This is a genomic window from Sinorhizobium terangae (genome assembly GCF_029714365.1).
GTDB classification, from domain to species: domain Bacteria; phylum Pseudomonadota; class Alphaproteobacteria; order Rhizobiales; family Rhizobiaceae; genus Sinorhizobium; species Sinorhizobium terangae.
In genome coordinates this window covers 968,078-1,883,500 of record NZ_CP121659.1, presented here as the reverse complement: position 1 = coordinate 1,883,500, position 915,423 = coordinate 968,078, and the positions used below count along the sequence as shown (strand labels likewise).

Here is a 915,423-nt window from a genome sequence, read left to right as displayed (position 1 = left end):
GATGCAGACCGGGCGCTGGAAGGTGTTTACCACGCTGACCGACTGGTTTGAGGAATTCCGCCTCTACCACCGCAAGGACGGCCGTGTCGTCAAGGAACGCGACGACCTTCTCTCCGCCTCGCGTTACGCGCTGATGATGAAGCGGTTCGCGAGGGTGAGGGCGGATGCCGCGGCGTGGAAGTTCACGGATCGGAAGGTTGTTTGAGGATGTCGTTTAGACGCCTGGCTCCGTTCGTCTTGCGCGCATTTGTCTCACCGAACGTCGGGTGGCCGTTTCTGTCGGCGCAAGGGCGCCGCGCAGCGCGAGCCCGTGCGGCTTTTCTTGTTTGAAGGCAGCGACGAGTTCGCGCCGAAGGCCATCGCCGCGTTGCGAGCGCGATGCTGTGGAGTGCGAGGAGGGATCTCATGGCTGCCTCCATTGATTGATGGAGCATGTTGATCCGGCGATGTCATCGAAGCCACCCGTTTCCCGCGCTGGCCGAGGCAGGTGCGCCACTTGCGTGGTTCTGGCAGTGCGCTGGCGATCGTCGCCTCTGCCGCTTGCGTCCTGCTGCTGCTTCTCCTCATTGCCGAATAGGCACTGCCCGGAGGAGGTAAACCTGCCTTCTGCCCAGCGGATGAGGCTTAGCCCACAGGGGGTAGATGTCCATGCTTCGTTCCCGAAGCGTTCTCCGGTGTTCGTAATTACTTGAGCCGTTGTTTGCATAAGTGGCGTGGGGGCGCAGGCAGCCGGATCGAGTTTGCCGCAGGGAAACGAGCCGGCACTTGAAGCAAAGTTCCGAACGGAAACCGCTCCACACTTTCTCTGGAATTGCTTTTGACGCTACGCAATTCCGAACGGAAACCGCTCCACACTTTCTCTGGAATTGCTTTAGAAACCACGCAGTCCCGTACGGAAAACCACTCCGCACTTTTCCTGGGATTGCTCTAGTTGCTCGGAGCGATTGGCGGTGTACTCGGCGGCGCCACTGCTTCGGGATTGAACGCCAGGATACTCAGCACGAGAGCGATGAGGATGAGAATAAGCGCCAGGAAGGCGATGCCGCTCTTGTCCATTCCCCATCATGGGGAGCCGAATGTGAGAATTTCGAGGCATTCGGGAGCAGGCCCGACAAGTGCCTCGGTCTCTACGGCGCCACGCGTCCAACCAGACGCGCAATGGTCGCTGTAAAGCTTTGAGTTTCTGCATGATTTTGTCCTTAGATCGGTTCCGATCTTAAGGAATCATGCAGTAGCAGTCCCACTGCCCGCTATCGCATCTGGGTCTGGGCAGCCGGCAGGTAAACCCTGGCCGAGGCGTGCTCTTCGCTGGTCAGCGATCCTGCGAGTAAAAGATAAGCGGTTATGCCGAGCACAGACAGCACCAGAATGGCGACAGGCAGGCCGGACGAAGCGTGATATTCCGGCCCTCGGTAATCTTTTCCAACCATCGTAACGAACTCCACTCTATGCACATACGAGAACGTGCCATCGGTGCGACTGGTTCCTGCACGATGGTTGGTCAGCGATAACAAGGGTTGAGGCGTTGTAACGTGACAGCATTATACCATGCTCCTCAGCTTATGGCCGGTGATTACGGGTGATGGCAGTTTTCTGCCGCCGCTGGTTCACTGTCCGTTCGTAGCTATTTTTGGTGGCGGGCAAGCACGACCAACCAGCGTTTCGGTCGAGACCAGCCCGCTGGTTGGTCAGAAACGTTCAGGACGATGCTCGTCATTTCGAGCGCATTTTTCACAGCTCAACAAGCTATACAAATGCAGGCCCGAGGCGTGCCGATCGTGTCGAGGCGCACGATCAGAAGACCGCCAGATACCGCAGCAACGACAGGATGCCGATGATGATCACGATCGCTTGGACAATCTGTTTGGCACGCGCGTCCAACGGAAGCCGATTAACGAGATAAAGCACCAGGATGACGACCAGGAACGTGATCAAGATGCTGATGAGGATCGACATTGACGCGCACTCCCGACGAAAGCTTCCGATAAAAGCTTAACTATGGGAGGTTTTGCAGAAGGGAAGGCCTGCTACCGAAGATGGCATTCCGCTGCAAGATGACGGACTGCTAGCCGACGTTCAAATCGTCCGACACTTTCCTACCGCCATGCCACGAGCGGAAACGCATCTCTCTCCGATTCGCGCGAACTGGCCGACTGTCACCCAACAATTCAAAATCGAACTCCACGGCCCGAAAGGTTCTCCGATGGCTGCAATGACCGATGAACGGCTGGCCGCACTGGTCAGCCAACTGGTGAAGGACTGCGAAGACTATCGCGACACGCTCGCGGTCGATCGCATCAAGGCGATGGAATATTACGACGGCACGATGAAGGACGTGCCGGCCGACGCCAACCGCTCGAAAGTGGTTTCGCGCGATTGCCGCGCGGCGATCAAGAAGGTGCTGCCGTCGCTGATCCGGACCATCCTCGGCAACGACAAGGTGGTGGAATACGCGCCCGTCAACGAGGGCGACGAGGCGGCGGCGAGCCAAGCGACCGACTACATCAACTACGTCGTCTTTCCCGAAAGCGATGGCTATGACGCCGTGCAGGACGCGGCGCACGACGCCTTGAAGCTCCGCAACGGCGTGATCCGCTGGTGGTACGAGAACAAGGTGTCGATCGCGGTCTCGACCCATACTGGGCTCGACGAGGCGGCATTGGTGCAGCTCGTCGGCGACGACGCGGTGGAGGTGCTGGAGCAGTCGCAGACGATCGAGAAGATCCAGACACTCGAGGGTGTGATCGAGCAGCCGAGCTACAGCGTGAAGATCCGCCGCAAGGTGGAGCGAGGCACGCCGCGGCTGGCGGCGGTGCCGCTCGAAGAATTTCTGATCCATCCGGACGCGCTCTCGATCGAGGAGAGCCCGATCGCCGGCATTGCCACGCGCATGCGCCGTTCGGATCTCATTGCGATGGGGCATGACCGCGACCTGATCGAAGGCGTGCCGGCTTCGACCGGCGACAGTGGCGACGACGACGAGGAGTTCACCCGCCGGCGCGATGCCTTCGCGGCGCGCGATGCGGTGCCGAAAGCGCTGGAAGAGGTGGATTACTACGAGCTCTACGTGAAGGTGGACGCGGACGACGACGGCATTGCGGAACTGCGGCGGCTCGTCTTTGCCGGCGGCACGGGCGCGGAAAACCTGCTTTCGAACGACGAATGGGACGAGGTGCCCTTCGCGGATCTCATCGTCGAACGGCGGCCGCACCAGCGCGAGGGCGGCTCGGTGACCGACGACGTGGCGGAAATCCAGCGGGTGAAGACCGTGTTGATGCGTCAGACGCTCGACAATCTCTACTGGCAGAACAACCAGCAGCCGATCGTCCAAGAAGGCGCGATCGCCAATCCGGAAGCCGTGCTCAACCCAAAGTTCGGGCAGCCGATCCGCGTCAGCCAGGGCATCGATGCGCGCGCGGCGCTCGGCTACACCATGGTGCCGTTCGTCGCGAAAGAGTCCTTCGCGATGCTCTCCTATCTCGACCAGGAGGCGACGGACCGCACCGGCATTTCCGACGCCTCGAGCGGGCTTGCGCCGGACGCGCTTCAGAACATGACGGCGCGGGCGACGGCGCTGATCGAGCAGGCGGGGATCGGCCAGACGGAGCTGATGGTGCGCACCTTTGCGCAAGGGTTGCGGCGCGTGTTCAAGGGGCTGCTTCGCCTCGTCATCAAGCACCAGGACCGGCCGCGCGTAGTCAGGCTGCGCGGGCAATGGGTGGCGTCTTTAGAACCCGCGAGTGAAAGAGGCGTCGTCCGACGAGTTGCGAGTGTGCGACAAGTCTTTATGCGCTCAAGGCGTCACGATCCCCTTCACGGCCCAAGCAACGGCTAGGTAGGACCGTGGACCGTCGACATCGCCGTCGAGGTAGGCAGAACGGACAGCATCGCGAAGCCTCACGCGTGCCCGCTCGTCGAGCGTCGCGACATATTCGGCACCCGGTCCATCCTTGCCAAGGTATGGCGCCCAGTAATCGTCGAAGGACGCGTACTCCATGCGGATGGCAAGCTCCGCCGTCTCAATGTTGGTGAGGCCGGCTTGACGCCAGGCCGACTCCAACTCGCCCGGCCGTGTCATGGGGCGGGTGCAGGCGCGCGCCCGAAGCAATCCAGCGGCGGGATCAAGCGCGGCTGCGGTATCCAAGAACACCCGACCGGCAACGAAGCCGCCGCGAGCGTCCCATACGGTGGCTGCAACCGTCGCTCCAGGTCGCGCGACACGGCGCATTTCTGCCACGGCTCGGTGCGGCTCGGAGACGAAGTGGAGCATCAGGAGCGACAGAACCCGGTCGAATGCCGCGTCAGGGAAAGGCAAAGCACATGCGTCGCCGACACGAAAGGAGATACGCGGATCTGAGTTTCTGTGCGTCGCATGTTCGATGTAGGGTGGCGCGTAGTCGATCCCGCATATAGCCGCCAGGTCGGAGCGCTCGGACAGCAGAAACGTCAAGCTGCCAGTGCCGCAGCCCACGTCCAGCACCCGTTCACCGCTCGAGATCCCCGCGAATGCCAGGAACGGAACAGCAAGCCGGCGGCTCCAACGCCCCATCTGCAGCTCGTAACCATTGCCCGTGCTGGCGTTGAAGGTCGATGCAGCCGTCATAGCACACTCCAGTAAGCCTTCCGGACCTTTACCAAACAGCCAGGCGTCCACCCCATCGGTGGGACGCTTGTGGAACGCCATTCTAAGCACAGCGACGAACCCCGTATCCGCCCGCTTCCGACACGCGGTGGGCGGCGCCGGGCGTCGCGCACCAAGGAGAGTTACATGTATCCATTCTTGATCAAGTTTGGACTGAAGCAGATCGGCGATAAATTGGGTAAGTCGATGTTCAACGACACCCTCAACCCGGATGAAGCCTATGCGGATCGCATAGCGAGAGACTTCGGCATCAATTGGCATGATGCCCGTGACGCGTACCAGCAGAATCCGGGGTTTTGGGAAAAGTCCTACAAGGGTGACCCAAACGACCCCCGCAACGCCCCGAAAATGGCGCCGGTCACGCGTACCTCCCGGCTGCTTGCCGCCCCTCCCGGTGCTCCGGAGGGAAGGGGGCTATGGGAGAAACTGTTTCCGGGACGCGTTTCCCTGAGACGAGCACAGGAAGACTGGCGCGAATAACCCTAGCGCGGTCAAAACCCGCGTGCATAGACGGCATAGGCCGTAAGGCAAAGCACCCAGAAGACCACAGCGGACCACTTGCCGGCGTCGCGGCTCATCTGATAGCGGCCGTCCTCCCGGCGCTTCAGTCCGAACCAGTTGAAGCCGGGTTCTTCAAGATAGAAATCGCCGACGACAATCCTGCCGAAGCTCAACAAAGGCACGACGATCCGCGCGGTTCCATAGAGAAAGAACTCGACGACGAGGAGTTCGAACAAATTGGTGATTGCGGAGAAAGCGGCATCGAGCGCGAAGAGTTTTTTCCTGCTCATGTTTCGTTTGCTTCCCGGTTGAGTGGAAAAGTGGGCGGGCTAGGAGGATGCACGAGGCTCGTCTTGCGTCAAAGGCCGCGCGTGAAGGAGACGTAGGCGAGAGCGCAAAGCACCCAGAAAACCACGGCGGCCAACTTGCTGACGTCGGAATTCATGAGGTAGCGGCCGTCCTCCCGGCGCTTCAGCCCAACCCAGTTGAAGCCGGAATCTTCAATGTAGAAATTGTCGACCACTACTTTGCCAAAGCTCAGCAGCGGCACGACGATCCGCGCGGTTTCGTAAAGGAAAAACTCGAAGATGAGGGCGCCGATACTGTTCAGGGCAAGCCAGAAGGACGTCGCACCGCTTCTCGATCGGATGGAAAAAACCGCGCGGAAAATGGGCTTTCTTCATATCGACTTAGCAGCCGTGAACGGCGCAAGCACATCAGAGCCAAGATTCGCAGGATCCTCGGATTTCCGCCTCGGAAAAGGAAACCGAAGGTCGACGGCCCGGCGTTTCCAACGATTATCGATGCGCTTCGGATCGAGGCTCAGGAGAGGCGACATCGTCTCGTCCAGCTGAATGAAGAACTGGTTTCGTTCGGCAGTTGATGACTGGCGGATTGCAGCCGAACGAACCTCAGCTAGGCCGCGACCTCGAGTTCCGGAATTTCGGCCAGTTCGTCCTCCAAAGCCGCGGCAGCAATTTTTCAAGTCATAGCTCGCCTGAAGGTTCAACCAGTATTCGGGAGTTGTGCGGAAGAATTTCCCGAGTCGCAGTGCCCTGTCTGCAGTGACAGCGGTTTATTCGGTTGCGAGGCGCTCGATCCGGGTGCGCGGAACCCTGAGCATTTTTGCCAGAGAGCCTGCACTCATAGTGGCACAAGAAACTCCTCCCGCAGGATTTCGCCCGGGTGGACCGGCGGCAAATTGGAACTCATGGCTTATCTCTCCGTGCTCGGAACACACCCTGCTCCTGAAGGAATGTATCACGCCACGATACATTCCTAAGGCATTGGGTGCCGTAGAATGTCTATGTCCCGTGTAGGGCGTTCCTAAAGGAAAAATCAAAATGAATAAAACCGTGCCTGCCGGCGCGGCGATTCTGCTCGACTTCATTCGGGAGACCGAGGTCGGACGGAAAGACCGCGCATCTTATGACGTGATCTATGCCAACAGGCAGAACAGGCTCAAGCAGCCGCTGACGACGATGAGCTTCGGCGATGTCGTCCACGCGCAGGAGGCGTGGTCGAAGAGCCATGGGTCGAGCGCCGCCGGCGCCTATCAGTTTATGCGGGCGACGCTTCTCGGGTTGGCGAAAGAAATCCCCTCGCTCGAGGGAACCGATGTCTTCACGCCGGATCTGCAGGACCGCCTTGGTTTTCACCTCCTGAAGCGCCGTGGTTATCAGGCCTTCGTAACCGGCGAATTGTCGCTCGTCGAATTCGGGAAGCGGCTGGCGCAGGAGTGGGCGTCGCTGCCGGTGCTGGCCGACACCAGGGGGAATCAGCAGCAGGTGAAGCGCGGGCAATCCTATTACGCCGGCGACGGGCTCAACAAGGTCCTGGTCAAGCCGGAGAAGGTCGAAGCTGTGCTGCGTGAGGTGCTGGCCGTCGCGCGTCGTCGCGTAGAGCCCGAAGGGCAAGCGGCCGTGCGGGCGGCACGGGAGAAAGCCGCGCCGGCATCGCACGCTGCGTCGAAGCGCAGGGCTGTCGCGAGATCCGGGCGCTTCTGGACCTGGCTGCTGACGGCCGGCGGCAGCCTCGTCACCGCGTTGAAGGAACTCAATCTCGTGACGCTCGACTGGCGGGTGCAACTCGCGATCCTCACCGTGATCGTCGGCTTTGCCGTCTACGCCATCTCCTCCATGCCGGTGGTGCGCGAGGCGCTGGGTCTCAAGTGACGATGTTCTGGGGAAGGATCCTTGCCGGCGGGCTCGTCCTCGCCGCCGCATTTTGGGCCGTGCTCGCCATCCGAGAGGAGGGGGCACAAGCAGTGAGACACGCAATCGAAAGGCAAAATGATGAAGCTGCAGACCGCGCTGACGCGAAGCGTCGCGCTTATGATGCCTGCCTTGCTTTTGGCGGGTTGTGGGATTTCGGGGCCGGCCGATGTGACGGGCCTGAGACGCGTCGTCGGCACTGATCTTGCCGGCGCCCGCGGTGCAACGCAGGCGGACCAACGGCGGATCGACCGCACCGTCGTCGGCCTGTGCGCCGCGGCAGTATGGGCGAAGGCCGAATGCGAAGGACATAGAGTGGTGGTGATGGGAGCGGGCGGCGATGATTGATGGGAGCGTTCACCAGCAGCTCGGGACGCTGATCGCCGAAGTGAAGAACCTGCGCGAGGATTTTCGGCGGACCGAAGACCGGGCGGACGCAAGCTTGGCCTCGACGGTCCGCCGCATGGACGAGCTTTTCGAGCGGGTGGGGACGCTTGAAGGGGCGATGTCGCTGACCAAGGAGGACATTGCCGATATGAAGCCGGTGACCGAGGACGTGCGCAAATGGAAGCTGATCGGAATGGGCGCGCTCGGCGTCATCGGCATCGGCGGCGCGGCACTCGGTGTGACCTTTGCGGACGCGGCGAAGCGCATGCTGATGTTGTTGCGCGGCTAGTCGGGGGAATGCCGGTGATTCGCTTCGCCCCCGAATTGGGTGCAAGTGCGCTGCGTTTGGCGGCCGGCAGCGCCCGCCGTGGTCGCGGCGAGCCGGCCGGAATAGGAGAAATTTGGTAGTCCAGGTTGTGTTTCTGTCGAAACAATCGTTAACCGAGCCTGGCAGCTTAGCTCGGCTCGCGATGGCTGTGGATATCGAGCTCTCTATGTGTCGCTTTCATAAAATTCCATGGATGCGGTCAAAGCGATTGTGGTTACCTTTTCACCGGGGGAGGGCCACGGGGATGGTGACTGTCGCCGACATCAATCTGACATGGGTGCAGAAGCGGGCGGATGCCTATTGCGCCAAACTTGGTGACCACGAAATGGGCTTTGTCTTGAAGCGCCAGGCGCGCGGAGACTGGGCCTGGACGATCTGGCATTGCAACGGGACCGGCAGCGACGATTTCCGTCATGCCACCACGCTCGACGCGGCCCAGGCGCAAGTGCTGGCGGGCGTGAAGGACTGGTTCCGGCGGGCCGGATTCTCCTAAGACGACGGAACGTTCGCAGGTCAGGCGCGACCCGCTGCCTTCACCTGGAAGCGGCGGCCCGGTCCCGGCTGTTGTAGGCGTGCGCAATCAGTCGAAGTCGAAGAAATCATACCTGTAACGCCGGCTGACGAGGCGGAGCGAGCCGTCCGGCTCTACCACGTAGGTCTCATAGACCGTGCGCCCCGCGCGATCGTTGAACTGGTGCGGCACGATGCTGCCGACCGGCGCCCGCCTAAGCCCTGTCCGCGGCTTGCCGCCGTAGGTGATGCTGCCCGGTATCGGCTCCAGGTAGGGTGAATAGCCGAAGGTGACCGCGGTGGCCGTGCAGCCGCTCACGCTCGACGCGAGCAGCATGACGGACAGGACCGCGGGCGACATCGCTGGCAGGAGGGGCCTCATGGTGTTTTCTCATCGCTCGAAGTGAGGCTGAAGCGCCTTTAAGCGTCGGCCGGTCGCAAACAACGCGTTTTAAATGTGCAGGGTTCCGTGCCGCGTCCTTGGACTACCCATGCCCCAGCCGCCGGCCGCCGAACAGCACGTGATGTCCGGCGACATTGCTTTTGCCATCCTAGCGGCGAGAGTGCCTCGTGATAAAGTCATAATCTATGTGGCGGCGGATCAGCTTCAGCGAGCGGTCCGGTTGGATCACATAGGTTTCCCGGGCCAGTCCGCCTTGAGTGAAGAACTGGTGCGGCACGATGCTGCCGACCGGCGCCTTGGTGAGTTTCGTGCGTGGCTGGCCGCCATAGGTGATGCTGCCGGGGATCGGCTCCAGCTCCGGCGCGGTGGTGGTGCAGGCCGCAAGAAGGAGCGCGGCTGCGCAGGCGATCGAGCCAAGTTTCATCGTGGCGCCCCTCGGTAATGCCTTGGCGTACCGGACATCAACGGTCCATGTCGCCGAAGATATCGTAGTCGATGCGACGGCCGACAAGCCGCAGCGAGCGGTCGGGTTCGATCACATAGGTCTCGTAGACCTTGTGGCCGAAACTATCGAAGAACTGATGCGGCACGATGCTGCCGACCGGCGCCTTGGTCAGCCTCGTGCGCGGTTGGCCGCCATAGGTGATGCTGCCGGGGATGGGCTCGAGATAGCGTCCGTAGCCGACCGACGGCGGCCGAGCGGTAGTCGAGCAGGCGCACAGCAGAAGGGCGGCAAAAAGGGTGGGCAAGGCATCTTTCATGGCGATACTCTCATTCCATTTGTGAGAAACGGCGCGGAGAAACCGTGCGCGGTTTCCTTATCCCACTTACCGGTCGGTCATAAGATCATAGTCGATACGGCGGCTTATAAGCCGCAGAGAGCGGTCGGGCTCGATAACGTAAGTTTCGGAGACCTGGCGGCCGAAACTGTCGCGGAACCGGTGCGGCACGATGCTGCCGACGGGCGCCTTGGTCAGCCTCGTGCGGGGCTGGCCGCCATAGGTGATGCTGCCCGGAATGGGTTCGAGATTGCGCGAGTAGCCAACTGAGGGCGGGGCGGTGGAAGCACAGGCGGCGAGCAGGAGACCCGCGCAAATGGCGGGCAGGGCGGTCTTCATGGCTGCGTTTTCCTTGGCTCCGGCGATTGCGCCCCCTCCGTTGCGCGAAGGCCCGTTGGTACACGCTAAACTGGCTGCGACATCATATTCCTTCTTCAACAACGGTCAAAGGAACCAACGAGTTTCGGTTGAGTTTCTGGTAATCCACAGCGCTGCGACATGAATCTGTCGGTATTTCAGTTGCATTCGATAGACGCTTTGGACGATGTAGTGGATCAGACTCGCCGCTGCGTGTTTTTATTCCTTCAGTCGATTTCGGTTTGGGGGGAAATGCAGTAGAGGCTTTCGTACGATCCGCGTTGCTTCAGGTACAGCTCATGACCGCCGAACAGTCGCTTTCGTTTCTCGTAATCGGCGCCATGATGGCCTTTTTCATCTGGGACCGTTTCCGCTACGACCTCATTGCCTGTTCGGCGCTGATGCTCTCGGTCGCGGTCGGCATCGTTCCCTTCGACCGCGCCTTTACAGGCTTCAGCGATGATATCGTCATCATCGTCGGCAGCGCGCTGATCGTCAGCGCCGGTGTTGCCCGCTCCGGCGTGGTCGATGCGGCGATACAGCGCTTCCTGCCGGACCTGACCTCGGTAAGGGCGCAGCTTGCGCTTCTTGTCGTGACCGTCACGATGCTTTCCGCCTTCATCAAGAATATCGGCGCGCTGGCGATCATGATCCCGGTCGCTTTCCAGTTCGCCCGGCGGTCGGGCGTCCAGCCCTCGGTCTTCCTGATGCCGATGGCCTTCGGTTCGCTGATCGGCGGGCTGATGACCCAGGTCGGCACCTCGCCCAATGTGGTCGTGTCGAGGATGCGGCAGGACCTGACCGGCGAGAGCTTCAGCATGTTCGACTTTACCCCGGTCGGCGCCTCGCTGGCCGTGGTCGGCGCGGTGTTCCTGCTTTTCGCCTATCGCCTGGTGCCGGAGCGCAAAAGCCAGCAGGTTTCCGTCAACCAGGCGATCGAGATCACCGACTATACCTCTGAAGCGGTCGTAGCGAACGGTTCGCCGATGATCGGCAAGCCGCTCGGCAACCTCGTCAAACTCGGCGACGGCGGTGCGGTCGTCCTCGCCATCTTCCGCCGCGGCACGCATCTGGCGCCGCTGCCGGACGCCATCATCGAGGCCGACGATATCCTGCTGCTCGAAGGCGGGCCGGCGGCGCTCGACCGTATCGTCTCCCAGGCGAAGCTCAAGATTTCCGGCGACAGGTCGCCCACGGCCAACAACGGCAAGACGCCGGCCGACATCGAGGCGATCGAGGCGGTGATCGCCAGCGGCTCTCCGCTCATCGGCATGTCTGCGCAGCGGCTTGCGCTCTTCAACAATCACAACATCAACCTGCTTGCCGTCAGCCGCCAGGGCGAGCGGCTGAAGCAGCGACTCGGCAGCATCCGGCTGCGGGCCGGCGACATTGTCGTGCTGCAGGGGACACGGCGCGACCTGCCGCCGTTCCTGCAGGAATTCGGCTGCCTGCCGCTCGCCCAGCGGGAAATCCTGCTCGGTACCATCCGACGCGCGACGGTGCCGCTGCTCGTTCTCGCAGCCGCCATGGGGGCAACGGCGATCGGAGTCGTGCCTGTGCCGGTCGCCTTCTTCGCGGCGGCGCTCGCCATGGTGATCTTCCGCGTCATCCCGCTGCGCGACGTCTACCGTGCGGTCGACGGGCCGATCCTCGTCATGCTGGCGGCGCTGATCCCGGTCAGCGACACGTTGCGCACCACCGGTGGGTCGGACCTTATCGCCGGCTGGCTGAGCGGCATCGCTGCCGGCCTGCCGCCCGCGGGCGCACTTGCGCTCATCCTCATCGCCGCAATGGCGGTCACGCCCTTCCTCAACAATGCCGCCACGGTGCTCGTCATGGCACCGATCGCCGCGAGTTTTGCCGCGGCGCTCGGCTACAAGCCGGATGCCTTTCTGATGGCGGTGGCGATCGGCGCAGGCTCAGATTTCCTCACCCCGATCGGCCACCAGTGCAACACGCTGGTCATGGGGCCGGGCGGCTACCGCTTCAGCGACTACCCGCGCCTCGGTCTGCCGCTTTCGATCGTCATTGTGCTCGTCGCCGTGCCGATGCTGATGTGGGTCTGGCCGCTGCGCTGAGCGCATTGACGATACCGGGACCGCGCCGGGTCCTTCAGACAGTTCCTTATGTACCAGTTGGCGATCTCGCCACCTGCGCCTCGTTTCCCACCTGACTGCAAAATGCTCTAGCGCTGGGAATGCTCTGGTGCGTCGGCTGTCCTCTGCGAAGGCGTGCGTTGCTCGGTTCACAGTCAATGACAACGGCAAATTAACGCCCATGGCGAATTTTCTGTCTTGTGCGATGTTATGTTATTAAGTAACAGAACGGCTAGCCTCAACGGGATACCACCCATGATATGTCCTTTCGCCATCCATCCCCGGTTGCCTCGCGCCGCGATTCGTGCCACCAAGGCGGCGATGGTGCTGCTTTCCTGACCCGGAAGCGGCTGAAAAGGGAACACGGTGAGGACGACCCAGGAGGGGCCGAAACCGTGGCTGCCCCCGCAACTGTGAGCGGAAAGCGCATTCACACCATGTCACTGGCGAAAAGCCGGGAAGACGTGGATGCGCGGCGACCCGCGAGCCAGGAGACCTGCCATCGAACCGATCAACCACAACGGACGGGGTGTTCCGATGGAAAAGAACTGGCTTCTGCTTGGCGGGCAACCGTCTCCTTGCATCTTCGCCATTTTCTCTCCGGCCCAGCCCGGCGGAGACAAGCCATGGCGAATTCAGACTTCCGACAGCACAAGATAACTCTCTGCACCGATTGCCGCTTCCCCGGGGGCCCATGCCGTCCCGGCACCGAGCTGCTCGCTCAGTTGAACCACAGCGTTTCCGCGCTTGGCCGGCCGCTCGACCGGGATTTTTCGATCGCCGGCACAGTTGCGATGGCGGCCTGCACGCGGCCTTGCACCATCGCCTTCCAGGCGACCGCCAGGGCGACCTATCTCTTCGGCGACATCTCGCCGGAGGAAGACATCGACGATCTTGTCAGCTTCGCCGCCGCCTATGCCGAAGGCCAGGCGTTTGACCCCTTTCCGCGTCCCGCCTTGAGCCTGACGGGCAAGGGCCTTGCGCGCATTCCGGCGGCAGTCCTCGTTTCCGAGGAGACGGCGGGGTGGCTGCAGTGAGTGCGGGGAGGGCATTTTCATGAGCGATGAATTCAGTAGTTTGCAGCGAAAAGCGGGCGAAGAATCGCTTCATGCTTTTCTTCAGACCGGCGCGGGCGCCAGCCTCAGCGTCGAAAAACTGGAGTGGGGGCCGCGCCCCGGCCTTCGGCTTGTCCGCGATATCGGCTTTTCGATCGCGCCTGGCAGCCGACTCGCGATTATCGGCCCGAACGGCGCCGGCAAGACCTCGCTCTTGCGCTGCCTCTACCGCGCGGTTGAACCGACTGCCGGCCGTATCGGGATCGACGGCGTGAACCTCTGGGCGATGAGTGCGCGCGAGGCGGCAAGAACGATTGCCGTTGTCTTGCAGGAAATGCCGGGCGATTTCCCTTTCAGCGTCCGTGACGTCGTGATGATGGGGCGGATCCCGCGCCGGGAGGGGATCAGCGGCTGGAGCGATCGCGACCGTGAGCGGGTGGCGCAAGCGCTCGAGCATCTCGACCTTACCCATCTCGCGCCCCGCCAATTCGCCACGCTTTCGGGCGGCGAGAAGCAGCGGGTGCTCATTGCCCGGGCGCTTGCCCAGGAACCGAAGATCATCATCCTCGACGAGCCGACCAACCACCTCGACATCCGCCATCAGCTCGAAATTCTCGACCTGTTGCAGACGCTGAAGCTGACAATCGTTACGACGCTGCACGACATCAATCTCGCGGCCGAATTCGCGACCGATGTCGCGATCCTGACAGAGGGGCGGCTTGCCGCCTTCGGCCCGCCGGAGACCGTATTGAAGCCCGCGGCGCTTTCGGCCGCCTTCGGCGTCCATGCCACCGCGCATGGCGATGCCGCGGGCCATGTTTCCCGCTTTTCCTTCGCGCTCTCGCAGCCCGACGCAATGCCCGTCGCGCGATCTTCCCGTTCCACAGGAGCCATCCGATGAACAAACTTCTTTTCGCCGCCGGCGTGCTTGTCCTCGCCGCCGTGCCTGCGCTCGCTCATCCCGTCACCGTCAAGAGCTGCAACCGCGAGGTCGCTTTCGACGCGGCGCCGCAGCGTGCGGTCTCCAACGACGTCAATCTCACGGAGATGATGCTGGCCTTGAAGCTGCAGGATCGCATGGTCGGTTACACCGGCGTTTCCGGCTGGAAGACGCTGGACGAGCGTCTGCGCGAGGGTATCAGGGAGCTGCCGGAGCTTGCGGAAAAATATCCGACGAAGGAGGTGCTGCTGAACGCCGACGCCGATTTTTACTTCGCCGGCTGGAACTACGGCATGAAGGTTGGCGGCGACGTGACACCGGAGACGCTCGCGCCCTTTGGCATCAAGGTCTACGAACTCACAGAAAGCTGCGTCCACATCATGGCGAAGGGCAAGCCGACGATGGAGGACATGTTTGTCGACCTCCTGAACCTCGGCCGCATCTTCGGCGTCGAGGACAGGGCGGAAGCGCTGGTTGCCGGCTATCGCGGCGAGCTCGCCGAGATCACGGCCAGGATCAAGGGCGCCGAGCGGCGGCCGGCGCGTGTCTTCGTCTACGATTCCGGCGAGGAAAAGCCCTTCACCTCCGGGCGTTACGGCATCCCGACCGCGATGATCGAGGCAGCCGGCGGCGTCAACATCATGGACGACGTCGAGAAGAGCTGGACGGAGATCTCCTGGGAGCCGGTGATCGACCGCAATCCGGAAGTGGTTGTCATCGTCAACTACGGCGAGGTGACCGCGGAGCAGAAGATCGCCTTCATGAAAAACAATCGGGCCTTCAAGAACGTGGACGCGGTGAAAAACGACCGCTTCGTCGTGCTCGACTATGTCGAGGCGACGCCGGGCCCTCGCAATATCGAGGCGATCCGTCGGCTGGCGGAGAGTTTTCATGCCGAGGCGATGTGAGGGGCCGTGGCGTGTGCAAAAACCAGCCTCAATCGCTGGACGGTTCTCGGCGGCGCGATCTCACTCAGCCAGGGCCCCAGCTTGGCTCATTTCTGCGCTCGTCACAGGAACCTAGCAGCGCCGCGTCGGTGGCGCGGGGAAGATCCTGGCAGCTCATTGAGCGCGCACCGTTATTTACGGAGAGCGACAGACGATGCAATCGCATGAAGAAGGGCTGGCAACCCTATGATTCTCAACGATGATGCCGCATCTGGCTGCATCATCCTCTCCACTCCGAGATACCCGTAAAAGCTCCAACCGACGTGAAAACCGCACTCTTCATCCTCGCGGCGCTGCTTCTGCTCTGCCTGACCGTCACCGCCGGCGTTTCGCTTGGTTCGGCGCCGATCCCGGTCGAGACCGTCTGGTCGATTATTGCTTCCAAGATCGTGCCGGGCAGCGTCGAGGTGCTATGGTCGACCGGCCGCGAAAGCATCGTCTGGGATGTGCGTCTGCCGCGGGTGGCGCTCGCCGGGCTCGTTGGCGCCGGGCTTGCCGTCACCGGCGCAGTACTGCAATCGGTGACGCGTAATCCGCTTGCCGACCCGCATCTGCTCGGAGTTTCGGCCGGCGGGGCGCTCGGCGCGATCGTCGCGCTGCTCCACACCGGCCTTATCCTCGGCCTCGCGACGGTCCCATTGTTCGCCTTCGGCGGCGCGCTCGGCGCCACGGCACTGGTGGCGCTCGTCACCCGCGTACTCGGCACCGGTGCCGATCGCCTCGTGCTTTCCGGGGTCGCGGTCGCCTTCACGCTCACGGCGGCCGGCAATCTCCTGATTTTTCTCGGCGATCCGCGTGCCGTTCACACCGTCATCTTTTGGATGCTCGGCGGTCTCGGCCTCGCGCAGTGGCCGCATCTCGTCTATCCGGCGCTGGCGCTCGCCGTCTGCCTTGGCTGGCTCACCATCCGGGCGCGCGAGATCAACGCGCTTGCCATGGGCGACGAGACGGCGATGACGCTCGGCATTCCGGTGCGCCGCTTCCGCCTGATGCTTTTCGTCGTCACCGCGCTGCTTACCGGCGTCATGGTGGCATTCTCCGGCGCGATCGGCTTCGTCGGGCTGATGATCCCCCATTTCGTCCGCCTCTTCGCCGGCAGCGACAATGTCCGCGTCGTCCCGCTGTCGGCCTTTGCCAGCGCACTTACCCTGATCATTGCCGACCTCGTTTCCCGCGTCGTCATGGCGCCCGAGGACATGCCGATCGGCGTCGTCACCGGCCTTGCCGGCGGCCTCGCTTTCATCGCCATCCTCAAGCGGCAGGGGTAAGGTGCGTTGTCAGCGTAGGAGGTTGGTTTCTCACATCTTCGGCGGCGCCATCTTCGCGGATTCCGTGGCAAACGACGTCAGCAGGCCAAAGCCCTCCGTCCAGTTACCCAGCCCGCTTTCACCATTGATGTGGCCGCATGCGCCGATTTCGGCGAGGCGACTTTGCCATTGGCGGGCGCGGAGGCGGGCGTAGTCGAGGCTGCCGTAGGGGTCGTCGGCGCTGGCGACGATGAGGGAGGGGAAACGAAGCGCTTCCGTCGGCGGGTTCGCGAAGCTCTTCGCCTCGTTGGGGAAGGCGGCTCCTTGCGGATCGGGGACCGCCACGAGGAATGCGCCGGTGACCGGCAGCGCGGAAACCTGCTGCCAGTGCGCGACGAGGAGGCAGGCGAGGCTGTGCGCCACGAGGATCGGCGGCTTAGGCGCCGCGGCGACCGAGCGCTCCAGCGCGGAAATCCAGTCTGTTAGATCAGGCTTTTCCCAGTTCGTTGGCTGGAAGCGCTCCATTCGCGGATCTTCTTTCTCCCAGAGCGTCTGCCAGTGGGCCTCGCCGGAGCCGCCGATCCCCGGCAGGATGATGATGCTCGTCATGATTTCTCCTATGGTTGTGCAGAGCGAGGATGACGGCTTTCCTTTTCGGCGGGAATGCAGAACTATCGGAAAACAGCTCCGATTTCCGATGAATTGAAGGCCGGTTATCACTTTGGAAAATCATCGCATCCTCGATCCAACCGACATCGCCATCCTCGAAACGCTGCAGGAGGACGGGCGCATCGCGATCTCGGAACTCGGGCGCCGGGTGGGTCTCTCCCAGCCGGCAACGTCCGAGCGCGTCAGGCGGCTGGAAGAGCGCGGCTTCATTCTCGGCTACGGCGCCCGCGTCGATGCCGTTGCGCTCGGACTGGGCATGATGGCGGTCATCCGGCTGCGCACGACGCATGAAAACATCCGGCCCTGTCTCAAGCAGTTTGCCGAGATGCCGCACATCGTGGAAGTGCTGCGGCTCACCGGGGAGGATTGTTTTCTGCTGAAGGTGCTCGTTCCGTCGCCTGGAGAACTGGAAACGATTGTCGACTCGATCGCGAGATTCGGGGCGGTGACGACCTCGCTGGTGCTGCGCGCGGAGCCGCCGAAACCCATCGGGCGACCGCTGCTCCAGCGGCGCTGAGCCGAGAGTGCGCAGGTCGGGCCATAGGAACGCTCCAGCCGTGCGTCACGGCTAGAATGACATGATGGAGGAGTCGTTGGGCAATGAAGCCACTGTGCCTCCGGCAATTCTTCGCCTTCGATCGGAACGACCGTTGCCGACCGACTGTGGAAACAGCATGATCAACTCCTATCTGATGCCGGAGTTCACGAGAGGCGCTGAATGACTGACGAGATCGCGATCTGCACGCCGGAAGAGGTCCTGAAATTTTGGTTCACGGAGCTTTCCTACGACGAATGGTTCACGCCGAGTGTTGAGCTCGACCGGCAATGCGCGCAGCGCTTCCAGGCCTCGCATCTGGCGCTTTCGCGAAAGCTCGACGACGTCTGGCGGGCAACGCCAGAGCACTGGCTTGCGGTCATCCTTCTCTTCGACCAGTTGCCGCGCAACATGTATCGCGGCTCGCCGCTCGCCTTTGCCACCGATTGTCTGGCGTTGCGCGAGGCGAACCTCGCCATCGGCGCGAGCGCCGATCTGGCGGTGCCGAAGGAGTGGCGCGCCTTCTTCTACATGCCCTTCGAGCATTCGGAAAACCTGACCGACCAGACGATGGCGGTAAAACTCTTCACCGAGCTCGGCGACGCCGACTATCTGGATTATGCCATCCGGCACCGCCAGGTGATCGAGCAATTCGGCCGCTTTCCGCATCGCAACGCCATTCTCGGCCGGGTTTCGACACCGGCCGAGGAAGCCTACCTGGCGCAGCCGGGCGCGGGGTTTTAAGCGCCTGCTGCCGAACGACATCAACGGAGGAAACCGTGAACGAGAACAGCTTGTCTTGGGAAGGGGGATGCCGCTGCGGCGGGGTGCGGTTCAAGGTCAGCGCTCCGCCGCTACTCACCATGGCCTGCCACTGCACCGGTTGCCAGCGGATGACCGCCAGCGCCTTCTCGCTGAGCGTCGCCATCCCAAGCGAAGGGTTTGCCGTGACGAAGGGCGAGCCGGTGATCGGGGGTGTGCACGGCGCGACCCGGCACTACTTCTGCCCGCACTGCATGAGCTGGATGTTCACGCGGCCGGAGGGCATGGACTGGTTCGTCAACGTCCGCGCGACGATGCTCGACGATCCGAGCTGGTTTTCGCCGTTCATCGAGACCTGGACGAGCGAGAAGCTGCCCTGGGCAACGACACCCGCCGTCCATAGCTACGAGACGCTGCCGCCGTTGGAGGCCTATGAGGGGCTGTTGGAGGAATACCGAAAGCAGGCTGGCGTTCCGCCCGCGTGAACGATACAGGAACCCCGGGGAGCAGGGCGCTTCCTGGCAGAGGCAAGATGCGCTTGAATTCCTAGGGGTATGGTGCAAAATTCCTTCTGCGCGTCCGCTCGTGATTTTGCGGCGACGGCACTCCGTTTTTTCTTATCCGCAGTAGCCCCGTTTAGCGGTTTTGTCAGTGAGGCGTGGCTTAGTGCGCTTGAGTCCAGCATTTCTAGACTGTGTTCTCCATTTATACGAGGAGGGTCACCAACATGCCGGAAAACAAAGACGCCGTTTCAAGCGAAGCACCCATTAGCGCCGCACAGCTTCGCATGCAGATGCTGGAGCGGGAGATGGCGGAGATGGAAAAGGAGCGAAAGCTCCGGTCGCTGCAGGAACAGAAGCTTGCCGATTTCGCCGCAGATTTCCTCGAAAAACACGTCACGGAGCAGGAAATCGCGGTTGTTCGCCGGCTTGTCGCCAACGCGGTCAAGGACGGCAAATTCGAAGCCATGGTCTACAGCTTCCCGTCCTCGCTCTGCACCGACAGCGGGCGGGCGATCAACAGTGCCGACCGCGACTGGCCGCAAACCCTGCAGGGCAAGGCCAGGGAGTTCTACGAGCGCTATCAGACCTTCGGCAAGCCGCAGGGCTACAAGCTGAAGGCGATGATCATCAATTTTCCCGGCGGCATGCCGGGTGATGTCGGCTTCTTTCTGGACTGGTCGTCCGACAAGGCCTGAGGCGGCCGGTTCCCGCGCAGCGCCTGCAGCGGCGCGCGTCTGATCAGACGCCTCCGTTCAGAAAACATCCGGCACGGTCCGGCGGACATGCGTGTCGTCGACGTAGTCGTTCGGGCGCTTCTGCCGCTTGCCGAACTCGGGTTCCGGGAACTTCACCCGCTCGTAGGGGATCGAGGCCAGGATGTGCGAGATGCAGTTGATCCGCGCGCGCTTCTTGTCGTTGGAGGGCACGATCCACCACGGGGCAAAGTCGGTATCGGTCATGCGGATCATTTCGTCATAGGCGCGGGTATAGTCCCACCAGCGGCGATAGGATTCAACGTCCATCGGGCTTAATTTCCACTGGCGGGTCGGGTCGTCAACGCGCTGGCGGAAACGCCGTTCCTGTTCCTCTTCGCTGACATCGAGGAAATATTTGAGCAGCACGATGCCGCTCTCGATCATTGCCGCCTCGAACCGCGGTGCAAGTTCGAGGAAGCGCCGCGCCTTCTCCTCGGTGCAGAAGCCCATGACGCGCTCGACGCCCGGGCGGTTGTACCAGGAGCGGTCGAAGATCACGACCTCGCCAGCCGCCGGCAGGTGTTGGATATAGCGCTGCATGTAGATCTGGGTCTTCTCCCGGTCGGTCGGAGCGGGCAGGGCGACGACGCGGAAGACGCGCGGGCTGACGCACTCGGTGAGCCGCTTGATCACGCCGCCCTTGCCAGCCGCGTCACGGCCCTCGAACACGATGACGACGCGGGCTCCAGTCTTCTTCACCCAGGCCTGGAGATGGGCGAGTTCGACGTGAAGCCGGGCGAGCTCCTTGGCATAGTCGCCGCTCGATTTCGTCTCAGTCTCGTGCAACTCGGCGATTTTCCCGATCTTCTCCTTGTTTTTGTTCTTGTTCTTTTCCTTATCTTTTTTGCCGTTCTTGCCATTCTTGGCCATGCTGTCCTCCCATCTCCAATCGCTTGTTTCGTCCAGCAACTGCAATGTCGGCGCAGCGGAGTATGGCGCTACTGCGCGGCCGTTTCCGCAGCACTTTTCTCGAAGGCGTCCAGCGCGTCATCGAGATCCTCGAAGATCATGTTGGGGCCGATCTTCGCGATCACGCCGGCCCGTTCGAGGATCTCGCGCGCCTCGAAATGCAGCTCGGCGATCGCAAGCGCGATGCCGCGCCTCCGAAGGTCGTCGTGAACTTCATCGAGCATGGCTGCTGCCGAGCTGTCGATCTGGGCGATGGCGCTCGCGTCCATCACGAACCATTTGGTATCGGCAGGTAGCGCGTCGGTGACGGCGCGCAGGCGTTCTCGGACATAGTCGGTGTTGAAGAAAAGAAGGCTGCCCTGAACCATGAAAACGGTAAGGCCCGGCACCGGCCGCGCCGCCGGGTTGCGGTGGAGCTTGTAGAAACCGTCGTGGCCGACAAGCCGGCCAAGCAGGGCGTCGCGCGGAAACATGGTCTTGTGCAAGACATAGACGAGCGTCGCGGCGATGGCCGTAACCACGCCTTCCAGAACGCCGAAGCTGATAGGGCCGGACATCGCGATCAGCGCGAAGACGAACTCGATGCGGCTGATGCGCCAGATCTCCTTGAGCGCGGAAACATCGATCAGGCTGAGCGCGGTTGCCACCAGCACCGCGCCGAGTGTGGGGATCGGGAGGATGCGCAGCACATCGCCTAAAAACAGGAGAACCGTCATAAGCGCCGCGGCCGCCACGATGCTCGCGATCTGCGACCGGCCGCCGACGCTGAAGTTCACGGCCGTGCGCGAGTCCGAAGCCGTGACGGGGAAGGTCCCAAAGAGCCCAGCGGCGATGTTCGCCGCACCGAAGCCTTCGAGTTCGCGGTTGGGATCGACGAGATAGCCGCCCTTGGCCCCGAAGCTGCGAGCGCCGATGATGCCGGAGCCGAAGCTCACCAGAAAGATGGCCCCGGCGCCGAGCAGGAGCGCCTGCACGGGGAGGCCCGAAACCGGCGGCAGCGTCAGCGATGGCAGGCCGCGCGGGATATCACCGACCACCTTGATACCGTGCCCTTCGAAATCGAACAGGGCCGACAGCAAGACGGCGAGCGCGACAACCAGTACCGGCCCGGGGATGCGCGTTTGCATGATGCGCGCCGCCTGCAGGAGCGCGAAAGACACCGCGGCAAGCAGCAGCGATGGCCAATGGATCGATCCGACCTTGCCGACGAGTTCGAAGACGGGGGCGATCAGGCCGTCAGCCTCGATGTCGATCCCGGTGACCCGGTCGATCTGGCCGATCAGGATCGAGAGTGAAATGCCGGCGAAGAAGCCGATCAGGATCGGCCGCGACAGGAACGTCGCGAGCACGCCGAGTCGCACGGCGCGTGCGATCAGGCACAATGCGCCGACGGCGAGCGCCAGCAACGCGGCCACCGCGACTCGATCCGCAGTGACGCCGGGCACGGCATAGACCGTGGTGAGCACCGCGGCCAGCACCGTCATCGTTGCGGCGTCGGGCCCGACGATCAGGCGTCTCGAGGGGCCGAAGAGCGCATAGGCGACGAGGGGCGTGATGCTGGCGTAGAGACCGGTTTCCGGAGGCAGGCCGGCGATGGCCGGATAGGCGATGGCGCTCGGGAGGCCGACCGCGGCAATGGCGAGCCCGGCGGAAACGTCGTTGCGCAGCCAGCTCGCCTGGTAGCCGGCAAGGTTGGCAAGCAGTGGCAGACGAGGGAGGGTGAGTTGCATCCCCGTCACCTCCGGATCAATGGCCAGTCAGCACCAGCGTCTGGACGGGCAAGAGCAGCGCCTGTAGCCGGAGGATCGCCGCATGCACCAGTGCGACCGCGTCGATGACATGCAGGTAGAGCCAGCGCCCCGTGCTGATGCCGGGTTCATGAAGCGCGTCATGATTGCTGGTGTAAGCGTTGGCGATGCAGCTGCTGCCCGGCGGGATGCCGGTTAGCTGACCCTCGAAGAGCGGTTCCAGATAGGTCGTCAGCGTGCCGGGACGCGCCAGTTGCTGGACGTCGACGAGCTGGTCCGTCGGCCGGAACTGGCCGGCGGCGATGACGTCCTGGACCTCGGTGACCACCATCGGAATGATGGTGAAGGGTTTGCCGATGCAGGTCGCCTCGGCAATCATCCCCGTCTTCATCACCTGCGACTCGATCTGGCCGAAGCCGGCGATCAGGCCGATGCGCCGTTCCTCGGGCACGAGGATGCCGGCCGAGCGGATCATCGGATTGACGATGTCGCCGGCGCGAAGGCCGAATTGCTGCACGGTCCCGGCCACGCCGGCGCGCACGGTCGTCTTGTCCAATTCCACCTGTGCCTGGGCAAGTGCGGCCTCGGCACTTGCCTTCTGCGCCGGCAGCAGCGAGGCGATCTTCGTCTGGAGCGTCTGCTTGTTGGAGACGGCGGCGGCAAGAGCGCCCTTGCGGCCGTCGGCGGCGACCTGCAGCCGCTCGATTTCCCGCCTTGCGACGATGTTGGGGTTGCGCTGGTTCAATTCGACCTGCGTTTCAAGTTCGTTCAGCGCCTGGAGATAGGCGCCCTCGGCCTGGGCGATCAGCCCGTCGGCGGAGGCGAGCTCGCTCTGTGCCACGGTCGTCTCGGCTTCGATTTCCGCGACGCGCCGACGTGCGGTCTCAAGCGCCGCCCGCTGTTCTTTATCGTCGAGGCGGAAAAGCGGCGCGCCGGCCGCGACCTTCTCGTTGGTGCCGACGAAGACCTCGGCGACCCGCCCATTCGACTCTGGCAGGATGGTGACCGTGCGGAAGACGGCCGTGACGTTCGTGGTCGAGGGGTGGAAGTAGAAGATCATCGTGATCAGCGACACGGTGAGGATCACGCAGGCGGTGATGCCGTAACGCAGCTCGAACCACATAGAATAGAGATTGATCTCTCGGCCGATGCGCTTGCCCTGGACGTAGCGGCGGAAGAGAAAGTCGGGAAAGATCGTGAGCATCGAGCAGATCAGGAATTCCAGCATGGCTCACCTCCTGCGCTCGATCTTGTCATCGTCCTCAGCCTGCGCGACTTCGAGCGGTACCCATTGCTGGGGGGCCGCCCTTGGCGAGTCAGGTGGGGGCGCCTCCGGTGAGGGCACGTTCGGCGGAGGCTCCAATGTCGTTTCTCCGCTCGGCTGCGGGGCGAATTCGCCCGGCCCCTGGTCCCGGCGGGCTATCCTGGCGAGCGAGCGGGCCATCGACCTGATCGGGGAGGTAAAGTCCGGAAACTCGACCATCGCAAGCAGCAGCGCGGCGATCCAGAACAGATGGTTGTGGGTGAAAAGCGCAATCAAGCACAGCACGCCGATGATCTGCAACTGGCCCTTGCTAGCGCCGTGTGCCATGTGCTCGGGAAGCGCGTGCAGGCGCAGATACAGGATGCCGACCAGGAAGACCATGAGCAGCACGAAGACGACCATCACATTGAACAGGACGTCCGTCTGTCCTGGCGCGGTGATGAAGACAGGCAGATGATCCACTGCCGCCGGATGCAACGTTTCTGTCATTTCATTTCCCCCGAAACACAGAAGACGCCAACGCCTCATCATACGCATTAGAGTTGGATTTCATAGCATTATTGCGAATGGATTCCGCGGCCCCCAAAAAGGAGCGGAAGTGCATCCCTGATGCTTTACGCTACGGGAGGACGAGGATGGCGACGCCTGCATTGATGCCGTGGCGACCTTACAGGGTGTGCAGTAGCGGACGGTTCGCGCGCGCCCTTTGCAGGCGCGCGGCTTGATTCAAAAAAACACTTAGATCCTCCCGGGAACGCATCTTTTTGCCGTGTTGCGCATGCACAGCGGATCTTCCCCGGGCTTTCCGCGATCTGATCGAGAGCGGGAACAGCCACGGGCCGGGCGCGTTATCGGTTTTTCGATTGATTCAATCCGAAATCATCGTGATCTAGTGCTCGACGTGATTCCGTGTCGTCATTCCGGGCTTCGAAGGGTATCGAATTGCATTTCGTTGGAAAGTTGACCGCTGTTACGCTTGTTGTCCTGACCGGAGCTATGCCGCTTGCCGGCAGCGGACCCGCGAGCGCCCAGCAGGCGCCCCCGGCGGCGCAGCCGGCCCAGCAAGCCCCTCAAGCCGCGCAGCCGGCCCCGCCGGCACAGCAACCACGGCCGGCCCAGCCTAGCCAGGCACCGCAGCCGGCCCCGCCGCCGCAGGCCGCCGTCGAGTCGCCGGTGCTGGATCAGGCGACCCAGCAGCTTGCCAAGGCGGAAGGCGATCTCAGGCGGCTCTCCGGGCGTGTCGAGAGCGCCAAGGACGACGATGCGCTGCTCGCCGAACTCAAGGTGCAGGTAGATGAGCTTTCGCAGCAGATCATCGCTGCGTCGGTTGCGACCCGCCCGCGGCTCGATGAAATCAAGGCGAGGCTTACCGAACTTGGCGATCCGCCTGGCGCGGGGGCACCGCCGGAGCAGCCGCTCGTCACCGAGGAGAGGCAGCGCCTGCTCGCCGAGCGTGGGGCGATAAATGCGTTCACCGGAACGGCGGAGAACCTGTCGGTCGAGGCGAAGAAGCTCGCCAACGGCATCACGGCGACAAGACGGGCGCTCTTCTCCAAGACGCTGCTGAAGCACACGGAAATCTCGGCAGCGACACTTGCCGAGGCGGTGACGACGACGATCGGCGAGACCCAGGCTTTGTCGCGCAGCGTCGGCAGTTGGCTGACATTTGCCTGGAATTATAAGCGCGTGCCGCTTCTCATCGCGATTTTCCTCTCGCTTTGTGCGGCGCTGATCTTTCTCGCCGGTAGCCGCCGCCTCTTCGCCCCCTTCCTCCGGCACGATGGGGACGAGGAGGAGCCGAACTATTTCAGGAAGCTTTCGGTCGCCTTCTGGTCCACGGTGATCCCGACAGTGTCGGCAACCGCCTTCGCAATGTCGAGCTACTTTTTCCTCAATAGCTTCAATGTATTGCGGCCGGATATTGCGCCGATACTGGCGATCACGCTGGCGGTCGTCGTCGTGCTGCTCTTCATCACCAGCCTGGCGCAGGCGGTGCTGTCTCCGCGGCAATCGAATTGGCGTCTCGTGCGCGTTTCGGATCGCGGCGCCCGGATGCTGTTCATTTCGATCTGCGCCATGGCGGTGGTCAACGTCCTCGATTACCTTGCGGGAAGCATCAGCGAGTCCCTCGGTTCGCCAGTAATCCTGACCGTCGCCAAGAGTTTCGTGGCCTCGATCATCATCGGCCTCATCCTGATGTCGATGGCCTGGATCCGGCCGATGTTGCGGCCCGATGAGCCCTTCGATGCGCCGGGGCGGTCCTGGCCGCGCTTCGTCTGGATTTCGCTTCTCCTTATGGGGGCGCTGCTTGTCGCCATCGCGCTTGGCGGCTACGTCGGCCTTGCCCGCTTCATCGCCACGCAGATCATCGTCACCGGCGCAATCCTGGTGACCATGTATATCGGCATTCTTACCGGCAGGTCGGTCTCCAAGCAGGGCGCCTTCGCGGAAACCAGGGCAGGGCGCTATCTCGAACGGCGCTTCCAGCTGGAGCAGGTAGGGCTCGACCAGATCGGGCTTGTGGCCGGCCTCGGCATCTATGCGCTGGTGCTGTTGTTCTTCGTCCCGCTGATCCTCATGCAGTGGGGCTTCAAGATCGCCGATATAGAGTCCTGGACCTATCGCGTGCTGACCGAGATCAGGATCGGCACGATTACCATCTCGCTCGTCGGCCTGTTTGCCGGCCTCCTGTTCTTCGCGCTCGGCTTTGTCGTCACGCGCTGGGTGCAGCGCTGGATCGATGGTAATGTCATGGCACGCAGCCGCGTCGACGCGGGCGTGCGCAATTCGATCCGCACCGGCATAGGCTATGTCGGCGTCGGCCTTGCCGGACTCATCGGCCTCTCGGCTGCTGGTATCGATCTATCGAGCCTCGCGCTCGTTGCCGGTGCTCTCTCCCTCGGCGTCGGCTTCGGTTTGCAGAACATCGTGTCGAACTTCGTCTCGGGGCTGATCCTGCTCGTCGAGCGGCCGTTCAAGGTGGGTGACTGGATCGTCAGCGGCACGACTGAAGGCTTCGTCCGCCGCATCTCCGTTCGCGCGACCGAGATCGAGACCTTCCAGCACCAGTCGATCATGATGCCGAATTCGCTGCTTATCAACGCCTCGGTCGGCAACTGGACGCACCGCAACAAGCTCGGCCGTTCCGAGATCACCGTCACCGTGACCTATGGCAGCGATCCGCGCCGGGTGATCGAGCTCCTGCAGGAGATCGCCGCAGCCCATTCGATGGTCCTGAAGAACCCGGCGCCGTCAGTCGGCTTCACCGCCTTCGGGGACGAGCGCATGACATTCGAGCTGCGCATCTATGTTGCCGACGTACTGACGGCGGGCAACGTGCGCAACGATATCCGCGTCACGATCTACGAACGCTTCCGCGACGAGGGCATCGGCGCACCATTCCCGCTGAAGATCGAGGATACCACGCCGGAGGAGGAGGCACCGGCCGAGGCCGAACCTTCGGTCGCGACAGAGCCCGGGCCTGCCGCTCAACCGGAAGAGGTGCCGGAAGCCGCGCCGCGCAGCATCGCGAAGCGCGGAGGCCGCAGAGGCTGAGGCCGGCAGTTTTTCCGAGGCAGCTACCGCGCGCCTGCACCGAGAACAACGTAGTTTTCGGCGTTCGAAAGATGGCTGAGGAGGCGGTCTGACCGGCGGCCCGCGATGCGGGCTTTCGGTCTCGCGCCATCTCCTCCTCGCTCCGATGACCACAAAGCTGCCGCTCAATTGTCAGCAAATCGCCCCGGTACTGCCCCATCGAGCACTTTTAGGCGGTCCATCGTGACCAGCTCGTCATCGCGTGGACGCGAGGAACGAGCGAGCTGCATGGGTCCTCAATCATATCCAGCTTGAGGGCCAAGAGCCATGCAGCGATTCAAAGTGCTGCAGCGACCTTTCTGCGTCGAACGACGCGCGGCGCTGTCAGGTGGTTTTGCCGCCGATCAAGTCATGCACGTTACAGAGGAATGAACATGATCACTCGTTATAAAGCCGTTGCAATGTTGACCGCCGCGGTCTTCGGCATGATGACTTATAGCCCGGCGTTCGCGTTGGAAATGGCTCAAGCGCAACAGACGCAGCCGACGCCAGGGCAGCCCGACAGCGGCGGCGCGGCCGTAAGCGATCAGAAGATCGAGGCATTTGCCGTGGCCTATCTGCAAGTCGATAAGGTCCGGCAGGAATATTCGGCCAAGATCGAGGCGACACCGGATCAGGCCGCCAAGGAGAAGCTCAAGAACGAAGCCAGCCAGCAGATGGTCCAGGCTGTTGAAGCTTCTCAGGGTATCTCGGTCGAGGAATACACATCCATTCTGACGGCCGCGCAGAACGACCCGGCTTTGGCCAAGAAGGTTCAGGAGAAGATCCAGAGCTCGGCACCGGCACAGGCTCCCGCGCAGCAGGCTCCCGCCCAGCAATAGCTGATGAGCCTCCTACCGCATGTTTCCTTCAGTCGCAGTCGATTTAAGGACAAAAACATGCAGCAATTCACAGTGCCGCAGCGTCCTTTGCGCTTCTGAGGACGCGCGGCTCGGGTGCGACAACGCGCTTCAAAAAGAGTGCCCGCCAAAGCGCGGGCACACTTGCATTCCTTAGATCGCAGTTTGCGAGCCTGATGAGACCAAGCGTCCTCAGTATTTTGACGGAACGTAGAGCTCCGGCGGAAGGACCTTGCGCTCGTAATCTGGATTGAATACCCGCTCGGGCAGGGTGATGTCCTCGTGCGGCACGTCCCCGTAGGGGATCTGGTGAAGCAGGTGGTCGATGCAGTTGAGCCGGGCGCGCTTCTTGTCGTTGCCCTCGACGATGTACCACGGCGCTTCCGGGATGTTGGTGCGGGCGAACGTTTCTTCTTTGGCCTTGGTGTAGGCCTCCCAACGCACCCGCGACTGCAGGTCCATGGGTGACAGCTTCCACTGCTTCAGCGGGTCGTGGATACGTACCAGGAACCGCATCTGTTGTTCCTCGTCGGTGATCGAGAACCAGTATTTGACCAGCCGGATGCCGGAGCGCACGAGCATGCGCTCGAACTCCGGCACGTCATTGAAGAACTGCTCCACCTGATCTTCGGTGGCGAAACCCATGACGCGTTCGACCCCGGAGCGATTGTACCAGGACCGGTCGAAGAGCACGATCTCGCCGCCGGCCGGCAGATGCGGCACGTAACGCTGGAAATACCATTGCGTCTTTTCGCGGTCGGATGGGGCCGGCAGCGCCACGACCCTGACCACGCGCGGATTGAGGCGCTGAGTGATGCGCTTGATCACGCCGCCCTTGCCGGCGGAGTCGCGCCCCTCGAAGATCACGACGACCTTCTCCTTGTGATAGGCGACCCAGTCCTGCAGCTTGATCAATTCCGCCTGCAGCTTGAGCAGCGTGCGGAAGTATTCGAGGCGCGGTATCGAGGCTGGATGTGCCTTGCGGTAGATCTTGCGGATCTCTTCGGAAAGGGCCGGCTCGGAAAGTTCGAGCTCATAATCCTCATCGATCGTATCGGCCAGTTCGGCTTCCAGCCAGTCCGGGCCTTCGGGGTCCTTCGACTTATCCATGTCATCTCTCCGGTGTTCTCACCCTCAACCGCTGTATCCTCGCGACTGTTCCACAACCGCATGAAAGTTATTTGAACCGCCGGCCGCCGCTCGCGCCGGGGCGGTTCGCCCGCCACGTCATGTGCAGTGATCCTTTCGCGAATCCTATCACAAGGTTTTGATTTTACTCCAATCTTTGCCGCCATAGGCTTCTTGTCGCGGGGTTGAAGCCTGCATTAGGGAGGAGACTATGAAACGCGCAGTTGTACTTGTCGCGGTCAGTTTGGCCTGTTCGGTCGTGGCCGCCCATGCCCAGGACACCAGCATGAGCTTCTTCGTCACCAGCGCCAATCCCGGCAAGGGCGGCGATCTTGGTGGTCTTGCGGGGGCCGACGCCTATTGCGCGCAACTTGCGACCGCCGGCGGCTCAACCGGCAAGACCTGGAAAGCCTACCTTTCCACCGACACGGAAAACGCCAAGGATCGGATCGGCAGCGGCCCATGGTACAACGCCAAAGGCGAGAAGATCGCCGACGACGTCGCGTCGCTCCACAGCGACAAGAACAACCTGACGAAGCAGACGGCACTCAACGAGAAGGGTGAGGTCATCAACGGCCGCGGCGATACGCCGAACCGTCACGACATTCTGACTGGCTCAAACCCGGACGGCACGGCTGCGGCAGAGACCTGCGGCAACTGGACGATGGGCGGAGCGGAGGGTGCGGCAGTGGTCGGCCACAGCGACCGCACCGGCCTCGATGAGTCCGCCGCGGCCAAGTCCTGGAATTCGTCGCACAAGACGCGCGGCGGCTGCACTGTCGATGCTTTCAAGACCACCGGCGGCGACGGCCTGTTCTACTGCTTCGCCGCAAACTGAGCGGGTGCATCTCATGCTTACCGCCGGTGTCGGGAGCGGCAGGCCGGCGGCGGCAGTCCCGTTCGATAGCTACCATCGCCGGCTTCGCCGCCACTCCCCTGGGCCTGTCTCAACCATTTTGGTGAAGACCCGGGTGAAGTGGCTCTGGTCGGCAAAGCCGCAGCTGTTGGCGATCTCGCTGATCGAGAGGTTGGAGTTCAAGAGCAGATCCTGGGCGCGTTCGATGCGGCGAGCAAGCAGCCACCGATGCGGCGGGACACCGGTCGTTTCCTTGAAGGCGCGGGCAAAATGGCTGCGCGAGAGTCCGCATTCATGGGCGAGTTCCTCCAGCGCGATGTCGCCGTCGAGACGCTCCATTAAGATCTCCTTGGAGCGCCGCTCCTGCCAGGGGGCGAGGCCGCCGCGCTTTGGCCTGTGCACGGCCGGCATATCACCATAGCGGGTCCCGAGATGGGCGAGCAGGGCCATGCCGATGTGATCAAGGAACAGCGGATTGGCTCGTTCGGGGTTTTCCAACGCAGGCAGGAGGCTGCCGGCGAGACTTCGGACGATGACGTCGTCGTTGGGCACGCCCGGCGCTATCCCGATTGCGGCCATACGCGAAGCACCCCGTTCCCCCGCTATCCTGTCGAGAGCCTGGCGCGATATGTAGATCGCCAGGCAGTCGATAGGGTCGCCAAGTACGGAGGAATGCTCGCAGCTTAGGTCCAGAAGCGTGAACTGCCCACGTCTGATCGGGGCAATCGCGACCGGTCGACCCTCCACCCAGTAGGGGTGGGGCTCGAGATCGAGCAGTTGCAGGCAGACGAGATAGCCATCGTCCCGTTCGATCCGGCCCAGACGCCCGCTTTCCCTCTTGTCCCAGCTGACGCGGGTAGCAGCGAAGTCGGTCCTTTGAAGCCGCTGAACAAGAATGGTCGGCGGCGCCTCGACCCCGACAGCGTCGCCCAACCGCTCGCCATATGCACCGCCGGCCATTCGCGAACTCCCATCAAGAGGAATTTCCGGTCGAGGTTCGATGTTGTTTTGTTCTTGAGATGCCCCGCAAGAACATAGCACTTTCGTACAAAACGCAGCAATACAGGCGCTGGCGCGCTCGGCGCGCCTGCATAAGCTTGGCGCCGGCACTCCCGTAAATCGATTAATCGCCTGAAAGAGCGAACACGCCGTTCCCCAGCAAGGAGTCTGCGTTACCATGTCCGAACTTGAGAAACCCGAAAGCGGAGAAGCGCTATTATCGGGCGGAGCAGAGACCGTCGATTACGCATTTTCCCGACGCGACGTTCTACAAATGGCAGCAGGAGCCGCGACACTGGCGGCCATTCCACCCGGCACGGCGCAGGCCGCGTCATCGACCACCGCCACCGCAAATCAGGAGGGCACCAGCGTGACGCCAGCGCGCATCAGACTGACCGTCAACGGGAACTCGCGCGAACTGGAGCTCGATCCGCGCCAGTCGCTTCTCGACGTTCTTCGCGAAACGCTTGACCTCACCGGCACGAAGAAAGGCTGCAACCAGGGCGCCTGCGGTGCCTGCACCATCCTCGTGGACGGCAAGCGGATCAATTCCTGTCTGACGCTCGCCATCATGCATGACGGTGCCGAGATCACGACGATCGAAGGGCTGGCGAAAGGCGGTGAGCTCCATCCGCTGCAGGCTGCCTTCATCGAGCACGACGGACTCCAGTGCGGTTTCTGCACCTCCGGGCAGATCATGTCCGGCGTCGGCTGCATCGCCGAGGGGCATGCCCATTCGCCGGAGGAGATCCGGTTCTGGATGAGCGGCAATATCTGTCGGTGCGGGGCCTATCCGGGCATCGTCGCCGCCGTCGCCGATGCCGCCGGGAGGATCTGACAATGCTGCCATTCAGCTATGAAAAGGCCCGCAGCGAAGAGGAGGCGATCGCCGCCGCGGCCGCTGGCGCACGCTATCTCGCCGGCGGGACTACGCTCATCGATCTCATGCGCGAGGAGGTGGAGCGTCCCGAACGGCTGGTCGACATCAATGCGCTTCCGCTCGGAGGTATTCGCGTCGAAGGCTCCGATCTCGTCATCGGCGCGCTTGCCCGGATGACGGAGGTTGCCGCCCATCCCGATACACTGCGTCTGCAGCCGCTTGTCGCCGAGTCCCTGATCGAAGGCGCATCCCCGCAGTTGCGCAACGTCGCCTCGATCGGCGGAAACCTGCTGCAGCGCGTGCGCTGTCCCTATTTCCGCATGCTCGACGCCCCATGCAACAAACGCGAGCCGGGCTCGGGCTGCTCGGCGATCGATGGGCTCAACGGCGGCCACGCGATACTCGGCGTCAGCGATCATTGCATCGCCACCCATCCGTCGGACGTTGCCGTCGCGCTGATTGCGCTCGACGCGACGATGCGCGTGCGCGGACCGGAAGGCGAGCGCACCTTTCCCGTCGAGGAGCTCTTCCGCCTGCCGGGCGATACGCCGCATCTCGAACACACGCTCAATCCCGGCGAACTGATCCTCGACGTGCGGGTGCCCGGTGGCCCCCACAGCCGCCGCGCACGCTACCTCAAGGTGCGTGACCGCGAGTCCTACGAGTTCGCCCTAGTCTCGGCAGCCGTCGCCATGGAAACGGAGCGCGGCGTGATCCGCTCGGTCCGGATCGCCTGCGGCGGAGTCGGAACCCGCCCATGGCGGATGCGCGCGTCGGAGGCGGCATTGATCGGCAAGGAGCCAGGCCGCTCGGCCTTCGAGGCGGCTGCGCGGCTGGCGGCGGACGGCGCACGGCCGGCTGCCGGCAATCACTACAAGGTGGAACTCCTGCAGCGGACGATCGTCCGCACGCTCGAAATGGTAGGAGAAATGGCATGACAACGAACGTCATCGGACAACCGCTCCCGCGCATAGACGGCCGCGCCAAGGTAACCGGCGGCGCCCGTTATGCGGCCGATTTCAACCAGAAGGGCCAGGCCTATGCGGTGATCGTCAGCGCGACGGCCGGTCTTGGCCGCATCACCGAGATCGGCGCGGACGCTGTCTCCGCCATGCCGGGCGTGATCGCGGTGATCAGCCACCTCAACGCGCCGCGGCTTGCCTACGGCGAGCACAAGGGGGTGATCGATCCTGCCATCGGTGAACGCCTGCATGTGCTGCAGGACGATCAGGTGCGCTTCTGGGGTCAGCCGGTGGCGATCGTCGTCGCCGATACCCTCGACCATGCCGAACGCGCCGCTGCCGCGCTCCATGTCGCTTACATCGCCGAGCGGCCGGTCGTCGATCCGACGGGTCTGCTCGCCAGCGCCGTTGTTCCGGAGGCGACGAAACGGGGTGGCCGGGCGGATGCCGACGCCGGGCGCGGCGACGCGGACGCTGCTCTCGCGAGCGCGGAGGTGAAGATCGATGAGAACTACGACATCGCCCGAGAAAACCACAATCCGATGGAGCCGCATGCCACCATCGCCGCTTGGGACGGCGATCGGCTGACGCTCTGGAGCAAGAGCCAGTATGTCGTCAACGAGCAGGCAGAGATCGCGGCCATTTTCGGCCTGCCGGTCGAGAACGTGCAGGTGATCTGTCCCTTCGTCGGCGGCGCCTTTGGCACGAGCCTTCGGACATGGTCGCATGTCACGCTCGCGGCGATCGCGGCGCGGCAGGCGGGCCGGCCGGTCAAGCTGGTGCTGACCCGCAAGCAGATGTTTTACACAACCGGCCACCGACCGCGCACGCTCCAGCGCATCGCGCTCGGGGCGACGAAAGACGGGAAGCTGACGAGCCTGATCCACGAGGGGTATGGAGAGACTAGCCGCTACGAGGAGTTCATCGAGGCGCTGACGTCGGTCTCGGGCTTCCTCTATTCCTGCCCCAATGTGCGGACCCGCTACCGCCTCGTAAAGCTCGACACGGGCACGCCGACCTATATGCGCGGCCCGGGCGAGGCAAGCGGCGTCTTTGCGCTCGAATGCGCCGTGGACGAGCTTTCCTACAAGCTCGGCCTAGACCCGATCGAACTGCGCAGGCTGAACGAACCTGAAATCGACGAGGCAGCCGATAAGCCGTTCTCGAGCCGGTCGCTGTTGAAGTGCTACGATGCCGGTGCCGAGCGCTTCGGCTGGTCGAAACGCGATCCGAAACCCCGCTCCATGCGCGATGGGCGGCTGCTGATCGGCATGGGTGTCGCGTCTGCGAGCTACCCGGCGTTTCATGCTCCCTCGAGTGCGCTCGCGCGCCTGCTTCCCGACGGTACCGCCGAAATCGAGGTGGCCGCGAGCGACATGGGTCCGGGAACATACACATCGATGACGCAGGTCGCCGCCGAGACGCTCGGCCTGCCGATCGAGAGCGTCCGTTTCAGCCTTGGCCGCTCGGACTTTCCACCGGCACCCTCCCATGGCGGCTCCTGGACTATGGCGTCCGTCGGCTCGGCCATCCGCGCCGCCTGCATCGCCGTGCAGGAGGAGGCCGCAAGGCGCGCCATTGCCGACCAGCGCTCGCCGGTCTTCGGCGCGTCAGCCGATGGGGTCATCTGGGAGGAGGGGCGCCTGCGCCGCCGCGGCGACACAGCGCCAGGCCAGGGATATGGCGACATCGCGGCGAGCGCCGGCGGATCGATCGAGGCGAACGCGTCCGCCAGCCGGGATCCGGACATCGCGGACCGCTATTCCATGCATGCCTTCGGTGCTGTCTTTGCCGAGGTGGCGGTCGATCCAGATGTCGGCACCATCCGAGTGCGCCGCGCGCTCGGTACCTATGGGGCTGGTCGCATCGTCAATCCACGTCTTGCAGCGAGCCAGTGCACCGGCGGCATGGTCGGCGGCATCGGCATGGCGCTGATGGAGCGGACAGCGCTCGATCAGCGCGACGGCCGCCCGGTCAATGCGCACATGGCGGATTATCTCGTGCCCGTGAACCTCGATATCGCGAATATCGAAGCGCATTTCGTCGACGAGGTGGATCCGCATGTCAACGCGCTCGGCGTCAAAGGGCTCGGCGAAATCGCGCTCGTCGGCATGGCGCCCGCCATCGCCAATGCGGTCTTCCATGCGACCGGCAAACGGGTGCGCACGCTGCCGATCCGGATTGAGGATATGCTCGCCTGATGACAGAGGACGCGTTCGGCAGGTGCCGACTTCCGAACGCCGCGTCGTCTTCTATGAGCGGGCAAACAATTCGCGCGGTTCGCGGACACCCTTCAGGTGGAACGAGCCGATCGTCTCGAAGGCCGATCTTTCTGCCGGCGATAGAAGCTCGACGAAGGCGGAGGAAACGAGCAGCGACCGGTTGGCGAGACGGCATGTCGACGCGATCCGGCAGACTTCGTTGACGGCCGGACCTATGACGGTGAAATCCAGCCGTTCGTCGCTTCCGACGTTGCCGTAAAACACTTCGCCGACATGCAGGGCGAGGTAGACGGAGGTGATTGCCGTCTCCTGCGCCAATCGGGCCGCGTTGAGCGTTGCGATCCTCTCCTCGAGTTCGGCCTCGGCCTTGAGGGCGGCAAGCGCGGCTTCGCTCCGATCCGCACCGGTGAAGATCGCAAGCGTCCCGTCGCCGACGAGCTTCAGTACGTCGCCTCCCGCGGCGTGGACCGACGAGATCACCGCCTCCGCATAATCGTTCAGCAAGGGAATGAGATCGCTGCTGTGAACCTGTTCGGAAAGGGCCGTGTAGTTCGCCATGTCCGAGTACCACAGCACCGTGTGGATGCTTTCGACCTTGCCCCTGGCGATCCGGCCTTCAAGCACGCGGTGGCCCGCGTCGCGCCCGAGATAGACCTCGACGAGCGACTGCGCGACCCACTTCAGCGAAGCGGCCTTGATGGCGAGCGCCAGCGCCGGCACCAGGCTGCGGAGCGCCCGGAGGTCGTCGCTCGAAAAGCCGCCCGGAGCCTTGGTCGACCAGCGCGAATATAGGCTGTCCATCTCGCCGATCGCATCCTTGCCGCTCAGTCGATGGATCTGTGCGAAATAGTCGGTGTGCCCCTCAAGACGAAGATCATCGAGAATCGTGAAGCGAGGCTCTCCGGTGTAGTCGAGCGGAATATGCATTTCCGAGAGCGCGTTTTCCAGCATGTATTTGAAGGGGCTGACCTGCCACAGGCGGGAATTGTCCTCCGACTGGTGGCGGGAAAACTCGCGGTGCCTGATCGCATCCGTTTCTTCGGCGTTCCAGAGGAAGCCCCGCGATTCGAGAACAGGGTGGAGCGTGTCGAGGAAAATCGCCGCCTGGACGAGATCGAGACCTTGCCCGCAGCAGCGCTCGCAAAATCCCCTCACCAGTCCGGCTTCGTCCAAGCCGAGGAGCCCCTGTTCGAGCAGCCAGTCACTGATCCTGCGGACTTGGAGATCGTCCATAGCCTCCTCCCGTATCGGCACACGATCTTAGGCGGGAAGGCCTGCTGCGCCAAGCGACTGTATCGGCTGTAACCACTACACGTTGCACTTCTTCGCCGGCTGCGTGATGATGGCGGCGCCCGGATTTTGGCGAAGGTGACGCGCAACATGGCAATGGCAAAAAGGCAGGTCGGTAGATGGCGCCTGTGAAGGTAGATCCGGAAAAAATTCGCGAGTTCGAGGACGCCGAGAGCTTCTACCGCTGGCTCGGCAGCCACCATGACACGGCCGACGAGGTGTGGATCAAGATCCACAAGCTTGGCTCGGGGCTCAAGTCGATCACGCCCAAGGAAGCGATCGACGTCGTGCTGTGCTGGGGCTGGATCGACGGACTGCGCAAGGGGCTCGACGACAAGAGCTTTCTGCAGCGCTACACGCCGCGCGGCAGGAAGAGCATCTGGAGCCAGATCAATGTCGACAATGTCGCCCGGCTGATCGAGGAAGGCCGGATGACCGAGCATGGGCTGAAGCAGGTCGAGGCGGCCAAGGCGGACGGGCGTTGGGAGCGCGCCTATGCGAGCGGCAAGGACATGAAAATCCCGGACGATCTTCAGGCCGCCATCGACGCCGAGCCTAAGGCCAGCGAAATGCTGGCCAAGCTTAGCGCGCAGAACCGCTTCGCGCTCGCGTTCCGCACCCGCAACATGAAGACCGAGGCCGGGCGGAAGAAGAAGATCGAGACTTTTGTCGAAATGCTGAAGCGCGGCGAGACGATTTACCCGCAGGGGCGGAAGTGACCGCTGCCAATAAGGTTCTGCCGGCATCCGATAAGGGCAGGTGAGGATCGGGCTTCCCTCGTCGGTTACGACGCGCATTCCGTCGGATGGGAAGGAGTTGAGGGTCGCGATGCACACCTTCAGAGAGCGGCAACTCGTGGACAGACATGTTCCTCGTCTTCTGCCGGTGCTTGTTCTCGGTATGGTGACCCTCGTTGCGGTGGCGGGTGCAGCACAGAGCACCCGCCCGGCGCCGGACGGGACGCCGCTCGTCGCACAGAGCGCACAAGGGCAGGCACCGGCCAACGCCCTCGCGATGGACTTTCCGGATCGGGAGCTTATCGTCGGTACAAAGGAGGCCCCGCCGTTCTCGATGAAGCAACCGGACGGTACCTGGACAGGCATTTCCATCGAGCTCTGGAGGCAGATCGCTCAGGAACTCGGTCTCAAGTTCCGCCTTGTCGAAGAGCCGTCGGTCCAGAGTCTGCTCGAGGCGACGGCACGCGGCGATTACGATCTCTCGGTCGCGGCGATGACCATCACGCCCGAACGCGAACGCAGCGTGGACTTCTCGCAACCATTCTACAACACCGGGCTCGGCATCGCGGTTTCGCTCAATCGCATGTCGATATGGCGCGAAATCATCCGCACGATGACCTCCCTGGGTTTCCTTCAGGCAGCCGGCGCGCTCATCGGCATTTCGTTTCTGGTCGGCGCGCTGATCTGGCTGTTCGAACGACGGCATAACGAGGAATTCGGAGGCAGCGCCGCCAGGGGGCTCGGTGCCAGCATCTGGTGGTCCGCCGAGGTGATGACGCAGGCAAGTACCGGGCACCGCGGCCCGAGAACTCTCGCGGGACGCGCGCTTGCCATTATCTGGATGGTCGTCTCGATCATCACCATCGCTGTCTTTACGGCCAGTGTGACCTCGGCGCTCACGACGCGACAGATTCGCGGCGTCGTAAGCAGCGTCGACGACTTGCCCGGGGTGCGCGTCGGCGCATTGGCCGGATCGGCAACGCTCGATTTTCTCGTCCGCGAGCGTATCGGATACCGCAATTTCGACCGCGTCGAGGATGGGCTGAACATGCTCTCGTCGGGCTCGATCGACGCTTTTGTGTACGACAAGCCGTTGCTGGCGTGGCTCGTTGCGCAGAAGTTTTCGAATTCGGTCGAAGTCCTCGATGTGACTTTCGAACCGCAGAGCTACGGCATTGCCATGCCGACAGGAAGCCGCTACCGCAATGCGACCGACGTGGCCCTCCTTGAGGCGATCCGCAGCGAAAAATGGAAGCAGACTCTGTTCAGCTATCTTGGCGAGAAGCGCTGAAGGCGCAGACGAGGCCACTCGGGGTGCGTAACACCTTGAATCGGCGCAATCTTTCCGATTCCGATTTGCCGGATTATGCAGTAAGCTGCCCGCGCTACTGCATGTTTCCTTAATTCCTAGCCGATTTAAGGAAAAAACATGCCGCAGTTCAAAGTGCTGCAGCGCTCTTTGTGCGCCTGACGAGACGCGCGGCGCTGCAGGGGGGCGGATGCTGCATGACACGCGCGCAGCAGGTGGGCGTCATTATCGGTTTGGCGATTGTAGCGGCGCTGACAATGCTGCGGGCAAGCGATCCGCCGTTGCTGCGGCTCGCTCGCAATCTGACGTTCGACGAGTATCAACGCATCAAGCCGCGTGCCTACGAGAACATGCCGGTGCGGATCGTCGACATAGACGAGGCGTCGCTGAAAGAGCTCGGCCAGTGGCCGTGGCCGAGAGATCGCATCGCCGCCCTGGTCAACCGGCTGTCGGAGATGGGCGCGTCGGCGATCGCATTCGACATTCTCTTTGCCGAGCCCGATCGCCTGTCGCCACGCAACGTTGTCCGCGACGTTGCCGGGATCGACCCGTCGCTGCTTCGTCAATTGCCCGACAACGATGAGATCTTCGCAGAGGCGATCGCCAACCGACCCGTCGTGTTGGGGTTCGGCATTTCCAATGAAGGAAGCTATCGCCCGCCGGTGAAGGCCGGCTTTGCCTTTACTGGTGAGAGCCCCTTCGGGGCGCCGCCGCGTCTCGATGCGGCGACGCCGCTGCGGCCGCAGCTCGAAGCCAACGCCACCGGCCTCGGCCATATCAGCCTCAATCCCGGCGCGACGTCGTCGGTGGTGCGCGCCGTCCCGCTTTTCTTAAGCGACGGCGAACAGCTTTACCCAAACCTCGCGCTCGAAGCGCTGCGGGTAGCGCAGGGTGCCTCCACCTATGTGCTCGCCGCCGCCCCGGATGTGGCGGATACGCTGACGGACGCCAAGATCGGGGACTTCGTGGTGCCGGTGACCGCGGCAGGAGAACTCTGGCTCTATGTCAGTCCCGATCGGGCCGAACGTTACGTCTCCGCGAGGCGCGTACTCGACCCGGCCGGTCCCGCGCCGGAGGTGATGGCGGCAATCGAGGGGAGCATCGTGTTCATCGGCACGTCGGCGGCGGGCCTGCAGGACATTCGCACGACCGCCCTCGGGCAGAACGTTCCCGGCGTCTCGCTGCACGCGCAAACCGTGGAGCAGATCCTCTCTGGCCATTTTCTCTCGCGCCCGGATTGGGCCGACGGCCTGGAAATCCTGTCAATCGCTGTCGCGGGCAGCCTGCTCGTGGTACTCACCACCTTCGTCAGTCCCGCGGTTGCGCTGGTATGCGGCCTCCTCATCACCGTCCTGGCGCTCGTCGCTTCCTGGCTCGCCTTCCTCTATGGTGGGCTTCTTTTCGATCCGCTGGCCCCGATCGTCAGCGCATCGATCACGCATTTCGCCGCCACTGCGTTCCGCTTCCTCGTCACCGACCGGGAGCGCCGCGCAGTCCGGCGGGCTTTCGGCCAGTATCTTTCGCCGTCGCTGCTCTATCGCATCGAGCATACGCGCGACGCGCTGCGCCTCGGCGGCGACGACCGCGAGTTGACGGTGATGTTCGTCGATGTCCGGAATTTTACAGAGATCAGCGAGCGCCTGGCGCCCACCGCCGTCGTCGGCTTCCTGAACACGCTGCTCGATGCGCTGAGCCGCCATGTCATCGCCAACGAGGGCACGCTCGACAAGTTCATCGGGGATTCGATCATGGCCTTCTGGAACGCTCCGGTCGATGTCGCCGACCATCCGGGCAAGGCCGTTCGCGCCGCGCTTGGCATGCGCGAGACGATGGCGCGCCTCAATGCCGACGACGCCTTCGGCTTCGGGAAGGAGCACAACGTCGCGATCGGGGTCGGCATTCACACCGGCATCGCCTGCGTCGGCAACATGGGCGCGGAGGCCCACTTCAATTACTCGGCCGTCGGCGATACGGTCAACATTGCGGCTCGGATAGAATCCTCGTGCAAGGACGTCCACTTCGACATTCTGGTGTCCGAGGAGACCGCAAAGGTGCTGCCGGGCCACGCCCTGCTCGAAGCGGGGATGCTGGCGCTCAAAGGAAAGAGCTCGCGGACAAGACTCTTCGCCGTCGTCGGCGACGAAAAGCTCGGAGCTTCCGCCGAATTCGCCGAACTGCGGTGCCTCCACTTAAAGCTTGTCGAGGCCTTGCGGTCCCGCGTGCCGAACCGGAAGCTCCTGAATGCGGCGAAGCTAAAGGCGGCGCCGCTCCCGGGGCTGACGGAATTCTACCGCCGGATATCGCGCCGGGCCGACCACTTCGCCGATCACGGCAGATCAGGATCGGCGGAATGAGGTGCTACTGCATATCTCCTTAATTCGTGCCGATTTGAAAACTGCAGCAATTCAAAGCGCTTCAGCGTCCTTTGCGCGTCTGATGAGACGCGCGGCGCTGTTGATCGTTTCATTTGCTGAAAGAGCGAACTCATCTAACTCTTTGAAACTATGCAATTCCGGTGGAGAACCGTCGCATACTGTCCTTGAATTGCTCTAGCCGTTATTGCGGCTGCCCTCACGCGGCCGATCCTGCTCTTGACGCGGCTTATCCGGGCGCGGTGGTTTGTCCGGCTTGTCGGGTTTGGGTGGCGGCTTGTCCGGCTTGTCCGGTTTTGGCGGTGGCTTGTCCGGCTTGTCCGGTTTGGGCGGCGGCTTATCCGGCTTGTCCGGTTTAGGCGGCGGCTTATCGGGTTTGTCGGGCTTGGGCGGCGGCTTCTGCGGCGGTGCCTGCTTTTTCTCGGGTTCCGGTCTGAAGCGCTCGGGCTGCGTTGGCGGAATCGGGAGCGCTGCACGAATGCTGCAACCACCGCCGACCCAGCCGAGGCCGCCGGAAAGCTGCTGGTTGCCGGAAAGGAATGGTAATGCTCCCTTGTTTCCGAGCGTCTCCAGGATGCGGCTACTGACGCGGCGTGTGTCGGTGACGTTGCCGTTGCGGTTGGCGATCACGCAGTCGCAACGCCTTGTCAGTTGTTTGCAACCGCCGGGGCCGCAGAAACTGGCCTCTCCGTTGAGCAGAACGAGAGCCGTGGTTCCGTCGCCGCCGACATAGAAGTCGAAAGCGGTGCCGCGGACACCGATCGTTCCGGCGGGCGTCAGGATCTCGTAGGCGGTGCTTTTCGATTTGCCGCTGACCCAGCGGAACGTGCCCTTGGTCGCTCTCAGGCTGAGCTTCTGCAAGTTGTTGGAGTCGTCGAAGACGAATTTGTCGATGACGACGGACGAGCCCCAGCCAACCGCCAGTTTGGTTCCGTCGCGGAACACGAATTGTCCCAGCCCGGATTTTGAGGTGAGAATCCGTTCGTCCCGGTAGACCGGGTCTTTGGCCGCCAGCGGACCGCTCGCACCCCTGACTTCAGTCCTGATCCGAACCGCCTCACCGATCGCTTCAGCGGCCATTGACACTGGACTGTAAAAAATGAAGCCGAGTGCAACGATTGCAGCGCCACGCAAATAGGACATGGCACCCCTCCTGGATCACGGCGACTTTGGATTGAAACAGTCCTTAGTCGTTCTTCGTGATCACTTGCCAGAGCGGGGGTGGTTGCTGAAATTATTCGCAGGCACTTGCTTTATGCCCCGCTCGCAATTGCTGAATATTTACCATGCGATAGGGCGGGATGTCTCCTAATCCGTTCGGGCTATGTGAATAAATAGCGTTAAAATCAATGTGTTACGGAGGAGGAGAGTATCCGACTGAGGCGCCGTGGAGCCATAAGAGCGGCTCCGCCGACATGAATTTGCTCCTCGCGCCGCCATTCAGCAGGCATTCAGCCGTCCGGAGATAAAAGGCATGCAATTCTTCCCGCTCCGGTTTAGGTTGGCGCGGGCTGAAGAGGGGGCCGGAGCTTGCGGCATGACGCGGCGACCGGCAGTAAAGGGGCGGCGCTCAGGCAGCGCCGGTGGGCGATGAAGACAATTCTGCTTGCTGTGCTTTCCGGCATTCTCATGACGGGAGCGGCTTTTGCTGCGTCCGTGACGAACAAGGACGGCGACACCGCCGTGCTCGTCGTCGTCGAGGGCGAGAGCCGGATGGAAGTTGCGATCGGCTCTGGCGCCACGGAAATGATCTGCCCGAGCGGTTGCTTCGTCACCGCGCCGAGCGGCGACCGCATCGGCCTACAGGGTGACGAAACGATCGAGATCCTCAACGGCTCGGTCGTCGTCAAATAGCGATTTGGCGCCCCGACGCGCATGGCGCCGGCTGCCGTTGCCTTGCCGCCGACACCTCAATGGTGTGCCTATCAGGCGTGATGGCCGCTGACGGCCTTGAGCAGTTCGCCCGTCAATTCCCGGCTGCTGCTGTGGGAAATATCACCGAGCGACAGCATGCCGACCATCCGCTTGTCCTCGTTGATCACCGGGAGCCGCCGAATTTTCTTTTCCTCCATCAGGCGAATGGCGTCCTCGAGGGATTCGCTCGTGCGGCAAAAGACGATCTGGCTCGTCATCACATCACGCACCGTGAGCGAAGAAACGTCGTGGCCGTTGGCGAAAGCGCGCAAGGCAATGTCGCGATCTGTGACCATTCCGATCAGTCGGTCATTTTCGCCGACGGGCAGGGCGCCGATATCCTCATCCTTCATGATGTGCGCCACCGTGCGCAGGTCTGTGTCCGGCGAGATCCAACGTACTCCAGAATGCATGGCTTCCGAAATTTGCATCGTAACCTCCCTTGTTCGGCAAAGGAAAAGCATAGTCGGAAATCATGGCTAATCGTTGGTATCCCGCGGAATCTCGAAGGGAAGGACCGCTCGGGCCATCGGTCAAGCGGTCCCGAATGGGACAGCGGCGAGCTGCCCTCAGGTCAGATTCCTGCGCCGCTCCAGTTCGGCCTCGGTCGGCTGCTCGAATTCGAACGAGCCGGTGGCGACCTCGCCGGCGCGAACGTATTTGTTCACGGTCACCCCAGAGCCCGAAACTTTCGAACTGACGAGCTTCAGCGCCATCGGCGAGGCGCCGTCGCTGAACAGTTTCTTGCCCTTTCCAAGCACGACCGGAAAGATCGACACATACATCTCGTCGACCAGATCGTTGCGGAAAAGCGTCTGCAGCAGGTCTGTCGAACCTTGCGTCAGGAGATCCGGCCCTTCCTCGCTTTTCAGCTTCCGGAGCGTGGCCACCACGTCGTTGCCGAGGCTCTGGCTGTTCTGCCAGTCGAGCTTGAAGTCCGGATTGCGTGTCGCGACGTATTTGGTGATGCGGTCGAACAAGGTGCCGATCGGATCGTCGGCGCCTGCGTAGGGCCAATGCGCCGCGAAAATGTCGTAGGTTTTCCGCCCCAGCAGAAGGTCGAACGGCGTGGCAAACATCTCGTCCACCGCCGCACCCATCGTCTCGTCGAAATAGGGGGCCACCCATCCACCAAACTTGAAGCCGCCGACCGGATCCTCATGCGGCCCGCCCGGCGCCTGCATGATTCCGTCAAGACTCACAAATGCACCAACGACGATCTTTCTCATTGCCGCTCTCCTTCGTCATCCTTGTTTCTGTATTTAGGACGCCCGGCAGCGGACGAGACCGACATGGTCCAAAAAAAATTCTTGCGAGCGCAACGTCATCGGCTGAATTCCGCGAGCGCCTATTCCTTGCGCGGCGGCTGGGCGTAATCGGGAATCATGAAGCGCCGGCGATAGCGTCCCGGCGTCAGTCCGGTGACGCGCTTGAACAGGCGGCGGAAGAAGGCGGGGTCTTCGTAGCCGACCTGCCAGCTGATTTCGTCGACCGGGGCTTCCGTTCGTTCGAGCCGGCGCTTGGCATCCTCGATCCGCAGACGCTGAACGTAGGCGATCGGGCTCAGCCCGGTCGCGCCGGTGAAGCGGCGTTTGAACGTGCGTTCGGCAAGCCCGGCTCGGCGAACCATTTCCTCCAGCGGATTGGCGACGGAGAAATGCGTGGCGATCCAGTCTTGCGCAGCCTGGATTGCAACGTCCCCATGGTCGTTGCGCCCCTCGAAGACTATGTAGGGCGCGAGCCCATCCTGATGCCATTGCAGCGCGAAGTAGCGGGCGACGGCCTGCGCCGCCGTCGCTCCAGCGTGGCGGGCGATCAGATAGAGCACCAGATCGTGCCAGGTCATGGAAGCGCCCGACGTGATCAGTTCCTCGCGCTCGCCGGCAACGACAAGAACACGCTCCGGATGGATCGCCACCTTCGGGAAGGTGCTGTGAAACGCCTCGGCATAGCCGAAATGCACCGTCGCATCGACGCCGTCGAAAAGCCCCGTCTCGGCAAGCAGGAAAACGCCCGAACAGGCCGAGCACAAAAGCGCGCCGCGGCGATGCATGGCACGGAGCCAATCGACCAGTTCCGGATGCCGGCCCTTCTGCCATCCGTCCGGTCCGAGCAGCACCGAGGGGACGATGACGATGTCCGTCGTCTCGATGGCGGCGATACCACGCTGCACCATCACGGGCACTCGGCTTGCGAGTTCCAGCGGGCCCGGCCACAGTCCCACGATCTCGACCCCGAAAGGCGGCGCAGACGCTGGTGCATTGCCCGGCGGAGGAAGCAGGGCAAAGGCGTTCATGACGTCGAAAATGCCGCTCAGCGTCGACACCACCGCCTCGGGAATGGCGACGAGGCTCACGTGAAGTGGATGTATTCCGGTCTCGGCGGTGTTGCGCGGCATCTCGAATCCATCGGACAGGTAGCGCCACGTCGGCGAATGAGTTTTACCGCGGGACGGGGCGTGGCGCAAACGGCCCTATTTCGGACAATCCCGCTCTGCCGCTTGGTCGCTGCCGATGCGATCCTCTGCAAATCCTTGGATCTTCGGTTGGATGACAGGAGCGGGAAAGATGGAAAACGTGAAGAACAACAAGATCGACCAGGCGAAGCTCGATGCGCTCGTCTCGCGGGCGATCGGCGATCTCGCTGCGGGTTACGGCGGCGTGATGGTGAGCCTCGGCAACCGCCTTGGCCTCTACAAGGCGATGGCCGGCGCGGGTCCGCTCACGTCGAGCGAACTGGCGGGTCGTGCCGGCTGCGCCGAACGTTATGTGCGCGAATGGCTCGGCTCGCAGGTGGCGGGCGGTTACGTGACCTATCATGCAGGTAGCGGCACCTATGAACTGTCGCCAGAGCAGGCGCTTGTGCTCGCCGAGGAGGACAGCCCTGTCTTCATCCCCCATGCCTGGGCCGTTCCTGCGTCCATGTGGGCGGACGAGAACAAGGCGGTCGAGGCTTTCCGCAACGGCAACGGTGTTGCCTGGGGTGATCACGACGGTCGGCTCTATTGTGGTGTCGCCGCTTTCTACAGGAACGCCTACAAGGCAAGCTTGGTCGCCGAGTGGCTGCCGGCACTCGGCGGCGGCATCGAGAAGAAGCTGAGGACGGGCGCCCGTGTGGCCGATATCGGCTGCGGACACGGGCATTCGACGGTGCTGATGGCGAAAGCCTTTCCCGCCTCGCGCTTTCATGGTTTCGACATCCATCCGGAGTCGGTCATCGAGGCGCGCAAGGTGGCGGAAGAAGCAGGCGTTTCGGATCGGGTCACCTTTGCAACCGCGCGGGCGGACAGTTACCCTGGCTCGGATTATGACCTCATCTGCTTCTTCGACTGCCTGCACGACATGGGCAACCCGGTCGGCGCCGCGGCGCATGCGGCAAAGGCGATCGCAGGCGAGGGAGCGGTGATGTTGGTGGAACCCTTCGCCAACGATCGGGTCGAAGACAATGTCTCGCCGGTCGCGCGGATCTACTACGCGGCGTCCACCACGATCTGCTGCGCGCATGCGATCTCGGACGGTGGCCATCTGGTGCTCGGGGCTCAGGCCGGCGAGTCACGCCTCGCGGACGTCTTCCGCAAGGCCGGCTTCAGCCGCTTCCGCCGGGCGCTGGAGACGCCGTTCAACCTCATACTCGAGGCGCGGCTCTAAGCCGAGTAAGCGTTCGGAAACTGCGTTGTCATGAGCACTGGAGCGTTTCACCGTTTAGACAGGGTGAAACGCTCCAGTCACGCCGCCCATTTCGGATGCCGCTGTGTAGCCGCAATTCGCGGCTGGACGCGCCGTCGCAAACATCTCACTATGCCGGGCCATGACCGTTCCGCAGGATTTGATATGCCGGCCCTATCGCCAGCTTGCGCGCAACGCCCGGCTCGCCAATGCGCGGCTCGATCGCGCCTGCATGGCGCTTCGTCCCGGTGAGTGGGAGGCGCCGCGAACGTCCTTCTTCCCATCGCTCAAGGAGACGATGGTCCATCTTCTGAATGCCGATCGGTATTATATCGACGCGCTGCGTGGCGAACGCCTCGGGCTGGCGAGACCACCAGGCAGCCGCGCGACGGCGGCCGAATTTTCGATCGAACGGGCGGAGGTCGACGAATGTCTGGTCGAGTTCAGCGAGAGCCTGACGGCGGAGGCGCTTTCACGCAAGATCAGCATTCCCTGGCCGGAGAGGACACTCGCTGAAACTGTCGCCGATACATTGCTTCACGTTTTCATGCACGGCCAGCACCACCGCGGCCAGATCCACTCGATGCTTTCGGGAACAAGCGTCCCGCCGCCACAGATCGACGAATTCATCCTCGCCGATAATGGCGAGGCGCGCGCCGAAGACCTCAAGGCATTGGGCTGGACCGAAGCGCGGCTAACGCGATAGAGGCGGCTGACGGGACAGGCGTGCCCACCCTTTGCGCTCGACCCCAAGGCGTCCTATTGTAGGACGTCGTTCGCCGTTCGGGGGCATGCATGTCGGCACGGCCTTTCTCGAAGATTTCCGCGCCGTTCAATGGGCTGCTCGCAGCGATTGGGCTGGTGGCGGTCGCCGTCCTCACCACACCGGACATCACCGGACGGGCGAGGCTCGGGTTGCAGCTCCTGCTCGTGGCGATCTGGGGTATCTATCTCCTGCAACTGGTCGAGACACTCGTCCTGCGGCGCGCGAAAGGTCCGCAGGACAGCACGCCGGCAGTTGCCATCGATTTTCTGGCCGTTCTGGTGCCTCTTGCTGGCTTCCTGTTCGCCTCCACGCGCGATCAGGAGCTTTTCTGCGCCATCTGGCTGTTGAAGCCGCTGCGAAACTCCGCTTTCTTCCGGCTGATCGGCAGGGTGATTAGCAGCGAGGCACGCAACCTGATCGGCGTCACATCGGTATTCGGCCTCGTCCTGTTCGCTGCGGCGCTTGCGGGTTATCTCATCGAGCGCGACGTCCAGCCGGATAAATTCGGCAGCATCCCGCAGGCAATGTGGTGGGCGGTCGTCACACTGTCGACTACCGGCTATGGCGACGAGATTCCGCAGAGCTTCGCCGGCCGGGTGCTGGCCGGGTTGGTGATGATGTGCGGCATCGGCATCTTCGCGCTCTGGGCAGGCCTCCTCGCCACCGGTTTCTATGCAGAAATCCGTCGCCAGGATTTCGTACGCAATTGGCAGCTTGTCGCCGCTGTGCCGCTATTCGAGAATCTCGGTTCGTCCGCTCTTGTCGAGATCGTCAGAGCGCTGAGGCCACGCCTCGTGCCGGCCGGCGCCGTGATCTGCCGCAAGGGTGAGGCCGGCGATCAGATGTACTTCATCGTCGAGGGGCGTGTCTGCGTTGCGACGCCCAATCCGATCGAGCTTGGCCCCGGCAGCTTCTTCGGGGAGATGGCGCTGATCAGCGGCGAGCCCCGCTCGGCAACCGTCAGCGCCGCGACCGAGGTCTCGCTGCTGTCGCTGCACGCGGAGGACTTCCAGATGCTGTCCATCAGCAACCCGGACATCGCTGACATCATCCGGAGGACTGCGCTGGAACGGCGCGGCGCCACGCCGAAGGCTTGAGCAGTGGGGCTCGCCGTCAAGGGGGCTGCCCCAATCAGGTCGGGTCCTTTTCATAAGTCCTTATCCCCGGCGGCAGTTGTACCCAGGAATGGCGGCGGCAGTCATAGACCGAGTCTTCGGGCGGCGGAAAGCTGGGGTCTGCGAGGGCGCCGACCGCGACTGCCACCGACGATTCCTCGTAACCCTCCTCGGTATGGAAGAGATTCGTCCCGCAGACGGGGCAGAAGCGGAACCTGAATCGCGCACCTTGATCACCGGTACGGACGTATTCGGTTGCGGTGCCGGAGACAGTGTAGGGGGCGGCGAAGGCGGCAAGCGCTGCAAAAACGCTACCCGTCCGGCGCTGGCAGGCGAAGCAGTGGCATACGCCGACGCCGAGCGGTTCGCCCTGAACGTCGATCCGAAGCTGGCCGCAGGAGCATGAGGCTGTTCGGGAACGTATGGTGCACCTCATTGAAGCTTTGGTGGTGGTCGGTCCGATCTAGTCAAGCTGATGCCCGCGGTAGACCGTGAGCTCAGCCATCGCCATCATAGTAGCGCTCGGGATAATGTCGCTTGCCTTCGTCGTCACGATATAGCCGGCGCAGAAGGTAGCGCTGACAGCGGCCATCGTCGCAGTGGGTTTCGACGACCCGCTCGCTGACGACCCCGTTGCTGGACGAACTGTTCGAACTCGAATTTGACGATTGGCTCCCGGCCAACGCCGTGCCGGCAGTTATCGCCACGGCAGCAAGCAGGACAAGCTCTATGCGCATATCGCTCTCCTTCCGTCGCCGCCATATTCAGGGGCGGCGCCTGAATTGGCGATGAACGCTGCTACGCACGCCCGTTCATGGGATCGCGAAAATGCTGATCTCGTTGGTGATGCCGCGAAGCGTGACATTGTGCGACATGGGATTGACGCCGCGATCGCTGAGGAGGCTGGATGCACGCGGGTCCTCCACCACCGAACCGGTGGCGAAGATTTCGCGCGAGGTGGCGAGGTGCTGGACGCGCGAGGCGATGTTGACGGTCTGGCCGAAATAGTCCTGGCGTTCGTTGAGGTTGACGGCAATGCACGGTCCCTCGTGGATGCCGATCTTCAGGAGCAGGTCCTCGCTGCCGCGTTCTTCGTTGAGTTCGCGCATCGCATCGCGCATCCGCATCGCCGCCGCGACTGCCCGGTCCGGAGTCGGGAAGGTCGCCATCACCGCATCGCCGATCGTTTTGACGACCGCTCCGGCCTCGGCCGCGACGATCTCGTTCAAGACACTGAAGTGGGTCCTAACCAGATCGAAGGCCGCGAGGTCGCCGACGCGCTCGTATAGCTCGGTCGAGCCGCGCAGGTCCGTGAAGAGAAAGGTGAGGCTGGTGATCTTCAGCCGCTGGTCGACGTCGATCGTATCGGTGCGGTAAAGATCGCGGAAGGTCTGGTTGGAAAGCAGGCGCTTGGCCGTCAGGAACGGCCGGCGGCGACCGAGCATGCCGTGGAGCACGTCGTTCGCGATGCAGACCGAGGGGAGGGTGCGCACTTCGGCGTGGTTTTCCACCTGGATCCTCAGCGGCCCGGGCTGGAGGCGCAAGGTTTCGTTGTGGCGGTGACCGCGGTCGAAGACGAGGGCGAGATTCCTTCGCTCCTTGGTCGGCTCCCCGGCGACCTCCAGGAACTGCGCCGCATGGGTCACCGGCTCGAAGATGATGACGAACTCCGCCGGAAGCTGCAGCGCGATGACCGCCTTCTCGCCGGGGGGCAATTCCAGCGCCTCGATCATGAACTCGTCGACCTTCTCCTCAAAACCTTCCTCTGGCAGGTCAACGCCCGAGCCCCAGTAGATCTGGCGGAAATATTCGGCCGGCGGCAATGCGTGCGGATTGTGCGCCTCTATATGGCGTACCCGCGGGCTCACCGTAAAGGTCACCTCGACCATTTCGTCGAGCGTCGGCTCGTAGCCGGCAGCACAGAGCGCGCAGATATATTCCTCCTGCTGCAGGGATTTGAGCGAGGTATTGGCGTCGAGCACGCCGCCGCAGCCCGGGCAAAGCACGTTCCATGACAATTCGAAGATGCCGTGGTGCGACGCATGCAGGAAGCCCGCGATCGTCTGCTCCTCGTCGAGCCCTTCGGCTTTTGCAAAGGCGAGCGCGTTGACGCGGCAAAGCTTGCGGTCGGGAGCATCCCGCACCAACCGCTCAAAGGCCTCGACAATCTCCGGCTTCACCGACTGGCGCAGCGCATCGAATAGAGTCTGGGCTTCATTCATTGCGCTATTCTATACGGAATTCGCCGCGTGGTCAGGCGATTTGATCGGCGCACCACGCACACTTCGCCAAAAACGCTGCTCCGGAAATCTTGCTGTCCACGGTGCTCTTGCGTGCGCGACGATACCGGGGCGGCTCGATAAGTATATATTGCATGATACTAATTACAAATTTGAAGTAAAGTAATTATGTTGTTGTTTTTCAATGGTATTTCTCGATTCCGTATAGCGTTTCAACTGAGAATACGGTAATGAGCTCTCGCGGTTATATTTGGGCTGGGAGAGCGCAACATGACCACCATCGTGGGCAATGCCGAAAATGACGCGTTACTGGGAACTGAAGAGAAGGATCGAATCTGGGGCCTGACCGGCGCCGATGAGATCGATGCGGGTGATGGTGACGATCTGGTCGACGGTGGCGCGGGAGATGATCGCCTGACCAGCAGGGATGGCTACGATCGCCTCGATGGTGGCGAGGGTGACGACCAGATCGCCCTGGTTGGCACCGGCGGCGCAGTGACCGGCGGTGTCGGCTTCGATACGCTCGCGATCGATCTTTCCAACGTCAATACCGCCGTCAGGTTTAGCGGCGAACACGGTCATGGGATCATCGGCTACGACGACAGGTCGAATTGGGAACACATCTTCTTCAACCGCATCGAGCGGCTCGTGCTGACCACCGGAAGCGGCGACGACCGGATCTTCGGGGCCGCCTCCGACGACGTTCTCTCGACCGGCGCCGGAAACGACATTATCGGTCCTTATGGCACCGACCTCGACGACGGCACCAGCATGTTCGGCGACGACACGATCGACACGGGTAGCGGCGGCGACATCATTGTCGACACGAGTGGCGCAAACCGCATCTTCGCCGGGGACGACAGCGACAACATCGTCACCACGCTTTCCTCGGCGGTGATCGACGGCGGCAACGGGCGGGATACGCTTACGCTGTCCGACGAAGGAAGGACGGAGGACGTGACCGTCGATTTCGCGCAGGGGTTTGCCTCGACCGGTACGCTGATCAGCGGCATCGAGGTCGCCAGCGTGGATCTCGGCAGTGGCAACGATACGCTGATCGCCGGAAATTTGTCCTCACTGAGCGCCCACATGGGCGAGGGCGACAACTACGTGCTCGGCAGCAGCGGCAGGGACTACATGTCGTCGGGAGGCGGTGATGACGCCCTTTATGGCGGCGCCGGGGACGATATCCTGATCAGCGTCGGCGGCAATGATGTGCTGATGGGCGGTGCCGGCAACGATGAGATCTACGATGCGGGAACGAGTTTCAACGACGGCGAGACGATCATCGACGGCGGTGCCGGCGATGATCTGATCCTGGTGAGCGCTCCCTCCGGTATCATCAATGGCGGCGCCGGAAACGACATGCTCCACGTCACCGCCCCGCTCCCAGGCGTGACCAATTTTGATGCCGCGACGGGCATGCTCGGCACGACGCTGATTTTCAGCGGCATCGAGACATTCAAGGTTGCAGGCGGCGCGGCCGACGATGCGATACGCACGCTCGCAGGCAACGACGACCTCACGGGCAACGACGGCAACGACCGCCTCGACGGCGGGGCGGGCAACGACCTCCTGTGGGGCGGTGAAGGCAACGACGTGATGACGGGCGGTGCTGGTGCCGATGCATTTCTGTGGTCGTCCGATACGCTCTCCCGCGACGGAATCGACCACATCACCGACTTCGACGCCGACGGCGGCGACGTGCTGCGGTTCATCGGCCACGCATCCACGGCCACGGGGATCGACAGCTTCGCCGACCTCGTTGCGGCGGCGACCGAGACCGGAGACGGGCTCTACATCGCCTTCAACGGGTCGAGCAGCTTCGGGCTCTTCCTCGACAACGTTTCGCTGTCGGACCTCTCGGCGGACGACATAGTGTTCGCTTAGATGGCGATGACCTTGCCGCGCGTCCGATCAGCCGACGAGCTGCTCGCCGCGCGCGGCAATTCTCTCATAGGCCTCTTCAATGGGCACACGCACCCGAGCGAAGCGGCGGACTGCAAGGCGCAGCAGCGCCTTCAGATGCGCCCGGCCGCCATAGCCGACAGTCGGCGCAAAGGGCTTCTGGGGCTGCGGGTCGGGATAGAGCCGCGCGAACTCGGCGAAATTGGTGAAACTCTCGTGGATGCCGGCCTCGATAAGGAGAGTTTCCACCGGGGCGCCCTCTGCCAGGATCACTTCATGCGTATCGAGCGCGATATGGAAATACTCGATCTCGCGCTGCGCCACAGGAAGGGCGGGTGCAATCGACGTTCCATTGATGAGATCCTGCACCCTGATGAGGACGCCATCGATGAGCAGGGCGTGGCCAGCGGAGAGATAGAGGTCCCGATGCGGCGTGTGCTCATCGAGGGCGTGCCGACAGATACGGATCGGCACGACGCTATCGTTCCAGCTGGGCCCGCTGCGCCTGTAGACATGGCGGCCGATCCATTTGATCGTGCGTGTTTCGCCTCGCACCGTTTCCACGAGATCGCCGATCCGAAGGTCTTCGATCGTGACTTCGCCTGTCGGGGTCAGGATGGAAGTGCCGCGGAGAAGACATTTGGGGCCTTGACCGGGATTGTTCCCCGGTTTCGGTCCCTTTCCCGGTTTTGCCGTCTGGGCCCGGGCCGTCGAAAACGGAAAGAAAGTCGTCACGGCGAGAGTGCCCATTGCCGCAATTCTGGCGACTGTTGCGGCGGCCAGACCGAGGAAGTGACGTCTCGCCCGATTGAGTTGCGGGTGCTGCTCTCCGGTTGACGACATTGTTCTCTCCGACTTTCCACATACGGCTTCGAGAACGACCGCAGCCTATCCTGATCCAGAGTGGCAGATGAGAAAATTCATATATTCGTTCTGATGCATATGGCTACGGTGGTACTCACTGTCACGAAGGTGGAGGCGAGTTATGCTTTCGGAGAGGGGAACGGCGAACGATCGGCATTAACACGCAATAAAGTCTTTTCCCCCTAGCATGCGTCCCGGGGACACTCTTTCTCATAGGCGATCAATGTCATTTTTCGGCGTTTCCGGAATGTACTATTCCGGCGAATCCCTTGGCGAACACCGCATCGTGCTTGCCGAGGACTCAAACCTCTTTGCATCGATGGTTTCTAAGCGGCTGAAGGAGCTGTTCGACATCGACGTGATCGTCTGCCGCGACTACGAGGATCTGCAGTTCGCCGTTGAGAACGCCTCCTTTCCTGCTTCGCTGGCGATCTCGAACATCAACCTGCCCGGTGCCGAAAACGGCGAGGCTTTGAATTATCTGATCGAAATGAGCGTGCCGACGATCGTCTTCACCGGCTCATTCCAGGAGAGCACGCGCGAGGCCATCCTGGCCAAGGACATCGTCGATTACGTCATCAAGGACAGCGTCTTCGCCGTCGACATGCTGGCGGAGTCTGTCTGCCGCTTCTTGACCAACCAAAAACATCACGTGCTGATCGTCGACGACAGCCCGACGGCGCGAGCGCTTTTGACGACGCAGCTCAAACGCTACAATTTCCGCACCAGCTCGGCCGAGAGCGGTGCCGCTGCGCTCGAAATCCTGAAGAACCATCCTGACATCGCGCTTGTCATCACCGACTACAACATGCCGGACATCGACGGTTTCGAGCTGACGCGCCGGATCCGGGCTGCTCACGGCCCGCATCAGTTGCGCATCATCGGCGTCTCGTCCTCTACGAACCGGCTGCTCTCCGCGCGATTCCTCAAGGCCGGCGGCAATGATTTTGTCGTGCGTCCCTTCGTCAACGAGGAATTCTATTGCCGCGTCAACCAGAACCTCGACACGCTGACGAAGATCCGCACGCTGAGCGGAGCGATGAAAATCCCGGCTTGATGCCGATCTTGGAGTTTCGCAGCAGCGAGCCGCGTGCTGTGGATTTCGGGACTGCAGGTTGCTCTGTTAACGGAATCGCAACCGGCAGGCCTTTCAATCCATTAAAATAAGAAAAGGGGAAGCCCGGTGATGGACACTGTCGAATACCAACTCGGCAGGTGAGCGGATACCGGGGCAATTGATTTTGGCCAGCGCCGTCTTCGGGAAGCACGCCTGCGGCCACTGCATGAATCACTGAATGATTGCTTGAGCCGGAGACGTCTTAAGTGCGGAAAATCAGGAAACATGCGTGAATTCAATTGGTTGCAGTGATCCGGCGTCTTGGGGGCGAGATAACGGTGCTGTAGGGATGGGGTTGCTGGGACCGTGAGGCTACGTCGCACGTCGGGGCAGGCGAACAGCGTGCTGAAGCATCGCGACAAGCGGTTGCTGCTCGTCGAAGATACGCGCATGTTCGCGACGGCGTTGAAGTACGGCCTGGAAAGCACGCTTGGCGCGCGGGTAACGCATTGCGGCACACTCGAAGCGGTAAAGGCCGAGCTAGCCGCCGGGTCCGACGAATTCTCGCTGGCAGTGGTCGATCTCAACCTGCCCGACGCGCCGAACTGCGAGGGGCTCGATTTCGTGCTCGCCAGCAACGTACCGGCGATCGTGTTTACCGGTGCTTTCAATGACGGGACGCGCGAGCAGATCCTGGGCAAGGACGTGCTGGGCTGCATCGTCAAGCACGAACCGCAATCGATCGAGCGCCTGATCGCCGCCGTCGACCGGGCGCTGACAGACGGCCGAACGACGGTGCTGCTCATCGATCCCAACAAGGCGTCGCGCTGCGATCTCGCCGAGCTTTTGCGCCGACAGCGCTTCTCGGTCGTAGAGGCGTCCGTGGCTGGGGAGGCGTTGCGACTGCTCGATGCGGGCGAGGCAATCGATCTCATCGTCACGGATACCGACCTCAACGACATGACCGGCGCAGGGCTGATCGCCGAAATCCGCAGCCGACAGGGCGAGGAGGCCGCTCCGGTGATCGGCCTCTCCGATCACGGCGACGCCCGTCTGGCAGCACGTTTCCTGGAGGCGGGCGGGGTGGATTTCATCCACAAGCCATTCGTCGAGGCGGAATTCAGCGCCCGGGTAGGGCAGGCGGCCGCCATGCAGAAGCGCTTGCAGGCGCTGCGGCGCCTGGCGGCGAGCGACTATCTGACGAACATCTACAACCGCCGTCACTTCTTCCTCACGGGTCCCCGGCTCGTCGAGCAATGCCTGAGGCGCGGCGAGCGCACCTCGATTGCCGTTCTCGACATCGACCATTTCAAGCGCCTCAACGACACCTATGGTCACGAGATCGGCGACATCGTGCTGAAACACGTGGCGCGGCGACTGAAAGCAATTGTCGGAGAGGAGCATCTACTGGCGCGCCTCGGGGGTGAGGAATTCGGCATTCTCTTCAATGGGCTGGACGCGCGCCGCGCCTATGACTTCTGCGAGCGGCTGCGGCTTGAACTGGAGAGGTCGAAAATAGTCGCAGACGACGAGGAACTGACGATCACAATCTCGATCGGCCTGGCGACCATCGAGGCCCAGGAAGCCTTCGACAACTACCTGCACGCGGCCGACCAGTTCCTCTACATGGCCAAACATGCCGGGCGGAACCGGGTGATGTCGGAACTGACGCTTTTGGATGTACTGGCGTCTTAAGCTCGTCGCGTGAGGGCGATGTTGCGTACGTGTTTCACTTCACTATGCAGACTGTCACCGTGATTGGGGCGGGCAAGCCCGCCCCAAGGATGTCAAAGAAGGAAGTCGCCCGCAACGAGCACCTTGATCCCGGAAAGCTCGATCTGAAAGTCGGCGCGGCCGTCGCCGGTGACGTCACCGTAGACGATTGTCTTGTCGTTGGCGGTGCCGGTGACATCGAAGGTCTTGTATATGAGCTCTCCGGCCTTGCGCGTGAACTCGCCGGTACCGCGCCAGGTGAAGGCCTGGTTGCCGGCAAGCCCGGTATTGGCATCGATTGCAGTGAGGCTGATCACATCGTCGCCATTGCCGAAGTCGGTGATGATATCGCGATAGCCGGCGCCCGAGGCCGGACCATAGGCGACGTTGTTGACGTAGCCGGAGTAGCCCTTCGCAGAGTCGTCGATCAGGTTGAAGATGAAGGTGTCGTTACCAGCGCCGCCGGTCAGCCGGTCGGCGCCGAGTCCACCGACGATCGTGTCCTTGCCCGCTCCGCCGTTGATCGTGTCATTGCCGGCGCCGCCGTCGAAATATTCGCTGGCGGCCGACGTGCCCGTCAACGTGTTGGCGCCGGAACTGCCGATGTAGCGCTCGACTGCATCGGTGAGGGAGACCCGCACCGTTTTCGTCGCCTCGGCGCCGGTCGCGATTGTCTTGTCATCGACCAACACGCTCACATCGAGGAAGGGGTTGGTCTCGAAATCGAGCCGTGCTCCGGCCTTCAGCCATAGTGCGTTGTCATGAACGGCAAAGAGCGAGGAATCGGCGCCGGCGAGCGTGACGACATTGCTGCCGAGCCCATCATCCGAGACGAGAAGATCGGCCACTTTCCGCTCTGTCGTGGTTGAGGCGTTTTCCGCAAGCGTGAAGAGACGCTGTGTCAGCGTCAGCGTCGGCGCGTCGTTGACGGCGCTGACGGTGAAGTTGAATGTGCCGGGAACAGGCGCGGACAGATCCTCGTTGCCATCCTCCACGAAGACCTTGAAGGAAGCCGAGGTCGTGTCCGAGCCGTTGTGGCGGAAGCTGACGACGCCCGCTGCAAGCTGTGTGCCGGTGAAGCGCGTTGCCGCGACGCCGTTGACGAGCACGGTGCCATTGGCGACGCTAGAGACGCTGAAGGTGACATCCGCAGCAGAGTCGTCGGGGTCGGTAAAGCCGAGGTCCGCCGCAACAAGCGTGTAGCTGCCGCCTTCGGTGACGGTTGCCCTCAGGTCGCCGGTGAGGAGCGGGGCGTCGTTGACGATGCCGTCGACAAGCACCGATGCGGTCGATGCGACGTTGTTCAGCGTCAGCACCGCGTTGTTTCCGGCGATGTCGCGGATCGTGCCGCCGTTGAGAAGAACCGTTGACCCGAGAGTGATGCCGTTTGTGTCCCGCTGGTCGTCGACCACCGTCACCTGGAAGACCAGCGCATTAGTGCCGCTGCCGCCGGCATAATTGGCATAGACCGTGCCGCCGGTGTCGAGCGTGACGGCGATGCGCGGGGTGCCGCCGGCCGTGCCGACCAGGACCGCATCCTGGAAATTGACCGTGAAGGCGAGATTGTCGCCGTTCAAATAAGTGCCGCTCGGCGGGACGGCGACGCTTGTCACCGAGGGGGCCACACCGTCAATGACGATGTCTTTCTGTCCGGCGATCGAGTCTGCACCGCCGACCGTCGGCAATGTCAGCACCACATCGTTGCCGTTTGCATCCTTGATGGTCGCACTGTTGAGCACCAGCGCAGCGATCGAGGCATAGTCGAGATCAGCGCTTTGATCGCCGGCTTGCACCGTGTAACTGAAGGTGAGCGTGTTCGAGCCAGAGCCGGACACATAGGCGGCGTTGCGATCAATGGCGCCGGTTTCGAGCAGAAGCGTCGGAGTCCCGTTGGTCGTGTCGACCGTAACGGTGCTGTCGAAGGTGACCGTAACGGAGATCGTGTCGCCCGTGCGGTAAGCGCCGTTGGCATTGGCAACACCGACGCTGATCACTTCCGTCAGCCCGACATTGATGGCAATCGTGTCTGTATCGGTTTGTGCACCGCCGGATCCGGCGAGGCCCAGATCGTTCGTAATGATCTGCAGCGAGGCTGGGCCGGAGTAGCCTGCCGTCGGCTGGAACACCATGCCGGTCAGCGCTGCGTTGACGTCAGCAACAGTTCCCGTGAAGGTCATCACGGCATCGCCAAGGCCATCGCCAACGACAAAACTCAGCCCCGTGGTGGCGGAAAGCGAGATCAAGCCGTGGCTTGCCGTCAGCGTTACCTGCACGGTGCCGCTGCCGGTGTCGACGTCGGACACCGTGACCCCATTGCCATTACCGGTGCTGAAGACAAGCGTCGAATCCGCGTCGATCACCTGTTGTCCCGGTACGTGGTTGACCGGCGCGTCGTTGACCGCCGTCACAGTGACGGTCTTGGTGCCGGCCGTGCCGCTCGAGCTGCCGTCGTTGGTCACGAAGCTGATTGTGCGGGTCGCAGCATCGGGTGCTTCGGACGTGTTCGCATAGGTGACAGAGCGCAGCGCGGCCTGCCACTCGGCCAGCGTCGCGATTCCGCCGGCGGAGGTCAGCGTCAGGACGCCGGTTACGGAATTGTAGGACGCCGTGATGTTGCCCATCGTGCTGCCGTCATTCGCGAAGGCGAGAACATCCTGGCTGGACTGGAAATTGCCTGTAATGGCCACCGTGGCGGAGGCGAGGGTGGTGTTGTCGGCGTCGGAGAGCGTGACGCCGCCGTCGATCGCGACTGTCGAACCGCCTTCGGTGAACGCGCTGCTCCCGCCGGATGTCGTCACGACCGGAGCGTCGTTGGTCGAGGCAACCGTCACAGTCTTGGTGACCGTGGAACTGTTCAGGCTTCCGTCGTTCGTCGTAAAGGCAACCGTCCGGTTTGACATGTCAGGTGTGTCGGAACTGTTGGCGTAGGTGACGGCGCGCAGTGCCGCCTGCCATTGCGCCAAGGTGGCCGAGCCGCCGCCGGACGTCAGCATAAGCACGCCGGTGTTGCTGTTATAGGACGCCGTTATGTTGCCGAAGATCGCCGAACTCGAATTGGTGAAGGTGAGAATATCCTCGCCGCCGTGGAAATTGCCGGTGATGGTGACCGTGGCCGATGTCAGGGTTGCGTTGTCGGCGTCGGTGATCGTCAATCCGGCATCGATCGCGACCGGTGTCGACGTGGTGTTATTGCCCTCGGTAAACGCCGTGCTGCCGCCTGACGTGCTCACAACGGGCGCGTCATCGACGGCGTTGACGTTCACGGTCTTGGTTACGACGGTGCTGCTGTCGCTGCCGTCGTTGACAATGAAGGAGACGGTTCGCGTCGCTGTGTTTGGGCTTTCCGATGTGTTGGTGTAGGTCACCGCCCGTAACGCGGACTGCCACTGCGCCAGCGTGGCCAAGCCGCCGGCGGAGGTCAGCGTCATGACGCCGGTCACGGCGTTGAAGGACCCCGCGATGTTGCCGAAGGTCGCCGCGCTTGAATTGATGAAGGAGAGGACATCCTGGCCGGATTGGAAGTTGCCCGTGATGGAGACGGTGGCCGAGGCAAGGGTGCTATTGTCGCCGTCGCTGACAGTTATGCCGCTATCCACGGCAATCGGCGTCGACACCGTATTGTTGCCTTCCGTGAAGGAAGATGTGCCGATTGAGGTCGTTGCGACCGGGCGCTGGTTGGCGAACTCGACTGTAATGTTATCGAGCCAGAACGTCATCGTGCCTGTCGGAGGGGTGTCCGGAATGATGACATCTTCGATGGTGAGGGACGGTGCGGGGCTGACCGCAGGAACGTTGCCGGCGAAAATCGCCCGGTAGTAGTAAGGTCCGATACCGTCGCCATGTAAACTATCGTCGGACCACGTTGTCCCGTCGACGTCCAATGAGGGCGGCCAGATGCCGCCGTTGCCGACGAGCGGATCAGAATTCACGCTGATCTGGTAGTCGTAAAAGTCGAGCTTTGCGCCTGTTGTGCTGGTCACAGTGATTGTGAACTGCTCATCGCCAAAGGCCGGGTCCTCGGTGAAGTTGAACCGGCCGTTGTCGAAATTGGCGCTCCAGTTGCCCTGAGCCGTAATCGTGAAAACCAGCCCGCCGGCGCTAAGGGTATTATCGGCCCCGCCTGCCGATCCGTCGGTGATCTGCCCGGCGGAAAAGTCGACCAATGTCTGCACCATGTTTGCACTCCTGCGATGGTCCACCGATCTGCCCAGTGACAGCGGTGCCAAATGAATGTCGGCTGTGGATGACGGTTGAGCCCGGACCTTCGATGCTCCGGGTGGACCCACAGGCTGATTGTCGATCTACAGTGCCGATCTACGAAGCGCGCGAAAAAATCACTGTAATAACTTGTTTCAATAAGATTTTTTGTTTCTGTATATATTTTGCGAATGCCTTCGCCTTCGCGTCTCCCGCCCCAGGAATCGCTGACGGCCCCTTCCGTCACCGAAAAAAAATTAAAGCCGCCACCGGATACCGACGCGCACGACGTCGAAATCGAGGTCGTTTTCGAAGCGCGGGAACGCGCCGACCGGGTCGGCCGCTGCGCCGGTCGCGGTGACATCGTCGAAATCGTAGTGAAGATACTCGAGAGAAGCGGACCAGTTCGGAGCGAGCTGCCATTCCGCGCCGGCGCCCGCTACCCAGCCCGCCTTGACCCCGCTGCTGGAGACATCCATGAGCCCGATCGTCGGGAACGTCTGGTTGTCGAAGGCGCGCACGTCGATATCGGCCACCGCCAGACCGCCGGTCACGTAGAAGAGTAGATCCTCTGCGGCGATGCCGGCGCGCAGGCGCGCGGTGGCGGCCCAATCGGTATCGAAGCTCGTCCGCGTGTCCTCGACGATCTTTGATGTGCCGCCGGCGCTGAGATCCATCATGCTGAAATCGATCGCGCCACCGAACACCAGCGACAGGCCGTCGACGTCCACCTGCCGGTCGCATCCGGCCTCGACGCCGCCGATCGCGCCTTGGTCGTCGCTTTCGATCACTTCGTATGGGCCGCTGAGGCTGTTCCAGGAGGTGCCCGTTCCGGCGAAGGGGCCTTGCGCAAAGGGCGAATCCGTCGCCTCTGCCTCCGCGCGGGCGTAACCCGCATGGGCGCCGACATAGCAGCCGGACCAGTTGCTGGTGTTTTCACCTGCGAGGTCGCCGGCCCGCGCTCCGCTGGCGCACAAAAACAGCACTCCTGCGGCGAACCCCGCAGACAAAATATGGCCGGACATGCATTCCTCGTGGGATCTGGAATCAGAAGCGATCGGCGAACGCCTTTCGCGTCATACGAGCATAGACGGGGTCAGCCGGCAGGAGAAGTGGCGGATTAAAATAATCTTAATGGATCTCTGCTTTTGCAGCCGTTCGCCGCAACGAGCGAAATAACGCGGTCGTTCAATAGATTACGGCGACCTCCTTATCTAAAAGAGATCGCCGCCTGCGAGATTTAGGGGATAGTGTCGCAGATTTACCGCGCCATCTGCAGCGTCAGCTTGCGCTCGGCGCGCTCCTGCTGGGGCGAGCGGTTGTAGAGTTCGCGATAACACTTGGAGAAGTGCGAGGCCGAGACGAAGCCACAGGCGACGGCCACTTCCACCACCGGCATCGACGATTGGATCAGGAGGTGACGGGCGCGGTCGAGCCGGATCTCCAGATAGTAGCGCGCCGGCGAGCGACCCATTTCCTGGCGGAAAAGCCGTTCGATCTGGCGACGCGAAAGATCGGCGTTCTCGGCGATCTCCAAGAGCGACAGTGGCTCGGCGAGGTTGCTTTCCATGAGTTCGATGATCGACAGGACCTTCGAATTCTGCACGCCGAGGCGGGCCCGGAGCGGTAGGCGCTGGCGGTCGTGCGGCCCGCGCACCCGGTCGGTCAGCGCCTGCTCGCAGACCCGGTTGACGAGGTTTTCGCCGAAATCCTGGTCGATCAGGTTCAGCATCATGTCCAGCGAGGCGGTGCCGCCGGCGCATGTATAGATGTTGCTGTCGATCTCGTAGAGGTCGGCATAGACCTCGGCCTGCGGAAAGCTTTCGGAAAAGCCCGGCAGGTTCTCCCAATGGATGGCGCAGCGCTTGCCAGTCAAGAGCCCGGCTGATGCCAGTACATGGGCGCCGGTACAGAGGCTGCCAACGGCGATGCCACGGTTATAGACCTCACGCAGCCAGGCATTGACCGACTTGTTCTGGAAGTCCTCTACATATACGCCCGAACAGACGAGTACCATGGAGGGACGGTTTTCTCCGGCGAGGAACTTGCGCTCGTCGGCAAGCGAGGTGTTGACCTCGAGCGCGATGCCGGCGGAGGAAAAGACCTTCTGACCATCGGTCGAGGCGAGGCGCCAGGTATAGGCCTCGTAACCGAGCATCCGGTTGGCGATGCGGAGCGTTTCGATCGCCGCCGAGAAGGGCAGCATGGAAAAGTTCGGCACCAGAAAGAAAACGAGCGAACGCTTTTTGGTCAACGGTTTGTTCATGAGTCCTCCCAGGCTCTACGCTGTCCGTATTCGTCGCGTGGAATGGGGCTATCGGCTTGTCAATTTGCGACACTGACATGGAAAGCCGCGACTGGAAAGGTATTTCTTATTGCGACATGGCAGCAATCCGGCGATTTCGGGCGGCTTTCCGGCAAGTTTGTGAAAAAGCGACAGAATGGCCGGAGCGTGTGGCGCAATCTGGCAAAAGCCGTTCTGGATGAGTAGCGTTTGCGTCTACGTCTCTTGGTTGTGGTGTTGCCGATTGCGACCTCAACAAAGGAGGTGTCGGCGGTGTCGGTATCTGACAAGGCTCATGGGGCTACAAAGTTGCGCCGCGGACCTTCGGGCTTCCGGAGGTAAGTGGAGCCGCTTGATTGTCGGGCAGATATAGGGTACTCCCCTATGCTATGCATACGATACGCAACCAAGCCAAGCTGCTCGCCCGCGTCCGTCGCCTCAAGGGACAGATGGAGGCGATCGAACGTGCGCTCGAGGGCGAACGGCCCTGTGGAGAAGTTCTCAATCTGGTGGCCTCCGTGCGCGGCGCCGTCCAGGGCCTCACTGTCGAATTGATCGAGGATCATATTCGCGAGCATGTTGCCGCCCCGGGGACGGGCGGCGACCTGGTGCAGGAACAGCGCGCCCGCATGCAGGGCGCCGACGAACTGATAGAAGTCGTCAGGAGATACCTGAAATGAGCAAGACCTACGCTTCCGGCTCGACCGGGCATGATCATGTCTTTCTCGGCGACAATCACCAGCGCAACGAGCGCCGCACCTGGTTCGTCATTGCGCTGACGGCAGCGATGATGGTGGCGGAAATCGCGGCGGGCACCTATTACGGCTCCATGGCGCTCGTCGCCGACGGTTGGCATATGTCCACCCATGCCGCCGCCATGCTGATTGCGGCGCTCGCCTATCTCTATGCCCGACGTAACGCCCGCAACCGCCGTTTCACCTTCGGCACCGGCAAACTCGGCGATCTCGCCGGCTTTGCGAGCGCGATCGTGCTGGCGCTGATCGCGCTGTTGATCGGCTGGGAAAGCCTTCTCCGCCTGCTGAACCCGGTTGCAATCAGTTTTCCGCAGGCGATTTCCGTCGCCGTGCTCGGCCTTGCCGTCAATCTCGCCAGCGCCTGGCTGCTCGCCGACGATCACGGGCATCACCATCACGGTCACGACCACCACCACCACCACCACCACCACCACCACGATCATCATCATGGGCACGACGCGGCCGTCCACGCTCGTGACAACAATCTGCGCGCCGCCTATCTGCATGTGCTCGCGGATGCGCTGACCTCGGTCCTGGCGATCGTCGCGCTGACGGCGGGAAGTGTCTATGGCTGGATCTGGCTCGACCCGTTGATGGGTGTTGTCGGCGCCCTGGTGATTGCCCGCTGGTCCGCCGGCCTGATCCGAGATGCCGGCAGCGTTCTTCTCGACTACATTCCGGCCGGCGAGGACCTGCCGGAGGAGATCCGCGCCGCGATCGAGAAGGACGGCGACCGCATCATCGACCTTCACGTCTGGCAACTTGGGCCCGGCCATCACGGCGCCATCGTCTCGCTGGTGACGAAGAACCCGCAAAGCCCGTCGCTCTACCGCGACAAGCTCGCGCACCTGCACGAACTTTCCCATGTGACGGTCGAAGTCGAACGCCAGGCAGCGTGACATCGGCCCGCCGTCGGGCCTGGTTGGCGGCAGGCCGCGGCGGCCACCTGTCCTGCGCGACCGCGGGTTGTGCCAAGCTGTGGCGGGAAGTCGCAGGAAGTTGCATCTGGAACGCAAGCATCCGTTAGTTTATCGAACGTACCAAGTCGCTCTAGATCACGATGATTTTAGGTCCGATCGACCTAATCATAAACGTGATCGATTCTAATAAGTAGCGCGTGATACGGGCGGAAAACCGGACACACTTTTCCTCATCCCGTGCTAGGGAAGACGCTTGTGAACGGTACGATGCATTTTCTCAACAGTCTGGGTGTGATGGCGTTGCTGGCCATTTTCTACGGCTCGTTGCTGCGCCGGCGCATGACCGATGCACTCCGCAAGGCCGTCATGGGCGTGCTGTTCGGCGGTGCTGCGGCGATCGCGGTTCTCCAGCCGATCCATATCGGCTCCGGCGTGTTGGTCGACGCACGCAACCTCATCATCGGCTGCGCTTGCGCCTTCTTTGGACCGCTCGGCGCTTCGGCAACCCTGGTCACAGCGGCGATCGTTCGCGTCCAAGCCGGCGGCGTCGGGATTCCGGCGGGGCTGGCATCGATGATGATTGCGTATCTGATGGGAGCTGCGTGGGAGCAATCGGTGCGGTCGCGCTTAAACAGCACCCTCGTAAGCTTCCTTGCGCTCGGCGCGATGATCTCCTTGAGTCTGCTCGGGATAGTGCTGCTGCCCGCGGATGTGCGCATGAAACTTCTGTCGGAGATCGGCCTCTTCAGCATTGGCTTCAATCTTCTGGGCGCGGTCGTTCTCGGCAGCTTCATCGAAAGGGAACGGCGGCATGCGGCGCGCGAGTCGAGGCTCAGCAACGAAGCGAAGACCGATCCGCTGACCGGCCTTCTGAACCGGCGCAGCTTCCAGGAGCGGTACGAACGCCAGGTGCAGGAGCGTAACCGCACTGGTTCGGCCCTGCTGGTGGTCGATCTCGACCATTTCAAAGATGTCAACGACGCCAATGGCCACGATGTCGGCGACATCGTGCTGCAATCCGTCGGCCGCCTGCTGAACGAGACGGTGCGGCAAGGCGATGTCGTTGCCAGAATAGGCGGCGAGGAGTTCGTCGTATTCCTGCCCAACACGGAACTCGGCAACGCGAGGCTTCTGGCTGAGCGCATACGCCAGAAAGTCCAGGGAGCCGGCGTCGAGGTCGACGGCAGGCAAATCACGATCACCACCAGCGTCGGCGGGCACTGGCATCACGGCATCGTCGACCTCGCCGTGGCTCTGAAGCAGGCTGACATCGCCCTCTACCGGGCCAAGGAAGGTGGCCGCAACCGGGTGGAGTTCGGCCCGGCCGTCTGAGCGACGCGATCACGCGGCATCATCCGGATGCCGATTTTGCGGCGGCCATCCGGAGAAAACTGATCAGAGAACTGTCGCCGGAGATCGTTGCCCGTCTGCATGACTGAAGATCGTTTGCGACCCGCGCAAAGAAAAAGGGCATTCCGTTTAGGGAATGCCCTTTAGAGGTCAAGTCTTGCCCGACATCGGGCGGGGGGAGATTTGGTGTCGTCGGTCATTGTTCCGCCTTATGGGACTCGTGCACCTCGTCGTCCGCGGACGGGAAGCCGATATCCTTCAGCGTGTCGTAGGACAGGCTTTCCAGAACGACTTCATTGCGGTGCCGCTTCCAGGCGGCCCAGGCGCGGGCGCGCAGGTTGAAGAGGCCGGGCAGGGCGGACAGCCCGTGGCTCGATGACGATGAAAACTGGTTCGTAGACATTTCTGGTTCCTTCTGAGCTTCTCAAAAGGTCGCGACCATGATGGTAGATATGGCGCAACCCAATTCATCATTCAAACGAATATGTTTGATGTTTTCCATCAAACATGGTGATCGGTTGCCGCCTCACGCAACAACACTATCCGAAAGCGGCGCCGGCTGTTGTTCCGCGAGTAACAGGTCATTTCTGACCCTCGCTGGAAGTCTCGCCAATTCACGGCGGGTTTCCACCCGATTCCTGGCGATGTTGTTGGCGCGCCGCCTTGTGGCGATCCGGTCGATGAAGGACCGGGCGCGCGACAGGATGGCGAGGACCATGTCCTCATCGCCCGAGGCAAGCGCCGTGGTTTCCGGTTGAAGCCGAACGACCGTTTCTGGTTTGACGGTGGCGGCGGCCATCTGCCCGTCGGCCTTCATGTATGTGGCGTTGTCGTAAGGCGTAGTCACCAGTGTCAACGCGGACATGAGCTTCCTCCTGTTCGAGATCGCGCTGCCAATCCGGGAGCGTGAACGGGATCCGTTCCTCTGAAGTTTCGGCGGATGCGGGGAACACCGCTCCGCTTCGTTCTTCCTGCTCTGGATCTTCCTTGCAGCTTGACTATCGCTCACGCTTGATGTTCAATCAAACGAAATGAAATCATGTTATCTTTCAGATTTTCTGAATGAGGATGCCGCCATGAACATGATGTTGCGCCATGCGCTTCCGCTGCTTGAAATGGATGTGCTGAAGACCTTTGTCGCGATCGCCGAAACCGGCAACTTCACCACCGCGGCGGAGACGGTCTACCGCACGCCGTCGGCCGTCTCGATGCAGATCAAGAAGCTGGAGGAACTACTCGGCTGTACGCTTTTTCTGCGTGATGCGCGCTCGGTGTCGCTGACGCCGAAGGGGGAACTGCTGCTCGGCTTTGCCCGCCGGCTCCTGTCGCTCAACAATGAAACGGTGTCGCGCTTCCTTCTGCCCGACATGAACGGTGTGGTCAGGGTCGGTGCGCCGGAGGACGTCGGCGAGCGGATCCTGCCTGACGTGTTGAAGCGCTTTGCCGAATCCTACCCGAACGTTACCGTCGACGTCTCGATCGGCATGAGCAACGCCATGCGCAAGCGCGTGGACGAGCACCGGCTGGACATCGCCATCTTCAACAGCCTGACGGACGATGTGCCGAAGGACACGGAAATCCTGATGCAGGAAAAGCTCGTCTGGGCGGGCGCGAAATGCGGCAATGCGCATCTGCGCGATCCGCTACCGGTTTCGATGTGGGAAGATGGCTGCGTCTGGCGTGCCGATGCGGTCGAGAAGCTTTCCCGGGCTGGGCGCAAGTTCCGCGTTGCGTTCCTGAGCGCCTACACCACCGGTCAGCGGGCGGCTGTGCTTGCCGGCCTCGCCATTGCGCCGCTGCCGCGCTATCTCGTGCGAGGCGAGATGGTCCAACTTGGCGAACACGACGGTCTGCCGGATCTCGGCCACTACGACATCGGGCTCAAGGTCATCGAGGATGCGCCGGCTCCGGTGCTGGCGGTCGCTGATCATGTGCGTGCCGCCTTTGCCGAACTGCAGATGCAATAGACCCATTCAACTCATGGAAGCGTCGTTCGGGGCGCCGCGTGTTCGATCGGATGCGCGGCGCTTCGTTTTTCCGGGACTGTCGCTTCGATTCTCCAGATTGACAGACATAAGTCGCAGCTTATAATAAGCCATGACTTATGAAAATAGATTGTTCGCGGCCCTTGCCGACCCGACCCGGCGTGCGATTTTCGAGCGTGTTGCGGGACAGCGGCAGTCGGTCGCGGAGCTGGCGCGGGTGATGCCGGTGTCGCAGCCGGCGATTTCGCAGCACCTGAAAGTTCTGAAGGAAGCACAGCTTGTACGTGACGAGCGTTCGGGTGCGCGCCGGATCTATTCGATCGATCCGGAGGGGCTAGGACCGCTCCGGGCGTGGCTCGACCGCTTCTGGACCGAACAGCTTGCCGCCTTCAAGGCCGCGGTCGAGACAGCGGACGATTCCTGAAGACATCTGTCAAATCAAAGATGCAATGGGAGGAAAGCATCATGCACACGATCGAGCCGGCTCCGATCCGCAAGTCCGTCACCGTCCGCGCATCAGCGGAAAAGGCCTTTGAAATCTTCGTCAATGGCATGGGAAGCTGGTGGATCAAGGACCATAGCCTGACCGAATCCGGCCAGAAGACGGTGGTGGTCGAGGCGGTTGCCGGTGGCCGGTGGTATGAGATCGGCAATGCCGGCGAGGAGCGGGACTGGGGCCGCGTGATTGCCTGCGACCGGCCGAACCGCATCCTCTTCGCCTGGCAGCTCAACGCCGATTTCGACTTTGATCCCGCCCTCCACACCGAAGTGGAAGTTCTGTTCGAAGCGAAAAGCGAGAATGAAACGACAGTCGTCCTCGAACATCGCGAACTCGCCAATTACGGCGCCAAGGCGCAGGATGTGCGCGGCATGCTCGATTCTGGCTGGGGCGGATTGCTGGCCTCCTATGTCGCTCAAGCGGCGTAGGGCCTGAAGCGCGTCGCGTTCAACCGGACGCGTGCGACGCGCTTAGGTCATTGCTTTTATGCATGTCATTGTCCCGAAAACGTTTCACACCTTTGGGCGACATGCATTAACCCGCGCCAAACTCACCGCATGGACAACAGGGTGGTCATCACGCCCGCCTTGATCTCGATCACGGGCTTCGCTTCTAGCGCGTCTACCGGATAGCCGATGTCTTTGAGCTCGTCGCGGCTGAGGCTTTCGAGCGCTCTCAGTGTTTGCGCATGCCGATGCCGCTTGGCAAAGGCGGCCCCAACGCTTGCGAACCGTTCTGCGAGAGCGTGGACGAAATCTCCGGTGTGGCCTGCGTATCCGGAGTGGTATTCTGCGGTAGCCATTTCGGCCTCCATCTTCGAACTGATGAAGGGACTTGCCATGGCCGCGTTTTACCGCTGTTCAGGCGGCTGTGAAATGCGGGTGAGGCCGAAGGGGACAAGCGCTAAATCTGCGTTAAATCGAGCGTAATCAATGCTAACGTGGCTCGTATTTTTCTCAAGTGGAGCCAGCGCATGCGCATTCGGTTGCTCGGGGAGCTCTCCGTCTTTTCGTCGTCGGATCAACCGGTTCGGTTCACGACGCGCAAGACCGCGCTCGTCTTTGCCGCCCTGGTCCTGGCGGGCCGTCGCGGCGTGCGACGCGCCCTGCTGGCCGATGGCTTCTGGCCGGGACGTGGCGAGGCTCAGGCGCGCAATAGCCTGCGCCAAGCGCTCGTCGACATCCGGCGCGCTTTCCCGGCCGGCAACAGTACTGCGATCGAGATCGAGTCCGACCTCGAGACGGTCAGGCTCGCCGCCGCCTCCGGCGAGGCCGACCTTTGGGTCTTCGATCACCTGATCGAGCAGGGCGGGGTCCGTAGCCTTGCGGCCGCGGCCGAGCTTTACCGCGGCGATCTCCTCTCCGAGACCTCGATTCCCGACGAGCTCGAACAATGGTTCCAACCGGACCGTGGCAACTACCGGCAGAAGGCGTTGCAGCTCGTTGATCGGTTGAGCCGTGAGCTGAACGCTGGCGGCGACGTGGCGGGCGAGCAGGTCTGCGAGCGCCTGGCGGAACGGCTGCTGGCCTCCGAACCCGCCGCCGAGGAAGCGCACCGCGCCATGATCCGGATCTATCAGCATCGCGGACAAGCCAATGCCGCCATGCGGCAATATCTCCTCTGCCGCGAAGCGCTAGGGCGCGAACTCGGCGTCGAGCCGGAAGCGACGACACGGGCGCTGATCGAGACGCCCCCGGAAGCGCCGCCGCCGGAGTCATCCGCCGCTGTGAAAAGTGACACGCCGGTTGCGGTGCCCCGCGAAAGGGAGCAGCCCTCCGTCGTCGTCATGCCGTTCGATAATCTGAGCAGCGAAGAGGACGACTATTTCGTCGATGGCGTCGTCGAGGAGATCACGGCGGCGCTGTCGCGCGTTCGGGATTTCTTCGTGATCGCCCGCCAATCGGCCTTCACCTACAAGGGCCGCTTCATCGATGTGCGCGAGGTCGGGGCCGAGCTCGGTGTGACCTACGTGGTGGAGGGCACGGTTCGGCGCGGTGGCGACCGTCTGCGCATCTCCGTGCAACTGGTCGACGCGGAGTCGCGCAAGCAATTGTGGTCGGATCGTTACGAGGGGGTGAGCGCGGATCTGTTCGAGTTCCAGGACCGCATCGCCGCCCAGGTCGCCGGAGCCATCCATCCGGCCGTGCGCCACGCGGAGATTGAATCCGCGACGCGCAAGCCGCCCGCGAATCTCAGGGCGTACGACCTGGTGATGCGTGCCTTCCCAAAGCTCTGGGGCCAGAATGCCGTAGCAATCGCGGAGGCGATGAAGACGCTCGAGGAAGCGCTCAAACTCGACCCGAAATATGGCCGCGCACATGCGCTGCTTGCCTGGTGCCACGCGCTGAACATCACCTATCTCTGGTCGCCGAACCAGGCTGCCGAGTTGCAGGCGACGCTTGATGCCGTCGATCGGGCATCAGGCCTTATCGAGGACGACCCGACGGCGCTGACCGCCTGCGGGGCAGCGGTCAGCCTTTCTGGCGATCAGCAAAGGGCGGCAGCGCTGATCGAGAGCGCGCTCGCACTCGATCCGAACAATGCCTGGGCCTGGACCCGGTTCGGCTGGGTCGGCGTCTACCGGGACGAGGCTGCCGAGGCGCAGGAGCGGTTCGAGCGGGCGATACGGCTGAGCCCGCTCGATCCCTTCCTGTTCAACATGCGCATGGGGCTCGGGGCTGCCCACGCGCTCGCCGGCCGGTTTTCCGAGGCGGTCGCGATCGCCCGGGACGTGGTCACGCGCCATACGAACGTGACCTGGGCCTATCGTCAGTTGGCGGCCTGGGCCGCCATGAACGACGACATGAAGACCGCCCATTGGGCGGCCGAGCGGTTTCTCGCCATTCAGCCCGACTACACGATCGCCAAATACATCGCGCTTCCTTCGCTGCGCGACGTCAGCCGGTTCCGCGAGACGATGGCGGAAGGCATGAAGAAGGCGGGGCTGCCGGAGAATTAGGGCTAGCAGTCGCGGTCGCAGCAGCCACGGCGCTTGTCGAAATAGCCGGTTCTATTTCGCCGGCAGACGCCGCTTGACGATCGCGGCATGGAAACGGCACCCATGGATCAGCCCGGCATCGTTGAAATCGTAGGTCGGATTGTGCAGCGGCGCGGAGTCCTTGCCGTTTCCGAGGAAGACGAAGCAGCCGGGAACGTGTTCGAGGAAGCGGGCGAAATCCTCCGAGCCGGTCATCGGCTCGCGGGCCGTGGCGATATGATGCGGTTCGAACACGGTTCTTGCGGCGGCGAAGGCTTCGTCGACCAGGGCGGCATCGTTGAGAAGGGGCACGAATTCGCGCGTATAAGTCACCTCGGCGGAGACGTTGTAGGTCAGCGCCGTGCCTTCCGCGATCACGCGCATCTGCTTCTCGATCTCGGAACTGACTTCCGGCCGGAAACTCCGGGCATCGCCAAGAACGCGGGCAAGGCCTGGCAGGGCGTTGCGTGTCCCGTCGGTGATGAACTCCGTGACCGAGACGACGCCGATATCTGCGGGACTTAAGCGGCGCGAGACGATCGTCTGCAGGTTCGTGACGAGGGCGCAGGCGGCAACCAGCACCTCGTTGCCGGCATGCGGACGCGCGGCATGGCCGCCGACGCCCTTGAGAACGATTTCAAAGTTGTCTTCAGCCGACATCATGGCGCCGGCACGCGTCTCGAAATGGCCAACCGGAAGCCCCGGCATGTTGTGCAGCCCGTAGATTTCCTCGAACGGAAATCGCTCCATCAGACCATCGTCAAGCATGGCGAGCGCGCCCTTGCCCCATTCCTCTGCTGGCTGAAAAATGAAGCGCACGGTACCGTCGAAGCCACCGTGTTCGGCGAGCAGCTTTGCAGCGCCCAGCAGCATTGTCGTGTGGCCGTCGTGCCCGCAGGCATGCATAACGCCCGGGTTTTGCGAACGATACTCAGCCGTTCCCTGTTCCGGAATGCGCAGCGCGTCCATGTCGGCGCGAAGCGCAATGGCGCGGTTGCCGCTGCCGCGACGGAGCGTGCCGACGACGCCGGTGCCGCCGATGCCCTCGGCGACATCAAGCCCGAACTCCCTGAGCTTCGCTGCGACGAAGGCGGAGGTCCGCTTCTCCTCGAAACCGAACTCCGGATGGGCGTGAAGATCGCGCCGCCATCCCGTCATTTCCCGTTCGAGCATCGCGAGATCGGTCATCGGATCTTTCCTTCAGCGGCTAGGCGTTGGATGACATCGAGCAGGACATTGGCTCCGGCGACGAGATCGGTGTCGGCCGTATATTCGCGCGGGTTGTGGCTAATGCCGCCAACGCTCGGCACGAAAATCATTGCCGCTGGTGCAATCCGCGCGATCATCTGCGCGTCATGGCCGGCGCCGGAGGTCATCCGTTTCGAGGCGAGGCCGCGCCCGCGGGCTGCCTCCTCGATGATCCCGACAATCCTTGCGTCGAAGGTCACCGGCTCAAACCGCGCCAGGCGCTCGGTCGAAATCGTCATGTTCTCGGCCGTCGCCAAGTCTTGCAGATAGGCGGCGAGCGCGGCTTCCTCCGCTTTCAGCCGCTCCGCGTCGGGATCGCGCAGATCGACCGTGAAGGTGGCGCGCGCTGGGATCACATTGATGGCGTTCGGCTCGAAGGCGATACAGCCGACGGTGGCGACGGTCGGCGTATTGGACGCCGTTGCGCGGTCGTGCAGGAAGCCGATCACGCGGGCGGCCGCGTAGCCGGCATCGCGCCGCATCGACATCGGTGTCGTGCCGGCGTGGTTGGCGACGCCCTCGATCGTAATCCTCTGCCAGGAAATGCCCTGCAGGTTCTCGACGGCTCCGATCGGCACGCCTTCGCGCTCCAGGACCGGGCCTTGTTCGACATGGAGCTCGACATAGGCATGCGGCTTCGAAAAGCCCGGCCCATCCGCGCCGGCATAGCCGATGCGGCGCAATTCCTCGCCAAGTATGCTGCCGTCGGTGCCAACCGTCGCAAGCGCCTCGTCGAGGGAAAGCCCGCCGGCATAGACCAGCGACCCCATCATGTCGGGGGCATAGCGCACGCCTTCCTCATTGGTAAAGGCAGCGATGGCAATCGGGCGGCCGAGGGCGGCGCCGGCCTCCCTCAGCGTCTGGATCGCCTCCAGGCCGGATAGCACCCCGTAGCAGCCGTCGTAAATGCCGGCGTCGATGACGGTATCGATATGCGAGCCGATGAGAACGGGCGCCTTCTCGGCGTTGCCGGCCTCGCGCCACACGCCGAAGATATTGCCGATGCGATCGACGGCGATCTCCAGGTCCGCCTCGCGGAGCCACCGGACAAGCTGATCCCGACCGGCCTTGTCTGCGTCCGAGCCTGCGAGCCGCGTCAGCCTGCCGTCGCCGTCGCGGCCGACTTCGCCGAGGGCGTGGATACGGCTGAGCAGCCGGTCCGCATTGATTGAAACGGCGCTCATGCTGTCGCTCCCTGTGCCTGCCGGCGACCGATGACCTCCGCCGGGGCCATGCCGACAAGCTCGGCATAACGCTCCGGGTCGGTGGCGCCCTCTGTGTTGAAAAGCAGGACGCGCGACGTTTCATCGAGACCGACCGCTGCCCGGATGGCGGGGGTGGTCGCCGCCCGCACAAGCCCCGCCAGTCCCGCGCCGCCGCTTTCTCCCGCGACAATCGCTGGATCGTTGCCGGAGGGGCGCGCCAGCCGGTTCATCGCGGCAATCGCGTCCTGCTCGTCGACGGTCATGAAGACGTCCGCGACGTGCTTGAGCACCCGCCAGGCGACAAGCGAGGGATCATAGCATTCGAGCATGGCCATCACCGTCGGCTCGCCATAGGCGATCTTCACGGGATGCCCGGCACGCGCCGTCTCGAAGATGCAGGCGGCGCGCACGGGGTCGACGACGGTGAAGATCGGCCGCCGGTCGCCGAATGTCAGCGCGAGATGACCGCTGACGGCTGCGGCGACGCCACCAACGCCAGCCTGCACGAAGACATGCGTCGGCGGTTCCGGCAGGCGACGCAGCGCCTCGCGGACCATTGCCGTATAGCCCTGCATCACCAAGCCGGGAATGCGCTCGTATCCCACCCAGGACGTGTCTGAGACGATCGTCCAGTGGTTTTCGGTCGCGATCCGCGCCGCTTCGGCAACGGTATCGTCGTAGGTGCCGTCGACGCGTACCATCTCGGCGCCGAAGCGGGAGATCGCCTCCACGCGGGCCTCGCTGACGCCGCCATGTACGAAAATCACCGCCTTCGCGCCAACGAGTTCGGCTCCCTGCGCCACCGAGCGGCCGTGATTGCCGTCGGTCGCGCAGGCGAAGGTCATCGTCGCAGCCACCGCCTTCACATCCGGCGAATGCAGTTCGGCAATCTCGACCACCCGCCCGAGGCGCCGTTCCGCCTCTTCCAGCACCAGCCTGATCACCGCATAGGCGCCACCGAGCGCCTTGAAGCTGCCGAGACCGAGACGATGGCCCTCATCCTTGATGTGGACGGCGCCGACGCCAAGCGCGGCGGCCTGCGCCGGCAGGGAATGCAGCGGCGTTTCGGCGTGATTGGCGCGGTGCGCGAGGAAGCGTTCGACCGTTTCCGCCGCGCTTTCGCCGAGGGTTTCGGCGTCGACCGGGGCGAGCGGCGCGTTGTGGCTGGGAAGGGTGTTGAGGAGAAACATGGCCGACCTCGTTCAAAAGCTGGCGAAGATATATTGCATATCCGACGAAAATTGCGCTGTATTTGAAGATGCAGGTTGCAAGTTTGTTTCGTGAGGAGCCCCTTGGCAAAACCGAGCCGCGAAATTGCCCTCGATTCCTTCGACCTGGCGATCCTGAAGATCCTGCAGCGAAACAATGCGACGCCGCAGCGCACAATCGGCGAGGCGGTCAATCTCTCAGCGCCGGCGGTGCAGCGGCGGATCAAGCGCATGGAGGAGGCGGGTGTCATCGCGGCCAATTGCGCCATCGTCGATCCGGCCAAGGTCGGCCGGCCGATCACGATCTTTGTCGAGGTAGAGGTGATCAGCGAGACGGCCGAATTGATCGACGCGGCAAAGGCGGAGTTTTCGGCCGCGCCGGAGGTGCAGCAATGCTACTACGTCACCGGCGAGGCGGATTTCATCCTGGTCATCGTCGTCGCCACCATGGCCGATTACGAGGCGCTGACGCGGCGGCTCTTCTTCGGCAACACCAACGTGAAAAAATTCCGCACCTTCGTCGCCATGGACCGGGTGAAGGTGGCGCTGACGGTGCCGCTTTGAGATCCTACGGCGCCGCGCGGGGAAGAGTGATGGCGGCTATTCCCGGCTGCGGCGCCTTCTGCGGCCGCCACCTTCGCCATCGTCCGTCAGCACCTTTCGCTCCGGCAGCGCAACCACTTCGGCGAGCTTCGGGAAGGCGTCGACCTTGTTGGGCATCGCCATGGCGTTGACGAAGTGCTCCTGAAATTTCGATTCAAGAGCCGTCTCTATCTTCTCGATTTTCCTCACCGTTTCCTCGATCTCGCGGCGATGGCCGCGATTGAGGAGCGCCATAAGCGCGCCGGTGCCGGCGGCGTTGCCGACCGCCTTCACCTCGGTAAGGTCGCAGTCCGGGATGAGGCCCAGCACCATGGCGTATTTCGGATCGATGAAGGAGCCGAAGGCGCCGGCGAAGCGGATCGTGTCGACATGGGTAACACCCTGCTTTTCCATCAAGAGCTTGATGCCGGCATAGAGCGCGGCCTTGGCAAGCTGGATCGCGCGGATGTCGTTCTGCGTGACGGTGATGCGTTGGTCGCCTTCGTGCAGAAGGTAGGAGAAGGTGCGGCCGTTCGGCACGATGCGCGGGCTTTTCGCGGCCATGGCGCCGTCGACGACGCCATCCTGCGAAATGATGCCGGTCAGATACATCTCTGCGACGACCTCGATGATCGCCGAGCCGCAGATACCAGTGACGCCGACCGCCGCGGCGGCCTCCGCAAAGCCTTCCTCGTCCGACCACTTGTCGACGCCGATCACGCGGAAGCGAGGCTCCAGCGTCTCGGGATCGATGCGCACACGCTCGATCGCACCGGGGGCAGCGCGCTGGCCGGAGGAGATTTCCGCGCCCTCGAAGGCCGGGCCGGTCGGCGAGGAGGCAGCGACGACACGTTGCCGGTTGCCGAGCACGATCTCGGCGTTGGTGCCGACATCGACAAGCAGCATCATCTTGTCCTGCCGGTGCGGACCTTCCGAAAGCGTCGCACCGGCGGCGTCCGCCCCGACATGGCCTGCAATGCAGGGCAGCATGTAGAGCCTAGCGCCGCGATTGACCTCGATGTCGATCTCGTGCGCCCAATATTGCAGCGCGCCGGAAACGGCGAGCGCGAAGGGCGCCTGGCCGAGTTCCGTCGGGTCGATGCCGAGGAAGAGGTGATGCATGATCGGGTTGCCGACGACCACCATGTCGAGGATGTCGTGGCGGTCGACCTGGCCCTCGGTGCAAACCTTGCCGATCAGGCCGTTCACCGCCTCGCGCACCGCCTTGGTCATTGCCTCGCGGCCGTCCGGGTTCATCATCACATAGGAGACGCGGCTCATCAGATCCTCGCCGAAGCGGATCTGCGGGTTCGACGCGCCCGAGGAGGCGACGATGCGACCGGAGAGGAGCGACACCAGATGCATGGCGATCGTCGTCGAGCCGATGTCACACGCGACGCCATAGGCCTCGTTCTTGAGGCCCGGCCAGAGGCCAACGATGAAAGGCCGCGAGGAATCCATGTCCCGGTGGATCGCGGCGGTGACCGCCCAGTTGCCCTTGCGCAGGATGCCTTGCACCTGCGGGATCAGATGCGGCGCGATCAGCAGATCCTTCCAGCCCCAGTCCTTCTCCAGCATGGCTTTCAGCCGGTCGAGGTCGCCGAGCGGCTTGTGCATGTCCGGTTCATCCACTTCGACATAGCAAAGCTGAACGGCGGCATTGCGCTCGATGACCCGGTCGGTTGCGGCCTTTCGCACCACCTGCGCATTGATGACGGTGTCCTGCGGCACGTCGATGACGAGATCGCCGAGAATCTGGGAGGAGCAGGAAAGGCGGCGGCCGTCCGGCAGTTCGCGGACGCTGGCGTAGCGCTGCTCCTTCGGGCCGATCGGCGAGATGTGGTCGTTCGACGAGACGATCTTGTGCTTGGCGAAATTGCCTTCCTGCACGGAAACCTGGCAGCGCCCGCAGGTCGCACGTCCGCCGCACACGCTTTCGACATAGACCCCAAGGGAGCGCGCGGCGTCGAGTATCGGCGTGCCAACCGGGAAGCGGCCACGCTTGCCCGACGGCATAAACAGCACCAGAGGATCCTTTTGCGCGGCTTCGGTCATATTGGTCTCGATCTCGGAAGTGCCTTCGATGCGCATGCTCAAGTCTCTCGTCAGGTCCGCTTCATCTTGGAAGCGAGGCGCGGGTAAACGGTTTCAGACTGCACCGGAATGGTGCCCGATAGTTGTCCAATCCCGACATGGAACGATCTGTGAGCATCATTTCCCGGGGGCGCTTTTTTGCGGGGCGCAGCAAAGGTCAGGATTTCTTGCGCGACAGGCGACGGGCGTTACTGCGCACGCGCTTGCCATAGGGCCTGAGTGCGGCCGACGCAATCGCTGTTGCGTGACCGGATACCTTGCCGCCCATCATCATCCGCATCGTGTTGTCGAAGGAGGCCTTCCAGAGCGCGACATTGACGGCGACGAAGCTATCGGCCGTGGCCGCAACCTTCTCGGAGATCATGCGGTAGAGTTCGGCCAAATCCTGCGTCTTGCCCGTGAGCGCGGCTATTTGCATTTCCTGCACCCGAAGCGCGATCACGAAAGGGGCGCCGAACCAGAGTGTGGCGGTGTCCAGGCGAAGACGGCGTGGTGTCATAGGTGCTCTCCACTCTTGCGCTGCCGGATGGCGGCGCTGAAATCCATTGCTATGGCGTCCCGGCAAGCTTCACGACTGCGAATGCATAAGCAAGCGCTGCTGCCAACAGGACCGAGCTACCCCAGAAGCAAACGTTGATGACCCGTTCCTGTGGTCCGAGATCGACTTTCCTCGTGGCGGTGGCGACCAGTATGACCATAAGCACGGCAGCGGTTATGAACCAGACCGGCAGAACATAGGTCCGGAGAGCTGCATAGAACCGTTGAAACTCGGCCGCATCGTCAACAGCGCATACCTGGCGATGACGACCAAAGGGAGAAGGACGGCAAAGAGGCGCAGACGGCTTCTGATCGTCTTTCTCCCTTTCAGATGCGGTTTGGCAACTCGCCTTATTCGGCCCTTGCGCCAGCACCGGCGCGAGCCGCGCGGCCGCCACGACGTCCACCGCCGCCGGCAGCCGGTTGAGCAGCAGCCACGGCATGTCCGCCTTCGGCCGGCTTGTGGTCGCGGTAGGTCATGATCCAGTTGGTGCAGTTCGCGTCGGTGCCGTTCAAGACGTTGGCGGCGCGCACGGCTTCCATTTCCTGCGGACGGCAGGGGTTCATGATCGCCGAGGTCATGCCGGCGCCGATCACCATCGGGATGAAGCCGGCGTTGATGCCGTGGCGGTGCGGCAGGCCGAAGGAGATGTTGGAGAGGCCGCAGGTGGTGTTGACCTTCAGTTCCTCGCGCAAGCGGCGCAGAAGCGCGAAGACCTGCCGGCCGGCATCTCCCAGGGCTCCGATCGGCATTACGAGCGGATCAACGACGATGTCGTGCGGCTTGATGCCGTGATCCATCGCGCGCTCGACGATCTTCTTGGCGACGGCGAAGCGCACGTCCGGGTCCATGGAAATGCCGGTCTCGTCGTTGGAGATCGCCACGACCGGGACGTCGTATTTCTTGACGAGCGGCAGGATCGCTTCGAGCTTCTCTTCTTCGCCGGTGACGGAGTTCACCAGCGGCCGGCCCTTGGCAACGCGCAAGCCCGCCTCGATCGCGGCGGTGACGGAGCTGTCGATCGAAAGCGGCACGTCGACGAGGCCCTGGACGATCTCCAGTGTCTTGACGAGCAGCGGCGGCTCGGTCTCGTTCGGGTTGACAGCTGTCACGCCCGCGTTGACGTCGAGCATGGTGGCGCCGGCGGCGACCTGCTCCAGCGCGTCCTTGATGACGGTCTCGAAGTTGCCTTCGATCATCTCGGCGGCGAGCTTCTTGCGGCCGGTCGGGTTGATGCGTTCGCCGATGACGCAGAAAGGCTGGTCGAAGCCGATGACGATTTCGCGGGTGGCGGAAGCGACGATGGTGCGGGTCATGTAAGATCCTTGATCCTGAGCGTGGGGCTATTTAATAGGCCCCGTCTTCGTTTGTAAGGCGCTCGACGGGCCGAAGCGCCGGTTTTCCTCTGATATCGAACGGAAGTGGGCGTCCTAGTGCGGGTGATGCGCCGCAGCCTCCGCCATTTTCTGCTGGTCTTCCTCGACGCCCTCGCGGAGATGTTCGAGCCGCTCGGCAACCATCGCATCGCTCGGCAGGCTTTCGCGCCTCCAGGGCTTGCGGCCCTTGAGGACGCCGGACTCATGCACGATCTCGGCGACATATTCTTCCTGGCGATAGGCCATGACGTGGACGCCCGAGACGCCCTCGATCTCCTTCACCTCGTTGATGATGTCGATGCAGAGCTGCTTGCCTTCCTTCTTCTGGTCCTGCGCGCCTTCCAGCCGTGTAATGACGCTGTCGGGAATGTGGATGCCCGGCACGTTGGAGCGGATCCAGCGGGCGGTCTTGGCGGAGGCCATCGGCCCAACGCCGACAAGGATGAAGCACTTCTCGTGCAGGCCGAGATCGCGGACCTTCTTCATGTATTCGCGGAACATCGGCACGTCGAAGCAGTACTGGCTCTGCACGAACTGCGCGCCGGCCTCGATTTTCTTGGCGAGCCGGTACGGGCGGAAATCGTAAGGCGGCGCGAAGGGGTTGATCGCGGCACCCAGGAAGACGTGCGGCGGCGTCGTCAGCTTGCGTCCGGACAGGAACTTCGCATTGTCGCGCATGACGCGGACCGTTTCGAGCAGCGACATGCAGTCGAGGTCGAAGACGGGCTTGGCGCCGGGCTGGTCGCCGGCCTGCACGCCGTCGCCGGTCAGGCACATGATGTTCTGCACGCCCATGGCGGAGGCGCCCAGCACGTCGCCCTGGATGGCGATGCGGTTCTTGTCGCGGCAGGCGATCTGCATGATCGGCGCATAGCCCATGCGCGTCAGCAGCGCACAGATGCCGACTGACGACATATGGCAATTGGCGCCGGAGGCGTCGACGGCGTTGATGCCGTCCACCCAGCCATCGAAGATCGCCGCGCGTTCATAGACGTCCTCGGGATTGGCGCTGTCCGGTGGGTTGAGTTCGGCGGTCACGGCGAATTCGCCGCGGCGCAGCACGCGCTCCAGCCGTCCGCGCGAGGAGTGGCCGGGTAGGGGATCGAGCGGCGCGCCAGGATCGTGAGGATTGATATCCGGGCTCATTGCTGCTGGCCTTCCTTCTTTGCCGCTTCGCGGGCGGCCGCGGCTTCCGCCGTCACCCGCAACCAGGACGAGGTTTCGCGCAGCGACTGGTTGACCGGCTTCTGCACATTCATGATTGCGTTACCCTTCACCATGTTCTGCGAGCCCTTCCACGCCTGCACCCAGACGCATGGCATGTCCGGCTCCACCTCGCAATTGCCGTTGGCGCGCACGCCGCCACAGGGGCCGTTCCTGAGCTGCTTTGGACAGTTCATCGGGCAGGACATGCCTGTCGACGAAAGCGCGCACTGGCCGCACATGCGACAGTCGAAGAGGAAGCCCTTGACGTGGCGCTCGACGAAGGTCACGGGCCTTTCGACTCGATTGTAGCCAAGCGTTTTCCACAGCGGATGGAGCAGCAGGAACATGTCGGCGAAACGGTTGTAGAACCATTCGAGGAAGCGCGAATTGCGCACGGCCCAGAGCCGAACGGTATATTTGTGGCGCGAGCGGCGGCTCGGCGACACGCCCTGTGGGGTATAGGCGCCAGTCGCCGCCTTCTTGGCGGGCTGGGCGTTGCCGGTGACGACTTTCGGGTCAGGCATTGTCCCGGCCTCCCGCCTTGACGAGTGCGACCAGGCGCTCCCGGTCGTAGGCGGCTTCGAGTTCCGCCGCCGCCTTGTCGGCCTCCGCTTCCAGATCGTCGGACACCGGGACCGGATCTGCCTTGCGCCATTCGGCAAGGTAGTCATCGGTCTCGGCGGCGCCGGTGCGCATCGCGCACATGTCGATTGCTTCCGTGAAGCGCAGCGACAGTTCGCGTTTGGCGCTTTTGCGACCCTGTTTGATGATGACCTGGGCGGGAATGTCGCGCCAGTAGACGATAATGCGATCTGCCATAGGATTCCTGTTCTCCTCTAGACCCGACAATGCGCATGTCGATCCGCCGTCGCTCACCTTGCCACGACGTTGGATATGTCCAAAAACGACGCTCCCCAATCGTGTATCCGAGTGGGTTCGCATTCGTCGCGATTGGCCCCCCGCGCGTGCTTTTAGTGGATATGAAAATATTGGCGACCGCGGGCGTCGCGCGGAAGACCACCGTCGCGCACGGGACAGAGCGCCACGGAACAGCGGGCTGCCTAGCTCGTTTAGAGCTTGAGGGCTCTGAGCATGCGTGACGGGAATCTGCTATCAATCGTGGTGCTGGCGATCATCGTCGCAATCCTAGTGTTCGCCGTCTTGGCGCTCATGGAGTGATGACGGCTTTCCGCTGCGCCGGGCGGCTCATCAGACGCGCAAGGGACGCTGTAGCACATTAAATTGATGCATGTTTTTGTCCGTGCAACGGTTACTGCTCAGGGAAAGCACGTATGAGTGTGCACCGGCGACCTCAATAGCCTGAGCTTCCGCCACCCATGCCACCACCTCCCATGCCGCCACTTCCCGAGGAACCGGCGCTGCCGGCCTGACTGGGCGGAGGAGGGGCTGTGTTCTGGCTGGTTTGATTGGTCTGGCTGGTCGTGCATCCCGCGACCGCCAGGAGCGCTGTCGCAATCGCGACGACGAGAGATTTGCGGTCCATGGTCTTCTCCAATCATGGAGGCTGTGACGAAGCCCGCAATACTCCGCCACTTGCTGGTCAAAAACATGGCACCGCGCAGGCGCTGAGCAATGGCGCGCCCAAAGGATCGCGCACCGCATGATTCCTCAGATTGGCTAGGCCGCGTCCACGACGGCTGTCGCCGCGCGATTTCGGTCAAGTTCGACCAGTACCCGCAGGGCCGCCTCTGCCTCTTCTTCAGTGAGACCTCCGAGGATCTGATCGGCAAACACCACCGGCACGCCGGTCACATTGTCCCACACAGTCCAATGGTCGGTCGGATCGAGAATGAGTTCATAGCGCTCTTGTGACATTGCGTTCCCCCAGTTTCTCACCCTGTTTATCCGATTCGGCGTCGCAGGCCATTCCAAACACAGGTCGAGAGCGGCGGATGGTAGCATTGGCGCGAGGAAGCTGCGACATCGATCGGCCGCTTCCGCCGTCGGAGGGCTCTCCCGGCGCACTCTCCGTGAGTGCCGAACCGTCAGCACACGAGGCTTAAGCATCGTACATCCACGGCTAAGAGGCTCGACAGAGGGTCCGCGGCCCCCCTATCGGCACTATTCAGAGGTCGCGAAGATCGAGCTCCGTCGCCAGCATGTCGAGAAAGGCGCGGACTTTGGCGGGCATCGTTCGCCCCTCCTTCCAGAGAGCATGGATCGGCACGGGTACCGACTCGAATGACTCGAGCACGATTTCGACCTGCCCTTGATCGACCAGCCGCCTGATCTGCCACAGGGGAGAGTAGCCAAGCCCAAGACCCTGAGATACGGCCGCATAGATCGAAATCATCGAATCGACACGCAAGGGACCGGTTACCTTCACCGCGCGCGGTTTTCCGTCGATTTCGAACATCCACTCACCGAAGCGTTGGCCGACAGTACGCAGGATGCAATGGTGATTGGCGAGGTCGGAAGGGTGACGCGGGCGGCCATGCCGATCGAGGTAGGAGGGGGCGCCGAAGACCACGCGCCGCAGTTTCCCAAGTCGTCTCGCCCGCAGGTTCGAGTCCGGCAATTCGCCGATGCGGACCACCAGATCGATGTTTTCTGCCGCCAGGTCCACAAAGGCATCCGATAGCAGCAGGTCCACCTCTACGTCGGGATAGCGGTGCATGTAGCGAGCGACAATCGGCATCAGGAATTCCGGCCCGAACAGCACCGGCGCGCCGAGCCGGAGAATGCCGGACGGTTGTATCCGACGGTTCGCGGCTTCGAGCTTTGCCTGCTCAAGTTCTTCGATTGCCGGTTTGATGCGTTGATAGAAGGTCATGCCCGCTTCACTCGGCTTCGAGCGGCGGGTCGTTCGATGTACGAGTTCGACGCCGACCGACGCCTCGAGGGTAGCCAGCGACCGGCTCACCGACTGAAGCGACCGGTTAAGGTGTCGCGCGGCAGTCGTGAGGCTTCCGTGTTCGACGATCGCCAGAAAGGCCTCGTAGTCTTCCAACCTGTCCATGATTTTACCGAGTTTCGAGATAGTGTGTCTCGCATTGTCAATATTGTCTCGCGTAATGGCAAGATCATATCTTCTCGGTCACAGAAGCACTCGTATAAGGAGCACACAAAGTGACCGCTACATACCCGACCGTGCTCGTAATCGGTGCGACCGGCAGGTTCGCAGGTCTAGTCATACCGGAACTCGTCCGTCGCGGAGCAAGAGTCCGGGCTCTCATCCGCGATCCGGCCAAGCTCGGCGCCGCGAAAGGCTCAGGGCTTTCGGAGGTGGTGATCGGTGATCTGCGAAATCGGGACAGCCTCGATGAAGCCGTCCGTGGCGTCGTTGGCGTCTTTCACATCGGACCCGCCTTCGCGCCGGACGAGGCTGCGCTGGGCGTCACGCTGATCGAGGCGGCGAAGAGGGCAGGTGTCCAAAAGTTCGTCTTCTCCTCGGTCGCCCAGCCGGCGAACATTCGTCTTAAGAACCATGCAAGCAAGATACCGGTCGAGGATGCGCTCTATTCTTCCACTTTGGATTACACGATCCTGCAGCCGGTCAACTTCATGCAGAACATTGCATCGGCCTGGCCGTCGATCGTCGAAACCGGCGTCTTTTCCGAACCCTTTCCAAAGACGGCGAAGGTCGCGCGCGTCGACTATCGCGATGTGGCGGAGGTTGCCGCCATTGCGCTCACGAGTGATCGCTTGTCCTTTGCGTCGCTGGAACTCGCTGCCGAGGGGCGACCGACTCGGGAAGAGATTGCGGCTCTCATGTCCGAGGCGCTGGGGCGTCCGATCGCCGCTGGTGAGCCAAGCTTTGAGACATGGGCGAAAGCCATCCGCCACGGCTACACCGATCGCGAACTGGCCCTCCTGTCCAAGGTGCATGAGCATTATGCGCTCTATGGCCTCGGCGGAAACAGTCTGACGCTCCGAGCAGCGCTCGGCCGCGAGCCGCGGTCGCTGCGAGGATATGTAGAGGAACTGGCGTGCCAGGCCGCATGACCGGATTTATCACCGACATATTTGAAGCAACTGAAGGATTTTCGAATGCTTACGCTCGTGCGCAATTCAGTGACGATCAAGAAACTTCCCTCGCGCTATGCGGTCGTCCTCATGCCTCTGATACTTTCGGTGCTCATGTCCGGAATCGTGTCGGCGGTATCGACGCTGATGAATGCCGGGTGGGATCGCTTCACCGCGACCTGGCCGCACGCCTGGGGTGCGTCGTGGCTCATTGCCTTTCCCAGTTTGATGCTGCTGCTTCCGGTCGTTCGCCGGATCGTTGGAGTGTTCGTCGAGCAGCGGGCCTGAATTCGATCCAAAACTCAAGCGTCGATCAGTGACCGCGTCAGGTCGCCGTAGCCGGTGAAGCGATATTCGTATTCGAGGCCGAGCCTTTCAGCGGCGCGGCGGGCCTTTTCCTGTAGCGCCTTGTCCTCCACCTGCGAGAGGTAGACGAGCTTGCGGTAGTGCCCGAAATACATGTCGCGCAGTTCCGGATGGCGGTCGAGGCCGAGCGGTTCGATCACGAAGGCCTCGAACTGGCGGGCGAGGAAGTCGGTGAGGAAGAAGGCGCTGAGGTCGTCGTCCCAGCGCTTTGCGAAATCGGCGTTGCCGGCGAAGAAGGAATAACAGTGCGGCCCGGGAATGCGTGTCACGCCTTCCTCCTCGCAGAGCCGATCAAGTTCACCGCCGGTGCCGCAATCTGCATAGGCGATGAAGATGCGCTCGAAGCCCTCATCACGCGCCCGGGCGATCGCCTCGCGAAGGCCCGGTGTGATCTTTTCCGGAGTATTGTGCCAGATGGCGGGGAGGCAATGGAGATCGATGTGATCGAGCCCGTTGGCCTCGCAGATGGCAAGGATTTCGCGCGCGATCGCTCCACAACCAATGACGTGAACTTTCTTCGGTTGTGCACGTTCTCTTGCCGACGGTCTGTTTTCCATCTTTATTCCGCCTTGCAGCAACATGAAGGAATCATTGTCATGACGACAAAAACTCTCGCGACGATCGCCGCCCTCCTGGTGGCCCTGACAACCCTGAGTTCCTGCGCCAACACGATACGCGGCATGGGACAGGATACGGCAAACGCCGTGAACGCGACACAGGGGGCCGGCCACAGGGTCGCCAAGGCCGCCAACTGACCTCCGACCAGCAGGACGGGCGCCCCTGAGAGTGGCGTCGTTCCTAGCTGCCCCTGAATATAGGAAAGCCGGCTGCGGTGTTCATCCACGCAGCCGGCTTCTTTTTTAAAGAGACTTCTAATCTCAGCCGGCTGCCAGTCGGTTGTGCTTGCGCTTCATGAAGTCCTTGGCAGTCTCGACGGCGACGGCGGCATCGCGGCAATAGGCGTCTGCACCGACGGCCTTGCCAAATTCCTCGTTGAGCGGCGCGCCGCCGACGAGAACGACGTAGTCGTCGCGGAGGCCCTTTTCCTTCATCGTGTCGATAACGACCTTCATGTAGGGCATCGTGGTCGTCAGCAGGGCCGACATGCCGAGGATATCCGGCTGTTCGCGTTCGATCGCTTCCAGATAGTTCTCGACGGGGTTGTTGATGCCGAGGTCGACAACGTCGAAGCCGGCGCCTTCCATCATCATGCCGACGAGATTTTTGCCGATGTCGTGGATATCGCCCTTGACGGTGCCGATGACCATCTTGCCAAGCTTCGGCGCGCCGGTTTCGGCAAGCAGAGGACGCAGGATCGCCATGCCGGCCTTCATCGCATTGGCCGAAAGCAGAACTTCCGGCACGAAAAGAATGCCGTCGCGGAAGTCGATGCCGACGATGCGCATGCCCTCGACGAGCGCTTGGGTCAGGATGTCGTAGGGCGTCCAGCCCCGTTCGAGGAGGATTCGCGTCCCTTCCTCGATTTCCTCCTTGAGACCGTCGTAAAGGTCGTCATGCATCTGCTGCACGAGTTCCTCGTCGGAAAGGTCCGCGAGAATGATTTCATCGTCTGCCATATTAGGGTTCCTCGGTTCCTGGCACGGTAGTCTTCGCGGTGATCTGGCTCGGTCGGGCACGATCCGGACGCGTTGCCCATCCTTAGCGGTCCAAACCTAAAAATCTCTTTTCGAAAGCGACGTCGCATATGATGAAAAGCGACGGCGCTGATGGTTCGTCCGCGGATCTGTGTCCTACCGCATCTCAGCCGCGTACGGAATCGGGCGCTCGGTAAAATTCTGCAACAGTTCAAGATGTTACATTTTGTTGTATCGATTTCGCATAATAGATTTGGTCTGCGAGGCACCCATTCTCGGCCGCCGTGGGTCCTTGACGGATCTCAAGGTTGAGTGTCTGAGATGCGCCACGCGTTGGCGCATTGAGACCCGTACCGGTTCGGCGGCTTGATAGCATTAGCCCAAAATCGATCCCGGTGCATGGTTTCGACCATTGGTATCGACCTTCGGAAGGAATATGCGCCACTTAATCAAAGCGTTGCCGCGACCCTTGGAGAGCCAGACGGCGCGGCGGGAGAGGAATGAGCGAATGAGCGACGTGACAGATCAAGGCGCGGTTGAAGGCGGCGGACGCCGTGCGCGTGGCGAGGGACGGGGAGCGGCGGCGCGCCGTGCATCGCGCACCGGCGGCGGTCCGGGACCGTCTCTGCCCTATATCCAACGCAAGATTCGCGAATATGAGGTGCTTGACGAGGAAGGCCTGCAGCTCATCGAGCGCAACGCCGACACTGTGCTCGAGGAGATCGGCATCGAGTTCCGCGACGACGCCGAAGCGCTCGATCTCTGGAAGGCCGCCGGCGCCGACGTGCGGGGCCAGCGCGTTCATTTCCCGAAGGGGCTCTGCCGTGAGCTGCTGAAGACCGCGCCGTCGGACTTCACCTGGCACGCGCGCAATCCCGAGCGCAGCGCCCATGTCGGCGGCAAGGCCACGATCTTTGCGCCGGTCTACGGACCACCCTTCGTGCGCGATCTCGACGGCAACCGCCGCTATGCGACGATCGAGGATTTCCGCAATTTCGTGAAGCTCGCCTACATGGCCCCGTCGATGCATTCGTCCGGCGGAACCGTCTGCGAGCCGGTCGACATCCCGGTCAACAAGCGTCACCTCGATATGGTCTACAGCCATATCAAATATTCCGACAAGCCGTTCATGGGCTCGGTCACGGCGCCGGAACGCGCCGAAGACACGATCGCTATGGCGAAGATCGTCTTCGGTGACGACTTCGTCGAGAAGAACACGGTGACGTTGAATCTCATCAACGCCAACTCGCCGATGGTCTTCGATGAAACCATGGTGGGCGCGCTCAAGGTCTATGCACGGCACAACCAGGCGTGCGTGCTTTCGCCGTTCATTCTCTCCGGCGCGATGAGCCCAGTCACGGTCGCCGGCACGCTGACGCAGATTCTGGCCGAAGTGCTCGCGGGTGCCTCCTTCACTCAGCTCATCCGTAAGGGCGCGCCGGTGCTCTTCGGCACCTTCGCGGCCTCGATTTCGATGCAGTCGGGTGCGCCGACCTTCGGTACGCCGGAACCGTCGCTCGTTTCCTACGGCGCGGCGCAGCTTGCGCGCCGCCTTGGCCTGCCGTTCCGTACCGGCGGCTCGCTCTGCGGCTCCAAGGTTCCGGATGCGCAGGCGGCGCACGAGTCTGCCAACACGCTCAACATGACGTTGCTCGCCGGCACAAACTTCGTGCTGCATGCGGCCGGTTGGCTCGAAGGTGGCCTCGTCTCGTCCTACGAGAAGTTCATGATCGACCAGGACCAACTCGGCATGATGCAGAAGATGGCCGAGGGCGTGGACCTTTCCGAAAACGCCCAGGCGCTCGACGCGATCCGCGAGGTCGGACCGGGCAGCCACTATCTCGGCTGCGCCCACACGCAGGCGAACTTCCAGACCGCCTTCTACCGCTCGCCGCTCGCCGACAACAATTCATTCGAGCAGTGGGAAATCGAAGGTGAGAAGCGGATCGAACAGCGCGCCAATGCGCTGGCGCGCAGCTGGCTCGAGCACTACGAGGCGCCTTACCTCGACCCGGCAATCGACGAGGCATTGAAGGACTACATCGCCAAGCGCAAGGACTCGATGCCCGACGCCTTCACCTGAAAGGCTCCCGAGCGAGCCAGGGAGCAAGGCGGCAGGGCGCAGGTGGCCGACATGATCCAGAAGGACGTCTGGCGCCCGCATTACGAACTACACGGGCCGAAACCGAAATGACGGTTCCCTCGGCGGACGAATTGCTTGAAACGATCCGTGCGGCGCTCGCGCCGCACGGTCTTTTTTTGCGTGGCACGGTGAGTTTTGCCGATGGCGAGGAAGCTCCGATGCTGGCGGACGGCAGACCCGCCGCGAGCATCGTGCTCATCGGCAATATCGGCGGCTCGCTCTGGGAGCCTTTCAGCCGCTGGCGCGATGGTGAGCCCGCTCGCGGAGGAGCCGACCCGCTCGACAATTGGTCGAAGCAGGTAATCCGGCCTGTTGCGGAAGCCGCCGGAGCGATCGCCTATTTCCCTTCCGATCCGCCCTGGCAGCCCTTCCAGCAGTGGGCAATGCGGGCCGAGAGGCTGAAGACTTCGCCGCTCGGGATCCTTATCCACCCGCAGTACGGCCTCTGGCACGGGTATCGGGGAGCGCTCGGCTTCGATCAGGTACTGCCGCGGACGGGCAGCATTTCGGTTGGCCATCCTTGCGACGCCTGTGTGGAAAAACCGTGCAGCTCCGCCTGTCCGGCTGATGCCTTGGCCGCCGGCACATTCGATGTCGGCCGCTGCCGCACACATCTGAGGACGCAGGCGGGGGCAGGCGGCTGTCTCGCCCATGGCTGTCTTTCGCGCGATGCCTGTCCGGTGGGGCGGGATTATCGTTATCCGGCTCAGCAACTCCGGTTCCACATGGCAGCGCTCAGTTTGTAGCCGACGCGGATTGCCCCTCACCCTAACCCTCTCCCCGCACGCGGGGAGAGGGGACTTAAGAGGCCGCCGCTTGCCCTTTCGTCTCCAATTCGGCTAGCTGGGCGAGGGGGCTTCGGCTAGCCGGGCGAGCGGGCGCGGCGGATCCCTTCGCCCCGCTTGCGGGGAGAAGGTGCCGGCAGGCGGATGAGGGGCCTTCCGCGATGGCGAACGCACGCTGCAATTTTCGCCGCAATCCGTGCGATGCTACGCCTCACGATCCGCTTCGAGTCGCGAACCATGCCGCTGTTTCCGAAAGCCTTCCTCGTCGGCGCCGCCATCCTCACCGCCGGCTTTGCCAAGCCCTCGCCAGCCGACGCGGCAGACACCGCCTGCCGGAGCGTTAGCCACCTGGGCGAGGACTATGTCGTCTGTTCCTTCGATCCGGCGGCGAGCGACATTCGCCTCTACAACAAGGGCCAGGGGGGCGTACCGTTCAAATCCTTCAAGGCGCTGTCGCTCGAACTGCGCCACCGCGACGAATATCTCGTCTTCGCCATGAATGGCGGCATGTACCATGAGGATCTCTCGCCCGTTGGCCTGTATGTGGAAGAGGGCGTGGAGCAGGCGTCGCTCAACACCAATTCCGGCTGGGGCAATTTCCACCTGCTGCCGAACGGCGTCTTCTACATCGGCGACGGCAAAGCCGGCGTTATGGCGGCGGAGGCCTATCGCGCCGCAGGTATCAAGCCGCGCTTTGCGACGCAATCCGGTCCGATGCTGGTGATCGACGGGGCGCTGCATCCGCGCTTCCTGGCAAACAGCGACAGTTTGAAAACCCGAAACGGCGTCGGCGTGACAAGCGGGGGCGAGGTGGTCTTCGCGGTGTCGAAACGGCCGGTGCGCTTTCATGATTTCGCGACGCTGTTTCGTGACGCGCTTGATTGCCCGAACGCGCTCTTTCTCGATGGCACGATTTCGAGCCTCTATGCGCCCGAGATCAATCGCCACGATCGTCTGTTTCCGCTCGGTCCGATTATCGCCGTTGTCGCTTCGTTCCCGCGATAATTTTTTCCCGAGGGCCCAAGGAACGGTCGGCGGCGGACGTCTAACGGGAAAACAGGTGGAAGGCGGGCACGGACTTGGACGCGGAACTCGTTGAAAGGGCGGTGAGGGGCGACAGGGAGGCGTTCAGCCTTCTGGTCGAGCGCCACTATGATTTCGTCCACGCGGTTGCCTGGCGCTGGACCGGCAACGTGACCGATGCGGAGGATATCGCGCAGGATGTCTGCATTCGCCTCGGTTCCGCGATCCGCGGCTTTCGTGGCACCAGTCGTTTCCGCACCTGGCTCTATACGCTGACGCTTAATGCCGCGCGCGACCATCGCCGCCGTCGAGTGTGTGACGAGCGCAAGATCGCAGCCTATGCGTCGGATCTAGCGGCGCAGGGCACACCGGACGGAGAGGACGAGAACCGGCAGGAAGCGCTCTGGACGGCAGTCCGGGCGCTGCCGGAGAAACAATGCGATGCCGTCCTGCTCGTCTACGCCGAAGGCTTGAGCCATGCCGCAGCGGCAGACGTGCTCGGCTGCTCCGAGGCGACCATCTCCTGGCATGTTCATGAGGCGCGCAGGCGTCTGCGGACAATGCTCGGTAAGGAGGCTGTGTGATCATGACCGACGATTTCGAAAAGCTTGCCGGAAAGCTGCCGCCGATGCCTTCGGGCGAGGCGCGGGCGCGCGCGCTCGCTGCGGCTATGGAAGCCTATGATACGGCGGAAAATTCGGGTGCCCCCCAAGGATCCGCGCCATCCCTTCGTCCAAGCTCCATCCTCAACCGGATTCGGAGCCCCATTATGAACCGGAAATTGCTTGCCGGATCGGCGCTGGCAACGCTGATCGTCGTCCCCGCCGCCATGTACCTGACACTGGAAACAGCCCGCAATGATCGGCTGCCCGAGCAGCAAACCGAGATTGCTGCAAACACCGAATCGAAGCCGGCCGCGCCTGAAGCGCAGGGCGCCGCGTCGCTTGCTCGCTCGCAGCCGGCACAGGCCGCTGCAAAAATTGCGGAAGAAGTGGAAAGCGAAGCACCGGCGGCCGCGGAAGCCGACGCGATGGCGAGCGGAACGGCCGCCGATGCCGCCGCTCCGATGAGCACGCTCGGTGGAGCCGCCGGCTTTGCTGCGCGCGGGCGCATGGAGATCATGCCGGCGCCGACGACACCGGGCGACATTCTTCCGCCGCCGATCGAAAACCGCGAGCGTTTTGGCAACGCCGATGCCAATCCGGTGAAGGCCGTGGCGGCCGAGCCGGTCTCGACCTTCTCCGCCGATGTCGATACGGCCTCCTATTCCTTCGTCCGCCGCTCGCTGATGGCGGGTGAGATGCCCAACCCCGATGCCGTGCGGATCGAGGAGATGGTCAATTATTTCCCCTACGACTGGCCGCGCCCGGCGTCGGCCAGGGAACCCTTCAGGGCGACGGTTACCGTCACGCCCACCCCATGGAACGCGGGCACGCGCCTGATGCATGTGGCAATCAAGGGCTACGAGGTCGTGCCGGCGGAGGCGCCGAAGGCCAACCTCGTCTTCCTGATCGACGTTTCCGGTTCCATGGACGAGCCGGACAAACTGCCGCTGTTGAAGAACGCCTTCCGGCTGCTCGTCGACAAGCTGAAGCCGGAAGACACGGTGTCGATCGTCACCTATGCCGGCAACGCCGGCACGGTGCTCGAGCCGACGGCGGTCAAGGATAAGGCGAAGATCCTGGCGGCGATCGATACGCTGACGCCCGGCGGTTCGACGGCCGGCGCTGCCGGCATCGACGCGGCCTACCAGCTGGCTGAAAAGGCCCGCGTCAAGGACGGCGTCAACCGCATCCTGCTGGCGACCGACGGCGACTTCAATGTCGGCCCGTCAAGCGACGAGGAGCTCAAGCGGCTGGTCGAGGAAAAGCGCAAGAGCGGAGTCTTTCTCTCGGTGCTTGGCTTCGGCCGCGGCAACTACAACGACGCACTGATGCAGGCGATCGCCCAGAACGGCAACGGCGTTGCAACCTATATAGACACCCTCGCCGAAGCCCAGAAAACCCTGGTCGAGGAGGCGGGCTCGTCGCTCTTCCCGATCGCCAAGGACGTCAAGCTGCAAGTGGAGTTCAATCCGGCAGCAATCGCGGAGTATCGTTTGATCGGCTACGAGACCCGGGCACTGAAACGCGAGGATTTCAACAATGACCGGGTGGATGCCGGCGATATCGGCTCGGGCCACAGCGTCACCGCGATCTACGAAGTGACGCCGAAGGGAAGCCCGGCTGTCCTCAACGACGACCTGCGCTATGCGACGGCGGAGAAGCCGGACGCGGACGCAACGGCGCATTCGGGCGAGCTAGCCTATCTCAAGATCCGCTACAAAAAGCCGGACAGCGACAAGAGCGAGTTGATCACCACGCCGGTCACTGAGGCGAATGCGGAGCCTTCGCTCGGCGAAGCCTCGGCAGACGTCCGATTCTCCACAGCCGTCGCCGCCTTCGGCCAGAAGCTTGCGAGAAACCCGGCGCTTGCCGGCTATTCCTATGCGGCGATCTCCGAGCTGGCGGCGGGCGCCAAGGGGGCCGATCCCTTCGGCTATCGCGGCGAGTTCGTCAATCTGGTGCGCCTGGCGAAGGGGCTTTCTGGCGAGTGACTCCGCGGAACCGCCCCTCATCCGCCTGCCGGCACCTTCTCCCCGCGGGCGGGGAGAAGGGGCGACGCCGCGCGGGCTTCGGCAAATTCCAAGCCATTCTGTCAGGGCTGTTGAAGGGGCGAGTCACGAGCCGCGGGCGCGACTCACCCTCGCCCCGCTTGCGGGGAGAGGGCAGGGTGAGGGGCAAGGAGCGCTGCCAGTGAAGCCGGTGCCTGCTGCTGCATCGAAGTTGCTAGGCCTTCGGGTAAGCCCGCTGCAGGCCGCCGGAATTCGCCAGCCCAGCCCGGAACGCTTGGCAGGCCGGGTGCTGGCTGGAGCGCGCTGCTTCCATGAGGCGCATCTGAAGCCGGGCCGGGGCCTCGTTGCCAAGCCACTGTCCGAGCTTCTCCAACTTCAATGAATTCAGGAGGGGTGCCTCGGCGGCGAGTTGGAGATGTCGGTACAGGCCTTCCATGAGGTTTTCGTCCTGCTCGGGGTTTTCCATCAGCAGCTTGACGAAAGCCTGATCTGCTTCGCCGAAGCTCGAAAGCTTGGCGGCGGTCGTGTCTCTGTCCGGAAACGCGGCTGGCCCGACACTCATGAATCGTCTCCCGTCGAATCGAAACGTCTCCGGGGATAGGACAGCAACCCGGCGCCTGCAAGCGTTGCCGGCAACGAGCGCCGCGGCGGTGACTGACGTGGCCTTGGGGCCGAAAAGCTATTTGCCGCTTGATATTGCCGATGTGCGCCGCCGACTGCGTCGGCCTCGGTCGCAAAATATCGCGACCGGCGCACGACGCCCGGCGCGACAGACCGCAACGTCTGATTCTTGCCGGAGAGCAAAAATACGCTCCGAGCACATCGCTCCGGAGCGTTTGTCGTTTCGTTCTGCGCAGTCTGTCTCAGGCGCGGCGGCGGCCAGCGCGTTCGCGGGTCGGTGCGGAGGCGCCTGCGTCGGCGGTCTTGTTGCGCAGCGGACCGATTTTTTCGACGATGAGGTCGAGCGTCGGGCGTTCGCCCTTCGCGTGATTGTCGAGCGCAAGCCGCATGGCGGCAAGATGGTTGCAGGAGGTGCCGCAGCAGCCGCCTATGATCTTCGCCCCGGCATCAACCGCGAGCCGCACATATTCCGCCATCAGCGGCGGGGTGCCGGAATAATGGATCTCGGAGCCACGGAATTCCGGAATGCCGCAATTGCCCTTGACGACGACGGTCGCCTCAGGCTTCGCCGCGGTCATGTCGAGCAGCGAAGAGAGGATGTCGGAGGCGCCGACGCCGCAATTTGCGCCAACCGCGACCGGGCCTTCGCCAATATCGCCGGCGACGGTGTGAATGTCCTTCGGGTGCAGGCCCATCATCGTCTTGCCGGCGGTATCGAACGAGCCGGTATAAACGTAAGGGAGGCCCACCTTGGTTGCTGCTTCAGCCGCCGCGCGGATCTCGTCCGGCGAGGACATGGTCTCGATCCAGGCCACTTCCGCGCCCCCCGCCTTCAGGCCTTCGATCTGCTCGGCAAAGGCCGCAACGGCATCCTCATAGGAAAGCGCGCCGAGCGGGACCAGGAGTTCGCCGGTCGGGCCGACGGAGCCAGCGGTGATGACCTTGCGCGGCGCCTTATCGGCAACGGCGCGGGCGATCTCGGCAGCGCGCTTGTTCAGCGCATGCACGCGATCTTCGGCCTGGTGCAGTTTCAGGCGATGGCGCGTGCCGCCGAAGGAATTGGTGAGGATGATGTCGGCGCCAGCATCGACGAAATCCTGATGCAGCTTGGTGATGTTCTGCGGCTTTGCCTCGTTCCAGAGCTCCGGCGCTTCGCCGGCTTCGAGCCCCATGGCAAAGAGCGACGTCCCGGTCGCGCCATCGGCAAGCAGAACGCCCTTCTGGGCAAGGAGATAGGAAAGGGCATTGGCGGAAGCAGACATCGGTTTTTCCCGGCTGAAAGAGATTGCAACAAGATATAAAGATATCTTTATGTGAATGCAACCGCCTTTGCTGTTGCGCGCCGGAAAAGTCGGAAAGCCGATATGCCTACGCCTGCGTCCGGATGGCGCTGGAAGGCAAGTCGTCCGCGAGCAGAGCGGCAAGATCCGTCACGGCCTTGTCCGCATGGGCACGCAAACGCAGGCTGAATTCGGCTGCGGGCAGGGGCGGCAGGTCGAGATGCGTCGGAGCGCGCTCGATCCCTGGCCCCCGGAACCGTGCCGTGCGAGTCGTGACGGCGATGCCGCTCATGACGGCGGCGCGCAGACCCGACAGGCTCGGACTCGTCGCCGCGATCCGGAAGGGGCGGCCTGCCGCTTCGAGCGCCAAGATCGCCGCGGCCCGGAACCCGCAGGGCGGATCGAGCACGGCCAGCGGCACTTCGGCGTCGATCGTTGCCAGACCTTTGTCGGCGCAAAGCCAGATCATCTCTTCTTTCAGCATAAGCACCTCATCTGCCGCAGGCGCCTGTCGCATCGTCAGGAGAATGTCGACCTGGCCCTGATCGAATGCCGTCGTCAGTTCCTTTGATCTGCCAATCCTGAGATCGAGGCGAACCCGCGGATGGGTGCGAGCGAAGCGGCGCAGGAGGTCGGGCAGCGTCGTATCTGCAAAATCCTGCGTGCTGCCGAGCGAGATTCGTCCGTCGGCGCGTGCGCCCCGGAGGCTGAGCCAGGCATCGCGATGTGCGTCGAGGATGCGGCGGGCGTGGTCCACAAGTTCCTCGCCGATCGGAGTCAGTGTGCGCCCGCGCCCGGCCGGCGCCAGCAGCGGTTCTCCGATCAGAGCTTCGAGGCGCTGCATTTGCGCCGTCACGGCGGAGGGCGACCGATTGACTGCCGCTGCGGCGTGCGCAAGCGAGCCCCCTTCAGCGAAGGCAAGAAATGTACGCAGAAGATCGGGATCGATGAAATTCATGCTTCGATGATATCGAACTATTGATGCAAGACAATTTGATTTTATTGATGTGTCTGTGGTGGCAAGCTGAACCTGAAGAACAACTGCAGTCGAAAGGAGCTGGCTATGCCCATCATCAATGTCACCGTCACCGGGCGCCCGGACCCGGACCTGTCCGCGAGGATCGCTGCAGAAGTCAGCGACCTGACGCAAGCGTACCTGCGCAAGGATCCGACCGTCACCGCCGTTGCGGTGGGTTATGTCGATCCACAGCACTGGTTTGCTGGCGGAAAGTCGATCGCGTCGCAGGAGACCAACAGCTTCTGGCTCGATATCAAGGTCGTGGACGGCACCAACACCAAACAGGAAATGGCCGCTTACATCGAAGCGATCTACGGCGCCTTCGGGAAGCTACTCGGAAAGGTCCATCCGGAGAGTTATGTGCTCGTTCACGAAGTCTCCGCAGCAGCCTATGGTTATGGCGGCAAGACGCAGGAGTTCCGCTTCATCAGCGGCAAGCTCCAGTCGGCTGTGTCGCGGGTCTAGCGCATCGGCCCGAAAATCGGACCCGATTTTCGGAAAGCACAATGCGCGGAATCAAAGAGTTACAGCGTCCTTTGTGCGTCCTAAAGGCCGCACGGCGCTGTAACGAGCCGCGTAGGAAAAGGGCGCCGTCTGGGCGCCCTTCGTCTGTGCGGTGAGAATGCCGTGGCTGCCTATGCCGCCTGGCGGTCGGCGTGGCTCGTCGGCGTCACCATGGCGGCGATGATCGTCTGCAGGTCGATCGCGCCGATCGGCCGGCCGTTCTCATCGACGACGTGGGCCGTGGCGACATGCGCGCCGGTCATCGTGCGGGCGGCCGCTTCGAGAACCGTGCCGGCCAAAAGCGGCACGCCCTCTGGATTGCCGGAGAGCGGCCGCATGATCGTCTCGACGTGCACGACGCGGCCACGGTTCACTTCCTTGACGAAGGCGGTGATGTAGTCGTCGGCCGGCGACAGCACGATCTGCTGGCCGGTGCCCTGCTGTACGACGCGGCCGTCACGCAGGATCGCGATCTTGTCGCCCAACCTCAGCGCTTCGTCGAGGTCGTGGGTGATGAAGACCACAGTCTTTTTCAGTTCCTTCTGCAGGTCGAGCAGCACCGTCTGCATGTCCATGCGGATCAGCGGATCGAGCGCCGAATAGGCCTCGTCCATCAGCAGGATGTCGGCGTCGTTGGTGAGCGCCCGGGCAAGGCCGACGCGCTGCTGCATGCCGCCCGAAAGTTGGTTCGGATAGTGGTTCTCGAACCCCTTGAGGCCGACGCGCTCGATCCAGCCGCGCGCCCGCTTTTCGCTTTCGCGCCGCTCGATGCCCTGGATCTCGAGGCCGTATATCGTGTTCTCGAGAACGGTGCGGTGCGGCAGCAGCGCGAACTTCTGGAACACCATTGCCGTCTTGTTGCGACGGAATTGGCGAAGGTCGTTTTCGTTCATCTTGCAGACGTCGGTGCCGTCATAGAGCACCTCGCCGGCGGTCGGGTCGATCAGCCGGTTGATGTGACGGATCAGCGTCGACTTGCCGGAACCGGACAGACCCATGACCACCGTGATGCAGCCGCCGGGCATCAGGATATTGATGTCCTGCAAGCCGAGCACGTGACCATGCTTCTCGTTGAGCTCGGCCTTGCCCATGCCCTTCTTGACGACGTCGACGTAGTCTTCGCCGCGGGGGCCGAAGATCTTGTAGAGGTTCTTTACCTCGATTGCGTGACTAGCCATGAATAACCTCCGAGTGCTTTTGCAGCCGCCTTCCGAAGGCCTGGCTGGTACGATCGAAAATGATAGCGATGCCGACGAGGGCAAAGCCGTTGAGGAAACCGACGGTGAAGAACTGGTTGGCGATCGCCTGGAGCACGTTCTTGCCGAGCCCGCCGACGCCGATCATCGAGGCGACGACGACCATTGCCAGCGACATCATGATCGTCTGGTTGATGCCGGCCATGATGGTCGGCAGGGCCAGTGGCATCTGCACGTTCTTCAGTTTCTGCCAGGCGGAGGAGCCGAAGGCGTCGGCAGCCTCCAACACTTCCTTGTCGACGAGCCGGATACCGAGATTGGTGAGTCGGATCATCGGCGGCACGGCGTAGATGACGACGGCGATCAGGCCCGGCACCTTGCCGATGCCGAAGATCATGACCACCGGAATGAGATAGACGAAGCTCGGCATCGTCTGCATGACGTCGAGGATCGGATTGACGAAGGCCTGCACGCGGTCGGAGCGGGCCATCAGAATGCCGATCGGGATGCCGATCACGATCGAGATCAACGTGCAGACGGTGACCATGGCGAGCGTGACCATGGTGTCGTTCCAAAGCCCGACGAGCCCGATCGCCAGCATCGACAGCGCCGTGCCGATGGTGATCTTTACGTGACGGCTGCCAACATAAACGATGGCGATCATGATGATCAGCACTAAGATCCAGGGCGAACTGACGAACGCCCGTTCCAGGTAGTTCAGGAACCATTGCAATGGCTGGACCACTGCATCGATCGCATCACCGTAGCTGCGCACGAATCCCTTGAATCCGTCGTCGACGCTCTTGCGCGCCATGCGAATGGTGCCATCGTCAATGGCCGGGAACTTGCAAAGCAGTTCCGGCAAGAAAGTGCAGATAGCCATATTTTTCCCCTTCCGGCCGGAAGTCCTGTGCCGCCGGCTGCGTCTTTGGTACGGCCGCGTGCGGCCGTCCTGCGCAGACTTGCTCGTGACCTCTTACGTGTCCCGGCGCGAGAATGTGACAGCGGAACAACGTTCCCGCTTTACTGTTTGCGACGTCAGCGAAGCACTTCACCGCTATGGGCCCAGTCAGGCGGCAATTGTTTGCCCAGGCGCGGCGGCCCGGTCCGGCTGCGTCCACCGCGACGCCTGTTGTCAGAGGGCTGCCTTGACCTTCTCGGCCACCTCGGGACTGACCCATTGGGTCCACATCTCGGGAAACTCTTGGAGAAAGTGTTTGGCCGCGTCCTCGTTGGTGCCCTGGTTCTGGTCCATCCAGGCCAGGACCTTGTTGACGGTGCCGTTATCCCACTTGCGCACCTTGATGTAATCCATGGCGACGCCGGCCTTTTCCGCGAAGGACTTCGTCACGACGGTGTAGACATCCGAGACCGGATAGGAATTGACCTTGGGGTTCGGGCAATCGGGAACGGCGGAGCAGGCGTCCCACTCCTTCTTGTCATGGTCGACGCCGAAGGAGAGGCGGGTCATTTCATACTTGCCGAGGATCGCGGTCGGGGCCCAGTAATAGCCGAGCCAGCCGGTTTTCTTCTCGAAAGCGTTGGCAATGGAGCCGTCGAGGCCGGCGGCCGAGCCTGTATCGACCAGTTCGAAGCCGGCTTTTTCGGCGTCAAGCGCCTTGAACAGATTGGCGGTCGAGACCTGGCAGTTCCATCCGGAGGGGCAGTTGTGGATCGCGCCTTTTGACGCATCTTCCGGCGCAGGGAATAGGTCCGGATGTTTCAGAGCGTCCTGCACGGTCTTGATTTCCGGGTGTGCATCGGCGAGGAACTTCGGTATCCACCAGCCCTCGACGCCGCCCTCGCTTAAGAGTGGCGCGGCCTGGATAAGACGTCCTTCCTTGATGGCTGCGTCGAGCGGCGTGCGCACCGCGTTGACCCAGAGTTCGGGTGCCATGTCGGGCTGCGCTTTCTCGTTCATCGAGGCGAAGGTCGGCATCGTGTCCCCGGTGACGAGCTCGACGGTGCAACCATATCCGTTTTCAAGAATGAATTTGTCGACATGGGCGGCGACGCCCGCCGAGGCCCAGTTCATTTCGGCAATGCTGACTTCGCCGCATTCCGCGGCTTGCGCCGCGCCCGCCACGGCGTAAAGGCCCACGGCGAGAAAGGTGGACGCGAGGAGCTTCTTCATGTTTGCAAGACCTCCCAGTCTTTGTGCAGCCAACGATCGCGAGTGCCGTGCGGGTTACCGCTGTCCCGACGCCCGATTATTCAGTGCAGCCTGAGGTTCGACATCGGAAGGCCAAAATCATGCCCCCGCTGCTGCAGTGTGGGAGTTCTATCCTATCCTGGCCGCGGAACCCTGTCGCCGGCCGGATCTCCTCTTCACCGCTGTGGCAAGCCTAAGTATTCCCAAAGAGAAATCAACCTCTTCAATTGGATTGCCGCGTCGAACGGCACCGTCGTCATGCGTGCGATTTCTGGCTTTCCGGCCGCAAATTTGAGCATTTACGACAAAATTGCCGCAAAATGGGGCTCTGGGAAACTGCGGCACCTCAGGGCCTGTTTCAATCGGGACGTTTCCTGTCGCGATTGCGCCCGCGCATCCATCCGAAGATGTCACGAAAAAAATCAAAAAAAATCGCAATTCACCATTGCTTAAGCGATCAATAACCATCCGGTAACGATGTCAGGCTAATTGTTTGCATGCGGCGGGCGACTGTCGCAGGTCCGGATCAGGTGTTGCGTACCGGACCTGGAACATCCCGCGCCCTATTGCATCTTTCCTCAAATCCTATCCGATTTGAGGAAAGATGCAGCAATTCGAGGTGCTGCAGCGTCCCTTTGCGCGTCTGATAAGACGCGCGGCGCTGTAGGACGGCGGGGCGCTCTGACCTCGAAGAGCGCCGCGATCTCCGGTGTATTCTGCCGGAGAGACCATGCGTTACTAGCGGCCGCATCCCCTCGCAGGAGGTCGGGTGCGGTTTTCGCATTGTGGTCTACTCAACCAGCAAACGGCAACAAAAAAGCCGCCCCGAAAGGAGCGGCTTGAAGCGGGAACGCGCCTGATCATCCAATGTTGGAAGTGCGGATGAAACCGAGCGGGCCACGAGGCGCATCCATCTCGATATTGCGCACGCGGGACTGGCTCGACGGCGCCTTGGAGTTCCAGGCGATCTGAACGAAATTGGGTTTGCTGAAGACGAACAGCATGGCTTTTCTACCTTGGGAGTCCGGGGCTTCGCCCGGGGTTGTTTCGATGCCGTCGATATAAGCGCGAACGGGTGGAACTCAAATGCCAATGTCGCCATCGCATGTCGCAATTCCGCCAGTCCTGTCGCTATTTAGAACAAGCTTCATGAGCGTCCGAAACGGGCCGTGATCACGCACGGCAAAATCACGCTGAACCGCGTCGAAAACAGGCCTTTGCCGGTGCTGGTTTCGATGTTACGGGAGGTCGCATGACAAAGAAGATCATGCTGCAGGGAACCGGCTCGGATGTCGGAAAATCGGTATTGGTGGCCGGGCTCTGCCGGCTCGCCTCCAATCGTGGATTGAAGATCAGGCCGTTCAAGCCGCAGAACATGTCCAACAACGCCGCCGTTTCCGATGACGGCGGCGAGATTGGCCGGGCGCAATGGCTGCAGTCGGTGGCCGCGCGTGTGCCGTCCTCTGTCCACATGAATCCGGTGCTTCTGAAGCCGCAATCGGACGTTGGGAGCCAGATCATCCTGCAGGGCAAGGTGGCAGGCCAGGCGAAGGGCAGGGATTATCAGGCGCTGAAGCCGAAGCTGCTGGGCGCCGTGATGGAAAGTTTCGAACGTGTCTGCGCCGGTGCCGATCTCGTCATTGTCGAAGGTGCGGGGTCGCCGGCGGAAATCAATTTGAGGGCCGGCGATATCGCCAACATGGGCTTTGCCACGCGCGCCGGCGCGCCCGTGGTGCTTGTCGGCGATATCGACCGCGGCGGCGTCATCGCCTCGCTTGTTGGCACGCACGCGATCTTGCCCGAAGAGGATCGGCGCATGGTGAGCGGCTATCTCATCAACAAATTCCGTGGTGACGTGACGCTCTTCGACGAGGGGATTGCGGCGATTCACCGGTTCACCGGCTGGCCTTGCTTCGGCGTGGTGCCGTGGCTGAAGAGTGCCGCACGGCTGCCTGCGGAGGATTCGGTCGTGCTGGAAAAGCTCGCCCGCGGCGACGGCAAGGCGCTCAAGGTCGCGGTGCCGGTCCTGTCGCGGATCGCGAATTTCGACGATCTCGATCCGCTGATGGCCGAGCCGGAGGTCGATCTCGTCTTCGTGCGGCCGGGCACGCCGGTTCCCGACGATGCCGGCCTCGTCGTCATTCCCGGCTCGAAATCGACGATTGCCGACCTCAAGGATTTTCGCGCCGAGGGCTGGGACCGGGACCTCGAGCGCCACCTGCGCCGTGGCGGGCGAGTGATCGGAATTTGCGGCGGCTACCAGATGCTCGGCGCGCGGGTCACCGATCCGCTCGGCATCGAAGGCAGCGAACGCGAAATCGCGGGCCTCGGCCTGCTTGCCGTCGAAACGGAAATGGCGCCGGAGAAGACAGTGCGTAACAGCCGCGCCTGGTCGCTGGAACATGACGTGCCGCTCGACGGCTATGAGATCCACCTCGGTAAGACCACCGGCACCGATTGCGACCGCGCGCCGGTCTCGATCGACGGTCGCCGTGACGGGGCGATGTCGGCCGACGGCAAGGTGATGGGCACCTATCTGCACGGGCTTTTCGGCAGCGACCCCTATCGGGCCGCGCTGCTCAAGAGCTTTGGCATTGAGGCTGGCGGCGGCAACTATCGTCAATCGGTCGATGCGGCACTCGATGATATCGCCGGCGAGCTCGAGGCCGTGCTCGACCCTGCCTGGCTCGACCGGCTGTTCTGCGGCGAGTGCAAGATGGCGTGAAGCCGCGGCGAGCGCCGAAGGGTCGGGCCGCCTGGCACCATTTTGTTGCTTCTCCGGCTTCTGTATTTAAGCTACGGTTGAAATGTCCTGACTGTACGCCGCAGGAGCGGCTGTCCTCGTGGAACGGAAGCTCGCAGTGATCCTTGCCGCTGACGTTGCTGGTTACAGCCGGCTTGTCGCTGCCGACGAGGAAGGCGCGCTTCAGACGCTTGGCACCTACAGCGCGGCGATCGGCGACCTCGTTGCCGAACATGGCGGGCGCATATTTGGTTCGGCCGGCGACAGCGTCGTCGCGGAGTTCCACAGCGCCGTGCAGGCTGTGCGGGCCGCGGTCGCCATCCAGCGTGTGCTTTATCGCCGCAACGCCGACCTTCCCCCCGACCACCGAATGGAGTTTCGCATCGGCCTCAACCTTGGTGATGTCGTCGTCGAAGGCGACAATCTTCTCGGTGACGGCGTCAACGTGGCTGCCCGGCTGCAAGAAGTCGCGCAGCCGGGAGGAATCTGTATTTCGGGTGCGCTCCACGACCAGATCGAGGGCAAGCTCGATTTTCCGCTGGTTCACCTTGGCGACCGCAACCTCAAGAACATTCCGCGTCCCGTGCCGGTGCACAGGGTCGACTGGCGTCGCGAGGACCCGGTCGAGGCCGGGGTGCTCGGCGGCCCACTCGTCCTTCCGGACAAGCCCTCGATCGTCGTCCTTCCCTTCGTCAACATGTCGGGCGACCCGGAACAGGAGTATTTTGCCGACGGGCTAACCGAGGACATCATCACCGCGCTTTCGCTCTACCGCTGGTTCTTCGTCATCGCCCGCAACTCTTCCTTCGCCTATAAGGGGCGTGCCGTCGACGTGAAGCAGGTCGGCCGCGATCTTGGCGTGCGCTATATCGTCGAGGGGAGTGTGCGCCGGGCCGGGACGCGTCTGCGCGTGACCGGACAGCTCATCGAAGCCGAGACCGGCGTCCATCTCTGGGCCCAGCGCTACGACCGCGAACTTGCGGATATCTTCGCCATCCAGGACGAACTCACGCAGAACGTCGTCGGCGCGATCGAACCGGAAATCCTCATCGGGGAGAGCCGGCGTGCCCAGTTCAGCCTTACCAACAACCTCGATGCCTATGAATGTCACATGCGCGGCACCTGGCTGCACAATGCGCAGGACACCGCCGAGCACTTTAAGGAAGCAATCATGTGGCATCGGAGGGCGATCGCTCTTGATCCCGATTTCGGCCGCGCGCACATGATGCTTGCTCGCACGCTCTACGCACGTTGCTTCCACGGCTTCAGCGACGATGTCGACCGCGACAGTGCCGAACTCTATGCGGCGGCCGAGCGCGCTGTCGCGCTGGAAGAGCGCGACCCCTATTCGCACTACGCGATGTGCCTTGCCCATTTCGTGGCGCACCGTGCGCCCGCGGCCGTGGAAGAGGCGCAGCGGGCGATTGACCTCAACCCCAACCTGGCGCTTGCGCACATGGGCCTCGGCTGGGCCCGGATCTTCGCGGGACATTTCGCCGAGGCGCTTGACCCGCTCCACATGGCCCTGAGGCTCAGTCCGCATGACCCGATGACCTACCTGTTCCTCAACCACATCGCGCTTGCCCACTATCATCTCGGCAATTACGAGGAGGCGCTGCACTATTCGGAGCGCGGCATTTCACTCCGCCGGGCCTACTTTAATCGGGTGGTGCTTCTCGCGAGCCTGGGACAGCTTGGCCACGACCAGGAGGCGCGCGAGCTCATACCGGAAATCATGGCTCACGTGCCGGCAGACATTAGCCATTACTGGAAGATCCTCACGCCCTACGTCGATCCCAACCACTATGCGCATCTCATTGACGGGCTGCGCAAGGCGGGGTTCCCGCTCATCGAATAAAGTGACGCCAGGAAAAGCGCGTAGCGGTTTTCCGCTTTCAGCGCTGCCCATGTCGCAGGCCGTCGATTGACTTTGCCAGTGCCGCTTCATAATTAACGTCAATGGATGGTTCCCCCGCGCCGGAGCGGAGCGGGGGAGTAAATGGGAATGTGACGGGGCGGACCCACACCGGGCGCCCTTATCACAGCCGACCCCGCGACTGTAGAACGGTCAGGGTTCGCCATCGGGCTTGTCGCCGCTTTCAGACGGACCGCATGGGGCGGTTCCGCAGGAGGAGGGGGCGGCAGGCCGGAAAAGCCACTGGCATGGCATTGTGATCAGCCGGGCTGGACGCCTCTTCTTCTACGAATCGTCCGCCTTTCACGATGTCGAATGTGCCGGGAAGGCGAGGCGGGCCCGTTCAGCTTTGGTGGCTTGTGTTCGCTTGAACGCTGGCTGTCTGTAGCCGTGACGCCGTGAGCCAGGAGACCTGCCATCCGTCAGGGCATTCCGCCCGAAGGGGAGTCAATCCCCAACGCCAGCACGGAGGTTGTCGTGGCTCACGAATTGTCTTTTGAACGCGCGACAGGCGTGTTGTCCGCCTATTTCCGGTCGAAGCCGTCAGTGAACTGAGGCCGGCCGCATGTCCAATTCCAGTGCCGGGCCGATTCTCGTGCTTGGCGGCGCCCGCTCCGGCAAATCCTCTTTCGCTGAAAAACTCGTCGAGGCCTCCGGGCTGCCGATGCATTACGTCGCCACAGGGCGAGCCTGGGACGACGAGATGCGCGATCGCATCCGCCACCACCAGGACACGCGGCGCGGCAAGGGCTGGATCACCCATGAGGAGCCTCTCGATCTCGTTGCCTTGCTTCGCCGGATCGACGATCCGGCACGCGCGATCCTCGTCGATTGCCTGACGCTCTGGGTCACCAACCTGATGATGGAAGAGCGCGACATGGCGGCCGAATTCGCGGCGCTCGCGGCCTTCCTGCCCGAGGCGAGGGCGCGCCTCATCTTCGTTTCCAATGAGGTTGGCCTTGGCATCGTGCCGGAAAACCGCATGGCGCGCGACTTTCGCGACCATGCCGGCCGCCTCCACCAGATGGTCGCGGAGAAATCCGCCGAAGTTTACTTTGTCGCGGCCGGATTGCCGCTGAAAATGAAGGGTTGATCCATGACACTCGCAAAGGCTCAGCAGGGCAAGATCCCGGCCACAGTCATCACCGGCTTCCTCGGCGCCGGCAAGACGACGATGATCCGCAATCTTTTGCAGAACGCCGACGGCAAGCGCATCGCGCTAATCATCAACGAGTTCGGCGATCTCGGAGTCGACGGCGATGTCCTGAAGGGCTGCGGCGCGGACGCCTGCTCCGAGGACGATATCATCGAACTCACCAATGGCTGCATCTGCTGCACGGTCGCCGATGACTTCATCCCGACCATGACGAAGCTGCTCGAACGCGAGAACCGTCCGGACCACATTGTCATCGAGACCTCGGGTCTCGCCCTGCCGCAGCCGCTGGTCGCCGCCTTCAACTGGCCGGACATCCGCAGCGAAGTGACCGTCGACGGCGTCGTGACCGTCGTCGACAGCGCCGCGGTTGCCGCCGGCCGCTTTGCCGACGACCACGACAAGGTCGATGCGTTGCGCGTCAATGACGACAATCTCGACCATGAAAGCCCGCTCGAAGAGCTCTTCGAGGATCAGTTGACCGCCGCCGACCTCATCGTTCTCAACAAGACCGACCTGATCGATGCATCCGGCCTGAAGTCGGTGCGCGATGAGGTGGCTTCCCGCATCAGCCGCAAGCCGACGATGATCGAGGCGAAGAACGGCGAGGTGGCTGCCGCCATCCTGCTCGGCCTTGGCGTTGGCACCGAGGGCGAGATCGCCAACCGCAAGTCCCATCACGAGATGGAGCATGAGGCCGGCGAAGAGCACGATCACGACGAATTCGACAGTTTTGTCGTCGAACTCGGCGCGATCAGCGATCCCGCCGCCTTCATCGATCGGCTGAAGGGCGTGATCGCGGAGCACGACGTTCTGCGCCTCAAAGGCTTCGCCGACGTCCCCGGCAAGCCGATGCGCCTCCTGATCCAGGCGGTCGGCAGCCGCATCGACCAGTATTACGACCGGGCCTGGGCGGCCGGCGAGGCACGCGGCACGCGCCTCGTCGTCATCGGCCTGCACGACATGGACGAAGCGGCAGTGCGCGCGGCGATTGCGGCGCTGGTGTGAGGTGGTCTTGAACGGGCGCGAGAATTTCCCCTCCCCAAACCCTCCCCACAAGGGGGAGGGGCTTGGCCGGTCCCACCGTCTTTGCGTCCGTCCTAGACGGTTCAGCCAGACGCAAACGCTGAATACGGGCAGGTGGGCGCCGCAGGCGCTTAGCCCCTCCCCCTTGTGGGGAGGGGTTGGGGAGGGGCGCTTCCTTGCGACGTTGGAGGAGATCCCATGCATCTCCTCCTAGCCCAGAAAGGCACGATCGCCGATGGCAACGAGGCGATCGATCTCGGGCAAAGCCCGGCCGACATCCTGTTCCTCTCCGCCGCCGACACGGAACTCGCCTCGATCGCCGCGGCCTACGGGCGGCGGACGGGGGCAAGGACACTGCGCATCGCCAGTCTGATGAACCTGATGCACCCGATGTCGGTCGACACTTATGTCGAGCGCACGGCACGGCATGCGAGGCTGATCGTCGTTCGCCCGCTCGGGGGCGCCAGCTATTTCCGTTATGTGCTCGAGGCGCTCTATGCGGCGGCGATTGCGAATAAATTCCAGATCGCGGTGCTCCCCGGCGACGACAAGCCGGATCCGGGTCTCGATCCGTTCTCTACGGTGTCCGCCAATGACCGCGAGCGCCTCTGGGCCTATTTCACCGAGGGCGGCGCCGACAATGCGGGGCTCTTCCTCGACTATGCCGACGCGCTGATTGATGGAGGCGAGAAGCCGCAGCCGGCGCGGCCGCTCTTGAAGGCGGGTATTTGGTGGCCGAGCGAGGGTGTGATCGGCGTTGAGCGATGGCGCGCGATTGCGGGTCTGCCGGGAACAGCCCCCTCTGTCCTGCCGGACATCTCCCCCACAAGGGGGGAGAACGGGGGTGCAACGCTTCGCCCATCTGGTTCTGCCGAGTTCGAGGCCAAGCCTGCCTCGGCGAGCAAGCCTGTGCGTGACGATCATGCAAATCGACGGTCTGAAACTTGGGAATCGAGCGGTAGCGGCGCGCTGATCTCCCCCCTTGTGGGGGAAATGTCCGACAGGACAGAGGGGGGTAATGCCGCGCAGAGTTCGGAGGAGAAGAAGGAAGCCGAACCCACGGTCGCCATCTGCTTCTACCGCGCGCTCGTCCAAAGCGGCGAAACGAGACCCGTCGAAGCCTTGATCGGGGCGCTTGCGACTGAAGGCATGCGGGCGCTCCCGGTCTTCGTTTCGAGCCTGAAGGATCGGGTCTCGATCGGTACGCTGCAGGCGATCTTCGCTGAAGCCGCACCGGACGTGGTGATGAACGCCACCGGCTTTGCGGTTTCCGCGCCCGGTGCCGACCGTCAGCCGACCGTGCTCGAATCGACCGGCGCGCCGGTGTTGCAGGTGATCTTTTCCGGCTCCTCGCGCGCCGCCTGGGCGGCGTCGCCGCAAGGGCTGATGGCGCGTGATCTCGGCATGAACGTTGCGCTGCCGGAGGTAGACGGCCGCATTCTCTCCCGCGCCGTCTCGTTCAAGGCGGCGTCCGTCTACGATCCGGCGGTAGAAGCCAACATCGTCGGGCACGAACCGCTCTTGGACCGCGTCCGCTTTGCCGCACGGCTTGCTGCCAACTGGGCGCGACTGCGCCGGGCGAGGCCGGAGGCACGCCGCGTTGCCATCGTCATGGCCAATTATCCCAACCGCGATGGGCGCCTCGGCAACGGCGTTGGCCTCGACACGCCGGCCGGCACCATCGAGGTGCTGAAGGCGATGGCCGCGGAAGGCTATCCCATCGGTGACCTTCCCGAGGACGGCGACGCGCTTATGCGCTTCCTGATGGCCGGTCCGACCAATGCGGCGAGCCATGACCGCGAAATCCGCGAGTTCATTTCGCTCGATCGTTATAAGGATTTCCTCGCCTCTCTTCCGCGGCAGATCCAGGACGAGGTGACGGCGCGCTGGGGCGATCCCGAAGCCGATCCCTTCTTCTTGGACGGAGCCTTCGCGCTACCGCTCGCGCGCTTCGGCGAGGTCCTCGTCGGCATCCAGCCTGCGCGCGGCTACAACATCGATCCAAAGGAAACCTATCACGCGCCGGACCTCGTTCCGCCGCACGGCTATCTCGCCTTCTATGCTTTCCTGCGGCAGGTCTTCAAAGCTGACGCGATCATCCACATGGGCAAGCATGGCAATCTCGAATGGCTGCCTGGCAAGGCGCTGGCACTTTCGGAGAATTGTTATCCCGAGGCGGTCTTCGGCCCGACACCGCATCTTTACCCCTTCATCGTCAACGATCCGGGCGAAGGCACGCAGGCCAAGCGCCGCACCAGCGCCGTCATTATCGACCATCTGACGCCGCCCTTGACGCGGGCGGAATCCTACGGGCCGCTCAAGGATCTGGAGGCGCTGGTCGACGAGTATTACGAGGCGGCGGGCGGCGACCCGCGCCGGCTCAGGCTCCTGAGCCGGCAGATCCTCGACCTCGTCCGCGACATCGGCCTCGATCATGATGCCGGGATCGAAAAGGCCGACAGTGACGACAAGGCGCTGGAAAAGCTCGACGCCTATCTCTGCGACCTGAAGGAGATGCAGATCCGCGACGGGCTGCATATCTTCGGCGTCGCGCCGGAAGGGCGTTTGCTGACCGACCTCACCGTGGCACTGGCGCGGGTGCCGCGTGGCTTGGGCGAGGGCGGCGACCAGAGCTTGCAGCGGGCCATTGCGTCGGACTTGGGGCTAGGCGGGTCGGCGCAAGTACCCCCCTCTGTCCTGCCGGACATCTCCCCCACAAGGGGGGAGATCAGGGAGGAGAGCTCTCATGCTTCCACGGCGCCCCAACATGAGGCGGGCCCACCGGCTCGAGGACGTGATGCAAGTCTCATGGCCCGGCCACGCCAGGCGGGTCTGACGGCAGAAGGTGCAATTGTTAGCGGTAGCGTCGACCCGAGTATCGGCGGCGGCGCCGGGGAACCGAGCAGTCGCCACCTGCCAATCTCCCCCCTTGTGGGGGAGATGCCCGGCAGGGCAGAGGGGGGTACGCCTCAGCAGCCGCAACCTTTCGACCCGCTCGACTGCGTCATGTCCGCACCCTGGACCGGCCCGGTACCCGCGCCTCTCGCTTCTCTCTCGGATGCACCCTGGCGCACCGCCGGCGATACCGTCGAGCGTATCGAACTCCTCGCGGCGAAGCTGGTCTCCGGCGAGATCGCCTGCCCCGAGAACTGGGCCGCGACACGCGCTGTCCTTGACGAGATCGACGATCGACTGAAGCCCTCGATCGAAGGCTCGGGCGACGCGGAAATCAAAGGCCTGCTCACCGGGCTCGACGGCCGCTTCGTGGCACCCGGGCCGTCCGGTGCGCCGACGCGTGGGCGGCCGGACGTGCTGCCGACCGGCCGCAATTTCTATTCCGTCGACAGCCGCGCCGTGCCGACGCCGGCGGCCTATGAGCTCGGCAAGAAATCGGCCGAATTGCTCATCCGCCGCTATCTGCAGGACCATGGCGAATGGCCGTCCTCCTTCGGGCTCACCGCATGGGGGACCTCCAACATGCGCACCGGCGGCGACGATATCGCCCAGGCGCTGGCGTTGATCGGCGCCAAGCCGGTCTGGGACATGGCCTCGCGCCGCGTGACCGGCTACGAGATCGTGCCGCTGGCGATGCTCGGGCGGCCGCGCGTCGATGTCACGCTCCGCATTTCCGGTTTCTTCCGTGACGCATTTCCGGAGCAAATCGCTTTGTTCGACAAGGCGATCCGCGCCGTCGGGGCGTTGGAAGAGGACGACGCCGACAACATGATCGCCGCGCGCATGCGTGCCGAGACGAAGCGGCTTGAGGAGAAGGGTGTCGAAGCGAAGGAAGCGGCGCGGCGTGCCTCCTACCGCGTCTTCGGTGCCAAGCCGGGTGCCTACGGGGCCGGCCTGCAGGCGCTGATCGACGAGAAGGGCTGGGACAAGCGCAGCGATCTCGCTGATGCCTATCTCACCTGGGGCGGCTATGCCTATGGCGCCGGCGAGGACGGCAAGGCCGAGCGCGGTATTTTCGAAGAACGGCTGCGGTCGATCGAGGCTGTCGTCCAGAATCAGGACAATCGCGAACACGACCTGCTCGACAGTGACGACTATTACCAATTCGAGGGCGGCATGAGTGCTGCGGTGGAGCACCTCGGCGGCCAGCGCCCGGCGATCTATCACAACGACCATTCGCGCCCGGAAAAGCCGGTGATCCGCTCGCTGGAAGAGGAAATCGGCCGCGTCGTGCGCGCCCGCGTCGTCAACCCGAAATGGATCGATGGCGTCATGCGCCATGGTTACAAGGGCGCCTTCGAGATTGCCGCGACGGTCGACTACATGTTCGCCTTTGCCGCGACCAGCGGGGCCGTGCGCGACCATCATTTCGAGGCCGCCTACCGCGCCTTCATCAGCGACGAAAAGGTCCTCGACTTCCTGCGCGACAGGAACCCGGCGGCGCTCGCCGAAATGTCGGAACGCTTCCTGGAGGCAATCGATCGCGGCCTCTGGAATCCGCGCTCCAACTCGGCGCGTTTTGAACTGACCAGTCTGTCCGGCAATGCGGCCGCTCCTCGGCTGCGTACCGGAAACCAATAGGGAGATCACCATGAGCGACGAAACGGTAAAGAGCGGCGAAGCCGCTCCGGAAAAGGACGAAGCCCGCCACGCCATGAAGATGGCGAAGAAGAAGACCGCGCGCGAAAAGATCATGGCGACGAAGACGGACGAAAAAGGCCTGATCATCGTCCACACCGGCAAGGGCAAGGGCAAGTCGACTGCCGGCTTCGGCATGATCTTCCGCCACATCGCACACGGCATGCCCTGTGCCGTCGTGCAGTTCATCAAGGGCGCCATGCAGACCGGCGAGCGCGACCTGATCGAGAAGCATTTCGGCGACCTCTGCCAGTTTTACACACTTGGTGAAGGTTTCACCTGGGAAACGCAGGACCGCGCCCGCGACGTGGCGACGGCCGAAAAAGCCTGGGAAAAGGCCAAGGAACTGATCCGCGACGAGCGCAACTCCATGGTGCTGCTTGACGAGATCAACATCGCGTTGCGTTACGACTACATCGATATCGGCGAGGTCGTGCGCTTCCTGAAAGAGGAAAAGCCGCACATGACCCATGTGGTTCTGACCGGCCGCAACGCCAAGGAAGATCTGATCGAGATCGCCGATCTGGTGACCGAGATGGAACTCGTCAAGCATCCGTTCCGGTCCGGTATCAAGGGGCAGAAGGGCGTCGAATTCTGATGGTTCAAAGCTGGCAGCTATGCGGCGCCGCGCTGCTCGGCGCCGCAGAACCGTCACATACCAAGCCAGATCCGCAGCGGATGCGTCGGGTCGGCCAGCAGTCGGACCGCCAACGCGATTGAGACAACGACGAGCAGCGGCTTGATGATCTTCGCGCCCTTCGCCATCGCGAAGCGCGAGCCGACCTGCGCGCCGAGGAACTGACCCGCGCCCATTGTCAGACCGACCTTCCAGAGCACCACGCCATAGGCAAGAAAGATGAGGAAGGCGCCGAGATTGGAGCCGAAATTCAGGAACTTAGTGTGCGCCGTCGCCTTGATGATGCCGAAGCCGCCGAGGGTGACGAAGCCCAGCATGAAGAAGGACCCGGTACCGGGTCCGAAGACGCCGTCATAGAAGCCGATGAGCGGCACGAAGGTGAGCGTGAAGACGAGCTTCGAGATGCGGTGATGTCTTTCAACGTCGCCGATGTTGGGCTTGCAACCGAAATAGACGGCGATTGCGATCAGCAGGAAGGGCAGAACGGCCTTGAGCGCATCGGCTGGAACGACCGTTGCGAGCAGGGCGCCGAAGATGGAGCCAAGCGCCGCCATGGCCGCCATCGGCAGTTGCTCCTTTAGGCTCACATGGCCGTACCGCGCGTAGGCGAGGCTCGCGGAGCCGGAGCCAAAGAGCGATTGCAGCTTGTTGGTGCCGAGCGTTTCGAGCGGCGGAATGCCCGCGATCAGCATGGCAGGAATGGTGATCATTCCCCCGCCGCCGGCGATCGAATCAATGAACCCGGCAATGAAGGCGGCGGCGAAGAGGAAGAGCAGGATGTGGAGGGCGAGGTCGTGCACAGGAGGCTCAGCAGGCGGAGTGGCAGCGCAATTGTTTCCGCCTTGTGTCAGAGCCCGCGTGAAAATGCAAAGGGGCAATTCGCGAACTAGGCTCTCGTTCGCCAGGAAACGCCCTTCATCCGGCCTGTCGGCCATCCTCTCTCCGCGAGCGGGAAGAGGATGGTGCGGGGGCAAACATGGCCTGCGCAGATTGCGACACGTCGATGGCGCAATCCGGTTTGACCGGCCAGAGGGCCTCCGGTAGAAATGACAAACATGCGACGGCGTCTGCTTCGAGCGGACTGTAAGAGCGTCCGGTGCGGCCGACCCATGCAGGGGGCCTGATCCGGTGCTGTCCAGACCGGTACGGCAATCTGCCAGGCCGGCGCTTCGTATGGAACGCCGACCGCTGCGCGTATCCGGAGGCTTCCGGAAGCTGTGCAGCAAATCACAGAGCAGCTTTGCGTATCGAGGCGGATGCGCGGAGCTGCAGGGGGAGCCGCGCAGCAGATGCCTTCGGTCAATGGACCAACTGTCACCATGCTTGTACTCGGCCTCGGTTGCGAGCGAAACACCGCGCCCGAGGAAGTGATCGAACTTGCAGAGCAGGCGCTTGTCGAGGCTGGCTTAGACCGGGGTGATGTCGACTTCGTTGCCTCGCTTGATGCCCGTGCGGAAGAGCCGGCGATTCATGCCGCCGCGCGCCATTTTTCCGTGCCGGTGCGCTTCTTTGACGCCCCGACGCTGGAGGCGGAAACCGCCCGCCTGCAGAACCCTTCAGAGATGGTCTTTGCCCATACCGGCTGCCACGGCGTGGCGGAAGGTGCGGCGCTCGCTGGCGCAGGCCCGGATGCAGTGCTGATCGTGCCCAGAATCCGTTCGGCTCGGGTGACAGCGGCAATCGCCGGTCCCTTGGCTGTGACCGAAGGGGCCGGCATCAAGGCAAAGCGCGCGGGGACCGGATAATGGCTGCGCCCTTTCGTATTCCTGCGCCGGTTAAAGAGCAGATTCAATGCTCTGTCGCCAATTTCTATGAAAGCAAATCACCTGCCTCACAGGTTGAATCAGGTCTGCGGTCCAGCGAGACCTCAAGGATTATGCCATGACGGATGCAATTTTCGCCGGCCTACCCGAACTCGAACCCGGTTCCGTCTGGCTGGTCGGCGCCGGGCCGGGCGACCCCGGGCTTTTGACTCTGCACGCCGCCAATGCGCTGCGGCAAGCCGATGTCATCGTTCATGATGCGCTGGTGAACAGCGATTGCCTGAAGCTCGCAAAGCCGGGCGCCGCCCTCGAATATGCCGGCAAGCGCGGCGGAAAACCTTCGCCGAAACAGCGCGACATCTCGCTGCGCCTCGTCGAACTGGCGCGCGCCGGGAACCGCGTGCTCCGCCTCAAGGGCGGCGATCCCTTCGTCTTCGGCCGGGGCGGCGAGGAAGCCCTGACGCTCGTCGAGCATCACATTCCGTTCCGCATCGTGCCCGGCATCACCGCCGGCATCGGCGGGCTTGCCTATGCCGGAATTCCGGTGACGCACCGCGAGGTCAACCATGCCGTCACATTCCTGACCGGTCACGATTCCTCGGGCGTCGTGCCGGACCGGATCAACTGGGAAGGCATTGCCAAGGGCTCGCCGGTGATCGTCATGTACATGGCGATGAAGCATATCGGCCAGATTACCGCCAATCTCATTGCCGGCGGCCGCTCGCCGGAGGAGCCGGTCGCCTTCGTCTGCAATGCCGCGACGCCAGAGCAGGCGGTGCTGGAGACGACCCTTTTGCGCGCCGAAGCCGATGTCGCGGCCTCCGGCCTCGAGCCGCCGGCAATCGTGGTCGTCGGCGAGGTCGTGCGCTTGCGCGCCGCTCTCGACTGGCTCGGGGCTCGCGATGGCCGCGTGCTGGCGGCGGATCCCTTTGCAAACCGTGTTCTCCGGGATCGCGCATGAGCGGTCTTCTGATTGCTGCCCCGAGTTCCGGCTCGGGCAAGACCACGGTGACGCTCGGACTGATGCGGGCGCTGAGGAGGCGTGACGTTGCCATTGCACCCGGCAAGGCCGGGCCTGACTATATCGATCCCGCCTTCCACACCGCTGCAAGCGGCGAACCTTGCTTTAACTTCGACCCCTGGGCGATGCGCTCCGAATTGCTTATCGACAACGCCGGGCGGGCGGTGGCCGGCGGTCGGACGCTGGTCGTCGAGGCGATGATGGGACTCTACGACGGTGCCGCCGACGGCACGGGCGCGCCGGCGGATCTCGCAGCGACGCTAGGGCTCGCCGTGGTTCTCGTCGTCGATTGTGCCCGCCTGTCCCATTCGGTGGCGGCGCTGGTGCGCGGTTACGCCGATTACCGCGACGAGATCCGCGTCGCCGGCGTCATCCTCAACAAAGTGGGCAGCGACCGACATGAGATGATGCTGCGCGATGCGCTCGACAGGGCAGGTGTGACGATTTTCGGCGTCCTCCGGCAAGATAGCTCGTTGAAGCTGCCGGAGCGGCACCTGGGCCTTGTGCAGGCCGGCGAGCACGGAGGACTGGAACCGTTTATCGAGCACGCGGCGGATCTTGTCGAGGCAAATTGCGATCTCGATGCGATGCTGGCTGCCGCAACACCCCCACCACCGCAGACGGCCAAGTCCGAAATCGCCACTCTGAAGCCGCTCGGCCAGCGAATCGCCATCGCCCGCGACGTCGCCTTCGCCTTCTGCTATGCGCACCTTATTGCCGGTTGGCGCGGGCAGGGTGCGGAAATTTCCTTCTTCTCGCCGCTAGACGACGAAGCGCCCGAAAGGGGCGTTGACGCGATTTATCTCCCCGGCGGCTATCCCGAGCTGCACGCCGAAAAACTGGCCGGGGCGACGCAGTTCCGCAAGGGCTTGCAAAGCGCCGTGGAGGCGGGCGTGCGTATCTTCGGCGAGTGCGGCGGCTACATGACGCTCGGCGAAGGGCTTGTCGGGGCGGATGGCAGGCGTTACGAAATGCTTGGCCTTTTGCCGCTGGTGACCAGTTTTGCCGAGCGCAAGCGGCATCTCGGCTACCGGCGCGTCGCGCCGCTCGACAACGCATTTTTCGATGGACCGATGACGGCGCACGAGTTCCACTACGCAACCATTGTATCCGAAGGGGCGGCCGAACCGCTCTTTACGGTTCATGACGCGGCGGGCAACGATCTCGGCCAGGCCGGCCTCAGGCGCGGGAATGTCGCCGGCTCCTTCATGCACCTTATCGATCTCTCGGGCAGACAATGACCGCTCCCATCCTTCATGGCGGCGGCGTCACCGAGGCCGCCGCGCGTTTCGGCGGTACCCCGGCCGAGTGGCTCGACCTTTCGACAGGGATCAACCCGTGCCCGGTTTCATTGCCGGAGATCGATCTGAGCGTCTGGCACCGCCTTCCGGACCGGCATGTCGAGGAGGCGGCACGTCTTGCCGCGAGCCGCTACTATGGAACCGGTGACGCCATGCCCCTGCCGGTGCCCGGCACCCAGGCCGCGATCCAGTTGCTGCCGCGGCTCGTCGACGCCGGGCGACGCGCCGCCGTCTTCGCGCCGACCTATGGCGAATACGCCCGCGTGCTTTCCGCTGCGGGCTTCACGATTGATCCCGTCCGGCACGTCGACGATCTTGCCGCCGCGCACGGTCTCGCCGTGGTCGTCAATCCCAACAACCCGACCGGTCGGCTTTTTCCGCCCGAGGAAATCCTTGCCATGGCGGTGGCCATGAAAGCCCATGGCGGCTTCTTGGTGGTCGACGAGGCCTTCGGCGATCTCGAGCCGGATGCGAGCGTCGCCCGCTATGCAGCAACCTCTGACAATCTCATCGTCTTCCGCTCCTTCGGCAAGTTCTTCGGCCTCGCGGGCCTGAGGCTCGGCTTCGTTATCGCTCGCGCCTCTGTGCTCGCGGCGTTCCGCGAGTGGCTCGGTCCCTGGGCCGTTTCCGGCCCGGCGCTCGCCATTTCGACGAAACTCATGGAAGGCGACACTGAGGTGATCGCGAGGGGCATTCTCGCGCGCAAGGCCGGTCTCGATACGGTACTCAGTGCGGCCGGCCTGAAGATCGCGGGCGGCACGGGCCTTTTCACACTGGTCGATAACGATCGGGCATGCGAAGTTCATGCCGCGCTTTGCGAAGCGCACATCCTGACGCGCAAGTTCGACTACAATCCGCACTGGCTCAGGATCGGACTCACCCCGGACGAAAACGGCGATCGGCGCCTTGCCGAAGCTTTGCAGCGGACAGGTGTGTAATTGACTTTTGAAATTTTCCTCATCCTCGTTGTCGCACTGGTCATCGACCGCCTGGTCGGCGATCCCGACTGGCTCTGGGAGCGCGTGACCCATCCGGTCGTCTTTTTTGGCAAGGGGATCGGACTTTTGGATGAGGCGCTCAATCGCGCCAGCGCGGGAGCGGCAGCCCTGAAGATGAGGGGGCTGGCGGCGATCCTCCTCCTGCTCGCAGCAAGCATATTGGTCGGCGTCGTCTTTCATCGCTTGTTCGACGTGCTCGGTGCCATTGGCTTCCTGCTGGAAGCCATCGTGGTTGCCGTCTTTCTTGCGCAGAAGAGCCTCGCGGTTCACGTGATACGCGTGGCGGAGGCCCTGCGTCAAAACGGGCTTGAAGGCGGCAGGGCGGCCGTGTCGATGATCGTCGGCCGCGATCCGAAGACGCTCGACGAGCCCGGCGTCTGCCGGGCCGCGATCGAAAGCCTTGCGGAAAATTTCTCCGATGGCGTCGTCGCACCTGCCCTCTGGTACGCCATCGCCGGGCTTCCGGGCCTGTTCGCCTACAAGATGCTGAATACGGCGGATTCGATGATCGGCCACAAGAGCCCGAAATACCTGCATTTCGGCTGGGCCTCGGCGCGGCTGGATGACCTCGCCAACTGGCCCGCTGCGCGCCTTTCGATCCTGCTGGTAGCCGCCGGCGCCCATTTCAAGCGGGGTGCAGAGGAAGCGAGAACTGCACTCGAAGTGGCACGCCGCGACCACGGCCTCCATCGATCGCCGAATTCCGGCTGGCCGGAGGCGGCGATGGCTGGGGCCCTGAACATCCAGCTTGCCGGGCCGCGGACCTATGGCGGCGTGAAGGTCGACGAGCCGATGATCAACGAGCCCGGCCGATCGATCGTGACGCCGGAGGATATCGACGCCGCCGTTTCCGTCTTTTATGGCGCCTGCTCGGCGATGACGCTGGCCTTTGCCGTCGCCGCTCTGATCGCGTCGCTGTTTTAATTTTCTTCTATTTCTCCATTCCGTTTGTCGCGGGTAGTGACTGCATTGTGGAATGAGACATCGAAACGCAGGCCGCTCATCATCGCCCATCGCGCTGGCGCGGCTCTTGCTGCGGAGAATACTATCGGCGCCCTCAATGCGGCAGCGGCGGCCGGCGCCGATGCCATCGAGACCGATGTTCGCAGGGCAAGGGATGGAGCCCTTGTCTGCATGCACGACGCGGATCTTCGGCGACTATGCGGCGACACGCGTACGGTTGCAGAGTTTCATCTGGCGACACTGCGGAGCTTGTTGCCGGCGGTAATGACATTAAGAGACGCCCTTGCTGCTTCACATCCGCTGGGCATTCTGCTCGACGTCAAGCTCATGGAAGAACGGCATCTTCCTCAGATTATCGGCGAAATCGTGCTCATGGATGCGGCCGAGCGGACGCTGCTTGGTTTGCGTGACATCGGGCTCATCGGCGCCGCGCAAGATATCACGGCGGGTATCGCTGTTCTCGCTTTCCTGGAGGAGCCAGACTCTGCTCCAGAGGCGCGGCGAGCAGGAGCCAACTGGTTCAGGCTGTGGCAGGGTGATGCGACGTCTGAACGCGCTGCTGCCGTGCGTGACGCGGGCATGTGTCTCGCTGTGATGGTTGGTCAACCGCGGACGATCCCTCGTGCGGAGTACCCGCCGTTTCCTGTCGGTCAGGTCGATCGGGAAGGGCTTGATAGGCTGCGAACGATAGCGCCGGACGCAATTCTTCTCGATGATCCGCGTTTGGCTACGGCAGGCGTCTACAGATAGAGGGCTGACTACGACGCAACGCGGTGCTTTTGCGTCAATCAATGCCGGCGAAGCGCATCAGACGGCCGATGTCGGGGACAATGACGCGACGGCTGTTTTCGACACGGATTACGCCGTCCTTGCGCAGCTTGGTGACCTGGCGGCTCACGGTTTCGATGGTGAGGCCGAGATAGTCGGCGATGTCGGCGCGAGACAGCGGCAGGTCGAATTCTGTGGCGGTGCCGTGCTCCGGGTCGATGTGGGTGGCGATGAGGTAGAGGAAGCTCGCGACCTTTTCCTGGGCGGTCTTGCGGCCGAGCGTCAGCATCCAGTCGCGTGCCTCGTCAAGTTCTTTCAGAGCTTGTTCGTGCAGCCGGTGCTCAAGGCCAGGCGCTTCCGTGACAAGCCGCTCGACGACCGCACGCGGGAAAGCGCAGATGTCGATGCCGGTTGCGGCCTCGGCGCTCAGCGCGCTTTCGCGGGTAAAGGGTCGACCCATGAAGTCGGGCGCGAACTGCAGGCCGACGATCTGCTGGCGGCCGTCGGAGAGCATCTTGCTGAGCTTCACGACACCGCGAATGATGTTGGCGTAATTGCTGGTCGTTTCGCCCTGGCCGACCATCTCGCTGCCGGGATCGACCCGCCGGCGCGTCGAATGACGGCTGAGCTCAGTCAACTGGCTTGGCGTGAGGGTGCCGCAGACTCCGCCGTGGCGTGCCTCGCAGGCGAGGCAGACGACTGGAATGTCTGAATTATGGATGTCCTTGCGGCTTTGTTCGCTCACGATTTGCATCTTTCTGCCTCGCCGTTTGTCCAGACCAAAGAGGAACGTCGCTGCCAAATCAAGAGTTGGCCCGGGTAAATCCGCAAAGCGCGAAACAATGTCTCAGCCGGACTTAACGAATGTCAATTTAGCTCGCTCCGTAAGCGGGCATTTGATCAAGATCAAAAAAAGCTTGTCCGCGGCAATTTATTCTCGCGTCCACAATGGTCCCCGGCGCCGGCGCCATGGCGGGCCAAGAACCGTCGGCGATCGGCTCCGGCGATAGCAATAAACGACGTGTCAGAGTGGAGATTAGGATGGAAGATGCACTCGTCTTGAAGCATGCGGCGCCGGTGCCGCGCTACACCAGCTATCCGACCGCGCCGCATTTTTCGGACGCAATCGGCAACGCGGAATACGAGAGCTGGCTTGGCGCGATCGGCGACGGCGAGAGCCTGTCGCTTTACGCACATATTCCCTATTGCGATCGTCTTTGCTGGTTCTGCGCCTGCCATACGAAGCAGACGCTTCGCTATGATCCAGTGGCCGACTATTTGGCGGGCTTGCAGCGCGAGATCGAGGCGATCGGCAAACGGGTGAATGGCGGCGCGCGCGTCACTGCCTTGCACCTCGGCGGCGGCTCGCCGACTCTCGTCCGGCCCGACGATCTCGTCGCGCTCAAGAGCCAATTCTCGCGGCATTTCACCTTTGGCCAGGATTGCGAGATCAGCGTCGAGATGGATCCGAACGACCTCGACGAGGCGCGCCATGATGCGCTGGCGGCGATCGGCATGACCAGGGCGAGTTTCGGCATCCAGGATTTCGATCCGGTCGTGCAGCAAGCGATCAACCGTATCCAGACCTATGAGCAGACGCGCGACGCGATCGAGGCGTCGCGAGCGCGCGGCGTGCGTTCCGTCAATTGCGATGTGCTCTACGGACTGCCGCACCAAACGATGACGACACTTGAGCGGACCATCGATGCGGTACTGTCGCTTAGGCCCGATCGGGTCGCGCTGTTCGGCTACGCCCATGTGCCTTGGATGAAGAAGCATCAGCAGATGATCCCGGAGGAGAGCTTGCCAGACGTCCTCGCGCGCTACGCGCAGATGTCGCGGGCGGCGGAAATGCTCGTCGCCGCCGGTTACGAGGCGATTGGCATCGACCATTTCGCTCGGCCTGCGGACACGCTCGCCGTTGCCAGCCGGGAAGGGCGGTTGCGGCGGAATTTCCAGGGTTACACCGACGACACGGCCGAAACGCTGATTGGTCTCGGCGCGTCGTCGATCGGTCAGTTCCGCGAGGGCTATGTGCAGAACATGCCGGCGACCGGAGAGTATCTGCGCCGGGCGGAGCAGGGCGGTCTTGCCGCCGTTCGCGGTTATGCGCTCACCCCGGAGGACCGGCTGCGGGCACGGGTGATCTCGCTCGTCATGTGCGAGTTCGGCTTTTCCTTCGCGCGCATCGAAGCGGAGTTCCCGGCGCTCGCCGCATCGATCATCGAGGAGGCCCGGCTTTTCCGCGCGCGCGATGCCGACGGCCTTTCGACGATCGAGGCTGGCGTCTTCAAGCTGACGGCGCGCGGACGGCCCTTCGCCCGCTCGGTTGCAGCCGCATTCGACGCTCATCTTTCCGGCGGGCCCGGCCGCCATTCGGTCGCTGTTTAGCAACACCGCATTTTTAATCGCTAAAGCAATCGGCACGGCAAAAGCCAAGAGGCATTGGCTTTTGCCGTGCATTTTTCTATAGGGATCGCCAAGACTCGATTTTCATGAGGTATGCGCGTGACAGCAACATTCGACAAGGTCGCCGATATTATTGCGGAAACCAGCGAGATCGATCGCGAGACGATCAAGCCGGAAAGCCACACGATCGATGATCTCGGCATTGACAGCCTGGACTTCCTCGACATCGTTTTTGCGATCGACAAGGAATTCGGGATCAAGATCCCGCTCGAGCAGTGGACTCAGGAAGTCAACGAAGGCAAGGTGTCGACCGAGGAATACTTCGTGCTGAAGAATCTTTGTGCGAAGATCGACGAACTTCGGGCCGCTAAAGCCTGACCCTTCCGCTGACGCGGTTCGACCCGTTTCACGATGCCGCCTGTCGCGTACCGCGCTTGACAGGCGGCATGGGCGTTTTTACTTGAGCCCGAAACCAAACGGGGATCAGCCTTCATGCTCCTTGAATACTTCCAGATGATCGACCGCGTCGAAACGGTGGATCTTGCGGTGGGCCGCCTGACGGCGCGGTCCGTCGTTCCGGAAAAGAGCCCCGTCTTCGAGGGGCATTTTCCGGGTTATCCCTTGGTTCCGGGCGTACTCCTGATCGAGACCATGGCGCAGGCCTCGGGTTTCCTCGTGCTCGCCGCGACGAAATTTGCAACGATGCCCTTCCTGATGTCGGTCGACGGCGCCAAGATGCGCACCTTCGTGGAGCCTTCCACCGAGCTTGAGATCGAGGCGCTGCTGGAGCATGAAGGATCCGGCTTTGCCGTAACCAAGGCCAAGATCACCTCGGGCGGCAAGAAGATATGCGATGCCCAGCTGAAGCTGAGAACGATGCCGTTCGACCAGGTGCCGCTCGGCGATATAGTTCGCAAGCGCGCCGAGGAGCTCGGATTGATGGCCGCGACGGCCGGTTCGGAGAAGTGAATATGAGGAAATCCGCAAACGACGTGGTGATCACTGGCGTCGGCATCGTGACGAGCCAGGGCGTCGGCGTCGAGCCGCATGTGGCGTTGTTGAGCGCTGCTGAACCGCCGAAAGTGCGCATCGAAACCGAACGTTTCGCTCCCTATCCGGTCCATCCGCTGCCGGAAATCGACTGGTCCCACCAGATCGCCAAGCGTGGCGACCAGCGGCAGATGGAAAACTGGCAGCGCCTCGGCGTCTTTGCCGCCGGCTTGGCCCTGGATGACGCCGGGCTCAAGGACAATCTCGAAGCCTGCGGCAGCATGGACATGATTGTGGCCGCCGGCGGCGGCGAGCGTGACATCAACGTCGACTCGCTGATCGTGGACGAGGGTCTGAAGCGCAACGATCGCGAGCAACTCCTGAACGAGAAGCTGACCACGGAATTGCGCCCGACGCTCTTTCTTGCACAGCTCTCCAACCTGCTCGCCGGCAATATTTCCATCGTCCACAAGGTTACGGGCTCTTCGCGCACCTTCATGGGCGAGGAGGCCGCGGGCATTTCGGCCTTCGAAACCGCCTTCGCCCGCATCAAGGCCGGCCAGTCGACCCATACGCTAGTCGGCGGTGCGTTTTCGGCCGAGCGCATCGACATCATCCTGCTGATCGAAGCCATCCAGGGCTGCGCGGTTGGCGACTGGCATCCGATCTGGTCGCGTAAGCCGGAGGACGGCGGCGGTCTCATCCTCGGTTCGGTCGGCGCCTTCCTCGTGCTCGAATCGCGCCAATATGCCGAGGCGCGCGGCGCCCGCATCTATGCCTCGATCGAGGCGGTCGGCGGCGATCGCGGCAGCCGCCAGGATGGGCGGCTTGAGGCACGTCTTGCCGATCTCGCGGCACCGGCGGCCGCGTTCGAGCCGCAGTCGACCGTCGTCTTTTCGGGAACCACCGGCTTCCACGATCTCGCTCGCCGCGAGAAGGCTTTTCTTGAAACTGAACTCGCTGGTCGGCCTGTCCGCGCCTATGGCGGTCTCGTCGGGCATGGCATCGAGGCACAGTTTCCCGTGGGCCTGGCGCTCGCGGCACTTTCGCTCGGCCACGCCGCCAAGGTACCGCCCTTCGATGCCGATGCTGAAGCCGTGATGACGGCACCGGCCAAGACGGCGGTCGTCACGACGATCGGCCACGCCCGCGGCGAAGGTGTCGCCGTGCTTTCTGCGGAATAAGGGGGCTCGAACCATGAGCAAGGCATATACGGATCATCTCGGCCGCCCGATCGTCGCCGTTACCGGCATGGGCGTCATCACCTCGCTCGGCCAGGGTCTCGAAGACAACTGGGCGGCGCTTTCCGGCGGCGTCTCCGGTATTCACAAGATCACCCGCTTTCCGACCGAGGGGCTTTCGACCCGCATCAGCGGCACGGTCGATTTCATCGAACTGCCGGCCGAAAACGCGGTCGAGCGCTCCTACGCGATGGCGCGCGAAACGACGCTGGAAGCCTTGGCGCAGGCCGGCCTTTCCGGGGATTTCAATGGTCCGCTGTTTCTCGCTGCCCCGCCGATAGAGCCGGAATGGAGCGCACGCTTCGAGCTTGCCGACCGTTCGCCGCCGTCCGAGCGGCCGGGTGACGCCTATAACCGTTTCCTTGCCGCCATGCGGCAGAAGCCGGATCCGGTATTCCACGAGGCCGTGCTCTTCGGCTCGATCTCGGAGCGGCTTGCCGATCGTTTCGGCACGCGCGGCCTGCCGGTGACGCTTTCGACGGCTTGCGCTTCCGGTGCGACCGCGATCCAGCTCGGTGTCGAGGCGATCCGCCAGGGACGCACCGATCGCGCCTTGACGGTCGCAACCGACGGCTCGGTCAGCGCCGAGGCATTGATCCGCTTCTCGCTGCTTTCCGCGCTCTCGACCCAGAACGATCCGCCGGAGAAGGCATCGAAGCCCTTCACCAAGGACCGCGACGGTTTCGTCATTGCGGAAGGTGCCGCGACGCTGGTGCTTGAGTCGCTGGAAGCGGCGATTGCCCGCGGCGCTCGCATCTACGGCATCCTCAAGGGGTGTGGCGAGAAGGCTGACCTCTTCCATCGCACGCGTTCGTCTCCGGATGGCGGCCCGGCGATCGCGACGATCCGCGCCGCACTCGAGGACGCCGGCATCGACGAGAGCGGCATCGGCTATATCAATGCCCACGGCACTTCGACGCCGGAAAACGACAAGATGGAGTATCTGTCGATGTCGTCCGTCTTCGGCGAGCGCCTGCCGACGATCCCGGTTTCGTCGAACAAGTCGATGATCGGCCATACGCTGACGGCCGCCGGCGCGGTCGAGGCGGTTTTCTCGCTCCAGACGATGCTGACCGGCACACTGCCGCCGACCATCAACTACCAGAATCCCGACCCGGCGATCGTTCTCGATGTCGTGCCGAACGTGAAACGCAGCCAGCAGGTCACTGCCGTGCTGTCGAACTCCTTTGGCTTCGGCGGCCAGAACGCCAGTTTGGTCATGACCGCCGAGCCGGCTTGAGGATGGTGCAAGCGGTACAGCGCCGCTTTCCGCAGCATAGCGACACGTTCACGACACGTGTATATGCCGTGGGAGTCGGCACGACCGGCCCTTCGACGACGTAATACTCAAAGGAAACACCATGCGCGCCCTGCAACTGCTCGATGACCGCAAGCTTGAAATCACCGACCTTCCGGAACCGGAAACGCCGGGTCCCGGTGAAGTCACCCTGCGCGTCAAGGCGGTCGCGCTCAACCATATCGACGTCTGGGGCTGGCGCGGCATGGCCTTCGCCAAGCGCAAGATGCCGTTGGTGATCGGCGCGGAAGCGTCCGGCGTGGTCGAGAGCATCGGTCCGGGCGTCGCCAATGTGCTGCCCGGCCAGCTCGTCTCGATCTACGGCGCGCGCACCTGCGGCCTCTGCCGCCCCTGCCGCGAGGGTCGCGACAATCTCTGCGAACATGTAGGCGGCGTGCACGGCTTCCACCTCGACGGTTTCGCGCAGGAACTGGTAAACCTCCCGGCGCGCCTGCTCGTTCCGGCGCCTCCGGGCGTCGATGCCGTCGGTGCTGCGCTGGCGCCCGTCACCTTCGGCACGGTCGAGCACATGCTCTTCGACAACGCCAAACTCGAACCCGGCGAAACGATCCTCGTCCATGCAGGCGGTTCCGGCATCGGCACGGCGGCGATCCAGCTTGCCAAGAAGATCGGCTGCACCGTGATCACGACGGTCGGTTCGGACGACAAGATCGAGAGGGCAAAGGCGCTCGGCGCGGATCATGTCATCAACTACCGCACCGACCGCTTCGAGGGCGTGGTGCGTAAGCTTACCAAAAAGAAGGGCGTGGACGTCGTCTTCGAACATGTCGGCAAGGACACCTGGGCGGGCTCCATGTTGTCGATGAAGCGGGGCGGGCGTCTCGTCACCTGCGGCTCTACCTCCGGCGTTTCGACCGATATGAACCTGATGATGCTCTTTCAGCAGCAGTTGAAGCTGCTCGGCTCCTTCGGCTGCCGAAAGGAAAATATGGCGAACGCCATGCAGAAGATGGGCCGCGGCCTTGTGCACCCGGTGATCGATACGGAAGTTGGCTTCAACGATATCGATCGCGCGCTTGAGCGCATGGAATCGCGTCAGGTCTTCGGCAAGATCATCCTTCGGATGGACTGAACATCGTGCGCATGCTGATCACGCGGCTGGTGCTGGCCGCCAACCATTTTCGGCAATGGCTGATTGCGCAATTCGTGTTCCTGCTGCTGACCGTTCTGAAGCTCTTCCCGGCTGACACGGCGATTAACTTCATGGACCGCGTCGCCCGCTGGATCGGCCCGAAGACCGGGCGTTACAAGCTGACGCTCACCAATCTGCGCAACGCCTTTCCGGAAAAGAGCGAGGCGGAGCTTCAGGAGATTGCGCTCGAAAGTTGGGGCAACATGGGGCGAATGGCGGCGGAATACGTCTTCCTCGACCAGCTTTTCGATTTCGATCCATACAAGTCGGAGCCGGGCAGGGTGGAGGTCTCCGGCATCCCGCTGTTCCTTGACCTGCGCGACAATCCGCGGCCGTTCATTGTCTTTACCGCCCATAGCGGCAATTTCGAGATGCTGCCCGTTGCGGGCTCGGCCTTCGGACTGGAGGTTACCGTCCTCTTCCGCCCGCCGAACAACCCGTACATGGCCGACAAGGTCTTCGAGTTCCGCAAGGCGCGGATGGGCAATCTTGTGCCCTCGCATGCCGGTTCCTCCTTCGCGCTCGCCCGTCAGCTCGAGCGCGGTGGTGGTGTCGGCGTTCTGGTCGACCAGAAATTCCGCAAGGGGTTGAAGACGAAGTTCTTCGGCCGGGACGTGCAGACCAATCCGCTGCTTGCCAAGCTCGTGCGTCAGTTCAATTGCGAGGTCTATCCCGCCCGTTGCATCCGTCTGCCCGGTGGGCGGTTCCGGCTGGAGCTCGAACCGGCGATTGCGATCCCGCGCCGGGCGGATGGCAGCGTCGACGTCAATGCGACCGCGCAGATGCTGAACGACAAGGTCGAGAGCTGGGTTCGTGAATATCCGGGTCAATGGCTCTGGTATCACGACCGCTGGAACATCAAGCGCAGTCTGTAAAGGCGTTCCGCTGTCTATCCAAAGCGTCGCCTTGCTTCGCACCCCGGCGGCATTGCTCACGACTGTGTGCGTCAGGCCGAAGAGGCCGCATTTCTTGATGAGGCGCATATAGGTGTCGCGGGGGGCGCGGGCTTAGGCTTCGACTTTCTCCTGTTGAACGATGCCGCAATGGGTGTAAACTCATCGTTGTGGTTTGGGGCAACTGCAAGCGCTTTGGATGACAAGCGCAAACGCAGTTATGCGTGGCATTGAGGGGCAATCATCAAAATCCGAATTTGTCTGCAACACCGTCTGTCTTGAAGTGCATCGACACGGCTTTGCCGTGGGGGAATGGGGATTCGAATTGAAGGCGCTGATTGAGCTGTTCTGGTTCAAGTATTCGCAGTTGCAGCATGCCGTGAAAATGGCGGACGAACATTTGATTGGGATTCTGGATCGTGAGCTCGATCCTATTCTGAAGGCAGTTTACGACCAGAAGGCCGTGAGCGTCGAGGACGCGCGTCTGCAGTTCCACTTCCTGATCGATATACTGCGTGCCGAGGCGGCAGACATGGCCTGCGTGCTGCGCCATTCGAAGTTGCTTCAATCGCTGATCGATCGTTATTTCGCGGCGACCGGATTGGCGGATCTCACCGGTCTCGACCTCGAGCGCCCGGCGAGATTGCCCAGCAAGGGGCTTGCCGACGAAGGGCTGCTCAACGAGGCGATTCTCGACTGTCTTACCGACCGGATCGCCGTGATCACTCCGGATTACCGCTACCTCTACACCAACCCGGCGAATGCGAGTCATCTGGAAAGCAGGCCGATGGATCTCATCGGCCGGCACATCGTGGAGTTCATCGGCCTCCAACGCTTCGAGCAGCGTGTGAAGGCCTATCTCGACCGTTGCTTCGGCGGCGAAGTCGTCGAGTACACTTTTGCCAAGACCGTCGATGCACGCACGGTGGTCGTTCGCTGCCGCATGACGCCGTGCCTCTCGTGCAACGGCAAGCTGATCGGCGCGATCCTGGTCATTCAGGAACATGCGGATCGGCGCAGGGCGATTGCGGCCTGACGGCTGGAGTAGGTGAGGCGCACTCGTTGCCTCCGCGTTTCCCGCTTTACTGCACGACGCGCAAAGGACGCTGTAGCACTCTGAAGTGCTGCATGTTTTATCCTTGAATCGGATAGGATTTAAGGAGACATGCAGTAGCGTCTCTTCAGTGGGATTAGGCCGGCTTGCCACCGAGGTGTTGGACGAGGATCCCCCGCAAGCACTCCTTCTCGAAGCTGATGTGCCGTCGCACGCTGGTGAAGAAGCCGCGCAACATGTAGCCGGCGGTCTCGGCATTGACGGTCCTGTCGGCTGCGCCCAGGCGATCGAGCATTTCGGTCAGTTCCTCGGCGAAACACTCGTCTTCGCAGTGCTCGTATTTCAGGCGCTCCAGCAGGGCATGCACGGAAGCGTCGTCTGCAAAGCGGTGCTCGATCCAGGCAAAAACCCGCTGTTCCTCGCCGGCATGGAGATCGCGCATCATCGGTCCGATCACCTTTGCCGCGTAGGCACAGGTCTCGCGGTTGATCTCTCCCGGGAGGCTGTCTGCAATCGCTTCCAGACTGTCGCAGAGCGCCAACTGGTCATGATGAGCGCCGGCCAGCCAGGCCAGCGGTTCGACCGGCGGCTCACGTGATGCAGTAGGCCGCGCTCCGTTCGATAGCGTTCGGCCGTTGATCTTTACTCTCATGCGCTCCGACCCTTCCCACCATCGCCTCACGTGCAGCCCTCCATGGCTACAGAATGCGTCAGAGCGCCAGGGCCAGCCTTGATCTGGATCAAGGTTGACGATGAGCGATTCTGACAGATCAGGGCAGGTTGCGGCGGCATGCGTCGTTCAGTGCGCCGTCGTCAACGAGTTGAGAAAGTTGGGGACCCAACCATGAAATATACATTCGAGATGATCGTGCTCGGGGTCGGCGCCTTCCTGGCGCTGGTTGGGGCCGGCTTCGCTCAGGACCGCCTGTTTGGCGCACATATGTGGGTGCTGTTCTTCGCGTTGCTCGGCGGCACGATCGTGCTCCTACGGCGGATCGACTTCCGCCCGGCTATCGCAGGAGCGGCGCCCCCGCAGTCGGAATATTTCGACGAGGTCGTGAAATACGGTGTTGTCGCCACGGTTTTCTGGGGCGTCGTCGGCTTCCTGGTCGGCGTCATCGTGGCGCTGCAGCTCGCCTTCCCGGACCTCAATATCGAGCCGTGGTTCAATTTCGGACGCATGCGGCCGCTCCACACCTCGGCCGTCATCTTCGCCTTCGGCGGCAACGCGTTGATCGCGACGTCCTTCTATGTCGTCCAGCGCACCAGCCGTGCGCGCCTCTTCGGCGGCAATCTCGGCTGGTTCGTATTCTGGGGCTATCAGCTTTTCATCGTGATGGCGGCGACCGGCTACCTGCTCGGCATCACCCAGAGCCGCGAATACGCCGAGCCTGAATGGTATGTCGATCTCTTGCTCACGATCGTCTGGGTTGCCTATCTCATCGCCTTCCTCGGCACGATCCTCGTGCGCAAGGAGCCGCATATCTATGTGGCAAACTGGTTCTATCTCGCCTTCATCGTCACCATCGCCATGCTGCACATCGTCAACAATCTGGCGGTGCCGGTTTCCTTCCTCGGTTCGAAGAGCTATTCGGCCTTCTCAGGCGTTCAGGATGCGCTGACGCAATGGTGGTACGGGCACAACGCCGTCGGCTTCTTCCTGACGGCCGGCTTCCTGGCGATGATGTACTACTTCATCCCCAAGCAGGTGAACCGGCCCATCTATTCCTACCGGCTGTCGATCATCCACTTCTGGGCGCTGATCTTCATGTACATCTGGGCGGGGCCGCACCACCTCCACTATACCGCGCTGCCCGACTGGGCGCAGACGCTCGGCATGGTCTTCTCAGTTATGCTCTGGATGCCCTCCTGGGGCGGCATGATCAACGGCCTGATGACGCTTTCCGGCGCATGGGACAAGGTCCGCACCGACCCCATCGTGCGCATGCTGATCATGGCCGTCGCTTTCTACGGCATGGCGACCTTCGAGGGGCCGATGATGTCGATCAAGACGGTCAACTCGCTCAGCCACTACACCGACTGGACCATCGGCCACGTCCATTCCGGCGCGCTCGGCTGGAACGGGCTCATCACCTTCGGCGCGATCTATTATCTCGTTCCGAAGCTCTGGAACCGCGAGCGGCTCTATAGCGTGCGCATGGTCAACTGGCACTTCTGGCTCGCCACCCTCGGCATCGTCGTCTACGCCGCCGTCATGTGGGTCGCCGGCATCCAGCAGGGCTTGATGTGGCGCGAATACGACGACCAGGGCTTCCTCGTCTATTCCTTCGCGGAATCGGTCGCGGCCATGTTCCCGTACTACGTGCTGCGTGCCGTCGGCGGCGGCCTGTTCCTCACGGGAGCGCTGCTCATGGCCTTCAACGTAACAATGACGATCCTCGGACGCGTGCGGGACGAAGCCCCGATCCTCGGTGCGACGCCGGTACCGCAGCCTGCGGAATAGGAGGACAGATCCATGTCCATTCTCGACAAACACACCATACTCGAACGCAACGCCACACTCCTCCTGGTCAGTTCGCTGCTCGTCGTCTCGATCGGCGGAATCGTGGAAATCGCGCCGCTCTTCTATCTCGAGAACACCATCGAGAAGGTCGAAGGCATGCGGCCCTATTCGCCGCTGGAGCTTGCCGGACGCGACATCTATGTGCGCGAAGGCTGCTATGTCTGCCACAGCCAGATGATCCGGCCGTTCCGCGACGAGGTCGAACGCTACGGGCATTACTCGCTCGCCGCGGAGTCGATGTACGACCACCCGTTCCAGTGGGGTTCGAAGCGCACCGGGCCGGACCTCGCCCGCGTCGGCGACCGCTACTCCAACGAATGGCACGTCCAGCACATGACCGAGCCGCGCTCGGTGGTGCCGGAATCGGTCATGCCGAGCTACGCCTTCCTGAAGGAAACGCCGCTCGAGGTGACGAACGTCGCCATGAACCTCAAGGCCAACAGGGCGGTCGGCGTCCCCTACACGGACGAGATGATCGACAACGCGGCCGCAGACCTCAAGGCGCAGGCCGATCCCAATGCCGACACGTCCGGCATCGAGGCGCGCTACCCGAAGGCCAAGCTCGGCGATTTCGACGGTGACGCGCAGAGGCTGACGGAGATGGATGCGCTCATCGCCTATCTCCAGATGCTCGGCACGCTCGTCGACTTCTCCACCTACGACGACACCACTGGCTATCGTTGAGGAGGGAACCGACATGGAAACCTACACGCTCATGCGTCACTTCGCCGACAGCTGGGGCCTCCTTGCCATGATGCTCTTCTTCCTCGGCGTCGTCGCTTTTATCTTCCTGCCCGGCGCCAAGAAGGCCGCCGAGCGGGCCGCTTCCATCCCCTTCGATCACGATGTGATCGGCTCTGAGAAGTCAGAGCGGCACCCGGGCGGAAAACCGCTGCACACTTTTCCTCATGCCGCTCGAAAGGAGGATTGATCCATGGCGGACAAGCACATTGACGAGATCAGCGGCGTCGAAACCACCGGTCACGAGTGGGACGGCATTCGCGAGCTCAACAACCCAATGCCGCGCTGGTGGGTCTATAGCTTCTATGCGACGATCATCTGGGCAATCGGCTACGCAATCGCGTACCCTTCATGGCCGATGCTGACCGAAGCCACGCGGGGCGTGCTCGGCTATTCGAGCCGCTCCGAGTTCAGCGTCGAGCTCGCCAATGCCAAGGCGGCACAGGCCGGCAACCTGGAGCGGATCGCGTCGAGGTCGCTCGACGAAATCATTGCCGATCCGCAATTGCAGCAGTTCGCCGTTTCGGCCGGCGCTTCCGCCTTCAAGGTGAACTGTGCGCAGTGCCATGGCTCGGGTGCCGCCGGTGGGCAGGGCTTCCCCAACCTCAACGACGACGACTGGCTTTGGGGCGGAAAGCCGGCTGAGATCTACCAGACGATCGCGCACGGTATTCGTCATTCCGCCGACGGCGAGACGCGGGTCTCGGAGATGCCGTCCTTTGCGGAAATGCTCGACCCCGAGCAGATGAAGCAGACGGCGGCCTATGTCGCGAGCCTCACCGGCACGCCGTCGAACCGGGAACTGGTCGAGCCGGGCAAGCAGCTCTTCGCCGATAATTGCGCTTCGTGCCACGGCGCCGACGCGAAAGGCAGCCGCGAGATGGGCGCACCCAATCTTGCCGACGCCATCTGGCTGAAAGGCGAGGGCGAGCAGGCGATCATCAATCAGATGAAGGCACCGAAGCACGGTGTCATGCCCGCCTGGCTGCCTCGCATCGGCGATACGACAGTCAAGCAACTCGCGGTCTTTGTTCACTCGCTTGGCGGCGGGGAATAGCGGGGGGCCCTCTTTTGGGAGAAGAGGGGCAAGAGGCCTCGCGTCTTAAACGGGCGCGGGGCCGCTTGCCGTCAAGGTCACCCGGAGGTTGGACTCGCTATTGTTGCGGCTTCGGTTCATCATCATTGGGAACCTCGCTGGGGCTGGGCGTTCTGACCATGCGCCGGAAGGCGGTACCTTAGTGATGCTCGAGAGGAGAAATCGAGATGTCACCGGAGTGGCCAATGTTCATTCTACAGTGCATCGTCGTCTTCGGCCTCGTCGGCGCGCTGTTCATCCGGTTCGGCGAGTAGCCGCCACTCTTACTGGGCCGACCAGACCGCGAGCTCGTATCCGTCCGGGTCGGCGAAATGGAAGCGGCGGCCGCCGGGGAAGGAGTAGATCGGCTTGACGATCTTGCCGCCGGCCGCCTCGACCCTTCGCACCGTGTCCTCAAGATCGTTGGCGTAGAGGATGACGAGCGGCCCGCCGCTTCGGACGGGACCAAGTATCGTGAACCCGCCCGTCAGGCGACCGTCGGCGAATTCGCAATATTCCGGGCCGAAGTCTGTGAAGGTCCAGCCGAAGGCGCCGCCGTAAAAGGCCTTGCTCGCTTCGATGCTTGCCACGTTGAACTCGATATAGTCGATACGGCGATCGTTGTCCTTGTTGCTCATTTGTGTGCCGTTCTTTCTGTGGGTTGCCTGGGTTCCTGGTGGGATTCCATGATGGACTTGAGCGCTGCGAGGTCCTTTTCGACCCATGCCGCATCGTCGGCGAATTGCTCGTCGCTCATGCCCGGCTGCCGGAGCAGGGTGAACATGACCTCCGCGCCGTCGCCGTTCGGCACGACGCGTAGAGCGTTGTGCACCGTGAGCCCGCTTTCGAGCGTCACCAGATGATCGACGACGCCGAAATCATTGTCCGGCGCAAAGCGCACGCGTGCGTTGCCAAGCGGACCGGGCGCGATCCAGTCGTCGCCGTCGCGGGAGAGCCCGGATGAAAGCCCTGAGGCCCAAAGCGGCATCTTCTCGTGATCGGCCATGAAGGCATAGACCTCGCGCCAGTCGCGCGCGATCGACGTGTGTATGATCCTGGTGGCCATGGTTGCCATGCGTTGCTCCCTTTGACGCTATCGCTACCACGCCCCGGCGCTGCCGTCTTGAACGAAACGGCCAACGCCGGTCGGATGCGCGGCTGCTCTGAGCGCGGCTAGAGGATCTACCATTCCTGATAAATGGGTTGCGTGCTCTTTCTAAAGTCCTGCATCACGTCCGCGAGCTGCTGCTGGATATCGCCGGGGGTCAACGACGTCAGTTGCTTCGCCTCACGGTTGAGGTGCGCCTGATCGGCATAACCTGCATCGAGTGCGAGCGTCGCCAATGTGGATTGCGGCGAGGCGCGACAGGCGACGAGAAAGCGCTGCAGCCGGAGGATGCGGTCAAGCGTCTTGGCGCCGTAGCCGAAATGCTCGCGGCAGCGACGACGCAGCGTCCGCTCGCTGGTTCCGGTTTCTTCCACGAGCGCGCGGATCGGCTCGACTGAGTTCATCCTTTCGTTTTCGAGAAGCGAGACACAGGCGGCGATCTCGGGCGATGGCGGTTTCACCGTAGGGAGCCGATTTTGCAGGGCCGCCCGGAGAACGGCAATCCGGGTCTCGGCATCTGCCGCTTCTGCAATCTGCGCCTCCAGCACGCGCGCCACGCGCCCCCAGAAAGCATCGAGCGCAACGGTCTTCCCGGTGATCGCGTCGAGCGGCGTGCGCAGCCAGGAGGCGGCCGCACCGATGCGGAAGCGAGCGCCGACGACGGTTTCACCGGCGACGAGTTGGGGAAAGGCCGCCACCTTGTCCGGCCCGACAACCGCAAGACCGCCGGAAATCCAGATTATGTCGACGCAGCCATCCGGCACCACCGCGACGCGCGCTGGCTCGGGCAGGTGGTGCGTCCAGAAGCACTTGACGTCGCCCGCCAGCGCGCCGGATGACGCTTGCTCGCGATAGATGCCCCGGCTTTGGGCAAGGCTGGGACAGTCGGACTGGTCTTGCGTGATTCCCTTCATGCGAAGCGATCCGTCGTGCAAGGCTCCTCCAATCTTACACCGGAAATCGGGCACAAAGCGTGCAGGCAAGCTGCGATGGGTGCGCGGATTTGGACGTTTCGACGCACCGTGTGGCAATAGGGCGCAAACTTGACGCAGATCAAGGCTCGGCCCCTACAGATCCGGCAAAAGCGGCTGGAATAGCAATTTCGGATCCCCATCAATGCGTCCCCAGCCCGTCACCACAGCTGCGTCCGTCGAACGGCTCCAGGCCGAACCGGTCAACGCCGCGCATATGCGCAAGCCGCTTTACGAGAAGCGCCGCAAGATCTTTCCGAAGAGAGCCGAAGGCCGCTTCCGCCGCTTCAAGTGGCTGGTGATGCTGGTCACGCTAAGTATCTACTATCTGACGCCGTGGATCCGTTGGGATCGGGGTGCGCATGCGCCGGACCAAGCCGTGCTCGTCGATCTTGCCGCCCGTCGCTTCTACTTCTTCTTCATCGAGATCTGGCCGCAGGAGTTCTTCTTCGTCGCCGGTTTGCTCGTCATGGCTGGCTTCGGCCTCTTCCTCGTCACCACCGCCGTCGGGCGTGCCTGGTGCGGCTACACCTGCCCGCAGACGGTCTGGGTCGATCTTTTCCTTGTGATCGAGCGCTTCATCGAGGGCGACCGCAATGCGCGCATGCGCCTCGACGCGGGACCGTGGACACTCGACAAGATCTGGAAACGCGTCGTCAAGCACGCGGCATGGCTGCTGATCGGCATCGCCACCGGTGGCGCGTGGATCTTCTATTTCGCCGACGCGCCCTCGCTGCTGAAGAGCTTCGTCATGCTGGAAGCGCCACCGGTCGCCTACATCACGGTCGCGATCCTGACGGCGACGACCTACGTGTTCGGAGGTCTGATGCGCGAGCAGGTCTGCACCTACATGTGCCCATGGCCGCGCATCCAGGCGGCGATGCTGGATGAGAGTTCACTCGTCGTCACCTATAACGACTGGCGCGGCGAACCGCGCTCGCGCCATGCCAAGAAGGCGGCAGCAGCGGGTGAGGTGGTTGGCGATTGCGTCGATTGCAACGCCTGCGTCGCGGTCTGCCCGATGGGCATCGACATTCGCGATGGCCAGCAGCTTGAATGCATCACCTGCGCGCTCTGCATCGACGCCTGCGACGGCGTGATGGACAAGCTCGGGCGCGAACGCGGCCTGATCGCCTACGCAACGCTCAGCGACTACGCGTCGAACATGGCGCTCGCCACAAACAACGGTACGACGGCGATCGACCCGACCCGCGTGCGTGACGCGACCGGCGCCTTCGTCGACAAGGTGCGCCACTTCAACTGGCGCATCATCTTCCGGCCGCGCGTTCTTCTCTATTTCGGCGTCTGGGCGCTGGTCGGCATCGGCCTCGTCTACGCGCTGGTGTCGCGTGACCGACTGGAGCTTAACGTGCTGCACGACCGCAATCCGCAATTCGTAGTCGAGTCGGACGGCTCCGTGCGAAACGGCTACATGGTCAAGCTTCTCAACATGATACCGGAACAGCGCACGATCACTCTGACGCTCGATGGCATGCCGTCGGCAACGATGCGGATCGCCGGACAGGCGCCGGGCGATGGTCGCCGTTTCGCTGTTGGCGTCGATCCGGACAAGGTCACGGCCCTCAAGGTTTTCGTCACGCTGCCGCTGGAAAAACTCCCCGAGGCCGAAGAGGGCTTCATGCTGACAGCCGAAGACCCGTCCAGTCATGAACGCGATGTCTATGAGGCCAATTTCAACCGTCCTGGAGTAGCAAGATGACTAGGGAACAGCGGGTTCCGCGGGGATTTACCGGTTGGCACATGCTGGGTGTGATGGGGCTTTTCTTCGGCACCATCATTTCCATCAACCTGATCATGGCCTGGAACGCCAGCCGCAGCTGGAGCGGCCTTGTCGTCGAGAACACCTATATCGCCAGCCAGCAGTTCAACGGCAAGGTGGCGAAGACGCGGGCTTTCGCGGCAAGCGGTATAGAAGGTACGCTCGCCGCCGAACCGAGGTCGATCCGCTATGCCTTGGCCCGCAACGGCGAAGCGGAACGGACGGCCGACAGGGTCGTCGCGGTATTCAAACGTCCGGTCGAAGAACATGAGGACGTGCGTGTCGAACTCGGTCGTGAGGCTCCCGGCGCCTTTGTCGCCGTACGGACGCTCAAGCCCGGCCAGTGGATCGCCGACGTGACGGCAATGGCGGGCGAGGAAATCGTCTATCGCCAGGCCATTCGCTTCATGGTGCCGGGAGAGCGCAAATGAGCTGCTGTGCCGCGGGCGTCGAAGGCGCACTGGACATCGATCGGCCCGGGCAGGGGCTACCTCCATCCGAAGAGCTGTGGCTTGCGAGCCACGCGCTCGGAGACGGCCTGCGCCAGACCGAACTCAGCGCCCCGGGCGTTCACTGCGGTGCCTGTATCACGACTATCGAAGGGGCCCTTCGCAAGAGGCCAGACGTCGAGAGGGCGCGCGTCAATCTTTCGTCGCGGCGTGTCTCTGTCGTCTGGAAAGAAGAGGTCGCCGGCCGGCGCAGCGACCCGCGCGAGATCGCGCGCGCCATCCGGGATTGCGGCTACGAAGCGCATCTCTTCGCCGCCGGCGTAGAGGAGGGCGACGTCTTGCTCAAGCAGCTAATCCGTGCCGTCGCCGTTGCCGGCTTCGCGGCGACCAACATCATGCTGCTGTCGGTTTCCGTCTGGTCGGGTGCTGATGCGGCGACCCGCGACCTGTTTCACTGGATCTCGGCGATGATAGCGGCGCCGGCAATGATCTATTCGGGACGTTTCTTCTACCAGTCGGCCTGGAATGCGCTTCGCCATGGCCACACCAATATGGATGTGCCGATCGCGCTCGCTGTGACGCTTTCCTACGGCATGTCGCTCCACGAGACGATCGGCCATGGCGAGCACGCCTGGTTCGACGCCTCGGTGACGCTGCTCTTCTTCCTGCTGATTGGCCGCACGCTCGATCACATGATGCGCGGGCGCGCTAGATCGGCGATCAGCGGCCTTGCGCGCCTCTCGCCGCGCGGCGCGACGGTCGTCAACCCTGACGGCTCGCGCGACTATCGTCCGGTCGATGAGATCAAGCCCGGCGAGCGCCTGCTCGTTGCCGCCGGCGAGCGCATCCCGGTCGACGGGCGCGTGCTTTCCGGCGCGAGCGATCTCGATCGCTCGGTCGTCAACGGCGAAAGCGCGCCGGTCGCGGTGAGCACTGGCGACACCGTGCAGGCCGGCACGCTCAATCTCACCGGCCCGCTGACGCTCGAGGCGACGGCGGCGGCGCGCGATTCTTTCCTCGCCGAGATCATGGGATTGATGGAGGCGGCCGAAGGGGGCAGGGCGCGTTATCGACGAATTGCGGATCGTGCGGCGCGCTATTATTCGCCGGCCGTCCACCTGTTGGCGCTGCTTTCCTTCATCGGCTGGATGCTGATCGAGGGCGATGTTCGCCATGCGATGCTGATCGCGGTTGCGGTTCTCATCATCACTTGCCCCTGCGCACTCGGCCTTGCGGTGCCGGTGGTTCAGGTCGTTGCCGCGGGCCGGCTCTTCCAGGGCGGCGTCATGGTCAAGGACGGATCGGCAATGGAGCGCCTTTCCGAAATCGACACCGTGCTGCTCGACAAGACCGGCACGCTCACCATGGGCGAGCCGCGACTCGTCAATGCGGGCGAGGTCGATCCGGGCGCGCTCGCGACTGCCGCCGCAATCGCTCTCCATTCGCGCCATCCGATTGCGACAGCGCTGCACGAGGCGACGGCAGCGGTGCAGCCGCTCGTGGGCGAGATCCGCGAAATACCGGGTGCGGGCATCGAGGCGGGGACAAGCGACGGCGTCTATCGGCTCGGCAGTCGCGCCTTTGCCTGCGGCGACGCGGGTGCGGCGAACGGCCAATCGGAAGCGATCCTGTCGCTCGATGGCCGCGAGCTAGCCTGCTTCCGCTTCGAGGATCGGCTGCGTCCTGCCGCTCGCGAAAGCGCCGACGCCCTCTTTCGCCTGGGGCTTACGAACGGCATCCTTTCCGGCGACCGCGAGCCGGTCGTCGCCGCACTTGCCCGCAGGCTTGGCATCGCGAAATGGCGCGCCGAGCTTTCGCCGCGCGGCAAGGTCGAGGCCTGCGCCGCTGCCGCCGAAGGGGGGCATAGGGTCCTGATGGTCGGCGACGGTATCAACGATGCGCCGGCCCTGCGGGCGGCCCACGTCTCGATGGCGCCCGCGACCGCGGCCGATGTCGGCCGGCAGGCGGCGGATTTCGTCTTCATGCATCAGGGCCTCGACGCCGTTCCCTTCGCCATCGAGACCTCGCGTCGCGCCGGTCGGCTTATCCGCCAAAATTTCGCGCTGGCGATCGGTTACAACGTCATCGCCGTGCCGGTTGCGATCTTCGGCTATGCGACGCCGCTTGTTGCCGCCGTCGCCATGTCGACCTCATCGCTGATCGTGGTTTTCAATGCGTTGCGGCTGAAGGGGCTTGGAACGGCCACGGCTCCGGCAGCGCCGCATGGGGCAGGGCTGCGGCCGGTCAGGAGCGTGCCATGAACACACTCATCTATCTCATTCCGATCGCACTCTTCCTCGGAGGGCTGGGCCTTGCAGCGTTTCTCTGGGCGCTGAAGAGCGGGCAATACGAGGACCTGGACGGAGCCTCCTGGCGTGTCCTCGACGATGGCGACGGCAGGCCTGAAAAGGATTGATTTTCGCAGGAGTGGCTTGTCGTAAATCGATTTGAGTGCCAAAAGAACCTCCGCCGCCGCATGTCCCCAGCCGCCCATCCACTTCCGGAGCGGACCGAACATGCGCAGATCAATATCGAGGGGCTATCCCGCGTGTCTGTTCGGATCGCGGTGGCTCTTCTTCCAACGGAGGCAATCACGTGTCACAGGCGGAAATCGGGCTTATCGGCCTCGGCGTCATGGGGTCGAACCTCGCGCTCAACATCGCTGAAAAGGGCAACAAGGTCGCGGTCTTCAACCGCACGGTCGAGGCGACGCGCAAGTTCTATGCCGAGGCCGGTGCGCTCAAGGAGCAGATCGTTCCCTGCGAGACGATCGAAGAGTTTGTTGCCGCGATCCGCCCACCACGGCCGATCATCATCATGATCAAGGCCGGCGACCCGGTCGATCAGCAGATGGAGATCCTGAAGCCCTATCTTGCCAAGGGCGACATCATGATCGACGCCGGCAACGCCAATTTCCGCGACACGATGCGCCGCTTCGAGGCGCTGAAGGATTCCGGCCTCACCTTCATCGGCATGGGCGTCTCCGGCGGCGAGGAGGGCGCGCGTCATGGTCCGTCGATCATGGTCGGCGGCACGGAGGACTCCTACCGCCGCGTCGAGAAGGTGCTGACCTCGATCGCCGCTAAATACGAGAACGACCCTTGCGTCGCCTGGCTCGGTGAAAACGGCGCCGGCCACTTCGTCAAGACGATCCACAACGGCATCGAATATGCCGACATGCAGATGATCGCCGAAATCTACGGCATCCTGCGCGACGGGCTGAAGATGAGCGCCGCCGAGATCGGCGAGGTCTTCGGCGCCTGGAACAAGGGCCGGCTGAACTCCTATCTGATCGAAATCACCGAAAAGGTGCTGAAAGCCGCCGACCCGCTGACCGGCAAGCCGATCGTCGACATGATCCTCGACAAGGCCGGCCAGAAGGGCACCGGCAAATGGTCGGTGATCGAGGCGCAGAACATGGGCATTCCGGCGACCGGCATCGAGGCAGCCGTCGCCGCCCGCAGCATTTCCTCGATGAAGGAAGAGCGTGAAGCAGCCGAGAAGATTCTCGGCCTGCCGCGGGTCGGCGACTTCACGGTGGCCGATAAGGCGGCCTTCCTCAAGGATCTTGAAAACGCACTGCTTGCCGCCAAGATCGGGGCCTATGCGCAGGGCTTCGCGGTGATGTCGGCCGCCTCGAAGGAGTTCGGCTGGAACCTGCCGATGCCGACGATCGCAAAAATCTGGCGCGCCGGCTGCATCATTCGCTCGCAGTTCCTCGACGAGATCACCACGGCCTTTACCAAGGCGCCGGATGCCGCGAACCTGATCGTGACCCCGGCCTTTGCGGCGATGGTCAAGGAGACGGACGGAGCGCTGCGCCGCGTGGTTTCCGCCGCCGTGCTCGGCGGTCTGCCGGTACCGGCGCTCGCCTCCGCGCTCGGCTATTTCGACAGCTACCGCCGCGGCCGCGGCACGGCCAACGTCATCCAGGCGCAGCGCGACTTCTTCGGCGCCCACGGCTTCGACCGCGTCGATGGCGCCGATAGCCACCACGGTCCGTGGGGCAGTGGGCTGAACGCATAGGGCCGGATCGGAATTCGCTCAAATAGAGGGGCGGCGCTCGCCGCCACCTCCAATCTTTGCAACTACGCAATTCCGGATTGAATTTCTCCAGAGTTCCAACCAGAAAATCATCGAATACCAGCATGAAGTTCAGAGTGATCGACGGCGGCAAAGTCAATGAAGCCATGTCCGCCGATAGCCCAACCATCCGCGCGGAAGCGGATCGACGGATAAAGGCAACCGGCTACGAGCAATGGCGGGTTCGCAGTCTCGCAACCGGCTCGCCGATCCCGAAGTCTATCCAATTTTCGAAGATGCAGATCGAATTCGTCGCCGAGAAACTCGAGCAGCTTAATCCCATTCCCGGCGATTTCACGGACGACAAGTACTGGCCAACTATCGGAGCGTGAAGTCGGCGCCTCCCGCGACCTCCCGGCGCGACAGGCGAAGACTGCAAATGAAACCGGTCCGGCGACAGCACGGGCAAATAGATCTGCTCAGTGCGCCTTCGTCGCTATTTGGTCGGCGCGCTCTCGTAGATTGCCTCACCGGAAACCGCGTCCGTGACATCTGAGCCCTCTCCCTGCGCCTCGAGGGAGTGGCGGAACTTGTCGAGATTGCTGATCATTTTGGGCCGCGCTGCAACGATATGATCGAAACTCTCCCATTCGCCGATCGAGCAGTAGGAACGTTCGCCGGTCTTGATGAGCGCCATTTTCCGTAATCCCTCAAAATCGCGACGGAGTTTACGGAACCATTCCTCGAATTCATCCTCCGAGCCCGGCTTCGTACGGAAACGAACGACGTTGTATGCCGTCATGATGCACCCCCGTATACAGCTTTTAGGCTCAATAATACCATTAATGGTAGAGGTTGTCCCAGTGCTCAATTTAACCGACGGCGGCGGCATGCCGCTTCCGAGGCAGTGAGGCGCCGCGCGGAAGCATTAGCTCGGACGTCTCCGCTATACCTTCCGCGCCTTTGACATGGGCCGCTGGAATTCCGGCTGACTGAGACTTTGCAGCGTCTCGGGTGGCTTTCCTTCGATGTGGCCGATTACGGCCTTGGCGAGCTCGCGCCCGGCAAGGCGGATGTCCTCGTACATGGTCATGACTTCGGGGCGCAGCCAGCGCAGGAAGTCGCTGGGTACCTTGGTGACCATGTCGACATCCGGGCCGACCTTCTTTCCGGCTGATTCGATTGCCGCGACCAGGGCGACAGCGCCGGAGCCGCTGCCGGAAACGATACCGTCCGGGGCATCGACCGAGCGCATCAGTTGTTCGAAGGCGTCGCGGATGGCGACAAGGCTGTGGTCGATGTTGACATGGTGGAAGCTCACCGCCTCCGCACCAAAATCCTTAAGCCCGCGCTCGAAGCCGGTGCGCATGTGGGAATGGAAGGTGAGGTTCGGCGGCGGCTCCAACAGCACCAGCCGGCGTCTGCCGCGCTCGGTGAGCCGGCGCACCGCCTCATAGGCGAAACGTTCGTTGTCGAAGTCATGGAACGGGTGGACGATCCCCATTTCCGTGCGGCCGTGGGTGACAAAGGGCAGGCGGCGCTCGGTCATCAGCGTCACGCGCGCATCGTGCGGCTCCGTCCGCGATATGATGACGCCGTCTGCGGCGCCCGTGTCGAGGATATAGCGGATTGGCCCCAGCGGATCCTTTGTGGAGCTGTAAGGCGTTACCACCAGATGATATTGCGTGCCCGCGAGGATTTCGGTGATGCCAACGACCATGGGGCTGGTGATGCCCATGATCTCTTCCTCCAACGTCAGCACGAGGCTGATGACATTGGTCTTGCCGGTCCTGAGGCGCACGCCGGCACGGTTCGGCTGGTAGCCGATCTGCTTGGCGACGAGGCGCACCCTTTCCTTGGTCTCGGCGCCGATGTCGGGCGCATCCTTCAACGCTCGGGAAACCGTGGTGATCCCAAGACCGGTCATGAAGGCGATCGTCTTCAGCGTCGGCCTACCGCCGTCCGGTGGCGGCGCTGCCGCCGCCCTGTTTTTCGTCTTGCCGTCCATTCCCGTCACCAGCCCCGTCCCCTTATGAGACCTTCGTGCGAACCGCCACGATCAAGCACCCCGCTTTGCCCCGCAGCTTCGTTGCGAACACGCCCGATCCGTCTCGGTTCCCGCCTTATATACGAATTGTGACCGGTGGCCAGATTTCCCAGAGCTGTGTCGCGGAACAAAATCTGTAACGATACAGTAGCGATGTCGAGCATTTTTGTTGCTGCACTGCGAAGAACATAACCATCTGGTTGAATCCTGCACTTGCGAAGCGAGATATTGCATGTGCGAAGCTCCACCCAGGTGCCTAGCGATTGGTTTCGACCAAAAAAGTCCTTTGAAACAATGCGGTACAGCAGGAATTTGGAGCCTCGCATCGCTGCGCCGAAGCCGATGTTGTCTCCTTTGAGGTTGGGCCATGTACAATCATAAGCTGTATTAGAAATTATATCCCGAATTATTCGTTGTGGGTGTTGCGTCGGAAAATCGTTTGAACTAAGTTTTTACGGCAACGTTACAGTGAGGGAGGAGAACTCATGAAATTGCGTTCCATGGCCGCCGCTTTGGCCGCAACCGTCGCCCTGCCATTCGGCCTGGCCAATGCCACCGATCTGGAGGTTACGCATTGGTGGACTTCCGGCGGTGAAGCCGCGGCGGTCGCCGAACTGGCCAAGGCTTTCGATGCGACCGGCAACAAGTGGGTCGACGGTGCAATCGCCGGCTCGGGCGGGACCGCGCGTCCGATCATGATCAGCCGCATCACCGGCGGCGATCCGATGGGTGCAACCCAGTTCAACCACGGCCGACAGGCGGAAGAACTCGTACAAGCGGGCCTGATGCGCGACCTGACGGATCTCGCCACCCGCGAAAACTGGAAGGAGATCATCAAGCCGGCAAGCCTGCTGGAGTCCTGCACCATCGAGGGCAAGATCTATTGCGCGCCCGTCAACATCCATTCGTGGCAGTGGCTCTGGCTTTCGAATGCCGCTTTCAAGCAGGCCGGCGTCCCGGTCCCGAAGAACTGGGATGAATTCGTCGCGGCAGCACCGGCACTGGAAAAAGCCGGCATCGTGCCGCTCGCCGTCGGCGGTCAGCCGTGGCAGGCAGCAGGTGCCTTCGACGTGCTGATGGTGGCGATCGCCGGAAAAGACACGTTCGAGAAGGTCTTCGCCCAGAAGGACGAGGAAGTGGCTGCAGGTCCGGAGATCGCCAAGGTCTTCAAGGCTGCCGACGATGCGCGCCGCATGTCGAAGGGCAGCAATGTTCAAGACTGGAACCAGGCAACCAACCTCGTCATCACCGGCAAGGCCGGCGGCCAGATCATGGGTGACTGGGCCCAGGGTGAGTTCCAGCTTGCAGGCCAGAAGGCCGGTGTCGACTACACCTGCCTTCCGGGGCTCGGCGTCAACGAAGTGATCTCGACCGGCGGTGACGCATTCTACTTCCCGCTGCTGGACGATGAGGAAAAGTCGAAGGCGCAGGAAGCGTTGGCATCGACCCTGCTGAAGCCGGAGACGCAGGTTGCGTTCAACCTGAAGAAGGGCTCGCTGCCGGTGCGCGGCGACGTGGACCTCGCAGCCGCCAATGATTGCATGAAGAAGGGGCTCGATATCCTTGCCAAGGGCAATGTGATCAAGGGCACCGACCAGCTTCTGTCCGCCGACAGCCAGAAGCAGAAGGAGGACCTCTTCTCCGAGTTCTTCGCAAACGCGTCGATGACGCCGGAGGATGCGCAAAAGCGCTTCGCCGAAATCATCGCGGCGGCGGACTGATTACAGCCGCTTGAAGGGCCCCGCGCATGCGCGGGGCCGCCCTCATGCCCCATTCGGCACGACGTGTTCGCGCCAGGCCTCCGTGCCGACGTCTGCTGGTGTCGGTACAAGAGATGTGCCGGGCAGGGGCCATTACGATGGTGAGGCGGCCGGGGAGCGGTGGCGTTTTTCGCCGCGAGTACCGCCCATCGAAACATTGCAGTTCCGGAGGAGCAAACATGACAGGCCAAACACGCGGCTCGGCTCGCCCGAATCAGTGGTTGCGGAACCTGAATGCGAAGATCGCCTCTATTCCGATGATCCTGACAGCCGTGGTCATCTTCGTCGGCGGCACCGCCTGGACGGTTCTCTATTCCTTCACCAACTCGAAGCTGCTGCCACGGCTTTCGTTCGTCGGCCTCGACCAATATGAGCGGCTATGGGCGGCACCGCGTTGGCTCATCTCGATCGAGAATCTTGCCATCTACGGATTTTTCTCGCTGATTTTCAGCCTCGTGATCGGTTTTGTGCTGGCGGCACTGATGGATCAGAAGATCCGGTTCGAAAATACGTTTCGAACGATCATGCTCTATCCATTCGCCCTGTCGTTCATCGTCACGGGCCTGGTCTGGCAATGGCTGCTCAATCCGCAATACGGAATACAGTCGATCGTGCGGTCGCTTGGCTGGACGAACTTCAACTTCGACCCGCTCTATAATTCCGACATCGTCATCTACGGCATTCTGATCGCAGCGCTCTGGCAGGGCACCGGCCTCGTCATGTGCCTGATGCTCGCCGGGTTGCGCGGCATCGACGAAGATATCTGGAAGGCTGCGCGGGTAGACGGCATCCCGATGTGGAAGACGTATGTGCTGGTCATCATCCCGATGATGCGCGGCGTCTTCATCACGACGCTCGTCATCATCGCGAGCGGCATCGTCAAGGTTTACGATCTCGTCGTGGCGCAGACGAGCGGCGGTCCCGGCATCGCCTCCGAAGTGCCCGCCAAATACGTCTACGATTACATGTTCCAGGCCCAGAACCTGGGCCAGGGCTTTGCCGCCTCCACCATGATGCTCGTGACGGTCGCAATCATCATCGTGCCGTGGGCGTATCTGGAATTCGGAGGAGGTCGCAAGCGTGCTTAATCTCGTCGCCAACAACAGCACCGTTATCGAGTATGAAGCGGTTCCCGGCAGGATCACGTCCGGCCCGCGCGGCGCCAAGCCGCGCAGAACGCTCTCGCGCCGCAACATCGTCGTCTACGGCACGTTGTTCGTAGTCGCTCTCTACTATCTGCTGCCGCTCTACGTGATGATCATGACGTCGCTCAAGGGCATGCCGGAGATTCGCATCGGCAACATCTTTGCGCCTCCGATCGAAATCACCTTCGAGCCCTGGGTGAAGGCCTGGGCCCAGGCTTGCACCGGCCTAAATTGCGACGGGCTTTCGCGCGGCTTCTGGAATTCGGTGCGCATCACCGTTCCTTCGGTGATCATCTCGATCGCGGTCGCCTCGGTGAACGGCTACGCGCTGGCGAACTGGCGCTTCAAAGGGGCCGATCTGTTTTTCACCATCCTCATTATCGGCGCCTTCATTCCCTATCAGGTGATGATCTATCCGATTGTGATCGTGCTGAGGGAAATGGGTGTCTACGGGACGCTGACAGGCCTCATCATCGTCCATACGATCTTCGGCATGCCGATCCTGACCCTCCTGTTCCGCAACTATTTCGCCGGCTTGCCCGAGGAGTTGTTCAAGGCGGCGCGTGTCGATGGCGCCGGGTTCTGGACGATCTACTTCAAGATCATGCTGCCGATGTCGCTGCCGATCTTCGTCGTTGCAATGATCCTCCAGGTGACCGGCATCTGGAACGACTTCCTGTTCGGCGTGGTTTTCACGCGGCCGGAGTACTACCCGATGACCGTGCAGCTCAACAACATCGTCAACTCGGTGCAGGGCGTGAAGGAATACAACGTCAACATGGCGGCAACGCTGCTGACCGGCCTCGTGCCGCTGACGATCTACTTCATCTCCGGCCGGCTGTTCGTGCGCGGCATCGCCGCCGGCGCAGTGAAAGGATAAGCAAGCATGACCAGTGTTTCAGTCAGGGACCTGTCGCTGAACTTCGGCGCCGTCACCGTTCTCGACAGGCTCAATCTCGACATCAATCATGGCGAGTTCCTTGTCCTGCTCGGCTCGTCCGGATGCGGCAAGTCCACGCTCTTGAACTGCATCGCCGGCCTGCTTGACGTTTCGGAAGGGCAGATCTTCATCAAGGACCGCAATGTCACATGGGAGGAGCCGAAGGACCGGGGCATCGGCATGGTGTTCCAGTCTTACGCGCTCTACCCGCAGATGTCGGTCGAGAAGAACCTTTCCTTCGGGCTCCAGGTTGCCAGGGTGCCGCAGGCGGAAATCGACAAGCGTGTCGCACGCGCTGCGGAAATCCTGCAGATCCAGCCGCTTCTGAAGCGCAAGCCCGCCGAGCTTTCCGGCGGCCAGCGCCAGCGCGTGGCGATCGGGCGCGCACTTGTGCGTGACGTCGACGTTTTCCTCTTCGACGAGCCCCTGTCGAACCTTGACGCCAAGCTGCGTTCGGAACTGCGCGTCGAAATCAAGCGACTGCACCAGTCTCTCAAGAACACGATGATCTATGTCACCCACGACCAGATTGAGGCGCTAACCTTGGCCGACCGCATCGCCGTCATGAAGGGTGGCGTCATCCAGCAGCTTGCCGATCCGATGACGATCTATAACGCGCCGGAGAACCTCTTCGTCGCCGGCTTTATCGGTTCGCCATCGATGAACTTCTTCCGTGGCGAGGTCGCCGCCAGGGACGGCGGCACCTTCGTGCAGGTCGATGGCGTGGCCTTCGATGTCACCGCCTATCCGGCGCGCGCAGGATTGCAGCCGGGGCAGAAGGTCGTGCTCGGGCTCCGGCCGGAGCACGTCAAGGTCGATGAGGCTGCGGCAGGAGATGCAGCGCATCAGGCTGTCGTCGACATCGAAGAGCCGATGGGCGCCGACAACCTTTTGTGGCTGACCTTGGCCGGCCAATCGATGTCCGTGCGCATCGCCGGCCAGCGGCGCTACAAGCCTGGCACCAACGTGCGCCTTTCCTTCGACATGGGGGTCGCCTCGATTTTCGACGCTGCCAGCGAAAACCGTATTTGAGAGAAGCAATATTTAGCCCGGGCGACGCTGTCCGGGCTCGCAATGAACAAGAATGACGTCGGCCTCGATCGCCGGCCAGTGAATGGATTTGAGGAAATGCCCTCCGAAACCTTGAACCGCGACGCCATCCGCATCGACTTGTCCGGTGACTGGCTGCTTGCATCGACCGACAACAGCCACGCGCTCACCATTGCGCTTCCGGGCGATGTGCACAGCGCGTTGCAGCAGGCGGGCATCATTGCAGATCCCTATGCCGGCCGGAACGAGGCCGAAGTGCAATGGGTCGCGCACAAGGACTGGGTTCTGGAGCGCACGGTCGTCGTCGATGCGGACGATCTCGACGGGTGCTGGTATCTCGATTTCGAAAGCATCGACACGATCGCTTCGGTCTTCGTCAACGATCGATTGGTTCTGCAAGCGGAAAACTGCTTTCGCCGCTATCGCCCCGACGTGTCGAGTGCGCTCGTCGTCGGCGAGAACCGCATCCGCGTCGTGCTGCATTCCTCGATTGCCGAGGGCGCGCGCCGGCAGGCGGCGCAGCCGTTTTACGTGCCGTATCATGATGGGAATTCGCCGATCGCCAACGGCAACATGCTGCGCAAGCCCCAGTGCCACTTCGGCTGGGACTGGAATATCGCCGTCGCGCCGCTCGGCATCTATGGCTCGCTGGCGCTTCGCCGGCTCGAGACGGCGCGCATCGAGCACGTCACCACACGTCAGCTCTGGCTTGCCGACGGATCGGTCGACCTGCAGGTGACCGTCACCCTTTTTGCCCGCGATCCCGGCATCGTACCCATCTATTTCGAGCTCGATGGCGTGCGGGAGCGCCTGGACTGCGCGGTCGCCGCCGGCGAGACGCGGATCACCCACGTCTTCACGGTCGCAAATCCGAGATTGTGGTGGCCGGCAGGCAGCGGCGAGCAGGCGCTTTCCGTGCTTAACGTCGAGCTGCCGGACGAGAGCGTGACGCGCCAGATCGGTTTCCGCACGATCGATCTCGTCACTGACAAGGACGAGGCGGGGAGCCGTTTTGCCTTCCGCATCAACGGCCGCGAAATCTTCTGCCGCGGAGCGAACTGGATCCCGGCGGATGCGCTGGTGTCGCGCGTGACACCGAAAGGAGTCGAGGACCTCCTGCAATCCGCCGTCGACGCCAATATGAACATGATCCGCGTCTGGGGCGGTGGCTTCTACGAGCCCGACTGGTTCTACGATCTCTGCGACCGGCTGGGACTGCTCGTCTGGCAGGACTTCATGTTCGCCTGCAACCTTTATCCGTCGACGCCGGATTTCCTCGACAATGTCGCGGCCGAGGTGGACTTTCAGGTCAAGCGCCTGTCGTCCCACCCGTCGATCGCGCTTTGGTGCGGCGACAACGAACTTGTCGGCGCGCTCACCTGGTTCGAAGAAAGCCGCAAGGACCGCGACCGTTATCTCGTCTCCTATGACCGCCTGAACCGCACGGTCGAGAAAGCGATGAAGGAGGCTTGCCCGGAGGCGATCTGGTGGCCTTCGAGCCCGTCCGTCGGCTACCTCAATTTTGGTGATGCCTGGCACGCGGACGGTGCGGGCGACATGCACTACTGGTCCGTCTGGCACGAGAACAAGTCCTTCGACAATTATCGCACCGTGCGCCCGCGCTTCTGCTCGGAATTCGGTTTTCAGTCCTACACCTCGATGCCGATCGTCCGGCAATTTGCCGAGGCGCGTGACCTCAACATCGCCTCGCCGGTGATGGAGGCGCACCAGAAGAATGCCGGCGGCAATGAGCGGATTGCGGGGACCATGTTCCGCTATTTTCGCTTTCCGAAGGATTTCCCGAGCTTCGTCTATCTGAGCCAGATCCAGCAGGGGCTCGCGATCCGCACTGCCGTCGACTACTGGCGGTCGCTGAAGCCGCACTGCATGGGGACGCTTTATTGGCAGCTCAACGACACCTGGCCCGTCGCTTCCTGGTCGAGTCTGGACTACGGCGGCCACTGGAAGGCCATGCACTACATGGCCCGCCGCTTCTTCCAGCCGGTTGCGGTTGCCGCCATTCCTTCCGCGGACGGCAATGAAATCACCTTCTCGATGGTGAACGACACCGCCGAGATGGTGACGGTCGAACTCGAAACCTTCCTCGTTTCACTCGACGGCGAGCGTCGCCCGCTGGCAGCGGCCGCGGGTTCCTGCGCACCGGACCGCGCCGCCACGCTCGTCACCATCGCAAGCGCCGACGTACCGGAGGGAACGTTGCTCTTCTGGTCGTTCGAAGCCTCCAACGGCATGAGCGGCGAGGGGCATCATGTCCAGGGTACCTACAAGGCGCTCGATCTCTCACCGTCCGGCCTGACGCTGGAGACCGTGCCGCGATTGGACGGCGCCTTCGACGTTATTGTCGAGGCGAGCGGTCTCGCGCTGCACGTGATGGTCGAAGGCGATGTCGAAGGGCGGTATTCCGACAACGCCTTCGATCTGACGGCCGGCGAGACGAAGGTGATCCGCTTCACGCCGAAGGCGCCGCTCGCCGAAGGCATCGTCCCAAGCTTCAGCGCCTACGACCTCGAATCCTGCCAGGGAAAAGGGTGAGCCGGATGAAACGTAGCCACGTCAACGAGATCATCCGCAAAAGTGACGACTTCATGCGCGGCCACGGCTTCGTGCTACCCCCCTTTGCCTACTGGTCGCCGGAGGAATTGAAGGCGCGCGTCGCGTCCGACAGTCCGACGATCCTGGAGGCGCGGCTCGGTTGGGACATCACCGATTACGGCAAGGGCCGTTTCGATGAATTCGGTCTCGTCCTTTTCACCTTGAGGAACGGTGCCGCAGCCAATCTCGGCACCGGTAAAGGTATGGTCTATGCCGAGAAGCTGATGATTACACGCGCCGGCCAGATCAATCCGCTGCACCGTCATGCGGTGAAGACGGAGGACATCATCAATCGTGGCGGCGGCGCGCTGGTGCTTGAGATGTACAACTCGCTGCCGGACGGCTCGGTCGACGAGGAAAGCGACGTCGAAGTGGCGTGCGATGCACGCCTGCGCCGGCAGAAGGCAGGCGGACTCCTGAAGCTCCAACCGGGCGAGAGCGTCACATTGCTGCCCGGAAACTGGCATGCCTTCTGGGCTGAGGGAGGCGACGTGTTGATGGGCGAGGTCTCGACCGTCAATGACGACCTCACCGACAATTATTTCCGCGAGTCGGTAGGCCGCTTCTCCGCGATCGAGGAGGACGAGCATCCACTCCATCTGCTCGTGTCGGACTACGACAGCTGGCTGAAGCCAACAGGCTGAAACGCCCGAACCTGCTTCCACCAATCCATACCTGCGCACTTAACGAGGAGAATTTTTGATGAAAGACGTCAGCTTCCAACTCTACAGCGCCCGCAATTTTCCGCCGCTCGCCGACGTGCTCGCCGCCGTCGGCAAGGCTGGCTATACTCAGGTCGAGGGCTACGGCGCGCTTTACGCGTCGCTGACCGACGAAGAGGTCGCTGACTTCAAGCGCGGTCTCGAACGCAGCGGCGTCACCATGCCGACGGCGCATTTCGGCATCGACATGCTGGAGCAGGAGCCGGCGAGGGTGCAGCGGATCGCCGATGCGCTTGGCATCCGGGCGATCTACTGCCCTTACCTGATGCCGGACCAGCGCCCGAGCGATGCGGCCGGCTGGCGCGCCTTCGGTGCACGCCTGCAAGCGGCGGGCAAACCTTTCCGGGATGCGGGTCTCGACTTCGGCTGGCATAACCACGACTTCGAATTCCATGCCCTCGCGGATGGCTCCACACCACTGGACCACATCTTCTCCGGCGGCCCGGATCTTTCCTGGGAGGCCGATATCGCCTGGATCGTGCGTGGCGGCGCCGATCCCTTCGCCTGGATCGCGAAATACGGCAGCCGTATCACTGCGGTCCACGTCAAGGATATCGCGCCGAGGGGCGAGAAGGTTGATGAGGACGGCTGGGCCGATGTCGGCCATGGCACGATCGACTGGAAGGGGCTCGTAAAGGCGCTCTCCGCAACCTCGGTGAAATATTTCATCGCCGAACACGACAACCCCAGCGACTTCCGGCGCTTTGCTGAACGTTCGCTGGCTTCCATCCAATCCTATTGAGTGACGGAAAAAAACATGAAGACGAAGGAACTTGGCGTCGGCATCATTGGATGCGGCAACATCTCCACCACCTATTTCAAGCTCGCGCCGCTCTTCAAGGGCATCAGGATGGTCGCGTGCGCCGACATCAACCCGGCAGCGGCCGAGGCACGGGGCGCGGAATATGACGTGACGGCGCAGAGCATCGAAGCGCTGCTGGCCAATCCGGAAGTGGACATCATCGTCAATCTCACGATCCCGGACGCGCATTTTCCCGTTTCGAAGGCGATCCTCGAAGCCGGAAAACATGTCTACTCCGAAAAGCCCCTGGTCCTGACACTGGAGCAGGGCGAGGAACTCAGGGCTGTCGCCAAGGCGAAGGGCCTTACGGTCGGCTGCGCACCGGATACCTTCCTCGGCGGTGCGCACCAACTCGCCCGCGACTACATCGACGCCGGCAAGATCGGCCGCATTACATCGGGAACCTGCCACGTCATGGGCCCCGGCATGGAGATGTGGCATCCGAATCCGGATTTCTTCTTCCTGCCAGGCGGTGGTCCGGTGCTCGATCTCGGACCTTACTACATCGCCAACCTCATCAACCTGATCGGCCCCGTGAAGCGCGTCGCTGCGCTCTCGTCTATGGCCAACGAGACGCGGACGATCACCAGCGCACCGCGCAATGGTGAGGTCATTCCGGTCAAGACGCCGACCAACATCCATGCGCTGCTCGAATTCCAGAACGGCGCGACGATCACGCTTTCGGCAAGCTGGGATGTCTGGTCGCACCGCCATGCCAACATGGAGCTCTATGGCACCGAAGGATCGCTGTTCGTGCCGGACCCCAATTTCTTCGGTGGCGCCGTCGAGGCGAGCGGGCGTGACAAGAACATTCAGCCTCTGGAAATGTGGGAGCATCCCTTTGCGGTCAACAACTGGGATCACCCGGCGGGGCCGATCGCCAACTATCGCACGGCCGGTCTCGCGGACATGGCGAACGCCATTCTCAACGGCCGCGACGCGCGCTGCTCGCTCGACCGCGCGCTTCACGGCGTCGACGTAATGGTGTCGATCCTGAAATCCGGCGAGGAGGGGCGGTTCGTGACGCTTTCGACCACCTGCACGCAGCCGGCCGCACTGGGCATCGAAGAGGCGCAGGCGCTGCTGCGGTAAAGGGGCGAACCCCTCCCCAAACCCTCCCTACAAGGGGGAGGGGCTTGGCGCCTCCGGCACTCGCCTGCCTACTTCCGGCCTTTTGCGTGCGGTCGATGTCGCTGAGACGGAGGAGGGAAGGTGCGGCAGGGTGAGCCGCTCCCCCTTGTGGGGAGGGGTTGGGGAGGGGTATCAAGCGCCATCCGAAACGAAGGAACATCGACATGGCCTGGCAACCGGCGGAAAACCGATACGAGAAGATGAAATACAATCGCTGCGGCAAGAGCGGGCTGAAGCTGCCAGCGATCTCGCTCGGCCTGTGGCACAATTTCGGCGGCGACACGCCGCACGAGCGTAAGATCGACATGTGCCGTACGGCCTTCGATCTCGGCATCACCCATTTCGACCTCGCCAACAACTACGGTCCGCCGCCTGGATCGGCTGAAACTGCCTTTGGCGAGATCATGCGCACCGACTTCGCCAATTTGCGCGACGAACTGATCATCTCCTCCAAGGCCGGTTACGACATGTGGCCGGGACCCTATGGCGAATGGGGCAGCCGCAAATATCTGATCGCTTCCTGCGACCAGAGCCTGAAGCGGATGGGCCTCGACTACGTCGACATCTTCTATTCCCACCGCTTCGATCCGGACACACCGCTCGAAGAGACCTGCGGCGCGCTCGACCACATCGTCCGTTCGGGCAGGGCGCTCTGTGTCGGCATCTCGTCCTATAATTCGCAGCGCACCCGCGAAGCGGCGGCGATCCTTAAGGATCTCGGAACGCCGTGCCTGATCCACCAGCCGAGCTATTCCATGCTCAACCGCTGGGTCGAGGACGACGGGCTCATCGATACGCTCGAAGATCTAGGCATCGGCTCGATCGTCTTCTCGCCGCTTGCCCAGGGCATGCTGACGACGAAGTACCTAAACGGGATCCCCGAGGATAGTCGCGCGGCCCAGAACCACTTCCTCAAGAAGGATTTCATCCGTCCGGCGATCATCGACAACATCCGCAAGCTGAACGGCATTGCGGACCGCCGTGGCCAGACTCTGGCGCAGATGGCGCTTGCCTGGGTGCTGCGCGGCGGCCGTATTACGTCGGCTCTGATCGGCGCCAGCCGGTCCGGGCAGATTATCGATTGCGTCAAGGCGCTCGAGAACGACAGCTTCACGACGGAAGAACTCGCCGAGATCGATCTCTATGCGCGCGAGGCCGATATCAACCTCTGGGCCAAGTCGGCGGAGCTCTAAACAGAGCGAATTCATTGATTTGCCTCGATTTTAGGCAATATTGACTTATCTCCGGCGCCTTAGACAAAAGTCGAAGAAGGCGCCGGAAAACCGCTGCTGGACATGCAATTGTGAATATGTATGGTGCAGTGGTGCCGGTCCCGCCTGCCAGATGTTTCCTGTGCGCGGCCGGCAAAACGAGGAGGTATGAGCTCTCCCGACGCTCTGGAGCGGACCGAGGAAAGGGCTCAACGAACGGTGTCGCAGGCGCGCGATTGCGCCTGTAGCCGTCATGGCGGGAAATAGGGAGGTATTATGGATCGCCGTTCATTCATCAAACACGCGAGCATCGGCGGCCTGGGTGCGGCTGCCGCCACGGCGCTCGCATCGCCGGCCATCGCGCAGGCAAATCCGAAGATCAACTGGCGCATGGCCTCGTCGTTCCCGAAGTCGCTCGACACGATCTACGGCGGCGGTGAAGTGCTGTCGAAATACGTCTCCGAAGCGACGGACGGCAATTTCCAGATCCAGGTTTTCGCGGCCGGCGAAATCGTTCCCGGTCTGCAGGCCGCTGACGCCGCCGCTGCCGGAACCGTCGAAGCCTGCCACACGGTTGCCTATTACTACTGGGGCAAGGACCCGACCTGGGCACTCGGCGCTGCCGTGCCCTTCGCGCTCAACGCGCGCGGCATGAACGCCTGGCATCATCACGGCGGCGGCATCGACCTCTTCAACGAGTTCCTCGCCACCCAGGGCCTCATCGGCTTCCCGGGCGGAAACACCGGCGTCCAGATGGGCGGCTGGTTCCGCAAGGAGATCAAGACTGTTGCGGACATGCAGGGTCTGAAGATGCGTATCGGCGGTTTCGCCGGTAAGGTCGTCGAAAAGCTCGGCGTCGTGCCGCAGCAGATCGCCGGCGGCGATATCTATCCGGCTCTCGAAAAGGGCACGATTGACGCCGCAGAGTGGGTCGGTCCGTACGATGACGAAAAGCTCGGGTTCTACAAGGTTGCGCCGTACTACTACTATCCCGGCTGGTGGGAAGGCGGCCCGACGGTGCACGCCATGTTCAACAAGGCGGCTTTCGAAGGCCTGCCGAAGAACTACCAGTCGCTGCTTCGCACCGCCTGCCAGGCTACCGACGCGAACATGCTGCAGAAGTACGATTATCTGAATCCGTCTGCGATCAAGCGTCTGGTGGCTGCCGGCGCAAAGCTCAGCCCGTTCAGCCCGGAAATCCTGTCCGCCTGCTTCGACAAGTCGAACGAAGTCTATGCGGAGATGGAAGCATCGAACCCGACCTTCAAGAAGATCTGGGATTCGATCAAGGCCTTCCGCGCCGAGTACTATCTCAACGCGCAGATTGCCGAATACAACTACGACACCTTCATGATGATCCAGCAGCGGAACGGTAAGGTCTGAGCTGCTCTCGCAATCGTAGAAGCGAAAAACCCCGGGGCTTGGCTCCGGGGTATTTCTTTGGCGTCTCGAAATATCGGCGCCATGCTACTGCATGTTTCCTTAAACCAGCCGATTTTCAAAAACATGCAGCAGTTCAAAGTACTACAGGCCCTTTGCGCGTCTGATAACGCGCGGCTGTAGGACAGGCTCCGCCGGACTCATTCGCGACCGCGGGGCGCGATGGCAGACGAAAAAAGCCCCCGAATGCCACTTCGACATTCGGGGCCTCGTTGTTGCGGTCGGCCTGCCGGGAGATGGTCAGGCCGGATTGCTTCATCAGTTGAACTTAGGCGGTGCGCTGAGATCGGTCGCCGGCTTGTTTTGCTGAGCGGGCGCGTTGTTCGGCTGCGCCGGCTGCTGACCGTTGTCGAGCGGACTGCCGCCCGGAAGTTGCAGGCCGCCCGGAAGGCCGAGGCCGCCGCCATTGTCCGGGAGCGTCAGTCCGCCGCCACCCGTTCCGAAGCCCGGCACCTCGATCTTGATGGTGGACGGATCCACGGCCGCGCCGCTTCCCTTGTAGTGCATGACCATCTGCGGGAACATGATCGTCAGCGCTACCATGAGGATCTGGATACCGACGAAAGGCACGGCACCCCAATAGATCTGGCCGGTGGTGACCGGTTGGGTGATCTTGCCGGTCACCTTGTCGAGGTATGGCACCCTGGCTGCGACCGAGCGCAGGTAGAAGAGCGCGAAGCCGAAGGGCGGATGCATGAAGCTCGTCTGCATGTTGATGCCGAGCAGCACGCCGAACCAGATGAGGTCGATCCCGAGCTTGTCGGCCGCCGGTGCGAGCAGCGGCACGATGATGAAGGCGAGCTCGAAGAAATCGAGGAAGAATGCCAGGAAGAAGACCAGCAGGTTGACCGCGATCAGGAAGCCGACTTCGCCTCCCGGCATCGCCGTCAGCAGATGTTCCACCCAGATGTGCCCGTTGACGCCATAGAAGGTCAGCGAGAAGACGCGCGCGCCGATCAGGATGAACAGCACGAAGGCGGAAAGGCGCGTCGTGGCGGTCAACGCCCCGCGTACGACATCGAGAGTAAGACGACCCTTGGCGGCCGCCATGATCAGGGCGCCGACCGCGCCCATCGCTCCGCCTTCCGTCGGCGTCGCGATGCCGAGGAAGATCGTGCCGAGCACCAGGAAGATCAGCGCAAGCGGTGGGATCAGGACGATGATGACCTGCTGGGCTAACCGGGACAGCGCATTGATCTTGAACGCGCGGTCGATGAGCGCGACGACATAGATGAACGCGACGCCGACCGTCGCCCCGAGGATGTCCGCGTTTTCGCCCTGCGTCGGCGAAAGGTAGACGTGGGCGGCGTAGGCGATGCCAGCCGCCACGACGAGGGCGACGATAAGCGACGCGACGCCCGAGCCTAGCGTTCGGGCTTCAAGCGGCAGTGCCGGCATCGAGTCGCGTTTCAGGAATGACATGAGCAGGACGTAACCCATGTACAGGCCCGTCAGCACGAGGCCCGGGATGAGGGCGCCGGCATACATGTCGCCGACAGAGCGGCCGAGCTGGTCGGCAAGGACGATCAACACGAGCGAGGGCGGGATGATCTGGGCGAGCGTGCCGGAGGCCGCGATCACCCCGGACGCCACGCGCCGGTCGTAGCCGTAGCGCAGCATGATCGGCAGCGAGATCAGCCCCATTGCGATGACCGAGGCGGCAACCACGCCGGTGGTTGCCGCAAGCATAGCGCCGACGAAGATGACCGCATAGGCAAGACCGCCGCGGACGGGACCGAAGAGCTGGCCGATCGTGTCGAGCAGATCCTCGGCCATGCCGGATTTCTCGAGCACGATGCCCATGAAGGTAAAGAAGGGGATGGCGAGCAACGTGTCGTTGGACATCACCCCCCAGAACCGTTCCGGCAGCGCGTTGAGCAGCGGCCAGGAGAGGTTGATCGAATCCGAAAGCGGCGCGAGTTCCACGCCGATAATGAAGAACAGGAGACCGTTGGCGGCAAGCGAAAAGGCGACAGGGTAACCCAGCATCAGGAACACGATCAGCGACACGAACATGATCGGCGCCAGGTTTTCAGCAATGAACTCAATCATGGGCGCACCTCCGGCCCCACGGCTTCGTCAAGCGGCGCATGCGTCGGCACATAGGGGGTGGGATCGTCCATATTTCCCGTCATGACGGCGATTTTCTTGATGATTTCCGAAACACCCTGCAGGGCCAGCAGCACGAAGCCGATGAGCAGGATGGCTTTTGCCGGCCAGATGATGAGGCCGCCTGCGCTCGAGGAGACTTCGCCCGACACATAGGACATCCGGACGTAAGGGACGAGATAATAGAGCATGAGCAGCACGAACGGCATCAGGAAGAAGACGTGACCGAAGAGGTCGATCCAGTGCTGCACACGGCGCGAGAAACTGCCGTAGACGACGTCGATGCGGATGTGTTCGTTCTGGCTGAGCGTATAGGCGGCGGCGAACATGAAGGCGGCGCCGAAGAGATACCACTGTGCCTCGAGCCAGGCATTCGACGACATGTTGAAGATTTTTCGGATGACGGCATTGCCCGCGCTGACGAGCACGGCGACCAGAATGAGCCAGCCGACCGCCTTGCCGATATTCTCGGTGACAGTGTCGATCAACCGACTGAAGCCGAGTAACGGTTTCATCAAGTTCCTCCCCGCAATGGCTGTTTTTATCTTTCGCCAAGCACAGTCACAGTGCCGATTTCAAGCCTCCTTTCAAGTCCGAAGCCCAATTTTCCGGGATAGCGAGATCGTCTCAGACGAAAGTCGAATACGGGGCGGGAGGAAATGCCCAAGACTTAGGCAGGGCGCGCCGCGATCGCTGTTTTCTCCACAAGTTGCGCTCCACGGAATGGTCATCGGTCTGCTTCATGCTTAAGCCGATTCGGGAGTAAGACCATTTTGACCTGCTCCTCCCGCACCGGTAACGGCGTGACGGGGTCTTGAAACGCTTCGGAGTTTCAGGCTGGATGCGCTCGCCAAGAATCTAGAGAGGGATGAGGAAAAGTGTGCGCGGTTTTCCGCCCGCATCCCGCTCTAACTTATTAGAATCGATCACGTTTATGATTTTTGGTCGATTCGACCCAAAATCATCGTGATCCAAGGGAAGAGGCAAGCCATGGTCGCGACTATCCGCAACCCGATCCTTCCGGGCTTCAACCCGGATCCGTCGATCTGCCGGGTCGGCGACGATTATTACATCGCCACGTCGACTTTCGAATGGTATCCGGGCGTGCAGATCCACCATTCACGCGATCTCGTGAACTGGCGACTCGTGCGCCGGCCGCTGGAGCGAGCCAGCCAGCTCGACATGCGCGGCAACCCGGATAGCTGCGGCATCTGGGCGCCGTGCCTGTCCTATTCGGACGGACTGTTCTGGCTGGTCTATACCGACGTCAAGCGCTTCGACGGCAATTTCAAGGACGCGCACAACTACATCGTCACGGCGGAAGCGGTGGAGGCGACCTGGTCCGATCCAGTGTACGTCAATTCGTCCGGCTTTGACCCCTCGCTCTTCCATGACGACGACGGCCGCAAGTGGTTCCTCAACATGCAGTGGAACCACCGCACCGAGAGCTTCGGCGGGGCGCCGAAGAGTCCGGCTTTCGACGGGATTCTCCTGCAGGAGTGGGACGAGCGTACTCGCCGGCTCGTCGGACCGGTCAAGAACATTTTCGCCGGCAGCTCACTCGGTCTGGTCGAGGGCCCGCATCTCTTCAAGCGCAACGGCTGGTACTATCTGACGGTCGCGGAAGGTGGCACCGGCTATGATCATGCGGTGACGATGGCGCGTTCGCGCACCATCGACGGCCCCTACGAGATGCACCCGAACACCCACCTCATTACCTCGAAGAATCATCCCGAAGCCGCGCTGCAGCGGGCGGGGCACGGGCAATATGTCGAGACGCCGGACGGGCAGGCCTACCATACCCATCTCTGCGGACGCCCGCTGCCGCCGAAGCGGCGCTGCACCCTCGGCCGCGAGACGGCGCTGCAGAAATGCGTCTGGCGCGAGGATGGCTGGCTGTACCTCGAAAACGGCGGCGCGGTCCCTGACGTCACCGTCCCGGCGCCGGCAGACACTAGCGTCGTCGCGCAGCCAGACGTGGTCGAGACCGATTTCGACGAGGGCGCGCTTCCTTTCGAGTTCCAGTGGCTGCGCACGCCTGTGGCCGATCGCATCTTTTCACTGACGTGGCGGGAAGGGCACCTCCGGCTCTTCGGCCGGGAAAGCATCGGCAGCTGGTTCGAACAAGCACTGGTGGCGCGGCGGCAGGAGCACCATTCCTTCCGGGCTGAGACCGTTGTCGAATTTGCGCCAGAGACTTACCAGCAGGTGGCCGGCCTGACGCATTACTACAATCGGCACAAGTTCCACGCTTTGGGCGTGACCTGGCACGAAAAGCTCGGACGGGTCGTCACCATTCTCTCGTGCCCCGGCGATTTTCCGCATGGCCGTCTGGAGTTTCCGGCAGGCAGCGGCGTCGCGGTGCCGGAGGGACCGATCCATCTGGCGATGGAGGTGCGTGACAACGACCTCCAGTTCTATTGGCGGGCGACGGAGCGGGACACATGGCAGGCAATCGGCCCTGTGCTTGACGCGGGCGTCGTTTCCGACGAGGGCGGACGTGGCGAGCATGGCTCGTTCACCGGCGCCTTCGCCGGCATGTTCGCCTTCGACACCTCGGGCAACGCATTGCCGGCCGATTTCGATCATTTTCGTTATCAGGCGCTTATGTAAGTGAATTCACTTTATAAGGAAACGATCATAAAGGACGGTTATCATTGCATATTTGTAATCCAATGTTTCATCTTCGGTTCAGCAAGTGAACCGTAGTTTCGAGGGGCAGACAACGAAAGGAAGCCCCTCATGAAACGTCTCATCATTGCCCTGGTCGCCAGTTCCCTCCTGGCAAGCCCCATGGCTTTCGCCCAGCCTTCCGGATCTTTCGAGGTTGCGCAGGCGCATGACCGGTACCGGTCCAAGTCTGTCGACCGCCACGTATATAAGCATGTCGACAAGACCGTAGAAAAGCGCGTGATCGTCAAGAAGCATCGCTGGGCGCGTGGCCATCGCTTGAGCCCGGCAGAGCGTCGCCATATTGCCTATGTCCGTGACTACCGGCGCTACAAGCTGCGCACGCCGCCACGCGGCCAGCAATGGGTGCGCGTCGACAACGATTTCCTCCTGATCAGCCTTGCGACCGGCGTGATCGTCGGGCTTGCCGCCGCGCACTGATCCCCAGCAGTTTGAAGAGGCGGCGGCCTGTCGGCCGCCACCTTCTCGGGCGACGAGAGGAGATGAAAGGCGAGCATCGAGAACCTACCTCGCCGCCATGGGAGGGAGACGTCAGCTCGCAGAAGCGAGGCAGGATTTCAGCGAAGTGCCGATGTTCTCCATCAGCTGGAAATAGAGGTCCGGCCCTGCGTCGAGCGTTGCCGCCTCTGGGTCGAGCGTTCCGGATTTCGCGGGGGTGCCCTCGATGACGACATTGATCAGCTTCGGCTCGAACTGCGATTCGGCGAAAACGCAGGTCGCGCCCAGTTCCTTGATCTTGGCGCGGATCTCGGAAAGCCGCTCGGCGCCGGGAAGGACTTCAGGGCTGACGGTAATGGAGCCGGCGACGCGCACCTTGTAGCGATGCTCGAAATACTGGTAGGCGTCGTGGAAGACGACGAAAGGCTTGTCCCGGACCGGCGCCACCGTCTCGGCGAGGTTTTTGTCCAGTGCATCCAGCCGCTGGTTGAGCTTTTCGAGGTTGGCCTCGTAGGCGGCGGCGTTTTTCGGATCGGTTTCGGCGAGCGCCTTTTCGATCTCGGCAGCCATCGCCTTGGCGTTGATCGGGTCGAGCCACACATGCATGTCGAACTCGCCCTCGTCATGGTGATGCTCATGATCGTTAGCCGGCTCCTGTTCGTCGGCGTGCTCCTCATGTTCGTGGCCGTCATGGGCGGCTTCTTCTGCACCGTGACCGTGGCCTTCATGACCTTCTTCGTCGTGCGCGTGTGCCTCGAATGCACCGCCCTCCCGGAACTTCAGCTTTTCAAGGCCTGGCGCTTCGCTGAGTTCCACCACCTTGGCGCCGCTGCCGAGCGCTTCGAGCGGCTTGTCCAGGAAAGCTTCGAGCCCGTGGCCAACCCAGAACACCACCTTGGCCTCCTGCAATGCCGCGGCATTCGAGGGTTTCATGTTGTAGGTGTGCGGCGATGCGCCGCCCTCGACGATCAGCGACGGTTCGCCGACTCCCTCCATGATTGATGCTACCAGCGAGTGGACGGGCTTGATGGAAGCCACCACATTGGGTCCATCCGCAAAGGCTGGAGAGGAGAGAAGGACTGTGGATGCAAAGAGCAGGGCAGGCGTCGATTTCATCGGGGTCTCCGAGCTTTACAGGTTCAAAATCTTAGGCAGCCTTTGCGCATCGGCGTTGCGTATGGCCGCCATGTAATGTTATTACATCAATTGCGTTATGCTATAACGTGTGCGATAGCCAATGGCAACCCCATCAGTCCGGAACTTTTTGATGCTGAATTACCGATCGCCAGAAACGGGGCCGCTCGTCAGCCTCAATAACGCCGGGGTCCGCCGGAACGGGCGATGGCTCGTGCGCGGCGTCGAGTTTTCGATCAGCCGTGGCGAAATCGTCACCCTGATCGGGCCGAACGGCTCGGGCAAATCGACGACGGCGAAGACCGCGATCGGCGTGCTGAAGCCGGACGAGGGGTATGTGGAGCGCGTCGCTGGGCTCAAGGTCGGCTATGTGCCCCAGAAGCTCGCCGTCGACTGGACGTTGCCCTTGACGGTCGATCGGCTGATGACGTTGACGGGTCCCTTGAAGGGCCGTGAGATCGAGGAGGCGCTCGCCGCGACCGGAATGCTCCACATGGCGAAAGCCGAAGTGCAGCATCTTTCGGGTGGCGAGTTCCAGCGGGCGCTGCTCGCCCGCGCGATCGCGCGCAAGCCCGATCTGCTCGTTCTCGACGAGCCGGTCCAGGGCGTCGACTTCTCCGGTGAAATCGCTCTTTACGAACTCATCAAACAGATTCGCAATCGCACCGACTGCGGCATTCTGCTGATCTCGCATGATCTCCATATCGTCATGGCGGAAACTGATACGGTCGTCTGCCTCAACGGCCATGTTTGCTGCCGCGGCACGCCGCAGGCGGTGAGCCGCAGCCCGGAATATCTGAAGCTGTTCGGTCGGCGGGCAGCGGGCACACTTGCGGTCTACAGCCACCATCACGACCATACGCACTTGCCGGACGGCCGCGTGTTGCATGCCGACGGCAGCATCACGGAAAGCTGTTTCCCGGGCGATGGGCATCATCACCACGAGGAAACCGAGGACGTGCACGACCACGATCCGGACTGCGGCTGCGGTCATCACACGCGGCTCCAGGGTTTCGAAAAGGCGGAGAAGCGTGATGCTTGACGATTTTTTCATCCGCGCGCTCGTTGCCGGAATCGGCATCGCCATGGTCGCCGGGCCGCTCGGCTGCTTCGTCATCTGGCGGCGCATGGCCTATTTCGGCGACACCATGGCGCATTCGGCACTGCTCGGCGTCGCGCTGTCGCTGCTCCTCGAACTCAACCTGATGGTCAGCGTCTTCATCGTCGCCTCTGTCGTCTCACTGCTGCTGCTCTTCCTGCAGAAACGCGGTGCGCTGTCGACGGACGCGCTGCTCGGCATCCTCTCGCATTCGGCACTCTCGATCGGCCTCGTCATCGTCGCCTTCATGACCTGGGTCCGGATCGATCTCGTCGGCTTTCTCTTCGGTGATATCCTCGCTGTGTCCGAGGCCGACATCGACATCATCTGGGGCGGCGGCATTCTGGTGATCTTCGCGCTCGTCTATCTCTGGCGGCCTCTGCTTGCCTCGACCGTCAATCCGGAACTGGCGGAAGCCGAAGGCCTGCAGCCGGAGAGGGCACGGCTCTTCTTCATGCTGCTGATGGCACTGGTGATCGCCATCGCCATGAAGATCGTCGGTATCCTGTTGATCACGTCGCTTCTGATCATCCCGGCGGCGACCGCCCGCCGCTTTGCCGGCTCGCCGGAAATCATGGCCGTTCTCGCCTCGCTGATCGGCGCGCTCGCCGTCGCCGGCGGCCTTTTTGGCTCGCTTCGCTTCGACACGCCGTCGGGACCGTCTATTGTGGTTGCGGCGCTGGCGCTGTTCGTGCTGAGTCTGGTGCCGGTCGGCAAGAGACTCGAAAGCGCATCACATTCTTCGCATGGAGGGCATCATTGATGGGCACGCCGCAACTGACGAAAAACCAGTCGCTGGTGATGGGAGCGCTGGCCCATTCGGAAGGCCCGATGAGCGCCTATACCATTCTCGACAAGCTGCGCGACCAGGGTTTTCGCGCGCCGCTGCAGGTCTATCGGGCGCTCGACAAGCTGCTCGAATACGGTCTGGTCCACCGGCTTGAAAGCCTGAACGCCTTCGTGGCCTGCACCTGCCCACATGAGCACGAGCATGATCGCGGCGTCACCGCCTTCACCATCTGCGAGGGCTGCGGTCAGGTGACGGAGTTCCACGACGAGGCGATCGAGGACAGGCTTTCGGCGCTCGTGCGCGCGCAGAGCTTCAAGACCGAAAAGACGACGATCGAGATCCGCGGCCACTGCAAGAGCTGCGCCGCGTGATTTTCAACGGCGTGAGCGTCAGTCCAGCCGCTTGAGTTGGGCGGCATAGCGCTGCCAGTTCTTCACATAGTGTTCGGCGGAACGCTTCAGCCTCTCGACTGCGGCGTCATCGAGGGTGCGGATCGCCTTGGCTGGCGCACCGACAATCAGCGAATTGTCGGGAAACTGCTTGCCTTCGGTGATGAGTGCATTGGCGCCCACAAGGCAGTTCCTGCCGATTTGCGCACCATTCAGGACCGTCGCGCCCATGCCGATCAGAGTATTGTCGCCGATCGAGCAGCCGTGGATGATCGCCCGGTGGCCGATGGTGCAACCTTCTCCGATCGTCGTCGGAAAACCCGGATCGACATGGATGATGACAGCTTCCTGTATGTTCGTCCGCGCGCCGATGCGGATCAGCTCGTTGTCGCCACGCAGTGTCGCGCCGAACCAGATGCCGACATCCTCGCCGATTTCCACCTGGCCGATGATATTGGCGTCCGGCGCTATCCAGTAGCTGCCTTCCGCAGGCGTTTGCGGCTGCAGCGATCCGAGTGCGAAGAGCGGCATGCGGTGTTCCTTAGATCACGGTGACGGAGAGTGCGGCGACACCATCGGCGCCGCAGGTGACGACGTCGCCACGCTGGATCGGGCCGACGCCTGCGGGCGTTCCGGTCATGATGACATCGCCCGGCGCGAGCGTGAAGGTCGTTGAAAGCTCGGCGATGATCTCGGGCACCTTCCAGATCATCTGGGCGAGATCGCCCTGCTGGCGCGTTTCGCCGTTGACCTTCAGCCAGATATTGCCGTTGCTCGGATGGCCGATCGCTTCGGCCGGCACGATCTCCGAGACCGGTGCGGAGTGCTCGAAGGCTTTGGCCGCCGTCCAGGGCTTGCCGGCCTTCTTGGCTTCCGCCTGCAGGTCACGGCGCGTGAAATCGATGCCGACGGCGTATCCATAGACGTGGTTCAACGCCTCGTCGGCGGGAATGTCGGCGCCGCCGCTGCGCAGGGCGACGATCAGTTCCACCTCGTGGTGGACATCGGAAGAGCGCGGCGGGTAGGGGAAGTTCTCGCCCGGCGGCAACAGGTTGTCCGGGTTCTTCTGGAAGAAGAAGGGCGGTTCGCGGTCGGGATCATGTCCCATCTCGATCGCGTGGGCGGCGTAGTTGCGGCCGACGCAATAGACGCGCCGGACCGGAAATCCCACGAGGCTGCCGGAAATCGGCAGCAGCACGGGCGGCGAGGGCGGTATGACTGTTTCCAAGATCGTCCCTTCTCCTGCATGATTCCTCAAATCGGAATCGATTTGAGGATAAAATCATGCAGCGGCTCAAAGTGCTACAGCGACCTTCGCGCGTCTCAAAAGACGCGCGGCGCTGTAGCTACCGTGATCAACCCGGCGGCGAATAACGATGCCGAGCCGCCGAGACGCCACGGGCTTTGCGTATCGAAGACACGCAGAGCTGTGGCGAATCTGAAGCTGGACGTTAGCAGCCCGAAGGGCGGCCGCAAAAGGCAAAGTTATGCCGATGGTTCGACACGGCGGCTGCAATCAGGCGCAGCGCACATAGGCTTTAAGCTGGTCACGTGTCAGAAACCGGCCGTCCGAGCGCGAGTTGAGCTCCGGATGGCTGTATTCGAGGCTGGGTACTTCGGGAAGTTCAAGGGCCTGTCGGACTGTCATGATGCCGATGTCCTTGCGGCCGCTTTCGCGCTTCATGCTGACTTCGACTATGCGATAGAGATGGCTCTCGCTCATGCTGGCTCTCCCGTCTTATTTTTCCCCTTGGTGTGGACTAAAGCTCTCCGAAATTGGTTTTTGTGAGGCACCTCAGAATATAGCGGCAAGAAATGAAGGCTTCGCGACAGAAATCGGGCAGTTTCGCGAAGATTTCTGTGTCATTTCGAGATGCGCGGGAACGAAAAAGTAGTACATTTACGCCTGCGGTCGCTTCGGTCGGAAACTAATCTATGGGCTGACAGGCCAGGCTCCGGTTACCGCGGAAACAAAGAACAACGTCTTCGCCAATTCGCGCGATATCGTGCGTAACGCCGCGCGCCGGTGCCTCAATGTGTCTCTAGATGCGCCTCTTTGGCGGCGGAGATAAAGAGCTTGCGAGCTTCCTCAACGGTACGGCGACCGTCGATTGCGGCGCGGCAGGCGCTGCGGGCGGCGACGTAGTTGGGTCCACGGTGGGGCCACTGGCCCGCCAGGCACCTCAGCGCGTCGGACGGTCCCTTGACCGTACGCACGTCGTTACCGGTCAATCCAAGCTCGATGGGATGGCTCCACAACACTTGATGCATGCTTCTCCTCCTTGAGATCATGAACAACAACGTCGTCAGGTGGGCCCGGGTTCCGTACTCCTCGGACACGCACGTCCATCGCATGCTTCCTTAAATCCGAGCCGGTTCAAGGATAAAACATGCAGCAATTCAAAGTGCTACAGCGCCGCGTCTGCCGGACGCGCGGGCGCTGAAGGCCAAGCGCTTCAATGTAGCGCAGGAATTACGATTTGTCCGCTCTTTTGCGGAGCTTCTCCCGCCGGGGAACCAATCGGGCTGCACGTGGGTTTCGCTCCCGTAAGAGCTCTGAGGGGAGCGGACGGACGATTGCCCCGGACGTTGGCGAACCGGAGGTGAAATCCCTGACGAGTTCATCGTGATCGATCGCGCGCCGTGTTGGGAGGGCGCGACGGTCTTCTGTCGTGTTAGGAAGGAACAATGTGGACAAAATCGCTGGTGGCCGAAATTCTTGGTGAGCCTTCGCTGTCGCAATACGCCGGCAGCAGCCTCGCCCAGTTCGAATGGAAGAATCGCGTCATCGTCATCTTCTCAGATCTGACAAACGAGAAAGCCGCGCGTCAGGAGAAGCTGCTGCTTGAAAAACACCGCGATCTTGCGCGTCACGATGTCGTCGTCCTGCGTGTCAGGGACGGCTGCGCCGTACCCCTGTATGGAGCCGGCGGTGACCTCGATGCACGCCAGATCCGCGAGGACCTCGACGTCAACGAGGTTCGCGAATTCACCGTTGTGGTGGTGGGGAAGGACGGATCGGTGAGACTTCACGCGAACGAGCCTAAAAGGCCGGCAGAACTCTTCGCGCTGTTCAGGGGCGGCGCCGCGCCGTCGAGTCAGGACGCAGGAGCTCGCCCGCGGCAGGTCAATGCAACGTCTTTGAAATAGGCAGTCCGACCGAGGCTCCTTCCCGCATTTGGGCATCGACGCGCCTTGCCGTCGCATAGTCCTCGGTGAGTTCCAGTAAAGCCAGCGCGATCTCCTGCCACGTCCAGCCTTCGCTCTCGGCCACGGCGATCAGTAGCTGGAAATCGTCACCCATGGCGCGTTGGCATTCGAGATCGCGGTCGCGATGATCGGGGCAAATGTTTTGTGCAAGTGCTTTAGTCATCGTACTTCCTCGTTCCGAAAAACAACTCCGGGAGTATTCGGGTGGTTCCATCACGGTGAATGCTTTTGCTGGAGAATACGTGATCGATGCCGAGATGGTTTCAGCCGTTGTGTGGTTGGAGGCGTTCGCCGCACCGAGAGCATTGATGTGCTGGAGGGGTGACTGTTTGCCGATCACGGAGCGGGCTGCTGGAGCGACTAGGGGCGGCGCGCTCTCGCATTATGCGCACGCGCGCGCTATAAGGGCTCGGCCTGCTGCAGGATCCCTCAAATCGGAATCGATTTGAGGATAAATCATGCAGGAATTCAAAATGCTATAGCGATCTTTGCTTGTCTTGAAAGGCGCGCGGCGCTGTAGTTCTGCACTGCCGCTCCGATATGGCGCCGGCCGCGAGGCGTGGCGCCGGAGGGCGTTATGCGAACCCGAGAGACGTGAGAAAGTTTGCCGCCAATGGGTGAAAATCCGGGAAATTCCCGATACTTCAAGGCGCCGGTATTCGCCGTGGCGCCGATGATCGACTGGACCGACCGGCACTACCGCTTTTTCGCGCGGCAGCTCTCGCGCCACGCGCTGCTTTACACGGAGATGATCGTCGCCGACGCGATCCTGCGGGGCGATCGTGAGAGACTGCTTGGCTACCACACCTCGGAGAACCCGGTCGCCTTGCAGCTTGGCGGCAATGATCCGGCGAAGTTGGCGGAGGCCGCCCGGATCGGCGAAGGCTTCGGCTACGACGAGATCAACATGAATGTCGGCTGCCCGTCAGATCGGGTGCAGTCGGGCACTTTTGGCGCCTGCCTGATGCAGGAGCCTGCGCTCGTTGCCGAATGCGTCGCGGCGATGAAGGCGGCCGTCAAAATCCCCGTCACCGTCAAGTGCCGCATCGGCGTCGATGACCAGGATCCAGAGCAGGCGCTGCGCGACCTTGTCGCGCGCGTCAAGGATGCCGGCGCGGATGCCGTCTGGGTGCATGCGCGCAAGGCCTGGCTGCAAGGGCTGAGCCCCCGCGAAAACCGCGAGATCCCGCCGCTCGACTATGGCCTCGTGCATCGGCTGAAGGCGGAGAATCCGAATCTTTTCATCGGCCTCAACGGCGGTCTTCAGACTCTGGATCAGGCGCTTTCGCATCTGGATTGTCGCCTTTTGCCGCCGGGCATACCCGTCAAGCCTGCGGTCGAAGCCGGAAACGGGCCGGCCCTCGACGGCGTCATGCTCGGCCGTGCCGCCTATCATGACAGCGGCCTGCTGACCGCCGCCGACCGCTACTTCGCCCATCCGCTGACGGGCGCCGCGCCCGAGCCGATAGAGCCGCAAGCCTTCAATGATCGTGATCATCGCCTGTCGCACGATTTCTGGGCCGGCGTCCGCGACGCCATGGCGGATTACGCCGCGGCCCATATCGCGAATGGCGGCAGGCTGGTCCACGTCACCCGGCACATGGTCGGCCTGTTCCAGGGCTGGCCCGGCGCCCGGCGCTACCGCCAACTCCTCTCCGCCGACGCCACCCGAAAGGGCGCCGGCCCTGAGGTGATCCACGCCGCCTTCGACGCCGTGTTCGAGGCCGCAACGGCTCGGCAGGCGGCGGAGTAGGGTACGGCGGCGGTCTCGCAGTCGCTCGTTCTTCTGTCAGTCACAGGGGTCCTCGACGCGCCCAGGTGCCGCTTGGGCGCGAGAAGTGCTTAGGCTGACCCATCAGGCTAGAGCGGGTATCAATACCCCCTCTGCCCTGCCGGGCACCTCGCCCACAAGGGGGGAGATCGACAAGCGGCGATGTCGCAGTCCACCAATTCCGCTGCAGGGCACCGTTGAAGCGGCGTTCATGGGCATGCTATCGGGCAGGGCTGTGCCTCTACTGCATGATTCCTTAAATCGGAATCGATTTAAGGAATCATGCAGCAAATCAAGGTGCTACAGCGACCTTTGCGCGTGCGATTGGACGCGCGGCGCTGTAGCCGATCTTCCCCCTTGCGGGGGAGATGCCCGGCAGGGCAGAAGGGGGGTGGCCCCCGGACCAGATCGGAGATGTGCCCCGCCATGGTCGCAATAATCTAACCACACGAACCCAGTGTCACTCACAGCGAGGCCCGCGCCGAAACACCGTCGGTTCAAGGCCTGTGCGGTTTGCGCGTCTTGCCCCTCACCCTACAATGCCGCGCGCCTTATCAGACGCGCAAAGGACGCTGTAGCACTTTGACTTACTGCATGTTTTTATCCTTAAACCGGCTACGATCTAAGGAAACATGCAGTAGCCCTCTCTCTCTCCGCAAGTGGGACTTAAGAAGGCGCCGCGAGTCTCCTTCGCCCCGCTTGCGGGGAGAAGGTGGCCGGCAGGCCGGATGAGGGGCTTTGCCGAAGAGCGCGCCTCAACAAAAAAACGGCGCCTCTTGCGAAGCGCCGCTCTTTAAATTCCAACCGAAACGTCCGGCTTAGATTGCCTGGAGGTTGACGGCCTTCGGGCCCTTGCCCATGCGGTCCGGCTCGGTGTCGAAGGAGACCTGCTGGCCGTCCTTCAGGGTTGCGAGGCCAGCGGCCTGAACGGCGGAGATGTGGACGAAAACGTCCTTCGCGCCGCCTTCCGGCGTGATGAAACCAAAACCCTTGTCCTGGTTGAAGAATTTTACGGTGCCCTTGGTGGCCATGGAAGAAGTCCTTTTCCTTCAGTCTGTCTTTTTGCCGCAACCCAGCGCTTCAGTAACACGCATCGGCTGCCGCAGGTAGTGTTCACGCCCCCAAAAAAGGGATGCGAACGGGTCGTCTTCAGCGCTTTAGGCACTGAAAGGCGTCGAGTGGTCACGATATCGGGGAAAAGACGTCAACGATGCCGCTTGCGGCAGTCCCGGCGGAATGGCCGGGCTCAAACGAAAGTCCAGTCTCCGGGATTGAAAACGCCCGAACAATGTTAGAAGTGGCAGTATTCGCGGAAAAAGGCAAGCAAAGTTTCTGGAGGCGGCCGCGTGAGGCGCGATGCCTTGCCTTCGGCCCTTTGCGGCACTTCGCTCGGCCGCGCAGCATCGCCGAAATCTCGTGGATTGCCTCTTTCTGACCACATTTTCGTCCCGACGCTCGGCTGAGCGTGGCGAGCGCGGATCGACCGCCATGGGCTTGCTGCCGGCGCGGCGAACCGGTAGGTCTGGACCGAGAGGAATATTGCATTGATGAAGAACAGGTGCCCGGCGTGATCGATCCTTATGTCCTCCTTGGAATTGAGCGCGACGCCGACGAGCGGGCGATCCGGACCGCCTACCGCCGCGCGGTGAAGACCGCGCATCCGGACCGCGGCGGCGACGCCGAGCAGTTCGGCAAGCTACAGGCGGCCTATGACCTGCTCAAGGATCCGGTGCGCCGCAAGGTCTATGACGACACCGGCTACGATCCGCAGCTCGCCGATCCCAAGGACCTCAAGGGCCTGATGATGCTCGAAGCGCTCGTCAACGACTTCATCCTCGACGAACGCGAGCCCGGCAGCTTCGATCCGGTCGCGGCGATGCGGCGAAAACTCTCCGACGATATCGTCAAGAACCGTTTCCACATCCTCGAACTCGAGCGCCACCGCTCCCGCGTCCGCAAACACCTCGACCGCCTCGGCCGGCGGCCGGAGACCGACGTCCTCGGCTCGATGCTGCGCGCCCGCAGCCAGTCGATCGCCGAGGCGATCAAGAATGCCGAAGCGCAGATCGATGCGATCGAGCAGGCGTATACGATGCTGGAAGGGTATTCGTATGAACTGGAGGCATTGGAGGTGAAGCCACGCGCGGCGGAGTAGGGCGGTATCATGCGACGCTGCGAAATCAGCGCTCTGCACGGCCGAAGTGAATTCAGGCAGCCTCACTGTTCCTGTCGCGCGACACCATTTCCACTGCGAAGCTCGCCAGGACGAGTTTGCGGCGACCATTGCGGCCAACGCCGCCCGCAGCAACCGCGTCCGTCAGGCGCCGGCTGCGGCAGCACATCGAGCGCTATTTGACCTCTTCCTCAATATCGAGGCTTGGTCCAATGGGCTGCGCCATCGTCAGGACGAATTGAAAGTCTCGCCGGCCGCAATGAGCCGGCGAGACTGCGCTTGGTGATCAGTCGCCGTCCGTTGCGGATGCGCTGTCCGACGCGGATGCACCAACTGAAGCGGATACATCGGCTGAAGCGGACGCGCTACCGACATCACTGCCGGCGCCGTGGTCGCCTTCATCGCTGACGCCGCCGACGTCGCGGCCGGCACCGTGGTCGCCGTCCGCGCTGGCGCCACCTACGTCGCCGCCGGCACCGTGGTCGCCGTCCTCGCTGACGCCACCGCCAACATCGCCGCCGGCACTACCGCCGCCATCGCCGCCGACGCTGACACCACCGCCGCCGCCGGCGCTGCCACCACCACCGATGCCACCACCGATGCCACCACCGACGCTACCGCCGGCGCCACCACCGACGCTACCACCGCCACTCAAGCCACCGCCATTGGGGAAGGTATTACCAGTCGTTCCGAAGGGGTTGGCAGTCGTGATCGCAGCTGTAGACAACGGTGGACATTGCGCGATTTGTTCTGCGGTGAGGATCATGTTGCGGTTCCGCGCCATGCAGCAAAGCTGATAATTGTCCTCTGTAAGTGGACTGCACTGATCAGCCGTGAGTATCGGCCGTTCGGCGCCTTGGGCGCGCGCGGGAACCGTTGTCGATGCAAAAAAGCCGACCGACATAAGAGCCAGGCTGGTGCCCGTAAGAAGTACATGTAGGGTTTTCATGTCTTTTTTCTCCCTAAATTAGCAAGACCTTAAATTTGGCAATGACCAAATCGGTAATAGGGAGGAAAGTTCCATAAAAATTAAGGGGTTTCACACGCGGCGGCCAGCGAGGCAACTTTGCCAACCGACCGTTGAAAGATGAATCATCGGCGGGCGCTTGATAGGTGGAAACCGTTCTAGAGTAATGAAGATTCTGGGGAGGTTCGAAATGCCGTTCTCGGTCGCCACTACTGCCACCAACACTTCGCGGAAATTGACTATTACAGCCGCAGGATGAAATGCGGCTGCTTGGGTCCGCTTGCCATCAACCTGTGGTGGCGCTTACCGTGTCGGTCTCTGATACCCGTGGTGCAGGAACGGCTATCGCCCCGGCCGCCCCGGTTTCCCCTTCGTTCGCCCCTTGCGTCGCTTCTCCTCCGCCGGGTCCTCATAAGACCCAACGCCCGGCTTCGCCCGGACCAGCGGCTTCTCCGGCACCTTCCCCGTCACCGGCTTTTCCGTCCGTCCGACGGTCATTTCGTCGAGGGTGTTCTTGCGGAACAGCGATTGCCCCTTGCCGGCGGGGAGGGCCACGTCGCGGCCCATTTCGTCGAGGTCGGGCTTGCGGAAGAGGGGGCGTTCTGTGTCGGTGCCCGGGCCCATGTCGTCGAGCGAGGGTTTGGCGAAGAGGGATTTTCCCTCCCTCTTGTGGAGAGGGTGGCCCGAAGGGTCGGGAGGGGTTTCGTGGTTTTTCCCCTCCCCAACCCTCCCCACAGGGGGGAGGGAGTCGGTTGCGTATGCCGTGCCCTTGCTGCCCCGCTTGCTGCTTTCCTGCGACCTTGCCTCTTCCCGTGCCAGCGGATCATCCAGTGCGGCGAGTTCGGCGGCCTTGAGGCGTTTGATTTCGTCGCGGAGTCGGGCGGCGGTTTCGAAGTCGAGGTCGGCGGCGGCGTCGCGCATCTGTTTTTCGAGCGCGTTGAGATGCGCCTGTAGATTGTTGCCGACGAGGTGGCCGCCGTCGGCAAAACCCTTGCCGGAAACGCCGGAAATGTCGGCGCGGACGTGGTCGCGTTCGTAGACCGAATCGAGGATGTCGGAGATCTTGGCCTTCACCGATTCCGGCGTGATGCCGTTTTCGAGGTTGTAGGCCATCTGCTTCTCGCGGCGGCGGGCGGTTTCCTCCATCGCGCGCTGCATGGAGCCGGTGATCGTATCGGCATAGAGGATGACCTTGCCGTCGACGTTGCGGGCGGCGCGGCCGATCGTCTGGATCAGCGAGGTTTCCGAGCGCAGGAAACCTTCCTTGTCGGCGTCGAGGATGGCGACGAAGCCGCATTCGGGAATGTCGAGGCCCTCGCGCAGAAGGTTGATGCCGACCAGCACGTCGAAGGCGCCGAGGCGCAGATCGCGGATGATCTCGATGCGCTCCAGCGTGTCGATGTCGGAGTGCATGTAGCGCACCCGCACGCCCTGCTCGTGCAGGTATTCGGTGAGGTCTTCGGCCATGCGCTTGGTGAGCACGGTGACGAGCGTGCGGTAGCCGGCGGCGGCCGTCTCGCGGATTTCTCCGAGCACGTCGTCGACCTGCGTCTTGGCCGAGCGCACTTCGACCGGCGGGTCGATGAGGCCGGTCGGGCGGATCACCTGTTCGGCGAAGACGCCGCCGGACTGTTCCAGTTCCCAGCCACCTGGCGTCGCCGAAACGGCGATCGTGTCCGGGCGCATGGCGTCCCATTCCTCGAAACGCAAAGGTCGGTTGTCCATGCAGGAGGGCAGGCGGAAGCCGTATTCGGCGAGCGTCGCCTTGCGGCGGAAGTCGCCGCGATACATGCCGCCGATCTGCGGAATGGTGACGTGGCTCTCGTCGATGAAGATCAGTGCGTTATCGGGAATATATTCGAACAGCGTCGGCGGCGGCTCGCCAGGCTTGCGGCCGGTCAGGTAGCGCGAATAGTTCTCGATGCCTTGGCAGGAGCCGGTGGCTTCGAGCATTTCCAGGTCGTAGCGGGTGCGCTGCTCCAGCCGCTGCGCTTCGAGCAGGCGGCCCGCTTTTTCCAGTTCTTCAAGCCGAAAGACCAATTCGTCCTTGATCGCCTTGATGGCGGCGTTCAGCGTCGGTCGCGGCGTCACATAGTGCGAGTTGGCGTAGATCTTCACCGACTTCAGGTCGCCAGTTTTCTGACCGGTCAGCGGATCGAACTCGGTGATCGCATCGATCTCGTCGCCGAACATGGAGATGCGCCAGGCGGCATCTTCCAGGTGGGCGGGGAAGATCTCGATCGTGTCGCCACGCACGCGGAAGGAGCCGCGCTGGAAATCCATGTCGCGGCGCTTGTATTGCTGCGCCACGAGGTCGGCCAGCAATTGCCGCTGGTCGAGCCGGTCGCCGACATTCATCTGGAATGTCATCGCCGTATAGGTCTCGACCGAGCCGATACCGTAGATGCAGGAGACCGAGGCGACGATGACGACGTCGTCGCGCTCCAAGAGCGAGCGCGTCGCCGAGTGGCGCATGCGGTCGATCTGCTCGTTGATCGAGGATTCCTTCTCGATATAGGTGTCCGAGCGCGGCACATAGGCTTCCGGCTGGTAGTAGTCGTAGTAGGAGACGAAATACTCGACCGCGTTGTCCGGGAAGAAGTTCTTGAACTCGGAATAGAGCTGGGCGGCGAGCGTCTTGTTCGGCGCGAGGATGACGGCCGGGCGCTGCGTCGCCTCGATCACCTTGGCCATGGTGAAGGTCTTGCCCGAACCGGTGACGCCGAGCAGCACCTGGTTGCGCTCGCCCGTCGCAAGCCCGTCCACGAGATCGGCGATCGCCGTCGGCTGGTCGCCGGAGGGCTGGTAGTCCGTCACCATCTTGAGCGAAATGCCGCCTTCCGATTTCTCCGGCCGGGAAGGGCGGTGCGGCGTCCAGAGCTTGCCATCCTTGAACAGCGGATTGCCGCTCTCGATCAGCTTGGCGAGCGCCTCGACCGTGGCGGTGACGCCCGAACCGGCCGTCAGCTTGTCGGCATCCTCAAGCGCGACATCGAGGCCGGCCACCGGATTGAGCCCCGCGGCGGCGCGCGTCTTCGGGTCATGGCTGCCGCCCATCGAAGTGCCGCGGGCGGTCTTTCCGCCGACGATCTCCGGCTTCCCCCTGCCACCGCGTGCTGTGTCGGACGACTTTTCCTTGGCGGCAGATTTCGAAGCAGCAATCTCCACCTTCTTGCGATGCTTGCCCGCCTTGGAGGCGATCTCGCGCTGGCTCTCGAAAGCGCTTGCCTCCGCCTCCGCCTCGAGCTGCTTCACCCAGTCGGAGACATTGCCGGACAGCGGCGTGCCGGAAAGCGGCGCCTGCGGGGCTTCTTCGAAACCGCTCGGTGTTGACGATTTCTTCGGGGAGTTCTTCGGATTTTGGGCCATGGCCGGAATATGGACAGAGTCAGGCCGAATGTGAAGGGGGAATGAGTACAAAAGGGAAACGGATGCGGGATTTTCTGTCGGCGCACGCCATCCCGACGCGGGCCTCCGCGAGCGCCGATTGCAGCCTCGTGGCGCGATCGGCACACCCGTCGAAACGGATGATTTCGCTTGCAACGGCCGTCGTCATCGGCCAAATCTCGGCCACGATTTGCGCTCTCCCGAGGTCTTTATGCCGTTCGCCATCAATCCCGCCTATGTCTGGCCGGTCCTGCTTCTGCTTGTCTCCAATGTCTTCATGACCTTTGCTTGGTATGGCCACCTGAAGTTTACATCCTCACCGCTCTATATCGTCATCGTCGCAAGCTGGGGCATTGCCTTCTTCGAATACTGGCTTGCCGTTCCCGCCAACCGCATCGGCCACTCGGTCTATTCGGCAGCGCAGCTGAAGACGATGCAGGAGGTGATCACGCTCACCATCTTCGTCATCTTCTCGGTCTTCTGGCTGAAGGAGTCGATCGGCTGGCACCATGTCGTCGGCTTCGCGCTGATCGCCGCCGGCGCGTCGTTCATCTTCAAGGGGTGAGACGGCTCCATCCGCTCGCCCGAACGGTCGATGCAGGCTAGCTAGTTCCGGCGTTTTTCGCAGAGTGCGACGCGGATTTTCGGCTGCATCAACTAAGCAGGTCGAAGGCGCGATAGATCCAGATCAGTTGGTAGAGCAGGCCGCTGACGAGGAAGGTGGCATGAAAACTCCTGTTCGGCGTCCAGGCCGCGACGACGCACAGGATGATGTAGGTCGCATTGCGCAGCGGATATTCGAGGCCGTAGCTTTCGAAATGGGCTTTGCCCTTGAGCGCTGTATCGAGGAGGTCGACCGCAAACGCGACCGCGAGGAATCCGAAGAACCACGCCCGGCGCGACAGGAAATATTCCTCGTAGCCGGCATATTCATCCAGCGAGGTCGGAAAGAGCAGCACGCAGAGAAAGAAGTAGATGCAGGCGTAAAGAATGACGAACAGGTAGACGCTGAAATCGATCACTGCGAGCGAGTGCAGGTAGTATTCCCACCACCAGAAATGCAGCAGGAACACGAACATGAACAGCACCCAGCCAAGATGGATCCAATAGACCTTGGTCTTGCCGGGATGCTGGACGAAAAGCGCTACGCCGCTCAAGAGCCGCGCCAGGCTGAGGCTGATAATCATGCCCATGACGATGCGAATATGGGAGAAGATCGCCGGATCGGGCGCGGGCGCGTCCATCTGCCTGCCTATTCTTCCGGTACCGGCGTCGGCTTGCCGGTTGAATCGAGCGCCACCATCACGAAGATGGCGTCGGTGACCTTTTCCATGACGTGGGAGAGGTAGCGCTGTGCCCAAGCCTCCACCTTCAATGTCATCGAGGTACGCCCGACCTTGACGATATCGGTATAGATGCAAAGCGTGTCGCCGATCTTCACCGGCAGGGCGAAGGCCATTTCCTTGACCGCGGCTGTCACCACACGGCCCCTGGCACGTTCAGCGGCGCGAATGCCGCAGGAAAGGTCCATCTGCGCCATGACCCAGCCGCCGAAGATATCGCCGGCGGCATTCGCGTCGCCAGGCATGGCGAGTGTGCGCAAGGTAAGCTCGCCGTTCGGCTTCATCGCTTGGGTCATCAGCCTGTCTCCCTGTTGTCGAACAAGATCTACCGCATGGTCGGTCGGCAAGGAAACAGTACCTGCCGACGATTCCGTCTCCGGCGGGAGTGCTCGGAACGCATTCAGTGATATTCAAATCGTTAATTGAGTGCCGCAAAATATAGTCATCCGTTGTTAGGAGCTTTGCAAAGACCTGCTCCTATTCTGCAGCCTCAAAGTGGAGGCTGGGGATGAGAAAATTTCGGATTTCGACGCGTCTCTACGCGCTGGTGGGGTTTGCGCTGCTGACTATGGCGGCGGCATTGACGTTTAGCCTGGTTCAGGCGCAGGACAAGCTGGTCGCGGAACGCAAGGCCATGCTTGCGGCGATGAACGAGAACGCCGTTACGGTATTCGAGGCCTACTACAAGCAGGAGACGGCTGGAACGCTTTCGCGCGAGGAGGCGCAGAAGCGTGCGCTCGAAGCCGTTAAAGCGATGCGCTATCAGGACAGCGGCTATTTCTGGGTCAACGACATGCACCCGACCATGGTCATGCACCCGATCAAGCCCGAGCTCGACGGCACGGACCTGACCGCCAACAAGGACCCGAACGGCAAGCATCTCTTCGTCGAATTCGTCAAGACGGTGCAGGCGCAAGGCAAGGGTTTCGTCGACTACTACTGGCCAAAGCCCGGCGCCGAAGAGCCGGCGCTGAAATATTCTCATGTCGCCGGCTTCGAGCCCTGGGGTTGGGTGGTCGGCACCGGCGTCTATGCCGACGATCTCGCGACGATGTTCCGTGAGCGCGCCTGGCAGATGGCAGGCATCCTCGCTGCAGCCGCGCTGGCGATCCTGACGGCGGCGCTGGCGATCGTGCGCAGTGTCGTGCGCCCGGTCGAGAAGCTGAAAGTCTCGATGCGTGCGATCGCCGACGAGGATCTTTCCTCCGAAGTGCCGGAAACCGATCGCGGCGACGAGATCGGCGAGATGGCTAAGGTCTTGGTTGTACTTCGCGATTCGGTCAGGGAGCGGCTCGAACTGCGCTCGCGCGAGGAGGAACAGCAGGGTAGGCTGAATGCCGAACGGCACAGCAACGAGGAGCGGCAGCGTGCGACCGCCGAGGCGCAGGCGGACGCCATGGATACGATCGGCGCGGCGCTGGAGCGTCTGGCGAGCGGCGACCTGACCGCCGAGGTCGAGCAGATCGCTCCCGAATATGCCAAGCTGCGGCAGGACTTCAACACGGCCGTCGCGGCACTTCGCGACGTCATCGGCGCCATCTCGCAGTCGACCGACGTCGTCCACGGCAGCGCCGGGGATATTTCCGAGGCCGCCCATAATCTGTCCCGCCGGACGGAGCAGCAGGCGGCCGCCCTCGAAGAGACCGCGGCAGCGCTCGATCAGATCACCTCGACCGTTCGCCATGCCTCCGACCGTGCCCACGAGGCGCGCGACATGGTCAATGAGACGAAGGCGAGCGCGGCGAAATCCGGCGGCATCGTTCGCAATGCGATCGACGCCATGGGGCGGATCGAAGCGTCCTCCAGCCGGATCAGCCAGATCATCGGCGTCATCGACGAAATCGCCTTCCAGACCAACCTGCTTGCGCTCAATGCCGGCGTCGAGGCGGCGCGGGCAGGCGAGGCGGGCCGCGGCTTTGCCGTCGTCGCCCAGGAAGTGCGCGAGCTTGCCCAGCGCTCGGCCGGTGCGGCAAAGGAGATCAAGGATCTGATCGGCGCCTCGGTCAAGGAGGTCGGCGCCGGGGTCGAACTGGTGCGCTCCACCGGTGACGCTCTGATGGAGATCGAAACCCTGGTCAATCGCGTGAACGAGCAGGTGGCCTCGATCGCGACGGCCGCCCGCGAGCAGGCGACGGGTCTTCAGGAGGTCAACACAGCCGTCAACAGCATGGATCAGATGACCCAGCAGAATGCCGCGATGGTGGAGGAAACCACCGCCGCAAGCCAGACGCTCGCACAGGAGAGCCGCGAATTGAAAGCGCTGCTCGAGAAGTTCCGCCTGCAGGAAAGCAACCGCCAGGCGATCTATGACAGGGCGGCCTGACGGAGAAAAAGGCTCCTTGCAATGACTGGCCCGCGTTCAAATAACGCGGGCCTTTTTTTTATATATGTATCGCCAGTTGCATGCGAAGGCGCGCGACACGCAGCACTTGACGTAATGCCGCGGGCAAGGTGAGATGGCGCGGCTGGAGGGATTGGCCAGGCAGGCCGATCGCTGGGCCACTGCATGATTCCTTAAATCGGAAAATCATGCAGCCATTCCGGAGGACTCTGCCCGTGCCGCTTCCCAAGCTTTTCATCTCGCGACCGCCAGCTGTCATCCTCATGGCGATCGGCGTCCTCTCGGCCTGCACGGTTGTCGTCGATGAGCCGCGCCCCGGGCCCATCCGCCCCGGCCCGCCAATGTGCACGATGGAGTTCGCGCCGGTTTGCGGCGAGCGCGGCAACCGCCTGCGGACTTTCTCGAATGCCTGCCTGGCGCGGGCTGATGGCTTCCGGGTTGTGCACCGCGGTGAGTGCCGCCCCACCAGTCGCCCGCCGCTGCAGCAGGCCTGCACGCGTGAATTCGCGCCCGTCTGCGGCCAGCGCGGTGCACGGAGGCAGACCTTCCCGAATGCCTGCACGGCGCGTGCGGAAGGATTTCAGGTAATCGCGCCGGGTGAATGCCGGGCCGGCAGCGTCCGTCCGCCGCAGCAATTCTGCACGCGGGAATTCGCCCCGGTCTGCGGCGTGCGTGCCGGGCGGATGCGCACCTTTCCGAATGCCTGTGAGGCACGTGCCGACGGGTCCAGAATTGTTCACGGCGGCGAATGCCGCTGACATCGCGGCAAGGACGTTGACCCAGAATTTCGGGCCCGCGCTCGAATGGATGCGGGCCTTTTTATATCGGTTAACGGCGGTTGCCGCCGGATATGGGGTTCCGCCGGAAAGCCTTCATTTACCATGCCTGCATAAAGTCCACCCGAGATCCGATTTTTCCGCCCGCGCGCCCGCGTGACGACACAGGCGGCAGCGACGGTCTTAGGGACGGCGGCGCATCGGCAAGCTTCGGCTTTGTCGTGGATGAAGGCGGCAGTGAGTATGGCGTGTGTTTCTCTTCTCCATCGGCCCTTGACCGCGATGGTGCTGTCCGCTTCCCTGGTTGCCTGCACGACCGACGTGCTCGCGCCCTCGGCCAGAGTCGACGGCGGCGCTCGTGTCAGCGTCATAGAGCCGGTGCGGGCCGACACCCGCTCGCGGCAGGAGATGGCGGCGGCTTATCCTTCAGGCGAACCGGTTGCGGCCTCCACCGGAAGTGTCGTGACCGCCAATCCCGGCCCACGGGGGGACCGCGATCTACCGATGATCGACAGCGAGCCGCTGCCGGCTACGCAGACGGCAAGCGCCGCTCCGATGGCAATACCCCCCGAAGGGGTCAATATGGACGCCATGCTTGGGGTCCAGCCGGTCGTCGGGCTGGCCGAAGAACAGAGCAACGAGATTGCCGAGGGCAACGCCAGTCAGCCGGTGGTCGCCGGCATCGGCGATGACAACGTGCATCAACTCGGCGGATCTCCGGGGCCAGCGCCCGCATCCGACGCGAACCTCGGCTACGACCCTGACCTGCCGCCGCTGACGCCGGAGCAGATCTCTGCGGAGGAGGAGAAAAAGCCGCGTTACATCGAGCGGCAAAGGACCGTTCAGCGCACGCAGGAATCACAGCAGGTCGCCTTCCTGCCACGCGTGCGCAATCCGATGTCCGCGCCGGAGTTTACCGGCGAGATGCCTCGTCCGGAAATCGCCTGCCGCCAGCGCCTGAAAAAGCTCGGTGTTGTCTTCCGCGATATCCCGCGCATCAGCAACGGACCGTCCTGCGGCATCGACTATCCGATCGAGCTTAGCGGCCTTTCCGGCGGCATCGCTGTCAAGCCCGCCGTAAAGCTGAATTGCCAGGTGACCGAAGCCTTCGCAAAGTGGGTCAAATACGAGCTCGCTCCGTCATCGCGCTATCGCTACTGGTCCGGCGTCAAGACGATCAAGCCGCTCGGCGGCTATTCCTGCCGCACGATGAATTCGCGCCGCGGCAACCCGATGTCCGAACATGCGCACGGCAATGCCATCGATGTCGGTAAATTCGTCCTGAAGAACGGCAAGGAGATCGATGTGCGCAGGAAGGGCTTCTTCGCCTTCCGCGAACGTGGCCTGCTGAAGGCCGTCCGCACCGACAGCTGCAAGTATTTCAACACCGTGCTCGGCCCCGGGAGCGATCCGTTCCACAAGGACCACTTCCACTTCGACCTCAGAACACGCAAGTCCGGCTATCGCCACTGCGACTGAACTTACGCAATTCTGGACAGAAGTCCGCTACACGATTTTCCTGGAATTGCGAGGACGGCAGGCAAAAAAGAGGCCGGCGGGGAAAGCCGGCCAAACACCGGAGAATAGGGGGAGGCTCCGGAGTGCAAATCACGAGAAGCGAGGGCGCTCCACGCCGGGTGAAAGTGATTGAAAAGCATCACCGTTTCATGACAGTGATGGGCAAGCAGCCCTGATCCGGATTCTTCTTTGCCGGATTCCAGCAAAATCGAGTTTCTTCATGCCGCCTGTCTCGGAACTGATGATGTTTGCTCTGGCGTTGGCGGCGGCCGGCGTCGTTGCCGGCGTGCTCGCCGGCCTCTTCGGCATCGGTGGCGGGGCGATCCTCGTGCCGGTCTTTTATCAGGTGTTCGGCCTGCTCGGAATCGATGACGCGGTCAGGATGCATCTTTCCGTCGGCACGTCGCTCGCGATCATTGTTCCGACCTCGGTTCGGTCGTTCCTATCGCACTACCGGCGCGGGGTGGTCGATATCGACCTGCTGCGTAACTGGATCGTGGCGGTACCGCTCGGCGCGATCCTCGCCTCTGTGATCGCGGCCCATGTCGGCAGCGAGACGTTGCGTCTGATCTTCGCGGTAATCGCACTCGCCTTGGCCTTCCGGATGATCTTCAATCGCGCGAGCTGGCTCATCGGTACAGACCTGCCGAAGAACCCGATCAAATGGCTGGTCGGCGTCGGGATCGGCATTCTTTCCGGTCTCATGGGGATCGGTGGCGGCGTGCTTAACAACACCTTCATGACGCTGCACAACCGGCCAATTCATCAGGCCGTCGCCACCTCCGCCGGCGTTGGCGTGCTGATCTCGATTCCCGGCCTCTTCGGCTATGTCTGGGCGGGGTGGGGCGCGCCGGGCCTTCCGCCACTGTCTACCGGCTTCATCAACTGGATTGCGGTCGCGCTGATCATCCCGATAACCTTGCTTGTCGCGCCGCTCGGCGTGCGGCTTGCCCACGCCATGGGCAGGCGACAGCTCGAGGCGGGATTCGGCATCTTCATGGTGCTCATCGCCATCCGCTTCTTCTACAGCCTTCTTGGCTAGGCGGGACGCGGCTAGACACTTCTTGCTTGCTGCAGCGGCGCGCGCCGTTCAGATGTGACGACGTCTCCGTAATACAACTTCGCGCGGCATTGCAGCGTAAGAGGCATCGCACGTGTGACAAAAGCTGTGCGATAATTCCACCATGAAACGCGGGGGTCAAATCGCCTGCTTCGAACCTGCTTGTTGAAGTTAATAGTATATAATATACGTAAATATATAATGATGAGCTCGGATGGAGGCAACGATGCCTGCAGCAGCAACTGCAAGACCAGATGTCAAAGGCTTCTACGAGGCGCGCACGGGAAGCGTCCAATATGTCGTCTCGGACCCGCAGACGAAGCGCTGCGCGATCATTGATCCGGTCCTCGATTTCGACGAAAAGTCGGGTGCGACAGCGACCCTGCAGGCCGATCGCATCCTTGACTACATTGCGGAGAACGGCCTGACGGTCGAATGGATCCTCGATACTCATCCCCATGCCGATCATTTTTCGGCCGCCGCCTATCTGAAGGAAAGGACGAGCGCGTCTACCGGCATCGGATCCGAGGTGGTACGCGTCCAGAAGCTCTGGAAAGGGATCTACAACTGGCCTGAGTTTGCGACGGATGGATCGCAATGGGACCATCTCTTCGTTGACGGCGAGCACTTTTCGGTTGGCTCGATCGAGGGGAGTGTTATTTATTCGCCCGGCCATACGCTCGCTTCGGTCACCTATGTCGTCGGCGATGCCGCCTTCGTGCATGATACGATCTTCATGCCGGACAGCGGCACGGCGCGGGCGGATTTCCCCGGCGGCGACGCGCGTCAGCTCTGGCATTCGATCAGCGCGATTCTCGCCCTGCCGGATGAAACGCGGGTCTTTACCGGCCATGACTACCAGCCGAACGGCCGCGCACCGTGTTGGGAAAGCACAGTCGGCGAGCAGAAGCGTTGCAACGCGCATCTGGCAGGCGTGACCGAGGAACAGTTCGTTGAGCTGCGTCAGGCGCGCGACAAGACACTGCCGATGCCGAAGCTGATCCTTCATGCGCTGCAGGTCAACATTCGCGGCGGGCGCCTGCCGGAGCCCGAAGAAAATGGCGCGCGCTATCTGAAGTTTCCGCTTAACGCGCTCAAGGGAGCGGCGTGGAACTGAAAGGAGGCGAACATGGGAACGGTAACGAAATTTCGAAACGTCCGTCCCGACATGAGCGAGCGGGCGGGCGACGCCGCGGCGCTGCTCAAGACGCTCGCGAACCAGAATAGGCTGATGATCATCTGCACGCTTGTCGAGGGCGAGCATTCCGTCGGCAAACTGGAAGAGATGCTGGGCATACATCAGCCAACCCTGTCGCAACAACTGACAGTGTTGCGAGAGTCCGGCATCGTCGCGACGCGGCGCGATGCAAAGCAGATTTTCTACCGGCTGGCGGAGGATAAAGCCGCGCGGTTGGTGATCGCGCTCTACGAGATCTTTTGCCGCGAAGGGACGAAGCAATGACGGCCTACATCAGCGGCCTTTGCGGTGGCATGCTGATCGGGCTGCCGGCCGCGGTCCCCTTTTCCGGCATACTCGTCGGCATAAGCGTGCCCCAATTCCCCGTTTGACGGAGCGTCACCGCTAAATTTGCGCTCGGTAGCTGCAATTCCGCGCGAATTGGCCCATATAGAGCGGCATCCCGCCACTCCTGTACGTTCCCGGATCCTTTTGCATGGCGCCCATCGTTTCCGTTTCCAATCTGTCGAAGACCTATGCATCGGGCTTCAAGGCACTGAAAGGCGTCAGCCTCGATATAGAGCAAGGCGAAATCCTCGCTTTGCTCGGGCCGAACGGAGCCGGCAAGACGACGATGATTTCGATCATCTGTGGCATCGTCAACGCAAGCGGCGGCGAGGTCACTGTCGGTGGGCATGACGTCGTGCGCGATTTCCGCCAGACCCGGGCGATGATCGGCCTGGTGCCGCAAGAACTGACCACCGACGCCTTCGAGACCGTGTGGAACACAGTCTCGTTCTCACGCGGGCTGCACGGCAAGAAACCGGATCCCGAGCATATCGAGAAAGTGCTGAAAGACCTGTCACTCTGGGACAAGAAGGACAACATGCTGCGGGAGCTTTCTGGCGGCATGAAGCGGCGCGTGCTGATTGCCAAGGCGCTGTCGCACGAACCGCGTGTGCTCTTCCTGGACGAGCCGACAGCCGGCGTGGACGTCAGTTTGCGCAAAAGCATGTGGGACGTCGTGAGGGAGCTTCGCGCTTCCGGCGTGACGATCATCTTGACCACGCATTACATTGAAGAGGCAGAGGAAATCGCCGACCGGATTGCGGTAATCAACGGCGGGGAGATCCTGCTGGTGGAAGACAAGGCGGCGTTGATGACGAAACTCGGCCGCAAGCAACTGCGCGTCGAACTCGCCCAGCCGCTCGACCGCGTGCCAGATACCTTGTCGTCCTACAATCTGACGCTCGAAGGCGACGGCCACTGTCTGATCTATGACTATGATACCAGCGCGGGGCGGACCGGTATCACCGCACTGCTTGCCGAGCTTGCGGAAGCAGGAATCAGGCTCAAGGACCTATCCACGCGACAGAGTTCGCTGGAGGACATTTTCGTCGAGATCGTGGAGGCGGGGCGATGAACATCGAGGCGGTCAAGTCGATCTATTTCTTCGAGATGGCGCGGACGCGCCGCACGCTTCTGCAGAGCGTCGTGTCGCCTGTCATTTCCACGTCGCTCTACTTCATCGTCTTCGGCGCGGCGATCGGGGCACGCATTCAGGAGATCGACGGCGTTTCCTACGGTGCCTTCATCACGCCCGGGCTGATGATGCTGACGCTTCTGACCCAGTGCATCGGCAACGGTTCCTTCGGAATCTATTTTCCAAAATTCACTGGCACGATCTACGAGGTATTGTCTTCGCCGATCTCGATGCTGGAGATCGTGCTCGGCTATGTCGGCGCGGCGGCGACCAAAGGGTTGATGATCGGCACGATCATCCTCGCGACAGCCTCGCTCTTCGTCGATCTTTCGATCGCCCATCCTTTCGTGATGGTGTTCTTCTTCGTGCTGACAGCGATAACCTTCAGCCTGTTCGGTTTCATCATCGGCATCTGGGCCAAGGACTTCGAGCAGTTGAACCTGATACCGATGCTGGTCGTCCCGCCGCTCGTCTTTCTTGGCGGCAGCTTCTACTCGATCGACATGCTACCGCCCTTCTGGCGGGCGGTCAGCCATTTCAACCCGGTGCTCTATCTGATCAGCGGCTTCCGCTGGAGCTTCTTCGAGATTTCCGACGTCAACCCGGTCGCCAGCGCCGTCATCATCCTCGTCTTCCTGACTGTCTGCATGTCGGTGCTGACCTGGATTTTCCACACCGGCTATAGACTTCGGAATTAGTCCCGCAGCCGCAGTTGGTCCGTGCGCATCTGGAGGAAATCGAGGGTCGAGAGAAAGCTCATGCCAAGAAGGCTCCGGTCGAGTTTTCCTTCTGCCGCGACCATTGCCCGGATGTTCTGGCGCTCGATCGGACCGATGGCAATGTCCGACAAGGTGACCGGTGCGGCGAGCGTCCGACCATTCGCCGTCAGGACCGTTACGGTGTAGCTGAGGTTCGCCGGATCGAGGCCGATCCTTTCAGCGTCTTCATAGGTGAGTGCGATGCTGCTTGCGCCGGTATCGACCAGCATGCTGACCTCGTGGCCGTTGATCATCGCGTCCGCGGCGAAATGGCCGTCGAGCCGGCGATGCAGCACCACCTCCTGCTGGCCCTCGCTGTCGGTGATCACCATCGCGCGTCCCGGCATTAGCCCCGCCAGCAGCCGGTCGGCCACGGATTGCAGTTCGAAGCGGTAGACATAGACAGCGATCAGCGCGAGGGCGATCAGGAACCAGATGAAGATCTGGCGCAGCCCTTCGCCGAGCCGCCCGCGACCGCGGAGAATCGCGGCGCTCAGGAGGGCGGCCATGGCGCCGAGCGCGACAAGCCTCCCGAAATCCTCGTTGTTGATGCCGAAGGTTTCGCCGCTATCGTGGTTGAAGATCAGGAGCGCGAGGCCGACCGCGAGAATGGCCAGCAAAAATATCAGACGATTCATGCGCCGTTTCGTTCCCGCGCCATGCGCGACCTGCGCGTCTCCCGCCGTGGCTTGCGTTCCACCGTGTCGAGCCGCGCGGGCAGGGCCACCATGATGCTGTGCCGCTCCGCATCGGTGTAAAGCGTCCAGGCACCGATCTCTTCACGCGTGCGGCCGCAGCCGAAACAGTAGCCGGTTCTTTCGTCGATCGAACAAACGAGAATACAGGGGGATTCCACGGTCGAGGCTTACTCCGTTTTCCGCCGGAAGTGGTTCGCGGCCAGTATCCCGTGTTCACTTCGGATCTACTGCATGTTTCCTTAAATCATAGCCGATTCAAGGATAAAAACATGCAGCAATTCAAAGTACTACAGCGTCCTTTGCGCGTCTGATAAGACGCGCGGCGCTGTAGAGCAATATTGGCCTTTCAGATCGTTAGCGCAAGGGCGCCGAGAATGGCGATTTCCGTCAGTTGCTGCGTCGCACCGATCGTGTCGCCGGTATGGCCGCCGATCTTGCGCGACGCGATCTTTCCGAACGCCTTTACAGTGAGCGCGAAGGCGACAAGCGCGAGCAGCACCGCGATAACGGGAATGCCGGCCGCATAGAACAGGAGCAGCGCGATAACACCGGCGGAGCCGAGCGCGGTGGAGGTCGCTTTCGGATCGGGTGTACCTGCCGATGCGGCTACCCCGTCGGAGCGGGCAAGCGGGAGGCGAGACCAATGCCAGACCATCGCCGCGCGGGTGAGCGCCGCCACGCCGAGGAGCATGAGCCCTGCACCGAGCGGCGTGACGAGTGGCAGGAAGGACGCTAGCGCGGAGACACGCAAGCCGACGGACAGGATGAGAGCCAAGGCACCGTAGGTTCCGACACGGCTGTCCTTCATGATCGCGAGCGCGCTTTCCCGGTCGCGTCCGCCGCCGAATCCGTCGGCGGTATCGCCGAGGCCGTCCTCGTGCAGGGCTCCGGTGGCGAGGACCTGCACGGCGATGACGAGGAAGGCGGTGAAGAGCGAGCCCATGTGAAGCGCAATCAGGAGTGCCGCGACGGCTGCTGCGGGTAGGGCGATTAGCACACCGGCAAGCGGAAAGGCGCGCACGGCACGATTGAGGCGGCCGTCATGGCTCGCGAAATGGCGTTGCGGCACGGGAATGCGACTGAGGAAGGCGACCGCGCGCGCTACGTCGTCCCAGAGATCTCTCAAATATGCCATTCCCCCTCCCGCAGCCCGTCTACAGCGCCGCGCGTCTTACGCGCAAAGGACGCCGTAGTGCTTTCAATCGCGGCATGTTCTTATCCTCAAACCGACTACGATTTAAGGAAACATGCAGCGGGCCGAATCGTCGTGCTCCGTCCGATCATGCTCCGGCGACAGCATTTGGCGCAAATGCCGTTGCCGGAAGCTGCCCCACCCTCTATGACGTGCGCCAATCGATGCTTTTAGATCCAAGGATTCTCCATGAGTGCCAGCGGCCTTCCGTTCGATGATTTCCGCGAATTGTTGCGCAACCTTCCGGGACCGGATTCGGCGGCGCTCGTGGCGGCGCGTGAACGGGATGCGCAATTGACGAAGCCGCCGGGCGCGCTTGGACGCCTTGAGGAAATCGCCTTCTGGCTTGCCGCCTGGACCGGTCGCCCGCCTGCCGTCACCCGGCCTCTGGTCGCGGTCTTTGCCGGCAACCACGGCGTGACACGCCAGGGCGTAACGCCCTATCCGCCTTCGGTAACACAGCAGATGGTGGAGAATTTCGCTGCCGGCGGCGCGGCGATCAACCAGATCTGCGTCAGCCATGATCTCGGCCTCAAAGTGTTCGACCTTGCACTCGACTATCCGACCGGGGACATTACCGAAGAGGCTGCGCTTTCCGAGCGCGATTGCGCGGCGACGATGGCCTTCGGCATGGAAGCTGTCGCAGGCGGAACGGATCTCCTCTGCATCGGCGAGATGGGGATCGGCAACACGACGATTGCGGCCGCGATCAACCTCGGTCTCTACGGCGGCACGGCGGAAGAATGGGTCGGGCCGGGAACGGGCTCGGAAGGTGAGGTGCTGAAGCGCAAGATCGCCGCGGTCGAGAAGGCCGTGGCGCTCCATCGCGACCACCTCTCCGATCCGCTCGAGCTGATGCGCCGGCTCGGCGGCCGCGAGATCGCGGCGATGGCTGGCGCGATCCTGGCCGCGCGCATGCAGAAGGTTCCGGTGATTATCGACGGTTACGTCGCGACCGCCGCGGCGGCGATCCTCAAGGCCGCGAACCCGTCGGCGCTCGACCACTGCCTGATTGGCCATGTTTCCGGAGAGCCGGGACATATGCGCGCGATCGAGAAGCTCGGCAAGACGCCGCTTCTGGCGCTTGGCATGCGGCTCGGCGAAGGCACAGGTGCCGCGCTCGCCGCGGGCATAGTCAAGGCCGCCGCCGCCTGCCATAGCGGTATGGCGACCTTCGCCCAGGCCGGTGTCAGCAACAAAGAGTAATCTCACGCGTTAGTGGCATCGAGTCTGCCGCAATTCGCGCCTGACTTACGGATGCGTGCGGTAGCCTTGCGTGCACGCCGAGCACGTGCCACCGTTGCTGTCGATAGGCTGTCGGACCTCGAAAGCTCGATAGCAGAGGGCTTGATAGGAACAACCGGCTCTCCTATCCAGAGGCGCGCGACGAGCGATGATTGCAGGTCTTTAAAAGCCGGCCGCCTTGTATTCGCCTCAATCGCGATATCGTAGCTTCCGCAGTTTTGAGCCCGTCGAGATAAAATGGACGCCAACAACACCACCCCGCGCAACGGCCGCTCCGGAGCTGTCGACAAGCACACCGGCATCCGGCACCTCTTTGCCGCGGCGAGCTATTCGCTCGGCGGGGCGAAGCGGTTAATCGGGGAGGCGGCGTTCAGGCACGAGCTCATCGCCTTTGCCATCGCCATGGTGGCCTTCTTCATCGCCGGCGCGACGCTGTTTCAATATGTCGCGATGACGATCCTGTTCCTGCTGATGATGGCTTTCGAGGCGATCAACACGGCGATCGAGGAGATCGTCGATCGCGTCTCCCCGGAAATCTCGGAAATGGGCAGGAACGCGAAGGATCTCGGGTCCTTTGCCTGCCTCTGCCTCATCCTTGCCAATGCGGCCTATGCCTTTTACGTGGTGTTCCTAGCGCGTTTCCTGAGCTGAATGCGCGCTGATTACGCGAAGCTCTTGCGGCGCGGTTCCAGCGCACGGACATCCTCGACCGGCGGGAGGCTCTCGAGCACGCGGCGGGGCGGCAGGATGGCAATGGCTTCGGTGCCTTCGCGAAGCTTGGAGCGCAGGATAAACTGGCCATTATGTTTGGCGAGGATCGCCTGGACGATCGGCAGGCCGAGCCCGGTACCCTGTTCGGCGCTCTTGATCGCGATCGAGCCCTGACCAAAGGCGGAAAGCACGATCGGGATTTCCTCCTCGGGAATGCCCGGTCCATTGTCCTTGATCGACAGATATTGTCCGCCACCCGCGGTCCAGCCCACCTTGACGGTGATCTCGCCGCCCGAGGGCGTGAACTTGACTGCATTCGAAAGCAGATTGAGCGTTACCTGGCGTATTGCCTTCTCGTCGATCCAGACGGCAGGCATGTCCTGTTCGAACTGCTCACCAATCGTGATGTTTTTCGAGCGGGCGCGAAGCTGCACCATGCCGATGCAATCCTCGGCGATCTCGACGAGATTGACTGCTTCCTCGTTGAGATCGTACTTGCCCGCCTCGATACGCGAGAGGTCGAGGATCTCGTTGATGAGGTTGAGCAGGTGCTCGCCGGAGCGGTGGATGTCGGACGTATATTCCTTATAGGTCGGGTTGCTGAGCGGCCCGAGCACTTCGGTCGACATGACCTCGGAAAAGCCGAGAATGGCATTGAGCGGCGTGCGCAACTCATGCGACATCGAGGCGAGAAAGCGGGATTTCGCGAGATTGGCTTCCTCGGCGCGGCGACGGGCCTCGTCGGACATGGATTTCGCCACTTCGAGCTCTGCTATGAGGTCGTCTTTTTCGGATTGGACGGAAAGGATATGAACGTTGGCGCGATTCATCCGTCCGGTCATGAAGACGAGGAAGACGAGTGACAGCGAGAGGATTCCGGTGAGGCCGATGTGGACAGGATCGCCTCTGGTCGCCGACGAGAAGGCGAGCGCGGCAACGACCGGCAGAAACGTGTAGAGCAGGGCGTTGCGCAACAGGAAGGTGCCCATGGCGGTTGCGGCGAGTGCAACCAGCAGCACAGTGCCTTCGAAAAAGCCAAAGCGGATATCGCCGCAGGCGGCGCAGTCCTGCGTGGCGAAGATGGCCCAGCAGAGCCCCATCAACGCCTGGCCGACGAGAAAGCGACGGCGCCAGACGGCGACTTTGTCAGCGCCGATGTCTTCGCGCTTCGCCTTGCGGGCGAGGAATATGATCACGGCATGGGCGGAGAGCGTTGCCAACGCCCAGGCAAGAATGTCCGGTTCGCCGGAAAGGTAGACGCCCGTGGCCGCAATGAGTGCGATGAGGAAGGGCAGGGCAATCGCCCCATGTAGGACAGAATCGATATGCAGGAGAAGCATTTCCCGCTCGAAACCGGTCGGGGCGGACGAGCCGGTCTGCAGCCGCTCGCGTGTCGCCCGCACGGTCTTCGAAACGGCCTTGTTTCGATGACTGCGCGACTTGTCGACGATGATCTTATCTGTCGATGTGCTGGCGACGATGCTCATGCTCTTGATCAAGGGCTTGTGTCCAGCTTGCAGTCTAGGACGCAATCCTTAAGAAGTTGCTGCCCGGCAAGGATTCGAAAACCATTGTGGCGCGATAGCGTTTTTTTGAGAGGTAGGATGAGGCTGGCAGTGTCGAATCGTGAGGTGCGTGATTGAGGCCGGGAAAGCGGAACTTCCGGATCGTCAATGGCGCAGGACCGAGGTCTCCTGCGCCGAGGCGGCGGTTCGGATTTGGCCGTTCGCCGGCCGTTGCGCCGCGGAGAGGCCCCGAGGGGCGCGGCGGAATGATCGGCGGCTGGGTTTTCCTTATCCTGCTCAGCATCGGCGCCTATATCGCCGCGAAGCTGCCGCCGCCGGAAAGGACGGTGACCGGCGAACTGCAGGGCGCAGCCACTGCAAGCGATGGCGACAGCCTGAGGCTCAACGGGCGGCGCATCCGGCTCGAAGGCATCGACGCGCCCGAAATCGGCCAAACCTGCCGGCGCGGCGAAACGACTTGGGATTGCGGTGGCGAAGCGCGCGAGCGCCTGACGACACTAATCAGAGGGCACGCTACCGCATGCCGCCTGCATGGCCACGACCGCTATGGCCGCGACCTCGGCGTCTGCGAGGCTGGTCAGCGCGATCTCGGCCGCGAGATGGTCATCTCCGGCTATGCGGTCAGTTATGGCCGCTACCAGAGCGAGGAAGATGCGGCGCGCGAGGAACGCGTCGGCATCTGGAGCGGTGATTTCGTTCGGCCGCAAGCATGGCGCCGGTCGAATGGTGGCGCGGAGGAAATGCCGCATGAAATGGACAATTGGTCAGGGCTCATTCTTCAATGGCTGGAGGACCAGATCCGGGTGATGTTCAGGAGGTTCCTAGATGGCGGATAGCAGCGCGCATCATCTGGACGTATTGCGGGCAGCCATTGCCGCATGCCGCATCTGTCGCGACAGTCCAGTGCGCGGTGAGGAACATCGGCTGCCGCACGAGCCGCGGCCCGTGGCGGTCATTTCGGATTCGGCGCGCATATTGATCGCGGGCCAGGCGCCAGGACTGCGCGTGCATGAGAGCGGACTGCCCTTCAACGACGCATCGGGCGATCGGCTGCGCCAATGGCTTGCCGTCGACCGTCCAACATTCTACGACCCGAGTAAATTTGCGATCGTCCCCATGGGGTTCTGCTTCCCAGGCTACGACCGCCACGGCAGCGACCTCCCGCCGCGGCGGGAGTGCGCGCCGCATTGGCGGCAACGGGTGATGGATGCCATGCCCCAGATCGAGCTCGTGCTCGCCATCGGCCACTACGCGCAGCGTTGGCATCTCGGGCCGGATTGTCCAGCGTCGATGACCGAGACCGTCAAAAACTGGCAACGATACGTCATGCGCAACGCCGGCCCGGCCGTCTTGCCGCTACCCCACCCAAGCTGGCGCAACACCGCCTGGCTACGGAAAAATCCCTGGTTCGAAACGGACCTGCTGCCGTTTCTGCGTGGCCGGGTCGCTCGGTTGATTTCGTGAAACAATTTTCTTTATCTTCATGAAATTCCCGCTATGAAGGGAAAAATATTCGAGAGGACTTTTGATGGATCGCCTAGACCGCAAGATCCTGCGGCTTCTGCAGGAAGACTCGACTTTGGCCGTCGCCGACCTCGCCAAGAAGGTCGGTCTTTCGACCACGCCTTGCTGGCGGCGTATCCAGAAAATGGAAGAGGATGGTGTGATCCGCCGCCGGGTCGCTCTGCTCGATCCGGTGAAGATCAATACCAAGGTGACGGTGTTCGTTTCGATCCGCACCAACTCGCACTCGATGGAGTGGCTGCGCCGCTTCTCCGAAGTGGTCGCCGACTTTCCGGAAGTGGTCGAATTCTACCGCATGAGCGGTGACGTGGATTACCTGCTTCGGGTCGTCGTGCCCGACATCGGTGCCTATGACGCCTTCTACAAGCGGTTGATCGCCAAGATCGAGATCCGCGACGTGTCCTCTGCCTTTGCCATGGAGCAGATCAAGTACACGACCGAATTGCCGCTCGATTACATGGTGATCGACCAGGCGAAGTCGAGCGAGGAATAGCCCTGCGTCAGGCTTGGATGCCAAGCCGGATACGCACGGGATCGCTTTGAAGCTCGCGCAACGCATCCTTTCCGATCCACCTTGCCGAACGACGGTCGCTGTCGGCGAGCTTTTGCGCCAGTGCGAGCGCAGGTCCGTAGCAAGCGGCGCTGCGTTTGCCGATCTGGCGCAGCGCCCAATTGACCGCCTTCTTCACGAAATTGCGTTCATCGGCGGCATGCGCTTCGATAAGCGGCAGCCAGGCAACGAGGAGCGAATCCGGCTCCTTCTTCAGGTGGACAGCCGCGGTCGCGATCATCGCGAAGGCGATGCGGCGGACGAACTCCCGTTCATCGGCGGCAAATTCCGGAATGAGCGTCCGCTCGAAACGAGCGGCGACAAAGAGGTCGGCGACCGTATCGGCGAGCTCCCAGGAATTGCAGTCGCCGGCCCATTCCCGCGCCTCGTCCAATGTGAGCTCGCTCGGGGAGGCGCTGAAGGCCGCGAGCAAGCGGGCTTCGCGGATGTTTGATTGCCAAAGCGCCATCGCCCGGGCGTGGTCGACTTTCACTTGCCGGGCAATGCGACGCAGCTCGACGTTGGAGAGGCCAAGCGCGGTTTGCGTGACAATGCCGAACCGCGCCATGCCAGCCACGTTTTCCTTCCAGCCGAGCGCCCGCATGTGTTCGATGACTTCGCCGACTGTGGACGCGGGCGAAAGCGTCATTTTTCGAGACGGGCAAGCAGCGACGAAGTATCCCAGCGATTGCCGCCGAGCGCCTGGATATCGGCATAGAACTGATCGACCAGAGCGGTGACCGGGAGCTTGGCGCCGTTGCGGCGGGCCTCGGCCAGCACGATATCGAGATCCTTGCGCATCCAGTCGACGGCAAAGCCGAAATCGTATTTGCCGGCATTCATCGTCTTGTGGCGGTTCTCCATCTGCCAGGATCCGGCGGCACCCTTTGATATGACATCGATCACCTTCTCGATGTCCAGCCCCGCCTTCTTGCCGAAATGAATGCCTTCGGCGAGCCCCTGCACGAGGCCGGCGATGCAGATCTGGTTGATCATCTTGGTAAGCTGGCCGGCGCCTGCGGGGCCCATCAGACCAACCATGCGGGCATAGGCGTCGATCACCGGCCTGGCTCTGTCGAAGACATCCTGGTCGCCGCCGCACATCACAGTCAGCACACCATTCTCTGCGCCAGCCTGCCCGCCGGAAACCGGCGCGTCGATGAAATGCGCGTTCTTCGCGCGGGCGGCGCCGTAGAGTTCGCGGGCGACCTCGGCCGAGGCCGTGGTGTTGTCGATGAACACAGCGCCCGGCTTGAGAGCTTCAAAGGCGCCATCCTTGCCGGTGGTCACGGAGCGAAGGTCATCGTCATTGCCGACACAGGCGAAGACGAGATCCTGGCCGTCCGCTGCCTCTGCTGGGGTCGCAGCCGCGCGGCCACCGAACTCGGCCGCCCACTTCTGCGCCTTCTCTGCGGTGCGGTTATAGACGGTCAGTTCGTGTCCGCCGCGAACCTTGAGGTGACCGGCCATGGGGTAACCCATGACGCCGAGACCGATGAATGCGACTTTAGCCATTCCTGCAGACTCCCATGCTCCCATTTGCATTGGGGCAGGTGTATCCGATGTCCGGCGTGCGGAAAAGGGGCCGGGGCGCATTCCTGGCACATCAGGAGCTTCGCGATCGTTTCCCTCAGAGCTTGAAGCGGGCGACCACCAACTGCCCGGCGATCGGCTCGCCTTCCTCCATGCGTACGGTGATATCGCCGATCTCGATGATTTCGAAACCGGTCGCCGTCAGGCGATCGCGCAGGTAGGCTTCCGAATGGGCAAAACGCTGATGCGGGCCGACCATGTAATCGCGGCCGGCAAAGGTTTCCGCCGGAAGAGTTTCGCTGGAGAAGATCAGCAGGCCTCCCGGAACGAGATTGTCGACCGCACCAAAGAACAGCGCTTCGAGAGCGCCCATATAGGGCAGCACGTCGGTCGCGACGATCAGGTCGAAGGGGGCCTCGTCGTTGTCGTCCAGGAAATCGACCGCTTCGGCGACATAGAGCGTCTCGTAGACATCCTTTTCGTGCGCGATCTCGACCATGTTTTCGGAGAGGTCGATGCCGGTTATATCGTCCGCCATGTCGCGCAGCGCGCCGCCTGTCAGACCCGTGCCGCAGCCGAGATCAAGAACACGCTGGAAGGGGCCGAGTCCCAACGCCTGCAGGCGCTGGCGAACCAGCAGCGGGACGCAATAGTCGAGCTGGTCGACGAGGACGTTCTCGAAAACATCGGCATGCTGGTCGAAGAGCGTCGCGACATAGGCGTCGGGCGCCTTCAACGGCGTTTCGCCGCGTCCCATCGAGGCGAGGCGAACGGCGGCGCCGCCGTGATCCTCCGGGTCGAGCGTCAGGACTTCCGCGTAAGCCGTCGCGGCTGCGTCGAGATTGCCGGATTTTTCAAACGAAAGCGCGCGGTTGTACGCCTCCGCCAAGGCTTCTTCGTCGATCTTCTTGTTCTGCTGCGTCATGGGCGCTTCTTACGACCGTCCGCAGACTTTGGCAATCCGCCGTTCGGGAGGGGCGATTCATTCGTAGCTTTTGCGAAACAAAAAACGAACATTTAGCGTTCGGTAAAAATATGACGATGCGCGGGCCTCGCGGGATTTATCCGGGGCCGGAATGGAGTCATCATCCATTCAATAAGGAAGACCGGGAGGGAACGCCGATGCCTGCTGAACTCAGCCCGCTGACATTGGAAACGGAGTTGCGGGAAACGGAATCGCCGGAGCGGCAGGGGCCGCCGCTGCCGCAGACGACGCAAGAGACGATCAACACGATCGTCCATTATTATCGCGGCGAGCTGGGCCGAATGGCGGGATGGCGGGACCGCATCGACCGCACGTCGAACTGGGCGATCACCGTTGTTGCGGCGATGCTCTCCGTATCGCTCTCGACGCCGTCCTCGCATCATGGCGTTTTGCTGTTCGCGATGCTTCTGATCACCTTGCTGCTGCTGATCGAGGCAAGACGTTATCGCTTCTTCGATGTCTACCGCGCTCGCGTGCGCCAACTCGAGCGCGGATATTTCGCTCAGATTCTTTCGCCGGAGGGACAGCCAAGCCTCAAGTGGTCCGCATCGATCGCAATGAGCCTGCGGAAGCCGGCCTTCCTGATGAGCTACCGCGAGGCGGTCTGTCGGAGACTTCAGCGCAACTACTGCTGGATGTATCTGATCCTGCTTTTGGCCTGGGCACTGAAAATCTCGTCACCGAAGATTTCCGCCAATGGCGAACCTTTCGGCCACGTCCGTTCCTGGACCGACTTCACTGAAAGGGCCGAGCTTGGGCCCGTACCGGGGTGGGCGGTGATGATCGGCGTCGCGCTCTTCTACGTTCTTGTCCTCTACGCGTCGCTGCACAAGGAAGAGCATGAGGGCGAGCTCGCCCACGGCGAGGTGCACGTCTAACGGCGGTGCATTGGCGGCTTCAATGAAGAATGAACTCTCCCTTGAGCGACCGCCATTCGCTGGCCGATATCAGCTTGCGATGCACATAACGAACCGAATGCAGCGGGCCGTCCAATTCCTCCTGCCAGAACTTGAGGAAGTGGCGCATCTCCGGAAAATCCGGCGCGATGTCGTAGTGTTGCCAGATATAGGTCTGGAGGAAAGTCGGATGGTCGGGCATCCGGTAGAGAATTTGGGCCGTCGTCAGGCCGTAACCCTTGAGCTGCAGTTCCATCTCACTCGTCATCAGGACCTCACTTCTCGCAAAGGTTGGTCTCTATGATGAAACGCTCGATCTATTAATCAAGTCCTAATATTTGTGCGGAAATGAGATTTCCTCACAATAACAAAGGCTTGTCAGCACTCGTTGATCAGTGCTGCCAAAGCCTTCGATTGCTGGACGATCTGTGCCGGTTGTCCGGAGTACGAAAGGCGAGCGGGGACGGCTTCCCGCGGTCGCTCCGCTATCGCTTCAGATGCCGCGTCAGCCGCGCCTCCAGCAAGGCCCAGACGTTGCGCAGCAATTCGACCATCATCAGGTAGAGAATCGCGGCCCAGACATACATCTGGTAGTCGAAGGTGCGGGAGAAGGCGCGGCGCGTCTCGCCCATCAGGTCGAAGACGGTCACGATCGCCACAATCGCCGAGCCCTTGATCATCAGGATGATCTCGTTGCCATAGGGGCGGAGCGCGACGATCATCGCCTGAGGCAGGATGATCTTGAAGAAAGCGACGCGCTGTGACAGCCCGAGTGCCGCGGCGCCTTCGTGTTGGCCGCGCGGCACGCTCTGGATGGCGCCGCGCAGGATTTCGGCCTGGTAGGCGGCGGTATTCAGCGTGAAGGTGAAAAGCGCGCAGTTCCAGGCGTCCCGGAAAAACCACCAGAGCCCCATCGCTTCGAGCTGCGGGCGGAAGCTGCCGAGGCCGTAATAGACGAGAAAGAGCTGGGTGATCAGCGGCGTGCCGCGGAAGAAATAGACATAGGCATAGGAAAGCCAAGACCAGATCCTGTTCTTCGACATGCGCCCAATCGCTACAGGCAGCGAGAGAATGGCGCCCATGACGATCGACGAGATCACAAGCAGGAGCGTAACGCCGAGACCGGACACGAAACTCGGCCCGTATCTCGAGAATTTTTCGGGGTCCCAGCCGTTGACGACGGTGAGGAAGATGCCGACAGCGAGTGCGAGCCAGACGCCGAGCGTGACGCTGCCGATGAAGCGCGACAGCGTGTAGGGCCGCGGCGGGGCCGGTGGCGGTGCCTGGGGCGGAATCATAGTCTCTGCGATGCTCATCGGGTCATCTCCGCGCGTTTGGTCCAGCGCTCGAGCGCCGAGAAGACAACGGATGAAATCATCGCCAGGATCAGGAAGAGAATGCAGGCCACGCTGAAGAACTCGAACGCATGCTTGGTGACACGAGCGGCGACGCCCGTCTGGCGGAGGATGTCGGGCAGGCCGACGACCGAGACGAGGGCGGTATCCTTGAGGAGTGCCATCCAGAGATTGCCGAGGCCTGGAAGCGCGATGCGCACGAGCTGCGGGAGGATGATCAGCCGCATCGTTTTGCCGCGATGGAAGCCGAGCGCGTCGCCGGCCTCATACTGTCCGTGCGGGATCGCCTTGAAGGCCGAGAGCAGCACTTCCGAGCAATAGGCGGAGAATACGAACCCGAGCGCAATCATGCCTGCAACGAAAGCGTTGATCTCCACCGGCCCCTCGTAGCCGATGGTGGCGAGGAACTGCTGCACCAGGATCTGCAGGCCGTAGTAAACGATGAAGAGCGTCAAGAGCTCGGGCAGGCCGCGAAAGATCGTCGTATAGATATTGGCCGCAAGGCGCAGCTGCCTTTCGTTCGATTGCTTGGCGAGCGCGATGAAGAATCCGGTCACCAGCCCCACGGGCAGGGTGGCAACCGCGAGGCTAGCCGTCACCAGGAATCCATAGGCGATCTCATCGCCCCACCCGGCGTCGCCACACGCCAGAAGCGTGCCTGAACCGAACCAACGAAACACTCCGACCGGACCGCAGAGCGGATCGATGATCGACCCGATCCAGGCGAAAACGGAGAAAAGGGCGGCGAACAGTCCGCTCATGCCAATAAATTCCCCTTGCAGCGTTCTTTTTCGCGCAATTGCGCTTATTTTCGAGGGTTCTTGTCAAACAAAAACGGCGGAAGGGCAAGCCATCCGCCGTTGCATTTTTTTCATCAACCGAGATTTCCCCGGCATGATCGGCGCGAAAACCGCGCCTATTGCATGTTTCCTTAAGTCGGAACCGTCTTAAGGGTAAAACATGCAGCCATTCAAAGGGCTACCGCGACCTTTTGTGCGTCTGAAAAGACGCACGGCGCTGTAGTGGCGTCGCTTAGCTGCCGTAGACGTCGAACGGGAAGTACTTTTCGTTGATTTCCTTGTACTTGCCGTTTGCGCGGATGGCGTCGATTGCCTTGTTGAGCTTTTCGCGCAGCGCGTCGTCGCCCTTGCGAACGGCGATGCCGGCGCCTTCACCGTTGATGACCGGGTCGATCGGCAGGGTGCCGAGCAGCTTGCAGCAAGCGCCGTCCTCGGTCTTCAGCCATTCCGAAAGCACTACGACGTCATCGATGGCTGCGTCAATGCGGCCGTTGGCGAGGTCGAGCTTGTATTCATCCGCGGTCGGATAGAGCTTCAGTTCAGCGCCCTTCATATGCGCTTCGGCATAGTTGGAATGCGTTGTGGAGCTCTGCGCGCCAAGCATCTTGCCGTCGAGCGCCGCTTCGGTCGCCTCGGTAATCGGCGAGTCCTTTGGAACGACGATCGCCGGCGGCGTGTTGTAGTACTTGTTGGTGAAGTCGACCTTCTGCTTACGCTCCTCGGTGATCGACATGGAAGCGATGAACGCGTCGAACTTCTTGGCGATCAGTGCCGGAATGGCGCCGTCCCACTCCTGCGTCACAAAGGTGCACTCTGCCTTCATCTGTTCGCAAAGCGCCTTCGCGATGTCGACATCGAAGCCCGTCAGCGTGCCATCGGCCTCGAGATTGTTGAAGGGCGGGTAGGCGCCTTCGGTGCCGAAGACGATCTTTTCGCCGTCTGCCATGGCCGTGCTTGCCATGAGCGCGAAAAGGGCAGCCGATGCGGCGGCTGCCAGCCGTCTGGAAATACGCATGATCATCCTCTCTGTTGGCTGACATCCGGTTTTTTCTTGTTCGCGGATGCCAAATAGGGCCGGGGCGTACGCCACGGTTGGCGGGATATTCGTACTTCTCTTGTAAAAATCAACTGGAAAGCGCGATCGCCCAACGTGAAAGCGGGCTCACGCGCCTCTCGTCCTCTTCATGGCGCGACGGAAAGATGAACGGCCTGTTCACGTAAGGTTAATGTCGCCTCCGATAGCCCTTGAAGCGGAACCGATCCGCGACTGCAGCGTTGCGATTACGGATGTGACCGAACCCAAAAAGTCGCAATCGCGGATCATGGCCCTGTAGGAGCAGGCTTGCAGGCGTGACCGTTCGATCGGACAGGATGCGCAGCGAGCCAGGCCTCCCGACAAGAGGAAGGAAGACAATGTCGATTCGATCCAGACTTTTCGCAACGGTGGCCTTGCCGGTATTCGCGGCAACTTTTGCCGTCCAGCCCGCGCTTGCCGAGAGCCTGACGGCGCCGTTCGAAGTTGCTCAGGAAGGCGCGGAGCAGCCGTCGCCCGAGGAATTGCTGCTGCTGAAGAAGCGCAGAAAGCAAGCCGCCGAACAGGGGCAGGCCGAAGAACAGCAACCGCAAGCCGAAGAGGAGCAAGCTCCGAGACGCAAGAAGCGCCAGCAGCAGGCTGAAGAGCAGCAGCCCGCCGCCGAGGAGAGCGCGCCACGACAGGCCGAGGAACAGCCGGCTCCAAGGCGCAAGAAGCGTCAGCAGCAAGCTGAAGAACAGCAGCCCGCCGCCGAGGAGGCCGCTCCGCGGCAGGCCGAGGAGCAACCGACGCCGAAGCGTAAGAAGCGCCAGCAGCAGGTTGAAGAACAGCAGCCCGCCGCTGAGGAGGCCGCTCCGAAGCAGGCTGAAGAACAGCCGGCTCCGAAGCGCAAGAAGCGCCAGCAGCAGGCTGAAGAGCAGCAACCCGCCGCTGAGGAGGCCGCTCCGAAGCAGGCCGAGGAGCAGCAGACTCCGCGCAAGAAGCGCCAGCAACAGGCTGAGGAACAACAGCCCGCCGCCGAGGAGGGCGCTCCGAAGCAGGCCGAGGAGCAGCAGGCTCCGCGCAAGAAGCGCCAGCAGCAGGCTGAGGAACAGCAACCCGCCGCCGAGGAGGGCGCTCCGAAGCAGGCCGAGGAGCAGCAGGCTCCGCGCAAGGAGCGCCAGCAGCAGGCTGAGGAACAGCAACCCGCCACTGAGGAGGGCGCTCCGAAGCAGGCCGAAGAGCAGCAGGTTCCGCGCAAGAAGCGTCAGCAGCAGGCTGAGGAACAGCGCCAGACCGAACAGCCAGCCGACCAGGCCGGTGAGGGCAGGCAGCCTGTTCCAGGCGCCGAGGCACCGGCAACGGCAAGGCAGGGCACAGGCGAACAGCAGCAGGCCCGGCCCGCACCTGAAGTGGTCGATAAGCGCACTGAGGAAGAGAAGGTCAAGATCGCCAAGGACCCGGCGGCAACGGACGACACCGTCGTGCTTCCGGTCGAAAACGGTGCGGCCATTCTCGACAGCGACAAGGATGCCGACAATGTCGGCGGCAACCGTGCGCGCGAAGCGCGGCGCAAGCAGCGTGAGGAATTGCGCGCCAAGGAAGAAAGCGTAGCGCCTCCGACGGACGATGCCACCGCACAGGCGGCAATGTCGAGCGAGGTCCGGAAGCAATTTCCGCAAAGGGTCGAGGCCAATCTGAAGGAAGAGGGGCAGCGCATCGACGAAGCACCGGCCTTCGCGGTGCCTCAGACGACCAACATCGTCAACAACACGGTGATCAACAACACGACGGTCAACAACACGACGATCAACAACAACACGAACGAAGTCACCGAGGTGCAGGTGGTCGACGAAGTTGAGGACCGCGTGATCCTCGGCGTCGGCGATCGCATATTCGTCCGAGGCGACGACCGGCCGCGGCTGCGGCGCGACTCGGAGGAAACGTTCTACGACCAACTGCCGCGCGATCGCGTTCGCGAGACGATCGTTCGCCCCGGTGGTTATCGGATCGTCACGATCTACAACCGCTACGGCGATATCGTGCAGCGCTCGCGTATTGACAGCGACGGCAACGAATATCTGATGGTCTACGCGCCCGAGTACGAAGAAGATGATAACCGTCCGGCTATCGTCGACGTCGGTTACGACCTGCCGCCGATGCGTCTGACGATACCGGTAGAGGATTATATAGTCGACGTGGCCGATGATCCGGACCGGGATTACTACGAGTTCCTGTCCGAGCCACCGGTCGAGCAAGTCGAGCGCGTCTACACGATCGATGAGGTGCGCAACTCCGCCCGACTGCGTGACAAGGTTCGCCGCATCGATCTCGATACGATCCACTTCGAGACGGGCAGTGCCGAAGTGTCGATGACGCAGGCCAAGACGCTCCGTGGCGTCGCGGACGCGATGTCGAAGATCCTTGAGAAGGATCCCGGCGAAACCTTCTTCATCGAGGGCCACACGGACGCCGTCGGTTCCGACCGCGACAACCTGGTCCTTTCCGACCAGCGTGCCGAGTCGGTAGCCGTGCTCCTCACCGAAGCCTATGGGATCCCGGCCGAAAACCTCGTGACGCAAGGGTATGGCGAGCGCTTCCTCAAGGTGCGCACACCGGAGGCAGAGCAGGAGAACCGGCGCGTGACCATTCGCCGCGTGACGCCGCTCGTGCGGCCGGTCGCGCAGCGGTAATCGCGGTAGCGTTGCTTGATGAATACGGGGCCGGGAGACCGGCCCCGTTCTTATGTGCTGCGTCGGAAGCGTCTGCAGCGTCAACGGAAAGCGCGCCAGAGAATCAGCCGCGGAGCCCCGTAACCTTTTCCACGAAATCGGCGATTGCGGCCGTATCGTCGAGGTCGAAGACTGAAAGATCAGTATCGGTCACGGGATGATCCGCGGCGATGGCAACAATGTGCGGGTCGGTCGGCGCCAGCGGCTCACGGTTGGCCGAGTCCGTCCGCCGCGCTTCGATCTTCGGGATCGGCTCGCGCTTGTAGCCTTCGATGAGGACGAGATCGCAGGGAGCGAGCCGCGCCAGGATTTCCTCGAAGGACGGTTCCGGCGCGCCGCGCAGTTCGTGCATGATTGCGAAGCGCGTCGAGGAGACGATCGTCACCTCTTGCGCGCCGGCCTCCCGGTGGCGGTAGCTGTCGGCGCCGACCTTGTCGATGTCGAAGTCGTGGTGGGCGTGCTTGATCGTCGACACGACATAGCCGCGCCGTGTCATTTCGCTGACAAGGCGGACCATAAGGCCGGTCTTGCCCGAGTTCTTCCAGCCGGCAATGCCGAATATCCTGGCTTGGTTCATGGTTTGGGATCCTTGAGGCGTTGCAGCCAAGATTCGGCCTGCTGAAGCTCATCCGGCGTGTTGATATTGAAGAAGGGGTCGAGTGGACCCGCCTTCGTCGCGATCATCGGGAAGTCTACCGCTGCCGAAGGGTGGCGCGCAATGAAAGCGCGCACGCGCAACTTGGCGTCGGTGCGGATCCAGGCTTCCAGATCATCGGCTATCGCGACCGGCCAGAGCGCGAATAGCGGATGCATCTCCCCGTCGGACCAGGCGACGGCGATCGTCCCTTCCAGATCGGGTATCGAGGACAGCCGGCCAACGAGGTCGTCTGGAAAAAATGGCGTGTCGGTCGCCACCGTCAGGACATGAGGCGCATGCGGTGCGACCTCTGCAGCGTGGCGCATGGCGGTGAGGATGCCGGCGAGGGGGCCGAAGTAGCCGGGCACCGTATCGGCCAGCACAGCAAGGCCCGGGGGCAGGGTGATGCCGGGATCGGCATTGAGGTTGAGCGCGATGCTTCCCACCTGCGGGGCGAGCCGCTCGACGATATGGTCGAGGATCGGCCTGCCATCGAGTACGAGGCCGGCCTTCGGGCGCCCCATGCGCATCGATCGTCCGCCGGCAAGGATGACGGCGGGTGGGCGTGTCGGTGTTTCCGGCGCATTCGTGGCCATCGGCGCGTTCCTCTATTCGAGGGGGCCTGCAAGGGAGCGCTGGGCGACCGCCTTCCTGCCGCGCAGGCTCTCGCGATAGAAGGTATAGAGGCCCGAGCCGACGATGACCGCAACCCCCGTGAGCATCCAGAGATCCGGCGTTTCCAGGAAGAAGAATATGCCGATTGCGATCGACCAGAGCAGGCTCGTGTAGCGGAACGGCGCGATGACCGAGATGTCGCCATCGCGCATTGCCAGCACGATCGTCTGGTAGCCGAGCATCAGGAGTACGCTCGCGCCGGCAATATGGCTGAGCGAGGTGGTCGACATCGGCTGCCAGCCTCCGAAAGGCACGATCAGCAAAGCGCCGACCAGCGTCGTCACCATGGCGGTGGTGACCGTAATGAAGAGCGAGGGCACGTCGCTGCCGATGCGGCGGGTGCAAAGGTCGCGTGTTGCCGTGCAGAAAACACAGGCGACGACGGTCAAGGCGGCCGGTGTGAAGCCTTCCGGTCCGGGTCGGAGCACGATCAGCACGCCGAGAAAGCCGATGGAGATCGCTGCCCAGCGCCGCCAGCCGACAGGTTCGCGCAGGAAAAGCGCGGCGCCGAGCGTGACGGCCAGCGGCAGCGCCTGCATGATCGCCGAAGCATTCGCGAGCGGTATCTGCCCGAGCGCGGAAATATAGGTGATCGAAGCCAGCGCCTCCATGATGATGCGCAGGAGGATCGCTGGACGCAGGATCGTTCGGATGGGGCGGAATGCGCGAAAATGGAGAGCGAACACCAGCACCATCAACGTGGTGAGTAAGCCGCGGACGAACATGATCTGCCCGGTGTTCATGACGCCCGTCACGGATTTTACGAGCGCGTCGTTGCAGGCAAAGCTGATCATCGCAAGGCACATGAAAACGATGCCGCGGAAATTGGCAGAAGAATGCATTCGTCTTTCCTGATGGCCCCGGCCGAGGCCAATGTTTGGCGGGAGGTGGCGAATCCATTTCCTTGGATGGTGCGCCCCTTGTCCAAGCATTGACTGCCATTGCGCGCAAACTCAAGCATCGTTTGTGCAAGATTGTTTTCCCTTTAGATTCGATGGGCGCAACCGCGGCCTCGCAGCGTTATTCGCTGAATCTTAAGTTTCGCTGCCTATCGTTGCCACGATTCCGCAGTGCAATCGCATGAAGCGATCGGTGGATGACGGTCATCGAATTTGCAGCGCCGTCGATCCGCGAAATGTCCGCCGGAGCCTGGGAGGTGCTTCCGAGGGCATTTCATTGCCACTTCCGTAAAGAGAAGCCACCGTGCGGGCATGTTCCTCATAATAAGAACCTGGGGTCCGCAATGTCTTTGATCGATCGCCTTCTGCAGCGCCTGCGTATCGTCACAAAAGTCCTCCTTTTCGTGGTTCCGCTCGTGGCCCTGATCGCCGGGATCGGACTCGTCGGCTTTTTCACCGCTCGTACGCTCAATGGGCACATGACCGTCACCCGCGAGACAATCAACAATCTCTCGGATTTCCAGGCTTTGCGCAGTGCCTTGCAGGCCTTCGCGGACAAACCGAGCGAGGAAACGCGCGATATCCTTGCGAAAGAGGTCGGCGAGCAGGAAGAGGGCGTCAGAACTCTTGAAGCGTTGCTCGCGCGTGACGCGGACAAGGCTCAGATCGCGTCGGTGGTTGCCCTCGGTGGCCAGATGCGCAGCCAGACCGACAAACTTTGGGCGGTCAAGGTCGAGCAGGACGCGGTAACGACGTCGCTGGAAGCGGCGCTTGCCGACATGACCGAGAAAGGCAACAGCGCCTACAAGCAGATCGATATCATCCGGAGTGAATCGGGTGAAAAGGAAGCCTTCGCCAAGGCGCTGCTGTTCGATGCTGCCGCCTACCAGGGTGTCGCCGAACGCATCAAGAAATTCCGCTTGCCGGTAACCATGGCGGTCAATCCTGACGCCAAGATCGATCAGGCGAACAAGCTGCTGCCGCATCTGCTGAAGCAGATCGGGGAAGCCGAGAAGATCGCTTCGGAAAAGGTCCAGAAGCCCATCGGCGAACTCAAGGAACAGGCGCTGAAGATCCAGGCGATCCTCGCAGGCGCCGAGGACAACGAGGCGAAAAAGAACGCACTCGTGCCGATCCTCAGCAAGCTCTCGAAATATGAGGCTGATTTTGCCAAGGAGGCGGTCAAGAATTCGGACACCGCCGCCAAGCGCTTCGTCGGCATGGACGGCGAAATCTCGACGCTGAAGACGCTGATCTCTTTGATGAGCGATACTTTCAAAGGCCTCGACAACACCCGCTTCCATATCAGCGAACTGCACCGCTCGCTCGATGCGGAGAGCCGCGACCTCGTGATTGCAGATATTAGCGCCGTACGCGAAGCAGCCGGGAAGCTCTCCGAGCTTGGCGGCAAGAACGCGGCACTCCGCGACCTGCCGGTGAAGCTCGGCCCCTCGCTCGACAACATAGACAAGGGCACCGCCGCGCTGATTGACGTCGGCGGCCGCTGGCAGGCCGCCAAGAGCGAAGCCGCAACGCTGGTCGCCGATGCGAGCCGTACGCTCGAAGGCTTCGTCAGCAGCGCGCAGGAAGCCGGAAAGCAGGACAGCCAGCGCTCGGCGACGGTATCAATCATCGCGATGGTCGCCGGAACGCTGCTGGCGATCATCGGCGGCCTGATGCTTGTCGAGACGCTGCGCGGCCCGCTGAAACGCGTCACCGAAACCATGACACGGCTTGCCAACGGCGACCTCGAAGTAGCGATCGAAGGCCGCAACCGCGGTGACGAAATCGGCGACATGGTGCGCTCCGTCGCCGTCTTCCGCGACAACGCACTCGAAAACGTGCGGCTGGAACGCGAGGCCGAGGCGGCGCGGACATTGTCTGCCGAGGAAGAGGCCCGGCGCTCGCAGGAACGCGCGCGCATCGAAGCCGAGCAGATGCAGGCGCTCAACGCTCTATCCGATGTTCTTGCCGAGCTTGCTGCCGGCAATCTCGAGGAAGGCATGGCGGAAGACCTGCCGGCCGACTATGTCATCATGGCCCGCACCTACAACAACGCCGTCGAGGCGCTGCGTGCGACGCTCACGGATGTCCGTCTCGTCGCGGAAGAGATCTCCGGCGGGACGAGCAATCTCTCGGCCTCGGCCGACGATCTTGCACGCCGGACCGAGCAACAGGCGGCAGCGCTTGAAGAGAGCTCGCGCGCGCTCCGTCAACTCACCGAACTCGTGCGTTCGACCGCAGAGAGCGCACGGCGCACCACGGTATCTGTCGATGAGACGAACAACTATGCGCAGCATTCCGGCCAGGTTGTCGCCAAGGCGATCGATGCCATGGCCGAAATCAATCGCTCGTCCGAGAAGATCGGCACCATCATCGGCGTGATCGACGAGATCGCCTTCCAGACCAACCTTCTGGCGCTGAACGCGGGTGTCGAGGCGGCGCGCGCCGGCGAGGCGGGCCGTGGCTTCGCGGTCGTCGCCCAGGAGGTGCGCGAGCTGGCGCAGCGTTGCGCGGGGGCAGCCCGCGAGATCAAGGGCCTGATCTCGGCAAGCTCAGCCCAGGTGCGCAGCGGCGTGGCGCTGGTGCAGGAGACCGGGGAAGCGCTGACCGTCATCAACGGCCATATCGCCACCATTCACCAGCTCGTCAGCAATATCGAGGCTTCCGCAGCGGAACAGTATACCGGTCTCAGCGAGGTCAATTCAGCCGTTCACGAGGTCGAGCTGATCACGCAACAGAACGCTGCGATGGTCGAGGAGAACACGGCGGAGATCCACGGCCTGCGCCGGCAGGTGGAAGTCCTCAACGAGAAGATCGAGCGCTTCAAGACTGGCACTGGTGGGCTGAGCGATCACGGTCAGCTTCGTTACGGCTCGACTTACGCCGCCTGACCTATTTGAAAGCAGAAGGCCCCGCGGTCGTCGACGACTGCGGAGCCTTCCGGTTTTTCTGGGTCCGGGGAAACGTCAGCCGCCGGTTACGCTCATGTGGCGTGCGACGGCCGGGCGGTTGTGTTCGCGATCGATGATGAAGTCGTGGCCCTTCGGCTTGTGGGAGATCGCCTCGTCGATAACGCGGGAGAGATAGGCATCGTCGTCCGTCGAGCGCAGCGCCGTGCGCAGATCAGCCGCATCGTTCTGGCCGAGGCACATATAGAGCGTGCCGGTGCACGTGAGACGCACGCGATTGCAGCTTTCGCAGAAATTGTGGGTCATCGGCGTGATCAGTCCGAGGCGTCCGCCGGTCTCCGCCACCTCGACATAGCGTGCAGGGCCGCCGGTGCGGTAGGGAATATCCTTGAGCGTGAACTGGGTTTCCAGACGCTCACGCATCTCGGAAAGCGGCAGGTAGTGGTCGGTCCGGTCTTCGTCCACTTCACCCATCGGCATCGTCTCGATCAGCGTCAGTTCCATACCGCGCCCGTGCGCCCAACGCATTAATTCGGGGATCTCGGCGTCATTGAAGCCCTTGAGCGCGACCGTATTGATCTTCACCTTGAGGCCGGCGGCCTGAGCCGCGTCGATGCCCTCGAGGACCTTCGAGAGCTCGCCCCATCGGGTGATGTGGCGGAATTTATCGTGATCGCGGGTATCGAGAGAAACGTTGATCCGACGCACGCCACAGTCGGCAAGTTCGGCCGCGAATTTCGAAAGCTGCGAGCCGTTGGTCGTCAGCGTCAGCTCGTCCAGGCGACCAGCCTCGATCTCCCTGCCGAGTTCGCGAACGAGGAACATGATGTTCTTGCGCACCAACGGCTCGCCGCCGGTGAGCCTGAGTTTGCGCACGCCCTTGGCGATGAAGGCGGAACAGAGCCGGTGCAACTCCTCGAGCGTCAACAGGTCCTTCTTCGGCAGGAAGGTCATGTGCTCCGCCATGCAGTAGGTGCAGCGGAAATCACAGCGGTCGGTGACTGACACGCGCAGATAGGTGATCGTCCGACCGAAAGGGTCGATCATGGGCGTTGCGGAACTGTCGAGCGGCTGTGCGCCGGTTCTGTCTATCGCTGCATTATTCAAGGCTTTTCTCCCGGTGCTTTCAATGTCGTGGGCAAAAACCCCCGCGTCAAGGCGCATACTGTCGCAAATTTCGGTGAAGGCCGCGGTCGATCGGAGTTCAAGCGGGCTGAATCCGATCGATAACGTGCATTTACCTCCGAACAGGGCTTTAAAATTTGAAAATGTTTCGGCTTTTTCAGCCTGTCTTCCTAATCATTCAGAGGCGAACATCTGCTCTGGCCGACGAATTTAATAGGCCTTCGGCATGAACTGGGGTAGTGCTCGGGGGATGAATGCGGAGTGAGTATCATGAGTGAATTCTGGCCGACTGAGTTGCGTGTTTCGAAAGACCGTCACCGCCTCACCGTCACTTTCGACGATGGCGCCTCCTACGACCTGTCCGCCGAACTGCTGCGCGTGCTTTCACCTTCGGCCGAGGTGCAGGGGCACGGGCCGGGCCAGCGGGTGACCGTGCCCGGCAAGCGCAATGTCCAGATCATTTCGATGCAGCCGACCGGCAACTACGCCGTGCGCATCGGCTTCGATGATTTTCATGACACTGGCATCTTCACCTGGACCTACCTGCGCGAACTGGGAGAAAAGGGCGCGGAACTCTTCGCTGGCTATGAGCAGGAACTAGCCGAAAAGGGCATGTCGCGCGACAAGTCGGAAAAGCCGCGCTGACCGTAGGGTGTTTCCCTAAGTCGGCCCGGCTTCAGGACCAAACAGGCACAAATTCAAAGGGCTACAGCGTCCGTTGAACGTCTGATTGGAAGCGTGGCGCTGCATGGCCGCGTTCTCAATCGCTGTCTTCCTTCAGCAGGATGGCGATGATCCGCTCCATCGACTGCGCAACCGTCATGCAGTCCTCTATCGGCGAGCCCGTCAACGACCTCTCGATTAGCGCCGTCTGGATCTCCATTGCCTCCTCGCTGAGCGTGCGGCCGGCCGGCGTCAACGAGAGCCGCAGGACGCGCTTGTCGCGCTCGTCTCCGCGTCGCTCTATCAGGCCGCGCTTCTCGAGTTGCGGCAACAGCATGCTCATGTTGGAGCGTCCGACGAGCAATTTGCGGGCGAGTTCCTGCTGTGTGATGCCGTCGAAGCGATAGAGATTGATCAGGATATCGAGATGCGGCGGCTTGATGTCGAGATCGGCGAGCTCCCGTGTCAAAGTCTGCTGCATCAATTGGCAGGCGCGAGCCACCGCGATCCAGCTTCGAAAACGCGGATGATCCCAGGGAAAGTGATGATGTTTTGTTGTCACTTGCTTTTTGTTCATCGTTGTACAATGATGTTCATAGTTGAACATTTCAAGAGAGTTTCACTATGGCATCCCTTGCGGTCAAGGTCGTCCGTCTCGCGCTGAAGGCCGTAGCCGCCGTCTCCGCCGAGGCCGCCGGCAGGCTCGCCTTCAGGATCTTCTGTCTCACACCGAGCCGCAAGCCGAACAGCGCCAAGGAAGCAGCCTTGCTGAAGGCGGCCGCGCCGACCATGGAACGCTCGCGAAAAGTCACGCTGTCGTTCGCCGGTGGCTGGTTTGTCGCGCATCATTTCGCGCGGCGCCAGAGTGCCGAGGGCCCCCGTATCCTGCTCGCCCACGGCTGGGGATCGCGCAGCGCCTATCTCGCGACCTTGATCGATGGCCTGCTTGCCGCCGGTGCGGAAGTCGTTGCGCTCGATTGGCCGGGGCACGGCGCTTCGCCGGGACGGTCGCTGACGATGCCGCAGGCGGTGAGGGCAATCGATGCGGCCTGGCGCCATTTCGATGGATTCGACGTCGGGATCGGCCATTCCTTCGGTGGCGCGGCCCTTGCGTGTGCGGCAGGCGCCGTCGTCTGCGACGTGCCGGCGCGGGTGACGGGAAAACTGGTCCTGATCGGCGCGCCGAGCGAAATGACCTGGCTCTTCAAGGGTTTCGGCAAGATGATGGCGCTCGCGCCGGCAACCCAGACCGCCTTCGAAGGCATGGTAAAACGCCTTTCCGGCCGTCGGGTCGAAGACTTTGACGCGGCCCGTATACTGGGGATGCTCAGGAAGCCGGTGCTCGTTATCCATGCAGAGGACGACAAGGAGGTTTCCGCCGGCCACGCCCGTCGTTACGGCGCGGCCGGACCGAACGTCGAGTTGTCCTGGGCGAACGGTTTCGGCCATCGCCGCATCGTTTCCGCCGAACCGGTCATCGACCGGATCAAGGCCTTCCTCGGCGAAGCCGAGAAAACTACTCACTTGAGAAGAATCGCCTGATACTGTCATCAAGACGTCATGCTATCCGTTGAAAGCGCATGCAAGGGCAGGCGTCACAGAGGATCGAATGACAGTCATCCGTACGGTCGAGGAACTGAAGGCACTTTACGGCGAGACGAGCGAGGCCTCGGTCGTCAAAGTGACGAAGGCGCTGACGACGGAGTATCGGCATATGATCGAGGCCTCGCCCTTTGCCGCGCTTGCGACGGTCGGGCCCGAGGGGCTCGATTGCTCTCCGCGTGGCGACGATCAGAGCGTCGTCCGCGTCGCAGACGACAAGACCGTGCTGATGCCCGACTGGCGCGGGAACAATCGCGTCGATTCGCTTCTCAACATTGTCCGCGATCCGCGGGTGGCGCTGATGTTCCTCGTTCCCGCGTCGAATACGGCAATGCGCATCAACGGAACGGCGGTCGTCAGCGTCGATCCGGAACTCACCGGCTCCTTCGAGGTCGACGGCAAGCATCCGCGCAGCGTTATCGTGATCACGATCGGAGAGGTTTATTTCCAATGCGCGCGGGCGCTCATCCGTTCTCAGCTTTGGAATTCGGATCGCTTTGTCGATCCGGCGTCGTTGCCGACACCTGGCACGCTGCTGAAAGCCGCAAAGGCGGATTTCGACAATGAGACATACGACCGGGAATGGCCGGGGCGCGCCGCCAAAACGATGTGGTAGGCGCGGCCGATCCTTCTGGCGGCGGATACCGGGGTGGGCTACCGGCGATAGATCAACCAGTTGCGGCCGGAATCCTTGCGCATTCCCTCCTCGAAGAGGACTGTCCGGTTTCGCCCGGCATTCTTGGCGGAATAGAGGGCAACATCGGCCTTGTTATAGAGATCGACCGGATCTTCCGCCTCGGTCGCCATGCAGACGCCGACGGAGAGGGTGATCGGGCCGTAATTGACGCCCGTCTTGGAGTTCTTGAAGGGCGTGCCGGCAAGGACGGTGCGGATCCGGTCAGCCGTCTGCAGGCATTCTTCCTGGGTGATGCCGTGGAGAATGACGGCGAATTCCTCGCCGCCCGTGCGCGCCACAAAAGCATCCCGGCGCAAGTTGGCGCGGATGACACTGGCGACGGTCGCAAGGATCTTGTCGCCGACCGGATGACCGAACGTGTCGTTGACCTTCTTGAAATGATCGATATCGGCGACGAGCAGGCCTGTGAAGTTGCGCAGATGTTCGCTGTTGTACACGCTGGCCAGGGCGTCGTCGAAAGCTCGCCGGTTGGCGAGGCGCGTCAATGAATCGGTGTTGGCGATGCGCTTGTATTCGTCGAGTTCCTGTCGAATGATCTCCATTTCAGCGGATTTCTGGACGACGGTCTGAACGCGCTCCTTGCCTTGGTTCATGGTGTCCACCGTCGCTTCCGTCAGGATCCCGATGGCGTGGCGCAGAATGTCCGCGCTCGCAGCGCTCTTGCTGGTCATGTTGAGATAGGCTTCGTCGAGAACCTTGTTGTAGTTCTCGAGGGCGTATTGCTCGTCTTTCAAGAGGTTGACGAGCTCGCTCAGTTTGGCAGCAAGCGTGTTGTGTGCCCGCTCGATGCCATGCGGATGGTGAATGTGGCTGAAATATTGTGCGCCGATCGCGTCGAGCTCTTCCTGTGTCGCCCGGCTGCCAAGCGCCGCAAGCTCCTTGGACAATTGCTGGTTCGAGCCGAGGTAGGCTTCGTAATAAAGTTCGTAGTTGCGCGGTATTGGCGCCACTCCCATCATCCGCATGGCGTGGGTGATCTGCGCGGCGATATCCGGCGCGGGCGCCTTATTCGAGGTTGCCGTTTGCATATGCAAACCTCCTTTATTTATTCATTGCTAAAGTCTGGTGATTTTTAGGGAGAAATGATTTGTGAAGTCTTAATGATTGCTTGAGCGGATCGGTACAATTCGACCAATTTGGGGTTGATGCGCCTACGGCACGATGCGTCTTGTCGGGCGCGCAAAGGGCGCTGTAATACTTTGATTTTAAGCAAACATGCGGTAGCGCCGCGTATGATGACGGCGGCGGGTGTCGCCGCGGCGCCGGTGAGCGCGCCGCGGCAATCGAGATCGGTCAGGCGGGGCTGATCATCGTTTCCGGGCGGACGATTGCGTCGAACTCTTCGTTGGTCACATAGCCGCCGCCGACGGCTTCTTCGCGCAGCGTCGTGCCGTTCTTGTGTGCGGTCTTGGCGATCTTGGCGGCATTGTCGTAGCCGATCTTCGGCGCCAGCGCTGTGACGAGCATCAGCGAGCGGTCGAGTGCCGCCTTGATATTGTCCTCGCGCGCCTCAATGCCGACGACGCAATTGTCGGTGAACGAAACGGCCGCATCGGCGAGAAGCTGTACCGACTGAAGGAAGTTATAGGCCATCAGCGGATTGTAGACGTTGAGTTCGAAATGGCCCTGGCTGCCGGCGAAGGTGAGGGCCGCGTGGTTGCCGAACACCTGGACGCAGACCTGAGTGAGTGCCTCGCACTGGGTCGGATTGACCTTGCCGGGCATGATCGACGAGCCCGGCTCGTTTTCCGGCAGCGCCAGTTCGCCGAGGCCGGAGCGCGGTCCGGAGCCGAGGAAGCGGATGTCGTTTGCGATCTTGAAGAGCGCGGCTGCGGTGGCGTTGATCGCACCATGGCTGAAGACCATGGAATCGTGAGCTGCGAGTGCCTCGAACTTGTTCGGCGCCGAGGTGAAGGCGATGCCGGTGATCGCGGCGATCTCTTCGGCAACCTTCTCGGCGAAACCGATCGGCGCGTTGAGACCCGTGCCGACGGCCGTGCCGCCCTGGGCGAGTTCGCAAAGGCCGGGCAGGGTCATCTCGATGCGCTTGATCGAGGACGCGACCTGCGCGGCATAGCCGGAAAATTCCTGGCCGAGCGTCAGCGGCGTCGCGTCCTGCGTGTGGGTGCGGCCGATCTTGATGATGTGGTCGAAGGCCTTCACCTTATCTTCGAGCGCCTTGTGCAGATGCTTCAGCGCCGGCAGCAGGTCGTGGATGACGCGCTCGGCGCAGGCGATGTGCATGGCCGTCGGATAAGTGTCGTTGGACGACTGGCTCATGTTCACGTGATCGTTCGGATGAACGGGCTTCTTCGAGCCCATGACGCCGCCGAGCAGTTCGATCGCCCGGTTGGAAATGACCTCGTTGGCGTTCATGTTTGACTGCGTGCCGGAACCGGTTTGCCAGACGACGAGCGGGAAGTGATCATTGAGCTTGCCGTCGATGACCTCTTGCGCCGCCTTGACGATTGAATCGCCAATCGCGGGGTCGAGGCGACCAAGTGCCATGTTGGCGCGCGCCGCTGCCTGCTTGACGATGCCTAGGGCCCTGACGATCGCGACCGGCTGCTTTTCCCAGCCGATTTTGAAGTTCCCAAGCGAACGCTGCGCCTGGGCGCCCCAATAGCGGTCGCTAGCCACTTCGATGGGGCCGAACGTGTCTGTTTCGGTGCGGGTCGATGTCATCGTGATACCTGCTTTCGTCTGCGGTTCATGAAGCCGAGGCGAGAAACCCTGTCTCAGCCGGTCGCTACGCCCCGGTGCCGGCATCTCTCTGCCCCGGTCATACAAGCTTGTAAAGGGGCGGCAAAGGCATGGCTCCGCCTACAATCGTTTGAATTATTGCAGCGCGGCAATCGAACTGCTTTAGCGCCCGCCGCGGCTGATCCGGGCTATTCGCGGTCGCGAGTTGTGGCCTTTCCGTCACATTGCGCGTTTTCCTCATGCACGGCGAATTGTAACCGGGGAAGCACCGATGCAGGCGCAACCGGCGCAAAGTGAATACGAATCAAATTTTTATGGCGCTTCACGCGGCCTTCAACTGGGTGTTCTGAGACAGGTTTCGGCCGAGGGAAGGCGGGCCGTTTCCTTTTCATTCACCATCCTTTTCTATAAGTCGTGGAGCACGAGGGCGTGGCGAGAATCTGGCACCGGCCGAATTCGGCGACAACGCAATACGGGGATCTTTGTTCTAATGAGAATTATCAAGTCGGCAGCGATTGTGGCGCTCATGTGTGGGTGTGCGATTGCAACCATGGATGTAAGGCCGGCATCGGCGCTCACCCTTATGGACTTCATTCGGGGCGGCAAGAAGCGAACGTCGCCGGAGCACGCCCAGCCTGCCCGGCCGCTGCCAGGTGTCGGCATGATCGTGCCGCAGCAGATCGATCCGAGAATGGCTGCAAAGCCGCCGCGCGTCACCGGACCACGGTACTATACCTATAAGGCCGAGCCGCTGCGCCGGATCGCCACGGACCGGTTGCTCGATCCCGTCGTGACCGGTTCGGTGCAAAATGGTGCCCTGCCGCCGATGCTGCGCCCGCCGCTTTCGGACGCGCGGCAGTTTCTCCCCGAGATCAACGTCCGCGCTACGGACGCCGTCGCAAAGGCGGTCGAGAACTACTATGGCGGCCGGACAGACTTCGTGTGGATCGATGGCACCGGCGTCAACACGCGCGCCAAGTCGGCCCTTGCGGTGCTCGCACAGGCTGCGAAGGTCGGCCTCGACCCGCAGGACTACGCGGTTGACGTGCCATCCGACACCTTCGATCGAGGCGACATGATCGCCCGCGAAAAGGAACTCGTGCAGTTCGAACTGGCGATGTCGGTTGCAACGCTGACCTATGTTCAGGATACGGTGCGCGGCCGCATCGATCCGAACAAGATCTCCGGTTATCACGACTTCAAGCGCAAGAGCGTCGATCTCTTCGCATTCCTCGACAAGTTGGCAGGAAGCGACGACGCCGCGGCGCTGATTGAAAGCCAGAATCCCAAAAGCCCGCAATTTCTGGCCCTGAAGGCGGAATTGGAACGCCTGCGCGCGCTGACGGATGCGACCCCGCGGGTGGAAATCGCTCCGGGTACGCTGCTGAAGCCCGGCCAGAGCAACCCGGAACTCGCCAATGTCATCGCCGGCATCAAGCTCAAGGCGTCCGAATCGCTGAAGGCCGAACACGCCGTCGTGCTCGCGAGCTATCAGGGAACGCCCGACTACACGCCCGAGTTGGTTTCCGTCGTCGAGGCCTTCCAGAAGGAACGTGGCCTGAAAGCGGATGGCGTCGTCGGCCAGGCCTCGATCCGTGTGCTGACGGGTGGCGAGACGACCGACAGCAAAATCAACAAGATTGAAATCGCGATGGAGCAGGCGCGCTGGCTCCCCGACGGATTGGGCAGCCGCTACGTCTTCATCAACCAGCCCGCATTCACGGCCTCCTACACCGACCAGGGCACGGAGCAGTTCTCCATGCGCGTCGTTGTCGGCTCGAAGACGAACCAGACCTATTTCTTCCAGGATGAGATCCAGACGGTCGAGGTCAACCCCTACTGGGGGGTGCCGCAGTCGATCATCGTCAACGAAATGCTGCCGAAGCTCAGGAGCGATCCCGGCTATCTCGATCGAATGGGTTATCAGGTCGAAGTCGGTGGCCGCGTCGTGCCGTCGTCCGCGGTGAACTGGTACGGATCCACCACCTCGGTAGCAGTGCGCCAGCCGCCGAGCAGCGACAACGCCCTTGGCGAACTGAAGATCCTCTTCCCGAACGCCCACGCGATCTACATGCATGACACGCCGTCGAAGAGCTTCTTCAAGCGTGACCAGCGGGCGCTCAGTCACGGCTGCGTGCGCCTCGCCGATCCGCGCCGCATGGCCGCGGCGGTTCTCGGTAAGAGCATCGACGACGTCGGCAAGGAAATTGCGAGTGGCCACAACAAGGCCTTGCAGGTGCCGCAGAAGGTGCCCGTCTACGTGTCCTATTTTACCGCTTGGCCGAACAAGACCGGTACCGTTGAATATTTCAACGATGTCTATGACCGCGACATGTATGTGAACCGGGCATTGGATGCGACGCGAAGCGCACGCCGCGCCGAGGGATAAGTAGGAAGGGCCGCAAACGCGGCCCTTCTCATTTGTGCTTTCGCGTGAGAAGTGTTTCAACCAGATGGGGCGTCAACTCGTCGAAATGCTGAATGATGCGATCGGGAGCGAGGCTCTCGATCGGCACGTCGGAATAGCCGAACGGCACGGCAATAGAAGGCACCAAAGCGTTCCGCGCGACAAGAATGTCGTTGAGGCTGTCGCCGACCATCACGGAGCGCTCGGCGATGCCGCCGGCATTGGCAACCGTCGAAAGCAGGTGTTCCGCATGCGGCTTGCGCACCGTGAAGGTGTCACCCCCGGCGACCGCTGCGAACCGTCCGAGCAGACCGAGCCCTTCCAGAAGGCGCGTTGCCAGCATTTCCGGTTTGTTGGTGCAGACAGCGAGCTTCAGGCCGGCATCCTGCAGGCGATCGAGTGCCGCGACGAGGCCCGGATAGGGCAACGAGTCCCCCGGCATCGAGCCGTGGTAGAAATCCACGAACTCCTTCATCTGCCAGGCAAGGTCCTCTTCGCTGAGTGCTTTGCCGCGCAGCGCGAACGTACGCTCGATCATCGCCCGCGCGCCATGACCGACGAGATGGGTCAAATCCGCATAGGTGACCGGTTCGACGCCCGCCTGTGTGACTGCGTGGTTTAGACTGGCGACGAGATCCGGAGCGGTGTCGACAAGCGTACCGTCGAGATCGAAGACGACAATGGGTGGAGACACCGGGAACCTCGCGTTGCGGAAACCATAGCTGTTCGGGTAGGCGAAGTGGGCGAAGAATGCAATGGCGCGGATCAGCGCAGCCTGCTGCGGGAATCCGGCAAGGCGCTCTTATTTTGGCTTTTGTTTGCGGCGACGGGCGTGTAAGTGTCTCAGCGGAAATTGGACAGTGGCTGGCCTGCCTGGCCTCGCCATCTGAGCGATCATGAGGGAGCGAGTGGCGCATGGACGCCCGCCAGATGAAGATCAAGGCCGCAGCCGCGGCGCTTGAATATGTCGAGAACGGCATGCGGCTTGGAATCGGTACCGGTTCGACCGCGGAAGAATTCGTTCGGTTGCTCGCCGAAAAGGTTGCGTCAGGCTTTCAGATCGTCGGCGTGCCGACGTCCGAGCGCACGGCGAGGCTTTGCCTCGAGCTCGGCGTGCCGTTGAAGTCGCTCGACGAACTGCCGGAGCTGGATCTGACGATCGACGGCGCCGATGAAGTCGATGGAAAGTTGAGGTTGATCAAAGGCGGTGGCGGCGCGCTGCTGCGTGAAAAGATCGTTGCCAGCGCCTCCAAGCGGATGGTCGTCATTGCCGACGAATCGAAGGTCGTCGACGTGCTCGGCGCTTTCAAGCTGCCGATCGAAGTCAATCCGTTCGGGCAAGTCGCAACGCGGCTCGCAATAGAGAAGGTCGCGGCCCGCATGGGTATGACGGGCGATATCGTCGTTCGTGCGTCGGGCGACGGCCCCTTCATGACCGACGGCGGCCACCTCATTCTTGATGCATCTTTTGGCCGTATTCCTGATGCAGATGCGCTCGCGGCAGAGCTGAATGGCATTCCCGGGGTGGTTGAGCACGGCCTGTTCATCGGGATTGCGTCATTGGCGATCATCGCCGGTCCGGAGGGAGCTCGTACCCTGACGGCGTCCTGAGCCGATCCCGCCGCTTCGATGAAGCGTCACGGAAGGCGCAGAAAATAGGTTTCCGCACATTTCAGCCTGGCAGCGGCAAATGGGCCGGGCGACAGGTGCCAACACAGGAGCATGGATAACAATGAACAAACTCACAGGTCTTGCCCGCACTTTCGCGGCCGCTGCCGTTCTCGTTTCGGTATCGGTTCCGGCGGTTCGCGCCCAGGACGTGTCGGAAGATCAGATCAAGGCGGCACGCGCGACCATCGCGGCGCTCGGCGTGACCAACACTTTCGACAACATTCTGCCGCGTCTCGCCGAACGACTGAAGAATACTCTGATCCAGTCCTCGCCGAACCACCAGGAACTGATCACCGCAACGGTTGATGAGAAGGCGCTCGCCCTTGCGGCGCGGCGCGCGGACCTTGAGCGTGAGGCCGCAGCCATTTATGCCAAGACGTTCTCGGTCGAGGAACTGAACGCGATCACGGAGTTCTACAGCTCGGCGGCCGGCAAGAAGCTGCTGAACGACGGCCCGATTGCTTCCCGCGAGTTGCTGAAGGCAGCCGATATCTGGGCCGCCGGCGTTTCGCGCGACCTGACCCAGGAGGCGACCAAGTCGCTCGACGCGACCATCGGCGCCGCGCCTGCAGCAGACGCTGGTGCCGCAGCTCCGGCGCAGCAGTAATTGCCGCAAGGCCGGCGACCGATCGACGAAGCCCGGAGCGATCCGGGCTTTTCTTTTTTTGCGTCGCAATACTATATCAATGGCGAGGGGTGAGGCGGGGTTTGTGCCTTCCATCCATCGACATTTTCGACTGATACGATTTTTTACACCAGGAGCTCGCCATGACCGCTTTCGACTATGACCTCTTCGTGATCGGCGGCGGTTCGGGTGGCGTCAGAAGCGGGCGTCTGGCAGCGGCGCTCGGCAAGAAGGTCGCGATTGCGGAGGAGTTTCGTTATGGCGGCACCTGCGTGATTCGCGGCTGCGTTCCGAAGAAGCTCTATGTCTATGCCTCGCAATATTCCGAGCATTTCGAGGACGCGGCGGGATTCGGCTGGGCGGTTGGCGAAAGCCGTTTCGACTGGGCGAAGCTGGTCGCGGCCAAGGAACAGGAGATTTCCCGTCTCGAGGGCCTGTACCGCAAGGGGCTCGCCAATGCCGGCGCGGAAATCCTCGATACCCGCGCCGAACTCGCGGGGCCCAACACGGTGCGACTGCTGGCGAGCGGCAAGACCGTGACGGCCGAGCGCATCGCGATTGCCGTCGGCGGACATCCGAGCCCGCACGACGCGCTTCCGGGGCACGAGCTCTGCATTAGCTCCAACGAGGCCTTCGATCTCGCCGAACTGCCGAAATCGATCCTCATCGCCGGCGGCGGCTATATAGCTATCGAATTCGCCAATATTTTCCATGGGCTGGGCGTTGAGACGACGCTGATTTATCGCGGCAAGGAAATTCTGTCGCGCTTCGATCAGGACCTCAGGCGTGGCCTGCATGCGGCGATGGAAGAGAAGGGCATCCGCATCCTGTGCGAGGACATCATCCAGCAGGTATCGACCGCTGCACAGGGCCGACGCGTCGCTCAGACGATGAAGCACGGCGAACTGGTCGTCGACCAGGTGATGCTCGCTCTGGGGCGCGTGCCGAACACCAGGGGTCTCGGCCTCGAGAACGCCGGCGTAAAGGTCAACGAGCGCGGCGCAATCATTGTCGATGCCTTCTCGCGCACGAGCGCACCCGGCATCTACGCGCTCGGCGACGTGACCGACCGTGTACAGCTTACGCCGGTGGCGATCCATGAGGCCATGTGCTTCATCGAGACCGAGTACAAGAACAACCCGACGTCGCCGGATCACGACCAGATCGCGACGGCCGTGTTCTCGCAGCCGGAGATCGGCACGGTCGGAATGACGGAAGAGGATGCGGCACGCAAATTCGATGAGCTCGAAGTCTATCGCGCCGAGTTCCGTCCGATGAAAGCGACCCTTTCGGGACGGAAGGAAAAGATGATCATGAAGCTTGTGGTCAACGCCGCCGATCGCAAGGTGGTGGGCGCACATATCCTCGGCCACGATGCCGGCGAAATGGCGCAGCTGCTCGGGATTTCGCTGAAGGCGGGGTGCACCAAGGACGACTTCGATCGCACCATGGCCGTGCATCCGACGGCGGCGGAGGAACTGGTGACCATGTATCAACCTTCGTACCGGATCAGGAAGGGCGAACGGGTCGCTTGAAACTGCGGCAGGCGGCACGCGACCGCCGATGTTTTCTGGTAGAATGCCTTTCCAAGCCCCACGTTAACGTTTATAAGCCCGCATCCGCGAAGTCATCGGCTCGGGGGGGGGGCGGGCGCGACGGCTTGGATCACGGAAATCCGAACACCCGGCGGTTACAGGACCGCAGGCGCGACGTGCGCGGGGCTCCCGCGTCAGACAACAGGTGATGGAAATGGCACAGACTTGGACTCCGAACAGCTGGCGGCAGAAACCCATTCAGCAGGTGCCGGATTATCCGGACCTCGCAGCGCTTGAGGCAGTGGAAACACGCCTCGCGAAGTATCCGCCGCTCGTTTTTGCCGGCGAGGCGCGGCGTCTGAAGACTGCGCTTGCCAATGTCGCCGAAGGCCGTGGCTTCCTGCTGCAGGGCGGCGACTGCGCGGAGAGTTTCGCCGAGCACGGCGCAGACACCATCCGCGATTTCTTCCGCGCCTTCCTGCAGATGGCAGTCGTGCTCACCTTCGGTGCGCAGCAGCCGGTGGTCAAGGTCGGCCGCATCGCCGGCCAGTTCGCCAAGCCGCGCTCCTCGGGCGTGGAAAAGCAGGGTGACGTGACGTTGCCAAGCTACCGCGGCGACATCATCAACGGCATCGAGTTCACGGAGGAGGCCCGCGTGCCAAATCCGGAGCGGCAGGTCATGGCCTACCGCCAGTCGGCCGCGACGCTGAACCTTCTGCGCGCCTTCGCGATGGGCGGCTACGCCAACCTCGAGAACGTGCACCAGTGGATGCTGGGTTTCGTCAAAGACAGCCCGCAGGCCGAGCGCTACCGCAAACTCGCCGACCGGATCTCCGAGACCATGGATTTCATGAAGGCGATCGGCATCACCTCGGAAAACCACCCGAGCCTGCGTGAGACCGATTTCTTCACCAGCCACGAGGCGCTGCTGCTTGGCTATGAGCAGGCGCTCACCCGCGTCGATTCGACCTCCGGCGACTGGTATGCGACCTCGGGCCATATGATCTGGATCGGCGACCGCACGCGTCAGCCGGATCATGCGCACGTCGAATATTGCCGTGGCATCAAGAACCCGCTCGGCCTCAAGTGCGGCCCATCGCTGACGGCGGACGGCCTCTTGGAACTGATCGACCTGCTCAACCCGGCAAACGAGCCGGGCCGCCTGACGCTGATCTGCCGCTTCGGTCACGACAAGGTGGCCGAGCATCTGCCGCGCCTCATCCGCGCGGTCGAGCGCGAGGGCAAGAAGGTCGTTTGGTCGTGCGATCCGATGCACGGCAACACCATCACGCTCAACAACTACAAGACCCGGCCGTTCGAACGGATCCTCTCGGAAGTCGAAAGCTTCTTCCAGATTCACCGTGCGGAAGGCACGCACCCGGGCGGCATCCACATCGAGATGACCGGCAACGATGTCACCGAATGCACCGGCGGCGCCCGCGCGCTTTCCGGAGACGACCTTGCGGATCGCTACCACACCCATTGCGATCCGCGCCTGAATGCGGATCAGGCTCTTGAACTTGCCTTCCTGCTCGCCGAGCGCATGAAGGGCGGCCGCGACGAGAAGAAAATGGTCGTCAACGGCTGATTGGGGACGCGGTCCGCATGGTTCAATATTTCTGATCGATCAGCGCGTCATCTGAATTTGACAGGGCCGGGCCAGCCGATAAAGCTGGCCCGGCTTTTTGTTCGAGTGCGAAATTGGACGGCGGGAGGACGAGTATGGAAATTCATGAAGGCGGATGCCTCTGCGGCGCTGTGCGGTTCAAGACGCGCGGGAAGCTCAGGGAGATCATCTTCTGCCATTGCTCGCAATGCCGGAAACAAACCGGCCTCTATTACGCCGCCACGAACGTGCCGAACAACGATATCGATGTCGAAGGCGCGGACAATATCACCTGGTATCGATCGAGCGCCGAGGCGCAACGCGGCTTTTGTCGGTTCTGTGGATCGGCACTTTTCTGGAAGGCCGACGCACTCGACTACACATCAATTCTTGCGGGTACCTTCAAGACGCCGACGCGGCTTGAACCCGGTTACCATATCTATTGCGCCGACAAGGGCGACTACTACGCTATCGAAGACGAACTGCCGAAATTTGACCAGGGCCGCGCCTGAAGTCACCTATAGTCCCGGCGTCGCCGCTGCCCGATCGAAAGCGATAGCCAGAGCTTCGAACTTCACGGCCTGCCAGAAGGCGTACTCCTCGACCAACCGTTCGCTTAGCCAGAACTGGCCCCGCGTGCCGTCATCGGGCCTGCCGATGAAGCCGGACTTCTCCGCGTTTGAAAACAGGCGACGGACATGCGTATTCGATATCGCGTAGTGCTCCGCGAGTGCCGCCAGATTGACGCTGATCCATACTCTTCCGTCTTCCGGAACAAGGGCTGACGGGCGCGTCATAAGGTCGTCGAGCAGTATTCCGCCAGACTCCGACCAGACGAATACGGCAACGCCCTGCGGCGGCTGCGTCCACTTGCTGTCGTTGATCAGGCGCCGCGCGGCCATCGGTTGAGCGCGTTCGAAAATGGCGATGTCGGCCTCGATGCGCTCGACCCTGGTTCCTCCGTCCAGGAGGTCGAGCGTTCTCATCTGGCTTTTGAACCAGAGTTGCATCGCATGTTGGCTGATCTCCGTCGGCTCAAGCGGCCGCGTCCTCCGGGTTCGGCCGCCGCTGGCGGGCCGGAGCAGCTTATAGGCGAGCAATTCGGCAAGAAATGCAGTCGCGGTGTTTCGGCTCGCGCCGCCGGTTTCGCGCATCAGCTTCAGCAGGCGCGCCGCAGTGACGCCGGAGTCGGGATCGTCGCGGTCGCGCTCGAGGTGGAGGGCATAGGCCGCTTGCGTAAGTATCCACTTCTGATGGGCCGCCACCATGCGAGAGACGCGCGGGAAGAGATCGTTCAGCGAGATGAGGTTGCGCGCACCCACCTGCAAGGCTGGCCGGAATGCCGGATTTTGCAGCAACGCTTCCACCGTGAAACCAGGTGGACCCTTTTGCTCAACGTTTTCCTTCCCCGCAGCCCGCTGCATCTACGCGCATGCCCCCAATGGCGCTGCAACGAAACACGGCCATCGATGCGTGTTCCGGGCAACACACAGCCTTGCTCTGGCAATTCACTAACATTTCAACCTTGCGCTTAGCGCGCAAGGTCATTGTTCGTTTCAGGCGAAGTTCCACGCGCCGCTAAAACTGCAGCGGCGGATGTTCGTAATAAGATAATGGAGAGCTCGTCATGTTCTCGTAATCCCGCTTGATCGCGGGCCGATTGCAGGGTGCCTGATCCACCAGGCATTCCAGAAGGACGCAGCTGTCGTGAATCGTCGCTGCATTCCAATACCCCGCATTTTCAGGGTGCGCCTCAAACGTTAATTTTCTCATACGCTAATAAGTTGCGATGTAGCCCCGTTCGTTCGCGGCTTTATTTCGTGTTGCATTATGAGCGCGTCGGTTTGCGTTATTCTTCCGTCCCTTCCTGACCGCGATCCGTCGCGGGTAGGGACTGCCCTACCTGGCGAATGAGGCTGGCAAGTTCGGAACGCAGTTCGACGATTTCGCGGAGCAGCACGTCATCCACCTTGTGGTGGAGCGCGATCAGCTCGACTTCTGCCTTGAGATTGACCTCGTAGTCCTTCGAGGCGGCAAAGCGATCTCGTTCGGCCTGTCGGTTTTGCGACATCATGATGACCGGCGCCTGAAGTGCTGCAAGCATCGAAAGCACCAGGTTGAGGAAGATGTACGGGTAGGGATCGAACGCGCCCTGCACGAGAAGGATCGAGTTGATGACGACCCAGGCGACGAGGAAGGCGCAGAAGCCGAGGATGAAAGTCCAGGAGCCCCCGACGCGCGCGATGGCGTCGGCAAGCCTGGCGCCGAAGGAAAGGCTGGTGTCGAATGCCGCATGTGTATCCGTCGAAAGAGGCCGTCGCTCCTTCGCGTATTTCAGGATGCGGTGTTCGATTTCACTCAACTGGCTGCTGGGCTTGCCGAACAGGATTTGGGAAATTTCGTTGAAATGCGCCATGTTGGCCTCCGGAAATGGCTCGGAGGCTATTTAGGACAGTGCCGGGAAATCTGTGAAGCGGTTTTCCGTCAACAGCCTTGGCGATGCTCGAAGGAGCGTATGCCGGGTTGTCACGCAGAGGCTGGCTACGACGGCCGGGGCAGTTCGTGCCCCGCCGTCGGGATTCAGGAACCGACGGGGAAGAGTTCGGCGTGGGACTTGAAGAAGCGATCCGTGCTGAACCGCTTGCCGAACATCATGTCGTGCTGGAGGAAGCGGTAATCGCGCAGCGACGCGGGTATCTTCGGCCGTCGCGACCACTCTGCGATGTCCTTGCCGTTCTTGCGGATCACCATATAGCGGTCGACGACGCGGTATTGATCGTAAACCTTGCCCAGGAAGCCGGTGTAATAGGGGTGCTCGTAACCGGCCTGCTTCAGGATCTGATAGGAAAGGAAGGCCGGGCTGATCGTCCCGATGTTCTTTTTCGGGCCCGTTTTGTTCGACCAGACGACGAGCGGCGTTTCGTGCTGCGCCTTCATCTGCTCCTTCGTACCCTTGCGCGAGGCGGTCACGTCGTTCATGTAACCGGTGTTGGTGTAGACGGTGTTGAGCGGCGGGAGATGATCGCCGAAGAGCACGATTATCGTCTCGCGGTCGCGCTTCTTCGCCCAGTCCATCAGCATCTTCAGGCTGTCGTCCGCTTCCTTGATGCCCTGGGCATAGGTGGCGAGCACCTGGCGGTCACCTTCGGGGAGGTTACCTTCGACCTTGATCGTGTTCCTCGCATAGCGGTTCGGCTCGTAGGGACCATGGCCCTGCAAGGTCACCGTGAAGAAGAAGAAGGGGTCTCTCATGGCATCCGCTTGGCGGATGATCTCCTTCATCAGCGATTCGTCCGAGGCGAAGATCCCGCGCTTCTGCATCGCCGGCAGGTTCTCTTCCGAGCGGAACGTGTCGAAGCCGAAGGCCTTGTAGACGGCTGTGCGGTTCCAGAACCAGCCCTGGAAGGGATGGATGGCGCGCGAGACATAGCCTTCGCTGCGGAAGAAGGTTGCGAGGGAGGGGATCGGTTTGCGGATATATTGCTGGTAGGGAATGCTGCCATAGGGCAGGAAGGCATTCGAAAAGCCGGTCAGCGTCTCGAATTCGATATTGGCGGTCATGCCGCCGAATTCCGGCGAGAAGACGTTACCCACCTGCATTTCGCGGACCGTCGGCATCGGATCGGGGGAAAGCTTCACGTTCGGCAGGCGTGTCGGATCCCAGAAGGATTCGCTCATGACCACGATCACATCCGGCTTGCCGCGATGCGTCGTTCCGGCAGGCAGAGGCTTGACCGGAATGCGGTCGATCGCATCCGCCATGTAGCCCGCCGGCGCGCTGACATTGGCCATCGGCAGGTTGATCGCAAAGGCGAGCGCAAAGCCGTTGTGGCGATAGTTCTCGGTCTGGTCCCACATGATCGGGATCACCCGCAAGCGATCGCGGATCCACGAGAACTGGTTGTAGTCCATGATGTGCCAGAAGGCGACGAGAAGCGGCAGCGCAAAGCCGACGCGAACGAGACGCTCCCTGCGCGTCAGCTTGGGAAAGTTCCGCCAGGCATAGCGCATGAGCAGGCCGATGGTGGCGATCATGGCGATCAACCCCACCACGACCGCGACGGCGGTCCACGGGCGGTCCTTAACAAGGACGGGCATCAATTCCATGATCTGCCGTCCGAAAAGGAAATCGGTCGGATAAAGCGGATCGGAGAGGAAGACCTGCTTCTGCTCGCTGATGAATGCTGGCAAAATCGCGAGCGGCACGACAAGGAGGGCCGCCTTGTGCTCGCGGCCGAAGAGTGCGTCGACAGCAAGCAGAACCAGGAAGAAAACAGCGATGGTCGTCCACGCCGGACGCATGGGATCGATGAAATAGGCGACGGTCTCGGCGAGGGACTGGCGCACGATCAGTTCGATCGCGAATACGAGCGCCGCAGCTATAAAAAGGGAGAAAAACGCGCTGCGCGTGCCGGCCAGCGCCTTGGCGTTCCTGACGGAGGCCCCAGACCTATCGACAAAGGTCTGGGAGCGTCTCGCGGCGGCGGAATCGATACTGGCCAACGGCGTCTCCAATTTCATAAATCTTTCGTCTTACTGTCATACGACTGTCATGTTGAACGGGGGATGAATGGCTAAACCGGCTAAGATGGTTGCGAGTTCCATGCCCGCAAAAAGACCGTGATCTCGCCACGTAAAGGGCGGGAAATGCAGAATTTTTCGGAATTTTTGAATTGAATGCGATTGGCTGTGGGTTTTTTGTCGCCGTATGCGCTAAGAACAGGGCGTATGTCAGATGTATTCGCTGAGAACAGACCACAGGCCCGCTCATGACTGCACAGAAAGCCGCTCCCTCAACGCTACGGATCGCCGTGGCCCAGCTCAATCCGACCGTTGGCGACATCGCCGGCAATCTGGCGAAGGCACGCGAGGCGCGCGCGGACGCGGCGCGCCAGGGCGCCGATTTGCTCCTGTTCACCGAACTCTTCATTTCCGGTTACCCACCGGAAGATCTCGTTCTGAAACCGGCATTTCTGAAGGCCTGCCTGCAGGCGGTGGAGAGGCTCGCCGCCGATACGGCAGATGGAGGCCCGGGCGTCGTCATCGGCTTTCCCCGTCAGGCCGGAGCGCTCCGTCACAATTCGATCGCGGTCCTGGACGAGGGCAGGATCATTGCGATCCGCGACAAGGTGGATCTCCCCAACTACGGCGAGTTCGACGAGAAGCGGGTGTTCGACGCCGGTGGAATGCCCGGACCCGTCAACTTCCGCGGCGTGCGCATCGGCATACCGATCTGCGAGGACATCTGGGGCGAGCTCGGCGTCTGCGAGACACTCAAGGAAAGCGGCGCCGAAATCCTGCTTTCTCCGAACGGTTCGCCCTATTACCGCGGCAAGGTCGATATCCGCCATCAGGTCGTCCTCAAGCAGGTGATCGAGACGGGTTTGCCGATGATCTATGCAAATCAGCTCGGCGGTCAGGACGAACTGGTCTTCGACGGTGCGAGCTTCGCCTTCAACGCGGACAAGTCGCTCGCCTTCCAGATGAGCCAGTTCGAGGAGGCGGTCGCGATCTCCGAATGGAGGCGGGGCGAGGAGGGTTGGACCTCGTCAAACGGGTTAAATTCCCGCATACCGGAAAGCGACGAGGCGGACTACCGCGCCTGCATGCTGGGTCTCCGGGACTACGTCAACAAGAACGGCTTCAAGAATGTCGTGCTCGGCCTTTCGGGCGGCATCGACTCGGCAATTTGCACGGCGCTCGCCGTCGATGCGCTCGGCGAGGAACGGGTGCGCACCGTCATGTTGCCGTACCGATATACCTCGCAAGAGTCGCTGAAGGACGCCGAGGCCTGTGCCAAGGCGCTCGGATGCCGCTACGACATCGTCGCGATCGAAGAGCCGGTGGAAGGCTTCCTCAACGCGCTCTCCGATGCCTTCGAGGGCACCGAACTCGGCATTACCGAGGAGAACCTCCAGAGCCGAACGCGCGGGACGATCCTTATGGCGATCTCCAACAAATTCGGCTCGATGGTGGTCACGACCGGTAACAAGTCGGAGATGTCGGTCGGCTACGCCACACTTTACGGCGACATGAACGGCGGCTTCAACCCGATCAAGGACCTCTACAAGATGCAGGTCTATGCGCTTTCGCGCTGGCGCAACAGCGCGGTGCCGCCTGGCGCGCTCGGGCCTTCCGGTGAAGTCATTCCGCAGAACATCATCGACAAGGCGCCTTCTGCCGAACTCCGGCCGAACCAGACCGACCAGGATTCGCTGCCGCCCTATCCGGTGCTCGACGACATTCTCGAGTGCCTGGTGGAAAAGGAGATGAGCACGGAGGAAATCGTCGCCCGCGGGCATGACGAACCGACAGTCCATCGCGTCGAACACCTGCTTTACATCGCCGAATACAAGCGCCGCCAGTCAGCCCCGGGCGTGAAAATCACCAAGAAGAACTTCGGTCGCGACCGGCGCTATCCGATTACTAATCGTTTCCGTGACAGGGGATAGCAATGCGCAGTTCGGTGGAGATCTTCGACATCGGCAGTGGCGAGGCTCGCATCGTCTGGCAGACAGAGCGACTGGTCGAGGCGCCGAACTGGTCGCCGGATGGACGCTATCTGGTGATCAACGGTGATGGCCGGCTTTATCGTCTCGCGCTTGACGGCTCCGAACCCGTTGAGATCGACACCGGCTTTGCCCGCCAATGCAACAACGACCACGGCATTTCACCGGATGGTCAGACGCTCGTCATCAGCGACAAGAGCGAATTCGGCAAGTCGGCGATCTACGTCCTGCCGATCGAGGGCGGGGTGCCCCGTTTGGTGACGCCGAATCTGCCGTCCTACTGGCACGGCTGGTCGCCGGACGGGCGGACACTTGCCTACTGCGGTATCCGCGATCAGGTCTTCGACATCTACACGATCCCGACCGAAGGCGGCGAGGAGCGTCGCCTGACCCACGGCGAAGGGCGCAATGACGGGCCGGACTGGTCGCCGGATGGGCACTGGATCTATTTCAATTCCAGCCGCACCGGCCGCATGCAGATCTGGCGGGTTCGCCCCGACGGCAGCGATGTGCAACGCATCACCGACAGCCCTTATGGCGACTGGTTTCCGCATCCCTCACCGGATGGCCGGCACCTGCTGGTGCTCTCCTATGACGGCGACGTCTTCGACCACCCGCGTGATCTTGACGTCAGGCTTCGCCTCATGGATCCGGAAGGCGGCAATGCGCGCGTGCTGTTCGAGCTCTTCGGCGGGCAGGGGACGATGAATGTTCCAAGCTGGTCGCCGACCCGCGAGGCATTTGCGTTCGTGCGGTATCAGCCTGAGTGATTCCCTCGCAGCATGTACGTCGCCTCAGGCGACCGGCAGATTGTAGGGCGTGATCACCTCGACCGCCGAAAGGCACTGGCCTCCGGAACCGGCGACAGCCGTTCTTCTTCCCATGATGGCGCGAAACGCCGTACGCGCGTCCGTCTTCAAGTCATGATGCAGCACGAAATGCACGCGTCCGTCCCTCAGGAGTTCCAGATTTTCCTGGTCGAGATCATGAGCGACGAAGAGTGAACAAGTCCGGTCGAGCTGATGGAAAGCGGCAAGCACGGCGCGGTTTCCTCCGCCGATCGAATAGGCGGCGTTGATCTCGGGGTGACGCGTCAGCGCATCAAGGGCGAGGACGCCGGTTTCCTCGCTCTTGCCAAAACCCTCGCTGATCTCGACGATACCAATCGAAGGGTAGCGCTCGCGCAATATCCGGCGGAAACCGATCTCCCGCTCCTCTTCTCCGCGGAAGCGGTTGCTTGAGAGCGTGACCAATACGGTCGCCGCCTGACCGGCGAAGCGCTCGCCGATCAGATAGGCGGCGGTCTCGCCGGCCGCGCGGTTGTCGGCCCCTGCATAGGCCGTTCTAGCGGAGTGTGGAAGATCGGTGACGAGCGTCACCACCGCTATGTCCGCGCTTTCGAGCCGCGCCACGGCAGCGGTCACTTCGGGCACATCCGGTGCCTTGAGGACGACGCCATCGGTGCCACGCAGGCGGATCCGGTCGAGCAATTGCGCGATCTCCTGTGCTCGCATCGTTTCTGCCAAATGAAAGCGGCAGCGGAAGATCGTCGGCATGAAGGTCGTCGCTTCATTTTCGAAAGCGCGTCGCACGGCGTCGGTAAAGCGCTCCGGCGCTTCCATCACCACGTCGATCGCATATTTCCGACCCTGGATCTCCATGCCCGCCTGTTGCTTCTCAAGCTCGCGGATCGCCGCCTTGACGCGCGCTACCGTCTGCGGGCGCACCCCCGTCCGATCATTGAGCACCCGGTCGACCGTGGCCGTGCTCACACCTGCCTGAAATGCGATATCCTTGACCAGAAACGGATGTGCCACGAACAAGCCTTGTGATGGTTTTTTGATGGATTCCTGCTCTATCCCAGAAGCGGGCGAGACGTATAGTCGGTACTGTATTTTCTCGAGGAGGAGATCGGATGAAGATCGACAACACGGCGAGGAGGCGCGTCGAACGCGTATGGCTGACGGAGGAATCCTGCAGCATCGAGGCGTTCCGCGCCGAGGTCGAGCGCCGCACCAACCCGATCGACTATCCGCATGCAGCCGATTGCCAAAAGAACATCCTGATCTATGACAGTGCCAGCCTCGTTGCCGATTGCAGGACGGATGACGGTCGGCGCGCAGCTCTGGGGGAGATTTGCGCGGTGCTGGCCGAAGGGCCGGGCGTTGCGGTGTTCAAGCGCGCCTTCACCGACACAAGCATTATCGACGAAGCAAGCCGTGTTTTCGACGAGATCATCGAGGAGCAACACCGCACGAACAGTGGCGGCGGCGACCACTTCGCCAAGCCCGGTGCCAACGACCGCATCTGGAATTCGCTGGAGAAGCATTGCCTGCGCTCTCCCGAAAATTTCGCGGCCTACTACGGCAACGCGGTCATCGCGCTCGTCAGCGAGGCCTGGCTCGGGCCGAACTACCAGATGACGGCGCAGGTCAACCGCGTCAATCCGGGCGGCGCGGCACAGTCGGCGCATCGGGACTATCATCTCGGTTTCCAGACGTCGGCGGTCATCGAGCAATATCCGGCACATGTGCACAAGCTTTCGCCAGTTCTGACGCTGCAGGGCGCCGTTGCCCATTGCGACATGCCGGTCGAAAGCGGGCCGACCTTGTTCCTGCCTTACAGCCAGAGCTATTTGCCCGGCTATCTCGCGCTGAAAAGGCCGGAGTTCAAAGCATATTTCGACGAGAACCACGTCCAGCTTCCGCTTGAGAAGGGCGATGCGGTGTTCTTCAACCCGGCGCTCTTCCATGCGGCGGGCACCAACCGGTCGGCAGACATCAAGCGCGTGGCAAATCTCCTCCAGGTCTCCTCCGCCTTCGGACGGGCGATGGAAACGGTCGATCGCGAGCGGATGTGCGCCATGCTCTATCCGGCCCTGAAGGCTCTTGCAGCGGACGGAAGGCTCTCGGCCGGCGAGATTGCCAATGCGATCGCTTCTTGCGCCGAAGGCTACTCGTTCCCGACCAATCTCGATCGCGACCCGCCGCTGGGCGGCCTGGCACCGAAAACGCAGGCACAGCTGATGCATGAAGCGCTGGCGGCCGATTGGGAAACCAAATCCTTCGTGGAGGCACTGGCCGCGCAGGCGGAGAAAAAGAGAAGCTGAGAAATGCGACGGGGCGATACTCCCGACGCTAAGGAGTGCGGGAGCTTGGAAGCGAAATAGAGGAGGAGTTACATGAGCACGGACTATGGCCGCCTTGATGGCAAGGTCGCTATCGTGACAGGCGGCACACAGGGGCTCGGTGCAACGATCGCGGCGCTCTTTGCCGAACGGGGCGCAACCGGCATCATCATCTGCGGGCGCAACGCTGCCAAAGGCGAGGCAAGAGCAGCCGAGATTGGCAAGGCGACCGGCACCAAGGTGATTTACGTGGCCGCCGATCTCGAGCGGGTCGACGACGCCCGCAAGGTTGTTGCGGCTTGCGACAGGGAATTCGGCCGGGTGGACGCATTGGTCAATGCCGCTGCCATCACCGACCGTGGCACGATCCTCGACACCACGCCGGAACTCTTCGACCGCATGTTCGCGGTCAACGTGCGCGCGCCCTTCTTCCTCATGCAGGAGACGGTGAAGGTAATGCGGCGCGAGAAGATCGAGGGCACGATCGTCAACATTGGCTCGATGTCGGCCAAGGCGGGCCAGCCCTTCATTGCCGCCTATTGCGCCTCGAAAGGCGCCCTGGAGACGCTGACGAAGAACACGGCCTACGCGCTTTTGCGCAACCGTATCCGCGTCAACGGCCTCAATATCGGCTGGATGGCATCGGAGGGGGAGGATCGCATCCAACGCGAATATCACGATGCACCTGCGGACTGGCTGGAGAAGGCCGCAGCCAACCAACCTTTCGGCCGCCTTGTCGATCCGGCCGAGGTGGCGCGCGCCTGCGCCTATCTTTCCTCGGCGGAATCCGGTTTGATGACGGGTTCGGTGATCTGCTTCGACCAATCAATCTGGGGCGCCTACGATGGCTCCCCGCATCCGGCGGCGCCGCTTTGACGCGGCGCCGGTTCTCCATGCCGCGCGGAGGCTTTGGGTGAGGCGAGCCGCTTGGCTCGTCTTGCCTTTCGCCGTCGGCTGTGCCCATATGCGGCCGTCAGGTGCCCGCCACGGCGGGAGAATCGGGAAGCCGGTGCAAATCCGGTACGTGCCCAACGCTGTGATGGGGACGGTCGCGCGAATACAAGTTCTGAATTTTGTTCAGGACATTGCCACTGAATCCTCAAGTGATTTGGGAAGGCGGCGCGGCTGGATGAACCAGAGTCAGAAGACCGGCCTGGCGAGATAGACCGGCCCCGCGCGGACGGCGGGAGGTTGTGCATTGTTGGGGATCGAACGATGCGGCCTGACCCGAGCGGCTGCCTGACGGCGGCTGGAGCCTTTTCGCCGGACGAGCGAGACGCCGTCTACCGCGCCATTGAAACACGCCGCGATGTGCGTGATGAATTCCTTCCCGATCCGCTGCCGGACGAACTCATTACCCGTCTGCTTGGTGCCGCCCATAGCGCGCCATCGGTCGGCTTCATGCAGCCTTGGAACTTCGTGCTCGTTCGTCAAAAGGTGACGCGAGCGAAGGTCTGGGAGGCGTTCGAGCGCGCCAACGAGGAAGCGGCGCTGATGTTTTCCGGCGAGAGACAGGCACAATACCGATCGCTGAAACTTGAAGGCATTCGCAAGGCACCGCTCAGCATTTGCGTCACCTGCGATCGCACGCGCGGTGGCGCGGTCGTGCTGGGACGGACGCACAATCCGCAGATGGATGTCTATTCGACCGTCTGCGCGGTCCAGAACCTCTGGCTCGCCGCACGCGCGGAAGGTGTCGGCGTCGGCTGGGTCAGCATTTTCCACGAGCAGGAGATCAAGTCGATCCTCGGTATTCCCGAGCACATCGAAATCGTCGCCTGGCTCTGCCTTGGGTTTGTCGATCAGCTCTATCAGCAGCCGGAACTCGCCGTGAAGGGATGGCGTCAGCGCCTGCCGCTCGAGGACCTTGTCTTCGAGGAAGCGTGGGGCGTCCCACAGGCAAACAGCATCTGAATTCAATACGATAAGCTCAGTATCTCCACTGCTTTGACAGCATGCGGCAGATGGGCTCAGTTGCCCTGGACCGGCTGGTAACCCGGACCGAGCGGGTGCTTGAGGTCGATCGCGCTTTTTTCTTGCGGCAGGAATGCCGGGCCCACGACACGGACCTTGCTGTTCGCCGGGTCGTAGGGCCTTTCCCGCACCGGCTTTGCTTGTACCGATCCCGCGGCCGGCTTCAGGTCGCCATTGATCGTGATGACCGACGGCTCGCTGCCGGTCGTCGCCTTCCTGCCATTTTCTGTCGCCGCACTAGCCGGGATTCGGCAGCCGCAAACTCCTGGCGCACCGACGCCGCGCGTCCGGTAGGCAAAGGCCGTCGGCAGCTCGGTATAAGGCCTTCCGGTCAAGGCCGAGACCATCTGGTCGCTCTCTTCCGTAGCGAGAACGTGGTAGTAGAGTTCCGTCTGCGCACCGGGGCAGCGTGCCTGACACAGCTCGGCGTCACGGGCAAAGTCCGCGGGCGTTGCATTTGACGAGATCGGGAAAAAGGCCCCGTCGCAGGTGCGGACGCACATTGTCCTGAGGCTGCCCATGGGCTCCTCGTGCAGCAGGGGAAAATCCTGTGTCTCGCTGTCGTCACCCAGCAGCGGATAATCTTCGCTGTCCGGCGAAAGATCCCTGAGGATATTGCGGGGGAGCTCGGCATCATCGACCGCAGCACTCGCGAACTCGTCCTGCTCCTCGACTGGATCGTGGGCATTGGCCTCGTCATGGCAGCCGTTCAGTTCCAGCGCCGCGAGAATGCGCCGGCGCGTGTCGCCCGTGTCGCCAGATATCAACGAGTGGCGGTGCGCCTTGAGCCGTTGAAGGTTGTCCTCCATGCGGGCGATGGTCTCATCCAGCGCCGCGCATGCCTCATCATTGTCACCACCGATGACGACGACACTGCCGGTGCCGCACTCCATCCGGCGTCGCTCGTTCTTCGCCCGGCGGAGCTCGATGTTCTGGCGGGAAACGGCACCCGTGAAATCGCGCAGGTTAGCGGTTGGGTTGACGGCCGTGGAGAGATCAGTGAGCCGTGCATTCAGGCGTTCGCAAACAGTCGAGGCCGACGCACCGTCAGCGCCCGCCAACAGCAGCTGGAGCAGGGCCACCGCCACGGATTTGAAGTTCCGGGATATGACGATCCGGGGCACTGGCTCTCGTCTCTTCTGCCTTGGTGCGCGATCCGTTCTTCAAGGACTTTCGCGACCGCCAACTCCTGTTTATCCATATCATAAGGCGTTGACGTAACAGCGCAACGTCCAGGGAGAGTTTGCGTTAACAGGGCACCGCAGCAAGAGAGAATAGACCGGGCCGCGACGGCGGCCCGGCGAGAAGGATCAGGCGGCCCGTGCTGTTTCGAGCGACATCGGGCGTTCGAGCACGGTGCCCTCGATTGCGGCGACATGCTTCATCGTTTCAAGTAGTTCTCGCGTCACTTCCCACGCGACTGCCACGGCGAAGACGGAGCCGATCCGGTGAGGATCGGCAATGCGCTCGCCGGGGCAACCCATCCGACGGAACATTCTTTCGAGGAAGACGTCGGTGACCGTGACGATATGGCTGACGCCGGAGGCAAGGCCCAGTTCGCCCACGCCACACATGAGTTCCGCAGCGGCGACCGTTACCTGGTTCGACGAGCGATCCTGCGAGATATCCGGATCGATGCAGAAGCGGCTCGATTCCCACACGGAAGCGCTACGGATCTCGGGATTGTCGCCGAGCAGAATCGGAAACGTATCGTCCAGCATGTTCGGCCCAAGCGTCGGCAGCAGCCGCAGCGATCCGCGTAGCTTTCCGGTATCCGGTGCGTACGACATTACATAAAGGGGGTTCGCCTTGTCGTAATGGTCGATTTCCCACTCGCCGTCCGTCTTCACGTCCCATTTCAGGAAGTCATGGAACACGCGCTTGCGCAGCCGGAACATTTCGTCGATGGCCCGCGGGTGCTGTCCGCGAGCGTTACCGTTCACAATCCTGATCATCTTTCGCTCCATCGTTTTTGCGCGATGGGCAGATGCTGTCAGGCTGAACCGACACATGTAACTGTCGGTAGTGACAGTTCAAAAGGAGATTTTTTCCCACTAAATTTGCGGGGCTTTTGTCCAGAGGCTACCGCAATGGTTAATTTGAACCCGTCAGATAGTGGGGATCAGGGCGTGGCGAACTGCCTGCGCCACGGCTTGCGTATTGGAGACGACATTCAATTTGCGGCGCGCATTGGTCATGAAAAAGCGGACGGTACGCTCGGATATGCCGAGGATCGTGGCGATTTCCCAATAGCTCTTGCCGGCCGCCGACCAGGTCAGCACCTCGGTTTCGCGGCCCGTCAGTCGCATGTCGCGCTCATCGATCGCCCCTGCCGTGGCCGCATGTTCCAACATCGATGCGTGGAAGAGGTTGGCGGCCAGCTGGAAGTCACGCAAATGGCAGCGCCGATAGATCGACCATTCCGCAGGCGACATGTTGGCGTTGATGGCGAGAAGCGCCATGCGCCCGGCAGGTGACGGCAGCGGCAGCGCAACGCCCTCTGTCGAAAGCCCGATTTCCTCCGCTGCATGGAAGAGCGGTTCGCACTCGGGGAATCGTCTGCGGGCGGTCGTCCATTCGACAGGTCTCACGCCACCAAGCGCAAGCCGCAGGATAGGATCAATGCGGTAGAGGGCTCTCGTTCGATAGATTTCCGCGGCATAGGCGCCGAACGTGTGGTGCAGACGGCATACCTTTAGTCCGTCGGCAAGGGGCTCCGCTTCCAAGTATAGCAGATGCGCGATCTTGAAAGTGCGGCGCATCAACGCGAAGAATTGCTCGGGTTCGGCGCAGCCCCCGTACTCCACAATGTCCAATAGATCGAGGACAGCCTGTTGATCCGTCATGCCCAACACCGAATCTTGCCCCTAGATAAGCATGGTAATGGGGGCATGCTTTGTCTAGTGCAATATTTCGTAAACGCTGCAAACTATTGCCCTTTCTAAATTCATGGTTGAATTTCGATCGGGGTAAACGTCAGGGCCGCCCGGGTCAGCGGCCCGACGTGTGCCTTTCCGTTACACCGGATGGCTTGCCTCGACGACCGCAAGAGCAGCCATGTTGACGACGCCGCGTGATGTGACCGACGGCGAAAGAATATGCGCGGGCAGGGCGGAACCCAGGAGGATAGGCCCGACATGCAGGCTGTCCGTCATGGTCTTGACCACACCGAGCGTGATGTTGGCGGCATCCAGATTGGGGAACACGAGCAGGTTGGCCTCGCCGTTGAGCGCGCTGTCCGGCATCACACGCTGGCGCAGGATCTCGGAGATCGCCGAGTCGCCGTGCATCTCGCCGTCGACTTCGAGGTCGGGCGCCAGTTCACGCACGAGCTGCAGGGCCGCACGCATTTTCGATGCGCTTTCGGAGTCGCGCGAACCGAAATTCGAATGCGACACGAGTGCCGCACGCGGGGTGATACCAAAGCGGCGGATTTCTCCGGCCGCCATCACGGTCGTCTGCGCAATCTCCTCGGCGCTCGGATTGTAACTCACGTAGGTATCGGTGAAGAAGGTTGCGCCGCGCTGCGAGATGAGCAGGCTCAGCGCCGAGAAATCGCGAACGCCCGTCCGCTTGCCGATGATCTGCGAAACATCGCGTAGGTGTCTGCTGTAGCGACCTTCCACGCCGCAGATCAGCGAATCCGCTTCGCCGCGCTTGACCGCAAGGGCGCCGATCACCGTCGTGTTCGTGCGCACGATCGTGCGGGCCGCTTCAGGGATGACACCGCGTCGGCCGACGAGTGCGAAATAGTCGTCGACGTAGTCGCGGTAGCGCGGGTCGCCTTCAGGATTGACGACCTCGAAATCGACATCCGGGCGGATCCGCAGGCCGTAGCGCCGCAGACGCGTCTCGATAATCTGCGGGCGGCCGATGAGGATGGGATTGGCGGTGCCTTCCTCGAGCAGCACCTGCGCGGCGCGCAGCACCCGTTCGTCTTCGCCTTCGGCAAAGATGACCCGGTTCTTCGCGGCGTTTTTGGCGGCCGCGAAGACCGGCTTCATGATGAAGCCGGAGCGGAAGACGAAGCGGTTCAATTTGTCGAGATAGGCGTCGAAATCCTGAATGGGGCGGCTCGCGACGCCGCTTTCGGCCGCTGCCTTCGCGACGGCCGGGGCGATGCGCAGGATCAGCCGCTGGTCGAACGGCGAGGGGATGAGGTAGTCCGGTCCAAAGACCGGCGTCTCGCCCGAGTAGGCGCGTGCGGCGACATCGGATGGCTCCTCGCGCGCAAGTCCGGCAATTGCCCGCACCGCCGCCATCTTCATTTCTTCATTGATCGTACGCGCCCCACAATCCAGCGCGCCGCGGAAGATGTGCGGGAAGCAGAGAACGTTGTTGACCTGGTTCGGGAAATCGGATCGTCCGGTGCAGATCATGGCGTCCGGGCGCGCCGCGCGGGCCAGCTCCGGCATGATCTCGGGAGTCGGGTTGGCGAGCGCCATGATCAGGGGCTTCTCGGCCATTTGCACAAGCAGTTCGGGTTTGAGGACGCCGGCGGCCGAGAGGCCGAGGAAAACGTCGGCGCCGCCGATGCTGTCGGCCAGCACGCGGTTGTCGCTGTCCTGCGCATAGACGGCCTTCCACTCGTCCATCAGCGCTTCACGCCCCGTGTAGACGAGACCCTCGATATCGTGGACCCAGATGTTCTCCCGTTTGGCACCGAGCGTAACGAGGAGGTTCAGGCAGGCAAGCGCCGCCGCGCCCGCGCCGGAGGTGACTATCTTCGCCTTGGCAATATCCTTGCCGGCGAGTTCGAGGCCGTTCAGGACGGCGGCAGCAACAATGATCGCGGTTCCGTGCTGGTCGTCGTGGAAGACCGGTATCTCCATCTTTTCGCGCAGGCGCCGCTCCACCTCAAAGCATTCCGGCGCCTTGATGTCCTCGAGATTGACACCGCCGAAGGTCGGCTCCAATGCCGAGACGACATCGACCATGCGATCGACGGTCGGTGCGTCGATCTCGATGTCGAAAACGTCGATGCCGGCGAATTTCTTGAAGAGCACGGCCTTGCCTTCCATGACCGGCTTGGAGGCAAGCGGGCCGATGTTGCCGAGGCCGAGAACAGCCGTGCCGTTGGAGATTACCGCGACCAGATTGGCGCGCGCGGTGAAATCGGCGGCTGTTTCGGGATTGTCCTTGATGGCGATACAGGGCGCGGCGACGCCGGGCGAATACGCAAGCGCCAGATCACGCTGGTTTCCGAGCGGCTTGGTCGGCTGGATCTCAAGCTTGCCCGGGCGCGGGTAGCGATGGAAGAAAAGTGCCTGCTGGTCGATGTCCCCGCTTGCCGGGACCGGTTTCGCTTTGTCGCCCGTATTCATGCCTTGCATTCCTTGTTCTTGATCGGGGCCTTTTGGCATGAATTGCGGGCGGCGTACAGTTATGCTCTGGCTCATTTCCGACGCCCGATTTGTCGCACGCGCACCGCGTGTCATCTTCCTGAAACACGAGTCTGGTTTTGACGGGCGTCAAAAGGATCAACCAAGACGAGGCTCGCATGACCGCAGCATCGGTATCCCAACAGAACTCGGTTCGGAAACTGCGGACTCTCTTCATCTCCGACGTCCACTTGGGCTCGAAGGCGGCCAAGACCGATTACCTGCTCGACTTCCTGCGCCATCACGAGGCGGAAACCATCATCCTCGTCGGCGATATCGTCGATGGCTGGCGCCTGAAGCGCAGCTGGTATTGGCCGCAACCCTGCAACGACGTGGTCCAGAAACTGTTGCGCAAGGCCCGCAAAGGCTCCCGTATCATCTACATTCCCGGCAATCATGATGAGTTCATGCGGGATTTCCCGGGCGTGCACTTCGGCGGCATAGAGGTGGCCCAGCGCCACATGCACAAAGCCGCGGACGGGCGCAACTATCTCGTCCTGCATGGCGACGAATTCGACGTCGTGGTGCGCAATGCGCGCGTGCTCGCCTATTTGGGCGACTGGGCCTACGACATGGCGATCGCGATCAATATCGGGCTCGCGGCAATCCGCCGTCGTCTCGGCATGCCGTACTGGTCCTTTTCCTCCTGGGCAAAGCTGCAGGTCAAGCACGCGGTGAATTTCATCGGCGAGTTCCAGAAGGTCGTTGCCGAGGAGGCGCGCCGGCATGATGCGCAGGGCGTCATCTGCGGGCATATTCATCACGCGGTGATCGAGGACATCGGCGATGTCCGCTATATCAACACCGGCGACTGGGTCGAAAGCTGCACGGCGATCGCCGAGCATTACGACGGCCGGATGGAGCTTATCACCTGGCACCGCATGCGCGGCGGCATGGTCGAGGTGGAAAGCTCCGACGAGGCCGAGAAGATGCTGGCGCGTGTCCTCGCGCCGCAGGCCGCCTGATTTGGCGCGGGACGGTTTCGTAGCATTCCCACACTGTTTTCAGACAAACACCTGTGGCGAAAACTGGCTTATGGTGAGCGGCGGCGCGGTTGTGCTAGAGGATGGCTTGCATCCATCAGGTCACTCCATGATTCCCTCATCCGCGCCCTCGAATGTGGGGCCTCCGCCGCGTCGGTTCGCGCTCCGCATAGCGCTGCTCTTTTGTGCGCCGTTGATCGTCAACGGCTTTGCCATGCCGTATTTCCCGGTCTGGCTGAGCACCCTGTCAATGACCGACTTCGAGATCGGCGTCGTCCTTGCCATCCCCATGTTCATTCGCGTGATTACCGCGCCGCTCGCCGGTGTGCTTGCGGATCGGATCGGAGAGCGGGTGATCGTGCTGATCTGGTCCGCCGTGCTCTCCCTCGCAACGGCCTTCATTCTTTTCTACGCGCACAGCTTCTGGCCGGTCCTCGTCATCTACGCGCTGCAGTCGGCGGTTTATTCGCCCTATGTGCCGATCGTCGAGGCGATCGCGCTCTCGGGCGTGAGGCGCTGGGGCTTCGACTATGCTCATATGCGCGTATGGGGATCGGTCGCCTTTATCGGCGCGACCATGCTGGGCGGCTGGATGATCGGCAGGTTTGGCGGTCCGATGGTCTTGCCAGCGATGGCCATGGGTTTTGGGCTGATGATCCTCATGGCCTTGGCGGCCCCGCGCGTCGGCCGGCCGCGCCGTCCATCGCCGATCACCGCCCTGACCGAGCCGCCGCCGAAATCGCTCCGCCAGCCCGACCTGCAATTGCTGCTGGTCGGCGTCACGCTGGTCAACAGCAGCCATGCCATGCTCTTCGCCTTCTCGGCCATCTACTGGCAGCATATCGGCTACAGCGGCACGCAGATCGGAGTACTCTGGAGCGCCGGCGTGGCAGCCGAGGTGCTGATGTTCTTTTTCGCAAAGGCCATCATCCGGCGCTTCAGTGTGTGGACAATGATCTTCTCCGGCTGCGGACTTGCCGTCGTGCGCTGGCTGATCTTCCCGATGGATCTCGGCTTTTCCGGCTATTTCGTCCTGCAGTGTTTCCACGCCTTCACTTATGCGATCATGCACACGGGCATGCAGCACAAGCTGGTCGAAAGGGTTGCAGAAGAGCAGGAGGCTTCGGCGCAGGGCCTCTACTTCTTCTACACCGGCTTCTTCACGGCGATATTCACGTTCCTCTCGGGCTATTTCTACGCGTGGTTCGGCGTCAACGGTTTCTATTCAATGTCGGCCGTCGCCTTTGCGGGCTGTTGTTTCGCTTTTGCCGGCTGGTATCTTCAGCCCCAGAGGCTGGTCTCGGGCGGAAAGACGAGAGAGGCTTCGTAGCGCAGGCCGGGCTTGCGGTCTTCAGCAAGCAGGAGCGGACCGTCGAGATCGACGAAATCGACGCCCTGGGCGACGAGTATCGCCGGCGCCATGGCGAGCGAGCTGCCGACCATGCAGCCGACCATGATCTTGAGCCCCAGCGCTTCGGCTGCGGCGCGCATGCGAAGCGCCTCGGTCAACCCACCGGTCTTGTCGAGTTTGATGTTGACCGCATCATAGCGTCCGGCCAATCCCTTGAGATCGTCCGTTCCGTGCACGCTTTCGTCGGCACAGACCGGCACCGGGTGCGCGATTGACGCGAGCGCTTGATCCCGGCCTGCGGGCAACGGCTGCTCGATGAGAGAGATGCCGTTTTCCGCGCAGGCCGCGAAATGGACGGCCAGATTGTCCTCCGTCCAGCCCTCGTTCGCGTCGAGGATGATTTTGCTTTCCGGCGCCCCCTGGCGCACGGCGCGAATGCGCGATGCGTCGTCGGCAGTTCCGACCTTCACCTTCAACAGCGCCCGATGGGAATATTTTTGTGCCTGCACCATCATCTGCTCGGGGTCGCCGAGGGAGATGGTGTAGGCGGTCGTCAAAGCGCCGGGAGCGGTGGTGCCGACCAGCTCATGGACACGCTTGCCGCTTTTTTTTGCCTCCAGGTCCCAGAGGGCGCAATCTACGGCATTGCGGGCCGCGCCAGGCGACATCGCCTTCTGCAGATCAGCGCGCGTCAAGCCGGCTTCGATCGACGAGCGCACGGCTTCTATTGCAGCCAGAACCGATTCGAGCGACTCGCCGTACCGGGCATAGGGTACGCATTCTCCCCAGCCGGTCACCTTGCCGTCGCTGATCTGGCAGGTAACGACGCTCGCCGTCGTCTTCGAGCCACGGGAAATCGTGAAGGCGCCGGCGATCGGAAAGTGTTGGACGGTGGCGGTAAGCGAAAGTGGCATTGGATCTTCTCCGTCGGGTCGACGCACGATATCTCGACCATCACCCGCCATGATGTTCTGCGTTTTTGGAACTTATTTGAGCAGTGTAGCTTTTCAGCCGCACAAAGCGCGCATTATGACTTTGAATTTCTGCACGATTTGGTCCTTAAATCGAATCTGGTTTAAGGAATTATGCAAGGGCCAACCCGGAAGACCAAGATCACGTGACGCATTCCCAATCCCAGATCGTTGCAGATGTCACGCTCGACGAGAGTGCCGGCGTAGAGGGCCGCCGCTATGTTTTCAGCGGCAACTGGCGGCATGAGACAGCCGAGGCGATGGCCGCGAAGCTGAAGAAGCTTGGTCGCCCCTCGGGCGGACGGCATGAGTTCGATTTTTCCGGCGTCACGGCGATGGATACGGCGGGCGCCTGGATCATCCGCCGCTTCATGAACGGCATTGGCGGCGAGGCGGGCGCGGATGTGCATTTCGCGAGCGGCGGCCAGCGTTATGTCGAACTCGTGCAGGCACTTCCGGAAAAGTTGCGCTTGCCGGAACGCGACACCACGAGACTTCCGCTTTTCCAGCGGCTGTTTGCGCCGATCGGCGAGTTAACCGTGTCCATATGGACCGACACGGTCGCCGCGATGTTCATTCTCGGCTCGGCCGTGCGCGGCGCCCAGTTGAAGCTCGGGCGTCATGCGGGGGTTTCTCCAGCCGCGATCGTGCACCAGATCGACCGCATGGGCGTCATGGCGGTGCCGATCATCACCCTCATGTCGTTTTTGATCGGCGCCATCATTGCGCAGCAGGGAGCATTCCAACTCCGATCGTTCGGCGCCGAGATCTTCGTCGTCGACCTTGTCGGCATTCTGCAGTTGCGCGAAATCGGCGTGCTCTTGACCGCGATCATGATTGCCGGCCGATCCGGCAGTGCGATCACCGCCGAGATCGGTTCGATGAAGATGCGCGAAGAGGTAGACGCGCTGAAGGTCATGGGCTTGAGCCCCGTCGGCGTTCTTGTCTTTCCGCGCCTGGTGGCGTTGACGATCGCGCTGCCACTTCTGACGATCATCGCGAACTTCGCGGCGCTCGCCGGTGCGGCCCTCGTCGCGTGGAGTTATTCGGGCATCACGTTCGCGACGTTCCTGTCGCGGCTGCAGGAAGCCGTCGACTTCTCGTCGGTGGCCGCGGGCATGATCAAGGCGCCGTTCATGGCGCTGATCATCGGCGTCGTTGCCGCCGTCGAAGGACTCAAGGTCGGCGGGAGCGCCGAGTCACTCGGACGTCGCGTGACCTCATCGGTCGTCAAATCGATCTTCGTCGTCATCCTTATCGACGGATTATTTGCCATGTTCTATGCGGCAATCGACTTCTGAGGCGGACGGAACATGGTTCAGGCAGTCATGGAAACACAACCGGACAACGCGGTCGAACAGCGCGAAGCCGTGCTTTCCGTTCGCGACCTTACGGTCGGTTTCGGCGACAACATCGTTCTCGACAAGCTCAACCTCGAGGTGCTGCGCGGCGAGATCCTGGGCTTCGTCGGCGCTTCCGGTACGGGCAAGTCGGTACTGATGCGCACGGTGCTGAGACTCCTGCCGAAGCGTTCGGGTACGATCGAGATCCTTGGAGCCGAATACGACAAAGTGAGCGAGGCCGACCGCATCGCACTCGACATGCGGCTCGGCGTCCTTTTTCAACATGGCGCGCTCTTCTCCGCCTTGACGGTACGGGAGAATATTCAGGTGCCGATGCGCGAATATCTCGATCTGCCGCAGGACCTGATGGACGAGCTTGCGCGGCTCAAGGTCGAATTGGTGGGCCTCGCGCCTGAGGCCGCGGATAAGTATCCGTCCGAGCTGTCGGGCGGCATGATCAAGCGCGCAGCACTCGCGCGGGCGCTGGCGCTCGATCCGGATCTTGTCTTCCTCGACGAGCCGACCTCGGGCCTCGATCCGATCGGTGCTGCGGAGTTCGATGAGTTGATCGCCAAGTTGCGCGACACGCTTGGATTGACCGTATATATGGTGACTCACGATCTGGACAGCCTGTTCTCGGTCTGCGACCGGATTGCGGTTCTCGGAAAGAAGCGCGTTCTGGTTTCCGGCACGATCGAAGATATGCTTGCCTGTGAAGAGCCATGGGTGAAGTCCTATTTCCGGGGCAAACGAGCAAGGTCGATCGTTCGCGAGCATGGCTGATGCTCACAGGGTGAATGGTGACAAGCTTCAGGCAAGCCCGGTTGTCGAAGCAGTGTGGATGAGCGGCTGGAAGTCGCGAAGGTAGTCAGAGCCAATGGAAACCAAAGCAAATTATGCCATTGTTGGCTTCTTCACGGTGCTTGTCATCGCGGCCGCATTCGGATTCGTCTACTGGATGTCGCAGTATGGACGAGGCGGGCAGATGGTCGACCTGATCGTCAACATCCCGGGCTCGGCCAACGGACTTTCGGTCGGCTCGCCGGTGCGGTTCAACGGCATCAACGTCGGCACCGTCCGCAATCTCGCCATCGATGCCAACGATCCGCGCTTTTCGCTCGCGATCACCGAGGTTTCGGCTGACGCGCCCGTACTCAAATCCACCAGGGCTACCCTTGAGGTGCAGGGTTTGACCGGTGCGGCCTATATCGAGCTCAGTGGCGGCAACAAGGGCGACGAGAACATCCTGAAAACCGCCCTTGAAAACGGAACACAGGCGCGGATCCTCGCTGATCAGTCGAGCGTCACCAGCCTGCTGGCAACTGCAGACGCAATCCTCGACCGGGCAAACAGCGCCATTGGCGACATACAAGGCTTCGTCACGGACGTACGCGGCCCGCTCACCACGACGATCGGCAATGCCGAGCGCTTTTCCAAGGCGCTTGCCGACAATTCCGGCGCGATCGACGATTTCCTGAAGAGTGTCGGGGAACTCTCGACAACGGTCAGCGCCGCGTCCCAGAAACTCGACTCGACGCTTGCGGCCGCCGACACGTTGATCAAATCGGTTGACCCGAAGAAAATCGACCGCATCGTCAGCAATGTCGAACAGGTAAGCAATGACCTCAAGAACGCCTCCGGCGGAGTTTCCGAGATGATCGCCTCCTTCCGGCGGACCGTGGAGACCTATCAGGAGGTAGGCAGGAACGCCCAGCAGACACTGAAGCGCGTCGATACGCTGATCGAATCGGTCGATACCCAGAAGGTCAAACTGGTCGTCAACGACATCTCGGCCGCAAGTGCCGATGCCCGCCAGACCGTCGCGCGGATATCGGACTTCGCATCGAAGATCTCCGCACGGCAGGAGGATATCGACCAGACGATTACCGATTTCACGCAGATGTCGAACAAGCTGAACGCGGCATCGAGCCGGGTCGACGGCATTTTGGTGAAGATCGACGGCTTCCTGGGCGATGCCAACGCGCCGTCGCTTTCCGCCGAGGCGCGTTCGACGCTCGAGGCGTTCCGTAAGGTGGCCGATAGCCTCAATGCGCAGATCGGTCCGATCACCGAGAACCTGAGGCGTTTCTCGAATTCGGGACTGCGCGACGTGGAGGCTCTGGTCACCGAGACGCGCCGTACGGTACAGGGCCTGGAGAGTACGATTTCAAACTTCGATAGAAATCCGCAGAGGCTGCTTTTCGGGGGCGAAACGGTAAAGCAGTATGATGGCCGCACGCGGCGGTGATTCGCGTCGATCGAGTGTTTGCAGGCAGCATGCACCCGACGGGTAGACTGTATTGCGCCGAAGTGGATGGGGATATTGGCAGTATGGATTTTCGGGGGCTGGTAGTTGTGCGTAAGGGGAGGGCGACCCGGTCTGCCGTTATCTTCTCATTGGCCATGGCGCTCGCGGGTTGCGGCACGCGCGCCGCCGTCAACGATACGTTCAGTCTCGCAACGGCGCCCATTGTCAAAGGGCAGGCGTCGACCAACAGGCAAATCCTCGTGCCCGAGCCGACCGCGCTCCAGACCATCAACAACGATCGGATCGTAATCCGGCTGTCCAGGTCGGAACTGCAATTTCTCGCCAAGGCACAGTGGGGCGACCGTCTCCCGAGGATGGTGCAGGACAAGCTCGTCCAGACCTTCGATAATACGGGAAACGTGAAGGGTGTCGGCAAGCCGGGGCAGGGCCTGGCGATCGATTACCAGCTCATTACCGAAATCCGTTCCTTCGAAGTCTCCACAGAAGGGGCGGACACGGCGGTTGTCGAGATCTACGCCAAACTGCTCAACGATCGGGACGGCACTGTCCTGACGCAGAAGGACTTCCGTGCCGCTGTGCCTGCGCGAGCCCCGAACAGCCCCGCCTTTGTCGCTGCCCTCGATGCGGCTTTTGCTCAGGTCGCCGCGGACATCGTCAGCTGGACCCTCAGCTCCATCTGAACTTCGATTTCGGTTCTTCGCCGTTTTAGGCGCACGACGGCTCAGCTGGCGCCGCTCACCCTGTGCCGACTTTCGAAATCTCGATGTGGTTGATCACCTCGGCGACGCCCTCGACGGCCGCCGCCGCTTCCTCCGCGCGGGCGGCTTCCTCGCTGGTTGCCACAGTTCCGCCGAGCACGACCGTGTTGCCGCTGCAGGTGACCGTGACGTCGATAGCGTCGAGCCCCGGCGAGACCGCGAGATAGTGCGCGATGCGGCGTTCGAGTTCGGCAGGGTGCTCGGCTGGTTGTCGCTCCGGCGCGTCGCCGAAGAATGTCCGTTGCTTGAAAATCATGCGCCGGTCCTTCTCTCCCTCTCGCGGAAAGAACGCCGGTCGCAGGAATTTGTTCGGTCTCGCTCAAGGCTACAGCAAGTCAAAGTGCCACAGCGATCTTTGCACGTCCGATTGGCGGGGCGCTGTGCGACGCCCGGCTGCAGTCAAGGCCAGCGCACAACCGGGGGCAGGGAGGAGAGGATAGATTCGACGTTCCCGCCCGTCTTGAGGCCGAAAATCGTGCCACGATCGTAGAGCAGGTTGAATTCGACGTAACGTCCGCGACGGACCAACTGCTCGTCACGATCCTCTTCCGTCCACGAGGTGTTGAAATTCGCGCGGACAATCTTCGGATAGACGAGAGAGAAGGCTTTGCCAACGTCTCGGGTAAAGGCGAAATCCGCATGCCAGCCGCCGAGTTCATCGGGTGAGTGCAGCCAGTCGTAGAAGATGCCGCCGGTACCGCGCGGTTCGTTCCTGTGTTTCAGGAAGAAATACTCGTCGCACCATGCCTTGAACTTCGCGTGATCGGCGACCGCGTGTCGGTTGCAGGTGATCTCCATGGCCCGGTGGAAGAGCATCGTGTCCGGATCGGTCATCATCCGCCGACGATCGAGAACCGGCGTGAGATCGGCACCACCGCCGAACCAGTGACTGGTCGTCACGACCATGCGCGTATTCATATGCACGGCGGGGACGTTGGGGTTGACCGGATGGGCAATCAGCGAAATGCCAGACGCCCAAAAACGCGGATCTTCGCTCGCACCGGGAATCTGGCCGCGAAACTCAGGCGAAAACTCGCCATGGACGGTGGATGTATGGACGCCCACCTTTTCGAAGACGCGACCTTCCATCATCGACATACGGCCGCCACCGCCGGCTCCCCCGTCGCGCAGCCAGTCCTTGCCGACGAAGCGGCCTGGAGGTTGATCGGAGAGCGGTCCGGTCAAGTCGTCCTCAAGCGCCTCGAAAGCCGTGCAGATCGTGTTGCGCAGGCTTTCGAACCACGCCTTTGCCTCGGCCTTCTTGTCTTCGATGTCAGCAGGCAGCCCCTGCGGCAATTGCGGTCTTTCCATGGGAATTCAGCTTCCATTCGCGGCGTCTCGCGCGGGAGAAGCCGCCGATTCGAGTGGTTTCGCCACAGTTCATATTTTTCCCCGAATGGCAACGGCGGCGCGACCCCGTCAATAGTCTACCGCAGGAATAAGCCCCAGATGAGGATGATCTCTTGAGCCGATCCCCATCATGCAGTGGGGCGGACCATGGTCCGGGCTCGCGGCCGGGCGAGGGGCTGGCAATCGCGAGGCTGTCATCCTATCTTCCTTGCAGAGGTATGGCCCATGGCAAGAATACCCGCAGGACCGCCGCTTGAAGGCTTGCGGCGTCAGATTGCCCGGCACCGCCGGGAGAAACCCACACGGAGCGACAAGCTCTTCGTGCGAGAGACTTTTCGACTTGAGCGAAGCGCGGCTCGCGCCAAGGCGCGCGAGTGGTTCGAGACCTGGCCCAAGGCGGCCTATTGGACCGAGGTGGAAAGCTGGCGCCAGCTCGATGGCGATGAAATCGAATTCACCATGCGCCGGCTGCCAAGCGCAGACTGATCACCCGAAGAAACCGCTGCTTTTCTCGCATATTCCGCTCGTGGCGGGGTCGGAGCGCGTCCGGGAAAACTGGTCGCCATGACGCAACCAGTACGCTACAAGGCCAGGCGGCACCTACTCAGGGCCGTTCCGTCCTCGCTCATTCCGGCGTCGTTATTTCATGCTCGTCTTCCGCTCAGTCGTAGTTCTGTCCGCAACGCAGATCATTGCCTGGGGCGCCATGTTCATGGCCGTTTCCGTGACGGCAGCAGAAATGGCCGGCGATCTCGGCCTCAACCCGTCGAGCGTCTATCTCGGGCCAACGGTCATGCTGGTGGCGATGGCGCTGTGTTCGCCGTCACTCGCCGGGTTCTATGCCCGCCACGGTGCTCGGCAGGTGTTGGCGCTCGGTTCGCTCTTCGCAGCACCCGGTCTCTGGCTGCTTGCCGGAGCGGAAGGAACGCTCTCCTATTTTGCCGCCTGGGCCATCCTTGGCATGGCGGGCGCAGCAACCTTGACGACCTCCGCCCATGTCTTCCTGAACGAGGTCGCGGGCGAGGGTGCCCGGCGAGCGATCGGGGCACAGATGCTCGCCATGGCACTCGCGCCGAGCCTTTCCTGGCCTGCCACCGTCTATCTTGAGGGGCTGTTCGGTTGGCGCAACACGTTCGTGCTATATGGCGCGGTGATGCTGCTTGTCTGCGCACCGCTGCATTTCTTTGCTCTGCCAAGAACCGTGGTACATGCCAACACACCCAGAAGCCGAACGCCGCAGGTTTCGACCAGGCAGCAAATCGCGCGCGACCGGCTTGTCGCAACGCTGATTACGGCCGCTGTTGCACTCAATGGATTCGTCACCTGGGGTTTCCAATTGGTGGTTATCGACCTTTTCCGCAGCTTCGCAGTGCCGGAATATCTCGCCGTTGGCTTTGGTTCGGCGATCGGCTTCGTCCAATTGTCCGCGCGGCTTTTTGATTTTTTGGGCGGTAACCGCTGGGATGGCCTGACAACCGGCCTCGTCGCGGCGGCAATCATGCCTCTCGCCCTGCTAGCATTGATTTTCGGCAACGGAGCCGAATGGTCGATCATCCTGTTTCTCGTGCTCTATGGCCTTTCGAGCGGCGCCATGTCGGTCAGCCGGGCGACGATGCCGCTCGTATTCTTCACCTCAGGACAGTACGCGTCGGTCATGGCGCGCCTGGGTCTGCCCCTCAATCTCGCCTTCGCCGCCGCTCCACCCTTCTTTTCCTTCATTCTCGGCACGGCGGGAAACTGGTGGGCTTTGTCTTTCGCGCTTCTCTGCTCCCTTGGCACGCTGGCAAGCATGGTTACTCTCGAACGCCTGAGACCGGCGCAGCGCTAACCCGTTCCCTCCATCGGATCGATCAGGCGCGGGCCGGCTCCTTCGCCGCCGAGTACGTCGTAAGGATTGCGCAAGGGACATTCGCGCATCGAGAGACAGCCGCAGCCGATGCATCCAGTCAGATGGTCGCGCAACGCCGTCAGCTTGGCGATCCGCTCGTCCAGATGATGCCGCCAGGTCATGGAGAGTTTCGTCCAGTCCTCGACGGTCAAAGGTCGATCATGCGGCAAAACCGAGAGCGCCGACTGGATCTCTGCCAGCGGGATGCCGGTGCGCTGAGCGACCTTGATGACGGCAACGCGCCTCAGCACCGCACGCGGATAGCGCCGTTGATTACCGCGGCTGCGGTTGCTTCGGATCAGCCCTTTCGTTTCGTAAAAATGGAGCGTCGATACCGCTAGACCGCTTCGTTCCGCGACCTCGCCGACCGTCAACTCGCGCGAAATATCACCGACCTTGCCTTTTTCCATGGATGCTATTGACCTCAACTATGGTTGAGGTTCTATAGCATGAGCTCCCTGATAGCGACAACAAGGAGCTGATTCCCCATGACAGAGAAAATGACCCTCGCCGTGATCTATGGCAGCGCGCGGCAGGGCCGGTTTTGCGATACCGTCGCGAGTTGGCTTATCCGTGAGCTTTCGGAATCCAGCGTTTTCAGTCTGACGATCATAGATCCAGTGAGATTCAAGACCTCTCGTGGCGCCGAAAAGGCGGTCGATCCGGCGGAATGGATGGAGCGAAAGGTCGCCGAGGCGGACGCCTTCATCGTCGTCACGCCCGAATATAACCACGGCTATCCCGCCGCGCTGAAGGAACTGATCGATTCGGTCTATGAGCCGTGGCACGCCAAGCCGGTTGCCTTCGTCTCCTATGGCGGCGCATCGGGTGGCATCAGAGCCGTAGAGCAGCTACGCCAAGTTTTTGGGGAACTGCATACGGTCACCTTGCGCGACGGTATCACTTTCCCGAAAGCCTGGTCGAAATTCGATGCGGCTGGAAATCTCTACAAGCCCGATGAAATGCGCGCCCCGTTGTTCCTGATGATGGATCGTCTGACCTGGTGGGCACGGACATTGAAGACCGCCCGCAAGACGACACCTTACAGCGAGATCGCAGCATGAGCGGTCCAACCTTCAACGTGACGGCTGGCGCCCAGGGGGTTCTTTCCCCCGGCACCCGCGGGCGCAATCTCACGCTTCTGTGCGTGAGCGCCTTGACGATCATGTCGGGCGCCACGATCTCCGCATCCTTGCCCGGCATCGAGGCTCGCTTCGCCGACACTGAAGGCGCGGCGCTGCTTAGCCGCATGATGCTGACGCTCCCGGCGATCTTCATCGCCGGACTCGCGCCCGTTGCCGGCGTCATTGCCGACCGGTTTGGCCGAAAGCGGCTGCTGCTTCTTTCACTCGTCGTCTTCGCGCTGGCTGGATCATCCGGCCTCATGCTTGACAGCCTGCCGGCCTTGCTTGTCGGCCGTGCGGTCCTCGGCATCTCCGTCGCAGGCATCATGACGACGGCAACCGCGCTTGTCGGCGATTTCTTCGAAGGAGCCGCGCGCGACCGCTACATGGGGTTTCAGGCTGCCTTCGTCGGTATCGGTGGTGCCATCTTCCTCTCGGGCGGTGGTCTGCTCGCCGACATCCATTGGCGCGGGCCGTTTGCGATCTATTGCCTGGCTTTTGTGCTGTTACCGGCCGTGTTGGCGCTGATCCCGGAGCCGCGCAGAACTGGTGCTACGCCGGTTGCAGGGGTCAAACAGGAGCCACCTTCCGGTTTCGTTTTGCCGCTTGTCCTCGTGCTGCTGGCGGCATGCCTGCACTTTGCGATCTTCTACATGCTGCCAACACAGCTGCCCTTCTATCTGAAAAGCCTCGGTATCACCCAGCCAAGCCGCGCCGGTATCGCAATCGGAGCAGGGCAGGTCGTCGGCGTCCTGGCTGCGCTTTCCTTTTCGCGGGTGAGGGGCCGCATCGGTCGGATGGGCGTCTTTGCCCTCGGTTTCGCAGCACTTGGCACCGGCTACATCGGATTGGGAAGCGCTCAATCCTATGCCGGAATCCTTGCCGCCACGGCGATTACCGGGATCAGTATGGGATTGATGACGCCGAACCTCTCCGCTTCGCTGCTGGCGATCGCGCCGTCGGCCTTGCGCGGGCGACTTTCGGGTGCCTTGATAGCCAGCATCTTTGCCGGACAATTCGTCTCACCGCTCGCGAGCCAGCCGCTCGTCCGCGACTGGGGCTATGCGGCCACATTCGCGGGCGCGGGTGCGTTACTCGGTGCGCTCGCCCTGATCTGCCTCGTAAGCCGAATGTTGCCCGCGGTGCGGCCGCAGCGACAAGAGGACAGGGCATGACGTTCTTCGCGGCCCGGTCAATCAGGCTCGTTTTGGCGGATCGCTTCGCCGACGATCATGGCGGCGGAGATGGCGATATTGAGCGAACGCTGACCGGGCGCCATCGGGATGACGACGCGGCCGTCAGCTCGCTGGTGCACGTCGTCCGGCACGCCGGCGCTTTCACGACCGAACAACAGGATGTCGTCCGGGCGAAAGCTGAAGCGCGTATAGGGCTGCGCCGCCTTGGTCGAGGCCAGCACAAGCCGCCTGCCGGTGGTCGCACGCCACGCTTCGAAGCGCTCCCAGTTGACGTGGCGGGTGAGGGTGACGGCCGCAATGTAGTCCATGCCGGCGCGCTTGAGGTTGCGGTCCGACAGATCGAAGCCGGCTGGTTCGATGATGTCGACCGCGAGGCCGAGACAGGCGGCGAGCCGCAGGATCGTGCCGGTATTGCCCGGAATGTCCGGCTGGTAGAGCGCGATACGGAGATTGTTCATGGGCCTTCACCGGAACCTAAGCGAACGTGGAAAAGCGACGGCTTCTATGACAGTGAATCGTGCCGCGATCCACCCGTGGCCACGCCATCGGAGGGTACATTTCATGTCGCTGGTTTTGCGCTCGCTAATCTGTGCCGTATCGGCAACAGCTGGCACGATGATTACAAAATGGGCAAGAAAATGCCCGCGACAATCTGGCGCGGGCGCGCGAATGGGTTTAAAGCTCACTCATCTTCAACGCGAACCGATGGAGGCATGCATGCATATTCCCGTGATGACACGCCTCTGGGCCGGGTCTTTCCTGGTCTGACCGGTTCCGCGCCTTTTCTTTCTATCGATCGATTGACGCGCGCTCCGGTTCTCCGGAGGTCGTAGCCCCATTTGCGGGCCCATTTCCGGTTTCGATTTTTCAAGATAAGAATGCGGGGCGACCCGCCTTCCTTCAAAATACCCTGAAGGAGCTCGACAATGTTTGGCTGGTTTGAATCCCGCCTCAATCCTTATCCGACGGAAGAGCCGACGCTCCCGCCGAAGGGTCTTTTTGCCTTCTGCTGGCACTACACGAAGCCTGCGGTTCCATGGCTCCTGATTATGTCGGTCTGCACGATGCTGATCGCGATCGGCGAAGTGGCGCTGTTCCAGTTCCTCGGCAACATGGTCGATTGGCTCTCCAGCGCCAACCGCGAAACCTTCCTGGCGGCCGAGGGCGGCAAGCTCTTCTGGATGGCGGCGCTCGTCCTCATCGGCCTGCCGGGTCTGGTCGCTCTCGATTCCTTCGTCATGCATCAGGTGCTGCTCGGCAACTACCCGATGATCGCGCGCTGGCAGATGCACCGTTACCTCTTGCGCCAGAGCATGACCTTCTTTGCCAACGAGTTCGCGGGACGCGTGGCGACGAAAGTCATGCAGACGTCGCTTGCCGTGCGCGAGACCGTGATGAAGATCCTCGACGTCTTTGTCTATGTCGTCAGCTATTTCGTGACGATGCTGATCGTCGTGGCGACAGCCGACTGGCGGCTGGTAATGCCGCTCGCAATCTGGCTCGTGGTCTATATCTCCATCGTCACCTACTTCGTGCCACGGCTGCAGAGGATTTCGAAGGAACAGGCCGACGCGCGGTCGATGATGACGGGCCGTATCGTCGACAGCTATACCAACATTGGCACCGTCAAGCTGTTCTCGCACGCAGGCCGCGAGGAGACCTATGCCCGCGCGGCGATGGACGAATTCCTCGACACCGTTCACCGGCAGATGCGTAAGGTCACGCTGTTTCATGTGTTCGTCTATACGAATAACAGCCTGGCGCTTTTCGCGATCAGCGCCCTTGGGATCCACCTGTGGCTGACGAGCGCGATTTCCGTCGGCGCGATCGCCATTGCGATCGGCCTTGCGATGCGCATCAACGGCATGTCGCAGTGGATCATGTGGGAGGTCTCGGCACTGTTCGAGAATATCGGCACGGTCTATGACGGCATGGGCATGATGACCAAGGCGCACGACATCGTGGACCAGCCGAATGCGACCATGCTGAAGGCGGACAAGGGCGCGATCAGTTTCGACAACGTCCGCTTCCACTACGGCAAGGCGCAGGGCGTGATCGACCGGCTGTCGCTCGACATTCGCCCGGGCGAGAAGATCGGCCTCGTCGGGCGGTCTGGCGCCGGCAAGACGACGCTGATGAACTTGCTCCTGCGCTTCTACGACCTGGAGGCCGGTTCCATCCGGATCGACGGCGAGGATATCTCCACCGTTACCCAGGACAGCCTGCGGGCGCAGATCGGTGTCGTCACGCAGGACACGTCGCTGTTGCATCGCTCGATCCGCGACAACATCGCCTACGGGCATCCGGGAGCGAGCGACGCGGACATCATCGCGGCGGCGAAGAAGGCAAATGCCTGGGACTTCATCCAGACACTGGAGGACAACCTCGGCAGGCGCGGCCTCGACGCGCAGGTCGGCGAGCGGGGCGTCAAGCTTTCCGGTGGCCAGCGCCAGCGCATCGCCATCGCGCGCGTCTTCCTCAAGGACGCACCGATCCTGATCCTGGACGAGGCGACCTCGGCGCTCGATTCCGAGGTCGAGGCCGCGATCCAGGAAAACCTGTTCGCGCTGATGGCCGGCAAGACGGTGATCGCGATCGCGCACAGGCTCTCGACGTTGACCGAGATGGATCGCCTGGTGATCCTGGAGGCCGGACGAATCGTCGAAACCGGCTCGCATGAAGAGCTCGTGGGCAAGGGCGGACTCTATGCCGACCTCTGGTCGCGCCAGTCCGGCGGCTTCATTGCCGACGACCTGGAGAAGGAAGAAGCGGCGGAATAATCCGCCGCTTCCATTGCCGTTTGATAGCAATTGGTTAAAGCGTTTTTCTCAAGCTCGTTGCGCGTGTGGCGCTGCGGAACTTACGCATTTGTAATGTAGCGGGCACCGGAAATCGTTTGCCGCTGTTTCATAACCACCTATATCGGAAAACATGCTGCGCGCGATCGTCACCATTTTCGAGAACTGGATCAAGCCGTTCGCGCCGCGTGAGAGGCTGCAGCCACCAAAATCCCTATGGGCGTTCGCCTGGTTTTATGCGAGCCAGGCAAAGGGGCCGTTCCTGGCCATGGCAGCGCTTGGCGGCCTGGTGGCGATGTTGGAGGCGGGGCTTTTCTACTTCGTCGGCCGCCTCGTTGATGTCCTCGACACCGTGAAGCCCGAGGCCGGGTGGAGCGGGCTGATTGCCGCCAATGGACCGGAACTGCTCTTCATGCTGTTGACGGTGCTGGTGTTCCGCTTTCTTGCGGTTGCGCTCGCCGCGCTCGTCGAGGAACAGGCGATCATCACCGGTTTCCTCAACCTGGTGCGCTGGCAATCCTACGTCCACGTGGCGCGCCAGTCGCTGACCTTCTTCCAGAACGACTTTTCCGGCCGCATCGTCACCAAGGTCTGGTCCGGCGCGCAGGCTACGAGCGACCTCATCGTTTCGCTCCTGCAAGTCGTCTGGTTCATCGTCATCTACACGGCCTCGACCATGGCGCTGATAGCCCAGCTCGACTGGCGGCTCGCGGCAATGGTGGCGTTCTGGATTGTGGTCTTCCTGGCGCTTGCCCGATATTTCGTCCCCCGGGTGCGCAAGCATGCCCGTGACACGGCCGAGATGGCGTCGATGCTCAATGGCCGGATGGTCGATGCCTACTCGAACATCCAGACATTGAAGCTCTTCGGCAGTGACGAGGAGAACGACCGCTATATTCGCGCCGGCTTCGACCGATTCCAGGGAGCGGTGATCCCCTTCACACGGTTGCTGACGGCTGTGCGGTCGTCGTTGGCGCTGCTTTCCGGCCTGATGATCACGGCGATCGCCGTTTATTCGATCCATCTGTGGCTCGCCGGCTCCGTCAGTTCCGGCGCGGTAGCGTTCACGCTGGCGCTGGTGCTGCGCCTCAATATGCTGCTCGGCCGCATGATGTCGCAGTTCAACGCAATCATGCGCAATATCGGCACGATCCAGAATTCGGCCGAACTCGTCTCGCAGCCGATCGGCCTCGTCGATCAACCGGGTGCGCCGAAGCTGGAGATCAGCCGGCCGGAGATCCGCTTCGAGCACGTGAAGTTCCACTACGGAAAAGGCGGCGGTGTCATCGACGATTTCTCGCTCACCATTCGGCCAGGCGAGAAGGTCGGCATCGTTGGTCGGTCCGGCGCCGGCAAGTCGACGCTCGTCAACCTGCTGCTGCGCTTCTACGACCTCGAGGGTGGCCGCATTCTGATCGACGGCCAGGATATCGCCGCGGTCCGTCAGGAATCGTTGCGCGCCCATGTCGGCATGGTCAGCCAGGACACCTCGCTTCTGCACCGGTCGATCCGCGACAACATCCTCTTCGGCCGGCCCGGCGCGAATGAACAGCAGTTGATTGAAGCGGCCCGCAAGGCAGAGGCATACGAGTTCATCGTGAACCTGCAGGATCAGCGTGGTCGAAGGGGTTTCGACGCGCATGTCGGCGAACGCGGTGTCAAGCTTTCCGGCGGCCAACGGCAGAGAATAGCGATTGCCCGCGTCATGCTGAAGGATGCGCCGATTCTCGTTCTCGACGAGGCGACCTCTGCGCTCGATTCCGAAGTGGAAGCAGCCATTCAGTCAAATCTGGAGCGCCTGATGGAGGGCAAGACGGTGCTTGCGATCGCCCATAGGCTTTCCACGATTGCCGCGCTCGACCGGCTTGTCGTGATGGACAGGGGACACATCGTCGAGGATGGCACCCATGCGGAGCTGATCGCCCGCGGCGGGCTCTATGCCGACCTGTGGGCGCGACAGTCGGGCGGGTTTCTGGCGCGCGAAGAAGCGGCGGAATAGGGCGCTTGAATGCCGCTCGCGGGCCATCCGCGACACCATCCCGGAGACGGCCCGCAAACCCGTCAAATCCTTGTGCCAATTGGTCGCGCTTTTACCCGCGACAATCTGCCCACATCCCCTTGTCAAGGCTGGACATAATTTGCGATCAGGCATAGAACGCGCCCGATTGACGGGGAATCTGCGTGCAGTGCGCACGTAGAGTTTTCCGGATACTGGTGTCCGGTCCATGCTTGTCTCGGCAGGCCGGCTAGGCGCCAGCGAGTTCAGAGGGCGTGGTTCCTTGGCTTGGGCGGAGGCCTGAACAGGAATCGCGCTGGGCCGGATGCGGTTTCCGCAATATTGCGTGAGAGGATGGTTTAGCCGTGAGCGAACACGACACTTCAAGCGAGACCTTGGGCGAGCCCACTCGCCGCGATTTTCTATACCTGGCCACTGGCATGGCCGGCGTCGTCGGCGCCGCTGCCGCCGCCTGGCCGTTCATCGACCAGATGCGTCCCGACGCATCGACGCTCGCGCTCGCTTCGATCGAGGTCGATGTTTCCAGCCTCCAGCCCGGCATGTCGCTGACGGCGAAGTGGCGCGGTAAGCCGATCTTCATCCGCAACCGCACGGACAAGGAAGTGGAAGACGCCAAAGCCGTTCCGCTCGAAGACCTCAAGGATCCGGTCGCGCGCAACGCCAATCTCGCCACCGACGCCCAGGCCAATGATCTCGACCGCTCGGCCGGCGAGGGCAAGGAAAACTGGATCGTCATGATCGGTTCCTGCACCCATCTCGGCTGCGTTCCACTCGGCCAGGCCGGTGATTTCGGTGGCTGGTTCTGTCCCTGCCACGGCTCGCACTACGATACGGCCGGCCGTATCCGCAAAGGCCCGGCACCGGAAAACCTCCCCGTGCCGACCTTCTCGTTCGTTTCCGACACAGTTATCAAGATCGGTTGAGGGGACTACTGATAATGAGTGCTGATCATTCAACCTACACGCCAACGACAGGCATCGAGAAGTGGGTTGATTCCCGTCTCCCGCTGCCGCGCCTCGTCCACGACTCGTTCGTCTCCTATCCGGTTCCGCGCAACCTGAACTATGCCTACACCTTCGGCGCGATGCTGTCGGTGATGCTGATCGTCCAGATCCTGACCGGCGTCGTGCTGGCCATGCACTATGCAGCCGACACGGCCGTCGCCTTTAACTCGGTCGAAAAGATCATGCGCGACGTCAACCATGGCTGGCTGCTGCGCTACCTGCACGCCAACGGCGCGTCATTCTTCTTCATCGCGGTCTACCTCCACATCGCCCGCGGTCTCTACTACGGTTCCTACAAGGCGCCACGCGAGATCCTCTGGATCCTCGGCGTCGTCATCTATCTTCTGATGATGGCAACCGGTTTCATGGGCTACGTTCTGCCCTGGGGTCAGATGTCCTTCTGGGGCGCGACCGTTATCACCGGCTTCTTCTCGGCCTTCCCGCTGGTGGGTGAGTGGATCCAGCAGTTCCTGCTTGGCGGCTTCGCCGTCGACCAGCCGACGCTGAACCGCTTCTTCTCGCTGCACTACCTGCTGCCCTTCATGATCGCCGGCGTTGTCGTCCTGCACATCTGGGCCCTGCATGTCACCGGCCAGACCAACCCGACCGGCGTCGAAGTGAAGTCGAAGACCGACACCGTCGCCTTCACGCCCTATGCGACCCTGAAGGATGCGCTTGGCGTATCAGTCTTCCTGATCGTCTACGCCTGGTTCGTCTTCTACATGCCGAACTTCCTCGGCCATCCGGACAACTATATCCCGGCTGACGCGCTGAAGACCCCGGCACACATCGTTCCGGAATGGTACTACCTGCCGTTCTACGCGATGCTGCGCGCCATCACCTTCAGCATCGGACCGATCGACTCCAAGCTTGGCGGCGTTCTGGTGATGTTCGGCTCGATCCTGGTTCTGTTCTTCCTCCCTTGGCTCGACACGTCCAAGGTCCGCTCGGCCGTCTACCGCCCGTGGTACAAGCTGTTCTTCTGGATCTTCGTGGCTAACGCGATCATGCTCGGCTGGCTGGGTTCGCGCCCCGCAGAGGGCCTCTATGTCGTGATGTCGCAGCTTGGCACGCTGTACTACTTCGCGTTCTTCCTCGTCATCATGCCGGTTCTCGGCCTGATCGAAACGCCCAAGCGCATTCCGAACTCCATCACTGAAGCGGTGCTGGAAAAGCAGAAGGCAAAGGCGCAGCCGGCAACCGTACGCGCCTGATCAGAACAGTGATTGATAAGGAACCCACAACAATGAAAAAGCTTGTTACAGGCATTCTGTCACTCGCTGTCGTCGCCGGTCTCGGCCTGGGCGCCGCCGTTGCCCAGGAACCGGCAGGCGGGGAGGAGCACGCCACCAGCGGCACGCCGCACTTCCCGATCCACAAGCCGGAACAGCAGGATTGGACCTTTTCCGGTCCCTTCGGCCACTACGACAGGGGCCAGTTGCAGCGCGGCCTGAAGGTCTACACCGAAGTTTGTTCTGCCTGCCATTCGATGAACCTCGTTGCTTTCCGTACCCTGGAAGACCTGGGCTATTCCGAGGCCCAGGTGAAGGCGTTCGCGGCAAACTATGAAGTTCAGGACGGACCGAACGCGGACGGCGAGATGTTCACACGCAAGGCCGTTCCGTCGGATCATTTCCCGTCGCCGTTCCCGAACAAGGAAGCAGCGGCTGCCGCCAACAACGGCGCCGCTCCGCCGGACTTTTCGCTGATCGCGAAGGCGCGCGGCATCGAACGCGGCTTCCCGCAGTTCGTCTTCGACATGTTCTGGCCCTATCAGGAAGGCGGACCGGACTACATCCATTCGCTGCTGACCGGTTATCAGGAGCCGCCGGAAGGCATCCAGGTCGCGGAAGGTACGCACTACAACCCGTACTTCGCAAACGCTTCGGCGCTCGCCATGGCCCCGCCGATCTCCGACGACCAGGTCACCTATGATGACGGCACGCCGCAGACGGTCGACCAGTACGCAAAGGACGTTGCGGCATTCCTGATGTGGGCAGCTGAGCCGCATCTCGAGGATCGCAAGCGCACCGGCTTCATGGTCATGGTGTTCCTGCTCATCTTCACGGGCCTCATCTACCTGACGAAGAAGTCGGTTTACGCAAACAAGGAGCATTGATCGAAAATCCGGCAACGGCTGGATCGATCATCAGCAGAACTTCGCGGGCCCCGGTTCATCCGGGGCCTTTCGTTTGCCGGGATATCGTTCATGCTTCGACACGGATCCCGAAAGCGACCACCGAGCTCTCGACGCGCTGCGACAGCCGTCGTGGTTTCAATCGGCTACCGTCCAGTGCGGGTTCCAGACGATCTCCCAGAGATGGCCGTCCGGGTCGTGGAAATAACCCGAATACCCGCCCCAGACGCGGTCATGCGCCGGATCGGTAATGACTGCGCCGGCGCTCTCGGCCTGCTTCATGACGGCATCGACCTCTTCTTTCGATTTGACGATATGCCCGATCGATACCGCACCAAGCCGCACTGGCGGCGCGGTTATCTTCGCGTCCTTGGCAAGTGACGTCATCGGGAACAGCGCCAGGATGAGATCCTCGCCCATATGGAAGAAGACCACGGCACCATCTTCGAATTGCTGCCCGACAATTCCCTCCGTCGGCAATCCCATTCCATCGCGATAAAAGGCAAGAGACTTTTCGAGATCGCTCACGCCAAGGGTGAGGACTTTGATCCGCGGCTTCATTTGCGCCTCCTTGAGCGCAGCGCGCCTTATCCGACGCGCGTAGCTCATTGCAGCCTTTGATTTGCTGAATGATTTTGTCCCTAAATCGCAGCCGATTTAAGGGCCAGGAGCCTTTAGCGCCGCGCGACTTTTGAAAGGTCGGTGTAGCACTTTGAACCGCTGCAAGATCTTGTTCTCAGATCGATTCCAATCGAAAGATCATGCGGTAGCCGGCCTCTGATCCAGTAACCATCGGTTTCGCTGCCGCAAGGCATCTCCTTGCCAACGACAAGCACGAGATGACGGCGAAAAGAGCACCGCCAAACCCATAACGCTTCTGTCGTGCACCGACACGCAAGGGGGCGCTGTCGCGCGTGATGGCTGTATCCCACAACGCCAAAGTACAGAAAGCGCGCTGAGCGCGATCGACTGGACGAACCATGCTCGGCGTGCCGACGCCGCGTTGCTCGCGCCGGCGAGCACCACGTGGTTGCTTTTGCGATACGGCGGATACGAAAACGGCCCCATCTTATTGACGGGGCCGTTGCCTGGGAGGAGGTCTCCGCCGGATCAGTTGAAGCGGCCGGCCGCGTGGGCGAGCATCGTGTAGACCTTGCCCGTGTCGGACGTCAGATAGGTCTGCGTGATGCGCTTGTCGGGATCGTTCCGCGCGACATCGGCGAGCAGCTTTTCGAAGTCAGCGATATAGCGGTCCACCGCCGTCCGGAACTCCGGCTCGCGATCATACTTGCGCTTGATCTCATCGAATGTCTGCTGGCCCTTGAGCGTGTAGAGCCGGCGCGTGAACACGTCACGCTCGCCGCGCTGATAGCGCCGCCAGAGATCCACGGACGCGTCGTGGTCGATCGCCCGGGCGATGTCGACCGACAGCGAGTTCAACGACTCGACCACATGGCGCGGATTGCGGCTATCGCCGGGGCGCACCGAGGGCTGGCTTTCCGCCGGCCGCTGGCGTGCGGCGGCGGGAGCTTCTTCACGCGAGGCGGCGCGAAGCAGGTCACGCATCCAGCCGCCACCTTCTTCCGAGCGGTCCTCGGTCAGGTCCTTACGGGCAGGTTGCTGCGGGCGCGTGGCCTGATCCAGCCCAAGACTTCCACGCAAAGCAGGAGCCGGCGTTGGAGCTGGGGCCGGCGCTGGTCCAGGGGCCGGCTGCTCGCGCTGCTCCTGTGCGACCGGTTGCTGGACAGCGGGGCGAGGGGCAACAGGCGCGGGAGCATTCGAAACGGCCTGCTGGCGAACGGGTTGCGCGACCTCGAGCTGCGTGGAGGACTTGCCAATGATTTCGGAAAGCTCCTGCAGCGCCTTGATCTGTTCGGAGACGGCTCGCCGCATCATCGAGGCGTTCTCCTTTGCCTCTTCGGGCAGGTCGAAGGCACCGCGCTTCAGTTCCTCGCGGGTCATGTCGAGTTCCTTGCGGATCTCGTTGGCGGAGCGGCGGATATCGTCGGTCGCACCGCTGAAGCGGTTGATCGCCTCGTCGATTGCCTGGCGGACGGCCTCGCGCAGTTGGGCGGCGACGCCGTCAGACTTCTTGCCGCTTTCTGCCAGCATGCGCTCGATGTCGGACACCGAGGCACCGACACTGCCGCGCAGGCGAGACGCCACTTCCTTGGAGCGTTCCTCGGCGTTTGCGAAGGCGCCCTCGATCGAATGACCGGCATCCTCGCCAGCCTTGGCGATCGCTTGGCGAAGCGCCTCGGAGGCGCTGAGCGCGCGGCCCTCCACCTGCGACAGGGTCTTGTTGACATCGGCGAACGAGTTTTCGACGCCCGAGCGCAACGTGTTGGCGATCTGGCGGGTCCGCTCCTCGGCACGGGCGAAGACGCCTTCGACCGACGCCCCGGCTTCCTCACCAGCCTGTGCCAGCGTGTTGCGCATGGCCTCGGCGGCTTCGTTCGCACGCTGTTCGGTGCTCGACAGCAGGCGGCCAACGTCTGCGAAGGAGGACTGAATGCCATTGCGAAGATTGCCGGCGACCTGGCCGGAGCGCTCTTCGGCGCGCTGGAAGGCGCCATCGACGAAGCCTTCCAGGGCCCGCATCGTGCGTTCAATTTCCTCCGAGCGCTGCACCAGGCCGACGGAAAGGGTCCGCAATGCGCCCTGGCGCTCTTCGAGCGTGCTGACCAGGTTCGACTGGGCGGCGGCCAGCAGGTCGGACGCCTGGCCGAGAACCTTCGAATGATCCTCGAAGCGACCGACGATCCCGCCGATTTGAGAAAGCGTCGAGCCAGCGATGTCGGACAACTTGTCGACCCGGCCTTCGATGAGGCGCGCGGAACTCGACAGCATGTCGGACGCCTGCCGTGTCGTTTCCGAGAACTTCGATGCCGTCGCCTCGAGCCGCTGATCCATGTCGCCGAGATTGTCGCTCGCCTGGTCGATGACGGTGGCGATCGCCGAGTTGTTGGCCGCGAGCTGGTCGATCAGCCCCATTGCGGTCGACTGGAGGCGGTTCTCGACCATCTTCATGGCTTTGGCCGTCTCTTCAGCGCGCAGCGTGATGGCGTTCAACGTTTCGTCGGTCCGCTCGGTAATCGCGTTGATGAGCGCGGCGTTTTCGGCGCGGAGGCGATCCGCGCTTTCCTGGGTGAGGGCAGCGATCCGCTCGGCGGCTTCCTTACCGGTTGCCGCATACTGCTCGATGACGGGCCGTGCCTGCTCGTCGAGAAGGCGGGACAGTTCGAGCGAGCGGCCGGCGAGCATCGAATTGAGTTCGCGGGTGCGTTCGTCGAGCGTGCTGCGGATGGCCTGGCCGCGGGCCTCAAGGGCCTTTTCCGCATCCAAGAGGCTCTGCTGGATACCCTGAGCGTGGCTCGCCACCTGGTTATGGGTGGAGGCCAGCCGGGCGGTTGCCGTATCCGCGGCGTCCGTAACCGAGCGGACGAGGTCGGCATGGCGGGCGGCCGTGGCCGATGCGGTCTGCTCGATCGAAGTCGCGAATTCGGCGTTGCGTGCGGCAAGCGCGTCGGCGAAATCCGTGCCGGCCCTGGACAAGAGATCGGCCGAACGTGCAGCTTCCGCGTCAAGTTCCTGCGCCGCGCTGCTTACCGCACCGCGCAGGCTCGTTACGAGGGCCGCTGCCTTGCCCTCTATCGTCCGGTTGACGTTTTCGAGACCGATGTTGAGTGCACGATCCATCGTACCGAGCCGCTCTTCGATGCGGCCCGTGCCGGCTTCGATCGCCGTGGAGATGCGGGCTGCAGCCGTCTCGCTGATCCGATCGATCTCCCCGGCGCGCTCGCCAAGGCTATCGGCGATCCGCTGTCCGGCATTGTCGACGATGGTGTTGACGCTGCCGACACTATCGCGAATTCGCTCATCGAGCGAACCGAGGCTCGTTTCGATGCGCGAGCCAGCATCGTCGACGATCGCGTTGACGTTGCTGACGCTGCCGCGAATCCGCTCTTCGAGCGAACCAAGGCTCGTTTCGATACGCGCGCCGGTGTCCTCGACGATCGCATTGACGTTGCCGACGCTGCCGCGGATGCGCTCTTCTACGGCGCCAAGGCGGTTCTCTATGCGGATACCCGTGTCGTCCACAATCCCGCTGACAGTGCCGACGGTGCCGCGAATACGCTCCTCAAGTGAACCGAGGCTCGTTTCGATGCGCGAACCGGCTTCATCGACGAATGCGTTGACGTTACCAACGCTGCCCTGAACGCGATTTTCGAGCGAGCCGAGGCTCGCCTCGATGCGGGCTCCGGTATCGTCGAGACGGCTGTTGATGCCGTTGATCGAAATGTCGACGCGGTTGGTGAGCGTGTCGGCAGCGAGGCTGATCTGGTCGGCCGTCTCGGCAAGCCGCTCCGCGATATTGCCGGTGGTGGAGCGCATGCGCGCATCGAGCGCTTCCGCGCTGCGGTCGATAACGCCGGCCATCGACGTCTGTCGCTCCTCGAGCGACATTTCCAGCATGCAGGCGCTGGTGGCGAGCGTGGTCGCGATCGCCATGGACTGATCGGAGAGCAGATCCTCGAGCTGTTCGCGGCCCTGGCCGACGGCCAGATTGATCGCATGGATCCGATCGTCGAGCGTCGCCCGTATCTGGTCATGCGTCGTCGTGAGCGTGTCACGCAGATGCTCGGTCTTGCCGGAAAGCGCCTGTTCGATTTCTGCCGCCTTGCCGGCGAGGGAGGCGGTCGCTTCGGACGTGCGGGCAGTGAGCGCTTCGGCGATCTCGGCGCTGGTGCCGGTCAAGGCGTCCGAAATCTTGCCGACGCGGCCGCTCAGATCTTCGGCGATGCGCGCGCTTGTTTCGGTAAGGGTGCCGGCGATCTGGCTGACGCGGCTGCCGAGGTTCTCGGCCACCTCCGAGACGCTTTGCGAAAGCTTGTTCTCGATCTCACCGACGCGGTCCGTCATTGTCTCGGCAACGGCCATTGCGCGGAACGTCAGGTTGTCGGCAACGTCTTCGGCGTGGCGGCTGAGCGTGTCCGCCATTTCATTGGCGCGGGCCGAGATCGTCGAGTTGATCTGCGTTGCGCGCTCCGAAAGGATGCCATCGAGCGCCGTCGTCTGGTTTGCAAGCGCATCGGTGATCGCGTCGCCACGCTGCGACAGCACGCCTTCGAGCGCCTGGGTCTGGCTGCTGAGCGCTTCGGAGATCGCCTGTCCGCGCTCGGAGAGAACGCGCTCCAGCCGATCGGCGGTTCCGGCGACGGCACCTTCGACGAGGCTGGCGCCGGAGGTGAGGGCGGTCGAGATGGCGGCAGTGCGCTCCGAAAGCGTGTTGTCCAGGCGATGCTGGCTTGCCGCGATCGCGCTGGTGATTTCGTCGGTCGTGCCTGTGAGCGTCTGTTCGATCCGCGCATGAGCCGACTGCAGGCCGTCGATGAAGGCGGATGTGCGCGAATCAAGCCCCTCAGTCAGGCGCTGCTCGCTGGTCGTGAGCGCATCGGCAAGCGCATCGGCGCGCCGCCCGAAGCCATTTTCGATCCGTTCCTGCGCCTCGGTAAGCGCGCCCATCAGCGAGCCAGTCTTCTCGGAAAGCACGCTCTCGATACGCTCCTGCGCACCACCAATGAGGTTGCCGAGCTCGGACGTGCGGCTGCCGATGCTTTCCTCGATGAAATCCTGGGTCGCGCCAAGCGCGGTGGCAAGCGTCAGCGACTGGTCGGAAAGCGCCGAACCGATCTTCTCGACGCCGCTATCGAGCGCGGTGCCGATCGCCTCAGAGCCGCCGGAAACGGTCTCGTTGATCCGGTGCAGGCTTTCCATCAGCTTGGTGTCGAGCAGGTTCGCGCGCTTGTCGAAGGCACTTGCGAATTCATGGAAGCGCTCGTCGAAGGCGGTCGCCAACTGGCCGACGGTGGTCTGCAGCTTCTCTTCAAAGAAGCCGCCGCGGAGATCGAGATCCATGATCGCGTCGTCGGCGCTTGTCTTGAGACTCTGCCTGAAGCTTGCGCCCTTTTCGTCGAGGGCGGAATTGAGCGAGGCAAGCATGTCGTCGAGCCCGCCGGCGATTGCCTGCTGACCAACGCTCAGGCTCTCGTTGAGGTCGCGGGTCCGTGCGATAAGCGTTTCGTTGAGCTGGCGCGCACGCTCGTTGAGCGCAGCATTCAGTTTTTCGGTATTGGCGTCGAGGGTCGAAGCGCGGGTCTCGAACTGGCCGAGCAACTGCTCGCCGCGTTTCTCCAGGGTCTCGCTCAATGCGTCGAGCCGCGCATCGAACTCGTTGCTGAGCGCAACCCCTGCCGTCGTCAGTCCGGAAAGGAGCGCATCGGTGCGGGTCGACAGCATCGTGCTGATGGTCTGCAGCGCGTTTTCCGACCTTTCGCTGAGGGCGGCGGACCGCGTATCGATCAAGGAAGCAAAGGCTTCGCCGGACAAGGCGATGCGCGAGGCAATATCCTCGCTCGCCAGTTCCAGGTCGTCTTTCAGCTTGGTGTGGGCACCGGCGATCGAGGTGCGGATACGGTCGGCGTGGCCGATGATCGCTTCCCGCTCAAGTCCGAGCTCCTGCACGAGGGTGCGGACGCGAAGTTCGTTTTCGCTGTAGCTGCGTTCAAGCGCATTGACCTCGGAGTGAACCAGCGTTTCGAGCTCCGTCGCGCGTGCGATGGTCCGCTCGATTCCTTCGTTCATCGCCGACACTTCGCGACGGACGGCCTGGCCGACGGTCATCACGCGGTCGGCGGCGGTCGTTTCCGGCTCGGCAAGACGCAGGGCGACCTCCGCCATCGAGCGCGCCGCATTGCGCATGTCCTGCGCTCTCGCAAGCATGATGGCAAAGGAGAAGAACAGCATCACGGGCAGGGCGATGCCGATGAGAACACCAATTGCACCCGGCGTCGCGGCGAGATCGGGAAGCGAACGGATCTGCCAGATCTGCGGTGCGTAAAGGAGATGGGCGATGGCGAGACCAGCGAAGGCCCAGAGCAGCGATACCAGCGCAGCAGTGCGGATTGCCGCGCGGCTGGTGCGGACTTCGAGCGACCGCAGCATCGCGGCTGGCGATCGGCGCGTATCGTCATTGGCCGGCGAAAGCGGCGGTTGCTTCGGAGCCGGCTCCGGTGCGAGGCTGCGTACTGCCTTCGGCGCTTCCTGCTGCGCCTTTGGAGCCTGCGCCTGATCAGATGCTGCGGCCGCCTGCTTGCTGGGCTCAGACACGGTTTCCTCCGGTTCATCCAAGGAAGTCTTGTCATTCAGAGCCGACTTGAGGTCGTCAAAGTCGATTTTCAGGGCCGCTTCCAATGCCTGGAACGCCTTTTCGTCGATCGACTCACTGCTCTTTTTCGTCGCCATAGGGATACGCCTCACTACTATTGCCCGCCGATGGCCATCTCCAAGGCGCCGCGGAGGCACCCGAAGACATCCGAAACAGGGCGGTGACACCAGGGGACACGCGCCACATTCGCGAAATACCCTGCCTGATCACCCATTCCATTGCATCGATGGATAGCCGGAACTAAGGCCTCTCGGCACCGTGCACAGAGCTTATCCACCGGAACAGTTGCCACTTTCGTACGCAATCACGTTCCAAACCGTATCGTAGTGACACATTAGCCAGGTTCTTACAATTAAGCGCAATCGGCATTCATTAAAATCCTAATGATTTCTTAACAGAATGACGGCTTTCCGGTGCGAAAAGCCAAGGAAATCAGCCCGTTTAACGTCCATTAACCATTTCCCCAGATTCCTGCGCCGCTTACATCGCGCTTTAAGCCGATGGCAGCGGCGCCGGTCGATGATCCACGCATGCTCTATGCGGCATGACAGCGCCGGCGAACGTGACACCTATTGACAGGAAACTGACCCATGGCGGCACTCAAGATAGCCTTCGAGGCACCGGACAACCCCGGAAGTTCATCCCTCGGCAAAAAGCCCATCGATTTCGCCCAGCTCGGCAAGCAGACGATGGGGGACAAGGAACTGGAGATCGAAGTTCTCCAACTTTTCGCGCGGCAGGCGCGCCAAGCGGTGGCCGAGATCGCTGCAGGTGACGCCGACCGGCGCGTGCAGGCTGCGCATCGCTTGAAGGGCGCGGCACTCGCCGTCGGAGCCGTCGACGTCGCAGAGGCGGCTGCTGCGATCGAGCGCGAACCCGGTAACGCGATCCTTGCCGGAGCGCTCGGCGCGGCGGTGCTCGTGACCGAGCTTTTCATTCTGAAGCTTTGCCGCTGACTTTGCGGGGGCCAGCGTAACTTAGACGCCCTTCGTGGCCGTGCCGACGCGCATGTGCCACGGGGCGCTGCCGGCTGTTGTTGACTGGCTGGCCAATTTGTTGGAAGAACGTGCGCAGAATTCGCGCCGTCGCCGTCTGCTGCAGCAGGATCTCGCGCTGGCGGCCAGACCTACCAATCCATTCCGGAAAGTGAAATGACAAAACTTACGATCGTAGCCTTTGACGGCACGCGCCACGAACTCGATGTCGAGAACGGCTCCACGGTCATGGAGAATGCGGTTCGCAATTCTGTGCCGGGCATCGAAGCCGAATGCGGCGGCGCCTGCGCCTGCGCGACCTGTCACGTCTATGTCGACGACGAGTGGGCGGCTGCCGTCGGCGCGCCGGAGGCAATGGAAGAAGACATGCTCGACTTCGCCTATGACGTGCGCCCCACGTCGCGGCTTTCCTGTCAGATCAAGATGAGTGAGGCTCTGGACGGACTGGTCGTCCATGTGCCGGAACGCCAGGCCTGATTCCGGCGGCCACTCCGGGATAGCACGCAAAAAAATGCCTCGCTGGTCGCGTCGACGAGCGAGGCAAGGAGGGCGTATCGCAGACAGATGAGGGAGGGAACATCTGCTGCACCAGGACACGCCAGGAGAACCTGTTTTTGCTTCATTGCTTCGGCGCTCAATTAAAAGCCTGAAGCAACAAGGCGAAACCGAAATAAAGTCTCATAAGAGTACGACGTCTTACTACCGACCGACAGCTAAACGCGCATCTCGTCGAGAAGTTGAACTTCAAATCAACCTCTCATCTCATAGTAACAATATAGCTGAGTCGGCGTCCCACTGCCATCGTTAGAATTCGCCAATAAAATACCGTGGGTTTTGCGCAGCCGCCTTGCGCACGCCCAGATTATAGTCACCCTGTTCTTGGGGTGCGATTTTTTGCTTTTTCAACAGAGCGGGTGGTCGCTTTGCGAACCACAGTGCAAGGCGCGGAAAGCAGGACGGACTCAGCGCCCGCCTTTGAGGCTTTCCAGTCGGTATTGCAGCAACCGGATCATACGGCGATCGAAGTTTGCGGCCTCAGTGCGGTCAAAGCGTGCCTGATCCTTGTCGTGCTTTTCGACTTCGTCCGCGCTCGTTCGAGCCACTTTCGCTTGCATACGCTCGCAGTCTGCTTCCGGTTTCAGGGCAAGAAACGCCTTTTCCATCTGGCGTGCATGATTGCGGGCGATCTCCGCATGCCGTTCCTCATGACGCTTTATGTCGCTTGCGAGCGTATCCCAGACCAAGGCGAGATCACGCCCGGCCTGCTTGCGATATTTCCAGCGCGGCAGGATGATACGCGTGTTGAGCGTCACGCGTGCCGTACCGATGGCGCAGCGCCCGCCACGGCTGACATAGGTGATCGAGCCACCGAACTTGATCCGCGTCGCTCCCGGGTGGCGCGCGCCGGTGCTTGCCATCTGAGGGCCGGCCGCAGCAAGTGCCTTGTCCAGTTCAGCAGCCGTGCGACCGCCGATCGAGAAGTAGGTGAAGCTCTTGCTGAACACGGTCTCTGCCGCGGCGCTCCCCAACGGCAGGCCGACGAGGAGCGCGACGAGAGCGGCTTTCAGTGGAACGCTTACTCGGTACATCAATGCGTGGTTCTCTTTGGTTGAACTTCGTTGAAGCTTGGGGCATAGCCAGCGCGAGCGCAACACAAATCGACTGGGGATGCCGCGCGGAACTCTCGGAGTAGCTTGAAGAAAGCGTCACAACTCTTTGATATTGAACAGGCTGATCTATGCTTGGTGAGGCCAGCAATATGACAGACTAATCGGCATTGCGGGATAACGGGAACATGACGATCACTCCATTTCAGGTGTCTCGCTGGAAATTGGCGCACGGGCGCAATCTCGAACTAGGACCGCGTGGCGTTTTGATGGCGATCATCAATGTCACGCCGGATTCATTCTCCGACGGCGGGCGTCTCATCGACGCCGCTGCCGCCGTTAACGCGGGGCTGCGTGCGGTGGAGCAGGGTGCTGAAATCCTCGATATCGGTGGCGAATCCACCCGCCCGGATGCCGCGCCCGTGACTGCGGCGGAGGAGCAGGCGCGCATCCTTCCGGTGATCGCGGGGCTCGCTCGAGAAACCGACGCGATTATTTCCGTCGACACTTACCGCGCCGAAACGGCGCGGCTTGCCGTGGAAGCGGGCGCACACATCGTCAATGATGTGCACGGCTTGCAGCGCGAACCGGCGATCGCGGATGTCGCGGCGGCAACCGGCGCAGGGCTCTGCATCATGCACACAGGCCGCGACCGGAAGAAGCTCGACGATGTTGTCGACGACCAGTTTCATTTTCTCGATCGATCGCTTGAGATCGCGGCCCGGGCCGGCATCACGCGCGATAGGATCGTACTCGATCCGGGTTTCGGTTTCGCCAAGGATACCGATGAAAATCTCGAACTGATGGCACGCTTCGGCGAGCTCCATCGTTTCGGCTTGCCGATCTTGGTCGGAACGTCGCGCAAGCGCTTCATCGGCGCGGTCACCGGACGAGACGCACCGGCGCGTGACATCGGAACGGCGGCGACGACTGCGCTGCTCAGGGCTGCCGGCGCTGCGATTTTTCGCGTGCATGATGTCGCATTCAACAGGGATGCGCTGGTGATGGCAGATGCTATGCTGGCCGCAAAGAACAGCCGACGGGATACGAAGCCATGACTGCGACCTACATCATCACCTTGAAGAATTGCGCTTTCTTCGCCCGGCACGGCGTGCTCGACGAGGAGGAGTTTCTCGGGCAGCGCTTCTTCGTTGATGCCGAGCTCGAGGTAGAGCAGGGCACGGCGCTCGCGGAGGATTGCATCGACGACACCGTGCACTACGGCATCGCCTTTGCGGAAATCGAGAGAATCATCACCGGTCGCCGGCGCTACCTGATCGAAGCGCTGGCGCTCGAGGTTGCGAAGACCCTTTGTGCACGCTTCCGGCAAATCCGACGCGCGAAGGTGTCTATCCGAAAGCCGAACGCGCCTGTCCCCGGCGTGCTGGACTATGTGGAAGTCACGGTCGAGCATGTCGCAGAGTAAGACCTGGCGGCGCGCGACCCTCGGTCTCGGCGGCAACCTCGGTGATCCGCCGCGGACGATGGCTGAGGCTTTGCGCGCGCTCGACAAAAGATCGGATTGCAGAATTACCGCCGTGTCGCGCCTCTACCGAACACCGCCCTGGGGCAAAACCGATCAGGCCTGGTTCTTCAACGCCTGCGCCGAGGTGGAGACGGCGCTCGATCCCGAAGCGCTGCTCCACACCTGCCTTGATATCGAGCGGGCGATGAAGCGGATTCGCAAGGAACGCTGGGGGCCCCGCACGATCGATATCGACGTGCTGACCTTCGCCGGAGTGAACTCAGCGAGCGAAAAACTGGAACTGCCGCACCCGCGCATGACGGCGCGCGGTTTCGTGCTGATGCCGCTTGCCGACTTCGCGGCCGACCTTTCAATAGAAGGGCGTACCGTCCGCGAGTGGCTGAACGATGCCGATGTCACCGGAATTGAAGTCGCGGATAGCGATGCCGAATGGTGGCGCAGACTTAGCTGAACGCTCTTGCAGAAGCGCCCGGTGCCAAGACCGGGCTGCCTGCACAGCCTTCCGTCGCTACTTGATCGAGCCGACGGCGATATTGTCCATTTGCCGGTTGAGGTTGACGCCGATGACCGGAATCATTGTCTCCTCGACCTTGACGGAGATCGTGATGTTCATGGTCTCCGCGTCCTGCAGCCGGGCGATCATCGCGCCATTGAGCTGCTTGCGGTTGATTCCGACGACGACCTTGTCCTTGGCAACATTGCCCGAGACCACGTCGAGCCCCTTGCCGTCGGCACCGTCGAGGAACTTGCCCGTATAGCTGCTACCCTTCTGCGTTATCATGGCGGACATCGGCTGCTTGAAGACGCCGACCCGGCAGAAGCCTTCCAGCTTGATTCCGGCATCTGCACCTGCCGTCGGTTCGCCGGTAAGGTCGCAGGTAAATTTCGTGCCTTTGTATTTGCCGGCGACGATCTCGCCGGGACCTTTCCACTGGCCGGCCACTTTCTCGAAAAAAGCCTTGTCGCGGGCGCCGGACGACGCCGGCGTCGCAAGACCGACAGTGGCAGCAAGCGCAAAAGCGGCAACGCCGCGAACGATCAAAGAAGGGCGCGAGAACATAATCGATCCTTGATGGGTCAACGTCCGAAATTGGCAACCACATTTGCGCTGAAATGGTTAACGGACAGTTTCTTTGTCGCTCATATACGTGCCGGTCCGCCCGGATATCGCCGCACGAAAAGCGCCGTTCGCGCCGCTCACGCCGGCCTCACCGGGAATTGCGTCGATGAGGGCAGACGTGTTTTTGAAACTCTGTCGCCGCCTGTTACGTCACTGTAATATCGCGGGAGGTCTCTGACATGGCGACGGCGATAGATAAGCAGAAGCATGACATCAACCTGCAGCGGACGACGATTCGTCGGCATGGCCTCATGACGCGGATCACGCACTGGACCTGGGCGGTCGCGCTGTTCTTCCTGCTCCTCAGCGGATTGCAGATCTTCAACGCCCACCCGTCGCTTTATATCGGCGAGCAATCCGGGTTCGCATTCGACAACAGCGTGCTGTCGATCCGCGCTGTCAGGGGAGCCGACGGTAATGCCGAGGGTCTCACGACGTTGCTCGGTCGACCTATCGATACCACAGGCCTGCTCGGTGTCAGCGGGCCGGAGGACGGCCGCACGTATCAGGCGTTTCCGGCCTGGCTGACTGTGCCCTCCTATCATGATCTTGCGACGGGCAGGATCGTGCATTTCTTCTTCGCTTGGCTGTTCGCGGCCGCGTTTGCCTCATGGTTTGTTGCGAGCCTGATCAACGGCCATCTGCGGTGCGATATCCTGCCGACTTTCTCGGATATTCGCGGCTTGCCGGGCAGCTTCGTCGAGCATCTGCGGTTTCGTTTTCATCATGGCCGTTCTTACAACGGTCTTCAGAAAATTTCCTATGCGATTGTTCTTCTGGTGCTTTTCCCGCTGATGATCCTGACGGGCCTGACGATGTCACCGGGAATGAACGCCGCTGTGCCCTTGCTCACGGAGATATTCGGCGGCCGCCAGACGGCGCGCACCATCCATTTCGCTGTCATGCTGCTGCTCGTCGGCTTCTTTGCGATCCACATCTTCATGGTCTTTGCCGCCGGACCGATCAACGAGATGCGCTCCATGGTCACCGGGCGGTACCGGATCGATCGGGAGGCAGGCGAAGGGGGAACCGAACGATGAGCCGGATCATCATCAACCGTAGGCGGCTTTTGACCGTAGCGGGTGTCGCAGCCTCGACGTTGCCCCTTGTTGGATGCGATGCGTTGGACGAGATGCTGTCCAGCGAAGCTACGGCACGTGGTTTAATGGCCAAGGCGAATAGCCTGACCTACCGCGTCCAGCGCTTCCTTATCGGCGCTGACAGTCTGGCAAAGGAATATTCGGCAAGTGAAATCCGGCAGGGCCAAAGGCCGAACGGCTCGACTGATCCGACGGATGCCACTTACATCGCTCTCCGGGATGGCGCTTTCGCCGGCTACCGTTTGAGCGTCGGCGGACTTGTCGACCGGCCTCTCAGCCTGTCGCTCGATGAATTGCGCAACATGCCCTCACGCACGCAAGTCACCAGGCATGATTGTGTAGAAGGTTGGAGCTGCATCGCGAAGTGGACGGGCGTTCCGCTCGCCGCCGTTCTGGATGAAGCGAGAGCAAAGCCGGAAGCTCGCTACGTCGTGTTTCGATGCTTCGACACCATGGATCTCGGCCTCTCCGGGGAGGTCGCCTACTACGAGTCGATCGACATGCTCGACGCCCGTCACCCACAGACGATCCTGGCATATGGCTTGAACGGAGAGCCGCTCCCGATTGCGAACGGCGCCCCCTTGCGGGTGCGGATAGAGCGTCAGCTCGGATACAAGATGGCGAAATACATCCGCTCGATCGAGCTCGCCTCCGACCTCGCACCGTACGGCCAGGGGAAGGGCGGTTTCTGGGAGGACCTCGGCTATGACTGGTATGCGGGCATCTAGCGGCGACAGGATCAGCTCTCGGGTCGATCTTGCGAACGAGATGCACCGGGCGCCAGATCGGAGAGGAAGTCCCCGATCCCAGGTCGCTTGAGCGCGCGGAACGGCATGGGCCGGCACAGGTCCATCGCCGCTATCCCGATACGCGCGGTCATCAGTCCGTTGATAACGCCTTCGCCAAGACGCGCGGAGAGTTTGGATGCGAGGCCGTGGCCGAGAACCTGTTGGATGAGGCTGTCGCCGGCGGCGATCGAGCCCGTGACGGCAAGATGGGCGATGACGTCGCGCATGAGCCGCAGCATGCCGAGCGTGCCCGGGCGACCACCGTAGAGTTCCGCCATCGCACGGATCATCCGCGCCGATTCGTAGAGAACATAGCCGAGATCGACGAGCGCGCGCGGACTTACGGCTGTCACGATCGACACGCGTTTCGAGGCAGCCAGAATGATCCGGCGCGCTTCGCGGTCAAGCGGCGTCAGCAATTCCCGCTCGGTCAATTCGATAAGATGAGGGCCGTCGATGATCTCGCCCTCGGTTTCCGCAAGACGCGCCCGGCCTTTTGCCGTGCGCGGATTGGCGGCCAGCAAATGTACGAGCCGCGCGGTTGCTGCGCGCGCGGTCTTGCTGCTGGCCACAGCTTCACCGACATCCTTTTTCAATTGCTGTATCGCCGTCAGCTGCATCATGCCGAAAAGTTCGCGCACAATGACGACCAGGAAGGCGAGGGCGCCGATCGCGACGACGGCGATCGCCCCGTAGCCAAGCCAATCGGCCCGGGAAAAGAGGTCGCGAACCAGGCGATCGACCCACAATCCCAAGGCAAGCGAAAGCAGTATCCCCAGCGCGCCCACCGCCACCTTGCCGAAGGACAGCCGACGGCGACGCGGGCTTGCTTCCGGCAGGTTGAGCGCCTCGATCGCCGCAGTCGTCTCGATGAATGGATCTTCTGCATCAGGCGTCATGACGACCTGGTCGCTGAAGCTTGCCGGCGCACGTCGTTGTTGCCGCTCCGTGCGTCCGGTCTGCTCGTCCGGCTCGACGTTGAAGGCGGCCGGCTTGCGCCCACGGTTCTTGAAATCGTCACTCATGCCAGGCGGTCTCCGAGCAGAAACTGCATCGCACCATCGAGCCGGATATGCGGTACAGAGAGTTTCAATCCGCCGCGCGTCTCGTCGAGAGGCGGCGGGCGGAAGCGCACGAAGTTCAGCTCAGGCATCGCACGCTCCGCCTCCGTGGATTTCGAAACCTTATGCCCATTCATTGGCTCAAAAAGGACTTCAGGATCTTCCGGTAAGTCACCGGGAAATATCGCTGTCTTTCTTTCACCGTCGAATACGTCGCCATTTATCCTCTCGCCGGCGATCGGGGTGCCGACGATCACCGGGAGCGTATGGCCGTCGTGGCTCACCGTCGCCTCGCGCGTCGCGCGGACGGATGCAAGCGCCATCACTTCAAGACCTGCGCCGCTCATACCTATGCGTTCAGCCGCGCGGCTGACGAGCCGGGCAGTGATGCGCTCGAGCCGGTCGTGGCTCTCGTGGTGCAAGTGGTCGGCCTTGGTCGCGGCGATCAGGACCCGATCGATGCGGCGAGTGAACAGGGACGAAAGCCAGGAATTGGTGCCGGGCCGGAAGCAGGCGAGCACGTCGGCGAGCGCCTGTTCCAGATCACTCAGCGCTTCCTGCCCGCGATTGATCGCCTGCAGGGCGTCGACTAGCACGATCTGGCGGTCGAGACGGGCGAAGTGTTCGCGGAAGAAAGGGCTTACGACGTGGGTCTTGTACGCCTCGTACCGGCGTTCCATCATCGCCCAGAGAGACCCTTTCGGCGCCCGGCCCTGAGGTAGATCCGGAAGGGGCGAGAAGGTCAGCGCCGGCGACCCCTCGAGGTCTCCGGGCATCAGGAAGCGCCCCGGCGGCAGAGTCGAGAGGGATCGGTCGTCGGCCTTGCAGGCTTGAAGATAGGCGGTGAAGCTTTCGGCAATCCGCCGAGCGCTGCCCTCGTCGGCTGCCACAGTCGCACCGCTCACCGAAGCAAGCGCCAGCCATTCGCGCGAAAGAGTTGCGCGCGTACCGGCGCGCGCCCGGCGCACCGTGCTCTCGCTGAACTCACGGAAATCCTGCCCAAGCAGGGGCAGATCAAGCAGCCATTCCCCCGGATAGTCGACGATGTCTATCGAGAGCCGCCCGGGCGAAAACATCCGGTTCCAGCCGCTGGCGCTTTCATAGTCGAGCGTGATGCGCAGCTGCGAAATCGCCCTCGTCGAATCCGGCCAGACCCGATCTCTGACGAGGGCGGCGATGTGGTCCTCGTATTGGAAGCGCGGCACCGCATCGTCAGGCTGCGGCTCCAGCCGGACCTTCGAGACGCGTCCGGATCGGATGGGTTCGAACACCGGCAGGCGGCCACCGTTCAGCAAATTGTGCACCAGCGAGGAAATGAAAACGGTCTTGCCGGCGCGCGACAGGCCCGTGACTCCGAGCCGGACTGCGGGATTGACGAGCCCGGATGCGCGATCGGCAAGATTGTCCAACACAATCAGGGCATCATCTTTGAAGCTGCTCAAAATAGGCGCCAAGTCTGTCCGTTCCTCGGGACTGAAACCGTCGACATGAGAATCTTCCGCTCACCTGCAGCCACTAAAGACGCCGCGCACATGCTTGGCCGAGCTGCGATATAGGAAATCTTTCCGCCACTGCAACGACATAGCCGGATTTTCAGGTCACGGCACGATTTCGTCACGGTTTTCCCGGCTCCTCCGCCATGGGCAGCAACAGCGCCGAAAGTCGCGCCAACCATCTGGCACCGGCGCTCGGGGGTGCCGAAAAGTCGATGACTGCCAACGCGGCCGGGGGATAGCCGTCCACGAGAACCCTGTCCGCAGCCTCATTGCCAAGCAGTCGGCGAAACAATTCCTCGATCATGGGATTGTGACCAATGAGCATCAGCGAGGCTAGCCCGGAGTTTGCTTCGAGAATCTCGGCGTAGACGTTCATGGATCCCGTATAAAGCGCATCGATGTAGCGAAGATCGATGTCCTCACCGAGCGCTCGGTAAAGCGGTTCGGCGGTCTGGCGACACCGCACCGCGGTCGAGCACAGGATCAGGTCGGGCCGCATGCCATTGTCGGCAGCGCGCTGGGCAACTAGTTCCGCCTCGGCATAGCCGGTATCGTCAAGCGCGCGGTCGAAATCCCGCTGACCTGGCAGCGCCCAGCCCGAACGGGCGTGGCGGAGAAGAAAAAGCCGAAATGCCGGGGCGACGCTGTCTTGCATGTATTGTCCGGGCGATCAAGTCGCCAAGGGTTGGAGGCATCTGTCTACTGCCTGTTCCCTTAACCGTAGCCGATTTAAGGGTAAGGGACATACAGCAATTCAAGGTCCTACAGCGCCCATTTGCACGTCTCAGACGCGCGGCGCTGGAGGCCGGATCCAGTCGCGGGTCCGGCGGGATCGGTACCTTGTCCCGCTGCCGCAGCAAAGATCAAGCCGTCGGCTTACGTTTTCCGCGGAACCCACGGCTATTGAATTGACGCCCAAGGCACACCAGATGTCGCAATCCGATATCTTGCAGGCATCGGAACGCAGTTTGCAGGTAGGACGGCCGAGCTTATTCGGCGATCAAGACTCTGTGTGTAATTTTGATGAAATATTCGCCAGTTAGCCTGAAATGCAAGCATTAGTAAAATGCGGTTGAGTGTCTGGCACAAGGCTTGAATCAGAGCTTCCATGGGTCTATACACCGCCGCAATGAGATGTTCTTCAGGAGAATCGCGTTGAGTGAGAAGATCGATCTTAGTACCTTTGTCCTCTCCGAGGACGAGGAATTCATGAATGCCAACCACCGGGCATATTTTCGTGCAAAGTTGAATGCCTGGAAAAATGATATCCTTCGCGAAGCCCGCGAGACACTGGACCACTTGGCAGAGGAGAGCGCCAACCATCCGGACCTCGCGGACCGAGCTTCTTCCGAAACAGACCGGGCCATCGAATTGCGCGCCCGGGACCGGCAACGGAAACTGATCGCCAAGATAGATGCTGCACTGCAGCGGCTTGACGAAGGCACCTACGGTTACTGCGAGGAAACGGGCGAGCCGATCGGTTTAAAGCGGCTCGACGCCCGGCCGATTGCAACCCTCTCGATCGAGGCGCAGGAGCGTCACGAGCGTCGCGAGAAAGTCTATCGGGACGAATAACGGAGACAGGTTCTTCCTGGTCTGAAAAAACGGCGCGGCCAACCGCGCCGTTTTTCTTTACGGGATTACTCTTTACGGGATGACCTGGGCCAACAAACTTTCCGCCAATCTACAGGGCTGTGCGTCCAATCGGACGTGTAGATGTAGGTGATCGTTCGCCGCGAATGGAATCGCCTCACGCGGTTCCGGCCGTGCTCAGGGTTTACGCCCGGCGGAAATGTCGGCAAGCATGCGGGTCATTTCCTCTTCGATCGTCGGTTCCTTGCGGATATTGTCCGGAGTACCGCCGAGCAAGGGTTCATGACGCCCGCCCGCAACTGGCCGGCTCTCTGCCTGAGGCCCAACGGAGGGCGCCAGCCGCTGGAGATCGCCGCTGATCTCCGCATCCAGAATCCGCTCGAAATCCGAAACCCTGTCCGACGCAGCCGGTTGAACCGGCATCGGCTGATTCTGTCCCGCCGGCACGGAGGCCGCTTGTGAGGCCGCTTGCGTTAAGGCCTGTTGCATTGGCGCCTGCTCGCGCCGCGGCGCCACTGGCAGCACTCGCTCCCGAGCGACGTCGAAAATATCTTCCGCACGTTCTATGGCGGAAACCGTGGGGACCGGGGACACCGGGGGCGACACCCTGGCTGGCGGTTGCTGGAGTGGTTGCGCCACTGTCGTGGGTCTTTGCTCCGCGGCAAGGCGGATCGGCGGTGCTGGGTCCACGCGGGGAGCGGCTGCCTGCTCCCGCTCTTCGGCGCGCACCGCAGGCCGCTCCTCGACGGCTGCTGTCGATTCCGCCGCAGCCGGAACCTGCGCCGGCGCGGGTTTCGACTCGGGTCGCGGCGCAGCCTTCGGCGCCTCGGCGACTTTTTGCTCCACGGCGACGGCGGCGCCGGTCTGTGCCGGCAGGGCACCGTCCGGCGCAATTCGACTTTCGACGACGATGTCAGTCGGGCCGCCGATCATGATGAGATGTTCGACATCATCGCGGCGAACAAGCACCAGCCGACGGCGCGCGTCGACCGCAGCGGCGTCGAGGACGGCGAGTCTCGGCTGTCTGTTCTTGCCGCCGCGCACAAAGGGGGAGGAGGGTCTGTGGCGCATGATCCAAAGGACGGCTACAAGGCACAAAAGTCCGACGGCAACGGCCGCGGCGGCGATGATGAATCGGCTGCCGTTGTCCCCGACAAGGTTTTCGATCATAGGCTGAACTCCTTCTGCCTCCCCCGCATGTCAATATTTGACGGCTTTTTTCGGGCCGGCACAAGCTTGCGCCCGACATTCCCTGTGAATTGACCGGGATGCTTCCGCAGAGACGCTTTTTGCTGTTATCTCTGATTGTTAAAGATGATTCCAGTTCGATGATCCGAACGCGGGAAAGGCACTTGCGGATTTCGCGAAACGTTGGTCGGACGCCGGCTACTGCATGATTCCTTAAGCCGGGATCGATTTAAGGATAAATTGTGCAGCAACGCAGAGGACTGCAGCGAGCCTTGCACGCCTGAACACGGAGCACGGCGCTGTCTATGATGTGCAGAGGTGGTCGCGCGCGGCCGCGGCGGCAGGTGAGGACCCGATGACGAAATTGCGGCAGTCAGGTGACTACCAGATGCCGGTTGTTGACCGCGGCGTCCGGCCGGGCACGGTCTTGCGGATTATCCTGCTGGCGATCGTGCTCACTGCGTCGGCGGCCGCCTTCGTCGTCTTCAAGAGCCAGCTCGAGAACGAGATCGTTCTCGGAATCCTCGGCGTGCTGGCGATGGTCGGCATATTCTTCCTGGTCTCGTCGGTGATCGGTTTCATCGAAGTCATGCCGCAGACGCGTCCCGACGAGCTCGCGCGTGCCTTTCTCGATGCCCACGAAGACGGCACGGTCGTCACCGATCGCAGGGGGCGGATCATCTATGCCAATGCCGCCTATGGCGCGCTGACCGGGGCCAAGAGCGCTGCCGGCATCCAGTCGCTCGAGGCCATTCTCTCCAGGAACCGCGAAGCGACCGAAGCGATCTATCGGCTCACCAACGGTCTCCACGAAGGCAAGAAGGGCCACGAGGAATTCCGGCTGCTGAAGCCGCTCGCAAACGGCGCCTCGATCGCGTCCGGTGCCCACTGGTTCCGCCTGAAGGCCCGCGTGCTGCCGCTGGAGGACAGCGACAAAAACCCGCTCTATCTCTGGCAGATCGCCGATATCACCGCCGAACGCGACGACCAGGAGCGTTTCTTCAAAGAACTGCAGAACGCGATCGACTATCTCGATCACGCCCCGGCGGGCTTCTTCTCGGCCGGACGCAAAGGCGAGATCTTCTACATCAACGCCACCCTTGCCGATTGGCTCGGCATCGATCTCACGAAGTTTCAACCGGGATCGGTCAGCATTGCCGATGTGGTTGCCGGCGAAGGGCTTGCGCTCGTTCAGTCGGTTCAGGCCGAGCCGGGCCTCAAGAAGACGAAGGTGCTCGACCTCGATCTGCGCAAGGCCAATGGCCAGAGCCTGCCGGTACGCCTGATCCACCGCGTCTCGTCGACCCGTGACGGCGCGCCTGGCGAAAGCCGGACGATTGTCATGTCGCGTGAAGGCGATGATGGCGATCAGTCGGCCTCGAACGCCGCCATGCGCTTCACGCGTTTCTTCAACAACACGCCGATGGCGATCGCCTCCGTCGACGGCGACGGGCGGATACTGAGGACCAACGCGCCGTTCCTGAAGCTGTTTGCAGGTCTCGTTTCACAGGACGACGTCGAGCGCGGCGCGCTGATCGAAACGGTCGTGCATGAATCGGAAAAGGGCCGCCTACAGGAAGCGCTTGCGGCGGCGAAGGACCGGCAGAGCGACATCGCGCCGATCGACGCCTTGCATCCAAGCGACGAGGCGCGGCATTTCCGCTTCTACGTCAACGCCGTGATCGACCAGAGCGATCAGGCGCCCGAGGAGGCGGCAATCATCTACGCGCTGGAGATCACCGAGCAGAAGGCGCTCGAGACCCAGATGGCGCAGACGCAGAAGATGAACGCCGTCGGGACGCTCGCAGGCGGCATCGCCCACGATTTCAACAACGTGCTGACCGCGATCCTGCTTTCCTCCGACCACCTCCTGCTATCGGCGCGGCCCGCCGATGCGACCTTCGCCGACCTGATGGAAATCAAGCGCAACGCCAATCGTGCCGCCGTGCTCGTGCGGCAACTGCTTGCCTTCTCGCGCAAGCAGACGATGCGCCCGACCGTGCTCAACCTCACGGACGTCATCGGCGATCTGCGCATGCTGGTCGACCGGATGACCGGCACCAATGTCAAGGTCGAGGTTGACTACGGCCGGGACCTTTGGCCCGTGAGGACCGATCTCGGCCAATTCGAGCAGGTGCTGCTCAATCTCGCTGTCAACGCACGCGACGCCATGCCAGAAGGCGGAACGATCACGCTCAGGACGAGAAATCTGCCGGCAAGCGAGGTGGCGGCACTCGGACGCCGGGAACTGCCGGAGGACGACTTCGTGATGGTCGAGGTTGCCGACCAGGGCACCGGCATTCCGCAGGAGATCATGGACAAGATCTTCGAGCCCTTCTTCACGACCAAGGAAGTCGGCAAGGGCACCGGCCTCGGCCTTTCGATGGTCTACGGCATCGTCAAACAGTCGGGCGGCTATATCTATCCGGAGTCGGAAGTCGGGAAAGGCACCACGTTCCGCATTCTGCTGCCGCGCCATGTCGAGGAAGTCCGCGAGGAAGCCGTACCTGGAGTGTCGTCAGGAACCGAGGTGCCGATGCCGGCAGCCAGCAACCTGGTGGTGGCGCCCGCGCCCAAGGCGGAATCGGAGCCAGCGGACCTCACCGGCGATTCCGCCGTCGTGCTGCTGGTCGAGGACGAGGAAGCGGTGCGCCGCGGCGGCAAGCGCATGCTCGAAACGCGCGGTTATACCGTTCACGAGGCCGGATCGGGCGTTGAAGCGCTCGACATCATGGATGAACTCAACGGAGCGGTCGACATCGTCGTATCGGACGTGGTGATGCCGGAGATGGACGGACCGACGCTGTTGCGCGAACTGCGCAAGAAATACCCGGATTTGAAGTTCATCTTCGTGTCGGGCTACGCGGAAGACGCTTTTGCGCGCAACCTCCCGGCCGACGCGAAATTCGGTTTCCTACCGAAGCCATTCTCGCTGAAACAACTGGCCGTGGCCGTTCGCGAGATGCTGGATTCCTGATCGGGCGCTGGTGTCCGGCGCATGAAAAAGGCCCGGTGCAGTGCCGGGCCTTCTTCAAGCAGTTCCGGGATTAGATCATTTCAATGTTCCAACGAATTAATCCAGCAAAGTTGCATCGCTACTTCGCCGTCAGTGCAACGGCGATCTCGGCGGCGAGACGGGCATTGTTTTCCACGAGCGCGATATTGGTTTCGAGGCTGCGGCCGTCGGTCATGTGGAAAAGGTTGTCGAGCAAATAGGGCGTGACAGCCTTGCCGACGATCTCGTCGCTCGCGGCATTGTCGAGCGCACGGGTGATGTAGATTTCCATCTCCTCGCGTGGAATTTCGCTCTCTTCGGGAACCGGATTGGCAACGAGCATGCCGCCGTCGATGCCGAGCAGATCGCGCATCTTCTGGAAATTGGCGATCGCGGCGGGGCTGTTCAGCATCAGCGGACTCTTGATGCCGGAATCGCGCGACCAGAAGGCCGGGAACGTCTCGCTGTCATAGGTAACGACCGGAACGCCGCGAGTCTCCAGCACCTCCAGCGTCTTCGGAATGTCGAGAATGGCCTTGGCGCCCGCGCAGACAACGATGACGCCGGTGCGGGCGAGCTCGTCAAGATCGGCGGAAATGTCGAAACTCTCTTCCGCGCCGCGGTGAACGCCACCGATCCCGCCGGTGGCAAAGACGCTGATGCCGGCGCGCGCCGCAGCGATCATCGTCGCCGCCACGGTCGTAGCGCCCGTGCGGCGTTCGGCAATCGCGAAGGCAAGATCGGCGCGCGAGAGCTTCATCGCGCCTTCCGTCTTCGAAAGTGCCTCCAGCTTCGCGTCGTCGAGTCCAATGTGAAGGACGCCGTGAATGACCGCAATCGTTGCAGGCACGGCGCCCTGTTCACGAATGATCGCCTCGACGCTCCGGGCCATATTGAGATTGCCGGGGTAGGGCATGCCATGGGTGATGATCGTCGATTCCAGCGCGACGATCGGCGCGCCACGTGCCCTGGCAGCCGCGACTTCATCGGAATATGCCATCGGCAGGGACGGCGAGGAGGGTTTGGTCATCAATCTATCCTTAAATCGCGATCATGCTGGGCTGAGATCAACAAAAGATCATCGAGATCGTTTCTAAAAGAGTCCGGAGCGAGTGCGGGCGGAGAGTTGCGCGCACTTTCTTTCCGCCCGGCGTTCGACATCAGTTCTCATGACAGCATTTGCGGCGGCGGCACAAGGGCCAACGCCTGTTCGAGGTTGATCGGAGACAGTTCTTGTGAAACAGCAAAAGGCGAGCGAAGCGTTATCCCCGCTGCAGCAATCCCGTGGCGCAGGCATCCGGCAAGATCTAGGCCTGAAAGCCGCGCCGTGAGAAACCCCGAGGCCAATGCATCACCGGCGCCTGTAACATCCGCAAGCGCGGGCAGGGTGGGAGGGACGACGAGGCAAGCCTCGCTGCGATCGAAGGCGACAGCGGCGCTGCCGCCGCGCGTTACGACGCCACCCCCAAGACCGGCCTCCCGCAACAGTGACGGCCAGTTTGCGGCCCCTTCGGCATCCCTCCCGGTCAGGGCACGCGCTTCCGCCTCGTTCATGAACAGGAAGCTGAGCCCGCTGACGCATTTCCTGAAGCGCGTCACCTTTGCCGGTGACACGGCGATGCCGGCTACAATTCGATCGTCCCTCGACGCAACGTTGATCAGAGCCGTGAGTGTCTCCTCGGGCAGGTTCGCATCCATCAGCACCAGATCGCTGGCCGCCACTATTTCGCGTATCGCACGCTGCTGCAGCCGGCGCGGCGAAAACAACTGATAGAGCTCCATATCGGCAAGCGCGATGACAAGGTTGCCGTCGCCTTCGAGAATCGCCGTGTAGCTCGGCGTTTTCCGGTCGAGAAAGGTGAAGGGGCAATCGATCACGCCGGCTGTGGCCGCTGCCGCCGCCACCATCTCGCCTGCAGCGTCACCGCCACGCGGGCTGATCATTCGTACGCTGTGACCGAGGCGGGCAAGGTTTCTCGCCGCATTGAAACCGCCGCCTCCCGCCTCCTCGAACCACGAACCGGGATTGCTCGCGCCGGGAGCGGTCACGCCGCTGATGCGGCCGCGACGGTCGATGTGGGCGCCGCCGAACACGGCGATTTCCCGTTTCTTCATAAAAGCTCCTCTTTGGGCTGCTTCAATTCAAGTTCACAGACGCGACACGGGCGAATCGCGCCGGTGCCGCCAAGCCCGGCCGAGCTGCGGCATGGCTTCGCGGAAATGTGGTACAATGCCCGTGAACAAGAATCGAACGCAACGAAAATAACCGTTGTCATTCAATTGGTTGCCACTCTATTGCCAAAACAGAACAAAACATGTACAAAAACTCCTGCGGCGGCTTCATTGCCTCGGTAGCTTCAATAACCTAAAGGTGGGACCAAATGGCACAAAACTCTTTGCGGCTCGTAGAGGACAAATCGGTGGATAAAAGCAAGGCACTTGAAGCGGCTCTCTCCCAGATCGAACGGTCGTTCGGCAAGGGATCGATCATGAAGCTCGGTTCGAAGGACAGCGTAATCGAGATCGAAACTGTTTCGACCGGCTCGCTTGGCCTCGATATCGCGCTCGGCATCGGCGGTCTGCCGAAGGGGCGCATCATTGAAATCTACGGCCCGGAAAGCTCGGGCAAGACGACGCTGGCGCTGCAGACCATCGCCGAGGCGCAGAAGAAGGGTGGCATTTGCGGCTTCGTTGACGCCGAACATGCGCTCGATCCGGTCTATGCGCGTAAGCTGGGCGTCGATCTCGAAAACCTCCTGATCTCGCAGCCGGACACCGGCGAACAGGCGCTGGAAATCACCGATACGCTGGTCCGTTCCGGCGCGATCGACGTCCTCGTCGTCGATTCGGTTGCAGCTCTCGTGCCGCGCGCAGAAATCGAAGGCGAAATGGGCGACAGTTTGCCGGGCATGCAAGCCCGCCTGATGAGCCAGGCGCTGCGCAAGCTCACCGCGTCGATCTCCAAGTCCAACTGCATGGTGATCTTCATCAACCAGATCCGCATGAAGATCGGCGTCATGTTCGGTTCGCCGGAAACGACGACGGGCGGCAACGCGTTGAAGTTCTATGCGTCGGTTCGCCTCGATATTCGTCGCATCGGCTCGGTCAAGGAGCGCGAAGAGGTCGTCGGCAACCAGACCCGTGTCAAGGTCGTCAAGAACAAGATGGCGCCGCCCTTCAAGCAGGTGGAATTCGACATCATGTATGGCGAGGGCGTTTCCAAGACCGGTGAACTCATCGATCTCGGCGTCAAGGCGGGCATCGTCGAAAAATCCGGCGCCTGGTTTTCCTACAATAGCCAGCGCCTCGGCCAGGGTCGGGAGAACGCGAAACTTTTCTTGCGTGACAATCCCGATCTCCTGCGCGAGATCGAGATGGCTCTGCGGCAGAATGCCGGCCTGATCGCCGACAAGTTCCTGGAGAACGGCGGACCGGAGAGCGATGACGACGGCGATGCAGCCGCCGAAATGTAAGATCTGCGGCGGGTAAGTTTTGGATAAAGCCGGTCGTTTTTCGAGACGGCCGGTTTTTTGCTGCCGTCTGGACAGCGTGGGACACGGAAGATAAAAGCCTGAGGTTCCGGCGGACCGACGTTGCTGGAGGGTGTGTCTATTGCCGATAGACGCGGGGTTGAAGACAGTGGTGCGCAGCCGGCGAAAAGTGCGGTCGCGACCGCGAATGGTGCACAGATAGGACGCAAGATGAGCGGCGTGAATGAAATCCGGTCGATGTTTCTCGACTATTTCCGCAAGAACGGTCACGAGATCGTGCCGTCGAGCCCCCTGGTGCCGCGCAACGACCCGACATTGATGTTCACCAATGCCGGCATGGTGCAGTTCAAGAACGTCTTTACCGGACTCGAGCAGCGCCCCTATTCGACGGCTGCGACGGCGCAGAAATGCGTGCGCGCCGGCGGCAAGCACAACGATCTCGACAATGTCGGCTACACCGCCCGGCACCACACCTTCTTCGAAATGCTCGGCAACTTCTCGTTCGGCGACTATTTCAAGGAACGGGCGATCGAGCTTGCCTGGAACCTCATCACCAAGGAATACGGGCTCGACGCCAAGCGCCTGCTCGTTACCGTCTATCATACCGACGATGAAGCCTTCGGCCTCTGGAAGAAGATCGCCGGATTAAGCGACGACCGGATCATCCGCATTCCGACCAGCGATAACTTCTGGGCGATGGGTGATACCGGCCCTTGCGGTCCGTGCTCAGAGATTTTCTATGATCATGGCGAGCAGATCTGGGGCGGACCGCCCGGTTCGGCCGAAGAAGATGGCGACCGCTTCATCGAGATCTGGAATCTCGTGTTCATGCAGTACGAGCAGGTTACCAAGGAGGAGCGCATCGATCTTCCGCGCCCGTCGATCGATACCGGCATGGGACTGGAGCGTGTTGCGGCCGTGCTGCAGGGCCAGCACGATAACTATGACATTGATCTCTTCCGCGCGCTGATTGCTGCTTCCGAAGAAGCAACCGGCGTCAAGGCAGAAGGCGACCGCCGCGCAAGCCACCGCGTCATTGCCGACCATCTGCGTTCCTCCGCCTTCCTCATCGCCGACGGTGTCCTGCCCTCGAATGAAGGCCGCGGCTATGTGCTGCGCCGCATCATGCGCCGCGCCATGCGCCATGCCCAGTTGCTCGGCGCGCAGGAGCCGTTGATGTGGAAGCTCCTGCCGGCGCTCGTTGAGCAGATGGGCCGCGCCTATCCGGAGCTTGCCCGCGCCGAAGCTCTGATCTCGGAAACGCTGAAGCTGGAAGAGACCCGCTTCCGCAAGACGCTTGAGCGCGGTCTGAACCTTCTATCCGAAGCCTCGGCAGATCTTTCCGAGGGCGACCAGTTCAACGGCGAAACAGCCTTCAAGCTTTATGACACCTACGGCTTCCCGCTCGACCTGACGCAGGACGCGTTGCGCGCCAAGGGCATCACGGTCGATACCGATGCGTTTTCCGCGGCAATGGAGCGTCAGAAGGCGGAGGCTCGCGCCAATTGGGCCGGATCCGGTGAGGCCGCAACCGAGACGATCTGGTTCGAGCTCAAAGAAAAGCACGGCGCGACGGAATTCCTTGGTTACGACACCGAGACCGCCGAGGGCGTGATCCAGGCGATCGTCCGCGATGGAGCTGTGGTCGAATCCGCTGCCAAGGGTGAGAACATTCAGGTGATCCTGAACCAGACACCGTTTTATGGCGAATCCGGTGGCCAGATGGGCGATACCGGCGTCATCACGACGGACACCGGCAAGCTGACGGTCACCGACACCCAGAAGCGCGGCGAGGGGCTCTTCGTCCACTACTGTGTTGTCGCCGAAGGCAGCGTGAAGACCGGCGAGGCGGCCGCGCTCACCGTCGACCATGCGCGTCGCCGGCGGCTGCGCTCCAACCACTCCGCGACCCACCTCCTGCACGAAGCGCTGCGCGAGGTGCTTGGCACGCATGTGGCACAGAAGGGCTCGCTTGTCGCGCCGGAACGGCTGCGCTTCGACGTATCGCATCCGAAGCCGATGACGGCCGACGAGTTGAAGGTCGTCGAGGAGATGGCGAACGAGATCATCGTTCAGAATTCGCCGGTGACGACGCGACTGATGACTGTCGATGATGCGATCGCGGAAGGCGCCATGGCGCTCTTCGGCGAAAAATATGGCGACGAGGTCCGTGTCGTCTCGATGGGCCGGGGCGTTCGCGGCGCGAAAGCCGGGAAACCCTATTCCGTCGAACTCTGCGGCGGCACGCATGTATCGGCGACCGGCGACATTGGTCTCGTGCGGATCGTTTCTGAAAGTGCGGTCGGTGCCGGCGTGCGCCGAATCGAGGCGCTGACGGGCGAGGCGGCCCGTGCCTATCTCAACGAGCAGGATGAACGGGTGAAGACGCTGGCATCGGCCCTCAAGGTTCAGCCGGCGGATGTTCTCGGACGGGTCGAGGCCCTGCTCGACGAGCGCCGCAAGCTGGAGCGGGAACTGACCGAGGCGAAGAAGAAGCTTGCTCTCGCCGGAGATGGCCAGAACGGTTCGGCCGATGCCGCCCGTGATATCGCGGGCGTCCGCTTCCTTGGCAGGGTCGTGTCCGGTGTCGAGCCGAAGGACCTGAAGAGCCTCGCCGATGATGGCAAGAAGACGCTTGGTTCGGGCGTTGTTGCGTTCGTCGGCGTTTCCGGCGACGGCAAGGCGAGCGCGGTTGTGGCCGTCACCGACGACCTCACCTCGAAGGTCAGCGCCGTCGATCTGGTGCGCGTCGCATCTGCTGCACTCGGCGGCAAGGGGGGCGGCGGACGCCCGGATATGGCTCAGGCCGGCGGACCGGATGGCAACCGTGCAGCCGAAGCGATCGAAGCAGTCGCCGTGGCGCTCGCCGGCTGAACCGCACTTGATTGAACAGGGGAAGGGCGCTGCGGCGCCCTTTTTCATGGGGTTTTCTCGCTGCGGATACTTTCGAGCGCCGCCTGAACCGAGGCGCGCATCACGACACGTGGTGGGCGAACGTCATGCTGGCGAAGCGCACGGCGCACCTGCGATCTGGCGCCGGTGATGAGGAAACGCACGCCCGTCCGCTCGGCCTTCCGCAGCGTCCCCTCGATGATATTGGCCGCGGTTGAATCCATGAAGGGCACTTCCGAGCAGTCGAGGATGAAATTCCGGCGCTGGTCGGCGATGCGGTCGAGGACTGTGCCGACAGTTGCGGCCGAGCCAAAGAAGAAGATACCGGAGATCCGATAGATCACCGTGTCCGGATCGTCCGCGACGACCGGGTGTTCTTCCTCACCATTTTCCTTCTTCAGGGCCTCCAGTGGTTTTGTTTCTCCGACCGAGATGCTCTTTGCCATGCGGTCGATGAAAAGCACCGCGCCAAGCGCGAAGCCGATCACGATGCCTTCCGTCAACTCGCGGAAGACGACGATGACGAAGGTCGCCAGAAGCACGACCGCATCGCCATATGAGGATCGTAGGAGCGCCATAAACGCGGGCTTCTCGATCATGTTCCAGGCAACGACTGCGAGCACGCCGGCGAGCGCCGCGAGCGGGATGTAGCTTGCGAGCGGAGCGGCGAGAAGCATGAATAGAAGGAGAAAGACGGAATGCAGCATGCCGGAAGCCGGGCTGGTCCCGCCTGCACGCACATTCGTGGCCGTGCGGGCGATCGTCCCGGTGACGCAGATGCCGCCGAAAAGCGCCGAGCAGAAGTTCGCAATCCCCTGCGCAATCAATTCCATGCTCGAACGGTGCCGGCGACCGGTCATGCCGTCGGCGACAACGGCCGACAGCAAAGACTCGATTGCACCGAGGAGCGCAAAGGAGACGGCATCAGGAAAGACGGCGCCCGCCTTCTCGAGCGAGAACGGCGGGAATGCCGGTGAGGGCAGACCACGAGGAATGCCGCCAAAGCGCGTTCCGATCGTTTCCGTCGGCAACTGCAGGAGAGCGACGAAGGCAGAAGCGGCAGCAACGGCAATCAGCATGCCGGGCCAGTGCGGCCGCAGCTTGCGCAGCGCGAGAATGATGCCGATCGTCAGCGCCGCGGTCAGAACTGCTGCCCAGTTGACCGTACCGGCGGCAAGACCAAGCGCAAGCTTCTCGATGATGGGCCCGGGCTCGCGGCCGCTCAGGGTGAGGCCGAAGAGATCGCGCAATTGGCTGGCGAAGATGATTACCGCGATCCCGGCGGTAAACCCCACGGTCACCGGGTAAGGGATGAACTTGATGTAGTTGCCAAGCCGCAGGTAGCCTGCAGCGACCAGCATCACGCCCGACATCGCCGTAGCCAGCAGCAGGCCGTCGAGACCGTGCCTGGCGCCTGTTGCAGCCACCAGCACGATAAAAGCGCCGGCAGGGCCACCGATCTGCACCCGGCTGCCGCCGAGAAGCGAAACCAGAAACCCACCGACTATCGCGGTGTACAGTCCGCGGTCGGGCGTAACACCCGAGGCGATCGCGATGGCCATGGATAGCGGCAAGGCAACGATGGCGACGGTCAACCCCGAAAAGGCGTCCGCCTTCAGGCGCGCGCCGTCGTATCCTTCCTTGAAGAGGCTTACCGTTTTGGGGACGAGAGAATCGGGCATCGACGAGACTTTCGGGATTCCGCTGTGGCGGGCAAGCGGACTGGACGACGTCAGAGTATATGAGTCGCTACCCCGAACAAATTCGAGCCCTTGATGTCCGCAGGAGGTAGCTGATTTAAGGAAAGATGCAGCAAATCAAAGTTCTACAGAGTCTGGTAAGAAGCGCGGCGCCGCAGGGCGCGCCGAAGGACCGGACCTATCCGATGACGCCCCAGTGGCGCAGTCCCTCCAGCACGCCGTCGGCGTGGGAGTTGCGCGCGAGGAAATGCCGGCTCCCGTGCTCTACGGCCCGGCGCAGTTCGGCAAGCGCATTGGCAACCACCACGCCGCGCACGCGCGGCATGTCGAACATTTCGCGGTCGTTGCCGGTATCGCCAGCGACGACCACCTCGTCGAGATCGACCGCAAGCTCCCGGCAGATCCAGGCGAGTGCGCTGCCTTTGCCGCCGGCGCGCGGCAATATGTCGAGATCCCGGCTGCTGGAATAGACCAGCTTCACGTCCAATCCCGCGGTTGCCAGCCGTTGCCCGATGGCAGAGATTTCCTCCTCTCGTGCGTCCGGCAAACGCCAGCTCGCCTTGTGAGCATGTTGGTCGACGGCCGCCTGCGGAACCGCGCCTTCTACCGTCTCCATGACCGCTGTGACGGCCTTGACGTCGAGGGGAGGTCCAAGCGCTTCGGTGAACGCCTGCAACCGTTCCCTTCTGCGCGCGTCCGCTATCATCGTCCCGACGCCGCCAATCACGTATTCAGGCGGCGGCAACTGATCGACATCGACCAGCGAAAATATGTCGTTGATCGGCCGGCCGCTATTGTAGACGAGCAGCGGCCTTTCGCTCTCGTCGAGCGCCTGCCAGGCCGAACGAAAGCGATTCGCCGCCCCGTCATCGCCGAGAAGCGTGCCGTCGATATCAAAAGCGACGAGCCGCACCGGTTTTGATCCCGCTTGCTCCATTCCGCACATGTCCATGGTTGGAAACGTCCATCGGGAAATGAGCGAGTGGCGTATGCGTTCCATGCGCGCTGTAGCGCTCGGGGGACCGATAAAACAAGAAACCCGGCGCATGGCCGGGTTCCAGGACTTCCTGCGGATTTGGCCGGTTTAGGCGGCCATTGCCTTCTTGAGGTTCTCATCGATCTTGTCGAGGAAGCCGGTGGTCGAGAGCCACGGCTGGTCCGGACCGATCAGCAGCGCCAGATCCTTGGTCATGAAGCCGGCTTCGACCGTTTCGACGCAGACGCGTTCGAGCGTGTCGGCAAACTTGGCGAGTTCGGCGTTGCCGTCGAGCTTGGCGCGGTGGGCAAGGCCACGGGTCCAGGCGAAGATCGAGGCGATGGAGTTGGTCGAGGTTTCCTCTCCCTTCTGGTGCTGGCGGTAGTGGCGGGTCACCGTGCCGTGCGCGGCTTCCGCTTCGACCGTCTTGCCGTCCGGCGTCATCAGCACCGAAGTCATCAGGCCGAGCGAACCGAAGCCCTGGGCGACGATATCGGACTGGACGTCGCCGTCGTAGTTCTTGCAGGCCCAGACATAACCGCCGGACCACTTCAGCGCCGAGGCGACCATGTCGTCGATCAGGCGGTGTTCGTACCACAGCTTTTCAGTCTTGAACTGTTCGGCGAACTCCTCGTCGAACACCTTCTGGAAGATGTCCTTGAAGCGGCCGTCATAGGCCTTGAGGATGGTGTTCTTGGTCGAGAGGTAGACCGGAACCTTACGCTGTAGGCCGTAATTGAACGAAGCGCGGGCAAATTCGGTGATCGATTCGTCAAGGTTGTACATGGCCATCGCAACGCCGGCGCCGGGCGCATCATAAACGTCGTGTTCGATCGTCTGGCCATCTTCGCCGACGAACTTGATCGAAAGCTTGCCCTTGCCCGGGAACTTGAAGTCGGTGGCGCGATACTGGTCGCCGAAGGCGTGACGGCCGACGATGATCGGCTTGGTCCAGCCGGGAACGAGGCGCGGCACGTTCTTGCAGATGATCGGCTCACGGAAGATGACGCCGCCCAGGATATTGCGGATCGTGCCGTTCGGCGACTTCCACATCTTCTTCAGCTTGAATTCCTCGACACGGGCTTCGTCCGGCGTGATCGTCGCGCACTTGACGCCGACGCCATGCTTCTTGATGGCGTTGGCGGCATCGACTGTCACCTGGTCTTCGGTCGCGTCGCGGTTCTCGACGCTGAGGTCATAATATTCGAGATCGAGGTCGAGATAGGGGTGGATCAGCTTGTCCTTGATGAACTGCCAGATGATGCGGGTCATCTCGTCGCCGTCGAGTTCGACGACCGGATTGGCGACCTTGATCTTTGCCATGGGTATGCCTCGTAGCTTGCGGAGCATCGGACGCGATGCCCCCCGGTGGGAGAAATCCAGAGCCCTATAGCATTGTGAACCGGCAAGGCAAAGCATGCTTGGGTGAAACTTTGGATGGAGGAGAGACTGTCGCCTGCGGCTTTCCGCGTGCAAGGCGGGGATCGTTTTGCGACCCGGCTTCAGTGCTTGAAAAGATCGCGGAAGACGATATGCAAAGGGATAACGGCGGCGTCCGGCATCGCCCCTCCGCGGAAAGGCAGAAGGCGCCTCATGACGTTTCGGCTTCGTTTGCGTGATTGGTTGCTGGCCAACGATCCGGCCTTTTCCCGCCTGCGGCAGGCGTCGCGCGTCACCTCCATGATCGTCATTTCTGTTTGCCTGCTGATCGCGTTTCACTTCATCGTCGCGCCATTGCCGCCGGCGGCTTATGGTCTTGCCGTCTCCCTGTCCATCGAAGGCGGCCTCGCCGTCAGGGACCGCACGTCGCGCGAACAGCTGGTCACCCGCATCATTGCCGTCCTCGTCGGCGTCGCGATGGTGAGCCTCGCCTCGGCTCTGGAAAGCCACCGCTACATATCCGACGTGATCTTCCTGATCATCATCTTCCTGGCGGTCTATGGCCGGGGCTACGGGCAGCGCTGGTTCGCCGTCGGCATGTTCGCCTTCATGTCCTATTTCCTCGGTGCCTATCTTCGCCCTACGCCGGACCAGTTGCCGTCGCTGTTCATGGGCGCGGCAATCTCCGCAACCGTCGCGCACCTCGTGCGCACTCGTCTTCTTCCCGACAATCGCTACATTGATCTCTCGCGCGCCGCCGCGAGCGTTCAACGGCGCGTGGATCAGATCCTCTTCGAACTGGCCGAAACCGCCCGCAGGCCTGTTTTCACGGAAATAGACCGTCGCCGCTTGCTGGCTCAGGAAGAGCGGCTGAAGGAAGCGGTGCTGATGGCCGAGAGCCTCATCCCGACGGAGAACCGGCGGCCGGAGCCGGAACCTGGCCTTGCATCCTCGGACCTGGTCATCGACCTCTTCGACATTCATCTCGCCGCCGAGAGCGCCATTGTCCTCAGTTTTCAGGCGATGCCGCCAGCACCCCTCGTCGAAGCGATGCTGGCGCGCGACGCCGAGAAGATCGAAGACGAAATGAAGCGGCTTGACGCTTCGAACTTGAAGCAGATCGAGACGGCCAAGGCCTTGCTGTGGCTTCGCGACGTCCGCCGGCGGCTGGAGCCTCGCAGCGCTCTCCGAAAGCGACCTGCAGGATCCGGCAACCACTCCAAGCAGTGTGCCTTCGACGGGTCGCTTACAACTTTCCTTATCCGATCCCGCGCTGCGGACGGCGATCCAGATCACGCTCGCCACGGGCATTGCGATGGTCTTCGGGCTGATGCTTTCGCGGGACCGCTGGTTCTGGGCGGTGCTGGCGGCGTTCCTCGTTTTCACCAACACGCGCTCGCGCGGCGATACGGCAATCAAGGCGCTGCAGCGCTCGGCGGGAACGCTGTTCGGCATTGTCGTCGGCATCGCGCTTGGTACAGCGGTCGCGGGCAATTTCTATGTCATCCTGCCGCTCAGCGCCGCCTGCATCTTCCTCGCGTTCTATTTCCTGGCTGTGTCCTACGCGGCGATGACCTTCTTCATCTCAATCGTCCTCTCGCTGGTCTACAGCCTGATGGGCGTTTTGACACCACACCTTCTGCAACTGCGTCTCGAGGAAACGCTCATCGGCTCCGTCGCCGGCGCGGCGGTTGCCTTTCTCGTCTTTCCGACGCGGACGCGCACCACGCTTGATGCGGCGATTAAGGCCTGGTGCAACGCTTTGATGGCGCTGCTTGAAGATGCAAAGAAAGGTACATCGGGTTTGTCATTGATTGTCCAATCGCAGGCGCTCGATCGCGCATACAGGGATCTGGCGGCGGCTGCCAAACCGCTCGGCGCCTCTTGGCAGCTCGTTACGCGCCCAGGCCATGTGCGCCAGACGCTGGCGGTCTTCATGGGCTGCACCTATTGGGCCCGCATCTTCGCCCGGCGAATGCCGAACGCGGCCGATGGCGACACGGCCCAATTCGTCGCCGAGATCGAAAAGAACCTGGAGACCGCCGGCAAGGTCCGCGAGACTGGCGCAGCCTATTTCTATGAAACCCGCCAGGTGGCTGCACCTGTCGAACGCCACTTGCCGATCTCCAAGGACGACGCTCAACTCGGGCAGGAGATGATCTCCATATCGCTGGAGCGACTTCACGTTGCTGAGGGTAGTCGTCTTCAAGGCTGATGGACGCCGGACTTTAATTTCGTGAACAATTGTGCGAGGGAAGCGCCGAACAGAAGGCGAAGGCTTGAGAAATGGCAGGTACCAACAGCGAGCGCGAACTACTGACGGAAGGTCCGGCGATCATTCTCGCTTATCCGCAACTCGGCGAAAATATCGGCATGGTGGCGCGCGCCATGGCCAATTTCGGGCTGTCGGAACTGCGCCTCGTCAATCCGCGGGATGGCTGGCCGAGCGAGAAGGCGCGCTCCGCTGCAAGCCGCGCCGACCACGTCATCGATGGCGCCAAACTCTATGGCTCGCTCGAGCAGGCGATCGCGGACTTGAACTTCGTCTACGCCACCACGGCCCGCGACCGCGACGGCTACAAGCCCGTGCGCTCGCCGATCATCGCCGCACGCACGCTGCGCCAGCGATTCAAAAGCGGGGAAGCGGTCGGCATCATCTTCGGCCGCGAACGCACGGGCCTCACCAACGAGGAAGTGGCGCTGGCCGACGAGATCGTGACCTTCCCGGTCAATCCGGCCTTCGCTTCGCTGAACCTCGCACAGGCCGTGCTGCTCATGTCCTACGAGTGGATGAAGACCGGCATGGAATCGGAAGAAGAAACGTCGTTCCAGGCGATCCCACAGCGCCCGGCGACCAAGGAACATCTGCAGGGTCTGTTCGAGCATCTGGAAGACGCCCTGGAAGCGCGCAATTACTTCCGCTCCGCCGACAAAAAGCCGAAATTGGTCGAAAATCTCCGCGCTGTTCTAACGAGACCATCCTTTACCGAATCTGAAATCCAGGTGCTGCGCGGCGTCATCTCTTCGCTCGACCGGTTCACGCGCGAAAATCCGCGCGGCTCCGGTGCACCGGCAGGGCGCAACAGGAAAGTGCAAGGCGGCGGTGACAACGAGTGAACTGAAACCCATACTCGTCTTCGACAGCGGAATCGGTGGGCTGACGGTGCTGCGCGAGGCGCGCGTGCTAATGCCAGAGCGGCATTTCATCTATGTTGCAGACGACGCCGGTTTTCCTTACGGCGGCTGGGAGGAGGGGGCCTTGAAGGAGCGCGTGATAGCGCTCTTCGGCGAATTGCTCGCCGCGCACGACCCGGAAATCTGCATCATCGCCTGCAACACCGCCTTCACGCTCGTCGGCGCCGATCTTCGCGCCGCCTATCCGCAGATGACCTTCGTCGGCACGGTGCCGGCGATCAAGCCGGCGGCGGAGCGGACCCGCTCCGGGCTGGTTTCGGTTCTTGCAACACCCGGCACGGTAAAACGCGCCTATACACGCGATCTCATCCAGTCCTTCGCTTCGCAATGCCATGTGCGGCTTGTCGGCTCGGAAAATCTGGCACGCATGGCGGAAGCTTATATCCGCGGCGAGAAGCTCGATGACGAAGCAGTTCTGGGCGAGATCGCCCCATGTTTCGTCGAGAGGGATGGGGAAAAGACCGATATCGTGGTGCTCGCCTGCACGCATTACCCCTTCATGGCGAACGTCTTCCGGCGGCTGGCGCCTTGGCCGGTGGACTGGCTCGATCCAGCCGAGGCGATTGCGCGGCGTGCCCGCTCGCTCGTGCCGCTTCCGAACGGTTTCGAGCCGTTGAACGGCTTCGATCCGGCGGTCTTTACCTCGGGAAAGCCGGACTTCGCCACACGACGGCTGATGCAAGGCTTTGGGTTAACCGTGATTGCAAACACCGTGCCCGATAAGCGGGCGAAACCCAGCCAAGCTATCGTTTAGAAAACGTCCAGCAAGAACAAAAGTCCGCCAACAAGGACAACCAAGGCGCCAGCGACAATCGCGTTGGCAACCTTCATTTGCGCCGCTTCCTTCCTGGATATGACCCGCTGGGCATCTTTGTGCGCTTCGCGCATGCGTTCATCGAGCTCGTACATCTCGAATTGTTGTTTGGTTTCGTTCTGGTGCATCGCTGTCCCTAGCAGGCTGTGACGACAAAACTCATATGGAGACGGTCGGGAACCTAAGAAAGATGCTGCGACCCTAATATTCAACTTTCCCTTGCATTGAAGGGGAGGCGGTGAGTTTCCCCTCAGGCCGGCGCGGAACGAAGTATTCCCTGTGGGTTGTCGGAATCTGCGGGATAGTCGTGGGATAAACCGTGCTACGTGTCGCTCGTTTGACGATCCCGACGGATCGCGAATCAATCTGTGATGAACGAGGTATGGATGAAAGTCGGCATCGACATGGGAACGACGTCCGAAGGGACTTCGGCCTCGCTCGATATCGAGGAGCTTCTGGCGACGCGCCTGCTGGTGCAGGGTAATTCAGGCTCGGGAAAGTCGCACCTCTTGCGCCGACTGCTCGAACAGTCCGCGCCTTGGGTGCAGCAGTGCATCATCGATCCCGAAGGCGATTTCGTCACGCTCGCCGACAAGTTCGGCCATGTGGTCATCGAAGGCGAGCGCACGGATGCGGAACTGATCGGCATTGCGACGCGCATCCGCCAGCACCGCGTCTCCTGTGTGCTTTCGCTGGAGGGTCTCGACATCGAGCAGCAGATGCGCAGCGCCGGCGTCTTCCTGAATGCCATGTTCGACGCGGACCGCGAGTACTGGTACCCCGTCCTGGTTGTCGTCGACGAGGCGCAGATGTTCGCGCCATCGGTCGGTGGCGATGTCGCGGAAGAGGTCCGCAAAGTATCGCTCGGCGCGATGACGAACCTCATGTGCCGCGGCCGCAAGAGGGGGCTCGCCGGCGTCATCGCCACGCAACGACTGGCGAAGCTCGCAAAGAACGTCGCGGCAGAAGCGTCGAATTTCCTCATGGGGCGCACCTTTCTCGATATCGATATGCTGCGCGCCGCCGATCTGCTCGGCATGGACCGCCGCACCGCCGAGATGTTCCGCGATCTGAAACGCGGCTCATTCGTCGCGCTCGGGCCCGCGCTGTCGCGTAGGCCGCTGAAGGTTACGATCGGATCGGTCGAGACCTCCGCTCGCTCCACCAGCCCGAAGCTGATGCCGCTGCCGGAAGCGCCGCAGGATGTCGAGGACCTGATTTTCACGCCGGATCCGGAAGAGTTGTCACGGCCCAACATGCGCCGACCCACCCCGCAGCCGCGCCCGGCGACAGACATTCTCGCCGAACTGTCGCGGCCGCGCCCAGAGCCTATGGCGCCGGTGGAGGCCAAGCCCGCCCCTCCGGAAATGTCGGCAGAGGAACGCGACGCGCTGCTCGACAGCCTGTTCGCGGAGATTTTGGCTAATCCGGACGCGGCGTTCCGGCCGGACGCCGAACTCTTTCAGGATTTTCTCGTTCGTTGCCGCATCCGCCGCGTGCCCGGGCCGGCACTCACCTTGAGCGCGTTCCGCCGCAAGATGGCGGTTGCCCGGTCTGGGGTCGATGCCGACACGGCTCAGACCGACACATGGGCATCGGCGCTCCGGCTTGCCGATCGCGTGAGCGAGGACTTGCAAGCAGTGTTCCTGATGATGGCGCAGGCAGCCGTGCGTGGCCTGCCGTGTCCTTCGGACGCGATGATCGCGCGCGCCTATGGAACCCATTCCGCCCGGCGCGCGCGGCGGCTGCTCGGCTATTTCGAAGAGCATGGGCTGATCGTGGTGCACGCGGATTTCTCCGGCAAGCGTATCGTGGCTTTCCCCGACCTCGGCAACGAAACCGCGCCGGGGGATGCAAGCGGCCCGGATATCGGCAACGGGGAACGGGCGGCCGCCGAGTGACGGCTATCTGGCGAAAATCGCTATGTTTCTGTCACATTCCGTTGACAAATCAGCGATCGGTGCGTAAAGACCCGCCCAACGCCGGGCAGCGATGCCCGGTGTTTCATTAACATGTCCCGTGGTTTCTTGCGTCCGCGTGATCGTGAGAGGCCTGTCAGAACTCCCAAAATGGGTTCAGAGGAGGGCGTGTTTCCTTGATCCGGCTTGGCAACAAGCCGGTGTAACCGATTGAAAGGAAATGCGATGAGCAAGCGCGAATCGTCCAAGTACAAAATTGACCGCCGCATGGGCGAAAACATCTGGGGCCGTCCGAAGTCCCCGGTGAACCGTCGTGAATACGGCCCGGGCCAGCACGGCCAGCGCCGCAAGTCCAAGCTTTCCGACTTCGGCGTGCAGCTGCGCGCCAAGCAGAAGCTGAAGGGCTACTACGGCGACATCCGTGAAAAGCAGTTCCGTGCGATCTTCGCCGAAGCTTCGCGCCGCAAGGGTGACACCCCGGAAAACCTGATCGGTCTGCTCGAGTCGCGCCTCGACGCGATCGTCTACCGCGCAAAGTTCGTTCCGACCGTCTTCGCTGCACGCCAGTTCGTCAACCATGGCCACGTCAAGGTCAACGGCGTCCGCGTCAACATCGGTTCCTACCGTTGCAAGCCGGGTGACGTCATCGAAGTCAAGGAAAAGTCCAAGCAGCTCGTTTCGGTTCTCGAATCCGTACAGCTCGCTGAACGTGACGTTCCGGACTACATCGAAGCCGACCACAACAAGATGGTCGCAACCTACGTCCGCGTCCCGGTTCTCTCCGACGTTCCGTACCCGGTCGTCATGGAACCGCACCTGGTCGTCGAATTCTATTCGCGTTAATCCGAGGCTTTGGCCTTGTGAGCTTTGGAAAAACCGCCCGGAGACGGGCGGTTTTTTTGTACGATGTATCGATCAATCCGTGTCGAGGAATGCCGCATGCCGGAGCAAAACGCGCCGCAAGATCTGCAGGCGATCATCGATGACATTTACCGCGAGCTGACGCCGCGGCTCGGCGAGGGCAAGGTCGCCGACTACATCCCGCAGCTCGCGCGCGTCGACTCTCGCCGTTTCGGCATGGCAATCGTCACGACGGGCGGCCAGATCTACCGGGTCGGCGACGCCGAAGTGCCGTTTTCGATCCAGAGCATTTCCAAGGTGTTCACGCTGACGCTGGCGCTCGGCAAGCACGGCGAAAATATTTGGCACCGGGTCGGGCGCGAGCCGTCCGGCTCAGCCTTCAATTCGATCGTCCAGCTCGAGCACGAAGGCGGCAAGCCGCGCAATCCCTTCATCAATGCCGGCGCGATCACCATCAGCGACCTCATCCTCGCAGGCCACACGCCGAAGGAGCTAATCGGTGAAATCGTGCAGTTCGTCCGCTATCTTGCAGACGACGACACGATCGTGATTGACCACGAAGTGGCGCGCTCGGAGACGGCTACCGGTTTCCGCAATGTCGCCCTTGCCAATTTCATGCGGTCCTATGGCCGGCTCGATCATCCGGCCGAACACGTGCTCGGCGTCTATTTCCATCATTGCGCCCTGGCTATGACCTGCGTCCAGCTCGCCAAGGCCGGCCTGTTCCTGGCGGCCGGCGGGGCCAATCCCCTGACGGGGCATTCGGTCGTCTCGCGTCAACGTGCGCGCCGCATCAACGCCCTGATGCTGACCTGCGGACACTACGACGGCTCCGGCGATTTCGCCTATCGCGTCGGTCTGCCGGGCAAGAGCGGCGTCGGCGGCGGCATTATGGCGGTCGCGCCGGGCAAGGCTTCCGTCGCCGTCTGGTCACCGGGCCTCAACGAGAACGGCAATTCGCTGCTCGGTTCATTGGCGCTCGAAATGCTGGCCGCGCGCACCGGCTGGTCGGTGTTTGGTCCTTGATAATGCCGTTCCGGACCGTTTCCCCTTGATCTCCAGCGCCGGAAAGGGCAAGTGCTGGTTAATGCACCTGGGGCAGCTGTTGCTGCCCCGCCTAATCCGAGACTGTCGCCATGGAACTCGCACGATCGTCAGAGCACGATGGGATGAACAGCATCGTCGGTGAGGAAGGCGCCGGCTTCGACGCCGGCGCCCATCCGCTGTTTGCCCGGATGCCGTCGTCCGTTTCCTTCAACAAGCTTCGCAAGCGACTTCTGCGGCAGACGCGTCAGGCGCTCGACGATTTTGGCATGCTGAAGGGCGCGAAGCGCTGGCTGGTCGGTCTTTCCGGCGGCAAGGACAGCTACAGCCTGCTCGCACTGCTGATGGACCTGCAATGGCGCGGGCTCCTGCCGGTCGAACTTATCGCCTGCAACCTCGATCAGGGCCAGCCGAACTTCCCGAAGCACATTTTGCCGGAATATCTGACTTCGATCGGCATCAAGCACCGCATCGAGTACCGCGACACCTATTCTGTCGTAAAGGAAAAGGTGCCGACCGGCGCGACCTACTGCTCGCTCTGTTCGCGGCTGAGGCGCGGCAATCTCTATCGCATCGCACGGGAGGAGGGGTGTGATGCCTTGGTCCTCGGTCATCATCGCGAAGATATTCTCGAAACCTTCTTCATGAACCTCTTCCATGGCGGGCGTCTCGCATCGATGCCGGCCAAACTTCTCAACGACGAGGGCGATCTCATGGTGTTGCGACCACTCGCCTATGCGGCGGAAGACGACCTCGCGAAGTTCGCCGCGGCGATGGAATTTCCGATCATCCCCTGCGATCTCTGCGGTTCGCAGGACGGTCTCGAACGCAATGCGATGAAGGCGATGCTTGCCGACATCGAGCGGCGCATGCCCGGTCGCAAGGACACGATGCTGCGCGCGCTTGGCCATGTGAACCCGTCGCACCTGCTCGATCCAAAGCTTTTCGATTTCCAATCCCTTTCCCCGGAGCCCAAAGAATGAGCCAATCCGTCGACATCGCCGCGCTTGCCAACCTTTTGCAGGAGGCGGCGGTCAAGGAAATCCTGCCGCGATTCCGCAATCTCGGCTCGGGCGACGTGCGCATGAAGTCGGAAGCCATCGATCTCGTCACCGAGGGGGATGAAGCGGCGGAAAGGTTGATCAAGGCCGGGATCGGCGCTATCGCGCCCGGCGCCGTCTTCATCGGCGAGGAATCCGTCGCCGCCGATCCGGCACTCCTCGACAAGCTGGCTGGTGCCGATCTCGCGATCGTCGTCGACCCAATCGACGGAACGTTCAATTTCGCCGCCGGCCTGCCGCTCTTCGGCGTGATGGCAAGCGTGGTCGCCAAGGGCGAGACCGTCGCCGGCATCATCTACGATCCGCTCGGCAACGACTGGGTCATTGCGGAGAAGGGGGCAGGCGCCTGGCTGTGCCGACCCGATGGATCGCAGGAGAAGTTGGCGGTGACTGCGGGCGTGCCGCTCGAGGCCATGGTCGGCGGTGCTTCGACGGCCTTCTACAAGGAAGACGACCGACGGATCGTCATGGGCAATTTGGCCAAGGTCAGGATCGCCACCAGTTACCGTTGCGCCGCCCATGAATACCGCGCTTTTGCCGGCGGCCATCTGCACTTCCTCATGTACCAGAAGCTGATGCCGTGGGATCACCTCGCCGGCACGTTGATCGCCGAAGAGGCGGGCGCCTATGCGGCCCGCTTCGATGGCTCGCGCTATCTGCCCGCCCATACCAACGGAGGGCTGCTTCTGGCGACCGACAAGGAGAGCTGGGACGCGTTGCGCCGAGAGGTTTTCACCGTCTGACAAAACATCTAATGCATGTCGCCCAAAAGTGTGCAGCCATTTTGGGACAACGACATGCATGAAAATAAGGACCTAAAACGCGCCGCATGAGTCCGATTGAATGCGACGCGCTTTAGGCGATGGCAGTCCGCTCGCCTTCGTTGAGGGGGTGCATCAATCCGACGATCCTCTCCCTCATCCATCTGTGGAGCGGACTGGACGTCGAACGGCGGTGCCAGACTGCGATGATCAAGGGTGGATCAATCGGTATCGGCGGATGGTAGATCTCCAGGCCGATCTGCGGAGCGACCCGCTCGGCAAGCTGACGCGGCACCAAAGCGATCAAGTCGCTTTCCGCCACTGCGCGGCAAACGCCCGAGAACACCGGCAAGGTCATCATGACCTTTCGGCGGCGGCCCACCCTAGCCAGGGCGGCGTCGCCCATGGCCGAGAAATTTCCTTCGGGCGAGAAAAGGACGTGTCCAATCTCGCAGAACAGCTCCATCGGAACGATTTCGCCTGGTCTTAACCCCGCCGCTGTCAGTTGGGGATGGCTGCTTCGCGTGATCACGACGAAGGTCGAATAAAAGAGCGGCTGGCTGCTAGCCCAGTCTGGAAAGGGCTGGTTCGGGATCAAGGCCAAATCGGCATGATACTTCTCGAGACTGTCGATATAGCTGTTCGGAACGAGATCGACGAGTTGAGCCCTGATATTGGGCGCCTGCTTACGCAGCAGATCCGCGAGCGCCGGCATCAGCATCTCGGCGAAGAAATCGCTTGCCGTGATCCGAAAGGTCCCCTCCGCCGTTGTGGGATCGAACGTGCTCGGTGGCGCAAAAAGGACTGCAAGCCGGTCCAGTTCCTCCCTAAGCGGCAATTCGATGGACCTTGCATAGTCGGTCGGAACCAGGCGGTTGCCATGGCGGACGAAGAGTTCGTCTTTCAGTGCGTGCCGCAGCCTGGCCAGCGCACCCGACACTGCCGATTGGGACATGTTCAGCCGCTTGCCCGCCTGGACAGTCGAACCCTCGCGCAGAATGGCGTCGAGAACGCGCATCAGGTTGAGTTCGAACGTTGCGAAATTGATTTTCACGATAGTTTGTATCTGTACAATCGGTTGGACCGATAGTGCTCCACCGCATAAGCTCAAGTCAATCGGAACGCTTTGACGGAGCTAAGCATGCACAACGAGATCTTTTACGCCGATGCCTTCGATTGGAATGGCGTCAAATATAAAACAATTCTGCCCACCAAGGCGACCGACGGCAAAATGTCGATCGTCGACAGCCTCTCTCCAATCGGAAGCGGACCTCCGCGACACATCCACGAGGCCGAAGACGAGATCTTCGTGATCCTCACGGGCCGATGCAAATTCTGGCTGGAAGGCGAATTGTTCACACGAGGACCGGGAGAGACGGTGTTTATCCCCCGTGGATCGGAGCACACCTTCCAGGTCGTCGGGGATATGCCCTGCCGCCATCTCGTGGTCCTGACGCCCGGCGGCTTCGAGGAGTTCTTCGAGGAGATGGCGGCGGGCCAGTTCTCCGTTCCCGACGATATGCCGGTGATCGTGGAGGTCGCAGGCCGGCACAATCTACGGTTCACCGGGCCGCCACTGGATGTGAACTGAGAGCGTCGCAATGTACAAACCGGCCGCGCCCCTCGGTGCGCGGCCGCCGACACGCACTAGATGTGGCCGCCGTGATCGTGTGCCATATCCTTGTCGCCGGGATGCGTGAAGAGCTTGCCGTTCTCTGCCCAGAGCGTGGCGAGAATGGTGAGCAGCCCGAACAGCGCGAAGCCACCGAACAGGGGCTGCAGAGTGCCATTGAAGAGCTGGCCGACGGCGGCGCCGAGCAGTGTCCCGCCCGTCGTCGATACGAAACCGGTAATCGCGGTTGCCGTCCCCGCAAGGTGTCCCATTGGCTCAAGGCTGATGGCGGTGAAGTTCGTGGCAATGACGGCGAAGAACATCAGCAGTATCGAGAAAAGCAGGTAGCTGATGACGAAGGCTGGCGTGCCAACGAGCGAGAGCACAAAACCGATCGACGCCAGCGACGTGAAGAGGATCATCGCCGCATGTGAGATGCGGCGCATACCGAAGCTGCGGACAAAGAAGCCATTGGCGAAGTTGGCGACTGCAATGCCGCCCGCCGTCCCTGCAAAGGCGATCGGCAGCCACTCGCCAAGACCGTAGACCTCTCCGAAGACCTGCTGAACGCTGACGATGTAAGCACAGATTACGGCGGAGAAGAGCGTAAGCCCGATCATGTAGCCGCAGGTTATGCGGTTCGTCAGTACCGTGCGGAATCCAGAGAGGACGGCGCCGACCGAAAGCGGCAGACGCTCCTCCGACGGGAGGGACTCCTTCATCCGGGTAAGCGCCCAGGTGAACAAGACGGCACCGATGCCGCCAATCAGGATGAAGATCCAGTGCCAGCTTGCAGAGATAATCACGAACTGGCCGAGAGAAGGGGCGACAATCGGAATGATCATGAAGACGATCATCACGTAAGACATGACTCGGGCCATCTCGCGGCCGCCGAAACAATCGCGCACGATTGCCATGGTCGTGATGCGGATGGCAGCGGCACCGATCCCCTGCACGAAGCGCATCACAAGCAGCGCTTCGAAGCTCGTGGCCTGCGAGGCGGTGAATGAGGTTAGCGTGAAGAAGGCGAGGCCGCCGAGCAGCACGATACGCCGGCCGAAGGCGTCGGAAAGGCTGCCGAAGAAAATCTGCGAGAGGCCGAATCCGAGCAGGAAGATGCCGATGACGAGCTGCGCGTCGTTCGCATTTGCGACGTCGAACGACTGACCGATGCTCTGAAGCGCGGGCAGCATGCTGTCGATGGCAAGCGCGACGCTCGCGGTCATGAGCGCGATTGTCACGATGAACTCGGCGATGCCCATGCGGATGCGTGCCGCGCCGGAAGCCCCGTCGCCATGTTCGGCTTGTTGAGGAATGGAAGATCGTTCTGAGACGGAAGACATTGTCGAATATCCGAAAAAGGCAGTTTTGGGAGGAGGAGCGGCACGAAGCGGTGCGCGCCTCCGTGCCGTGTCGGGGTTAAACGGTCGGGTTGTGCGGTCTGAAAAGCCGACCACCCTCAGCGATCAGCACGAAGGCGACAGCGAAAATGGCGACAATGAAAAATCCTGCGGCGAGGGGCGTCACCGTGCCGTCGAAGGCTTGGCCGATAAAGGCACCGATGACGCCGCCGCCGATCGTCTGCGTGAAGCCCAGCACGGAGGATGCCGTTCCGGCCACGTGGCCAAGAGGCTCCATCGCCATGGCGTTGAAGTTCGCCGCGATCAGACCGAACTGGAACATCGTCGCGGCGTGCAGGATGATGAAGAGCGGCAACGGCAGCGGCCCCATCAGCGACAGCGACACCCACACGCAGCTTGCCAGAGTGAAACCGAGAAGAGCTGCGTGCGACAGCGCCCGCATGCCAAATCGCCGGACGAGACGTGAATTGGTAAAGGACGCGACCGCCATCATGCCGGCGAAGGCTGCGAAAACCGCTGGGAACCAGACGCCGAGCCCGTATATGCCCACCAGGACCTGTTGGGCCGAATTTACGAAGCCGAACAGGCCGCCGAGGAGGGCGGATGTCGCCAGCGTGTAAAAAAGCGCCAAGCGGTTCGTCAGCACGATGCGGAAGCCGTCCAGTATCACTGAAACTGTGAAGGCGCGCCGATTGGCCGGTGCCAACGTCTCCTGAAGCCGAAGGGCTACCGGCACGGCGATGGTCACTGCAAACAGGGCGATCACGACGAAGATCATGTGCCATTCCGAAAAGAGCATGATCAACTGGCCTATGCTCGGCGCAACGACCGGAACGATCATGAACACCATCATGACCAGCGACATGATCTCCGCCATCTGGCGGCCGCCATACACGTCACGCACGACGGAAACAGTGATAACGCGAGTTGCGGCCGCACCCACACCCTGCACAAACCGAAAGAACAGGAGCGCCGCGAAGGTCGGTACGAACACGATCGCAAGCGCGCAGAGGCCGTACAAGGCCAGCCCGCCCAACAGCGGCCCCTTTCGCCCGAAGCGGTCGGAAAGCGGGCCGAAGAACAGTTGCGCGAAGCCCATGCCTATGAGGTAGGCGGTAATGACAAACTGCCGGTCGTTTTCGTCGGCAACACCGAGGCTCGCGCCAATCTCCTGCAGGCCCGGCAACATGATGTCGATCGAGACCGCGTTGATCGACATCAGCATTGCCATCAGCGTGATGAACTGGAACTTCGTCAGTCCCGAGAGGGTGGCGGTCTGATCAATGGGCCTCGTCATGTCATTTGTCCTGCTGATGGCCGGGGTATGGCAATCGGGTCTTGAAACAATTGCTCTCCGAGCGGGAGAGGGCTGCAACGCGTTGAATTTCCGCATCTGGTGCAGGCCGCGTCTGGCCCGAACGATGCGGTCGGTGGTTCCGAACGAACTGGCGAGCAGCGAATGCCGGTCGTCACGTCGGGTGTGGAGGTAGGACGCGCTCGCTCGTCAGGACGAGAAGCCAGCGGAGGTCCGGGCGAAGCGGTAGCCGCTTTTTTATGCCCTGAATGAAAGGTGCCCCTCGCGGGCAGCTTTGTCATGCTATCGAGAAGGCTCCCGCGACCGGAAATTGCCAGTCGCTCGAGAAGCACATTAGAAATTAGACAGTCGAAATATAGCTTCAGAATCAAAAAAGGCGGTCGCCCGCCTTTCCCGATATTGGAAAGGAGCCTTCCGGGTCAGGCGGCACCCTTCACGGAAATACCCTGTCCCTGAAGATGCGACTGCAATTCGCCGGCCTGGAACATCTCGCGGACGATGTCACAGCCGCCGACAAATTCGCCCTTCACGTAAAGCTGCGGAATGGTCGGCCAATTGGAATAGTCTTTGATGCCCTGGCGAAGATCCGCATCGGCAAGCACATTGATGCCCTTGTAGTCGACGCCGATATAATCGAGGATCTGGACAACCTGGCCGGAGAAGCCACACTGCGGAAACTGCGGCGTGCCCTTCATGAAGAGAACGACGTCGTTCGTCTTGACTTCGTTATCGATGAAATCGTGAATTCCGCTCATTTTGTCTTCCTTCCTGCGCCGGCTTCAAGGACCGGATGTCGATTGGGGCTTAGATAGCATGCGTGCGCGTGATTTTCACCACCCAATCGCAACAAATATTGATGGTCCTCAAAATGTGGCTTTGATACCACTGGTTACGAGGAGCGGCGGCGCAGCTTGCTCCTCGCGGCCGCCGTGCGGCGACGGCTTACCTGTTTCTTCGCCGGTTTGCGCACCGCGGCTTCGATGATCTCCGCGAGCAGACCGCCGCCCGAACCGGCTTTCCTGGTCCGGCGCTTCGTCCGCTTCGTCGCGGAACGCCTCGCGCCGGTCTTCTTCAGGATCTCCTTCAGCGCGCTGTCAACGACACCGCTGACGAGCTCCTTGATCAGGTCCGCCATTCCGGCTTACTCCGGGGCACTGGTCTGGAGAGCGAGTGCGTGAAGCACGCCACCCATATTGCCCTTCAATGCGTTGTAGACCATCTGGTGCTGTTGCACGCGGGTCTTGCCGCGAAACGCCTCGGCCACGACTTCGGCGGCATAGTGGTCGCCGTCACCGGCCAAATCGCGGATCGTGACCTTTGCACCGGGAATTCCGGCCTTGATCATGTCTTCGATATCGCCTGGTGTCATGGGCATGATACGCCAACTCCCTTTTATTCTGCGCCGGCAGTGTCGCCGACGCCTTTCATGGCTTCAGGGAACCATGATTCACGTGCGGAAAGCAAATGCTGAATCGGCCGCTTTCGGTGTCTCGGCTTTAGATCATTGTCTTCATGCATGCCGTTGTCGCAAAACCGCTGCGCACTTTTGCGCGACATGGATTAATTGTCCGGCGCGAGGTCGCCGCCCATATAGTCCGGGAACCAGGATTCGTGTGCCGAGCGCAGGTCCTTGATTGCAACTGCTCGCGCATCACCGAGCTTGACGGCGTCGCCGCCGGTCTTGCCGATGACCGGGAGGGAAACGCCCGCGGCCTTCGCCTGTTCCAGCACCGCATCGAGATTGCCGGCAGCAATGGTCACGACGTAGCGTCCCTGATCTTCGCCGTAGAAAACCGGGATGGGATCATGCCCTGCCTGAGCATCGATCGTCGCCCCAATGGCGGACGCCATCGCCATTTCCGCCACTGCGAGGGCGAGGCCGCCGGATGAGCAATCATGCACTGCCGTCGCAAGGCCCGCTTCGATCAGGCCGCGAACGAAATCGCCGACCTTGCGCTCATGCGCGAGGTCGACATGCGGTGCGGGACCGTCGGTGCGGCCGTGGATGTCGCGCATGTAGACCGACTGGGCGATATGGCTGCCCCAGCTTTCCGGTGCGCCAGCAAGCAGGATTGTCTCGCCCGCTGCGGCAAAGCCGATACGTGCCATCTTCGACCAGTCCTTGATGAGACCGACGCCGCCGATCGTCGGGGTCGGTAGGATCGCCTGGCCGTTGGTCTCGTTATAGAGCGACACGTTGCCCGAAACGATCGGGAAGTCGAGGGCGCGGCAGGCTTCGCCGATGCCTTTGATCGCGTGAACGAACTGGCTCATGATTTCCGGACGCTCCGGATTGCCGAAATTCAGGTTGTCCGTCGCGGCGAGTGGCAGCGCGCCGGTTGCCGTAATATTGCGCCAGCACTCGGCTACCGCCTGCTTACCGCCCTCGAAGGGATCCGCTTCGACGTAGCGCGGCGTGACATCGGAGGAGAAGGCCAGCGCCTTCGTTTCATGACCTTCGACACGGACAACCCCGGCGTCGCCGCCCGGCAGCTGCAGCGAATTGCCCTGGATCAGCGTGTCATATTGCTCGTACACCCAGCGGCGCGACGAATTGTTAGCGGAACCGACAAGCTTGAGGAGCGCTTCGGCAACGTCCGCCTGCGGGATGTCATTGGTGGCGAGCGGCGAGGGGGTCTTTGCCGGCGTCCACGGGCGGTCGTATTCCGGCGCCTGGTCGCCGAGCTCCTTGATGGGAAGGTTTGCAACTTCCTCACCCTGGTGCAGGATGCGGAAGCGCAGGTCGTCGGTGGTCTTGCCGACAATCGCAAAATCGAGACCCCATTTGACGAAGATCGCCTTGGCTTCTTCTTCCTTTTCCGGGCGCAGCACCATCAGCATGCGCTCCTGGCTCTCCGAAAGCATCATCTCGTAGGCCGTCATGCGCTCTTCGCGCACAGGCACCTTGTCGAGATCGAGCTCGATACCAAGATCGCCCTTGGCGCCCATCTCAACCGCAGAACAGGTAAGGCCAGCCGCGCCCATGTCCTGGATCGCGATCACGGCGCCTGTCTGCATCAGCTCAAGGCAGGCCTCGAGCAGGCATTTTTCGGTGAAGGGATCGCCGACCTGCACGGTCGGGCGCTTCTCCTCGATCGACTCGTCGAATTCGGCCGAAGCCATCGTCGCACCGCCGACGCCGTCGCGGCCCGTCTTGGCACCGAGATAGACGACCGGCAGCCCGACACCTTCCGCCTTGGAATAGAAGATCGCATCGCTCTTCGCGAGGCCGGCGGCGAATGCGTTGACAAGAATATTGCCATTGTAACGCGCGTCGAACTCAACCTCGCCGCCCACGGTCGGAACGCCGAAGGAGTTGCCGTAGCCGCCGACACCGGCCACGACGCCCGACACCAGGTGGCGGGTCTTGGGGTGGTCCGGCGAGCCGAAGCGCAGCGCGTTCATCGCGGCGATCGGACGCGCGCCCATGGTGAAGACGTCGCGCAGGATACCCCCGACGCCGGTCGCGGCCCCCTGGTAGGGTTCGATATAGGACGGATGGTTGTGGCTCTCCATCTTGAAGACGACGCAGTCGCCGTCATCGATATCGACAACTCCGGCGTTTTCGCCGGGCCCCTGAATGACGCGCGGCCCCTTCGTCGGCAGTGTCCGCAGCCACTTCTTCGAGGATTTGTAGGAGCAGTGCTCATTCCACATCGCCGAGAAAATACCGAGTTCGGTAAATGTCGGCTCGCGCCCGATCAGGCTCAGGATGCGCTCGTACTCATCGGGCTTGAGCCCGTGCGACGCGATAAGGTCCGTGGTGATGGGGCGGGTGTTGGAAATCGTCATCGTCGACCGTCAATCCTTCGGGCGGCGCGCAACCCTTTCAAAGGGACACGGCGCGTGCGAACCGCAACAAACTCTAAAGTGCTACAGCTACTTTGCGCGTCTACTGAGACCGCGGCGCTGCAGGGGCGCTTTGCGGCTTCTTTAGCCTATGCTGCGGCGCGGCGCGACAGAAAAATAAGGACGATCAACAGGGCGCGGAAGCGTGCATGCCTGCTGCAGGTTTGCTTAAATCGTAACCGGTTCAAGGACAAAACATGGAGCAATTCAAAGTGCTACAGCGTCCTTTGGGCGTCTGCAAAGGCGTACGGCGCTGTAGGCGGACACGGGAGATTCCTGCCATCAAAACTTGTAGCCCAGCATCAAGCCGGCGCGCGTCAGGCCGTCATTGGGGCCGTTGCAAAGATTGGCGTTCGAGGCATGCTCGACGGTGGCCGAGAGATTCCAATGGTCGTCGAAGCGGTAGCCGGCCGCCGCGTATTCGCGAAAGAGCAGGCGGCAGCCAAGCTTCGGCCCGCTGGTGCCGTCATCGTTCAGGTCCCCGTCGTGAACGGTGGCACCGGCGCCAAGTTCGAGGAATAGCCGATCGGTAAGTTCGGCATCCCAGCTGAAGCCGCCATAAATCTCGTTCACGCCGCTGGAGGACGTGGCGATCGACGCGCCGGCGTGGATGCGCGGCCGCAGGATCTTTTCCGCAATACCCGTGGCGGTGTCGGCCCCGAGGGGATCGAAGAAGATCGTGAAGGAGGGGAAGACGCCGCTTTCGTGATTGTCTCCGTCCCCGATCGACGTGGTAGCGCCGAAGCGCATTTCATCGAAAATGCCTTCTGCCGCCTTCGCTTGGGATGCGCCGGCTGCCAGTCCGGTCGTAAAGAGCAGGGCGACAGCGAAATGGGATAACTTGCCCTGACCGGCGGACGAGCGTGGATGCGTCATTCAAGAATCCTTCAACCGAATCAACGTTACGCAGCACAGCAATAGATTGCCGTGGCTTGCGCGAAAGTCATCTCAAAAGATGATTTCAGTCGAAGCTGTCGTAGCCGGTGCGGCCGCTGTCTAGCAGCCGGCGCAGGATTTGAAACCCTCTTTGCACGTCGGAGCGCTCGGGCGGCGAAGAAAAGCCGATGCGGATGCGATGGAAGGCGCGCTCCGCGCGCCCCGCCTTGAATTCATCCTCGTCGTCGACGAGCACACCTTCCTGCAGCGCCGCTTGTTTGAAGGTTCCCGAAAGCCAGGGATCCGGCAGTTTCAGCCAGAGGAAGGGCACCTTCGGGTGGGAATTGAACTCGAGCCCGGAAAAGATTTCGCGCGCCATCGTTTCACGGGCGGTGATTTCCTCGACGGCGCGGTTGCGCAGGGCGGATGCGGCGCCTGAAAGTACCAAGCGCGCGCAAAGCTCGGCGAGAATGAAGGGAAGACCGCCGCTCACCATCTTGTGCGCGATGCGGATCCGCTGGCTGAAATTCGGAGGGCAGGCGACCCAGCCGCCGCGGACGCCGGCGGCGACGGATTTAGACAGGCCGCCAACAAGGAAGGTCCGTTCCGGCGCCAACTCCGTGAGCAACGGCACTAGATCGCCCGTCATCGAACCATAGACTTCATCCTCGACCAGCCAGACGCCGTATTTTCGCGCGATCTCGGCGACGGCCCGGCGCCTGTCCAGCGGCATGACGGCGACCGTCGGGTTCTGGGCGCTCGGCATGAGGAAAGCGAGTTTCGGATGCTGCTGGGCGCAAACGCGTTCGAAATCGTCCGGAACGAAGCCGAATTCGTCGCTTTCCACCAATGCGGTCCGGCGGCCGATCAGACCTGCGCTGCGGCTGACCTGCGAGTAGGTCAATGTTTCGAACGCGATCCGATCACCGGGGGAGGTGACAGCGGAGATTACGGCAATGACAGCGGCATGGGCGCCAAGCGTCGGCACGATGGTTTCGCGAGCCGGCCGAAAGTTGCCGCGCGCGAGCCATTGGCAGCCCGCTTCGAACCAGTCATCCGGAAAATTGCGGGCATAGCTCGCAATATCCGCATGGTGTTCGCGACTGATGTCACCCAACAATTTGGCCAGAATGTCACCCTGGCCGACGTCGGGCGCCGCCGTGCTGTCGAAGCGCAACTTGCCCGCCGGCGCGTTGATTGGCCGCGTTCCAGCCAAAGAGGTCGTCAAAGGATCGGCCTGTTCGGGCGGGCGGCTCTCCGGGTGATCGAGGACATAGGTGCCACGGCCGACCTCGCCGCTCACGAGCCCTCGTTCGCGGACAATATTGTAGGCCCGGCCGATCGTCCCGATCGTCACGCCTATGTCAAAGGCAAGATTGCGCTGCGGTGGCAGCTTCGTGCCCACGGGCAACGTCCCGCTGCCAATCGCCTGCTCGATCTGATCGGCGATACGCGCGTAGAGGGGGCCTTGGCCCTGCTGAATATCGGGCAGCCAACTTGTCATAGTGACAATTGTCTATATTGCATCGCCAGCCATGTCAATTATCTCTGAGTCAATGGGTCAAATAGATACAATGGCGATTAACGATGGATACAATGAATACAATCGTTGCAACGCAATCTCTGCGGATGGGGGCGCCTTGCAAGGCGCAATTCGCCTGCGAACAGGGCCCGGTCCGCAATGTATTCTCACGGCTCTGGCACCACTATTGCGCACTGGCCGCGAAGAGACGCAGTCGCCTGGCGCTTGACGAATTGGACAAGCACCTGCTCGACGATATTGGCCTGACGGAGGAGGAGGCACGGCGAGAAGCGTCCGTTCCTTTCTGGCGCTCGCGGCTTTGAGTGTCCATGCGCGGTTCTCGCTCTCCGGCCGGTATATGTCGCTACAGCGCCGCGCGTCTTATCAGACGCGCAAAGGTCGCTGTGCCATTTTGAATTGCTGCATGTTTTTGTCCTTCAATCGGCTCCGATCAAAGGCAACATGCAGTAAGGCCGCCACGATGGTATCGTTCCACCTGCGGAATGGGAGAAGAGCCATGGCAAAAGGATACTGGGTGGCCTCCGTCGATGTTACCGATCCGGAGGGGTACAAGGCTTACATCGCCGAGAATGCGAATGCTTTTCGAAAGTACGGTGCACGCTTTCTCACTCGCGGCGGTCCATGCGAGATGCCCGAGGGAAAGTTACGCTCACGGGTGGTCGTGATCGAATTCCCCACCTACAGCGCCGCGCTGGAGTGCTACCGATCGCCCGAATATGCGAAAGCCATGGCGCTCAGGGAGGGCAAGTCGGTGATGGATTTGGCAATCGTCGAGGGTTACGACAGCCCGCAGCCGTCAGCTTCGTGAGGCGGGTCCCGAGATCAACTACAGCCCTTATCGCCGGCCGCCCAACGACGGACATCCGTCGTCATGCGCGCGCCGACCGGCTCGCTGAGCAGCGGACCGAAGGCCTGCAGGCGGGCGGGGTGCCCTTCGGCCTGGATGACGGCAAGCGGACGTGCCTCGGGTGACTTGCGTGGCACGATCAGGATGCGCGGACGGCCCGAAAAAGAGTTGAGTTCCGGCGCGAGACGATAGGCCTTGAAGGCCGGGTCGCCCGACTTGAACCAGCAGCCATTGGCGCCGAGCGCGACACGCTCCATCGTCGGCAATGCGGCGGAACTCGCCGCGGGCGTGGCTGGACGATTCGACTGGCAACCGGCGACAAGCGTGAAACTCGCGACGGCGCTGGCAAGCACGGCGAGGCGTGCGGAGGGGAATGAAGGCATCGGCGGTCTCGATCGTCGGTGGGTGGCGGGAGGCCGTCTTCTATCAGCGCGATGGTTAAGCAGCGATTACGTCGAGGGCGGAGGCAAAAATTCCGCGTCCGTCCGAACCGCCATGTGCCGCTTCAATCAGGTTTTCCGGATGCGGCATCATCCCAAGCACGTTACCTTTCGCATTCATGACGCCGGCGATGTCGTTGATCGAACCGTTCGGGTTGGTGCCTTCGGCGTAGCGGAACACGACCCGACCGCTGCCCTCGATCGCCTTCAGCGTCTCCGCATCGGCGAAATAGTTGCCATCATGGTGGGCAACGGGGCTCCGGATGATCTGACCCTTCGAATAGGCGCGCGTGAAATCCGTGTCGGCGTTGACGATTTCCAGTTTCACCTCGCGGCAGACGAACTTCAGCGAAGCATTGCGCATCAGGGCGCCGGGCAGGAGGCCTGCTTCAAGCAGGATCTGGAATCCGTTGCAGACGCCGAGAACCTTGACGCCCCGATCGGCCTTGGCCTTGATCGCCTGCATCACCGGCATCCGCGCGGCGATCGCACCGCAGCGCAGGTAGTCGCCATAGGAAAAGCCGCCCGGTATGACGATCAGGTCGACATCCGGAATTTCGGTCTCGGTCTGCCAAACGGTCACAGGCTTGCGGCCGGAGATCTTGGTGAGCGCCGCGATCATGTCGCGATCGCGGTTGAGACCGGGGAGTTGGACGACGGCAGACTTCATGGGACGTTCATACCTTGCCTTGGCCTCGGCGCCTGAGCAGTTCGAGGCAGTTTCAATGCGCAGTGTAGCGCTGGTCAGTCAATCGGCTGGGCCGCTAAGCTGATTTAGGCAGGCGAGCAACGGATGACCAGCGGAAAGCATTCCCCCGCCGTCAGGCGAGGGAGATGGTGTAGTTTTCGATGACAGTGTTGGCCAGCAGCTTCTCGCACATGGCCTTGAGATCGGATTCGGCCTTGGCCTTGTCTGCCGTTTCGATCTGCAGATCGAAGACCTTGCCCTGACGAACCTGGCCAATGCCGTCAAACCCGAGCGCCCCGAGCGCACCCTCGATTGCCTTGCCCTGAGGGTCGAGAACGCCGTTCTTGAGCGTCACGGTTACACGTGCTTTGATCACTTTGCTTATCCCTGAAATTACTTGACCAACACCGGGCCAGAGCCGCGCGGCGGCTCGTTCTCGTTGATGATGCCGAGGCGGCGTGCCACCTCCTGATAGGCCTCGACGAGACCGCCCATGTCGCGGCGGAACCGGTCCTTGTCCATCTTTTCCTTGGTTTCGATGTCCCAGAGGCGGCAGCTATCCGGAGAAATCTCGTCAGCAAGGACAATGCGCATCATGTCGCCTTCAAACAGGCGTCCGCATTCGATCTTGAAATCGACGAGCTGGATGCCGACGCCGAGGAAAAGACCGGAAAGGAAATCGTTGATGCGGATGGCAAGCGCCATGATGTCGTCGAGTTCCTGCGGGCTTGCCCAGCCGAAGGCAGTAATGTGCTCTTCGGACACCATCGGATCGTCGAGCGCGTCGGCCTTGTAGTAGAACTCGATGATCGAGCGCGGCAGGACGGTGCCTTCCTCGATGCCGAGGCGCTTTGCGAGCGAACCTGCGGCGACGTTGCGCACGACGATCTCGAGCGGAATGATTTCCACTTCCTTGATCAACTGCTCGCGCATGTTCAGGCGGCGGATGAAATGCGTCGGAATGCCGATCTTGTTGAGATGGGTGAAGATGTACTCGGAGATCCGGTTGTTCAGCACGCCCTTACCGTCGATGACATCATGCTTCTTCTTGTTGAAAGCGGTCGCGTCATCCTTGAAAAACTGGATCAGCGTGCCCGGTTCCGGACCCTCGTAAAGGATCTTGGCCTTGCCCTCGTAGATACGGCGGCGACGATTCATGGATTTTATCTCTGTGGTTGGTGGCGCTCTTGGGTCGCGCAATTGGAATTTTCTCAGCGGGTCCATATCTGAAAAGAACGGATTTCACAATCGGCGTATCTTCCCATCCCCCGATTTAGATTAGGGTATCATGAAAGTCAGCAAAGACGAAAACTTCGCATTGCACTTTCGGCGGTGTTTTGGTTTATGGCGATAACAGTTTCCGGCAAGGAATTCTGAGGGAGATTAGTTTATGACCACGATGCAGGATCGCGAGAAGGGCTTCGAGGCAAAGTTTGCGCTGGACGCAGAACTGAAGTTCAAGGCGGAAGCACGCCGAAACAAGCTGCTCGGTCTTTGGGCCGCAGGTCTCTTGAACAAGGCCGATCCGGAAGCCTACGCACGGGAAATCGTCACCGCTGATCTCGAGGCACGCGGCCATGAGGACGTGCTGCGTAAGATCAAGGCCGATTTCGATGCTGCCGGCATCGCACAGACGGAAGACGAAATCCGCTTGCGGATGCTGGAATTGATGGCGCAAGCGATAGAGCAGCTTCAGAACAACTGATCTCGCGGCCAGCGAAGAAACATGGCGCCGCCAGGCAACAAAATCGGGCGGCCCTTTTTGTATCGGGCGAAGCTTCGCCCGGACTGCGGCGGCTTGATGCTCACCGCACTCTGCGCGCCTCTGAAAAGCTGCGCGGCACGTCAAAGCCCTTCCGGGCCAATCTCTCGAAATCCTCTCGGCTCATCGGCTTCGCTAGCGCATAGCCTTGCAGGACGTCGCAGCCGAGATCGGCGAGAAGCGCGGCGTGGGTCCAGGTTTCGACGCCTTCTGCGACCACTTTGATGTTCAGCGAATGGCCGATATCGATGATCGCGCGCACCAGCTTTTGCTGCTTTCTGTTTTCCGTGACCGGCCCTACCAGTGCGCGATCGATCTTGAGGCGCGCCGGATTGAGTTTGAGGAGACCGATGATCGACGCGTGACCGGTACCAAAATCGTCGATCTCGATATCGATGCCGAGCTCGTTCAAGGCGGCGATCGTTTCCGCAACTTCGTCCTCGAACTCGTCGAGAAAGATCGATTCGAGCAGCTCGAACGACATGACGCCACGCGGGATCTTCATTTCCCGCACGTCGGACACGAGTTGAGGGTCGCGCAAACGGCGCGACGAAATATTGACGGAGATCTTGGGAATGGCGAGCCCCTGCCGCTGCCATGCGCGGAAGTCGGCATAGGCCATTTCGACCACCATCCGATCTATTGCCGCGAGAAGATTGATGTCTTCGGCGACTTTCAGGAACTGCATGGGCGCCAGCACGCCGCGTGCCGGGTGGCTCCAGCGCACCAGGGTTTCAACGCCTGTGATCTCCAGAGAGCGGGCGTCGAACTGGGGCTGGTAATAGGGAATGAACTGCCTTTTTTCGAGAGCCTCACGGAGTTCGTCGCCGATCCGCTTTGCCGTCAGGATCCGGTTCTGCATCTCGTCGGAAAAGACTTCAAACCGGTCTCGGCCAAGGCTCTTGGCGCGATAAAGCGCGATGTCGGCGTCCATCAGGAGCTGCCTGGGATCGGTGAGCCTGCCTTCATTCACGGCAACGCCGATACTTGCGCCAAGCCGACATAATTGACCGGCGTAGGGGACGGGACGGCGGAAGGCCTGAATAATCCCCTGGGCAAGCTCTTCGAGATGAATTGAGCCCCGGCCGCTGCGGCACACGATGACGAATTCGTCGCCGCCGATGCGAGCTATGAAATCGTCCCTCTCGGCGTGTGATCTCAGCACGTCCGCGGCATGAACGAGCATTGCGTCGCCGGCCTGGTGACCCAGTGTATCGTTGATCTGCTTGAAGCGATCCAGGTCGATATGAAGAATAGCGTTGACCACACGCGCTTCAGTCAGGATCCGATCAAGATAGCGGCGGTTCGGCAAATCCGTCAGATGATCGTGCAGTGCGTTATATTCGATACTGACACGCGCCGCCTCAAGTTCACTGTTGCGCGCTTCGGCAAAGGATTTTGCCCGCCTCAATTCCTCCTGCAGAGCGATATCATCGGTAATGTCCCAATTGGCGCCAACGAGCCTTGTTGCGCCATCCAGATCGGTATGGAACGCGGCGTTAGAGCGGATGTGACGGACGACGCCATCGGGCCTGATGATGCGGAACGCGTTGGTGAAAGGCGTGCCGCTGGCAATCGCATCGTTGACGCGTTTGATCGCGACGACCTTGTCCTCCGGATGCAAAAAGCTCTCCCAGCCGGCGGAGGAGGGCGCTTCGCCGGCAGGGTCCAGGCCGTACATCCTGAACATGGCTTCGTCCCAATGCGAAACGCCGGTATCGAGATTGTGCTCGAAGACGCCGATCCTGGAAACATCGAGCGCCAGTTGCAGGCGACGCGAAACTTCCGCTAATCGAGCTTCCGCCTCCTTGCGGGCGGTTATGTCGGTGTCCGTGCCGATGATGCGGCATGGCTTGCCGTCAGGGCCGTAAGCGACCGACGCGCCCCGGCTTTCGATCCAGATCCAGCGCCCGTCCGCATGTCGCTCGCGATATTGGAACGTGTTGAACTTGGCTTCACCCGAGTCCTGGCGCGCGATGCAGGCAAGCACGTGCGCACGGTCATCCGGATGCACGTTCTCGATCCATTTTTCGAGCGTGCCGTCGACTTCAGCGTCATCCGCCAAGCCGCGCAGACGCCGCCACGTCGAAGAATAAAACAGATTGCCCGTTTCGAAGTCGTGATCCCAGACGCCTTCCAAGGCGCTTTCAAGGGCGTATTTCCAACGGGTCTCGTCCTTGCGCAGGCTTGCGATTTCGGAAACGAGACGGTCGGCCGGAAGCATTGTCAGTATCGTCGTCGCGCCGGCTCTTGGCGCTGCAGGCAGAGCGGCCCGTGAAACGAGCATGGCATGCGTGCCTAATGCTCCGATGAAGCGGGCGACCGCGGCCTCCTCGGCTCCCTCTGCCCCCTCAAACGCAACGACTGCTGGAAGGTCTTCGCCATGAACGAATGCGGCGATCGATGCGCCGATGACTTCTTCGGCTGTGCGCCCGAGCATCCGGAGTGCGGGTGCATTGGCAGCGCGTATGACATTGCCTGCATCGACAAGGAGGACACCCGCCGGGATATGATCCATCGCGTGCGGCGCCAAGCTGTCTTGTCTCATCGGCCCACTGCCGGTGTCGATTGGTTCTCGCGGCTCGGTCACTTATCCCGGATCCTGAGAGTTGCCAGCTGATGATGACCTGCAGCAATGAAATTCGGATTAATGGCGCGTGCTTTTCTGCCGATGCGCTTTATTGCTGCAACCGGCTGAGGAATTGGGCAAAGACCATGGTACCTTCGGGCCACGGGCCGTGACCGGACTCGGCGTTGATGTGTCCAGCTTCGCCGGCATCGACCAAGAACGAGCCCCACGCGTTGGCAATGTCTCCGGCGTGCTCAAAGGATCCGAAGGGATCGTTGCGGCTTGCCACCATCAGCGACGGGAAGGGCAGAGGATCGCGCGGGTAGGGGCCGAAGGTCATCAGATGCTTCGGGCGGATCTTTGGATTGGCGACGTCCGGCGGGGCGACAAGGAAGGCGCCTGCGATCTTCTTCGCGCAATGAGGCAGGGCCTGGATTGCCGTGGCGACACCCAGGGAATGTGCGACGATGACAACCGGCTTTTGCGCGGCATTGACTGCCTCAACCATCCGCGCAACCCAATCCTCGCGCACAGGCTTCGACCATTCCGCCTGCTCGACGCGGCGCGCCGTCGAGAGCTTTCGCTCCCAACGGCTTTGCCAATGGGCCGGGCCGGAATTGGTGTAGCCCGGCACGATCAGGATGTCAGTTTCTGAAACCTTCATAATCGCGGCGATTTGGAGGTGAAAAGCGCCGAAGTCAAGGCACAGGCGACAGAGGCTGCATTTTCTGTATAATCGAAAATGCCGGTCGCGGTTGGCAGCGGCAAGTTTCACCGTTGTCGCGGGTCCGTGGCCGCTCTGGTTCGTTGAGGAGTGTGAGCCATGACAACCTTCCATGTCCTGTCGGGGGCGAATGCGAGAGTCTCGCATCCCGGAATACGAAAGATTGGCATTGCTGATGTGTTCGATGCGTTGCGTCTCGGGCTGAACGATTTTCGCGAGAAGCCGTCGCATTATGTTTTCTTGTGCTTGATATACCCGATCGCCGGTGCAGTACTGATAACCTGGAGCGCGGGCGCAAACATGCTGCCGTTGCTCTATCCGCTTGCCTCCGGCTTCGCCCTCATCGGTCCCGTCGCGGCAGTCGGCCTCTACGAGATCAGCCGGCGCCGTGAACTGGGCATGGATGCGTCATGGCCGCACGCCTTGCGGCTGCACCGTTCACCGGCGCTGCCATCGATTTTGGCGGTCGCCGCCATGCTGTTCGTTATTTTCGTTGCGTGGCTTCTGGTTGCCCAGGCGCTTTACGTCAGAATTTTCGGAACGGTTCCGCCAAATTCGATTTCGGCCTTCTGGGACGGCATTGTCGGCACGGAGGAGGGTTGGAACCTCATTGTTGTCGGAAACGCGGTCGGCTTTGTCTTCGCCGTGATCGTGCTCTCAATCAGCGTGGTCACATTCCCGTTGCTGCTTGATCGCGATGTCGGCGCCGTCGCGGCCGTCGAGACCTCGATCCGCGCGACGCTTACCAATCCGGTGCCGGTCGCCTGTTGGGGCCTCATCATCGCAGCGGGACTGGTGATCGGCTCGATTCCGGTCTTCGTTGGCCTGGCCGTTATCATGCCGATCTTTGGCCACGCCACATGGCACCTCTATCGCAAGATGGTGGAACCTGAGCCGGCCGGCCGCTGAACGGCAGGTCCTCCAACGGCATCGCGGCGATGTTGAATGACCCAAGATCGCCGCGATTGTCTTCGAAAGTTCGCCGGTTCGCCGCCGGCGATGCGGTCATGGGCGGAAGAACTTGTAGTAGGATGAGATCTGCGCCGCCGTATTCGACGAGAGCTTGAGTTTGATGCCGATCTTGTCGCCGCGATACCAGCGCACAATGCCGGTCAGATAGCCGAGCTCTTCACTTTGAATCGTGACCTCCTGTCCGGTCTGGGCACCGATGTCGAACAGCAGCTGGAAACAGATACCCTCGTCGGAAAGGTCTCTGACGATCCCGTTGCTCGACCCGAATTTGCAGGTAACCTTGCCGGTTATTTTCGTCTGCGTGCGCGGCGATGCGCGCTGAATACTGTCCCTATAAGTCATGGCTTCCTCGAAACCTGATTAGACAGATAGGGAAGCTCTCACATCACTTATGAACAAGTTGCTAATAAGCTCGCCCGCACTCGAACAAAATGCACCGAATGCGAGCGTTTGTATTCATGCACAACGTCACCATGTCGCGCGCCGAGACTACGGCGCGGCGCGTCTAATCAGACGCGCAAAGGTCACTGTAGAACCTTGAGCTTCTGCATGATTTTGTCCTTAAATCGATTCCGATTTAAGAATCATGCAGCAGGTCTGTCTTCTTCCTGTCAGCCGAAGACACGCTTGAAGATCGTGTCGACGTGCTTGGTGTGGTAACCGAGATCGAATTTCTCGCGGATTTGCTCTTCCGAAAGTGCGGCCCGAACTTCAGTGTCGGCCAGCAGCTCCCCAAGGAAATCCTTGCCCTCTTCCCATACCTTCATGGCATTGCGCTGAACGAGCCGATACGCATCCTCGCGCGAAACGCCCGCCTGGGTGAGCGCGAGCAGCACGCGCTGGGAGTGAACGAGCCCGCGGAACTTGTTGAGGTTCTTCATCATGTTGTCGGGATAGACGAGCAACTTGTCGATCACGCCGGTCAGTCGCGCCAGGGCGAAATCGAGCGTCACCGTTGCATCCGGGCCGATCATGCGTTCGACCGAGGAGTGCGAAATATCGCGCTCATGCCAGAGCGCCACGTTTTCCATGGCCGGCACGACGAAGGCGCGGACCATGCGGGCAAGGCCGGTCAGGTTTTCCGTCAGCACCGGATTGCGCTTATGCGGCATGGCCGAGGAACCCTTCTGGCCAGGCGAGAAGTATTCCTCGGCTTCCAGCACTTCGGTGCGCTGCAGGTGGCGGATTTCCGTTGCAAGACGTTCGATCGAGGAGGCAATGACACCGAGCGTCGCGAAATACATGGCGTGGCGGTCGCGAGGGATGACCTGCGTCGAGACCGGCTCCGGCTTCAGGCCGAGAGCCTTTGCGACATGCTCCTCGACCCGCGGATCGATATTGGCAAAGGTGCCGACAGCACCGGAAATGGCACCGGTCGCAACTTCTTCGCGTGCGGCCAGGAGGCGCTGCTTGCACCGATCGAACTCCGCGTAGGCAAGCGCCAGCTTGATCCCGAAGGTAGTGGGCTCGGCGTGGATGCCGTGCGAACGGCCGATGGTGACCGTGTCCTTGTGCTCGAAGGCACGGCGCTTCAGCGCTTCGAGCAGCTTGTCGAGGTCGGCGAGCAACAGGTCTGTGGCGCGAACGAGCTGCACGTTGAAGCAGGTATCGAGCACGTCCGACGAGGTCATGCCCTGATGCACGAAACGGCTGTCCGGCCCGACGAATTCCGCAAGATGGGTGAGAAACGCGATGACGTCGTGCTTGGTGACGGCCTCGATTTCGTCGATCCGGGCCACGTCGAACTTTGCTGCGCCGCCCTTTTCCCAGATCGTCTTCGCCGCTTCCTTCGGGATGACACCGATTTCGGCGAGGGCATCGCAGGCGTGCGCCTCGATCTCGAACCAGATGCGGAATTTCGTTTCCGGCGACCATATGGCCACCATTTCCGGCCGGGAGTAACGGGGGATCATGGGCTTAAGCTTTCGTCGTCAGTGGAGGATGGCTGTGCCTCTATCAAAGATGGCGATCAAGCTCAACGCCGTTGGCGCATGTCCGATCGCGCAAGCCAAAGGCTGGCGGCGACAAGGGCGGCAAGGCCGAGCGGCAGGTAGAGCCGAACCCCGAGAACCAGGAACTGGTAGAGTGCGGCGAGAAACGTGAACAGGAACTGGAACAGCCACTTCCGCGTGCCGGTGGTCGCATGCCACTGCGCATAGAATATCCGGTAGTCAAAGGCGAAGAGGCATGCCGTCGTACCGACCGTGCCTGCGACGAGACACAGGAGAAATGCCGAGAAGCGGGTCTCGACTGTTCGTCCTTGTGCTGCAAACCGCGCCGCAAACAGCGAAAGCGGCCACGCCAGCAGCCCGCCAAGCGCGTAAAGCGATAGGACGTCCCTGAGGTGGAAGTCCGCCTCGTTTCCGCGCAGCCACAGCGCCAGCCAGGCAGATATCGCCATCGCCAAGGCCCACGCAGGAGTCCCAATCAGCACTTCCCGCCCTTTGGGAAGGGAAAGCACCAACCGCGATCGCTTCGACGATGCGACATCCAAAGGGAGCAATGGCGATTTGGAAGCCTGCTCGTCGCTGCTCATTTGGGAAGCCGGATCGGTAACGCAATCCAGCGACCATCGGTCGAGCCCTCGAAACCAAGGGACTTGACCAGGATCATCACCACGTGGACTTCGGATCCGTCATCATTGACGCGGGTCACGACGCCACCGATGCGATAACCGGTTGGGCAGCGACGGCTTTCCGGGATGCGCGTATCCTCCTGCAACAGGTCCGCTGCAGGCTTCCCCGCCTTCTCCGTCATCACCAGGCGAAAGCCTTTGACCTCCTTCAACAAGCTGGCGCAGACGCCCTGCGGCCCGAAGCTCTTCTCTTCGAGCTTCAGCGCATAGCGCTTGCGGAACGGGTCATCGGCCGGAAAAGCATCATAGCTCAACGTGTGGTCGGCACTGCTTCTTTCAGTTACAGGATTGTATGCGGCCAGTATCCCGGGTGTGTCCGTCAGGCCGTACGCATCGATCAACGGCGCGGCACGTTGGTGCGCCTCGCGGCGCGCTTCGTGCAGTGCGCTACCATCTTTCTCGATGACGGCGCGGACGGGTGCGCCGGGGAGGAAAGTGTCTTTGCGCGTATCGAGGACGTAAATCGTCGAATAGGGAAAACCGGAACCGTCCTGGACGCCATATTCCTCGAAGGCGAAGACGTTGCCATCAGATGAAAATCCGATCGGCTGCAAGGCGGCAAAGTCTCCTGCACGCGCCTCGGCGGTCGCAATCGTCGCTGCTGCCAGAAGTGTTGTGGTGATTGCCGCCCGCACACTCATCCGCGCGCCTTCTCCGCGGATTTGCGGATCGCCTCGATTGCCGCGCGATAGGTCTCGACGGAATCGCCCTTGAAAACGGCCGAGCCCGCAACCAGCACATTGGCACCGGCCTTCACTGGCAATGCAGCCGTCTCCGGCGTGATGCCGCCATCGACCTCGATCTCGATCGGCCGGTCGCCGACCATCGCCTTGATCCGTTGGATCTTCTCCTCGGTGGCGTGGATGAACTTCTGTCCGCCGAAGCCCGGATTGACCGTCATCACCAGGATCAGATCGACCGAGTCCAGCACATATTCGATAGCGCTTTCCGGGGTGGCTGGATTGAGCGAGACGCCAGCCTTCTTGCCAAGCGACTTCACGGTCTGCAGCGACCGGTGCAAATGCGGCCCAGCCTCGGCGTGCACCGTCAGGATGTCGCAGCCGGCCTTGGCAAAAGCTTCGATATATGGATCGGCGGGCGAAATCATCAGATGACAGTCGAAGGTCGCATCCGTATGGGGACGCAGCGATTTGATGACGTCCGGGCCGAAGGTGATGTTCGGTACGAAATGGCCATCCATGACGTCGAGATGGATCCAGTCGGCGCCGGCTTCGACGACATCGCGAACCTCCTGGCCGAGCTTGGAGAAGTTGGACGCCAGGATCGATGGGGCAATGCGGATGGGATGGGTCATGACAGGCTCCGATGTTTTCCGGGCCATAGCATCCCGGTAACGCGCAAACAACATCCGCAGCAAGCCGTGGCTCAGCGCCTGATCGATTCTAGTAAGTGGAGAGGCGGCATGCAGGCGGAAAGCCGCACACACTCTTCCTCATCCGCTCTATTGCGACCAGGACGGCTTCGTATCGTTGTCGGCCGCAACAGCATCGTGAACGCCGCGTGCGATCGCACGCGCCATCGTCGATGCAGCGGCCGCGCCAAGATCGATGAAATCTTCAAGCAGAGGCGCCTTGCCGCTCGCTCCTGTCGCAAGCGCGAAGATAAGATCACCGTCAAGCGGCGTATGCGACGGCCAGAGCGCGCGAGAAAAGCCGTCATGGGCGGCGATGGCCAGCCGCTTCGCCTCAGCCTTGCTGAGCACTGCATCGGTGGCGATGACGGCGATCGTCGTATTCGCAGCGGCCGCTTGCTCCTCGCGGAACTTGAGGCGGGGCAGCGCCGCATCCTGCGGCATGGGGACCGGATAGCCGAGCCCGCCGAACTCGCCGTCAAGCTCGAAGGGCGCGGCCCAGAAATGGCGCGTGCCGCCGATCGTCGCCGAGCCGAGCGCATTTACCGCGACGAGTGCGCCGATCGTGATGCCATTGGCGAGCACTGTCGATGCCGAGCCGAGGCCGCCTTTGAAGGTAGCGGTCAGTGCGCCCGTACCGGCACCGGCGGTTCCGGTCAGGAATGTAGTACCGGCTGCGCGCACGGCATCGTAACCAAGGTCGCGATAGGGCGAAAAGCGTCCCCAATTCTTGTCGCCGCCATTGACGAGATCAAAAAGAATTGCCGCCGGGACGATCGGAATGCGGTGGGGGCCGACCGCAAAACCGCGTCCCATTTCCCGGAGCGCGGCCTGTACCCCGGAGGCTGCGTCCAGACCGAAGGCCGAACCGCCGGAAAGCACGAGGGCATCAACCGTCTGGACGGTATTTTCCGGTGCGAGCAGATCGGTCTCCCGCGTGCCCGGCGCACCGCCGAGGACTTGAACCGCTGCCGTTGCCGGCTGTTCGCAAAGCACGACAGAGACGCCGGACTTCAGTCGGTGGTCTTCGGCGTTGCCGACCAAGAGACCTGCGACATCGGTAATCAGATTGTTCGGACCCTTGCGCATCAGTCCGCACCGCCTTCGCCCGTGGCGGCGACGAAACGGCCATCCTGCCATTCCATCAGCCGATAGGGTGTGGCGGTCCTCTCATGGCTCCCGTTGAACTTTATCGGCCCCAGGATCGTTGCAAAAGGCCCTTTCAGCAGGGCTTCGGGAAGCGCGCTGCCGTCCTTGGCTGCCTGGTCCTTCGCCTGTTCGAGCAGCGACATGGCGGCGAAGGCCGGCAGGACATAACCCTCGGGCTCGATTCCGATTGCGCGCATCGCCTTGGCGACGGCTTCGGCGTCGCTCGACCGAGACGCCTCTGGAACCGTCACGGCAAGCACTCCGTTCTCGAGGGGAACATCAAGGTCGGCGGCATTTAATACGTCGCCGCCGAGCAGGGTTATCGCGACCTTTTCAGCCTTCGCGTCACGCGCGATCACGGCGGTGTCGTAGCGGTCGCCTCCGGTAAAGATGTGAGTGGCGCCGCTCTTCGCCAATCGACGTACGAGGCCAACCTGCTGTTCCTGCGCCGGACGATAGGTGTCGGTGAAGACGGGTGTCACGCCGATCTCGGCAAGCGCGTTCCGAACGCTTTCGACAAGCTCCCGGCTATGGATCGTACCGTCATCGATGAGCGCGAGCGGTTTGCCCTTCCAACTCGCGACGATCACGTCGGTGATCGCCGCGGCTTCGGCCTTTCCACTCGGCGCCAACCGGAAAAACGGCCAATTCTTCTTGAGCGCGTCCTCCATCAGGATATCGGAGCGGACGCTAAGCGTGATGGCGGGAATGCGAGCCTCGGCCAGGGCGGGCAGGGCCGCCTCGAGGCTCTCCGTGCAGAGAAAGCCGATCGCAGCCTCCGCGCCGCTCGCCAGCAACGCCTTCGTCAGCGCCTCGCCGCCAGCGGGATCGCAGCTTTCGGCGATCGGGACAATCTGACTTCCACGGTCGTCCGCCTGAAAAGCCGCGCCGTCTACCATCTGCTTTCCAAGCGTGGCGAAAGGCCCTTCGATCGGAGCCACGACGGCAACTTTCAGGCCCGCGGCAAGGGCAGGGGAAGCCGAGATCAATCCGGCGACGACGATGCTCTTAACAATCAATCTAAACATGTATTTTTCCCGCAACGACGCAATCTTTTAAGGATGTGTTTCTCTCCGTCAAAGGAAAAGATTGCACCGCAGGAGCTCGTCATTCCGTTCACGCCATGACTATGCCGCTGCTTCGCAAGAATCTCGCACGGCCGGGTTTCATATTTTCCGTGAGAGTCTATGTATGTGCAAGACATCGATCCGGAGCGAGATGTGTTGGAGAAGACCCGACTGGACCCGATAAGTTACCGCGACGCGATGAGCCGCATGTCCGCTCATGTGCAACTCATCACCACGGCCGATGGGCGTGCGCGGCGCGGCGTCACGATCACGGCGTCCTGCTCCGTGTCTGACGATCCTCCAACGATCCTTGCCTGCCTCAATGCCGCAAATCCGCGCAACGATATCTTTGCTCGCTCCGGTGCTTTTGCGCTCAACGTGCTCGGCGAGCCGCACAAGGCGCTGGCACATGCTTTCTCCGGCCGCGATCAGCTCGACATGGACCGCCGTTTCGCGCTCGGCCAATGGACGCAGCTTGCCACCGGCGCGCCCATCCTCACCGACGCCGTCGTCGCCTTCGATTGCCGCCTCATCGAGGTCAAGATCATGGCAACCCATCTCATTCTCTTCGGCGAAGTCGTCGACCTCCGCCTGGGGGAAAAGCAGCGGCCGCTCATTTATGTGGACCGGGGATACCACACGCTATAAGTTTTCTTCGGCCACGGAGGAAACATGGCGAAACACGAAACGGGAAAGCTGCCGCAATCCATCGATGAAACGCTGGCAATGCTGGAGGCGCAGAATTACCTCGCCGGTACCCAGCTTGCGACCGTGCTTTTCCTGGCCCTGAAAATGAAGCGCCCGCTGTTTCTGGAAGGCGAGGCGGGCGTCGGCAAGACGGAGATCGCCAAAGTCCTTGCCCGTTCGCTCGATCGCCCGCTGATCCGGCTGCAATGCTACGAAGGGCTCGACGTCTCCTCCGCCGTCTATGAATGGAACTATCCGGCGCAGATGTTGGAGATTCGCCTTTCGGAGGCGGCCGGCATGGTTGATCGTCCAAGGATCGAGGGCGACATCTTCTCCGAACGCTTTCTCATCCGCCGCCCGGTGCTTCAGGCGATATCCGCAGGCACGGGTCGGTCTCCAGTATTCTTGATCGATGAGCTTGACCGCACCGACGAAGCTTTCGAGGCTTTTCTTCTGGAAGTGCTTTCCGATTTTCAGGTCACCATCCCGGAACTCGGAACGATCAGGGCGGACGAGCCGCCGATCGTCATCATCACGACCAACCGCACCCGCGAAATTCATGATGCGTTGAAGCGACGCTGCCTTTACCATTGGGTCGACTATCCGAAGGCGGCACAGGAACTGGAGATCATCCGGCGCAAGGTACCCGGCTGCAACGCCACTCTATCGCGGGAAATCGTCGCCTATGTCCAAAAACTGCGGGCGATCGATCTATTCAAGAACCCCGGCGTTGCAGAGACGATCGACTGGGCGACAGCGCTCACCGAACTCGACCGGTTGGCGCTTGATCCGGAAACGATCGCCGACACGCTCGGCACTTTGCTCAAATACCAGGACGATATCGCCCGGATCGAGGGCGCGGAGGGGCGCAAGCTGCTTGCCGAGGTCAAGGCCGAACTCCTGGCGCAGGGCTGACCGTCATGGTGGGCAAGAGCGTTGATCGAACGGCAGTTTCTCCGATCGCACCTAGCGACGGCAAGCTTGCTGACAACATCGTCTTCTTTGCCCGCGCCCTTCGACGGGCGGGAATGAGAATTGGTCCCGCTGCCATTGCCGACGCCATCGACGCCGTCACTTTGATCGGGATCGGCTCGCGCAGCGAATTTTATGCCGCCCTTCAATGCACCTTCGTCAAGCGCCATGAGGACCAGGTTCTGTTCGACGAAGCGTTCAACCTGTTCTGGCGCTCGCGCGACCTCGTCCAGAAGATGATCGCGCTCCTCTCGCCGGTCGCACCGGAGCGGCAGGGTGGGGATCGGACCAGGCGCGCCGGCGAGGAGCGCCTCCGCGAGGCGCTTCTCGCCGGCAGGGACGACTCCCGTTCGCCCCGCGACGAACCGGAAATCGAAGTCGATGCCCGCCACACGGTCTCGGGTCGCGAGCTTTTCCGCAACACGGATTTCGCACAGATGACCACAGCGGAGATCGCCGAGGCGAGGAAAGCCCTGTCATCGCTGATATTACCGATGGATCGGGTGCGGACCCGCCGCTTTCGCGCCGCCCATCGGCTGGTGCGGATCGATCCGCGCGCCACCATGCGCGATGCGATGCGGTTTGGCGGCGAATTGATTCTGCCGCGCTTTCGCGAGCCGCGCCTTGTCCATCCGCCGCTCGTCGTGCTTGCCGATATTTCCGGATCGATGAGCCAGTACACGCGGATTTTCCTGCATTTCCTGCACGCATTGACGGAACAGCGGCAACGCGTTCATACGTTTCTCTTCGGGACGCGGCTGACGAATGTTACGCGCCAGATGCGCCACCGCGATCCCGATGAAGCGCTCGACGAATGCGTGGCGGCGGTCAAGGATTGGTCTGGCGGCACCCGCATCGGCGAAACGCTTCACGAATTCAACCGGCGTTGGTCGCGCCGGGTGCTCGGGCAGGGCGCCATCGTCCTCCTGATCACCGACGGCCTCGAGCGCGACGATACGGCAGAGCTCGAAGTCGAGATCGATCGCCTGCATCGCTCTTGCCGGCGCCTGATCTGGCTCAACCCGCTGCTGCGCTTCGACGGTTTTGAAGCACGCGCCCGGGGCGTCAGGGCCATGCTGCCGCATGTTGACGAATTCCGGGCGGTGCACAATCTTGAGTCTGTGGCCGAACTGGTGAAATCGCTGTCCGGTCAGGGTGCGCAAGGCGCCGATCCGCGGCGCTTCCTGCATATGCGCGCGGCATGAGACACAAACAACCGGTAGCCAATATGTCTAAAGAGCCGAACATCCTCGACCCGCTGGAGATCGCGGAAACCTGGTGCGGTGGCGGACGCAACGTGGCGCTTGCGACGGTCATAGAAACCTGGGGTTCAGCACCGCGACGGGTCGGCAGTCATCTGGTGATCGACGACGAAGGAAACTTCCAGGGATCCGTCTCCGGCGGATGCGTCGAAGGCGCTGTCATCGCCGAGGCAATGGAGATCATCGAGTCAGGAATACCCAAAATCCTCGAATTTGGCGTCGCCGACGAGACCGCATGGCGCGTCGGCCTTTCCTGCGGCGGCCGCATTCGGGTCTATGTCGAAAGAATCGACGGCTGACGATGGAACGCACAACCCTCAAAGCAATCAATGCGGCGCGTGCCGCGCGACGCGCGGCTGTCGTCGTCACCGATCTTTCGGACGGCGCCAGTCAGGTCTTTCTGGAAGGCACAAGCTTTCCGCAGGAATGGGACAGCCTGATCGTCGACGCGTTGCGTTCAGGACGCGCCGGCATTGCGGCGGTGGAAGGACGATCGCTTTTCATCAATGTTCATCTGCCGCCTCCGCGCATCGTTGCGATCGGTGCCGTTCACATCTCCCAAGCGCTTGCCGAACTGGCGGCGGTCGCCGGATTCGACATGACGATCATAGATCCGCGCACAGCGTTCGCGACAGCGGAGCGGTTCAGTGCTGTCGAACTCCTGGCGGAATGGCCGGAAGACGTTCTGCCATCGAGGCCGCTTGACCGCTACACGGCACTCGCCGCGCTCACGCATGATCCGAAGATCGACGACTACCCGATCCGGACGGCACTGGAAGCGGGATGCTTTTACGTGGGCGCGCTCGGCAGCCGCAAGACCCATGCGGCACGCGTCGAAAGATTGGGACAAGCAGGCGTGCCTCAGGACGCCATTGGCCGGATCAAAGCCCCGATCGGCCTCGACATCGGCGCGGCGAGCCCCTCCGAAATCGCTGTCGCCGTCCTTGCCGAGATCATCGAAGCCATGCGCCGCCGTGATCCTACCGGCCAGGTGGGAGGTGCAAGATGAAGTTCGGTCCCGTAAAGCTCGCCGATGCCGAAGGCGCTGTTCTTGGGCACGCAGTGAAAACCGAGGCGCAGCGGTTGCCGAAAGGTCACCGGCTAAGCCGAACGGACATCGCAACGCTTGCTGAAGCCAACGTCGAAGAGGTCGTCGTTGCCCGGCTCGATGCGGATGACCTGCTCGAAAACGAGGCGGCCGCACGCATCGCCGCGGCGATTGCGCCCGACCACCTGCGTTTCTCACCGGCAGCGACCGGTCGTGTGAATGTCTACTCCACCGTCTCGGGTCTTTTCGTCGCAAATCGCGCCATCGTCGACCGCCTGAATCGGATCGATCCGGCGATCACGCTCGCCTGCCTCGCCGATCACACGGCGGTCGCAACGGGCGATATGGTGGCGACGATCAAGATCATTCCGCTGGCAGTACCGGAGCGGTTCGTCGAGCAGGCGGAGAATATGCTGCGGGCGGAGGCAGCCTTTGAGGTGAAACCCTTCGTGCCGCATCGCACGGCGCTGATCGCAACCGAGTTGCCATCGCTAAAGCCGCAGGTCATGGACAAGACCCATACGGTTCTCGCTGCCCGACTTTTGCGCTCTGGAAGCCACCTCGTCACGGAACGCCGCGTGGCGCATACGGAAGGCGCCGTTGCCGCTGCCATCGCCGATCTCGAGCCGGACCATGACCTGATCGTCATCTTCGGCGCTTCCGCCGTCGCCGATCCGGACGACGTGATTCCGGCGGCAATCCGGCGCGCCGGCGGAGTTGTCGAACATGTCGGAATGCCAGTCGATCCTGGCAATCTTCTGGTCCTGGGTAGAATTACCAAACTTCCTGTCGTTGGCGCACCGGGTTGCGCACGCAGCCCCAAAGAGAACGGGTTCGACTGGATTCTCGACCGCCTGCTTGCCGGCGAATGGCCGAATTCCGAAGACATAACCGGCCTCGGTGTCGGCGGCCTGCTAACCGAAATCCCAACGCGGCCGCAACCGCGGGAGCAAACCACCAGTCCACCGCGAGGTCCGGCGCGGATCGTCGTTCTGGCTGCGGGGCGTGCAAGCAGGATGGGTGCGAGCGGCGGTCACAAGCTCTTGGCCGAGTTTGACGGCGTTCCTTTGGTGCGGCGTACGGTCGAAACGGCACTTGCCGCCGATGCCGGGAATGTGGTGGTGGTAACCGGACACCGCGAAAGTGATATTCGCGCCTCGCTCGCCGGCCTGCCTGTAACGCTTGTCTCCAATCCGGACCATGCGGCCGGCATGGCATCGTCGCTCGTGGCAGGTGTATCCGCGCTCGGGCCAGAGGCAGGCGGCGTGCTCGTGATGCTGGCGGACATGCCGAGCGTTACTGGCGACCACCTGCGCAAGATGATCGAGGTCTTCGACAACGAGGGCCGCCAAGCGGTCGTGCGCGCAGTCTCGGAAGGTCAGCGCGGCAATCCCGTCATTCTGCCGCGAGAGACTTTCTCAGCGGTCAGGCAGCTCGTCGGCGATGTCGGAGCACGGCATATCGTCGAACGGTGCGGGCTCCCGGTCATCGACGTCGAGCTCGGCGAGGCGGCGCGTCTCGACCTCGATACCCCGGAAGCGATCATCGCCGCAGGCGGCGTACTGAAGGAATGAAGAATGGACAATGCCGCGATCGAGGAAATGTTCGAAACGCTGGGACCGGTGACGATCCGCCGCATGTTCGGCGGCAAAGGCATCTATTTCGAAGGCGTGATCTTCGCGCTCGAGGTCGACGGCGAAATCCTACTCAAAGGCGACACCGAATCGGCTCCGGAATACGAGCAGGCAGGTTGCCGCCAATGGGCCTATGAGGGGAAAGGCAAGCCGGTGAAGATGCCCTACTGGAGCATTCCTGATCCGGCGCTCGACGATCCGGACGAGATGGCCCGCTGGGTGAGGATTGCCTATACGGCAGCGCTCAGAACGAGAAAATAGGGTGGTGCAGCCGAACCGATGAGGCCAGCAGCTTAGCCAAGAGCCCGAACGGCATCGGCGGCGAATCGCGACAGCGGCTGGGGCAGGGCGGAAAGATCGAACCAGCCGATGGCGGAGAGCTTGTCAGGTTCGGTGAGACGCGGCTCGCCTGAAAAATCGTCCGTCACGTAGATGAGCGAGATCCAGTGCTGCTGGTCGGCCTCGATCACCTGCTCGCTGATGCAGAGAAAGCGGGTCGAATGGATGGAAAGTCCGCTTTCCTCTTCCGCCTCCCGCCGCGCCGCATCCTCAGCGCGCTCCATATGGTCGACCTTGCCCCCGACGATGTTCCAGTGACCCGCCTCTGGTGCCTTGAGGCGCCGGCAAAGCAGGATCTTGCCTTGGCGCACGATGGCGAGGCCGCAGCCAACACCGGGGAAATCGATGCCGGGAAGAGCCATCGGGCCGGAGGTCAAGCCTTGCCGGCGATCAGCATGAAGGCGGGGATCTCGTCGCCGAAACCGACAGGCGTCGGACCGTCGTCATGATCGCGACGATGCCGGTTGCGGCGGTCGCGATTGTCATCATTGGCGGCATTCTGCGCACGGCCCGGCCGATCGTTGCGGCTGGCATGGCCACGCCCGTTGTCTGCATTGCGTTCCGGTTTCACCGCGCCCGCCCTTTCCGCGACTGGTTCGAGTTCAGCCGCACTATCCGCATAAGCAGCATCAGATCTATGATCGGAACGCCCCTTGCCGGAACGTTCCACATCTTTTTTGCGATCCTTGTGGCGATCGCGGCCACGATCCTTGCGGCCGGCATCGTGGCTTTCCATCGGCTCCGGGAGCTCGGAAAGGTCACCGTTCAGCCACTCGACCTTCTGGCCGATCAGCTTCTCGATGGCGTCGGCGAACTTCGTGTCGCGCCTCGTGACAAGCGTGAAGGAGGCGCCGGAACGTCCCGCTCGTCCGGTGCGGCCGATGCGGTGAACATAATCTTCCGCGTGAATCGGGACGTCGAAATTGAAAACATGGCTGACGTCCGGAATATCCAGGCCGCGCGCCGCGACATCCGAAGCAACGAGCAGCTTGATATTGCCGTCCTTGAAATTGGCGAGCATCGTCATGCGCGAGCGCTGGTCCATGTCGCCATGCAGTGCGCCGACGGAGAAGCCGTGGCGATCGAGCGAACGGAAGAGATCGGCGACATCCTTCTTGCGGTTGCAGAAGATGATTGCGTTCTTCAATTCGTCCTGGGCACGGATCAGGTCGCGCAGGACGGCGCGTTTCTCATAGTCCTTGGCATGTGAGGCAACGAACCGCTGCGTCACGGTGTTCGCGGTGGAGGCGGGACGGGCGACCTCCACACGCTCCGGATTCTGCAGGAATCGGTCGGCAAGCTTCTGGATTTCCGGCGGCATCGTCGCCGAGAAGAACAGCGTCTGGCGCGTGAAGGGAATGAGCTTCGCGATGCGTTCGATGTCCGGGATGAAACCCATGTCGAGCATGCGGTCTGCTTCATCAATGACGAGGATCTCAACGCCTGACATCAAAAGCTTGCCACGCTCGAAATGGTCGAGCAGACGGCCGGGGGTGCAGATCAGCACATCGGCTCCACGTTCGAGCTTGCGGTCCTGTTCGTCGAAGGAAACGCCACCGATCAAAAGCGCGATGTTGAGCTTGTGGTTCTTGCCGTACTTGTCGAAGTTTTCCGCGACCTGTGCGGCAAGTTCACGCGTCGGCTCGAGGATCAGCGTGCGCGGCATCCGGGCGCGGGCGCGACCCTTTTCCAGCAGCGTCAGCATCGGCAGAACGAAGGACGCCGTCTTGCCGGTTCCGGTCTGTGCAATGCCCAAGATGTCGCGGCGCTGCAGCGCCGGAGGGATGGCCCCAGCCTGGATCGGTGTAGGAGTAGCATAGCCCGCGTCGGTAACGGCGGAGAGAACTTTTTGGCTCAGGCCAAGGTCAGCAAAATTTGTCAAAGGGAAAACTGTTTCCGTTCCGGTTCAATAGAACACTGATCGATCGATGGAAAATGCGCCACCACGTGGCGGCGCTCTTAAGCCGAAAGGCGCCGAAAGTCAAGAAATCCAGCACGTTGAAGCTGTGAAAGGTAAACGAGTGCGAATCTTCCCATTTCTTGTCAAGCGGAAGGAGACGGTGCTGGCGCCTGCAAACGTCAATCCATCAGGCCCGCGAGCTTCGTTCCGGCGCGAAGAAACCGCACCGGATCGACGGCGCGGCCATTCAGGCGAACTTCGTAGTGCAGGTGCGGCCCGGTCGACCGCCCCGTACTTCCGGACTTGGCGATGACGTCGCCTGCTTGCACATGGTCGCCGACATTGACGAGAATGACCGACAGGTGGGCATAACGAGTTACGACCCCGTTGCCATGATCTATCTCGACCATGTTGCCGTATCCGCCCGTCGGCCCGGCCGCGGTGACTGTCCCGCCAGCAGCAGAGCGAATGCGCGTGCCGATCGATGTCCGAAAATCGATGCCCGCGTGGAGCGCCAGCCGCCCGAGAAACGGATCCAGCCGGTTGCCGAAATTGCTGGTGACGTCAATGGTAGGCGCAGGACTTTGGAGCGGCAGCTTGCGGGCGGCGTCGCGGGTTTTCTCCAATTCCAGAAGCGCGCTATCGAGCGCAACAAGCGACTTTCCGAACGAATCTTCATCCTGCGGTTCCACGAACGGCCCACCGATCGCGCTTCCATCGGCGTCGCTAGCAGAAGCCTCCGTGGAACCGGCTGGCAGCGTGACGCCGGTGCGTTCCACGATCGTCCTGATCGCTTCGGATGTTCGGGTCGCGCTGCTCGTCAGATGTTCCATGCGTGCCATCTGATCGCGTTCGACATCCTTGAGCGAAAGCGTGATCTTGGAAAAATTCCGGTCCGCTCGATCCGAAAGGGTTTCCTTTTCGCCACTTTCGGGCGAGGCAGGTGCATAGGCGAGGGCGCCGAGACGCGTCGGCGTTGCGCCGGCTTCCCCGTTAAGGCCCATGATTTCTTCGATTGCTTCCACCCCACCGTTCGCATCCGCAGGCTTTTCGAGGGCGAGGGGGTCAATTACAGGAGATGTGCCCTCACCGAGATCTTCGGAAGTATCAGCACTTGCCGCCAAAGCACCAAGCTTGTCGCTGCGCGACCATAGCGCCGACTGCTGCTCCAGGAGTTTCTCGACCTTCTCCTCGACCACCTGCTGGTCCAGCAACTGCCGACTCGTAACCCGGTCCACTTGCGCCCTGAGCGCGGTGATCCGGTCTTCGTATTCATGTTGCATGCGAGCCTGGCGAGCGATCGTGCCGCCGATCAGGTCGTCTCTCAGGACGAGATAGGTGGTAGCCGCCAGATAGCCGACGCTGAAGATCCCGACGACGGATGTAACAAGCGCCGCCATCCATGGGCGAACGGTCATGTGCCGCACCTTATCGCCGCTCGCCAGGATAAGCACATGACTTTGCCTGCGCTTTCGAAAGGCGCCGTCTGCCGAACGAACAGTCACCACATCACCCCCAGCCGGATGCGAAATAACTCGCGTTGCCCGGGTGCGATTACACTTTATTAGGGTTAACAAACCATTGAGCGTTGATCGGTGTCAGATGTTGGTGGACGCCGTCATCGAGCGGTAGAAGGATGGCGTCAGACCGGCTTCCGCACGCGCAACGTCATTGAACGGAGCCTTCAGCGGTCCGCGAAAATTTGCTCGCACGAGTGCCTGAAACGTTGCGGCCGGATCCTTCTTTTGCGGGGCGCAAAGGAAGCGGAACCATTTTGCACCGACGGCGACGTGGCCCTTTTCGTCCTCGTAGATCACATCGAGGACGGAGGCACTCTCGTGGTCGCCCGTTTCGCGCATTTTCGCCCGCAGGGGCGGCGTGACGTCGAGCCCGCGGGCTTCGAGTATGAGCGGCACGACGGCAAGGCGCGCGGTCAGGTCGTTCCGCGTGTCGTGCGCCGCCTGCCACAGGCCGTCATGCGCGGGCAGGTCGCCATAGTCCGCGCCGAGGTCGTTCAGCCTTTGCCGCACCATGCGGAAGTGTTTCGCCTCCTCGAAGGCGACCTGCATCCATCCGTCGAAGAAAGAATTGGGCACCGGTTCCGAGGCAAAGCGCGCGACGATATCGAGCGCCAGGTCGACGGCGTTCAATTCGATGTGGGCGATCGCATGGAGGAGGGCGATGCGCCCTTTCAACGAGCCGAGCGAGCGCCGCTTCACCTGGGTCGGCGGCGTGAGCATGGGTCTTGCCGGACGGCCTGGCCGCTCCGGAACCGCACGATCCAGCGGGGAGCGCAACGACAGCTTTCTTCCCTGCCAACGCCGAGCCGCCTCCTGCGCGAGCTCTGTCTTTTGGTGGAGATCCGCTGAGCGAATCGCCTCGATGGCAGCGCCTCGCAGGCTGTGGAACTGCGGAAGCTTGGTCATCCATCGCTCCTTCGGTTCAAAGCGCCTTTGCGGCGGTCAGAACCTCGCTTGCATGACCTGCAACCCTGACCTTTTCCCAGACCCGGTTGATCGTCCCGTCCGGGTTTATCAGGAACGTCGTGCGTTCGACGCCCATGTATTTGCGCCCATAGAGGCTCTTTTCCACCCAGACGCCATACGCATTGACGACGTTCTTCTCTTCATCCGCCGCCAGCGTGACCGTCAAATTGTGCTTCTTGGCGAAGCGATTGTGCTGTTTGACCGAATCGGGCGAGAGCCCGATCAGAGCAACGCCGGCGGCTTCGAATTCGGCGGCAAGGCCAGAGAAGGAGATCGCTTCCTCGGTGCAGGCCTTGGTATCGTCCTTGGGATAGAAAAAGACCACCACCGGCTTGCCGCGATGAGCGGAGAGCGAGATCGCCCCGCCGCCGTCGCGAGGAAGCTCGAAGTCGGGCGCGACATCACCTGGTCCCAATCGTGCCATGATTTAACCTTTCTTACGCCAAGTTTTGCAGACATTCGGCAGCTACTGCATGGTTCCTCAAATCGGAGCCGATTTAAAACATGCAGCGATTCAAAGTGCTACAGCGTCCTTTTGCGCGTCTGACGAGACGCGCGGCGCTGTAGGGCATATCGAAAATCGACGGCGGCCGTCCAGCGGATTTGTGATAGATTTGACAGGTGACGGACGGCTCCTTCGGCTAGGAGGTTGGTCGGCGCGTCGTCGTGCAAAAACTGGGGCGATAGCGAGCCTTTCCACAGCATCGGCAGGGACGCGTGGTGACTTGGCTCGACGAATTGTGATCTACATGGGTGAACAAAGGGTCCGGCCCTCGCGCGCGGCGACTGGCCTTACAAGGAAATTTGCAATGCCGCACTTAGGCGGAGGGCGCCGGCGCCGATGAGCGATATCCGCGGCGAAAGGGTCTGCTTTCGCAAGGAAGACATCGTCGCGCTGCACGAGCTGCCTTCGGCGCAAGCCCACGATCCGGTCATCGTGCATGCGCCTCGGCCGGGCGGCGCGCTGCGTTTTCTCGGCAAGATCATACTGTGCTGCTCGCTGCTCGCTTTCGTTGCCGTGGCGTCCCTTGTCGCGGTTATCGAAACCGGCCTGGTCGACGGGCCGCTCAACACACGGGCACGCACGGCGCTGAACGCTGCTCTTGGCGAAAACTATAATGCCGATGTCGAGAGCACCGTGATCCGCATGACGAGCGGCGGCGCGCTTGCGCTGAAGGCGCGCGGGGTGACGCTCAAGGAAAGCGGGTCGGGTCGCCACCTCGCTAAGCTCGGCGCAATTTCGATAGCGCTCGACCCGTTCGCTCTGATGACCGGACGCATAGCCGTGTCGCGGCTCGAGGCGGAAGAAGGCGAACTCGACACGGGCCTGCTGCCACGCGGCGAACCTATCGACCTCACGACGATCCGAATCGCGGATGTCGGCGAAGCGCTCGAGAAGTTGTTCGCCCAGGCGGACCGCCTGTCGCGACTGACTGCGGGCAGGGCGACACAAACCGTGCTGCTCTCGGATTTCAGCCTGTCGGTCACAGGGTCGCGTGGTCGCGCCGTTCCCGTCGAAGTGAAAACGCTCGAGTTCACCCACGACCCCAATAGCTCCATGCGCGTCGATGGAATCGTTGCGATCGACGGCATCGAAGCGCAATTGACCGCCAAGGCCCTCGGTGAGAACGGCCGCATCGGTGGCTTCGAGGGGACCGTCAGCGCTTTGCCGCTCGCTCCCTTTCTCTATCACGGCAAATCGGGAAACGAGGAAGCCTTCGGCGTCGAGGCGGCGGCGGACGTCAGCCTGAAAGCCAGCCGTGCGGCTGACGGCCAGAAGCCGGCGCTGGAAGTCAGCGTCAGGACAACGCAAGGTTCGTTTCATGCGGGGGGCCTTGTTTCCGCTCTCAACCCGTCCGACCTGAACGTCTCCTATGATTTTGACCGCGCCTCGGTCGAGATATTGCCGTCTGTCGTCAAGATCGGACGCTCGAGCTTTCCTTTCACGGGCGCCCTCATCGATCTCGACAGGGTTGCAGAGGCCAGCCCTAAGGGCTTCGCCGTCGACCTTCTCTTGAGGAATGCGAACTCGGACCCCGAAGACATCCAGGAAAAACCGCTTGCCTTCGACGCCAAGGCAAGCGGACGCTTCGAGGCAGACAGTCACCGGCTTATTTTCGATCAGCTGGCGATATCGAGCCCACTTGGTTCCATGGCCGGTTCGCTTTCGGTCGCCTTCGGCAAGACGTCGCCGCAGATCAGCTTCGTCGCGCTCAGCGATCAGATGCATTCCACCGCCGTCAAACAATTGTGGCCTTGGTGGCTCGCCAAAGGAGCGAGACGGTGGGCGATAGGCAATCTCTTCGGCGGGACTGTGAGCGACGCGCGGATCGAGGTTTCGATACCCGAGGGACGGATCGCCAATAACCAGGGCGAGCTTAGGCTCGACGAGCGCGAGCTCAACATCAACTTCGCCATTGAAGACACCCGCATCAACATCGCCGGGGAGATTCCGCCGCTTCGCGACACATCGGGGCGTTTTAAGCTCAGCGGCGAACGCATGGTCGTCGACGTCGGAAAGGGGACCGCCTATTTCCCGTCCGGCCGCTCGGTCGCCTTGAACGGGGGCGACTTCGTCATACCCGACGTCTATTCGAAGCCGCTGATGGCGGAAATGAAGATCGAGGTCGGCGGGCAAGCCGACGCGATTGCCGAGCTTGTCGCCTACAAACCGATCCGTGCCCTCCAGAAGACGCCATTCGTGCCGGAGGATTTCACCGGGCCGATGACAGCCCTGGTGGGCGCGCGGTTCGGCCTGATTTCGGATCAGAAGCCCCCTTCGCCTCTCTGGCAGGCGGAGATGCAGCTACAGGACGTGACGATTAACAAGCCCATTTCCGGTCGTTCCATCGCCAACCTGGCGGGCACCATGCGGATCGACAACACCCGGGCGGTGCTTGAGGCCGATGCACTGATCGACGGTTCCAAGATGCGGATCGCACTGACCGAGCCGGTTGACAGCAAGGCAAATGTGAAGCGAACACGCGAGATCTCGGGGACGCTCGACGACGCCGCCAGGCGGAAGATCGCTCCGGCCTTGTCCGGTATCGTCAGCGGGCCGGTCGGCGTCGACGTTTCGCTTGCCGAAGACGGCAGCCAATCCGTCAAGGCGGACCTCGGCAAGGCGTCGCTGTCGCTGCCCTGGATTGGGTGGAGCAAGGGGGCCGGAATCCCTGCAAGAGCCCAATTCGCCGTCAAGGCAACAGACGGCGTGACCGAGATCGGCGATTTCAATATCGCCGGCGACGGGTTCGGCGCCGCCGGTCGCCTGCGTGTCGATGACTCGGGCCTCGCATCGGCTGAACTGAACGATGTGCGCCTTGCAAGCGGAGACAATTTCTCCGTCACGATCGATCGCAACAAGGGCGGTTATGCCGTTGGCTTGACCGGCCGAGCTGTGGACATAAGGCCGGCGCTGGTGCGAGTGAAATCCGGATCCGGTTCATCTGACAGCGGCAATATCACGCTCAATGCCAGGCTTGACGATGTCACGGGATTCAACGGCGAAGTCCTGTCCAATGTGCGCTTCTTGTATGCGGCCCGCGGGCAGCAGATCGACGACATCGACCTTTCGGCTGTGACCGGAAGCGGGCAAGCGGCTGTGGCCAAGATGGCGAAATCCGGCGCCGACAACATACTGGAACTGACCACCGGCGATGCAGGCTCGCTGGCGCGCTTTGCCGATATCTACCGCAACATGAGCGGCGGCCTGATGAATCTGAGGTTGCGCGACCGTGGCGCGCGTTCGTGGCGCGGTGCCGTTGATGTACGGAAATTCTCGCTTGTCGGCGAACAGCGGCTCCAATCCATGGTCTCGACTCCGGCAGGAGAGGATGGCCGCAGCCTTAACCAGGCGGTTCGGCGCGATATCGATGTGAGCACCGCGCAGTTCGACCGCGGCTTCGCTCAACTCTTCCTGGATCAGGGTACGATCCGCGTCGAAAGCGGCGTCCTGCGCGGCGTCGATGTAGGGGCGACATTCCAGGGCACCGTCCGCGACGCGCGGGACCGGATGGACATGACGGGTACGTTCATGCCGGCCTACGGGCTGAACCGTTTGTTCGGCGAACTGCCGCTGATCGGAGTCCTGCTCGGCAACGGCCGTGATCGCGGCCTGCTCGGCATCACCTTCAAGCTGACCGGCCAATTCACGCAACCGCAGCTGACGATCAACCCGTTGTCGATCATCGCGCCGGGTGTGTTCCGCAACATCTTCGAGTTTCAGTAAGGCGAGCGGCCTCGATCCCGGCGCTGGTGAGGCGGATCCACCGAGTTGCTGTGGTCCGCGGCAGATGCAAACGCGAACGGGATGGGAAGCTGCACGCTTCCCATCCCGTTCAAGAATGCTTCGGCTTCCACTCCGAGGGGCTCAGGCCGGCCGCACGAGGATATGCTTTTTCTTGCCGAGCGACAGCTTGATGACGCCGTCGGCGATGTCGTCATAAGCAACGACGCGACGTTCGTCGCTGATCGCTTCGTCGTTGATTCTCACGGCACCGCCCTGGACGTGGCGCCGCGCTTCGCCGTTCGAAGCGGCAAGGCCGGCGCGCACGATGAGCGTCAGCAGGCCGACGCCGGCTTCGAGTTCGGAGGCGGGGACCTCGATCGACGGCAGGTTCTCGGCAAGCGCGCCTTCCTCGAAGGTCTTGCGCGCCGTTTCGGCTGCCTGCTCGGCCGCCGTGCGCCCGTGCAGCATGGCGGTGATTTCCGTCGCGAGAACCTTCTTGACCTCGTTGATCTCGGAGCCGCCGAGCTGCGCCAGACGATCGATCTCCGTCATCGGCAAGGTCGTGTAGAGCTTCAGGAAGCGCACGACGTCCGCATCCTCGGTATTGCGCCAGTACTGCCAGAAGTCGTAGGCGCCGAGCATATCGGGATTGAGCCAGACGGCACCGGTGACAGACTTGCCCATCTTGGCGCCGGATGCGGTTGTCAGAAGCGGCGAGGTGAGGGCGTAGAGCTGCGGCGTGCCCATGCGGTGGCCGAGATCGATACCATTGACGATGTTGCCCCATTGGTCCGAGCCGCCCATCTGCAGCCGGCACCCCGTCCGCTTGTGAAGCTCCACGAAGTCATAGGCCTGAAGGATCATGTAGTTGAATTCGAGAAACGAAAGCGACTGTTCGCGATCAAGTCGCATCTTGACGCTGTCGAACGACAGCATGCGGTTAACCGAGAAGTGGCGGCCGACATCACGCAGGAATTCGAGGTAGTTTATGCCAAGCAGCCAGTCCGCATTGTTGATCATCAATGCGTCCGTCGGCCCTTGGCCGTATTTCAGGTAATTGGTGAATACAGTCTTGATGCTGGCAATGTTGGCCGCGATCGTCTCCGGCGTCATCAGTTGCCGCGCTTCGTCCTTGAAGGACGGATCGCCGACCATGCCGGTGCCGCCGCCCATCAGCGAGATCGGCCGGTGGCCGGTCGCCTGCAGCCAATGCAGCATCATGATCTGAATGAGACCACCGGCGTGGAGGCTTGGCGCGGTGGGATCGAAGCCGATATAGGCAGTCACGGTTTCCGTACGGAACAGTTGGTCGAGCCCGGCATCATCGGAGGTCTGATGGATGAAACCGCGCTCGCTGAGCGTATGGAGGAAATCGGACTTGAACTCGGACATGACCTGTTTCTTTCGGCTGGGTAGGACGTCTGCGGGCGGCGTTTATCATTGTTTTATCGAAAGTGCACGTTTTTGGTTGGCGGGCATTTTGTTATGAACGCACTGGCGGAACGAGGACTGGTGCGCTCGGTTTCTGCCGGCATCGATCGAGGCACGCGCGCGGAGAAATCAATGGGCAAGCTCTTGACGGCAATCGGCTTGATGAGCGGCACGAGCATGGACGGCATCGACGTTGCGCTGCTCCGGACCGACGGCGAGAACGTCGTGCAGCGTGGCCCCTCGGCCGGATACGCCTACGACGCGCGTTTCCGGGCGCGCCTGAAGCAGGGACTTGATGACGCGAGATCGATTGCCGTACGGACGGAAAGGCCGGGGGAACTCGCTCAACTGGAGCGAGACCTGACGCTACGCCACGCGGAAGCAGTCGAAGCATTCCTGCATGAAAACAATCTGTTGCCTGAGAATATTGATGTAATAGGTTTCCACGGACAAACAGTCCTGCACCGCCCGGACGAGGCGTTGACCGTGCAGATCGGCGATGGAGACTTGCTGGCGCGCGAAACACAAATCGACGTCGTCTACGACATGCGGGCCAATGACATGGTCCATGGCGGCCAGGGAGCGCCGCTCATTCCGGCCTACCACGCTGCTCTGGCGAACGGCTTGTCGGAAAAACAAGAGATCGATGCGCCGGTCGTCTTCGTCAATATCGGCGGTATCTCCAACCTCACATTCGTTGGCGCCGGCCGGCGAATCGTCGCCTATGACAGCGGTCCCGGCAATACGCTGATTGACCAGTGGGTGGAGGCCCACGCCGGTATCCCCTATGACCAGGGCGGCATGATCGCAAGCGAAGGCACGATCGTGCCAGAACTCGCCGATCGGTACCTTTCTCATCGATTCTTTACCGCTGAGAAACGCCGCTCCCTCGACCGAAACGACTTCACGCCGCCCTCGGGCGCCGACGCAAGCCTGGCAGACGGCGCTCGCACACTCGCCTACGTCACCGCGGCAGCAATCGTGAAATCGGCAGGGCATCTTCCGGAGGCCCCGGCCACCTACGTCATCTGCGGCGGTGGCCGCCTCAACCAGACCATCATGAAGGATTTGACAAGACTCGCCGGCGCGGTGCACGGCCGAGTGCTTGCCGCTGAAGCACTGGAACTGAACGGCGACTCGATGGAGGCCGAAGCGTGGGCCTATCTGGCGGTGAGATCACTGCGCGGCTTGCCGTTGACCTATCCCGAAACGACCGGCGTCGATCGCCCTGTAAGTGGGGGTCGATTTGCATCGAAGTCGGTAGATATCGAGGCTCGCCAAGCGACAAGGCAGGTCGAACTGCCCTGACAGCACACTTTTCCTTGATTTGCTCTAATTGTTTCTTTGCACTCCGCCGGTAGGATAGCTCGGTGTGTGAGATTTATGCGGATCCGTGATTCGCAGTCGGAACTCTTCGGAAGCTGTCGAATGGGTGGTGCGATTTCCCTTCTGGCCGTGAATTTCATCGTCGCCCAGATCTTTGCGGTCGCATTTCTTATCATCGCGGCAAAGAGTCGTTCGAGCCGACCGGCGATCTGGATCGCTGCCTGCTTCTTTGTCGCCTCCCTCTCTGCGGTGTTTGAGGCCGTTCTGCCCTTCAGCGCTTTTCCGCGCCTCTTCGCGATAGCGGCGTTCGCCAGCGTCCTCGGGGGCTTCAGCCTGCTCCGCGTGGGACTTGGACTGCATTACGACGTGCCGGTTCGGCCGGCGCTGCTTGCCGCTTTCTTCATCGCTTCGGTCATCGTCGATCTCGTGATCTACGACCTTCCGCGCGGCACCTTCCAGCATGCCTTCTTTTACCAGATGCCGTTCTTCCTCATTCAGGCGTGGTCCGCCTCAGCGATCGTCCGGTCGCGGCGGCAAAATTACGCGGACCGGACGCTGCTCTGTCTTCTGGTGCTGAGCGCGATCTACTATCTTGCGAAGATCTACGCCGCGGTGGCGGCGGGCTCCGGAACAACGGCGGCCGATTATGTCTCCAGCCCGTTTGCGCTGATTTCGCAGGCTCTTGGCGCCATGCTGATCGTCGGAACCGGCCTGGCGATGCTCGGCGTCATGGTGAAGGATATCATCGACGACGCGCGGGCGAGTTCTGAAATCGACGCCCTCTCTGATCTCTACAATCGCCGGGGCTTCGTGGAGCGTCTTGCTCCGATGCTGGAAAGACGCGGCACGGTCAATCCCGGCGCGCTCATCCTTACTGACCTCGACCATTTCAAGCAGGTGAACGACAGTTATGGCCATCATGCCGGGGACGAGGTGATCCGGCGGTTTTCGCGCCTTCTTCGCGATCTGATGCCGAGCCGCGCCGTTGCCGGGCGCCTCGGAGGGGAAGAATTTGCCGTCTTTCTTCCCCTGACGGATTTATCGGAGGCGCGTGTCCTCGCCCATGGCATCCGCGCGGCGATGGCCTCAATGCAGATTGACGGCCTGCCTGAAAGGGCGACGGTTACCGCCAGCTTCGGCGTCGCGGCGGTTGCCGTAAACGAGCCGCTCGAACTGGCCATGCAAAGAGCCGACAAGGCGCTCTATGCCGCCAAGGCCGCCGGACGGAACAGGGTGGAGTGTGCCGAAGCGCCGGCAGACGTCGTCAAGCCTGCAGTGCCGCATTGGGTTGGACGAAGCTAGAGCGTTTCAGGTTTTGACAGAAGCATATCCGGCGTTGGCGAAGTAGTTGCTGCATTCGTCGGGCTGGAGTGAGGGGACAAGGCTGCCGAGGTATTTCCATGTCTCCTCGACGGTTCGCTTCTGAGCCGCCCGCATCCAGTGTTTGATTTTGGCGAAGGCCTGCTCGATCGGATTGAGATCGGGCGAGTATGGCGGGAGATACCAGAGCCGCGCGCCGGCGGCTCGGATCATCTGCCGGATGGCCGCCGACTTGTGCGAGCCGAGATTGTCCATGATGACGATGTCGCCGGGTTCGAGCACGGGCACGAGCTGTTGTTCGACATAGGCGCGGAAACACCGACCGTTGATCGGTCCGTCGAAGACGCAAGGCGCTGCCAGCCGGTCGTGGCGCAAAGCGCCGACAAAGGTCAGCGTGCGCCAGTGGCCGTGCGGGGCAAAGCCGCGCAGGCGCTTGCCTCGTGGCCCCCAGCCATAGAGCGGCGCCATGTTGGTCTTGATCCAGGTTTCGTCAATGAACACCAGCCGTCTCGGATCGAGACCGGACTGCCAGGAGCGCCAGCGTTGCCGCCGGCGGGCAATATCGGCACGGGCCTGCTCAAGGGCGAACAGCGTTTTTTTTAAACCGCAACCCCTCGCGGCGCAGGAACCGCCAGACCGTATCGTGCGACACCTTCACCCCACGCGCCGCCAGCTCTTCCTTCAGCCTGTGCAGCGACAAATGCGGCGTCTGGTTGATCCGCTCCGCGATGAACGCACGGTGCGGCTCCAGCACATGCTTGCGGTGGCCGCCCATCTTGCCGGGCGCCACGGACCCGTTCGAACGATAGCGCTGAGACCACTTCACCGCCGACGATACGGCAATGCCGAAACGAGCCGCCACCGATCGGCAGCTTTCCCCCGCCGAAATGGCGCCAACAACACGTTCACGAAGATCGTTCGAAAGAGGTCGCGTCATCGGATGCTGGCCTCCGCTCCAGCCAGCATCTTGAATCACAAAACGGACTAAAACGGAATCCCCTCCGATTCAGTCAAAACCGGAACCGCTCTAAAGCACGTCGCATTCGATTGGAGCCATGCGACGTACTTTATTTTATTGCTTTCAGTGATGTCGTTGTCCCGAAACCGCACCACACTTTCGGGCGACATGCGCTAGACGCCACGTCTCAGTGCGTCCTCGCACGCTGAACTGCACGCGAGGACGATTCGGCCCGCCGCTATGTCATCGAATGCGCTTGGCGGCCGGTTCCGGCGTCAGCTCGCCGTTGAGGCGGCGATCGAGATAGTCCTCGCACTCGGCCATCAGAGTCTCGATCTGGCCGTTGAAGAAGTGGTTGGCGCCCGGCACGGTCCTGTGGGTGATCAGGATGCCCTTCTGCGCCTTCAGCTTGTCGACGAGACCGTTGACGTCCTTCTCGGGGGCCACCTTGTCGGAATCGCCGTTGATGATCAGGCCGGACGAGGGGCAAGGGGCGAGGAACGAGAAGTCATAGATGTTCGGCTGCGGCGCGACCGCCATGAAGCCTTCGATTTCCGGGCGGCGCATCAAGAGTTGCATGCCGATCCAGGCGCCGAAGGAGTAACCGGCAACCCAGCAGCTCTTCGAATCTGGATGCAGGCTCTGCACCCAGTCGAGCGCAGAGGCGGCATCGGAAAGCTCGCCGGCACCATGGTCGAACTCGCCCTGGCTGCGCCCGATGCCGCGGAAATTGAACCGGAGCGTCGTGAACCCGCGCTTCTGAAACATGTAGAAAAGCTGGTAGACGATCTGGTTGTTCATCGTGCCGCCGAACTGGGGATGCGGGTGCAGGATGATGGCGATCGGGGCGCTCTTCTGCTTCGAAGGCTGGTAGCGACCTTCCAGCCGACCAGCTGGACCGTTGAAGATAATCTCGGGCATTGGCTCTCCGGGAATGTTTCTGGTTCTAATTGCGGTTTCAGTGCCGATCTTGTCTTGACGAAAGCAGTCAGCTTTTCTAAAACCTAGTTTAGAACCGTTCAAAACTTCGGTGCGGGCATTCCGCCTTGTGCTTCGTCTCATAAGGCAAGCGACGCGGAAAATTCAAGGAAAATGCAACGGCACCGATTGTAACGGCCGAGCCGCTTGTCCTAACGAAAGAAACGATGTCGGGATCGCGCATTTATATGGACTGGAACGCCACGGCGCCGCTTCTCACTGAAGCGCGCGAGGCCCTCCTGTCGGCGCTCGATCAGGTCGGCAATCCGTCGTCGGTTCACGGCGAGGGAAGGGCGATACGCACGCTTGTCGAAAGCGCCCGGCGTGATGTCGCCGCGCTTTGCGGCGCGCAAGCCGCCTCGGTCACCTTCACCAGCGGTGCGACCGAGGCCGCCAATATGGTGCTGACCCCGGATTTCCGCATGGGACGCACGCCGCTCAGGATCGCAAAGCTCTACGCGTCGGCGATTGAGCATCCAGCGATCCGCGAGGGCGGACGTTTCGCGCGCGAGGACGTTTGCGAGGTGCCGGTGACGAGCGCCGGCGTCGTCGATGGTGCCGCGCTGGATGCACTGCTTGCCTCCCATGATCGCGAGGCCGGGCTGCCGATGGTCGCCGTGATGCTTGCCAACAACGAGACAGGAATCGTCCAGCCTATCGCCGAGGTCGCCACCATCGTGCGCGCCCATGGCGGCCTCCTTGTCGTCGATGCCGTGCAGGCGGCGGGACGTCTGCCTTTGTCGATCGAAGCGCTTGGTGCGGACTTCCTCATCGTCTCTTCGCACAAGATCGGCGGGCCGAAAGGCGCGGGCGCACTTGTCGCGCGTGGTGAAGTCATGATGCCTTCGGCGCTGATCCGTGGCGGCGGGCAGGAGAAAGGTCACCGTTCGGGTACTGAAAATGCGCCCGCACTTGCCGGCTTTGGAGCGGCGGCCCGGGTGGTTGCCGGTAACATAGACGGACGGATTACGGCCGTTGCCGCTTTGCGCGATCGGCTCGAAGCCGAAATGCAGTCGTCGGCGCCGGATGTAGTGATCCACGGACGCGATATTGCTCGCATCGGCAACACGACCTTTTTCACGCTTCCGGGCCTGAAAGCTGAGACCGGCCAGATCGCCTTCGATCTCGAAGGCGTGGCGCTTTCGGCGGGATCGGCCTGCTCCTCCGGCAAGGTCGGGCAGAGCCACGTGCTGACAGCTATGGGTTACGATCCTCGCCAGGGCGCATTGCGTATATCAATCGGCGAGACAACGACGGAGGCCGAAATCGAGCGTTGCGCGGCTGTCTTCGCGAAGGTGGCGGCCCGCCGGCGCTCAACCGGAAAGGCCGCATGAGGCAAAACGTTGAAGGAATTTGCGGAAAAGCAAATTTCCGCTTGGCAAATGGGGTGAAAAGCGCCTTTTAGCCATTACATAAGCGGTGCGCAAAGTTTGCATCGTGTTGACAAGCTGCCGGACCTTGGATCCGGCAAGATTGGAGAACGACATGCCTGCCGTGCAGGAGACCATTGATCAGGTCCGCAAGATCGACGTGGACCAGTATAAATACGGCTTCGAAACGCATATCGAGATGGAAAAGGCGCCGAAAGGCCTTTCCGAGGATATCATTCGTTTCATTTCGGCCAAGAAGAACGAACCGGAGTGGATGCTGGAGTGGCGTCTTAACGCCTATCGCCGCTGGCTGACCATGGACGAGCCGAGCTGGGCGCGTGTCCGCTACCCGAAGATCGACTTCAACGAGATTCACTACTACGCCGCGCCGAAGAGCATGTCGGGGCCGAGGTCGCTCGATGAGGTCGATCCGGAACTGCTCGCGGTCTACGAGAAGCTCGGTATCCCGCTCAAGGAACAGGAAATCCTTGCTGGCGTTCAGAAGTCGAAGATCGCCGTCGACGCGGTGTTCGATTCCGTCTCGGTCGTCACGACCTTCAAGGAGGAGCTGAAGAAGGCCGGCGTGATCTTCATGTCGATCTCGGAAGCGATGCGGGAGCATCCGGACCTGGTGCGGAAATATCTCGGTACGGTTGTGCCGCAGTCGGATAATTTCTATGCAACGCTGAACTCTGCCGTCTTCACCGATGGTTCCTTCGTCTACGTACCCAAGGGCGTGCGGTGCCCGATGGAGCTTTCGACCTATTTCCGCATCAACGAACGGAACACCGGCCAGTTCGAGCGCACGCTGATCATCGCCGACGAGGGCGCCTATGTGTCCTATCTCGAGGGCTGCACCGCACCGCAGCGCGACGAGAACCAGCTTCATGCGGCGGTCGTCGAGCTGATCGCGCTCGATGACGCCGAGATCAAGTATTCGACGGTGCAGAACTGGTATCCGGGCGACAAGCACGGCAAGGGCGGCGTCTACAACTTCGTCACCAAGCGCGGCGATTGCCGCGGCAAAAATTCGAAGATTTCCTGGACGCAGGTGGAAACCGGTTCGGCGATCACCTGGAAATATCCGTCCTGCATCCTGCGCGGCGATGGCTCGCGCGGCGAGTTCTACTCGATCGCCGTTTCCAACGGTCACCAGCAGGTCGACTCCGGTACCAAGATGATCCATCTCGGCAAGAACACGTCGAGCCGCATCATCTCCAAGGGCATCGCCGCCGGCGTTTCGGACAACACCTATCGCGGTCAGGTTTCGGCCCACCGCAAGGCGGAAAACGCCCGCAACTTCACCCAGTGCGACTCGCTCTTGATCGGTGACAAGTGCGGTGCCCATACGGTGCCCTATATCGAGGCGAAGAACTCGACGGCGCAGTTCGAGCACGAGGCGACGACGTCCAAGATTTCCGAGGACCAGCTGTTCTACTGCCTGCAGCGCGGCATTCCGGAAGAGGCAGCGATCGCGTTGATCGTCAACGGCTTCGTCAAGGAAGTCATTCAGGAACTGCCGATGGAATTCGCCGTTGAAGCGCAGAAGCTGATTGGCATCTCGCTGGAAGGCTCGGTGGGCTAACGCCTCGACCTGATTATCGAAAAGCGCGCGGGACTTGCGCGCAAAGACTATTCGCTTCCCAAGAGGACGATTGAAAATGCTTGAAATCAAGAATCTGCACGCCCGCATTGCCGAAGACGGCACGGAGATCATCCGCGGCCTGAACCTGACCGTGAAGGCGGGCGAAGTCGCCGCCATCATGGGACCGAACGGCTCCGGCAAGTCGACGCTGTCCTATGTACTTTCCGGCCGCGAAGACTATGAAGTGACCGAAGGCGACATTCTCTATAACGGCGAGAGCATTCTGGAGCTCGACGCTTCCGAGCGTGCGGCGAAGGGCATCTTCCTCGCCTTCCAGTATCCGGTCGAGATTCCCGGCGTTGCTACCATGCAGTTCCTGAAGGTGGCGATGAATGAACAGCGCAAATATCGGGGCGAAGAGGAACTGACGACACCGGAATTCATGCGCCTCGTCAAGGAAGCGGCCGGTGACCTCAAGATCGCGCCGGAAATGCTGCGCCGTCCGCTGAACGTCGGTTTTTCCGGCGGCGAGAAGAAGCGCGCGGAAATCCTGCAGATGGCGCTGCTTCAGCCGAAGCTTTGCGTTCTCGACGAGACCGACTCGGGCCTCGATATCGATGCGCTGAAAGTCGTCGCCGACGGCGTCAATGCGTTGCGTTCGCCGGATCGCGCCGTTGTCGTGATCACGCACTACCAGCGCCTGCTCGACTACATCGTGCCGGATACCGTCCACGTCCTCTACAAGGGCCAGGTCATCAAGTCGGGCGACAAGACGCTGGCGCATGAACTCGAAGCCAAAGGCTATGCGGATCTCATCGAGGCGGCAGCCTGACGCCTGTTGAAGGAGTGTTCGAATGAATATGCAACAGGCCATCAAGATGACGGCTGCCGAAACCGCGCTGGTCGATGCCTATACCGCCCAGATCGGTGATCTGCCCGGCGACGGAGCGGTGCTGTCGCTCCGCGACACGCTCGTCCACGAACTGAGGACGGCGGGGCTGCCGACACGTCGCATCGAGTCATGGCACTATACGGACCTGCGCACCTTGCTACGCACGGTACCTGCCGCCGATCCGTCGGCCTTTGCCGACAGGATCGATGCCGTCGTTCCGGGTTCGTCCGTTCTTCCGGTTCGCAGCGGCCAGGCAGACCTCAAGGGCCTTCCCGAGGGTGTGACGGCGCGCTCCTATACCGACAGCCTGATTGACGGTTCGGCCGTTGCCGGCCTTGCCGTGCTCGGCTCGGATGATGCAATCGGCCGAATCAATGGTGGGCTGGTTCGCGGCGGTCTCGAAATCGAGATTGCGGAAGGGGCTGAGCTGAAAGCACCGCTCGAGATTCAGGTCGTCCAGAGCCACGGCCAGACGCACACGCGCTTTCCCGTATCCTTCGGCGCCGGCTCCAAGGCGACCGTGATCGAACGGCATCTGTCGACAAACGCGGAGCCAAGCTTCGTTTCGTCGGTGAGCGACGTCACGCTCGCCGAGGGTGCCGACGTGATCTGGATCATCGTCCAGCAGCAGGGCGCGGACGATACGCATCTCGGCCAGATCCGCTTCGACCTCGGCAAGAACGCGAAGCTGCACCTCTTCGTCATCAATGCCGGCGGCAAGCTGGTGCGCCAGGAAATCCACGGCAAGGCGAGCGGCGAGGGCGCCGATCTGACGCTGCGCGGCATCAACCTGCTTGGCGGCGACAGCCACACGGACGTGACCTTCACGCTCACCCATGACGTGCCGCACACCACGTCGAGCGAGATCATCCGCAACGTCGTTTTCGACCGGGCGAAGGGCGTATTCCAGGGCAAGATCCTGGTCGCCAAGGACGCGCAGAAGACCGACGCGAAGATGGCCTGCAATACGCTGCTCTTGTCCGACGATGCCGACATGTCTTCAAAGCCGGAGCTCGAAATCTTTGCAGACGACGTGCAGTGCGGTCACGGTGCGACGGTCGCCGACATCGACCACACACAGCTCTTCTACATGCTCGCTCGCGGCATCCCGGAGAAGAAAGCGCGCGCGATGCTCGTCAACGCCTTCGTCGCCGAGATCGTCGAAGAGCTTGAAGACGATGAGGAACTGGTCGAGGCGCTGGAAGGCATAATCTCGGCCTGGCTGGAAAAACACGCCTGATTGGACGAAGGATATGGAACATATCGTGCCGGTGCCGGCCTATGACGTCGAAGCCATCAGAAAGGATTTCCCGATCCTTTCGCGGACGGTCTATGGCAAGCCGCTTGTCTATCTCGACAACGGCGCATCGGCACAGAAGCCGCAGCTCGTTATCGATGCCGTGGCCCATGCCTATGCCAACGAATACGCCAACGTCCATCGCGGCCTGCATTTCCTGTCGAACGCCGCAACGGAAGCCTATGAGGCGGCGCGCGAGAAGGTTCGCCGCTTCCTGAACGCGCCATCGGCCGACAATATCATCTTCACCAAGTCCTCGACCGAAGCGATCAATGCGGTCGCCCACGGCTACGGCATGCCGAAACTCGGGGAGGGCGACGAGATCGTGCTCTCGATCATGGAGCACCACTCCAACATCGTTCCCTGGCATTTCATCCGTGAACGCCAGGGCGCGAAGCTCGTCTGGGCGCCCGTCGACGACAACGGCGCGTTTCACATCGAAGATTTCGTCAAATGCCTGACGGAACGGACAAGGCTCATTGCCATCACGCACATGTCGAACGCGCTCGGCACGGTCGTACCGGTGAAGGAAATCTGCCGCATCGCACGCGAGCGCGGCATTCCGGTGCTGGTCGACGGCAGCCAAGGTGCGGTGCATATGCCGGTCGATGTTCAGGACATCGATTGCGACTGGTACGTGATGACCGGCCATAAGCTTTACGGCCCGTCTGGTATCGGCGTGCTCTACGGCAAGATGGATCGCCTGAAGGAGATGCGTCCTTTCATGGGGGGCGGCGAGATGATCGAGGAGGTGACCGAGGACCGCGTCACGTACAACGACCCGCCGCACCGCTTCGAGGCCGGCACGCCGCCGATCGTGCAGGCAATCGGCCTCGGCTATGCGCTCGATTATATGGAAAAGGTCGGCCGGGAAGCGATACGCGCCCATGAGGCAGATCTCACGGCTTACGCGCGAGAGCGGCTGTCATCGATCAATTCGCTGCGGGTCTTCGGCGACGCGCCTGGCAAGGGCAGCATCTTTTCCTTCGAGATTGCCGGGGTCCATGCCCACGACGTTTCGATGGTGATCGACCGCGCCGGCGTTGCCGTCAGGGCCGGAACACATTGCGCGCAGCCGCTCTTGAAACGGTTCGGCGTCACCTCCACATGCCGTGCGTCCTTCGGCCTCTACAATACCCGGGCCGAAGTCGATGCGCTCGCGGATGCGCTGGACCACGCTCGGAAGTTTTTCGCGTGAACGCACGCTGCAAAGCGTCTGTTCAAAATATGGATTGCCGCAGGTTCTTGCCGTAAAGGTGTGGCACACTTTCGCGGAGCCTGCTCAGGGAGACGGACATGAGTCTGGACGCAACGCAAGAAAAGATCGATGTCCGCGAAGGCATCGTTCACTCGGCCATCCCGGCCGAGGAATTGGCGCGCCTCAGCGACGACATCATCGGGGCGCTCAAGACAGTCTATGATCCGGAAATCCCGGCCGATATCTTCGAACTCGGTCTTATTTACAAGATCGACATCGAAGACGACCGGATGGTGAAGATCGAGATGACGCTGACCGCTCCGGGCTGCCCCGTTGCGGGTGAAATGCCGGGCTGGGTCGAGAACGCCGTCGGCGCCGTCGAGGGTGTTTCCGGCGTCGAGGTGACGATGACCTTCGATCCACCGTGGACGCCGGACCGCATGTCGGAAGAGGCGCAGGTCGCGCTCGGCTGGTACTGAACTTCGGCCTGATATTGATCCGTTAAGACGCGGGCATTACATTAGATTCTGGAAAGCGCCGGGCCTTTACCCCGGTGATATGAAGGAGAAGAAGCCGATGGGCTTTGCCGTGATGAGCTTGACCGATGCGGCCGCAGGCCGCGTGCGGGCGATCGTCGAGAACGCTGGAGGCGATGCCAAGGGTATTCGCTTGAGCATCAAGAAGGGCGGCTGCGCCGGCATGGAATATGCCGTCGATCTGGTAACCGAGCCCAACAGCAAGGACGACCTGGTCGAACATCTCGATGCAAGGGTCTGGGTCGCGCCCGAGGCCGTCCTTTACCTGCTTGGCACTCAGATGGATTTCGAAGTGACGCCGCTCCGCTCCGGCTTCACCTTTAACAATCCCAACCAGACGTCGGCCTGCGGCTGCGGCGAGTCCGTCGAACTCAAGCCGGCCGACCTTGCTGCACTGGCCGCCAGCGGCGAGGCGGTCGTTCGCGCGAACTGACGTTTTGCAAATGCAATGAATTTAAAAAGCCCGGTTTCAGCCGGGCTTTTTCGTTTCATCGCATTGTCGTTTGATGTGTCGGCGGGCGTGCACGAGGCACGCCCCGCCGCCTCACATCATTCCGCCGCTTCCGCGTAGCTTTCGATTGGCGGGCAGGTGCAGACAAGATTACGGTCGCCGTACACATTGTCGACACGGTTGACCGGCGACCAATATTTGTCGACCCGGAAGGCGCCCGGCGGGAAGCAGGCCTGCTCGCGCGAATAGGGCCGGTCCCAATCGCCGACGAGGTCTTCGACCGTGTGCGGCGCGTTCTTCAGCGGATTGTTGACCTTGTCCATCCGGCCCTCCTCGATGGCGCGGGCCTCCTCGCGGATCGCCAGCATCGCATCGCAGAAGCGGTCGAGTTCGGCCTTGGTTTCCGACTCGGTCGGCTCGATCATCAGCGTGCCGGCAACCGGCCAACTCATGGTCGGCGCATGGAAGCCGCAGTCGATCAGACGCTTGGCGACATCGTCGACGGTTACGCCTGCGCTGTCGGCGAGCGGACGCGTGTCGATGATGCATTCATGCGCGACACGGCCCTTAGCCGACTTATAGAGCACATCGTAGGCCCCCTTCAGCCGCGCGGCGATATAATTGGCATTGAGGATCGCCACCTTGGTCGCCTGGGTCAGGCCCTCGCCACCCATCATCAGGCAGTAGCTCCAGGAGATCGGCAGGATCGAAGCCGAACCGAAGGGAGCCGCGGATACTGCGCCGTCATGATCATCCGTTTCCGGATGCCCCGGGAGGAAGGGAGCAAGATGCGCCTTCACGCCGATCGGTCCCATGCCCGGGCCGCCGCCGCCGTGCGGAATGCAGAAGGTCTTGTGCAGGTTCAGGTGGCTGACGTCTGAGCCGATGTCGCCAGGCCGGGCAAGGCCGACCATGGCATTCATGTTGGCGCCATCCAGATAGACCTGGCCGCCGTGCTTGTGGACGATTTCGCAGACTTCCCGCACGTTTTCCTCGAACACGCCATGCGTGGACGGGTACGTGATCATGCAGCAGGAGAGATTGTCGGCATATTGCTCGGCTTTAGCACGGAAATCGTCCATGTCGATTTCGCCGATGTCGCTGACCTTGACGACCACCACCTTCATACCAGCCATCTGTGCGGAGGCCGGGTTGGTGCCGTGCGCCGAGGTCGGAATGAGGCAGACGTCGCGATGGCCGTTGCCGTTGGCGATGTGATAGGCGCGAATCGTCAATAGTCCGGCGTATTCACCTTGCGCACCCGAGTTAGGCTGCATCGAAATCGCGTCATATCCGGTGACCGCGCAAAGTTTTTGCGACAGGTCCTCGATCATGTGGCGATAGCCGAGCGCCTGGTCCGCCGGAGCGAAAGGATGAATTTCGGAAAACTCCGGCCAGCTGATCGGCAACATTTCCGCCGTTGCGTTGAGCTTCATCGTGCAGGAGCCGAGCGGGATCATCGCCCGGTCGAGCGCGAGGTCGCGGTCCGCGAGACGGCGGATGTAGCGCGTCATCTCGCTTTCGGCGCGGTTCATGTGGAAGATCGGGTGGGTCAGGTATTCGCTGGTGCGCAGCAGCGGCTGCGGCAGGCGATAGCCCGGCTCGAAATCTTCCACCTTGAAATCGCCGCCGAAGGCGCGCCAGACAGCTTCGAGCGTCACCGGCCGCGAACGCTCGTCGAGGCTGATGCCGATTTTCGTGTTGCCGATCTTGCGAAGGTTCACTTCCTCGGCCACCGCCGTCTTCAGGATAATGCCCTGCAGCTTGCCGACCTCGACCGTGATCGTATCGAAGAAGACATCCGGCTCAACCGTGTAGCCAAGCTTTTCCAGCCCCATGGCGAGACGCACCGTCTTCTGGTGAACGCTTTGCGCAATCGCCTTGATGCCCTGCGGGCCGTGGAAAACGGCATACATCGACGCCATCACAGCAAGCAGCACCTGCGCCGTGCAGATGTTGGACGTCGCCTTTTCGCGGCGAATGTGCTGTTCGCGCGTCTGCAGCGATAGACGGTAGGCGCGATTGCCGCGCGAATCGACCGAAACGCCTACCAGGCGCCCTGGCATCGAGCGCTTGTAGGCATCCTTGACGGCCATGTAGGCGGCATGCGGACCGCCATAGCCGACTGGGACGCCGAAGCGCTGCGTCGAGCCGATGGCGATATCGGCGCCCATCTCACCAGGCGACTTGAGCAGCGCCAGCGCCAGCGGGTCGGCCGCGACGGCGGCGATCGCACCCTGCTCGTGCAGCGTGGCGATCAGCGTCGTGAAATCGCGAACATGGCCATAGGTGCCCGGATACTGGAAGATCGCGCCGAAGACATTGGCGGCATCGAGATCCGCGAAGGGATCGCCGACGACCACTTGCCAGTCGAGCGGCGCAGCGCGCGTCTTGAGGAGCGCGATCGTCTGGGGATGGCAATTCTCGTCGACGAAGAAGGTCTTCGCCTTGGATTTCGCAACCCGCTCTGCCATGGCCATGGCTTCCGCAGCCGCCGTTGCCTCGTCGAGCAGCGAAGCATTCGCGACATCGAGGCCGGTCAGGTCGCAAACCATGGTCTGATAGTTGAGCAGCGCCTCGAGCCGGCCTTGGCTGATTTCGGGCTGATAGGGCGTATAGGCCGTGTACCAGGCCGGATTTTCCAGGATGTTGCGCTGGATGACCGGCGGCGTGATCGTGCCGTAGTACCCCTGGCCGATCAGCGAGACAAGTTTCTGGTTGCGGTTCGCCGTTTCGCGCAGCTTGTCGAGCGCCTCGCGCTCGGTCATCGCTGCGCCCCAGACGAGCGGTGTCTTCTGGCGGATCGCGGGCGGAACCGTATCGTCGATGAGGGCGTCAAGGCTCGGATAGCCGACGACCTTCAGCATCTCCTCCATTTCCGCGGGCGACGGGCCGATGTGGCGCCGATTGGCGAAGTCGTATGGCTTGTAATCCGTAAAAGTGAAGTCCTTGGGCATGCTCATCAGGCGACGAGCTCCTTGTAGGCCGCTTCGTCGAGAAGGGCATTGGCGGCGCTCGGATCGGCGAGCTTCAGCTTGAAGAACCAGGCTGCCCCCTGCGGATCGCTGTTGACGAGCGACGGGTCGTCGACGATCGCCTGGTTGACCTCGACGATCTCCCCGTCGAGCGGGCAATAGACGTCGGAGGCTGCCTTCACGGATTCGACGGTAGCGGCCGAATCGCCCCTGGCGAAGGAGGCACCGGCTTCCGGCAGTTCCACGAAGACGAGATCGCCGAGCTGTCCGGCTGCGTGCTCGGTGATGCCGACGGTCGCGACGTCACCTTCGATCTTCAGCCACTCGTGTTCCTCGGTGAATTTCAGCATGGGCGCTCTCTCCTGATCAGCGTTTGTAGGTTTGTTTCACAAAGGGCAGGGCGGTGACGGTGAGCGGCAGATATTTGCCCCGCACCTCTGCGTAAAGCTTCGTGCCGTTACCGGCTTGGGCGGCGTCGACATAGCCCATGGCAACCGGCCCATCGACGCTCGGGCCGAAGCCGCCGGAGGTAACGGCGCCCACGGCTACCTTGCCGTCGGCATCTGCATAAACCTTGGCGCCGCCACGAACCGGCGCGCGGCCTTCCGGTTTTAAACCGACACGGCGGCGCTTGGCGCCATTGGCGAATTCGGCGAGAATGCGCTCGGCACCCGGGAAGCCGCCGGCGCGAACGCCGCCCGAACGGCGGCTCTTCTGGATCGCCCATTCGAGCGCGGCCTCGACCGGGGTCGTGCCGGTGTCGATGTCGTTGCCGTAAAGACAAAGGCCCGCCTCAAGGCGAAGCGAATCGCGCGCGCCGAGACCGATCGGCATGACGTCCGGATGTTCGAGCAGGCGCTGGGTGACGTCGACGGCCGACGCGACTGGAATGGAAATCTCAAAACCATCTTCGCCGGTATAGCCGGAGCGGGAAATGATGCAGGCCACGTCGTGGAGGTCGGCTTCGGCCACATCCAAGAAACGCATGGAGGCGACGTCTGCCCAGAGTTCGCAGAGCACTGCTTCTGCGCGCGGCCCCTGCAGCGCAACCAGCGCACGGTCGTCGAGCATCGTGACCTCGCAAGTATCGCCGAGGCCCTTCTTCAGGTGCTCGAAATCCGCGTCCTTGCAGGCGGCATTGACAACAAGGAAGAGATGATCGCCGAGATTGGTGATCATCAGGTCATCGAGGATACCGCCTTCGTCATTGGTAAAAAGGCCGTAGCGCTGGCGGCCCTCCGCTAGGCCGAGAACGTCTACCGGCACCAGCTTTTCGAGCGCCAGAGCCGCGTCCTCGATGCGACCAGACCTCGGCCGAACGGTGATCTGGCCCATGTGCGACACGTCGAAGAGGCCCGCCGCTGCCCGGGTGTGCAGGTGTTCCTTGAGCACGCCTTCCGGGTATTGCACCGGCATGTCGTAGCCGGCAAAGGGCACCATGCGCGCACCGAGCGAAAGGTGCAACGCGTTCAGCGGCGTGTGCTTCAAATGGGAAATATCTTCCAAATCCGGCCTCCAGGTCTGGCGCATCCCGCGCCGGCTCACACTACCGGCGTCAAACGCCGAGAAATTTGAGCCCCCTCTGTCCCTTTGCCTGAGATTGTTATCCCTTCGGCGAGCGTAAACGCTTCTCTCCAGAGTCCTACCGGTATCTTGCTGGTCCTTTGGCCTGAGAGTTTCCGGGGCGGTTGCTCCTTCGGCACCGGATTGAACCGGTTTCTCCCAACAAGATCGTCTCCAGATAACGGCGAAGGCCGGAACTTGGCAAGAGCCTATGTCGCGACCGAACATATTTTTGTCGCGGAGGCTTCATCACTGCTCGCTACGTGCGGCAATTCGGTCTTTGCAATTCTGGTCGGCTAGGGATAACGAATTGGCTGACCAAGAGGGAACCATGGCAAGGCGCGTGGACAAATGGCGGGTTTCGGTGCGGATGCTCGCCGCCTTTGCGCTCGTTTTCCTGTCTTTCGCCCACAAACCGGCTTTCTCGAAGACTCTCGCCCCAACCGCGGCTGCCGACTACCTGCTGCCCGACGGTACGTTCGCGGATATCTGCTTCGGCACGGACGGTGTCAATCATGATGCCGGGCAGAGCAAAGCGCCGAACATCGCCCCCGTGTGTGAAGCCTGTCGCCTGGCCGGATCGGTGCTGCTGCCGGCGCCACCCCAGGAAAGCACTCCCGCGGAAAACGGCAACTGGCTTACCAAGGCAGCGGTCATCAAGACCGAAGCGGCTCTTACCCCATTGCGGCTGCTACCGCCGTCACGTGGTCCGCCAACATCTGTCGTAACCTTTTCCTGACGCATATCATTTTTCATTCTGCTGCAAATGCGGTGCTCACCACAGAGGGCCAGAGGCCCGCGTGGTTCGGAGATTACGACATGACGAAGACAAAACTCACCCTGCTTGCCGCCAGCCTGACACTTGTCGCCGCAAGCATGGCGCAGATGGCAGCCGCGGGCCAGAGCACCCATGCTCTCAAGAGCCCGGCACCGACCGTGACGCTCGCAAGCAGCACACAGGGACACGATGAGCATGACAGCCACCAGACGGCCGGCGCTCCGGTCGAAGTCGGCGACCTCGAAATTTCCGGCGGTGCCGTCAAGTCGATGCTGCCCGGCGCGAAGGTCGGCGGTGGCGGCCTTGTCGTCAAAAACACCGGCAGCGCCGACGATCGACTTCTGGCCGTCGAAAGCCCGGCAGCAGGACGCGTCGAGATGCATGAAATGAAGATGGAAAACGACGTCATGAAAATGCGCAAGCTCGAGGACGGCATCGCGATCCCGGCAGGCGCGACGGTCGAGCTCAAGAGCGGCGGCCTGCATTTGATGTTCATGGAGGTGAAGAAGCCCTTTGCGGAGGGCGACACCGTGCCCGTGACGCTCACCTTCGAAAAGACCGGCAAGATCGATTATGTGCTGCCAGTCGGCGCAGCTGTTGGTGGCCACGAGCACAACTAGCGCGAGATGCACTCACGTGCGTTCGCGCAGCAGCTCCATCTGCTTGTTTTTGCGGCATTTCTGCGACGTCAGCTGATTCTACCTGACTGCAAAATGCTCTAAGATCGGCCGTCACGATCCCTGGATGAACTGATCAAGGATCGTGGCGATCTCGTCATCGCCTTCCTTCTCATCGCCGGCGGTTTCCTCCTGCCGGCTTTCCTGCTTCTCGCCGCGTGCATCGTCCTGCATGTATTCGAGATAGCGGCGCAGTGCTTCGGCCTGCGTCTCTTGCGGCGGGCGGCCATCGGCGCTGATCAGCATCAGCCCTAGCGGCAGGGCGCCCTTGACCTTCGCAATCGGCGCTGGCGCGGGCTGTTCCTGCCTGCGCACCGAAAGCAGCGTGATCGCCTCGTCGGTCGGGCCATCGCCACGCACGCGGGCGGACGGCTTGACGGCTTCCCCCGCATATGCCGCCGTTGTCGCGGAGATGGAGACGACCTGGGTCAAGATATTCCGCCTCGTCGGCGCCCGTGCGCCTTTTCGAACCTCAACAATCCTTCTTCTGTGCCAGACTTCGCTTGCGAGGCGGTGAAATCGGGCCAGCGGATTTTATGCAAATCTTAACGTTTGCGCCGAGTTGAACGGCGCATCGCAAAAAATTCCGCTGCGCTGTCGGCAGGTTATCCGCCAGGTCGTCCTTGAGGCATGACCCGTCGCCTTGGCGACCCCCAATCGGAGGATGAGACATGCCGAAGACAACCCTGATCACTCTGATCGTCGCGGCGATAGGCGCATTTTGCACGCCCGCGATGAGCGCTGCCGAGGAGGTGATAATGGAGCAGGCGGCAACGCCGGCGCCGACGAAGAGCGGACACGTCACCATCAACGGCATCAACTACTATTACCAGGTCTATGGCGAGGGCGAACCGGTGCTGCTTCTTCACGGTGGTCTCGGGATCATCGAAATGTTCGGACCGAATCTCGCGAAACTTGCCGAGACCCGCCAAGTGATCGGCGTCGATCTCCAGGGCCACGGCCGCACGCCCCTCGGAGATCGCCCGATCGATCTCGTGGCGATGGGCGCGGACGTGAGCGCCCTCGTCAAGGAGTTAGGCTACGAACAGGTCGATGTGCTCGGCTATTCGATGGGCGGCGGCGTCGCTCTGCAGATGGCAGCGCAGGCGCCCGAGAGCGTGCGGCGGCTGGTGCTCGTTTCGACACCTTACGCCAAGGATGGCTTCTATCCGGAAATGATCGCAGCGCAGGCCCAGGTCGGCGCCGGCGCGGCTGAGATGATGAAGGAAACGCCGATGTACAAGTCTTACGCTGCGGTCGCGCCGGACGTATCGGAATTCCCGAAACTGCTCGACGCTATGGGGGACCTGATGCGGCGCGACTACGACGGATCCGCAGCCGTGGCCAAGCTCACCATGCCGGTTATGCTCATTTATGGCGACAGCGATATGTTCCGGCTGGAGCACGTGGTCGCTTTCTATCACAAGCTCGGCGGTGGCCTGAAGGATGCCGGCTGGATGCGCGAGAACATGTCGAAGAACCGGCTGGCGATCCTGCCCGATCTCACCCACTACGACATCTTCGTCTCGCCGAAGCTTTTGGAAACGGCCTTGCCCTTCCTCAACGGCGAGAGCGGCGCAAAGAGCTGGGCGGAGCAGGTCGAGGGGAAGTAGGCAATACAGTCGGGCGGCCCGCTGCGACGGTCCGCCTCATGCGCCCGTAAATATTTCTATACCTTCGGTTGAGCAACAGAGTACAATCACAGCCGCGATGAAGAAAAGGCCGCCAGATCCTGCGCGAATGCAAGAGCATCGGGGGACGCCACTTCAGCCAGGAAAGGACGAAGGTCTATGCGCGTGATCGTGTTGTTGGTAGCGCTTTCTGCACTATGCGCGTGCTCACAAACCTCAAGGTCGACCATGGTCGATCGGTACGAACGCGGGGAAGGGGACTACTATCCGGGCATCGTGCCGCCAACCCCATTCTAGGACGCTGCCTATATTCACGTCAGGTAATGAACAGGAGCCGCACCGGTCGGGTTCCTGCCGCGCCTGCAGCACGGTTCGCTTGCCGCAGCGGTGACACCTCACCGGCCAATTCCCACCTCGCCGATAGCCGTGCATACACGAAAGATTGGGTTGCGATCATCGGTGGGGAATTGATCCCGCGCCATTGCCGGAATATCAATGATCGTCAATCCGTTAGCAAAAAGTACGAGGCCTATGCGCAAGATCCTATTGTTGCTCGCAGTCGCCGCTCTCGCTGCGTGCTCACAAACCGTTCACGTTGGAGGCGAAGGGGAATACTACCAGGGCATCGTTCCGCCGCGGTGATTATCGGAAATCGCACTGAGGCTACTGCATGTTTTCTTAAATCGTACCCCGATCTAAGGAAAAAACATGCAGCAATTCAAAATGCTACAGCGTCCTTGCGGGTCCGATTAGGTGCTCGGCGCTGTAGGTCGAGATGGCGCGACCTTGGCAAGGCGGGAGGCGTCCGAGGCCTGCCCCGGCACGAGGTTGTCACCCATGTCTTAGGTACGTTCTGTTACCTATGTCTTCGGTATGGACAAGACAAGGCTTGGTGGAGTCGAAGGGATTCGAACCCTCGACCTCCGCAGTGCGATTGCGGCGCTCTCCCAACTGAGCTACGACCCCATTAGCTGAAGTGTATAAGAGAAATCCGCAGGGCACGCCAGTACCTGTGCACGCGTCGACGCCGTAAATCTCGGCGTCCTGATTTGGAAGTGATGCCTTTCGGCTCAGTTCTTGTCGAGTTTCGGAAAGGCGGAGATACTCGTCCGAAGGAACATCGCGACCAGCATCGCCTGCTACGGCGCGCGAGACGAAGGCGAGCTCGATCGATCGGCTCACCAGGAGACGCTTTGATGCTTACGACTTGGGCGACGGCCAATCAGAGAGCAAGGTGATGCCGAACCTTGGCGAAGCCTCGCGCAGGCGCTCGATCTCCTCGGACGTCGGCGGTCCTGCGACTTCGCCCTGTTGAAGTTCGTGGCCAGCTTCCTCGATAAACCGTTCGAACAGGGCGGGGGTCCCGATCAAGATGTATCTGCAAGGATTGCCGCTCATGTTCATAAGCTGGTGCGGAATGCTGCGTGGTAGGAAGATGCTCTCGCCTGCTCTCAGCCGTCGAGGCTGGCCGTCGATCACCGCAGTCAATTCGCCTTCGATGACATAAACCGTCTCGTCGTCCTTGGCGTGGACATGGATCGGCGTCCTCGTGTTTCCATCGCTGTTGTTCTCGAAAAGGCAGAACTGTCCCGCTGTCTGTTCTCCGGAGAGCAGGCGTTTCATGACGACGCCTGCAAGAACGAACTCTTTGCTGTCAATAGCGCTCATTGTCGTTTCCTTTCCAGGATTCGCGCACATTAGGGGCGGGAGCTCCATTCAGCGAGTTTCGGACAAGGAAGCATTTGTTGCCGGCGCAGGCGGTGCAAGTCCTTTCCCGGGGGCGCTCGATATTCGTCACAGCGAATAATCTGCACCAAAGATGCGGTATAACGCATAAGAGCGGCCAAGTGGCCGCTCTCTTTTCTGTCTTCTTCCGCGAGGTGGATGGGTTCGATAGATTTGTCAGGTTTGTGCCCAAAGCCCTTTGTTTTCAAAGAGGATTCTATGGAACCCCGTCGGAAAGAAAGCACTTGGCGTCTAAGGGATGTCAGACTCGCCCGTACGGCTCGCACTGTGGGCACAAAAAAACCCGCGTGACGCGGGTTTCTGAGGAGGCGTTTGTCGGTACTGGTTAGAGGTCGAGATCCGATCGGCGATAGACCGTCGATATTGCATCGCCGTCCAGGACGGGAAGGATTCCTTTGGCTCGGATATCGTTCTTTACCTGCTGCATTTGGCCTCGTCCTAAATGGTTGCGGTAGTCGTGCAGCGTGATGAAAGTCTCCTGGAATGACCTCAGTGCTCTCTGCTCGACAAACCTCTGTGGCGCACCGGAGAACGAGTGAACAGAAGCGACAGACGGAAGCAGCCCGGTATCGACCAGTGCGCGCACGGTCTTCGTGGTCGTTCGCAACAGCTTTTCGACCATTCTTAGATTTAAAAGGCCTGTCGTCGCGGTGTCGGTTCGGAGGGCGCGCGTCGCGGACCGCACCTGATCCTTGCAGACAAAAATGTTCTTGAATGTCGTATGTTCGCCCTTCTCGTCGATCCAGATCGAGATGTCGCCATCCAGGATCATCTTGACGAGTGCTGCGTAGCCGCGACCGATAACCGCGCAGGCTTCGACGAGGCTGACATGGTCTTCCGCAGGAGCGTTCGGCATTGCGTGACGTTCTATCGAATTGATAAGTTCGTGAACGTTTTTTCTGGAGAACACAGGTCGCGAGGCATGGTGTGGGCCGTACTCGAGTGTAGAAAGCAACCCGGAATCAAGCAACTGCCTGATGGCGTTCGCGGTGATACCTAGGAGCCGTTTCATCTCCTCCATTGGGACGGCGTCGAGCCATTTGGAGAGGAGGGAATCCACGATGTCCGCCGCCAATACAGTTCTCTGGTCCAAGGTGCTACTACTCGAGGCTGGCAAATGACCTGCTTCAGAGAGGACTTTGCGCACGGTTTTTCGATGCAGCCCATATGTCAGCGAAGCCGAGCGGATGCTGTGTAGCTGTCGCTGCCCGTCAAATCCGAGGAACGCATTTTCAGGGCCGATTGGATGGGCGGACACCGCATGCCGGCGTACGAATTCGATGACCGAGATGGCCTCCGGACTGTCAAGGTTCCGGTTCAGGAAATGATAGAGGGCGCCGTAAAGCTGGAAGGCCTTTCCTTTCTTGGCACTCGATCGATAGCTTTCGTCGCGCTCCTCCAAGAAGGTTCGTAGGCCACAGGTTCCCTTTGATGTCACGGTGTAGCCACGCCTTATGGCTTCCGCGCGGTCGCTCTGGGGCCGCAGCCGCCTGGAGGCGTTCTGACGGTCGAGCAAGGCCTCTCCGACGGCTTCGGTCACTCTTAATGCGAAGCCAAAGGAAAAGTCGTCGAGCCAAGCCTTCGAGGCTGGGACTTCTCCGTTCAATCGGCGTGAGAAGTAGACGTCGGAAGCCGAGACCTCCCGGCTCGCGGGCTTCGCCGCAAGCGCCTGGACAACCGACCAGTTGTCCTTGATGGCGTTCGAAAAGTCGTGGCAGCCATAGGAGGCGTAGTCGATGTCCAGCACGTCGAGTCCGACGGAGTGCTTTGTGCAGACCTCTAATAGCGGGTGCAGCCACGACGCCCGGAAGTATGGGCGCCCACTGGGACGGCCATTCCCAAGATCATAGTCCTCACACAGGCACAGGGAGCAGAACCGCGGCGACCTCCGCCAGAGATCGCGCGGTGGCAGCGCGTTCCCGAACACCTGCCACTTCCTGCTGATGCGGCGGACGGCATGCTTCTCCAACACGTCTGCATCGACCTTTGTGAAGGTGGCGAGGCGAATGGAAAGCGCGGCCGTACCGCGGCCCCACTGACTGCTCCCGATATGGCGTAGAAAATCCTTCATCTTGACGGCGCGGGAGCATGCGACGCGCGAAGCGAAGGCCGGAAGCGTTTCGGAAGGCATTGCTGTTAACAAACTCGACATCCTACGTACGCACCTTTCCTTTGTTGCCGACATTCGCCAATTCCTCGACGCTGGCTCTTGCTCGCGCGAGCAGGTCGCCCAAAGAGTTGTCGGGAGCGATGTCCTGCCACCGCTCCGCGGTGAAGATGTTCTGAGACGGACGGCACCCGCTTGCATACGCATAGGCGACGGCGAAGTTGAGCGGCGCGACTTTTTTCTGGTCGAGGCGAAGCGCGTGCTCGCATGCCGCCCGGACGAGCTGGATGGTCGACCCGAACGCTCCGTTACATGCATGCATCAAGCGATGGACGAACTCGTCCGAGTCCAAATCCTCCGCATTCAGCTCGGCGTCCTGTGTGACGATTTTGAGCATGATCTTGCGTACGCGTCCCGCGTCTTCCGGATAGCTCATGGGACGCATTTCAATAAGATTGCTGCGCTCCTTGAGCTGCCGGTCTGTGTCTCCGGCCAAGTGCACGAACTGTGCCAAGGCAGGAACCCCGCTCAAGATCAAGTGCAGCGGCCAGCCATCGATCTGGACAAGGCTCTTGAGGACGTCGGCCACGTTCTGAATCTCTTTCGTGGTGTTGCCACGCAGGACGTGCTGCATCTCGTCGATCCAAAGGTAGAGGACGCGGTTTTCGCGCAACTGCTGCTTCCAGAGATCGAAGATCTCCTGTTCCGTGATGTTTTTGTGAGCCACATGGTAATTGAGCGCCGCTAGGCCCGCGCGGGCTAGACCCTTGAGCGTCAGAGGCTTCGGCGCCTCGAAGGAAATCAGGGAGCGCACTTCCTCGCCGTCCGCCGTGATGCGTGGAGCGAACTGCGGCCGCTTGGCGATGTGCTTCTCCACCGCCGTGGTCTTGCCAGATCCACTCTCGCCGACGATGAAGATCGCGCGGCGTTTCGCGGCTTTACCGAAAAGCGCGGCTGCGACGTTGTCGATGAGGCTGTCAAATGCGAAATCAAGCTGCTTGTCGCGCGGCGTGCTAACGTAGGCCGTCTGCATTCGCCCGAGGATTTCGACGCGGCGCTGGCGCGCCGGGTCGAGGCTGTCATAGACTGCTTTCGCCGCTTCGGCGAAATATTCGGAGTAGGTGGCGTTGGTCATGCTTGTATCCTTTCCAGGCACGTAGGCCTGCTTAGTTGTCGTCAAAGTCGATGCCGTCCCAATCGCCGTCGGACGTCGGGTCGATTACAGCGAAGGCGGAGCCGGCCGTGTCCTCCAGGACCTCGTTCACCTGGTCGTCGGCGGGCTCTTCTTTCTCCTTGCCGTCGCTCGTGATGAGGTGGTCGAAGGCATCGATGCCGACCGCGAGTGGATTGTCGGGAATGTTGAGCGGTCCGAGGTCATAGACGCGGCTCTTCAGGTCGTCGACGACGGGCTTCTTGAAGTGCTCGCGGTCGATCGCGTCGTAGTCCTTCTTCAGCAGCACATCGACGCCCAGACCCGCAGCGGTGGCAGCCGCAGCGCCGGCTGCGCGCAGGTCGCGCACGCATGCCAGGAGAACCGATAGCTTTGCCTCGGCATTCGCACCATGCTGGTCGGCCAGAGCCTTGCGGGCGCCGACCCATTCAAAGAGGGTCGTGCCCGCGGGAATACCGATGGTCGCCTTCGCCTCGATCCAGTCGTTGCCCTTCTTGAAGGAGATCGTGCTGACGTCGAGGCGGCTGGCGCGGATCTCGACGAGCGGTGCCGGAGAGTTCGGCAGGGCCTGCTGCTCGAAGCGCATGCGCTGGAGGTCCGTATCGTTATAGTGGATGCCGGCCACTGCCACCCCCTTGTCGGTGATGGCGCGCGTGAGTTCGGTGCCGAAGATGTCGCGGCGGGACTTGTCGCCGATCGGCTGCATCACGGCGCAATTCTTGGACAAGCGGAACCACGCGTTCGCTGGGGTTTCGAACCCGAGGCCGGAATGCGGGGTGTTATGGTAGATGTCGATGATGGCACGAACGAACAGGCGGTTGAATTCGTCGAGGTTCAGAACCGCGTAGCCCTGCGAGTCGTACTTGCCCTTTTCGAGGATGTTCGAGAACGTTCGGCCCTCGAAATAGTCCATGAAGCGCAACTCGCAGGTATGGAAAAAGGACTCGATCGTGCCACGTGCGGCAGCGTCGCCGGCGCGCGGGAACATCTGTGTGCAACGGAGCGCCGCCACCGCGGCACGAAACTTCTCATGGACGAACGCCGGACCCGCGTCAGTGCAGACAGACTCGGGCACCAATCCGTAAACCCACGGGTCGCCCGCGCCGACGACGGACGAAATTAGCGTCTTGTCGGTCACGACCATTTCAAGAGCGGCAAGCGACGAGCGGTGGGAAGGCTCGCGACGGCTGAAATGCATGGCCAGGATGCACTTGGTGGCGCGGTCGATCGCAACGGTCACCCAGACACGCGCACGTTCGACGGCACGCTTCTCCTCGTCGGTGAGCAGATGCCAGATGCGGAAATGCGTCAGGAGGATGGACAGGTTCACCTTCCATTCGTCCATTTCGACAATCTGACCCGGACGCTCGAGCGCCAGACCGCCGTGAACGATCGCGAACTTCTTGCGCGCGTGGTCCTCTCCGTAGCGCTTGGCCATCAGATAATAGACGCCCATGCTCTTGATTAGGCGCTCGAAGCACTTGCGTGACGGCATGTGATAACGGCGCCGTCCGGTGCCCTCGAGCTCGCTGTTCCGCCTTGCAATTTCCGCCTGCAGGCGAAGGAAGCAGGCACGCATGGAGGGGCGCTTGCGGTCGGCGTACTCGCCCGCATATTCGAGCCAGAGCTCGACGTCCTGCTGGTGGGACAGCGTGCGGGACTTCGGACCCTTCTTGAGACTGACCAAGGCCAGCGGATCGTACCCGCCGTCGACATACATGTCGTGCAGGCGCTTGAAGTGGCGTGGACCGGGCAACGCGTAGGAAACCTCGACACCCCCATTCGCCCCGCTCCAGCGCTCGGAGACGATGCGCTTGAGGATAGGCAACAGGAAAGTCAGGCATTTCACGCCCAGACTCACCTTGCGCTGTCTGAAGCCCTCCTGCTTCAGGACGGGGTGCTTCCTGCCAACGGCTTCGAAGCGGATGTACTCGTTGATCAACTCCTGAAGCCACAGGGCCTTCCGGACCTTCGCCTCGCCGAAGTCGGTGATCTTCAGGTTGCCGAACTTCACGGAGAGGTTAGCCGCTTCCTTGCTATGGTAGTCGCGCTCCACCTTCAGACGGCGCTCGACCGTCATCAGGTAGATCTGCTCGTGACTGTAAGGGTGGTGGCGGCCTTCGGCGTCCGTGAACACCGAACCTTCGGTCGTCTGCTTGAGGACGGTAAGGTGGCGCGTGACGTTACCGTCCTCGATCGTGATGCGGTCATCGGGACCATAGTGATAGATCGGGATCGACGTACGGGCGAAATTGAGGGGGGAGACAAGCTGGTTCACGGCAAGACCTTTCTTAGTTGCCTTTGACGAGGAGAGATGCATCGGTGATGCGGCCGGCTTCGACGGGCTGGAGGACGCCCTCATCGATGAGGTTCCAGATCGCGGTGCGGCGGTAGGCGACCAGCGGAGTTACGATCAGCATGTCCCAGAAGCGCATGGGGCCGCTCATTCCTGCGACAAACTCGCGTGCTGCCTGGTATTCCTCTTCGTTGCGATTGCGACGGGAGAGAAGGATCCATTCGGCGTTGGCGTTGGCCGCAGCGTTTGCAAACGCCTCGGTCACGAGGCTGATCGAGTCGGCGTAGTCGGCGACGCCCATGCGATAGATACGGCGCAGGATGTCGAGCAGCCCGGAGGACACGACGATGTCCTTTGGCTTGGCCGCGACCGATATACGCTTGCCGCACTTGAGGCGAAGCCAGAAGTCGAACGTGTGCTTATGCATCTTGCCGTCCGCTCCGAGGTACTTCACAGTCGGCCACTGTTCGCGCAGCTCGACGACATTGCGGTCTGCACGGAGAATGCGACCGGCCTTCAGTTCGATGCTGCTCTCGAAGTGCATGACGCGTTCGCCATCCAAGCTCGGCTGCGCCCCGCGCCAGTTGAACGGAGACTTCACCGATGGCTTGCGATTGCCGCGCGACTGCAGAACCGGCGTGTAGCGCGGCGGTACCGTCGGCTTGTGGTAGGTAGTCTCGGTCGGAACCGTGAAGCTCACCTTGATACCGTTGCGGATGTTGAGCATGTGCTGCTTGATGAAATGTTCGTGGCGCATGGGAACTCCTGTTTTGCGCACTCAAGACATGGCTCCGCCGCCTGCGGTCACGGGATCGCGACCGCACCAACGGAACCGGCAGTACAAGGGGAGGGAACTAGGACGGCGGTCCCTGCGCCCGCGGGAGGTTACACGCGCTCATCAGGCGAGCTCCTCGCAGGCGCGATCGACCATTTTCCGGAAGAAGTGGTGGGTAGGCTTGCGGATGAAGACGCTGCCGATGCCCTCAGCATTGACGCGGTCGATCTCCGCATGAAGGTCGCGGAGAACCAACTTGATGGTAGCGGCGTCGTCTTCCGCCGCGCGGTGGGCGAACTCATTCCAGATCGCGAGTTCCTCTGCGCGCACGAAGCGGCGCTCGACGAACTTACGATAGCGGCCGGCTTCGCGGACGCTACGGCTGGACGTGGTGCCTCGCCATTCGCGCACGACATGGTCGAAGCCCATCTTGAGGTCCGTGTCGGTGATGCGATCGTTGAGGTTGAACGGAAGGTCGTTGTTGTAGCGCGCCATGGCATATCTCCTTTGTCTGGCGTTGCTTAGCGGTGCGAGGAAAGGATGGTTTCGAATCGCGAGACCATCGTGGCGATGGACGGACGTCCCATGTCGCGGCCAGCGCGCGCCTTCCAGACGAACTCGCGCGGGAGGTCTGCGACGCGGGCGCGGAAGGTGCTGTAGGACGGCAGGCGCTGGGGGCGGGGACCCTTCAGCATGCGGGCGTCCTCCATGATGTGATGATGAAGACGGTGCCAAAGCTCGCGAACGGTCGGACGCGAGGGGTCGGCATAGCGAAGCGCGACGACGCACTGCAGGACGGTTTCCTGGCGGGTGAAGTAGCGTCCGTACTGGCGTTCGAGCCAGTTCCGAAGTTCCTGGCGGTGCTCGCCGTCGATCTGGCCGATGAAATCAAGACGCACGTATCCATTCTGCGACATGGCGCAGTTCTCCTTACCTAGATTTTTGGGATTGCCGTCGGCGCTAGAGCGCGAGCGCGCCCCGTTGAACGCAGTCACATCGCATGGCGAGGACGTCGCGGCGCTCGGATTTGCATTCCGCGCAAAACTGGTCGTCTTCGATGAGGTCGTTCATTCCGTCTTCCATCCATCAGACGGGATCATGGCATGCGTCGACGCACGACGACGCGCCGCGAGCCCGAGGGGGTTCACGCGACTTCGGCAGCGTTCCAAAGCCGCGCGAACCGGACGGAAGGGAGACTTCCGGCGATGTCAGCGCGCTTTGAGCGCTTGGAAGCGTTGTTGAAGATGGATGGGATCGAAAGGCTTGTTCGTCATGTCTGCGTCCTCAGATCTGAAAATGCTTGAAAACTTTTCAGAGGAGTGCCGGGGGCGTCGTTCGCGCGCGGCGTGGATACCACGGCGTTCTAGGACGCTTGCCGGCAACCTTGTTGCCTATGTGCTGGTATCTTCGACTTCATGACTTTTCTCACTTCGAGGGCCGACCGTTATCGGACGTGCCGTGATAAAACGCAGATCTTTGTCGGAATATCAAGAAGAAAAATAATCTAAGGAAACAAATTTCGTGCCCCAATAACAGGAATATACTCACGGAACGTGGTTCTCAAGAGCGGGGATATGGTTACCTCTTAGTAATTTTTTGCGCGCAACGAATCCATGTTGTCAACAATTGGTAGCTGCCGATTGGCGGGCTGACAGAGGTTGTTTCAAAACGAGACGGCCTAGTCTTCTGCTTCGATCTGGAATCCTCGGCGAGAGGTATGCTAGGCCGCGCCGCAGTCTCAGCGGCTCGCTAGGCGTCTTCACGCGACGGGCCCGATCATCCTCCGCCATTCGAGGCCGATCGAAGTGAGTTCCTCGGGGATGCGCCAGTTGTCGTCCGGCATGACGTGCCAAATGCCATCTCTCGGGCAATAGAGGCCGGGCAGAGGGAATTGGCGGCTGATCTTCAGGTAGTCCCCCACGTCCTGGGTAGCGATCGGCATGCCGTGCACGATGGCCGTCGCGGCGATCTCGGGATCGCAGCCGAACTCGAGTTTTGGAGCCTCGCCGTGGCTGCGCCAGAAGCGTGCAAGCTCCGGGACCATGGCCATCCTGGCGAGAAGCCGCTTCACGTCCGAATTTACAGGAGGCACCCAGACGTCCGTCTTCAGGAGGTCGTCGAGCCATTTCGCCAATTTGGCGCTTTTTAGCGGGTTCGTCTTGAAGAGGTTGAGGGCGCCACGCTCAAGCTCGAAAATCGCAGTCGGCGGAACGGCGATCGATCCTGGCGGTATCTGGTCGAGAAAGAATATGACGTCTTCGTCCGGCTCCGAGCGCCGAGCTTCGCTGAGGACGCTCGTGTCCACCAATATGAAGTCCGCCATTCCGCGAACCCCCTTTCGCGTGGTTGAAAAACCACTCGATTCGACGCCGGTTATGGTTACCAAAGAGTGAACAAGCGGGTATAAGGATTCGCAGGCGCAGGGAGTAGGCCGATGACTCGCGACAACAGATGGAAGATGCAGGAGGCGTTGAAGGACGTCCGGTTCGTCTTCGCGGCTGCGAAGAAGGACTGTCCGCAGCTCGTCTTCGATGACGATGGCGTCTTCACCATCTCCTTTGACAAGCATGGAAAGAAAGGCAGCGGCCGCACGTTCCTGACAAGTGGCGGTCCGGACGAAGGCTGATTGTCAACGGGCCGTCGCGTTGCGGGGCTGCTCGCGTTCGGGAATCCTCTAAATCTGCAAAGCGTCGCCGCTGGTCGCCTTCGATCAGTCGCTCAGTTCGCCTGCTCTATTCGTTTGGAAGCAATCGGTGACACGTAACACCTGGCATACCCGTCGCGTGCAGTCGGGATGCCCTGGGATGTCATCAGCTTAGGGACCGGGAAATTCGTTCGCACAACAAGTCTGGACCATCGCACCGGAAGCTGGCCTGTCGCAGGACGAGCACGGGCGCTGACCGTTTCCCTTGCAGGTGGCGAGAATCCGCCAGCGTTCAGGAACGGGATAGAGACACCAGCCACATCCGCCTCCACCATGGAGCGGGGTAACAGGTCGAGCCTCCCTCTTCGACCCAGCAACTCTTGGATGCTCGTTACGCACAAGACCGGTGGCAAGGCCTTTTCGGGAGTGTCAGCTCGTATTTTTCTCTCAGAAGCCACCGCAAACTGAGATGTATTAAGAACAGGCCCGCGTTCGGCAACGTGGCGTCGAAAGTTCAGCCTGCCTTGCAATTGTCATACTTAATAGCCCGATATTGCACCGCAGCATTGTCGGTCTGTCTGCCGAGCGGCGCATGGTCGAAGGAGTTACCCATGGCAAAGTCAATGATCAATATAGGCGCGTCCGTCACCGACCGAGACGACCTCGGTATCGGGGACGCTGTTCGGCGAGCTCGCGAAGCGGTGGGATATAGCGTCGATGACCTTGCAGTGACGTGCGGACTGACCGGTGCAGAAATTACAAGGATTGAAATCGGCGCTGACGTCGATCCGGACAAGCTCAGGCGCATAGCGGCTGCACTTCGAGTGCCAACCTCCGCGTTCCTGCCGAACTAAGGCCGGCGCGAGGCGGAGCGGGATCTGCTTCCCGCGTGCGCGCGTGTTTCTTGCGGCGGTAGCTCGAGGCAGGGTGCGTAATCCCCGTCTCCTCCGGCGGCCGGTCCATACATTCGAAGCTGTGAAGCAGCGAGCGCGCCGGACGCATTCGACATGTGGATGCGTCCTATCAAATCAATCGATTAGTCCAGGGATATAAGGGGGGGTAAGGAGGTGGCGCTGGGCGTTGCGATCACAAGGAGTGTCATGCAATCGTGGTCGAGACCGTCGGAGACATCATTGCCTATCACGACGGCCTGACCAAAAGCGTGGTTCTGGCCTATGCCACGTGCGAGAACCACGTGAATGATTTCGCCCGACTGGGCAGTGTGCATAGCGTGGCCGATCTTGCCGCCCTCGGACTCGTGGTTCGAGCGGTTTGCAAAAAGGAAGGTCTCGGCCAGGTCGCGCTTTGGCAGGCTGTAGATCTGGCAGAGAAGGGGTTGTCGACTCGGATCTTGGTGGCCACGTCACTAAGCAGCGCGTAGCCGTTCAGGAGGTGGCAAATCTGGTGGATATCGGACAGTGATCCTCGACCAAAAGGGACATCGCGCATTCTTTGTATACGGTTTCCCAAAGAGTGCACGCGCCAACATCGAGAAGGATGAGGAACAAACCTTCAAAAAGATGGCAAAACATGTTTTGGGCCTATCGGATGCACAGCTTGAGGAACTCGTCGAAGCGAGGAAATTCAAGGAGGTAAAAAAGCATGACGAGGAGAAAGTACAAAAGCGAGGCTTTTGCCTCCATCCACGAGACCATGGAGGCTCTTCATGAGATCGGAGCGATCGACAAGATTACAAAGAGGGAATTTGACGAAGCCAGCTTGGTCGAGCCGATGCCGCTGACGGGCAGGGAAATCCGCGGCCTCCGAGAGCGGGAACACATGTCCCAACCCGTATTCGCCCGCTATCCGAGCGTGAGCAAGAACCCTGCTCTCTGACTGGGAACGCGACGTGAAGAAGCCCGGCGGTCCGGCGCTCCTCCTTATGTCGCTTGTGAAGGGGAAAGGCGTGCAGGCGATCGCGCTTGCGTGAGAGACGCCAACGTTCCGTGGGCGCGTATGTCTTTTCGCTCGCACCATAAGACTGGACTGTCGCAGGGGACACGGGACCGGCCGCAGCATAAGTCCGGACGCTGACCAGCGAAGCTTTGGGGGGTCAGCGTCTGGACTGCGACGTCTGCCGGCATCTGATGCGCAACCTCGGCCGTACTGGCTGCAGCCGCCGATTCCTGGCAAATCCGCGTGGCCAACGCCGCTCAATCGACGACCGCAAACTCTCGGCAGTGCCGCCGGCACGAGGCATGCAGTTCAGGCAACGCTTGTAACTCAAAGTTGTCAAGCGTTTTGAAAGGGAGATGCGTGTTCCATGGTGCCGACCACTTCCAAAAAACTCGACTGCAACTTCATGGAGTTAGAAGTTTCTAACTGAGGATGATCTAATATTGCTTTGACAGTTTAGGATTGTGTTATATCCTCTCAAAGTTGCAGTTCTGACACCTACACTTACATTCTGCGGAGGATGACATGTCGGATAGCAAAAAACTTACATTTCAACTTACCGAAGAGCAGATGAAAGCCATCAAGCCGCTGGTTGAAGCTACTGGCCGTATCAAGATGGCCGGAGAGGTAGAAGGGGATCAGTTTAAGGTATCGTTCCTTGCTTGCAACATGGCGTTTATGGCTTGCAACTCCCCGTTTGTCATCAGCGACGGCACGCTGAAGACGAAAGCAAAATGAGAATCCAAGATCGAAAACTTGATGATGTGTTGGGCCACCTTCGATCCAGGTATGATTCCGACTTGCCGAACTTTTCTGATTGCATAAGGGCAGCGTTCGCCGAGGTGGATGCCGTCTTTTGGCGAGAGCAGTACTTAGCCTTCTTTTGGAAGTGCGTTACAACTGTCCCCGGCTACGTCCAAAGCGTCGTAATTGCGAATTCGATTGCGGAAAGTGACGGATCTCGGGGACTGCACGATTTGTGGACCCGTGTCCGTGGACCGGAGCTTGATGATGGTATTCGCAACCACTTCCAGGATGAGTCACGTCACGCTCGCCTTTTCTTGCACCTGACGGATTTGACTTTTCCTGAATTCCTGGAACCAACGGAGATGGCGGACAGGAAAGCGGGACTATTCAACAGTCAGACAGCGAGCGAGGAAAAAACTGAAGATCCGGCCAGCATCGAATACGTTATCGACAACATGGTTCAGATGAACATTGGTGAAATCCGTACCAGGGCACACATGTTCATGATCGGCCCAGTCCTAACTGCTATGGCTCCTCGGGAGAACAAGGAGCGTGTCGATGGCATACTATCCGGCCTCGTCTATGACGAAGTAACGCATATAGGCTATACGGCTGTGCTCATGGAGCAGATGTGCCGAGACGGCCACAAGAAGCTGATTGCTGACTACTACAAGAGAAGGCTTCGCGACTTCAACGTCTACACCATAGAGCAGTCGCGCCGGTCGCTCGACCTGTATGGAGAGGGCCAGTTCCCGGAGATCCTGGAAGTGTAGTGCGATTATGGCTCCACGTCCGTTTGCTGAAGACTGGCTGTTGGCCACCGGAACGAACCATGAACATATACTGCCCCAGTATACCCGATCCGAAAATTGGACTGGATTGCACGGCGGTGGGCTTTAGGCGGCTCATATTTCGAGGGCAGACCGCCGGGTTCGAACGAGAACGGCCCCCATCGAGGTGAGTAGTCCCTCCTAGTAGCAACTGCCGCCGAACACGAGCCTGTTCAAATTGAGCGATTCACATCGCCATCGCGTACGGCGTATCTGATGACTCGTCTGCAGGTTCAGTCGGCACAATTTCCTCCGGAAGTGGTGTCATGCCCGTGCGGATTTCTTCCGCATGCCACCACATCGCGTCATGAGGCATCCGCGCCCGACGAAGAGGCTCCATTTCCGTGAAAATGAACCGACGCCTGTAAGCGCTGGGGCTTTCGGCGAGAAAGAACGGCTTCATACGCTCTGGCCCAAGGAACCATGGCATTTTCAGGAAGCGTCTGGGGTCGTCTGTCCAGATCGGAGCCGGCCCCAGCCTCCACCTGCGGCAGAGATGCTCGCCAATAGCGCCTACAAGAGCATCAAAGCGCTCATCTCCGGTTAATTCCGGTGCATCGATCAGCCTCTCCCGTCTCCGACGGCGGGATGGTTCGAGATAAAAACCATCCAGGAAACTGGCAAGGTGGTACCGAAACTCGCTACCGGTCTCAAGGTGCGAGTGGACGGCCTCGGCCAGCGATCCAGGTCGGACTTGCTGCATTGGCGCTGTTGTATTCATCTACCAGACCTTTGATCTTCGCGCTCATGCGTGGGGACACGGTTGGAACAACGATTCCCGGAATGTTAGGATAACACTGCTCCATGAGAGCAACAATCTTCTCATAGGTATTGATCCCCGTGAGCTTCATAAGCGCTACCGGATCTGTCGCATCCGTGAGGTTCTTGTCGTCATCCGGTGCTCGGTTGGCCAGCACCTTCATCGCCAGCAGATATTCTGATGTGGGCGTGAAGCCGCATTCCAGTGGCTTACCCCGCGAATGCGACCACAATCGTCGCGAGCGCGAATCTGGCGACCTTGCGCGATATCGCACATAACCCGAATGGGTAAATCCCAAGTTTCGGCAACCAGGAGTACGCTCTCCCCTCCGAGTTCTATCGTCAGCGACATGTAAGTTGATCGGCACGCGCGGGAGCGGTGCCCATCCTCACGGGTTCAAACTAAAACTGTTAGGGAGACACTGCGATGATGATCAGGATCGTAGCTATAGCCGCCGCGCTGCTAGCGGTGGGTCACTCCGCAAAAGCATGGGATCCAATTGGGGATCTCACCAATCCGGGTCGAATTTTGAAGAACATCGAACGGGAAGGCGGAAAGGCCATCAAGGACATTCCTAACGTTCCCAGAAACCTTGGGCGGGAACTTGAGAATGTTGGCAAGGAGATCGACCGGATTCGACTTGAATTTCAAGCCGTAACTTCCGCGCCGGCGTTGGAGGCGTGGCTTCGTGGATCAAGAGATACATCCAGGCCTGGGGCGGGCCCAATTCCTCAGCACATTCGGCAAGCCCTGGGAAATTTCTACGATAACGACATCTACGACAGGGTGAGATTCAAGATCGGAGACAGCGGAGCCATTAATCTTGCTAATGCGTCCATCCAGTATGGCGAAGCGGAAGCTGTGACGCTGATCGATACGGTTGTCTTCGCAAACGCCAACGGTGCAAATGATCCAATTCTTTGGGCTCACGAGCTCTGGCATGTGCAGCAGTTTCGCGACTGGGATGTCCGCGACTTCGCCATTCGCTATTTGCGCAGTTGGAATTCCGTTGAGAATGAGGCGTATTCAGCCGCAAACCGATTTGCGGCTGTTTTCGCGGGCCAGACCACGCAAAGGCCGGTTCCCCAACCTGACCCGATATTTGCCCCGCAGCCCCTGCCTCCGACACCGCCACCTCCGCCGCCGCCGACGCAAAGGGCTGCGTTCACCTGTTACACGAACATGGGTGCTTGCCCATTGGCAGTGCCAATTCCGGCAGGAATGGCATGTTATTGCCCATCCGTGATGGGGCCGATATGGGGCGGGGCTCAATAGCGCCAAGCGGGGCTGAAGGACGTTTCTAGACTTGCAAGCCCTGTCGGCGAGGCCTTGGAAGTCTACCCGGAGGCACATTCTGGTGATGCCATCGGAATGGTCCGCGCTCCTTCGGTCAGTTCTCAGCAACCTCCAGCAGGAAGGCAGTCCTAGTCTGAGTTTGGTGAGCTGCCCGCCTTGCTGCGCGCGAAGCGGCCAGCAGGGATAAAGTCTCCTGGCCACGCCGGCCTTGCGGCGTGCGGATAGATCGGAGACGGTGAAGCCGAGGCTGCGCGCCCTCGGTGTCGCGACCGTGTTCGAGGTGCAAAGTGACCGATATGGGCCAAAGTGACCTGCCGTCTGGTAAATGAGTACGGAAGCCGCTCAGCGGCGATCGAGCCTCCGGCCTGTGAGCCGACGGCGTTTCGTTTCGACGACGACGCCCGCAGATCTGTTGGGAAGCTTCGCTTTGCTCGCAGGCGCTTGTTTTGCGATTGGCCTGCGGCTTTGTTCAGGTTCCGCCTGGAGCTCAGGCGAGCGCATGGTTTTCTCCTTCGCGGAACGCACGCGCAGCAATGCCTGGGCTGTCGCCGCATCGGCTTCCGACACGTTCCCGGTGGGATTGCCGTCGAGATCGACTCGCGCCGCCCCAGCGCGCAGACTTTTTAGATATCTTTCCAGCTTGGTGTAGGCGCGCAGGGCTCTTTTCAAATCGTGGTCCGACAGCTCATGGTCAAGCGCGCGGATGTCCTCACGAATCCCAATCTTAAGCGGCTTCGGTGCCCTCGTGTTGAAGGCCTCGGGCCACTTCTCCGATAGATGGCGGAAAAGCACTGACGCTGTTTTCGGCTGTTGTTCGCCCGGCACTTCAAACCTCGATAGTTGTCGCTGATACGACACTTGTTAGCTGACGAGTTTGTTGAGTTATCCGGCAACAAAGCCGCCTTGCACACCTTCCTGTCAAGAAAAACGGCTGTAGCGGCGCTGTTCATTCACAACGACGTGGGCAGGCGGACGTCCGCGACGGCGGGTGCCGGTGGCGGAGAAGCAAGCGAGACGGAAGTCACTTGGCAGATCCCCTCGGCGGAAGACTTGGCGGGGTAAGCTCAATCCGGAGCTAGCCTGCCAGTCGGATCGACATCCCTGCGGGAGGTGCTCCGGACGTAGTTCGCAAGCTTCGTGACGGTTTCGAAGTTCTCGGGGTCGCGATAAGGCCCGAACTTGAAGTACTGCGTGAGGCGCGGTCCGGTCTTCGCATAGCCTATCCTGCCGTCCACCCGGCCGATCTTGACGCCGTTCGCCCAGATCTCAACGAACGCCTTGTTATCCGGCGTCAGCCCAACGTGGTAGACCATCGTCGTCCAGCGGCCGAAGGGATCGGGAAGAACGTGGTACTGTTTGGCGACGATGCCGCGAGCACATCCGGGATCGCGCGCAACTGCGATGGCCTCGGAACTGAAATCCATTCTGTCCTTGCGATGCTGGATGGGCGGCACCACCTTTGCCTTGTCGTCATGGGCCCACCCCGCCGGGGACTCCGAAAGCGGAAATTGGTCGGCCACAAGCACTCTGCACAGCACGTCGTCGGGCCTCTCCTTCGCAGCGAGATTGTCCTGCTCGACCGTCACCGTGAACCTGCGGCCGGTGAACCGCTGCGCGACGAGGGGACCGCCGCGCGCGGCCTCGGCTCCTCCTTCCACTGCCCTGCGACGAACCGCTTGGAGGTCGCCTTCAGGCTATCGTCGACGAACATGTCGAAGCGGTACCATATATCGGTCCCCAAGGGCACGCGCGCGTCGCTAGACTCCCACAACTCGGCCCGCTCGTCCCCATCCCGCTGGTAGTCTCCGTCCTCGTCGATGCAGCCGGCATGATGCTCCTTCCGGAGAGCTAGCGCCTTCGGCTCCGGCCGAACGGTGGCGACCATCGCTGTCCGGCCTGACCCGTCCGTCGCCCCGAACTTGAAGGTGTTCTCCGGACGATGGCAGACGAACCAGTTCCTCGAGTGAGGTTCCTTCGCGAAGTTCTCCGACACGAGATACCTCGGCGCGCCCGCCACGGAGTGGCTGCAGCCGGTCAGAAACGCCAGAAGGATTGGGGACAGGAATGCGCGCACGTCGTCCTCGGAAACGGGCAGTTTCGAAAAGCGCGGTGTTGAAGCCCGAAACTTCAATCCGGAATGCAACCTGTAATATTATTTTCGTATCATCTCATGTAAGCCTGTCAAGGCTGGTCGATTGGGCGCAGACCTCGGGGAGGGGCTTGAAATGACTTTGGCGGGTAGCAGCAACCACACCATTTCAGTAGCGGCGCATCGCGGGGACGCAAAGACGTTGCTCGCCTTCGACGTTGTGGACGAAAACGCGCGAAAAGGCCTGGCCGGGTTCACGATCGGGGTGACGCCTCCGACGCGACCTCCGTACTACCTTCTCAACAACCTTCGCTTCGAGCATCCGGAACAGCATGCGCGGGATACGTCGGAGCCTGACAACTCGACGATGAACGCGCCAATACGCAAGTTCAGGTGGCTCCACGTGCCCGGACTCGACCACCAGGGACTCGAACCCGAATTCGGGTCATATACCTACACGATCACGCCGCGCTACTTCGGCGACGACGATCGGCTGAAGGCGTTCGATCCGGCTCTGAGCCTCGACGTGCATGTGACAATGGCGCCCTTCGAGACGAATAACCTGAAGGTCGGCTTCACCAGGGGCTTCACACAGTCGCAGGCCTTCGCCCGTCACTTCGGCAAGTCGGCGCCGATCCGGCCCAAGGGCGACGAGCTGCTCTTCGACACCAGCGAGGTTGCAGGCCGGTCCCCGCGAGGCGAGGAGTTCCGCTTCGAGGACGAGTACCGCTGGTCCGGCTTCACCGCGCGGAAGCTGATCTTCGAGATCTTGGACGAGGTGAAGGACGACGACGACCTTGAACTCGACGTCTTTGCCTACGACCTCAACGAGCCGGACGTCATGAAGGCCCTCATCGGCCTAGGCGCGCGGGCCCGTATCATTCTCGACAACGCGGCCTTGCACCACAACACGGACAAGCCCAAGCCCGAGGACGAATTCGAACAGAAGTTTGCTGCATCCGCCGGCGCCGGCTCCATAAAACGGGGCCGCTTTGGACGCTACGCCCACCACAAGGTGTTCATCGTAAAGAGGAACGGCGTGGCCCAGAGGGTCCTGACGGGCTCCACGAACCTCTCCGTCACCGGCATCTATGTCAATTCGAACCACGTGCTGATCTACGAGGACGCAGACGTCGCCGGCCTATACCTGCAGGTCTTCGAGGAGAGTTGGAAGACCAAGGCGAGCAGCTCGTTCGAAGATTCACCGCTCGCAAACGCCCGGCACGTCTTCGATCAGGGCGTCCCACCGACGAGCATAACCTTCGCACCGCATACCGAAGCGATGGCCAAAAGCGTGCTCGGCGACATCGTCACGAGGATCGGGAAGGAGGTCGCCGACGGCGGCGTTCGGGCCAGCATCCTCTTCGCCGTGATGGAGCTGGACAGCGGCACGCCGAACCCCGTGTACGAAGTTCTGAACAAGATTCATACCGAGAGGTCCATCTTCTCATTCGGGATATCGGACAATCCGAAGGGGATTTCGCTTTACAAGATCGGCTCCAGCCAAGGCGTCCTGGTCACCGGCAAGCCGGGAAAGACCCACCTGCCGCCTCCCTTCGAACAGATCCGCTACGTGGGACTCGGCCATCAGGTCCATCACAAGTTCGTCGTATGCGGGTTCCGTGGCAACGATCCCACGGTATTCTGCGGATCGTCCAACCTTGCGCTCGGTGGCGAGCAGGCCAATGGCGACAATCTCTTGGCCATCCGCGATCCGGAGGTGGCGACGGTCTTCGCGATAGAAGCCATCGGTCTCATCGACCACTTCAATTTCTTGAATGGATTGGATACGGCGCCCGCCGCCAAGGACGAGGCATTGCGGAACGCCGACAAGCGCGAAGCGGCCGTCCAATCGGAGTGGTTTCTCAGTGCCAGCGACGGATGGGTCGGGAAATACTTCGATCCGGACGACCTCCACTGCAAGGATCGCGAACTGTTCGCATTTTAGGCAGCGCGGCGATCGTTCTTGGCGATCCGACCGGCAAACACCCTGCGGTCGTTGCGGTTCAGCTCCAGATCGATTTCTGGACCGAAATGCCGGGGGCCAGGCGGCTGCCCATCGACCGATTCACGCCACCGTTGAGTTAGCGACAATAAATCTCGTGCTGTTTGCACAAGTCATCTGGACCGCCTTGCTCCTTTGTGCAAGATCCGCCTGGAAGGGGAGACGCGCATGAACCATGTGTCTGCAGCTCAAGCCGAGCCAGTCGAGCAATCCATATTTGAAACCGATCTTTCGGTCGAAGCCAAGATTGAGCGAGCCCGCATGGAGCTTCTGGATCTTGGAGCGCGGAACCGCCTGCTGAACGTTCCACGCTTCTCGAAGAGCGCGAGGACGGTCGACATCGTCGATGAGAAGTCGTCGGAGGTCTTCCGAATCCTCGTTTCCGAAGGCAGGGCGATGACGTTCCTGGCCGGCGCGAAGGGCAGGGACTCCAACGATGGCCAGGAGGATGAATCCTTGGCAGAGCTGGCGCTCCCGGACGATGACGAGAGGGACGAGGGTGGGCGTCTCGTCCGGCACGGCGACACCAAACTTCAGACCCGCATGACGCCCAACGGGCTGCAGAAGCGGCTCCTCGACCTTTATTTCGACGCCCGGACGCTCGAGGAAGAGCAGGGGGTCAACATCCTGTATCTGGGCTTCGGTACCTTGAAGTGGGTCGACCCCAACAATGCCGAGAATGTCCGCTACGCGCCGTTGATCCTCGTGCCCGTGAGGCTGGAGCGTGGCAGCGCAGCGGAACGTTTCAGACTACGCGCGCGGCCGGAAGAATTCGCGTCGAACCTTTCTCTGGAAGCGTTTCTGGATAGGATACACAAGATCCGGATGCCGGCGTTCGAGGCGTCGGATGACTTCTCGTTCGAGGAATACGCCGCCGGTGTGGCGGAAGCCATCAGCATCAAGCCGACGTGGTCGGTGCAGCCCGACGACATGGTTCTCGGGTTCTTCTCGTTTGCCAAGTTCCTGATGTATCGGGATCTGGATCCGTCTCTCTGGCCGGCGGACAAGAAGTTTACCGACCGCCCCTTGATTACTTCGCTCGTTTCCGATGGCTTCGCGAGGACGGAGGAAATGCTGGCGGAGGACGCGAATATCGATCGCCACATTTCGCCTCGCGAGATGACGCACATCGTCGACGCGGACAGTTCGCAGACGCTGGCGATCCACGAAGCTCGCAGGGGCCGAAATCTCGTTATCCAGGGACCGCCGGGAACTGGCAAGTCCCAGACGATCGCCAATATCATCGCCTCGGCCGTCGCCGATGGAAAGACAGTCCTTTTCGTCGCGGAAAAGATGGCCGCTCTCGAGGTCGTCAAGCGCCGTCTCGATCAGGCAGGCGTCGGGGACGCGTGCCTCGAACTTCATAGCAACAAGGCCAACAAGCGCGCCCTCCTCGCCGAACTGCAGCACGTCTGGGATCTCGGCGCTCCGAAAGGAGAGTCCGGCGATGCGCTCGATCGTCGGCTCACCGAGGCGCGTGACGGTCTGAATGCGCATCCCGTCCGGATGCACACAGTCTATCAGCCTTACGCGCTGACGCCGTTCCAGGTAACCGGCCATCTTTCGCGACTAAGGCGGCAAGGCCTTCCGCCTTCGGACATCGAGCTTGCGAACGCGACGACCTGGACGCCGGAAGCCCGCGACCGGATTGTGATGCTCCTGTCGGAACTGGCGGAGCGCATCAGGGACATTGGTCTCCCGATCGATCATCCGTGGTATGGCGTTGGTCTCACGGGCATCACGCCGCTCGATCTGGAGCGTCTGACAGGCCGCCTGAGAACAGCGGGCTTCGAGCTTTCGCAGCTCGTTGCGGATATGCAGGCTGTTAGCGCCCGCCTCGAGCGGGAAAGACCGGTTTCCATCACCTCGTTCAAGAAGGACATGGAGCTTGCCGATCGCATTGCATCATGCCCCGAAGGCGTCGCGCCTCAGGCACTGGCGGACCCGATCTGGGATACGGAGCAGTCGGCGGTCGCCAAGGCAGTGAAGGATGGAGCGGAGTTCTCACGCCTGAGAGGAGATGTAGACGCCTTGTTCCAGGACAAGGCCTGGACCACGGACCCGTCGCCCATTGCCGCGCAGTTCGCCCGGCTGCCCAAGGAGTTCCCCGCGGCCGGCTTCGCCACTCTCTCTCAGCTCGACGCAGCGCTGCCCCGCTTCCTGAACGCCGCGAGCGCTCTGCGTGGCCTGCTCGGGGTCAACGCCTCTCCCACGCTTGCCTCGATCGACCGGCTGATCGTCATCGGCGAGCGGGTGGCCGAAGCGCCCGACGCCAGTCCGGACGCGTTCGTTGCTGCAATATGGGAACGTGGGCTCGACCAGGCGGGCGACCTTGCCGAAGCAGTGGCGACGTTCAGACAGGTTCAATCGGAGTTGTCCGGAAGGATCTCCGATCAGGCGTGGGACATCGACCTGACGGGTGCCCGTACGGCTGTCGCGATCCATGGTGAGAAGCTCTTCAAGTTCCTGAGCGGCGACTGGCGGAAGGCCAAGGCATTGCTGAAGACGGTAATGCCCGAGACGCCGCCGGCAGAGACGATCCGCATTCTCGACCTGCTTCAGAAGGGCAAGCAGGCCCGCGCCATCATCAAGGAAGGCGATGCTCTCGGGCGCTCCGCGTTCGGAGCCGACTGGCGCGGCGAACGCTCTGATCCAAAGCCGCTGGAAAACCTCGTTCTGTGGATGCGGAGCCTGCGCGGTGTCGGAACGGAGGCAAGGCTGATCGCAAGCCGGCTGAGCGACAAGGCTGCCGTCGCCGCCCGATGCGAGCAGGTGCATACGCTGCTGCAGGAGGTGCGTGGTCTGCTGCTATCAGCCTGGACGGACCTCGGCGAAGAAGCGCCGAAACTCTTCGCCGACGCGCCCGGCGCAGAAAGCGTGGTCCTCACCGACGCTGCCAAGCTCTTCCATGAAGTTGCCGAGGCAGACCGGGCGTTCCGCGATTTTTCGCGGTCGCCACAGTGCGAAGCATCGGTCCGACTGCAGGCATTGAAGCTGCTGTCGGACGCCCAGGCGCTGAAAGTGTCGATCGACGCGTTCGAAGTCGCCGGACAGGCGGCCTTCGCCGGGCAATGGATGGGGACTGAGTCCAACTGGCCGACGCTGGCGGCGGTCGCCGAATGGGTCTCCGAGAATGGCGACATCAGGCATCTCGCGTCGCGAATCGAGGACCGCGCCGCCACGGCCGAGGCAGCGCACAGGGCGTCTGACGCGGGCGACGCCCTGGCCATAGCGATCGGCGACGTTCTCGATTTCCTGAAGGCGGATCGGGAGATCGTCCTCCGAGCGGAGAGCGCCAACGATGCTCCCCTCGATCTGCTGAGGGCGAAGATCGACAAATGGATCGAGAATGACGAACAGCTTTCAAAATGGGCCGCCTACAAGGGTCGGGCGCAGGACGCGACTGAAGCCGGCGTCGGCCTGGTGGTCGAACGGCTCGACGACGGCCGAGTTCAGGCCGACGGTGTCGTTTCGTACTTCGATATGGCCTTCTACGAGGCGATCCTGAGGGATCAGCACCGGCAGGATCCGGAACTCGTTCGCTTCGATGGCGAAGTGCATAGCCGGCTCGTGAGCGAATTCGCCACTCTGGACCGAAGCCGCATGGCGCTTTCGCGGCTGGAGGTGGTGCGTGCGCATCACAAGAACATTCCGGCGGTGTTGGGCATCGGCCCGGTCGGCGTCCTCCGCGGCGAAATGGCTCGCCGCAAGGGACACATGCCCATCCGTCAGCTCATGCAGAAGGCGTCTCCCGCCATTCAGGCCTTGAAGCCCGTATTTATGATGAGTCCGCTCTCGATCGCGCAGTTCCTGCCCCCAGGCCAGCTTGAATTCGACCTCCTTGTCATGGACGAGGCCAGTCAGATCCAGCCGGTCGACGCTCTCGGCGCCGTGGCGCGTGCGAGGCAGGTCGTGGTCGTGGGAGACGAACGGCAGTTGCCGCCGACCCGCTTCTTCGCGAAGATGACGTCCGGAGGATCGGAGGACGATGACGAGCAGGACGGCGCACAGGTCTCCGACATCGAAAGCATTCTTGGCCTCTTCGCGGCGCGAGGGCTGCCGCAGAGGATGCTGCGGTGGCATTATCGCAGCCGTCACCAGTCGCTGATCGCGGTCTCCAACTCCCAATTCTATGACAGCAAGCTGTTCATAGTTCCATCTCCGTATACGCAGGAGGCAGGGATGGGGCTTCGCTTCCATCACGTGCCCGGTGGCGTGTTCGAGGACGGCATGAACAAGACGGAGGCCAAGGTGGTCGCGGAGGCGATCATCCGTCACGCGATCGAGCACCCGCACCTCTCGCTGGGCGTCGCCGCTTTCTCGATCAAGCAGCGCAGGGAGATCCAGGATCAGTTGGAACTTCTGCGGCGACTGAATCCGCAGACCGAAGAATTCTTCCACGCCCACCCGCACGAGCCCTTCTTCGTCAAGAACCTGGAAAACGTCCAGGGGGACGAACGCGACGTCATCCTCATATCGGTTGCCTACGCGAAAAATGCACAGGGCTTCATGGGAATGCGGTTTGGTCCCCTGGGCGCCGAGGGCGGCGAGCGCCGGCTGAACGTTCTGATCAGCCGCGCGAAGAGACGCTGCGAAGTCTACTCGTCCATCACGGATGAGGACGTCGATCTCGAGCGTGGCAAGGGCAAGGGCGTCTTCGCGTTCAAGCTCTTCCTGCACTATGCCCGGACAGGCCGCCTTTCGATGAGCCAGCGGGCTGATCGTCAGATGGACAGCGTGTTCGAGGAGCAGGTGATGGCCGCCCTCCAGGATCGTGGCTACCAGGTCCATCCTCAGGTAGGGATCGCCGGCTTTTTCATCGATCTCGCGGTAGCTCATGAGGAAGTGCCTGGCCGTTACCTGATCGGTATCGAGTGCGACGGCGCTGCGTATCACGACTCCCGTTCCGCCCGCGACCGAGACCGGCTGCGTCAGGCGGTCCTCGAAGATCACGGCTGGACGCTTCATCGCATCTGGAGCACCGACTGGTTCCAACGGCCGAAGGCTGAACTCGAACGCCTTGTTGCGGCGATCGAACGGGCCAAGGCAGACGCCGTCGCCAATCCGTCCGGGTATCAAGGGGCTTCGCGCGCGGTCCCGGTCGAGGTCGTCACCATCGAGCGGGCTGACGCCACGGAAATCGGACTTCAAGCCGCCTCCGAGGCGGCGTCTGCGAACCTTTATGAGGAAGCGACCCTTCGACCCAACATAACGAGCGAACTCCACGAAGCGCCGATTGGCGTCATCGTTTCCCTGGTGAAGCAGACGGTCGAAGCGGAGGGGCCGATCCATAAGGACGAGATCGTCACCCGCATTCGGACGGCCTGGGGATTGCAACGGGCCGGGAACCGAATCGACGCCCACGTCGGTTCGGCGATAGACATCGCTCATAGGGCGGGAGAAATCATCCGGAAGGAGGGTTTCCTCGTCTGGCCCGAGGCGCCCATCGTGCTTCGCGATCGCAGCGGTGTAACGTCCCTGAGCCTGCGAAGGATCGAGATGATCCCGCCGATGGAAATCGATCAAGGACTCAAAGAGATTATCGCTGCAAGCATGGGAGCGACCGCAGAGCAGGCCGTTAACGCTGTCGCGCGAGGCCTGGGGTTCAAGTCGACCAGCTCGCAGTTGCGGGATGCCATCCTCGCCCGAATTGAGGCCCTGAAACTGGAGGGTGGGCTCGTAGAGGAAAACGCCATGCTCAGGGTGGGCTAGGTAGCCGGGAAGCGTTTGAGACGACGGACGAGCAAGAAGCGACGGTCGGAGGCCGATCAACTTCATTTTCGGCACCAGTGGATCCGGCAAGACGATTTCGCGAATCAAATTAGCGACTGACGCGATTGTTAAAAGCCTTCATCGCCGTTGCGACAGGCCTGGCATCCCACCGTGTTGGAAAGATCGGAGCCGATGCGGCCCGCAAGACCCGTTGCGCTGTTTGCTGATTGCAGGCCGCGCAGGCATCATGCTCTTGTTCGCGAGTCGGATTTTCAATGCAGCACAACGTGGTCCTCCGGCACCAGTCGAGGCTCGGTTCCGCTGACTGGTCAACTCAAGAGCATTTCGGTATTGTTCTGGCAGAGGATCTCGTATGGCTAGACCCGGTTACATCGACGCTGCCGACGATATGCTGATCGACTTCGATCGGCTCGATCGAAAGAACAAGGGCAAGATCACGCCATCCGTCGAAGATTCGATTATGCGAATGGCCCAGATGGAGCTTTCGAGCGAATGGATAGCAGAGCAACTGGAGCTGCAGCAGAGTGAGGTATCACTTGTGATACAGAGCCAAGCTTACAAGCTTAGGTAGTCTGCTGCGCGTCGGAGATGTGGGGTCGGTTCGCCATCGTCTGTTTCAAACTCGAGGTGCCCTCGCCGAGTGGCGCGGCTCTCGACGAGCAGCACCGTTCCTAGGCGGCATTTCACGCTTGGGTCTACTGTTGATGCCACGAACTTCTTCAGGTCTGCAACGAACCACAATCCCTCTGGGTTATCTGGAACCAGCCGGTGGTAGATTTCGTTCCTGAGCTGCCATGAGATGCCGTCGATCTTTTGAAGGCAGTCCAGAATCTTTCCCAAACGTTCTGCCAGCTTGCTACGTCTGGTAAAAATCCTGCTCGCGCCCACACGTAACTACCGGTGTCGACTGCGGTGACGCCTAACCGTTTGAGGCCAAGCTGCCGGGCGAGACGGTAGCTGTTCCGCGCCAAAATCGTCCCGATACCCTGACCCTGATAGCCGTCCTCTATTTTGAGGTGGTCTTGGTGTATCTGTTCGGCGAGGAATTCGACGGACCTCTGAGCAAAATATACCTGATCGGATCCCCAGTGGCCCTGCAGTCCGACCGAGGCTATCTCTCTTCGCACATCCACTGACGACAATTGGTACGCGTGCGCGCAACCGACCTCTTGCGTCAGGGTATAACATACGTCTTTGGGTTTCATCTGAGCCCCGACGTGAAATCTTTGGAACCAACACGCTATTTCAACGTCGGTGACAGGGCAGTTGATCTCTATGCCCTGGCGGAATAATTCTCGTCGAATTCTGTCGCTCATCGGCTCTCAACCCGCTGTCGCTTGGCCGGCATAGCGAGGAAGACTCACGAAGGGTTAAACGCGAAGTCGAATCTGATGACTTTGAAATTATCCAGGTAGGCGCCTTGACGCCCTGCTTCGTGTTCCTTATTTGTTCCTCCATGTTCAGAAGCCGTCGACAACCGCAACAACGCTGAATCCTTCGCCGCAACAGCGGCGGCGTCTCAGAGTCTGTTGTGGAGAAAGTCGATGAATCCTTCGCCTGCGAACAGCCGCGCCCACCGCCAGGCCGCGCATCCTGCTCTTCTGAAATTCCGTCCTCACGGCACCGTCAGGTGCTCCGACGACCTTCCCGCCTTTCGCAACCAGCTCGCCCGCGACCTCGGCTGCCTCTTGGACGTCGACGAAGCCGTGGCCGCCTGGTGCTGCCGTCCCAGTGGCATGGATCGGGTTCTCCTCGACACCGGCTGGAAGGGAAGCCGCCCCGACTTCCTTGTCACCTATGCCGACGGGCAGCAGTTCTACCTCCACGCTACCGAGGGACCTGGCGATCCGGAAGTGACCGAAGCCGCCGCCTGCCGAGGGATGCGGCATCGCTTCGTGGAAGCCGCCGACATACGGGCCGGACCCCGTCTCCAGAACGCACAAGACCTTCTTCGCTACGCCCATGTCCGCGCGCCGCTTGGCGACCGCATGAGGATCCTCGCCGCGCTCGAGCAGGAGGGCTTCGCGAGCGTCGCCGACTGCATGGGCCTATTCCGGGAAGCCAATCCTATGGCCGGGCTCGCCTCTCTCATCCTCAATCGCTTTGTCGCCATCGACCTCGACGTGGAGCTGATCGCCCCACACACCGAAGTCCGACTGTTCAGGAACTAGATGTCATGCGTAGAACCCACGACATAGAGAGTAAATCCACCGTCCTCGCCCGCGTCGCCTGCGCGCTCGCCCTGCGGAAGTCGCTGCGGCGGCACGTCCCAATCTATCGTGGCGATCCGTTCGTGCTTGCGCTCATCGTTCCCGAAGAGACCAGAAAGGATTTTGAACGCGCGTTTCTCGATCTGAAAATGAAGGAGCCGGCTCTGTCCAGAGTGGACGCTGGCTTCACTGCGACCAGCAGCAGAGGGAAAGTTGACTTTTCCGACGTGCGGGCGGCGCTACGCGTCCACGACCGCGTCGTTGTCTTCCTCGATAGCGAAGTGAACATCCCCAGCTTCCTGGTAGCCGCGGCCGACAAGATCGAACCCGTCCATGCGTTCGACGCCGCAATTCTTCTCGACGCGGTGAAGGAGGTCCACGAAGTAGCCATGGATCCGGCCGACGCCGCAAGGATGATGGCCTACCCGATAACCGACGTCCTGTCGGCCCTGCGTCGCGGCCGGAGCCATGCGGAGGCTCTGCGACGTCTTAAGACCGCTCGCGACAGTGGCCGGGACAACGGGGTTCCGCTCTTGGAGTCTCTTTCCGGGTACGGTCAGGCCGCGGACTGGGCGCGGAGCCTCCTGGCCGATATCGATCTCTGGAGGGAGGGCAGACTGCCATGGAGCGACTTGGATGCGGGCTTGCTTCTAAGCGGACCGCCGGGAACCGGGAAGACCCTCTTTGCGCGCTCGCTGGCGCGGAGCTGTGACGCCTCCTTTGTAGCCTCGTCCATTGCCCAGTGGCAGTCGGCCGGCCATCTCGGAGATATGCTCAAGGCCATGCGGGCCACCTTCAAGGAAGCAGCCGACCGGGCGCCTTGCATCCTCCTGCTGGACGAGTTCGACAGCGTGGGCGACCGGACCCGCTTCACTGGACATAACGCACAGTACTGCACGGAGGTAGTGGCAGCGCTTCTCGAATGCCTGGACGGCGCCTTCCGGAGAGAAGGCGTGATCGTCGTCGGCGCCTGCAACCACCCCGATCGCATCGACGCCGCGCTCCTAAGGCCCGGCCGGCTGGGCAGGCACTTTGCGCTGTCGCTTCCCGACACGGCGGCAAGAAAAGGAATTCTTGCCACACACATCGGAGAGTGCCTGCGGAAGAAGGATCTCGACGAGATCGCTGCGGCGACGCTCGGATTTTCGGGAGCCGACCTGGCGCAGCTCGTGAAGGATGGCCGCCGCAAGGCGAGGATGAAGTCTCGGACGGTCACGGTGGACGACATCCTGTCCTCCCTGCCGCCAGCCACTCCCATCGACGGAAAGCTACGTGATCGCATCTGCATCCACGAAGCCGGCCACGCCGCCGCCGTGATCGCACTCGACGTCGGACGACTGATGGGCGTCGCCGTGATGGACAGCTTCCGCGATGGCATCGGTATCGGAGGCGGCGCTCACTTTGACCGGGAAGCGCGCCTTCAGACCGCCGAGTATTTTCGGAACAGCTTGGTGGTTCAGCTAGCGGGCATGGCGGCCGAGGCCGTGCTCTTCGGGGACCATCTCGAAGGATCCGGGGGCCGGAACGGTTCCGACCTGCAGAGGGCGGCGGACATTGCCACGACCATGGTCGCGCAGCTTGGCATGGGCGGGATTACGAATTTTATGGCCGCCGAAACTATCGAAGATCTCGACAGGATTCGCCGCACTGTTCCGAGCGTAAATCAGCGGGTCGAGAAGTTGCTAGCCGACGCTTTTGAAAGGGCGAAAGAGCTGGTGAAAAAGAACGAGGAGTTCATCTGCGAACTGGCCGTCGTCCTCAACTGGGAAGGTGGCGTCGACGGTGATCGGGCGACGTCTATGTTCGACGCGATGGAAAAGTCCGATGCCGAATGAGTGGACCGAAGAACTGAAGCGTATGCGAGCGTCTCCGACCGCTCAGAAGTCCAGCATGTTTCGGACGTTCATCGCGAAGGAGTGCGGGCCTCCCTTGATGGTGCGCGACGCCCGGTCAAAGCTCTATCTGCTTACGACCGGCGCGCTAGCGGGCAATCCCCGATTGATCGCGGTGGACGACGCCCAAACCATCCTGATGTCTCTCGCGGACCTGGAATGGGTGCTCATGGATCTGGCTCCTGCCACGTTCGTCGAGAGCCTCCGGGAGTCGCCACGGCGCCGGGTAAAGAACCGTTGAATCCTCGGCTGGTACAAACAGAGCATTAACGCTTACGATCTTTCGCAGCCAAGGTGTCGTCGACGGAAACCGGGCAGCACCTCAGTTTCTAGCGCAGGGGAAAGTCCGATGCCGCTTGATTGGAATCGGAGTTGATCGGCCGCCCGAAGAAGCCGTCGGTCCCATTCGAGGAATCCTGCGACCACGGCCGATGGGCCGGAAAGCGTCGAGGAAGCGCGAGCGAGGGCCTTCCTGATTTCCCTCTCGGCCCTAAACGGGAAGCCTTCGATGATCGCGATCGATGGCAGCGTAGTCGTCGTGATGGCAGTCGATCTTGCCGACCTTCTGTGCGTATCCCCAGCATTCCATCGTTCGACGAGGAGCCGCGTCAACCTTCCGAGCAACCCAGACGAATCGCGCGCAATCGATAGATCATCGAGAGAGTTCGTTAAGGGTGACTCGATCCGGACGCCGCCGCTAACCCGTCCTTTACGCCGGAGCGCGTAAGGCAGCGTTCTCGTCCCGAGGACGGAAGCCTTGAATGTGGGATTTCATGACAGAGACAGTGACCGTCGAGCAACTTTATCAAAAGGCACAGGATAATCCGTACGCCGAATACCTATCCGAAGCTTTGAGGTGCTTCAACGCGGAGGCATATCGCGCCTGCATCATCATGACGTCCAACGCGGTCTTCCGCAGCCTGCGAGATTACATCGAAGATCTGGCAAGGTTAGACGTATACGACGCCGAGCAGGTTGTGTCCGCAATCAACGATGCTGAAAAATCTGGAAAAACCTTCGAAGGCGCCCTCCTGACAAAGCTTAAAGAAGGCAAGGTCATCCTTCCAGACGATCAAGTCGCTCTGCGTGAAATCCTCGATAAGCGCAACACCGCGGCTCATCCAAATGGCTACACCGGCAATCGCGACGACGCCCATGCCGTATTCAAGAAGGCGGTCAACCACTTCCTGAGCGAGAGGCCCGCGCTGCCGAAATTTGCGCTCCAAAAGCTGATGAACGATCTCCGGAGCGAGCGGTTCTTCGCTGGCAAAATGGTCGACGATGTTGCACGCACCGCGGCAGACGCTATGCGTGCTATTCACCCGACGACTTACAACTGGTTCATCAGCGAGCTCCATAAGGTCATAGTCGCTGATCGGGGGCACGAAGATTCGAACGCCGTTATGTTCCTGAGCGGTCTCGCGAGTTTGAATCTGGAAGGCGTGAACGAACGCATCCAACACGTCTTCTTCAACAAGCGACAAGGCTTCGATGTTGTTTCGGACGCCTTCTTGATCGAGCTATGCTACGTCTGGCCCAGGTTTCTATCCATAACGGATGGCGAGGACCGAAGACGCCTGGATGACATGTTTGCGCGCTTTTGCGAGCAGTTCAACGAACTGCCGGACCGCGACATCGTTCGTAGCCCGCTCGCGTTAATCACGGCGTTGGAAAACGAACTTGGAGGGCAGCAGGCATCGGCGACTTATCCCAAGACGGTCACAACCATCCTTGGACGGTTCTGCCATAGTCCGGACATGGGCTTCCTAGCGTCAACCGGCCTGCGTAGCCGGTATCTGAAAGCGATCTTGGATCTACTACGTTCAAAAGATTCGCTTGCCGAAGAGCGTGTGGTGAAATTGTTGCAGTCGTCAGACCGCGTCTTAGCCCGTTCTCTTTCCCGGCATGACATCGAACAAATATTCAAGGCGTTAATCGATCCGGCACGGCGGGGCGACGCCGTTAAAATGCGAAAGGCGGGCTTCTCAGACATACCGCACCTTCGGGATGTGCTGTCCAGCCCAACGGCGCCTGTTTCGCAGAATGCCGATTGGAGGAGGCCGGGAACTTATCTGAAGCTCGTGGGAGAGAATCTGGTCCTCTCCCACGTCCGACAGGATGGGCAGAACATCACCTTAGAAGACGTCCCGGCGCCGGCGTCATAAGCTCGTCCAGTTCCTCCTCCGTGGAGACGCACTCTTCAAAGTCACTATCGCGAAGCACACGCATCATCGCGTTGAATTCTTCTGTCGTGAATCCCAACGTGACGATGTCTTTCAAGGTAAAGATGGCGACGCCCGATTCAGCGATCGTTTTCTCGGCTACCCAGGTGTCGCCGAGCATGCTGTCGTGCATCATGAATCTGCTGTTGAACCGATCGTCGACGTCTTCAACGCGGTTGCCGTGGTCGTCGAGCCAGTAAAGGACTTCAATCGAGCTCTCTCTTCTTCTCCTGCGCATAGGGGCACCTCCTGTCTCCAAGAGGATGCTGGCCGGCGGTGCAAGGAAGAAGCGCTGCAAAGATTGCGTGCCGATAGCCCGTGTTAGAAGGGACGACGACCCTTGGTGGTCTAGCGTAGTCACGGATGCCAACGTGCTGGTTGGCAGGCGATCCAGCCCATCCCGAAGGCGTTCGTGCAGATGATGTGATTGACGAGTGGACGGCTCTCTCCTTGAAACCGCTTCGAGTGATAGAAGGGGATCTTGAGCCCATTGTTGCGGAGGTGGCTCTCCAATTCCTGACTGATGCGTGCGCGTCGGTACGAAGATCGTCGCCTTGCGGCTCGCAAGCATTGCGAGCCGCAGCGCTTGGCGATTTCCTGGTGACGACCTCCGGGCGCCGCGCTCCACCTGATCAGCGCGACGGCGTCCTCGACGCCGAGAGAGGAGAGGATTCGCTTCTGCATCGCCTGCCCAGCAGTGGCGGTGAAGGCAAGGATTGGTGCGAACCAAGGCCGGCGCGGACCTCACTCAGGCGTCCGTATTCGGGCCGGAAGTCACGGCCCCTCCGGAACGTCCATGGGTCACTCACAGCACACCTTCCGGACATAGGTATTGCCGTAGGTGACGAACGCATCCTCCGGAACAGCTCCACGTGACTTCAGCATTTTCATCATATCGGCGGCAATCTCGAGGCTATATGTGTCCTTTAGCGTGACGGCGAACCAGCCGTTCGAGACGAGATAGGCGGCAAGCGGAAGCGACGACGCGCGAACAAAAGCCTCGGCGTCCGTGTAATCGTCGAAGCTCCTGATTTGGACGTGCCTGTCTTCGAACGCACCTCCGTCGTACTCCCTGACCGAAATCTGGGTTTCGTGCAGAAAACCGCTGGTTCCGGCCTGCCTGACTTCAAACCACCTGTCTACACTGGCAAGGATATCTACAGCCGCGCCGTTCCTGAGGGTTGCCACGGTATTTGATTTGTTGTCTGGCCTCGACCTCAGGGCAGCTTGACCCTTCGGGTGGCGTACCAAGCCCGACCGCGCTGCCGGTACGACGAAGCGCCCGCTCGCCTGCATAGGGCTGCTCGACAATGGTGGTGTCGTAGGCGGTGGCTCGGTGACAGCGGGCTTTGCCGCCAGCCCTGCGGATAAGGAGCTGTCGGTCGTCACCCGGAATTGCGCCATTTCGCTCAGAGAGAGGTAGCGCATGTCGGCGCTGTCATACTGCAGCGCCAACTGTAGCAACGCAGGGTCAGCCCCCATCTCCGAGATGTAGGCCATTATGTCGGCGGTGAGACGTTGAATGTGCGACACGGCGTCGTCGACCGAAATACCCCGCGTATCGCTGAACGACGATCTATGGACGCCGATCGACCCCGGTTGGGCGAAGCGCTGCACGCCACCCAGGAAGGCCAGTGCACAGGCAGACGAGCATTCTGAGCCACGCGACTGAATGGTGGGGAGCCCCTCCGAGCGGATCAATCGGCCCAGTTCCATGGCTTTGAGCACGTTGCCTCCGGGGGAATTGAAGACAACCGCGACGGCCTTGTGAGCCCTGACCACAGCCACGAAGGCACCCAGATCCTCTTCATAGGCAAAGTCACCCGTCACGGTGACGAATGGATGACCGCCTTCGGTAGTGTCCGGAATGAAGCGCAGGCCCGCGTGGGCAAACGACAAGGCGGCTCCGCCCAAGAGAAACCCCATTGCGCTAAGAACAGTCCGTATCATTTGCCCCACCCGCCGCTCGCAAAGATACCGATACACTCGATAGCTGTCGAATACCAACGTTTGATTGCAATGCGTTCTACCGGGTATACGATCATTCGCAGGCGACGCCGTCGCCGTCTCGATCGAGCTTGCGACGGTATCCCGGCTCACCGGCATGTATAGGTGCTGCACCTGCCGCGCGCGCCGCGGCGCAGTTTTGAAAGTAGACTTCACCGTCTCCGGACGCGGTCTGGCTGTCGCTGTTCGTCTGAGCCATCGCGGGCGGATTGCCGGGGAGAATCCAGAAGAGGGTGGCCGTGGCAAACAGATACTTTTTCATTCCAGGTTTCCTTGTCCAAGCAACGCGCAAAATACCTTCGGTCCGAGCTTTGCGCGGTTCGACACAAGATTTAGACAATCTGCGACTGACCGTATATTCGACCAGATGGCTTAGCTCTCTAGGGTGGCGCCTCAAGGGATCGTTGATGGCGACCGTCAGCGCAGTCGTTGCGATCTCACCGCTTCGACTGCCACCCTTCCGAGCTACTGTCCTAGCCTGATCGTGCGACTTCCGCTAATGCGGGCGTCCCACTACGATCAGCGCGGGAGATTGCGGGGAGGGAGTATGCGTATCGTCACGACACGTCTGCGGCAGAGACGTTCTATCCTTTTCTTCCCAAGGTTGCGGCCTCTAATCCAGACTGCTTGATTCGCCGGATTGGATTCCACGGAGTAATTGCCTTCTCAAGGAAAGGGAGGAAATGCGGGAAATCGCCGATTGCTGTAATGATATTGGCCGCTATCTCGCTTCTGTCGAGGAGCGCGATATCGACCTGCTCCTCATGGAGGAATTTCACATAAGCGACGACTTTGTCTCGTGGTTCTGCAGCCGAGTCGGACTAGGCCACGTCCGCCCCGGAGGGGCATGGCACAGCGTCTCGGACGCAGATGGCGAGACGGATCTTCTTTTGCGTGTCCATCTGGACGGAAAGAGGGTTGGCATTCTCATCGAGAACAAGATCAGGGCGCCCGAACAGCACCAGCAGGCCGAGCGGCACCACATCCGCGGCATGCGTTCGCGGGAAGCAGGAAGGTTCGACGAGTACCTGACCGTGGTGTGCGCCCCCAGACGATATCTCGAGGGGGTCTCCGCCGCGAGCGCCTATGACCGCCACGTCGAGTATGAAGCGATAGCCGACTGGTTTTCGAAGCTCGACGGTCGTCGCGCAGCCTGGCGGCACCACATTATGGCGGAGGCGATAAAGCAGGGCCGCCGACGGAACGCCATGAACGTTAGCGCGACGAAGACGGAATTCCACCTTGGATACTGGGAGCATTTGAGACACCGACACCCTCGCCTCCAAATGAACAAGCCCGGCGACAAGGGGCGGAAATCGGATTGGGTCGTCATCAAGGCGCATGCGTTCCCGAAAGGCGTCAAACTGACCCACAAGTTCGACCAGAGCATGATGGAGCTGGGATTCGAACGCAGAACAGTAGAGGACATCCTGCACGTAAGGCCGGAATGGCCGGACGATATCCGGGTTGTCCAGAAGAGCGGAACCGCATCGCTGGCCATCCGCGTCCGTGAAATAGAGATGGCGGCAGGCATATCCGCACAGGTCGATGCCATCGAAGAGGTCCTGCAGGCAGCCTATCGACTCATCGAGTACGCGCGCCTGCTTGACAACTAACCTACAGCAGGTGGCGTGGCCCCAAGGAGTACCCCGACATGGCATCTAGCATGCGCATCGTGAGACTAAGCACGCGCGAATTTCCTGATCTAGAGAGCGTGCGAGCGTTCTTCCAGTCGGAGCTGCCCTCCCGGACCCCCCAAGGAAGGTTCTTCGTAACAGCCGACCGGATCGCTCGGACAAGAGGGCTCGCTCCCAGCGACTACCTGGTGTTTACATTCAAAGGCAGGATCGTCTTTACGGCGCGTTCCGGCAGCAGACTGCTACCAAATGCCTTTGAGCACCGAGAAACGCACCCATACTACTTCGTGCTGGAACTGGATACGCTGCGCGAGACCGATGTCGACGTCGAGGAACTCGAACACAGATACAATGGAACGGGCAGGGGACCTATCAATGTCGCCACGCAAGGATGGAACAGGCTGCCCGCTTCAGTGCAGGTGGATGATCTGTGGGCGTGGGTTAGAGGGTGACCGTATCTGGCCATGGGAAAACAAATGGCTAGGATCGGCCTCGCTATTTTGCTGAAGCAGGTTTCCCGTACAGACGACGCGCCCGCATATTGTGACAATTTCAACAGCGAAGCCCTTCTTGGCAGATCCTGCAGGCGTTCTGCGTCATGCGCCGGCCGGAGGCGGAAGGACCGCCCGGAATGCGTCCGCCGCTCGCACGGAGCTGGTGGAAACGCCGGCGACGGCGCTTCAAGTGGCGTGCCGCCTGTGAGTTCTTCGTGACGACCGGGACGATCTTCGCCTTCAGGAAAATGAGCTCGACTGCTGGCCCCGTCCCAGCGTTGGCGTCGCAGCATCTTCGCGACAGATTGTTCAACGCTACCGCCCACGCTCAATAGATCCATCAGGTGGAAACCGGCGTTCAGACAGAGGAACCGCCACGTCGGCGAATCCGAACTTCTCTAAAAGCGGGAAATGTTCCAATTCACCTCTAAACGCTTCGCACGCCGAGCAACTCCTGAACATATCGCCTCTCGCTGCTCTTGCTGAGCTGCGAGAGGCCCTTCCCAACTAGCGCAGCCTCGTCATCGGGCAGGTCGTTGATGTACCTCTGGATGCGCGCCCTAGCGCGTTCAATCTCCGAATCTTTCAGACTACGGCGCCTGGCCTGTTCGATAAGAGATGCCAGCATCGTATCGTGCTGCTCCGCAATATGGCGCCGCGCCGCACGCTTCGCGCGCAAGCCTCTCACAGCGTCCCATATCCCGCCAATTGTCGACACACCAACGACGAGTGCCGTTACGACGCGCAAAACCTCCAGAAGGACCGTCGCGTACAGAGACATCAACCTTTCTCCAACCAATCGGGAAATCTTCGGTTCAGGACGACATGCCAGTTGAAACGCTCGATCGAGTGTATCATCAGCGTCGCCGTCAAGGCAACAAACGCGGAGTTTGCTGTCATCCAGCCCGTATATGTGTTCTCAATAGTCGTTTTCATAGGCTCACCCGCGGCAGCATCGATTCCGAACTCCCAGCAAATGCTGTACAGAAACAGAAGAACATACGCAGCTCGACAGAAGTTTCCTTCCGACGTCACAAAAAAGGCGACCGATAGAACCGCAGTCGTGAGAAGCATGTTCTCCTCCTTGATGTGATAGGCGTTCTTCTTTGCTTCGATACCAAGCGGAAGGAGTGGGAACACGACGATGGTGGCTATTGAAAACAGCCACGTGGATACCTTGGCCCACAATAGTTTAAGCTTGACAAGCACTGCGTAACGTCTTTCTTCACTAGCTGCCGGATCAATGATACCAACAGCTCCTTAACAAAAGCGTCGCTCGCGCGCGACGTTTCAATAATCGGGCAAGCAGCTTGCCCACCGAGATTCTTGCGCTCGTCCCATCTGTACGCATCACACGGAAGCATTCGACAGCGGGGCGGATCTTTTCAGCGGCGTCGGAATCACGCTCCAAAAGCTTGGCGAACACCCTCGAATCCTTCTCGTCGACCGTTTCGTCGAGTTCGTATTTATAAAGATGGACCTCACGAATTCTGCAGCGCCGCCTTTCGTTCGAGGGGAAAGGTCTTCGATGCTCTCACTTCGAACCACGACCTCTTCCCTCAACTTAATCTTGTATTTACGACTTATGCGCTATGCGCCTTGATCCGGGCAAGGGGGATCATGTCTCTGGCGGACTTCAGCGCAATTAGATCCCAAGGGAGTTGCCCGTGACCCGCGCGAAGCAGAGTGGGTTCGCCAAAAAACTCTCCGTGGCCAATCACGAGTGCAGGCGTGGCCGGCCGCTTCTAAGCTAAGCCGCCCTTTGAAGCCCAGGTGCCCGTCTCCATGATAACCGCGTCATGCCGACGTGCCGGTCTCCCGGATCGGCACCGTTGCGAACGAGCACGTCGCGCAGGCTTCCCGTTGCTTCAATTGCTGCCAGCCCTTCCTTGGTGAAGGCGCTCAACCGAGTGACGCGGTCGCCCCAAATCGGTTCGCTAAGCAGAGGGTTGGTCAGGGCTTGCGAGAACGCATCAATGGCAACCATACGCAAGATAAGCGGTGGAAGCGGTGAATTGGATACGCGATCTTCGGCGAAAATCCCTGTGTAGAACTCGAGAGAGCCCACTCCAAGTGGATAAGCCGCCTTTAGTCGCGCAATTGTGTCGCGGCTGCTGGAAACGTCGGTCCAGTCTTTTGCTGGCTTGATGCCGAAGGCAGTCCGATAGATGGAATAGCGCGCCAGCTTGTTGTCGCGTGCCTGTTGAATTGCTTTCTCCTCGACGCTTTGCAAAAACTCTGCGGTATTGCCCATCCCAAGTTCGGCCGCCGGCTGTGCACTCATCCGGACGAATGCCTCCGCCAGTCCGATCTCGGTCAGGAGATCGTTGGCGAACTGAAGCGCAGCGGTCGGCCGCAGGTCCTCTCCCCACTGGATCTTGTCAGGTACGAGGGAATGCCACCGGTAGAGCAGGCTGAATTCCGCAGTGATCCAGTTCGGCTTGTTCCACCGAGCGCGCCACGCGACGGCCGGGTCCGCCAGAAAACGCACACGACTTGGCGAAATGTGGTTGATATATTCCTCTACAACGATCTTGATGAACACGACGATCACTACATTTCGCGCAACCTCGAAGACTCGCGTGTCGTCCCAGTCGGGGTTTGCGCGTTCGATCTGGCCTGCCAGCCGATTGTGCTCCCTTAGGAACAATGTGTTAATCATGGAGACCGCGACGGTAGCGTTCGCGCGGTCTCCGCCCACTGCGAACAGCGCGCGCCGGGCTTCCTCCGGCACTTTGTCTATTCCCAACGGAACGTCGAGGTCGTTGAATTCAGGACATGGCGTGCCTGCGGCATCGTGGAGATAAGGAGGATATTCCTCCCCGCCTATCAGTTGGCATTTCAGCCTTCCGCGTTGCCCGAATGCCTCCGACCGCAGCCGCAGCGCGAGCGTTTGCTTTTCATTCCTGCCATAGAGCGGGCAGAGGTCAATCTCGTGGTTCGTAGTCGTTCGCTTTCGATCAGTAAGATCGTCGTCGTTCAAGACCATCGTCCGGATGAAGCCGTCGGTCAGATACTGCGCAAATGCCGGAAACAGCGCCGTCGACTTAGGACACTGCCGTTGTTCAGCACCCGACCTGCTAAAGAGCGATTTCGCAATATCGAGGGGCGGATCGTCGGAACCGGTCTGCGCGGGCAGATGGCGCGCGCTGTAGGTTCTATCCGTCAGACCAGACCAGCATATATAGTCTGCCTTGGTACTCCATGGATGCGGTCGACTTCTCGTCGTACGAACGATCCTGTCGATCATGATCCTGTTCACGAGCGATCCGAATGCCGGCCACTTTGACGCGAGCCACGCAATAAGCGGTTCGAGTACGACGATCAGCCCGTCGATCATGGTTGTCCCCCATCAAATCCCCTGCCATGATCTACCACGAGCACGCGACCACACGAAATAGAGTGGACCCAACTTTTCCGGGTATAAATACAAAATATCAACGACAGAGCGCGGCCGCGGACGCCGTTTCAAGCGACGCGAACGCCCGCAGCCAAGCGGAGCTCTGTCGCACATCTGATGAGCCAACGCAGGACGAGGGAAGTTAATGCCTTTCGGCTCTTGCCGGTTGACGATCCGTTACGCTACTCCATGCAGCGACACCTTGGTCTTCGCGAGCGAGTGAGTCCGTTGGCGCATGAACGCTGCAGCCCGGCTACACGGCTCTAACGCGCAATTTTGCACACCGAAGCGCCAGAACTGACAGGCGGTGCGGTCGCGGCGTTCGGGGAAGACGCGCGGACCAACGGACCAAAAGACGGGACCGTCTCAGTTCTCGTAGAAGACAGCGTCGAGCATAGCGGCCCGGCTGTCCCAGATTTCTGCGCCCTTGTCCGCCGGCCGCGGAGCGTTGTACCAGTCGCATGCCCGGATGACTTCAACAACGCGTTCCCAGTAGTTTTCGAGAGTGAGGGAGGTCTTCGCGAAACCCATGGACCGCGAGGCCCGCACGATATTTGGCTTACTGACGCAGAGAAAGGTATCCGGACGTTTCATAGCCAAGAGCCTACTGGCAGTCGGGACACCGCCCACGCGGGTCGAACTGGCAAACGCCTTTTCGAAATGCCGGCAGAATTCCTGGTAGTGAGTTGTGGTGACCTCGCCGTGCCGGGGAATGCTGTCGATCGCCTTCGCAAGAGCCAGCGTATTTTTCCCGACAGCCTTTGCGAATTCGCCAGCGCCCCTCATCGAGCCAAACCAGCCCCAATCCTGATTGAGTTGTTCGTCCGTCTTCTGAAACTCGCCCAGAACACCGGCGATCGCCTTGCGCCGCTCATCCGAAAGATCGGAGAACGACCCGACAGATGAAAACCACTGCTGAACTGTCCGCAGAAGTTCGAGGCTGCGTTGGACATCATGATGGGCGGACTTGCGAATTGAGCGCAGATAGTCGTTCCAGTTCAACGACGTTATGGGCGAGGTTAGCCCGTTTGCCCGCTTCACGTCCATATCCGCAAGCGGATCGCGAGGGGGCTTCGGTAGACTGCTGGCGCGCTTGCAGCTCGCACGGTATTTCAATGCGATGTCAGGCGTAACCGGGCGACCAAATTTTTCGCTCCTCCGCACGAAGTTGAAGATGTCTTGAAAGACTTTATCGTCGTCGGAACCGGTGATGGCGACAGCGGCCTCCAGGTTGCTCGACAGGCCGCCGTTAGTGAAGTTGGAGCTGCCCACGACCGCCGCCGCCTTTTCTCCAGAGCGGAAAGCATAGAGCTTCGGATGGTAGGTGCCGCCCATAAACTCGGAGGCTATGTATGCATTGGGAACCTTCACCAGCCGATCGACGAGATCCGGATGCGTTTGATTAAATGCAATTCCGAATGTCACGGATCGGAACTTCTCGACGTTCTCAAATAGCGCGTCGGCATGTGGCGTCTTTGTTCCCCAGGCTACAGCCCAATAGAATTCGTCGTACTCGTCCATAAACTGCTCTACGGCTTTGCTAGCCATAGTCGCCGTCAAGAATTTAATCTCCATATGGTGTCCCCTCCGTTCGAACAGACTCACGGCCGCGCTCCCTTCTCCAGACGTCAGCTCGCCTTGGCAGATTAGACGAGATTTCGTATCGCACGGGTATTGTGAGGGTGGCAGAGATCATCTTAACCGAGTGTGCGGATATATTTCAGCGGCGCGAGGAAGCTGAAGGTGCGCGTTCTAGTAGAACCATAAATCGTATAAATCATCCTAATTGCCGATGTTTCTTGCCCGCGTTCGTTGCCCGAGGTGCGGCTCAACGGCGGTGACTTTCGTATTCGTACCGCCATCGACGGATGACAGGACTCGGGGGGCAGCATAAGACCTGCACCGTAGCGGTCACGGCCTCACAGCGAAAACTAGAAAAGCGTTTGAGGTTTATGAAGTCGATCACCTACTAAAGGAGGGCCAGATGGCGACGACGGTAATATTGTAAAATTTAAACCGCGGAAACCAAAGCAGGAGTCAAGGTCGGTCAGTCTGAAGCAGCGGAAGGCACTGACCTGGCTCGTGGTGACAGCGGGACTAATCCTGCTTTGGGCGTATTACCAGTTCATCGCACCGCCGAGCCTCCCGTGAGAAGGGGGTAGTGTGGCGCAATCTTCTGATCCCTGTCTTCATGTGGCGACTTCCGCCTCGTCGCCGTTCAGGCTGCACGTGCTAATTCACGAGTGTCCGTCGCCCTCCCGTTGGCAGACGCCCAAGCCTATTCCCCCAGATTGCGCCGGTCACTTTCCGCTCGGGGAAGGCCGGTGTCTGGACCGGTGTCTCGGGTCGGCTTTTTGTTTCCGAAGCTTCCGATGGCGAGATCGTCATGCTCGACACGACCTGTGTCGGCGTTCACCAACGCACGGCCACGGGAGAAGGGGGTGGAGACGATGGCGGAACGAAATTGTCGAGGCAACAGCTCGCCTTGATATTAAGTCAATTGACCTAGCATCAAGGCATCAGAGTGACGCCCCCGACGTCGCGATTAGGTGTCGCCGGCTGCCGAATAGCGGAGATTATTTCACAAAGCCGAGGTGCGTCCCGGATTACGCGCGAAATGGTCCTGCTGAAATCGACTTCCGAATATAGAATGGCAACTCGGAGGCCCTGAAGACGCAGTTGAATAATTCCGCCAGGAATTCCCCTACAGTTGAAAATTGACCGACGTACAGTCAAAGGCGCGGTACCAACAGCGGAGCTTGTCATGCACCGGCTCATACCACGGATTTCCGGCAACGTCAGCGGGTCCTCCTATCAACATCTCGTCGTTCCGACCCGCGGCGATCCTGAGCGCCATTATCGCGGGGGAGCGACGATGGTCACCGCTTCACTCTCCCAGCGAAGACCGACGTCACATGATGCGGTAGAGATTCCTGACGGGGATCGAGACCCGCGCACCGGTCGCAGCAATATCTGAAGCGCTGCGGCTTGCTCTCATTGCTGAAGATCCAGTTCAAAATCGCGCGTCCAAGTCCTTGGCGAACAGACACTTTCTGCCCTTCGAAATACTGGACGAGTCCTTTTCGGAAGCAGTCCTTTGAGCCGAGCAGGGCCGCGAGATCGTCGATCTGAGAAAACCGCTGCAGCAGCATCCCCCGCTTAGTGATCTCATCCAGGCCCGAGCTGCTCGCGGTCTTTTCGGCCATAAACCGAAGAAGCCCGACGTCTCGGCCGGCGCCGCGGCCGGGCTCGGTGAACGTAACCGCGGCGGACTGCCTGCCATCGCGACCGGCTCTGCCGAACTCCTGTAGATAGTCCTCGACCGACGTGGGCTGCTGCCAGTGGATCACCAGACGGACGTCCGGAACATCCAGCCCCATGCCGAAGGCGTTCGTGCAGATGATGTGGTTGACGAGCGGACGGCTCTCTCCTTGAAACCGCTTCAGGAGTTCCTGGCGCTCCCACTCGGTTCCAAGTTTCGAATGATAGAAGGGGATCTCAAGACCATCGCTGCGAAGGTCGCGCTGCAATTCCTGGCCGATCCGTGCCGTCGGTACGAAGATCATCGCCCTGCGGCTCGCAAATATCGGGAGCCGTAGCAGCTTGGCGATTTCATGGTGACGGGCTCCCGGCGGCGCGCTCCATCTGATCAGCGCTATGTTGGGACGATCGACGCCGCGGACGAACACCGTCGCGTCCTCGATGCCGAGGGAGGAGAGGATTCGCTTCTGCATGGCCTGCCCGGCAGTGGCAGTGAAGGCAAGGATTGGTGGCGAACCGAGGCCGGCGCGGACCTCACTCAGGCGTCCGTATTCAGGCCGGAAGTCTCGGCCCCATTGATCGACGCAGTGGGCTTCGTCTACGACGAGGTATTCGGGCCTGCTGCGCGCGAGTGCGTCGCGTTCTTCCTGTCGCCGCACGAAAAAGCGCTCTGGAGCGACGTACAGGAACTTGACTGCGTTGCTCCCAATCAAGGAGTAGCGGATCGCCTTTTCCTTGGGACCGAGTGCGCTGTTGATGAAGGTGGCCGGTATCTTCTTTCGCAAAAGCCCGGAGACCTGGTCGCTCATAAGGGTCTTCAGCGGGCTGATGATGATCGTGACACCGTGGCGAAGCAGGGCAGGGAGCTGGAAGCACAGCGACTTCCCGGATCCGGTTGGGCTGACGACCAGGACCGATTTCCCGGAGAGCGCCGCAAGGACGATCGGAAGCTGTCCTCCTCGAAAATGCGAGGCCCCGAACAGTCGAAGAACGGGGCCGAAATTCATGTTGGTCTCGAGCGCCTGCGCCTCGCTATCCAGCCATCGGGCGAGACGCATCGCCCAGCGTTCGATCACCCGGCGTGCCAAACCTCCGGCGAGGTTAGGGTGATGCGCAGCGTGGCAGCCGTCGCAGAGTGCGACGAGGTTCGAGAGCTCGTCGGAGCCGCCCATGGATTTCGGAAGAAGATGATGGACGTCGGCGTCGTGCGACCTCAGACTGGTGCAGCACGAAACGCACTTGAAGCCGTCTCGCTCAAGAACCCGTCGGCGCGTTTCTTCCCAACTACTCACGAAGCCGAACTCTTCATGCGATTATGTTTGCTGACGAACATACCGGAAACTCGCTGACAAAAGGTAACTGCCAGACGCTAGCAGAACGACACACTTGTGCTGCCGGCAACGGCGACGCCGCGTCTTCTAAGAGTTCGGCAGCGAGACGTTCAGCGCCGGAGAAAGCGTTCATGAAGACGAGCTTCGAAGAGCAGCTATCTACGCTTTTTGCGCCAGGGATTCCAATCTATGCCCATAGCTTTGGCAATCACGCGCCAGTCCCGTCCGCCCATTCCGGGTATCCGTAGCATCTCTGCTGAGGAAAGATGCCGCATGTCTCCGACCACCTCGTATCCGAGCTGGTTCAGCTCGGCGAGGAGCGATGGCTTGAGTTTCAAGTCTGCGAGTTTGGTGTCCATGTCGACATCAAACGCGACCAAGACAAATCGCGCAATTGCATGATCATACAATTTTCCTGCGTAGGCGTGGTGTCGGGGATGAGTGATGCAGCGAAGCGCGGTCTACGAATTTGGTCGCTGGAAGGCAAATGGCGGATCGTTGAAGAAGCGCGGCGTCCCGGCGATTCGGTTGCGGAGGGCTGCAGCCGTACAAGAAGGCGACTGATGCGAATGGCGCTCGCGCCTCTTCCTGGCGCTCTCACGGAGTCTCGCGCTGCTCCGGTGCCTCGGACCGATTTCCCTTCGCCAAGCCGCCAGCGTCACTTCCTTCAACACGTCGGGGCCGTTGTGCGCGCGGCGGAAGCTGACCGACTTGAAGGCGATCGCCCCCCCGCGCGGCGGCGGCAGGCTGACGGTCGCGGCCGGACGTGGTCCACCGGTGCGTTGAGGATGTCCGCGAGCCACGGAAACTTGGGCCTGCTGGAAGTCCTCGGCAGACCGATTAACGGCGCCCCTAGACGTTCCGTAGCCATAGCGGCGCCAAGGGCGACCGCCGCGCGATGTCCCCAGAAGCATCGAGAGGCACCTTGATCTGAGATGACGAACGGTGGGCTACCACACCGCATCTCGTTGCGCCGGTGAATTCCTCCATTCAAGCTTTTCAAAAAGGAGTGATCCATGTCCACCGTACGACCCGACTCCGATCTACTCGCGGCCTGCCTCCGCTGTCTCTCCCGTGGGGAGAGGGCTGGCGACGCCGAATTTATCCAGTTCTGGCTCGACAGGGCCGACGTGCTTTTGCAGACTGGAGGGTCGGCGGGGCAGCGGAAGCAGGTGGAGTCGTTTCGGATGCGGTACCACGAAGCGAACGCCTAGAAGAGCGAAGGCGACAAAGGTTGAACGGGAAAATCCGGATCGTCCTCGTCTCTCCAGTCAAGTGTCTCAGGATCAGGATCATCAGCGTCGTCCGGAATGTCCGCGATTTCAAATCCGTCTGTCTTCAGCCGGATAGCAAAATCCCTTGCTTGGCCCGCGGCATACTGATCGGCGATTCTGTCCGCAACGCGTTTTATGACGTCGTCTTTATCTGCTTTCTCGCGAAGAGCCTTCTTGCCACTGTACACTCGCAAGGCCGCCAGCACGTTGTCTAGCGCACCGGTGCGTCCTTGACCGATAAACGTTCCGTCCGACGCATACACCTCGAATTCGATCCCTTGATGCTGGTTGACAACATCCACAAGGATGCCGTCGATGGAAATTCTTACAAACCGATCCATCGGATCTGGTCTCACGACTACGTTCACTGCAATACTCCTAAATGCTGGTTCCTTTGGGCAAACACGTTCTTCTGCTGACACGGAGCCGATCAGCCTAATCGCCTTGAGGGAGGCCTTCTCGTCGGCCGCCGGCACGATCTCCATCAGCTTCTAAAATTCGGCGGCAATCTGCAGGACTCGCTCCGTCACCTGTTCCTGAAGCTTTGGACGGCGCTGGCGTCGGAAAGCGCCTGCGTTTTGATGTCCATGTCCGCCATGAGCCGTTTCCTTTCAGGTGTCTCATAGCGGACGGACCTTTCGTCGGCGGTAACCTGAAATGTAAAATACAGGGCAACTCAAGGATTCGCCGTCTCGTCCCTTCGGACGAGACGGCGACAGCCCGACGTCCGGCGGCCATGACCGCCCTAATAGGTGCGACCGTCTTCACAGCCAGCACGAGTGCGGAATCCACCGACGAGTCCTGAAGGCGGCATCCGGTCGTTCTCGTGGTCGGCTAAGCGGACTGTAAATGTTGCGAGGCAGGCCGGGCGACAATTTCCGGACGCGATCACCGCAAGAGCCCGCTTCGTCGGCGAGATCCATCTAGGGCAAGCCCGCCGGGGCGATGATCATTGCATTCCCTTCCGAGGGACTTGTCCTGACGGGCGTCAGCGACATCTGGCAGTTGATCATCAGAGGATTTGCCATCATCAGAGATTTAGATAGACAACTTCTAGTTAAACAGCGTACCTGTGCGGCTCTTCCTCACGCACGCGGAACACCGATGGACATAGAGACTATCGCGAAGGCGGCTCAACGCTGCTTTGCCAGCATCCCGACCGTCGTCTTGGGCAGCGGCGCGTCGATGCCGCACGGGCTGCCCGGCATGAGGGCCCTGAGCCGATACCTGAATGAGTCGGTGCATCCGGAGGGCCCGGACGAGGAGGAGAAGTGGTCGCTGGTCTCGCAGGCGCTGGGCCGCGGAGCGCACCTGGAAGCGGCGTTGGACGGTTTGAATCTTCCTGCCAGCCTCCTTCACAGGATCGTCGGCTCGACCTGGAACTGCGTCAACGAGAAGGACTCAGCCCTCTATCGCAGGCTCTATGCGGATCCTTTCGCATATCCGTTGGGCGAGCTGCTGGAAGCCCTGTTTCATAGCAGCGTCAACTCGGTCGACGTCGTTACGACGAACTACGACCGGGTGGTCGAATACGCCTGCAACTCCGCGGGCCTGTTGTTTCAGACGGGATTCGCGCCCGGCTATCTCCAGAAATGGGACGCGGGGGAAAAGATCACCTTTCGAAGCGGCCACAAGGAGGCGCGTGTCGTAAAGATCTGGAAGGTGCACGGCTCGCTGGACTGGTTCCAGACGGCCGACGAGCGCGTCATTGGACTCCCGGTATTCACCCTTCCGGACAGCGGGGTCACTCCACTGATCGTGACGCCGGGGCTCAACAAGTACGAGAAGACTTCGGAAGATCCGTTCCGTACGACGATCAACGGCGCCGACACCGCTCTCAAGCGCGCCGCGGCTTTCCTCTGCATTGGGTTCGGCTTCCGCGACAAGCACATCCACCCGAAGATCATCGAGCGATGCCGGGAAAAGAACGTTCCGATCGTGGTGCTGGCGCAGGAGCTGACAGAGGAGGCGAAAAGCTTCCTGCGGTCGAAGGCCGGCAGCAACTATCTCGGCATCGAACAGGCCAACGAGGGCAGCCGAGTCTTTACAGCGGAATTCCCGGATGGAGTGGCTGTGGACGCGCCCGTCCTCTGGTCGATGAATGGATTCAACAAGCTGATATTCTAGGGGGACTACATTGGGGATCTTCAAGTTCGACGACGCCGAGGCACTCGGGTCCGTCGTTTCGGTCGACACGACCGCCGTCATCGTCCGTGTCGAGGATCTTGACCGGCTCAAGCGCCTGCAGGTGAACCGCCTCGTCGTGCTGCAGAGCAGCCGGGCGGGGCAACATCTCATCGGAATCGTGGTGAAGATCACGCGAAAGCCCGACCAGCGAGCGGCCGACACCGAGATCGAACCGGGCGTGGAAAGCGAACCGGACGAAAACAACCTGGTGAGGATAACCCTTATCGGGACGCTGATCGACAAGGTCGGCCTGGCGCCGAACGTGTTTCGACGCACCCTGGAGACCGTTCCGGAGATCGAGGCGAACTGCTTCTCGCTCGAAGGGGACCGTCTCACGAGATTCATGCAGGTCGTGTCGAACGTCGAAATGGACGGGCCGAAGCTGTCGCTGGGGACGTTCGCGCTGGACGACGAGGCCGTCGCATACCTGAACGGCAACAAGCTGTTCCAAAGGCACGCGGTCGTCGTTGGCAGCACCGGCTCCGGGAAGTCCTGGACGACGGCGCGGCTGCTGGATCAGATCGCCGCGCTGCCGCAGGCCAATGCAGTGCTCTTCGACATCCATGGCGAGTACGCGCCACTCGAAGGCGAGGCATTCCAGCACTTCCGGATCGCCGGACCGGGCGACATCGAAAAGGGGCGGGCGCTCGACGACGGCGTGCTGCACCTTCCGTACTGGCTGCTCGGATACGAGGCCCTCGTCTCGATGTTCGTCGATCGCAGCGACCAGAACGCGCCGAACCAGTCCATGGTGATCACGCGCACGATCACCGAGGCGAAGAAGGCGACGCTCAACAACCCCGAGCACAAGGAGCTTCTCGACAACTTCACGATCGACAGTCCGGTTCCGTTCAACCTGGACTCGGTGCTCAAGACGCTGGAGGAGCTTAACGGCGAGATGGTCACCGGAAGCTCCGGCCGGGAGAAGCAGGGTGACTTCCATGGCAAGCTCAGCCGCCTGATCGCCCGCCTCGAGGCCAAGCGCAGCGACCGTCGGCTGGCGTTCTTGTTTCAGCCTCCGAATGAATGCATGCAGATGGACTGGCTGGCGACGATGGTGCACCGTCTGGTGGCCGGCCGGGGTGCACAGCAAGCCAAAGGCGGCGTCAAGATCATCGACTTCTCCGAAGTGCCTTCCGACGTGCTGCCGCTGATGGTCAGCCTGCTGGCGCAGATCATCTTCACGACGAGCCTGTGGACGGAATCCAAGATGCGCCACCCGATCGCCATCCTGTGCGACGAAGCGCATCTCTACATCCCCGAACGGACGCAGGCGGACAGCGGAGACGCGGTTGCGGTGGAGATTTTCGAACGCATCGCCAAGGAGGGGCGAAAGTACGGGATCGGGCTGATGGTCATCAGTCAGAGGCCCTCGGAGGTCAACCGGACGGTGCTCAGCCAATGCAACAACGTGATCGCCATGCGTCTTACGAACGGAGACGATCAGAGCGTGATCAAGCGATTGCTCCCCGACTCGCTCGGAAGCTTTGGCGAACTGCTGCCGGTCCTCGACGTGGGTGAGGCGCTCGTGGTCGGCGATGCCAGCCTTTTGCCGACCCGCATCCGGATTTCGGAGCCGTCCAAGAAGCCCGACAGCCACACGGTGGCGTTTTGGGATCGATGGTGCGAGACCGAGCCGAAATCCGACACGGCCAACGCCGTCAGGGCCTGGCGCCGCCAGAGCATGTCATAGCGGCGCCGAAGGATCGAAGTAAGAGATCACGCCAGCGTCGCGAAGACGCCGGCGTTCAGCGCGCTCGAGGCGAGCGAAATTGTTGGGAATCGAACCCAAGGGACGAAGAAGAGCGATCTTCACCGTTCCGCTGCAGTTTATGGAGGCTCCAAGCTTCGAGGATGAAGTGTGAACAGCACACGGCGCGAGCAATAGCGGCGGCGATCAAGGCCGGGAAAGCGCGTGGCCTCAACGAAAAGGTCTCGGTCGAAGAGATTGCGCAACTAGGGTTACGATCGAACGATTGCCATTCGAACGCAGAGAAGTTCGCCAAAGTGCGTGGCGGTCAGGTCGTTCGCGGATGGCTTGCGGGACCAAACTATTACATCCCTCATTCGATCGTCGATTTGAATGGGGCGCTGCACGAGGTCACGCCCGTCGACGGTGGCCTGTACAACACTTGCGAGTTCGTGGCGGAAAGCGACGTGCCGGATGCGGTCTGGAGCAGGGTGCCGGCCGTGGTCTGGAGCTGCTAAAAGCAGCCGCCCGGCCACTGTACCGACCGGGCACTTTGCCGACAGAGCAGAACTATGCACTTGTAGGTGGATGGCCTCTACACGCTGCACGTGCGAGAAATCAAAACCGAGAGGCAAGCGAGTTCTCACGCCTGAGCGCGGAGGTGAGCTTCAAAATGCACGTCACTCCGACAACCTTTGAGAAGATGTCGGGCAGCGAGCGATCAAGCCCCGCTTTTAATTTGAAGCAGGGCCAGCAATAGTCATCGCAAGAAGCGCCTTGAGCACGGGGCGAGTCGCCTCTTCGCTGTCGAAATTCAAAGTCCCGGAAGACGCCATGGCGTGAACGGGAATTGCGATGAGAGGACCCCTCACGTAACCGCTGTTTCATTGCTCATTCTTGTGGTCGTTCGTGTCCTCCATCAGGCAAGCCAGCCTCTATGTACCCAGCGTCACATCTGCCTGGGGAAACTTGCATCGGTGAGTCCTTGGACACGTTCCAGGGAGTGCGGCGACGGCCGCTTCACGTGGACCTTGCCGACGCTCGCGACCCCGGACAGGTCGAATCGTCCCGTAGGTCCGTGATATCCGCGAGGGCTAAATCCCAAAAATAGTCACGCAACTTAAAAGCAAAGTTCCACGCGATCTCTCGATGGATTTCGTCTCTACGGCCGGTAGGCGAAGGTTGGGCGCGGCGCGGTACCGTCGTCTCTGAGAAATGCAACGATTTCTGATTCCCAATCGACATCGTCAAGGGAAGCGACAATGGTGGGAACGCCTAGGAAAAGCCTCAAAGGGCTCGAAATCGGAAGCATCGCCACGAAATCCTCGAATCCCAACTCCTGATCGCGAACCAAATCGTCGTCCTCGGTTCCCGCATCCATGATCAAGGCAACTGGAGCCTGCTTTGCCAAAGCTATTGATTTGGCAAGCGGTATCGCAGAATTTCTCTTCCCAGCCGGAACTATTACCACTTTGTCAACGAGATCATCAGGAACAATGGCCCGGATGTGCTTGGCATCGCTCTCGCCCTCGACGACTATGTAATGGATCATGGAAGCAGATCTCCTCTGAAGTCGAAGTCTGACACGCCATCCCGCAAGAGACGCGCGTATTTTATCTTCAGGGCATCGGTAATTCGGTGGGTTCTCAGGACTGCCTCTATCTCGTCTCCGCTCCAGAGTAATAGCGCCGCCGTCTTCGTTCCACATGCCATGCCCGCACTCTGGCCATGCCGGGTTCCTCTTGACTAGGGTGTCCCAAGCGGTGATGTTTCATCACGGGACGAGGACCGGCCATAATGACTTACGAGTGGCAGGACGCACTATTGGGCGAGGGGGACCTCGCAAGGCGCGCGGCGGCACTCGTGCCGCGGCTGCTGGCGCATCCAGCAGTTACCCTCGACCAGGTCTCGCGACTTCGAGGTCACATCGACGACTGCATCGGCAGGCTCGGGACCTTGCTTGCCGAAATGGAGAATGCCGGTGCCGATCAGGTCTTACTCGAGGCGGCGCACACGGCACGTGAAGCATGGCAGAGCCTTGCTCATAAAGCCGCTGAGAGGTCGCGATTGTTCGAGACTGGCGTCGTCGACGTCCGCCCCACGCTGTCGGACAACAAAGACAAGGGCGCGGCCACGCATTAGCCGAACCGCCTAATGCGGGTGATCTGCTGTCACCACGAGAACTTTTCGGCCTAATGCAGGTCCTAGGACTTTCCGCAATCAGGTAGCAAAAGGCACCAACGCCGAACCGATGATCAACGATGGCAGCCACTATCTGCATAGCAGTTGCCATAGCGCGGGGACTTCCACGCTGCTCGCTGAGAAACCTTCAAGACGGCCGGGCGATCCCGACGAATGCGCATGCCGCAACATCAGATCCAGAAACGGCAGGGGCGATCGGCCTGCGTCTCCGACACCGGCAACGGAATAACCCACAAAATGGACTGATCGAACCAGAAACTGGATCGATGATGCGTTCATGGCAATTCCGGGACTTTCAGCCATCAACCTACCTCAGCAAGGCGGCCTTCAGGAAGGACGACGGCGTTATAATGAAGCTGTTTACCAAAGCTTTGGGGATAGAGTGGAACCCTTGGCGGAAGAAGCACAAATAGGCTGCTTTGGCTTCGATGCCTGGTTGCGCCAAGGACGAATGTGTCGTGCATGCGGCGTTCCAATGGGATTAGGGCACGAACCAGATGATGCGAAACGTGCTCTCCATTGTTACCTAGCTCTAAAATTAAGAGGAGGAAACCTCATGTCAGACAAGCTTGATCCCATAGCCACTGCGGGCATGTCGCGGAGCAATCTCATCGATATTCGTGACCGGCTCAGCGAGGCGGAGGATTTCTGTCGGGCCATTTTCATGGCAGCAGCCGGCCTGCATGACAGAGATAGCACTGCAGTGTTCCAGAGTCTGGCAGACATCGCAAAGTTCAAAATTCGCGGAGCTATCACCGAGCTCTCCGAATTTAGGGAGGACGTTCAAACGACAAGCGCGCAAGCCTGACCGGTTCCGGAGCCAGCCATGTTCGTTAATCCCTTCTAACGTCGCTGGTTCCCGGAGTCTTCTCGTGTCCGGTGCCGGAACGTGCGTGACGCTCATCATCCGGGTTCAACGCGGGATGGAGGCATCCTTTCGTTGCTAGTCATTCATGGGTCGAGCGATACGACGCCTTGAGAAACACCGCGGAGGTACGCCATGCCTCATAAGCCAGCCAGCGGTGCAATCGTCATCATGCTGAGGAGCGCCTCAAGATGCACGAATGGCCCAGGCCGTCGGCGAACTGACCAAACAGGGATCGCCTGCCTTCGAAGCCGCCATTCCGATCCTGTCGCAACTCCTCAAGGTCGATGCGGCGCGGTCGATGATGCGGCGATGCTCGCAGATGATCTGATGATCTGGCCTGCCGCAGCGATTACAACGCGATCCGGATAGACCCGGAGACTGACCCGACGATTGGCGACGGAGGCTGGCACGCTGTAGCGATTGCGCTCCAGATGGACGAGGCAGGTCGGGGATCCGAACGGCGAGGCGAGGTTTACTACGATGTCGGTGGACGTGCTGTCCGGGCGGCCGCGTCTCATCGACATTGGAGAGGGAGAGGTGTGCTTGATCTCTTTTTCCGACCCTCTGGTCATCCTCGCGGACCCGCCGCCGACTTTGGCGGAGGTCGTGGGCCGGGCCGCGTCGTAATGACGAGGGTCATCAGATTGTGAACGCGCTGTCAGGCTCGAAGTCGCGCCCGGTCAGCACGGCATCAATGGATTCCGGCATATGCCGGAAGTAGCGCCTCGGTCTGGCTAGCAAATCGGAGAGAGCCGCATGGAACGACGTCGCCTGTCGGCCATCTACCAGTGGCTGCCCCTGATCGTTGGCAAGTGCCACGCCCGTGTAACGCGACGTGATTGCAGTACGGGCAGCATCGGCGATGAAGAATGGCGCCACCTCGATTTGGCCCGGCCGGTCAAGTTCCATCAGGCGCTGAAGAATGGCGTCGAGAAAGACTGGACTAGGGATCGCTGTAAGCACGACGGCCAGATCGTATTGACCTTCTCCGTCAGAGTATTCCTGCGACACGAGGGCGATGTCATCCCCAAGCACGTCGGCTGCCGCGTCGAAATCGACCCAGTAACACCTTGTGTGGACCTCGATCTTCTGCCGCCGCAGTGAGCCGACAATCGGAAGGCAGCACTCGTCGAAGTCGCTTCCGCAACCGATGATCAGTATCTTCTTGCCGACAAATCTCCGAGCCGCGATTGATCTGGCCAGCCCAATCGCCACTCGTTTCAGCGTGGTCTTAGCCGCGTCCGCGTCAGCCGACCCGCGCTGACCGAGAACCAAGTCCATCAGACGCTGGTGCAGATTCTCCAGAAATCCTTCGCGCTCGTCGGATACCTCGTAGCGAACGCTTGCCGTAGATCTTCCCATTCGAAAGGGTACTCCTTGCCTGCGAATCTCTTTTGGCCATCAACCCACTGCACGATAAGCGTAGAACCGTCGGCCGCGACGCGCAATCCGTCGTCCAGGGCGTTTACGTGGTCGAGGAGCGCCGTGATCTCGGGATCTGTGATCCGGAGCGACCTGACGACTCCTCGCGAGCGTTCGTGAGCTGCGAGCATAATGGCCGAAAGGGTCGCGTGGCGATGGAGTTCAAAGAACCAAACGCTTTCGACGTACCGAATGATTGCGGAGATGCCCGCCGCATCCACGTAGATATTTGAGAGACGATGGAGATAGGAAAACAACCGCGGGAGGTTCTCGTGGTCGTCCCTATGCCGCACCCTGGCGTTCGATATCCCGTAGTCGTGACGGGTCTTGAGCAGCTTGTCGGCTTGATCCTTTCCAGCCGTTACAAGGACGGCGGAAATCTTCACATGGTGATGGTGCGATAGCAGCCTCATATACGTGAAGTCTTTGGCCAAGCCGCGATACGACCACCGCAGGTCGTTGACATGCTTCACCTGAATGTATCGTTCGATCCGCGGACGCTCAATAACGACGTCGTCGACGAAGATTCTGGCACCCTGTCGAACGTGGACCTCATCAGGGTTGCCACGACGCACACCCTCCGGGCGACAGGCGAGAGCGCGAACTAGAATTTCGAATGCGACGACGCTCAACTCGTAGCGTCTGCCGACCTCGCTGTTCTCCGCGCCATCGTATTTCACGTGAAGGTGCGTGAGCGCGTCCGGGCCTAGCACTCGGAAGATAAGCTGCATGTCGATCATTGAGGATGTTCCCGTCGACCGTATGTTTAAGCCGGTGACAGCTCTTTCGATGGAAGGCTGGGGACGATCGTGGGTGCCTCGACATGGAGACGAAGACCAAGATCTTCTGAAGAGGCCGCCTCTCGCAGCACGATCGAGTAGTCGAAGTCCTTCCCCGTGAGCGCGGACCTCGCCGCAAGCCGGATCACTTGTCCGATGACGGGAGGGACGGCGTTACCAACCCGACGGGCGCTCGAATCCTTGCCGCCCTCGACCTCGTCGGCCATCTTGAACAAGCGATAGGAGATCTGCTGCTGGGGGCTCCGAACCGCCTTCTTCGCCTTGCTGAGGGCCGCATTTCTCAAATCCGTCATGTGCAACGTCTCACATGTGAAATCGCACGGGTCATATCGGGACATTCCTTGCGGGACCGGCAAGTCGTTCGCTAAAATTGTCTGCAACTTCAAATATTCGTCTATCAGGCCAAATCCGGCCGGGCAGGGCATATTGCGCGTGGTTTCGGCGGTGCCTACAACCGTGACGTCGAGAAAGGATCCATGTTCAGTACAACCTCGTGATGGCCGGGAACATTGGATTCGTCGACAGGGACATCGTCGAATTGTTCGCGTCGAAAGCCTTGGACGTTGCCGTCGTTCTTGAATGGTCTAGTGGTGCTCCGTCGAGAGCGTGGCAGGCTGGCACAGGGCAGCAGCAAAGATTCCCGGATGCTGGTTCCCGACGGAAGTTCTGGATACGGAAAGCTTTGCATTCGAGCTTCTGCACAAGGCGAACGCCGAGGATCAGAAATTCCCGAGGAAGATCGGCGCCGATGCTTGGTTCGACAACTGGCCAGCGCCAAAGTACGAGATCACGGAGGAGTCCTTCCGGGTGCACGGCGAGGGCGTCATGACGATCCTCGATCTGGACCCCAACATGCTGGCGCCGATTCTCCACAGCCACGTCGATAGTAGCTAAACTATCCCCGAACCCTGTGACGCGTTGGAGTCCACTTTCTCGTCGACCTCCTGGGCGAGCGGCTTGGGCTTAAGCGTGAACTGTTCGTCAAGTGAAAGGATGTCGACTACGATCGTGATCGCGGGTTCCTCGTTGGCGATGTATGAAGGACTCTTGTCTTCGATCCTCGGGGTGGGCTTCCCTTGTGCCCAGGGCACGGCCTTTCCGTCGGAGTCCTTGCGTTTCCTCTTCTCGAAAATGTCGCGGTAACGCCTGGGCGATATTCCGATAAATGGTTCGAACAAAACCTTCCTATCCCTTTCCGTCGGCGAGAATGTAACGGAGTCAGCGTGCATGTCCTTCGCGTGGCTTTTAGGATACGGCTCGAGAAACACCACCCGTCTGATTCCGGACGACACGATGTGCTTCGCGCACATGTGGCACGGGAACGTCGTAGTGAACATGATCGAGTCCGACAGGGCCTTGCCTTTCCGCGCGGCGTCGGTAATCGCCGACATTTCCGCATGGATGATCCTTCCGAACTCGATGATGTCCATCACACGTGAATCCGAGATCGTTCGCTCAGACATCAACTTGTTCACTTGCTCACCGGTCTCGCCTTCGCCGAGGAGCTTGTCCGAGAGATAGCCCAACGCGCCCATGCGCTCCACGAGGTCGTGGAGAAGGCGAAGCTTCCGGCTGTGGTTCCCGTCTTCACCTTCCTCAAAGTCGCGGTGAGGGTCGGCCGGATCGTCGCACCAGTAAGTCCCTCCAAAGGCTTTCGGAACCTCGTTACAGCCGAGCGTGATGACCTCACCTCTATCGGAGAAAATCGCCGCACCGATCTGTCGCGAAAGATCGAGCGATCTCAGCGAGGCGCCCGCCGCCGCGTACATCCCGTATTCCGCCTTGGTCGGCGAGATGCTGTTGTGCCCAAAAAAGGCCTTCACAAATCGTTCCACAACTTCCTTGGCATCGCGGCTGTCTTCACCGGGAACGAAGACGTCTCCGAGGTGGAAGACATCGGATACCCGTTGTCCATATGCCTCGTCGACTTCGTTATGGTCGAGCGCGATGAGGTCGATCGCCTCCTTTTCGGCGGCGTCGTCCTCCACGATGCCGGTTCCGTGCCCTTTGATCTTCTTGATGAGTTGTCTGCGACGCTCATCCTTGTCGGAAAATACCGACACCTGAATGAACTTGCGGCCGTAGACTTCGCGGAGAAGTGTGATCTCCTCTTCGCGCTTGAGCTGCCGGATGATGAACGCTGTTCCAAGGGCTGGCTGGTCTGGCCCTACTCCGTTTATCTTTGCGCGAACACGCCGAATCTCGCTTATCGCCAGACAGGCAAGGGCAGCATGATTGTTGACTCCACGACGGACCAAGTCCGCCTGGTTAATCAGAGATCGATATCTTTTCCCGTAACTGGATTCGTCCACGACGACCTGCGGCAGAACGTCCTGCATCACGCGGGTGATGTGAATCACCTCGCTCTCGTACTGGACTTTGCGCAATGCTTCCTGCAAGAAGCCGATAATTGCTCCCAGGTCGATCCCGATCGGCCCAACAAGTCCTATTACGATCTCCGGATTATCGACGATGGCGGTGACTGCCATTAGGACTCCTTAACGGGAACTTTAGGACTGGGCGCAATTATCATATCGTGGCCCTACTATTCGATGTATATTCGAGTCGGGGTGATCGTGGAGGTGTGGACATGAATGCGAACGTAGCTGGACGGGAAACATCCACAAGCAAAGAGCGTGGAGACGAGTTGCGTAACATCATGTTGAAAGCCGTCGAAAACGTTCTACGGCGACCGGAGACCCTTCGGGGACCCTATGTAATTCGCGACGCCGACCTAAAGGGCCCCAAGACGGCCGCACGTTAACTGCAAATCCGTACTCAAGTCTCTTCAAGCTCTCGTCGACCTCACGGCGCGGGTTCGACTTCAATCTGAGTTGCGACGGCTTGCTATGGCGGCTGCCCCAATGCGACGAGTTCAGGTCAGCCAACGAAAGCCGGGCCACCGGAAGATTGAAAGTGGCCGCTATGTTCTCGGACCTGGTAGGACGCGGAGATTGGAGCACCACCTCCGGCGTATTCTCGAGTTCCTCGAATCCTTCAAGCAGAAAGCGCTGACCGGTCGTCACCGCCTTCCAGGCTTCGCCGAGTCCTATCCCAATTCATGACGAAGATCCTACCCTCGTCATCGAAAAGGACGCCGGTGAGAAAGGTCATCGGGACGGGCGTCAGCCACCGTAGACGAGCGTCTCGTCCTGAGGATCGCCTTTGCAAGCTGCTAAACGGTCCGTCGGGTACGTCTCTCTCGCCCCGCCTCTCACACGCCGCGACAGCTTCGTCATTGCCGGGGTCAAGCCATCGACGACGCCTCCCGGAGCAACTCGGCGGTTTCTTGTTCGCCCCGCGTATGGGCGAGGGCTGGCCTACGTTGGCGGACGCGGAAGGAATGCCAGTTCTTCGGCGTGGCGTCCGAAGACATCTTATAGCGCTCAACAGGCACTTGTCGGTTGTAGGCTTCGGCATTGTTCCATAGAAAGTCGCGCAGTTCTCAAGCATTGAACTCACTGTCTGAGAGCTGCCGACACCGGCACTCACCGCATTGTCTCGGCACGGCCCCCATCGAAAAGCCTTCGAAAAACCGCGGACGAGCGCGCTCTGGGCTCGTCCTTGGACCACGTTAACGTGCAGTTGTGAGTTTTGCGGTAACTGCGCGTACTGTACTGATCCAAGGAAGTCATCGTGAACTATCACTTTACAACCGACCGATACAACGCCATGCGTGCTGCGGCGCGTGCTGCGGCTCAAGCCAGGCTGCAAGAACTGATCGACGCAGGACGATTGGACGACTCCGGAAAATCATACATCGGGTGCGACATACACGTCACTCCGGTCGACAAGTCGGCTTTAAGTGCTTGGCGGACAAACTGGGAAGGCCACGCGGATCGTATCTACGACTGGGACTGGATCAGGGAAATGGCCGGGTGGAGGACGACTTATCGACGGACAGACGCGGCTATCTGGAGCAATGGTCAGCTCTGTGGATTGTTAGTCGGATGCGCGTCAAAGGGCAGAGAATTTTTGAGGATCGACCTACTTGAAGGATCTCCCGATGTAAGCCATGCGTTGAAGGCGAGAGTCGCTTATTGTGCAGCGGAAATCGGAATGGCGTTTGGATGGATTTTCGCCTGCCAAAACTTGATCTTCTATCGCCCAGTCACGGCGGCAATACCAATATACGAGGATCTTGGCTTTCGACTTGCAACCACCAAGTCCAATATGCCTTACTGCATGAAGGAAATATGAGAAGACGATGAAAAAGTCACGGTTCACCACTCAGTTTATGACCACCCAGGCAAGCCGCCCCAACCGATCGCGTGGTAGCAGTTCACGTGCAGACATCGACCTTCCGTCAGATGAGGAGATTGCGCGCAGAGTGGACGCTTATCTTTCAAGTGCCCCGCTACTCGACCAAAGTCTCACAGGTCGACTGTGGGATCTGTCCGAAGACTTCCCCTCGGAGGCCAGCGGTGCGCCGCGGTTTGCACCGCCAGCAGAAGCACGGACGAAATATTCGTTGGGCTGACGCCCACGGTTTGACGTGGCTACACTCGGTAGCCCTGTATTCGAGGAAGAGGAGATCTCGCAGCTCGCCGCCGATGCGCAGCATCAGATTGTGATTGTACTCGATTCGCGGCATTATGGCTTCCCTCGACTTCTTCGCGTAGATCGTGAGCCGAGTAATCTGATAGACGCAACAGATTCCCCCTGCGTTGCATTAGCAGCCCATGAAACAGTGGTTTATCAGAAGTTGAAATTCTCATCTATCGCAGGGACAGGCTCGATTTGCCACTTTTTCCCGGTTTCAGGCCCCGGCTTCCCGGTTCACAGCTCGGCTAAATGATTCCGAGTTCTCGTCCTGCTTCAGCAAAAGCCACAATCGCCCGTTCGATGTCGGCCCGCGAATGTGCGGCGGTCATCTGCGTTCGGATTCGGGCTTGCCCCCGTGGCACTACTGGGAACGAAAATCCGACAACGTAGATGCCCTTAGTTAGCATGAGCATCGCCAAATCCTGCGCCAGCTTTGCATCCCCGAGAATTATCGGAATGATCGGATGTCCGGCTCCAGCGAGGGAGAATCCGAGCTGCGTCATCTCGCGACGGAAGAATTCGGCATGGCCGCGTAGCCTGGTTCGCAGTTCGTCTCCGTTCTCGATCAGGTCGAGTACTCTCAACGAAGCCGCCGCAACCACCGGCGCCAGCGTATTGGAGAACAGGTAAGGCCGAGAACGCTGCCGGAGCCAATCGATTACTTCTGCTCTGGCCGAGGTGTAGCCGCCTGATGCACCACCGAGCGCCTTGCCCAGGGTGCCCGTGACGATGTCAATTCGGCCTTCGACACCGCAGTATTCCGGCGAACCGCGGCCGTGCTTGCCGAGAAGGCCAACCGCATGGCTGTCGTCGACCATTACCATCGCACCGTACTTCTCCGCGAGATCACAGATGCCACCGAGATTGGCGACGATGCCGTCCATGGAGAAGACGCCATCGGTGGCGATCAGCTTGAAGCGGCTTTCCTCAGCTTTCTTCAGCTCTTCCTCCAGAGCGCTCATGTCGTTGTTCGCGTAACGGAAGCGCTTGGCCTTCGACAGCCGCACGCCGTCGATAATCGAGGCATGATTGAGTGAGTCCGAGATGATCGCGTCTTCATCGCCCAGCAGTGTCTCGAACAGCCCGCAATTGGCGTCGAAGCAAGACGAATAGAGAATCGTGTCCTCCAGCCCCAGAAAGGAGGAGATACGCGCCTCAAGTTGCTTGTGCTCCTCCTGCGTGCCGCAGATAAATCGGACGGAGGCCATACCATAACCGTAGCGTTCCAGTGCTCTCTTCGCCGCCTCGACCAGCTCCGGATTATCGGCCAGGCCTAGATAGTTGTTGCCGCAGAAATTCAGTACCCGCTCACCGCTCGCAATGGCTATTTCGCCGGCTTGCGGCGACGTGATGATATGCTCCGACCTGTAAAGGCCGGACTCCTGGAGGGAGGCCAGTTCCTTCCTAAGATATGGCAGAAAGATTGCTGTCATCTTCTTCCCCTTTGCAAAGAGCTCGACCATAAGCGCGAGCGACTGTGCTGCACATGTTTGTTCGAACCGTTCGGCGCAGCACGTGTCCCGTCTCCACCCAACATCAGACGAGCTGGACGCTCTGGTGGGGAAGGGGACCAGTCGATTACCTCACCCATCCCGAGCGTCGACATTACCCCCCTTGCAAAAAGCGGTCGAATTACTATTCCTGTTCCGTGATATTAGCGTGCCTAATAAGGTGGACGCTAGTGTGAGATCAGACGCTGTTTCGTTCCGCCGTGCCGGCCTATCGCAGATGATCAATCAATACTCCAGTCGCTCCGTTGAGGGGGATACGACATGTTGAACAAGCTGGATGCCAGCCTCGTCGCTGATCTTTGGATATTTAAAGTGGCCGCGGAAACAGCGAATTTTAGTCGCGCGGGCGAGGCACTTTCGATCACGCAAAGCGCCGTCACGCAACGCATCCAGCGATTGGAGGCGCGCCTCAGCCTAAAGCTGTTCGAGCGGGAGCGAGGCGGTATACGGGCGACACATGCGGGGACACTACTGCTTCGTGCGTGCAGTTCCGGCTTCGAAAATATTGAGAAATGTCTCGTTGAATTGGCAAGGTCCATGTCAATGCCGAGCCTCAACATCAACTCTACCCCATCCCTTACTCTGGGCTGGCTTACGACTCGGTTGGCTGAGTTTACGAATGAGCACCCTGATATCGACGTGCGAATGTTTGTAGAGATGCGCCAACTGGATACGGCCCGCATGATCTCCGAGAACTTCGATGTTGTGATCCGATATGGACCTTCACCGTTATCGGGCACAAATGTCGTCTTCGAGTGCGTCGAGCCTCTTTTTCCTGTTATCTCACCCGGCCTCAAACGCAAAATCGAACGCAAGGAGTTGCATGAACTGGTTCTTTTGCATGACGCGAGGCCCTGGCCGAACTCGATGGCACCGGCAGAAGAATGGTCCTTGTGGCAGCAAAGACATGGCAGCCCTTGGCGAATCCCCACGCGCGACCGCTTCTTCAACCTCGCGCACCTTGCCTACCAATCGGCCATAAATGGCGAAGGCATCGCCTTGGGCCGGGCATTGCTCGTGAAATCTTACATTGAAGCGGGCCAACTCGTTCCACTGGCCGAAAACCAGAACGTCGAGACGATGAAGTACTTCATCTCGACCCAGTCGGACGTCCCGCCCCCCCACATCAGGGAGTTCATCGACTGGCTTCAGGACAGAATGACCGCTGATCAAGGTCGAACATATTAGAAGGGCTAATGACCGGTGGTATGTAAGATAATTGGACGCACTGGATTTTCCTCGTTACCACCAGCGGCATAGTGGCCGCACGGGCGGCGAAAATCGGTGCGCTCCGTGTCCTGCGGCTAAGTACTCGAGTGGGAGGGTGGCATGTCGCAAAAGACGGTCGGAATCATTGGCGGGCTTGGCCCCATGGCCACTATCGCCTTCATGAACTCGGTGTTGGAGCTGACGCCGATAGAGAGCGAGCGCGACCATCTTCACATGCTCGTCGACTGCAATCCGAAGGTCCCCGATATCAATGCCGCTATACTTGGCACCGGCCCAGGTGCGGCGGCCGCGCTTGTCGAGAACGCCAAACGTCTCGAGAGCGCCGGGGCGGACCTCATCGTCATGGTTTGCAATGCAGCCCATGTCTATGAGCGCGAGCTGAAAGCGTCGGTTTCCGTCCCCTTCATCAGCATGATCGAGGAAACGGTAAGGAGTATCCGGTCGGATTTCCCCCGATGTACACGGGTTGGCCTGCTAGGGACGAAAGGCTGCTTGCAGTCCGAAATCTATCAGGAGCGGCTTGCCGGTTGCGGACTGACCTCCATGCTGCAGGCGGCCGGCGATCAGGAGCACTTGATGCATGCGCTCGCTCGGATCAAGGCCGGCGATCGGAGTGTCGAGGTTCGAAGCGAGATCTTTCGGATGGTCAGCGACCTAGCGCAGAGCGGAGCGGAGGCGATCATTCTTGGCTGCTCGGAAATTTCTTTGGTCGGCCCGATCGCCGAATTGGATGTGCCGCTGATCGATCCCTGTGTCGCCCTGGCGCAGGCGACGGTCCATGCGGCACTGAAGCAGAATTGAGGAGTGTCATAGATGCGTATTCTTGTGACGGGTGCCTGTGGTTTTCTCGGGAGACGATTGATCGAAGCGCTCTTGGCCCAGGGCAGCTTAGTGGGGGCGAGCGGCAAGGTCGCGCCGATTTCTCGGATTGTCGCGACCGACATACTCGTGGAGCCCACCGGGCTGCCCGCAGACGAAAGAGTATCCTACCGCGGCGGTGATATATCGGATCCAGAGTTCGTCGCTCTGCTGTTTGCAGACAATCCGGAGAGCGTATTTCATCTAGCCGCCCTGGTCAGCGGAGGGGCCGAGCAGGACTTCGACGCCGGCATGAGGGCAAATCTGACCGGCACGATCCATTTGCTGGAGGCCGCGAGGCGAACGGGCGGCTGCCCGCGGTTCGTCTTCACGAGCTCGATTGCCACCTACGGGGGAGACCTGCCGGAGATTGTATCGGACGAATACCACATAACGCCCGAAAGCTCCTATGGCGTTCAGAAGGCGATCGGTGAGCTTCTTGTGAACGACTACACCCGAAAGGGTTTTATTAACGGCCGCTCTCTGCGGCTGCCAATCATTGCCGTCCGTCCAGGAGGCGCCAATACTGCCGCTTCGTCCTGGGCAAGCGCCATAATACGAGAGCCCCTCAACGGCGTCGACTATGCTTGCCCAGTTGCACCCGAAGATCGCGGCTTTGTGCTGTCTCCTCTAAAGGCGATTGAAGGATTGATCGTGGGGCACGATGCTCCCGATGAGGCCTGGGGCCGCAATCGATCGGTGATGATGGCGGGCCTGAGCTGCACCGCAAAGGATCTCGTCGATGCACTTGCAAGGGTTGCGGGCACACCGGTGGCGAACCGGGTTAGATGGCAGCCGGATCCTTTCGTGAGAGGCATCGTAACTACCTGGCCAACACAGTTCTCGTTACGCAAGGCCTCTCGTATCGGATTGGAAGCGGATGCCTCGATTGACGACATTGTAATCCAGTATATGGGAGACGGTTGCTAGCCGCCTTTCGCAGGTCGCGCTCCCTAGCTCCCAGGAAGGTGGCTTCGGCACGCCCAATTTCGCGGTCCCGAGCTACTCTTTCGTTGGCGCGAGACCGTCTCCCGATCACGCGGCCTATGGGAGCTTCTTGATACAGCCTCCTGCTCGATAGCTTCCACCGGGCGACCGTGGCTCCGTCGACCGGCTTTCCCGAGTATTCACGACTTCCCACTTGGCTCCGTTAAGGTGGAGTTCATGCAATCGATGCCACTTGAAGAGCAGTGTCAATGTGAACGGCGATGGTGTCGATCACAGCGCATTGATTAACCGTTTCCGGCATTCCCAGCAATGAAAGCTCGGTGCAGCCAAGTATAATACTATCAAGCTTGGTGAACTTGGCGGTGTAAAACTCAAGCATTTCGCGAAACCATTGCTTTGAAGTGTGCAGAATTTTGCCTCTGCATAATTCATCGTATATGATGCCGTGGATTTTCTTGCGATCATCACCTTCTGGAATTCTAATTTTCCTATCCTGTCGCTGCATCGCCGACCGGTAGAAGTCGCGTTCCATCGTATATCGCGTCCCCAGAAGAAGGGTTTCCGTGTACTTTAATTCATCAAGGTGAGATGAGACGCAGTCGATCAAGCTGATGACCTCTACGTCTGGATGGGCGACACTATTTAGTGTCCTGCTCGTAGTGTTCGAGCATACCAGTATAATTTCTCCTCCGGCGCGCGCCGCACGCGAAATGCCGTCGCTGACCAACTCCATTTCTTTTTCAAATATATTCAGCTCTTGAGCCTCCAGCACGTGTTTAAAGTTCAGGTCCACTGCGACGAGCCCAGGCTCATCCGAGTCGGTTAGAATTATGTTCAGACGCCTGTAATATTCGGCCGATGACGCCCAGCTTACGCCGCCAACCAGAGCTATTCTCCTTTGTTTGCTATTATTGTTCAGCATGATCAATGGACCTCGTCTCTGCAAATTAATACCTGATTTCGATTTGTGCGCACTTCGGCCTCTGTCCGAACACTCGGGGAACCCGTCATGGGCCAGGAGACTTTCCGCGGCCTAGATGGAGAGCAATACACATGCCAGCAACCACGACCATCACCCCGCCAATGATCTCTGAAGGGGTCGGATAATGTCCGAAGAGCAGTGCGGCGTAGAATGCGCCGGCAGGGACTTCGACGTAGGCCGCAGGTGCGATCGAGCTCGAGAATGGCGTCCGCATGGCGGCGGAGACGAGGAAGTGACTAAGCGCCGACGTTAGACCCATGCCGATCAGGATCAGCCAGTCGGGTGCTGTCGGGTTTGCAAAGGAAATCAGCGCAAACGGCGCTCCTAGTACGGCGCCGGGCCAAGCTGTATGAAAGCTATTGACTATACTGCCGGATGTCGCGGCCACATGCCCAGTTACCAAGAAGTACAGTGCAAGCAAGATTGCCGCGACAATCGCGCATAGCCCGCCAATCGGCTGGAAGCTGGTCAATTGCGGTGCGTAGGCGAAGAGGACGCCTAGTGCCCCGAGCGCGGCAATCAGGACGCTGCGCCTGTCGGCGCCCGCCAAACCAAGCGCTGATCTGACGATGACGACGATAAGGGGGGCGAGGAACACGATCACCAGAGCGCTGGTGAGCGACAACGTCCGAAGAGCCGCCATGAAAAAGAGAGTTGAGCCGAACTGTGCGGCCCCTCTCAGAAGCTGCACTTTGGTGGGCTTGAGCGCTTCCACCCCCTGCCGACCAACTGCCGTCAATGTACCGGTCGTGAAAGCATGCACAGCGTAGCGAATCCACACGATCTGAAAGACGGCGTATGAGGCCACCATTTTCTTGCCCGCAGCGTCGATCAGCGGTGCGAGCGCCGATCCGGCCACCATGAGGGCGACAGCGGTAGCCACCGGCGGCACAAGGTTGCCAAAAGGATGTGCGCGTATTTTCATTGCGTTCCTCGAGTCCATATCGGATCACCTGCTGAAAGGCGTCTCATGCCATGACCGACAGTCCAGGGTCACGAACGGGACGCGCGAAGGGGACTAGGTTGCCGCGGCCACTGGTAGTCCATAGCGGATGCGGCTCGTGGCGGTCTTGCGAAGCGCTTCCCGGTGCCGGTGGTACTCTTCATTGGAGGCAGCTAGCCGAACGACGTGGCACAAGTCCAAACCAGCTTCGGCGAGCATCTTGGGGTAGACGCTCCCTGCGGTAAGTCCCGGAACCACGTTGACTTCGAAGAAGTGAATGCGTTCTTCCTCGTCGACGATGAAATCGAGGCGGGCGAACGTGTGGAGCCTGAACTCCATAGCAATTTGCCTGGAGATCGCGGCGATACGGGTTTGAAGGCTGTTCTCTATGTCAAACTCGACAGAGTAGCTGCCTTTCTGCGTCTTCTGATCATATCCGAGGAAGCCCGAGGGATTGTTGAACCGCGCGACCGGAAGCGCCGTAATGCTATGGCGGTCGATTAAAACGCCGCAGGTGTACTCCATTCCGACAATTCGCCGCTGAACCAAGAAGGAGGCGTCATATGGAGCGATCCGCCGCGAATAGGAACGGAGGCCGTCCGCCGAGAGCGCGTCCACACATTCCGTATGGAACGAACCTCCGAGCGTGTTCGGCTTCAGGACACACGAGCCAGAAAGTTGCCGCAGGGCCGCTGCGATACCAAGCTCGAGGTTGCATTGCGAGACGTGGACCGTCGGAATGGGCGTCAAGTCGGCGCAGAGCCGATTTACAATCAGACATTGCAGGTACTTGTCTGCTGCAAGCATCGCCGCAGTCTTGTCGCCAAAGCTGCCTGGAATGTCGTGGAACTGAGCTAGCGCCTGAATTTGGCCGTCCTCGCCGTCCTGCCCTTGAAGAAGTGAGAAGACGAAATGCCCGTCGCTCTTGAGTAGGTGAGCGAGAGAATCGAGCTGATGCGTTTCTGCACGCGCTGCAAACTCTTCGTGCTTGGGAACGCTGCCATCCAGGGGTAGCCTTAGCAGCTCCCCCGAACGTGCGATGTAATAGATGGATACTGGTGAAATGTCGGGAGCACTGTTGAGAACGTCGGCGAAGTGATTGTACATCGCGATCGACCAGTCGTGCTCGACCGACCGGCCCCCATACATGAGCGCCAATTGCATGGCAGATCCCTTTCGTTGAGTTGCGGTTTCGCGGTCGCCTTTGGAGACGAAGAGCATCTGGCCCAACGGGTGTGGTCCCCGTTCGGCGACAGTCCTCCCCGTCAAGCCCGATCCGGTGCGCTACGACCGATTGGCCCGAACTGGAGTCTTTAGGGTGGTGCCATCAAGAGACCCCTCGCGAACGCTGAACGTCATTGTTCCATCCTCCCTGGCTCCAGCATCGTAAAACATGCGGTCGCGCACAGAATTGTCCCGATTGAACGTCAGCACTCGCGGTTTGATCTCTGCAATCTGACTCTTCTCAACATATGCCGACGAGCAAACGATTATCTCGTCCCCGATTTGGCAGGTGCGAGCAGCGGCCCCGTTCAGCACACAGCAACGAGAGCCCCTCTCGCCGTAGATGACATACGTGCTGATTCGCGCGCCCGAGGCCTTGTTCCAGATCTCTACGAATTCCAGCGGAAGGATACCCGCCTCATCGCAATGATCTGGATCCAGGGTTATTGAACCGTGGTAGTTCAGATCCGCGTCCGTCACGGTGATGCCATGAAGCTTGGCGGCAATGACTTTTCTCATCCACGAGTCTCCTGTGTGGGACGACATGCCGACGAGCCGCGGCGGTGGCGTCCTGGGTTTGATCGATGCGGTTGATGGGGGAGGAGCAGCTTTCGGAGGGGAGGGTAGGTGAGGCCGTTCACGGAGATGGGGTCACGCGGCAGCCGTCGCGGCATAAGCCACGGGAGTACGTGAAAGAGCAGCAGCGGACAGCCGGACCAGGGGGAGCATCTCTCTCAAGACCCGCTGCAGCCTCAGTGGGTCTTGTCCAGAGAGCAGGCCGGAGGCGGGCCCGCCGCCCCTCGGAATGATGAAGCATCCACTCCGCACGTCTTCGGTGCTGCTGTGGCGGTTCCCGCGAATTCGCGTGTGGCGATTCTGTTTTCCAGCGAACGCCAACGGGTCCGATGGAGATTGCCGCGCCCGAATCTGCACAGTCGGACGCAGTCGGGCCTGCGGTGGACCTAAGGCGGTGCTGGCTTGGACGACGCTCCCCAGTATTACGGGATTTGCCTGAGCTGACATGCAGCTTCCCTTTCTTCTCTTCTTCTCTGTGCATCGCAGTGTCCGCGACATGAATGCCGGTCCGCTGCTCGCGCCGGCTCGTAACGAAGCGAGCAAGCATCGTGCCATCTTCCCAATAGAGCCGAAAAGACGTCTTTGACTGGGTTTCAGCCATCTACCGCAGGAAGAACGAAATTGACTCGTCATTCCTGTGTCGCGAATCCTACAAACCCGACAGAGGGCGTAAGCATCCGAGGCGCACCGTCGCGTGGGTACGCACTAGTGATGGCATCAAGGCCAAAGGGTTGGACGGTGCTCGGGTGCGGGCTGTCCGGCAGGGCGTTTCCAATTCAAGGGCAGACAGTTCCGCGGCCGCGAGTAGGGGCAACTGAGGGATGAAATCACGGCGGAGTGGATCGCGGGCGAGAGTAATAGGCTTGTGCGTTTCGCGCATCAGCCTCCTCAAGCTCGGCGGGCAGGGGCACCGCGTTCCTGTCTTTCGCGCACCGTTGCTCGGTGGCGATTTCGGCACTAATGTTATCTAAATATCTTTGATGACAAAATATTATTTTGCTATCATTTCACGCAAATGCTCGTTAGAGTAACGCGGAAGCGAAACCCAAAGAATGAGGATACCCAATGGAGATCGTTCAGCGCTTGGCATCTGGAGCCCATACAAAGCCGCGGGCGCGGGACCTGGGCCTGCCCTTTTCGGGAAAGACCGGCCCTTTCAACGCCATCACGGATGTTTCCGGTGTGGAGGTCGGTTACGCGACCGTGATCAACGACTCCCCCGGAGCGGGTAAGGGACCGGCTCGCACTGGTGTCACTGCCATACTTCCAAGAGGCCGCTCAGGCCTTTTGCGGGTACCCGTATGGGCCGGCTTCCACTCGCTTAATGGAAACGGTGAGATGACGGGCACGCACTGGATCAGGGAAGCCGGGTATTTTCTGGGACCCATCGGCATAACCAACACCCATAGCCTTGGAACCGTTCATCAGGCAATGCTGCAATGGATGATCGGGAAGCCGGACGCCGGGCTTGCGGCTTATAAATTCATGCTGCCCGTGGTGGCCGAAACGTGCGACGCCTATCTCAACGACATTAACGCATTCCATGTCACGCCCGCGCACGTAGTAGAGGCTCTCGATAGCGCTTCCGGCGGACCTTTGGCCGAGGGCAACGTCGGCGGCGGAACCGGTATGATCTGCTTCGAGTTCAAAGGAGGGACGGGAACCTCGTCCCGCGTCGTGGACCTACTCGGTGCCAGCTATACCGTAGGCTGCCTTGTACAAGCGAATTTTGGCATTCGGCCTCTCTTAAAAATACTGGGGGTACCCGTTGGCGAACACCTCGCCTCGAACCGACTCTGGGCCGGCGAGCAGGGCTCGATCATCGCGGTCGTGGCGACCGACGCGCCCCTGATGCCCACCCAGTTGGAACGACTCGCCCGACGTGCTGGACTCGGAATCGGCCGGACCGGAACACCGTCCGGGGACGGATCCGGCGATCTGTGCCTCGCCTTCTCAACGGCAAACCTTACGATGAGTGAATCGGCGACCCAGCCGGAATTGGGTAACCTTGCCTTCCTGCCGAACAACAGGCTCGATTCACTTTTCGAGGCGACGGCGCAGGCCGTGGAGGAAGCAATCATCAATGCCATGGTGGCGGCCGAGTCGATGGTGGGACGCGAGGACAGGCTTGTTGCCTCCATCGAGCACGATGCTGTAAAGGAGGTTATGCGCAACTATGGACGATTGAACGCATGAGCCGCAAGGAAGCGCCCCAGCCGGCGCCGCCATCCTTCCCCTTCGTCGAGAAGATCAAGGAACGGCAGGCTACCTTCTCGAAGGCGGAAAGCGCCATCGCGGCCTATCTAGTCGCGAACGTCCGCGACATTCCTTTCGAGACCGCGGCCTCGATCGCGAGCAAGCTCAAGCTCAGCCCCATGACCATGGGGCGCTTCCTGCGTTCACTCGGCTATGAGAACCTTTCCGCTCTTAAGGAGGAACTGGGTAGCACGATTCATCAGATCGCCTGGCTCGTGGGAGAGCGGTACGAGCGCATCACCTCGGCCGAACGTTCCAGGAGTGAGGAGGACCGCGAGGCTCATGGCCTCTCTGGAAGTCTCGATTTGGAATTGAAGTCGATTATCGGCACCTACGAGCTCGCCCGCACCGCCAGGTTCAGCCAGGTTGCGGAGACGGTCGCCAGGGCCGATCGCGTGTATGTCGCAGGCTTTCAGACCGTGCGGGGTCTGGCCATGGATTTTGCCCTGCGTCTCGAATACGCCCGCCCGCGTGTCCGCTTCTTGGACGGCGTCAGCGGTACTTACAGCGAACTGTTCGCGGATGACGTCGGAAAACCGGTACTCATCCTCGTGGATGTCCGACGGTATGCGAAGCAGGCCATGCTTCTGGCCCGGCAGGCTTCGCAGGCCAACATCGATACTGTGATCGTCACGGATTCCGTGTGCTACTGGGCAGAGGAACTGACGGACAATGTTTTCCGCATCGCCACCGACATCGATATGTTCTGGGAGAGTAATGCGCCGGTGACGGCCTTTCTCGGTCTTCTTGTGGACGAGGTCATCCGCCGTCTGGGTCCGTTGGTCAAGAAGCGCGGCCAGCGGCTCCAAGAGCTGCAGGACAACTTTGGAAGTTTTGCGGAGTAGCCTTCAGAGGGAGCGGATCGTCGCCGGGGCGAGAGGTTTGCCTGCTCGAGTTGATCCGTCCTCTCCGACGCCCGGCCTCGGGTCTGCCATGATCATGCCTCTGCCAATTGGCGAGCCTGGCGATCTGTTTCCCCAGCACGGCCAGCTATCACGCCGATCTCGCCGGGTAAATTCAAGCGTGTCGCTGCGAATCGGTCTCATATCCAGCATCTTGAAATAGCTCCAGCATTCCGCGAGGGAGAAGGGATCGCGCATATGTCGCCATCGCATCAGAGCCGTCGCAGGGCTGGTTTCGCCTGAGCTCTCACCCACCATGACATGACCGATGTCCTCGGCTGGCGGGGTCCGCTGCCGATGGAGTGCACTCACGCGCGAATCCCTGACTCGCCTTAATCAGTGACCGGGTGTACTCGTTCGAAGCGTTCCCTGACCGCAGCGCCTCGGACGTCGTCTCCTCGACGGTCTCGCCATGGCGCATCACCAGCAGGCGCTTGCACAAATGCGCGACGACCGCGAGATCATGGCTCACCAGAACGTAGGTCAGTCCCATCCTCTGGCGCAGGTCATCAAGAAGGTTCAGGATCTCAGCCTGCACGGAAGCGTCGAGCGCCGAGGTCGGTTCATCGAGCAGCAGCACCTTGGGGCGCAGTATCAGTGCGCGGGCTATTGCGATGCGCTGGCGCTGGCCGCCCGAGAGCTGGTGGGGATAGCGGAAGCGGAAGGAAGGGCCAAGTCCCACTTCTCTGAGTGCCTCGAGGATCCGCGCCTCGACATCCCTCTCACCGTGGATGGCGAGGGGTTCGGACAACGTGCGATCGACCGTATGGCGCGGGTGGAGCGAGGCGTAAGGGTCCTGAAAAACCATCTGCACCGAACGGTAGAAGGCTTTGTCGCGCGGCGTGGCGACTTGCCTGCCCTCCACCGTCACACTTCCACTGCGGATCGGCGCGAGGCCGCAGATCGCGCGCAGCCCCGTGGACTTGCCCGAGCCGGACTCGCCGACGAGGCCGTAAGCTTCGCCACGCGCCACGCTGAAGCTCATGTTCTTGACCGCGACCACGCCGAGCCGCCCCGTACCGAAGGCGACATTGAGATTCCGAATGTCTAGCATGATCACAGCCCCCAGGAAGGATCGCGGTTGAGCGTTGGCAGCGGGCGCACCTCGTTCTTCAGAGTAGGCATGCACCGGATCAGCCCCTGCGTATAAGGATGCTCGGCTTCCTTGAGTTTCGTAGCCTCCAGTTCCTCCACCACCCGGCCCGCATACATCACGAGCACTCGGTCGCAGAAAGAGGATACGAGCTTCAGGTCATGCGAGACGAAGATCAGACCCATCCCGCGCTCCGAGACGAGCTCGTCGAGGATGCGCAACACCTCCATCGAGACCGTGACGTCGAGGGCCGACGTCGGTTCGTCGGCAATCAGCAGATCGGGATTGGTTACGAGCATCATGGCGATCATCGCACGCTGACCCATGCCCCCCGAGACTTCGTGCGGGTAGAGCGAGAATACGCGCCGGGGGTCGCTGATCTTCACCGCTTCAAGTATGGCCAGCGTCCTGTCGCGAGCCTCCGCGCGGGATGCTCTGGCATGCGCCCTGTAAGCTTCGACGATCTGTTCGCCGAGGGTCATGACCGGGTTGAGAGAGTATTTCGGATCCTGCATCACCATGCTGATGCGCCCGCCGCGCAGTTGGCGAAGCGTGCGCCGCGAGGCCTTGAGCAGATCGACCCCATCGAAGTCCAGACGACTGGCCGTGACGTCTCCTGAAGGTGGTGTGAGACCCAGGATGGCGCGGCCCGTTTGCGATTTTCCTGAACCGGATTCGCCGACGATGCCGAGCCGCTCGCGGCCGAGCCGGAACGAAACGCCGCGAACGGCCTCGACGGTGCCCGTGCGCAGATGGAAGCGGACCCGAAGGTCTTCGAGTTCGAGAAGCGGTTTCATCACTTCGCAGCCTTCGGATCCAGGACGTCGCGCAAGCCGTCGCCCAACAGGTTGAAACTGAGGCTCACCACGAAGATGGCGAGACCAGGCATCGCAGCGACCCACCATTGATCGACAAGGTAGTTGCGCCCGGCGGCGATCATCGCACCCCATTCCGGCATCGGCGGCTGAGCGCCGAGGCCGAGGAAGCCGAGCCCGGCCGCGGTTAGGATGATGCCGGCCATGTCGAGCGTGACGCGCACGACCAGTGACGGGATGCACAGCGGCACCACGTGGCCAAGGATGACGCGGGCGGTTGAGGCGCCCTGGAGCCTCACGGCCGCGATGAAGTCGCTCTTGCGTATCATCAACGTCTCCGCGCGTGCGATGCGGGCGTAAGGGGGCCAGGAGGTGATCGCGATCGCAATGACTGCGTTCTCAATGCCCGGACCAAGCGCCGCCACGAAGGCCAGCGCCAGTATGAGGCGCGGAAAGGCCAGGAAGATGTCGGTGATCCGCATCAGGGCCGTATCGATCCACCCGCCACGATAGCCGGAGATGGTGCCAACCAGCAGGCCGATGGGCGTAGCGATCAGAGATACCAGAACGATGACGAACAGCGTGATGCGCGAGCCATGGACGAGGCGGGAAAAAATATCCCGCGCCTGGTCGTCTGTACCAAGCCAAAAGGCGTCGCTCGGCGGTAGCAGGCGCTGCGTGCGCAGGTCGCCGCCGATCACCGGAGAATGGGGGGCTATGCCATCGGCAAAAATCGCGACAAGTATCAGGGCAGCCACGATGCCGAGGCCCAGGACGGCGAGCGGGTTCCTGGTGAACGAGCGCCAGCCGATATACCCTCGGCCCAGGCGCGCCTGCCAGCGAGAGCCTGGTTCGGTTGAAAGGAGCCAAGCCCGCAGGCCGGAGCATTGGGGAGACGAAGGGGCGCTAGTCATCAGCGGGTCCTCGGGTCCAGCAGGCGGTAGAGAAGGTCGGAGACGAGGTTGAGCAGCACAAAGACGGTGCCGATCGCGATCGTTCCGCCCAGGACCGCATTCATGTCGGCGTTCTGAAGGGAATTGGTCATGTATTGGCCGAGACCTGGCCACGCGAACACCGTTTCCGTCAGCACGGAGCCTTCAAGCAGGTTCGCATAGGACAGCGCGACCACGGTGACCAGCGGCACGGCCGCATTGCGCAGGGCATGACGCCAGATCACTCGTAACTCGGAAAGTCCCTTCACGCGCGCCGCGATGACGTATTCCTGTGCCAGCTCGTTGAGCATGAACGAGCGCGTCATCCGGCTGATGTAGGCGAGCGAATAGTAGCCGAGCAGGCAGGCCGGCAGGATGACATGCGAAACTGCGTCCCAGAACGCCTCCCATTGGCCCTGAATGGCGGCGTCGATGAGAACGATGTTGGTGACCGGCGTGTAGAGATAGGAATAGGTCACGTCGATGCGCCCCGGCCCACCGACCCATTCTAGCTTGGCATAGAAGAGCAGCAGGCACATGAGGCCGAGCCAGAACACCGGAATGGAATAGCCGGCGAGCCCGAGGAGTCGAACGACGTGGTCGATAATGCTGCCGCGCTTGACGGCGGCGAGAACACCGAGCGGGATGCCCAACAGCATGCCGACAAGGGTGCCTAGTGTCGCCAATTCGAAAGTTGCTGGAAAGGCGTTGGCGATGTCGGCCATCACTGGATTGGTGGTGAGGACCGAATTGCCGAAATCGCCCGTCGCGGCCTTCTTCAGATAGGTCCAGAACTGCTCGACGAGCGGCAGATCAAGCCCGAGCTCCTGCCGCGCGCGCGCATAGATTTGGGGGCTGGCGCGATCACCTACGATGGCAAGGACCGGGTCGATCGGAACGACACGCCCAATCAGGAAGGTGACGGCGACGAGTCCGAGGAGGGTCGTTGCCAGTACGAAAACGAACTGGGCGAGCTTTGCCAGGTAGCAAAGGGCGTCATGCCCTTTGCTACCGTCCACGAGTAGGTGTGCCATCGGAAAATCAGTTCTTCTTGGCTTGCGCAAAGCTGTTGGTGTCGAAGGACGGCCCAATGACGAAGCCATCGACATTCTTGCGTTCGGCGGCGACCTCGGTCTGCTGCAGGAAGATGACGAACGGGCCGTCCTTGAGCACGGCTCTCTGCAGTTCCTCGTACATCTCGGCGCGCTTTTGAGGATCGCTCTCCATGACAGCGGCGCGGGTCTGGCCGGTCAACGACCCTGGATCCCAGGAGTTTCGCCATGCTAGCGGCTTAGCGGCGGCATCGTCCGAGTTGTCCTCGTTTGCCGCGAACACATCCGCATTGGAGTTCGGATCCGGATAATCGGAGCCCCAGTTGCCGATGAAGATATCGTGCTGCCGGGAGCGATATTTGGTCAGGGTCTGCTTAAGGTCACCTGGAATGATCTCCAGCTTGACGCCTGCCTCTGCGAAGGTCGCCTGAATCGCCTGTGCGATACCGGTGATTTCCGGCGTCGAGCGGGTATCCATGGTGACGGTGAAGCCGTCCGCCAGACCGGCTTTGGCGAGCAGACCCTTCGCCTTGGCAATGTCGAGGTGGTAGGGGTTTGAGTCCAGTGCGCCCAGATACCCTCTCGGCAGGAAAGTCTGATGGATCTCGCCCTTATATCTCATGATCGTGTCGGTGATGGCCCCGTAGTCGACGAGCCATCTCAGAGCCTCGCGGACCTCTGGCTTGGCGAGGTTCGGATTCTTTTGATTGAGACCCAGGTAGTAGATGGTGCTTTTCGCGCCCTCGTTGATCTTGATATCGGGATTCTTCGACACCGCGTCGATTTCCTCCGGACTCAGATTGCGGGAGATGTCGACGTCGCCTTTCTCCAGCAGCAGGCGCTGTGTCGCAGTTTCCTTGATGTGACGGTAAATCACGCGCTGCAGAGGCGTCTTCTTCTCGTAGTTTGGGTTCCGCTCCAAGACCACGACCTCGTTCGCCTTCCAGTCACGAATGGCGAAAGGGCCGGAACCAGCATAATGGGTCTTGAGCCAATGGTAGCCAAGATCGCCGTCACTCTCGTGTTGCGTCAGCAACAGCTTGTCGACGATGGATGCGACGGGTGACGTCAGGCAGTAGAGGACAAAGGTCGGCGCATAAGGCTGATTGAGTTCCATCGTGAACTCAAAGGGGCCGGTCTGCTTGATCCTGTCCTTCACATTGTTCTTGTCGAAGCCCAACTGGCCGATAATGAAGGCCGGCGACTTGTCGAGAATGACGGCCCGCTGAAGTGAAAACACCACGTCCTCGGCAGTCAACGGATTGCCAGAGGCGAACTTCTTGCCTGCGCGGATCTTGAAGGTGAACGTTTTGCCGTCGTCCGAGACGGCCCACGATTCCGCGACTTCACCAGAGACCTTAGAGACGTCGCTGTAGTCATAAGAAAACAGGCGTTCGTACGTGTTGCCCGCAATTTCAGCCGTGCTGAACTCGAAGAGCTCGGCGGGGTCCAGAGTGATGATGTCATCGATCTGCAGAGCCTGGACTAAAGTGTCCCCTGGCGTTGCCGCGTGAACCGTGAACGGGGTCGCCATCGTAGCGACCAGGGCCGTCGAAGCTGCCATCCATGTGCATACCAAAGCCTGCTTGAGCGGTGCCATTGCCATACCTCCCTGTTTTCACAAAAGCGCGGTGTTCCCTATCCGTCACTTCATTTTGATGTTGATACATAACTATCATTTTGTAAAGGATATTATTTGACTATCATTTTTGGGCCCGCTTGCTAAGATTGGCATCGGGATCCAGACCACTGAATCGGGAGGAATAATGCCGCACATCGTTGTACTGGGCGCGGGTATCACTGGCGTCACAACTGCTTACGCACTCCTGCAGCGCGGGCATCGCGTCACCGTCGTTGATCGCCATCGCTATCCAGCGATGGAGACGTCGTTCGCGAACGGCGGCCAGCTTTCGGCGAGCAATGCGGAGGTATGGACGAACTGGGCGACCATCAGGAAGGGTATCGGCTGGATGCTCAAGAAGGATGCGCCACTGCTGCTGAACCCCTTACCTGGCTGGCACAAGTATTCTTGGCTGGCCGAGTTCACAGCGAACATCCCGCATTATGAAGACAACACGATTGAGACCACCCGGCTCGCAATCGCCGCGCGCAAGCACTTGTTCGCAGTGGCGGAGAATGAAGGCATAGATTTCGATCTCGAGAGGCGGGGCATCCTGCATGTCTACTACGACAAGCCGAGCTTCGATGCCGCATTGGCCGTGAACGAGCTGCTCAGGCGTGGCGGACTGGACAGACGTGCTGTCACTCCGACCGAAATCTCTGCCATCGAGCCGACGCTACTCGGATCGTTCTACGGCGGGTTTTTTACGCCATCGGATTCTACCGGCGACATCCATAAGTTCACACGAGGCCTTGCCGATGCGTGCCAGCGCAAGGGGGCCGAGTTCATTCCGCAAGCGGAGATTACCGGGGTAGAGGCCAATGGCTCGATAGTCGTAACATATCGCGCGATAGGCGACCCAACAGGCGAGGCTCAGCGCCTGGCCGCCGATGCCGTGGTTGTCTGCGCCGGGGTGGGCAGTCGCCATCTTGCTGCATTGTTGGGAGACCGCATCAACGTGTATCCGGTGAAAGGATACTCGATCACCGTCCACCTTGATGATGAAAAAAGCCGGGATAGCGCCCCATGGGTGAGCATGCTGGACGACAGAGCCAAGATCGTGACCAGCAGGCTGGGGATCGACAGGTTCCGAGTCGCGGGCACCGCGGAGTTTAACGGTCCGAACCGCGACATTCGGCACGATCGAGTAAAACCCCTAATAGCCTGGGTCGAGCGACTTTTCCCCCACGTCTCGACATCGCGTGTCGTACCATGGAGTGGCCTAAGACCGATGATGCCGAACATGATGCCACGGGTGCGACGCGGAAAACGCCCGAACGTTTTCTATAATACCGGTCACGGGCATCTTGGATGGACGCTGTCGTGTGTGACAGCCGAAATGGTCGCGGATCTGGTTGACACTGATCCCGCGACCAATTTCAGGCGCGCCTAGCGTCAATCACCAGGGCCGCCGCACCTGCTGGTCCGACGGCCACTATTGGGCTCACCATCGCGGAGAGACGCGCTTGGAGGCGACTGGCTTCGGGATGTTCTCGACAACCGACGAAGTCCAAGTCGCCGCCGATCGGTGCGAGGCTAACCTCCGACCTTCGCCCGCAGAGCGAATCAATTTAGAGTTGCGTTCAGCGACGGATCAAACCAAATGGGCTTGGCATGTTTGAAACGACCTCGTACTTTCCATCTCTCACGACCAGAGCAGGCGAGCTGTCAGCATATGACCAATGCTACGCGCCCGTGAAGGACGCGCTCATACCTATTTTCACATTGACGCGAAACGCAGACACCGAAAGCCTGGTCGATTCTGCGGCTGCTTTGGTGGCGGCCCTAGACGGTCGCTCAGCAATCGTTGATTTCGACCCGAGGCCCCGGAAGGTGACGTCGCTCGCCGAGGCAGCGGAAAAACGGCGCCGGGCCAATCTGAGACGTGCCCAGTCCGGCCAGAGGGAAGGTCGCCCCCGTTCCGAAAAGGAACTCGCGAACGACGCCGAACGGTTGCGAAGGACCGAGGCTTTCAACGAGAGCCTGACAAGTTTGACGGAGCCGTCACGCGGTCCTTTTCGATGGCTGGAGCTTGTCGGAACCTTCCCAGAACTTGTTCCAATCCTTCGCATCGTCGACGCTCCAACCCTCAGGCGACAGCTCGAGCAGACGAGTTTGGCCGGTCGTCCCGCAGCCATACGAATTCGCGTAAGCGAAGGGTCCGAGGCTGCTATGGTTATGCAATGCGCGGACCTGATCGGCCCGAGCGCTGCGTCTCTCGTGTTGATCATCGACGCCGGGAACATCTGGGCGAGAGTTGACAGCGCTGTTGCCGACGTGAAGAGCATCCTTCTCGGGCTTAGGGCGGCGATTGGCGAAGGATTCGAAGACCTTACTACCGTTGTTCTCTCGACGGGCTTTCCGCGGCAGCCGCTTCGCACGTTGCCGGCGATCCTCCCGATCAGCGATCTTACGCTTCACAGGCGCATCGCAGAGGATTTCGACATTCGTCTCGGCGACTACGGATCGCTGCCGAACCGCACGGAGGATACCCCTGCACGCGGCTGGTTCCCTCACGTCGATCTAGTGACACCGGACGATTGGCATATTTCGCTCTTCGAAAACAATCGCGACCCGAAAAAGTACATCGATGCATCGAGAGTCATCGCGAACAAGACCGAATGGGCCGAGAGGGCGCAGTGCTGGGGCGCCTCTGTGATCGAACAAGTGTCCCGAGGAGTTCAGATAATCGATGGAAAGAGCTTCACCCATCCGGCGGCGTGGTTGACCGTCCGCGTCAATCAGCACTTGTCGCAGATGGCCCGCCGCAGACGATGACGGAGCGCCCGAACGCGAGATCGTCGAACTCGCGTTCCAGACGCGCGCGTACCTTCAGGATCTTCTTCACGAAGGAGGAGATCTGGCGACAAGACAGGTTCGCTACCGCGCGCTCCACCAGCGTACGATAGTTGGCGCTTCGGACGCCCTTGTCCAACTGCGCGGAAGCGAGCAGGGCGACGATCTCGTCGCGTTCAAGCGTCTCTACTAGCGCTGTCTTGTCGAGTTCACGGTTGAGGCGCCCGCGGCGCACTCGTTTCAGCTTGAGATTGCCGTCGGCGTCCGCGGCACAGACGACGATCGACCACCAGTCGGGGATGATCGCACTGGCCTTCTCCAGATGCCGCCGGCCGACAACGAGGGTCATACGGTCGGCAATGGCCCCAAACATCACGGACTGCCTGGCCAGTCGGTTTAGGCTGTCCCTGTCGCTCTTGATCTCGTAACCCTCGATCTTCCCGTTGATGACGGCCACATCCATCCTGCCGCTGCCCAGCGAGACCTTCAGTTCATCGACGATAACGGCGTCTTCGCCACGGTGGGCGATTTCTAGAGAAGCGCGGACGGCTTGCCTGATGGTGGCGTCGGTTGTCGTGTGCTGCATCTTCACGGGTCTATCGGTTTTGTCCTTACCAACCTGGCGTCAATCGATGCGGGAAGCAACAATCGTCGAGCAGAGGGTGGAGGCACGGATTACTGGCCGGAGCTTGCGCGTGCAATTCGAATATTTCGTTACCAGCGCCACTGTCAGTAAGCACCGTAGACGATTTGTCGGCATTTAAAGATCCTGCCTTCGTCCTCACCGTCCATGCTGGGGTGTTTCATCACGGAACGAGGACCGGACCATAATGACTTCCGAATGGCAGGACACGCTCTTGGGCGAGGGGACCTCGCAAGGCGCGGCGGCAATGGTGCCGAGGATGCTGGCGCATCCAGCACTCGCTCTCGACCACGTCTCGCGACTTGGAGGTCACATCGACGACTGCATCGGCAGGCTCGGAATACTGCTTTCCGAAATGGAGAATGCCGGTGTCGATCAGGTCTTCGTCGGAGCTGCGCGCACGATCCGTGATGCATGGCAGAACCTTGCTGACAAAGCCGCTGAGAGGTCGCGATTGTTCGAGATTGGCTCCGTCGACGTTCACCCCACGCTGTCGGCCAACAAATTGCCGCCGCTCGCGACCCGATAGGATCTTCGAGCTCGAACAGTCCTGTAGTTCGTAACATGCGCCAGGGGCTGAATCCCCAAAATAGTCATGCAACTTAGAGAAAGTGCTGTTATTGTTCTGCAATCGACCGCTTGGCAGCCAGGCAGCCTAGAGGAGAGGGGCAAGACGATGACCGTATTCATCAATGCAGCGCTTCTTGTAATTGCATTTCTTTGCAGCGGAGCCACGACCGCTTTCGCGTGGGGCGACGAGGGGCACGAAATAGTCTGCCGGATTGCCTACATGGAACTGTCGACGGCGGCCCGCCAACGGGTCGACGGTCTCATCGCACAGGACGGCGAATTCCGCGAATTCGCAAAATCATGCACATGGCCAGATCACCCGCGCCAACGCGCGAGCGAACACTTTCTTAATGTCGAACGCTCTAAGACCTCGGTGGCTGCAAGTCAGCCGTGCGGACCAGCGTCGAAGTGCGTTGTGACCGCCATCGTGAACGATGCCAGGGACCTTGCCTCCGCACGGGAAGGGAGCGACGCCCTCAGATTGCTCAAGAGCCTTGGGCATTGGGTCGGCGACATCCATCAGCCGATGCACGTCTCCTTCCAAGACGACAAGGGCGGAAACAAAGTCTATGTCACCGGCCCATGCGACAACAATATGCATTCGGTCTGGGATAGCTGCATTATCGAGGAGACGATCGGACGCGACGCCCAGGCGGTCGCGATTGACCTTCGCAGCGAAATAAAGCAGCAGGAACGGACCGAGTGGACCTCGGAAGACGTCACGTTGGATACGGTGCTGGGGTGGGCGAATGAGTCACTGGCCGTGAGTCGCGCTTCTGACGTCGGCTACTGCATCCTCAAAGGGGATGTCTGCCAGTACGACGAGAACAGGGTTACGTACGATGGCGGGCAGACGCGCAGCGTTATGGTCGATGAAGCGTACCTTCAGAAACAATCAGAACGCGTCAGCGTGAGATTGAAGATGGCAGGCATTCGTCTTGGCGGAATGCTGGAGAAGATCTTCGGCGACGGCGATCGGGTCGCGGCCGCGGCCAACATGAGGGACTTTTCCCTCACGCGGATCATCGAAGCTCGCTCGCCGCCTTTGACGCCGAACGCGCTCCCGCAGCTCACGAATCTTACGAGGACAACCGTATTGCCGGATCTCCAGACGCCGGTCGCTGGGACCCAGCAGCAGATCGATATGCTCATTGCCAGATTGAAAAAGCTTGAGGCGGAGGTCGCTGCCTTGAAGTCACGCTGACGTATAGGGTTACCGATCTGAGGCCGGCAACCCGCCTCTACCCAGAGTCAGCAGCGGCCCGGTGGTGGGAAACCCCGGAGGGCGGAAACGGCGGCCTCGCCGGTCTCGAAGCCCCGCCGTGCCATACCGTGCATTGGCTATTGAACAAGCGAGGGCCGCATTATGAGCAATGTCAACGAGACAGCCGAACCATCAAAGCGCGAGCTTTTCGAGTTCGAAAAGGAGAAGTTCGAGAGAGAGCTTCAGTACAAGAAACTGTCCGCGCGCATAGAAATGACGCGAGATCGGTTCAATTTCCTTAAATCGCCGCTGACGTTGGCGATTATGGGCGGCATTGTCACTATATTCGTCAATTCCATCACAGGGTACTACTCCAACCAGAATACCATCACCTTAGAGAGGGAGAAGCTTCAGTCGGAGCTGATAAAGAAATATCTGGAGGTGCAAGACAACGCTGGCAGGATTGCAAACCTCAATTTTCTCGTCGAGTCAGGGCTCATCCCCAACTACAGTGGTCCGGTTTCTGAATATTTGAAGAAGGCTCCTGCTCTCGCTCCGCAGACGGTCCCCGCGACCGCCGCCACTACAGCCGACAATTGGCGCGCCTTCGGCGGCAACAACGTTCTGGATGGCGGTGTGTTGAAACGCGTGCAGAATGCTGGGGATTCGCTGGTCGTCGTTATGAACCGGCAGAGCGTTCGGGAATGGCAGAAGTGCACCGGCTTCCTGATTAATGACCGGACGATCGCCACTATCGGTTATTGTGTGCCGGGCGAACTTGCGGCAGGCTCGCCGAAGCTCACCGATATCAAAGTACAGGGGGTTGCAGTCGCGGGCTTTGCTGAGCCGCAGGTCACAAGCGTCACTCTGCGCGGCGAGGGTTCCTCCGATCACCGGATCGCGTTCTTGACGCTGTCAGCCACGGTCATCGGAAAGCAGATCCTGAAGATACGCCCGGAGTTACCGGCAGTGGGCGACCGGCTTATCATGCCGTTCCTCAAGGGAGATGCCACCGATTTCCGCGCTTCGGTGGATGACGAATGCAGCATCAGCGAGATCGATGAACAATCTGTCATCGCCTACCGCTGCGATGGCGATGTTGGTGCGGCTGGCGCTCCACTCGTCTCCTTCGCAACAGGAGAGGTGATCGGCATCCATTCGTGGTCCGGCGAGAAAGCGCGGTTTGGCATCCGCATTGGCCCTTCGGATGTGCCGTGAACGCAAAATCGACATTGAAGCGCCGCCTTAAATGCGCAGGCGCCGCCCACAGACGAACCTCTATGGCTGCCTGAAGCGTCTTCCCTGGACCTTTCCAGTCCAGGAGTCCGACAACGCTCTAGAAATCAGTTGAGGGGGCGCGATCGCAACTACATAGTCAGTGTTAGTGCCAGTACTGCATGGCCCTAGCCATCACGCAGAAACGGGTCAAGCTGCAAACAACCTTTGTAAACTGCGGAAAAACAGCCCTTGTGGACGGGAAAGCGGAACTCGTAACTCGCGGCCGCTCCCTTTGCTTATTGTTTGTCTTGTTTGTCCGTGCCGGACAGCTCCCTCAATGTCTTAGCATCGATGCCAATGTTGAAGAGGCACATGCCTGGATTCGCCCTGCATTGTGCACGAAGCTGCGCGAGGAATTGCTCGTACGACAAATTTGGCCCAGTCGCACTTCCGGTCTGTTTGCCATTGCTTGCCTTCGCGTCTTTCCCACCAGCACCTGACAAAGTGAAAGCACCTTTCGACATGTCTGCCGTGGCAAAGTTCTTGAACTTAATGGTGATCTGGTTTCCGCGTTTGGCGTCGCTCACGTTCTGGGCGCTTGCGTCTCCGCCAATTGCTCCCCCGGCGAGAGGCACGTTCGACACCGTGAGCTTGGCAGCGTCTGTAACCGCCGATGCGGCCGCGACGTTGAAGACAACCGTTACCTCGTCTGCGATCAAACCTGCGCGTTTGTTTTCCGGTACCAAATCCTGGACGTCGCGAAGCGTCGTCGCGACCTCGAAGACTGCTTCCCTCACCGTAACCTTTGACGGTTCAGCGATCTCTCTGGGCGTGAAAGTTCCGCATCCCGAGAGCCCTCCGAGTCCAATACATAACGATAGTATCTTGAAGTACATCCGAGCCCCCCGGCAATAACGCCATCGAAACACAATTTGGTTGTGATGTCGATGGCCTTCAAGAAAAACGAGTGATCGAGATCATTTCCCGCGTGCCGTGGTCAGAAGAATGACCATGGATCCCAGCGAGCTGCCGAGAGTCGGTATAAGCACTCCTGCTGTAACGTTCCCAATCCACAGCATCGCCGCTCTCAACGAGCCAGCGGTTAACCTCGCGGCTGTCCGCTCGGAAGCAGACTCCGACGAAGCGCTGGTGCGCGCTGAAGCAATTCGCAACGGGTCGGTCGGGACGCTGCGAGGAACCGGTCCAGCGCGAATGCAGCCTCCTTGCCGCAACGGCAGGTGCCGCCATCGCAGTCTCCGCAGGTCTGCCAGCTCTCGAGGGCGTCTACGCCATGCAGGCCGATGCGGTCGCCCTTGATCTCTATGGTATCGGCGTCGATTACGGATGCCCGGCCGGAGGTCGGGCGGCAGCAGAAGCGCCGCCGCGAGGATTGCAGTTAGTCTCCTCAAATCAACAAGGGATCCTGTGTGTTATCGATCGGCAGAGTGCCATCGGCTCGATCGGAAATGGCCGCTGCGGTGCCTTGCCATCCCTCCACTCGGCGGTCAGCCACAGCTCGATCTCGGCTGGGTCCCTAAGGATGGCTGGCATCGCCTTGGGATGGATCGCTTCACCAGCGAGTTTGCCCCGCACGTCAGGAAGGCGAATAGCTCATGCTCGCCATTACGCGGATTCTTCATCAAGCCGCGCGCGCCTTCCATGGGGTCCAGATGCCGGGCGAAGGGCCGCTTGTCACCGTCTTCTTAGGCTTGGTGTCCTCATACTCGCAGACGGCCGTCCACGGCACGATGCAGCGGTTCTCGACGCGGGTCCAGCCGTGCCAGTGCGGAGAATAGAGCTTGCGGATATTGGTGACGCCGTAGTCGGGCCTTCATTCGTGACCGTCGGCGGGGAGGGCATGCCCCAGGTGAGGTTGACTTGCTCGCGTTCGCCATCGGCGCTGTTGCGGATGACTGACCCGCCTTGTCCGGGAACACCTCAATCGTCGGATTGGCACGGTTCGTCATGTCTCGATGCGGCCGCGCCGCATGCCACAGCTCGTCAAACTGTACTTCGATGCGGTACCGATTGCACATCCACCCACTCCGAATCGCGGTCGATACTGCTGAGCCGCCAGCCACTGTTGTCTTTGTTTCCGCAGCGCATTTCCGAGAGATCCACGCCCTCCCGCATTTTCGGCATTGGGCAGCAGCGCGCGTCGAGGATGTGTTCCCCGAGATCGGCAAGGCGCAGGTGGCCGCGTGCGACTACAAAATGCTTTTTCGGCAGTGGAGGAGATTGCGCGAGTCACCGAGCCGCGATACACGCTCCTCGGGCAGGGGAGAGGACTGACACACTATGCCGTGGATCGATGACGTGAACCGCACGCTTGAAGCAGCGCGTGGGATTGAACCGACGCGCCGCGGCGTCCGGAGCATCCTCTATGGCGTATGGCTCGTGATGAGGAGCGCGGAGTTCAGCGTCCGCGATCTATATCGCAGTTTCGCCGAGACTGACCTGAATGACGGTTCCGCGCAACGCACTCTGGAAGACTGTCTGCGCGAAATCTCGATGCCGACAAGAACGCTGTCCCAGAAGAAGAAGGTTTACTTCGAACTCGCCGTCAGGCTGCGAGCTCTCGAGGACTATTTCTTCAGCCTCGACGACGGAAGTCCTACAACATCCGGTCGACACTTCCTGGTCGAGTTCGATGGAAATAAGGCCTACTTCCTGCACAGGGCACCTAGAAACCGCAGTCCGAAGGACAAGGAGAGTTTCTTTCGCCGTGGCCTGGCGAGGTCGAGAATGATTCCGACCACGCTAAGCGGGATACGTGTCGAGATGAAGGTCCCCCGCGACCCGAGAGGACGAATGCGATTGTCGCGAAGTGAGCCACTCCGATTTGGCGCAGGCCTCTTTCCAGATCTCGCCTTTGGCTTCGGCGACGAGGAGGACGGCTTCATCGTCAATCGTGTGACCTGCGCTGAACAGATCGCGACAATCGGCTCTCAGCTCGACGACGCGTCGAAGAAGCGATGCTTCGCGGTGATATACCCGGAGCTCACGGTCTCGGAGGACATTCTGCAGCAGATGAGCGACAACATGGGCGACGGGACTTGGCGCGTCGACAATCTCAGCATGGTCGTGGCGGGCTCGCGTCACGTCAGAGGCCAAGACGGACTATTCCGAAATGCCGCTGCGATTCTTGATGGCTACGGAGAAGAGATTGTGGTCCATAACAAGCTTCTTCGCTATCTCGACGGTCCGTACGCGATGGAGGCGATCGAGCCCGGCACCGAGCTGAACATTGTCGTCCTCGAAGACGCGGTCGTCGTCTGCGCCATATGCTTGGATTTCTGCCACCTGACGGAGGACACCCCTCACGGCAGCGTCGACGTCGACTACGTGGTGGTGCCATCTTGCGGTGACGACAGGACTATCAGCAGTCATCTGGAGAAGGCGAAGGTGGTCAAGCTTCATTGGAAAGCTCACACCGTCGTCGTGCAGCAGTTCCACGACGGGAAAGAGCACGCTCCGGGAGCAGCGCCGCTAGGGTATGTACTGGGTCATTCCTCGCTGGATGAAATCGACGTTGGCCTGCTTCGTACAATGGAACCTTGGAGCATATTGTCGCTTTAGTATGCCTCACACTTGACATCGACAGAGGAATGCCGATGTAAATGTTTGTAAAGTGTTTCGGCTTGATAATTCGTCGGACTTAAAACAACGGCCCTCAGACTATGATTGCAGACACCGAGCTGGTCGATGACATCTCGAGCGGATCCAAGACGCCGCAGGAGGCGTTGGATAGAATCCGGAACTTGCTAGCATCCACGGACGGTAGCGAGGCTTTGGAGCTCGTATACGAGGGACTGCGAGGTCTCGTCTTTCAGCTCGTAGCGAGCAGGGAGGCGGGTCGGCATCTCGATCAATGGTCGGATCTCGTTCTTCGCGTCCGTCAATTGGCCCGCCGACGTGACGCCTTGATCGCAGAACGTTTCATCGTGCTGTCCGACTTTTTGGAACAGGCTTCGCATTTTTCCGAACTACATTCCGTCAAGGAGGTTCGCCGACGCAAGCACGTGGTGGAAATCCTCGAGCTCCTGGCGATCAGCGGCGAACCTGTCGATCGGATCACCATCGGCAAAAAGACGAAGCTGGGCGACGCGAACCTGTCTCGAGTCATATCCAATCTCGCTGCGTCCGGCTGGGTGTCGAGGCAGCAGAATGGTCGTGAGGTCTCCATCGACATCACCGAGGGAGGCTTGCGGTCTCTCGAAGAGATGACTGGCCGGACTTATAGGAAGTCTGCGCGCGATGTATCCGCCAATCCGTTGGCAGCCGCAGTCCTCGGACATCGCTGGCCTGAGAAGCTCTGTAGCGTCGCCATTTCGGATGACGAAAAGGGGCTGACTTGGTGGCACGACGATTTCGCGTGCCTGTTTCCCGCGACGCCCACCTTCGAAAATGCGAAGTCCGACATTGAGGTACTAAGGCAGCATCTGGCCGCTGCGACGGACGCTACCGACGAAGTTCTTCCCGAGGAGGTGAGTCTGCCCGACGGCAGGACTTTCCGAGTGATGGAGCACTCAAACGGCGACGGCTCGTCCATTTGGCTCAGCATGGACGTGACCGAGTATCGCCAGCGATTGGACCTCTATGCCCGGAGGGAACGACGGCTCGTCGCCGAGCTGGATGCTCTCAAAAAGTGGCAGGCAGCCGCGCGGATGCCTGTCACTTACGGCGGCGACCATCAGACGAGCCTCGAGATGTTCGCAGCTCTGCGGCGCGACCTGTTGACACCGGTCAATGCGATCTATCACTCGGCCTATTGGCTTTGCAAAGGCGACGCAACAAACCTCACCAGGGAGCAGTTGGAAGTCGTCAAGGATATGTATGAGCAGACCGCCAAGGCGAGAAGGCTTATCCGCACGCTTGTTTACATTGCCGAGAAGCCGACGGTGGCAGGGATCGTGGAGGAGGCGTTCAACCCGACTGAGGTCGTGCAGAACGTCCTCGGGAACCTAACATTGACATCACGCAACAACGGCGTAGCGGTCATTCTGGGCAAGCTTCCCACGACGTCCGTCGTCGGCGACGAGATGGCATTCAGGACTGTTTTGACAAAGACCCTTTGTGACTTCATCGATGGGAGTCCGTCGGGGAGCCGCGTCGGCATTGATTCCGATCTGACGCGAGGCTCGTTCGATGTGCGCATTTCATCGGTAGTCAAAAGCCACGAGGATACCGGGGCGCTGTATCTGGCAATGTTCCACTGCGACACGCTGACTAGCGCGATGGGCGCCAACTTCGCCATGCATGCGGACCATGGTGAAATCAGCGCCAAGATCTCGTTCCCGTTCAAAACTCCTCGTAAGAAGCTCGCCTATCGGTAGGCCGCTTGCCCCTCACTCGCAAGAACGGTACACGTTGCTCCTGGCAAGACGTTGACAATCGAAGCGATGGACAGGATGCTAACAGGCGTCCGCACATTGCTAGTGCCGGCCTATTCGAAGCACAATCTCAATCACCGACCTTGAACGCCGGAGCTCTGACCGATCGACGGAACTGAATTCATTTCGACTGAAGACGCACCCCGGAAGCCCGGAGAATCCTTGGGGAATGCCCTGTGCTCAGCCTTTGCCTAGTCCTGTAGGACGAATTCGTAGTCGTCAGTGAAGACCAGGAGCCCGGTCTCGATCGTCTTCCATGTTACCCGAAGATCGCGAAGGTCCTCAGGTGTGAACTCTCTGCCATGGTGTGAGGCCGCACGCAGGTTGCCTGCCGTCCTCATGAGATCGACCACCATCTGCGGATCCGCGAAGGCGGTTTCGAAGATGGCGACGAAATGATCCGGATATCCCATGATGCGGCCATAGTGAACATAGTCGGCGTGATCGAGCACGTCGCCGCCTCGCTTCTTCCATTTGCCGAGGAGATCCTTGCAGTCACAGAGCGGCAACCGAGTATCAGGCCAGTCTTCACCGTATTCCTCGGCCATCACTGCATCCAAGATGTCGCGGAGCGTGAGCTCGTATCGATGGACCAGAGACTTCGCCCGCTTCACGTGCGCGGGCTCCGACTTGGCTTTGAGGCGATCCTTGAAACGGCGCCTCTTTTCAGCTTTCGTTAGGAGACGGATCTTCGGCCACCGAGGCAAAATCAGTCCGGTGCCATCGAAGAAATTCCTGTAGCCCGAGAGCGACTCAAGCTCGGGCAAGGGAAATTGGCGAAATGCTGCCACAGCTTCCGAAAGCTCTCGACCAACCCTATTGACGCCTTCGATCATGTCGGAGAGGGCGGAGGCCTGATTGAAGAACTCGATATGAAGTCTCGATCCCAACATACGTGCATCATCGAGAGCGAGCATGCGGACCGACAGACTGTCGAAAGGCGTGCGGAACCCTTCAAGAGGCGAGGGGAGAGAGAGGGTTTGTGCTAACGAAGCACGTTCCTGCGCCTCCCGAAAGGCTGCCGACGCTCCTGCCAACGTATCCGCGAGAGCGGATCGGAAGCCACCTGCCGCGGCTCCGAACTCGCGTAGCCTATTATTGATATCCAGATTGCCGAACATCGCCTGACGCGCGGCCTGTTGGTCTTCGAACTGCTTTAGCATCTCAGTGAGGGGCGACTGATATCCAGCGCGGAATCTGGCTTGGAGGTCGTTGAAGCCTTCGAGACCCGAAGCCACGCGGCGCATTGTCTCATTGATCGACGTGAAATCAATCGAACCGAAATCTTTCAACCTGGCCCCCGAAAGCTTTCCTGCTCGAAGCCGTGCAGGTGAAACATCGTCGCCTTAGTCGATGAAAGCTCGTCTGGTTTAGACCCGCCCTCTTCGACGAGAGCTGACTCCGTCCCTTCACTCATCCGATACCCCCGTCTCCCCGTACGTCGCGGGCATGATCTTGTTTTGTTCCTTGGACCACGAGGCGCTCGGAAACTTCATCTCTTACGATCTCCCGCAGCCGGCGGAGGGCTGGTTTACCCAGCCAATTCAGTGCCTCCCGGCTAGATGTTCGAGTTGAGTGAAAATCCAGCCGGGAAGTACTGAACTTCTGTTGCACATAACCGCGACATTTCTAATGGCACAATCTGTGCTGATACGTGGGCACAATGACTTTTGTGGCGCGCCCACGCACGAGGCCCAGGCAATCGGGACTCAGCTGCACCCGCTCGTCGCGCCGCACGTGTCGCACTTCTCACACGTACCATTCCGGACCATCGTGAAGTTCTGGCACTCGGAGCACATGTTGCCGGTGTAGCCCTGCATGATCGAACGGGCGCGGCGTTCGGCTTCGACCTTCTTGGCGTCGGCTTTTGCCGAAGCGGCTTCGGCAGCGGCTTTGTCGGAGAAGAGGGCGGTTACGTCCTGCTCGGATTCGGCCGCGATGTCCTCGGCAAGCTCGGCGGCCCGCTCTTCATAGTCGCGCTTGAAAGCCAGGACTTCCGATGTAGCGGCAGCTATCGCCGGTTCCAGCTTGCGGGCGGCGTTGCCGGCGATCGAGGTGACCGTGGCACCACCGGACGCCCGCGCCGGTGCGGCGGTCGAGGCGCCCTTCGGCTCGGAGAGCTGGCGATCGGCCGTGCCGCCGACGATGGTCGGCTTGTAGCCGCGGGTCCAACCGGTCGATACAAGGTTGGTCTTGCCTTCCTGAATGCCGCGACCGAGTGCGGTATTGCCGAAGTCGGAGGTATCAACATGGGCAAGGTCGTGGCGGCCGAGATAGGAAACGGCGAGTTCGCGGAAGACGTAGTCGAGGATCGACGTCGCATTCTTGATCGCATCGTTGCCCTGGACCATGCCGGCGGGCTCGAACTTGGTGAAGGTGAAGGCCTCCACATATTCTTCGAGTGGCACGCCATATTGCAGGCCGAGCGAGATGGCGATGGCGAAGTTGTTCATCATCGCCCGGAAGGCGGCACCTTCCTTGTGCATGTCGATGAAGATCTCGCCCAAGCGGCCATCGCCGAATTCGCCGGTGCGGAGGTAGACCTTGTGGCCGCCGACGATCGCCTTCTGGGTGTAGCCCTGGCGACGATTCGGCAGTTTCTCCCGGGCGCGGACGACCTTTTCGATCACGCGCTCGACGATCTTCTCGGTGACGGCGACTGCCTGGGCGGCGGCCGGCGCCTGCATGAGCTCTTCGATCGCTTCCTCTTCCTCGTCATCCTCGATCAGCGAGGCGTTCAGCGGCTGCGACAGCTTCGAACCGTCGCGATAGAGCGCGTTCGCCTTCAGCGCCAGCTTCCAGGAGAGCATATAGGCGTTCTTGCAATCCTCGACGGTGGCCTCGTTCGGCATATTGATCGTCTTCGAGATCGCGCCGGAGATGAACGGCTGGGCGGCCGCCATCATGCGGATGTGGCTCTCGACCGAAAGATAGCGCTTACCGATCTTGCCGCAGGGATTGGCGCAATCGAACACCGGCAGGTGCTCGGCCTTCAGGAACGGTGCGCCTTCGAGGGTCATCGCACCGCAGACATGGATGTTGGCGGCTTCGATGTCCTTCTTCGAAAAGCCCAGGTGCTCGAGCAGGTTGAAGTCCATCGAGGCAAGCTGCTCGTCGGTGACCTTCAGCGTGCCCTTGAGGAAATCGGCGCCGAGCGTCCACTGGTTGAAGACGAACTTGATGTCGAAGGCGGCCTTCAGCGCAGCGTTGACGGCCTCGATTTTCTCATCGGTGAAGCCCTTGGTCTTGAGCGTCGTCGGGTTGATTGCCGGCGCCTGGTTGAGGTTGCCATGACCGACGGCGTAAGCCTCGATCTCGGCGATCTGGCTTTCCGAGTAGCCGAGCGTGCGCAGCGCTTCCGGAACGGCGCGGTTGATGATCTTGAAGTAGCCGCCGCCGGCGAGCTTCTTGAACTTGACCAGCGCGAAGTCAGGCTCGATGCCGGTGGTGTCGCAATCCATGACGAGGCCGATCGTGCCGGTCGGCGCGATAACCGTTGCCTGAGCATTGCGGTAGCCGTGCTTCTCGCCAAGCTCGACGGCCTTGTCCCAGGCGCTCTTGGCGTGGGCGATCAGGTCCTGGTCCGGGCAATCGGCATGGACGAGTGCCACCGGGTTCACCGACAGGCTCTCATAGCCCGTGGTTTCGCCGTGAGCCGCGCGACGATGATTGCGCATGACGCGCAGCATGTTGTCGCGGTTCGGGGCAAAGCTCGGGAAGGGACCGAGCTTTGCCGAGATTTCGGCCGAAGTAGCATAGGCGATGCCGGTCATGATCGCGGTCAGCGCACCGGCGATGGCACGGCCTTCGGCTGAGTCATAGGGGATGCCGGACGACATCAGCAGGCCGCCAATGTTGGCGTAGCCGAGGCCGAGTGTGCGGTATTCATAGGAGAGCTCGGCGATCTCGCGGGACGGGAACTGCGCCATCATCACCGAGATTTCAAGAACGATCGTCCAGAGGCGGACGGCATGTTCGTAATCGCCGATGTTGATCCGCTTGGTGGCGGCATCCTTGAACTGCATCAGGTTCAGCGAGGCGAGGTTGCAGGCCGTGTCGTCAAGGAACATGTACTCCGAGCACGGGTTCGACGCGCGGATCGGGCCGGCAGCCGGGCAGGTGTGCCAGTCGTTCATCGTCGTGTTGAAGTGCAGACCCGGATCGGCCGACGCCCAGGCGGCGTAGGAGATCGATTCCCAAAGGTCGCGGGCCTTCAGCGTCTTCAGCACGCGGCCATCCTTGCGGGCGGTCAGGTTCCACTCGCCATCGGCCTCAACGGCACGCAGGAAATCGTCCTTGATCGAGACGGAGTTGTTCGAGTTTTGGCCGGAGACCGTGAGATAAGCTTCCGAATCCCAGTCCGTGTCATAGGTCTTGAACTCGATATCCTTATAGCCCTGGCGCGCGAACTGGATGACGCGCTTGACGTAGTTTTCCGGAACCAGCGCCTGCTTGGCGGCGCGGATCTCGCGCTTCAGCGCCGGGTTCTGCTTCGGGTCGAAGCAGGCGTCGTCGGTGCCGTCGCAATTGACGCAGGCCTTCATGATCGCCTTCAGGTGCTTCGCGACGATCTTGGAGCCGGTGACGAGGGCGGCGACCTTCTGCTCTTCCTTGACCTTCCAGTTGATGTATTCCTCGATATCCGGATGGTCGATGTCGACGACGACCATCTTGGCGGCGCGGCGGGTCGTGCCGCCCGACTTGATGGCGCCGGCAGCGCGGTCGCCGATCTTCAGGAAGCTCATGAGGCCGGAGGACTTGCCGCCGCCCGAAAGCTTTTCGCCTTCGCCGCGCAGATGCGAGAAGTTGGAGCCGGTGCCGGAGCCGTATTTGAAGAGGCGCGCCTCACGCACCCAGAGGTCCATGATGCCGCCCTCGTTGACGAGGTCGTCGGCAACGGACTGGATGAAGCAGGCATGCGGCTGCGGGTGCTCGTACGCGGATTTCGATTTCGTCAGCTTGCCGGTGAAGGGATCGACATAGAAGTGGCCTTGGCCGGGGCCGTCGATGCCGTAGGCCCAGTGCAGGCCGGTGTTGAACCATTGCGGCGAGTTCGGCGCGACGCGCTGGGTAGCGAGCATATAGGCGAGTTCATCACGGAAAGCGGCCGCGTCTTCTTCTGTATCAAAGTAGCCGCCCTTCCAGCCCCAATAGGTCCAGGTGCCCGCCAGGCGATCGAAAACCTGGCGTGCATCCGTTTCGGAGCCATACTGTTCATCCTTCGGCAGTGCTTTCAGCGCATCCGTGTCGGGGACCGAGCGCCACAGGAAGGAGGGGACGTCGTTTTCCTCGACACGCTTCAGCTTGGCCGGCACGCCCGCCTTGCGGAAATACTTCTGCGCGAGGATGTCCGCGGCAACCTGGGAGAACTGCGCGGGGACATCGATGTTCTCGAGGCGGAAGACGATCGACCCATCCGGGTTCTTGATCTCACTCGTCGCCTTGCGGAAATCGATCTCGGCGTAGGCGGATTGCCCAGCCTTTGTGAAACGGCGTTCGATCTTCATTGTCCCGTGTCCTTTGTTGCCATGCGCCTAGGCGCAAATATCCCCGCCCGGCCGCGAGGTACCGCAGCCAGCTCCAGCTTCCGTCATTTGAAGGAAACCCATATGCCCTGGGTCATCCTGTATCTTGTGGTGATGCTGGCTGCAAACACTAAATATAGTATTAACAAGTCATTTATGCCAGCCTGAATGTTGTCCCGGCGGCCCGAAAATCGCGCAAAACTACCTTGGCGCGGCCACACGGATCATCCGTGCCGATCGCATGCCAGGACCGACGATTTAGGGGGATGAACCGGCCTCTTAACTTCCCGGTCCGCCGCCGTCGCAACGTGAAATCCATTAACCGTGAATCGGCGCGGGGCGTCAAGGGGTGGTTTGTGACGGAAGTTTGAGCGCTATATGTTGTGTGGACCGACTGTGGAAAACGGGGACATTGGTCAATCCGTTGAAAATCAGGGACTTCAGAACGTTGCCTGCGACAATGCGGCAACGGCAGGCGCAAGATCAAATTTTTCAAGGGTAAAAAAGCAGATGAAGGCCATGCCCTAGCGCTACCCGCGATTGCAAAGACCGTCTGGATGTGACGCGCGCCTGGTGATTCGGCTATGCAGCGACTTGGACGGGGCCGCTCCGCGCTCATTGAGAGGTCGCCACCATATCCAGCGTCATCGTGGCGGGCCTCGGCCGCCACGAACCAAGCTATGTTCGGCGTTCAGCGTGGCGGCGGAGCAGGGCTAGCTCACCCGCTTCTGCAATTCCCTTGCGCCATTCGGCGCGTTGACCTTGCCCGACGTAATGAAGAAGGCAAAAACGTCGCGGGGCGTCTTATCGGCCTTACGATCCGGCGCACTCTTTTCGAGCCCCTCCGGCTCGCCGCCCGCCGCAAAGGTTTTCAGCCGCTCGGCCCAGAGATCCAGACCCTCGGACGGATAACAGGTCTTTATGTCATCGCGGCCTCTCTGCAGCCTCGCATAGACGAAATCCGCGGTGACGTCGGCGAGCATCGGATAGTCGGCATGTTCGGCGAGCACGACGGCCACGTTGTATTTGTTCAAAAGCTCGATGAAGTCGGGCGCCTGGAAGGACGGGTTGCGAACCTCGACCACATGGCGAAGTTTTAGCCCGTCCTGTTTTTCGGGAAGGAGCTTGAGAAATCCTTCGAAATCGTTCGGCTCGAATTTCTTGGTTGGCGCGAACTGCCAGAGAATAGGGCCGAGGTGGTCGCCCAGTTCGGTCAGCCCCTGGGTCAGGAATCTCTCCATCGATTCACCGGCTTCCGCGAGGACCTTGCGATTCGTCACAAAGCGGCTGGCCTTCAGCGAAAAGACAAAACCGTCCGGGACTTCCGCCGCCCATCGCGCAAAGGTTTCCGGCTTCTGCGAGCTGTAATATGTGCCGTTGATCTCGATCGTGCGCAGTTCCTTGCCGGCGAATTCAAGCTGCCGCTTCTTCGGGAGGTCGGAAGGATAGAAGGTGCCTTCCCAAGGCTCGAAGGTCCAACCGCCGATGCCGACGCGGATTTTACCGGATTGTGTCATCGTCTCCTCCTCAAGGCTCGTCCGGGCGATTCATCTTGTCTGCCGCCAAGCCGCTCGACCACATCGCGCAATCAGCGTCGCCGGTCCCGGTCAGCACGGCCACCCGTTTCCGGGGCGCGCATCCGTCCGAAAGGAGCACCGCGACACGCGTCCCGGCAATTGTCGGAGATGCGGATCGGCCGCGAACCGGTCACTCCGCCGCCTCGACCTTCTTCACCGGCCGGCGCTCCAACAGCTCTTTCAGGAATTGTCCGGTGTAGGAGCGGGGCTCCTTCACAACGTCTTCAGGCGTACCCTTGGCAATCACTTCACCGCCACCGTCGCCGCCTTCGGGGCCGAAGTCGATGATCCAGTCGGCAGTTTTGATGACTTCCAGATTGTGCTCGATGACCACGACCGAATTTCCCTGGTTGACGAGCTCATGCAGAACTTCAAGAAGCTTCGCTACGTCGTGGAAATGCAACCCTGTTGTCGGCTCATCGAGGATGTAAAGCGTGCGGCCGGTCGAACGCTTGGACAGTTCCTTGGCGAGCTTCACGCGCTGCGCCTCGCCGCCCGAAAGCGTGTTTGCCTGCTGGCCGACCTTGATATAGCCGAGGCCCACTTGGTTCAGCGTCACGAGCTTGTCGCGCACGGACGGAACGGCCGAAAAGAATTCGACGCCTTCCTCGACCGTCATGTCGAGAACGTCGGCGATCGACTTGCCCTTGAAATGCACGTCCAGCGTTTCGCGATTGTAGCGCTTGCCGTGGCAGACGTCGCAGGTAACATAGACGTCCGGGAGGAAGTGCATCTCGATCTTGATGACGCCGTCGCCCTGGCAGGCTTCGCAGCGGCCGCCCTTGACGTTGAAGGAGAAGCGCCCCGGCTGGTAGCCACGCGCCTTCGCCTCGGGAAGTCCTGCGAACCAGTCGCGAATCGGTGTGAAGGCACCGGTATAGGTCGCCGGGTTCGACCGGGGCGTGCGGCCGATCGGCGACTGGTCGATATCGATCACCTTGTCGATATGCTCGAAGCCGTCGATCCGGTCGTGTTCTGCCGGGTTCTCGCGTGCGCCCATGATGCGGCGGGCGGCCGCCTTGTAGAGCGTTTCGATGAGGAAGGTCGACTTGCCGCCGCCCGAAACGCCTGTCACCGCGGTGAAGACTCCGAGCGGGATCGAGGCGGTAACATCCTTCAGGTTGTTAGCCCGCGCGCCTACTACCGTGATTTCCTTCTTCTTTTTCGGCTTTCGCCGCTCGCTCGGAACGGCAACGGCGAGTTCGCCGGAAAGGTATTTTCCGGTAAGCGATTTCGGATTGGCCATGATGTCGGACGGGGCGCCTTCCGCTACAATCTCGCCGCCGTGGATGCCGGCCGCCGGACCGATATCGACGACGTAGTCGGCCGTCAGGATCGCGTCCTCGTCATGCTCCACGACAATGACCGTATTGCCGATGTCACGCAGATGCCGGAGCGTGTCGAGCAGGCGGGCATTGTCTCGCTGATGCAGACCGATCGAGGGCTCGTCGAGCACATAGAGCACGCCTGTCAGTCCGGAACCGATCTGGGAGGCAAGCCGGATGCGCTGACTCTCGCCACCGGAGAGCGTCCCGGAATTGCGTGAGAGACTGAGATATTCAAGCCCGACATCGTTCAGGAAGCGCAGCCGCTCGCGGATCTCCTTGAGGATGCGCACGGCAATCTCGTTCTGCTTGGCGTTGAGGTGCTCCGGCAAGGCATCGAACCAGTCGCCGGCGACGCGGATCGACATGTCCGTGACCTCGCCGATGTGCAGCTTGTTGATCTTGACTGCAAGCGCCTCCGGCTTCAGCCGATAACCGGCACAGGCCGGGCAGGGGGCTGCCGACATGAAGCGCTCGATCTCCTCGCGCGCCCAAGCGCTATCGGTCTCCTTCCAGCGGCGCTCGAGATTGGGCACGATGCCTTCGAAGGTCTTCGTGGTGTTGTAGGAACGTGCACCGTCCACATAGTGGAAGACGATCTTTTCCTCCGTGCCATGCAGGATGGCTCGCTGCGCTTCCTCGGAAAGTTCGCTCCAACGGTTTCCGAGCTTGAAATCGAAGGCCTTGCCCAGCGCCTCCAGCGTTTGATTGTAGTAAGGCGAGGACGATTTTGCCCAAGGCGCAATCGCGCCGTCGCGCAAGGTCCGGTTCGGCTCCGGGACAATCAACGCTTCGTCAATCTTCTGCTGGCTGCCGAGCCCATCGCAGGTCGGGCAGGCGCCGAAGGGGTTGTTGAAGGAAAAGAGCCGCGGCTCGATCTCCGGAATGGTGAAGCCGGAGACGGGGCATGCGAATTTTTCCGAAAACAGCACCCGCTCGTGCGTCTCGTTCAGGGACTTGTTGGCGGAGCCGCCAGCCGCGGTTTCCTCCGGCGGCAGGGGCTTGTCAGCGAATTCGGCGATCGCCAGGCCATCGGCGAGCGTTAGGCAGGTTTCAAGGCTGTCGGCAAGACGTGTAGAGAGGTCGGGCCTCACCACAACGCGGTCGACGACCACATCGATGTCGTGCTTGTACTTCTTGTCGAGCGCCGGCACGTCGGCGATTTCATAGAACTGGCCATCCACCTTGACGCGCTGGAAGCCCTTCTTCATCAGCTCGGCGAGTTCCTTCTTGTACTCGCCTTTACGGCCGCGCACGAGCGGCGCGAGGATATAGAGCCGCGTGCCTTCGCCGAACTCCAGCACGCGATCGACCATCTGACTGACAGTCTGGCTCTCGATCGGCAGGCCGGTGGCCGGCGAATAGGGCACGCCGACGCGTGCGAAAAGCAGGCGCATATAGTCATAGATCTCAGTGACGGTGCCGACCGTCGAGCGCGGGTTGCGCGAGGTCGTCTTCTGCTCGATCGAAATCGCCGGCGACAGGCCATCGATTTGGTCGACATCCGGCTTCTGCATCATTTCCAGGAACTGGCGCGCATAGGCCGAAAGACTCTCGACATAACGACGCTGGCCTTCGGCGTAGATCGTATCGAAGGCGAGCGAGGATTTGCCGGATCCGGAAAGCCCTGTCATCACGATGAGCTTGTTGCGCGGCAGATCAAGGTCGATGCCCTTGAGATTGTGCTCACGCGCACCGCGAATGGAGATGGTCTTGAGTTCGCTCATCGGAAGCCAGCTTTTACATGTCGTTGAAAGCCTCCTATGTAATGACGACTACGCCCATGTCGAGGCGCAATCGGCAAGGAGGCGGCGCAATTGCGATTCGGTTGACAGGATAATAGGGAAATATTAGAACAAAAAAAGAACAGATGGCAGAGGTAATCTCACAAATCGCTGTGGATTATCCGCGATGCGGGGCGTATCAACGGCGGCGGGCCGCTAAGATACGCGTTCTTGAAATTTTGGAGAGCTGGGCCGGCGGTTCGGCGGAAAGCACGGGAAAAGCGATATGGCTGGTAGCGTCAACAAGGTGATCTTGATCGGAAATGTCGGGGCCGACCCGGAAATCCGGCGCACGCAGGATGGCCGCCCGATCGCCAACCTGCGCATCGCCACCTCGGAAACCTGGCGCGACCGCAATAGCGGCGAGCGCCGCGAGAAGACGGAATGGCACACGGTCGTCGTCTTCAACGAAGGCCTCTGCAAGGTGGTCGAGCAATATGTGAAGAAGGGCGCGAAGCTCTATATCGAAGGCCAGTTGCAGACGCGCAAGTGGCAGGACCAGAACGGCAACGACCGCTATTCGACCGAGGTGGTGCTGCAAGGCTTCAACTCGACGCTGACGATGCTGGACGGGCGCGGCGAGGGCGGCGGCTCCGGTGTCAGCCGTGGCGGCGGCAACGACTATGGTGGCGGCTACGAGGACTACGACCAACCGCGCCAGTCGTCGGGCGGACGCTCCGGCGGCCAGGGCGGTCAGAGCGGCGGCAACTTCTCGCGCGATCTCGACGACGACATTCCGTTCTGATGCTTGGTCGCTTTCACGAGCGGCTCATGCTTTGCTGAAACGGGAAAGCCAGTCCCCGGACTGGCTTTTTGCGTTTTTGACGATCATTGTGGTTGCAGCCGGCAGTGGCGGTGCAATTGACGACCTCGGCGCGCCACCTCGCGGCTCTGCCAGCCTTCGATTCATCCACGCGAAGACGTGTTAAGCCAAGAAGGCCGACTTCACGCCGTCGACGACGAACTGCACTGCCAACGCCGCCAGGATGACGCCAAGGAGACGCGTGAGGATCGCTCGTCCTGTCACCCCGAGAAAGCGGTCGATGCGGTCGGCGATCACAAGCGCCAGAAACAACAGCACCATCGACGCGGCGATGACAACGAGAAGCTGGATGCGGTCGATGACGGAGGGAAACGAACTGCCAAGCAGGATCGTGGCCGAAATTGCTCCCGGGCCGGCGATCAAAGGCAGGGCGAGGGGGAAGACTGCGATGTTGTGTATATGGTCCTTGGTCACTGCAGCTTCGCCGGTCTTTTCCTTCCGTTCCTGACGTCTCTCGAAGATCATTTCGAACGAGATCCAAAAGAGGAGCAGACCGCCCGCAATGCGGAAGGCGCCGATCGAGATGCCGAGCAGGCCGAGAATTCCGTCACCGAAGAGGGCGAAGGCGGCAAGGATGAAGAAGGCTATCATCGAGCCGCGGGTGGCGACTTGAAACCGCTCCTGGCGGCTCAAACCCACGGTAAGACTTAAGAAAATCGGCGCAAGACCGGGCGGATCGAGCGTAACGAGCAGAGTCGTCAGCGCATTGATCAAAAGATCGACATTGAACATCCGTATCCCCTTCCGGATTGCTACCCCAGGTTTTCCTGGTGGTGGATGCATTGTTAGGCAAGCGCGGCGATCTTGGAAAGGGGCGACTAGCCAAAGGTCGATCAATGGCTTAAACCGTTTTGGGCGCACGGACTGTGGCCTCGATGCCAGGGACATAGGCGCGCGTAGGCGGCTTGCGCGGATATCACAGAGATTTCCGCGCAAATGCCCTAGAAAAGCCTGTTCTGGCGGCAAAAGACTGTTCACAACCAACTGCAAAAATTGGCGCTTAGAGCCGCATTCGGCTATAAAAAAGCCGACTGATTCTGAACAAAGATCGTGATCAACATTGACTGAACAAAGCAATCCCGGCGGCGGAAAAACTCCGCCAGGCATCGAGCCGATTTCCATCATCGAGGAAATGCAGCGGTCCTATCTCGATTACGCCATGAGCGTGATCGTTTCCCGCGCGCTCCCCGATGTGCGCGACGGTCTGAAACCCGTTCACCGGCGCATCCTCTACGGGATGAGCGAGCTCGGCATCGACTGGAACAAGAAATACGTCAAGTGCGCCCGCGTCACCGGCGACGTGATGGGTAAATATCACCCGCACGGCAACATGGCGATCTACGACGCATTGGCGCGCATGGCGCAGGACTGGTCACTCAGATTGCCGCTGATCGACGGCCAGGGCAATTTCGGATCCGTCGACGGCGATCCGCCAGCGGCCGAGCGTTATACCGAGTGCCGGCTGCAGAAGGCGGCGCATTCGCTGCTCGACGATCTCGACAAGGAAACGGTCGATTTTCGCGACAACTACGACGGCACCCTGCATGAACCCGTCGTCGTCCCGGCGAAGTTTCCGAACCTCCTGGTCAACGGCGCAGGCGGCATTGCCGTCGGCATGGCGACAAACATCCCGCCGCACAACCTTGGCGAAGTCATCAACGGCTGCATCGCGCTGATCGACGATCCAGCGATCGAACTGCCGGACCTGATGCAGATCATTCCCGGGCCGGATTTTCCGACCGGTGCGCTGATCCTCGGGCGCTCGGGCATTCGCCAGGCTTACGAGACCGGCCGCGGCTCCGTCATCATGCGCGGACGCGCCCATGTCGAACCGATGCGCGGCGATCGCGAGCAGATCATCATCACCGAGATCCCCTACCAGGTGAACAAGGCGACAATGATCGAAAAGATGGCCGAGCTGGTGCGCGAGAAGCGCATCGAAGGCATCTCGGACCTGCGCGACGAATCCGACCGCCAGGGCTATCGCGTCGTCATCGAACTGAAGCGCGACGCCAATGCCGAGGTCATACTCAACCAGCTCTACCGCTATACGCCGCTGCAGACCTCGTTCGGCTGCAACATGGTGGCGCTCAACGGCGGCAAGCCGGAGCAGATGACACTGCTCGATATGCTCCGCGCTTTCGTGTCCTTCCGCGAAGAAGTCGTTAGCCGGAGAACAAAATACCTGCTGCGCAAGGCGCGCGAGCGCGCGCATGTGTTGGTCGGCCTCGCGATCTCGGTTGCCAACATCGACGAAGTCATCAAGCTGATCCGCCACGCGCCGGATCCGCAGACGGCACGCGAGCAGTTGATGGAGCGCCGTTGGCCGGCGCATGACGTCGATGCGCTGATTCGTCTGATCGACGATCCGCGTCACCGCATCAACGATGACGGAACGTACAACCTCTCGGAAGAGCAGGCCCGCGCCATCCTCGACCTGCGCCTGCAGCGCCTGACCGCGCTTGGCCGAGATGAAATCGGCGACGAACTCAACAAGATCGGCGAGGAAATCAAGGACTACCTCGATATCCTCTCCTCGCGCTTGCGCATCATGGCGATCGTCAAGCAGGAACTGGAAGCCGTCCGTGACGAGTTCGGAACGCCGCGCCGCACCGAGATCGCCGAAGGCGGTCCGGATATGGACGACGAAGACCTCATCGCCCAGGAAGACATGGTCGTGACCGTGTCTCATCTCGGCTATATCAAGCGCGTGCCGCTGACGACCTATCGCGCACAGCGTCGCGGCGGCAAGGGACGCTCCGGCATGGCGACGCGGGACGAGGATTTCGTTACCCGGCTATTCGTTGCAAACACTCATACGCCGGTGCTGTTCTTCTCGTCGCGCGGCATCGTCTACAAGGAGAAGGTCTGGCGGCTACCGATCGGCACGCCGCAATCGCGCGGCAAGGCGCTGATCAACATGCTGCCGCTCGAACCCGGCGAACGCATCACCACGATCATGCCGCTGCCTGAGGACGAAACGACCTGGGAAAACCTGGACGTCATGTTCTCGACCACGCGCGGCACGGTGCGCCGCAACAAGCTCTCGGACTTCATCCAGGTCAACCGCAATGGCAAGATCGCGATGAAGCTCGATGAGGAGGGCGACGAAATCCTGTCGGTCGACACTTGCACTGAGCTCGACGACGTGCTGCTGACGACGGCGCTCGGCCAATGCATCCGCTTCCCTGTCTCCGACGTGCGCGTCTTCGCCGGCCGCAATTCGATCGGCGTACGCGGGATTTCGCTCGGCGACAACGACCGGATCATCTCGATGGCGATCGTCGGCCATGTCGATGCCGAGCCTTGGGAGCGTGCGGCCTATCTGAAACGTGCCGCGGCCGAGCGGCGTACGACGAACGGCGAGGAAGAGGAAATCGCATTGGTCGGCGAAGAGGTCACCGACGGCGGCGAACTCTCCAACGAACGCTACGAGGAACTGAAAGCACGCGAGCAGTTCGTGCTGACGGTCTCCGTGAAAGGCTTCGGCAAGCGTTCGTCCTCCTACGATTTCCGCACATCCGGCCGTGGCGGGAAAGGCATTCGCGCCACCGACACGTCGAAGACGTCGGAAATCGGCGAACTGGTCGCCGCATTCCCGGTCGAGCTCAATGATCAGATCATGCTCGTCTCCGACGGCGGTCAGCTCATACGCGTGCCCGTCAACGGCATTCGTCTCGCCAGCCGCGCGACCAAGGGCGTTACGATCTTCTCGACGGCCAAGGATGAAAAGGTCGTCTCGGTCGAGCGGATCAGCGAGCCGGATGGCGAAGACGAAGTTGTGGAAGCGGCGCTTGGCGAAGTTATCGCGCCGGAGCCACCTGAAGCTTCTGAAGACTGATTTGCCTACGAGACTTGAAAGCCCGCCCTTGCGGGCGGGCTTTTCGTTGACCTCCATCCGTTGCGTTATTGCCGGATATAGGCTTTCAGTCCCTTGGCCAGCGCGTCAAAGGTGACACGGCAGCGCGGGCTTGCACGCAGGTTTTCGTGCATCACGAGCCAGGTTTCGAGCTTCATCTCGAAGGCGTCGGCAAGCACATGGACAAGCTCAGGATCGCGGATTGCAAGGGCGTTCTGGCAAATGCCTATGCCGAAGCCGGCGCGTATCGCCGCAAGCTGCGCGACATTGCTGTCGGTCTTCAATGCAAATCGCACTGATGGCAAGTTCGGCGTCCTTGCCACGATGGCACGGATTGCGGCGGTTTGCCGATCGAAACCGATCAGGCTGTGGCGGGAGAGATCATCGATTGTTTCAGGCACGCCGCGCCTGTCGAGATAGGAGCGATGCGCGTGAAAGCCGAGCGGCACCGCGCCGATATGGAGAGCGACCAGCGCATCCTGTTCCGGCCTGACCATACGCACGGCGATATCGGCCTCCTGGCGCAAAAGATCCTCGACGGCGTCCGATGCGGAAAGCTCGATGGAGAGGTCCGGATATGCCCGGTTGAGTTCGGCAAGGATCTGCGGCAACACCTCGACGCCGATCACCTCGCTGGCGCTGATGCGCACGGTTCCGCCAATCGCGCCGTGCTGGCCGGAGGCGGCACGAAGCAGGGCGGAGGAAGTGGCCGCCATGGTCTCGGCATAGGGCTGCAGTTCCATGGCTGCATCGGTTGGCAGCAGCCCCTGCGGCGAGCGCGTGAACAGCGTGAAACCGAGGATTTCTTCCAACGCGTCGATGTGACGAGCAACCGTCGGCTGCGTCAGCCCAAGCTCGCGCGCCGCCGCCGACAGCGACCCTTCGCTCAGCACCATGAGAAAGGTGCGGTAAAAATCCCAGCTCGGCTCAGTGTTCATAAATTTAAGTATAGTTGCCATAGCTATTTAGACAATTCCGTTTGACGCTGAAGCCGGCGATCTTCGATCCATCCAAGACGATGGAGAGAAAAATGGCGGAAACGCAGGACAAGACAGGAACGGTTCTCGTGCTGGGCGCAACCGGCGGAATAGGCGGCGCGGTCGCCCGCGGTCTTCACCTTCGCCGGTGGACGGTCCGGGCGTTGAACCGGGACGCAGCGAAGGCGTCCAGAAAGGCACCGGCCGTCGAATGGATCCAGGGCGACGCAATGAACGCCACAGACGTGAGAGCTGCGGCCGAGGGCGCGTCCGTGATCATCCACGCGGTCAACCCGCCCGGCTATCGCGACTGGGGCAAACTCGTATTGCCGATGCTCGATAACACGATCGCCGCTGCCAAGGCCGTCGGTGCCCGCATCGTCTTGCCCGGCACGATCTACAATTTCGGGCCAGACGCCTTTCCCGTACTCGACGAAGATGCGCCACAGAACCCACGGACGGAAAAGGGCGCCATCCGCAAGGAAATGGAAGCAAGGCTGAAGGCTGCGTCCGAAGCCGGTGTTCGTGTGATCATTCTGCGGGCAGGGGACTTCTTTGGTCCTGGCGCCGCCAACAACTGGTTTTCCCAGGGACTGGTGAAGCCAGGGAAACCGCTTACGGCGATCAGCTATCCGGGGAAGAAGGGAATTGCCCACCAATGGGCCTATTTGCCGGATGTCGCGGAGACGATGATCCGATTGATCGAGCGGGCGGAAAGCCTTCCGCCATTTGCGGCCCACCATATGCGCGGCTTCTTCGATGACGACGGCACCAAGATGATTGCGGCGATCCGGCGCGCTGTCGGGAATCCTGATCTCAAGGTCAAAAGCTTCCCCTGGTGGTTCGTGTCCCTTGCGTCACCCTTCGTGCCGCTCTTCAAGGAGCTCAAGGAAATGCGCTATCTTTGGCGTGAGCCGCTCGAGATGCGCAACGACCGGCTGATCGCCACGCTCGGCGACGAGCCACAGACGGCGACAGACGACGCGGTTACAGCAACTCTCGCCTCGCTCGGTTGCCTGCCGAGGGACCTCGGAAGGCAGCCGTCGAACGTTGCTCCGGTGCGCCGCGAAGCCTGAGAGTCAGTTCTTGAAAACGACGCAGGCGCCGCCGCTCTTGCGAATGGCGGCGCAAAGCTCGTTTGCCTCGGCGCGCGTCTGCCGGCCGATGCGGGCCGCGTACCGTCTTCTCGCTCCAAAGGCGCCGTTTCGCTCCCGCACGAGGACTGCCTTTTCGGTGTTGATTGGCGCCGGCAGTCTCTTCACTGCGTGCAAGAACAGCCGCTGCGCACCGGATTTCTGATAATGCGCCGAGAGCTGGACGCCCCAGGGCGCCCAGACGGCCTCGTCGGCTATGACGAGCTCGCGCAGCCGCCGGGTATTGGCCAGCGCGACGCAGCCATCCAGGAAGCTCTTATCCTTGTCGAGCTCAAGATTGAGCAACTTTGGTGGATTGTCGCGCCAGTCTTCGACAGGATAAGCTGTGATCGCCAAAACGTAGTCGCGCGTCTCGTAGGGCAGCCGGTCATTTTCGAGGAAGCGCTCAAGGCCCGCCTCGCCAGCATTGTAGGCCGCCGCGGCAAAGCCAAGATTGCCATAACGCGACTTCAGCTCACTTAGATACTCCGCCGATTTCCCGAGTGCCGCCACAGCATCGAAGCTGTCCGACAAGCCGCGCAGCTTTGCCGTTGCCGGCATGAACTGGGCAATTCCCTCCGCACCCTTCGGACTGATGGCGTCCGGCTGAAAAAGGCTTTCGCGCCAGATCAACCGCGCGAAGAAGGGGGCGGGCAGGTCGTTTGCCTCGGCGTAGTGCTCAATGATGCCGCAGACATCTCGGGCAAAATTATCGGGGCTGATGCAGAGACGAAGAGACGGGTTTGCTGCGGAAATGCCCGAATAGAGACACTTTCGCGGAGGAACCGGCGGCGCATCGGTGCGGGCCTCCGCATCTCCGGAGACGGCAGCGCAGAACCCCGCGGCGACCGACAACGCGGCGCCGGCAGCGCGCGCCAGACGTCCCATTCGGTTGCCCCAGATGCGGCATCTGCGCGCTCGGCTCTGTTCGACCATGCGGCTCCTCGGTGACGAACGAGTGAGCATACATAGCATCTTCGCCGATAACGAAAAACAGCGAAGACAATCTCAGGTCGGCGAACCGGTGCGCAGGGTCAGCTGCATGAAGGTCAGATCGAGCCAGCGGCCGAATTTCGTACCGACTTCCTTCATGTGTCCGGTCTGCTCGAAGCCCAACTGCTCGTGCAAACGGATCGAGGGGAGGTTGCTCGATTCGATCCCAGCGACCATCACATGCTTGCCAAGTGCCTCGGCGCGCTCGATGAGCGCAACCATCAACGCCCGGCCGATACCGCCTCCGCGCCGGTCGCTGCGCACATAGACCGAATGCTCGACCGTGTGGCGATAGCCGTCGAAAGCACGCCATTCACCGAAGGAGGCATAGCCGATGACGTCGCCCGCGTCTGAGACGGCAACGAGCACAGGAAAACCGGCCGATGTTCGTGCCTTGAGCCATGCAGCACGATTGGCGATATCCACGAGCGTTTCGTTCCAGATCGCTGTCGTGTTCGCCACCGCATCGTTGTAGATATCGCGAATGGCTTCGAGATCGCCGTCGGCCGCATCTCTGATCTGCATGTTGCTCTCCCTGACTGCTCTCGATCAACAGCGCAGCGACACGACGCCATCGAGAACGCAGTGAGCTTTAGCGGTTCAGTGTAGCCGCGGCAATCTCCGCAATGGCGAGCGGACGTTCGGCACTTTCGCCTTCCTCCAGAAACCAGGCAGAAAGGGGCCCCGCGTTTCACGGAACCCCTAATCCAGGCTTAGGCCTCAAGCCACCTGATCAAGCAGCGGATAGTCAGTGTATCCCTTGGCGCCGCCACCGTAGAAGGTCGCCTGGTCAGGCGCATTGAGCATTGCACCGTCCTTAAGCCGGCGGACGAGATCGGGGTTGGCAATAAAGGGCTTGCCGAAAGCGACCAGATCGGCCTCACCACTTTCGACGGTTCTGACGGCAAGTTCGCGGTCATACCCGTTGTTCGCCATCCACGCAGACTTGCCGCCGGCGGCGGCGTAAGCAGCTCGGAGACCGGCGTAATCGAAGGGGCGATCGCCCTGCTGATGATCGCGTGCCCCGCCTGTCGCACCTTCGACGATGTGAAGATAGGCAAGCGGATAGCGAGCAAGCTTTTCCACCACGTAGGTGAAGAGCGCCTGCGGTTCCGGGTCAAAGGCATCATTGGACGGCGTGACCGGCGAAATACGGATGCCGACGCGCCCCGCGCCGATCTCCTTCGTGATCGCATCAACCACCTCGAAGAGGAAGCGCGCGCGATTCTCGATCGAGCCGCCATAGGCGTCGGTGCGCTTGTTGGAACCGGAGCGAAGGAACTGGTCGATCAGATAACCGTTTGCGGCATGGATTTCGATGCCGTCGAAGCCGGCATCGATCGCGGCGCGTGCGGCTTTGCGGTAGTCTTCGACGATACCGGCAATTTCCGCCAGGTCCAGCGCGCGAGGCTCGGACGTCTCCGCGAAGCTGCCAGTTCCGTCTCCATTGACAAGATAGGTCTTCGACTTTGCCCGAATCGCCGACGGAGCCACGGGCTGACCGCCATTTGGCTGGAGAGATGTGTGCGAGATGCGACCGACATGCCACATCTGGACGACGATCTTGCCGCCAGCCCTATGAACTGCCTCCGTCACCTTGTGCCATCCTTCGAGCGCCTCGGGCGTATAAAGACCCGGAACGTCCGCATAGCCTTGCCCCTGATGCGTGATCGCTGTCGCTTCCGTAATCAGCAGGCCGGCGGAAGCGCGCTGCTCATAGTAGGTTACGTTCAGCGTATTCGGGACCGCTTTCGGTGAGCGATTGCGGGTAAGCGGAGCCATCACCACCCGGTTCTTGAGCGTGATGTCACCGATCGTAATCGGGTCGAAGAGAGAAGCCATGAAAATGTCCTTTCCGTTTCGGTTGAGACTTGGGAGAAAGTGAGGCTTGGGAGGACGAATGCCGTCAAAGATTGCCGATAGCCTTCAGGAACTCGGCGATCGTTTCCTCGTTGCGCTTGTAAAAAACCCACTGGCCAACACGGCGGGTCGTGACCAAGCCGGCGCGCTGGAGCACGGCGAGGTGAGACGACACAGTCGATTGCGACAGTCCGCAACGTTCGAATTGCCCGGCACAGACACCCATTTCAAGAGGATGCTCCTGACCGGAAAAATGCACCTCCGGCTCCTTCAGCCATGTGAGGATTTCCATGCGGGCCGGATGCGCCAACGCCTTCAGGATCTCGTCTTTGTCCATGATAAATCGCCTTACCTGGTTATATCAATATATGTATCGATAAAGTTCGATATACAAATCACATGCCCGTGATTTTGCGGAGTGCCGTGAAAGGAGTCGCCAAGCACACCTTTCCAACGCCAGGGCACCCCCCTTTGCGTCGATCTGAAATCACGCTGTTTCAACGGCAAAAAAAGAGGGCCACAAGAAAACTGGGGCCCTTACAGTTGTGAAGGTTTCAAACCTCCAGAGGGGAACAGCTGCTGCGGCGGCTGGGAGGAGAATGCCGCCATATGCATCAGCCAAAAGGGATATGGGGAGCGCAAGGGCGGCTTTCAATAGCGCGCTCCTGCGTTTTTCTCAACTGACGGCTGTGACCAAACGGCAGGCAAAAAAAGAGGGCCACAAGAAAACTTGGGCCCTTGTAGTTGTGAAGGTAATAAGAACCTCCAGAGGGGAACAGCTGCTGCGGTGGCACTGGGAGGAGAAGCCACCAAAGATGCATCAGCTGGGTTTGGTATGCTGTTTTTTTGGGCGTGCAGCAATCATTTAATATGCATGACAGCCATGCCGTGCGCGCATTCCTGCACATTTTTGCAGCGCACAATGCTTCCAATCTACAGAGACCTTCTTCCGCGTTAGAATATATCTTTCTGAAACAAAGACTTACGAACGCACTGAGCAATTGCCCAGAATTCAAGCAACTGAAGCAGCCGTCAAAAATTCCAGTTGCGCGCCTTGGCAACGATATAGTCACGGAAGACTTTCAGCTTCGCTGCATTCTTCATTTCGTCCGGATAGCAGAAATAGGTGTCGAAAGAGGGGATATCCGCGCTGATCGGGAGCTGAATGAGCCCCGGGTCGCGGCCGACGATGTAGTCGGGAAGCATGGCAATGCCGATTCCGAGCAGGCAGGCGCGCTTGATCGAGGTCTGGCTGTTGATCTGCAAATGCGAGATCCGCGGATTGTCGTGATCGCGTCCGGCGATCTCCAGCCAGTTCACATCGAGCAGGTAGTTTGGCGCGGGCTCACCGAAGGTGATGATCCGATGATTGTCCAGATCCTCGACGGACTGGGGCTCACCGTGTTTGTTGATGTAGGAGGGGGCGGCATACACATGCATGTGCACCGTGAAAAGCTTGCGCTGGATCAGATCCGACTGCTGCGGCTGGCGCAGCCGGATCGCGCAATCGGCGTGCCGCATGTTCACATCGAGCTCTTCATTGTCGAGAATGAGCTGGACTTGCACGTCGGGGTGCAGCGACATGAACTCTTGAACCTTGTCGGTCAACCAGCCCTGGCCAAGGCCGACCGTGGTGGTGATGCGCAGTTTGCCGGTCGGTTTGTCGGTCGTCTCGGTCAGTTGCACCTTGACGCTCTCAAGCTTCATCAGCACCTCGTGCGCAGTGCGGTATAGAATCTCACCCTGTTCTGTGAGAATCAGACCGCGCGCGTGGCGATGAAAGAGCTTGATGCCGACGTCCTGTTCGAGCGAACTGACCTGACGGCTAATGGCCGATTGCGAAAGATGGAGTTTGTCTGCCGCATGCGTGAACGAGCCTGCCTCGGCCGCCGCATGAAATATGCGCAGTTTATCCCAGTCTAACGACATGAATGCCCCCATAAACGACCACTCCCGGGGAACTGTGTAATCGTCCTCCGGTTGTGGCTGATGCATCTGTTCCCACGCGAGACGCGGCGCCTTGCGGCGCGCGCCCCGATTCGCAGCTTCTATTCGGCTGCAATTGCGACGGGCATATGACCCGCCAGATATTTCTCCGCCTCGAGCGCCGCCATGCAGCCCATGCCGGCGGCCGTGACTGCCTGGCGATAGACGTCGTCGGTGACATCACCGGCAGCAAACACGCCTGCGACATCGGTTGCCGTCGAGTCCGGTGCGGTCCAGAGATAGCCGTTCGGCTTCTGGCGAAGCTTGCCCTTGAACAACTCCACCGCCGGCGCATGGCCAATCGCGACGAAAACACCATCGGTCACCATGTCCGTGGTTTCGCCGGTCTTGGTATTGCGAAGCTTCACGCCGTTGACCGAAGCAGGCATCGGCGGCTTTGCGGGCGTGCCGAGATATTCGACGACCTCGTGGTCCCAGATGACCTTCACGTTCGGCTTGGCGAAAAGACGCTCCTGAAGGATCTTTTCCGCCCTGAATGCGTCGCGGCGGTGAACGACGGTGACGGTCTTTGCCAGGTTCGAAAGGTAGAGCGCTTCTTCCACGGCGGAATTGCCGCCCCCGACGACGATCACATCCTTGTTCCGATAGAAGAAGCCATCGCAGGTGGCGCATGCCGAAACCCCGAAGCCCATGAAGGTCGGCTCCGTTTCGATGCCCAGCCACTTCGCCTTGGCGCCGGTAGCAATGATCAATGCGTCCGTGGTCCAGTCGTTACCGCTATCGGTCTTGATGCGAAAGGGACGGACGGAAAGATCGACATCGGTAACGAGGTCATTGACGATCTCCGCGCCGACGTGCGTCGCCTGCTTCAGCATCTGTTCCATCATCCAGGGGCCCTGGACCGGATCGGCGTAGCCGGGATAATTCTCCACGTCGGTGGTGATCATCAATTGGCCACCCTGTTCCATACCTGCGATCAGCACCGGCGACAGCATGGCGCGTGCCGTATAGATCGCCGCAGTATAGCCAGCAGGGCCGGAGCCGATAATCAGCACTTTGGTATGGCGGGCGGTCATGAACGTGTCCTTGAAAGGCCGGAGAGCCGAGGCAGCATTATCCGGTTCCGTGGTTATTGGCAAAATATTGCCTTACTTTAGGTATTCACCGCTCGTACTTTCAAGGGTGCGGCCGCCGATACACACAAGTGCTTGGGGCAGGGGCAGCGTTTTGGCACCAGATCGGGCATTTTTGCATCGTTTTCGACGCATCGGCCGACCACGGTGTGCGATTCCGCCGCAACGGCAATCCGCTGTGTTTGCGCCGCCACCGTCCTGAAGGCGCAGCCCGAAGGTTTTTGTGCATGCGGCAGTGAGTGCTCTCGTTTTGGCGTCACGTTGCATGCTACTCACCGGAGCGAAATTAGCCGCTTGCAGGAACGGCGGACCTGTCGCATTCGTGGCGACGGCGCTATCGTCCGCTTGCAGCTTGAAGCGGCGATTGGCGCTACATTCGTCAGGGCAGTTGCGGCGGGGACGGCCCGATACTGTCGACGATCCTGCTGGCGGGCATATAAGGCCTCCTCGCCAAGGCCGACAATTGGGGATGCTAGGCAATGGTCATACGCGTCGAGCTCGATGCCATCGATATGAAAATACTGCGCGAACTGCAGAGCAACGGCCGGATGACGAATGTCGAGCTCGCCGAGCGCGTGGGCATCTCGGCGCCTCCTTGTCTGCGCCGCGTCCGTAAGCTGGAGGAATCAGGTGTCATTCGCGGCTACCGCGCATTGCTCAACGCGTCGGCGCTCGGCTACGACCTCGTTGCCTTCTGTATGGTCGGCCTCAAGCATCAATCGGATGCGAATCTCAAAGCATTCGCCGCCCGCACCGCATCATGGCCGCTCGTCCGCGAGGCCTGGATGGTCTCGGGCGAATCAGACTTTCTGCTGCAGTGCGTAGCCGAGAACCTTGCGAGCTTCCAGGATTTCGTTATTGAGGAACTGACGGCAACCGACAATGTCGACACGGTACGCACGATGCTGACGATCCGCCAGGTGAAGGACGCGTGCCAGGTGGAAATCTAGCCGTGCGGCCGGCGTTCGCCTCGTTCAGCCTGCGGCCCCTGTAGGAAATTGCTCGTGAAAACATGCTCCCCATCGGGGAAAATGCCGGAATGTTTCGTAAGCTGGCGCGGCTCGTTTCGCAAACAGCTTGAAAAGGCATCGGCGTGACCTCCAAGCTTCCGCTTTCCGCTTTCATCATCTGCCTCAATGAAGAAGGCTATCTGGGCAATTGCATCGAAAGCCTCGATCAATGCGCCGAGATCGTCATCGTCGATTCGGGCTCGACCGACGGCACGGCGGCTCTGGTGCAGTCCTATATCGACAGGGGCTGGCCGATCCGATTCCTGTATGAGCCGTGGCGCGGCTATGCAGGACAGAAGCAGTTCGCGCTCGAGCAATGCAGCCAGCCTTGGTGCTTCAATATCGATGCGGACGAAAGGCTGGATGCGCCGCTGCGCAAGCTTTTGCCGGAGCTTCTCCAAGCCCCAGCGGACACGGTGGGATGGCGCGTTGCGCGACGACCTTACCTTATCGGCTACGGCTATACACCTACAAAGGTGCATGAGCGGCGGAACCTGCGCCTGATCCGCGGAGGCAGGGGGCGATACGATCTCAGTCAGAAGGTACATGAAGGAATCGTACCGGACGGCAAGGTCGAGAACGCCCGCTCCGGAAGCCTTCTTCATTTCCGGCCGCTGTTGATGGATGAGCAGATCCTTAAGGAAAACAAGTACTCGAGCCTGAAAGCCGACCAGCAGTTTGAAGCAGGCAAGCCGCCCAGGTCCTACAAGCTCGTCTTCGGTCCACCGCTTTATTTCTTTCGCCTCTATTTTCGCAACGGCCTTTGGCGCTGCGGCCTGTCGGGCTTCATCGAGGCCATGACAGGCGCTGTCTATTCTTTTCTGACGGCGGCCAAGATGTATCAAAGGCACGCGCTCAAGGCACGGCCGAATACCGACGACGCGCTTTCCCACTAGCGCCATTCCGGGAAGGGTGATCCAAGCCTCGAAAGGTAACCCATGAAGGTCATGCATATTCATTTCGGCAAGGAAGGCGGAGCAGAACGATTCTTCGTCAACCTCATCAATGCCCTGTATGACAGGGGCGTCGAACAACGCGTGCTCATCCGGCCCGACCGCAGTTGGCGCAAGGATATCGAAGGCAGTGCGACGGTTTACGAAGGTATCTTCCGCAGAATATCGCTTTCGCGCTTCCTTCTGCATTGGCGGATGCGGCGCATTCTTCGCGAATTCCGGCCCGACGTCATCATGGCATGGCAATTGCGGGCAAGCCGTTTCATGCCGGCATACAAGGGCGCCCTGCGCATATCTCGCCTCGGCGATTATCCCGAGCATCTCGGCTACTATACCAATGTGGAGACGCTGGTTTGCATCACCCCGGACATGGCCGCGAAGGTTCGCGAGCTCGGATGGAAGCGCGGGATCGAAGTCATTGCGAACTTCACCCGCGCGATACCGGTCGCTCCAATCGCACGCGACGAGATGCAGACACCGGCGGACGCATTCGTAGTCGTCGGCATGGGTCGGTTCGTCAGGCGCAAGGGTTTCGACGGGCTTATCCGTGCGATCGAGAAGGTCGATGGCGCCCACCTTTGGCTCGTCGGAGATGGGCCGGAGCGTGAGCGGCTCGAGGGCCTGACGGACGAGTTGGGCCTTCGCGACCGCGTCCGGTTCACGGGCTGGCAGACCAACGCCTACGGCTATCTCGCTGCCGGTGACGTCTTCGTCATCAATTCTTCGCATGAGCCGCTCGGCAACGTCTGCTTCGAGGGCTGGGGCGCCGGGAAGGCGACGATCTCATCGCGCGCGGAGGGGCCGTCCTGGGTGATGACGGACGAAGTCGACGCGCTGATGGTGGACCGCGGCGACGACGACGGCCTGGCAAACGCAATCCGTCGACTACGCGACGATCCGGAGCTTCGGGAAAGATTGAGTGTCGGCGGCCGCGAAACATTGCGCACGCGCTTTTCCGAGCAGGCGATCACCGACGCCTATCTCGAACTCTTCTCCAGGGGCGCAGAGTAAGCAATGAAGATCATGCACTTCCATTTCGGCAAGGATGGCGGCGCCGAGCGTTTCTTCGTCCATCTCGTCAACGCGCTTGCCGAGCGCGGTGTGAAGCAGACGGCCGTCATCCGACCGCAGCGTATCTGGCGCCCGGAGATCGAAGGCGCAACCAGGATTGTGGAAAGCCATTTCCGAAACCTGTCGCTCGATCGCCTGCTCCTGCCGCGCAGGGTGATGCACATGGCAAGGCGCGACCGGCCGGACGCGCTGATGGCTTGGGCACCACGCGCCAGCGAACTGATGCCGGCCTACAAGGGCTGCATCAAGATTTCCCGGCTCGGCGACTATCCGCCACGCCTCGACTATTTTCGCAACACCGACTGCCTCGTCTGCAATACGCCCGGCATTGCCGGACATGTTCGCAAGCTCGGCTGGAAGCGGGAGATCGAGATCATCTCGAACTTCACCAACACCGACCGCGTCGAACCAGTCAGTCGGGCAACGCTCGACACGCCGGAGGAAGCTCCGGTCGTCATGTCGATGGGGCGCTTTGTCGAACGCAAGGGTTTCCATACATTGATCCAGGCGATCGCCAAAGTGCCCGGCGCTTACCTTTGGCTGCTCGGTGATGGTGAAGAGCGGGACAACCTTCAAAAGCTCGCAACCGATCTCGGTGTCGCCGCCCGTGTGCGCTTCGCCGGATGGCAGAAGGACACGAGGCCCTTCCTTGCGGCAGCCGATATTTTCGTGATGGCTTCGAGCCACGAGCCACTCGGCAATGTCATTCTCGAGGCGTGGGCGCAAGGAACACCGGTCGTCTCAAGCCGGTCCGAGGGGCCGCAGTGGTTCATGCGCGATGGGGAAAACGGTCTGATGGTCGATATCGGCGATGAGGACGGCTTCGCGCATGCGGTCGAGCGGATCGTCAGCGACGATGCGCTGCGCGCAAGCCTTGCCGAGCGCGGGCACCAGACTCTGATGAGTCAATTTTCCAAAGAGGCCATTACGGACGCCTACCTGAAGCTTTTCGGCTCAAAGCGGTAGTCTTTTCTATGTCGCTCAGCGCATGAGTTTTTCGTAGATGGCGCCTATTGCCCGCGCTTCGCCCTCAATCGCGAAGCTCTTCGAGGTCCACGAAAGGCCGTTGGCGGCAGCGGCCGACAATCTCGGCAGGTCATCCATGAAAGCGGCCGCACCATCGACCATGGCGTCCAAATCGTCGGCTGCAATGATGACGCCCGTTTCCTCGGTACCGCCGGCGATCAGTTCCGAGAAAGCACCGACGTCGGTTGCCACGACCGGAACACCGCTTGCCATGGCCTCCAATGGTGTCAGACCGAATCCCTCCCAGCGTTGCGGTGCGATGAAAAGGTCGAGCGCCCGGTACCAATCGGGGATGTTGGTGTGTTCTCCGACGAAGAGGATGCGATCTGCAAGGCCCGCCTTGGCAACCCGTTGCTTCAATTCCGCCTCGAAGGCGAGATGCTGTCCGGTCGCGCGCCCCGCAACGACCGCGCACCAGTCGGGGCGGCTGGGCAGGAGCGCAATCATGCTGTCTACGAAAAGATCCGTACCCTTCTGACGGCGCACGCGTCCGAAACAGCCAGCAATCTTCTTGCCAGAATCGAGCCCAAGTGCACGTTTTGCTTCCGCTTTGTCCGCCGCCGGGCGAAAGCGCCTGGTGTCTATGCCATGCAGTATCACGGTATTCGGCACCTGCAGATAGGCGGCTGTCTTGCCACTCGTCGCAATCACCGCATCCATCCTGCCGATAAGGAACTTGCTCCACCCCGTGTGCCGGCGCTGCGAGGCGGACGTGAAAACGATCCTGATTTTCATGCGCAGAAGATCGCGCAGGATGATCGCCGGCAGCATTTCAACATTGCGGCGCGCGTGCCAGACGCGGCAAGGCCGGCCCGCCGGGGCCTTCCACAGATGGATCAGATCCCGAAAGCGGATCGACGGCAACGTCGTTGGAAGGCCAGGGCCGAGAACCGCAATCTTCTGGCCGAGCGCACGCTGGATCGGAACGAGCTGTATGATCGTCGAAGTGACGCCGGAGAGGCGTTGCTTGAAATTGGGCGCAATGACCTCGATGTCCCGGATATCGGCCACGTGAGCGCACTCCTCGCACATGCGACAATCATCATTTTGCAAAAGGGGCATCATTTGCAAAAGGGGGGAAGGGGGCGGAGCGAGCCTCACGCCCCTTTAAGCGGGATGAGCGCACTCCTCCCTTGGTAACTTCGGTCACGTATTGGGTTACCACAACCCAAATCATGACGCCGGAGCCGTTCAGCCCCAGTGGATGGCGAGGATTTCGTAGGCCTTGGAGCCGCCGGGGGCGTTGACCTCGATCGAGTCGCCGACTTCCTTGCCGATCAGCGCACGGGCAATCGGAGAGGAAATCGAAATACGACCCGCTTTGACGTCGGCTTCCTGGTCGCCGACGATCTGGTAGGTCTTTTCCTCTTCGGTGTCCTCGTCGACGAGCTTGACCTTGGCGCCGAACTTGATCTTCGACCCCGACATCTTGGAAAGATCGATGACCTCGGCGCGCGCGATCAGATCCTCGAGCTCGGTGATCCGGCCCTCGTTGTGGCTCTGCGCTTCCTTGGCAGCATGATATTCAGCGTTTTCCGACAAGTCGCCATGGGCGCGGGCCTCGGCGATCGCTTCGATGATTCGCGGGCGCTCTCCTTGCTGCCGCCAGCGCAGTTCTTCCTGCAGATTGGCGAATCCACCCTGTGTCATCGGCACTTTGTCGACCATTTCATCATCCTTCATCAAACACGCGGCGCCACCTTTCGGCGGCGCCAACGCAAAAGAAAACGGCCTCCGGCGCGCCAGCGTCGGAACCGTCCGAAACATCCGAACCGCACTTATAACAGAAACGGAAGTGCGAAAGCCAGATTTTTCGCGGCCCTCCCGAGGCGCCAAGAGGTGGAAGTACAACCGGAGCGATTGAACAACAAGCGCGGGTCACAAAGAAAACCTCTTTACCTCAACCGCGGTTGAGGTCGTATCAGTGCTGGTTCCATGAACGATGGAATCGGATCAATGAGTTTGACAGCAGAAAATCTACGGGCGTCGAACGTGGCGGGGCAAAGGGAAATCGAGGGGCGCTGGAGCGAACTCCTGCGGCCACACCACCTGGCTGCGACGGTGACACTGTGCCTCGGCGTTGCGCTCTTCGCCTTCAACGAATTCTTCGTTTCGACGGCGTTGCCGACAGCAGTCGAGGAATTCGGCGGCGCAGCCTTGTTGTCATGGGCGCTCACGCTCTACCTCGTTTTCGCCATCGTCGGCGGCGCCGTGGCGGCAAACCAGAAGGCCCGGTTCGGCGCGCGCAACACGCTGATCGCGGCCGCGCTTGTATTCGGCACAGGCACTGTCATCGCCACGGCGGCCACCGGCATGCCGCAGGTGCTTGCCGGCAGGGTGCTGCAGGGACTGGGCGAAGGCGTCATCGCGGCCGTCTGTTATGCACTGATACCCGAGCTCTTCCCGCCGCGACTCGTGCCCAAGATCTTTGGAGCGGAGGCGATCGTTTGGGCCACCGCCGCCTTTGCCGGACCGCTCATTTCCGGGCTGCTCACTGAATATTGGTCTTGGCGCGCCGCCTTCTTCGTCAACGTGCCGGCCGCAGCGATCTTCCTCGTGCTCGTCGGCGCCATCGTTCGCCGGCCGGGGCAGGGCGGCAAGAAGACGACAGGATCGGTGCCGTTACTGCGGCTCACCGCTTTTGGCATCGGCGTTCTGCTGATTTCGGTCTCCAACACGGCAGGCAACGGCTACGCCATGGCGGCTTTGCTGGCGACAGCGCTCGCGATCTTCATCAACACGATCCGCGTCGACCGGCGATCGCGGAACTCCATCCTGCCCTCCGGCGCCTTCTCGATCAACCGCCCGCTCGGCGCCGGCCTCTGGGTCGTGCTCCTAATGCCGCTCGCCCAGGCGTCCGGCTCCGTCTATCTCGTCTATGCATTGCAGCATCTTTGGGGTTTCGGCCCGACGGCCGCCGGTTCCTCGAGCGCCTTGATGGCCATCTCCTGGAGCGCAACAGCAATCCTGGTCGCAAGCCTGCGCTCGCGTGGCCTGCGCGTTCAGTTGATCTGCGCGGGACCGCTGCTTCTCTGCCTTGGCCTCGTCGGATTGACGCTCACCGTCGGCACCGGCGACTACCGGCTGGTCTTCATGAGCCAGATCGCCATCGGTATGGGCTTCGGCATCAGTTGGGGAACACTCAGCCAGTTGCTGATGGATGCCTCGCCCACCGAGGAGCGCGACAAGACCTCCGCACTGCTGCCGACGCTGCAATCGGCCGGTTACGCGATCGGCGCAGCCGTTTTCGGTGTGACGGCCAATGCCCTCGGTTTCGATGAAGGCGCGAGCGACTCAGTGCTGTGCGCGGCATTGCTCGGCGTGTTCGCGCTCGGCTGCGCCATCGCTGCCGCATCGCTCTTCTTCGGTGCCAGGACCTTGCGCTTGCTGCGCGACGGCGTGCCTCAATAGCGATCCGGCACGCAAAGATCGGGCTGAGCCGCTGCGTTTGCGCGATCGGTGCCGATCGCTTCCTTCCCGGTTGCAAGCGTCACAGTGGGCTCATGGGAACGGTAGCCGGACCCGGGGCGCCGTCGGCTGGATTGCGAAAGAGACCCGGATAACGCCGGCCGACCAAGGCAAGTCGCTCGCGACCTCGCCCCACCGATGGCACCACGGTCGCGAGCAGGGTGCCTCTCTTTGAGCGCACCTCGACCTTCAGCGACCCGTAACCTGCGTCGCGACCGATCTTGTCGGCAATGCGCTGAGCGTAATAAAGCGCCGAACCCTCGTCAAAATGGGCGATGCCCTCATCGTCGACGAATCGTTCATCGCCCCAACGAAGATCGAAGAAATAAAGCTGCACGTCGTTGCCCCGGTCATGCGCGTCGCCGGCCGATTCCGGCTCTCATGCGCATAGCGGCATAAAAACATGCCGCCTTCGAATGCAACCTGAACCAAACGTTCAGGTTGCATTCACAAGGGTAAATGCGACGGCAGATGTTCGATGGGATGGGCTTGCCATGTATGAAGCTGCGCACCCGAGACCGGGTGCGCAGAGGCACATTGTCAGGCGTCGAAGTAGCTCTGCAGCGGACGCACTTCGAGGTTGCCCGCTTTCAAGGCCTTAATCGCAAGCGCCGCCGCTTCGGCGCCGGCCATCGTGGTGTAATACGGCACCTTCTGCATCAGTGTCGCACGGCGCAGCGACTTCGAATCGGAGATCGCCTTGTTGCCATCGGTCGTGTTGATGACGAGCTGGACCTGTCGGTTGCGAATTGCATCCTCGACGTGAGGCCGGCCCTCGAGGACCTTGTTGATCTTGGTGGCGGCAATGCCCTGCTCGCCGAGGAAACGCGCCGTACCGCCGGTCGCCATTACCTTGAAGCCAATGTCGGCGAGAATCCGGATTGCCGGCAGCACGCGCACCTTGTCCTCGTCGCGAACGGAAACGAAAACCGTTCCGTCGCGCGGCAGGTCCACACCCGCGCCGAGCTGGGACTTGGCAAAGGCGAGCGCATAGTCCGTGTCGAGGCCGATAACTTCGCCGGTCGAGCGCATTTCGGGCCCGAGCAGCGTGTCGACGCCAGGGAACCGGGCAAACGGGAAGACCGCTTCCTTGACGGCGATGTGTTTCAGATTGCGCGGGTCCGGTTTCCGGCCATAGGCGGCAATCGCCGTCTCCAGCGCTTCTCCCGCCATCACGCGTGCCGCAATCTTCGCGATCGGCGCGCCGATGGTTTTCGCCACAAAGGGGACGGTGCGCGACGCCCGCGGGTTGACCTCGAGCACGTAGATCGTGCCGTCCTTGATGGCGAACTGCACGTTCATCAGGCCGCCGACGTTGAGCGCCTTGGCAAGCGCCGTCGTCTGGCGTTCAAGCTCATCGACGAGCTCGTTGTCGAGCGTATGAACCGGCAGCGAGCAGGCGGAGTCGCCGGAGTGGATACCGGCTTCCTCGATGTGCTCCATGATGCCCGAGACGAAAACGTCCTTGCCGTCGCAGAGGCAGTCGACGTCCACTTCGGTCGCATTCGACAGGTAGCTGTCGAAAAGCAGCGGGTTCTTGCCGAGCAGCGTGTTGATCTGTCCAGTCTTGTCATTTGGATAGCGCTGCTTGATGTCTTCCGGCACCAGCCCCGGTACCGTATCGAGCAGATAGGTCTGCAGCATGCTTTCCGAATGGATGATCTGCATGGCGCGGCCACCCAGAACATAGGACGGGCGCACGACAAGCGGGAAGCCGATTTCCGCGGCAACGAGGCGAGCCTGTTCGACGGAATAGGCGATGCCGTTGTTCGGCTGGTTAAGATCGAGCTTCATCAAGAGCTTCTGGAATCGATCGCGGTCCTCGGCGAGATCGATCGCATCGGGCGCGGTGCCGAGGATCGGAATGCCGTTCTTTTCCAGCGCTTCGGCAAGCTTCAGCGGCGTCTGCCCGCCGAACTGAACGATGACGCCGTGCAGCGTGCCGTTTTCCTGTTCGGCGCGCATGATCTCGATCACATCTTCCGCCGTCAGCGGCTCGAAATAAAGCCGGTCGGACGTGTCATAGTCGGTCGAAACGGTTTCCGGATTGCAGTTGACCATGATCGCTTCGTAGCCTGCGTCCTTCAGCGCGAAGGCCGCGTGGCAGCAGCAGTAGTCGAACTCGATGCCCTGGCCGATCCGGTTCGGGCCGCCGCCGAGGATGACGACCTTCTTGCGGTCGGAAACCTGCGCTTCCGAACGCGCGGCACCCACGAAAGGCGTTTCATAGGTCGAATACATGTACGCGGTCGGGGAGGCGAACTCGGCCGCGCAGGTGTCGATGCGCTTGTAGACCGGGCGAACGTTGAGCGCATTGCGCAGTTCCGCCACTTCCTTCGGACGCTTGCCGGTGAGCGTCGCAAGCCGGGCGTCGGAGAAACCCATGGCCTTGAGCATACGCAGGTTTTCCGCATCCTGTGGCAGGCCGTGCTCGCGGATGCGCACTTCCATGTCGACGATCGCCTTGAACTGGGCGATGAACCACGGGTCGATCTTGCACGCCTCGTGGACCTCCGCCTCGCTCATGCCGAGACGAAGCGCCTGGGCAACCATGCGCAGCCGGTCGGGGGTCGCCGTGCCGATCGCCGCGCGGATGGCGTTGCGGCCGTCGCCGTTCTCGTCGAAGTCCGGGATGTCGATCTCGTCGAGACCGGTGAGGCCCGTTTCGAGACCGCGCAATGCCTTCTGCAGCGATTCGGCGAAGGTGCGGCCGATCGCCATGACTTCACCCACCGACTTCATCGCGGTCGTCAGCGTCGGTTCGGCGCCGGGGAACTTTTCGAAGGCGAAACGTGGGATCTTGGTCACGACATAGTCGATCGAGGGTTCGAAGGATGCGGGAGTCGCGCCGCCGGTGATATCATTCTCCAGTTCGTCGAGCGTGTAGCCGACGGCAAGCTTTGCCGCGATCTTGGCGATCGGGAAGCCGGTTGCCTTGGATGCCAGCGCAGACGAGCGCGACACGCGCGGGTTCATCTCGATGACGACCAGCCGACCGTTCGCCGGATTGACGGCAAACTGCACGTTCGAGCCGCCGGTCTCGACACCGATCTCGCGCAGCACCGCGATCGAGGCGTTGCGCATGATCTGGTATTCCTTGTCGGTCAAGGTCAGCGCCGGCGCAACGGTGATCGAATCGCCCGTGTGCACGCCCATCGGATCGATGTTCTCGATCGAGCAGATGATGATGCAGTTGTCCGCCTTGTCGCGGACGACCTCCATCTCATATTCCTTCCAGCCGAGGACCGACTCCTCGATCAGGACTTCCGTCGTCGGCGACGCATCGAGACCGCTCCCGACGATCTCGAAGAATTCCGAACGGTTATAGGCGATGCCACCACCGGTGCCGCCAAGCGTGAAAGAGGGGCGGATGATCGCGGGCAGGCCGACGTCGTCGAGCGCCTGCGCGGCAATTGCCATGGCGTGGTTGAGGTAGCGCTGCTTGCGGTCGCCTTCACCGAGGTTCCACTGATTTTCCAGTTCATCGAGCGCCCTGTCGAGCTCGGCGCCGTCAAGCCGGGCTTTCAGCTCCGCCCGTTCCGCCTCATGCGCTTTGCGATCCAGATCCTTGATGTCGGTCGCGTTCGCAAGCCGCGATTTGGGCGTTTCAAGACCGATCTTCGCCATGGCCTCACGGAAGAGGGCACGATCCTCGGCCTTGTCGATCGCCTCCGGCTTGGCGCCGATCATCTCGACATTATATCGGTCGAGCACGCCCATGCGGCGCAGCGAGAGCGCGGTGTTGAGTGCCGTCTGGCCGCCCATGGTCGGCAAGAGTGCATCCGGGCGTTCCTTGGCGATGATTTTGGCGACGACTTCCGGCGTGATCGGCTCGACATAGGTCGCATCCGCCAGCCCCGGGTCGGTCATGATCGTGGCCGGGTTGGAATTGACCAGGATGACGCGGTAGCCTTCCTCTTTCAGCGCCTTGCAGGCCTGCGTGCCGGAATAGTCGAACTCACATGCCTGACCGATGACGATCGGCCCCGCGCCGATTATGAGGATCGATTTGATATCTTGGCGCTTCGGCATAGCTCTTATCCGTCTCTAGCTGCGCGAAAAACCGGCCAGGGTGGGAGGTCACCGGCCGGGGCGCGCATTTATGGTCTTTTCAGGCTAGAAGCGGCTTATAGGCAAATGTTTCTGCAAGCGAAACCCCGAAAATTTCGGAATCGACAATAATGCGAAGATATTTGTGGCGCCCACTCCCGCACCCCTCGGAACGGTCGCTGGAAAATGAGAAAGCCCGCAAAGAACGGCCGGATGAAACGGCGCGGCGGGGATAGCGTTTTACAAGGATCGTCGCTCGGGCATATAAATCATTCAATGCATTAAAGCTGATGCGACGCCTGGAGGACTGATCATGGAATGGAAAGGCCGCCGCCAATCCGGAAACATTGAGGATCAGCGCGGGGCGAGCCCCGAAGGCGGTCTGGGAGGCAGCCCCTTCGGCCGTGGCGGCGGGTTCCGCCTGCCGGGCGGGGGAGGCGGCATGCGCCGCGCCGGCGGAGGATTGAGCTTCGGCACGATCATCTTTCTTGTCATCCTCTACTTCGTGCTCCGGGCTATGGGCATCGACATGCTTCAGGTCCTGGAAGGCGGCCCGATGAACATGCCCGGCTTCGAGCAGAGCGACGGCTCGCAGGTGCCACAAGGCTCGGCCGAAGAGGAAGAGATGAAAGCCTTCATGGCGACGGTGCTTGCCGAAACGGAGGACACCTGGAACGGTATCTTCCAGGCGAGCGGCGAGCAGTATGAGGAGCCGAAGCTGGTGCTGTTCAATGGCTCCGTCCGTTCGGCCTGCGGCTTTGCCTCGGCCGCCTCCGGCCCGTTCTATTGCCCGGGCGACCGCAAGGTCTATCTCGACATGAGCTTCTTTGACGAACTCGCTCACAAATTCGATGCCGCCGGCGACTTCGCCCAGGCCTATGTGCTTGCCCATGAGGTCGGCCATCACGTGCAGAACCTGATCGGCGTCTTGCCGAAATTCAATCAGATGCGGCAGCGCATGAGCGAGGTCGATGCAAACCAAATGTCGATCCGCGTCGAACTGCAGGCCGATTGTTTCGCCGGCATCTGGGGCAAATATACGGAGCAGAAGGGACTGCTGGAACGCGGCGACCTGGAGGAGGCGCTGAATGCCGCCACGCAGATCGGCGACGATACGCTGCAAAAGCGCATGCAAGGCTACGTCGTCCCGGAGAGCTTCAACCACGGCACATCTGAGCAACGGATGAAATGGTTCCAGCGCGGCTTCGACAGCGGCCAGATGTCGGCTTGCGACACCTTCTCCGGGTCCGTCTGATCGGGATCCTCCGGAGCGGGCGCTCAAGCCCGATCCGAACAACTAACGCGCGTCACATGGAAACAAGTGACGCTCTGTCAATCTTTGTTGCATGCATGTCGTTGTCCCGAAACCGCTGCACACTGTCGGGCGATATGCATTCTTTGCTGCATGCATGTCGTTATCCCGAAACCGCTGCACACTGTCGGGCGACATGCATGAGGTTCAGCCGTGCCGTTCGCTGTCCATGTGCGCGAGTTGCGCTTCCGGATAGCGAGCACCGGCGGCAGCGTCCTTCGGCACGGCACGTTCGATCGCCGCCAGATCATCCGCATCGAGGCGAACGGCCTGCGAACCAAGCGCTTCGGCAAGCCGGTCGCGGCGGCGCGCGCCGACAAGCGGGACGATATCTGCACCCTGCGCGGCGACCCAGGCGATCGCGATCTGCGCGACAGTAACGCCCTTTGCATCTGCGACGCGTCGCAGCGCCTCGACCAGAGCCAGGTTCTGCTCGACGTTGCCTTCCTGGAAGCGCGGGCTCATGGCGCGGAAATCGCGGCCCTTGGCCGCACCCTTCTGCCAGTGGCCGCTGATCAGGCCGCGCGAAAGGACGCCGTAGGCCGTGATGCCGATACCGAGCTCGCGGCATGTCGGCAGGATCTCCGCCTCGATCCCGCGGGAGATCAGCGAGTACTCTATCTGAAGATCGACGATCGGATGGACGGCGGCCGCGCGCCGGATCGTCTCGGGCCCGACCTCGGAAAGGCCGATGTGGCGAACATAGCCGGCCTTCACCATATCTGCGATCGCGCCAACGGTGTCCTCGATCGGAACATCGGGATCGAGGCGAGCCGGTCTGTAGATATCGATGTGGTCTACGCCCAGCCGTTGCAGCGTATAGGCGAGGAAATTGCGCACGGCCTGCGGGCGGCCATCATATCCCATCCACGCGCCGGCAGCGTCGCGCAACGCACCGAACTTGACGCTCAGTTGCGCCTGATCGCGATCGCGTCCCCTGAGGGCCTCCCCGATCAGCATCTCGTTGTGACCCATGCCGTAGAAATCACCGGTGTCGAGCAATGTGACACCCGCATCGAGCGCGGCATGAATCGTTGCGATGCTTTCCGCGCGGTCCGACGGACCGTACATGCCCGACATACCCATGCAGCCAAGCCCGATCACGGAAACCTCCGGGCCGGATTCTCCAAGCGAAACCTTTTGCATCTCACTTCTCCTTCGATGAGGCCGTTGTCCGGCCGTTTCGTTCACTGTCGTATTTACTTCAGGTCGTAGTGTGCGATAATCGGCCGCAAGCCAAACAGCTTGTCCATAATTCCGTACAATGAACGACCTTCCGCTCGCAGATCTCGACGCCTTTGCCGCCGTTGCCCGTGAACGCAGTTTCCGCACTGCTGCCCGCAAACGCGGCGTTTCGGCTTCCGCGCTCAGCGAGGCGTTGCGGCGGCTGGAGGCGAGGCTGGGCGTGAGACTGCTCAATCGCACGACCCGCAGCGTCACCCCGACAGAGGCGGGCATGCGGCTGCTCGAACGCTTGTCGCCAGCACTTGGAGAGATCGCCGGAGCGCTCGATCAGGTGGGCAGCCTCCGTGACAGCCCGGCGGGCACGCTTAGGCTGAATGTGCCGACAATCGTCGCCCGCGAAATCCTGCCGCCACTTGTCGGTCGCTTCCTCAAGGCCAATCCGGCGATTACGGTGGAGGTGACGGCCGAAGACGGCTTCATCGATGTTCTCGCCGCTGGGTTCGACGCCGGCGTGCGCTACGAGGAACGACTCGAGCGAGACATGATCGCTATCCCGATCGGCCCGCGCGTGCAGCGTTATCTTACCGCCGCTTCCCCGGATTATCTTGCCCGACACGGCATACCGCAACATCCGCGTGACCTTCTCGAACACGCCACCATTCGCCATCGATTCCCAAGCGGCGTTGCCTTGTCGTGGGAGTTTGGAGAAGGCGATGCCGCCCTGACCATTGCGCCGCCCGCAGTCATCCTGGCCAACGCGATCGACCTCGAAGTCGGCGCGGCGATCGACGGTCTCGGAGTCATCCGCACATTCGAGGAATTTCTGGCGCCGGCGATCAAAGCAGGGCGGCTCGTGCCAATTCTCGAATCGTGGGTAACCCGCTTTCCCGGACCGTTCCTCTACTATGCCAGCCGCCGCCATATGCCGGCACCGCTCAGGGCCTTCGTCGATTTCCTGAAGGCGGAACAACGGCGTTCGGAATAGTAAGACCGCGCGCAGGAAACATAAGCGGACGCGATCGTTTCGATCATAAACTTTGAAATGTTCACGCATTGTTTCGTTTATAACAATACGATACACCTTATTTGGTGACGTCGTTCACGTTCTGTCTCCACACTGACGATACACAGCGGGGAGGGGCTTCATGCTCGACAAGAAATTCGTGCGGCGTGGACTGTTTCTCGTCTTTCTCATCCTCTTTCTTGACATCATGGGCATCGCCATCATCGTGCCGGTGCTGCCGACCTATCTGAAGGAACTGACTGGCGCAGATGTCGGCGAAGCAGCAATCGACGGCGGCTGGCTGCTGCTCGTCTATTCAGCGATGCAGTTTCTCTTTGCACCTTTGATCGGCAATTTGAGCGATCGCTTCGGGCGGCGCCCGATCCTGCTTGCCTCCGTGCTCACCTTCGCGATCGACAACCTGATCTGTGCGCTTGCAACGAGCTACTGGATGCTTTTTGTCGGCCGTGTCCTTGCCGGCATCAGCGGCGCGAGCTTCGGAACCGCGTCCGCCTACATTGCCGACATCAGCGACGACAGCAATCGCGCGAAGAATTTCGGGTTAATCGGCATTGCTTTCGGCACCGGCTTCGCGCTCGGCCCCGTGATTGGCGGCTTTCTCGGAGAGCTAGGCCCAAGGGTGCCGTTTTACGGCGCCGCCGCACTGTCCTTCATCAACTTCATGGTCGGCCTGTTCCTCCTGCCCGAAACCCTGGCCCACGCAAACAAGCGGCGCTTCGAGTGGTGGCGCGCCAATCCTCTCGGCGCGCTCAAACAGATGCGCAACTATCCCGGCGTCGGCTGGATCGGTCTTGTCTTTTTCCTCTATTGGTTGGCGCATGCGGTCTACCCAGCGGTCTGGTCGTTCGTCTTAACCTACCGTTATGGCTGGAGCGAAGGGCAGATCGGGCTGTCGCTCGGAATCTTCGGTATCGGCGGAGCGTTTGTAATGGCCGTTGTCCTACCGCGCGTCGTGACGCGGTTCGGAGAACGGCGAACGGCTGCGCTCGGACTCGTCTTCACTGCGCTCGGAATGGCCGGCTATGCCGCCGCCTGGCAGGGCTGGATGGTGTATGCCGTGATCGTCGCGACGGCACTTGAAAGCCTCGCCGATCCTCCATTGCGCAGCATTGCATCTGCCCACGTCCCGCCGTCCGCCCAAGGCGACCTGCAGGGAGCGCTCACCAGCCTTTCGAGCATCACGACGATCGTCGGGCCGCTCATCTTCACGCAGATCTTCGGATATTTCACCAACCCCGCGGCGGCCTTCTCGTTTTCCGGCGCACCCTACGCGCTGGCGGGCTGCCTCATTCTCACGGGGCTCGCAGTCTTCTTGCTGCGCGTGCGTCCACTACCCCGCGAGGCATTCCAGGATGGCGTGGCGAAACCAACGCAGGCCTAATGCATGTCGCCTAAAAGTGTGCAGCGGTTTTGGGACAACGACATGCATCAGAGCAATAACCTAAAGCGCGTCGCATCAGCCCGATCGAACGCGACGCGCTTTAGGCCCGGCGAGACAACGCCTTCAAATTGATCAATTTTTTTGATCCTTCGATGAAAAATTGAGCAGTCAGGCCTTTCTTGCTGGCACTTTCGTCGGCACTGCTCTATCTCGGATATTCTTCCACCGAGTTGATTTGCAGCCGATCTGCCGCAACAGAACGGGACAATGAAAAAATGTGAGCGGTTTTCCGCCCGCATCCCGCTCTAACTTTTTGAAATCGATGACATTTGTGATTTTGGATGCGTCCAAGGTCATGAACGTGATCTGGAGCCAGATTCCCATGCTGACCACGAACACTAGCCAAATTCAGCTTCAGAACGACAATTCGTGGAGCAACCACTTTCGTGCAAGCTTCTATCTCGGTGTGCCTTTCATCGGCGCTCAGCTGGCGCAGCTGGCGATCAATACGACCGATGTGTTGATGGTCGGCAAGCTTGGCGCGACCGAGCTCGCGGCAATTATCCTTGCGACGCAGACATTCTTTACCGTCTTCATTTTCGGCAGCGGCTTTGCCAATGCGGTGGTGCCCATGGCCGCGCAGGCGCAGGGCCGTGGCGACAAGGTTTCCGTCCGCCGCTCGGTGAGAATGGGCATATGGGTGGTGCTGCTCTACGGTGCACTCACGGCACCGCTCCTGTGGATGGCTGAGTCGATCCTTCTCTTTGCCGGCCAAAAGCCCGAAGTCGCGAAGCTCGCCGGGGAGTACCTGCATATCGCGCAATGGGCGATATTTCCGAGCCTCACTTTTATGGTGCTGAGGGCATTCCTGAGCGGCTTGGAGCGGGCAGGCATCATTCTCTACGTCACGCTTGCAACGCTCGTTATCAATGCGCTGCTTTGCTACGTGCTGATCTACGGGCACTTCGGCTTTCCCGCGCTCGGCATATTCGGCGCGGCCCTTGCGGCCCTTGGCGTCGCCTTGCTTGGTGCAGCCCTCACGATCGCCTATATCCGCAGCCGGCCGGAACTGAACCAGTACGAACTCTTCGTGCGCTTCTGGCGGCCGGACTGGCCGGCATTCTGCGAGGTGATCTATCTCGGCGTTCCGATCTCCATGACGATTCTCGCCGAAGTCAGCCTGTTTACCGCCGCGTCCCTGCTCATGGGCAATATCGGCACTATGGAACTGGCCGCGCACGGGATCGCCCTTCAATTCGCCTCGATCGCCTTCATGATCCCGCTCGGTCTCGCGCAGGCTGGAACAGTGCGTATCGGTCTTGCCTACGGAAGCGGTGACTTGCAGGGCGTCAGACGGGCCGCCATTGCCGTGCTCGTGCTCGGCAGCCTCTTTGCTGCCGTCGGCAGCACGATCTTCGCGCTCTTTCCCCGAGAGCTTGCAGCCCTCTATCTGGACACGAGCCGGCCCGATGCGGCGGAGGTGCTCGCTTTTGCCGGTCCGTTGATCGTCATCGCCGGGGCTTTCCAGCTTGTCGATGGTCTCCAGGCCATCGCCGCCGGAATGCTGCGTGGCCTCAAGGACACGACGATACCGATGATCCTGGCGATGATCTCCTATTGGCCGATCGGCTTCTTCTGCGCCTGGGTGTTCGCTTTTCCGCTGAACTTCGGCGGCGTCGGCGTCTGGTTCGGCTTTGTGCTGGGGCTTGCGGCGGCAGCCCTGTCGCTCAATTGGCGCTTCTTCCATCTGCTTCGTTCGATGCAGGCGAAGGCCTTTTGAACCATGGCCCCGCGGCGCCTCAAACCAAGCAGCGCGGGACGAAAAGAAAAAGCCGGACGGGCAGGGGAGGCCGTCCGGCTTACAAGAGCGACCTCATCAGGGGAAGATATGAGGGCGCTTATTTTGAAACTTCCGGCAAGAAGTTCCTGGAGGCATTTACAGATTAAAGCCGCGATCTTGCTCGTTGCGGACACGCACTTCGCTGCGAAGCGCATGGATTGTGGCGACGGACATCGCGAAAAACATTGTCATCGAAAACAGAGCAAGTCCCATGGCCGTAATCCTTTCAGTTCCTAAAACGGCATGTCTCCAAAAAAGGTTCCGTTCATTCTTGCCTCACGGTACAACTTCCGGTGTGAAACCATCTTGAACACTCCATTCATCTAGCATTCATTCTTTCTTGCCTGCTGTTTCCGAGGGAACAGGCGAAAGCGCGGGCTGCGCTGCCCTTGCGGTCAGCCGCCTTCCGTGACAAAAGGCTTCACCAAACGGAAACAGGTGCGATGACCACGGCTTTCTACCCCGGCTCCTTCGATCCGATGACGAACGGGCATCTTGATGTGCTTGTGCAGGCACTGAACGTCGCGGCAAAGGTCATCGTGGCGATCGGCATTCATCCTGGAAAAGCGCCGCTCTTTTCGTTCGAAGAGCGCGCCGATCTCATCCGCCGCTCGCTGAACGAGTCTCTGCCTGAAAGGGCAGGTGATATCGCCGTTGTTTCCTTCGATAATCTGGTGGTCGACGCGGCGCGCCGTCACGGCGCGACCCTGCTGGTGCGCGGCCTGCGCGATGGCACGGATCTCGATTACGAGATGCAGATGGCCGGCATGAACCGGCAGATGGCTCCGGACATCCAGACACTGTTTTTACCGGCGGGCACCGCATCACGGCCCATTACGGCCACATTGGTCCGCCAGATCGCGGCGATGGGCGGCGACGTAAGCGCCTTCGTGCCCCGTGCGGTCCATCAGGCGCTGCAGGCGAAGCGTAAGGCCTGAGCGCGGACAGCTCACACCACTCAGGGAGAAACCATGAAAATCCTCCAATTCGCTTTCGCAGGGGCCCTGGCGCTCGCCACCCTGACAGGGTCGGCCTTCGCGCAGTCGAGCGACAATGTGATCACGATCGAGCTGAAGGACGGCCCGGTCGTTGTCGAGCTGCGCCCGGACATCGCGCCGAAGCACGTTCAGCAGATCAAGGAGCTCGCTGCTGCAGGCGAATACGACAACGTTGCCTTTCATCGCGTGATCAAGGGCTTCATGGCACAGACGGGCGACGTGCAATATGGAGATATGAAGGACGGCTATCAGGCCGATCTCGCTGGAACGGGTGGCTCCTCCAAACCCGACCTGCCGGCGGAATTCTCCGACGTGCCCTTCGAGCGTGGTACAGTAGGCATGGCGCGCTCGCAGGATCCGAACAGCGCCAACTCGCAGTTCTTTATCATGTTCGCGCCGGGTGACTTCCTCAACGGCCAGTATACGGTCGTCGGCAAGGTGGTCGAAGGCATGGAGAATGTCGACAAGATCAAGCTCGGGGATGACGCCAACAACGGCGCCGTCACCGATCCAGACCGTATGATCAGCGTCAAGGTCGGCAAGTAAGTCAAACAGAAGGAGAAGAACCATGGCCGAGATCAAGGATCCGGAAAACACGATCATCATGGAGACCACCAAGGGCAGGGTCGTGATCGAGCTTCTGCCGGACGTCGCTCCGGGTCATGTCGCTCGTATCAAGGAGCTGACTCGCGAGGGCGCCTATGATGGAGTCGTGTTCCATCGCGTGATCGAGGATTTCATGGCGCAGACCGGCGACGTGCAGTACGGAAAGACCGGCAGCGAACACTTCAATCCCGGCCGCGCGGGCATGGGCGGCTCCTCCAAGCCCGACCTCAAGGCCGAGTTCTCCGACAAGAGCCACGTGCGTGGCACGTGCTCGATGGCCCGCAGCCAGATGCCGAACTCGGCAAACTCGCAGTTCTTCATCTGCTTCACCGATGCTCCCTGGCTCAACAAGCAGTACTCGATCTGGGGCCAGGTAATCGAAGGCATGGAGAATGTCGATAAGATCAAGCGCGGCGAGCCGGTGCGTGATCCCGACACCATCGTGTCGATGCGGGTTGCCGCCGACGCCTGATTTGCGCTAATGCACGGACCCGCCCCGGTCGCGTCAAAAGACGCCGGGGCGGGTTTGCTTTTGTCTGATACCATCGATGCGCGTAGACCTGTTTGACTTCGACCTGCCGGAAACTTCCATTGCGCTGCGGCCCGCAAATCCGCGCGACAGCGCCCGCATGCTTGTCGTGCGGCCGGACGGCGAGCCTGTCCTCGCCGACCACGGCGTTCTCGACCTGCCGTCGTTCCTGCGGCCCGGGGACGCACTCGTTTTCAACGACACCAAGGTGATACCGGCGCAGCTCGAAGGCCTTCGCAGGCGCAGCGATGAGATCGTCACGCAGGTCTCGCTGACGCTGCATATGCGGGTCGCACCTGACCGCTGGAAGGCTTTCGCGCGACCGGCGCGCCGGCTGAAACCTGGTGACCGCATCTCGTTCGGCCACGGCGGAAACAGCTGCCTGCTCGGCACGCTCGACGCCACTGTCGAAGAGAAGGCCGACGCCGGCGAGGTAACACTTCGCTTCGACCTTTCCGGACCGGCACTCGACGAGGCGATCATGGCCGTCGGCCATATCCCGCTGCCCCCCTATATCGCATCCAAACGTCCGGACGATGCGCGGGACCGAACTGACTATCAGACCGTCTATGCGCGGGAAGAGGGAGCCGTCGCGGCACCGACCGCCGGATTGCATTTCACCGAACGCCTTTTCACAAGGCTAGACGAGGTCGGCATTGAGCGCCACTTCGTAACCCTGCACGTCGGTGCGGGGACCTTTTTGCCGGTCAAGACGGATGACACCGACGATCACGTGATGCACGAGGAAATCGGCCACGTGAGCGCGGCGACAGCCAACAGCCTGAATGCGGTGCGGGCGAGGGGCGGACGCATCGTCTGCGTCGGCACGACGTCGCTTCGACTGATCGAAAGCGCGGCAACGAAGGAAGGCGAAATCCGGCCCTGGTCCGGCGCGACCGGCATCTTCATCACGCCGGGCTATCGCTTCCGTGCGGTCGATATGCTGATGACCAATTTCCATCTGCCGAAATCGACGCTTTTCATGCTTGTTTCGGCCTTCGCCGGGCTCGACACGATGCGTGCCGCCTATGCGCACGCGATCGCCGCCGGCTACCGCTTCTATTCCTATGGCGATTCAAGCCTGCTTTTCCGGAAAAACTAGATGACCGAGACGTTTCAATTCAAGCTGCTTGCAACCGACGGCAAGGCGCGCCGCGGCGAGGTTTCGATGCCGCGCGGCACGATCCGCACGCCTGCATTCATGCCTGTCGGAACCGTCGGCACGGTCAAGGCGATGTATCTTGACCAGGTGCGGGAACTCGGCGCCGACATCATCCTAGGCAACACCTATCATCTGATGCTGCGTCCCGGTGCCGAACGTGTTGCGCGGCTCGGCGGACTGCACAACTTCATCCGCTGGGAACGGCCGATCCTGACGGACAGCGGCGGCTTCCAGGTCATGTCGCTGTCCAGCCTGCGCAAGCTCAACGAGCAGGGCGTGACCTTCAAGAGCCATGTGGACGGCGCGCTCTATCACATGTCGCCGGAACGTTCGATCGAGATCCAGGGATTGCTCGACAGCGACATCCAGATGCAGCTCGACGAGTGCGTGGCGCTGCCTGCCGAACCCAACGAAATCGAACGGGCGATGGAAATGTCGCTGCGCTGGGCGGAACGCTGCAAGGTGGCCTTCGGCGACCAGCCGGGCAAGGCCATGTTCGGAATCGTCCAGGGCGGGGACCTTGCGAAACTGCGCGAGCGCTCGGCTCTTGCGCTCAGAGATCTTGATCTCAAGGGCTACGCCATCGGCGGGCTGGCCGTGGGCGAACCGCAGGACGTGATGCTCGACATGCTCGACGTCACATGCCCGGCACTGCCTGCCGAAAAGCCACGCTACCTGATGGGTGTCGGCACACCGGACGATATCCTGAAATCCGTCGCGCATGGCATCGACATGTTCGATTGCGTCATGCCGACCCGTTCCGGCCGCCATGGCCTGGCCTTCACCCGCTACGGCCGCATCAACCTTCGAAATGCCCGCCACGCCGAAGACATGCGGCCACTCGACGAGCAATCGTCGTGCCCGGCCACACGCGACTACTCGCGGGCCTACCTGCATCATCTGATCCGCTCGAATGAGTCGCTCGGGGGCATGCTGCTCAGCTGGAACAACCTGGCCTATTATCAGGAGCTGATGGCGGGCATCCGCAAGGCGATCGAGGAGGGGCGTTACGCCGATTTCATGGCGGAGACCCAGGAAAACTGGAAACGCGGTGACTTGCCGCCCGTCTGACCTCCTTTCAGCCTGTCAGAGTTGAGGGCCGGACGCGGTCTGCAGCATCATCACGCCATTGATCTTGTAACTGCCATCCGGCTGGTGAACGAGGTCATAGATCGCCGTCCAGTCCTTGCCGTCCGATCCCGAGATCAGAACTTCCTGGAAGACCTCTTCACCGACCACCTTTGAGCGGCCGAAGGCGAAGTTGCCCGGGCGATAGAGGTGCTGATAGCTGCGCTTGACCATGTCGAAAAAGATGATCTTGTCCGGAAATTTTGTCCTGATAGCCGGCGAGGCGAAGGAATAGGCCGTCTCGGCGTCGTCGTCCAGGAAAGCCTTGATCTGAGCACGGATGATGGATTGCGCCGTATCGACAGGCTCATCGGCGAGGGCCGAACCCGCTCCAATCGAAAGCGCCAGCCAAAGTGCAACACAAACGATCCTGACCATGACTGGCCTCCATCCGCTACTGAACTAGGCTTGATGCGAACGCCGGTAAGTGTCCCGTATCCACCAGATTACAACATTATTTGTCTCTAATATACAAATATGCGTGTTATTTCAATGCAGTGCGCAATAAATCTAACGTAAGTCCGCAGGCATCATAACTTCGTGATGTCGCCATGGCGAACGAATATCGGTTGGTTGCGCGGCGCAGATCAAACAGAGCCGATCAGCCTTCCACGTAAATTGTGGGATCGAGCTAAGACGTCGCGGCCTTGCGCTCCATCAACTGATGAAGTCGTCGGCGATCGAGAAGGGTGAGCTGCAAATAGCACTGCGACATCTAAAAGTCCCCAAGGGCAAACCATTGTTTTCATTGCCATGTCGCACTTCAAATTAGAATGTACCCCGCTACATCAAATGTCACAGCTATTTAAAGATGAGACAAAGTAGTCAAATTAGAAACGCGACGTCATCCTACTCCTTATTACTTCGTTTGCAAGTTGCTATATTTACAAAGTACGCAGACGATAGCCGCCGGCCGGGTGGAGCTGGTCAGGGTTGCGCAGCCCGGTCGGCGGCGGATGGCTCCAGCGGCAAGATAAACTTTAGCTTTGACACCCCGATCACTCCGCCGCCTTCAGCTGCGCAAGGGCTTGCTGGCGCTTGGCGATGACCACCGGATCCTTGGTAAAATCCGTCCTCCGGCCAGGCTTGGTGCCGCGCTTTTGGTAGCCATTGCTTTGGCTGCCGTCGCGTATGCCGAACATGTGGTCCGTCTGGCCGGTGCGGCGCGGCCCGCCCTTGCTGCGCTGTTGCTCTCGTCCGGCCTGCATCTCGGCGACCACGGCCAGCATGTCATCAAGGCGCTTGTTCTCGACCACCTCGGAGCGGTGCACCGACCGTAAGGTGTCGAAGGCTCTGTAGGGCAGGGACGTCCCCTCATGGGTGATCTCGAGGCGGCCGTCGGGATAGTCGCAGACAATGAGCTTCTTGCCGGCGAGCGCCGTGGCGAGGTCGGTCGGATCGAGGATGAACATCACCTTGTCATAGCGCAGCGTCAGCGACTGCGACAGCTTGCGGACCTCCTTGCGGCACATGGCGCCATCGAGGTTCTCATGCGCGGCAAACGGCCGATGCATGTCCTTCGGATTGCGCGGCGCCTTGCCAAAGCGGCGATTGAAGTCGGCCATGAACTCCGGCGCATAGGCATTGGCCGCCGCGATCGAGTCGATGCCGCGCAGCCGCAGTTCCTTGACCAGCCGATCCTGCAGCGTCTGGTTGGCGCGCTCGACGCGCCCCTTGGCCTGCGGGGTATTGGCGCAGATGATGTCGATGTTGAGCTCATAAAGGGCCCGGCCGAACTGCGTCAGGCCACTGGTTCTGTCCTTCTTGGAAGCATGGGTGGTGCGGAAGATGCCATGCTTGTCGCTGTAGAAGGCGATCGGCTTGCCCCATTGCTGCAGATAGGCCTTCGTCGCGTGCAGATAGTCGAAGGTGTTCTCCGATCCGGCGAAGCGCAGATGCAAGAGCTTGCCGGTGGCATCGTCGATATAGACGAGCAGGGCGCATTTGGGTCCGCGGTTCTCGAACCACCGATGAAGCGAGCCGTCGATCTGAACGAGTTCGCCGAAACAATCGCGCCGGCCGCGCGGCTGGAAAACCCGCTTCTTGCGCTCGCGTCGCGACACCCAGATGCCGGCTTCCATCATCCACTGACGCAGCGTCTCCTTGCTGACGGCAATCCGGTGGCGTTCGAGCAGCTTCTCGGCGGCCAACGTCGGTCCAAAATCCAGGTAATGCTCACGCACCAGGTCGAGCACCAGGTTGCGGAAGTCCTCGCTGTAACGCCGGTTGCTCGGACGGCCGCGCTTCTTCGAGACGAGACCGTCGGCGCCGGCCTGGTCATAGGCCTGCAACAGCCGGTGGACCTGACTGCGGCTAAGACGAAGCAACGCGGCCGCCTCGACGACGGTCAGGCTGCGCCCGCGAATCCGCTGGATGAGTTCAAGACGATGCAATTCCTTCTGCGACATGGTGATCAAACAAGACATGACGACTCCGAACGCTCATGGTCTCAACCACGCTTCACCTCGCCAGTCTTCCTTCCAAACGTTGACGTTTGACCAGCATCCCAAGAGGCGACGACTGTCGCATCTCTAACTGGCTCATATGTCGCATCTCTAAACTGCCGCTACATCAAAAGATCGCATAAGATAGATTATGGAACTCGCGCGCGCGGCTTCGAAGTCGCTGAATCCCACGAAATCAATGCCTTGGAGCCGCATTCTAACGTCGGATATTACGCTTCTTCAGCGGACGGCATCTCGATCTCGAACTCGAGACGCATCATGTCATAAGCTGGTTCGACGTGATCCGGCGTCTCGTTCTGCACCGTTTGATAGTCCAACGGCACATGCATGTGCGTCAGCACGGCGCGCTTCGGCTGAAGCCTCGCGATCCAGCCGAGCGACTGCACCAGCGACAAGTGGCTCGGATGGAATTTGTATTGCAGCGTGTCGAGGACCAGCAGATCGAGGTCGTGCAGTTTCCCGACGGTCTCTGGCGGAAAATCGCTGACATCGCTGCAATAGGCAAAATCGCCAGCTCGAAAACCGAGCGAATGGGTATTGCCGTGAAATTGCATCAACGGCGTGAAAGCAATCGGCCCGCCGGCGCCGTGAACGGTAACCGGCGACAGGTCTTCGGTGATGAGATGCGGCTCAACGATCGGCGGATAGCCGCTTCCTGGCGGCGATTCGACGCAATAGCGAAACCTCTCGCGGATCGCACTCATCGTAGATGCATCCGCCCAGATCGGCACACACCTGCGATTTTCGATCACGAAGCCGCGAAGGTCGTCGATCCCGTGCAGATGATCGGCGTGGGCATGCGTGTAAAGGACGCTGTCGATGTGGCGAACGTCGGCGGCAACCATCTGGGCGCGGAAATCCGGGCCGGTATCAATAACGACGGTCGTCTTGCCGCCGTCCGGTGCGAACTGCTCGACGAGCAGCGCCGCTCGCATCCGGCGGTTGCGCGGATTTGACGGATCGCAGGCTCCCCAATCGCCGGTGATACGCGGTACTCCTGGCGAAGAACCGCATCCGAGGATGGTGAAAACCCGCCGAAATGCCACGTCAGGGCCTCGGCATTTTCGAGAAGATGCGGAAGGCGTTCTCCGTGGTAATCTCGGCAATTTCCGCGGGTGAAACGCCGATCGTTTCCGCCAGCACCTGCGCCGTATGGGCGACAAAGGCCGGCTCGTTACGCTTGCCGCGGAACGGTTTGGGCGCGAGGTAAGGTGCGTCCGTCTCGACGATCATCCGGTCGCGTGGGATCGTCTTCGCGATATCCCTGATCTCCTGCGATTTCGGGAAGGTCAGGATTCCGGAAAAGGACACATAGCCGCCAAGCTCGACGCCAACTCGCGCGAGGTCCGGGCCCGACGAGAAGCAATGGAGCAGGAAAGGGAAGGCCCCCTTCCCGCTTTCTTCGGTCAGGATCGCCGCCATATCTTCGTCCGCCGATCGGCTATGGATGACGAGCGGCAGCCCTGTCTCCCGCGCGGCCGCCATATGGCGGCGCAGGCCTTCTGCCTGCGCGTCGCGCGGTGCGTTGTCGTAGAAATAGTCGAGCCCCGCCTCACCGATCGCAACGACTTTCGGATGCGACGACAGCCGAACGAGGTCTTCGGTGGTGATATCGAGTTCATCATCCGCATTGTGCGGATGGGTACCGACGGAGCAAAACACATTCGGATAGGCTTCGGCGATCGCGATGATCGTGTCGAACCGTTTCACACGCGTCGAAATCGTCACCATCTGCGCCACACCGGCCGCGGCGGCGCGTTCGATAATCGCGTCGCGCTCGGCCTCGAAGTCCGGGAAATCCAGATGGCAATGGGTATCGATCAGCATTCGTTTGACCCGCTTATACTTCCGGCGCCACGTAGCGCGGGAAGACCGGCTTCGGTGCCTCGAGCGGCGTTCCGGAGACGAGACGTCCGGGTTCGCCCAGATGAGCAAAATCACGCTTGTCGGCCGGTACAGCCACGAGGTCGAGAAGCTTGCCTGCCGATTCCGGCATGAAAGGCTGCAGCAGGATCGCAATCTGCCGCACTACTTCGGCCGTGACGTAAAGCACCGTTGCCATCCGCTCCGGGTCCGTCTTCTTCAGAGCCCAGGGTTCCTGACCCGCGAAATAGCGGTCGGTTTCGGAAACGACAGCGATGATTGCGGCGAGCGCGCGGTGGATGAGCTGCTTGCCCATATCCTCGCGCGTCGTCTCGAGCAGGGCATCGGCAGAAGCCAACATTGCCTTGTCCTCGTCCGTGAGCGGCCCGCAAACCGGGATTTGGCCGTCGCAGTTCTTCACGATCATCGACAGCGAACGGCTGGCAAGGTTGCCGATGCCGTTGGCAAGATCGGAGTTGATGCGGATCGCGATCCCCTCCTCGCTGTAGCTGCCGTCCTGGCCGAACGAGACTTCGCGCAGGAAGAAATAGCGAATCTGGTCAAGCCCGAAGTGTTCGACCAGATTGAACGGATCCACGACATTGCCGAGCGACTTCGACATCTTCTCGCCTTTGTTGAGCAGGAAGCCATGGGCGAAGACGCGTTCCGGAAGTGGCAGGCCGGCGGACATCAGGAAGGCCGGCCAGTAGACGGCATGGAAGCGGATGATGTCCTTGCCGATGACATGGATATTCGCCGGCCAGAATTTTGCGCGCGGACCGTTCGGATCGGTCAGGTAGCCTGTGGCGGTGAGGTAGTTCGTCAGCGCGTCCACCCAGACATACATGACGTGGGCTGGATCGTTCGGCACCTTGATGCCCCAATCGAAGGTCGTGCGCGAAACCGAGAGGTCCTTCAGCCCGGACTTGACGAACGAAATGACCTCATTCCGCCGCTCGGCCGGCCCGATGAATTCCGGGTTTTCTTCGTAGTGCTTGAGGAGCTTTTCCTGATAGGCGGAGAGGCGGAAGAAATAGCTCTCCTCCTCCACCCACTCGACCGGCGTCCCCTGCGGCCCATAGCGCACGCCGTCGTTGCGCAGCTCCGTCTCGTTTTCCTGATAATAGGCCTCATCGCGGACGGAGTACCACCCGGCATAGGAATCCTTATAGAGATCGCCCGCCTCGCCCATGCGGATCCAGATCGCCTGCGAGGCCTCATGATGACGCTTCTCGGTGGTACGGATGAAGTCGTCGTTGGAGGCGTTGAGAAGCACAGCCATCTTCTCGAATTCGGCCGAGTTGCGGTCGGCGAGCTCCTGCGCGGAAATGCCTTCCTTCTTCGCCGTCTGCTGCATCTTCTGGCCGTGCTCGTCCGTGCCCGTGAGGAAGAAGACCTCGCGCCCGTCCAGTCGCTGATAGCGCGCCATCGCATCCGTCGCGATCAACTCATAGGCGTGGCCGATGTGCGGCCGGCCGTTCGGATAGGAAATCGCGGTGGTGATGTAGAAGGGGGAAGTATCTCTCATGATGGCTTCGATATATCTCGGATCTTGGACTAGGCAGCTATTAGCGCATCGCCTTCACGTAGGAAACCGCCGCGGCAAGAAAAAGCCCACCCTCAGCCGATGGCAGCGGCAGTCGACCGGCAAATCGGATTGACACAAACAACGATCCGGAACAAAACAGAAACAAATGGAGGGGTGACATGCTCAGCAAGCTCAAGCGACAGTTCGAGGCGGCCTCGGCCGCTTATGCAGTCGAACATGGCATCGTGCGCGACCCGGATTGGTACATCCTGAAACTGCAGGAAGAGGTAGGTGAGCTGACGCAGGCCTGGAACAAGGTAAGCGGCAGGGGCCGCACCCGTGCGATGTCGCCGGAGGAACTAGGCCAATCGCTCGCCGATGAAACCGCGGACCTCCTCGGCCATGTACTCCTTTTCGCCCACCACAACGATTTAGACCTGGCTGCCGCGATCGAGCGAAAATGGAGGTTCGCTCCCGATCTATAGAGCGTCCCTGAGGTCATCGAGCAGCGACAGGATCGTCTGTTTTCGATCGAGATTATAGGCGTCGCTCACCGTCAGGCGCTCCGCGAAAGTACTGGAGAGACTCGCAAGGCGCTCAGCCCTGCCGATATCACCCAAGAGTGCCGCCTCCCGCGCCTGCTGCATGAGGCGCCCGGTTAGCAGGGACGAGAAGAAATCGAATATGGTTTCGCTATCCCTTGCCGCCAGAATATCCGCGAGCTTGTGCATCTGCCGGCGCACCGCAGGTCCCTGCCCCGTGAGGATGTCTTCGAAGGCGGTCGCGATATCGAGGCCGCCGTAATTGATGAGCTTTAGCGCTTCGGCAACGCTGCCGTTTGCCGCGGCGAGAATCCGCTCGACATTCGGCCCCGCCGTGTCGAAGCCAAGATGGGCAAGCGCCTCGCGCATGGCCTCGTGGTCCAGCGGCTTCAGCCGCAGCGGAAGGCAGCGCGAGCGGATGGTCGGCAGAAGTTTTCCGGGCGCATGCGTGAGCACCAGGAACAGCGACCGGCGCGGCGGCTCCTCAAGTATCTTGAGGATGGCATTGGCGGCATTACGGTTGAGATCGTCCGCCGGGTCGATGATAACGATGCGCCAGTTCCCCGTGCCGGACGTCTGGCCGAAGAACTTTCCGACGCGGCGCACTTCATCCACAGTGATCGCTCCCTTTGCCCTACCCGTTTTCTCGTCCACAGGGCGGGTGAGATGAAGCAGGTTGTGCGATGCGCCGGAAGCAAATTGCCGAGTGATAATCGAAGCGGGATCCGGATCGGCGAGCTGATCGGGCGCAGTCGCCGGCTCGGGATTGTTCAGGATGTGGTTCGCGAAGCGAAAGGCAAGCGTCGCCTTGCCGATGCCCTCCGGTCCCTCGATGAGGATCGCATGATGGCCTTTGCCAGACTTGTAGCTCTGCGCCAGAAATTCCTCTGCCTGATGATGGCCGAACAGCTTGCTGTTTTCGGCAGGGGCCACGGCCCCTTCCAGCACACCGGTACGTTCCATTGTCATGACGCAGCGTCCGCGTTTGCCGACCGTGGCTCGTCACCGTCCTGCAGCAACGCCTCCATGATCTCGCGCACCTCGGCGGCTATGACGTCCGGCGGCCGTGCGGCATCGACGACCCGACAACGCCGAGGGTCAGCCTCTGCAATGTCGAGGAAGGCCTCGCGCCGTTTCTCGTGCGTTTCGAGCTGCTCCTTCTCGAAACGATCGGGACTGCCGCTGGCAGCGCGCCGACGCGCGCGTTCGAGCCCAACGGTGGCAGGCAGGTCGAAAATGATTGTTCGGTCCGGTGTCACACCATTGATAGCCACGCGTTCGAGCGTTTCCACGAAGGCTGGCTCGAGATTGCCGGTGATGCCCTGGTAGACGCGCGCGGAATCCATGAAGCGATCGCACAGGACGATGGTTCCCTTCTGGAGCGCCGGCCGGATCACCTCTTCGACGTGGTCGCTGCGCGCGGCCGCGAAAAGAATCGCCTCCATGCGAATGCCGAAAGACTCAGCCGCCCCCGAGAGTAGCACGTGGCGCACCGCCTCTGCGCCAACGGAGCCGCCAGGCTCCCGCGTCGTCAGCACATCGTAGCCACGCGCCCGCAGCGAATCGGCGAGCAGGCGCATCTGGGTCGACTTGCCGGCCCCTTCCCCGCCCTCAAACGTTACAAACAAACCCTTCGTCAGCGACATGCGTTCCCAAATCGGCCCACTGTTTCCTTGATCGTAGCCGATCTAAGGAAACATGCAGCAATTCAAAGCGCTACGGCGTCCTTTTACGCGTCTGATGAGGCGCGTGCCACTGTAGCTATCGGCCCTGTTTAGCCGATTGGTTCGCCGGAAGGAACGGGCGCGCGTGCATTTGTTAGAGCCAGAAGAAGAGAAGCTCCTGAAGCGCGTCGACCGCGCGGCTGGTCAGCGTACCAACCTCGACGGCGCTGCCGGTCTTCAGCGGCACTTCCACCAGCAGCCGCTCGCCATTCCAGAGTTTGACGACGCCGACCTCTTGACCGGCGGCGACCGGCGCATTGAGCGGCCACTTGTACACGATGCGCGCGGTCAGCCGTTCAGCATTGTTGGCCGGGAGAAGTACATCGATCGGCCCGCCCGCGACAAGGGCAACATGCGATGCCGCACCGCCATAAACGCTCGCTTCGCCGATGGTCTCTCCGTCGGCAAAAATCCGCCGCTTCTCGAAAGCCGTCATCGCCCAATCGAGCACTTTGCGGCTTTCTTCCGTGCGTTCCTTGTCGGTTTCCAGCCCGCCCATCGCGAGATAAACGCGACGGTCGCCGCGCTGCATCGATGCTGCGACCGAGAAGCCGAAACCTTCAGCAAATCCGGTAGCGAGGCCATCGACGCCGACGTTGGCGGCAATCAGCGGGTTGCGATTGCGTTGAAGGATTTTGTTCCATTCGAACTCGGGCTGGGAATAGAGCCGGTAGAAGTTCGGGTGAGCTTCGCGCAGATGCCGCGCCAGCGTCACCAGTTCCCGCATCGTCACCTTGTTGGCAGGATCCGGAAGACCGGTGGCGTTGTTGAAGGTCGCAACGGGCATGCCGAGCTCGCGCGCCCGCGCCGTCATGCGCTTGGCAAAGGCAGCCTCGCTGCCGGTCATGCCCTCCGCGAGGATGATGCAGGCATCATTCGCCAGTTGTACGGTCGCGCCTTGAATGAGGTCAGCAACGCGGATCCTCGACTTGATGGCGGCAAACATCGTGGAGGTGCCGGACGGTGCGCCCCCCGTCCGCCAAGCGTGTTCGGAGACCTCGTATGTCGTCTCCGGGCTTAGCTCGCCCTTGTCCAGTGCCTCGAAGACCACCTCCATCGCCATCAGCTTGGCAAGCGATGCCGGCGGCACGGGTTCGTCTTCGCCGCGCGCGAAGAGCACTGTGCCGGTCTCCCCATCGACGAGGTAGATCTGCTTCGCCTTAGTATCGAATGCGGGCGTCTGCGCGACCGCATTTGTCGAGACGGTCGCCGCAAGAAAGGCCACGACCGCGAGCAACTTTATGCGCATGAGAAACTCCGGCTTCTTCATGGGCATAGCAGCGCGCGCAAGCCTCTTCAACCAGTGTTAGAGCGGAACACCGTCCCTGTTCTGGCGCTTAGCATAGGCGATGATGGAATCGGCCGTCAGTGGGTTCGTGTCGACCATGATCGCCTCGAATGGCGAAGCCTTGTCGCTGACGCGGACTTCCACATAGGCGGCGGCATAGGCCATGTTCCCGTCAGGCATCGGGATCAGCTCCGGCCGCTCTCTCGGAATCGGCCCGATCTCCGGGAGTGCGACAAATTCGCCGAAAGAGGACGGCATGGCGACCTGCGGCGCCGGCTCGGCCAGCGCCGTCACCGGAATGCCCGCATCCAGCATCGACCGCTGAGGGACCGGCACGCGGGCGAGGTCCGGCACCTGGTTGCGGAACGGCTCGTTCGACGCAACCATGACCCCCGTCGCGATCTGTCCTTCCGGCATCACGCCGGGGCTGCGGTCACCCTTCCTGACATATGAGGCCATCAGATAGGGCATGTCGTTGCCTTCGAGCGGCGCGCGACCGACATATTGCACGCGCACCTTGGCACTGCCCCTGCCCTTGATGTCCAGCATGTCGGCTGTCTTCGAGGAGACGTCGATAATGCGGCCATACTCGTACGGGCCGCGGTCGTTCACGCGAACGATGACCGAAGTGCCATTTTCAAGATTGGTGACGCGGGCATAGCTCGGCAGCGGGAACGTCGGGTGCGCGGCAGACAAGTGATACTTGTCGTAGACTTCGCCGTTCGCCGTCAGTCGCCCGTGAAAGGCGGAGCCGTACCAGGAAGCGACACCAACCTTGTTGTAGCCGAAATCCTCCTTCGGCTGGTACCACTTGCCCTTGACCTGATAGGCCTTGCCAACCTGGTAGCGCCCGCCGCCCTTCGGAATGTTCCGACCGTCCGCGACCCGCGGGCTCGCTTTGACGCCGTAAACAGACTCAGCAAAGTATTCCTTGCTCCGCGCCTTGCTTGTCTTGACGTTCGAGGCCGAACCACAGGCTGCCAGCGTCGCGCAAAGCAACGGAACCGCAGCAACACGTAGCCCCCTCGAAAGAAGTGCCGCATTTCTTCTACAAATCATCTGTCCCCAATATCGTTCGCAAAGCCGTATTTCGAAAACATTCCGCTCTAGCCCCCGCGGAAAGCTCGGCGTCTCGAAACGAGACAGTCGATTAATCATGTCAGCAAGACGGCAAAATTGCGAACAGGAACCCAGAACCGCGGCAAAAATCTTCCGCTATGGTTTACAAATCGTATAAATCGATCCGCGAACCTTTCGCGCGCCGCCTTCGCGCCTCTTGGCGGGACGCGAGAAATCCCGCCAAGCTTGCCCAGGCAGCAAAGCAGTTGAGGCTCGACGTCGGGTCGGAGCACGTTGACGCGGCGATCAAAGCTGCTAAAAAGCCAGCCGTCGAGTGATTGAGTAGCAAAACGGTCGCAATTGCCGTTTTCGGGAAATCAACAGCCTTTGTATTTCTCAGTCTTTTCAATCGACTGGAGGAGTGGCCGAGCGGTTTAAGGCACCGGTCTTGAAAACCGGCGTGCGTGAAAGCGTACCGTGGGTTCGAATCCCACCTCCTCCGCCATCGCATTGAAATCATAGCTTTTTCAAGATTTCTCACGAGAAACGGCTGGCATCAAAGGCAACACGGCCCGGCGCCCCTTCGAGCGCAGCGATCTTGTCGAAGGGTGAATCGTTTCGCCACTTTCAGTCGCAACAGTTGCGACGTCGCTCTATCCTGCAGGTGCCGTCGGCTAGAAGTTAAAATAGATGCTGACTCCAGACCGCCGATGATAGTGGTAGTAGTCAGGATAGCCATAATACCCGTATTGGCGAGGATAGCACCGGCCATAGTAGCGGCAGGCACCCCATGCGTACCGCCGATGCCAGTAGCGATCAGCGCGCCAATGACGATAGCGCATGTGCCTGACCTGTTCGACAGGGCCAGCCTGTACGATGTCGGGTTTCGGCACGAAGATCGGCGCCGCGTTTAGCGGTAGAGCGAAAGACGCGGCCAGGACTGCCGCGGTGAGGACGGATGAGAGCTTCTTCATGGTCAACTCCTCCTCTCTGCGTATCAGCTTGAGCCACCGAGCCTGAACCTCCGATGAACGGCGGCACGCTCGGCTGTCGGCGATTTTGCGAGTGGCAACCGACCGCACGCCTAGCATTGGCGACGGCGAACGCGCCCGGGGCAGGTGCAAGGGATCCAATACGATCCACAAAACCGATCGCCTCTTGGAGGTCGCAGGAAGGCGCGCAGCGGTCAGGGTGTCGAAACCCCGACTTGCCACTGTCATAATCAACGCGTACATTCAGTTGCAGAACGTCCCCCGTGCTGTTGACCACGGATGTACTGGCAACGGCATGGGGTGACGACGAGAGGTCGGGTCCGCCCGGCCTTTTTGTTGCTTGTGGCGTCCTTGCCGTCAGTCGCTCCGGGCTTGCGCCATACAGCTTGTGTTATAGCATGGCGCTGGGTCGTGGCGCGTCGACCGCCGAAACAGGCGGGGCCCGTGCTTCATCGGACAGGTCCCCGCCCTAAATCGCTTCTAAAATAATTAGGTTCTTGTGGGTGCATTGCCGACAACCCCCAAAAACCTAGGGTATCGTCGTCTTCGATCTATGGGACCTTAGTCCGGCACAATGTCGCCAAAGGTCGCAATCGGATTGCCATATGTTTCTGCCGACGCGCGGCGCCGCACTATCCGGCCCTCGCCCGTTCCGATCGCGCGATCCCCTAGGCTCAAGACCTAATCCCCTTTCGCGAATAGCACGGCGAGCCCGCCCGCTGTATCATGCCGGCCATGCTCCTCGCGGGACGCGAGTTGAGCAAGGGAGGACGAGCCATGCGTATGACTTCGGTACTGCGTTTGCTGCGAACAGTCGGTCTCGCGGCGGGCGCTTCTTTCATATCTGCACCGCTGGTGAATGCAAATGACCCACTTCCGCCCGAGCTGGAGAAGCTGAAATCAGCACTTGAGAAATACAAGGATCCCGTTGTCGCCGTGCGCGACGGCTATTTCTCGACCTTGGGATGTGTCTCGTACGCGACGGGCACGATGGGGGTACACTTTCTGAACCCCGCGCTGATCGGCCCGGAGCCGGATCCAATGAAGCCGACTTTGCTGGTGTATGAGCCAACTGGCGACAAGCTCGAGCTCGTTGCCGTCGAATGGCTGATCCCGCTTGCCACGGGCGTCAAGCCGAATCCCGAACTGTTCGGGCATCCCTTCGACGGACCCATGGAGGGGCATGAACCGCTGCTGCCGGCGGCGCTCCACCATTACGACCTGCATGCGTGGATCTTCAAGCCGAACCCGCTCGGCCTGTTCCACCCGGTGAACCCGGACGTCAAGTGTCCTGAGGGACCCTATACTTTTCTGGAAGAGCCGCCGAAGATGATACCTCATCCAGCCTCGAGCAAATAAGGATCGTTGGCACAGGCAGGTTCCGGGAGTCCCCGACCGGCCAAAAGCCTCCGCGCCGACCGGAGCGAGGCGCGGGAGCGATAGCGTTCGAGAAGGCGCGAGTGCATTCGCTTCGCGGCGCGGACATTTGCGCTTTGAGGACACGGTAGCCGCAAGTGCCATTTGCGGCAACGCGGATATGCCCCGAAGACCGGCAACTGCATGTTCCCTAAATCGCAGCGGATTTGAGGATAAAACGTGCGCAAACTCAATGCATTGCAGCGGCCTTCGCGCGTCCGATTGGACGCGCGGCGCCATAGTAATGCGGGCTGTTTCCCGTTCGCGCCCCCTCAAAAAGCGCGTAGACTGCTCCCACCGGCAGATTTGCCCCAAAGAGGAGATCGGCCATGAACCCTTTCAACAACTTCCGGGATTACCCCATTCTTCCCGGTGAAGTCGCGATCCTCGAAGGCGTGCTGCACAAGGCCCTCGAAGAACGCAACCTGGCGATGGGCAGCGAGGAGGCTGAAGAAGTCGCCCAGAGGATCGCCAAGCTTTACCAGGCCGGCGTCAAGGACCCGGAGCAGATTTGGCAGATGATCCGCACAATCTAGCGCATCGGCGCGAATATCGGACCCGATTTTCGGAAAGCACGATGCGTGGAATCAAAGAGTTACAGCGTCATTTGTGCGTCCTAAAGGACGCACGGCGCTGTAGCGAACGGTGAGTATCAACTCAGTCGCAGATCGCGATCACCTTGTTCTCGGGGAAAGACGCGCGGACGCGGTCGCCACGGTTGAGGCCGATCGAGGGATGCGTGCGAGCAATCAGACTTTGATCTCCATCGACGCCGATCGTGTACTCCGCGACCTCTCCCAGGAAGACCTTGCCCTGGACGAGGCCGCTGACGCTGTTCGGCGCCGCCTCACTCGCACTGCCGTTGAGCGGCTGGAGCTCGATATTCTCCGGCCGGATGACGAAGGAGATCTGATGGCCGGCAGTCATGCTTGAGGAAAACATGCATCTGATCGCGCCGATCGACGTGTGAACGGCGGCGATGTCACCTGCCCTCACCTGACTTGCGAGCTTGCCGCGCAGAAGATTTGTCCGGCCGATGAAGTTTGCGACGAACTCGCATCTTGGCCTGTCGTAGATATCGATAGGCGTTCCCATCTGCGCGATCACGCCATTGTTGAGCACCGCCACCCGGTCGGAGAGCGCCATTGCCTCGCTCTGGTCATGCGTCACGTAGATCGTCGTGACCCCCCATTCGGTCTGCAGGCGCTTGATTTCCGAACGCATCTGCTCGCGAAGCAGCGCATCGAGGTTGCTGAGCGGCTCGTCGAGCAGGAGCAGCTTCGGCTCGCGCACCAGGGCGCGGGCGAGCGCCAGGCGCTGCTGCTGCCCGCCTGAAAGCTTCGTGGCCGACCGGTTGCGGTATTCGGACAGTCCGACCATTTCGAGTGAGCGCATCACGCGGGATTCGATCGCCTCGCGCGCAAGATGACCGTTGCGGCGGGTGCGCAAGGGATAGGCTGCATTCTCGAAGACGCTCATATGCGGCCAGATCGCATAGGACTGAAAGACCATGCCGATGTCGCGCTCGTACATCGGCAACTGTATGTCGGAACGGCTGTCGAAGAGGTCGCGGCCGTCAAGCTGGATCAGACCGCTGTCGGGATGTTCGAGACCCGCTATCGACCGCAGCGTCGTCGTCTTGCCGCAACCGGAAGGGCCGAGAAGCGTGAACAGCTCGCCCTCCTTGACGTCGAAGCTGACGCCGGACACCCCGCCTTTTCGCTCCCCCGCTTCGTTGATGTATTGTTTTACGAGATTACCAACTCTCAGCATATTTCACCTCCCTGGAATGCAACTAAGCGGTGAGGATCCGGAAACGGCGCGCCACCAGATAGAAGCATCCGCTAACGCATGTCATGAGGGCAACCCAGACCGTGCCCATGGCGGCGAGCTCGGTCACCTGCCCGTTCTGCCAGAGATCGAACAGGCTCACGGCGACGAGCGAGCTTCCGGGTCCGACGAGAAGAAGCGGCAGTGACATGGCCCGCACCGCAAGCAGGAAGACGAACAGCCAGCAACTGATCATCGAGGCCGAAAGCAGCGGCAGGACGATCCTGAGGAAGGTCTGCATCTGCGGCGCACCCGAAGCTGTCGAAGCCTCTTCGAGATCGGAGTGGATCTGCAGCACTCCGGCATAGGCGTAGCGCATGCCGTAGGGCAGATAAGCGACGGCCGAAGCGACGATCACCGAGGTCAGCGTTCCATAGAACGGGAACGGCAGGTTGACAAAGACCTGCAGGAAAGCGACGCCCATGACGATCGATGGGAACGTCAGCGGCGCGGTGGCGAGCTGATCAAGCACCCATGCCGCAGGTTTGCGGCGAACGGCAAGCCAGGCGCAAAGGGCCGTGAAGGGCACGACAATGCTTGCCGTGACCGTCCCGAGCACCAGCGTGTTGACGAGCGTCGAGCGGAAAAAGCCTGGGCCGATCACGGTCGCATAATTCTTCAACGTCCAGCGCGAGAGGCTGGCGACATTGAAACTCCCGAAGAAGGGTTTGAAGGACACGAAGACTATGATCGCCAGCGGCAGTCCGATGACGAAGAGCAGGATGGCGATGAGCACCAGCATGCTGGCATAGCGGCCACGACCGAGATCGATCACCCGCGGACGGTATCCCTTGCCGGTTATCGTCTGGTAGCGGTGGGCGTGCCGGGAAAGCCGCCCGTAGAAATAGAGAAGGCAGGCAAGGAAGGCGAGCAGACAGACGGAGTAGGCTCCGGCCTGGCCGAAATTCGGCGGCGTCGTCGCGCGCGAACTCTGGTAGATGCTCGTGCTCAAGACCTCGATATTGCCGGCGAGGCCGACGATCGCCGGCACCTCGAAGGATTCGAAAGCGCGGATGAAGCTTAAGAGCAGCAGCGCCAGCACGCCGGGCATCCCCATCCTGAGGGTTATCTTCCAGAATGTCGTGACCGGCCCTGCCCCGCTCATCATCGATGCTTCTTCGAAGGCGGCATCCGTCGAACGAAGGACCGCCGACATCATCAGGAAGGTCAGCGGCACGAATCCGACGCCTTCGATCAGGATCATGCCGGGCAGCGAATACACGTCGAACGACGGCGCCGTCGCCCCGAAGATCGCCTTCAGCATTTGGTTGAACGGGCCCGATTTGCCAAGGATCATGAGCCAGGCAACGGTGTAGAGAACATGCGGGATCGCAAGCGAAATGACGGCACCGAGGAAGGCATACTTGCGCCCCGGAGTATTGGTCCGTTCGACGATGATGGCGAGCACGGTACCAAGGACGATCCCGACGCAGGCGGACCCAAGCGAGTAGACGGCCGTGTGCATGAGACTTCGCAGGAAATAGGGATTGCGAAGGAGATCGGCAAAAAACTCAAAGGTGAACTGATCGAAAGAACCGTCGAAATTCGTCGTGTAGAGGCTCGAGGCGACCAGATAGGCGGCCGGCGGGATGATGAGCACCAGCAGGATGGCGGCCAGGACGAGCACGACGGGCGAAAAATTGATCTTCCTGACTGTCGGCACCGTTACGGCGGATAATTGAAGCGTTTTCATATCGCTCTGAACTTTCTCGTCTATTGCCGGTCAGAGAGGCCGCCCCAATCGGCGGCCTCGCTCCAATTATCTGAAGTACGTCTGGTACAGTTCGTCCGACTTCTTGCCGTTGTTGACGAGTGCCTCCGGTCGAACGAGGTTTTCCTCGTAGCCGGCTTCATGCGGCACGATCTTCTGAAGCATTTCCGACGGCAACACCTTCGGATGGGCGGGGAAATAGTCCGCGCCGAGCAAGATCTTCTGACCGTCTTCAGAAAGGAGGAAATCGGTAAAGAGCGCCGCGCCGTAAGGATGACGGATGTTCTTCGGGATCAGCAGCGTGGCCGTCGTCGAGGCGACCGGGTTCATGAGCTGTGAGGCGACGGGCGCGCCGTCCTCCGCGCTGATCAGCGGATGGTGACAGAAAACATTAAGCGCCATCGCATATTCGCCGGCGATCACCCGATCGACGAGCGTGCGCGCGCTGCCGGCGCCGAAGTTCACGATTTTCTGTGCGGAAAGCTTCTTGAGATATTCTTCCGCCTTTTCCTCGCCCCAGGCTGAACGAAGGTTCGTGATGAATAGCGGCGTGCCGCTCTCGCTGCCGATGCGCCAGGCGATCTGGCCCTGCCATTTCGGGTCGAGAAGGTCCTCGTAGCTCTTCGGAACGTCGGCCGCGTTCACCATGTCGGTGTTATAGGCCATGCAAAAATAGCTGACCCGTGTCGCGGCCCACAGGTGGTTAGGGTCCCGGTAGGAGTCGGGATACTGATCGAGCATCGGCGAGGCAAAGGTCTGCACCGCACCAGCCTTGATCAGGTTCTCGCTGACGCTGGTGCCTTCGACGACATCAACGACGACATTGTTGGCGCGCTCTTCGGCAAGCACGCGCTGCGCGATGTCCTCGGAGTCACCGCGCCAGAAGGTCACGGACACCGACGGATATTTCTTCATAAAGGCCTCGGTGAGCGGCTGCAGGGCCTGATCGGCGATCATCGCCGAATAGACCACGAGCTCGCCTTCCTTGGCGGCACCTTCCACGAGAACCTTCTCTCGATCAGCACCGGTATAGTGCAGGATCTCCTCCTGACTCTGCGCAAACACCGGCGTCCCGAGACCCGCCAAAAGCGGGAAAGCCATAACTATGCTAATTGAATGCGTAATGCGTCTCCGTCTGTTCATTGTCTTCCTCCCAAAGACTGGTGGTGATGATGAGGGCGTCGGCGATCTTCACACCCCTCCCGCGGGTGCGAACGAAGACCGGATTGAGATCGATGGCCGCAAGCTGGCCATCGGTCGACGCCACGAAATTCGAGAACGCGACGAGGCAATCAATCAGGGCTTCTCTATCGAGTGGGGGAGCGCCGCGGAAACCGTCAAGGCGAACGGAAATCTTCAGCCGGGCGACCATCTCCGTGGCCTGCTGACGTGTCAGCGGAGCCAAACCGACACTTGCATCCTTGAACACCTCGACCATTACGCCGCCGCCACCCACGACAACCAGCGGGCCGAATTGCTCGTCATACGTCATGCCGATAATGAATTCCGCGCCTTCACCAACCATTTCCTGCACGAGGATACCGTCGATGGCAGCCTCTGGACAGGCCGTTTTGGCATTCGTCAAAATCTTCTGCGACATCGTTTCGGCGTCGTCGACGGTCGCGCCAAGGTGGACGCCGCCGACATCCGACTTGTGCGGGATATCGCGGGATTGGATTTTCAGGGCGACGCGGCCGCCGATCCTTTCCGTCAGCGCCTTCGCTTCCTTCGGCGTTTTTGCGAGATACTCCCGCGTGACCGGAAGGCCCGCCCGTCCGAGGATGCGCTTGCTTTCCGCTTCGCTGAACACGACGCCATCGCTGACATCCCCAGACGCGCGGCGCGCCTGCGGTGGCTCGCGGCGCGCGGACATGTTTTGCCGAAATGCCCCGTAGTCGGTCAGATGGCGGATCGCGCGCAGTCCGAGCTCGACATCCTCGACAAGCGGCAGCCCATGCTCCATCGCATAGCCGCGCCAATGCGCCGTCAGACTGTTCGAGATGAAGGAGAGCACGAGCAACGGCTTGCTCGCCGTCCTGGCGATCTCGGCCATGCGCGCGACGAGCTTGTCGTGATTTTCGGCGCCTTCGAGGCGCATGCCGAGGACGAGACCGATGACATCGATCTCAGCGCTATCGAGAAGCGCCCCGACGACGCCTTCAATCGCGCCCTCCTGACGCAGGCGCGGCATGCCGACCGTATCAAGGGGATTGCCGAAGTCGCGCGAAACACCGAGCGCCTCGCCGACACGGCGACTGGTCTCCTCGTCGATACGTCCGAAGGAGACGCCCGCTCGCTCGCCGAGGTCGCCAATCAGCGATGTGGCTCCGCCGGAGACGGTCAGCAGGCAGACGCGATTGCCCGCAGGCAGGGGCGCCGTCGCCAGCAACGCTGCCGTTTCCACCAGTTCGTCGAGACTTGAAACGGCAGCGACGCCGTTTGCGCGGAATAGCGCCTCATAGGCCTCGTGTCTGCCGGCAAGCGTCCCGGTGTGGGCGAAGGTGGCGGCTTGGCCGGCGGTGCTCTGACCGAGCTTCAGGATGACCAGCGGCTTGATCCTGGATGCCCGCTCGACGGCGGCTCGGAACCGCCGTCCGTCCTTTGCGCCCTCCATGATGCAGGCGATGACGCTCGTCTTTGGGTCATCCGCAAGGAAGTCGATATAGTCCGCCAGGTCCAGCACCGCCTGGTTGCCGATCGAGATCAGATAATTCATGCCGATGCCGCGATTGGCGCTGAGTTCAGCCACCGCGTTGAGCAGACCGCCGCTTTGAGAGACAAGCGAAATGCCGCCGGCGTCGAGTTTTGCGGGAATGTCGGCCATGGTCGCAGCAAACCGGTGGGCGAGCGTGGCGATACCCATGCAATTGGGCCCGGCGACCGCCATGCCGGAAACCTTCGCGATCGCCGCAAGACGTTCCTGTCGCTCCCGGCCCTCGGGCGTACCCGCGTCGGCAAAGCCCTCGGAGACGACGAGAGCGGCGCGAACGCCGATCGCTGCGGCCTCCTCGACAAGGGCGAGCACGCCCTCTGCCGGGACCGATATGACGATGCAGTCCGGCACCGCAGGAAGGGCGCTGAGGCTGGGGACGCAGGAGACGCCGGCGATCTCCGCGGCATTGGCGTTGACCGGCCAGATCTTGCCTTCGAACCCGGAACGCAGCGCCGAATTCAGCATCTTGTTGCCGGCGCCGCCCTTGGCGGACACCCCGACAAAGGCAACGGAACGAGGCGCAAGCAGGCTCCGGGCAGGAAGGGAATGTATCTGGCCAGTCATGTGTTTCCTCATCCCCTCACGACACGGAACTTGGGAAGCGTGAAGCCCTGGGCGGGATGGTCCTCATAGACGATTTCGACCGTCTGCCCGATCTTGTGGATGTCGGTCGGCAGGTCATCGCCGACGAGCTGAGAGCTGATCAACGGCCCTTCTTCGAGCTCGATCAGCGCGTAGACGTAGGGCACCTCTTCCTTGAAGCCGGGATGAAAGGCCCAATGATGGATGTTGAAGGCGAAGATCTTGCCGCGGCCGGACGCCTCCGTCCATTCGCAGTTGGCGGCGAATGGCTCGTTTTCGTGGTTCTGGCAATAGGCCTTCGGCCAGTAGACCGCGCCGCATTGCTGGCATTTCCAGACGAGAAGCTTGTGCTCCTTGAGCCCGTCCCAGAAGGCTTCATTGTCGTGGTCGATGCTGGGATAGGGCTTCTTCCAGTCGAGATCGACGGTATAGGATTGCGGATTGACGTTCATGCGTGCCTCCCGAGCAACGTGCAGGTGTGGATGGAGCACATGCCTGGCGAGACGAGTTCGCCGCCATGGCCGGTGGTGAGAACGATGTCGCAATCCTCGATCTGACGTTCGCCCGCTTCACCGCGAAGCTGCCGGACAGATTCGGCCAATCCGGTGAGGTCTCCGAGGTGGTAGCAGGAGAGCAGCCCACCGCCGGTATTGACGGGAATTGAGCCGCCGGGCGCCATGTTGCCGTCAGCGACGAAGGCACCGCCCTCGCCCTTCTTGCACCAGCCGTAGTCCTCAAGCTGGAACAGAACTTCGGCCGTGAAGCAGTCATAGAGCTGGGCGCAATCGACATCGTCGAGCGTGATATCGGCCTGGCTGAAAGCCTGCTTCTTGGCAGGCTCGACGGCCATGTGGGTGAAGTTCTTCTTCTCCCACCACAAATCGGCGGAGACTTCGCCAAACCCCTGGCCGAGCACGTAGACCGGCGGCCTGGCGCAGTCCTTGGCGCGGTCCGCCGTCGTGAGGATGAAGGCGATCCCCCCATCCGATACCTGGCTCATGTCGAGCAGGTGATAGGGCTCGGCGACCAGCGGCGAACTCTGGTGATCTTCGATGGTGATCGGCCGGCCGTACATCTTGGCTTCCGGATTCATGCAGGCCCATTGGCGCTCCGCGACGGAAATGGCGCCGAGCTGCTCGCTGGTCGTGCCATAGACGGCCATGTGGCGAGCCGCCATCCAGCTATGGTGGCTGACAGCGCGAGAGTCACCGAGCGGCTTGCCCCAGTAGCCGCGCTTTTCGGCATGCGCCATGCCGCGAAACCCCTTTTTGCGGGTCTCCTGCGATTGCGACCAGTCCGTCACCGCGCCCATCAGCACGACATAATCCGCAATGCCTCTATCGAGATAGGACATGGCGGCGGCCATGCCGAGACCGGCCAGTGCCCCGCCGCGCCCACAGGTGAAGTAGAAATTGTTCTTGATGCCGAGAACACGCGTGAAGGCGTCCGAGTAATTGGCGCGGTCGCCGCCACCGCCCGTACGCCTCAGATCTATCGCGCCGCCGATATCGGCCCTTGTCAGGCCAGCATCGGCGATCGCAAGCCTCGCCGCCTCTGCCGCGATCATTCGTTCCGATCGGTCGGGTTGCGGCCCGGCAATGACGCCGAGACCAACGATCGCGTATTTTCCAGAAGATGCATGCTTTCCCACCTCGGTCATCCTTTCGTCATCGTGATAGCTTCGTAATTCTCGGCCGCCCGATCGCTTGTGCCGGCATCGACCTTTTCCACTCCGGTTCCGGGGCCGGACGGTAGCCGGAGCACCCCGTCTTCAACCGACAAGCCACCAAAGGGATCACCGAGCAGCCGCTCGAACTCGCCGAGCTCGCAAGCGTATTGCGCTCCCGGAAGTGCACAGGCGAGGTGAATGGCGAAGGAAGAGAGCAGACGGCTGCCGACCGCGGCGCCCATGCGGTAGCGGATTCCCGCCTGTTCGCAGATTGCAGCCGCCGCAAGCGTATTGCGGATACCGCCGAGCTTCGGGATTTTCAGGCTGATCGCATCGACGCGCCGATGCTTTGCCAGGTCATAGACTTCTGCGAGGGAGCCCGCCGCTTCGTCAGCCTCGACGGCGATCGGGACCAACTTCGTCACAAGTGACAGGCCTTCGAGATCCTCGACTGGCACTGGCTGCTCGACGAGTTCGATGCCATGATCCGCCATCTTCAGGATCGCAGTTACCGCATCCTTCGGCGAATAGGACTGGTTGGCATCGATCGTCAAATGCACGTCCGGACCAACCTCGGCACGGATGGCCGCGACCCGCGCGACATCCTCATCGACATCGCCGTGCACCTTGATCTTCAGGTAACGATATCCCTGGTCGACCAGGAGTCTTGCCTGAACTGCCATCTTGTCCGGCGACTTGATGGCGAGAATGCGCAGGATCGGCACCTCACTGCGCCGTTTGCCGCCGATGAGCGTCGCGAGCGGGACATTCAGAATCCTTGCCAGAAGATCGTGGAGCGCACAGTCGACGGCGGCCTTCGCCTGCGGAGCCCCACGCAGCCTGCGGTCGAGCAGCTGCATGATGGCGCCGATCTCGTCAACACGACTACCGAGCACCAAGGCACGGAAGTGACCGAGCTCCGCGACGAGCGTGGACTTGATCGAGCCCATATGGGCCGTGGCCGAGGCATAGCCGAACCCCTCGGCCTCTGCCGTCGCGACGCGCAGGATGACACCTTCCGTGTTTGGCTTGGCGCCAAGCGCGAACTTCCATTCCGGATCGTCCTTCTTCAGGACCACCGGCTCGACATCGAATGCGACAATTTCCATGATTCAGCTCCCGTTGCGCAAAACGTCGGCAGAGCAGAATTCTCAGGCGCTTCCGGCCTCGCTGTTGATCGCGATGACGCGGCGGCCGAGATAGTGGGCCTCGGGGCCGTAGAGCAGGTCGCGCACGTCGGCAGGGGTCAACAGTTTGATGAGCTGGTCGGTCTGGCCGCTCAGCGGCAGCACCAGCCCGCCCGCCTGCGCAAGGTCGAGAACGACGTCCATGTCCTTCTCGTGCCAGGTGAAACGGGTACCGTCCCAGCGTTCCAGCGTGTTGTTGTAGCCCGGGCTCTTCAGCAGAATTTCGCGCATGCGCTGCGCATCGACGCCGTAGCGCTTGGCAAGGAGCAGCGCTTCGTAGTTGCCGACGCAATGGATCCAGTGCAGCAGATTGTTGCAGGCCTTGGCGAGCTGTCCGGAGCCGATCTCGCCGACGTGCAGAACGTCGCGGCTGTAGCTCATCAACACCGGACGCGCCTTCTCGACATCGGCCTCACGTCCACCGCAGAGTGAAAGCAGCGTGCCCTCGCGCGCTCCCTCCAGGCCATAGACGACCGGCGCGTCGATGAAATTCACACCATAGCTGTCACAGTAATCGCTGAGTTCGCGCATCGTGCCCGGATTGTTGGTCGCGGCAATCGCAATGACCGAGCCCTTCTTGGCGATGGGCGCCAACTCCCTGGTCACCGCGCGCGACTGATCATCGGTCGCGACGACGGCGATGAAAACGTCGGCCATCGTCGCGAGATCGGCGAGGTCTTTTGCAGCCGTGATGCCCGCGGCGGATGCCTTGGCGAGGCATTCCGCATCAAGGTCGTAGGCAGCTACGGCGAAGCCCGCCTTCAGCACATGCGACGCCATGGCCAATCCCATTGCGCCGACGCCCACGAATCCAACTCTTGCCGACATGCAATCCTCCCCTCCTGCCTTGGAAAAATGCCAGCCGAAACCGTTGGGACACGCATGAGCGCTCCCTGAAGGCCAACAATGATCATGCGATGATTGAAATCCGGACTATCCGGAAATGCTCCTCCTCGACCGTCGCTTCGATTGTGCGACACCGTCTCCTCACGGCTTCGTACAACCCCGTCCTCAAGGACTTCCCGCTTCGGCCTTCCCTGGGCAAATCGATCGTAACCGCCGGGAATGATCGAAGTCTGCGTTTCGGAAGTTCTAAAATCAAGAAGAATGATTTGATATCGTTCAAACCAGAAGTTAGAACTGACTATCGTCAAATCCAGTTTCTCGGGGAGGTGAAATATGGATCTGCGTTCGGTCAATCGGTTCCTTGCAGTCGCTGAACTGGGCAGCCTGAACAAGGCCGCGCAGCGCCTCAATCTTTCCCAGCCGGCACTTTCGAAAAGTATCCAAATGCTTGAATATGCTTTCGGAGTGCCGCTGCTCGACCGCGGCCCGCGCGGCATCACGCTCACTTCCTTTGGCGAGGCGGTCTTCGATCATGCCCGGCGCATTGCCGCGGAGATGCGCAAGATGGAAAGCGAAATCAAAGCGATCCGCACGCTTGGATCGGGCGAGATCAACGTCGGCGCTCCGCTTGGCCCTGACAGCCGCACGCTCGCTTTTGCGATCCTCAGGCTCGTGACTGACGAGCGGCGTCTGACCATCAACATTGCCAATGGCACTCGCAGTGACCTGATCCGCCCATTGCTGCTCGGCGATCTCGACTTCCTGATCGCGACCCTCTTCGAGCCGGAGGATCTTCCGCCCGATGTCGAGCAGAGCGAGCTCTATCTCGATTCCATGATCCTCGTCGTACGCGCCGGTCACCCTATGCTTGACGGTCACCAGATCGAACTCAAGGACCTGGCCCAGTACCCTTGGGTGGTATTGACCGGCAACCGCGACCTCGAAGGCGCGCTGCGCAAGATCGTAGGCATGGAGTTCAATAAATCGGTTCTGCGCAGCGGCTCTCCGATGTTCGTCAAGAACATTCTCCAGAAGAGCGAGTTCATCGGCCTTGTGCGCCAGGACGCCGTCCGAATAGAGCTCGAAACAGGTTCGTTGGTCGAGATCGATATATCCGGCCAGCTTGACATCCAGGAGCTCGTGCCGGCGCAAAAGGTGGGATTGATCTTCCGATCCGACGTTTCAATTCCGGTGGCGAGCCAGGCCTTGATCCAGGAGATCACAACCGCGACACGCGCAAGCTCCGGAGCCCTCACCAGCCTGACCGACCGGCCAGGGTCGCGGCTCTAACTTTTGCATCGTTAGCGGGATAGCAGTCTGCCGAGCGACCGACCGCTTTTCAGCGGGAATACGCGACGACTGGGAAAATTCACGGAATTTTAGGCACTTGCGGAACACATATGGAACATATAGTGTCTGTTCTTGATTTGTTTCGCGATTCTGGAGTGACGCGCCATGCTAACCCGCAAGCAACAGGAATTGCTTCTGTTCATTCACGAACGAATGAAGGAATCCGGGGTGCCGCCGTCCTTCGATGAGATGAAAGACGCGCTGGACCTCGCCTCCAAGTCGGGCATCCACCGGTTGATTACAGCGCTCGAGGAACGTGGGTTCATTCGCCGCCTTCCCAACCGGGCGCGCGCACTTGAAGTCATCAAGCTGCCTGAGGCCTATACAACGAGCCCGCAGCCTCGGCGTGGCTTCTCGCCAAGCGTGATCGAAGGCAGCCTGGGCAAGCCGCCTGCCGCGCCGGCCGCCGCGCCGAAATCGCCGCCACCGAGCGATACCGCATCCGTTTCGGTGCCGGTCATGGGACGAATCGCGGCCGGTGTTCCGATCTCCGCGATCCAGAACAACACGCACGACATTTCCATCCCGGCCGAGATGTTGGGCAGTGGCGAACACTACGCGCTCGAAATCAAGGGCGACTCGATGATCGAAGCGGGTATCTTCGACGGCGACACTGTGATCATTCGGAATGCAAACACGGCTAATCCCGGCGACATCGTCGTTGCACTGGTCGACGATGAAGAGGCAACGCTCAAACGGTTCCGCAGAAAGGGCGCGTCCATTGCGCTCGAAGCGGCCAACCCGGCCTATGAAACGCGGATATTCGGGCCGGACCGCGTCAAGATCCAGGGCAAGCTCGTTGGCCTCATTCGCCGCTATCACTAAGCGCGTCGCGTTAAATCGGACTTATGTGACGCGCCTTAGATCAGTGCTTTTGTGCATCTCGTTGCCCCAACCACGGCACACTTTTGAGCGACACGCATTCGTTTGACGATGTAAGCGGTATTCGAGCCTGGTTGCAGGAGGCGGTGGCGTTTAGAAGCTGCTGGTCGGATGTTCTTTTTGAGCGCGAGACCTGACCTACCGGCTTCTCAGGATTCCTACCGTTGTTTCCGTGGTCGCAGCCGAATGCGGGCACGCCACGGAAGGCCCCTCGCCCAGACACTCGCGAAGCGTCTGGATTGGACCAAGATCATCGATTTTCTTGAGATAAGATCCCTTTGAGGCCTCAGGCGTCGAAGAACCACTGGCCTGCAATACCTCCAGCACCGCGCCGTTGGCCTGCTGCATGTTTTAGTCCGAGTCGACAACGATTTAGAAAACATGCAGTAGAGCGAGGCAAACGTTCAGCAGGAAGAAAAAGCCGGCCCATGCCCTTCGGCAGAGACCGGCGAGTGTACAAACCGCGCTTCAAAGCAAAAACTCGTTGTAAATGATATCGAGGGAGTTTAGGGGCGACACCTGCCATGATCCATGGACCTTAGTCCTACGGGACGTTGCCAAAGGTCTTAGGATTGTTGTGCGGTCCGCTCTTCGGCATGTAGCTATGACCGCGCGCAGGCGACATCCATGCCGGCGATCGAGGCGTTGGGGTGACCAGAGCCCGCTCGGCTGTCCCTTCGAGCCGCTATGGGACCTTCGTTGGAAAGAGTGCCGGACTGACGAGGTCATGACATATGGCCTCGATCCTTGCCCTGGTGATGAGGCTTAGGCAATTCTCGCAATCTGCTTGAAGCGGATATGTTAAGCTATTGATTTTGTTTGGAGGCCTCGCCCGGAATTGAACCGGGGTACAAGGATTTGCAGTCCTCTGCGTCACCACTCCGCCACGAGGCCTCTCGCGCTCGATCGATCAAGCGATGGCCGGCGTTTAGAACGAATCTATGAGGAGCGCAAGGGGGAAGGACTCGAAAAAGGTAGAACGTACGAAGGCATTCACCGTTCTCCCCAGCAATCCCCAGCGGCATCCAATCGGCGGATTCGTCAGCCGCCCCGCTGCCTCCAGACATCGGTTCCGCGTGCCAAGTTCAGGACTTTCCGGACGAATTTTGCTGGCCGCGCCAGCGTGCCCACCAGACCGCCAGTTTGCGGCGACGCCGGCGGATCGCCGGTATGTCGTGAGAGAGCACAAGCAGCCCCAGAGGAATCATCCAGAAACCGAGCACCGGCAGGAAGCCCAACACGCCGCCCACGATAAGAAGCGAGCCAAGCAGAATTCTAAGCACCGGCGAGTTGGGCAAGCTTATACGCCATTTTCCGAGAACGATCTCACGTGTCTGCGGATCGATGCCGAAATGTCGTTCTTTCCTGGCGTTCGTCATTATTGCTCTTTCATGCTCCTCCCCCAGAATTGGGGCCTTCTCCACAGCCTCGCAACCGACGTTGTCATTTTTTTTGAAAAACCGCTTGGCAAATCGAAAAAGCATTTGTATTAGCAGCCTCACTTCTGCGGCGCAGATGATCCCTGGTAGCTCAGCGGTAGAGCACTCGACTGTTAATCGATAGGTCGCCGGTTCGAATCCGGCCCGGGGAGCCAGTTTCAAAGAGCCATTCGCGGCAAGTACGCGAATGGCTCTTTTCGTTTGTCAGTATAAAACGCGTCGCCTTCGATCGGACTCATGTGACGCGCTTTAGGTCATTTGCTTTTATGCATGTCGTTGTCCCAAAACCGCTGCACACTTTTGGGCGACATGCATTAGTCCCGAAGGTTCCTCATGCGTGTTGCATGGCTTTTCCTGGCTCTCGCGATCGCGACCGAGGTCGCTGGCCTCACCGCGATGAAGGCCGCGTCCGCCTCCGGCTCCTATGCCGGACATGCGATCATGTATGCATCGATTGCGCTCTCATACGTATTCCTCGCCAGGGCCGTGAAGACGATCTCTGTCGGCGTCGCCTATGCCATCTGGGAAGGGTCAGGTGTCGCCCTCATCACGCTGGTCTCGGTGTTCGTCTTTGGCCATGCACTGAGCGGCCGTGAAATGCTGGGCCTGTCGATGGCCATCGTCGGGATACTGCTCGTCAACGCGGGCGAGGCACCGGAAGAGGAAGCGGCGGGAGAAGCGGCCCGATGAGCGCCAACAGCTTCTATTTCGCTTTCGCGGTTATGGCCGGCGTCCTCGACGTCGCTGCGAATCTGGCTTCCACGAAGTCGAACGGCTTTGCACGGCGCGGCTGGGGCGTGCTTTCGATTCTCCTGGTACTTGCCGCCTTCGCGCTGCTTGCGGAGGCGGTCAAGGGCATGGAACTTGCCATCGCCTATGCGGTGCTCGGTGCCACCGGCATCTTCGGCACCGCGATCTGCGGGCGTCTCTTCTTCGGTCAGAAGCTGAAACCGGTCGGCTGGCTCGGCCTGTCGCTCGTCTTCGGTGCGGTTCTCGTGCTTCACACCGCCTGACGCGACCGCCCCTTCGTTCTGGATTGCGACTTTTTCGCCGTGGTGGCGGGCACGCGCCCGGGCACGAGCCAGTTGAGAAGCGCGAAATAGGCCCTGTACGGCAGGAAACGCGCCAGTTTAACCGCATAGGTAAAGCGTTTCGGGAACGTGATCTCGAAGCGCCCTGATTTCAGGCCGAGGCAAATGCGCTCCGCCGCCTCCTCTACGCTCACCAGGGCCGGTCGCGGGAACTTGCCTCTGGCGGAGGCGGCCGTGTCGACAAAACCCGGACAGATCAATTGCAGGCGGATGCCGATACGATCGAGGTCGAATTTCAAGCTCTCGGCCATATTGATGAGCCCTGCCTTGGTCGCCCCGTATGCAGCGCTCATCGGCAGGCCGCTGTATCCCGCCAGCGACGACATGATGGCGATCTGGCCATGGCCGTTCGCCTTCATGTGTTCGACAACGGGTACGAGGCAATTGACCACGCCATGAAGATTGACCGCAAAGCTCTTATCGAAGGCGTCCCGGTTAAGATCGTCGCCGCGCACCGGAATCACTACGCCCGCATTGAGCAGGGCCAAAGCCACCCGGCCGTGATCGTATTCGATCGCCGCCAGCAAACGCTCCATGTCGCTCGGATCCGTGACGTCCCCATCGAGAACGACAATCCTGCCGGGGCCTGACGCCTCATGCTGAAGCGCCACCAGCCTCTCGTGGTTACGTGCCGTGACGACGACCGAGTACCCCTCCTCAACCAGCCTCAGGGCGACGGCGCGCCCGATGCCCGAACTCGCCCCTGTTATCCACACCATTCCATGGTCGGGTCGGGCTGTGAATGCAGTCGCCATTTCGTCCTCGCGTGCATCGGGAAGGGCTTCCCCTTCCAAAACCCGTGGCTGTCTCCCCCCTGCCCGGGTTTAATGCCTCTCCGACGGCAACGCCTGTCCAGATTTTCCACTTTCGACCGCCCTTTTGACGACCGAGACGAATTTTGCCCGGGACAGGTTAGCTGCGAAACGCTATTTCTTGCCTAGTGCACAGGCTGAGCCGAAAACACGCCAATATTTCGGCGATCTTGCCTGTAAACCAAATGTTTATCGGATCGCCGTTCATCAGGGTTTATGCTGGGCTCAGACCCGGCGTCTGTTCCGTCCAGCGTGAGGTTTTCAAAATGACCGTTCTTCCGTCCGTGCTCGAAGCGATCGGCAACACACCGTTGATCCGACTCCAGGCCGTTTCCGAAGCCACCGGCTGCACCATTCTGGGCAAAGCGGAGTTTCTCAATCCGGGCCAATCGGTGAAGGACCGAGCGGCCCTCTGGATCATCCGCCAGGCGGAAAAATCCGGGCAGCTGAAGCCCGGCGGCGTCATCGTAGAAGGCACGGCCGGCAACACCGGAATCGGCCTCGCGGTCGTCGCCAGCGCGCTCGGCTATCGCACGGTCATCGTAATCCCTGAAACGCAGAGCCAGGAAAAGAAGGACGCGCTGCGCCTGCTGGGCGCCGAACTGGTCGAAGTTCCCGCAGTACCCTACAAAAATCCCAACAACTACGTGAAGATTTCGGGCCGACTGGCCGCCGAACTTGCCAAGACGGACCCGAACGGCGCGATCTGGGCAAATCAGTTCGACAATGTCGCCAACCGCGACGCGCATGTGGAAACAACCGCGCCGGAAATCTGGCGCGACACGGACGGCAAAGTCGACGGTTTCATTTGCGCGGTCGGCTCTGGAGGCACGCTCGCCGGCGTGGCACAAGGGTTGCGGGCCAAAAATGCAGCCGTCAAGATCGGTATTGCCGATCCGGAAGGGGCCGCACTTTACAATTACTATGCACATGGCGAGCTCAAGGCGAGCGGAAGCTCGATCACCGAGGGCATCGGCCAGGGCCGCATCACGGCCAACCTCGAAGGGTTCACGCCGGACTTCGCCTACCAGATTCCCGATTCGGAAGCCGTGCCCTATGTCTTCGACCTTATCGAAAAGGAAGGGATCTGCGTCGGGGGCTCGACCGGCATCAACATTGCCGGCGCGGTGCGCCTCGCCAAGGATCTCGGTCCCGGCCACACGATCGTAACGATTCTCTGCGACTATGGTAACCGCTATCAATCGAAGCTTTTCAACCCGGACTTTCTGATCTCCAAGGGCCTGCCGGTGCCAAACTGGCTGAAGACCACTTCGAACATCACCGTCCCGTACGAACCCGTCGGATAAAATTTACGATGATCAAGACCGTTACCGCCCTCTTCCGTGAAGATTTCTACCTCTCGACCTGCGAGGCAAGTGTGACAGGGATCCTCGAGAATGGCGGGATCGAGCTTGATCAGACGTGCTTTTATGCCACCTCGGGCGGGCAGCCGGGCGATACCGGCTTTCTCGAGCGTGACGACGGAAGCCGAATCGCAATCGCAGGCACCAGGCACGGCGCCACCAAAGACGTCATCATACACGTCCCGGCGGGAGGTCAGCCTTCACCGGCGATCGGCGAAAAGCTCGTCCTCCACATCGACTGGCCGCGCCGATACCGATTGATGCGCATGCATACCGCCTGCCACCTGCTTTCCGTCGTTTGCCCCTTCCCGATCACAGGCGCCGCCGTCGGGGAGGACGAAAGCCGCGTCGACTTCGACATGAGCGAAACGATCGACAAGGATCAGGTAACCGCCGCGCTCATGAAACTCGTCGACGAGAACCACCCCGTTTACGTGCAATGGATCACGGACGAGGAACTCGCGGCCAACCCCGGCATCGTCAAATCGAAGAACGTCCGCCCGCCGATGGGCCTTGGCAGGGTGAGCCTCGTCTGCATCGGAAAGGATTCCGCCGTCGATAGCCAGCCCTGCGGCGGCACGCATGTTTCCGAGACCCAGGAAGTGGGCGCGATTCACATCGCCAAGGTAGAAAAGAAGGGTAAGGAGAATCGGCGTTTTCGAATACGCTTCGGATCGCCCGAGGATCGTGCGGCTGTTTGAGTCTGTGGAGAGACGACAATGGATAACAAGAACGAGAACAAGAGTGCTTTTGTCGTTTCTGCGGACTGGCTCCAGCAGCGCCTTGCCGATCCGACGGTGAAGATCCTGGATGCTGCCTGGTACCTGCCGGCGCAGAACCGGGACCCGAAGTCGGAATACGCGGCGGCGCACATCCCCGGTGCGATATTCTTCGACCAGGATGCGATCGCCGACCAATCAAGCGGGCTGCCGCATACCCTCCCCTCGCCGCAGGCCTTCGCGGAAGCCGTCGGTGCCATGGGGATTGGCGAGGACGACACAATCGTCGTTTACGACGGGCCGGGCATCTTCACCGCGCCGCGCGTGTGGTGGATGTTCCGGATCATGGGCGCAAAGAACGTCTTCGTTCTCGATGGCGGGCTGGATGGCTGGAAGGCGGAAGGACGGCCGACGACCCAGGAAATCCCTGATCCGAGGCCGCGCGTTTTCAACGCCACGTTCAATGCTGCGGCCGTCACCTCCTTCGAGCGCATGAAGGAGATTGTCGCGAACCGGCTCGCTCAGATTGCTGATGCGCGCGGCGCAGGCCGCTTCACCGGCGAGGAACCGGAACCGCGAGCCGGCATGCGCTCGGGGCATATGCCTGGAGCCAAGAGCCTGCCGTCCGGCGTTTTTTCCGAAGGAGGCAAGCTCAAGAGCCTCGACGCCCTGCGCCAAACCTTTAGCGATGCTGGCGTCGACCTGACGCGGCCGGTCGTCACCACTTGCGGGTCCGGCGTCACCGCGGCAATCATAACTCTTGCCCTGCAATCGCTGGGGCACACGGACAATACGCTCTATGATGGCTCCTGGTCGGAGTGGGGCGGACGGCCCGACACGCCGGTCACGACCGGCAGAGAGTGAGTGCCATGCAAGAATCGAAATCTGCGGCGATCACGGCGCACGTGACCGAGCTCGAAATGACGTCACCGCCGAAACAAAGCCTGCCGATACCCGTCAACATCCACACGGCCGTATTGCGCGTATCGGACATCCCGCTCGCCTATTACCGCTTCCTTTACCTTCGTGTCGGCAAGCGCTGGCATTGGACGGAGCGCCTGCGGATGAGCGACGAGGAACTGGCGGACGTGCTCCACAACAAGGAGACGACGGTTACTGTGCTCTACGTCGACGGTGCACCGGCCGGCTTCTTCGAACTGCACGAACGCGAAAACGACGTCATCGAGCTCACTCATTTCGGCCTTATGGAACACGCACTCGGTCTCGGCCTCGGCAAATGGTTCCTGCTGCAGACGTTGCTGGCGGCCTGGGCGATGAACCCGAGCAAGGTCAAGGTGACGACGAACAATCTCGACCACCCGCGTGCCCTTCAGCTTTATCAGCAGTTCGGCTTTTCGCCGGTCGCGACGCGGGAGGCAATTGTCGAACCCTTGAGCGACGCCGAGTTGCTTGCTTTGGCAAAAAAGCTCTGACGTCGATAGTACTGTGCATCTCTTCAGGAGCCTAACGTTATAGCGCTTTGAATTCCTGCACGTTTTTCCATAAATCGGCTCCGATCCCCAATCGATGCGCGAGGCAAGTTTCGGGTGTCGAGGCGGACCGAAAAAGCGCATCCATCTCCTCCTAGATTTCTTAGGAGGAGAACCGCCATGGCTCTACGCTACATCCCGATGCCCCACAACCACGCAGAACGACTGCGCGGCAGCGCCCTTGATGCTTATGGGAACCAACCTGAGCGGCGTATTTCGGACGGCGACGGCATTCCCTGCCGATATTGTCTACGCAACGTCGATCGCGGCGAGCCCTATCTTGTGCTCGCTTATCGACCCTTTGCGTCAGCACAAGCTTACGCGGAGACCGGACCGATCTTCCTCCACGCCGACGAATGCACCGGACACGACGGACAGTCGCTGCCGCCTATCCTCGCAGCCAGCAAGGAGTATCTGTTGCGAGGATACGGGGGCGACGATCGCATCGTCTACGGAACCGGTGGCGTCATCGCCGCGGAAAGGCTGACAGAGCGCGCCGAAGAACTCTTGGCTCGGACGGACGTTGACTACGTGCACGTGCGTTCCGCCAAGTATAACTGCTATCAGTGCCGTATCGAGATTGCCTGAGACTACGGCGCCGCGCGTCCCGCGCAAAGGCCCGGCGCCTAAACGCCGGGCCAGCAGTTCGATCCTCAGGCGACGTTGAGAACGGCCTCGGGCGCATAGGCATCATAGCCAAGCGCCTCCGCCACCGGCCGGTTCGTCACGCGGCCCTTGTGCACGTTGAGGCCGGCACGCAGGTGGCGGTCCTCGGCGATCGCCTTGAGGCCACGATCGGCGAGCTGCAGGCCGTAGTAAAGCGTGGCGTTGTTCAACGCATGCGCCGAGGTCACCGGCACCGCGCCCGGCATATTGGCGACGCAATAATGCACGACGCCGTCCACCTCGTAGGTCGGTTCGGAATGCGTCGTCGCGTGCGAAGTCTCGAAGCAACCGCCCTGGTCGATGGCGACATCGACGATGACCGCACCTTTTTTCATGCCGGAAAGCATTTCGCGGGTGACGAGCTTGGGGGCCGCCGCCCCTGGGATGAGCACGGCGCCAATCACCAGATCCGCGGAAAAGACTTCCTCCTCGAGCGCATCGATCGTCGAGAAGCGGGTGTGAACGCGACCGTTGAAGATATCGTCGAGTTGACGCAGGCGCGGGATGGAGCGGTCAAGAATCGAAACGTCCGCACCGAGACCGGCGGCCATCTTGGCTGCATGCAAGCCGACAACGCCACCGCCAATAATCGCGACCTTGGCCGGCAACACTCCCGGCACACCGCCAAGGAGGATACCACGGCCGCCGTTCGCCTTCTGAAGCGACGTCGCGCCCGCCTGGATGGAAAGCCGTCCGGCGACCTCCGACATCGGCGCAAGGAGCGGCAATCCACCGCGCTCATCCGTCACCGTTTCGTAGGCGACCGCCGTAACACCTGAGTTGAGCAATCCCTTCGTCTGCTCGGGATCCGGCGCCAGATGCAAATAAGTATAGAGAATTTGGCCTTCGCGCAGTTGCGTCCATTCGGAAGGCTGCGGTTCCTTGACCTTGACGATCATGTCCGACTTTTCGAACACTTCCTTGGCCGTCGAAACAATCCGCGCTCCTGCAGCGCGATAAGTGTCGTCATCTGCCCCGATCCCTGCCCCGGCCTTGGTTTCGACGATCACCTCGTGACCATGGGCGACATATTCCCGTACCGAACCGGGGGTCAGACCAACACGGTATTCATGGTTTTTGATTTCCTTCGGGCAACCGACACGCATCTGAGCGTTCCTCTCCTCTTTATGGGCTGTGCGCCGCATTGATGACGCGCCCAGCAAAACAGATGGCCCTGCGAATGTCCTTGCAAAGAGCTGTCCGACAGCGCATTGCTTTCGAATATTATTGCGTAGTTGAATGCAACCACGAAGGAAATCCCGAATGAGTGAGCTCGACAGCATTGATCATGCGATTCTGCGTATCCTCCAGCAGAATGGCAGGATATCCAATGCGGATCTCTCGGCGAAGGTCGGCCTTTCCCCTTCTGCCTGCTCCCGGCGTGTCGACATTCTCGAAAAATCGGGCACGATCAGCGGCTATCACGCCCGCGTCGCCCACAAGGCGCTCGACTACAAGATCATGGTCATCGTGCATATCTCGCTGTCGGGCCAATTCGCCAAAACGCTTGCCGAATTCGAGGCTGCCGTGAAACTCTGCCCCAATGTGTTGGTCTGTTATTTGATGTCGGGAGAATACGACTACATCCTGCGCGTCGCAGCCAAGGACCTGGAGGATTACGAGCGGATTCACCGGGACTGGCTGTCCGCCCTGCCGCATGTCGTGAAGATCAATTCCAGTTTCTCACTGCGCGAGGTCATCGATCGGCCCAATGTCGGCATTTGAGCGTCTTCGGCGTCGCCGTATACCCGACTATCTGCCGACCACGCGATTTCGACCGCCGCTCTTGGCGGCATAGAGACGCAAGTCCGCTTGGGACAGCAACTCGCGAACGCCGTTCCCGTCGCCGAATGCCGACGAAAGGCCTATGCTCGCCGTCACCGGAGCGCCATTCGGAGTAGCTACCCGCCCGGCAATTGCGCGTCGTATGTCCTCGGCGCGCGAAAGCGCGTCCGGATAGGCAAGCGCGGGGCACAGGACGACAAACTCTTCGCCGCCATACCGGAACAGGCGGTCCGTCGGTCTGAGGGTCGCCTTTACCGTCGCGACCAGCTTTTGCAGCAGATGATCTCCCTCGATATGCCCGAAGCGGTCATTGACGCTCTTGAAGTGATCGACGTCGATGATCATCAGGCTGACCGGCGTGTTTTTCGCGGCAGCATCGCGCAGCATCTGCTGCCCCTCGACTTCGAAGCGGCCGCGATCGAGCGCGCCGGTCAACGTGTCTTTGCCGGAGCGCGACAGCAAATCTTCGTAGCGTTCGCGGAACGTCAGGTCATTGAAGATATCGCCGAGCGGCCGATCGGAGATCGCCAAAAACGGGTGCCGCGACGCATTGAGATAAAGGCCGATGGCGACTGCAAAGAACGGCGCCGCCAGCATCTTCGCCATCCATCCGCCCCAGAAGACATCCGCCGGCGCACCGTTCACCCAGTGCAATGCGGCATAGAAGCCCAGCTGGTCGAGGGTCAGGACCACGACGCCGCAGATCAGGAATCGAGCCGTGACGAACCGGCGCAGCCAGCGCCCCAGCCTCTCGTAGAGCAGAATGATGATCAGGGAATCGAAATAGAGCAGCGTCGTGCCCCAGACCATCAGCCATCCCATCTCATCGATGAAAGCGATGTCGGCGACGCGATTGGGAACGATGGATACGGTGTCATGCAATCTGAGCAGCAGGCTCAGAGCCACGGTCAGAAAGTTGCCCGCAAGCAATCCGTAGATAGGCTGACGTACCGTCGCTGCGTCCTCCTTCACGTAGAGGAGCAGGATTATCATGAGCTTGCCGGAAAAGAACACGGCGGAGCCCGGGGAGATCACCCCAAACGGCAGTTGAACATAGAAAACGGCAGCGAGATAGGTTTCGATGAAATGCATCACGCCGAGCGCCGCCACGAACACGCCAAGTCCCAGGCGCCCACGCAGATGCAGCAACCAGATCATTGCCACCACGTAGATCAGTGCCTCGCCGAGGAAGAGAAGGAGATTGGCGTTTGGCATGCGCCCTGGATTTCCGTTTTTGTTCGCCAGTCTCTTAGAATTAAACTTTGAAGAAAACTTTACTCACTCTGTACCGCGGTGGCGTCGGAATAGGCAAGATTCCGCCGCTTTGCCTTGCCGTGCCTTTCGCCATAGTCTCCTGTATTCCAAGGTGTTACCGCAGGCCCGCAACCGCGTCCGCGGAGAGTTCAATATGGAGACAGCGATGCCGTCAATGACCGCTCTTCACCCCATTTCGCGCCGTTCGCTGCTTGGCGGGCTCGCCGCCTCCTCTGCCCTCGCGATGCTTCATCCTTTCTCCGCGCGTGCCGCGGCCAACCAGGCACATCTGCGCATCATGGAAACGACGGACCTGCACGTGCACGTGTTTCCTTACGATTATTACGGAGACAAACCGAACGACACGGTAGGGCTCGCGCGCACTGCCTCCATCATCGATGCGATCCGAGCCGAGGCAACGAACTCCGTGCTCGTCGACAACGGCGACTTCCTGCAGGGAAACCCGATGGGGGACTACATCGCTTACAAGCGCGGCATGAGGGAAGGCGATCTGCACCCGATCATCGGCGCGATGAACGTGCTCGGCTACGATTGCGGCACGCTCGGCAATCACGAGTTCAACTACGGCCTGGACTTCATGTTCAACGTACTGAACGGCGCCAACTTTCCGATCGTCTGCGCCAACCTGACGAAGGGCGCGCTTGCGGCGAACGCACGTCAGGATGCGCTCTTCCTCAAGCCCTATGTCATTCTCGACCGAAAGGTAAAGGACGGCGCCGGAGAGGAACATTCGATTCGCATCGGCCTGATCGGCTTCGTTCCACCGCAAATCATGACCTGGGATGCGAAGAACCTTGAGGGCAAGGCGAATGCGCGCGATATGGTCAAGGCGGCGGAAGCCTGGGTGCCGCAGATGCGCGAGGAAGGAGCGGACATTATCGTCGCGCTCTCCCACTCGGGAATCGGACAGCAAGACTATGCCGAAAACCTCGAGAACGCATCGGTGCCTCTGGCTGCTATCGACGGCATCGACGCGATCGTCACCGGTCACAGCCACCTCGACTTTCCCGGACCTAAATTCGAGGGCTTCGCCGGCGTCGACAACACCAAGGGACTGATTTCGGGCAAGCCGGGCGTCATGGGCGGCTTCTGGGGCTCCCATCTCGGTCTGATCGACCTGCTGCTCGAGCGCGACGGCGGTGCTTGGCGGGTGATCAGTTCGACGAGCGAAGCTCGCCCCATCTACCGGCGGGAGGAGAAGAAGGTGATTGCCGAAGTCGGCGACAAGGCGGACGTTCTGGCCGCCGCGCAGAAAGACCACGAGGCGACGCTCGCCTATGTCCGCACCCCGGTCGGCAAGACCTCGGCACCGCTCTATTCCTATTTGGCCCTCGTCGCCGACGACCCGTCGGTCCAGATCGTCAGCCAGGCACAGACCTGGTACATCCGCGACATGCTCAAGGACACGGAGCAAAAGGACCTGCCGGTTTTGTCCGCGGCGGCTCCCTTCAAGGCCGGCGGTCGTGGCGGCGCCGACTACTACACCGATGTGCCGGCAGGCGATATTGCCATCAAGAACGTTGCCGATCTCTACCTCTATCCGAACACGGTACAGGCCGTCGTCATCACCGGGGACCAGGTCGCCAATTGGCTCGAGATGTCGGCTGGTATCTTCAATCAGGTGGCTCGCGGATCCGTCGACGCGGAGCTGATCAATGCGAGCTTCCCGTCCTATAATTTCGACGTGATCGACGGCGTCACCTATGAGATCGACCTCTCACAACCGGCGAAGTTCGACAAGGACGGCAATCTGGTGAACGCCTCGGCAAAGCGCATCCAGAACCTGCAATTCGACGGCAAGCCGATCGACCCCGGGCAAAAGTTTGTGGTGGTGACCAACAACTACCGCGCCGGCGGTGGCGGCAACTTCCCGGATATAGCTTCCGACAAGGTGATCTTCGTCGCGCCGGACACCAACCGCGATGTCATCGTCCGCTACATCGTCGAGCAGGGAACGATCAACCCGTCGGCCGATGCGAACTGGAGATTCGTGCCGCTCAAGGACACGAGCGTGCTTTTCGACAGCAGCCCCAAGGCAAGACAGTTCCTGTCGCAGGTGGAAGCCGTTGCGATCGAAGAGGCGGGCGAAGGCGCCGAGGGCTTCGCCCGGTTCCGGATCAAGCTCTGACACCCTGAACGCAAGGGCGGGCCGAGCACTCGCGACATCGAGGAAGCCGGCCCTCCCCATCTCACGCTCAATATCTTGCGCCCGACACCGCCCGCGGCCGGAATCTAATTCAGACTCTAAGGAAACCTGTCCAACCCGGGATTTACGCGCGGATATTCATCGGCCGGAGCCATGCGATCTTACACCGGCCTGGACGGCGAATCGTCCTGAAAGAGCGCGGCGCGTTGCTCATCGACGATCTGCCGGCCCTTTCGCAGAGCCGCATCGATGGCATCCTGCTCGGACGCGAAAAGATCGGCGCGAATGAAGGTGCGCACTTTCACGCCAGAATCAGGCATCGTCTTTTCGATGCTGCCCGCCAGGCGATATTGCGGACCCTCCCGCATCGGAGTCGCGCGGATCAAGCAATCCCCGTAGGATTCAGTCTTGCCAGCGGCTTGCTCGGGTTCCTCTTTGGAGCCGCCGGAGAAGCCAAACAATTTCGAGAAAAACGATGCCATGTCTCATGGTTAGCCGCGGCCGCCAGCGCTGTCAAAGGCTAAGTGCGTGGCAATGTCGTCCGCCGGCGCGATGCCGAGATCAAATGACGAGATTGGCGAGAATCTCGTTCTCGGTAATGTCCTGATAGCGCAAGCCAGCCGCATCGAAGCGCGCCTTCAGAGCCGGAAAGTTTTCTGCGTGCTTGGTCTCAATGCCGATGAGGACCGAGCCGAAATTGCGGGCCGACTTCTTCAAATACTCGAACCGCGCAATATCGTCCTCGTCGCCAAGCAGATTGAGAAAATCGCGTAGCGCACCCGGGCGCTGGGCCATGCGCAGGATGAAATATTTCTTGAGCCCGGCGTGCCGCATCGCCCGCTCCTTGACATCGGGAAGGCGTTCGAAATCGAAATTGCCTCCCGATACGACCGCAACCACCGTCTTGCCCTCCAGCCGCGCGCGCCCGAAGATCTCCAGCGCGGTTATGGAAAGGGCGCCGGCCGGCTCCAGAACCACACCCTCGACGTTCAGCATATCTATGATCGTCAGGCAAATCGCGTTCTCGGGTAGCAACATCACCTGCTCAGGCGCAAAGGCCGCCAGCGCTGCGAAGTTCAGGTCGCCAACGCGCGCGACAGCCGCCCCGTCGACAAAGTTGTCTACCTGGTCGAGTGTGACCACGCTGCCGGTCTCGAGGCTCCGCTTGAGGCTTGGCGCTCCAGCCGGCTCGCAAAAAACGAAACGATCGGTCGAAAGCGTGCCGGCGAGATAGCCGGTGACACCGGCGGACAATCCACCACCGCCGACCGGTAGGGCGACAAGATCGGGAACAACGCCTCCCGGTAGCTGCTCGACAATTTCGGCGGCTACCGTCGCCTGCCCCTCGATGATGTCCGCATGATCGAAGGGCGGCACCATGACGCCGGCAATCGCTTCGACATGGTCGCGCGCCGCCTGATAGCACTGGTCGAAAATGTCGCCGACCAGCCGGATGGTAATGAACTCACCACCGAACATGCGAGTCTTGTCTATCTTCTGCTGCGGCGTCGTCACCGGCATGAAGACGACGCCCGGAACGCCGAAGTGCCGGCAGACAAAAGCAAAGCCCTGGGCATGGTTTCCGGCCGAAGCACAGACAAAGGTCTTGCCCATCGCCCCGGCGGCAAGAGCCTTGCGGAAGAAGTTGAACGCGCCGCGGATTTTGTAGGACCGTACGGGCGAAAGATCCTCGCGCTTCAGGTAGACCGTCGCGCCGTAGCGGGCGCTGAGGTGATCGTTGAGTTGCAGCGGCGTTGCCGGAAAAATTTCACGGAGCGCGAGCGCTGCATTTTCAACATCCTGCTTCATAACGTAGGGTCATCCGTTGCGTTTACCGATGCCTGACGCTATCGCACATTGCCTCGCATGAGGCCATCGAATTGACACGAATCGATCGGGCAAGCCACTATTGCTGCCGCTCCAGGCGGCCACCGGCCTGTTCGACAACTGTTTCCGGGAAATCGAAGCTTGAATGCAACCCTGTTCCGGCACGCTGTCCATATCGCGGCGATCCTCGGCCTCTACCTTTCCGGCGCGATGTTGATCCCCGCTCTCGTCGACCTCTACTACGGACATGCGGACTGGGAGATCTTCGCCGTAACGGCCTTCCTGACCGGTGGCCTCTCTGCGGCGACGTTCATGGCGACCCGCGCGGGACCTCCGCCGTTCTCGAAGAAATTCGGATTTCTTCTGGTCAATTTGCTCTGGTTTGTCTTCTCCGTCGTTGGTGCAATCCCGCTCTGGCTCTCCTCGCTCGACCTTGATTTTGCTCAAGCACTCTTCGAGTCCGTTTCCGCGGTTACGACGACCGGTTCGACCGTCATCGTCGGGCTCGACAACGCGCCGCCCGGCCTGCTGCTGTGGCGCTCGCTCCTTTGCTGGCTCGGCGGCATAGGCATTGTCGTTCTCGGCCTGTTCATCATCCCCTACCTGCGGGTCGGCGGCATGTCCTTCTTCAAGATGGAGTCCTCCGACACGAGCGACAAGACATTCGCCCGCATCGCAAGCTTCAGCCGCGCCTTCCTCGCCGTCTATGTGACGATCACGCTGCTCTGCGCAGTAGGCTATAACATGACTGGCATGAACCGCTTCGATGCGATCAATCACGCGATGTCGACCGTCGCTACCGGCGGCTTTTCAACCCACGATGCATCATTTGCCTATTTCGGCAGCGTTCCACTGCTGTGGACCGGCACATTTTTCATGACGCTTTGCAGCCTGCCCTTCTCGATCCTGATCGTGCTTGTCGTCAGGGGGCGTCTCGACGCGTTGCGCGATCCGCAAATCAGCGTCTTTCTCGGCTATCTCACCGTGTTTTCGGTGGCCGTGGCCGCCTATCACCGGCTGGCGAATGGCGTCGAATTTCATCTCGCGCTGGCGCATTCCTTCTTCAACATCAGCTCGATCCTCTCAACCACTGGCTACGCTAGCGAAGACTATAGTCTTTGGGGGCCCTTCGTCGTCATGACGGCGTTTATCGCCACCTTCATGGGCGGCTGCTCCGGCTCGACTGCAGGCGGTATCAAGGCCTATCGTTTCGTCGTGCTCTTCAACGCGATCCGCTCAGCGTTGAATAGGCTCATCTATCCCAATGCGATCTATGCGGTGCGCTATGGCAACAGCACCGTCGATCTGGACACGCAGCGCGCTATCTTCCTGTTCTTCATAACCTATATCCTTCTCTGGGTTTTCGGCAGCCTGGTGATGGCGGCGCTTGGCTATGATCTGGTCACGGCAGTCTCGGCCGTCATTACCTGCCTCTCCAACGTCGGTCCCGGCCTCGGCAGCATTATCGGTCCAGCCGGCAACTTCTCGACGCTTGGGGATCCCGAACTCTATCTTCTGTCGCTGATGATGCTGCTCGGACGTCTCGAGGTTCTGACCGTTCTCGTCATCCTGACCCCGGTCTTCTGGAAGCACTGAGTGTCTTAATTAGCATCGACTTGGCAATGCCTTGACTTAGAGTGGCAAATACCGAAAGTCTGGAGACCATGGGCACGGGGGAGGAATACGATGCCGAAACGCCTGCTCTTGCTTGCAACAATGACTGCCGCGATCGCGGCGACGATCGACGCGGGGGCTCTGGCCGGTCCGCTGTCTGATGCCGCGACAAAGGCGGAACAGCAGGCGACCTCAGGTGACGTGGCGGGTGCCCGGGAGACGCTGCGGCAGGCGGTAAGCGAGTTCTCCCAAACACTTCCCTTCGCGATCGGCAAAGCGGTCTTCGTCACGGCCGAACCGGCGGGCTATGCGATGTACGAGCCCAAAGCCGATCCGACCTTCAAGGCCGGCGAGGCAATCGTGTCCTACGTCGAACCGGTTGGGCTTACCTGGAAGGAAGCGAGCGTCAAGGGCAAGATCCAGACGCGTTTCACGGTGGATTTCGACATCCTCAACCCCAAGGGCGAAGTCCTCGCCAGCCAGAAGGCATTCGGCGATTTCACTTTCACGGGCTACCTGCGCAACCAGGAAATCTACTCGACGCTGACGATCGACGTGACTGGCGCGCCGGCCGGCGACTACGTGCTGCGTTTTCATTTCAATGATATCAACAGCGGCAAGAGCGCGACCGTCGACCAGCCTTTCAAGATCGCCGCGCAATAGGTCCATGCCGAACAGAATTACGACCATTGGTTTCGATGCCGACGATACGCTGTGGCAGAACGAACAGTTCTATCGCCTTACCGAAGAGCGTTTCGTCGATTTGCTGAAAGACCACGCCGACCCGAAGGCGTTGCCTGCAAGATTGCTCGCGGCCGAAAAGCGGAATCTCGGCCTCTATGGCTTCGGCATCAAGGGCTTCACCCTCTCGATGATCGAGACCGCGCTCGAGGTAACCGGCGGCAAGCTGCCGCCGTCGGTGATCGCCGAAATTCTCGCCGCCGGACGGGAAATGCTTGGCCATCCGGTCGAACCGCTGCCAAACGTGCATGAGACACTCGAGGCCCTCGCCGGACGCTTTCGCCTCGTCATGATCACCAAGGGCGACCTTTTCGATCAGGAACGGAAGCTTGCCGCCTCCGGGCTCGGCGACTTCTTCGCCGCCATCGAAATCGTCAGCGACAAGACCATGTCCACCTATCAGAGAATATTCTCGCAACACGGCGACGGGCCGTCGAGGAGCCTCATGGTCGGCAATTCGCTGAAATCCGACATCGTCCCGGCGCTGGCGGCCGGCAGCTGGGGCGTCTATGTCCCGCACGCCCTCACCTGGTCTTTCGAACATCACGAGAAACCGGAAGACCATCCGCGTTTTCATGAAATACCCGACCTCGGTCAGCTCGAAACGCTCTTGCGCAAAATCGCCGGTTGATGGGCGGCGCAACCGCGCAAGGAGGGGCTGGTGCGGACGACGGGGGACCAGAAACCCCGCCATTCTTCCTTGATTTTACAGTGTTTTTTTCGTCGCTTTCGAGAGGCTTTGTAGCGGTCTTTGTAGCAATACGCAACGATTACGATGCACCTCGTCACAGCCTCGCCACGGCCGTTCGTTGCTGCATCAATAGCAGTTGGGGACAACTTAGAAGCCTTGTCTGTATCAGTCGTCAGTCTCGGAGTATTCCTCAATGGAGCGGAGTTTCATTAAAGAGGTATGCAGTGGTTGATAGCGGGGAAGAAGGGGCCGTGGCTGCTCCTGTCGATGTAATAACATTAAAGGATTTCCTTGAGAATATTCACCCATCTATCGACAAGAGTGTAAGTGATCTTTGGGAAATCGAGAAATCTGGGGTTGGGTCACACGTTTCAAATAAAATAAAGACCCCGGATATACGCATCCACTGCAATGTATGTGACGGAATTAGGACGTTTCGTAGCGCGAACAATCCTGCATTACACCAAAAGACTAAAAATGCAAATACCAGCTTGTTATACAAATGTGGAGACTGCCACAAACAAACGAAGACATACTATGTGAATGTTGCCTTGGCAGAGCGGCCAGAAGGTGGAATAGTTTCAAAATTCGGAGAGAGGCCCGGGTTCGGCGTTCCAATTTCGTCACGAGTACTTCGATTATTCGGAAAAGATCGCGAAATCTTCCTGAAGGGTAGGCAGTGCGAGAACCAAGGCTTAGGTATTGGGGCATTCGCATACTATCGACGCGTCGTTGAAAACCACAAGAATGATATTATCAGCGAGATCATAAAAGTGTGCGAAACCGTGGGCGCTCCTGAGCAGTTGATTGAGGAATTGCGAAAAGCAACGGGGGAAATCTCGTTCGCCAAGTCCATCGAAACCATCAAGACGGGTCTTCCTCAGGGGCTACTGATAAACGGGCATAACCCGCTGACTGCGCTCCACGGTGCCTTGAGCGTGGGTCTTCATAATGAGAGCGACGAGGAGTGCTTGGAAGCAGCAGGTGCTGTACGTTTGGTTCTAACCGACCTTGTCGAGCGGATGAACCTTCTTCGCCAAGAAAACAAGCAGCTAAACGACGCAGTAAGGCTCCTTATGGCCAAGAAAGCAGTGGTCACTACGGGGCGTTGAAAAGTCATTATCGCCCCACGAAGAAGAGAAGCAGCACGATCTACAGCCCCCACATCGCCAGCGCCTTCTCAGCGGCTGCGGGGTCTTCCTTGATGCGATAGACCGTCTGGCGACTAAGGCTCGATGCTTGGGCGATCTCTGACACGTTCATACTCTTGCTGGCCAAGTCCATGACAGTCTGAAACTGCTCGCGGCTATAGCTGGGCTTGCGACCCCGGTAAGCATCGTCCTTCTCCTTAGCGTTGGCAATCCCGGCCTTCTGTGCCTCCTTCGTTGCCTCAGCCTGTGCCTGTGCCGAAGCGGCCATGAAGCTGATCATGGCGTCTCTCACGGCCATCTGCATGGGGTCGGTGGTCGAGCCGTCAAAAGTCATGTTGTTAATGATCGTGCGGATGACCACGCCACGGCGCATGAACTCCCTGATGGTATCGGTCACGTCCGCGTAGTTCCTGCCGAGACGGTCAACCCAGCGAACGACCAGCGTGTCCCCTGCACGCAGCATGTCGAAGAGGCGTCTGCCCTCTGGCCTATCTTTCATCAGGACGGAAACCCCGGAAACCCCGTGATCGGCAATAACATGGTCGAAGATAAAGCCAGCCTTCTCGGCTTGCGTCTGCTGGTGGCTGAGGGTCTGTTCCGAGGTAGAAACGCGAGCGTAAAGGAAAGTGGCCATGCGGGTCTCCATGTGTCCGTAGAGGTGCTGTCCACATGAATGCATGTCCGAAATGAAGATGTCAACCCTAACGGACAAAAACAACTGCACCTTCATCGCGTCCGCTGTCCTATACCCTTGCGGACAAACAACTTTTCTCTGTGGAACGAGATTGGCTCGTCTCGTCCACCACTCACTCCTTGGGTAGTGTGCCACTTCAATTCACGCGTGAGGGGGGCGATAATGGCCACGGATAAGGCTTGGGAGCGGGCAGAGAAGGAAACCAATGAACGGCATTGGAACTGGACGCCTGTAATCCCGAAGATAACGGTACTTTTCGTTTCAGGCATTGTGTGCAGCCTTGCTGCCACCATCCTTGATTTAGAAGAAAGGACTGGACGGCAGTTTGCGACAATAGTGTCGCTTGGCTTAGCGGCTATTGTTTGGCTCATCGAGCGATCAATGCTGAAGGCCAGAAACAAGATGTTCAATGAACTGTACTTCCGGTATCGCGAAGAGGAGAGCCGGTAGCCCCAAGTTGGGCCGAATAAATCTGAGGGTCGCGATGGGGATAATAGCAAGGCTATTTCGGCAGGAGGACTACGAGACCGCTGAACATTGGAGGCACGGTTGGGAGAACGCCAAGATTTTCCAAGAGGTTGTTTTCACGACTATAGAATGCGTAGTCATCCTTGCAGCTCTGGACATCGCCCTGAACAAGCAATTCAGTGTGGTGCTGGCAATAACTTACGGCTTGGCATTCTTTGCGTTGATGTCCTATCTGCAGATGTACTTTAAGTTCCTCATTAATGCCACCAACGAGAAGTTCGAAGTCATCAGCAGACTTACGGCGTTCGCGTGGATTGCCGGTACTGCATCGTCACTGGCATCGTTCGGAATTACTTTACTCCTTCCGCGAATGGTATCTGCCTTTGTCGAGGTCAACTTCATGCAATGACTGATCGTTGACAGCCCGCAGGTGGTGGCAAACCTGACGCCAAAGCGGCCGCTCGCGGCGTAGCTTATTCTGCGCTGGGGCCACCGGGGGGAGCCGGGAGTTCTCTATATCTGATCTGGGCTTAGAAATTTTTGCAGCGAATATTCCGGCCCCTCACTCCCATCAACACACGTCCTCCATCACTGGGACCAACGGGACAAGGATCAAACCCTGATGCGGCAGTGACGAAGGCGAGATCATGCGTTGATGGGAGGGCCGCGCGAGAAATCGACCGTGGACGCACGTTCATGGCTGGCTGGCGCTGAGAGACCACCCAACCCCCTGATGCTCTTCTACGGTCGAGACCGCGCAAGGAAATGAGGCTGTTAAAGCGTCGATGGGGTTCGCGACTGGCGAACGACCTTAGCCAACTGCCTATAGTCCTCGTCGGTGATGAGGGCGAGCGGTCCAAGCACGGTGCCGCGATCTGAAACCGTCGACATCAGATATTCCACTCGGTAGCCCTCAAGGGTCTGCCGGTAGTCACCGTCGTCATCCGCCTTCAGGCCGATGGCTGCGCCTACATCCTTGGCGAGGTGGTAGAGGGTTCCGTCAATCTCGACAAAGCGCAAGCGAATGAGCGGGATGCTCTCGTCGTGCTGGTCGATGATGAGGGTTTTGGTGCGGGGGTGAGACATGTTGTTGTTCCGTAGCGTTGTTGTCGAAATGGAAATGGTGCGGTGGGCTATGGCTTCTTCCACCAGCCTTCACCGAGCTTCAGCCGCCGATCAACGGCACCGCTATAGCTGTCGAGAGCGGTCGAACCGATCGCCAGTCCGGTGGAGACGAACGACGGTTTTGCGGCACGCTGAACGCTGTTGATGCGGTCAGTATTGCGGGTGCGGATGGCTCGCATTTCGTCGTTGAGCTGGTTGAGCGACCACTCGGTCTGCTGGTCGGTACGGTCGATAGCCTGGGACTGCTGGCCCATGATGTCACGCATCAGGGCATCGACGGAGACACCGGAGACACCGGCTTCACCAGCCGCCACCTCGGCAGTCGCCTTGGCAGCTCGATGCTCTTTCATGATGTCGATCTTCTCAGCAGCAGCAGCTTCCTGCTCTTGGATCATCCGCTTCTGCGTGGCGAACTGTTCGTCCCGGGCAGCTTGGTTTGCGTTGGCCGCGTTCTGCCGGTAGTAGGCGTTCTGCTGTGCAGCCGCTGCAGTCTCGGCTTGGTAGGATGCCGCTTGGGTCAATCCTCCGATGGCGAGGCCGATCATTGAAACTGGGTCGCACACGGGCCGATCTCCCTTGAAGCAGCAAGCCTCTCCCTCAAGCCCTCTGTCATTGGATCGAAGCGGACGATGCGGGGGCCGTGGCGCTCGTTCTCGGCAACCTTCAGGCGTGCCGCTCGTTCGATGTCACGGAAGACCATCCGGGGATGAGGGCGCTCGTTGTCCCACATCTCCATGCGTCCCCGATAACCGAGGGCGACGAGATGGCGACAGGCGTCACCGGATGGGTTGCGGGTGTTGGTGATGATGATCTCGCCGTTGAACGAGACCGAATAGCCTTGCCCCTTCTTGGTGATCTTCACCGGATCGATGAAGACCCTCAGGGGCGATGTGTCTGGTTGGTGCATGAAGGTACTCTCTGCCCGTCGTGCGGGCTTGGATATTGCGTTTCGTTGTCGTTGAGATGTCTCCTCGTTGCTGGCTGTGCTGACGAAAAAAGCCCCCACGTCTGGAGAGACGAAGGGGCCGACGACAACAACGCAACGAAGAGAGTTTGCCGGTCGGTCTCTCAAGAGCTGAGAGATGACGACCAGCATCCGCACCTCCCAAAATCAAGACTGGCTATGCCAGACTGAAGGGTGTCGATGGAGCGACTATGCGGATGGAGATGGAGATGGAGATGGAGACCGAGGACGATGACGGGGCTGTGGAGGAGCTGCCTCTGGTCGGTCTATCAGGTGTCGTTAAGGTGACCTGAGGGGGTCGTTAAGGAGACTTATTGGAGAGAGAGTATTTCCATCATCATCAACATCATAAAGAAACCAGAGATAACCTGATTTCATCAGTTCAACCTCTATCCCCTTTATTAGTCTTTTTCCTCCTCCCGTATGGTGGGGGTAATTAAAAGTTGACGATTTTCTGTTGTCTCAACCAACTTGCTTGGTCTTCCCCTTATGTATGGGGTAATTGGTCCGGCTGGGTCTCCCGGTATCCTGTCGGTGGCTATGGGACGATGTTTGGGACTGCCCCCGCAACGTCCGTCACAGGGGCAGGAAAGCCTTGGGCTGGAGGCGGTCAGCGCTCGGAACCGGCCAGACGCTTCTCGGCGATTTCAAGCGAGGCCCCCTTCGCGAGTTCCGCCTCCACATCAAGAACTACATCTGCCACTTCTTGGCTGACTGCCGCGTCATCTTCGGGAACGTACTCGATACCGTATGCCTCCTCGATCAAGGCGCTCAGCGCATGGAACTTGGCCCGTTCCGGGGTCATGTGTGCCGGGTTGTCGGCTAACAATTTCCCGGCCCAGGAATTGAAGTCATTCAGCAGTTTCGCGGCGTTCGGGTGGCCGGGGGAGATGACGTAGTCAATGACCTCGTCAGCATTGACAAGAACGAGCTTGTCGTCCCGCCCGCGCTGGTCAACTTCCATGTAGACAGGGTTCAGGGAAAGGGCGGTCTTCGTGGTCGTGGTCGTTGTCATGGTTAGTCCTCTTTGGCCCAGCTCGGTGGGTGCTCGGTGCGTAATTGCGTATGGTGGGGGTAATCACCCGCTTTCTTCCGACGCATCGACCAAGGACGCGCGTTCACCTCGAAATGACCGATGATACCGACCAACCCCCAAACGCCTCTCCACGGTCGATACGTCGGAACGAGAAACAGCACTCCGAGGCTGCTGGGCAGACTGAAGAAAGCAAAGCCCCCGCAGATCGCTCAACGGGGGCCGTGAAGGTCGATTGAGGCGGAACTGATCAGACCGCGAACGGTAGCTGGTCGTCCAACTTCAGCGGCGGCTGATAGCGCCGCTTCGTTTCCAGCAGCCAATGACGGAACTCACCTGACGGAAGCTCGAACCACTGATGGCGATCATAGGTAAACTCTCGGCTGCCGGTCTCGATGGAGAGATAGGACAGGCCGGAAGCCTCGACGGTGAACGAACGATCAAACAAGGTGACTGAAATGCGCATGTGAAAACCCCCTGAATGCGAATTACGGGGTGTTTAGATCGTGATTTGCGGCCATCGTCAATAGGCAAACATGCAACGTTATCAGATACTTATATCCACATATGCATAGTTCACATGCAAAGCGATCCTTCTGCGGCGCTGCACCGTAAGAAATGACCGCCGGTCCCCGACAGCACGGTCACTCAAGGTCATAGCGGGGGAACGTCTTCAGAGCCTCGGCCATATCTTCAAGCGTCGGCGTCTCATAGATGTCACCAACTTCATCGCTCTCATGTCCACAGAAGGCGAAACGGAAACGGCGCTCCATCCCTACCCTTGCTGCCTGTCGTTTGAACGTGTGCCGCCATGCGTGGTTCGGGCTGATGTCAGGGTCTGTGACACCCACATTCTGCCGCACCCACTCAGCGAGCTTCTGACGGGTGATCACGTACGGGGGCCTGACTGGCTTGGTCGGGTCTTTGCTCTCTGCTCGGTGGTCCGCTGGGTCATAGAACAGCGGGCCTGTTCCCGTCTCCTTCACAAAGTCGAGGAAGCCCAGGGCGATCAGATGCTCATGGATTGGCACTTTACGGAACGAGGCACCTTTGACGGTGCCGCCACCTTCAGGCGTGATGTTGATGATCCATATGCCGTCCTGCTCGTAAACGTGAGAGCCTTGGAGCTGCGTCATCTCTCCCGGTCGTGAGCCTGTGTAAGCGCAAAGCCACGGAACCCAACGCCTCGCCGCAGCTTTCTGCTTCTTCACCCGTGCCGTTGGTGGAGCGAGTGCCGCCTTTAGGATTGCCTTCCATTCAGTCGGCTCGAACGCACGCTCACGCCGCTTGACCTTCTTCGCCGTGGCAACGCGCACGCCTGCAAACGGGTTGGCTCTCACCTTCTTATTGTCCAGAAGCCACTTGAAGATCGTGCCAGCGGCTGTGATCCAAACGTCGTTCGCAACCTGTGCCGACCGTTCAGCCGTTACGAGCGATCCTTTCCATGCGATGGCGTCTTCATCGGTGATCGTCGCAACGTCGCGCTTCTCGAAATGATCGTTGAGAGCGATGAAGACACCTCGCCACCGCCCCACAGTCGAGGCGGCTGGCTGGCGTTCCTTCACCCACGCCTCGAAAGCTTGCCAGCAATCCATACCCGCGAGCTTCACGTTCCGATTGGCGACGAGCGCGTCACTGTTGGCGAACTTGGACAGCCGCTCATCGGGGGTATAGTCGCCACCGGCACGACGACGTAGCAGGGCGAAGGAGGCTATTAGCTCATCCTCGATCACATCGACGAACGCGGCATAGGTCTCCTCGGCCAGCGTCAGTGCCTTGTCGGCAAGAAAGGTCGGAAGCTTCGCAAGCTCGATTACGCACGCGCGGACATGGCGACGAACCACCGGACTTTCACCCGCGTCGATGTCATCATGTATCGCGTCCGAGCCTAAAAACCTCGCCCGGGCCTGCCCCAGCATCTCATAGCGGCTGTCCCAGTCCTCAGCCTGACCGGGTTCTTCCTCATGCTGCGACACGTACCACTGATACCACTCGCCACTTAAGGCGCTGATCTGTCGAGCCGTAAGGGAAACGGACGAGCCGCTACCGGATGCTCTTAGCGCCTCGATGCGGCTGGAGACTGTGGCGTCCCAATCGCGAAACTCCGCCTTGGCCTGTCCCTGCGAGGTCGTTGAGGACAGCCTGAAGCGTTCTTCGCGGGAAACACCATAGGCAAGCTTATAGGCGTCCCTCACGTCAGCAGGGATCGCCTTCCTGCCGAACCAATCACCATTGTTGGCACGTCTGAGAGTAGTCATTGCAACCATTTTGTAGCGCCCTTTGTAGCGGTAGGGCGACGACAAACACCTGTAAAACATCAACTAATTGAACTTCAAGGAGAAATCAATGCAGTGGTGCGGACGACGGGGATCGAACCCGTACAGCCTAAGGCCGAGGGATTTTAAGTCCCTTGCGTCTACCAGTTTCGCCACGTCCGCCTGCGGCCTAGATCAAACACTTAGGAGATTCAGTCAAGGGAATGTTTTGCAACTTATCTCCTTGCGTTCTGGAGCGGAGCCGTCGGGCAGCCTGTCCGGGTCGTTGAGGCCGCCCGGTTGCGTCGGCCGAATGCCGCGTCACGAAAAACCGCGCGAACCCCTGATTCGCCAGGGGTTCAATCATCGCCCTTTGCTGGCAAGCTAGCCTGCCTCGAAATTTGTCCCTGCATTGCTGACAGAGGGTACAGGCGTGCGTCCACTGCAAGCGTCATCTGATGTGCCTTTGTTTCCGGAAGACCTGGACACGCTTCAGCGTGTATTCGATCGCCTCTGCGACGAGCATCGATGGCCGCGCGACAGCGCGCCTGCGCAAAGGTACGGCAGAATGCTGATCGAGGCCTATCAGGCCGGAACCACCAATGAGCTTCATCTTCTCACTGCTGGGCGCTTGTTCGTGACCAGGTCGCACGAGGCCAGGAGATTGGTGTGATGTCGGACGCCCCAGTCAACCGCGACGAACCGGAGGAACGGCGCCGTCGCATCGACGCGATGAAGGAAGCTTTTGCAAGCGCCATCGCGGCACGCCAGGCCGAACTGCGTGATCAGCAAACGTCGGGACGGCGCGTTGTCTGGAGGTCCCTGCTTCTCAGCAGGAAGTCATAAGGCGCCGACGGACCGGATACGTCCTCAAAAATATTGAATACCAATATGTTGCGGCATCAACTTCACAAGATTGATATGCGAGTATCTCGCCATCGTTCTGCTTCTGCACGAGAGAATGCTGACAGAAACTGACAGCATCGTCTCCTATGGTCCTGCCATCGGAAAAAGGAGACAACTGTGCTTAAGCCCAACCTCATTCTCTTGCCCAACCTCATTCTCTCGTATGTCCGGAACCCTGCGGAAAGCTCGGCGTTCTATTCGCGCTTGCTTGGCCGCCAGCCCTCAGCGTCGTTTCCCACCTATGTCGCCTTCGAATTTGATAGTGGCCTGAGTTTGGGGCTGTGGTCGATGAGCGCGGAGAACTTCCACACGGCGGGGAGCGGCAACCGCACCGAACTTGCTTTCATGGTTGAGAACGATGCCGCCGTTGAACGGCTTTACGGCGTTTGGCGCCAGGAGGGCGTCACGATCGAGCAGGAACTCATGACGGCAGTCTTCGGCCGCACGTTCGTGGCTCTCGATCCCGACGGTCATCGGTTGAGGGTCTGTACGCCGGACGATTGAAGTCGGTCGGTGCAGCGCGGGGCGCGCCGCCCACAAAATAGCCCGTCATTCGTTCGGCACGAATGGCGAGCATCAGCTTGCGCGAGGCGACGCACTACAACATCCCGCAGCGAGATTCCGGACCGGTCTCAGTGGTAGTAAAAGCAATCGCAGTCGGCCTTCAAGGCGTCTTCTCCGCGCCAGACTCTTACCGCCAGTTTCGACGATTTTCCACTGTCGTCCAACCGCAACCCAAGCAAGGAGACCGCCGCTGCCTTCGGATTGGGTGCGTCGACTTCGATAACCGATCCGACCTGATGAACGCCCAAGCGGGCGGTCCAGGTGAAGATTTGAACGCTATAATGCATTGGAAATCCTCCGTCGCGTTGTCAGCGCGTACGGGGATGGCGTCGTCAGGGGCATATAAGCTCGAACCCAACTGCCCCTTCAACTATCTTCAGCCATCCTCGACGGTTGCTTCAGGTCGATCTCCCCCATCGGCGTGTTCGAAATGCCAATTTCCCTTCTCATCCTGGAAGCTGATTTCCTCGTCGTCGCCGCCTACTTGCTGTTCGGCCGCTGCGGCTCTTGCGGCCGCCAGTGCCATCTCGCGACTGGGAAAGGGCTCTGAATACGCCTCGGCTGCCTTGTAGGCCCAACCTCCGTCGTGTGGAACGATCGAATAAGTGATCCGCGCCATTCTTCACTCCCCTGGATTTCCCGGGACAGTTGCTGCCCCGGCGGACCGTCGCCGCACGGTCCTTGCTGCTCCTCCTTATCAATGGCATTTGCATGCCGAACGGCGGCGATGTTAGCACAGAATGACGCTGCCAGGCCACTTTTGCGATGATTTTGGCCGCCTTTCGAAGCTTTCGCGAAACTTCAACGCACAGTCTCGCCGGGCCGCGCCAAAAGGCGCCTCTAACGGAGACATCAGGACGCGAGTTTTGCGGCGATCTTCGCGACATGCGCGCCTTGGTAACGGGCGGCATCAAGCTCGACCGCCGACGGCTGACGCGAACCATCGCCTCCGGTGATGGTCGAAGCACCGTAGGGAGAACCGCCCTTGATTTCGTCCAGCCCCGCCTGGCCCTCGAATGCGTAAGGAAGGCCGACGACGACCGTGCCGAGATGCATCAGCGTCGGGATCAGGCCGAGGACGGTGGTTTCCTGACCGCCGTGCTGGGTTGCCGACGAGGTGAAGGCGGAGCCGACCTTACCGACGAGTTTGCCCTGAGCCCAAAGACTGCCGGTCTGGTCGATGAAGTTGCGCAGCTGCGACGCGACGGTGCCATAGCGCGTGCCCGAACCGAAGATGATCGCGTCATAGTCCGCAAGCTCGTTGACGGTCGCAATCGGCGCCGCCTGGTCTATCTTGTAATAGGAGGACTTCGCCACGTCCTCCGGCACCAACTCAGGCACGCGCTTTACGACGACATCCGCGCCGGTCGACTTGGCGCCTTCCGCGACGGCGTAGGCCATCGTTTCGATATGCCCATAGGCGGAATAATAGAGAACCAGTACCTTTGCCTCATGATACTCCTGTCAGGCAATTACACTTGATCGTCCCCTGGGGCAGGATTTATCAAAACGCACGTGGTCGCCAGAACATGGGCGGTCGACAGACTGTCAAGCTTTCTTCAACAGCCATGGGATCGACTCGGCGATCGCCAAGTATTCAGGAGCACCAATGACCACTGCCACGATCGTTACGGCCGCCATGCTTGCCATAGGCGATGAACTTCTGTCCGGCCGAACGAAGGACAAGAATATCGGCCACCTGGCCGACATGCTGACCATGGTCGGTATCGATCTGCGTGAGGTTCGCATCGTGGCGGACGACGAGGAGGCGATTGTCGACGCAGTCAACGCCTTGCGAGGCCGTTACGACCACGTCTTCACGTCCGGCGGCATTGGGCCGACACACGACGACATCACTGCCGACGCGGTCTCCAGAGCGTTCGGTGTCGAGTGCATCCACGACCCGGAGGCAATGGCGTTGCTTGGCGCCATGTATGAACGCCGCGGCATGGAGTTTACCGATGCGCGCAGGCGAATGGCGCGCATGCCGGTCGGCGCCACCCATATTTCCAATCCCGTATCGACGGCGCCCGGCTTCCGGATCGCCAACGTCTACGTCATGGCCGGCGTGCCCCAGGTCTTCCAGGCGATGCTTGATAGTTTGCTTCCCAGCCTCCAGACGGGGACGCCAGTCCTTTCATGCACTGTCCGTTCGCCCTATGGCGAAGGCGATATTGGCGGGCCCTTGGCGGAGGTGCAGAAGAAACATCCGGAAACGAGCATTGGCTCCTACCCCAAGTTCGACGGCAAAACCTTCTCGACCGATATCGTCATCCGCGCTCGCGAGGCTGCGGTGCTCGCTGCGGCCGAGGCCGATGTCGTGGCGATGATCGAGACAATTGCCCGTTCTCGCTAATGCATGTCGCCCAAAAGTGTGCAGCGGTTTTGGTACAACGACATGGGTAAAAGCAACGAGCTAAAGCGCATCGCATCAGTCAGATTGAACGCGACATGCTTTAGTGCGGGATGCGGAAAGCGCGTGCGGTTTTCCGTCCACGTTCCGCTCCAAGCTATTCGATCAGGCGGCATGCTCATGCCCCCATGGTTCGACGGAGGTGGAGGATTCCTGGACAGGCCTTGTCGGCCCTTGCGCTCCGGGCTTCATTTTCAGTATTGGGTATCCAAAGCGTGACGAAGCGCGCTGTGCGACCTCCTTGTTCGCCGCGGCGCTTCGCAGCCTGTATTCGACTGAAGCCGGAGCCCGTAAATGTCTCTTCCAGATAAAGCCTTTCCCGTATCCTGGGATCAGTTCCACCGCGATGCCCGCGCGCTCGCGTGGCGGCTGGCCGACAACGGACAGGAATGGCGTGCAATGGTCTGCATCACCCGCGGGGGCCTTGTTCCGGCTGCAATTATCTGCCGCGAACTCAATATCCGCATGATCGAGACCGTCTGCATCGCCTCCTATCACGACTATGACACGCAGGGCCAAATGAAGGTTCTCAAGGGCATTTCCCCGGAAATCGCCAAGGATGGCGGTGAGGGTGTGCTGATCATCGATGACCTGACCGACACCGGCAAGACCGCCACCGAGGTGCGGGCAATGCTGCCGAAAGCCCATTTCGCCGCCGTCTATGCAAAGCCGAAGGGGCGCCCGCTCGTCGACACTTTCGTCACGGAAGTCAGCCAGGATACCTGGATCTATTTCCCTTGGGACATGGGCTTTACCTATCAGGAGCCGATCGCCAAGGGCACGCGCGGCTGAGACTTCTTCGCGGTTCCGCAGGCAGCGCGTCCCATCAGACGCGCAGAGAGCGCTGCGGCACCGTGAATGGCTTATCCTCAAATCGGCTACTACTGCATGATTCCTTAAATCGGAATCGATTTAAGGATAAAATCATGCAGCAAATCAAAGTGCTACAGCGGCCTTGGCGCGTCCGATTGGACGCGCGGCGCTGTAGGTAACAACGTCACGGTAGCGGCGGAATGCATTCGACGAGCGTCTCCGCCGTCATGCCGCGTCCGGCGCGCCTCCCGGCTTCCCCGTGACGCCAGACCGCCGCAGCGGCGGCCTCGAAGGCCGGCATGCCCTGCGCCAGGTGCGCGCCCATGATGCCGGCCAGAACATCGCCCGATCCGGCGGTGGCAAGCGATGGCGGAGCATTGTCATTGACGACGGCGTGGCCCGATGGAGCGGCGACGACGGTGTCGGGTCCCTTGTAGACGACCACCGCATGGCTCAGTCTCGCGGCGGCTTGCGCCTTTTCAATCTTGGACAGCGCGGCCTCCGCGGCGATCTCCGGAAACAGTCGCGCGAACTCGCCCTCATGCGGGGTCATCACCAACCGCCCCCCGCTGGAAGCGGCCCGTTCGAAGAGTTCCGTCCGGTCCTTCTCGAAGGAGGTCATCCCGTCGGCGTCGAGGACAAGCGCCCGATCGCAGAGCATCAGGGCAAAGTCCCTCGCCTTCTTGCCGACGCCGAAACCGGGTCCGAGCACGAATGCGTTTACCCGCTTGTCCTTGAGCCAGGCCGCAAGGTCTTCGGTGCCATGAATTTCCCTGAGCATCACAGCCGTAAGGTGGGACGCGTTTGCCGCGAGCGCTTCGGTCGGCGACGCAAGCGTCACCAGGCCGGCGCCGGCAGCAAGGCCTGCGGTTGCCGAAAGGCGCGCCGCGCCGGTCGAGCGTGGACCACCCGAAAATACGCCCAGATGGCCCCGTCGGTACTTGTGCGTGGCCGGATCAAGAGCGCTGGCGTGCGATCCCCATGCGGCTGGAGTATTGAGCCGCAAGTCACCCGCCCGCTCGCTGACAAGCCGCGCGGGGATGCCGATGTCGAACACCTCCAGAGTGCCGCAGCGGACGCGCCCGGGCATCAGCAGATGGCCGGGTTTGCGAGCCATGAATGTGACGGTGTGAACTGCAGCGAAGCTCGCTCCGCGGATCTCCCCCGTGCGCCCGTCGACGCCCGAGGGCAGATCAACGGCGATGACCGGGACGTGCCCTTCACTCGCCCGCGCAATGGTTCTTTGCGCCTCTGCCGGAAGATCGCGCGTAAGCCCGGCTCCGAACAAGGCATCGATGACGACGTCCCCAAGCTTGGGCTCATAGGCCTCAAGCGGTTGCACCGTCAGTGGGCAAGCACTCTTCGCTCGCGCTGCATCGCCTTTCAGCGCCTCCGGATTGCCGAGCGCGAAAACGGCCACGGCGGCACCTCCGTCTGCGAGTGCGGAGGCTGCGACATAACCGTCGCCGCCGTTGTTGCCCGGCCCACAGAGCACAACGAAACGAAGGGCTTCCGGAAAGAGCCGCAAGGCGGCTGCCGACACCGCCGTCCCGGCTGAACGCATCAACGCGAAGCTATCGATGCCCGAAGCGGCGGCCGCATTGTCGATCGCCGTCATTTCGGTCGGTGTCACCAGAACGTCTCGGAGCACTTCAAGCATGAACCAGATCTAACCGCGCCAAAGGCTCCAAGGCAAGAAGGCATCGCACCAAACAGAATGAGCATTTTTTATGCATTTGCACATTATTGGTGCTCAAATAACGAGCTTATGAAGCCCGTTGCAGCAATAATGCCAACATCAGATAATCATCTTTCATAAAAAATAGGCAGAATGGCCGAGGAGGCGGAGCATAATCCCGGCGGTACCGGATCAAGCTGTGAAAATTCACCATCCGGGGTTTCATTCTGCAACAAAACTGGCACGCTACGTGCATATTGGACGCCGAGCGGGCATGAACCTGCTTTAAAGGGAGAAGCGGAGAGACATTTTCTCATGAAAAAGATCGAAGCGATCATAAAACCCTTCAAGCTGGACGAAGTGAAGGAAGCCCTTCAGGAAGTCGGCTTGCAGGGGATCACCGTCACGGAAGCAAAGGGTTTCGGGCGACAGAAGGGACACACGGAGCTTTACCGAGGCGCCGAATATGTCGTGGACTTCCTGCCGAAGGTAAAAGTCGAAGTCGTGCTGGCAGACGAAAACGCAGAGGCCGTCATCGAGGCCATTCGTAATGCCGCGCAGACCGGCCGCATCGGTGATGGAAAGATTTTCGTGTCCAACGTGGAAGAAGTCATCCGAATCCGCACCGGCGAAACTGGCCTCGACGCCATCTAATCAAGCATTCACCCCATCAAATCCCGAGGGGCCGTCCGGCCCCGCTTTTTCAAACCTCGTCATCTCACAACAGGGACTTACAAAAAATGACGACTGCGAGTGAAGTTCTGAAGCAAATCAAGGACAACGACGTCAAGTTCGTCGACCTGCGCTTTACCGACCCGAAGGGCAAGCTGCAGCACGTGACGATGGATGTCGTCTGCGTCGATGAAGACATGTTCGCTGATGGCGTCATGTTCGACGGCTCCTCGATTTCCGGCTGGAAGGCTATCAACGAATCCGACATGGTGCTGATGCCTGACCCGGAAACGGCTCACATGGACCCGTTCTTCGCTCAGTCGACCATGGTCATCTTCTGTGACATTCTCGATCCTGTTTCGGGCGAGGCTTACAATCGCGACCCGCGCGGCACGGCGAAGAAGGCGGAAGCCTATCTTAAGGCCTCCGGCATCGGCGACACGGTCTTCGTTGGACCTGAGGCGGAATTCTTCGTGTTCGACGACGTGAAGTACAAGGCCGACCCCTACAACACCGGCTTCAAGCTTGATTCCTCCGAACTGCCGTCCAACGACGATACCGACTACGAGACCGGCAACCTCGGCCACCGTCCGCGCATCAAGGGCGGCTACTTTCCGGTACCCCCGATCGACAGCTGCCAGGACATGCGCTCCGAAATGCTGACCGTGCTTGCCGAAATGGGCGTCACGGTTGAAAAGCATCACCACGAAGTGGCCGCTGCCCAGCACGAGCTTGGCGTCAAGTTCGATGCGCTCGTTCGCAACGCCGACAAGATGCAGATCTACAAATACGTCGTGCACCAGGTTGCCAATGCCTACGGCAAGACGGCGACCTTCATGCCGAAGCCGGTCTTCGGCGACAACGGGTCCGGCATGCACGTGCACCTCTCGATCTGGAAGGACGGCAAGCCGACCTTCGCCGGCGACGAATACGCCGGACTCTCGGAAACCTGCCTCTATTTCATCGGCGGCATCATCAAGCACGCCAAGGCCCTCAACGCCTTCACCAACCCCTCGACGAACTCCTACAAGCGTCTCGTTCCGGGCTATGAAGCGCCGGTTCTGCTCGCCTATTCGGCCCGCAACCGCTCGGCTTCCTGCCGCATTCCGTTCGGCAGCAACCCGAAGGCAAAGCGCGTCGAAGTCCGCTTCCCCGACCCAAGCGCGAACCCCTACCTCGCTTTCGCGGCCATGCTGATGGCCGGCCTCGACGGCATCAAGAACAAACTTCATCCGGGCAAGGCGATGGACAAGGACCTCTACGACCTGCCTCCGAAGGAACTGAAGAAGATCCCGACCGTTTGCGGCAGCCTGCGCGAGGCGCTTGAAAGCCTCGACAAGGATCGCAAGTTCCTGACGGCCGGCGGCGTCTTCGACGACGATCAGATCGATTCGTTCATCGAATTGAAGATGCAGGAAGTCATGCGCTTCGAGATGACGCCGCATCCGGTCGAATACGACATGTACTACTCGGTCTAACGAAAATGGACCGGTCGGCAAACACGTCCGGTCCGCTTACGACAATGGACGAAGGCGGGCCTTGTTCGAAGCCCGCCTTTTTCATGAGCAGTGCCCCCAAGAACGGTTCACCGCAGACCTATTGATGTTCGGCACGCGGCAACCCAGATTATTGTCTGAAAGGATGTGTTGCGTCATGAAACAAAGAAACGCGAAATTTGAGATCGGACAGGTGGTTCGCCACCGGGTCTTCCCGTTCCGCGGCGTCATCTTCGACGTCGATCCGGAATATGCCAACACCGAGGAATGGTGGAATGCCATCCCGCCGGAAATTCGGCCGAGCAAGGACCAGCCCTTCTATCATCTCTTCGCCGAGAACGACGACACCGAATATGTCGCATATGTTTCCGAACAGAACCTTGTTTCCGATGAGAGTGATAGACCGATCCGCCACCCGCAGGTGAGCGCCTTGTTCAAGAAGGATGCCGTCGGGCACTACAAGCCGAAGGCCACCTACAAGCACTAAGGCGCTGGGGCGTTCCCTCGATCGCCAACTAAGACGCTTCGGCACACGTGTCCGGAGCGTTTTTTAGTCTGGGCGACCCCGTACATCACCTCTCGATTTGGACTCGCGATTATGGTCCGAAACAAAAACGCCCGGATAAAAATCCGGGCGTCTAAATCTCAGGAAACGAGTGCAGTTATTGCTGCTTGGCGGCCTTCTGGGCCTCTTCCAGCTTCTTGCGGGCGTCTTCCGCTTTCTTCTGCATTTCTTCCTGCAACAGGCGCTGGCGTTCTTCCAGCTGCGACTGTTCGATCGGCTCGCCGTCAAAGACGCCGGTGAAACCTTCGAGCGTCATCTTGATCGGGTTCGGCGCGCGCTGGAAGTTGACCGACGTGAAGACGACTTCGTTGCCCTTCTTCAGGTTGGCAATCAGCGCGTCGGAAAGCGGTGCCTCGGCGACACACTTGTCGGGCATGCAGATTGCATAGTCGAGCTTCACACCCTTGGCACCGTCGATCTGCATCTGAACACCCGGCGGAATCATCCGAGCGGAAGGTACGGAAACCTGCAGAACCTTGCGGTTGATCTTGCCGGAGACGGTGATGAGGCCGACAGCAGTGATGAGCTGACCATTGTTGGCGGTGAGCAGGTTCTGAACGATGCAGACGTCATTGTCTTCCTGCTTGGTGCAAACCTTGAACCAACCCTGCGGCGGCTTGCCTGCCTGCGCGAAAGCAGCGCTTGGCGCACCGGCGGCTGCAACAGAGAGCGCCAGCGCTGCCATTGCCGCGCTATTGGTGAAGTTCGACTTGAAGATCATTGTGATTCCGTCTCCTGAAATCCGGTTCCGGAACAAACTGTTCCGCTGGTGAATATCGTCAGCCGCCGTTGTCCTGTTGGCCAAATGAGGCATTTGCATGGCCCCGTTTCCGGAAACACCTGTTACATTGGCTCGTGGCGTTTATCCAGTGTTTCGTTGCATTTTTTGCAACCGCCGAAGGCGGAAATACCGGTTTTTTGAATAGAACTTACCGAGAATCGTGACGGCCGATTCTTGAGGACCAGTGCCGGGATCTGGGCGGAAAACCGCTTCATATTCCTGATCCCGTCGAGATCGCGATGATTTTGGATCGCTGATCCAAATCATGAACGTGATCGTTTCCGGGAGTCGGAGCAGGATCCGGGCGGAAAACCGCTTCACACTTTTCCCGATCCCGCTCCGAAGGTTGGAAATATGGGCCCGCATTGGTAACGTGACGGGAATCGGCCTGTAGAAATCCCTCGGGAGGTGAAGTTGCGCGCAGTTCTTTCCGGCCTTGCCATGCTTGTGGCCGCCAGCACATTCGGCAATGAAGCCTTGGCCGCGCCGGTGCATGCCATTTCCATGCACGGCGAGCCCGCCCTGCCCGCCGACTTCAAGAACTTCCCTTACGTCAACCCCAATGTGAAGAAGGGCGGAAAGATTTCCTATGGCGTCGTCGGCACGTTCGACAGCCTCAACCCCTTCATCTTGAAGAGCATGCGGACAACGGCGCGGGGGATGTGGGATCCGGCCTTCGGCAATCTCGTCTATGAATCGCTGATGCAGCGCTCCCAGGACGAGCCGTTCACAATGTATGGACTCCTCGCCGAAACCGTCGAGTGGGACGACGATCGCACCTTCATCCAATTCAACCTGAACCCGAAGGCGCGCTGGGCCGACGGCCAGCCGGTGACCCCCGAAGACGTCATTTTCACTTTTGAGCTGATGCGTGACAAGGGCCGCGCCCCCTTCAGCAACCGACTCTCCAAGGTCTCGAAGATGGAGAAGGTCGGTGACCGCAGTGTCCGCTTTACCTTCAACGACGATGTCGACCGCGAATTTCCGCTGCTGCTCGCTCTTTCTCCCGTGCTGCCGAAACATGCCATCAATGTCGACACGTTCGACAGGACCACGCTCGAGCCGCCGCTCGGTTCCGGCCCCTATCGTGTTGCCGAGGTAAGGGCAGGCGAACGCATCGTCTATCGCCGGAATCCCGACTACTGGGGCAAGGACCTGCCTTCGAAGATCGGCTTGGACAATTACGACGAGATCTCCGTCGAATATTTTCTGCAGGAGAACTCCCTCTTCGAGGCGTTCAAGAAGGGCGAGGTTGACGTCTATCCGGAAGGCAGCGCGACCAAATGGGCACGCGGCTATGATTTTCCGGCGGTGCGCTCCGGCGACGTGATCAAGGACACCTTCACGCCGAGAACCCCCTCCGGCATGCTCGGCTTCGTCTTCAACACGCGCAGGCCGATGTTCGACAACATCAAGCTGCGCCAGGGCCTTGCGCTCGTTTTCGACTTCGAATGGGTGAACAAGAATCTTTTCGACAGCGCCTACACGCGAACCCAGAGTTACTGGCAGAACTCGTCGCTTTCCTTCCTCGGCGCCGCCGCGGACGACCGTGAGCTTGGACTCATGGGGGACGTCAGGGAGAGGATCAATCCGACCATTCTCGATGGGAGCTACCGCCTCCCCGTCACCGATGGGTCCGGTCGTGATCGCAATGTGCTGCGCGAGGCGGTGACGCTGCTTCGCGAAGCTGGCTACGCCATCAAGGACGGCAAGATGGTCGACGCCAAAGGCAAGCCGCTTGCCTTCGAAATCATGAGCCAGAATGCCGGGCAGGAAAAGATCGCGCTTGCCTACCAGCGGTTCCTCGCGCCGCTTGGAATCGTCGCGACCGTGCGCACGGTCGACGATTCCCAATATCAGCAGCGCAGCCAATCCTTCGACTACGACGTGATCATAAAGTCATTCCCGTCCTCGCTCTCTCCGGGCGTCGAGCAAGTCGGGCGTTGGGGATCGCAATCGCGGGACAGGCAGGGGAGCGAGAACTTTGCCGGCGTCGCCGACAAGGATGTCGACAAGCTGATCAGCAATATCCTGCAGGCGCGGACGACCGAAGATTTTACAGCCGCAGTCCGCTCCCACGACCGGCTGCTGGTATCCAATGCGTATGTGGTGCCGCTCTACCATCTCGACGCCCAATGGGTCGCGCGATGGAAGCATATCGGGCGCCCGGCCACGGTTCCGCTTTACGGCTACCAGCTGCCGACCTGGTGGGACGAGCGCGTGCAGTAACTATAGCGCCATGCGTCTTTTCAGACGCACAAAGGTCGCTGTAGCACTTTGAATTGCTGCATATTTTTGTCCTTAAATCGGATTCTATTTTAGGAAACATGCAGTAGGTTCCCATTTGGTAACGCATTGAAACTGTCGCCCCACCGGCCTATCTCGCAGGTTTAGGAACCTAGAAAGGCTGGTGCGATGGAAACCGTCAAAATCGATATCGTCTCGGATGTTGTTTGTCCGTGGTGTTACCTCGGAAAGAGGCGCCTCGATCAAGCCGTGGCCAATGTCACCGGCGAAATCCTCGTGACGATCCAATGGCGCCCCTACCAGCTCAACCCGGACCTGCCGGCAGAAGGCGTCGATCACAAACGCCATCTTGCCGCAAAACTCGGCGGCCAGGACGCCGTCGACAGGGCCCACAAAACGCTCGAGGGACTTGGCCGGGAAGATGGCATCGACTTCAACTTCGATGCCGTGAAGATCAGCCCCAACACACTCGACGCCCATCGACTGATCCGCTGGGCCGCAACGAATGGCGAGGAAGCCCAGGCGGAGGTCGTGCGCCTACTCTTCAAGGCCAATTTTGAAGAAGGCCGAAATGTCGGCGATCACGCAGTGCTTCTGGAGATTGCCGAGGAGGCTGGCCTCGATGGCCCGGTTATCGCCGCCCTTTTGACCTCCGACGCGGACAAGGAATCGGTGAAGCAGGAGATCGACGTCGCCCGCGAGATGGGCGTCAGTGGTGTCCCTTGCTTCATCATCGACCAGCAATATGCGGTGATGGGCGCCCAATCGGTCGACGTGCTGACGAACGCACTGCGCGAGATCGCGCAGATGAAAGCCAGCGGCCTGGCACACTAGCGCATCGGCCCGAAAATCGGACCCGATTTTCGGAAAGCACGATGCGTGGAATCAAAGAGTTACAGCGTCCTTTGTGCGTCCCAAAGGACGCACGGCGCTGTAGATCACGATGTTTTTAGGTCCGATCGACCTAAAACCATTTCCTCATCCCGCGCTAGCCGGACCACCTTGCCGCCACGCCAGCCGCGGCGGCATCTTCATTTTCACGCAGGTTTTGCAAGTCCGGCGAGTTGCGTCATCACCATTGCCGCGCCGGAAAGCCTCTTATCCGGCGTCGCGAGCTCGCGTTGGAAGAAGATGCTCTGGTCCGGGCGGATTTTTGCCAGCGTTCCCTGTTTGGCAATGTAACCGACGAGAGCCGCGGGGTTCGGAAACTCCTTGTTGCGGAACTGAACAACCACGCCTTTCGGCCCGGCATCGAGCTTCTCGACGTTTGCGGTGCGGCAAAGCGACTTGATGTAGACGATCTTCAGGAGGTGCTGCACCTCCGTCGGCAGCGGTCCGAAGCGATCGATCAACTCCGCGCCGAAACCGTCGATCTCCTTGAGGTCCGTCAATTCGCCGAGACGCCGGTAGAGGCCGAGCCTCAAGTTCAGGTCCGGGACATAGTCTTCCGGAATCATAACCGGAGTCCCGACCGATATCTGCGGCGACCAGCCGGTGTCGTGAATTTCCTCCTCGCCCTTAAGTTCGGCGACGGCCTCTTCCAACATTTGCTGATAAAGCTCGAAGCCGACCTCCTTGATGTGGCCGGACTGTTCCTCGCCGAGCAGGTTGCCGGCTCCTCGGATATCGAGATCGTGGCTGGCGAGTTGGAAGCCGGCACCCAGCGTGTCGAGAGATTGCAGCACTTTGAGGCGGCGCTCCGCTGGCCCCGTCAATGTCTTGTTGACCGGCAACGTAAAGAGCGCGAAGGCGCGAACCTTGGACCGGCCCACCCGGCCGCGAAGCTGGTAGAGCTGGGCGAGGCCGAACATGTCGGCGCGGTGCACGATCAGGGTATTTGCGGTCGGCACATCGAGTCCCGATTCAACAATCGTCGTCGAGAGGAGCACGTCGTAACGTCCTTCGTAGAAGGCGTTCATGATGTCTTCGAGCTCGGTTGCCGGCATCTGGCCGTGCGCCACGGCGACCTTCAGTTCCGGGACATCGGATTTCAGGAAATCGTGGATCTCCGAAAGGTCGCTCAAGCGCGGGCAGACATAGAAGCTTTGGCCGCCGCGATAGTGCTCGCGCATCAGCGTCTCGCGGATTACCAGCGCATCGAAGGGGGAGATGAAGGTGCGAACCGCCATGCGGTCGACCGGGGGCGTGGTGATCAGCGACAATTCGCGAACCCCGGTCAAGGCAAGCTGCAGCGTGCGCGGAATAGGCGTTGCCGACAGCGTCAGCACATGGACGTCGGACTTCAGCTCCTTTAGCCGTTCCTTGTGCTTGACGCCGAAGTGTTGCTCCTCGTCGACGATCAATAGGCCGAGATTGGCAAACTTGACCGAAGAGCCGAGCAGCGCGTGCGTGCCAACAACGATGTCGGTCTTGCCGTCGGCCACTTCCCTCTTCGTCAGCGCGAGTTCCTTCGAACCGACGAGCCGCGAGGCCTGCTGGATGCGGACCGGCAAGCCACGGAACCGCTCGGCGAAGGTCCTGAAATGCTGCCGGGCAAGCAAGGTCGTCGGCACGACGACCGCAACCTGCACCCCGTTCATCGCCGCGATGAAGGCGGCGCGCAGTGCCACTTCCGTCTTGCCGAAGCCGACATCGCCACAAACCAGGCGATCCATCGGACGACCGCTTCCAAGATCGTCGCGGACGGCGTCGATCGAGTTCATCTGGTCTTCGGTTTCATCGTAGGGGAAACGCGCGGCGAACTCGTCATAGACCCCGTCGTGGGCAACGAGGACAGGCGCGCGGCGGGTATGTCGTTCGGCAGCGATGCGGATAAGGCCTCCGGCCATATCAAGCAGCCGCTTCTTGAGCTTGGCCTTGCGCGCCTGCCATGCGACGCCGCCGAGCTTGTCAAGAATCGCATCGGTGCCTTCGGAGCCATAGCGCGACAGAAGCTCGATGTTTTCGACGGGCAGGAAGAGCTTGGCATCCTCCGCATAGACAAGCTCGAGACAGTCATGCGGCGCACCGGCCGCCTCGATGGTGCGCAGCCCAACGAAACGGCCGATACCGTGTTCGGCATGGACGACATAGCTGCCCTCGTCGAGGCCGGTGACCTCGGCGATGAAGTCGGCGCCACGTTTGCGGCGCTTCGATCGGCGCACCATCCGGTCGCCAAGAATGTCCTGCTCGCCGATTACCACAAGATCGCCGGTCTCGAATCCGGCTTCGAGGCTGAGCACCGCAGAGGCCGCCTCGCCCGGTTTCAGCGAGCGCACATCGGACAAAGCCTTGATCGGACGAATATTCGCAAGCCCGTGTTCGCCGAGAACCTGCAAAAGACGATCGAGCGATCCCTCCGTCCAGCCCGAAATGACGACCTTCGCGCCCCTCGCCCGCTTTTCGGCGATATGCTTCACAGCTTGATCGAACACGTTCGCGCGTTCGCCGTCACTTTCGATCTCGCCCGCCGCCTTTGCCCAGCGCAGCCCCTGTCGCGCCTCGATGGCGACGACCTGGCGCGCTTCCCCTTCATGCTCGTGAAATGGCGAGAGGCGGACGGCGTTCAGTTCAGAGAGCATCGCGCCAAAGCCCTTGGCGCTGAGATAAAGCAGTTCCGGCGGCACAGGCTTGTAGGGCGTGCCTTGGGAGATCTGGCTTTTGCCCGGCGATGCAGAGGCAAGGCGCGCATCATAATAGTCGAGAATAAGCTTCGACCGCTCCGCCGCCGCTTCGCGCGCCAGATGGTCCGTGACGATACGGAAACCGTCGAGGTAGTCGAACACCGTCTCCAAGCCGTCATAGAAGAGCGGCAGCCAATGCTCCATGCCGGCATAGCGGCGCCCTTCCGATACCGCCTGGTAAAGCGCATCGTCCCGCGTCGCGGCTCCGAAGAGCGAAAGATACTGCTTGCGGAAGTGGCTGATGGTCTCGGGCGTCAGCGACACTTCGCTCATCGGGTTGAGATCGAGCGAACGCACCTGGCCGGTCGTGCGCTGGCTCGCCGGGTCGAAGGAGCGGATTGTCTCGAGCGTGTCGCCGAAGAAATCCAGGCGCAGCGGCTCGCCGCTGCCGGGGACATAGACGTCGAGGATGCCGCCTCGGACGGCGAACTCGCCGACCTCGCGCACGGTCGGCACACGCTCGAAACCGTTTCGCTCCAGCCGCGCGGCAATATCGTCCATGCGGACCTGGTTGCCCGGCCTTGCCGAAAAGGCGAGGCTTTCGATCACGTCCTGGGGCGAGATTTTCTGGAGGGCCGCGTTCACGGTGACGAGCACGATCGCCGGATGTGGCTTCGCCCGGTGCGCTATCAGCGCGCTCAAGGCGGCCAGCCTCCGCGCGGACGTGTCGGCACTCGGGGAAACGCGGTCGTAAGGCAGGCAGTCCCAGCCCGGGAGCGTCAGAACCGGAATGTCCGGCGCCACGAAGCCCAGAACCTGCTCAAGGTCGGCGATCCGCTGACCGTCGGAAAGGATATAGGCGACGGGGCTTCCCGCGCGCGCCAATTCGGCAAGGATCAGTGCCTCGGCGCCGGACGGCACCGGGCCGATCGTCACCTCCCGTGTGGTGGAAAGGATCTTCTTCGCGTCAAGGCCAGATATCATCGCTTGTGTCTATTTCGTTTCCTGACGAAGCTTGTCGAAGTCGGGGCGATAAGCCGCGATCCGGCCGAACAACGGCGTCGCATAACGCTCCGGCAGGGGCTGTTCGCCGGTGATCCATCGCACGAGATCGTTATCTTCCTCGCGCATGATCGTTTCCAATTCATCGAGCTCCGCATCGGACAGGCTCGCCAACTCTGTCTCTGCGAACTGCCCGAGAATCAGATCCATCTCGCGAATACCGCGATGCCAGGAACGAAAGAGGATCCTGCGCCGACGCGAGTCGAGATCGGCGCTGGTACGCGTGATGCCGGTCATGGAAAATCCTTCCTGCCGCCCGCTGCCAAGGCGGCGGGTTTTTAGTCACTGGGCTCTATAAACGCTGGAAGGCGCGTTGTCAGCCTTGCCAAAGCCGGAATTATCGTCGCAATTTCATCGTCATGCGCCCTGCCCTCCTCGACCCGCTGTTTTCGCCTCTCGACACGCTCCCCGGCATCGGTCCGAAAACCGGCGAACTCTATGCGCGTCTGCTCGGCCGTGAAACGATCGACGATTGCCGGGTGATCGATCTTGTTTTTCATCCGCCCCATTCGGTGATCGATCGGCGCCAGCAACCGGGCATTGTCTACGCGCCGCAAGGTGCCGTTGTCACTATCACCGGCCGCGTCGACCGGCACCAGCCATCGCCTCGTGGCAGACCGAACGTACCCTACCGGGTGTTTCTGCACGATGACACGGGCGAACTGGCGCTCACCTTCTTTCGCGTCAAGGGCAATTGGCTGGAAAAGGCGCTGCCGGTCGATGAGACCGTTGTCGTCAGCGGCAAGGTGGATTGGTTCAATGGCCGTGCGTCGATGGTCCATCCTGACTATATGGTCAGGGTCGCCGAGGCGGAAAATCTACCGCTCGTCGAGCCCGTCTATGGGTTGACTGCCGGCCTCTCGCCGCGAACGTTGCGGCGCTCGATCGAGGCGGCGGTGGCGCGGGTGCCCGATCTGCCGGAGTGGCTCGACGAGGCGCTGCTCCGTCAGCAAGGGTTTCAAGGCGCAAGGGAAAGCTTCCACCGGCTGCACGAGCCGCGCGATGAAACCGACATCGATGCGCAAGCTCCCGCGCGGCGGCGGCTCGCCTATGACGAATTCCTCGCGGGACAGTTGTCGCTTTCGCTGGTGCGCCAGCGGCTGCGCAAGGTCGCCGGAACCCCCGTTCATCCGACTGGCAAATTGAGTGAGCCGGTCATCCGTGCTCTGCCTTTCTCGCTCACGGCGAGCCAGTCGGCCGCGGTCCGCGACGTCCTTGCCGACATGTCCGGCAGCGATCGCATGCTGCGTCTGCTGCAAGGCGACGTCGGTTCCGGCAAGACGGCGGTGGCGCTGATGGCCATGCTCGCCGCGATCGAATCGGGCGGCCAGGCGGTGCTGATGGCGCCGACTGAAATCCTCGCCCGGCAGCATCATGCCACCCTTTCGAAAATGGCCGCGCCGGCCGGTATCGGGATCGATGTCCTAACCGGGCGCACGAAGGGCAAGGAGCGCGATGCGATCCTGGAACGGATCGCCTCCGGCGAAACGCAGATGGTGATCGGAACCCACGCTCTGTTCCAGGAAGCCGTGAACTATCATCAGCTCGTGCTGGCCATCGTCGACGAGCAGCATCGTTTCGGTGTTCACCAACGGCTGCGGCTCACCGCCAAGGGCATTTCCCCACACATGCTCGTCATGACGGCGACACCGATTCCGCGCACGCTCGTGCTCGCCGCCTTCGGCGACATGGATGTCTCCAAGCTCACGGAGAAGCCGGCCGGGCGAAAGCCGATACAGACGGTGACGATACCCACCGAGCGCACGGATGAGGTCATCGACAGGCTCGATGCGGCGCTCGGCCAAGGCAAGAAGGCCTACTGGATCTGCCCGCTGGTGGAGGAATCCGAAGAAAGCGATGTGATGTCGGCCGATGAGCGCTATCAGAGCCTTGTCAAGCGCTTCGGCAATGACGTCGGTCTCGTTCACGGCCGCATGTCCGGTCCGGACAAGGACGCCGTGATGCTTGGCTTCAAGAATGGCGAGATTCGCCTACTCGTGGCGACGACGGTGGTGGAGGTCGGCGTGGATGTTCCCGACGCGACGATCATGGTGATCGAACACGCGGAGCGCTTCGGTCTGGCGCAACTGCATCAGTTGAGGGGGCGCGTGGGCCGTGGTGATGAGGCATCGACCTGCATCCTCCTCTACAAGAGCCCGCTCAGCGAAGCAGGCCGCGCACGTCTTTCCATTTTGCGCGAGACCGAGGACGGGTTTCTGATTGCCGAGGAGGACCTCAAACTGCGCGGTGAAGGCGAGCTTCTTGGAACACGCCAGTCCGGAACACCCGGTTTCCGCATCGCGAGCCTCGAGGCGCATGGTGATCTCCTGGAGATCGCCCGCAGGGATGCCGCCTATGTCATAGAGCACGATCCCGAGCTCACGTCAGAGCGTGGCGAAGCGCTGCGAACGCTGCTTTATCTTTACCGACGCGACGAGGCGATCCGTTTCCTGCGCGCCGGTTAGAGCAATTTCGGAAAGGCGTGTTCTAGGCGCTCTTCTGATGGGGGATCGGTCGCGGCGCGTTGGCGAGCGGCTTGTAGTCGGGCGCGACTAGGCCGCCGGAAATGAGGAGTTTGGCCGCGTCCTCGGCACTCATCTGAAGCGGTATGATTTTCTCGCGCGGCACGAACAGCAGAAACCCGGCCGTCGGGATCGGCGTGGGCGGAAGGAAAACCGTGACCATGTCCATGCCCCGCTCATCAAATTTCGCGGCGATTTCACCCTTGACGTCGGTCGCGATGAATACCAGCGACCAAAGGCCCGGGCTCGGATACTCGATCAGCCCTGCCTTTTTGAAGGACGAAGACTGCTCCTGGAGAACGGTCTGGAAAATCTGCTTGAGCGACTTGTAGATCGTGCGGACAAGTGGCGTCCTGTTGAGGAGCGACTCGCCGAAAGCGACGATCGACCGTCCTACGAGATTCGCCGTCATAAACCCGACGAGTGTTATGACGATCACAGCAACGAGGAGGCCAAAACCGGGTATGGCAACGGGCGAATAGGTGTCGGGATTATAAAAGTTCGGCAGGTAAGGTTTCACCCAGCTATCCGCCCATTCGATAAAGGAGCGAACCAGCCAGACCGTGATTGCCACGGGTGCGCAGATGATGAGCCCGGTAAGGAAATAGTTGCGCAGCCGGGCCGCTATGATGCCGCTTTTGGAGCCTTCCGTCATGCCGTTGCCATCAATTCTTCACATCGGCCCAAAGGCCGGATGATACGCGACATTGCCGGAAACCGTCGTTTCCGACAAGATCAGAACTAGAAAATATTGCGGCGCACAACCCGGAAAAACAAGAGTGCTTTCATGTCGAAAGCCGAACTTTTGGTATAACTCCGGCTCGCCGACGACGACGCAGCCCACCGCACCCGATTTCCGCAACATATCAAGGCCTTGGCGGATGAGCGCACTGCCCACGCCGCGCCCTTGCCTATCCGGCCGCACCGAAACCGGACCAAGCCCGTACCACCCGGCGGCGGAGGGGGTGATCGTCACCGGCGAAAAAGCGATGTGAGCGATCACTTCACCCGCGTCTTCCGCAACAAGCGACAGGGCAAGCGCGCCGGCGGCGCGCAGCCGCTCGATGATGAGCGGTTCCGTTTGGTCGCTATGCGGATGACCGGCAAAGGCGGCCGCGGTCACATCGCGGATCGCCTCATGATCGTCGCTCCGCTCCGGCCGGATGATCATTCGACGGTTACCGACTTGGCCAGGTTACGCGGCTGATCGACATCGGTGCCCATGAAGACGGCCGTGTGATAGGCAAGAAGCTGGATCGGCAACGCGAAGATCATCGGCGCGATGACCTCGTCGACGTTCGGCAACACGATCGTATGCATCGTGTCGAGCTTCGACGCGGCAGCGCCCATCTCGTCCGTGATAAGAATGATGCGCCCGCCACGAGCGGCAACTTCCTGCATGTTCGAGACCGTCTTGTCGAAGAAGCGGTCGTGCGGCGCGATGACGATGACCGGCATGTTTTCGTCGATCAGCGCGATCGGCCCATGCTTCAGCTCGCCGGCCGCATAGCCTTCCGCGTGGATGTAGGAGATCTCCTTGAGCTTCAGCGCACCTTCCATCGCCAGCGGGAAGCTGGTGCCGCGGCCGAGATAGAGCACGTCACGGCACTTCGACAGTTCGCGCGACAGAAGCTCGATTTTAGGCTGGATGCTGTTCAACACCTGGCCCATGATACGCGGCATCTCGGCAAGGCTTTTCACCAGCGCCTGCTCTTCCTGCTCGCTGACCGTGCCACGCGCCCGGCCGGCGCCGACGGCAAGCGCGGCGAGCACGGCGAGCTGGCAGGTGAAGGCCTTGGTCGATGCGACGCCGATCTCCGGACCGGCGAGGATGGGGAAGACGGCGTCGGATTCCCGCGCGATCGTCGATTCGCGGGTGTTGACGACGGCACCAATCTTCAGGCCGTGTTCCTTGCAGTACCTGAGCGATGCCAGCGTATCGGCGGTTTCGCCCGACTGCGAAATGAAGAGAGCGGCCGATTGCGGCGAGAGCGGGATCTCGCGATAGCGGAACTCTGAAGCGACATCGATTTCAACCGGCAAGCGCGCATAGCGCTCGAACCAGTACTTTCCGATCAACCCGGCGAGGTAGGCGGTGCCGCAGGCCGAAAGCGCAAGGCTCGGCACCTTGGCGAAATCGATGGCATCGGAAACAGCCGTCACGCGGTTTTCGATGAAGTTGATGTAGTGGCCGAGCGCGTGAGAGATGACCTCCGGCTGCTCGTAGATTTCCTTCTCCATGAAATGGCGATGATTGCCCTTGTCGACCAAATAGGCCGCAGCCATCGAAATCTGACGCGGCCGCGTGACGACATTGCCGTCAACGTCGAAGATGTGTGCGCCGCTCTTGCCGATAACGGCCCAATCGCCATCGATCAGATAGGTGATTTCATTGGTGAACGGCGCCAAGGCGATCGCATCCGACCCCAGGAACATTTCACCGTCGCCATGACCGATCGCGAGCGGCGGCCCGTTTCGCGCCGCCATGATCGTCGACGGATCATCCTCGAAGAGCACTGCCAGTGCATAGGCCCCGGTCACGCGCTTCAGCATCGCGTGCATCGCTTCGCGCCGCCCCATGCCGTCGCGATGGTATTTCGCCAGGAGATGCGCCACGACTTCCGTATCGGTATCGGTGCGGAACTCGACACCCGACGCAGCAAGTTCATCCTTCAGTTCGGCGAAGTTCTCGATAATGCCGTTGTGGACTACGGCAACGCCATCGGTGAAATGGGGATGTGCGTTGCGCTCCGTCGGCGCGCCATGCGTCGCCCAGCGCGTGTGGGCGATGCCGATGCTGCCGGCCAATGGCTCCTCTTTCAGCTTCGCTTCGAGATTGAAGAGCTTCCCCTCGGCGCGGCGGCGCTTCAACCGGCCCCCGTCGATGGTTGCAACGCCCGCCGAATCATAACCGCGATATTCGAGCCGCTTCAGCGCATCGACCAATCGCTCCGATACCGGCTGATTGCCGACGATGCCAACGATACCGCACATGTCCCTCTCCGCGTTCTCTTCACGCCTGTCCCGGCGCAACTGTTACCCAAAGCAGACGACCTCGCCGCCTTCAGGCTTTCGTAGCGAAATTGCCGCGTGAGGCAATCCGGTCCGATTTCACTTTCAGTTTCAGTATTTAACGTGACCTATTCGGCAGCCTTCGGCTTCTTCCTAGCGGCCTTCTCCGTCTCGTAGCGTTCGCGCAGGATCGGTGCCCTGCCCGGCTTGATTTCCTGGCGCGCGCGCCCGAAGGCGACGGCGTCGGCGGGAACGTCGTCGGTAATGACGCTGCCGGATGCAACAAGCGCGCCATCGCCGATCGACACCGGAGCCACGAGCGAAGAGTTCGACCCGACGAAGGCATTCTCGCCGATGCGGGTCACATGCTTGTTGACCCCGTCATAGTTGCAGGTGATGGTTCCCGCTCCAATGTTCGATCCGGCGCCGACGAACGCGTCGCCGATATAGGTCAGATGGTTGACCTTGGCGCCTGCACCGATTTCGGCCTTCTTCACCTCGCAGAAATTGCCGACCTTCGATTTCGGGCCGAGATCGGCGCCGGGACGAAGGCGTGCGAACGGTCCGACAGTCGCATCCGCGCGAACAACCGCGCCCTCGATATGCGAGAAGGCGTGGATAATTGCCCCACTCTCCACGGTGACGCCAGGACCGAAGACGACATTCGGCTCCACCAGGACATCCTGGGCGAGTTCGGTATCCCAGGAAAGGAAAACCGTTTCCGGCGCGATCATCGATACGCCTGAGAGCATCAGTTCCTGCCGCCGGCGCTGCTGCCAGAGACGCTCGATATAGGCGAGTTCCGCTCTTGTGTTGCAGCCGGTCAGTTCCTCCTCGGGCGCTTCGACGGCGACTGCCTTGCCCCCGACGGCGCGAACGATTTCAACGAGATCGGTGAGATAATATTCGCCTTTCACGTTCATATTGCCGATGCGGCCGAGAAGATCGAGGGCCTTGCGACCGTTGATCGCCATCAGCCCGCCATTGCAATAAGTGATCCGACGCTCGGCCTCGGATGCATCCTTATGCTCCCGGATCGCGACCAGCACACCGTCCTCGACGATCAGGCGACCGTAGCCGGTCGGATCGGCAGCCTCGAACCCGATAACGACCACGTCGTTGCCTTCAGCAAGCCCCTCACGCGCCGCCTTGAGCGGCTCCGGCGTGATAAGGGGGGTATCGCCGAAGACGACCAGAATGTCGTCGTAACCCCTCGCAATTGCCTCGCGAGCCGCAAGCACTGCGTGGCCGGTGCCGAGCCGCTCCTTTTGCAGGAACGAGGTGACGGTGACGCCAGCGGTATGGGCGGCGGCGGAAACGGCCTCGGCATCGCGACCAACGACGAGCGCGACATCCGAGATCGAGGCGCTTGCGAGCGCGTCGACGACGTGGGCGATCATCGGCCTGCCCGCCACCGGATGCAGCACCTTCGATACGGACGATTTCATCCGCGTGCTTTCGCCAGCCGCCAGGATGATCGCCAGGCACGTCCGTTCCATTCTCATCTCTCCTTGGTACTTATCGCAGGCGGATGCCCTATCGCCTGACTCGACGGTGTTCTTATAGGCAAGATATTGCGAGAAGCATAATTCTCGAAATCACGTCGCGTAACCCCCGGTTAAACCTGACGGGGCGGCCCGACCAGCTCTCAAGCCTCAGGACGCAGCCTGCTTTCCGTCAAGAGGCCGCTTTCTTCGAGAATGGGATAGGCAACGGACGCTATGTGAGCGTTGATGCGCTTCAGGTCCCTCAACATGTCGAGATGCAGAGAGCTCGTCTGCAGGCTCTGAAGCAGGCCGTCGCGAAGGCGTTCGAGATGCCGCTCAGCCGAGCGTTTTTCCATGTGGCGGACATCGACCTTGACCTCGACCAGGTGACGAGCGAGGTCCGCATTGCGGCTGACAAAGATCGTCTGGGCAATGCGCAGGTTATCGATCGTCAGGTTGAACAGGCTTTTCAGCTCCTGATAGCCGTCTTCGGAAAACTTCAATCCATTGGTGACTTTCTTATCGATCTGCTCGCAGAGGCCTTTTTCGATGATGTCGCCCATGTGCTCGAGATTGATCGCATAGTCGATGATGACTATCGAACGGCGACCGTCCTCGGCGCCAAGTCCATCGCGCCCGAGCCGGGACAGGAATATCTTAACCTCCTGCTGGAGGAGATCGACCTGCTTTTCCATTTTGCCGATATCATACAGTTCACCGAGATCGTTGTTGTTGAACGCGTTCGATGCGCGCGTCAGCATTGCCTCGACCAAATCCCCGACACGCAAGACTTCGCGCGTTGCACCGGAAAGCGCCATCACAGGGGTGTCAAGCGTCGCTTCATCGAGATATCGCGGCCCCGTCTCGCCAGCTTCCTCGTCGGGAACGAAGCGGCTCATCAGGCGCGCGAGCAAACCCGCGAACGGCCACGCGACAGTCGCGACGACGAGATTGAAGACAAGATGGATGTCGACCGGTAGATTCTGTCGCGGCAACGGCAGATGTTGCAACCACTCCGCCCCAATCCCTGCGATCGGAAGAGCAATGAGGCAGCCCATGCCGCGCACGACGAGGTTGCCGAGCGTGACGCGGCGCGCGGGAGGTGCCGAACCGAGGGTAGCGATAACCGGCGGAATCGCTCCCCCGAGATTGGCGCCCAGCACCAATGCGACGGTCAGTCCGGCGGAGAGCACCCCGGCAGAAGAGAGGGAAAGCACAAGCATCACGATCGCCAGACTCGACGAGGAGGCAAAGGCCAGGCCCGCCGAGATGATCAGGGCAACCGGCCAGGCGCTGTCAAGCATGCCGAGAAATGCCGCGAGCGCGCGAGATTCCCGCATCGGTTCCGTTGCCGCGGAGAGCAGATCGAGCGACAGCAGCATCAAACCGATGCCGACAAGGGCGAAGCCGCCGCCCTGACGCGCGCTCGACCGGCTCATCCGATGCACAACGACGCCCGCCAGAATAATTGCCGGCGACAGCCACCCGATCCCGATCGCAACGATCCAGGCTGTCATCGCCGTGCCGACATTGGCACCCAGAAGCACGATCTGCGCCATTCGCGCGCGCACCAGCCCCCTTTCCACGAAGGAAGCGGTCATCAAGGCCGTGGCCGTCGAACTCTGCAATGCGAGCGTCGCGATAAGCCCCGTCACAAACGAACGAACCGCGCCGCTCGTACCCTGTGCGAGACCGGTGCGCAGCCTCGCTCCGAATGCACGCGTGACGCCATCCTTGACGAGCGACAGGCCGAACAGGAGTAGCGCCACCGCACCGAATAGATTGACCATCACGATCGTTGACTGCATGGCATGTTCCCGTAACGGCCACTGGAATCAGGGTAGTTTACCTCATAATCGAGCACAGGATTCCCGTTTCGTCTCGACGCGATATGCGCTCGAAACCGACAATCTTGCAGATCGTTTTCTATTGCCGGCTAACGAATCCGACATCGACTTTGTTGTTCGCGTCCGATCGTGCTGGGCTCCGTGATTTTCCGAACAGGCGAGCCCATCGCCGAACGCTGTGCGCCGCAAAAATCGCCGGGAAGAAATGAATGCCTCCGGCCTGAACGGAGGTGTCGCAATTTGCCGCGAAGCGCCCTTCAATTCCTGTTTGGTTTGTTCTAAGGAACGAATTCGTTTTTGGCGTGACGCCACCGTACTGCAACAAGGTTTCTGCCCCTATGCTCGAATCGCTCAGAAAAGCTTCCCAGACATGGATCGTCAAAGGCCTTATGGCCATTCTCGTCATGTCGTTCATGGTATGGGGCGGTCAGACGTTGATGGTGGCAAGCACGCCCAACGCGGTGGTGACGGTCGGCGATATCAAGGTCTCTCCGAGCGACTTTCGCCTCGCATATGAGCGCCAATTGAGCCTGCTTTCGAGGCAACTCGGGACGCCGCTGACGCGCCAGCAGGCCCGTGCCTTCGGCATCGAGTCGCAGGTTTACTCTCAGCTGGTCGCCGGTGCTGCGCTCGATCAGCTCGCACTGGATATGAACCTCGGCCTCTCCGAGGATCGGCTTGCGAAGCTTATCGGCGAGGACCCGGCGTTCCACAGTGTCAACGGCCAGTTCGACCGGCTGACGTTTTCGAGCGTATTGCGCAACGCGGGCTTAAGTGAGCAGGACTACATCAACAACCGCAGCCAGGTTGCGGTCCGGTCGCAGATCGTCGATGCGCTGTCCGACGGATACACCGCTCCCAAGGTACTGGCCGATGCCGTCAGCAAATATCGCCACGAAAAGCGCTCGATCGACTATCTGCTGCTCTCGAACGCGAATATCGATGCGGTCAAGGCGCCGGGCGACGACGTGCTTGCGCCCTGGTTCGAAAGCCACAAGGCGAACTATCGCGCTCCAGAGTATCGCAAGTTCAGCTATATCAAGCTGGAGCCTGAAGATCTGGTAGCGACCGAGACCGTGTCTGAAGAGGAGCTGCGCGCGGACTATGAGAAGCGCAAGGAAAGCTTCCGCTCGGCGGCAACGAGAACCGTCGAACAGCTCGCCTTCCCTTCGCGTGAGGCGGCAGACGCTGCGGCAACCAAGCTCTCAGCCGGCACCTCCTTCGACGATCTGGTAAAGGCCGAGGGCAAGACCGCTGCAGACGTTCTGCTCGGCGAATTCACGAAGGAGCGCATGCCCGATGCGAAGCTCGCCGATGCCGCCTTTGCCGTTCCGGCGGAGGGTGGTGTTACGCCGGTTGTGGAGGGTGCGTTCGGCCCGGTTATCCTGCGGGTAACCAACATCAAGCCGGAAACCATACGCAGCTTCGATGAGGTGAAGGAGGAACTGCGGAAGGAAATCGCGCTTTCTGCAGCGCGCGAAGAGGTCATCAATCTTCACGATCGCATCGAGGACGAGCGCGCCGCCGGCGCAACGGTCAAACAAGTGGCCGATCAGCTGAAACTGAAGCTTGTCACGATCGACGCGATCGACGCCACCGGCAAGGACCAAAACGGCGACGAGGTTCAGGGGATTCCGGAGGCGCGTACGCTTCTCCAGGAAGTCTTCAAGGCGGAAGTGGGGCTCGACACGCTTTCCGTCAACATCGGCCGTGACGGCTCTGCCTGGTTCGATCTCGAAGAGATCATTCCCGCCCGTGACCGCACCCTGGACGAGGTTCGCGATGAGGTAGCGGCAGACTGGACCGCCGAGCAACAGCGGGCGGCGCTTGCCACCAAGGCAGCCGAACTCAAGCAGCGCGTCGAAAAAGGCGCGAAGCTTGCCGACATAGCGAGCGAACTCGGCCTCGTCGTCGAAACGAAAGCCGGCCTGACCCGCTCGACCGAGGATGCTGCCTTGAGCCCAGCTGCCGTCGCGGCGGCCTTTGGCGGCGCCAACGGACATGTTGCCAACGCGCCGGGCATCGGCGGAGAAGGCCAGGTCCTCCTTCAGGTCACGGCAGTCGACGACAGCGACCCCGCAAACGTCCTCGACAACGACAGCCGTCAAATCGAGGCCATCGCTCGCGCCAGTGGAGACGACATCCTTGATCAGATGGTCTCCACACTGCAGACGGCCTACGGTGTGGCGATCAACCAGACACTCGCCGAAACCGCATTGGCGCAACGCTGATGGACAAAAAAGCTGCGGACAGGGGAACGAACTCATGACTGATTTGAAGCCGTTCGTGGCGAAAGTGGCAACTCGCGAGGCACTCAATCGTGAAGATGCGCGGGCGGCCTTCGAGATCATCATGTCGGGAGCTGCGACGCCTTCGCAAATCGGCGGCTTCCTGATGGCGCTTCGGGTGCGCGGCGAGACCGTCGACGAGATCGTCGGCGCAGTTGGCGCAATGCGCGCACGCATGCTGCCGGTCGAGGCCCCTGAGGGTGCGATCGACATCGTCGGCACGGGCGGTGACGGTGCCGGCACCTACAACATCTCGACGCTCGCTTCACTGATCGTCGCCGGCGCCGGCGTCCCGGTCGCCAAGCATGGCAACCGGGCGCTGAGCTCGAAATCCGGTACGGCCGACGCGCTCTCTTGCCTGGGCGTCAAGCTCGACATCGGACCCGAAGCGATCGCCCGCTGCATCAGCGAGGCCGGTGTCGGTTTCATGTTCGCCCAACAGCACCATTCCGCGATGCGGCACGTCGGCCCGACGCGGGTCGAACTGGGTACGAGAACGATCTTCAATCTGCTCGGCCCGCTCTCGAATCCGGCCGGTGTGAAGCGACAGCTCGTCGGCGTCTACGCACCGCAATGGGTGAACCCGCTGGCCGAGGTCCTGCGCGATCTCGGCTCGGAGAACGTCTGGGTGGTTCACGGCGAAGGGCTCGACGAAATCACGACGACCGGCGTCACCAAGGTCGCCGCGCTTGAGGACGGCAAGATCACGAGTTTCGAGTTGACCCCGGCCGATTTCGGCCTTCAGACGGCCACGCTCGATGCACTGAAAGGCGGCGATGGAGCGCACAATGCCGTTGCGCTGCAAGCCGTTCTCGATGGTGCGGAGAATGCCTACCGGGACATTTCGCTTGCGAACGCCGCTGCTTCATTGATGATAGCGGGGCGCGCCAAGGATCTCACCGAAGGCATGGCGCTCGCCAGGCAGTCGCTCTCGAGCGGTGCGGCGAAGACTGCCTTGCAGCGGCTGATCAGCGTCTCCAATGCCGCTTGAGGAGAAGATAGCTCCATGACGGATATCCTGTGCAAAATCGAAGCCTACAAGCGCGAAGAGATCGCCTTGGCGAAATCGAGCGTTTCGCTTGAGGAGCTGAAGGCGCGGATCGCAGATCAATCGCCGCCGCGGGGCTTCCACGCTGCGCTCGCCTCGCGTCGCGAGAAGGGCGGATTCGGCTTGATCGCCGAGATCAAGAAGGCAAGCCCTTCGAAAGGACTGATCCGTCCCGACTTCGATCCCCCGGCGCTTGCCAAGGCCTATGCCACCGGCGGTGCAGCTTGCCTGTCCGTCTTGACGGACACGCCGAGCTTCCAGGGCGCACCGGAGTTCCTGACGGCGGCACGAGCCGCTTGTGCGCTTCCGGCATTGCGGAAGGACTTCATGTTCGACCCGTATCAGGTCTTCGAAGCCCGAGCCTGGGGGGCCGACTGCATCCTGTTGATCATGGCGTCATTGAGCGACGACGATGCGCGTCGCCTTGAGGAATCGGCCCTTGCGCTCGGCATGGATGTCCTCATCGAAGTGCATGACGCCCAGGAGATGGAACGGGCGCTAACGCTGACTTCCCCCCTCGTCGGCATCAACAATCGTAATCTGAGGACATTCGAAGTTGACCTCGCCGTGTCCGAACAACTGGCGGCGATGATTCCACCGGACCGGCTGCTCGTCAGTGAAAGCGGCATATTTACCCATGAAGACTGCCGGCGCTTGGAAAGACGCGGCATCTCTACCTTCCTCGTTGGCGAGAGCCTGATGAGAAAGGATGATGTCGAGGCAGCGACGCGGGCGCTGCTGACGGGCTCCGGAAGCGTATTGGCGGCAGAGTAATGAGCGGCCCGTCCCTCACCCACATCGACAGCGCCGGCGAAGCCAACATGGTCGACGTCGGCGACAAGACCGAGACCGTACGCGTCGCCGTCGCCGAAGGCTTTGTGCGAATGCGTCCCGAAACGCTCGCGCTGATTAAGGGCAATGCCAAGAAAGGCGACGTGATCGGCACCGCACGGCTTGCCGGGATCATGGCCGCAAAACAGACGTCCAATCTCATTCCGCTGTGCCATCCGCTGATGCTGACGAAGGTCTCGGTCGATATCGTGCCGGACGACGCGCTGCCGGGGCTTCGCGTCGAGGCGATGGCAAAGCTGACGGGGCGGACGGGCGTCGAGATGGAAGCCCTGACCGCCGTCAGCATCGCCTGCCTGACGATATACGACATGGCGAAGGCTGCGGATCGCGAAATGGAGATCGGCGGCGTTCGGCTGGTCAGCAAGTCGGGTGGGCGTTCCGGCGACTACCGGCGCCAGGGAGATAACCGCTAATGTCGCTGCTTTCGGTCGAGGATGCACTCGCCAGGGTCATTGACAAAGCTCGCCCGCACCGTCGGACAGAAAGGCTCGCCCTGCACGATTGCTTCGGCCGGGTGCTGGCCGAGGATATCGTCGCACGGGTCACGCATCCCGCCTTCGACAATTCGGCGATGGACGGCTATGCGGTCCGCCACGACGATATCGTCGAGATCGGCGCGCAACTCGTCGTGATCGGCCAGTCGGCCGCGGGGCATGGTTTCCGGGGAGAGGTTCGCGCCGGTGAAGCCGTTCGTATCTTTACCGGCGCGCCCCTGCCCGCCGGAGCGGACACCGTCATCATCCAGGAGGACACCGAAAAGGTTTCGGGCGGAAAAATCCGCACGTTGTTCGCCCTGGCAAAGGGTCGTCATATCCGGCTTGCGGGGCAGGATTTTGAGAAAGGCGAGATCGCGCTTGCCGCAGGCAGTGTGCTCGACGCCGGAAGACTGACGCTCGCCGCGGGCATGAGCCATGAAAGCCTGCCGGTGTTCGAACGACCGAAGATTGCGATCATCGCCACCGGGGACGAGTTATTGCCACCGGGAAGTTCCCCAGGTGCTGACCAGATCATCGCATCGAATACCTATGGCGTGGCCGCTATTGCACGCGAGAACGGCGGCGAAGTCCTTGATCTTGGCATCGTGCCGGACGATGAAGCGGCGATATCGGCCGCTGTCGCCAAGGCACAAGAGGCCGGAGCGGACGTCCTGGTGACGCTCGGCGGAGCCTCTGTCGGCGATCATGACCTTGTTCAATCGACTCTTCTGTCGTGCGGCATGGTGCTGGATTTCTGGCGCATCGCCATGCGTCCGGGCAAACCGCTGATGGTTGGCGGACTCGCCGGCATGACCGTCCTAGGGTTACCGGGAAATCCTGTCTCGAGCCTCGTGTGCGCACTGCTGTTCCTCGAACCGCTGACGCGGCACCTGGCGCATCTACCGCCTCGTTCGCGGATGACGACGGCGCGGCTTGCGACCCCCTTGCCTGCCAACGATCGCCGCCAGGATTATGTCCGCGCGCGGCTGACAGTCGAGCCCGACGGCTCGCTCGCCGCCCATCCGTTCGCGCGTCAGGATTCCTCGATGATGAATATATTTGCGCAATCCGACGGGCTCATCGTTCGCGCACCGCACGCCGAGGCCGCTTCGAACGGCGATCCATGCAACGTCCTGCGGTTGCGCTAAACACGCGCAGCTACTGCATGGCTCCTAAATCGGAGTCGATTTAAGGACAAAATCATGGAGCAATTCAAAGTGCTACAGGGACCTTTGCGCGTGCGGATTGGACGCGCGGCGCTGTAGTCCGGACAGTCGCGTTCTCGAGCCATTTCCGCTGCTTTGTCATACGGCAGACATGCAAGGCCTATAGTAAGGTAGTCACTCAATCATCGGTCGCGGCGGCTGACTACGGATGGACTAGAGCGGTTCCGGTTTTGACTGAATCGGAGGGGATTCCGTTTTAGTCCGTTTTGTGATTCAAGATGCTGGCTGGAGCGGAGGCCAGCATCCGATGACGCGACCTCTTTCGAACGATCTTCGTGAACGTGTTGTTGGCGCCATTTCGGCGGGGGAAAGCTGCCGATCGGTGGCGGCTCGTTTCGGCATTGCCGTATCGTCGGCGGTGAAGTGGTCTCAGCGCTATCGTTCGAACGGGTCCGTGGCGCCCGGCAAGATGGGCGGCCACCGCAAGCATGTGCTGGAGCCGCACCGTGCGTTCATCGCGGAGCGGATCAACCAGACGCCGCATTTGTCGCTGCACAGGCTGAAGGAAGAGCTGGCGGCGCGTGGGGTGAAGGTGTCGCACGATACGGTCTGGCGGTTCCTGCGCCGCGAGGGGTTGCGGTTTAAAAAAAACGCTGTTCGCCCTTGAGCAGGCCCGTGCCGATATTGCCCGCCGGCGGCAACGCTGGCGCTCCTGGCAGTCCGGTCTCGATCCGAGACGGCTGGTGTTCATTGACGAAACCTGGATCAAGACCAACATGGCGCCGCTCTATGGCTGGGGGCCACGAGGCAAGCGCCTGCGCGGCTTTGCCCCGCACGGCCACTGGCGCACGCTGACCTTTGTCGGCGCTTTGCGCCACGACCGGCTGGCAGCGCCTTGCGTCTTCGACGGACCGATCAACGGTCGGTGTTTCCGCGCCTATGTCGAACAACAGCTCGTGCCCGTGCTCGAACCCGGCGACATCGTCATCATGGACAATCTCGGCTCGCACAAGTCGGCGGCCATCCGGCAGATGATCCGAGCCGCCGGCGCGCGGCTCTGGTATCTCCCGCCATACTCGCCCGATCTCAATCCGATCGAGCAGGCCTTCGCCAAAATCAAACACTGGATGCGGGCGGCTCAGAAGCGAACCGTCGAGGAGACATGGAAATACCTCGGCAGCCTTGTCCCCTCACTCCAGCCCGACGAATGCAGCAACTACTTCGCCAACGCCGGATATGCTTCTGTCAAAACCTGAAACGCTCTAGCAGGCGCCAAGACAGTTTGAGGGAAAGGTCGGGTATCGCCCGGCCTTTTGCTTTTTGGCGATGTGCTCCGCCTCAGGCTGCGTCGTCGATGCAGCGGGACACAAGAATCTTGTCGATCCGGCGTCCGTCCATATCGACAACCTCGAAGCGGTAACCGTGCGCCTCGGCGATGTCGCCTTCCTCCGGCGTCTTGCGCAACTGCTGAACGAGAAAACCCGCGATCGTTTCGAAATTGCCGTCCGCATCGATGCCTTCGATGCCGATTGCCAGATGAATCTCGTCTATAGGCGTGCGCCCGTCGACCATATAGCTGCCGTCTTCGCGTATCCGGATCAGCGCATGTTCGATATCGTCGTAGTTCGACGGCAGCACGCCGACGATCGCTTCCAGGATGTCAGCCGTCGTGATGATGCCTTCCGTGCTGCCGTATTCGTCAACGATCATCGCCATGTCGATGCTTGTTGTCTTGAATGCATCGAGCGCCTTCAGGCACGAGGCCGTCTCCGGCAGGGTCAGGATTTCGCGAACGTGGGCACGCAGATTGAATGAGCCGTTCGCCGGGATGTTCAGAACCTCCTTGGCGAGAATCGCGCCGAGAACATCGCCTGTGGGACCGTCCACGACGGGATAGCGGGAGTGACCGAACTCCCGAACCTTGCGCCGGACGGCTTCGAGATCGTCATTGGCATCGATGAAGCGCATCTCCGTCCGGTGTGTCATGATTGACTTCACGTTGCGATCGCCAAGCCGAATGATCCGGCGCAGCATTTCATGCTCGGACTTTTCGATCGCGCCGCTTTCGACGCCCTCCGCCATGATCGCCTGAACTTCCTCTTCCGTCACGTGATCCGGATCGTCCGGGCGCATGCCGAACAGGCGCATAAAGACTGCAGCCGATGTTTCGAAAAGATAGACGACTGGCGCCACGATGCGGGAGAGCACCGTCATCGGCGTTGCCACAAACATCGCAAGCGCCTCGGAATTCCTGAGCGCAAGCTGTTTCGGAATGAGCTCGCCGATGACGACCGACAGGAAGGTGATGAGTGTCACCACCAGCCCGACGGACACAGTGTGGCCGTAGGGGCTGATCCATGCCACCTCATCGAAGACCGGCGCTATCTTGGCGGCGATCGTTGCACCGCCATAGGCACCCGCCAGGATGCCGACAAGGGTGATGCCGACCTGCACGGTGGACAGGAACTTTCCGGGATCCTCGGCCAGCTTCAGTGCGGCCTCCGCCCGTCGATTCCCCTGTTTGACCATTTGGCGAAGCAGTGGCTTGCTTGCCGAGACGATTGCCATTTCCGAGAGCGCAAAGAAAGCGTTGATCAAAAGCAAAGCGAAAATTACGAAAATCTCGGACATGGTCTCCAGGTCGCCGTTGATGCAAGGCCGAACCAAACGGAACGACCGTTTCCCAGATAGGCTACGCGCGGAGATCGGGCAAGGTCACGCTACAATTTCGTGGCGAGCGATGGTCGGCTCATACGGTATCCGCATGCAGCGCCTGTCGAATGCGATCGCGCCCGACCTTGATGACGTGTTCCATCGCGGAACGCGCGCCCGCCTCATTCCTTCTGCCAATCTCTTCGACGATTCGAATGTGATTGCGGGCCACCTCATCGATACCGCTTTTTTCAGCGGTGGGTGAGCTCAACTTGAATACGCCAACAAGCGCCGCCTCAATCAAGCTACCGACCGTGCGCAGGAAGGGGTTTCCAGAAGCGTCCAGTACGGAAAGATGGAACTTGAGGTCGGCAACGGCGAGACTTTCGGCGGTGTGATTCGCGTCGCCCATGGCAACCGCAAGGCGCATCATGCCAGCGATCTCCGCATCGGTCGCGTTTCGCGCCGCCAGCGCCGCTGCATGCGGCTCAAACGCAAGCCGCACTTCGCTCAGGTGATAGAGGAACTCGTCATCGACGCCGGATACAAAATGCCAGGTCAGGATATCGCTGTCGAAGAGGTTCCAGTCATTTCTCGGCCTCACACGCGTGCCGATGCGCGCGCGCGGCACCACAAGCCCCTTGGCCGCCAAGGTTTTCATTGCTTCGCGCAGGACGGTCCTTGAGACCCTGAAGCGAGCCGCCAGTTCCGGGTCGCCCGGAAGAATGCTGCCGACCGGGAACTCCCCTGAAACGATCGCTTTCCCGAGCTGGTCCACCACTTGCGCATGGCTGGTGCGCTTCGGCGCACCGGATATCACTGTTTCAAACAGGCTCTTGCTCAACCCGTTCCCCCTCCCAAGAATACCTCCGCGGAGGCCGCGCGCTGGTCAATCGGTGGGTGGCGTTCACCGCCATCTTCATCCACGGCGCGAAAATAACTCAACTCTAGTTCTAATAAGCGATTCCTCAAAGTCGGACTGACACGATTGCGAAGGTCGGTTTGTCGCACCTGACGACGACCGTCCAAATTGGCAAACCCCGCGTGGCCACGCGGGGTTTGCCAGGTCCTGAAAATCGATGACGTTACCGCTTGAAACAGGCTTGGCCGCCTATTGCGGCAGCTTGTCGTCGACGCCTTCAACGTAGAAGTTCATGCCGAGCAGCGTCGCGTCATCCGAGCTTTCGCCCGCCTTCAGCCAGGCACTGCCGTCCTGCTTGTTGAGCGGTCCGGTGAACGGCTTCAGTTCGCCGGACTTGATCTTGGCCTCGGTTGCCTCGGCCATCGCCTTCACGTCATCCGGCATATTGGTGTAAGGGGCCATGGTCAGGATGCCGTCCTTGAGGCCATCCCAGCTCGAAGCGGTTTCCCACTTGCCGTCGAGGAAGGCTTTGGTGCGCTTCACGTAATAGTTGCCCCAAGTGTCTACGATGGCGGTGAGCTGCGTGTTCGGGCCTGCGGCGATCATGTCGGAGGCCTGACCGAAGGCCTTGATGCCGCGTTCGGCGGCAACCTGCATCGGCGCGGTCGTGTCGGTGTGCTGTGTCAGGATATCAACGCCCTGGTCGATCAGTGCCTTCGCGGCATCAGCCTCCTTGCCGGGGTCGAACCAGGTGTTCGCCCAGATTACCTTGATCTTGAAATCCGGATTGATCGAGCGGGCGCCGATCACGAAGGAGTTGATGCCCATCACCACTTCGGGAATCGGGAAGGACGCGATGTAGCCGGCAACGCCCTTCTCGGACATCTTGGCGGCAATCTGGCCCTGGATGTAGCGGCCTTCATAGAAGCGGCTGTTGTACGTCGCGACGTTCGGAAGCGTCTTGTAACCTGTTGCGTGCTCGAATTTCACGTCCGGGAACTTCGGCGCGACCTTGACCGTCGCCTCCATGAATCCGAAGGACGTCGTGAAGATCAGGCCGCAGCCGGAGCGCGCCAGGCGTTCGATCGCGCGTTCAGCGTCAGGGCCTTCGGGCACGTTTTCGAGGAACTGCGTCTCGATCTTGTCGCCGAGCTCCTTCTCGAGCTGCTGACGGCCAAGGTCATGCGCCTGGGTCCAGCCACCATCGGTTCTCGAGCCCACGTAGACAAAGCAGATCTTGGCCTTTTCCTGGGCACTTGCTGCGGATGTAAAGCCGAGCACGGCAGTTGTTGTTGCGAGGGCGAGCAGTAGTTTTTTCATTTTTACCTCTGTCGGTTGAGTACGTCCGTCTGGCTTGTTGTTGTTCACCGGTCCGGCACAAACGGCTTGCCGAGCGATGCCGGCGTGTTGATCAGGGTCATGCGCCGGTTGTGTGAGATGAGGATAAGTACGACAACTGTCGCAACATAGGGAAGAGAAGAAAGGAATTGCGAAGGAATGCCGATGCCGAAAGCCTGCGCGTGAAGCTGGCTGATGGAGACCGCCCCGAACAGATATCCGCCGGCGACGACGCGCCAGGGGCGCCAGGACGCGAAGACCACGAGGGCAAGCGCGATCCAGCCACGGCCGGCCGACATGTTTTCCACCCATTGCGGCGTATAGACCAGCGAGAGCTGTGCGCCGGCGAGACCGGCACAGGCGCCGCCAAACAAGACAGCCAGGTATCGGGTGCGAATGACATCAACCCCAAGGGCATGGGCTGAGGCATGGCTGTCACCCACGGCGCGCAGCTTCAGCCCCGCGCGGCTCCTGAATAGGAACCAGTGAACGCCCGCGACGATCGCGACCGACGCGTAGAAGATCGCGTCCTGCCTGAAGAGCAGCGGACCAATAAACGGAATTTCCGAAAGGACCGGGATCACGATCGGCTGCAGCTTGATGCCCTGCATTCCGAGGAAACTCTCGCCGAGCATGCCGGACACGCCGAGACCGAGCAGCGTCAGCGCGAGGCCCGTCGCAACCTGATTGGCGACAAGCGTCAGCGTCAGGAAACCAAAGAAAAGAGAAAACAGCATCCCGGCAGCCGTACCGGCGAGAGCTCCCAGATATGGGGAGCCCGTAAGCTGCGTGGCGGCAAATGCGCAAACCGCGCCCATGATCATCATGCCCTCGACGCCGAGATTGAGGACGCCCGATCGCTCGGCGACGAGCTCGCCAATGGCCGCAAGCACAAGCGGCGTCGCCGCAGTGATTACGCTCAAGAGGATTGCTGCAACGATACCCATCAATGCGCCTCATCCGTCTTAATTGCCGCGAGCCTCTGCCAAACCAGCCGGATGCGGTAATGAATGAGCGTGTCGCACGAGAGCACGAAGAACAGCAGCAGACCCTGAAAGACGCGCGTGACCTTTTCCGATACGCCGATCGAAAGCTGAGCTGCCTCGCCGCCGAGATAGGTCAACGCCAGGACGAGGCCGGCGGCGATGATGCCGAGCGGATTGAGGCGACCGAGGAAGGCGACGATGATTGCCGTGAAGCCGTAGCCGGGCGAGATCACCGGCCGCAATTGCTGGATGGCGCCGCTGACTTCCGCAATGCCGGCAAGGCCAGCCAGCGCTCCCGAGAACAGCATCGAAAAACAGATCATCTTGCGCGACGAAAAGCCAGCAAAGCGCCCTGCCCGCGCGGATTGGCCAAGCACAGTGATCTCGAATCCTCGCAGCGTATAACGCATCATGAACCAGACCAGAACCGCGGCAATGATAGCGAAGGCGAAGCCCCAATGCGTCCGCCCCGAAGCCAGCATTTCGGGAAGGATCGCATCGGGCCCGAACGTTCTGGTTTCCGGAAAATTCATGCCCTGTGGGTTGCGCCAGGGTCCACGAACGAGCCAATCGAGAAACAGCTGAGCCACATAGACCAGCATCAGGCTCGTCAGGATCTCGTTGGTGTTCATATGTGCCTTCAGGAAGGCCGGTATCGCCGCGAAAAGCGCACCGCCAAGCATGCCGAGCAGCAGCATCAGCGGCAGCACCATCGGCGATTGCCAGTCGTAGAAGACGACAGGCAGGATCGATCCCGCGATCGCCCCCATGATGAATTGGCCTTCGGCACCGATGTTCCAGTTGTTGGAACGGAAGCAGACGGAGAGACCAACGCCAATCAGGATCAGCGGTGCGGCCTTGATCGCCAGCTCGTGCAGCGACCAGACTTCGATCAACGGTTCCACGAAGAAGCTGTAGAGCGCCGTCACCGGGTTCTTGCCGAGCAGCGCGAACATGAGGCCACCGAAGACGATGGTCAGCGCGAAGGCGATGAACGGCGAGAGAATTGATAACAGGGTCGAAATCTTCGCCCGCTTTTCGAGTTCAATGCGCATGCGCAGCTCCTGCGGCTCCGGTTTCGCCGTGTATGCCGCCCATCAGGAGACCGATCTTCTCGCGCGAAAGTTCGCGCGCCGGATAGGGATCGGAAAGGCGCCCCTCGCTGATCACCGCGATCTCGGTCGCCACCTCAAATATCTCGTCCAGGTCCTGGCTGATAACGAGCACAGCGGAACCTGCCTTGGCGAGATCGACGAGCGCCTGGCGGATGCGGCTGGCCGCCCCCGCGTCGACGCCCCAGGTCGGCTGGTTGACGACGAGCACCGCCGGCTGCCGGTCAAGTTCGCGGCCGACGATGAACTTTTGCAGATTGCCGCCCGAGAGCGATCCTGCCGGCGGGTCCTCGCCGCTCTTGCGAACATCCATCGCCTCGGAAATCCGCCTCGTCGCAGCCTTCACCGCATTCTGGCGAATGATTCTGAGGAAGCCACCACCGAGAAACGCCCGCTTGTCCGATTGATTGCGTGCGAGGACCAGATTGTCCGACAGGGGCAGCGCTGCGACGGCCGCGTGCCCGTGCCGCTCCTCCGGAACGAAGCCGGCGCCCATCAGGCGTCGCGCGTTGATATTCCTTGTTCCAACGGGCCTCTGTCGGATCTGCACCGCGTTGTCGTCCGCAACCGGATACTCACCCGACAAGGCGTCGAAGAGTTCGCTCTGGCCGTTGCCCGCCACACCGGCAATGGCGAGGACTTCGCCTGACCGGACCTTGAGACATATATTCTTCAGGGCAACTGCAAAGGGCGTGCGTGCCGCAACGGAAAGATGGCGCGCCTCAAGCTGCACGTCGCCTTTCGTATTGGTTCCTTCCGCGGTGACGACAGCCACGTCGCTGCCAACCATCATGCGGGCGAGCGAGGCTGGCGTTTCCCGACGCGGATCGCAGTTCCCCGTCACCTTGCCGTGCCTAAGCACCGTCGCCCGGTCGCAGATGCGCTGAACCTCCTCGAGGCGATGGCTGATATAGAGGACCGAGCGGCCTTCCGCCTTCAGCTTTTGCAGTGTCTCGAACAGGCGGTCGGCCTCCTGCGGCGTCAGCACCGACGTCGGCTCGTCTAAAATGATCAACTGCGGATTCTGCAAGAGCGCACGCACGATCTCGATGCGCTGGCGCTCGCCGACAGAAAGATCCGCGACATGCGCTTTTGGGTCGAGAGGCAAACCATAGGCACGCGAAAGCCGCGACGCTTCGTCGGCGACGCGGGCAAGGGAGACGTTCCGATCCATCGAAAGTGCGATGTTCTCGGCGACGGTCAGCGCCTCGAACAAGGAAAAATGCTGGAAAACCATGCCGATGCCGAGCTTGCGCGCATCACCGGGGCTGCCGATGCGCACCGGTTCGCCCTGCCACGCGATCTCGCCGGCCGTGGGCGCGAGCACGCCGAACAGCATTTTCACCAGGGTCGACTTGCCCGCCCCGTTCTCGCCAAGCAAGGCGTGGATTTCTCCCGGCTCTATCTGCAGATTGATCGCGTTGCAGGCTGCGAACGAGCCGAACAATTTCGTCAGGTTGCTCACGGCCAACAACGGACCGCTCGCAGTTTGTCCCTTACCAGGCACGCTGCCCTCTTTTCCCCTCTATTGATCCCCGCCCACCTTCAGGGTTTCGGTCACGGAATCAACAACGTCGTTCCACTCGTTTTTCTTGTTTCCAGATCCGTATGCGCCCGGCCGGCCTCGGCGAGCGGATAGGTCTGGTTGATATTGATACGCACTTTGTTGCTTTGCACAACATCAAACAGGGAATTTGCGCACGCCTCCAATGCCGCTCTCGTCGAGACATAACTGAAGAGCGTCGGGCGTGTTGCAAAGAGCGAGCCCTTCTGCGCCAGGATACCGATGCTGAACGCGTCGACCGGCCCGGACGAATTGCCGAAGCTGACCCAGAGCCCGCGCGGCTTCAAGCAGTCGAGCGAGGCCGGGTAGGTATCGCGGCCGACCGAATCGTAAACGACGTCGACGCCACGACCGCCCGTCAGCTCCTTGACGCGCGCGACGAAATTGTCAGTCCGGTAGTCGATGACGTGGTCGTAGCCGTGCGCGAGCGCCAGATCGATCTTCTCCTGCGAGCCGGCCGTGCCGATCACGGTCGCGCCCAGCGCTTTCGCCCACTGCCCGGCGATCAGGCCAACGCCGCCGGCTGCCGCGTGGAAGAGCAATGTCGTTTCCGGGCCGACCTTGAAGGTCTGGTTGAGCAGATATTGGGCGGTCATGCCCTTGAGCATCATCGCGGCCGCCGTTTCCAGGCTTATCCCGTCGGGAACCTTTACCAATTGCGATGCCTCGACGTTGCGCTCGCTTGCATAGGCGCCATCGGCCGACGCGTAGGCAACGCGGTCGCCGATCGAGAACAGGCTCACTCCATCGCCAACGGCGGTGACGATGCCTGCCCCCTCCTTGCCCGGAATGAACGGCAAGCCCGTTGCCGACTTGTAGAGGCCGGTGCGGAAATAGACGTCGATGAAGTTGAGGCCGACCGCCACTTGTCGGATCTGGACCTCGCCAGGCCCGGGCGGCGATAGCGTCACCCCTTCCATCTTCAGGACCTCGGGTCCACCGAGTTCGCGAACAACGATCGCCTGTGCCATGGTCAACTCCTACGCGCGGCCGAGATTAGGAAAAATCTGCAGAACAAAACCGATGACGTAGAGATAGAGCCCGGTCACCACGACGCCAATAGCCACCCAATCGGGTGTCTCGAAATGCAGAAGCAGAGCATACATGCCGAGCACGGACCAGGCCAGGAAAACGCCGAGGTTGAGCGGCCTTAGCCTTTTGACGCGCACGGGATGGAGAAAATTGATCGGCAGGAACGTCAGCACGACGGAAAGGAAAACCACGATCGACGCCGTCACTTCGCTCGCCTGGATGACGAAGAGCGTGAAGACGATCATGTTCCAGACGACCGGGAACCCGGAAAAGAAGTATTCGTCGGTCTTCATGCCCATGTCGGCATAATAGATCGCGCTCGACACAACGATGGCGCCGGCTGCCACGAACGACCACGGCTCGCCGATCATACCGCTTTGATAGAGCGCAAATGCGGGCAGCAAGACGTAAGTCACATAGTCGATGACGTTGTCGAGTGTGTCGCCCGACCAGTTGGGCAGCACTTCCTTGACCTGCACCTTGCGCGCAATCGGTCCGTCGATGCCGTCAACGAGCAGGGCGAGTCCGAGCCACCAGAACATGTCCACGAAGCGATGTTCAGCGGCCGCCACGACCCCAAGGAAAGCCAGGAACGAACCGGAGGCCGTCAGAATGTGTACGGAGAAGGCCCTTATTTCCGCATAGGGAACTCTTCTGTAGTTAAAGAACTTCATGGGCGACGCCGCCTATCCCCTACATCCCGGCTTTTGCGCGACCAAGAAGCCACACCTCGACCACATCGCCGGCGCTTTGGCCGTAATATGCACCGTTTGCAATGCATCGCCAGCAAAATTCAACTGCAAAATTATCGCGATGGAATTGTCCTGTGGACATGCGGCGCTTGCTTCCGCGCTGATTCCGCCCATTTATTTCAATGAGCTATGCGAGTAGAACGACTACCGCGACTTTACAGCGCCGAGCGTCCAGTCGGACGCGCAAAGATCGCTGAAGCGCTTTGAATGGCTGCAGGAAAAGATTGCGCGGGGAATGCGTCGACTATGGATCACTATGACATCGTCATCATCGGAGCGGGCCTCGCGGGTTCGCTCGCCGCGATCGCGCTGGCGCGGAACGGCCATCGGGTCGCGCTGATCGGCCCGAAGCCCGCGATCGCCGACGGGCGCACGACCGCGCTCATGGACCAGTCGATCGAATACCTCAAGAAGCTCGATCTCTGGAACGAGACCGTGCCGCTGACGGCGCCGCTCGTCGCGATTCATATCATTGATGGCACAAAGCGGCTGCTGCGTGCTCCGCCGGTCAATTTCCGGGCGTCGGAAGTGGGATTGGACGCCTTCGGCTACAATATTCCAAATGCGCCCTTCCTCGAAATTCTGGAGAAGCACGAAGCCGGCCTGCCGACGCTCGATCGTATAACGGTGGCCGCCACAACCTTCGACTTCGAAGAAGAGCAGGTCCGGATCGGGCTCGACGACGGGAGGGCGATCACTGCTGACCTGATCATCGGCGCCGATGGCCGGCGCTCTGTCGTGCGCGAGGCGGCGGGCATCTCCGTGCACACATGGTCCTATCCGCAAACGGCTGTCGTGCTGAATTTTAGCCATGAGCTCCCGCACCAGGACGTATCGACCGAGTTCCATACAGAAGCCGGTCCGTTCACGCAGGTTCCGCTTCCCGGCAACCGTTCGAGCCTCGTCTGGGTGCAGAAACCACGCGATGCGGAAGAGACGCTGATGCTCGCGCCGGACGTGCTTTCGCAGACGATCGAGGATCGGCTGCAATCGATACTCGGCAAGGTTACAGCAGCAGGCATCCCGCAATCCTTCCCGCTCTCGGGCATGACGGCCCGCCGTTTCGGCAACAGGCGCACGATGCTGGTTGGCGAAGCGGCCCATGCCTTTCCGCCGATCGGCGCCCAGGGCCTCAACTTGAGCCTGCGCGATGTCATGACGCTCGTAGAACTCGTGGGACCGGCAACCGGCGGTAAATTGCCGGCCAATACCGGCGATCGGTTCGACAGCCGCAGGCGGATCGATATTGTCAGCAGAACTGCAAGCGTCGACCTTCTCAATCGTTCGCTGCTCTCCGGATTTCTTCCGGTTCAGGCGCTGCGTGCCGTCGGCCTGCACCTGCTCTCCTCCGCCGGTCCGCTTCGCGGGCTGCTGATGCGCGAAGGCATTCATCCTGGCAGCGCCATTCACGCGATCAAGGAGAGCCTACGGGAAAAGATCAGCCGGAAGAGCGCCTGACCGGATCAGAAAAAGCAAGCCGGTCACGGTCGCGACCGAAAGCAGCGTCGTGATGAGGATTGTCGCCGAGGCGCGCTCCTGCCAGACGTGATACTGATGCGCGATCACGAAGACGTTCGTCGCGGTCGGCAGCGATGCGAGCAGCACTGCCGTCTGCACCCAGACGGGATCATACCCACCGCCGAGGCTGAGCGCGACATACATCATGATCGGGTGAAGAATGAGCTTCATCGGAACGATGTAGCCGATTTCGACCGGGATCCGCTTGATCGGCCTGAGCGCCAGGGTAACGCCCATGGCAAACAGCGCGCACGGAGCAGCCGCCTGCGCCAGATAGTCGATCAGCCGCTGAACCGGCACTGGTGGCTGTACGGCAAGGAACGCCGCGACGACACCGGCCAATGTCGACAGAATGAAGGGATGCAGCGCGATCCTTCGCACAATGCCGAGCACGAGGACGGCGGGCCGCTCTTTCCGGCCGCCCGTCGTCGCCATCATTGCCGGTGCAACAGTAAAGTGCGCCGCGTTCTCGAAGCAGAAGATCAGGGCAACCGGAACGGCCGCGGCTTCACCGAGCGCAAGCAGCGCCAGGCCCGGTCCCATATAGCCGATATTGCCATAGGCGGCAGCAAATCCCTGGATCGTCGCCTCCGCGACGGTGTTGCGCCGTAGAAACAGGCCGACCGAGAAGATCAGGGCAAAGACCACATAGGTCGCCCCCACACTGGTCAAGATAAACTCTGCGCGCGTCAGCTCTTCGACGGGTGTGCGCGAGACCAGCTTGAAGAACAGCGCGGGCAAGGCGAGATAGACGATGAACGTGTTCAGCCAACCCATCGCCTCGCCGGGATGATCGACAAGGCGAGCAGTGAGATAGCCGAGAAAGATCAGCCCGAAGAAGGGCAGCACCAGGCCCGCAATTTCCGTCATGTCCCCTCCCCTTGCTTGCGGCGGTGCTTAGCCGATTTGCATCAGGATGGGAAAGGTCTGCTGAAACCAGATGGCGACCGAACTGATGAAGCCGAAGAGGAAGGCGAGGCCCGCCAAAACGAGCAGCGCGCCCATCAGTTTCTCGACGAGACCGAGATGTCGCCGGAAGCGCGAGAGAAAATGCATGAACGCCCCGGAAAACCCGGCAGCGATCCAGAACGGAACGGCAAGACCAAGCGAATAGATCGCCAACAGCAACGCGCCGTCGCTTACGGTGTCGCGCGCCGCAGCGACCCCGAGAATCGTGCCGAGAACAGGGCCGATGCAGGGTGTCCAGCCGAAGGCGAAGGCAAGGCCCATGATATAGGCCCCGGAGAGCGTCGCGGGCTTGCCGCCGCCCTGAAAGCGCGCCTCGCGAGCAAGCAGGCCGATGCGGAAGACGCCGAGGAAGTGCAGCCCCATGACGATGATGATGATGCCGCCGATGCGCGACAGCAGATCCATATATTGTCGCAGCAAGAGGCCGATCGACGATGCCCCTGCCCCGAGCGCCACAAAGACCGTCGCAAAGCCGAGCGTAAAGAACAGAGCCGCCGGCAGCACGGCGCGCCGGGTACTGGCAACTGCGACGGTGTCACCACCGCGAAACTGGTCGACGGAGACGCCGGCCATGTAGCAGAGGTAAGGCGGAACAAGCGGCAGGACGCAGGGCGAAAGGAAGGACAGGGCGCCCGCGAGGATGGCGGTCCAGATGGAAATATCGGCAATCGACAACGGCTAGAACTCCGGCACTCGGCATATCGCCTCTCTATAAATATACGTATACAGTGAAACCAATCACCTTTTGGCGATCATTTTGCCGCACGCGCCCCGGCCCTTTGATCGAAGCGCGATCGATGGAGTCGACGTCCGCGGAGTGCAGCCACGCCATTTATACAAATCCACTGCATTCTCGCTTTCCGGTCGCCTCGCTCCGGATCCATAAGCGTGATATATGCATTTTTTAGGTTGACCGCAGCCAAGCTCGCGTGCATATGTCCGCCCACTTCCACCGGGCTTTGCGGCCGCGGCGCGGGAGCGCGTAGCTCAGTCGGTAGAGCAACTGACTTTTAATCAGTAGGTCCAGGGTTCGAATCCCTGCGCGCTCACCAAAAAAATCAACGATATATCGAAGATAGTTCACGTAAAGCGTCATCTTTGCTTTCGCATAAAGGCGACATTTGGGTGATGACGAAACTTCATAGCGACAGCGCGCTTACGGCGAAGCCCCTTTGGCTCCCCTCGGCGCACGCCCCATATGGCGACGCCCAACATTCGACGAATCTCGAACTGTGGCTCATACACATCGCGCGGCGGATAAAGCTCGGGCTGGCGAAATTCGCCCTTCCGTAACCGCGCAATCCGTTCTCTATCAAATGGAACCAACGAGCCCTCCAACTGTTTCCCACCGCAGCCTGCGTCAAAAGGACAGCCATCATGTTTACCGCCCTGCTCGTCGCTTCGCTCCTGGCTCCCACGAACGCGCTTTCGAATGTCGCCTCGGTCGACGACTTGCAAGCGGACTTCGAACACGCCGTCGCCTGCGAGCAGATAGATGGCCGCAAGGTCTGGAAGGGTGAAATCGCCTATTACATTCAGTCCTATGTCTATGAAGGCGATTCCGCTGCACAGGCCGATGCCGCCGACGCGGTATTGCCTGAGGACAACACGCCGGAAACGGTCAAGGAGTTCGAACAGGCCTGCGCAGCGAGTGTGTCGGCGAGATCGTCCCGCTGACGCCTCATCCCGCGTCTGAAACCGGGAGGGAGTTCCCTCCACCACCGCGGGCCACCTCAGAGCGCAGTGAAGTTTCTCCGCGGGTGAGACTTCGCATCTTCAACGGGCTCGCTTGATATTCGCGGCTGTAAGCACGCGAAAAGGCCGAGAGGCTGTCGAAGCCGCAACGCAACGCGATGTCCCGTATTGGAACCGCCGAATCGCGAACAAGCCGGTGCGCGACCTGAAGTCGAAGGCGGAGATAATAGGCGGCGGGACTGATCGAGAGCCCCCTTGCAAAGAGAAGTTCGAGCTTGCGCCGAGAGATGGACAACCGCCGCGCCAGCGCCGCGACAGTCAACGGCCGCTCCAGCGTGCGTTCCATCAGTCTTATCGCGCCGGCAAGTTCCGGATCGCGCGCCTCGATGCGGCCGAGCGACACGAAAGGCTGCACATCGGTGGGGCTGTGCATCTGGTCGTAGACAAAGATGCTCGCCACATCGAGCGCCAGAGCCGGCCCCAACCGCTCGGTGATCAGATGCAGCATCATGTCGAACGTCGGCGAAGCGCCGCCTGAGGTCCAATATTTGCCGTCGGTTACGAAGCGTTCGCCGATGACGGTAAGCGCCGGAAAAGTCTGGCTAAAATCCTCGAGTTCTTCCCAATGGGCGGTTGCCTTGCGGCCATTGAGAAGCCCCGACCGCCCGAGCAGCCAGCAGCCGGATTCGATTCCCGCGACGATATCGAAATGGCGGGCGCACTCCTGCAGTGTCGCGACGAACCGCTTGCCGGCATGCTTGTGGAGATTGAAGCCTCCGATCACCAGGAGAAGGTCGCCGCCGAGCGGGGTTGTGAACCGACCTTCCACATTGATCGGAACGCCGCAGGTCAGTATCGGCGCCTCTCCGTCGCCGGACAGGAGCCGCCAGCGAAAGACCTGCCTGCCGGCCACGCGATTTGCCGCGCGCATCGGATCCAGTACCGAGGCCAGCGACATGATCGACGACTCAGGCAGGACGACGACCACGACCTCAATCGGAGATTGTTTTTCGACGCGTTGTGACATGCGGATAACGTCAAATTTTGTGCGCGATATGTCAATTCCAAAATCGCCGTTCAGGCATTATCAACGGGCAATCGATCTCCCTTCGCGCGGCATTTTGCAGCCCCGCGCAGAGACGTTCCCCTTTCCGCGATTTTCCGGGACGGGCCGGTCGGATCCAACCCGCCGGTCCGTTTTTTCTTTGCGCCCTGCGTGCGATTCGACTGAACTGATTTTTGGCAGACTCGTTCTCCATTAGTTGATACTCTTCGCGACTAGACAACAGGAGGCATCGGGAATGAGAACCGTGCTTGTTGCGATCTTCGGCGCGTCGCTGCTGGCGGGAACGCCTTACGCAGCAGACCTGACGGAAGCTCCAGCACCAGCGCCGGTTGTCGAAGCAGCCCCCACATTCGTCTGGACCGGCGGTTATGTCGGCCTTCAGGGCGGCGGCGGATGGCTCAACAGCGATTTAAGCGTCCCCGGCGCAAGCGCCTCGAGGGACTTCAACGGCGGCCTGTTCGGCGCCTTCGCCGGTTACAACTACCAGCAGGGTGACTGGGTTCTCGGTATCGAAGCAGACGTTGCCTACAACTGGAACGACAAGACCTTCAACGTCTTCGGCGCGAACACTGAAGTCGGAACCGACGTCTCCGGATCGGTGCGCGGTCGCGTCGGCTACACCTTGAACGAAAAGGCTTTGCTGTACGCAACCGGCGGCTGGGCGGTAACTCGCGGCTTCGTCGATGTTGCCGGCGCGCCGAAGGAGAAGGAGACCTTTAACGGCTGGACCATTGGGGCCGGCGTCGATTACGGCTTCACCGACAGCGTCTTCGGTCGTGCAGAGTATCGCTACAACGATTTTGGCGACAAGGATGTCGGTGGCGTCGATGTCGATCTCGACCAGCATCAATTCACGATCGGCGTGGGGGTGAAATTCTGACGGCGGCAGCGCCGTGCGTCCTGTCAGAGGCGCAAAGAACGCTGCAGCACTTTGAATTACTGCATGTTTCCTTAAATCGGCTACGATTTAAGGAAACATGCAGTAAGATCGTTTTGATCGACGCCCCCCGGCCCCACTACCGGGGGTTTTTTCTGAGGACCGGATAAACCGGAAGACAGGTACTAGGACTGGGGAGCAACACACGAAGGCAATCGAAAACGGGAGGAACAATGGGAAAGTTTCTCGAATTTCTGGGCGGTGTCATCGCGATCGGCACGCTCGCACTGCTGGCAATGACGCTGATACCCTCTCTCGATATCAGGACCCTCTTGGCCGTGCTCCCTTGGGCGTTCCCGGCTATAGCCGGCGGGCTCATTCTGGTAGCCTTCGGCTCGATGCTCGACCATCTTGCCGCGATTCGTTCAGCTGCGGAACAGCAGGCGGAGATCTTCCAGAAACTCTTGGATCGCCGCGCTCCGCCAAAGACCGAATGAGAGGCTGAATGCGGGTGACCTCCCGCGATGCGTGTTTCGCGCGTGTTGGTCGCAGACCCCTCTACCACTTGCATTGCATGGCCTGAGAACGCGGGTGCAGTCTTCGGTAGATTGGAGACGCCTTCAATTCTATTGGTTGAAAAATCCGAATGCTGGGCCAATATTCACATTGAGACGACCAACCCGAGGAGAGTCGCCATGAACAGAAATGTGGTCATCGGCATTATTGTTGTCGCACTCATCATCCTTGCCGTAGTGTATCTGATGCCAGGGTCGGGCCCACAGACAACCGAAACGACTCCCGCTCCGACGACGACGGAACCAGCAACGCCGCAGCAACCCGCTGCACCAGCGCAGCCCGCAACGCCACAGCAGCCCGCGACGCCACAGCAGCCAGCTGCTCCGGCACAGTAGGTTTTCTTAATCGCTGCGTTCGCTTGCTGCATGAGACCGCGCCGCACGTCTTTTGAGACGTGCGGCGCGGAATCACTTTGAACTGCTACCGATTCCGGAAATCACGCGATACTTACAGCGCCGTGCGTTTTATCAAACGCGCAGAGGGACGTTGCAACACTTTGGATTGCTGCATGTTTTTATCCCTGAATTCGGTGCGATTTAAGGAAGCATCCGAGGAGCTTCGGCACGCTCAGTAGTAGGGCGAGACGCACTGCTGGCGAGGCCCGTAATAAGGCTGGAAGCTGTTGTCGTACGCTCGGTAGGAGCGGTACTGTGCATAGCACCAATCGGCATGAGCCCGGCTGGCATTGGTATAGACGCGTCGAGGCGGTGGTGGCGGCGCTGCAATCGCGCCTCCAATGACCATGCCCGCTCCAAACGCCGCCAACGGATACCACCATCCGTCGCTATGCCGACGATATCCTTCCCGACGATAACGATAACCGCGATAACCGTTGTAATGGCCGTAACGGACCCCGTCGTCATGCCAACCGTGACGCGGTCCGCCCTGGTGCCATGGCCTATGGTGGATCAGTTCTATCCCGCTCGGGTTGGACTGCGATACGGGCGCAAAGGGCATGGCCTGAGCCGGAGCGTAGCCTGTGAATGCCGTAACCGCCGCAAGGATGAATACACCGACCTTCTTCATTCATTTCACCGATTCTGTTTCCGATCGGGCGATCTTTCCCTGCCGTGACTGAACCGGGCATGAACGTCCACAGAAGTCGATGAAGGTGCGATCCCGCAAGAATTGGCGACCAATGGTGCCCCGGGCCTGGCTCGGCGCCCAACGCCCTACGGCTTGGCAGATCGGGAGACGATCGCCACTGCATGTTCTTGTCCTCGGTATCGGTTTGAGGACAAGATCATGCAGCGGTTCCAAGTGCTACAGCGACCTTCGCGTTTGCGCGCCGCTCTACTGCATGATTCCTTAAATCGGAATCGATTTAAGGATAAATCATGCAGCAAATCAAAGTGCTACAGCGGCCTTGGCGCGTCCGATTGGACGCGCAGCGCTGTAAGCCCTAGCCTATGCGAGGGCAGCCTGGTCGATTTGCAAAGTACACCGTCGTATATCGGCCGCGGCGGCCGACTCCGTCGACGACAACCTGCCTGCGGGTAACGGATTCAATCTCAGGATCGTCCAACCCCAGGCTGTAGGCGCGGCGAATGGCCTGGCGTTCGCTGCAACCGCGACGATAATCGCGGTCATAATCTCGATCGCGCATTCGCACGTCGGGGCCGCCCGGGCCAAGATACAAGTCCAGAGACTGGGCCGGCGAAGCAGATGGCAGGGCCATAAGGGCACCGGCCACAGTTAATCCGGTCGCGAGAACCTTGCCGATGTTCATGGCTTCTCCTCCATGTCCTTATTAAGTTGTTGCTAAGGCTGAACGGTGCTGCGACGGATAAGTTCCAGATGCGGCCGCCCCAAGTCAGGGCGGCCCTTTCATCGCGCACCGTTTCGTGAATACCGTGGCGGCGCGTCGGTCCCTCGGACTGTCATGCTGTCTCTCAGGGGCCACCTGCCATCGATCCGACGACCACCATCACCACCGCGTCGACATCGATTTCACCATTGACGGTGAGTTTGCCTCCTGTTCGGCGGACACTGAGTTTTGAGGGATTTTCTGCGGCCTGCCGTTCAAGTTCTTCGGTGACCGCAGCGATCGCCTTCGCCTCCAGTGCGCCCTGATTTAGATCGCTGGTACCCATTTCCAGAAAACGCCCTCCTTGCGCTCGGGATAATGCTTGAATTCACACTCGAAACGACGACCGTAAGACACAGCTTCCGCCAGTGCTGCAGGAGCCAGCGGATTCATTCCGGTGCCTGGACCGAACCAGTCTTCGATGAGATCGTCGGGGACATAGGTGCCTATCCTCAGGGGAAGACTGGCCAACACAAAATCCATCTCTTTTGGCGGTGGCATGCGCTCCTCCTCACCAGCCTAACAAGACCAAAGCCCAGAAGTTCCGCCGCCTTGCTGCACCAGCCTGCCGGCTGTCTGTGCGTCAAGGCGGATAGATCGCATTGGTTGGGTGCGAAGTCGAGGCTCGCTGCAAACTGCACCGGACCTCGTGAGCACTATGCCAGGACCACGACGACCTTAAGCGACGAGGGTTCGACGATTACGATCCGACCATCGGCCAAGACGAAGAAGCGGTAACCCTTGTATCTGGGGACGATCTTCACGATACGCTGCGGGAGAGGCCTCAATTCCACGGTTTCCGGCACGACTGCGCCGACCGTCACGTTGAAATCAACGTCGACCGGTTCGACTTTCTCTTCCTTCACGATCTGCGTGATTTCGGTCTTCTGCTCCACCGTCACGTTGACATCGCCGCCACTGGTCCCGCCCTGCTGGGACTGCTGCGATTGCCCCTCAGTGGGCTGGTCCTGCTGCTGCTCGGTCTGCCCCTGATCGGGTTGCTGCTTGGTCTGCCCCTGATCGGGTTGCTGCTGCTTGGTCTGCCCTTGATCCGGTTGCTGCTGATCCGTTTGTCCTTCTGGAGGCTGCTGTTCGGTGTCGGGTTGGCTCGGCTGCTCTGACTGATCTTGCTGCTGTTGTTGCTTCGGCGTGCCGGTATCGGGTTGCTGCTGCTGATCCTGCTGCATTTGCTGTCCGGTCCCACCTTGCTCAGCGCCAGGCTGCTGTTCTTCCATGGGCTGACCTTGCTGGTCTTGTCCGGTACCTTGATCTGGGCTGCCCTGCGCATCGGGTTGCTGGCCCTGGGCACCGCCCTGCGGACATTCGGTACCTGCCGGGCAGTCGGTGGATTGCCCTTGTGCCGGCTGTTCGGTCTGCGCGAGAGCCGGCACGTAGGTGACGCCCAGGCTCAATGCAATTGCGCTCTTTATGAGGATACCTTTCATCAGAAGTACTCCAAATAAAGTCCCTTCTGAATCCGAACCAGTCGGGCTCAAGAGTGTTCCCGCGATCCCCGCCGAAGGCAGCCAAAAAGCGCGTGTATCAGACCTTAGTCCGAAATGGCGCAGCCATAGGTCCTAGGGCCGTTGCGGAATGTTCCTCCTGACACATATTGCAACCGTTGAGCGCCAACGGCGGGTTGTCCCCAATGCCCACGTCAGCGCGAGGTCCCAGAGCGACGCCCCAATAGTCCCTTCTGCCCCGCTCTGGGACCTTCTTCGCAGCAATCCAAAGTGCCACAGCGACCTTTGTGCGTCGATTGGACGGAGGGCGCTGTAATGCAACGCTTCGACCCGGTCGACCAACACGTCGAAATGCCAGCGGGAAAAGACCTCCTACTATGCAGAGGCAATAGACACTGCAATCGTATCCGTCGGCGTTCCGAGCTCGGGTGCAATCGCGACCAATGTCGCAAGCACAAGCAATGCCGCACCTATTCCCATAAACAACTCGGTCAGATCGGCGTCCATAGTCATCTCCCCGAATTTAGGCACGAGAGATTTTGGCGGTTCAATCGCCTGGGCTCAACTCCCAGATTTTAGTGGTCGCGGCCTGCACGTGGAACCATGCATACGCGCTGGCATTACACCAATGTCACGAATTCCGAATGTTCCGCAACCGTTTGGCGATTGTTCGCCTTGCGTTCATTCAACGTTTAGAGAGCGCTAAATTTAGATTTGTCAACGTGAACAGCTGAAGCTGTAGTGCCGACTGCGGCCTGTCCCGCTACGACGACCAGGCCGAACGCATCGGGCTCGTCCGCGGGGGCCGCGACGCTGTCTTGCCGACGCGCGCGTTTCCACTTTGAATTGCCAAACCGGCATGGCATGTTGCGACGGCGCAGTTTTGGCTCGGGGGCTGCAGGTGCCGATGTCGGACGAAACTTTCCATCTTCTGTTTCTGTTCGGATTCTACGCCACGACAGTCGTTACCTACTTCGCCTTTGGCTATGGCCTCACCTGGGTCAACAACTGCAATGCTGGGCGAAAGATCCAGAAGGGGCGCGGTTCCGACAAACGTCGCAATGCGGAGATTCGCCAGAGCCTGGCTTCGATGTTCAGCGCTTGCCTGCCGCTGACCATCGGCCTCTACGCCCAGCAAAAGGGCTGGGCACCGGCACCGTGGACCTTCAATTGGTGGGCGGCGGTACCGCTCTTTGTCCTGTGCATGTTTCTCTACGATACCTGGTTCTATTTCATGCACCGGCTGCTGCACACCAAGTGGCTCTACCCACTGCACGCACTTCACCATAAGAGCGTCGCCCCGACGATCTGGAGCACCTATTCGGAGGATGTCTTCGACAATTTTCTATTGCAAGGCTTCTCAGGCGTGATCGTTTTCATCGTGCCGTTTCCGCCAGCGATTCTCATCGGACAAAGGCTGTTCGAGCATTTCAACGGCATGATCGGACATTGTGGCTTCGAGTACTTCGCCTCATCGACAACGCGTTATCCGTCCCCCTTGCTGTGCACGACTTTCCACGATCAGCATCATTCGGGATTTCGATACAACTACGGTAACTATTTCTCCTTCTGGGACCGCGTGCTCGGCACGATTTCACCAAACTACGACCAGCACGTAAGGAAGTTCGAGGAGGAAGGACTGCCGCTCAAATTCAGTCAGGCCGCTGCCGGCGATGTTCGTACCGGCCGAGCACAGCCCAAAGGAATACGCGGCGCCTCCGATGAGCGACCAGCCATAGACGAACCCGAAACCGACCGTTGCTCTGTACGGCTGGACTCGGCTCGTGATGGCCGAGGTCTGCCCGAAGGAAGCCAATAGGAAGCGGCTCGCGAAGCCCGCTTCGGAGCGCCTTGCGAACAGACCTCAGTCGCATCAGCAACTTGCCTGGTCACATCTATAGCAAAATCAATTACTTAGATGGCGAGATGGCGACCCCTGCAGGACTCGAACCTGCGACAACCTGCTTAGAAGGCAGGTGCTCTATCCAGCTGAGCTAAGGGGCCGTTGGGCGATACCCTCTTGCGGACTTGCCAAGGACCTCAGTGGGTCCAGGGCTGCATCCGGTTGAAACGGAAATTGTCCGAATAGGACACATTCTTGCGCGTCGAATCCTTCGGCGCGATCACGCGATAGTCTATGCCGTTGCGTTCAGCGTAGGCGATTGCCTGTTCCGCGCTTTCGAAGGTGAGCCGCAGTTGCTGGCGCATGTCGCCAGAGCTTGTATATCCCATGATCGGATCGATGGTACGCGGCTTTTCCTGATCGAATTCCAACACCCACAGATGCGTCTTGGCCTTGCCGGATTGCATGGCCGTCTTTGCGGGACGATAGATCTTCGCGGACATAGTTTCGAGCGACTCCCGTTTATCCATCGCAGCGCCGCGGCTCTCACACGCCGGCGATCGCTGAAACTCGTTTATTTGCTGCATAATTCCTGAGTTTAGATCGACTCCAATTAAGGAATTGTGCAGCGGCACAGCCGGCTTTGGCCCCGCCGTGCGTCTTCCCTTAGCGCAGATTGACGTAAAACGGAATGACCGATGATCGGAAAATGAAGCTTTTCCGACAACGTCCCGTGCCGCGTTGAAAATGCGCGACCGCGCGGAGAATCGATTGGTTGCATCCGGCTGAAGCGGACCAAAGGAGAGCTTCTCTTCTGCGGCAAAGCGCTCCCGGTGCTCTCACACGCAGGCGTGCTGAAGTCGTCAAATGAGACGCCAAAATATCAATTATTTTCGTGAAGTTAGATGGTCGGAGTGGAGAGATTCGAACTCCCGACCCTCTGGTCCCAAACCAGATGCGCTACCAGACTGCGCTACACTCCGTACCAACGAGGCCCGGAGATACACGCTTCGCCTCTTGCCTGCAACATGAATTTTGTGCCCGGCGGGTGTGCGTGGCAAACCGTGACGCGCTCAGTTTGCGGCCGGGATCCGGGCCCCTTCCAGGCGGTCGCCCGGCTTTATGCCGAGTCGTTTCACCGTACCGGCGTTGAGTTCGAGCACGAAAGCAACCGGTTCACCGGAATCGATGATCGCTTCGGACAACGGCACGGCGTTTTCATGAATCGTACGCACAGTTCCATCGCGCGCGACAAAGAGCATGTCCAGCGGCAGATAGGTGTTTTTCATCCACATCATCACCCGGCGCGTCTCGCCAAAATCGAACAGCATGCCGTGATCCGGCGCCATCTGGCGGCGATACATGAGCCCCTGCTCGCGCTGGCCAGGATCGACCGCGAGTTCGACCGTCAGGTCATGGGTGCCCGCGCCCGTCAAAAGGCGGAGCTTGTCACGCCCAAATGAGACGTCGGCAAAAACCGCGGAAACGAAAAGCGACAACAAAAAAAGCGCCGCGATGGCGCTTCTTGCAAATATGCGGAGAGACAAAGCCATCAGTGCGACCGGTTGGTTGGCGTCGGGCCGTCGGGATGAATCTCTGCTGCCATGAGACCCTTTTCGCCGTCGCCGAAACGCACCAGCACCACCTGTCCTGGCCGCAGTTCCGTGAGCCCAAAGCGGCGCAGCGTCTCCATATGCACGAAGATGTCTTCGGTCCCCTCGCCTCGCGTCAGGAAACCAAAACCTTTCGTGCGGTTGAACCACTTGACGAGCACGCGCTCCAAGCCACTGGTCGGCGTGACCTGAACATGCGTTCTGACCGGGGGGAGTTGCGACGGATGGACGGCGGTCGACTGATCCATGGAGAGAATGCGAAAAGCCTGGTATCCGCGGTCCCGTTTCTGAACAAGTGCGACGACGCGCGCGCCCTCGAGAACCGTCTGGTAGCCATCGCGCCGCAGGCAAGTAACGTGCAGCAATACATCCTGCATGCCGTTGTCGGGCACAATGAAACCAAAGCCCTTCGCAACGTCGAACCACTTGATAACGCCGGTAATTTCGATGAGGTCAAGGGCGTCGTTGCCAAAGTCGTCATTATGGATGACGTCTTTCGAAGATGTTCTATCCGCCATTCTCCCAGCCCCTCGTTTACGCGCAACTCTTGATACGGTTAACTGATTCTTATTGACCAGAATAACATCGTCCCGCCGCGCCTGCGCAAGTCCCTCGACATATTTTGGCCGGGGTCATTTATGGGGACGCAGCCTTGCCTCTGGCTTGCTGCAGGCTAAGTATACGCCATATTCTCAAAAACAGGGACAACCCAATGCGCTATCTGCACACGATGGTTCGTGTAAAGGACCTGGACAAGGCTCTTCACTTCTACTGCACGCTCTTCGGCCTCGAGGAAATCCGCCGGTACGAAAACGAAAAAGGCCGATTCACGCTGGTCTTTCTTGCCGCGCCCGGCGACCTCGACCAGGCCAAGGAAGGAGGCTCCCCCTGCGTTGAACTCACCTATAACTGGGACCCGGAGGAATACACCGGCGGCCGCAACTTCGGCCATCTCGCCTACGAAGTGGACGACATCTACGGCTTCTGCAAGCATCTGATGGACAATGGCGTGACCATCAATCGTCCTCCGCGCGACGGCCATATGGCCTTTGTCCGCTCACCGGATGGAATTTCGATCGAGATCCTGCAGAAGGGCGAGCATCTGCCTACGCAGGAGCCCTGGGCTTCGATGGCCAATACCGGCAGCTGGTAAGCTCCGCGCAATTCCCGCTGACTAGCGTCCAGCCGTGCCTTCGGCTCGGTCCGTCCGGCGCGGCACCCAAGGCGAAGCCCAAAGATCGGAAATATCGACGAATGATCTTAGGCCCGGCCAGGTGCCGGGCCTTTGCGTATCTATTGTGAAGGCACAAAAAGGTTAGTGCAGGTTTACAAATTGCGCGATGTTCATTACTTTGCGCACCAGACGTTGAAACGGGGTTCTGCTTCGCAATCGATTGCGGCGTAAGCCCTTTACTTGGCCTGACCTTTCCCGTGGTGTGGCTTTTGCTCACCGCGAGGAAAATGAGTTGTTTGTTCTGGGGCGATGTTTCGGAACTGAGACTTAATGCATGTACGATGGCGAAGCCTCGGACGTGCACGGAGAGCGGGGATAAGACGTTGCAACATCTGGAGGGGAAATGCGCGTTCGTGACGTACGGACGCGCGGCCGTGTTATCCGTATCATTATTCGCTTTGGCAGGTTGCATGTCGTCGACCGGCGACGAGATGGCTTCCCTGAAGACGCAGCAATCGGCGACGCTATCCGAGACGGCCGAGACCGAAGGCGATGCCGGCGAGAATCAGGCAGCGACCAACCCCGGAACAATCGCGCCGCAGGCTGCGAGCGTTGCCGCCGAGACCGACGCGGCAGCGACACAGCAGTCCTTGACGATGCAGAGCACTGGGCTCCGCGCCGCCTCGTCCAGCATTTACGGACAAGCACCCGCGAACACGGCTGATAGCCAAACCAACCAGCCGGCAGTTGCAGCATCCGGCGGCGCTATCCTGCCGCAGCCATCAGCGGTCAATGCGACAAGCAGCAGCCTCTTCAGCAACGGCCAAACCATGCTCGAGCCTGCCGCCCCGTTGCAACAGGGCGCGACCAACGAGGCACCAACGGAAGCGCAAACCGTCGCAGACAAAGCCGCGAACGGACCGGCGACAGCGGCCGGAAACGAACTTCCGCTGGTCGTCCCGCTGCCGTTCAGCGCGCAAGCGGCACTCACCGGCAAAATGCCGGTCGAGTTGCAACCGGTAGAAGTTGCCTCGGTGGATGCGGCGACGCTTCCGCAAGCGAATTCCGGTCAACCGGCCGATCCGGCGAAGGAAGAAAGCGAAACGCAGCCAAGGACCAAGACCTGGACGTTCGCGGGCCTCTTTGCCCCGAAGCGGAAGGAGAAGCCCCGCGCCGACGCAGAAAGCACCGTCCGGCGGGCGGAGAAGAAGATGATGACGACGAGCAATGCGAGCCAGCCGCAAGTCGCCTCGCTCGCCTACACCTCCTTGCCTGGCGTCAACATGAATCCGCTTTTCAGCATGGAGCATGAAGATCATGTCGCCGACGAGGAGGATGCACCAGTCGAAACGGCGGCGCTATCCGGTCTCGCCCGCCTGGCGCCAAACGGCCTCATCCTGCAGACAGAGAAAGTAGAAACCGGCTGCTTCAGGCCGGAACTTCTCGAGATGTTGAAGACGGTCGAGAGGCACTACGGCCAAAAGGTCATGGTGACGTCCGGACTGAGGGCGATCAAGGTCAACCGGAAACGCCAGTCTCTCCACACGCGATGCGAAGCCGCCGACATCCAGGTCAAGGGCGTCAACAAGTGGGAGCTTGCGAGCTTCCTGCGCAGCATTCCGGGCCGCGGCGGCGTCGGCACCTATTGCCATACGGAATCAGTTCACATCGATATCGGCCCCGAACGGGACTGGAACTGGCGCTGCCGCCGGCGCAAGGGCTGACGGCTGCCGAACGGCGGGGCGCCAAAAGGCCGTATGGAGCGCGAAGAAAGCCCGCTCGATCGCGCTGTCATTTTTTTGAGAAAAATGAATTTAGCCGCTTGCGGGAATCCAAAGGCCTCTCTATAAGCCACCTCGTCTTGGGCGCCCATCGTCTAGCGGTCTAGGACGCCGCCCTTTCACGGCGGAAACACGGGTTCGAGTCCCGTTGGGCGTGCCATTCCTTCTTCGATATAGTTGCTGGATACTTTGGTGTTGCGATTTCGCATCGCCTTTATGCTTGCCCGAAGAAGACAGGAAACTTTCAAGAGCTTTTCCGCAAGTAAAATCGATTTGGCGACAACTGATCCCTTGCGGGAATGAAAAGGCTTCTCTATAAGCCAGCTCGTCTTGGGCGCCCATCGTCTAGCGGTCTAGGACGCCGCCCTTTCACGGCGGAAACACGGGTTCGAGTCCCGTTGGGCGTGCCACTGTCTTTATTTATCAAAAACTTAGAGATGTGCCGGCATCGGCTTTTGGCCGCGAGCTCAGGCATTTCCGGTGCAACTGAAGCGCCGCACAGGCAATGTAGCCGCGCACCCATCCTCTCCAAGGATGCAGACGCTAATCGGGGAAGCGGTATTTAAAATGCTCGATCTCCGGGCCGAAAAGCCGTTCGATGCGTTCACGATCACCCGGTTTATAGTAGCTGCGGATATCGGGCCTCGTTGCGCTCGCCTTCGCTCTGACCAGAAAGCGATCATCAAACGGCAAGCCGAGTCTGTCGCATACGCTGCGTAGATCATCCGACAGGCACTCTTGCCGGCCTACGAAATCCACGACGATCTCGTCGTTCTTGGTGTAAAGCTGCCAGGACTTCCAGTTGATACGCTCCCTCTCGGCGGCGCCTTCTTCGATCAAGCGGAGCATTTGCGAGAAGCTGGGTCGGGTTTCCGATTTCCTGTAGTGCCAATTGTAAAGAGAAACGGCGCGCTCGAACGGATTGCGCACGAAGCAGAACTTAAAATACTGTTTCCAGGCAGAAGGATCGAAGGCCTCGATTTCACTCGCGCCCGAATGATCCGCGAGCTTGCCTGCAAAGCGCTGGCTGAGAGCAGCACCCGCCAATGAATCGACTTTGCCATTGCGGACGAGCGTTTGCGCGATCCTGAATGGAGAGAGATGGCGGAAGATTGCGATCATCGCCAGCCGATTGGGACTCGCTCCATTGCCGAGCGCATCCTTCCAGGACCCCAGTTGCAGGTCCCAAGGCCCGAATTCACGAGCGAGATACGCAGAGATCGTGCTGCCGGCGGTTTTTGGTACGTGGATGAAAATGAACTTATGGCGATGGGATATGATCATTACCTGGCCAACTCCTTAGCCCGGAACGTTGAACCCGCTGGTGGTTATGAAAAGCGGCGACGACAGCAAGCTGACACCAATGCTCCGTATCCGCATCCTGTGCATTGTCTCGGTTCCGTAAGCCGCGGGGCGGCCGCCCCACCCTAGATTTCTGCTTGAGCGCCAATGGAAACTTTTCTCCCCCATGCCCACACCACCTTTTGGTTTAAGCGTTCGAGCTAGGTGACATCGGCCCTCACGGACAATTCCAAAGCGCTACCTTGCAGATTGTGGAGGCGAGCGTAGAGACCGCCCGGACGGTGCGAAAGTTCCTCGTGCGTCCCCTCCTCAACGACCATGCCCTCCTTCATCACGACGATCTTGTCAGCATTAACGACGGTGGAAAGCCGGTGGGCGATGACGATGACAGTGCGGCCGCTCATCGCCTCATCGAGTGCCTTCTGGACCGTTGCTTCCGACTCGGTATCAAGGGCCGAGGTTGCCTCGTCCAGAAGCAGAATGGGCGCGTCGCGAAGGAGCGCACGGGCGATCGACAGGCGCTGGCGCTGGCCACCGGAAAGAGTCATGCCTTGTTCACCGACCGGCGTATCGTAGCCCTGTGGCTGCGCGAGAATGAAATCATGCGCATAGGCAAGTCGCGCCGCTTCTTCGACTTCTGCGTCCGTTGCTTCCGGTCGGCCGTAGCGGATGTTGTCGCGGATAGAACCTTCAAAAAGGTAAGCTTGTTGCGAGACATAGGCGAGTCCGCTGCGTAGCGACTGCTTGGTGACGGTTGCTATGTCTTGCCCGTCGATCAGGATCGCGCCCGACTGCGGATCGTAGAAGCGCGGAATGAGGCTGATGATCGTCGACTTGCCGGCGCCGGACGGGCCGACAAGCGCGGTCGTCTTGCCACCTTCCGCATGGAAGCTGACCCCCTTCAGGATTTCCTCGCCATTGCCATAGGAGAACCGCACGTCGCGAAACCCGACGGTCGCCTTGCTGAAGGTCAGTTCGTTGGCGCCGGGCAGGTCTCGCTGATGCGGCACCGTGTCCAGAATTTCATAAAGCATGCGCGCGTTGACGGCGGCGCGCTCCAGGGACAGCTGCAGGCGAGCCAGGCGCCGGGCCGGATCGTAGGCCATGAGAAGAGCGGTCACAAAGGCAAACAAGGCACCCGGGGCCACGCCGCCGTAGATTGTGCGGAGCGCGGCATAAGCAAGCACACTCGAGATCGCCAGTCCTGCGAAGGTCTCGGTCAATGGCGCTGTCCGCTCGCTCAAGCGCGCGATGCGGTTGGCGCGTCCTTCCGCGCGCCCGATGATCCCGTCGACCTTGCGGCGCAACTCGTCCTCCATCGTAAAGGCTTTGACGATGGAAATACCTTGAATGGTTTCCTGCAACGCGCCTAGCACGCGGCTGTTGGCCTCGACCGCTTCGCGCGTCGCCAGACGCAGCCGCCTGGAAATGTAGCGAAGACCGAAGAGCAACGGCGGAGCCACAAGAACGATGATAAGCGACAGCAGCCAGTCCTTGCTGACCATGACGGCGACGAGACCGATCAACGTCAGGAGATCGCGAGCGATCGACGTGACCGTCATGTTGAGCACGTCGCGGATGCCGGCGACGTTTTGGTTGATCTTGGCGGTGAGCTGTGCCGAGCGCTTCTCCTGGAAGTAGCCGACGCTCAGCGCCATCAGGTGCACATAGAGACGGCGCTTGTAGCGTGCGACAATGCTGTTGCCGATTTTTGATAGAGCGACGGCTTGTCCGTAAGTCGCCAAGCCTCGCAGCACGAAGGCAGCAAAAATCGAGAAGCAGATAAGAATAACGGTGTCGCCCCGCCTGTTGGCGAAAGCTTCGTTGATCACCGTTTCGCTGATCCAGGCGATGAAGCCCGTCGTTGCAGCCACGACTATCAGGCAGGCGACCGCAAAAGCGTAGCCGCGGATATGGTCGCGGCCGTTTTCGGCAATGACGCGCTTCAGGATCCCGGTGGTCGTTTCGGAATCGATCTCGCGCTGTTTTCGATCCTTGACGTTCAAAAAGCCGTCCCTGCCACCATCCATTGCGTTCTGTGCACTGGCGCCGCGCTCCGCGTCTCTATAGTGCCTTGATACCATTTTGGCGAGTCTTGGCAGAGCCCAACCGCGCAGCTTGCACTGGCGCCACTCCCGCAATCTCTCGGCGCGGGAAAGGTCGAAGAGGCTTTCGCTTTGCCAATAATTTGTGTCTTCCCATGCTTTCGTCGCGTCGATTCTGCCGAGAGGGAAGGATTTGAAGGATCCTTTCCGCAATTTCTTGATGTCGGACCATATTTTATGCACTCTATAAGACAGCAATCATCCTCAACTCTTTGAAAGCAAGAAAATTGTTCGAGGGGATAAAGTCCGCCATACATTGGCGGCTGGCGAAGGACCTGAGGAAATCGGATCCTGACAAGGCTGCACGGCACCTGTTGCTGGCAGCAACGGCACGCGGCGCCGACGTTTCCAAAGCCAGGCGGGCCGTTGGATTTCTGGTTGCAGACAAAAGGTACTCGGACGCTCGCACTATTTGCCGAGAGCATATTTCTCGAGGCGATCCGTCCGGCTTTTGGCGACATTACGAGACCTTTGTCGAAGAGCTCGGAAGCTCTTTCCGACACCAGAAAGGGTCCCGCTCGAAAATCAAGGTTGCCCTGTTCAACGATACAGACTTCAGAGTGAATATCGGATGCCGGCTGACGAGCCAGGGTCTGAAGCGACAGATTCTGCATGCGTTCCCGGAGGCCGAGATAACGCCCATCAGTTTCAACTTCGCAGCCTTCAGACAGGAATTCGAGAGGAACACATCCACTGAACCGTTTGAGCTCCCGGACATCGGAAACCGACTTTCAGCTGCGTATGGCAAAGACGCCATAGATCATATAACGGCCGCCGATTTCGTAATTCTTCAGCCAGAGGGATCGTTGGACCACAGGACAACGGCAGAAGGACTTGCGACGTTCTTCACTCCTGTCCTTACCGCGAGAAAGCTGGGGAAACCATTCGCGGTATTGAACGGAACGATACCGATCTACGACGATGAACGATCCGGCTATCTCAGAACGCTCTTCCACGAACTCGGGCATGTCGCCGCCCGCGACGAAATCTCAGCGGAATTTTACGGAATCGAATTTCTGGCGGATGCTGCATTCCTTCGGATATCGCCAGGGCCCTCGGCCGAACGCGATGGTTGCCTGATAACCACCGGGGCCAGAAACAATGCCGAGGAAGATGTTGGAATCCTCAAGGCTGCACTGAGAGCTTGCGAAGCGTTGAGGCTTCGGCCTGTTGTTCTTACGCATGCGGTTGAGCGCTTCAACGCTCATGAGGCCGAGATCATTGCTCGGGGCGGCGTTTTTGCTGAGACAGCCGGCATAGAACATGCCGCCGGGACGATTTCAAAATGCCGCCTGCATATTGGTGGCCGCTACCACATGGCGATATTCAGTCTCCTCTGTGGCGTCCCTTCTCTCCTCTTCGACGTCAAAACGCACAAAAACCAATGGCTAGAGCAATACTCATCTCTGATAAAACTTGTGCATCCGCACACAGATCTCGCGGCGGCAGCCGTTACACTGAGGGATGGCGTGTCCCAGTACCATCGCGAAACAGATATGGCGGATAAATATCTTCGTTTCCTGAAAGGCGCCTATTGTTGAGCCGCGCCATGCTCGGAAGTCGAAGGGTCCGATGAATTCTCTCGCCTGTCGTCCCTCTCTCACTGACAACTCTCCCATATGAGAGCGGCGACGCCTGGGAGTCGCCGGACGCCGTGAGGTCTGGTCAAGGCAAGATTTTCGATGATGACGCCCGACCTCAGCAGACGCTGCGTCGTCAAGGCCGGTGCCATCGCTTTTCGCCCACTATCGCCATTGGCGATAGTGGGCGCCAGACAATGGCCTACCCTCAATCGGTGAAATCGTGTTCGTCCGCCCACCCACTGCCCATCTCAGAATTGCATCCGCTTCGGCATGCATCCTTGCTCTGATCTCGGCCGCCTCAACTTCATTGGAGGCGCATTGCGGCGAAATACGCTCAAGAGCATTGAGAACTTCGTGCTTCAGTTCTGCAAAAGAGTTGTCCCTGACCTTACTGGTTACTAGGATTTTCACCAGTAACTCGAGGGTCGCAACCCGCAGCCGGTCATCGTCGATATGCAAACTTCCGTCCCCCGGTGGTTGCACTTATGCTTGCAGATTAACAGCGGCGTTTATCGTTTGCAATTTAGACTCGCGGTCTTGATTGGAGGCAAAGCCTCTTACAGCGCCGTGCGTCCTTTAGGACGCACAAAGGACGCTGTAACTCTTTGATTCCACGCATCGTGCTTTCCGAAAATCGGGTCCGATTTTCGGGCCGATGCGCTAGAGGAGCGAAATGGGCCCATCGGTCGATGATTAGACGACAAACACGCGCACGCGTGTCATTTCGGCGTCTTCCTTGAGCGAGGGCAATCAAGATCTCGGTGCGGAGACCCAAGATTGGGCACCCTCTCGCACTATGTGCAGCACGGGGTGGAAGAGTGCCGAGAGACTTTCCGCGCCTTTCGCAGACAGGTGATCTCCGTCCCTGTAGAGAACGGTGCCCTTACGCATAACGTGACACTTGGCGGCGTCGCACATCACACTCATCGGATCGACGACCAAAGCTCCGCTGGATTTTGCCGCTTCCTCCAAAACTCGCCGAGCCAGTGCTTGGCGCATTTTCGTGTAATCAAGAGGAGGAGCTATGTCGAGCGGGCGCCCCGAAACAACGGCTCGTGCGAGGGCTTCGGGGACTTCGTATCCCATCTCTGGCACATCCATCACCAGAACCGCCTTCGTTCCCTGCCGAGCGAGCTTCGTTAACGTCGTGTTGAGTCCCGCCTTGACCGGCGCGGACCAATCTGTCCAGGAGGGTTTGACGCGAGGATCAAAAAAGACGCCCTCGCCTGGAAGCCCCGCCCGGTGAACGTACTTCGGCCAATAGCCAACCATGAAAACGAAGGCGAACTTCTTCTGCTCAATCAGCGACATCACGGCGGAATTGTGCTCGATACACCGCTTAACCGCTGCCGGACGACCGAAATCCGTATTCGGCAAAGGCGGGCACGATGCGCGCCCCACGAACATGCCCGACATGCCCATTTGACGAGCTGCAACGTCGATTGCCGGAGCGATGGCCGCGGCATGAGAATCGCCCCATACAAGGAACTGCGGCTCGCTTGCCGTCTCGACGCCCACCCTGCAAAGCTTCCCTCTCCTTATCTGCGCCGGTGTCAATCCTTCTCCATTTGTGTCGGCGAAACACCGCGCTGAAGAGAATCGGCTCTCATCATAGGTGGCCTGGTAGAGCGTGCGGGCCTCTTCTGGCAACCTTTGGGGAATGCCTTGCAGACCGTTTACGATGCTTCCGAAGACGACCGCCGAACCAATCGCAGCGCTGCTCACGCCGACGATCGCGCCGCGCGAGGATACCAGTCCGCCATACCGCGCAGGCTGCTCGACGAACTTCCACGAAACGTAGGCCAGCGCGAAGGACATCGCCACCGCGGTCAGCGCCCACCCGGTTGTCAGCTCGTGGCCGAGGCCATAGCGCAAGAACACAATTGTGGGCCAATGCCAGAGGTAAAGGGAATATGAGATGCGTCCGATGAAGACAGAAACGGGATTACCTAGAAAGCGCGCGATCAACCCGCCTCGACAGTGCGCATGGATCACGAGGGCCGTACCGAGGCAGGGCACGGCGGCATGGGGACCGGGAAAGGGCGTATCAGGAGAATAGGTAAAAACGGGCAGCAAAATCGCCAGCAGCCCGAGTGCCGCCAATGCCTTTGACCCGCGGGCCGCATAGGCCGGACGCGGAGCAATGGCAACAAGAGCTCCGGTCAGCAACTCCCAAACGCGGAAATGGAGCAAGTAGAATGTCTTTTCCGGAGCGTGTGCGACCCCCCAAGTGCTGGCCCCGAAGGACAGGAGTGCCACCACCAGCACAACCGTGAGAATGTGCCTGCGTGCGAATTTGTAGCCAAGAAATACGGCGACGGGAAAAATCAGGTAAAACTGCTCTTCGACAGACAGAGACCAGGTGTGAAGCAGCGGCTTCATCTCTGCGGCGACATCAAAATAACCGCTTTCGCCACGGAACAGAATGTTCGAAGTGAATAACGCAGCCGCCTGGACACTATCGCCGAAGTAACGGAACTCTTGCGGCATGAGCAAAAACCACGCCGCCACAGTCGAAACCGCGATCATCGAGAACAAAGCCGGGAAAATACGCCTCATCCGCCGGAGATAGAACGCCCCGAAACTGAAGCTGCCGCGCTCGAGCTCTGTCAGGATGATCCTCGCCATGAAAAAGCCGGACAGGACAAAGAAAACGTCAACGCCGACGAATCCTCCGGAGAACGACCTGAAGCCTGCGTGAAAGAGGAGCACCGGCAAGATCGCTACGGCGCGCAGACCGTCCAGGTCCGGCCGATATTCGAAGCTCTGATGGGTTCCTGCCACGCTGCTCCCCGTTGCCATGACCTACCGCCGAAAGCCAGAGCGTTTACGTTCACCGCGGAATGGTGCGGTGCTCTCCCTGGGACACCTGCGCGAATCTATCGATGATCGGCGTGAAGCGCTCGAAATCAAATAAAGACGGCCAAATTGTGCGTTTGAGAGGTACCCATGCCTTCTTGGGCGTGACCGCCAGAAGGTTCGAGATATTGCCACACTGGCCTCCCAAAGACGATGACGCGGCGGCGAATGGACACTTAGCCGAGCTTGTGCGAGAAATGGGATGACAGCCGCTAAGTAAATCTCGCCTCGATACCTGGTCAATGGATTCGCGATGACGATTGAACCTGACGCGCTTGAAACACTGCGGGAAAAACACCGTCGCTGGCTCTCGCGGCTCGGGATTCTCGATAAGCCGTGGTTGATCCTCGGCTCCGCGCCGGACCCCACGATACCGCCGGACCTAATAGGACATTGCGCACGCGTCGACGTCAATAACTCGGGCAAGACAGCCAACGCACTCGGTCTGCCACCCGCCGATTTGACGTTCCGAAAACGGAAGAAGTCATGGGAAGAGCATCCCTATGTAAGGACGAGAGGGCTTCTATGGCTCCATACGAAGCCTCTTTGGGTGATGTACCTGAAACTTCTTTCAATGCCGCGCGTGCGTTACAAGAGCCTGATGCGCGCCACCAAAGATGAGCGCGAGGCGATCGTCGAAGTCGTGAGTGGCGGGCTACCCCCTGATATTGGAGAGTTGGGCAAAGTGACGAACGGAGTTGCCGCCGTCTGCTACGGACTTTTCATGGGCGTGCCGTCTGTGACCCTCGCGGGGTTCTCAGTCACGAAGATGGGCCATTCTTACGACGATAAGGGGAGAATTCGGCGGCAGATCGCTGAAGACACCTTCGTTCTGACGCGCTTGAGAGATCGCGGAAATGTCTTCACGACCGAGTTGGAGCTCTCTGAGCATATCGGCCTGCGTTTCGTTCGGGATAGAAGCGACATCGCCGCCAACATGGACGGCTCGATCGGGCCGGACCGGCTTCACCGGAGGTCCGCCCAAACATAGGCAAAGGTGTACACGTCGCCCGGGCGCCCAGCGTTGTAGGGAACTGAGATGATCGTGGGCTTCGAATCGGCCATTCGAACGAGCATGGATTCCAGCAGGGCCGCAATGCGAGGAGGAATCGCTTCTCGCCCGCTACTCTCTGCCGACCAAGCAGCCATAATTCGCCCTGCCGGGAGCCGTTTTTCCGCCCCTTGAGAAAACCCGGTCAGTATAATCGGGGTGTCGGGAAACTGAATCCTGAGGTTGCCCGCCACGATCCGGTCGTCGACTACAATGGCGACCGGGGGCGGGCCGGCCTCAGCGCGCACAGCGTGGGCGAAACCGTTGTAAGGCGTGTGTGCGAAAGAATAGTCGCCGATCATTGGACCGATGAAGACCCTTGCCCAAAGCATCAGGATGACGCCGACTGAGAGGACGCCCGCTATCGAAAGGAGCGCGGGCAAGCGCCGGGCGGGATTCAGACCTGCGGCATCGATTTTGAGCGTCAGATAAAGCGGGAGAAGCGCCGTAAAAAGCGCCAGCCACTTCGGACGAATGTGGGTCGCACCCATTGCGACCACGATGAACGCCACCATGACGAAGCAGGCAAGAAGCATCCTGCCGACCACCCTCGTCCATAGACTTTCGGCGCGCAGGATCTTCCCCAGATCCGCAAAGAAGATCGACCCGAAGACGGCAAGCGTCAGTGCGACGCCCTTGAGTGCCGCAACCGTCAGGGAGACAAGCCCCTGGATGGCGTGCGGCAGCGCGCTGCCCGCCCCCTCCTTCATCTCGGCCACAGTGACACCCGTGGCATGGCCTATATTGTTGACGATCCAGAAGGCATGGGGTGCCACGATTACCGCGCAAACTGCAGCCGAAGCGAGTACACGCCAGTCAAACAAATGTTTGCGCAGCGTCACTTCCGGCAAAATGGCAAGCAACGCCGCGACCGGGAGTATCACGAAATTGTATTTCGAGATCGCCCCGAGCCCTATGGCAACGCCGACGAGCAAGTAGTCGCCAAGATTGGGCGGTTTCTTGAGAGCTCGGAAGAAGCCGTAGAGGAAGAGCGACACCGCAAATAGCGCTGCGACGGTGTGGGACAGGTCGCGCTGCGACAGAAGGAAAACCGGCGGTAACGTCAGCACACCCAGCACCGCCACCGCAGGACTCAACTGGCTTCGGGAGAGTACACGCGCGGTAAAGCCGTAAAATAGAAGGAAGAGGAACAGAAGAACGTTCTTTACGACAGTCAGCGACGCGACGGAGATTCCAAATAGGGCCACGACTCCGTATTGAAGCCAATTGTAGAGGGGCGGCTGGGCTCCGTATCCGAGCAGCAGATATTGAGAGAGCAGAGCCTGCTCTGACTCATCGATCTCGAGCGAGTCCGGGCGCAGAATTTTCAAGACGATGCTTAGCAGGCAATAACCGGCAATCAGAACGTACAAGAGATCCGGTCTTCGCACCAGGAGACTGCGCATTCCCCCTCCCCATCGTCCTCGCCCATACTGGTCGCAATAGCACGGGCAAGCGACAAGCTACTAGGCGAAGTTCGAGGAATTTGCCAGACGCCCTCCTGTGGCTGTGAACTACAAAGCGCAAAATTTCGCTTCATTGGCAGGACGAGACAATGCGACACGGAAGCACTGTCGCCGGCGAACGTTATCCGCTGCCCCAAGGCTTCACGCCGACGCCTTTTTTGGATAAACCGGATATCGGGACGAGACGCAAATCAAAGTCAGTTCAAGTCGTTTCGCCGCATAGAGGAACAAGCCAGGCCCAGGACGTTTTGAAGCCTACCTATAATCGGAGGTGTAATGACGCAAAATGCTCACATTTTCATCGGCTTCGATAGCAAGGAAGTCGTTGCCTATCATGTTCTTTGCCAAAGTATTCTGGAAAAGAGCTCCATCCCGGTCTCGTTCACGCCGATATCCTTGAACAACGTCGAGAGGATTTTTACACGCGAGCGGAATCCTCTCCAATCTACCGAGTTTTCCTTTTCGCGATTCCTCGTACCTTATTTGAGCGGCTACGAAGGTTGGTCGCTTTTCGTTGACTGCGATATGCTGATGCGAACTGACATCGCCCAGTTGTGGGAGTTGAGAGACGATCGCTATGCCGCGATGTGCGTAAAGCACAACTATGTTCCGAAAGTCGAAACGAAATTCCTGGGGCAAGTCCAAACCAAGTACGAAAAGAAGAACTGGTCGAGCGTGATCCTGTTCAACAATGCCACGTGCCGAAAGCTGGATCTGAACTACGTCAACACTGCTACTGGGCTTGAATTGCATCAGTTCAAATGGCTGGATTCCGACGACCTTATCGGCGAACTGCCGCCGAGTTGGAACTGGCTCGTCAACGAGTACGAATACTCGCCGGATGCAAAGCTTGTCCATTTCACAGATGGCGGGCCTTACTTCGATGAGTACAGGAACGATGACTACGCCGAGGAGTGGTTCGCTGCACGTGATCGCGTTCTTCATGTGACGCAGCGCTCGGCTTAACCGCAGCACCATGAGCCATTTTCATCGGGGCGGTGGAGACGAACTGCCGCCCCGATCTCAGTTCTTCGATGCACCTTCCGCTTCCAATCCCCGCTAAAGGTCAGTCAGTTTTTGCAAAGGTGGGGTCGTAGCCAAAGCCCACCTCGATGAGCGCCGAGACAGGCGAGTAATTTGCAATCTCGATGCCGCTTTCAACGGCTATGCTCCGGGCCATTACCAGATGATCGATAATCCACTTTTGGGCCGTGATGATGCCCGAATAGGCTTTATCGGTTGTTTCATAGTACCTGGGCTCATCGGCATTACTGATGTCGATCCCCACGAACCCGATCACGCGAGGCTTCCAGGCGACAGCAAACTGTGTCGCTGAAACGGCCACTGAACCTGCTTGGAAGATGCCGGCGGAGGGATCTTCAGAAAACCCTATCGCACCATCCTCGCTCAGCCTTACATGGGACCGCTTGCGCAGTTCCGCGGCGTCTCGGCGTGGCAGCCCATATGGCTTTCGCAAGTTATCGATCAATATGATCGGCTTGTCTCGCAACCATGTGCTGTCCAATTCACAGATTGCCCTTATGACGCTCACTGACAAGAGACACACGCATCCGGCCGGGATCCGCTTCATGAGATCGAAGTGTCTCCATACGAACCGCTCGTCTTCAATTGCGACTGCCAGAGGCTTTGCTATTACGGCGGGAAAAAGATGCACCGCGCCGTTCAAAAGAAGGCAGGAATACTCCTCTGCGCGGGTGAGGTCGCATTGCGCGATCGAGGGACCGGAGCCGACGATAAGCACCCTCGAGGATTTTGCCTCCAAAGCGCGTGAGCTCGTGAGATGTCCCACCAACTTGCCCCGATACCGGATCGCGCCCTTTCGATCTGCAGTCGCACGCTCGATCTTGAGGCCGGGAAACCAGTCCTGCACATGTGCCCTTGATCGTCCTAACAGCAGGCGGACGGCGATCTTGATGCAAGAACGGGAAAAGGGACGGTTTGAACGCATTGATTTCCTATCGCAGGCGTTGATCAGGCAAATGCAGCAACGTAAGTTTCAAGTAATTTCAGCGGCTTGTAGCGGTCCACAATGGTATACCCAACTCTTCCGAAACCGATGGATCCGCCGTGAAGACCGGGCGCCCCTCACTAACCAGCTTCGAAACGAGGACTTTGTCCATGTGGACATGAAGTCGAGTCAGGCCCGCTGAATTGTAGACATGGCCCGTTGAGTTCGGGTTTATCCCGGTTATGATGACGGCGGGGGCTCCGTTATAAAGGGCAAAGAGAACCGCGTTCATTCCATTTGAGCATTTGGAATCTGCGTCCATCTCAAGGGAACGCAAATTCGCCACGCGGTCCAGCAACGCCATCCGCTCGTAGCGATCAACGATCTCCAGTCGGTCGTATTGATAATCGAACGCCCGCAATCCCTCCTCCAGCCGCGCGCGATCGTCCTTTCGCCAGAGAAATACATAGAGCGTGCCGGTGCGTTGTCTCGTCAGCACACGCCTGACTTCAACCGCGTTCGGGGTGGTTCCTTCGACCTGGTTGAACATCATCATCGTTATGTCAGGCGCATCGACGCCCCACTTGGCGATGACCGATTGCGAGCCGTTCACGGTAATGATCCTGAAGCTCCCGTCCAATCCGGCCGGCTTATGGGACACAGGAGCGGACCCGACGACCACAACGGGGCTATTGAATCGAAACGGGGCAGCCGGCGGATCCGGGCGTATGATGCGGTACTTCAGATTTCGGTATATGCGCTTGCGCGCGTCGGAGACCCATGACCCCATTTATCCTCACCAGAAATCGGCACTTGCCAATGTAATACTACTACACCTTCGTTTTCTTCAGAAACTTCGGCTTCAGCCGTCGTAGATATTCGTCAATGGACCGCAATACGTTTGTTAAAGAAATTAACTTGTCAACTTGCGCATCGGTCTGGCTCAGTCGCGACGACAAGACTTCGGCGATCGTCGAGGAGATTTCAGCAGCGGGCAACTCCGGGAAACGCGAAGCGAGTGAGTTGTAACTGTTTGTCGAGATACCACCATGCATTGTCAGTTTGCCCACTCTTGCAAAGAGGCGCAAGAAGACCTGCTCGAAAGTCCAGTCGTGCACAGCCACCACCCGCCACTTTTCGCTGCGCTTTGCCGAGAAGCCCGCCAGAACGATCTCGGCCGGAAGTGCCTGGTCCACCAGCCACAGGGCGATGGCGAAGCCGCTCGTAGGAACTTTATCCTGCGGATAAAAGTCAGCGCAGAAGCCCGTCAAGTCCAAATGTCCGGTGGGCGTTCCCAAGTAATCCGAGCTTGTGTTCAACCTCTCGCTCGCGGCCAGGCGGATGTTCATGATACCCAGGAACTCCTGGGGCGCGAACAGCTTGAGGACGTCAGCGACTTCCTGTCGGTAGACGATGTTGGCGCCTCGCGGTTGAGCGCGTGATATCAGTAGGGAGCGCCCGGAAAATTGTTCGTCAAGAACCTTGTAGACCTTGTTGAAGAATACAAAGAGAGCCGTCCGCGGGTATTCGGCCTGAAGTTCCTTGACGCTAACCTCGTCGCTGTTGGCGACGAGAACGATGTGTGAGAACGTGGAAAACAGTGCACGCCATTGCTCCGTTGTCGTCAACTTCTCCGTCGTTCCGGAAGCGGGAAAGTCCATGGACACCCATCCCAACCTTAACGTGCTTTCAGCGCGCTTTCTCCATATTACCGAGGCTCGGATTCGAAGTCCGGCTTGCCCCATCTATAAATGGTGATCTATCCAAATCAAAGCAGCACAGTTGATAAGACCAGAAAATGCATGTTCAAGTAGGCGCAACGTTCCTCATCCTTCTGCGCCGACCTAGGGTGCGGCCAACAAAAGAGCCACTCCATGTTAGCAACCAAGGGTCGTAGATGTTTGGACTGAAGGCTAATCGGCATCTTACTAGAGAACTTGCCATCACACCTCCGCCAGCAGAGTTGAGCCGGCACGGCATTGCGATCGTCGCCTGCGTGAAAAACGAAGCTAGCTACATCGAGGAGTGGGTGCGTTTTCACCAAGCCGTCGGGGTTCGACATTTTCACATCTATGAAGACGGCTCGACTGATGGCACGCGCGAGGTGCTTCAGCGGGCGTTGAAGCCCGAGGAACTGACTGTCGTCCCCTGGAAACTTCGCATGCGGGATGAGGAAAGTGGTGAGTTTTTGAACGGGCAGACGATTGCCTTCGCACATGCGATTCTAAACTTTGGCGGCAGGTACGATCGTATGGCGTTCATCGACGTCGATGAATTCTTGCTTCCCAAGAAAGGCCGGACGTTAGAAGAAGCCCTGCGAGGAGCAGGCGGATTTCCGAATATTTCCTTGCCGTGGCACATGTTCGGCCATAGCGGTCACGTCTCGCGACCAGCAGGGCCCGTATGCCTCAATTACAAAATGCGGGTCTCCGATCCGATGCAGCAGAACCTCGACGCAAGTAATTTCAAATGCATTGTCGATCCGGTCGAGGTGACGAAAGTGGGCGTGCACCACTTTCAAACACGTTCCTATGGCGACAGAACCGCAAATGATGCGGGAAAAGTGGTACCAAGGAATAAGCGGAAGGCTGCCGAATTTTACTCTGCAGAGTTCGTACAGCTCAATCACTACTACGCGAAGTCGATCGAGGAGTTGAAGGAAAAGACAGACAGAGGCTGGTCTTTCGATGGATCAACGGCGAAATACCGAAACAAGGTCGCTACCACCATCAGGTATATCGAAACCAATGTCGTCGAAGACCGCGGCATGCTCGAATTCATCGACAAAAATGGGATCGATCTCGGTCAGTAAGCCGGCGCAAGGCACGCGCGGTACAAAATAGCGTCAGATTCGGAGTTCAGGTTTGCAAGACAACGACGACAAGGCGACGAAAGCGTCGGAGCGCTGCGTGTGGGCGGTGGCAGAAAGCAAGGCGGGAACGCTTACGCAGTGCCTTGGCGTTGGAAAGGAGTTTCACCACGAGCCGGTCGTCAAATTGATCAGTCGGGCCCGCGGCTTGAGAAAACTGTTCGAACCCAGGCTCTTTCGCAAAAGGGAACAGCGTCCCGAGCTGGTAATCTCCTGCGGTTTTCGGGCAGAACCCGCAGTTCTTGACATCAAGGCGGCCTATGGCGGCAAGCCTCTGACCGTGCACCTCCAGCGGCCGCGCATCGAAGGATATGATCTCGTCTTCGTCTCTCGCCACGATTGGGTCGACGAATTGAACGAGCGGCCGAATTATCATTCGATGGTCGGAGTACCGCATCAGATCACCTCGGCGCGGCTGGCACCTCTTAGGGATGCCGCGCGCAGACGTTTGTCGCCGGACGGGCAGCCAATAGCTGCCGTCTTCGTAGGCGGCTCGAATGGCGCATATGTTTATGACGACAGAACGCACCAGAATATAAAGAGGGCCATCGAGCAATTGGAGAAAGAAGGCTGGCGCATCGTTGTGTCGGTCTCACGCAGATCTGAAGACCACACTCAGCAGGCCCTGTCGGCACTCAACAGCGAAAGCATTGCCGTGTGGGACAGGCGAAGCGAAAACCCCTACCTCGACTATATGGCCGCCGCCGACGCCTTCGTGATCGCCAAGGACTCGATCACAATGCCCTGCGAGGCTCTGGCGACGGGCAAGCCGGTCTTTACGCTTGACCTAACCCCCGTCGTGGGTCCGCGGCTGGACAAGTTCGAGCGCTATCACAGGGACCTCAACGAAACTCTGCAGCTGACGCGGCCGTTCAAAGGAAAAATCGAACCCTACAGCTACGAGCCACTCGACGAAACGCGCCGTATCGCCTCGGTAATCCGTTCGCAGCTCAATCGCCCGTAAGACCTCAAGTGCGGCCATCCGCACGCCTATTCGCGCCAGTGCTCGGCCACCCAAGGCGTCGGACGAATATAGTGCCGCAGGTACTGCAGCGCGCCCTTGTTCTTCCTTTGCTTCGGATCGAAGACACCCGCTATGTGCTTGAACGCCGTCTTATGGGGAGCCTTGGTTCCATATCGCCCTTCGATCGCGTGCTGTGGGTGCAGACCGCGCGGGAAAATAATGACACGCGCATCGCTCGGCAGACGTGGAGCAAGAAGATAGTTGAGCGGGAATGGCCAACGGCAGTCCTGGCGAAAGTGGAGAACCCATTTTCGTGGAAAGAATGTTATCCCCCCGGGCGCGTTGCGGCTTACGAAGCGTTGCTCGTAACGGTACTCGTCGGCCACACCCTGTGGATCGGATCGAAACCTTTCCTGCAGCGGCACGAGCTTCCCAACCGGAAAACGGAAGAGTGACGTTTGCCCTAGGCGCTCAAAGGGCGTCGTCTGATTTCTCGTCATGACGATGTCATCCGCCTCACCAACCTCAAAAAAACCGTCGAGAGAGGAAACGATCACGAGATCCAGATCGAGAAAAAGAACTGGACCTCTCAGCTTTCCCAACGTCGCCCCCCAGAGTCGGGCCTTTGGCCAGATGCCTCTGGTATTTATCGGCATGTTCTCCACGTCGAGTGGCGGTAGGTCCTCGCAACTTATTTCCGGGTTCAAACCTGCGCGGTTGTCGGTAAAGCAAGTGAAGGTGAAAGGCGGCGTAATGTTGCGAGCCACCATCGCGTAAAGTCGATTTATGAACGGGGCTCCATACTTCGTTCCCCAATTGATGCAGATCACTTGTTTAACGCCGCCGCTGGCTGCCAACACGCTTGTAGTCATTTGCTCCATTCCTAGCCGGCTGCGCTTTTCCGCAGCATCTTTTTGCTTGCTCTCTCAAGGAGGCCGACGCGGCCGCGGTGGGTGAGTACGAGCGAGTTGCACGATGTAATTACTTGCCAGCCGCGTCTTCGCCAAGACTGCGTGTTTCATTCAAGTAAGCATCCGCCGTCGCGCGGTAAGGATTATGGCCTGAGAGACAGCGGCTCTAGTTCTTCCTCGTGATACAAGAAACAGTGCCGGCACTCCGGTGGGCACGGCTGCGGTGGCGTCCGCAGGCCATTGGAAGCACTGGAAAGGATGGGCCGGAATGTCCCCGAGAAAATGTTCCCAAAGGTGGTGGCACGCCTGCTGGGCGTGCCACTCCTCCCGTTTTCCCAATTATTGTATGTTGCCGAGTGATTTTTACCGTCGCCGCTCGCGCCGGGGCTTGGGAAATCCCAAGGCTTGAGCTATATGTGCAATTCGTCCCGCGCGCCCATCGTCTAGCGGTCAGGACGCCGCCCTCTCACGGCGGTAACACGGGTTCGAGTCCCGTTGGGCGTACCAATCCCATCTCGCTCTTGACGCTAAACATGGCGCGACGAACGCTCGCGGCTTGATGACGTCGAACCACTACAAGTTTTCCGCAAAAATTTGAATTTAATGGCTCTTCATCACTTGCGGGAATCCGAGGCGCTTACTATAAGCCACGTCGTCTTGGGCGCCCATCGTCTAGCGGTCTAGGACGCCGCCCTTTCACGGCGGAAACACGGGTTCGAGTCCCGTTGGGCGTGCCATAATCCCAATCAAATCTTACAGTTACACAGGCGTAAGCCAACCTGACCAAAGGTTCCGGCCAGATAGCAATTCGCCTTAGGAATACTGTACTTAGGCCTTGCCCCTATATTTGAGCACTTTCTGATATATTGGAAGCCTGATCCGACTGCTGACCAGCCGGAAAACGAAATTGGGGGGAATCCATGAATTATTGCGCTTCGACATTGATTACGGCCAGCGTGCTTTCCAGTGCAGCGCTCGTCTCGTGCACCACCACGACCGGCAGCATCGGGCCTACGCCTGGAACCCATCAGATAGCAGGCCATCCGTACCGCACGACGAATGATTGTGTCCGCAAGGCGCCCGTCGGCCAGTTTGATCTGAAATGCGACGTTCCGCTGCTCGGTTACCGCAATTTCTCCGACCCGACTATCGTACCGCAGAGCGGTGCACCCGGGGGATTCGCTTTCCGATAGAGGCGGTCACGCTACTGAGATAACCGCCGGGTCGGCATGGTTGGAAGGGCTTTGGACCAAGCGAGGAGTATCACGCTCCACCATTCTCGAATTCGTCAGATCGCCTTTGCTGCGTCCGCTACACGCAGTTGGACGCGACGGGTTCCCTGCCAGAGGTCCGCCGAAACCGATCCCGCCACATGAATGGTGGAGCCGCGGCTGCCAAGCAGGAAGTCGCCGATAGGCGTTTCGGTGGCGCGAAAGGCGATGCCGTCGATCCGGCTGCCATCCTGGCCCTCGAGCGTTACCTTGACGTGATTGGCGCCGACCTGTCGGGAGTCACGCAGCCGGTGCTGCGGAAAGGCGAAGATCGGCTGCGGATGTCCAGAACCATAGGGGCCGGCCTGCTCCAGGAGATCGACCAGTTCGATCGTCGCACCCGACGCACCGAGCGCGCCGTCAACCTTCAGGGTCTCCGTGGACACAAGATCGCGCACCACCGCTTCGGCCCGCTCTTCGAAGAATTGCCGAAGCCTGCCGAGATTTGTGCGCTCAACTGTCAAGCCCGCAGCCATGGCATGGCCGCCGCCCTTGACGAGAAGACCGCTTTCGACCGCCGCCCGCACCATCCGGCCCATGTCGAAACCATTGATCGAACGCCCCGATCCCGTTCCTCGCCCACTCGGGTCAAAGGCGATCGCGAAGGCAGGCCGGCGGAATTTTTCCTTGATGCGTGCCGCGATGAGCCCAACGATTCCCGGGTGCCAGCTTTCCCGCGCCGTGACGATCACCGAAGCCCCCTCGCCGGTCCCGTATTCCGCCAGCACCTCCGCTTCGGCCTCGGCGAGCATCGCCGCCTCCATGGCCTGACGCTCGCGGTTAAGCTCGTCGAGCCGGCCGGCAATCGTTTCGGCGGCCGCCGCATCTTCGAGCGCCAACAGCCTGCTGCCCAAGGCGGCATCGCCGATTCGTCCACCCGCATTGATACGCGGGCCGATCAGGAATCCAAGATGATAGGGCGTCACCGGGCCGCCGATTGCAGCCTTGCGGAGAAGCGCCGCGAGGCCCTTATTTCCCATGTGACGCGCGGCGATCAGCCCCTTGACCACATAGGCGCGATTGAGCCCCTTGAGCGGCACCACATCGCAGACGGTCGCCAATGCGACAAGATCAAGCTGCGCCAACAGATCGAACGACGCAGCACGCGGATCCCTTTGGCCGCGCAGCACCCGCAAGGTATTGACGAGGGCAAGATAGACGACGCCGGCAGCACAAAGATGCCCCTGGCCGGAGAGGTCGTCCTCGCGGTTCGGATTGACGAGCGCATGGCACGGCGGGAGGGATGACCCCACTTGATGGTGGTCGATGACGACGACGTCGACGCCGCGGCGGGCGGCAACCTCAAGGGACTCGTGGCTGGTCGAACCGCAGTCGACCGTAACGATAAGATCGGCTCCGTTGTCGACCAGTTGTTCGATCGCTTGCGGATTGGGCCCGTAACCTTCGAAGATGCGGTCCGGAATGTAAATGTCGGCCTCGATGCCGAAATGGCGCAGGAAGCGGACCATCAGCGCGCAAGAGGCGGCGCCGTCGACGTCATAGTCCCCGAATATCACCACCTTTTCGTGGCGGCGCGTCGCCAGTGCCAGTCGCTCGGCCGCCTTGCGACAATCGGTCAACGTGTCCGGATCCGGCATTAGCGCGCGAAGCGTCGGATCGAGAAACGCGGCAGCATCGTCGAGCGCTACGCCGCGGCCGGCGAGCACGCGGGCGATCATCTCGGAATAGCCATGGACCTGGCTAATCGCCAAGGCCCGGTTTTGCCCGGCTTGATCCAGACGCGACACCCAGCGCTGCCCGCTGACCGAGCGCTCGACGCCGAGAAATGCCCTTTGGATCGGGTCCGCCAATACGTCCATGTTATTTGTCCGCCCGCATTCTTCTGTTCTTAGCGGACATTTCAGGCTGGAAGAACCCGAATGAAGAAGGCTCCGGCGGGCCAGAGGCCTGTCGGAGCCGTTTCTCAACAGTTTTAATGTGCCGGTGGGCGATCAGCCCGCCTTTGGCCGCTCGATTCGGATGACCTGCGGCTCCCCGACAAGATAGCCCTCGCCCTTGACGGCGACGATCGCCTTGCGCACGGAAGCTTCATGCGTGGCATGCGTGACCAGTATGATCGTCTTCGGTTCGGCGGGATCCACGTAGTGCTTGGAATGCTGCATGATCGATTCGAGCGAGATATCGTTTTCGGCCATATGCCCCGCGATGTTGGCGAAGACACCGGTACGATCGAGAACTTTCAGCCGAATGAAATAGCCGCCTTCATGGCTTTGTATGCGGGCTCGCTTGTAGGGCAACAGTGCGGTCGCCGGGCGGCCGAAAGCCGGTACGTGTTGCGCGCCCGGGCGGCTCTTGGCGATATCGGCGATGTCGCCGAGCACGGCCGACGCGGTCGCATTGCCGCCAGCACCGGGGCCGACCATCAGCAGTTCGCCGAGAATATCGGACTCGATCGCAACCGCGTTCGTCACACCGTCGACCTGGGCGATGACGGAATCGTAAGGCACCATCGTCGGATGAACGCGCTGCTCAATGCCGCTTTCGGTACGTTGCGCGACCCCGAGCAACTTGATCCGATAGCCGAGATCGGCGGCCGCCTGGATGTCCTCGATCGAGATGTTGGTGATGCCTTCGAGGTAGATGTCATCGGCGGCGATTGCGGTGCCGAAGGCGAGGCTGGTCAGGATCGACAGCTTATGCGCCGTATCGTTGCCCTCGATGTCGAAGGCCGGATCCGCCTCGGCATAGCCAAGGCGTTGGGCTTCCTTCAGGCAGTCTTCGAACGAAAGCCCCTCCTTCTCCATCTTCGTCAGGATGTAGTTGCAGGTGCCGTTCATGATGCCATAGACGCGCGAGACGGTGTTACCCGTCATGGACTCGCGAAGCGCCTTGATAACCGGAATGCCGCCAGCTACCGCGGCCTCATAGTTGAGCAGCGCGCCATGCTCTTCGGCAATTCCCGCAAGCTCGATGCCGTGGGCGGCGAGCAGCGCCTTGTTGGCGGTGACCACATGGATGCCCCGCTGCAGCGCAGCCTTCACGGCGGAATAGGCCGGATCTCCGGCTCCGCCCATCAACTCGATGAAAACGTCGATGTCCGCTTCGGACGCCAGCGAAACCGCGTCATCGAACCACTTGATGTTCGAAAGCTTCACGCCGCGGTCCCTGGATCGGTCCCTCGCCGTCACCGCCATGATCTCGATCGCCCGACCGCACGTGGTTGCCAGCATCTCATGACGATCCTGGAGAATCCGCACGAGCGAGGCACCGACGGTCCCCAAGCCCGCAATGCCGATTTTGAGGGCATCTGACATAGCAAGTTCCTAACATGTAGAGGCCCCGCCAGGCGTGGCGGGACTATTCTGGTTTGGAAACCGGACCGACCCGATTTCCTACCGGTGTGCGTTAAACGAGATGACGTTGTGCATCGTCTCATCGGCCGCGGACAGGAAGCGCTTGATGTTACGTGCAGCCTGCCGGATCCGGTGTTCGTTCTCCACGAGCGCCAGGCGGACATAGTCGTCGCCCTGCTCGCCAAAGCCGATGCCGGGCGCGACGGCAACGTCCGCCTTTTCGACGAGAAGTTTCGAGAACTCGAGCGAGCCCAGATGACGGAACTTCTCGGGGATCTTTGCCCAGGCAAACATGGTCGCCGGCGGCGGCGGCACTTCGAAGCCCGCCTTGCCGAAGCTCTCGACCATCACGTCGCGCCGCCGCCTGTAGATGTTACGCACCTCGGCAATGTCGCTGCCGTCACCGTTGAGCGCCTGCGTCGCGGCAACCTGGATCGGCGTGAATGCGCCGTAGTCGAGATAGGACTTGACCCGCGTCAGCGCCGCGATCAGCCGCTCGTTTCCGACAGCAAAGCCCATGCGCCAGCCGGGCATGGAGAACGTCTTCGACATCGACGTGAACTCGACCGTCACGTCGATCGCGCCAGGCACTTCCAGCACGGAGGGGGGCGGCGCGTCATCGAAGTAGATTTCAGAATAGGCGAGATCCGAAAGCACGATGATGTCGTGCTTCTTCGCAAACGCGATGACTTCCTTGTAGAAGTCGAGCGAAGCGACCTGCGCCGTCGGGTTCGACGGGTAGTTGAGAATCAGCGCCAAAGGCTTCGGAATCGAATGCCGCACAGCCCGCTCCAGCGGCGGAAAGAAGCTGTCGTCCGGTTCCACTGAGATAGACCGGATAACGCCGCCCGCCATCAGAAAGCCGAAGGCGTGGATGGGATAGGTCGGATTCGGGCACAGGATGACATCGCCGGGTGCGGTGATCGCCTGCGCCATGTTGGCGAAGCCTTCCTTGGAGCCGAGCGTCGCGACAACCTGTGTCTCGGGATTGAGTTTGACGCCGAAGCGACGGGCATAATAGGCGGCCTGAGCACGACGCAGACCGGGAATGCCCTTCGACGACGAATAACGGTGTGTGCGCGGATCCTGGACAACCTCGCAAAGCTTGTCGACGATCGACTGCGGGGTGGGAAGATCCGGATTGCCCATTCCGAGGTCGATGATGTCAGCACCGGCCGCTCGCGCGCTTGCTTTCAAACGGTTGACCTGTTCGAAAACATAGGGCGGCAAACGCCGGACTTTATGAAACTCTTCCATCTCCAAACCTCGTTTGGCGCAAGCCTCCACAAGCCGTTCGGCTTTCGCGGAAGCAAACGCGGTGGTGAACGGCCGTCATCGCGGCCATTCAACGCTTTGCGTCCAAATCACCGGAAAGGCAAGCGCTAATTCGCGATCTGTTTCAGCGTGTCGGCCCCGTGTTGCTCGGCCAGCAACTGCAATTCCTTCAAGCGCCGCTGATATTCGGCCTCGGAGATCGAGCCGGATTGGCGGGCCGTGGCAAGCGCCGTCAACCGGGATTGCATCGAGACCGCCTCTTCCTCGGTCATCTGGGGGGCCGCGGCCGGCTTTTGCCCATAAACGGATGGATACGAGGCCAATTGGGCTGTCGAACTGCATCCGGTAAGAGCGCCCGCGAGGAGCAATCCCAAAACCCAAGAAACCGAGCCCTGTTTTCCGACGACAAGCATGCTGGCGATGACCCCTGTTTTTCCGGCGCGACGATGGCCAGTGCACCGGGTGCCCGAAAAAGACACGCCAATGACACTTTAACCGCTTGAATTCAAAGCGATTTACTCGCTTCCTGTGATTCCTTTGGAAAGCTGAACGCTCTAGCCCTTGTAATCATTTTCGGGCAGAATGTAAAAATGCAAAACAGATAAGATGCTGTGGAGGACGCCGGGTGACAGCAGACAGGAAGGCCGAGGACGGCGGTGGCAAGAGCGGCTTTGCCGGCTTTGATCCGAAATCGGTCGAGCCCTACATCGTCAAGGATCCAGAAAGCTTGGCCGTCAACCTGGCCCGCGCAGCAGAACAACTCGGCAAGGCAGCGTCTGCGTGGCTTGCTCCGCGCGAAGCTGGCGAGAAGACCGATACCTTCGCCGAGCCCGTCTCCGACATGGTCAAGACGCTATCGAAGATCTCGGAGTACTGGCTCTCCGACCCGCGTCGAACGCTGGAAGCCCAGACACATCTCATGGGCAGTTTCTTTGACATCTGGTCGCGTAGCCTTCAGCGCATGGCCGGCGATGTTGCCACGGATCCGACGAGCATCGAGCGCACCGACAAGCGCTTTGCGGACGAGGACTGGGTGAGGAATCCGTTCTTCGACTTCATTCGCCAGGCCTATCTCGCTACCTCGGATTGGGCGGAGAGGATGGTCAATGACGCCGAGGGGCTCGACGACCATACCAAGCATAAGGCGGCATTCTACGTGCGCCAGATATCGAGCGCCCTGTCGCCGACCAATTTCGTAACGACCAACCCGCAACTCTATCGCGAAACCGTGGCATCAAGTGGTGCCAACCTCGTCAAGGGCATGCAGATGTTTGCGGAAGACATCGCTGCCGGGCGCGGCGATCTCAGGTTGCGGCAGACGGATACCAGCAAGTTCGCCATCGGCGAAAACATCGCAATCACGCCGGGCAAGGTGATCGCCCAGAGCGATGTCTGCCAAGTCATTCAGTATGAGGCGAGCACCGAGACAGTTCTCAAGCGGCCGTTGCTGATCTGCCCGCCGTGGATCAACAAGTTCTATGTGCTCGATCTCAACCCGCAAAAATCCTTCATCAAATGGGCGGTCGACCAAGGGCACACCGTGTTCGTCATCTCCTGGGTCAACCCCGATGAACGCCATGCCTCGAAGGACTGGGAGGCCTATGCCCGTGAAGGGATCGGGTTTGCCCTGGACATCATCGAGCAGGCAACAGGCGAGCGCGAAGTCAATGCCATCGGTTACTGCGTTGGCGGCACGTTGCTTGCTGCCACGCTGGCGCTCCACGCCGCCGAAGGCGATGAGCGCATCCGCTCGGCGACACTCTTCACGACGCAAGTGGACTTCACCTATGCGGGAGATCTAAAGGTCTTTGTCGACGATGACCAGATCAGCCAAATCGAACGCAAGATGAGCGCGACCGGCTATCTCGAAGGCTCGAAGATGGCGACCGCCTTCAACATGCTCAGGGCGTCCGAGTTGATCTGGCCGTATTTCGTCAACAACTATCTGAAGGGCCAGGAGCCCCTGCCCTTCGATCTCCTTTACTGGAACTCCGATTCAACCCGGATGCCGGCAGCCAACCACTCCTTCTATCTTCGCAACTGCTACCTGGAGAACAAGCTCTCCAAGGGAGAGATGGTGCTTGCCGGCCGGAAGATCTCGCTCGGCGACGTCAAGATACCGATCTACAACCTAGCAACGAAGGAAGACCACATCGCGCCCGCCAAATCGGTGTTCCTCGGCAGCAGCTTCTTCGGCGGCAAGGTAACGTTCGTTCTGTCAGGCTCGGGCCATATTGCCGGCGTCGTCAACCCGCCGGACAAAGGCAAATATCAATACTGGACCGGCGGTCCCGCCAAGGGCGACGTCGACGAGTGGCTCGGCAAGGCAAAGGAGACACCGGGCTCCTGGTGGCCGCACTGGCACAGCTGGGTTGAAAAGCTCGACAAGAAACGCGTTCCGGCCCGAAAGCCCGGCGGGCCGCTCAACTCGCTTGAGGAAGCGCCGGGCTCCTATGTCCGCGCACGGGCCTGATGGGTCACACGTGAACTTCTCCCGTCCGCTCGTTCCAGCCACGCTTGTGCAGCGTTACAAGCGCTTTCTTTTTGACGCCGTTCTTGCCGATGGAACGAGGATTACCGGCTCGTGTCCGAACACCGGCTCGATGCGCGGCTTGACCACCCCGGGATCGCCGATCTGGCTTTCGGAGCACGACAGCCCGACGCGGAAATACCGGCATATGCTGGAGATCGTCGAAGCGGACGGAACATTGGTCGGCATCAATACCGGACTGCCAAACCGGCTTGCCGAGGAAGCGATCGCGGCCGGCCTCGTCGGCGACCTTCATACCTACCCGCTACTGCGGCGCGAGCAGAAATACGGCCGCAACTCCAGGATCGACATCCTCCTCAGCGACCCCACGAAGGGTCTTGCCTATGTGGAAGTGAAAAACGTCCACTTCAGCCGCGATTGCGGCCTCGCTGAATTTCCCGATAGCCCGACCGCGCGCGGCGCCAAGCATCTGGAAGAACTCGGCGACATGGTGGAAAGCGGCCACCGCGCAATCATGCTCTATCTTGTCCAAAGACACGATTGCGATGTCTTCCGGATATGCCGCGAACTCGATCCGGTCTATGCTCGCGCATTCGAGCGCGCTGCGACACGCGGCGTTGAGGCTTATGCCATCAAATGCACGATATCGCCCTCGCAAATAGTAGCCACTGCGGCGATGGCTGTGGACGAACCCGCCCTCGCTGATTTATGACATGCGCTTGAAACAATGAAAGTTCTGTAATGGTAACCTATATCGAGGCCGGCGCTGCCCCCTACAAGAACACCGGCGTCATCCGTCTTTACGGGCCGGATGGTTTCGAAGGCATGCGCAAGGCCTGTCAGGTGACGGCGCGTTGCCTGGATGAACTGGTGCCCCGCGTACAGCCTGGCGTAACGACTGAAGAGATCGATCGCTTCGTCTTCGAATTCGGCATGGACCACGGCGCGCTTCCCGCCACGCTCAACTATCGCGGCTATACGAAATCATCTTGCACGTCGATCAACCATGTCGTCTGCCATGGAATTCCGAACGAGAAGCCCTTGCGCGAAGGCGACATCGTCAACATCGACGTCACCTATGTTGTGGATGGTTGGCATGGCGATTCCAGCCGCATGTATCCCGTCGGCGAGGTAAAACGTGCCGCGGAGCGGCTGCTCGAAGTCACACACGAATGCCTGATGCGCGGCATCGCGGCTGTGCGGCCCGGCGCACGCACCGGCGCGATCGGCGAGGCCATACAGGCTTATGCGGAATCCGAGCGCTGTTCGGTCGTGCGCGATTTCTGCGGCCATGGCGTCGGCCGGCTGTTCCACGACGCGCCGAACATCCTGCACTATGGGCGCGCCAATGAAGGCCCTGAACTGCGCGAAGGCATGATCTTCACGATCGAGCCGATGATCAATCTGGGTCGGCCGCACGTGAAGGTTCTGTCGGACGGCTGGACCGCCGTCACGCGCGACCGTTCGCTTTCGGCACAATACGAACACACGATCGGCGTCACTGCGGATGGCTGCGAAATCTTCACGCTTTCGCCAGCCGGCCTGTTCAAGCCCGGCATTGCTGCAGTGGGCAACGCGTGACGAGGACCCCGCCCCTCTCCGAAGGCGAACTGCAGCCGACGGACGAGCGGCAGTTCTTTGCACAGCAAAAGCCGCGCGTCGGCGACCCCGAAGTGATCTCTGCTCCTTCCGCGGAGGCACATTATCACGGCCATCGCGATCGGTTGCGCGACCGTTACCGCGAACATGGCGATGCAGCGCTCGCGGACTACGAGGTGCTGGAACTCATTCTGTTCAGGCTGATCCCCCGTCGCGATACGAAGCCGATTGCCAAGGCGCTGCTCGCGCGCTTCGGAACGCTCGCAGGCGTTTTCGGCGCGCCGCTCAATCTGTTGCAGGAGGTCAAGGGTGTTGGCGAGTCGGTCGCGCTTGATCTCAAGCTCATCGCCACAGCGAGCCACCGGATGCTGAAGAGCGAGTTGCGCGACAAGCAGGTCCTGTCATCCTGGAGCGCCGTTATCGACTATTGCCATGCAGCGATGGCGCATGAGACCAAGGAGCAGTTTCGCATCCTCTTCCTCGATAAGCGCAATGCGCTGATCGCCGACGAGGTCCAGCAGCGAGGCACGATCGACCACACGCCGGTCTATCCGCGTGAGGTGATCAAGCGTGCACTCGAGCTATCAGCGACCGCGCTGATCCTGGTCCATAACCATCCCTCCGGCGACCCGACGCCTTCTCGTGCAGATATCGAGATGACCAAGTTGATCGCCGAAGCCGCCAAACCGCTCGGCATCGCTCTTCATGACCACATCATCATCGGCAAGGACGGGCACGCGAGCCTCAAGGGCCTTCGACTGTTCTAGCGTGGTCGTGAGCCGCGGCCCGCAACGGCGCGCGCTCGACCCTGTTTCTCATTACGGCCATCTCGCTGAAGCTGTCAGGTGCGCCACAGTTGCTCTCCATCCAGTGGCAGGCCGCGTTGAACAACTCGCTTGGAACTTCCCTACGGTGGCGTCCGTTCATTCCCATGAAAGGAGTGACCGATGAACCAAATCATTTACCTCGTGGGCCTAGTTGTGATCGTGATAGCTGTCTTGTCGTTCTTCGGATTGGGTTGAATTCGGCAGCCGTAACAGCTGATCGTTGCCGGGCTATCTAGGATATATCGACAAAGTGAACCGGTGGCTGAGCGTGGGTGCGTGCCCGGCATTTGCTTCAAAGCCATTTCGCACGCCGGAAGAAGCGGTAGAGTGTAACGCACAGCCCGATGATGACGGCCAGCACGACAAAATAGCCGTAGCGGAACCGAAGCTCGGGCATGTCCTCGAAGTTCATGCCGTAGATGCCGGCAATCGCCGTCGGAACCGCCAGGATCGCTGCCCACGAAGCGAGCTTGCGCGAGATTTCCGTCTGCTCCGACTGGCCAATCATCAGGCTCGCCTCGAAGGTGAAGGCAAGCACCTCGCGCAGCGCATCGATGTCTTCCTGGACCCGTCGAACATGATCGGTCACATCGCGAAACAAGGGCTGCATCGCCGCATCCATGCCCGGAAGTTCGAGGTGTTCGTGCCGGCGGCACACGTCCACCAACGGCACCACGGCATTGCGCAGGCGCAGAAGGTTGCGACGCAGCAAGTAAAGCCGTTCTATGTCCGCCTTGTCCAACCGGCCGCGCAACAAGCGATCCTCAAGTTCCTCGACCTCGCCGTGGATCGCTTCGACCACCGGCATGTAGTTGTCGACGATGAAATCAAGGATCGAATAGAGGATGTAATTCTCACCATGGGCGAGCGCTGCCGGCGAGGATTCGCATCGCTGCCTGACCGCCATGTAGGAGGTCGATGCCCCGTGGCGAACGGAAATAATGTAGCCGCGACCGACGAAGAGATGCGTCTCACCAAAGGAAATCTGATCGTCGGCCATGTGGGCCGTGCGCGCGACGACGAAGATCGCGTCACCGTAGATTTCCAGCTTCGGACGCTGGTGCGCCTTTCCGGCGTCCTCGATTGCCAAATCGTGGAGATTGAATTCAGCCTGAACCTGCCGCAACAGTGCCTCATCCGGCTCATGCAGGCCAATCCAGATGACGACGTTTTCGCGGTCACGCCATTGTCCCGCCTCTTCGATCTCAATGTCGCGGAGGCGCTGCCCGTCCTGGTAGACCGCGGCAGCGACGACTCCCGGGCGGGTCGGCCGAACCGCCGTCTCGACCTTTATCACGCCAGCCGAATGGCCGGGGATCGCCGTCGCTTCTGATGCCATTCCTATTCCACCTGTGCTTCGCCGCGCAAGAAAACGAACGGGCGACGTCATACGCAAACATAGCTTTATTTCGGCACGGGCGCATCCACGATAGAACAATGCGCATGGTGCTTCATCAAACGGCACAATTGACGGTATAAACGCCTGCGGATGAAATTTGCCGCATTGCACAACGATTCTTCGCATACGGGAAGCGTTCATGAACCAGTTCGATCTCATCGTCGTCGGAAGCGGCCCGGCAGGGCGCAGGGGCGCCATCCAGGCCGCGAAACTCGGTAAGAAGGTGCTCGTCGTCGAGCAGGGCAAGCGCGTCGGCGGCGTCTCCGTCCATACCGGAACTATTCCCTCGAAGACGCTTCGCGAGACCGCGCTCAACCTGTCGGGGTGGCGCGAGCGCGGCTTCTACGGCCGCTCCTATCGGGTGAAGCAGGAAATCAGCGCCGACGATCTGCGCCGCCGTCTCATCATCACCCTAAATCACGAGGTCGAGGTGCTCGAACACCAGTTCGCGCGAAACCGCGTCCAGCATGTCCGCGGCCGGGCAAGTTTTGTGAGCCCGACGACGCTCGAGATCCTCAAGGACGACGGCGAGAGCATTCCCGTTTCCGCAACGAGCATCCTGCTTGCCGTCGGAACGAAACCTTTCCGCCCGGACTACATCCCCTTCGACGGTAAGACCGTCGTCGACAGCGACGAGTTGCTCGACATTGGGGAATTGCCGCGTTCGCTGGTCGTGATCGGCGCTGGCGTTGTCGGCATCGAGTACGCCACGATCTTCAGCGCCCTCGACACGCAGGTCACGGTCATCGATCCCAAGACAACGATGCTCGATTTTATCGACAAGGAGATCGTCGAGGACTTCACCTATCAATTGCGCGATCGCAACATGAAGCTCAATCTCGGCCAGAAGGCGGAGAAAGTGGAGCGGCTCGAAGACGGTAAGGTTCTGCTTACGCTCGACAATGGCCGCAAGATTACGACCGAGATGGTCTTGTTTGCCGCTGGCCGGATCGGCGCGACCGACGCTCTCAACCTGCCCGCGGCCGGGCTCGAAGCGGACAGCCGCGGGCGGCTGAAGGTGAACCCGGAAACATTCCAGACTTCGGTTCCGAACATTTACGCCGCCGGCGACGTCGTCGGCTTCCCGAGTCTTGCTTCGACCTCCATGGAACAGGGGCGCGTCGCCGCTCGCGTCGCCGTCGGGGCAATCGCGAAGGAGCCGCAGAAATATTTCCCCTATGGCATCTATGCCGTGCCGGAAATCTCCACCTGCGGCCTCTCTGAAGAAGAGGTCAAAGAGCGCGGCATTCCTTACGAATGTGGAATTGCGCGGTTCCGGGAGACGTCGCGCGGGCACATCATGGGGCTCGATTCAGGCCTCTTGAAAATGATCTTCTCACTCAAGACCCGGCGTTTGCTCGGTGTCCACATCATCGGGGAAGGCGCGACCGAACTCGTGCATATCGGCCAGGCGGTTCTCAATCTGAAGGGCACCGTCGAGTACTTCGTCGAAAACACATTCAACTATCCGACTCTCGCCGAAGCCTACAAGATCGCCGGCCTCGATGCGTGGAACCGCATGGGCGAAATCAAGACGGCTTAGCGCATCGGCCCGAAAATCGGACCCGATTTTCGGAAAGCACGATGCGTGGAATCAAAGAGTTACAGCGTCCTTTGTGCGTCCTAAAGGACGCACGGCGCTGTAGCTGGCCCTTGGCAATTCGCTCGCGTCAGCCGCCGTTTCGGCGGCTTTTTCCCAACGAAAAAGGCCGCCTCGAAAGGCGGCCTTTGAACTCTCGTAGAAGAAAAGCCGATTATTCGGCGCTCTCGTCAGCAGCCTTCTTCTTTGCCGGAGCCTTCTTCTTCGGTGCGGCAGCTTCCTCGCCTTCAGCAGCTTCGGCCTTTGCCGCAGCCTTCTTCTTGGCGGGCGCCTTCTTGGTGGCCGGCTTGCCATCGGCTTCCTCGTCGTCAGCCATCAGCTCTTCCTTGGAGACCGACTTGTCGGTTACCGAGATTTCGGAAAGCAGATGGTCCACGACCTTCTCTTCGAACAGCGGCGCGCGCAGCGAAGCAGCGGCGCCGGGCGTGTTCTTGAAGTAATCGAGGATCTGCTTTTCCTGGCCCGGGAACTGGCGCAGCTGTTCAAACAGCGAGCGCTGCATTTCGTCGTCGCTCACCTGAACGCCGGCCTTTTCACCAATTTCGGAAAGAACGAGGCCGAGGCGGACACGACGCTCGGCAAGCTTGCGATACTCGGCGCGAGCTTCCTCTTCCGTTGTCTCTTCATCGGCGAAGGTCTTGCCGGCCTGCTCAAGGTCGGTGTTGATCTGGCGCCAGATGTTTTCGAACTCGGCGTCTACAAGGCGCTCAGGCGTCTCGAACTGGTAGAGCTCGTCGAGCTGGTCGAGGATCTGGCGCTTGACCTTCTGGCGGGTGACCGATCCGTACTGGCTTTCGATCTGGCCGCGAACGATTTCCTTCAGCTTGTCTGCCGATTCGAGGCCCAGCTTGGTGGCGAGTTCGTCGTTGATTTCGAGCGGAGCGGCGGCAGCGACGTCCTTCACCGTAATGTCGAAGGTCGCTTCTTTGCCGGCGAGGTTTGCGGCCGGATAGTCGGCCGGGAAGGTTACGGTGATCGTCTTTTCGTCACCGGCCTTGACGCCGACGAGTTGCTCTTCGAAGCCCGGGATGAAGCGGTTCGAGCCGAGCACCAGTTCGGCATCCTCGTCCTTGCCGCCGTCGAAGGCGACGCCGTCGACCTTGCCGAGATAGTCGATGGTGACGCGGTCGCCGTTAGCAGCCTTGCCCTTCTTGGATTCGTAGGTGCGGGCGCTTTCGGCGATGCGCAGGATCTGGTCGTTGACCTCGTCTTCGGCGATGTCGACGACTTCGCGGACGACCTTGATGCCGCTCACATCCTTGAGTTCGATCTTCGGGATGACCTCGTAGGCAACCGTGAATTCGAGATCGGCTTCGGCATTGAGGATCTTGTTGGCTTCCGCCTCGTCCTCGGTCATCGCGATTTCCGGCTGGGTTGCCGACTTCTCGCCACGCTCCGTCAGGATTTCGGTCGGCTTCTCACGAACGATCTCGTTGACCAGATCAGCCATGATCGACTTGCCGTAGACCTTCTTCAGATGCGCGACCGGCACCTTGCCCGGACGGAAGCCGTTGATGCGGACGCGGTCCTTCACTTCGGCCAGACGCTCATTCATACGAGCTTCCATGTCCTTGGCCGGGATAACGACCTTGAGTTCGCGCTTCAGCCCTTGAGCGAGCGTTTCGATAACCTGCATGTTCAAACCTTCACTTCACGTTGACAGTGCTCTTGCCTCGAAAGGCTTGGCGAGCACGTGAGCCGATCCATTTGCCGGGAGTGGCTTTACGCAATTCCTTGACCGTTTTGCAAGCAAAATGGCACTCCGCCTACCCTCTTCACCGCCGAATTCCGACGTTTGGCAAGTTGTTGTCCTGGTGCGGGTAGAGAGACTTGAACTCCCACGCCTTGCGGCACCAGAACCTAAATCTGGCGTGTCTACCAATTTCACCATACCCGCGTTCAGACAACCACACCGCCTGATCGCATTTCCCGCAAGACAACCAGCGGGAGCACCGCGGATATTCTGGACATGCGAAGGGTTCGGGCTTTCCCGAGCGCGGCGTCTCTATATCACTCGTTTTTGCCGGATCAAAGAGAAAATGCGCGATAATGCACGCCCGCGTCTTCGCCGTTGCCTTGATTATTCTCCACCAAGAAACCGGCAATAAAATGAAGTTCTTTCGCGGTAACGCGGACCATTAATAGAGCGGCTCCTCGTAGACCTGTGTTCCATCTATGGAAACCTTCCGGACCTGTGCACGCCCATCCGAATCCACACGCACGTTGACGGAAAGCGCATGGGCACTGCGTGCCGTTTCGAGGACGCGGCCCTCTCCTTCCGGCACGTAATAGCGCTCGATACCGAAATTCGGATAGAGCGTTGGCGGCGGCGCGCCATTTGACGGATAGTAAGAGAACGGTAGTGATCTGATGACGATGCTGTCCGCAGTTTGCGCGAGCGGCCCAAACGATGCCTCTACCGGACCCCAGAAACCATCCGGCTGCTGCTTTAGCCGCACGAACAGCTCCGCCTTCACAGCCTCGTCAGGCAAACCGGCCACAATGATGTCGGGCGAAATGCGGGAAATATCGTATGTCAGGGTTACACATTCGCCGCGCAGGAGATCGCGCGGGTCGATAGGTGCGCTCCGCAGGAGCACATCCTTGCCGTTGCGCAGGATCGAAGCGCGGCTTTCGATCATGTATCCAAGCACGGCGGTCTGCAGCACAGCGACCACCAGGGCCGCAACGAAGGGATTGCGCCAGCGGAAGACAGGCAAAGCACCGCTCATTGAGAAGCCTCCCCCACTCGCCCAAGCCTGCGCTCGACACGGATGACGAGCCACGCCACAAGTGCAACGACCACCCCTGAAATCAGGAAGAATCCCGATGTTCCGAGGATCGATCCGAGCGTCTCGAACGCTAGATACAAGATCTCCGCTGCAAATACCGCGTAGGCCAAATAACGAATTGCCCCGTTACGCGCGCCCGCAAGACCGATGCCTACGAGGGCCAAGGCAAGCAGGCCGACGCCGACGGCGGTCTCCGCCCACGCGCCTTCTGCTTCGCTTTGCAGGGCCACAAGGCCGATGACGGCGACTGCGAAGGAGTAGAACGAAGGCGCGGAACCGGTCTCGGACGCCAGACGGTAAAACGGCGATCGCGGCAGCGACGCGAGCAGAAAGGCAATGAACCCGGCGGCGAAGAAGGTGATTGCGAGCCAGAGCTCCGGGTTGTCGACGTAGAGCGCGCCGAGCCATGCAACGCAGAGAAGATATGCCAAATGGCGCGTGCGCCCCGCATCGGTATACCGGACCAGCGTGAGCACGATGACCGCCAGGACCGGCACGAGCCAGAAATAAGATTCGATCGCCGGAACAAGTCCTCCGCTTTCGAACAGCGTAATGAGAAACGCCCAGGCAAGGCACGCGGCAATCGTCGTGACCGCAGCCGACGCGAAGGCCGCCGCCGACAGGCATGCCCCGGCGAACCAGAGAAGCATCGCATCCGCCGCGTCGCCAGAGAGATGATACATCTGCCCGACCAGCGCGATGCCGGCACCAAAGGACATCGTGCCGAGAATAAGCAGAGCCGCGCCGACCGCCTTGGCTCCGCGCCCGAGGAAATAGGCGGCGAGAAAATGGAAGAGCCAGATCAACAGGACAACGCCTGCGACCCTGGCAAGACGCGGCAATGCTTCCCAGTTCGCCGCGACGAGCAGCAAGAGCGAGGCCGATAGCAGAAGCGCTGCCAGCGCCAGGAGGACCCGGCCGACGCTGAACGTGGATTCGCGCGCATCATATTCCGCAAGCATTGCAATTGCGGAGGAATGCGGAAGCAGGCCGAGATCCACCCAGCGCTTCAGATCTCGTTCCATGCGTCCGCGATACATCCCACCTCCGGATCCGTACTCTCGGCGACGCCTTCCCGACGCCCGGCCGGTTTTAGAGAACAGCAAATCGGTGAAAATGGCGAGAAAAATCAACGGAGCTATTTCCCTGCCGCGAGATGATTTCACTTGTCGGGGGCCCCGTAGCGGGATTGCGCGCGCCGCATATCTTCCATGCGGATATTGCACTGCACAAATCGATTTAAGATGGCTATATTCAAATCATCAAAGGCGACGAGAGGTGACGAGCCGAACGGACGCTGGCGGGACTGGTCGCCCGCCTCCGGAAACCCCGGAAAGACCCGAGCGAAAGCTCGACGAATTCGGAGCAGCGTACTCCTCCTCCCAACGCTTCTCCGATAAGATTGGCAACACTCCTCCTCCCGGTTGCCAATCACTTACATGACGCCCGCTGGACCTCCTCCCCCAGCGGGCGTTTTGCTGTTTGCCGCTCCGCCTGACCATTAGCTCGCGAGAGCCCATTTGCACAATATTGAAGCAGTTCCACGGCATTGCGCTCTCAAGCCATGCGCATTATGCATGGGTGCCATTCGGTGCGCGCCTCTACACAAAACGCGTATCGCAGCTTACCTTACAGCCATCGATCGGGGCGGCGCACTCCTCCTCCCAGCGCACCCCGATACGGATTGGCGACACTCCTCCTCCCGGTTGCCAATCAGAACAAAGCAACGCCCGCTGGACCTCCTCCCCCAGCGGGCGTTGCTTTTTGCGCCTCTTTTCGCTGTTGGATTCATGCACCTGCGACCGTCGATGCAGGTCGGCGACGCCGAGCCCACGGTTGCCGTCAGGGGCGAGTCAACGGCCAGACGAAGGATTGCAATCGGCGCATGGGTGCGATGCAGCATTGTCTCTGTATCTGCCGATCAAATCGATTATATTTCAGACCATCAGATGACGGCCAGCAAGAGAGATAGAGCGCTGGCAAACGACCCTAGAAAGGATAGGATCATGGACCTCGCACGTTCTTTCAACAACTGGCGCAAGTATCGTCAGACCTGCAACGAACTCGGCCGCATGAGCGACCGTGAGCTGAACGACCTCGGCATCGGCCGCAGCGACATTCCTTATGTCGCGCGCCAGGCCGTCAAGTAAGCCCGAGCACCGAATACCCCATTTCTGAAACGCCCTCCGGCCACCCGGAGGGCGTTTTTTCTTTCGTCCTCGACCATCGCGTGAAAGCGCCCGCTTCGCACGTGCGAAAGCGGTTCTCGACGCCCAATCGAGCGCCCATCGACTGCTCGGGTTCGCAAGCTCTTCAGTGCCGGCGCAGCACGAAAAACTGTTTAAAACCCCAAGAGTTTAACGCGCAGCCGTGGAATTTAGGCACTGTTAACTTCTGACGCGTTTTCGAGCGGCGGGAGTGCGGTGCTCACGAAATCGGCGATGCACTGCACAAACGCATAGCAGATGCATTTTCTTTGCACTCCATCTTCCAATTAGACAAGCGTATAAGAACCTCAACGACGCAGACAAATCACTGTCGCGACAAACCGATCTTGAGGATACGACCATGAACCCGATTCGCATTGCAAAAAGCTGGATCAACTATCGCCGCACCGTTGCCGAGCTCGGCAGCCTCTCGAACCACGCGCTCAGCGATATCGGCATTACCCGCTACGATATCCGCAACATTGCGGCCCGTTCCTTCCGCTAATCGGAACGAACATCCAAACATCCAAGACGGCGCCTGATGGCGCCGTTTTCGTTTCTTCGCAATTGGAACCAGAACGCGGCTGTGATAGGAAGCCGCCCATGACTGCAAACACTTCCTATTCCCCCATTCATGTCGTCGGCGGCGGCCTCGCCGGATCAGAAGCCGCGTGGCAGATTGCCCAAGCCGGCGTGCCGGTGATCCTGCATGAAATGCGCGGCGTGCGCGGCACCGATGCCCACAAGACCGACGGTCTTGCCGAACTCGTGTGCTCCAACTCGTTCCGTTCCGACGACGCGACCAGCAATGCTGTGGGCGTGCTGCATGCGGAAATGCGACTCGCGGGCTCGCTGATCATGGAGGCTGCCGATCGCAACCAGGTGCCCGCCGGTGGAGCGCTCGCCGTCGATCGCGACGGCTTCTCTGCAGCCGTCAGCGCCGCGATCGACAGTCACCCTTTGATCACGGTCGTCCGCGAGGAGATCACCGGGCTGCCGCCGAAGGAATGGGATCTTGCGATCATCGCCACCGGTCCCCTCACCGCGCCGGCTCTCGCCGAGGCGATCCGCGAGGAAACCGGCGCTGATGCACTCGCGTTTTTCGACGCGATCGCTCCGATCGTCTACACCGATACGATCGACATGGATATCTGCTGGCACCAGTCGCGCTACGACAAGGTCGGCCCTGGCGGCACCGGCAAGGACTATATCAACTGTCCAATGACCGAGGAGCAGTACAACGCCTTTGTCGACGCCTTGATCGCCGGCGACAAGACCGGTTTCAAGGAATGGGAAGGCACGCCCTATTTCGACGGCTGCCTGCCGATCGAGGTCATGGCCGAACGCGGCCGCGAAACGCTGCGTCACGGTCCGATGAAGCCTATGGGGCTGACCAATGCGCACAATCCTGCCGTCAAGCCCTATGCCGTCGTACAGCTTCGCCAGGACAATGCGCTCGGCACGCTCTACAACATGGTCGGCTTCCAGACGAAGCTGAAATACGGCACGCAGGCGGAAGTCTTCCGGATGATCCCCGGGCTTGAAAAGGCCGAGTTCGCCCGCCTCGGTGGCCTGCATCGCAACACCTACATCAATTCGCCGACGCTGCTCGATGCGACCTTGACGCTCAAGTCTCGACCGGGCCTACGGTTTGCCGGCCAGATCACCGGTTGCGAGGGCTATGTGGAGAGCGCCAGCATCGGCCTCCTTGCCGGCCGGTTCGCGGCAGCCGAGCGAAAGGGCGAAACCCCAGTGCCGCCACCGGAGACAACCGCCTTCGGCGCGCTTCTCAATCACATTACCGGCGGACACATCGTCTCCGACGACGAACCGGGCAAGCGCTCCTTCCAGCCGATGAACGTCAATTTCGGCCTGTTTCCGCCGCTGGAGCCGGGCGCTCTGACGAAGCCGGATGGCGCCAAGCGTTTTCGCGGCAAAGAGAAGGCGCTTGCAAAGAAGCAGGCGACGGCTTCGCGGGCTCTCAGCGATTGCGCAAACTGGCTCGCCCTTCCGGCCCTCAAGACTGCTTAAAGCACGTCGCATTCAATCTCGAGGCATGCGACGTGCTTTACGTTTTTTCATGCATTCGTTGCCCCGAAACCGCTGCACACTTTCGGGCGACATACACTACAGCGCCGCGCGTCCAATCGGACGCGCAAAGGTCGCTGTAGCACTTTGAGTTGCTGCATGATTTTTGTCCTTAAATCGATTCCGATTTAAGGAATCACGCAGTGGTCGTTCGCCTGGGCCGCCTGCACCGATGGCTCATCGCTGAAGTCCGACTGAGGGCTGAAGCTGCCGAGCAGCCAGAGCGAGACCTCTGCCGCCTCTTCGGCGGTCCGGAACTCAAACGCGTTATCCAGATAGGCGAAATCCGGAAAGTGCACGATCAATCCGCGTCCGCTTTCGGAACTGTTCACCCGCACCTTGCCAGGATGGATAACGTGGCAAACGTAGTGGGTGCCGTGCGACTGGATAAAACCCGCCTTGCCGTCGTGCAGCCGAAGGAAGATCGCCTTCCTGTCGATTGTCGAGTGCAAGGCCCGGATTGCTTCGTCAGGGAAAGCGCGGCCAAACTCGACCATTGCGGAGCCTGCGTCAGGATTTTCGAAATCCCGTTCGGCACGGGCGTTCATCCGCATGTAGAACGCTCCGACGGCGACGACCACCGCGATGAGCAACAGCCACAACATCACACAAGCCCCTTTCGGACGGCATGAATCCGGTAGCTCCTGCCTATACGATGTGAGACTTGCGCCAGCTTGACCAAATGCAACTCCGGCGCCGGTTCAGAACCGCTTGCGACGGATCGCGCGCCACATCCGCCATTGCCGCTGCCATTGGGGCGGCTGGAAAGGCTGCCGAAGCAGACGCGCGCCTGCTTTTTCCGCCCGGTCGAACACCGGCTCGGCCAACGCCACCGGGGTGAAAGCGAGGAAATTCTGCGGAGAGATCGAGCCGATGCCTTGCCGCGCCTTGGCAAGATGATCTCTGCCCAAGCCACAGAATGCGTGAATCGCTCTACCTATGGCTTCGCTGTCGTCGGCTGCCAAAAACGTATCCCGGTCCAGCCCGGTCGCACGCAAGAGATCTGCAGGAAGGTAGACCTGGCCACGCCGATGATGAATTGGCAGGAGCAAAAGGAGGCCGGCGATCGTCTGTGCGACTCCGGCATGTCCGGCGGCCTCTGCCGACTTGGCGGCGTTCGGCGGATCAAGGATCAACGAGGAAAGCTGTATAAGGGCGGACGCCGTTTCACCGGCGTAGCCTTCCAGCGCCGATCTGTCCTGCATCGGATCGTCGTAAAGATCGAAAATCCGCGCATCGACCATGTTCTCGAGCACTGCAGCGGGCAGATGATGTTCGCGAATGCACTCCAAAAGCGCCTCGGCCAGCGGATGTCCCTCGCCGCTCGATTGCTCGTTCGACAGAATGTCACGCCACCATTGCAAGCGGATTTCGCCGGGAAGCGGCTCGTGTATCAAGTCGCGCACGCGGGCGATTTCGGCGTAGAAGGCATAGAGAGCTGCGAGCGAACGTCGCTTTTCAGGTGGGGAAAGCAGGCAAGCCAGGTAACGATCGCGATCTGTGTCCCGCAAGGTTGCGAGAATCTCGGTATCGGCCTTTTGCACGCTGAGCTTCCTTCGAAATCACACCGCGATCAGGGCCGCGGCAACGGCGCGCGATTCGGCGAGCATCACGTTATAGGTTCTGACCGCCGCCCCGGTGCTCATCGGATCGGAGGAGATGTTCTGAGCGCGCATGGCCGCCTTCAGCTCGGCCGGCAAGGGTCGGATTTCGCGCCCCGTCCCCACAAGCAGCACTTCGATCTCACGCGCTTCGTCCAACACACGTTTGAATTTGTCCACCGAAAGCGGATCACCCTCGACTGTATCCCAGGCATAGATGCCGGACGGCAACATCAGGACCGAGCCGCGGTGAGACATGTCTGCAAACCGGAAGCCGCCGTTTCCATAGGCGTCTATCGGCGCCCGCCCGGGAAAGTGCGCTTCGCGAATTTCGATGCCTTTTGCCATGGTCAGGCCGTCCCTGCTGCTGTGTCCGCCGGCTCTTCGCCGCCGCGAGCGGGATCCTGCCCGCGGCCGCCCCGGCGGTTGAATAGGATGAGAACCGGGCCCGCGATATAGATCGACGAGAGCGTCCCGACAACCACGCCGAAAAGCAACGTCATGCTGAAGGAGCGAAGCAAACCGTCGCCGAACAGGTAGAGCGCCGCAAGCGCCAATATCGTCGTTAGAGCCGTCAGAACAGTGCGCGAAAGTGTCTGGTTGATCGACGCATCGATCAGTACCGAAAGCGACATCTTTTGATAGCGCACATAATTCTCACGAATGCGATCGTAAATCACGACGGTATCGTTCAACGAATAACAGACGATGGTCAGCAAGGCGGCAATGCTCGCAAGGTTGAACTCGATACGCGTTACGACAAGGAAGCCGACGGTCAGCAAGACGTCATGAAAGATTGCTATCATTGCAGCGAGCGCAAATCGCCATTCGAACCGGATCCAGACATAGAGCAGAATGGCCAGGACGGCCGCGCCAATACCCAGGCTGCTGGCGCGTGTCAGTTCGTCGGAAGCGGCCGGTCCGACAACCTCCACCCGACGGAATGTGTACTGATCCTCCAGTTCAGCCCGCACCAATCCGATCGCGGTTTGCTCAGCATTGTCGCCGGCCTCCTGTGAAGGAACGCGGACGAGGACATCTCGTTCCGTGCCGAGTTCTTGAACCCGGACTTCCCCGAGGTTCAGCTCGTCAAGACGAGCGCGGATGTCCGCGCTGTCGGCCACACCGGACTTCGCGCGAAGCTCGATTATCGATCCGCCCTTGAAATCTGCCCCAAAGTTGGGGCCCAGGCTGACCATCAAGATCAGCGAAGCAAGCGAGAGCGCTGCCATCAGAATAAAAACCGGATTGCGGATCGCCATGAACCGGATGTCCGCCTCGCTGAAGAAGCCTGTGCGAATGCCCCGGGGCAATCGCGTGGGCCGGCGGCGGCGATACCATCCGCGGACCAAGCGGCGTGTCAGGCTGTGGGCTGTCAGGATCGTCGTCACGCTTCCGATCGCGAGCGTTACGGCAAAACCGCGGAAGGCGCCGGAGCCGAAATAGAACAGAATGGCGCCGGCTATCGCCATCGTCAGGTTGGCGTCGACGATGCTGCTGAAGACGCGCGAAAAGCCGGTGTCGAGCGCTTTTCGCAAGGGTCCGGGGCCGCGCGCCTCCTCACGAAGGCGCTCGTAGATGAGAACGTTCGAATCGACTGCCACGCCGATGGTGAGAATGATCCCCGCGATCCCCGGCAAGGTCAAAGTCGCGCCGACAAGAGAGAGCACCGCAACGATCAGCACTACATTCACGATGACGGCGACCACCGCAATTGCGCCAAAGAAGCCATAGAATGCGATCATGCACGCTGCGACGGCGAGCGCGGCGATCGTGCCGGCCTTGAGCGCGCTTGCGATCGCGTCGGTTCCGACACCAGGGCCGACGGTACGCTCCTCGACCACGGTCAGGTTCGCCGGTAGCGGTCCCGCGCGCAGCAAGGCCGCGAGGTTCTTGGCACCGTCCTCGGACAGATTTCCGGCGATCCGGCCGGTGCCGCCGGTAACCGCCTCGGCAAGCCGTGGCGTCGACACCACCTGCCCATCAAGCACGATCGCGAACTGCCTTTTTGAATCGGCCTCCACAAGCGGCGTGATGCGCGCCAGCGCGTCGGCGTTGAGCTTAAAGCTGACAACGGGCTCACCGGTTGGCGGATCGTAATCAGGCTGCGCGTCGGCGAAATCCTCGGCCGCAACGAAGGCCCGCCTTTCGACCAGATAGGGAATCGGTGGATCATCAAGCGAATAGAGGATCTCACTTGCCGCTGGCGGCCTCGTATCAACCGCCTGTTGCACCGGCATCGATGGGTCGAGCCACCGGAAGGTGAGCTCGGCGCGCTGACTCAGAAAATCCTTCAACCGTTGCGGATCGTCCAACCCAGGCACCTGAACGACAAGACGATCATTGCCGCGGCGCCTTATCAACGGATCCGCGATACTGACTTCAGCAATGCGCCGGCGCACGACGTCGATGGCTTCGGTCATAGCCGAGGCCATCCTGAGGTCTATCCCCTCGTTGGTGAGCCGCAGGCGAACGACATCGCCCTGCTCCGCCCCTTCCGGAACCAGTTCCTGTATCTGATTGCGAACGAGGCCGGCGCTATCGACGGGAGCGGTCAGTTGGCGCAATGCATCGCGCGCAGCCGCCATTTTCGTCGCATCGCGAAGGCGGAACTGGATCGCCTGCCCGCTGCCCGACAGGCCGGCGTAGGCGATGTCGGCATTCCTCAGCGCCTTGCCGATCGCGTCGATCGTGGTTTCGAGCCGTTCGGCGATGATGTCATCGCGGACCACTCTCAGTGTGAAATCGGAACCGCCCTGGAGATCAAGCCCGAGCGGCACTTGCCGTTGCGGCACCCAATCGGGCCATTCCGCAAGCTCTTCCTTTGAAAAAAGGTTCGGTAGGGCAAAAACAAAGCCGGCCAGAACGACGAGCCAAATAATCGCGATTTTCAGCGGCGACAACTTGGGCATGCTCTAAATGCTCCATGCGCCGGCTCTGCCGGTTGCGGTTCGTGCCCGGATTATTCCTTGACCGGTTCGCCCTTCACGCGGACCTCGGAAACCCCGCTGCGGACGACGCGAACCTTGATGCCGTCGGCGATCTCGACTTCGAGTTCCGCATCATCGACGACCTTGGTAACTTTGCCAACAATGCCGCCGCCGGTGACGACCTGATCCCCGCGACGAATGTTTTTCAGCAACTCTTCGCGACGCTTCATCTGCGCACGCTGCGGGCGGATGATCAGGAAATACATAACAACGAAGATCAGGAGGAAGGGCAGAATAGACATCAAAATGTCTGCGCCGCCCGCGCTTGGGGCACCGGTCTGCGCAAAAGCTTCGGTAATGAACATCGATCGCTCCTTAAGTTCAAATTGCGCGGATCCTCCCCGCGCGAAATCGGCCGGAATATAGGGGTGCGATGCCACGACGCAAATCGCCTGCCCCTATCCGTTTCCCCTGCCTCTGACACAAATTCCGCGGGAGGAGAACCCCCTGAACACGCGCGCTTGGCCTTTTCCAGCGCAAACCGCCGTGCTACCGGAAAAAAGCTGCCGCGCGGCTTCCTCCACGGACGATTTCCGGAGGCAAACCCTACGGCAATTCAAAGAATTAAAGACGCACTCAGCGCGACCGCAAGCGCAGGGCGAATACCGGAGGCAGGCCGATGCAGGAAAACAAGATCGACACACTGATCAATGAGATGCAGAAGCTTTCGGCGGCTATCGAGCGGATCGCGGGCCCGGCGCCGGCCGTGAACGACTGGAGCCAGGCGGAATGCTTCGTCTGGGCCCCGAGCAATCGCCATCTGCAGCCGGTCGCAAAGCCGAACCGCATCGACCTCGCACTGATCACCGGCGTCGATCACGTTCGCGACATCCTTTTCGACAACACGCTTCGTTTCGCTGAGGGCTATCCAGCAAACAACGTGCTTCTTTGGGGTGCGCGCGGCATGGGCAAGTCTTCGCTGGTCAAGGCGGTCCACGCGCGGGTCGCGCACGAAACCGGCACGTCATTGAAACTTGTCGAAGTGCACCGCGAAGACATCGCGACCCTGCCAGCTCTGATGGAGATCCTGAAAGCGGCACCGATGCCGGTCATCGTCTTCTGCGACGACCTTTCCTTCGACCACGACGACACGTCCTATAAGTCGCTGAAAGCGGTTCTCGACGGCGGTGTGGAAGGCCGCCCCGCCAACGTCTTGCTCTACGCCACCTCCAACCGCCGGCACCTGCTGCCGCGCAACATGATGGAAAACGAGCAATCGACCGCGATAAACCCGTCGGAGGCGGTAGAGGAGAAGGTTTCGTTGTCTGACCGTTTCGGTCTTTGGCTGGGCTTTTACAAGTGCAGCCAGGACGATTACCTCGCGATGATCGACGGATACGCCCGTTACTACGACTTGAAGGTCGACCGAGAGACGCTCCACGCTGATGCGCTGGAATGGGCAACGACGCGCGGATCGAGATCCGGCCGCGTCGCCTGGCAGTTCATTCAGGATCTGGCCGGCCGGCTGCGTCGACAACTCGGCGACCCGGCATAGTTTTGCCGGTCCGGATCAATTCCTGAAATTCTCTATTCGAGATAGGTTGTGGGGTTCACCGGGGTAGCGTTTTTGCGCACCTCGAAATGCACCTGCGGCTGGGTCGCCTTGCCGGTCATGCCGGAGGCGGCAAGCGTCTGTCCGCGCTGCACCTTCTGTCCGCGCTGGACCTTGAGTTCCGAGGCATTGCCGTAGACCGTGACCGTGCCGTCGTCGTGGCGCACCAGAACGGCGTTGCCCAGTTCCTTCAGGCTGCTGCCGGAGTAAATGACCACACCGTTTTCGGCCGCCTTGATCGGAGTGCCTTCCGGTGCGGAGATGTTGATGCCGTCGTTGCGGTTGCCGTCGACATTCGCGCCGTACCCGGCAACGACCGCGCCGCGCACCGGCCAACGATACTTGCTGATACCGGTGGACTTCGGCAGGTCCTCATCAGTGTCCGTCGTCTTGGTCGCGACTTCCGAAACGCTCTCCCTGGCGACCGGTGGCTTATATTCGGCAGGTTTGCTCTGATCGAGCGAAGCAACCTTGGTCTCCGCCTTCTTGGTCGGCACTGACGCCGTTGCCATCGCATCGGTCGCGGGAGTCGCGGCACCCGGCATCTTCAGCTTTTGGCCGACGCGGATCGCCTCGGCGTTCAGACCGTTTGCCTGCTTCAAAGCGCTGACCGATACGCCATTCGCCTTGGCAATGCGGTTCAGCGAGTCACCCGGCTTGACGGTGTAGAGGCCGTCGCCGCCACTACCTTCTCCCTTGGAGGCAAGCTTGCCTGCGGCAACATCGCTGCGGCTTTCGTTCTTTTCACGCGACTGCGATTGGCCGGGAAGGATCGCCGCTTCGCGCTTGTCCGCCGGCAGTGGCAACGGCCGCTGCTGGCCGCCATCGATGTCGGCGATTGAGTTGGAGGCAGCCGCTTTCGCGGCACTGCTCGCAACTCCGAACGTCGGGATGACAAGACGCTGACCGGGTTCTACCTGGCCAGCCGACTTCAGCCCGTTCACCCTCAGTATTTCCTTCTCCGGAACTCCGAAGCGCTTGGCAAGGGAGGCGACTGTATCGCCTTGGCGAACCAGAACCGCGGGCGCGTTCTGCGTGCCCCAACCGCCCTTGCTCGCCGTCTCCCTGGGCGCTGCAGACAGAGTCTCAGCCTTGGCGACAGCAACGGGTTGCGCCTGCCGTTGCGCCGGAAGCGTCTGCGGCTGCGGCGCCGCCGTGGATGGATCTGCCAGCACTGTGCGCTGCACGCTCATCGGAGTAGAGGCGACACGCGCGCTGGAGACGGGCGCCGGGTTATAAACGGCGCTCTGGCCGGCGACCGGGTACGGCTGTCCATAGGACGCATCCCCTCCGCCCGACGGAGCCGCCGCAAGCTGTCCGCCGGCGACATCGCCCTGCGGCACCGGCATCGTATTTTGCGGGATGGAACTGGTCGTTATGTCGTCAGATCTTGAAAAAAGCCCGTTGAAGCGGCTGACATCCGAGCTGCAACCGGTAGCAGCGCCTGCCAGCAAGATCGCCGCACACAGGCGGATCGTGGACTTCCCTGCACTGGGAGATACAAATTTACGCATGACGCTTACCCACTCCGAACGCAACTCGCTGTGGAATGATTAAAGCGCATTAGAGTTACCGCTCGGTTAAGGGCGGCACCTAATTTGACGAAATGCTAACCATAGCCGGCGCGCCTTTCGTTGCCTCTACAGCGCCGCGCGCCCAATCGGACGCGCAAAGGTCGCTGTAGCACTTTGAATTGCTGCATGGTTTTGTCCTTAAGTCGATTCCGATTTAAGGATCGTGCAGTAGGGAAGGACGCTTGCAACACCGCTCAGAAGAGCTCGGAATAGAGCCTTTCGATCTCCGACACGGATCTGGGCTCAGGCGGCTGATCTTCATAGCTGATGTTGGATTTGTTCCAGTCAAAACCCCGGCCATCCGCCCGCAGAGCCGAAGGCGGGCTTTCCGCATGAACTGCCTTATCCTCATCGAGAAAAACGCTGACCAGGGCTTGGAAATTGGCGTCTACATCCAGACCGCTTTCGGCGTCGTATTCAAGTGATCGCAAACCGGCAACAGCCGCCTCACGTGTCCCGAAGTAGCGCAAGCTGTTCTGGTCCTCCGGACGCAGACTATCGTAATAATCGATGAAGGCTCCATAATAAGCCTTGTAGTCACCGGTCTCGGCAAACCTGCCAAAAGCCTGGTATTCGCGCGATGCCAGCTGGGGCGAAGGATTGTTGTTCCACTCATCCCTTGTCAGAGGCGGCAATCGTTCCGGCGATTTTTTCGTTCGACTGAGGTAGAGGAGAGCATCAACCGAAAGAGAGATACGTGGCGTTGGATCGAAGAAGCCCGTTTGAGAGGCTTGCGCGCCGTTCTCATCCTTGTTCCCGGTCGCAACCTCGCCCGCCGAACGCCCGGCGAGATTGCCCAAGCCGTCGCCGGCCGTTGCCGCAGTCAACCTGTTCGCAATCTGCATCCGCCGTCTCCGCCATATGCACGATCTAACGAGAAAAGCAGAACACGCGCCTATCGCGCGCCGTCGTGCCGTTCTGGCCTATGGCGGCAAGCTTGCGCGAGGCTGGATTTGGTTAAGAAGCCATTAACCTTTCATACGGGAAAGGGGCGAGCGACCTACAGCGCCGCGCGTCTGATCAGACGCGCAAAGGGCGCGTAGATCGGGGCGGCCATGCGCGTCAGAGGAATGATGCGAGTTGCGGTACGATCGGGAGGTAAGGCGCGTCGAATAGATCCTCGCGATCGAACCGGCTGCCGGTGCGATTGACGCGAACGATCCGGCAGAGCGTTTCGCTCATCATGATTGGGACCAGCAAGGTTCCGCCGGAGACCAGATGGTCGGAAAACATGCGGGGCAGGCTGTTGAATGCCGCGGTGATGAGGATGCGGTCGAACGTGCCCTCGCCCGGCACTCCTGCACTGCCGTCGGCCTGCCTCACGACGACGTTGCGAATGCCAGACTTTTCTAGGTTCTTTTGCGCCGAACTCACCAGCGTCTGATATCGATCGATCGTCAAGACGCGTTCGGCGAGACGACCCATGACGCCCGCGGTGAAGCCGCTGCCGGTACCGACCTCAAGAATGCGCTGCCCCGGCTTGATGTTGAGGCAGTGCAGCAGCCGGACGGCGAAATCGTAGCCTTCCATGAACGACCCGCAATCGAGCGGTATCAATCGCTGGGAATAGGCCTCGGCCTGGTATTGCGGCGGGGCAAACTGGCTGCGCGGCGTCTGTTCGACCGCCTTCAGCAGGTCATGATTCGCCATTCCTTCGCCGCGCAGTCGCAGCATCATCGCCGCGAAGCCTTCCTGCTGCGAAACGCGTCCGTTCAAGCGACAGTCCCTTCCCGCAATGCGCGTGCGATGCGATCCTGGACGGTATAGTCAGTCATATCCAGTTTAAGCGGAGTTACCGAGATCTTGTTCTCGCGCAAAGCGTGAATGTCGGTTCCGTCTCGGAAATCGCCGGCGCGCTCACCGAAGCGCAGCCAGAAATAGGGAAATCCCCGGCCGTCGACGCGCTCGTCGATGCTCAATCCGAATTCGAGCTTCCCCTGTGATGTGACGTCCGTTCCGGCCACCGCGTCGGCCGGACAATTGGGGAAATTCAGATTGATCAATGTTCCATCGGGCAGCTCAATATCCATCAGCGTACGGATGAGCGCCGGCGCATGGCTTTCGACCACGTCCCATGGTACGGCCCTGTCAATCGTATGCTGATAGGCTTGGCTGAGCGCGATCGAACGGATCCCCTGCAGTGTGCCTTCGATCGCGCCAGCCACGGTTCCGGAATAGGTGACGTCGTCGGCAAGGTTCGCTCCGACGTTCACGCCCGAAAGGACGAGGTCCGGCTTGCGGTCGAGAATTTGCCGCACTGCCATGATCACGCAATCCGTCGGCGTCCCCCGAAGGGCAAAATGCCGTTCCGAAACCTGGCGCAGGCGCAGAGGCTCGGAGAGCGTCAGCGAATGGGCGAGACCACTCTGATCCACCTCGGGAGCGACGACCCACACATCGTCGGATATCGTCCGTGCGATCCGCTCCAGCACGGAAATCCCCTCGGCGTGAATGCCGTCGTCGTTCGTCAGCAGGATGCGCATTCCAGTTTTCATCCGCTTCCTCGCGTTCAGGCGGCTTTTTCGATGCGCCGCTGGCCGCCCATGTAGGGAACAAGAACGTCCGGCACTGTTACGGAGCCATCGTCGTTCAGGTAATTTTCGATAACAGCTATCAGCGCGCGGCCAACCGCAACGCCGGAGCCGTTCAACGTGTGAACGAACTTCGTTCCCTTCTCCTCCTTCGTGCGGTAGCGCGCGTTCATGCGGCGCGCCTGGAAATCCCCGCAGACCGAGCAGGACGAGATTTCGCGGTAGGTATCCTGGCCCGGCAACCAGACCTCAAGGTCGTAGGTCTTGCGCGCGCCGAAGCCCATGTCGCCGGTCGAAAGCGTCATCACCCGATAGTGCAGTCCCAGGCGCTTCAACACCTCCTCGGCGCAGGCGGTCATCCGCTCGTGTTCGTCAATCGAGCTTTCCGCATCGGTGATCGAGACCAGCTCCACCTTGTTGAACTGGTGCTGACGCAGCATGCCACGGGTATCGCGTCCGGCAGAACCGGCCTCCGAACGGAAGCATGGTGTCAAGGCGGTGAAACGCAACGGCAGCTTTTCTCCTTCGAGGATCTGCTCGCGAACCATGTTCGTCAACGGAACTTCCGCCGTCGGGATCAGCCAACGTTCATCCGTCGTGCGGAAGAGATCCTCTGCAAACTTCGGCAGCTGCCCGGTCCCGTACATCGCATCGTCACGGACGAGCAGCGGCGGCTGCACCTCGACATATCCGTGTTCCTGCGTGTGCAGGTCGAGCATGAATTGGCCGAGCGCCCGTTCGAGGCGGGCAAGCGGCCCCTTCACGATGGTGAAGCGCGAGCCGGCGATCCGCGCGGCGCCTTCGAAATCCATGAGCCCCAACGCCTCACCGATTTCGAAATGCTCGAGCGGCTTGTGGTTCCAGGTCGGTTTTGCGCCGACGATCCGGGTCACGACATTGGCCGCCTCGTCGGCACCGACAGGAACATCGTCGAGCGGGACGTTCGGAATGCGCGACAAGGCATCCGCGAGCTCGGCCTCGATGCGGCGGCTTTCTTCCTCGGCCGCGGGCATGGTGTTCTTGAGATCAGCGACTTCGGCCTTCAGCTTTTCGGCCAGTTCGCTGTTCTTTTGCGCCATCGCCGCGCCGATTTCCTTGGAGGCGGCATTGCGACGCGACTGCATGTCCTGCAGTGATTGAAGGATGGCGCGACGACGCTCATCGAGCGCGATCAAGGACGCAGACAACGGCTCCGCGCCCCGCTTCGCCAGGGCGGCGTCGAGCACATCGGCATTCTCACGGATCCATTTGATATCGAGCATAATCGTCCCACGCGTTGTTTACAGCACGAGTTCTCCTCAAACCGGATCCGATCTGAGGAGAACTCTTGCAACGATTCAAAGTGCTACAGCGACCTTTGCGCGTCCGAATGGATGCGCGGTGCTGTAGGTCACGGCGCGAAAACGTCAGACAGTCAGCCCTTCGCGGGTCCGGCCGTCTCGGAGGAACTTTCCTGCGAAGAAGCGATCTCGCTTGCGAGAGCGTCTCTCTCGCGCTGTCTTTCGACGAGTCGCGCCGTATAGATGGAAATTTCGTAGAGAAGGATGGCTGGCAGCGCAAGACCGATCTGGGACACGGGATCGGGCGGCGTCAAAACGGCAGCGACGACGAAGGCGATGACGATCGCATATTTGCGCTTTTCGGCGAGCCCCTGGGCCGTGACGAAACCGACGCGCGCAAGCAGCGTGGTGATGACGGGCAACTGGAAGACCAGACCGAAGGCGAATACCAACGACATGATCAAGCTGAGATATTCCGATACCTTCGGCAGGAGCTGGATTGAAACCTGTCCCTCGCCGCCGCCCTGCTCCATGGCCAGGAAGAACCACATGACCATCGGCGTGAAGAAGAAATAGACCAGCGCGCCGCCGATGAGAAACAGAACCGGCGAAGCGATCAGGAAAGGCAGGAATGCAGCGCGCTCGTTCTTGTAGAGGCCAGGCGCGACAAATTTGTAGATCTGCGAGGCAATCACCGGAAAGGCGATCACGAGAGCGCCGAACATCGCAACCTTGATCTGCGTGAAGAAGAATTCCTGCGGCGCAGTGTAAATGAGCTCAACGTTGCGGTGGCTGAGGCCGGCCCAGCTCACCGCCCACTTGAACGGCAGGACGAGGAAGTTGAACAGTTGCTTGGCAAAATAGAAGCATACAAGAAAGGCGACAAAAAATGCGCCAATCGCCCACATCAGCCTTGTACGCAACTCGATGAGGTGCTCGATCAGTGGCTGCGGCCGGTCCTCGATATCGCCGCTCATGCGTCACCTTTCTTGCGCGAAGTCGCACGCGCCTTCTGCGTCTTGGCCTTGGCCTCAGCCCGCCCCTCGCCGGTCGGCGAAGTTTTCTTTGCCGGCGGCTTGGTCGCCGCCTTCTTGGTTGTTGCGGCAGCTGGCTTCTTCGACGGCGCAGGCGCGGCTTTCGTCTTGCCGACGCTCTTCGCCGTTTTTGCTTCTATCTTCTTTTCGGTTGCCGTTGCAGTAGGAATCTCTGCGGGCTCCGCCACGGCTTCCACGGGAGCTTCGGCCTTCACCGCCTCGACCGCAGGCTGCACCGGTTCCGGTGGCGCCGGCTTGTCTGGCGTTGTCGCCTTCTGCAGATCGGACTTGATCTCGTTTCCGAGCTGGCGCAGCGGATTCATCGCGTCCCGCAGCGCCGCGGTCGGATTGAGACTTTGCGCATCGCTGATCGTCTTGCGCACTTCATCCAGATCGGCTTCGCGCAAGGCCTCGTCGAATTGGTGGCGGAAATCCGCCGCCATCCCGCGCATCTTGGACGTCATGCGCCCAAAAGCCCGCAGCATCGGCGGCAGATCCTTCGGTCCAACGACGACAATCAGGACGATTGCGATAACAACAAGCTCGGTCCAGCCGATATCAAACATCCAACGTGCCCTAAAAAACCGTGTCGCGATCGACCGGGTGGTACAGTCCGCCCGGTCTCGCCAGCTTTTGCTCGTTAGCGGACTTCGTCAGACTTGTGCTCGACGGTCTTGCCGTCGATCGTCTTATCGGTCGGATCGGCGTCGTCTTCGCTCATACCCTTCTTGAAGCTCTTGATGCCCTTGGCGACATCACCCATCAGTTCCGGAATCTTGCCGCGGCCGAACAGCAGCAGGATCACCACCAGGACGATCAGCCAATGCCAGATGCTAAAGGAACCCATGCACTTACTCCCTTAGGGCCTGATTCAATCAGAGCCCATCACGTTGTCATTTTTCAGGCGTGCCGCCGGCAAGCCCTCATTCCTGATGGACCCTAGGATGTTGAGGCGTCTTTTTCAAACAGCAATATGTCGCGCTCACTAACGGAAAGCGTTACGTCACGCAATCCTTGCGGCAATAGATCGGCGCGGATACGTGCCCGCACTGTACGCTCGAATTGCGGGACGGCAAGCTCCAACAGTTCGACAACGCCCAGAAAGCGTCTCGACAGGATGCGCGCAGGAATGTCGCCGCCCTCCTCCTTGAGGTGGACGCCGGAGAGCCTGACTGCGACGCTCAAGGGCTGTCCCTCTTTGTAATGTCCCGCGGGCACGTCCCCGAGGGGCGTTTCGACGCGGCCGTCCCGCACACGCGCATCAAAGACATTTATCTCGGAAAAGAACCCGGCCGCAAAGAGATCGCGCGGCTTGCGATAAAGCTCATCGGCCGTACCGACCTGAACCAGGCGCCCGTCCTTCAACAAGGCGATGCGATCGGCCATGCGCATCGCCTCCTCGGCGTCATGCGTCACGACGATTGCGGTGGCGCGCGTCTCGCGCAGGATGGCGAGCGTGTCCGCGCGGATTGAATCCTTGAGGCGAGAGTCGAGGCCCGAGAAGGGCTCGTCCATCAGCAGGACCGCGGGCCGCGGCGCAAGCGCGCGGGCAAGTGCGACGCGCTGCTGCTCGCCGCCCGAAAGCACATGGGGGTAACGGTCGGCGTAATGCAGCAGGCCGACGCGCTCCAGTGCCGCATCCGCCTGTACCAACGCTTCCTTCTTTGGTAGCGCCGTCAATCCAAAGCAGACGTTGTCGCGGATCGTCATATGAGGAAAAAGCGCGAAGTCCTGGAACATCAGCCCGACGCCGCGCTTCTCGGGCGGAAGAAAGACCGAAGGGCCGGAAATTTCCTGTCCGTTCAGGAGGAGACGGCCGCCGGTCTGCATCTCGATGCCTGCAGCGATGCGCAGCAATGTCGTCTTTCCCGATCCCGATGGGCCGAGCAGGCACAGCACCTCGCCGGCTTTGGCCGTGAGCGTGACGCCCTTGATCGTTTCCTTGGAATGATAGCGGTGGCTGATATCCTCGAATGCCAGGCTCGCCGCGAAAGACACTCCGGACCGTCGCGTTGCCATGACGGCGCCGTTGTATGCGTCTGAAACCATGCTCATTCATTCCTTGAACCGGAGGCTTGGCGGCAAAATGCCGGCACCCGGGTCTAAAGCCGATATTCCTAGTCAGGATTTTAATCGTCTTCTTCAGCCTTCGGTGTCAAGAGGCCGAGTTCTTCAAGGTCCATTTGCGTAATAGGATCCTCGTTCTCAGAGAGTTCGTCCTCTCCGGCGGGAACTGGTATGTGCAGGTTAGAGGGGATACGCCCGGACAGGAGGCCGGCGCCCTTCAATTCTTCGATACCGGGGAGATCGCGAATTTCCTCCAGCCCGAAATGATCGAGGAAATCCCGCGTCGTTCCGAATGTGACCGGCCGTCCAGGGGTTCGCCTGCGCCCGCGAAAGCGCACCCAGCCCGCCTCCATCAGCACGTCGAGCGTCCCCTTCGATGTCTGCACGCCGCGTATGTCCTCAATTTCCGCGCGCGTCACCGGCTGATGATAGGAGATGATCGCCAGCACCTCGAGTGCCGCCCGCGACAATTTCCTCACTTCCTGTTCGTCCGTCTGAACGACGAAGGAGAGATCGGCAGCCGTGCGGAACGCCCAGTGATCGGCAACCTGCACAAGATTGACGCCGCGCGAGGCATAAAGTGCCTTCAGCCGTGCCATGATCCGCCCGACGTCGGCGCCACGGGGAAGCCGGCTCGCGATATAGGTTTCAGAAACGGGCTGAGCCGATGCGAAGACCAGCGCCTCCGCGATCCGTTCCGCGTCCCGCTCGAGCCTCGGATCCAGGGTAACCGCCTCGTGCGCCTCCTCTTCGTCGGGCATCCCCGGCAAATACTTCTGCGCTTCAGCCACGCGCTGCCTCCATTTCCGCTAGCGTTGCCGCATCGATCGGTTTTGGACCGCGCCGCAGATAGATCGGCGCGAAGGCACCCTCCTGCCGGATCTCCAACCTTCCTTCGCGAACCATCTCGAGCGACGCGGCGAACGAACTCGCAATCGCTGTTGCGCGTTCTTTCGGGTTCGTCATGTAGCGGATGAGAAAATGATCGAGCGCAGTCCAATCGTCGAGACTGCCGATCATCCGCGCCAGAATCAGCCGCGCATCGGCCAACGACCAGACATGGCGCTTTTCGATCGTCACCTGCGTTATCGCCTGACGCTGCCTGAGGCTCGCATAGGCGGTCAGCAGGTCATAGAGGGACGCGTCGTAACCCGATTTCTTTTCGGCAACGATGTGTTCCGGCGCCCCGCGCGCGAAGACATCGCGGCCGAGCCGGTTTCTGTTGACGAGCCTTGTTGCGGCATCGCGCATGGCTTCAAGGCGCTTCAGCCGGAACGCCAGCGCCGAAGCCATCTCCTCGCCGGAGGGCCCCTCATCCTTCGCCTGTTGGGGGAGCAGCAGGCGAGACTTGAGAAAGGCAAGCCACGCGGCCATGACGAGATAGTCGGCAGCAAGCTCGATGCGGATCGAGCGGGCGCGCTCGATGAAGGCGATGTATTGTTCCGCCAGCGCTAGCACGGAGATGCGGGAAAGATCGACGCGCTGACTGCGCGCAAGATGCAGGAGCAGATCGAGCGGGCCTTCGAATCCGGCAAGATCGACGACGAGGGCTTCCTCATGCAGTCCGCGATCGGCAGCCTCGCCCTCCCACAAAGGCTCCATCGGTGCCCTTGCTCCAGCTTGTCCCTGCCATTCGCCCGTATTGCTCACCAACTTGCCTTTCCGCCGCCTTACCCTTTTAAGCGGGATGCTCTACGCCAGGGCAAACATGGCGTTGAACTCCGCCCTCAACGCATCTTGGTCCGCATTGTCCGGTTTTTGGAACGCGGCCTCCGCGGCCCTTGCCCGACGCAGCCGATCGCCCGACAGGACCGGAACCACATCCGCGACGGCCCTCATTTCTTCCATTATGCCATGACAATGCAAGACGAGATCAAGGCCGGCGCCAATAATGCCGCGGGCGCGAGCGGCCATATCCCCGGCAAGCGCATTCATCGAAACATCATCCGACATCAAGAGCCCATCGAAACCGATATGGCCGCGAATGATTTCGCTGACGACCTTCGGCGAGGTCGTGGCTGGATTGTCGGGATCAATCGCTGTGAAAACGATATGCGCCGACATGGCCATGACTTGGTCCCTCATAGCGATGAAGGGAAGAAAGTCGCTTCGCTGCAATTCCTGGATACCGGCTTCCACGACGGGCAGGTTGTGGTGTGAATCCACGAATGTGCGGCCGTGACCTGGCATATGCTTCATCACCGGCAGCACGCCGCCCGCTTTCAGTCCCTCGCTCATTGCACGACCAATCGCGGTCACCGTCTGCGGATCACGCCCATAGGCCCGGTTACCGATGACGTCATGGCTCCCCGGCACCGGCACGTCGAGAACCGGCAGGCAATCGACCGTGATGCCGAACCGCATCAGGTCGAAGGCATGGAGGCGCCCCATGAGCCACGCGGCGCGCACACCTTGCTCCCGGTCCCGGCGATAGATCTCGCCGATCGCGGCACCGTTCGGATATTGCTGGACGAGCGGCGGCCGGATGCGCTGGACCCGGCCGCCTTCCTGGTCGATAAGCACCGGTGCATTCGGATTGCCGATGCTATCGCGCAGCCCAGCGACGAGATCGGAGATCTGATTTTCCTCGCCAATGTTGCGGCCGAAAAGGATGAAGCCCCAGGGGCGCTCGCCGTCAAAGAACCTGCGCTCTTCCTCGGTCAGGGAAAGGCCTTTGCAGCCGGAGATAAATGCTTTTGATTCGCTCATGTGAAAATCATAGTGCGCGCATCGTTCGGCGCGAAGTCACAAAGCCGCACTTCCTCGACCATTCACAGACAAAGCGCCGCTCCATAAAGAAAAGAGCGCGACAATTCTGCCGCGCCCCGTTCCGTTGATCTTTCCGCCGACTTACTTCGTAACCAGGCAGCTTCCGCCGGCGCTCTTGTAGCGAGAGCAAAGTGCATTTGCTTCCTCCCGCGAGCCGGCTGGAATACGCACGCGATAGTAGGTCCCCTTACCGGCGATCTCAGCCTTGCGAATATCGACGCCGCGGCCGCCGATGACGCTGGCGAACTTCACGGAGAGGCTGTTGTAGCTCTTCTGCGCTTCGGCTTCAGAAGGCAGCGAGGCTACCTGGATCACGTAGCTGCCGGCTGGCACGGAGGCGGTCGCAAGCGGCGCGGCCGGCGCTGCATTTGCCGTTTCCGTCGCGGGTTTGTTTGCCACCGGCTGTTTCGCCGCATTCGCCGTGGCACCGGCATCGGATTGGCCCGTCGGACGCGCCTGCGGCACAGGCGCCGGTTCGCCGCCGACCGCCGTTGTCTTCACGCTACGAACTGCGACCTCCTCGAGGGGAGCGTCGCTTGGCGCAGCCAGGGCAACCTTTTCGACACCGGCCGCCGGTTGCCCGCTGGCACGCAGCTCTGACCCGGCATCCGCCGCGGTCGCAGCACCCTTGGACCCCGAGGCCGCAGCCTGACCGGAAGCGGTCGCCGGAATGGACTGCTCGCCAACGCTTGCCGTCTCGTCATTCGTCGGCGGAGCCGCCGGTTCTTCGCGGGCGACCAGCGTGCCGTCGGGCTTGACGATCATCGTACGGACCTTGCGCGGCGCCACGGCAGGAGCTTTTTCCTCCTCAGCCGCCGCGGCATCGCTCGCGTCTTCCTCAGGCAGCAGGCGTGCCACTTCTTCCTCATCCGCCGGAGAAGTGGCCGTCACTGCCTCACCTTCATCGCTGCCTTCCAGAGGCAAAGTCTCTGGCGTCAACGTTCTCTGAACAACATCCATCGGCTCTTCGGTCGAGGAGACCAGCGCCTCCTGGCGCGGTACATCGCCCTGAGCTCCGGCAACCCGATCGTAGACGGCCTTGTCCTGGTTCGGTACGGTCTTGCCGCCCTTCTCTTCCGGGACGACCTTTACCGGATTCTTGTCAGCCAGGATGATCTTCGGGCCGTCGCCAGTCAGGGCGGCACTGCTGCCTCCCATCCACGCATAGACCCCGGCACCGCCGAGGATGATGACGCCCGCTACGCTGGCGGCCAAAAGCATCGTGCGCTGGGGGCGACGGCCATAACCCTGCTCACTGTATTCCGCGGCGCGATCCAGCTTCGGCGCCGCCAGGCTTTCCGTGTCTTCGGCTGCGTTCTGTCGCTCGGCCATCGCACGCTGGAAGTCTTCTTCCATCGCCTTTTCAAATTCGTCGAAATCATCGACCACCAAGGCTTGGGGATTTGGCTTCGCCGCTGCGGCATCGGCGCGGCGATCGTCGACGCGCGCACCGCCCCGGGGCGCCGGCGTACTGAAAAGTTGCGCCATTTCAGCGTCGATATCGAGGTCGTAGTCGGTCGCAAAGGCCGCTGGTTTTTCTTCGACTTCCAGCACCGGCAATTGCGGCACGTCGACGTCCGCGATCGGCGCCACGCCGCTTTCCGGCTCGGCGATCATTGTGGGATCGAAGGGCAGCGCACTTTCGGCCGGTATTTCTTCCTCTATATCCGCCGTCGTTGCCTGCGGCTGGTCGCGGCGGACTTCGGCTTCCGCCGGAACGGACAGCGCCTGCAGGAAGGGCTGTGCGGCCGGCTCGACCAATGCAGGATGCGCAACGACCGGCCCCTCGACTGCAGCTTCAAGGTCTTGCCGTGCATCTGCCTTCGGCGGGTCGATATCCAGGGCGAGATCCGACAATTCCAGCTCGAAATCCTCGATGTCGAAGCTCGGTTCCGGCTCGACCGCTGCCACGTCCTGAATGGGCTCCGGCGTTGGCACTGGCGAAACGGCTGGCGCGGCAGGAATTTTTGCGACGACGGGTTCGGCGATCGGCGCGGCGAAGGCGCGCTGCTGCGATTCGCCGGAGGGAGACGCAACCGGCGTCGCCCGGCTGAAGGTGGGCTTGAAAGGATAACTGCTCTTCTTGACCGGCGCCCCCGGGACCGCCTGGATCGCCGGGTGGGCCTCAATGGCCGCAGCGACCAGACCTGTCGCGACCGGCACGGGAAAACGCTCGACGTCAGCAAGCAGTTGGTCGACCCCGCCCTGGGAAGCGGAGGAGGCCGCAGCCGGTGCTACGACTTTTTTGTCGACTGGCTTGACCGTTTCCTCACTGCGGCTGGCGAGCTCATCCGCCATGTCGATAAAGAGCGCATCCGAGCTCGCTGGAGGTTCGGCGGCCCGAGCGACGGCCGCGTGAAGCGTAAGCGGCACGTGCATGGAGTCAAAGGCCGGCGCTTCGAACGAGTGCAACTGAGAGCCACCGCCCGCGTGGCTGGCTTCGGAAGCGCCCGAATCCTGCGGAAGCGACAGATCCTCGTAGCCGAGCGAGAGTTCGAGCTCGCGCTCCAGATCGGCTGCCGGATCGTTTTCGGCGAACTCGGCGACATTGGCGGCATCGAGATCGGCCGGCGCCACCGCATCCGCAATCGGAGCAGCAATGTCGCTATGCCCGTCTTCGGCCGGTTCGGGAATTGGAGAAACGCGATCTTCGACAGCGGCGACGGCGGACTCGGCAACCGGCTCGACGGCAGGAGAAGCGTCGGATTCATACTCCTCCGTCGCGCCGCCGGCGACCGGATGCTCGACAAGCCCACTGTCCGGGTGAACCGCAACGGCACGCGGAGCATCGTAGCTATCGAACTCGCGAAGGAGTTCTTCCTCGAGATCGAAGGCAGGATCCCGCCGGACGGCTTCCTGATGCCGCTGCAGTTCTTGCAATTGCTGAACGGCTGGCCGAGCATCGTAACCGACAATGCGGGCAAGTTCGCTCAACGGATCATCGTCGGCCAATACAACGAATTCTGCCGGCCCGCTTCGTGCGAATTGTTTGTCTGCCATACTCTCCACTCACAATTGCCTGCGTTCGTTTGCCAGTGCATTGTGGGGAAATGGTGACAATACTTACCGCATCTCTTCCGGCGCTGAGGTGCCCGTAATAGACAGGCCCGACTTCAGTACCGAGGCGACAGCATGCACCAGCCCGAGTCTGGCAATGCTTAATTCTCTGTTCTTATCGTTAACAAAACGTAATGCCGGATTTTCTTTACCTTTGTTCCAGTGTCCATGGAAGGCTGCGGCAAGATCATACAGATAAAAAGCGATTCGGTGAGGTTCCTGCGAGAGTGCCGCAGCCTCGACGACGCGGGGATATTCTGCGAGCTTCGCGACAATCTGCATCTCGGCAGGATCAACGATCGCTCCCGTCACTGCCGCGGCAAGATCAAGCGACGAGAAATCAAGATCAGGGAACGCTTCCGCCGCCTGCCGGAACACGGAGCTGCAACGAGCATGCGCATATTGTACGTAGAAGACCGGGTTATCCTTCGACTGTTCGGTCACCTTGGCAAAGTCGAAGTCGAGGGGCTCGGTGTTCTTCCGATAGATCATCATGAAGCGAACGGGATCCCGGCCGACCTCATCGACGACGTCGCGCAGCGTCACGAAGTCGCCGGACCGCTTGGACATCTTGACCGGCTCGCCGCCGCGGTAGAGCTTGACGAGCTGGCAAAGCAGCACCGTCAGCTTCGCCGTCCCACCTGACACGGCGCGCGCCAGTGCTTCCAGCCGCTTGACATAGCCGCCGTGGTCGGCGCCAAGCACATAGATCATCTCGTTGAAGCCGCGGTCGAACTTGTCCTTGAAGTAAGCAACGTCGGCCGCGAAATAGGTATAACTGCCGTCTGACTTGATCAGCGGGCGGTCGATGTCGTCGCCGACTTCCGTCGAACGAAACAGCGTCTGCTCGCGGTCTTCCCAGTCCTCCGGCAACTGCCCCTTCGGAGGCGGCAGCGTGCCCTTGTAGACATGCCCCTTGAAAGTCAGGTCGTTGATCGCCGTACGGATACGCGTTGCGTTGTTGTCGTGCAGCGTCCGTTCGGAGAAGAAGACATCGTGATGGACGTTCAGCGCAGCCAGATCCTCGCGGATCATCGCCATCATCGCGTCGATCACGCGCTCCTTGACGAGCGGCATCCACTTGTCGTCTGGCATGATCCGGAGGCTTGTGCCGAATTCATCCGCCAGCGCCTCGCCCACCGGCACGAGATAATCACCGGGATAGAGACCCGGCGGGATCTCTCCGATGTCCTCGCCGAGCGCCTGCCGATAGCGCAGGAACGCCGAGCGCGCCAGAACGTCGATCTGCGAGCCCGCATCATTGATGTAATATTCCTTGGTCACGTCGTAGCCGGCAAAGGCGAGAAGATTGGCCAGCGCATCGCCGACGACCGCGCCGCGGCAATGCCCAACGTGCATCGGCCCGGTCGGGTTGGCGGAGACGTATTCGACATTCACCTTGCGTCCCGCGCCGACCGTGCTGCGGCCGTAGTCGGTGCCGGCCCTCACCACGGAGGCCAGGAGCTTCTGCCAATAGGCAACCGACAGGCGGACGTTGATGAAGCCCGGTCCGGCAACGGTAACCTCTGTGATTTCCGGATCCTGCCGCAGCTTCTCGACGATGAGGTCGGCAAGCGCACGCGGATTCATCCCCAGCGATTTGGCGAGAACCATCGCCGCATTCGTCGCCACATCGCCGTGACTTGCATCGCGGGGCGGCTCGATATTGATGCGTCCGAAATCAACTTCAGATCGCTTTTCACGCACGATATCAAGCGCTTCCAGAATATTCTTAATTCTTGATTCGAAGTCTGTGAAAAGGTTCATCTGATCCGTCCGCTTTTTCCAGCCAAACTGGAGAATGGCGCAAAACTCAAAAGGAGGCCGGGTTCCTGTGAACCTGCAGCCTCCGGGCGGGGCGTCACTAGCGCAAATCAGGCGTATGGTCAAACAAGCGCCGATGCGCACTGATCGCGAAAGTGTCCGTCATCCCGGCGAGATAGTCTCCCACGTGGCGCGCCCGGGCCGGTTCCGACATCCCGACTATCTGGTCGATCCAGTAGTGTTCCTTCATCAAAAGCGGATCGGCCATGAAGGCGCGGTAGAGATCGGTGACGATCGAGGCTGCACCCTGCCGCACCCGCATCACTTCAGGATGGCGGTAGATTCGGGTCATCAGAAGGTGCTTGATCTGCCGGTCGGTTTCGCTCATCTCCTCCGAGAAGGTGGCGATCACCCTGCCCGCCTGCCGCACTTCGCCCACACTTTGCGGCCGGATTTCACGAAGCCGCGCCTGAGCCACGCCAATGACGTCCTCCACCATTGCCGTGATCTGCCGCCGCATGATCTCGTGGGTGAAGCGGCTGCTTTCCAGTCCGGGATAGCGATCATGGACCTCGCGCATCAACCGCGCGAGGAACGGAACTTCCTCCAGCATCGGGAAAGTGAGATATCCCGCCCGCAACCCATCGTCTATGTCATGGGTATTATAGGCGATGTCGTCGGCAATCGCCGCGACCTGAGCCTCTAGACTTGCAAAGCTCGCGAGCTCGAGATCGTGAATGGCGCAATAATCGAGGATCGGTTGCGGGACAGGACCGCGCGTGCCCTCGCCCGCCGCCGTCATCAGCGGGCCATTGTGCTTGACGAGGCCTTCGAGGCTTTCCCAGGTGAGGTTCAGCCCGTCGAATTCCGCGTAGCGCCGCTCCAGCTTTGTGACGATGCGCAGCGACTGCGCGTTGTGATCGAAACCGCCATAGGGCTCGAGCACCTCGTGCAGAGCGTCCTCGCCGGTATGTCCGAAGGGCGTGTGACCGAAGTCGTGCACAAGGGCGACGCCCTCGGCGAGATCCTCGTCCAGCTTCAGGGCGCGTGCCAGCGCGCGTGCAATCTGCGCGACCTCGATCGTATGGGTAAGGCGGGTGCGGTAGTGGTCGCCATCCGCAGCGATGAATACCTGCGTCTTGTGCTTCAACCGGCGAAACGCAGTCGTGTGGACGATGCGGTCGCGGTCGCGCTGGAAGTCGGAGCGTGTCGGGCTGCCCGCCTCAGCGTGGAGCCTGCCGCGCGTAGCCCACGGGTCCGACGCGAAGGCGGCATGCTGGCCGTAACCGAAACCGAGGGCCTGTCTGTCGAAGGTCATTTCTCACCTGTGCCGGCCGTCCCATTGACGGGACATTCAAGCCTTCATACCTATAGTGTACGCTACAGGAAAGCCGCGGCGAACTGTCGAGAGGGTCCTGAAGACAGATCAATGGTTTGGCTGCGGGTTTTCAGGCTGATTTTCCGGCTTGATTCCTGGCAATGCCAAGCGCGAGAACGAATCTCTCCGGTTCTTGACCCCGGCAGGAGGCACCTATGACACAGGAAACAGTCACCCTTTCCGATGCGGCTGCCAAGCGCATCGCCGCGATCCTCCAGACGGAGAAGAACAAAAGCGCGATGCGCGTCTCCGTCGAAGGTGGCGGCTGTTCCGGCTTTTCCTACAAATTCGATCTGGTCGACGCTGAAAACGAGGACGATCTGGTTCTCGAAAAGGGAAGCGCCAAGGTCCTGATCGACAGCCTCTCCCTCATCTATATGGGCGGCTCGGAAATCGATTTCGTCGACAACCTGCTCGGCCAGTCGTTTCAGATCAAGAATCCGAATGCCGTTGCAAGCTGCGGCTGCGGCACGAGCTTTTCGATCTGACGAAGCGCTTCACGTTTCGCAAGCAAGCTCTCGCTAAAGATAAGGTGACCCCAGCCAGAGAAGGCGGTTCGCCAGTCGATTTGCGAAGGGCTGCTTGCGCAATCCCGCAAGGGTAACTTCCTCCGCCAACGTCAACGTCGCGCAGATCTTGTTGCTGACCGCCTGCGCAAAAGCATCGTCGAGGACCTCGAGATCGAACTCGAAATTGAGGCGCAACGAGCGTGGGTCGAGATTGCTCGAACCGACATAGACCCAACGCTCGTCAATGACCATCAGCTTGGAATGATTGAACGCTCCCTGCGCCCGCCACACCCGGCAATGGCCCTTGAGCACCTGGTCGAACTGGGCCGTCATCGCCCGGTCGATGAGGGTCAGATTGTTGACTGCCGGCACGACGATGTCCACGTCCACGCCCCTGCGGGCGGCGGTCACCAAAGCGCTGACCAGTTCCTTGTCCGGAAGAAAATACGGCGACATCAGGCGGATGTGCTTGCGCGCAACCGAGAAGGCGCCCATCAGCATCTTGTGATTGGTCTCGTTCGTGCTGTCCGGGCCTGACGGGACGGCGCGAATGAGGACCGGAGGCGCGTCCGGGATCTCATCCGGCACCCCGATCTTCCATTCGTCGCCTTCGAGGCTCTCTCCGCTTGAAAATTGCCAGTCCTCCGCGGCGACCTGGAAAATGTCGGCAACGACCGGTCCGGTGACACGGAAATGCGTGTCGAAGGAGGCCGCCTTTCCCGCCATTTCGGTCGTGAAGCCGGCGCGAATGTTCATGCCGCCGGCGAAAGCGACGACGCCATCGACCACCAGAATCTTCCGGTGGGTTCTGAGGTTGGCATAGGGTAGTCTCAGCCCGATGATGATGTTGCCGTTGAAGACCGCCGTCGGTACCCCGCCCTCCTTCAGGTAGCTGACAATGCTCGGCACCGAATAGCGTGCCCCGACCGCATCGATCAAAACCCTGACGCTGACGCCGCGCTTCATTGCGGCAATCAGCGCATCGGCAAAGCGCAGGCCGATCGGGTCCCTGTCGAAGATGTAGCTTTCGATGAGGATGCTGCGGCGCGCGCCGGCAATTTCCTCGAGCATCGACGTGTAGACAGTGTCACCACCTTCCAGCATGGTGATGTGGTTTCCCGTCGACATCGCATGGCGCGCGACCCTGTCGCCAAGCATCTTCATCGCGGCGAAGCGATGTCCGAAGCGGATGGCGATTTCGTCATGGGTCACGTCGTACCGGCCGAATTGATCTGCACCTCGCGGCCGCAACAACGAGCGCTGCAGGCCGATGGACGTGCGACGAATGCGATTGATGCCGGCGACCGCGTAGACCACCGCCCCTATTACTGGCGACAGGAGGACGACGCCGACCCAGCCGGCGGCGGCGCGCACATCGTCCTTGGTCATTGCCGCGTGGACGATCGCCGGTATGCCCAAGGCGAAGGAGAGCAGCGCCAGAAAATGCGGCCAATAGTTTTCGACGAACTCGATCATGCGGGGGACTATAGAGCCAGACAGGGCGGAATCAATTCCTGCAACCGTCAGCGGAAACGTGCTGCGCTGAGAGCGAGATCGCGCCGCGTCTGATCGCGTCCCTCGACGCCACCGACGTTGCAGGTATCGGATTTGTCAAAAGAATTCGCAGCCGCTACAACGAATCGTCCGCGAGGATCAACCGATAAGAAAGGCGATGCCGGCCCATGAAGATTGCCACCTGGAACATCAACGGCGCCAAGGCGCGCCTCGACGGCCTCGTCGCCTGGCTGAAGGAATCGAACCCGGACATCGCCTGCCTGCAGGAAATCAAGTCAGTGGACGAGGCATTTCCGAGGAGTGAGATCGAAGCGCTCGGGTACCACGTCGAAACGCACGGCCAGAAGGGCTTCAACGGCGTTGCACTGCTCTCGAAATTGCGGCCGGACGAGGTCACTCGCGGCCTGCCGGGAGACGATATGGACGAGCAGGCACGCTTCATCGAGGGCGTTTTCTCGGTCAAGGACGGCGCGATCCGCGTATGCTGCCTTTACCTGCCGAACGGAAATCCCGTCGACAGCGAAAAATATCCCTACAAGCTTGCCTGGATGCAGCGTCTTGCGGCCTTCGCGGAGCAGAGGCTGAGGCTCGAAGAACCGCTCATCCTCGCCGGCGACTACAACGTCATCCCGGAAGCCCACGATTGCTGGGACGTCAAGGTATGGCAGAACGACGCGCTCTTCCTGCCGCAAACGCGGGCGGCTTTCCGGCGTCTTCGCAATCTCGGATTCACGGACGCAGTGCGCGCCACCTCGGACGAGGTGCCGCTTTATTCATTTTGGGACTATCAGGCCGGATGCTGGCCGAAAAATTTCGGCATTCGCATCGATCACCTGATGATGTCGCCCGAAGCTGCCGACAAGCTCGTGTCCACGTCGATAGAAAAACACGTGCGCTCTTGGGAAAAACCGTCCGACCACGTCCCCGTCGCGGGCGAATTCGCCTTCGAACTGGCGTAGTCGTTACTGCATATTCCGTTAAATCGTAGCTAGTCGTCGTCAGCCTGCAGGTGCATGTTCTGCGACATGGTGATCGCCACGCGGCGATCGTCTTCGGTCGCCAGCGAGAAAGCCTGCTCCTGCATCGACTGCAGCCAGGGCCTGTCCTTCGGCGAACACTGGTCGAGCGCCGCGGTCATGTAGGCGAGGCCACGAACGGTCTGGCCTTCCTGAAAGATGACGTTTCCGAAGACGCCCATGGCTCCGGCATGGCCATTCTTGCGTGCGCGGTTCAACCACTTTTTGGCCTGTTGAACATTGACGGTGCCGCCCTCGCCCGAAAGCAGCATCCGCGCCAGTTGGAACTGCGCCTCCGCGACACCAAACGTCGATGCCGCCTGGAAATACAACTGCCGCGCCTGCGCCAAATCGACCTTCACCGGGCTGTCGGGAATGCCGCGTCGATAGTAGCCGGCCAGCGAAATCAGCGCATTGACGAAATAACCCGTGTCTTCAGACCCGGGTTCGACGCCCTGCTGGGCAATTTCACTGTAGATCTTGAACGCCTCTAGATCGTTTTCGGTGACCCCGTCACCATAGGCGTACATATTGGCCAGTGCCCAGCGGGATCCGGTATGACCCTTTTCGGCGGCATAGCGATAGGCCTCGACGGCCTCGTCCTTCCTGCCGTTCTTGTAAGCGGAAAAGCCGAACTTGAAGAGGGCGAACGGGCCTGATTCCTTGGAAACGCCCGCTCCCGGATCGAACGCTCGCGCAGGCCCCGCGGTGGAGGCACCAACCGCCAGCGACACACCGAGCACCGCAACCCTAAGCGACTTGAATTCACCCGCGAGCATCACAACCAATTTCTTCCGTTCCAGCCGGCCACGCCGAACTCACCACCGCTGCAAACACCAATCCATGCACGGTCGCTTGCCATTCGAGCGCTCACAGCTTCCCAGCAAGGCTAGAACCATGCGTACCTGTCGCTAGATTTTCCCGCGCATCTCCTCCCCCAAAGCCGATTACGGATCGGCCAGGCGTTTGATGCCAATTGCGACGGGATGTCATGACAGCGCACAAACTCAATTCACCTCAAAACGCAGGTACGGCACTCGATCGCACATTTGCTGCTATCATCGCTGCTCTCATTTTGTGGCGGGAAATGGACATAGTTGAACCGGCCACGATACTAGCAAACCATAGCAGCAAATGTGTTGCTGAATCGTCACATTCATGAATGCTCATAAAATGGTGCCGTCAGCCGAAGAGACCAGCGCAGATAAAAGGAAAGCCCGGCGAAAACCGGGCCTCAAATACACCGTCGATGGGATCAGAACTTGACCTTTAGCGATGTTGAGATTGCTCCTACGAAATCGTTGTCGAAGTCGTAGCTCACGTCGTCGCCGATGACCTGTCCGTCGAATGTGACCGGTCCCGAGCTTCCGCTGGTCATGATCCCGACGACGCCGGCAAGGCGGAGCTCAACGTTCTGTGTCGGGGCATAGGAGACCCCCGTACCGAACGTCCAAGTGTCGGTCTGCGAGCCATATCCATGGCTCGTCCCGCGATCCCAGGTGACGCTTACTGCACCGCTCCACTGATCGTTGAACTTGTGACCAATACCGCCGGTGACCGTCCAGCCGTCGCGATAAAGGAGGTCGAGCGTCGTGCACGGTTGCGCAACACTCCCGCCGCCAGCCGGGCAGAATTCCAATACCTGCAGTTGGCTCCAGTCCGTCCATTTGACCGAGCCAAATGCCAGCCAACCAGGTGCGATGCCGGACTGGACCTTCAACTCCAACGAATCCGGCATCGAAGCCGAGCCGGATACACCGTAAAAGTTTACTGGCGCTGGACCACGGACATCCCGCAGGTCAATGGTGCCGGCAAGGTTGTCCAGATCGACGGCGCTATTATATACGAGGCTTGCTCGCATTGCGTATTCCGGGATTTCGTAAGCGACGCCAGTCCGCCAACCCCAACCATCACCGTCTAGGTCAAGCCTGCCAACGCCGGAAAGGCCGCCGGTCAGGATCGGCGGTACGCCGCTGAAATCCTGCACAAGCCGTTCCTTGAAGCCGCCAACGTCTTGGTAGAAGGCACCGCCAATAACGCGAACTATGCCAGGTCCCATGTCCCATTTGTAGGAGCATGTTGCCGCGTAGTTATCGCTCTCGACCTTCGTTTCGATGTTGTTGTTGGCGCCGGCCCAGTTTTGGCCGGGATTGGTGTGGGCGCCCCAAGGCTGCGAGTAGTCCGCCATACAGTCAATACTGTCACCCAAAGCAGCCTTTACGCCGATGCGGGGCGCCCAATAACTTTCCGTGTCCTCGACGCTATTTGGACGATTATTCAGGTTACCGCCACCGGAGCCGAAAGCCGGAGAACCGACAGGCGCAAGTCCCGTTGTCGTATCCGTATCCTTAACATTCTTCAATTCACGCTGTGGATTAACATACGTTGCCGTCGCTTCGGCGGCATAGTCTGACGGATCGAACAGCAGATCGATATTATATCCGCTGCGCTCAAGCCCCCCAGCATGCGCAGCCGATACCACGAGCATTCCGGCGACGACCGCCAAAATGCCCTTCTTCATTCCACCTTGAGCCATTAAGCTCCTCCCCTGCACTCTCCGTGTGCGACAATCCATCTCATGTCGCGCTTGGCGCGGAGTATCCTCACGATTGCGTGAAATGGCAAACCGCGGACTCGCGGGAGTGGCCGTCGGATCGGCCATAAGATTTACGTAAGAATTTCAAGATTAAGACACAAATTCAGAATCCTGGAACGTTTTTCCAACGAACGCCAAGCGTTCCAGGTGGTTGAAAATAATATTCCACTTCTACGGCGAAGTGTGACCGGGGAACAACAATTTCGCTTTTTGCGCCCTTTAGCTGCAAGCATCTTTGTGCAGTTCGCCAATAAAACCAAAGCGTGTATTGCGTCGTTCCATCGCGTCGGATCGACGTCTGATTCGAAGTTTCGGGCCACATAATAGAAAAATCCGCGGCATTTCTACCGCGGATTGTAATTTGTTCTTCGTCGCAAAGGCGTGCGCCTTCGCTTTGCTTTAACCCGCTTCCGACACGCGGCTGAGAGCGACCCCGAGCGAATCCTTTTGCAGATCTAACTCGATCAATCTTTCGCGCTCTGCCTCGACCAATTCGGCCTTCGCATTGGCGACGAACTTCTCGTTGGCGAGTTTGCCGAGAATTCTCTCGCGCTCGACCTCGACCTTGGCGATTGCTTTCTCCAGCCGGATTTTCTCTGCTGAAAGATCGATAAGGTTGCCGAGCGGAAGGCAGGCGGTCGCTTCGGCGATGACGATCTGGGCGCTGCCGCGCGGCGCCACCGCCGCATGCTCGATGCTTTCCACTCTTGCCAGGCGCTTTATCGCCGAGGCGTGCCGGTCGAGCCGCTCGCTCGTCAGTCCATTTGCACCGATGATCACCAGCGGTGCCGTCGCCGCCGGCGGAACGTTCATTTCGGCGCGCACCGATCGAATGCCGGAGACGAGATCGATCAACCAGTTGATTTCATCGGCTGCAGCGTCATCCGCGTAGAAGGCGGAGGGCCATTCCGTGTGGCACAGCAGTGTCTCACGCTCGCGTCCGGGGCCAGCAGTCTTCTCCCAAAGCTCCTCCGTCATGAAGGGCATGAAGGGATGCAAGAGCTTGTAGATCTCGTCCAGCACGTAAGCGACGCAGGCCTGCGACTCCCGTTTGGCCTCCTGGTCGTCGCCGTTGAAGACCGGCTTCAGCAGTTCGAGATACCAGTCGCAGAACTGATTCCAGACAAAACGATAGAGACCACCGGCCGCCTCATTGAAGCGGTAGCCCTCGATTGCTTCACTGACGTCGCGGATCGTTCGCGAAAGCTCGGTCAAGATCCAGCGGTTGATCGTCAGCGCCGTCGCTTCGGGAATGAACCCTTCGCTGTTCGCCACGCCGTTCATTTCGGCGAAACGCGTGGCGTTCCAGAGCTTGGTGCCGAAATTGCGGTAGCCGGCAATGCGGGCCCGGTCGAGCTTCACGTCACGCCCCTGCGCCGCCATGATCGCCAAAGTGAAGCGCAGCGCGTCGGCGCCATATTCGTCCATCAGTTCCAAAGGATCGATGACGTTGCCCTTCGACTTCGACATCTTCTGGCCGTTCTTATCGCGAACGAGCGCATGGACGTAAACAGTGTGGAACGGCTCGACAGGCGTGCCGTCGGCGTCCTTCATGAAATGAAGGCCCATCATCATCATGCGGGCGACCCAGAAGAAGATGATGTCGAAGCCCGTCACCAGAACATCGGTCTGATAATATCTTTCGAGTTCCGGCGTCTCGTTCGGCCAGCCGAGCGTCGAAAACGGCCAGAGGGCAGACGAGAACCAGGTGTCGAGAACGTCTTCGTCGCGGGTCAGGATTTCTCCCGGTTTGAAGTTTTCGAGAAGGTCTTCGACATAGGCCTTCATCGGCCCTTCATGCGCAAGATAATGCTGGATCGCGGCATGCAGCGCCTCTTCCTCGGTCTTCTCGACGAAGACCTGGCCGTCGGGACCGTACCACGCGGGTATCTGATGCCCCCACCAAAGCTGGCGTGAAATGCACCAGGGCTGGATGTTCTCCATCCATTCGAAATAGGTCTTTTCCCAGTTCTTCGGAACGAAGCTGGTCCGGCCCTCCTTGACCGCGGCGATCGCTGGCTTGGCCAAGGTCTTGGCGTCGACATACCATTGCTCGGTCAGGCGCGGCTCGATCGGTACACCACCGCGGTCGCCATGCGGCACGGCGTGCCTATGCGGTTCGATGTGATCGACGAGCCCCGCCTCTTCGAGGATCTCGACGATCAGCCTGCGTGCCTCGAAACGATCCTTGCCTTCGAGCTCATCCCAGGCGCCGTGGAGCGCGGCCGGGTGATCGAGTCCTTCAAGGAAGTCGTCGTTGTTCTTGATCGTGATCCGTCCATCCGCAGTCAGGACGTTGACCTGGCGAAGCCCTCTCCGCTTGCCGACATCAAAATCGTTGAAGTCGTGGGCCGGCGTCATCTTGACCGCGCCGGTACCAGTCGCCGGATCCGGGTACTCATCCGCAACGATCGGGATCCGCCGCCCGACGATCGGCAGGATCGCGTGCTTGCCGACAATACCCTTGTAGCGGACGTCATCCGGATGGACCGCAACGCCGGTATCGCCGAGCATCGTCTCCGGACGCGTCGTGGCAACGACGAGATAGTCGCGGATCTCCCATTCCGTTGCGTTGCCGTCTTCATCGAATGCGACCGGATGCCGATAGGTGACGCCCTCTTCGAGAGGATACCGCAGGTGCCAGAGATGGCCATTAACCTCGACCTGCTCGACTTCGATATCCGAAATCGCCGTCTGCAGCTTCGGGTCCCAGTTCACGAGACGCTTGTCGCGATAGATCAGGCCTTCCCTATACAGGCTGACAAAAACCTCAATGACGGCTTCGGACAAACCTTCATCCATCGTGAAGCGCTCGCGCGACCAGTCGCACGATGCCCCCAGCCGCTTCAACTGGTTGAAGATCAGACCACCGGATTCGGCTTTCCACTCCCAGACCTTCTCGACGAAGGCCTCGCGTCCCATCTCGCGCCGGCCGGGCAGCTGTCTCTGCGCGAGTTGGCGTTCGACGACCATCTGCGTGGCGATGCCGGCGTGGTCCATACCTGGCTGCCAGAGAACATCCTTGCCGCGCATGCGCTCGAAACGCACCATGATGTCCTGCAGCGTGTTGTTCAGCGCGTGGCCCATATGCAACGAGCCAGTCACGTTCGGTGGCGGAATCACAATGCAGAAGCTGTCAGCGCCAGGCTTTGCGCCGGCGCCTGCACGAAACGCGTTTTCTTCGTCCCACTTCTTGGCGATACGCGGGTCGACGGCTGCGGAATCGTAGGTCTTATCAAGCATTTTTCGGCCAGTATTTTGGAGATTGATGTCAGCGTTTTTGTAAACCGGAAGGCCCAGCCCAAGTCAACACAAACGGCGAAAAAGCCGCAAGCGATTACGCTCGCGACTTTACAGCGCGTCGCGTCCTATGGACGCGCTAAGGTCGCTGTAGCACTCTGAAGTGCTGCATGATTTTGTCCTTAAATCGATTCCGATCAAGGAATCATGCGGTAGCTCTCCGCAAAAGTGCGCCTCAGCGACGAGGACCGCGCGCGACGCGTTCGATTTCCTCGCGCACCAAGCGCTCGACCAGGGTGGGCAGATTGTCATCCAGCCACTCCTGCAGCATCGGCCGAAGCATCGCTTCCGCAATCTCGTCGAAGGAACGCCTGGGGCCCTGCTCGACTGCGTGGGCAAGGTCTTTGAATGAGCGCGCTACCTGGCGGCTGACGGCCGGCGAAACGATAGCGCCCAGCGGCGTTTCTTCGCTGTCGGCCACTTTCTCCCTAACAGTTGCCTGTGACGACGCGCTGGGCTCGGGAACCATCCGTTCTGTGGCAACATCCCGGACGGCCTCGTCTTCCACTTTTCTGGCGCCTGCGTTCACCGGGGCCGCCGGCGAAGAGATCGCCGCCATTCGTGAGGTGACGACCGGATTATCCTGCACCGGAGGCATCGGGGCCGGGCCGACCTGATCCTTTGGCGCATAGTTCACCGCGTGACGTTCTGAAGCGGCTCGCACCCTTGCCGCGACATCGGCGAGCGAAAGCGGTGGCTGCGGCGAAGTCTGCGTTTCTGCGGCATCGCCGGTTGCTTCAGCCGGCGACACATATGACGGTGTGTTTGATGAAAGGCGAGGCTCTTCGGATGCGCGGAACGCAACGGCCTCGATTTCCGAGTCGATTGTCAGTTCGATCTCGTCACCGGCTTCGTCTTCGAACTCCTGCCGGACAGAGGATCCGATCTGCCCAGGCTCGTTGTTCTCGATGATCTTGCGAATGGACGCCAGAATCTCGTCCATCGAAGGTTCACGCGCGACATTGAGCTGTGCCATTTCCATCCTCGTTTGGTGCGGCAAAGACGGGCTTAAGATGCCTCCATGTGCCGATTTCAAACAGACCTTAAGTGAGTTCGCGGACGAAACAAACGTCACGAATCAACCACGGGGATTCTTGCACAGATTTGTTTTTCGGGGCAGATGCCGTCTGCCCCGCCAACTGCATGCTTCCTTAAATCGTGCCGATTCAAGGATAAGATCATGCAGCGGTTCAAAGCGTTACAGCGTCCTTTGCGCGCCTGATAAGACGCGCAGTGGCTCTAGCTCTCGCGGTCAGCGGCCGTCGACGGTCCGCAGACCGAACCACTTGTCCTTGACGGCTTCGTAGTGCTCTTCGGAGCGATATTCGGCAACGGCGAGACCCTGCGTCTTGACCGTCAGCCGGCCCATGGCGGCAAGCAGCGAATAGCTCGCCACGACGGCATCGCGCTGTGCGCCGGCGAGCGACTCCTGCGCGTCCAGAACGTCCTGCTGCGAATCGAGAACGTCGAGGGTCGTGCGCTGACCGACCTTGCGCTCCTCGATGACGCCCTCGAGCGCCAGGTTGGCGGCAGAAATCTGCGACCGGCTTGCGGTAATTCGCGCAAGCGCGGAGTCAAGCTGGGCGTAGGCCGAAACGACGGTCTGCTGAACCGAAGCACGCGCGGAATCGACGAGGATCCGCTGCTGGCCCAGAACTTCCTTGGCTTGACGAATCTGCCCGTATTCAACGCCGCCCTGATAGATCGGCACTTCCAGCCGAGCGGTGACGCTCGCTGTCGTATCGTCAAGGCCTGTCCCGGCATTTCCGGTGTTGCGGGTTACTGCCCCCTGGAGGACGACACCGGGCAGCATCGTGCCTTCGGCCGACTTCACCTGGAAGCCTGCCGAGTCGACAGCATACTGCGCAGCCAGAATCTGCGGATTTTCCCGCAAGCCTGTAGCCACCGCCTGATCGAGGGATCTCGGCATGCTCTTGCTGGCCGGCGCTGGCTGCCTGATTCCTGTCGGAGCCGCGCCAACGATCTGCACGTAGACCGCTTCGCTCTGCTTCAACTGAGCGATCGCGCTTACCAGCAAGGACTGCGCGTCGGCGAGTTGGGCCTCCGCCTGGCTCACGTCCGTGCGCGTTCCTTCACCTACCTCGAGGCGAGCTTGTGAGGCGTTCAACTGTTCCCTCAGGAACGCCAGGTTCTGCCTGCGAATTGAAACGACCTGTTGGTCGCGCGCGATATTGGCGTAGGCCTGCGCTGCCGCAAGAAGGATCTGGATTTCATTCGCCTTCAGCGATTCACGACTGGAAAAGACATTCGATTCAGCGGCTCTGACGTTGTTCAGTGTCTGAAACCCGTCGAAAATCATCTGGGTGATGCTGATACCGATCTGCCCGCTGTGAAAATCGCGCGTGCCGGTTTTCTCGATGTCAGTGCGGGTTAGCGTACCCGTCGCAGAGGCCGAAATCTGAGGCCGGAATCCGGACTTGGCGATCGGAACTCCTTCATCGGTGGCGCGAAGGCCGGCACGTGCGGCATTGAGATCTGGGTTGTTCGCATAGGCCTTGGCCATTGCGCCGGCGATCGTCTCTGCGAGCGCCGCGTGCGGCGCGATCAGTACACTGGTCGAGACAGCCGCCCACAAGGCTGCTTTGCGGACAATCGACACCATCTTCCCTCCGATCAACCGAGGCAGCAGTGCTGCCCCGCAATTATCAGCAAGTCCGCTCTGGCGACCTGCACAACGACTGTGGTGACGTGCTCGTGCCACCCGTTGGCGAGCAAATCACTACCCCTGCGCTCTTTGAAACCCGGATTCGGTCCTGCGACAACTGTCCACTGACGCTCTCAGCAGCCATTTCAAAAAGAAACAAAGGATACGTTGCCAATTGGCAACATTGCGATTTTGGTAACAACGCTTCTATGCTGAGCGCCACCAATATGAGGTGCCTCAGAAAACAAAAGAACGCTCGCGGCGAAATCCGGGAAGAGGTTTAACGGCCGTGTTAAAGTCCGACCGCTCCGAGACCCTGCCGAATCCGCGCACATAAAGTTTCGCACGAGATGCGTTACTAAATCCTTCCACCGTCACGAGACGCCCGCCGTCGCGAAGTTGCCCGAAAAGGCCCTCGGGGATCGTTTCCACCGCGCCATTAATGAAAATCACATCATAGGGCGATTCTGCGGCGTAGCCTTCGGCAAGGTTGCCGGTCACCACTGCAATGTTGTCATAGCCGAGGCGCGCGAGCGTTGCCGTCGCCGTCGCGGCGAGCCCCTCGTCGCTCTCCAGTGCGACAACAGAGCCGGCAATCAGAGATAGCAGTGCCGAGGCGTAACCCGTCCCGCAGCCGATCTCAAGCACGACATCGGACTTGGAAATTCCGGCGAGCTGCAACAGCTTCGCGAGCGGCGATGGCTCCATCAGATAGCGTGGCTCGGCCCCGCCAACGAGTTCGATGTCGGCATCGATGTAGGCCAGTTCCTTCAATTTCGCGGGCACGAACTCCTCGCGAGGCACGGAAAGGAAGGCGGACAGGACCGAATGGGAGGTCACGTCCGTGGTCCGGACCTGATTGTCCACCATCTTATTGCGCGCTGCTTCGAAGTTCATGGTACTGCCCTCGTGTCCCGGATAGGCGCGGCGCCGGTGTCCTGGAAATCCGCGCGATCTTGCATCTGGCTGCCGAAGCGCAGCCTGTTGCTTAAGCTCATAAATCGCCGCACCGCCGGTTTCAAGCGACAGCGACATTTCGGCAAGCAAAAAGGGAACGGTGGCAACGGCTCACGACAGAGCCGCATCACTTCCAGAACAGAAGAGGGCAAAGACGCGCCGGCTGATCGGGTGTCGTCTGCAAGACAGGCAGTCCCGCAAAAGCGTCACGACAAATCTTCAAACCAGCGGCTGCAGGCAGCTACCGCGCGGGCGCCGCCTCGAGACCGACAAGCGCGATCTTGCCGTAGCCCGCGCCTCGAATGAGATTCATGACCGTCATCAGCTCGCCGTAATCGACCAGACGATCCGCGCGCAGCAGCACGCGTGTTTCCGTGTTCCCGTTCGTCATCCGGTTGAGTTCGGAAACGAAGCTCTCGCGGGCCGTTTTCTCGTTGCCGATTGCCAGCGTCAAGTCTGCCTTCAGCGTCACGAAAACCGGCTTGTCGTCTCTTGGCGCGGGCTTGGCCACGGATTGCGGCAGATCGACCTTCATGTCGACGGTCGCCAAGGGTGCAGCAACCATGAAGATGATCAGCAGGACGAGCATGACGTCGATGAAGGGTGTTACGTTGATCTCGCTGTTCTCATCGAGATCGCCGCCACTTTCAGATATCTTTGCCGCCATCGCCTTATCCGATCCTGGCTATCGAAGCGTCGACATGGCCGTCGCGCCTGTGCGGCTGGGTCCTGCGCATGTGCCGATGGTCGAGGTCCCGGCTCACCAATCGCTCCACTGCGGCCGCCGCATCCGCCAGTATCAGCTTGTAGCCGCCTACAGACCGGGCGAAGTAGTTGTAGATCACCACCGCGGGGATGGCCGCGACGAGACCAATGGCCGTTGCCAGCAAAGCCTCGGCGATACCGGGCGCGACGATGGCGAGGTTGGTCGTCTGCGCTTTGCTGATGCCGATAAACGAATTCATGATTCCCCAGACCGTGCCAAACAGCCCGACGAAGGGACCAACCGAGCCGATTGAGGCCAGAATGCCGGTGCCACCGCTCATCCGCTTGCCGGCACGAACCTCGATACGGCCGAGCAGCGACGACACGCGCTCCTTGGTACCGCTAGCCGGGGCGTGGTCCAGAACCGCCTCCGAACGGGCCATTTCGTCATCAGCCGCCGCCACCATTTCCGCGGCAACGCCCGCCTTGCGGTCAAGCGCGGCCTTGACGTCGGCGAGCCCGTTCGCTGCGGAGAGCATCCGCACCGCGCGGTTCAACCGCGATTTTGCGCCAATGAGCTCTATCGTCTTCACCAGGAAGATCGCCCATGTGATGACGGATGCCAGCGCCAGGCCGATCATCACGCTCTTGACGACGATATCGGCGGCGAGAAACATGCCGAGCGGCGAAAGATCGTGCGGAAGGACTGGGTTTCCGCTAGCGCCCGGCGTCGGGGCGTCGACAGGTGCAGGCAGTTCCGGCGGCGCGGTGAAATTCGCTTGGCTCTCGCCGGCAGTAGGTGCCGTAACGGCGGGCGCCGCCGCGCCCTGCGCCTGCCCGGCAACCGCGGCGGAGGGATCTTGCTGTATTGTTTGGGCGAAGCCTGCCGAAACCGCTCCGGCAAGTGAAATGGCGAGCGTTGCCGCAAACAACACACTCAATTGCGGCCGGGTCCGGTGTGACATCTCGTTCCTCACATATTGTGTGCCTGTCTTGTCGCCTGACTGCGATGCAACCCCGGGACGAGCAAGCCCGCATGCTTTCGCAGGTTCTTTACGACGAACTATGACCGAATGGCAAGGATTTGTGGAGTAAAATAATCAAGAATAAGGGCGGTGTCGCATTCTTACGACCACTTATCAGGCGAATTCAGAAGCTGCCTTCGTCGGGTGAGAAGTCATCGCTACGCCAGTCGTACCGGCGATGACGTTGCCACGGCCTCCCCGTGGACGTGAACGACCTCACGATCCGCATGTGGAGCGGCGCTCCAGTCTGCTTCTCATCGGCGTAAATTTCGATCGCGCCGCTACTCCGCAGAGTCTCAGCCGTCACAATCAGTGCCCGGCTCGATTTGCACGCCGGTAAGGGCCGCCGGCCGGCTGCGATGACGAGGTCAGCGGTCTCGCATAAGGACGGAAAGAATTCGGGGGCGTCGACGATGACGATGGTCCAGCCTTCACGGCTGCGGCCGGCGCACCATTCGCCCTTGCGGCAGATAAAGCCTCCAGGTTTCACAGATGACAGGATTTCAGCCGCATTCACCCCGCTTGCCGCAAGATCGCGTGGTTCCATCTTTGAGGCACGTTCGATGACCGGGGCAACATGATTGGAGGCGGCAAGCGCCCGCTGCCATTGCGAGAAGATAAAGTCCGGCGGGCGGGTCCGGTTGGTGGCGATGGCGTCTTCTGTAATCAGCCCAATCAGTTGGCCGTCTTCGGATATTACCACCGAGGGATGTTGCGCCTGGCGCTCCCATGCGATCGCCGCGCCGCCGAACACGATCAATACTGCTCCAATGAGCGCCAGCCGCGTTCGCAGCACACACAGCACGATTCCGCCGAACGCCGCCGGCGCAAACCGGTCGCACCCACCCGACCCGTCACCCATTCGCCATTGAACGAAGCCACGTAGCGCGCTACCGCGAGCATCCAATCGAGCCCCTGCCCCATCACCACCAGGGGATAATATTCAAGCCCGAACGGCATTAGCAGCATGGCGAACAAGCCGAACGGCATGATGAGGATGCTGATCAATGGCGTGGTGAGGACGTTGGCGATCAATCCATAGGCCGGAAGCCGATGAAAATGGGCGGCGGCGTAGACTGCCGTCGCCAAGCCACCAATGAGAGATGTGGCGACGGTGCCAATGGCAAAATTGGACGCCGGCTCCCAGCGGCGCTCGCCAGTTGCTCGTTCCCGCTCCCGCATTCGATGTTCGCGCCAGCGGGCATAGCCTGCGACCAGAGCCAGGGTGGCGGCGAAGGACATTTGAAATCCTGGCCCGGCAACCGCCGACGGTGTCCAGGCGATAATGATAATTGCCGCCAGAGCGACATTCCGCAGGCTGATCGAAACCCTGTCGAAAAAGACGGCTATGAGCATGATGGAGATCATGATCCAGGAACGAAGCGCCGAGACTGCGCCACCGGCGATCAGGATGTAGAGCAGGACCATCACCAGCGCCCCCGCAGCGGCGATCTTCTTGATCGGCAGCCGTTCGGCCAGGCCCGGAACCAGACTCAACAGTGTCCGCGCTCCGACAAGAAAGGTCCCCGCCGCCAGAACCATGTTCAGCCCCGAAATAGCCAAAACATGCGACAGGCCGGCGGCTCGCAGCGTTTCGACTGTCTCGCGGCTGATGGCTCGCTCTTCCGCAGTGATGAGCGCCGCCGCGATCGCTCCCGTATCGCCGCCGACCACCGTCCGGATCCTCTCTCCAACGGCTTCACGCATGTCAGCAAGGAAGGCCTTGCCTCGCGCAAACAGGGACGTATCGGTGCGCGATGCGGCAACGTCCGCATATGGTACCAGTCGTGGAGCGCCGTAGAAGAATCCGACCGCTCCAACGCCTTTGAAAAAAGCGTCGAAGGCAAAGTCGTTCAACCCAGGCAGCGCGGGTCCCGAAGGCGGGGAAAGGCGCACCTTGCCCTCGATGATAGCCCCGACCGGAAATCCTTGGTGCTGACTTCGCGCCAGCAGTGTTGCTTTGGAGGGTGGTCTGCGAAGCCGAGGCCTGGAAGTTTCGGTGATCTCGGCCAGATATCGCCAGCGCCCCTTGTCATCCTGTTCGCGCGACAACACGCGTCCGCGAAGGTTCGTCGTCACCGGGCCATCGAGAACGACCGTGCCGAGGCGTGCGGTCTCCGCCGCGGACAGCAACATACCAGCAACGAAGATGAAAGGCGCGATCGCTATCGGCCGCCAAGGTGCGAAACGCCCTTGGCAGAGGAGCGCCGATATGCCGAAAACGCAAAGCAGCGCTGCAAGTTTGGCAATTCCGACGTCATACGCCAGTGTGAACCAAACGAGGGAGCCGAGCGCTAGAAGCACCGGGATCAGTACGAAGCCGTGCCCAAAATCAGCCTCCTCCTCCGCGGCCGCGCGCAATCGCCGGATGACCGAGGCGGCAGCCGCAGGGACCCTGTGATCCAGCGCCGAACCATTCAGTGGCCGTCGCAGCCGGCGCCCGGCCTGCGCTACCGGGGTATCGGCGGCGTGAACGGAGACTTGGCTGCCGATGAAAGGCGATGCGCGATGCAGCGCATCGAGCGTCGTCGGTCCTCGCTCTTCCATCCCCATTGCTGCCCGCTCTGCCCCTCTGCGGCTCTCGGCCGATCCTGCAACCAACTTCGCCGCATTGCAACCAGAAGATAAACTGCACAAAAAATCAGCAGAGCTATATAGAATGGTACCGCATTATCAGATTAACGATCATTGGTCCGCTTGGACATCTGGCCATATCGTGCGATTATTGCGTCGCCATATGCACATTTTCGCATCGCACCAATTTGCCTTTCGTACAGCTTGGCAGTCGAAAATAAATCATATAGCAAATTCGCAACGTTCAATTTCGTGGCATTTTTCTATGCCACGTTGCCATAAGACGGAGGCTCCCATGACAGAAAAAAGCGCGGTTGTAACATTCGATGGAAAATCGGCGGAACTGCCAGTGCGATCGGGATCCATCGGGCCGGACGTCGTGGATATCGGATCGCTCTACAAGCAGACGAAGATGTTCACCTACGATCCCGGCTTTACGTCGACGGCGTCTTGTGAATCCAAGATCACCTATATCGATGGTGACGAGGGCGTGCTGCTTCATCGTGGCTATCCGATCGAGCAACTGGCCGAACACGGCGACTTCCTCGAAGTGTGCTATCTGCTCCTCTACGGCGAACTGCCGACCAAGGCTCAGAAGGACGATTTCGACTATCGCGTGACCCACCACACGATGGTCCATGAACAGATGTCGCGCTTCTTCACCGGTTTCCGCCGCGACGCCCACCCGATGGCCGTCATGTGCGGCTGCGTCGGCGCGCTGTCGGCCTTCTATCACGACTCGACAGATATCACTGATCCGCATCAGCGCATGGTCGCGTCGCTGCGCATGATCGCGAAGATGCCGACGATTGCCGCCATGGCTTATAAATATCATGTCGGCCAGCCGTTCGTTTACCCGAAGAACGACCTCGACTACGCGTCGAACTTCCTGCGCATGTGCTTTGCAGTTCCCTGCGAGGAGTATGTCGTGAACCCGGTTCTCTCGCGCGCGATGGACCGGATCTTCATCCTGCACGCCGATCACGAGCAGAATGCATCGACCTCGACCGTCCGCCTCGCCGGCTCGTCGGGCGCAAACCCGTTTGCATGTATCGCGGCCGGCATCGCCTGCCTCTGGGGACCCGCTCACGGCGGCGCCAACGAAGCCGCGCTCAACATGCTCGCGGAAATCGGCACGGTCGACCGCATCCCGGAATATATTGCCAGGGCCAAAGACAAGAACGATCCGTTCCGCCTGATGGGCTTTGGCCATCGCGTCTACAAGCATTACGACCCGCGCGCGAAGATCATGCAGAAGACCACGCATGAAGTTCTCGCCGAGCTCGGCCACAAGGACGATCCGCTGCTCGAAGTGGCAATGGAACTCGAGCGCATTGCGCTGACCGACGAATATTTCATCGAAAAGAAGCTCTATCCGAATATCGACTTCTATTCCGGCATCACGCTGAAGGCGCTGGGCTTCCCCACCACCATGTTCACGGTGCTCTTCGCGCTTGCCCGCACTGTCGGCTGGATCGCGCAGTGGAACGAAATGATCGAGGATCCGGAGCAGCGCATCGGTCGCCCGCGTCAGCTCTATGTCGGCGCATCGCAGCGCGATTACGTCCCGGTCTCAAAGCGCTGAGCGGACATCCCGTCACATCAAGAAGCCCGGTCAGAGACGGCCGGGCTTTTTCTGTTGGAGATAATCGAAGACGATTTCCGCGGCCTTCTCGCCGGGCGGCCGGTCGGTCGCCATGCGCTCCTGCACGATGGCAAAGCCGTCAAGCATGGCACGGCGTTGCGGCGTGTCGCTCGAAAGCCGCTCGAACCAGCGTGTCAGCACCGCCGGCCGGATCATCTTGTTGAAATATTCCGGTACGACTGGAAAATCGGCGATCAGGTTCGGAAGTGCCGCAGTCCATATCCGAATCCGAGAATGCAGGAAGCTGACGAGCCAATCGGCTTTGTAGGTTGAAACGACGGGGATACCGGCAAGCGCAAGCTCGAGAATGACCGTCCCTGAAGCTGCAAGTGCGGCGTCGGCCTTTTCAAAGGCCTCCCACTTCCTGTCGGTTGCAACCGATATCTCGGGCTGCACCTTCCACGACGCCGTCAGTTCCTTCACCCGCCGCTCCTGCCGGGGAACAGTCGGCAAAAGAAAGCGCATGCCTTGATGGCGCGCCGCGAGTTCCTCGACGGTCTCGCCGAAAATCGGAAGCAAGCGGCTGACTTCACTCCCGCGGGATCCCGGAAGCAGGAGACAGGTCGCCGGCTCCAGCGGCCGTTCGGCGCGCTGCCTTTCGCGCCGCCGGGCACGAACCGACAAGACATTGATGTCGGACGCAAGGCGATGCCCGACATAGGTTGTCGACGGACCATCGAGCGTGCGCATCACCTCCGGCTCGAACGGCAGAACCGCAAGCACATGGTCGACATAGGCACGCATGCGCGGCGCGCGCTCGGGTTTCCACGCCCAGACGCTCGGGCAGACGTAATTGATCACCGGCAGATGTGGTAGCGCCGCGCGCACGCGCCGCGCTACGCGATGGGTGAAATCCGGGCTGTCGATGATGAGCAATGCGTCCGGCCGGGCCGCGATGATTGCGCGCGCTGTCTGGCGGATGCGCAGAATGAGCTTCGGCAATCGTGCAAGCACCTGCGAAAAGCCCATGATCGACAATTCGGAATAGTCGAACAGCGATGCCAGCCCCTCGGCTTCGAGCGCCTCGCCACCGACACCGACGAGTTCAAGCGGGCCTGCGAGACGCGGGCGAAGGGCGCGTACCAGATCGGCACCGAGCAAGTCACCCGAGACCTCCCCGGCTATCACAGCCAGTTTGTAGCCCTTGCCCGTCATCGGCGGCTGCCATACCTCCCACGCTCAACACCCAGGATGAACAGGCCGCTTTTGTCGGCCCTTTCGACAAGCTGCGACCGCTCGAGCACAAGTGCCCTGCCCGCTTCGACGGCAATGCCTGCAAGGCCCGCTGCCTCGGCGCCCGCAACTGTGGAAGGACCGATAGAGGGCAGATCAGCGCGTTCGTCCTGCTGCGGCTTGCAAAGCTTGACGAGCACGCCGCGACGACGGGTCGAGACCCGACCCTCCACCTTCAGCGCGGCAACGCGCGCCAGCATGGCGTCGGTGCCTTCAGCACCCTCGAGCGCGATCACCCGGCCGCCGACCGCGACGGCGCCCTGCCCGACATCGAGCGCTCCCAAGGCGTTGGCAGCGGCGATCCCAGCTTCAATGTCCCGCCGATCGTCATCCGTTGGCGTGTGGGCCCCAAGCGGGCCGGTGTCTGCGAGGAGATTGGGGACGACTTCCTGTGCGCCGATGACGCGGGCGCCGCTCGCTTCGATGAGATCCATCGCCATCCTCAAAACCGCGTCGTCACCACCGGACACCAGAGTCCGAAGCACACTCGGTACCTTGGCGAGCGTCCTCAGCGTGGGGCGGATATCACGCCATTCCGGTCGACGCCGAACTCCGCCGGAGAGCACAACACGGTCAATGCCCTCCTTCTCGAAGGTTCGGCTGATCGCGGCAAAATCACCGATGGCCAGAACGGCGTAGTCGAACCCCGTCCAATCGGCGTCCGCTTCGCGCGACAGCGCAATGATGAAAGGGTCTTCGCCCTGTCGCCGCGCGGCCTCCGCGACGTGATGCGGCAGCGCACCGGCGCCGGCAATGATCGCCAACCTGCCCCCCGTACCCGGCAGGCTGCGGGCTACCACTGCAGTCAACCTCTGTTGCCGCGGTTGGGCGACGACAGCGCGCGGTCGCTGTCTGCCGCAATGAAATCGAGGATCTCGAGCGCCGGCGGGCAATCGAGATACTCCGGCCGGATTGCCGCAGCATTGGCGCGGATCGATTCCGGTCCCTCGAAAATCTGCTTGTACGCCCGCCGCACCGCATGGATCGTCGCGCGGTCGATGCCAGCGCGCGTCATGCCGACGACATTGAGACCGCTCAGAACGCCGGGATTGCCGTTGAGCATGCCATAGGGAATGACGTCGTAGCTTACCGCCGAGAGCCCGCCGATAAAGGCCTGCCTGCCAATGCGCGTGAACTGGTGAACCGCCGAACCGCCGCCGAGAATGGCGCGGTCGTCAACGATCACGTGCCCCGCCAGCATCACGTTGTTGGACAGGATGATGTTGTTTCCGAGCCGGCAATCATGCGCAACGTGGGAATTGGCCAGAAACAGGTTGTTGTTGCCGACGATCGTGCTGCCCCCATGCTCGACGGTGCCCGTGTTCATCGTCACACCTTCGCGGATGGTGCAGTTCTCGCCGATGACCAGCGTCGTATTCAGGGCGCTGTGATGCACGCTTTGCGAATCGCCGCCGATGACGGCGGACGGGAAGATCTTCGTCCCCCTGCCGACGGTCGTGCGCCCGATGACGACGACATGGCTCAGGAGTTCGACGTCGCCTCCCAGAACGACATTCGGCCCGATATGGCAAAAAGGACCGACCTTCGCGTTCTCCCCGATCACCGCCCCATCCTCGATAACGGATGACGGGTGGATCTTCGCAGTCGATGCAATCATTTTCAGGCGTCTTCCTTGCTGACAATCATCGCGCCGATATCAGCTTCCGCGACAAGTTGCCCGTCAACTTTTGCATCACAGTGAAACTTCCAGATATTGCCACGTTGCTTCTGTTTCACGACATGGAATTCGACCCGGTCTCCCGGCACGACAGGCTTGCGGAATCGGGCATTGTCGATGGTCATGAAGTAGACGAGATTGTCGCCGATCCCGGTCTTGCGGGCGCAGATGGCGCCAGCGGTCTGCGCCATGCCTTCGATCAGCAACACGCCCGGCATAATCGGCTTTCCGGGGAAATGTCCCGTGAAATGCGGTTCGTTCGCCGTCACGTTCTTGATCCCGATCGCCGAATTGTCGGCGTCGATCGCTATGATGCGGTCGACAAGCAGGAACGGGTAGCGATGGGGAAGAAGGGTCAGGATTTCCTGAATATCCGCCGTGCCGAGTACCGTTGCAGCCTCATTCATCCTTGCCACCCTTCTTCTTCTGTCTTTCGCTGGCGCGCATCGCCATCTCGGCAATGTCGCGCAGAAAATCCCGCATCGGGCGTGCGGGGATCCCACCGTAACGCTCGCCGGCCGGCACATCGCTCGCCACACCGCTCATCGCGGCGATCTGCACGCCATCTCCGATGGTAATGTGGCCATTGACACCGCTTCCGCCGCCGATCATCACGCCGTCGCCAATCTTCGTACTGCCGGCGATGCCGACCTGGCTGACGATGCCGCAATAGCGACCGATGCGGACGTTGTGTCCGATCTGGACGAGGTTGTCGATCTTCGTGCCCTCGCCGATCACGGTGTCATCCATGGTGCCGCGATCGATTGTCGTGTTCGCACCGATCTCGACGTCATCCTGGATGATCACGCGACCGACCTGAACGATCTTGATCATTCCGCCCTTGGGGCCTGGCGCGTAGCCGAAGCCGTCCTGGCCAATGCGCGCACCGGGATGAATGATGACGTTGTTGCCTATCAGCGCGCAAAGGATGCTGGCTCCGGCGGAAATCGTGCAATCGCGGCCGATTCGGACATTCGGCCCGATGACGGCTCCCGCCCCAATCCGCGTTCCGCTGCCGATCTCGGCGCCGGCACCGATGACAGCCATCGGTTCGATCTCGACACCACCCTCAAGTCGGGCGGTTGGATCGACAAACGTGCCCGCAGCAATGCCGCGCTCGCTTGTATTGTAGGATGGTCGCATGGCCATTTCGTGAAGCAGAGCGCCCACGAGCGCGAAGGCCGTATGCGGTTTCGCAGTCAAGAGAACCGGGATGTTATCCGGAACGATTGACGCAATCGCCTTGTCGCAGATGATTGCCGAGGCATGACAATCATTTAACTCGTCGCGGTTCTTACGCGAGAGCATATAACAAACATCGCCCGATTTGGCGCGGTAAACCGGTGCGACCGCGTGGATCAAGCGATCCGCCGCAGCGGCATCCGACAACTCCGCCCCAATTCGATTCGCCAAGTCACCCAAGCGAATCCCCTGATGGGGCGGAAAAAACCAGTTCTGTTCCATAGACACTCCAGAACGATTTTGGACAGCAGTTCTGGACTGCTCTTTATCAGAACGACGAGTTAATGCCGAACTTGAAGTTCTGGATTTCGTCGAAATCTTCCTTCGCAACCGGCACGGCGTAATCCACACGCAGCGGCCCGAAGGGCGAGGCCCAGATCAGGCCGACGCCGACGGAGGCGCGCAAGGAGGCATCCTCGCCGCGAACGGACTCTCCGGGGCCAACGGCGACATCGTTGCCATAAAGCGTGCCCGCATCGACGAAGAGCGCACCGCGGAAGCCGCTATCACGCGGGAGACCCGGCAGCGGGAACGACGTTTCCGCAGAGGCTGTAAAGTAGGTCGTTCCACCGAGCGCGTCGCCGTTGTTGACGCGCGGACCAAGGCCGTTGCGCTCAAAGCCACGGATATCGTTGCTCCCCAACTGGAACTGGTCGAAGACTTCCATTGAACCGGACGTCTTGAACAAGTGTCCTGCACTTCCGCCAAGCGACGCGATGATGTCCGCCTCGTCGTTCACCGTGTAGTACCACTTGGCCTTACCCGTCAGCTTGTAGAAATCGGACGAGCCACCCAAGCCGGCGAACTCCTGCGTGACCGAGGCGAGAATGCCCTCGTGCGGGAGCTGCGCGTCGTCCAGTGTGTTGTAGGTGATCGACTGAGAGACCGACGAGCGGGTCCACGGGCTGCCGTCGATTGCACGGTCATAGGGAGTCGACAATTCGTCCTTGTCGCCGAAGTATTCGAACTCCGTGTAGTTATAGCGCAGCGTCGTTGACAGAGCCTCGGTGATCGGCGCTGTCACGCGCAGACTGAAACCCTGATCGTTGTAGCTGTAGTGATCGTCGTCAAAGTCGTTTTCGTTCTTGAAAAGATCGAAGCCCGCGGCCAGACGATAACCGAGGAAATAAGGCTCGGTGAACGAAACGTTATAGGTTTGGCTGTCTTCACCCTTGCCGGCGGCAAGGCGAATATATTGTCCGCGACCAAGGAAGTTCTTCTCCTCGATCGAGGCCTCGACGAGGAAGCCGCCACCACTGCCGGCGGAATAACCGCCACCGATGCCGAACGAACCGGTCGACTGGTCCTGCACATCGACGACAATCACAACCCGGTCTGCGGCACTGCCCGGCTGGGTCGAAATATTCACGCTCGAGAAATAGCCGAGAGCCTCGAGCCGGCGCTTTGCCCGAGCGATCATTTCCTGGTTGAAGGCATCGCCTTCGCCGACATCGAACTCACGGCGAATAACGTAGTCACGCGTGCGCGTGTTGCCACGGATCTCAATGCGCTCAACGTAGGCGCGCTCACCCTGGTCGACCAGATAGTCGACGGCGATCGTGTGATTGGCAAGGTCACGGTTGCCGCGCGGCGTGACGCGAGCGAACGGATAGCCCTCCGAAGCAACACGCTTCGAAATTTCGCTCATCGTGTCCTGAACATCCTTCGCCTTATAGACGGAGCCTTCGCGGCTCTGGATCAACCCCCTCAACTCTTCGGCGTCGACACCTTCGACCGTCGACTCGACGTTGACCGCGCCGAAGTCGTAACGCGGACCTTCCTCGACGGTGATCGTCACCGTGTATTCGTTGGTCTCTTCGTTGAGCACGGCGTCGGACGAGATCACCTGGAAGTCGGCATAACCGCGGTTGTAATAGAATTGACGCAGCAGCTCTTCGTCGGCGCGCAGCTTGTCCGGATTGTAGACGTCCTTACGGGTCAGAAACGAGAAAATGCCCGATTCCTTGGTCGCAATCACCGACTGCAGGCGGCCGTCGCTGTAAGCTTCGTTGCCGACGAAATTGATCTGCGAAATCTTGGTGCGTTCGCCCTCGTTGATGACGAAGGCAAGGTTCACGCGCCCTTCCGCAATCGGCACGACCTGCGTCGTCACGGTGACGTCGCTACGACCAATCGCAGCATAGGCGGCCTTGATGGCCTGAATATCGCTTTCGACGGTCGCCTCACTGTACGGACCGAGCGGCTGGGTCCGCACCAAACCCTGAAGCTTATCGTCCTTGATCTTGCGGTTGCCGTTGAAGACGACCTGGTTGACGAGCTGATTCTCGCTGACGGTGACGACGAGCGTGCCGCCGGCGACATTGATGCTGACGTCGGAGAAATAGCCAGTTGCATAAAGGCGCTTCACCGAGGCATCGATATCGGCGTTGCTGAAGTTCTTGCCCGGGACAATCGTTATGTTTGCGCGCACGGTGTCCGCGCTTACGCGCGTTGCGCCCCGCACCTCAACACGATTGATGACCGCGGCTTGCGCGACGGACGTGCCTGCGAACACCCCAACACCGGTACCCGTGGCAACCATGCTTGCTGACAGCGCAAACGCCGACACCGCGTTCAAAAACCTTGAACCAGCTTTCATGTTAAATTCTTACCTTTTCCCAACGTCCCGCGGCAATTTCGTACCGACTCCGGTCACGGTTGCCGTTTTACCCGCTTTTGCCATACAAGCAAGCCAGCTAGTTAAATTCTGTTTACTTCAATTCGAACCGTGGCTTAACCGCCACTACGGATTCGACTTATCGTAAACAAATCCTTGCGGCGCAAGCCATTGCGCGTCACGTGTTCACAATATCCGAAAGGTTGTTCCTTCCCTCCAAGGACCCGGAAAGGAAGAAGAGCGCAGGCAGGCCTACGGGCGACGCCACACGTCTTCGGAATCCGGTTTCAGCCGAATAGCCAATTGATGTCGTTCCACGCCGCGAAGACCGTAAGCATCAGCACCATCGCAAATCCGATGCGGAAAGCGATATCCTGTGCAGCAGGCCCGACCGGTTTGCCGCGCAACGCCTCCACCGCATAGAACATGAGGTGGCCACCATCAAGCACGGGCACAGGCATGAGGTTAAGCAATCCTATAGAAACTGAAAGAACCGCTGCGAAGTTCAGCACTTCGGCAACCCCAAGCTTCGCCATCTGCCCGGACATCTGCGCGATACGGATCGGTCCGCCCACCTGATCGGCCTTCATGCGGCCAACGACCAGGTTCGACAGGTAGTCGAACGTGCCGGTGACGATCCGCCAGCTTTGCAGGGCTCCCTGCCCGACTGCTTCCAGCGGTCCATAGGTTTCGATTCGGAAGTTTCCGACCTCCTGATTTGTTCCGATACCGATCTTGCCTTCTTCCACCTTGTTGCCCAGCGGGTCTACGGATTCGGTGCGCTGCGGCACCATCCGCAGGTCTATCGGTGAACCTTCGCGCTCGACGCGAACCGTGATCGGCATTTCCGGTCGGACGCTGACGTAGCGTCGCACATCGTCAAAAGTCACAATCGGCGTTCCGTCGATTGAAACAAGCCTGTCGCCCAGCTTGACGCCTGCCTTCTCCGCCGCGCTGCCGGGCGCCACCAAAGCCACGACCGGATCGGCAACGGCCCGCCCGTAGACCGAGAAGAGAACGGCAAAAATCGCAATCGCCAGCACGAAATTGGCAATCGGTCCGGCCGCGACAGTCGCAGCCCGTTTCCAAAGCTTCGCCCCCAGGAATGTGCGAGCACGCTCTTCCGGTACAATTGCCTCGATACGCCGATAGTCCGGCGTGCTCGCTGCATCGTCGTCTCCGAAGAACTTCACGTAGCCGCCGAGCGGAATCGCGCAGAATTTCCATCGGGTGCCGCGACCATCGGTCCAGCCGAAGAGTTCTGGCCCGAAGCCGACGGAAAAGGCGAGAATACGGATACCTGACCAGCGGCCCACCAGGTAGTGTCCCAGCTCATGAACGAAGACCAAGAGGGTCAGCAGGAACAGGAAGGTGGGTATAGCGTATTGCAGATTTTCAAGCAGCATGCTCATTGGCAATTCCTAACGCATCCGCTGTAGCGACATCGCGCATTCCACTGCTACAGCGTCCTTTGCACGTCTGGTAAGACGCGCGGCGCTACAGAGATGCGCGACTGCCGCGGTCACACTTTGCATCCTTATATAATCTACCCTCAATTCAAATTCGACCTAAGGGATTATGTGGCAGGCCTCAAAGGCCCAACAGAACGGAACCGAAGGCGACAGCGCGGCCGCCGGCAGAAAGGATCTGGGCCAAAACCAGAACCAGCGCGGCAACACACGCGAATATCAATCCGTCGACCCGGTCCATGACCCCGCCATGCCCCGGGATGAGGTGGCTCGAATCCTTGACGCCGAAACGACGCTTGATGAAAGATTCGAACAGATCCCCAATCTGGCTGGAGACTGACAGCACCAGCGCGATGATCGGGATGCGAAAATCCTGCAGGGAGAAATGAGCCATGAAGACGGCAACACCCGCAAGCACGCCGCAGATCGTCCCGCCCAGCGCTCCGGACCAGGTTTTCCCGGGGGATATGGCCGGCGCCAGTTTCGGCCCACCGATTGCCCTGCCGGTAAAATAAGCGAAGATGTCCGTCCCCCAGACGACGGCGAACACGAAAAGCATCGCCACCAGCCCGAGATAATCTGCGCCGCGGATCGCCGCGAGCGAAACCGCCGTCAAACCCGCATAGACTATGCCGCCCGGCAGCCACCAGCTCGTGTTGCGGATCAACACCCAAAGCCCGGCGAGAACCGAAAAGGCGGCGAGGACCGGCAGGCTGAGATGGATGTAATCGAACAGCACGAGGACTGCGATTACGATCTGGGAAAGCCACCCGAACGCATTGCCCTGAAAGTCGCCCTCAGCGAGCTTCGTAATGGTCGACCACTCGTAATAGACCAGCAAACCGATCGCGACGGACAGGAACTGGAAGGCAAGGCCGCCTGCCCAGGTCGCACCGAGAGCCACCGCCGCAAGCACTATTCCGGAGGCGATGCGCAGCTTGAGTTCAGACTGCATCAGGAGCCGACCGCCAGCGTCGGTTGCGAGAGACCGCCGAAACGGCGTTCGCGGCTGGCATATTTCTCGATGGCGGCAAGGAATGTTTCACGCGTGAAATCCGGCCAAAGTTCTGGAATGAACAGCAATTCCGAATAGGCTCCTTGCCAAAGCAGAAAGTTGGAGAGGCGCTCTTCGCCGCTCGTCCGCAGAATCAGGTCCGGATCGGGGATGCCGGCGGTGTCGATCGTTGCGTTGATCCTGTCCGTCGTGATCTCGTCCGGGCGGAGGCGACCGGCGGCCACCTCTGTCGCGAGACGACGCATGGCCCTCGCCAATTCGTCTCTCGCGCCATAGTTGAAAGCGATCACCAAGGTGATCCCGGTGTTCGCGCTCGTCGTCTCCTCCGCCTCGATCAGCAACGGAAGAATGTCGCCCCTGAGATTTGCACGGTCGCCTATGACGCGGATGCGGACGTTCTCGCGGTGCAGGTCGGCGAGATCGCGTCGTATGAACGCCTTGAGCAAGCCCATGAGGTCCGTGATCTCAGCCTCGGGCCTGCTCCAGTTTTCCGACGAGAATGCGAAAAGCGTGAGGTAGCGAATGCCGAGTTCGGCGGCCGTCTTGACCGCAGCCCGCACGGCCTCGACGCCCTTTCGATGTCCCATCGTGCGCGGTAGTCCGCGCGCGTTTGCCCATCGACCGTTGCCATCCATGATGATGGCAACGTGGTTCGGTACGTTTGCGGGGATGAACTCTGGCATTGGCGGTCCAAAAAAGAGACTCAGATCATCACGCGTCAGACCTGCATGATTTCCTTTTCCTTCTCGGCGAGCAAGCGGTCGATCTCGGAAATTGTTTCGTCGGTCATCTTTTGGACGCGCTCGGACTGAGCACGGTGGATATCTTGACCGATCTCGCCATCCTTTTCGGCTTTTTTCAGGTCGTCCATGCCGTCACGGCGAACATGGCGGACGGCCACCTTGCTCTTCTCGGCGTAGTCGTGCGCGACCTTGACGAGAGACTTGCGGCGTTCCTCGTTCAACTCCGGCAGCGGAATACGCAGGTTCTGGCCGTCAACGATCGGGTTCAGGCCAAGGTTCGATTCCCGGATCGCGCGCTCAACGGCGCCAACCATGGATTTGTCCCATACCGAGACGGACAGCATCCGCGGCTCCGGAACCGTGATGTTGGCAACCTGGTTCAACGGCATGCGCGAGCCGTAGGCTTCGACGGTCACCGGATCGAGAACGTTGGCCGATGCGCGGCCGGTGCGAAGCGACGCTATGTCATGCTTGAATGCGGAGATCGCTCCGTCCATGCGGCGTTTCAGTTCCTTCAGGTCCACACCTTCACTCATGGTTCAAGACTCCCGTTCCTGTCTTCAATGGCCCAAAGGGCCTTCAAACTGTCAATTGTCCGTGACGATGGTCGCATGACCGCCACCGGTCAATATCTCTGCAAAACCACCCTTCTCGTGGATCGAGAAAACGACAATCGGAATGGCATTTTCGCGTGCAAGCGCCACCGCGGCAACGTCCATCACGGCCAATCCTTTCTCCAGAACCTCGCTGTGGGTGAGCCGATCGAACCGGGTAGCCGTCGGGTCCTTCTTCGGATCGGCAGAGTAAATGCCGTCGACCTGCGTTCCCTTGAAGATCGCTTCTGCGCCCATCTCTGCTGCTCGAAGTGCCGCGGCGGAGTCCGTCGTGAAGAACGGATTGCCCGTTCCTCCAGCGAAGATGACCACGCGGCCAAGCGAGAGATGATATAGGGTGGCGCGCTGCGAAAAACTCTCACAAATTTCCGGCATGGCGATGGCCGAAAGCACGACGGTGTCGATGTCCAGCTTGCGCAACGACGTCGCGAGCGCGAGCGCATTGATCACCGTCGCCAGCATGCCCATGTGGTCGCCGGTTACCCGGTCGCCACCCTTCGACGCGACTGCGACGCCGCGGAAGATATTGCCGCCACCGACAACGACGCCGACTTCGACGCCCATGTTACGCGCTTCGGCGATATCCGACGCGATCCGGTCGGCGACCGCCACGTCGATGCCGAAGCCCTGGCTTCCCATCAAGGCTTCACCGGAGGCTTTGAGAAGAACACGCTTGTAGATTGGCTTGGCCGACATCATCGCTCCTGAACAGATCGGCACGCCTGTGCGGAAGGCGGTGCACAGCGGCATAAGGATATATCGTGTTGCGCGGTATCGACCGCCCGGCCACAAACCGGCGGGTCCGACGCTTTGACGAATGCCGGATACACGAAGGGCATCGCGTTGTCACGCGATGCCCCCATGTTTTCCCAATAAGGGTGAAGAAATCAGCCCTTGGCAGCAGCGGCGACTTCCGCAGCGAAATCGGACTCTTCCTTCTGAACGCCTTCGCCGAGCAGCAGGCGGGCGATGCCGGCAACCTCGATCGGCGCACCGACGGTCTTTTCCGCTTCCTTGATCGCTGCCTCGACGGTCTGGTCGGGGTTCATGACGAAAGCCTGCGAAAGAAGAGCGACTTCCTCGAAGAACTTGCGCATGCGGCCTTCGACCATCTTCTCGATGATGTTGTCCGGCTTGCCCGAAGCGCGCGACTGCTCGATAAAGACGTTGCGCTCGCGTTCGGCCACCGCCGGGTCGATTTCGCTCGGGCGGACCGCCAGCGGGTTGGTCGCAGCGACGTGCATCGCAACCTGGCGACCGATCGCATTCAGTGCTTCCTTGTCGCCGGTCGACTTCAGAGCGACCAGCACGCCGAGCTTGCCGAGACCGTCAGCAACCGAATTGTGAATGTAGGTCGCGACGACGCCATCGTCGACCGACAGCAGCGCGGCACGGCGCAGCGTCATGTTTTCGCCGATCGTCGCAATCGCGTCGGTGATCGTATCGGCAACGGACTTGCCGGTGGCCGGATACTTGGCAGCGCTGATTGCGTCGACCGAACCATCGGTTCCGACGGCGACGGCTGCGACGCCGCGGACGAGGTCCTGGAAGGCGTCGTTGCGGGCGACGAAGTCCGTTTCCGAGTTGATCTCGACGACCACGGCCTTGTCGCCGGCGCTGGCGATGCCGATGAGGCCTTCGGCAGCCGTGCGGCCCGACTTCTTGTCGGCCTTGGCGATGCCTTTGGCGCGCAGCCAGTCGATCGCCGCTTCCATGTCGCCATTGGTTTCAGCAAGCGCCTTCTTGCAATCCATCATGCCTGCGCCGGTCTTTTCGCGCAGTTCCTTCACCATTGCGGCAGTAACACTCATCTTCTTGCCTCTTTGTCTGTTTGGCTGGCGCGCTCACTATCGATGGCGCAATGCCAGGAGGTTTTGGCAGGGAATGGCTTTTCAATGTGACATCGTGATGAACGCTTCATCGCGATGATGCGCGGGCGAGATATTGTAGACCCGATCACGCCATTTCCGGCTGAAAAGAACGAGGCCGTTCAGATTTCCATCACAAACGGCCTCGTCCGACATTTCATTGGGTACGGCGGCCTTGAGCCACCGTCCGGCCAGATCAGGCCTCGGACGATTCGTCGAGAGCCGGTTCGACCGGAGCCTCGACCGATGCACCGAGGTCGCGGCCCGCGGCGCCCTGCTGACGGGCGATGCCGTCGATGGCAGCGCGAGCGATGAGATCGCAGTAAAGCGCGATGGCACGCGATGCGTCGTCATTGCCCGGGATCGGGTAGTCGATCTGGTCCGGATCGCAGTTGGAGTCGATGACGGCGACAACCGGAATGCCAAGGCGCTTGGCTTCGTCGATCGCGATCGATTCCTTGTTGGTGTCGATGATGAACATCAGGTCCGGCGTGCCGCCCATGTCGCGGATACCGCCGAGCGCGCGGTTCAGCTTCTCGCGCTCACGCTCGAGGTTCAGGCGCTCCTTCTTCGTGAAGCCCGAAGCTTCCGAAGCGAGGATGTCGTCGAGCTTGCGCAGGCGCTGGATCGAGTTGGAAATGGTCTTCCAGTTGGTCATCATGCCGCCGAGCCAGCGAGCATTGACGTAGTACTGGGCAGAGCGCTTCGCCGCGTCGGCGATGATTTCCGAAGCCTGGCGCTTCGTGCCGACGAAAAGCACGCGGCCGCCATTGGCCACGGTGTCGCTGACAACCTGCAGGGCGCGCGAGAACATCGGGACAGTCTGGGCGAGGTCGATGATGTGGACGTTGTTACGGTCGCCGAAGATGTACGGCTTCATCTTCGGGTTCCAGCGATGCGTCTGGTGGCCGAAGTGAACGCCTGCTTCAAGAAGCTGGCGCATAGTAAAATCAGGCAATGCCATGCCTTTTTCTCCTTTTCCGGTTGAACCTCCGCAAGGCGTCGAGCGCATCTTTGCTGCGCCCACCGGTGGAACAATCCGGATTTCTCCCGGAAAATCCCGTGCCTCACGTGTGGAATGGGCAGCCCCTTAACCGCAACTGCCCGATAAATCAAGACTGGAAGTCAGTTTTATGCGGTTCTTGCCTATTTGCAGTCTCCCGCATTGAAGACTTCGAGGTTGGTGAGCTTTCCGCTCAGCACGAAATCTCCATAGTCCATCGTCAGGTCACGCGTGACCCCGTTTTCATAGAGCTTGAACGCCATGCTGTAGATGGGCTGCGCGTCTCCGCTCCTGTCGTCGTTGAAGTAGGAAATCGTCACCGGCCAGTAATTCTCGGTCGCGAGCTTTCCGGCCTTGCCGACATCGACGTCATCCGGCGCCGGTTTGCGCGGCTTGCCGACGAAGGTCGAGGTGATGAGCGTCTTGTCGCCCGAATCGGAGCCGTCGAAGATGCGCGATTCGAAAAACGCCTCGCCCTTCTTCGCCCGATCGATCACTTCCAGCATGTGTTCGGTCGGGAATCGGCTTTCGGCGAGAGCCACCTCGCGCTTGTCGGGTGCCGTCAGCTCGACCTTGACGCCGGTCTTGTCTTCATGCGCACTTCCGCGGACTTCCTTGTCGAGCTTCTCGTCGGTGAAAGAACGCGTCAGAAAGCGGAAGTTGCCGTTGCGCATGTCTTCGTAGGTGGTCGTCTGCTGGTCCGTGAGGCGGACTTCCTCTCCGGTATCGACCTGGGTCATGAACCTGAAACTGACCGTGTAGCCCTCGCAGGCAGAACCGTTGAATTCATAGACCATGCGGCCGTACATGCCGGAAATGCCCGAGCGGTCGGACGCATCCTTCAGTTCCAGGTCGTAAACGGCGCGGTGAGGCGCAAGCACGCTCGCATTCGCGTCACCGGCACCCAAGACCGACATTGCCGCGACACAGACGCTTCCAAAACTGGCAAGACCGAAGCCTGTACGAAACATCCGTTTCCTCCTGTTGCACTTGCCGGCAATGCTATAAACAAACTGTCGGCAGAAGCGAGGCAGATCTGCGACGAAAAGATTGACGCCCGTCCCGATCCAGCCTGCATGCCGGATTTTATCACAAAAGACAACAACGGAGCCTTCCATGTCCGCAGAGATCGAAACGCGCTTGGCCGACCTTGGCATCACACTGCCTCAGGCCGCGGCACCTGCAGCGAACTATGTTCCCTACGTGATCAGCGGTTCGATGCTCTATATTTCCGGACAACTGCCGATGGAAGCCGGCAACGTTGCCGTAACCGGACATGTCGGCAAGGACGTCGACGTCGCGACCGCCCAGCGCGCCGCAGAACTCTGCGCAATCAACATCCTGGCGCAGGCCAGGGCAGCGCTTTCCGGCGACCTCGGGCGCATCCGTCGCCTCGTGAAAATCAACGGTTTCGTCGCGTCCGTTCCGGAGTTCGTCGAACAGCACCTCGTCATCAACGGCGCGTCCAACCTGCTCGCCAACGTACTTGGCGAAGCCGGCAAGCATGCGCGTGCCGCAGTGGGCATGGCTGCCCTGCCCTTCAACGCAGCCGTCGAAATCGACGCCATCATCGAAATCGCCTGATCCGGGGAATCTCATGAAGGATATTTCCTGGCTCAAGGCCCAGCCGATCGCCCATCGGGGCTTTCACGACATGAATCGGGAGGTTTGGGAAAACACCCTTTCGGCGTTTTCCCGCGCTGCCGAAGCGGGTTTCGCGATTGAATGCGACCTGCAATATACCGCAGACAGTGTTCCGGTCGTCTTTCATGATGACAACACCGAGCGGCTCTGCGGTATAAAGGGAGACGTCCGGGCAAGGACTGCGGGAGAACTCGGGCTGATGTCGGTCGGCGGCACCAAGGACAAGGTGCCGACGCTGTCGCAAATGCTCCGCCTCGTCAACGGGCGCGTGCCGCTCATCATCGAACTCAAGGGCCGGAAAGACGACGACGAAGGCTTTGCCGCCGCGGTGCTCGATACCCTTGAGGACTACAAGGGCCACGTGGCGCTGATGAGCTTCGATCATTGGCTGCTCAAGGATCTCAAGGCATTGGACGCGCCCTATCCGCTTGGCCTCACCGCCGGAGGCATCACGCCCGAGGCCTTCGCCGAGAACGAGGAAGCGATGCAAATCGGCCTCGATTTCATTTCCTATTTCTACCGCGACATGCCGAATCCTTTCATCACCAAGCAACGCGCGCTCGGCCGCACGGTCATCACATGGACGGTGCGCGACAGAGAGGCTCAGGACCACTCATTCGCCAATGCCGACCAGATGACGTTCGAGGGTTTCGATCCAAGGGAAACCATGATTTCCTAGGCTTATGACAGACGCCATCAACATCCGCATCGAACACTCTTTCACGTCGATCGCGCCGGCGAACTGGAATCGGCTCGCCGGCGCTTCGAAGGCGAATGCAAGCGTTCCCTACAATCCCTTCCTCTCCCACGCCTATCTGTCGGCGCTGGAGGAATCAGGTTCTGCGACCGCGGAAACGGGATGGCTCGGGCAACACCTGCTGATGGAAGATGCGGATGGTTTCCTGCGCGGCGCCCTTCCTTGCTACATGAAGAGCCACAGCCAGGGTGAATACGTCTTCGACCACGGATGGGCGGACGCCTTCGAGCGTGCCGGTGGCCGTTATTATCCCAAGCTGCAATGCTCCGTGCCCTTCACTCCGGTAACAGGACCGCGCCTGCTTACGACTGAAGGGCGCGACCCGCGACCGATCCGCGATGCGCTCGCCGCGGGATTGAAGGAGCTTACGCGCCGCCACGGCGTCTCGTCGGCTCACGTCACCTTCGTACCGGCCGACGAAGTGCCAATTTTCGAGCGGGCGGGCTTCCTTCATCGAACCGACCAGCAGTTTCACTTCACCAATGAGGGCTACGGGTCCTATGGCGACTTTCTCGAAACTCTCGCATCCCGTAAGCGCAAGGCGCTGAAAAAGGAACGTCGCACGGCCGTCGAACAAGGCATCACCATCGATTGGCTGACCGGCAGCGACCTGACCGAGGAAATCTGGGACCAGTTCTTCGCCTTCTACATGGATACCGGCGGGCGCAAATGGGGCCGCCCGTATCTCACGCGCTCCTTCTATTCGCTGATCGGTGAAAGGATGGCCGACGACGTTCTGCTCGTCATGGCCAAGCGCGGCGGTCGCTATGTCGCCGGCGCCATCAACTTCATCGGCGATGATGCGCTCTACGGCCGGCACTGGGGCTGTATCGAGGATCACCCGTTCCTGCATTTCGAGGTCTGCTACCACCAGGCGATCGATTTCGCGATCGCCAAGGGGCTGAAGCGCGTCGAGGCGGGAGCGCAAGGAGAGCACAAGCTGGCCCGCGGCTACATGCCCGTTACCACGCATTCGGCGCACTTCATCACGCATCCCGGGCTCGCGCGCGCGGTCGCCGACTATCTCGAACGCGAACGCCGCGATGTGGAAGATACCAGCGAATTTCTTGCGGAACACGGACCTTTCCGCAAAGGTGAGCGCTAGAGCGGCATGAGGAAAAGTGCGCGCGGTTTTCCGCCCGCATCCCGCTCCAACTGATTAGAATCGATCACGAGTCGATTCGGCCCAAATCATCGTGATCCAGGGACGACTGACAGCCGATGCCGGCGCAACGATACGAGGAAATGAAAATGAGCGCGTATGACACGAACAACATCTTTGCCAAGATCCTGCGGGGCGAAATTCCATCGCACCGGGTCTACGAAGATGATGCGACCGTCGCCTTCATGGACGTGATGCCTCAGGCGGAGGGCCACGTTCTTGTGCTGCCGAAGACCCCTTCCCGCAACATTCTCGATGCCGACGCCTCAACGCTGCCTTCACTGATCGGTGCAGTTCAAAAAATCGCCATCGCGGCAAAGGAAGCATTTGACGCCGACGGCGTGACGATCATGCAGTTCAATGAAGCGCCGGCCGGCCAGTCTGTCTTCCATCTGCACTTCCATGTCATACCCCGCCGTGACGGCGTTCCGCTGAAGCCGCATTCCGGCAAGATGGAAGATGGCGATGTACTGGCGGCGAACGCGGAAAAGATTCGGCAGGCCCTCTGAGTGCGGGAAGAAGAAGCGGCCCCTTGGGCGGCGTCCTAAAACCCCAGCCACCAAAGTCCGGCGGCGAGTGTCGCTATCGCCGTTGCGATGCCGACCGCCGGCTTTTGGCGGGCGAGGAAAAACGCAATTGCGCCAAGCGCCACGGCCCCGAGGCGCAGCCACAGGGGTGACTGCTCCAGCACGCCGGTCGGGTAGAGTACAAGTTTCGCGATGACAGCCGCGACCAGCGCCGTCGCCACCGCCCTTACCCAGTTCAGCGCCTCGGAATCCTCGCGGAGCCGCTCGCCGGCAAGCACGCCGAGCCATCGCCAAATATCGGTCGCGAGCCAGCCGGCAATCGCGATGAAGAGGTAGGCCCACCAACCCTCGTGCCACGTCACGCGCCCACCTCCTTTCGCGAGCGCCAGGAACGCTCGACAAACCATGCGAGCGTTCCGCCGCCGACGCCCGCAAGCAGGATGTCGAACTCCGGCAGCAGCCAATAGAAGAGCGGTCCCGCGACGAGGCCGATGGCAAGCGCGAGATAGACCACCCGGTGACGCGCCGAATTCCAGATGGACGCGAGGAAATAGACCGGCGTCAGAAAAAACAGGCAGCCGGCAATGACTGGCGGGAAGTCCGCAACGAGACGATAGACGACCGCCACGAGCACCATGTTGGTGGCGACGAGCGTGATGCCGAAACCAGCGAAGAAGGTGGCCCGGTGCGCGCGCGGCACCTGCTGCACGCGCTCCATCGCAAACACCCATGCTGTGATCGCGACGAAATGCGACAGGACGAGGAGCAGCCATGTCGGCGTCTTCGGCGTGCGCAATTCCGGGACAAGGGCCGCGACCATCGGCATCAGCCGCACCGACGAGAGCGTCACCGCGAGAAAAGCCGTGGCAAGGCTCGCGCCGCTCAGGACTGAACTGACGAGGATGACCTTTGCCGGCAGCGCCCAGACAATGCCCGTCATGAAGACGACCTGCTCGGGCGGGATCCCGGCCTGCGCCGTGAGCGAGCAAAAGCCGACAAAGGAAAGCATCAGCATGATGGCGGGCAAACTGAAGATGCCGCGAGCGCCGGTCAGGAACCAGGCAAGAGATGATCGTTGTTCAACGCGTTCCATGAACACCCTGCATGCGACGCTTACTCATCTACAGCGCCGTGCGTCCATTCGGACGCACAAGGCCGTAGCACTTTGAATTACTGCACGTTTCCTTACCGGCTTAGGCAAGCATGCCTAAACATGACGGTGCCGGGTGAAGCCCACCCGGCACCGTCAGATTCGATAGCGATCGCTTTACTTCTTGCGCGGCACTTTGGGAACCGTCCGTCCCTTCAGCGGAGCCGACTCCGCTTTACTGTCCTTGGAGGATCCTTTCGCCGCGGTCTTTTTCGCCTTTGACTTCGGCTCGGAGTCGGCGGCGACGGTTTCCTCGTCACCTTTCTTGGGCTTGGCACCCTTGCCTGCCGGACGCGAGACTTCCGCCTTCGGCTTGATCGGCGCCGTTTCGGGCACAGCATCAAGGACCAGACCCTTGCTGCCGTCCTCCTTCGTACCGATCGTCACCTTGACGACGCCACCCTTCTTCAGCTTGCCGAAGAGGATTTCGTCGGCGAGCGGCTTCTTGATGTTTTCCTGGATGACGCGCGCCAGCGGCCGAGCGCCCATCTTTTCGTCGTATCCCTTCTCGGCGAGCCAGGCGATGGCGTCCGGCGCGAGGTCGAAGGTCACGTTGCGTTCGGCAAGCTGCGTTTCGAGCTGCATGACGAACTTCTGCACGACCTGATGGATGACCGGCGTCGGCAGCGAGCTGAACGGAATGACCGCATCCAGTCGGTTGCGGAACTCCGGCGTAAACAGCCTGTTCAGCGCCTCGATGTCCTCGCCTTCACGCTTCGATGAGCCGAAGCCGATCGCCGGCCGTGCCATATCGGAAGCGCCCGCATTGGTCGTCATGATCAGGATGACGTTGCGGAAGTCGATCTTCTTGCCGTTGTGATCGGTCAGCGAACCATGGTCCATCACCTGCAGGAGGATGTTGAACAGATCCGGATGCGCCTTCTCGATCTCATCGAGCAGCAGTACGCAATGCGGGTGCTGGTCGACGCCGTCGGTCAGGAGACCGCCCTGATCGAATCCGACATAGCCGGGAGGTGCACCGAGCAGGCGGGACACCGTATGCCGCTCCATGTATTCCGACATGTCGAAACGCAGGAGCTCGACACCCAGCGATGACGCCAGTTGCTTGGCCACTTCGGTCTTGCCGACGCCCGTCGGGCCGGAGAACACATAGCAGCCGATCGGCTTGTTCGGTTCCCGAAGGCCGGCACGCGCGAGCTTGATCGACGAGGCGAGCGCCTCAATCGCCAGGTCCTGGCCGTAGACCACGGACCTCAGCTCCTTCTCGAGATTGGCAAGCACCGCCTCGTCGTCCTTGGAAACGGTCTTCGGCGGGATACGGGCCATCGTCGCAATCGTCGCCTCGATCTCCTTCTCGGTGATCAGCTTGCGGCGCTTGCCGGCGGGAAGCAGCATCTGGGCGGCACCGGACTCGTCGATCACGTCGATCGCCTTGTCCGGCAGTTTCCGATCGTTGATGTAGCGGGCGGAAAGCTCGACCGCCGCCTTGATGGCGTCGTTCGAATATTTGAGGTGATGATAGTCCTCGAAATACGGCTTCAGGCCCCTCATGATCTCGATCGCATCGGCAATCGTCGGCTCGTTGACGTCGATCTTCTGGAAGCGGCGCACAAGTGCGCGGTCCTTCTCGAAGAACTGGCGGTATTCCTTGTAGGTGGTCGAACCGATGCAGCGGATCGCGCCCGTCGAGAGCGCCGGCTTCAGAAGGTTGGATGCATCCATCGCGCCGCCCGACGTGGCGCCGGCACCGATCACCGTATGGATCTCGTCGATGAAGAGCACGGCGCCCGGATAGTCCTCGAGTTCCTTGACGACCTGCTTCAGCCGCTCCTCGAAATCACCGCGATAGCGCGTTCCGGCAAGCAGCGTTCCCATGTCGAGCGAGAAGATCGTGGCGTCCTGGAGCGCTTCCGGCACCTTCTTTTCGACGATGCGCTTGGCAAGACCCTCGGCGATCGCCGTCTTGCCGACGCCGGGATCACCGACATAGAGCGGGTTGTTCTTGGACCTGCGGCAAAGCACCTGGATCGTGCGATTGACTTCGGCATGGCGACCGATCAGCGGATCGATCTTTCCAGACTTCGCCTTCTCGTTGAGGTTCACGCAGTAGGCAGTAAGCGCGTCCTGTTGTTTCTTCGGACCCGCCTCATCGCTTTCGCGGGGTGCTTTCTGCTCGGAATCCTGATCTTCCGCGCCGCGCACGGGCCGCGATTCGGAACTGCCCGGCCGCTTGCCGATCCCATGGGAAATGAAGTTGACCGCGTCATAGCGGGTCATCTCCTGCTCCTGGAGGAAATAGGCGGCGTGGCTTTCGCGCTCGGCAAAGATCGCCACCAGCACGTTTGCGCCCGTCACCTCCTCGCGGCCGGAGGATTGCACGTGGATGACCGCACGCTGGATCACACGTTGAAAGCCAGCGGTCGGCTTGGAGTCTTCGTCATAACCGGTGACAAGATTCGACAGTTCGTTGTCGACATAGTCCGTCACGGTCTTGCGAAGTGTTTCGAGATTTACGTTGCACGCGCCCATCACGGCAGCCGCATCGGCATCGTCGATCAATGCCAGCAGCAGGTGCTCGAGCGTCGCATATTCATGGTGGCGCTCGTTGGCAAAAGTCAGTGCCTGATGCAGCGCCTTTTCGAGGCTGGGCGAAAATGTTGGCACGTTAGTTCCTCATTTCTTTTCCATGACGCATTGCAACGGATGCTGGTGCTGCCTGGCGAAATCCATCACCTGCGTCACCTTGGTTTCGGCGACCTCGTAGGTGAAGACGCCGCACTCTCCCACGCCGTGATTGTGGACGTGGAGCATGATGCGGGTCGCTTCTTCCCGATCCTTCTGGAAGAAACGCTCCAGAATATGGATGACGAATTCCATCGGCGTGTAGTCGTCATTCAAAAGCAGAACGCGATACAAACTCGGCTTCTTGGTCTTCGGCTTGGTTCGCGTGATAACGGAGGTGCCACGACTGGGGCCGCCTCCGTCTCCTTCGCTTCCCTGCTGCATCCGGACCGGGATGGCGATCATTCTTGTTCATTCCTTGTACAGCTGCGCTTCCAACGAACGTGGCTGCGGCATGCTCGTCCTTATCTAATGGTTCGTTTCTGAATTTTAAGGCCGAACCAACGCACTGCAATCATATTCGCACGGTGAAGCACAAGATTGATCAACTTTCTTCGGTCACAACGAGCAGTATTTCGAAAGCAAGAGGGCCGGCCGCGGCAACCGCGACCGGCCCTCTTGCGATGGCGATGGTCCTTGTCGTCAGGCCGCGGCGGCAGACTTGGCTGCTGCGGTCGCCTTGGCAACCGGCACTTCGTAGGGCTTGTAAGCGTCCTTGGCGAGATCGGCATACATCTCGCCGATCTTCGTCGCCTCGGCCACAAAGCCTTCGTAGCTCGCCTTCAGATAATTGGTTTGCAGTTCGAACGCCGCTTCAACGCTCTTGGCATTGGTGAGCTTTTCGAAATGCGCCATTCCGTCTTCGAAGGACTTCTTCGAATAGTCCGCTGCTTCCGTGGCAATGGCCTGAAAGCCCTTGGTCAGGGCCGAATAGCTTTTGACCGCGACATCAATGGCTTCTTTGCTTTTCTTGTTGGCATCGTCGAAGTTAAACATCGAGGGGTGTCTCCTTTAGACGGCTTAACAGGTAGGCAGTTTATGTGCGGCGCACAAAAAGTCAAGTTTTGTGTGCGTTGCAATAAAACACTGTTCTTGCAACGACTTGATGAAAATCCGCGGCTAAACGGCAAAATTTTTTCGCGCAGACGAAATAAATATGACTTTTAATGAAAAACCCGGCCTGATCGCTCAGAACCGGGTCGCAAGATCGACGAAAGATCTTGATCTTAGAGATCGATGTCGAGAATTGCCATCGAGAAATTGTACGAAAGCTCTCCATCCTCTTCGTCGCGGAAAACGACACCGAGAAATTCGTCGCCGAGATAGACCTCAGCAGACTCGTCCTTCTTCGGCCGCGCCTTGACGACCATCGACTGGTTGAAGGTGCGCTTGAAGTAGGCTTCAAGCTTTCGGATCTCTTCGGGCTTCAAATCTTCTCTCCGTAGATGTTTGATTTGCGGCGCTTCTCGCATGCGGAATTGCCAAGTGTAAACCCACTTGAAGCGCCGGGGGTCCCTCCAGATTTGAGAAGACGCTTATCGTTTTGAATTTTCGTCCAATTTTCTGCAAGGCACAAACTGGTCGCGCCGAATGCCGCACTTGCGAGGCGCGGCCGCACCGGCGTTCGCGCCTCGTTAGACTCGCACCCGGTCAGATGTCGAAAGTGGCCAGGATCTGGTCCATCTGGCGCGACGGCTCGGAACATCCGGCCTCCCCCACGACCTTTGCCGGAACGCCCGCCACCGTCGTCTTGGGGGGGACCGGCTTCAGCACGACTGAACCAGCCGCAACGCGCGAGCAATGCCCGATGTGGATGTTGCCAAGTATCTTTGCGCCTGCGCCGATCAACACGCCGTCACCGATCTTCGGATGACGATCGCTGCCCTCCTTGCCGGTGCCGCCAAGTGTCACGCCATGCAGGATCGATACGTTGTCACCGATGGTGGCCGTCTCGCCGACCACCAGCCCCGTCGCATGATCCAGGAAGATGCCGCGCCCGATCCGGGCGGCAGGATTGATGTCGGTCTGATAGACGCTCGAAGAGCGGCTCTGCAGATACAGAGCGAAGTCCTTCCGTCCGCGCTTCCACAGCCAGTGGGCAAGGCGATGCGTCTGGATGGCGTGGAACCCCTTGAAATAGAGCACCGGCTCGATGAACCGCGTGCACGCCGGATCGCGATCATAGACCGCCTGGATATCGACGCGAAGGATCGTGCCCCATTCGGGCCAGTCCTCAAGCATTTCGGAAAAGGTCTGGTGGAGCAGGTTTGCCTGCAGGTCCGGATGATCCAGCCGTTCGCAAATCCGGTAAATCACAGCCTCTTCGAGGGAGTGCTGGTTGACGACGGTCGAATACAAGAACGCTGCCAACATCGGATCCCGCTCGGCAGCCAGGCGCGCTTCCTCTCGCAGGCTGTCCCAGATCGGGTCGAACGCTTCCGCATGGCGCAGTTCTGTCTTGGCGACCATAGTCGCTCTCCTTCATGTTCGATCAATGGTGCGAATATAGGTTAATTTCCCGCCGACATAAATGGGTGCACCCTATTTCAGCCACGGGTCGTAGAACGCCCTTACGCTCGCCCCACCTCGCCAAGGAACTCGAGCACGGCCTTCTTGAACACCCGGTCGCCGACCGCCAGCATATGGTCGCGCCCCGGAATGTCGAGCGCCTTAGCCCGCGGCATAAGGGCCGCAAGTTCCTGCGCCGATCCGGCAATCTCGTCCTTCGTTCCGACCCCGATCAGTACCGGCACTTCGATGCGGGCCATATCTTCGGGCGACAGAAGATCGCGCGACGTGGAAATGCAAGCCGCGAGCGCCTGGCGGTCGCTCTTGGTCTGATCGGCGAAAGCACGAAACATCCGGCCGCGCGGATGCGTCACGCTCTCCAGCGAGGGCGCAAGCAGCGCGTCGGCGATCGGGTCCCAGTCTCCGACCCCGCTAACCATGCCTATTCCGAGGCCGCCAAAGATAAGCGAGCGTACGCGATCCGGATGCTCTAAAGCCAGGAACGCGGAAATGCGCGCGCCCATGGAATAACCCATGACATGCGCTTCGCCGATCCCGAGATGCAGAAGAAGTGCCGCAGCATCCCCTGCCATCTGTTGCGGATGATAGAGCGAAGGGTCGTGCGGCTTGCTGCTCTTTCCATGGCCGCGATTGTCCAGCGCGATAACGCGGTAGCCGGCGTCGCCCAGTGTCTTAAGCCAGCCCGGATACACCCAGTTGACATTGGCGCTCGAAGCGAAGCCGTGGACGAGGAGGATGGGATCTCCCGACGGGTCGCCTTCGTCGAAAAAGGCGATTTCCATTCCGTCATGTACGAAACGCGAAAACGGCGGCGGGTTCAGATCCATGTTTCATTCCTGAAGGGCATTCTGCTTTCGGCGCAAACTAGGTTGTAACGCCGCCGCTTGAAACCCCCGGCCCTCCAAAAACCCACAGGCGCGGCATGTTTGCCGCTACACATTTGCGGCAAAGCTCACTATGGTGCCGCCAAATTTGTAAGACTTGCATTCATCGGAGCATGACATGGCCGGCCACAGCATCCCCCATTTTCAGAATGACGGCGGACACCAGGCGATCGAAATCGGCGTCAAGGAATTCATGTGCACGGGCGCATCCGTGCCCTTCGACCACCCCCACATCTTCATCGACATGGGTGACGACAACGAGAAGGTCTGCTCCTATTGCTCGACGCTCTATCGCTACAATCCTTCGCTGAAGGCAACGGAGACTAATCCTTCGGGATGCCTTTTCACCAGCAAGGCGGCTTAAGTCGTCGCAGTTCGCCGGTACGAGATCGATGCACGACGCTGGTCCGGTCGCGATTGTCGGCGCCGGTATTGCCGGCCTGACGACGGCTCTCTGTCTGGCCCGCCAGGGTTTCGAGGCGGAAATATTCGAACAGGCAGACTCCTTGAAGGAGGTCGGCGCCGGCCTGCAATTGTCGCCGAACGCGTCACGCATCCTGATCGAACTCGGTCTGCTCCCCGCCCTTGAAGCTATCTGGAGCGAGCCGGAGTCGGTGGCACTTCTCGATGGCCGTTCACTGCGCGCACTCGCAAGCGTCCCTGCTGGTTCCTTCGCCCGCAACCGTTGGGCGGCTCCCTACGGTGTTCTGCACCGCGCCAGCCTGCAAAAGATCCTATTGGATGCGGTGGCAGCCGAACCACGCTGCCGCATTCACCTTGGATTCCGGATCGAGAGCGACCCGGAAGCGGCAATCGATCGCGCGATGGCACGACGCCCGTCCGTAATCGTCGGCGCGGATGGTATCTGGTCACGGACAAGAACATCCATCCCGGGTGTGGGCCCCGTACAGTTCTCGGGCAACATCGCCTGGCGGCTGATGGTGCCGCGCTCCGAGGCAGTCCCCCTCCTGTCGGAGGACCGTGTCACGGCCTTTCTCGGCTCGAATGCGCATCTTGTCGCCTACCCGATCAAGGAAGTCGGCAGCTTCAACCTTGTGGCGATCGTCGGCGGCAAGGCCGGCGAAAGCGTGTGGGTCGGCAAGGACTCCGAGGAGAGGCGGCGTGAGCTTGCAACAGCCTTGGACGGCTGGCACCCCAAGCTGCGCATGCTGCTCACGAACGCCACCGCAACGACCTACTGGCCCTTGTGCACCGTCGGGGACGGTGCATGGCACGACGGGACGAGAACCATCCTAATCGGCGACGCAGCCCATGCGATGACGCCATTTGCGGCTCAGGGCGCTGCGATGGCGATCGAGGATGCCCGGGAGCTCGCGCACTGCCTCGCCGAAAGCCAGGATGTCCCGTCCGCATTTGCCAGTTATGATCGTGCGCGAAGGTCGCGGATCGATCGCGTACGAAAGCGGGCCGCGTTCAACCGCTTTGCTTATCACGCCCGGGGGCCAATCCGTCTCGGGCGTGATCTGGTGCTCGCGCTTAAGGGTTCCGAATCGCTTGCCGCCGACCTCGACTGGCTTTACGGCTACGGCGTTCCGGGGCAGTAAGCGTCAGACCGCGTTGGCGGCGGCGAAGCCTGCTTCGAGGTCGCGACGGATATCCGGAACGTCTTCCAGCCCGATCTGCAATCGGATAACCGGCCCCTCCGACGGGGCCTTTGCCACCTTGCGGTCGGACAGGTTGACGTGGACGGCGAGGCTTTCAAAGCCACCCCAGGAATAGCCAAGACCGAACAGCGAGAGCGCATCCAGGAAGGCGTGCGCCTTGGTCCTGAACATTTCGGAACTGTCGGCCTTCAGCACGAAGGAGAAAATCCCGCTCGCGCCGCCGAAGTCGCGCTTCCAGAGCTCGTATCCCGGAAAGCTCGGCAGTGCCGGATGCAAGACGCGTGCAACCTCGTCGCGGCTCTCCAGCCATTCGGCGATCGCCAGCGCACTCGCCTGATGACGCTCCAGACGAATCCCCATCGTGCGCAGTCCCCGGAGGATCTGGTAGCTGTCGTCCGGCGACACGCAGACGCCGAGCGTGACCATCGCCTCGCTGAGAGCCGGCCAGTGGGTGACGTTGGCAGACACGGTGCCGAACAACACATCGGAATGGCCCGACGGATATTTTGTGGCTGCATGGATCGAGACGTCGACGTCGTGATCGAGCGGGCGGAAATAAACCGGCGTCGCCCAGGTATTGTCCATCGTCACGACGCAACCGTGGCGGTGTGCCGCGGCCGCAATTGCACGAATGTCCTGCATTTCGAATGTATTCGAGCCCGGCGCTTCTGTATGCACCAGTCGCGTGTTCGGCCGGATCAGGCTTTCAATGCCGGCACCGATCATCGGATCGTAGTATTCGACGGTGACGCCGAGGCGCTTCAGCATCGTGTCGCAGAAATGCCGTGTCGGGAAATAGACCGAATCAACGACGAGCGCGTGGTCCCCAGCCGACAGATAAGTCAGGAATGGCACCGTAACCGCCGCCAGGCCCGAAGGCACGAGTATAGTTCCGGCAGCGCCCTCGAGCTCATTGATCGCCTCGCAGAGTGCATCCGTGGTCGGCGTGCCGCGCGTTCCGTAGGTATATTTCTGCGCGCGGCTTTCCATGGTCCTGGCATTGGGAAACAGCACGGTGGAAGCATGCACCACCGGCGGATTGACGAAGCCGTGGAAATCCGAGGGATTGTTGCCAGTGTGCGCCAGACGGGTGTTGATGCCGGTCTCCTTGAGCGCGCTGATCTTGTCTGCCATTGAAAAATCCGCTGTTTAGATTCGACGCCAACTCATCGAACGCGGCACCCGCCGGGTCAAGGGAAAATTGGATGAAGTGACGAGCTCTCGTGCAAAATGCCGAACTGGCCGTTTTTTGTTCAAAGAAACCGATTTCCGGGAAGAAACTGCCTAAACTTCTGGCGAAATTCGGGTTTTTCACATGCAAAATCAGAAAATCGGCAACATCTCTTGACCCTTATGGATTTTGAGCATGAGATAGATTGCACTCACGCCAGGAGGGTGGCGGAGGCTGCACGCGCCTACGGAGCGCGCTTGTGCAGACGGGAACAAACAACAACCGAAAAGGTTCAAAAAATGGCAAGACGAATTCTGACAGCTCTGGTTGGCGCTGCTGTCATGGGTATTGGCGCACATGCGGCATCGGCCGCGACCCTTGATGACGTGAAGGCCAAGGGCTTTGTCCAGTGCGGCGTGAACACCGGTCTCGCCGGCTTCTCCGCCCCCGACGCTTCCGGCAACTGGACTGGTTTCGACGTCGATTACTGCAAGGCAATCGCTGCCGCCATCTTCGGTGATGCCAGCAAGGTGAAGTATACGCCACTTTCCGCGAAGGAACGCTTCCCGGCACTGCAATCCGGTGAAGTCGACCTTCTGGCCCGCAACACGACCTGGTCCATCAACCGGGATACGGCACTCGGCTTCAACTTCCGTCCGGTCAACTATTATGACGGCCAGGGCTTCATGGTTCGCAAGAGCCTCAACGTGAAGTCCGCGCTCGAACTGTCCGGCGCTGCCGTTTGCGTGCAGACCGGTACGACGACCGAACTGAACCTCGCCGACTACTTCAAGTCGAACAACCTGCAGTACAATCCGGTGGTCTTCGAGAAGCTCGAGGAAGTGAACGCTGCCTATGACGCAGGCCGTTGCGACGTTTACACCACGGACCAGTCGGGCCTTTATGCACTGCGCCTCACCCTGTCGAAGCCAGACGATCACATGATCCTGCCGGAGATCATCTCCAAGGAACCCCTCGCTCCGGCCGTTCGTCAGGGCGACGATCAGTGGTTCGATATCGTTAGCTGGACTCACTATGCGCTGATCCAGGCGGAAGAATTCGGCATCACCCAGGCCAACGTCGAAGAGATGAAGAAGTCCACGAACCCTGACGTGCAGCGCTTCCTCGGCGTCGAAGCCGACAGCAAGATTGGCACCGACCTCGGCCTGACCAACGAATGGGCGGTCAACATCATCAAGGCGGTAGGCAACTACGGCGAAGTCTTCGATCGCAACATCGGCGCCGGCAGCCCGCTGAAGATCGAGCGCGGCCTGAATGCCCTCTGGAACAAGGGCGGCATCCAATACGCTCCGCCGATCCGCTGATCGTAACCTGCAGCGTCGCGCGCCTTGTCAGACGCCCAAGGGACGCTGTAGCGCTTTGATGCAAAGGAGGAGCGGGCCGCGCCCGCTCCTCCATTCCAACAATAAAAACGCCCGGAAAGGGCGGATTGGGGAAAGAGGCATTGTATGGCCATTGGCGTCACGAATGCGCCTGAAAAGAGCAAGTCCTCGGGATCGATCATCAACGACCCCCAGGTGCGCGGCATATTCTATCAGGCAGTCACCATCATCATCCTCGCGGTCTTCATCTATTGGATCGTCGACAACACGATTGAGAACCTTAGGCGCGCGAATATCGCATCGGGATATGGCTTCGTGAGAAGCCGCGCAGGCTTCGACGTCGGGCAATCGCTTATCGCGTTCACCAGCGATTCGACCTATGGCCGTGCGCTTGTCGTCGGCTTCGTCAATACGCTGCTCGTCGCGATCACCGGCATCATCACCGCGACGATCATCGGCTTCGTCGTCGGCATCGGGCGGCTCTCGCACAACTGGATCATCGCCAAATTGTCGCTGGCCTATGTCGAGGTGTTCCGCAACATCCCTCCTCTGCTCGTCATTTTCTTCTGGTACAGCGGCGTTCTGGCAGTGTTGCCGCAGGCACGAGAGGCGCTTGCCCTGCCCTTGAACGTTTTTGTCAGCAATCGCGGCGTGGCCTTCCCGAGGCCCGTCCTCGGAGAAGGGGCTGAGTATACGATCCTCGCGTTCCTTATTGCCGTTGCCGCGAGCTTTCTCGTCGCGCGTTATGCCAACCAGCGACAGGCGGCGACCGGCCAGCGCTTTCCGGTGCTGTGGACGGTGCTCGGGTTGGTCATAGGCCTGCCGCTGATCACATTCCTCGCTACGGGCGCACCGATCACCTTCGACCTCCCGATTGCCGGCAAGTTCAACCTTACGGGCGGTTCGGTCGTGGGACCCGAGTTCATGTCGCTCTACCTCGCGCTTTCCTTCTACACGGCGGCCTTCATCGCGGAGATCGTCCGCGCAGGTATCCGCGGGATTTCAAAAGGGCAGACCGAAGCGGCCCACGCGCTTGGTATCCGCCCGCGACTGACCACGCGACTGGTCGTCGTGCCACAGGCGATGCGAATCATCATTCCACCGCTGACGAGCCAATATCTCAACCTCACCAAGAACTCGTCTCTGGCAATTGCCGTCGGCTACGCCGACCTCGTCGCTGTCGGCGGGACCATCCTTAACCAGACCGGGCAGGCGATCGAAGTGGTCAGCATCTGGCTCATCGTCTATCTCACCCTCAGCCTTGCGACCTCGCTGTTCATGAACTGGTACAACGCCCGCATGGCACTGGTGGAAAGGTGAGACGATGACCACACACGAAGCAAGTTTCGTTCGCGCGTCGATGGTCGAAGCCTCACCGGCTCCGGTGTTGGAAAGCGGCATTGTCTTCTGGCTCAGGAAGAATCTTTTTGCCACGCCGAAGGACACTGCCCTCACCATCATCAGCCTCTTGGTGTTGGCATGGCTGGTGCCGCCTGCGATACAGTGGCTCTTCATCGACGCCGCCTGGACAGGCGGCGGCCGTGGCGTCTGCGCGACGGTCACACAAGGCGGCTCCCAGCCGGACGGGTGGAGCGGCGCCTGCTGGGCGTTCGTCAATGCGAAATTCAGCCAATTTCTCTTCGGGCGCTATCCAATGGACGAACGTTGGCGCCCCGCACTCGTCGGCATCCTGTTCGTGCTCTTCCTCGTGCCGATGTTGATGCCGAAGATGCCGTACAAGGGGTTGAACGCCGTCCTGCTATTGGTCGTTCTGCCGATCATCGCGATGGTCCTGTTGCCGGGCGGCTGGTTCGGCCTCATCTATGTGGAGACGCCACTCTGGGGCGGCCTCCTGGTCACCCTCACCCTGTCTTTCGTCGGGATCGCTGTCTCACTGCCGCTCGGCATTCTGCTGGCGCTCGGGCGACGATCGGACATGCCGGTGATCAAGATGCTCTGCACCGTCTTCATCGAGGTGGTCCGCGGCGTTCCGCTTATCACGGTGCTGTTCATGGCAAGCGTGATGCTGCCGCTGTTCCTGCCGCAAGGTGTCACCTTCGACAAATTCCTGCGGGCCTTGATCGGCGTGTCGCTTTTCGCTTCCGCCTACATGGCAGAAGTCGTGCGGGGCGGATTGCAGGCCATTCCGAAGGGACAGTACGAAGGCGCCGATTCGCTTGGCCTCAGCTTCTGGCAGAAGATGAACCTTATCATCCTGCCCCAGGCGCTGAAGCTGGTGATTCCGGGGATCGTCAACACCTTCATCGGCTTGTTCAAGGACACGTCGCTTGTCTCGATCATCGGCATGTTTGATCTACTGGGTATCGTCCGCCTGAATTTTAGCGATACGAACTGGGCTTCCGCGGTTACACCGGTGAGCGGCCTGATTTTTGCGGGATTCGTATTCTGGCTTTTCTGCTTCGGCATGTCGCGCTATTCAGGCTTCATGGAACGCGTGCTCGACAGAAGCCAAAGATAAAAAGGGGAAACATATGGCAAACACCGCCACCGCATCGAAGATGACCGTCTCGACGACGGATGTCGCGATCGAAATCACCAACATGAACAAGTGGTACGGTGATTTCCACGTGCTGCGCGACATCAACCTTAAGGTCATGCGCGGCGAGCGCATCGTCATCGCCGGCCCGTCGGGCTCCGGCAAGTCGACGATGATTCGCTGCATCAACCGCCTCGAGGAGCACCAGAAGGGCAAGATCGTCGTCGACGGCATCGAACTCACCAACGACCTGAAGAAGATCGACGAAGTCCGACGCGAAGTCGGCATGGTCTTTCAGCACTTCAACCTTTTCCCGCACCTGACGATCCTGGAAAATTGCACGCTCGCGCCGATCTGGGTCCGCAAGATGCCGAAGAAGCAGGCTGAGGAAATCGCGATGCATTTCCTCAGGCGCGTCAAGATCCCCGAGCAGGCACACAAGTATCCGGGTCAGCTCTCGGGCGGCCAGCAACAGCGCGTCGCGATTGCCCGCTCGCTCTGCATGAATCCGAAGATCATGCTCTTCGATGAGCCGACATCGGCACTTGACCCGGAAATGATCAAGGAAGTGCTGGACACCATGGTCGGCCTCGCCGAGGAAGGCATGACCATGCTGTGCGTAACCCACGAAATGGGCTTTGCCCGCCAGGTCGCCAACCGGGTGATCTTCATGGATCAGGGCCAGATCGTCGAACAGAATTCGCCGGCCGAATTCTTCGACCATCCGCAGCACGAGCGCACCAAGCTGTTCCTCAGCCAGATCCTGCACTGATATCGATAATGTGAGTCGAACGATCACGGCCCGCCAGCAACTGGCGGGCCGTTCCCTTTCACCGTCGCCGCACGGCCCTTGTGAGTTGGCGTGAGGTCCGGGAAGGGTGCGGCGTACCGGCAGGCCGCCCGCGGCAGCAACTGCTCTCGGCCGGCGAATTGACCCTTGACGCTGATATATCGTCTTGCTTGCGACGATTCTGAATCTGTGCCAATTTCTGATATATCAGAACCAGCGGGATGCTCATGCCAGTCCAATCCCAGGCCCACCTCGCCTATCTCGCACTCGAACGCCTCATCGTCACATTGAAGCTCAAGCCTGGGTCGCTGGTTACCGAGCGTCAACTCATCGAACTTGCCGAGCACGGCCGCACTCCCGTCCGAGAAGCGATCCAGAAACTTGCCTGGCAGGGGCTGATCGACATTCGTGCGCGGGTGGGACTGCAGATCACCACGATCCGGCCCGAGGATCGTGCTCATGTGATGCAGACGCGGCAAAGGCTGGAACCGCTGGCAGCCGCGCTTGTGGCGCAGAACGCGTCCCCTGAAATCCGGCAGGCGATCAACGGCTGCGAGCAGACGATGACAACGTGTTCGGACCGGGGCGACATGGAGGGTTTTCTCGTCGCCGACAAGATGTTCGACGAGATCATGGAGGACGCCTGTCCGAACAGGTTTCTGACGGCGGCGCTCGCGCCGTTGCAGACCCACGCGCGCCGCTTATGGGTTGCGTCAGCCGCGCCGGAAAAGATGAAGGGATCGGTGGAGCGCCATGTCAGGGTGATGCGCGCGATCCAGGCGGCAGACGGCGACGGCGCCGCCAATGCCATGTCCGGGCTGATGGATTATCTGGCGACGGCTTGAGGTCATCCCTGCATTCTCGTAACAGAAAGTTGCTGAGCACGTCGCTCCCACGGGCGCGCTCCGCGGACACAAACGAAAAGAGACGCATCCCGGGGACACGCCTCTTTGTTGATTCACGATATTTCGGCCGCGGAGATGTCAGCCGACGAACGCGCGCTCGATGACGAATTCGGCGGGTTTGTTGTTCGCGCCTTCCGTCAACCCGGCAGCTTCCAGAATTTCCTTGGTGTCCTTCAGCATTGCCGTGGAACCGCAGATCATGCCGCGGTCGATCGCTGGATCAAGCGGCGGCAAGCCCAGATCCGCGAAGAACTTGCCGTTGGTCATCAGGTCCGTGATCCGCCCCTTGAACGGATAGTCCTCGCGCGTCACCGTCGCATAGTGGCGAAGCTTGTCGCCGACAATCTCGTTCAGGAACTCATGATTGCGGATCTCGTCCACGAGGTCGAAGCCATATTTCAACTCGGCGACGTCACGGCAGGTGTGCGTAAGAATGACTTCCTCGAATTTCTCGTAAGTCTCCGGATCGCGGATAAGGCTCGCGAAGGGGGCGATCCCGGTGCCCGTCGAGAACATGTAAAGCCTGCGACCCGGCACCAGCGCGTCAAGCACCAGCGTGCCGGTCGGCTTCTTGCGCATGAGGACCTGGTCGCCCGGTCTGATCTTCTGCAGATGCGACGTCAGTGGGCCGTCCGGAACCTTGATCGAGAAGAACTCGAGTTCCTCGTCCCATGCCGGGCTCGCAATCGAATAGGCGCGATAGATGGGCTTGTCACCAACCATGAGGCCGATCATCGCGAACTCGCCGGAGCGGAAACGGAACTCCTGCGGACGCGTCATACGGAAGCGGAAGAGCCGGTCCGTGTAATGCGCAACACTCGTGACCGTCTCGACAAAGACACCTGCTGGTGCCTGGATCGCGAAATCTTCCGTTTTTGCCGGAGCATTCATCGTGGCTACAGTCCTGTAATGATGACCCTGTCTATCAAGTATGAGCGGATATTCCAACCCGCACTCGATTGAAAGGAAATCCCTTCCAAATATAGTCGCTTTCGAGGATTTCGGCTTGCTTCACACTGTCGCGGGGTACATTTTTTAAGAAACGCGCCGCCAACTGTAGGATTTGGCGTCCGAAGACGGCCTGGCAGTCGGCTGATAGTGATTGGTGATGCCGGGCAAGCGCCCTTCCGAGAGCCGCTTGATCGCCGTCGCATTCGTCACCGCGAAACTGTCGATACCACAACGCAGCATCAGCGGGATCTGGTCGATCAGTACGTCTCCAACCGCCCGGACTTCCCCTTCAAAGCCAAGCTGCGAACGAAGCCGCGACGCATGGCTGAAGGCGCGACCGTCATTGAAAGCTGGAAACGCCACGGCAACAAGCGCGATTCGGTCGAGGTAAGGCGCCAGCCGCGTGACGTCGTTGGCGGGCGCGATCAGTACGCCCAGCTCGCGTGCATCGCCGGCGGAGACCGCGTCGATGAAGGCGTCCAGGCCAAGTATCGCCTTTTCGTTCGACCCGGCTTTGTTTTCTTCCGTCTCGACGACCCAGGGGTCATCGTTCACAAAGCCCGTTTCTTTCCAAATCTTCGTCATGTTCTCGTCCCTGCCTCAAGCGGCTTCCTGAGCACTGCCGCCATAGAGCGCATCCTTGAACGGCTGCGGTCCAACCCGGCGATAAGCCTCCAGGAAGGTCTCCGTCTTGTCCCGGCGCAGGCCGAGATAGGTGTCGACGATCGTTTCGACCGCATCGGTCACCTTTTCCGGCTCGAAACCGCGGCCGATGATTTCACCGATCGACGTGTTCTCGTCTCCGGACCCGCCAAGCGTGATCTGGTAGAGCTCCGCACCTTTCTTCTCCACGCCCAGAAGACCGATATGGCCGACGTGATGGTGTCCGCAGGCATTGATGCAGCCGGAGATCTTGATCTTGAGCTCGCCGATTTCTGCCTGGCGCTCAGGCGAACCGAAGCGGTTCGAAATCTCTTGAGCGACCGGGATCGAGCGCGCATTGGCGAGTGCGCAATAGTCCAGGCCCGGGCAGGCGATGATGTCGGTGATCAGCCCGGCATTGGCCGTCGCGAGGCCTGCCGCGACCAGAGCGCGGTAGACCGGCTCCAGGTCGGCGAGCGCCACATGCGGCAGAATCAGGTTCTGCTCGTGGCTGACGCGGATCTCGTCGAAGGCATATTCCTCGGCAATGTCCGCAACCGCATCCATCTGTGCGTCGCTCGCATCGCCCGGAATACCGCCGATCGGCTTCAGGGAAATGGTCACCATGCCATAGTCCGGATGCTTGTGCGGCTGCACGTTCTGCTGAACCCAGCGCGCGAATTCCGGATCGGCTTTCTTCCAGCGGGCGAGATTGCCCCAGCCTTCGGCGCGGTTCGGCAGGGTTGCCGGCGCAAAATAGGCAGAAATCGCCTGGATGTCGGCATCCGGCAGCTTCAGCTCCGTGTCCTTGAGCTTGGCGAACTCGACCTCCACCTGGCGAGCAAGCTCCTCGGCACCGGTTTCATGCACCAGAATCTTGATGCGCGCCTTGTACTTGTTGTCGCGGCGGCCATAGAGGTTGTAAACGCGCATGATCGCCGTCGTGTAGGAGAGCAGATCCTCTTCCGGCAGGAAGTCACGGATCTTCTTGGCGATCAGCGGAGTTCTGCCCTGCCCGCCGCCGACATAGACGGCAAAGCCGAGCCTGCCATTCTCGTCCTTCTTCAGATGCAAGCCGATATCATGCACCTGGATCGCCGCACGGTCGCGCTCGGCGCCAGTTACCGCGATCTTGAACTTGCGCGGCAGGAATGAGAATTCCGGGTGGACGCTCGACCACTGACGGAGAATCTCTGCATAGGGCCGCGGATCGGCAATCTCATCGGCAGCCGCACTGGAAAAATGATCCGCCGTCACGTTGCGAATGCAGTTGCCCGAGGTCTGCAGAGCGTGCATCTCGACGCTTGCGAGTTCGTTGAGGATGTCCGGCGTGTCGGAAAGACGCGGCCAGTTATACTGGATGTTCTGGCGCGTGGTGAAATGGCCATAGCCCCGGTCGTATTTGCGGGCGATATGAGCGAGCATGCGCATCTGCCGGCTCGACAGCGTGCCATAGGGAATGGCGACGCGGAGCATGTAGGCATGCAACTGCAGATAGACGCCGTTCATCAGGCGCAGAGGCTTGAAGGCATCCTCGGCCAGTTCACCGGACAGCCGCCGCTGGACCTGATCGCGGAACTGCTCGACACGGGCAGAAACGAAGGCGTGATCGAATTCGTCGTAACGGTACATAGGGTCTCAGGTCCTCAGGCAGCAAATTTCGGGCCGGAAAGCCCATGATATCCCGGAGCATAGGCGATCGACGGGCCCTCGGCGCGGATCCGCTCGCGCATGCGCAACGGGCGAAGCGTGCCGTCGACTTCCTCGACGTCGACAACGTTGACGTCCACGACGCTATTCTCGTCGAACGAGCGCTTACCGGTCGCTTCGAGCGCCGCGACGGCCTCGGCATGGCGGGCGACGAAGGCATCCTGCAGCGACTCCACCCAATTGCCGGAGGCGTCGAGCCAGACGGAAATACCATCCGCCAGTCGGTTTGCCGTCAAGACCTTGTCCACCATTCGCGTCGTCCTCAATTCGAAATCTGTTCGGCGCGTTTCGCGCCAGAAGCGTCCTTGGCCTCGCTGCCCTGCCGCCGCCCGGCAGCAAGCGGTTCAGACCGGCCGAAATTGGCACCCGCAACCGCGTCGCCAATGATCACCATGACCGGACCGTCGAGTTCCGTGCGCGTCTCCAGGTCAGGCAGGTCGCGAAGAATCCCGTGCAGCAGCCGCCGTTCGGCACGGCTGGCATTCTCGACCACGGCCACTGTGGTCTCCTGGGGCAGGCCCGCTTTCATGAGCCTCGCGGCAACCGAAGCGGCGACGGTGCGGCCCATATAAACCGCAATCGTCGCGCCCGAAACGGCAAGCCGCGCCCAATCGGGCAGCACATCGCCGGCAAGGTCATGGCCGGTGGTGAATACCAGCGACGACGCAACGCCGCGCAAGGTCAATGGCAGTTCGAAGTCTGCCGCTGCCGCAAATGCGGAGGTGATGCCGGGGACGATCTCATAGCTGATACCGGCCTCCCGCAGGGCAGCCATCTCCTCGCCAGCTCGACCGAAGATCAGCGGATCGCCGGATTTCAGCCGAACGACACGCTTACCCTCGCCGGCAAGCTTCACCAGCAACTGATTGATTTCGTCCTGCGATTTGGTGTGGCAGCCCTTGCGCTTGCCGACCGAAAGGCGCTCTGCGTCGCGGCGCCCCATGTCGACGATCGCCTGCGGCACGAGCGCATCGTAGACGATCGCATCGGCTTCCATCATCACACGCTGCGCGCGAAGCGTCAGCAAATCCTCGGCACCCGGACCGGCGCCAACCAGCCAGACGTGCCCGGGGACGCGACCGGCGCCATCGAGCAGCCGCGACGCCTCGCGGCGCGCCGAGGCGACGTCGCCAAGCGCCACGTGGTCAGCAACCGGCCCCGAAAAGAACCGCCGCCAGAAGACGCGGCGCGCAACACCGCGCGGCACAAGTCGCTCGACTGCATCGCGATAGCTCGCTGCCAAAGACGCGACCAGACCGAGCGACGGGGAAAGCAGTTGGTCGATCTGCGCGCGGATCATCTGCGCCAGTACGGGTCCGGCCCCTTCGGTTCCGATCGCCACGGCGACCGGAGCCCGATTGACCAGTGCCGGCGTCAGGAAATCGCAATGGTCCGGCTGATCGACGGCATTCGCAGGGATTTTCCTCTCCCGCGCCGCGGCAACGATAGCCCGGTCGGCAGATGCATCGCCAGTCGCCGCGAACACCAGGACCGCGCCCTCAACCTGATGCGCGGCAAAGGTTTCTCGGACGATCTCGATGCCGTTTGTCTCAAGGAATGTCTCGAAGGCAGCCTCCGGCGCATCCGCGTAAACGGCGATGCGCGCTTCAGTGTTCAAGAGCAGCCGCACCTTCGCGAAGGCCTCATCCCCATTGCCGAACACCGCCACGCGCTTCTGCGCGACGCTAAAAAATGTCGGAAAATAGGACAGTTGCTGCGACATCACTGAGAGAACGGCTCCTTCTACAGGCTGCGGCGAATATCCCCCATAGCCGGTAACAATTGAAGAAACAGAAATTTCAATGCTTTTCCGGCCACGTATTGTTTTGCTCGACAGTCAGCCATTTTGAGTAAATATCTCCGGTGACACACCGGCGCCACGCCCGGCTTGGCCATTGCGCTGGCGGGCCGACCTCCGTTAAATGCCGCCGATATTCGCAGAGAGCACAGAAGATGAGACAATCGGATTTGGCCGAACGCCTCTTGACGGTAATCGAGAAAGACATCCTTCCGCTGACCGAAAAGGGTGTTGCTGCCGGCAATAAGGTGTTCGGCGCGGCAATCCTGCGCAAGTCCGATCTTTCGCTGGTGCTTGCGGAGACCAACAATGAGACCGAAAATCCGCTGTGGCACGGCGAGGTCCATACGCTGAAGCGCTTTTACGAGATGGCCGACAAGCCTGATACGCGGGATCTGATCTTCCTCTCGACCCACGAGCCCTGCTCCATGTGCCTTTCCGCGATCACCTGGGCGGGGTTCGACAATTTCTACTACTTCTTTAGCCACGAGGACTCGCGCGACAGCTTCTCGATCCCTCACGACCTGAAGATCCTGAAGGAAGTCTTCCGGCTGGACCCGGGCGGCTATGCACAGGAAAACGCCTTCTGGAAATCTGCGTCGATTGCGGCACTGACGGGCGACGCCGACCACCAGACAAAGGAAAGGCTCGCCGCGCAGGACGCGCGCATCCGCGAGCGTTATCGCCGCCTGTCTGAGCACTATCAGGCCGGCAAGGACCAGAACGCCATACCGCTGAACTGAGCCATGGAACCTTCTCGCGACATTCAACGCCTGCTCGACATCATGGCGGCGCTCCGCCAGCCGGACACAGGCTGCCCTTGGGACATCGTCCAGACCTTCGAGACGATCAAGCCCTACACGATCGAAGAAGCCTATGAGGTCGCCGACGCGATCGAGCGCCACGACATGGACGATCTCTGCGATGAACTCGGCGACCTTCTCCTGCAGGTGGTCTTTCACGCCCGCATGGCGGAAGAAGCCGGTGAATTCTCCTTCGGCGATGTCGTCGAAGCCGTGACCCGCAAGATGATCCGTCGCCATCCGCATGTCTTCGCCCGCTCCGACGCCGAAACACCCGAGGCGGTCAGGCTGCAATGGGATGAGATCAAGCGAGCGGAAAAGGCGGACCGGCGGCAGCGCCGGATGCGACTAGGCCTGCCGCAGGACGCCGATGCCGGCCACCTCGGCTCCGTGCAACGCAGCTTCCCGGCGCTGGTCGAAGCGCTGAAGCTGCAGGAACGCGCGGCAAAGGTCGGCTTCGACTGGTCGAAGCCCGAGCCCATCCTCGACAAGATCGAGGAGGAGATCACTGAATTGCGGCAGGCTTTGAAGGATGGAGACCAGCGAAAGGTGGCCGATGAACTCGGTGACCTGATCTTCGCCGTCGTCAATATCGGCCGCCACGTCGGCACCGATCCGGAAATGGCGCTCCGCGGCACCAATACCAAGTTCCGCCGCCGCTTTGGCCACATCGAACAGGAACTGGAAGCCGGCGGAGAGACGCTTGATGCCGCTTCTCTGGAGCGCATGGAAGAGCTGTGGCAGGCGGCAAAGGCGATCGAGCGCCAACTGACGTGACGGCATGCCGCTACGTTAGACCGGTCACCAGTCCTCTTCGACCGGTTTCGGTCCGTTGCCGAGCCGCCGTTCAAGCTCCGCGGCCTCACCCTCCGTCAGCCTTAAGTCGAGGCTGACCCTTCCGTCTTCAAGGTCCTCTCGGCCATCGACGATCGAATGCTCATAGACCCAAGGCAGTAGCTGCAACTGGTCGAGACCGAGCACGACCGTGCACTCTGTCAGGACGCCCGAAAGACGGCGGCCGATCTCGGCGAGCAGGTGATCGACGCCCTCGCCGGTGACCGCAGAGACGGCGACCGTGTTCGGCGTGCTTGCTGCCTTTTTCACGAGCACTTCGCGCATCTCCGGTTCGAGCTTGTCGATCTTGTTCCAGACCTCGACGATGCGCTCGGCGCCTTCCTTCTCGTCGATGCCGAGGTCGGCAAGGATGCGCAGCACATCGCTCGCCTGTGCCTGGTTGTCTGCATCGGATAGGTCGCGCACGTGCAGAATCAGGTCCGCTTCGAGCACTTCTTCAAGCGTCGCCCGGAAGGCTGCGACAAGGTGCGTCGGCAGATCGGAGATGAAACCGACCGTGTCGGATAGAATGACCATGCGCCCATGCGGCAACTTCAGACGCCTGAGCGTCGGATCGAGCGTCGCGAAAAGCATGTCCTCGGCCAGCACGCCCGCACCGGTCATCCGGTTGAAGAGCGTCGATTTGCCGGCGTTCGTATAACCGACCAGTGCCACGATCGGGTGCGGCACCTTCTTGCGCTTCGAGCGATGAAGCTGACGGGTGCGGCGCACCTGCTCCAGTTCACGCTCCAGTCGAACGATCTTTTCCTGCAGCAACCGACGGTCGGCTTCGATCTGGGTTTCACCGGGGCCGCCCATGAACCCCGCGCCGCCGCGCTGGCGTTCAAGGTGGGTCCAACTTCTGACCAGCCGGCCCTTCTGATAGTTGAGATGCGCGAGATCGACCTGAAGCGTACCTTCTTTGGTGGAGGCGCGCCGCCCGAAGATTTCCAGAATGAGGCCCGTCCGGTCGATGACCTTGGCGTTCCATTCCTTCTCGAGGTTGCGCTGCTGGACTGGCGTCAGCGGGTGATCGATGATTACCAGCCCGGCATCCTTCTCGTCCAGGACATGGCCGATCTCCTCGATCTTGCCGCTGCCGAGCAAGGTTCCCGGCTTCGGCTGGGCAACCGGAACGATCATTCCGTGCACCACGTCGAGATCAATGGCAAGGGCGAGGCCCATTGCCTCTTCCAGGCGACTTTCGTCGGAGCGCGTCACCGGCGCAGAGACAATCTCGGCCGATGCCTTTCCCGTCTTCTTCAGAACGGGAACGACGACGACCGCGCGCATGTCATCGCGGAGCCGTTCCAGCTCCGGGATGATCGACGACGATTTTGAATCACGCTTGGTAATGTTGCTCACGTTCCGTCAGGATGCGGCTTCCTCGTTCTCGAACATCTGCAGCGGCTGACCCGGCATGATTGTCGAGATGGCGTGCTTGTAGACGAGCTGAGAATGGCCGTCACGGCGCAGCAATACACAGAAATTGTCAAAAGATGTGACCACGCCTGTCAATTTGACGCCATTGATCAGGAAAATGGTCAATGAAATCTTTTGCTTGCGGACCGTATTGAGAAAGAGATCCTGCAAGTTTTGAGAACGTTCCGCCATCGCGCCGCTTCTTTCTTATTTGCCGGCCTTTTTGGCGCCGGTGCATTTTTGTCAGATTCTGCGTTTTGAGGCGTCACAGTATCCGTCCCCGACACCCCATCAAGTTTGGTATCAAATCAATGTCTTTTCCGCAATGTCGAAAAAGGCCTCGCGAATATTCTGTGCTATGCTTCCCGGATGACCATTGCTGATCGTCTTGCCGTCGACGGAAACGACCGGAAAACAGATGCTCGTCGCGGCAGTAACGAAGACTTCGCGCGCAGCGTACATCTCCTCCACCGAAAACGCCTTTTCCTCGATCTTCAGGCCAAGCGCCTTCGCCACGTCCATCAGCGTCGTGCGCGTTATGCCGCGCAGGATGCCGTGCTCCGCCGGACGCGTGCGCAGGGTTCCGTCGCCATCAACGATCCAGACATTGGTCGCCGCTCCCTCTTTGACGAGGCCGTCGGTATCGACGAAAATTGCCTCCTGAGCTCCGAGTTCCTTCGCCTTCTGGCGCGCAAGCACGTTCGGCAGAAGGCCGACTGACTTGATGTCGACCCGATCCCAACGATTTTCCGGCACCGTGATCGCCTCGATCCCGTCCGCATTCTTCTTCGCGATTGCGGTGGCATCCGTCCGCTTGGCCGTGACGACGAGTGATGGTGGTGTGTCGTTTGCCGGGAAGACATGATCGCGCCGTGCCACGCCCCGCGTCACTTGCAGATAGAAAAGCCCGTTGCGCACCCGGTTCCTGCGCGATACCTCGCGAATGACGTGGATCAGCGCCGCTCGGCTCATCGGCCAGGCGATCCGCAATTCCCTGAGCGATCGGTCCAGGCGATCCAAATGCCGACTGAGGTCCACGATGAAGCCGTGACGGATCTCGCAAACCTCGTAGACTCCGTCCGCGAACTGGTAGCCGCGATCTTCGACGTGAATGGCGGCTTCGGAATGCGGCACGTAGGCGCCGTTGACATAAGCAATTCGCGGCATTTGGGGCGAGACCTCAGAAATATTGGATGCTGACTCGGAAAAGCTGTTCGACATGACGCACCGCGTCGGCGGCTGCAAAAAGCACGACGCGATCCTTCGCCTTTATCCTCGTATTGCCGTCAGGCCGAATGAAAGTCCTGTCGCGATAGAGCGCTCCAATGCGGATCCCCTCCGGCAATTCGAGCTCGCGCAGGGCCTTGCCGACCATCGGCGAGGTCTCGAGTGCTTCGGCCTCGATCACTTCTGCCTGGCCACTCTGCACCGCGTAGACCGATCGGATGCGGCCTTTCCTGACATGCTGCAGGACGCGGGAGATGGTGACGGCTCGCGGGTTGATATGCGCATCGACACCGGCCGTGCCGGCGAAATCCTGGTAAGCCGGCTCGTTGATCAGCACCAGCGTCGACTTCGCGCCCAGCCGCTTGCCCATCATGCTGCCGAGAATGTTGATCTGATCGTTATTGGTGAGGGCGACCACGAGATCGGCATCCTGAACGTCCGCCTGCATCAGGATCCTCTGGTCCATGGCCGAGCCATGCAGGACGACGGTGTTGTTCAGCTTGTCGGCCAGCTGCACGGCCCGGTCGCGATCATTCTCGATGAGCTTGACACGCATCCGGGGCTGCTGCTCCTCGATCATGCGCGCGACGAAATAGCCGATATTGCCGCCGCCCATGATGATGATCCGCCGCGCCTCCTGCTCTTCGTGTCCGAAAAGCCCCAGCGTGCGGCGGACATGGTCCCGGTCGCAAACGACGTAGGCGAGATCGCCCGTCTGCAATTGATCGGAGGAATGCGGAACGATCAGTTTTCCGTTTCGGAAGATACCCGTAACGGTGGCCAGAAGATCCGGAAAAAGCTCGCTTAACTGCTGTAGTGGAGTGTCCACAACGGGGCAGTCTTCCATGCACTCGATCGCGATCATGGCGATGCGATCCTCGGCGAAGCGGACCACATCGGTGGCACCCGGGAAGGAAATACGCCGAAGAACAAGACGGCCCACTTCGATTTCCGGCGAAATCGTCACGTCGATCGGGACATTCTCCCGGGAAAAGAGGTCCGAATATTCCGGTGCGAGATAGTTCTGTGCGCGAATGCGGGCGACCTTGGTCGGCACATTGAAGATCGCATGCGCTACCTCGCAGGCCACGATATTGACCTCGTCGTACAATGTGACAGCGATGATCATGTCAGCCTGGTCGGCACCGGCTCTCGCCAACACATCCGGATGCGCGCCGTGGCCGACATAGCCGCGCACATCCAGCGTTTCAGTGATATGGGCGATCAGCGCGGCGGACGTATCGATCACCGAGACGTCGTTGTTTTCCTGTGACAGGCGCTCGGCAATCCCGTAGCCGACCTGTCCAGCGCCGCATATGACCACTTTCATCGCCGTTCCTTCATTCCACAAGCTACAGCGGCAAACACGCCGCGAGCCGCCCCCGGATCAGACGCCCAGCGACTTCAGCTTGCGATGAAGCGCGGAACGTTCCATTCCGACGAACTCCGCCGTGCGCGAGATGTTTCCGCCGAATCGGTTGATCTGAGCGATCAGATAATCGCGCTCGAACATTTCACGGGCCTCGCGCAACGGCAAGGTCATGATGTGCTGGTCACCCTGTGCGGAAATCTTGGGCAGGGTGTCCCCGACCTCGGTCGGCAGCATGTCGGCGGTGATCGGCGTATCTGGCCCATCGCTGCGGGCGAGGATCATCAGGCGCTCAATATTGTTGCGCAACTGGCGGATATTGCCCGGCCAATCATGCGCCTGAAGAACGGCGAGCGCGTCCTCGCCGATCTTGCGCGGGCGGATGCCGGCCTGCTCGCTCACCTGGCGCATGAACATATCCACAAGGAATGGAATGTCCTCGCGTCGTTCGGCAAGGGCCGGAACGCGTACCGGAATCACCGCCAGCCGGTGAAACAGGTCCTCGCGGAAAAGCCCCTCGGAAATCATGTTCTCGAGATTGTAGGCGGTCGAGGAGATGATGCGCACATCCACCTTGACGCGCTTGGAACCACCGACACGCTCGAACTGCTGGTCGACCAGCACACGCAGGATCTTGTTTTGCGTTTCCCGCGGCATCTCGCCGATTTCGTCGAGATAAAGAATGCCGCCATGGGCTTCTTCGAGCGCGCCTGTGCGGCGCGGCTGGCCGGGAGTGCCTTCCGTACCGAAAAGCGCGACTTCCATGCGATCCGGGGTGATCGCCGCGGCGTTCAGCGCAACGAACGGTCCGGATGCACGCGTTGACTTGCGGTGGATCATGCGCGCCACGAGTTCCTTGCCGGAACCCGAAGGTCCCTGGATCATGATCCGGCTGTTGGTCGGCGCCACCTTCTCGATCGTCTGCCGCAACTGCGACACGGCGACGGATGTTCCGATGAGTTCTACCGGATCGCCGGACTTCTTCTTCAATTCCGAGACTTCGCGCTTGAGTTTGGAATTCTCCAGCGCCCGCTCGGCTATCAGGATCAGCCGGTCGGCCTTGAACGGTTTTTCGATGAAATCGTAAGCCCCGCGCTTGATGGCGGAAACGGCCGTTTCGATGTTGCCGTGACCGGAAATCATCACCACCGGCAGGTCGGGATGGCGGCTCTTGATCTCGTCGAGCAGCGCCAGTCCGTCGAGGCGACTGCCCTGCATCCAGATGTCCAGGAAGACCAATCGCGGCACGCGATCGTTGATCGCCGCAAGCGCACTGTCGCTGTCGAAAGCCGTCCGGGTCTCGTGACCTTCGTCCGACAGGATCCCCGAGACGATCTCCCGGATATCCTCCTCATCGTCCACAACCAGAATATCAGCCGCCATTGGTATTACCCTTGTCCTTTACAGTACCTTCGCCCCCGGTTTCGCCGGCAGGCGGCAGGATCACGCGGATCATTGCCCCGACGCCGCCGTCGAAATCGACCGGTGCGTCGTGCAGTTCCAATTGTCCGCCATGGTCCTCGATGATCTTCTTGACGATTGCGAGACCGAGACCGGTGCCCTTTTCGCGCATCGTCATGTATGGCTCCAGAATTCTGTGCCGGTTCTCTGTCGGCAGCCCCTTGCCGTTGTCGATCACATCGACAACGAAGCGGCCGGAAGCGCCTTCGCGGCGGGAGCGGACGACGATGGTCGGCGCCCCCCGCGACGTTCCGGCAGGGACTGCCTCGATCGCCTCTACCGCGTTTTTGACGATGTTGCCGAAGGCCTGGCCGAGCATGCGGCCGTCGAACTGGCCTTCGAGCGGCTCGTCGCCGAAGTCGCGGACGAAGGTGATGTGGTTGTTGCCCATCTCGCGAAGGAAGACGGCATCCTTGAGGATCGATCGCAGATCGGATTTTTCCTTCGTCGGCTTCGGCATCCGCGCAAAGGCGGAAAATTCGTCGACCATCCGGCCGATGTCCTCCACCTGGCGCACGATGGTATCCGTGCACTGGTCGAATACCGCCCGGTCCTGCTGGTCGATCTGCTTGCCGTAACGGCGCCGCAGACGTTCGGCCGAAAGCTGGATCGGTGTCAGCGGATTCTTGATCTCGTGCGCGATGCGGCGGGCCACGTCGGCCCATGCGGTAGACCGCTGCGCAATCACCAGATCGGTGATGTCGTCGATGGTGATGACGTAGGAACCATGCGACTCGTCGCCTTCCTCACGCGTCACCTGGACATTCAGCGTGCGCTCGGTCCCGCCGCGCATAATATTGATCTGCTTGCGGTAATCGTTGCGATAGCGGCTTTCCGCCTCGATCAGCACCGCGTCGATCTCCGGCGCGACCTCGCTCAGGCTTGCGCCCAGCAGTCCCGGCGCCGACTTCCGCAGGAACTCTTCCGACGAAGGATTGGCAATCGTGATGCGACGATCCTTGCCGACGCCGATAACCGCCGTGGTGACACCGGAAAGCACCGCCTCGATGAAGCGGCGGCGCTGGTCCACTTCGTCCTTCGCTACCAGGATCTGCTGCTGCTGCGTGCGGATCTCGGTGACCATCTTGTTGAAGGTGCGCGACAGGTTGCCCACGTCGCCATCGACGGCGCGCACCGGAACGACCACATCGAGGTTGCCGGATGCAACGCTGTCTGCGGCGCCGATCAGTTGCCGGATCGGCCGCACGATACGGTCGGCAACGGCTATCGCCGTCCAGATCGCCGCCAAGAGAACGATGAGGGCAAAGCCGATATAGAGCACGCCGAAGGCGATCTGAAGCGAGGTGCGCCCCGCTTCAAGGGCCTTGTATTCGGCCGTGTTCTCCTCCATCAGCCGCATCGAACGCATCACTTCGGGATCGACGTTGCGAACCGTGTAGAGATAGGTTCCCGGTATATTGTCGAGCGGAATGACAGCGCCGACGAGGTTGGTCACGCCGGGAGGAATAAGCGTCGGCTGGCCGGAAACCGTGCTTTTGAGCGCATCGGCAGGAATGGCAGGCAGCGGCTTTTCCGTCGAGATATTGGCTTGAAGGATGGCGCTACCGTCAGCGCGCACCAGGAAGGCACCAAGCATGCCGCGCCCCCTCGCCTGCCGCGTCATCAATTCGGTGAAGCCGGTGCGATCGAGGCTGTAAAGCTGCCGGTTGCGCTCGAGGTCGTTGGCCATAGATACTGTCTGGCCTTGCAGGTAGCTCGCATTCTCGAGGACGTAAGCCTGCGCAACGTTCAGCGACGAGCGCACAATCGCCTGGGTGCGCAGCGAGAACCAGCGATCGAGCCCGACATCAAGCGTGATGCTGGCAAAGATTGCGACCAGAATGGCCGGCGTTATCGCGACGATGGAAAATAGCGCGACGATGCGCACATGCAGCCGTGCCGCCGCTCTTCCCTTGCTGCGCGCCCGCAGCAGTCTGAGGATTTCTCGCGCGATCAGGTAGATCAGACCGACAACGAAGACGCCGTTGACGCCCGCGCAGGCAATGACGATGTTTCGTTCCGGCCGAATGGGTGTCAGGCCGAGAAGAACGAGCAGCGACAAGGTGGCACAGATCAGCGCGCCGGTGGCGAGCATCAATCCGGGCAGCGCGAAGGACGCCCGCCGATCCTGGACAGTTGCGACCCTGTCCTCTGTGCCCAATGGCAGGGCCATTCCGTCCACCATGTAAAACGCTTCCCCCAAACCGGCGCCCGACGGCGCCGGCAAACGCGAACTTTAGCGGGTCAAAGAAACTGACCGTAACGCCCAACCCCAAACAGCATCGGCGTGCCTCGATCGGTTGGGTCGTCTCCAATGACGACGCAACGAATCGACTATCGGACGTTCAAGCAACGCATTGTGGCGAAAATGCAACGGTGTTGCATCTCAGTCAAGCACTGCGTGAGCTGCGGTAGACGGAGACCCCAAGTTCGCGAATCTTCTTGCGCAGCGTGTTTCGGTTGAGGCCGAGGAGGTCGGCGGCCTTGATCTGGTTGCCGCGGGTCGCCGTCAGGGCTGCGAGGATCAATGGATATTCCATCTCCGCGAGCACCCGGTCATAGAGGCCTGACGGCGGCAGGGCATCGCCGAAACTGGCAAAATACTGCCTCATATTCTCCTCGACCGCCTGGGAGATCGACATCGACCCCGAACGGGTCGCCGACTTCTCGATCGGGCTGTCAGGAATCTCGGAACGCAACTCGTTCTCGATGATCTCCTTGGTGATCACATCCTGTGGATAGAGCGCCGTCAGCCTCCGCACGAGATTTTCGAGCTCTCGCACATTGCCGGGCCACGGATGCGTCTTCATCAGTTCCAGCGCTTCCTGGTCGAAACGCTTGACATCCAACCCTTCCTTTTCGGCCTGCTGAACGAAATGGCGGACAAGATCCGGGATATCCTCCGCTCTGTCTCTCAGCGGCGGCAAGCGCAGCGGCACGACGTTCAAGCGATAGTAGAGGTCTTCGCGGAAAAGCCCTTGATTGATCGACTGTTTCAGATCCTTGTTCGTCGCGGCGACGATCCGCACATCTGAACGGATCGGCGTTCGCCCGCCAACCGTTGTGTATTCGCCCTGCTGCAACACGCGCAGCAGCCTGGTCTGGGCGTCCATCGGCATGTCGCCGATTTCATCGAGGAAGAGCGTCCCGCCTTCGGCCTGCTCGAAACGGCCGGTAGAGCGGGTCTGGGCGCCGGTAAAGGCGCCCTTCTCGTGCCCGAACAGCTCCGATTCGATAAGGTCGCGCGGGATCGCCGCCATGTTGATCGCGACGAAGGGGCCATTCCTGCGCTTGCCATAGTCGTGCAAGGCTCGCGCGACCAGTTCCTTGCCGGTTCCCGATTCCCCCGTGATCATCAGTGTCAGGTCGGTCTGCATCAACCGCGCGAGCACGCGGTAGATTTCCTGCATGGCGGCCGAGCGACCGACGAGCGGCATGCCGTCCTGTGAATCGTCGTCGATCCTGGAGGGACGGCGCTTTGGTTCGGCGAGCGCCCGGCCGATGATGCCGATCATTTCCGTCAGATCGAAGGGCTTCGGCAGGTAGTCGTAGGCTCCCTTTTCGGACGCCTTGATAGCCGTCATGAACGTGTTCTGCGCGCTCATCACGAGCACGGGCAGATCCGGCCTCGCCTTTTTGATCCGCGGCAGGAGATCGAAGGCGTTCTCGTCCGGCATGACGACGTCAGTTACGACCAGATCGCCGTCGCCGGCAGCAATCCAGCGCCACAGCGTCGCCGCATTGGAGGTGATGCGCACATCATAGCCGGCGCGGCTCAAGGCCTGGTTGAGCACGGTGCGGATGGCGGCGTCGTCATCCGCGACGAGGATCGTAGCTGCCGTCATGCAATGTTTCCTTTTGTCATCGGAATTTCGTCATCATCGGCCGCCAGTCCCTTGGACGCCGGCATCAGAACGCGGAAGGTGGTGCGGTTGTGCTGGCTGTCGCACTCGACGATGCCGCCGTGGCCGCCGATGATCTTGGCGACGAGCGCCAGGCCGAGGCCCGAGCCGTTGGTCTTCGTGGTGATGAAGGGGTCAAAAAGATGCGGCAGCAGATCCGTGGGCACGCCCGGTCCATTGTCGTGCACGCAGAACTCCAGCGGCAACGAGATCTTTTCGCGGGTGCCGGCAACCGAAAGGCGAATGCCGGGGCGATAGGCCGTCGTCAGGATGATCTCGCCATCCGCACGATCGCCGATCGCCTCGGCGGCATTCTTGATCAGATTGAGGAACACCTGAACAAGCTGGTCGCGATTGGCATAAACTGGTGGCAGCGACGGATCGTAGTTCTCCGAAATCTTGATCCCGCGGGCAAAGCCGGCCTTGGCGATCGCCTTCACGTGATCAAGCACGGAATGGATATTGAGCGGAACGCGATCAACAGGCCGCTCGTCAGAGAAGACCTCCATACGATCGACGAGCGATACGATGCGGTCCGTCTCGTCGCAGATCAGCCGCGTCAGCGCCCGGTCCTCGTCATTGACGGACGTCTCGAGAAGCTGCGCGGCACCGCGAATGCCGGAGAGCGGGTTCTTGATCTCGTGGGCCAACATCGAGGCGAGACCAGTCACTGATCGCGCAGCGCCTCGGTGCGTCAATTGCCGATCGATCTTGTCGGCCATCGAGCGCTCCTGGAAGACGATGACCACAGATCCTGGCGTCGAAAGAACCGGCGCGACATAGAGGTCGACGAGCTTGTCGGCGCCGAGGCGCGGCGAACTCAGATCGACCCGGTATTCGTTTACGGGCGCCCGTCGCTCGCGGACCTGGTCGATCAGAGTCAGGAGCGGACTGCCGAATGGAATGAAGGCGCTGATATTGTGGCGGGCGAGGTGATTGGCGCTAGCGCCGAAGAAGGACTCGGCCTCCCAATTGGCAAAGGCCACAAGGCCGCTTTCATCGACCAGGATGACGGGGTTCTGGATCGCGTTCAGCACCGCCATGGAAAGATCGTTCGCATCTCCTGTCGGCTCCATTGCCATTGCCTTGTCCGTCATGCCGCCATCTCCTCATTAGCCGGTGCGACATCGCGATTCGCGATCGCGGCGGCGACGCGATCACTAACCAGAGCCGGATCGGTTGACGTCAGGATCGCCGCCTTGTCCCCGGACGAGAGGTCCGGCGCGAAACGCTCGATGTACCAGCCGACATGCTTGCGGGCGTGCCGGAGGCCAATCTGAAGCCCATAAAATTCGAGCATCATGGCGTAGTGCTCGGCGAAGATTTGCGCGATCTCCGATGCATCGGGGTGAAGACGCGTGCCGGCGAGAACACCGGCATGCCATGGCCGTCCCTGCGATGAGCGCCCGACCATCACGGCATCCGCACCCGACCGGCGCAGGATTTCGGTGGCGTCCGCCACCGTATCGACGTCGCCATTGGCGATCAGCGGGACCGAGATGACATCACGTACCGCATGGATCGCGTCCCAATCCGCCTTGCCGCTGTAAAATTGCATCCGGGTGCGGCCGTGGATCGTGATGGCCTGCACACCCGCCTCTTCGGCCCTCCGGGCGATCAATGGAGCATTGATTGTATTTTCATCCCATCCGAGGCGCATCTTCAGCGTAACCGGCACCGAAACAGCCCTGACGGTCGCTTCGATTAGCGACAAGGCATGATCTGGGTCGCGCATCAGTGCCGAACCGGAATAGCCGCCGGTCACCTTCTTGGCCGGGCAGCCCATGTTGATGTCGACAACGTCGGCGCCGTTCGCCTCGACGATCCTTGCAGCTTCCGCCATCCAGTGCGCCTCACGGCCCGCGAGCTGGACGATATGCGGTTCGATGCCGGAGTTCTTCAGCCGCACCCAGGATTCGGCGGCGTTGCAGACCAGTTCGCGGCTGGCGACCATTTCCGTCACCACAAATCCGGCGCCGAAGCGCCAGGCGAGCGTGCGGAAAGGCAAGTCCGTCACCCCCGACATCGGCGCGAGCGCCACCCGGTTGCGGATTTCAACTTTCCCGATCCGGAGCGAGGATGACAGGGCCGATGGTGGCAAATGCATATCTTTCAGGCACATGTTCTTCTTGCACTATTTTTAGACATTGTTATTCGGCTTGCCAAGCGATTTCCACGCCTTCGACAAAATTCCCCGCATGGCCGGTAACGGCCGGGCTGGCAATGGCGGGGCCTTCGCGGTAGATCACGGCGAAGAGCGGCGAAATTCGGGACCACATACATAAGATGCAGCCTGAAGAACAGTTCTCCTGTGGTATCGTCATCGTCGCGGGCGGCCGCGGCGAGCGCGCCGGCCAATCGGCCGAGGGGCCGAAGCAGTACCGTGCGATCGGCGGCCGCCCCGTTATCGCGCATACGCTTGACACTTTCGCGACATGGGCGGGAACGGGACCGATCGTCATCGTCATCCACCCGGACGATGCGGAATTGCTTGCCGCGGCTCTGAAGCACGTGCCCAGGCCAGCCGATTTGACCGTGGTACACGGAGGAGCGACACGTCAACTTTCGGTCCTTGCAGGCCTGGAGGCTATTGCTGCTGCCGGGGCCAAGTACGTGATGATCCACGACGCGGTGCGCCCGTTTGCAGATCACGCCCTGCTCGATCGTTGCCGTCTAGCACTGCTCAGCGGTGCCGATGCGGTCCTGCCGGCGATCGCGGTCGCGGACACATTGAAGCGGGCCGGCGCAAATGGCGTCGTGCAGGAGACGGTCGCGCGGAGTAACCTCTATGCGGCACAGACACCGCAGTGCTTCACGTTGGAGGCGATTCTCTCCGCGCACCGCGCCGCCAAGGCTGATGCGCGAGCGGATTTTACTGATGACGCCTCCATTGCCGAATGGGCCGGTATTCCCGTTGTCCTCGTCGAGGGTATGGTGGACAACATCAAGCTAACCTTGCAGAGGGATATTTCGATGGCGGACGAAAGGCTCAAAGGCAGCGCGATTCCCGACGTGCGCACCGGCAATGGCTACGATGTCCACCAACTCGTCGAAGGCGACGGCGTCACCCTTTGCGGCGTATTCATCCCGCACGACCGCAAACTCTCCGGCCATTCGGATGCCGACGTCGCGCTCCATGCACTGACCGACGCGCTTCTCGCGACCTGCGGCGCCGGCGATATCGGCGATCACTTCCCGCCGTCGGATCCGCAGTGGAAGGGCGCGCCGTCCCGCATCTTTCTGGAGCACGCGGCGCGGATCGTGCGGGAGTGTGGCGGCATCATCACCAATGCGGACATATCGCTGATCGCCGAAGCGCCCAAGGTCGGGCCGCACCGCCAGCAGATGCGAGAGAACCTAGCAGCAATGCTCGGCGTCACCATCGACCGCTGCTCGATCAAGGCGACCACCAACGAACAGCTCGGCTTCATCGGCCGCAACGAAGGCATCGCGGCAATCGCCACGGCAACGGTCGTCTATACTCCGGGGAGGAACCCATGATGTGGCCGGCCGATATAGAGCAGAAAGCGCGGGAGATCATCACGGATCTTACCGCACGCAACCTGAAGCTCGCGACGGCGGAGTCCTGTACCGGTGGCCTGATTGCGGGTGCGTTGACGGAAGTTGCCGGCTCGTCGCTCGTCGTCGACCGCGGTTTCGTCACCTATTCCAACGACGCGAAGATACAGATGCTTGGGATCGAACTCGCGACGCTTGCCGCCCACGGCGCCGTCTCGCGCGAGACCGCCGTCGAAATGGCACGCGGCGCCGTCTCCCATTCAGGGGCGGATATTGCCGTCGCCGTAACGGGGGTCGCCGGCCCCGGCGGTGGCTCGGTGGAGAAACCGGTAGGGCTCGTGTACTTCGCGGCAGCGAGCCGGAATGGCGCGACGCTTCACCGGGAGATGCGCTATGGCGACGTCGGCCGCGACGTGGTTCGAATGTCAGCGGTCAGAACCGCGTTCGAGCTCATCGAAGCCATCTCTCATCAAGCGTAGACCTCGTCGGCGCGCATTTCGAAGGCTTCGGAAAACATGCGGAATGCCCGGTCAAACATGGAGCCCATCAAGGCGCCAAGAAGCCTGCTCTTGAATTCGTAATCGATGTCAAAATGTACGATCGACAGCTTGTCGCTGGTCGGCTCGAAGCGCCACCCGTTGTCGAGATATTTGAATGGTCCGTCGATATAACTGACATCGATCGTCCGCGCGGACTTGTTGAGCAGAACCTGGGTCGTGAAGGTCTCGCGAATTGCCTTGTAACCGACCGTCATGTCGGCCAGCAGCAATACCTTGCCATCGCGCTCCTTGCGTGAGCGCACGCTCAAAGCCTCGCAAAGCGGCAGAAACTGCGGATAGCGCTCGACGTCGGCGACAAGATCGAACATCTGATCGGCCGAGTGCTTGACGACATGGTTTGTTTCGAAGTGCGGCATGACTTGCAGTTAAGCGCGTGCTGCGAGAAGTTCAAGCAGTGTGCGCATTTGTGCCCGGCTTCTTATCTGCAGGACTGGGACGCCAGGCCCGTGCTCCCGCAGGCCGTTCTCGATGCGAGGAACGAACTTGCGCTCGAATGTCCAGATGTAGCGGACGAACTCCCAACTCACCCGCTCCGGACATCCCTCGGCCATTTCCGGCCGTGAGGCCCCACGCCATTTCAGCCAACGCCGCGTCACCCCTATCAGGCATAGCAAGCGCGGCATCCTCACCCAGAGCACGATGTCGGCGCGGGGTAATCGCAGATCGAAGGTCGTCGGGTTGGTCCCGTCCATGACCCACCGCGCTTCGGCCACCTTGGCGACGATGAGGTTTCTTTGTTCCTCCCGCGTCCTGGAAATCCATCCGGGCAGCCAAAAGAATTCTCTGTCCATCGAAACGAACGGGAGGTCACAGTGTTCAGAAAGTCTGCGGGCCAGCGTCGTCTTGCCACCACCCGAGCAGCCGATGACCAACACACGTCTTGCCTTCGAGAGAATCGATGCAGCCTCCGCCGTGTCCGTCGAATCGTCAGCCACTCTCGCCCCCCAAACAAAAGAGCCGCGACGATGCGACGTCGCGGCTATCTTGTACCAGCAGTGAAATCAGTTACCCGCCTCGGCCAGGAGCTTTCTCTCCCGCGCCGCCCTCAGCCGCGCGAAATCATCGCCGGCGTGATGTGACGAGCGTGTCAGCGGGCTCGAGGAAACCATCAGGAAGCCCTTTGTATAGGCGACCGTCTCGTAGGACTTGAACTCCTCGGGCGTTACGAATTTCTCGACCTTGTGGTGCTTGCGTGTTGGCTGCAGGTATTGACCAATCGTCAGGAAGTCGACGTCAGCGGTGCGCAGATCGTCCATCAATTGCAGCACTTCGTTCCGCTCCTCGCCGAGGCCGACCATGATGCCGGACTTGGTGAACATGGACGGATCGAGTTCCTTCACCCGCTGCAGGAGCCGGATAGAATGGAAGTAGCGGGCACCAGGGCGAACAGTCAGATAGTTCGAAGCGACCGTTTCGAGATTGTGATTGAAGACGTCCGGCTTGGCAGCAACTACACGCTCCAGTGCACCGGGCTTGCGCAGGAAGTCGGGCGTCAGGATCTCGATGGTCGTTTCGGGAGAGGCCTCGCGGATCGCGAAGATCACCTTCTCGAAATGCTCGGCGCCGCCGTCATCAAGGTCGTCGCGGTCGACGGAGGTGATCACGACGTGGCTCAAGCCCATCTGCTTGACCGCCTTGGCGACGTTGGCCGGCTCCTCCATATCGAGCGCATTCGGCTTACCGGTCGAGACGTTGCAGAAAGCGCAGGCGCGCGTGCAGATCTCGCCCATGATCATGAAGGTCGCGTGCTTCTTGTCCCAACATTCGCCGATGTTCGGGCAGCCAGCCTCCTCGCAGACCGTAACAAGGTTGTTGCCCTTCACGATCGAGCGGGTTTCCATGTATCCCTTCGACGTCGGCGCCTTTACGCGGATCCAGTCCGGCTTGCGCAGAACTTCCGTATCGGGCTTGTGCGCCTTTTCCGGGTGGCGAACACGCTCGGCCCTATCCGAGACGGCGTCGAAAACCGTTACCATATTTCTTCCTTCATCGTATCGGGCTTCGGCCATCCGCCGACGCGCCCGCTTTCGATTTATATAGATGGCCGGACATGAAAAGTCAGGCCACCATTTGCATGGCAGCCCGATCACTGGCGAATGCGGAAGGAGACCCTACCGTCTGACGGCGCGGCCCGCCGCGATCAACAGGCACGCGCCGATGAAGCCGATAACGAGATAGGCAACCCAGCCCGTATAGGCCATGCCGAAGGCCGCCAGAATGAAGTTCAGCACAAGGGCACCAACGATGCCGAGGACGATATTCGCGATCAGCCCCATCTGGCTGCTCATGAATTTCTCCGCCAGCCAGCCAGCAAGACCGCCGATAATGATCGCCGCCAGAATACCCACGCCGTTCAAGCTCATGACAACCTCCCCGCATTGAAAACGCTGCAGCGCCCTCAATGCGTGAAGAGACCGAAAGTTCCGAACGGCGGAGCGTCATCAGGCGTTCAATACCCGGCCGTAGGCGTCGAGCACGCTTTCCTTCATCATCTCCGAGAGTGTCGGATGCGGGAAGATCGTGTGCATCAGCTCTTCCTCGGTTGTTTCCAGGTTCATGGCGACAACGAAACCCTGGATGAGTTCGGTCACTTCGGCGCCGACCATATGGGCGCCCAAAAGCTCGCCGGTCTTCTTGTCGAAGATCGTCTTGACGAGACCCTGGTCCTCGCCGAGCGCAATCGCCTTGCCGTTGGCACCGAAGCTGAAGCGGCCGACGCGGATCTCGCGGCCGAGTTCCTTGGCCTTGGCCTCGGTAAGGCCCACGGAGGCAACCTGCGGGTCGCAATAGGTGCAGCCCGGGATCTTGCCCTTGTCGAGCGCATGTACACCGGGAACGCCGGCGATCTTCTCGACGCATATCACGCCCTCGTGCTCCGCCTTGTGCGCGAGCATCGGCGGGCCGGCGACATCTCCGATCGCATAGATCCCTGCCACGTTCGTCTTGCCGTAGCCGTCGGTGACGATGCAGCCGCGGCTAGTCTCGACGCCCAGCGCTTCAAGGCCAAGATTTTCGATATTGCCCTGCACGCCGACAGCGGAAATCAGGCGATCCGCCTTGATCTGCGTGACCTTGCCGTCCTTCGTTTCGACATGCGCGGTCACGTCGTTCGCACCCTTCTCAACCTTCGTTACCTTGGCGTCAGTGAAGATCTTCATGCCGCGCTTTTCGAGTTGCTTGCGGGCGAAGGCGGAAATCTCCGCATCCTCGACCGGCATGACCTGCGGCAGGAGCTCGACGACGGTGACATCGACGCCCATCGACCGGTAGAAGCTCGCGAACTCGATGCCGATCGCGCCGGACCCCATGACCAGCATGGTCTTTGGCATTTCCTCGGGCTTCATCGCCTCGAAGTAGGTCCAGATCAGCTTGCCGTCCGGCTCGATGCCCGGAAGTGCGCGCGGCCGGGCGCCAGTCGCGATGATGATGTGCTTGGCGGTATAGGTGCCTTCACCCTTGACGCCCTTCGGAACCGGATTTTGCGGCTGGACCGCCGGTTTCGAGGGCGCGCCGACGATAATCTCGCCGGGCTTGGTGAGCTTCGCCTCGCCCCAGATGACGTCGACCTTGTTCTTCTTCATGAGGAAGGCAACACCGCCGGTCAGCCGTGCAGAGACGGCGCGGGAGCGGCCGACGACCTCCTTGACGTTGGCGGTCATCTTGCCTTCGAGCGTCAGGCCGTAGTTCTTGGCGTGATTGGCATGGTCGAGAATTTCGGCCGAGCGCAAGAGCGCCTTGGTCGGAATGCAGCCCCAGTTGAGGCAGATGCCGCCGAGGTGCTCGCGCTCGACTATGGCTGTCTTCAAGCCCAGTTGAGCCGAGCGGATGGCGGTGACATAGCCGCCCGGGCCCGAACCGATAACGATGACGTCGTAATTCTCAGCCATGTGTTTCCTGCCTTTTGTCTCAAGCGACCTTTCGGGTGAAAAGCACCCAGTCGTGTTTCCTGCTGTCTTCGAAGAGCGGTACGGCTTCAATGCGCACCACCTCCTCGAAGCCGTTGATCCTGTAGAGTGCCTGAGCCCTTTCATTGTGGCTTTCGGTGATCAGGCTCACCGGCGCCGGCCCGGCGCGGGCAATTTCGTGCTCCAGCAATGCGCGGCCGATCCCCTCGCCGCGACGATGCTTGTAGACCCCAAGGCTATCGATGAACCAATGGCCCACGACCTGTCTCTGCAACGCCAGCAACGGGACGAGCACCGGATGTTTCGCCTCGATATCGCGGACGGAGGGATCGATCGCGTAGGAGACGGCTACACCCGCGATCTCATCCTCAACCTCGGCAACGATCGCGTCGCGCCATGTACCTAGCCCCTCATCTTCGCGAAGCTTGTTGCGGCCGTGCTCGAACGCCGTTTCGGCAACGCCGCGCATAACGCCGCCATACCAGAGCCACGCGGCAAATCCGTGCGAGGCGATGTCGATCAGGACGGCGAGCTCCGCTGCCTCGCCCCGCCTCGCCGGCCTAAGGGTCGCGCCAGCCGCCATGGTCAGAGCCCGAGCATCATCCGCACGACCGGTTCCAATCCCCGGCCGATCGCGCGGGTGTTGTCGGCGTCGAGATGCACGCCATCGAGCGGGGTGGTTTTCGCAACGGAGCCGGCATCGAAAAAGCCGCAGTCGAGTTCGTCGGCGAGATCGCGATAGAGCGGCGCCAGCATCGCCGACTGCTCGATAGCGCCCGCATACATTGCCGCGAAGGCGCTGTTGGCGGTTTCGCAAAGCGGCGGCGGCGAGACGATGAGGATATCCGGCCCCTCCTCGGCTTCGACCGGCCAGTCGTGCCGCCGGACGAGGTTGACGAGGCGCGCGATCCCTTTGACGGCGCCGAAGGCCGTGCCGTGGATCACCGGCTTCATGTCGTTGGTGCCGAGCAGGAAGATCATCAGATCGATCGGCGCGTGGCTATGGAGCACGGTCGGCAGGACACGCGCACCGTTGCGGTCGCAATCGGCGAGATGGTCGTCATAGGCCGTCGTGCGGCCGTTCAGCCCTTCGGCGATGACGTGCACGTCCGCACCGAGGGCCTTTTGCAGCACGCTCGGCCAGCGATCCTCCAACGCGTGCCGGCCGAGGCCGCCCGCGTCATAGCCCCAGGTCAGACTGTCACCGTAACAAAGGACTGTCTTCATCGCTTGTGCCCACGTTTTTGGGGGATGGACCGGCTCGAAAAAGCCGGTCCCGATCGCATCAGACCAGCATGCCCATCGGATTTTCGATGTAGCGCTTGAAGGCGGCGAGCAGTTCCGCACCGAGCGCTCCATCGACGCAGCGATGGTCGGTCGAGAGCGTGACGGTCATCATGTTGGCGATCACCATCTCCTTGTTCTTAACGATGACGCGCTCCTCGCCGGCACCGACCGCGAGGATCGTCGCATGCGGCGGATTGACGACGGCGGCAAAGTCCTTGACGCCCATCATGCCCATGTTGGAGACGGCAGTGGTGCCGCCCTGGTACTCTTCCGGCTTCAGCTTGCGCTCCTTGGCGCGCTTGCCGAAGTCCTTCATCTCGTTGGAGATGGCCGAAAGGCTCTTCAACTCCGCCTGGCGGATAATCGGTGTGATCAGACCACCGGGGATCGAGACAGCAACACCGACATCGGCATGCTTGTGCTTGACCATATTAGAGTCGGTCCAGGAGACGTTGGCGTCCGGAACGTCGCGCAGTGCCAGCGCCAGCGCCTTGATCACCATGTCGTTGACCGAGAGCTTGTAGACGGGCTTGCCGTCCTTTTCCGGAGCGGCGGCATTGAGCTGTGCACGAAGCGCAAGCAGAGCGTCGAGCTGGCAATCGATCGAAACATAGAAATGCGGGATCGTCTGCTTCGATTCCTGCAGGCGCTTGGCAATGGTCTTGCGCATGCCGTCATGCGGGACGAGCTCGTAGGAACCCGGCTCGAAGAGCTTGAGCACGGCGTCCTCGGACATGCCCTTTGCGAGCGCCGCCGGAGCGGGTGCAGCCGCTTGCGCAGGTGCGGCTGCCGGTTTGGCACCGCCGCCGGCGACGGCGGCCTCGACGTCCTTCTTGACGACGCGGCCATAGGGGCCGGAACCGGCGATTGCCGACAGGTCAATGCCGGCTTCCTTGGCAAGGCGGCGCGCCAACGGCGAAGAGAAGAGTCGCTTGCCATCGGCTGCGGCGGGAGTCGATACCGATGCTGCCGGCTGCGCCGCGGCCGGTGCCGCAGCAGGAGCGGGTGCAGCGGCAGGTGCCGTCGGGGCCGGTTCTTCGGCTTTGGCTGCCGGTGCCGGTGCAGCCGCGCCATTTCCGCCATTGCCGCCCTTCGCTGCCGTCGCCACGTCCTCGCCATCAGCCGCCAGAACGGCGATCAGCGCATTGACCTTGACGCCTTCCGTGCCGGCCGGCACGACGATCTTGGCGACCGTGCCTTCATCGACGGCTTCCACTTCCATGGTTGCCTTGTCGGTCTCGATCTCGGCGATGACGTCGCCGGACTTGACCTGATCGCCTTCCTTGACCAGCCACTTGGCCAGATTGCCTTCTTCCATGGTCGGAGAGAGGGCAGGCATCGTGATGTTGATTGGCATCGAAGCGCCCTCCCTTTATTTGTAGCAAACGGCTTTCACGGCATCGACGACCTCGGCGACACTTGGCAGCGCCAGTTTTTCGAGGTTGGCGGCATAGGGCATCGGCACATCCTTGCCCGCGATCGTCAGGATCGGCGCATCGAGATAGTCGAAGGCCTGCTGCATGACGCGGGTGGCGATCTCGGTGCCGACGGAGGACTGCGGGTAGCCTTCTTCGACGGTCACCAAGCGGCCGGTCTTCTTCACCGACTCGATCACCGTCGGAAGATCCATCGGGCGGATCGTGCGAAGGTCGATGATCTCGACATCAATGCCCTGCGCTTCGAGCTCGGCCGCAGCCTTGACCGCGTAGGTCATGCCGATGCCGAAGGAAACGATGGTTGCATCCTTGCCGACGCGATGAATGCGGGCCTTGCCGATCGGCAGCACGAAATCATCGAGCTTCGGAACCTCGAAGGAGTGACCGTAGAGAATTTCGTTCTCAAGGAAGATCACCGGGTTCGGGTCGCGGATCGCTGCCTTCAAGAGGCCCTTCGCGTCGGCGGCCGTGTACGGCATGACGACCTTGAGGCCCGGGATGTGGCTGTACCAGGCGGCATAGCACTGCGAGTGCTGCGCGGCGACGCGGGCTGCCGCACCGCTCGGGCCGCGGAAGACGATCGGCGCGCCCATCTGGCCGCCCGACATATAAAGAGTCTTGGCAGCGGAGTTGATGATCTGGTCGATCGCCTGCATCGCGAAATTGAAGGTCATGAACTCGACGATCGGGCGCAGGCCCGTCATCGCCGCGCCGACGCCGACGCCGGCAAAACCATGTTCGGTGATCGGGGTGTCGACCACGCGACGCGGGCCGAACTCCTGCAGCAAGCCCTGGGTGATCTTGTAGGCGCCCTGGTACTCGGCGACTTCCTCACCCATGACGAAAACGTCGTCACTGGCGCGCATCTCCTCGGCCATCGCATCGCGAAGCGCCTCGCGCACCGTCATCGAAACCATTTCCGTTCCGGCGGGGATAGCCGGGTCGGCAGGAATCTCCGCTTTCGGCTGAGCGGCAACCGGAGCCGGCGCGGCGGCGGGCGCTTCATTCGCAGCGGGTTTCGGAGCCTCGGCCTTCGGCGTTACGATGTCGCCGGCAGCCTCGCCGTCCTGCAGCAGCACGGCAATCGGCGTATTGACCTTCACGCCTTCCGTACCGGCGGCAATCAGGAGCTTGCCGATCGTGCCTTCATCAACGGCTTCCACTTCCATCGTCGCCTTGTCGGTTTCGATCTCGGCGATGACATCGCCCGAGGACACCTTGTCCCCCTCGTTCTTCAGCCATTTGGAGAGCGTGCCTTCCTCCATCGTCGGGGAAAGGGCGGGCATGAGAATTTCTACTGGCATGGTTGTCCCTCCCCGGATCAAAGCAGGATGTCGGTATAGAGCTCGGAGACATCCGGCTCCGGATCAGACTGGGCAAAATCGGCGCTGTCGGCAACGATGTCGCGGACATCCTTGTCGATCTGCTTCAGCTCCTCCTCGCTCGCCCAGCCCTTTTCGGTAAGCCGGGCCTTTACCTGCTCGATCGGGTCATGCTCGGAGCGCATCTTCTGCACCTCGTCCTTCGACCGATATTTCGCCGGGTCGGACATGGAGTGGCCGCGATAGCGATAGGTCAGCATTTCGAGGATGATCGGCCCCTTGCCGGAACGGCAATATTGAGCCGCTTCGTCGGCGGCCGCCTTGACGGCGCGAACATCCATGCCGTCCACCTGATAGCCGGGAATTCCGAAGGAGGCGCCGCGCTGCGAGAAATCGGTCTGCGCCGATGCACGGGACACGGACGTGCCCATGGCGTAGCGGTTGTTTTCAACGATGTAGATCACCGGCAGCTTCCAGAGAGCAGCCATGTTGAAACTCTCGTAGACCTGGCCCTGGTTGGCGGCGCCGTCGCCGAAATAGGTGAGGCTGACATTATCGTTGCCACGGTACTTGTTCGCGAAGGCAAGGCCGGTGCCGAGCGACACCTGTGCCCCGACGATACCGTGGCCGCCATAAAAATGCTTTTCCTTGGAGAACATGTGCATCGAGCCGCCTTTCCCCTTGGAAAGGCCGCCGCGACGGCCGGTCAGTTCGGCCATTACGCCGCGCGCACTCATTCCGCAAGCAAGCATGTGACCGTGATCACGGTAACCGGTGATGACCTGATCACCTTCCTTGAGCGCCATCTGCATACCGACTACGACGGCTTCCTGCCCGATATAGAGGTGACAGAAGCCGCCGATGAAGCCCATGCCGTAAAGTTGGCCAGCCTTTTCCTCGAAACGCCGGATCAGCAGCATTTCCCGGTAGGCTTTGAGGTCATCTTCTTTGGAGAATTCGGCGATCGTGCCGCCGGCGAAGTCCTTCTTTGCGGACTTGGCAGCGGTCTTGCGGCTGGAGACGGACGCGGATTTTCGCGGAGCCATTCATTCCTCCCAATGGTTAGCCTTCGCCGGCTACCATAGGGAAAGAAGAGCAACACAGCAATGCCATATTTGCATGGCTATTATTCTGCGCAACTCTTTGATTTACGAAGGGAATTTTCAATTAACCGACTTTTGGTTAATTCTTCCCACGATGAAAAATAACGATCTCATCGCTCCGCGACATGTTGAGCGCGAGGCGAGCCTTCTCATCCAGCATATCTCGTTCCAACGAACCGTCGCTCATCAGCTCGACCTCCTTTTCCAGGATTTTTCGCTGATGAGTCAGCTCATCCAATCGGGCTTGGCGCACGGCGATCTGTCGGTCGAACTCCTCTGTCGCCCTCAGGCCGTATCCTCCGTGGATCGAATGATAGCCGAAATAGGAAAGAAAGGCGACCGCCATGAGCGGCACAACCAGCCGCCCCAGTCTCCGTTTCTTGTGATGTCGTGTCCACATGGTCCATGCCCTGATACGCAATACGAGACGAGACTAACGTCGATTGATTAACCGACCGTTGACCATGAATAGCAGGAAAAAACGAAACCGCCTGCCGTGTGGCAGGCGGGTTGAGATTACGTCGATTTCAGATCGCGATGCACACGCCGGATTCGCCCCTCACCCTAACCCTCTCCACGCATACGGGGGATTTAGGCCGCCGAGCTATGCCGCTTGTCCCTTCTCCCCGCCTGCGGGGGAGAAGGTGCGGCAGGCGGATGAGGGACGGACGTTGCGCTTCTCCGCCTGCAATCAACCGCGCAGGATCGAGCGGCCGGCGTATTGCGCCTGCAAGCCAAGCTGCTCCTCGATGCGGATCAGCTGATTGTACTTTGCAAGTCGGTCGGAGCGCGCGAGCGAGCCGGTCTTGATCTGCCCGCAATTGGTGGCAACGGCGAGATCGGCGATCGTCGAGTCCTCGGTTTCGCCGGAACGGTGCGACATCACGGCGGTGTAGCGGGCCTTGTGCGCCGTCTCGACCGCATCGAGTGTTTCGGAGAGCGAACCGATCTGGTTGACCTTGACCAGGATCGAGTTGGCAACGCCCATCTTGATGCCGTCGCGCAGACGAGCCGAGTTGGTGACGAAGAGATCGTCGCCGACGAGCTGAACCTTGGAGCCGATCTTGTCGGTCAGCGCCTTCCAGCCGTCCCAGTCGTCTTCGGCCATGCCGTCTTCAATCGAGATGATCGGGTACTTGGCGGCGAGTTCGGCGAGATATTCAGCCATGGCGCCCGGCTCAAGCGTGCGGCCCTCGCCTTCCAGCACATACTTGCCATCCTTGAAGAACTCCGTCGAGGCGCAGTCGAGCGCGACATACATGTCCTCGCCCGGCTTGTAGCCGGCCTTCTCGATCGACTTCATGATGAAGTCGAGGGCGGCCGGCGCGGAAGCCAGGCCCGGAGCGAAACCGCCTTCGTCGCCGACATTGGTGTTGTGACCGTCGGCAGCCAATTGCTTCTTCAACGTGTGGAAGACTTCCGAGCCCATGCGCACGGCGTCCTTCAGCGTTTCCGCGCCGACCGGCATGATCATGAATTCCTGGAAGTCGATCGGGTTGTCGGCATGCGCACCGCCGTTGATGATGTTCATCATCGGAACCGGCAGGAGATGCGCGTTCGGACCGCCGACATAGCGATAGAGCGGCAGGCCGGCGGCTTCGGCCGCAGCCTTCGCAACCGCCAGCGAGACGCCGAGAATGGCGTTGGCGCCGAGGCGCGACTTGTTCGCCGTGCCGTCAAGCTCGATCATGGTTTTGTCGATCTGAATCTGGTTTTCGGCGTCGAGGCCGCCGATCGCCTCGAAGATCTCTCCGTTCACCGCTTCGACGGCGCGCTCGACACCCTTGCCGAGATAGCGGGTGCCGCCATCGCGCAGTTCGACTGCCTCATGTGCACCGGTCGAGGCGCCCGACGGAACAGCCGCACGGCCGAAGCTACCGTCTTCGAGATGAACGTCGACCTCGACGGTCGGGTTGCCGCGGCTATCCAGAATTTCGCGGCCGATGATGTCGATGATTGCAGTCATGATCTCTTCCCTGGTTAGGACGACGGATGGTCAGGCCTGTCTTAGTTCATGGCCCCGAAATTACAACGGCGCGCGAGATGCAAATGCCCATGCGCCATTGCGGTTCATGGAAATTTCACGAAGGCCTGTTCAGGCCTTGGCGATCTGATCGAAGGCAAGCAGCTTTTCGAGAAGCCGCGGCATGTCCTTCAAGTGCACCATATTGGGGCCATCCGAGGGCGCATTGTCCGGATCTTCATGCGTCTCGATGAAGACGCCGGCGACGCCGACGGCGACGGCAGCACGCGCCAAGGTCTCGACGAATTCGCGTTGACCGCCGCTCGAGCCGCCCTGCCCGCCTGGCTGCTGCACCGAATGGGTGGCGTCAAAGATCACCGGCGCGCCGAGCTCCGCCATGATCGGCAGCGAGCGCATGTCGGAAACCAGCGTGTTGTAACCAAAGGAAGCGCCGCGCTCGCACAGAAGAACGTTAGGATTGCCACTCATCGTAAACTTGGCGAGCACGTTCTTCATGTCCCAGGGCGCGAGGAACTGGCCCTTTTTGACGTTGATCGTGCGCCCTGTCTTGGCGGCCGCCACGAGCAGGTCGGTCTGCCGCGACAGAAAGGCCGGGATCTGCAGGATATCGACCGTCTCAGCCACGATCGCGCATTGCTCTTCGGTGTGAATGTCGGTCAGTACCGGAAAACCGAACTCCTTCTTGAGATCGGCAAAAATCTCCATCGCGCTATCGAGGCCGATGCCGCGCTTGCCGGAGAGCGACGTACGGTTCGCCTTATCGAACGAGGACTTGTAGACGAGGCCGAGCCCGAGCGACTTGCAAAGCTCGACGAGCTTTCCGGCCATCATGAAGGCGTGGTCGCGGCTTTCCATCTGGCAGGGGCCTGCGATCAGCGCAAGCCGCTCCTTCTGCGAAAAGACTACCTGTCCTGCACCCTCGCCGACGACAACCCTGGCATTCGTTTCCATCATCACACTCCAAATGCGAAAATCACCCCTTGCCCCGGCGCTTCCGGGACAATGAGGCGTCCGCCCATTTCTGCAAACTCGATATCGTTCTTGGCAAAAAGCGCTCGCGTCGCTTCGAGATCGGCGACACGGAACACGACGGCGCGCCCGCGCAAGCCGCGCTCGGCGCCGTTGACGGATCGGCCGAAGAAGGCCTCCATTCCGGCAACATTGAGCACCGAAATCTTGGCATTGCCGGCCTGAATGTCCATGCCGAAGGAGTGGGCGGAAACCTCGCGCTCATCGACGCCCTCCTGCAGCAAATACTGGAAATCGGTGGGATTTGGCTCAGACAGCACGACTTCAGTAATGCCGAGGACCCCGTTTCCATGACGGTGAAGCGCCGTTTGTTCCACCGGCAGGGCACGAATGCGCTGGCAGCTGAAGAGGAAGAAATCCGGGGAGCGGAGATCCGCGGCAAAAGCCAGCCGGAACGAGCCAAGGCCCTCGCGCCCATCCGGCAACCGCATCGGCCGAGAGAACTCCAGCATCTCGCCGCCGGACACGCCGCATGCACGGAACCGCATGTGATCGGACGCGGCGTCGGATGTTCCTACAACGATCGCCGAGAGGCCCTCCGGACCTTGACGGAAGCGGAAAGCCTGGTCGCGGGAGACAAAGACATTGCCGGCGAGCGCCGCAGCTTCGCACTCCTCACGTGACGCGATCGCAAGCGGCTCCAGATAGGTGTTGTCGGCGAAGAAGACGCACGCATTCTCGGTGCCGAAGGGATGACGCGCATCGTCGGCGACGACAAAGCCGAGATCGGTCAAGCGCCGCCTTGCCTGCGCAAGCTCAGCCACCGGCAGCACGACATGATCGAGCGGGCGGGTGATGCGCTGGGGTAAGCTCATGGCGTGTTCCCTGATGGCCGGTTCGTCGCTGTTTGCAACTTTTGCCCGCCGATTGCAAGCGCGGCCGGTTTGAGTAGGCGTCGGGCGGCACCGAAAACGGCAACGGCCGGTCCGTGAGGGGCCGGCCGCAGATAGCGAGAGTCCGATTTAGGCCGCATCAGACGAGGCGCGACTGCTCCAGCGCGGCCTCGATGAAGCTCGCGAACAGCGGGTGCGGATCGAGCGGCCGGGACTTCAGTTCCGGGTGGTACTGAACGCCGATGAACCAGGGATGGTCCTCATATTCGACCGTCTCAGGCAAGACGCCGTCCGGCGACATGCCGGAGAATACGAGGCCACAGGACTCCAGCCGCTCCTTGTAATCGACATTGACCTCGTAACGGTGGCGATGCCGCTCGGAGATATCCGTCGATCCGTAGATGCCGGCAATCTTGGTGTTCTGCTTGAGGGCGGCGCGATAGGCCCCAAGGCGCATGGTCCCGCCGAGATCGCCCGCGGCGGAGCGCTTTTCAAGTTCGTTGCCCTTCACCCATTCGGTCATCAGGCCGACAACCGGCTCCTTGGCCGGACCGAACTCTGTCGAAGATGCCTTCTCGATGCCGGCGAGGTTGCGAGCAGCCTCGACCACGGCCATCTGCATGCCGAAGCAGATGCCGAAATAGGGAACCTTCCGCTCGCGCGCAAAGCGGGCGGCGTTGATCTTGCCCTCGGAACCACGCTCACCGAAGCCGCCGGGAACGAGGATGCCGTGGACTTTTTCAAGATAGGGCGCCGGATCCTCCTTCTCGAAGATTTCCGACTCGATCCATTCGAGCTTGACCTTGACGCGGTTGGCGATGCCACCATGGTAAAGCGCTTCGATCAGCGACTTATAGGCGTCCTTGAGGCCTGTATACTTGCCGACAATGGCAATCGTAACTTCACCTTCCGGCGTGCGGATGCGGTGGGCGACGTCTTCCCAAGCCTCCATCCGCGGCTTCGGCGCCGGCTCGATGCCAAAGGCGGCGAGAACCTCGTTGTCGAGGCCTTCCTTGTGATAGGCGATCGGCACGTCATAGATCGAGGCGACATCGAGCGCCTGGATGACGGCGGACTGACGAACATTGCAGAAGAGCGACAGCTTGCGGCGCTCGGCTTCCGGGATCTCGCGATCGGCGCGAACGAGCAGGATGTCGGGATGGATGCCGAGTGCCTGCAGTTCCTTGACCGAATGCTGCGTCGGCTTGGTCTTGAGTTCGCCGGCCGCCGGGATATAGGGCATCAGCGTCAGATGGACATAGACGGCGGTGCCGCGTGGCAGATCGTTGCCGAGCTGGCGGATCGCCTCCATGAAGGGCATCGCTTCGATGTCGCCGACGGTGCCGCCGATCTCGCAGATGACGAAGTCGTAATCGTCATTGCCCTCGGTGACGAAATTCTTGATTTCATTGGTGACGTGCGGGATCACCTGAACTGTCGCGCCGAGATAGTCGCCGCGCCGTTCCTTGTCGATGATGTTCTTGTAGATCCGCCCGGTGGTGATGTTGTCGGTCTTCGTTGCCGAACGCCCCGTGAAGCGCTCGTAGTGACCGAGATCGAGGTCTGTCTCCGCTCCGTCGTCGGTGACGAATACCTCACCGTGCTGGGTCGGGCTCATCGTGCCCGGATCGACATTGAGGTAAGGGTCGAGCTTACGCAGTCTCACCCGGTAGCCACGCGCCTGCAGCAGCGCTCCGAGAGCGGCTGCAGCGATGCCTTTTCCGAGGGAGGAAACCACGCCGCCAGTGATGAATACATATCGCGCCATGGGAGTCACCGGATACCTTTTCACAAACGATTCCGCCACCGAAAAATTCGTTTTCAGGAATTTTTCGTCTTGGGAGAGGACGGATTTCACACAAAACAAAACCGGCGGATGAAGCATCCGCCGGTGGGTTCTTCTGATTTGCGACCTTACTGGCCGCTCGGAACTTGCGATCCCGTATTGCCGTTGGCGCCGTTTGCAGGCGCTTGCGGCGCCGGTGCGGCACCGGCGGGTGCCTGGCCCGCGGGGGCGGCACCATTGGCCGGCGCATTACCGTTAGCCGGCTGTTGCGTGTTTCCGCCAGCCGGAGGTGTCTGCTGCCCGCCTCCGAGCGAATCGAGGACGCCGCCGCCGCTCGAGCTCGTGCCCGGGATCCGGTCGAGAATGTCGGTCGCTTGCGGCTCGTAACGGGAGAGAATGCCCATTGCCAGCGCCAGACCGAAGAAGAGGAAGGCGAGAACGGCAGTCGTGCGGGTAAGCGCGTTGGCCGTACCACGGGCCGACATGAAGCCCGAACCGCCGCCAATGCCGAGACCGCCGCCTTCGGAACGCTGAATGAGGACGACGCCGATCAGGGCGACGACGACCATGAGATAGATGACGAGTAGTACGGTCTGCATCAGCTTCCAGTCCTGCCCTCTTGGGCACACGAATCAAACCCGGCGCGAAACACGGCAAGGCCGGGCGCAGTTTGGCGCCTCTTTATACCAAGCCGTTTGCTATTCCAAGCCCCTGTCCCGCGCGGGAGAGCAATCAGGCGGTCAATTCTTCATATGCCCTGTAGATGGCGAGGAAGTCGTCCGCTTTCAAGCTCGCGCCACCGATCAGGGCACCGTCCACATTGGCAACACCCATCAGTTCCTTGGCGTTGCCGGGCTTGACCGAACCGCCGTAAAGAATGCGCATCTTGCCGCCTGCGGCTGCGAAGCGCGAGACCAGTTCGCTGCGCATGAAAGCATGCGCTTCCTCGACATCGGATGCCGTCGGCGTCAGGCCGGTGCCGATCGCCCAGACGGGCTCGTAGGCGATGACAGTGTTTTCCGCCGTCGCGCCATCCGGCAGGCTTTCCGCGAGCTGGCGCTTCAGGACGTCGAGCGTCTTGCCGTCCTGACGCTCGTCGCCGGTTTCGCCGATGCAGACGATGGCGACAAGGCCGGCCGCATGAGCCGCTTCGGTCTTGGCGCGCACCAGCGCGTCGCTCTCGGCATGATCGGTGCGGCGTTCGGAATGCCCGACGATGACATAGGTGCCGAAGCAGTCGGCGATCATCTCGGCGGAGATATCGCCCGTGTGGGCGCCGGATTGTTTCGGATGGCAGTCCTGGGCGCCGATCATCAGAGGGCTGTCGTCACAAAGCGCGGTCGCGACGTAGAGCAGCGTTGCAGGTGGGCAGATCAGCGTCTCCACCTTTTCGGACAGACTGCCCTTGACGCCCTCCGCCATCGCCTTGATCTGGTCGAGCGAGGCGCGTGTTCCGTTCATCTTCCAGTTTCCGGCAACGAGCGGGCGGATAGCGGGCGTCATGAAATTCCTCCGTATCGGGTCTCTTTCTCGGCAAGCGGCCTAGCAAATCGTCCGGGCAAAAAAAAGCACCCGCCACGGAATAATCCGGTGCTTGCCACCTAAGGTGCCCGTTCGTCGAACCAGGGAGCGAATAAAAGCCGAGCTTTGGGCGTCTTATACTGGTGACTGTACGGTGCCGAAGAGGAATTGGCTTCCTTCATCCGGAGAGCGCCATGCTGCGCAACAGCGAGAGCGGATTTGGAGCGGTGACGATCGTCCTCCACTGGGCGATTGCGGTGCTGATCCTTGGCCTCCTCCTTCTCGGCTTCGTCATGCGGCGCACCGAAATCGATCCGGCTTTGCAGTTCTCCCTCTATCAGTGGCACAAATCCTTCGGCTTCACGGTGCTGGGGCTGGCGGTCCTTCGGGCTGTGTGGTGGTCCATCGAACGCAATCCAGCTCCCCCTCCGGGCCTCGGCCCACTGGAGCATATGGCGGCCCAGATCATGCATCGGGCGCTGATCGTTCTCGGGCTGATCGTAGCGCTTGCCGGCTGGGCGGTCGCATCGACCTCGACGCTGAATATTCCAAGCTTCTTTTTCAATTTTATCGTCATTCCGCATCTGCCGCTGCGGCAATCGGAAGCTTCGGAGGCGTTCTGGACCTTCGCGCACGCGCTGCTCGCTTATCTTACGCTTGGGCTGGTCGCGGGGCACGCGGCGGCGGCGTTCTACCATCATTTTCTGCGACGAGACGAAGTCCTTGTCCGCATGCTTCGCCCTGCCCGCCGCCCAAGCGATGCCAGGACGTTCAACACTCACGAGAACGACGACACCATCGTCGAGAGGAAATGACCCATGATGACTCCACGCAGGCCCGTTTTTAAAGCGATATGGTCGTTCGCCCTCCTCGCCATGGCAACGACGCCGGCGGCTGCCGCGGCCGCGCCGACGCTTGCCGACGCGGCTGGCAACTACCGCATCGCCAACTCTTCGACCGTCCAATTCAGCGTCGCGCAGGCTGGAGGCGGCGGCGGCATCGCCGGCAAATTCGCAAAATTCTCGGGCGGCTTCCGGATAGATGGCAACAACATAGAGCGATCCTCGGTCGAGTTCACCCTCTATCCAGAGAGCGTAAGGTCCAGCGAGCGACGGATCGAGGACTTCCTGCGCTCAAGCGCCGTCTTCGACACGGCCAACTATCAGACGGTGACCTTCCGATCCACCAGCGTCACACAGACTGGAGCCGATTCGGCAACCGTAGTGGGTACGCTGACGGCGCGCGGCAAGGCCCGCAAGGAGCGCTTTGAGGTGACGCTCACCGACTGGAACAAGCGCTCGATCGCTTTTACCATCCGCGGCAGCATCCGCCGCGCACCCTACGGCATGGACGTCGGAACACCCATCTACTCCAACGTGGTCGAGTTCGACATGAACATAAGGGGCCAGAAGCGCTGACCGTCCGGCCCCGATCCGCGAGCGCTTACGACAAGCGGTCTCCGTGTGTCGTACGAGTGGCAACAGACACCGAGACGTTCGCGGCCAAGCGGGACCGATGCGGCCGCGCCCAAATCAGAGCCAGGGGGCGCAGCCGCACCAGAGGCGGTCGGCCGGTCAGACTGACCTGATCTCCGTCGCCCAGCGGTGTCCATGCCTCCAATGATAGGTGACACGCACAGCCTCGCCCCGACGCATCCGTGCCGAATCGAAGGCCCGGGTACTCATGCGAAAGAGATGATCGTTCAGCATGATGGTGTTATGGCGCGGATAGACGTGCTCGATCGTGCCAGACACGGTGGCGGCGCTGGCTGCACCAGCCCCAAACCCGATGAAGACCACCAGCACGGTCGATTTCACAAAGGTGCTCATGACTTCTGCTCCTCTGGATGGATCAGCAGTTGCCCATCTCAATACCGGCGACTACTTCGCCGCCACGACCTTGGAAGCGATCATCGAGCCGCCGTGCTTCAGGTAAGTGACGCTCACCTTTTCGCCGACCTTGAGCTTCTTGAGGTCGAACTTGGCGGGCAGCGTGAATGTCTCGCCGCTCTGAAGAACGATATCGTTCTTGGCCGGGTCGATCGTCTTGATCGTGCCAGTCATCGTTGCGGCGAAGGCCGGGGCCGCGAGCATCGCAGCGAGCAGCGCGGCGGGAATGGCGCGTTTGATCATAATGGTAGTTCTCCATTGCTCTTCTTGACGGGGGCTGTAACAGGCCCCGATCGCTCAGATTATCGCCCGCCGTACATTGTCGGACGTTGGCCCCGCGCTTACGGATTCGTAAGGATGTCGGAATCGGCAATGGCAGAGGGGGATGAGGGAAAATGTGCGTGGTGTTCGGTCGGCCTCCCGCGGCTCAGCCGCTGCGCGCCATGCTCGGGCCAGGGAAATCGATCTCAACAACGAGTCCCGGGCGGTTGTCCGCGAGAGTGACCTTGGCGCCATGCAGGTCCGCAATGGCTGCCACGAGGCTGAGACCCAATCCGCTGCCCGGCGTCGAACGCGATTTTTCGAGCCGGTAGAGACGATGAAACACGTTCTCGCGCTCACTTGCGGGAATGCCTGGGCCGTTGTCGGCGACAACGATCCGCGGGCCTTCTTGACCGCCTTCCAAGGCGACACGGATCATTGTGCCCGTCGGACAATGGCGAATGGCATTCTCGATGAGATTGACGACAAGCTGGATGAGCAGTTCGCTATCCCCGCTGGCGAGCGGGCCGTCGTAGCCTGACACATCGACAGCAAGCACATCGCCGGCATCCTCCACGACCGGTCGATAGATGTCGGCGACCTCCGTCACCAAGCTTCCGAGGTCGACCGCATGGAAGCGCTCGCGCCGCGCCCCCGCCTCTATCTGGGCGATACGCAGGAGTGCCTCGAAGGTTTCGACGATGACATCAAGCTCCTCGAGTGAGGCGCCGATCTCGCGGCGGAACGCAGAGGCGTCAGTGGCCGTTCTCAAAGCAATGTCGAGTTTCTGCCGTAGCCTGCCGATGGGCCGCTTGAGATCGTGTGCGATGTCAGTCGAGGACTGGTCGACGCGCTCGATGAGGCGCTGCAGGTGATCAAGCGTGCCGTTGATCTGCTCGGCGACACGATCGAGGTCGTCCCCCGAGTAGCGCCGCGCGACCCTTTGCCCGAGCCGGCCATTGGCAACCGCGGTGAGCGCACCGGAGATCGCATCGATCTGCATTTGCGCGCGTCTTGCGATCAACACGCCCGATGCCGTGGCCAGGATGACCAGTGCTGCGAGTTCCCAGAGCAGTCCGCCAAGCAGCGTCGACTGAACCACCCGCAGTTCCTTGTCACTGTCGCCGACAAGAAGGGTGCCCTGTGAGAGGGGCGTCCAGAGCGCGTAATAGGAGTCCTCCGGGTTGCTTCGGCCGCTGACGCGTTCCAATTCGGTTTCCTTGAGGATCCGCCAGTCGCGGAAGGCCGGGATTCCGCTGACATTGCCTGCCACGGGAGTCCCCGCCCCGTCGACGAGCAGCAATATGGTGCCCATTGCGCGCCGCGATGCTGCCTCCCGCTTGACGACCTCGGTAACCTCCGCAAAGCCGTCATTGCTGTCGATCGCCGAGAGTGCATCGCGATTTTCGATCACCCTCAACTTGATCCGCTCCTCGAGCCCTGCGCTCAACTGCCAATAGATGATGGACACCCCCGCGAGCACCGTCGATCCGATCAGCAGAGCGAAGATCACCGACAGACGGGCTGCGGTGCGGCTGAACAGTTCAGATGTGGTCGTCAATGCTGTAGCCTGCACTCCGGACGGTGTGGATCAATTCCTTCTGAAACGGCTTGTCGATCTTGGCCCGCAGACGCGAAATGTGGGTCTCGACAACGCTGGTCTTGGGATCGAAATGGAAGTCCCAGACGCGCTCCAGCAGCATCGTTCGGGTGAGCACCTTGCCTTTGTTGCGCATCAGCACCTCGAGCAGCCGGAACTCTCGCGGCTGAAGTTCGACCACTTCGCCGGCGCGACGAACGACGCGACGGATAAGGTCCATCTCGAGGTCCGATATCCTCAAAACCGTTTCCTCCTCCTTGAGCGGTGAGCGGCGGCCGAGCGCATTCACGCGCGCCAAAAGCTCCGCAAAGGAAAACGGCTTGGAAACATAGTCGTCGCCGCCCGCCTCGAACCCCTTGACGCGGTCGTCTACGCCCCCGAGCGACGTGAGGTAGAGCACAGGGGTCGGCCTGCCGGCGGCCCGAAGCGCCTTCACGAGCGCAAGGCCATCGAGCCCAGGCAGCATGCGGTCGACGATCAGGACGTCATAGTCTTCCGTCGTCGCATGGATCAGGCCGTTCCGGCCGTCTCCCACGACATCGACGCAATGGCCTTCTTCGGTGAGACCGTTCCTGATGTAAGACGCTGTCTCGGCATCGTCCTCGATGACAAGCACTTTCATGTCTGCACCATTCAAGTGACAGCCGTCGTGTGTATCGGTCCATGTCGACCGCGCTGTCGGGCATCGAGCCACGCAATGAAATTCCGGCACATCCGAGGCTAACAGATGCCGCCTTTCGAGGACACGGACAATCGATTACATTTTGGTAAAGTTCGGGCCTTGGCCAAAGCCGCGAGCCGTCGCATGGTCGCGCCTTGGATCACGATGTTTTAAGGTCGGTCGACCTAAAATCATCGTGATCGGTTGCAAGAAGCCAGCGCGGGATGCGGGCGGAAAACCGCGTACACTTTCCCTCATCCCCGCTAGATATGGGCAATGCGCCGCCAGAAATCCGACATCATTGCCGGATCGCGCAAGGCTTCCAGCTTTGCGCAGCAGGGGAAAGATGCTGCGAAGGTCTGCGGGCTCATGCGGAAATCGCTGCATGGATTTACGGCGCCCCCGGCGTCCACCACGATGCGGTCAAGCTCGTCCAGGAGCTTGGATGTTGCTTCACCGCGATTGGCAAAATCCAATGTCAGGGCGAAGCCGGGTCGTGCGAAGGAAAGAAGGCCGCGCGAGACGATGTCTCCAAAGCGTCTCAGCACCGTCAGGAACGAAGCATGCCCAGCGCGCCGCGCTGCTTCCAATAGCCGTGCCGTGATCTCGGGCGCATTCTCCGAAGGATAGACACTCTGATGCTGGCACGGCCCCCCTGGGCCATAGAGCCGATTCCAGGAGCCGATCGCGTCCAGCGGATAGAAGTAGGAGCTCCATGTAACGGTCGACACGGTCTCGGCGGGCCTTTCCCGACGAAAACGGTATTCGTTCACGGCCCTCATCGTCATCGTGTCCAGGGGATTAAATGGAAGCGCGAACGGCACCGAAAGCGGCAATCTCTTGGGAACGTCTGGCAACTCGCAGGATCCATCTGCGTGGTCGCCGGCAAGAAATACGCCCCTTCCCATCCGACGCCCGGTCGCGAGCTGGTCGATCCAGGCAATGGAGTATTCATGCTCTTCATCGACGCGCTCGACGCGTGCGAAATATTCGTCGAGATTGCCGAAGCGGATCACATGCCGCTGGATATGCGGCGACGGCACTTTCATGAGCTGAAGGTCGACGTCAAGGATCAGGCCCGTCAGCCCCATGCCCCCGATGGTCGCGGCAAAGAAGTCGGCGTTTTCCTCGGCTGAGCAAACCAGCCGCTCGCCGGTCGAACGCAAGAGGGTAAGGCGCTGGACATGATTGCCGAAGGCGCCGCGTGCGTGATGGTTCCTGCCGTGGACATCATTGGCGACGGCACCGCCGACTGTCGCGAAAGCAGTACCCGGTGTGACCGGCAGAAAGAAGCGGTGCGGGATCGCTCGCAGAAGAATGTCATGGAGGGTGACGCCGCCCTCGCACGAGATCCGGCCCGTTCCCGGATCAAAGGACAGGATGCGGTTGTGTCTCGAACCGTCAATGAGAGTGCCGCGATCGTTGCTGCGGCAGTCGCCGAAACTCAGGCCACTGCCCAAAGGCAGGTATGCCATCGGTTCGATCGTGCCGATCCGATCCTCGAAATCATCCGGCGACACGGTCCGTTGCGGCCGACGCCCGATCCAGTTGGAACCGCCCAACTCAACCATCTTCATGCTGATCCATTCTATCGGCTGGCGATCCAGTTCAGCGCATCGCGCCAGTCGGTCATGCGAACCGGTGTGCCGTGCGACCCCGTCTCGAACAACACGAACCGCGTCGGATAATCCTTGGCCTTGAGCGAGCGATAGAGACCCACCTGATCCTCGGCACGATAGACGCTGTCGAGGCTGCCATGGCTGAAGAACATCGGCAATCTCGCCTTATAGGCGGCGCTTTTTGCAAAGTTCGGATCGACGGCACCGCCCATGATCATCATGCCTCCGAGCGCCGCAACCGCTGACTGTTCGCGTGCGACGCCCCAGCAGATGAAGCTCCCCATCGAGGCGCAGGAAAGCACGACCGGCCGGCCGCCGGAGCGCTCGGCGGCGAACCGGATGAGGGCCGTGATGTCGGCGACACCTTCCGCATCGAAGGACCGAACGCTGGGCGCATAATAGGTGCCGCCATTGGCGGCGGCGAGATTCTTGAGGCGATTGAAGTTGCCGCCGAAGGAAAAATCGTTGGCACCAAGACGCCGGTCGCCGCCGCGGCCGTGGATGAAAATCACCGTGAATGCCGCACCGCGATCGGGGCCAACGCGCATGACATCGAGCCGCCGTCCGCCAAGGTCGAGTGTCTCGTTGACCTGCGCGCTCTTGACGCCGAGGGAGACATAGGCATGCTTGACGCGCCGTTCCGGGATCTGGTCGCGCTCGTTGATATCACGCAGTTCCTTGTAGTCGATGACGCGGAAATCGCCACCATCGGCCTCTTCAAGCACGTTGCCATAGGCGAACAGTTCGTCCTTGTATGGCTTCAGCGCCGCTGCCTCGGCAGCGAAGCCGACAACGAGAAAGCTTGGAAAAAGAAGCGCGGCCATCAAGCGCCCGACGGAAAAAACAGTTGTGGACATAATCAGCCGACGGCCTCCCTCGTTCGGTAGATGCCTTGCCATCGCCATTTCCGCAAAGCAACACTGAAACAGATTGCCCACGCTCTTACGGTATTCTGCCTGCTCAAGATACCGGAATTCGCCTTTTGTTCGCGCCTGGCGCAAGACTTTGGCAAAATTCGGGTGATTCGCGCGACACAGAGATGGCGGCAGCGTCCAGCACTTGCTATGGGCCTTCGCGACGCCAGACGATAGGAACGATCTGAACGACCCCATGGACGACAGCAGCGACCTCTTTTCCGCAATGCCCCCGAAGCCGAAGCCGGCGGAAGCCAACGCGCCTGCGCGCAAGCCGGCGCCACCGACCGGCGGCGAAGCACCGCGCCCTGCACCGAGAAGCAGCGACGGCAGCGACTACGACGCCTCGGCGATCGAGGTGCTCGAGGGCCTCGAGCCTGTGCGGCGCCGTCCCGGCATGTATATCGGCGGTACCGACGAGAAGGCGCTGCATCATCTCTTCGCCGAAGTCATCGACAACTCGATGGACGAGGCGGTCGCGGGACACGCGAATTTCATCGAGGTCAGCCTTGATGCCGAAGGTTTCCTGACGGTTACCGACAATGGCCGCGGCATCCCGGTCGAGAACCATCCGAAGTTCCCGAACAAATCGACGCTCGAAGTGGTAATGACGGTGCTGCACGCCGGCGGCAAGTTCGACGGCAAGGCCTACGAAACCTCCGGCGGTCTGCATGGCGTCGGTGTCTCGGTCGTTAACGCGCTGTCAGACTCTCTCGAGGTCGAGGTCGCGCGCAACCGCAAGCTCTACCGTCAGCGCTTTTCGCGCGGGATCCCACAAGGGGGCCTCGAGGATCTTGGCGACGTTCACAACCGTCGCGGCACGAAAGTGCGCTTCCATCCGGATCCGCAGATCTTCGGACCGCACGCACATTTCGAGCCTGCGCGGCTTTTCCGCATGGCCCGCTCCAAGGCCTATCTCTTCGGCGGCGTCGAAATCCGTTGGTCCTGTGATCCATCGCTGTTGCCGGAAGGTTCGGAGATCCCGGACAGGGCGGTCTTCCATTTCCCGGGCGGGCTGAAGGACTATCTCGCCGCGACGCTCGGCAAGGAATTCACCGTCACGCGCGAAATCTTTGCCGGCAAGTCGGAAAAATCCGGCGGCCACGGTTCGCTTGAGTGGGCTGTCACTTGGTATGGCGGCGATCAGCAGGTGCATTCCTACTGCAACACGATTCCGACCCCGGAAGGCGGAACGCACGAGGCGGGCTTCCGCATTGCGCTCACCAAGGGGCTCAAGAACTATGCGGAGTTGACCCAGAACAAGCGGGCGGCGATCATCACCACGGACGACGTGATGATCTCGGCGGCCGGCATGCTCTCCGTGTTCATCCGGGAGCCGGAATTCGTCGGCCAGACCAAGGACAAGCTGGCGACCGTCGAGGCGCAGCGCATCGTCGAAAACGCCCTGCGCGATCCCTTCGACCATTACCTCGCCGACAATCCGGCGGAGGCTGCGAAGCTTCTCGACTGGGTGGTCGAGCGCGCCGAGGAGCGTGTTCGCCGGCGCAAGGAAAAGGAAGTCAACCGCAAGACGGCGGTGCGCAAGCTGCGGCTGCCGGGCAAGCTCGCCGACTGCTCGCAGAACACGGCGGAAGGTGCGGAACTCTTCATCGTCGAGGGCGACTCGGCAGGCGGGTCGGCAAAGCAGGCGCGCAACCGCGCGAACCAGGCCATCCTGCCGCTCCGCGGCAAGATCCTGAACGTCGCCAGCGCCGGGCGCGAAAAGCTCAGCGCCAACCAGCAGATCGCCGATCTCATCCAGGCGCTCGGCTGCGGCACGAGATCGAAATATCGGGATGAGGACCTGCGCTATGAGCGCGTCATCATCATGACCGACGCCGACGTCGACGGCGCGCACATCGCGTCGCTGCTCATCACCTTCTTCTATCAGGAGATGCCGGAGCTCATCCGAGGCGGCCACCTCTACCTCGCGGTCCCGCCGCTCTATCGTCTAAGCCAGGGCTCGAAGACGTTCTATGCGCGCGACGACGCGCATCGCGAAGAGCTGATGCGTACCGAGTTCAACGGCCGCGGCAAGGTTGAAATCGGGCGATTCAAAGGTCTCGGTGAGATGCTGCCTGCGCAGCTCAAGGAAACGACCATGGATCCGGCTAACCGGACGCTGCTCAAGGTCGAGATCGACGACGTGGATTTCGAGGGCACGCGCGAGGCTGTCGACAATCTGATGGGAACCAAAGCCGACGCCCGCTTCCGCTTCATACAGGAACGTGCCGTTTTCGCCGACAATCTGGACATCTGAGCAGAGCATCGCCGACTGCATGCGCGTCCGATCCGGACGCGCCGTCGTGCTCAGGCGGTCTGCCGGACCGGCTTTTCCATGAACAGGCTCAAGGGATCGGGCAGATAACTCCCGAACGGCGGACGTTCCACGTAGCCGAGCGCCTTGTAGAGGCCGATCGCCTCCGGCTGGTAGATGCCGGTCTCCAGCCGGATTGCGACCAGCCCGAGCGTCTCGGCCTTGGCTTCAAGGGCGGCAAGTAGAAGTTTGCCGATCTTGAGGCCCCTCGCTTCGGGATCGACAAACATCCGCTTGATTTCAGCCGTGCCGTCCCCTGCTTCCACGAGCGCGCAGCAGCCGACGATTTCATCGTCGCGCCGCGCGACGAAAAAGGAAACGGTCGGCTTTTCCAGCGTGGAGAGATCGACAAGGTGATTGCTTTCGGCAGGGTAAAGCGATGCCGCGTAGGTATCGGACAATTCGAGCAGGCGCACGACGGCCGGCTGGCGGGGGCTTTCCTCGGCAACGATTACAGCGGTCAATTTCAATTCCTTGAAAGAAGTCTTGTGTAGCGACATGCGTGGCAATGGATAGCGCGGTGTTCCGGACTGTCCAATACGACAAATGACGCAAGATTGCGGTCGGGGATCTCAAAACCGGTAACAAGCGGCAACAATTTTTTCCGCTGGCGCAATAACTTTGCCCCACTCCGGAAAGAATCAGTCAGTCATAACAACGACCAGATCGTGCAGCCGCAGCCCGCTCAAAGACCGGAGAGACCATGAAAGCCGCGCTCATCGTCATGACCATCCTCGGCTGCGACGACAATGTCAGCCAGTGCCACTATATCTCGACCGTCAAGGGCAACTGGCAGTCGATCGCCCATTGCTATACGGAATCCGAGCAGGAACTGCCCAAGTTTTCCAACAACAACTATCCGGTCGTCGTTGCCGTGTGCGAGACTTCGGGACCGGACATGATGGCATCCGCCGTCCCTCAACCGGACAGCGCCGCCCCACAGCAGACGTCTCCGTTGCCACCACAAACACCAGCGCAACCGCAGGCGATTGAAGCGAAGCCGGGCATGCCGAAGCGCGCCTTAGCACTGCTCACTGGTGCCGTTCCGGATCGGGAGAGGCTAAAGGCGATCGTCAGCGCGCCCGTCCACTACATCGAGGATGGTTATTCCTGGGTTGCACGCCGTTTCGGCGACTGATCCTTTCAGCCTCAATCCCGACCGAAGTGCTCAAGCGGCATGTCGGGCGGCCAGCAGCGCGTAGTTGCGAGCCCTTTGCCGCTGTTCAGCGAAGGCAAGGCGTTCCACGAGCTCGGCCATCGCGCACAAGGCTGCCGAAGGTCTCGACTGCCGGCGAATGAAGGAAAGCAGAGCGGCGGCGACGGATTGCGGTGTGCCGTCCGCGGCTTCGCCCAGGTCCCTTCGCCAGAGAAGCACGGCCTCCGCGAAAGCCTCGCTCACGTCCCTCCCGAGCCCAGCACTTTCGAACAGGGCGCGGATCGGGTGCACGCGGCCGCCTGAAAGGATCGCGCGGACGCGCTTCTCCGCGACACCGGAAAGATCGACGATTGCGGCGGAGAAGAATTCCGTTCTGCCGCTGCAAAGTGCGTGCAGGAGGAAAGCGGGCGTCAAGCGACCTGCCTCGCGCAGATGGGCGGCGAGTTCAGGCAACTCCTTTTGCGAGGCTGCCTCGATGATGACGAGTGCCGCCATGTCGCAGGCCTCTCGGGCAACGCGCTGCACCCGCCCCTCCCCGATCGCGGCTTGCACGAGTCCGCAAAGCGTGAGCGCGGCGCCGACCTTTTCGACAAGCGCATGGCGGGCCTCGCTCGGCAGGTCGGCGCGTGCCAGCAACCGATCGCGGACAGCCGCTGCATCGCCAAGACGGCTGGCTATCCTCTTCAGCGACCAGCGCGTCAGCATTGCGCCTTCGTTCTCAAGCAGGATCAACGCCTCTTCCTCGCCGCCGATTTCCGCGATAGCCGCAGCGACGGAGCGGGACACGGTGCTGCGCGCCGCGATCAAGGCGCGCGTCTCGGCCGTTCCCCGCGCGGCCAGATCAACGAGGTCTTCATCGGTCAATACCGGTGAGCGGGAAATGGCGAGATAGGCAATCTCGGGCTGGTCTTCCGCGAGCGCCACGATTATGGCACGCGGAACCGTGAAGCAGTCGGCAAGCGCCTCGACCAGGGCGTGTCGCACTCTCGGCGAAGGATCATCGAGCAGGAAGGTCATCGCCATTTCGGCGGCGCGCCGGTCGATCCCGTTCGTCCCGGCCTCGATGTAGGCGCGCCCCAGTGCGCTTGCGGCGCGGGCGCGATCGCTCGTTCTCGCCGTTTCCGCCCAGCGAAGAAATGCTTGTATGATCACCTACGCCCCACTAGACACCGAACAGCCCCAATGTTCGAAGCCTACCGGTCAAAGGTTTAAGATTGGTTCACCATGTCTGTTAACCGCCAGCAAGCCATTAAGCCGCTGCTCTATCTGCCGGCATCCGCACCGCTCCCGGAGGCGGATATCCTCGGTGCAATTCAAGCCATCGTCTTCGACGCAACCGGTGGAGGCGACATGCGGGATATGGCTTCGGAGGCGGCCCCCGCCCGTACGGCCTCGTGGCTCCGCTTCGTCCGCATCGGACCGGTCGAGAACATCACCGAGGCGGACCTCGATGGAGTCCTTGCGTCGAGGATCGACGGCATCGTCCTTGCTGGATGTCGCGGGCCCGCCGATGTCCAGAAGCTGGATGTGCAGTTGAAGGTTGCCGAAGCGATCGCCGGCATCGCGGAGGGGAGCCTAGAAATTCTGGCGGAGTATGCAACGCCGGAAAGCGTGTTGTCTCCCAACTCGCTGAAAGGCGTTTCGCCACGCCTCAAGGGGGTCATCTTCAGCGCGGCATTGCTCGCCGAATCCGCCGGCTGCGCCCTGCCCTCCGAGGAAATGGACGCGGCACCGGTGATTGTCGCCGGCCGCGCCGCGGTTGTGCTCAGGGCACGCGAGGCCGGCATTGCCGCCTATGACGTGTTGCCGGGGGACGCCAACGACGAGGCCGTCGTCAGACGATATTGCGCGACGAGTGCGAGGAACGGCTTTTCGGCCGTGGCCGCACAGTCGTCGCGGCAGGTCGCCCTGCTCGATCCCGCCTCGCTGTCGTCTCGGAACTCTGCTGGCGTCGACCGATAGAGCTAGCGCAGCGCGGACAGCGATATGGTTTCAGCGCCGGGGCCGGATCATTTCGAAGACATCGCCGCCATCGCAGTAGTCCATATAGCCGAGCCGGGCGAGCGGCCGGACAATCGCCGGGTCAAACCGGCCGTCGCGAATGGCTTCTTCACGGATATGAATGCCCACGACCTCTCCGAAGACGACGTAGTTTTCGGAAGCCACACCATCGAGACCCTTGGGCCGGAATGTTTCCGTCATCCTGCATTCGAGCGCCGCGAAAGCCTCGCCGACGAAGGGCGCCTTGACGAGCGTGCCCTCGACCGGCGTCAAACCTGCGATTCCGAACTCGCTTTCGCCGTGCGGTGCGGAAACCGAAGTCAGATTGACGGCGGCACTCAGGTTGCGGCTGGCAAAGCTAGCGGTGAATTCGCCGGTTTCCTCGATGTTGCGTACGGAATCCTTGTAAGTGCTCGAGGAAAACATCACGAGCTTCGGACGGTCGCTGATCGCGTTGAAGAAAGAATAGGGCGCGAGGTTCTGCGAGCCGTCCACGGCCTGAGTGCCGATCCAGCCGATCGGCCGCGGCGAGACGATGGCCTTGAAGGGATCGTGGGGAAGGCCATGCCGGTTCGCGGCCGTGTCGTAGAACATCAGCGTTCCTCTCCGACCCAGGTGACGATATCGGCGAGTTCCGGCCGCGGCCGTTCGGTCGGCGGCACCATGGCCGTGCCGATATGAATGAACCCGGCGACCCTTTCGCCCGGCTCGACACCCAGGAGAGGATAGGCCCTCTCGTCGAAGGCAAACCACTCGGTGAGCCAGTTGGAGGCGTAACCGAGTGCATTGGCGGCCATCAGCAGGTTGAGGCAGACAGCGCCCGCCGACATCACCTGTTCCCATTCCGGGATCTTGAAGTGCGGTGCGGCCTTGCTGACCACAGCGACGACGACCGGAGCACGCGTGAGCCGCGTCTCTTCCACCTTGATCAGGTCCTCGGGCAGATCCGGCCTAGTGGTGAGCGCCATCTTCTTCAGTTCGGCGCTGATACGCGCCCTCTCCTCACCGCGGTAGACGATGAAGCGCCAGGGCGCGAGCTTGCCGTGGTCCGGCACTCGCGAAGCGAGCTTCAGCATCTCCTCGACCTCCGCCTTGCTCGGCCCGGGAGGGCCCATCTGGAAGGCGGGGATGGACCTGCGCGAAGCCAGGTAATCGACAAGTTTTATTTCGGTTTTCATATTGCCTGATTTCCACTAATTTGCCGCCGGACCGACAGCCACGAAAATGCCATACCGGCGTCTCAAGTGGAGTCACCCAGTCAGGAAGTCAACTGTTCTCATGCGCGTCCGTCATCGTAATTTTCCGAGTGCCGTCCTGGCGATCATGCTCGTCAGTGCCTGTGCTGGACATGCGCTCGCAGAAGACCCTACCGACGCCTTCAAGAGCTTCCCGTCGATTACCGGCACACGCAAAATGCCGAAGCTCACAAGTTTCAACCCGCTGATTTCCGACCCGACCCAGGGAGGTGAAGTCAAGGACGTGAAGCTCGAGGCGTTGCTGACCGCGAAAGGGCAGCCGGTCGAGTCAGGCCTGACATGGCGTGTCTTCAGCCCGATTCCCGACAGCGACGGAAAGCTGCCGTTGCTCGCCACCTCCGAAGGCGGCTCGACGGCCTTCAACCTCGTACCCGGCGAATATTTCGTCAATGTCGCATTCGGCAGAGCCGGCGCCACCCGCAAGATCCGCGTTCCCGAGCAAGGCACGCTCGACAAGCAGGTGCTGGTGCTCGACGCCGGCGGCGTGACGCTCAATGCCGTTTCCGGCAGCGATGTCCGCATCCCGCCGAACGAACTCAGTTTTTCGATCTTTTCCTCCGACGTGAAGGAAGACGGAGAGCGGGCTTTGATCATCGCCGACGTCAAGCCCAACACCGTCATCCGGCTCAATGCCGGGACCTATCACGTCGTCTCCGATTACGGCTCGGTCAATGCCGTGATCCGCGCCGACATTCAGGTAGAAAGCGGCAAATTGACCGAAGCGACGATCCAGCATCGCGCAGCGAAGCTGACATTGAAGCTCGTATCGGAGGCGGGCGGCGAAGCGATCGCCGATACGGCCTGGTCGATCCTCACCTCGTCGGGCGACGTCGTCAGCGAAAGCGTCGGCGCGTTTCCGACGCTCGTTCTCGCCGAAGGCGGCTATACCGCCGTGGCGCGCAACAAGGACAAGATCTATCAGCGCGATTTCACCGTGAAGGCCGGCGTCAACACCGATGTTGAAGTGCTTCTGAACGGGAACGACGCGGCCAACACCCCTGCGGACGCGGAAGCGCAAGACTGACGCGAACGGTCGCCTGCGTTTACCTACTGCATGATTCCTTAAATCGGAATCGATTTAAGGATAAAATCATGCAGCAATTCAAAGCGCCACAGCGACCTTTGCGCGTCCGATTGGATGCGCGGCGCTGTAGCGGAAGCCTGCTGATTCGACGTCATCCGGCGCGTCTGAGGAGACGGCGACGCGGGGGCGCCATCGAGAACACGGCATCATAGATCCGCGCAAGCAGGTCCTTGCGATCGCCAAGGGCGCACAGTTCTTCCCAGGCAAGAACACGGCCAATGCGGGCGGCAATCGTCGTGCCCGACAGCCGCCGGAATTCGCGGATCAGCAATGAAAGCCGGAGTGTCAGCGAAACCCTGCTGGCGAGATGAAAGAGCCGTCCGTTCTGCCCCTCGAAGTAGATCGGAATGACGCTCGCCCGGGCAGCCTGGATCAGTCTCGCCGGAAACATCTTCCACGGCAGGTCCTCGGCTTTGCCGAAACCTCTCTTCGCCGTCGCAACGCCGCCTGCGGGGAAAACGACGATGGTGACCCCATCCTTCAACAGCCGCACCGCCTCGTGCCGCGTCGCCATGTTGAGCGCCAACGCCTCCTTGGTCTCCTCGAACGATACGGGGAGCGAATAGGGTGCCATCTCGGACACCTTGAGGAGTTCGTTGTGGATCAACACCCGGAACGGGCGCCCGAGTTGTTCGGCCAGAGAAAGAACGGCAATGCCATCGCCGATGCCAAAGGGATGATTGGCGACAATGACGAGCGGCGTGTCGGGCAAATCGCGCGGCGGCCATTCGCCCTGGACGCGCATGCGCAGGTCGATCAACTGCAGCATGTCGCCAAAGACACGATCGCTCTTGCCGACGCTATCGGCGCGCCAGCGCGCATAGAGCCTGGCGTAGCGGTTGCGACCGAACAGGCCCTCGACGGAGCGAATGAACCAGCGCTTCAGGCGCGGATCATTCTCATTCGCATACGACAATTCTTTGAATTGCACAGAAAACCGCTTCGCGCTTGCCCGCCCATGCTGGGCGGTGCCTTTCATCGGCATAATCCCGGAACATTACAGTTTTCTGACAGGACAAAGGTCCCGGGGCGTTAGCCCCGGGCTTTCCTTTCCGCCTTGCGCTTGAGATCCGGGGCCATCGCTTCCGCCGAAAGCGATTCGATCGCTTCGTCGAGCGACATCGCGGTCTGCGCCTGCGAACCGAGGCGTCGGATGTTGACCGAACGCTCTTCCGCCTCGCGCTTGCCGCAGACGACGATCACCGGCACTTTCGTCACCGAATGCTCGCGGACCTTGTAGTTGATCTTCTCGTTGCGGAAGTCCGTTTCCACGGTAAGCCCCGCCTCACGCAGAAGCGCTGCAACCTCGCGGCCATAGTCGTCGGCTTCGGACGTGATCGTGGCGACCACCACCTGCAGCGGCGAGATCCAGAGCGGCATGTGGCCGGCGAAGTTCTCGATCAGGATGCCGAGGAATCGCTCCATCGAGCCGCAAATGGCCCGGTGGATCATGACCGGCTGGCGCTTTTCCGAATCCTTGTCGATGTAGAAGGCACCGAACCGCTCCGGCAGGTTGAAGTCGACCTGAGTCGTGCCGCACTGCCATTCACGGCCGATGGCGTCTTTCAGCGTGTATTCGAACTTCGGACCGTAGAACGCGCCCTCGCCCGGCAGGATGCCGGTCTTGATGCGGCCCTCGGACTGCGCCTCGATCGTTTTCAGCACATCCGTCATCACAGCCTCGGCACGATCCCATAGGGCATCGGAGCCGACGCGCTTGTCCGGTCGCGTCGACAGCTTGACGACAATTTCCTTGAAGCCAAAGTCCTCGTAGACCGACAGGATGAGGTCGTTGATACGCAGGCATTCGGCCGCCATCTGCTCGTCCGTGCAGAAGACATGCGCATCATCCTGCGTGAAGCCGCGCACGCGCATCAGACCGTGAAGCGCGCCCGACGGCTCGTAACGGTGGACGTTGCCGAACTCGGCGAGCCGGACCGGCAATTCACGGTAGGACTTCAGGCCGTGCTTGAAGATCTGGATGTGGCCCGGGCAATTCATTGGCTTCAAGGCAAAGACGCGGTCATCGTCCGTCTCGTCGCCGGCAACCGTCACCTTGAACATATTGTCACGATACCAGCCCCAGTGGCCCGACGTCTCCCACAGCGACTTGTCCAATACCTGCGGCGCGTTGACTTCCTGATAGGTGTTGGCCAGTCGGCGGCGCATATAGGCGACCAGCGTCTGGAACATGCGCCAACCCTTGCCGTGCCAGAAGACGACGCCGGGGCCCTCCTCCTGGAAATGGAAGAGATCCATCTCGCGGCCGAGGCGGCGATGGTCGCGCTTTTCGGCTTCGGCAAGCACGTGCAGGTATTGATCCAGCTCTTCCTGCGTCTGCCATGCGGTGCCGTAGATGCGTGTCAGCATCGGATTGTTGCTGTCGCCGCGCCAATAGGCGCCGGCCACCTTCATGAGCTTGAAAGCCGTGCCGATCTGGCCCGTTGAGGCCATGTGCGGTCCGCGGCAAAGGTCGAACCAGTCGCCCTGGTAGTAGATCTTGAGGTCCTGGCCTTCGGGAATCGCGTCGACGAGCTCGACCTTGTAATTCTCGCCCTTGGCGGCAAAGACCTCCTTCGCCTTCTCGCGCGACCAGATCTCCTTGGTGAAAGGTTTGTTGCGCGCGATGATCTCCTTCATCTTCTTCTCGATGACGGGCAGGTCATCGGGCGTGAAGGGCTCGTTCTTGGCGAAGTCGTAATAGAAGCCGTTGTCGATGACAGGACCGATGGTCACCTGCGTTCCCGGCCACAGTTCCTGCACCGCCTCCGCCATGACGTGGGCGGCGTCGTGACGAATGAGCTCGAGCGAGCGCTTGTCTTCGCGCGTGACGATCTCGATGCGGCCATCGATCACGGCGTCTGAAAGGTCGCGCAGCTCACCATCGAGCGCGATCGCGACAGCCTTCTTGGCGAGCGACTTGGAAATCGACTCGGCCACATCGCGACCGGTCGTGCCAACAGCGAATTCGCGAACAGAGCCATCAGGAAATGTGAGGGAAACGGTATGCGACATCATGATCTCCTATCCAGTCCCGCCAACGAATGCGGGTGGTATGGTTGCCGGCCCCTGCATGACTGCAGCGCCGATTATCGACGCGCGCCTGATAAATGTTTTTGACTGTCGAGTAAAGGAGCGGCCTACAGCGCCGCGCGTCCTATCGGACGCAAAAAGGAACGCTGTAGCACTTTGAAGTGCTGCATGCTTTTGTCCTTAAATCGGCTACGATCTAAGGACGCATGCAGCGGTCAACCGGACAGCATGCCGCGCAAACCACGCACCGTATTCCAGTTGCGGAACGTGCCGACGCCCAACCGTTTGGTGGTGAGGACGCCAAGCAGCTTCGATTCGCTGGGTTTTCCGCCAAAATCCACCCAGAGGTCACCACCGATGACCTCCATGCGCTCACCCCGCGTACAATGGCCGCGGAACATTTCGGGCACTTCAGGGTGAAGCGGTGAGCGCATCACGCGAACATGGACACGCGTTGGATCGGCCTCGCTTTCGGCGGGAAACGGGTTGCCTGCTGCAAGCTTCTGCCAACCCTCCCCGCACCGCGCGATAATGTCGATGTGGCGACCGAACTTCACGGCAAACGCCGATTCCAGTTCGGCCTCAATTTCGGCAAGAGGTCTCTCGGGCGCGTCGAAAACGACATTGCCGGTGGCGACGAGGGTGCGTGGTTCAAGATAGCCGAGCCGCTCGGCCATGGCCCGCAGGTCAGTCATGACGACGCGCCGCTTGTCCCCAAGGATAATGCTATAGAGCAGGGCCACATAGCTCTTCATCCTGTCACGCCCGCCAGAAATCGGTCGCGCCTGCGGGCAGTCGCGCCAGCACGCGATCCAGTGTCGCTTCGTCAACGTTCCGACGCAACGCCGCCGCAACATCAGCGATTGCGGTATCAGGGGACAGGTTGTGGTCCGGACGGAGCGATTGCACCTCGCGCGTCATCGCAAAGCGACCGGCGAAAGGCATCTGCGGCTCTTCCAGATCCCAGTCGGTGACAAAGATCGCGCGAAGCACCGGTGGCAGGACATTTGCGAAAAGCAGGGCGTCGGGAACATCGAGGCGCCGGCGGAAAGTCTGCAGGACCGCCTGCACCATGGTGTAGGCCTGATTGGTGGTTTGAAGACCGGCGATCTCGCGCACGTCCAGAATAAACCGGTCGAAATCGGCAGAGGCCTGTCGGTATTCCATCGGTATCGTCACGGCAGGCGGTCCTCCCTTCGATTCCAATGTGTTAGAGCGGGATGCGAGCGGAAAACCGCACACACGTTTCCCCATCCTGCGCTAGCGCCAATAGCGCCATGGCGCATACCAGATCTGGCGTGATGTCAGCTCTTCCGGCACCGGATCGAAGCCGTGGGTCCCGCCCGGGCCGCATCGCGCCACGCGAAAGAGCGTCATCCAACCGCCGGCCCAGAGACCATGGCGAGCAACCGCCTCGAATCCGTATTCCGAGCAGGTCGGCAGATGCCGGCAGGAGTTGCCTACGAAATTTGACAGCGTCAGCTGATAGGCGCGAATGAGGGCCATGCCGAAGAGCCGCCCCGGCGTCTTGCGAAACGGGCCGGACCAGTTCCGCCCCCTGGTGCGAACCGTCGGGCGGAGGGCATGATCATGGTGAGGTTCAGCGCACATTCTTCAGACCGCGGCGGCAAGCCGCCTTGCTTCGATCTGGCCTATGGCGTCGACCACCGCATCGAAGGTGAGCATGGTCGAGGCATGGCGCGCCTTGTAGTCCCGAACGGGCCTCAGGAACCGCATGTCCTCGAAGCGGCCAGACGGGCCTTCGCCATCGGCCTTCAGCATGGCCAGCATCTCCTCACGGGCTCTTCGGATTTCACCGGCGTTCGCGCCGATGACATGGCGCGCCATGATCGAGGACGAAGCCTGCCCAAGGGCGCATGCCTTGACGTCATGGGCAAAGTCGGTCACGACGTCGCCCTCCATCTTCAGCCAGATCCTTACTTTCGAGCCGCACAGCTTCGAATGTGCCGCCGCTTCGGCGTCAGCGTCCGCCAACATCCCGATGCGAGGGATGTTGCCAGCAAACTCGAGAATTCTGTTGTTGTAGATGTCATCCATCATTTGACGCGATCCGGCTCATTTTTCGCGGTTTTGGGTAATTGGCGCATGATTTTCTCCGGTACACAGGAAAAAAGCACCGCACTGCACATTCGGCCTCTTTCATCCATGTGGCACCATACTATATGCTATGTCGTGTTGGGGCGACAGTTCCGCAAGGGAGCATTAAGTCGCCTGTTGTTTGGGAAACCGTGCCGGACGGTCCAGTGCACTGCTAAGCCAGGACCCGAAAGCCCCGGAGCCCGCCAACGGAACCCAAGCCTGCAGGGTTAGGCGAATGGCCAGTGGCGAGTTGTCCGAAAGATAAAACGTCAGCAATCCCGTATTGCTTAAAGGGGCCATTATGGACGCCATAGTGAAGAATTTTCCTTTGCTCGACGATACGAGCGGCCGACCGACGCAGAAGGAGGCCGAGGAAGCCGTTCGCGTACTGCTCAGGTGGGCGGGCGACGATCCGGAACGCGAGGGTCTTAAAGACACGCCTGCGCGTGTCGTCAAGGCCTACAAGGAACTATTCGGCGGCTACGAGCTCGCAGCAGAAGATGTACTCGGACGAACCTTCGAGGAAGTCGCCGGCTACGACGACATGGTGCTGGTGAAGGACATTCCGTTCTTCTCCCACTGCGAGCATCACATGGTGCCGATCATCGGCAAGGCGCATGTCGCCTACATGCCGAATGGCCGCGTGCTTGGCCTTTCCAAGATCGCCCGTGTGGTCGACATCTATGCACGCCGCTTGCAGACGCAGGAGACGATGACGGCACAGATCGCCAAGGCCATTGACGAGACGCTCGCACCGCGTGGCGTTGCCGTCATGATCGAGGCGGAGCATATGTGCATGGCGATGCGCGGTGTTCAGAAGCAGGGCTCGACAACGCTGACGACGACATTCACCGGTAGTTTCCAGGCTGACCCGGCCGAACAGGCTCGTTTCATGACTATGCTCAGGGGCTTCAAGTAAGCCCCGCTGCATGTTTCCTTAATTGTAGCCGGTCTAGGGATAAAAACATGCAGCAATTCAAAGTGCTGCAGCGCCCTTTGTGCATCTGACAGGACGCACGGCGCTGTAGCCAAGGAGCTTGAATTATGACGCTCACCTTCGATCCCCCCTCGGAGGACAAGGCCGCGCTGGAGACCGGGCCGGCCTTTACCCCGCGCTTCGACGAGAAGGGACTCGTTACCGCCGTCGTCACCGATGCGCGCGACGGGGAGTTGCTGATGGTCGCGCATATGAACGCCGAGGCGCTCGCGCTGACTATCGAAACCGGCATTGCGCACTACTACAGCCGCTCGCGCAAGGGGCTGTGGAAGAAAGGTGAGAGTTCGGGCAACCTGCAGACCGTCCAGGAAATACGGACCGATTGCGATCAGGACGCCATTTGGCTGAAAGTGTCGGTCGCCGGCCATGACGCCACTTGCCACACGGGCCGCCGCTCTTGCTTCTACCGCACGGTCGGCGTCGAAGAGGGCAAGGCCACGGTGGCGATCACGGACGACCACCGGCATTTTGATCCGGCAACGGTTTACAGCAAAAATTAAGTATCTGCGTTTTCTTGGTTCACGCGCGTGCTATATTTATTTTTTAGCAACCAAACGGGCGCCTAATCATTATTCATGAAGATGGTTACCGTCGAAACTGCGGCGAAGCGAAAAGTGTTGCAGGCTGTATAGAATGTTTATCGCGTCCGCCAAAATTGACGGCGGGAACGGTGGTATATCTCAATTGGGGTGCCAGTCTTTCAGCAATGAATTCGAACAAGACGGCACCATCGCCGGCTTGGCAGGGACCTCCTACCAGACGCGCGCACTTAGTAGTCTATTCGGCGATGTTGGAGGTGCCGGATGTTGAACTGGACATTCACGCGTAGCAACCAGATTACCGATCTATCCGAGCCGGATGGTTCTTCGCTTACAACTGCTCCTCCAGCACCGGTCTCCCACCCCCCGAAACCGAAGATTGCCATAGCCTTGGGTGGTGGCGCAGCGCGCGGCTGGGCGCATATCGGCGTTCTGCGCGCGCTCGATGAAGATGGTATCGAAGTTGGCATGATTGCCGGCACGTCGATCGGCGCCCTCGTTGGCGGCTGCTATCTCGCCGGCAAACTGGACGAATTGGAGACCTTCGCCCGTTCTCTCACCGTGCGGCGCATTGCCGGCCTGCTCGATTTTGCAATCGGCGGCGGCGGTCTGTTCGGCGGCCTGCGACTGACCAAACGCATGCAGGAGCACCTGAAAGGCCTCAATATCGAAGGACTCGATCGCCCCTTCATTGCGGTTGCAACCGAAGTTCACAGCGGCCATGAGGTCTGGATCGAGAAAGGTTCGCTTATAACCGCGATCCGCGCGTCCTATGCGCTCCCTGGCATCTTCGAGCCGATAAGCGCCAATGGCCGGATCCTCGTCGATGGCGCTTTGGTCAACCCGGTTCCGGTTTCGGTTTGTCGCGCTTACGAGCAGCAACTCGTCGTCGCGGTCAACCTCAACTACGACCTCTATGGACGCTCGGCCGTCGTCAAGCACAATGCCGGCATGGAAGCCGTGGATGCGCCGATCAAGGACAGTACGCATTACTCAGCACGCCTCGGCATGACCAGCGTCATGGTTCAGGCCTTCAACATTATCCAGGATCGCATCTCGCGCGCCCGGCTTGCTGGCGATCCGCCGGATCTCGCCCTCCATCCAAAGCTCAACGACATTGGTCTTTCGGAATTTCATCGCGCCGGTGAGGCGATCGACCGTGGCTATCACGAAGCGAAGGCGAAGCTCGCGGAAATCCGACGCATGCAGGAAGTCCTGGTACGCTAACCCCCCACAGCGCCGTGCATCCTTTAGGACGCACAAAGGACGCTTTAACTCTTTGAGTCTACGCATCGTGCTTTCCGAAAATCGGGTCCGATTTTCGGGCCGATGCGCTAGCGTGGAGGCCGCCTATTCAAGGATAGGGACATCCAGCAATCCAAACGTGAGCGCATGACAAGCTGCGCACGTCAAAGGCGCGTGCGGAGGGCCGCATCGCGCCGCCCTTTGCCTTTAACCTGCAATATAAGCCTTGATCTGTTCGGTCTCGTGCTCCATTGCGCGGATATGGTGCTTCACCACGTCACCGATGGAAACGATGCCGGCCAGGCGACCTTCCTTTTCCACCGGCAGGTGGCGTGCGCGCAGCTTACTCATCATTTCCATCAGCGCAGCAATGGACATTTCCTCGCGGCAGCAATAGACGTTCTGCCACATGACGGAGGAAACCGAGCTGTCGAGACATGCGGCCCCGTATTTGGCGATCGCAGCCACGACATCGCGCTCCGTGAGAATGCCGACGATATGATCGTCCGGATCGACAACGACGACCGCCCCGATACGATTGCCATGTAGAATGGTCGCGGCCTGATGAACTGTCACGTCCGGCGTGACAGTCACGACGTTGTGGCCTTTTTCGTTGAGAATCGCTCTTACTGACATCCACACATCTCCCGTTACACCACGCCGGGCCGGTGGGAAGAGGTTCTGGCCGTCTCTTGTGCTTGCAGCGCCGAACGTCACTTTGGATGCTTGATGGTCGCCGTAACACCCCGAGCCTCTGCACAATCAAATATCTGTGCAGAGTTGCCGCAGGAACCCGCCCCAATTCCGATGCCGATCATTGGCCTTCGCGCCTCTCCCGCACGAAACCAGGCCGACACCCAGCCTTGCACGCTCGCCCTCTCTCCAGCGCCGCATGTCCAAAGGACGCTGTGGTATTTAGGCGACCGTAGGGAATGGTGCTCCAGCGACCTGGGGAAATCAAGCCTTGTCGCCCGACCGGTCGGATCTCGCGGACATCACATTTGTGAATCCAGCCTGAAACAATTCGGGATCACAAATGTCATCGTTTCTCGTGAGTTACGTACCGACATCGGTGGGAAACCCGTCTCCATTCCTCCCGTCCGAGCTAAAGCGCGTCGCGTTCGATCGCACTCAGGTCATTGCTTTTGTGCATGTCGTTGTCCCAAAACCGCAGCACACTTTTGGGCGACATGCATTAGTCGCGCGGGTCGAAGAGCCCGAACAGGAGAAAGCCGAAGAGGAAACCGCCGATATGTGCTTCCCAGGCGACGCTTCCCGCGCCGCCAACGGAGAACATGCCGAGCCCGACCAGAAAATTGGTCAGGAACCAGATGCCGGTGAAGACCAGCACCGAGCGATTGGCAAGCGTTTCTGTTAGCGAAAGCCGCCGGTTGAGATGGGCGAACTGACGGCTGATGCGGCCGCTTGGCGAGAAGACGAAGCGCGCGGCGGCCCCCATGAAACCGGATACAACCCCCGAGGCGCCGACCACGACGACGATTTCACCCCAATGAAAAGCCGTGTGCAAGGCAACGGCGGCGGCGGCCGACAGGCACCAGAACACGGCCAGACGCGCCATGCCGATGCGCCGCACGACCGGCGCCCCGAAAGCAACCATCCAGAAGATGTTGAAGATGAGGTGATCCCAACTGCCGTGCAGAAACGAATAGGTGACCGGGGTCCAGAGCCAAACGAGTCCTTGTTCCGAAAGCGGGAGGGTGTAACGAACCGGCAGGAAGGCGAAGTTCAGAATGAGCTCCTGATCGGCGGCCGCCGAGAGGAGATAGGTTCTCACCGCGTGTACGGCGATGAGGAACAAGAGGATGCCGGTTAGCCCCGCCGGCAGATTGAAGGCGGGTTCGCGGACGCGGACCGTTTCGCTCTCGGTATCCGTTTCCGCTGGTGTCGCTGCCTGATCTCGTTCCATGCCTGCTCTCTTCCATCGCTGCTGCGCGTTCGCGATCAGGTTTTACGGAGATACCGCCACCGGATTGCGCGAAGGCATAAGCAAACAAAAAAAGACCGTCCAGTAAAAACTGAACGGCCGGTGAGCCCCTTATACCGAGCTCCAATTGCGTGCTGAAGGCAAACCTTCGTGAAGTGATGTCATTTCAGTGCCAGCAGGCGACGCGGAACGCAATCGAAACCGTTTGTTAACCTTAATATCGGCGTGGCACGAAAATCGCACCGCAATTCCTGAAATCGAAGGAGCGGCACCGCTGTGCCAATTAGGAGCAGCGAGAGCCGGATCTGCGGAATGAATAGGCATCATGCGCAGCAAAACGACGATAGAGCTGTTCCGATATTGGAACACGTTGCGGGGTGAGCGGGACCTCCCCCGCCGCGACGAGATAGAACCGCAAGAGATTTGCGCGCTGCTGCCGAACCTGTTCATCCTCGAACGGCAGCCAGGCGGCGACATCCGCTTCCGGCTCGCCGGCACCCATGTCTGCGCTCTTTTCGGTCGCGAGTTGCGCGGCCAGCCATTTGGCACATTGTGGCCAGCCAGCGAAGCGAGCGAAGCCGTTCGGATCGCCGATCGGGTGATGACGCAACGCTCGCTCGCCGCCCTTTCCGCCTGCGGCCTGACGGCAGGCGGCGAACGGCTGGAGACCGAGTTGCTGCTGACGCCGCTCGGGTCGCCGCAGGGCGACAGCGACCGTATCCTCGGTTCGCTGGCGCCGCTGTCTCGGCCTTCATGGCTGCATATGACGCCGCTTGAATGCCTTGTCCCGCAAGGCCTGCAAATTCTCGACAGCGGGCGCGGCGGTCGCTTGGAGATGGCTGAGGCTTCCCATGCTGTCAGTGCCCCAACACACCGTGAAGAAAACGGCCGCAAGGTCCAGCATCTGCGCATCTTCGAGGGCGGGCGTGAACGCTGAGCCGCGAAAAGGTAGCCCATCGCTGGGCCAACCTTCTATTAACCGAGACCGCCTATAATTTCACAGGCAAGGATACTTCGATCGCAGAGTGACCATGTTCTCGTTTCAGCACGCGCAAAAGACCGGCCCGAAGCCGCACCAGGAAAGTGCCTTTCAGCGCGTTTCGGTAAATCTTTCGGGACGGCTGATGCTTGCCAATCGCGATGAATTTGATTGCACCGCAGTCGACATGTCGCCCGGCGACGTGGTGTTTTCCTCGCCCGCCCGCCCACGCGCCGGCGAGCGGATCGTCGCCTATATCGAGCACGTCGGACGACTCGAGGGCACCGTGTCGCGACTAGCGGATCACGCTTTCGTCATCCAGCTCAACGCCACCGAGCGAAAGCGCGAGAAGCTGGCGGCGCAGTTGACCTGGATCGCCAACAAGCACGAGCTCGGCCTGCCGGAGGATCGGCGCCATGACCGCCTCCTCCCGCGCAAGGCCCTGACCGAACTCACGCTCGGCACGGGCGAAAAATACGCTTGCCGCATCATTGACCTCTCCCTCTCGGGCGCCGCGATCGACATCGAAACCCGGCCCTCGATCGGCACCCCCGTCAAGCTCGGCAACATGAAGGGCAGGATCGTTCGGCACTTCCAGGAAGGCGTAGCGATCGAATTCTCCGGCATCCAGTCTCGCGAGGCACTGGCCGAATTCCTTTGAGTCATCCGCGGTAATCCTGTCGGATGCTCGACGCAGCGAATGCCTCTGACAGTTATCCCGTGTTTCGACCCCGCCGCCACATGTGCACCACGACGGCGAACGCCCGATGATGACGTTCGCGGCGACCAAGGCACCTCCTTGTCGGCGCCCCCGTGGGGTCACTTGCATCGTACACGAGCCATCCTGGACACGATGAGCCGACGTGGAACACGACGTCCCTCGTGTGACGGTCGAGCGTTTCTCAAATATTTTTTCGGAAAAATTTGCCGCGTATTGCCCGTCCGGGCTGAGAATTGGGCGCAAATCCCGATTTTGACAGTCTCTTTCCCCGACCTCAGACTCCGCAACATGTCCAAGCAGTTGCCATAACCGCCTCGGCCACGAAGTTGGCCCTTCTCCTCTAATTACCGTTTTTTTTCAGCACGATAGCAAATATGGGGCAGCACCAATCGACTCCCCGCAGATGGAAGCTTCATTAAAATTTGAATCAATATTTATTCTTATTTGATTGGCTTTTTATTCTTATTTTCTGCGCATACTATTCTTATTTGTACTTGTTTTTACCTCGCTTCTTCGCTGCGGATAAAAAACTCTGTGCCATTGTCGAACCATAACGGGGAGACAACAATGCACAGAGCCATCACCAAGACGATTGCGGTCGCGGCCCTTTTCGTCGGCTTCCTGACCGAGGCAGCCCTCGCCCTTCCGGCGAACATCGCGGTGGGCGGCACAACCAATCCGCCGATCGGTCACTACGAGTTTTGCAAGCACAATCCGTCCGAATGCACCGCCAATGGAACCGATGGCGGCCCGATGGTGCTGACCCGCGAGAGCTGGCAGAAAATTCTCGAGGTCAATTATGAGGTCAACCAGGCGGTGACCCCGATGACCGACATGGAAATCCATGGCGTCGAAGAAGAATGGTCCTATCCGGACACCGTCGGCGACTGTGAGGACTATGTGCTCCTCAAGCGCCGCAAGCTGATCGAGAGCGGCCTTTCTCCCGCCGATCTGCTGATCACCGTCGTGCTGCAGCCAAATGGCGACGGCCATGCGGTTCTTACCGTACGCACCGACCGCGGCGACTTCATCCTCGACAACATGCGCAGCAAGGTGCTTCGCTGGTCGGAGACCGAGTACACCTTCCTGAAGCGGCAGTCTTCCGAGAATGCCGGACGCTGGGTGAAACTGCAGGACGGCCGCGCCGTGGCAGTCGGCAGCGTCAAGACACAATAAAGGCGCTCTGCCGGGCTGCCATCCACTGATGACATCTGTCGGGCTTCGGTCAATTCCGCGTTCCCCGTGTCGACCAGGCCCCTACGGCGCCGCGCGTCCAATTGGACGCGCAAGGGTCGCCGTAGCACTTTGAATTGCCGCATGATTTTGTCCTCACATCGCTTCCGATCTAGGGAATCATGCAGTGGCCGGTTCCGTTGTCCCCGGAACCGGCTTTTCTTTTCCGAGGAGCCCGCCCCGCCGGCGCTGACCCAAAGTGCATTTCACCGAAAATTAACCATATTCGTCGACCGTCGAAGGTGACCATCCCGGCCAGACCAACTCCTTTCCTCGATCCTGGATTGGGGCACAACAAAAGCCACCGCGACGGACGATCCTGCATGAATGCGCCATCCAGCGGCCCCGAACCGGAACTTTCGCCGCTCCTCTCACCGCGCCTCGTCTACAAGGTTGCCGCGGTCGTCGTTCTGCTGGCGGCACTGACCGTGATCGTCTCGATTTCCGGACACCGGCTTGGGGCCAGGCTCGCGCTTGCCGGACACACCTCCAGTCAAGAAATCTACGACATCTTCATCGGGCAGGATCACCTGCGGCTACCGGCCAACATCATCCGCTTCGAAAGCCAGCGCGCGACCAGTATTGCCGAGCGCATCGACCTTTACCTGACCTGGCCGGCGCTCGAAGGCTATGGCGAGAATACGCGGGACTTGTTCGACGATATCAACCGGCCAGAAAACCTGATCTTTCTGCAACTCTCACAAAGCACGATGTCGCAGGACATGTCGGGACGCCTGGAGCCTATTTATCGCCACATCCTCAGCAACGAGGCGCATCCCGGCCCCGCCGGCTTGATCCGGCACGACGCCAAGTCGAATACAAGCTACGCCGGTGAAGTTTTCTTCACCGCGGACCGTGCCGGGCGACCGCCTTACGTGCTGCGCTGTACCTTGCCCGCGGACGCCGAAGCATCGACCAGCGCGGACTGCCAGCGCGACGTGCATGTCGGCAAGGATCTCACCGCGCTCTATCGTTTTTCGAGCAAGCTGCTGCCGCAGTGGCGACTGATCGACGATTCCGTGGAAACCTTCGTTCGCAGTCGGCTGGCGCCCTGATTTTGTCCAAGAGTCGTGGTGCAGGCGAAGCGCCGACCCGGTTGGGTCGACCGGTGCCGTTCCTGAACAAAACGGCCCGCTCCAGGAAACCAATCATTCATCATAAACCGATTGGTAACGCTATCCCGATACTGTCGCAGGAACGGTCGTTCCCGGCGACATGTCCGGACGGCATCCATGACATGAGAATAAAGAGCAGCGTAGTGTCTCAATCCGTTTTTTTTGATATCGCGAAACGCCCGCTTGGCGCCTTTTCAAAAATCGCAGGACGGATTGTCCTCGCCGGCGCCGTTGCCCTATTGGCACTCTCCGCGCCGGCAATGGCCAATTCGAAATACGCCGGCATCGTCGTCGATGCGAAAACCGGCAAGGTGCTTTACGGCGAGGATGCCGACGAGTTGCGCTATCCGGCGTCTCTCACCAAAATGATGACGCTGTATCTTACGTTCGAAGCGCTGGAAGCAGGACGGATCAGCAAGTCCACGCCAGTTCCGTTCTCCAAGAACGCCGCGGCAGAACCCCCATCCAAACTGGGTGTGCGCGCCGGCAATTCGATCACCGTCGAGCAGGCGATCCTCTCGCTCGTGACGCGCTCGGCCAACGACGCTGCCACGGCACTGGGCGAACTCCTGGGCGGTTCCGAACAGCGTTTTGCCCGGATGATGACCAACAAGGCGCGCGCGCTCGGCATGACGCACACGACCTATCGCAATGCCAACGGCCTGCCGAACCCGGACCAGAAGACGACGGCCCGTGATCAGGCGCGGCTTGGCATCGCGCTCAGGCAGCACTTTCCCCAATATTATGACTATTTCTCTACGCGGAGCTTCCGTTTCGGTAAGCAGACGATCGGCAACCATAACCGGCTGCTTGGTAATGTCCGCGGTGTCGACGGCATCAAGACCGGTTACACCCGCGCCTCAGGCTTCAACCTGGTGACCTCGGCACAGCTCGACGGTCGCAGCATTGTCGCCGTCGTGCTGGGCGGAACGTCCGGTGGTGCTCGCGACGCCCAGATGCGCAAGCTCGTCGCCGAATACATGCCGGCCGCTTCGCGCCGTGGCGGCGGCAACCTGATCGCCCAAACACCGACCGCCGAACCGCCCGTCGCCGCCGTTGCGCAGGCCGAAGTCAAGCCTGCGGCAGCGCCCGTTGCGGTCGCCTCGGCTGCCATGAATCTGCCCAATACCGGCCCGGTTCCGGACTTCCGCTACAGTGGCGAAAGCTCCAGCCGTATGGAAATGGCCTACGCTGCAACGCAGCCAGTGTCCGACAATCCGGTGCTTACTGGCAAGATCGCGCCGAACACACTCGACGCCCAGAGCGCCAAGCTCGCCGCAGAGCCGGCGGCCGGGGATGTCGATACCCAGATCACCAACTCGGTTGCCGCCAAGGCCGAGACCCAGCCGGAACAACAGGCGCAACCACAGGGTTGGGTCATCCAGATCGGCGCAACGCCTGACAAGGCGCAGGCGATGACGCTTCTCGGCAACGCCAAGGAAAAAGGCGGCAAGACGTTGCGCAACGCGACACCGTTTACCGTTGCCTTCTCGAACGGCGGTGGCCAGGTCTACCGCGCACGTTTCGGCGGCTTCGACGACCAGGACAAAGCTGTCAATGCATGCAAGGTATTGAAGAAGAAGGGTTTCGCTTGCTGGGCGAGCCAGATGTAACAAACACGACTTTCTGACGGCGGGGTGCGTTTTGCCCGGCCGTCTTCCTCGGAATTGTAGAGCGTAACGAGGTTGGTCATGGCAGTGAACGAGAATGTTCCCGGTGTTACCGTGATGCCGGGAAAGAAAACGAGATCTTCACGCATCGGTCTGCATCCGCTGCATGAGGCCGCCATGCGTATCGCCGACATCGGCTTGACCCGCTCGAAAGCGAAGACGCGCGATCTCGTCGGGATGCTTTTGACGCATGGCGCGCGCGCTTGGCGCTCGACCCAGCCCCGCGCCGGCATCCACCTGCATGTGACCGCGCCCGGCCGTCGTTATCCGCTCCGATTACGCATCCACTGATTTCCAGGAATGTCGAGGGCCTCCCCTGTAATTCCGGATGGAAGGCCACTACACGCCTTCCTGGAATTGCTTAGAGAAGGCCGAGTTCCGCCAGTTCGCGCCGCAGTTCCAGCGGCATGTCCGCCTCGCCGGAGGAGAGCGAAGCCAGGTCGCGCGGCGCCTCGTTGTCCTGCAGATAGCGCCATCCCTGGAAAGCCCGGCGCGGCTGCAGCTCGGTTTCAACCACTTCCGGTCCGAGGATGAGATTGCAGCGGCCGATGCCCTCGCCGTCGGTGAAGGTTTCTATCCCGATCAAAGGCTGCCGCGCCTGCACATGCCCCTTGATCACCCAATAGAGTGAACCACCGGCAAGCAGTTCCTCGGTCCGTTTCGGTACCATCCGGGTCGTATGGAACGAATGGGGCTCCTGGCCGGCCGCAATCGCAGCCAGCGCCTTGCGCGAAACCCACTCGCGCAAGTCCTCGACCGATTCTGCGCCGACACAGAGCTTTATGAGATGCAACGCCATAGGGAAACCTTGAACACCCGTCCGCCGGCCGTGGTCAAGCGTGTTGAACCCGTTCGTCCACAAGAGCGCCCCTCAGCCGACCTCATCATCCTATGGCAGGATTGGGGCAGAAAACCGCGTGGTGGTTTGCACCGCGGCTCCCGCGAACGCCGAGGCGTCAGCACTCGACGACATTCACCGCGAGACCGCCCGTGGAGGTTTCCTTGTATTTCTCACTCATGTCCACGCCGGTTTGCCGCATGGTCTCGATGCAGGCGTCGAGCGGTACGAAGTGTTTGCCATCGCCCTTGAGGGCGAGGGAGGCCGCCGTGACCGCCTTGACGGCACCAAGGGCATTGCGTTCGATGCACGGCACTTGCACGAGCCCGGCGACAGGGTCGCAGGTCATACCAAGGTGGTGCTCGAGCGCGATCTCAGCGGCGTTCTCGATCTGCTCCGGTGTGCCTCCCATTACGGCAGCAAGGCCTGCAGCCGCCATGGCGGAGGCCGAGCCGACTTCGCCCTGACAGCCGACCTCTGCGCCCGAAATCGAGGCGTTGTGCTTGATGATGCCGCCAACGGCTGCGGCGGTCAGCAGGTAATCGCGGATGCCCTCCTGATCGGCATCGTCATGGAAATGGAGATAATAGCGGATGGTCGCCGGGACGACGCCAGCGGCGCCGTTCGTCGGCGAGGTCACAACCCGGCCGCCGGCCGCATTCTCCTCGTTGACCGCCATCGCGTAGACGCTCAACCAGTCGTTTGCGAGCAGCGGATTGGTCTTGTTGGATCGCCACTCCTCCTGAAGCTTGTCGTGAATCGAACGCGCACGCCGGCGAACCTTCAGGCCGCCCGGCATGATGCCGTCCTGGCTCAAACCCCGATCGATACAGCTCTTCATCGCTTCCCAGATCCGGTCGAGGCCGGCGTCGAGCTCGTCCCTCGACATCGAGCATTCCTCGTTCGCCCGCTTCATCTGGGCGATGGTGAGCCCCGAACGAGCCGCCATATCGAGCATCTGCTGCGCCGTCGCAAAAGGATAAGGCACCTTCACGCCCGCAGGCTTGTTCTTGGCGGCGCGCATCGCCTCGAGCTCCGTATCGGTCACGACGAAGCCGCCGCCGATCGAGTAGTAGATCCGCTTCAAGAGCAACCGTCCGTCGCGATCGAAGGCCGAGAAGGACATGCCGTTGGCGTGGCCGGGCAGAGGCACTTTCTTGTCGAAGACCAGGTCTGTTTTCGGCTGGAAGGCGTAGGGCGGATGTCCGGCAGGCGCGATGCGGCCTGTGCGTTCCACCTCGTCGATGATTGCATCCATGCTGTCGGGATCGACGAGATCCGGACGCTCGCCCATCAGGCCGAGGATAACCGCTCGACCGGTGCCATGGCCGATGCCGGTATGCGCGAGCGAACCGTGCAGACTGACCTTGATGGCGGCGACGCTCGCATGTGTCGGTCGCGGCCAGTCGTCGGAAAGGATGAGGTCGAGAAACCTGTTTGCCGCCGACATTGGTCCCATCGTGTGCGAACTCGAAGGACCGATACCGATCTTGAAGACGTCAAAGACGGAAAGAAACATAAACTGCCTGCCCCGGAGCACGGAAACGCCGTCAGGTATACCACCCGAAGCGCCGATGATTGCAAGGCCGACACCCGCTTGGTTCCTCCTTGGAGCCAGCGGTGTCGGCTACCCTATAGATATAGGATCGAACCCTAAGCTATCCCATCCCCATCGATCAGGCGATCAACCGACATTGGATTTTGTTCGTGCGACATGACGCAAAAGCGAGTTGCGAGAAGGTCACCTTCGAATCAAAACGACGCGGTCCTGGGAAACCGCGTCGCCCTGATGGAATGCTTCGATCTCAAAGGCCGCCGAAAAGATAGGCCAGGACCAGAACGCCTGCGAAACCAGCCACGGCGCGAACAGTCACGCCCCAGCACGACTTCTGTATTGTATTATCCATGATGTCTCCGAGCACACAGAGGTCGGCGGGCACTGCATTCGCGGCCCGCGCATGCGCCATGCATACTGAAGAATGTGTTAAGCTGCAACTTCGAAATGTGGCAAAATCGTGTCGAGGCGACAGCGGGGCCCAAACAGCGCCAAGAGTACCGATCTTGCATTTTCAGACAGCCATGCCAAAAACGCCTGCATGACCCTCGAAGATTACATCGCACTCGGCATCTTCGTCCTGCTATGGGGCGGCTTCAACTGGGCGACCGACGGCCGGCGCACTTTCAAGCGCGTCAGCCTGACCCGGCTGATGAACGAAAACCGCCGGCGATGGATTCGCAATTCGCTCAACCGCGACCTGAAGATGATCGACACACAGATCATTGCCGGATTGCAGGCCGGCACCGCCTTTTTTGCCTCGACCACCATCTTCGCGCTCGGCGGCTGTTTCGCTCTGCTCGGCGCGACCGACCAGGTGCAGATGATCTTCAACGACCTTCCGCAGGTATTCCGGGGCGGACGGACGGGCTTCGAGCTGAAGGTCGGCGGCCTGACCTGCCTCTTCGGCTACTCCTTTTTCAAATTCGGCTGGTCCTATCGCCTGTTCAATTATTGCTCCATCCTGATGGGCGGCATTCCGATGACGGCGGAAATGACGCGCGACCGGCACGCGGCCGAGCAGGCCGCCGAGCGTGCAATCCGCATGAACATCCTGGCGGCCAAGCACTTCAATGCGGGACTGAGGGCGATCTTCCTGTCGATCGGGTATCTTGGCTGGTTCATCAGCCCCTATGTTTTCATCGTCCTCACCGCCTTCGTCATCTTCGTGCTGATACGGCGGCAGTTCTTCTCCGAGGCGAGAGAGGCTCTCATCGAGGATGCCCGCGAGGCTCTCAAAAACTGAGATCGGCGCGACAGCGCCGCGCGTCCAATCGGCCGGGCAAAGGCGCTGTAGCACTTTGAATTGCTGCATGATTTTGTCCTTAAATCGATTCCGGTTTAAGGAAGCATGCAGTAGGGAGATACGCGCTGCTCCTCAGTCGAAGAACATCCGCGCGTGGCCGGCGCAAGCCAGACATGCGAACTTGTCTCAAAAACAGGATGGCCAGAGCCGATGTCCGAAAACACAGCAACAACGATTTCCGATACGCGACACGCGTCACCTGACATAAAAAAGCGTCATCGGATCGCCCTTCTGGATGCGCTTCGGGGCTCAGCGCTCGTCACCATGGCAATCTATCACTTCGTCTGGGATCTCGAGTTCTTCGGGTATGTGACGGCGGGTACGGCGGCGACGGGCGGCTGGCGGCTTTTCGCCCGGCTCATCGCAAGCAGTTTCCTGTTTCTGGCGGGCTACAGCCTTGTGCTCGGCCAGCGTCCAAATCTTCGCCTGCGCGCCTTTGGGCGCCGCTTCGTGAAGATAGCCGGTGCGGCGCTGCTGATCAGCATCGCGACGTGGTTCGCCTTCCCGGATTCTTTCATTTTCTTCGGCATCCTTCATTCGATCGCCGCCGCAAGTCTTGTCGGCCTCCTGTTCCTGCCACTTCCCGCGATCGTTTCCTTCGTCGCCGCGGCGGCCGCTTTCGCTGCGCCGCTCTACCTGCGTTCGTCCATTTTCGATACGCCTCTGCTCTGGTGGGTCGGACTTTCCGAAACGATTCCACGCTCGAATGATTACGTGCCTCTCCTTCCCTGGCTTGCCCCCTTCCTGATCGGCCTTGGAACGGCAAAGCTGCTTCACCCGTTGCTCATCAGCCGGGGAGCGTCGACCAAACGGGAGGAAAGCCGGAGCAACCTGTGGATCAAGCCGCTCGCCTTCGGCGGCCGTCACAGTCTGGCCATATACCTCGTACACCAGCCGCTGCTCATCGGCCTCGTCTATCTCTTTGCCCAGATCGCACCCGCCGCAGCACCGGACCCGGAACAAGCGTACCGCGCAAACTGCGTGGCGGCTTGCAACCGCTCAGATCCTGGTGCGCCATGCGAAGCGTTCTGCGGCTGCACGCTCGACCGGCTGAAAGAACAAAGCCTTTTCGGGGACTTAAACATGGGCAAGATCGATGTGAACACCGATGAACGCATTGCGCGAATCGCTCGTCAATGCACAATGGACGTGCAATCAGGGGACTAGGACATGAATGCCTATCGTGCCAAGCCGCTGAATTTCCCTTGGCCCGCCGTGCTTTATGGCGCGGCCGTTCTGATTGCGCTGACGTTCAACCGTTTCTTCCCCATTCCGGTCGCGAACGGAACCGGCTGGTTTGCGTGGCTCACCGGATGGGCCATGATCCTTGCGGCGATCTCGATCAGCCTGTGGGCCGTAAAGACACTGCTCGACCGGCGCACCGCGATCCTGCCGACCCGGTGCGCCACCTGCCTCGTTACCTGCGGCCCTTTTCGCTTCACCCGCAATCCGATCTATCTCGGCTACACGCTGCTGATGGTCGGCACCGGATTGATAACAGCCAATCCGTGGCTTTTCATCGCGGCGATAGCGGCTGTGGCGCTGACGACCGTCTTTGTCATCCGCAATGAAGAGAGACATCTGCTGTCGCGCTTCGGCTTCGAGTTCGAACGCTACTGCTGCCGTACTGCCCGGTGGATCTGACCCCGACCGCCACCTTTGAACAAACTTTTCGGCCCGCTTTAGATCACGATGATTTTAGGTCCGATCGACCTAAAATCGTAGCCGTGATCGATTCTAATAAGTTAGCGCGGCATGCGGGCGGAAAACCGTAAACACGTTTCCTCATCCCGCGCTACAGCGCCGCGCGTCCAATCAGACGCGCTAAGGTCGCTGTAACAATTTGAATGGCTGCATGATTTTGTCCTTAAATCGATTCCGAATTAAGGAATCATGCAGTAGAGCATTTTGCAGTCAGGTGGAATCACCTGACGTCGCACAAATGCGGTAAAAACAAACAGAAAGAACGGTTGCGCGAACGCACGTGAGCGCATCCCGCGCTAGGTGCCGACGCCGATTTCCGCGAGACGCGTCAGGCAGGCCTCCTCGACATTGTCGAGCTCGGCGAGCGTATCATCGATATCCTTGCGCTTCTGCCGCAATTCCTCGCGCTTTTCCTCGACGCGCGTCATCAGAAGCTGGAGCTGGCCCATCTCTCCCGGCGGATCTTTGTAGACCTGAATGATCTCGCGAATTTCGGCAATGGTGAAACCGATGCGGCGGCCGCGCAGGATTTCCTTGATGAGATGACGGTCAGCCGGCCGAAACAATCGCGTGCGGCCGCGGCGCTCAGGATGAATGAGGCCTTCATCCTCGTAGAAGCGCAGCGTTCGGGTTGAGATGCCGAATTCCCGCGTTAGCTCAGTGATGCTATAGTATTTATTCACGCCGCCGTCCCATCAAATTCCGAGGCGTCACTATCGTTGACTTTGACGTAAAAGTCAAACAACGCACCGTGTCATGTGACGTGAAACCACCACGTGGCGATGCCGAGAAAGCTGAAGAAGCCGGTTATGTCGGTGACCGCAGTGACGAATACGGCAGAGGAAACGGCCGGGTCCGCACCGGATTTTTCCAGGAGAAGTGGAATCATGATGCCGGCGAGCGCGGCGGCCATCATGTTGATCAGCATTGCCGTGGCGATAATGCCGCCGATATTGGGATCTTGGAACCACAGGCCCGCCACCAGGCCGATGAAAGTCCCGAAAATCATGCCGTTCAGGAGCCCTACCCCGGCTTCGCGGCGAATGATCCGCGGCGCATTGTGAATGTCGAGGCCGCGGGTTGCGAGCGCGCGCACGGTCACGGTCATGGTCTGCGAACCCGCATTGCCGCCCATGCCGGCCACAATCGGCATCAGGATGGCCAAGGCCACGATCTGCTGGATGGTCGCATCGAAAAGGCCGATGACCGAGGCGGAGATACAGGCCGTCATCGAGTTGATGAAGAGCCACGGCACCCGCGAGCGCGAGGCCTCAGCAACGGAGTCCGACAGTTCCTCGTCGCCGACGCCGCTCAGGCGCAGCAGGTCCTCCTCCGCTTCTTCCTGGATCACGTCAACCACGTCGTCGATAGTCAGCACGCCCACCAGTCGGTCGTTGTCGTCGACGACGGCGGCCGACAAGAGGTCGTACTGTTCGAAGAGCTGGGCCGCCTCTTCCTGGTCCATCTCGGCGGGGATGGCATGGCTGGTATCGCGCATGATGGCATCGACCTTGATCGACCGCTTGGTGCGAAGGACACGGTCGAGATCGACGGTTCCGAGAAGTTTGAAAGTCGGGTCGATGACGAAGATCTGCGTGAAACTGTCGGGAAGATCCTCGTCCTCGCGCATGTAGTCGATCGTCTGACCGACGGTCCAGAACGGCGGCACCGCGACGAATTCCGTTTGCATGCGCCGGCCGGCGGTGCTTTCCGGATAGTCGAGCGAGCGACGCAGGCGAACGCGCTCGGTGAAAGGCAGCTTGGCGAGGATCTCTTCCTGATCCTCCTGATCAAGGTCCTCCAGAATGTAGACCGCATCGTCGGAGTCCATCTCTCCGATCGCCTCGGCGATCTGCTCGTTAGGCAAATGTTCGACGATGTCGAGACGGATCGCTTCGTCGACCTCAGTCAGCGCCGCGAGATCGAACTCCTTGCCGAGCAGCGAGACGAGCGCCAAGCGTTGTTCCGGCTGGATGGCTTCAAGAAGGTCGCCTAGTTCGGAGGCGTGAAGGCCGGCGACGTGCTGACGCAGATAGATGGTGTCGCGATCGGCAATCGCGGCGCCGACATGCATCAGGAAGTCGGAGCGCACAGAGCCGTCGTCGGCATAGATATCCGAGCCGTCATAGGCGGTGGCTTCTTCCGAACGGTCGTCGTCGATATTGCTCATAGAGCCGCCCTCGAAAAACAAAGCCGCCCGAATCAAATGGGTCGAAGATCCCGAAAGGCGAGCGTGCCATTCCAAATGACGGCCGTTCCCTCGAAAGAGAACGGCGTCTTGCCTTGCTACAGCGCTCCCGCATTCCTCCCCGCAAGGTCACTGTAACGCTTTGAATTACTGCGTGATTTTTACCGTCGGATCGATTCCGACCCCGGAAGTCATGCAGTAGCGCAAAGCTCCGGCGAGGTCCACAGGGCAGAAGGTGCGAATGAAGAACCGGCGAAAGTTTTGCGCAAGCTGTTGCAAACGCATATGGAAGCCGTAAATCAAGGAGCCGAAAAGGCATGTGGCTGCCAAGCTAGGGGCCGGGTATGGCTGTTCTCCCCATCGTACGCTTTCCGCACCCGGTGCTCACCACCGCGGCCGAAACGATCGAACGTTTCGACGGCGATCTTCGGCAACTCGCAACTGACCTTCTTGAGACGATGCACGCTGCCCCGGGGATCGGCATTACCGCAAATCATGTAGGTGTTCTGCGACGGCTGACGGTGATCGAACTGGATCGGACAAGCGGCCCACGGGTCTTCGCCAATCCGGAAATTATCTGGCAATCCCAAGACCTGATGCGGCATACGGAAGGCAGCGTCTCGATGCCTGGCATCTCAGAGGAAGTCGAGCGACCGCGTGCGGTACGCGTGCGCTATCAATCGCTATCCGGCGAAACACTGGAAGAATATGCAGAAGGACTGATGGCGATCTGCCTGCAGCACGAGATTGACCAGCTTTCCGGTATTTTCTGGACGCATCGGCTTTCCCGGCTAAAACGCGAACGCGCCGTCAAACGGTTCGAAAAACTGACCAGAGGTGAGCGGTGAATCCAGTCCAACGAGTTCAATAGTGCTTCAGTTGGGATCACCGACGTTACGATTCATCAAGGAATATAAAATGAAAGCATTGCGCCTGATACCTGTTCTCGCATTAGCCCTGGCCGGATGCACGGCCACCCCGCCTGATCTCGAGCCCCTCCCCGGCAGCTTCACCTATGGCGAGAAGGCGGCGGAGCGCAGAACACAAGCAGCGCCCGGGACAATGATACAGCATCGTTTCCTGCATCAGGGGACCATGGTTTTCGAAACATACGAGGTCCAGCCGGACCATTCCTATAAGCTCGTTCGCCGCAGCGTCCAGGATAGCTGGGCGCCCTGACCTGACACCGCCGCTCGCGGACTACAGCGTCGCTGCCACGACGTCACCCTCGGCGCGGAACATTGTGATCGCCGCCTCGTTCTCCATTGGTAGAGATCAATGGAGATTATCCGATGGCCAAGTATCTCGATGAACGCGGCGATCCGGTCTCGAAAACGCATGACGCGGACAGGGAAGAATTCTCCCCCCGGGAAACCAGACCGGGAGGCCTCGGCCTCCGTGTCCTGGCGGTACTCACAGCCGGACTGTTTCTCGCCTTGCTCGCCTGGGGCGCCGTTGAACTCTGGGGCGAAGGCAACGACAACGATCAGGCAACGGAACAGACGCAGCCTGCTCCATCGTCAGAACAGACCGGCAGCGTCGGCAACCAGACGCCCGCACCCGCCGATGGCCAACCAGCGCCGACCGACAGAAGTCCTACTGCCCCGTCGGGAACCGGCGGTCCGTCGCAACAGACCTCGCCTGACGGCACGACGAAATAGCGGCTCTCCGGCTGGTTAATGCCGGCGTAAGCGCTTCGCCCCTTAGCGCACGGTTACTTCGGAATCAAAATCATGCAGCAATTCAAAGTGCTGCAACGAACCTTGCACGTCGGCGCGCGCCGCTGTGACGTGCCAAACGACACCATCTATTCGAAAGCCTGCGCCGTCGAGCACTCATAGAGCACGTCGTCGGTTTCCGCATCGATGCCGGCGAGGCTGACGTCGTACCCCCAAAGATGGCGCACGTGCCGAAGCGTGGCGTCGCGGCTCGCTTCATCCAAGAGGATGCCGTTCTTCACGTTGTGCTGCAGGCGCAGGTGGCGGTCGCCCAGCAGATCGACGTCCACGACCTGGATGTCCGACTGGTTCGCCGCGACATCATAGCTGCGCGCAAGCGCGGTGCGTATGGTTTCGTAGCCGCGCTCATTATGGATCGAGGCGACCTCGCAGTAGTTGTCGCCGGCCTCGTCCGTCAGCAGGAACAACCTGAATTTGCGGATTAACGCAGGGCTCAGATATTGCAGGATGAAGGATTCGTCCCGATGGTTCGCCCAGGCGTCGATCAGCGTCTCCCGCCATTTGCCGCTGCCGGCGATCTCGGGAAACCAATCACGATCTTCCGGCGTCGGATCGGTGCAGACGCGCTGGATATCCTGCATCATCGCAAATCCCAGCGCATAGGGATTGATGCCGGGAAAGCGCGGGTCGTCGAAAGACGGCTGAAACACCACGTTGGAGTGGCTGTGGAGCATCTCCAGCATGGAACCTTCGCTGATCCTGCCCTGATCGAAAAGCCTGTTCATGATCGTGTAATGCACGAAGGTCGCACAGCCCTCGTTCATCACCTTAGTCTGCCGTTGCGGATAGAAGTACTGGGCGATGACCCGCACGATACGCAGAAGTTCCCGCTGCCAGGGTTCCAGGATCAGGCTCGTCTTTTCGAGGAAATAGAGCAGGTTTTCTTCGGGCAGGTTGAGTTCCTTCTTCCGCTCCGAAGCATCGCGCTCGGCCTCCTTGGATCCGTGTCCGTCCGGTGAGGGCGGGAGCGTTCTCCAGAGATCGCTGTAGGTCTGCTCTTCGTATTCAAGTCGCTCGCGGGCACGCTCCCGTTCCTTCTCGGACGAAAGCCGCGGTGGACGACGATATCGGAAGACGCCTTGATCCATAAGTGCGTGGGCGGAATCGAGAATGACCTCGACTTCGGACGTTCCGTAGCGCTCCTCGCATTTGGCGATATATTTCTTGGCAAACTCCATATAGCTCAAGATGGCGCTGGCGTCAGTCCACTGCTGGAACAGGTAGTTGTTCTTGAAAAAGTGATTGTGGCCAAAGGCTGCGTGCGCCGTCACCAGGGCCTGCATGGCCATGGTGTTCTCCTCCATCAGGTAGGTGATGCAAGGATTGGAGTTGATGACCAATTCATAGGCAAGGCCGCGGCGACCCTTGCGGTAGAGGTGTTCCTCGAAAACGAAACGCTTGCCGAAGGACCAGTGTTGGTACATCAGCGGCATCCCTACCGAAGAATAGGCGTCGAGCATCTGCTCGGAGGAGATGATCTCGAGCTGGTTCGGATAAACGTCGAGCAGGAGTTCATCCAGCGCGATCGTTTCGATCGCATCATAGGTGCGCGACAGCGTCTCGAAGTTCCAATCGGAATCGCGAAACAGAAGATTTGAGGCTGCGCCCTTTGGCATTCCTATCGCCTTTCAGTGCGCCGTTGCATGGTTGGCTGCCGTGCGAACAGCTTCCGGAAAACCGGATAGATATCCGACGGTCTCGCAATTCGGGTCATCTGGAAGTTCGACCATTCGCTGTCGACCGTGCGATAGGCACGCCAGAGGGACGTACCATTGTCGGTCGTACCGAAAATCTCCGTCTCGCGCTCATCTATGATTTCAACATAGGCATAATATTGGCAAAGGCGCATCACCTGCCGGTGGAGAAGCGAAACGCAAAGGTCCGAGTCCCCGGCGCTGTTTTCCCCGTCGGAGGCCTGAGCCGCGTAAATGTTCCATTCGCGCGCCGGATAGCGCTCTTCAATGATGCGGAGCATCTCCTCGATGGCCGTGGAAACAACCGTGCCGCCGCTCTGCTTGCTGTAGAAAAATGTGTTCTCGTCGACCTCGCCCGCCTCATCGGTGTGGCGAATGAAGACGATGTCTATGCGCTTGTAGCGCCGCTTGAGGAAGAGATGCAGGAGGACGAAGAAGCGCTTGGCCAGATCCTTCTCCCGCTCGCCCATCGAGGCAGAGACATCCATGAGGCAGAACATCACGGCGCTTGCATTCGGCAGCGGCTGGGGCTCGAAGCGATTGAAGCGGATGTCGACCGGATCGACATAGGCAATGCGACGACGGCGGCGCTCCAGCTTGTCCAGTTCCTCGCGCAACGCCTCGATGCGTTTCTGGTGGGCGCCACTCGTATTCGATTCCGCCTGCAGCTTGGCAAGTTCGTCGGCGACCGCGGCAACGTCCGCACGACTAGGCCTCCGCAGCGCGATGCGGCGGCCATAGCTGTTGCGCATCGTGCGCCCCACATTGATGTTCGTGGGCGAACCCGACGTCGCAAAACCGGCCCGACGAGGCTTGAACGCGACGGATTCCTTGAGATTGAGCTTCACCATGTCGGGGAGTTCGAGATCCTCGAAAAAGAGATCGAGGACTTCGTCGCGCGACAGCACGAACTGGAAGTCGTCTTCGCTCTCACCCGTTCCCGCCCCCTTGCCTGAGGCGCCGCCGCGCGCGCTTGGTTTCGGGAGGCGATCACCCGGCGAGAATTCATGATTGCCGGGCAGAACATACTGTCTCTCGCCGGTGGTCGGGGATGGCTGGAAGGATGGCTCGCCGACGCCACGCTCGGGCATGGGGACACGGTGCTCCGCATCGACGTCCGCGATCTTGCCTGCTTTGATCTGTTCCTTGATCGTCCGTTTCAGCTCTTCCCGCGCCCGTTTCAGAAAACGCCGCCGGTTGCCGAGGCTCTTGTCCTTCGGATTAAGGCGACGATCGATGAAATTCGGCATTGGCAAACCCCCAACGTACGCATCATTAGCCTGCCTTATTCACTCGCATGTACCAATCGACGAGCCGCCGAACCTGGCGTTCAGTGTATCCGCGCTCAATCATGCGCTGGACGAACTCTGCATGCTGCTTTTCGGTGGCGCTGTCCTTCTTGGAGCCGAAACTAATGACAGGCAGCAAATCCTCGACCTGGCCGAACATACGCTTTTCGATGACTTCGCGCAGCTTTTCATAGCTCGTCCACGAGGGATTGCGGCCGCTGTTCTTGGCGCGGGCACGCAACGTGAACTTCACGACCTCGTTGCGGAAGTCCTTGGGATTGGCGATGCCTGCCGGCTTTTCGATCTGCGACAACTCGCTGTCGAGAACCTTCCGATTGAGGATCTGTCCGGTGTCCGGATCCTTGAAGTCCTGGTCCTCGAGCCATGCATCGGCGTAGGCAATATATCGGTCGAACAGGTTCTGGCCGTATTCGCTATAGGATTCCAGATAGGCTTTCTGGATCTCATGGCCGATGAATTCGGCATAGCGCGTGGCCAATTCCGACTTGATGAAGTCGAGATAGCTTGCCTCGATTTCCTTCGGAAACTGTTCGCGTTTGATCGCCTGCTCCATGATGTACATCAGGTGCACGGGATCGGCGGCGACCTCCTTGGTGTCATAGTTGAAGGTCTCCGACAGCACCTTGAAGGCAAAGCGGGTGCTGACGCCCGTCATGCCCTCGTCTACGCCGGCCGCATCACGATATTCCTGCACCGACTTTGCCTTCGGATCGGTGTCCTTCAGGTTCTCGCCGTCATAGACCCGCATCTTCGTGTAAAGCGGCGAGTTCTCATGCGGAGCAAGGCGGGTCGACACCGTGAACCGGCTCAAGCACTCCAGAACTTCGGGCGCGCAAGGATTGTCGACCAACTCACTTTCGCGAAGGAGCTTCTCGTAAATCAGCTTCTCTTCGGTTACGCGCAGGCAATAGGGCACCTTGACCACCAGAATGCGGTCGAGGAACGCCTCATTGTTCTTGTTGTTCTTGAACTGAAGCCACTCGGATTCGTTGGAATGCGCGAGAACGGTGCCCTGGTAGGGAAACGCGCCGAAATTCTCGGTGCCGTTGTAATTGCCTTCCTGGGTCGCCGTCAGCAGCGGGTGGAGGACCTTGATCGGCGCCTTGAACATCTCCACGAATTCAAGCAGCCCCTGTGTGGTGCGGTTCAGGCCGCCGCTGTAGGAATAGGCGTCCGGATCGGCCTGGCTGTAGTTTTCGAGCTGGCGGATATCGACCTTGCCGACCAGCGAGGAGACATCCTGGTTGTTTTCGTCGCCGGGCTCGGTCTTCGCGATGCCGATCTGGCGCAAGCGGGATGGCATCAGTTTGACGACGCTGAATTTCGAAATGTCGCCGCCGACTTCGTCCAGCCGCTTGGCCGCCCAAGGCGAGATCAGACCGGTGAGCCGCCGTCTGGCGATTCCATACTTGTCCTCAAGAAGATCGGCCATGCGCTCCGGATGGAACAGACCGAGCGGGGATTCGAAGACGGGGCTGATCTTGCCGTTGACCATCAAAGTGTAGATGGGGCGCGCTTCCATAAGCTTCTTGAGCCGCTCCGCCAACGAAGATTTGCCGCCGCCAACCGGCCCAAGTAGGTAGAGAATTTGCTTGCGCTCTTCGAGACCCTGCGCGGCATAGCGGAAATAGCCGACGATCCGCTCGATCGTATCCTCCATGCCATAGAAGTCAGAGAATGAGGGATAGATCTTGATCGTTCGATTGGCGAAGATTCGCCCGAGCCGCTCGTCCGCGCTCGTATCGATGAGGTTCGGCTCTCCGATGGCCTCCACCATGCGCTCCTGCGCGGTGGCGTACATACTCTTGTCGTCGCGGCAGGCGAGGAGATATTCTTGCAGACTTATCTCTTCCTGCGCTGCACTCGTATAGATCTCTGAAAAGAGATCGAAGACGTCAGATTCACTCCTTGTCATCATGCTCTCCCGCGGGAGGCCGGTCAACCGAGACGGGTTCGCTGCCTGTTGGCTCCCTGCTTACAGTGAACTGTTTCCTGCCTCCAAAGTTCCTCAATAAGTTGCGGTTTAGCAGGCGGATGCCGAAGCAGTGGCCAACGGTGAGCACCCGCCTTTGCGGCACGGCGCACGGCGCTTTCAAGATGGCGCGACGGGCACCGTAATACTTTGAATTGCTACAGGTCTTATCCGTAAAGTCGAATCGGATATAAGAAATCATGCAGCAGGTTCGCCGCTCTGTCACCCCATCATATTGGCCGCTTTTCACAATTCCGCGATGGCGAAGCGGATTCGCGTCTAGCCTCTGGCTACTTTTCCGATTTTGCGACGAACGGCTTTTTCTACCGCGGCAAGGTCCCACAGAACCCGTGCGCGGGCGAAACACAACTCGCCTTCGTTTCCGTGGCCCGCATTCGGGCCGGGCGGAAAATGCTGCAGAGACCCCATGGCCAGATCTGGCACAGCGCGGCGGCGGCCCCACTCGCTCGCTCGTAAACTTGCGTCGGCGACGCCGCTTGATGGCTCTCGTTAGCAACACAATATGGCATTTTGGTCGCGGGTGCTACCGAAGGCGTTCGTTTTAATCTTCCAGCGCGAAATGCGAGTGGCGTCCTGCAGCGGCTCGCGGCGGTACCGGATCTAGGATACTACAGCCCCGCCCGCCTTATCAGACGCGCAAAAGGTCGCTGTAGAGCTTTGAGTTGCTGCATGATTTGGCCTTAAATCGATCCCGCTTTAAGGAAGCATGCGGTAGTGCATGCAACTCGACGCCCGGAAATAAAAAACCCCGTAGAACCGGACGGTTACGGGGGCTTTTTAATTCTCAATTTGGTGCGGTCGAGAAGACTCGAACTTCCACGGGTTGCCCCACAGCGACCTCAACGCTGCGCGTCTACCAATTCCGCCACGACCGCATCGTGGTAGGTGCCGATTGCGTCGGCGGGGCTGCATGTAGCAAAAGCCTTTGGGGTGCACAAGGGCAAGACGACAGAATTTTGACGAGAAAAGAAACTATTTCAACAGCCCCCTCGCGAAGCACTGGAAATGCTGGACTCTTGGCCCGCGCCATCCCATGTACGGAGGCGGAAAACCAGGAATACGGCCACATGCAGCGCGACAATCTCGACCAAACCATGTTTGCCCCGCCAGGATCGCCTGCGGTGCGCTGGCGCATTGCCCCTTCCCTCGTCGACTATCCACAGGCGGTCGAAACCATGGAACGGGAAGCCGCGGCAATTGCCGCCGGCACGGCGGACGAATTGGTCTGGCTGGTCGAGCACCCGCCTCTTTATACGGCGGGTACAAGCGCCGAGGCCTCAGACCTGGTGATGCCAGACCGTTTCCCTGTCTTTGCGACTGGCCGGGGCGGCGAATATACCTATCACGGTCCGGGTCAGCGGGTCGTCTATGTCATGCTTGACCTAAAGCGCCGCCGGCAGGATGTGCGCGCCTTTGTCGCAGCGCTCGAGGCAGTCATTATCACCACTCTCGATTCGATGAACGTCAAAGGCGAACGCCGCGAGGACCGGGTGGGCGTATGGGTGCGTCGCCCGGAAAGGCCGCCATTGCCGGACGGATCGGTGGCCGAGGATAAGATCGCTGCTATCGGCATCCGGCTCCGCAAATGGGTGAGCTTTCATGGCTTCGCGCTGAATGTCGATCCGGACCTCGATCACTTCGGCGGTATCGTGCCCTGCGGCATCCGCGGCTACGGTGTCACCAGCTTGGTCGATCTTGGCCTGCCGGTCATGATGCCCGACGTCGATATCCGGCTTAGGGAGGCATTCGAATCGGTCTTTGGACCGACGCGCGTCGATAGCGACAGTCTCCAACCATTGGCTCCCTCGGCCTGAATCCGGCCGCCCGTCGCATAATTCGTTATATCTGTATGGTGGCCGGCGAAACTTACGCTCGCTTTCGCTTCTGCGCCTGCCGCTCCCGCCATATGATGTACAGCCCGGACGCGACGATCACGAGAATGCCGAGCCATTTCGACGGTGTCGGAAAGTCGCCGAACACGATGTAGCCGAGCGCCGTAGCCGAGACGATTTCGAAATAATGGAATGGTGCAAGAAGCGATATCGGCGCGGCCTGAAATGCCTTGACGACAAGGAGATGGCCCCAGCCCGAAATGGTCCCGAGCGCAATAACGAGCGCCCATCCGAGCGCCGATTGCGGCAGTGACGGTTCGAAGTCGGCAGCGCCCAATCCACTGCCGACGGCGATCACTGCCGCCATGAACAGCGTGCCGCCTATGCCGGCGATCGTCTGCATCGTCAGTGGCGGATCGGCGCTGCCAACAGCGCGGTTCAGGAAGAGGTAACAGGCAAAGAGGAAGGCGCAGGCGACCGGCAGCAAGGACGTCAGGCCGAACATGGCAAAGCTCGGCTGGATGACAACCATTGCGCCGCCGAAGCCGACTGCGATCGCCGACCATCGACGCCATCCCACCCTCTCGCGCAGGAGCAGCGCTGAAAGGCAAGTCAGGATGAACGGCTCCACGAAGTAGATGGCGAACACGTCCGCGAGCGGCATGTATTTCACTGAAACGAAGAAAAAGAGCGCCGCCGCCGCGAGCAATACGCCGCGAAGAATGTTCGGCCAGAGCCGCTTCGGATAAAACGCCCGCAGCCCGCCCGCCGAGAGCAACAATGGCGCCGTCGATACAAGTTGAAAGAAGAAGCGGTAGAAGGTCACTTGCCCGGGCGACATGCCCTCATAGACCGCCATATATTTCGCAATCGCATCCATGCAGGGCAGGATGAGCATGGCGAAGAGCATGATCGCCACGCCGCGCATAATGGGATTGTGCGGCGCCACGGCCGCTGGGGCATATTCGTTCACGGGCAGATTTCCAATGTCGGGGCCGAAACTTAGCTCGTTTCGGCAAGGTTTCAACATGCGACTAATAGTGAGCCGCATTTGACCGCGTTTTTGACGTTCCGAGGTGGTCCGTCGACACCGCAATGCCTATAAGCTGATTTCAACTCGCCCCGCAGCCGGAAGCCAGGGGCGCTTCCGGCAACCATCCGGGCCCCTTGAACGCACCCGCGCCAAAGGAGAATGCCATGCGCTTGTCCACCGAAACCATGATCGCGCGTCTTCGCGAGACAGGAGACGGCGACACGCTTGGGGGACGCATCTGGAGAGCGCGTGACGCCGCGAATCTTTCCGTGACGGAACTGGCGGATCGGCTTGGCGTGCGCTGCGAAACCGTTGCTGCATGGGAACGCGACCGTGCCGAACCTCGCACCAATCGCCTCTTCATGCTTGCTGGCGTGCTGGGTGTCACTCCAGCCTGGCTGATCGCCGGCATCGGCCGCGCCCCTGACGACGATGCCGCCGTCGGCTCGACGGAGGCACTCCGGGACCAACTCGATCTTGTCAAGAAACTGCACGCTCAGGCCGGCGAGGCCATCGCCGCGCTGGAAGCGGAACTCGATCGCATCCATCGGACCATTCGTCCAAGACGGTAAGCGACGCCGAAGCGCGTTTTCCGCCCGCATGCCAATTAACGTAGTAGAATAGCTTATCGCCGATTCCAGCTTAGCGCACCGACTGCCACAATGCTGGCTATCGGGCCGCTGCCAGCAAGCATTTACAAGGGAGAAGAGACATGGACGTACGCGCCGCCGTCGCCACTCAGGCCGGCAAACCTCTGGAAATCATGACGGTTCAGCTCGAAGGACCGAAGGCCGGCGAGGTGCTGGTCGAGGTCAAGGCGACCGGCATCTGCCACACCGATGATTTCACCCTCTCCGGTGCCGACCCGGAAGGGCTGTTTCCGGCGATCCTCGGCCACGAGGGCGCCGGCATCGTCGTCGACGTCGGCCCCGGCGTCACCAGCGTGAAGAAGGGCGACCACGTCATTCCGCTCTACACCCCGGAATGCCGCGCCTGCCCGTCCTGCCTCAGCCGCAAGACCAATCTGTGCACCGCCATCCGCGCCACCCAGGGCCAGGGCGTCATGCCGGACGGCACCTCGCGGTTTTCGCTCAACGGGGAGAAGCTGCACCACTATATGGGCTGCTCGACCTTTGCGAACTTCACCGTTTTGCCGGAGATCGCCGTCGCCAAGGTCAACCCGGACGCCCCGTTCGACAAGATCTGCTATATCGGCTGCGGCGTCACCACCGGCATTGGCGCGGTGATCAACACCGCCAAGGTCGAGATGGGGTCGACGGCGATCGTCTTCGGTCTCGGCGGCATCGGTCTCAACGTCATCCAGGGGCTCAGGCTTGCCGGCGCCGACATGATCATCGGCGTCGATTTGAACAACGACAAGAAGCCCTGGGGCGAGAAGTTCGGCATGACCCACTTCGTCAATCCGAAGGAGGTCGGCGACGACATCGTGCCCTATCTCGTCAACATGACCAAGCGCGGCGCCGATCAGATCGGCGGCGCCGACTACACCTTCGACTGCACCGGCAATGTCAAGGTGATGCGCCAGGCGCTCGAGGCCTCGCATCGCGGCTGGGGCAAGTCGGTGATCATCGGCGTCGCCGGCGCCGGCCAGGAGATTGCGACCCGGCCATTCCAGCTCGTCACCGGCCGCACCTGGATGGGCACCGCCTTCGGCGGCGCGCGCGGGCGCACCGACGTGCCGAAGATCGTCGACTGGTACATGGAGGGCAAGATCGCCATCGATCCGATGATCACCCACACGCTGCCGCTCGACGACATCAACAAGGGCTTCGAACTGATGCATTCCGGCGAAAGCATCAGAAGCGTCGTGATCTACTGAGCTGCCGACCTGAACCAACAAAGCACCGGAACCGATTGAATTCCGGTGCTTTTTGACTGCTACAGCGCCGCGCGTCTATCAGACGCGCAAAGGACGCTGTAGCACCTTGAATCGCTGCATGTTTTTATCCTTAAATCGGATCCGATTTAAGGAAACATGCAGTAGGAAATGTGTACAAGATGATCTTCGTCGATGCCGACGCCTGCCCCGTAAAGGCGGAAATTCTGAAGGTAGCGGAACGTCACGGCTTCGAGGTGACGTTCGTCGCCAATTCCGGCCTGCGCCCGTCGCGAGACCCGATGGTGCACAACGTCATCGTGTCGGCAGGCTTCGACGCAGCTGACAATTGGATCGCCGAACGTGCAGGAGAGGGCGACATCGTGATTACGGCGGATGTCCCGCTCGCCGCACGCTGCGTCGCGGCTGGTGCCCTCGTTACCGGGCCATCCGGCCGACTCTTCGACAAGAACAACATCGGCATGGCTACGGCCATGCGCGACCTCGGCGCGCACCTGAGGGAAACCGGCGAAAGCAAGGGCTACAATGCAGCCTTCACGGCAAGGGATCGCTCAGCTTTCCTGGAGGCGCTTGACCGACTCTGCCGTCAAGCCAAAAGATGAGCTCGGAAGGACGCTGGGCCGCGCGATGAGACGGACGACAAGGCTGCGACATTGGCCATTCTATGCGGCGCTCGGCTGCGCCCTGATGAGCCTGCCGATCTCCCTGGTCCTTGCTCCACGCTTTGCCCTCGAGATCACCGCCATCACGTTCTTCTGTGTTTATCTCATCAAGGCGGCCATGCGGCTCAGGCGGCTGACCGGAAATTATCTCGAACATCATGCGCATGGTACCGACGAACCTGAAGCGGTCATTTTTCTGGTTACGCTTGCCGCGGCTGCCGTCTCGCTGCTGTCGCTCTTCCTGGCTCTCAGTCGGCAGGATCCGGGCTATGGACTCGAACTGCCCCTCGCCTTTGCCTCCGTCGGACTCGGCTGGGCGACGATCCACACCATGGCGGCAATGCATTACGCGCACGTCTATTGGGTACCCGATGAGACGCGTGATCCGATCGGGCCGGCACGCGGACTGATGTTTCCGGAAACGGGCACGCCCGGCGGTTATGACTTTCTCTATTTCGCCTTCGTCATCGGTATGACCGCGCAAACATCGGATGTGGCAATCACCACAACGACGATGCGCCGGATCAATCTGGCGCATGCCGTCGTTTCGTTCTTCTTCAACACGGTGCTGGTCGCCGCGGCCGTCAATGCGACCGTCCAGCTGGCCGGCTGACGCCTCATCCATTTCAAGGAGAGCCTCATGAAAGTAATCTCGCAAAACACGGCCTTTGGCGGCATGCAGGGCGTCTTTTCCCATGACTCGGCCGCCTGCAAGGGTGAAATGACCTTTGCCGTCTATGTACCGCCGCAGGCGATCGGCGAGCCGCGCCCTGTTCTATGGTACCTGTCCGGCCTCACCTGCACCCACGCAAACGTGACGGAAAAGGGAGAATATCGCCGCATGGCCTCGGAGCTCGGCATCATCATCGTCTGCCCGGATACAAGCCCGCGCGGCAGCGATGTGCCGGACGAACTGACTAACTGGCAAATGGGCAAGGGCGCCGGGTTCTATCTCGACGCAACGGAGACGCCCTGGGCCGAACATTATCAGATGTACACATACATCACGGAGGAGCTACCCGCCTTCGCCAGCCAGCATTTCCGCATGGACATGAGCCGCCAGGGTATTTTCGGCCATTCGATGGGCGGGCACGGGGCAATGACGATCGCTCTTAGAAACCCGGAGCGGTTCAAGAGCTGCTCGGCGTTTGCGCCGATCGTGGAGCCCTCGACGGCCGACTGGTCGGTCGGTGCCTTCGAGAAATACCTTGGCCCCGACAAGACCGCCTGGCGCCAGTACGATGCCTGTGCATTGGTCAAGGACGGGGCACGCTTCCCGGAGTTCCTGATCGACCAGGGCAAGGCGGACGGGTTTCTTGAGAACGGCTTGCGCCCCTGGCTTTTCGAGGAAGCGGTAAAGGGGACCGGAATAGGGCTGACACTGCGGATGCACGAGCGTTACGACCATTCCTACTACTTCATATCGACCTTCATGGACGATCATCTGAAGTGGCATGCCGAGCGGCTCGGCTGAGAAACGGTCGTACGGGATCCGACCGAGCATCACGACATGGATTGGAAGCGTGGTTGGCCCGCCGCTTCGACCAAGCGGACGCTTGACTGCGCAAGCCCGTGGTGACCTTCCATGTCGATGACGAGATGCCAGTGGGCGGTCTCGGGGATCATCATGCGCAACGGCGATTTTCGGGCGACGCCGCCAAGGAACTGGTGCTTCAACGTTTCCCTGTAGCGGGTGAAGTTGTCGGCGGTCATCAGCCGGACGTTGGCGACGGCCGACAGCGTCACTTCGATCGTCGTGCCGGCCCTTTGTTCCTTGAGGTCGTAATGGGTATAGTTCAATGCTCTTTTTGTCATCGCCGCCTGGACCGGAAACTTACATAAGACACTTCTCACAATGCTAGCGAGCGCCGCTTAACGAATGGTTTTGCACCAAAAGCGCAACGCCCTTGTCTCGTCACTACGATCTTCATTTCAGCCCCAACGGAAATCGGCTTCATGTTCCATATCCTGCTCGTCGGCGCCGGTGGTGCGCTGGGCTCCATGCTACGTTATCTCGTCGGCCTCTGGACGCTCCATCGGTTCGGTCCCGCCATTCCCTGGGGCACCTTGAGCGTGAACGTCAGCGGTTCGTTCCTGATCGGTTTCCTGGCGGAGCTGATCATGCACAAGATGGGGGCGTCTCCGGAAATGCGCGTGTTCCTGATCACCGGCGTGATTGGGGGCTACACCACATTCTCCGCCTTCTCGCTGGACGCAATAACGCTGCTGGAACACGGCCAGCCGGCGCTCGGCATCGCGTATATTCTGGCAAGCGTGGTTCTTTCCATTCTTGCGGTCTTCGCCGGACTGGCCCTGATGCGCGCAATGGTCTAAAGCCAGCAATTCAAAGTGCTACAGCGTCCTTTGCGCGCCTGATAGGACGCGCGGCGCTGTAGAAGAACAGGATTTTTGCAGATGGCAGGCATAGAACACAGACTGGTGGACGGCGACGAGGCGGGAATGCGCCTCGACCGCTGGTTCAAGGTGCATTTTCCCGGGCTCGGCTTCGGACCGCTGCAGAAGCTGCTGCGCTCCGGCCAGATCCGCGTGGATGGTGCCCGCGCAAAATCCGATACGCGTGTGCAGCCGGGCCAGACGATCCGCATTCCGCCTCTCGGCGTCGATGCCAAGGACACCAAGACGGGCCCGATCGGCGGTCGGGACCTGCGCCATTCGCCTGATGGCGAACTGCTGTCGCGCATGGTGCTCCACGAAGACGCAAAGGTGATCGTGCTCAACAAGCCCGCCGGCCTTGCCGTGCAGGGCGGGTCCGGCGTCAACCGCCATATCGACAAGATGCTTGAAGCGTGGACGAACCAGAAGGGTGAAAAACCACGACTGGTGCATCGTCTCGACCGCGACACATCAGGCGTTCTCGTCGTGGCCCGTACGCGCGGAGCCGCCCAGCAGCTGACCGCCGCGTTCCGCGAGCGCGATACCAAGAAGACCTATTGGGCCCTGGTCAAAGGCGTGCCGCGCAAGCGCGAGGACCGTATTTCCACGTGGCTCGTCAAGGAGCAGACGGCGGATGGCGATCGCATGCGGATCGCCAAACACGGCGACGACGGCGCGGACCACGCGATTTCCTACTACCGCATCGTCGAGCAGGCCGGGCAGAATCTGGCCTGGCTCGAAATGGAGCCCTATACCGGCCGCACGCACCAACTGCGCGTCCACGCCGCCCACATCGGGCATCCGATCATCGGGGATCCGAAATACTTCGAGGCCGATATTAACTGGACCTTCCCCGGCGGCATCCAGAATCGGCTGCATCTGCACGCCCGGCACATCGACATTCCGCATCCGAACGGCGGACGACTGAAGGTCACGGCCCCCCTGCCCCCCCATATGGTGCAGAGCTGGAACCTGCTCGGCTTCGACGAAAATGCCGCCGACGAGGAAGATAGATGAAGCTCGTCCTATTCGATTGCGACGGGACGCTGGTAGACAGCGTCGCGTTGATCCATGAAGTGATGGGCCGCACTTTCGAAGCCTTTGACCATCCCCGCCCGACGACCGAAGCGACCAAGGCAATCATCGGCCTGACGCTCGACATCGCGATCGCCCGCCTGTTGGGCCGCGAGCATGTCGATGACCGTGCAGTCACAATGACGGCACATTACAAGGAGATCTTCGCTTCAGTGCGGGCTGAAGCAGGGTTTCAGGAGCAACTGTTTCCCGGCATTGCCGAGATGTTGCAGACGCTTGCCGCACGCGATGAACTGCTGATCGGCGCTGTCACCGGAAAATCGCGCCGGGGCCTCACACATATTTCAGCCACACATGGCCTCGACAAGATCTTCTTCGTCTCCCGGACGGCCGACGACTGCCCGTCCAAACCGCACCCGGCGATGGTCATGGAATGCTGTGCGGAGGCAGGCGTTGACGCGAAGGACACGCTCGTGATCGGCGACGCCATCTACGATATGCAGATGGCGAAGGCGGCCGGTGCCGATGCGCTCGGGGTCGCCTGGGGTTACGCAAGCGTGCCGGCTCTGATCGAAGCCGGCGCCGACCACATTGCCCGCACACCGGAAGACATAATCGAATGGATGGAGCGCAACCATGCCTGATATACGCGATGAGTTGAGCGGCGCGTTGAGCCATGAAGATCCGGTACGGCGTGCACAAATCCAGATGCAAAAGCCGCTGGCAAAGCGTTTCTACAAGGAAGTGAGCATCGGTACTGCGGAAGATGGCGGTCAGACCGTGCTTCTTGACGGCCGTAGGCTGCGCACGCCAGCGAAACATCCGCTTGCGGTTCCGACCCGCAAGCTTGCGGAACTGTTGGCGGCCGAGTGGGATGCGCAGTCCGACGTAATCGACCCGGCGGCAATGCCGATTACGCGCATCGTCAATACCGCGATCGACGGTGTGGCGCTCGATCACCGCGCTGTGTTCGACGATATCCTGCGTTTCGTCGGAAGTGACCTCCTCTGCTATCGTGCCGACAGTCCCGATGGGCTGGTTGCACGGCAGAACGAGCTCTGGGACCCGATCCTCGACTGGGCTGCGCAGTCGCTCGGCGCCCGTTTTATTCTGATCGAAGGCGTGATCCACCAGGAACAGCCTCAAGAGGCGATCGCGGCCTACGCCGAGGGCCTGCGCGCCTTCGCGACGCCACTCGGACTAACGTGCCTGCATACGTTGACGACACTCACCGGATCGGCCCTGCTTGCGCTCGCCTTCGCCATGGGCCGTCTGACGGCAGAGGAAGCCTGGGCTGCCGCTCACGTCGACGAGGACTGGCAGATCGAGCATTGGGGAACCGATGAGGAAGCCTTCCGTCGCCGCGAAAACCGGTGGCAGGAAATGCAGGCTGCGGCAACGGCGCTCGACGCCCTGAAATAGCGTCGAGCATTGCCGCTGCGGCAGTCAATTCCCGCTGCGTTAGAACCGGATGCGCTCACGTGCGTTCGCGCCAACGCTCTATATGTTTGTTTTTGCCGCATTTGTGCGACGTCAGGTGATTCCACCTGACTGCAAACTGCCCTAGAGCGGTTCCGGTTTTGACTGAATCGGAGGGGATTCCGTTTTAGTCCGTTTTGTGATTCAAGATGCTGGCTGGAGCGGAGGCCAGCATCCGATGACGCGACCTCTTTCGAACGATCTTCGTGAACGTGTTGTTGGCGCCATTTCGGCGGGGGAAAGCTGCCGATCGGTGGCGGCTCGTTTCGGCATTGCCGTATCGTCGGCGGTGAAGTGGTCTCAGCGCTATCGTTCGAACGGGTCCGTGGCGCCCGGCAAGATGGGCGGCCACCGCAAGCATGTGCTGGAGCCGCACCGTGCGTTCATCGCGGAGCGGATCAACCAGACGCCGCATTTGTCGCTGCACAGGCTGAAGGAAGAGCTGGCGGCGCGTGGGGTGAAGGTGTCGCACGATACGGTCTGGCGGTTCCTGCGCCGCGAGGGGTTGCGGTTTAAAAAAAACGCTGTTCGCCCTTGAGCAGGCCCGTGCCGATATTGCCCGCCGGCGGCAACGCTGGCGCTCCTGGCAGTCCGGTCTCGATCCGAGACGGCTGGTGTTCATTGACGAAACCTGGATCAAGACCAACATGGCGCCGCTCTATGGCTGGGGGCCACGAGGCAAGCGCCTGCGCGGCTTTGCCCCGCACGGCCACTGGCGCACGCTGACCTTTGTCGGCGCTTTGCGCCACGACCGGCTGGCAGCGCCTTGCGTCTTCGACGGACCGATCAACGGTCGGTGTTTCCGCGCCTATGTCGAACAACAGCTCGTGCCCGTGCTCGAACCCGGCGACATCGTCATCATGGACAATCTCGGCTCGCACAAGTCGGCGGCCATCCGGCAGATGATCCGAGCCGCCGGCGCGCGGCTCTGGTATCTCCCGCCATACTCGCCCGATCTCAATCCGATCGAGCAGGCCTTCGCCAAAATCAAACACTGGATGCGGGCGGCTCAGAAGCGAACCGTCGAGGAGACATGGAAATACCTCGGCAGCCTTGTCCCCTCACTCCAGCCCGACGAATGCAGCAACTACTTCGCCAACGCCGGATATGCTTCTGTCAAAACCTGAAACGCTCTAGGCGAAGAGCTTGAGACCGGCAATGCCGGCGACGATCAGGCCGATGCAGCCGAGGCGAATGAGCGTCGCCGGCTCGGCAAAAAGGACGATCCCGAGCACGACGGTGCCGACAGTGCCGATGCCGGTCCATACGGCATAGGCCGTGCCAAGAGGCAGCGAGCGCACAGCAATACCGAGAAGCACGACGCTGAGGATCATCGATCCGACCGTCAGCACGGTCGGCGTGAACCGCGTAAATCCGTCCGTATATTTGAGACCGATCGCCCAGCCGATTTCGAGAAGGCCGGCGAGCAGAAGGGTGATCCAGGCCATTTCCAACTCCTGTTCTGGAGCGAGGCCGTCCCCGCGGATGTTCGGGACAAATCGATCCCGTGCAGCCGTCTGCAATGCGCTGCCTATGCCACGAGAGCGTACTGGCAGCAAGGCACTTCCCGGAAAGCCTGCCTTGCGGCGGACGCAAATCTCTCCTTAAGAATTTCGCTCGCGCCGAAGTTTCGCCCACCATTCGAGCCGCTTGCGAAGCTCGCGTTCGAAGCCGCGCTCAGGCGGGTCGTAGAACGTCTTGCGGCCCATCTTCTCCGGAAAATAGTCCTGCCCCGAAAACGCGTCCGGCTCGTCGTGGTCGTAACGATATCCCTCGCCGTAACCCTCGCCCTTCATGAGTTTCGTCGGGGCGTTCAGAATATGTTTCGGCGGCAGCAGCGAGCCGTTTTCCTTCGCTGCACGCATCGCCGACTTGTAGGCGGTGTAGACAGCATTCGACTTCGGTGCCGTCGCGACATAGACACAGGCTTCGGCCAGCGCCAACTCGCCTTCCGGCGAGCCGAGATAGTCATAGGCATCCTTGGCGGCGTTGCAGATCACCAATGCCTGAGGATCTGCAAGCCCGATGTCTTCGACGGCCATGCGCACCAGCCGCCTGCCGATATAAAGCGGGTCCTCGCCGGCATCGAACATGCGGCAGAGATAATAGAGCGCGGCATCCGGATCCGAGCCGCGAACGGACTTGTGGAGCGCCGAGATCAGATTGTAATGCCCATCCTGCCCCTTGTCATAGACCGGGGCGCGGCGCTGGACGATGTCTTGCAGAGCTGTGGCATCGAAGATTTCATCCCGACGCGCCGCACGCCAGACTTCTTCGGCAAGCGTCAGCACGGCACGCCCATCGCCGTCCGCCATGCGCAGCAGACTGGCGCGGGCGTCCTCGTCGAGCGGCAGGGGCTTGCCCTCCGCCTGCTCGGCGCGTTTCAAAAGCTCCTCCAGGCTCGCCTCGTCATGCGGCTTGAAGGTCAAGACACGCGCGCGTGACAGGAGTGCGGCGTTGAGCTCGAAAGACGGGTTTTCCGTCGTCGCGCCGACAAGGATCACCGTTCCGTCTTCCATGACCGGCAGGAAGCTATCCTGCTGGGCGCGGTTGAAGCGATGGATCTCGTCGACGAACAGCAGCGTCTGGCGGCCCGACATCCGCCTGGCACGCGCAGAATCGAACACCTTCTTGAGGTCCGCGACGCCGGAGAAGATCGCCGAGATCTGCTCGAAGGCGAGGCCGGCCTCTCCGGAGAGCAGACGCGCTACGGTCGTCTTGCCCGTCCCCGGCGGCCCCCAGAAGATCATCGATCCCAGCGAACCGGACGCTATCATGCGGGTAAGAGCACCATCTTCGCCAGTCAGGTGCTCCTGCCCCGTGACTTCGGCAAGCGTGCGTGGCCGCAGCCTGTCGGCGAGTGGCCTCGCCGACGCCATTTCCGGTGGTTCGATGGGTGAAAACAGATCGCTCATTTGAAGAACTGTCTGATGACTTGGCCGTCGCGCTCGATCTCGACACGCCACAGGGATGCGTCCTCGGCCGTGACGCTCTCGAGCGTCTTCGACGTGTCGATCTCCGTGCCGTTGACCGACCGGACAATGTCCTTCGGCTGAAGGCCGATCCGGGCTGCCGGCGAGCCGCGATTGATCTCGGTCACGACGACACCTCGCAGCGAAGTCGGCATCCGCAATTCTTCCGCCAGCCGCGGGGAGAGATTTGCAACGACCGCACCGGCGAAGGGATTGCGCCCTTCGATCAGCCGCTCGTCGCGCGGCGAAGTCTCCGGTGCCCGCTCGAGCTTGAGGACGACATCGCGCGTCTTCCCGTTTTCGGAGATCGTCACACGCGCCTCGTGACCGATACCGACGGTCGTGAGGCGATAGCCGAGCGCGTCCGGGTGTTCGACGGCGATGCCGTTGACCGCGGTAACCACCTGCCCCGGCTTGAGGCCGGCGGCAGCGGCCGGACCGTCGGCAGCGACGGCCGTCACCAATGCGCCACGTGCCCGGTCAAGACCGAGCGCATCGGCCACTTCCGACGTGACCGGTTCAAAGGTGGCTCCGATAAAGGGACGGATGAACGAGCCGCCGCCGCTCTCTGCAGAGGCGACGAAGACCTTGACCAGATTGGCTGGAATCGCGAAGCCGACGCCGTTAGAGCCGCCGCCCCTCGAAAAGATCGCCGTGTTGATCCCGATCAGCTGCCCCTTCATGTCGATCAGGCCGCCGCCGGAATTGCCGGGATTGATGGCCGCGTCCGTCTGGATGAAGAAGCCGAAGTCGCCGGAGTTAATCTGGTTGCGGGCGAGCGCCGATACGATACCGCTCGTCACGGTTTGGCCGACGCCAAAGGGATTGCCCATAGCCAGCACCAGATCGCCCACCTCGACGGCGTCGGAATCGCCGATCGGAATGATGTCGAACGGCCCGTCCGACTGGATCTTCAGGACAGCAAGGTCGACGCGGTCATCCTTGAGCATGATCTTGCAGGGGAGCTCGCGCCCGTCGGCAAGCGCGACCTTGATGTCGTCGGCCCCCTCGATAACGTGGTTGTTCGTGACCACGACGCCGTTCCGGCCGACGATCACGCCAGAGCCGAGCGACGACTGCTTTTCGGTCCTGTTCGGCATGCGTTGTCCGAAGAACTCCTCGAAGAAGGGATCTCCGGAAAAAATCGATCGCCGCTCGACGACCCGCTCTGCATAAACGTTGACCACGGCATTCGCCGTCTGCTTGACCAACGGTGCGAAGGAAAGCTGCATCTCGGCGCGGGATTCGGGCACGGCCTTGCCGTCCTGCGCTACCGCGGGGACGGACATTGCAACGGCTAGGACAAATGTCACCAGTGCTCGACGGCCAAAGATCATATATCAGTTCTCCTTATCGTTGCCGCTACGATCAGATAGGATTTCGCAGGAAAAAAGGCAAACGGCTGAACAGGCTGACGCTCACGGACGACACACGAAAACGTGGTTTCCCGCATCTTTTCCAGTGATTGAATCTTTGCTCATCTGATCGCTCGTAACCGCCAATCTATAACGGGGAAACTCCATGCCCGCCTACCGCCCGCCGCGCATCGCTACGTCCGAGATCACGCCCGAACGCTTTTTCCTCAATCGAAGAACATTTCTGGCGACGGCGGCGGGCGGCCTGATATTGGGTGGGGCGACGGCGGTTCGTGCGACCGCCCTCAAGGCATGGCCGGGCCCCTATAAGCTTGATGACGCCATGACGCCCGAGAAAGACGTGACGAGTTACAACAACTACTACGAATTCGGGACGGGCAAAGGCGACCCCTCCGCCAGTTCTGGAAGCTTCAAGCCTTCACCCTGGACCGTAAAAGTCGATGGCCTCGTCGCCAAGCCGAAGGAATTCGGACTTGAGGAACTTCTGGCCTTCCCGCTCGAAGAGCGGATCTATCGCATGCGTTGCGTCGAAGCCTGGTCCATGGTCATCCCGTGGATCGGCCTTCCGCTGGCGGCCCTTCTCGACAAGGTCGAACCACTCGGCAGCGCCAAATATGTCGCCTTCGAGACCGTGGTGAGGCCGGAGGAAATGCCCGGCCAGGCCGGCTATTTCCAGCCTCTCGAATGGCCTTATCGCGAAGGCCTGAGGCTGGACGAGGCGCGGCACCCGCTGACGATCCTTTCGGTAGGCCTCTATGGAAAAACGCTGCCGAACCAGAATGGCGCGCCGATCCGATTGGTCGTGCCCTGGAAATACGGATTCAAAGGAATCAAATCGATCGTGCGAATCTCGCTGACCGAGACGCCCCCGCCTTGCACCTGGAACCTCGCTGCTCCGAACGAATACGGCTTCTATGCCAACGTGAACCCGGCTGTCGATCACCCGCGCTGGAGCCAGGCGACGGAGAACCGCATCGGCGAAGGCGGCTTTTTCGGTGCCAACCGACGCGACACGCTTCCCTTCAACGGTTATGGAGACGAGGTCGCCAGTCTCTATGCCGGCATGGATCTGACGGCGAATTTCTGACGATGGCAGCCCTCCCCACCCTGCCGAAACGCTTTCATGGCCCTTCTGTCTGGGTGCTCTATGCGCTCGGTCTCTGCCCGGCGATATCGGCCTTCTATCTTGGCGCCACCGGGAAACTGCCGGGCAACGCAGTCAAGGAGTTCGAGCACCTGCTTGGCCTTTGGGCGCTTCGCTTCCTCGTTGCGACGCTGACGATCACGCCGATCCGCGACCTTTTCGGGGTAAACTGGCTGAGATACCGCCGCGCGCTCGGTCTGCTCGCGTTCTACTACGTGCTGATGCACTTCCTGGCCTACATGGTGCTGGACCAGACGCTGCGCATACAGCCGATCATCGCCGATATCGCCCGCAGGCCTTTCATAACCATCGGCATGGCCGCGTTCGCGATGCTGATTCCCCTGGCGATCACATCGAACAATTGGTCGATCCGCCGGCTCGGCCAGCGGTGGAACAAACTTCACCGGCTCGTCTATGTGATCGCGGCCGCCGGCGCTCTTCATTTCGCCATGGCGGTGAAGGTCGTGGGGCCGGAGCAGATGTTTTACCTCGGCCTCGTCGCCCTGCTTATTGGCTGGCGGGCTGTCCGGACGCGCTTCCTTCGCTGGAGGCGCCAGCAGGTCGTTTCAGGTCGTCCCGCAACAGAAAAAGCGGCCGGGTGACGATCACCCGGCCGCTTCGATTCTTCTGTCGCTAGTTTTGGCGATCAGGCCGCTTCGGCTGCTTCAGCTTCGGCTGCAACGCGAGCGCGGTCCTTCGCACCCTTGGCATTGACATCGCGGTCAACGAACTCGATGACAGCGAGCGCGGCGTTGTCGCCGTGACGGAAGCCTGCCTTCATGATGCGCAGGTAGCCGCCGTTGCGGGTGGCATAACGCGATGCGATCGTGTCGAACAGCTTCGAGACGACGGCAACGTCGCGGATCTGCGAGATCGCCTGACGGCGGGCATGCAGGTCGCCGCGCTTGCCGAGCGTGACGAGCTTTTCGACGATCGGACGGATTTCCTTTGCCTTCGGCAGGGTCGTCAAGATCTGCTCGTGTTCGATCAGCGAAGCTGCCATGTTGGCAAACATCGCCTTGCGGTGGCTGGCGGTTCTATTCAGCTTGCGGCCGGCTTTACCGTGGCGCATGGCTAGTCTCCTTTACTTGCAGGCATCCGCCTGCAGTCTATTGGTTAGTATTGGTCTTCGTAACGCTTGGCGAGATCTTCGATGTTCTCCGGCGGCCAGGACGGCACTTCCATGCCGAGGTGCAGGCCCATGGAAGCGAGAACTTCCTTGATCTCGTTGAGCGACTTGCGACCAAAATTCGGCGTGCGGAGCATTTCTGCTTCCGTCTTCTGAATGAGGTCGCCGATATAGACGATGTTGTCGTTCTTCAGGCAGTTGGCCGAACGGACGGAAAGCTCCAGTTCGTCGACCTTCTTGAGAAGCGCCGGGTTGAAGGCGAGTTCGGTGACTGCCTCTTCCTCTGCTTCCTTGTGCGGCTCTTCGAAGTTGACGAAGACCGACAACTGATCCTGAAGAATGCGCGCCGCAAATGCGATCGCATCTTCACCGGTAACCGAGCCATCGGTTTCGATGGACATCGTCAGCTTGTCATAGTCGAGAACCTGGCCTTCACGGGTGTTTTCCACCTTGTAAGAGACCTTCTTGACCGGAGAGTACAGGCTGTCGACCGGAATGAGGCCAATCGGCGCGTCTTCCGAGCGGTTACGGTCAGCCGGCACGTAGCCCTTGCCGTTGTTGACGGTGAACTCCATGCGGATCTCGGCGCCCTCGTCGAGCGTGCAGATCACATGGTTCGGGTTGAGGATTTCGATGTCGCCAACCGTCTGGATGTCACCGGCCGTTACAACGCCGGGGCCCTGCTTGCGCACGACCATGCGCTTTGCGTCGTCGCCATCCATCTTGATGGCGATTTCCTTGATGTTGAGCACGATGTCGGTCACGTCTTCCCGAACGCCCGGGATAGAGGAGAACTCGTGCAGCACGCCGTCGATCTGCACCGCGGTGACGGCAGCACCGCGCAGCGACGACAGAAGCACGCGGCGAAGCGCGTTGCCAAGCGTCAGACCAAAGCCGCGCTCAAGCGGTTCCGCGACCAGCGTTGCCTTGGTGCGGCCGGAGGAGGCGAACTCCACCTTGTTCGGCTTGATCAATTCCTGCCAATTTTTCTGGATCATGTTTTCTGCCTTCCGTTCGTTGCCACCATCCAATCGTGACAACCGAGCCCCGAAGACCGGGAGAGCGCCTGGACGCCCTCACCGGGATGTTGAATGCAAATGATCAGACGCGGCGCTTTTTGCGCGGGCGGCAGCCGTTGTGCGGGATCGGGGTCACATCGCGGATCGAGGTGATCATGAAGCCCGCAGCCTGCAGAGCGCGAAGTGCAGATTCACGACCCGAACCCGGACCGCAAACTTCCACTTCCAGCGACTTCATGCCGTGTTCCTGAGCCTTCTTGGCGCAGTCTTCAGCGGCGATCTGAGCGGCAAACGGGGTCGACTTACGCGAACCCTTGAAACCCTTTGCACCGGCGGACGACCAGGCGATTGCATTGCCCTGCGCGTCGGTGATGGTGATCATCGTGTTGTTGAACGACGAATTGACGTGTGCAACGCCAGACGTGATGTTCTTGCGCTCGCGGCGGCGAACGCGGGTGGCTTCCTTGGCCATTGGATCCCTTTCTTAGATCTCTGCACCGCCGTAATTCCAGCGGCTCCACCGGGAAAAGGATTGTTCGTCCCCTGCCCTGAATCTTCACTTCTTGCCGAGCCAGCACGCCGGCCCGACGGATATTCGCTGAACCGATCCCGGTCCGCGACGGTCAGGCGACACCGCCTTCCCAAACTGCAAAAGGAGGCCGGCGCACGACGCCAGCCTCCCGATTTCCCCTTTCGGGAAATTACTTCTTCTTGCCGGCGATCGCCTTGGCCGGACCCTTGCGGGTGCGGGCATTGGTGTGCGTGCGTTGACCGCGCACCGGCAGGCCGCGACGATGGCGAAGACCACGGTAGCAGCCGAGGTCCATCAGGCGCTTGATGTTCATCGCGGTTTCGCGACGCAGATCACCTTCGACCTGGTAATCGCGGTCGATCGTCTCGCGGATCTGAAGAACTTCAGCGTCCGTAAGCTGGTGTACGCGACGGTCGGACGGGATGCCGACCTTCTCGATGATTTCCTGCGCGAATTTCGGGCCGATCCCGTGAATGTAGGTCAGCGCGATGACGACGCGCTTTGCCGTCGGGATGTTGACGCCAGCGATACGTGCCACGTCTATTCTCCTTGCGTTCCAGTTGCCATCCGGCAATAGGTGCTTCGTTACGCGACCTCGAAGAGCCGCACGTTAATTGAGGTTCGAGACACGTCAAAAACGACCGCACCCGGACTTCGTTACTTTGAAGACCGCGCCGATCGCTTCTCATGTCGCGAGTTGACGCTGTCTTTGGAGGAATCGGCCGGAAAAGTCAACTCCCCCGGCGGTTCCATTTTGGCAAAGACGAATGTCTAAGCCAGAATCTTCTCGATTTCGGCGGTGACCGTATTCACGTCCGCCATGCCGTCCACAGTCTTCAATTGACCGGTGCCGGCATAGTATTCCGACAACGGCTTCGTCTTCTCGCGATATTCCGTCAAGCGACGCTTGAAGGCTTCTGGATTGTCGTCGGAGCGAACGGTGCCGCCGGCCGCGACGGTTTCCGCTACGCGATTCTCCATCCGCCGTACAAGAGCTGCCTCGTCGACTTTCAGCTCGATGACGGCATCGAGCTTCAACCCCTTGCTTTCGAGCATCCGGTCGAGCGCCTTGGCTTGCGGGACGGTGCGCGGATAACCGTCGAGGATAAACCCCTTGGCGCAGTCCGGCGCGTCGATGCGGTCAGAGACGATTTCATTGACGATCTCGTCGGAAACGAGCTGGCCGGCGTCCATGACGGCCTTTGCCCGCTTGCCCACTTCGGTCGCCTGAGCCACGGCCGCGCGCAGCATGTCGCCTGTGGAAAGCTGCGGAATGCCGTATCTCTCCGTCAGAAGCTTGGCCTGTGTACCCTTGCCAGCGCCCGGCGGGCCTAAAAAAATCAGTCTCATCGTCCCCTCTTTCCTCCGCGCAGCTTCGACTTCTTGATCAGCCCCTCATACTGCTGAGCAATGAGGTGACCCTGGATCTGTGCTACCGTATCAAGGGTGACGCTGACAACAATCAAAAGCGACGTACCACCAAGGTAGAACGGCACGCCGGTCTGCGAGATGAGGATTTCAGGCAGGATGCATACGAAGATCAGGTAGATCGCGCCGATCACGGTGATGCGCGTCAACACGAAGTCGATGTATTCGGCCGTCCGTTCGCCCGGGCGAATGCCCGGGATAAAGCCACCGTGCTTCTTCAGATTGTCCGCGGTGTCTTTCGGATTGAACACGATCGCGGTGTAGAAGAACGCGAAGAAAGCAATCATGCCGCCGTAGAACAGCATATAGAGCGGCTGGCCATGACCGAGCGCGCTGACGATCGCCATTGCCCAGCCCGGCAGCGTCGCAGTGTTGGCGAAGCCAGCCAGAGTCGCCGGCAAGAGCAGCAGCGACGACGCGAAAATCGCCGGAATGACGCCCGAGGTGTTGAGCTTCAGCGGCAGGTGCGACGTATCGCCCTGGAACATCCGGTTGCCAACCTGGCGCTTCGGATACTGGATCAGCAGTCTGCGCTGTGCACGCTCGACAAAAACGATCAGCGCGATCACTGCCACGACCATGATGATGATGGCGAGAATGAGCGGCGTCGAGAGCGCCCCGGTGCGGCCGAGTTCGAGCGTTCCGGCGAGCGCGGTCGGCAGGTGCGCGACGATGCCCGCGAAAATGATCAGCGAAATGCCGTTACCGATGCCGCGCGAGGTGATCTGCTCGCCCAGCCACATCAGGAACATCGTGCCGCCGAGAAGAGAAATTACCGTCGAAATGCGGAAGAACCAGCCCGGATCGATGACCAGACCGTTGCCGCTCTCCAGCCCGATGGAAATGCCGTAGGCCTGCATTGCGCCGAGGAGCACCGTGCCATAGCGGGTATACTGGTTGATGATCTTGCGGCCCTGCTCGCCTTCTTTCTTCAACTGTTCGAGCGCCGGCACGACCGAGGTCATGAGCTGCACGATAATCGAAGCGGAAATATAGGGCATGATGCCGAGCGCGAAGATCGCCATGCGCTCAACCGCGCCGCCCGAGAACATGTTGAAGAGGCCAAGAATGCCCCCGCTCTGGCCCTGGAAGGCCTGCGCAAACGCATCCGGATTGAGGCCGGGCAGCGGGATATAGGTGCCGAGGCGATAAACCAGAAGCGCGCCAAGGGTGAACCAAAGACGCTTTTTCAGATCCTCCGCCTTGGCGAAAGTTGAAAAATTCAGGTTCGAGGCAAGCTGTTCCGCTGCAGAAGCCATGCGATTCTCCGCGTACCAAATTTCGGAATCAGCGGGAAAACCCGGTCAGTTCCGGAAAGAGAAAGTCTTCGTTCTTGAAAACCGGACGCGAGGCGATTGTCGCTGCAATCGGATGCCTCACCGTGGTTTCCGTTATGTCCGATACAGCGAGTGATTCGCCGCCTCGAACGTGAGGCTCACATATGGGAGCAAAACCGCCCGGAGTGAAGCACCCCGGGCGGTTCATCAGTCACATTATTCTGCGGCTGCTGCAAGCAGCTTGACCGAACCGCCGGCCTTTTCGATCTTCTCGATCGCCGACTTGGACGCGCCGGCAACTTCGAGCGAGACTTTCGCCTTCAGTTCGCCGTCAGCGAGAACGCGAACACCGTCCTTCTCGCGGCGGATAACGCCGGCAGCCTTGAGAGCAGCGGCATCGACCGTCTTCGACGCGTCGAGCTTCTTGGCATCGACGGCAGCCTGGATCCGGCCGAGCGACACGACAACGAACTCCGAAGCGAAGATGTTGTTGAAGCCGCGCTTCGGCAGGCGACGGTAGATGGGCATCTGACCGCCTTCGAAGCCATTGATGGCAACGCCCGAACGAGCCTTCTGACCCTTTACACCGCGGCCGGCGGTCTTGCCGGAGCCGGATCCGATACCACGGCCAAGACGCTTGCGGTTCTTGGTCGAGCCTTCGTTGTCCTTGATTTCATTCAGTTTCATTTCTGGATCCCCCTCACTTCTCGTCGACGACGCGAACGAGGTGCTGGACGGCCCGGATCATGCCGCGAACGGCCGGAGTGTCTTCCAGCGTGCGAACCCGGTGCATCTTGTTGAGGCCCAGGCCGATGAGCGTCTGACGCTGCACGGCCGGACGGCGAATGGGGCTACCGATCTGCTCGACGGTAACCGTCTTCTTGGCAACTTCTTTCTTAGCCATCAGTCAGCTCCCTTATTCTTCGGAAGCAACGCCGGCGGAAACGCGGCGGGCCTGGAGCGTGGCGTACTTCATGCCGCGCTGTGCCGCGATGTCCTTCGGGTGCATCTGGTTCTTGAGCGCGTCGAACGTCGCGCGAACCATGTTGTAAGGGTTCGACGAGCCGGTCGACTTGGCGACAACGTCGTGAACGCCGAGCGTTTCAAAGACGGCGCGCATCGGACCACCAGCGATGATACCGGTACCGGCCTTGGCCGAACGCAGCAGCACCTTGCCGGCGCCGTGACGGCCATGGACGTCGTGATGCAATGTGCGGCCACCACGCAGCGGGACGAAGATCAGGTCGCGCTTGGCGGCTTCCGTTGCCTTGCGGATGGCTTCCGGCACTTCGCGCGCCTTGCCATGACCGAAGCCAACGCGGCCCTTCTGGTCGCCGACGACGACGAGAGCTGCGAAACCGAAACGACGACCGCCCTTCACCACCTTGGCGACGCGGTTGATCGCGACGAGCTTATCGACAAATTCGCTGTCGCGCTCTTCGCGGCTCTGGCGATCTTCGCGAGAGCCTCTTTTTTCTTGTGCCATTGTCCTCTTCCTTTTTCTTTTCCGGGTGCAATCGGCAGATTGACGAAGGCCGCTTCACTTCCTTCGAAATCGAAGCGGCCGGGGTATTACGAAGCCGGATGCCGCCCGAGCGTTGCGGCTCGGGCGGTGAACCTTAGAAGTTCAGGCCGCCTTCGCGAGCTGCCTCGGCCAGCGCCTTGATGCGGCCGTGGTAGATGAAGGCGCCACGATCAAAGACAACGTCCTTGACGCCCGCCTTGGAAGCGCGCTCTGCAAGGAGCTTGCCGACAGCCGTAGCGGCCGCGGTATCAGCACCGGTCTTCAGCGAAGACCGCAGATCCGTGTCGAGGGTCGATGCGGAGGCAAGCGTCTTGCCGGCAACGTCATCGATGATCTGCGCATAGATGTTCTTCGACGAGCGATGAACCGACAGGCGCGGGCGGCCATTGGCGACCGCCTTGATTTGACGGCGCACGCGGCTGGCGCGACGCACAAGAGTATCTTTCCTGCTAGCCATTTCGCGTGATCCTTACTTCTTCTTGCCTTCTTTGCGGACAATCCGCTCTTCGGCATACTTGACGCCCTTGCCCTTGTAGGGCTCGGGGCCGCGGTATTCGCGGATTTCCGCGGCAACCTGGCCGACCTGCTGCTTGTTGATGCCGGTGACGACGATTTCCGTCGGCTTTGGCACAGCGATCGTGATGCCTTCCGGAGTCTGATAGACCACGTCGTGGCTGAAGCCGAGCGCCAGCTGCAGGTTCTTGCCCTGCATCGATGCGCGGTAACCGACGCCGTTGATCTCGAGCTTGCGCTCGTAGCCGTCCTTCACGCCCTTGAAGATGTTCTCGATCATCGTGCGGGACATGCCCCACTTCGAACGAGCATCCTTGCTCTCATTGAGCGGCTGAACGACAACCGTGTTGTTTTCGAGCTTCACCGATACTTCGTCGTTTGCGACGAAGAACAGCTCGCCCTTCGGACCCTTCGCCGTTACCTTCTGGCCATCAACGCTAGCCGTGACGCCTGCCGGAACTTGAACGGGTTTCTTACCGATACGAGACATTTTTTTACCTGTCTGTTCGCTATGGAGATCCTGCCCGGCCTTAGAAGACCGAGCAAAGAACCTCGCCACCAACATTCTGTTCGCGTGCCTGATGATCGGCCATCACGCCCTTCGGGGTCGAAAGGATGGTGATGCCGAGGCCGTTCGCGACCTGCGGAATGGACTTGACCGAGACATAGACCCGGCGGCCCGGCTTGGAGACGCGTGCGATCTCGCGGATCACGGACGAGCCTTCGTAGTATTTCAGTTCGATGTTCAGCTCGGACTTGCCGTTGCCGAATTCGACTTCGGAGTATCCGCGGATGTAGCCTTCGGCCTGAAGGACATCCAGAACGCGTGCGCGGAGCTTGGAGGCCGGCGTCGAAACGCTGGACTTGCGGCGCGCAGCGCCGTTGCGGATACGGGTGAGCATATCGCCCAAGGGATCAGTCATTGCCATGTGCCCGTCTCCTTACCAGCTCGACTTGACCACGCCCGGCACCTTGCCGAGGTTGCCCAGTTCGCGAAGCGCAATACGCGACATACGAAGTTTGCGATAGTAGGCACGCGGGCGGCCCGTCACTTCGCAACGATTGCGGATGCGGGTCTTGGAGCCATCACGCGGCAGTTCTGCCAGCTTGAGGGTTGCCTTGAACCGCTCTTCGATCGGCAGAGACTGGTTCATGATGATTGCCTTCAATGCAGCGCGCTTGGACGCTTGCCCGGCAACCAGTTTGCGGCGGCGCTTGTTCTTTTCAACTGCGCTCGTTTTCGCCATAACAGTTATCCTTCTTTACGCTTGTCGTTACGGATTACTGACGGAACGGGAAGTTGAACTCTGTGAGCAGAGCGCGAGCTTCGTCGTCGTTAGTTGCCGTCGTGCAAACGATGATGTCCATGCCCCACATCTGATCAACCTTGTCGTAGTTGATCTCAGGGAACACAATGTGCTCCTTGATGCCCATGGCGAAGTTGCCACGACCATCGAAGGACTTCGGATTGAGGCCACGGAAGTCGCGAACACGCGGAAGGGCGATGTTCACGAGACGATCCAGGAACTCGTACATCCGAACGCCGCGCAGGGTAACCTTGGCGCCAATCGGCATGCCTTCGCGGACCTTGAAGCCAGCGATGGAGTTGCGAGCGCGGGTGATCACCGGCTTCTGGCCAGCAATCGCAGCGAGGTCGGCAGCAGCAACGGTCGGCTTCTTGGAGTCGCCGGTTGCTTCGCCAACACCCATGTTGATGACGATCTTGTCGAGGCGCGGGATCTGCATTTCGTTGGCGTAGGAGAACTTCTCCTGCATCGCCTTGCGGATGCGCTCTACGTATTCCTTCTTGAGCCGCGGCTCATAAGCGGTCTTAGCCATCGATCACTACTCCCGAACGCTTGGCCACGCGGACCTTCTTGTCACCTTCGATCTTGAAGCCGACGCGGGTCGGCTTGCCGTCCTTGGGATCGGCGACCGCGATGTTCGAAAGATGGATCGGGGCTTCCTTGTTGATGATGCCCGCTTCCTGGCTCTGGGTCTGGCGCTGGTGACGCTTCACCATGTTGACGCCACGCACGACAGCCCGGTCTTCCTTCGGCATGACCTGGATTACTTCGCCGGTTCGGCCCTTGTCCTTACCGGTGAGAACGACAACCTTGTCGCCTTTGCGAATCTTTTGCATCTCTCAACGCTCCCTTAGAGTACTTCCGGAGCCAGCGAGATGATCTTCATGTGGTTCTTGGCGCGGAGTTCGCGCGGAACCGGTCCGAAGATACGGGTGCCGATCGGCTCTTTCTTGTTATCGATAAGAACGGCTGCGTTGGTGTCGAAACGGATGACGCTGCCATCCGGACGGCGGATGTCCTTCGCCGTGCGAACGACAACAGCCTTCATGACGTCACCCTTCTTCACGCGGCCGCGCGGAATGGCTTCCTTGATCGAAACGACAATGATGTCGCCAATCGACGCATACTTGCGCTTGGAGCCGCCCAGCACCTTGATGCACATGACACGACGTGCGCCGGAATTATCCGCCACGTCGAGGTTTGTTTGCATCTGAATCATGTCAGGTCGCCTTCTTGTTGTTACCAGGCCGGTTGGGTCGAAACCCCCTCGCCCGGCTTATTGTGCTCATCTCAAAGCAAAAGAACGCCCGGACTCGAGCGTTCCTCAGCTTTAATTGCGTGCTTCATACAGATATTTGCCCGAGACGCAAGGGTCTCGCGGCCAAAACCTGCAGAAATCAAGCCTGGGCGGAAACCACCGTCCAGCGCTTGTCCTTCGAGATCGGCGCGCATTCCTCGATGGAAACGACGTCACCGACCTTGTACTGGTTGTTCTCGTCGTGAGCCTTGTACTTCTTGGAACGGCGAACGGTCTTCTGGAGGATCGGGTGCGCAAAGCGGCGCTCGACCCTGACGACGACGGTCTTGTCGTTCTTGTCGCTGACGACGGTGCCCTGCAGAATGCGTTTCGGCATATTTTCTGGTCCTTAGGCCTTGGCTTCTGCCGCCTTCTGGCGGGCAATTGTTTTAATGCGTGCGATGTCCTTGCGGACTTCGTTGATACGCGAAGACTTCTCGAGCTGGCCGGTCGCCTTCTGGAAGCGCAGGTTGAACTGCTCCTTCTTCAGCTTGGCAAGCTCTTCGTTGAGTTGATCGGCGCTCAGAGCGCGAACATCTGCGGCTTTCATGAGCTTCACTCCTTACTCTGCGATACGCTGCACGAAGCGCGTCTTGACAGAGAGCTTGGCAGCGCCAAGACGAAGTGCCTCACGGGCGAGTTCTTCGCTGACACCATCGATCTCGAACATCATACGGCCGGGCTTGACCTTGCATGCCCAGTATTCGACCGAACCCTTACCCTTACCCATGCGGACTTCGGTCGGCTTGGCGGTGACCGGAACGTCCGGGAACACGCGGATCCAAACGCGGCCGGCGCGCTTCATGTGGCGGGTGATCGCGCGGCGAGCCGCTTCGATCTCACGGGCATTGACGCGGTTCGGCTCCTGAGCCTTCAGGCCGAATTCGCCGAAGGCGAGATCAGAACCGCCCTTGGCAACGCCCTTGATGCGGCCCTTGAACTGCTTGCGATACTTCGTACGCTTTGGCTGCAACATTTTTTTACTTCTCCGATATTGGCTGCCAAACGCGAATGTTACGCGTTTTCACGACGGCGGTCTCTGCTGCCAGAGCCCTGGGAGTCACTCTCGGTCGCGCGACGCTCGGAAGCCATCGGATCGTGCTCGAGGATTTCACCCTTGAAGATCCAGACCTTGATGCCGCAGATACCGAAAGCGGTTTCAGCTTCGGCCGTGCCGTAGTCGATGTCGGCGCGCAGCGTGTGCAGCGGAACGCGGCCTTCACGATACCATTCGGTACGGGCGATTTCGGCACCGCCGAGGCGGCCGGCGCAGGTGATCTTGATGCCTTCGGCGCCAAGACGCATGGCCGACTGAACAGCGCGCTTCATCGCACGGCGGAACGCCACGCGGCGCTCGAGCTGCTGGGCGATCGACTGGGCAACGAGGGTCGCGTCAACTTCCGGCTTGCGCACTTCGACGATGTTGAGGTGCGTTTCGGAGTTGGTCATCTCGGAAAGCTTCCTACGCAGCTTTTCGATGTCGGCGCCCTTCTTGCCGATGATCAGGCCCGGACGTGCAGAGTGGATCGTCACACGGCACTTCTTGTGCGGGCGCTCGATCACGACCTTGGCAATGCCGGCTGCCTTCAGTTCTTCCATCAGGTATGCGCGGATCTTCAGGTCTTCGTGAAGAAGCTGGCCGTATTCAGCGTTGTCAGCGAACCAACGGCTGTCCCAGGTCCGGTTGATGCCGAGACGGAAACCGATCGGATTAATCTTCTGGCCCATTATGCGGCCTCCCCTTTGGCTTCCACTTCACGAACGACGATCGTCAAGTGCGAGAACGGCTTTTCGACGCGCGATGCACGGCCGCGACCACGAGCGTGGAAGCGCTTCATCACGATCGACTTGCCAACGTAAGCTTCTGCGACGATGAGCGAATCAACGTCGAGATCGTGGTTGTTCTCAGCGTTGGCGATCGCAGATTCAAGCGTCTTCTTGACCGTATCTGCGATGCGCTTGCGCGAGAATTCGAGTTCGGCCAGAGCGCGGTCGACCTTCTTGCCGCGGATCATCGCGGCAACGAGGTTGAGCTTCTGGGGGCTGACGCGGATCGTGCGCGCAATGGCCTGCGCCTCATTATCCTTCAGCCGGCGTTCGGCTTTTGCCTTGCCCATCGTTACTTCCTCTTCGCCTTCTTGTCCGCGCCATGACCATAGTAGGTCCGGGTCGGAGCGAATTCACCGAACTTGTGACCGACCATTTCTTCGGACACGGAGACGGGAACATGCTTGTTGCCGTTGTAGACGCCGAAGGTCAGACCAACGAACTGCGGAAGGATCGTGGAGCGACGGCTCCACATCTTGATCACTTCGTTACGACCGCCGTCGCGAACCTTCTCAGCCTTCTTGAGAAGATAGCCGTCAACAAACGGACCTTTCCAAACTGAACGAGCCACTTGAGACTTCCTCTCTTACTTCTTGCGCTGGTGACGCGAGCGCATGATGAACTTGTCGGTCGACTTGTTGGAGCGCGTGCGCTTGCCCTTCGTCGGCTTGCCCCACGGGGTAACCGGGTGACGGCCACCGGAAGTGCGGCCTTCACCACCGCCGTGCGGGTGGTCAACCGGGTTCATGACGACGCCGCGAACGTGCGGACGCTTACCGCGCCAACGCGAACGACCAGCCTTACCATCATTGATGTTGCCGTGATCGGGGTTCGATACAGCACCGATCGATGCAAGGCAAGAGCCGTGCACGAGGCGCTGTTCGCCCGAGTTCAGGCGAAGGATCGCCATGCCCTGGTCGCGACCGACGAGCTGCGCATAGGTGCCGGCGGAGCGAGCGATCTGGCCACCCTTGCCCGGTTTCATCTCTACATTGTGGATGATCGAGCCGACCGGGATGAACTGCAGCGGCATCGCGTTGCCCGGCTTGACGTCAACGGCCTTGTCGGAGGCGATGACCTTGTCGCCGGCAGCCAGACGCTGCGGCGCCAGGATGTAGGCCTGTTCGCCGTCGGCATAGTTGACGAGCGCGATGAAGGCGGTGCGGTTCGGGTCGTATTCCAGACGCTCGACCGTGCCTTCAACGTCGAACTTGCGACGCTTGAAGTCGACCAGACGGTAAGACCGCTTGTGACCGCCGCCCTGGAAGCGGACGGTGATGCGGCCTAGGTTGTTGCGACCGCCCTTGGAGGACAGGCCCTCGGTCAACGCCTTGACCGGCTTGCCCTTGTAGAGGCCAGCCCGGTCTACGATGACCAGCTGACGCTGGCTCGGGGTCGTCGGATTGAAACTTTTCAATGCCATTTTCTTGTTCCCTTTTGGGTTTTTACCCTAATGGGCCTATCCGTTAGAGACCGGTGGAGACGTCGATGGACTGACCTTCGGCGAGCGTAACGATCGCCTTCTTCACGTCCTTCTGCTTCCCGGCAAAACCGCGGAAACGCTTCAGCTTACCCTTGCGGAGGAGCGTGTTCACGGCCGTGACCTTGACGCCGAACAGGGCTTCGACAGCAGCCTTGATCTCAGGCTTCGAAGCGCCCTTGGCGACGTTGAAGACGACCTGGTTCTGTTCGGAAACCAGCGTCGACTTTTCGGTGATCGAGGGAGACACGATCACGTCATAGTGGCGAAGATCCGTCATTTGAACCGCTCCTCCAGAGCTTCTACGGCAGCCTTGGAAAGCACGAGCTTGCCGCGGCGCAGAATGTCGTAAACGTTGATGCCCTGGACCGGCAGAACGTCCACATTCGGGATGTTCTGGGCTGCGAGCTTGAAGTTGTTCTCGATTTCGGCACCGCCGATGATCAGAGCATTGGTGAGGCCGAGCGACGCGAATACGCCGGCGAGAGCCTTCGTCTTTGCTTCCTTGGCAACGAGATCGTCGACGACGATGATCTCTTCTGCCTTCAGCTTGGCCGAGAGCGCATGGCGCAGGCCGAGCGCACGGACCTTCTTCGGAAGGTCATGAGCGTGGCTGCGGACAACCGGACCATGGGCCTTGCCACCGCCGCGGAACTGCGGAGCACGAGCGGAGTGGTGGCGGGCGCGGCCCGTACCCTTCTGCTTGTACATCTTGGCGCCGGTGCGGGCGACTTCAGCGCGGCCCTTGGCCTTGTGCGTGCCCTGCTGCTTCTTGGCGAGCTGCCACCGAACGACGCGGGCGATGATGTCTTCACGGGGTTCGAGGCCGAAAATGGCGTCAGAAAGGGAAACCTTTCCCGCGTCCTTGCCCTCGAGGGTTTTGACGGTGAGATCCATTATTCGGCTCCCTTACTTCGATGCTTCGGCGCGCACGCCGGCCGGGCGCGGAGCGCCTTCCGGGGTGCCGGACTTGACTGCGTCGCGAACGACGATCCAGGCACCCTTGGAGCCGGGGACTGCGCCCTTGACCAGGATCAGGCCACGGTCTTCGTCCGTCGATACGACTTCCAGGTTCTGGGTGGTAACGCGGGTCTGGCCCATGTGGCCGGCCATGCGCTTGCCCTTCCAAACACGGCCCGGATCCTGGTTGGAACCGGTAGAACCATGCGAGCGGTGCGATACGGAAACGCCGTGCGTGGCACGCAGACCGCCGAAGTTGTGGCGCTTGATGGCGCCAGCGAAGCCCTTACCGATCGTCGTACCAGTGACGTCGACGAGCTGGCCTGCGACGAAGTGGCTGGCCGTCAGCTCGGAGCCGATGTCGATCATGTTGTCCGCGGAAACGCGGAACTCGACGAGCTTCGCCTTCGGCTCGACGTTTGCAGCGGCAAAATGGCCGCGCATGGCCTTCGGCGTATTCTTGACCTTGGAACGGCCAGCACCCAGCTGAACTGCGGTATAGCCGTTCTTTTCTTCCGTGCGGTGGGCCACTACCTGGCAGTTCTCCAGCCGCAATACTGTTACCGGGATATGCTCGCCGGCGTCGTTGTAGACGCGGGTCATTCCCACCTTCTGTGCAATCACACCTGAACGCATCGGTTCACGCCTCTTGTTTAGGGTTCCCGTCCGGTGCCTCTTGCACCTTCCGGTTTCCTGTTCCTGGAAGCCGTTGGAAAACTCCACGTACCTTCCTTGTTATTTCGGCTTGCGCCGGACCTTAGAGCTTGATCTCGACGTCGACGCCGGCGGCCAGATCGAGCTTCATCAGCGCATCAACCGTCTGAGGGGTCGGATCAACGATATCGAGAAGACGCTTGTGCGTGCGCATCTCAAACTGTTCGCGGCTCTTCTTGTCGACGTGCGGCGACCGGTTGACCGTGAATTTTTCAATCCGGGTCGGAAGCGGCACGGGACCGCGCACACTGGCACCGGTGCGCTTGGCCGTCGACACGATTTCGCGCGTGGAGGCATCGAGGATCCGGTGATCAAACGCCTTAAGGCGGATGCGGATATTCTGGCCGTTCATTCGACTTGTCCTTGCTCGTGTTTCCGGTATGCCTCTTCAAAGGCACACACTTAAACTTCTGAATTCGTTACGCTCTGCCGCTTCTTTCAAAAATCGCAGGGACATGGGAGACCATGTCCCTGCCGAAACGGCAAAGCCGTTTTCTTATTACTTGATGATCGAGGCGACGATGCCGGCGCCGACGGTGCGGCCGCCTTCGCGGATTGCGAAGCGCAGCTTTTCTTCCATCGCGATCGGCACGATCAGTTCGACGTCAACCGTCACGTTGTCGCCCGGCATCACCATTTCCGTGCCTTCCGGCAGCGTCACGATGCCGGTCACGTCCGTCGTGCGGAAGTAGAACTGCGGACGGTAGTTGGTGAAGAACGGCGTATGACGGCCACCTTCTTCCTTCGTCAGGATGTAGGCTTCCGCCTTGAACTTCGTGTGCGGCGTCACCGAACCCGGCTTGCACAGGATCTGGCCGCGCTCGACGCCGTTGCGGTCGACACCGCGCAGCAGCGCACCGATGTTGTCGCCGGCCTGGCCCTGGTCGAGCAGCTTGCGGAACATTTCGACGCCCGTGCAGGTCGTCTTCGTCGTCGGACGGATGCCGACGATCTCGACTTCCTCACCAACCTTGATGATGCCGCGCTCGACGCGACCGGTCACAACCGTACCGCGGCCCGAGATCGAGAATACGTCTTCGATCGGCATCAGGAACGGCAGGTCGATCGGGCGCTCCGGCGTCGGGATGTAGGCGTCAACCGCTGCCATCAGCTCGCGGATCGCGTCTTCGCCGATCTTCTTGTCGCTGTCTTCAAGCGCGGCGAGCGCCGAACCCTTGATGATCGGAATGTCGTCGCCCGGGAATTCGTAGGACGACAGCAGTTCGCGCACTTCGAGCTCGACGAGCTCGAGCAGCTCGGCGTCGTCAACCTGGTCGACCTTGTTCAGGAACACGACGATTGCCGGAACGCCGACCTGGCGGGCGAGCAGGATGTGCTCGCGGGTCTGCGGCATCGGGCCGTCGGCCGCCGAAACAACCAGGATCGCGCCGTCCATCTGCGCCGCGCCGGTGATCATGTTCTTGACGTAGTCGGCGTGGCCGGGGCAGTCGACGTGCGCATAGTGACGGTTCGGCGTCTCGTATTCGACGTGCGCCGTCGAAATGGTGATACCACGGGCCTTTTCTTCCGGCGCAGCGTCGATCTGGTCATACGCCTTGAACTCGCCGAAGTACTTCGTGATCGCTGCCGTCAGCGACGTCTTGCCATGGTCAACGTGGCCAATCGTGCCAATGTTAACGTGCGGCTTGTTGCGCTCAAATTTGCTCTTTGCCATTTCCGGCTCTCCGTTTTCTGTCCCCTAGAGGGGAAATCTTTTCATTCTGTTTCAGCGCGAGGCTATCCGGTCACTTCTGACCGGAATACTTCGCCTGGATTTCCTGCGCGACGTTCGACGGAACCGGCGCGTAGTGATCGAACAGCATCGTGTACTGAGCGCGGCCCTGCGACATCGAGCGCAGGTTGTCCACGTACTTGAACATGTTCGCGAGCGGCACGTGGGCATTGATCACCACGGCAACACCGCGCGATTCCTGACCCTGGATCTGGCCACGGCGAGAGTTCAGGTCACCGATCACGTCACCGACGTAATCTTCCGGCGTTACGACCTCGACCTTCATGATCGGCTCGAGGAGCTGAGCACCGGCCTTCTTCGCCGCTTCACGGAAGCAGGCACGCGAAGCGATTTCGAAGGCGAGAACCGACGAGTCGACGTCGTGGAATGCGCCGTCGATGAGCGTCGCCTTGACACCCAGCATCGGGAAGCCAGCGAGCGGACCAGAGGACAGAACGCTTTCGATACCCTTCTGAACGCCTGGGATGTATTCCTTCGGAACAGCACCACCGACGATCTTGGATTCGAACACGAAATCTTCGCCTTCCGGGTTCGGTTCGAAGACGATCTTGACGCGCGCGAACTGACCGGTACCACCGGACTGCTTCTTGTGCGTGTAGTCTTCTTCGTGCTGACGCGTGATGGTTTCACGGTAGGCAACCTGCGGAGCACCGACCGAAGCTTCGACCTTGAACTCGCGACGCATGCGGTCGACGATGATGTCGAGGTGAAGTTCGCCCATGCCAGCAATGATCGTCTGGCCGGATTCCTCGTCGGTCTTGACGCGGAAGGACGGATCTTCTGCAGCCAGGCGGTTGAGCGCGAGGCCCATCTTTTCCTGGTCGCCCTTGGTCTTCGGCTCGATCGCGATCTGGATGACCGGCTCGGGGAATTCCATGCGCTCCAGGATAACCGGCTTCAAGGGATCGCAGAGCGTGTCGCCCGTAGTGGTTTCCTTGAGGCCCGCGAGAGCAACGATATCGCCAGCGAAGGCTTCGTCGATGTCCTCACGCGAGTTCGAGTGCATCTGCAGCATGCGGCCGACGCGCTCGCGCTTTTCCTTGACCGTATTCATGACCGACGTACCCTTTTCGAGCTTGCCGGAATAGATGCGCGCGAAGGTCAGCGAGCCGACGAAGGGGTCGTTCATGATCTTGAACGCCAGCATCGAGAGCGGTTCGTTGTCGTCAGCCTTACGGGTGATTTCACCCTCGGTCTTGACGTCGATGCCCTTGATCGCCGGAATATCGACCGGGGACGGCAGGTAGTCGACGACAGCGTCGAGCAGAGGCTGAACGCCCTTGTTCTTGAACGCGGTGCCGCAGAACATCGGGTGGAACTTCACGTCGATCGTGCCGCGACGGACCAGTTCACGGATCTTGTCGTTGTCCGGGTAGTTGCCTTCCAGGTAGGCTTCCATCGCCGCTTCGTCGATCTCGACCACGGTCTCGATCAGCTTTTCGCGGTATTCTTCAGCCTTTTCCTTCATGTCGGCCGGAATTTCGACGACATCCCACTGGGCGCCGAGCGATTCATCACGCCAGACGAGAGCATTCATCTCGATCAGATCGACAACGCCCTTGAATTCGCTTTCAGCGCCGATCGGCAGCTGCATGACAACGGCCGTTGCGCCGAGACGGGTCTTGATCATCTCGACGGAGCGGTAGAAGTCCGCACCGGTCTTGTCCATCTTGTTGCAGAAGATCATGCGCGGAACATGATACTTCTCAGCCTGACGCCAGACGGTTTCAGTCTGCGGCTCAACACCGGCGTTGGCGTCGAGCAGCGCGATGGCGCCGTCGAGAACGCGCAGCGAACGCTCGACTTCGATGGTGAAGTCAACGTGGCCGGGGGTGTCGATGATGTTGAAGCGGCGCATCTTGCCGTCGCGCCCCTTCCAGAAGGTCGTGGTGGCAGCGGACGTGATCGTGATGCCGCGTTCCTGCTCCTGCTCCATCCAGTCCATGGTTGCGGCGCCGTCGTGGACTTCGCCGATCTTGTGGGACTTGCCGGTGTAGTAAAGGATGCGCTCGGTCGTCGTCGTCTTGCCGGCGTCGATGTGCGCCATGATACCGAAATTTCGGTAATCTTCGATTTTATATTCGCGAGCCATGAGAGACTGCCTTTCAGGACCTGTTCTAGATTACCAACGGTAGTGCGAGAACGCACGGTTGGCATCAGCCATCTTGTGGGTGTCTTCGCGCTTCTTCACAGCGCTACCACGGTTGTTCGCAGCGTCCATGAGTTCGCCGCAGAGGCGATCGACCATGGTCGTTTCGTTGCGCTTGCGTGCGGCCGCGATCAGCCAGCGAATGGCGAGGGCCTGGCGACGCTCCGGACGAACATCGACCGGAACCTGATAGGTAGCACCACCGACGCGGCGCGAACGCACTTCAACGTGCGGAGCAATGTTGTCGAGCGCGGAATGGAACACTGCGATCGGTTCCTGCTTCAGCTTCGACTGGACCGCATCGAAAGCACCATAGACAATGCTTTCAGCAACGGACTTCTTGCCGTGCAGCATGATTGCGTTCATGAACTTCGTGACGACCAGATCACCGAACTTCGGATCCGGGTTGATCTCACGCTTTTCTGCTCTGTGACGTCGGGACATACTTCTCGTCTCTCAACTTTTAAAAACTTGACCAGCGAAATGGCGCCGGTTGCGATGTTATTTCGGACGCTTCGCGCCGTACTTGGAGCGGCGCTGTTTGCGGTTCTTCACACCCTGCGTATCGAGAACGCCGCGGATGATGTGGTAACGAACACCCGGAAGGTCCTTTACGCGGCCGCCGCGGATCATGACCACGGAGTGCTCCTGCAGGTTGTGACCTTCGCCCGGAATGTAGCCGATGACTTCGAAGCCGTTCGTCAGGCGAATCTTTGCAACCTTACGCAGAGCCGAGTTCGGCTTCTTCGGAGTCGTCGTGTAGACGCGGGTGCAAACGCCGCGCTTCTGCGGGTTTTCCTGCAGAGCAGGAACCTTGTTGCGCTTTACCTGTGCCAGACGCGGCTTGCGGATCAGCTGGTTTACGGTAGGCATGTAACCATCCCTTGCAAAATCTTGTCTCGTTACCCTTTCGGGCGGATCGTTGCCGTCGCCGGCGGTCTCGAACGCCTATGAAATGCGCAAAACGAGGGCCGATCCGCCTTTTCGCAGATGGCCCCACCAAAAGCAGAGGACGCACTATTTCGCGCGTCTTGCGTGCAGCATTTTTGTCGTCAGCGTGCGTTTCGAACCTTGTTTGAGGCGAACTCCAGAACGCGACGTTCCGAACCAGCCAGCCTCACATGGGCTCCGATGCGGCGGGGTGTACTGATTTCGGGGCCATCCGTCAAGGGCAATTAAGAAATATTCTGGCCTGCGCAGCCCTGCCATGCCTGGAAAACAAGGCTTTGGCAGCAGCTCGGTCCGGCGGCGATTGCAAACATGGCGCCTTAACGCGGGTATTGTCTTTCGCGATTAAGGAATCAGCAACTACTTTCTGAACGTTTTCCACCATCATGGGCCTGCAAAGCCTGCCGGCTGATTCTCTCCTCTTTGCCATTTTTCCTATTTCTTTCGCGCGCAGTGGAAAAGCACGCTAAGATCGTCGAAACTCGAAAGGACACATCATGCCCGTTACGCCGGACAACGACAACATGCCAGACGAACCGCTGGTATTCATCATCATCGGCAAGGCCTACGAAGCCGACGGCGACGACGAAGGTATCGACATCCATGTGATGCTCAGGGCGCCAGACGACGACACGGCCGTGCGCGAGGCGCTCAATGCGCTCGCCGAAGAAGGCTTTCTCCAGGCCGATCTCGACCAGATCGGAACCTTGACGGATATCCCGGATGAAGAGCCGCACGCCTCTGCCTACCAGGGCGCGCTCGAGGGCGAGGTCGCGATCATTCGCTTCGCATAACCGGGCGCCGCGCGATCTGAACGCACTGCCAGAAAAGTAAAGCCGCCCGGATCGCTCCAGGCGGCTTCTTCATTTGGCATAGGAGCGGCGCTCGTCGCGCCCTCCCCCCGCGGTCATTCTGCCGCGGCGTTCTCGTTCTCGTTCGCCATGTCGGCGAGCATCGGGGTCGCGGCATCCGCACCGGTGCCCTTGCGGCGCTCTTCGAGGATCATCTCGTCGCGCGCCGTGGCGATGCGGCGGATCTGCGTCATGGTGCCGCCGGTACCAGCCGGGATGAGGCGGCCGACGATGACGTTTTCCTTGAGCCCCTGCAGGCCGTCCATCTTGCCGGCAACTGCGGCTTCGGTCAGGACCTTGGTGGTTTCCTGGAACGAAGCGGCCGAGATGAAGGACGGCGTCTGCAGCGATGCCTTGGTGATGCCGAGCAGAACCGGATCGCCAACGGCCGGCTTCTTGCCTTCCGCCAGCAGCGCGTCGTTGACATCCTCGAGCTCGATGCGGTCGACGTTGTCGCCGACGATGTAGCTCGAGTCACCGGCATCGGTGATTTCGACCTTCTGCAGCATCTGACGGACGATGACTTCGATGTGCTTGTCGTTGATGACAACGCCCTGCAGACGGTAGACTTCCTGGATTTCGTTCACGAGGTAGGAAGCCAGCGCTTCCACGCCCTTGATTGCCAGAATGTCGTGCGGCGCCGGGTTGCCATCGAGGATGTAATCGCCCTTCTCGATGTAGTCGCCATCCTGAAGATGGAAGGGCTTGCCCTTCGGGATCAGGTATTCGACCGGCTCGACACCGTCTTCCGCCGGCTCGATCAGCACGCGACGCTTGTTTTTGTAGTCGCGGCCGAAGCGGACCGTACCGTCGATCTCAGCGATGATGGCGTGATCCTTCGGACGACGAGCCTCGAAGAGTTCGGCAACGCGCGGCAGACCACCGGTGATGTCCTTGGTCTTGGCGCTTTCGAGCGGCGAACGGGCAAGCACGTCACCTTGGCTGACCTTCTGACCGGGTTCGACCGAGAGGATCGCATCGACCGAGAGCATGAAGCGAGCTTCACCACCACGAGACAGCTTGGCGATGGCGCCGTTCTTGTCCTTGATGACGATCGCCGGCTTGAGGTCGGTGCCGCGCGGCGTCGAACGCCAGTCGATAACCTGGCGCTTGGTGATGCCGGTCGATTCGTCCGTCGCTTCGAGCACGGAGATGCCGTCGATCACGTCTTCGAAGTGAACGGTACCTTCGACTTCCGTCATCATCGGACGGGTGTAGGGGTCCCATTCGGCGAGACGCTGGCCGCGCTTCACCTTGTCACCATCATCGACAAAGATCTTCGAACCATAGGCAACGCGCTGCGAAGACCGCTCGACACCGCGTTCGTCCAGGATCTGGATCGCCATGTTGCGGCCCATGGCAACAAGTGCGCCATCGGAATTGCGCAGCAAGTTGCGGTTCTTGATCTGAACCGTGCCTTCATAGGACGCTTCCAGGAACGACTGGTCGACCACGGTTGCCGTACCGCCCAGGTGGAAGGTACGCATGGTCAGCTGCGTGCCCGGCTCGCCGATCGACTGTGCCGCGATGACGCCAACGGCCTCGCCCATGTTGACGGGCGTACCGCGAGCCAGGTCGCGACCGTAGCAGACGCCGCAGACGCCGGTCTGGATCTCGCAGGTCAGCGCCGAGCGGATGCGAACGGACTGAATGCCGGCCTTCTCGATCTCGACGACATCGGCTTCCAGGATCATCTTGCCGGCGTCGACGATGCGCTCGCCGGTGACCGGGTTGTCGATGTTGTCGAGTGCGGTACGGCCGAGGATGCGCTGGCCGAGCGAGGCAACGACCTGACCGGCATCGACGATCGCCGTCATGGTGAGGCCCTTGTCGGTGCCGCAATCCGTATGCGTGACGATGCAGTCCTGTGCGACGTCGACGAGACGGCGCGTCAGGTAACCGGAGTTCGCGGTCTTCAAGGCGGTATCCGCCAGACCCTTACGGGCACCGTGCGTCGAGTTGAAGTACTCGTTCACGGTCAGGCCTTCCTTGAAGTTCGAAATGATCGGCGTTTCGATGATTTCACCCGACGGCTTGGCCATGAGGCCGCGCATGCCGCCCAACTGGCGCATCTGGTTCGGCGAACCACGAGCACCGGAGTGCGACATCATGTAGATCGAGTTCATCGGCTTCTGGCGGCCGTTATCGTCGAACTCGACGGCCTTGATGCGCGCCATCATCTCTTCGGCGACCTTTTCGGTTGCCTTGCCCCAGGCGTCGACAACCTTGTTGTACTTCTCGCCCTGGGTGATGAGACCGTCGTTGTACTGCTGCTCGTATTCCTTCACGAGCGCTTCGGTATCTCCGACGATCTTCACCTTGGTGTCCGGAATTACCATGTCGTCCTTGCCGAACGAAATGCCGGCACGGCATGCATGCGAGAAGCCGAGCTGCATGATCCGGTCGCAGAAGATGACCGTGTCCTTCTGGCCGCAATGGCGGTAGACGGTGTCGATCATCTTGGAGATGTTCTTCTTGGTCATCTCCTGGTTGCAGATATCGAACGGGATGTTCGGGTTCTTCGGCAGAAGCTCGCCGATGATCATGCGACCAGGCGTCGTTTCATAGATCTTCGAAACCGGATTGCCCTCGGCGTCGACGCTCTTGTAACGGCCGCGAATCTTCGCATGCAGCGTCACAGCCTTGGTTTCCAGAGCATGGTGCAGTTCGCCCATGTCGGAGAAGGCCATGCCTTCACCCGGCTCGTTCTGGTTCATGATCGACAGATAGTAGAGGCCGAGAACCATGTCCTGCGACGGAACGATGATCGGTGCACCGTTTGCCGGATGCAGGATGTTGTTCGTCGACATCATCAGAACGCGTGCTTCAAGCTGGGCTTCGAGCGACAGCGGCACGTGAACGGCCATCTGGTCGCCGTCGAAGTCGGCGTTGAAGGCGGTGCAGACGAGCGGATGCAACTGGATCGCCTTGCCTTCGACCAGGATCGGCTCGAAGGCCTGGATGCCCAGGCGGTGCAGCGTCGGCGCGCGGTTCAGGAGAACCGGATGCTCGCGGATGACCTCATCGAGGATATCCCAGACTTCCGGCTTTTCCTTTTCAACGAGCTTCTTCGCCTGCTTGACGGTCGAGGAGTAACCCTTGGCGTCGAGGCGGGCGTAGATGAACGGCTTGAAGAGTTCGAGCGCCATCTTCTTCGGCAGGCCGCACTGATGCAGCTTGAGTTCCGGACCGGTCACGATGACCGATCGGCCGGAATAGTCGACGCGCTTGCCGAGCAGGTTCTGACGGAACCGGCCCTGCTTGCCCTTCAGCATGTCGGACAGCGACTTCAGCGGACGCTTGTTGGCGCCTGTGATGACGCGGCCACGACGGCCGTTGTCGAACAGCGCATCGACAGATTCCTGCAGCATACGCTTTTCATTGCGGATGATGATGCCCGGTGCGCGCAGTTCGATCAGCCGCTTCAGACGGTTGTTACGGTTGATCACGCGGCGATAGAGATCGTTCAGATCCGACGTCGCGAAACGGCCGCCGTCGAGCGGCACGAGCGGGCGCAGATCCGGCGGGATCACCGGAACGACCTTCATGATCATCCATTCCGGACGGTTGCCGGATTCCATGAAGTTCTCGACGATCTTCAGCCGCTTCATCAGCTTCTTCTGCTTCAGATCCGAGCTCGTCTCTGCCATTTCCGTGCGCAGGTCGCCGGCAATCTTTTCGAGATTCATCGAAGCGAGCATCTCGTAGATCGCCTCGGCGCCGATCATCGCGGTGAACTGGTCTTCGCCGAACTCGTCAACGGCGAGCATGTATTCTTCTTCGCTGAGGAGCTGGTTTTCCTTCAGCGAAGTCAGGCCCGGTTCGGTGACGATGTAGTTTTCGAAATAAAGGACGCGCTCGATATCCTTGAGCGTCATGTCGAGCAGCGTGGCGATGCGGCTCGGCAGCGACTTCAGGAACCAGATGTGGGCGACGGGCGCAGCGAGCTCGATGTGGCCCATGCGCTCGCGGCGAACGCGCGACAGCGTGACTTCGACGCCGCACTTTTCGCAGATGATGCCCTTGTACTTCATGCGCTTGTACTTGCCGCACAAGCATTCGTAGTCCTTGATCGGACCGAAGATGCGCGCGCAGAACAGACCGTCGCGTTCCGGCTTGAAGGTCCGATAGTTGATCGTCTCCGGTTTCTTGATCTCACCGTAAGACCAGGAAAGAATCTTCTCCGGCGAGGCGATCGAAATCCGAATGGAATCGAAAGTCTGTGCAGGCACCTGCGGATTGAAAAGATTCATGACCTCTTGGTTCATGCCTGTCTCCTTTGCGGGCATTACGCCCTGAGCTTGGCGGGGTGCCGGCAAATCCCGGGCGCCGGCCCCTGCCCTCTAAACAGCTAAAACCGCATCGGGTGCGGCCCTGTTCCTGCCGCGGACAATAAACTGCCCTGCGGCGGAAACGGTGCGTGCCTGAGACGGCACGCACCTGATGTCGTTTTACTCTGCTGCGTCCGGCAGTTGCGCCGCGGCACTGAGGTCGTCGACTTTCGAGTTTTCGAGTTCGACGCTAAGGCCCAGCGAGCGCATTTCCTTGACGAGAACGTTGAAGCTCTCCGGAATGCCCGCCTCGAAGGTGTCGTCGCCGCGGACGATTGCTTCGTAGACCTTGGTGCGGCCAGCAACGTCGTCGGACTTGACCGTCAGCATTTCCTGCAGCGTGTAGGCGGCGCCGTAAGCTTCTAGCGCCCAGACCTCCATTTCGCCGAAACGCTGACCGCCGAACTGCGCCTTGCCGCCCAGTGGCTGCTGCGTAACAAGCGAGTAAGGGCCGATCGAGCGGGCGTGGATCTTGTCGTCCACCAAGTGGTTGAGCTTCAGCATGTAGATGTAGCCCACGGTCACCTGACGATCGAACGGTTCGCCGGTACGGCCGTCGAAGAGCGTCGACTGGCCGGTCACCTTGAGACCTGCCTTGTTCAGCATCTCGTTCACATCGGCCTCGACGGCACCGTCGAAGACCGGCGTTGCGATCGATACGCCGCGGCGGGTCTGCTCGGCAAGCCGAACCACCGACTCGTCGTCGTAGTTCTTGATCGGCTCGCCCTTCGGACCGGATCCGATGACGTCATCGATCGTTGCGCGAAGCGGAGCGATGTCGCCGTTCTCGTGATACGCATCCAGCATCGCGCCGATCTTCTTGCCCATGCCGGCGCAAGCCCAGCCGAGGTGGGTTTCGAGGATCTGACCGACGTTCATGCGCGACGGCACGCCGAGCGGGTTCAGCACCACGTCGACATGGGTGCCATCTTCCAGGAACGGCATGTCTTCGATCGGCACGATACGCGATACGACGCCCTTGTTGCCGTGGCGGCCGGCCATCTTGTCGCCCGGCTGGATCTTGCGCTTCACCGCGACGAAGACCTTAACCATCTTCATCACGCCCGGAGGCATTTCATCGCCGCGCTGGACCTTCTCGACCTTATCCATGAAGCGCTGTTCGAGGCGCGACTTGGATTCGTCGTACTGGGCGCGGAGTGCTTCGATCTCGCCCTGAGCCTTTTCATCCTCGACGGCGAACATCCACCACTGTGAGCGCGGATATTCGCTGACGACGGCGTTCGAAAGCTCGGTGCCCTTCTTGAAGCCCTTCGGACCAGCCACGGCAACGTGACCGCGCAGCATGTCTACCAGACGTGCATAGACGTTGCGGTCGAGGATCGCCTGTTCGTCGTCACGGTCCTTGGCGAGGCGCTCGATCTCCTCGCGCTCGATCGCCATGGCGCGCTCGTCCTTCTCCACGCCGTGGCGATTAAAGACGCGCACTTCGACGACCGTGCCGAAGGTGCCCGGAGGCATGCGCATGGACGTGTCGCGGACATCCGAGGCCTTCTCACCGAAAATGGCGCGCAGAAGCTTTTCTTCCGGCGTCATCGGGCTTTCGCCCTTCGGCGTGATCTTGCCGACGAGGATATCGCCCGGCTGAACTTCGGCACCGATATAGACGATACCGGCTTCGTCGAGGTTCTTCAACGCTTCTTCCGAGACGTTCGGAATGTCGCGGGTGATTTCTTCCGGACCAAGCTTGGTGTCTCGCGCCATCACTTCGAATTCTTCGATGTGGATGGACGTGAACACGTCGTCACGCACGATCCGCTCGGAAAGCAGGATCGAGTCTTCGTAGTTGTAGCCGTTCCACGGCATGAACGCGACGAGCGCGTTGCGGCCGAGCGCCAGATCGCCGAGGTCGGTCGAAGGACCGTCCGCGATGATGTCGCCCTTGTTCAGAACGTCACCAACGGTGACCAGCGGACGCTGGTTGACGCAGGTGTTCTGGTTCGAACGCTGGAATTTCTGCAGGCGATAGATATCGACGCCGGACTTCGACGGATCGAGGTCCTCGGTGGCGCGGATAACGATACGCGTCGCATCGACCTGGTCTACGACACCGCCGCGGCGGGCGGCGATCGCAGCACCGGAGTCGCGGGCGACGACCGGCTCCATGCCGGTGCCGACGAAGGGCGCTTCCGCACGCAGCAGCGGCACGGCCTGGCGCTGCATGTTCGAGCCCATCAGCGCACGGTTGGCGTCGTCGTTCTCGAGGAACGGGATGAGAGCCGCCGCGACGGACACGAGCTGCTTCGGCGAAACGTCCATCAGGTTGATGTTGTCGCGCGGAGCCAGCATAACTTCGCCGGCATGACGGCAGACGACGAATTCTTCCGCGAAGGAGTTGTCGTCGTTCAGCACCGAGTTAGCCTGAGCGACGTGGTATTTCGCCTCTTCCATCGCCGACAGATAGACGACGTCGCTGGTGACCTTGCCGTCGACGATCTTGCGGTACGGGCTCTCGATAAAGCCGTACTTGTTGACGCGGGCGAAGGTTGCGAGCGAATTGATCAGACCGATGTTCGGGCCTTCCGGCGTTTCGATCGGGCAGATGCGGCCGTAATGCGTCGGATGAACGTCGCGCACTTCGAAGCCCGCACGTTCGCGGGTGAGACCACCCGGGCCAAGAGCCGAAAGACGACGCTTGTGGGTGATTTCCGAAAGCGGGTTCACCTGGTCCATGAACTGCGACAGCTGCGACGAGCCGAAGAACTCGCGAACGGCGGCGGCCGCCGGCTTCGCGTTGATCAGATCCTGCGGCATGACCGTGTCGATCTCGATCGAGGACATGCGTTCCTTGATCGCACGCTCCATGCGCAGGAGACCAAGGCGATACTGGTTCTCCATGAGCTCGCCGACCGAGCGTACGCGGCGGTTGCCGAGGTTGTCGATGTCGTCGATCTCGCCCTTGCCGTCACGCAGTTCGACCAGCATCTTGACGACAGCAAGAATGTCTTCCTTGCGGAGCGTGCGGACGGTATCCGGAACGTCGAGGTCGAGACGCATGTTCATCTTCACGCGGCCGACCGCCGAGAGATCGTAGCGCTCGGCGTCGAAGAACAGCGTGTTGAACATGGCTTCAGCAGAATCCATGGTCGGCGGTTCGCCGGGGCGCATGACACGATAGATGTCGAACAGCGCGTCCTGGCGGTTTTCGTTCTTGTCGGCGGCAAGCGTGTTGCGGATATAGGCACCGACATTAATGTGGTCGATGTCGAGAACCGGGATTTCGTCGAAGCCTGCCGAAAGGATGACGGGAAGCGTCTTCTCGTCGATCTCGTCGCCGGCTTCGAGATAGATCTCGCCCGTACCATAGTTGACGACGTCTTCGGCGAGGTAATTGCCATAGAGATCGTCATCGGTGGCCTTGAGAGCCTTCAGCCCCTTCTCCTGCAGCTGGCGCAGCAGGCGCGGCGTGAGCTTCTTGCCGGCTTCAACGACGACTTCGCCGGTATCGGCGTCGATCATGTCGGTGATCGCCTTCTGGCCCTTGAGCGCATCCGGCTGGAACGGCACGCGCCAACCTTCGCCGTCGCGCTGGTAGAGCGATTTCGTGTAGAAGGTGTCGAGGATCTCTTCGCCGTCCATGCCGAGCGCCATCAAAAGCGAGGTCACCGGAATCTTGCGGCGACGGTCGATGCGGGCATGGACGATGTCCTTGGCGTCGAACTCGATGTCGAGCCACGAGCCGCGATACGGAATGACGCGCGCTGCGAAGAGCAGCTTGCCGGACGAATGGCTCTTGCCCTTGTCGTGATCGAAGAACACGCCGGGTGAGCGATGCATCTGCGAGACGATGACGCGCTCGGTGCCGTTGACGATGAAGGTACCGTTGTCCGTCATGAGCGGCATGTCGCCCATGTAGACGTTCTGTTCCTTGATGTCCTTGATCGACTTTGCGCCCGTGTCCTCGTCAATATCGAACACGATCAGCCGCAGCGTCACCTTCAGCGGCGCCGCATAGGTCAGGTCACGCTGGCGGCATTCCTCGACGTCGAACTTCGGCGGCTCGAACTCGTAGGACACGAATTCGAGCATGGAAGCGCCCGAGAAATCCTTGATCGGAAATACCGACTTGAAAACGGCCTGAAGCCCCTCGTCCGGGCGGCCGCCCTTGGGCTCTTCAACCATCAGAAATTGGTCGTAGGACGCCTTCTGAACCTCAATGAGGTTCGGCATCTCTGCGACTTCTGGAATTTTACCAAAAAACTTGCGTACGCGCCTGCGACCGTTAAACGAAAGGGTCTGAGCCATCGTCGCTCCTTGTCAATCTTGCATCCGGGCCTGCAACGGACGGGAACCGATGGCCAGTCGATCCCGTCGATCAATGAGTAGTTCAATCTCGTCAAGCTTTCGAAAGACGCCAGCACGGATTGCTGTGCTGTCTCCCAATTGCGACCATCCTCTTGAAGAACCCATTACCCAAAAGCCATTTTCGACAGGCTTTTGGGTAATATGTTCTAAAAACGGTCAAAGAGAGGCGGCCAAAAGGCCACCCCTCCTTTGCATGTCGTCGAATTACTTGACGTCAACCTTGGCGCCAGCGTCTTCGAGCTTCTTCTTGAGGTCAGCAGCTTCAGCCTTGGAAACAGCTTCCTTGACAGCCTTCGGAGCGCCTTCGACGAGGTCCTTGGCTTCCTTGAGGCCGAGGCCGGTGATGGCGCGGACTTCCTTGATGACGTTGATCTTGTTGGCGCCGGCATCCGTCAGGATGACGTCGAACTCGGTCTTTTCTTCTTCAGCCGGAGCAGCGGCACCAGCAGCGCCACCGGCGGCAGCAACAGCTACCGGAGCAGCGGCAGAAACGCCCCACTTTTCTTCGAGCAGCTTGGAAAGCTCAGCAGCTTCCAGCACGGTCAGCGAGGACAGGTCTTCAACGATCTTTGCGAGATCAGCCATTTTACTTTTCCTTTTGTTCGGTTCGAACTGGTTTTAATTACAACAGCGAAATTCCGCCTCAGGCGGCTTCGTCCTTCTTGGCATAGGCCGAGAACACGCGAGCAAGCTGGCTTGCCGGTGCTGCGACAACCGTCGCGACGCGGGTTGCCGGGGCGTTGAGAAGGCCCAGCAGCTTCGCGCGCAGCTCGTCCAGCGAAGGCAGGGTCGCAAGCGACTTGACTGCTTCGGGGTTGAGCGTGGTTGTCCCCATGGCGCCGCCGAGCACAACGAGCTTGTCGTTGGTCTTGGCGAAATCCACGACGACCTTCGGAGCCGTGATCGGGTCGGCGCTGTAAGCGATCAGCGTCTGGCCCTTGAAGAGATCGGTCATCCCTTCAGACTCCGTGCCCTGAAGAGCGATCTTGGCCAGGCGGTTTTTCGCGACTTTGACGGTGCCGCCAGCAGCGCGCATCTTCGAACGGAAGTCGTTCATCTGCGCAACTGTGACACCAGCATAGTGGGCCACGACAACCGAACCGGAAGCCTTGAAGACTTCGTTCAGCTCCGTGACGAATTCGCGTTTTTCCGCTCTTTCCACTGTCTGTCTCCAGTTGGCAGGGTTGCTTCAAGCAGCCCTGCCGGGTTTGCCTTTTGTCACCCGGGATCATGCTCGATCCCAAGCAACGCTTAAGGATCCTGTCCCTTGGCGTTCCCGGGAGAGCCGGGTCTGACACAAGGCAAGCGAGGTTCGAACCGAATTTCGACGCCAGAAGCGTTGTTCAAAATTCAGATCTTACCCGTCTCATGCGGGCAATGGTGATTAAGGTAAAACCACCCGCAATCTCGGACAGGAGTTCCGGACTAGGTCCGGATATTTCCGGCCCCGAAAGGCCGGAAATTCGGTTTCAGGCCGAAGCCCGGAAATTGTCAGGCGACGCTGAGGGTCGCCGGATCGATCTTGAGGCCCGGCCCCATGGTCGAGGAGATCGCTACGCGCTTGACGTAGTTACCCTTGGCACCGGTCGGCTTTGCCTTGATCACGGCATCGGCGAAGGCACGGATGTTTTCTTCCAGCGCCTTGGCGTCGAAGGATGCCTTGCCGACGCCAGCGTGGACGATGCCAGCCTTTTCGACGCGGAACTCGACCGCACCACCCTTGGAGGCCTTGACGGCAGCCGCGACATCCATGGTGACGGTGCCGACCTTCGGGTTCGGCATCATGCCGCGCGGGCCGAGAACCTTACCGAGACGACCGACGAGCGGCATCATGTCCGGCGTGGCAATGCAGCGATCGAATTCGATCTTGCCGCCCTGGACGATCTCGACGAGGTCTTCGGCGCCGACAATGTCAGCACCGGCAGCCTTGGCTTCGTCAGCCTTGGCGCCGCGTGCGAAAACGGCAACGCGAACCGAGCGGCCGGTGCCGTTCGGCAGGTTGACAACGCCGCGGACCATCTGGTCGGCGTGGCGCGGATCAACGCCGAGGTTCATGGCGACTTCGATGGTTTCATCGAACTTTGCCGTCGCACGCTCCTTGACCAGCGTCACGGCTTCAACGAGGCCGTAGATCTTCGCCGGATCGATGCCCTCACGGGACTTCTGTACACGCTTTGCAATCTTCGCCATGGTCTTAGCCCGTCACTTCCAGGCCCATGGAGCGGGCAGAGCCCTCGACCATTGCCATTGCGCCTTCAACATCGGCCGCGTTGAGGTCCTTCATCTTGGCCTCTGCGATCGTGCGGATCTGAGCCTTGGAGATCGAGCCGGCCTTGGCCTTGCCCGGGGTCTTCGAGCCCGACTGGATCTTTGCTTCACGCTTCAGGAAGTAGCTGACCGGCGGCTGCTTCATGACAAAGGTGAAGGACTTGTCCTGGTAATAGGTGATGACGACCGGGATCGGCATACCCTTTTCCATTTCCTGCGTGGCGGCATTGAACGCCTTGCAGAATTCCATGATGTTAATGCCACGCTGACCAAGCGCAGGACCGATCGGCGGCGACGGATTCGCCGAGCCGGCCTTCACCTGCAGCTTGAGCTGGCCTGCAACTTTCTTAGCCATTTCTCTCTGCCTCTGAATGCCCCTTCACGATCAAGCCGGAAGAGGAACTGTTGAGCCGGTTGCCCGGCTGTTTGCCGGCCCTTCGACCGGCGGCTGCGGTTGCGTGGTGCGGATAAACCGACCCGGCTAAGACCGGACACCTCCCACGCGCATGCGGATCACTCCGCCGGAACAAGCCAATCGGCCTGCTCCATCCCATTAGAACCTGCGTTTTTCAGACCTTTTCGACCTGGCCATATTCCAGCTCGACAGGGGTCGCACGACCGAAGATCGAAACCTCGACCTTCAAACGCGACCGCTCTTCGTCAACATCCTGAACGATGCCGTTAAAGGATGCGAATGGACCATCCGACACCCGGACCTGCTCGCCGATCTCGAAAGAAACCGACGGCTTCGGACGATCAACACCTTCCTGGACCTGACCGAGAATCCGCTCCGCCTCGTGATCCGGAATCGGAACCGGCTTGCTGTCGGTGCCGAGGAAGCCCGTGACCTTCGGCGTATTCTTGATGAGGTGATAGGCCTCATCGGTCAGATTGGCGCGAACGAGCACGTAGCCCGGAAAGAACTTGCGCTCCGAATCAACCTTGCGGCCGCGGCGGATCTCGACGACCTTTTCCGTCGGAACGAGAATCTTCTCGAAAAGGTGATCCAGACCCTTCTGCTTGGCCTTCTCCTCGATCGACTCGGCGACCTTCTTTTCGAAATTCGAATAGGCGTGAACGATATACCAGCGCGCAGCCATGCTACTCTCCACCCAATCAAGCGCCAACGTTGAGGACGAGGCTCATCAGCCAGCCCATCAACTGGTCCGCACCAAAGAAAAAGGCGGCGGCAAAAGAGACCATGACAAAGACCATCAGCGTCGAGATCATCGTCTCGCGCCGTGAAGGCCAAGTCACTTTTGACGTTTCAGAGCGAACCTGCTGCAGAAACGTGAACGGATTCGTTTTGGATGCCATAAAATGCTCACGCCATTACGGCGCGTAAAGCCGATGATTCAGCCCCACGCACCGCGTGTCTGTTTGGACCCTACATAAAGACCGATTCCGAAAACCACAAGAGCCAATCAGTCTTTTTTGTGAATATAAAAAGACGGCCGCGCCGCCCTACCCTTTTTCATTCTGGCCGAATTCCGACGGTGCGGCAAGAATGACGAAACTGGCAGGGGCAGAGGGGCTCGAACCCCCGACCTGCGGTTTTGGAGACCGCCGCTCTACCAACTGAGCTATACCCCTAGATCGAGACGCCGATCGGCCAAAAGGCCTGTACGCGTCTCAAGTCTGCGGCTTCTTATTCAGTTTGCCGGATGCTTTCAAGCGCATTTGCACCAAAAGGAAAAAAAGTTCCAAGAAAAATCGCAGGCCCCGAAGAATGCTGTCGACGCCGCAGGCGGTCGTGGCGCCTCAGTTCTCCAACTAGACGTATTTCCGCCAGTCATGCTCCTCCTTGAACCCCAGGACCTCGCGAATCTTCCTGTTCGAGAGGAGGCCTTCGAACTCGCCAATCTCTCTTTTGAAGGGAACATTCGGATAGAACCGGCTGGCGAGTTCACGCGAAGGCGTGTTGGCCGAGACCGTGTCGTTCGCGGCATTGAATACCGCAAAGCCGAGGCCGTCCTTCTCAATGCAGAGCTTGACGATCTGCCCGAGGTCGCGCGCGTCGATATAGCTCCAGGCAATTCTTTTGCGGATTTCGGGATTGGCGAAATAATGCGGGAAATTCGCATATTCATGCGGCTCGATCACGTTGCCGATGCGCAATGCGTAGATGTCGAACCCCGAGCGCTCCGCAAAGGCGCGGGCCGTCTTCTCATTTACGACCTTGGAAAGACCGTAGGAGTCCATCGGGTTGACGTCGTAGTCCTCCTCGAGCGGGAACTGGTGGAAATCGCGGTGGCCCTCCGCAAAGCAGACGCCGTAGGTCGTCTCGCTCGAGGCAACGATGATCTTGCGGATGCCGAGTTTCACTGCCGCTTCGATCACGTTGTAGGTGCCCATGACGTTGACCCGGAAGGTCTCGTTATCCGGCTTGATAAGAATGCGCGGAATGGCGGCAAAGTGCACGACCGCATCGAAGGGCCGCGGCCCCTGATCGAGATCGGGAAAGTCCCGATGCATCGAGAGCGCATTAAACATCTGGCCGCTGTCGGTGATGTCGGCGATCAGGTTGGTGACGCCGGGGCTGTCGAGCGGAACAAGGTCGACATTGTGCACCTCATAGCCCGCGTCGACGAGATAAGGCACGGCATGCCGCCCGGCCTTGCCTGCGCCGCCGGTAAAGAGAATCCGCTTCTTCATGACGCCTCCCCACGATAACAAACGTAATAGTTAGGCGCTTTGTGCTTTTGCACAAGGTGCGCTTGCGTTCTGCATCGCCCTCGACATCGAACGCCATACCTGAGGGCGTTTCACCATTTCAGGCTGTAGCGAATATCGAACACGCTGCGGGGCGCCAACAGCGGGTCGACGACAGCAGCGCCGAGCTGCAAATTGCCGAACTTCTGTTCCAGGCCAATGCGGCTCAAGCCGCTGATACCGTCGCTGGAAAGCTCGCCCTGCGCGACGAGTGACGTCCGGGTCGCCGGAGACGCGAGCCTGGCTGTTTGCGTCAGCCTCGGCTTGGCACAACGGTTCTCATAGGCATTGCACTGGAGGGCTATGCTGCGGTGGACCTCCGCATCGACTGTGGGCGTAACCATCCATGTGCGGGCAGTCGCTGCGCCGAAATTGCCGGTGCCACTCAAGGCGTTGAAGTCCATGTCGACTTGCGACGAGCGCGTAGCCGCCCGCCCGCTCTTGCGCGAAACCGTCCCCCAGAGACGCACGGGTGCTGCGACCGGCTTGATCTTGCCGGATGGCGCCGCCCCCATCGCAAAATCCGCCCCCGTGGAGGCGTCCCAGTTCCAGGGGAAATGCATACCGAGCCGCAGCCTGTATGCGTTGGTTCCGGTCTTTGCCGGCGCCCAGATAAGCGGGTCGTCGTCGGCGGCTGATGCTGCTTGCAGAGTGGGCCCGGCACAAACAAAAGCGATGCCGACCGCGGCGAGGCGCGTAGTGAGGCGTCTTGTCATTGGGATTCCGATCCTCGGTCACAACCGTTGCCAGTGCGGCAAAATCGTAAGGTTCGGAAGATAGAGCAGATCTGTGACGACCTTATGCCCAAACCAAAGGTCCCCCGCAGTTGCCTGCGGGGGGCCTTCGAAATCCGGGGCTAACCGGAATTACCTGATAATCGAGGCGACGATGCCGACGCCGCGTGCAAATCGCGCTTGCGCGCCATTTGCACCTTCCTTGCTGCCGTCGGCAGCTTGCGGCATCGCCGTTGCGATCATTACTTGATGATCGAGGCAACGATGCCGGCGCCGCGTGCAAATCGTGCTTGCGCGCCATTTGCACCTTGCTTGCTGCCGTCGGCAGCTTGCGGCATCGCCGTTGCGATCATTACTTGATGATCGAGGCGACGATGCCGGCGCCGACGGTGCGGCCGCCTTCGCGGATTGCGAAGCGCAGCTTTTCTTCCATCGCGATCGGCACGATCAGTTCGACGTCAACCGTCACGTTGTCGCCCGGCATCACCATTTCCGTGCCTTCCGGCAGCGTCACGATGCCGGTCACGTCCGTCGTGCGGAAGTAGAACTGCGGACGGTAGTTGGTGAAGAACGGCGTATGACGGCCACCTTCTTCCTTCGTCAGGATGTAGGCTTCCGCCTTGAACTTCGTGTGCGGCGTCACCGAACCCGGCTTGCACAGGATCTGGCCGCGCTCGACGCCGTTGCGGTCGACACCGCGCAGCAGCGCACCGATGTTGTCGCCGGCCTGGCCCTGGTCGAGCAGCTTGCGGAACATTTCGACGCCCGTGCAGGTCGTCTTCGTCGTCGGACGGATGCCGACGATCTCGACTTCCTCACCAACCTTGATGATGCCGCGCTCGACGCGACCGGTCACAACCGTACCGCGGCCCGAGATCGAGAATACGTCTTCGATCGGCATCAGGAACGGCAGGTCGATCGGGCGCTCCGGCGTCGGGATGTAGGCGTCAACCGCTGCCATCAGCTCGCGGATCGCGTCTTCGCCGATCTTCTTGTCGCTGTCTTCAAGCGCGGCGAGCGCCGAACCCTTGATGATCGGAATGTCGTCGCCCGGGAATTCGTAGGACGACAGCAGTTCGCGCACTTCGAGCTCGACGAGCTCGAGCAGCTCGGCGTCGTCAACCTGGTCGACCTTGTTCAGGAACACGACGATTGCCGGAACGCCGACCTGGCGGGCGAGCAGGATGTGCTCGCGGGTCTGCGGCATCGGGCCGTCGGCCGCCGAAACAACCAGGATCGCGCCGTCCATCTGCGCCGCGCCGGTGATCATGTTCTTGACGTAGTCGGCGTGGCCGGGGCAGTCGACGTGCGCATAGTGACGGTTCGGCGTCTCGTATTCGACGTGCGCCGTCGAAATGGTGATACCACGGGCCTTTTCTTCCGGCGCAGCGTCGATCTGGTCATACGCCTTGAACTCGCCGAAGTACTTCGTGATCGCTGCCGTCAGCGACGTCTTGCCATGGTCAACGTGGCCAATCGTGCCAATGTTAACGTGCGGCTTGTTGCGCTCAAATTTGCTCTTTGCCATGGGTACGTTTCCTGTGGTCAAATAAGATGGATCAGCCGGCTCGGCCGGTTTGTCGAGCCGTTTAAGGGTTTCCCGGGATTTGCGCAAGACTTAATTGTGTGCGCCGGGACGGTGCTGCACAGCCGTTCAGCGCCACAGGATCGAACGACGTGCCGGATATCAGTGCGGCGGTAAATCGAGCGCGCGAACACAAGCACAATCATCGACATGCGACGTTTACTTGAAGCGCTGTCTGAACCGTACCTTGCGATGCTGGAATGAGCTGGAGCGGGTAGCGGGAATCGAACCCGCGTATTCAGCTTGGAAGGCTGCTGCTCTACCATTGAGCTATACCCGCGGGCCTTCGATCCTGAAGCAGAATGGTGGAGGGAGTTGGATTTGAACCAACGTAGGCTGAGCCAACGGATTTACAGTCCGTCCCCTTTAACCACTCGGGCATCCCTCCATTATTCTGTCGGGATCAATCGACCAAGCATTTGAGATCGTGAAGGAAGCGGCGACGTTTGCTGCCGCCTCGCGATCTGCGCCGGGTATATGACCGCCCTCCTTCGTCCTGTCAACACGGCGAAACGCAAAATTTCAGAAATTCTCCACAGCGGCGCTGGCGAGGATTGCCGAAAGCGTTTCCAACGACGACCGAACCTTACTATAAGACGCGCATGAGCAAGGACAAGAGCGGCGACAAGAGCGCCAGGGACACCCATTATGCCAATCTCCGGCGCGCCCACCGCGACGCCCGGCGCGAGCGCGGCGAGATCCCCACGCCCCGGCAGGACAAGCGCAAGAAGATGCCTGCCGACTGGAAGCCTCCGTCGCTGGCGCCCGAGCAGGTGCTTCTCTACGGCCTGCATACGGTTCGCGCTGCCCTCGACAATCCGGAACGGAAAGTCGTTCGCCTCTCTGTAACCCAGAACGCAGCTGCCCGACTCGAGCTCGGCGACCTGTCCGCGCTTCCCTTTCCAACCGAAGTCGTGACGCCGCAGGATCTGGACAGGATCCTCGGCCCGGACGCCATCCACCAGGGCGTGATGCTGGAGACGCGGCCGTTGCCGCACCGTAGGCTCGAAGCGCTGCGCGACTGCCCGCTGATTCTGGTTCTCGACCAGGTGACCGATCCCCACAATGTCGGGGCGATCATGCGCTCCGCGGTCGCCTTCGATGCCGGCGCGCTCATCACCACGATGCGCCACAGTCCGACCGAGTCGGGCGTCCTGGCAAAATCCGCCTCCGGCGCCCTGGAACTGATCCCTTACATCCAGATCACCAATCTCGCCGACGCGATCGATGAACTGCACAAGCTCGGCTTCCTGACAATCGGTCTCGATTCGGAAGGTCCGGAGCCGCTCGAAGGTACATTCGCCGGCAACAGGATCGCCCTCGTATTGGGGTCGGAGGGCAAGGGGTTGCGGCAAAAGACGCGTCAGACGGTAAGGGCGCTTGCCCGGCTCGACATGCCGGGAGCAATCAAGTCGCTCAACGTCTCGAATGCTGCGGCGATCGCGATGTATGCGGCAAGACAGTTCTTGAAGATCTAGACGGCTTTAATCGAGGAGCATGTCCGCTGGTCCGATTTCGGCCGTCGGGCATCCGTCACGCAGCTTCTTCCAGGTGCTCACGTTGAGATTCATTTCGCAGCGCGCCAGATAGGAGATGCCGCCGACCCTGATGCAGGCGGTTTGCCCGATTTCGTATTTCGATCCGTCACGGTTGCGGCAGGTGCAGCGCGCGTCAGGCGGGGCCGCGAGAACACCTCCGGCGGCCATGATCGCCGCCAGCGACAGCGTTGCAATCGGCATCGCGCGCAGACGTTTCATACGTGGATATTAGCGCGAAATGACGACCAGTAAAAACGGAGAATGCCGGCTGCTTTCACAGCCGGCATTCTCCGCAACGAACCGATATCTCACGGTCCAGATGAACGTCTTAGCTCGCCAGACGAAGGACGTTGCCGGCAGTGATCGCCTTTTCGGCCTCAGCAATCGCGAACTGCTTCGAATCGTCGCCGAGGTTGAGGCCCTCAGCCCGGACGAATTCGACATCCGTGATGCCGAAGAAGCCGAAAACTGTCCTCAGGTAGCTTTCCTGATGGTCCATGGCTGCAGCCGGGCCAGCGGAATAATGTCCGCCGCGGGTCGATGCGATGATGACCTTCTTGCCCTTTGCGAGCCCTTCCGGGCCAGCTTCGGTGTAGCGGAAGGTCTTGCCGGCGACGGCGAGCCGATCGATCCACGCCTTCAGCTGGCTCGGAATGGAGAAGTTGTACATCGGCGCACCGACTACGACGGTGTCGGCGGCCAGGAATTCTTCCAGCATCCGGCGACCGCTCTGAACGTCGGCGGCGAGAGCCGGTTCGACGCCACCGAGATCGGCCGGGGCCATGATCTGCGAGCCGGTGAGGTGCTGCACACCGTTGGCCACCAGGTCGCGATAGGTGATCTCGGCGTCCGGCCGGTCAGCCTTGATCTGAGAGACGATCGCCGCGGTCAGGCGACGGGAAACCGAATGTTCTCCGAGAATGCCGGAGTCGATATGAAGGACTTTCATGGGAGGCACCTTTATGTTGCGTTGCGGTCCCCTTCATATGATCGGAAAACAATCGCAGGATAAGTGCGCAGATATTTGACATTCTGTTTCCTGATAGAAACAATCTTTCGCGGAACGACGGCCTTGGAGGCAGGAAATGCAGGACCTTAATGACATCGCGCTCTTCGCGGCCGTCGTAAGAAACAATGGCTTCAGCGCGGCAGCGCGAGACCTGAACATGCCAAAATCGAAGCTCAGCAAGCATGTCGCGCGCCTGGAAGAGCAACTTGGCGTCCGTCTGCTCGAGCGCTCGACCCGCAAGCTGCGGATGACCGAAATCGGGACCGTCTTCTACGAGCATTGCCAGGGATTGCTGGAAGGCGTCGAGGCGGCCGAGGCCGAAATCGCGGCGGTGCGTGCCGAGCCGACGGGAATCGTCCGGCTCGGTTGCCCATTTGGCTTCACGCCGATGCTGGCTGACATCCTGCCCGGCTTCCATCGCCGATATCCCGGCGTTCGTTTGCTGATCACGACGACCAACAGGCGCCTTGACCTCGTCGAGGAGCGAATCGATGTCGCTCTGCGCGCTCGCGAACAGCTTGACACCGACAGTCAATTGATCGTGCGCCAGTTCGGCACGGTGCGCCAGCGACTCGCGGCAAGCCCGACGCTTCTCGCCCGTCTCAATGGCATCACCGTCGACAATCTTGCCCAGATGCCAACGCTCTCGGCAAACGAGCACCATACCAACGACACCTGGCGGCTGCTCCATGCCGACGGAACTGCGATCGAAATCGCACACCGGCCGATCATCGGTTGCAGCGATTTCCTTATCCTCGAGCGCGCCGCGATCGAGGGTATGGGAATAGCGCTACTGCCGGACCACATCTGCGAACGCGCCTTCCGCACCGGTGTCCTCGTTCCGGTCCTGCCGGAATGGACGTCGGGCGATGTCATGGTCCACCTCGTCTTCCCCTCCCGCCGCGGTCTGCTGCCCGCAACGCGCGCCCTGATCGACTATCTCGCCGAAAACCTGTTCACCGCCATGGCGCGCTGCGTCGAGTTCGACCCGAGACCGGCGGCATCGTTCGACATCTGATCGGAAAGTGAGTGTATGGGAATACGGCTAAACCGTTGAAAAAATGGTGCCCCCAGAGAGACTCGAACTCCCGACCTACTGATTACAAATCAGCCGCTCTACCAACTGAGCTATAAGGGCACTTTCCGCGCTGGGAGTTATCATATTCTGATTCCGTGTAAAGCAAAAATGCGGCTTCTCCCAATTTTTCGGGTGCGTTCACGACGAGGTCGTGCCAGAAAATGGGATTGGCAACCCGACCGCCCTGCCCTTTCACGATGACGGACTGAGTCTTATGGCCCGCAAGTTCAACACACTCGCCTTCCTCGCCTCCTCGGCAGAAGAGGCGCAAAAGGCGGCCAAGGATCTCAAGGCCATTTATGGCAATCACGAAGCGGACGAGGCCGACGTGATCGTCGCACTCGGCGGTGACGGCTTCATGCTGCATACGCTGCACAAGACGATGAACTCCGGCAAACTCGTCTATGGCATGAACCGCGGCTCGGTGGGCTTTCTGATGAACCGCTACAGCACCGAAAACCTGCATCGCCGCATCGAAAAAGCTGTCGAGAATGCCTTTCACCCCCTGGAGATGCAGACGACCGACGTCAACGGCAACATATTCACGGCATTGGCGATCAACGAAGTCTATCTGTTTCGCCAATCCTATCAGGCCGCCAAACTGAAGGTCATCATCGACGGCAAGACGAGGCTTGAGGAACTGACCTGCGACGGCCTTCTCCTGGCGACGCCGGCCGGCTCGACGGCATACAACCTCTCCGCGCACGGCCCGATCCTGCCGCTCGAAGCACCACTGCTGGCGCTCACGCCCGTCAGCCCGTTCCGCCCACGGCGTTGGCGCGGCGCGCTGCTGCCCAATCACGTCACCGTCGAGATCGAGATCCTCGAGGCGGACAAGCGACCGGTCAACGCGGTCGCCGATCACCAGGAGGTGAAGTCGGTCGTCAAGGTTCGCATCGCCGAATCCGAAAAGCTGACCGCCCGGATCCTCTCCGATCCGGACCATTCCTGGTCCGATCGCATTCTTGCAGAGCAATTCTCCAATTGAAATCACACGTTGCAGGACCGATGTGATATGGTTCAAAACGGTAGCCGCCGGCCCCCGCCGTTCAGGCATTTCAGGAGGATGCGTCGACCGATGTATAAAGCCCTGCTTCTCGCGTTTTGCCTCGCCCTGCCCGCAAGCAACCTCTGGGCGCAAGAATCCCCCATCCTTCCCTCGAACATTACCTTTGTGACCAGCACCGGTTACTGGGAGGAAAGCGGCGCAGCGCTTTCACAGGATAGTGCGGAGAAAAATCCCGGCGACGCGGCATCCGGTTCGCAGGGAAGCTCACCTGGCGGTAAGCGTGGCTATTACAAGCTCATCGCGGTTCGCCAGAACGACGGCACCGCTCAAGTGCACCTTCAGCAGGTTGCCTCGACACCCGCCGGTCCTGAAGTGCTTTCGTCGGCCGAGCTGGAAGAATTCACCGCATTGAAGCCCTATGTCACAGACATCCGGCCGGAAACTTCGACCGGAATCACCGAGCAACCGGGCATGTTCGCAACCGTCTATCTGAAGACGGACCCTTCGGCCAGGGAACCGGAGTCCTGGACCGTGGTGATCGATGATGTCGGCGACATCAAGATCGAGCGCGCAACAAACTGACACCGCCACAATAAAGAAGGCCGGGCGCATGCACCCGGCCTCCAATGGTCCAGTATTCCTAGAATTGCTCTAGCTCAAGTCTTCGACAACGGCATCCGCGCCGCCCTGTACACGGTGGGCCAGAGCCGCCTCCATGAAGTCGTTCAATTCGCCGTCGAGCACATCGCTGGGGCTCGTGCTCTCGACGCCCGTCCGCAAATCCTTCACCAGCTGGTAGGGCTGGAGAACATAGGAACGGATCTGGTGACCCCAGCCGATATCGGTCTTGGAAGCCGCCTCGGCGTTCGCCGCTTCCTCGCGCTTCTTGAGCTCGGCCTCGTAGAGCCGCGCGCGCAACATGTCCCAGGCCTTGGCCCGGTTCTTGTGCTGAGAGCGCTCCTGCTGGCACTGCACCACGATGCCGCTCGGCATGTGCGTGATGCGCACGGCGGAATCGGTCGTGTTGACGTGCTGGCCACCGGCGCCCGAAGAACGGTAGGTATCGATCCGGCAGTCGCCTTCGTTGATATCGATCTGAATCGAATCGTCGACCACCGGGTAGACCCAGATGGACGAGAACGAGGTATGCCGCCGGGCATTGCTGTCGTAGGGCGAGATACGGACAAGCCGGTGCACGCCCGACTCCGTCTTCAGCCAACCATAGGCGTTGTGACCCTTGACGAGGAGCGTGGCGGACTTGATGCCGGCCTCTTCCCCGTCCTGGATTTCCATGAGTTCCACCTTATAGCCCTGGCGCTCGGCCCAGCGGGTATACATGCGCAGCAGCATGTTCGCCCAGTCCTGGCTTTCCGTGCCGCCGGCACCCGAATGGACTTCGAGATAGGTGTCGTTCTGATCCGCCTCGCCGGAAAGCATGGCCTCGACCTGCTTCTTAGCGGCTTCATTGCGCAGCTGTTTCAGCGCTTCCTCGGCGTCCGCGACGATCGCTGCGTCGCCTTCTTCCTCGCCAAGCTCGATTAGCTCGATATTGTCGTTAAGCTGCTGCTCAAACCGGCGCAGGCCGTTTATGCCGTCGTCGAGCTGTTGGCGCTCGCGCATCAGCTTCTGCGCCTCGGCGGCATCGTTCCAGAGCGACGGGTCCTCCGCCTTGTTGTTCAACCAGTCCAGTCGTCTTATCGCCTGGTCCCAGTCAAAGATGCCTCCTCAGCAGGCTTATGGCCTGCTTGATTTCGTCGACGATGTTCTCGATTTCGCTTCGCATGTTCCTGCTTCTTGTGAACCCGTAAAAACGTGACGCTCAAATAGCGACGCCCGCCGCCGATGTAAAGGCGACGGGCGGTGCTTCTTATCTGTGCATGTCGTTATCCCAAAACCGCTGCACACTTTTGGGCGACATGCATTGGATGGAAAGGGTCAGAACAGGCCGTTGGAGCCGGACGTCACCGCCTGGTTCGCCTGCGGCGAGTTCCTCAGGATCTCCTCAGGCGGCACGTATTGATCGAGACCACCGATGACGGAGAAGGAATCGGCGGGGCCAGTGCCCGGCTTGAAGGCTTCGATAATCGTGTCCGGCTCGCCTTCGACAGCCGCCATGCCTGTCTTTCGGTTGACGGGAATGAGGCTCATGCCTTCCGGCACCACGAACTTGCTGGGACGCGTGCCCTTGACCGCCTCCTGGATGAAGGCGTTGAAGATCGGCGCCGAGAGGCTGCCGCCGGTCGCCCCGCGACCGAGCGGCGCCGGATCGTCGAAGCCGAGATAAAGGCCGGCCACGAGGTCGGGGGTATAGCCCACGAACCAGGCATCCTTCTCGTCGTTGGTCGTCCCGGTCTTGCCGGCAATCGGACGGTCGAGCTTGATCTTGCCGGCCGCGGTGCCGCGCGTGATGACGCCTTCCATCATCGACGTGATCTGATAGGACGTCATCGGATCGAGAACCTGCTCGCGGTTGTCCGTCAGCACCGGCTCTTCCTGGCTCGCCCAGTCATCGGCGTTGCAGTTGTCACAGGTCCGATCCTCGTGGCGGAAGATGGTCTTGCCATAACGGTCCTGAATCCGGTCGATCAGCGACGGCTTGATCTGCTTGCCGCCGTTGGCGATCACGGCATAGGCCGAAACCATGCGCAGCACCGTGGTCTCGCCCGAGCCGAGCGACATCGAAAGCAGCGGCGCCATCTTGTCATAGATTCCGAAACGCTCTGCATATTCGGCAACGATGTTCATGCCCATGTCGTTGGCAAGCCGCACTGTCATCAGGTTGCGCGACTTCTCGATGCCCAGGCGCAGGGTGGAAGGACCGGCAGAGCCGCCACCGTAGTTCTCCGGGCGCCAGACCTGGCCGCCGGCAACGATCTCGATCGGCGCATCGAGGATGACCGAGGCCGGCGTATAGCCATTGTCGAGCGCGGCCGCGTACACGAAGGGCTTGAACGACGAGCCGGGCTGGCGCATCGCCTGCGTGGCACGGTTGAACTCCGACTGGGCGTAAGAAAAGCCGCCGACCATCGCCAGCACGCGACCGGTATGCGGATCCATTGCGACCAGCCCGCCCTGTACCTTCGGCGGCTGGCGCAGCCGATATTCACCCTCTTCGCCCGCCGGTTCGACATAGATGACATCACCCGGTCCGAGCACACCTTCCGGCGATTTGGCGGTCTTGCGCTGGCCACCGGCAGAACGGTAGGCCCACTGCATGTTCTTTGCCGAAATGTGCCCTGTCACGCGCTCCGGAACGATCTTGCCGGATGCTTCCTTCTCCGGCTGGATACCGATCTGCGCGCCTTCGGTGTCGACCGAAAGGACAACTGCCAGCTTCCACTCCGGCACATCGCTGAGGCTCGGGATCTTGCCGAGCGGCTCGCCCCAGTCGCCGCCGATCTCGATCGTCTTGATCGGGCCGTGGAAGCCGCGGCGCTCGTCGTAGTTCAAAAGGCCGTCCTGCAGCGCCTTGCGCGCCACGATCTGCAAATGCGGATCAAGCGACGTACGCACCGAGAGGCCGCCCTCATAAAGCGCGTTGTCCCCATACTTCTGGATGATCTGACGACGCACCTCCTCGGCGAAGAAGTCGGACGCGAAAAGGTGAGCGCCACCGCGGCGCGGGGTGACCCCAAGCGGCTGCTTCTTGGCTTCTTCGCCATCCGCCTTGGTCACGTAGCCGTTTTCCACCATCCGGTCGACCACCCAGTTGCGGCGCTCGATCGCGGCTTCCGTCTTGCGGAAGGGATGATAGTTGGCCGGCCCTTTCGGCAATGCAGCGAGATAGGCGGCTTCGGCAACGGTGAGTTCGGTCACCGACTTGTCGAAATAAGTCAGCGCGGCGCCGGCAATTCCGTAGGAGTTCAGGCCGAAGAAGATCTCGTTGAGGTAGAGCTCGAGAATTCGATCCTTGCTGTAGGCCTGCTCGATGCGGAAGGAGAGGATTGCTTCCTTGATCTTGCGGTCGATCGTCTGGTCGGAGGTCAGCAGGAAGTTCTTCGCGACCTGTTGGGTAATCGTCGAAGCGCCGACCGGGCGCCGCCCGGAGCCGAAGTTCTGCAGGTTGACGGCGATGGCGCGGACGAGACCGGTGATGTCGACGCCGGGATGCTGGTAGAAATTCTTGTCTTCGGCAGAAATGAAGGCCGCCTTGACGCGATCAGGGATCGCCTGGATCGGAAGATAGAGGCGCCGCTCGCGGGCATATTCGGCCATCAGGGCGCCATTGCCGGCGTGGAAACGCGTGGTTACCGGCGGCGCGTATTTGGCCAGCACCTCGTAGTCCGGCAAATCCTTGGTGATGGCGCCAAGGTAGATCGCGACGGCCGCAGCAACGCCAAGCAGCAGAAACGCACCAATGCCGAAAAAATATCCAATCAGTCTGATCATCAGTCAGATACCGGTACCTAATTATCGTCCCATCGCCAGGTCGTCGTCGCATGATGCGAAGGCCCGAAGGCTCCGTGTTCTCGCAAACGAAATCGACCTCGCCAAAACTCTTCGTCAGAAATCGTCTGGTATAGCGGCTACGCGCTCCCTCATATGGCGAGGAAGGTCAAGCATCAACACTCTTCCTCAACAAATCCGGGCACCTTTTCCCTAAGTGCCCGGATTGTGAGTAAAATAGGGCTGGTTTCCGATTATCCCGTGCGCATCCTGTTGAAAAGCATATCGCTGTTACCCGGGCGACACAAATCACTTCCCGTACGCCGCAACCACCGCCCGATGCAGTCGATTGCGCCGAACCTAGCCGCCATTTGCGACTGCTGTTTCGCGATAGCGTCGAACGGCCGCCGCTAGCAGGCCCGACACCTTCTTGCGCCATACCGGATCAAGTAATTGCTTCTCATCGTCCTTGTTCGAAAGGAAGCCGAGTTCAAGCAGGATGGAGGGCACGTCCGGTGCCTGCAGGACGCGGAAACCCGCGTAGCGATGGGGATTGTTGATCAGGCCGATCTGGCCTTCGAAGGACGAAACGACGGTGCGCGCGAGATTGACCGAGAAGGCCTGGGTTTCGCGGCGCGTGAGATCGATCAGGATGTCCGCCACTTCCGCCGGCTCGCTTTGCAGCGGTACTCCGGCGATCTCGTCGGACAGGTTTTCGCGCTCAGCCAAGCTGGCTGCGAGATGGTCGGATGCCTTGTCGGAGATGGTATAGACCGTGGCCCCGCGAATGTCCTTTTGTTTCAGCGTGTCGGCGTGAACGGAGATGAACAGGTTGGCGCCTTTCTGCCGCGCGATCTGCACACGCTGCGGCAGCGACAGGAATTCGTCGCGATCGCGGGTCAGGAATGCCTCGACACCGGCTTCGCGCTTCAGCGTCGCGACCAGTTCCTCCGCGAAGGCGAGCGTCACATGCTTTTCCTCGGTCTTGGTGACGGTGCCGATGGCGCCCGTATCGATGCCGCCATGGCCGGCGTCGACAGCAATGACAAAGGCGCCGGGGTCCTTCACGACGGCGACCGGCCGATCGGTCTTTACCGCACGCATCGTTCCCGTCCATTGCTGGTCTACGAGAAGTTCATCGAAGCGGGCCTTGTCGATCTTCTCGGCATCAAGGATGAGTCGAAAGCTCTTGCCGTCCTCTTGCGGCTTCACTTCCGCATGGCTGACTTCCACCGGCCCCTTGGCGGACAGGACGACCCGCGACGTGCCGCCCCCCATTCCCCCATAGCGGATTGCGTCGAAAAGTCCGCGCGGCTCCAGGCTCTCCGGCTTCAATCCGAAGGAGGTTTCCGGCAAGTCGACGATGACGCGGACCGGATTTGCGACATAGTGGATTGAGAATTCCGGCTTGCGGTCGAATTCGACCACAATGCGCGTACGGGCATCGTCGCCAGCGATCCGGGCAGCAAAGGCGAGCAGTGGTTCGGCGGCCCGCACGGCGGTCGCGCTCGCGGTCGTCGCAACAAATGCAAAGGCGATTGCGCACAGAGAGCGACGCCACGACGTCACCGATCGCAAAGAACACAGACGTTTCGCCGAAGGCATCACACCGGGCTCCCCACCATTTTCTTCAGATACCAGCGGCCTGCCCTTCCGGCAAACCATCAACCCCTCAACCAATGAACCCTCATGGTTAATCAAATCTTGACAAAACCCTTATGATGGTCGCGTCGCAACGCGACTCGCTGGCGCGAACGCGTTCCTTATCGATCGATTTCACCGGGGCAAGCGAATCGATCAATATTGTGGCGGCAAAGGCTTTTCCCTTGCCAATGTGACATAGAAACCATAAAAGCGTCACAAGGAGAAAGTGTTGACGGGATAGAATCGTCGGCCGGGCAGCCGGAGCTTTTAGAGAAGCTTGGCGCCAGGAATGATCGAGCCGGAATTGCCGGTTGCAACCGTATCATGCCTTACGCGGCCGCAGGTATTCATCCGCCGTCGCCGCATTTCCTCCCCGTATACTGGATCGCAAATTTCCGGCGGTGGCCGGAGTTCTTGACGGTGATTTTCACCAGATGCCCGCAAGCGGGCGCATTCATCGGGCCTCCCCTTGGAGGTCCAGGACATTGGCATTCTTGTTTGGTCTTTGATGTGACTCAGCAGTATCGGTCAGAAGTAAAGAGGCCCCGGGACGTGACCGTTCCGGCTGCCGTCTGGCTGCTGCACCATCGCCTGCACCAAACAGGACCTTTCACATCCGGCGCAGCTTTCGACGTGTTTGACAGCCTTCCCAAGGAAGCAGGTCTGTCTGCCGTTTCACCGTTGCGCCGAGGAGCACAGCTTAGATGGCAGAGAAAATGCTTATCGATGCGTCTCACTCAGAGGAGACGCGCGTCGTTGTCGTTCGCGGGAACCGCATAGAAGAATTCGACTTCGAATCGGAACATAAGAAGCAGATCCGCGGCAATATTTACCTGGCCAAGGTGACCAGGGTGGAGCCTTCGCTCCAGGCCGCCTTCGTTGACTACGGCGGCAACCGCCACGGGTTCCTGGCTTTCGCCGAAATCCATCCGGACTATTACCAGATCCCCCTCGCCGACCGTCAGGCACTTTTGAAAGCGGAGGCCGAAGAGGCCCGCCGCGACGACGACGTCGAGCCGGTCGAGGCGGCGAGCGAGCGGAAACCGACGACGGTCGAAACCGAGCCGGAAACCATAGCAGCGGTTGCCGAGGTCGCTGAGATTGGCGCGGTTGCAGAACTCGTCGAGGCAAACGCCGAAGCGCCTGCGGAAGTTGAAGCCGTCGCCGAGACGCCAAAGGCGAAGGCAAAGCCGAAGCGCACCCGTCGCACCAAGGCGAAGGCTGCCGAAGAAGCTTCTGAGGCGGCCGAGAGCCAGGACGCAGGCGAAGAGGGCGGCGGCGAGATGGCCGCCATGGTCGACACCGATTCGATTTCCGAAGACGTCGATACGCGCCGTCGCCGCGACGAGGACGATGACGACGACGACGCCCATGACGGCGAAAAGGAAATCATCGAATCCGTCGGCGCCGAAGACGCCATGGAAGAGGTGCCGGACCGTCAGATCCGCAAGCCCCGCAAACAGTACCGCATTCAGGAGGTGATCAAGCGCCGGCAGATCCTGCTGGTCCAGGTTGCCAAGGAAGAACGCGGCAACAAGGGTGCTGCGCTGACCACCTATCTTTCGCTCGCCGGCCGTTACTCGGTTCTGATGCCGAACACCGCCCGCGGCGGCGGCATTTCCCGCAAGATCACCAATCTCCAGGACCGCAAGCGGCTCAAGGAAATCGCCCGCGGCCTCGAAGTGCCGCAGGGCATGGGCGTGATCCTGCGCACGGCCGGTGCGAACCGCACCAAGGTCGAGATCAAGCGCGACTTCGAATATCTGATGCGCCTGTGGGAAAATGTCCGCACGCTGACGCTGAATTCGACCGCACCCTGCCTCGTCTACGAGGAAGGCAGCCTGATCAAGCGCTCGATCCGCGATCTCTACAACAAGGACATCAGCGAGATCATCGTTTCCGGCGAGGAAGGCTACAAGGAAGCCAAGGGCTTCATGAAGATGTTGATGCCGAGCCACGCGAAGGTCGTGCAGCCCTATCGCGACGTGCATCCGATCTTCTCACGTTCCGGCATCGAGGCGCAGCTCGATCGCATGTTGCAGCCGCAGGTAACGCTGAAGTCGGGCGGCTACATCATCATCAACCAGACGGAAGCGCTCGTTTCGATCGACGTCAACTCCGGCCGCTCGACCCGCGAGCACTCGATTGAGGACACGGCCCTCCAGACCAACCTTGAGGCTGCCGAGGAAGTGGCGCGCCAGTTGCGTCTGCGCGACCTTGCCGGGCTTGTCGTCATCGACTTCATCGACATGGAGGAAAAGCGCAATAACCGCGCGGTCGAAAAGAAGCTCAAGGATTGCCTGAAGAACGATCGGGCACGCATCCAAGTCGGCCGCATCTCGCATTTCGGCCTGCTCGAAATGTCGCGCCAGCGCATCCGTGCTTCGGTTCTTGAGAGCACGATGCAGACCTGCCCGCACTGCAACGGCACCGGTCACGTCCGCTCGCAGTCCTCCGTCGCGCTGCATGTGTTGCGCGGCATCGAGGAGTATCTGCTCAAGAACACGACGCACGACATCACCGTACGTACGATCCCCGAAATCGCCCTGTACCTGCTCAATCAGAAGCGCGGCACGATCACGGATTACGAGCAGCGCTTCGGCGTCTCGATCATCATCGAGGCCGATGCCCATGTCGGCGCGCAGCATTTCGCGATCGACCGGGGCGAGCCGGTCGAGAACCCGGTCAAGATCGAACAGCTCCTGCATTTCGAGCCGGAACCGGAAGAAGAAGACGTCGTGATCGAGGAAGATCTGGACGAGGAGGAAGCGGAAGAGACCGCGACCGAGCGTCCGGAGCAGGCGAAGGCGCAGCAGGCCGACGAACAAGGCGGCCGCAAGCGCAAGCGTCGGCGTCGGCGCCGCGGCAAGGGTGGCGGCCAGGCGCCGGAAGCGGTCGCAGCCGAAGCTGACGAGACGATCGAGAGCATCGCCGACGAAACCGAGGAGGCCGAGGGCGAGGAACACGCTCTGGAGGCTGCCGAAGCAGCAGACGATGGCGACCAGAAGCGCAAGCGTCGACGCCGCGGCAAGCGTGGCGGCCGCCGCAACAAGCTGGAAGCGACCGAGGGCGAAACCTCCGGCGAAATCGCCGCGGAGGCTGCAGGCGAAGACGCCGCTGTGGAAGGAGCGGTAGAAGCCGCGGATACCGCAGACGCGGTTGCGGTTTCGGCCGAGACCGCATCCGTGGAGACGGTGTCGGAAGAAGCGAAGCCGGCCAAGCCGAAGCGTACTCGCAAGAAGGCGGCGGCCAAGGCCGACGCTGACGAGGCGGCGCAGGAAGCGGTCGAAGCACAGCCGGAGACGACAGATCCCGCGGCAGAAGCGGTGGAGGAAGCCGAGGCCGATCTCGAAGAGACAAAGCCGACCAGGGCCAATCGTGACCTCGCGACGATTGCGTCCGAACCGGTTATCACCTCGAATGTTTCGAGCAAGACGGAGAACAACGACGAGGAACCTCCGAAGCCGAAAAAGGGCGGCTGGTGGCAGCGTCGCGGCTTCTTCTGAGCCGGAGATTGAGTGACTGATATGGAAAAGGCCCGGGTTCACTCCGGGCCTTTTTCTTGGTTACTGCGGCCACGGAGGCACGTCGATCGTCGCAATGATTACGGTCGAGAGTGCATCATGCGCTTCCGGCGAAGATTGCGAAGACGGCCAGACCCACTTGAACCGGCATTCAATCAGGCCAGCCAGTGCGCGACGCGATCCATTGCCTCCGACATCTCGGCTGCGGATCCGGCATAGGAAAACCGCATCGTTCGGTGGCCTTCCAGGGGATCGAAGTCGAAGCCGGGCGTCGCCGCAACATTGATTTCGGCCAGCATCCGCCGTGCGAAGGCCATGCTGTCATTGGTGAACCGGCTGACGTCGACATAGGCATAGAAGGCGCCATCCATCGGCGAGGCGATCGAAAGGCCGATTTGCGGCAGGCGCTTCATCAGCAGTTCGCGGTTGGCGGCATAGGCGGCCTTGTACCCGTCCAGCTCTTCATGTGCATCGAGCGCCGCCTCAGCAGCGATCTGGGAAAGCTCCGGCGGCGAGATATAGAGGCTCTGTGCCAGGCGCTCGAAGCCGCGCACCTGCGCCTCGGGCAACACCATCCAGCCGATGCGCCAACCGGTCATGCAATAGTATTTCGAGAAGGAGTTGATCACGACCACGTCGTCGGTCACCTCAAGCGCGGTGGCCTCTTCGCCGACGAATGTCAGACCATGGTAGATCTCGTCGGAGATGAAGGCGATCCGCTCGGCACGGCAATAGTCCGCGAGCGCCTTGAGGCCGGCCCGGCCTGTCACCGTTCCTGTCGGGTTGGCCGGGCTTGCAAGCAGCACGCCCTTGAGCGGCCTGCCGATGCGCTCGGCCGCGCGCGCGAGGCTTTCCGGCGTCAGGGTGAAGCCGGTCTCCCTGCCCGCCTCGACCTCGACGACGGTCAGACCCAACGCCTGCAGGATGTTGCGGTAGGCTGGATATCCCGGACGGGCGATGGCGACGCAGTCACCAGGATCGAAGAGCGCGAGGAACGCTAGATTGAAGCCGGCTGACGAACCGGTGGTGACTGCAATGCGCTGCGGATCGAGGGTGATGGCATGGCGGCTTTGATAGTGGCGGGCAATCGCGGTCTTCAAGGAAAGAGTACCGAGCGCGTCCGTATAGCCCAGACGCCCATGCTCAAGGGCACGTCTGGCCGCTTCAAGTGCCGCCTTCGGTGCCGGATGGACCGGTTGCCCCACCGCCATCGAGATAACCGGATGGCCGGCATCGCGACGCCGTGTGGCTTCCGCCAGCACATCCATGGCATGAAACGGCTCGACGGCACTGCGTTTCGACATCTGTGTCAATGGAAATCCTCAAGAAGCGGTTATCTGCGCCCCTTTGCCTGATCATTTTGCGCTTCACAAGTGCGAGAGTGCCGTACTTCCGCCGATTTTGCCGTTTCGTTTCGCCCCGGCACCCCCTATGCTCGTATCAGGAGAGTGCGAGAGTCTTGGATAATTGTTGTCTTTCAAACACGCACATTGACGCAAACGTGTGAAATGAACGACAGACAGAGTACGGAAAGACAACGAGGAAAGAATGACCTTCAAGAAGATGATTGCCGCCGGAGCGCTGCTTGCCCTTGCTGCCAGCGTAGCATTGCCGCAGACGGCCGCCGCGCTCGATGCAAAGCAGAAAGAAGAAATCGGCGCCTTCATCAAGGAGTACCTGCTCGCCAATCCGGAGGTCATGCTCGAAGTGCAGGAGGCGCTTACAGCCAAGCAGCGCGCCAAGCAGCAAGAAGCGGCCGAAGCGGCGATCGCCACGAACAAGAAGGCGATCTTCCAATCCGAATATGACGTCACGCTTGGCAATCCCGACGGCGATGTGACGATTGTCGAGTTCTACGATTACAACTGCGGCTATTGCAAACGGGCGCTTTCCGACATGGATCAAATCCTCGCGGCGGACAAGAATGTGCGTTTCGTGCTGAAGGAATTGCCGATCCTCGGACCTGATTCCCTTGCCGCCCACAAGGTCAGTGCCGCTTTCCGCCTTATCGCTCCGGAGAAATACGGCGACTTCCACCGTGCTTTGCTCGGCGGCGAAGAGCGTGCGACGGAGGAAACGGCGATCGCCGTCGCGGCGAAACTCGGCGTCACCGAAGGACAATTGCGCGCGAAAATGGAAAAGGAGCCGCAGGACGCTGCCATGCGCGAGGCCTATTCGCTCGCAAACGAACTCGGCATTACTGGAACACCCTCCTATGTGATCGGCAACGAAGCCGTCTTCGGGGCCGTCGGCGCTGACGAGATCTCCACGAAGGTGGAAAACATGCGCAGCTGCGGCAAAACCGTCTGCTGACCCCGCGAACGCTGAAAATGCGAAGCGGCCTTGCTCGGGCCGCGACCCCTCTCGAGCGCCATCGCTTGTGGACAAATCCCCCGGGAACCCAAGGGGCTTTCCCTCGCGGGACCATCAGTCTATAGGTAACCCTCCATTATCGGACCGGAATCCCTTATGCCCTCGACGATTTTTGTGCTGAACGGCCCCAACCTGAACGCGCTCGGCAAGCGCGAACCGGGCATTTATGGCGGCCAAACGCTCTCCGATATCGAGGCCATGTGCACGTCCGAGGGAAAGTTGCTGGGCTTCGATGTCGATTTCCGACAGTCGAACCACGAAGGCACCCTTGTGGACTGGCTGCACGAAGCCGGCGACAAGGCCGCGGGCGTCGCGATCAACCCGGGCGCCTATGGCCACACGTCGATTGCCATGCATGATGCCATTCGTGCGATTGCGGTCCCCGTAGTCGAACTGCATCTTTCCAACATCCACGCGCGCGAGGAATTCCGCCACAAGTCGATGATCGCACCCGCCGTCAAGGGCGTGATCTGCGGCTTCGGCGCACAGAGTTACATTCTGGCGCTGCATGCGCTAAAGAACCTGACGGACAAGTCGAAATAAGAAGAACACGAGGCTCATATTCCCATGGCTGAAAAGAAACCGGGTATCGACCAGGCGCTGATCCGCGATCTCGCCAATATCCTCAAGGATACCGACCTGACCGAGATCGAAGTGGAGCAGGAAGACTTGCGCATCCGCGTTTCGCGCAACGGCACGCCGGTCGCGATGTCGATGCCGGCAATGCCCACTTACCAGGCACCGCCCTCGGTTGCCGCCGCACAGCCTGCTGCGGCGCCTCAGCCGGCTGCCGAGAGCGGCCGCAGCACCAAAAATGCAGTAACCGCCCCGATGGTCGGTACGGCCTATCTGGCTCCTGCGCCGGGCGCCCGTCCCTTCATCGAGGTCGGCGCGATGGTCAAGGAAGGCCAGACGATCCTGATTATCGAGGCGATGAAGACGATGAACCAGATTCCGGCACCGCGCGCCGGCAAGGTCACCGAAATTCTCGTTCAGGACGCGGCCCCGGTCGAATATGGCGAACCCTTGATCGTGATCGAATAAGGCATGGCGATGATCTCGAAAATCCTCATTGCCAATCGCGGCGAAATCGCCCTGCGGGTGTTGCGCGCGTGCAAGGAGCTCGGCATCGCAACCGTTGCCGTACATTCGACGGCCGATAGCGACGCAATGCATGTTCGTCTCGCGGACGAAAGCGTCTGCATCGGACCGCCGCCCTCACGCGAGAGCTATCTGAACATCCATCAGATCGTCGCCGCCTGTGAAATCACCGGGGCCGATGCCGTGCATCCGGGCTACGGCTTCCTCTCGGAAAATGCCAAGTTCGCCGACATCCTCGACGCGCACGACATCACCTTCATCGGTCCGACGGCAGAACACATCCGCCTGATGGGTGACAAGATCACCGCCAAGAAGACGGCGGAAGCGCTCGGCATTCCCGTCGTTCCCGGGTCCGATGGCGAGGTAAAGCCGGAGAACGCCCTTGAGGTTGCCCGCAAGATCGGCTTCCCCGTTCTCATCAAAGCGACGGCCGGTGGTGGCGGGCGCGGCATGAAGGTCGCAAGGACCGAAGCCGATCTCGAGCATGCCGTCGCGACGGCGCGCGCCGAAGCGGCAGCAGCGTTCGGCAACGACGCCGTCTATATGGAAAAGTTCCTCGGCAAGCCACGCCACATCGAAGTCCAGATCGTCGGCGACGGCGAGGGCAATGCGATCCATCTCGGCGAGCGCGACTGCTCGCTGCAGCGCCGTCACCAGAAGGTCTGGGAAGAAGCCAACTCCCCTGCCTTGAACGTCGACCAGCGCATGAAGATCGGCCAGATCTGTGCCGACGCGATGAAGAAGATGAAATATCGCGGCGCCGGCACGATCGAATTCCTCTACGAGGATGGCGAGTTCTATTTCATCGAAATGAACACGCGCCTGCAGGTGGAGCATCCGATTACCGAGGCAATCACCGGCATCGATCTCGTGCACGAGCAGATTCGCGTCGCATCCGGCGCCGGTCTTTCTGTCAAGCAGGAAGACGTCGTCTTCTCGGGCCACGCCATCGAATGCCGCATCAATGCGGAAGACCCGCGCACCTTCGTTCCCTCCCCGGGCACGATCACGCATTTCCATGCGCCGGGCGGCCTCGGCGTGCGTGTCGATAGCGGCGCCTATCAGGGCTACCGCATCCCGCCCTATTACGACAGCCTGATCGGCAAGCTGATCGTCCACGGCCGGACCCGCGTCGAGTGCATGATGCGGCTTCGCCGCGTGCTCGATGAGTTCGTCATCGACGGCATCAAGACGACCTTGCCGCTGTTCCAGGACTTGATCAATAATCAGGACATCGCCAACGGTGACTATGACATCCACTGGCTGGAGCATCATCTAGCCGCAACATCCGCATAGGACAAAGAATTGAAAGGGACGCGCAGCAAACAACCGGACATAACGCCGGACATGTTGTTGCGCGCCTATTCAATCGGCCTCTTCCCGATGGCCGACTCGGCCGACGATCCGGAACTCTTCTGGGTCGAGCCGGAAATACGCGGAATCATCCCGCTCGACGCCTTCCACATTTCACGCAGCCTGGCGAAGACCATCCGCAGGCGCCCGTTCGAGATCCGCTACAACACCGCTTTCGAAGCGGTGATCGATGGATGCGCGAGGCCCGCGCCGGACCGGCCAACGACCTGGATCAACGAAAAGATCCGTTCGCTCTATGCGGCCCTTCACCGAATGGGGTACGCGCACAGCGTCGAAGCGTGGCAGGATAACGCTCTTGTCGGCGGCCTCTATGGCGTCTCGCTCGGCGCGGCCTTCTTCGGCGAGAGCATGTTCTCGTTGCGGAGCGATGCCTCGAAGATCTGCCTCGTCCACCTTGTCGAACGGCTGCGGGCGAAGGGATTTCAACTCCTCGACACCCAGTTCACAACCGAGCATCTGAAATCCTTCGGTGCAATCGATGTGCCCAAAGCCGAATACGAGGTTTTGCTGGCGAAAGCGATGGCCTCGCCGGACCTGACATTTTAACCGCGCCACCCTACGGTGGTAGCGGTCCCCCTGCCCGTCTGATGAGCGCGGCGCTTAGCGATGCCGCTTAAGGACTATTGCTTCGCTGCCGTGTCCGGCGGCGGCACGTCGGAAGTCGCCTTGCAGGATTGCAGCCAGACGTCATAGACGGGGTGCTCAACCGCATTCAGGCCCGGGCTGTCGGCGAACATCCAGCCGGTGAAGATGCGCCGGATCTTGCGATCGAGCGTGATCTCGTCGACCTCAACGAAAGTCGTCGTTTTCGGTGCCTCGGTGTCGTCGCGGCTGTAGCAGACGCGTGGAGTAACCTGCAGCGCGCCGAACTGCACAGTCTCGCCGATATAGACGTCGAACGTGGTGATGCGGCCGGTGATCTTGTCGATGCCGGAAAAAACCGCGACGGAATTGGAAAGACGGGTTGCGCGCGCGATATCGGTGGACGACATCAACGGCAGCGCCATCAGGAGCGCAAGGCCCGCTCGACGGGCCGCCAGGCCGATCCAATTCTGCAGACAGAAACCTGCCATTTCCGTCAGTCCCCCGCGCTTAATATTCGTCCCTGGAGCGGCTCGTTTCCGATTGAAACGTGCACCAACTCGAACTCCTTGCTTTCCGCTTTTCCGGATGGCGAACCGATTCCCTTGCCCGGAACTGCTCCAGGTTCAGGCGCTAAACCCGAATTGTGGCTGCGCCGTGATCGAGGGGATTCGTTCACATCTTGCGCGGATGAAACCGCAACTCAGGAGCGCGGCGTCCAGGCGTCGTAGTCGCCGGTCACGCGTGGGCGCTCGCCCGCGCCCACGATCGATCCCTTCGGGCGATATGCCTGCGCCGTGCCAGTCGCGTTTGCACGGTGCGGCTTCTGCCATTCCCTCGGGACGTATTTCTCGTCGGCAGGGGAAACGTCCGTGCGGTGGTGCATCCAGCCGTGCCAGCCCGGCGGAATGGCGGAAGCCTCGGCAGGCCCGTTATAGATCACCCAGCGCCGCGTACGACCTTCCGAATCCGTGCCGCCCTGATAGTAGACGTTGCCGAACTCGTCCTCGCCCACGCGCTTGCCAAAGCGCCAGGTATGAAAACGGGTACCGATCGTCTGTTCGTTCCACCAGGTGAAAATCTGCAGCAGAAGCTTCATGGGTGTCTTCCTTCACCGGCCGTTGGGAAGGTAGCCGGACATCAATATCATGCACCCGCTTATGCCCCGCCACTCCTGCCTTGTCCAGTGATTCCGCTTTGCCGCCAGTCATTTCACCCGCATCTTGAAGCCGAGATGACTGCGCTCGAAACCAAGGCGCTCGTAGAAGCGATGCGCATCGACGCGCACGGCATTGGAAGTCAGTTGGACCTTCGCCGCTCCCCGCGCCCGCGCCTCCGCAATCGCGTGACGAACCATATGTTCGCCGATGCCGCGGCCGCGCATGTCTTCGCGCGTCTGTACAGCCTCGATCATCAGGCTCGAGCTGCCGCGGCCGGGAAGCGATGTCAGAAGCGCAATCTGAAACGTGCCCACGACCTCGCTACCGAGATGGGCCACATAGAGCGTCTGATGCGGTGATCGACTGATCTCTTCGAATGCGGCAAGATAGTCACCGAAGGCTTCCGGCTCGGCCGTGTCGCCGTGCCCGCCCAGCCGGTCGTTCGCAAAAAGGTTAATGATCGCCGGCAAGTCGCCGCGCTCGGCTTCTCGGATTTCAAGGTCGATCGTCATGTCCGGTTTTCCTGTGCTCGTCATCCTGCCGCGCAACAATCAGCAGGAGGCAACAGTTTGATGACAATCGGCGTGCATTGATTGCGACGGTTAATGCATGTCGCCCCAACAGCGTACAGCGGTTTTGGGACAACGACATGCATAAACGCAATGACCTAAAGCCTCTTCTCAAGGATCAGCGCCGGCACGCCCGATTGCTCGTCTCCGCAGTTCGGTGTCTTCCCGACTTCGGCAAAACCATGCGCCCGATAGAACGCCAATGCGTGAAGGTTCTGCGGCTCGACTTCCAACCGCATGCGCTCCGCGTCGGGAAAACAGGTTTCGAGTTCGGCAAACATGTCGCGGCCGATGCCCTGTCTTTGATATTGCGGGAGGACGTAGAGCTGGTGGAGGACGACGGTCTTCGCCAGTGTGTCCGACATCGCCGCATAGCCCATCCCGGCAAGCTCGCTGCCGTTGTCGGCAACGACGAATTCTGCGTTCTTCCGTTGGAGGCGCTTTCGCAGGGCGTCAACCGAATGCCATCTGGCGGTGAGCTCATTAACCTTGTCGGCGCCGTAAAACGCGTCGTAGGTCGCGTGCCACGTCTCGGCCAGCAAGGCACGGACCTTCTCCAGGTCGCGCTCACTGGCCGTGCGGACGAAGAACATCTTTACTCCTCGATGCCGAGCTTGGCCTTGACGAGGGCTTGGACGGCTTGCGGATTGGCCTTGCCGCCGGTCGCCTTCATCACCTGGCCGACAAACCAGCCCGCAAGCGAAGGCTTTGCCTTGGCCTTTTCCACCTGGTCCGGATTGGCGGCGATGATTTCATCGACCGCCTTCTCGATCGCGCCGGTATCGGTGACCTGCTTCATGCCGCGCGTCTCGACGATTTCCGCCGGATCGCCGCCCTCGTTCCAAATGATTTCGAAGAGGTCCTTGGCGATCTTGCCGGAGATGGTCTCGGCTTTGATGAGGTCGATGATGCCGCCGAGCTGAGCGGGAGAAACCGGAGTCTCTTCAATGGTTTTGCCGGCTTTGTTCAAGGCACCCAACAGGTCATTGATGACCCAGTTCGCAGCCATCTTGCCATCGCGACCTTCGGCTACGGCCTCGAAATAGTCGGCGATCGCCTTCTCCGAAACGAGAACCGAGGCATCGTAGACGGAAAGGCCCATATCGCGGATGAAGCGCTCCTTCTTGTCGTCCGGGAGCTCCGGAAGATCGGCTTTCAGGGCCTCGACGAAGGCGTCGTCAAATTCGAGCGGCAGCAGGTCCGGGTCGGGAAAATAGCGATAATCGTGCGCCTCTTCCTTCGAGCGCATGGAGCGCGTCTCGCCCTTGTTCGCGTCGAAGAGCCGGGTTTCCTGATCGATCGTGCCGCCGTCTTCCAGAATAGCGATCTGGCGGCGCGCCTCGTATTCGATCGCTTGGCCGACGAAGCGGATCGAGTTGACGTTCTTGATTTCGCAGCGCGTTCCGAACGCTTCGCCGGGGCGGCGAACAGAAACGTTGACGTCAGCCCGCATCGAGCCTTCGTCCATGTTGCCGTCGCAGGTGCCGAGATAACGTACGATCGAACGCAGCTTGGTGAGATACGCCTTCGCCTCGTCCGACGAGCGCATGTCCGGCTTCGAGACGATTTCCATCAGCGCGACGCCCGAGCGGTTGAGATCGACATAGGACATGGACGGATGCTGGTCGTGCATCGATTTTCCGGCATCCTGCTCCAGATGCAGGCGTTCGATGCCGATCTCGACATCCTCGAACTGGCCCTGGCGGTCGGGCCCGATGGAAATGATGATCTTTCCCTCGCCGACGATCGGATCCTTGTACTGCGAGATCTGGTAGCCCTGCGGCAGGTCCGGATAGAAATAGTTCTTCCGGTCGAAGATCGAGCGATTGTTGATCTTGGCCTTGAGGCCGAGACCGGTGCGAACCGCCTGCTTGACGCACTCTTCGTTGATGACCGGCAGCATGCCCGGCATCGCGGCGTCGACGAGCGAGACATTGGCATTGGGCGCATTGCCGAACTCCGTCGACGCTCCCGAAAACAGCTTCGAATTGCTGAGCACCTGGGCATGGACCTCCATGCCGATGATGACTTCCCAGTCGCCGGTGGCGCCAGGGATGAAGCGTTTCGGATCGGGAGTGCGGACGTCGACAATGCTCATGTCATGCTCTTCTTTGAAGCCTGAATTTCGAGCTTTCTCGGTAGAGCAATTGGACCTCCGGTGCAAGGCTTGTGAGGTGCCTCGCACCCCGGCGGCACGCTCGCATCGATACAGCACACCCGACCTACGCAACCTTGACGTTCGTACGGCTATCTTCTAGAAAATCCTGCCGCTACCTATTCTGAATTGACATATCAGCCTGGACCAATCGATTGGTGGCCGTTCCATGACCGAACGAGCGCAGCGGCTCAATAGAAGGGTCCGGTTGATGGAGCGTCGCAGCTCGTTCGTTTTTCTTCTTGCTCTCGTCTTGATGCTGCTGGGGTCGGGTTTTACGGCCAGGGCGGACGAACAAGTGCGCAAGACGCCAGCCGAAAATTGGGTGGAAATCGTCGGTATTCCTAAACTCGATCCGGCACGCAGCGCCGAGATCAGGAATGGCATCGCTTTCCTCCTGACGGATACGCAGATTCGGCATAGAAACGGCGGGTACGCGATATTCGGGCGCCTGGTTTATAAAGTGACCGACCGGGCCGGTCTGGAAAGCGGAGCAAGGCTGGACATAGAATTCGATCCTTCGCGCGAGAGGCTGTCCTTCAACCGGCTGATGATCATCAGAGACGGAGTTGTCATCGACAAGCTCGGTGACGCTAAGTTCGAGATATTTCGCCGGGAGACGGATTCCGAAAGAGGTATTTTTGACGGCCGCCTCACGGCGCATGTCGATCTCAGCGATGTGCGCCTCGGCGATATCGTGGACTATTCCACCACCTATGACGTCACCCCGACGGTGGCGAAGGATCTGCTGTACACTCGCTTCCAGGCTGAATGGGGCGAGCCCGTCGCCCTCACAAGGGAACGGATCATCTGGCCGACAGAAAAGCCGCTCAACATACGCGCGGTCAGGACAGGGCTGAAGCCAAGAGTCACACAGTCCGGGGGCGAAACGACCTATCTATGGGAAACAGCCAATCCTGCGCCAGTGAAACCCCAGGACAATCTGCCGGTCGACTATCCTAATTTCGGCTTCGCTGAGATATCCTCAGAGTTCGACTGGCAGCCCGTCGTCGATGCCGTCCTTCCTTTCTATCAACCGACGGAGAGCTTTCCAGCCGATTTCGGGGCCAAGCTCGCTGAAATCGAAGCCCGCCATGGTGCACGCGAGGATCGCCTCATCGCCGCATTGCGACTAGTCCAGGACGAGATCCGCTATGTCAGCCTGTCGATGGGAGCGGGCTCATATGTGCCACGCCGTCCTGAAGCGGTACTGGCCAGCGGCTTCGGCGATTGCAAGGACAAAGCGCTGCTCCTCGTTTCAGCCTTGCGGCGGCTGGGTATCGAAGCCGAGGCGGCTCTCACTGACATCGATGAAGGCCGGGCGCTTGAACATGCCGTTCCTGGACTTCAGGCTTTCGACCATGTGATCGTCAAAGCGAAGATAGGCGGACGGGTCTGGTGGCTCGACGCGACCGACTACCTGCAGGGCGGACGCGCGGCGAACATTGTTCCGCCCGATTATGGCTTTGCATTGCCCCTGGTTGCTTCCGGAGCCGCGCTCGAGAAACTTCCGGTGAAGGAACTGTTGGAGCCGACCCAGTCGGTCGCGGAACGGTTTGCGTTCCCGAGGCGCGATGGCGAACCCTTGGTGCTCACCGTAAACACGATCTACCGCAACGCTGATGCCGATCGGATGCGCCGCAGGCTCGCACATGCATCGAAAGCCAAGCTCGCCGACGACTACATTCAATACTACAGCCGGCAGTATCCGGGCATCAAAAGCACGGCGATGCTCGAAACCGCAGATGACCGTGACCTCAATGTTCTGACGACAAAGGAGGCTTACGAACTTCCCTCCGAGGCTCTCCTCGCCAATGACCTCGCCAAGAATTTTCCGTTGCGGGCAGATATCGGCATCGGCGGCATGCCGGCACCAACCGCGGTTGGGCGTACCGGACCGATCGCGCTTGGATCTCCGGTCTACAAGAGCCACAAGGTCACCGTGACCAACCTCAAGTCCCGCTTCTCCCCGCCGGAAAGGCCGGACGTCGAGAACCCGCACTTCTCACTCAAACTGAGGGGGTCGCCCCTTCCGACTGGTCTCGAACTGGAATGGAGCTTTCGAACACTGGCAGAACGCGTGCCCGCTGAAGCGACTAGCGCCTATCTCCAAGCTGTCGCTAACAGCAACCGCAAGTCTGAGTGGTATTATGACTTCAGCTATGGAGATACGGTCGCCACAAGCAGCGACGACGCGCCGGAGCCTAATGTCGCCGTCCTTTGGATCATCGGCATTGCTGTGTTTTTCCTTTTCGGTGCAATCGTCGCGGCATTTGTCGTCGTTGCTCAGCGGGATATCGACTCCGCGGCGAGGGATGACCGCGCCGGGAGTCGAAGTACGACAATTGCCTGATCGGTAAGATGCACTGTCACGCGCAGCACATTATCTCGCCCTCATCATCGCCCTGCCGCTACAGATCCGGAAACGCCGAGACTCCTTGACGCCTAGGCCGCCATTTCTTAGAAGAATCAGCATCCGAATGGAGTCTTGATGTTCTTTCAGTCTGAGTCCCGGTAAGGGCCCTGCCCGCAGTCACCACGACTTGCGCGCACGGGCCGGAAACGTGAACCCCGCTCATCTCAGGATTTGCGGAACGTTTTCCTGCGTCCTCGAGAACGCCATTCCGGAACTCTCAAACCATGGACATTTCGCGCGCGGAACAGCGCATTCTCCATCATCTGGCCCAGGGCGGCCGCATCGAAATCATCCGCGAGGGCAAGGCAGTCGCCGAAATCCGCTGCTTCACACGTGACGGCTGGGTGTATCCCGGCGTGGACCTCGAGCTTTTCCGAAAGCTCAAACGCAAGAGGGCGATCAAGTCCTCCGGCGGCAAGCCCTATCGCATCACGGAGCGAGGCCTCTATCTCGTCAGATCGGAACTCAACAACCGCTGACGATCGAGATCCGCGCCTACCCGGAGGTCGCAGCCTCCGGGTCTTCCGTATATAGGCCATCGTGCGCCTTCAGATTCGGGCGATCTCCTCCCGTGGAGTCCTCTTTTCCGCGGCGGAAATCGGCCCGACGACGCGATCCCGTCCCGCCGCCTTGGCGCCATAGAGAGCGGCGTCGGCTTCAGACAGCAGATGCGCCAGTTCCATCTCCGGCGGCATCGAGGTTGCGATACCGATGCTGGCCGTAACGTCGAGCCTCTCGCCATGCTCAAGATCGACGGTCACGGAACGCACAGCATGCAAGACGCGTTCGGCCACCGCCCTTGCGTCCTGGGGGGACTGGCGCACTAGCACGATTGCGAACTCCTCCCCGCCAAGCCGGCCAAAGAGATCGCCCGCCCGCAGGTTGGCGCGGATGGTCCGCGCCACGACCTGCAAGACGCGGTCCCCGACGGCATGGCCATGGGTGTCGTTGATGCCCTTGAAATGATCGATGTCAATCATCATTGCGTAGGCAGGTTCGTTGCTTTTCTCCAGTTGCGCGATCACGCTGTTCGCCCGCGCCATGAAGGCCCCGCGCGCCAGACACTGCGTCAGAAAATCGTAGTCGACCGCATGCGAAAGACGGGCGATCAGACTGCGGCGCGCTGAGTCGACACTCGCCACCGTCAAAGGCCCGAGGGCCAGCAGAGTTATCCCGAGCCGCGTCGATGTCAGCGTCGCTTCTGCAACCCCGCTCACGCCGAGACGCAAGGCGTCGGAGGCGACCGCCATCTGCGTTAAAAGACTGACGGTCATCGTCAGTGTCGTGGTCGCGAAGAGACCATAGCTCAGCGCGCACCAAATCAATGCGGGAACCGGGAAGGCGATAGCGCCCGGACCGCCGACGATCAAAGCGGCACCGCAGGAAAGCACGAGGAGGATCAGAGGCAAGGGGTTCGCCAACAAGGCCCGGCCGCGCTTCGAAAGCGCCTTCCGTCTCGACCTGCGAACAAGCGACGGCATGGTCTGGAACACCGGCACCACAATTGTGTAGTTGACAAGGTCCGTCGTCAGCCAGGAAAGGTAAGCAGTCCAGGCGGGCTCACCGAAAAAATGAACGCTGGCAGAGGCCCCAACCACGGAAGCGCAAACACCAGCGGCCGTTGCCACAGCGAACATGTAGAGGACGGAGAGCGGTCGGCGCAGGCGTCGATCCTCCTCGCGAAGCTGCATGAAGAGGGTATAACCAAGGCCGACACCAATCAGGTTTGCGGCGTTCAACCCGATCGCCAGCCAAAGACCGGATCCAGTGACGAGATCAGCCATCACATAGCCAGTTGCCGCCGAGAGCCAGCCCGCCGGCGAGGCCAGCGACGGATTGCGCAGCATCAAGCCAAGCAAAACCGCGTTCGCGGGCCAGATAGAGGCCAGCATTCCCACCGGTCGGCTGAAAATACCGAGCAGCGAGGCGCTGAAAACGACCAGTCCAAGGCAGAAAATCGAAAACGGATGAAAGGTGAACTTAACAAACGTCAATCGTTCAATACTATTCTTAAATGCCGGCAACGACCGTCCTCCACGTCGCTACGTAATTTCATGGGCCCTAATATTTCAGGAGTAGTGAACGAGGTGTGAATAAAGGCGCCAGGAGCTATGCAATCTGGGAAAGGCAGCATCCGTGAAAGAGGGACTGTAGAACCGCTCCACATGGTTGCGCGGCCGACAGAGGAAGGCTGAAGCTGGCGGTCCCGAGTGCCGTGATCCAGTCTGCATCACAGCCAGGGCCTTTCGCGGCAGTTCTTGTGGTGGCGAAGAATCGGTCTTGCTGACGAATTCATAAAGGAACAAAGTTGACTTTTGATACCTGTTCATCGGGGAATTTCAGATAACCGGCGCTGGCTGGCAGCTTTCTACTTGGCGGAGAACACAAATTGCCCGCTTCGTTAACGGGATGCATAGATGGTGAATGAACTGCGATAGTTCTCGGGAGCTCACAAAATGGCAGGCACCAAGCGATCTTATGACGAGTCACTTTTGCGGAAGGCCTTCGATGTAGCGCGGCGTTCGCGCGAACGCGGGGATCACCCATTTGGTTCAATTCTCGCCGACCATGATGGCAATGTTTTACTGGAACAGTGCAATGGCTACAGTTCGGAAGGTGGCGACCGCACCGCCCACGCGGAGCGGCTTCTCGCCACGCGCGCCGGCAAAGCCTATGCTTTGGATTTCCTTGCCGGATGCACGATGTACACATCCGCGGAGCCATGCGCCATGTGCTCAGGCGCGATCTATTGGGCAGGCATAGGGCGCGTTGTGTTTGGCCTGTCCGAGAGAGAGATGAAACGACAGATAGGCGATAACCAGGAAAATCCGACGCTTGATCTCCCCTGCCACGTCGTGTTCGCCGCCGGTCAGCGCCCAACGGAAGTCGTCGGCCCCATGCTTGCGAAAGAGGCGGCGAAACTCCACGAAGAATACTGGTCTCGCCGTTAGCAGAAATGCACGGACTGTCCTGTAGCGCGCCTCAGGCGCGCTACAGCACTTTGAATTGCTGCATGTCCTTGTTCCTCAAGGAAACATGCAGGAGCCGACGTTACCACCACTTGGACGGTGTGAAGCGGCCAGCGGCCTGTTCGATGACATGCGCCGTCTTGAACAGCGTCTCCTCCTCGAACGGCTTGCCGATAAGCTGCAGACCGAGCGGAAGACCCTTGCGATCAAGCCCGCCCGGCACCGCGATGCCCGGCAGCCCAGCCATGTTGACCGTCACGGTGAAGATGTCGTTCAGATACATCTTCACCGGATCGGCTGCGAGATCCTCGTCCGCGATGCCGAAGGCCGAGGACGGCGTCGCCGGCGTCAGGATCGCGTCGACACCTGCGTCGAAAACGAGTTCGAAGTCGCGCTTGATCAGCGTCCGGACCTTCTGCGCGCGCAGGTAATAGGCGTCGTAGTAGCCGGCGGAGAGCACATAGGTGCCGATCATGATGCGGCGCTTGACCTCCTGGCCAAAGCCGGCGGCGCGCGTCTTCTCGTACATGTCGATGATGTCCTTGCCGTCGACGCGCAGGCCGTAGCGGACACCATCATAGCGCGCCAGGTTCGACGACGCCTCGGCGGGCGCGACGATGTAATAGGCCGGCAGCGCGTATTTCGTATGCGGCAGCGAGATGTCGACGATCTCGGCACCGGCATCCTTCAGCCAGGCAATGCCCTGCTGCCAGAGCGTCTCGATTTCCTCGGGCATGCCGTCGACGCGGTATTCCTTCGGGATACCGATCTTCATGCCCTTGATCGACTTGCCGATCGACGCCTCATAATCCGGCACCGGGAGATCGACGGATGTCGTATCCTTCGGATCGATGCTGGCCATCGACTTCAAGAGGATCGCCGCATCGCGCACGTCACGCGCGATCGGGCCCGCCTGGTCGAGCGAGGAGGCAAAGGCGACGACGCCCCAGCGCGAGCAGCGGCCATAGGTCGGCTTGATGCCGACGGTACCGGTGAAGGCGGCCGGCTGGCGAATGGAACCGCCCGTGTCGGTCGCCGTAGCACCGGCACAGAGGTGGGCCGCGACCGCCGCCGCCGAGCCGCCGGAGGAGCCGCCGGGCACGAGGTCCAGATTGGAATTCTTCGCGCGCCACGGGTTCTTGACCGGTCCGTAATAGGACGTCTCGTTGGAAGAGCCCATCGCAAACTCGTCCATGTTGAGCTTGCCGAGCATGACGGCACCGTCGTTCCAGAGGTTCTGGGTGACGGTCGATTCGTAGCGCGGCTCGAAGCCGTCGAGAATGTGGCTGCAGGCCTGCGTATGGACACCTTCGGTGCCGAAGAGATCCTTGATGCCGAGCGGAATGCCTTCCAAAGCACCAGCCTTGCCGGCGGCAATACGGGCATCGGAGGCCTTGGCCATCTCGCGCGCCTTTTCCGGGGTCACGGCGACATAGGCATTAATCGACTCATTCGCCGCCTCGATCGCGGCGATGTAGGCGTCCGTCAATTCGACCGCCGTGATTTCCTTGGCGGAAAGCTTCGCGCGGGCTTCGGCGATCGTGAGGCTTGTAAGTTCGGTCATGGTGCAATCGGGCTTTCGCAATCGGAAACGTCAGGGCGGGAGGCGGTTTCTTTACTCGACCACCTTCGGGACGAGGAAGAAGTTGCGGTCCGAATTCGGTGCATTGGCAACGATGTCGGCAGCCTTGTCGCCGTCGGCGACGGTGTCTGCGCGCTTCTTCATGTTCATCGGCGTGACCGAAGTCATCGGCTCGACGCCGTCGACATTGACCTCGGAAAGCTGCTCGACGAAGCCGAGAATGCCATTGAGCTCACCCATCATCCGTTCGGCTTCCTCTTCGCTGACGGCGATGCGGGCAAGGCGCGCGACGCGCTTTACGGTGGCAAGGTCTACGGACATGATCGTCTCCGGTATCTCAAAGTTTCCCCCGCTATAAAGACGAGTTGCACAACGTGCAACGGGCGAATGTCGCCGACGGGCGTGCCAGGCCGCAGTTGCTCATCAGAGAGTGACTATGCCACCGACTTCAGGTGTCGCGACCAGCGTCGAGGCGCCATCCATGCCGGCGACGAAGGTCTGCGCCGTCTGGTCGATGATCGGGAACGAGCCATAATGGCAGGGGATGGCCGTGTTGAACTTGAAATAGCGTTGGCAGGCAAGAGCGGCCACCGCGCCGCCCATGGTGAAGCGGTCGCCGATCGGCACGATGCCGATGTCGGGCTCATGCAACTCGTGGACCAGCGCCATGTCCGAGAAGATATCCGTGTCGCCCATATGATAGAGCGTCGGCTCGTCGTCGAAGTGAAGCACCAGGCCGCCGGCGCTTCCCAGCGAATGGGAAACGCCGTCTTCGGTGATCTGCGCCGAGGAATGAAGCGCGGTGACGAGAGTTACCGAGAAGGTGCCAAGCTGGATCGTGCCGCCGGTGTTGCCCGGATCCATATTCGAGACGCCCTGCCGTCCGAGCCACATGCAAAGGTCGAAATTACCCACCACCATGGCTCCGGTTTCCTTGGCGATCGCGACGGTGTCGCCGACATGGTCGCCATGGCCATGCGTGAGCAGGATGTGCGTCAGCCCCGCGGTCGCCGCCTTGCGCTCGCTTTCACGAAATGCCGGGTTCCCGGTGAAGAAGGGATCGATCAGGATTTTGGCCTTCGCCGTTTCGATGTGGAAGGCGGAATGGCCGAGCCATTTGATCTTCATGACGTTCTCCTTGGGTCACGGTAAGTTTGGCCGAAGCGACCGAACATGCGTGATCGTTTTTAAAGGGTTAGGCGGACCGCTCTGATGATTTATCTGTCGGACAAGCATATGGATCAAAGGACACAAGTGGAAAGATCGAATCGGGAAATCCCATGGCAATTCTTACAATCGAAGAACTGGCAGCATCCTTGCCGCCCAACCGGGCGATTGCGGGCCTCGATCTTGGCACCAAGACGATCGGGCTGTCGGTCTCCGATCTCGGTCGGCGCTTCGCGACGCCGCGCGACGTGATCCGGCGCGTCAAGTTCGGCGTCGATGCGGAAGCGCTCCTGGCCGTGGCAGCAAAGGAAAAGATTGCGGCCTTCGTCATCGGCCTGCCCGTCAATATGGACGGGACCGAGGGACCGCGCTGCCAGGCGACGCGCGCCTTCGTCAGGAACATGGGAGAGAAGACGGACATTCCCTTCGTGCTTTGGGACGAACGGCTCTCGACGGTCGCGGCGGAGCGGGTCCTGATCGAAATGGACGTATCCCGGAAGAAGCGGGCAGAGCGCATCGACTCCGCCGCCGCCTCCTTCATTCTTCAGGGAGCGCTCGACAGATTGGCATCGCTCGCGAACGCCTCCCGCGATTGAGCGGGCGGCGCGCCGAAACGGCGCCGGTACCAGGCGATGATTTGGCGACGTTTCCTAAAGGCGACAAGCGCAAATACGATGGCGCTATCGACGACAATCGCCCGCGCGACGAGCGGCGGGATGGTTTCGGGCGGTATTCCGAGCACGTGGCCATAGATCGCGAAAACCAGGTCATGCGCCTGACGCGTCAACATGAAGACGCCGAAGCTCATGTCGTAATAGGAAAGACCGTACCAGCCGGTCAGCAGCGTGACCGGGGCGGCCCAAAATATCAGGAGCCACTTCATGCGCTCCCCCTTTCCACGATCTGCCGGCAAAACAGCGGATAGAGCGCTCGCTCGGCCAGCACGAACACCAAAAGAGCGACCGCGAGCCGTCCAATGTCGAGCGGCACCCCCGCGAAAAACATCATCATGATGATCAACAAGCCAGTTCTCACCGAACCGCTCCGTTCCCGATTTTTTCTTGAATTTACCTGGTTAATCTCCACCCTTGGGGGCGCGCCCGCAACGTAAACCATTTGTTAAGGTTAATATTCACAGACGAGCGGTGGCTTGCGGTGCGAAGCCCAACGCAACACTGCGTCGCCCCCCGGGTGCAGAGGCGGCGGACATCAGCGCAGGCTTTCCACAACCGCAGAGCACCCGACGCGGGTCTGCCGGATTTCCCATATCGGGTAGCAATTCTGAGCAGATATGTTGAACACGATGCCTTTCAACGCTATCCAATCCGTTGTCGGCGATCATGATGGCGGTCCAGGAGTAACCGGACTTGGGGGCGACGTAGATTCGATCGGTTCCGCCACCGCCAATGAAGGTGTCCCAATTATTATTGACGCCGCCGACGGTTCCACTCTCGCTTCCAGCGAGCTGGAATGTATCGTTTCTCACAACGCCGTATCGGTCACCTATGAAAGTCTCCGCCGCGCTCGTTCCGCGCAGGCGTCCGAGATGCTTGAACCCACTGAATGGGCGGTTACGTCGCCGCCGGATAGAGCAGATCGAGCACGTAGGCGGAATCGAAGCGCGAATCGAGCATGCCGTAAGTCGACCGCCAGCCGGCTGCCAGGCGCGACTCCAGAAATGCGTCGGCGATGCGTCCCGCGCCGAGCCGGTAGAGTTCGGCGGCCGCTGCCGCGAGCGCAAGCTGCTCGACCAGCATGCGGGCCGCGCCTTCGTCGCGTTCGCAGAGCGACATGGCCGCGCGCAGAACGTCGATCGTCTTGCGACCGGAGGGGCCAAGATCGCGGCTGAAGATACCGAAGAGCTGTTCGAACAGCTCCTTGCGACGCCCGAGCACGCGCAGCACGTCGAGCGCCATGACGTTGCCGGATCCCTCCCAGATGGCGTTGACCGGCGCCTCGCGATAATGCCGGGCGAGCGCGCGCTCCTCGACATAGCCGTTGCCGCCGAGGCATTCCATCGCCTCGTAGATCAGGCCGGGAGCGATCTTGCAGCACCAGTATTTCGCGACGGGCGTCATGATGCGGGCATAGGCGGCATCCTCGGCACTGCCATGCGCCTTGTCGAAGGCATCGGCAAGACGGAACGACAGCGCGCTCGCCGCCGCGACGTCGAGCGCCATGTCGGCCAGAACCCGCGTCATCATCGGCTGGCTGATCAGTGTCTTGCCAAAAACCTTGCGGCCGCGGGTATGGTGAACGGCTTCGGCGAGCGATGCGCGCATCATGCCGGCGGAAGCCAGCGCGCAGTCGAGCCGCGTCAATGTCACCATGTCGAGGATCGTACGGATACCGGCGTCGGGCGTTCCGAGGATGAAGCCGAATGTGTCGGAAAACTCCACCTCGGACGAAGCATTGGAGCGATTGCCGAGCTTGTCCTTCAGACGCTGGAAGCGCAGTCCGTTGGCGGAACCGTCCTCGAGCAGTCGCGGCACCAGGAAGCAGCCGAGCCCGTCGCGCGTCTGCGCGAGCATCACGAAAGCATCGCTCATCGGCGCGGACATGAACCACTTGTGACCGTTCAGACGATAGATGCCCTCCCCGACGCGCTCCGCTGTCGAGGTGTTGGCCCGGACGTCGGTGCCACCCTGCTTCTCCGTCATGCCCATGCCGATGGTGACTGCGCTCTTCTGCATCCAGGGGCGGTTGGAGGAATCATATTTGCGCGACAGGATCTTCGGCGCCCATTCCTTCTGGACCGCCGGAGACGCGGTGATGGCGGCAACCGACGCACTCGTCATCGTCAACGGGCAGAGATGGCCGCATTCGAGCTGCGCCGTCAGGTAGAAGCGGATCGCTCTCGCCTTGTGCGAGCGGCCTCTTTCATCCGCCAGGTTTTCCCAGGCGGACGAATGCAGACCCGTCGTCATCGACCGGCGCATCAGCGCGTGCCAGGCCGGATGGAACTCGACGACATCGAGGCGCTCACCACGGGGGCCGTGGGTCTTCAGCTTCGGCACGCCCTCGTTGGCCATGCGCGCCAGTTCCTGCGCTTCCGGCGAGGTGACGTAACGACCGAGCACGTCGAATTCGTCACGCAACGTCTTCGGCATGCTCGACGTGATGTCGACGACGAGAGGATCGGAGCGATAGGCGTTGACACCGGACCAGGGTTTTGGCTGGTTCAGCTCGGCGAGTTTCTGTTCAGTCCGGTTCATCTGATTCATGGGCCGGTTCTAGCGCAAGTTTCGCAGGCGCGAAACAGGCGCGCCCTGGAGCCGACGCAAGTTTTCTGCGGAAGGGGTGGTGCGCCGCTTGCCCGGCCCCTGACCACGCTTTATAGAGCGAGCCAATCTACAGCGCCGCGCGTCTCATCGACGCGCAAAGGTCGCTGTAGCATATTGAATTGCTGCATGTCTTTTTCCTTAAATCGAGGTCGATTTAAGGAGACATGCGGTAGAGAGTGCAAGGGCGGCTCATGATCACTTTCCCGCATCGCCACCTGCTCGGCATCAAGGGCCTCACGGAACAGGACATCACGCTCCTGCTCGATCGCGCCGACGAAGCCGTCAAGATCTCCCGGCAGCGGGAGAAGAAAACCTCCTCGCTGCGCGGGCTGACGCAGATCAATCTTTTCTTCGAAGCCTCGACCCGGACGCAGTCCTCGTTCGAACTGGCGGGCAAGCGTCTCGGTGCCGATGTGATGAACATGTCCGTCGGCAATTCCTCGGTGAAGAAGGGCGAGACGCTGATCGATACGGCGATGACGCTAAATGCGATGCATCCCGACGTGCTGGTCGTGCGCCACTCCTCGGCGGGTGCTGCGGCGCTGCTTGCCCAGAAAGTTTCCTGCTCGGTCGTGAATGCCGGCGACGGTCAGCACGAGCACCCGACCCAGGCGCTCCTCGACGCGCTGACGATCCGCCGTGCCAAGGGCAAGCTCTCGCGGATCGTCGTCGCGATCTGCGGCGACGTCCTGCATTCGCGCGTCGCCCGATCCAACATTCTGCTGCTGAACGAGATGGGAGCGCGCGTACGCGTCGTCGCACCGGCGACACTGCTCCCCTCCGGGATCGCGCAGATGGGCGTCGAGGTCTACCACTCCATGGCGGAAGGACTGAAAGGCGCGGACGTCGTCATGATGCTGCGGCTGCAGCGCGAGCGCATGGCCGGCTCCTTCGTGCCCTCCGTGCGCGAATATTTCCACTATTACGGCCTCGACGCCGAGAAGCTGAAAGCGGCCAAGGACGATGCGCTGGTGATGCACCCGGGGCCGATGAACCGAGGCGTCGAGATCGCTTCCGAAATAGCCGACGGTCCGCAAAGCGTCATCGAACAGCAGGTCGAGATGGGCGTCGCCGTGCGTATGGCCGTGATGGAAACGCTTCTCCTCTCGCAGAACCAGGGGCCGCGCCTATGACCAGACCACTCGTTCTGAAAAACCTGCGCATCGTCGATCCGTCGCGGGCCCTCGACGAAACGGGCACGATCATCGTCGGCAGCGACGGCCGCATTCTTGCAGCCGGCAGCGACGCCCAGAACCAGGGTGCGCCGGACGGCGCTTTCGTTAAGGACTGCGCCGGTCTTACGGCAGTCCCGGGTCTCGTCGATGCGCGCGTCTTCGTCGGCGAACCCGGAAGCGAGCATCGCGAGACGATCGAGTCGGCCTCCCGTGCGGCGGCGACAGGCGGCGTTACCTCGTTCATCGCCATGCCGGACACAGATCCGGTTATCGACGAAATCGCCCTCGTCGAGTTCGTGCAGAAGACCGCGCGCGACAAGGCGCTCGTCAACATTCACCCGGCTGCAGCCCTCACCAAGGGCCTGCTCGGGGAAGAGATGACCGAAATCGGGCTGCTTCGCGACGCGGGCGCCGTCTGCTTCACCAACGGCCGGCAGCCGGTTCACGACACGCTGGTGCTGCGCCGCGCCATGACCTACGCGCGCGAATTCGGTGCTGTCGTCGCGCTTGAGGCTCGCGACAAATATCTCGGCGCCAACGGCGTCATGAACGAGGGCTTGCTCGCAAGCTGGCTCGGCCTTCCGGGCGTTCCGCGCGAAGCGGAGATCATTCCGCTCGAACGCGACCTTCGCATCGCCGGACTGACCAAGGCCGCCTACCACGCCGCCGAGATTTCTGTACCGGAGTCGGCAGACGTCGTGCGCGTCGCGCGAGAGCGCGGCACAAACGTCACCTGTGGCATCTCGATCAATCATCTGACGCTGAACGAAAACGACATCGGCGAGTATCGGACCTTCTTCAAATTGTCGCCTCCGCTCCGCTGCGAAGACGACCGCGTCGCGATGGCCGAGGCTCTTGCAAACGGGACGATCGACATCATCGTATCATCGCATGATCCGCAGGATGTCGACACCAAGCGCCTGCCCTTCTCCGACGCCGCCGATGGCGCGATTGGCCTTGAAACGCTGGCAGCGGCCGCGCTTCGCCTCTACCACAGCGGCCAGGTGCCGCTGATGCGGCTGATCGATGCGATGTCCACGCGCCCGGCGGCGATCTTCGGCCTCGAAGCTGGCACGCTGAAGCCGGGCGCGAAAGCCGACGTCACCGTTCTCGACCTCGATGAACCCTGGGTCCTCTATGAGAAAGCGCTGGTTTCACGCTCGAAGAACACGCCTTTTGAAAATGCCCGCTTTACCGGACGCGTCGTCCAAACTTATGTTGCGGGCAAGCTGGTGCATTCAGCGTAGACCGGAGCTGATAGGCGGGGGAGGAACCGGTGGAGTTATTATCCTGGCAGCTCGGGCTGCCCGCGACGTTTGCATGTCTCGTCTTCGGCTATCTTCTGGGGTCGATCCCCTTCGGCCTCATTCTTACGCGCATGGCAGGCCTCGGTGACGTCCGCCAGATAGGCTCGGGCAACATCGGCGCCACGAACGTACTTCGAACCGGCAACAAGAAGCTTGCCGCGGCGACCCTCCTCCTCGATGCGCTCAAGGGCACAGCCGCTGCCGCCATCGCCTCTCGGTGGGGCATCGAGGCTGGCCTTGCCGCGGGCCTCGCCGCTTTCCTCGGACATCTCTATCCGGTCTGGCTCTCGTTCAAGGGCGGCAAGGGTGTTGCAACCTATATCGGCGTGTTGCTGGGCCTTGCACCGGTAATGGTGCTCGTCTTCGGTGCAATCTGGCTCGCCATGGCCAAGATCACGCGTTACTCGTCGCTGAGCGCCCTCACAGCGACAGCCCTCGTGCCCGTTGCGCTTTATGCGACCGGGTATGGAAAAGTGGCACTGCTGTTCGCTATCATGACCGTCATCACCTGGACCAAGCATCGTGCCAACATCCAGCGACTGCTTAGCGGCACGGAAAGCCGGATCGGGGAAAAGGGATAATGTTGAACGTCAGCGCCCAACACACAGGAATCGCGCTGACGGAACGGCAGAAAATCGCTTGGCTGCGGCTGATTCGCAGCGACAATGTCGGCCCCGCTACCTTCCGGGACCTGATCAATCACTTCGGCACGGCAGAAGCGGCGCTTGAAGCGCTGCCCGACCTTTCCCGGCGCGGCGACTCGGATCGCACATTTCGCATTGCGACCATCGCGGATGCGGAACGAGAGCTCGAGGCGGCGCACAGGTTCGGCGCCGTCTTCGTCGGGATCGGCGAGCCGGATTATCCCCCGGCATTGAGAGAGATCGACGGCGCTCCGCCGCTCATTGCCGTGAAGGGCAATGTCCGGGCGGCGACGCGCCCTTCCCTCGGTATCGTCGGTTCACGCAATGCGTCAGTGAGCGGAGCGAAGTTCGCCGCCATGATCGCGCGCGATGCTGGAGCGGCAGGCTATGTCATCACCTCGGGGCTCGCCCGTGGAATCGATACTGCCGCCCATCGCGCAAGCCTCCGGACCGGCACGATCGCGGCACTTGCCGGCGGCCTCGACCAGCCCTATCCGCCTGAGAACATCGAGCTGCTGCAGGAGATCACATCCGGCGAAGGACTGGCGATCAGCGAAATGCCCTTCGGCTGGGAACCCCGCGCCCGCGATTTTCCGCGGCGAAACCGGCTCATCGCCGGCGTCAGTCTGGGAGTCGCTGTCGTCGAGGCGGCCAATCGGTCCGGTTCGCTGATCACCGCCCGTTATGCCGCCGACTTCGGCAGGCTGGTCTTCGCGGTTCCCGGATCACCGCTCGATCCGCGCTGCCATGGCACGAATGATCTCTTGAAACAGGGCGCGACCATTACGACATCCTCCGCCGACGTCCTGGAGGCGCTGGCGCCCCTCACGCGAGACGACCTCCTGACGCGTCTGGACGTAAAGGAGCCGACGATCGAGAACACGCGAGCAGCACCTGCGGCACCGGACGACAGCGAACGCAACCGCATCATCGAAGCGCTCGGGCCGACGCCGGTCGAAATCGACGATATCATCCGCCACACCGCGCTCTCGCCCTCGCAGGTTCACCTCGTGCTTCTTGAACTGGATCTCGCGGGCCAGCTCTGCCGGCATGGGGCGAGCCTGGTGTCTCTCGTCCCCAAGGAATGACGTGCCGCCACGGGCTGCTCCGCGCCATCGAAGCCCACGCAGACTCGCGGAAAGAACGACCCTCGGTTGAGAAAACTCGCAATTTGCCGTTTGGTTGCGGTCTGTGGCGATATTGCTATTTTCAATGAAACCCCTTGACCGCGCCCGAATCCCTGTCCATTTCGTGGCGTCAATATCCGGCGCGCCGCATTTGCGCACTGCCAAAAGAGATTGTCTCAGAGAATGACGATGAATGTTGTAGTGGTGGAATCGCCTTCCAAGGCCAAGACGATCAACAAGTACCTGGGTCCCGGCTACAAGGTGCTTGCTTCGTTCGGCCACGTGCGGGACTTGCCGGCCAAGGATGGGTCGGTGCGCCCGGACGAAGACTTCGAGATGTCCTGGGAGGTTGACGGCGCTTCAGCGAAACGTATGAAGGATATCGCCGACGCCGTGAAATCGTCGGACGGCCTGATTCTCGCAACCGACCCGGATCGCGAGGGCGAGGCAATCTCCTGGCATGTGCTAGACCTTCTCAAGAAGAAGAAGGTCATCGGCGACAAGCCGGTCAGGCGCGTTGTCTTCAACGCGATCACGAAAAAGGCCGTGCTCGATGCAATGGCCGAGCCGCGCGATATCGATATCTCGCTGGTCGACGCCTATCTCGCCAGACGGGCGCTTGACTATCTCGTCGGGTTCAACCTGTCCCCGGTCCTTTGGCGCAAGTTGCCGGGCGCGCGTTCGGCCGGCCGTGTGCAGTCCGTGGCGCTGCGCCTCGTCTGCGATCGCGAAGCGGAAATCGAACGTTTTGTCACCGAGGAATACTGGAATATCTCTGCGCTCCTGAAGACGCCGCGCGGCGACGAGTTCGAAGCGCGCCTCGTCTCGGCCGACGGCAAGCGGCTGCAGTCGAAAGCGATCGGCAATGGCGAAGAGGCCAATCGGCTGAAGACCCTGCTCGATGGCGCGAGCTATGTGGTCGAAAGCGTCGAGGCAAAGCCGGTCAAGCGCAATCCGGCACCGCCCTTCACCACCTCGACGCTGCAACAGGCTGCCTCTTCCAAGCTCGGGTTCTCCGCCTCGCGTACTATGCAGGTTGCCCAGAAGCTCTACGAGGGTGTCGATATCGGCGGCGAGACCGTTGGTCTCATCACCTATATGCGTACAGACGGCGTGCAGATGGCGCCCGAGGCGATCGACGCTGCGCGCCGGGCAATCACCAGCCAGTTCGGTGAACGCTACCGGCCGGAAAAGCCGCGCTTCTACTCCACCAAGGCGAAAAACGCCCAGGAAGCGCACGAGGCCATCCGACCGACGGATTTCAACCGTGTGCCCGACCAGGTGCGCCGCTTCCTCGACGGCGATATGCTCAAGCTTTACGATCTCATCTGGAAGCGCGGCATCGCGAGCCAGATGGCTTCGGCCGAAATCGAACGGACGACCGCCGAGATCATCGCCGACAACGCCGGCAAGAAGGCGGGCCTCAGGGCCACCGGCTCCGTGATCCGTTTCGACGGCTTCATCGCGGCCTATACCGACATGAAAGAAGACGGTGAGCAGGCCGACGACGGCGACGAGGACGGTCGGCTGCCGGAGATCAACGCGCGGGAGAACCTCGCCAAGCAGAAGATCAACGCCACCCAGCACTTCACCGAACCGCCGCCGCGCTATTCGGAAGCGACGCTGATCAAGAAGATGGAAGAACTCGGCATCGGCCGTCCTTCGACCTATGCCGCAACAGTCACGACGCTCCTCGACCGGGACTATGTGACCACCGACAAGCGCAAGCTGGTACCCCAGGCCAAGGGCCGCCTTGTAACGGCCTTCCTGGAGAGCTTCTTCACGCGCTATGTGGAGTATGACTTCACCGCGTCTCTGGAGGAGAAGCTCGATCAGATTTCCGCCGGCGACCTCAACTGGAAGGACGTCCTGCGCGAGTTCTGGAGGGATTTCTTCTCCCAGATCGAAGATACCAAGGAACTGCGCGTCACCAACGTCCTCGATGCCCTCAACGAGGAGCTGGCGCCGCTCGTTTTCCCGAAACGTGAGGACGGCAGCGATCCGCGCATTTGCCAGGTCTGCGGGACCGGAAAACTCTCGCTGAAGCTCGGGAAATACGGTGCGTTTGTCGGCTGCTCCAACTACCCGGAGTGCAACTACACGCGCCAGCTTTCCTCCGAAAGCAATGGCGATGCGGAAGCGTCGGTATCGAGCGAGCCGATGAGCCTCGGCAAGGATCCGCATACCGGCGAGGAAATCACGCTGCGCAGCGGGCGGTTTGGTCCCTATGTCCAGCGCGGCGAAGGTAAGGACGCAAAGCGCTCCAGCCTGCCGAAAGGCTGGACGCCGGCATCGATCGACCATGAAAAGGCGATTGCACTGCTGTCGCTGCCGCGCGACATCGGCGCGCATCCGGAAACCGGCAAGATGATCTCCACCGGTCTCGGGCGCTACGGACCCTTCGTGCTGCACAACGGCACCTACGCCAATCTGGATTCGATCGAGGATGTCTTTTCGATCGGGCTCAACCGCGCGGTTTCGGTGCTCGCGGACAAGCAGTCGAAGGGCGCCAACGGCTCCCGCGGACGTACTGCCGCGGCCGCGCTCAAGGAACTCGGAGAACACCCGGACGGCGGCCCGATCACGGTGCGCGACGGGCGGTTCGGTCCCTATGTAAACTGGGGCAAGGTCAATGCCACGTTGCCGAAGGGCAAGGATCCGCAAACCGTGACCGTCGAAGAAGCGCTGGCGCTCATTGCCGAACGAGCCGCCAAGGGCGGCACGACGAAGGGCAAGGCGACCAAAGCCAAGTCAACGACGACAAAGACCGCCAAGACTGCCTCGAACGGCGCGGTAAAGACTGCCAAGCCGAAGACCGCCGCCAAGGCGAAACCGAAAACGGCCGCGAAGGCCAAGAAGGACTGACGTTGACCAGAATCCCGCGCGACCCGACGGAACGGCCCGGAAAGGGCGCAAACAAGAAGAACGGCCGCGCGGCCAAGGCGGCACCTGCCGCCGAAAGGGAGACGATCATTCATGGCGCGGTTCCGCCGCGCGATGTGCTGATGCGCTTCATCGCAGAGAACCCGCAGGAGGCCTCCAAGCGGGAAATCGCCAAGGCCTTCGGCCTGAAGGGAGAGGCACGCGTCGAACTGAAGGCACTGCTGCGCTCGCTGGAAGAGGATGGACTGGTCGAGAAGAAACGCAAATCGCTCGTCCGCCCGGGCGGTCTGCCGCCCGTCACCGTTCTCGATATCACGATACGCGACATCGATGGCGAATTGATCGGCCGGCCGGCGGAATGGCTGGATGACGACGGCGTCGCGCCCGCCGTCCTTATCAAGCAATCCGCTGTCGGCAAGGCAAAGGGCAAGGCGCCCGTCGGCGGTCTCGGCGACCGGGTACTGGCGAAGATATTTCCCTCGAAGGACCGCGGCGGCCCCGCCTATACCGCGCGCATCATCAAGGTCCTCGACAAGCGCAAGGATGCCGTGCTCGGCGTCTTTCGCCCCACTCCCGGCGGCGGCGGGCGGCTGATGCCGATCGACAAGCGCGGCGAAGAAATCCTGGTCGATCCGGAATTCACCGGCAGCGCCAAGGACGGCGATCTTGTGGAGGTGCATCTTGCCCGCCTTGGGCGGTATGGCCTGCCGCGCGCCCAGGTGCAGAACGTCATCGGCTCCGTTGCGTCGGAGAAGGCGATCTCGATGATCGCCATTCATGCGCATGGAATTCCCTACGTCTTTTCCGAGCGGGTGCTGAACGAGGCACAGGCAGCACGTCCGGCGACGATGGAACACCGCGAAGACTGGCGCTCGCTGCCGCTCATCACCATCGATCCGACCGATGCCAAGGACCATGACGACGCCGTCTACGCGGAGCCGGACCCCTCGCCCGACAATCCAGGCGGCGTGATCGTCACCGTCGCGATTGCTGACGTCTCCTGGTATGTGCAGCCGAAGTCCGCTCTCGACCTCGAAGCGTTGAAGCGCGGAAACTCCGTCTATTTCCCCGACCGTGTCGTGCCGATGCTGCCCGAGCGCATTTCCAACGATCTCTGCTCCTTGAAGGAAGGTGTCGACCGTCCTGCGCTTGCTGTCCGGATGCGCTTTTCGAAAGAGGGTCGCAAGGCCGGACACACGTTCCACCGCATCATGATGCGCAGCGCCGCCAAGCTTTCCTACAACCAGGCCCAGGCCGCGATCGACGGGGCGCCGGACGACAAGACCGGCCCAATCCTGGAAACGATCCTCAAGCCGCTCTGGGAGGCGTACCGCATACTCACGCGCGGACGCGACCGGCGTCAGCCGCTCGAGCTCAACATGCCGGAGCGCAAGATCATCCTGAAGCCCGACGGCACCGTGGACCGCGTCTTCGTGCCGGAACGCCTCGACGCGCATAAGCTGATCGAGGAAATGATGATCCAGGCGAATGTCGCCGCGGCAGAGACGCTGGAACAGAAGCGGCAGGCGCTCATCTATCGCATTCACGATCAGCCGTCGCTTGCAAAACAGGAGACGCTTCGCGAATTCCTCGCGACGCTCGACATCTCGCTCGTCAAGGGCGGCAACATGCGTTCGAACCACTTCAACGGGGTTCTCTCCAAGGCAGAGGGCAAACCTTACGAGACGATGGTCAACGAAATGGTGCTGCGCTCGCAAAGCCAGGCGATCTACAGCCCTGAAAATATCGGGCATTTCGGCTTGAACCTGATGAAGTATGCCCACTTCACCTCCCCTATCCGACGCTATGCCGATCTGGTCGTCCATCGCGCCCTGGTCACCGCGCTCGGCCTCGGCGCGGGCGGGACGACGCCGCAGGAGGAAGGTGCGCTCGACGATATCGCCGCCGAGATTTCCACCTTCGAGCGGCGGGCGATGGCGGCCGAGCGCGATACGATCGACCGGTTGATCGCGCATCACCTGAACGGGCGCATCGGCGAGGAGTTCGACGGTCGCGTCTCAGGCGTCACCAAGGCGGGACTTTTTGTCACCCTGCCTGCCTATGGTGCCGACGGCTTTGTCCCTATATCTACGCTCGGACGCGACTATTACATCTATGACGAGGCCCATCAGGCACTGTCAGGCGAAAAATCCGGACTTGGCTATCGTCTCGGAGATCCGGTGCGCGTCAAACTGGAGGAGGCCGTGCCGCTCGCCGGTGCGCTCCGCTTCGAGATGCTGAGCGAAGGGCGAAAGATGCCGACCGCAACACGCTCCTTCCACAAGGCCGGCCGCCGCGATCGGTCCGGTGCGCGCAAGCGACCTGGAACGCGGCCGCCGCGAGGCAGGAGATAGCAACCGACAGGAATGCGGTGTCGGACATGAAGGATATCGATATGAAGACAGCGGCCATCGAAAAGCTCCAGCTTGGGGGAGCGGAGGACGGGGAGCGTGCCGTCACGCGCTCGATCAAGCGCGGTTTCCTCGGCCGGTGCCCTGCCTGTGGCGAAGCGCGCCTTTTCCGGGCCTTCATCAAGTCCGTCGATGCCTGTGCTGCGTGCGGCGAGCGCATGGATCACCATCGCGCCGACGACTTCCCGCCCTATATCGTCGTGACGATCGTCGGCCATGCCGTGCTCGCCGGCTACATGATGACCGACCTCGTGTTCCCGCTTTCGACCTGGCAGCATCTGGCGATTTGGGCGCCAGTCACGCTTGCGAGTTCCGTTGCGCTGCTGCAGCCGGTCAAGGGTGCCGTCATTGGACTGCAGTGGGCTCTCAGGATGCATGGTTTCGGCGGCAAGGAAGATACCCCGGAAGACATCCTTCCGCCGCGAGACGCCTCGGCATGACATTGGAGCGCCGTAGTGGCAGCGCAGCTTCGCCGCAATCCGGCCCCCCGAGAGGACGGCCCGTAAGGCCGCGGGACGCAGCTTCGATCATGGTCCTCGACCGGTCAGACGCGCGCGTTCGTGTGCTCATGGGAAAACGCCACAGCGCCCATGCCTTCATGCCCGACGTCTATGTCTTCCCCGGCGGCCGGCGCGATCCCTCCGACTATCGGCTGGCCTTTGCGGGCGATCTCGATCCGGCCGTTCTGCAATCGCTGAAGTCGGTCGAAGGGCGACCGCTGACCGAAGCCCGGGCGCGGGCGCTCGCTCTGGCCGCTGTGAGGGAGCTTTACGAGGAGGCCGGCGTCCGCGTCGGCAAGCCAATCGTCGAACCGAGTGCCGCACTTCCCTTCCTTCCCGATCTTGCAGACTTGCGCTATATGGCTCGGGCCATTACTCCTCCGGGACACTCGAGGCGGTTCGACACACGTTTCTTCGCGGTTTTCGCGGATGAGGCCGATATCGACGCCTCGCTGATTCTGGAAAGCCGGGAGCTTCAGGATTTGCAGTGGATCGATGTGAACGACCTTCCACCTCTCCGGATACCGGAGATCACCGCCACGATCCTTGCGGACCTGAGGAGCAGCCTCGAATCGGATCCCTCCCTTCCTCGTGAAAGGTCAGTGCCGTTTTACTTCATGCGCCGTGGGCGCTTTGTCCGCACGCTCCTCTAAGGGTTCTTATCGAATGTCAAAGCCGCCGTCCGGTACGCCTGCACCGGTTGACGAAATTCACTGGCTTTCGCTGATTGCGGCCGTTGCTGCAATCACGGCGGTCGGCATTGCCATCGGCCTGGGGTTGCCGCTGCTCAGCATCATCATGGAGAAGCGCGGAATCCCCTCGACACTGATCGGGTTCAACTCGGCGATGGCCGGCTTCGCTTCCATGGCGGCAGCACCGTTCACGACGAAATTCGCGCACCGTCACGGCGTCGCCCAGACAATGCTCCTGGCGATACTTTTTGCGGCTGTGAGCGCGCTCGGGTTTTACTACATCACGAATTTCTGGCTGTGGTTTCCCTTGCGCGTCGTCTTTCACGGCGCGATTACCGTGCTTTTCATCCTCTCCGAATTCTGGATCAACGCAACGGCACCTCCCAACAGGCGCGGTTTCGTGCTCGGTATCTACGGCACCGTCCTTTCGCTCGGTTTTGCCAGCGGTCCCCTGCTCTTCTCGATCCTTGGCAGCGAAGGTATATTGCCCTTCGCCGTTGGCGCCGGCGTGATCTTGCTTGCGTCGATACCGATCTTTCTGGCGCGCAATGAAAGCCCCGTCCTCGACGAGAAGCCCGAGCTCCATTTCATGCGCTATGTGTTCCTCGTTCCCACGGCAACCGCCGCAGTGTTCATTTTCGGCGCCGTCGAATCGGGCGGTCTCTCGCTGTTCCCGATTTTCGGCACGCGGGCCGGCTTTACCGAATCGCAAGCTGCGCTGCTGCTGACCGTCATGGGAGTCGGGAACTTCATCTTCCAGATTCCGCTGGGCATGCTGTCCGACCAGGTGAAAGATCGCCGTACACTTCTCTCAGCGATGACGCTGATCGGCCTCATTGGCGCCCTCTGTCTCCCGATGCTGGTCGAAAGCTGGGCTCTGATGGCGCTCGTGCTGTTGTTCTGGGGCGGTTGCGTTTCCGGCCTCTACACGGTCGGCCTCAGCCATCTGGGTTCCCGCCTCCAGGGCGCCGATCTTGCAGCGGCCAATGCCGCCTTTGTTTTCTCCTACGCCGTCGGCACTGTTGCCGGCCCGCAGGTGATCGGCGCCGCAATGGACGTTACCGGCAACGACGGTTTTGCCTGGGCGATCGCGGCTTTCTTCGGGCTTTATGTTGCGCTTTCAGTGGTCCGGATCGTTTTGAAGCCAAAACGGCCTTGACTTTTCGGTCGCGATTTGTAGTTTCGCGCCAACCTTGCCCGTGGCCCGCAACCGGTTGTCCACGGCTTTCATTTTTATAAAGGCAGGACGACCATGGCGAAAGCTACCACCATCAAGATCAAGCTGCTGTCGACAGCCGACACGGGTTTCTTCTACGTCACGACCAAGAACAGCCGTACGATGACGGAAAAGATGACGAAGACCAAATACGACCCGATCGCAAAGAAGCACGTCGAGTTCAAGGAAACGAAGATCAAGTAAGATCAGCGTTCCATTCAGTCTTCAGGCGCCGGTCCGCAAGGACCGGCGCTTTTCTTTTGTCTGGTCGCCTTCGACGAGCATCTCAACTGCGCGCAGCTCGCGTCGCCGAATGGAACTATCTAGCTGAACTGGAACGAAAAACGCCGCCTCTTGCGAAGCGGCGTTTTGAAAGGGGGTCGACTGGCTTCCGACTGCGGCACGAGGAATCCGCGAGCGTCGAGAACCAGCCGACCGACCCCACGACCCAGGAGATGCGGCGGACCTGAGCATCATGGGGTAACCGATTGGTGATGGAAGTCACGCTCCATACGTATCAGCATTGCCTGAAAATAAAAAAAAATCAACGAATTCTTAATCGCCGGAGCAAGGTTGCTCGGCGTTTGGTTAATTCTGTCTCATATTCGGACAATGCCGAATCTGCCGCTTATGGAAATGCTTTGCCCCAGCACCCGCGACGCAGCGGAGAATACAACTTTAAAGAAACTTAACAAGAGCCTGAAAGGAGCATTCTAATCGCGGTCGATTGACCGCATTACTTGCCGCCCTCAAGGTTAGGCGGCCGCCGCGACAACCCTGTTGCGCCCGTTGTTTTTGGCTTGATAGAGCGCCATGTCGGCGCGCTTCAACAACGCTTCCGGCGTATCGCCGTCCGCCCTTAGGCTGGAGATGCCGAGCGAGGCCGTGACGGGATGAACCGCATCAGCCTGGGGAATAGCGAAGGCTCGGCTCTCAACCATCAGACGAAGGCGTTCGGCGACGATTGCAGCCATTTCCGGGGTAGTGTCGGGCATGACGATCACGAATTCCTCGCCACCAAACCGGCACGCGAGATCCGCACCCCGGACCGTCGCGCGCACGCGGTTGGCAAATTCGCGCAACACTTCGTCGCCCGCATCATGGCCGTAGGTATCGTTGATGTGCTTGAAGCGGTCGATATCGGTAATGCAGATGGAGAGCGGTCGTCCGCGGGCAGCGGCGCGGTCCATCAGCAGCTTCAGATGATTGTCCAGGTAACGCCGATTGTGCAGGCCCGTGAGATCATCGGTGATCGCCAGTTCGATAGTCTGCTGGACGCTCGCCCGCAGCCGGTCATTGCAGTGCTTGCGGCGGATTTGCGTCAGCGTGCGAGCCACCAGCTCATTGGGATCGACGGGGCGCATGACATAGTCCGTCACGCCAAGTTCGAGCGCCCGAACGACCATCTCGTCGCGTCCCTGCTCCGTGACCAGCAGGATCGGTATGAAGCGCGTGCGCTCCAGCGAACGCAGTTGCGAGCACAAACGCAGCGGATCGTAGTCGTCAAAGTTCGCGTTGACGATGACCAGGTCGAAGTTGCTTTCGGCCGCCTCGAACAAGGCAGCCTGAGGATCCGATATGATCGACACGTCGGCGATCGGTTTCAGGGCGCGCAGGAGCCGCTCCTGGGATGAGGCGCGCGCGTCGACCAGCAGAATGTTACCCGGCTCATCCGGGCGATCCGGGCGGGCAAGGTCCTGCAGACCGATCGTGTGCGCCGTTTGCGCGCGAAGGCGCAATTCGTCGCTGACGTTCTTCAACCGCACCAGGCTCTTGACGCGCGACATCAGTTGCAGGTCGTTGACCGGTTTGGTGAGGAAATCGTCGGCACCGGCCTTCAGTCCACGTACCCGATCGGACGGTTGATCGAGCGCCGTCACCATCACCACTGGAATATGCGCGGTCCGGCTGTTCGCCTTCAGCCTCTCGCAGACCTCGAAACCATCCATGCCTGGCATCATGATATCGAGCAGCACCAGGTCCACGGGCGTCTTTTCGCAGATCGCCAACGCAGATTGCCCGTCCCCGGCCGTCAAGACGTCGAAATATTCAGCCAGCAGCCGCGCCTCGAGGAGCTTCACGTTGGCTGGTACGTCATCGACGACGAGGATACGTGCTGTCATCTCAAGTTTCCCGACGCTCAGGCATCGCCCAGATAGGTCTTGATTGTTTCGATGAATTTCGGAACCGAAATCGGTTTGGAGACATAGGCTTCGCAACCGCCCTGGCGAATGCGCTCCTCATCGCCCTTCATGGCGAATGCGGTTACGGCAATGACCGGAATGACATGCAGCTCATCGTCTTCCTTGAGCCACTTGGTGACCTCCAGGCCGGAAACCTCGGGCAACTGGATATCCATCAGGATCAGGTCGGGCCGGTGTTTGCGCGCAAGCTCGAGCGCCTCCATGCCGTTGCGCGTCTGGATCGTCTGATAGCCAGAAGCCTCAATCAGGTCGCGGAAGAGCTTCATATTCAGCTCGTTGTCCTCAACAATCATCACCTGTTTGGGCATGTCGATACCTTACTGTCCGCAGCCGCCTTGCAAGTCCACGAGGTCTCGATGTGATCGATTCCAATAAGCGAGAGCGGGATGCGAGCGGAAAACCGCAAACACTTTTCCTCATCTCGCTCTGGACATATAAGTTGCACAATCAACGACTCGGCCCATTTCCTCAGTCGCGAGGCTAGCGCTATTTGGTTGAAAAATAGGTAATTCCGGGCGAAAGATGACGAGAGGTTCGACACCATGAAGAGCGCTGACGAAACGGCAATCGCCATCCTCGCCTGGCTCGCCGACGAACCGGAACTTCTGTCCCGCTTCCTCGGCCTGACCGGCACCGACCCCGGTTCACTGCGCACGGCAATCGGCGAGCCGGGTTTCATGGGCGGCTTGGTCGCCTTCCTGATGGACCACGAGCCGACGCTGATGGCCTTTTGCGAGGCGACGCAAACGCGACCGGAAGAAGTGGTCCGCGCGCACCACCTTCTCTCCGGTGCATCGGATTTCGAGGATAGTTGAGCATGGCCGCCGGCCGACCCGACGACGTCATTCGTCTGGGGCACAGACCCCTGATCGTCAGCGACGTCGATGAAGTTGTCCTGGAATTCCTGACGCCGTTCAAGCTCTTCCTCGAAAGCCGTCAGCATAGGCTGTTGCCCCGCTCCTTCCGCCTGAGCGGCAACATCGTCGATCTGCAAGACGGCGAAGCAGCGAGCGAGGCAACTGTGAAGGCGCTGCTCGACGCCTTCTACGATACGCAGCAACGATGGCAGACACCGGCCGCGCTGGTGGTCAACACGCTTGCGGAACTCTCCGCCGAGGCGGACATCGTGTTTCTGACCGCGATGCCACCGCGGCATGCGGCCAAGCGACGTGCGCTGCTCGACGCCCTCGGCCTCCCCTATCCGCTGCTCGCCTCCGAGGAACCCAAGGGGCCGCTTGTCGAGCAACTGCACGGAGGCCGGGAACTCCCCGTCGTCTTCATCGACGACATCCTGCGCAATCTCCATTCGGTAAGGGATTACGCACCTTCGTGCCTTCTCATAAACCTGATGGCCAACACCGAATTTCGCGCTCTTGCCCCGGTACCCGACGCCGGCATCCATGCGGCTGCGGATTGGACAGAGGCCGTGCCACTGATCCGTGCGCACTTCGGACGTTGGGCGCCACGGAGGTGAGTCGCATTTCAAGCGGCTCTTTCGGCGCGCGGTCACTGCGTCGGAGACGACGCCCGATTCCAATACCCGCCGAATTCCAGCAGTTATGCTCATCGGCTCAAATCCAGTCGCATCAGCGGTCTGCCGTCCTTGCGCCGTGCAACCGTCTCGAAACCGGCAAGGTCGAAGATTGCCGTGGAGCCGATGCACAGCGTTGGCGATTTCGACTGCTTGGCGTGGTCGATCGGGCATGCGTCGAGAAAACGGGCGCGCCCGGCCCGTGCATGGTCGATCGCCGCAGCAAGCAGGCGATGGCTCAATCCGTTTCCACGCAGGCGCGGCAGAAGGAACAGACAACTCAGCGCCCAAACTGTTCGGTCCTCGGCCTCGAAATCATGAAGCGGTCGCGAGACCATGCGCGGCGAATTGAATTGGGGGACGTCATGACGCGGGCCGACCTGCACCCAGGCCACCGGCGCGCCCTCGCAATATCCAAGTATGCCGGGTGGCGGTCCGGCTGCGATCCGATCTTTGATGAAGCCCTTGCGCTCATCGGACGACATACGCGTGCGGATGGCGTTTGGCAGCCGCAGGGCAACGCACCAGCAGCCGCAAAAGGCGCCTTGCCGGCCGAAGAGTTGTTCGAAGTCGTGCCAACGCTCCGCCGTGACCGGCTCGAATTCAAGGACGATATCCAAAACGGCCTCCGATCTCCGCCTTGAGACTCAGTAGCGTAGAGCGTAAAGTCGCCGCGTTCAACATTTGTTCCGGATATGCCCGACAGCGCCGCATCGATTCCTGGCTTCTGCCGAGACTGCCTCAGGGCGCAGGCCACCGAACCACGACGGTGTCTGTCTTGCGGCAGCCCGCGGCTTCTTCGCCACTCCGAACTCTACAAGCTGACGCTCGCGCATATCGACTGCGATGCCTTCTACGCGTCGATCGAGAAGCGCGACGATCCGGAGCTTGCTGACAAGCCGGTGATCATTGGCGGCGGCAAACGCGGCGTCGTTTCGACCGCCTGCTACATCGCCCGCATTCACGGTGTTCGCTCCGCCATGCCGATGTTCAAGGCGCTGGAAGCCTGTCCGCAGGCGGTTGTGATCAAGCCGGACATGGAGAAATATTCGCGCGTCGGACGCGAAGTACGGTCGCTGATGCTGGAGCTGACACCGCTTGTACAGCCGCTGTCGATCGACGAAGCCTTCCTCGATCTCAGTGGCACCGAACGTCTCCATCACGATCCCCCGGCCCGGACACTTGCCCGGTTCGCGAAGCGCGTGGAGCAGGAAATCGGCATCACCGTCTCCGTCGGCCTGTCCTACTGCAAGTTCCTCGCCAAGGTTGCGTCCGACCTGCAGAAGCCACGTGGCTTCTCTGTCATCGGTCAGGCCGAGGCGGTGGACTTCCTCAAGGAGCGTCCGGTCACACTGATCTGGGGTGTCGGCAAGGCCTTTGCCGCGACGCTCGAAAGGGACGGCATCCGCACCATCGGCCAATTGCGGATGATGGAGGAAGCTGACCTGATGCGCCGCTACGGCACGATGGGCCAAAGGCTCTACCGCCTCTCGCGCGGCCGGGACGAGCGGATCGTGGAAACGGACGGAGAGGCCAAGAGCGTGTCGTCGGAAACCACGTTCAACGACGATCTGTCGCGCCCGGAGGAACTGGTCCCGCACCTCAGGCGGCTCAGCGAACAGGTGGCGCTGCGCCTACGCAAGGCGGAGCTCGCCGGACAAACCGTCGTCCTCAAGCTCAAGACCGCCGACTTCAAACTTCGCACACGCAACAGGCGGCTCGACAGCCCGACACGTCTGGCGGATCGTATCTTCCGCACCGGCCTCCAGCTTCTGGAAAAGGAAGTCGACGGTACGCGATACAGGCTGATCGGCATCGGCGTCAGCGACCTGTCCGATCCTAGCCTTGCCGATCCACCGGACCTGGTGGATCCGGCAGCGACTCGGCGCGCGGCTGCCGAGGATGCCATCAACAAGCTGCGCGAGAAGTTCGGCAAGACAACCGTCGAGACCGGCTATACCTTCGGCCCCCGGCGTCGCGATCAGTAGCCCGGTCGCGTAAAGAGATACAGCACTTCAAGATGCTATAGCGACCTTATGCGCCCGAAAGAGGCGCGGCGCCGTAGGCCTGCTCGCACGGATCGAATTCCTTAAATATTGGCGGATACGCTCATTCGACGGTTCTTGCGTTGGAATGAGAGTATGGTTTTGCGTTTCACTCTCGGAGGCGGGTTCGCCCTCCTGCTGGTCTCTGCGTCGTCCGCGTTTGCCGCCAGCGATCAACCGCTGCAGGTGATCGTCTCGACGAAGCAGCAATCGATCGTCGTCTATGACGGCAATGCCGTCATAGCCACCTCGAAGGTATCGACCGGGAAAGGCGGCCATTCGACGCCGACGGGCATCTTCTCGATCCTCGAAAAGCGCCGCCACCACAAGTCCAACATCTATTCGAACGCGCCGATGCCGTTCATGCAGCGGCTGACCTGGTCCGGAATTGCCCTCCACGGCTCGGACCACGTACCAAAATATCCGGCCTCGCACGGTTGCGTGCGGTTGCCCAGCAAATTTGCGGCAAAACTGTTCAAGATGACCAGGCACGGAATGCACGTGCTGATTTCTGATCGACAGGTGATTCCGACCGAGGTTTCGAGCGCCACGCTTTTCCAGCCGAACCAAGCGCTTGAAGAAAAGCCGGCTCCGCTTTCGGATGTTCCGCTGCGTCCCGCACTCAGCCAGAAGGAGAACGATCCCCTCGAAGTGGCCATGATCAAGACGGCCTCAGTGCCGGCCGCTTCCAGCCAACCGCAGGCACCGATCCGCATCTTGATCACGCGGCGCAGCACCCGCGACACCATCCGCGAGCTGCAGGTGCTGCTAAGCAGCCTCGGCTTCGATGCCGGCATTCCGGATGGCTGGACCGGTCCCGCCACGTATGATGCCGCGCGTGCCTTCCAGTCTGCCGAAGGCCTTCCACCTGACGGCAAGATAACCCCGGAACTGATCGACAAAGTGTTCCGCAAGGCCGGCCGCGAAAAGCCGTCAAACGGCATACTGCTCGTGCGTCAACGGTTCCAGCCGCTCTTCTCGGCCGACGTTGATATCGAGCAGCCCGAAGCTGCGCTGGGAACGCATTTCCTGCAGTTCCAGGATCACGATGCGGCAAGCGGCGCCGGCAAGTGGTTTGGCGTTTCCCTGGAAAATCACTTGCCTGTGTCGATGAAAAAACGCCTCGGCATTTCCCTCGACGCCGATCCTTCGGCATCCGATGCCCTTCAAGCAACGCTGGAGCGGATCACCGTCGCCGCTGACGTGCGGGCGCGGATCGCAGGCCTCCTCGTCAACGGATCATCGCTGTCAATCTCCGATGCGGAGAGCGGACAGGAGACCGGTGAGGGAACGGATTTTATCACCTTCACGCGCACTTCCGCGCGCTGACAGACCCGGAGCAAATCCGTACGGAAAGCCGTTACACTTATTTTCCCTAGACGAGCTCGACATCGACGACACCGGGGGCCGAGCGAAGCGCCGCGGCGATCTCCGGCGAAATCCGGTATTTCTCGTTGAGCTCGACCTCGATCTCCCGCTGGCCGTTTTCCTTGATGACCACGAATGAGACGAGACCATCGCCCTTCGTGTTGAGATGGGAGGCGATGGAGCGCAGCGGACCGGCGTCCCGAACAAACACCCTCAGCGCCTTCTGCATCTGCAGCGACTCCTCTTCGAGAGACCGCAGAGTCTGAATGCGAAGGCCGATTCCTTCCGGACGCTCCTCGGCGGCGACCGTCATGACCAGCGATTTGCCCGGCTCGAGAAGATCGCGATACTGGTTCAGCATTTCCGAGAAGAGAACGGCCTCGAACTGGCCCGATGCGTCCGAAAAGGCGACGATCCCCATCTTGTTGCCGGTGCGCGTCTTGCGCTCCTGCTTGGACGTCACCGTTCCGGCCAGGCGGCCGGCGGTCGCCCCCTGCTTCACGGCTGCAGCGAAATCGGCGAAAGTCTGCACGCGCATCTTCGCCAGCAGCTTGTTGTAGGTATCGAGCGGATGGGCGGAAAGATAGAAGCCGAGCACCTGGAACTCCCGGTGCAGCTTCTCGGAGGCGAGCCAAGGCGTGTAGGCCGGCAGCGCGATTCTCTCCGGACCGGTTGCGGCACCGGCGCCGAACATATCGCTCTGGCCGCTCACCTTGTTTTCCTGCGCGCGCTGGGCAAAGCCCAGGACCCGATCAAGACCGCCAATGAGTTCGGCCCGGTCGTAGCCGAAGCAATCGAATGCGCCTGCGGCGATCAGGCTTTCGAAAACGCGCCTGTTCAGGAGCTTCGGATCGATCCGGAGGCAGAAGTCCTCGAGGCTCGCGAAGGGGCGATCGCCGCGGACAGCCACGATGTGCTCGACGGCCGACTCGCCGACGCCCTTGATCGCGGCTAGCGAATAATAGATGCGGTTGTCGCCGGTCTCGAAATGGCGGAAGGAGGTCTGCACCGACGGCGCGATCACTTCGATACCGAGGCGCATGGCGTCCTGACGGAAATCGTTGATCTTTTCCGTATTGGACATATCGAGCGTCATCGACGCGGCGAGGAACTCAACCGGATAATGCGCCTTCATATAGGCGGTCTGGTAGGAGACGATTGCGTAGGCGGCCGCATGCGACTTGTTGAAGCCGTAGTTGGCGAACTTCGCAAGCAGGTCGAAGATCAGGTCGGCCTGCGGTTTCGATACCTCGTTCTTGACGGCGCCTTCGACGAAGCGGGCGCGTTGCTTGTCCATCTCCTCCTTGATCTTCTTGCCCATGGCGCGGCGCAACAGATCGGCCTCGCCGAGCGAGTAGCCAGAGAGCACCTGGGCGATCTGCATCACCTGCTCCTGATAGACGATAACGCCCTGCGTCTCCTTCAGCAGGTAGTCGATCTTCGGATGGATCGACTCGATCTCTTCCTCGCCGTGCTTGCGGGCGTTGTAGACCGGAATGTTCTCCATCGGGCCCGGACGGTAGAGCGCAACGAGGGCGATGATGTCCTCGATGCAGTCCGGCCGCATGCCGATCAGCGCCTTGCGCATGCCGGCGCTTTCCACCTGGAACACGCCGACCGTCTCGCCGCGGGAAAGCATCTCGTAGGTCTTCACGTCGTCAAGCGGAATGCTCGCAAGATCGATATGAATGCCGCGCTTGGCGACGAAATCGACCGCGGTCTTCAGCACCGTCAGCGTTTTCAAGCCGAGGAAGTCGAATTTGACGAGGCCGGCCTGCTCCACCCATTTCATGTTGAACTGGGTGACCGGCATGTCCGAACGCGGATCCCGGTACATCGGCACCAGCTTCGAAAGCGGCCGATCACCGATGACGATGCCGGCGGCGTGCGTCGAAGCATGGCGGTAGAGGCCCTCGATCTTCTGGGCGATATCGAGGAGGCGCGCCACGACCGGCTCCTTTTCCGCCTCCTCCTGAAGCCGCGGCTCCTCCTCGATCGCTTTCGAAAGCGGCGTCGGATTGGCGGGGTTATTCGGCACCAGCTTGCAGATCTTGTCGACTTGGCCATAGGGCATTTCGAGCACGCGGCCAACATCGCGCAACGCCGCACGCGCCTGAAGTGATCCGAAGGTGATGATCTGCGCCACCTGCTCGCGGCCGTATTTGCCCTGAACGTAGCGGATCACCTCTTCACGCCGGTCCTGGCAGAAGTCGATATCGAAGTCGGGCATCGACACGCGTTCGGGATTGAGGAAGCGCTCGAACAGCAGCGAGAACCGCATCGGATCGACGTCGGTGATCGTCAGCGCATAGGCAACGAGCGATCCCGCACCCGAGCCGCGGCCCGGGCCGACGGGAATGTCGTGCTGCTTGGCCCACTTGATGAAATCCGAAACGATCAGGAAGTAGCCCGGGAACTTCATGCGTTCGATGACGCCGAGTTCGAAGGCCAGCCGCTCGCGATAATCCTCTTCCTTGTAGCCGGGTGCCATGCCGAGCTTCGCCAGGCGACGCTCCAGCCCCTCCTCCGCCTGCCGACGAAGCTCCGCAGCCTCCGCACGCTCGGCTTCCTCCGGGTCATCCGAAGCGCCGGTGAAGCGCGGCAGGATCGGCCCCCGCGTCTTCAGCATGAAAGAGCAGCGCCGGGCGATTTCGATCGTGTTCTCCAATGCCTCCGGCAGATCGGCGAAGAGCGCCGCCATTTCCTTGCGGCTTTTCAGATAGTGGTCCGGCGTCAGCCGGAAACGGCTGTCATCCGAAACCATCGCGTTGTGCGCGACTGCCATCAAAGCGTCGTGCGCATCATAGTCGGCCGGCGCGGGAAAGAACGCCTCGTTGGTCGCCACCAGGGGCACATCAAAGCGATAGGCGAGATCGACCATGCGGCTCTCGTGCCGCCGGTCATAATTGCCATGCCGCTGCAGTTCCAGGTAGAGCCGGTCGCCGAAGAGCTCGATCAACGCTTTCAGCCGATTTTCGGCCAGAACCGGCGAACCCGCCTTCAATGCCATGTCGATCGGTCCGCTCGCCGCCCCCGTCAGCGCGATCAGTCCATCGGTCCCGCCTTCGGTCAGCCATGACCGGGTTATTCGCGCCGCCTGGCTGCCCTCGCCGTCGAGATAGGCGCGGCTGACGAGGTCGACGAGCCGGACATAGCCAGCGTCCGTTGCGGCGATCAGCACGAGCGACGGCAGCTTTGCAAGCTGATGATGATGGCCGCGCCGCTCCACTTCGGCCTCGTCCTCCATGTCGATCGACAATTGGCAGCCAATGATCGGCTGCAAGCCGTCATCCGCCGCCTTTTGGGAGAATTCGAGCGCAGCAAACAGATTGTTGGTGTCGGCAATGCCAATGGCTGGCTGTTCATCGGCCACAGCCTTGCCGATGATCTTCTTCAGCGGCAGCGCGCCCTCGAGCAGCGAGAAGGCCGAATGCACACGCAAGTGTACAAACTGCGGATCCTTCACAGTGGCGCCCTGCCCAAGGCTTTCGTCATTCGCCATCGTTGCACTCCGATTCCCGTTCGGAGCAGAGGATATCCCGTTTCCGGTCCTTGATGTCCAGCACAACGGCCGGAGCCACGGTCTTTTTTCAACATTGCATCCGAGGCAGCGCAGGTCCGACGCGGCCACGCCATGCGAAGCCGCACCAGCGCAGAAGGATCAGAATCCGAGCGCAATCACTGAAATGCTGGCGATGAACAGGCTCATGGAGGCGAAGGCGGCGAGATCACGAACGAAATCAGTCATAATATGGCTCCTTTCCGCTATTGTTTTTCTTTTGTTCTTTTTTTGTTCCGAAGTCAAGCAAGCCTGAATAAAAGATCCCGTAATTCAAAGTTCATGGTTAACGCGTGTGGCTGGGCACCAGATTGCAACTCCCAAGATCCAAACCAAACCGCAGGCAGTTCGGAGGCCGGCACCGTTTGTTCCCTTTTTGTTCTTTACAAGCTGGCGATGTTACGGCATCCTCGCTGGCGAAAATGGGAGGACGCTCATGTTCAGCATCGAGGAACTCACCGACTTCATCGTCGAGGCGAAATCGAGAACCTATGTCGGCGGCGGAGCGGCGCTCCCTGCCTGCAGACCCGGCTCACGCGATATCGGTCACCAGCGCGGTGCGTGGAGCTATCTCGACAGCTATTTCGGCGGAACGGATTTTGCCGGCCAGGAAACCGTCTGGCACGGAGGCAATCCGCGCTGGGCGATGAATTATTTCGGTCGAATCATCCGTCCGGACCTAATCGACGCGGAACGAGCCGGCGCCGTCATCAAAACTGCACTACAGACCATGTACCGCGACAGGCGCCATTTCCTCGGCGGCACGCGATATCAGCACGCCTACGGTTGTTACGTCGACAGCAGCCGCGGGGCGACCGATCATTTTTCCGGACGCGAGGTCATCTTTGTCGATGGCGAAGAGGCCTATGAGCTCGATTATCGCGGCGGGCTCATCGTTCCTTGACCAGCTCGCGATGATCCTGGGCCGAAGCGACCCGATCATAAACCTGGTCACTCCAATGAGTCGGAGCGGGACGCGCGCGGAAAGCCGCACACTTCCTCCTGCTCTACCCGCGCACTACTTCAGTTCGACGACCTTCCCGTCCTCGATCGTCACACGGCGATCCATCAGGGAGGCGAGTTCATGATTGTGCGTCGCAATCAATGCGGCAAGGCCCGACTGGCGTGCCAGTGCCTCCATCGCCTCGAACACATAGCCGGCGGTCTCGGGATCGAGATTGCCGGTCGGCTCATCGGCCAGCAGAACGAGCGGCGCATTGGCCACAGCACGGGCGATGGCGACGCGCTGCTGCTCGCCGCCCGAAAGCTCAGCCGGCCTATGGCTGCCACGGTGGCCGATGCGCATATAGTCGAGCAAAGCGGCGGCTCTCTCCGCCGCTTCTGCCTTCGGAAGGCCGGCAATCAGTTGCGGCATCATGATGTTTTCCAGCGCGGAAAATTCCGGCAGAAGGTGATGGAACTGATAGACGAAGCCGATTTCCTTTCGCCGGATAGCCGTGCGCCGATCATCGCTGAGCCCGTTGCAAGCCAATCCATTCACGACGACTTCGCCCGCGTCCGGATGTTCGAGCAGGCCCGCGACATGCAAGAGCGTCGACTTGCCGGTTCCCGAAGGCGCCACGAGCGCGACGGTCTCACCGCTTCGCAGCGTGAAATCGACGCCCTTGAGAATCGGGAGGTAGGTGTCGCCCTCGCCATAGTGCCGCTCGATGCCGGAGAGCTGCAGTGCCACACGCGCATTCATTTTGCGTTCTTGTCCTTGTTATTCGTACCGCAGGGCCTGCACCGGATCGAGGCGCGAGGCACGCCAGGCCGGGAAGATCGTGGCAAGGAAGGAAAGGGCAATCGCCATGATGACGACGGCAATCGTCTCGTCCGCATTCATATCGGCGGGAAGCTGGCTCAGGAAATAGAGCTCGGGATTGAAGAGCGTCGTTCCCGAGACCCACGAGAAGAACTGGCGGATCGATTCGATATTAAGGCAGACGACGACGCCAAGGAGCACGCCGGCGATCGTGCCGGCGACCCCGATGGCGGCGCCGGTCATGAAGAAGATGCGCATCACCGATCCGGACGTTGCGCCCATGGTTCTGAGGATTGCAATGTCGCTGCCCTTGTCCTTCACCAGCATGATGAGGCCGGAAATGATGTTCAAGGCCGCGACCAGCACGATCAGCGTCAGGATCATGAACATCACGTTGCGCTCGACCTCAAGCGCAGAGAAGAAGGTTTTGTTGCGGTCGCGCCAGTCGGTGATGAAGATCTGCCGGCCGGCCGCATCTTCAATGGGCTTGCGCAGGGAATCGACCCCGTCCGGATGTTCGGCGAAAATTTCGATCGATTGGACGAGGCCCTCGGCGTTGAAGTAAAGCTGCGCCTCCTCGAGCGGCATGAAGATGATCGTTGCGTCATATTCCGACATGCCGATTTCGAAGATCGCCGAGACGGTATAGGCCTTGACGCGCGGATTCATGCCCATGGGCGTCACATCGCCGTTCGGCGAGGTCAGCGTGATCGTGCCGCCGACACGGATGCCCAGCTGTTCGGCCATGCGCGAACCGATTGCAACACCGCTGCCAGACGCAAAGCCGACCAGATCGCCGGACTGGATGTGCTCGGAAATGGATTTCAGCTTCGAGAGGTCGTCAGGACGGACCCCGCGAACGAGGGCCCCTGTCGACGCATCACCGTAGCCCTGGGCGAGCACCTGTCCCTCGACCATCGGGATCGCCATGGTCACGCCCGGTACCGCCGAAAACTTATTGGCGAGTTCCGCGTAGTTGGTCAGCGGACCATCGAGCGGCTGTACGATGATATGGCCGTTCATGCCGAGGATGCGGGAAATGAGCTCGGTGCGGAATCCGTTCATCACCGCCATGACGATGATCAACGTCGCGACACCCAGCATGATGCCGATGAATGAGAAGCCGGCTATGACCGAGATGAAGGCCTCTTTCCGACGCGAGCGCAGATAGCGCCAGGCCACCATGCGCTCGAACGCGGAAAAGGGACGGCTGGAAGGCACACCAGACTGAGCGGCAGCCTGCACCTGGTCTTCAGTCGCCGCGGTCATCTTCGCTTCCTTCGTCCTTTATCTCGTCGCAACCAGCTTGTTGATCGCGGCTTCGATCGTCATCGTCTCGCGCTCGCCGGTCTTACGATCCTTGATCTCGACTTCGCCGTTCGCAACCGACCGCGGTCCAACGATGATCTGGACAGGGACACCAATAAGGTCGGCGGTCGCAAACTTCGCGCCGGCGCGGTCATCGGTATCGTCCAGAAGCACGTCGAATCCAGCCTTCCCGAGTCCCGAGTAGAGCGTGGCGCTCGCCGCATCGCAAGCGGCATCACCCGCTTTCATGTTGATGACGACGACATCGAACGGGGCGATCGACTTCGGCCAGATGATACCGTTCTCGTCGTGCGATGCCTCGATGATCGCGGGCACAAGACGGGTCGGGCCGATACCGTAGGAGCCCATGTGCACGGTGTGCTCCTTGCCGTCCGGTCCGAGCACCCTCGCGCCCATCGCTTCGGAATATTTTGTGCCGAAGTAGAAGATGTGGCCGACCTCGATGCCGCGCGCCGACAGGCGTTCGCTCTCGGGAATGGCGTTGAAGTCCGCCTCATCATGCATTTCCGAGGTTGCGGCATAACGTGAGGTCCATTTCTCGAAGATCGCCTTCAGGCCGGCGACATCGTCGAAATTGGTATCCTCGCCCGGGATGTCGAATCCGAGGAAGTCCTTGTGGCAGAAGACTTCCGACTCGCCCGTGTCGGCAAGGATGATGAACTCGTGGCTGAGATTGCCGCCGATCGGCCCCGTGTCGGCGCGCATCGGGATCGCACGCAAGCCCATGCGGGCGAAGGTGCGCAGATAAGCGGCGAACATCCGGTTATAGGCGTGCTCCGCCCCTTCGCGATCAAGATCGAAGGAATAGGCGTCCTTCATCAGGAACTCGCGCGAGCGCATCGTGCCGAAGCGCGGACGGATCTCGTCGCGGAACTTCAACTGGATGTGATAGAGGTTGAGCGGCAGGTCACGATAGGACTTCACGTAGGAGCGGAATACGTCCGTGATCATCTCCTCGTTCGTCGGGCCATAGAGCATCGGCCGGTCCTGCCGGTCCTTGATGCGCAGCATTTCCTTGCCATAGGCATCGTAGCGTCCGCTCTCCTGCCACAGCTCCGCCGACTGCAGGGTCGGCATCAGGAGCTCGATCGCGCCGGAGCGGTTCTGTTCTTCGCGAATGATCGCGTTGACCTTGTCGAGCACGCGCTTGCCAAGCGGCAGCCAGGTATAGATGCCGGCAGATTGCTGGCGGATCATGCCCGTCCGCAGCATCAGGCGGTGGGAAACGATTTCCGCTTCCTTCGGATTTTCCTTCAAGATGGGCATGAAAAAGCGGGACAGGCGCATGACAGGTTCCAGAACTTGGTGGACTTGGCAATATCGGCGGATTCGGGCGAAATGACGTTGTGCTTCGGCCACCTTCGCCCGAGCAAGGAGAAGCGGCTTAGCCCATTGCGATCGTACTCTTGAATTTCTCCTCCGACACGGCCGGTGGAAAGCATTTCGAGCTCAGCGTTCATAACCGCTTCGCGCGCGGATGAAAACCCTGCCGCAGCGGGAAGAAAACCACATAATAGAT

846 protein-coding genes, 18 tRNA genes, 10 pseudogenes and 3 riboswitches (1 of these 877 running past the window's edge) are annotated in these 915,423 nt (G+C 60.9%); of the genes and pseudogenes, 391 read left to right on the top strand and 483 right to left on the bottom strand.

Translation table 11 applies throughout. The annotated features are described in order from the left end of the window. Positions 1–205 (top strand): annotated as a pseudogene (locus tag QA637_RS08925) (terminase large subunit domain-containing protein); it begins 1,216 nt to the left of the window's first position. Positions 206–927: 722 nt separating this feature from the next. Here the strand turns inward: QA637_RS08925 and QA637_RS08920 are convergent. The 3 genes from QA637_RS08920 to QA637_RS08910 all read right to left on the bottom strand — a co-directional run bounded on the left by QA637_RS08920 (position 928) and on the right by QA637_RS08910 (position 1,956). Further along, a complete protein-coding gene (locus QA637_RS08920) occupies positions 928–1,056 on the bottom strand; it encodes a hypothetical protein (protein WP_268833812.1) in 129 nt (42 codons plus the stop codon). Between the two features lie 194 nt (positions 1,057–1,250). Then, positions 1,251–1,430, bottom strand: coding sequence for a hypothetical protein (locus tag QA637_RS08915; RefSeq protein WP_153437502.1), 180 nt, complete (start codon positions 1,428–1,430; stop codon positions 1,251–1,253). Between the two features lie 364 nt (positions 1,431–1,794). Continuing rightward, positions 1,795–1,956, bottom strand: a complete 162-nt coding sequence (locus QA637_RS08910; RefSeq protein ID WP_153437503.1) for a Thivi_2564 family membrane protein — start codon at positions 1,954–1,956, stop codon at positions 1,795–1,797. A 247-nt stretch (positions 1,957–2,203) separates the two neighbouring features. Between QA637_RS08910 and QA637_RS08905 the strand changes: the two are divergent. Then, positions 2,204–3,721 (top strand): annotated as a pseudogene (locus tag QA637_RS08905) (portal protein); the annotation flags it as partial. 72 nt (positions 3,722–3,793) lie between these two features. Here QA637_RS08905 and QA637_RS08900 read toward each other — a convergent pair. Further along, complete coding sequence (locus tag QA637_RS08900; protein ID WP_153437505.1) at positions 3,794–4,603, bottom strand: class I SAM-dependent methyltransferase; 810 nt, start codon at positions 4,601–4,603, stop codon at positions 3,794–3,796. Positions 4,604–4,768: 165 nt separating this feature from the next. On the opposite strand from QA637_RS08900, the gene QA637_RS08895 reads away from it, so the two are divergent. After that, the gene (locus tag QA637_RS08895) at positions 4,769–5,122 is read left to right on the top strand and encodes a hypothetical protein (protein WP_153437506.1); all 354 of its coding nucleotides are present in this window, start codon (positions 4,769–4,771) and stop codon (positions 5,120–5,122) included. A gap of 11 nt (positions 5,123–5,133) precedes the next feature. On the opposite strand, the gene QA637_RS08890 is transcribed toward QA637_RS08895, so the two are convergent. Continuing rightward, positions 5,134–5,433: a hypothetical protein gene (locus tag QA637_RS08890; RefSeq protein ID WP_153437507.1), complete on the bottom strand. Its 300-nt coding sequence runs from the start codon at positions 5,431–5,433 to the stop codon at positions 5,134–5,136. Between the two features lie 47 nt (positions 5,434–5,480). Here QA637_RS08890 and QA637_RS08885 point away from each other — a divergent pair, with 47 nt between their 5' ends. Further along, a complete protein-coding gene (locus QA637_RS08885) occupies positions 5,481–6,026 on the top strand; it encodes a hypothetical protein (protein ID WP_283064772.1) in 546 nt (181 codons plus the stop codon). A 32-nt stretch (positions 6,027–6,058) separates the two neighbouring features. Here QA637_RS08885 and QA637_RS08880 read toward each other — a convergent pair. Beyond that, a pseudogene (locus tag QA637_RS08880) lies at positions 6,059–6,355 on the bottom strand (HigA family addiction module antitoxin). Between the two features lie 131 nt (positions 6,356–6,486). Here QA637_RS08880 and QA637_RS08875 point away from each other — a divergent pair. The 4 genes from QA637_RS08875 (at position 6,487) to QA637_RS08860 (ending at position 8,564) form a co-directional block, all read left to right on the top strand. After that, positions 6,487–7,317: a lysozyme family protein gene (locus tag QA637_RS08875; protein WP_153437509.1), complete on the top strand. Its 831-nt coding sequence runs from the start codon at positions 6,487–6,489 to the stop codon at positions 7,315–7,317. Positions 7,318–7,437: 120 nt separating this feature from the next. Beyond that, positions 7,438–7,704, top strand: coding sequence for a hypothetical protein (locus QA637_RS08870; protein ID WP_153437576.1), 267 nt, complete (start codon positions 7,438–7,440; stop codon positions 7,702–7,704). Next, positions 7,697–8,032 carry a DUF1515 family protein gene (locus tag QA637_RS08865; protein WP_153437510.1) on the top strand — a complete coding sequence of 112 codons (336 nt, stop codon included), beginning with the start codon at positions 7,697–7,699 and terminating at the stop codon, positions 8,030–8,032. Before QA637_RS08870 ends, QA637_RS08865 begins: the two co-directional genes overlap by 8 nt. Positions 8,033–8,315: 283 nt before the next feature. Further along, positions 8,316–8,564 carry a hypothetical protein gene (locus QA637_RS08860; protein WP_153437511.1) on the top strand — a complete coding sequence of 83 codons (249 nt, stop codon included), beginning with the start codon at positions 8,316–8,318 and terminating at the stop codon, positions 8,562–8,564. Positions 8,565–8,651: 87 nt separating this feature from the next. On the opposite strand, the gene QA637_RS08855 is transcribed toward QA637_RS08860, so the two are convergent. The 4 genes from QA637_RS08855 to QA637_RS08840 form a co-directional block, all read right to left on the bottom strand. Next, positions 8,652–8,963, bottom strand: a complete 312-nt coding sequence (locus QA637_RS08855) for a hypothetical protein (protein ID WP_234886795.1) — start codon at positions 8,961–8,963, stop codon at positions 8,652–8,654. A 169-nt stretch (positions 8,964–9,132) separates the two neighbouring features. Continuing rightward, a complete protein-coding gene (locus QA637_RS08850; protein WP_153437512.1) occupies positions 9,133–9,408 on the bottom strand; it encodes a hypothetical protein in 276 nt (91 codons plus the stop codon). Between the two features lie 37 nt (positions 9,409–9,445). Beyond that, positions 9,446–9,745: a hypothetical protein gene (locus QA637_RS08845; protein ID WP_153437513.1), complete on the bottom strand. Its 300-nt coding sequence runs from the start codon at positions 9,743–9,745 to the stop codon at positions 9,446–9,448. A 66-nt stretch (positions 9,746–9,811) separates the two neighbouring features. Beyond that, entirely contained in the window at positions 9,812–10,102 is a 291-nt protein-coding gene (locus tag QA637_RS08840) for a hypothetical protein (protein ID WP_153437514.1), read from the bottom strand. A gap of 317 nt (positions 10,103–10,419) precedes the next feature. On the opposite strand from QA637_RS08840, the gene QA637_RS08835 reads away from it, so the two are divergent. The 5 genes from QA637_RS08835 (at position 10,420) to QA637_RS08815 (ending at position 16,426) form a co-directional block, all read left to right on the top strand. After that, positions 10,420–12,198 (top strand): SLC13 family permease, encoded by a 1,779-nt coding sequence (locus tag QA637_RS08835; protein ID WP_153437515.1) that lies wholly within the window; start codon positions 10,420–10,422, stop codon positions 12,196–12,198. Between the two features lie 323 nt (positions 12,199–12,521). Beyond that, positions 12,522–12,734, top strand: a riboswitch (cobalamin riboswitch). A 108-nt stretch (positions 12,735–12,842) separates the two neighbouring features. Then, positions 12,843–13,253: a DUF1636 family protein gene (locus QA637_RS08830; protein WP_153437516.1), complete on the top strand. Its 411-nt coding sequence runs from the start codon at positions 12,843–12,845 to the stop codon at positions 13,251–13,253. A gap of 19 nt (positions 13,254–13,272) precedes the next feature. After that, on the top strand, positions 13,273–14,172 hold the full coding sequence (locus QA637_RS08825) for an ABC transporter ATP-binding protein (protein WP_283064767.1): 900 nt from the start codon (positions 13,273–13,275) through the stop codon (positions 14,170–14,172). After that, positions 14,169–15,119: an ABC transporter substrate-binding protein gene (locus tag QA637_RS08820; RefSeq protein ID WP_153437517.1), complete on the top strand. Its 951-nt coding sequence runs from the start codon at positions 14,169–14,171 to the stop codon at positions 15,117–15,119. The genes QA637_RS08825 and QA637_RS08820 overlap by 4 nt, the downstream gene beginning before the upstream one ends. A gap of 302 nt (positions 15,120–15,421) precedes the next feature. Continuing rightward, entirely contained in the window at positions 15,422–16,426 is a 1,005-nt protein-coding gene (locus QA637_RS08815; protein ID WP_283064764.1) for a FecCD family ABC transporter permease, read from the top strand. Positions 16,427–16,456: 30 nt separating this feature from the next. Here the strand turns inward: QA637_RS08815 and QA637_RS08810 are convergent, their stop codons facing one another. Further along, the gene (locus QA637_RS08810) at positions 16,457–17,014 is read right to left on the bottom strand and encodes an RBBP9/YdeN family alpha/beta hydrolase (RefSeq protein ID WP_283064762.1); all 558 of its coding nucleotides are present in this window, start codon (positions 17,012–17,014) and stop codon (positions 16,457–16,459) included. 112 nt (positions 17,015–17,126) lie between these two features. On the opposite strand from QA637_RS08810, the gene QA637_RS08805 reads away from it, so the two are divergent. The 4 genes from QA637_RS08805 to QA637_RS08790 all read left to right on the top strand — a co-directional run bounded on the left by QA637_RS08805 (position 17,127) and on the right by QA637_RS08790 (position 19,569). Next, the gene (locus QA637_RS08805) at positions 17,127–17,591 is read left to right on the top strand and encodes an Lrp/AsnC family transcriptional regulator (protein ID WP_153437520.1); all 465 of its coding nucleotides are present in this window, start codon (positions 17,127–17,129) and stop codon (positions 17,589–17,591) included. 201 nt (positions 17,592–17,792) lie between these two features. Continuing rightward, positions 17,793–18,353: a DUF924 family protein gene (locus tag QA637_RS08800; protein WP_153437521.1), complete on the top strand. Its 561-nt coding sequence runs from the start codon at positions 17,793–17,795 to the stop codon at positions 18,351–18,353. A gap of 35 nt (positions 18,354–18,388) precedes the next feature. Next, positions 18,389–18,856: a GFA family protein gene (locus QA637_RS08795; RefSeq protein WP_184108830.1), complete on the top strand. Its 468-nt coding sequence runs from the start codon at positions 18,389–18,391 to the stop codon at positions 18,854–18,856. A gap of 242 nt (positions 18,857–19,098) precedes the next feature. Beyond that, a complete protein-coding gene (locus QA637_RS08790; protein WP_153437522.1) occupies positions 19,099–19,569 on the top strand; it encodes a histidine kinase in 471 nt (156 codons plus the stop codon). A gap of 57 nt (positions 19,570–19,626) precedes the next feature. Here QA637_RS08790 and ppk2 (QA637_RS08785) read toward each other — a convergent pair whose 3' ends face one another. The 4 genes from ppk2 (QA637_RS08785) to QA637_RS08770 form a co-directional block, all read right to left on the bottom strand. After that, positions 19,627–20,499 carry a polyphosphate kinase 2 gene (gene ppk2 / locus QA637_RS08785; RefSeq protein WP_153437523.1) on the bottom strand — a complete coding sequence of 291 codons (873 nt, stop codon included), beginning with the start codon at positions 20,497–20,499 and terminating at the stop codon, positions 19,627–19,629. 68 nt (positions 20,500–20,567) lie between these two features. Then, positions 20,568–22,268 carry a SulP family inorganic anion transporter gene (locus tag QA637_RS08780; RefSeq protein ID WP_283064758.1) on the bottom strand — a complete coding sequence of 567 codons (1,701 nt, stop codon included), beginning with the start codon at positions 22,266–22,268 and terminating at the stop codon, positions 20,568–20,570. 16 nt (positions 22,269–22,284) lie between these two features. Next, positions 22,285–23,514 carry an HlyD family secretion protein gene (locus QA637_RS08775; protein WP_153437525.1) on the bottom strand — a complete coding sequence of 410 codons (1,230 nt, stop codon included), beginning with the start codon at positions 23,512–23,514 and terminating at the stop codon, positions 22,285–22,287. Positions 23,515–23,517: 3 nt separating this feature from the next. Beyond that, positions 23,518–24,039, bottom strand: coding sequence for a hypothetical protein (locus tag QA637_RS08770; protein WP_153437526.1), 522 nt, complete (start codon positions 24,037–24,039; stop codon positions 23,518–23,520). Positions 24,040–24,546: 507 nt separating this feature from the next. On the opposite strand from QA637_RS08770, the gene QA637_RS08765 reads away from it, so the two are divergent. Both QA637_RS08765 and QA637_RS08760 read left to right on the top strand, forming a co-directional pair. After that, entirely contained in the window at positions 24,547–27,105 is a 2,559-nt protein-coding gene (locus tag QA637_RS08765; RefSeq protein WP_234886797.1) for a mechanosensitive ion channel family protein, read from the top strand. Positions 27,106–27,518: 413 nt separating this feature from the next. Then, positions 27,519–27,965: a DUF4168 domain-containing protein gene (locus QA637_RS08760; protein ID WP_153437580.1), complete on the top strand. Its 447-nt coding sequence runs from the start codon at positions 27,519–27,521 to the stop codon at positions 27,963–27,965. 210 nt (positions 27,966–28,175) lie between these two features. Here QA637_RS08760 and ppk2 (QA637_RS08755) read toward each other — a convergent pair whose 3' ends face one another. After that, a complete protein-coding gene (gene ppk2 / locus QA637_RS08755) occupies positions 28,176–29,093 on the bottom strand; it encodes a polyphosphate kinase 2 (protein WP_283064755.1) in 918 nt (305 codons plus the stop codon). A 229-nt stretch (positions 29,094–29,322) separates the two neighbouring features. Between ppk2 (QA637_RS08755) and QA637_RS08750 the strand changes: the two genes are divergently transcribed. Further along, positions 29,323–29,949, top strand: coding sequence for a hypothetical protein (locus QA637_RS08750; RefSeq protein ID WP_153437530.1), 627 nt, complete (start codon positions 29,323–29,325; stop codon positions 29,947–29,949). A 69-nt stretch (positions 29,950–30,018) separates the two neighbouring features. On the opposite strand, the gene QA637_RS08745 is transcribed toward QA637_RS08750, so the two are convergent. Continuing rightward, the gene (locus tag QA637_RS08745) at positions 30,019–30,927 is read right to left on the bottom strand and encodes a helix-turn-helix transcriptional regulator (protein ID WP_283064753.1); all 909 of its coding nucleotides are present in this window, start codon (positions 30,925–30,927) and stop codon (positions 30,019–30,021) included. Between the two features lie 313 nt (positions 30,928–31,240). Here QA637_RS08745 and QA637_RS08740 point away from each other — a divergent pair, with 313 nt between their 5' ends. From QA637_RS08740 to QA637_RS08730, 3 genes are read left to right on the top strand one after another with little or no spacing between them, the layout of a single operon-like run. Beyond that, positions 31,241–31,804 (top strand): (2Fe-2S)-binding protein, encoded by a 564-nt coding sequence (locus QA637_RS08740; RefSeq protein WP_283064932.1) that lies wholly within the window; start codon positions 31,241–31,243, stop codon positions 31,802–31,804. A gap of 2 nt (positions 31,805–31,806) precedes the next feature. After that, the gene (locus tag QA637_RS08735; protein ID WP_153437533.1) at positions 31,807–32,784 is read left to right on the top strand and encodes an FAD binding domain-containing protein; all 978 of its coding nucleotides are present in this window, start codon (positions 31,807–31,809) and stop codon (positions 32,782–32,784) included. Next, positions 32,781–35,009: a xanthine dehydrogenase family protein molybdopterin-binding subunit gene (locus tag QA637_RS08730; protein ID WP_283064750.1), complete on the top strand. Its 2,229-nt coding sequence runs from the start codon at positions 32,781–32,783 to the stop codon at positions 35,007–35,009. Before QA637_RS08735 ends, QA637_RS08730 begins: the two co-directional genes overlap by 4 nt. Before the next feature lie 51 nt (positions 35,010–35,060). On the opposite strand, the gene QA637_RS08725 is transcribed toward QA637_RS08730, so the two are convergent. Beyond that, positions 35,061–36,263, bottom strand: a complete 1,203-nt coding sequence (locus QA637_RS08725; RefSeq protein WP_283064748.1) for an adenylate/guanylate cyclase domain-containing protein — start codon at positions 36,261–36,263, stop codon at positions 35,061–35,063. Between the two features lie 176 nt (positions 36,264–36,439). On the opposite strand from QA637_RS08725, the gene QA637_RS08720 reads away from it, so the two are divergent. The 3 genes from QA637_RS08720 (at position 36,440) to QA637_RS08710 (ending at position 40,720) form a co-directional block, all read left to right on the top strand. After that, complete coding sequence (locus QA637_RS08720) at positions 36,440–37,039, top strand: YdeI/OmpD-associated family protein (protein ID WP_153437535.1); 600 nt, start codon at positions 36,440–36,442, stop codon at positions 37,037–37,039. A 295-nt stretch (positions 37,040–37,334) separates the two neighbouring features. Then, entirely contained in the window at positions 37,335–38,348 is a 1,014-nt protein-coding gene (locus tag QA637_RS08715; RefSeq protein ID WP_234886799.1) for a transporter substrate-binding domain-containing protein, read from the top strand. 215 nt (positions 38,349–38,563) lie between these two features. After that, a complete protein-coding gene (locus QA637_RS08710) occupies positions 38,564–40,720 on the top strand; it encodes a CHASE2 domain-containing protein (protein WP_153437536.1) in 2,157 nt (718 codons plus the stop codon). A gap of 195 nt (positions 40,721–40,915) precedes the next feature. Here QA637_RS08710 and QA637_RS08705 read toward each other — a convergent pair whose 3' ends face one another. Further along, positions 40,916–41,881, bottom strand: coding sequence for a FecR family protein (locus QA637_RS08705; RefSeq protein ID WP_153437537.1), 966 nt, complete (start codon positions 41,879–41,881; stop codon positions 40,916–40,918). A 447-nt stretch (positions 41,882–42,328) separates the two neighbouring features. Here QA637_RS08705 and QA637_RS08700 point away from each other — a divergent pair, with 447 nt between their 5' ends. Then, complete coding sequence (locus QA637_RS08700; RefSeq protein ID WP_153437583.1) at positions 42,329–42,592, top strand: hypothetical protein; 264 nt, start codon at positions 42,329–42,331, stop codon at positions 42,590–42,592. Positions 42,593–42,663: 71 nt separating this feature from the next. Here the strand turns inward: QA637_RS08700 and QA637_RS08695 are convergent, their stop codons facing one another. The 3 genes from QA637_RS08695 to QA637_RS08685 all read right to left on the bottom strand — a co-directional run bounded on the left by QA637_RS08695 (position 42,664) and on the right by QA637_RS08685 (position 45,050). After that, a complete protein-coding gene (locus QA637_RS08695) occupies positions 42,664–43,083 on the bottom strand; it encodes a CBS domain-containing protein (RefSeq protein ID WP_153437538.1) in 420 nt (139 codons plus the stop codon). Positions 43,084–43,221: 138 nt separating this feature from the next. Beyond that, the gene (locus tag QA637_RS08690; protein WP_153437539.1) at positions 43,222–43,881 is read right to left on the bottom strand and encodes a dihydrofolate reductase family protein; all 660 of its coding nucleotides are present in this window, start codon (positions 43,879–43,881) and stop codon (positions 43,222–43,224) included. Positions 43,882–44,000: 119 nt separating this feature from the next. Next, positions 44,001–45,050: a GlxA family transcriptional regulator gene (locus QA637_RS08685; RefSeq protein ID WP_283064746.1), complete on the bottom strand. Its 1,050-nt coding sequence runs from the start codon at positions 45,048–45,050 to the stop codon at positions 44,001–44,003. Between the two features lie 169 nt (positions 45,051–45,219). Here QA637_RS08685 and QA637_RS08680 point away from each other — a divergent pair, with 169 nt between their 5' ends. From QA637_RS08680 to QA637_RS08670, 3 genes are all read left to right on the top strand, one after another. Then, entirely contained in the window at positions 45,220–46,299 is a 1,080-nt protein-coding gene (locus QA637_RS08680) for a class I SAM-dependent methyltransferase (protein ID WP_153437541.1), read from the top strand. Between the two features lie 160 nt (positions 46,300–46,459). Continuing rightward, positions 46,460–47,023, top strand: coding sequence for a DinB family protein (locus QA637_RS08675; protein ID WP_153437542.1), 564 nt, complete (start codon positions 46,460–46,462; stop codon positions 47,021–47,023). An 89-nt stretch (positions 47,024–47,112) separates the two neighbouring features. Beyond that, entirely contained in the window at positions 47,113–48,180 is a 1,068-nt protein-coding gene (locus QA637_RS08670; protein ID WP_153437543.1) for a cyclic nucleotide-gated ion channel, read from the top strand. Between the two features lie 34 nt (positions 48,181–48,214). On the opposite strand, the gene QA637_RS08665 is transcribed toward QA637_RS08670, so the two are convergent. The 3 genes from QA637_RS08665 to QA637_RS08655 form a co-directional block, all read right to left on the bottom strand. After that, a complete protein-coding gene (locus QA637_RS08665) occupies positions 48,215–48,634 on the bottom strand; it encodes a GFA family protein (RefSeq protein ID WP_346283762.1) in 420 nt (139 codons plus the stop codon). Between the two features lie 61 nt (positions 48,635–48,695). Next, complete coding sequence (locus tag QA637_RS08660; RefSeq protein WP_153437545.1) at positions 48,696–48,935, bottom strand: hypothetical protein; 240 nt, start codon at positions 48,933–48,935, stop codon at positions 48,696–48,698. Positions 48,936–49,010: 75 nt separating this feature from the next. Continuing rightward, complete coding sequence (locus QA637_RS08655; protein WP_153437546.1) at positions 49,011–50,420, bottom strand: adenylate/guanylate cyclase domain-containing protein; 1,410 nt, start codon at positions 50,418–50,420, stop codon at positions 49,011–49,013. A 288-nt stretch (positions 50,421–50,708) separates the two neighbouring features. On the opposite strand from QA637_RS08655, the gene QA637_RS08650 reads away from it, so the two are divergent. Beyond that, the gene (locus QA637_RS08650) at positions 50,709–52,328 is read left to right on the top strand and encodes an SMc04171 family calcium-binding repeat protein (protein ID WP_153437547.1); all 1,620 of its coding nucleotides are present in this window, start codon (positions 50,709–50,711) and stop codon (positions 52,326–52,328) included. A 27-nt stretch (positions 52,329–52,355) separates the two neighbouring features. Here the strand turns inward: QA637_RS08650 and QA637_RS08645 are convergent, their stop codons facing one another. After that, complete coding sequence (locus QA637_RS08645) at positions 52,356–53,189, bottom strand: Hint domain-containing protein (RefSeq protein ID WP_153437548.1); 834 nt, start codon at positions 53,187–53,189, stop codon at positions 52,356–52,358. Between the two features lie 244 nt (positions 53,190–53,433). On the opposite strand from QA637_RS08645, the gene QA637_RS08640 reads away from it, so the two are divergent. Next, entirely contained in the window at positions 53,434–54,267 is an 834-nt protein-coding gene (locus tag QA637_RS08640) for a response regulator (RefSeq protein ID WP_153437549.1), read from the top strand. Between the two features lie 402 nt (positions 54,268–54,669). Next, positions 54,670–55,962, top strand: coding sequence for a GGDEF domain-containing response regulator (locus QA637_RS08635; RefSeq protein WP_283064745.1), 1,293 nt, complete (start codon positions 54,670–54,672; stop codon positions 55,960–55,962). Positions 55,963–56,054: 92 nt separating this feature from the next. On the opposite strand, the gene QA637_RS08630 is transcribed toward QA637_RS08635, so the two are convergent. The 3 genes from QA637_RS08630 to QA637_RS08620 all read right to left on the bottom strand — a co-directional run bounded on the left by QA637_RS08630 (position 56,055) and on the right by QA637_RS08620 (position 62,443). Beyond that, positions 56,055–60,155 carry a beta strand repeat-containing protein gene (locus tag QA637_RS08630; protein ID WP_283064744.1) on the bottom strand — a complete coding sequence of 1,367 codons (4,101 nt, stop codon included), beginning with the start codon at positions 60,153–60,155 and terminating at the stop codon, positions 56,055–56,057. Between the two features lie 279 nt (positions 60,156–60,434). Further along, a complete protein-coding gene (locus QA637_RS08625; RefSeq protein ID WP_153437551.1) occupies positions 60,435–61,202 on the bottom strand; it encodes an outer membrane protein in 768 nt (255 codons plus the stop codon). A gap of 236 nt (positions 61,203–61,438) precedes the next feature. After that, a complete protein-coding gene (locus tag QA637_RS08620) occupies positions 61,439–62,443 on the bottom strand; it encodes a GlxA family transcriptional regulator (protein ID WP_153437552.1) in 1,005 nt (334 codons plus the stop codon). A 407-nt stretch (positions 62,444–62,850) separates the two neighbouring features. Here QA637_RS08620 and QA637_RS08615 point away from each other — a divergent pair, with 407 nt between their 5' ends. From QA637_RS08615 to QA637_RS08605, 3 genes are all read left to right on the top strand, one after another. After that, a complete protein-coding gene (locus QA637_RS08615) occupies positions 62,851–63,141 on the top strand; it encodes a metal/formaldehyde-sensitive transcriptional repressor (RefSeq protein ID WP_153437585.1) in 291 nt (96 codons plus the stop codon). Then, a complete protein-coding gene (dmeF, locus tag QA637_RS08610; RefSeq protein WP_283064742.1) occupies positions 63,138–64,115 on the top strand; it encodes a CDF family Co(II)/Ni(II) efflux transporter DmeF in 978 nt (325 codons plus the stop codon). Before QA637_RS08615 ends, dmeF begins: the two co-directional genes overlap by 4 nt. Positions 64,116–64,391: 276 nt before the next feature. Beyond that, on the top strand, positions 64,392–65,468 hold the full coding sequence (locus QA637_RS08605; RefSeq protein ID WP_283064741.1) for a diguanylate cyclase: 1,077 nt from the start codon (positions 64,392–64,394) through the stop codon (positions 65,466–65,468). 214 nt (positions 65,469–65,682) lie between these two features. Here QA637_RS08605 and QA637_RS08600 read toward each other — a convergent pair whose 3' ends face one another. Together QA637_RS08600 and QA637_RS08595 are read right to left on the bottom strand one after the other, a co-directional pair. Next, the gene (locus QA637_RS08600; RefSeq protein WP_153437555.1) at positions 65,683–65,889 is read right to left on the bottom strand and encodes a hypothetical protein; all 207 of its coding nucleotides are present in this window, start codon (positions 65,887–65,889) and stop codon (positions 65,683–65,685) included. 123 nt (positions 65,890–66,012) lie between these two features. Beyond that, complete coding sequence (locus QA637_RS08595; protein ID WP_153437556.1) at positions 66,013–66,351, bottom strand: hypothetical protein; 339 nt, start codon at positions 66,349–66,351, stop codon at positions 66,013–66,015. 211 nt (positions 66,352–66,562) lie between these two features. On the opposite strand from QA637_RS08595, the gene QA637_RS08590 reads away from it, so the two are divergent. The 3 genes from QA637_RS08590 (at position 66,563) to QA637_RS08580 (ending at position 68,398) form a co-directional block, all read left to right on the top strand. Continuing rightward, positions 66,563–67,453, top strand: a complete 891-nt coding sequence (locus tag QA637_RS08590; RefSeq protein ID WP_136506892.1) for a LysR substrate-binding domain-containing protein — start codon at positions 66,563–66,565, stop codon at positions 67,451–67,453. Between the two features lie 130 nt (positions 67,454–67,583). After that, on the top strand, positions 67,584–67,895 hold the full coding sequence (locus QA637_RS08585; RefSeq protein WP_153437557.1) for an ArsR/SmtB family transcription factor: 312 nt from the start codon (positions 67,584–67,586) through the stop codon (positions 67,893–67,895). A gap of 41 nt (positions 67,896–67,936) precedes the next feature. Continuing rightward, on the top strand, positions 67,937–68,398 hold the full coding sequence (locus QA637_RS08580; RefSeq protein WP_153437558.1) for an SRPBCC family protein: 462 nt from the start codon (positions 67,937–67,939) through the stop codon (positions 68,396–68,398). A gap of 122 nt (positions 68,399–68,520) precedes the next feature. Here QA637_RS08580 and QA637_RS08575 read toward each other — a convergent pair whose 3' ends face one another. Continuing rightward, positions 68,521–68,772: a YjiS-like domain-containing protein gene (locus QA637_RS08575; RefSeq protein WP_167528170.1), complete on the bottom strand. Its 252-nt coding sequence runs from the start codon at positions 68,770–68,772 to the stop codon at positions 68,521–68,523. Positions 68,773–68,943: 171 nt separating this feature from the next. Between QA637_RS08575 and QA637_RS08570 the strand changes: the two genes are divergently transcribed. After that, the gene (locus QA637_RS08570; protein ID WP_283064737.1) at positions 68,944–70,929 is read left to right on the top strand and encodes a BTAD domain-containing putative transcriptional regulator; all 1,986 of its coding nucleotides are present in this window, start codon (positions 68,944–68,946) and stop codon (positions 70,927–70,929) included. A 51-nt stretch (positions 70,930–70,980) separates the two neighbouring features. Here QA637_RS08570 and QA637_RS08565 read toward each other — a convergent pair whose 3' ends face one another. The 3 genes from QA637_RS08565 to QA637_RS08555 are packed head-to-tail and all read right to left on the bottom strand — an operon-like array spanning position 70,981 to position 74,590. Continuing rightward, the gene (locus QA637_RS08565) at positions 70,981–72,135 is read right to left on the bottom strand and encodes a M20 aminoacylase family protein (RefSeq protein ID WP_283064735.1); all 1,155 of its coding nucleotides are present in this window, start codon (positions 72,133–72,135) and stop codon (positions 70,981–70,983) included. Beyond that, a complete protein-coding gene (locus tag QA637_RS08560) occupies positions 72,132–73,379 on the bottom strand; it encodes a Zn-dependent hydrolase (RefSeq protein WP_153437562.1) in 1,248 nt (415 codons plus the stop codon). The genes QA637_RS08565 and QA637_RS08560 overlap by 4 nt, the downstream gene beginning before the upstream one ends. Next, positions 73,376–74,590, bottom strand: a complete 1,215-nt coding sequence (locus tag QA637_RS08555; protein ID WP_153437563.1) for a diaminopropionate ammonia-lyase — start codon at positions 74,588–74,590, stop codon at positions 73,376–73,378. Before QA637_RS08555 ends, QA637_RS08560 begins: the two co-directional genes overlap by 4 nt. 102 nt (positions 74,591–74,692) lie before the next feature. Here QA637_RS08555 and QA637_RS08550 point away from each other — a divergent pair, with 102 nt between their 5' ends. Continuing rightward, entirely contained in the window at positions 74,693–75,172 is a 480-nt protein-coding gene (locus tag QA637_RS08550; protein WP_153437564.1) for an Lrp/AsnC family transcriptional regulator, read from the top strand. 36 nt (positions 75,173–75,208) lie between these two features. Here QA637_RS08550 and QA637_RS08545 read toward each other — a convergent pair whose 3' ends face one another. The 9 genes from QA637_RS08545 to QA637_RS08505 all read right to left on the bottom strand — a co-directional run bounded on the left by QA637_RS08545 (position 75,209) and on the right by QA637_RS08505 (position 83,384). Further along, positions 75,209–77,281: an ASKHA domain-containing protein gene (locus QA637_RS08545; RefSeq protein ID WP_153437565.1), complete on the bottom strand. Its 2,073-nt coding sequence runs from the start codon at positions 77,279–77,281 to the stop codon at positions 75,209–75,211. A 160-nt stretch (positions 77,282–77,441) separates the two neighbouring features. Next, positions 77,442–77,783, bottom strand: coding sequence for a hypothetical protein (locus tag QA637_RS08540; RefSeq protein ID WP_153437566.1), 342 nt, complete (start codon positions 77,781–77,783; stop codon positions 77,442–77,444). Positions 77,784–78,172: 389 nt separating this feature from the next. Further along, positions 78,173–79,138: a methyltetrahydrofolate cobalamin methyltransferase gene (locus tag QA637_RS08535; protein ID WP_136506882.1), complete on the bottom strand. Its 966-nt coding sequence runs from the start codon at positions 79,136–79,138 to the stop codon at positions 78,173–78,175. 114 nt (positions 79,139–79,252) lie between these two features. After that, complete coding sequence (locus tag QA637_RS08530; protein WP_153437567.1) at positions 79,253–80,344, bottom strand: methylenetetrahydrofolate reductase; 1,092 nt, start codon at positions 80,342–80,344, stop codon at positions 79,253–79,255. Continuing rightward, entirely contained in the window at positions 80,341–80,928 is a 588-nt protein-coding gene (locus tag QA637_RS08525; protein WP_153437568.1) for a methylenetetrahydrofolate reductase C-terminal domain-containing protein, read from the bottom strand. The genes QA637_RS08530 and QA637_RS08525 overlap by 4 nt, the downstream gene beginning before the upstream one ends. Continuing rightward, a complete protein-coding gene (locus tag QA637_RS08520; protein ID WP_037423594.1) occupies positions 80,921–81,223 on the bottom strand; it encodes a virulence factor in 303 nt (100 codons plus the stop codon). The genes QA637_RS08525 and QA637_RS08520 overlap by 8 nt, the downstream gene beginning before the upstream one ends. Before the next feature lie 493 nt (positions 81,224–81,716). Next, a complete protein-coding gene (locus QA637_RS08515) occupies positions 81,717–81,908 on the bottom strand; it encodes a hypothetical protein (protein WP_153437569.1) in 192 nt (63 codons plus the stop codon). A 134-nt stretch (positions 81,909–82,042) separates the two neighbouring features. Next, a complete protein-coding gene (locus QA637_RS08510) occupies positions 82,043–82,240 on the bottom strand; it encodes a hypothetical protein (RefSeq protein WP_153437570.1) in 198 nt (65 codons plus the stop codon). Between the two features lie 250 nt (positions 82,241–82,490). Then, on the bottom strand, positions 82,491–83,384 hold the full coding sequence (locus QA637_RS08505; RefSeq protein ID WP_153437571.1) for a LysR family transcriptional regulator: 894 nt from the start codon (positions 83,382–83,384) through the stop codon (positions 82,491–82,493). A gap of 110 nt (positions 83,385–83,494) precedes the next feature. Between QA637_RS08505 and QA637_RS08500 the strand changes: the two genes are divergently transcribed. After that, positions 83,495–84,370: an NmrA/HSCARG family protein gene (locus tag QA637_RS08500; RefSeq protein WP_184108834.1), complete on the top strand. Its 876-nt coding sequence runs from the start codon at positions 83,495–83,497 to the stop codon at positions 84,368–84,370. A 45-nt stretch (positions 84,371–84,415) separates the two neighbouring features. Then, positions 84,416–84,679 carry a DUF2798 domain-containing protein gene (locus tag QA637_RS08495; RefSeq protein ID WP_153437572.1) on the top strand — a complete coding sequence of 88 codons (264 nt, stop codon included), beginning with the start codon at positions 84,416–84,418 and terminating at the stop codon, positions 84,677–84,679. Between the two features lie 14 nt (positions 84,680–84,693). Here the strand turns inward: QA637_RS08495 and QA637_RS08490 are convergent, their stop codons facing one another. Further along, positions 84,694–85,314, bottom strand: coding sequence for a DUF1638 domain-containing protein (locus QA637_RS08490; protein ID WP_153437573.1), 621 nt, complete (start codon positions 85,312–85,314; stop codon positions 84,694–84,696). Between the two features lie 39 nt (positions 85,315–85,353). Here QA637_RS08490 and QA637_RS08485 point away from each other — a divergent pair, with 39 nt between their 5' ends. Then, positions 85,354–85,512, top strand: coding sequence for an entericidin domain-containing protein (locus QA637_RS08485; protein WP_153437574.1), 159 nt, complete (start codon positions 85,354–85,356; stop codon positions 85,510–85,512). A gap of 123 nt (positions 85,513–85,635) precedes the next feature. Here the strand turns inward: QA637_RS08485 and QA637_RS08480 are convergent, their stop codons facing one another. Continuing rightward, complete coding sequence (locus QA637_RS08480) at positions 85,636–86,334, bottom strand: corrinoid protein (RefSeq protein ID WP_153437575.1); 699 nt, start codon at positions 86,332–86,334, stop codon at positions 85,636–85,638. Between the two features lie 526 nt (positions 86,335–86,860). On the opposite strand from QA637_RS08480, the gene QA637_RS08475 reads away from it, so the two are divergent. The 5 genes from QA637_RS08475 to QA637_RS08455 all read left to right on the top strand — a co-directional run bounded on the left by QA637_RS08475 (position 86,861) and on the right by QA637_RS08455 (position 92,899). Then, positions 86,861–88,435 (top strand): trimethylamine methyltransferase family protein, encoded by a 1,575-nt coding sequence (locus QA637_RS08475; protein ID WP_184108836.1) that lies wholly within the window; start codon positions 86,861–86,863, stop codon positions 88,433–88,435. 107 nt (positions 88,436–88,542) lie between these two features. Then, a complete protein-coding gene (locus QA637_RS08470) occupies positions 88,543–89,241 on the top strand; it encodes a 4Fe-4S dicluster domain-containing protein (protein ID WP_153440131.1) in 699 nt (232 codons plus the stop codon). Between the two features lie 276 nt (positions 89,242–89,517). Next, a complete protein-coding gene (locus tag QA637_RS08465) occupies positions 89,518–90,285 on the top strand; it encodes a phosphodiester glycosidase family protein (RefSeq protein ID WP_153440197.1) in 768 nt (255 codons plus the stop codon). Between the two features lie 74 nt (positions 90,286–90,359). Next, positions 90,360–90,887, top strand: coding sequence for an RNA polymerase sigma factor (locus QA637_RS08460; RefSeq protein ID WP_153440132.1), 528 nt, complete (start codon positions 90,360–90,362; stop codon positions 90,885–90,887). A gap of 2 nt (positions 90,888–90,889) precedes the next feature. Further along, complete coding sequence (locus QA637_RS08455) at positions 90,890–92,899, top strand: vWA domain-containing protein (protein WP_234886915.1); 2,010 nt, start codon at positions 90,890–90,892, stop codon at positions 92,897–92,899. A gap of 232 nt (positions 92,900–93,131) precedes the next feature. Here the strand turns inward: QA637_RS08455 and QA637_RS08450 are convergent, their stop codons facing one another. The 3 genes from QA637_RS08450 to QA637_RS08440 all read right to left on the bottom strand — a co-directional run bounded on the left by QA637_RS08450 (position 93,132) and on the right by QA637_RS08440 (position 95,776). After that, positions 93,132–93,479 (bottom strand): hypothetical protein, encoded by a 348-nt coding sequence (locus QA637_RS08450; RefSeq protein WP_153440133.1) that lies wholly within the window; start codon positions 93,477–93,479, stop codon positions 93,132–93,134. A 301-nt stretch (positions 93,480–93,780) separates the two neighbouring features. Beyond that, complete coding sequence (gene bmt, locus QA637_RS08445) at positions 93,781–94,800, bottom strand: betaine--homocysteine S-methyltransferase (protein ID WP_283064722.1); 1,020 nt, start codon at positions 94,798–94,800, stop codon at positions 93,781–93,783. A 106-nt stretch (positions 94,801–94,906) separates the two neighbouring features. Next, entirely contained in the window at positions 94,907–95,776 is an 870-nt protein-coding gene (locus QA637_RS08440) for a LysR substrate-binding domain-containing protein (protein WP_153440135.1), read from the bottom strand. A 105-nt stretch (positions 95,777–95,881) separates the two neighbouring features. Here QA637_RS08440 and QA637_RS08435 point away from each other — a divergent pair, with 105 nt between their 5' ends. Beyond that, complete coding sequence (locus QA637_RS08435; RefSeq protein ID WP_153440136.1) at positions 95,882–96,301, top strand: tautomerase family protein; 420 nt, start codon at positions 95,882–95,884, stop codon at positions 96,299–96,301. Positions 96,302–96,471: 170 nt separating this feature from the next. Here the strand turns inward: QA637_RS08435 and QA637_RS08430 are convergent, their stop codons facing one another. From QA637_RS08430 to QA637_RS08415, 4 genes are all read right to left on the bottom strand, one after another. After that, a complete protein-coding gene (locus tag QA637_RS08430) occupies positions 96,472–97,518 on the bottom strand; it encodes a quaternary amine ABC transporter ATP-binding protein (RefSeq protein WP_283064721.1) in 1,047 nt (348 codons plus the stop codon). Then, positions 97,511–98,419 carry an ABC transporter permease gene (locus tag QA637_RS08425; RefSeq protein ID WP_283064720.1) on the bottom strand — a complete coding sequence of 303 codons (909 nt, stop codon included), beginning with the start codon at positions 98,417–98,419 and terminating at the stop codon, positions 97,511–97,513. The genes QA637_RS08430 and QA637_RS08425 overlap by 8 nt, the downstream gene beginning before the upstream one ends. Before the next feature lie 252 nt (positions 98,420–98,671). Continuing rightward, positions 98,672–99,670, bottom strand: a complete 999-nt coding sequence (locus tag QA637_RS08420) for an ABC transporter substrate-binding protein (protein WP_153440139.1) — start codon at positions 99,668–99,670, stop codon at positions 98,672–98,674. An 878-nt stretch (positions 99,671–100,548) separates the two neighbouring features. Next, positions 100,549–100,692 carry a hypothetical protein gene (locus tag QA637_RS08415; RefSeq protein WP_153440140.1) on the bottom strand — a complete coding sequence of 48 codons (144 nt, stop codon included), beginning with the start codon at positions 100,690–100,692 and terminating at the stop codon, positions 100,549–100,551. A 248-nt stretch (positions 100,693–100,940) separates the two neighbouring features. Here QA637_RS08415 and QA637_RS08410 point away from each other — a divergent pair, with 248 nt between their 5' ends. From QA637_RS08410 to cobO, 6 genes are all read left to right on the top strand, one after another. Beyond that, entirely contained in the window at positions 100,941–102,413 is a 1,473-nt protein-coding gene (locus QA637_RS08410; RefSeq protein WP_153440141.1) for a cobyric acid synthase, read from the top strand. Between the two features lie 118 nt (positions 102,414–102,531). Next, on the top strand, positions 102,532–104,289 hold the full coding sequence (locus QA637_RS08405) for an adenylate/guanylate cyclase domain-containing protein (RefSeq protein WP_184108838.1): 1,758 nt from the start codon (positions 102,532–102,534) through the stop codon (positions 104,287–104,289). 622 nt (positions 104,290–104,911) lie between these two features. Further along, positions 104,912–105,439 carry a bifunctional adenosylcobinamide kinase/adenosylcobinamide-phosphate guanylyltransferase gene (gene cobU / locus QA637_RS08400; protein ID WP_153440143.1) on the top strand — a complete coding sequence of 176 codons (528 nt, stop codon included), beginning with the start codon at positions 104,912–104,914 and terminating at the stop codon, positions 105,437–105,439. Positions 105,440–105,442: 3 nt separating this feature from the next. Next, a complete protein-coding gene (gene cobW, locus QA637_RS08395) occupies positions 105,443–106,507 on the top strand; it encodes a cobalamin biosynthesis protein CobW (protein WP_153440144.1) in 1,065 nt (354 codons plus the stop codon). A 216-nt stretch (positions 106,508–106,723) separates the two neighbouring features. Next, the gene (gene cobN / locus QA637_RS08390) at positions 106,724–111,061 is read left to right on the top strand and encodes a cobaltochelatase subunit CobN (protein ID WP_153440145.1); all 4,338 of its coding nucleotides are present in this window, start codon (positions 106,724–106,726) and stop codon (positions 111,059–111,061) included. Positions 111,062–111,071: 10 nt separating this feature from the next. Further along, positions 111,072–111,716, top strand: coding sequence for a cob(I)yrinic acid a,c-diamide adenosyltransferase (gene cobO / locus QA637_RS08385; protein WP_153440146.1), 645 nt, complete (start codon positions 111,072–111,074; stop codon positions 111,714–111,716). Between the two features lie 53 nt (positions 111,717–111,769). Here the strand turns inward: cobO and QA637_RS08380 are convergent, their stop codons facing one another. Next, entirely contained in the window at positions 111,770–112,555 is a 786-nt protein-coding gene (locus QA637_RS08380) for a TSUP family transporter (protein WP_184108840.1), read from the bottom strand. 489 nt (positions 112,556–113,044) lie between these two features. Between QA637_RS08380 and QA637_RS08375 the strand changes: the two genes are divergently transcribed. The 6 genes from QA637_RS08375 to QA637_RS08350 all read left to right on the top strand — a co-directional run bounded on the left by QA637_RS08375 (position 113,045) and on the right by QA637_RS08350 (position 118,551). Then, positions 113,045–113,500 (top strand): cobalamin biosynthesis protein, encoded by a 456-nt coding sequence (locus QA637_RS08375; protein ID WP_153440148.1) that lies wholly within the window; start codon positions 113,045–113,047, stop codon positions 113,498–113,500. 136 nt (positions 113,501–113,636) lie between these two features. Next, positions 113,637–114,479 carry a uroporphyrinogen-III C-methyltransferase gene (gene cobA, locus QA637_RS08370; RefSeq protein WP_153440149.1) on the top strand — a complete coding sequence of 281 codons (843 nt, stop codon included), beginning with the start codon at positions 113,637–113,639 and terminating at the stop codon, positions 114,477–114,479. Next, positions 114,476–115,780 carry a cobyrinic acid a,c-diamide synthase CobB gene (locus QA637_RS08365; RefSeq protein WP_153440150.1) on the top strand — a complete coding sequence of 435 codons (1,305 nt, stop codon included), beginning with the start codon at positions 114,476–114,478 and terminating at the stop codon, positions 115,778–115,780. The genes cobA and QA637_RS08365 overlap by 4 nt, the downstream gene beginning before the upstream one ends. After that, on the top strand, positions 115,777–116,778 hold the full coding sequence (cobD, locus tag QA637_RS08360; protein ID WP_283064716.1) for a threonine-phosphate decarboxylase CobD: 1,002 nt from the start codon (positions 115,777–115,779) through the stop codon (positions 116,776–116,778). The genes QA637_RS08365 and cobD overlap by 4 nt, the downstream gene beginning before the upstream one ends. Then, positions 116,779–117,762 (top strand): adenosylcobinamide-phosphate synthase CbiB, encoded by a 984-nt coding sequence (cbiB, locus tag QA637_RS08355; protein WP_153440152.1) that lies wholly within the window; start codon positions 116,779–116,781, stop codon positions 117,760–117,762. A gap of 36 nt (positions 117,763–117,798) precedes the next feature. Continuing rightward, positions 117,799–118,551, top strand: coding sequence for a glycerophosphodiester phosphodiesterase (locus tag QA637_RS08350; protein ID WP_184108843.1), 753 nt, complete (start codon positions 117,799–117,801; stop codon positions 118,549–118,551). Positions 118,552–118,585: 34 nt separating this feature from the next. Here the strand turns inward: QA637_RS08350 and QA637_RS08345 are convergent, their stop codons facing one another. Next, the gene (locus tag QA637_RS08345; protein ID WP_153440154.1) at positions 118,586–119,323 is read right to left on the bottom strand and encodes a Crp/Fnr family transcriptional regulator; all 738 of its coding nucleotides are present in this window, start codon (positions 119,321–119,323) and stop codon (positions 118,586–118,588) included. Between the two features lie 287 nt (positions 119,324–119,610). Between QA637_RS08345 and hemN the strand changes: the two genes are divergently transcribed. The 8 genes from hemN to QA637_RS08305 all read left to right on the top strand — a co-directional run bounded on the left by hemN (position 119,611) and on the right by QA637_RS08305 (position 127,588). Then, positions 119,611–120,960 (top strand): oxygen-independent coproporphyrinogen III oxidase, encoded by a 1,350-nt coding sequence (gene hemN, locus QA637_RS08340; RefSeq protein ID WP_153440155.1) that lies wholly within the window; start codon positions 119,611–119,613, stop codon positions 120,958–120,960. A 111-nt stretch (positions 120,961–121,071) separates the two neighbouring features. Further along, positions 121,072–121,356, top strand: a complete 285-nt coding sequence (locus QA637_RS08335; protein ID WP_085938953.1) for an acyl carrier protein — start codon at positions 121,072–121,074, stop codon at positions 121,354–121,356. A gap of 114 nt (positions 121,357–121,470) precedes the next feature. After that, entirely contained in the window at positions 121,471–121,947 is a 477-nt protein-coding gene (locus tag QA637_RS08330) for a 3-hydroxyacyl-ACP dehydratase FabZ family protein (protein WP_153440156.1), read from the top strand. A 2-nt stretch (positions 121,948–121,949) separates the two neighbouring features. Then, positions 121,950–123,152, top strand: a complete 1,203-nt coding sequence (locus QA637_RS08325; RefSeq protein ID WP_153440157.1) for a beta-ketoacyl-ACP synthase — start codon at positions 121,950–121,952, stop codon at positions 123,150–123,152. Positions 123,153–123,165: 13 nt separating this feature from the next. Continuing rightward, entirely contained in the window at positions 123,166–124,449 is a 1,284-nt protein-coding gene (locus QA637_RS08320) for a beta-ketoacyl-ACP synthase (RefSeq protein ID WP_153440158.1), read from the top strand. 121 nt (positions 124,450–124,570) lie between these two features. Continuing rightward, the gene (locus QA637_RS08315) at positions 124,571–125,599 is read left to right on the top strand and encodes a zinc-binding dehydrogenase (RefSeq protein WP_153440159.1); all 1,029 of its coding nucleotides are present in this window, start codon (positions 124,571–124,573) and stop codon (positions 125,597–125,599) included. Between the two features lie 11 nt (positions 125,600–125,610). Next, positions 125,611–126,534 (top strand): lipid A biosynthesis lauroyl acyltransferase, encoded by a 924-nt coding sequence (locus tag QA637_RS08310; protein WP_153440199.1) that lies wholly within the window; start codon positions 125,611–125,613, stop codon positions 126,532–126,534. Between the two features lie 343 nt (positions 126,535–126,877). Beyond that, the gene (locus QA637_RS08305; RefSeq protein WP_153440160.1) at positions 126,878–127,588 is read left to right on the top strand and encodes a PAS domain-containing protein; all 711 of its coding nucleotides are present in this window, start codon (positions 126,878–126,880) and stop codon (positions 127,586–127,588) included. Between the two features lie 154 nt (positions 127,589–127,742). Here QA637_RS08305 and QA637_RS08300 read toward each other — a convergent pair whose 3' ends face one another. Beyond that, complete coding sequence (locus tag QA637_RS08300; RefSeq protein WP_153440161.1) at positions 127,743–128,258, bottom strand: hemerythrin domain-containing protein; 516 nt, start codon at positions 128,256–128,258, stop codon at positions 127,743–127,745. 192 nt (positions 128,259–128,450) lie between these two features. On the opposite strand from QA637_RS08300, the gene ccoN reads away from it, so the two are divergent. The 4 genes and pseudogenes from ccoN to ccoP all read left to right on the top strand — a co-directional run bounded on the left by ccoN (position 128,451) and on the right by ccoP (position 131,928). Then, positions 128,451–130,070: a cytochrome-c oxidase, cbb3-type subunit I gene (gene ccoN / locus QA637_RS08295; RefSeq protein ID WP_153440162.1), complete on the top strand. Its 1,620-nt coding sequence runs from the start codon at positions 128,451–128,453 to the stop codon at positions 130,068–130,070. 12 nt (positions 130,071–130,082) lie between these two features. Then, positions 130,083–130,814 (top strand): cytochrome-c oxidase, cbb3-type subunit II, encoded by a 732-nt coding sequence (gene ccoO, locus QA637_RS08290; protein ID WP_153440163.1) that lies wholly within the window; start codon positions 130,083–130,085, stop codon positions 130,812–130,814. Between the two features lie 13 nt (positions 130,815–130,827). Beyond that, positions 130,828–130,977 (top strand): annotated as a pseudogene (locus tag QA637_RS08285) (cbb3-type cytochrome c oxidase subunit 3); the annotation flags it as partial. An 87-nt stretch (positions 130,978–131,064) separates the two neighbouring features. Further along, entirely contained in the window at positions 131,065–131,928 is an 864-nt protein-coding gene (gene ccoP / locus QA637_RS08280) for a cytochrome-c oxidase, cbb3-type subunit III (RefSeq protein WP_153440165.1), read from the top strand. A gap of 302 nt (positions 131,929–132,230) precedes the next feature. On the opposite strand, the gene QA637_RS08275 is transcribed toward ccoP, so the two are convergent. The 3 genes from QA637_RS08275 to QA637_RS08265 all read right to left on the bottom strand — a co-directional run bounded on the left by QA637_RS08275 (position 132,231) and on the right by QA637_RS08265 (position 133,968). Next, on the bottom strand, positions 132,231–132,584 hold the full coding sequence (locus QA637_RS08275) for a VOC family protein (protein WP_153440166.1): 354 nt from the start codon (positions 132,582–132,584) through the stop codon (positions 132,231–132,233). Further along, on the bottom strand, positions 132,581–133,021 hold the full coding sequence (locus QA637_RS08270; protein ID WP_153440167.1) for an SRPBCC family protein: 441 nt from the start codon (positions 133,019–133,021) through the stop codon (positions 132,581–132,583). The genes QA637_RS08275 and QA637_RS08270 overlap by 4 nt, the downstream gene beginning before the upstream one ends. Before the next feature lie 107 nt (positions 133,022–133,128). Next, positions 133,129–133,968, bottom strand: coding sequence for a helix-turn-helix domain-containing protein (locus QA637_RS08265; protein ID WP_153440168.1), 840 nt, complete (start codon positions 133,966–133,968; stop codon positions 133,129–133,131). A gap of 202 nt (positions 133,969–134,170) precedes the next feature. Here QA637_RS08265 and ccoG point away from each other — a divergent pair, with 202 nt between their 5' ends. The 6 genes from ccoG (at position 134,171) to QA637_RS08235 (ending at position 140,669) form a co-directional block, all read left to right on the top strand. Continuing rightward, positions 134,171–135,745 (top strand): cytochrome c oxidase accessory protein CcoG, encoded by a 1,575-nt coding sequence (gene ccoG, locus QA637_RS08260; protein ID WP_153440169.1) that lies wholly within the window; start codon positions 134,171–134,173, stop codon positions 135,743–135,745. Further along, a complete protein-coding gene (locus QA637_RS08255) occupies positions 135,742–136,236 on the top strand; it encodes a FixH family protein (RefSeq protein ID WP_153440170.1) in 495 nt (164 codons plus the stop codon). Before ccoG ends, QA637_RS08255 begins: the two co-directional genes overlap by 4 nt. Further along, complete coding sequence (locus tag QA637_RS08250; protein WP_153440171.1) at positions 136,233–138,515, top strand: cation-translocating P-type ATPase; 2,283 nt, start codon at positions 136,233–136,235, stop codon at positions 138,513–138,515. The genes QA637_RS08255 and QA637_RS08250 overlap by 4 nt, the downstream gene beginning before the upstream one ends. Beyond that, positions 138,512–138,670, top strand: a complete 159-nt coding sequence (gene ccoS / locus QA637_RS08245; RefSeq protein ID WP_153440172.1) for a cbb3-type cytochrome oxidase assembly protein CcoS — start codon at positions 138,512–138,514, stop codon at positions 138,668–138,670. The genes QA637_RS08250 and ccoS overlap by 4 nt, the downstream gene beginning before the upstream one ends. Positions 138,671–138,849: 179 nt before the next feature. Next, positions 138,850–140,280, top strand: a complete 1,431-nt coding sequence (gene gndA / locus QA637_RS08240) for an NADP-dependent phosphogluconate dehydrogenase (protein WP_184108845.1) — start codon at positions 138,850–138,852, stop codon at positions 140,278–140,280. A gap of 122 nt (positions 140,281–140,402) precedes the next feature. Further along, positions 140,403–140,669: a hypothetical protein gene (locus QA637_RS08235; protein ID WP_283064705.1), complete on the top strand. Its 267-nt coding sequence runs from the start codon at positions 140,403–140,405 to the stop codon at positions 140,667–140,669. Positions 140,670–140,773: 104 nt separating this feature from the next. On the opposite strand, the gene QA637_RS08230 is transcribed toward QA637_RS08235, so the two are convergent. Beyond that, positions 140,774–141,079, bottom strand: coding sequence for an antibiotic biosynthesis monooxygenase family protein (locus tag QA637_RS08230; RefSeq protein ID WP_153440174.1), 306 nt, complete (start codon positions 141,077–141,079; stop codon positions 140,774–140,776). A 144-nt stretch (positions 141,080–141,223) separates the two neighbouring features. Further along, positions 141,224–142,285, bottom strand: coding sequence for a LacI family transcriptional regulator (locus QA637_RS08225; protein WP_153440175.1), 1,062 nt, complete (start codon positions 142,283–142,285; stop codon positions 141,224–141,226). A gap of 524 nt (positions 142,286–142,809) precedes the next feature. Between QA637_RS08225 and QA637_RS08220 the strand changes: the two genes are divergently transcribed. From QA637_RS08220 to QA637_RS08175, 10 genes are all read left to right on the top strand, one after another. Next, positions 142,810–144,045, top strand: a complete 1,236-nt coding sequence (locus tag QA637_RS08220; protein WP_153440176.1) for an ABC transporter substrate-binding protein — start codon at positions 142,810–142,812, stop codon at positions 144,043–144,045. A gap of 218 nt (positions 144,046–144,263) precedes the next feature. Continuing rightward, positions 144,264–145,172: a carbohydrate ABC transporter permease gene (locus QA637_RS08215; protein WP_153440177.1), complete on the top strand. Its 909-nt coding sequence runs from the start codon at positions 144,264–144,266 to the stop codon at positions 145,170–145,172. A gap of 25 nt (positions 145,173–145,197) precedes the next feature. Then, complete coding sequence (locus QA637_RS08210; RefSeq protein ID WP_283064930.1) at positions 145,198–146,109, top strand: carbohydrate ABC transporter permease; 912 nt, start codon at positions 145,198–145,200, stop codon at positions 146,107–146,109. 6 nt (positions 146,110–146,115) lie between these two features. Then, the gene (locus QA637_RS08205) at positions 146,116–147,201 is read left to right on the top strand and encodes an ABC transporter ATP-binding protein (protein ID WP_153440178.1); all 1,086 of its coding nucleotides are present in this window, start codon (positions 146,116–146,118) and stop codon (positions 147,199–147,201) included. Between the two features lie 96 nt (positions 147,202–147,297). After that, the gene (locus QA637_RS08200; RefSeq protein ID WP_283064929.1) at positions 147,298–149,772 is read left to right on the top strand and encodes a beta-mannosidase; all 2,475 of its coding nucleotides are present in this window, start codon (positions 147,298–147,300) and stop codon (positions 149,770–149,772) included. 5 nt (positions 149,773–149,777) lie between these two features. After that, positions 149,778–150,476, top strand: a complete 699-nt coding sequence (locus QA637_RS08195; RefSeq protein ID WP_153440179.1) for a D-lyxose/D-mannose family sugar isomerase — start codon at positions 149,778–149,780, stop codon at positions 150,474–150,476. Between the two features lie 58 nt (positions 150,477–150,534). Then, a complete protein-coding gene (locus QA637_RS08190) occupies positions 150,535–151,296 on the top strand; it encodes a sugar phosphate isomerase/epimerase family protein (RefSeq protein WP_153440180.1) in 762 nt (253 codons plus the stop codon). 15 nt (positions 151,297–151,311) lie between these two features. After that, the gene (locus QA637_RS08185; RefSeq protein ID WP_153440181.1) at positions 151,312–152,448 is read left to right on the top strand and encodes a Gfo/Idh/MocA family protein; all 1,137 of its coding nucleotides are present in this window, start codon (positions 151,312–151,314) and stop codon (positions 152,446–152,448) included. A 203-nt stretch (positions 152,449–152,651) separates the two neighbouring features. Then, positions 152,652–153,680, top strand: coding sequence for an L-glyceraldehyde 3-phosphate reductase (gene mgrA / locus QA637_RS08180; protein ID WP_153440182.1), 1,029 nt, complete (start codon positions 152,652–152,654; stop codon positions 153,678–153,680). A 294-nt stretch (positions 153,681–153,974) separates the two neighbouring features. Further along, entirely contained in the window at positions 153,975–155,081 is a 1,107-nt protein-coding gene (locus QA637_RS08175) for a TRAP transporter substrate-binding protein (RefSeq protein ID WP_153440183.1), read from the top strand. Positions 155,082–155,396: 315 nt separating this feature from the next. On the opposite strand, the gene QA637_RS08170 is transcribed toward QA637_RS08175, so the two are convergent. After that, positions 155,397–157,190, bottom strand: coding sequence for a TRAP transporter large permease (locus QA637_RS08170; protein ID WP_283064700.1), 1,794 nt, complete (start codon positions 157,188–157,190; stop codon positions 155,397–155,399). Further along, positions 157,187–157,762 (bottom strand): TRAP transporter small permease subunit, encoded by a 576-nt coding sequence (locus QA637_RS08165; RefSeq protein ID WP_153440185.1) that lies wholly within the window; start codon positions 157,760–157,762, stop codon positions 157,187–157,189. The genes QA637_RS08170 and QA637_RS08165 overlap by 4 nt, the downstream gene beginning before the upstream one ends. A 475-nt stretch (positions 157,763–158,237) precedes the next feature. Here QA637_RS08165 and QA637_RS08160 point away from each other — a divergent pair, with 475 nt between their 5' ends. Together QA637_RS08160 and QA637_RS08155 are read left to right on the top strand one after the other, a co-directional pair. Then, positions 158,238–159,860 (top strand): glycoside hydrolase family 43 protein, encoded by a 1,623-nt coding sequence (locus tag QA637_RS08160; protein WP_153440186.1) that lies wholly within the window; start codon positions 158,238–158,240, stop codon positions 159,858–159,860. 129 nt (positions 159,861–159,989) lie between these two features. Further along, positions 159,990–160,358 (top strand): RcnB family protein, encoded by a 369-nt coding sequence (locus QA637_RS08155; protein WP_283064696.1) that lies wholly within the window; start codon positions 159,990–159,992, stop codon positions 160,356–160,358. A gap of 111 nt (positions 160,359–160,469) precedes the next feature. Here the strand turns inward: QA637_RS08155 and znuA are convergent, their stop codons facing one another. After that, positions 160,470–161,492: a zinc ABC transporter substrate-binding protein ZnuA gene (gene znuA, locus QA637_RS08150; RefSeq protein WP_283064694.1), complete on the bottom strand. Its 1,023-nt coding sequence runs from the start codon at positions 161,490–161,492 to the stop codon at positions 160,470–160,472. 151 nt (positions 161,493–161,643) lie between these two features. Between znuA and QA637_RS08145 the strand changes: the two genes are divergently transcribed. The 3 genes from QA637_RS08145 to QA637_RS08135 are packed head-to-tail and all read left to right on the top strand — an operon-like array spanning position 161,644 to position 163,770. Next, positions 161,644–162,552 (top strand): ATP-binding cassette domain-containing protein, encoded by a 909-nt coding sequence (locus QA637_RS08145; protein WP_153440189.1) that lies wholly within the window; start codon positions 161,644–161,646, stop codon positions 162,550–162,552. After that, positions 162,545–163,372: a zinc ABC transporter permease subunit ZnuB gene (gene znuB, locus QA637_RS08140; protein ID WP_153440190.1), complete on the top strand. Its 828-nt coding sequence runs from the start codon at positions 162,545–162,547 to the stop codon at positions 163,370–163,372. Before QA637_RS08145 ends, znuB begins: the two co-directional genes overlap by 8 nt. Then, positions 163,372–163,770, top strand: coding sequence for a Fur family transcriptional regulator (locus QA637_RS08135; protein ID WP_153440191.1), 399 nt, complete (start codon positions 163,372–163,374; stop codon positions 163,768–163,770). The genes znuB and QA637_RS08135 overlap by 1 nt, the downstream gene beginning before the upstream one ends. A gap of 18 nt (positions 163,771–163,788) precedes the next feature. Here the strand turns inward: QA637_RS08135 and QA637_RS08130 are convergent, their stop codons facing one another. From QA637_RS08130 to QA637_RS08115, 4 genes are all read right to left on the bottom strand, one after another. Then, positions 163,789–164,319 (bottom strand): gamma carbonic anhydrase family protein, encoded by a 531-nt coding sequence (locus QA637_RS08130; RefSeq protein WP_153440192.1) that lies wholly within the window; start codon positions 164,317–164,319, stop codon positions 163,789–163,791. A 10-nt stretch (positions 164,320–164,329) separates the two neighbouring features. Beyond that, positions 164,330–165,019: a fumarylacetoacetate hydrolase family protein gene (locus tag QA637_RS08125; protein ID WP_380785535.1), complete on the bottom strand. Its 690-nt coding sequence runs from the start codon at positions 165,017–165,019 to the stop codon at positions 164,330–164,332. A gap of 285 nt (positions 165,020–165,304) precedes the next feature. Beyond that, positions 165,305–165,511 carry a hypothetical protein gene (locus QA637_RS08120; protein WP_136510096.1) on the bottom strand — a complete coding sequence of 69 codons (207 nt, stop codon included), beginning with the start codon at positions 165,509–165,511 and terminating at the stop codon, positions 165,305–165,307. A 308-nt stretch (positions 165,512–165,819) separates the two neighbouring features. Further along, a complete protein-coding gene (locus QA637_RS08115; protein ID WP_153440194.1) occupies positions 165,820–166,059 on the bottom strand; it encodes a DUF982 domain-containing protein in 240 nt (79 codons plus the stop codon). Positions 166,060–166,476: 417 nt separating this feature from the next. Here QA637_RS08115 and QA637_RS08110 point away from each other — a divergent pair, with 417 nt between their 5' ends. Next, positions 166,477–166,938, top strand: a complete 462-nt coding sequence (locus QA637_RS08110) for a DUF4174 domain-containing protein (RefSeq protein ID WP_153440195.1) — start codon at positions 166,477–166,479, stop codon at positions 166,936–166,938. On the opposite strand, the gene QA637_RS08105 is transcribed toward QA637_RS08110, so the two are convergent. Further along, a complete protein-coding gene (locus tag QA637_RS08105) occupies positions 166,916–167,338 on the bottom strand; it encodes a hypothetical protein (RefSeq protein ID WP_234886916.1) in 423 nt (140 codons plus the stop codon). The genes QA637_RS08110 and QA637_RS08105 overlap by 23 nt on opposite strands. Positions 167,339–167,611: 273 nt before the next feature. Between QA637_RS08105 and dusA the strand changes: the two genes are divergently transcribed. Continuing rightward, on the top strand, positions 167,612–168,751 hold the full coding sequence (dusA, locus tag QA637_RS08100) for a tRNA dihydrouridine(20/20a) synthase DusA (RefSeq protein ID WP_153440196.1): 1,140 nt from the start codon (positions 167,612–167,614) through the stop codon (positions 168,749–168,751). Positions 168,752–169,587: 836 nt separating this feature from the next. Here the strand turns inward: dusA and QA637_RS08095 are convergent. Then, on the bottom strand, positions 169,588–169,800 hold the full coding sequence (locus QA637_RS08095) for a cold-shock protein (protein ID WP_069458369.1): 213 nt from the start codon (positions 169,798–169,800) through the stop codon (positions 169,588–169,590). Positions 169,801–170,336: 536 nt separating this feature from the next. On the opposite strand from QA637_RS08095, the gene QA637_RS08090 reads away from it, so the two are divergent. Next, positions 170,337–170,924 carry a J domain-containing protein gene (locus QA637_RS08090; protein ID WP_184108762.1) on the top strand — a complete coding sequence of 196 codons (588 nt, stop codon included), beginning with the start codon at positions 170,337–170,339 and terminating at the stop codon, positions 170,922–170,924. Positions 170,925–171,228: 304 nt separating this feature from the next. Here the strand turns inward: QA637_RS08090 and QA637_RS08085 are convergent, their stop codons facing one another. Beyond that, positions 171,229–171,891, bottom strand: coding sequence for a hypothetical protein (locus QA637_RS08085; RefSeq protein WP_283064685.1), 663 nt, complete (start codon positions 171,889–171,891; stop codon positions 171,229–171,231). Between the two features lie 360 nt (positions 171,892–172,251). After that, on the bottom strand, positions 172,252–175,278 hold the full coding sequence (gene uvrB / locus QA637_RS08080) for an excinuclease ABC subunit UvrB (RefSeq protein ID WP_283064683.1): 3,027 nt from the start codon (positions 175,276–175,278) through the stop codon (positions 172,252–172,254). Positions 175,279–175,507: 229 nt separating this feature from the next. On the opposite strand from uvrB, the gene QA637_RS08075 reads away from it, so the two are divergent. After that, positions 175,508–175,861, top strand: a complete 354-nt coding sequence (locus tag QA637_RS08075) for a DMT family protein (RefSeq protein ID WP_153441040.1) — start codon at positions 175,508–175,510, stop codon at positions 175,859–175,861. 88 nt (positions 175,862–175,949) lie between these two features. Here the strand turns inward: QA637_RS08075 and QA637_RS08070 are convergent, their stop codons facing one another. Beyond that, positions 175,950–176,540 (bottom strand): hypothetical protein, encoded by a 591-nt coding sequence (locus tag QA637_RS08070; protein ID WP_153441039.1) that lies wholly within the window; start codon positions 176,538–176,540, stop codon positions 175,950–175,952. Positions 176,541–176,548: 8 nt separating this feature from the next. Then, complete coding sequence (locus QA637_RS08065; protein WP_153441038.1) at positions 176,549–176,935, bottom strand: acyl-CoA thioesterase; 387 nt, start codon at positions 176,933–176,935, stop codon at positions 176,549–176,551. A 212-nt stretch (positions 176,936–177,147) separates the two neighbouring features. Between QA637_RS08065 and QA637_RS08060 the strand changes: the two genes are divergently transcribed. From QA637_RS08060 to QA637_RS08025, 8 genes are all read left to right on the top strand, one after another. Then, complete coding sequence (locus tag QA637_RS08060) at positions 177,148–178,962, top strand: methyl-accepting chemotaxis protein (RefSeq protein WP_153441037.1); 1,815 nt, start codon at positions 177,148–177,150, stop codon at positions 178,960–178,962. Positions 178,963–179,168: 206 nt separating this feature from the next. Further along, the gene (locus QA637_RS08055) at positions 179,169–179,738 is read left to right on the top strand and encodes a Kazal-type serine protease inhibitor domain-containing protein (protein WP_428843125.1); all 570 of its coding nucleotides are present in this window, start codon (positions 179,169–179,171) and stop codon (positions 179,736–179,738) included. A gap of 261 nt (positions 179,739–179,999) precedes the next feature. Next, positions 180,000–181,235, top strand: a complete 1,236-nt coding sequence (locus QA637_RS08050; protein WP_153441035.1) for an extensin-like domain-containing protein — start codon at positions 180,000–180,002, stop codon at positions 181,233–181,235. Between the two features lie 259 nt (positions 181,236–181,494). Continuing rightward, positions 181,495–182,316, top strand: a complete 822-nt coding sequence (locus tag QA637_RS08045; protein ID WP_153441034.1) for a sulfite exporter TauE/SafE family protein — start codon at positions 181,495–181,497, stop codon at positions 182,314–182,316. Between the two features lie 244 nt (positions 182,317–182,560). Then, positions 182,561–183,451, top strand: a complete 891-nt coding sequence (locus tag QA637_RS08040; protein WP_153441033.1) for an MBL fold metallo-hydrolase — start codon at positions 182,561–182,563, stop codon at positions 183,449–183,451. Positions 183,452–183,463: 12 nt separating this feature from the next. Further along, positions 183,464–183,796: a sulfite-sensing transcriptional repressor BigR gene (bigR, locus tag QA637_RS08035; RefSeq protein ID WP_153441032.1), complete on the top strand. Its 333-nt coding sequence runs from the start codon at positions 183,464–183,466 to the stop codon at positions 183,794–183,796. Between the two features lie 211 nt (positions 183,797–184,007). Beyond that, positions 184,008–184,934: an ABC transporter ATP-binding protein gene (locus QA637_RS08030; RefSeq protein ID WP_153441031.1), complete on the top strand. Its 927-nt coding sequence runs from the start codon at positions 184,008–184,010 to the stop codon at positions 184,932–184,934. Continuing rightward, positions 184,931–185,692 (top strand): ABC transporter permease, encoded by a 762-nt coding sequence (locus QA637_RS08025; RefSeq protein WP_153441030.1) that lies wholly within the window; start codon positions 184,931–184,933, stop codon positions 185,690–185,692. The genes QA637_RS08030 and QA637_RS08025 overlap by 4 nt, the downstream gene beginning before the upstream one ends. Here QA637_RS08025 and QA637_RS08020 read toward each other — a convergent pair. The 3 genes from QA637_RS08020 to QA637_RS08010 all read right to left on the bottom strand — a co-directional run bounded on the left by QA637_RS08020 (position 185,689) and on the right by QA637_RS08010 (position 187,585). Continuing rightward, on the bottom strand, positions 185,689–186,390 hold the full coding sequence (locus QA637_RS08020; RefSeq protein WP_153441029.1) for a TIGR02281 family clan AA aspartic protease: 702 nt from the start codon (positions 186,388–186,390) through the stop codon (positions 185,689–185,691). The genes QA637_RS08025 and QA637_RS08020 overlap by 4 nt on opposite strands. Beyond that, positions 186,387–186,608, bottom strand: coding sequence for a DUF1289 domain-containing protein (locus tag QA637_RS08015; protein WP_136505644.1), 222 nt, complete (start codon positions 186,606–186,608; stop codon positions 186,387–186,389). The genes QA637_RS08020 and QA637_RS08015 overlap by 4 nt, the downstream gene beginning before the upstream one ends. 188 nt (positions 186,609–186,796) lie before the next feature. Next, on the bottom strand, positions 186,797–187,585 hold the full coding sequence (locus QA637_RS08010) for an adenosylcobinamide-GDP ribazoletransferase (RefSeq protein WP_153441028.1): 789 nt from the start codon (positions 187,583–187,585) through the stop codon (positions 186,797–186,799). Positions 187,586–187,831: 246 nt separating this feature from the next. Between QA637_RS08010 and cobT the strand changes: the two genes are divergently transcribed. Further along, positions 187,832–188,848, top strand: a complete 1,017-nt coding sequence (cobT, locus tag QA637_RS08005) for a nicotinate-nucleotide--dimethylbenzimidazole phosphoribosyltransferase (RefSeq protein ID WP_153441027.1) — start codon at positions 187,832–187,834, stop codon at positions 188,846–188,848. Positions 188,849–189,124: 276 nt separating this feature from the next. Continuing rightward, a complete protein-coding gene (locus tag QA637_RS08000) occupies positions 189,125–189,538 on the top strand; it encodes a diacylglycerol kinase (protein WP_153441026.1) in 414 nt (137 codons plus the stop codon). Positions 189,539–189,549: 11 nt separating this feature from the next. Here the strand turns inward: QA637_RS08000 and QA637_RS07995 are convergent, their stop codons facing one another. After that, on the bottom strand, positions 189,550–191,085 hold the full coding sequence (locus tag QA637_RS07995; protein WP_153441042.1) for a sensor histidine kinase: 1,536 nt from the start codon (positions 191,083–191,085) through the stop codon (positions 189,550–189,552). Positions 191,086–191,237: 152 nt separating this feature from the next. Here QA637_RS07995 and QA637_RS07990 point away from each other — a divergent pair, with 152 nt between their 5' ends. From QA637_RS07990 to QA637_RS07980, 3 genes are all read left to right on the top strand, one after another. After that, complete coding sequence (locus tag QA637_RS07990; protein WP_153441025.1) at positions 191,238–191,960, top strand: thermonuclease family protein; 723 nt, start codon at positions 191,238–191,240, stop codon at positions 191,958–191,960. After that, complete coding sequence (locus QA637_RS07985; RefSeq protein WP_153441024.1) at positions 191,950–192,588, top strand: uracil-DNA glycosylase family protein; 639 nt, start codon at positions 191,950–191,952, stop codon at positions 192,586–192,588. The genes QA637_RS07990 and QA637_RS07985 overlap by 11 nt, the downstream gene beginning before the upstream one ends. Positions 192,589–192,652: 64 nt before the next feature. After that, positions 192,653–193,141, top strand: coding sequence for an Lrp/AsnC family transcriptional regulator (locus tag QA637_RS07980; protein WP_153441023.1), 489 nt, complete (start codon positions 192,653–192,655; stop codon positions 193,139–193,141). 7 nt (positions 193,142–193,148) lie between these two features. On the opposite strand, the gene QA637_RS07975 is transcribed toward QA637_RS07980, so the two are convergent. The 3 genes from QA637_RS07975 to QA637_RS07965 form a co-directional block, all read right to left on the bottom strand. After that, a complete protein-coding gene (locus QA637_RS07975; protein WP_153441022.1) occupies positions 193,149–193,847 on the bottom strand; it encodes a DNA alkylation repair protein in 699 nt (232 codons plus the stop codon). Continuing rightward, the gene (locus QA637_RS07970) at positions 193,844–194,713 is read right to left on the bottom strand and encodes an NAD(P)-dependent oxidoreductase (RefSeq protein ID WP_153441021.1); all 870 of its coding nucleotides are present in this window, start codon (positions 194,711–194,713) and stop codon (positions 193,844–193,846) included. The genes QA637_RS07975 and QA637_RS07970 overlap by 4 nt, the downstream gene beginning before the upstream one ends. Positions 194,714–194,828: 115 nt before the next feature. Beyond that, positions 194,829–195,656 (bottom strand): class I SAM-dependent methyltransferase, encoded by an 828-nt coding sequence (locus QA637_RS07965; RefSeq protein WP_153441020.1) that lies wholly within the window; start codon positions 195,654–195,656, stop codon positions 194,829–194,831. A gap of 197 nt (positions 195,657–195,853) precedes the next feature. Here QA637_RS07965 and QA637_RS07960 point away from each other — a divergent pair, with 197 nt between their 5' ends. After that, positions 195,854–196,594, top strand: coding sequence for a DUF2270 domain-containing protein (locus tag QA637_RS07960; protein WP_153441019.1), 741 nt, complete (start codon positions 195,854–195,856; stop codon positions 196,592–196,594). Positions 196,595–196,613: 19 nt separating this feature from the next. Here the strand turns inward: QA637_RS07960 and QA637_RS07955 are convergent, their stop codons facing one another. The 4 genes from QA637_RS07955 to QA637_RS07940 all read right to left on the bottom strand — a co-directional run bounded on the left by QA637_RS07955 (position 196,614) and on the right by QA637_RS07940 (position 199,782). After that, entirely contained in the window at positions 196,614–196,880 is a 267-nt protein-coding gene (locus QA637_RS07955; RefSeq protein ID WP_153441018.1) for an usg protein, read from the bottom strand. A gap of 217 nt (positions 196,881–197,097) precedes the next feature. Then, positions 197,098–197,928 (bottom strand): ABC transporter permease, encoded by an 831-nt coding sequence (locus QA637_RS07950; protein WP_153441017.1) that lies wholly within the window; start codon positions 197,926–197,928, stop codon positions 197,098–197,100. Further along, entirely contained in the window at positions 197,925–198,728 is an 804-nt protein-coding gene (locus QA637_RS07945) for an ABC transporter permease (RefSeq protein ID WP_153441016.1), read from the bottom strand. The genes QA637_RS07950 and QA637_RS07945 overlap by 4 nt, the downstream gene beginning before the upstream one ends. 271 nt (positions 198,729–198,999) lie before the next feature. Then, complete coding sequence (locus QA637_RS07940) at positions 199,000–199,782, bottom strand: ABC transporter substrate-binding protein (protein WP_153441015.1); 783 nt, start codon at positions 199,780–199,782, stop codon at positions 199,000–199,002. A gap of 398 nt (positions 199,783–200,180) precedes the next feature. Here QA637_RS07940 and QA637_RS07935 point away from each other — a divergent pair, with 398 nt between their 5' ends. Further along, positions 200,181–202,472 (top strand): OmpA family protein, encoded by a 2,292-nt coding sequence (locus QA637_RS07935; RefSeq protein ID WP_184108759.1) that lies wholly within the window; start codon positions 200,181–200,183, stop codon positions 202,470–202,472. A 103-nt stretch (positions 202,473–202,575) separates the two neighbouring features. Here QA637_RS07935 and mobB read toward each other — a convergent pair whose 3' ends face one another. The 3 genes from mobB to QA637_RS07920 are packed head-to-tail and all read right to left on the bottom strand — an operon-like array spanning position 202,576 to position 204,665. Continuing rightward, on the bottom strand, positions 202,576–203,088 hold the full coding sequence (mobB, locus tag QA637_RS07930) for a molybdopterin-guanine dinucleotide biosynthesis protein B (RefSeq protein ID WP_153440846.1): 513 nt from the start codon (positions 203,086–203,088) through the stop codon (positions 202,576–202,578). Further along, the gene (gene mobA / locus QA637_RS07925) at positions 203,085–203,744 is read right to left on the bottom strand and encodes a molybdenum cofactor guanylyltransferase MobA (RefSeq protein WP_153440847.1); all 660 of its coding nucleotides are present in this window, start codon (positions 203,742–203,744) and stop codon (positions 203,085–203,087) included. The genes mobB and mobA overlap by 4 nt, the downstream gene beginning before the upstream one ends. Positions 203,745–203,756: 12 nt before the next feature. Next, positions 203,757–204,665, bottom strand: coding sequence for a DMT family transporter (locus tag QA637_RS07920; RefSeq protein ID WP_153440848.1), 909 nt, complete (start codon positions 204,663–204,665; stop codon positions 203,757–203,759). A 401-nt stretch (positions 204,666–205,066) separates the two neighbouring features. On the opposite strand from QA637_RS07920, the gene QA637_RS07915 reads away from it, so the two are divergent. Next, positions 205,067–207,616, top strand: coding sequence for a methyl-accepting chemotaxis protein (locus tag QA637_RS07915; protein WP_153440849.1), 2,550 nt, complete (start codon positions 205,067–205,069; stop codon positions 207,614–207,616). Positions 207,617–207,691: 75 nt separating this feature from the next. On the opposite strand, the gene moaA is transcribed toward QA637_RS07915, so the two are convergent. Further along, positions 207,692–208,741: a GTP 3',8-cyclase MoaA gene (gene moaA, locus QA637_RS07910; protein ID WP_153440850.1), complete on the bottom strand. Its 1,050-nt coding sequence runs from the start codon at positions 208,739–208,741 to the stop codon at positions 207,692–207,694. A gap of 288 nt (positions 208,742–209,029) precedes the next feature. Between moaA and QA637_RS07905 the strand changes: the two genes are divergently transcribed. Then, entirely contained in the window at positions 209,030–209,404 is a 375-nt protein-coding gene (locus tag QA637_RS07905; protein WP_153440851.1) for a gamma-butyrobetaine hydroxylase family protein, read from the top strand. A gap of 115 nt (positions 209,405–209,519) precedes the next feature. Here the strand turns inward: QA637_RS07905 and QA637_RS07900 are convergent, their stop codons facing one another. Further along, positions 209,520–209,999, bottom strand: coding sequence for a MarR family winged helix-turn-helix transcriptional regulator (locus QA637_RS07900; RefSeq protein ID WP_167528311.1), 480 nt, complete (start codon positions 209,997–209,999; stop codon positions 209,520–209,522). A gap of 47 nt (positions 210,000–210,046) precedes the next feature. On the opposite strand from QA637_RS07900, the gene QA637_RS07895 reads away from it, so the two are divergent. Next, entirely contained in the window at positions 210,047–210,964 is a 918-nt protein-coding gene (locus QA637_RS07895) for an alpha/beta fold hydrolase (protein WP_283064670.1), read from the top strand. Between the two features lie 67 nt (positions 210,965–211,031). Further along, entirely contained in the window at positions 211,032–211,640 is a 609-nt protein-coding gene (locus tag QA637_RS07890; RefSeq protein WP_283064669.1) for a pyridoxamine 5'-phosphate oxidase family protein, read from the top strand. 38 nt (positions 211,641–211,678) lie between these two features. Here the strand turns inward: QA637_RS07890 and QA637_RS07885 are convergent, their stop codons facing one another. Next, a complete protein-coding gene (locus QA637_RS07885; protein ID WP_283064667.1) occupies positions 211,679–212,749 on the bottom strand; it encodes a GGDEF domain-containing protein in 1,071 nt (356 codons plus the stop codon). Positions 212,750–213,014: 265 nt separating this feature from the next. Then, positions 213,015–214,406, bottom strand: coding sequence for a class II fumarate hydratase (gene fumC, locus QA637_RS07880; RefSeq protein ID WP_283064665.1), 1,392 nt, complete (start codon positions 214,404–214,406; stop codon positions 213,015–213,017). 508 nt (positions 214,407–214,914) lie between these two features. Between fumC and QA637_RS07875 the strand changes: the two genes are divergently transcribed. After that, positions 214,915–216,813, top strand: a complete 1,899-nt coding sequence (locus QA637_RS07875; protein ID WP_283064663.1) for a L,D-transpeptidase family protein — start codon at positions 214,915–214,917, stop codon at positions 216,811–216,813. A 28-nt stretch (positions 216,814–216,841) separates the two neighbouring features. On the opposite strand, the gene QA637_RS07870 is transcribed toward QA637_RS07875, so the two are convergent. Beyond that, complete coding sequence (locus tag QA637_RS07870) at positions 216,842–217,525, bottom strand: HAD family hydrolase (RefSeq protein ID WP_283064661.1); 684 nt, start codon at positions 217,523–217,525, stop codon at positions 216,842–216,844. A 221-nt stretch (positions 217,526–217,746) separates the two neighbouring features. On the opposite strand from QA637_RS07870, the gene rpiA reads away from it, so the two are divergent. From rpiA to QA637_RS07845, 5 genes are all read left to right on the top strand, one after another. Beyond that, positions 217,747–218,442 (top strand): ribose-5-phosphate isomerase RpiA, encoded by a 696-nt coding sequence (gene rpiA / locus QA637_RS07865; protein ID WP_283064659.1) that lies wholly within the window; start codon positions 217,747–217,749, stop codon positions 218,440–218,442. A 121-nt stretch (positions 218,443–218,563) separates the two neighbouring features. Continuing rightward, entirely contained in the window at positions 218,564–219,109 is a 546-nt protein-coding gene (locus tag QA637_RS07860; RefSeq protein WP_153440859.1) for a DUF2059 domain-containing protein, read from the top strand. A 161-nt stretch (positions 219,110–219,270) separates the two neighbouring features. After that, a complete protein-coding gene (gene gor / locus QA637_RS07855) occupies positions 219,271–220,662 on the top strand; it encodes a glutathione-disulfide reductase (protein ID WP_283064657.1) in 1,392 nt (463 codons plus the stop codon). A gap of 214 nt (positions 220,663–220,876) precedes the next feature. Next, positions 220,877–222,250, top strand: a complete 1,374-nt coding sequence (locus QA637_RS07850; RefSeq protein ID WP_153440861.1) for a class II 3-deoxy-7-phosphoheptulonate synthase — start codon at positions 220,877–220,879, stop codon at positions 222,248–222,250. A gap of 134 nt (positions 222,251–222,384) precedes the next feature. After that, a complete protein-coding gene (locus QA637_RS07845; RefSeq protein WP_283064656.1) occupies positions 222,385–222,780 on the top strand; it encodes a GFA family protein in 396 nt (131 codons plus the stop codon). 6 nt (positions 222,781–222,786) lie between these two features. Here QA637_RS07845 and QA637_RS07840 read toward each other — a convergent pair whose 3' ends face one another. The 3 genes from QA637_RS07840 to QA637_RS07830 form a co-directional block, all read right to left on the bottom strand. After that, on the bottom strand, positions 222,787–223,635 hold the full coding sequence (locus tag QA637_RS07840) for a hypothetical protein (RefSeq protein WP_283064655.1): 849 nt from the start codon (positions 223,633–223,635) through the stop codon (positions 222,787–222,789). A 482-nt stretch (positions 223,636–224,117) separates the two neighbouring features. Next, a complete protein-coding gene (locus tag QA637_RS07835; protein ID WP_153440864.1) occupies positions 224,118–224,684 on the bottom strand; it encodes a DUF1003 domain-containing protein in 567 nt (188 codons plus the stop codon). Between the two features lie 164 nt (positions 224,685–224,848). Beyond that, a complete protein-coding gene (locus tag QA637_RS07830) occupies positions 224,849–226,771 on the bottom strand; it encodes an LTA synthase family protein (protein WP_167528312.1) in 1,923 nt (640 codons plus the stop codon). A 266-nt stretch (positions 226,772–227,037) separates the two neighbouring features. Between QA637_RS07830 and QA637_RS07825 the strand changes: the two genes are divergently transcribed. Next, on the top strand, positions 227,038–228,720 hold the full coding sequence (locus QA637_RS07825) for an NAD+ synthase (RefSeq protein ID WP_153440866.1): 1,683 nt from the start codon (positions 227,038–227,040) through the stop codon (positions 228,718–228,720). Between the two features lie 2 nt (positions 228,721–228,722). Beyond that, on the top strand, positions 228,723–229,547 hold the full coding sequence (locus QA637_RS07820; protein WP_283064653.1) for a TolB family protein: 825 nt from the start codon (positions 228,723–228,725) through the stop codon (positions 229,545–229,547). 24 nt (positions 229,548–229,571) lie between these two features. Here the strand turns inward: QA637_RS07820 and QA637_RS07815 are convergent, their stop codons facing one another. Next, positions 229,572–230,594 carry a LacI family DNA-binding transcriptional regulator gene (locus QA637_RS07815; protein WP_283064651.1) on the bottom strand — a complete coding sequence of 341 codons (1,023 nt, stop codon included), beginning with the start codon at positions 230,592–230,594 and terminating at the stop codon, positions 229,572–229,574. Between the two features lie 98 nt (positions 230,595–230,692). Here QA637_RS07815 and QA637_RS07810 point away from each other — a divergent pair, with 98 nt between their 5' ends. From QA637_RS07810 to bluB, 3 genes are all read left to right on the top strand, one after another. Beyond that, positions 230,693–231,886, top strand: a complete 1,194-nt coding sequence (locus QA637_RS07810; protein WP_153440869.1) for a phytanoyl-CoA dioxygenase family protein — start codon at positions 230,693–230,695, stop codon at positions 231,884–231,886. A gap of 72 nt (positions 231,887–231,958) precedes the next feature. Continuing rightward, positions 231,959–232,780 carry an SDR family oxidoreductase gene (locus QA637_RS07805; RefSeq protein ID WP_283064649.1) on the top strand — a complete coding sequence of 274 codons (822 nt, stop codon included), beginning with the start codon at positions 231,959–231,961 and terminating at the stop codon, positions 232,778–232,780. 82 nt (positions 232,781–232,862) lie between these two features. After that, positions 232,863–233,075: riboswitch (cobalamin riboswitch) on the top strand. Positions 233,076–233,119: 44 nt separating this feature from the next. Next, on the top strand, positions 233,120–233,818 hold the full coding sequence (gene bluB / locus QA637_RS07800; protein WP_283064647.1) for a 5,6-dimethylbenzimidazole synthase: 699 nt from the start codon (positions 233,120–233,122) through the stop codon (positions 233,816–233,818). Positions 233,819–233,874: 56 nt separating this feature from the next. Here bluB and QA637_RS07795 read toward each other — a convergent pair whose 3' ends face one another. The 4 genes from QA637_RS07795 to QA637_RS07780 all read right to left on the bottom strand — a co-directional run bounded on the left by QA637_RS07795 (position 233,875) and on the right by QA637_RS07780 (position 239,202). Further along, the gene (locus QA637_RS07795) at positions 233,875–235,002 is read right to left on the bottom strand and encodes a DUF2865 domain-containing protein (RefSeq protein ID WP_283064645.1); all 1,128 of its coding nucleotides are present in this window, start codon (positions 235,000–235,002) and stop codon (positions 233,875–233,877) included. Between the two features lie 186 nt (positions 235,003–235,188). Beyond that, complete coding sequence (locus tag QA637_RS07790) at positions 235,189–235,833, bottom strand: acyl-homoserine-lactone synthase (protein WP_153440872.1); 645 nt, start codon at positions 235,831–235,833, stop codon at positions 235,189–235,191. Positions 235,834–235,986: 153 nt separating this feature from the next. Then, the gene (locus tag QA637_RS07785; RefSeq protein ID WP_153440873.1) at positions 235,987–236,724 is read right to left on the bottom strand and encodes a helix-turn-helix transcriptional regulator; all 738 of its coding nucleotides are present in this window, start codon (positions 236,722–236,724) and stop codon (positions 235,987–235,989) included. A 171-nt stretch (positions 236,725–236,895) separates the two neighbouring features. Further along, a complete protein-coding gene (locus QA637_RS07780) occupies positions 236,896–239,202 on the bottom strand; it encodes an NADP-dependent malic enzyme (RefSeq protein ID WP_283064643.1) in 2,307 nt (768 codons plus the stop codon). A gap of 176 nt (positions 239,203–239,378) precedes the next feature. Here QA637_RS07780 and QA637_RS07775 point away from each other — a divergent pair, with 176 nt between their 5' ends. Both QA637_RS07775 and QA637_RS07770 read left to right on the top strand, forming a co-directional pair. Next, the gene (locus QA637_RS07775; RefSeq protein WP_153440875.1) at positions 239,379–240,224 is read left to right on the top strand and encodes a UDP-2,3-diacylglucosamine diphosphatase; all 846 of its coding nucleotides are present in this window, start codon (positions 239,379–239,381) and stop codon (positions 240,222–240,224) included. A 127-nt stretch (positions 240,225–240,351) separates the two neighbouring features. Further along, complete coding sequence (locus tag QA637_RS07770; protein ID WP_283064641.1) at positions 240,352–241,572, top strand: MFS transporter; 1,221 nt, start codon at positions 240,352–240,354, stop codon at positions 241,570–241,572. On the opposite strand, the gene dgcA is transcribed toward QA637_RS07770, so the two are convergent. Further along, positions 241,524–242,507 carry an N-acetyl-D-Glu racemase DgcA gene (gene dgcA / locus QA637_RS07765; protein ID WP_283064639.1) on the bottom strand — a complete coding sequence of 328 codons (984 nt, stop codon included), beginning with the start codon at positions 242,505–242,507 and terminating at the stop codon, positions 241,524–241,526. The two genes, QA637_RS07770 and dgcA, sit on opposite strands and share 49 nt — an antisense overlap. A gap of 203 nt (positions 242,508–242,710) precedes the next feature. Here dgcA and QA637_RS07760 point away from each other — a divergent pair, with 203 nt between their 5' ends. From QA637_RS07760 to QA637_RS07745, 4 genes are all read left to right on the top strand, one after another. Beyond that, complete coding sequence (locus tag QA637_RS07760; protein WP_184108751.1) at positions 242,711–243,865, top strand: ABC transporter permease; 1,155 nt, start codon at positions 242,711–242,713, stop codon at positions 243,863–243,865. A 12-nt stretch (positions 243,866–243,877) separates the two neighbouring features. Beyond that, entirely contained in the window at positions 243,878–244,690 is an 813-nt protein-coding gene (locus tag QA637_RS07755) for an ABC transporter ATP-binding protein (protein ID WP_153440878.1), read from the top strand. Between the two features lie 94 nt (positions 244,691–244,784). Beyond that, positions 244,785–246,155, top strand: a complete 1,371-nt coding sequence (locus QA637_RS07750) for an MlaD family protein (protein ID WP_283064635.1) — start codon at positions 244,785–244,787, stop codon at positions 246,153–246,155. 83 nt (positions 246,156–246,238) lie between these two features. Then, the gene (locus QA637_RS07745; RefSeq protein ID WP_153440880.1) at positions 246,239–246,856 is read left to right on the top strand and encodes an ABC-type transport auxiliary lipoprotein family protein; all 618 of its coding nucleotides are present in this window, start codon (positions 246,239–246,241) and stop codon (positions 246,854–246,856) included. Between the two features lie 55 nt (positions 246,857–246,911). On the opposite strand, the gene QA637_RS07740 is transcribed toward QA637_RS07745, so the two are convergent. Both QA637_RS07740 and hemF read right to left on the bottom strand, forming a co-directional pair. Further along, positions 246,912–247,190 carry a BON domain-containing protein gene (locus tag QA637_RS07740; RefSeq protein WP_283064634.1) on the bottom strand — a complete coding sequence of 93 codons (279 nt, stop codon included), beginning with the start codon at positions 247,188–247,190 and terminating at the stop codon, positions 246,912–246,914. A gap of 143 nt (positions 247,191–247,333) precedes the next feature. Next, on the bottom strand, positions 247,334–248,245 hold the full coding sequence (hemF, locus tag QA637_RS07735) for an oxygen-dependent coproporphyrinogen oxidase (protein ID WP_283064632.1): 912 nt from the start codon (positions 248,243–248,245) through the stop codon (positions 247,334–247,336). A 264-nt stretch (positions 248,246–248,509) separates the two neighbouring features. Here hemF and QA637_RS07730 point away from each other — a divergent pair, with 264 nt between their 5' ends. Further along, positions 248,510–248,770: a hypothetical protein gene (locus QA637_RS07730; protein WP_153440883.1), complete on the top strand. Its 261-nt coding sequence runs from the start codon at positions 248,510–248,512 to the stop codon at positions 248,768–248,770. A gap of 160 nt (positions 248,771–248,930) precedes the next feature. Further along, a complete protein-coding gene (locus tag QA637_RS07725; RefSeq protein WP_283064629.1) occupies positions 248,931–250,112 on the top strand; it encodes an MFS transporter in 1,182 nt (393 codons plus the stop codon). Here the strand turns inward: QA637_RS07725 and soxR are convergent. Next, on the bottom strand, positions 250,109–250,582 hold the full coding sequence (gene soxR / locus QA637_RS07720; RefSeq protein ID WP_283064628.1) for a redox-sensitive transcriptional activator SoxR: 474 nt from the start codon (positions 250,580–250,582) through the stop codon (positions 250,109–250,111). The two genes, QA637_RS07725 and soxR, sit on opposite strands and share 4 nt — an antisense overlap. Before the next feature lie 78 nt (positions 250,583–250,660). On the opposite strand from soxR, the gene QA637_RS07715 reads away from it, so the two are divergent. Beyond that, positions 250,661–251,236: an NADPH-dependent FMN reductase gene (locus tag QA637_RS07715; protein ID WP_283064626.1), complete on the top strand. Its 576-nt coding sequence runs from the start codon at positions 250,661–250,663 to the stop codon at positions 251,234–251,236. Then, positions 251,233–252,471 (top strand): MFS transporter, encoded by a 1,239-nt coding sequence (locus tag QA637_RS07710; protein WP_283064624.1) that lies wholly within the window; start codon positions 251,233–251,235, stop codon positions 252,469–252,471. The genes QA637_RS07715 and QA637_RS07710 overlap by 4 nt, the downstream gene beginning before the upstream one ends. A gap of 17 nt (positions 252,472–252,488) precedes the next feature. Here QA637_RS07710 and QA637_RS07705 read toward each other — a convergent pair whose 3' ends face one another. Next, the gene (locus tag QA637_RS07705) at positions 252,489–252,950 is read right to left on the bottom strand and encodes a tRNA (cytidine(34)-2'-O)-methyltransferase (protein WP_283064622.1); all 462 of its coding nucleotides are present in this window, start codon (positions 252,948–252,950) and stop codon (positions 252,489–252,491) included. 468 nt (positions 252,951–253,418) lie between these two features. Between QA637_RS07705 and QA637_RS07700 the strand changes: the two genes are divergently transcribed. The 5 genes from QA637_RS07700 (at position 253,419) to QA637_RS07680 (ending at position 260,430) form a co-directional block, all read left to right on the top strand. After that, the gene (locus QA637_RS07700) at positions 253,419–255,272 is read left to right on the top strand and encodes an ABC transporter ATP-binding protein (RefSeq protein ID WP_283064621.1); all 1,854 of its coding nucleotides are present in this window, start codon (positions 253,419–253,421) and stop codon (positions 255,270–255,272) included. A gap of 151 nt (positions 255,273–255,423) precedes the next feature. After that, positions 255,424–257,289, top strand: coding sequence for an ABC transporter ATP-binding protein (locus QA637_RS07695; RefSeq protein WP_283064619.1), 1,866 nt, complete (start codon positions 255,424–255,426; stop codon positions 257,287–257,289). A 362-nt stretch (positions 257,290–257,651) separates the two neighbouring features. Beyond that, positions 257,652–258,230 carry a ubiquinol-cytochrome c reductase iron-sulfur subunit gene (gene petA / locus QA637_RS07690; protein WP_184108749.1) on the top strand — a complete coding sequence of 193 codons (579 nt, stop codon included), beginning with the start codon at positions 257,652–257,654 and terminating at the stop codon, positions 258,228–258,230. A 14-nt stretch (positions 258,231–258,244) separates the two neighbouring features. Beyond that, on the top strand, positions 258,245–259,525 hold the full coding sequence (locus tag QA637_RS07685) for a cytochrome b (protein ID WP_153440891.1): 1,281 nt from the start codon (positions 258,245–258,247) through the stop codon (positions 259,523–259,525). A 32-nt stretch (positions 259,526–259,557) separates the two neighbouring features. Continuing rightward, positions 259,558–260,430: a cytochrome c1 gene (locus QA637_RS07680; RefSeq protein WP_153440892.1), complete on the top strand. Its 873-nt coding sequence runs from the start codon at positions 259,558–259,560 to the stop codon at positions 260,428–260,430. Between the two features lie 156 nt (positions 260,431–260,586). Here QA637_RS07680 and QA637_RS07675 read toward each other — a convergent pair whose 3' ends face one another. Further along, on the bottom strand, positions 260,587–261,009 hold the full coding sequence (locus QA637_RS07675; RefSeq protein WP_283064616.1) for a VOC family protein: 423 nt from the start codon (positions 261,007–261,009) through the stop codon (positions 260,587–260,589). 549 nt (positions 261,010–261,558) lie between these two features. Beyond that, a complete protein-coding gene (locus tag QA637_RS07670) occupies positions 261,559–267,753 on the bottom strand; it encodes an apolipoprotein A-IV repeat region-like domain-containing protein (protein WP_283064614.1) in 6,195 nt (2,064 codons plus the stop codon). A gap of 513 nt (positions 267,754–268,266) precedes the next feature. Here QA637_RS07670 and QA637_RS07665 point away from each other — a divergent pair. From QA637_RS07665 to QA637_RS07655, 3 genes are read left to right on the top strand one after another with little or no spacing between them, the layout of a single operon-like run. Next, positions 268,267–268,632, top strand: a complete 366-nt coding sequence (locus QA637_RS07665) for an Hpt domain-containing protein (protein ID WP_283064613.1) — start codon at positions 268,267–268,269, stop codon at positions 268,630–268,632. A 34-nt stretch (positions 268,633–268,666) separates the two neighbouring features. Beyond that, complete coding sequence (locus tag QA637_RS07660; protein ID WP_153440896.1) at positions 268,667–268,831, top strand: hypothetical protein; 165 nt, start codon at positions 268,667–268,669, stop codon at positions 268,829–268,831. Beyond that, positions 268,828–269,148 carry a 2Fe-2S iron-sulfur cluster-binding protein gene (locus QA637_RS07655; protein WP_136505576.1) on the top strand — a complete coding sequence of 107 codons (321 nt, stop codon included), beginning with the start codon at positions 268,828–268,830 and terminating at the stop codon, positions 269,146–269,148. The genes QA637_RS07660 and QA637_RS07655 overlap by 4 nt, the downstream gene beginning before the upstream one ends. Before the next feature lie 485 nt (positions 269,149–269,633). Here the strand turns inward: QA637_RS07655 and QA637_RS07650 are convergent, their stop codons facing one another. Next, a complete protein-coding gene (locus QA637_RS07650; RefSeq protein ID WP_283064611.1) occupies positions 269,634–270,260 on the bottom strand; it encodes a DUF922 domain-containing Zn-dependent protease in 627 nt (208 codons plus the stop codon). Positions 270,261–270,466: 206 nt separating this feature from the next. Here QA637_RS07650 and folP point away from each other — a divergent pair, with 206 nt between their 5' ends. The 3 genes from folP to folK are packed head-to-tail and all read left to right on the top strand — an operon-like array spanning position 270,467 to position 272,215. After that, positions 270,467–271,336 (top strand): dihydropteroate synthase, encoded by an 870-nt coding sequence (gene folP / locus QA637_RS07645; RefSeq protein ID WP_283064610.1) that lies wholly within the window; start codon positions 270,467–270,469, stop codon positions 271,334–271,336. Further along, complete coding sequence (folB, locus tag QA637_RS07640) at positions 271,333–271,704, top strand: dihydroneopterin aldolase (RefSeq protein ID WP_283064609.1); 372 nt, start codon at positions 271,333–271,335, stop codon at positions 271,702–271,704. Before folP ends, folB begins: the two co-directional genes overlap by 4 nt. Continuing rightward, positions 271,691–272,215, top strand: coding sequence for a 2-amino-4-hydroxy-6-hydroxymethyldihydropteridine diphosphokinase (folK, locus tag QA637_RS07635; protein ID WP_283064608.1), 525 nt, complete (start codon positions 271,691–271,693; stop codon positions 272,213–272,215). The genes folB and folK overlap by 14 nt, the downstream gene beginning before the upstream one ends. A gap of 57 nt (positions 272,216–272,272) precedes the next feature. Here folK and QA637_RS07630 read toward each other — a convergent pair whose 3' ends face one another. After that, positions 272,273–272,824, bottom strand: coding sequence for a hypothetical protein (locus QA637_RS07630; protein WP_283064607.1), 552 nt, complete (start codon positions 272,822–272,824; stop codon positions 272,273–272,275). Positions 272,825–273,063: 239 nt separating this feature from the next. On the opposite strand from QA637_RS07630, the gene QA637_RS07625 reads away from it, so the two are divergent. Further along, positions 273,064–273,924, top strand: a complete 861-nt coding sequence (locus QA637_RS07625; protein WP_428843124.1) for a cytochrome b/b6 domain-containing protein — start codon at positions 273,064–273,066, stop codon at positions 273,922–273,924. Further along, the gene (locus QA637_RS07620) at positions 273,921–274,712 is read left to right on the top strand and encodes a molybdopterin-binding protein (RefSeq protein WP_283064606.1); all 792 of its coding nucleotides are present in this window, start codon (positions 273,921–273,923) and stop codon (positions 274,710–274,712) included. Before QA637_RS07625 ends, QA637_RS07620 begins: the two co-directional genes overlap by 4 nt. Positions 274,713–274,723: 11 nt before the next feature. On the opposite strand, the gene QA637_RS07615 is transcribed toward QA637_RS07620, so the two are convergent. The 3 genes from QA637_RS07615 to QA637_RS07605 all read right to left on the bottom strand — a co-directional run bounded on the left by QA637_RS07615 (position 274,724) and on the right by QA637_RS07605 (position 277,984). Next, positions 274,724–275,797, bottom strand: coding sequence for a YcjF family protein (locus QA637_RS07615; RefSeq protein WP_283064605.1), 1,074 nt, complete (start codon positions 275,795–275,797; stop codon positions 274,724–274,726). After that, entirely contained in the window at positions 275,794–277,287 is a 1,494-nt protein-coding gene (locus tag QA637_RS07610) for a YcjX family GTP-binding protein (RefSeq protein ID WP_283064603.1), read from the bottom strand. The genes QA637_RS07615 and QA637_RS07610 overlap by 4 nt, the downstream gene beginning before the upstream one ends. A 160-nt stretch (positions 277,288–277,447) precedes the next feature. Further along, entirely contained in the window at positions 277,448–277,984 is a 537-nt protein-coding gene (locus QA637_RS07605) for a SixA phosphatase family protein (RefSeq protein WP_283064601.1), read from the bottom strand. Between the two features lie 500 nt (positions 277,985–278,484). Here QA637_RS07605 and dksA point away from each other — a divergent pair, with 500 nt between their 5' ends. Further along, positions 278,485–278,904, top strand: a complete 420-nt coding sequence (gene dksA / locus QA637_RS07600; protein ID WP_136505565.1) for an RNA polymerase-binding protein DksA — start codon at positions 278,485–278,487, stop codon at positions 278,902–278,904. Between the two features lie 195 nt (positions 278,905–279,099). On the opposite strand, the gene QA637_RS07595 is transcribed toward dksA, so the two are convergent. After that, on the bottom strand, positions 279,100–280,092 hold the full coding sequence (locus QA637_RS07595) for a flagellar biosynthetic protein FliO (RefSeq protein WP_283064598.1): 993 nt from the start codon (positions 280,090–280,092) through the stop codon (positions 279,100–279,102). A 373-nt stretch (positions 280,093–280,465) separates the two neighbouring features. Between QA637_RS07595 and cckA the strand changes: the two genes are divergently transcribed. After that, positions 280,466–283,087 (top strand): cell cycle histidine kinase CckA, encoded by a 2,622-nt coding sequence (cckA, locus tag QA637_RS07590; RefSeq protein WP_283064596.1) that lies wholly within the window; start codon positions 280,466–280,468, stop codon positions 283,085–283,087. Between the two features lie 118 nt (positions 283,088–283,205). Here cckA and QA637_RS07585 read toward each other — a convergent pair whose 3' ends face one another. Together QA637_RS07585 and QA637_RS07580 are read right to left on the bottom strand one after the other, a co-directional pair. Beyond that, on the bottom strand, positions 283,206–284,135 hold the full coding sequence (locus QA637_RS07585) for a pseudouridine-5'-phosphate glycosidase (RefSeq protein ID WP_153440910.1): 930 nt from the start codon (positions 284,133–284,135) through the stop codon (positions 283,206–283,208). Positions 284,136–284,272: 137 nt separating this feature from the next. After that, a complete protein-coding gene (locus QA637_RS07580) occupies positions 284,273–285,220 on the bottom strand; it encodes a carbohydrate kinase family protein (protein WP_283064595.1) in 948 nt (315 codons plus the stop codon). A gap of 266 nt (positions 285,221–285,486) precedes the next feature. On the opposite strand from QA637_RS07580, the gene recA reads away from it, so the two are divergent. Together recA and alaS are read left to right on the top strand one after the other, a co-directional pair. Further along, the gene (gene recA / locus QA637_RS07575) at positions 285,487–286,578 is read left to right on the top strand and encodes a recombinase RecA (protein WP_136505560.1); all 1,092 of its coding nucleotides are present in this window, start codon (positions 285,487–285,489) and stop codon (positions 286,576–286,578) included. Positions 286,579–286,806: 228 nt separating this feature from the next. Next, a complete protein-coding gene (gene alaS, locus QA637_RS07570) occupies positions 286,807–289,470 on the top strand; it encodes an alanine--tRNA ligase (RefSeq protein ID WP_283064594.1) in 2,664 nt (887 codons plus the stop codon). A 44-nt stretch (positions 289,471–289,514) separates the two neighbouring features. Here alaS and QA637_RS07565 read toward each other — a convergent pair whose 3' ends face one another. The 3 genes from QA637_RS07565 to QA637_RS07555 form a co-directional block, all read right to left on the bottom strand. Further along, on the bottom strand, positions 289,515–291,170 hold the full coding sequence (locus QA637_RS07565) for a SulP family inorganic anion transporter (RefSeq protein ID WP_283064591.1): 1,656 nt from the start codon (positions 291,168–291,170) through the stop codon (positions 289,515–289,517). Positions 291,171–291,366: 196 nt separating this feature from the next. Continuing rightward, on the bottom strand, positions 291,367–292,125 hold the full coding sequence (locus QA637_RS07560; protein ID WP_283064589.1) for an HAD-IIB family hydrolase: 759 nt from the start codon (positions 292,123–292,125) through the stop codon (positions 291,367–291,369). A 147-nt stretch (positions 292,126–292,272) separates the two neighbouring features. After that, complete coding sequence (locus tag QA637_RS07555) at positions 292,273–293,487, bottom strand: NADP-dependent isocitrate dehydrogenase (RefSeq protein ID WP_153440915.1); 1,215 nt, start codon at positions 293,485–293,487, stop codon at positions 292,273–292,275. A 1,372-nt stretch (positions 293,488–294,859) separates the two neighbouring features. Between QA637_RS07555 and QA637_RS07550 the strand changes: the two genes are divergently transcribed. From QA637_RS07550 to murI, 3 genes are all read left to right on the top strand, one after another. Next, on the top strand, positions 294,860–295,759 hold the full coding sequence (locus tag QA637_RS07550; protein ID WP_283064588.1) for an FUSC family protein: 900 nt from the start codon (positions 294,860–294,862) through the stop codon (positions 295,757–295,759). Between the two features lie 71 nt (positions 295,760–295,830). Next, entirely contained in the window at positions 295,831–296,661 is an 831-nt protein-coding gene (locus QA637_RS07545; protein WP_283064587.1) for an RNA methyltransferase, read from the top strand. Continuing rightward, entirely contained in the window at positions 296,648–297,493 is an 846-nt protein-coding gene (gene murI, locus QA637_RS07540; RefSeq protein WP_283064585.1) for a glutamate racemase, read from the top strand. The genes QA637_RS07545 and murI overlap by 14 nt, the downstream gene beginning before the upstream one ends. Here the strand turns inward: murI and QA637_RS07535 are convergent. Continuing rightward, a complete protein-coding gene (locus QA637_RS07535; protein WP_283064583.1) occupies positions 297,490–297,681 on the bottom strand; it encodes a hypothetical protein in 192 nt (63 codons plus the stop codon). The genes murI and QA637_RS07535 overlap by 4 nt on opposite strands. A gap of 258 nt (positions 297,682–297,939) precedes the next feature. On the opposite strand from QA637_RS07535, the gene QA637_RS07530 reads away from it, so the two are divergent. The 5 genes from QA637_RS07530 to QA637_RS07510 all read left to right on the top strand — a co-directional run bounded on the left by QA637_RS07530 (position 297,940) and on the right by QA637_RS07510 (position 303,181). Continuing rightward, positions 297,940–299,454, top strand: coding sequence for a helicase HerA domain-containing protein (locus QA637_RS07530; protein ID WP_283064581.1), 1,515 nt, complete (start codon positions 297,940–297,942; stop codon positions 299,452–299,454). A gap of 243 nt (positions 299,455–299,697) precedes the next feature. Continuing rightward, positions 299,698–300,315: a 30S ribosomal protein S4 gene (gene rpsD, locus QA637_RS07525; protein ID WP_153440920.1), complete on the top strand. Its 618-nt coding sequence runs from the start codon at positions 299,698–299,700 to the stop codon at positions 300,313–300,315. Positions 300,316–300,411: 96 nt separating this feature from the next. Beyond that, complete coding sequence (locus QA637_RS07520) at positions 300,412–301,359, top strand: glutaminase (RefSeq protein WP_283064580.1); 948 nt, start codon at positions 300,412–300,414, stop codon at positions 301,357–301,359. A gap of 110 nt (positions 301,360–301,469) precedes the next feature. Further along, positions 301,470–302,360 carry a tRNA 2-thiocytidine(32) synthetase TtcA gene (gene ttcA / locus QA637_RS07515; protein ID WP_283064578.1) on the top strand — a complete coding sequence of 297 codons (891 nt, stop codon included), beginning with the start codon at positions 301,470–301,472 and terminating at the stop codon, positions 302,358–302,360. Beyond that, complete coding sequence (locus tag QA637_RS07510) at positions 302,357–303,181, top strand: inositol monophosphatase family protein (RefSeq protein ID WP_283064576.1); 825 nt, start codon at positions 302,357–302,359, stop codon at positions 303,179–303,181. The genes ttcA and QA637_RS07510 overlap by 4 nt, the downstream gene beginning before the upstream one ends. Before the next feature lie 112 nt (positions 303,182–303,293). Here QA637_RS07510 and QA637_RS07505 read toward each other — a convergent pair whose 3' ends face one another. After that, the gene (locus QA637_RS07505; RefSeq protein ID WP_283064574.1) at positions 303,294–304,253 is read right to left on the bottom strand and encodes a LysR family transcriptional regulator; all 960 of its coding nucleotides are present in this window, start codon (positions 304,251–304,253) and stop codon (positions 303,294–303,296) included. Between the two features lie 87 nt (positions 304,254–304,340). On the opposite strand from QA637_RS07505, the gene QA637_RS07500 reads away from it, so the two are divergent. Further along, positions 304,341–304,790, top strand: coding sequence for a cupin domain-containing protein (locus QA637_RS07500; RefSeq protein WP_283064572.1), 450 nt, complete (start codon positions 304,341–304,343; stop codon positions 304,788–304,790). Between the two features lie 56 nt (positions 304,791–304,846). On the opposite strand, the gene QA637_RS07495 is transcribed toward QA637_RS07500, so the two are convergent. The 8 genes from QA637_RS07495 to QA637_RS07460 all read right to left on the bottom strand — a co-directional run bounded on the left by QA637_RS07495 (position 304,847) and on the right by QA637_RS07460 (position 313,716). Next, positions 304,847–306,154 carry a multidrug effflux MFS transporter gene (locus QA637_RS07495; protein ID WP_283064570.1) on the bottom strand — a complete coding sequence of 436 codons (1,308 nt, stop codon included), beginning with the start codon at positions 306,152–306,154 and terminating at the stop codon, positions 304,847–304,849. 76 nt (positions 306,155–306,230) lie between these two features. Continuing rightward, positions 306,231–307,469, bottom strand: a complete 1,239-nt coding sequence (locus tag QA637_RS07490; RefSeq protein ID WP_283064568.1) for a multidrug effflux MFS transporter — start codon at positions 307,467–307,469, stop codon at positions 306,231–306,233. A gap of 437 nt (positions 307,470–307,906) precedes the next feature. After that, positions 307,907–308,242 (bottom strand): Grx4 family monothiol glutaredoxin, encoded by a 336-nt coding sequence (gene grxD, locus QA637_RS07485; RefSeq protein WP_153440927.1) that lies wholly within the window; start codon positions 308,240–308,242, stop codon positions 307,907–307,909. Positions 308,243–308,376: 134 nt separating this feature from the next. After that, positions 308,377–308,622: a hypothetical protein gene (locus QA637_RS07480; RefSeq protein ID WP_153440928.1), complete on the bottom strand. Its 246-nt coding sequence runs from the start codon at positions 308,620–308,622 to the stop codon at positions 308,377–308,379. Between the two features lie 6 nt (positions 308,623–308,628). Beyond that, positions 308,629–308,862: a BolA family protein gene (locus QA637_RS07475; protein ID WP_057248940.1), complete on the bottom strand. Its 234-nt coding sequence runs from the start codon at positions 308,860–308,862 to the stop codon at positions 308,629–308,631. A 185-nt stretch (positions 308,863–309,047) separates the two neighbouring features. Continuing rightward, positions 309,048–311,279: a phosphoribosylformylglycinamidine synthase subunit PurL gene (gene purL / locus QA637_RS07470; protein ID WP_283064557.1), complete on the bottom strand. Its 2,232-nt coding sequence runs from the start codon at positions 311,277–311,279 to the stop codon at positions 309,048–309,050. A gap of 339 nt (positions 311,280–311,618) precedes the next feature. Continuing rightward, a complete protein-coding gene (locus QA637_RS07465; RefSeq protein WP_283064556.1) occupies positions 311,619–312,212 on the bottom strand; it encodes an acyloxyacyl hydrolase in 594 nt (197 codons plus the stop codon). A gap of 85 nt (positions 312,213–312,297) precedes the next feature. Further along, a complete protein-coding gene (locus tag QA637_RS07460) occupies positions 312,298–313,716 on the bottom strand; it encodes an aminotransferase-like domain-containing protein (RefSeq protein ID WP_283064554.1) in 1,419 nt (472 codons plus the stop codon). Between the two features lie 92 nt (positions 313,717–313,808). Here QA637_RS07460 and QA637_RS07455 point away from each other — a divergent pair, with 92 nt between their 5' ends. Both QA637_RS07455 and QA637_RS07450 read left to right on the top strand, forming a co-directional pair. Then, on the top strand, positions 313,809–314,057 hold the full coding sequence (locus QA637_RS07455; RefSeq protein ID WP_283064551.1) for a DUF1127 domain-containing protein: 249 nt from the start codon (positions 313,809–313,811) through the stop codon (positions 314,055–314,057). 194 nt (positions 314,058–314,251) lie between these two features. Then, complete coding sequence (locus QA637_RS07450) at positions 314,252–314,563, top strand: DUF1330 domain-containing protein (RefSeq protein ID WP_283064550.1); 312 nt, start codon at positions 314,252–314,254, stop codon at positions 314,561–314,563. Between the two features lie 14 nt (positions 314,564–314,577). Here QA637_RS07450 and QA637_RS07445 read toward each other — a convergent pair whose 3' ends face one another. From QA637_RS07445 to purC, 4 genes are all read right to left on the bottom strand, one after another. Continuing rightward, complete coding sequence (locus QA637_RS07445; RefSeq protein ID WP_153440933.1) at positions 314,578–314,985, bottom strand: hypothetical protein; 408 nt, start codon at positions 314,983–314,985, stop codon at positions 314,578–314,580. 55 nt (positions 314,986–315,040) lie between these two features. Further along, the gene (gene purQ / locus QA637_RS07440; RefSeq protein ID WP_153440934.1) at positions 315,041–315,712 is read right to left on the bottom strand and encodes a phosphoribosylformylglycinamidine synthase subunit PurQ; all 672 of its coding nucleotides are present in this window, start codon (positions 315,710–315,712) and stop codon (positions 315,041–315,043) included. Positions 315,713–315,863: 151 nt separating this feature from the next. Continuing rightward, the gene (purS, locus tag QA637_RS07435) at positions 315,864–316,106 is read right to left on the bottom strand and encodes a phosphoribosylformylglycinamidine synthase subunit PurS (protein ID WP_173513265.1); all 243 of its coding nucleotides are present in this window, start codon (positions 316,104–316,106) and stop codon (positions 315,864–315,866) included. 17 nt (positions 316,107–316,123) lie between these two features. Then, on the bottom strand, positions 316,124–316,888 hold the full coding sequence (gene purC, locus QA637_RS07430; RefSeq protein ID WP_153440935.1) for a phosphoribosylaminoimidazolesuccinocarboxamide synthase: 765 nt from the start codon (positions 316,886–316,888) through the stop codon (positions 316,124–316,126). A 232-nt stretch (positions 316,889–317,120) separates the two neighbouring features. Between purC and QA637_RS07425 the strand changes: the two genes are divergently transcribed. Beyond that, positions 317,121–317,435: a DUF1476 domain-containing protein gene (locus QA637_RS07425; protein WP_153440936.1), complete on the top strand. Its 315-nt coding sequence runs from the start codon at positions 317,121–317,123 to the stop codon at positions 317,433–317,435. Between the two features lie 100 nt (positions 317,436–317,535). Here QA637_RS07425 and QA637_RS07420 read toward each other — a convergent pair whose 3' ends face one another. Both QA637_RS07420 and QA637_RS07415 read right to left on the bottom strand, forming a co-directional pair. Beyond that, positions 317,536–320,082, bottom strand: coding sequence for a sensor domain-containing protein (locus QA637_RS07420; protein ID WP_283064547.1), 2,547 nt, complete (start codon positions 320,080–320,082; stop codon positions 317,536–317,538). A gap of 88 nt (positions 320,083–320,170) precedes the next feature. Next, positions 320,171–320,725, bottom strand: a complete 555-nt coding sequence (locus tag QA637_RS07415) for an RBBP9/YdeN family alpha/beta hydrolase (protein ID WP_283064545.1) — start codon at positions 320,723–320,725, stop codon at positions 320,171–320,173. A gap of 159 nt (positions 320,726–320,884) precedes the next feature. On the opposite strand from QA637_RS07415, the gene QA637_RS07410 reads away from it, so the two are divergent. Next, a complete protein-coding gene (locus QA637_RS07410) occupies positions 320,885–321,694 on the top strand; it encodes a DUF2189 domain-containing protein (RefSeq protein ID WP_283064543.1) in 810 nt (269 codons plus the stop codon). A 96-nt stretch (positions 321,695–321,790) separates the two neighbouring features. Here the strand turns inward: QA637_RS07410 and QA637_RS07405 are convergent, their stop codons facing one another. The 7 genes from QA637_RS07405 to QA637_RS07375 all read right to left on the bottom strand — a co-directional run bounded on the left by QA637_RS07405 (position 321,791) and on the right by QA637_RS07375 (position 327,941). Further along, positions 321,791–322,099: a PilZ domain-containing protein gene (locus QA637_RS07405; protein WP_283064542.1), complete on the bottom strand. Its 309-nt coding sequence runs from the start codon at positions 322,097–322,099 to the stop codon at positions 321,791–321,793. A gap of 269 nt (positions 322,100–322,368) precedes the next feature. Beyond that, positions 322,369–323,670: an adenylosuccinate lyase gene (gene purB / locus QA637_RS07400; protein WP_283064541.1), complete on the bottom strand. Its 1,302-nt coding sequence runs from the start codon at positions 323,668–323,670 to the stop codon at positions 322,369–322,371. Positions 323,671–323,732: 62 nt separating this feature from the next. Continuing rightward, positions 323,733–324,293, bottom strand: coding sequence for a hypothetical protein (locus QA637_RS07395; RefSeq protein ID WP_283064540.1), 561 nt, complete (start codon positions 324,291–324,293; stop codon positions 323,733–323,735). Then, positions 324,290–325,033, bottom strand: a complete 744-nt coding sequence (locus QA637_RS07390) for a DUF2259 domain-containing protein (protein ID WP_283064539.1) — start codon at positions 325,031–325,033, stop codon at positions 324,290–324,292. The genes QA637_RS07395 and QA637_RS07390 overlap by 4 nt, the downstream gene beginning before the upstream one ends. Continuing rightward, the gene (gene rpe / locus QA637_RS07385; protein ID WP_283064537.1) at positions 325,030–325,707 is read right to left on the bottom strand and encodes a ribulose-phosphate 3-epimerase; all 678 of its coding nucleotides are present in this window, start codon (positions 325,705–325,707) and stop codon (positions 325,030–325,032) included. The genes QA637_RS07390 and rpe overlap by 4 nt, the downstream gene beginning before the upstream one ends. Before the next feature lie 147 nt (positions 325,708–325,854). Next, the gene (locus QA637_RS07380; protein WP_283064923.1) at positions 325,855–326,856 is read right to left on the bottom strand and encodes a P1 family peptidase; all 1,002 of its coding nucleotides are present in this window, start codon (positions 326,854–326,856) and stop codon (positions 325,855–325,857) included. After that, the gene (locus QA637_RS07375; RefSeq protein WP_283064536.1) at positions 326,853–327,941 is read right to left on the bottom strand and encodes a branched-chain amino acid ABC transporter substrate-binding protein; all 1,089 of its coding nucleotides are present in this window, start codon (positions 327,939–327,941) and stop codon (positions 326,853–326,855) included. Before QA637_RS07375 ends, QA637_RS07380 begins: the two co-directional genes overlap by 4 nt. A gap of 159 nt (positions 327,942–328,100) precedes the next feature. On the opposite strand from QA637_RS07375, the gene QA637_RS07370 reads away from it, so the two are divergent. The 7 genes from QA637_RS07370 to QA637_RS07340 are packed head-to-tail and all read left to right on the top strand — an operon-like array spanning position 328,101 to position 333,844. Next, positions 328,101–328,628: a flavin reductase gene (locus QA637_RS07370; RefSeq protein WP_283064535.1), complete on the top strand. Its 528-nt coding sequence runs from the start codon at positions 328,101–328,103 to the stop codon at positions 328,626–328,628. Between the two features lie 24 nt (positions 328,629–328,652). Continuing rightward, the gene (locus QA637_RS07365) at positions 328,653–329,582 is read left to right on the top strand and encodes an AAA family ATPase (RefSeq protein WP_283064534.1); all 930 of its coding nucleotides are present in this window, start codon (positions 328,653–328,655) and stop codon (positions 329,580–329,582) included. A 5-nt stretch (positions 329,583–329,587) separates the two neighbouring features. Beyond that, the gene (locus tag QA637_RS07360) at positions 329,588–330,844 is read left to right on the top strand and encodes a vWA domain-containing protein (protein WP_283064533.1); all 1,257 of its coding nucleotides are present in this window, start codon (positions 329,588–329,590) and stop codon (positions 330,842–330,844) included. A gap of 23 nt (positions 330,845–330,867) precedes the next feature. Next, positions 330,868–331,200, top strand: a complete 333-nt coding sequence (locus QA637_RS07355) for an XdhC family protein (protein ID WP_283064532.1) — start codon at positions 330,868–330,870, stop codon at positions 331,198–331,200. Positions 331,201–331,202: 2 nt separating this feature from the next. Then, complete coding sequence (locus tag QA637_RS07350) at positions 331,203–331,910, top strand: XdhC family protein (RefSeq protein ID WP_283064531.1); 708 nt, start codon at positions 331,203–331,205, stop codon at positions 331,908–331,910. After that, a complete protein-coding gene (locus tag QA637_RS07345; protein WP_283064530.1) occupies positions 331,907–333,523 on the top strand; it encodes an NTP transferase domain-containing protein in 1,617 nt (538 codons plus the stop codon). Before QA637_RS07350 ends, QA637_RS07345 begins: the two co-directional genes overlap by 4 nt. Positions 333,524–333,526: 3 nt before the next feature. After that, entirely contained in the window at positions 333,527–333,844 is a 318-nt protein-coding gene (locus QA637_RS07340) for a TfoX/Sxy family protein (protein WP_283064529.1), read from the top strand. 32 nt (positions 333,845–333,876) lie between these two features. Here the strand turns inward: QA637_RS07340 and QA637_RS07335 are convergent, their stop codons facing one another. The 5 genes from QA637_RS07335 to QA637_RS07315 form a co-directional block, all read right to left on the bottom strand. Next, a complete protein-coding gene (locus QA637_RS07335; RefSeq protein ID WP_283064528.1) occupies positions 333,877–334,284 on the bottom strand; it encodes an NUDIX hydrolase in 408 nt (135 codons plus the stop codon). Between the two features lie 11 nt (positions 334,285–334,295). Then, on the bottom strand, positions 334,296–335,804 hold the full coding sequence (locus QA637_RS07330; protein ID WP_283064527.1) for a DEAD/DEAH box helicase: 1,509 nt from the start codon (positions 335,802–335,804) through the stop codon (positions 334,296–334,298). A 197-nt stretch (positions 335,805–336,001) separates the two neighbouring features. Beyond that, complete coding sequence (locus QA637_RS07325) at positions 336,002–337,327, bottom strand: M23 family metallopeptidase (protein ID WP_283064526.1); 1,326 nt, start codon at positions 337,325–337,327, stop codon at positions 336,002–336,004. A 93-nt stretch (positions 337,328–337,420) separates the two neighbouring features. After that, entirely contained in the window at positions 337,421–338,248 is an 828-nt protein-coding gene (locus tag QA637_RS07320; RefSeq protein WP_283064525.1) for a ferritin-like domain-containing protein, read from the bottom strand. Between the two features lie 16 nt (positions 338,249–338,264). Beyond that, a complete protein-coding gene (locus tag QA637_RS07315) occupies positions 338,265–338,732 on the bottom strand; it encodes a peroxiredoxin (RefSeq protein WP_283064524.1) in 468 nt (155 codons plus the stop codon). A 417-nt stretch (positions 338,733–339,149) separates the two neighbouring features. Between QA637_RS07315 and QA637_RS07310 the strand changes: the two genes are divergently transcribed. Then, complete coding sequence (locus QA637_RS07310; protein ID WP_283064522.1) at positions 339,150–342,536, top strand: YhdP family protein; 3,387 nt, start codon at positions 339,150–339,152, stop codon at positions 342,534–342,536. 141 nt (positions 342,537–342,677) lie between these two features. On the opposite strand, the gene tyrS is transcribed toward QA637_RS07310, so the two are convergent. After that, the gene (gene tyrS, locus QA637_RS07305; RefSeq protein ID WP_283064520.1) at positions 342,678–343,928 is read right to left on the bottom strand and encodes a tyrosine--tRNA ligase; all 1,251 of its coding nucleotides are present in this window, start codon (positions 343,926–343,928) and stop codon (positions 342,678–342,680) included. Between the two features lie 171 nt (positions 343,929–344,099). On the opposite strand from tyrS, the gene QA637_RS07300 reads away from it, so the two are divergent. Further along, entirely contained in the window at positions 344,100–345,275 is a 1,176-nt protein-coding gene (locus QA637_RS07300) for an anhydro-N-acetylmuramic acid kinase (RefSeq protein WP_283064518.1), read from the top strand. Positions 345,276–345,395: 120 nt separating this feature from the next. Beyond that, positions 345,396–346,595 carry a GGDEF domain-containing protein gene (locus QA637_RS07295; protein WP_283064516.1) on the top strand — a complete coding sequence of 400 codons (1,200 nt, stop codon included), beginning with the start codon at positions 345,396–345,398 and terminating at the stop codon, positions 346,593–346,595. Between the two features lie 6 nt (positions 346,596–346,601). Here the strand turns inward: QA637_RS07295 and QA637_RS07290 are convergent. Both QA637_RS07290 and QA637_RS07285 read right to left on the bottom strand, forming a co-directional pair. Then, a protein-coding gene (locus QA637_RS07290) for an IS630 family transposase (RefSeq protein WP_153441515.1) occupies positions 346,602–347,550 on the bottom strand; the annotation gives its coding sequence in 2 pieces (ribosomal slippage) (positions 346,602–347,213 and positions 347,215–347,550; 948 coding nt in all). A gap of 264 nt (positions 347,551–347,814) precedes the next feature. Continuing rightward, on the bottom strand, positions 347,815–348,492 hold the full coding sequence (locus QA637_RS07285) for an alpha/beta hydrolase (RefSeq protein ID WP_153440963.1): 678 nt from the start codon (positions 348,490–348,492) through the stop codon (positions 347,815–347,817). A 224-nt stretch (positions 348,493–348,716) separates the two neighbouring features. Here QA637_RS07285 and QA637_RS07280 point away from each other — a divergent pair, with 224 nt between their 5' ends. From QA637_RS07280 to sufA, 7 genes are all read left to right on the top strand, one after another. Continuing rightward, positions 348,717–349,883, top strand: coding sequence for a cysteine desulfurase family protein (locus tag QA637_RS07280; RefSeq protein WP_283064514.1), 1,167 nt, complete (start codon positions 348,717–348,719; stop codon positions 349,881–349,883). A 151-nt stretch (positions 349,884–350,034) separates the two neighbouring features. Next, on the top strand, positions 350,035–351,504 hold the full coding sequence (sufB, locus tag QA637_RS07275) for a Fe-S cluster assembly protein SufB (protein ID WP_283064512.1): 1,470 nt from the start codon (positions 350,035–350,037) through the stop codon (positions 351,502–351,504). 76 nt (positions 351,505–351,580) lie between these two features. Further along, entirely contained in the window at positions 351,581–352,336 is a 756-nt protein-coding gene (gene sufC, locus QA637_RS07270) for a Fe-S cluster assembly ATPase SufC (RefSeq protein ID WP_153440966.1), read from the top strand. A gap of 22 nt (positions 352,337–352,358) precedes the next feature. Beyond that, positions 352,359–353,636, top strand: a complete 1,278-nt coding sequence (gene sufD, locus QA637_RS07265) for a Fe-S cluster assembly protein SufD (protein ID WP_283064511.1) — start codon at positions 352,359–352,361, stop codon at positions 353,634–353,636. A gap of 13 nt (positions 353,637–353,649) precedes the next feature. Further along, the gene (locus QA637_RS07260; RefSeq protein WP_283064510.1) at positions 353,650–354,891 is read left to right on the top strand and encodes a cysteine desulfurase; all 1,242 of its coding nucleotides are present in this window, start codon (positions 353,650–353,652) and stop codon (positions 354,889–354,891) included. Positions 354,892–354,989: 98 nt separating this feature from the next. Further along, a complete protein-coding gene (locus QA637_RS07255; protein ID WP_153440969.1) occupies positions 354,990–355,370 on the top strand; it encodes an SUF system Fe-S cluster assembly protein in 381 nt (126 codons plus the stop codon). A 97-nt stretch (positions 355,371–355,467) separates the two neighbouring features. Beyond that, entirely contained in the window at positions 355,468–355,860 is a 393-nt protein-coding gene (gene sufA / locus QA637_RS07250) for a Fe-S cluster assembly scaffold SufA (RefSeq protein ID WP_283064922.1), read from the top strand. A gap of 116 nt (positions 355,861–355,976) precedes the next feature. Here the strand turns inward: sufA and gcvP are convergent, their stop codons facing one another. The 3 genes from gcvP to gcvT are packed head-to-tail and all read right to left on the bottom strand — an operon-like array spanning position 355,977 to position 360,383. After that, complete coding sequence (gcvP, locus tag QA637_RS07245; RefSeq protein WP_283064509.1) at positions 355,977–358,841, bottom strand: aminomethyl-transferring glycine dehydrogenase; 2,865 nt, start codon at positions 358,839–358,841, stop codon at positions 355,977–355,979. Further along, on the bottom strand, positions 358,841–359,203 hold the full coding sequence (gene gcvH, locus QA637_RS07240) for a glycine cleavage system protein GcvH (RefSeq protein WP_153440972.1): 363 nt from the start codon (positions 359,201–359,203) through the stop codon (positions 358,841–358,843). The genes gcvP and gcvH overlap by 1 nt, the downstream gene beginning before the upstream one ends. 16 nt (positions 359,204–359,219) lie before the next feature. Beyond that, positions 359,220–360,383, bottom strand: a complete 1,164-nt coding sequence (gcvT, locus tag QA637_RS07235; RefSeq protein ID WP_428843123.1) for a glycine cleavage system aminomethyltransferase GcvT — start codon at positions 360,381–360,383, stop codon at positions 359,220–359,222. A 117-nt stretch (positions 360,384–360,500) separates the two neighbouring features. Beyond that, positions 360,501–360,588: riboswitch (glycine riboswitch) on the bottom strand. Positions 360,589–360,747: 159 nt separating this feature from the next. Between gcvT and QA637_RS07230 the strand changes: the two genes are divergently transcribed. Then, positions 360,748–361,155, top strand: coding sequence for a hypothetical protein (locus QA637_RS07230; protein ID WP_283064506.1), 408 nt, complete (start codon positions 360,748–360,750; stop codon positions 361,153–361,155). Between the two features lie 143 nt (positions 361,156–361,298). After that, positions 361,299–361,814: pseudogene (locus QA637_RS07225) on the top strand (copper chaperone PCu(A)C); the annotation flags it as partial. Positions 361,815–361,925: 111 nt separating this feature from the next. Here the strand turns inward: QA637_RS07225 and QA637_RS07220 are convergent. Then, on the bottom strand, positions 361,926–362,303 hold the full coding sequence (locus QA637_RS07220; protein ID WP_283064505.1) for a hypothetical protein: 378 nt from the start codon (positions 362,301–362,303) through the stop codon (positions 361,926–361,928). A gap of 239 nt (positions 362,304–362,542) precedes the next feature. On the opposite strand from QA637_RS07220, the gene QA637_RS07215 reads away from it, so the two are divergent. Continuing rightward, positions 362,543–363,484 carry an alpha/beta fold hydrolase gene (locus tag QA637_RS07215; RefSeq protein ID WP_428843122.1) on the top strand — a complete coding sequence of 314 codons (942 nt, stop codon included), beginning with the start codon at positions 362,543–362,545 and terminating at the stop codon, positions 363,482–363,484. Positions 363,485–364,392: 908 nt separating this feature from the next. Here QA637_RS07215 and QA637_RS07210 read toward each other — a convergent pair. The 9 genes from QA637_RS07210 to QA637_RS07170 form a co-directional block, all read right to left on the bottom strand. Beyond that, positions 364,393–364,468 (bottom strand) — tRNA-Ala (locus tag QA637_RS07210). Positions 364,469–364,702: 234 nt separating this feature from the next. Beyond that, positions 364,703–365,170 carry a cupin domain-containing protein gene (locus QA637_RS07205; RefSeq protein WP_283064503.1) on the bottom strand — a complete coding sequence of 156 codons (468 nt, stop codon included), beginning with the start codon at positions 365,168–365,170 and terminating at the stop codon, positions 364,703–364,705. A gap of 403 nt (positions 365,171–365,573) precedes the next feature. After that, a complete protein-coding gene (locus tag QA637_RS07200; RefSeq protein ID WP_283064502.1) occupies positions 365,574–367,433 on the bottom strand; it encodes a TniQ family protein in 1,860 nt (619 codons plus the stop codon). Beyond that, the gene (locus QA637_RS07195) at positions 367,402–368,490 is read right to left on the bottom strand and encodes a TniB family NTP-binding protein (RefSeq protein WP_283064500.1); all 1,089 of its coding nucleotides are present in this window, start codon (positions 368,488–368,490) and stop codon (positions 367,402–367,404) included. The genes QA637_RS07200 and QA637_RS07195 overlap by 32 nt, the downstream gene beginning before the upstream one ends. A 31-nt stretch (positions 368,491–368,521) precedes the next feature. Further along, a complete protein-coding gene (locus QA637_RS07190) occupies positions 368,522–370,804 on the bottom strand; it encodes an integrase (RefSeq protein ID WP_283064499.1) in 2,283 nt (760 codons plus the stop codon). Between the two features lie 13 nt (positions 370,805–370,817). Beyond that, entirely contained in the window at positions 370,818–371,579 is a 762-nt protein-coding gene (locus tag QA637_RS07185; RefSeq protein WP_283064498.1) for a hypothetical protein, read from the bottom strand. Between the two features lie 141 nt (positions 371,580–371,720). Beyond that, entirely contained in the window at positions 371,721–372,092 is a 372-nt protein-coding gene (locus tag QA637_RS07180; protein ID WP_283064496.1) for a hypothetical protein, read from the bottom strand. Between the two features lie 26 nt (positions 372,093–372,118). Further along, the gene (locus QA637_RS07175; protein ID WP_283064494.1) at positions 372,119–372,514 is read right to left on the bottom strand and encodes a hypothetical protein; all 396 of its coding nucleotides are present in this window, start codon (positions 372,512–372,514) and stop codon (positions 372,119–372,121) included. 842 nt (positions 372,515–373,356) lie between these two features. Continuing rightward, complete coding sequence (locus QA637_RS07170; RefSeq protein WP_283064492.1) at positions 373,357–373,920, bottom strand: PIN domain-containing protein; 564 nt, start codon at positions 373,918–373,920, stop codon at positions 373,357–373,359. 111 nt (positions 373,921–374,031) lie between these two features. Between QA637_RS07170 and QA637_RS07165 the strand changes: the two genes are divergently transcribed. The 7 genes from QA637_RS07165 (at position 374,032) to QA637_RS07135 (ending at position 377,657) form a co-directional block, all read left to right on the top strand. Next, entirely contained in the window at positions 374,032–374,223 is a 192-nt protein-coding gene (locus QA637_RS07165; RefSeq protein WP_283064491.1) for a hypothetical protein, read from the top strand. A 629-nt stretch (positions 374,224–374,852) separates the two neighbouring features. Then, positions 374,853–375,095 carry a helix-turn-helix domain-containing protein gene (locus QA637_RS07160; RefSeq protein ID WP_283064489.1) on the top strand — a complete coding sequence of 81 codons (243 nt, stop codon included), beginning with the start codon at positions 374,853–374,855 and terminating at the stop codon, positions 375,093–375,095. 254 nt (positions 375,096–375,349) lie between these two features. Next, positions 375,350–375,622, top strand: coding sequence for a hypothetical protein (locus QA637_RS07155; RefSeq protein WP_283064488.1), 273 nt, complete (start codon positions 375,350–375,352; stop codon positions 375,620–375,622). Between the two features lie 37 nt (positions 375,623–375,659). Then, positions 375,660–375,911, top strand: a complete 252-nt coding sequence (locus tag QA637_RS07150) for a type II toxin-antitoxin system RelE/ParE family toxin (RefSeq protein WP_283064487.1) — start codon at positions 375,660–375,662, stop codon at positions 375,909–375,911. Then, the gene (locus QA637_RS07145) at positions 375,844–376,077 is read left to right on the top strand and encodes a helix-turn-helix domain-containing protein (RefSeq protein WP_346283769.1); all 234 of its coding nucleotides are present in this window, start codon (positions 375,844–375,846) and stop codon (positions 376,075–376,077) included. The genes QA637_RS07150 and QA637_RS07145 overlap by 68 nt, the downstream gene beginning before the upstream one ends. 585 nt (positions 376,078–376,662) lie before the next feature. Beyond that, positions 376,663–376,875 carry a hypothetical protein gene (locus tag QA637_RS07140; protein WP_283064485.1) on the top strand — a complete coding sequence of 71 codons (213 nt, stop codon included), beginning with the start codon at positions 376,663–376,665 and terminating at the stop codon, positions 376,873–376,875. Continuing rightward, positions 376,872–377,657 (top strand): hypothetical protein, encoded by a 786-nt coding sequence (locus QA637_RS07135; protein ID WP_283064483.1) that lies wholly within the window; start codon positions 376,872–376,874, stop codon positions 377,655–377,657. The genes QA637_RS07140 and QA637_RS07135 overlap by 4 nt, the downstream gene beginning before the upstream one ends. 707 nt (positions 377,658–378,364) lie before the next feature. Here the strand turns inward: QA637_RS07135 and QA637_RS07130 are convergent. After that, a complete protein-coding gene (locus QA637_RS07130; protein WP_283064481.1) occupies positions 378,365–378,637 on the bottom strand; it encodes a hypothetical protein in 273 nt (90 codons plus the stop codon). A gap of 263 nt (positions 378,638–378,900) precedes the next feature. Here QA637_RS07130 and QA637_RS07125 point away from each other — a divergent pair, with 263 nt between their 5' ends. Beyond that, positions 378,901–379,749: an eCIS core domain-containing protein gene (locus QA637_RS07125; RefSeq protein ID WP_283064480.1), complete on the top strand. Its 849-nt coding sequence runs from the start codon at positions 378,901–378,903 to the stop codon at positions 379,747–379,749. 363 nt (positions 379,750–380,112) lie between these two features. Here the strand turns inward: QA637_RS07125 and QA637_RS07120 are convergent, their stop codons facing one another. From QA637_RS07120 to QA637_RS07110, 3 genes are all read right to left on the bottom strand, one after another. After that, a complete protein-coding gene (locus tag QA637_RS07120; protein WP_283064479.1) occupies positions 380,113–380,595 on the bottom strand; it encodes a ProQ/FINO family protein in 483 nt (160 codons plus the stop codon). A 239-nt stretch (positions 380,596–380,834) separates the two neighbouring features. Further along, entirely contained in the window at positions 380,835–381,356 is a 522-nt protein-coding gene (locus QA637_RS07115; RefSeq protein WP_283064478.1) for a heparin lyase I family protein, read from the bottom strand. Continuing rightward, on the bottom strand, positions 381,353–381,901 hold the full coding sequence (locus QA637_RS07110) for a polysaccharide lyase family protein (RefSeq protein ID WP_283064476.1): 549 nt from the start codon (positions 381,899–381,901) through the stop codon (positions 381,353–381,355). The genes QA637_RS07115 and QA637_RS07110 overlap by 4 nt, the downstream gene beginning before the upstream one ends. A gap of 94 nt (positions 381,902–381,995) precedes the next feature. Between QA637_RS07110 and QA637_RS07105 the strand changes: the two genes are divergently transcribed. From QA637_RS07105 to QA637_RS07075, 7 genes are all read left to right on the top strand, one after another. Continuing rightward, the gene (locus QA637_RS07105; RefSeq protein ID WP_283064475.1) at positions 381,996–383,807 is read left to right on the top strand and encodes a phospholipase D-like domain-containing protein; all 1,812 of its coding nucleotides are present in this window, start codon (positions 381,996–381,998) and stop codon (positions 383,805–383,807) included. Positions 383,808–384,032: 225 nt separating this feature from the next. Beyond that, the gene (locus tag QA637_RS07100) at positions 384,033–389,576 is read left to right on the top strand and encodes a DUF3320 domain-containing protein (RefSeq protein WP_283064474.1); all 5,544 of its coding nucleotides are present in this window, start codon (positions 384,033–384,035) and stop codon (positions 389,574–389,576) included. A 373-nt stretch (positions 389,577–389,949) separates the two neighbouring features. Next, a complete protein-coding gene (locus tag QA637_RS07095) occupies positions 389,950–390,168 on the top strand; it encodes a hypothetical protein (protein WP_283064472.1) in 219 nt (72 codons plus the stop codon). A gap of 973 nt (positions 390,169–391,141) precedes the next feature. Beyond that, a complete protein-coding gene (locus tag QA637_RS07090) occupies positions 391,142–391,768 on the top strand; it encodes a hypothetical protein (RefSeq protein ID WP_283064471.1) in 627 nt (208 codons plus the stop codon). Between the two features lie 122 nt (positions 391,769–391,890). After that, positions 391,891–393,642: an AAA family ATPase gene (locus QA637_RS07085; protein ID WP_283064470.1), complete on the top strand. Its 1,752-nt coding sequence runs from the start codon at positions 391,891–391,893 to the stop codon at positions 393,640–393,642. A gap of 55 nt (positions 393,643–393,697) precedes the next feature. Further along, positions 393,698–393,940: a hypothetical protein gene (locus tag QA637_RS07080; RefSeq protein WP_283064469.1), complete on the top strand. Its 243-nt coding sequence runs from the start codon at positions 393,698–393,700 to the stop codon at positions 393,938–393,940. A gap of 520 nt (positions 393,941–394,460) precedes the next feature. Then, positions 394,461–395,864 carry a hypothetical protein gene (locus QA637_RS07075; RefSeq protein WP_283064468.1) on the top strand — a complete coding sequence of 468 codons (1,404 nt, stop codon included), beginning with the start codon at positions 394,461–394,463 and terminating at the stop codon, positions 395,862–395,864. Here the strand turns inward: QA637_RS07075 and QA637_RS07070 are convergent. The 3 genes from QA637_RS07070 to QA637_RS07060 all read right to left on the bottom strand — a co-directional run bounded on the left by QA637_RS07070 (position 395,830) and on the right by QA637_RS07060 (position 398,190). Next, on the bottom strand, positions 395,830–396,159 hold the full coding sequence (locus QA637_RS07070; protein ID WP_283064467.1) for a hypothetical protein: 330 nt from the start codon (positions 396,157–396,159) through the stop codon (positions 395,830–395,832). The two genes, QA637_RS07075 and QA637_RS07070, sit on opposite strands and share 35 nt — an antisense overlap. A gap of 563 nt (positions 396,160–396,722) precedes the next feature. Continuing rightward, entirely contained in the window at positions 396,723–397,820 is a 1,098-nt protein-coding gene (locus tag QA637_RS07065) for an SH3 domain-containing protein (protein ID WP_283064465.1), read from the bottom strand. A 142-nt stretch (positions 397,821–397,962) separates the two neighbouring features. Then, on the bottom strand, positions 397,963–398,190 hold the full coding sequence (locus QA637_RS07060; protein WP_283064463.1) for an excalibur calcium-binding domain-containing protein: 228 nt from the start codon (positions 398,188–398,190) through the stop codon (positions 397,963–397,965). A 421-nt stretch (positions 398,191–398,611) separates the two neighbouring features. Here QA637_RS07060 and QA637_RS07055 point away from each other — a divergent pair, with 421 nt between their 5' ends. Then, the gene (locus QA637_RS07055) at positions 398,612–399,544 is read left to right on the top strand and encodes a hypothetical protein (protein WP_283064461.1); all 933 of its coding nucleotides are present in this window, start codon (positions 398,612–398,614) and stop codon (positions 399,542–399,544) included. A 38-nt stretch (positions 399,545–399,582) separates the two neighbouring features. Further along, positions 399,583–400,017: a hypothetical protein gene (locus QA637_RS07050; protein ID WP_283064459.1), complete on the top strand. Its 435-nt coding sequence runs from the start codon at positions 399,583–399,585 to the stop codon at positions 400,015–400,017. A gap of 469 nt (positions 400,018–400,486) precedes the next feature. Here the strand turns inward: QA637_RS07050 and QA637_RS07045 are convergent, their stop codons facing one another. The 7 genes from QA637_RS07045 to QA637_RS07010 all read right to left on the bottom strand — a co-directional run bounded on the left by QA637_RS07045 (position 400,487) and on the right by QA637_RS07010 (position 409,810). Continuing rightward, positions 400,487–400,840, bottom strand: a complete 354-nt coding sequence (locus QA637_RS07045) for a hypothetical protein (RefSeq protein ID WP_283064457.1) — start codon at positions 400,838–400,840, stop codon at positions 400,487–400,489. After that, positions 400,840–401,268 (bottom strand): hypothetical protein, encoded by a 429-nt coding sequence (locus QA637_RS07040; RefSeq protein WP_283064455.1) that lies wholly within the window; start codon positions 401,266–401,268, stop codon positions 400,840–400,842. Before QA637_RS07040 ends, QA637_RS07045 begins: the two co-directional genes overlap by 1 nt. A gap of 541 nt (positions 401,269–401,809) precedes the next feature. After that, positions 401,810–403,399 carry a peroxidase family protein gene (locus QA637_RS07035; RefSeq protein WP_283064453.1) on the bottom strand — a complete coding sequence of 530 codons (1,590 nt, stop codon included), beginning with the start codon at positions 403,397–403,399 and terminating at the stop codon, positions 401,810–401,812. Positions 403,400–403,825: 426 nt separating this feature from the next. Then, positions 403,826–405,034 (bottom strand): phospholipase D family protein, encoded by a 1,209-nt coding sequence (locus QA637_RS07030; RefSeq protein ID WP_283064451.1) that lies wholly within the window; start codon positions 405,032–405,034, stop codon positions 403,826–403,828. 1,304 nt (positions 405,035–406,338) lie between these two features. Then, positions 406,339–408,012 (bottom strand): RecQ family ATP-dependent DNA helicase, encoded by a 1,674-nt coding sequence (locus QA637_RS07020; RefSeq protein WP_283064449.1) that lies wholly within the window; start codon positions 408,010–408,012, stop codon positions 406,339–406,341. A 194-nt stretch (positions 408,013–408,206) separates the two neighbouring features. Continuing rightward, positions 408,207–408,410, bottom strand: a complete 204-nt coding sequence (locus QA637_RS07015) for a hypothetical protein (protein WP_283064448.1) — start codon at positions 408,408–408,410, stop codon at positions 408,207–408,209. Between the two features lie 851 nt (positions 408,411–409,261). Further along, complete coding sequence (locus QA637_RS07010) at positions 409,262–409,810, bottom strand: hypothetical protein (RefSeq protein ID WP_283064447.1); 549 nt, start codon at positions 409,808–409,810, stop codon at positions 409,262–409,264. A 442-nt stretch (positions 409,811–410,252) separates the two neighbouring features. On the opposite strand from QA637_RS07010, the pseudogene QA637_RS30980 reads away from it, so the two are divergent. The 4 genes and pseudogenes from QA637_RS30980 to QA637_RS06995 form a co-directional block, all read left to right on the top strand. Further along, positions 410,253–410,357, top strand: a pseudogene (locus QA637_RS30980) (ribose ABC transporter permease); the annotation flags it as partial. Positions 410,358–410,429: 72 nt separating this feature from the next. Continuing rightward, positions 410,430–411,452 carry an SIR2 family protein gene (locus tag QA637_RS07005; RefSeq protein WP_283064445.1) on the top strand — a complete coding sequence of 341 codons (1,023 nt, stop codon included), beginning with the start codon at positions 410,430–410,432 and terminating at the stop codon, positions 411,450–411,452. 10 nt (positions 411,453–411,462) lie between these two features. Then, positions 411,463–413,205 carry an ATP-binding protein gene (locus QA637_RS07000; RefSeq protein ID WP_283064443.1) on the top strand — a complete coding sequence of 581 codons (1,743 nt, stop codon included), beginning with the start codon at positions 411,463–411,465 and terminating at the stop codon, positions 413,203–413,205. A 161-nt stretch (positions 413,206–413,366) separates the two neighbouring features. Then, positions 413,367–413,720, top strand: a complete 354-nt coding sequence (locus QA637_RS06995) for a hypothetical protein (RefSeq protein ID WP_283064441.1) — start codon at positions 413,367–413,369, stop codon at positions 413,718–413,720. A gap of 644 nt (positions 413,721–414,364) precedes the next feature. Here QA637_RS06995 and QA637_RS06990 read toward each other — a convergent pair. Beyond that, the gene (locus QA637_RS06990) at positions 414,365–414,754 is read right to left on the bottom strand and encodes a hypothetical protein (RefSeq protein WP_283064439.1); all 390 of its coding nucleotides are present in this window, start codon (positions 414,752–414,754) and stop codon (positions 414,365–414,367) included. Positions 414,755–414,999: 245 nt separating this feature from the next. Between QA637_RS06990 and QA637_RS06985 the strand changes: the two genes are divergently transcribed. The 3 genes and pseudogenes from QA637_RS06985 to QA637_RS06975 form a co-directional block, all read left to right on the top strand. Continuing rightward, complete coding sequence (locus tag QA637_RS06985) at positions 415,000–415,344, top strand: hypothetical protein (protein ID WP_283064438.1); 345 nt, start codon at positions 415,000–415,002, stop codon at positions 415,342–415,344. A 616-nt stretch (positions 415,345–415,960) separates the two neighbouring features. Beyond that, positions 415,961–416,212, top strand: a complete 252-nt coding sequence (locus tag QA637_RS06980; protein WP_283064436.1) for a hypothetical protein — start codon at positions 415,961–415,963, stop codon at positions 416,210–416,212. Between the two features lie 192 nt (positions 416,213–416,404). After that, positions 416,405–416,579, top strand: a pseudogene (locus tag QA637_RS06975) (ATP-binding protein); the annotation flags it as partial. Here QA637_RS06975 and QA637_RS30975 read toward each other — a convergent pair. The 4 genes and pseudogenes from QA637_RS30975 to QA637_RS06960 form a co-directional block, all read right to left on the bottom strand. After that, a pseudogene (locus tag QA637_RS30975) lies at positions 416,561–416,724 on the bottom strand (Mu transposase domain-containing protein); the annotation flags it as partial. The pseudogenes QA637_RS06975 and QA637_RS30975 sit on opposite strands and share 19 nt — an antisense overlap. Positions 416,725–416,911: 187 nt before the next feature. Beyond that, complete coding sequence (locus QA637_RS06970) at positions 416,912–417,553, bottom strand: hypothetical protein (protein ID WP_283064434.1); 642 nt, start codon at positions 417,551–417,553, stop codon at positions 416,912–416,914. Continuing rightward, positions 417,553–418,434 carry a hypothetical protein gene (locus tag QA637_RS06965; RefSeq protein WP_283064432.1) on the bottom strand — a complete coding sequence of 294 codons (882 nt, stop codon included), beginning with the start codon at positions 418,432–418,434 and terminating at the stop codon, positions 417,553–417,555. Before QA637_RS06965 ends, QA637_RS06970 begins: the two co-directional genes overlap by 1 nt. Positions 418,435–418,460: 26 nt before the next feature. After that, positions 418,461–418,787 (bottom strand): hypothetical protein, encoded by a 327-nt coding sequence (locus QA637_RS06960; protein WP_283064430.1) that lies wholly within the window; start codon positions 418,785–418,787, stop codon positions 418,461–418,463. A 313-nt stretch (positions 418,788–419,100) separates the two neighbouring features. Between QA637_RS06960 and QA637_RS06955 the strand changes: the two genes are divergently transcribed. Then, entirely contained in the window at positions 419,101–419,388 is a 288-nt protein-coding gene (locus QA637_RS06955; protein WP_283064429.1) for a hypothetical protein, read from the top strand. On the opposite strand, the gene QA637_RS06950 is transcribed toward QA637_RS06955, so the two are convergent. After that, positions 419,385–420,983, bottom strand: coding sequence for an anti-phage dCTP deaminase (locus QA637_RS06950; protein WP_283064428.1), 1,599 nt, complete (start codon positions 420,981–420,983; stop codon positions 419,385–419,387). The genes QA637_RS06955 and QA637_RS06950 overlap by 4 nt on opposite strands. A 1,147-nt stretch (positions 420,984–422,130) precedes the next feature. Here QA637_RS06950 and QA637_RS06945 point away from each other — a divergent pair. Next, entirely contained in the window at positions 422,131–422,694 is a 564-nt protein-coding gene (locus QA637_RS06945; protein WP_283064427.1) for a hypothetical protein, read from the top strand. A 590-nt stretch (positions 422,695–423,284) separates the two neighbouring features. On the opposite strand, the gene QA637_RS06940 is transcribed toward QA637_RS06945, so the two are convergent. Further along, complete coding sequence (locus QA637_RS06940; protein WP_283064425.1) at positions 423,285–424,472, bottom strand: glycine C-acetyltransferase; 1,188 nt, start codon at positions 424,470–424,472, stop codon at positions 423,285–423,287. A gap of 339 nt (positions 424,473–424,811) precedes the next feature. On the opposite strand from QA637_RS06940, the gene QA637_RS06935 reads away from it, so the two are divergent. From QA637_RS06935 to denD, 3 genes are all read left to right on the top strand, one after another. Beyond that, on the top strand, positions 424,812–425,738 hold the full coding sequence (locus QA637_RS06935) for a LysR substrate-binding domain-containing protein (protein ID WP_283064423.1): 927 nt from the start codon (positions 424,812–424,814) through the stop codon (positions 425,736–425,738). Between the two features lie 141 nt (positions 425,739–425,879). Next, entirely contained in the window at positions 425,880–426,581 is a 702-nt protein-coding gene (gene cuyB / locus QA637_RS06930; RefSeq protein WP_283064422.1) for a cysteate racemase, read from the top strand. A gap of 57 nt (positions 426,582–426,638) precedes the next feature. Then, the gene (denD, locus tag QA637_RS06925; protein WP_283064420.1) at positions 426,639–427,568 is read left to right on the top strand and encodes a D-erythronate dehydrogenase; all 930 of its coding nucleotides are present in this window, start codon (positions 426,639–426,641) and stop codon (positions 427,566–427,568) included. Between the two features lie 232 nt (positions 427,569–427,800). Here the strand turns inward: denD and QA637_RS06920 are convergent, their stop codons facing one another. The 4 genes from QA637_RS06920 to panD all read right to left on the bottom strand — a co-directional run bounded on the left by QA637_RS06920 (position 427,801) and on the right by panD (position 431,254). Continuing rightward, on the bottom strand, positions 427,801–428,508 hold the full coding sequence (locus tag QA637_RS06920) for an aspartate/glutamate racemase family protein (RefSeq protein ID WP_283064418.1): 708 nt from the start codon (positions 428,506–428,508) through the stop codon (positions 427,801–427,803). A gap of 85 nt (positions 428,509–428,593) precedes the next feature. Beyond that, positions 428,594–429,493 carry a DMT family transporter gene (locus QA637_RS06915; protein ID WP_283064416.1) on the bottom strand — a complete coding sequence of 300 codons (900 nt, stop codon included), beginning with the start codon at positions 429,491–429,493 and terminating at the stop codon, positions 428,594–428,596. A gap of 93 nt (positions 429,494–429,586) precedes the next feature. After that, the gene (locus QA637_RS06910; protein WP_283064920.1) at positions 429,587–430,732 is read right to left on the bottom strand and encodes a D-alanine--D-alanine ligase family protein; all 1,146 of its coding nucleotides are present in this window, start codon (positions 430,730–430,732) and stop codon (positions 429,587–429,589) included. 63 nt (positions 430,733–430,795) lie between these two features. Then, the gene (gene panD / locus QA637_RS06905) at positions 430,796–431,254 is read right to left on the bottom strand and encodes an aspartate 1-decarboxylase (protein ID WP_283064415.1); all 459 of its coding nucleotides are present in this window, start codon (positions 431,252–431,254) and stop codon (positions 430,796–430,798) included. A gap of 1,122 nt (positions 431,255–432,376) precedes the next feature. Between panD and QA637_RS06900 the strand changes: the two genes are divergently transcribed. Both QA637_RS06900 and QA637_RS06895 read left to right on the top strand, forming a co-directional pair. Beyond that, positions 432,377–433,507, top strand: a complete 1,131-nt coding sequence (locus QA637_RS06900; RefSeq protein ID WP_283064413.1) for a DmpA family aminopeptidase — start codon at positions 432,377–432,379, stop codon at positions 433,505–433,507. Next, on the top strand, positions 433,504–434,412 hold the full coding sequence (locus QA637_RS06895) for a MurR/RpiR family transcriptional regulator (protein WP_283064411.1): 909 nt from the start codon (positions 433,504–433,506) through the stop codon (positions 434,410–434,412). The genes QA637_RS06900 and QA637_RS06895 overlap by 4 nt, the downstream gene beginning before the upstream one ends. A 304-nt stretch (positions 434,413–434,716) precedes the next feature. Here QA637_RS06895 and QA637_RS06890 read toward each other — a convergent pair whose 3' ends face one another. Genes QA637_RS06890 through QA637_RS06870 form a run of 5 tightly spaced genes read right to left on the bottom strand, consistent with a single transcriptional unit; the run spans position 434,717 to position 439,961 of the window. After that, the gene (locus QA637_RS06890) at positions 434,717–435,523 is read right to left on the bottom strand and encodes an ABC transporter ATP-binding protein (protein WP_283064410.1); all 807 of its coding nucleotides are present in this window, start codon (positions 435,521–435,523) and stop codon (positions 434,717–434,719) included. Between the two features lie 2 nt (positions 435,524–435,525). Then, the gene (locus QA637_RS06885) at positions 435,526–436,359 is read right to left on the bottom strand and encodes an ABC transporter ATP-binding protein (RefSeq protein WP_283064408.1); all 834 of its coding nucleotides are present in this window, start codon (positions 436,357–436,359) and stop codon (positions 435,526–435,528) included. Beyond that, positions 436,359–437,291, bottom strand: a complete 933-nt coding sequence (locus tag QA637_RS06880) for an ABC transporter permease (protein ID WP_283064406.1) — start codon at positions 437,289–437,291, stop codon at positions 436,359–436,361. Before QA637_RS06880 ends, QA637_RS06885 begins: the two co-directional genes overlap by 1 nt. Next, entirely contained in the window at positions 437,291–438,343 is a 1,053-nt protein-coding gene (locus tag QA637_RS06875) for an ABC transporter permease (RefSeq protein WP_283064404.1), read from the bottom strand. The genes QA637_RS06880 and QA637_RS06875 overlap by 1 nt, the downstream gene beginning before the upstream one ends. Before the next feature lie 7 nt (positions 438,344–438,350). Next, on the bottom strand, positions 438,351–439,961 hold the full coding sequence (locus tag QA637_RS06870) for an ABC transporter substrate-binding protein (RefSeq protein WP_428843121.1): 1,611 nt from the start codon (positions 439,959–439,961) through the stop codon (positions 438,351–438,353). Between the two features lie 166 nt (positions 439,962–440,127). Between QA637_RS06870 and QA637_RS06865 the strand changes: the two genes are divergently transcribed. Beyond that, positions 440,128–441,375 carry a D-amino acid dehydrogenase gene (locus tag QA637_RS06865; protein WP_283064402.1) on the top strand — a complete coding sequence of 416 codons (1,248 nt, stop codon included), beginning with the start codon at positions 440,128–440,130 and terminating at the stop codon, positions 441,373–441,375. 221 nt (positions 441,376–441,596) lie between these two features. After that, on the top strand, positions 441,597–442,760 hold the full coding sequence (locus tag QA637_RS06860; RefSeq protein WP_283064400.1) for a beta family protein: 1,164 nt from the start codon (positions 441,597–441,599) through the stop codon (positions 442,758–442,760). Here the strand turns inward: QA637_RS06860 and QA637_RS06855 are convergent. Next, the gene (locus QA637_RS06855) at positions 442,720–443,364 is read right to left on the bottom strand and encodes a sce7726 family protein (RefSeq protein WP_283064918.1); all 645 of its coding nucleotides are present in this window, start codon (positions 443,362–443,364) and stop codon (positions 442,720–442,722) included. The two genes, QA637_RS06860 and QA637_RS06855, sit on opposite strands and share 41 nt — an antisense overlap. Before the next feature lie 244 nt (positions 443,365–443,608). Between QA637_RS06855 and QA637_RS06850 the strand changes: the two genes are divergently transcribed. The 3 genes from QA637_RS06850 (at position 443,609) to QA637_RS06840 (ending at position 446,413) form a co-directional block, all read left to right on the top strand. Then, positions 443,609–443,950, top strand: a complete 342-nt coding sequence (locus tag QA637_RS06850; RefSeq protein ID WP_283064399.1) for a hypothetical protein — start codon at positions 443,609–443,611, stop codon at positions 443,948–443,950. Positions 443,951–444,097: 147 nt separating this feature from the next. Next, positions 444,098–445,195 (top strand): S1/P1 nuclease, encoded by a 1,098-nt coding sequence (locus tag QA637_RS06845; protein ID WP_283064397.1) that lies wholly within the window; start codon positions 444,098–444,100, stop codon positions 445,193–445,195. Between the two features lie 162 nt (positions 445,196–445,357). Further along, the gene (locus tag QA637_RS06840) at positions 445,358–446,413 is read left to right on the top strand and encodes a trypsin-like serine peptidase (RefSeq protein WP_283064395.1); all 1,056 of its coding nucleotides are present in this window, start codon (positions 445,358–445,360) and stop codon (positions 446,411–446,413) included. Between the two features lie 296 nt (positions 446,414–446,709). Here the strand turns inward: QA637_RS06840 and QA637_RS06835 are convergent, their stop codons facing one another. Together QA637_RS06835 and QA637_RS06830 are read right to left on the bottom strand one after the other, a co-directional pair. Continuing rightward, the gene (locus QA637_RS06835) at positions 446,710–447,309 is read right to left on the bottom strand and encodes a hypothetical protein (protein ID WP_283064394.1); all 600 of its coding nucleotides are present in this window, start codon (positions 447,307–447,309) and stop codon (positions 446,710–446,712) included. A gap of 58 nt (positions 447,310–447,367) precedes the next feature. Then, positions 447,368–447,809 (bottom strand): annotated as a pseudogene (locus tag QA637_RS06830) (thermonuclease family protein). 902 nt (positions 447,810–448,711) lie between these two features. On the opposite strand from QA637_RS06830, the gene QA637_RS06825 reads away from it, so the two are divergent. Next, a complete protein-coding gene (locus tag QA637_RS06825; RefSeq protein WP_283064393.1) occupies positions 448,712–449,992 on the top strand; it encodes a hypothetical protein in 1,281 nt (426 codons plus the stop codon). A 344-nt stretch (positions 449,993–450,336) separates the two neighbouring features. Continuing rightward, positions 450,337–451,749, top strand: coding sequence for a hypothetical protein (locus tag QA637_RS06820; protein ID WP_283064392.1), 1,413 nt, complete (start codon positions 450,337–450,339; stop codon positions 451,747–451,749). A gap of 248 nt (positions 451,750–451,997) precedes the next feature. Here the strand turns inward: QA637_RS06820 and QA637_RS06815 are convergent, their stop codons facing one another. The 4 genes from QA637_RS06815 to uvrA all read right to left on the bottom strand — a co-directional run bounded on the left by QA637_RS06815 (position 451,998) and on the right by uvrA (position 461,960). Further along, the gene (locus tag QA637_RS06815; RefSeq protein ID WP_283064391.1) at positions 451,998–452,699 is read right to left on the bottom strand and encodes a hypothetical protein; all 702 of its coding nucleotides are present in this window, start codon (positions 452,697–452,699) and stop codon (positions 451,998–452,000) included. A gap of 816 nt (positions 452,700–453,515) precedes the next feature. Continuing rightward, positions 453,516–457,313 carry a vitamin B12-dependent ribonucleotide reductase gene (locus QA637_RS06810; protein WP_283064389.1) on the bottom strand — a complete coding sequence of 1,266 codons (3,798 nt, stop codon included), beginning with the start codon at positions 457,311–457,313 and terminating at the stop codon, positions 453,516–453,518. Positions 457,314–458,044: 731 nt separating this feature from the next. Further along, the gene (locus QA637_RS06805; RefSeq protein ID WP_283064388.1) at positions 458,045–458,848 is read right to left on the bottom strand and encodes a DUF72 domain-containing protein; all 804 of its coding nucleotides are present in this window, start codon (positions 458,846–458,848) and stop codon (positions 458,045–458,047) included. 190 nt (positions 458,849–459,038) lie between these two features. Continuing rightward, positions 459,039–461,960: an excinuclease ABC subunit UvrA gene (gene uvrA / locus QA637_RS06800; protein ID WP_283064386.1), complete on the bottom strand. Its 2,922-nt coding sequence runs from the start codon at positions 461,958–461,960 to the stop codon at positions 459,039–459,041. Between the two features lie 283 nt (positions 461,961–462,243). Here uvrA and QA637_RS06795 point away from each other — a divergent pair, with 283 nt between their 5' ends. Next, complete coding sequence (locus QA637_RS06795; RefSeq protein ID WP_153440981.1) at positions 462,244–462,762, top strand: single-stranded DNA-binding protein; 519 nt, start codon at positions 462,244–462,246, stop codon at positions 462,760–462,762. A gap of 180 nt (positions 462,763–462,942) precedes the next feature. On the opposite strand, the gene QA637_RS06790 is transcribed toward QA637_RS06795, so the two are convergent. Next, a complete protein-coding gene (locus QA637_RS06790; RefSeq protein ID WP_153441013.1) occupies positions 462,943–463,572 on the bottom strand; it encodes a MarC family protein in 630 nt (209 codons plus the stop codon). Positions 463,573–463,900: 328 nt separating this feature from the next. Here QA637_RS06790 and gyrA point away from each other — a divergent pair, with 328 nt between their 5' ends. Beyond that, the gene (gene gyrA, locus QA637_RS06785) at positions 463,901–466,681 is read left to right on the top strand and encodes a DNA gyrase subunit A (protein ID WP_283064384.1); all 2,781 of its coding nucleotides are present in this window, start codon (positions 463,901–463,903) and stop codon (positions 466,679–466,681) included. 65 nt (positions 466,682–466,746) lie between these two features. Here the strand turns inward: gyrA and QA637_RS06780 are convergent, their stop codons facing one another. Beyond that, entirely contained in the window at positions 466,747–467,637 is an 891-nt protein-coding gene (locus QA637_RS06780) for a LysR family transcriptional regulator (protein WP_283064383.1), read from the bottom strand. Between the two features lie 92 nt (positions 467,638–467,729). On the opposite strand from QA637_RS06780, the gene QA637_RS06775 reads away from it, so the two are divergent. Further along, positions 467,730–468,752 (top strand): NAD-dependent epimerase/dehydratase family protein, encoded by a 1,023-nt coding sequence (locus QA637_RS06775; RefSeq protein WP_283064382.1) that lies wholly within the window; start codon positions 467,730–467,732, stop codon positions 468,750–468,752. 3 nt (positions 468,753–468,755) lie between these two features. Here QA637_RS06775 and QA637_RS06770 read toward each other — a convergent pair whose 3' ends face one another. From QA637_RS06770 to trxB, 6 genes are all read right to left on the bottom strand, one after another. Further along, positions 468,756–469,745, bottom strand: coding sequence for a transglycosylase SLT domain-containing protein (locus QA637_RS06770; protein WP_153440985.1), 990 nt, complete (start codon positions 469,743–469,745; stop codon positions 468,756–468,758). A 72-nt stretch (positions 469,746–469,817) separates the two neighbouring features. After that, on the bottom strand, positions 469,818–470,327 hold the full coding sequence (locus QA637_RS06765) for a GNAT family N-acetyltransferase (RefSeq protein ID WP_153440986.1): 510 nt from the start codon (positions 470,325–470,327) through the stop codon (positions 469,818–469,820). Between the two features lie 195 nt (positions 470,328–470,522). Further along, entirely contained in the window at positions 470,523–471,644 is a 1,122-nt protein-coding gene (locus tag QA637_RS06760) for an alkene reductase (protein ID WP_153440987.1), read from the bottom strand. A 64-nt stretch (positions 471,645–471,708) separates the two neighbouring features. Next, positions 471,709–471,999, bottom strand: a complete 291-nt coding sequence (locus QA637_RS06755; protein ID WP_153440988.1) for an ArsR/SmtB family transcription factor — start codon at positions 471,997–471,999, stop codon at positions 471,709–471,711. A gap of 695 nt (positions 472,000–472,694) precedes the next feature. Continuing rightward, complete coding sequence (locus tag QA637_RS06750; RefSeq protein ID WP_153440989.1) at positions 472,695–473,591, bottom strand: LysR family transcriptional regulator VtlR; 897 nt, start codon at positions 473,589–473,591, stop codon at positions 472,695–472,697. Between the two features lie 119 nt (positions 473,592–473,710). Next, a complete protein-coding gene (trxB, locus tag QA637_RS06745; protein ID WP_153440990.1) occupies positions 473,711–474,685 on the bottom strand; it encodes a thioredoxin-disulfide reductase in 975 nt (324 codons plus the stop codon). Positions 474,686–475,221: 536 nt separating this feature from the next. Between trxB and QA637_RS06740 the strand changes: the two genes are divergently transcribed. The 4 genes from QA637_RS06740 (at position 475,222) to QA637_RS06725 (ending at position 478,742) form a co-directional block, all read left to right on the top strand. Then, complete coding sequence (locus QA637_RS06740) at positions 475,222–475,692, top strand: Lrp/AsnC family transcriptional regulator (RefSeq protein WP_153440991.1); 471 nt, start codon at positions 475,222–475,224, stop codon at positions 475,690–475,692. Between the two features lie 143 nt (positions 475,693–475,835). After that, positions 475,836–476,648: a glycosyltransferase family 2 protein gene (locus QA637_RS06735; protein ID WP_184108743.1), complete on the top strand. Its 813-nt coding sequence runs from the start codon at positions 475,836–475,838 to the stop codon at positions 476,646–476,648. Between the two features lie 42 nt (positions 476,649–476,690). Beyond that, a complete protein-coding gene (locus QA637_RS06730) occupies positions 476,691–477,716 on the top strand; it encodes a glycosyltransferase (protein ID WP_153440992.1) in 1,026 nt (341 codons plus the stop codon). Positions 477,717–477,719: 3 nt separating this feature from the next. Continuing rightward, positions 477,720–478,742, top strand: a complete 1,023-nt coding sequence (locus tag QA637_RS06725) for a glycosyltransferase (protein ID WP_153440993.1) — start codon at positions 477,720–477,722, stop codon at positions 478,740–478,742. Between the two features lie 15 nt (positions 478,743–478,757). Here QA637_RS06725 and QA637_RS06720 read toward each other — a convergent pair whose 3' ends face one another. Both QA637_RS06720 and greA read right to left on the bottom strand, forming a co-directional pair. Continuing rightward, positions 478,758–479,813, bottom strand: coding sequence for a glycosyltransferase family 4 protein (locus QA637_RS06720; protein WP_184108741.1), 1,056 nt, complete (start codon positions 479,811–479,813; stop codon positions 478,758–478,760). A 180-nt stretch (positions 479,814–479,993) separates the two neighbouring features. Continuing rightward, positions 479,994–480,470 (bottom strand): transcription elongation factor GreA, encoded by a 477-nt coding sequence (greA, locus tag QA637_RS06715; protein WP_136505474.1) that lies wholly within the window; start codon positions 480,468–480,470, stop codon positions 479,994–479,996. 288 nt (positions 480,471–480,758) lie between these two features. Here greA and QA637_RS06710 point away from each other — a divergent pair, with 288 nt between their 5' ends. After that, positions 480,759–482,213: an MFS transporter gene (locus QA637_RS06710; RefSeq protein WP_283064378.1), complete on the top strand. Its 1,455-nt coding sequence runs from the start codon at positions 480,759–480,761 to the stop codon at positions 482,211–482,213. 79 nt (positions 482,214–482,292) lie between these two features. Here the strand turns inward: QA637_RS06710 and QA637_RS06705 are convergent, their stop codons facing one another. Further along, a complete protein-coding gene (locus QA637_RS06705; RefSeq protein WP_184108739.1) occupies positions 482,293–482,607 on the bottom strand; it encodes a DUF6894 family protein in 315 nt (104 codons plus the stop codon). Between the two features lie 203 nt (positions 482,608–482,810). After that, complete coding sequence (carB, locus tag QA637_RS06700; RefSeq protein WP_153440997.1) at positions 482,811–486,302, bottom strand: carbamoyl-phosphate synthase large subunit; 3,492 nt, start codon at positions 486,300–486,302, stop codon at positions 482,811–482,813. Between the two features lie 331 nt (positions 486,303–486,633). Between carB and ypfJ the strand changes: the two genes are divergently transcribed. Next, positions 486,634–487,575 (top strand): KPN_02809 family neutral zinc metallopeptidase, encoded by a 942-nt coding sequence (gene ypfJ, locus QA637_RS06695; protein ID WP_283064374.1) that lies wholly within the window; start codon positions 486,634–486,636, stop codon positions 487,573–487,575. Between the two features lie 204 nt (positions 487,576–487,779). Here the strand turns inward: ypfJ and QA637_RS06690 are convergent, their stop codons facing one another. Then, entirely contained in the window at positions 487,780–488,778 is a 999-nt protein-coding gene (locus QA637_RS06690; protein WP_283064372.1) for an aldo/keto reductase, read from the bottom strand. A gap of 118 nt (positions 488,779–488,896) precedes the next feature. On the opposite strand from QA637_RS06690, the gene QA637_RS06685 reads away from it, so the two are divergent. The 8 genes from QA637_RS06685 to tgt all read left to right on the top strand — a co-directional run bounded on the left by QA637_RS06685 (position 488,897) and on the right by tgt (position 497,428). Then, positions 488,897–489,802 (top strand): LysR family transcriptional regulator, encoded by a 906-nt coding sequence (locus tag QA637_RS06685; protein ID WP_283064370.1) that lies wholly within the window; start codon positions 488,897–488,899, stop codon positions 489,800–489,802. 160 nt (positions 489,803–489,962) lie between these two features. Next, on the top strand, positions 489,963–491,222 hold the full coding sequence (locus tag QA637_RS06680) for a TCR/Tet family MFS transporter (protein ID WP_283064368.1): 1,260 nt from the start codon (positions 489,963–489,965) through the stop codon (positions 491,220–491,222). 382 nt (positions 491,223–491,604) lie between these two features. Next, positions 491,605–493,002: an MATE family efflux transporter gene (locus QA637_RS06675; protein ID WP_283064366.1), complete on the top strand. Its 1,398-nt coding sequence runs from the start codon at positions 491,605–491,607 to the stop codon at positions 493,000–493,002. Between the two features lie 503 nt (positions 493,003–493,505). Next, positions 493,506–494,000, top strand: coding sequence for a pantetheine-phosphate adenylyltransferase (coaD, locus tag QA637_RS06670; protein ID WP_153441003.1), 495 nt, complete (start codon positions 493,506–493,508; stop codon positions 493,998–494,000). 33 nt (positions 494,001–494,033) lie between these two features. Beyond that, positions 494,034–494,606 carry a peptidylprolyl isomerase gene (locus QA637_RS06665; protein ID WP_283064365.1) on the top strand — a complete coding sequence of 191 codons (573 nt, stop codon included), beginning with the start codon at positions 494,034–494,036 and terminating at the stop codon, positions 494,604–494,606. A gap of 22 nt (positions 494,607–494,628) precedes the next feature. Then, a complete protein-coding gene (locus QA637_RS06660) occupies positions 494,629–495,138 on the top strand; it encodes a peptidylprolyl isomerase (RefSeq protein WP_136505465.1) in 510 nt (169 codons plus the stop codon). Between the two features lie 76 nt (positions 495,139–495,214). Beyond that, positions 495,215–496,297 carry a tRNA preQ1(34) S-adenosylmethionine ribosyltransferase-isomerase QueA gene (gene queA / locus QA637_RS06655; protein ID WP_153441005.1) on the top strand — a complete coding sequence of 361 codons (1,083 nt, stop codon included), beginning with the start codon at positions 495,215–495,217 and terminating at the stop codon, positions 496,295–496,297. Beyond that, positions 496,298–497,428 (top strand): tRNA guanosine(34) transglycosylase Tgt, encoded by a 1,131-nt coding sequence (gene tgt / locus QA637_RS06650; protein WP_283064363.1) that lies wholly within the window; start codon positions 496,298–496,300, stop codon positions 497,426–497,428. It begins immediately after the preceding gene. A gap of 15 nt (positions 497,429–497,443) precedes the next feature. Here tgt and QA637_RS06645 read toward each other — a convergent pair whose 3' ends face one another. The 5 genes from QA637_RS06645 to metG form a co-directional block, all read right to left on the bottom strand. Then, entirely contained in the window at positions 497,444–497,863 is a 420-nt protein-coding gene (locus QA637_RS06645; protein WP_283064361.1) for a DUF4864 domain-containing protein, read from the bottom strand. Between the two features lie 620 nt (positions 497,864–498,483). Next, positions 498,484–499,911 carry an ISNCY family transposase gene (locus QA637_RS06640; RefSeq protein WP_283064360.1) on the bottom strand — a complete coding sequence of 476 codons (1,428 nt, stop codon included), beginning with the start codon at positions 499,909–499,911 and terminating at the stop codon, positions 498,484–498,486. Between the two features lie 248 nt (positions 499,912–500,159). After that, positions 500,160–500,996, bottom strand: a complete 837-nt coding sequence (locus QA637_RS06635; RefSeq protein WP_184109028.1) for an MBL fold metallo-hydrolase — start codon at positions 500,994–500,996, stop codon at positions 500,160–500,162. A gap of 1 nt (position 500,997) precedes the next feature. After that, positions 500,998–501,777, bottom strand: a complete 780-nt coding sequence (locus QA637_RS06630; protein WP_153440841.1) for a TatD family hydrolase — start codon at positions 501,775–501,777, stop codon at positions 500,998–501,000. A gap of 13 nt (positions 501,778–501,790) precedes the next feature. After that, complete coding sequence (metG, locus tag QA637_RS06625) at positions 501,791–503,341, bottom strand: methionine--tRNA ligase (protein WP_283064359.1); 1,551 nt, start codon at positions 503,339–503,341, stop codon at positions 501,791–501,793. Between the two features lie 179 nt (positions 503,342–503,520). On the opposite strand from metG, the gene QA637_RS06620 reads away from it, so the two are divergent. Further along, entirely contained in the window at positions 503,521–503,826 is a 306-nt protein-coding gene (locus QA637_RS06620) for a nucleoside triphosphate pyrophosphohydrolase family protein (protein WP_153440839.1), read from the top strand. Here the strand turns inward: QA637_RS06620 and QA637_RS06615 are convergent. The 4 genes from QA637_RS06615 to QA637_RS06600 form a co-directional block, all read right to left on the bottom strand. After that, positions 503,821–504,852 (bottom strand): DNA polymerase III subunit delta', encoded by a 1,032-nt coding sequence (locus QA637_RS06615; protein WP_153440838.1) that lies wholly within the window; start codon positions 504,850–504,852, stop codon positions 503,821–503,823. The genes QA637_RS06620 and QA637_RS06615 overlap by 6 nt on opposite strands. Beyond that, on the bottom strand, positions 504,849–505,529 hold the full coding sequence (gene tmk, locus QA637_RS06610; RefSeq protein WP_153440837.1) for a dTMP kinase: 681 nt from the start codon (positions 505,527–505,529) through the stop codon (positions 504,849–504,851). The genes QA637_RS06615 and tmk overlap by 4 nt, the downstream gene beginning before the upstream one ends. Before the next feature lie 172 nt (positions 505,530–505,701). Next, a complete protein-coding gene (locus tag QA637_RS06605; protein WP_153440836.1) occupies positions 505,702–506,856 on the bottom strand; it encodes a D-alanyl-D-alanine carboxypeptidase family protein in 1,155 nt (384 codons plus the stop codon). Positions 506,857–506,913: 57 nt separating this feature from the next. Next, the gene (locus QA637_RS06600; protein ID WP_283064356.1) at positions 506,914–507,954 is read right to left on the bottom strand and encodes a septal ring lytic transglycosylase RlpA family protein; all 1,041 of its coding nucleotides are present in this window, start codon (positions 507,952–507,954) and stop codon (positions 506,914–506,916) included. A 415-nt stretch (positions 507,955–508,369) separates the two neighbouring features. On the opposite strand from QA637_RS06600, the gene QA637_RS06595 reads away from it, so the two are divergent. Continuing rightward, positions 508,370–508,459: transfer RNA gene (locus QA637_RS06595), tRNA-Ser, on the top strand. Between the two features lie 169 nt (positions 508,460–508,628). On the opposite strand, the gene QA637_RS06590 is transcribed toward QA637_RS06595, so the two are convergent. Further along, positions 508,629–508,928, bottom strand: coding sequence for a hypothetical protein (locus QA637_RS06590; protein ID WP_153440834.1), 300 nt, complete (start codon positions 508,926–508,928; stop codon positions 508,629–508,631). Positions 508,929–509,723: 795 nt separating this feature from the next. Here QA637_RS06590 and QA637_RS06585 point away from each other — a divergent pair. Both QA637_RS06585 and QA637_RS06580 read left to right on the top strand, forming a co-directional pair. Beyond that, positions 509,724–510,305, top strand: coding sequence for a hypothetical protein (locus QA637_RS06585; protein WP_283064355.1), 582 nt, complete (start codon positions 509,724–509,726; stop codon positions 510,303–510,305). Between the two features lie 386 nt (positions 510,306–510,691). After that, positions 510,692–510,898: a Rossmann-fold NAD(P)-binding domain-containing protein gene (locus tag QA637_RS06580; RefSeq protein ID WP_153440832.1), complete on the top strand. Its 207-nt coding sequence runs from the start codon at positions 510,692–510,694 to the stop codon at positions 510,896–510,898. A gap of 121 nt (positions 510,899–511,019) precedes the next feature. Here the strand turns inward: QA637_RS06580 and QA637_RS06575 are convergent, their stop codons facing one another. The 8 genes from QA637_RS06575 to QA637_RS06540 form a co-directional block, all read right to left on the bottom strand. After that, positions 511,020–512,135, bottom strand: coding sequence for an ABC transporter ATP-binding protein (locus QA637_RS06575; RefSeq protein WP_153440831.1), 1,116 nt, complete (start codon positions 512,133–512,135; stop codon positions 511,020–511,022). Between the two features lie 22 nt (positions 512,136–512,157). Continuing rightward, complete coding sequence (locus QA637_RS06570) at positions 512,158–513,885, bottom strand: ABC transporter permease (RefSeq protein ID WP_153440830.1); 1,728 nt, start codon at positions 513,883–513,885, stop codon at positions 512,158–512,160. Between the two features lie 66 nt (positions 513,886–513,951). Beyond that, positions 513,952–515,046 (bottom strand): ABC transporter substrate-binding protein, encoded by a 1,095-nt coding sequence (locus tag QA637_RS06565; RefSeq protein ID WP_153440829.1) that lies wholly within the window; start codon positions 515,044–515,046, stop codon positions 513,952–513,954. After that, on the bottom strand, positions 515,012–517,180 hold the full coding sequence (locus QA637_RS06560; protein WP_283064352.1) for an acetate--CoA ligase family protein: 2,169 nt from the start codon (positions 517,178–517,180) through the stop codon (positions 515,012–515,014). Before QA637_RS06560 ends, QA637_RS06565 begins: the two co-directional genes overlap by 35 nt. Positions 517,181–517,188: 8 nt before the next feature. Beyond that, on the bottom strand, positions 517,189–517,650 hold the full coding sequence (locus QA637_RS06555) for a Zn-ribbon domain-containing OB-fold protein (RefSeq protein ID WP_153440827.1): 462 nt from the start codon (positions 517,648–517,650) through the stop codon (positions 517,189–517,191). Continuing rightward, a complete protein-coding gene (locus QA637_RS06550) occupies positions 517,647–518,849 on the bottom strand; it encodes a thiolase family protein (protein ID WP_153440826.1) in 1,203 nt (400 codons plus the stop codon). The genes QA637_RS06555 and QA637_RS06550 overlap by 4 nt, the downstream gene beginning before the upstream one ends. Before the next feature lie 5 nt (positions 518,850–518,854). Next, positions 518,855–519,976 carry a mandelate racemase/muconate lactonizing enzyme family protein gene (locus QA637_RS06545; protein WP_153440825.1) on the bottom strand — a complete coding sequence of 374 codons (1,122 nt, stop codon included), beginning with the start codon at positions 519,974–519,976 and terminating at the stop codon, positions 518,855–518,857. A 42-nt stretch (positions 519,977–520,018) separates the two neighbouring features. Beyond that, the gene (locus QA637_RS06540) at positions 520,019–520,882 is read right to left on the bottom strand and encodes an NAD(P)-dependent oxidoreductase (protein ID WP_153440824.1); all 864 of its coding nucleotides are present in this window, start codon (positions 520,880–520,882) and stop codon (positions 520,019–520,021) included. A 351-nt stretch (positions 520,883–521,233) separates the two neighbouring features. On the opposite strand from QA637_RS06540, the gene QA637_RS06535 reads away from it, so the two are divergent. Next, positions 521,234–522,190 carry a LysR family transcriptional regulator gene (locus QA637_RS06535; protein ID WP_153440823.1) on the top strand — a complete coding sequence of 319 codons (957 nt, stop codon included), beginning with the start codon at positions 521,234–521,236 and terminating at the stop codon, positions 522,188–522,190. A 165-nt stretch (positions 522,191–522,355) separates the two neighbouring features. Beyond that, positions 522,356–523,075: a transcriptional repressor LexA gene (gene lexA, locus QA637_RS06530; protein ID WP_153440822.1), complete on the top strand. Its 720-nt coding sequence runs from the start codon at positions 522,356–522,358 to the stop codon at positions 523,073–523,075. An 877-nt stretch (positions 523,076–523,952) separates the two neighbouring features. On the opposite strand, the gene QA637_RS06525 is transcribed toward lexA, so the two are convergent. Next, positions 523,953–524,026 (bottom strand) — tRNA-Cys (locus QA637_RS06525). A gap of 191 nt (positions 524,027–524,217) precedes the next feature. After that, entirely contained in the window at positions 524,218–524,511 is a 294-nt protein-coding gene (locus QA637_RS06520; protein ID WP_153440844.1) for a hypothetical protein, read from the bottom strand. A 140-nt stretch (positions 524,512–524,651) separates the two neighbouring features. Here QA637_RS06520 and QA637_RS06515 point away from each other — a divergent pair. The 3 genes from QA637_RS06515 (at position 524,652) to QA637_RS06505 (ending at position 525,584) form a co-directional block, all read left to right on the top strand. After that, a tRNA-Asn gene (locus QA637_RS06515) sits at positions 524,652–524,726 on the top strand. Between the two features lie 178 nt (positions 524,727–524,904). After that, positions 524,905–525,261 carry an SMR family transporter gene (locus QA637_RS06510; protein ID WP_153440821.1) on the top strand — a complete coding sequence of 119 codons (357 nt, stop codon included), beginning with the start codon at positions 524,905–524,907 and terminating at the stop codon, positions 525,259–525,261. Further along, positions 525,258–525,584 (top strand): SMR family transporter, encoded by a 327-nt coding sequence (locus tag QA637_RS06505; protein ID WP_153440820.1) that lies wholly within the window; start codon positions 525,258–525,260, stop codon positions 525,582–525,584. Before QA637_RS06510 ends, QA637_RS06505 begins: the two co-directional genes overlap by 4 nt. On the opposite strand, the gene QA637_RS06500 is transcribed toward QA637_RS06505, so the two are convergent. Further along, positions 525,572–526,417: an SDR family NAD(P)-dependent oxidoreductase gene (locus QA637_RS06500; RefSeq protein WP_153440819.1), complete on the bottom strand. Its 846-nt coding sequence runs from the start codon at positions 526,415–526,417 to the stop codon at positions 525,572–525,574. The two genes, QA637_RS06505 and QA637_RS06500, sit on opposite strands and share 13 nt — an antisense overlap. Positions 526,418–526,740: 323 nt before the next feature. On the opposite strand from QA637_RS06500, the gene QA637_RS06495 reads away from it, so the two are divergent. The 5 genes from QA637_RS06495 to QA637_RS06475 all read left to right on the top strand — a co-directional run bounded on the left by QA637_RS06495 (position 526,741) and on the right by QA637_RS06475 (position 530,635). After that, entirely contained in the window at positions 526,741–527,781 is a 1,041-nt protein-coding gene (locus tag QA637_RS06495) for a cysteine synthase A (protein WP_153440818.1), read from the top strand. Positions 527,782–527,789: 8 nt separating this feature from the next. Next, a complete protein-coding gene (locus QA637_RS06490; protein ID WP_153440817.1) occupies positions 527,790–528,539 on the top strand; it encodes an alanyl-tRNA editing protein in 750 nt (249 codons plus the stop codon). Between the two features lie 18 nt (positions 528,540–528,557). Beyond that, the gene (gene sseA, locus QA637_RS06485) at positions 528,558–529,421 is read left to right on the top strand and encodes a 3-mercaptopyruvate sulfurtransferase (protein ID WP_283064348.1); all 864 of its coding nucleotides are present in this window, start codon (positions 528,558–528,560) and stop codon (positions 529,419–529,421) included. 5 nt (positions 529,422–529,426) lie between these two features. Beyond that, entirely contained in the window at positions 529,427–529,990 is a 564-nt protein-coding gene (locus tag QA637_RS06480) for a GNAT family N-acetyltransferase (protein ID WP_153440815.1), read from the top strand. Positions 529,991–530,167: 177 nt separating this feature from the next. Further along, entirely contained in the window at positions 530,168–530,635 is a 468-nt protein-coding gene (locus QA637_RS06475) for a DUF1203 domain-containing protein (RefSeq protein ID WP_153440814.1), read from the top strand. Between the two features lie 65 nt (positions 530,636–530,700). Here QA637_RS06475 and ald read toward each other — a convergent pair whose 3' ends face one another. Beyond that, on the bottom strand, positions 530,701–531,819 hold the full coding sequence (gene ald, locus QA637_RS06470; protein WP_153440813.1) for an alanine dehydrogenase: 1,119 nt from the start codon (positions 531,817–531,819) through the stop codon (positions 530,701–530,703). Positions 531,820–531,976: 157 nt separating this feature from the next. Between ald and QA637_RS06465 the strand changes: the two genes are divergently transcribed. Beyond that, a complete protein-coding gene (locus tag QA637_RS06465) occupies positions 531,977–532,438 on the top strand; it encodes an Lrp/AsnC family transcriptional regulator (protein WP_153440812.1) in 462 nt (153 codons plus the stop codon). Positions 532,439–532,465: 27 nt separating this feature from the next. Here QA637_RS06465 and QA637_RS06460 read toward each other — a convergent pair whose 3' ends face one another. Continuing rightward, positions 532,466–533,713, bottom strand: coding sequence for a GGDEF domain-containing protein (locus QA637_RS06460; protein WP_153440811.1), 1,248 nt, complete (start codon positions 533,711–533,713; stop codon positions 532,466–532,468). 214 nt (positions 533,714–533,927) lie between these two features. Here QA637_RS06460 and QA637_RS06455 point away from each other — a divergent pair, with 214 nt between their 5' ends. Continuing rightward, entirely contained in the window at positions 533,928–535,901 is a 1,974-nt protein-coding gene (locus QA637_RS06455) for a bifunctional 2',3'-cyclic-nucleotide 2'-phosphodiesterase/3'-nucleotidase (RefSeq protein WP_283064917.1), read from the top strand. Between the two features lie 179 nt (positions 535,902–536,080). On the opposite strand, the gene QA637_RS06450 is transcribed toward QA637_RS06455, so the two are convergent. Continuing rightward, positions 536,081–536,401 carry an HlyU family transcriptional regulator gene (locus QA637_RS06450; protein WP_153440809.1) on the bottom strand — a complete coding sequence of 107 codons (321 nt, stop codon included), beginning with the start codon at positions 536,399–536,401 and terminating at the stop codon, positions 536,081–536,083. Between the two features lie 79 nt (positions 536,402–536,480). After that, positions 536,481–537,728 carry a threonine ammonia-lyase gene (gene ilvA / locus QA637_RS06445; protein WP_283064342.1) on the bottom strand — a complete coding sequence of 416 codons (1,248 nt, stop codon included), beginning with the start codon at positions 537,726–537,728 and terminating at the stop codon, positions 536,481–536,483. 159 nt (positions 537,729–537,887) lie between these two features. On the opposite strand from ilvA, the gene QA637_RS06440 reads away from it, so the two are divergent. The 4 genes from QA637_RS06440 (at position 537,888) to QA637_RS06425 (ending at position 541,904) form a co-directional block, all read left to right on the top strand. Beyond that, on the top strand, positions 537,888–539,342 hold the full coding sequence (locus tag QA637_RS06440) for a TrkH family potassium uptake protein (RefSeq protein WP_283064340.1): 1,455 nt from the start codon (positions 537,888–537,890) through the stop codon (positions 539,340–539,342). A 90-nt stretch (positions 539,343–539,432) separates the two neighbouring features. Continuing rightward, entirely contained in the window at positions 539,433–540,023 is a 591-nt protein-coding gene (locus QA637_RS06435; RefSeq protein ID WP_153440806.1) for a hypothetical protein, read from the top strand. Positions 540,024–540,027: 4 nt separating this feature from the next. Next, positions 540,028–540,732, top strand: a complete 705-nt coding sequence (locus QA637_RS06430) for an HAD family hydrolase (RefSeq protein WP_153440805.1) — start codon at positions 540,028–540,030, stop codon at positions 540,730–540,732. Positions 540,733–541,016: 284 nt separating this feature from the next. Next, positions 541,017–541,904, top strand: coding sequence for a hypothetical protein (locus tag QA637_RS06425; RefSeq protein WP_283064337.1), 888 nt, complete (start codon positions 541,017–541,019; stop codon positions 541,902–541,904). Positions 541,905–541,944: 40 nt separating this feature from the next. Here QA637_RS06425 and QA637_RS06420 read toward each other — a convergent pair whose 3' ends face one another. Beyond that, positions 541,945–542,577, bottom strand: a complete 633-nt coding sequence (locus tag QA637_RS06420; protein WP_283064335.1) for a recombinase family protein — start codon at positions 542,575–542,577, stop codon at positions 541,945–541,947. A gap of 222 nt (positions 542,578–542,799) precedes the next feature. Here QA637_RS06420 and QA637_RS06415 point away from each other — a divergent pair, with 222 nt between their 5' ends. Both QA637_RS06415 and QA637_RS06410 read left to right on the top strand, forming a co-directional pair. Then, on the top strand, positions 542,800–543,087 hold the full coding sequence (locus QA637_RS06415; RefSeq protein ID WP_283064334.1) for a hypothetical protein: 288 nt from the start codon (positions 542,800–542,802) through the stop codon (positions 543,085–543,087). Next, on the top strand, positions 543,047–543,514 hold the full coding sequence (locus QA637_RS06410; protein ID WP_283064332.1) for a hypothetical protein: 468 nt from the start codon (positions 543,047–543,049) through the stop codon (positions 543,512–543,514). Before QA637_RS06415 ends, QA637_RS06410 begins: the two co-directional genes overlap by 41 nt. Positions 543,515–543,879: 365 nt before the next feature. Here the strand turns inward: QA637_RS06410 and QA637_RS06405 are convergent, their stop codons facing one another. The 7 genes from QA637_RS06405 to QA637_RS06375 form a co-directional block, all read right to left on the bottom strand. Further along, a complete protein-coding gene (locus QA637_RS06405) occupies positions 543,880–544,191 on the bottom strand; it encodes a hypothetical protein (RefSeq protein ID WP_283064330.1) in 312 nt (103 codons plus the stop codon). A 47-nt stretch (positions 544,192–544,238) separates the two neighbouring features. Continuing rightward, complete coding sequence (locus QA637_RS06400; RefSeq protein ID WP_283064328.1) at positions 544,239–544,775, bottom strand: virion core protein, T7 gp14 family; 537 nt, start codon at positions 544,773–544,775, stop codon at positions 544,239–544,241. Further along, entirely contained in the window at positions 544,772–545,137 is a 366-nt protein-coding gene (locus tag QA637_RS06395; protein ID WP_283064326.1) for a hypothetical protein, read from the bottom strand. The genes QA637_RS06400 and QA637_RS06395 overlap by 4 nt, the downstream gene beginning before the upstream one ends. Positions 545,138–545,804: 667 nt before the next feature. Continuing rightward, entirely contained in the window at positions 545,805–546,209 is a 405-nt protein-coding gene (locus tag QA637_RS06390) for a hypothetical protein (protein WP_283064324.1), read from the bottom strand. 268 nt (positions 546,210–546,477) lie between these two features. Next, complete coding sequence (locus QA637_RS06385) at positions 546,478–546,693, bottom strand: hypothetical protein (RefSeq protein ID WP_283064322.1); 216 nt, start codon at positions 546,691–546,693, stop codon at positions 546,478–546,480. Positions 546,694–546,871: 178 nt separating this feature from the next. Then, positions 546,872–548,494, bottom strand: coding sequence for a site-specific integrase (locus QA637_RS06380; RefSeq protein WP_283064320.1), 1,623 nt, complete (start codon positions 548,492–548,494; stop codon positions 546,872–546,874). Between the two features lie 85 nt (positions 548,495–548,579). Then, positions 548,580–548,665 (bottom strand) — tRNA-Leu (locus QA637_RS06375). A 250-nt stretch (positions 548,666–548,915) separates the two neighbouring features. On the opposite strand from QA637_RS06375, the gene QA637_RS30865 reads away from it, so the two are divergent. The 3 genes from QA637_RS30865 (at position 548,916) to QA637_RS06365 (ending at position 549,892) form a co-directional block, all read left to right on the top strand. After that, on the top strand, positions 548,916–549,155 hold the full coding sequence (locus tag QA637_RS30865; protein WP_327791119.1) for a hypothetical protein: 240 nt from the start codon (positions 548,916–548,918) through the stop codon (positions 549,153–549,155). Continuing rightward, positions 549,155–549,328, top strand: a complete 174-nt coding sequence (locus QA637_RS06370; protein WP_283064318.1) for a hypothetical protein — start codon at positions 549,155–549,157, stop codon at positions 549,326–549,328. Before QA637_RS30865 ends, QA637_RS06370 begins: the two co-directional genes overlap by 1 nt. A gap of 195 nt (positions 549,329–549,523) precedes the next feature. Then, the gene (locus tag QA637_RS06365; RefSeq protein WP_283064916.1) at positions 549,524–549,892 is read left to right on the top strand and encodes a VOC family protein; all 369 of its coding nucleotides are present in this window, start codon (positions 549,524–549,526) and stop codon (positions 549,890–549,892) included. A gap of 128 nt (positions 549,893–550,020) precedes the next feature. Here the strand turns inward: QA637_RS06365 and QA637_RS06360 are convergent, their stop codons facing one another. The 3 genes from QA637_RS06360 to wrbA form a co-directional block, all read right to left on the bottom strand. Continuing rightward, positions 550,021–550,239 (bottom strand): hypothetical protein, encoded by a 219-nt coding sequence (locus tag QA637_RS06360; RefSeq protein ID WP_153440804.1) that lies wholly within the window; start codon positions 550,237–550,239, stop codon positions 550,021–550,023. Between the two features lie 89 nt (positions 550,240–550,328). Further along, complete coding sequence (locus QA637_RS06355) at positions 550,329–550,571, bottom strand: DUF2188 domain-containing protein (protein ID WP_153440803.1); 243 nt, start codon at positions 550,569–550,571, stop codon at positions 550,329–550,331. Positions 550,572–550,804: 233 nt separating this feature from the next. Further along, a complete protein-coding gene (wrbA, locus tag QA637_RS06350) occupies positions 550,805–551,353 on the bottom strand; it encodes an NAD(P)H:quinone oxidoreductase type IV (protein ID WP_234886969.1) in 549 nt (182 codons plus the stop codon). Positions 551,354–551,561: 208 nt separating this feature from the next. On the opposite strand from wrbA, the gene QA637_RS06345 reads away from it, so the two are divergent. After that, the gene (locus QA637_RS06345; protein ID WP_153440801.1) at positions 551,562–552,308 is read left to right on the top strand and encodes a competence/damage-inducible protein A; all 747 of its coding nucleotides are present in this window, start codon (positions 551,562–551,564) and stop codon (positions 552,306–552,308) included. A gap of 351 nt (positions 552,309–552,659) precedes the next feature. Next, a complete protein-coding gene (gene gpt, locus QA637_RS06340; protein ID WP_153440800.1) occupies positions 552,660–553,157 on the top strand; it encodes a xanthine phosphoribosyltransferase in 498 nt (165 codons plus the stop codon). Positions 553,158–553,362: 205 nt separating this feature from the next. On the opposite strand, the gene QA637_RS06335 is transcribed toward gpt, so the two are convergent. Then, positions 553,363–554,838: an NAD(P)H-hydrate dehydratase gene (locus tag QA637_RS06335; protein ID WP_153436441.1), complete on the bottom strand. Its 1,476-nt coding sequence runs from the start codon at positions 554,836–554,838 to the stop codon at positions 553,363–553,365. Between the two features lie 333 nt (positions 554,839–555,171). On the opposite strand from QA637_RS06335, the gene QA637_RS06330 reads away from it, so the two are divergent. From QA637_RS06330 to hspQ, 3 genes are all read left to right on the top strand, one after another. Next, on the top strand, positions 555,172–555,510 hold the full coding sequence (locus QA637_RS06330) for a P-II family nitrogen regulator (protein WP_003528058.1): 339 nt from the start codon (positions 555,172–555,174) through the stop codon (positions 555,508–555,510). Between the two features lie 86 nt (positions 555,511–555,596). Further along, complete coding sequence (gene glnA, locus QA637_RS06325) at positions 555,597–557,006, top strand: type I glutamate--ammonia ligase (protein WP_283064313.1); 1,410 nt, start codon at positions 555,597–555,599, stop codon at positions 557,004–557,006. Positions 557,007–557,181: 175 nt separating this feature from the next. After that, complete coding sequence (gene hspQ / locus QA637_RS06320) at positions 557,182–557,511, top strand: heat shock protein HspQ (protein WP_153436439.1); 330 nt, start codon at positions 557,182–557,184, stop codon at positions 557,509–557,511. A 175-nt stretch (positions 557,512–557,686) separates the two neighbouring features. Here hspQ and QA637_RS06315 read toward each other — a convergent pair whose 3' ends face one another. Next, positions 557,687–558,310, bottom strand: a complete 624-nt coding sequence (locus tag QA637_RS06315) for an invasion associated locus B family protein (protein ID WP_153436438.1) — start codon at positions 558,308–558,310, stop codon at positions 557,687–557,689. A gap of 501 nt (positions 558,311–558,811) precedes the next feature. On the opposite strand from QA637_RS06315, the gene QA637_RS06310 reads away from it, so the two are divergent. Together QA637_RS06310 and QA637_RS06305 are read left to right on the top strand one after the other, a co-directional pair. Further along, entirely contained in the window at positions 558,812–560,599 is a 1,788-nt protein-coding gene (locus QA637_RS06310; RefSeq protein ID WP_283064888.1) for an extracellular solute-binding protein, read from the top strand. A 186-nt stretch (positions 560,600–560,785) separates the two neighbouring features. Continuing rightward, positions 560,786–561,451: a DsbA family oxidoreductase gene (locus tag QA637_RS06305; protein WP_153436436.1), complete on the top strand. Its 666-nt coding sequence runs from the start codon at positions 560,786–560,788 to the stop codon at positions 561,449–561,451. 203 nt (positions 561,452–561,654) lie between these two features. Here QA637_RS06305 and mfd read toward each other — a convergent pair whose 3' ends face one another. Together mfd and QA637_RS06295 are read right to left on the bottom strand one after the other, a co-directional pair. Beyond that, a complete protein-coding gene (gene mfd, locus QA637_RS06300; protein WP_153439235.1) occupies positions 561,655–565,164 on the bottom strand; it encodes a transcription-repair coupling factor in 3,510 nt (1,169 codons plus the stop codon). Between the two features lie 9 nt (positions 565,165–565,173). Beyond that, positions 565,174–565,479 (bottom strand): FAD assembly factor SdhE, encoded by a 306-nt coding sequence (locus tag QA637_RS06295; RefSeq protein ID WP_283064309.1) that lies wholly within the window; start codon positions 565,477–565,479, stop codon positions 565,174–565,176. A gap of 122 nt (positions 565,480–565,601) precedes the next feature. Here QA637_RS06295 and recG point away from each other — a divergent pair, with 122 nt between their 5' ends. Beyond that, positions 565,602–567,707, top strand: a complete 2,106-nt coding sequence (recG, locus tag QA637_RS06290; protein WP_283064307.1) for an ATP-dependent DNA helicase RecG — start codon at positions 565,602–565,604, stop codon at positions 567,705–567,707. Positions 567,708–567,729: 22 nt separating this feature from the next. Here the strand turns inward: recG and QA637_RS06285 are convergent, their stop codons facing one another. The 5 genes from QA637_RS06285 to QA637_RS06265 form a co-directional block, all read right to left on the bottom strand. Beyond that, complete coding sequence (locus QA637_RS06285; RefSeq protein ID WP_153439245.1) at positions 567,730–568,419, bottom strand: DUF502 domain-containing protein; 690 nt, start codon at positions 568,417–568,419, stop codon at positions 567,730–567,732. An 18-nt stretch (positions 568,420–568,437) separates the two neighbouring features. Next, positions 568,438–568,935 (bottom strand): GNAT family N-acetyltransferase, encoded by a 498-nt coding sequence (locus tag QA637_RS06280; RefSeq protein WP_153439243.1) that lies wholly within the window; start codon positions 568,933–568,935, stop codon positions 568,438–568,440. Continuing rightward, positions 568,932–570,758 carry a glutamine--fructose-6-phosphate transaminase (isomerizing) gene (glmS, locus tag QA637_RS06275; protein ID WP_184109059.1) on the bottom strand — a complete coding sequence of 609 codons (1,827 nt, stop codon included), beginning with the start codon at positions 570,756–570,758 and terminating at the stop codon, positions 568,932–568,934. Before glmS ends, QA637_RS06280 begins: the two co-directional genes overlap by 4 nt. 146 nt (positions 570,759–570,904) lie before the next feature. Further along, positions 570,905–572,275 carry a bifunctional UDP-N-acetylglucosamine diphosphorylase/glucosamine-1-phosphate N-acetyltransferase GlmU gene (gene glmU, locus QA637_RS06270; RefSeq protein WP_153437481.1) on the bottom strand — a complete coding sequence of 457 codons (1,371 nt, stop codon included), beginning with the start codon at positions 572,273–572,275 and terminating at the stop codon, positions 570,905–570,907. Between the two features lie 149 nt (positions 572,276–572,424). Next, the gene (locus QA637_RS06265) at positions 572,425–574,071 is read right to left on the bottom strand and encodes a Na/Pi cotransporter family protein (RefSeq protein WP_153437480.1); all 1,647 of its coding nucleotides are present in this window, start codon (positions 574,069–574,071) and stop codon (positions 572,425–572,427) included. A 377-nt stretch (positions 574,072–574,448) separates the two neighbouring features. Between QA637_RS06265 and QA637_RS06260 the strand changes: the two genes are divergently transcribed. From QA637_RS06260 to QA637_RS06235, 6 genes are all read left to right on the top strand, one after another. Beyond that, the gene (locus QA637_RS06260) at positions 574,449–576,341 is read left to right on the top strand and encodes a peptidylprolyl isomerase (protein ID WP_153437479.1); all 1,893 of its coding nucleotides are present in this window, start codon (positions 574,449–574,451) and stop codon (positions 576,339–576,341) included. 34 nt (positions 576,342–576,375) lie between these two features. Beyond that, positions 576,376–577,389 (top strand): anthranilate phosphoribosyltransferase, encoded by a 1,014-nt coding sequence (gene trpD / locus QA637_RS06255; protein WP_153437478.1) that lies wholly within the window; start codon positions 576,376–576,378, stop codon positions 577,387–577,389. Positions 577,390–577,404: 15 nt separating this feature from the next. Next, a complete protein-coding gene (gene trpC / locus QA637_RS06250) occupies positions 577,405–578,220 on the top strand; it encodes an indole-3-glycerol phosphate synthase TrpC (protein ID WP_153437477.1) in 816 nt (271 codons plus the stop codon). Then, on the top strand, positions 578,220–578,711 hold the full coding sequence (gene moaC / locus QA637_RS06245) for a cyclic pyranopterin monophosphate synthase MoaC (protein ID WP_153437476.1): 492 nt from the start codon (positions 578,220–578,222) through the stop codon (positions 578,709–578,711). The genes trpC and moaC overlap by 1 nt, the downstream gene beginning before the upstream one ends. After that, a complete protein-coding gene (locus QA637_RS06240) occupies positions 578,711–579,922 on the top strand; it encodes a molybdopterin molybdotransferase MoeA (RefSeq protein WP_283064301.1) in 1,212 nt (403 codons plus the stop codon). Before moaC ends, QA637_RS06240 begins: the two co-directional genes overlap by 1 nt. A gap of 325 nt (positions 579,923–580,247) precedes the next feature. Beyond that, positions 580,248–581,196 (top strand): IS630 family transposase gene (locus QA637_RS06235; protein WP_153441515.1). Its coding sequence is split into 2 segments (ribosomal slippage): positions 580,248–580,583 and positions 580,585–581,196, totalling 948 coding nucleotides; the frame shifts between segments, so codons are not numbered across the junction. 82 nt (positions 581,197–581,278) lie between these two features. Here QA637_RS06235 and QA637_RS06230 read toward each other — a convergent pair. The 8 genes from QA637_RS06230 to pcsA all read right to left on the bottom strand — a co-directional run bounded on the left by QA637_RS06230 (position 581,279) and on the right by pcsA (position 590,160). After that, a complete protein-coding gene (locus QA637_RS06230; RefSeq protein WP_153443221.1) occupies positions 581,279–582,571 on the bottom strand; it encodes a hemolysin family protein in 1,293 nt (430 codons plus the stop codon). A 118-nt stretch (positions 582,572–582,689) separates the two neighbouring features. Beyond that, positions 582,690–583,436, bottom strand: a complete 747-nt coding sequence (locus tag QA637_RS06225; RefSeq protein ID WP_153443220.1) for a FadR/GntR family transcriptional regulator — start codon at positions 583,434–583,436, stop codon at positions 582,690–582,692. 267 nt (positions 583,437–583,703) lie between these two features. After that, a complete protein-coding gene (locus QA637_RS06220) occupies positions 583,704–584,774 on the bottom strand; it encodes a BMP family ABC transporter substrate-binding protein (RefSeq protein ID WP_283064300.1) in 1,071 nt (356 codons plus the stop codon). Positions 584,775–584,818: 44 nt separating this feature from the next. Further along, a complete protein-coding gene (locus QA637_RS06215) occupies positions 584,819–585,739 on the bottom strand; it encodes an ABC transporter permease (RefSeq protein WP_153443218.1) in 921 nt (306 codons plus the stop codon). Continuing rightward, the gene (locus tag QA637_RS06210) at positions 585,739–586,833 is read right to left on the bottom strand and encodes an ABC transporter permease (protein ID WP_283064299.1); all 1,095 of its coding nucleotides are present in this window, start codon (positions 586,831–586,833) and stop codon (positions 585,739–585,741) included. The genes QA637_RS06215 and QA637_RS06210 overlap by 1 nt, the downstream gene beginning before the upstream one ends. Next, positions 586,823–588,397 carry an ABC transporter ATP-binding protein gene (locus QA637_RS06205; RefSeq protein ID WP_184109038.1) on the bottom strand — a complete coding sequence of 525 codons (1,575 nt, stop codon included), beginning with the start codon at positions 588,395–588,397 and terminating at the stop codon, positions 586,823–586,825. Before QA637_RS06205 ends, QA637_RS06210 begins: the two co-directional genes overlap by 11 nt. A gap of 50 nt (positions 588,398–588,447) precedes the next feature. Further along, the gene (locus QA637_RS06200) at positions 588,448–589,425 is read right to left on the bottom strand and encodes a quinone oxidoreductase family protein (protein WP_153443215.1); all 978 of its coding nucleotides are present in this window, start codon (positions 589,423–589,425) and stop codon (positions 588,448–588,450) included. 9 nt (positions 589,426–589,434) lie between these two features. Continuing rightward, positions 589,435–590,160 (bottom strand): phosphatidylcholine synthase, encoded by a 726-nt coding sequence (gene pcsA / locus QA637_RS06195; RefSeq protein ID WP_153443214.1) that lies wholly within the window; start codon positions 590,158–590,160, stop codon positions 589,435–589,437. A gap of 324 nt (positions 590,161–590,484) precedes the next feature. On the opposite strand from pcsA, the gene QA637_RS06190 reads away from it, so the two are divergent. Further along, entirely contained in the window at positions 590,485–591,696 is a 1,212-nt protein-coding gene (locus tag QA637_RS06190) for a UbiH/UbiF family hydroxylase (protein ID WP_283064297.1), read from the top strand. On the opposite strand, the gene QA637_RS06185 is transcribed toward QA637_RS06190, so the two are convergent. Then, positions 591,664–592,626 (bottom strand): AEC family transporter, encoded by a 963-nt coding sequence (locus QA637_RS06185; protein WP_153443212.1) that lies wholly within the window; start codon positions 592,624–592,626, stop codon positions 591,664–591,666. The genes QA637_RS06190 and QA637_RS06185 overlap by 33 nt on opposite strands. 27 nt (positions 592,627–592,653) lie before the next feature. After that, a complete protein-coding gene (locus QA637_RS06180) occupies positions 592,654–593,400 on the bottom strand; it encodes a cytochrome c biogenesis CcdA family protein (protein ID WP_153443211.1) in 747 nt (248 codons plus the stop codon). 301 nt (positions 593,401–593,701) lie between these two features. On the opposite strand from QA637_RS06180, the gene QA637_RS06175 reads away from it, so the two are divergent. After that, a tRNA-Lys gene (locus QA637_RS06175) sits at positions 593,702–593,777 on the top strand. Positions 593,778–594,102: 325 nt separating this feature from the next. Next, positions 594,103–594,402: a hypothetical protein gene (locus QA637_RS06170; protein WP_153443210.1), complete on the top strand. Its 300-nt coding sequence runs from the start codon at positions 594,103–594,105 to the stop codon at positions 594,400–594,402. 4 nt (positions 594,403–594,406) lie between these two features. Here QA637_RS06170 and QA637_RS06165 read toward each other — a convergent pair whose 3' ends face one another. Then, positions 594,407–595,447 (bottom strand): GlxA family transcriptional regulator, encoded by a 1,041-nt coding sequence (locus QA637_RS06165; RefSeq protein ID WP_153443209.1) that lies wholly within the window; start codon positions 595,445–595,447, stop codon positions 594,407–594,409. A 274-nt stretch (positions 595,448–595,721) separates the two neighbouring features. On the opposite strand from QA637_RS06165, the gene QA637_RS06160 reads away from it, so the two are divergent. Then, positions 595,722–596,366, top strand: a complete 645-nt coding sequence (locus tag QA637_RS06160) for an outer membrane protein (RefSeq protein ID WP_153443208.1) — start codon at positions 595,722–595,724, stop codon at positions 596,364–596,366. A gap of 230 nt (positions 596,367–596,596) precedes the next feature. Then, complete coding sequence (locus QA637_RS06155; protein ID WP_225106174.1) at positions 596,597–596,860, top strand: hypothetical protein; 264 nt, start codon at positions 596,597–596,599, stop codon at positions 596,858–596,860. 646 nt (positions 596,861–597,506) lie between these two features. On the opposite strand, the gene QA637_RS06150 is transcribed toward QA637_RS06155, so the two are convergent. The 6 genes from QA637_RS06150 to QA637_RS06125 all read right to left on the bottom strand — a co-directional run bounded on the left by QA637_RS06150 (position 597,507) and on the right by QA637_RS06125 (position 600,716). Beyond that, positions 597,507–597,965: a BA14K family protein gene (locus tag QA637_RS06150; RefSeq protein ID WP_153443206.1), complete on the bottom strand. Its 459-nt coding sequence runs from the start codon at positions 597,963–597,965 to the stop codon at positions 597,507–597,509. 376 nt (positions 597,966–598,341) lie between these two features. Continuing rightward, complete coding sequence (locus tag QA637_RS06145; RefSeq protein ID WP_153443205.1) at positions 598,342–598,668, bottom strand: hypothetical protein; 327 nt, start codon at positions 598,666–598,668, stop codon at positions 598,342–598,344. 163 nt (positions 598,669–598,831) lie between these two features. Continuing rightward, on the bottom strand, positions 598,832–599,032 hold the full coding sequence (locus QA637_RS06140) for a hypothetical protein (RefSeq protein ID WP_153443204.1): 201 nt from the start codon (positions 599,030–599,032) through the stop codon (positions 598,832–598,834). After that, a complete protein-coding gene (locus tag QA637_RS06135; RefSeq protein ID WP_153443203.1) occupies positions 599,014–599,247 on the bottom strand; it encodes a hypothetical protein in 234 nt (77 codons plus the stop codon). The genes QA637_RS06140 and QA637_RS06135 overlap by 19 nt, the downstream gene beginning before the upstream one ends. A 155-nt stretch (positions 599,248–599,402) precedes the next feature. Beyond that, the gene (locus QA637_RS06130; protein ID WP_153443202.1) at positions 599,403–600,191 is read right to left on the bottom strand and encodes a DUF1236 domain-containing protein; all 789 of its coding nucleotides are present in this window, start codon (positions 600,189–600,191) and stop codon (positions 599,403–599,405) included. Between the two features lie 393 nt (positions 600,192–600,584). Further along, on the bottom strand, positions 600,585–600,716 hold the full coding sequence (locus tag QA637_RS06125; protein WP_283064294.1) for a hypothetical protein: 132 nt from the start codon (positions 600,714–600,716) through the stop codon (positions 600,585–600,587). Positions 600,717–601,116: 400 nt separating this feature from the next. Between QA637_RS06125 and QA637_RS06120 the strand changes: the two genes are divergently transcribed. Continuing rightward, a complete protein-coding gene (locus QA637_RS06120) occupies positions 601,117–602,028 on the top strand; it encodes a sterol desaturase family protein (RefSeq protein ID WP_234887138.1) in 912 nt (303 codons plus the stop codon). A gap of 108 nt (positions 602,029–602,136) precedes the next feature. On the opposite strand, the gene QA637_RS06115 is transcribed toward QA637_RS06120, so the two are convergent. The 5 genes from QA637_RS06115 to QA637_RS06095 all read right to left on the bottom strand — a co-directional run bounded on the left by QA637_RS06115 (position 602,137) and on the right by QA637_RS06095 (position 604,183). Beyond that, positions 602,137–602,213, bottom strand: a tRNA-Arg gene (locus QA637_RS06115). Positions 602,214–602,249: 36 nt separating this feature from the next. Continuing rightward, positions 602,250–602,555 (bottom strand): ETC complex I subunit, encoded by a 306-nt coding sequence (locus tag QA637_RS06110; protein ID WP_136507071.1) that lies wholly within the window; start codon positions 602,553–602,555, stop codon positions 602,250–602,252. A 403-nt stretch (positions 602,556–602,958) separates the two neighbouring features. After that, positions 602,959–603,035 (bottom strand) — tRNA-Pro (locus QA637_RS06105). A 90-nt stretch (positions 603,036–603,125) separates the two neighbouring features. Beyond that, on the bottom strand, positions 603,126–603,605 hold the full coding sequence (locus tag QA637_RS06100) for a DUF192 domain-containing protein (RefSeq protein ID WP_153443201.1): 480 nt from the start codon (positions 603,603–603,605) through the stop codon (positions 603,126–603,128). Next, positions 603,605–604,183 carry a cold-shock protein gene (locus tag QA637_RS06095; protein ID WP_136507073.1) on the bottom strand — a complete coding sequence of 193 codons (579 nt, stop codon included), beginning with the start codon at positions 604,181–604,183 and terminating at the stop codon, positions 603,605–603,607. Before QA637_RS06095 ends, QA637_RS06100 begins: the two co-directional genes overlap by 1 nt. A 194-nt stretch (positions 604,184–604,377) precedes the next feature. Between QA637_RS06095 and QA637_RS06090 the strand changes: the two genes are divergently transcribed. The 4 genes from QA637_RS06090 (at position 604,378) to QA637_RS06075 (ending at position 607,030) form a co-directional block, all read left to right on the top strand. Then, positions 604,378–604,818: a VOC family protein gene (locus tag QA637_RS06090; protein ID WP_153443200.1), complete on the top strand. Its 441-nt coding sequence runs from the start codon at positions 604,378–604,380 to the stop codon at positions 604,816–604,818. 404 nt (positions 604,819–605,222) lie between these two features. After that, a complete protein-coding gene (locus QA637_RS06085; RefSeq protein ID WP_283064293.1) occupies positions 605,223–606,563 on the top strand; it encodes a D-Ala-D-Ala carboxypeptidase family metallohydrolase in 1,341 nt (446 codons plus the stop codon). A 141-nt stretch (positions 606,564–606,704) separates the two neighbouring features. Beyond that, positions 606,705–606,780: transfer RNA gene (locus tag QA637_RS06080), tRNA-Glu, on the top strand. 174 nt (positions 606,781–606,954) lie between these two features. After that, positions 606,955–607,030, top strand: a tRNA-Glu gene (locus QA637_RS06075). Between the two features lie 133 nt (positions 607,031–607,163). Here QA637_RS06075 and QA637_RS06070 read toward each other — a convergent pair. Both QA637_RS06070 and QA637_RS06065 read right to left on the bottom strand, forming a co-directional pair. Then, entirely contained in the window at positions 607,164–607,904 is a 741-nt protein-coding gene (locus tag QA637_RS06070; RefSeq protein ID WP_153440668.1) for a sulfotransferase family 2 domain-containing protein, read from the bottom strand. Between the two features lie 218 nt (positions 607,905–608,122). Further along, positions 608,123–609,928, bottom strand: coding sequence for an ABC transporter ATP-binding protein (locus QA637_RS06065; RefSeq protein WP_283064292.1), 1,806 nt, complete (start codon positions 609,926–609,928; stop codon positions 608,123–608,125). Positions 609,929–610,254: 326 nt separating this feature from the next. Between QA637_RS06065 and QA637_RS06060 the strand changes: the two genes are divergently transcribed. Next, on the top strand, positions 610,255–611,568 hold the full coding sequence (locus tag QA637_RS06060; protein WP_167528298.1) for a polysaccharide pyruvyl transferase family protein: 1,314 nt from the start codon (positions 610,255–610,257) through the stop codon (positions 611,566–611,568). A 792-nt stretch (positions 611,569–612,360) separates the two neighbouring features. Here the strand turns inward: QA637_RS06060 and QA637_RS06055 are convergent. Continuing rightward, positions 612,361–614,412: an acyltransferase family protein gene (locus QA637_RS06055; protein WP_283064289.1), complete on the bottom strand. Its 2,052-nt coding sequence runs from the start codon at positions 614,410–614,412 to the stop codon at positions 612,361–612,363. A 310-nt stretch (positions 614,413–614,722) separates the two neighbouring features. Between QA637_RS06055 and QA637_RS06050 the strand changes: the two genes are divergently transcribed. Next, the gene (locus QA637_RS06050) at positions 614,723–615,460 is read left to right on the top strand and encodes a hypothetical protein (RefSeq protein WP_153436390.1); all 738 of its coding nucleotides are present in this window, start codon (positions 614,723–614,725) and stop codon (positions 615,458–615,460) included. On the opposite strand, the gene QA637_RS06045 is transcribed toward QA637_RS06050, so the two are convergent. Next, the gene (locus QA637_RS06045; protein WP_283064287.1) at positions 615,436–616,926 is read right to left on the bottom strand and encodes a glycosyltransferase family 39 protein; all 1,491 of its coding nucleotides are present in this window, start codon (positions 616,924–616,926) and stop codon (positions 615,436–615,438) included. The genes QA637_RS06050 and QA637_RS06045 overlap by 25 nt on opposite strands. A gap of 336 nt (positions 616,927–617,262) precedes the next feature. Between QA637_RS06045 and QA637_RS06040 the strand changes: the two genes are divergently transcribed. Next, the gene (locus QA637_RS06040; RefSeq protein WP_283064286.1) at positions 617,263–617,952 is read left to right on the top strand and encodes a glycosyltransferase family protein; all 690 of its coding nucleotides are present in this window, start codon (positions 617,263–617,265) and stop codon (positions 617,950–617,952) included. A 100-nt stretch (positions 617,953–618,052) separates the two neighbouring features. Here QA637_RS06040 and QA637_RS06035 read toward each other — a convergent pair whose 3' ends face one another. Genes QA637_RS06035 through QA637_RS06025 form a run of 3 tightly spaced genes read right to left on the bottom strand, consistent with a single transcriptional unit; the run spans position 618,053 to position 620,616 of the window. After that, a complete protein-coding gene (locus QA637_RS06035; protein ID WP_153436387.1) occupies positions 618,053–618,955 on the bottom strand; it encodes a glycosyl transferase in 903 nt (300 codons plus the stop codon). Between the two features lie 58 nt (positions 618,956–619,013). Beyond that, positions 619,014–619,745, bottom strand: coding sequence for a membrane-anchored protein (locus QA637_RS06030; RefSeq protein WP_153436386.1), 732 nt, complete (start codon positions 619,743–619,745; stop codon positions 619,014–619,016). Positions 619,746–619,785: 40 nt separating this feature from the next. After that, positions 619,786–620,616, bottom strand: coding sequence for a 3-deoxy-manno-octulosonate cytidylyltransferase (locus tag QA637_RS06025; RefSeq protein ID WP_283064285.1), 831 nt, complete (start codon positions 620,614–620,616; stop codon positions 619,786–619,788). Between the two features lie 236 nt (positions 620,617–620,852). On the opposite strand from QA637_RS06025, the gene QA637_RS06020 reads away from it, so the two are divergent. Beyond that, positions 620,853–621,767, top strand: coding sequence for a glycosyltransferase family 92 protein (locus tag QA637_RS06020; RefSeq protein WP_153436384.1), 915 nt, complete (start codon positions 620,853–620,855; stop codon positions 621,765–621,767). 52 nt (positions 621,768–621,819) lie between these two features. Further along, entirely contained in the window at positions 621,820–622,788 is a 969-nt protein-coding gene (locus QA637_RS06015; protein WP_283064284.1) for a mitochondrial fission ELM1 family protein, read from the top strand. A gap of 26 nt (positions 622,789–622,814) precedes the next feature. Here the strand turns inward: QA637_RS06015 and QA637_RS06010 are convergent, their stop codons facing one another. Next, a complete protein-coding gene (locus tag QA637_RS06010; RefSeq protein ID WP_153436382.1) occupies positions 622,815–623,660 on the bottom strand; it encodes a glycosyl transferase in 846 nt (281 codons plus the stop codon). Between the two features lie 471 nt (positions 623,661–624,131). Here QA637_RS06010 and QA637_RS06005 point away from each other — a divergent pair. Together QA637_RS06005 and QA637_RS06000 are read left to right on the top strand one after the other, a co-directional pair. Further along, positions 624,132–624,206 (top strand) — tRNA-Glu (locus QA637_RS06005). A gap of 154 nt (positions 624,207–624,360) precedes the next feature. After that, positions 624,361–624,436 (top strand) — tRNA-Glu (locus QA637_RS06000). Positions 624,437–624,987: 551 nt separating this feature from the next. Here the strand turns inward: QA637_RS06000 and recJ are convergent. From recJ to QA637_RS05980, 4 genes are all read right to left on the bottom strand, one after another. Then, complete coding sequence (gene recJ / locus QA637_RS05995; protein WP_153436428.1) at positions 624,988–626,790, bottom strand: single-stranded-DNA-specific exonuclease RecJ; 1,803 nt, start codon at positions 626,788–626,790, stop codon at positions 624,988–624,990. Between the two features lie 132 nt (positions 626,791–626,922). Beyond that, the gene (locus QA637_RS05990) at positions 626,923–628,245 is read right to left on the bottom strand and encodes a homoserine dehydrogenase (RefSeq protein ID WP_153436429.1); all 1,323 of its coding nucleotides are present in this window, start codon (positions 628,243–628,245) and stop codon (positions 626,923–626,925) included. Positions 628,246–628,323: 78 nt separating this feature from the next. Next, positions 628,324–629,541 carry an LL-diaminopimelate aminotransferase gene (locus tag QA637_RS05985; RefSeq protein WP_153436430.1) on the bottom strand — a complete coding sequence of 406 codons (1,218 nt, stop codon included), beginning with the start codon at positions 629,539–629,541 and terminating at the stop codon, positions 628,324–628,326. 125 nt (positions 629,542–629,666) lie between these two features. After that, entirely contained in the window at positions 629,667–629,972 is a 306-nt protein-coding gene (locus tag QA637_RS05980) for an SHOCT domain-containing protein (protein ID WP_153436431.1), read from the bottom strand. Between the two features lie 212 nt (positions 629,973–630,184). Between QA637_RS05980 and phaC the strand changes: the two genes are divergently transcribed. From phaC to radC, 4 genes are read left to right on the top strand one after another with little or no spacing between them, the layout of a single operon-like run. Then, positions 630,185–632,032, top strand: a complete 1,848-nt coding sequence (gene phaC, locus QA637_RS05975; protein ID WP_184109036.1) for a poly(3-hydroxyalkanoate) polymerase subunit PhaC — start codon at positions 630,185–630,187, stop codon at positions 632,030–632,032. 10 nt (positions 632,033–632,042) lie between these two features. After that, entirely contained in the window at positions 632,043–632,762 is a 720-nt protein-coding gene (gene sfsA / locus QA637_RS05970) for a DNA/RNA nuclease SfsA (protein ID WP_184109034.1), read from the top strand. A 29-nt stretch (positions 632,763–632,791) separates the two neighbouring features. Further along, positions 632,792–633,631: a type I methionyl aminopeptidase gene (gene map / locus QA637_RS05965; RefSeq protein ID WP_153436433.1), complete on the top strand. Its 840-nt coding sequence runs from the start codon at positions 632,792–632,794 to the stop codon at positions 633,629–633,631. Further along, entirely contained in the window at positions 633,628–634,416 is a 789-nt protein-coding gene (gene radC / locus QA637_RS05960; RefSeq protein ID WP_184109032.1) for a RadC family protein, read from the top strand. Before map ends, radC begins: the two co-directional genes overlap by 4 nt. Positions 634,417–634,768: 352 nt before the next feature. Here radC and QA637_RS05955 read toward each other — a convergent pair whose 3' ends face one another. Then, entirely contained in the window at positions 634,769–635,815 is a 1,047-nt protein-coding gene (locus QA637_RS05955; protein WP_234886731.1) for a magnesium and cobalt transport protein CorA, read from the bottom strand. 199 nt (positions 635,816–636,014) lie between these two features. On the opposite strand from QA637_RS05955, the gene sthA reads away from it, so the two are divergent. Continuing rightward, positions 636,015–637,418 carry a Si-specific NAD(P)(+) transhydrogenase gene (gene sthA / locus QA637_RS05950; protein ID WP_283064283.1) on the top strand — a complete coding sequence of 468 codons (1,404 nt, stop codon included), beginning with the start codon at positions 636,015–636,017 and terminating at the stop codon, positions 637,416–637,418. Positions 637,419–637,629: 211 nt separating this feature from the next. Here the strand turns inward: sthA and tig are convergent, their stop codons facing one another. From tig to QA637_RS05930, 4 genes are all read right to left on the bottom strand, one after another. Then, the gene (tig, locus tag QA637_RS05945) at positions 637,630–639,111 is read right to left on the bottom strand and encodes a trigger factor (RefSeq protein ID WP_153442408.1); all 1,482 of its coding nucleotides are present in this window, start codon (positions 639,109–639,111) and stop codon (positions 637,630–637,632) included. Positions 639,112–639,287: 176 nt separating this feature from the next. Then, positions 639,288–639,372 (bottom strand) — tRNA-Leu (locus QA637_RS05940). Between the two features lie 241 nt (positions 639,373–639,613). After that, positions 639,614–640,207, bottom strand: a complete 594-nt coding sequence (locus tag QA637_RS05935; protein ID WP_153442407.1) for a GDYXXLXY domain-containing protein — start codon at positions 640,205–640,207, stop codon at positions 639,614–639,616. Further along, positions 640,204–641,307, bottom strand: a complete 1,104-nt coding sequence (locus QA637_RS05930; protein WP_153442406.1) for a DUF2157 domain-containing protein — start codon at positions 641,305–641,307, stop codon at positions 640,204–640,206. Before QA637_RS05930 ends, QA637_RS05935 begins: the two co-directional genes overlap by 4 nt. Before the next feature lie 966 nt (positions 641,308–642,273). Here QA637_RS05930 and QA637_RS05925 point away from each other — a divergent pair. The 3 genes from QA637_RS05925 (at position 642,274) to trmFO (ending at position 644,505) form a co-directional block, all read left to right on the top strand. After that, positions 642,274–642,417, top strand: coding sequence for a DUF1127 domain-containing protein (locus tag QA637_RS05925; protein WP_167528387.1), 144 nt, complete (start codon positions 642,274–642,276; stop codon positions 642,415–642,417). A 418-nt stretch (positions 642,418–642,835) separates the two neighbouring features. After that, positions 642,836–642,979, top strand: a complete 144-nt coding sequence (locus QA637_RS30970) for a DUF1127 domain-containing protein (RefSeq protein WP_136504522.1) — start codon at positions 642,836–642,838, stop codon at positions 642,977–642,979. Between the two features lie 98 nt (positions 642,980–643,077). Beyond that, positions 643,078–644,505, top strand: a complete 1,428-nt coding sequence (gene trmFO, locus QA637_RS05920) for a methylenetetrahydrofolate--tRNA-(uracil(54)-C(5))-methyltransferase (FADH(2)-oxidizing) TrmFO (protein ID WP_153442405.1) — start codon at positions 643,078–643,080, stop codon at positions 644,503–644,505. 185 nt (positions 644,506–644,690) lie between these two features. On the opposite strand, the gene QA637_RS05915 is transcribed toward trmFO, so the two are convergent. From QA637_RS05915 to yajC, 5 genes are all read right to left on the bottom strand, one after another. Then, the gene (locus QA637_RS05915; protein ID WP_153442404.1) at positions 644,691–645,167 is read right to left on the bottom strand and encodes a hypothetical protein; all 477 of its coding nucleotides are present in this window, start codon (positions 645,165–645,167) and stop codon (positions 644,691–644,693) included. A 96-nt stretch (positions 645,168–645,263) separates the two neighbouring features. After that, positions 645,264–646,106 carry a phytoene/squalene synthase family protein gene (locus tag QA637_RS05910; RefSeq protein ID WP_184108823.1) on the bottom strand — a complete coding sequence of 281 codons (843 nt, stop codon included), beginning with the start codon at positions 646,104–646,106 and terminating at the stop codon, positions 645,264–645,266. Positions 646,107–646,124: 18 nt separating this feature from the next. Next, positions 646,125–646,511, bottom strand: a complete 387-nt coding sequence (locus QA637_RS05905; protein WP_283064282.1) for an Mth938-like domain-containing protein — start codon at positions 646,509–646,511, stop codon at positions 646,125–646,127. A gap of 2 nt (positions 646,512–646,513) precedes the next feature. After that, positions 646,514–649,075: a protein translocase subunit SecDF gene (secDF, locus tag QA637_RS05900; protein WP_153442402.1), complete on the bottom strand. Its 2,562-nt coding sequence runs from the start codon at positions 649,073–649,075 to the stop codon at positions 646,514–646,516. Positions 649,076–649,125: 50 nt separating this feature from the next. Continuing rightward, positions 649,126–649,458, bottom strand: a complete 333-nt coding sequence (gene yajC, locus QA637_RS05895) for a preprotein translocase subunit YajC (RefSeq protein ID WP_153442401.1) — start codon at positions 649,456–649,458, stop codon at positions 649,126–649,128. 314 nt (positions 649,459–649,772) lie between these two features. Between yajC and QA637_RS05890 the strand changes: the two genes are divergently transcribed. Further along, positions 649,773–650,648 (top strand): ATP-binding protein, encoded by an 876-nt coding sequence (locus QA637_RS05890; protein ID WP_153442400.1) that lies wholly within the window; start codon positions 649,773–649,775, stop codon positions 650,646–650,648. A 32-nt stretch (positions 650,649–650,680) separates the two neighbouring features. Here the strand turns inward: QA637_RS05890 and QA637_RS05885 are convergent, their stop codons facing one another. The 15 genes from QA637_RS05885 to QA637_RS05815 all read right to left on the bottom strand — a co-directional run bounded on the left by QA637_RS05885 (position 650,681) and on the right by QA637_RS05815 (position 668,099). Further along, positions 650,681–652,219 carry a LysM peptidoglycan-binding domain-containing M23 family metallopeptidase gene (locus QA637_RS05885; RefSeq protein ID WP_153442399.1) on the bottom strand — a complete coding sequence of 513 codons (1,539 nt, stop codon included), beginning with the start codon at positions 652,217–652,219 and terminating at the stop codon, positions 650,681–650,683. A gap of 254 nt (positions 652,220–652,473) precedes the next feature. Beyond that, positions 652,474–653,124, bottom strand: a complete 651-nt coding sequence (locus QA637_RS05880) for a biotin biosynthesis protein BioC (RefSeq protein WP_153442398.1) — start codon at positions 653,122–653,124, stop codon at positions 652,474–652,476. Between the two features lie 217 nt (positions 653,125–653,341). Beyond that, the gene (locus QA637_RS05875) at positions 653,342–653,956 is read right to left on the bottom strand and encodes a protein-L-isoaspartate(D-aspartate) O-methyltransferase (RefSeq protein WP_428843128.1); all 615 of its coding nucleotides are present in this window, start codon (positions 653,954–653,956) and stop codon (positions 653,342–653,344) included. Positions 653,957–653,991: 35 nt separating this feature from the next. Next, entirely contained in the window at positions 653,992–654,762 is a 771-nt protein-coding gene (gene surE / locus QA637_RS05870; protein ID WP_153442422.1) for a 5'/3'-nucleotidase SurE, read from the bottom strand. A gap of 26 nt (positions 654,763–654,788) precedes the next feature. Next, positions 654,789–656,072: a serine--tRNA ligase gene (gene serS, locus QA637_RS05865; RefSeq protein WP_153442396.1), complete on the bottom strand. Its 1,284-nt coding sequence runs from the start codon at positions 656,070–656,072 to the stop codon at positions 654,789–654,791. Positions 656,073–656,224: 152 nt separating this feature from the next. Next, positions 656,225–657,067: a twin-arginine translocase subunit TatC gene (gene tatC, locus QA637_RS05860; RefSeq protein ID WP_153442395.1), complete on the bottom strand. Its 843-nt coding sequence runs from the start codon at positions 657,065–657,067 to the stop codon at positions 656,225–656,227. Next, complete coding sequence (gene tatB / locus QA637_RS05855) at positions 657,064–657,690, bottom strand: Sec-independent protein translocase protein TatB (protein WP_153442394.1); 627 nt, start codon at positions 657,688–657,690, stop codon at positions 657,064–657,066. The genes tatC and tatB overlap by 4 nt, the downstream gene beginning before the upstream one ends. Before the next feature lie 74 nt (positions 657,691–657,764). Beyond that, entirely contained in the window at positions 657,765–657,971 is a 207-nt protein-coding gene (locus QA637_RS05850) for a twin-arginine translocase TatA/TatE family subunit (RefSeq protein ID WP_153442393.1), read from the bottom strand. A gap of 92 nt (positions 657,972–658,063) precedes the next feature. Continuing rightward, on the bottom strand, positions 658,064–659,173 hold the full coding sequence (locus QA637_RS05845; RefSeq protein WP_153442392.1) for an ABC transporter ATP-binding protein: 1,110 nt from the start codon (positions 659,171–659,173) through the stop codon (positions 658,064–658,066). A gap of 80 nt (positions 659,174–659,253) precedes the next feature. Further along, positions 659,254–659,982 (bottom strand): SMC-Scp complex subunit ScpB, encoded by a 729-nt coding sequence (gene scpB, locus QA637_RS05840; RefSeq protein WP_184108821.1) that lies wholly within the window; start codon positions 659,980–659,982, stop codon positions 659,254–659,256. Continuing rightward, positions 659,975–660,793, bottom strand: coding sequence for a segregation and condensation protein A (locus QA637_RS05835; RefSeq protein WP_153442421.1), 819 nt, complete (start codon positions 660,791–660,793; stop codon positions 659,975–659,977). Before QA637_RS05835 ends, scpB begins: the two co-directional genes overlap by 8 nt. 90 nt (positions 660,794–660,883) lie before the next feature. Then, positions 660,884–661,900 carry a beta-N-acetylhexosaminidase gene (gene nagZ / locus QA637_RS05830; protein WP_283064280.1) on the bottom strand — a complete coding sequence of 339 codons (1,017 nt, stop codon included), beginning with the start codon at positions 661,898–661,900 and terminating at the stop codon, positions 660,884–660,886. 141 nt (positions 661,901–662,041) lie between these two features. Then, a complete protein-coding gene (locus QA637_RS05825; RefSeq protein ID WP_283064279.1) occupies positions 662,042–664,960 on the bottom strand; it encodes an SPOR domain-containing protein in 2,919 nt (972 codons plus the stop codon). 63 nt (positions 664,961–665,023) lie between these two features. Next, the gene (gene argS / locus QA637_RS05820) at positions 665,024–666,784 is read right to left on the bottom strand and encodes an arginine--tRNA ligase (protein WP_153442389.1); all 1,761 of its coding nucleotides are present in this window, start codon (positions 666,782–666,784) and stop codon (positions 665,024–665,026) included. Between the two features lie 97 nt (positions 666,785–666,881). Next, complete coding sequence (locus tag QA637_RS05815) at positions 666,882–668,099, bottom strand: deoxyguanosinetriphosphate triphosphohydrolase (protein WP_153442388.1); 1,218 nt, start codon at positions 668,097–668,099, stop codon at positions 666,882–666,884. A 215-nt stretch (positions 668,100–668,314) separates the two neighbouring features. Here QA637_RS05815 and erpA point away from each other — a divergent pair, with 215 nt between their 5' ends. Then, entirely contained in the window at positions 668,315–668,647 is a 333-nt protein-coding gene (gene erpA, locus QA637_RS05810; RefSeq protein ID WP_153442387.1) for an iron-sulfur cluster insertion protein ErpA, read from the top strand. A 33-nt stretch (positions 668,648–668,680) separates the two neighbouring features. On the opposite strand, the gene QA637_RS05805 is transcribed toward erpA, so the two are convergent. After that, positions 668,681–670,144 (bottom strand): phospholipase D-like domain-containing protein, encoded by a 1,464-nt coding sequence (locus tag QA637_RS05805; RefSeq protein WP_153442386.1) that lies wholly within the window; start codon positions 670,142–670,144, stop codon positions 668,681–668,683. 206 nt (positions 670,145–670,350) lie between these two features. Between QA637_RS05805 and xth the strand changes: the two genes are divergently transcribed. Further along, positions 670,351–671,142, top strand: coding sequence for an exodeoxyribonuclease III (xth, locus tag QA637_RS05800; protein WP_153442385.1), 792 nt, complete (start codon positions 670,351–670,353; stop codon positions 671,140–671,142). Positions 671,143–671,171: 29 nt separating this feature from the next. On the opposite strand, the gene exoR is transcribed toward xth, so the two are convergent. The 9 genes and pseudogenes from exoR to QA637_RS05755 form a co-directional block, all read right to left on the bottom strand. Beyond that, complete coding sequence (gene exoR / locus QA637_RS05795; protein ID WP_153442384.1) at positions 671,172–671,978, bottom strand: exopolysaccharide production regulator ExoR; 807 nt, start codon at positions 671,976–671,978, stop codon at positions 671,172–671,174. A 476-nt stretch (positions 671,979–672,454) separates the two neighbouring features. After that, positions 672,455–673,735: an OmpP1/FadL family transporter gene (locus QA637_RS05790; RefSeq protein ID WP_283064278.1), complete on the bottom strand. Its 1,281-nt coding sequence runs from the start codon at positions 673,733–673,735 to the stop codon at positions 672,455–672,457. Between the two features lie 459 nt (positions 673,736–674,194). Further along, positions 674,195–677,038 carry a valine--tRNA ligase gene (locus tag QA637_RS05785; protein ID WP_283064276.1) on the bottom strand — a complete coding sequence of 948 codons (2,844 nt, stop codon included), beginning with the start codon at positions 677,036–677,038 and terminating at the stop codon, positions 674,195–674,197. Between the two features lie 232 nt (positions 677,039–677,270). Beyond that, on the bottom strand, positions 677,271–678,071 hold the full coding sequence (locus QA637_RS05780) for a PopZ family protein (protein ID WP_153442381.1): 801 nt from the start codon (positions 678,069–678,071) through the stop codon (positions 677,271–677,273). Positions 678,072–678,347: 276 nt separating this feature from the next. Beyond that, complete coding sequence (gene tolC, locus QA637_RS05775; RefSeq protein WP_153442380.1) at positions 678,348–679,718, bottom strand: outer membrane channel protein TolC; 1,371 nt, start codon at positions 679,716–679,718, stop codon at positions 678,348–678,350. 279 nt (positions 679,719–679,997) lie between these two features. Further along, complete coding sequence (locus QA637_RS05770) at positions 679,998–680,657, bottom strand: protein-L-isoaspartate O-methyltransferase family protein (RefSeq protein WP_153442379.1); 660 nt, start codon at positions 680,655–680,657, stop codon at positions 679,998–680,000. Between the two features lie 301 nt (positions 680,658–680,958). Continuing rightward, positions 680,959–681,384: a TonB system transport protein ExbD gene (gene exbD / locus QA637_RS05765; RefSeq protein ID WP_153442378.1), complete on the bottom strand. Its 426-nt coding sequence runs from the start codon at positions 681,382–681,384 to the stop codon at positions 680,959–680,961. Between the two features lie 4 nt (positions 681,385–681,388). Continuing rightward, a complete protein-coding gene (exbB, locus tag QA637_RS05760; RefSeq protein WP_153442377.1) occupies positions 681,389–682,387 on the bottom strand; it encodes a tonB-system energizer ExbB in 999 nt (332 codons plus the stop codon). A gap of 184 nt (positions 682,388–682,571) precedes the next feature. Continuing rightward, positions 682,572–684,994: pseudogene (locus QA637_RS05755) on the bottom strand (ComEC/Rec2 family competence protein). Between the two features lie 322 nt (positions 684,995–685,316). Here QA637_RS05755 and gltA point away from each other — a divergent pair. Continuing rightward, the gene (gene gltA / locus QA637_RS05750; RefSeq protein WP_153442376.1) at positions 685,317–686,606 is read left to right on the top strand and encodes a citrate synthase; all 1,290 of its coding nucleotides are present in this window, start codon (positions 685,317–685,319) and stop codon (positions 686,604–686,606) included. Between the two features lie 30 nt (positions 686,607–686,636). On the opposite strand, the gene lpxB is transcribed toward gltA, so the two are convergent. From lpxB to QA637_RS05680, 14 genes are all read right to left on the bottom strand, one after another. After that, complete coding sequence (gene lpxB, locus QA637_RS05745) at positions 686,637–687,821, bottom strand: lipid-A-disaccharide synthase (RefSeq protein WP_153442375.1); 1,185 nt, start codon at positions 687,819–687,821, stop codon at positions 686,637–686,639. Then, positions 687,818–688,699 carry an LpxI family protein gene (locus tag QA637_RS05740; RefSeq protein ID WP_184108819.1) on the bottom strand — a complete coding sequence of 294 codons (882 nt, stop codon included), beginning with the start codon at positions 688,697–688,699 and terminating at the stop codon, positions 687,818–687,820. The genes lpxB and QA637_RS05740 overlap by 4 nt, the downstream gene beginning before the upstream one ends. Positions 688,700–688,704: 5 nt before the next feature. Further along, positions 688,705–689,517 (bottom strand): acyl-ACP--UDP-N-acetylglucosamine O-acyltransferase, encoded by an 813-nt coding sequence (gene lpxA / locus QA637_RS05735; RefSeq protein WP_428843120.1) that lies wholly within the window; start codon positions 689,515–689,517, stop codon positions 688,705–688,707. Positions 689,518–689,519: 2 nt separating this feature from the next. Next, positions 689,520–689,984 carry a 3-hydroxyacyl-ACP dehydratase FabZ gene (gene fabZ / locus QA637_RS05730; protein WP_153442373.1) on the bottom strand — a complete coding sequence of 155 codons (465 nt, stop codon included), beginning with the start codon at positions 689,982–689,984 and terminating at the stop codon, positions 689,520–689,522. Then, positions 689,977–691,041, bottom strand: coding sequence for a UDP-3-O-(3-hydroxymyristoyl)glucosamine N-acyltransferase (lpxD, locus tag QA637_RS05725; protein ID WP_283064275.1), 1,065 nt, complete (start codon positions 691,039–691,041; stop codon positions 689,977–689,979). The genes fabZ and lpxD overlap by 8 nt, the downstream gene beginning before the upstream one ends. 46 nt (positions 691,042–691,087) lie before the next feature. After that, entirely contained in the window at positions 691,088–693,418 is a 2,331-nt protein-coding gene (gene bamA / locus QA637_RS05720; protein ID WP_283064273.1) for an outer membrane protein assembly factor BamA, read from the bottom strand. A 305-nt stretch (positions 693,419–693,723) separates the two neighbouring features. Further along, positions 693,724–694,848, bottom strand: a complete 1,125-nt coding sequence (gene rseP / locus QA637_RS05715) for an RIP metalloprotease RseP (RefSeq protein ID WP_153442370.1) — start codon at positions 694,846–694,848, stop codon at positions 693,724–693,726. 178 nt (positions 694,849–695,026) lie between these two features. Beyond that, on the bottom strand, positions 695,027–695,860 hold the full coding sequence (locus tag QA637_RS05710) for a phosphatidate cytidylyltransferase (RefSeq protein WP_153442369.1): 834 nt from the start codon (positions 695,858–695,860) through the stop codon (positions 695,027–695,029). Further along, complete coding sequence (locus tag QA637_RS05705) at positions 695,860–696,603, bottom strand: isoprenyl transferase (protein ID WP_153442368.1); 744 nt, start codon at positions 696,601–696,603, stop codon at positions 695,860–695,862. Before QA637_RS05705 ends, QA637_RS05710 begins: the two co-directional genes overlap by 1 nt. 35 nt (positions 696,604–696,638) lie before the next feature. After that, the gene (frr, locus tag QA637_RS05700; RefSeq protein WP_153442367.1) at positions 696,639–697,199 is read right to left on the bottom strand and encodes a ribosome recycling factor; all 561 of its coding nucleotides are present in this window, start codon (positions 697,197–697,199) and stop codon (positions 696,639–696,641) included. A gap of 51 nt (positions 697,200–697,250) precedes the next feature. Then, the gene (pyrH, locus tag QA637_RS05695) at positions 697,251–697,973 is read right to left on the bottom strand and encodes a UMP kinase (RefSeq protein WP_153442366.1); all 723 of its coding nucleotides are present in this window, start codon (positions 697,971–697,973) and stop codon (positions 697,251–697,253) included. 191 nt (positions 697,974–698,164) lie between these two features. Then, positions 698,165–699,088 (bottom strand): translation elongation factor Ts, encoded by a 924-nt coding sequence (gene tsf / locus QA637_RS05690; RefSeq protein ID WP_153442365.1) that lies wholly within the window; start codon positions 699,086–699,088, stop codon positions 698,165–698,167. 253 nt (positions 699,089–699,341) lie between these two features. After that, positions 699,342–700,109 carry a 30S ribosomal protein S2 gene (gene rpsB / locus QA637_RS05685; RefSeq protein ID WP_153442364.1) on the bottom strand — a complete coding sequence of 256 codons (768 nt, stop codon included), beginning with the start codon at positions 700,107–700,109 and terminating at the stop codon, positions 699,342–699,344. Positions 700,110–700,291: 182 nt separating this feature from the next. Beyond that, complete coding sequence (locus tag QA637_RS05680) at positions 700,292–701,119, bottom strand: cell envelope integrity EipB family protein (protein ID WP_153442363.1); 828 nt, start codon at positions 701,117–701,119, stop codon at positions 700,292–700,294. 145 nt (positions 701,120–701,264) lie between these two features. Here QA637_RS05680 and QA637_RS05675 point away from each other — a divergent pair, with 145 nt between their 5' ends. From QA637_RS05675 to QA637_RS05660, 4 genes are all read left to right on the top strand, one after another. Then, entirely contained in the window at positions 701,265–701,732 is a 468-nt protein-coding gene (locus QA637_RS05675; RefSeq protein ID WP_153442362.1) for a RidA family protein, read from the top strand. Positions 701,733–701,745: 13 nt separating this feature from the next. After that, complete coding sequence (locus QA637_RS05670; protein WP_153442361.1) at positions 701,746–702,471, top strand: glycerophosphodiester phosphodiesterase; 726 nt, start codon at positions 701,746–701,748, stop codon at positions 702,469–702,471. Positions 702,472–702,475: 4 nt separating this feature from the next. After that, positions 702,476–703,654 (top strand): GNAT family N-acetyltransferase, encoded by a 1,179-nt coding sequence (locus QA637_RS05665; RefSeq protein WP_153442360.1) that lies wholly within the window; start codon positions 702,476–702,478, stop codon positions 703,652–703,654. A 146-nt stretch (positions 703,655–703,800) separates the two neighbouring features. Then, positions 703,801–704,220, top strand: a complete 420-nt coding sequence (locus QA637_RS05660) for an HIT family protein (RefSeq protein WP_153442359.1) — start codon at positions 703,801–703,803, stop codon at positions 704,218–704,220. Positions 704,221–704,255: 35 nt separating this feature from the next. Here the strand turns inward: QA637_RS05660 and QA637_RS05655 are convergent, their stop codons facing one another. The 8 genes from QA637_RS05655 to QA637_RS05620 all read right to left on the bottom strand — a co-directional run bounded on the left by QA637_RS05655 (position 704,256) and on the right by QA637_RS05620 (position 711,327). After that, positions 704,256–704,645: an AzlD domain-containing protein gene (locus QA637_RS05655; RefSeq protein WP_153442358.1), complete on the bottom strand. Its 390-nt coding sequence runs from the start codon at positions 704,643–704,645 to the stop codon at positions 704,256–704,258. Further along, complete coding sequence (locus QA637_RS05650) at positions 704,597–705,331, bottom strand: AzlC family ABC transporter permease (RefSeq protein ID WP_153442357.1); 735 nt, start codon at positions 705,329–705,331, stop codon at positions 704,597–704,599. The genes QA637_RS05655 and QA637_RS05650 overlap by 49 nt, the downstream gene beginning before the upstream one ends. Positions 705,332–705,505: 174 nt before the next feature. Then, positions 705,506–708,013: an ATP-dependent Clp protease ATP-binding subunit ClpA gene (gene clpA, locus QA637_RS05645; RefSeq protein WP_184108817.1), complete on the bottom strand. Its 2,508-nt coding sequence runs from the start codon at positions 708,011–708,013 to the stop codon at positions 705,506–705,508. Positions 708,014–708,022: 9 nt separating this feature from the next. Then, on the bottom strand, positions 708,023–708,376 hold the full coding sequence (gene clpS, locus QA637_RS05640; protein ID WP_153442356.1) for an ATP-dependent Clp protease adapter ClpS: 354 nt from the start codon (positions 708,374–708,376) through the stop codon (positions 708,023–708,025). A gap of 237 nt (positions 708,377–708,613) precedes the next feature. After that, positions 708,614–708,967, bottom strand: coding sequence for a phasin family protein (locus QA637_RS05635; RefSeq protein WP_153442355.1), 354 nt, complete (start codon positions 708,965–708,967; stop codon positions 708,614–708,616). 230 nt (positions 708,968–709,197) lie between these two features. After that, the gene (locus QA637_RS05630) at positions 709,198–709,401 is read right to left on the bottom strand and encodes a DUF3126 family protein (protein WP_034854672.1); all 204 of its coding nucleotides are present in this window, start codon (positions 709,399–709,401) and stop codon (positions 709,198–709,200) included. A gap of 220 nt (positions 709,402–709,621) precedes the next feature. Further along, positions 709,622–710,440, bottom strand: a complete 819-nt coding sequence (cysE, locus tag QA637_RS05625; RefSeq protein ID WP_153442353.1) for a serine O-acetyltransferase — start codon at positions 710,438–710,440, stop codon at positions 709,622–709,624. A gap of 101 nt (positions 710,441–710,541) precedes the next feature. Continuing rightward, positions 710,542–711,327, bottom strand: a complete 786-nt coding sequence (locus tag QA637_RS05620; RefSeq protein WP_153442352.1) for an alpha/beta fold hydrolase — start codon at positions 711,325–711,327, stop codon at positions 710,542–710,544. A 175-nt stretch (positions 711,328–711,502) separates the two neighbouring features. Between QA637_RS05620 and QA637_RS05615 the strand changes: the two genes are divergently transcribed. Continuing rightward, a complete protein-coding gene (locus QA637_RS05615) occupies positions 711,503–711,748 on the top strand; it encodes a zinc-finger domain-containing protein (RefSeq protein WP_153442351.1) in 246 nt (81 codons plus the stop codon). 28 nt (positions 711,749–711,776) lie between these two features. Further along, positions 711,777–712,949 (top strand): FAD-dependent monooxygenase, encoded by a 1,173-nt coding sequence (locus QA637_RS05610; protein WP_153442350.1) that lies wholly within the window; start codon positions 711,777–711,779, stop codon positions 712,947–712,949. Positions 712,950–712,952: 3 nt separating this feature from the next. Here the strand turns inward: QA637_RS05610 and QA637_RS05605 are convergent, their stop codons facing one another. Then, the gene (locus QA637_RS05605; protein ID WP_153442349.1) at positions 712,953–714,143 is read right to left on the bottom strand and encodes a cystathionine beta-lyase; all 1,191 of its coding nucleotides are present in this window, start codon (positions 714,141–714,143) and stop codon (positions 712,953–712,955) included. A gap of 336 nt (positions 714,144–714,479) precedes the next feature. On the opposite strand from QA637_RS05605, the gene QA637_RS05600 reads away from it, so the two are divergent. The 5 genes from QA637_RS05600 to QA637_RS05580 all read left to right on the top strand — a co-directional run bounded on the left by QA637_RS05600 (position 714,480) and on the right by QA637_RS05580 (position 719,655). Continuing rightward, a complete protein-coding gene (locus tag QA637_RS05600; RefSeq protein ID WP_153442348.1) occupies positions 714,480–715,505 on the top strand; it encodes an amino acid ABC transporter substrate-binding protein in 1,026 nt (341 codons plus the stop codon). Positions 715,506–715,649: 144 nt separating this feature from the next. Beyond that, complete coding sequence (locus QA637_RS05595) at positions 715,650–716,843, top strand: amino acid ABC transporter permease (RefSeq protein WP_283064271.1); 1,194 nt, start codon at positions 715,650–715,652, stop codon at positions 716,841–716,843. A 4-nt stretch (positions 716,844–716,847) separates the two neighbouring features. Next, complete coding sequence (locus tag QA637_RS05590; RefSeq protein ID WP_153442346.1) at positions 716,848–718,002, top strand: amino acid ABC transporter permease; 1,155 nt, start codon at positions 716,848–716,850, stop codon at positions 718,000–718,002. A gap of 13 nt (positions 718,003–718,015) precedes the next feature. Continuing rightward, entirely contained in the window at positions 718,016–718,792 is a 777-nt protein-coding gene (locus QA637_RS05585; RefSeq protein ID WP_153442345.1) for an amino acid ABC transporter ATP-binding protein, read from the top strand. A 245-nt stretch (positions 718,793–719,037) separates the two neighbouring features. After that, positions 719,038–719,655, top strand: a complete 618-nt coding sequence (locus tag QA637_RS05580; RefSeq protein WP_153442344.1) for a GntR family transcriptional regulator — start codon at positions 719,038–719,040, stop codon at positions 719,653–719,655. A gap of 138 nt (positions 719,656–719,793) precedes the next feature. Here the strand turns inward: QA637_RS05580 and QA637_RS05575 are convergent, their stop codons facing one another. The 5 genes from QA637_RS05575 to cysG form a co-directional block, all read right to left on the bottom strand. Beyond that, positions 719,794–720,606: a ferredoxin--NADP reductase gene (locus QA637_RS05575; protein ID WP_153442343.1), complete on the bottom strand. Its 813-nt coding sequence runs from the start codon at positions 720,604–720,606 to the stop codon at positions 719,794–719,796. A gap of 144 nt (positions 720,607–720,750) precedes the next feature. Continuing rightward, positions 720,751–721,251, bottom strand: a complete 501-nt coding sequence (locus tag QA637_RS05570; protein ID WP_153442342.1) for a DUF934 domain-containing protein — start codon at positions 721,249–721,251, stop codon at positions 720,751–720,753. A gap of 15 nt (positions 721,252–721,266) precedes the next feature. Further along, entirely contained in the window at positions 721,267–722,940 is a 1,674-nt protein-coding gene (locus QA637_RS05565; RefSeq protein WP_283064270.1) for a nitrite/sulfite reductase, read from the bottom strand. Between the two features lie 14 nt (positions 722,941–722,954). After that, a complete protein-coding gene (locus tag QA637_RS05560) occupies positions 722,955–723,269 on the bottom strand; it encodes a DUF2849 domain-containing protein (protein WP_184108815.1) in 315 nt (104 codons plus the stop codon). Between the two features lie 11 nt (positions 723,270–723,280). After that, positions 723,281–724,741, bottom strand: coding sequence for a siroheme synthase CysG (gene cysG / locus QA637_RS05555; protein ID WP_153442339.1), 1,461 nt, complete (start codon positions 724,739–724,741; stop codon positions 723,281–723,283). A gap of 230 nt (positions 724,742–724,971) precedes the next feature. On the opposite strand from cysG, the gene QA637_RS05550 reads away from it, so the two are divergent. Together QA637_RS05550 and mazG are read left to right on the top strand one after the other, a co-directional pair. Next, positions 724,972–725,559 carry a deaminase gene (locus QA637_RS05550; protein WP_153442338.1) on the top strand — a complete coding sequence of 196 codons (588 nt, stop codon included), beginning with the start codon at positions 724,972–724,974 and terminating at the stop codon, positions 725,557–725,559. Between the two features lie 3 nt (positions 725,560–725,562). After that, positions 725,563–726,396 (top strand): nucleoside triphosphate pyrophosphohydrolase, encoded by an 834-nt coding sequence (mazG, locus tag QA637_RS05545; RefSeq protein ID WP_153442337.1) that lies wholly within the window; start codon positions 725,563–725,565, stop codon positions 726,394–726,396. Positions 726,397–726,420: 24 nt separating this feature from the next. Here mazG and hflX read toward each other — a convergent pair whose 3' ends face one another. The 9 genes from hflX to dusB all read right to left on the bottom strand — a co-directional run bounded on the left by hflX (position 726,421) and on the right by dusB (position 737,956). Next, the gene (gene hflX / locus QA637_RS05540; RefSeq protein WP_184108813.1) at positions 726,421–727,818 is read right to left on the bottom strand and encodes a GTPase HflX; all 1,398 of its coding nucleotides are present in this window, start codon (positions 727,816–727,818) and stop codon (positions 726,421–726,423) included. Between the two features lie 6 nt (positions 727,819–727,824). Then, positions 727,825–728,067 carry an RNA chaperone Hfq gene (hfq, locus tag QA637_RS05535; protein WP_003535434.1) on the bottom strand — a complete coding sequence of 81 codons (243 nt, stop codon included), beginning with the start codon at positions 728,065–728,067 and terminating at the stop codon, positions 727,825–727,827. A gap of 111 nt (positions 728,068–728,178) precedes the next feature. Next, positions 728,179–729,042 (bottom strand): D-amino-acid transaminase, encoded by an 864-nt coding sequence (locus QA637_RS05530; RefSeq protein WP_153442336.1) that lies wholly within the window; start codon positions 729,040–729,042, stop codon positions 728,179–728,181. A gap of 13 nt (positions 729,043–729,055) precedes the next feature. Next, positions 729,056–730,432: a Trk system potassium transporter TrkA gene (gene trkA, locus QA637_RS05525; protein ID WP_153442335.1), complete on the bottom strand. Its 1,377-nt coding sequence runs from the start codon at positions 730,430–730,432 to the stop codon at positions 729,056–729,058. Between the two features lie 57 nt (positions 730,433–730,489). Further along, entirely contained in the window at positions 730,490–731,854 is a 1,365-nt protein-coding gene (gene ntrX, locus QA637_RS05520; RefSeq protein WP_153442334.1) for a two-component system response regulator NtrX, read from the bottom strand. After that, positions 731,844–734,117, bottom strand: coding sequence for a sensor histidine kinase NtrY-like (locus QA637_RS05515; protein WP_153442333.1), 2,274 nt, complete (start codon positions 734,115–734,117; stop codon positions 731,844–731,846). Before QA637_RS05515 ends, ntrX begins: the two co-directional genes overlap by 11 nt. A gap of 205 nt (positions 734,118–734,322) precedes the next feature. Then, positions 734,323–735,777 (bottom strand): nitrogen regulation protein NR(I), encoded by a 1,455-nt coding sequence (gene ntrC, locus QA637_RS05510; protein ID WP_153442332.1) that lies wholly within the window; start codon positions 735,775–735,777, stop codon positions 734,323–734,325. Beyond that, positions 735,774–736,931: a two-component system sensor histidine kinase NtrB gene (locus tag QA637_RS05505; RefSeq protein WP_153442331.1), complete on the bottom strand. Its 1,158-nt coding sequence runs from the start codon at positions 736,929–736,931 to the stop codon at positions 735,774–735,776. The genes ntrC and QA637_RS05505 overlap by 4 nt, the downstream gene beginning before the upstream one ends. After that, positions 736,928–737,956, bottom strand: a complete 1,029-nt coding sequence (dusB, locus tag QA637_RS05500; protein ID WP_153442330.1) for a tRNA dihydrouridine synthase DusB — start codon at positions 737,954–737,956, stop codon at positions 736,928–736,930. The genes QA637_RS05505 and dusB overlap by 4 nt, the downstream gene beginning before the upstream one ends. A 164-nt stretch (positions 737,957–738,120) precedes the next feature. On the opposite strand from dusB, the gene QA637_RS05495 reads away from it, so the two are divergent. Then, positions 738,121–739,335: a bifunctional 2-C-methyl-D-erythritol 4-phosphate cytidylyltransferase/2-C-methyl-D-erythritol 2,4-cyclodiphosphate synthase gene (locus tag QA637_RS05495; RefSeq protein WP_153442329.1), complete on the top strand. Its 1,215-nt coding sequence runs from the start codon at positions 738,121–738,123 to the stop codon at positions 739,333–739,335. Further along, positions 739,335–739,832, top strand: coding sequence for a CinA family protein (locus tag QA637_RS05490; RefSeq protein WP_153442416.1), 498 nt, complete (start codon positions 739,335–739,337; stop codon positions 739,830–739,832). The genes QA637_RS05495 and QA637_RS05490 overlap by 1 nt, the downstream gene beginning before the upstream one ends. On the opposite strand, the gene QA637_RS05485 is transcribed toward QA637_RS05490, so the two are convergent. The 17 genes from QA637_RS05485 to tpiA form a co-directional block, all read right to left on the bottom strand. Continuing rightward, a complete protein-coding gene (locus tag QA637_RS05485) occupies positions 739,823–740,269 on the bottom strand; it encodes a type II toxin-antitoxin system RatA family toxin (protein WP_153442328.1) in 447 nt (148 codons plus the stop codon). The genes QA637_RS05490 and QA637_RS05485 overlap by 10 nt on opposite strands. A 9-nt stretch (positions 740,270–740,278) precedes the next feature. Continuing rightward, the gene (locus QA637_RS05480; RefSeq protein ID WP_184108811.1) at positions 740,279–740,848 is read right to left on the bottom strand and encodes a P-loop NTPase family protein; all 570 of its coding nucleotides are present in this window, start codon (positions 740,846–740,848) and stop codon (positions 740,279–740,281) included. 66 nt (positions 740,849–740,914) lie between these two features. Continuing rightward, positions 740,915–741,889 carry a lipoyl synthase gene (lipA, locus tag QA637_RS05475; protein WP_153442327.1) on the bottom strand — a complete coding sequence of 325 codons (975 nt, stop codon included), beginning with the start codon at positions 741,887–741,889 and terminating at the stop codon, positions 740,915–740,917. A gap of 135 nt (positions 741,890–742,024) precedes the next feature. Next, positions 742,025–742,276 (bottom strand): GlsB/YeaQ/YmgE family stress response membrane protein, encoded by a 252-nt coding sequence (locus tag QA637_RS05470; protein ID WP_283064208.1) that lies wholly within the window; start codon positions 742,274–742,276, stop codon positions 742,025–742,027. A 78-nt stretch (positions 742,277–742,354) separates the two neighbouring features. Continuing rightward, positions 742,355–743,800 (bottom strand): dihydrolipoyl dehydrogenase, encoded by a 1,446-nt coding sequence (lpdA, locus tag QA637_RS05465; RefSeq protein ID WP_153442325.1) that lies wholly within the window; start codon positions 743,798–743,800, stop codon positions 742,355–742,357. Between the two features lie 19 nt (positions 743,801–743,819). Further along, a complete protein-coding gene (locus QA637_RS05460) occupies positions 743,820–744,401 on the bottom strand; it encodes a GNAT family N-acetyltransferase (RefSeq protein WP_153442324.1) in 582 nt (193 codons plus the stop codon). Between the two features lie 2 nt (positions 744,402–744,403). Continuing rightward, a complete protein-coding gene (locus QA637_RS05455) occupies positions 744,404–745,045 on the bottom strand; it encodes an SGNH/GDSL hydrolase family protein (RefSeq protein WP_153442323.1) in 642 nt (213 codons plus the stop codon). 58 nt (positions 745,046–745,103) lie between these two features. Continuing rightward, positions 745,104–746,462 carry a pyruvate dehydrogenase complex dihydrolipoamide acetyltransferase gene (locus tag QA637_RS05450; protein WP_153442322.1) on the bottom strand — a complete coding sequence of 453 codons (1,359 nt, stop codon included), beginning with the start codon at positions 746,460–746,462 and terminating at the stop codon, positions 745,104–745,106. A 15-nt stretch (positions 746,463–746,477) separates the two neighbouring features. Further along, entirely contained in the window at positions 746,478–747,845 is a 1,368-nt protein-coding gene (locus QA637_RS05445) for a pyruvate dehydrogenase complex E1 component subunit beta (protein ID WP_283064204.1), read from the bottom strand. A gap of 17 nt (positions 747,846–747,862) precedes the next feature. Continuing rightward, positions 747,863–748,909 (bottom strand): pyruvate dehydrogenase (acetyl-transferring) E1 component subunit alpha, encoded by a 1,047-nt coding sequence (gene pdhA / locus QA637_RS05440; RefSeq protein WP_153442320.1) that lies wholly within the window; start codon positions 748,907–748,909, stop codon positions 747,863–747,865. A 136-nt stretch (positions 748,910–749,045) separates the two neighbouring features. Further along, the gene (locus tag QA637_RS05435) at positions 749,046–749,366 is read right to left on the bottom strand and encodes an FtsB family cell division protein (RefSeq protein ID WP_153442319.1); all 321 of its coding nucleotides are present in this window, start codon (positions 749,364–749,366) and stop codon (positions 749,046–749,048) included. Between the two features lie 291 nt (positions 749,367–749,657). Beyond that, entirely contained in the window at positions 749,658–750,932 is a 1,275-nt protein-coding gene (eno, locus tag QA637_RS05430) for a phosphopyruvate hydratase (protein WP_153442318.1), read from the bottom strand. A gap of 129 nt (positions 750,933–751,061) precedes the next feature. Further along, positions 751,062–751,904 (bottom strand): 3-deoxy-8-phosphooctulonate synthase, encoded by an 843-nt coding sequence (gene kdsA, locus QA637_RS05425; RefSeq protein ID WP_167528385.1) that lies wholly within the window; start codon positions 751,902–751,904, stop codon positions 751,062–751,064. Further along, entirely contained in the window at positions 751,904–752,794 is an 891-nt protein-coding gene (locus QA637_RS05420; protein WP_283064200.1) for a VOC family protein, read from the bottom strand. Before QA637_RS05420 ends, kdsA begins: the two co-directional genes overlap by 1 nt. Before the next feature lie 157 nt (positions 752,795–752,951). After that, positions 752,952–754,589 carry a CTP synthase gene (gene pyrG, locus QA637_RS05415; RefSeq protein ID WP_283064884.1) on the bottom strand — a complete coding sequence of 546 codons (1,638 nt, stop codon included), beginning with the start codon at positions 754,587–754,589 and terminating at the stop codon, positions 752,952–752,954. A 137-nt stretch (positions 754,590–754,726) separates the two neighbouring features. Then, complete coding sequence (gene secG, locus QA637_RS05410) at positions 754,727–755,197, bottom strand: preprotein translocase subunit SecG (RefSeq protein WP_283064198.1); 471 nt, start codon at positions 755,195–755,197, stop codon at positions 754,727–754,729. Between the two features lie 133 nt (positions 755,198–755,330). Further along, positions 755,331–756,101 carry a triose-phosphate isomerase gene (tpiA, locus tag QA637_RS05405; protein WP_283064196.1) on the bottom strand — a complete coding sequence of 257 codons (771 nt, stop codon included), beginning with the start codon at positions 756,099–756,101 and terminating at the stop codon, positions 755,331–755,333. Positions 756,102–756,313: 212 nt separating this feature from the next. Here tpiA and QA637_RS05400 point away from each other — a divergent pair, with 212 nt between their 5' ends. Together QA637_RS05400 and QA637_RS05395 are read left to right on the top strand one after the other, a co-directional pair. Next, complete coding sequence (locus tag QA637_RS05400) at positions 756,314–756,934, top strand: cytochrome b (RefSeq protein WP_283064195.1); 621 nt, start codon at positions 756,314–756,316, stop codon at positions 756,932–756,934. Between the two features lie 3 nt (positions 756,935–756,937). Beyond that, on the top strand, positions 756,938–757,537 hold the full coding sequence (locus QA637_RS05395) for a YceI family protein (RefSeq protein WP_283064193.1): 600 nt from the start codon (positions 756,938–756,940) through the stop codon (positions 757,535–757,537). 156 nt (positions 757,538–757,693) lie between these two features. Here the strand turns inward: QA637_RS05395 and QA637_RS05390 are convergent, their stop codons facing one another. The 6 genes from QA637_RS05390 to QA637_RS05365 form a co-directional block, all read right to left on the bottom strand. After that, positions 757,694–757,948: a hypothetical protein gene (locus tag QA637_RS05390; protein ID WP_283064191.1), complete on the bottom strand. Its 255-nt coding sequence runs from the start codon at positions 757,946–757,948 to the stop codon at positions 757,694–757,696. 51 nt (positions 757,949–757,999) lie between these two features. Further along, entirely contained in the window at positions 758,000–758,251 is a 252-nt protein-coding gene (locus QA637_RS05385; protein WP_283064189.1) for a DUF1344 domain-containing protein, read from the bottom strand. A gap of 184 nt (positions 758,252–758,435) precedes the next feature. Next, positions 758,436–759,830, bottom strand: coding sequence for a sensor histidine kinase (locus tag QA637_RS05380; RefSeq protein ID WP_283064188.1), 1,395 nt, complete (start codon positions 759,828–759,830; stop codon positions 758,436–758,438). After that, positions 759,814–760,491 (bottom strand): winged helix-turn-helix domain-containing protein, encoded by a 678-nt coding sequence (locus QA637_RS05375; protein ID WP_283064186.1) that lies wholly within the window; start codon positions 760,489–760,491, stop codon positions 759,814–759,816. Before QA637_RS05375 ends, QA637_RS05380 begins: the two co-directional genes overlap by 17 nt. A 302-nt stretch (positions 760,492–760,793) precedes the next feature. Continuing rightward, positions 760,794–762,107 (bottom strand): FAD-binding oxidoreductase, encoded by a 1,314-nt coding sequence (locus tag QA637_RS05370; RefSeq protein WP_153442306.1) that lies wholly within the window; start codon positions 762,105–762,107, stop codon positions 760,794–760,796. 11 nt (positions 762,108–762,118) lie between these two features. Then, on the bottom strand, positions 762,119–763,048 hold the full coding sequence (locus QA637_RS05365; protein ID WP_283064184.1) for an alpha/beta hydrolase: 930 nt from the start codon (positions 763,046–763,048) through the stop codon (positions 762,119–762,121). Between the two features lie 211 nt (positions 763,049–763,259). Between QA637_RS05365 and parE the strand changes: the two genes are divergently transcribed. Further along, positions 763,260–765,323 (top strand): DNA topoisomerase IV subunit B, encoded by a 2,064-nt coding sequence (gene parE, locus QA637_RS05360; RefSeq protein WP_283064182.1) that lies wholly within the window; start codon positions 763,260–763,262, stop codon positions 765,321–765,323. A 50-nt stretch (positions 765,324–765,373) separates the two neighbouring features. Here the strand turns inward: parE and QA637_RS05355 are convergent, their stop codons facing one another. Beyond that, positions 765,374–765,844 (bottom strand): GNAT family N-acetyltransferase, encoded by a 471-nt coding sequence (locus tag QA637_RS05355; protein WP_283064181.1) that lies wholly within the window; start codon positions 765,842–765,844, stop codon positions 765,374–765,376. Between the two features lie 239 nt (positions 765,845–766,083). Here QA637_RS05355 and QA637_RS05350 point away from each other — a divergent pair, with 239 nt between their 5' ends. Continuing rightward, positions 766,084–766,518, top strand: a complete 435-nt coding sequence (locus QA637_RS05350; RefSeq protein ID WP_283064179.1) for a hypothetical protein — start codon at positions 766,084–766,086, stop codon at positions 766,516–766,518. 30 nt (positions 766,519–766,548) lie between these two features. On the opposite strand, the gene QA637_RS05345 is transcribed toward QA637_RS05350, so the two are convergent. Next, complete coding sequence (locus tag QA637_RS05345) at positions 766,549–767,688, bottom strand: DUF2336 domain-containing protein (protein WP_283064177.1); 1,140 nt, start codon at positions 767,686–767,688, stop codon at positions 766,549–766,551. Positions 767,689–767,760: 72 nt separating this feature from the next. On the opposite strand from QA637_RS05345, the gene QA637_RS05340 reads away from it, so the two are divergent. Further along, positions 767,761–768,498: an aldolase/citrate lyase family protein gene (locus QA637_RS05340; RefSeq protein WP_283064176.1), complete on the top strand. Its 738-nt coding sequence runs from the start codon at positions 767,761–767,763 to the stop codon at positions 768,496–768,498. Between the two features lie 30 nt (positions 768,499–768,528). Here the strand turns inward: QA637_RS05340 and QA637_RS05335 are convergent, their stop codons facing one another. Then, the gene (locus QA637_RS05335; RefSeq protein WP_283064175.1) at positions 768,529–769,131 is read right to left on the bottom strand and encodes a flavin reductase family protein; all 603 of its coding nucleotides are present in this window, start codon (positions 769,129–769,131) and stop codon (positions 768,529–768,531) included. Beyond that, positions 769,131–769,715, bottom strand: coding sequence for a nitroreductase family protein (locus QA637_RS05330; protein WP_153442300.1), 585 nt, complete (start codon positions 769,713–769,715; stop codon positions 769,131–769,133). The genes QA637_RS05335 and QA637_RS05330 overlap by 1 nt, the downstream gene beginning before the upstream one ends. 100 nt (positions 769,716–769,815) lie before the next feature. Between QA637_RS05330 and QA637_RS05325 the strand changes: the two genes are divergently transcribed. Next, the gene (locus QA637_RS05325; protein ID WP_283064173.1) at positions 769,816–770,817 is read left to right on the top strand and encodes a hypothetical protein; all 1,002 of its coding nucleotides are present in this window, start codon (positions 769,816–769,818) and stop codon (positions 770,815–770,817) included. 151 nt (positions 770,818–770,968) lie between these two features. Here the strand turns inward: QA637_RS05325 and QA637_RS05320 are convergent, their stop codons facing one another. The 6 genes from QA637_RS05320 to QA637_RS05295 form a co-directional block, all read right to left on the bottom strand. Next, on the bottom strand, positions 770,969–771,808 hold the full coding sequence (locus QA637_RS05320) for a lysophospholipid acyltransferase family protein (protein ID WP_283064882.1): 840 nt from the start codon (positions 771,806–771,808) through the stop codon (positions 770,969–770,971). Between the two features lie 101 nt (positions 771,809–771,909). Next, complete coding sequence (thrS, locus tag QA637_RS05315; protein ID WP_153442297.1) at positions 771,910–773,892, bottom strand: threonine--tRNA ligase; 1,983 nt, start codon at positions 773,890–773,892, stop codon at positions 771,910–771,912. 233 nt (positions 773,893–774,125) lie between these two features. Further along, on the bottom strand, positions 774,126–774,665 hold the full coding sequence (locus QA637_RS05310; protein ID WP_283064171.1) for a DUF1697 domain-containing protein: 540 nt from the start codon (positions 774,663–774,665) through the stop codon (positions 774,126–774,128). A 4-nt stretch (positions 774,666–774,669) separates the two neighbouring features. Continuing rightward, positions 774,670–775,077 (bottom strand): DUF2267 domain-containing protein, encoded by a 408-nt coding sequence (locus QA637_RS05305; protein WP_283064880.1) that lies wholly within the window; start codon positions 775,075–775,077, stop codon positions 774,670–774,672. 93 nt (positions 775,078–775,170) lie between these two features. After that, positions 775,171–775,521: a membrane protein insertion efficiency factor YidD gene (gene yidD / locus QA637_RS05300; RefSeq protein ID WP_283064170.1), complete on the bottom strand. Its 351-nt coding sequence runs from the start codon at positions 775,519–775,521 to the stop codon at positions 775,171–775,173. 3 nt (positions 775,522–775,524) lie between these two features. Then, a complete protein-coding gene (locus tag QA637_RS05295; protein ID WP_153442294.1) occupies positions 775,525–775,971 on the bottom strand; it encodes an iron-sulfur cluster assembly scaffold protein in 447 nt (148 codons plus the stop codon). A gap of 340 nt (positions 775,972–776,311) precedes the next feature. Between QA637_RS05295 and folE the strand changes: the two genes are divergently transcribed. The 3 genes from folE (at position 776,312) to QA637_RS05280 (ending at position 778,773) form a co-directional block, all read left to right on the top strand. After that, positions 776,312–776,929: a GTP cyclohydrolase I FolE gene (gene folE, locus QA637_RS05290; RefSeq protein ID WP_153442293.1), complete on the top strand. Its 618-nt coding sequence runs from the start codon at positions 776,312–776,314 to the stop codon at positions 776,927–776,929. 125 nt (positions 776,930–777,054) lie between these two features. After that, positions 777,055–777,507 (top strand): phosphoribosyl-AMP cyclohydrolase, encoded by a 453-nt coding sequence (hisI, locus tag QA637_RS05285; RefSeq protein ID WP_283064167.1) that lies wholly within the window; start codon positions 777,055–777,057, stop codon positions 777,505–777,507. A 303-nt stretch (positions 777,508–777,810) separates the two neighbouring features. Then, positions 777,811–778,773 (top strand): patatin-like phospholipase family protein, encoded by a 963-nt coding sequence (locus QA637_RS05280; protein ID WP_283064166.1) that lies wholly within the window; start codon positions 777,811–777,813, stop codon positions 778,771–778,773. 225 nt (positions 778,774–778,998) lie between these two features. On the opposite strand, the gene QA637_RS05275 is transcribed toward QA637_RS05280, so the two are convergent. Together QA637_RS05275 and QA637_RS05270 are read right to left on the bottom strand one after the other, a co-directional pair. Further along, positions 778,999–779,427 carry a CBS domain-containing protein gene (locus QA637_RS05275; RefSeq protein WP_153442290.1) on the bottom strand — a complete coding sequence of 143 codons (429 nt, stop codon included), beginning with the start codon at positions 779,425–779,427 and terminating at the stop codon, positions 778,999–779,001. A 559-nt stretch (positions 779,428–779,986) separates the two neighbouring features. Further along, positions 779,987–780,718: a rhomboid family intramembrane serine protease gene (locus QA637_RS05270; protein WP_283064164.1), complete on the bottom strand. Its 732-nt coding sequence runs from the start codon at positions 780,716–780,718 to the stop codon at positions 779,987–779,989. Between the two features lie 343 nt (positions 780,719–781,061). Here QA637_RS05270 and QA637_RS05265 point away from each other — a divergent pair, with 343 nt between their 5' ends. From QA637_RS05265 to QA637_RS05240, 6 genes are all read left to right on the top strand, one after another. Further along, positions 781,062–781,673 (top strand): PAS domain-containing protein, encoded by a 612-nt coding sequence (locus QA637_RS05265; protein WP_153442288.1) that lies wholly within the window; start codon positions 781,062–781,064, stop codon positions 781,671–781,673. 94 nt (positions 781,674–781,767) lie between these two features. Continuing rightward, entirely contained in the window at positions 781,768–782,376 is a 609-nt protein-coding gene (locus QA637_RS05260) for a PilZ domain-containing protein (protein WP_283064162.1), read from the top strand. 627 nt (positions 782,377–783,003) lie between these two features. Next, a complete protein-coding gene (locus QA637_RS05255; protein WP_283064160.1) occupies positions 783,004–783,612 on the top strand; it encodes a transglutaminase-like cysteine peptidase in 609 nt (202 codons plus the stop codon). 380 nt (positions 783,613–783,992) lie between these two features. Continuing rightward, complete coding sequence (locus QA637_RS05250) at positions 783,993–784,724, top strand: hypothetical protein (RefSeq protein WP_283064158.1); 732 nt, start codon at positions 783,993–783,995, stop codon at positions 784,722–784,724. 182 nt (positions 784,725–784,906) lie between these two features. Beyond that, a complete protein-coding gene (locus QA637_RS05245; protein ID WP_283064156.1) occupies positions 784,907–786,397 on the top strand; it encodes a D-alanyl-D-alanine carboxypeptidase family protein in 1,491 nt (496 codons plus the stop codon). Positions 786,398–786,475: 78 nt separating this feature from the next. Next, a complete protein-coding gene (locus tag QA637_RS05240) occupies positions 786,476–786,745 on the top strand; it encodes a hypothetical protein (RefSeq protein ID WP_153442283.1) in 270 nt (89 codons plus the stop codon). A 70-nt stretch (positions 786,746–786,815) separates the two neighbouring features. Here QA637_RS05240 and QA637_RS05235 read toward each other — a convergent pair whose 3' ends face one another. Both QA637_RS05235 and QA637_RS05230 read right to left on the bottom strand, forming a co-directional pair. Beyond that, positions 786,816–787,253, bottom strand: a complete 438-nt coding sequence (locus QA637_RS05235) for a DUF1489 family protein (protein WP_153442282.1) — start codon at positions 787,251–787,253, stop codon at positions 786,816–786,818. Positions 787,254–787,410: 157 nt separating this feature from the next. Continuing rightward, on the bottom strand, positions 787,411–788,811 hold the full coding sequence (locus QA637_RS05230; RefSeq protein WP_153442411.1) for an L-serine ammonia-lyase: 1,401 nt from the start codon (positions 788,809–788,811) through the stop codon (positions 787,411–787,413). Positions 788,812–789,388: 577 nt separating this feature from the next. Here QA637_RS05230 and QA637_RS05225 point away from each other — a divergent pair. The 3 genes from QA637_RS05225 (at position 789,389) to QA637_RS05215 (ending at position 791,797) form a co-directional block, all read left to right on the top strand. Next, positions 789,389–790,093, top strand: coding sequence for a DUF599 domain-containing protein (locus QA637_RS05225; protein ID WP_283064153.1), 705 nt, complete (start codon positions 789,389–789,391; stop codon positions 790,091–790,093). Between the two features lie 210 nt (positions 790,094–790,303). Further along, positions 790,304–791,320 (top strand): heparan-alpha-glucosaminide N-acetyltransferase, encoded by a 1,017-nt coding sequence (locus QA637_RS05220; protein ID WP_283064151.1) that lies wholly within the window; start codon positions 790,304–790,306, stop codon positions 791,318–791,320. 3 nt (positions 791,321–791,323) lie between these two features. Continuing rightward, complete coding sequence (locus tag QA637_RS05215; protein ID WP_283064150.1) at positions 791,324–791,797, top strand: methyltransferase family protein; 474 nt, start codon at positions 791,324–791,326, stop codon at positions 791,795–791,797. 356 nt (positions 791,798–792,153) lie between these two features. Here the strand turns inward: QA637_RS05215 and QA637_RS05210 are convergent, their stop codons facing one another. Both QA637_RS05210 and mgtE read right to left on the bottom strand, forming a co-directional pair. Then, on the bottom strand, positions 792,154–792,540 hold the full coding sequence (locus QA637_RS05210; RefSeq protein ID WP_136504391.1) for a MerR family transcriptional regulator: 387 nt from the start codon (positions 792,538–792,540) through the stop codon (positions 792,154–792,156). A gap of 71 nt (positions 792,541–792,611) precedes the next feature. Continuing rightward, positions 792,612–794,027, bottom strand: a complete 1,416-nt coding sequence (mgtE, locus tag QA637_RS05205; protein WP_153442278.1) for a magnesium transporter — start codon at positions 794,025–794,027, stop codon at positions 792,612–792,614. Between the two features lie 362 nt (positions 794,028–794,389). Between mgtE and QA637_RS05200 the strand changes: the two genes are divergently transcribed. The 3 genes from QA637_RS05200 to QA637_RS05190 all read left to right on the top strand — a co-directional run bounded on the left by QA637_RS05200 (position 794,390) and on the right by QA637_RS05190 (position 795,706). Next, a complete protein-coding gene (locus QA637_RS05200; RefSeq protein WP_153442277.1) occupies positions 794,390–794,893 on the top strand; it encodes a peptide deformylase in 504 nt (167 codons plus the stop codon). A 70-nt stretch (positions 794,894–794,963) separates the two neighbouring features. Then, a complete protein-coding gene (locus QA637_RS05195; protein ID WP_153442276.1) occupies positions 794,964–795,224 on the top strand; it encodes a hypothetical protein in 261 nt (86 codons plus the stop codon). A gap of 113 nt (positions 795,225–795,337) precedes the next feature. Further along, positions 795,338–795,706 carry a hypothetical protein gene (locus QA637_RS05190; protein ID WP_153442275.1) on the top strand — a complete coding sequence of 123 codons (369 nt, stop codon included), beginning with the start codon at positions 795,338–795,340 and terminating at the stop codon, positions 795,704–795,706. Between the two features lie 146 nt (positions 795,707–795,852). Here the strand turns inward: QA637_RS05190 and QA637_RS05185 are convergent, their stop codons facing one another. From QA637_RS05185 to QA637_RS05170, 4 genes are all read right to left on the bottom strand, one after another. Next, positions 795,853–797,400, bottom strand: a complete 1,548-nt coding sequence (locus QA637_RS05185) for a SpoVR family protein (protein ID WP_153442274.1) — start codon at positions 797,398–797,400, stop codon at positions 795,853–795,855. A gap of 2 nt (positions 797,401–797,402) precedes the next feature. Beyond that, positions 797,403–798,728: a YeaH/YhbH family protein gene (locus tag QA637_RS05180; RefSeq protein WP_283064144.1), complete on the bottom strand. Its 1,326-nt coding sequence runs from the start codon at positions 798,726–798,728 to the stop codon at positions 797,403–797,405. Between the two features lie 25 nt (positions 798,729–798,753). After that, positions 798,754–800,703 carry a PrkA family serine protein kinase gene (locus tag QA637_RS05175; RefSeq protein ID WP_153442272.1) on the bottom strand — a complete coding sequence of 650 codons (1,950 nt, stop codon included), beginning with the start codon at positions 800,701–800,703 and terminating at the stop codon, positions 798,754–798,756. 868 nt (positions 800,704–801,571) lie between these two features. Continuing rightward, a tRNA-Leu gene (locus QA637_RS05170) sits at positions 801,572–801,656 on the bottom strand. Positions 801,657–801,848: 192 nt separating this feature from the next. On the opposite strand from QA637_RS05170, the gene lipB reads away from it, so the two are divergent. Next, entirely contained in the window at positions 801,849–802,595 is a 747-nt protein-coding gene (gene lipB / locus QA637_RS05165) for a lipoyl(octanoyl) transferase LipB (protein ID WP_283064879.1), read from the top strand. A gap of 52 nt (positions 802,596–802,647) precedes the next feature. On the opposite strand, the gene QA637_RS05160 is transcribed toward lipB, so the two are convergent. Further along, on the bottom strand, positions 802,648–803,541 hold the full coding sequence (locus QA637_RS05160) for a DMT family transporter (protein ID WP_283064877.1): 894 nt from the start codon (positions 803,539–803,541) through the stop codon (positions 802,648–802,650). 269 nt (positions 803,542–803,810) lie between these two features. Between QA637_RS05160 and QA637_RS05155 the strand changes: the two genes are divergently transcribed. The 5 genes from QA637_RS05155 (at position 803,811) to fghA (ending at position 807,640) form a co-directional block, all read left to right on the top strand. Then, positions 803,811–804,218, top strand: a complete 408-nt coding sequence (locus QA637_RS05155; RefSeq protein ID WP_283064141.1) for a helix-turn-helix domain-containing protein — start codon at positions 803,811–803,813, stop codon at positions 804,216–804,218. A gap of 140 nt (positions 804,219–804,358) precedes the next feature. Beyond that, the gene (locus tag QA637_RS05150; RefSeq protein WP_283064139.1) at positions 804,359–805,486 is read left to right on the top strand and encodes an S-(hydroxymethyl)glutathione dehydrogenase/class III alcohol dehydrogenase; all 1,128 of its coding nucleotides are present in this window, start codon (positions 804,359–804,361) and stop codon (positions 805,484–805,486) included. 179 nt (positions 805,487–805,665) lie between these two features. Beyond that, entirely contained in the window at positions 805,666–806,106 is a 441-nt protein-coding gene (locus QA637_RS05145) for a YaiI/YqxD family protein (protein ID WP_283064138.1), read from the top strand. A gap of 25 nt (positions 806,107–806,131) precedes the next feature. Further along, positions 806,132–806,779, top strand: a complete 648-nt coding sequence (locus QA637_RS05140) for a DUF1345 domain-containing protein (RefSeq protein ID WP_283064136.1) — start codon at positions 806,132–806,134, stop codon at positions 806,777–806,779. A 27-nt stretch (positions 806,780–806,806) separates the two neighbouring features. After that, positions 806,807–807,640 carry an S-formylglutathione hydrolase gene (gene fghA / locus QA637_RS05135; protein ID WP_283064134.1) on the top strand — a complete coding sequence of 278 codons (834 nt, stop codon included), beginning with the start codon at positions 806,807–806,809 and terminating at the stop codon, positions 807,638–807,640. A gap of 29 nt (positions 807,641–807,669) precedes the next feature. Here the strand turns inward: fghA and QA637_RS05130 are convergent, their stop codons facing one another. Further along, positions 807,670–807,981 carry a DUF1883 domain-containing protein gene (locus tag QA637_RS05130; protein ID WP_153442040.1) on the bottom strand — a complete coding sequence of 104 codons (312 nt, stop codon included), beginning with the start codon at positions 807,979–807,981 and terminating at the stop codon, positions 807,670–807,672. A 141-nt stretch (positions 807,982–808,122) separates the two neighbouring features. On the opposite strand from QA637_RS05130, the gene crcB reads away from it, so the two are divergent. From crcB to QA637_RS05105, 5 genes are all read left to right on the top strand, one after another. Further along, positions 808,123–808,500, top strand: a complete 378-nt coding sequence (crcB, locus tag QA637_RS05125; RefSeq protein ID WP_283064131.1) for a fluoride efflux transporter CrcB — start codon at positions 808,123–808,125, stop codon at positions 808,498–808,500. A gap of 81 nt (positions 808,501–808,581) precedes the next feature. Next, positions 808,582–809,577 carry an RluA family pseudouridine synthase gene (locus QA637_RS05120; protein ID WP_283064130.1) on the top strand — a complete coding sequence of 332 codons (996 nt, stop codon included), beginning with the start codon at positions 808,582–808,584 and terminating at the stop codon, positions 809,575–809,577. Further along, complete coding sequence (locus tag QA637_RS05115) at positions 809,574–810,239, top strand: HAD-IA family hydrolase (RefSeq protein WP_283064129.1); 666 nt, start codon at positions 809,574–809,576, stop codon at positions 810,237–810,239. Before QA637_RS05120 ends, QA637_RS05115 begins: the two co-directional genes overlap by 4 nt. After that, entirely contained in the window at positions 810,232–811,017 is a 786-nt protein-coding gene (locus tag QA637_RS05110) for an ATP12 family chaperone protein (protein ID WP_283064128.1), read from the top strand. The genes QA637_RS05115 and QA637_RS05110 overlap by 8 nt, the downstream gene beginning before the upstream one ends. Positions 811,018–811,252: 235 nt before the next feature. Continuing rightward, a protein-coding gene (locus QA637_RS05105) for an IS630 family transposase (protein WP_153441515.1) occupies positions 811,253–812,201 on the top strand; the annotation gives its coding sequence in 2 pieces (ribosomal slippage) (positions 811,253–811,588 and positions 811,590–812,201; 948 coding nt in all). 6 nt (positions 812,202–812,207) lie between these two features. On the opposite strand, the gene sugE is transcribed toward QA637_RS05105, so the two are convergent. From sugE to QA637_RS05090, 3 genes are all read right to left on the bottom strand, one after another. Then, positions 812,208–812,522 carry a quaternary ammonium compound efflux SMR transporter SugE gene (gene sugE / locus QA637_RS05100; RefSeq protein WP_153442045.1) on the bottom strand — a complete coding sequence of 105 codons (315 nt, stop codon included), beginning with the start codon at positions 812,520–812,522 and terminating at the stop codon, positions 812,208–812,210. A gap of 156 nt (positions 812,523–812,678) precedes the next feature. Then, complete coding sequence (locus tag QA637_RS05095; protein WP_283064127.1) at positions 812,679–813,989, bottom strand: replication-associated recombination protein A; 1,311 nt, start codon at positions 813,987–813,989, stop codon at positions 812,679–812,681. Further along, positions 813,986–815,383: a DegQ family serine endoprotease gene (locus QA637_RS05090; RefSeq protein WP_283064126.1), complete on the bottom strand. Its 1,398-nt coding sequence runs from the start codon at positions 815,381–815,383 to the stop codon at positions 813,986–813,988. Before QA637_RS05090 ends, QA637_RS05095 begins: the two co-directional genes overlap by 4 nt. A gap of 184 nt (positions 815,384–815,567) precedes the next feature. Between QA637_RS05090 and msrP the strand changes: the two genes are divergently transcribed. Both msrP and msrQ read left to right on the top strand, forming a co-directional pair. After that, complete coding sequence (gene msrP, locus QA637_RS05085) at positions 815,568–816,509, top strand: protein-methionine-sulfoxide reductase catalytic subunit MsrP (protein ID WP_283064125.1); 942 nt, start codon at positions 815,568–815,570, stop codon at positions 816,507–816,509. Positions 816,510–816,511: 2 nt separating this feature from the next. After that, a complete protein-coding gene (gene msrQ / locus QA637_RS05080; RefSeq protein ID WP_283064122.1) occupies positions 816,512–817,168 on the top strand; it encodes a protein-methionine-sulfoxide reductase heme-binding subunit MsrQ in 657 nt (218 codons plus the stop codon). Positions 817,169–817,212: 44 nt separating this feature from the next. Here the strand turns inward: msrQ and rplQ are convergent, their stop codons facing one another. The 31 genes from rplQ to rpsL all read right to left on the bottom strand — a co-directional run bounded on the left by rplQ (position 817,213) and on the right by rpsL (position 836,349). Next, entirely contained in the window at positions 817,213–817,638 is a 426-nt protein-coding gene (rplQ, locus tag QA637_RS05075; RefSeq protein ID WP_283064120.1) for a 50S ribosomal protein L17, read from the bottom strand. Positions 817,639–817,682: 44 nt separating this feature from the next. Continuing rightward, entirely contained in the window at positions 817,683–818,693 is a 1,011-nt protein-coding gene (locus QA637_RS05070) for a DNA-directed RNA polymerase subunit alpha (protein ID WP_136504366.1), read from the bottom strand. A 103-nt stretch (positions 818,694–818,796) separates the two neighbouring features. Further along, positions 818,797–819,186, bottom strand: a complete 390-nt coding sequence (rpsK, locus tag QA637_RS05065; RefSeq protein WP_003536496.1) for a 30S ribosomal protein S11 — start codon at positions 819,184–819,186, stop codon at positions 818,797–818,799. A 229-nt stretch (positions 819,187–819,415) separates the two neighbouring features. After that, entirely contained in the window at positions 819,416–819,784 is a 369-nt protein-coding gene (gene rpsM, locus QA637_RS05060; RefSeq protein ID WP_136504365.1) for a 30S ribosomal protein S13, read from the bottom strand. 233 nt (positions 819,785–820,017) lie between these two features. Next, a complete protein-coding gene (locus QA637_RS05055; protein WP_283064104.1) occupies positions 820,018–820,596 on the bottom strand; it encodes an adenylate kinase in 579 nt (192 codons plus the stop codon). Then, positions 820,593–821,933 (bottom strand): preprotein translocase subunit SecY, encoded by a 1,341-nt coding sequence (gene secY, locus QA637_RS05050; protein WP_283064102.1) that lies wholly within the window; start codon positions 821,931–821,933, stop codon positions 820,593–820,595. The genes QA637_RS05055 and secY overlap by 4 nt, the downstream gene beginning before the upstream one ends. A 234-nt stretch (positions 821,934–822,167) precedes the next feature. Next, the gene (gene rplO, locus QA637_RS05045) at positions 822,168–822,638 is read right to left on the bottom strand and encodes a 50S ribosomal protein L15 (protein WP_283064100.1); all 471 of its coding nucleotides are present in this window, start codon (positions 822,636–822,638) and stop codon (positions 822,168–822,170) included. 13 nt (positions 822,639–822,651) lie between these two features. Beyond that, positions 822,652–822,855: a 50S ribosomal protein L30 gene (gene rpmD, locus QA637_RS05040; protein WP_026617379.1), complete on the bottom strand. Its 204-nt coding sequence runs from the start codon at positions 822,853–822,855 to the stop codon at positions 822,652–822,654. A gap of 12 nt (positions 822,856–822,867) precedes the next feature. Beyond that, complete coding sequence (gene rpsE / locus QA637_RS05035) at positions 822,868–823,437, bottom strand: 30S ribosomal protein S5 (RefSeq protein WP_153442054.1); 570 nt, start codon at positions 823,435–823,437, stop codon at positions 822,868–822,870. Positions 823,438–823,570: 133 nt separating this feature from the next. Further along, a complete protein-coding gene (rplR, locus tag QA637_RS05030; protein WP_136504360.1) occupies positions 823,571–823,933 on the bottom strand; it encodes a 50S ribosomal protein L18 in 363 nt (120 codons plus the stop codon). Between the two features lie 12 nt (positions 823,934–823,945). After that, positions 823,946–824,479, bottom strand: coding sequence for a 50S ribosomal protein L6 (gene rplF / locus QA637_RS05025; protein WP_153442055.1), 534 nt, complete (start codon positions 824,477–824,479; stop codon positions 823,946–823,948). Between the two features lie 40 nt (positions 824,480–824,519). Then, complete coding sequence (gene rpsH / locus QA637_RS05020) at positions 824,520–824,918, bottom strand: 30S ribosomal protein S8 (RefSeq protein WP_136504358.1); 399 nt, start codon at positions 824,916–824,918, stop codon at positions 824,520–824,522. Positions 824,919–824,930: 12 nt separating this feature from the next. Then, positions 824,931–825,236 carry a 30S ribosomal protein S14 gene (gene rpsN, locus QA637_RS05015; protein WP_153442056.1) on the bottom strand — a complete coding sequence of 102 codons (306 nt, stop codon included), beginning with the start codon at positions 825,234–825,236 and terminating at the stop codon, positions 824,931–824,933. A gap of 34 nt (positions 825,237–825,270) precedes the next feature. Then, complete coding sequence (gene rplE, locus QA637_RS05010; RefSeq protein ID WP_136504357.1) at positions 825,271–825,828, bottom strand: 50S ribosomal protein L5; 558 nt, start codon at positions 825,826–825,828, stop codon at positions 825,271–825,273. Next, a complete protein-coding gene (rplX, locus tag QA637_RS05005) occupies positions 825,821–826,132 on the bottom strand; it encodes a 50S ribosomal protein L24 (RefSeq protein ID WP_136504356.1) in 312 nt (103 codons plus the stop codon). The genes rplE and rplX overlap by 8 nt, the downstream gene beginning before the upstream one ends. Positions 826,133–826,146: 14 nt before the next feature. Continuing rightward, positions 826,147–826,515 (bottom strand): 50S ribosomal protein L14, encoded by a 369-nt coding sequence (gene rplN / locus QA637_RS05000; RefSeq protein ID WP_012707761.1) that lies wholly within the window; start codon positions 826,513–826,515, stop codon positions 826,147–826,149. Between the two features lie 178 nt (positions 826,516–826,693). After that, a complete protein-coding gene (rpsQ, locus tag QA637_RS04995; RefSeq protein WP_018239490.1) occupies positions 826,694–826,930 on the bottom strand; it encodes a 30S ribosomal protein S17 in 237 nt (78 codons plus the stop codon). Between the two features lie 12 nt (positions 826,931–826,942). Beyond that, positions 826,943–827,143: a 50S ribosomal protein L29 gene (gene rpmC / locus QA637_RS04990; RefSeq protein ID WP_153442057.1), complete on the bottom strand. Its 201-nt coding sequence runs from the start codon at positions 827,141–827,143 to the stop codon at positions 826,943–826,945. Between the two features lie 12 nt (positions 827,144–827,155). Further along, the gene (gene rplP, locus QA637_RS04985; RefSeq protein WP_011975175.1) at positions 827,156–827,569 is read right to left on the bottom strand and encodes a 50S ribosomal protein L16; all 414 of its coding nucleotides are present in this window, start codon (positions 827,567–827,569) and stop codon (positions 827,156–827,158) included. Positions 827,570–827,607: 38 nt separating this feature from the next. Next, a complete protein-coding gene (gene rpsC, locus QA637_RS04980; RefSeq protein WP_153442058.1) occupies positions 827,608–828,321 on the bottom strand; it encodes a 30S ribosomal protein S3 in 714 nt (237 codons plus the stop codon). After that, a complete protein-coding gene (gene rplV / locus QA637_RS04975) occupies positions 828,321–828,710 on the bottom strand; it encodes a 50S ribosomal protein L22 (protein WP_136504353.1) in 390 nt (129 codons plus the stop codon). The genes rpsC and rplV overlap by 1 nt, the downstream gene beginning before the upstream one ends. Before the next feature lie 2 nt (positions 828,711–828,712). After that, complete coding sequence (gene rpsS, locus QA637_RS04970) at positions 828,713–828,991, bottom strand: 30S ribosomal protein S19 (protein WP_184108805.1); 279 nt, start codon at positions 828,989–828,991, stop codon at positions 828,713–828,715. A gap of 15 nt (positions 828,992–829,006) precedes the next feature. Next, positions 829,007–829,843 carry a 50S ribosomal protein L2 gene (gene rplB / locus QA637_RS04965; RefSeq protein WP_153442059.1) on the bottom strand — a complete coding sequence of 279 codons (837 nt, stop codon included), beginning with the start codon at positions 829,841–829,843 and terminating at the stop codon, positions 829,007–829,009. 43 nt (positions 829,844–829,886) lie between these two features. After that, positions 829,887–830,180, bottom strand: coding sequence for a 50S ribosomal protein L23 (locus QA637_RS04960; RefSeq protein ID WP_066875657.1), 294 nt, complete (start codon positions 830,178–830,180; stop codon positions 829,887–829,889). Beyond that, positions 830,177–830,797, bottom strand: a complete 621-nt coding sequence (rplD, locus tag QA637_RS04955; protein WP_153442060.1) for a 50S ribosomal protein L4 — start codon at positions 830,795–830,797, stop codon at positions 830,177–830,179. The genes QA637_RS04960 and rplD overlap by 4 nt, the downstream gene beginning before the upstream one ends. Positions 830,798–830,809: 12 nt before the next feature. Beyond that, positions 830,810–831,496, bottom strand: coding sequence for a 50S ribosomal protein L3 (gene rplC / locus QA637_RS04950; protein ID WP_225104840.1), 687 nt, complete (start codon positions 831,494–831,496; stop codon positions 830,810–830,812). A gap of 121 nt (positions 831,497–831,617) precedes the next feature. Continuing rightward, the gene (gene rpsJ, locus QA637_RS04945) at positions 831,618–831,926 is read right to left on the bottom strand and encodes a 30S ribosomal protein S10 (RefSeq protein WP_003507767.1); all 309 of its coding nucleotides are present in this window, start codon (positions 831,924–831,926) and stop codon (positions 831,618–831,620) included. A 147-nt stretch (positions 831,927–832,073) separates the two neighbouring features. Continuing rightward, positions 832,074–833,249 (bottom strand): elongation factor Tu, encoded by a 1,176-nt coding sequence (gene tuf, locus QA637_RS04940; protein WP_153442062.1) that lies wholly within the window; start codon positions 833,247–833,249, stop codon positions 832,074–832,076. 70 nt (positions 833,250–833,319) lie between these two features. After that, entirely contained in the window at positions 833,320–835,419 is a 2,100-nt protein-coding gene (fusA, locus tag QA637_RS04935; protein ID WP_153439689.1) for an elongation factor G, read from the bottom strand. 30 nt (positions 835,420–835,449) lie between these two features. Continuing rightward, complete coding sequence (gene rpsG / locus QA637_RS04930; RefSeq protein ID WP_153439690.1) at positions 835,450–835,920, bottom strand: 30S ribosomal protein S7; 471 nt, start codon at positions 835,918–835,920, stop codon at positions 835,450–835,452. 57 nt (positions 835,921–835,977) lie between these two features. Next, a complete protein-coding gene (gene rpsL / locus QA637_RS04925; RefSeq protein ID WP_153439691.1) occupies positions 835,978–836,349 on the bottom strand; it encodes a 30S ribosomal protein S12 in 372 nt (123 codons plus the stop codon). Between the two features lie 572 nt (positions 836,350–836,921). Here rpsL and QA637_RS04920 point away from each other — a divergent pair. Then, positions 836,922–837,218: a transcriptional regulator gene (locus QA637_RS04920; RefSeq protein ID WP_153439692.1), complete on the top strand. Its 297-nt coding sequence runs from the start codon at positions 836,922–836,924 to the stop codon at positions 837,216–837,218. A 113-nt stretch (positions 837,219–837,331) separates the two neighbouring features. On the opposite strand, the gene rpoC is transcribed toward QA637_RS04920, so the two are convergent. The 14 genes from rpoC to QA637_RS04850 form a co-directional block, all read right to left on the bottom strand. Continuing rightward, entirely contained in the window at positions 837,332–841,543 is a 4,212-nt protein-coding gene (rpoC, locus tag QA637_RS04915; protein WP_283063981.1) for a DNA-directed RNA polymerase subunit beta', read from the bottom strand. 183 nt (positions 841,544–841,726) lie between these two features. Then, a complete protein-coding gene (gene rpoB / locus QA637_RS04910) occupies positions 841,727–845,869 on the bottom strand; it encodes a DNA-directed RNA polymerase subunit beta (RefSeq protein ID WP_153439694.1) in 4,143 nt (1,380 codons plus the stop codon). Between the two features lie 264 nt (positions 845,870–846,133). Beyond that, positions 846,134–846,514, bottom strand: coding sequence for a 50S ribosomal protein L7/L12 (gene rplL / locus QA637_RS04905; protein WP_014328058.1), 381 nt, complete (start codon positions 846,512–846,514; stop codon positions 846,134–846,136). 58 nt (positions 846,515–846,572) lie between these two features. Further along, the gene (rplJ, locus tag QA637_RS04900) at positions 846,573–847,091 is read right to left on the bottom strand and encodes a 50S ribosomal protein L10 (RefSeq protein ID WP_136504343.1); all 519 of its coding nucleotides are present in this window, start codon (positions 847,089–847,091) and stop codon (positions 846,573–846,575) included. A gap of 329 nt (positions 847,092–847,420) precedes the next feature. After that, a complete protein-coding gene (rplA, locus tag QA637_RS04895) occupies positions 847,421–848,119 on the bottom strand; it encodes a 50S ribosomal protein L1 (RefSeq protein ID WP_153439696.1) in 699 nt (232 codons plus the stop codon). A 4-nt stretch (positions 848,120–848,123) separates the two neighbouring features. Next, complete coding sequence (rplK, locus tag QA637_RS04890) at positions 848,124–848,552, bottom strand: 50S ribosomal protein L11 (protein WP_136504341.1); 429 nt, start codon at positions 848,550–848,552, stop codon at positions 848,124–848,126. A 214-nt stretch (positions 848,553–848,766) separates the two neighbouring features. Next, positions 848,767–849,297 (bottom strand): transcription termination/antitermination protein NusG, encoded by a 531-nt coding sequence (gene nusG / locus QA637_RS04885; protein WP_136504340.1) that lies wholly within the window; start codon positions 849,295–849,297, stop codon positions 848,767–848,769. A gap of 16 nt (positions 849,298–849,313) precedes the next feature. After that, a complete protein-coding gene (gene secE / locus QA637_RS04880) occupies positions 849,314–849,514 on the bottom strand; it encodes a preprotein translocase subunit SecE (protein WP_136504339.1) in 201 nt (66 codons plus the stop codon). Positions 849,515–849,714: 200 nt separating this feature from the next. After that, a tRNA-Trp gene (locus QA637_RS04875) sits at positions 849,715–849,790 on the bottom strand. A gap of 180 nt (positions 849,791–849,970) precedes the next feature. Then, entirely contained in the window at positions 849,971–850,852 is an 882-nt protein-coding gene (locus tag QA637_RS04870) for an NAD-dependent epimerase/dehydratase family protein (RefSeq protein ID WP_283063974.1), read from the bottom strand. A 110-nt stretch (positions 850,853–850,962) separates the two neighbouring features. Continuing rightward, positions 850,963–851,625, bottom strand: a complete 663-nt coding sequence (locus tag QA637_RS04865; protein WP_283063972.1) for a hypothetical protein — start codon at positions 851,623–851,625, stop codon at positions 850,963–850,965. A gap of 370 nt (positions 851,626–851,995) precedes the next feature. After that, the gene (gene tuf, locus QA637_RS04860) at positions 851,996–853,171 is read right to left on the bottom strand and encodes an elongation factor Tu (protein WP_153442062.1); all 1,176 of its coding nucleotides are present in this window, start codon (positions 853,169–853,171) and stop codon (positions 851,996–851,998) included. Positions 853,172–853,434: 263 nt separating this feature from the next. Then, positions 853,435–853,508, bottom strand: a tRNA-Gly gene (locus tag QA637_RS04855). Between the two features lie 23 nt (positions 853,509–853,531). Then, positions 853,532–853,616 (bottom strand) — tRNA-Tyr (locus tag QA637_RS04850). 214 nt (positions 853,617–853,830) lie between these two features. Between QA637_RS04850 and QA637_RS04845 the strand changes: the two genes are divergently transcribed. Continuing rightward, positions 853,831–854,706: a TrmH family RNA methyltransferase gene (locus QA637_RS04845; protein ID WP_283063970.1), complete on the top strand. Its 876-nt coding sequence runs from the start codon at positions 853,831–853,833 to the stop codon at positions 854,704–854,706. A 6-nt stretch (positions 854,707–854,712) separates the two neighbouring features. Here QA637_RS04845 and QA637_RS04840 read toward each other — a convergent pair whose 3' ends face one another. Next, on the bottom strand, positions 854,713–854,985 hold the full coding sequence (locus QA637_RS04840; RefSeq protein ID WP_153436639.1) for a hypothetical protein: 273 nt from the start codon (positions 854,983–854,985) through the stop codon (positions 854,713–854,715). 109 nt (positions 854,986–855,094) lie between these two features. Further along, positions 855,095–855,715 carry an FMN-dependent NADH-azoreductase gene (locus QA637_RS04835; RefSeq protein WP_153436638.1) on the bottom strand — a complete coding sequence of 207 codons (621 nt, stop codon included), beginning with the start codon at positions 855,713–855,715 and terminating at the stop codon, positions 855,095–855,097. Positions 855,716–855,851: 136 nt separating this feature from the next. Here QA637_RS04835 and QA637_RS04830 point away from each other — a divergent pair, with 136 nt between their 5' ends. Further along, positions 855,852–856,793 carry a LysR family transcriptional regulator gene (locus tag QA637_RS04830; RefSeq protein ID WP_283063968.1) on the top strand — a complete coding sequence of 314 codons (942 nt, stop codon included), beginning with the start codon at positions 855,852–855,854 and terminating at the stop codon, positions 856,791–856,793. A gap of 44 nt (positions 856,794–856,837) precedes the next feature. On the opposite strand, the gene QA637_RS04825 is transcribed toward QA637_RS04830, so the two are convergent. Then, positions 856,838–856,913: transfer RNA gene (locus tag QA637_RS04825), tRNA-Thr, on the bottom strand. A gap of 154 nt (positions 856,914–857,067) precedes the next feature. On the opposite strand from QA637_RS04825, the gene QA637_RS04820 reads away from it, so the two are divergent. Together QA637_RS04820 and QA637_RS04815 are read left to right on the top strand one after the other, a co-directional pair. Beyond that, complete coding sequence (locus QA637_RS04820) at positions 857,068–857,841, top strand: NAD kinase (RefSeq protein WP_153436636.1); 774 nt, start codon at positions 857,068–857,070, stop codon at positions 857,839–857,841. 90 nt (positions 857,842–857,931) lie between these two features. Further along, positions 857,932–858,444, top strand: coding sequence for a hypothetical protein (locus tag QA637_RS04815; RefSeq protein ID WP_283063966.1), 513 nt, complete (start codon positions 857,932–857,934; stop codon positions 858,442–858,444). A 69-nt stretch (positions 858,445–858,513) separates the two neighbouring features. On the opposite strand, the gene prfB is transcribed toward QA637_RS04815, so the two are convergent. The 3 genes from prfB to QA637_RS04800 all read right to left on the bottom strand — a co-directional run bounded on the left by prfB (position 858,514) and on the right by QA637_RS04800 (position 863,853). Next, positions 858,514–859,645 (bottom strand): peptide chain release factor 2 gene (gene prfB / locus QA637_RS04810; protein ID WP_283063964.1). Its coding sequence is split into 2 segments (ribosomal slippage): positions 858,514–859,575 and positions 859,577–859,645, totalling 1,131 coding nucleotides; the frame shifts between segments, so codons are not numbered across the junction. 152 nt (positions 859,646–859,797) lie between these two features. Next, positions 859,798–862,251 (bottom strand): penicillin-binding protein 1A, encoded by a 2,454-nt coding sequence (locus QA637_RS04805; protein WP_283063963.1) that lies wholly within the window; start codon positions 862,249–862,251, stop codon positions 859,798–859,800. A gap of 357 nt (positions 862,252–862,608) precedes the next feature. Beyond that, positions 862,609–863,853 (bottom strand): N-acetylmuramoyl-L-alanine amidase, encoded by a 1,245-nt coding sequence (locus tag QA637_RS04800; RefSeq protein ID WP_283063962.1) that lies wholly within the window; start codon positions 863,851–863,853, stop codon positions 862,609–862,611. 743 nt (positions 863,854–864,596) lie between these two features. Between QA637_RS04800 and QA637_RS04795 the strand changes: the two genes are divergently transcribed. Further along, positions 864,597–867,398, top strand: a complete 2,802-nt coding sequence (locus tag QA637_RS04795) for an Rne/Rng family ribonuclease (protein WP_283063961.1) — start codon at positions 864,597–864,599, stop codon at positions 867,396–867,398. Between the two features lie 173 nt (positions 867,399–867,571). Here the strand turns inward: QA637_RS04795 and QA637_RS04790 are convergent, their stop codons facing one another. Then, on the bottom strand, positions 867,572–868,729 hold the full coding sequence (locus tag QA637_RS04790) for a pyridoxal phosphate-dependent aminotransferase (RefSeq protein ID WP_283063960.1): 1,158 nt from the start codon (positions 868,727–868,729) through the stop codon (positions 867,572–867,574). Positions 868,730–868,964: 235 nt separating this feature from the next. Between QA637_RS04790 and QA637_RS04785 the strand changes: the two genes are divergently transcribed. The 5 genes from QA637_RS04785 (at position 868,965) to aat (ending at position 872,810) form a co-directional block, all read left to right on the top strand. Beyond that, the gene (locus tag QA637_RS04785) at positions 868,965–869,729 is read left to right on the top strand and encodes a DsbA family protein (protein ID WP_283063959.1); all 765 of its coding nucleotides are present in this window, start codon (positions 868,965–868,967) and stop codon (positions 869,727–869,729) included. A gap of 156 nt (positions 869,730–869,885) precedes the next feature. Continuing rightward, the gene (gene aroQ / locus QA637_RS04780; protein ID WP_153436629.1) at positions 869,886–870,332 is read left to right on the top strand and encodes a type II 3-dehydroquinate dehydratase; all 447 of its coding nucleotides are present in this window, start codon (positions 869,886–869,888) and stop codon (positions 870,330–870,332) included. 24 nt (positions 870,333–870,356) lie between these two features. Next, complete coding sequence (accB, locus tag QA637_RS04775; RefSeq protein WP_283063958.1) at positions 870,357–870,833, top strand: acetyl-CoA carboxylase biotin carboxyl carrier protein; 477 nt, start codon at positions 870,357–870,359, stop codon at positions 870,831–870,833. A gap of 9 nt (positions 870,834–870,842) precedes the next feature. Continuing rightward, positions 870,843–872,186 (top strand): acetyl-CoA carboxylase biotin carboxylase subunit, encoded by a 1,344-nt coding sequence (accC, locus tag QA637_RS04770; RefSeq protein WP_153436627.1) that lies wholly within the window; start codon positions 870,843–870,845, stop codon positions 872,184–872,186. 9 nt (positions 872,187–872,195) lie between these two features. Further along, positions 872,196–872,810 (top strand): leucyl/phenylalanyl-tRNA--protein transferase, encoded by a 615-nt coding sequence (gene aat / locus QA637_RS04765; protein ID WP_153436626.1) that lies wholly within the window; start codon positions 872,196–872,198, stop codon positions 872,808–872,810. 74 nt (positions 872,811–872,884) lie between these two features. Here the strand turns inward: aat and QA637_RS04760 are convergent, their stop codons facing one another. From QA637_RS04760 to gatB, 5 genes are all read right to left on the bottom strand, one after another. After that, entirely contained in the window at positions 872,885–873,337 is a 453-nt protein-coding gene (locus tag QA637_RS04760) for a DUF2155 domain-containing protein (protein WP_283063956.1), read from the bottom strand. Between the two features lie 212 nt (positions 873,338–873,549). Beyond that, positions 873,550–873,945 (bottom strand): NADH:ubiquinone oxidoreductase subunit NDUFA12, encoded by a 396-nt coding sequence (locus QA637_RS04755; protein WP_153436624.1) that lies wholly within the window; start codon positions 873,943–873,945, stop codon positions 873,550–873,552. A 108-nt stretch (positions 873,946–874,053) separates the two neighbouring features. Next, positions 874,054–874,518 carry a GNAT family N-acetyltransferase gene (locus QA637_RS04750; protein WP_283063955.1) on the bottom strand — a complete coding sequence of 155 codons (465 nt, stop codon included), beginning with the start codon at positions 874,516–874,518 and terminating at the stop codon, positions 874,054–874,056. Positions 874,519–874,673: 155 nt separating this feature from the next. Next, on the bottom strand, positions 874,674–875,168 hold the full coding sequence (locus QA637_RS04745) for a GNAT family N-acetyltransferase (RefSeq protein ID WP_283063954.1): 495 nt from the start codon (positions 875,166–875,168) through the stop codon (positions 874,674–874,676). Positions 875,169–875,170: 2 nt separating this feature from the next. Continuing rightward, positions 875,171–876,673, bottom strand: coding sequence for an Asp-tRNA(Asn)/Glu-tRNA(Gln) amidotransferase subunit GatB (gatB, locus tag QA637_RS04740; protein WP_153436621.1), 1,503 nt, complete (start codon positions 876,671–876,673; stop codon positions 875,171–875,173). A 226-nt stretch (positions 876,674–876,899) separates the two neighbouring features. Here gatB and QA637_RS04735 point away from each other — a divergent pair, with 226 nt between their 5' ends. Both QA637_RS04735 and QA637_RS04730 read left to right on the top strand, forming a co-directional pair. Next, positions 876,900–879,083, top strand: coding sequence for a DUF3857 domain-containing transglutaminase family protein (locus QA637_RS04735; protein ID WP_283063952.1), 2,184 nt, complete (start codon positions 876,900–876,902; stop codon positions 879,081–879,083). A 287-nt stretch (positions 879,084–879,370) separates the two neighbouring features. Continuing rightward, positions 879,371–879,625: a YjhX family toxin gene (locus QA637_RS04730; RefSeq protein WP_153436620.1), complete on the top strand. Its 255-nt coding sequence runs from the start codon at positions 879,371–879,373 to the stop codon at positions 879,623–879,625. A 69-nt stretch (positions 879,626–879,694) separates the two neighbouring features. Here the strand turns inward: QA637_RS04730 and QA637_RS04725 are convergent, their stop codons facing one another. Continuing rightward, complete coding sequence (locus QA637_RS04725; RefSeq protein ID WP_283063951.1) at positions 879,695–881,140, bottom strand: GGDEF domain-containing protein; 1,446 nt, start codon at positions 881,138–881,140, stop codon at positions 879,695–879,697. A 462-nt stretch (positions 881,141–881,602) separates the two neighbouring features. On the opposite strand from QA637_RS04725, the gene QA637_RS04720 reads away from it, so the two are divergent. Continuing rightward, complete coding sequence (locus tag QA637_RS04720) at positions 881,603–882,097, top strand: nucleoside deaminase (RefSeq protein ID WP_283063950.1); 495 nt, start codon at positions 881,603–881,605, stop codon at positions 882,095–882,097. 100 nt (positions 882,098–882,197) lie between these two features. Here the strand turns inward: QA637_RS04720 and gatA are convergent, their stop codons facing one another. The 3 genes from gatA to QA637_RS04705 form a co-directional block, all read right to left on the bottom strand. Continuing rightward, positions 882,198–883,679, bottom strand: coding sequence for an Asp-tRNA(Asn)/Glu-tRNA(Gln) amidotransferase subunit GatA (gene gatA / locus QA637_RS04715; RefSeq protein WP_283063949.1), 1,482 nt, complete (start codon positions 883,677–883,679; stop codon positions 882,198–882,200). Positions 883,680–883,730: 51 nt separating this feature from the next. After that, a complete protein-coding gene (gene gatC, locus QA637_RS04710) occupies positions 883,731–884,018 on the bottom strand; it encodes an Asp-tRNA(Asn)/Glu-tRNA(Gln) amidotransferase subunit GatC (RefSeq protein WP_283063948.1) in 288 nt (95 codons plus the stop codon). A gap of 102 nt (positions 884,019–884,120) precedes the next feature. Then, positions 884,121–884,825, bottom strand: a complete 705-nt coding sequence (locus QA637_RS04705) for a metal-dependent hydrolase (RefSeq protein WP_283063946.1) — start codon at positions 884,823–884,825, stop codon at positions 884,121–884,123. Between the two features lie 152 nt (positions 884,826–884,977). Between QA637_RS04705 and ruvX the strand changes: the two genes are divergently transcribed. Beyond that, positions 884,978–885,460: a Holliday junction resolvase RuvX gene (gene ruvX / locus QA637_RS04700; RefSeq protein ID WP_283063945.1), complete on the top strand. Its 483-nt coding sequence runs from the start codon at positions 884,978–884,980 to the stop codon at positions 885,458–885,460. Here ruvX and QA637_RS04695 read toward each other — a convergent pair. The 3 genes from QA637_RS04695 to QA637_RS04685 all read right to left on the bottom strand — a co-directional run bounded on the left by QA637_RS04695 (position 885,409) and on the right by QA637_RS04685 (position 888,088). Further along, positions 885,409–885,747, bottom strand: a complete 339-nt coding sequence (locus QA637_RS04695; RefSeq protein ID WP_283063943.1) for a DUF6105 family protein — start codon at positions 885,745–885,747, stop codon at positions 885,409–885,411. The genes ruvX and QA637_RS04695 overlap by 52 nt on opposite strands. Continuing rightward, positions 885,744–885,887, bottom strand: a complete 144-nt coding sequence (locus tag QA637_RS04690) for a hypothetical protein (RefSeq protein ID WP_283063942.1) — start codon at positions 885,885–885,887, stop codon at positions 885,744–885,746. The genes QA637_RS04695 and QA637_RS04690 overlap by 4 nt, the downstream gene beginning before the upstream one ends. Before the next feature lie 548 nt (positions 885,888–886,435). Beyond that, a complete protein-coding gene (locus tag QA637_RS04685; protein WP_136504310.1) occupies positions 886,436–888,088 on the bottom strand; it encodes an acyl-CoA dehydrogenase family protein in 1,653 nt (550 codons plus the stop codon). Between the two features lie 251 nt (positions 888,089–888,339). Here QA637_RS04685 and QA637_RS04680 point away from each other — a divergent pair, with 251 nt between their 5' ends. From QA637_RS04680 to rpmG, 10 genes are all read left to right on the top strand, one after another. Next, on the top strand, positions 888,340–889,281 hold the full coding sequence (locus QA637_RS04680) for an aspartate carbamoyltransferase catalytic subunit (protein WP_283063939.1): 942 nt from the start codon (positions 888,340–888,342) through the stop codon (positions 889,279–889,281). Then, positions 889,278–890,570: a dihydroorotase gene (locus QA637_RS04675; RefSeq protein ID WP_283063937.1), complete on the top strand. Its 1,293-nt coding sequence runs from the start codon at positions 889,278–889,280 to the stop codon at positions 890,568–890,570. The genes QA637_RS04680 and QA637_RS04675 overlap by 4 nt, the downstream gene beginning before the upstream one ends. A 29-nt stretch (positions 890,571–890,599) precedes the next feature. Next, positions 890,600–891,211: a glycerol-3-phosphate 1-O-acyltransferase PlsY gene (plsY, locus tag QA637_RS04670; RefSeq protein ID WP_283063935.1), complete on the top strand. Its 612-nt coding sequence runs from the start codon at positions 890,600–890,602 to the stop codon at positions 891,209–891,211. Then, positions 891,211–892,362, top strand: coding sequence for a DNA-processing protein DprA (dprA, locus tag QA637_RS04665; RefSeq protein WP_283063934.1), 1,152 nt, complete (start codon positions 891,211–891,213; stop codon positions 892,360–892,362). The genes plsY and dprA overlap by 1 nt, the downstream gene beginning before the upstream one ends. Positions 892,363–892,590: 228 nt before the next feature. Then, positions 892,591–895,266: a type I DNA topoisomerase gene (gene topA / locus QA637_RS04660; protein WP_283063932.1), complete on the top strand. Its 2,676-nt coding sequence runs from the start codon at positions 892,591–892,593 to the stop codon at positions 895,264–895,266. 2 nt (positions 895,267–895,268) lie between these two features. Further along, positions 895,269–897,638 carry a ribonuclease R gene (gene rnr / locus QA637_RS04655; RefSeq protein ID WP_283063930.1) on the top strand — a complete coding sequence of 790 codons (2,370 nt, stop codon included), beginning with the start codon at positions 895,269–895,271 and terminating at the stop codon, positions 897,636–897,638. A 41-nt stretch (positions 897,639–897,679) separates the two neighbouring features. Continuing rightward, a complete protein-coding gene (locus tag QA637_RS04650) occupies positions 897,680–898,135 on the top strand; it encodes a DUF983 domain-containing protein (protein ID WP_283063928.1) in 456 nt (151 codons plus the stop codon). Then, complete coding sequence (locus tag QA637_RS04645) at positions 898,132–898,848, top strand: NUDIX hydrolase (RefSeq protein WP_428843119.1); 717 nt, start codon at positions 898,132–898,134, stop codon at positions 898,846–898,848. The genes QA637_RS04650 and QA637_RS04645 overlap by 4 nt, the downstream gene beginning before the upstream one ends. 13 nt (positions 898,849–898,861) lie before the next feature. Then, positions 898,862–900,046, top strand: coding sequence for an MFS transporter (locus QA637_RS04640; RefSeq protein WP_283063924.1), 1,185 nt, complete (start codon positions 898,862–898,864; stop codon positions 900,044–900,046). Positions 900,047–900,139: 93 nt separating this feature from the next. Further along, positions 900,140–900,307 carry a 50S ribosomal protein L33 gene (rpmG, locus tag QA637_RS04635; protein WP_153436600.1) on the top strand — a complete coding sequence of 56 codons (168 nt, stop codon included), beginning with the start codon at positions 900,140–900,142 and terminating at the stop codon, positions 900,305–900,307. 551 nt (positions 900,308–900,858) lie between these two features. Here the strand turns inward: rpmG and QA637_RS04630 are convergent. Beyond that, positions 900,859–902,226, bottom strand: a complete 1,368-nt coding sequence (locus QA637_RS04630; RefSeq protein WP_283063922.1) for a PleD family two-component system response regulator — start codon at positions 902,224–902,226, stop codon at positions 900,859–900,861. Positions 902,227–902,243: 17 nt separating this feature from the next. Beyond that, positions 902,244–902,615: a response regulator gene (locus QA637_RS04625; protein ID WP_037382972.1), complete on the bottom strand. Its 372-nt coding sequence runs from the start codon at positions 902,613–902,615 to the stop codon at positions 902,244–902,246. Between the two features lie 234 nt (positions 902,616–902,849). Between QA637_RS04625 and QA637_RS04620 the strand changes: the two genes are divergently transcribed. Continuing rightward, positions 902,850–903,122, top strand: coding sequence for a DUF3572 domain-containing protein (locus QA637_RS04620; protein WP_283063916.1), 273 nt, complete (start codon positions 902,850–902,852; stop codon positions 903,120–903,122). A gap of 2 nt (positions 903,123–903,124) precedes the next feature. Then, positions 903,125–903,781, top strand: coding sequence for a hypothetical protein (locus QA637_RS04615; RefSeq protein ID WP_283063914.1), 657 nt, complete (start codon positions 903,125–903,127; stop codon positions 903,779–903,781). An 89-nt stretch (positions 903,782–903,870) separates the two neighbouring features. On the opposite strand, the gene QA637_RS04610 is transcribed toward QA637_RS04615, so the two are convergent. Further along, positions 903,871–904,458 (bottom strand): GNAT family N-acetyltransferase, encoded by a 588-nt coding sequence (locus QA637_RS04610; RefSeq protein ID WP_283063913.1) that lies wholly within the window; start codon positions 904,456–904,458, stop codon positions 903,871–903,873. A 75-nt stretch (positions 904,459–904,533) separates the two neighbouring features. Between QA637_RS04610 and QA637_RS04605 the strand changes: the two genes are divergently transcribed. After that, positions 904,534–905,826: a DNA polymerase IV gene (locus QA637_RS04605; protein ID WP_283063911.1), complete on the top strand. Its 1,293-nt coding sequence runs from the start codon at positions 904,534–904,536 to the stop codon at positions 905,824–905,826. Between the two features lie 159 nt (positions 905,827–905,985). Further along, a complete protein-coding gene (locus tag QA637_RS04600) occupies positions 905,986–907,212 on the top strand; it encodes a L,D-transpeptidase family protein (RefSeq protein ID WP_283064875.1) in 1,227 nt (408 codons plus the stop codon). Positions 907,213–907,258: 46 nt separating this feature from the next. Here the strand turns inward: QA637_RS04600 and dnaE are convergent, their stop codons facing one another. Further along, positions 907,259–910,753 carry a DNA polymerase III subunit alpha gene (gene dnaE / locus QA637_RS04595; protein ID WP_283063909.1) on the bottom strand — a complete coding sequence of 1,165 codons (3,495 nt, stop codon included), beginning with the start codon at positions 910,751–910,753 and terminating at the stop codon, positions 907,259–907,261. Positions 910,754–911,246: 493 nt separating this feature from the next. Here dnaE and QA637_RS04590 point away from each other — a divergent pair, with 493 nt between their 5' ends. Continuing rightward, positions 911,247–911,714, top strand: coding sequence for a DUF5680 domain-containing protein (locus QA637_RS04590; protein WP_153436593.1), 468 nt, complete (start codon positions 911,247–911,249; stop codon positions 911,712–911,714). Between the two features lie 114 nt (positions 911,715–911,828). Here the strand turns inward: QA637_RS04590 and QA637_RS04585 are convergent, their stop codons facing one another. From QA637_RS04585 to proS, 3 genes are read right to left on the bottom strand one after another with little or no spacing between them, the layout of a single operon-like run. Next, positions 911,829–912,515, bottom strand: coding sequence for an ABC transporter ATP-binding protein (locus QA637_RS04585; protein WP_153436592.1), 687 nt, complete (start codon positions 912,513–912,515; stop codon positions 911,829–911,831). Between the two features lie 18 nt (positions 912,516–912,533). Beyond that, positions 912,534–913,844: a lipoprotein-releasing ABC transporter permease subunit gene (locus tag QA637_RS04580; RefSeq protein ID WP_283063907.1), complete on the bottom strand. Its 1,311-nt coding sequence runs from the start codon at positions 913,842–913,844 to the stop codon at positions 912,534–912,536. Positions 913,845–913,862: 18 nt separating this feature from the next. After that, complete coding sequence (gene proS / locus QA637_RS04575) at positions 913,863–915,191, bottom strand: proline--tRNA ligase (protein WP_283063905.1); 1,329 nt, start codon at positions 915,189–915,191, stop codon at positions 913,863–913,865. Between the last annotated feature and the right edge of the window lie 232 nt (positions 915,192–915,423).

Excerpts from the sequence above, each read along its gene's own strand:
- QA637_RS08920 (WP_268833812.1), bottom strand. The coding sequence starts at position 1,056 with ATGGACAAGAGCGGCATCGCCTTCCTGGCGCTTATTCTCATCCTCATC.
- QA637_RS08915 (WP_153437502.1), bottom strand. The coding sequence starts at position 1,430 with ATGGTTGGAAAAGATTACCGAGGGCCGGAATATCACGCTTCGTCCGGC.
- QA637_RS08910 (WP_153437503.1), bottom strand. The coding sequence starts at position 1,956 with ATGTCGATCCTCATCAGCATCTTGATCACGTTCCTGGTCGTCATCCTG.
- QA637_RS08900 (WP_153437505.1), bottom strand. The coding sequence starts at position 4,603 with ATGACGGCTGCATCGACCTTCAACGCCAGCACGGGCAATGGTTACGAG.
- QA637_RS08895 (WP_153437506.1), top strand. The coding sequence starts at position 4,769 with ATGTATCCATTCTTGATCAAGTTTGGACTGAAGCAGATCGGCGATAAA.
- QA637_RS08890 (WP_153437507.1), bottom strand. The coding sequence starts at position 5,433 with ATGAGCAGGAAAAAACTCTTCGCGCTCGATGCCGCTTTCTCCGCAATC.
- QA637_RS08885 (WP_283064772.1), top strand. The coding sequence starts at position 5,481 with ATGCACGAGGCTCGTCTTGCGTCAAAGGCCGCGCGTGAAGGAGACGTA.
- QA637_RS08875 (WP_153437509.1), top strand. The coding sequence starts at position 6,487 with ATGAATAAAACCGTGCCTGCCGGCGCGGCGATTCTGCTCGACTTCATT.
- QA637_RS08870 (WP_153437576.1), top strand. The coding sequence starts at position 7,438 with ATGAAGCTGCAGACCGCGCTGACGCGAAGCGTCGCGCTTATGATGCCT.
- QA637_RS08865 (WP_153437510.1), top strand. The coding sequence starts at position 7,697 with ATGATTGATGGGAGCGTTCACCAGCAGCTCGGGACGCTGATCGCCGAA.
- QA637_RS08860 (WP_153437511.1), top strand. The coding sequence starts at position 8,316 with ATGGTGACTGTCGCCGACATCAATCTGACATGGGTGCAGAAGCGGGCG.
- QA637_RS08855 (WP_234886795.1), bottom strand. The coding sequence starts at position 8,963 with ATGAGGCCCCTCCTGCCAGCGATGTCGCCCGCGGTCCTGTCCGTCATG.
- QA637_RS08850 (WP_153437512.1), bottom strand. The coding sequence starts at position 9,408 with ATGAAACTTGGCTCGATCGCCTGCGCAGCCGCGCTCCTTCTTGCGGCC.
- QA637_RS08845 (WP_153437513.1), bottom strand. The coding sequence starts at position 9,745 with ATGAAAGATGCCTTGCCCACCCTTTTTGCCGCCCTTCTGCTGTGCGCC.
- QA637_RS08840 (WP_153437514.1), bottom strand. The coding sequence starts at position 10,102 with ATGAAGACCGCCCTGCCCGCCATTTGCGCGGGTCTCCTGCTCGCCGCC.
- QA637_RS08835 (WP_153437515.1), top strand. The coding sequence starts at position 10,420 with ATGACCGCCGAACAGTCGCTTTCGTTTCTCGTAATCGGCGCCATGATG.
- QA637_RS08830 (WP_153437516.1), top strand. The coding sequence starts at position 12,843 with ATGGCGAATTCAGACTTCCGACAGCACAAGATAACTCTCTGCACCGAT.
- QA637_RS08825 (WP_283064767.1), top strand. The coding sequence starts at position 13,273 with ATGAGCGATGAATTCAGTAGTTTGCAGCGAAAAGCGGGCGAAGAATCG.
- QA637_RS08820 (WP_153437517.1), top strand. The coding sequence starts at position 14,169 with ATGAACAAACTTCTTTTCGCCGCCGGCGTGCTTGTCCTCGCCGCCGTG.
- QA637_RS08810 (WP_283064762.1), bottom strand. The coding sequence starts at position 17,014 with ATGACGAGCATCATCATCCTGCCGGGGATCGGCGGCTCCGGCGAGGCC.
- QA637_RS08800 (WP_153437521.1), top strand. The coding sequence starts at position 17,793 with ATGACTGACGAGATCGCGATCTGCACGCCGGAAGAGGTCCTGAAATTT.
- QA637_RS08790 (WP_153437522.1), top strand. The coding sequence starts at position 19,099 with ATGCCGGAAAACAAAGACGCCGTTTCAAGCGAAGCACCCATTAGCGCC.
- ppk2 (WP_153437523.1), bottom strand. The coding sequence starts at position 20,499 with ATGGCCAAGAATGGCAAGAACGGCAAAAAAGATAAGGAAAAGAACAAG.
- QA637_RS08780 (WP_283064758.1), bottom strand. The coding sequence starts at position 22,268 with ATGCAACTCACCCTCCCTCGTCTGCCACTGCTTGCCAACCTTGCCGGC.
- QA637_RS08775 (WP_153437525.1), bottom strand. The coding sequence starts at position 23,514 with ATGCTGGAATTCCTGATCTGCTCGATGCTCACGATCTTTCCCGACTTT.
- QA637_RS08770 (WP_153437526.1), bottom strand. The coding sequence starts at position 24,039 with ATGACAGAAACGTTGCATCCGGCGGCAGTGGATCATCTGCCTGTCTTC.
- QA637_RS08765 (WP_234886797.1), top strand. The coding sequence starts at position 24,547 with ATGCCGCTTGCCGGCAGCGGACCCGCGAGCGCCCAGCAGGCGCCCCCG.
- QA637_RS08760 (WP_153437580.1), top strand. The coding sequence starts at position 27,519 with ATGATCACTCGTTATAAAGCCGTTGCAATGTTGACCGCCGCGGTCTTC.
- ppk2 (WP_283064755.1), bottom strand. The coding sequence starts at position 29,093 with ATGGATAAGTCGAAGGACCCCGAAGGCCCGGACTGGCTGGAAGCCGAA.
- QA637_RS08750 (WP_153437530.1), top strand. The coding sequence starts at position 29,323 with ATGAAACGCGCAGTTGTACTTGTCGCGGTCAGTTTGGCCTGTTCGGTC.
- QA637_RS08745 (WP_283064753.1), bottom strand. The coding sequence starts at position 30,927 with ATGGCCGGCGGTGCATATGGCGAGCGGTTGGGCGACGCTGTCGGGGTC.
- QA637_RS08740 (WP_283064932.1), top strand. The coding sequence starts at position 31,241 with ATGGCAGCAGGAGCCGCGACACTGGCGGCCATTCCACCCGGCACGGCG.
- QA637_RS08735 (WP_153437533.1), top strand. The coding sequence starts at position 31,807 with ATGCTGCCATTCAGCTATGAAAAGGCCCGCAGCGAAGAGGAGGCGATC.
- QA637_RS08730 (WP_283064750.1), top strand. The coding sequence starts at position 32,781 with ATGACAACGAACGTCATCGGACAACCGCTCCCGCGCATAGACGGCCGC.
- QA637_RS08725 (WP_283064748.1), bottom strand. The coding sequence starts at position 36,263 with ATGGACGATCTCCAAGTCCGCAGGATCAGTGACTGGCTGCTCGAACAG.
- QA637_RS08720 (WP_153437535.1), top strand. The coding sequence starts at position 36,440 with ATGGCGCCTGTGAAGGTAGATCCGGAAAAAATTCGCGAGTTCGAGGAC.
- QA637_RS08715 (WP_234886799.1), top strand. The coding sequence starts at position 37,335 with ATGGACTTTCCGGATCGGGAGCTTATCGTCGGTACAAAGGAGGCCCCG.
- QA637_RS08710 (WP_153437536.1), top strand. The coding sequence starts at position 38,564 with ATGACACGCGCGCAGCAGGTGGGCGTCATTATCGGTTTGGCGATTGTA.
- QA637_RS08705 (WP_153437537.1), bottom strand. The coding sequence starts at position 41,881 with ATGTCCTATTTGCGTGGCGCTGCAATCGTTGCACTCGGCTTCATTTTT.
- QA637_RS08700 (WP_153437583.1), top strand. The coding sequence starts at position 42,329 with ATGAAGACAATTCTGCTTGCTGTGCTTTCCGGCATTCTCATGACGGGA.
- QA637_RS08695 (WP_153437538.1), bottom strand. The coding sequence starts at position 43,083 with ATGCAAATTTCGGAAGCCATGCATTCTGGAGTACGTTGGATCTCGCCG.
- QA637_RS08690 (WP_153437539.1), bottom strand. The coding sequence starts at position 43,881 with ATGAGAAAGATCGTCGTTGGTGCATTTGTGAGTCTTGACGGAATCATG.
- QA637_RS08685 (WP_283064746.1), bottom strand. The coding sequence starts at position 45,050 with ATGCCGCGCAACACCGCCGAGACCGGAATACATCCACTTCACGTGAGC.
- QA637_RS08680 (WP_153437541.1), top strand. The coding sequence starts at position 45,220 with ATGGAAAACGTGAAGAACAACAAGATCGACCAGGCGAAGCTCGATGCG.
- QA637_RS08675 (WP_153437542.1), top strand. The coding sequence starts at position 46,460 with ATGACCGTTCCGCAGGATTTGATATGCCGGCCCTATCGCCAGCTTGCG.
- QA637_RS08670 (WP_153437543.1), top strand. The coding sequence starts at position 47,113 with ATGTCGGCACGGCCTTTCTCGAAGATTTCCGCGCCGTTCAATGGGCTG.
- QA637_RS08665 (WP_346283762.1), bottom strand. The coding sequence starts at position 48,634 with ATGAGGTGCACCATACGTTCCCGAACAGCCTCATGCTCCTGCGGCCAG.
- QA637_RS08660 (WP_153437545.1), bottom strand. The coding sequence starts at position 48,935 with ATGCGCATAGAGCTTGTCCTGCTTGCTGCCGTGGCGATAACTGCCGGC.
- QA637_RS08655 (WP_153437546.1), bottom strand. The coding sequence starts at position 50,420 with ATGAATGAAGCCCAGACTCTATTCGATGCGCTGCGCCAGTCGGTGAAG.
- QA637_RS08650 (WP_153437547.1), top strand. The coding sequence starts at position 50,709 with ATGACCACCATCGTGGGCAATGCCGAAAATGACGCGTTACTGGGAACT.
- QA637_RS08645 (WP_153437548.1), bottom strand. The coding sequence starts at position 53,189 with ATGTCGTCAACCGGAGAGCAGCACCCGCAACTCAATCGGGCGAGACGT.
- QA637_RS08640 (WP_153437549.1), top strand. The coding sequence starts at position 53,434 with ATGTCATTTTTCGGCGTTTCCGGAATGTACTATTCCGGCGAATCCCTT.
- QA637_RS08630 (WP_283064744.1), bottom strand. The coding sequence starts at position 60,155 with ATGGTGCAGACATTGGTCGACTTTTCCGCCGGGCAGATCACCGACGGA.
- QA637_RS08625 (WP_153437551.1), bottom strand. The coding sequence starts at position 61,202 with ATGTCCGGCCATATTTTGTCTGCGGGGTTCGCCGCAGGAGTGCTGTTT.
- QA637_RS08620 (WP_153437552.1), bottom strand. The coding sequence starts at position 62,443 with ATGAACAAACCGTTGACCAAAAAGCGTTCGCTCGTTTTCTTTCTGGTG.
- QA637_RS08615 (WP_153437585.1), top strand. The coding sequence starts at position 62,851 with ATGCATACGATACGCAACCAAGCCAAGCTGCTCGCCCGCGTCCGTCGC.
- dmeF (WP_283064742.1), top strand. The coding sequence starts at position 63,138 with ATGAGCAAGACCTACGCTTCCGGCTCGACCGGGCATGATCATGTCTTT.
- QA637_RS08600 (WP_153437555.1), bottom strand. The coding sequence starts at position 65,889 with ATGTCTACGAACCAGTTTTCATCGTCATCGAGCCACGGGCTGTCCGCC.
- QA637_RS08595 (WP_153437556.1), bottom strand. The coding sequence starts at position 66,351 with ATGTCCGCGTTGACACTGGTGACTACGCCTTACGACAACGCCACATAC.
- QA637_RS08590 (WP_136506892.1), top strand. The coding sequence starts at position 66,563 with ATGAACATGATGTTGCGCCATGCGCTTCCGCTGCTTGAAATGGATGTG.
- QA637_RS08585 (WP_153437557.1), top strand. The coding sequence starts at position 67,584 with ATGACTTATGAAAATAGATTGTTCGCGGCCCTTGCCGACCCGACCCGG.
- QA637_RS08580 (WP_153437558.1), top strand. The coding sequence starts at position 67,937 with ATGCACACGATCGAGCCGGCTCCGATCCGCAAGTCCGTCACCGTCCGC.
- QA637_RS08575 (WP_167528170.1), bottom strand. The coding sequence starts at position 68,772 with ATGGCTACCGCAGAATACCACTCCGGATACGCAGGCCACACCGGAGAT.
- QA637_RS08570 (WP_283064737.1), top strand. The coding sequence starts at position 68,944 with ATGCGCATTCGGTTGCTCGGGGAGCTCTCCGTCTTTTCGTCGTCGGAT.
- QA637_RS08565 (WP_283064735.1), bottom strand. The coding sequence starts at position 72,135 with ATGACCGATCTCGCGATGCTCGAACGGGAAATGACGGGATGGCGGCGC.
- QA637_RS08560 (WP_153437562.1), bottom strand. The coding sequence starts at position 73,379 with ATGAGCGCCGTTTCAATCAATGCGGACCGGCTGCTCAGCCGTATCCAC.
- QA637_RS08555 (WP_153437563.1), bottom strand. The coding sequence starts at position 74,590 with ATGTTTCTCCTCAACACCCTTCCCAGCCACAACGCGCCGCTCGCCCCG.
- QA637_RS08545 (WP_153437565.1), bottom strand. The coding sequence starts at position 77,281 with ATGCGCATCGAAGGCACTTCCGAGATCGAGACCAATATGACCGAAGCC.
- QA637_RS08540 (WP_153437566.1), bottom strand. The coding sequence starts at position 77,783 with ATGACACCACGCCGTCTTCGCCTGGACACCGCCACACTCTGGTTCGGC.
- QA637_RS08535 (WP_136506882.1), bottom strand. The coding sequence starts at position 79,138 with ATGACCCGCACCATCGTCGCTTCCGCCACCCGCGAAATCGTCATCGGC.
- QA637_RS08530 (WP_153437567.1), bottom strand. The coding sequence starts at position 80,344 with ATGAGCCCGGATATCAATCCTCACGATCCTGGCGCGCCGCTCGATCCC.
- QA637_RS08525 (WP_153437568.1), bottom strand. The coding sequence starts at position 80,928 with ATGCCTGACCCGAAAGTCGTCACCGGCAACGCCCAGCCCGCCAAGAAG.
- QA637_RS08520 (WP_037423594.1), bottom strand. The coding sequence starts at position 81,223 with ATGGCAGATCGCATTATCGTCTACTGGCGCGACATTCCCGCCCAGGTC.
- QA637_RS08515 (WP_153437569.1), bottom strand. The coding sequence starts at position 81,908 with ATGGACCGCAAATCTCTCGTCGTCGCGATTGCGACAGCGCTCCTGGCG.
- QA637_RS08510 (WP_153437570.1), bottom strand. The coding sequence starts at position 82,240 with ATGTCACAAGAGCGCTATGAACTCATTCTCGATCCGACCGACCATTGG.
- QA637_RS08505 (WP_153437571.1), bottom strand. The coding sequence starts at position 83,384 with ATGGACAGGTTGGAAGACTACGAGGCCTTTCTGGCGATCGTCGAACAC.
- QA637_RS08495 (WP_153437572.1), top strand. The coding sequence starts at position 84,416 with ATGCTTACGCTCGTGCGCAATTCAGTGACGATCAAGAAACTTCCCTCG.
- QA637_RS08490 (WP_153437573.1), bottom strand. The coding sequence starts at position 85,314 with ATGGAAAACAGACCGTCGGCAAGAGAACGTGCACAACCGAAGAAAGTT.
- QA637_RS08485 (WP_153437574.1), top strand. The coding sequence starts at position 85,354 with ATGACGACAAAAACTCTCGCGACGATCGCCGCCCTCCTGGTGGCCCTG.
- QA637_RS08480 (WP_153437575.1), bottom strand. The coding sequence starts at position 86,334 with ATGGCAGACGATGAAATCATTCTCGCGGACCTTTCCGACGAGGAACTC.
- QA637_RS08475 (WP_184108836.1), top strand. The coding sequence starts at position 86,861 with ATGAGCGACGTGACAGATCAAGGCGCGGTTGAAGGCGGCGGACGCCGT.
- QA637_RS08470 (WP_153440131.1), top strand. The coding sequence starts at position 88,543 with ATGACGGTTCCCTCGGCGGACGAATTGCTTGAAACGATCCGTGCGGCG.
- QA637_RS08465 (WP_153440197.1), top strand. The coding sequence starts at position 89,518 with ATGCCGCTGTTTCCGAAAGCCTTCCTCGTCGGCGCCGCCATCCTCACC.
- QA637_RS08455 (WP_234886915.1), top strand. The coding sequence starts at position 90,890 with ATGACCGACGATTTCGAAAAGCTTGCCGGAAAGCTGCCGCCGATGCCT.
- QA637_RS08450 (WP_153440133.1), bottom strand. The coding sequence starts at position 93,479 with ATGAGTGTCGGGCCAGCCGCGTTTCCGGACAGAGACACGACCGCCGCC.
- bmt (WP_283064722.1), bottom strand. The coding sequence starts at position 94,800 with ATGTCTGCTTCCGCCAATGCCCTTTCCTATCTCCTTGCCCAGAAGGGC.
- QA637_RS08440 (WP_153440135.1), bottom strand. The coding sequence starts at position 95,776 with ATGAATTTCATCGATCCCGATCTTCTGCGTACATTTCTTGCCTTCGCT.
- QA637_RS08435 (WP_153440136.1), top strand. The coding sequence starts at position 95,882 with ATGCCCATCATCAATGTCACCGTCACCGGGCGCCCGGACCCGGACCTG.
- QA637_RS08430 (WP_283064721.1), bottom strand. The coding sequence starts at position 97,518 with ATGGCTAGTCACGCAATCGAGGTAAAGAACCTCTACAAGATCTTCGGC.
- QA637_RS08425 (WP_283064720.1), bottom strand. The coding sequence starts at position 98,419 with ATGGCTATCTGCACTTTCTTGCCGGAACTGCTTTGCAAGTTCCCGGCC.
- QA637_RS08420 (WP_153440139.1), bottom strand. The coding sequence starts at position 99,670 with ATGAAGAAGCTCCTCGCGTCCACCTTTCTCGCCGTGGGCCTTTACGCC.
- QA637_RS08415 (WP_153440140.1), bottom strand. The coding sequence starts at position 100,692 with ATGCTGTTCGTCTTCAGCAAACCCAATTTCGTTCAGATCGCCTGGAAC.
- QA637_RS08410 (WP_153440141.1), top strand. The coding sequence starts at position 100,941 with ATGACAAAGAAGATCATGCTGCAGGGAACCGGCTCGGATGTCGGAAAA.
- cobU (WP_153440143.1), top strand. The coding sequence starts at position 104,912 with ATGTCCAATTCCAGTGCCGGGCCGATTCTCGTGCTTGGCGGCGCCCGC.
- cobW (WP_153440144.1), top strand. The coding sequence starts at position 105,443 with ATGACACTCGCAAAGGCTCAGCAGGGCAAGATCCCGGCCACAGTCATC.
- cobN (WP_153440145.1), top strand. The coding sequence starts at position 106,724 with ATGCATCTCCTCCTAGCCCAGAAAGGCACGATCGCCGATGGCAACGAG.
- cobO (WP_153440146.1), top strand. The coding sequence starts at position 111,072 with ATGAGCGACGAAACGGTAAAGAGCGGCGAAGCCGCTCCGGAAAAGGAC.
- QA637_RS08375 (WP_153440148.1), top strand. The coding sequence starts at position 113,045 with ATGCCTTCGGTCAATGGACCAACTGTCACCATGCTTGTACTCGGCCTC.
- cobA (WP_153440149.1), top strand. The coding sequence starts at position 113,637 with ATGACGGATGCAATTTTCGCCGGCCTACCCGAACTCGAACCCGGTTCC.
- QA637_RS08365 (WP_153440150.1), top strand. The coding sequence starts at position 114,476 with ATGAGCGGTCTTCTGATTGCTGCCCCGAGTTCCGGCTCGGGCAAGACC.
- cobD (WP_283064716.1), top strand. The coding sequence starts at position 115,777 with ATGACCGCTCCCATCCTTCATGGCGGCGGCGTCACCGAGGCCGCCGCG.
- QA637_RS08345 (WP_153440154.1), bottom strand. The coding sequence starts at position 119,323 with ATGCAAATCGTGAGCGAACAAAGCCGCAAGGACATCCATAATTCAGAC.
- hemN (WP_153440155.1), top strand. The coding sequence starts at position 119,611 with ATGGAAGATGCACTCGTCTTGAAGCATGCGGCGCCGGTGCCGCGCTAC.
- QA637_RS08335 (WP_085938953.1), top strand. The coding sequence starts at position 121,072 with ATGCGCGTGACAGCAACATTCGACAAGGTCGCCGATATTATTGCGGAA.
- QA637_RS08330 (WP_153440156.1), top strand. The coding sequence starts at position 121,471 with ATGCTCCTTGAATACTTCCAGATGATCGACCGCGTCGAAACGGTGGAT.
- QA637_RS08325 (WP_153440157.1), top strand. The coding sequence starts at position 121,950 with ATGAGGAAATCCGCAAACGACGTGGTGATCACTGGCGTCGGCATCGTG.
- QA637_RS08320 (WP_153440158.1), top strand. The coding sequence starts at position 123,166 with ATGAGCAAGGCATATACGGATCATCTCGGCCGCCCGATCGTCGCCGTT.
- QA637_RS08315 (WP_153440159.1), top strand. The coding sequence starts at position 124,571 with ATGCGCGCCCTGCAACTGCTCGATGACCGCAAGCTTGAAATCACCGAC.
- QA637_RS08310 (WP_153440199.1), top strand. The coding sequence starts at position 125,611 with ATGCTGATCACGCGGCTGGTGCTGGCCGCCAACCATTTTCGGCAATGG.
- QA637_RS08300 (WP_153440161.1), bottom strand. The coding sequence starts at position 128,258 with ATGAGAGTAAAGATCAACGGCCGAACGCTATCGAACGGAGCGCGGCCT.
- ccoN (WP_153440162.1), top strand. The coding sequence starts at position 128,451 with ATGAAATATACATTCGAGATGATCGTGCTCGGGGTCGGCGCCTTCCTG.
- ccoO (WP_153440163.1), top strand. The coding sequence starts at position 130,083 with ATGTCCATTCTCGACAAACACACCATACTCGAACGCAACGCCACACTC.
- ccoP (WP_153440165.1), top strand. The coding sequence starts at position 131,065 with ATGGCGGACAAGCACATTGACGAGATCAGCGGCGTCGAAACCACCGGT.
- QA637_RS08275 (WP_153440166.1), bottom strand. The coding sequence starts at position 132,584 with ATGAGCAACAAGGACAACGATCGCCGTATCGACTATATCGAGTTCAAC.
- QA637_RS08270 (WP_153440167.1), bottom strand. The coding sequence starts at position 133,021 with ATGGCAACCATGGCCACCAGGATCATACACACGTCGATCGCGCGCGAC.
- QA637_RS08265 (WP_153440168.1), bottom strand. The coding sequence starts at position 133,968 with ATGAAGGGAATCACGCAAGACCAGTCCGACTGTCCCAGCCTTGCCCAA.
- ccoG (WP_153440169.1), top strand. The coding sequence starts at position 134,171 with ATGCGTCCCCAGCCCGTCACCACAGCTGCGTCCGTCGAACGGCTCCAG.
- QA637_RS08255 (WP_153440170.1), top strand. The coding sequence starts at position 135,742 with ATGACTAGGGAACAGCGGGTTCCGCGGGGATTTACCGGTTGGCACATG.
- QA637_RS08250 (WP_153440171.1), top strand. The coding sequence starts at position 136,233 with ATGAGCTGCTGTGCCGCGGGCGTCGAAGGCGCACTGGACATCGATCGG.
- ccoS (WP_153440172.1), top strand. The coding sequence starts at position 138,512 with ATGAACACACTCATCTATCTCATTCCGATCGCACTCTTCCTCGGAGGG.
- QA637_RS08235 (WP_283064705.1), top strand. The coding sequence starts at position 140,403 with ATGAAGTTCAGAGTGATCGACGGCGGCAAAGTCAATGAAGCCATGTCC.
- QA637_RS08230 (WP_153440174.1), bottom strand. The coding sequence starts at position 141,079 with ATGACGGCATACAACGTCGTTCGTTTCCGTACGAAGCCGGGCTCGGAG.
- QA637_RS08225 (WP_153440175.1), bottom strand. The coding sequence starts at position 142,285 with ATGGACGGCAAGACGAAAAACAGGGCGGCGGCAGCGCCGCCACCGGAC.
- QA637_RS08220 (WP_153440176.1), top strand. The coding sequence starts at position 142,810 with ATGAAATTGCGTTCCATGGCCGCCGCTTTGGCCGCAACCGTCGCCCTG.
- QA637_RS08215 (WP_153440177.1), top strand. The coding sequence starts at position 144,264 with ATGACAGGCCAAACACGCGGCTCGGCTCGCCCGAATCAGTGGTTGCGG.
- QA637_RS08205 (WP_153440178.1), top strand. The coding sequence starts at position 146,116 with ATGACCAGTGTTTCAGTCAGGGACCTGTCGCTGAACTTCGGCGCCGTC.
- QA637_RS08200 (WP_283064929.1), top strand. The coding sequence starts at position 147,298 with ATGCCCTCCGAAACCTTGAACCGCGACGCCATCCGCATCGACTTGTCC.
- QA637_RS08195 (WP_153440179.1), top strand. The coding sequence starts at position 149,778 with ATGAAACGTAGCCACGTCAACGAGATCATCCGCAAAAGTGACGACTTC.
- QA637_RS08190 (WP_153440180.1), top strand. The coding sequence starts at position 150,535 with ATGAAAGACGTCAGCTTCCAACTCTACAGCGCCCGCAATTTTCCGCCG.
- QA637_RS08185 (WP_153440181.1), top strand. The coding sequence starts at position 151,312 with ATGAAGACGAAGGAACTTGGCGTCGGCATCATTGGATGCGGCAACATC.
- mgrA (WP_153440182.1), top strand. The coding sequence starts at position 152,652 with ATGGCCTGGCAACCGGCGGAAAACCGATACGAGAAGATGAAATACAAT.
- QA637_RS08175 (WP_153440183.1), top strand. The coding sequence starts at position 153,975 with ATGGATCGCCGTTCATTCATCAAACACGCGAGCATCGGCGGCCTGGGT.
- QA637_RS08170 (WP_283064700.1), bottom strand. The coding sequence starts at position 157,190 with ATGATTGAGTTCATTGCTGAAAACCTGGCGCCGATCATGTTCGTGTCG.
- QA637_RS08165 (WP_153440185.1), bottom strand. The coding sequence starts at position 157,762 with ATGAAACCGTTACTCGGCTTCAGTCGGTTGATCGACACTGTCACCGAG.
- QA637_RS08160 (WP_153440186.1), top strand. The coding sequence starts at position 158,238 with ATGGTCGCGACTATCCGCAACCCGATCCTTCCGGGCTTCAACCCGGAT.
- QA637_RS08155 (WP_283064696.1), top strand. The coding sequence starts at position 159,990 with ATGAAACGTCTCATCATTGCCCTGGTCGCCAGTTCCCTCCTGGCAAGC.
- znuA (WP_283064694.1), bottom strand. The coding sequence starts at position 161,492 with ATGAAATCGACGCCTGCCCTGCTCTTTGCATCCACAGTCCTTCTCTCC.
- QA637_RS08145 (WP_153440189.1), top strand. The coding sequence starts at position 161,644 with ATGCTGAATTACCGATCGCCAGAAACGGGGCCGCTCGTCAGCCTCAAT.
- znuB (WP_153440190.1), top strand. The coding sequence starts at position 162,545 with ATGCTTGACGATTTTTTCATCCGCGCGCTCGTTGCCGGAATCGGCATC.
- QA637_RS08135 (WP_153440191.1), top strand. The coding sequence starts at position 163,372 with ATGGGCACGCCGCAACTGACGAAAAACCAGTCGCTGGTGATGGGAGCG.
- QA637_RS08130 (WP_153440192.1), bottom strand. The coding sequence starts at position 164,319 with ATGCCGCTCTTCGCACTCGGATCGCTGCAGCCGCAAACGCCTGCGGAA.
- QA637_RS08120 (WP_136510096.1), bottom strand. The coding sequence starts at position 165,511 with ATGAGCGAGAGCCATCTCTATCGCATAGTCGAAGTCAGCATGAAGCGC.
- QA637_RS08115 (WP_153440194.1), bottom strand. The coding sequence starts at position 166,059 with ATGCATCAAGTGTTGTGGAGCCATCCCATCGAGCTTGGATTGACCGGT.
- QA637_RS08110 (WP_153440195.1), top strand. The coding sequence starts at position 166,477 with ATGTGGACAAAATCGCTGGTGGCCGAAATTCTTGGTGAGCCTTCGCTG.
- dusA (WP_153440196.1), top strand. The coding sequence starts at position 167,612 with ATGGGTGAAAATCCGGGAAATTCCCGATACTTCAAGGCGCCGGTATTC.
- QA637_RS08095 (WP_069458369.1), bottom strand. The coding sequence starts at position 169,800 with ATGGCCACCAAGGGCACCGTAAAATTCTTCAACCAGGACAAGGGTTTT.
- QA637_RS08085 (WP_283064685.1), bottom strand. The coding sequence starts at position 171,891 with ATGAAAACCCTACATGTACTTCTTACGGGCACCAGCCTGGCTCTTATG.
- uvrB (WP_283064683.1), bottom strand. The coding sequence starts at position 175,278 with ATGGCCCAAAATCCGAAGAACTCCCCGAAGAAATCGTCAACACCGAGC.
- QA637_RS08075 (WP_153441040.1), top strand. The coding sequence starts at position 175,508 with ATGCCGTTCGCCATCAATCCCGCCTATGTCTGGCCGGTCCTGCTTCTG.
- QA637_RS08070 (WP_153441039.1), bottom strand. The coding sequence starts at position 176,540 with ATGGACGCGCCCGCGCCCGATCCGGCGATCTTCTCCCATATTCGCATC.
- QA637_RS08065 (WP_153441038.1), bottom strand. The coding sequence starts at position 176,935 with ATGACCCAAGCGATGAAGCCGAACGGCGAGCTTACCTTGCGCACACTC.
- QA637_RS08060 (WP_153441037.1), top strand. The coding sequence starts at position 177,148 with ATGAGAAAATTTCGGATTTCGACGCGTCTCTACGCGCTGGTGGGGTTT.
- QA637_RS08055 (WP_428843125.1), top strand. The coding sequence starts at position 179,169 with ATGCAGCCATTCCGGAGGACTCTGCCCGTGCCGCTTCCCAAGCTTTTC.
- QA637_RS08050 (WP_153441035.1), top strand. The coding sequence starts at position 180,000 with ATGGCGTGTGTTTCTCTTCTCCATCGGCCCTTGACCGCGATGGTGCTG.
- QA637_RS08045 (WP_153441034.1), top strand. The coding sequence starts at position 181,495 with ATGCCGCCTGTCTCGGAACTGATGATGTTTGCTCTGGCGTTGGCGGCG.
- QA637_RS08040 (WP_153441033.1), top strand. The coding sequence starts at position 182,561 with ATGCCTGCAGCAGCAACTGCAAGACCAGATGTCAAAGGCTTCTACGAG.
- bigR (WP_153441032.1), top strand. The coding sequence starts at position 183,464 with ATGGGAACGGTAACGAAATTTCGAAACGTCCGTCCCGACATGAGCGAG.
- QA637_RS08030 (WP_153441031.1), top strand. The coding sequence starts at position 184,008 with ATGGCGCCCATCGTTTCCGTTTCCAATCTGTCGAAGACCTATGCATCG.
- QA637_RS08025 (WP_153441030.1), top strand. The coding sequence starts at position 184,931 with ATGAACATCGAGGCGGTCAAGTCGATCTATTTCTTCGAGATGGCGCGG.
- QA637_RS08020 (WP_153441029.1), bottom strand. The coding sequence starts at position 186,390 with ATGAATCGTCTGATATTTTTGCTGGCCATTCTCGCGGTCGGCCTCGCG.
- QA637_RS08010 (WP_153441028.1), bottom strand. The coding sequence starts at position 187,585 with ATGGCATATTTGAGAGATCTCTGGGACGACGTAGCGCGCGCGGTCGCC.
- cobT (WP_153441027.1), top strand. The coding sequence starts at position 187,832 with ATGAGTGCCAGCGGCCTTCCGTTCGATGATTTCCGCGAATTGTTGCGC.
- QA637_RS08000 (WP_153441026.1), top strand. The coding sequence starts at position 189,125 with ATGGACGCCAACAACACCACCCCGCGCAACGGCCGCTCCGGAGCTGTC.
- QA637_RS07995 (WP_153441042.1), bottom strand. The coding sequence starts at position 191,085 with ATGAGCATCGTCGCCAGCACATCGACAGATAAGATCATCGTCGACAAG.
- QA637_RS07985 (WP_153441024.1), top strand. The coding sequence starts at position 191,950 with ATGGCGGATAGCAGCGCGCATCATCTGGACGTATTGCGGGCAGCCATT.
- QA637_RS07980 (WP_153441023.1), top strand. The coding sequence starts at position 192,653 with ATGGATCGCCTAGACCGCAAGATCCTGCGGCTTCTGCAGGAAGACTCG.
- QA637_RS07975 (WP_153441022.1), bottom strand. The coding sequence starts at position 193,847 with ATGACGCTTTCGCCCGCGTCCACAGTCGGCGAAGTCATCGAACACATG.
- QA637_RS07970 (WP_153441021.1), bottom strand. The coding sequence starts at position 194,713 with ATGGCTAAAGTCGCATTCATCGGTCTCGGCGTCATGGGTTACCCCATG.
- QA637_RS07965 (WP_153441020.1), bottom strand. The coding sequence starts at position 195,656 with ATGACGCAGCAGAACAAGAAGATCGACGAAGAAGCCTTGGCGGAGGCG.
- QA637_RS07960 (WP_153441019.1), top strand. The coding sequence starts at position 195,854 with ATGCCTGCTGAACTCAGCCCGCTGACATTGGAAACGGAGTTGCGGGAA.
- QA637_RS07955 (WP_153441018.1), bottom strand. The coding sequence starts at position 196,880 with ATGACGAGTGAGATGGAACTGCAGCTCAAGGGTTACGGCCTGACGACG.
- QA637_RS07950 (WP_153441017.1), bottom strand. The coding sequence starts at position 197,928 with ATGAGCATCGCAGAGACTATGATTCCGCCCCAGGCACCGCCACCGGCC.
- QA637_RS07945 (WP_153441016.1), bottom strand. The coding sequence starts at position 198,728 with ATGAGCGGACTGTTCGCCGCCCTTTTCTCCGTTTTCGCCTGGATCGGG.
- QA637_RS07940 (WP_153441015.1), bottom strand. The coding sequence starts at position 199,782 with ATGCGTATTTCCAGACGGCTGGCAGCCGCCGCATCGGCTGCCCTTTTC.
- QA637_RS07935 (WP_184108759.1), top strand. The coding sequence starts at position 200,181 with ATGTCGATTCGATCCAGACTTTTCGCAACGGTGGCCTTGCCGGTATTC.
- mobB (WP_153440846.1), bottom strand. The coding sequence starts at position 203,088 with ATGAACCAAGCCAGGATATTCGGCATTGCCGGCTGGAAGAACTCGGGC.
- mobA (WP_153440847.1), bottom strand. The coding sequence starts at position 203,744 with ATGGCCACGAATGCGCCGGAAACACCGACACGCCCACCCGCCGTCATC.
- QA637_RS07920 (WP_153440848.1), bottom strand. The coding sequence starts at position 204,665 with ATGCATTCTTCTGCCAATTTCCGCGGCATCGTTTTCATGTGCCTTGCG.
- QA637_RS07915 (WP_153440849.1), top strand. The coding sequence starts at position 205,067 with ATGTCTTTGATCGATCGCCTTCTGCAGCGCCTGCGTATCGTCACAAAA.
- QA637_RS07905 (WP_153440851.1), top strand. The coding sequence starts at position 209,030 with ATGAGTGAATTCTGGCCGACTGAGTTGCGTGTTTCGAAAGACCGTCAC.
- QA637_RS07900 (WP_167528311.1), bottom strand. The coding sequence starts at position 209,999 with ATGAACAAAAAGCAAGTGACAACAAAACATCATCACTTTCCCTGGGAT.
- QA637_RS07895 (WP_283064670.1), top strand. The coding sequence starts at position 210,047 with ATGGCATCCCTTGCGGTCAAGGTCGTCCGTCTCGCGCTGAAGGCCGTA.
- QA637_RS07890 (WP_283064669.1), top strand. The coding sequence starts at position 211,032 with ATGACAGTCATCCGTACGGTCGAGGAACTGAAGGCACTTTACGGCGAG.
- QA637_RS07885 (WP_283064667.1), bottom strand. The coding sequence starts at position 212,749 with ATGCAAACGGCAACCTCGAATAAGGCGCCCGCGCCGGATATCGCCGCG.
- fumC (WP_283064665.1), bottom strand. The coding sequence starts at position 214,406 with ATGACATCGACCCGCACCGAAACAGACACGTTCGGCCCCATCGAAGTG.
- QA637_RS07875 (WP_283064663.1), top strand. The coding sequence starts at position 214,915 with ATGAGAATTATCAAGTCGGCAGCGATTGTGGCGCTCATGTGTGGGTGT.
- rpiA (WP_283064659.1), top strand. The coding sequence starts at position 217,747 with ATGGACGCCCGCCAGATGAAGATCAAGGCCGCAGCCGCGGCGCTTGAA.
- QA637_RS07860 (WP_153440859.1), top strand. The coding sequence starts at position 218,564 with ATGAACAAACTCACAGGTCTTGCCCGCACTTTCGCGGCCGCTGCCGTT.
- gor (WP_283064657.1), top strand. The coding sequence starts at position 219,271 with ATGACCGCTTTCGACTATGACCTCTTCGTGATCGGCGGCGGTTCGGGT.
- QA637_RS07850 (WP_153440861.1), top strand. The coding sequence starts at position 220,877 with ATGGCACAGACTTGGACTCCGAACAGCTGGCGGCAGAAACCCATTCAG.
- QA637_RS07845 (WP_283064656.1), top strand. The coding sequence starts at position 222,385 with ATGGAAATTCATGAAGGCGGATGCCTCTGCGGCGCTGTGCGGTTCAAG.
- QA637_RS07835 (WP_153440864.1), bottom strand. The coding sequence starts at position 224,684 with ATGGCGCATTTCAACGAAATTTCCCAAATCCTGTTCGGCAAGCCCAGC.
- QA637_RS07825 (WP_153440866.1), top strand. The coding sequence starts at position 227,038 with ATGACTGCACAGAAAGCCGCTCCCTCAACGCTACGGATCGCCGTGGCC.
- QA637_RS07820 (WP_283064653.1), top strand. The coding sequence starts at position 228,723 with ATGCGCAGTTCGGTGGAGATCTTCGACATCGGCAGTGGCGAGGCTCGC.
- QA637_RS07810 (WP_153440869.1), top strand. The coding sequence starts at position 230,693 with ATGAAGATCGACAACACGGCGAGGAGGCGCGTCGAACGCGTATGGCTG.
- QA637_RS07805 (WP_283064649.1), top strand. The coding sequence starts at position 231,959 with ATGAGCACGGACTATGGCCGCCTTGATGGCAAGGTCGCTATCGTGACA.
- bluB (WP_283064647.1), top strand. The coding sequence starts at position 233,120 with ATGCGGCCTGACCCGAGCGGCTGCCTGACGGCGGCTGGAGCCTTTTCG.
- QA637_RS07790 (WP_153440872.1), bottom strand. The coding sequence starts at position 235,833 with ATGATCAGGATTGTGAACGGTAACGCTCGCGGACAGCACCCGCGGGCC.
- QA637_RS07785 (WP_153440873.1), bottom strand. The coding sequence starts at position 236,724 with ATGACGGATCAACAGGCTGTCCTCGATCTATTGGACATTGTGGAGTAC.
- QA637_RS07780 (WP_283064643.1), bottom strand. The coding sequence starts at position 239,202 with ATGAATACGGGCGACAAAGCGAAACCGGTCCCGGCAAGCGGGGACATC.
- QA637_RS07775 (WP_153440875.1), top strand. The coding sequence starts at position 239,379 with ATGACCGCAGCATCGGTATCCCAACAGAACTCGGTTCGGAAACTGCGG.
- QA637_RS07770 (WP_283064641.1), top strand. The coding sequence starts at position 240,352 with ATGATTCCCTCATCCGCGCCCTCGAATGTGGGGCCTCCGCCGCGTCGG.
- dgcA (WP_283064639.1), bottom strand. The coding sequence starts at position 242,507 with ATGCCACTTTCGCTTACCGCCACCGTCCAACACTTTCCGATCGCCGGC.
- QA637_RS07755 (WP_153440878.1), top strand. The coding sequence starts at position 243,878 with ATGGTTCAGGCAGTCATGGAAACACAACCGGACAACGCGGTCGAACAG.
- QA637_RS07750 (WP_283064635.1), top strand. The coding sequence starts at position 244,785 with ATGGAAACCAAAGCAAATTATGCCATTGTTGGCTTCTTCACGGTGCTT.
- QA637_RS07745 (WP_153440880.1), top strand. The coding sequence starts at position 246,239 with ATGGATTTTCGGGGGCTGGTAGTTGTGCGTAAGGGGAGGGCGACCCGG.
- QA637_RS07740 (WP_283064634.1), bottom strand. The coding sequence starts at position 247,190 with ATGATTTTCAAGCAACGGACATTCTTCGGCGACGCGCCGGAGCGACAA.
- hemF (WP_283064632.1), bottom strand. The coding sequence starts at position 248,245 with ATGGAAAGACCGCAATTGCCGCAGGGGCTGCCTGCTGACATCGAAGAC.
- QA637_RS07730 (WP_153440883.1), top strand. The coding sequence starts at position 248,510 with ATGGCAAGAATACCCGCAGGACCGCCGCTTGAAGGCTTGCGGCGTCAG.
- QA637_RS07725 (WP_283064629.1), top strand. The coding sequence starts at position 248,931 with ATGCTCGTCTTCCGCTCAGTCGTAGTTCTGTCCGCAACGCAGATCATT.
- soxR (WP_283064628.1), bottom strand. The coding sequence starts at position 250,582 with ATGGAAAAAGGCAAGGTCGGTGATATTTCGCGCGAGTTGACGGTCGGC.
- QA637_RS07715 (WP_283064626.1), top strand. The coding sequence starts at position 250,661 with ATGACAGAGAAAATGACCCTCGCCGTGATCTATGGCAGCGCGCGGCAG.
- QA637_RS07710 (WP_283064624.1), top strand. The coding sequence starts at position 251,233 with ATGAGCGGTCCAACCTTCAACGTGACGGCTGGCGCCCAGGGGGTTCTT.
- QA637_RS07705 (WP_283064622.1), bottom strand. The coding sequence starts at position 252,950 with ATGAACAATCTCCGTATCGCGCTCTACCAGCCGGACATTCCGGGCAAT.
- QA637_RS07700 (WP_283064621.1), top strand. The coding sequence starts at position 253,419 with ATGTTTGGCTGGTTTGAATCCCGCCTCAATCCTTATCCGACGGAAGAG.
- QA637_RS07695 (WP_283064619.1), top strand. The coding sequence starts at position 255,424 with ATGCTGCGCGCGATCGTCACCATTTTCGAGAACTGGATCAAGCCGTTC.
- QA637_RS07685 (WP_153440891.1), top strand. The coding sequence starts at position 258,245 with ATGAGTGCTGATCATTCAACCTACACGCCAACGACAGGCATCGAGAAG.
- QA637_RS07680 (WP_153440892.1), top strand. The coding sequence starts at position 259,558 with ATGAAAAAGCTTGTTACAGGCATTCTGTCACTCGCTGTCGTCGCCGGT.
- QA637_RS07675 (WP_283064616.1), bottom strand. The coding sequence starts at position 261,009 with ATGAAGCCGCGGATCAAAGTCCTCACCCTTGGCGTGAGCGATCTCGAA.
- QA637_RS07670 (WP_283064614.1), bottom strand. The coding sequence starts at position 267,753 with ATGGCGACGAAAAAGAGCAGTGAGTCGATCGACGAAAAGGCGTTCCAG.
- QA637_RS07665 (WP_283064613.1), top strand. The coding sequence starts at position 268,267 with ATGGCGGCACTCAAGATAGCCTTCGAGGCACCGGACAACCCCGGAAGT.
- QA637_RS07655 (WP_136505576.1), top strand. The coding sequence starts at position 268,828 with ATGACAAAACTTACGATCGTAGCCTTTGACGGCACGCGCCACGAACTC.
- QA637_RS07650 (WP_283064611.1), bottom strand. The coding sequence starts at position 270,260 with ATGTACCGAGTAAGCGTTCCACTGAAAGCCGCTCTCGTCGCGCTCCTC.
- folP (WP_283064610.1), top strand. The coding sequence starts at position 270,467 with ATGACGATCACTCCATTTCAGGTGTCTCGCTGGAAATTGGCGCACGGG.
- folB (WP_283064609.1), top strand. The coding sequence starts at position 271,333 with ATGACTGCGACCTACATCATCACCTTGAAGAATTGCGCTTTCTTCGCC.
- folK (WP_283064608.1), top strand. The coding sequence starts at position 271,691 with ATGTCGCAGAGTAAGACCTGGCGGCGCGCGACCCTCGGTCTCGGCGGC.
- QA637_RS07630 (WP_283064607.1), bottom strand. The coding sequence starts at position 272,824 with ATGTTCTCGCGCCCTTCTTTGATCGTTCGCGGCGTTGCCGCTTTTGCG.
- QA637_RS07625 (WP_428843124.1), top strand. The coding sequence starts at position 273,064 with ATGGCGACGGCGATAGATAAGCAGAAGCATGACATCAACCTGCAGCGG.
- QA637_RS07620 (WP_283064606.1), top strand. The coding sequence starts at position 273,921 with ATGAGCCGGATCATCATCAACCGTAGGCGGCTTTTGACCGTAGCGGGT.
- QA637_RS07615 (WP_283064605.1), bottom strand. The coding sequence starts at position 275,797 with ATGAGTGACGATTTCAAGAACCGTGGGCGCAAGCCGGCCGCCTTCAAC.
- QA637_RS07605 (WP_283064601.1), bottom strand. The coding sequence starts at position 277,984 with ATGCAAGACAGCGTCGCCCCGGCATTTCGGCTTTTTCTTCTCCGCCAC.
- QA637_RS07595 (WP_283064598.1), bottom strand. The coding sequence starts at position 280,092 with ATGATCGAAAACCTTGTCGGGGACAACGGCAGCCGATTCATCATCGCC.
- cckA (WP_283064596.1), top strand. The coding sequence starts at position 280,466 with ATGACGAAATTGCGGCAGTCAGGTGACTACCAGATGCCGGTTGTTGAC.
- QA637_RS07585 (WP_153440910.1), bottom strand. The coding sequence starts at position 284,135 with ATGACCAAACCCTCCTCGCCGTCCCTGCCGATGGCATATTCCGATGAA.
- QA637_RS07580 (WP_283064595.1), bottom strand. The coding sequence starts at position 285,220 with ATGAAGAAACGGGAAATCGCCGTGTTCGGCGGCGCCCACATCGACCGT.
- recA (WP_136505560.1), top strand. The coding sequence starts at position 285,487 with ATGGCACAAAACTCTTTGCGGCTCGTAGAGGACAAATCGGTGGATAAA.
- alaS (WP_283064594.1), top strand. The coding sequence starts at position 286,807 with ATGAGCGGCGTGAATGAAATCCGGTCGATGTTTCTCGACTATTTCCGC.
- QA637_RS07565 (WP_283064591.1), bottom strand. The coding sequence starts at position 291,170 with ATGCCCGATTCTCTCGTCCCCAAAACGGTAAGCCTCTTCAAGGAAGGA.
- QA637_RS07560 (WP_283064589.1), bottom strand. The coding sequence starts at position 292,125 with ATGGAGCAAGCGGGATCAAAACCGGTGCGGCTCGTCGCTTTTGATATC.
- QA637_RS07555 (WP_153440915.1), bottom strand. The coding sequence starts at position 293,487 with ATGGCAAAGATCAAGGTCGCCAATCCGGTCGTCGAACTCGACGGCGAC.
- QA637_RS07550 (WP_283064588.1), top strand. The coding sequence starts at position 294,860 with ATGGTCTTCGGGCTGATGCTTTCGCGGGACCGCTGGTTCTGGGCGGTG.
- QA637_RS07545 (WP_283064587.1), top strand. The coding sequence starts at position 295,831 with ATGGCAGGTACCAACAGCGAGCGCGAACTACTGACGGAAGGTCCGGCG.
- QA637_RS07535 (WP_283064583.1), bottom strand. The coding sequence starts at position 297,681 with ATGCACCAGAACGAAACCAAACAACAATTCGAGATGTACGAGCTCGAT.
- QA637_RS07530 (WP_283064581.1), top strand. The coding sequence starts at position 297,940 with ATGAAAGTCGGCATCGACATGGGAACGACGTCCGAAGGGACTTCGGCC.
- rpsD (WP_153440920.1), top strand. The coding sequence starts at position 299,698 with ATGAGCAAGCGCGAATCGTCCAAGTACAAAATTGACCGCCGCATGGGC.
- QA637_RS07520 (WP_283064580.1), top strand. The coding sequence starts at position 300,412 with ATGCCGGAGCAAAACGCGCCGCAAGATCTGCAGGCGATCATCGATGAC.
- ttcA (WP_283064578.1), top strand. The coding sequence starts at position 301,470 with ATGGAACTCGCACGATCGTCAGAGCACGATGGGATGAACAGCATCGTC.
- QA637_RS07510 (WP_283064576.1), top strand. The coding sequence starts at position 302,357 with ATGAGCCAATCCGTCGACATCGCCGCGCTTGCCAACCTTTTGCAGGAG.
- QA637_RS07500 (WP_283064572.1), top strand. The coding sequence starts at position 304,341 with ATGCACAACGAGATCTTTTACGCCGATGCCTTCGATTGGAATGGCGTC.
- QA637_RS07495 (WP_283064570.1), bottom strand. The coding sequence starts at position 306,154 with ATGTCTTCCGTCTCAGAACGATCTTCCATTCCTCAACAAGCCGAACAT.
- QA637_RS07490 (WP_283064568.1), bottom strand. The coding sequence starts at position 307,469 with ATGACGAGGCCCATTGATCAGACCGCCACCCTCTCGGGACTGACGAAG.
- grxD (WP_153440927.1), bottom strand. The coding sequence starts at position 308,242 with ATGAGCGGAATTCACGATTTCATCGATAACGAAGTCAAGACGAACGAC.
- QA637_RS07480 (WP_153440928.1), bottom strand. The coding sequence starts at position 308,622 with ATGGCGGACCTGATCAAGGAGCTCGTCAGCGGTGTCGTTGACAGCGCG.
- QA637_RS07475 (WP_057248940.1), bottom strand. The coding sequence starts at position 308,862 with ATGCCCATGACACCAGGCGATATCGAAGACATGATCAAGGCCGGAATT.
- purL (WP_283064557.1), bottom strand. The coding sequence starts at position 311,279 with ATGACGATTTCCAACACCCGCCCCATCACCACGGACCTTATCGCGTCG.
- QA637_RS07465 (WP_283064556.1), bottom strand. The coding sequence starts at position 312,212 with ATGACGCATCCACGCTCGTCCGCCGGTCAGGGCAAGTTATCCCATTTC.
- QA637_RS07460 (WP_283064554.1), bottom strand. The coding sequence starts at position 313,716 with ATGACAAGTTGGCTGCCCGATATTCAGCAGGGCCAAGGCCCCCTCTAC.
- QA637_RS07455 (WP_283064551.1), top strand. The coding sequence starts at position 313,809 with ATGAATACAATCGTTGCAACGCAATCTCTGCGGATGGGGGCGCCTTGC.
- QA637_RS07450 (WP_283064550.1), top strand. The coding sequence starts at position 314,252 with ATGGCAAAAGGATACTGGGTGGCCTCCGTCGATGTTACCGATCCGGAG.
- QA637_RS07445 (WP_153440933.1), bottom strand. The coding sequence starts at position 314,985 with ATGCCTTCATTCCCCTCCGCACGCCTCGCCGTGCTTGCCAGCGCCGTC.
- purQ (WP_153440934.1), bottom strand. The coding sequence starts at position 315,712 with ATGAAGTCTGCCGTCGTCCAACTCCCCGGTCTCAACCGCGATCGCGAC.
- purC (WP_153440935.1), bottom strand. The coding sequence starts at position 316,888 with ATGAATCGTCGCCGCCGTATCTACGAGGGCAAGGCCAAGATCCTTTAC.
- QA637_RS07425 (WP_153440936.1), top strand. The coding sequence starts at position 317,121 with ATGACCACGATGCAGGATCGCGAGAAGGGCTTCGAGGCAAAGTTTGCG.
- QA637_RS07415 (WP_283064545.1), bottom strand. The coding sequence starts at position 320,725 with ATGAAGGTTTCAGAAACTGACATCCTGATCGTGCCGGGCTACACCAAT.
- QA637_RS07410 (WP_283064543.1), top strand. The coding sequence starts at position 320,885 with ATGACAACCTTCCATGTCCTGTCGGGGGCGAATGCGAGAGTCTCGCAT.
- QA637_RS07405 (WP_283064542.1), bottom strand. The coding sequence starts at position 322,099 with ATGACTTATAGGGACAGTATTCAGCGCGCATCGCCGCGCACGCAGACG.
- purB (WP_283064541.1), bottom strand. The coding sequence starts at position 323,670 with ATGATCCCCCGTTACTCCCGGCCGGAAATGGTGGCCATATGGTCGCCG.
- QA637_RS07395 (WP_283064540.1), bottom strand. The coding sequence starts at position 324,293 with ATGAGCAGCGACGAGCAGGCTTCCAAATCGCCATTGCTCCCTTTGGAT.
- QA637_RS07390 (WP_283064539.1), bottom strand. The coding sequence starts at position 325,033 with ATGAGTGTGCGGGCGGCAATCACCACAACACTTCTGGCAGCAGCGACG.
- rpe (WP_283064537.1), bottom strand. The coding sequence starts at position 325,707 with ATGACCCATCCCATCCGCATTGCCCCATCGATCCTGGCGTCCAACTTC.
- QA637_RS07375 (WP_283064536.1), bottom strand. The coding sequence starts at position 327,941 with ATGTTTAGATTGATTGTTAAGAGCATCGTCGTCGCCGGATTGATCTCG.
- QA637_RS07370 (WP_283064535.1), top strand. The coding sequence starts at position 328,101 with ATGTATGTGCAAGACATCGATCCGGAGCGAGATGTGTTGGAGAAGACC.
- QA637_RS07365 (WP_283064534.1), top strand. The coding sequence starts at position 328,653 with ATGGCGAAACACGAAACGGGAAAGCTGCCGCAATCCATCGATGAAACG.
- QA637_RS07360 (WP_283064533.1), top strand. The coding sequence starts at position 329,588 with ATGGTGGGCAAGAGCGTTGATCGAACGGCAGTTTCTCCGATCGCACCT.
- QA637_RS07355 (WP_283064532.1), top strand. The coding sequence starts at position 330,868 with ATGTCTAAAGAGCCGAACATCCTCGACCCGCTGGAGATCGCGGAAACC.
- QA637_RS07350 (WP_283064531.1), top strand. The coding sequence starts at position 331,203 with ATGGAACGCACAACCCTCAAAGCAATCAATGCGGCGCGTGCCGCGCGA.
- QA637_RS07345 (WP_283064530.1), top strand. The coding sequence starts at position 331,907 with ATGAAGTTCGGTCCCGTAAAGCTCGCCGATGCCGAAGGCGCTGTTCTT.
- QA637_RS07340 (WP_283064529.1), top strand. The coding sequence starts at position 333,527 with ATGGACAATGCCGCGATCGAGGAAATGTTCGAAACGCTGGGACCGGTG.
- QA637_RS07335 (WP_283064528.1), bottom strand. The coding sequence starts at position 334,284 with ATGGCTCTTCCCGGCATCGATTTCCCCGGTGTTGGCTGCGGCCTCGCC.
- QA637_RS07320 (WP_283064525.1), bottom strand. The coding sequence starts at position 338,248 with ATGACCAAGCTTCCGCAGTTCCACAGCCTGCGAGGCGCTGCCATCGAG.
- QA637_RS07315 (WP_283064524.1), bottom strand. The coding sequence starts at position 338,732 with ATGGCACGATTGGGACCAGGTGATGTCGCGCCCGACTTCGAGCTTCCT.
- QA637_RS07310 (WP_283064522.1), top strand. The coding sequence starts at position 339,150 with ATGAGCGATATCCGCGGCGAAAGGGTCTGCTTTCGCAAGGAAGACATC.
- tyrS (WP_283064520.1), bottom strand. The coding sequence starts at position 343,928 with ATGTCCGAGTTCAAGTCCGATTTCCTCCATACGCTCAGCGAGCGCGGT.
- QA637_RS07300 (WP_283064518.1), top strand. The coding sequence starts at position 344,100 with ATGGGCAAGCTCTTGACGGCAATCGGCTTGATGAGCGGCACGAGCATG.
- QA637_RS07295 (WP_283064516.1), top strand. The coding sequence starts at position 345,396 with ATGGGTGGTGCGATTTCCCTTCTGGCCGTGAATTTCATCGTCGCCCAG.
- QA637_RS07285 (WP_153440963.1), bottom strand. The coding sequence starts at position 348,492 with ATGCCCGAGATTATCTTCAACGGTCCAGCTGGTCGGCTGGAAGGTCGC.
- QA637_RS07280 (WP_283064514.1), top strand. The coding sequence starts at position 348,717 with ATGTCGGGATCGCGCATTTATATGGACTGGAACGCCACGGCGCCGCTT.
- sufB (WP_283064512.1), top strand. The coding sequence starts at position 350,035 with ATGCCTGCCGTGCAGGAGACCATTGATCAGGTCCGCAAGATCGACGTG.
- sufC (WP_153440966.1), top strand. The coding sequence starts at position 351,581 with ATGCTTGAAATCAAGAATCTGCACGCCCGCATTGCCGAAGACGGCACG.
- sufD (WP_283064511.1), top strand. The coding sequence starts at position 352,359 with ATGAATATGCAACAGGCCATCAAGATGACGGCTGCCGAAACCGCGCTG.
- QA637_RS07260 (WP_283064510.1), top strand. The coding sequence starts at position 353,650 with ATGGAACATATCGTGCCGGTGCCGGCCTATGACGTCGAAGCCATCAGA.
- QA637_RS07255 (WP_153440969.1), top strand. The coding sequence starts at position 354,990 with ATGAGTCTGGACGCAACGCAAGAAAAGATCGATGTCCGCGAAGGCATC.
- sufA (WP_283064922.1), top strand. The coding sequence starts at position 355,468 with ATGGGCTTTGCCGTGATGAGCTTGACCGATGCGGCCGCAGGCCGCGTG.
- gcvP (WP_283064509.1), bottom strand. The coding sequence starts at position 358,841 with ATGAGCATGCCCAAGGACTTCACTTTTACGGATTACAAGCCATACGAC.
- gcvH (WP_153440972.1), bottom strand. The coding sequence starts at position 359,203 with ATGCTGAAATTCACCGAGGAACACGAGTGGCTGAAGATCGAAGGTGAC.
- gcvT (WP_428843123.1), bottom strand. The coding sequence starts at position 360,383 with ATGCGCCAGACCTGGAGGCCGGATTTGGAAGATATTTCCCATTTGAAG.
- QA637_RS07230 (WP_283064506.1), top strand. The coding sequence starts at position 360,748 with ATGGCAAGGCGCGTGGACAAATGGCGGGTTTCGGTGCGGATGCTCGCC.
- QA637_RS07215 (WP_428843122.1), top strand. The coding sequence starts at position 362,543 with ATGCCGAAGACAACCCTGATCACTCTGATCGTCGCGGCGATAGGCGCA.
- QA637_RS07205 (WP_283064503.1), bottom strand. The coding sequence starts at position 365,170 with ATGAGCGCTATTGACAGCAAAGAGTTCGTTCTTGCAGGCGTCGTCATG.
- QA637_RS07200 (WP_283064502.1), bottom strand. The coding sequence starts at position 367,433 with ATGTCGGCAACAAAGGAAAGGTGCGTACGTAGGATGTCGAGTTTGTTA.
- QA637_RS07195 (WP_283064500.1), bottom strand. The coding sequence starts at position 368,490 with ATGACCAACGCCACCTACTCCGAATATTTCGCCGAAGCGGCGAAAGCA.
- QA637_RS07185 (WP_283064498.1), bottom strand. The coding sequence starts at position 371,579 with ATGCGCCACGAACATTTCATCAAGCAGCACATGCTCAACATCCGCAAC.
- QA637_RS07180 (WP_283064496.1), bottom strand. The coding sequence starts at position 372,092 with ATGGCGCGCTACAACAACGACCTTCCGTTCAACCTCAACGATCGCATC.
- QA637_RS07175 (WP_283064494.1), bottom strand. The coding sequence starts at position 372,514 with ATGTCGCAGAATGGATACGTGCGTCTTGATTTCATCGGCCAGATCGAC.
- QA637_RS07170 (WP_283064492.1), bottom strand. The coding sequence starts at position 373,920 with ATGGCGGACTTCATATTGGTGGACACGAGCGTCCTCAGCGAAGCTCGG.
- QA637_RS07165 (WP_283064491.1), top strand. The coding sequence starts at position 374,032 with ATGACTCGCGACAACAGATGGAAGATGCAGGAGGCGTTGAAGGACGTC.
- QA637_RS07160 (WP_283064489.1), top strand. The coding sequence starts at position 374,853 with ATGGCAAAGTCAATGATCAATATAGGCGCGTCCGTCACCGACCGAGAC.
- QA637_RS07145 (WP_346283769.1), top strand. The coding sequence starts at position 375,844 with ATGACGAGGAGAAAGTACAAAAGCGAGGCTTTTGCCTCCATCCACGAG.
- QA637_RS07140 (WP_283064485.1), top strand. The coding sequence starts at position 376,663 with ATGTCGGATAGCAAAAAACTTACATTTCAACTTACCGAAGAGCAGATG.
- QA637_RS07135 (WP_283064483.1), top strand. The coding sequence starts at position 376,872 with ATGAGAATCCAAGATCGAAAACTTGATGATGTGTTGGGCCACCTTCGA.
- QA637_RS07130 (WP_283064481.1), bottom strand. The coding sequence starts at position 378,637 with ATGAAGGTGCTGGCCAACCGAGCACCGGATGACGACAAGAACCTCACG.
- QA637_RS07125 (WP_283064480.1), top strand. The coding sequence starts at position 378,901 with ATGATGATCAGGATCGTAGCTATAGCCGCCGCGCTGCTAGCGGTGGGT.
- QA637_RS07105 (WP_283064475.1), top strand. The coding sequence starts at position 381,996 with ATGACTTTGGCGGGTAGCAGCAACCACACCATTTCAGTAGCGGCGCAT.
- QA637_RS07100 (WP_283064474.1), top strand. The coding sequence starts at position 384,033 with ATGAACCATGTGTCTGCAGCTCAAGCCGAGCCAGTCGAGCAATCCATA.
- QA637_RS07095 (WP_283064472.1), top strand. The coding sequence starts at position 389,950 with ATGGCTAGACCCGGTTACATCGACGCTGCCGACGATATGCTGATCGAC.
- QA637_RS07090 (WP_283064471.1), top strand. The coding sequence starts at position 391,142 with ATGAATCCTTCGCCTGCGAACAGCCGCGCCCACCGCCAGGCCGCGCAT.
- QA637_RS07080 (WP_283064469.1), top strand. The coding sequence starts at position 393,698 with ATGTTTCGGACGTTCATCGCGAAGGAGTGCGGGCCTCCCTTGATGGTG.
- QA637_RS07075 (WP_283064468.1), top strand. The coding sequence starts at position 394,461 with ATGTGGGATTTCATGACAGAGACAGTGACCGTCGAGCAACTTTATCAA.
- QA637_RS07070 (WP_283064467.1), bottom strand. The coding sequence starts at position 396,159 with ATGCGCAGGAGAAGAAGAGAGAGCTCGATTGAAGTCCTTTACTGGCTC.
- QA637_RS07060 (WP_283064463.1), bottom strand. The coding sequence starts at position 398,190 with ATGAAAAAGTATCTGTTTGCCACGGCCACCCTCTTCTGGATTCTCCCC.
- QA637_RS07055 (WP_283064461.1), top strand. The coding sequence starts at position 398,612 with ATGCGGGAAATCGCCGATTGCTGTAATGATATTGGCCGCTATCTCGCT.
- QA637_RS07050 (WP_283064459.1), top strand. The coding sequence starts at position 399,583 with ATGGCATCTAGCATGCGCATCGTGAGACTAAGCACGCGCGAATTTCCT.
- QA637_RS07045 (WP_283064457.1), bottom strand. The coding sequence starts at position 400,840 with ATGTCTCTGTACGCGACGGTCCTTCTGGAGGTTTTGCGCGTCGTAACG.
- QA637_RS07035 (WP_283064453.1), bottom strand. The coding sequence starts at position 403,399 with ATGATCGACGGGCTGATCGTCGTACTCGAACCGCTTATTGCGTGGCTC.
- QA637_RS07030 (WP_283064451.1), bottom strand. The coding sequence starts at position 405,034 with ATGGAGATTAAATTCTTGACGGCGACTATGGCTAGCAAAGCCGTAGAG.
- QA637_RS07015 (WP_283064448.1), bottom strand. The coding sequence starts at position 408,410 with ATGGACACCAAACTCGCAGACTTGAAACTCAAGCCATCGCTCCTCGCC.
- QA637_RS07010 (WP_283064447.1), bottom strand. The coding sequence starts at position 409,810 with ATGGAGATCGTGCCGGCGGCCGACGAGAAGGCCTCCCTCAAGGCGATT.
- QA637_RS07005 (WP_283064445.1), top strand. The coding sequence starts at position 410,430 with ATGGACATAGAGACTATCGCGAAGGCGGCTCAACGCTGCTTTGCCAGC.
- QA637_RS06995 (WP_283064441.1), top strand. The coding sequence starts at position 413,367 with ATGAAGTGTGAACAGCACACGGCGCGAGCAATAGCGGCGGCGATCAAG.
- QA637_RS06990 (WP_283064439.1), bottom strand. The coding sequence starts at position 414,754 with ATGATCCATTACATAGTCGTCGAGGGCGAGAGCGATGCCAAGCACATC.
- QA637_RS06985 (WP_283064438.1), top strand. The coding sequence starts at position 415,000 with ATGACTTACGAGTGGCAGGACGCACTATTGGGCGAGGGGGACCTCGCA.
- QA637_RS06980 (WP_283064436.1), top strand. The coding sequence starts at position 415,961 with ATGTCAGACAAGCTTGATCCCATAGCCACTGCGGGCATGTCGCGGAGC.
- QA637_RS06970 (WP_283064434.1), bottom strand. The coding sequence starts at position 417,553 with ATGGACTTGGTTCTCGGTCAGCGCGGGTCGGCTGACGCGGACGCGGCT.
- QA637_RS06965 (WP_283064432.1), bottom strand. The coding sequence starts at position 418,434 with ATGATCGACATGCAGCTTATCTTCCGAGTGCTAGGCCCGGACGCGCTC.
- QA637_RS06960 (WP_283064430.1), bottom strand. The coding sequence starts at position 418,787 with ATGACGGATTTGAGAAATGCGGCCCTCAGCAAGGCGAAGAAGGCGGTT.
- QA637_RS06950 (WP_283064428.1), bottom strand. The coding sequence starts at position 420,983 with ATGGCAGTCACCGCCATCGTCGATAATCCGGAGATCGTAATAGGACTT.
- QA637_RS06940 (WP_283064425.1), bottom strand. The coding sequence starts at position 424,472 with ATGACAGCAATCTTTCTGCCATATCTTAGGAAGGAACTGGCCTCCCTC.
- QA637_RS06935 (WP_283064423.1), top strand. The coding sequence starts at position 424,812 with ATGTTGAACAAGCTGGATGCCAGCCTCGTCGCTGATCTTTGGATATTT.
- cuyB (WP_283064422.1), top strand. The coding sequence starts at position 425,880 with ATGTCGCAAAAGACGGTCGGAATCATTGGCGGGCTTGGCCCCATGGCC.
- QA637_RS06920 (WP_283064418.1), bottom strand. The coding sequence starts at position 428,508 with ATGCTGAACAATAATAGCAAACAAAGGAGAATAGCTCTGGTTGGCGGC.
- QA637_RS06915 (WP_283064416.1), bottom strand. The coding sequence starts at position 429,493 with ATGAAAATACGCGCACATCCTTTTGGCAACCTTGTGCCGCCGGTGGCT.
- QA637_RS06910 (WP_283064920.1), bottom strand. The coding sequence starts at position 430,732 with ATGCTCTTCGTCTCCAAAGGCGACCGCGAAACCGCAACTCAACGAAAG.
- panD (WP_283064415.1), bottom strand. The coding sequence starts at position 431,254 with ATGAGAAAAGTCATTGCCGCCAAGCTTCATGGCATCACCGTGACGGAC.
- QA637_RS06900 (WP_283064413.1), top strand. The coding sequence starts at position 432,377 with ATGGAGATCGTTCAGCGCTTGGCATCTGGAGCCCATACAAAGCCGCGG.
- QA637_RS06895 (WP_283064411.1), top strand. The coding sequence starts at position 433,504 with ATGAGCCGCAAGGAAGCGCCCCAGCCGGCGCCGCCATCCTTCCCCTTC.
- QA637_RS06890 (WP_283064410.1), bottom strand. The coding sequence starts at position 435,523 with ATGCTAGACATTCGGAATCTCAATGTCGCCTTCGGTACGGGGCGGCTC.
- QA637_RS06885 (WP_283064408.1), bottom strand. The coding sequence starts at position 436,359 with ATGAAACCGCTTCTCGAACTCGAAGACCTTCGGGTCCGCTTCCATCTG.
- QA637_RS06880 (WP_283064406.1), bottom strand. The coding sequence starts at position 437,291 with ATGACTAGCGCCCCTTCGTCTCCCCAATGCTCCGGCCTGCGGGCTTGG.
- QA637_RS06875 (WP_283064404.1), bottom strand. The coding sequence starts at position 438,343 with ATGGCACACCTACTCGTGGACGGTAGCAAAGGGCATGACGCCCTTTGC.
- QA637_RS06870 (WP_428843121.1), bottom strand. The coding sequence starts at position 439,961 with ATGGCACCGCTCAAGCAGGCTTTGGTATGCACATGGATGGCAGCTTCG.
- QA637_RS06865 (WP_283064402.1), top strand. The coding sequence starts at position 440,128 with ATGCCGCACATCGTTGTACTGGGCGCGGGTATCACTGGCGTCACAACT.
- QA637_RS06860 (WP_283064400.1), top strand. The coding sequence starts at position 441,597 with ATGTTTGAAACGACCTCGTACTTTCCATCTCTCACGACCAGAGCAGGC.
- QA637_RS06855 (WP_283064918.1), bottom strand. The coding sequence starts at position 443,364 with ATGCAGCACACGACAACCGACGCCACCATCAGGCAAGCCGTCCGCGCT.
- QA637_RS06850 (WP_283064399.1), top strand. The coding sequence starts at position 443,609 with ATGACTTCCGAATGGCAGGACACGCTCTTGGGCGAGGGGACCTCGCAA.
- QA637_RS06845 (WP_283064397.1), top strand. The coding sequence starts at position 444,098 with ATGACCGTATTCATCAATGCAGCGCTTCTTGTAATTGCATTTCTTTGC.
- QA637_RS06840 (WP_283064395.1), top strand. The coding sequence starts at position 445,358 with ATGAGCAATGTCAACGAGACAGCCGAACCATCAAAGCGCGAGCTTTTC.
- QA637_RS06835 (WP_283064394.1), bottom strand. The coding sequence starts at position 447,309 with ATGTACTTCAAGATACTATCGTTATGTATTGGACTCGGAGGGCTCTCG.
- QA637_RS06825 (WP_283064393.1), top strand. The coding sequence starts at position 448,712 with ATGCCGTGGATCGATGACGTGAACCGCACGCTTGAAGCAGCGCGTGGG.
- QA637_RS06815 (WP_283064391.1), bottom strand. The coding sequence starts at position 452,699 with ATGTTGGGATCGAGACTTCATATCGAGTTCTTCAATCAGGCCTCCGCC.
- QA637_RS06810 (WP_283064389.1), bottom strand. The coding sequence starts at position 457,313 with ATGAAGATCGAACGCCGTTTCACAAAGGCTGGGCAATCCGCCTACGCC.
- QA637_RS06805 (WP_283064388.1), bottom strand. The coding sequence starts at position 458,848 with ATGACACAATCCGGTAAAATCCGCGTCGGCATCGGCGGTTGGACCTTC.
- uvrA (WP_283064386.1), bottom strand. The coding sequence starts at position 461,960 with ATGAGCGAACTCAAGACCATCTCCATTCGCGGTGCGCGTGAGCACAAT.
- QA637_RS06795 (WP_153440981.1), top strand. The coding sequence starts at position 462,244 with ATGGCTGGTAGCGTCAACAAGGTGATCTTGATCGGAAATGTCGGGGCC.
- QA637_RS06790 (WP_153441013.1), bottom strand. The coding sequence starts at position 463,572 with ATGTTCAATGTCGATCTTTTGATCAATGCGCTGACGACTCTGCTCGTT.
- QA637_RS06780 (WP_283064383.1), bottom strand. The coding sequence starts at position 467,637 with ATGAACACTGAGCCGAGCTGGGATTTTTACCGCACCTTTCTCATGGTG.
- QA637_RS06775 (WP_283064382.1), top strand. The coding sequence starts at position 467,730 with ATGGCGGAAACGCAGGACAAGACAGGAACGGTTCTCGTGCTGGGCGCA.
- QA637_RS06770 (WP_153440985.1), bottom strand. The coding sequence starts at position 469,745 with ATGGTCGAACAGAGCCGAGCGCGCAGATGCCGCATCTGGGGCAACCGA.
- QA637_RS06765 (WP_153440986.1), bottom strand. The coding sequence starts at position 470,327 with ATGCAGATCAGAGATGCGGCCGACGGCGATCTCGAAGCCATTCGCGAT.
- QA637_RS06760 (WP_153440987.1), bottom strand. The coding sequence starts at position 471,644 with ATGGCTTCTCTCTTCGACCCGATTACGATCGGTGACATCACGCTCAAG.
- QA637_RS06755 (WP_153440988.1), bottom strand. The coding sequence starts at position 471,999 with ATGGACAAAGACGAGATCCTGAAGGCGTTGGCGCATCCGGCCCGCATG.
- QA637_RS06750 (WP_153440989.1), bottom strand. The coding sequence starts at position 473,591 with ATGTCGTTAGACTGGGATAAACTGCGCATATTTCATGCGGCGGCCGAG.
- trxB (WP_153440990.1), bottom strand. The coding sequence starts at position 474,685 with ATGACCGCCCGCCATACCAAAGTGCTGATTATCGGCTCCGGCCCTGCT.
- QA637_RS06740 (WP_153440991.1), top strand. The coding sequence starts at position 475,222 with ATGGTCATACGCGTCGAGCTCGATGCCATCGATATGAAAATACTGCGC.
- QA637_RS06730 (WP_153440992.1), top strand. The coding sequence starts at position 476,691 with ATGAAGGTCATGCATATTCATTTCGGCAAGGAAGGCGGAGCAGAACGA.
- QA637_RS06725 (WP_153440993.1), top strand. The coding sequence starts at position 477,720 with ATGAAGATCATGCACTTCCATTTCGGCAAGGATGGCGGCGCCGAGCGT.
- greA (WP_136505474.1), bottom strand. The coding sequence starts at position 480,470 with ATGGTCGACAAAGTGCCGATGACACAGGGTGGATTCGCCAATCTGCAG.
- QA637_RS06710 (WP_283064378.1), top strand. The coding sequence starts at position 480,759 with ATGAGTTTGACAGCAGAAAATCTACGGGCGTCGAACGTGGCGGGGCAA.
- carB (WP_153440997.1), bottom strand. The coding sequence starts at position 486,302 with ATGCCGAAGCGCCAAGATATCAAATCGATCCTCATAATCGGCGCGGGG.
- ypfJ (WP_283064374.1), top strand. The coding sequence starts at position 486,634 with ATGGAATGGAAAGGCCGCCGCCAATCCGGAAACATTGAGGATCAGCGC.
- QA637_RS06690 (WP_283064372.1), bottom strand. The coding sequence starts at position 488,778 with ATGCAAAAGGTTTCGCTTGGAGAATCCGGCCCGGAGGTTTCCGTGATC.
- QA637_RS06685 (WP_283064370.1), top strand. The coding sequence starts at position 488,897 with ATGAACGACCTTCCGCTCGCAGATCTCGACGCCTTTGCCGCCGTTGCC.
- QA637_RS06680 (WP_283064368.1), top strand. The coding sequence starts at position 489,963 with ATGCTCGACAAGAAATTCGTGCGGCGTGGACTGTTTCTCGTCTTTCTC.
- QA637_RS06675 (WP_283064366.1), top strand. The coding sequence starts at position 491,605 with ATGCTGACCACGAACACTAGCCAAATTCAGCTTCAGAACGACAATTCG.
- coaD (WP_153441003.1), top strand. The coding sequence starts at position 493,506 with ATGACCACGGCTTTCTACCCCGGCTCCTTCGATCCGATGACGAACGGG.
- QA637_RS06665 (WP_283064365.1), top strand. The coding sequence starts at position 494,034 with ATGAAAATCCTCCAATTCGCTTTCGCAGGGGCCCTGGCGCTCGCCACC.
- QA637_RS06660 (WP_136505465.1), top strand. The coding sequence starts at position 494,629 with ATGGCCGAGATCAAGGATCCGGAAAACACGATCATCATGGAGACCACC.
- queA (WP_153441005.1), top strand. The coding sequence starts at position 495,215 with ATGCGCGTAGACCTGTTTGACTTCGACCTGCCGGAAACTTCCATTGCG.
- tgt (WP_283064363.1), top strand. The coding sequence starts at position 496,298 with ATGACCGAGACGTTTCAATTCAAGCTGCTTGCAACCGACGGCAAGGCG.
- QA637_RS06645 (WP_283064361.1), bottom strand. The coding sequence starts at position 497,863 with ATGGTCAGGATCGTTTGTGTTGCACTTTGGCTGGCGCTTTCGATTGGA.
- QA637_RS06640 (WP_283064360.1), bottom strand. The coding sequence starts at position 499,911 with ATGTCTTGTTTGATCACCATGTCGCAGAAGGAATTGCATCGTCTTGAA.
- QA637_RS06630 (WP_153440841.1), bottom strand. The coding sequence starts at position 501,777 with ATGCTGATCGATACCCATTGCCATCTGGATTTCCCGGACTTCGAGGCC.
- metG (WP_283064359.1), bottom strand. The coding sequence starts at position 503,341 with ATGAGAGATACTTCCCCCTTCTACATCACCACCGCGATTTCCTATCCG.
- QA637_RS06620 (WP_153440839.1), top strand. The coding sequence starts at position 503,521 with ATGCTCAGCAAGCTCAAGCGACAGTTCGAGGCGGCCTCGGCCGCTTAT.
- QA637_RS06615 (WP_153440838.1), bottom strand. The coding sequence starts at position 504,852 with ATGACAATGGAACGTACCGGTGTGCTGGAAGGGGCCGTGGCCCCTGCC.
- tmk (WP_153440837.1), bottom strand. The coding sequence starts at position 505,529 with ATGTCGCTGACGAAGGGTTTGTTTGTAACGTTTGAGGGCGGGGAAGGG.
- QA637_RS06605 (WP_153440836.1), bottom strand. The coding sequence starts at position 506,856 with ATGCGCATAAAGTTGCTCGCGGTCGTGGCCTTTCTTGCGGCGACCGTC.
- QA637_RS06600 (WP_283064356.1), bottom strand. The coding sequence starts at position 507,954 with ATGATTTGTAGAAGAAATGCGGCACTTCTTTCGAGGGGGCTACGTGTT.
- QA637_RS06590 (WP_153440834.1), bottom strand. The coding sequence starts at position 508,928 with ATGAAGAAGCTCTCATCCGTCCTCACCGCGGCAGTCCTGGCCGCGTCT.
- QA637_RS06585 (WP_283064355.1), top strand. The coding sequence starts at position 509,724 with ATGCGTATGACTTCGGTACTGCGTTTGCTGCGAACAGTCGGTCTCGCG.
- QA637_RS06580 (WP_153440832.1), top strand. The coding sequence starts at position 510,692 with ATGAACCCTTTCAACAACTTCCGGGATTACCCCATTCTTCCCGGTGAA.
- QA637_RS06575 (WP_153440831.1), bottom strand. The coding sequence starts at position 512,135 with ATGCTGAGAGTTGGTAATCTCGTAAAACAATACATCAACGAAGCGGGG.
- QA637_RS06570 (WP_153440830.1), bottom strand. The coding sequence starts at position 513,885 with ATGAAAACGCTTCAATTATCCGCCGTAACGGTGCCGACAGTCAGGAAG.
- QA637_RS06565 (WP_153440829.1), bottom strand. The coding sequence starts at position 515,046 with ATGAACAGACGGAGACGCATTACGCATTCAATTAGCATAGTTATGGCT.
- QA637_RS06560 (WP_283064352.1), bottom strand. The coding sequence starts at position 517,180 with ATGACTGGCCAGATACATTCCCTTCCTGCCCGGAGCCTGCTTGCGCCT.
- QA637_RS06555 (WP_153440827.1), bottom strand. The coding sequence starts at position 517,650 with ATGAACGTCAATCCGCAATCCTATACCGTCGATCTCGACTGGAAGAAG.
- QA637_RS06545 (WP_153440825.1), bottom strand. The coding sequence starts at position 519,976 with ATGGAAATTGTCGCATTCGATGTCGAGCCGGTGGTCCTGAAGAAGGAC.
- QA637_RS06540 (WP_153440824.1), bottom strand. The coding sequence starts at position 520,882 with ATGTCGGCAAGAGTTGGATTCGTGGGCGTCGGCGCAATGGGATTGGCC.
- QA637_RS06535 (WP_153440823.1), top strand. The coding sequence starts at position 521,234 with ATGGATCTGCGTTCGGTCAATCGGTTCCTTGCAGTCGCTGAACTGGGC.
- lexA (WP_153440822.1), top strand. The coding sequence starts at position 522,356 with ATGCTAACCCGCAAGCAACAGGAATTGCTTCTGTTCATTCACGAACGA.
- QA637_RS06520 (WP_153440844.1), bottom strand. The coding sequence starts at position 524,511 with ATGACGAACGCCAGGAAAGAACGACATTTCGGCATCGATCCGCAGACA.
- QA637_RS06510 (WP_153440821.1), top strand. The coding sequence starts at position 524,905 with ATGCGTGTTGCATGGCTTTTCCTGGCTCTCGCGATCGCGACCGAGGTC.
- QA637_RS06505 (WP_153440820.1), top strand. The coding sequence starts at position 525,258 with ATGAGCGCCAACAGCTTCTATTTCGCTTTCGCGGTTATGGCCGGCGTC.
- QA637_RS06500 (WP_153440819.1), bottom strand. The coding sequence starts at position 526,417 with ATGGCGACTGCATTCACAGCCCGACCCGACCATGGAATGGTGTGGATA.
- QA637_RS06495 (WP_153440818.1), top strand. The coding sequence starts at position 526,741 with ATGACCGTTCTTCCGTCCGTGCTCGAAGCGATCGGCAACACACCGTTG.
- QA637_RS06490 (WP_153440817.1), top strand. The coding sequence starts at position 527,790 with ATGATCAAGACCGTTACCGCCCTCTTCCGTGAAGATTTCTACCTCTCG.
- sseA (WP_283064348.1), top strand. The coding sequence starts at position 528,558 with ATGGATAACAAGAACGAGAACAAGAGTGCTTTTGTCGTTTCTGCGGAC.
- QA637_RS06480 (WP_153440815.1), top strand. The coding sequence starts at position 529,427 with ATGCAAGAATCGAAATCTGCGGCGATCACGGCGCACGTGACCGAGCTC.
- QA637_RS06475 (WP_153440814.1), top strand. The coding sequence starts at position 530,168 with ATGGCTCTACGCTACATCCCGATGCCCCACAACCACGCAGAACGACTG.
- ald (WP_153440813.1), bottom strand. The coding sequence starts at position 531,819 with ATGCGTGTCGGTTGCCCGAAGGAAATCAAAAACCATGAATACCGTGTT.
- QA637_RS06465 (WP_153440812.1), top strand. The coding sequence starts at position 531,977 with ATGAGTGAGCTCGACAGCATTGATCATGCGATTCTGCGTATCCTCCAG.
- QA637_RS06460 (WP_153440811.1), bottom strand. The coding sequence starts at position 533,713 with ATGCCAAACGCCAATCTCCTTCTCTTCCTCGGCGAGGCACTGATCTAC.
- QA637_RS06455 (WP_283064917.1), top strand. The coding sequence starts at position 533,928 with ATGACCGCTCTTCACCCCATTTCGCGCCGTTCGCTGCTTGGCGGGCTC.
- QA637_RS06450 (WP_153440809.1), bottom strand. The coding sequence starts at position 536,401 with ATGGCATCGTTTTTCTCGAAATTGTTTGGCTTCTCCGGCGGCTCCAAA.
- ilvA (WP_283064342.1), bottom strand. The coding sequence starts at position 537,728 with ATGAAGCAGGATGTTGAAAATGCAGCGCTCGCGCTCCGTGAAATTTTT.
- QA637_RS06435 (WP_153440806.1), top strand. The coding sequence starts at position 539,433 with ATGCCGAAACGCCTGCTCTTGCTTGCAACAATGACTGCCGCGATCGCG.
- QA637_RS06430 (WP_153440805.1), top strand. The coding sequence starts at position 540,028 with ATGCCGAACAGAATTACGACCATTGGTTTCGATGCCGACGATACGCTG.
- QA637_RS06420 (WP_283064335.1), bottom strand. The coding sequence starts at position 542,577 with ATGGCCACTTTCCTTTACGCTCGCGTTTCTACCTCGGAACAGACCCTC.
- QA637_RS06415 (WP_283064334.1), top strand. The coding sequence starts at position 542,800 with ATGGCCACGGATAAGGCTTGGGAGCGGGCAGAGAAGGAAACCAATGAA.
- QA637_RS06410 (WP_283064332.1), top strand. The coding sequence starts at position 543,047 with ATGAACTGTACTTCCGGTATCGCGAAGAGGAGAGCCGGTAGCCCCAAG.
- QA637_RS06405 (WP_283064330.1), bottom strand. The coding sequence starts at position 544,191 with ATGTCTCACCCCCGCACCAAAACCCTCATCATCGACCAGCACGACGAG.
- QA637_RS06400 (WP_283064328.1), bottom strand. The coding sequence starts at position 544,775 with ATGATCGGCCTCGCCATCGGAGGATTGACCCAAGCGGCATCCTACCAA.
- QA637_RS06395 (WP_283064326.1), bottom strand. The coding sequence starts at position 545,137 with ATGCACCAACCAGACACATCGCCCCTGAGGGTCTTCATCGATCCGGTG.
- QA637_RS06390 (WP_283064324.1), bottom strand. The coding sequence starts at position 546,209 with ATGACAACGACCACGACCACGAAGACCGCCCTTTCCCTGAACCCTGTC.
- QA637_RS06385 (WP_283064322.1), bottom strand. The coding sequence starts at position 546,693 with ATGCGCATTTCAGTCACCTTGTTTGATCGTTCGTTCACCGTCGAGGCT.
- QA637_RS06380 (WP_283064320.1), bottom strand. The coding sequence starts at position 548,494 with ATGGTTGCAATGACTACTCTCAGACGTGCCAACAATGGTGATTGGTTC.
- QA637_RS06370 (WP_283064318.1), top strand. The coding sequence starts at position 549,155 with ATGTCGGACGCCCCAGTCAACCGCGACGAACCGGAGGAACGGCGCCGT.
- QA637_RS06360 (WP_153440804.1), bottom strand. The coding sequence starts at position 550,239 with ATGCATTATAGCGTTCAAATCTTCACCTGGACCGCCCGCTTGGGCGTT.
- QA637_RS06355 (WP_153440803.1), bottom strand. The coding sequence starts at position 550,571 with ATGGCGCGGATCACTTATTCGATCGTTCCACACGACGGAGGTTGGGCC.
- wrbA (WP_234886969.1), bottom strand. The coding sequence starts at position 551,353 with ATGGCCTACGCCGTCGCGGAAGGCGCCAAGTCGACCGGCGCGGATGTC.
- QA637_RS06345 (WP_153440801.1), top strand. The coding sequence starts at position 551,562 with ATGACCACTGCCACGATCGTTACGGCCGCCATGCTTGCCATAGGCGAT.
- gpt (WP_153440800.1), top strand. The coding sequence starts at position 552,660 with ATGTCTCTTCCAGATAAAGCCTTTCCCGTATCCTGGGATCAGTTCCAC.
- QA637_RS06335 (WP_153436441.1), bottom strand. The coding sequence starts at position 554,838 with ATGCTTGAAGTGCTCCGAGACGTTCTGGTGACACCGACCGAAATGACG.
- QA637_RS06330 (WP_003528058.1), top strand. The coding sequence starts at position 555,172 with ATGAAAAAGATCGAAGCGATCATAAAACCCTTCAAGCTGGACGAAGTG.
- glnA (WP_283064313.1), top strand. The coding sequence starts at position 555,597 with ATGACGACTGCGAGTGAAGTTCTGAAGCAAATCAAGGACAACGACGTC.
- hspQ (WP_153436439.1), top strand. The coding sequence starts at position 557,182 with ATGAAACAAAGAAACGCGAAATTTGAGATCGGACAGGTGGTTCGCCAC.
- QA637_RS06315 (WP_153436438.1), bottom strand. The coding sequence starts at position 558,310 with ATGATCTTCAAGTCGAACTTCACCAATAGCGCGGCAATGGCAGCGCTG.
- QA637_RS06310 (WP_283064888.1), top strand. The coding sequence starts at position 558,812 with ATGCTTGTGGCCGCCAGCACATTCGGCAATGAAGCCTTGGCCGCGCCG.
- QA637_RS06305 (WP_153436436.1), top strand. The coding sequence starts at position 560,786 with ATGGAAACCGTCAAAATCGATATCGTCTCGGATGTTGTTTGTCCGTGG.
- mfd (WP_153439235.1), bottom strand. The coding sequence starts at position 565,164 with ATGATATCTGGCCTTGACGCGAAGAAGATCCTTTCCACCACACGGGAG.
- QA637_RS06295 (WP_283064309.1), bottom strand. The coding sequence starts at position 565,479 with ATGACCGGCATCACGCGTACCAGCGCCGATCTCGACTCGCGTCGGCGC.
- recG (WP_283064307.1), top strand. The coding sequence starts at position 565,602 with ATGCGCCCTGCCCTCCTCGACCCGCTGTTTTCGCCTCTCGACACGCTC.
- QA637_RS06285 (WP_153439245.1), bottom strand. The coding sequence starts at position 568,419 with ATGACGGAAGGCTCCAAAAGCGGCATCATAGCGGCCCGGCTGCGCAAC.
- QA637_RS06280 (WP_153439243.1), bottom strand. The coding sequence starts at position 568,935 with ATGATCATCCGGCCGGAGCGGAGCGACGATCATGAGGCGATCCGCGAT.
- glmS (WP_184109059.1), bottom strand. The coding sequence starts at position 570,758 with ATGTGCGGTATCGTTGGCATCGTCGGCAATCAGCCGGTATCGGAGCGA.
- glmU (WP_153437481.1), bottom strand. The coding sequence starts at position 572,275 with ATGGAACGGACGTGCCTGGCGATCATCCTGGCGGCTGGCGAAAGCACG.
- QA637_RS06265 (WP_153437480.1), bottom strand. The coding sequence starts at position 574,071 with ATGCAGTCAACGATCGTGATGGTCAATCTATTCGGTGCGGTGGCGCTA.
- QA637_RS06260 (WP_153437479.1), top strand. The coding sequence starts at position 574,449 with ATGCTCGAATCGCTCAGAAAAGCTTCCCAGACATGGATCGTCAAAGGC.
- trpD (WP_153437478.1), top strand. The coding sequence starts at position 576,376 with ATGACTGATTTGAAGCCGTTCGTGGCGAAAGTGGCAACTCGCGAGGCA.
- trpC (WP_153437477.1), top strand. The coding sequence starts at position 577,405 with ATGACGGATATCCTGTGCAAAATCGAAGCCTACAAGCGCGAAGAGATC.
- moaC (WP_153437476.1), top strand. The coding sequence starts at position 578,220 with ATGAGCGGCCCGTCCCTCACCCACATCGACAGCGCCGGCGAAGCCAAC.
- QA637_RS06240 (WP_283064301.1), top strand. The coding sequence starts at position 578,711 with ATGTCGCTGCTTTCGGTCGAGGATGCACTCGCCAGGGTCATTGACAAA.
- QA637_RS06230 (WP_153443221.1), bottom strand. The coding sequence starts at position 582,571 with ATGTCCGAGATTTTCGTAATTTTCGCTTTGCTTTTGATCAACGCTTTC.
- QA637_RS06220 (WP_283064300.1), bottom strand. The coding sequence starts at position 584,774 with ATGAAAAAACTACTGCTCGCCCTCGCAACAACAACTGCCGTGCTCGGC.
- QA637_RS06215 (WP_153443218.1), bottom strand. The coding sequence starts at position 585,739 with ATGGGTATCGTTGCAGCAATCCTCTTGAGCGTAATCACTGCGGCGACG.
- QA637_RS06210 (WP_283064299.1), bottom strand. The coding sequence starts at position 586,833 with ATGCGCATTGAACTCGAAAAGCGGGCGAAGATTTCGACCCTGTTATCA.
- QA637_RS06200 (WP_153443215.1), bottom strand. The coding sequence starts at position 589,425 with ATGGCACAGGCGATCGTTGTTCGCGAACTCGGTGGACCCGAGGTCCTG.
- pcsA (WP_153443214.1), bottom strand. The coding sequence starts at position 590,160 with ATGAAGTTCTTTAACTACAGAAGAGTTCCCTATGCGGAAATAAGGGCC.
- QA637_RS06190 (WP_283064297.1), top strand. The coding sequence starts at position 590,485 with ATGGATCACTATGACATCGTCATCATCGGAGCGGGCCTCGCGGGTTCG.
- QA637_RS06185 (WP_153443212.1), bottom strand. The coding sequence starts at position 592,626 with ATGACGGAAATTGCGGGCCTGGTGCTGCCCTTCTTCGGGCTGATCTTT.
- QA637_RS06170 (WP_153443210.1), top strand. The coding sequence starts at position 594,103 with ATGTTTACCGCCCTGCTCGTCGCTTCGCTCCTGGCTCCCACGAACGCG.
- QA637_RS06165 (WP_153443209.1), bottom strand. The coding sequence starts at position 595,447 with ATGTCACAACGCGTCGAAAAACAATCTCCGATTGAGGTCGTGGTCGTC.
- QA637_RS06160 (WP_153443208.1), top strand. The coding sequence starts at position 595,722 with ATGAGAACCGTGCTTGTTGCGATCTTCGGCGCGTCGCTGCTGGCGGGA.
- QA637_RS06155 (WP_225106174.1), top strand. The coding sequence starts at position 596,597 with ATGGGAAAGTTTCTCGAATTTCTGGGCGGTGTCATCGCGATCGGCACG.
- QA637_RS06150 (WP_153443206.1), bottom strand. The coding sequence starts at position 597,965 with ATGAAGAAGGTCGGTGTATTCATCCTTGCGGCGGTTACGGCATTCACA.
- QA637_RS06145 (WP_153443205.1), bottom strand. The coding sequence starts at position 598,668 with ATGAACATCGGCAAGGTTCTCGCGACCGGATTAACTGTGGCCGGTGCC.
- QA637_RS06140 (WP_153443204.1), bottom strand. The coding sequence starts at position 599,032 with ATGGGTACCAGCGATCTAAATCAGGGCGCACTGGAGGCGAAGGCGATC.
- QA637_RS06135 (WP_153443203.1), bottom strand. The coding sequence starts at position 599,247 with ATGCCACCGCCAAAAGAGATGGATTTTGTGTTGGCCAGTCTTCCCCTG.
- QA637_RS06130 (WP_153443202.1), bottom strand. The coding sequence starts at position 600,191 with ATGAAAGGTATCCTCATAAAGAGCGCAATTGCATTGAGCCTGGGCGTC.
- QA637_RS06125 (WP_283064294.1), bottom strand. The coding sequence starts at position 600,716 with ATGGACGCCGATCTGACCGAGTTGTTTATGGGAATAGGTGCGGCATTG.
- QA637_RS06120 (WP_234887138.1), top strand. The coding sequence starts at position 601,117 with ATGTCGGACGAAACTTTCCATCTTCTGTTTCTGTTCGGATTCTACGCC.
- QA637_RS06110 (WP_136507071.1), bottom strand. The coding sequence starts at position 602,555 with ATGTCCGCGAAGATCTATCGTCCCGCAAAGACGGCCATGCAATCCGGC.
- QA637_RS06100 (WP_153443201.1), bottom strand. The coding sequence starts at position 603,605 with ATGGCTTTGTCTCTCCGCATATTTGCAAGAAGCGCCATCGCGGCGCTT.
- QA637_RS06095 (WP_136507073.1), bottom strand. The coding sequence starts at position 604,183 with ATGGCGGATAGAACATCTTCGAAAGACGTCATCCATAATGACGACTTT.
- QA637_RS06090 (WP_153443200.1), top strand. The coding sequence starts at position 604,378 with ATGCGCTATCTGCACACGATGGTTCGTGTAAAGGACCTGGACAAGGCT.
- QA637_RS06070 (WP_153440668.1), bottom strand. The coding sequence starts at position 607,904 with ATGATCATATCCCATCGCCATAAGTTCATTTTCATCCACGTACCAAAA.
- QA637_RS06055 (WP_283064289.1), bottom strand. The coding sequence starts at position 614,412 with ATGGCAACGGGGAGCAGCGTGGCAGGAACCCATCAGAGCTTCGAATAT.
- QA637_RS06050 (WP_153436390.1), top strand. The coding sequence starts at position 614,723 with ATGACGATTGAACCTGACGCGCTTGAAACACTGCGGGAAAAACACCGT.
- QA637_RS06045 (WP_283064287.1), bottom strand. The coding sequence starts at position 616,926 with ATGCGCAGTCTCCTGGTGCGAAGACCGGATCTCTTGTACGTTCTGATT.
- QA637_RS06040 (WP_283064286.1), top strand. The coding sequence starts at position 617,263 with ATGACGCAAAATGCTCACATTTTCATCGGCTTCGATAGCAAGGAAGTC.
- QA637_RS06035 (WP_153436387.1), bottom strand. The coding sequence starts at position 618,955 with ATGCGTTCAAACCGTCCCTTTTCCCGTTCTTGCATCAAGATCGCCGTC.
- QA637_RS06030 (WP_153436386.1), bottom strand. The coding sequence starts at position 619,745 with ATGGGGTCATGGGTCTCCGACGCGCGCAAGCGCATATACCGAAATCTG.
- QA637_RS06025 (WP_283064285.1), bottom strand. The coding sequence starts at position 620,616 with ATGGACTTTCCCGCTTCCGGAACGACGGAGAAGTTGACGACAACGGAG.
- QA637_RS06020 (WP_153436384.1), top strand. The coding sequence starts at position 620,853 with ATGTTTGGACTGAAGGCTAATCGGCATCTTACTAGAGAACTTGCCATC.
- QA637_RS06010 (WP_153436382.1), bottom strand. The coding sequence starts at position 623,660 with ATGACTACAAGCGTGTTGGCAGCCAGCGGCGGCGTTAAACAAGTGATC.
- recJ (WP_153436428.1), bottom strand. The coding sequence starts at position 626,790 with ATGGACGTATTGGCGGACCCGATCCAAAGGGCATTTCTCGGCGTCGAG.
- QA637_RS05990 (WP_153436429.1), bottom strand. The coding sequence starts at position 628,245 with ATGTCAGATGCCCTCAAAATCGGCATTGCGGGCTTGGGGACCGTCGGT.
- QA637_RS05985 (WP_153436430.1), bottom strand. The coding sequence starts at position 629,541 with ATGGAAGAGTTTCATAAAGTCCGGCGTTTGCCGCCCTATGTTTTCGAA.
- QA637_RS05980 (WP_153436431.1), bottom strand. The coding sequence starts at position 629,972 with ATGCTTGTCGTCGGAAAACAGGGCTCGGTTTCTTGGGTTTTGGGATTG.
- map (WP_153436433.1), top strand. The coding sequence starts at position 632,792 with ATGGTAACCTATATCGAGGCCGGCGCTGCCCCCTACAAGAACACCGGC.
- QA637_RS05955 (WP_234886731.1), bottom strand. The coding sequence starts at position 635,815 with ATGGCATCAGAAGCGACGGCGATCCCCGGCCATTCGGCTGGCGTGATA.
- sthA (WP_283064283.1), top strand. The coding sequence starts at position 636,015 with ATGAACCAGTTCGATCTCATCGTCGTCGGAAGCGGCCCGGCAGGGCGC.
- tig (WP_153442408.1), bottom strand. The coding sequence starts at position 639,111 with ATGCAGGTTATCGAAACGCTCGCTCAAGGGCTGAAGCGCGAACTCAAG.
- QA637_RS05935 (WP_153442407.1), bottom strand. The coding sequence starts at position 640,207 with ATGAGCGGTGCTTTGCCTGTCTTCCGCTGGCGCAATCCCTTCGTTGCG.
- QA637_RS05930 (WP_153442406.1), bottom strand. The coding sequence starts at position 641,307 with ATGTATCGCGGACGCATGGAACGAGATCTGAAGCGCTGGGTGGATCTC.
- QA637_RS05925 (WP_167528387.1), top strand. The coding sequence starts at position 642,274 with ATGGACCTCGCACGTTCTTTCAACAACTGGCGCAAGTATCGTCAGACC.
- QA637_RS30970 (WP_136504522.1), top strand. The coding sequence starts at position 642,836 with ATGAACCCGATTCGCATTGCAAAAAGCTGGATCAACTATCGCCGCACC.
- trmFO (WP_153442405.1), top strand. The coding sequence starts at position 643,078 with ATGACTGCAAACACTTCCTATTCCCCCATTCATGTCGTCGGCGGCGGC.
- QA637_RS05915 (WP_153442404.1), bottom strand. The coding sequence starts at position 645,167 with ATGTTGTGGCTGTTGCTCATCGCGGTGGTCGTCGCCGTCGGAGCGTTC.
- QA637_RS05905 (WP_283064282.1), bottom strand. The coding sequence starts at position 646,511 with ATGGCAAAAGGCATCGAAATTCGCGAAGCGCACTTTCCCGGGCGGGCG.
- secDF (WP_153442402.1), bottom strand. The coding sequence starts at position 649,075 with ATGCCCAAGTTGTCGCCGCTGAAAATCGCGATTATTTGGCTCGTCGTT.
- yajC (WP_153442401.1), bottom strand. The coding sequence starts at position 649,458 with ATGTTCATTACCGAAGCTTTTGCGCAGACCGGTGCCCCAAGCGCGGGC.
- QA637_RS05890 (WP_153442400.1), top strand. The coding sequence starts at position 649,773 with ATGCAGGAAAACAAGATCGACACACTGATCAATGAGATGCAGAAGCTT.
- QA637_RS05885 (WP_153442399.1), bottom strand. The coding sequence starts at position 652,219 with ATGCGTAAATTTGTATCTCCCAGTGCAGGGAAGTCCACGATCCGCCTG.
- QA637_RS05880 (WP_153442398.1), bottom strand. The coding sequence starts at position 653,124 with ATGCAGATTGCGAACAGGTTGACTGCGGCAACGGCCGGCGACGGCTTG.
- QA637_RS05875 (WP_428843128.1), bottom strand. The coding sequence starts at position 653,956 with ATGATGCTGCGACTGCGCGGCGAAGGAATGGCGAATCATGACCTGCTG.
- surE (WP_153442422.1), bottom strand. The coding sequence starts at position 654,762 with ATGCGCATCCTGCTGACGAACGACGACGGCATTCACGCCGAGGGGATT.
- serS (WP_153442396.1), bottom strand. The coding sequence starts at position 656,072 with ATGCTCGATATCAAATGGATCCGTGAGAATGCCGATGTGCTCGACGCC.
- tatC (WP_153442395.1), bottom strand. The coding sequence starts at position 657,067 with ATGAGCGGCGATATCGAGGACCGGCCGCAGCCACTGATCGAGCACCTC.
- tatB (WP_153442394.1), bottom strand. The coding sequence starts at position 657,690 with ATGTTTGATATCGGCTGGACCGAGCTTGTTGTTATCGCAATCGTCCTG.
- QA637_RS05850 (WP_153442393.1), bottom strand. The coding sequence starts at position 657,971 with ATGGGTTCCTTTAGCATCTGGCATTGGCTGATCGTCCTGGTGGTGATC.
- QA637_RS05845 (WP_153442392.1), bottom strand. The coding sequence starts at position 659,173 with ATGGTTTCAGACGCATACAACGGCGCCGTCATGGCAACGCGACGGTCC.
- QA637_RS05835 (WP_153442421.1), bottom strand. The coding sequence starts at position 660,793 with ATGGAGCCTTTGTGGGAGGGCGAGGCTGCCGATCGCGGACTGCATGAG.
- nagZ (WP_283064280.1), bottom strand. The coding sequence starts at position 661,900 with ATGAGCGAATCAAAAGCATTTATCTCCGGCTGCAAAGGCCTTTCCCTG.
- QA637_RS05825 (WP_283064279.1), bottom strand. The coding sequence starts at position 664,960 with ATGGCAGACAAACAATTCGCACGAAGCGGGCCGGCAGAATTCGTTGTA.
- argS (WP_153442389.1), bottom strand. The coding sequence starts at position 666,784 with ATGAACCTTTTCACAGACTTCGAATCAAGAATTAAGAATATTCTGGAA.
- QA637_RS05815 (WP_153442388.1), bottom strand. The coding sequence starts at position 668,099 with ATGACCTTCGACAGACAGGCCCTCGGTTTCGGTTACGGCCAGCATGCC.
- erpA (WP_153442387.1), top strand. The coding sequence starts at position 668,315 with ATGACACAGGAAACAGTCACCCTTTCCGATGCGGCTGCCAAGCGCATC.
- QA637_RS05805 (WP_153442386.1), bottom strand. The coding sequence starts at position 670,144 with ATGATCGAGTTCGTCGAAAACTATTGGCCGCATTTTCTGGCGCTGCTC.
- xth (WP_153442385.1), top strand. The coding sequence starts at position 670,351 with ATGAAGATTGCCACCTGGAACATCAACGGCGCCAAGGCGCGCCTCGAC.
- exoR (WP_153442384.1), bottom strand. The coding sequence starts at position 671,978 with ATGCTCGCGGGTGAATTCAAGTCGCTTAGGGTTGCGGTGCTCGGTGTG.
- QA637_RS05790 (WP_283064278.1), bottom strand. The coding sequence starts at position 673,735 with ATGGCTCAAGGTGGAATGAAGAAGGGCATTTTGGCGGTCGTCGCCGGA.
- QA637_RS05785 (WP_283064276.1), bottom strand. The coding sequence starts at position 677,038 with ATGCTTGATAAGACCTACGATTCCGCAGCCGTCGACCCGCGTATCGCC.
- QA637_RS05780 (WP_153442381.1), bottom strand. The coding sequence starts at position 678,071 with ATGGCACAGCTCAATGTCGCGCGTGAACCTTCGATGGACGAGATTCTG.
- tolC (WP_153442380.1), bottom strand. The coding sequence starts at position 679,718 with ATGGTGTCGATTGTCCGCAAAGCAGCCTTGTGGGCGGCTGTCTCGACC.
- QA637_RS05770 (WP_153442379.1), bottom strand. The coding sequence starts at position 680,657 with ATGAACTTCGAAGCAGCGCGCAATAAGATGGTGGACAATCAGGTCCGG.
- exbD (WP_153442378.1), bottom strand. The coding sequence starts at position 681,384 with ATGGCGGCAAAGATATCTGAAAGTGGCGGCGATCTCGATGAGAACAGC.
- exbB (WP_153442377.1), bottom strand. The coding sequence starts at position 682,387 with ATGTCACACCGGACCCGGCCGCAATTGAGTGTGTTGTTTGCGGCAACG.
- gltA (WP_153442376.1), top strand. The coding sequence starts at position 685,317 with ATGACAGAAAAAAGCGCGGTTGTAACATTCGATGGAAAATCGGCGGAA.
- lpxB (WP_153442375.1), bottom strand. The coding sequence starts at position 687,821 with ATGACGGGCAAGGGCTACAAACTGGCTGTGATAGCCGGGGAGGTCTCG.
- lpxA (WP_428843120.1), bottom strand. The coding sequence starts at position 689,517 with ATGATTGCATCGACTGCGAAGATCCACCCGTCATCCGTTATCGAGGAT.
- fabZ (WP_153442373.1), bottom strand. The coding sequence starts at position 689,984 with ATGAATGAGGCTGCAACGGTACTCGGCACGGCGGATATTCAGGAAATC.
- lpxD (WP_283064275.1), bottom strand. The coding sequence starts at position 691,041 with ATGGAACAGAACTGGTTTTTTCCGCCCCATCAGGGGATTCGCTTGGGT.
- bamA (WP_283064273.1), bottom strand. The coding sequence starts at position 693,418 with ATGAAAGCTGGTTCAAGGTTTTTGAACGCGGTGTCGGCGTTTGCGCTG.
- rseP (WP_153442370.1), bottom strand. The coding sequence starts at position 694,848 with ATGAGCATGCTGCTTGAAAATCTGCAATACGCTATACCCACCTTCCTG.
- QA637_RS05710 (WP_153442369.1), bottom strand. The coding sequence starts at position 695,860 with ATGCAGTCTGAACTCAAGCTGCGCATCGCCTCCGGAATAGTGCTTGCG.
- QA637_RS05705 (WP_153442368.1), bottom strand. The coding sequence starts at position 696,603 with ATGCCAGAGTTCATCCCCGCAAACGTACCGAACCACGTTGCCATCATC.
- frr (WP_153442367.1), bottom strand. The coding sequence starts at position 697,199 with ATGAGTGAAGGTGTGGACCTGAAGGAACTGAAACGCCGCATGGACGGA.
- pyrH (WP_153442366.1), bottom strand. The coding sequence starts at position 697,973 with ATGTCGGCCAAGCCAATCTACAAGCGTGTTCTTCTCAAAGCCTCCGGT.
- tsf (WP_153442365.1), bottom strand. The coding sequence starts at position 699,088 with ATGAGTGTTACTGCCGCAATGGTGAAGGAACTGCGCGAAAAGACCGGC.
- rpsB (WP_153442364.1), bottom strand. The coding sequence starts at position 700,109 with ATGGCATTGCCTGATTTTACTATGCGCCAGCTTCTTGAAGCAGGCGTT.
- QA637_RS05680 (WP_153442363.1), bottom strand. The coding sequence starts at position 701,119 with ATGTTTCGTACAGGCTTCGGTCTTGCCAGTTTTGGAAGCGTCTGTGTC.
- QA637_RS05675 (WP_153442362.1), top strand. The coding sequence starts at position 701,265 with ATGTCCGCAGAGATCGAAACGCGCTTGGCCGACCTTGGCATCACACTG.
- QA637_RS05670 (WP_153442361.1), top strand. The coding sequence starts at position 701,746 with ATGAAGGATATTTCCTGGCTCAAGGCCCAGCCGATCGCCCATCGGGGC.
- QA637_RS05665 (WP_153442360.1), top strand. The coding sequence starts at position 702,476 with ATGACAGACGCCATCAACATCCGCATCGAACACTCTTTCACGTCGATC.
- QA637_RS05660 (WP_153442359.1), top strand. The coding sequence starts at position 703,801 with ATGAGCGCGTATGACACGAACAACATCTTTGCCAAGATCCTGCGGGGC.
- QA637_RS05655 (WP_153442358.1), bottom strand. The coding sequence starts at position 704,645 with ATGGTTTGTCGAGCGTTCCTGGCGCTCGCGAAAGGAGGTGGGCGCGTG.
- QA637_RS05650 (WP_153442357.1), bottom strand. The coding sequence starts at position 705,331 with ATGGAACGCGTTGAACAACGATCATCTCTTGCCTGGTTCCTGACCGGC.
- clpS (WP_153442356.1), bottom strand. The coding sequence starts at position 708,376 with ATGATCGCCATCCCGGTCCGGATGCAGCAGGGAAGCGAAGGAGACGGA.
- QA637_RS05635 (WP_153442355.1), bottom strand. The coding sequence starts at position 708,967 with ATGTTTAACTTCGACGATGCCAACAAGAAAAGCAAAGAAGCCATTGAT.
- cysE (WP_153442353.1), bottom strand. The coding sequence starts at position 710,440 with ATGGTCGCCAAGACAGAACTGCGCCATGCGGAAGCGTTCGACCCGATC.
- QA637_RS05620 (WP_153442352.1), bottom strand. The coding sequence starts at position 711,327 with ATGGATCTGAACCCGCCGCCGTTTTCGCGTTTCGTACATGACGGAATG.
- QA637_RS05615 (WP_153442351.1), top strand. The coding sequence starts at position 711,503 with ATGGCCGGCCACAGCATCCCCCATTTTCAGAATGACGGCGGACACCAG.
- QA637_RS05610 (WP_153442350.1), top strand. The coding sequence starts at position 711,777 with ATGCACGACGCTGGTCCGGTCGCGATTGTCGGCGCCGGTATTGCCGGC.
- QA637_RS05605 (WP_153442349.1), bottom strand. The coding sequence starts at position 714,143 with ATGGCAGACAAGATCAGCGCGCTCAAGGAGACCGGCATCAACACCCGT.
- QA637_RS05600 (WP_153442348.1), top strand. The coding sequence starts at position 714,480 with ATGGCAAGACGAATTCTGACAGCTCTGGTTGGCGCTGCTGTCATGGGT.
- QA637_RS05595 (WP_283064271.1), top strand. The coding sequence starts at position 715,650 with ATGGCCATTGGCGTCACGAATGCGCCTGAAAAGAGCAAGTCCTCGGGA.
- QA637_RS05590 (WP_153442346.1), top strand. The coding sequence starts at position 716,848 with ATGACCACACACGAAGCAAGTTTCGTTCGCGCGTCGATGGTCGAAGCC.
- QA637_RS05585 (WP_153442345.1), top strand. The coding sequence starts at position 718,016 with ATGGCAAACACCGCCACCGCATCGAAGATGACCGTCTCGACGACGGAT.
- QA637_RS05580 (WP_153442344.1), top strand. The coding sequence starts at position 719,038 with ATGCCAGTCCAATCCCAGGCCCACCTCGCCTATCTCGCACTCGAACGC.
- QA637_RS05575 (WP_153442343.1), bottom strand. The coding sequence starts at position 720,606 with ATGAATGCTCCGGCAAAAACGGAAGATTTCGCGATCCAGGCACCAGCA.
- QA637_RS05570 (WP_153442342.1), bottom strand. The coding sequence starts at position 721,251 with ATGACGAAGATTTGGAAAGAAACGGGCTTTGTGAACGATGACCCCTGG.
- QA637_RS05565 (WP_283064270.1), bottom strand. The coding sequence starts at position 722,940 with ATGTACCGTTACGACGAATTCGATCACGCCTTCGTTTCTGCCCGTGTC.
- QA637_RS05560 (WP_184108815.1), bottom strand. The coding sequence starts at position 723,269 with ATGGTGGACAAGGTCTTGACGGCAAACCGACTGGCGGATGGTATTTCC.
- cysG (WP_153442339.1), bottom strand. The coding sequence starts at position 724,741 with ATGTCGCAGCAACTGTCCTATTTTCCGACATTTTTTAGCGTCGCGCAG.
- QA637_RS05550 (WP_153442338.1), top strand. The coding sequence starts at position 724,972 with ATGAGACAATCGGATTTGGCCGAACGCCTCTTGACGGTAATCGAGAAA.
- mazG (WP_153442337.1), top strand. The coding sequence starts at position 725,563 with ATGGAACCTTCTCGCGACATTCAACGCCTGCTCGACATCATGGCGGCG.
- hfq (WP_003535434.1), bottom strand. The coding sequence starts at position 728,067 with ATGGCGGAACGTTCTCAAAACTTGCAGGATCTCTTTCTCAATACGGTC.
- QA637_RS05530 (WP_153442336.1), bottom strand. The coding sequence starts at position 729,042 with ATGCCGCGAATTGCTTATGTCAACGGCGCCTACGTGCCGCATTCCGAA.
- trkA (WP_153442335.1), bottom strand. The coding sequence starts at position 730,432 with ATGAAAGTGGTCATATGCGGCGCTGGACAGGTCGGCTACGGGATTGCC.
- ntrX (WP_153442334.1), bottom strand. The coding sequence starts at position 731,854 with ATGGCGGCTGATATTCTGGTTGTGGACGATGAGGAGGATATCCGGGAG.
- QA637_RS05515 (WP_153442333.1), bottom strand. The coding sequence starts at position 734,117 with ATGGTGGACGGAATGGCCCTGCCATTGGGCACAGAGGACAGGGTCGCA.
- ntrC (WP_153442332.1), bottom strand. The coding sequence starts at position 735,777 with ATGACGGCAGCTACGATCCTCGTCGCGGATGACGACGCCGCCATCCGC.
- QA637_RS05505 (WP_153442331.1), bottom strand. The coding sequence starts at position 736,931 with ATGACGGACAAGGCAATGGCAATGGAGCCGACAGGAGATGCGAACGAT.
- dusB (WP_153442330.1), bottom strand. The coding sequence starts at position 737,956 with ATGTGCCTGAAAGATATGCATTTGCCACCATCGGCCCTGTCATCCTCG.
- QA637_RS05495 (WP_153442329.1), top strand. The coding sequence starts at position 738,121 with ATGCAGCCTGAAGAACAGTTCTCCTGTGGTATCGTCATCGTCGCGGGC.
- QA637_RS05490 (WP_153442416.1), top strand. The coding sequence starts at position 739,335 with ATGTGGCCGGCCGATATAGAGCAGAAAGCGCGGGAGATCATCACGGAT.
- QA637_RS05485 (WP_153442328.1), bottom strand. The coding sequence starts at position 740,269 with ATGCCGCACTTCGAAACAAACCATGTCGTCAAGCACTCGGCCGATCAG.
- lipA (WP_153442327.1), bottom strand. The coding sequence starts at position 741,889 with ATGGTAACGGTTTTCGACGCCGTCTCGGATAGGGCCGAGCGTGTTCGC.
- QA637_RS05470 (WP_283064208.1), bottom strand. The coding sequence starts at position 742,276 with ATGAGCTTGAACGGCGTGGGTATTCTGGCGGCGATCATTATCGGCGGT.
- lpdA (WP_153442325.1), bottom strand. The coding sequence starts at position 743,800 with ATGGCTGAGAATTACGACGTCATCGTTATCGGTTCGGGCCCGGGCGGC.
- QA637_RS05460 (WP_153442324.1), bottom strand. The coding sequence starts at position 744,401 with ATGGCGGCTGGCGCGACCCTTAGGCCGGCGAGGCGGGGCGAGGCAGCG.
- QA637_RS05455 (WP_153442323.1), bottom strand. The coding sequence starts at position 745,045 with ATGAAGACAGTCCTTTGTTACGGTGACAGTCTGACCTGGGGCTATGAC.
- QA637_RS05450 (WP_153442322.1), bottom strand. The coding sequence starts at position 746,462 with ATGCCAATCAACATCACGATGCCTGCCCTCTCTCCGACCATGGAAGAA.
- QA637_RS05445 (WP_283064204.1), bottom strand. The coding sequence starts at position 747,845 with ATGCCAGTAGAAATTCTCATGCCCGCCCTTTCCCCGACGATGGAGGAA.
- pdhA (WP_153442320.1), bottom strand. The coding sequence starts at position 748,909 with ATGGCTCCGCGAAAATCCGCGTCCGTCTCCAGCCGCAAGACCGCTGCC.
- QA637_RS05435 (WP_153442319.1), bottom strand. The coding sequence starts at position 749,366 with ATGTGGACACGACATCACAAGAAACGGAGACTGGGGCGGCTGGTTGTG.
- eno (WP_153442318.1), bottom strand. The coding sequence starts at position 750,932 with ATGACTGCAATCATCGACATCATCGGCCGCGAAATTCTGGATAGCCGC.
- kdsA (WP_167528385.1), bottom strand. The coding sequence starts at position 751,904 with ATGATGGAAACGAATGCCAGGGTTGTCGTCGGCGAGGGTGCAGGACAG.
- QA637_RS05420 (WP_283064200.1), bottom strand. The coding sequence starts at position 752,794 with ATGAGCTTACCCCAGCGCATCACCCGCCCGCTCGATCATGTCGTGCTG.
- secG (WP_283064198.1), bottom strand. The coding sequence starts at position 755,197 with ATGCAGACCGTACTACTCGTCATCTATCTCATGGTCGTCGTCGCCCTG.
- tpiA (WP_283064196.1), bottom strand. The coding sequence starts at position 756,101 with ATGACGCCCGCTATCCGCCCGCTCGTTGCCGGAAACTGGAAGATGAAC.
- QA637_RS05400 (WP_283064195.1), top strand. The coding sequence starts at position 756,314 with ATGCTGCGCAACAGCGAGAGCGGATTTGGAGCGGTGACGATCGTCCTC.
- QA637_RS05395 (WP_283064193.1), top strand. The coding sequence starts at position 756,938 with ATGATGACTCCACGCAGGCCCGTTTTTAAAGCGATATGGTCGTTCGCC.
- QA637_RS05390 (WP_283064191.1), bottom strand. The coding sequence starts at position 757,948 with ATGAGCACCTTTGTGAAATCGACCGTGCTGGTGGTCTTCATCGGGTTT.
- QA637_RS05385 (WP_283064189.1), bottom strand. The coding sequence starts at position 758,251 with ATGATCAAACGCGCCATTCCCGCCGCGCTGCTCGCTGCGATGCTCGCG.
- QA637_RS05375 (WP_283064186.1), bottom strand. The coding sequence starts at position 760,491 with ATGAAAGTGCTTGTCATCGAGGACGATGCCGAGACAGCGTCTTACATC.
- QA637_RS05370 (WP_153442306.1), bottom strand. The coding sequence starts at position 762,107 with ATGAAGATGGTTGAGTTGGGCGGTTCCAACTGGATCGGGCGTCGGCCG.
- QA637_RS05365 (WP_283064184.1), bottom strand. The coding sequence starts at position 763,048 with ATGGCAAGGCATCTACCGAACGAGGGAGGCCGTCGGCTGATTATGTCC.
- parE (WP_283064182.1), top strand. The coding sequence starts at position 763,260 with ATGGACGACAGCAGCGACCTCTTTTCCGCAATGCCCCCGAAGCCGAAG.
- QA637_RS05350 (WP_283064179.1), top strand. The coding sequence starts at position 766,084 with ATGAAAGCCGCGCTCATCGTCATGACCATCCTCGGCTGCGACGACAAT.
- QA637_RS05340 (WP_283064176.1), top strand. The coding sequence starts at position 767,761 with ATGTCTGTTAACCGCCAGCAAGCCATTAAGCCGCTGCTCTATCTGCCG.
- QA637_RS05335 (WP_283064175.1), bottom strand. The coding sequence starts at position 769,131 with ATGTTCTACGACACGGCCGCGAACCGGCATGGCCTTCCCCACGATCCC.
- QA637_RS05330 (WP_153442300.1), bottom strand. The coding sequence starts at position 769,715 with ATGAAAACCGAAATAAAACTTGTCGATTACCTGGCTTCGCGCAGGTCC.
- QA637_RS05325 (WP_283064173.1), top strand. The coding sequence starts at position 769,816 with ATGCGCGTCCGTCATCGTAATTTTCCGAGTGCCGTCCTGGCGATCATG.
- thrS (WP_153442297.1), bottom strand. The coding sequence starts at position 773,892 with ATGTCGCATACCGTTTCCCTCACATTTCCTGATGGCTCTGTTCGCGAA.
- QA637_RS05310 (WP_283064171.1), bottom strand. The coding sequence starts at position 774,665 with ATGAAGAGCTATGTGGCCCTGCTCTATAGCATTATCCTTGGGGACAAG.
- QA637_RS05305 (WP_283064880.1), bottom strand. The coding sequence starts at position 775,077 with ATGGAATACCGACAGGCCTCTGCCGATTTCGACCGGTTTATTCTGGAC.
- yidD (WP_283064170.1), bottom strand. The coding sequence starts at position 775,521 with ATGTGCGCTGAACCTCACCATGATCATGCCCTCCGCCCGACGGTTCGC.
- QA637_RS05295 (WP_153442294.1), bottom strand. The coding sequence starts at position 775,971 with ATGATGGATGACATCTACAACAACAGAATTCTCGAGTTTGCTGGCAAC.
- folE (WP_153442293.1), top strand. The coding sequence starts at position 776,312 with ATGGACGCCATAGTGAAGAATTTTCCTTTGCTCGACGATACGAGCGGC.
- hisI (WP_283064167.1), top strand. The coding sequence starts at position 777,055 with ATGACGCTCACCTTCGATCCCCCCTCGGAGGACAAGGCCGCGCTGGAG.
- QA637_RS05280 (WP_283064166.1), top strand. The coding sequence starts at position 777,811 with ATGTTGAACTGGACATTCACGCGTAGCAACCAGATTACCGATCTATCC.
- QA637_RS05275 (WP_153442290.1), bottom strand. The coding sequence starts at position 779,427 with ATGTCAGTAAGAGCGATTCTCAACGAAAAAGGCCACAACGTCGTGACT.
- QA637_RS05270 (WP_283064164.1), bottom strand. The coding sequence starts at position 780,718 with ATGGAACGAGATCAGGCAGCGACACCAGCGGAAACGGATACCGAGAGC.
- QA637_RS05265 (WP_153442288.1), top strand. The coding sequence starts at position 781,062 with ATGCGCAGCAAAACGACGATAGAGCTGTTCCGATATTGGAACACGTTG.
- QA637_RS05260 (WP_283064162.1), top strand. The coding sequence starts at position 781,768 with ATGTTCTCGTTTCAGCACGCGCAAAAGACCGGCCCGAAGCCGCACCAG.
- QA637_RS05255 (WP_283064160.1), top strand. The coding sequence starts at position 783,004 with ATGCACAGAGCCATCACCAAGACGATTGCGGTCGCGGCCCTTTTCGTC.
- QA637_RS05250 (WP_283064158.1), top strand. The coding sequence starts at position 783,993 with ATGAATGCGCCATCCAGCGGCCCCGAACCGGAACTTTCGCCGCTCCTC.
- QA637_RS05245 (WP_283064156.1), top strand. The coding sequence starts at position 784,907 with ATGAGAATAAAGAGCAGCGTAGTGTCTCAATCCGTTTTTTTTGATATC.
- QA637_RS05240 (WP_153442283.1), top strand. The coding sequence starts at position 786,476 with ATGGCAGTGAACGAGAATGTTCCCGGTGTTACCGTGATGCCGGGAAAG.
- QA637_RS05235 (WP_153442282.1), bottom strand. The coding sequence starts at position 787,253 with ATGGCGTTGCATCTCATAAAGCTCTGTGTCGGCGCAGAATCGGTCGAG.
- QA637_RS05230 (WP_153442411.1), bottom strand. The coding sequence starts at position 788,811 with ATGTTTCTTTCCGTCTTTGACGTCTTCAAGATCGGTATCGGTCCTTCG.
- QA637_RS05225 (WP_283064153.1), top strand. The coding sequence starts at position 789,389 with ATGACCCTCGAAGATTACATCGCACTCGGCATCTTCGTCCTGCTATGG.
- QA637_RS05220 (WP_283064151.1), top strand. The coding sequence starts at position 790,304 with ATGTCCGAAAACACAGCAACAACGATTTCCGATACGCGACACGCGTCA.
- QA637_RS05215 (WP_283064150.1), top strand. The coding sequence starts at position 791,324 with ATGAATGCCTATCGTGCCAAGCCGCTGAATTTCCCTTGGCCCGCCGTG.
- mgtE (WP_153442278.1), bottom strand. The coding sequence starts at position 794,027 with ATGAGCAATATCGACGACGACCGTTCGGAAGAAGCCACCGCCTATGAC.
- QA637_RS05200 (WP_153442277.1), top strand. The coding sequence starts at position 794,390 with ATGGCTGTTCTCCCCATCGTACGCTTTCCGCACCCGGTGCTCACCACC.
- QA637_RS05195 (WP_153442276.1), top strand. The coding sequence starts at position 794,964 with ATGAAAGCATTGCGCCTGATACCTGTTCTCGCATTAGCCCTGGCCGGA.
- QA637_RS05190 (WP_153442275.1), top strand. The coding sequence starts at position 795,338 with ATGGCCAAGTATCTCGATGAACGCGGCGATCCGGTCTCGAAAACGCAT.
- QA637_RS05185 (WP_153442274.1), bottom strand. The coding sequence starts at position 797,400 with ATGCCAAAGGGCGCAGCCTCAAATCTTCTGTTTCGCGATTCCGATTGG.
- QA637_RS05180 (WP_283064144.1), bottom strand. The coding sequence starts at position 798,728 with ATGCCGAATTTCATCGATCGTCGCCTTAATCCGAAGGACAAGAGCCTC.
- QA637_RS05175 (WP_153442272.1), bottom strand. The coding sequence starts at position 800,703 with ATGACAAGGAGTGAATCTGACGTCTTCGATCTCTTTTCAGAGATCTAT.
- lipB (WP_283064879.1), top strand. The coding sequence starts at position 801,849 with ATGCAGCGCGACAATCTCGACCAAACCATGTTTGCCCCGCCAGGATCG.
- QA637_RS05160 (WP_283064877.1), bottom strand. The coding sequence starts at position 803,541 with ATGCGCGGCGTGGCGATCATGCTCTTCGCCATGCTCATCCTGCCCTGC.
- QA637_RS05155 (WP_283064141.1), top strand. The coding sequence starts at position 803,811 with ATGCGCTTGTCCACCGAAACCATGATCGCGCGTCTTCGCGAGACAGGA.
- QA637_RS05150 (WP_283064139.1), top strand. The coding sequence starts at position 804,359 with ATGGACGTACGCGCCGCCGTCGCCACTCAGGCCGGCAAACCTCTGGAA.
- QA637_RS05145 (WP_283064138.1), top strand. The coding sequence starts at position 805,666 with ATGATCTTCGTCGATGCCGACGCCTGCCCCGTAAAGGCGGAAATTCTG.
- QA637_RS05140 (WP_283064136.1), top strand. The coding sequence starts at position 806,132 with ATGAGACGGACGACAAGGCTGCGACATTGGCCATTCTATGCGGCGCTC.
- fghA (WP_283064134.1), top strand. The coding sequence starts at position 806,807 with ATGAAAGTAATCTCGCAAAACACGGCCTTTGGCGGCATGCAGGGCGTC.
- QA637_RS05130 (WP_153442040.1), bottom strand. The coding sequence starts at position 807,981 with ATGACAAAAAGAGCATTGAACTATACCCATTACGACCTCAAGGAACAA.
- crcB (WP_283064131.1), top strand. The coding sequence starts at position 808,123 with ATGTTCCATATCCTGCTCGTCGGCGCCGGTGGTGCGCTGGGCTCCATG.
- QA637_RS05120 (WP_283064130.1), top strand. The coding sequence starts at position 808,582 with ATGGCAGGCATAGAACACAGACTGGTGGACGGCGACGAGGCGGGAATG.
- QA637_RS05115 (WP_283064129.1), top strand. The coding sequence starts at position 809,574 with ATGAAGCTCGTCCTATTCGATTGCGACGGGACGCTGGTAGACAGCGTC.
- QA637_RS05110 (WP_283064128.1), top strand. The coding sequence starts at position 810,232 with ATGCCTGATATACGCGATGAGTTGAGCGGCGCGTTGAGCCATGAAGAT.
- sugE (WP_153442045.1), bottom strand. The coding sequence starts at position 812,522 with ATGGCCTGGATCACCCTTCTGCTCGCCGGCCTTCTCGAAATCGGCTGG.
- QA637_RS05095 (WP_283064127.1), bottom strand. The coding sequence starts at position 813,989 with ATGAGCGATCTGTTTTCACCCATCGAACCACCGGAAATGGCGTCGGCG.
- QA637_RS05090 (WP_283064126.1), bottom strand. The coding sequence starts at position 815,383 with ATGATCTTTGGCCGTCGAGCACTGGTGACATTTGTCCTAGCCGTTGCA.
- msrP (WP_283064125.1), top strand. The coding sequence starts at position 815,568 with ATGCCCGCCTACCGCCCGCCGCGCATCGCTACGTCCGAGATCACGCCC.
- msrQ (WP_283064122.1), top strand. The coding sequence starts at position 816,512 with ATGGCAGCCCTCCCCACCCTGCCGAAACGCTTTCATGGCCCTTCTGTC.
- rplQ (WP_283064120.1), bottom strand. The coding sequence starts at position 817,638 with ATGCGCCACGGTAAAGCCGGCCGCAAGCTGAATAGAACCGCCAGCCAC.
- QA637_RS05070 (WP_136504366.1), bottom strand. The coding sequence starts at position 818,693 with ATGATCCAGAAAAATTGGCAGGAATTGATCAAGCCGAACAAGGTGGAG.
- rpsK (WP_003536496.1), bottom strand. The coding sequence starts at position 819,186 with ATGGCCAAGGAAGCCACCCGCGTTCGCCGCCGCGAGCGCAAGAACATC.
- QA637_RS05055 (WP_283064104.1), bottom strand. The coding sequence starts at position 820,596 with ATGAGACTGATTTTTTTAGGCCCGCCGGGCGCTGGCAAGGGTACACAG.
- secY (WP_283064102.1), bottom strand. The coding sequence starts at position 821,933 with ATGGCTTCTGCAGCGGAACAGCTTGCCTCGAACCTGAATTTTTCAACT.
- rplO (WP_283064100.1), bottom strand. The coding sequence starts at position 822,638 with ATGAAACTGAATGAAATCAAGGACAACGAAGGCTCGACCAAGAACCGC.
- rpmD (WP_026617379.1), bottom strand. The coding sequence starts at position 822,855 with ATGGCTAAGAAAGAAGTTGCCAAGAAGACGGTTACCGTCGAGCAGATC.
- rpsE (WP_153442054.1), bottom strand. The coding sequence starts at position 823,437 with ATGGCACAAGAAAAAAGAGGCTCTCGCGAAGATCGCCAGAGCCGCGAA.
- rplR (WP_136504360.1), bottom strand. The coding sequence starts at position 823,933 with ATGGCTAGCAGGAAAGATACTCTTGTGCGTCGCGCCAGCCGCGTGCGC.
- rplF (WP_153442055.1), bottom strand. The coding sequence starts at position 824,479 with ATGTCTCGTATCGGTAAGAAACCCGTTCAAGTTCCGGCAGGCGTCACG.
- rpsH (WP_136504358.1), bottom strand. The coding sequence starts at position 824,918 with ATGGCAATGACTGATCCCTTGGGCGATATGCTCACCCGTATCCGCAAC.
- rpsN (WP_153442056.1), bottom strand. The coding sequence starts at position 825,236 with ATGGCGAAAACGAGCGCAGTTGAAAAGAACAAGCGCCGCCGCAAACTG.
- rplE (WP_136504357.1), bottom strand. The coding sequence starts at position 825,828 with ATGGCTAAGACCGCTTATGAGCCGCGGCTCAAGAAGGAATACGTAGAG.
- rplX (WP_136504356.1), bottom strand. The coding sequence starts at position 826,132 with ATGCAAAAGATTCGCAAAGGCGACAAGGTTGTCGTTCTCACCGGTAAG.
- rplN (WP_012707761.1), bottom strand. The coding sequence starts at position 826,515 with ATGATTCAGATGCAAACAAACCTCGACGTGGCGGATAATTCCGGCGCA.
- rpsQ (WP_018239490.1), bottom strand. The coding sequence starts at position 826,930 with ATGCCGAAACGCATTCTGCAGGGCACCGTCGTCAGCGACAAGAACGAC.
- rpmC (WP_153442057.1), bottom strand. The coding sequence starts at position 827,143 with ATGAAAGCCGCAGATGTTCGCGCTCTGAGCGCCGATCAACTCAACGAA.
- rplP (WP_011975175.1), bottom strand. The coding sequence starts at position 827,569 with ATGTTGCAGCCAAAGCGTACGAAGTATCGCAAGCAGTTCAAGGGCCGC.
- rpsC (WP_153442058.1), bottom strand. The coding sequence starts at position 828,321 with ATGGGCCAGAAGATTAATCCGATCGGTTTCCGTCTCGGCATCAACCGG.
- rplV (WP_136504353.1), bottom strand. The coding sequence starts at position 828,710 with ATGGGCAAGGCAAAAGCCGAACGCCGGCTGAAGGATAATGAGGCGCAG.
- rplB (WP_153442059.1), bottom strand. The coding sequence starts at position 829,843 with ATGGCATTGAAAAGTTTCAATCCGACGACCCCGAGCCAGCGTCAGCTG.
- QA637_RS04960 (WP_066875657.1), bottom strand. The coding sequence starts at position 830,180 with ATGACGGATCTTCGCCACTATGACGTGATCGTGTCTCCCTCGATCACC.
- rplD (WP_153442060.1), bottom strand. The coding sequence starts at position 830,797 with ATGGATCTCACCGTCAAAACCCTCGAGGGCAAGGACGCGGGAAAGGTT.
- rplC (WP_225104840.1), bottom strand. The coding sequence starts at position 831,496 with ATGCGTTCAGGTGTGATTGCACAGAAGGTGGGAATGACCCGCGTCTAC.
- rpsJ (WP_003507767.1), bottom strand. The coding sequence starts at position 831,926 with ATGAACGGCCAGAATATCCGCATCCGCCTTAAGGCGTTTGATCACCGG.
- tuf (WP_153442062.1), bottom strand. The coding sequence starts at position 833,249 with ATGGCAAAGAGCAAATTTGAGCGCAACAAGCCGCACGTTAACATTGGC.
- fusA (WP_153439689.1), bottom strand. The coding sequence starts at position 835,419 with ATGGCTCGCGAATATAAAATCGAAGATTACCGAAATTTCGGTATCATG.
- rpsG (WP_153439690.1), bottom strand. The coding sequence starts at position 835,920 with ATGTCCCGACGTCACAGAGCAGAAAAGCGTGAGATCAACCCGGATCCG.
- rpsL (WP_153439691.1), bottom strand. The coding sequence starts at position 836,349 with ATGCCTACCGTAAACCAGCTGATCCGCAAGCCGCGTCTGGCACAGGTA.
- QA637_RS04920 (WP_153439692.1), top strand. The coding sequence starts at position 836,922 with ATGCCCGTTACGCCGGACAACGACAACATGCCAGACGAACCGCTGGTA.
- rpoC (WP_283063981.1), bottom strand. The coding sequence starts at position 841,543 with ATGAACCAAGAGGTCATGAATCTTTTCAATCCGCAGGTGCCTGCACAG.
- rpoB (WP_153439694.1), bottom strand. The coding sequence starts at position 845,869 with ATGGCTCAGACCCTTTCGTTTAACGGTCGCAGGCGCGTACGCAAGTTT.
- rplL (WP_014328058.1), bottom strand. The coding sequence starts at position 846,514 with ATGGCTGATCTCGCAAAGATCGTTGAAGACCTGTCCTCGCTGACCGTG.
- rplA (WP_153439696.1), bottom strand. The coding sequence starts at position 848,119 with ATGGCGAAGATTGCAAAGCGTGTACAGAAGTCCCGTGAGGGCATCGAT.
- rplK (WP_136504341.1), bottom strand. The coding sequence starts at position 848,552 with ATGGCTAAGAAAGTTGCAGGCCAGCTCAAGCTGCAGGTGAAGGCCGGC.
- nusG (WP_136504340.1), bottom strand. The coding sequence starts at position 849,297 with ATGGCTGCGCGCTGGTATATCGTTCACGCCTATTCGAATTTCGAAAAG.
- secE (WP_136504339.1), bottom strand. The coding sequence starts at position 849,514 with ATGGCATCCAAAACGAATCCGTTCACGTTTCTGCAGCAGGTTCGCTCT.
- QA637_RS04870 (WP_283063974.1), bottom strand. The coding sequence starts at position 850,852 with ATGAAGAAGCGGATTCTCTTTACCGGCGGCGCAGGCAAGGCCGGGCGG.
- QA637_RS04865 (WP_283063972.1), bottom strand. The coding sequence starts at position 851,625 with ATGACAAGACGCCTCACTACGCGCCTCGCCGCGGTCGGCATCGCTTTT.
- tuf (WP_153442062.1), bottom strand. The coding sequence starts at position 853,171 with ATGGCAAAGAGCAAATTTGAGCGCAACAAGCCGCACGTTAACATTGGC.
- QA637_RS04845 (WP_283063970.1), top strand. The coding sequence starts at position 853,831 with ATGAGCAAGGACAAGAGCGGCGACAAGAGCGCCAGGGACACCCATTAT.
- QA637_RS04840 (WP_153436639.1), bottom strand. The coding sequence starts at position 854,985 with ATGAAACGTCTGCGCGCGATGCCGATTGCAACGCTGTCGCTGGCGGCG.
- QA637_RS04835 (WP_153436638.1), bottom strand. The coding sequence starts at position 855,715 with ATGAAAGTCCTTCATATCGACTCCGGCATTCTCGGAGAACATTCGGTT.
- QA637_RS04830 (WP_283063968.1), top strand. The coding sequence starts at position 855,852 with ATGCAGGACCTTAATGACATCGCGCTCTTCGCGGCCGTCGTAAGAAAC.
- QA637_RS04820 (WP_153436636.1), top strand. The coding sequence starts at position 857,068 with ATGGCCCGCAAGTTCAACACACTCGCCTTCCTCGCCTCCTCGGCAGAA.
- QA637_RS04815 (WP_283063966.1), top strand. The coding sequence starts at position 857,932 with ATGTATAAAGCCCTGCTTCTCGCGTTTTGCCTCGCCCTGCCCGCAAGC.
- QA637_RS04805 (WP_283063963.1), bottom strand. The coding sequence starts at position 862,251 with ATGATCAGACTGATTGGATATTTTTTCGGCATTGGTGCGTTTCTGCTG.
- QA637_RS04800 (WP_283063962.1), bottom strand. The coding sequence starts at position 863,853 with ATGCCTTCGGCGAAACGTCTGTGTTCTTTGCGATCGGTGACGTCGTGG.
- QA637_RS04795 (WP_283063961.1), top strand. The coding sequence starts at position 864,597 with ATGGCAGAGAAAATGCTTATCGATGCGTCTCACTCAGAGGAGACGCGC.
- QA637_RS04785 (WP_283063959.1), top strand. The coding sequence starts at position 868,965 with ATGACCTTCAAGAAGATGATTGCCGCCGGAGCGCTGCTTGCCCTTGCT.
- aroQ (WP_153436629.1), top strand. The coding sequence starts at position 869,886 with ATGCCCTCGACGATTTTTGTGCTGAACGGCCCCAACCTGAACGCGCTC.
- accB (WP_283063958.1), top strand. The coding sequence starts at position 870,357 with ATGGCTGAAAAGAAACCGGGTATCGACCAGGCGCTGATCCGCGATCTC.
- accC (WP_153436627.1), top strand. The coding sequence starts at position 870,843 with ATGATCTCGAAAATCCTCATTGCCAATCGCGGCGAAATCGCCCTGCGG.
- QA637_RS04760 (WP_283063956.1), bottom strand. The coding sequence starts at position 873,337 with ATGGCAGGTTTCTGTCTGCAGAATTGGATCGGCCTGGCGGCCCGTCGA.
- QA637_RS04755 (WP_153436624.1), bottom strand. The coding sequence starts at position 873,945 with ATGAAGCTTCTGCTGCAGATTTTCACCTGGTGGAACGAACAGACGATC.
- QA637_RS04750 (WP_283063955.1), bottom strand. The coding sequence starts at position 874,518 with ATGACGATCGACCTTGAAATCCGAGAAGCCGAGCGCGGCGACTTGCCG.
- QA637_RS04745 (WP_283063954.1), bottom strand. The coding sequence starts at position 875,168 with ATGTTCTTCGTCCGCACGGCCAGTGAGCGCGACCTGGAGAAGGTCCGT.
- gatB (WP_153436621.1), bottom strand. The coding sequence starts at position 876,673 with ATGAGCATTGTCGACGTCCGCACTCCCGATCCGAAACGCTTCATCCCT.
- QA637_RS04735 (WP_283063952.1), top strand. The coding sequence starts at position 876,900 with ATGACCGAACGAGCGCAGCGGCTCAATAGAAGGGTCCGGTTGATGGAG.
- QA637_RS04730 (WP_153436620.1), top strand. The coding sequence starts at position 879,371 with ATGGACATTTCGCGCGCGGAACAGCGCATTCTCCATCATCTGGCCCAG.
- QA637_RS04720 (WP_283063950.1), top strand. The coding sequence starts at position 881,603 with ATGGCAGGCACCAAGCGATCTTATGACGAGTCACTTTTGCGGAAGGCC.
- gatA (WP_283063949.1), bottom strand. The coding sequence starts at position 883,679 with ATGACCGAACTTACAAGCCTCACGATCGCCGAAGCCCGCGCGAAGCTT.
- gatC (WP_283063948.1), bottom strand. The coding sequence starts at position 884,018 with ATGTCCGTAGACCTTGCCACCGTAAAGCGCGTCGCGCGCCTTGCCCGC.
- QA637_RS04705 (WP_283063946.1), bottom strand. The coding sequence starts at position 884,825 with ATGAAGATCAAATGGCTCGGCCATTCCGCCTTCCACATCGAAACGGCG.
- ruvX (WP_283063945.1), top strand. The coding sequence starts at position 884,978 with ATGGCAATTCTTACAATCGAAGAACTGGCAGCATCCTTGCCGCCCAAC.
- QA637_RS04695 (WP_283063943.1), bottom strand. The coding sequence starts at position 885,747 with ATGAAGTGGCTCCTGATATTTTGGGCCGCCCCGGTCACGCTGCTGACC.
- QA637_RS04685 (WP_136504310.1), bottom strand. The coding sequence starts at position 888,088 with ATGAATCAGATGAACCGGACTGAACAGAAACTCGCCGAGCTGAACCAG.
- QA637_RS04680 (WP_283063939.1), top strand. The coding sequence starts at position 888,340 with ATGATCACTTTCCCGCATCGCCACCTGCTCGGCATCAAGGGCCTCACG.
- QA637_RS04675 (WP_283063937.1), top strand. The coding sequence starts at position 889,278 with ATGACCAGACCACTCGTTCTGAAAAACCTGCGCATCGTCGATCCGTCG.
- dprA (WP_283063934.1), top strand. The coding sequence starts at position 891,211 with ATGTTGAACGTCAGCGCCCAACACACAGGAATCGCGCTGACGGAACGG.
- topA (WP_283063932.1), top strand. The coding sequence starts at position 892,591 with ATGAATGTTGTAGTGGTGGAATCGCCTTCCAAGGCCAAGACGATCAAC.
- QA637_RS04650 (WP_283063928.1), top strand. The coding sequence starts at position 897,680 with ATGAAGACAGCGGCCATCGAAAAGCTCCAGCTTGGGGGAGCGGAGGAC.
- QA637_RS04645 (WP_428843119.1), top strand. The coding sequence starts at position 898,132 with ATGACATTGGAGCGCCGTAGTGGCAGCGCAGCTTCGCCGCAATCCGGC.
- QA637_RS04640 (WP_283063924.1), top strand. The coding sequence starts at position 898,862 with ATGTCAAAGCCGCCGTCCGGTACGCCTGCACCGGTTGACGAAATTCAC.
- rpmG (WP_153436600.1), top strand. The coding sequence starts at position 900,140 with ATGGCGAAAGCTACCACCATCAAGATCAAGCTGCTGTCGACAGCCGAC.
- QA637_RS04630 (WP_283063922.1), bottom strand. The coding sequence starts at position 902,226 with ATGACAGCACGTATCCTCGTCGTCGATGACGTACCAGCCAACGTGAAG.
- QA637_RS04625 (WP_037382972.1), bottom strand. The coding sequence starts at position 902,615 with ATGCCCAAACAGGTGATGATTGTTGAGGACAACGAGCTGAATATGAAG.
- QA637_RS04620 (WP_283063916.1), top strand. The coding sequence starts at position 902,850 with ATGAAGAGCGCTGACGAAACGGCAATCGCCATCCTCGCCTGGCTCGCC.
- QA637_RS04615 (WP_283063914.1), top strand. The coding sequence starts at position 903,125 with ATGGCCGCCGGCCGACCCGACGACGTCATTCGTCTGGGGCACAGACCC.
- QA637_RS04605 (WP_283063911.1), top strand. The coding sequence starts at position 904,534 with ATGCCCGACAGCGCCGCATCGATTCCTGGCTTCTGCCGAGACTGCCTC.
- dnaE (WP_283063909.1), bottom strand. The coding sequence starts at position 910,753 with ATGGCGAATGACGAAAGCCTTGGGCAGGGCGCCACTGTGAAGGATCCG.
- QA637_RS04590 (WP_153436593.1), top strand. The coding sequence starts at position 911,247 with ATGTTCAGCATCGAGGAACTCACCGACTTCATCGTCGAGGCGAAATCG.
- QA637_RS04585 (WP_153436592.1), bottom strand. The coding sequence starts at position 912,515 with ATGAATGCGCGTGTGGCACTGCAGCTCTCCGGCATCGAGCGGCACTAT.
- QA637_RS04580 (WP_283063907.1), bottom strand. The coding sequence starts at position 913,844 with ATGACCGCGGCGACTGAAGACCAGGTGCAGGCTGCCGCTCAGTCTGGT.
- proS (WP_283063905.1), bottom strand. The coding sequence starts at position 915,191 with ATGCGCCTGTCCCGCTTTTTCATGCCCATCTTGAAGGAAAATCCGAAG.